Here is a 922,746-nt window from a genome sequence, read left to right on the forward strand (position 1 = left end):
AGCCCGAGTGATTGAAAAGGTTGACAATGGAGATTTGCTCACTTTATTCCTTCCTCCAGAGATTTCAAATGAGCATGTCTCAATTTCAAATGAGCCGATTGAGATTTGCTATGAGGATGATCATTTTTTGGTGGTTAATAAACCAGCGTATCTGGCGACGGTGCCTTCGCATCTATATGCCAACGACACTTTGGTAAATCGTGTAAAAGGTTATTATAAACGACAAAAGTATGAAAGCTTGGTTACTCATGTAGTGACACGGCTTGATCGAGATACTTCTGGATTGGTCATTTTTGCAAAACATCATTTTGCACATTCTGTGTTAGATAAAGAACTCAAAAAGCATCAAATTAAAAAAATTTATATTGCGATTGTACAGGGCCACATGCAGCAAACACATGGCCTCATTGATTTACCAATTGCACGTGAAGAAGGGTCGTTTATTCGTCGGCAGGTTGCTATGTTAGGAACGGGGCGCCGTTCGGTAACTGAATATTGGGTAACCAAATCATTGAGAGATGCGACACTGCTTCGTGTTAGGTTACATACTGGTAGAACGCATCAGATTAGGGTTCACTTTTCTGCCCTGCATCACCCTTTGGTGGGGGATGTTTTGTATGGTGGAAGTTGTAGTGGTTATATGCAACGTCAGGCGCTCCATTGTGCCTCAGTTTCATTTTTCAATCCCTTTTTAAATCGGCAAATTACAGTTTCAGCACCATTGCCAAGGGACGTAGTCGCCTATTTGGAACAAGAATCTCGTAGACAATAGTGTCGAGGAGGACGAATTATGACGGAAGAACTCGAACAAATTAAAGTGGCTTTAGAGGCTACCTTAAATAAACGGAGTCGAAAAAAGTTTCGTAGACTATTTTTGAGTTTACATGGCTACGAACAAAGTCAAGTTTTTGCCGAATTTGATGTCATGCAAAGAAAGTTAATTTATACGTTTTTAACACCTGAAGAATTGGCAAATGTTTTTGATGATACTGAAGAAGATCCCGTTGAAGCTAGTAAGTATTTGGCAGAAATGCCTTTACCTTACGTTGCACGTTTATTGGGCGAAATGTATACCGATAATGTGGTTGATATTTTAGCCGAAATGAGCCCAATTCAACGACGTAAATACTTAAATTTGCTACGTGGTGATGAGGCAAAACAGGTTCGTGATTTGATTCATTATGAAGATGAAACTGCGGGATCATTGATGACGACTGAGTACATTGCCGTTACTGATCAGCAAACAATCGGTAGCGCAATGCAACAAGTTAAACAGGAGGCTCAGGATGCTGAGCTGATTACTTATATTTATGTGATTGATGATCAAGGAATTCTAGTGGGGGTTCTCTCGGTTCGTGATTTAATAACTCATCAAGACGATGAAAAAATTGCTGATATTATGATCACGCGTGTTTTGGCGGTTGATGTTAACGAGGACCAAGAGACCATTGCTGAGCAAGTTCGTGATTATAACTTTGTAGCGATACCAGTTGTCAATGCGGCCGAAAAAATGGTCGGAATTATTACGGTTGATGATATTATTGATGTTATTGATGAAGAATCTGCCGAAGACTATTCTCGTCTAGCTGGTGTGGATACCGAGAGTATCTCCCATAATCCGTTCCAGACCGCATTAAAACGATTACCATGGCTAATCACACTTTTGTTTTTGGGGATGTTGACTGCAACTTTAATCAATCACTTTGAAGGACTGTTATCGGAAGTGAGCGTTTTGGCAATCTTCATTTCGTTAATTACTGGAACGGCAGGAAATGCAGGTACTCAAAGTTTAGCGGTCGCTGTGCGCCGGTTAGCAACTAATAACCATTTGAAAATTTGGCGGCTAATTCTAAATGAAGTTGCAACTGGTATTATCATTGGTGTGATCACAGGCATTTGCGTTTGGATAATGGTTGGTCTTTGGAAACAGAATCTTTTGTTGGGTGGCGTTGTTGGAGCTGCAATGGCAAGCGCAATTTTTGTTGCCAATCTAGCAGGAAGTTTGATTCCAATTGGGATGGAAAAGCTGGGTGTGGATCCAGCTGTCGCAAGTGGACCATTTATTTCGACTCTTAGTGATTTGACCAGTGTATTAATTTACTTCAATATTGCACAATATTTTTTGCAAATGTTTGTTAACTAAAAAAATGTGGACAGTTCATCGATTTCTCAATGGATTGTCCACATTTTTTTAGTTCGCTTAATTTTAAAGAACGCCAACGATGCGTGTACCATGAGCTTCATTAACGCTTAATTCTTGTGTGACATCTCTTACATTTTGTGCTGTAATTCCGCCACCAGGAAGAATAATTAAGCGGCCATTAGCTTGCTTGATTGTTTGTTTTAAATTTGTATAGTTATCAGTAATTGCCGTGTCTAATGCTCCACCGTGGGTTAAAATTCGATCAATTCCGGCATCTGCAAGCCAATCAATGGCCGCTGATTGCTTATCCGCTGGGATCGCATCAAAAGCCATATGAAAGGTAATCTGCATGCCACCTGCTGCCGCAATTAACATTTCTAAGGCATCGGTGTCTAGGCTGCCGTCTTTGTCTAAAGCACCAAAAACAACACCGTCAACACCTAATTCTTGAGCCTGAAACACATCAGCTTCCATAATTTTGAGTTCTGTGTCTGTATAAATAAAGTTACCGCCGCGGGGACGAATCATGGCCATTACGGGTACATGGTGTTCACTGGCATACTTTTGAGTTTCTGCCATAACGCCCTTGCTGACGGTCGTTCCACCAACTGCTAAGTTGTCGCATAGTTCTAATCGGTTGGCGCCAGATCGAATTGCAGATGGCACTTTGGTGAAATTTTCTAAAGCAACTTCTTTAATGATCATTGTTAAACTCCTTGAATTGGTTTTAGTTAAATAAAACGCAAACGCCTTCTGGAACCGCAACATCTTTTTCTAATAGACTAAGTTTTCCAGTTTCTTTTGATCGTGAAAAGAGGGTTGCATTGTCAGTATTTTGGTTGACACAAACCACAAAGCTTTCACTTGGGTCTAAAGAAAAATCGCGTGGAAAACTACCTTCGACCGAAATGTTTTGAATTAAGGAAAGGGAACCATCAGAACTAATTTTGAAAACAGCTAACGAGTCATAACCACGATTTGAAACATAGACAAAATGGTCATCAGAACTAATTTTAATAGCTGCAGCACCGTTATGAGCGTCCCAGGTTGCTGGAATGGTACTGATTGTTTGAACGTGACTGAATTTACCTGTTTGTTGATCGTAGTCTAAGACTTCCACTGCACTGCCAAGTTCACCAGCTAAATAGGCTTTTGAACCATGATGAGCGAAGACAATGTGCCGAGGGCCAAATCCCGCCTTTGTTTTGTAACGAGCAATTTCTGATAGCTTACCATCATCAGAAACATCATAAGTATAAACTTCATCAGTTCCCAAATCACAAACGACTAAACGATTATCCGGAGTTAAGTCGCTAAAATGGACATGAGCGCCATCAGCTTGTTCAGGTTTAGGACCTTTACCGGTATGAGTGACCACATCAGTTTGCTGCAAAGTGCCATCCGCTTGGATCTTGTAAACGGTTATAGTAGCCAAATGGTAATTGGAACTGTATACAAGTTGACGTTTCTCATCAACCGACACGTATGCAGGAGAATTTCCTGGGGTAACCGCATGTTGCACAACTTCAGCAGGTTCATGGTTAAGATCAATAGCTGCCAAACCACCATCTGTTTGTTTTTGATCAACTGTGTAAAGAAAATTACGATTAGATTTTGCGACGTAGGTTGGGTTACCAAGTTTGGCAACAAGTTGCAAATCTTTAAGTGATTTAGATTCTGTATCGAGGGTCATTTTATAGACACCTTGACTTGATTTTTTTGTATATGTTCCGATGAAAAATGATTTTTTCAAAATAAAGGCCTCCTTATATGCTCTAATACAAAATTATAGCACATTTTGAAAAATGACTGCGTGCGCTTCCATTTTCTTTATATCACGATTGGGACTATGCTACAATGTAAGCAACAATTGATTATGAGGAGAGGGTAAATATGATTACGTCTGAAGTTATTGAAATTGGACCTAATGCGATTGTGGAAAACGATCCGTTAGTCATTTTATTTGGACCAGAGGCGACAAGCAATTTGAAGGATGTGGCTGTGATTCAAAAATTTGCAAAACAGCCTTTAGAGCTCAATTTAAGACGAGGATCACAAATTAAGATTCGTGATCATACTTACAAAGTTACTTTTTGTGGGAAGTTGGTTAATGCTAATCTTCAAGGGGTTGGGCATGCCACCCTTTGTTTTGAACCTGTACCTGATACACCATTAGAAAGTGCCATATATTTGTCACCGGAAAAGTTCCCAGGATTTTCCGTAGGTGACAAAATAACCTATATCTCTTAAGGATCGCGTGGTGATTTTTTTGAAAACAACGAAAGATAATTGGCGTACTTGGTTTACCAAATTAGTTTTAAATAATCAAATTGTGGTTAATCTCATGATTATTTTACTGTTGCTGTTGATTATCCAGGTTTTTTCTAAAGTGACTTGGTTCTTCCAACCGATAAGTGATTTTGCTGATATTGTGGGATTACCAATTGTTTTAGCTGGGGTGCTGTTTTATTTATTTAATCCACTAATTGATTGGGTGGAAAAAAAGTTTCGTATTAATCGTGTCTGGACGATTAGTGGGTTGTTTGTGGTTATCATTTTACTTCTAGTCTGGGGAGTTGTGGCGTTAATTCCGGTGGTTCGCGATCAGGCAACGGACTTTCTAAAAAATTGGCCGGACTATTGGAATCATTTGGTTAATCAGTTAGAAATTTGGTTGAATGATCCACGAATGGGACAATTTCAAAAAGAATTTGATCAATTAACTAAGTCCACTACCAGTTCGTTTTCTAAATGGGCCAGTTCGATTGCTAATCACACTTTTACGTCAGTTAGTGGTGTAATTAGTTCGGTTACAAAAATTATCGTTGGGTTAATTACAATGCCGTTTATTTTATTTTATTTATTGAAAGACGGTCATCGATTACCCAAATATTTAGCACATTTTCTGCCCATCCAAAAGAGGAAAGGATTTATCGAGCTTCTTGATGAGATTAATGGAAAATTGAGTGGTTATATCCGTGGTCAGCTAATTGTGGCGTTTTGTGTTGCAGTCATGTTTTTCGTGGGATACGCGATCATTGGACTAAGATTTGCGCTAACGCTAGGAATTGCTGCAGGAGTCTTGAATTTGATTCCGTACCTGGGATCCTTCCTTGCAATGGTTCCCTCAATTGTATTGGCAGCATTTATTTCTCCATGGATGTTAGTTAAAGTCTTGATTGTGTTTGCCATTGAACAAACAATTGAGGGGCGGTTGATTTCACCGTTGATTTTGGGTACCAACTTGGCTATTCATCCAGTCACTATCTTAATCGTTTTACTAGCTTCTGGACGGATGTTTGGGGTTTTAGGAGTCATTTTTGGAATTCCCGTCTATGCAGTGGGTAAAGTTGTTTTAACGCATTTGTTTCGCTGGTATAAACGTCAAAATGGTGGATATGAAGAAAAGACTTAATTTGTAGACTTAAACGGGTTTGACCAAAAACTTGTTTAAGTCTTTTTATTCGGATCGGACCTCGGTCACGAGGCGTGGTATATTTAAGGGGCAGATTTTAACCAGACCATGAATTTGAGAGGAAATCGTTTTGAAAAAAAGAGAAAAAGGATTGCAATTTATCGAACAGCATCTGGATTTGTTTCAGTGTCCCGTGTGTCAATGCGGATATGAACGGGTAGAATCTGGAAGTATTATTTGTCCAAATGGCCATAGCATTGATGTTTCAAAAAAAGGTACTTTATATTTTCTTAATCATGCCGTAACCAGTGAATATGATTCCGAAATGTTGGCGTCTCGACGGCGCATTTTAACTGCTGGTTTATTTGATCCAATTTGCGAGGAATTTTCTCGGTATATGGGAGAAAATGAAATGATTTTGGACATTGGTTCTGGGGAGGGAACGCCATTAAAAAGAACCTTGTCCTTACTTAAAAATGCAACAGCAATTGGTTTTGATATTTCAACTGCGGGAATTAATTTAGCCACCCAACTGAATAGTGAGGCGTTTTTCTGTATTGCTGATTTGGCAAACTTACCGTTTAATCGTGCGCAATTTACGACGATTCTGGATCTTTTTTCACCCTCTGCCTATTCTGAATTTCACCGCGTGTTAAGACCTGGTGGTCAAGTTTTGAAAATTGTGCCAAATGCCAATTATTTAGGTGAGTTGCGCCAGTTGTTGTATGATAAATCTAGTCAACATGCAGTTTATCAAAATGATCAGGTTGTTGACTTATTTGAAAAGCACTTTCCTAATGCGCAAAGCAAACGGCTCACTTATACTTTTGAATTTGACGCGGATTTACTTTCTGATTTGATTCAAATGACACCTTTACATTGGGGTGCTACTCCAGAAACAATTAAAAAGGCCAAAAATTCAAAACTCGATCATATTACAGTGGATGTGACATTACTAAAGGGAGTCACAGCCTAAGTTAAAGGGATTTGTGAGTTTGCATTATCCATTTGTTGGTGTTAATATTTACTTAAGAAATCGGTTGCTGTTTGACATCGAGAGATCGTTGGCAAGCCGCAAGTTGTACTTCATTTAACGTAGAAGCTCGCCGTGCCTACACCGAGTGTCTACGCTTTTTTTGTTGTTTAGAGAAATTCATAGCTGTATGATAGCTTTTGAGTAGCTAATAATTAATGAGAGTGAGATAAAAATGACAAATCATATTGTGCTTTTTGAACCATTAATGCCTTCAAACACTGGTAACATTGCCAGAACCTGTGCAGGGACAGATTCTGTGCTTCACTTAATAAAACCGCTTGGTTTTTCAGTAGATGATAAGCATCTGAAACGCGCAGGATTAGATTATTGGAAAGATGTTGATCTGGTATACCATGAAAATCTTCCAGAATTTATTGAATCAGTACCAGATTTAAATAATTTATATTTGGTTTCTAAATTTGCAGATCATGATTATACCGATGTTGATTATTCCGATAGTCAACAAGATCATTATTTCTTGTTTGGCAAAGAAACGACAGGACTACCTGAACCTTTTATGCTTAAGTATCCAGAAAAAGCCATTAGAATTCCGCAAGATGATGACCATATCCGTGCTTTAAACTTGTCCAATAGTGTTGCCATCGTGATCTATGAAGCATTGCGACAACAGTCGTTTCCAAATTTACAACGGGTTCACCAGTATGAAAATGATAAACTCAAATAAAACGTTGAGTTAGCCTTAAAATTTACTAGAAAGGAGGATCACTAGTGGCTGCAAAGAAAAAATCAACGAATCGTCGAAAAAGAAGACGATCAAGCAAAAAAAAGTGGCAAAATTTTTTTGAGTCTAAATATTTTTTAGGCGGTGTCTTTGTTTTACTATCTTTAATTGGCTATTTCTCTCTGGGTTATGTGGGCATTTTGGTTACCAATATTTTTCGGTTATTTGTGGGAGATACTTTTCAATTTTTAATTGTGGTATTTGGACTCTATGGACTTATCCTATTATTTACCGGCAAAGAACCGAAATTGAAGGGACACGTTCATTATTTGACGGGTCTTGGCCTGGCCTATCTGGGAGTAATTCTGATTATGACAACTCGTTTCTTTGAACAAACTAATCAGCATAATCACTTCATTGTGACGACATGGCATGCTTTAGAGGACGCATTTAAATACGCTTCAATTGGTGAACCGGTTGGTGGTGGAATCATAGGTAGCGTCCTGTATACCATAACTGATTTTTGTTTTTCCGAAATTGGTAGTTTGTTTCTAGGCGGTCTCTTAGTGATACTGGGTGTTGCAATTTTCTTCGGTATTCCAATGGATAAAGTGTTGCAAACAATTGCTGTGGCAGTAAAGAAATCAGTAGTTACTCTTAAAGCTGGTTTAATGCATGGTGGGGAAGCTATTCAAAGTTGGTGGAACCATCGAGAAAAAAGATCAAAACAAGTTAGTGACACCCCTAAATCATTACCAAAGGCTCACGGAACGGGCAATACGATGACTGGTAAAGAGTTAATGGCAGAACAAACACCTGTTGTTAAGGAAATCAAACAACCGGATATTCGCATTGCGTCTGAGCATGAACAACCAAGGGCTAAAAAAGAACCTGTGTCGGAAGTTAAGGACGAAACAGCTTTTCAAAATACTGAGGAATTAGCTAATCCCAATTATAAATTGCCCAGTCCAGAACTTTTGACAACAATTCCTAAGACCGATCAAAGTCAGGAATATAAAACGATTCAAAAAAATACAAAGATTTTGCAACAAACCTTAACCAGTTTTGGAGTGAAGGCTACGGTTAAAAGTGTTAGTTTGGGTCCTTCGGTTACTGAATATGAGTTACACCCAGATATTGGTGTTAAGGTGAGCAAGATTGTCGGGTTGGCGGATGATATTGCATTGGCACTAGCAGCTAAAGACATTCGAATTGAGGCACCAATTCCAGGTAAATCACTAATTGGAATCGAAGTTCCTAATACAGAGATTTCAACGGTTTCTTTCAGGGATATTATTGAATCTCAACCGGCGCACCCGGACGCAATCCTGCAAGTGCCAATTGGTCGTGATGTCTCCGGAAATTTAGTTTTGGCGGATTTGGTTCGTATGCAGCATTTGTTAATTGCTGGAGCAACTGGTAGTGGTAAATCAGTCATGATTAATGTGATCATTACAAGTCTTTTGATGAATGCTCGACCAGATCAAGTGAAATTTATTTTGATTGATCCTAAAAAAGTGGAGTTGGGAATTTATAAGGATATTCCACATTTATTGACACCCGTTGTGACAGATCCGAAAAAAGCAGCACGAGCCTTGCATAAGGTGGTGGCCGAAATGCAGCATCGTTATGATCTGTTTGCCGAGAGTGGCCAAAAGAATATTAAGACTTATAATCAATATATTTCCGAAGAAAATAAAAAAGATGGAAAAAATCGGCCACATTTGCCATACATTGTGGTTGTGGTTGACGAATTAGCAGATTTGATGATGGTGGCACAAAATGCGGTAGAAGATGCCATCATTCGATTAGCACAACTTGCACGAGCGGCAGGAATCCATATGATTATTGCGACTCAGAGGCCATCAGTTGATGTTGTGACTGGACTGATTAAGGCAAATGTTCCATCTAGAATTGCATTTGCTGTTGCGAGTGGCACAGATTCTCGGACGATTATTGATTCAAATGGCGCTGAAAAGCTGCTGGGGCGTGGCGATATGCTTTATTATCCAATGGGAAAGAGCAAGCCTGAGCGGGTCCAAGGTGCATTTGTGTCGGATAAAGATGTGAAGGCCGTTGTTGAATTTGTGAAAAAACAGCAGAAGGTTTCGTATGATGATGCGTTGATTGTGACAGACGAGGAAGCCAGGATGGATGAGCAGTCAACAAGTAATGAAAAGGACGAGTTGTACGATGAGGCAGTTGCTTTGGTGACGGAAATGCAAAAGGCAAGTACCTCGATGTTGCAGCGGAGGTTTAGAATTGGTTATAACCGAGCGGCAAGAATTATAGATCAGCTAGAGGCAAATGGTGTCATTGGTCCGCAGGATGGTAGCAAGCCACGGCAGGTGTTTAATAAAAAAGAGTGAGCGAGATAAAACGATAAGCCACAAAATATAGCGTTGCACCGAAGGCGGGAGAATTCCCGCGGTAGGTGTGGCGCTATATTTTGTGGCTTATCGTTTTATCGAGCTGTCCTGAGATTAGCGAAAAATAAAAAATGAGGAATACCAATTAAATGGTGTTCCTCATTTTTTATCCTAATAATCCAAGTGAAGATATAGCTGTTAAAACGACTGAACCAACCATACTAATAATCATAATCCAAACCACAATCATCGTAACTCTTTGAAATGTACTCTTCTTTTTTTTCATAAGGCACCACTTTCCGAAATGTTACTCACTATTCTAACGTGTTCATTTTAACTTTTCAAATTTTTTTCAAAAATATCAAAAGATCACCATTTTTGATTGGTTTTACTTTAAAATTTTAAAAAAATCCCCACCAATCATCAACCAAAGTTTATTTTTATTTATGAATGCTGTTATACTAGTAATTACAAAGAATATTTTGATAAATATAAAAACGCTTTTTTATCATAAATATAATAAAAATTAAGCATTTTAAAATAGTTTTCGAAATTGGTGGTAGGTAGTGGTACAAAGTGGTAAACTAAATTTGTAATCGAGAGGAAAGGGGCAATTAGTATGTTCATGGGCGAATATCAACATTCACTTGATACCAAGGGACGACTAATTGTTCCTGCCAAGTTTAGGGAAGATCTTGGAACTGATTTTGTTATCACACGTGGTTTAGATGGCTGTTTGTTTGGCTATCCGCTGGCAGAATGGCAACACATTCAAGATAATCTAAAAAAATTACCGTTGAACAAACGAAATAATCGTGCTTTTGTACGTTTTTTGTTTGCAGATGCAACACAATGTAATTTTGATAAGCAAGGCAGAATTAATATTCCGAAACAATTACGTGAACATGCAAAACTTACTAAGAAATGTGTTTTAGTCGGTGTATCAAATCGATTTGAAATTTGGGATGAAGCCCAATGGAATGAAGTAACTGCAGATACAGAAGAAAATTTTGACGATATTGCTGAAAATTTAATTGATTTTGGCTTGTAGGAGTAAGAAAAATGAGTGAGTTTCAACATACAACTGTTTTACTAAACCAAGCAATTGACGAATTAAATCTCAATCCAGATGGTATTTATGTGGATTGCACACTTGGTGGTGGGGGTCACAGTCAGTTGATTTTAAGCCAATTAAGTCAAAAGGGTCATTTGTATGCTTTCGATCAGGATGTTGCAGCGATTGAATATAATCAAAGTCATTTGAAAGATTATTTAGATCGTAATCAAGTTACTTTTATTGAAGATAATTTTAAAAATATTACAAAAGATTTGGCAGAGTATGGCGTTCAACACGTGGATGGCATTGTCTATGATTTAGGAGTTTCATCACCCCAATTGGATGACGCTAGTCGTGGTTTCAGTTATCAACACGACGCACCACTTGATATGCGCATGGATCAATCTGCTGAATTAACCGCTCAAATTGTGGTTAATCAATGGTCATATGAATCATTAGTGAAGATTTTCTTTCGATATGGTGAAGAACGCTATTCTAAACAAGTTGCTCGTGAAATTGAACGACAACGAGAAATTGCACCAATTCAAACAACTGGCGAACTAGTTGAACTTATAAAAAAAGCAATTCCGGCAGCTGCACGTCGTACAGGAGGACATCCTGCAAAGCGGGTTTTCCAAGCTATTCGAATTGCGGTTAACAATGAATTAGGTGTTTTGGAGACTTCTTTAGAGCAGGCCTTGGATCTGTTAAAGGTTGGCGGAAGAATTAGTGTGATCACATTTCAATCATTAGAGGATCGATTGGTTAAAAATATTTTTAAAGAACAAGCAAATTTACCTGAACTTCCTCAGGGTTTGCCAGTTATTCCCAAAGAGCTTGAACCCCATTTTAAATTGGCTACCCGAAAACCCATTTTACCTAGTGAGGACGAATTGGCACATAATCATCGCGCTCATAGCGCAAGACTCCGAGTTATTGAAAAAATAAAATAGGGACTGATTTATAATGGCACAAAATAATTTAGCAGAAGCATTTCCGGCGAGTAAACCCGTAAAACGAAGTATACCGGATCTTAAAGAAGGGACTCTACATAAGGCAAAAGCTGTCGTCATTCCAAAGTCTTTGCCATTTTCAAAATTCGAGAAAATTTTAATGACATTCTGCGGTATAATTTTGACAGGCTTAATGATTTTTGTAGTTTCTGGTAAAATTGCATTATCAAGCGCTGAACATAATTTATCTAGTTCGCAAGAGCAAGTTACGAAAGTTACTTCTGATAACAGCAATTTGAAACAGGAAGTGAACCAGCTTTCCAGTCGTACTCGCTTAAACAAAATTGCGAAACAGTATGGATTAAGCCTGACAACTTCAAATATAAGGAATGTTAATAAATGAACAATAACGAAAAGCGTTCAAAAAAGGACGATAATAACAAATCAAGCCACAATCGAAGAGCGTTCGGTCAATGGCTTTTTTTCATAGCCATTGCCCTCTTCGTGATCTTAATTCTACGTTTTTCCTACATTGCAATTGGCGGGACTGTAGAACACATCAATTTGAGTTCACAGGCCCGTCGTTTATATACAGATAATAAAGTGCTCAAAGCACAGCGTGGATCCATCCTCGACGCATCTGGTCAGCCAATTGCGGAGGATACTAGCACATACTCGATTTATGCAGTTTTGAATAAATCCCAGGTGGGTGCCAATAAGAAGCCACTCTATGTCACTAATAAGGCTAAAACTGCTAAGATTTTGGCAAAATATTTACCAATTTCAAAAAAAGAAGCCCTTAAAGCGTTAAATCCAACTAATAAGAACTCGTTTCAAGTAGAATTTGGAACGGCAGGAAAAAATATTTCGGTAGCTACGAAAGAAAAAATTGAATCTTATAAACTGACTGGTATCAATTTTATTCAATCTGAAGCTCGACTTTATCCAAACGGTACTTTTGCTTCAAATTTGATTGGAATTACGGCGTCGGTTCAGAAGAAGAGTTCGGATATTACCCAATTAAAAGGTGTTATGGGTATTGAAAGTGCCTTTAACAAAAAATTAACGGGAACTGATGGGGAACGATCCATTCAAAAGGATAAATTTGGATATCAGTTGCCTTCCTCTCAAGAAAAGAAAGCTGCAGTTGATGGCGAAAACATTTACACAACGTTGGATACCCGTTTACAAACTTTACTTGAGTCTGAAATGACAAAGGTCCAAGCACAGGTCCATGCTAAGTCTATGACGGCAACTATTATGAATGCCAAAACCGGTGCTATTTTAGCTACATCACAACGGCCAACATTTAATCCCACAACTAAAAGTGGCATTAGTAAAGCATGGAGCAATTCAATTGTTCAAGACACTTTTGAGCCAGGATCGACCATGAAGGTATTTACGGCTGCTGCGGCCATTGATAGTGGCCATTTTAATGCTAAGGAAAAGTATAAATCTGGAACTTATAAAATAGATGGTCAAGTCGTGCCAGATTGGCAAACCTCAGGTTGGGGATTAATTACCTATGAAGAGGGCTTTGCCCGATCAAGTAACGTTGCGATGGCCCATTTGGAACGTAAAATGGGTGCAAAGACTTGGAAGAAGTACATTAAAAAGTTCAAATTCTTGCAAAGCACAAATTCTGGCTTGAGTGGTGAAGCGAAGGGAAGTATGCAGTTCTCTTACCCAATTGATCAGGCTGATACTGCTTTTGGTCAAGGAATAGATGTCACCACGATGCAAATGCTACAAGGATTCACGGCAATTGCGAATAATGGTAAAATGGTAAAACCACAATATATCAAAAAAATAGTTAACAGTAACACAGGCAAGGTTACTTACCGAATGAAGACGAAAACTGTGGCACATCCAATTAGTAGTTCAACAGCTAAAGAAGTTCGTAAATTGATGCAAGATGTTGTTTATAAGAGTTATGGCATTGGCTCCGATTTTAAGCTATCTGGGTACCGTGTTGCGGCTAAGACTGGAACTGCTCAAGTCGTGGGATCAAATGGGACATACTTGAATACAGATGATAGTTATCTATATTCAGTTGTTGGCATGGTTCCTGCAAGTAATCCAAAGTACATCATGTATATCACAATGAAACAGCCAACGTTGCCTGCTACAAAAACGGCAACTCAGCTTTTGGATGAAATCTTCAGTCCAGTTATGAAACAAGCCTTAGGAGAAAATTCAACTACGGCTAAGAACCAATTAACCGGAAAAGCAAAAATTGCAAATATGGTTGGCGAAACTGCTGATACAGCTACCAAACAACTTGGCAAAGAAAGCATCGCGGCCACGGTTTTGGGAACGGGTAATACTGTGACTCGACAATCAGTAGCTGCCAATACTGAAATGCTGGCCGGTCAGCGCGTTATTCTTGTGACAAGTGGTCAGATGCAGATGCCAAACATGTCGGGATGGTCACGTAACGATGTGCTTAAGCTAACTAAGTTAGTTGGTTTACAGGCAGACTTTTCCGGAACCGGTTTTGTCAAGTCACAATCGATAAAAGCCGGTGCGACTATTCAAAGCGGACAAACTTTGACGGTAAAACTTAAGCAAAAGTAAGAGAGAATGGAGTTTACTATGAATTCGATAGAGCAGATTGGAACGATACTTGTCAGTTTCTTAATAACGGTGGCAGCCATGCCGTCGTTTATCAATTATTTCCGTAGTCGCAATGAGGGCCAAATGATTCGTGAAGAAGGTCCCAAATGGCACGAAAAAAAATCTGGAACCCCCACAATGGGCGGATTGATTTTTATAGTAGCCATCAGTCTGAGCAGTTTGCTTTTTGAAATTGTAAGTCATCAAATTAATGCAACAGGCGTAATTTTGATTGTAATTTTGATTATGTATGGTTTTCTTGGTTTCTGGGATGACAGTATCAAACTAATGAAAAAACAAAATGAAGGATTGAAAGCTTGGCAGAAATTTTTAGGCCAGGTTGTGGGTGCTGTTATCTTTTATTTTGTGTATGTTCACGAAGGTTTTGCCCAAGTACTTAATTTACCTTGGGTAGGTGGCTGGCATCTTGGTGCTTGGTTTGCATTTTTTGTCATCTTTTGGTTGGTCGGTTTTTCAAATGCGGTCAATTTATCGGATGGTCTTGATGGTTTGGTGAGTGGACTAGCAATCATTGCCTTTGGCGCGTATGCCATTATTGCGGCGGTGCAAAATCAATTTGATGTGCTTATCTTTTGTTTAGCCATCATTGGGGCATTGCTTGGGTTCTTCATCTTTAACCATAAACCAGCTAAAATATTCATGGGTGATATGGGATCTTTAGCCTTAGGTGGTGCTTTAGCTGCCGTCTCCATCTTAGTGCATCACGAAGCTGCCTTGCTGTTAATTGGGGTTGTCTTTGTTTGTGAAACAGCTAGTGTCATCTTACAAGTTGCTTCGTTTAAACTTACCGGTCATCGTATTTTTAAAATGAGTCCAATCCACCATCATTTTGAAATGTTGGGTTGGAGTGAGTGGAAAGTGGATATCGTGTTTTGGTGTGTTGGCTTAATTGGTGCGATGATTGCATTGATTGGCATTCTTAACTAGTTTAGATTTTTGAACGCATTCTGCTACGTCCTCAAAATAATAAAGTTTGATTTGAAGGGAAAGAGTTATGAAGGATATTACAGACTATCAAGATAAAAAGATATTGGTATTAGGATTGGCAAAAAGTGGGGTGAGTGCAGCCCGATTATTACAGAAATTGGGAGCATTAGTTACGGTGAATGATGCCAAACCATTTGACGAGAATCCAGATGCCCAGGAATTGTTAGAAGATGGTATCAAAGTGGTTACAGGTGGTCATCCCCTAACTTTATTGGACGAAGGTTTTGAACTCATCGTTAAAAACCCAGGAATCCCATATACAAACCCAATCATTAAAGGCGCACTCAGCAAAAAAATTCCAATTATTTCAGAGCCCGAACTTGCGTATCAAGTTTTAAGTGGTGAAATGATCGGAATTACCGGAAGTAATGGTAAAACAACAACCACAACTATGATTCAGCTGATGCTTGATGAAAAACGTCCTGCTGGACATGCTTATCTGGCCGGAAATATTGGTATTCCTGCAACTACAGTTGTGCAAAAAATTCAGTCTCAAGATACGATGGTGACTGAGTTATCAAGCTTTATGTTGGCCAGTGTCACGACACTCAAACCCCATATTGCTGTAATTACTAATATCTTTTCTAATCATTTGGATTGGCATGGTACCCGTGAAAACTATGTGCGTGATAAAATGCACATTACTAAAAATCAAACCGAAAAAGATTATTTGGTGATTAACTGGGATAATCCAGAATGGCAACACTTAAGCAAACAAACTAAAGCTCAGGTTGTCCCGTTTTCTCGACAGGATTTAACTGAAGATGGCGCCTACCAGAAAGGCGAAGATCTTTACTTTAAAGGTGAAAAGATTATTGCGGCTTCAGACATAAAAGTACCTGGTGTACAAAATGTTGAAAATGCGTTGGCGGCAATTGCAGTGGCTAAAATTGAAGGGCAGTCGAATGAGTCAATTGTCCACGTATTAGAAAGCTTTGGTGGCGTTAAACATCGCGTTCAGTACGTCACCACTTGGAATGACCGAGATTTCTACAATGATTCAAAAGCCACCGACATTGAAGCTACTCAAGTTGCGCTACGTTCATTTACAAAACCAATCGTTTTAATTGCTGGTGGATTAGATCGTGGCTATACGTTTGAAAAGTTGGAAGCTGATTTTAAAGCCCATGTTAAAGCCATTATTTTAGTTGGCCAAACAAGTAGCTTGCTGGCTGAGACTGCAAAAAATGCTGGGGTTCCCGTAATTGAGTTCGCTCATAAAGTGTTGGATGCTGTTCCGCTTGCATACAAAGCAAGTGATGCTGGGGACGTGGTTTTGTTATCTCCTGCCAATGCAAGTTGGGATCAATACAAAACGTTTGAAGTTCGTGGGGATGAATTCATTAACGCTGTTCAAACCCTTCAAAACGGAAAGAAGGCTTAAACAATGCGATTAATGATTTCGGGCGGCGGTACTGGAGGTCACATTTATCCAGCATTGGCCTTAATAGAAGCCTTAAAAAAACGCGAACCAAATTCTGAAATCTTGTATGTGGGAACTGAAAAAGGATTGGAAAGCAAAATTGTACCCGCTCAGGGTATTGCGTTTAAAACGATTAAAATTCAAGGTTTCAAACGATCGTTGTCCTTAGAAAACTTTAAAACGATTGGTCTGTTTTTGAAAAGTGTCGGTGATGCCCATAAAATGATTAAAGAATTTAGGCCTGATGTTGTTGTGGGAACTGGTGGCTATGTTAGTGGGGCGGTAGTTTTTGCTGCGAGTCTCCAAAGAATTCCAACGGTGATTCATGAACAAAATAGTGTGGTAGGTGTTACCAACAAATTCTTAAGCCATTTTGTAACAAAAATTGGAATTTCGTTTGAGGATGCCCGTTCGCAATTTCCAATTAAAAAAGTTGTTTTCACTGGTAACCCACGAGCAACTCAAGTCGCGTTAATGCAACCAAACGATGCACTTAGTGAGTATGGATTAAGAAGCAATCTTCCTACGTTACTAATTTTTGGTGGTAGTCGAGGTGCAGAAAGAATTAATTCAGCAACAGTCGAAGCACTCCCACAGCTTAAGCAAAAAGACTATCAGGTTTTGCTTGTCACGGGTCAGGTACACTACCAAAAAATTATGGCTGCCATCAAGCCATCCGATTTAGGAAGTAATGTAGTGGTTCGACCATACATTAGTAAAATGCCTGAATTGCTACCAAACTTTGAGGCAATTTTAGGTCGGGCGGGAGCAACTAGTATCGCTGAAATCACAGCGTTAGGAATTCCTTCAATTTTGGTGCCAAGTCCTTATGTAACCAATGATCATCAAACAAAAAATGCGCGAAGTTTGGTGAAAAAGGGTGCTGCTGAATTATTACCTGAGGTTCACTTAGATGCAGATTCATTAGTAAAAGCTACCGATGAACTCATGACCGATGAAAACAAACGTAAAAAAATGGGTGAAGCAGCTAAAAAAATGGGTCGCCCACGAGCAGCAGAAGATCTTTTGAATGTTTTGGAATCGGTGATTAAAAAATAGAAAATGGGGTGGCGATCGTGTTTAGAAAAAAGAAAACGAAAACTCCTCAGCCAAAACGGGAATTGACTCCCTGGGAAAAGGTACAACGTAACCAGGCAATTGAGAAAAAGAAAGCAGAAAAAGAAAAGAAAAGATTGCAAACTTTTGTGCCAAAATTAAAGGCACCACAAAAATTTTGGATTTGGTTTAGCTGTGTTTTAATTTTGATCTTAATTATTGCAGGGTACTTACTTTCACCTCTTAGTCATATACAGTCGATAAAAGTGACAGGAAATAAAGAATTTTCTAAGACGCAAATCATGAAGATCGGCAATGTGAAAAAAGATGATTGGATTTTTCCCTATCTTTTTGGACAACGAAACAAATCGACGTCAGTTTATAAGAAACAACCTAAACTTGTAAGTTACAAAATAAAACGCCAAGGATTCAATCATTTAAAGGTAACAGTGAAGGAAAATTCAATTGCTGGTCTAGTTTTGCGAAATAAGTATTACTACACCATTTTAGATAATGGAAAGGTAATCAAAAAGTCAAAAAAGCAACCGTCCAGTGATTATCCCGTTTTTAAAAACTTTCACTCAGCGAGTGTATTAAAAACGTTACTTACACAGTTCCAAGAATTACCTTCAGTGGTTCGCACTGGTATTTCTGAAATTGATTATGTGCCAAGCAAGGATAATCCCAATAAACTGCATCTTTATATGAATGACGGCAATGAGGTTTATGCGGTTTTACCAACCTTCGCAGAAAAAATGAAGTATTATCCACAAATGGCAGCAGATATGAAACAAAAAGGAGTTATCGATTTAGAGGTGGGGGCTTACTCTTATCCTTTCAAGAATAAGAGTAAGGAAACGGCAACTAGTTCGTCGTCTTCTAGTTCAAGCTCAGTCGGTAGTGGTAGTAGTTATTCGACCACCTCTAGTTCAAGCTCGTCGGGACAAACTTATTCTGCAACGAGTACGACAAGTTCAGTAAGCACTTCCAGTAGTGTTGCAAGTACAAATTAAACGAGTAATGACCCAAAATGAAAAATAATGTGTGGATTAGCAGTATTTTTTGAATTTTTAGGTTTTTTACTCATTTTTTTAAAAGAATTGACTATTTAAATACATTGAAGTTATGGTAAACTTGAGAGTATATACAAAGGTCTAAAATAGGGTATGTTTAGGAGGTTCCTTTATTATGGATAATTCAGGAATTTATGTTGGACTTGATATAGGAACCACCTCAATAAAAGTCATTGTTGCTGAGAACGTAAATGAGCAAATGAGTGTTATTGGAGTGGGAAGTGAACGCTCTGATGGAATGAATCGTGGCGTGATTGTCGATATTGACAAGGCATCAGCAGCGATTAAAAGAGCAATTTCAGTTGCAGAAAATAAAGCAAATTTAAAGATTCATGAAGTAGTTGCTGGGATTCCGGCGAATTTGTTAAAAATCGAGCCTTGTCGTGGTATGATTGCAATCGCAGAAACATCACGTGAAATTACTAACCAAGACGTGATTAATGTTGCTAATGCAGCTTCTGTACACAGCTTGCCACCAGAACAAGAAGTAATTGATGTTTTACCTGATGAATTTGTTGTTGATGGATTTGATGGTATCAAAGATCCACGGGGAATGGTTGGTGTTCGTTTAGAAATGAACGGAACTGTGCTAACTGGTCCCAAGACGATCATTCACAATACAAAACGCGCAATTCAACAGGCTGGATTACATTTAACAGATCTAGTTCTAAATCCTTTAGCGCTTGGAAAAACTGTTTTAAATGATGGGGAACAAGATTTTGGTACCATTCTCATCGATATGGGCGCAGGACAGACAACAACAGCAATTATTCATGATCATCATTTGAAGTATACATATGTTGATCAAGAGGGTGGCCAATTCGTTACCAAAGATATTTCAGTTGTTTTGAATACATCTTTGAGTAACGCCGAAAAGCTAAAACGCGAATATGGCTATGCATTTGCCGATGGCGCTAGTGATGATGGTTTTCCAGTCGAGGTTGTTGGGCAATCTGCACCAGCCCAAATCACTGAGAAATATTTGGCTGAGATTATTGAAGCGAGACTAGAACAAATCTTAAACAACGCTTATAATCATCTTGAGAACATTGATGCATTGGATATGCCAGGTGGGGTCGTCATTACTGGCGGCGCTGCGGCAATTCCGGGAATTCAAAGTTTGGCTGCAGATATTTTTGGAACAAACGTCAAATTGTATGTGCCTGAACCAATGGGCTTAAGACATCCAGCATTTTCACAAGCTTACGCTATACTAAACTATGAAGCTTCACTAAGTGAGGTTGATGTTTTGGCAAAGAGCGCGATGGTAGCGGGAACGCGGACAATTCCAGAACAACAGACATTTGCGTCTGACGATACAGATCCTGCACCACAAACAAATAGTGAAGATGTACGTCAAACGACGAAGAGTGCACCTAAGAAACCAAAACAAAAGAAAGAGAATTCTTTCTCATTTAGCGGCTTAGTTGCAAGTATCAAGCGCTGGTTTAGCGAATTCTTTGACTAACTTTAAAATTATGGAGGAAAAAGGGATGGAATTTACAATGGATGATAAACAAAATGCTGGTGCAAACATCAAAGTTATTGGTGTCGGTGGCGGCGGGAACAATGCCGTTAATCGAATGATTGCTGAAGGTGTCAAAGGCGTTGAATTTATTGTTGCCAATACAGATGTTCAAGCTTTAAAACAATCAAAAGCTGAAACAAAAATTCAATTAGGACCTAAATTAACAAAGGGATTAGGCGCTGGCTCAACTCCTGAAGTTGGTACCAAAGCTGCTCAAGAAAGTGAACAAACAATATCTTCAGCTCTTGAAGGTGCAGATATGGTCTTTGTTACTGCTGGAATGGGTGGTGGTACCGGTACAGGTGCTGCACCATTAGTATCTAAGATTGCTAAAGAAACAGGAGCCTTAACGGTAGGTGTTGTGACTCGGCCTTTCAGTTTTGAAGGACCAAAGCGCGCACGTTTTGCTGCTGAAGGTGTTGCTCAAATGAAAGAGCAAGTTGATACTTTGATTATCATTGCTAACAACCGCTTGTTAGAAATGGTTGACAAAAAAACCCCTATGATGGAAGCATTCAGTGAAGCTGATAACGTATTACGTCAAGGTGTTCAGGGTATTTCTGATTTGATCACTTCACCCGGTTACGTTAACTTGGACTTTGCTGATGTTAAAACTGTTATGTCTAATCAAGGGTCTGCTTTAATGGGAATTGGTTCTGCAAACGGTGAAAACCGTACCGAAGAAGCAACTAAGAAGGCCATTTCTTCACCATTACTTGAAGTTTCAATTGATGGCGCAGAGCAAGTCCTGTTAAACATTACTGGTGGTCCGGACCTTTCATTGTTTGAAGCTCAAGCTGCTTCAGAAATTGTTGCTAAAGCAGCTACTGATGATGTTAATATCATCTTTGGTACATCGATCGACGAAAACATGAAGGATGAAGTACGTGTCACTGTCATTGCAACTGGTATTGACAAGAAAAACGACCGTCCAATGCATCGAGCAACTGCACGGACAAGTTTTGATACTCCGGCAGCTACAAAGAGTTCCACAAATTCAACTCCTGCATTTAACACGTCGAATACAAGTAGTGCTGCTCCAAAATCAGAAGAAAAAAGCGCTAAAAAAGATGATCCATTTGGTGATTGGCAATTGCGTCAATCAAATTCAAATGGTGTTCGGCCAACTTCTGTTGAGGATGATGATGAATTTAAAGATATTGAAAAGAAAGATTTTAATGTTTTTAATGATTCAGATAATGATGGCGACAAGGGTGTTGATACTCCACCATTTTTCAAACGTCGTCGTAAGTAATTGAACATCATTTTACAAGGACTGGGAACAAGACAACTGTTTTGTCCCAGTTCTTTGATACAGCGTCATTATTAGGAGGCGATCTGTATGGCATTAAATGATCGATTTAATAAACTGTTTGGGTTGGATGATGAACAAGGGCAACCTGATACTGACTTCAATCAGCGAACAGATGTTGATGACAAGGTGACTGCGATGGATAATGATAATATTTCGGATTCAAAAAGCCAAATTGCATTATTTGAACCAAGGATATTTAGTGATGCTAAAGAGGCTGCAAAACAATTAATCGCTGGACAGGCTGTTATTTTAAATTTTGAACGTATTGATGATGAGCAAACCAAACGGATCGTTGACTTTTTATCTGGAACGTTGTTTGCCATTGATGGTTCAATTGAAGAAGTGGGCACACATATATTTTTGTGTACGCCCAAGAGCTTTGAAATTAATGGCAGTCTGTACTCAAATATTCAAAATGGAGATTTGAGTCACGACAATATAAATAAGGAGTAAACATTTGGTCTTTTTATTTAATATTATTAGTAAACTTATTCAATTGTACATGTTATTGATTTTCGTATTCGTTTTGATGTCCTGGTTTCCAGGTGCTTACCAAACTAAGCTTGGACAATGGCTTGCTAAAATCTGTATGCCCTATCTAAAGGTGTTTCAATTTATTCCACCTATTTTTGGGTTGGACTTTTCACCCATCATAGCTATCTTGGTTTTAGAAATGGCACAGTACGGAATTCAATATTTGTTTATTATATTAGGTTCTTTATAAGGGGAATAACTAAAAATGGACAATATTATGCAACATTTTCGTCCTGAGGAAGCACCGTTTGTAGATGAAGCAACGGGCTGGATTCAAGAAGTACGTGATCAAAACCGATTTGTGTTAACAAATTTTCTTAATCCACGGGAAATTTTCATTTTGATAACGTTAGTCAATCGTTTGGATGATATCAAAGTTCAAAGCTTTGGTGGATATTCCAGAGCAGAAATGCAACGGGCAATTATTTTTCCGGATTATTTTGTGCCAGAACGAAAGGATTTCAATGTCAGTTTAATGAACATTGGCTATCCGGTAAAGTTTGCCAAAATTCATCATCGCAATGTTTTAGGGACGCTTGCTAATATGGGCGTGGAAAGAGACACGTTTGGGGATATCATTTCTAATGGCGATGAGTGGCAGTTTTTTGTAAAATCTGAAATGGTAGATTTCTTTTTGTCACAGGTTAGTAAAATTGGCAATGTCAAGGTCCGATTGGCTGAAAAAGAGTTAAGTGATGCAGTTGAACCTGAAAATGACTGGGAATCGGGTAGTACAACAGTAGCGTCAGTTCGAGTTGATTCTGTGATTGCAGAGGGTTTTCATTTGTCTCGTAACCACGCCAAGGAATTATTAGAAGAACGGAAGGTTACTTTGAACTGGAAACCTCATCAACGACCTGATTTTGAATTGGTAGCAAATGATTTGTTATCAGTTCGTGGATATGGGCGTATTCGGCTTGACAGTATTGAAGGCAAAACCAAAAAAAATAAAATTCGAATTTTAATTTCAATTATTAGTAGTAAAAAGAAAAAATGATGGAGGAATCAGTATGTCTTTAGATCCAGTAGATATTCAGAACAAACAATTTTCAAATAAAATGCGCGGCTATAACCCTAATGAAGTTGATGAGTTTTTACAACAAGTTGCAATTGAATATCGACGGGCATTAGACAAAATCTCTTCTTTACAAAAAGAAGTAGAAAATGCTGAAACTAAAATTGAATATTTCGATGATATGAAAGAAGCACTTAATAAATCAATTTTGGTTGCACAAGATGCGGCAGACAAGGTTAAGAGTAGTTCTAAGCGGGAAGCAGAGTTGACTGCTGAAGAAGCTCAAAAGCAGGCCGATGGAATGGTTCAAAAAGCGCGGGTTAGTGCGGAGGCTGTGATTGATGAGCAGGCTGAAAAAGCAAAGCGACTTATCTTAGCAACCAACGAGTTACGTAAAAATGCGCGCCTTTATCGCCAACGGGTTCAAGTTTTGGTTGATTCTCAATTGCAGATGATTAATGGCAGCGAATGGGATAGTATTTTAAAAGAAGATCAAGATGTGCAGGTGAGCGACCTGAAGGATGCAATGTTGCATACTGGAACCCTTGACAAGATCAAAGAGTCAAGAGTAAACTCAGTTGATGAAGAAGACGCTCGCGATATTACGCCGGCTGTTGAACCAGAGAAAAAAGATGATGAATTTCTTCAGGAAAAAGAGAAACCAGCTGAGAATTCAACCGAAACATCGGTTAAACAGGATGGGGACTCTCATAATGAGGACGAAGATGATTCAAAGAATACAGCTCCAGAAACGGTAGTTGTCTTTCCAAATGACAAATCAGATTCAGAAGGTCATGAAAATTCTGGACTTCATGTTAATGCTAAAAATGAATAGATTTTCTTTGAAGAGAATACATTAAAAATGGCAAACTGTCAGCGAGTTAGCGAATTGATGAGAGGCTAATCAGAATCCATTTGAGATATCATCTCTGAGACATCAAATTGACTTCAGGTAGATTTGATCGGTTTAAAAGCCGTTATTGAATTAAGGAAAACATTACTAGTGTTTTCAAAATTGGGTGGTACCACGAAGACTTCGTCCCTTATGACGAGGTCTTTTTTTATATCAAAAAATAATTTAAGGAGTGAGAGTTAATGCGTGTAAAAGACACATTGAATTTAGGAAAGACAAAATTTAAGATGCGCGGTAATTTACCTGTTAATGAGCTAAAACGCGAACAGGTTTGGGAAGAAAATAAACTGTATGAACAACGACAAAAGTTAAATGAGGGTAAACCAACCTTTATTTTGCATGATGGACCTCCATACGCAAACGGCAATATCCACATGGGTCATGCCATGAATAAGGTTTCCAAAGATATTATTGTGCGCTACAAATCTATGGCAGGTTATCGTTCTCCCTATGTCCCTGGTTGGGATACCCATGGTTTACCAATTGAACAGCAATTAAAAAAAGCCGGCTATGATCGAAAAAAAATGACAACCACAGAGTTCCGTAAACTTTGCCGAGATTATGCGTTGAAGCAAGTTGAAATGCAAAAAGCAGACTTCAAGCGTTTGGGAGTTGCTGGTGAGTGGGATAATCCATATCTGACTTTGAAACCAGAATTTGAAGCTCAAGAAATTCGTACATTTGGTAAAATGGCGGAACAAGGTTTGATTTATAAAGGAAAACATCCTGTGTTCTGGTCTTGGTCATCTGAATCTGCCATGGCAGAAGCAGAAGTCGAATATCATGATGTCACTTCACCATCAGCTTTCTTTGCGGAACAAGTTGTAGATGGCAAAGGGGTCTTGGATACTGATACCTATTTGGTGGTTTGGACAACTACTCCTTGGACAATCCCTGCTTCTGAAGGGGTTACAATTGATGCTGATTTTGATTATTCAGTTGTGCAGCCTGAAGGTGAAACCCGCAAATTCGTGATTGCCACAGAATTAGTTGACAATGTGACCGAGAAATTTGGCTGGGAAAATGTGAAAGTTCTTAAAACAGTTAAAGGTGCTGACATGGATCGTGTCTTAACGCAACATCCATTCTATCCAGAGCGTAAATTAGTTGTCATGTTGGGCGATTTTGTGACATTAGATGCCGGAACTGGTTTAGTTCATACTGCTCCTGGTTTTGGTGAAGATGACTTCCGTGTTGGTCAGCAGTATGGTTTAGATATTTTAGTACCTGTAAATGATCAAGGCTATATGACAGATGAAGCTGGTAAAGATTTTGCAGGTGTCTTCTATGATGATGCAAATAAAATTGCCTTAGATAAATTAAAGGCAGCTAACTTGTTATTAGACTACATGCCTTACAAACATAGTTATCCATTTGATTGGCGGACCAAGAAACCCGTTATCTTCCGAGCAACTCCTCAGTGGTTTGCTTCAGTGGATAAAATTCGAGATAAAATCCTTAAGGCGATTGATGATGTTAAGTTCACACCATCATGGGGTCAAAAACGTCTTTACAACATGATTCGTGATCGTGGTGACTGGGTAATTTCTCGTCAACGTGTTTGGGGTGTGCCATTGCCAATCTTTTATGGTGAAGATGGTGAAGCAATCATGACCAAAGAAACGATTGGTCATGTTGCTGACTTGTTTGAAAAATATGGTTCCGATGTTTGGTTTGATCGTGAAGCTAAGGACTTACTTCCGGAAGGCTTTACTAGTGAGCATTCACCAAATGGTAAATTCACGAAAGAGACTGACATTATGGATGTTTGGTTTGATTCTGGCTCGTCACATCAAGGTGTCTTGGCGGAACGCGACTATCTCACCTATCCTGCTGATCTTTATCTTGAAGGATCTGACCAGTATCGTGGTTGGTTTAACTCCAGTCTAATTACCAGTGTAGCTGTTTCTGGCAAATCACCATATAAACAGGTGGTTTCCCAAGGATTTACACTGGATGGCCAAGGTCATAAAATGAGTAAGTCACTTGGTAATACGATTGTGCCAAGTGAGGTAATCAAGAAAATGGGTGCTGAAATTGTTCGGTTATGGGTTGCTTCAGTCGATTCTTCATCTGATGTTCGTGTCTCAATGGAAAACTTTGTGAAGATTTCTGATAGTTACAAGAAGCTCCGAAATACGCTGCGTTATTTGCTAGCAAACACAACGGATTATGATCCGAAAACTGATAAAGTGGCCTATCAAAATTTGGAATCAGCAGACAAATATATGTTGATTAAATATAACAAGTTGGTTCAAACTTTACGCGATGATTATGAAAAATATGATTTTCTAAATATTTACAAACGGGTTATGAATTTTGTGATCACCGACTTGTCTGCCTTCTATCTCGATTTTGCTAAAGACGTGGTTTATATTGATCCTGAAAAGAGTCAAAGTCGTCGTTCAATGCAAACCGTCTTCTACGAAATCTTAGTTGGCTTAACAAAATTGCTTACGCCAATTTTGCCTCATACTACTGAAGAGATTTGGGAGTACTTGAAAGAGCCGGAAGAATTTGTTCAATTGGCAGAAATGCCAGAAGTACAACATTTTGACGATGAAGAAACCATTTTTACCAACTGGGAAAAATTCAAGGGAATTCGTTCTAATGTGTTGAAGACTTTGGAAGAGGCCCGCGATGCTAAAATGATTGGTAAATCTATGGAAGCTCAAGTTAACTTATATGTTGACAAAGATACCAACCAACTTTTAAATGATTTGAACACAAATGTACGTTTGTTGTTGATCATTTCTAAATTAGAAGTTGAAGATTTGGATCAAGCTCCTGCAGATGCCGATCAGTTTAAGGGAATGGCCGTTAAGGTTTCACCTGCGCAAGGTTCTGTTTGTGCCCGTTGTCGAATGACTAAAACGGATGTTGGTTCAGATACAGCATATCCTGAATTATGTGCGCGTTGTGCCAAAATTGTTCGCGAAAATTATCCAGAAACGGTTGAAGAAGGATTAGAAGCTTAATTCAAAAAAATAATCTCATCAAAATTTTGTCGAATCTAATTTTTGACAATGATTGATGAGATTTTTTTATTATCCGTTAAGATGTATGCAAACTAGACGGTAATTAATTTACTTTTTTCTTAATTATCAGTATGATGTTTAAAGGAGCAGTCTAAAATGAGATAATAGCTAGACTAGCGAGGAGTGAGTTTCATGGAACATGGGGTAGTCAAAAGTTTTGATAAAGATAAAGGATTTGGATTTATTATTTTGGATGATGGTACAGAGGTTTTTGTACATTATTCTGCAATCGAAGGCGAGGGTTTTCGGATATTACATGAGGGCGCTGAAGTTAATTTATTAGTCGTCCAAGGTGCAAAGGGCCTTCAGGCAGTCAAAGTGAGTTTAGTGACTGACAACACGCCGTCTGAAACACCAGATCAAGCTAAAGATGAATCTACAAAGTAAATTTAAAAAAGTTCGAGGAATAATTAATGAATTTTGAAGAAAAAATTGTCAAAAGTGAACCCCGTTACAACGGAGCTATTATTGACGTTTACCAACAAACAGTAAAATTACCAAATGGTGAGTTAGCTAATCGGGATGTGGTTTTGCATCAAGATGCCATTGCTGTTTTAGCAATTACAGATGACAACAAAGCCATTTTTGAAAAACAATGGCGCGCACCCATAAAGAAAACGACGCTTGAAATTCCTGCTGGAAAAGTTGAGGCTGGTGAATCTGATGAGACGACTGCGATTCGTGAACTTAACGAAGAAACTCGCTATCAAGCAGATAATTTAAAACGGGTTGCTGGCTTTTATACAAGTCCTGGTTTTACAAACGAGTATATGACTCTTTATGTAGCCACGGGGCTCAAACAGGTAATAACCAAGTTGCCACAGGATGCTGATGAAAACATTCAATTAATGTCCCTTTCTTTGACAGAGGCGTTAGCAGGGGTTACTGATGGCACAATTGAAGATTCAAAAACAGTTCTGGCTATTTACTACTGGCAAACTTTAAATAAGTAGGTGAAAACTGTGAAGGATGACGAACAACAAGACGGTCTGACTCGTGAAGACTATCAAAAACGCAAACAGGCAGAAAATGAGCAGTTTGAAAAGCGAGATCGGAAACGGGTTCAAGTTGAACGAGATTATGCTCGAACACATGCTGAAGACGCGTCTCCAGAAGAAGAGCCCACAATTCGAAGTACAGCAGAACGTAAAAGCCGCAATTTAGGTAAACGTTTAAACTGGATTATTTTTGGATTACTTGTGGCAATTGTGATTGTTTATTTAATATTATTTTTTGTGGAATGAGGAATAGAAAATGAAGTATGGCGTAATTTGTGCGATGGAAGAAGAAATTAAAAGTTTACACAGTGCATTAACAGTAACAAACGAGACTGACATTAATGGGATTACTTTTTATGAAGGAACAATTCAAAATACCGAGGTTGTTTTGGTGCGTTCTGGAATTGGTAAAGTTGAGGCTGGGATCACGGCGGCTTTATTAGTCACAAATTTCAAAGTGGATGCTTTAATCCATTCCGGTTCTGCGGGTGGGATTGGTAAAGAATTGTCTGTGGGTGATGTGGTTGTTTCTACCCAGACCCTCTATCATGATGTTGATGCGACTGCATTTGGTTATAAACTAGGACAATTACCAGGTCAACCTGCTCGTTTTGATGCAGATCCTAAGTTAGTAGCTGAAATTGTGGACGCTGGTCATAAAACAGGATTAACGGTAAAAAAAGGTCTAATCGTTACTGGTGATCAATTTATTAGTAGTTCAGACAAAATTCAAACTATTTTGAATAACTTTCCTGATGCACTTTGTTGTGAAATGGAAGGCTGTGCAATCGGGCAGGTTGCCCACCAATTCAATGTGCCATTCGTGGTCATTCGCGCAATGTCAGATGTTGGCGATGAAAATGCTGGCGTGTCTTTTGATGATTTTATTATTGATGCTGGCAAACGCTCAGCTAAGATGCTGTTAGCGTTATTTGAGAATTAAAAGAATTTTTGAAAAATGAGTAGGAGAATTGAAATGAAGCAAGTTTATTTTGATAATGCAGCAACCACGCCCATGGCACCAGAAGTGGTTAAAAAAATCACTTCAGAAATGAGTCAAGACTTTGGTAATGCTTCCAGTACACATGCGTTTGGACGGAAGGCACGAATGGTATTAGATCAGAGTCGTCAGGTGATTGCAGACAGTATTAATGCCAATGAAGATGAAATTATCTTTACAAGTGGCGGAACTGAAAGTGATAATACGGCGATTATGCAAACTGCAATTGCTCGTCAATCGCTTGGTAAACATATCATCACGACAGCGATTGAACATCCTGCAGTTCTGAAACCTTTAGCTTATTTAGAATCAATCGGTTATGAAGTGACTTATTTACCAGTTGACCAGCAAGGTCTAATTAGTTTGGATGATTTAAAGGCTGCGTTACGTGATGATACGATCCTAGTTTCTATCATGACGGGGAATAATGAAGTGGGCAGTCACATGCCAATTCATGAAATTGGGGAGATCTTAAAGGATCATCAAGCTTGGTTTCATACCGATGCGGTACAGGCTTATGGTTTGTTGGATATTGATGTTAAACGCGACCACATTGATTTAATGTCAACCTCTGCACATAAATTGAATGGTCCTAAGTTCTTAGGTTTCTTATACAAAAGGGATGGTGTCAACTTCCCAAGTTTCCTAAAGGGTGGCGAACAAGAAGATAAGCGCCGAGCAGGTACCGAGAATGTGCCAGGCATAGCTGGATTTGCAAAAGCAGTTTCTTTATTAACTCCAGAAGTAAAATCTGAGATGCAGACGAAGTATCAAGGTTTCAAACAACAAATTATTGATGGTCTGAAACAAGCTGACATTGATTTTGAGATAAATGGTACATTGAATCCCAACAATTTACAGCATGTATTTAATCTTTGGATTAAGGGTGTTTCAACCTACGTGATGCAAACTAACTTGGATCTGAATGGAATTGCAGTGTCTGGTGGTTCTGCATGTACCGCGGGTAGTTTAGAGCCATCCCACGTGTTAATTGCAATGTATGGAAAAGAGTCACCACGCATTGGGGAATCCATTCGAATTAGTTTTGGAAAATATAATACAAGTGAAGATGTAGATTATTTAGTTGATAATTTAGTTCAAATTATTCAGCGTTTAAAAACTAAGGAGGCTGTGAAATAATGGCATTTACAACAGAAGTAAAAGTTGATGGTGATCACGATACGTATAAGATAAGTCCGGAAGTAAAGAAGTACACGTTAAGAGACTTGGGCTTCATCGTTTCTAATGGAGGTAACTTTGTGTTTGAACGATCTTTGGATCCGACTTCTCCATACAAACAAGGAAACAAATTACGCATTATCTTTGCTAAAGATTTAAGTGGCTTTAAAATGTCAGTAACGACGGCTAATGGTTTGAAGCGGGTCAATATTTTTAACAAAGAAAATGACCAACCACTTGTGGAACAGTATCACTACATTTTAGATGATATGGTTACCCGTGAAGTTTTTGTCAAAGCTTAGTTCGAAGGATTATGCCATAGTTTGAGTTGGTATAATCTTTTTTATGTCATTAAATTGCGATTGTTGTTCAACGTTTCAGATAAAACTAACTAATAAATAGTAAATGCTTTTCAGGATTTGCTTACTTTGTTATAATGGTCGTTACTGGATGTTGCGACCTTCAATCGTAGATTCTCCAGAATCTGATAGAAATGATGGTGATTTTGATGACAGACAATAGCAAAACTCGTGTCGTTGTCGGCATGAGTGGTGGTGTTGATTCATCAGTCGTAGCTTATTTGCTCAAGCAACAGGGCTACGATGTCGTTGGTGTTTTCATGAAAAATTGGGATGACACCGACGAGAATGGTTTTTGTACTGCAACTGAGGATTACAAGGATGTAGCGAAAGTCGCTGCAAAAATTGGAATTCCTTACTATTCGGTTAACTTTGAAAAGGAGTATTGGGACCGTGTGTTCACATACTTCTTGGATGAGTATAAAAAGGGCCGAACGCCAAATCCAGATGTGATTTGTAATAATGAGATTAAATTCAAAGCCTTTTTGGATTATGCCATTAGTTTAGGTGCGGATTACGTTGCTACTGGCCATTATGCAAAACTTGAGCGTGATGCACAGGGCAATCAGCATTTACTGCGTTCAGAGGATATGAATAAGGACCAAACTTACTTCTTGAATCAGCTAACTCATGAACAATTAGATCACGTCATGTTTCCATTAGGGGGCATGGTTAAAGCTAAGGTTCGTAAGATCGCTGAGAAGGCCGGTTTAGCAGTTGCTAATAAGAAGGATTCAGTTGGGATCTGCTTTATTGGCGAGAAGAATTTTAAAGAGTTTTTGGGCAATTATTTACCTGCTAAGGCTGGCAAGATGATGACAGTTGACGGCGAAGTTAAGGGCGAGCATGCTGGTTTGATGTATTATACAATTGGTCAGCGTCGCGGTCTTGGCATCGGCGGCGGTAGGCAAAATAATGATCCTTGGTTTGTTATTGGTAAGGATTTGAAGAAGAATATTTTGTATGTTGGTCAAGGCTACCATAATGAGCATTTATATGCCGATCAATTGGTTGCATCTGATCTTCATTTTGTAAATGATATTGTTGATCGTGGTGATTCATTCCGTTGTACAGCAAAGTTCCGTTATCGTGCAATGGATGTTGACGTCACTGTTCACTTCAACGAGGATCGTACTCAGATGACAGTTGATTTTGATGACCCTGCGCGTGCCATTACACCAGGCCAAGCCGTTGTTTTATATGACGGTGAGGAGTGTTTAGGTGGCGGGATTATTGATGCTGCTTACAGTAATGATAAAGTTTTACAATACATCTAAAAATTAAAATAAAAGGCCGTTTGCAATTCCATGGGGAAGCGTGAACGGCTTTTGTTTACTTTGAATTTTCTGCGCTAGACTGGCATAATAGTTTTAGCAATAGATGAAAAGGAAGATTAAGTTGACTAAATTATATTTTATTCGCCACGGAAAAACTGAATGGAATCAGGAAGGCCGTTATCAGGGTGCACGAGGAGATTCACCACTCCTGAAGGAAAGTTACAAGGAGATTGATGCCTTGGCTAAGCATCTAAGTTTAACTGCTTTTCGTCATATATATGTGAGCCCAGTTCGACGTGCTCGTGTTACGGGTAATACTTTACAACATGATTTGGATGAACTTCAGGGTCATCCAACGCCGCTGACAATTGCAAGTCGGTTGCGTGAGTTTAATTTGGGCAAAATGGAAGGTATGAAGTTTACGGATGTTAAAAAGAAATATCCACGCGAATTTGATGATTTTCAGAATCATCCCGATCAATATGATCCACGGGCCATTCAAGGGGAGTCATTTCCACAACTTATCCAACGAATGAAACCGTCTATTCATCGAATTACAGATATCTATCGCCAACCTACGGATAATGTGTTGATTGTCAGTCACGGAGCAGCCTTGAACGCGTTGGTGAATACACTGCTAGGTACTGATTTGCAGGATTTGCGTAAACGGGGCGGCCTATCAAATACAAGTACGACAATTTTAGAGACTTTTGATGCTGGCCAAACATTTTCATTAATTAAATGGAATGATACAAGTTATATTGCCCGCAAGGCTGACCCGACTGATATGATTTGAGGTAAACATGACAGAAAAAAAAGATTTAAAACGCGAAGCATCCAAACAAAAAGCTCAAAAAGCAGCATCATTGTTAGTTCAAGCAATTGACGCAAAACCAGATGATTTTCATCGCTATTATAATTTAGGCGTTTTTTTGACCCAAGCAAACAGTTTTGAGCAAGCAGAAGAATTGTATATGAAAGCTTTAGGACGTTTTCAAAAGAACAGTCAAGCACAAAATACGTTGCACTATGGTTTAGGGAATACGTATTACGAGGCTGGCGAGTTCAAAAAAGCCTTAGTTCAGTTTCAGTTGGTCAAAGATTCATCGCTTAAAAGTGATGCTTATTTGATGATTGCTCAAACTTATGTCGCACAAGATGATTATAAAACTGCTTTGGCATTTGCGCTAACTGCACAGGCCAAACATCAACAAGATCCAACGATCAATGGGTTAATTGGTGAGATTTTCTTAGCATTGGGAGATTTTGCTCATGCCGAGAGTTACTATGATCAGGCTCTTCATGCCAACGAAAAAAATGGCAAGTATCAATTTGAACGCGGATTAATTGCTTTGGTACAGGGTGAAAAAGAAACTGAGTACTTTAAAAAAGCAAAACAATTAGATCCAGCTTATTTTAAAAAAGGTCAACAGCGCCTTGAAGATATCGAGAAATTTATCCAAACGCGTGATCAAGATGCTAAAACAAAGGATGATAAGTAATGCCAAACGAATCGCTTAATTTATTTGATGAAGATTCGCAAAATACTGAATCAATTAAAACGGAACCTCAGTTTGTGGTGGGCAAAGTTTCTGCGATTTTTTTTGCTAGTCCGGATAGTTTTTATAAAGTTTTACTGGTAAAAATCAGTGAAACTAATTTGGAGTGGCATGAAGATGAAATCGTGGTAACCGGTAGCTTTGGTGATATTAAAGAAGAACAAGCCTATCGTTTTGTGGGTGCCACGGTTACCCATCCGAAGTATGGAACTCAGTTTCAGGCAACTAATTACGAGAGTGCCACACCAACAACGAAAGAGGGGCTAGTTGCTTATTTATCCGGTGACGAGTTCAAAGGAATCGGTAAAAAGACGGCTGAAAAGATTGTGGCGTTACTTGGAACCGGCGCAATTGATAAAATTATTCAAGATCCAGACGTTTTAACACCTTTAAATTTTAAAAAAGAAATGCAAGCAAATTTAGTTGCCGTCCTTAAAGCTAATAATGGAATGGAACAAATCATCATTGACTTGAACGGTTATGGGTTCGGAAGTCAGCTAGCAGCTAGTATTTATAATAAATACCGTGAAGAAACCCTCGATATTCTGCACAAGAATCCGTATCAATTGATCGAAGATATTGATGGAATTGGTTTTAAGCGAGCTGATCAAATTGCGGAAGCTTTAGATATTTCGTTTGATGCACCGGCACGGATTGATGGCGCTATTTTAACGGCCTCGAGTGACATCAGTAATTCTAATGGTGATACCTATACTGATGCCCGTTCACTTTTAAAAACGACGTTAGGGCTATTGGAAAATAGTCGCAATCAGGCCGTTGATCCGCAAAAAGTAGCCGATGAATTAGTTAGTTTGGCTAAGGATGGCAAGGTTGTTGGGGAAGAGAATCGAATTTATCTACGCAATTTATTTGAAGCAGAATGGCAAATTGCTGAGCACGTCAAACGGTTGCATGATGCCAAAGAAACGCACACGTTTAAAACTGATGAAATTCAAGGTGCGATTGATTTAGCACAAAAACAGTTTCACATTACCTATGATGATTCTCAACGCCAAGCTCTTTTAAAGGCAATGCAGTCAAAGTTGTTTTTACTAACCGGGGGTCCTGGAACTGGTAAAACAACCATTATTAATGGGATTGTCAAAACTTTTGCCACGTTAAATGATTTTTCTTTAGACGTCAATGAGTATCATGATAATCCGTTTCCGGTTTTATTAGCGGCACCAACTGGACGGGCAGCTAAACGGATGAGTGAAGTGACAGGTTTACCAGCAAGTACGATTCATCGGATGCTGGGACTAACCGGTCGTGAAACAAATCCTGACCAAGAAACGAAAGATCTTGAAGGCAGTTTGTTAATTGTGGACGAAATGTCGATGGTAGACACCTTTTTGTTTAAAACCTTGATGCGGGCAATTTCCAATAACATGAAAGTTATTTTGGTGGGCGATAAGGATCAGCTCCCATCTGTTGGTGCTGGTCAGATTTTCAATGATTTGTTGAAGAGTGAAGTTATTCCTAAGATTGAGTTAACCAAAATCTATCGACAAGATAATGGTTCAAGCATTGTGCCCCTTGCCCATGCGATTAAAGAAGGACGGCTGCCTGATGACTTTACCAAAAACCAAAAAGATCGTTCATTTATTGCCTGTTCAACTAGTCAAGTAGATAGTGTCATTTCACAGGTCGTCCATAAGGCTGAGCAAAAAGGATTTACCGCCCAAGATATTCAGGTTTTAGCACCGATGTATCGGGGGATGGCCGGTATCGATCGATTGAATGAATCATTGCAGAAGATCTTAAATCCTAAAAAAAACGCGCGGACCAAAGAAGTTGAATTTCGTGGCCAACACTTTCGGATTGGTGACAAAGTCCTTCAATTAGTTAATGTCCCAGAAAATAACGTTTTTAATGGTGATATGGGGATCATTAAGGGGATTATTTCAGCTAAGGACAAAGATAATACTGATAAACAAGATAAATTAGTGATTGATTTTGACGAGACTGAAGTGACGTATGGACGCAAGGATTGGATTCAAATTACCTTGGCATACTGTACGTCGATTCACAAATCACAGGGTAGTGAATTCAAGATGGTAATTTTGCCAATGGTTCAGCAATATTCACGGATGTTACAACGAAATTTGTTGTATACTGCAGTTTCCCGGGCAGAATCTTTGTTAATTCTCTTGGGGGATAAAACAGCCTTCGAAAAGTGCGTTAACAATTTAGCCGTTAATCGACGGACTACCTTGAAACAGCGTTTGTTAACTGTTTTTGATGGAAAACAGGTTGCAAAAACAAAATCCGATCTTTTAGTTGCGACAAAAAAAGTTGTGCCACAAGTCGAAACAGAAATAAAAGCGCCAGTCACTGCTAAAGTAGAAAAAAAATCAGGGGAATCTGCGGTACCCGACACTGTTTTAACCATCAGTAAAGTCCAAGGTCAAATAATCGATCCCATGATTGGGATGGCAGGAATTACGCCGCAAAGTTTTATGAAGGCTTAAAGGTGTTGCGCTTTTTTGCCAGGACTGCGATAATGGTGTCGGGATAAATTTGAGAGTTTTAATGGAGGATGTCATGACATCAGATAGCGCTAAGCAACGCATGAAACTTTTTACGCTAAATTCGAATCAACCGTTAGCTGAAAAAATTGCTAGAGAAGCCGGAGTTCCACTTGGTAAAGCGACTGTCAATCGTTTTAGTGATGGTGAAATTCAGGTTAATATTGATGAAAGTATCCGTGGGGCTGAAGTTTATGTAATCCAATCAATTTCAGAACCAGTAAATGATATGTTAATGGAGCTTATGATTATGGTTGATGCGCTTCGCCGAGCAAGCGCGAGTCAAATCAATGTGGTTATTCCTTACTATGGCTATTCGCGTCAGGATCGTAAGGCACGGTCACGTGAACCCATTACTGCAAAGCTAATTGCTGATTTGCTGGAAATGGATAAGATTACTCGGGTTGTAACAATTGACTTACACGCAGCTCAAATTCAAGGCTTCTTTGATGTTCCAGTTGATCATTTAGTGGCAGCTCCATTATTGGCCAGTTATTTTACGGATCATCAGATTACAGATAATTTGGTAGTTGTATCACCTGATCATGCGGGTGTTTCTCGTGCACGAACCATGGCGGAGTTATTAGGAACCCCGATTGCCATCATTGATAATCGGAATGTGGAATCTAGTGAGTCACTTGATGAAATTCCTACTGAAATAATTGGTGATGTAAAGGGGAAAACCTGTATTGTCGTGGATGATATGATTGATACGGGAACCCGAATTACTATTTCGGCGACGGCTTTGAAAAATGCCGGTGCTACAAAAGTTTATGGTTGCGCAACGCATGCTATTTTCTCTAAAAACGCACCTGAAATTCTCCAAAACTCTCAGTTAGAGAAAGTTGTTGTGACCGATTCTATTCGCATTGACAAAGAAAAACAATTTGATAAACTGGTTCAAATGTCAGTTGGCCCATTAGTGGGTAATGCGATTAAGATGATTCACAACAATGAGCCATTAGAACCACTTTTTAGAAGCTCAATTAAAAACTAAACATTCGTTTTGAAAGCATTTCTGGAGCAGTTCATCTTTTTCGATGAATGTCTAAAGGAATGCTTTTTTGCTGATGCCGTGGTTTTAATATGGGTAATTTAATGCTATGTTAATATTAAACATGCGTTGGAGGGATGTCTTTTGGATCGTATTCTAAGTTTTATGAAACGCGATGACGTTGAATTGTATACAACGTTATTTGTGATTATTCTTATTTTATTTTTATTGAAACCATTTTTGTCATTGATTTTATTTGTCGTGATTTTTTCTTTTCTTGGGCACGTGGGAACTAAAAATTTACGAAAAATTTTACCTCTGAATCAACCCTTTGCTACCGTTATTTTGTATGTGGTGACAATCGGTCTTTTTGTAATGATTGTTAGCATTGCAACCCCGCTGTTGGTCGATCAGTTTAGCGGCTTGCCTAAACTAGTTGAAGCGACAATCGACAAACATCCCGTTTTTGACAAACAAATTTATACTTGGGCTCAAAAGGCCATTCATAACTCTTCTATTCTGAAACATAGTTCAGATTTAGCTTTGACTGGGTTAGTAAAACTGGGTCATGTCGGTCGTGGCTTAGAACATGTATTAATGGCTATTTTTTTAAGCTTTATTTTCAATTTAACCTACACTCATTTACGTAATTTTGGCCATGCTTTTTTGCATAGTCGCTATAATCGTTTGTTTATTAATGTTTATACGCTGGCTGATAAATTTATTTCGATTTTCGGAACGGTTATTGAAACTCAGCTGATTATTTGTTCCATTAATACCATTCTCATGACTATCGGATTGTGGATCATTGGGATGCCGAGTTTACTAGTTCTGGCCTTAGTTGTTTTTGTTTTGGGCCTTATTCCGGTTGCTGGTGTGTTAATTTCACTTATTCCACTTGCGGTAATTGGCTTTTCCGTTAACGGTCTAATTACGGTCCTAGAAGTATTAATCTTGGTTGTCCTTGTGCATGCTTTTGAATCGTACTTCTTACACCCACGGCTTATGGCAAATGCTACGGCACTGCCAATATTTGTGACTTTCATCACTTTAATCGTAAGTGATGAATTGTTTGGAACCTGGGGGTTGATTGTGGGCATTCCAATTGTGGCTTTCTTTATCGATGTCTTAGGGGTTAATATTCGCAAACAGCAACCCAAAAACATAAAGCAAAGTATTCATTCAGAAATTGATAATTAAGCTTTGAAAACGTTTTATATAATTAATTTGATAATTGACTAGTAAAAAATGAACTTTTATGATTGATTTTGAACGAAATTGGTGCTATATTACTATAGGCAGGTGAAATGAAAGTGTTTACAGAAGAAAGACAACAAGCAATAATCAAACAGCTTAATCGAGATGGCATCGTCAAACTTCAAGAACTGGTGCAAACGTTAGACTGCTCAATTTCTACGGTGCGCCGTGATTTGCAAGAGTTAGAAGATCAGGGAAAACTTGTGCGTGTTCATGGTGGGGCAACCCAAATTACTACTTTGCAAAGCGAACCAGGTGTTTTAGAAAAGTCTTCCAAAAACGTTCAGGCGAAGCAAAAAATCGCTAAATTGGCTGTTCAACAGATTAGGGCTGATGAAGTTATCTATTTGGATGCAGGGACGTCGACTGAAGCGATGATTCCGTTTATGACAACTTTAAGCTCTGTTCTGGTAGTCACAAATGGTGTGCAATTGGCTTCAAAGTTAGCAGACATTAATGTGAAAACTTATTTATTAGGTGGTGAACTTAAAAACACCACTAAGGCCATCATTGGTGCGGATGTAGTCGAAACGATCAAAAACTTTCGGTTTAACCGGGCATTCATGGGCGTGAACGGGGTTCATCCTAAATACGGGTTTACAACTCCGGACCCAAATGAAGCGGCTGTGAAGCGGGCCGTTCTAGCTCAAAGTGAGTTAGGATATTTTCTTGCAGATAAAAGTAAATTAAACGAAGTGTCGTTTGCGAAAGTTGCTGAACTAGGTGCTGGTGTTTTACTTACTGATGAGCACGATAAAGAAGTTTTACAAGAATTTGATCAGACAAAAAGAATAATGGAGGCTGAAAAATGATTTATACGGTAACTTTGAATCCATCGATAGACTATGTGGTTCAACTTCCAAAATTAAATTTGGGTGAAGTCAATCGACTTGAAACCAGTTATAAATTCCCAGGTGGTAAAGGAATTAATGTTTCACGAATTTTACGTGAACTTGGCTATGCCAATCAAGCCTGGGGATTTTTAGGTGGGTTTACAGGTGAATTTGTCAGTGACAAACTTAATCAGCTAAACTTGGATAGTCATTTTACTAAGATTGCAGATGATACTCGAATTAATGTCAAACTCAAAGCTGATCAAGAAACTGAATTAAATGCAGCGGGTCCAAAAATTACAAAGGCCGAAAAGCAAGTGTTTGTTTCCCAATTTGATGAGTTGAAAGAAAATGATGTAGTCATTTTTTCTGGAAGTGTGCCAAGTAGTTTACCCGAAACCTTTTATTTTGACCTAATTCAAAAGGTTAAGGAACGACATGCGGAATATGCAGTGGATACGACTGGTGAGGCGCTCAAGAAAACTTTGCCAACGCATCCAGTGGTTGTTAAGCCTAATAATCATGAGTTGGCTGATTTATTTGGAGTTGAACTCAATAGCCTAGCTGAAATTAAAAAGTATGGACAAAAATTAATCGCCATGGGTGCGCAAAACGTCATGATTTCAATGGCAGGTGATGGTGGGATGTTAGTTACCAAGGATCATTGTTATCGCAGTGCCGCGCCAAAGGGGACCGTTCAAAATTCTGTCGGCGCCGGAGATTCAATGTTAGCTGGTTTTACCGGGACTTTTGATGCTACTCACGATCCAGTGGAAAGTTTCCGTTACGGATTGGCCTGTGGAAGTGCCACAGCCTTTTCTGCAGATATTGCGACCAAGGCAAAAATTGATGAAATATTACCACAAATTAAAATAGAAGAATTTTAGGAGGCGAGAATCTCATGGATATTCGTGAATTATTACTTAAGGATGTCATGATCATGGATTTAAAAGCTAAGTCAAAAGACGAAGTTATTGATGAAATGGTTCATAAGTATTTTGAACAGGGTGTGATTGATGATGAGAAGTTGTATAAGGCCGACATCATCAAACGGGAACAAGAATCCACAACCGGAATTGGTGATGGGATTGCGATGCCTCATGCTAAAGACAAGGCCGTAAAACGAGCCACAGTTCTTTTCGCTAAAAGTGAAGCCGGGGTCGACTTTGATGCGTTAGATGGGCAACTAGTTCAGTTATTCTTTATGATTGCCGCTCCAGAAGGTGCTAATAATACTCATTTACAGGCTTTAGCTTCCTTATCTAGCTTATTAATTAATCCAGATTTAGTTGCTAAACTGAAACAAGCTAAGACTCCTGATGAGGTGCAACAGCTCTTTTCTGATGCCCAGTCGGCAAAAGAGGCTCAGGAAAAAGCAGATGCTGAAAAAGAATCTAAGACAAGCGATGTCCCTCAAGATAATGGTAAACGCCCTTATGTTGTGGCTGTTTCTGCTTGTCCAAACGGGATTGCTCATACGTATATGGCAGAAGCTGCTTTAAAAAAGTCCGCTAAAGAAAAAAATATTGATATTAAAGTTGAAACAAATGGTTCTGAAGGCGTTTTACATCGTTTGACCGCTGAGGACATTGCCAGAGCTGATGGCGTCGTGATTACCGCAGATAAAAAGGTGGAAATGGCGCGTTTTAATGGTAAAAAATTATTAAACCGACCAGTAATTGATGGCATTAATAAATCTGACGAATTATTAGATCAAATTGAAGCTGGCAACGCACCGATTTATCAGGCTGTTGACGGTGATGAACCAAGTGATTCTGAAGAGGGCCAAAATGGCGGTCTTTGGAATGAAATCTATAAAGATTTGATGAATGGTGTTTCGCATATGCTGCCTTTCGTTGTGGGTGGCGGAATTATCATGGCGTTATCATTTATTCTAGAACGTTATGTGGGTTCGCATAGTATGTACTTCTTGTTTTTTAATCATTTAGGTAACTATGCGTTTGCGTTTTTAGTTCCAATTTTGGCCGGCTATATTGCGGAATCAATTGGTGATTTGCCTGCTTTAATGCCAGGTGTTGTTGGCGGTTTTATGGCCAATACGGCGGCTGCCAATATCATGAAAACTACTAGTGTTTCTGGATTTATTGGTGGTTTGTTAGCTGGTTTCTTAGCCGGAATTGTAGTGAACTGGCTTAAAAAGGTCTTTAAAGGGGTTCCAAGAAGTTTAGAAGGTCTGAAGCCAATGCTACTTTACCCAATTTTGAGTTTGCTAATTGTTGGTGTGTCAATGTTCTTTATCATTAATCCAATTTTTGCAGCTGTAAATGCATGGATTACCCATGTCTTAAACGGAATGGGGACCGGGAATGCAGTCTTGCTAGGGACGATTCTTGGCGGCATGATGGCATTGGATATGGGAGGTCCATTCAATAAGGCTGCTTACACATTTGCAATTGCCGCCTATACATCAACTGGCGACGGCAAACTGATGGCTGCTGTTATGGTTGGTGGGATGATTCCACCACTTGCTACTGCGATTGCCACAACTGTTTGGCCCAAGAAATTTACGGAACAGGAACGCCAAGCTGGTATTTCTAATTGGGTATTAGGTATTTCTTTTATCACGGAAGGTGCAATTCCATTTGCCACTGCTGATCCACTGCATGTGATTGTTTCTAGTGTAATCGGCTCAGCAATTGGAGGCGGTTTGACTCAGCTATGGCGGGTTAGTGTTCCTGCACCGCATGGTGGTCTTTGGGTATTACCTTTGGCTTCAAACGGATTATTTTATGTTTTGGCCGTTGTTGTTGGTGCGATTGTAGCTGGGATCATATTAGGAATCTGGCGACCGGTTAAAGTTCAATCAACAAAATAAATAAGTTTAAAAAAGAGTGAGGAAAAGGCGGTTAGATTCTGAGCACAATCTAGACTAAGCGGAAGAATCTGACTTTTTTCACTTTTTAGAAATAATTTATGGGAAAATATATAAACGAGGCCAGCAAAACTATGTTTTGTTGCAGCCTCGTTTTTTGTAAATATTTTCAGTCTGAATATTATGAAAAAATGACTAAATTTAGGTACTTGAAAATGTATAAAATTCGTCAAAACGAAATTTTTATACATTATGGAAACGACTGATAATCAAAGTGTAAAGGCCTAATGTTACAAGACTATGTAACAATCGCCAAATACTGTAACATGTTTGTAACAGTGCTTGAAACAGGCGTTCGCTTTAGAAAAGAAACAAAAAAAAGTTTAAGAAAGTTTAAAGGAAAACGGATACCTTAACAACTTTAGTAGCAAGCTTTCATATGCTTTTCCAAAAGCTTATTCGGAAATATATGCATAAACAGGCTATTTTTTTACGAAATTTCGTGCTACAATACACCTAGTAAATTTATTAGGTTTATACTAATTGTTTAAAAATGATTATTTATAGCTTTAGAAATTGAATTAAAGGAGTGGGGTATATGGTTAAATCACACAGTAATTCTAAAACAACAAAGGTAGTACTCGCAGGAGTTGCAGGTGCGGCTGGATTGTTTATCGCTGGAGCTACACAAACTGTTAATGCTGATTCAGTAAAAGTTGCCAAAAATGACACAGTTTGGGGCATTTCTCAAAAGTATAATGTTTCCATTAAGAGTATTGAGACTTTAAATAAAATCAATCAAAAGTCACATTTAATTTTGGTTGGTCAAAAAGTTGAAATTCCTGGAACAACAGATCAAAAACAAAGCGAAGCAAGTTCAAAAGAATACATAAAAGTCACTGTTAAAGCGGGCGATAGTTTATGGCAAATTGCTCAAGATAAGGGTGTCTCTGTTGCTTCGATTAAAGAAGCTAATGGACTTAGCAGTAATTTAATTTTGGTTGGTCAATCCTTAAAGGTTCCTGTTTCTGGTAGCAATGCTGCTAAAAGCACTGCACCAAAGGTTGAATATAAGGCTGCTTCTTCAGCTGCTCAAAGTTCATCAACCTCAGCTGCAGGTGAAAGTTCAGTTTCATCAGCGTCAGTTTCCAGTTCAAGCAAGGCTGAAGCTGCGTCAACAAGTTCTTCAGTTTCGAGTGTGTCAAGTTCTTCAACAGACGCAAGTTCTGTAACTTCTGAAAGCTCGAGTGTGGCTTCAAGTAGCGCGGCTTCTTCTGAAACGACCTCAGCAAGTAGCACTGTATCTGCAAGTAGTGCAGTTTCATCTGCTTCAACGCCTAGTGTGGTATCTGAAAGCTCAAGTAGTGCAGCTTCAAGTACAACTCCAAGTTCCAGTGCAGCACAGAGTTCTAGCGCAGCTAAATCTGTAGCTTCAACAGTTAGTTCGAGTGTTGCTTCTAGTGCAACACCTAAATCAAGTGCTGCAGCCGTGAAGACAGCTTATTCAACAAGTTCAACTCAAAGTAGCACAGCAACGAAAGCTTCTAGTGCAGCTAAGACAACAGTTACTTCAGCAGCTTCATCAAGTTCTAAAACAACTGCAAGCAGTGCTTCAACCAAAACTACAACCACATCAAGCAGTTCTGCTTTAACTTCTGGTTCAGTGGTAAGTCTTGCTGTCAAGTTGGCTAATGCCAATATTCCTTACGTATGGGGCGGTTCTACTTTAAGTGGAATGGATTGCTCTGGCTTAGTTGATTATGTATATAAGAATGCTGAAGGGATTAGCTTACCTCATAATACTATTGCCCTTGAAAGCTATGTCACAACAGAATCTGTTTCTGCGGCTCAACCAGGAGATTTGATTTTCTGGGGTTCTAAAGGTTCAACTTACCATGTAGCTATCTACATTGGTAATAACCAATATGTTGCTGCTCCACAACCTGGTCAAAATGTTGATGTTGAAACAATCAGCAGTTACTTTGCACCAAGCTTTGCAGGACGTGTTAAATAAATTTTAAAAAAACAAAAAGCTGGAGAGTAATTGATTTCCGGCTTTTTTGATCCAAAAAAATCAGGAAACCCATCTAACATTGCAAGGTGAGTTTCCTGATTTTATATATTGTAATTTAAAACGTCGTTAATTTGTAGTTATCACTATTTTGCTCATATTCTAAAGCTTTGCCTTCAAGTGGTTCAACAAATTCAATGTTGTAATCTGTATTATCCTCAACCAACTGAATAGCATCTTCTTTTGTTGGTGCTTCCAGATAAATAGATTTGGTAGCTTCCCGTTTAGGGGTTGTTTCTGCAGATGTTTGGAATAAAACTTTAAAAATCATGACATGTGCTCCTTTTAAGAAAATTTAAGATATCTAAGCTTAGCTGTTAAAAAGCAAGTAACGCTAAAGATTAACATACTTATTTTAGCATACCAACTTCTTTAAGTATAGAATTGGAACGCTATAAACCATTGAAAACGGGGGATTTATGCTAAAATGGGGTTAATAAGTAAAGGAGCTAAACTATGATCATACTAGATATTTTGATTGTGCTTATCGTAATTGGTTTGATAGGTAGCTATGCTATTCGGCGGCGCAAACGCAAGCAGGCTTTATTAGTTGTGCAGGAGGCTAGTCGCAAGGATGTGGCCTTGGCCATGAAGAAAGTTTCTTATGCATTGGATGAACAAAAAATTACCCTTTCTGATAAGGTCGGTACTGAACCTGAATTAGTTTCGGATATCTGGGGACGTGGTGTGTTAGCTTTCGAATTTTCATTTGGAAAAACAGATTTGAAAAAAAGTGAATTGGAGCCTTTACGGCACTGGATTAATGAAGTCGTAGAAAAATATGCGAAGGATAATCAAATTCCTAGTAAGTATGAATATCCTGTCTTCTGCGTGACTGATATTTGGCTATATCATGAAGAGTTACACGTGGATGTCGCGAATGTCATTAATGAACCTACAAGAGAGTATATTGAAGATCTGCATAAAGTGGAATAAAAAATAGAGATTGGGAAAACTCCCATCTCTATTTTTATTAGCCAATGATGACGGCATCATCATCAATCTTAAGCGGCTCTTTTTTATTAATGTGATCATAGAAAAGGGTGCCTTTCAAATGATCAATTTCGTGTTGACAAACAATTGCCGGATAATCCTTCAAACGAATCTTCTTATTTTCACCATCAACAGTTTGATATTTGAGTGTAATACGATCATGGCGAGGTACGTAACCAGGGATGTCTTTATCAACCGATAAGCAACCTTCTCCTTCTTCGAGAGCAGCAACTTGAACAGACTCACTAACGATCACCGGGTTAACAAGAACATCTTTAAATAAAACTGGCTTATCCTTACCACCGGGAACCAAAACGGCGGCCATTTGCAAAGAAACGCCAACTTGGGGAGCTGCTAAGCCAACACCAGCCCGTAGTTTGTATTTTTCTGCAATCTCTGGGTTTTGACTATTTACCAAGTATTCCATCATGGTATCAGCTAATTTCTTTTGATCAGCTGTTAATGGAAATGTTGCTTTTTCTGCGCGTTTTCGTAATACTGGATCACCATCACGGGTGATGTCATTCATTTTTATCACTTTCAAAACCTCCAAATGTTTCTTCAAAATTATTTTACCATACTTATAATTAATAAAAACGGGTAAGAACATTTTTAAAACTGTGATAAAAGGGGTAGAATGTAGCTAACTGATTTTATGAGAAAGGATACAGTGATGAGTGAAAATTACGCGTACCCGTTAGAGCCAGAGTGGGAGATAGAAGAAATTACAACTGTGGTTGCTTTATACACCGCGGTGGAAACAGCATTCTTAAATGGAATTGATCGTCAATTGTTTTTAAATCAATATCGTGATTTCAAACAAATTGTGAAGAGTAAATCTGAAGAAAAACAATTAACCAAAAGGTTTTTACAAGCTTCCGGATTTGATATGTATGTGGCTGTGAAAGCTGCTCAAACCTCAAATAGAAAGAGAATTGGACCATTAAGCAAATAGGTGAGTTATGAACAATATGGAAAATTTAAGACAAACCGATCAAGTTATTCGCGGCTGGTTGAAAGAAATTCGCAAGGATGTGTTGGGTGAACTACATGATCCCTTGTCAGTTGCAGAAAAAAGTAGTCGCAAAGATCTTGTAACAAATGTCGATAAAGCAAATGAAAAAAAGATAATTAAATATATTCGAGAGCTTGATCCAGAAGCAAAAATTTTGGGTGAAGAAGGACAAGGAGATCGCGTTACCGACATGCAAGGACACGTTTGGATCATTGATCCGTTAGATGGTACTTTAAATTTTGTCAAACAACGCGATAATTTTGCAGTGATGATCGCTTTGTATATAGATGGCACGGGCGTGCTTGGATACATTATGGATGTCATGCGTGACATTATTTATGGGGGTGGTCCGCAACTGGGTGTGTTTAACCAGAGTGGCCAATTACCTAAACCAGCAAATATTAGTTTAAAAGATGGTCTATTGGGAGTCAGCGGGCCAATGCTGATTCACGATAAATATCATTTGCAAGCAATTGATGAGGCAAGTTCCGGTGTTCGCATTATTGGTAGTGCGGGAATTGAATTTATTCAGGTCTTAACGGGAAAGCAAAACGGTTACATTTCTCATTTAATGCCTTGGGATTTTGCTGCAGGAAAGATTTTAGCAGAAACCCTTGATCTTTCGGTGACAAAGGTTGACGGAACACCTGTTGATATGCTATCATTAAATGATGTATTAGTATCAACAAGAGATACACACAAAGATATACTAAATATGATTAGGTAGTCTGACTGTGACAAACTAGTCGCAGTTTTTTTATGGAGATACCCAGGAAAAGGAGAAACACTTTTGAAACGACGAGATGATATTCGAAACATCGCAATTATTGCCCATGTTGACCACGGTAAGACAACTTTGGTGAACGAAATGCTAAAGCAATCAGATACATTGGACGAACACACCCATATTGAGGATCGGGCAATGGATACCAATGCGATCGAACGTGAGCGAGGCATTACGATTCTTTCTAAGAATACAGCCGTTCGGTATGGCGACAAACAAATTAATATTTTGGATACCCCAGGACATGCGGACTTCGGTGGTGAAGTTGAACGAATTATGCGCATGGTTGATGGTGTCTTGTTAGTTGTCGATGCTTTTGAAGGTACAATGCCACAAACACGTTTTGTGCTTAAGAAGGCTTTGGAACAACATTTAACACCAATTGTAGTTATCAATAAAATTGACCGACCAGGCGCTCGTCCTGAAGAAGTTGTCGACGAGGTCTTAGATCTGTTTATTGAACTTGGTGCTGATGAAGATCAATTAGATTTTCCAATTGTTTACGCTAGTGCGTTAAACGGAACATCTAGTTATTCTAGTGATCCTGCTGAGCAAAAGCATACAATGAAGCCATTGTTTGACACAATTATCAAAACAATTCCAGCACCAGTTGATAATAGTGAAGAACCCTTACAATTCCAAGTTGCACTGTTAGATTACAACGACTTTGTTGGCCGTGTAGGAATTGGTCGCATTTTCCGCGGTAAAATTAAAGTTGGCGATAACGTTACTGTTATGAAGCTTGACGGTTCAACTAAGAACTTTCGAGTTACCAAGTTGTTTGGATTCTTTGGTTTGAAACGCTTGGAAATTAATGAAGCTAAGGCTGGAGATTTAATTGCTGTTTCTGGAATGGAAGATATTTTCGTTGGTGAAACGGTTACAGATCCTGCCCACCAGGAAGCTTTACCATTGCTTCGGATTGATGAGCCTACTTTGCAGATGACATTCAGAACTAATGATTCGCCATTTGCCGGTCGTGAAGGTAAGTTTGTCACTTCACGTCAACTGGAACAACGTTTGAAGTTGGAATTGCATACTGATGTTTCACTACGTGTTGAAGACACTGACGATCCAGGTGCTTGGATTGTTTCTGGTCGTGGTGAATTGCATTTGTCAATTTTGATTGAAACTTTACGTCGTGAAGGTTATGAATTACAGGCTTCACGTCCAGAAGTTATCTACAAGGAAATTGATGGCAAGCTTTGCGAACCATTTGAAACTGTTCAAATTGATACCCCTGACGAATATACAGGCTCGATTATCGATAGCTTGTCACAACGTAAGGGTGAAATGCAGAACATGGAAACCACTGACAATGGTCAAACACGTTTAACATTCTTGGCACCAACTCGTGGCTTGATTGGTTATTCCACTGGATTTTTATCAATGACTCGTGGTTACGGAATTATGAACCATACCTTTTCAAAGTACATGCCAGTTATTAAAAACTGGAACCCTGGTCGTCGTAACGGAACCTTGGTTTCAATTAACTCTGGTAAAGTGACTACTTATGCAATCATGGGTATTGAAGGCCGAGGCACAATTTTTGTTGACCCAGGTTTGGAAGTTTATGAAGGAATGATTGTTGGTCAAAACAGCCGTGAAAATGATATTTCAGTTAATATCACTCGTGGTAAGAACCAGACTAACGTTCGTGCTGCTGGATCTGATGATATGGCTAAAATCAAGACACCAACTCATTTAACTCTTGAAGAGTCACTTGAATTCATCAATGAAGATGAATATTGTGAAATTACTCCTGAACATGTACGTTTGCGTAAACAGATTTTAAATACAAATGAACGTGAAAAAGAAGCCAAACGTCGTAAGACTGCTTCAAAAAAATAAATAAGTTATAATAAAAGGAAACTCATTAGTTGAGTTTCCTTTTTTGTATTTTAGGAGGAATTTAGAAATGCCACAAATCTATTTTTTATGTACTGGTAATTCTTGTCGTAGCCAAATGGCAGAAGGTCTTGCAAAACAAATTTTGGGAAATGACTGGCAAATTGCAAGTGTCGGAATTGAAGTACATGGATTAAATCCTCTTGCTGTGAAAGTTATGGCAGAGAAACAAATTGATATTTCAAAGCAAACTTCTAAGTTAATTGATGCAGACTATTTGGCAAACTGTGATTATATAGTAACCCTATGCGGAGATGCCCGTGATCGTTGCCCAGTAACCCCAGCCACTATTAAGAAACTTCATTGGCCTTTGCGAGATCCAGCACAAGCAATTGGTAACGAAGAAGAGGTTTTAAATGTGTTTCGGCAGGTACGCGATGAGATTGAAAAACGAATCATACAACTTTCTTTAGATTGTGTGTAACAGACAAAATAAATTGTTTGCAAAAGTATATTATTACTAAATTAGTTGAACCGTAATATTTATTTCTTTTAAGGTGCTAATCATTTCTTATAATGCTATAATGTAAGCGTTTAGCAGGCTGCAGATAGTATTATCAAAGGGGGGACGAAATGTCATGAAAAAAAGTAACTATAGTAAGCTAAATTGGAGCTTACAAAGGGATTTAGCAGAAAGAAAAGAACATTTTAAAATGTTTAAGGCAGGACGAACGTGGTTATTTGCGGGAGTTACTGTCCTTTTTTTTGGAAGTGGAATTTTCTTTAATCAGATAAGTATTCAGGCTGATACTAGTTCTGAATCTAGTTCTGTAGTGGCTAAAACTTCAACGGTAAGTAAAGATAGCACTCAAACTACAAGTAAAGCGGCATCTAGCTCAAGTATTGCAGAGCAAAGCACCAGTGCTGATAAGGTCAAAACTAGTGATTCTGTAAACAATAGAAAAGAAGTACAGAATACTGTTACTCAGAGTGTAAGTAGTTCTAATAATTCGGAAAGTATTGGTCAGAGTTCTGCAGCAATAGTTGTGGCAAGTAAAGATAAAAATTTGGCAACTAACAAATTAGCAAGCAGTAGTTCTACTGAATCAACCGTTGCTAATCGAGATTTAAAAAAAGAAGATTCTACGACTAGTCCGACAAGTGAAGCCTCAAAGGTTGCAGTTTCTTCAACAGCTACTTCAAGTTTAGCTACCAATGAAAATGAAAGAAACGCGAGTTTAACAATTAGTTATGTAGATGATGACAACGCGGAAAACGTAATTACAACAAAAAAATAAACGGTCAGGTTGGCGATACCAATACTTATAATGTGGCAAATGATTTATCGTGGACTAATATTATGTCCGAAGTCAACAGCAGTAAAAAGAAATATGTATTAGCAACTGGTCAAAGTGGAACGGTGAAATATACCCTTACTGCAGATGATAGTGACAACTTATTAATCCATTTGCAGTTAGCAAATCAAACTTATCAAATACAATATGTTGATCAAACCACTGGAAAAGTGATTAATTCATCCGATTCTAAACTATCAGTAGATGGTAAACCTGGTTCAACTATTAATACTACAGCTGATTATGGTTTAACACTTATTCTAAAAGCAACGAATGCGACAAATTATTTAGCTCGACCCACAGCAGATGCTCCGCAGACAATAACTTTATCGCCAGTTTCAGACGTGATTTCACTCCCAGTTGACACAATTATTAATGCGACAATTTAAACCATACCTGTTTTTGTAGATAATTTGGGAAATGCATTATATTTTCAAAATTTGAATTTATCAAATTTATCACAGGCAAATGTGATAGAAATTGTTACTAATATACAAGAAGGTTTCTCAGAATTATTGAAAAATGATTATTTGACTACTAAGAACTTTAATTCCGATATGACTGATTCAGTCAGTAGTCAATATCAGTCGTTTGTTGCAAAGGAAATGATTTTATATGACCTGCCATTGCTGGGCAAGCTAGATACATTTTTAGGAACGGCATATTATAAGCACGAATTTGATAATTTAAACGAATATACTTATTCGGACACTTTAAAAAGCCTAATTGCTAATATCTTGAATGAATCTGTGTCTGATGGGTCGTTTACAATTAAAATTATGGTTGAAACTTGGAACGCAAAGCTTGAGTCATTGTATCCAGAGGGTATACCTGATACAAGTGCGATATTTAAGCAATTACCAAGTACAGTATTTGAATCGTCACCAGAATCTGATAGCGATGGTCCAATAGAAGCAAAGAATATTACAGATGTCTCAAATCTAACTTTTAGTACAAATGGTGTTGTGTCAATAAAAAATTTAATGGTAATCCAACTGAATTTGGGCATCATTAATGTTACAACCCACTATGTGGATGAAAAGGGAGATTCATTGTCCCCGGATACTGAAATCGAAACCGATTTTCACACCAAAAATCAGTTAACAGCAACAACTGTTTCTGGGTATCATGTGCAAAATATAAAGACTACTGAATCCTTAACCAATGTTAATACAGATATTAAAAATGGTTCCGTTTCGGTTGTTGCACCAACTGATGGAGAGGTTACATTTGTATATGCTAAGGATCAAGTTACGTATACAGTGACACCGGTAGATAAAAACGGTAAGCCAATTAATTGCTTAACACCTAGTGATCCAATTACTGCAGACATTGGTTCAAATGTAAACATCCCAGATTATCCTGGTTACACAGCGTCTCCTGGACAAGATCTCGTAGTTCCAAATAAAGCAAATGGGACTCAGATTGATATTCAAGTTGAATACACACCTGATACGTTTGTCCCAAATAACGGTGATGATGCAAATCCAATAAGTGAGGTTCTAGTTCATCGAACGATCCAGTATAAAGGAGCTGGAGTTATGACGCCAGCCGATGTTGTTCAAGACGTGATTTATAAGTTAATGACTGATGAGACGACTGGTGTAACGTCATGGGCACCGCAGAACGTATATAGTGCCGTAGTTAGCCCGAATCTTGCTGGATATCACGTTGATCAAGTTACAGTACCTATGGTGAAACCTGGAGTTTTTGTGTTAAAGAAGGGTGAAACACCAAAAAACGAAGCAATAGTAACAGTTAACTACAGTAAAGATACGATTGTGGAAAATAATGGGGATAAGACTAATTCGGTGAGTGAAGTCACGGTACATCGAACAATTCATTACACCGGAGCGGGTGCGAAAACTCCGACTAATATCGTACAAGATGTAATTTATAAAGCCGTTACTGATAAAACAGTAGGTAAAACCGTCTGGACGCCACAAGGGTTTTACACAGCTATTACAAGCCCACATGTTGCGGGATATACTGCTGATAAAGAAACAGTGTTGGATGTGATTCCTAAAGCCATAATTATGTCTGAAGGGACACAACCAGCAGATATCAACGTGACTGTAAAGTATAGTGCCGATACGCTTGTTCCAAATAATGGGAATGAAACGAATCCAGTAAATGAAGTTACTATTCATCGGGTCATTCATTATATTGGAGCTGGGATTAGCACTCCCAAAGACGTGATACAAAACGTTATTTATAAGGCTATGACCAATAAAACAACAGGTGAGACAGCTTGGACACCTCAAGGTAGTTATGCTGAAGTTACGAGCCCAACAGTTACTGGATATACAGCTGGTAGTAGGTACCCTTCTGAAAGCGATAGTTTTAACTGAAGGCTCCAGACCGTTAGACTCAAAAGTGAATGTAACTTACGTTAAAGATAAGACAGTCATTGTTAGGCCAACTGATCCAAAGAATCCAACCGATCCAGTCGATCCAACTAATCCAGATGGTCCTAAGTATCCAAATGGTGTATCTGAAAAAGACTTGAATAAGACAGTTAGTCGGACCATCACATACACTGGCGCAGATAAGAATCCAGCAAGTGTAACCCAAACTGGAACTTATACACGAACAGCAACGGTAGATGCGAAAACTGGAGAATTACTTGGTTATGGCGATTGGATCTTGGTCACAAGTGCTGATGGTAATAACACGAATGATGGCTTTACTGCCGTCACAAGTCCAAAGGTCTTAGGCTACACAGCTGACAAGAATGCGACAGCCGTTACCTTAGGTAATGATGCTGTGACAAACTTTAAAGCTGGTTCCGCTGATGTCACGGTAACTTACACCAAGGATGGAACAGTTGAAGTAACAACACCAACTGATCCAACCCAACCAGTTGATCCAAGCAATCCAGATGGACCAAAGATGCCTGAAATTACTGCGGACGATTTGGTGCAAACAGTTACTCGAACTATTACTTACAAAGTCAATGCAAGTAATGATCCGAATACACCAGCAGCTCCAGCAACCGTTACTCAAACAACTAGTTACAAGCGTAGTGCGATAATTGATTTAAAAACTGGTGAGATTCTACGATACACTGATTGGATTGTGAATGGTATTAATAAATTTGTTGCGGTTGATAGTCCTGTTGTTGAGAATTATCAAGCCGATCCGGCTTGTGTTTCAGAAATTACATTAAGTAATAATGAAATTAACTCAATTCACTTAGGCGAAAAGACCAGTCACTTTAACCAAACTGTTTCTTATAATTTTGTTGGCACAGTAACCACAACTAAGGATCCTGATGGTGGCACCACGACCGTTACTAAGAATCCAAATGGAGATGTTACCGATGTTAACAAGACTTGGCCAGATGGCGACAAGACACATGTTCATGTCGATATTAATACTGGTAGGGAAACAGTTACGGAGACTCCTAAGGATAAAGGTTCGTTACCAGAAGTTACTGTGGATCCTGGTCAGACCGTTACAGTTGGTCAAACAACAGTTCACAATGATGAACCTAAAGGTGTTGTCACTTTGACCCATGATTCCGGTAATGATAAGGGATCGTTTGTCACAGTTGTTAACAAGGATGGTTCTACTAGTTATAGCTATGCTAAGGACACAACCGACAATACTGGAAATACCAGTAAACAGATTTCTGTTCAAAAGATTCCAAATGTAACAACTAATGCGGTTGCGATAACTTCTACAAAGAGGTCCGCAACTAATACCAAAAAACTAATACAAAGAATTTACCTCAAACTGATGAACAAACCAATGAAACGGATGCAATAATTGGAATGTCATTGTTAGGGATGATTTTGAGCTTAGTCGGTATTAAATGGCGAAAACACGAACGTGATTAATTGAATAAAAAAGAACCAAACGTTAGCATAAGGCTGAGCAGACGTTTGGTTCTTTTTTTGGCTGGTATTCTTAAACAGTTTCAACAAAAAGGTGACGCAAAAAATTAATTGATAAATGGTAAGAAAATGTATAAGCATTTGATTTGCGAAAATTAAGTATTTAAATTTGGAGTCAGATTTAATTTAAAACTTATTTGTACTGTAAAGGTCTCAAGGTGATTTGACGGTGCTAACACTGTTATTGTTTAAGTTGAAAAAAGAAATGGGGAAATTCCATTTTTCGGAAAATTTAAAATGATGTATATTATAGTGTAATTAATCATCCTATTTTTTGAGGAGTGTACTCTATCAGATAAATGACCAATTATGAATAATGTGTTAAATTATTTACTAAGACAGGCCGCGTTTAAACAAAAATATATTAATTTTTAGTTACTTACGTGGTTTGTTAGGGAGAAAACTCATTGCATTGTTTTGAAAAGGGTGTCAAATATGGGATGTGAGCTAATTTTAGGTTAATTATGAATTCTTTTTAGAAAGAGTACATGCAATATATACCTCTTTACTTTTATGGTGGTATAATGAAACTGGTTACATTTGGGAGATTTTTAGTATTATTTTACAGGTAGGAGATGCTTAACCTTGGAAAATCGTCAAAGAAAATTAAAAAGATTGAAATTATTAAGAGACACGAGTCAAAGTAAAGAACATTTCAAGATGTACAAAGTACGTAAAACTTGGTTGTTTGCCGGAATTACTGTACTTTTCTTTGGAACGGGTATTTTCTTTGGACATCCTTCTGCATATGCGGACACAGTGACAAATGAACCGACAATTTAGGCTTCTAGCAACAGTGCTTCATCTTCAGTGGCAAGTTCTGAAAGTACGTCTTCCGCGGAGAGTTCCACAACAACTAGTAACACAAGTTCGGCCGCTTCAAGTACGACGGCAACATCTAGTACTTCAGCAACTGTTACGAGTTCGGTGGCTAAAAGTATAAGTTCCGCTGCTTCAAGTGCAACTAGTTCAAATGTTTCTTCAAGTGTTTCCGCTAGCTCAAGTTCTGAAACGGCTTCGAGTACATCGGCTTCAGCTGGCAGTGCAACTAGTTCGGCGACAACGACAAGTAGTACAAGTTCTAATGCTTCAAGCGCTACATCTTCAAGTACAGCAAGTGCTGTAGATTCAAGTGTAGCGCTTAGTAATAGCGATAGTTCATCTACGAGTAGTGGTAGTGAGGATGAGCAACAAAGTTCTGAAAGTATGACGGATTCTACGGCCACTAGCGAGATTTCTAGTAGTGCGGCAGCAGTAACTTCTGTTGCGGATAGTTCAACTACCTTAGTTAATCCGACTTCTGAAGAACTGGATCAGGCAAAACAAATTGCACTAACCACGTATGAAGAGACTAAGGTGGCTCAAACTTTAGCCGCCGTTGATGCGGCTTCAACTGTTAATGGGCACACTATTCCGGATGGTTATACTGTTGTTTACAATCAAGATGGCATCATTATGGCAGTTAACGGGACAATCAGTGGCACAGCAGTAACAGGCGTAACGAGTGCAATTGCCTATTTAGATGACCGCTCAGATGTTACCGCGTTATATATTGTTTCATCTATGAATGGTTCAAACATGCCAACGAAAATTTACTTTCAAGCAACAATTTCTAGTACTACTGAATTAAATCAATATGGCGGTTATGATATACCAGTTAAGACAACGGTTCCATCTGGTGGCTTAAGCACGTTTGCACTTGGAATTAAAACGACTGGAAGTGCATCTTATTTTGATTATAGTATTGAGGATGGTGCAATTGTTCCCTCTGCTGAAACAGCTTCGGTAACAGTTTCTTCTAATCAAACCGGTACTTTCACATACACGGTTAATGGTGGTACGCCAGAAACTGGAACCTATGGCAACGCACTTACTGACATCAAGGTTGGAGATGCCGTGGTTATTACACCTGGAAATATTAAAGGTTACACATATACACAATCAAATGGTACTTTTACTGCAGCTAGCAACCCCGTTGCCAATGGGGATGAGGTCACTTATACGGCTGCAACTGCAACTGCAACGATTAACGTCAATTACGAAGATTACTTTGGTAATACGATCGCCACGAGTACTCAATACACTGGAACTTATGGCGATGCAGTTAAAAATTTGACCACCGGTGCGCTTTCGGTTTCTGGTTATAAGTTGAACGTTGCTGATGCTTCTAATAAACCAGCCACTGCTGTAACGATTGGATTAGATGCCGATGGAAACGGTATTACTACTGACGCTAATGGCACAGCCGTAACCTCAATTACGCTCTATTACCGGACAGATGTTACTTTGACTATTTCGGGATCTAAAGTTTATAACGGCATGGACAATGATGGAGGTATGGATAGTGCCGCTGATGATCCTAATGATCTTAATAATATCGTGTTCACGGATCAAAATGGCAATGTGATTCCGGTTGATTTAGCCAGCCTAAATGTCGTGTCCACTGAAGATGTATTTTACTACGATAGTCCAAACGTGGGAACTTATCCGGATGCTATTGGTTTTGGCGCTGCTAGAGCTAAAATTATTAGTTCGTTGACTAAATATAACGCTACGATTGCCAACAGCGGAGCTGGTGATTTGACAATTACAGCGGCTCCAATTACTGCAACCATCTCTAATCCAACTTCAGTGACCTATGATGGTAGCAGTCATACCACCGTACCGACCGTTACCTATACGCGGGACGATGGTACACCTAGTGACACACCTTTACCAGATATGCCATCTTGGACGGCCGACGATTTTGAGTACGTGAGTGCTGACCGTACTGTTTCTAGTTCAGTGACTGATGCTGGGACCTACACAGTGCAATTTTCTGCGGCTGGTTTGGCAAAGTTAGCTGCAGCGAGTGATTCAACTACTGATGGCACAGGTGTGACCCCAGCTAACGCTAATTACACGATTACACCTGCGACAGGAGCGTTCACGATTACGACGGCAGCTGCAACTGCCACGCTTAATTCGACATCATTTGATTATGATGGTACAACGAAAGCTAGTGAAGCTAGTGGGTTAACGGCAACTGTAAACGGAGAAACCATTGATTTGACTAGTGATGATATAACGGTGACAGATGATGGTACGAATGCTGGACCATATAGTTACACGTTGTCTGCTGCAGGAATTGAGGCAATTAATAGTAAACTTGGTGGCAACGCAATACTTTCAGCAAATGGTGTGACGACTGGCAAAATTACGATCAATCAAGTATCTGGAACTGTCAGTTTAACTGGTTCCAGCAAGGTATACGATGGCACGGCCATTAGTTATGTTCCAACGGTGACAGCTCCAGTGAGTGTTACTTTGACAGCTGATGATTATACAATTACGCCTACTACGAATTCGACTGGATCCACTGATTTAAAGGACGCCGGAGATTACACAATTGTCTTGACCCAGGCTGGCATTGATAAGATTACAAGTGCTAATAGTAATTACACGCTGAATGATTTAAGTAAATTAAATGCAACTTATACAATTAACAAAAAGAACGCCACAGTTACGGTAACAGGTGGTTCCAAGACTTATGATGGTAAAGTAGTTGGTGCACCAACGATTTCAGCACCCAATGGGGTGACGTTAACCAGTGAAGATTACACAGTTACCTCAGTTTCTGGAACGACTGATTTAACGGGTGCTGGGACCTATAAGTATGCACTTACTCAAGCGGGTATTGATAAGATTACTAGTACTAATAGTAATTACAAGCTCAATGATTTAAGCAGCCTAACTGCCGAGTACACGATTGATAAACGAGAGATTGAAATTATTACAGCTGATGATCAAACCAAAGTTTATGGTTCTGATGATCCAACGTTGACTGTCACAATTCCTAAAGCAGCCGGAAACACTGGATTAATTTCAGGTGACACGCTTAACTACACTGTTAGTCGTGTAGCAGGTGAGTCAGTTGGAACATATGGTATTAATGTAACTCCAGGAACTAACGCTAATTATATTATTACTACTACTAAAGCAGGCATCCTGACTATTATACGAAAGCTAACTAAAAACGTTTACTTGGAAGACGGATCAAAGGTTTATGACGGGAAGGCGGTTGATTACTGGCCGGTTGTACATGCTGTTTTTAACGATGGAACAGATATTGTTCTAAAATGGTCAACTAAAGCAGCAAATAGCGATTTTGTTTATACACCAGAGACTGGTTCAGAAGATTTAACCGGTGTCGGGACGTATGAAACCACATTGAGTACAGCAGGTATGGATAATTTGATTGCGGCCAATGGTAACTATTACTTAGGTGGTATTGGGGCGCCAACGCCAGCAGGAACCTATACGATTACAGCTGCTACGGCATCAATTACAATTAATGGCAGTAACAAAGTATACGATGGTCAGGAAATTGATTATGTACCAACGATCAGCGTGGTACCAACAAATACTGCCATTACTGCGCCAGCGGCAATTACTTTGAAAACTGGTGATTACACCATTACTGGATCAACGGGGTTGAAGGATGTAGGTACGTACAAAATTACGTTGACTGATCAAGGCGTCGCAGCGATAAAAGCGGCTTTTACTAATTTTGATATAACGATAGATGATAGTGAAATGGCAAATTATATGATCACTGCGAAGCCGGTCACAATTACCGTAACTGGTGGAACCTATGAGTATGATGGTGCTGCGCATAATCCAACTGCAACGGTGAGCGAAACTGCTAACGGTGAAGTACTGAACTACAAATTGAGTGGTGGCTTTACTTATCCTGGAACTAAGACAGTAACGGCGACGTTTGATCCGAATTATGAGATCAATAAAAATTACACGATCTCAGTAATTACAGGTACACTGACTATTATTGGTGATGCTTATAAAGTGGTTACGCGGGATGTGACCTTTACTGGTGGTGGTAAGAACACACCACAGACTGTTAAGCAAACGTTCAGCTATAAAGTAACAACTGAAAATGGAACTACGGAATACAAATTGGACACTAACTCTAGTTATGTCGTTCCGATAATAACCGGTTATACACCATCAATAAATGGGCAGGAATTAGGGTTTAATACCGACAAAACGGCGTATGTACTGGATCAGACGAGCGGTGCACCGACAGGTGGAACCACCGTGCCTACAATTAGTGATATTGCGGTTAGTTACGCGGCCAATGAAGAGTCGGTAACGGTTACGGCGGTCGGTAATAAAACCGGAACAGCATTTACCTATACAGTCAATGGTGGCGCCAGTCAAACTGGGACTTACGGGACTGCATTATCCGGCATTCATTATGATGATGTTGTGGTGATCACACCAGACACTCAGACTGGATACGATATTTCAGCTGATAAGACAACTGTTAATGTGACTGATGATACAACGAACAACACAGTAACGGTTACCTATAAAGCGAATGATCAAGAAGTTTATGTCAATTTTGTTGAAGAGAATACAGGTAAAGTGATCGGTACGGCGACCTTAAAGGGGAAAACGGATGGCACCTATACTATTGCCAATCCGCCAGAAAGTTTTAATGTTCAATTTATGCAGGGAATGAATGATCAAGGTCAACTGGTCAACGTAATGAATAATGCGGCTGTCCTGCAATTAGTTTCGGATAAGTTACCTGCACTTGAGGGTACTTTCCAAGCTGGCGATGGGATTCCAACGATTGATATTTATTATCAAATGCAGTCCTATACTTTGGATACCGAATTTTATGTTAGGAGTGCCGATGGTAGCACTTACACTGATGTTGGACCAGGAACTGTGACTTACGATGCAGAACATAATACTACAACGTATACAGTACCAAATGGTTATGATAATCCACCAGTTGACTCGGTTATTTTATATACGGATGATGATGTTTTTGTGCCATTGGGTAGTGCTGCTGCCGGCGTGATTGATGTTGACGATGTAAAACTTAGGGTTGCTGATGATAATCAAGCTACAGCAACATTCCCAGCTGCAGAGACTTTTAATCCTTATTTTGTGGTTACAGCACAAAATCAGAAAGTTACGGTTAACGCTGTTAATAACGATACTAATAACACTACATTTAGTTATACCGTTAATGGTGGCAAGGCTTTAGTCGGCACTTATGGTACTGAACTTCCCGATATTGTCACTGGTGATGTTATCAAAATTACGCCAAGTAATCAGTCTGGCTTTGTATTTAAACATGCAACAATTACAGCTGATGCAGACACAACTAAAGATCAGGAAGAGATGGTTACTTACAGTTCAGTTGGGCTTAATCAAGTTGAGATAACTTATGGTGATCAGCCAAGCTACACGTTAAATCTTCCAGAAGGGTTAACTAGTGTTTCGTTGACTGCGGCGGATATTGATGTGACTGATGCACAAACTGGTTTGGCTGCTGAAACTACTAATGATGGGACTTACTTGGCTGCTGGCAGTTATCATATTAGCTTAAACGAGAGTGGCTTAGATAAGTTAAAGAAGGCTAACTTAGACTACACGATGATTTTAGATTCTGTGAAGGGGGCAACACTGGTTGTTGACCCAAAGCAGATCACTGTGACCGCCGATAGCCAAGGCAAAGTTTATGGTGATGGCGATCCAGAATTAACGGGTCAAATTGGTGCCGATATCATTGGTGCCGATATCGTGGAGAGTGATAAATTAAGTTACACGATAATACGTGAAGCGGGCGAAGATGTTGGTAGCTACTTTGAGAAGGTTAATGTGGGTAACAATGCTAATTATGTCGTTGTTCCGGTAGCTGGGCGCTTTACGATTACGCCAGCAACAACTGATCCAGCAGATGAAACTACACAAGTTCAAACGATGGCTCCAGAAATCACCTATGGTGAGACGCCAAGTTTGAGTATTACGGTTGGTAAGAATTTAACTACTACTGGGGTTGAACTCACAGCCAGCGATTATACAATTACCGGCGCTAAATACACGAATGATGGCAAGTATCTCGCTGCAGGCAATTATGCAGTTACCTTGAATGCAGATGGTTTGAAGAAGCTTCAAGCGGCCAATCCAAACTACACGATTAGTGGTGAGTCAGTATTGGAAACGACGTTAGTCGTTAAACCAAAGCCAATTACGGTTACCGCTGATAGTCAAACGAAAGTTTATGGAACTAATGATCCAGCTTTAACTGGAGAAGTTGGCACTGGAGTGTTAGGTACCGATACGGTTAACTACACCGTGACACGTGAAGCAGGCGAAGATGTTGGCAGTTACTTTGAGAACGTTAATGCGGGTAACAATGCTAATTATGTTGTTGTTCCGGTAGCTGGGCGCTTTACAATTACGCCTGCATCTACTGGGGATACAGATACATCGGTTAAAGTAAATGACGAAACTTCTGATTATGGGGACAGTACACCTGAGTTTACGATTACACCTGGCAAATTAGTTACAGACCCAGGAAATCTCACAAATGACGATTATACGTTTATCAATCTTGATACTGGTCAAACAATTGGCGGAGTTCCAACGGCTGTTGGTCATTACGAGGTAGTCTTAAATACAAGTGGACAGGCAAAAGTTGAAGCGGCCAATCCAAACTATAACTTTAACTCTGATGATTTTATCAGTGGAACCTATACAATTAATGATGTCATTACCCACAGGGAGATCACCGTCACAAGAACGGTTCATTATACTGGTGCTGGATCTAAGACACCTGTAGATGTTGTGCAAACACTTAACTATGACGTGGCTACTAGTAAGGCAACTGGTAATTCTACTTATACTCCAGAAGGTAGCTATTCAGCAGTTAAGACGCCATCGGTTACAGGATATAGCAATAGTGGTGATATTAGTGCTTTGACACCTACTGAGACGACTATTAAACCTGAGGACACGACTGTAACTGTGACCTATACGAAAGATGAAACGGTAACTGTTGATCCAACTGATCCGAAAGATCCAACGAATCCCATTGATCCAACTAATCCAGATGGACCAAAATATCCAGACGGAGTTAGTGAGACTGATTTGAATAAGACCATTAGTCGAACCATCACTTATACCGGTGCAAACAAGAATCCGGCAAGTGTAACCCAAACTGGGAGTTATACACGAACAGCAACGGTAGATGCGAAGACTGGTGAAGTACTTGGTTATAGTGATTGGGTTTTGGTCACAAGTGACGATGGCAATAACAACAATGATGGCTTTACAGCAGTCATAAGTCCAAAGGTTACTGGTTATACAGCGGATAAGAATGTGGCAGATGTTACCTTAGATAACGATGCTGTGACAAACTTTGTGGCTGGCTCTGATGATGAAACGGTGACCTATACGAAAGATGAAACGGTAACTGTTGATCCAACTGATCCGAAAGATCCAACGAATCCCATTGATCCAACTAATCCAGATGGACCAAAATATCCAGACGGAGTTAGTGAGACTGATTTGGATAAGACCATTAGTCGAACCATCACTTATACCGGTGCAAACAAGAATCCGGCAAGTGTTGCTCAAACAGCAACTTATACCCGGACGGCCTTTGTTGACGCGAAGACAGGCGAGCTCCTTGGTTATAGCGATTGGACCTTGGTCACAAGTGATGATGGCAATAACAACAATGACGGTTTTGCCGGCGTCACAAGTCCAAAGGTTACTGGTTACACAGCAGACAAGAATGCACCATCTGTTACCTTAAATGATGATGAAGTTGCAAACTTTGTGGCTGGTTCTGATGATGTCTTGGTAACTTATACGCCAACTAATGAGATTGTGTACACAGAAATGACTGTTACTCGGACAATTCATTATGTAGGGGCTGGATCAAAGACACCTGTTGATGTGATTGAAAAGGTCATTTACAAAGTTGGCACTAATTTGAGCACTGGTGTGGTGACATACTCACCACAGAATGTGTATGCCAAGGTTGAGACACCTAATATTGTCGGTTATACAAATGATGGTGATGTTGCAGAACTTGTCCCTGTTGAAACAACAATTGAACCTTCAAATAGTTTGGTTGTGGTTCATTACAAGAAGGTTTCGGATTCTGGTAACTCAGGCAATGGCAATGGTGGTACGAAGCCTGAGAAGCCTGAAAATCCTGGAACGCCAAGTCCGGGAGAATCAGACGGTAGTGGCACTGGCAATTCTGGTAGTAACGGAAATTCTGATAATATCGAGAATCCAGAAGTTGGTAACCATTCTGACAATTCTGTTGATAACACGGCAGCGTTTGGAAACCATGGCAATGCACAGTTAACAGCAAATCAATCAACAAATCAGAATGCAAAACGGGAAATGACTAATAAAGCCAGCACGCTTCCACAGACTGATGAGAAGAATGAAAATGTTGTAGCTGTGATGGGAGTTACGATTTTGAGTGCAATGATGGCGTTATTTGGAATTAAACGCAGAAAGCACGACGATGAGTAAGTTACTCAAAAATTAAAAATGGGATTGAACTTCAGTGTTAGGCTGAATCGTTCAATCCCATTTTTGTGTGGACAAAAAGGCAAGAAAAATCTTCACGTAATCGTAACTTTTACCGTGAATGTTAGTGGTATTGCGTAATATATTTAGAAGTTCTGCGTGTTTTCCTCATTTTTGCCAGCGGTTACGTATGCTATAATGTTCAGAGTTAGCACGAAAATATTTACAATCAAGGTGGGTTCATCTTTAATGAAGAAATTTAAGTATTTAGATTATTTTATTGTGGTACCATACGTAATTTTATGCGTATTTGGAATTATCATGGTGTACTCGTCAAGTGCTGATTATTATATTATTAATGGAATCCGTGCAACGAGCTATCTTTTTCGCCAAATGGCATATGTCATGGTTGGATTCTTGGTTGCAGCACTTGTTTTTGAACTTAAACTAAAAAAATTTAGAAGCTCAACATTTTTAAAAATTTTTGCCATTGGGATGATTTTCTCGTTTGTTTATCTCCTGTTTTGGGGTTCGGTTGTGAATGGTGCAAAAGGGTGGATTGAATTAGGGCCGATTAATATTCAACCTGCGGAAGTTGCTAAATTGTTTTTAACACTTTATCTTGCAGATATGCTTTCTAAACATAATGATCGACTTGAAAGAGATCCTAAGAGTTATTATCGCGCACCTTTAATTATGACATTAGTGTTCGTCTTGGCTATTTTTCTTCAGCGTGATTTGGGGGGCGCTACAATCAACTTTACAATCGCCCTGATCATCTTTTTTGCCAGTGGTATTGACTATCGAAAGGGCATTGGCATTATTTTATTAGGTGTTTCAGCCTTCATGTTTGTCTTGCTACCACTTGCATCAAGAATTAATGTAAACACAAAAAATTATATGCTTCAACGAATTGTAGGATTTGCGCATCCGTTCGAACTTGCCAAAAGTTCGGGGAACCAATTAGTTAATTCTTACTATGCTCTCGGAAATGGGGGTGTGTTTGGTGTTGGTTTGGGAAACAGTATTCAGAAAAAAGGGTATTTACCAGAGGCAAATACTGATTTTATCATGGCAGTTGTTTCGGAAGAATTAGGTTTAGTTACGGTAAGCTTAATTTTAATTTTGTTATTAGTTATTGTGGGTCGCGCAATTTGGTTAGGTATTCATGCCCATAACATGTACGAAACTTTAGTTTGCTACGGGTTAGCGACTTATCTTTCAATCCAAACATTTTTCAATATTGGTGGTGTAACGGGTTTACTGCCTATTACAGGAGTAACTTTTCCGTTCATCAGTTATGGTGGTTCAAGTATGTTAGTGTTATCAGTTGCCATGGGCATCTTGCTAAATGTGAGTGCAAACGTACAACGTGAGCGAACTAAAAATTTAACACTGGTTCGCGAATAAAGAGTTTGGAGGGGTATTTGTGAAAAAAGTATTAGTCGCAAATCGTGGCGAGATTGCCACACGAATTTTTCGGGCTTGCAAGGAGCTTTCCTTACAAACAGTTGCTATTTTTGCTAAAGAAGACGCACTGTCAGTTCATCGTTTTAAGGCAGATGAAGCTTATTTAGTTGGTGCTGGTAAAAAACCAGTTGAAGCTTATTTAGATATTGAAGATATCATTCGAATTGCTAAAGAAAATAGCGTGGATGCGATCCACCCAGGCTATGGTTTCTTGTCCGAAAATGAGCAGTTTGCCAAACGTTGTGAAGAAGAGGGTATCACCTTTATTGGACCAAAAGTGGCTCATCTACATATGTTTGGTGACAAACTGGAAGCTAAAGCCGTTGCCAACAAGGCTGGGATTGCAACAATTCCGGGGACCAAAGATCCAGTCACTAGTTTTGCGCAGGTGAAGGCTTTTGCGGACAAACATGGTTATCCCATCATGCTAAAAGCGGCAATGGGCGGTGGCGGCCGTGGGATGCGAATTGTTCAAAAAGAATCACAATTAAAAGAAAGCTATGATCGTGCTAAAAGTGAAGCTATGCAATCATTTGGTAGTGATGAATTATACTTGGAAAAATATTTAAAATCGCCTAAACATATTGAAGTCCAGATACTAGCGGATTCATTTGGCAATGTTTTACATTTGTTTGAGCGGGATTGTTCTGTGCAGCGACGTAATCAAAAGGTGGTTGAAATCGCCCCTAGTGTAACTCTGCCTATTGATTTACGAAAACGGATTTGTGATGCTGCCGTGCGCTTAATGCAATCAGTACATTATGTGAATGCTGCTACGGTTGAGTTCTTGGTAGAAAAAAACCAATTTTACTTTGTGGAAGTTAACCCCCGAGTGCAAGTTGAGCATACCGTTACTGAATTAATTACGGATCGTGATATTGTGCAATCACAAATTTTAATTGCACAAGGTAAAAATTTATTTACAGATTTACATTTTCCACAACAAAAAGATTTAACTTATCAAGGAGCTGCAATTCAGTGTCGAATTACAACTGAAGATCCTTCAAAAAACTTTATGCCAGACACAGGAACTATTGAAACCTATCGTTCTCCAGGTGGTAATGGGGTCCGTTTGGATGTCGGCAATGCTTATACGGGAGCTGTTATCACACCATTTTTTGATTCTTTGTTGGTAAAAGTTTGCGTGCATGACAGTAATTTTAAAAATACTGCCAAGAAAATGTTACGAGTATTAAACGAATTTATGATTAGCGGTATTCACACTAATATAGGCTTTTTGAAGAATGTAATTAGTCATCCGGTATTTCAATCAGGAGAGGCCACAACGACCTTTATTGACGAAACGCCAGAGCTTTTTACAGTTCAAAATGATGCTAACCCGACCAATAAATTATTAACTTACATGAGTAAGATCACAGTTAATGGTACTGATGGGGTACCAAGTCACGAGAAAAAATATTACCCAGAAGCCTTAGAAAAGTTACAAATTATTCCTCAAAAAGAGCAAACTGCAAAAGATATATTAGTGACTCAAGGTGTGTCTGGATTACAAGAATGGATTAGCAATCAATCACAATTATTGTTGACAGATACCACTTTGCGAGACGCCCATCAAAGTTTATTTGCAACCCGAATGCGTACCCATGATATGTTGCCAATTGCAGGTAAAATCGATCAAGGATTGCCACAATTGTTTTCCGCCGAAGCATGGGGCGGTGCAACGTTTGACGTGGCGTACCGTTTCTTACACGAAGATCCTTGGGTACGGTTAAGTGAGCTACGCAAAAAGATGCCACATACGTTACTACAAATGCTTTTTCGTGGGAGCAATGCTGTTGGGTATCAAAATTATCCCGACAATGTTATTCAGGAATTTATCAGATTAGCAGCTAAAAATGGCATCGATGTTTTTCGAATTTTTGACAGTTTGAACTGGGTGCCACAATTAGAAACCAGTATTCAAGCAGTTCGTGATACCGGTAAAATTGCCGAAGCAACAATGTGCTATACAGGTGATATTTTGGATGCAGGTCAAAAGACTTACACGCTTGAGTATTACAAGAATCTAGCTAAAGAGCTTGAACAAGCTGGTGCCCAAATCTTGGCGATTAAGGATATGGCTGGTGTTTTGAAACCGGCAGCGGCTTATCGACTGATTAATGTACTTAAAGATAATATTTCAATTCCGATTCATTTGCATACCCATGATACAACGGGCAATGGTATTGCAACTTATTTGAGTGCTGCAAAGGCTGGTGTGGATATTGTGGATGTTGCTGCCAGCAGTATGTCCGGGACCACCAGTCAACCCAGTTTAAGCACTTTGTACTATGCAATGACGGGTGACAACCGGCAACCCACAATTAATATTCAAAATGCAGAAGAAATTAACCGTTATTGGAAAGGTGTTCGGCCGTTCTATCAAGATTTTGAGAATGGCATGACCGGTTCCCAAACTGATATTTACCAAACGCAAATGCCAGGGGGACAGTATTCTAATTTGCAACAACAAGCCCAAGCACTTGGCTTAAAAGGCCGTTTTGAGGACGTGAAACAGGCTTATCGCCAGGTTAACACGTTATTCGGTGATATTATCAAAGTTACCCCCAGCTCAAAAGTCGTTGGGGATATGGCTTTGTTTATGATTGAAAATGATTTAAGCCCTGAAGAAATCCTTTCTGAAGGTGAGCACCTTGACTTTCCCAAGTCCGTTGTTGACTTTTTTGCTGGAAATTTGGGACAGCCGGTTAATGGTTTTCCAAAACAACTTCAAAAATTGGTTTTAAAAAATAAAACGGCTACTACGGTTCGTCCTGGTAGTTTAGCCAAAGCAGTCGATTTTGCCGTAGTTGAAAAAAAGTTGATTAAACAGTTACAACGAGATGTTACCCCCGAAGAAGTCATCAGTGCTGTCTTGTATCCAAAAGTATTTGATGATTATAATACATTTATCGATTCGGCCGGGCCGGTGACCAAATTAGATACGCCAACCTTCTTTCAGGGTATCCGTCGAGGAGAAACCGTGAATGTTGAAGTGCGGCATGGGTACCATCTGATTATTAAGTTAAATCAAATTGGCCAAGTTGATGAGCAAGGGCAACGAACTCTTTACTACGAAGTTAATGGTCGTAAACAAGATATTGTGGTGCGTGATCTAAGTATTCACGAAACTGCAACAACTAAGCGTAAGGCTGAACCCACAAATAGTAATGAAATTGGGGCAACAATGAGTGGTTCTGTGTTGAGTGTGAGTGTTCACGCGGGTGATAAAATTGGCAAGGGCACAAACCTGTTGGTTACGGAAGCTATGAAGATGGAAACAACAATTCAAGCTCCGTTTGATTGTGTCATTAAACATGTTTATGTAGCTGCTGGTGATGTTGTGGACACGAATGACTTATTGATTGAGATTGCACCTCAAAAGCTTAAATAGGCTTGTGAGACGCACATAGGAGGCAATTATGGAATTTACACTTCAATCTCGACAAAGTATCATTATTAATTTATCTAATTTAAGACAAGTTAAGCAATTGAAAAAGTTTGGCATTTTGTATTACGTTTCAAAAAGCATGAAATATGCTGTTTTGTATACTGATCGTGAACTGGCCCAAAAAGCTTGTGTTGCAATTGGCAAATTATCAAGCGTTAAAAGCGCTGAAATTTCCCCGCGTGCAGACTTGAAGATGAACTTTGATGATGACGAAACGGCGGAATTTAAACGTACAAATGAAGACTAGGTGAATGATAAATGCGAGTGGTTTCTGGAGATTTTGGTGGTCGTCGGTTAAAGGCAGTTCCTGGTGTAAAAACGCGACCAACCACAGATAAAGTAAAAGAATCGATGTTTAATATGATTGGCCCTTATTTTGATGGTGGTCGGTCCTTGGACTTGTTTGCTGGAAGTGGCGGATTGAGTATTGAGGCCGTTTCGCGAGGGATTGATAAGGCTGTTTTAGTAGATAAGCAACGGCAATCCATTCAAACGATTGAACAAAATGTGGCGGTTACTAAGGCACAAGATCAATTTGAAATTATGCGTCAAGATGCCAATCGAGCACTAACAATTCTGGCTGATCAAGACATAAAATTTGATCTGATCTTTTTGGATCCACCGTATAAACTCCAGAAGATTGTCAAAGAAATGGCAAAAATGGTTAGTTTAGGATTATTAAATGCCGGTGCAATTGTGGTCTGCGAAACGGATCAATTTGCAAAATTACCGGAATCTATGCCCAACTTTAAGCTTTGGAAACGACAAGATTATGGCATCACGGAAGTCAGCATTTATCAATTTGAAACAGGTGATTAGATGAAAGTTGCAATTTTTCCGGGGAGTTTCGACCCATTGACTAATGGGCACCTTAATATAATTAAACGGGCAAGTTTGTTATTTGACGAACTGGTAGTGGCTGTCGCAATTAACACCAGTAAATCAGCATTATTTAGTACTGAAGAAAAAGTACGGCTTATTCAAAATGCTGTTAGTGATTTGCCCAACGTACGAGTGATCCCGACTAAGGGGCTTACCATTGACTTGTTTAAACAATTAGAGGCAACCACGTTAGTCCGAGGGTTGCGGGATGAGGCTGATTATCGCTATGAGCGTCAAATTGCAGAGATGAATCATCAACTCGATCACGCAGTTGAAACAATCTTTTTAATGGCGAATCCTCGGAATACTTATGTTGCTTCAAGTATTATTAAAGAAATTGCCAAAATGGGCGGCGACGTATCCAGTTTTGTGCCTGCAAATGTCGTGCAACCTTTAAAAGATAAATTTAAGTAAAGGAGATACATTTTGGCACGAATCCGAAAGTTTTTCAAAAAATATTGGTTATTACTAGTTGCAATGATCGTTGCGCTTGTTTTCGTGTTTTTACCTTTACCATTTTATGTAGAAGGTCCCGGAACGGCGGATCAATTGAGTCAGTACGTTAAAGTGAATCATAAACGCGATCACAAAAAGGGAAGTTTCCGGATGACCACAGTTTCGGTGATCAAAGGGACGCCAGCGATGTATGTGTTTGCGAAAATCATGCCCAATTATGAAGTCGAATCTGTTAGTGATATTACTGGTAATCAAGATAATGCCACGTATAATAAAGTACAGACATTTTATATGAATAGTGCAATTAATCAAGCCATTTATGTGGCCTATCATAAGGCTGATAAGGCTGTGAAGGTTCATTTCAAGGGCATCTATATCCTTGAGATTGAGAAAAATTCACAATTTAAACACGTTTTGCATGTTGGTGACACCATCACCAAAGTCAATAATCAGCGATTAGTTAGTGCCGAAGATGCCATGAAGAAGATTAGATCACATAACGTAGGCAATTCCATCACAATTACTTATCAGCATAATGGTAAAACTAAGACAGCTTCTGGTAAGCTAGTCCGTTTATCCACTGGTAAACCTGGTATTGGTATTGGATTAACAGACAATAATTCTGTGACAACTAAGATTCCCGTTTCCATTGATGCGCATGGGACAGAGGGGCCGTCTGCAGGATTAATGTTTACATTACAAATTTATAGTCAGTTAACTAATCAGAATCTGCGTAAGGGTCGTAATATTGCCGGAACTGGCACAATTGCTACGGATGGGTCAGTCGGTGAAATTGGTGGGATTGACAAAAAAATTGTTGCTGCCAAAAAAGCGGGTGCCACAATTTTCTTTGCGCCTTATCTCAAACCAACGAAACTTGTTGAGAAATATGAGCCAAATCATTTGACTAATTATCAGTTGGCAATAAAAACGGCTAAACGAATTGATCCGAAGCTGAAAGTGGTTCCGGTAAAGAATTTTGAGAATGCCATAAAGTATTTGCAAAAAACCAAATAGTTTTATAGAACACCAAGAGATATTTTTAAAAAGTTATCGAAAATTGATAATAATTAAAAATATCTCTTTTTATGTGCGTATTTAATAGGTGAAGGGATGTGAGGAGTGTGATTGAAGAATTATGGGAAAACTATAAAAAATACATTTTAATAGGTGGTGGGAGTGTTTTGGTAGTGTTAATTGTCTTTCTTTTGATGGGAAAACACAACTCAAATACAAACTCAGATGCATTAACGATGAATAGTGGTGAAAATTCGTCTGAACAATTTAGTTCTAGTAATCAAACGAGTTCACCTGCCACCGTTTCTGGAACGGCAAGTGGTCCTACAATGACTACTAGTGAAACTACAAGTGAATATGTTTATGTGGACGTTAAAGGCGCAGTTAAACATCCAGGAATTTTTAAAGTTAAAAATTCGATGCGTGTGGACGATGCGATTAATTTGGCTGGTGGGATGCTCAAAACGGCGGACCGTAAGCATATTAATTTGGCACAGCGATTAACGGATCAACAAGTTGTTTATGTGCCCATTCGTGGTGAAATTAAAGGTGCTGCAACGGGTACCGTGGATGCAGAAGTAGCCGCACCAGTTTCGTCCGATTCTACTACAACCAGTGCATCTAATGACAGTAGCTCTTCAAGTGAGACGACAGGTGGAAGTGAATCTACAGGTGGAACAGTTAATTTGAATTCTGCCACAAAAGAACAATTACAAACGCTGACCAGCATTGGAGATAAAAAGGCAGATCAAATTATTCAGTATCGAGAAGCGCACGGTAAATTCAAAAGTATTGATGAATTAAAGGAAGTCCAAGGAATTGGTGATAAAACATTTGAAGCCCTAAAGCCACAATTAAGTGTGTAACCTAGCGGTAAATATTTGGTATACTTTAACTTAAAGAAGGAAGGCATTTTTATGAGTGATAAAAGAATCCCATGGGATCAGTATTTTATGACACAAGCTGTTTTACTATCGCTGCGAAGCACCTGTACACGGCTCTCAGTAGGTGCCACCATCGTTCGTGACAAGCGCATTATTGCCGGCGGATATAATGGTTCGGTTTCCGGTGATGTACATTGTATTGACGAGGGATGTTATCTAGTTGATGGGCACTGTGTTAGAACGATCCACGCCGAAATGAATGCAATTTTACAATGTGCGAAGTTTGGTGCTGCAACTGATGGTGCCGAAATTTATGTGACTGACTTTCCATGTTTGCAATGTACCAAAATGATTTTACAGGCAGGCATTAAAAAAATTCATTATTTACGAAATTATCACAATGATTCATACGCAATGGGGCTTTTAAAACGTATGAATATTGAGGTGCAGCACGTTGAATTTACTGATGAAGAAATTGCAGCTGTTTCAATGGATAAAATTTTAAATCAAGACTAGCTTTGAAGCTTTTCCATGGTTTTTTATTGCAATTTTAAGCGTTCTTCTCGATGCTGTAATCACATCTCACGTTTGGGTATTAACTCTGTTAGTTGTTTATTGGATGATTCGGGTCTGCTTTTTACGCGACAAAACGATGATCTATTGGACGTTTTTTGCTGGGTTTATTTTTGCCATGTTGTTTTGGTGGCATAGTACGACTTTGAATCAGCAAACGATGGCTAGTCAGCCCAATTGGCAGGGAAGTCTGATAGTTCAGCCTGATGAACTAAAATGCCAGGGAGATTATTTTCAGTTTACTGGTGTGGACGAGAAAGGGCATCGACTGAGAGTTTCCGGGTATCTAAAAGCAGCGCATGAAAAGCAACAATTAGAAAAAATTCGGCGACCAGTAAAAATACTAGTTCGCGGGCAAATTCAAACCATTGATCAACCAGGAAATTTGAATCAATTTAATTATCGAACTTATTGTTTTTCAAAGGGAATTACTAATCTATTAAGTAAAACAACCGTAGTGAGTTGGCAACCAATTCAGGCAAGTAATCCAATTGTAGGAATTTTTGGGCTTTTGCATACTTGGCGAAATAATATGCGACTTTATTGTCAGCAATTGCCTAAACTAATGCAAACATATGCGCTAAGTTTGCTGATTGGTTTCAAAGATGAGGCGTTTGATGAAGATATGGAGGGTGTCACAACTCTGGGTTTGCTTCATCTTTTTAGTCTATCAGGATTACATGTTTTTTATTTTTGTTGGTTATTGCGCCAGTTATTCCTGAGATTACGTGTAACTAAGGAAACGACAAGTATCTTGCTGATTTGCTTTCTACCTGCCTTTTTGATTATTGGTGGTGGCTCGGGGAGTCTTTTTCGGTCAATTATGATGGCAGAATTAGGCATGTTAGGCACGACTTTAAAAAGACGCCACACACAATTGAATGTGTGGAGTATAACAATGCTGGTGAATCTAGTCTTTGATCCGTATGTTATTTTTAGTATGGGTGGTCAGTTGAGTTACTTACTGTCATTTTTACTTATTTTTGTTGGCAATTATTCGTCGTTTAGACGGGCCTGGGTTCTAAATATTGTGAGTTTACCAATTATTTTGTTTCATACCTATCAGTGGCATCTGTTAACTTCATTTGCGAACTTTTTGATTATTCCAATTTTTTCAAATTTTGTGATGCCATTGGTGATCATGAGTGCAGCAACGTTTTGGTTAATTCCACAACTGAGTAGCTGGTTCACGGTGGGCTTGCAGTTATTCCATCAATTGGTAACCTTGTTGAGTAAGTTGCCTGGACAAATTATTTTTGGAAAACCTCCTTTAGCATTTACGGCCGTTTTAGTAATCATTTCTCTCGCCTGGATTGCATTTCCCAGATACAAGAGACGAATTAGTTGGCTTTTGTTAAGCTGTTATTTAATGGGATTCATATGGATTCATTTCCCGCTTCATGGTGAGGTAACTTTTGTGGATGTGGGACAGGGGGATAGCATCCTAATTAGAATGCCATTCAATCGGTCCGTGACAGTAATTGATACTGGAGGTAAAGTTGGTTTCTTGAAACCGGCATGGGCAAAAGGTCCAGAGAAAAAGCATACCCCACCAGTTCTAGATTATTTACATAGTTTAGGAATTTCAAAAGTAAACACGCTATGTTTGTCTCATCAGGATGCAGATCATATTGGGGATGCCGGAGTGCTGTTGGCTGGCATTAAAGTTAAACAAGTGGTAATTCCTAAAGGGATGGAAAATTCTCGTGGTTTTCAGTCCAAAGTTAAACCTTTTCTGCAAAAATCAGCGCTCTTACCAGTATTGGCAGATCAAAAGGTAGCCAATTTGCCATTTGAAATCGTGCATCCGTTTGTAGAAGGTAAAGGTGAAAATCATGACTCTTTGACTTTATGGGCCAAGTTTGGCGATGATAATTTTATTTTTTCGGGAGATTTAGATCAAGCAGGAGAACGAGATATTATTGCCCGTTATCCGCAATTACAGGCTTCGGTTGTTAAACTGGGGCATCATGGAAGCAAAACAGCATCTGCTAAAGATTACTTGAGCCAAATTCGTGCTAAAATTGGAGTTATCTCAGCTGGAAAGAATAATCATTATGGTCATCCAAATCCAGAAACTCTTCAAACTTTGAAACAGTTAAAGATTCAATCGGTATCAACGATTGATGAGGGAATGATCAGTTATCGCTTCACCTCTCATGGATTTACAAATTGGCGTTTTGTACGGAGGAATTATGAAAAAGATACAGTACACTGACTTACTTAAAAAACTGAATGCAGATCAAACCGATCCGGTTTATTTAATTTTGGGTCAAGAGGATTATTTGGAACAACAAATTCAACGGGCTTTTCAGAATTTAGTTCCAAAAGAAGAGCAGGAAATGAATATTGGCAATTATGATATGGAATCGACTTCCTTGGGAGCAGCCTTAGATGATGCCACATCGGCCCCTTTTTTTGGTGAACGGCGTGTTGTTTTTGTGAGGGATCCTTATTTTTTAACTGGAGAACGACATAAAGGGGGACCAAACCATGATGTTGATGGTTTGCAAACTTATTTGGAACATCCGGTTGATTCCACAGTGTTAGTAATATTTGCCGCTTATGAAAAGTTGGACGGGCGCAAGAAGATTGTTAAAACTCTGAATAAACAAGCAATAACCATCCAAATTGGTAATTTAAATCAAGGTCAAATTAGTCAATTGGTTAAAACACGCCTTACTACAAAAAATTACACTATTTCACCAGAGGCTTTGAATCAGTTGTTATTTCGCACAGACTCAAAACTGAGTACCATGATGAATGAGTTACCAAAATTAATGCTTTATAATATTGGAAAAAAAGAGATTACGGTGGAATCTGTAGATGCTTTGGTTTCGAAAAGTCTTGATCAAAATGTTTTTGATTTGAGTAATGCAGTCTTGCAAAAAAAGTCTAAACAAGCTATCGATATTTATCAAAGTTTAATTACGCAGCAAGAACAGCCTTTGCGAATTAACGCCGTTTTAGTTGGGCAGATCAGATTATTGTTACAAGTGAAAATTTTACAAAATCAGGGTTTTTCACAAGGTGATATTGCGGGAACCTTAAAGGTTCATCCTTATCGAGTAAAGTTGGCAATGCAAAGTAGTCGGCATTTTTCGATGACCGATCTTACAAAGGGATATACAGGATTGATTGATTTAGATTTACAGCTAAAATCAACTCAAAAAGATCCTGAACTTCTGTTTGAACTGTTTTTGCTACAATTTATTGATCAAAAGATTGCTTAAAAGTTTCGATAATAAAAGCCCTGAGACAGATGCCTCAGGGCTTTTATTCGTTTCATAAATTATTTAGCAAGTTGTTTTGTTAAACGTGACTTTGTACGAGCAGCCTTGTTAGCTTTGATTAAGCCCTTTGTTTTAGCTTGGTCAAGTTTACTGATAGCTGTAAGATATAAGTCTTGTTTGTCGTCAGAGCCCTTAACAGCTGCTGATTCGAATTTTTTAACTGCAGTCCGTAGCTTACTTACTTGTGATTGGTTACGTAAAGCTGCTTTTTCGTTAGTTTTTACTCGCTTCATTGCGGATTTAATAACTGGCATTTGATTCACCTCCACTGATCTGAAATCAATACTACAACAAGTGTTATTATACAGAAGACAAGTATTGAATGCAATAAGAAATTGTCAAGTAACATTACTTGATAGGCAAAAACACTTAGATTATCCATGACGAGGGAAACTAAACTTGTGTTTTATGTGAAAGTTAGGTATGATATATCTTGTGTGTTAAGCACGAACCCATACTTGGTTTATCGAATCACCAACGATTAACCCAGTTTCGGGCAATAAATAAAAGGGGTGAAAATAATGGCAATTTCACAAGCAAAGAAAAACGAAATCATCACTAAATATGCGCGTCATGATGGCGATACTGGTTCTACAGAAGTTCAGGTCGCTGTTTTAACTGCAGATATTAATGAAATTAATAAGCATTTAAGCGTTCATAAAAAAGATTTCCATTCACAACGTGGATTAATGAAGAAAATTGGTCATCGTCGTAATTTATTAGCATACTTACGTCGTACTGACATCCAACGTTACCGTGATTTAATTGAATCATTAGGTTTACGTCGTTAAGATTTTCAAAAGCGAAGACTTCGGTCTCCGCTTTTTTTTGTGCTCTCGATTAAATAACGGTCTTAAAAATAGGTTTAGTTCACTTTTAAAGAAAACTTATAAACTTTCAAATACTTGGAACACAACTCTCGTATTAAAATGTGGTAAACTTAAAGCAGTTTATACGTCGAGACAGAATAGATTTTGTAATAACGCATTAAAATGTGCTGTAGTAGGGTTAAAAGAATTTTTGGATTAAATAATTCTAAATATGGACTATTTAGAATTGTGGACCAGAAAATTCAACCGAAGTTTTATATTTGAGAGCTTCTAAGTGGCGAACATTGATCTAGTGTCGTTTTAAAGCTCACATATATTTGATAGATAAACAAGCAGAAAATGAAAGTAACTAAAAATTTTTGAGGTGGAATGAATGAGTAATAGTATCAAAATTATCCCATTTAGTGGGGTACGTGAAAACGGCAAAAATATGTATGCCGTTGAGGTGAATGATTCAATTTATATTTTAGACTGTGGATTGAAATATCCGGAAAATGAATTACTGGGAATTGATGTGGTCATTCCTGATTTTTCTTATCTAGAAAAGCATAGTGACAAAATTGTAGGGGTGTTCTTAACACATGGGCATGCAGATGCTATTGGGGCTTTACCATACTTTTTGGATCAATTTCCAGTTCCAGTATTTGGTTCAGAAATGACCATTGCATTAGCCAAACTCAATGTTGAAAAAGACGCCAAATTAAAACAGTTTACTGATTTTCATATTGTGAATGAAAAAATGGAAATTGATTTTGGGGATGTGACAGTTTCGTTCTTCAGAACAACACATTCTATTCCGGAATCATTGGGAATTGTTTTAAAAACTAGTGAAGGGCAAATTGTTTATACTGGTGATTTCAAGTTTGACCAAACTGCATCAAGTGACTATGCAACTGATTTTGGACGTTTGGGCCAGATTGGTGAGAATGGTGTATTAGCGCTTCTTAGTGAATCGGCAAATGACGAAAATCCTAAACCATCAACCAATGAACGTGATATTGCTAACTATATCTTGGAAACGTTCAAGTATCATGAAGGCCGAATTGTAGTTGCTTCCGTGGCATCTAATATCTTACGAATTCAACAAGTTCTGGATGCGGCCGCCCAATCTGATCGGAAAGTGGTCCTTACAGGTCATGATTTAGAAAAAATTGTCAATACTGCTTTACGGTTGAATAAATTACATTTACCTGCAGATGATGTGATTGTGCCATTTAACAAATTAGAGAGTTTAGACAAAGAACGCACTGTTGTTTTGGAAACTGGCAAAATGGGAGAACCTATTAAAGCTTTACAAAAGATGGCTAGCGATCCTGGTAAAGGAATTCATATAGATCCTGGTGATTTAGTCTTTATTACTACGACCCCGTCACACGCAATGGAAACTACCGTTGCTAAAACAAAGAACATGATTTATCGTGCCGGTGGTGAAGTTAAAGCTATTTCTGATGATTTGAATGCTTCAGGTCATGCCAGCAAAAATGATTTACAACTAATGATTAATCTTTTGAAGCCAAATTACTTGATTCCAATTCAAGGTGAATATCGTTTGTTAAATACACATGCGCAACTTGCTCGTGAGGTAGGCATGGCAGATGATCACATCTTCTTAACCCAAAAGGGCGATGTTTTGGAGTACAAAAATGGCGAGATGCATTTAGGCCAGGGCATTGAAGTTGGTGATACCATGATTGATGGAATCGGTGTTGGTGATATTGGAAACATTGTGTTGCGGGACCGAAAAATTTTGTCGGATGACGGGATTTTTATTGCTGTTGTGACGATTGACCGCAAAAAAAAGTTGATTATTGGGCAGCCTAAAGTAACCTCACGAGGGTTTGTTTATGTCAATGGAGAGCACGATCTACTTAAGGAAAGTGCTTCGATTGTGACAGAAGTGGTTCAAAACAATCTTGATAACAAGGAATTTGATTGGGGCCATTTGAAACAGGATATTCGGGAGAAAATTAGTCGATATCTGTTTGATCAAACAAAACGTCATCCAGTAATTCTTCCAGTAATTATGGAAGTTAATCAACATCATCATAAAGCACCAAGTAAGGCATCAAAAAAAGTTGAAGAAAAGTAAATTAGAAACTGGTAATGTTGAGTTGATTGACATTACCAGTTTTTCAGTGGAGGTTTATCATGCAAGATGACCAATTATTAAAAATCAAGCGGGCTGTTGCGGATGAACAGTGGAATAAAGTGCTTAACCTAATTGAACCTATTATTTCTGAAACAGCAAATAATCAGCAACTACACTATTTATTCGTTTTGAGTTTGTTTAAAACTAAACACTATTTGGAAGGCCTAAAATATGCCAATGATTACTACGACTTTTATGCCAATGATTCAAAAGGCCAAAACCTTTATTTTTCGCTTCTGTTAGCTTGCCAGGACTTTTTAGGTGCCCATCAATTTTTGGAAATTTTAAAACAAGATCATGTTGACAATATTTCCGATTATGTGACGAGTTTGACTAATAAAGAAATCGAAGTTCGCCAGCAAAAAGTGACTTTAAATCAAAAATTAAAGAAGTTTTACCATTTGGGTGATTTATCAGTGAGGGAAGCCAATTCAACATTGCAAGAAGCAAAGCAATTACCCGCAACTGAATATTTTCAAGCGGCGCAGTTTATTTTTGTGGATCCTTTCGTCCATCCTTTGATTCGAGCCACGGTCCTTGAAAATGTTGTTTCGTTAAAATTGAAGGGAAAAATTAAGTATTATTGGTTAGACCAACAAAATCATGAAATCGATTTAACCCGATTAACTGGGATTTTGGATAACCCGGTTCAAATAAAATTAAATAAATTTTTACAAGAAAAATTAGCTGACAGTGATCCAATTTTACTCGAAGGAATTTCGAAAGATAAAAATCTCTATCTAAGTTATGTTTATCCTTATGCAAAACAAGTTTTTAAAAAGCCTGAAGAGTGGGTGAACTATTGGCTAGATGACTACTATGGTCGAATGCATCCGGATACAGAAGATACGCGTTTTATGACTAAATGGCAGGGAAAGTTTCGGAAATATACGACTGAACTTTTGGAAAATAACGATATAAATAAGTAAAAAGCTATAAATATTGCAATTTTTTTGGCTTAATTGGTTTACAAACTTCAGTGTTCTTTATATAATGTTTAAGGATTCTCTTAGGCGAGACCTTTGCCTTTTCATGAGGATGTAGTATAATAGTTTTTAAAGAATCCAGCCACGCCAAGGGCTGAGTAATTCTTACGAAAAATACAGGAGGTTCGTATTAATGGCAAAAGAACATTACGAAAGAACAAAACCCCATGTAAATATTGGTACAATTGGCCATATTGATCATGGAAAAACTACTTTAACAGCAGCAATTACAAAGGTTTTAGCTAGCAAAGGTTTAGCTAAAGCTGAAGATTATGCTGATATTGATGCTGCTCCAGAGGAACGTGAACGTGGTATTACAATCAATACTGCCCATGTTGAATACGAGACAGAGAAACGTCATTATGCTCATATTGATGCTCCAGGACATGCTGATTACATCAAGAACATGATCACTGGTGCTGCTCAAATGGATGGTGCCATCTTAGTTGTTGCTGCAACTGATGGTCCTATGCCACAAACACGTGAACATATCTTACTTGCTCATCAAGTTGGTGTTGACTATATCGTTGTCTTCTTAAACAAGACTGATTTAGTTGATGATGACGAATTGGTTGACTTAGTTGAGATGGAAGTTCGTGAGTTGTTATCAGAATACGATTATCCTGGTGACGATGTTCCTGTAATCCGTGGTTCAGCTTTGAAGGCACTTGAAGGCGACCCAGAACAAGAAAAAGTTATTCTTCACTTAATGGATGTTATCGATGAATATATCCCAACACCACAACGTGACAATGACAAGCCTTTCTTGATGCCTGTTGAAGATGTCTTCACTATCACTGGTCGTGGTACTGTTGCTTCTGGTCGTATTGATCGTGGTGAAGTTAAAATCGGTGATGAAGTTGAAATTGTTGGTTTGAAAGACGAACCATTGAAGTCAACTGTTACTGGTCTTGAAATGTTCCGTAAGACTCTTGATTTAGGAGAAGCTGGCGATAACGTTGGTGTATTGCTCCGTGGTATTAACCGTGACCAAGTTGTCCGTGGACAAGTTCTTGCTGCACCTGGTTCAATCCAGACTCACAAGAAATTCAAGTCAGAAGTATATATCTTGACGAAAGAGGAAGGTGGTCGTCATACACCATTCTTCTCAAACTATCGTCCTCAATTCTACTTCCATACAACTGATGTTACTGGTGTCATTGAATTACCAGATAACGTTGAAATGGTAATGCCTGGTGATAACGTTACATTTACTGTAGAACTTATCGAACCAGTTGCCATTGAAAAAGGTACTAAGTTCACTGTTCGTGAAGGTGGCCATACTGTTGGTGCCGGTGTTGTTTCTGAAATTGATGACTAATTAGTTTTCAAAACACACTAAAAAGACTCGGAATGAAAATTTCGGGTCTTTTTTATGCTTTTAAATGGTGAAAACGTTGAAAATGTGGTGTTATGCCCGATATTGAGAACGTTAGTGTAAAGTTTTAGTAGGAAAGTGAAAAAAAGCCTTTTCAAAACACGAGAAGACCGTTAATCTTCTAATTAGGTTGGTAGCCAAAAATTAGGAGGTAACGGTCTTCATGTCTCAAATCTTAACAGAAATCATGACAGTTTTAAAGGATAGTAATAGTTTATTTAATGCGGAACAAGATTTAATGATTCGGTGTCAAGCGTTGATTGCCACTGCTTTAGGTCAAGCACTAGAAGAGTTGGATGATCTTTTAATTGGTGAAACAAAATACCAAGAAATTGTTGGTAAACGCGAAAGAACTTTGAATTTCATGTGTGGGGCCGTAACTTTCAAACGCCGGTTAGTGAAGCTAGCTGATAAAAAGTATGTCTTTCCTTTGGATCGTTATTTGCAGTTAATTCCACGAAGTAGATTTTCACCCTTAATGGTCGAAAAGGTTGCCAAGCTAGCTTCACATAGTGTTTTACGGACAACAGCTTTGGCTGTTAACCTTTTAACCCCACTTTCTATCAGTCATCAAAAAGTTGGTCAACTTTATCAAGCAGCCGGTACGCAATGTGAAAAGCAGCGTGAAGAAACCACATTAGTGAACATCGAAAAGAAACGGCGAGTTCCTTATCTGTATTTGGAAGGCGATGCCTTTTGTGTGGCCTTAAAGGCTAAGCAACACCATAAAAATGTCTTTATTCATCGACTGCAACTAACGGAAGGTATTAGCCAAAATGGCCAGCGCCGACAGACGTTAAACCGACATGTATTTACGGGATTAAACCGGCAAGCAGTTTTTAATCAAGTACAAGATTATCTCGATCAGAATTATGATTTACGAGCAACTACAATGATTACCGGTAGCGATAATGGGAGTGGCTATGAACCATCCTGCTTTGATGAATTAGCGGTTGGGGCCAAAAAACATGAGCACTTTTTAGATCGTTATCACTTGAACCGAAAAATTCGTAGTCGATTAAGCAAGATGCCTAAAATTCTGCAAAGTAAACTATTTCAGGGTGTGCATAATTGGGATAATGATCAAGTTCAAATTGTCCTTGATACGTGTGAGTTCCAAGCCAATTATGCGGATAGTCTGGAAGCAATTCAGCTTTTACGGAGTTACTTGAAACGTAACTGGAATTATTTAAAGCCAGCTGACAAGCGAAGCTTAGCTACCGAAACCGTGTGTTTAGGTGGCTGTGAAAGTAATCATCGACGCTTTACCTATCGGTTAAAACATCAAGGTCGCTCTTGGAGTAAAGCTGGATTGAAGGCGATGATTGCGGTGATTACCAGTGAAATTAACGGGCAATTAGAAACAGCAATGATAAAGATGCCCAATACCTTGCCAATAAGCATCATGCCAGTTAAAGTGGCCGCTAGTTATTTTCTTAAACAGCCTTTTACGCAACATCAAGGAATTAGGCACGGCAGTATTTCATTAGACGCAGCAACTAGCAGTGCTATGGGTAATTTGGTGAAGGCTATTTCATAGGATTTGAATAACAGGTGGAGCGGAGGCGTTGGTGAAAGAGTGTGTCGATGTCACTTAGCGATTTATCGCTTAGAGACATGGGAGACTGGAGAGATCCACTTTTGGCCTGAAGGGCAAGAAGTTAGCTCGTAAGCGACCCACACGGCCCCGCATCAACGCCGGAACGAAACAAAAAGTAGTTAAAAACATAAATAAAATCTAATTAGAGACACTACCTACTAAAACTTGACACATACATTGAGAACATAAGCATTTACAATTCTAGTCGTATACGGTAAACTAGTATCCGTATGCAATACAAATTGTAAAACCACTTTTTTATTGTCGGAGGGAAAATAATGACTGCAAAATGGGAAAAAAAGAGTGCTAGTAATGGCGAATTAACTTTCGAAATTAGCACCGATAAAATTCAAGAAGGTTTAGATAAAGCCTTCCAAAAGACTCGGAAACAATTAAATGTACCTGGATTCCGAAAAGGACGTGTCCCACGCCAAATTTTTAATCAAATGTATGGTGAAGAAGCACTCTATGAGGATGCTTTGAACATTGTGCTTCCAGAAGCTTATGAAGCTGCTATTGAAGAAACAAAAATCGAACCAGTAGACCAACCTAAAATCGATGTTGATAGCATGGAAAAAGGCAAGGCATGGGTTTTGAAGGCTGTTGTGACAGTTAAACCAGACGTTAAACTAGGTGATTACAAAGGCCTAACCGTTGCTAAACAAGGTCATCGTGTAACTTCTAAAGAAGTTGACGCTGAGATTGAAAAGAAACGTGAGCAACAAGCAGAACTTGTTTTAAAAGAGGGCAAACCTGCTGAAAATGGTGATACAGTTACAATTGACTTTGAAGGAAAAGTTGATGGTAAGGCATTTGATGGTGGTAAAGCTGAAAACTATGACTTGGAACTTGGTTCTAATTCATTTATTCCCGGCTTTGAAGAACAGTTAGTTGGCCACAATACTGATGATAAAGTAGACGTTAAGGTAACTTTCCCTGACGATTACAATGCTGAAGATCTTCAAGGTAAAGAAGCTGTATTTGCTGTTACAATTCATGAAATTAAAACAAAAGAATTACCTGAATTAGACAATGAGTTTGCTAAAGATGTTGATGAGGAAGTTGATTCTTTAGATGAATTAAAGGCTAAGACTCATGATGAGTTGAAGAAACAAAAAGATGATGCTGCTGCCCAAGCTAAGGAAGACGAAGCAATTCAAAAGGCTGTTGATAATGCCGAAGTCAAAGAAGTTCCTCAAGCAATGATCGATGAAGACGTTCAACGTCAACTCGACCAATACTTGGCAAACATGCAACAACAAGGAATTGATCCTAAGACTTACTACAAGATCACTGGTACTTCTGAAGATGATTTGAAGAAACAATTGGCAGATGGTGCTGAAAACCGAGTTAAAACTAACTTAGTTTTGGAAGCTATCGTTGAAGCTGAAAAAATTGTTCCTACTGATGATGAAGTTGCTTCTGAAATCAAAGACTTGGCTTCACAATATGGTATGGAAGAAAGTGCTGTTCAGAAGGCTCTTTCTGAAGACATGTTGAAGCATGATATCGCTGTAAAGAAGGCTGTTGCTGTCATTACTGATTCTGCTGTAGAAGAAAGTAAAGCAAAAGCTGCTAAAAAAGACGATACAGCAAAAGATGCTAAATAGTTCAAATCAAATTTTGAATTTAAAAAGAATCCATTGAGTTCCTTGATGGATTCTTTTTTAAAACGAGTTGTTAGCTTAAAACCAAGGTTTTTGTTATGATGTTCTTATAAACATTAGAGAGGTGAGTTGGTTGTTAGATAACACCGATAACACAGGGACAATTACTTGTTCATTTTGTGGAAAGACTCAGGATCAAGTAAAGAAAATTGTTGCTGGTCCCGGAGTTTATATTTGTAACGAATGTATTGATTTATGTAAAGAGATTATTGACGAAGAAGTTTCACGTGAGAGTGCAGAAGAATTTTCTGATATTCCAACACCAGCTGAAATTGTCAATAAATTAAATGAGTATGTCATTGGTCAGACAGAAGCTAAACGCACATTGTCTGTGGCTGTATATAACCACTACAAGCGAATTAATCAGATGGAAAGTGCTGATGAAGGCGATGTTGAATTACAAAAGAGTAATATCAGTATTATTGGGCCAACAGGATCTGGTAAGACTTTTTTGGCGCAGAGTTTAGCAAGAATTTTGAATGTACCATTTGCAATTGCAGATGCGACAACTTTGACTGAAGCTGGCTACGTGGGTGAAGACGTTGAAAATATTCTTTTAAAACTTTTGCAAAATGCTGATTATGATGTAGATAAGGCCGAAAAGGGGATTATTTACATTGATGAAATCGACAAAATTGCTAAAAAGAGCGAAAATGTTTCCATTACGCGTGATGTTTCTGGTGAGGGTGTTCAACAAGCTTTGCTTAAGATCTTGGAAGGCACGATTGCTAATGTTCCACCCCAAGGCGGACGCAAGCATCCGCAACAGGAGTTCATTCAGATTGATACTACTAACATTTTATTTATTGTTGGTGGAGCTTTTGATGGTATTGAAGATATTGTGAAGAGCCGTTTGGGTGACAAGGTTATCGGATTTGGAACTGATACTGATAAGGTTATTGATGAGTCCAAGAGTCTTATGCAACAAGTGATCCCAGAAGATTTATTGCGGTTTGGGTTGATTCCTGAATTCATTGGTCGTTTGCCTATTCTTACCGCTTTAGAAAAATTAACTACTGATGACTTGGTTCGTATTTTAACTGAACCCAAAAATGCATTGGTTAAACAATATAAGACGCTATTATCACTGGATGATGTTAAACTACATTTCACACCCCAAGCTTTACGAGCAATTGCTGAAGAGGCGATTGAGCGCAATACTGGGGCTCGTGGATTACGTTCTATCATTGAAGAAGTTATGCGTGATATAATGTACGATATTCCATCTCGTGATGATGTTGAACAAGTAACGGTGACAAAACGCACAGTTGTTGATCATGCAGAACCAGAATTAATTTTGAAAGATAAGAAAGCTTCTTAAATAGCTGGAAATAAAAGAATGATGGTTTCTAATTTGGAAACCATTATTTTTTTGATTAAAAATTGCAATCTTTATGTGGTAAAATTAGACAAGATTAAAAAGGTGGTACAAGAAATGGAAGTTCATAATGTCGAGTTAGTCATGAGTGCAGTGGCTCCAGCTCAGTATCCAACAACTGGTTATCCAGAAATTGCGCTTGTCGGTCGTTCTAATGTCGGCAAGTCCTCATTAACAAATGTTTTAATTAACCGTAATAGCTATGCGCGAACCTCCTCGCAACCGGGAAAAACGCAAACCTTGAATTTCTATAATGTTGAAGATCAACTTTACTTCGTTGATGTCCCTGGATATGGTTATGCAAAAGTGTCCAAAACAGAGCGAGAAAAATGGGGGAAAATGATTGAAACCTATCTTTCCACGCGTCCACAGCTTAAGGGAGTCATCTCTTTAGTTGATGCTCGGCATGCGCCAAGTGAGGACGATGTCACGATGTATGATTGGCTTCATTATTATGAAATTCCTATTTTAATTGTGGCGACTAAAAGTGACAAAGTTGTCCGAGGTAAGTGGAACAAGAGTGAAAGTTTGATCAAGAAGACACTCCATTTTAGCGAACTCGATGAATTTCAACTTTTTTCAGCTCAAACAAAAATGGGTAAGGATCAGGTTTGGCAATGGATTGAGAAGCGTATCGAGGAGGACTAACAATGGAATTTAATGATTATCAAAAAAAAGCAAACAGAACTTTGTTTGGCAATGAACAGGTTTTAACAAATTGTGCCTTAGGTTTAGCTAGTGAGAGTGGTCAGGTTGTTGATTTAGTTAAAAACTATACTTTTCATGGTAAGGATTTGGATCGCGACGAATTAACAAAAGAAATGGGCGATGTTTTGTGGTATTTATCACAGGTTGCAGAATGGGCTGACATTCCTTTTGAACAAGTGGCACAAGAAAATATCGAAACCTTAAATCAACGTTATCCAGCAAATGAGTAACTAAGGGTTGAAACCACAAAAACTTATCTTGTTAGTTGATACGAAAAGTTCATGGTAGCAAAATTAGATAAAGTACCGTCTTCCAGCAAATTTGGGCTGGAACGTAGTGCGAGTTCTTGCGGCCGAGCTTGCCACAAGAATCGACATCGACAGGAGCAAGAAAGATTTTCGGAACGAAAATCATCATTACTAGGCGGAATAGTGGGCACGACTTGGAGCCGCAAACCACGTCTCCAAGCTCGGCCTTTATCTAAGCGAAACCCGCTAAGATAAACGACACTACTGAGCCCATTTGCTTCCAGACTAAGTCTAATTTTTGCGATCAACACACTGATATAATAATTTTGATACTTTCGACCTTTAGATGAGTAAACAAAAAATGAGTGAATTTCGGCAAGTTGTCGAAAATTCGCTCATTTTTTTTGCTTTTTAGGTTTCTTTGTTTCGGTGTTGCGTTTCAGAAACTTATTCTTCTTGTCTGCTGTAGTTTTGTCTTCTACAGGTGCAACAAATTTATCTAACATCTTTTCAAGGTTAATCTCTTGTTTAATTTTCAAACCCATTCTCATCACTCCTTGCGCCTATCATAACAGATTTTATATCATCTGTCAGCAAATTAAGAAATATACATTTAAAAGCGAATATAGCGTTCAAAACGTGCATAAAACAAATTTATTTCTAATAAAGCTTGCATAAATAATCAAAAGAAGCTATACTTCATATATTCTATTTGATGCAGGGAGTTGCGATTATGAAAAAAAAGTTTTTAGAAATTATTACAATTGTTGGATTGTTGTTTACCCTATTGCCATTTGGAAGTATCAACGCTGCTAGCTCTGAGACGAGTTCAAACGATCAATCATTGGCAAAGATTCAGAAGAAAGGCGTTTTGGTTTTAGGAACCAGTCCTGATTATGCTCCTTATGAATTTCAAGCCACTAAAAATGGCAAGAGTATTGATGTGGGAATGGATATCAGCATTGCCAAGCAGGTGGCAAAAGATCTCGGCGTAAAACTTAAGATCAAAAACATGGATTTCGATTCCTTACTTGTTGCCCTCCAAACGGGTAAGGTTGATATGGTTATGGCTGGGATGAATCCAACCGCTGCTCGTCGAAAGAACGTGACCTTCTCGCATATTTATTATAAGGGTGGTCAAGATATCGTTATTAATAAAAAGGATGCCGGTATCTACAAGAGCAAAAAGTCATTTGTTGGTAAAACCGTCGGCGCACAAACCGGAACCATGCAGTACAACATGGCAAAAAAACAAATTTCTAATGTGACTGTAAAAGGATTCGATAAAGGTGCTGATTTAATTTTAGCCCTGCAAACCAATAAAATTGACGGAATTGTGATGGAAAAACCAAGTGCTGAAGCATACGTCAAAAACAATCCACAACTCAGTTTGATTAATGGTAATTTTAATTTGAGCTCTAACGAAAGTAGTTCAGCAGTGGCCTTCCAAAAGGGTTCATTTACCCTTGCTGCAGCCGTAAATAAAAGCTTGGCCAAGATTAATAAGAAAGATTTAATCAACAAAGTTTACTTAAAAGAAGCCGGAACCCATATGAAGACCAATACAGTCGATACATCAATGACTCACTATTGGAAATACTTTGCTAAAGGGATTGGTTATACCTTACTTATTTCCGCGTTTTCTGTGTTCTTTGGTTTTATCTTAGGAACTATCTTAGCATTTATGCGTTTAAGCAGAAACAAATTATTAAAACTAGTGTCAACAGCATACATTGAATTTGTGCGAGGCACACCTTTGATGGTTCAAATTATGTTTGTTTATTTTGGAATTGGATTAATCGTTAATTTGCCAGCTTTAACTTCAGGGATTATTGCCGTATCTCTTAATAGTGGTGCGTACGTTGCCGAAGTTATTCGTGGAGGAATTAATTCCGTTGATAAAGGGCAAACGGAAGCGGCTAGGAGCCTAGGGCTTTCCAAACAAGGTACGATGCGTTATGTTGTTTTACCACAGGCCATAAAAAATATTTGGCCAGCACTTGGAAATGAATTCATTTCATTAATCAAGGAAAGCTCAATTGTTTCAATTATTGGTGTTACCGATTTGATTTATCAATTGAAGATCGTTCAGTCTGATACTTATCGTGGAGTTGCGCCTATTGTTGTGGCAATGCTGTTATACTTTGTTGTTACGTTTGGTCTTTCGAAACTTTTGGGTTATTTTGAAGGGAGAATGAAACATGCCAACTAAAATTCTAGACATTCAAAAATTAAATAAAAAATATCATGAAACCGAAGTGTTAAAAAATATTTCTGAAACTGTTGAAAAAGGGCAAGTTATTTGTGTCATTGGACCATCTGGAGCAGGTAAAAGTACGTTTCTCCGTTGTTTAACTTTATTAGAACAGCCAAGTGATGGTCATGTGCTATTTGAAGGCACGGATCTTACTAATCTTAAAGAAAAGCAACTAGATGAACTCCGTGAAAAAATGGGGATGGTTTTTCAAAGTTTCAATCTCTTCCCTAATATGACAGTAATTGACAATATTAAATTGGCTCCTATGAAGGTTAAGAATTTATCAGATGAAGATGCCACAAAAACAGCCGAGAAATTACTGGCTCAAGTAGGTTTGTCTGATAAGGGCGCTGTTTATCCAAGTAGCTTATCAGGTGGTCAGCAGCAACGGGTTGCAATCGCCCGAGCACTTGCAATGGAACCTGAAGTAATGTTGTTCGACGAACCGACATCTGCTTTAGATCCAGAAATGGTTGGTGATGTTTTGAAGGTTATGCAAGAGCTGGCTAAAACTGGTATGACGATGGTTGTTGTTACCCATGAAATGGGGTTTGCACGGTCAGTAGCCGATCAGATTTGGTTTATGGACGGTGGGTACATTCAAGAAAAGGGAACCCCTGAAGAATTTTTTGATCATCCAAAAAGTGAACGTGCTCAAGATTTTTTGTCAAAGGTATTGGTTCAATAAAATTGTCGGTTTAAAGCATACGATAAGAGTAAAATCTTATGGTATGTTTTTGTTTTTTTACAAGCGAATGTACGTTTGGCTTTATTGTTGCCCTAAGCCATGAAAGGCGTTATAATATTACAAGTTCTTTACACTAGGAGGTGAAATCGGATGGCATCAGAGCACATTGAGCATAAGTTAGCTTTGCTACCAGATTTACCTGGTTGTTATCAAATGAAAAATATTAATAGCCAGATTATTTACGTAGGAAAAGCAAAAAATTTAAAAAATCGTGTCCGTTCATATTTTAAAAGCTCTCATGACGGAAAAACGGCCCGTTTAGTTTCTGAGATCGCCGATTTCGACTATATTGTCACATCTAGTGATAAGGAAGCTTTCTTACTAGAGATTACGTTAATTAAAAAGTACCAACCGTACTTTAATATCAAGCTAAAACGGGGAACAGGTTATCCGTACATTAAGATTACCAATGAAAGAGACCCACAGATGTTGATTTCTGGGGATGTAAAAAAAGACGGTGCTTATTATTTTGGCCCGTATCCTAATGTTTATGCGGCAGAAGAAACATTACACTTTTTGCAAAAAGTGTATCCTTTACGCCGGTGTACAGGATTTCAGCACCGACCATGTTTGTATTATCACATGGGGCAGTGTTTGGGTGTTTGTTTTAAAACAGTTCCGCAAGAAGAATATGCAAAACAAATTACCCGCATTAAATCGTTTTTGAATGGAAATGTGAAGACTGTGAAAAAGCATCTTGTTACTCAAATGGATGAGGCTTCTCAAAATTTAGAGTTTGAACGGGCGGCTGATATTCGTGATCAGATTCACTATATTGAAGTAACGGTTGAAAAGCAAAAAATCATTTCCAATGATCATACACCAAGAGATCTCTTCAACTTTTACATGGATAAGGGATGGCTCTCGATTCAGGTGTTTTTTATTCGACAAGCACGTTTAATGAAGCGTGAAAAACGACTTTTTCCAGTTGTTAGTACGGCAACCGAGGAATTGACCACTTTTATTCTGCAATTTTATAATCAAAAGAATAATTTGCTTCCAAACGAAGTTCTTGTGCCAGCCGGCATTGAAAACCAGGTTATCAGTGATATCTTGAAGATTCCTGTTCGCACACCTCAGAGAGGCCAAAAACGTGATTTAATGAATTTGGCTCAGGAAAATGCCAAAATCACTTTGGAAGAGAAGTTTCGGTTGCTTGAACTTGATGATTCTAAGACAGTGGGGGCAATGAAAGAAATTACGGATGCTCTTGGAATTCCGACTGGACATCGAATTGAAGCTTTTGATCATTCTCATATTCAAGGAGCAGATCTTGTTTCAGCAATGGTTGTTTTTACAGACGGTCAACCGGATAAGAAGATGTATCGTAAGTACAAGCTCACCACGGTGGATCATGCGGATGAAGCAGCAAGTACCCGTGAAGTGATACGAAGACGCTACACAAGGCTTTTAAAGGAACATCAGAGCATGCCTGACTTGATATTAATGGATGGTGGGGATATCCAGTTAAATGCAGTCAAAGATGTGCTGGTAAATGAATTAAATCTTCAGATTCCAGTTGCTGGAATGGTTAAAAATGATAAACATAAAACGGCTGATTTGCTTTTTGGTCCACAAGACAAGCATGTATTGTTAGATCCAAAGAGCCAAGGCTTCTATTTGGTTCAACGCATTCAAGATGAAGTGCACCGGTTTGCTATTACTTTTCATCGACAGGTGCACACGAAGCACTCCTTGAGTTCACGGCTAGATGATATTGCTGGGGTCGGACCAAAAACGCGAAATAAACTTTTACGGAAATTTGGATCGATGCGACGAATTGCAGAAGCAAGTGTGGATGACATGCGTGAGTTGGGCATTCCGGAGAATGTGGCAAAAACGATTAAAATTTCCCTAAGTGGATCCATTAAAAGCAAAGTATAGATGGAAATAGCCGCATAGATTAATCTGAAACAAAAAGAATTCAGAATCATTATAAAATAAGACTGATATCTGCTAAAATAGGACTATTAGATTAGAAAAAGTCACGCTAAACAGTATTGGAGAAAAATATGTTTGTTGATCAAGTTAAAATTAATATCAAAGCCGGCAACGGTGGTAATGGAGTAGTTGCTTTTCGTCGCGAAAAATTTGTTCCCAACGGCGGGCCTGCTGGTGGCGATGGTGGCCGCGGTGGCGACGTAGTTTTTAAAGTGGATTCCGGATTAAGAACTTTGATGGATTTTCGTTATCAGCGTAAATTCAAAGCTGCATCTGGTAGTAATGGTATGAATAAACAAATGACTGGCCGGAGTGCAGAAAATTTGGTCATTCGTGTTCCAGGGGGAACCATTGTTAAAAATACAGAAACTGGCGCCGTGATTGGTGATTTAGTGGATAACGATGATACTTTGGTTATTGCCAAAGGTGGTCGCGGCGGTCGCGGAAATATGCATTTTGCAAGTCCAAAAAATCCCGCACCTGAAATTGCTGAAAATGGGGAACCTGGTCAAGAAATCAGTGTGCAACTTGAATTACGTTTGTTAGCTGATGTTGGCTTGTTAGGATTTCCTTCAGTAGGGAAATCAACGTTACTTTCAGTTGTTACAAGTGCCAAACCAAAGATTGCTGAATACCACTTTACAACGTTGGTTCCAAATTTAGGGATGGTTCAACTTGATGACGGACGCGACTTTGTCATTGCTGATATCCCGGGATTAATCGAAGGTGCTTCACAAGGAGTTGGCCTAGGCTTTGAATTTCTTCGTCATGTAGAGCGAACAAAAGTTTTACTACATTTGGTTGATATGAGTGGCGTAGAGGAAGAAAATCCGTTTGAAAGTTATGAAAAGATTAATCAAGAATTAAGCAAATATGATCCCGATTTAATCAAGCGTCGGCAAATTATTGTGCCTACTAAAATGGACATGCCAGATGCAGAAGAAAATTTAAAGAAGTTCCGTGAAAAATTACAAAAATCTGTTGGTCCAAATGAAGTTCCAGATATTTTTCCGATTTCATCTGTCACACATAAAGGTCTTCAGCCATTAATGCAACATACAGCTGATGTTCTTGAAACAACACCAGATCCAATTGAAACGCCAGTTGTTTCAGACGATGACGTCACGTATGCTTATACACCTAAAAAGGCATTTAAAATTGAACAAGATGAGGATGGCACTTGGGTATTATCTGGTGAAAAGCTTGAGCGGTTATTCAAGATGACGAATACCGAACATGATGACAGTTTAATTCGTTTTGCGCGTCAAATGCGTGGTATGGGAGTTGACGATGCTCTTCGCAAGGCCGGTATTAAGAATGGGGATACTGTCCGAATTCTTGATTTTACGTTTGAATTTGTTGAGTAGGTTAACTTATTTATAGAGGAATTGTGTATGGATTATGAAAAACAAAATTCTCTTGGCAAAAACGGGAGAAGCAGTGGTTCAACCCATGAAAATAATCAATCAGTAAAAAAAGAACAGGGGAAAAGACTGAAGAATAGTCGTTATATTAGTGGTTTTGATGGGCTTAGAACCTTAGCATTATTGGGTGTTATTCTTTACCATCTTTTACCGTATGACGTTAAGGGTGGGTATTTAGGTGTATCCATCTTTTTTGCCATATCTGGTTATTTAATTACTGATTTGTTTGTACAAGAGTGGGATCAAAATGGTTCAATTAAGGTACTATCATTTTATAAACGACGGGTTAAACGGCTTTACCCAACTTTGGTGGTTGTTTTAATCGCAACTACAGCTTATATGACTTTGTTTGCTCGCAACCTACTGGAAAATATTCGTAGTATTGTGTGGACTAATTTACTTTTCGTTTATAATTGGTGGCAAATTGGTAATGGTCAATCCTACTTTGATAGATATAACGGTGAATCACCATTTACCCATCTTTGGTATCTATCAGTAATTGGCCAGTATTATTTTATTTGGCCCATTGTGCTTATCGGTTTGTTAATTACCTTTAAAAATCGGGGCCATATTTTGGGTATTTTAAACGGTTTGGCAATTGTTTCAGCGATTCTGATGTTTATTCTCTATGATCCGTCCAATACTAATCGCGTTTATTACGGATCGGACACACGGATGACTCCCTATTTATTGGGAGCTGCATTGGCTTTTCTCTGGCCATCGACTCATTTGAATCCAAAGCTTAATAAAAATGGTCGCTGTGTACTCAATGTTTTAGGACTTGGGTCACTAGCAGTAATCATTTGGATGGGTTTGACATTAAGTGGAACCGGAAATTTTGCCTATCATGGTGGGATGTTGTTATTTTCGATATTCTCTGTGATTTTAATTGCTGTAATTGCACATCCGGGAACCAAATTTGGTAATTGGTTTAGTAATCCATTGTTTGCTTGGATTGGTAAACGAAGTTACGGAATCTATTTATATCAGTTTCCTGTCATGATTTTTTATGAAAAAGCAGTAGTAAATATTGCTGTTCATCCGTTGATGGAAGCCGTGATCATTGTGATCATAAGTGACTTTTCCTATCGCTTTGTTGAAGTGCCATTAGCTCATTTCAATTTCGGGAATCCTTTTATTTTCTTGAGAAATTTGGTTAGACGAGACTCAAAATTTGGCAACAAACGGTACATTGCAATTCCTGTGATTCTGATTTTGATAGTTGCTAGTGTTGGAGTTGTTAGTGGTTCTGGCAAAAATGGCAATCACCACAGTGCCTTACAATTGAATATTACAAAAAATAAGAAAAAGTCATCAAAACAAAATGCAAAAGCTTTAGAAGCACAAAAACTAGCTAAATTAAAGAAAAAGCAGCGAGAGGCACAGTTGGCCAGTATTAAAAAAGAAAAAGCCATCAAGCTAACCGATGCGGAAAGAAAAATCAAAACAAAGTACAAGTTGGAGCCTTCTGAAGTAAAATTGGCTCAAAAAATGTCAGTGACCGGGGTCGGTGATTCCATCATGGCTGATACTTCTGATGATTTGCAGGAGGTATTTCCTAATGCCTATATTTCGGCAAAGGTTGGTAGACAAGTTTGGCAAGCAACAAGTTTATTAAAACAGTTGGCCGCCCAAGGTAACTTGAGTAGTAATGTTCTAATAAATTTGGGCACTAATGGTGCCTTTACAACTCAGCAGTTAAAGACAATTGTGTCCGTGGTTGGCAGTAAACGGGAAATATTCTGGGTAAATGTGCATGTTCCTACTCAGAATTGGGAATCGACGGTTAATAAGACGATTGCCAATTCCGCAAAGCGTTACAAAAATATTCATGTGATTGATTGGTATGATGCAAGCCTGAAACAAACCGGATGGTTTTATGGAGATCATGTCCATCCTAATATTGAAGGTAGCAAAGAATATACAACGCTTGTGACAAAAGCAATTGTTAAGTACGGTAGTGAAGACTAAATTCGAGAGTTTGGAAAAGTAAAATATTGAGTTTTTTGGGCTTCGCTAAACTCCAGGCTTAATTACTATCATGCTTGAACATGTTTCAAAAATTAATACGTATACACAAAAAAAGTTGCAGAGATTCTGCAACTTTTTTATTTAAAATGGAATTTTTGTAACCAGTGAATCTTTAGAAAGGGATTTGCCACTGATACTATAGGTGCTTGAAAATTGAATGGAACAACTGTGTAGTCTGTTTGCGAGATTATTTGGAACCAAAGTAACTACCGTCGTGTTAATTGTTTTTCCTGCCCTAATCTGTTTGCCAGCAGAACTATCAACCATATTGCTAATCGGTGTACCAGCATAATTAGCAGAAAGCTTGACATAATTAAGACCGCCAACAATTATTGTAGAGTTACTTTCGTTTTTGATCGTGTATTTAATTTGTAAAGTGTAATAGGTAGAACCAATACCTGTATTGCTAAACGCCGTGGAAACCATTTTTTTAGCCTTTGCCGTTTTGGCTTCGTTTTTAATCAAACGAGCCTGTTTGATTTGAAATTGGAGCGGCCGGTTGATGATGGTTTGATCAACTTTTTTGATCTTATCAAGGGTTAACTTTGTCCCAAAAGAATCATAAGAAAACTGCTTAGGCAAGTTTAAATCACCATGGGCAACATATCTGGCGCTTTTTTTAATGTTTTTTGGAACTGTGTAACTTGATGATTCTTTGGTATTTGTGGAATTGTTTGTCGAAGAAGCAGATGCACTGGAAGCTGAGGCACTACTTTCTTTACTAATTGAACCGCTGTTTTTATGGACATTTTTATTTTGATTTTTGAAAGTAACTTTTCCTTTGTCCTGATAGCGTGTTTCGTGAGTTGAATTTCCACACCCGGTTAAAAATGTTGTGCTGAGTAGTAAAAATATGACAATTTTTTTCATGTTGGTTTCATCCTTTATCCTAAAATTAACTTACCACTACGTAAATGATAGCCAAATAACTTATGGGGGCCATTTTTTGAAAACGCAAGTTGGGCAGCACCACTAATTGTTTGAGCTCTAGCCTTAAATTGATCCAACGTTAAGGCTTTTTTACCGGCGACCATAATTAACCAGTTGTCTTCAATTCTTAAAGATTCGACCGGAAAATTACGTTTATCCTGAACAAAATACACTTGTAAATGTGGATCAAGTTCGGCCACTGATAAATTAAAATCGACTAATCGCATTTGTATTCTCCATTATATCGTTTGAATTTGGTTTATTTGTTACAAAATTAATTATAATTGATTACAGATACCATATGAAGTGTAAACTAAGAGGGTTGCCATAGCAAATCAGGGCAGTTTTGTGGTATGGTATTTAGGTAGGATTTATAAACAAGAGTAAATGGGGAACGACGTGTTATGGAATTAGAATTTTTAGGAACCGGAGCAGGTGTTCCCGGTAAATTTAGAAATGTGACAAGTGTGGCTTTGAAGCTTTTAGATGAGCGTAATTCGATCTGGCTTTTTGACGTGGGTGAGGGCACGCAACAACAAATTTTGCGCACCAATATTAAACCTCGAAAAATTGACAAAATTTTCATTACGCATTTACATGGCGACCATTTATTTGGCCTACCAGGATTGTTAAGTAGTCGTTCTTTTCAAGGCGGCGAATCAGAATTAATTATTTACGGACCCAAAGGCATTCGTCAGTTCGTTCAAACGGCAATGCGCATTTCAGATTCACATCTCTCCTATCCAATTCGCTTTGTTGAGCTAGGAGACGAGGGCGTGATTTTTGAAGATAATAAATTTAAAGTTTCTTTTTTGCGGTTGGACCACCGTATTGAAAGTGTCGGTTATCGAATTGTTGAAAAATCACATCCAGGACAATTGCAGGTTGAAAAACTTAAACAGCTTCACATACCATCAGGGCCAGTTTATGGGCAACTAAAGTGTGGCGAAAAAGTCACACTTGAAGATGGTCGAGAGATTGATGGCAAAGAATTTCTTGGCAAACCGCAACGGGGAAGAATCGTTGCCATTTTGGGTGATACTCGAAAAACCAAGAATAGCTTGGTCCTTGCAAAGGATGCTGACGTATTAGTTCATGAAAGTACCTTCGCTAAAAATGAGAGCAAACTGGCGCGTAATTACTATCATTCAACAAATGTGCAGGCGGCAGGAATTGCCAAACAAGCTAATGTTCATCGGCTCATTTTGACACATATTTCGGCGCGATATACTGGTAAAATGGCCAATGAACTGCAAAAGCAAGCTCAAACAGTGTTTAAAGCGACAAAAGTTGTTCACGATTTTGATGTTATTAATATTCCACTTAGATAATTGAGGAGTGATCATATGTTAGCGCGGTTAAAAGAGCTGCGTAATCTCGAAGGTAAGTTGGTTTTGATTACCGGTGCTTCAAGTGGTTTGGGTAAATTAGTTGCTTATGAAATGGCAGAACGTGGGGCTAGTGTCGTTTTGTGTGCACGTAATGTGGAAGAACTTCGCAAAGTGGCTGAGAGATGTAAGGAAATTTCGCAAGCTGACGCGTTTGTGGTCAAGCTTGACGTTTCAGATTCTGAAGCTATTGATCACCAACTAGAGCACGTTTTGCAAGACATTGGATCAATTGATGTTTTGATTAATAGCGCAGGTTTTGGCTTGTTTGAACCTTTCAAAGATATTGAGATGCAACCAGTTGAGAAAATGTTTCGAGTGAATGTTTTAGGGCTAATGTATGTGACTCAAAAAATTGCGCAACAAATGATTAAAATGGGCCGGGGACAAATCTTTAACATTGCTTCCGTTGCGGGAAAGATTGCAACACCAAAATCGACTGCTTATTCTGCTACTAAGTTTGCAGAAATTGGTTTCTCAAATGCTTTGCGCCTTGAATTACGGCCATTAGGTGTTCAGGTGACAACCGTTAATCCAGGACCAATGGATACAAACTTCTTTAAGCGTGCGGATCCAAGTGGTCATTATTTTGACGCTGTTAAGTTACTTGCCTTGTCGCCAGAAAAAGTTGCTCATCAAATTGTTGAGGCAGTTGGCTATCGACGCCGTGAAATCAATGCACCGACCTACATGGAAATTATTCATCGTGGGTACGAGCTTTTCCCAAACTTTGGTGATTTGTTGGCAAGTAGTTCTTTTTTTAATCGAAAGTAAGGAATATAGATATGAAGAATCAATGGCGAGTTATTATCATTTTAATTTTAGTTTTGTTGGTGGCGCTTTTCGCTGTCGTCAATGTGAATGAAGTTCCTTTGAGTTTATTATTTACCACGGTGCACTGGCCACTTGTTTTGGTTATTTTAGTTTCCTTAGTTGCCGGAGCATTGATCACTTTTTTAGTGTCAATGGGTACAGTGATGGCACAAAAAAAACAACAACGAGTGGAAATGGATGTTGCTACCAAAAAGATTGATGACCTCCGTGAAGAAAATGAATCATTAAAACGACGTGTAAACAATGTTAGTAACGAAAATGGGCAAAAAAATCATAATCTTGAAGAGCTTTAGTTTCTGTGAGATTGTGAGAATTGAATACTAAAAATTGGGCGAAAGCAAGTATCTCTGTAGGGATCAACTTTCGTCCACTCTGTTTTTATTGATTAGGAAGTGGAATCGTGCTGAAATCAAAGTTCAAATGGCAATTGCCGAAAAGCGATGTGTCATCAGACAAAATTAAAGAAATTATGGATGTCTGCCAGTTAAGTGAAATTGCGGCAAAGGTTTTAATTAATCGGGGCTATGATACGCCCGAGAAGGCAACAAAGTTTTTAACACTGGATCCGGAAGCTATCCATGATCCATTTTTGTTGCATGACATGCAAAAAGCCGTGGATCGCATTCAGTCTGCCATTGTAAAGAATGAAAAAATTGTGGTGTACGGCGATTATGACGCTGATGGGGTAACCAGTACCACGATTATGTTTGAAACGTTAAATGAATTGGGTGCAAACGTTGATTATTTCGTTCCAGATCGCTTTAAGGATGGCTACGGTCCCAACATGGCTGAATATCAACAATTTGTTGAAAATGGCGTGAACTTAATGGTGACTGTCGATAATGGTATTGCGCGGAACGAACCGATTGAATACGCAGTGACACACGGGATGGATGTTGTGGTGACTGACCATCATGAGTTGCCTGAAAAATTACCCAACGCAACTGCCATTGTGCATCCACGCTATCCTGGCGCACACTATCCATTTTCAGATCTTTCTGGAGTTGGAGTTGCGTTTAAGGTGGCCTCAGCTTTGTTGGATGAGGTGCCAGAAGAATTTCTAGATTTAGTTGCCATTGGGACAGTTGGGGATCTGGTATCACTTACTGATGAAAACCGTTTCTTAGTAGCTAGTGGTTTAAAAGTTTTAAGTGAAGGTCAACGTGTTGGTCTCAGTGCGTTACTCAAGGTGAGTGGGTTAGAAAACCGACAAATCAATGAACAAGATATTGGCTTCACACTGGCTCCGCGTTTAAATGCGGTTGGTCGAATTGGTAACGCAGGAGAAGCAGTTGAATTGCTGACGACATTCGATGACGAAAAGGCGGAGTTGATTGCCAAACACATTGATTCTGTAAATGATCAACGGAAACAATTAGTTGATATGGTGTACAATGAAGCCATTTTGCAAGCGAAATCTCCAGAAAATCTTGCGCGTAAGACTTTGGTGATTACCGGAATTGGCTGGCATCAGGGAGTTTTAGGAATTGTGGCGAGTCGATTAGTAGAAGCTACTGGTAAACCAACTTTAGTTTTAAGTGGCAGTGAAACCGACACAAATTTAAAGGGTTCCGGTCGCAGCGTGGAAGCTCTGAACTTGTTTGAGGCTTTGAATACAAATCGTGAGTTATATGTTAATTTTGGTGGTCATCATATGGCAGTTGGCTTAACGATAGCTAAAGAGAATGTGGCGGCTCTACAAACCACTTTAGAAGAGGCAGCAACAGTAGCCGATCTAGATAAAAATCAGGTTTCGCCATTGCCCATTGATGGTGTGGTTAAAGTTGACCAAATCACTGTTCCAGCGATTAAAGATTTGGCTAAGTTAGGACCATTTGGAACCGATAATCCAATTCCAGAATTTGAAATTGATTCTGAAAAGGTTACTGATGTAAAGCAAATTGGTGCTAATCAGGATCATTTGAAATTTCAATTAGCAGGGGTCAAACAAAAAATAGACGCAATTGATTTTAAAGAAGGTAAGCTCATGCCATATTTACAGGCACTGCCTGAAGATGTGCGAGTTGTGGGAACTTTGGAGTTAAATACCTGGCGAAATCAAACTAAGCCCCAAATCATGATAAAAGATTTATTGATTAACGCTGTACCGATTGTTGATAAACGAACAACTCGTTTGAGTGTTAAGATGTTTGCAACTCAGACCACCTATGTTTTCTTCCACAAAAAAAGTTATGAAAAAGTGCAAACCTATTTGAAACCAGAAGTTCAAGTAGCAGTTTTAGAAGATCAAGAAAATTTTGACTTGCGCCTGAAGGGCAACTTGACATTGGTTGATTGCCCAGACTCAATCACAAAGTTTGCAGATTGGCTTTCAAAACAAAGTCCAGATGCCTTGACGGTTTATTTCTATCAGCAAAATAATGCCTATTTGGATGGGATGCCAACCCGAGAACAGAGTGCTAAGGTGTTCAAGTTTTTTGCCAATCATCAAGACATAGACTTGAAGAAACAATTGCCGGATGTAGTTAAGCACTTGCATATTGATCAAAACATGATAGTTTTTCTAATTCAGGTGTTTTTTGAGTTGAAATTTGTTAAAATAGAAAGCGGTCGTGTTTCGTCTATTCCGAATCCCAAGCCGCAGAAGTTGAGTGTGGCTCCGACCTATCAATTGAGAAAACAACAAATTGAAACACAAGAAAAATTATTGTACAGCAAGTCTGCTACTCTGACTGCTTGGATGCAAGCGTGTTTGGCAGATAAAAACAAAGGAGTTGCTGAATAAATGGCAATAGATTTACATGATTATGTAGCAAGTATTCCAGATTATCCAGAAAAGGGTGTCGTTTTCCGTGATATCTCACCTTTAATGGGTGACGGAAAAGCTTATAAGCAAGCGACCAATCAAATCGTTGATTATGCTCGTAATAAGGGCGTTGAGATGATTGTGGGTCCTGAAGCCCGAGGCTTTATCGTGGGTTGTCCGGTTGCATACGAATTAGGCGTTGGTTTTGCACCAGCTCGAAAGAAGGGCAAGTTGCCTCGCGAAACAGTTAAGGCAACTTATTCTTTGGAGTATGGGACCTCATCTCTTTATCTTCATAAAGATGCTGTTAAGCCAGGCCAACGGGTTCTAGTTACGGATGATTTGCTTGCAACGGGTGGAACAATTTCAGCGACGATTGATCTAGTTGAAAAACTCGGTGGAATTGTCGTAGGGACAGCTTTCATAATCGAATTAACAGATTTACATGGGCGTGATAAAATTAAAAATTATGATATGCTTTCACTTATGCAATATTAAGCGGTTGAAAAAGGATCTGCAACATTGGTTTTCGATGTTGCAAATCCTTTTTTAATTAATTGTCATGAGTAGCATGCCAATTTTTTATATATTCTAAGCGCTGTTTAAATCGTTTTTCATTACCTTCTTCAGTTGGCAAATAGTATTCATGGCCTTCCAGATCCGGGGGCATGGTCTTCATATTGGTCAATTTGTCTTTTTCTGAATGGGCATACTGGTAACCCTTGCCATATCCAAGGTTGTCCATTAACTTGGTGGGTGCATTTCTAATTTGAAGAGGGACTGGCTCATTGCCGGTTTTTTTGACATCTTTTTTAGAAGTCAAGCGAGCCTTATAAATGGCACTGGATTTCGGAGCTAACGATAGGTAAACAACTGCTTCAGTTAAATGAACATCACATTCTGGCATTCCTAAAAATTGACAGGCTTGAAAAACGTTAATGGTCAGTTCAAGTGCCTTGGTATCGGCAACACCAATATCTTCACTCGCAAATCGAACTAAGCGTCGAGCAATGTAAAGCGGATCTTCACCACCATCTAACATGCGTGATAGCCAGTAAATTGCTGCATTTACATCACTGTTTCGCATCGATTTATGAAGAGCTGAGATAATATTGTAATGCTCTTCACCATGCTTGTCATAACGCAGTGATTTTGTGTTAATAAACTGATTCAAGTTGTTTTCAGTAATTATGACCAACTTATTCTGATGATCGGCGTTAAGAACTGCCATTTCTAAAGTATTGAGAGCAATACGGGCATCACCGTTTGCAAATTGAGCAATAAGAGTCAAAGTATTCTCGTCAACTTGTACCTTTAAGTTTGGAAAAGCATTCGCATTATTTAAAGCTTTGCGAAGTAAACTGCTGATTTCGGCAGTACTCAATTCTTTAAGTACGAAAACTTTACAACGCGATAATAAAGCGGAATTAATTTCAAACGATGGGTTTTCGGTTGTGGCTCCAATTAAAGTAATACTTCCTCGTTCCACAAATGGAAGAAAGGCGTCTTGTTGGGCCTTATTGAACCGGTGAATTTCATCAACAAAAACAATTGTTTTCTCACCGAGTTCCCGATTTTCTTCGGCTTCTTCCATAATTTTGCGAATGTCTTTAATCCCACTTGTGACAGCACTAAAAGTAACAAAATGAGATTTAGTTTGGTTGGCAATAATTTGTGCCAATGTTGTTTTTCCAACGCCAGGCGGGCCCCAAAAAATAATTGAAGGTAATTGATCTTGAGCAATAATTTCACGTAATACTTTTCCTTTGCCTAATAAATGAGTTTGACCTGTAAACTCTTCAAGAGTTTGTGGCCGTACGCGGTTGGCTAGTGGGCTATTTTGATTGTTTTCTGACGCAAATAAAGATTCTTGTTTCAAAATAAATGCCTTTCATAAGAGTTTGACTTGATACTTTAAATTTACCACTGTGTTTGGAGAAAAGATAAACAAAAGCTTTACTTTCAATAAATATTGATTATGAGTATATTTCATAATTTTTTAATTGAACGTTTAGGATACATAATTGATTGTCCAGAGTCTGAAGGGTTTAACATAGTAAATATGCCTTGCCTAAACTTTCCTTGAAGTTGTGCTTTTTCGGGATTCAGTGAGATTGAACTATAGTTAAATTTGTATGAATGCAAAACATGATGAGTGAAAAAGCGATTAGTTTTATTATTTTTATAAAACTAATCGCTTTTTGCAATCATTAGTACCATTAAATTTTATTTAAGTGAAACTGATTTTTACTAGATTGTCTAGTTGCATAACCCACGATAAATATATCAATGAAAATAGCGTAAATCATTGCCGGTGCATAAAATGTTAATGTGATTATCAGCCCAACTAATTTAATTGCAACGTCCAAAATAATTGAAGAGTTGGGTAAGGCATACAACCAGCCAAAACGAGCAGCAGGATTTACTTTTTTTAAAGAATAAGAAATGGCCATGTTACTAAACGAAACAGCTAATACGATAACGCCATAAAGTGCTTGGGCGGTGACGTTGTTAAAATTGGATGCTACTAAGCTTGTGGTATATGGAAAGAATGAAGCTAAAAATAACATGACTAAGGAATAAGAAACGGTTGCGTTAGAAACACTCTTTACTTTGTGCCAATTATTGTGGTGCGTGGTCCACATTAAACCAATCCAAAAAAACGATAGTGTGTAAGCAAAAAAGTTAGCGCGTAACGCCCATAGGCCAGCTAAATTAACAGTTTTTGGCTTTTCCAGTTCCAAAACTAAAATAGTCATAATAATGGCGAGAACAGCATCTGTAAAAGCTGCCAAGCGTTCTTTATTCAAAGTAAAACCTTCTTTATCTCATATTTTCTTGCATATTTTTTTAGTATAACATGTTCTGAAGAAATCTTATTTCAAAAAAACGAATCTTTTTCTTGCCTTAGAGTACACACGAAGGTTTATGATGACCTTGTTGAATATGAAAGGCAGGTTTAACGATATTTATGACAACATCTAAAATGAATGGTGACAGAGAAACTTCACCAGGTTAAGTTTTAGTGCATACCAGCCAAAACAATAATACAAAAAAATAAAGATTTTTATATTGGAGGTGTCGATTATTGCTGATGAAGGCTCATTAATTATTTATTTTTCATTAACAGGTAATACAAAATCTGCAGCTGAAAAATTGCAAAAAAAGACTGGAGCTGCAATTTATCAACTACAACCAGAAAAGCCGTATCCAACCGACTACAATGGGATAGTAGCTGCTGGTGAAAAGGAAAAGGATAATCAAATTCACCCCAAATTGGGTGGTAATTTACCAGATTTTAATCAATATAGTAAAATTTACGTGGGTTATCCAACTTGGTGGTCACAACCGCCAATGATTATTCATAGTTTATTTGAACAGGGTAATTTTACGGGTAAAGAAGTTGTGGCCTTTTTCAACCAGTGCATCAACACCTTTAGCAGATACGGTTGATGTGATTCAAAAGTTGGCCAAGGAAAATGGTGCTACATTTGTAGTTGAGTAAACAGGTTACTAGGAATTAATAGTGATTTAGGAAAAAATAGAAAGTATCGAAAGATGGAGGAAACTTATGGCGTATAAAACAATTAACCCATATACAAATGAGGTTGTGAAAGAATACCCAAATGCAACGACCGATGACATTCAAAAGGCGTTGACAGTGGGACATCAGTTATTCAAACAGTGGGAAGCAGATAAACCCGAGAATCGGTCAGGACAATTACATGAAATTGCCAAATTGTTTCGCAAGCACAGTGACCAGTTAGCTAAAGCTATGGTGACTGATATGGGAAAACTATATCGAGAGGCCCAAGGAGAAGTTGAACTTTGTGCATTGATTGCAGATTATTTTGCTGATCATGGGGCTCAATTATTAGCACCAACAAAAATTGAAACTGTCGCTACTGGGGATGCACAGATAAAAAAGCACCCACTTGGTATTTTAATGATGGTGGAGCCTTGGAATTTTCCAATGTATCAGATTATGCGGGTGTTTGCACCAAACTTTATGGTTGGTAATCCGATGATCTTGAAACATGCGTCAAACACACCAGGATCTGCGGTTGCGTTTGAAGATGTAATTAAGGAGTCATCAGCCCCAGATGCTAGCCTGCAAAATCTATTTTTAAGTTATGATCAAGTTAGTGAAATCATTGCGGATTCGCGGGTCCAAGGTGTTGCTTTGACAGGATCTGAACGTGGTGGTCGTAGCGTTGCCAAAGCAGCTGGTGAAAACTTGAAGAAAAACACCATGGAACTGGGCGGTACTGATGCATTTGTGGTATTAGATGATGCTGATATAGATAGTGTAGCGGATATTGCTTGGCGAGCTCGTCTTTACAACGCAGGTCAGGTATGTACATCGTCAAAACGATTTATCGTGGCGGCCAATTTGTATGACCAATTTTTAGCAAAGTTGAAGGAAAATTTTGCTAATGTGAAACCTGGAGATCCAATGGATAGTCAAACAACTTTAGCACCAATGAATTCTAAACGGGCAAAAGATAAGTTACAAAGTCAAGTTGATGAGGCTATTGAAGCCGGGGCAACGCTTTACTATGGTAATAAAAAAATTGATTTGCCCGGTCAATTTTTCCAACCTACTATTTTAACTGACATTAAAAAAGATAATCCGGCATATTCTGAAGAAATGTTTGGACCAGTAGCTCAGGTTTATAAAGTTAATAGTGAGCAAGAAGCAATTGATTTAGCTAATGATTCCGATTTAGGTTTAGGCGGGATTGTTTTCAGTGGTGATCCTAAACGTGGAACAAAAGTAGCTAGTCGGATTGAAACAGGGATGGTTTTCGTGAATAACTTCATGACTTCTCTACCCGACTTACCGTTTGGCGGTGTAAAAAATTCTGGCTATGGCCGAGAAATGAGTAGCTTAGGATTAAATGCCTTTGTTAATGAACAGTTGATTGTAACGGCTGATAAACCAAATATGGATAATTTGGCCGGTGGATTGGTTGCAACTGATCCTGAATAATTAAAACTTATATTGTGTTCGAAAAAAAGTTTCTTACAAATTTGTGGGAAACTTTTCGTTTTTCTCTTGCCTTAGAGTTCACACGAAGGTTTAGAATAACAAAGAGATGAAGAAAAGAATGAGGGAAGAGGAGAAAATATGAATATCAATGGTGTCAGTAAACAGTTTGATTTAACCAAAGATACGCTCCGTTATTGGGAGCGGTTAGGATTGTTACCAGAAATTAAACGAAATGACAGTGGTTACCGTGAGTATAGTGAACGCGACATGAACTGGGTTTTCTATATCAAAGCTTTACGAAATGCTGGCATGTCGATTGAAGCCCTAATTGAGTTTGTGAAGTTGTATCGTGAAGGGAAACAAACGGCCGGATCACGTAAGTCATTGTTGGTTGATCAACGGCAAGATTTAGAAGATCAACGTAAGAAAATTGAAAAGACGATTAAGTATCTTGATTATAAGATTGATCATTTTGAAGATCATACACTTAATTATGAAAGAGAAAAATTAGCATATGACGGAAACATTCAATAAATAAAATACGAGGAGAAAACAAAAATGAAATTATTAATTATGGCAGCAAATGGACAGATTGCCCGAATCGTTGAAGACCGTGTATTAAGTGAATCGGCTTTTAAAGATGTCGAACTAACCTTATTTTTAAGGAATAGTTCTCGGTTGAGTAATTTGGCAAATGATTCACGTGTGACTGTGGTTGAAGGTAGTCTTGATAACGAAAATGATGTGAACAAGGCAGTTTCTGGACAAGATATGGTCTTTGTAGCAGTTGTTGATCATACTAGCAACAATGCGTGGACTAAAAATGTGATTGCAGCAATGAAGGCCAATAATGTGCAACGAGTTGTCTTTACAAATATTTTGGGATTATATGATGAAGTTCCTGGTGAGTTTGGTCGCTGGAATCGTCAAAGTGTCATGAGTGGATTACCGGCCGCAATTAATTCAGATAAACTTCTTGACGAATCAGGGTTAGATTACACAACGTTGCGCTTACCATGGTTGAATGATCGTGATGAAGTGAAGTATGTGGTGACACACAAAAATGACCAGTACAATGGTGTCTCAGGATCACGGCAAAGTATTGCTGATGTGGTCTTGAAGATTGTGGCTGATCCAACTTTTGGATCAAAAGATAGTTTGGGAATTGCCGATCCAGCAACTCAGGGTTCAGATCGTCCGGTTTATTAAATAGAAGAAGTTCTTTTAAAGAGTAGTAAATTTCTCTAGGGAAAATTTGTTGCTCTTTTCTTGTTTCTGCACAAATATGTAACTAATAGATATTGCCTTGGAGTGAGATATAAGGTCCATAATAAAAAGTTAGTTTGATAATGTGTGGGTTTAGTGGACATGAATTTCAGAAAATGGAGGAATAAAATTTGCAAATAAAAAAACAAGGATCGACGCAAAAAGTTGTTGGTAAAATTGACGGCCAGCCAATATATGCACCGCAATTAGGAAGAACAAACGGTGAATGGCAAAATGGTTATGGGACACCATCTGATGGTCAAGATACAAACAACAAAAATCAACCAGTTCGGAAACTAACTAAGGATGCAAAACAACTTATTATTTATTTTTCACGGTCGGGAAGTACTGAATTGCTTGCCGGTATGATCGATGAAAAAACTTCAGCTGATATTTTAGAGGTTGTCGTAAAAAATCCCTACCCTGGTGTTTATCAGAAAACACTGGAACGCGCAAATCTGGAACGAGAAAATAATAATTATCCAGAGCTGAATATGCAACTACCGGATTTAAGTCAGTATGACACAATTTTTTTAGGTTATCAGATTTGGGCAATGCATTTATCACACCCAATGAACTCATTTTTAACAACTTTTGGTCAACTGCTTTCGGGTAAAAGAATTGCGCCATTCATGAGTGAAGGTGGGTATGGCCAAGGCGACAGTGTTCAACAAATTCAAGAAATTTTGCGCGAATAAGGCGCCAGCCAAAACACTTTTACCCAAGCGTTGGTTGTTGATGGAAATAAAGTTGATCGGTCTAAGTTACAAGTTGCACAATGGATAGCAAAAATTAATAAATAAAATGAAGGTATAGACGAAAACTTTTCTTATTTGTGAAAAGTTTTTTATTGGATTTACGTACTAATTGAACGACAGATCAGCCTTATGAGCATAGATTGATTCAGATTAAGCATTAGACGTATAACAAAGTTGCATTTAAACTGGATTTGTAAAGCTTAAATTGTAAATATGGAGGATACATCATGAAAAAAGTCGTTTTATTAGGAGCTTCCAGCCAAATAAGTCAGTATTTGATTCCAAGATTATTGTCTTTTCCTGAAATTCAATTAACGTTATTTTCAAGTCATGTACAAGTCTTGAAAAAATATCAGAAGACTAACAACGTCACAATTATCAAAGGTAACTGGCGTAATAGTGATGAGCTTGTGCGCGCAATTACTGGGCAAGACATTGTCTATTTGGCAACTTCTCAGTTTGAGAAGACCAATCGATTGGTCGTAAAAATCATGAAAAAAGTTGGCGGAGAGCGGCTAATTGTTGCGGGTGGGCTTGGTATTTATGATGAAGTTGCCGGTAAATTTGGTGAATGGAATGCCAACATGATGGGAGACTATACAATTTACAAGAATGCTGCTGCCGTGATTGATAACAGTGGGTTGAACTATACTTTTTTGCGGATGACTTGGTTGTATGATCAGGATGGTAACGAAGCATTTGAAATTGTTCCCAAGGGCGAGCCACTAAAAGGTACTCAAGTTACACGACAGGCAATTGCTAAACTAGTTACCGAAATTATTCAGGAGCCAACTAAATATAGTAAGCAAAATATTGGTGTTGTAGAACCAGATACAGAATGGGATAAGCCCTCGTTTTATTAAGTGTTTTCAAAATAGCAATTAGTAGTTTTCAAAGCTTTAATATAAAAGGAGAAAAATAAAAATGGACCGACCTTATATTTTTTGTCATATGGCAACTTCGTTAAATGGAAAGATTAGTGGGCCTTATCATGGGGCAGCAGGACCAGAACCTGGTCAACTATTTTATCATTTAGCATTTGAAAAAAATGGCTATTATCAACATCAGGGCTGGCTTTCAGGGCGAACCACTACAGATGATAATTTTACATTTTATAAAAAACCGGACCTTGATCAAAATGCGCCTCAGGTTCCGGCTGGGGACTTTGTTATTCCGACTAAGTTTGACAAGTATTATATTTCTATTGATCCTCATGGCCGCTTAGCTTGGCAGTCAAATGAATTAGTTTATCAAACGACCCATGCACAAGTCTTAGAAGTTCTTACGGGTCAAGCTAGTAATGCCTATAAAGCGTTTTTAAGGCATAAAAATATACCGTATATTATTTCAGGTAAGGATAAACTGGATGCTAAACTAGCTCTCGACAAGTTGAAGAATTTATTTCATATGGAAACCGTCATGTTAGGTGGTGGGGGCGTTTTAAATTGGTCTTTCATTCAGCAGGGATTGTGTGATGAGATAAGTTTGGTTTTGACACCGGCAGCAGATGGATCGAGCAAAACGCCAAGTTTATTCGAAGCTCGTGAAGGATTGTCCAAAGCAACACCCGTTTCATTTACTTTAAAAGGTGTAGAAACAAAAGGCAATACTGTTTGGCTACGTTATTTAGTAAACAATACTGACAAACAGTAAGCACTCTATGTTATATAAAGAAGGTAAAAAATGACAAAATTAACAGATACTTTTAACTTAACTAATGGCACAACGATTCCAAAAGTGGGATTTGGGACATGGCAAATCCCAGCTTCTCAAACAAAACAAGCAGTTTTAGATGCTTTAAGTGTAGGCTATCGGCACATTGATACTGCACTTGTTTATGGAAACGAAAAACAAGTAGGTGAAGCAGTTAAGGAGTCTGGTATGAAGCGTGATGATGTCTTTGTCACAACGAAGTTACCGGCTGAAACTAAGTCTTACCAAGGGACTTTAAATGATTTTAACACTTCATTAAGTAATCTTGATTTAGAGTACGTTGATCTGTATCTTGTTCATGCTCCTCAACCTTGGAGTCAGACAGGCGGCAATTATGATTTGGAAAACCGTGATGTTTGGAAGGCAATGGAAGAAATTTACAAATCTGGTAGAGCTAAAGCTATTGGCGTTTCAAATTTTGACGCGAATGATTTAAGTAATATTCTTAATCATTCAGAGATTAAACCAATGGTTGATCAAATTCAGTACTATGTGGGATATACGGAAGACGCCATTACCAAGTATGCCCAGAGTCATAATATTTTAGTTGAAGCCTATTCTCCACTAGCCACGGGAGCTTTATTAAACAATAAAGGTCTAAAGACAATGGCGAAAAAGTATGACGTTGACTTACCTCAACTCGCAATTCAATTCTGTATTCAAAATGGGATTGTGCCGCTTCCCAAAGCCACTCGTAAGACGCATATTGAAAGCAATACAAAACTGAACTTTGAGATATCTGATGCTGATATGGATGCAATGCGAAAAATGAAAGATACTTCTGTTACATGGCATTTTAGATAAAACTTGAAAATTGTGTATAAAATGGCCGAATAATAATCATTATTCGGCTTTTTTTATTGTCTAAAATCCTGAGCTTCGGTTTCTTTCAGAAAAAATGAAACTTTTTTGAAAAAAGGCTTGCCTTGCAGTTACTACAACCCTCTATACTTCTTAATTGTAGTCAAACAAGAATATGAGGAGATGCAAACATGCAAAGTAAATTTACAAAATACGAATTTTCAATTTTATCGATCGTCTTGGTGAGTTATTTTATGACGGTTCTGGATGTTTCAGTTGTGATTACGGCATTACCAAAAATCCAGACTGATTTGAATTTATCAACCGCCAATTTAACCTGGGTACAAAATGCGTACACAATTATTTTCGGTGGCTTATTACTCCTAGGTGGTCGTTTAGGTGACATTATTGGGCGAAAACATGTTTTTAATTTTGGACTAGTCATCTTTGGATTAGGTTCTTTACTAGTAGGCTTAGCAAATAGTCCAATGTGGTTAATCATTGCTCGTGGCTTTCAGGGCGCTGGTGCTGCAGCCTTGGCACCATCAACTTTAGCCTTATTGATGGATAGTATTCCTGCAGGGGAAAAACGAATCAGAGCAGTTGCCGACTACGGGGCCGTTGCTGGAATTGGTGCAAGTCTTGGATTAGTAATCGGCGGTTTGTTCGCAAGTTTATTAAGTTGGCGATATGCATTTTTCGTAAATGTGCCAATTGCCATTGTAATGTTTATCTGGGCGACAAAAGCAGTTCGGTCAAGCAGGTCACAAAAAGGATCTTTTGATGGTATTGGGTCTTTGCTGTCACTGCTCGGTATGATTAGTTTAGTTTATGGGATTTTGTTAGTTTCTGAAAGTTCTACAGCTTGGGATTGGATTATTGCGGCCGTTATTTTATTGGGTCTGTTTATTTGGCGAGAAGCCAAAGTTGCTCAACCAATCATGCCATTAAGAGTTTTTAAGAATTCTGAACGGGCTGGTGCTTATTTAGCCCGAATGTTATTCCTCGGTGCCATGATGGCCTTTTGGTTCTTCATCACTCAATTTTTACAAGAAGTTTATGGCTTTTCACCCTTGATGGCTGGTCTAGGTTTCTTCCCAATGACAATTGCTAACTTTATTAGTGCACTGCAGGTTTCAAAACTAACCGCTAAATTTGGTAATGGGATGACACTTGTTGGAGGCTTAGTGTTAACAATTATTGGCATGTTTTGGCTGAGTTTTGCCGGCAATGGCAGTAATTATGTGCTTGCAATTGCTTTACCGATGATCTTAATTGGGGCAGGTCAAGGGGCAGTTTTGAGTCCTTTAACAACTGCAGGAATTGCTCAGATTAATGCAAGAGATGCTGGTGCAGCATCAGGAGTTGTGAATGTGGCCCATCAAGTAGGTGGCTCATTGGGCTTAGCACTTTTAGTCGTTTTGAGTTCTGTGGTTGCAAACTCCAACAGCTTGGTAATCCGAACAGACTGGGCACTACGAGGAGGCGTTGCTTTTCCTGTGATTGCTTTAATCCTTACGTTTATTATGATTGTGCCAAAGAAGAATAAAAATTAAATTAACAATAAATTGATTTTAAAATAGAAAGAAGCGTTATTATGAGTGTTTTTGAAGAATTAAGAAACGGAAAATCTTTCGATATTCGAAACGAACAGTATCAAAAGGAAGTTCATGGTGAAATTGATCGTGATGATCATTATTGTCATTTAATTAATATGACAGATCCTGCTAAAAAGCAGAATTTAAAAGATCTAGAGAACGAAATGTTTCATGGTCAAATGAAAGATGGCACTTATTTTACGCCACCATTTCATGTAGATTGTGCTAATCGAGTAAACTTGGGTAAAAATGTTTATGCTAATCATAGTTTAACTATGATGTCAGTTGGCACTATTACCATTGATGATGGTGTCATGATGGGACCGGGTGTTGGTTTTTATACGGTCAACCATGAGCCTAAAAATATTCGAGTGATTAAAACTGGTGAAATTCATATTAAGAAAAATGCTTGGATTGGTGCCCGTGTGAGCATTTTACCTGGGGTAAAAATTGGAGAAAACTCAATTATTGGGACTGGAGCAGTTGCAACTAAAGATATTCCTGATAATTGTATTGCGGTAGGAACTCCAGCAAAGGTCATTAAACAATTGAACTAAAGCGCAGTTGTTTAAAAAAAATTCAAAAAATCAAGTTTTGCGGCTTGTCTTCAAGTGCACTTTAAGAGTTATGCTTTAGACAGTTCTTAAGAACATGAGAATCAATTTAAAAGGAGGATTAAAATGACCATTAAAGAAGCCAGTGAAAAAACAGGTGTTTCTTCGGCCACAATTAGGTATTACGAAAAGGAAACTTTAATTCCGGCGATTGATCGAAGCGAGGCTGGTAATCGTGAAATTGATGAACGAATTATTCGCCGCATTAATTTTGTGAAACAAATGCGAGCGGCAGGGATGAGTATTGAAAATCTCCGCCGGTACATTCAATTATTTGATAATCAAGAAGACAATACAAAAGAACAAATTGCTTTATTAAACGAGCAAATGGCCGAAATGGAAGAAAAACGTGATGATCTTCAGGCTGCTATTGATCATTTGCATTTTAAATTGAATCATTTTTATGATCATGTACAAGCAAGTGAAGAAGAATTGCGCACCCTTGAACGGCAGCATCAGGAAAAATTGGATCAGGATAAGTAAAAAATATTAAAAGATAGGTGGAAATTTATGATGAGTAAAACATGGTTAATTACAGGCGTAAGTAGCGGATTTGGATTAGAATTAACAAAACAATTGTTAGCAGCTGGAAATACAGTCATTGGGACGGTTAGAAATGCGGCAAAAATTAAGGATTTAATTGCTCAGTATCCTGAGACATTTTCTTATGAAAAGTTGGATGTTACTGATGTAACCGCCATTCATAATGTGGTCAGCAAAGTTTCTAAAGAACATGCCACAATTGATGTGTTAGTTAATAATGCTGGGTATGGATTGTTTGGTGCAGCAGAAGAGCTTAGTGATGAAGAAGTCAATAAAATCCTTTCAACAGATTTATTGGGATCGATTCAAATGATTCGTTCAATTTTACCAAAAATGCGCGAGCAAAAACATGGAAGAATTATTCAAATTTCTTCATATGGTGGTCAAGTTGCTTTTCCAGGAAACTCAATGTATCATGCATCAAAATTTGGGATTGAAGGATTTGCAGAATCAGTGGCCCAAGAGGTAGCACCTTTCAATATTGGTGTCACAATCGTAGAGCCGGGTGGTGCTCGTACGGAATTTAGATATGGAAGTGCTCAAGTAGCCAAAGCAATGCCAGCATATAAGGGAAATCCGGCTCGTTCATTTGAAAAAATGTTGGCCCCTGCTAATGGTTTAGCACCTGGAGATCCAGCACGAATGGCAACTCGAATTATTGAGAGTGTAGATCAAAATCCTGCTCCTTTACGGATGATGCTTGGATCAGCGGCCGTACAAAACACAATTGATGTGCTAACAAAGCGATTGGATGATTACAAAAAACAAAAGGATTTGGCAGCATCAACTGATTTTCCAGATGGCGAGTAGACAACTGCTAAATTTGAATAACGATTTGGATTAAATTGATGATTTTTGGCAAATTTTTCTAAAATAGTTTAAAACTTGATATACTGAAGGTGGAATTTAGCCTGGTTTGAGAACCGAAAGGAAGTTTGTTGAATGTCATTAATGTTGTCGTCTTTTGTTGTTCTGATTGCTGTTGCAATTAGTGATATTATTGCCAAAACTGTCAGTCATGTGTCAAGTACGTATATTAATTTGGTCATGGGAATTATTTTGGGAATAATTCCATTTACAAATCATTTGATTTTGAGCTTTGATGATAAAATTTTTATGATTTTTATTATTGCACCATTATTGTTTTTCGAAGGCCAGGCCACACCGGCTTTGTTGGTAAGAAAAAAGATTAATAATATTTTGGGAACGGCTGTAGGTTTAGCAGCCGTTTCGGCAATTATAGTGGCAATTGTGGTTCATCAAGTGTTTGCTTTGGCGATTCCGTTGGCATTGATCGTGACTGCCATCAGTACTCCAACTGATGCCACAGCTTTTGATTCAGTGATTGAGGGACGAACCATTCAAAGTGGGATAAGAAAAAGTTTAAAGTTAGAATCTTTATTTAATGATGCGACCGGAATAATTCTCTTGCAAGCTGCCTTCCTCTGGTTACAAACCGGTCAGGTCGCGTTTGGAAAAAATGTGTTATTGTTTTTATTTTCAGCAGGCGGTGGAATTATTTTGGGCGGAATTCTAAGCTTGATTGTGATGGCCTTTCGTCAATTTTTAGTTCGATCATCAGTCAATGTGATTTCATCGCAAACCCTAATTTACCTATTAACGCCATTTTGTATCTATTTCATTGCAGAAGAAGTAGGCGTTTCTGGAATTATTGCGGTCGTGACTGCTGGATTGATTCATAATAGCGAAACAACGCGGAGTCGATTTTCATCACCACGCCAGATGCATCTGGGTTTACAGCTGGTTAATTTTTCCAATAGTGTGTTAAACAGTTTTGTCTTTGTAGTGTTGGGACTTAGTTTGGAGAGAATTATTTTTGAACAGCGCCGCAGTATTGGGATTTCCTTGCGTTGGTTGGCGATAGGCGTTCTGGTTTACGTTTTATTATTGATTGTGCGTTTTATCTATGGTCGTTTTTTTATTTCGGATCGGACAAACAGATCTGCACTGTTATTTGCCCTTGGCGGGGTTCATGGGACAGTGACGTTAGCCATGACATTTTCTGTGTTAAGTAATGGGGTTTCGCGATCTCTTTTTAACGAAATAGTTCTTATTGAAACGGTTGTGATTATTTTGAGCATGTTAATTCCGACGATCGTTTTTAAAGTAATTCTTCCTTTAGATGCAGATACTTTAAATAAGACAACTCAGTTAAAGATCTTACGAAATGAAATGGTAATTGTTGGCGTTCAGCATGTGGAAACGATGACTTTGAGTAACAAAGTACGCGAAATCGTGATTTATGATTTGCGTGATCAGGTGCAAAAAAATACGTTAAAAGCATTTTTCAATCAATGGCGTTCTGTGACCACTGACAAGTCCACTTTGACAAGTATCCAAAGTGTGGAACAACGACGGGCCTTGATGCAAGCATTTGATGAAGAACGTAATTTTCTTTATGATCTTGCTAAAAATCACATGGTTAATTCCGAATATATTTATGATTTATTTAGTGAAATTTTGTTATCTGAATCGTTGGTATTAGATCCACAAAATCAGGTTATTTAGTTTTTATAAAGTAAAGAGGAGAAATTTAAAATGGCAAATATTTTAATTATTGGTGCAACTGGTTCAGTTGGTAGTGTCACAAGAAATTACTTTTTAGAGAATACAACCGATAAATTAACTTTAATGGCGAGAAATACTCGTCGTTTAGGACACATAAATGAGGAGCGCGAAACGGCGTTAACTGGCAGTGTGGCAGATACAAGCACTTTACTTGAGGCTTTGAAGGGACAAGATGCCGTATTTGCTGCTTTAAGTGGTAACTTACGTTCAATGGCCTCTTCCTTGGTGAATGCAATGGATCATTCGGACGTAAAACGCCTTTTGTTTATTACTTCGATGGGAATTTATAATGAAATTCCCGCTTCCGTGGGTGCTAGTGGCAATTTGGCTTCTAATCCGGTATTACAGAATTATCGAGATGCAGCAGATGTGATCGAGGCTTCTGATTTAAACTACACAATTATTCGACCAGGATGGTTCGATAATGGTAATGATACAAGTTATGAAGTGACAAAAAAAGGTGAGCCATTTGGTGGCCACGATGTATCAAGAAAGAGTATTGCGGACTTGGTTGTGCGTTTAGCTCATGATGAAAAATTAGGCTCACGAGATAGTTTGGGGATTAATCGTAAGTAACAAGTTTAGGATATTGATAACTCGGTTAGAGTGTTAAAAACATTTAGGAGACAAAAGATGGCAAAAAAGATATTAATTGCCTATTATTCTTGGTCTGGTAATACTGAGAGACTGGCAAAAATTATTCAAAGAGTGACAAATGGAAAAGTGTTTGCAATGAAGGTAGCAGATGGTACATTTTCGACTGATATGTTTGATACTTCAGATCGGGCAAAAAAGCAGTTGGAAACAAACCAATTACCAAAACTGGTTGGCGAGTTGCCAGATGTAAGTAATTATGATTTAGTTTTGGTTGGTGGGCCAGTTTGGTCTGGTGAAGTTTCAACGCCAGTTCGTAGTTTCTTGCAACAAATTACACCTTCAAAAACCAAATTAGCGCCTTTTTATACGGATACAGGCTCGGCTGATTCCTATGAAAAAGATTTCAAGCATCTTGTTGGAACGTCTCAGGTGGTAAAGGGTTTGGGCTTGACCGGCAGCGATTGGGATACAGCTGAAAAAGCGGTTGTGGACTGGTCAGAAAGTTTCTAATTTTTTGAAACGGAAAGTCAAAATCAATTGAACTATTTTATAGACTTTGCATGGCGGACCTTGTCAATAAGGATATTTCAGGGGGCAGAATAGATGGGTAATGATGAAGAAGCACGAATTGTCCAATTATACCGAGACCATAATCGTTATATGGTGGCCGGAGATACTAAGAAATTAGGCGCATTACTAGATGCTAATTTCCATTTAGTCCATATGACGGGAATGGTCCAGAGTAAACAAAAATGGTTACAAGACATTGATACAAAACAAATGAACTATTTTTCTTCAACTGAAGAAAATGTAAAAGTTCAGATGAAAAATGATCATCAGGCAGATCTAATTGGTCAAAGACAAGTCGATGCTAGTATTCATGGTGGGCGAAATATATAGCCACTTCAGTTGACCTTGCACGTAGAAAAATTTGCTGATGACTGGAAAATCATGAATATTGATGCAGCCATGTATTAAAACTAGATTTAAAAAAGTCTTGATAGTTTGGGAGTGAAGCTGTTCATTCACTCTCTAGATTAAGGCTTTTTTAGTGTCGGTTTGCCCTGATTTTCTGACTTTATCAACTGCTTCAAGACCAGGTGGGTTGTAATTAATCGCTTTCATCATTGAACTTTGGTAAACTTAATTAGATGTATCGAAAAAGAAATTGCTGAATTGCTTTTGAAAAGGAGATTTTTAAATCATGGAAGCGGATGTTGTGGTTGTTGGCGCTGGTGCTGCTGGGATTGCTGCTGGTGTAACGTTAGCGGAAGCAGGAAAACAAGTTATCATGCTTGAAAAAGGTGATAAATTTGGTGGGGCTGGGATGTTTGGTGCTCAGGGACTGTTTGCAGTTGAAAGTAGTCAACAAAGGGCAGCGGGTGTGCAATATTCCCTCAAACAAGCCTATCAAGAGCTGGTGAGCTACACCCATTATCGCAGTAATTTGAATTTAACAAAAGCTATCCTAAAGGAATCAGCATCTACCATTGACTGGCTTGATGAGCGAGGATTAAAAACTGAACTTGTAAATAATACACAAGAGGTCCATCAACAACATCCAAAGGTTTACCACCAATACATTGATAAATTTGTTGCGTTTGATCGCCTCATCCACAGGTTTAAGGATCATGGTGGGCAACTCTTTCTTAAAACAGCAGGTACTAAGATTATTCAAAAGGATGGCAACATAGTAGGTGTTCAGGTTCACCAAGATAAACACGATTTTGTGATTGATTGTTCCGCAGTGGTCGTGGCTGATGGTGGTTTTATTGGCAATCCGGATCTCGTCAAAGAATATTTAGCCATAAATCCTGATAATCTATATAGCATGGGAGAACGTAAGGCAACTGGTGATGGTATCAAAATGCTGGCCGAGTTAGGGGCAGACACTCGCCATATGGGGGTGTTTGAAAATCATGCGGCTTCGGTGATTTCACCACAAAATCATAAATGGCACAACGGGACAATTTTTTCACTAACAAATTTACCATTTTTGTGGGTTGATAGCGCTGTTAACCGATTTGTAGATGAAAGTGTCTGCTACGATTTTGCTTTATGGGGCAACGCAACCTATACGGCAGGCGGCTACTATTACATTATTCTAGATCAACAGTTTGTTGACTATATTTCAGCGCAATCACTTGATTGGACAGATTCGTTTGAACGCACTTTTAAGAGCTTAGATCATCAAGTGATGACCCATAAAGTCGGCCCATTTCCACAAATTGATGCTGATTTGGAAGAAGCGATTCAAAAAGAAGCCGGGTGGCGTGCGGAATCGTTACAAGATTTGGCGCAGCAATTGCACGTGTCGGAACTGGATTTTGAAAACACGATTAAACAGTACAATGAGCATGTCGACAAAAAAGAAGATCCTGATTTTTATAAATCATCTGATTATCTGCGTTTCTCGATTCGAAAGGGTCCGTTTTATGCCCTTAAAGCCCGTTCAACTTCCTTAGGTACAATTGGTGGAATTGAAACAAATGCCAAAATGGAGGCCTTAAAAGTAAATAAGCAGCCAATTAAGGGTGCTTACGTTGCTGGTAATGATGCAAGTGGTATGTATGACACTTCTTATCCAACATTGGAAGGTATTAGTTGTGCGTTTGCCTGGAATTCGGGACGTTTGGCAGGAAAATCTGTCATCAAGTATTTAGGAAAATAAAAAATACAAAATGAAAAGAGAAGTCAATTGGCTTCTCTTTTTTGGTCGCTGATTGCGCGAATAATTTGATCTTCAATCTCTTTTAGATCGTTTTCTTCATTAACCTTAATCTGGGGGGCAAATTTCTGCTGTAAAAAGTAGGTGAGCAGTTGACCCAAAAGGGTTCGAAAGACGGCCAAACTGTCTAGATCCTTGCGCACACCATTTTGAAGGAGTTTTTTTTGAAATTGCTTGACGAAGATTGGTTTAGAAGACTGAAGAATTTTTTGAAATAACCGACGAATCGTTTGGTTGGTCAACATTTCGGACAAAAGAATTGTAAATGCATCTGAATTTTCTTTTAGGAAACGATAGCGATCATGAATGATAAAATGAACTAATTCACGCAGAGTATTAAAATTCTGCCATTCGGCCAAAAAATCATCGCGATAAACCGGAAAGAAGTTTTGGATGATTGGTTGCAAAATTGCGATTAGTAGATCTTGTTTGGTTTTGAAATATTTAAAAATTGTAGCCTGACTAACGCCTGCAGTTTGAGCAATCTTAGCAGTTGAAGTGCCATTAAAGCCAAATTCTGCGAAGAGGGTTAAAGCAGAAAGTAAAACGGCTTTCTTCCCTTTAGGTATTTTTTGTGCGTCCAGCCAGTTGCGATAATTCGAAAAAACATTTGTGTTCATGTCATTCAACTCAATTCCTGTGATTTTGCTTTTAAGGCTCCGTTCCCATGCTACAATATTTGAATCCGATTATCCAATTAAATTTCACCAAATTCAAATTTGAAAATCATTTCCGCAAAACAGTGTCTAGCTTTCTACCTTTGGCAAGTTCATCGACAAGCTTATCAAGATAACGAATTTTTTGAAGCAAGGGATCTTCAATATTTTCCACACGATACCCACAAATTAATCCAGTAATTAACTTAGCATTTTGATTGAAATTTGGTGAGTCTTCAAAAAAGCTTTTTAAAGGAATGTCGGAATCAAGGACATGCTGGAGCGTATTGGGATTATAACCAGTTAGCCAAAAAATAACGGCATCAAGTTCAGATTGTTGACGTCCCTTTTTTCCGATTTTCTGACTATACAAAGCATAAATTTTACTAAACGGCATTTGAAATAAGCGGTTATTGTTCATGTTAAACCTCCCTCTGGGTCTGCAAATTTGGCACTCTAAATTTAACATATTCCAGCATTAACTGCATTTGAAACGGTTTCAAAAATAATGGACAAACGAAAAATGAGGTGTTAACCTGAAAAAGACAATAAAATAAGTGACCCCAAGACAGTTGGCAAGGTACTGAGCCAATTTGGCTGGGGATTTTTTTATGAAACTGGGGAAGAATTTATGAATTTAGACTATTTATTTGCGCATGCACCAATACCTAAGGTTTATATGAAACTTGCACTTCCAGTTGTTTTAGGGATGGTTGCAAGCATGATATATAATTTAGTCGATACTTTCTTTGTGGCTCAAACTGGTAATGCAAATTTAGTTGCGGGAATTGCTTTAGGAACGCCTTTATTTTCGTTTATGCTTGCCATTGGCGATATTTTCGGTTTAGGTGGGAGTGCGGCAATTTCCAGAATGCTTGGTAAAAAACAGCACGAAGATAGTGCTCATCTAAGCAGCTTTTGTTTTTACAGCTCTATCCTGTTTAGTCTTGTGTTAACAATTCTAATGCTGATTTTTGAACGTCCTATCCTTGGTTTAATGGGTGTGACCTCCCAAACTTATCAATATGCGGCCGATTTTTACCGAATGCTTGCGTTAGGATCAGTTTTCATCATTGTTTCATTAGTTCCAGGTAACATTATCCGAACGGAAGGGTTAGCCACCAAATCAATGGTGGCTACACTTTCTGGGACCATTTTGACAATTGTTTTGGATCCTCTTTTTCTTTTTGTCTTTCATTGGGGAGCACTAGGTGTTGGGCTAGCCAACGTAATTGGGTATATTCTGAATACCTCGCTATTGGTATATTTCATGGTAAAAGATTGTCAGATTCTTTCCCTTTCAATTAAAAAGATTCATATTCCCCAAAAAGCAGTTCAGGATGTTTTAAGTATTGGGATTCCAGCCTCTTTAACTAATTTTATGCAGAGTTTTGGAGTGATGCTGTTAAACAATTACTTAGCGCCTTATGGGGCAACTGCAATTGCGGCCATGGGAATTGTTTTAAAAATATACATGGTTGTGATGCTAATTATGGTGGGATTTGCTTTTGGTGCTCAGCCATTAATTGGTTACAATTATGGTTCTGGTGATCAGGCTCGTTTTAAAGCAGTGGTAAGATTCGATTTTATGGTTGAAGTTGTGTACGCTTTAATCTGTGCGGCTATTTTGATGATTTTTGCACCACAGTTGATGGCGCTGTTCATGCATAATACTACAATTATCAAAATGGGGACGGTCATGTTGCGTTTACTTTTGATTACTTCCCCATTTATTGGGGCCGTTTTGGTGTTTACAACGATCTTTCAATCAGCCGGCAAAGCGATGGGAGCGTTAGTGATGTCCATTTCACGTCAAGGAATCGTTTTTGCAGTAGTCATTATCTTGTTAGCAGGGATATTTGGTTATAATGGTGTGATTGCGGCTCAACCAGTTGCCGACATTTTGACCTTTGGAATTGGTTTTTGGCTCTACAAACAAATTTTAGCGTAACAATTTATTTTTGATTAGGCGGCTGACATGTTACACTGAATACACAAATAAAATAAAAGTGCCACCGGGTGCAGAAACGCAATTTTAAACTTCGTAAGGTCAATTGAAGAAGTTTAGGGTTGCGTTTTTTGGAGGGGAAATATGATTTGAATAGAATTATTAATTGCTGGACTTTTTGAAACGGTCTGGGCGACAACCATGAAATTTAGTCAGGGATTCACTAAAGTTGGTTTTACCATTTCAACCGTAATTAGAATGTTATTAAGTTTTTACTTTCTCGCTAGAGTCACGAAAATATTACCGCTCAGTTTGGCATATCCAATTTGGACGGGGATTGGTGCGGTTGGTAGTATTGTGATAGGAGTTATTTTATTTCATGATAGTTTAACACCATTAACTTGGCTATTTGTTGGGTTGCTAGTTGTCAGCATTATTGGTATCAAAATTACTAGTGCGTAAGAAATGAGTTACTTGCCATCTAGGTAAGAGAATAGTGTAAGTTTACTTTCATTATATAAGAGAGTTGGCAAATATGCTCCATATTCATACACAAGATCTTTCTAATAAGGATGCCTCGGCCAGGACGAAAATATTCTGATTTAAAGTAAAAGCGATCAACAAATCCAGATGATGAACGGTACCAAACCCTTGGAATTGATCGGGGAGCACGACACTTGTCTCAGTGATGATTTGCGAACCGTGACCTCCGTCGTGTAACTCATACAAAGTTTTACCTATTTCTTCGGCTATTTTAGTAAAGCTCATAACTTCGGTAAGAACTTGATTTAGTTTTTCGGGATAGTCTATGGTGCCAAACGAAGGTCCTAAACCACCACGAATTGCGTACTCTCCGGGCACTGGGCTGTGTCGATAAGGATCTCCCCCAGCAACACCATGGTTTTTCTTCGGAAACTAATTGGTATTGTTGATCATCAAAATCGTAAAAATAAAAATATTTGGCACCAAAACGCGTTTTACTTTCATCATGGCTAATTTCAAATTTATCGAGACGGTCTTGCCACCACTCCGATGCTTTATCGTTAGGAACGCGGAAACCGAGCCGGGTAATTCCATTTTTACCCTGTTTACCTTTAGGAATTCCAAGAAAATCAAAGAACGTTATATCAGTGCCGGCTTTGACCATGTCATCTGTAAAATATAAATGATAGGTGCGAATATCGTCTTGGTTTACTGTTTTCTTAATTAAATGTAACCCTAAAATTTCGATCATGAAATTTCATATTTTTGGTGCGCTGGAAGTAATTGCTGTTATATGATGTAGTCCAATTAAGTTTTTATTCATAATGTTTACCTCCTTGGCAGGTAAATTAATTATTAATTTGATGAAGCAAGTATTCATTCATACAAAAAATAAGTAAAGAGCCTTATCACTTTTAGGTACGCTTAAAAATTCAATGTGCGAATTGACATCAAAAAAGCCATCAAGGCAGTTTTGTACATACCTAGGTGACCGTTTTAATCTCACTAAAAATAGTTACAAAATTGAGAACAGTTTATTAAAAGTACCGCTTTCAAACATGATGTAAAGACCAAGCAGAATATATACAGCTGCAGTAATCCATCGGCCATACTTTTCTAAACTTTTGGCAATAACGGGAACTTTTACCAGCAAATAGCCAAGATAACAAAAAATAGTTAGCATTACAGTAAATGTGAGTAATACGATCAGTATACCTGAAACTGACAACGTCACAAAGAAAGGCACATAAATATCAATGTTATCAGCACCGCATGTGGCAATGGTGATCATGGCTACATTTAAGAGAAAACCTCGCCGTGCGTTCAGTTTTTGATTCACAACTGTATCTGTATTTTCTTCGCCATTTACTATTAATTTCATGCCCATAATTATTGGAATAAGTCCCAAAATTCCAAGCAGCCAAGTAGCGGGAATAAAATGCAGGACAAAGGCTAGAATAAGAGAAATTATTACTAAAACGGAGGTTCCAAGTAAATCACCGAGATACACAGTTAACCGTTCATTTTTTGAACTTGCTCGGCAAAAAATGAGCATTAAAATAACTAAATAATCAATGCTGGTTGAAATGTATGCAGTCGCTCCAGAAAAAATTAATGTTAACATTCAAAATTCCTTTCATGTGGACTAGGGCATGTCACTTTTGCAAGCCACCGAAACCTCGTTGTTTTTCCAGTTTAAACTTTTAATAACCAAATCCATTTCGGCTAAAAGATGGGTGATTTCTGGAGTAGCTAATTGATAATAGTAATATTTTCCGCGTCGATTCTGGGTAATTAGTTTGCAGTCACGAAGGCAGGCTAAATGTTGAGAAATATTAGATTGACTAGAATTAATTTTTTCCGTCAACTCAGTTACGTTTTTGGAACCCGATTTTAAAGTTTCTAGAATTGCTAATCTAACTTCATTATTTAAGGCATGAATCAATTTCTGTTGGGTAATAGTCATGGGATCATCTCCTACATATTAGTGTATCCTAATATGTTGTGTACAGCAAATCCAATTGGCGATCGTTTAATATGAAAAAAAATTTTTATTAGTTAGTTTATTGTTGACATGTACTAACTAAGTAGTTAGACTGTATTTTGTTAGTTAATTGGTAACACAAACTAACTAAATAAAAAAGAAGGTATTGAACATGAAAAAAAATACACAAGAGTTATTAAATTTATTTGGCCATTTATTTCAACAAAAAGTATTTGTTGCAGCGGCAATTAGAAGCACACAAGAAGAGAATAATCCACAATTTAATCAACGAGGACAACAGCGTGTCATGCGGCTCTTGTTGGAGAAAGATCAATTAACGAACTCACAGATTGTAGAGGAATTAGATATTCGTCCTAGTTCTGCCAGTGTGCTAGTCAGCAAGTTGGAAGAAAGTGGCATGGTCAAAAAAGCGGAGTCACCTGATGATAAACGGGTTACTTTTATTTCACTCACTGATGAAGGTCGTGAATCGATCATCAAGTCGCGGCAACTTAAAAACGATTTCTTTGATTCATTATTTGAATCATTGTCAGACAATGACCAGCAACAGCTAAGTGATTCTTTAAAAAAATTAGTTAGTGACTTAAAAAGTAAGGAACCAAAGTGGGAAGAACGTCGTAATGATTTTCTTAACACGAGACGAAGCTTTAAGGGAATGGGTCATCCTAGATTTCCGCACGGTTTTGATTTTTACAATCACGATTAAAATTACTATATAAATGGAGATATAACAAAATGCGAAACATGAATACAAACCTTGTGGGACACTCTCAAAAATTTAATTTTAAAAATTTTGTGCAATTAATTGCTAAAATCAAACCACGGTTTTGGCAACTAGGGCTAGGGCTATTTCTTGGCCTAATTGCAACTGGGATGCAATTGATTGTGCCAAAAGTTGCCCAACGATTGATCAATCAGTTGCAAAGTGGAATTAACATGCAATTAGTTGTTTGGACGATTGTCCTGTTTGTTTTGAGTGCACTCGTTAGTTCTGGATCAGGTGCTGTTTTAGGATTCTTCGGCGAAAATGTTGTGAACAACCTGCGGCAGTTTTTATGGCGTAAAATTCTGGTGCTACCAGTAAACTATTTTGACGAAACCAAATCTGGTGAGATTTCTTCTAGGGTGGTAAATGATACTTCACAGGTTAAGGATTTACTTGCTAATTCGGTTCCCAACATGGTGACCTCAATTCTTCAATTAGTTGGAGCATTAGTTTTAATGCTAATAATGGACTGGAAAATGACTTTAATTATGTTTATTGGTGTGCCTTTGGTTATTTTGTGCGTTATGCCAATTGCGAATCAAGCACGAAAAATTTCCCATGCGCGTCAAGACACTTTGGCAGATTTTAATGGTGAAGTTAGCGAAACACTAGGTGAGATTCGGTTAGTCAAAGCTTCCACTGCCGAATCGGTTGAGCAAAACGCTGGAAATCAAAAAATCCAGAAACTTTATAATATTGGGTTGAAAGAAGCTATTTATGATTCTATTTCTGGACCAGTGATGCAAATGGTGATGATGGGAATGATGATTGGGATTCTCGTATATGGAGCTAGTCGGGTTGCCCAGGGAACGATGAGTTTTGGGACTTTGATTTCATTTTTTATGTATCTGGTTCAAATGGTTGGTCCATTTGCGACTATGGGACAATTTTTCACCAGTATGGCTAAAGCCAGTGGCTCGACGGCCCGTATTCAAGAGCTCTTAACCGTTGATGAGGAGGTTCAAAATGAAGGACAGCCACTAGATGCGCAGGGGAAATCTTTAAGGGTGAGTCACCTGAATTTTGCCTATAAAAAAGGGAAGGCGGCTATTCAAGATGTATCGTTTGTGGCAAGACCAAACACGGTCGTTGCATTTGCGGGACCTTCTGGAGGTGGTAAATCGACTATCTTTAGCTTGCTAGAGCGTTATTATCGACCAACTTCAGGTGAAATGAAGATTGGTGACGTTTCAATTGCAGATATCAATTTAACCGATTGGCGAAATCAAATTGGCTTAGTTAGTCAAAATGCAGAATTAATGAGTGTCAGCATTCGATACAATCTGACTTATGGGCTTAACGGAAAATATTCCGATGATCAGCTTTGGCATGTCCTTGAAATGGCGTATGCCAAGGAATTTGTCTCTCAAATGGAAAAGGGGTTGGATACCCAAGTTGGCGAACGGGGTATTAAAATCTCTGGTGGTCAACGGCAACGGATTGCCATTGCACGGGCATTTCTTCGAGATCCAAAGATTTTAATGCTTGATGAAGCAACGGCAAGTTTAGATTCAGAATCGGAAATGATGGTTCAAAAAGCATTAGAAAAACTTATGCATAATCGAACCACGCTTGTGATTGCACATCGATTGAGTACGATTGTAGATGCTAACCAGATCTATTTTATTGAAAATGGCGAAGTTACTGGACATGGTACCCACCAAGAATTGATTAAAACATTGCCGTTATATCACGAATATGTAGAAAATCAGTTTACAGGTTAAATTAGGTTCAAAACAAACTTATTGAAGATGGGGAGGCTGAGTCATGCCACAACAATCTGAATCGCTAACTAATTTAAATCCAGGAATTGAAGCCGTAAAGAAAAGATTTCAACTGGGATTGAGATTAGACAAAATAGGTTATAATTGGAGGATCTGAGCTATCTAACTGCCGAGTTTTTGAAGGTAATCAATTTATGTATTTTAGATATAGAACTAAGAAAAATCTTTATCACTATCAAACGATATTTAGTTTAACGTACCCAAGGACTAATTTGTGGCCAATTATGAAAGGATTTCTTTAAAAACAAAAGGCTTATCGCCGATTCATTATCGGAAACAAGCCGTAGTTACTTAAAATTTATGCAAACGTCTAATTTTTGCACTTCACTAATCTAGCCCTTTTTAGCCTTCACGCTTAACAGTATTCATAATCAGCGGGAAGAATTTCAATGCATATAATGCACAAATTCCAACGACAATGTAGATAATTTTAGAGAGGATGGCGGTTTGACCACCAAAAATAGTTGCCACTAAGTCAAAGTTGAATAGTCCAACTAATAACCAATTTAGACCACCAACAATCAATAATCCCAGTGCGATGCTATCAATAGTTTTCATAACGAAGTCTCTCCTTTCTGTTTTTTAGCATTGATCTTTATGGAACAACTTAAGTTTAACAATTTCTTGTTGCAAAAATAAAGTTAAAAACTCAAAATTGTTTTATTTTAAACAAGCTTGAAAGGATAGAAACGACTTTTCAAAATAGGCTAGACTTAAACCTTAGTTTAAGTGGTATTCTGATCTGTGAGGTGAAAGATATGACTGAATTAGAAAAATTAATGGCTGGAGAAGAATACTATTTTTTAGACGAGGATGTTGCCAAACGAAAGGCCAGGGCGGCAAAACTGTGCCAAGAATTTAATGAAATTTCAGCAACCGATCCACAGGCGCAAACAAATAAAATCAAAGAGATTTTTGGATCCACAGGAAAAAGAGTCTCGGTTCAAGCCAATTTTAATTGTGATTATGGAAAAAATATTCATGTTGGTGAAGATTTTCTAAGCAATTACAATTTGACAATCCTTGATATTGCGCCAGTTAATATGGGCCATAATGTTATGATTGGACCAAATGTTGATATTTACACGGTTAATCATCCTATGACAGCGGAAGGCCGCCGTATGTATCTTGCAAAAGCCTCTCCCGTGTCGATTGGTAATGATGTTTGGATTGGTGGCAAAGTTTCAATTATGCCAGGAGTGACAATTGGTAATAATGTGATTATTGCTGCTGGAGCAGTTGTGACCAAGAATATTCCTGATAATGTTTTAGTTGGTGGTGTGCCAGCCAAAAAGATTAAATCACTCTAATTTTATTAGAGAGTGGGGAAAAAGGCGGTTAGATTCTGAGCATAGCTTAGACTAACAAATGATCCGTACTTTGGTTTGTTAGTCGTAACTAGGCGAAAGAATCTGCTTTTTTTTGGTTTAGAAATAATATTCGGAAGATATAATGAAACGCAATAAAAATATAATTTTTGACCCGGCCTCTACAAAAAAATTGACTTATGTAACAACTAGTTTTCTGGATAGGTTTGATGTATCATTTTATTGGATTAATACGAGGAGTTTTTGTTATGGAAAAACTGAAGGAACGACTTGATGCGTTCAGCGATGCAGTTATTGCAATTATCATTACAATTATGGTATTGGAATTACCAATGCCTCAACATGATTCTTTAACGGAATATCTGCAATTTGGTAAAGCCATCGGAATTTTTTTCATTAGCTTTTGTTTTGTCGCAAATATCTGGTATCAGCATTCCGTTTTATTTAATGATGCACAGACTATGAACAATCATGTTTTTATCTTAGAATTTATTTTCTTAGCTTTTCTATCTCTGACACCAACGTTCACTAAATTAATTACGGTGGATACTAATCGACACACGGTCATGGCTTATGGAATTTTGACGTTTATTGTAAATGGATTATTTATGCTAGTTAGTTATGCGGTCATTCATCAAAAATACAGTGATATGAATGACATCCGAAAAATATTTGATAAAATCTATTTGAATCATAGCAATTTCTTAGGATTAATCAATGTTATCGTCTTAGTCTTGGCGTATTTTAAGCCTGAGTGGGCTTTGTGGTGTTATTTAACCTTACCTTTGATTTCATTTGTGTTTAATCGGGATGATCATTCAGATTTGGAAGAAGTTACGCAACTTTCACCAACAAATCAGGATAAGTATTTGCAGTTTTCAAGTGGTGATTTACGTGAATTTCGGAAAAAACAACGTGAAATTGGGCAAAAGTATGCGCATCAAAGGCGAACTAATCCCAACTGGCAAGAAGAAATGGCGCATGAAATGCGAGTTCTTTTTAAGGATAGCGGGATGGATGTTAGTAACATGAAACGGGGTTATAGTGTGCGTTCTCAGCAGAATCGAAAAGGCTAAAAAAATAAGGAGAAGAAAGAATTCAAAAAAGCTTTCCTCTCCTTATTTAATTTGTAAACCCTATTAGCAAGGGTTGAAACCAGCGGACAGAACGCTGTACCCAATAGTTCATTCTGCTTTAATACTTGACGTTATTTGATGCTAATCGTAATTCAACGATGCGTGAGTTTTTAGTTTGTGTGCAAACACTTAATAAAGCCTGGCCAACATCTTCTGGTGTCAAAAAGCCAGATTTAGCAACACCTTCTTTGGTTCTACCAAAGCCAACCTCAAATTCGGTGGCACCAGCATGAGGACAGAAAACACAGGTTCTGATACCTTTATCTAATAATTCTTTGTCTAATGCTTGTCCTAGGCCTCGCAGGACAAACTTGCTACAAGTGTAGGCAGTTTCATCAGCATGACCCACAACTCCAGTTACAGATGAGACCATAATGATTTGACCATCATGTTGTTTTACCATTGTAGGGACGGTTTGTTTTGTGAAGGCAAAGGCGCTTCTTACGTTGGTATCCATGACTAAATCGTAATCCGCCATTGTGGTATCGGTGATTGAAAGCGTACGACCAATTCCAGCATTGTTTACCAGAATGTCAATTTTGCCAAATATGGTGTTTGTTTTTTCAACAACGGCTTGAATTTCATGCTGATTTGTCACATCCAATGTTAGTTTTTGAATCTGACCATGATTAAATTCATCTAAGTAGTGTAATTTTTCAATATTACGTGCAGTCGCGACTAAATTCACAGTACCTTTTTTTGCTAGTAAAGTTGCTAGAGCTTTACCAAACCCACTTGAAGTTCCGGTAATAAGCCAAGTTTTGTTAGTCATAAATAAAATCTCCTCTTTTTTATTTCTTGATTCTAGGTTAGAATACGACTTAAACAGAGGTTTAGGTCAAATGAAAGTGAGATAATATTTTGAGATATTCAATTGGAGAAGCTGCCGAAAAAATTGGTACTAATCCGTCAACATTACGGTTTTACGATAAAAAGGGGCTTTTACCGTTTGTGGATCGTGATGAAGCTGGAAGACGAAAATTTAAGGATAATGATTTCAATTTTTTGGAAGTTATACAGTGCTTGAAGAAGAGTGGGGTACCTGTTAAAGACATTGCTAAGTTTATTAATATGTGTTTGCAAGGTGATGGAACTTTAAAAAAACGTTATGATTATCTTGATAATGAGGAACAAGTTTTAGAAAAAAAGGTTCAAGAAATGCAAGCTCGATTGGATTTTTTGCGATTTAAAAAATGGTATTATAAAACGTCTGTGGAAGCCGGCACGGAAGCCATTCATTTTACACCCGGAACCAATTTTGTGGATCCAACGACTCACGATCAGTACAAAGAGAAATTGCGAGAAACTTCTGATATTCATGATCTGATTGATTTATAAAGTTAAAAAAAGACTGAAAAGTTGTAAAACTTTCACAGTCTTTTTTCCTATTATTGACGTTTTGTTTTTGCAAATGAAAAAACTGCAACACAGCCCAAACCAGTGTGACTGGCAATTGTAGGCCCAATATGTTCTAACAAAATCTGTGCATTTGGGACAAGCTTATAAATATGATTCCGAACAATTCTGGCAGCCTTATCATCAGCACTTGTTGCAATAAGAATTCTGGGGTCGTATTTGTTTTCAAGTTCCTTGACGGTATTTGCAGCAAGGGCTTCTAGAGACCGCCGTCGAGACCGAACCTTTTTAACTGGTCGTAAATGACCACGCGTGTCAACATCCATCACTGGTTTGATCTGTAAAAGTGATCCCACAGCTACTGAGGTTCGCGAAACTCGACCACCATGATATAGATAATTAAGATCATCCACGGTAAACCACTGACGGTAATGCAACCGGTTATTAATCAGCCAGTTAGCTAGCTCATCAATTTTCATGCCTGAATTTTGCCGATCAATCGCGTCAAGAAGCATCAAGCCTTCACCACAACATGCTGCCAGAGAATCAACTAGATAGATTTGTGCATTTGGATAGGCGTGCACTAACATTTTCTTTGCCTGTTGGGCGTTATTAAACGTACCACTTAGGCCTGACGAAAAGCCAAGGTACAAGATAGGTATATTGGCCTTTACATAAGGTTTAAAAAATTCAATAAATTGACCGATATTAATTTGAGTTGTTGATGGCATGATACCCTGACTAATTTTTTGATAAAAGTTAGTTAAATTGAAATGGTGTTCTAAATCATCCGTATATTCGGAGCTACCAATCGTGACGTGCATGGACACAAACTTTACATTATTATCAGCCAGAAGTTGATAAGGTAAATCGACGGCTGAATCTGTTAATAACTGATACATGATGTTCTCCCTTGCTTATAGTTACCGTCACATTGTACGCTCATTGTGTAGGTAAAGGCAATTGCAATCAATTGTAATGAAGTTGAAAGACTGTAAAAGTATATAGTTTAGAGTTACTAAAGGATACTGTAGACCAAGGAAACGACCAGCAAAATTGAGATGTCTTGCTGGTCGTTTTCCTAGGTCGTAAATGCTAAAAATTTGATTTAATTTTAGTAGAATTGGCAACCTGTTCTTCGTGTTGCCGATCTAAGTCCTGTAATTCTTTTTCTGACGCAACTACGTGATCATAGTAATGATCCAGTTTGTAGTGTAAATGGTCAATGGCCAATTGTAGATCATCGCGCTTTTTTTCCATGTCATTTAATTGTTCTTTCAACAATGCAGTTTGTTCCTTATTGGTATCATTCTTTGAATCAAACAATTCAATGAAACGCCGTAAATTTTCGATGGTCATCCCGGCTGCCCGCATCTTTTTAACGAAATTGATACGGCGAATAATTCGGGCATCAATTTCACGATTACCAGTGTCACTACGATCAATTGCAGGAATTAATAGTTCTTTTTCATAGTAGCGAATGGCAGCAGAAGAAACGCCAGTTTGTTTGCTAGCTTCTTTAATATTCATTTTTACACCTCGTCCTAAATTTTTATAACTTAATTGTAACTCACCGTTGCAATAAGCTGTGCAAAATTTGATTATAAACGTTATCAATGGGAAAAAATTCAATTATAATAGATGACTATTAGTCATTGTTTTTTAAACTAAACTATTGTATACTAATTTTTGAGGTGAGTGAAGTGGGAAAACGTGAAGATAATGCGATCGCGACACGGAAAAAGTTGATCAGTACGGCTAATCAGTTGATCGTGCAACATGGTTACGAGAATATTTCGGTTGATACGATCGTTAAGGCCAGTGGTATTGCAAAGGGCACCTTTTACAATTATTTTGACCGTAAGGAAGACCTGATTTTTGAACTGAGTAAGCAGCGTTTTGCCCCGATTACAGCTCGGACAACCGAGTTAACAAATGATGATCCACTGTCTAATATCCAGCGGTATCTAGTTGATTTTATGACCGTGATTGCAGATTCTAAAATCGGGTTGGCTCGCCAGTGGGTACGTTATATCAGCGCTTCATCTGCTAACAATGCAAAGTGGCAATTTGATGTCCAATCCTTTGAGCGCCTGTTGATGAAACTAATTGATCTTAACCAATTGAAAATCGCGACACCGGTTCATCAGTTAGCTCAATTATTGTTGACTCAATTATATGGCGTAATTTTAACCTGGTGTATTACGTCGGAAACACTTGATCCAGTTGCTACGGTTAAACGCTTTTGCGCGCTACAATTACCCAGTTTATTAGGACCGTATTTAGTTAAAAAGTGAAAATAACCGCCAGAAATTGGCGGTTAACTTAATGTCTAAATATGACCATTAGTCATTTTTTGTTAGAATTACTGATGAGTTTATTGAAAGGTCGTGCCTCATTTGCAATGTCACAAATATTAATGCTCATGTAGCACCATGGCGTAGTGCACAGACATTGATTATGTTTTTCGTAGCAGATAATACCGAAGCGTAAGCTCAATATTCACAAATAGGTATGGTTATGAGGTAGTGGGTAGTACAGCCATATACGCTAATTATACGGTACACGATATTGTTATACAGCCGCAACAAACGCAATTAAAAAATGGTTAGGAGTGGTTACAAATGACTAAGCAACAACAAGTATTAACTAAATTATCGATTTTATTGGTGTCGGTGATTACAGCTTCGGCACCGGCAATCAATGCGAATATTCCGGTATTAGCGAAAGCTTTTCCCAGCGTACCTTTAGCTCAAATTGAATTATTGACGACGATTCCATCATTATTTTTATTGATCGCAATTTTATTAAGTAACTGGGTCGCTCGTAAAATTGGTTTGAAACAGACGGTTTTAGTCGGGGTTGCTATTACAGTGATTGCTGGTTTGGCGCCAATTATGATCACCAGCTTTCCCTTATTGATGTTATCACGGGCGGCATTTGGTTTTGGGGTGGGGCTGTTCAATTCTTTATTGGTCAGTATCATCAGCTACTTTTTCCAAGGGTCAGAACGGTCACAAACTTTAGGCTTTCAAAGTACTTTTGAAGGGTTAGGTGGCGTTTTAGTCACCTTTATCGCGGGCCAATTAGTCCGTTTTAATTGGCATATGTCGTTTTGGGCCTATGTGATCACGGTACCAGCATTTGTAATGTTTGCACTGTTTGTGCCACGTATTCCTAAGGCGCAGCCACAACAAAAAACGGCGCAGCAGTCTTCTCATTTACCGAAAGCAATTTTTGGTTATCTCATTTTGACCTTTATTGTGATCACTTTTTACATGATCATGGGGATCAAGGTTCCAACGTTGATGGTCAGTGCAGGTTACGGTACTGCGACTTCAGCGAGCTACGTAATTTTAGCCTTAAGTCTTGGTGCCATGCTTGGTGGGCTACTATTTGGCCGTTTATTCACTTGGTTAAAGGATCGTATTTTGATTGTTGCCTTTACCGCATTAACGCTGGCAATGGTGGCCATTGCAGTTTCCAATGCGACTTGGTTAACAGTAATTGGTGGCTTTTTGACTGGAATCGGCGCACGCTTATTCTTCCCTTGGGTTCTAAACGCCGTCAATTTAGAAGGTAGCGGCAATACTTTAGCAACGTCACTGATCTTGATTGCCTACAACTTAGCTGGCTCTTTATCGCCTTATACCGCTTTGTTGTTACAAAATAGTTTGCACATTGCCAGTATCCAAAACTTGTTCTGGCTCAATACGCTGGTATTTGTCATTTTAGCGGTGGTCTTTGCCTTTATTAGTTGGCGACGGTCAGCCAATGTGGCTAAATAATTTTGCGGATGAATGTTTATTTAAAAAAAGATAATTAAAGGTTGCCTTACAGTAACTGCAAGGGTATAAGCTAGCTTTGAATTAAAAACAAATTAATTTTTGGAGGTCAAAATTATGGCAATTAGCAAAACGGCACAACAAAATCATGAACACTTATTTCCTGGCTTGGTTTCAACACTGAAACAAACCGATCCGGAATTTATTGAAGTTTTCGATAATTTCACTTTTGATGAAATTTTAAAGTATCAGGATCTAGATTTAAAATTACGCATGCAGGTGACCCTAGCCTCATTGATCGCTATGCAATGTGTCAATGAATATAAGGCCATGTTGAATGGAGCTTTAAATATTGGCGTAACACCGATTGAAGCTAAGGAAATTGTTTATCAGGCAGTACCTTATGCTGGTTTAGGTAAAGTCTTTGATTTCTTGCAAGCAACCAATGAAGTATTGACGGAACGCGGGATCAAATTGCCACTTGAAGGTCAAGCAACAACAGATCCAGATAATCGTTATGAAAAAGGTTTGGCAACGGTCAGAGGAATAGTTGGGGATACGGTTGATAATATGTTAAAAACCGCACCAGCCAGTCAAAAACATTTCGCTACATTTTTAGCTGATAACTGTTTTGGTGATTTTTATACCCGTAACGGTTTGGACGTAAAAACACGGGAATTATTGACCTTTGCCATGCTGATTTCCATGGGTGGCGCTGATCCTCAAGCTAAAGGTCATATTGCGGCTAATGCCAACGTAGGTAATAGCAAGGAAACGCTGCTTTCAGTCGTCACTGTGTTGTTACCATTGTGTTGTTACCATTTATTGGTTATCCACGTAGTTTGACGGCTTTGAGTCTGTTAAATGAAGTTTTACCGGAAAAGCAAGCTTAAACTGAAAAAATTAAGGTAAGTACGGTACAAGGTGTTACTACTGGTGGTGTTGTTAAACAAAAAATCCTGGCGACTAGTATTGTAGTAGTTACACCTGCTAAGATAATCAAGCAATTAAATAAGTTTTAACCAGAAAGGTCAGTTGACAATGAAAATCACATTTAATGAATCCGCATATCCATTAGAACCCGAGAAGAATCATACAGCTGCAGCAATTCAAAAAAAGTTTCCACAAACGTTAACGTTGCAGCGTCGGGGAGACATTGAGTACTATGCTAAACTAGCATTTCAGCCGGTAACTGTTGGCGTAACAACAACGGCACAAATTCATGCTGGTGGATTATATTATTATGAGGATTGGAATGTCCTCTCTTTTCAGTTGCAGGACGCTGATATTACGCCCTTTAAGATGATTTACTTAGGTGAATTAGAGTCAACTTTTGTCAGATTATTGCGGGACGCCCAGTCTGAATTGACTGTCAAATTGAGTAATGATTAATTTAATACTTGACTTAAAGTTACTGTAAGGTATTAGTATGAACTTAGAAAGTTGAGTAATTAATAAATGGAGGTGCGGCTGTGAGTCTTCTTATGATGTTGCTACCAGCTATTGCTTGGGGAATCTTGCCTCTAGCAGTTGCTAAGGTCAACGGGCGACCAGTGAATCAAATTTTTGGAACTGCGCTTGGTACGTTACTTATGAGTGTTATTGTCTACTTTATTTTGCGTCCACAAATCTCAGTCAGTAATTTTGTATTGGCAGCATTAGCCGGTGCGTTTTGGATTATCGGTCAGTTAGGCCAATACAACGCTTATCGGGCAATTGGAGTTTCTCAGACAATGCCAATTTCTACCGGATTACAGTTGATCGGCACATCATTGATTGGCGTGTTATTGTTTGGTGAATGGGGCGCAGTTAACGCTAAAATTCTTGGTGTTGTTGGAATTGTACTGTTAATTATCGGTATTTTCATGACGGCTATTCATGATCATGGTGTTCAAATTGACCAACAAAAAAGTCAAACTAGTACTTTGATTATGTTAATTTTGACAACGATTGGTTTTCTGGTATATAACTCAATTCCTAAAGCAATGGTGGCCTCTGGTTTAGCAATTTTCTTGCCAAAGTCGGTTGGTATGGTGTTGGCGGTGTTGATTTATATCGTTTTTACGCGACAACCGCAAGTGTTACGGGAAAAGGCTAGTTGGCAAAGCTTACTAGCTGGCATCATTTTTTCTTTTGCAGCGATCACTTATATTCTGTCTGTTCATGATAATGGTGTAAATACAGCTTTTGTTGTTTCACAATTGTCTGTTGTTATTTCGACCGTTGGCGGTATGGTGTTCTTACATGAAAGGAAGAGTCGGCGTGAACTGAGATTTACTGTTATTGGGTTAGTATTAATTGTCGTTGGTGCAATTATTACAACAGTTATTTAAGGGGGTACTTAAAATGTATACAGATTTAGAGAGAAAAGTCGCGGTTATTACTGGCGGATCTAAAGGCATTGGGAATGCGATTGCTACCCGTTTTGGTCAAGAAAAAATGGCTGTCGTCGTTAATTATAATAGCGATCCGGTTGGGGCACAAAAGGCTGCTGACCAGGTAATTGCAAATGGTGGTAAAGCTGTTATCGTGCAAGCAAATGTTTCTACTGAAGAAGGTAATCAAGCATTATTACAAGCTGCTCTAGATAACTTCGGCGACCTAGATGTCTGGGTCAACAACGCCGGTATGGAAATCAAATCAGCAACCCACGAACTTTCATTAGATGCTTGGAACAAAGTCGTTTCCATTGACCAAACTGGTGTCTTCTTGGGATCGAAGACAGCGTTAGCTTATTTCAAAGCTCACAATAAAAAAGGTAATATCATCAATATGTCATCGGTTCATGAACGAATTCCTTGGCCAACATTTGCTAGTTACGCAGCTGCAAAAGGTGGCGTAAAGTTATTCACGCAAACAATTGCTATGGAATACGCCAAGGATGGTATCCGCGTCAATGCCATTGGTCCTGGTGCCATCAACACGCCAATTAATGCTAAAAAATTCGCTGATAAAGCACAATATGATCAAACGGTTTCAATGGTGCCAATGAATCGCATTGGTACACCGGAAGAGGTTGCCGCCGGCGCAGCTTGGCTGGCCTCTGACGAATCAAGTTATGTGACAGGCATTACATTATTTATTGATGGTGGGATGACTTTATATCCAGCATTTAAGGATGGTCAAGGTTAAACACATATCTTAAATTAAAATAAGAATGAGTTTTGATCATATGAAATATGCTAAGAGACTTGTTGAACATTTTGGTATTAATTTGAAAGTTTAGTCTCTTGTTTATGAGTAACTTTTTAAAATTTTGACAGGTGTAAAAATTAATGTTATTAAAGAAGTATATTAAATTTGAAAGGAATTGAGCATCGAGCAATTCGGTACTTACGAATGTTCGATTGTTCAGAGTGTGATACTTATGAAATCTGCAATTTTTGAAAAGGCCGGTTTAGTGACAGTACAAAATGTTGACAAACCAAGTCTTCAGGCTGATGATGACGTGATCATCAAAGTCGTTCGAGCTTGTGTTTGTGGTTCTGATCTATGGGCTTATGCGCATGGTGACAACAAAGAAGCACATTCGATTAATGATGGTCATGAAGCCATTGGTATTGTTGAAGAAATTGGCTCGGCAATTACAACTGTGAAACCAGGTGACTTTGTGATTGCACCTTTCACCCATGGTTGTGGAGAATGTGATGCTTGTCTGGCTGGCTTTGATGGGACTTGTGATCGTCACCAAGGTGGGACGAACTGGTCTAATGGTTTTCAATCAGAATATATTCGCTTCCAGTATGGCAACTGGGCTTTGATCAAAATTCCTGGACAACCATCTGATTACACAGAAGGAATGATCAAATCGCTTACAACTTTAGCTGATGTGATGCCAACTGGTTATCATGCGGCGCGTTGTGCCAATGTCCAAAAGGGCGATAAAGTGGTCGTCATCGGTGACGGCGCCGTTGGTCAATGTGCGGTGATTGCGGCAAAATTGCGTGGTGCTTCACAAATTGTTTTGATGAGTCGTCACGAAGATCGTCAACAAATAGCACTCCAATCCGGAGCTACTGCTGTTGTTGCTGAGCGTGGCGAGGTAGGTATTGCCAAAGTTCGTGAGATTCTTGGTGGCGGTGCGGATGCTGCTCTTGAATGTGTTGGCACGCAAGCTGCTATTGAACAAGCACTCGGAGTGCTGCATAATGGTGGTCGAATTGGTTACGTGGGTGTTCCACATTATAATAACCATGCTTTAGGTTCAACATTTGCGCAAAATATCTTAGTTGCCGGTGGTTCGGCTTCAGTAACGACTTACGATAAACAATTTCTGCTTAAGGCCGTTCTTGATGGTAATATTAACCCTGGTCGAGTCTTCACTAAGACATACGGTTTGGATGATATTAACCAAGCCTATCAAGACATGCAAAATCGTAAAACAATTAAGGCAATGGTAGTTGTTTCTGATTAATTTTTGAACAAGCTGGGAAAAAGTTGCTTTTCTCCAGCTTGTTTGTTATAAAACGTAAAATGTTATTTCAATAATTAGGAATCTCTCTGATCTTGTTTTATTATGATGACAGCAATTAAGTTAAAGCTGACAATTTTGTTGGCTTTTTTGTTTTAATAAATGGAGGTCGATTAATGTGAATATTCGAACAGTTAGTGAAAAATTTGATTTACCCGCACCAACATTAAGGTACTATGAGGAAGTGGGACTAATTCCGCCCGTTCATCGAAATTCTAGTGGTTATCGGGATTATGATGCGATTGATTTAGAGTGGGTAAATTTTGCAAAATGCATGCGTGAAACAGACATTTCAATTGACGTATTAAAAGAGTATGCGCTTTTAGCTCAACAGGGTGAACAAACTGAGGAGCAACGCAAACAAATTTTGATTGAGCAACAGCACGTGTTAGAGCAAAAGATGCAGGCACTACAAAATACGCATGATTTTCTCGATACAAAAATTGCAACTTATGAGCAACATGCTAAACAAATGGAACGGATATCCGAAAAATTGAAATAAAACACTTGCCTTCAAGACGACTTGAAGGTTTATTCTTTTCTATGTTGGAATACAGAAAAGAGGATATAGAAATGAATAATTTAAAATTACAAGAAGCATTTTCCTTAAATAATCAGGTAACTTTAAAAAATCATATTGTGATGTCACCAATGACAACGTGGTCCAGTCATGATGATCAAACAGTTTCTGAAAAAGAAGTTGCCTATTATGGTGCTCGTGCCAAAAGTGTTGGCATGGTAATTACAGGGTCAAGTCACGTTCAAGAAAATGGTGTTGGTTTTGCAAACGAGTTGGCCGTGTATGCAGATCGGTTTATTCCTGGATTGACCAAGTTAGCCACAGCAATCAAGGCTGGTGGTGCTAAAGCTGTTTTGCAATTAAATCATTCTGGCAATAAAGCTCTACCAGAATTTATTTCAAATCAGGATGTGGTCAGTGCTAGTGCAGTTTTGGCATACAAAACTGCTTTTGCACCTGAGCAAACGCCACGAGCTTTGGAAGAATCAGAAATACTACAGGTTATCAGAGATTTTGGCTCTGCCACCAAACGTGCAATTGACGCTGGGTTTAACGGTGTTGAAATTCACGGTGCACATGGGTTTTTGATCCAAAATTTTTTGTCACCGCATTATAATCGCCGTGATGACAAGTGGGGCGGTAGTTTAAAAAATCGGTTACGTTTCGCAATGGCTGTAGTTGATGAAGTCAAAAAAGTTGCTGCGAAGTATGCGGACGATTCCTTCATCATTGGCTATCGAATTAGCCTCGAAGAACGAGAAAATGATGGGTTGAGTTTAAATGATACTGAACCCCTTATTGAAAATTTGGTTGCTAAACAAGTTAGTTATTTACATCTTTCATTAGGGGATGCATTAAGTGACCATGAGCATAATAGTACAAATACTGAACCGTTTATTCAACGAATTTCAAAACTAGTGAATCATCGGGTTCCTTTGATTGCAGCTGGTTCGTTTAATTCATTGGAAAGGATGGCAGTTGGACTGGCCGATGGTTTAGATTTAGTTGCGGTGGGTTCTGCTTTGGTTGCCAATCCTGATTTATTTGAGCAGAAAAACCTGTCTTTGAATTTATCAGCCAGTGAAATTGAGTCAATCAAATTACCTGAGTCAATGTTTAATAAGATTAAAGATTTAGGAGTATTTGGTTTTCAATTTACGAAGTAGGGATGATTGCTTTGCATATTTCGTATGTTTTCTGCTTAAATCGTAAAATAACCATTTTTGCCAATTTCTCGATTTTTTGGTATACTTATTCAGTAGTTCTGGAGAGTTGGCAGAGTGGTAATGCACCGGACTCGAAATCCGGCGAACCGGCTAATACCGGCGCGCAGGTTCAAATCCTGTACTCTCCTTATGAGTAAGATAAAGAAACGCTGAATTTAACCGCGTTTCTTTTTTAGTTACGAGATATAATAAAAAATTAAAACGCTTATTCAGAATTTTCACTGAATAAGCGTTTTGAGTTTGGACCTATAAAATTTATTTGCTTTCTGATTTATCATTGATTGTAAATGAAAGTAAGAATGCAATTACAGCGAGTGCCAATGGGAAAATAAGACCATAGTGTACACCGTTAGTAAATGCGTTTTGTGAATTTAAAGGCGCAGATGAAGCGTGTTGGCCAAGTCCTAATAAACTTGTCGCAACGGCTGTTGAGATAGCACCGATAATTTGTTGGAAAGTATTCATAATGGTACTGCCATCACCAGCAGTACGGGCGTCCAATGCATTTAATCCAAATGTTTGAGTTGGTGACATCGCAACAGGGGCACCAATCATAATGACAATGTGAGCAAGGATGACATACCAAACGGCAGAATTTGAATTTGCTAGTAACAACATCACAACACCAATAATGACGATGAAGAAACCAAGTAAGGCTAGCAAACGGGCACCGAAACGATCGTAAAGACGGCCAGAAACCGCAGAGAATATCGCATTTGCGACACCACCTGGCAGCATAACGATCCCAGTCAATGCGACTGCGATGGCTAATCCATTTTGCCAGAACATAGGAAGTAAGTACATTGAAGATAAAATAATCCCGAAATCTAGCATAACCAGGATGGCACCAATTCTAAAGTTTGGCCGTTGGAAAACGTGAAAATTTAAAATTGGGGCATCTGAATGTAATTGTCGGTAGATGTAAGCGGCAAGGACTAATAGTGACACAACTAATGTAATTAAAACAGTTGCTGATCCCCATCCATAATTACTTGCCATACTTACAGCAGTTACAAGTCCACCGAAACCAATTGTTGACAATAAAATTGAGAAGATATCAATTTTTGGCTTAGTTAAGTTGTTTACATTTGGTAAATATTTAATGGCAAAAAATGTTCCAATGAGTAAAAATGGAACAAACAACCAAAAGATCCACCGCCATGAAAGAACACCTAAAATGATTCCTGACAATGTAGGACCAATGGCTGGGGCAAACATAATAACTAAACCAATCAAACCCATTGCAGTTCCCAACTTATACGGTGGGAAGATCAAGGTGGCAACTGTAAACATTAATGGTAAGACCAAACCAGTAGCAATTCCTTGAATCATTCGGCCGATTAACAATATCGCAAAAGTGGGTGCGACAGCCGAAATGATGGAACCAACAATGAAATCAATTAACCCGAAAATGATTAACTGACGGGTTGAAAACCATTTGGTCAGTAAACTTGAAAGTGGGAGCACAATCCCAATGATCAACATGTAACCTGTGACCAACCATTGAATTGTCCCAACACTAACGTTTAACTTCGTCATCAGGCTTGGCAATGCAATGTTAAGGGATGTTTCACTTAACATGCCGACAAACCCTCCAATTAACATACCCATCATGGCAAGCATAGGATGTTTAACAGGTACAGTTGCTGACGGTGCAACTTGTTTATTTTCCGAACTTTCTGACATAACTAAAAACTCCTTTTCTCTTTTTACCAGACAATTGATTACACTATCATAGTTTTTTTCTTCACGTAAGTTTTTTACGCCAAAAAACTGTAAGTAAGCGTTTTACAAGTGACTTTTGACATTTTAAGGTTTCCTAAACGCGCTTGCGATAAGTTGGAGCTAAGAGAATTATCTATGCTAAAATAGGTAACAACGATTTATGGATACGGAAAATGGAGGATAACGATGATGAAGGTTGGAATAGATAAAATTGGATTCTACACACCCAAATGGTATGTCGACATGGCAAAATTAGCGCGAGCACGAAATGAAGAGCCCGACAAATATTTAATTGGGATTGGTCAGACTAAACAAGCGGTTATTCCAAATTCTCAAGATGCCGTTACGATGGCAGCAAATGCGGCCGATCAAATTGTAAACGATGATAATCGTAAAAAAATTGATCTTATTTTATTCGGGACTGAATCTGGGATTGATAATTCCAAGTCAGCGGCAATTTATCTGCAACGTTTATTAGGGTTACCCAACACAATTCAGAGCGTGGAGTTGAAACAGGCCTGTTATGCCATGACGGCGGGGATCCAACTAGCTAAAGACCATGTTTTGGCTCATCCTGATAGCCAAGTTTTGGTAGTGGGGGCAGATATTGCTCGATATGGACTGCACAATGCCGGTGAACCTACTCAAGGTGGTGGGGCAATGGCCGTTGTTATCAGTGCTAATCCGCGCATTTTAGCAATTGAGAACGGTTCTGCCCATTATGTAGCAGACATCATGGATTTTTGGCGACCACTTTATGCAACAGAAGCATTAGTGGATGGTAAGTATTCTTCAAAACAGTACATCGAGTTTTTCCAACAGACATTCGCACAGTACCAAAAACAACACGGTCTAGAGATTTCTGATTTACAAGCCTTAGTTTTTCATTTACCTTATACGAAAATGGGGTTGAAGGCCTTAAGGGCGATCTTGCCAGAAACGGATGAGAGCCATGCCAATCAGTTGTTACGTGAATTTGAGTATTCTCGCGTTTTTAATCGCCAAGTAGGCAATCTGTATACGGGCTCTTTATACTTGAGTTTGTTATCATTACTAGTGAATAGTGAGAGCTTAAATGAAACTCAAAAAATTGGATTATTCAGTTACGGATCTGGTGCAGAGGGTGAGTTTTATGTAGCTACGGTGCAATCAAACTATAAGCAAGCCCTGCATGAATCCACAATCACCAATGTTTTAAGTAACCGCGAAGAATTATCAATTCCAGATTACGAAAAAATGTTTAAGTCTCAAATGCCATTGTCAGATGCTGACTTTGTGACAGATTATGAAAAAGACTCTGCAAAGTTTTATCTGGCTGGGCAAAAAGATCAACAGCGTCAATATCAAAAACGTTAAAAAAAGTCGCCTGATATTTTATCGGGCGATCTTTTTTGATGACATTACTTTTATTGAAAATAATTATAAGTGATTGTTCCGTCTTTAGCAGTCAAAATAGGTTTTGAAGTATTATTTGGATTCATTAGTGAAACTTGATAGTTACTTCCTAAATTCTTTTTGATTGATAAGGAGAGCTTTTTAAAGTTGGTCACAACTTGATCAAAGTTTGCGTCCTTTGCGTTAGACGGTGTTTTGATTAAAGATTTCAACGAGCTCACAAAATCTTTATTTGTTGGTTTTACATAAAACGCTTTGGCCGTTCTACTGAAAGTGACAGTTCCAGTTCCAGAATAATTTTTTTGTAGTGAGGCTAGAATATTGTTTTCTTTGACGGATTGAGCTGCTTTTTTTTGCTTGTTAGTCTCGTCAGGAAACGCATTAGCACCTGCACTTGAAAATGTGCTTGCAAACTTCTTTGTAGATTTTGAAGTAGTCTGAACTGAACTTGAAGTTGCAGTGGACTGCGTTGATGACTTTGATTTTTGCCAGAAAGGTAAATTAAAGCCACTGAAAATAATTAGGCCTAGACAGACCACAATAAAAAGAATCGGTGAAAATAAGCGTTCGCCATTTTGGATAACCATACTTAGTCTTAGAATGGACAAAATGAGTGCAAATATTGCCATAATGAACAAAAATAACATAAATATCCCCCTCACAGGTCATTTTCTTATATTATCGCGCAAACCATACCAAAGTACAATCGTATAAACGAGGCTTGTCAATTGATTGACGACAATACTTATTGTTATCATGAGGATATACTAATAAATGGTGGCGATTAATATGCTAACTAGATTCAAGATTGGGATGTTGGTAAAATGTAAAAAGTGTGATGATTTAGATTATCCATTCATTGGCAAAATTATGAATATTTTAAGGACAAAGTTGGTAATTGAAATTCTGCAAGTTAATTACCGTGAGCGTTACAAAGCTGCATTAATTCAGTATAATACAGTTGTTGAAGCAAAGAATTGCATACCAATTCGGTTACTCCGAGTCAATATTAACAAAGAAAATTACAAATGAGGCTTATCATGAAGATTATTGTGGCGCCGGATTCTTTCAAAAATAGTATGACTGCCAAAGTGGCCACGGAGCATATTGTGGCAGGATTAACAAAAGCTCGACCAAATTTAGATTGTGTTCCATTGCCAATTGCTGATGGTGGTGAGGGAACAATGGTGGCACTTATGAGTCATCTGGGTGGTTCAACGCATACATTAGAGGTTGAGGATGCGCTTGGAAGATCAATTAAGGCTCAATTTGGGATGACTAAGGATCAAAAAACTGCTGTCATCGATATGGCATCAGCGAGTGGAATTGAACACTTAAAAACTGCTGAACTTGATGCCATGAAGACTTCTACTTTTGGTACAGGTCAACTAATTAAAGCTTGTTTGCAGTATGGTCCTGAAAAGATTTTTATAGGTGTTGGCGGTAGTGCAACCAATGATGGTGGGGTTGGTGCTGCAATGGCACTTGGCTATCAATTTTTAGATGGGCAAGGTGAGTCTATTCAATTAGGAAACGTTGGGTTGAAGGATCTTGAAAAGATAGTTAAGCCACGAAATATGTCCTCAATCCCACCGATTTTTGTTTTGAATGATGTTGGCAATCCGCTTTTTGGGGAAAAAGGAGCTTCTAAAATTTTTGGCCCTCAAAAAGGGGCTACACCCGAAAATGTCATTGAACTCGAAAACAATTTAAAACATTTATCTAAAATTGTCCAAAAAAAATTGCATACAAATTATGCTAATGACTGGGGAACCGGTGGAGCTGGTGGATTAAGTTATGGGTTAAAATCTTTTTTTAACGCTGAACTGGATTCTGGCATTGATAAAGTATTAGAAATTAGTCAATTCGAGAAACTTTGTCAGGATGCTAATTATGTCATAACTGGAGAGGGGTCTTTTGATACACAGTCCAGAAATGGGAAAGTTCCGTTTGGTGTTGCAAGTGCTTGTTTGAAATGGAATCCATCTTGTCAGGTAATTGTGTTGGCGGGTAAGATTGCACCAAATCTGACGAATTTACCTAAAAATATTCAACTGGTTAAAAACATTAATGATGAGGTACCAATTGATAAACGAACGTTACAAAACGGCTCAGTAAATATTCAAGAAACTGCTCGTTGGTTAGCCACAGATTATCTTCCTGAAAAATAAAAAGCGCGAGAATCATTAATTCTCGAGCTTTTTTATCTTTTAATAGATTTGATCACGATAGAGGCCAACGACACGGCCAAGAATGCTGACATTTTGAAGAATTATTGGAGCCATTGTATCGTTTTCAGGTTGCAAACGGATGTGATCAGATTCCTTGAAGAACCGCTTGCAGGTTGCTTCATTTTCATCGGTCATTGCAATGACGATATCACCATTGTCGGCTGAAGTCTGTTTGCGCACAATAACTTGATCACCATTTAAAATGCCAGCTTGAATCATACTTTCCCCGCGAATTGTTAACATGAACAATTCACCATCTTCATGTTCAAACTCTGGTGGCAACGGGAAAAAATCTGTTGCTTCTTCAACTGCTAGAATTGGCACACCTGCAGTAACTGTTCCAAGAACGGGAATCTTATGTGGTGTGGCACTAACTCCAAGTTCTTCGAGACCAAGAGGAGTAATTTCTAACGCACGTGGTTTTGTTGGATCTTTTTGTAAAAATCCTTTTTTTTGCAGCCGTTCAATGTGGCCGTGAACTGTAGATGTCGAGGAAAGTGAAACTGCCTCACCAATTTCACGCACAGTTGGTGGGTAGCCTTTCTCATTTACGTTGTCATATATGTATCGCAGTACAGCCTCTTGCTTGCTTTCAGATGTTTTTGACATAATTGCGCACCTCGCATTTTCTTGTTTTCATTTTACCATATGACCTTAGTGTATTCAAACAAATGTTCGGTTTAATTTTTTGAAAAAATTAATGCAACAGTGTAGAATTATGTTTAAAGAAATCGGGAGTGATTGTATTGGCAGAGGATGAAGAGTTTCAAAAATTAATCAAACGGATTAATGAGTTAGCACACAAGGCTAAAGCTGAAGGATTAACGGATTTAGAAATTATCGAACGTAAAGAGTTGCGACAAAAATATTTAAAACGGTTCCGAGCTGGATTTAAGAGCCAAGTCGAAATGATGCGTATCTTTGACAAGAGCGGTAAAGAAGTTACGCCAGAAAAAGTAAAAAAAGTTCAACGTAAAAAGGGTTTAAGAGATGATTAAATTTAATTTTTCTGTTTTATAATGTCATTTTAATCTTTTCTTATTTAAAATTAATGCTAAAATGAGAGGTATGGAGAAATAAATCGATACTACCTCTTTTATTTTGTGGATATTTTGTGTACTATGAATTAGTATACATATTTGTTAGGAGGTTAGGACTTTGTCAACTGGAATTTGGATTGTAATTGTTATTATCGCGTTATTACTTGGGGCAGTCGGTGGTTTTTTTGCTGCTCGTAAATATATGGAAAGTTATCTTAAAAATAATCCTCCGATCAATGAAGAAATGTTGCGGACTATGATGTTGCAAATGGGACAAAAACCATCGCAAAAGAAATTGCATCAAATGATGAATTCAATGCAGAACCAAGCTAAACATCAAAAGTAGTTTTAAACAATTTTATTAATGATTGTAATAATCCCTTTATGGTTGTCAGATGAAATAATATAATTCATCTAATAACTATGGAGGGATATTTGTATGCCCAGAGCTAAGTATACAGAACTTGAAAAGTTAACCTTGCTTGAGCAATTCAGGCAATCAAAAATGTCTAGTGAGGCCTTTTCGAGAGAACATAATGTTAATGGTAATGTTTTTAGAACGTGGTTAAAACGTTATGAGCGTGATGGTTTTGAGGGATTAAAAGAAGCACGTCAGAATAAACATTATTCACAGAAATTAAAGTTAGAGGCAATTCACACGTATTCAAATGGTGACTATTCGCTTGCAGAAGTGGCTCTTAAATTTGGTTTACGTTCAACAAGTCAATTAGTAAACTGGATTTCCAGGTATAATGAGGACAAAACGGTGACGATGTCACCATCTAGAAAGTTGGTCCTCACTATGGGTAGAAAAACTACTGTTGAAGAACGAATTGCAGTTGTAGAGTATGTAACCAAAGATAAACATAGTTATAGCGAAGCTGCCACTCATTTTCAGGTTTCCTATCAACAAGCACGTTCTTGGGTGCTTAAGGCTCATGAAAGAGGCTATGAATTCCTCGTAGATAATCGTGGTCATCACAAAAAACAAGCAGCACTTACAGATTTGGATAAGGCTAATTTACGAATTCGTGAGTTAGAATCGCAATTAAAAGACAAAGAACTTTATGAGGCCTTCATAAAAAAATTTCAGGAACTACGGTACAAGGGGTGAAAAAACAGCATCAACTGGCTTACCAGGCAATTAAGGACGTCAGTAAAGGTCATCATGGAGCAATCACAAAGCTACTGGTAATTATCGGCGTCAGCCGACAAGCATACAACAAAGGACTCAAACGCCAAGAAACTGTTTGGGAATTACGGGATCAACGACTTAAAGAACGAGCACAATACTGGTTTGATTTTCATCATCAAGGAATTGGAGCTGGTAATTTATTGGAAAATTTACGCCAAGATGAACAAATTAACTTCCCAGTTACATTTAAGCAGGTCCGTCGAGTAATGCGTGAACTAGATATTCATTGTCAGATTCGCAAGAAAAAACATAACCGTGTAAAGCAATCGGAACAGTATATTCAGGACAACGTATTGAATCGAAAATTTAAAGTGACAGCGCCCAATCAAGTCTGGCTTTCTGACTCAACAGAGTTGTCATATGGTATTAACGGTGAATACAAGGTGCGCCTGAGCGGCGTTTTGGATCTTTATGGTCGGCGACTTTTGGCCTATAATCTCAGCATTACGGAAACAAGTGCCGCAGAAATTCAAGTTTTTCAACGGGCTTTTACTCAAGCAGGCGATGTGCATCCAATGGTGCATACAGACCGAGGCACGGCATATACCTCGAAATCGTTTAACCAATTTATGGATCAATTCCAGGTCAGACGTAGTATGTCACGGCCTGGCACGCCCTATGATAACGCACCAATGGAGCGTTGGTGGAATGAATTTAAGCTACGCTGGATGGATCGTCACCCAATGGCGAAAACCTATCCAGAACTTGTGAGCTTAGTTGAAGAAGGAATCATCTACTTTAATCACCACAACCGTTCAGCACAAAGAAATGGCCTCACCCCAGATGAATACTGGAATGAAGCCATTTAGATACATGTTAAAATTTATATTATTTCATTTGTCAACTTGACAGGGCCTAGTACAGATAAAGGACAAAGATTATTTTTGTCCTTTTTTTGTTGCCAAAAATTGGGGAATATGACTTTTAGCTAGTTATAAATAGGAGGGGCAGTCGTGTCAATTTTTCGAAAATTGGGTTGGTTTTTTAAAATAGAAAAATGGAATTATTTAATTGGCGTTATTTTTCTCTTGCTTGTCGCGGTTTTAAATGTTATTCCGCCAAAAATCATTGGTAATTTAGTTCAAGAAATCAGTACCAGAGGTTTAACAGGTTTTTCTTTAACAATTTCACTACTAATTCTTGCTGCTGTGGGCTTTTTACAATATATTTTCCGGTACACATGGCGGTCACGGATTTTTGGCGGAGCTGCACGCCTTGAAAAAACGCTAAGAAGTCGGTTATTTAACCATTATATGCAAATGGATCAAACTTTTTATCAGGAGCACCGAACTGGTGATTTAATGGCCCACGCAACCAACGATTTACAGGCCATTCAGCAAGTAGCAGGGTCTGGAATTTTGTCGTTTGCGGATTCAATTATTACTGGGATTACAACCATTATTGCAATGATGGCATTGGTTGATTGGCGCTTAACCCTATTAGCTATGATTCCATTTCCTTTGTTAGCGATTAGTGCCGGTTACTTGGGAACCAAGATCCATATTGCTTTCCGAAAGTCACAGGCAGCATTTTCACGATTAAATAATAAAACCCAGGAGAGCATCATGGGGATTAAGGTCATCAAATCCCTTGGACAAGACCAAGAAGATATTGATGATTTCAAAAAGTTAGTTGACCAAACAATTCAAATTAATCGAAAAGTTAATATGTTGGACGCACTTTTTAATCCAATGACAACTGTTTTAATCGGGATTTCTTACATGATTACTTTGGTTCTTGGTGGTTCATTTGTTGTTCACAATGTGATTAATATTGGTCAATTGGTTTCTTTCATTTCCTACATTACGATGTTGATTTGGCCAATGTTTGCGATTGGTAACTTGTTCAACATCATGGAACGTGGAAATGCAAGTTATGACCGGGTTAATTTATTACTCCACGCTAAGTCAAGCATTATTGATGATAAACATGCGGTTCAAAAACGGGCAACTGGTGATCTGGACTTTAATATTCAGTCTTTCACATACCCGGGAGATGAAAATAGCAGTTTAAATGATGTGCACTTTAAACTTCCCGCTGGAAATACAATTGGTCTAGTTGGGAAAGTTGGAACTGGAAAATCAACATTGATGAAATTGATCTTACGCGAGTTTGATGATTATAAAGGAGCTATCACCGTTGGCGGAATTAATATCAAGGACTATGCCTTGAATTCATACTTACCTTCTTTAGGTTATGTGCCAGAAGAAAGCTTTTTATTTTCGGATACAATCAAAAACAATATTCGATTTGGTGATTTTGATGCGACGGATGATGAAGTTGTTGCGGCCGCAAAAAAGAGTGATCTGTACGCGGATATTTTAGATCAGCCAAATCAATTTGATACTGAAGTTGGGGAACAAGGAGTATCACTATCAGGAGGCCAACGGCAACGTTTGGCAATTGCTCGCGCTTTAATTATTAATCCCGAAGTCCTTCTTTTAGATGACGCTTTATCTGCAGTTGATGGAGAAACTGAGCATGCCATTTTACAGGAACTTCGCCAAGAAAGGAAAGATAAAACTACTATTATTGCGGCTCATCGGTTAAGCAGTGTAATGAATGCGAATGAAATTTTGGTTCTAGATAATGGAAGAATTATCCAAAGAGGAACCCATTCACAATTGGTTAGTCAACCTGGTTGGTATCAAGACATGTTCCATCGTCAACAAATGGAAACAAAAATCGAAAAAGAAGGTGACTTAAGTGCAGAATAAAAAAGAATCAATTTGGTCGCACACAATGACTACCAAAGAGCAGTTTCACACGATCAAACGGATGATGCCGTTCACAAAGCCTTTTTTGAAGCAATTTCTCGTTGCAATTGTTTTTGCGGGTATTGTGAGTGTGATTAACATTTTGTTACCTCGCTTAATTCAGTTTTATATGGATCATTACTTGGTTCACACATCGACACCGCTTTCAATTATGTTTTTGTTTGCTGGACTTTACTTTTTAGGTGCAGTTTTGCAGGCTGTTTTTCAATTTGGCCAAACGTTTCTTTATGCAATGGGAGCTGAAAGAACTTTGGAGCGTGTCCGCATGTTGCTTTTTCAGAAACTACACAAATTAGGTATGAGCTATTTTGATGCAACTCCAGCAGGTTCAATTGTATCGCGAGTTACTAATGATACGATGAGTTTGCAAGACTTTTGGACTTTATTTTTAACGTTGATTGTTGGCGTTTTTGGTATGGCTTCAGCATTGGTTGCCATGTTTACGACTAGTGTGAAAATCACATGGGCAACATTAGCCTTGCTACCGTTTTTAGTATTTATTATCTGGTTTTATCAAAAATATAGTTCAACAGTGTATCGTCGAATGCGCGAAAACCTAAGTCAATTGAATACTAAGATCAGTGAATCGCTTGTGGGAATTGGTGTTATTCAACAGTTTCGCCAAGAAAAACGAATTGAATCAGAATTTGAAAAAACAAATAATGACTATTTATTCGCACGTTTTTCAATGATTCGCATGAACTCGTTGCTGCTTAATCCGATTATCAATTTGATGTATGCGTTGGGAGTTGTTATTGCACTTGGGCTGTTTGGAATTGATGCGTTCAAAAATCCTGTGGCTGCTGGTGTGATTTATGCGTTTGTAAGTTACATCGATAGCTTTTATAATCCTATGTCATCCATGATGGACTATTTGTCTACTTTCCAAGATGGTCTGGTTGCCAGCACCCGAATTTTAAGAATATTGGACAATCAGAGTTTTGAACCTAAACAAAATGTAAAATCAGATTTGAAAATTACTGAAGGAAAAATTGAGTTTAAGCATGTCACTTTTTCCTACGATGGTGAAAACGATGTTTTGAATGATATTAATTTCACTGTGAATCCAGGGGAGACAGTAGCGTTAGTTGGTTCTACTAGAAGTGGCAAGAGTTCCACGATTAATTTGTTGATGCGTTTTTACGAATTTCAATCGGGTCAAATATTAGTTGATGGACACGACATTCGCGAGTATGCACCAGAGGAATTACGCAAGAAAATTGGGCTAGTTTTACAAGAGCCGTTTTTGTTTTATGGCGATATTGCTTCAAATATTCGAATGTATAATGATGAGATTAGCGATGATGATATCCGGCAAGCAGCACGATTTGTCCAAGCTGACAAGTTTATTGAAGAGTTGCCTAGGGGGTATCATAACAAGGTGATTGAACGTGGTGCTGAATATTCGGGTGGTCAACGCCAGTTGATTTCATTTGCTCGTACCATTGTGAGTGATCCTAAGATTCTCATTTTGGATGAGGCAACTGCTCATATTGATACAGAAACTGAAGACATGATTCAAGGTAGTTTAAGAAAGATGAGTCAGAGTCGAACTTCGCTGGTGATTGCGCATCGATTATCAACAATTCAGGATGCTAACCAAATCTTAGTTCTAAAGCATGGCAAAATTATTGAACGAGGCACTCATGATGAATTGTTGGCTAAACACGGTATGTATTATGATATGTACGAGTTGCAAGGAAATACGCAATTTGACGGCTAACTAAAGGTTGAAACTACAAAAATTTATCTAGTTGCTTGATACGAAAACGTTCATGGCAGCAAAGTTAGATGAAATGCCGTCTTCCAGCAAATTTGGCCTGGAACGTAGTGGGCACGACTTGGAGCCGAAAGCCACGTCTTCAAGCTCGGCCTAAACCCGCTAAGATAAACGACACTGCTGATCCCATTTGTTTCCAGACTAAATCTAATCTCTGCAAGCAACACACTGATATAATAATTTTGATACTTTCAACCTTTAGATGCCTAATAAAAAATCTTAAACAGTGCTAGATTTAACTGTTTACAGATTTTTTATTTTTTAGAAACATCCACATATTTAAAGTCTGGATTGATCTCTTTATCAAGCTTATTGAATGCATTTTGAAGTTGTGCATCAAGTGCATTACGACCAGCTTCATCCATCCGTTGTTTGCGATCGATTTGAATGGGTTCTCCAAAATCTACCGTTGCCCTTTTTCTAGAAAAAAGTGTTTTAAATGTTAGGGGACCTTGATACACAGTGGGGATAAGTGGCACATTTGCCATCTTGGCAATGACTACAGCACCACCCTTTAAATGCTGCGTATGACGTGATCCAGACGGAAAGATAATCATGGATAATTTTCCTTGCCGAAGAATATTAACGGGTGTTTTGATTGCTGAAGGACCTGGATTTGTTCGGTTCACTGAAAAAGCATAGCAGTGAACCAGTATCCAACGAATAATTGGGTTTTTGAATAGTTCTTCTTTAGCCATGAACGAAAATTTCTTTGGACTGGCTGCCAGGGCGTAATAAATTGGATCAAACCAGGTGCGATGGGGTCCAACTAAAATGTAAGACCCTTTTGGAAGATTTTTGCGATTTAAGTAATGGGGACGTCCATTGATAATGTATAATAATACTCGTATTAAAACTCTTAAAAATGAATAAACCACTATATGATTCTCCTGTCATGCTGAATTAATAGCTTAAGTATGAACAAAAACCAAAATTGTTGCAAGTAATGAATAAGAGGAAAAAATGAAAGATACCGATATTTTAAAGAAAAACGAAAGAATTGATCAGCTTTACAGTCAGGATATTAAAATAATTCAAAGCCCGGATGTTTTCTCGTTTTCATTAGACGCTGTTTTGTTGGCGAGTTTCGCTGAATTAAAAAACTCGCCAAAAACTAAAGTGATGGACTTATGCGCGGGTAATGGCGCCGTGGGATTGTTTGCGAGTCAAAAGACAAAGGGATCAATTGACCAGCTTGAATTACAACATAGGCTTGCAGACATGGGTGACCGAAGTATTCAATTAAATCAGCTAGGAAATCGTGTCAAAATGTATAACTTAGATCTTGCAGACACCTTCCAAAAGTTTAATAAAGATTCTTATGATTATGTGCTTTGTAATCCACCATATTTTCGCAATCAGACTACCAGTAAGAAAAATCCTAATCCTTATCTGGCAATTGCACGACACGAGGTGAAAACAACCCTTAATCAAGTTTTGAAGGTATCTTCAGGTCTATTAAAAATGAACGGCAAGTTATTTTTAGTTCATCGCCCGGACCGTTTTTTAGAAATTTTAGAAACCTTAAAACGAAATCGACTAGCACCCAAAAGGATTCGATTAGTCTATCCACGTCCGCATAATGAAGCCAATATGGTTTTGATTGAAGCGATTAAAGATGGACGGCCAGATGGAATCCGATTCATGGATCCGTTGTATGAATATGAGGGTGAAGAATACTCGCAAGAGGTTAAAGGATTTTTATATGGAAAAAAATAAAAATCGTCAGTATTTCTTTTATGTTTTGTTATGTGCGGATGGCACTTTGTATGGAGGATTTACTGTGGATGTAAAAGCCCGTGTGGCAACTCACAATGCAGGAAAGGGCGCCAAGTACACGCGCATGAAAAAACGCAGACCAGTGCGTTTGATATACTATGAAACTTTTGACAACAAACATGACGCTTTGAGTGCCGAGTACCATTTTAAACATCAAGCTAGAGAAAACAAACTAGAATTTTTACATGAACATGGTGTTCAAGTACATTGATTAGGAAAGTTAACTTTAATTTTTATCGATGTGCTATACTAAAGATACATTTGTTAAGGAGGAATTTTTGTAATGAAAATTATTGCTTATGGTATTCGTGATGATGAAAAACCATATTTGGATGAATGGGTTAAAGACAACAGTGTTGAAGTAAAGGCTGTTCCAGAGCTTTTAACTGAAGACAATATTGATTTAGCCAAGGGTTATGATGGGGTTGTTGCTTATCAGCAAAAACCTTATACTGATGGCATCTTTAAGAAGATGGATGAATTTGGAATCCATGCATTCTCCTTACGTAATGTTGGTGTTGATAATGTACCAGTTGAATCCGTTAAGAAATACAATATCAAAGTTTCTAACGTACCTGCATACTCACCAAGCGCAATCGCAGAATTATCTGTTACTGGTTTGATGTCCTTATTACGTCGTATCCCAACATTTGAAGATAAGATGTCTAAGGGTGACTTCCGTTGGGCTCCAGACATTGCTCAAGAACTCAACGAATTAACTGTTGGTGTCGTTGGTACTGGCCGTATTGGTCGTGCTGCAATGGACATCTTCAAAGGCTTCGGTGCTAAGGTTATTGGCTATGATGTTTTCCGTAATCCTGAATTGGAAAAAGAAGGAATTTATGTTGACACCTTGGACGAAATCTACGCTCAAGCTGATGTCATTACATTGCATGTTCCTGCTTTGAAGGATAACTATCATATGTTGAACGATGATGCCTTCAGCAAGATGAAAGATGGCGTTTATATCCTCAACTATGCTCGTGGCTCACTAATTGATACTGATGCATTGATTCGTGCCCTTGATAATGGTAAGGTTGCTGGTGCTGGCCTTGATACCTACGAAAATGAAGTCGGTATCTTTGATGTTGACCATAAAGGTGAAAAGATTACTGATGATGTTTTCAATAATTTGTTTGCTCGTGACAATGTTTTGATTACACCACATGCAGCATTCTATACAACAAAAGCTGTTAAGAACATGGTTCAAATTTCATTAAACAACAACAAGAGCTTCATCGAAAATGGTAAGGCTGACAACGAAGTTAGCTTTGACTAATTTGATTAAGTACAATTGATTCAAAGAGTTTACACATTATTAAGGTGTGTAAACTTTTTTTTGCTCTGAACGGCATAAAAATGAAAGTATTACTTGCGTTAGATGCGCATTTTCGGTATACTTATTGCTGGTGTTAAACCAAATTCACACCCAGTTGGATGATTTGACCAGTGCTCATTGAGTTCTCAAATCAAAGGAAAATTGGGAAGGAAAAAACTATTGGAGGTATTTTTATTATGGCAGTAATTTCTATGAAGCAATTGCTTGAAGCCGGTGTTCACTTTGGTCACCAAACACGTCGTTGGAATCCAAAGATGAAGCCATACATTTTTACAGAACGTAACGGAATTTACATCATTGACTTACAAAAAACAGTTAAAATGATTGATTCTGCATACAACTTTGTAAAAGATATTGCAGCAAACAATGGTGTTGTTTTATTTGTTGGTACGAAGAAACAAGCACAAACTGCAATCGAAGAAGAAGCTACACGTGCAGGTCAGTTTTATGTTAACCATCGTTGGTTAGGTGGAACTTTAACTAACTGGAACACAATTCAAACTCGTATCAAACGTCTTAAAGATCTCAAAAAAATGAATGAAGACGGTACATTTGAACGTTTGCCAAAGAAAGAAGTTTCTCTTCTTAACAAACAAAAAGACAAGTTGGAGAAGTTCTTGGGTGGTATTGAAGATATGCCACATGTTCCAGATGCTATTTTTATCGTTGATCCTCGTAAGGAACAAATCGCGGTAAAAGAAGCTCGTAAGTTGAACATTCCAATTATTGCTATGGTAGATACGAATACAGATCCTGATCAAATTGATGTTATTATCCCATCAAATGATGATGCTATTCGTGCTGTTCGTTTGATTACTTCAAAAATGGCTGATGCCGTTATTGAGGGCCGTCAAGGTGAAGATCAAGACGATGCTCAACCAGCAGCAACTGAAAGTGCAGTTCCTGTTAAAGAAGCAGCAAGTGACGTTTCGACAGATTCTCTTGAGAATCTCAAAAAAACTGTTGAGGGCGGATCAGACTCTGCAAAATAGTTAATTATTAGGCTGTCGTAAGTCTCGACCTTTTTGGCCTGAGATTGAGATGGCCTTTTTAATGGAATTTAGAATTTACTAAAAGGAGGCCATAATTATGGCAAGTATTTCTGCATCACAAGTTAAAGAGTTACGTGACAAAATTGGTGTTGGTATGATGGATGCTAAAAAAGCATTAGTCGCAACTGATGGTGATATGGATAAGGCAATTGATTTTCTTCGTGAAAAAGGGATTGCCAAAGCTGAAAAGAAAAGTGATCGAATCGCTGCTGAAGGCTTAGCCGATGTTGAAATTCATAATGATCAAGCAGCTATTGCTGAGGTTAACTCAGAAACTGACTTTGTCGCTTCCAATGATCAATTTATTGACTTAGTAAAAGCAGTTACTTCTCAACTTGCTTTGAGTGCTCCTGCATCTATCGAGGATGCTTTGAAGCTTGAAACCGCTAAGGGAACAGTTAATGATGACATTATTGAAACCACTCAGGTGACTGGTGAAAAAATCACTTTACGTCGTTTTGATGTTGTTAAAAAATCTGAAAACGAACATTTTGGTGCTTATTTACACATGGGTGGTAAGATTGCTACCTTAGTTGTATTGGACGGTGCTGATGATGATACTGCTAAGGACATTGCTATGCACGTTGCTGCAATTAATCCTAAGTATGTAAATCGTAGTCAGGTTCCCGCTGAAGTCTTGGATCATGAACGTGAAGTTTTGACCAAGGAAGCTGAAGAAGAAGGAAAGCCAGCAAAAATTATCGATAAGATGGTAGAAGGCCGACTTAACAAATTCTTAGCAGAAATTAGTCTTGATGATCAAGATTTTGTTAAAGATCCAGACCAAACAGTTGCTAAATATGTGGCTTCAAAGGGTGGAAAGGTTAAATCATTTATCCGTTATGAAGTTGGTGAAGGTATCGAAAAGAAATCTGCTAACTTTGCTGAAGAAGTTAAAAAAGAAATGGGTAAATAGGCTAGTTCTTAGTCCTTACTTACAGTTTTAGGTGTTTTGTGAAAACAAGACACCTTTTTTGCTACATAGAAACGAACTATTTACTAAATTAGCGAATAGATGGCTCTATTGGCTAATTTTATGATAAACTAGAACGGAAGAAACGAGGAGGAAACACCATGACAGAAGTTAAATATAAACGGGTAATCATGAAGCTTAGTGGCGAAGCACTTGCAGGCGATAAAGGATCAGGAATTAATCCACCTGTTATTAAAACAGTAGCTCAAGAGTTAAAAGATGTTCATGATATGGGCGTTCAAATTGCAATTGTTTGCGGTGGCGGTAATATGTGGCGTGGTGAAACTGGTGAACAAATGGGTATGGAACGCGTTCAAGCTGACTATATCGGTATGTTAGCTACAGTAATGAACGCGTTGGCCTTGCAAGACAGCTTGGAATCGTTAGGTGTTCCCACTCGTGTTCAGACGGCAATTGAAATGCGTCAAATTGCTGAACCATACATTCGTCGGAAGGCAGTTCGTCACTTAGAAAAAGATCGGATTGTCATTTTTGCAGCTGGTACTGGTAGCCCATACTTTTCTACTGATACGACCGCTGCATTAAGAGGTGCAGAAATAAATGCGGACGCTATTTTAATGGCTAAGAATGGTGTTGACGGAATTTACTCTGCAGATCCTAACAAAGACGCTTCAGCTACCAAATATGAAGAGTTGACACATATGGATATTATAGATAAGGGACTTAATGTTATGGATACAACTGCAAGTTCCCTATCTATGGAAAACAATATTCCGTTGGTTGTTTTCAATTTAAATCAACCTGGAAATATTAAAAAAGTTGTTGAAGGTCAGAAAATTGGAACTACAGTAAGGGGAAAATAATATGGCACAAAATGAAATTATTAAAAAAGCACAAGACAAAATGGCAAAGGCTGAACAGGCATTGCAACGTGAGCTAGGAAATATTCGAGCAGGACGCGCTAATGCTAGTTTGTTAGATCGAATTAAGGTTGATTATTACGGAACACCGACACCTGTTAATCAAATGGCTTCAATCAGCATTCCAGAGGCTCGAGTAATTATGGTGACACCTTATGACAAATCAGCTTTAAAGAACTTAGAACAAGCAATTTTAATGTCAGATTTAGGTATTAATCCATCAAATGATGGTAGTGCAATTCGATTAGTTATTCCTCAGTTAACTGAAGATAGACGTAAAGAATTAGCTAAAGACGTTAAAGCTGAAGGTGAACGCGCTAAAGTAGCAGTCCGTAATGTGCGTCGCGATGCAATGGATGAGCTTAAAAAAGGCGAAAAAGATAGTACCTTTACAGAAGATCAGTTGCATGATTTAGAAACTCAAACACAAAAAGTTACGGATGCCGCAATTAAAGCTGTTGATGGAATTGTAGCAGATAAAGAAAAAGAAGTTTTATCTGAGTAATTTTAATGACTAATTGACACAAAGAGCCTGAATTATCAGTGCTGTTTGTGTTTTTTTATTATCAATTTTAATTTAAAATTGAAGAACTAGTAGCTTTTTTTTGCTAGGAATGTTAACTTCTGAAGAATTCTGCTAAAATAGACATTATGCATGAATATGAGATGGAGTGGTAAAGTGTTCTCTAAAAATACTCAAAAGGGTAAAGACGAAAAGCTTTCTTTTAATACCTTAGATGATCATAATATTCCCAGTCACGTAGCTATTATTATGGATGGTAACGGAAGATGGGCACAGAAACGGCATTTGCCGAGAATTGCGGGACATCGGGAAGGCATGAACACCGTGAAGAAAATTACGATTAGTGCTAGTAAGTTAGGCGTGAAAATTTTGACTTTGTACGCTTTTTCTACGGAAAATTGGAAACGGCCATCTGCAGAAGTAAGTTTTTTAATGCATTTGCCAACCGACTTTTTCGATACTTTTGTACCAGATTTAATTAAACATAATGTTCGCGTGAATGTAATGGGATATATTGATCAGCTACCAGACTATACACAAAAAGCCGTGAAAAATGCAATTGCAGATACGGAAAAATGTACTGGAATGGTGTTAAACTTTGCGCTTAACTATGGTGGTAGAGCGGAAATTGTTACCGCTGTTCAAAAGATTGCAGCCCAAGTGGATCAGAATAAAATTAGCCCTGAAGAAATTACGGATAAGACAATTGATTCGATGTTAATGACTGCGGAATTAAAACCTTATTCCGATCCGGATTTGTTAATTCGAACAAGCGGGGAAGAAAGAATTTCTAATTTTTTACTTTGGCAAATTGCTTATAGCGAATTAGTATTTACGGATCAATTGTGGCCAGATTTTTCTGATGCGACATTAAGAGATTGTATTTATGAGTATCAACAAAGGAATCGTCGTTTTGGCGGTTTAAAATAAGGGAGTTTATAATATGAAACAACGTGTGACAACAGCAGTTATTGCCTTGATTATCTTTATTCCGGTTATTGTTTACGGAGGTTGGCTCATCGACATCGCCGGCATAGTGCTTGGATTGATTGCTGTTAATGAAGTTTTAATGATGAAAAAGTTACTTTTGGTTTCTCCGGAAGCAATTATTGCAGACATAGGTGTCTTTTTATTAATTGCACCACTTAGTTGGTTTGGCTGGTTGCCACCCCAAATTGATCGTGTTTTTGTTTTCTTCTTGTGTGTACTTGCGTTATTGATTCGAACAGTTGTTAGTCGCAATCGTTTTTCTTTTGACGATGCAGGTGCGGTCACTTTAGCGATGTTGTACATTGGGTTTGGTTTTTACTACTTTATAGCGGCTAGAGGTGTTGGGTTGTCCATGTTGTTATATATTTTGTTTGTCATTTGGTCAACCGACAGTGGAGCTTATATGATTGGTAAGCGGTTTGGAAAAAATAAACTGGCTCCCCATATCAGCCCAAACAAGACTTGGGAAGGTTCTATTGGGGGGACTGTTGTGGCTACAATTATCGGTTCCGTATTTTTAATTTTTTATCCAACCCAATATAATTTCATTTTAATGGTCTTGTTAACGTTGATATTCTCTATAACCGGTCAATTTGGTGACCTAGTTGAATCGGCCTTAAAACGTTACTTCTCCGTGAAAGACTCTGGTAATATTTTGCCAGGTCACGGTGGAATTCTCGATCGTTTTGATAGCATGTTACTTGTCTTACCGATTATTCATTTATTCGGATTAATCTAATTAAGTGAGGTTTGCCATTGATACAAACGATTATTACATTCATAATTGTATTTGGTATTTTAGTGATTGTTCATGAATTTGGTCATTTTTATTTTGCCAAAAAGTCTGGGATTTTAGTGCGTGAATTTTCGATTGGAATGGGTCCTAAAATCTATTCTTATTCTAAGAATGCGACCACATATACCCTTAGAATTTTGCCGGTTGGTGGTTATGTGCGCATGGCAGGATTAGAAGATTCTGGTGAGGAGCTGAAACCGGGGATGCCAGTCAGCTTAATTACTGGTAAAAATGGAAAAATCGAGACAATTAATACTAGTCACGATACAACTCTTTTAAACGGCATTCCTGTTGAAGTGACGAATAGCGATTTGGAGACTGAGCTTTGGATTGAAGGCTACGAAAATGGTGACGAACAAAACTTAAAGCGCTATGAAGTTGACCATGATGCATCCATAATTGAAAGTGATGGAACCAAAGTTCGAATTGCACCTAAAGATGTTCAGTTTCAATCTGCAAAGTTATGGCAACGAATTCTTACAAATTTTGCTGGGCCAATGAATAACTTCATTTTAGCAATCATTGTTTTTGCCCTTGTTGGTATTCTCCAAGGAGCAGTCCCAACCAACTCCAATCAGGTTTCTGTTGTCTCAGACTCAATCGCTGCAAAAGCTGGTTTGGAAACTAATGATCAAATTGTGTCAGTTGCAGGGCAATCCACAAATTCGTGGACAGATTTGCAGGACACAATTTCTAGTCGACCAAAGAAAAAAACAAAAATTGAAGTTAACCGAAATGGAAAGAAATTAACTTATACTTTAGTTCCGAAGTCGGTTAAGGGAAATGAAGGACAAGTTGGCCAGATAGGGATTGAAAGTTCGATGACACGCAATCTTGGCGCACGCATTATGTACGGTTTTACTGAAACTTGGAAATTGACAACTATGATTTTCACACTTCTTGGACACATGATAACGCATGGATTTAGTGTGAACGATTTTGGTGGACCAGTTGCTATTTATGCACAAACTTCTGAGGCAGCCAAACTTGGCTTTGTTTCGGTGCTGACCATGTTGGCTTATCTGTCACTAAACCTTGGAATTGTTAATTTGATTCCAATTCCCGCATTAGATGGCGGGAAAATTTTATTGAACTTTATCGAAGGGATCCGTCGTAAACCATTAAAGCCAGAAACGGAAGGTATAATTACCCTCATCGGTTTCGGACTTTTGATGCTTTTAATGGTTGCTGTAACCTGGAACGATATTCAACGGTATTTCTTTAAATAATAACTACTAACGGAGGAAAATATGAAACAATCAAAAATGTTAATTCCGACTTTGAAAGAAGTTCCAAATGATGCTGAAGCTAAAAGCCATCAAATGATGTTACGGGCTGGGTATATTCGTCAGGTATCTGCCGGGATGTATGCGTATCTACCACTCGCATTTCGAACAATTGAAAAAATAAAAAAAATCATACGTTCTGAAATGGAAAAAATCGATGCGGTAGAAATGCTAGTGCCTGCTGTTTTACCCGCTGAACTTTGGGAGAAGTCAGGACGATTAGAAACATACGGGCCAGAGTTGTATAAATTTAAGAATCGTCATGATCGTGATTTTATTCTTGGCCCAACACATGAAGAAACCTTTACAACTTTGATTCGGGATGAAGTTAAATCTTATAAAAAATTACCCCTTACTTTGTATCAAATTCAAATGAAATATCGGGATGAAGATCGCCCTCGTTATGGATTGCTTCGTGGCCGTGAGTTTTTGATGAAAGATGCTTATTCGTTCCATGCTGAGACGGATAGTTTGGACAAAACATTCCGTGACATGGAAAAGGCTTATCAAAATATTTTTGATGCTTGTGGTTTAGATTACCGAGAAATTGTTGGTGATGCTGGTGCAATGGGTGGTAATGATTCAAAAGAGTTCTCTGCAATAGCTCCTGTTGGTGAAGATACGATTGCCTATTCAAAAGAAAGTGATTATGCCGCTAATTTAGAAATGGCAAGCAGTAAATATGTAGATGATGTTTCTGCAGGTGAAGAACCAATGACATTGGAAAAGGTTGCGACACCAAATGCTAAGACAATTGAGGAAGTTGCCAAATTTCTGGACGTTGACTCAAAGAAGCTCATTAAGACGTTATTGTACATTGCCGATGAAAAACCAGTTCTTGTCTTAGTTCGTGGTAACGACCAAGTTAATGAAGTTAAAGTTAAAAACTTTTTGAATGCTGGTGAGTTAGTACCTGCAAATGATGATCAAGCTGAAAAGTATTTAAATGCTGATTTTGGTTCCTTAGGTGCCGTTAATGTGGATGCTGAAAATATCACAATTTTGGCTGATTTTTATGTCAAAAACATGGTAAATGCAGTTACTGGAGCTAATGAAAATGGATACCACTATAAGAATGTAAATATCGATCGTGATTTGAAGGTTAATCAATTTGGTGATTTCAGAACAGTTCAAGAAGGAGAACTTGCACCAGATGGGAAAGGTAAGCTGCAGTTTACCAAGGGAATCGAAATTGGTCATATTTTCAAATTGGGAACGCGTTACTCAGATGCTTTGGGTGCCACCGTTTTGGATGAAAACGGACGTGCTAAGTCAGTTATTATGGGTTGCTATGGAATTGGTGTTAGTCGATTGTTATCTGCAATTGCAGAACAAAAAGCAGATGACCATGGTTTAGTTTGGCCAAAGAATATTGCACCATTTGATGTTCATGTTGTTCCAGTTAATGCTAAGAATGACGAGCAGATGGCCTTAGCCAAGCAAATTGAAGAAACAATGACTGAAGCAGGTTATGAAGTTTTGGTTGATGATCGGAAAGAACGTGCTGGCGTGAAGTTTGCTGATTCTGATTTAATTGGTATTCCTGTTCGGATTACGGTTGGTAAAAAATCTTCAGAAGGTATTGTTGAAGTGAAATTACGTAAAACAGGTGAAACCTTGGAAGTTAAAATTGAGGAATTGAAAAATTCAGTTGGCATTCTTCTGAAGGATGAAAACTAGGAAACGTTACCAACAAATGAGTTAATATAACGGCAAGTTGATGAAGGATTCAGTATATATATCAATTTGCCGTTATCTTCATGATTATTAGTTTTTGTAAAAAAGGGAAGGAATCAAATCTTGAGTCTAAATTCTAATGAACAATTTAAAAAACTTCTCGAACAAATTAATTATCCGGAACCAAATGATCCGAGTTTTGTAAATGCGGAGGTTAAGAAAGTTGTTGTTCATCAAAAATCGAAGGTATGGGAATTCTCTTTTAAATTTGAGGATTGTTTACCCTTTGCAGTTTTTCAACAACTTGATAATCATTTACAAATCGCCTTTAAATCGATTGCACGAGTTGCTTTTAATATTCAGACTTCAAATGCCAAGTTGGATATTCGTTTAATTGATAATTATTGGGAATGGATTGTGAAAAATAGTCATATTTCATCTCCGCTCACACAAGAATTATGTGGACATAATTTACCAAGCCTGAATGACGGTAGAATTTTGTTTGCGGCGCAAAATGAAGTGGTTCAAAATTTTTTAACCACCACAGCTTTGGGACCAATTGAAAGTTCTTATCAACAATATGGATTTCCTGAGTTTTCAATCCACACAATTGTCGATGAGTCCGATTCACAAAGTATGATTGAAGAATTAAAGGCGAAAAAAGAGAAAAACGATGCAATTTTGGCACAAAAAGCATCGCAGGCAATTCTGAAACAAGATGAAAAACGACAAAAAAAACAGGCTAGTGGTATTCCAGATGGGGGGCCTGTTCGCATTGGTAAACAAATTAATCCTGATGAAGCTATCACCCGATTAGAAGATATTACCCAAGAAGAACGGTCAGTTGTTGCGGAAGGCTATATATTTGATGCTGAGGTCCGAACCCTGCGTTCTAAGCGACAGTTGTTAATATTTAAGATCACAGACTATAGTTCTTCCATTACAGTCAAAAAGTTTTCAAAGAATGAAGCTGAAGAACAACTCTTTTCTACTATTCAAAAGGGACTTTGGGTTAAAGTGCGTGGAACAGTTCAAGAAGATACTTTTATGCGCGACTTAACTTTGAATGCTTATGATGTAATGGAGATTAGTCATGCAACCCGGCAGGACAAAGCACCTGAAGGTAAAAAACGAGTGGAACTTCATTTGCATACTAACATGAGTCAGATGGATGCGACCAACAATATCACGGACTTTGTTCAACAGGCAGCAAAATGGGGACAAAAAGCGATTGCCGTTACTGACCATGCTGGCCTGCAAGCATTTCCTGAAGCATATGCCGCAGGTAAGAAGAATGGCGTTAAAGTTTTGTATGGGGTTGAAGCCAATTTGGTAGATGACGGCGTGCCAATTGGTTACAATGATAAAAAAATCCCGTTAAAAGGAACCACCTACGTTGTATTTGATGTGGAAACAACTGGCCTATCAGCCATTTACGATAAAGTGATTGAGTTGTCGGCCGTGAAAATGCAGGATGGTAATGTGATTGACCAGTTTGAAGAGTTTATTGATCCTGGCTTTCCATTATCTGAATTAACTACGAATTTAACAAGTATTACAAATGAGATGGTCCGTGGATCGAAATCTGAAAAAGACGTCTTTACGTTATTTAGAGAGTTTTATGGGGATGCCATCATTGTGGGTCATAATGTGACCTTCGATATTGGTTTCATGAATACTGGGTATGCTCGTTATAACATGCCTCCAGTAACAAATCCGATTATTGATACCTTAACCTTGGCTCGTTTTTTGTATCCAACACTTAAAAGTTATCGTTTAAATACACTGGCTAAAAAATTTGGCGTCAGTTTGGAACACCATCATCGAGCAATCTATGATGCTGAATCTACTGGCCACCTTTGTCATTTGTTTTTAAAAGATGCTGAAGATCGGTATCATATTAAGTACCACAGTCAGTTGAACGACCATATGACGGAAAACGATGCTTACAAACATGCCCGGCCTTCACATGCTGTGCTTCTTGCAACCACTCAGGCAGGTTTGAAAAACTTGTTCCGCTTAGTATCACTTTCTAATGTGCAATATTACTACAGGGTACCTAGAATTCCTAAGTCTGAACTATCACGACTTCGTGATGGTATAATCGTGGGATCTGCATGCAGTAGTGGCGAAGTTTTTACGGCCATGATGCAAAAAGGTAAAGAAGAGGCCAAACAAAAGGCTAAGTTTTATGATTATTTGGAAGTGATGGCAAAGCCAGTTTATCAACCAGAGATTGAGCAGGGTCTCATTCAAGATAATCGTCATTTGGAAGAGATTTTATCAAATATTGTCGCTCTCGGTACTGAACTGCACAAACCGGTTGTAGCGACTGGTGATGTGCATTACTTGAATCCTGAAGATTACATTTATCGAAAAATCTTAATTAATTCTCAGGGTGGTGCTAATCCACTTAATCGTTCAACATTGCCAGATGTGCATTTCCGGACGACAGATGAAATGCTTGAGGAATTTGCCTTCTTGGGGAAACAAAAGGCCGAGGAAATTGTTGTCACTAATCCTGCTAAAATTGCAGACATGGTTGACGAAATCAAGCCAGTTAAAGATAAACTATATACTCCCAAAATGCCTGGTGCTGAAAATAGAATTGAACAACTGACAATGGATAAAGCTCATGAACTTTATGGTGATCCATTGCCACAGATTGTAAAGGAACGTTTGGATAAGGAACTAAAGAGTATCATTGGGAATGGATTCTCTGTTATTTATTTAATTGCACAACGGCTTGTACACAAAAGTAATAAAGATGGTTACTTAGTTGGTTCTCGGGGATCAGTTGGCTCCAGTTTAGTGGCGACGATGTCTGGTATTACGGAGGTTAATCCATTACCACCACATTATCGATGCCCTAACTGCCAATACACAGAATTCTTTACTAAAGGTGAATATGGATCTGGATTCGATTTGCCTGATAAAGTTTGTCCTAAATGTCAAACACCATTGGTTGGGGATGGGCAAGATATTCCATTTGAAACTTTCTTAGGGTTCAAAGGGGATAAAGTTCCTGATATTGATTTGAATTTTTCTGGAGACTACCAGCCAATTGCCCATAACTATATGCAGGTTTTGTTCGGTAAGAAAAATGTATTCCGTGCGGGAACAATTGGAACTGTTGCTGATAAAACAGCCTATGGTTATGTAAAAGCTTATGAACGTGATTCTGGGAAAACTTTCCGAAATGCAGAAATTGATCGGTTGTCAAAGGGGGCTACCGGCGTAAAAAGAACCACTGGTCAACATCCAGCGGGAATTTTGATTGTCCCTGATTACATGGATATTTATGACTTTACACCGATTCAATATCCAGCTGATGATCAAACTGCAGCGTGGGAAACGACGCATTTTGATTTCCATTCAATTCACGACAATATTTTAAAAATGGATATTCTGGGTCATGATGATCCTACCATGATTCGTGCCTTGCAAGATTTATCAGGGATTGATCCTAAAACGATTCCGACGGACGATCCCGGTGTTATGAAACTGTTTTCTGGGCCAGAAGTTTTAGGTGTTACTCCTGAACAAATTCAGTCGAAAACGGGGACTTTCGGCGTTCCGGAATTTGGGACTCGATTTGTGCGGGGAATGTTGGAAGAAACCCATCCAACCACCTATGCCGAATTACTTCAAATTTCTGGACTTTCTCATGGAACCGATGTGTGGTTAGGAAATGCTGAAGAATTAATTAAAGCAGGGACGGCAACCTTGAAAGATGTGATTGGGTGTCGTGATAATATCATGACCGATTTAATTCATTATGGTATGGATTCCCAAACTTCATTCCAGATCATGGAGAGTGTGCGACATGGCCGCGGAATTCCTGATGGTGATGAAGAAAAGATGAAACAATCAAATGTGCCAGACTGGTATATTGATTCCTGCGGGAAGATCAAATATATGTTTCCACGTGCACATGCTTCTGCATATGTTTTGATGGCTTTAAGAATTGCCTATTTCAAAGTTTACTTTCCAATTTTATATTACAGTGCATATTTTAGTGTGCGGGCAGACGATTTTGATTTAGTTTCTATGTCTCATGGCAAAGATGCTGTTAAAAGTGCAATGAAGGCTATTAATGATAAAGGGATGGATGCGTCTACTAAAGAAAAAAATCTTTTGACTGTTTTGGAATTGGCTAATGAGATGATAGAGCGCGGGTATACGTTTAAAATGGTGGACGTCAATAATTCAGATGCCTCACAGTGGTTAATTGATGGAAACTCCCTATTAGCTCCATTCAACGCGGTTCCGGGACTGGGATTGAACGTGGCTAAACAGATCGTGGCGGCTCGTGAAGATAAACCATTTCTTTCAAAAGAAGATCTGTCTAAACGAGGCAAGGTTTCAAAGACCTTGATTGATTTTATGACAGAAAATGGTGTTTTGTCGGATTTACCAGATGAAAATCAATTATCGTTGTTTGATATGTAGCTTATTTGTACGTTATTAAGCGATATGTTATACTTATAGTGAATCTAATTGCGGCAAGTGAGTGAGCAGAAAATGCTCACTCTTTTTCTTGAAAATATTTGAATTTTATTGGAGGTTTAAGTTTGGCGAGTGTTGTAGAAACAGTACAAAAGGAAGTAGAACCCCTTATTGAATCCCACCAGTTTGAGTTGGTGGATATAGAGTTTGTTAAGGAAGGTAAAAGCTGGTATCTTCGTGTTTATATCGATAAACCAGGTGGGATTACAATTGAAGATTGCGCTGAGGCTAGCGATCAGATCAGTGAAAAGCTAGATAGTTTAGAGCCGGATCCATTTCCTCAGGCCTATTTTCTTGAAGTTTCTTCTCCCGGAGCTGAACGGCCCATTAAAACTTCGAATGATTGGCAACGAGCAGTGGGACAGTATGTGCATATTTCGTTGTATGCCCCAATTGATGGCCAAAAAGTTTTTGAAGGAACTTTAGATGATTATTCAGGCACAACAATAAAACTAACTTACATGAATAAAACAAGAAAAATTACTAAACAATTTGAGGTTAAACAAATTGGATTTGCGCGTTTTGCAATCAAGTTTTAAAAAGGAGAATTTAAAATGAGTAAAGAAATGATTAGTGCCCTCAATACTTTGGAAGAGGAGAAGGGGATTAAGAAGGAAGTTGTCATTGAGGCCTTAGAAGCTGCCTTGGTTTCGGCTTATAAACGAAACTATGGACAGGCTCAAAATGTGGATGTAGAGTTTGATGACAAAAAAGGCGATATTCATGTATATGCAGTTAAAGAAGTTTTCGATGAGGTTTTGGACGATCAACAACAGGTAAGCCTAAGTGATGCGTTAAGCATTAACAAAGCTTATGAACTAGGTGATCACATTAAGTTTGAAGTGACTCCTAAAAACTTTGGTCGGATTGCTGCTCAAACAGCCAAACAAGTTATTTTGCAACGGGTTCGCGAAGCAGAACGGGAAATCATTTATAATAAGTACAGTGAATATGAAAATGAAATCGTGACTGGTGAAGTTGCTCGTCGCGATAATCGTTTTGTCTATGTTGATCTTGGTGGTGTTGAAGCTGTGATGTCTAAACAAGATCAAATCCCAACTGAAAGATATGAACCGCATGATCATATTAAGGTTTATGTGACAAAAGTTGAAAATAGTGGCAAGGGTGCACAAGTATTTGTAAGCCGAAGCACACCAGATTTGTTGAAGCGGTTGTTTGAACAAGAAGTTCCGGAAATTTTTGATGGCACAGTTGAAATTGTTTCAGTGGCTCGTGAAGCCGGCGACCGTGCGAAAGTTGCTGTCCGTTCAACCGATCCAGATATTGATGCTGTTGGAACCTGTGTGGGTCCCAGAGGTCAACGTGTTCAGACCATCGTTAATGAGTTAAACGGTGAAAACATGGATATTGTTGAATGGGAAGATGATGCTGCTAAGTACATTTCCAATGCGTTGAACCCGGCTGAAGTTGTCGATGTCTTGTTTGACGAAGAAAATGAACGGACCTGCATGGTGATTGTTCCAGATTATCAACTTTCATTAGCAATTGGTAAACGCGGACAAAATGCCCGTTTGGCTGCTAAGTTGACTGGTTATAAGATTGATATAAAATCAGAAACTGATGCCAAAGATTTAATGGAAGAACCTGAAGAGGACGACGTCACAGAATCAGATTCAGAAAGTGAAGATAATCAATAATAGTTGATTAGGAGGCTCGATAACTATGAAGAAAAGAAAAATTCCGTTACGTAAAGATATTGTAACGGGTGAGATGTTCCCCAAAAGGGAATTAGTTCGAGTTGTTAAAAATAAACAAGATGAAGTTTCTTTAGACCCAACTGGGAAAAAGCCAGGTCGTGGAGCTTACATTGGGTTAGATGTGAAAATTGCCAAAAAGGCAAAAGATGAGAGAACTTTTGATAAAACATTTAAGATTAAGGTTGCTGATGAGTTTTACGATGAACTTATTGCTTATGTAGATCATCAACAAGCTCGAAAGGAACTTTTCAAAGATGAATGATAAAGATCGGTTTTCCAATTTGCTCGGACTGGCACGAAGAGCGGGAAAATTGATTTCTGGGGAACAACAAGTGTTACAATCAATTCGAAGCCAAAAAGCTAAATTGATTGTCGTTAGCACAGATTTAGGTGCAGCGACCCAGAAAAAAATCTCTGATAAATGCACAACTTATCAAATCCCATTATTAGCTTTTATGACTCGTGAAACATTAAGCCAGGCTATTGGCCAGTCAAGGTCAGCTGTTGCAATTGAAGATCAGGGATTTGCAAAAGCTTTATTGAAATTAAATATTGAAGAAGGAGCGTGAAGATATGGGGAAAAAACGCATATATGAATTAGCTAAGGAAATTAATGTATCTAGTAAGGATATTATTGCCAAAGCTAAAGCGTCTGGTTTTGATGTTAAAAACCACATGTCTACCCTTGGAGAGAATGAAGAACGCCAAATTCGACAATCATTCGCTACAAAAAATAACCAAAAATCTGAAACACCAAAGAAGAAGCCAACTATGTATCGGTCAGCAAAAACTGGTAAAACAGTCGTTGAACGTGCATCTGGCCACAAACAGGAGACTAGTGTGCAACATAAAACTACTCAGACATCACAAAGACCTCAAGAAACAAAATCTGTAAATAATAACCATAAGACGACTGAACAAACACACAATCGTCCGGCTAGTCAAACAGGTTCTAATCGCCCGCAACACCAAAATCAGAGTGCTAATAACGGCTCACATAGCCAAAATCGCTCTAGTCAACAAAATCAATCGCGGACTAACTCAAGAAATAATCAAAATAGTACTCAGAATCGTAATTCACAACAACGGTCCACGCAGAGCAATTCTTCAAATGCGGGGAATCGTTCATCAAATAATAATAATCGATCAAATACAAACAACCGGTCAAATACAAACAACCGGTCAAATAGTAATTCGCAGGGTTCTTCAACTTCAAGAGATAGTCGTCGTGGAAATTCACAGGGGAATCGCAATTCAAGTTTTGGCCGTAATAATAACCGGTATAATAACCGTGGTCGATACAATAAGAAGAGTAAGAAGAATGGTCGTTTACGTCAAGTAGATAACAAACCAGCACCAACAAGAAAAAATAAGCCATTACCAGAAGTTTTTGAATACAACGATGGAACGAACGTAGCCGAAATTGCTAAAAAAATTCATCGTGAGCCAGCAGAAATCATCAAGAAGTTATTTATGCTTGGCGTGATGGTTAATCAAAATCAAACCCTTGATAAGGATACGATTGAAATTTTAGCCGCAGATTACGGAATCAAGGCTGAGAAAAAAGAAGTTGTTAATGTTTCTGATATTGACAAGATGTTTGAAGAAGAAGCTGAAAATACTGACCACCTTGAAAGCCGTCCTCCCGTTGTTACAATTATGGGACACGTTGATCATGGTAAGACAACTTTGCTGGATAAGTTACGTCATAGTCATATTACTGCTGGTGAAGCTGGCGGGATTACTCAGGCTATTGGTGCCTATCAGTTGAAGCATGATGGTAAGTTGATTACCTTCTTGGATACACCAGGACATGCTGCATTCACTGAAATGCGTGCTCGTGGTGCTGATATCACAGATATTACCATTTTAGTCGTGGCAGCCGATGATGGTGTTATGCCACAAACTATTGAAGCTATCAATCATGCGAAGGCTGCCAATGTACCCATTATTGTCGCTGTTAACAAAATTGATAAACCTGGTGCTAATCCAAAACACGTTATGGAACAGTTGACTGAATATGGATTGGTTTCTGAAGACTGGGGTGGTGATACGATTTTCGTTGAAATTTCGGCTAAATTTGGTAAGAATTTGGACGAATTACTAGACATGATCTTACTTCAAGCCGAAGTTATGGAATTGAAAGCAAATCCAGAACAAAATGGAGCTGGCTCTGTAATTGAAGCCAGTCTTGATCCTGGTAAGGGTTCAATCGCAACTGTTTTAGTTCAGCAAGGAACTATGCGTGTTGGTGATCCAATTGTGGTTGGTAGTACCTTTGGTCGCGTTCGAACAATGACAAATGAATTAGGCCGTCGTGTAAAAGAAGCTACGCCATCAACCCCAGTTGAAATTACAGGTTTGAATGATGTCCCTGAAGCTGGTGACCGTTTTGTGATCTTTGATGATGAAAAATCGGCTCGTGCAGCTGGTGAAGAACGTGCCAAAGAATCATTGATGGAAGAACGCCGTGCAAATAATCATGTCACTTTGGATAACTTGTTTGATTCTCTTAAAGAAGGAGAAATGAAGGAAGTTGACCTTATCATTAAGGCTGATGTTCAGGGTTCGGTTGAAGCTCTGTCTGGCAGTCTAAAGAAGATCGATGTCAAAGGCGTCCGGGTAAACATTATTCATACCGCTGTTGGTGCAATTAATGAAAGTGATGTGGCGTTAGCTGAAGCCAGCAATGCCATTATCATTGGTTTCAATGTTCGTCCAACTAATCAGGCTAAGCAGTTGGCGGATTCTTCAAATGTGGATATCCGTTTACATCGAGTTATCTACAACGCAATTGACGAAGTAGAATCCGCTATGAAAGGGATGCTTGAACCAACTTACAAGGAAGTCATTACTGGGCAAGTTGAAGTTCGTCAGATCTATAAAGTTTCCCATGTTGGAACTGTTGTTGGTGGTTATGTGACGGAGGGCTATATTCAAAAGGATAGTGGTGTTCGTTTAATCCGGGACAGTGTTGTAATTTACGAAGGGAAATTAGCCAGCTTGAAACGATTTAAAGATGATGCTAAACAAGTCAAACAAGGCTTTGAATTAGGTCTTACAATTGATGGCTATAATGATATTAAAGTTGATGATGTCATCGAAGCCTATATCATGAAAGAGGTTCCTGTAGAATAGGAGGATCCACATGGCAAGATTATATCGAGCTGATCGTCTTGGTCAGGAAATAGAGAAAGAAATTAGTGATATTATTCGTAAACGTGTTCGTGATCCACGCGTGCAGGGTATCACCATCACTGGTGTTAATGTGACTGGTGATCTTCAGCAAGCAACTGTTTACTATAGTATTTTGTCAGATAAGGCTTCCGATGGTGAAAGAGTTGCCACCGGTTTGCAAAAAGCTAAAGGCCTGATTCGCAGCGAATTGGGTTCTCGTCTGTCAATTTATAAAACTCCTGAATTAATTTTTGAACGTGATGCCTCAGTTCAATATGGCGATCGTATTGATAAGTTGATCAATAAACTTAATTCAGAAGATTAATCGATTTCGTTTATAAATACGCAAAAGAATGGTCTGGAATTTAATGGCCATTCTTTTTTTGATGCCAAAATTCAAAGGAAACGGCGAAGCTATGCTATAATTTAAAGCAGTAAAAAATGGAGGTCGTTTTATATGGATGGCATAATTCCTTTGTATAAACCGCGGGGCATGACAAGTTTTGATTGTGTCGCCAAAATTCGCGGTATTCTTCATCAAAAAAAAGTTGGCCATAGTGGTACATTAGATCCTAATGTAGACGGGGTTTTGCCAATCTGTGTGGGAAAAGCCACTAAAGTCGTAAACTACCTAATGGCATCAGGTAAGGTTTACGAAGGGGCTGTAACTTTTGGTTTTTCTACAACTACTGAAGATTTAGATGGTGAAGTTATCAAGAAACGAATTCTTAGTCAGGCTTTTTCTGATACTGAAATTGATATGGCTATGCTTCGGTTAACTGGTGAGATTACTCAAATACCACCAATTTATTCTGCAATTAAAGTTAATGGCAAGAAGTTATATGAATATGCACGCCAGGGTATTGAAGTTGAACGACCAAAACGTCAAATAACAGTTCATACGTTTGAACGACAAGCCCGGTCCGTTTTCGATAAGATCAATGGTACCCAAACTGTTAATTTCAAAGTTGTGTGCAGTAAAGGGACTTACGTTCGGACGCTGGCGGTGGATCTGGGTGAGATTTTAGGTGTGCCGGCAGTTATGTCAAAATTAACTAGGCTAAGTAGTGGCGGGTTTAAATTAGATGAAACGGTGACTTTTGCTCAGTTGGAGTCGGCTGTTGAAACTAATACGATCGATACTTTGATTCGGCCCCTTGATCATGCGTTAAAAAATTATCCGCATTTTGAACTGAATGCCGATCTTTGGCGGAGAGTTCAAAACGGTGCTATTTTACAGAGAAGTAATTTTGATCAGCCGAAAAATGCAGCCCCTGTATTGGCATTGACTTTTCACGATCGGGTCCAAGCACTATACCAATATGATGAAAAACGGGTAGCTTATCGGCCGATGACCATGTTATTAACCAACTAACTAAGAGAGTTTTGAGAACGTGATATTTAGAATTATTGGGAGGATTTTATGAGAATTATTTATTTACATCATCCATATGAGACTCAAGAAATTCCTCATGGAGATGTTGTTTTGGCAATGGGATTTTTTGGTGGCGTTCATCTTGGCCATCAGGCAGTTATCAAGTGTGCTCGCAAGGAAGCCGATCAAAGAAAATTACCGCTTGCAGCAATGACTTTTGACCACCACCCGTCTGTTGTTTTTCCGAAACCAGGTCTAAATGGTTTACATTATTTGACCTCAGTTAAACGAAAAGCTGAGTTAATGACTAGTTTGGGTGTTGATTTTTTATATGTGGTCAGTTTCACATCCACTTTTGCGCATTTAACTCCTCAAGAATTTGTGGATCAATATATGGTTAATCTGCATGCAAAAGCAATCGTTGCAGGTTTTGACTATACTTACGGGCCACGTGAAATTGCGGATATGACTCATTTACCAAGTTATGCCAAAGATCGTTTTGATATCGTGACAGTAAACGAATTTTTATTAGACGGTCAAAAAGTTAGTTCAACCAAAATTCGTGATGATTTAAAGAAAAGTGATGTGGATCATGCCAACAAGTTCTTAGGATATGTTTACCAAACTAATGGATTAGTAGTTCATGGTGAAGCTCGGGGACGAACACTTGGATTTCCTACGGCAAATGTATTGTCAGATCCATGGGTACGAATTCCGGGGATTGGAATTTATGCTGTTCGAATCAAAATTGGCACAAAATGGTGGCCAGCGATGGCTTCTGTTGGCCGTAATGTCACGTTTGGAGAAAATCGTCCGATCACGTTAGAAATCAATATTTTTGATTTTGATCAGGAAATATATGGTGAAGTAGTTTCCGTAGAATGGTATCACTATGTGCGTGGTGAAATAAAGTTTGCGAATGCTGACAAATTAATTGAACAATTAAAGGCCGATGAAAAAAACATCCGGCAATATTTTGCGAATTTAAATAATGGAAAATCAAATTAATGTAGATGCATTTTTCAGTTAATACCTTGCCATTGAAATCTGATTTAAATCAGAACGTAAAGTATCAAAAAATGCTGTAGCACCTTGGACGAAATCTCTTAATACAAGCAAAAAGCTAGGCTTTTAAAAAAAGAATAGTACAAATATCAAAAAATGTTTGACTAATGTTGACATTTGAAAGAACATTTGTTATCTTTAATAGTGTCTTAGCACTCCAATGTGCTAAGTGCTAAAAGAGGTGATGGTTTTGCTGACAGATAGGGAGTTATTGATTTTACAAGCAATCGTTCAGATCTATACGAGTGATGGTCAGCCAGTAGGTTCAAAAGCTTTAGTTAGCCAATTACCGATGCATGTGAGTTCGGCAACAATTCGTAATGAGATGGCGACGCTGGAAGAAATTGGGTTGCTTAAGAAAACTCACTCTTCGTCCGGTCGAATTCCTTCGATCCAAGGCTATCGCTATTATGTTGACCATTTGTTGAAACCTGATAAAGTTCAATCGAGTGATTTGCGACAGATACGTTCTTCGTTTAATCATCAGTTTCAAGAAATTGATGATATCGTTGCCGAATCGGCGGATATGCTTTCTAAGTTAACTAGCTACACTGCCTTTACAGTAAAGCCTGAATTGAAAGATGCAAAGCTTGAAGGGTTCAGATTGGTTCCATTAGGAAATCATCGTGTTATGGCTATTTTGGTAACTGACAATGGTGACGTTCAGAATAGAACTTTTAAGGTGCCTTCAAACGTTGATCCTGAAGCTTTAGAAGCAGTTATTCGGATCATTAATGATGAATTAGTTGGTTTAACGTTGTCAGAAGTTTTCAAAAGATTAGCAACGGATATTCCGAATCAAATCGGAAAGTACATTGAAACGCCAGAGGGTTTCTTGGATGTTTTCGAAGATGTTTTGAAAAAATCAGCAACTGAACGATTCTTTGTTGGTGGGCAGCTAAATTTACTGGATTTTTCCAAGCAGCATGATTTGGGTGCAATTCGATCTTTATATCGTTTGATGAACCATTCGACGGATCTTGCCAGCGTTTTGGGTTCGCCAGATCAAAATATTAAGGTTCAAATCGGTAATGAAATTACTAATAATCTGTTAAAAAATTATAGTTTGATTACAGCAACTTACGATGTTGATCAACATGGTAAAGGTGTTATTGCAGTTTTGGGACCAACGAGTATGCCATATTCCAAAATGATTGGGTTGGTTGGTGCGTTCCGAACAGAGCTAGCAAGAAGATTGATAGATTATTACCACGATATTGATGATAGTTGAGAGGTGTGAACGTAGTGGCAGAAGACAAGAAGACTGAAAAGATCGATGAAACGGTCGAAAAACAAACAAAAGAAACAAAAAAAACTAAAGTTAAACCTGATAAAAAAGTAAAGGGCGAAAAAAAGTCCAAGAAACAATCAAAAACGGCTACCCAGATTGAAGAGTTAAAAAAACAAATTACCGAATTGAATGGTAAAGTTGATGCTATAACTGATCAATACATTCGTGCTAAGGCTGAAACGGCCAATATTCAAAAACGAAATGAAAAAGAGCAGGCAAACTTGGTTAAGTATGACGGTCAACACTTAGCCAAAGACATTTTACCAGTGATTGATAATCTTGAGCGTGCTTTGGCGATTGAGGTGTCTGACGAAAATGGAAAGCAACTGAAAAAGGGTATTCAGATGGTTTTTGATCACATGAATAAGGCCTTAAAAGACAATCATGTAACTGAGATTGAAGCAGTTGGTCAACCATTTGATCCACACATTCATCAAGCCGTTCAAACGGTGGCTGTTGAAGAAGGCGGCAAAGCTGATCAAGTAGTGAGTGTCCTGCAAAAGGGATACATGCTAAAAGATCGTGTTTTACGGCCTGCAATGGTTGTTGTGTCACAATAAATTAAAAAGAGGGATAATAAAATGGCAAGCAATAAAATTATTGGTATTGATTTAGGAACAACAAATTCCGCGGTTGCAGTCCTCGAAGGAGACAAACCAAAGATTATTACTAACCCAGAAGGTAGTCGAACAACACCTTCAGTGGTTTCATTTAAAAATGGCGAAACTCAGGTTGGAGAAGTAGCTAAACGACAAGCAATTACTAACCCGGATACAATCGTTTCCATCAAACGTCATATTGGTGAAAAGGGTTATACAGTTAGTGCTGGTGGCAAGTCTTATACACCACAAGAGATTTCAGCAATGATTTTGGAATATCTGAAACATTATGCTGAAGATTATCTTGGTGATACTGTTGAAAAAGCAGTTATCACTGTACCAGCTTATTTTGATGATTCACAACGACAAGCAACTAAAGATGCGGGTAAAATTGCCGGTTTAGACGTTGAACGAATTATCAATGAACCTACGGCATCTGCTTTAGCATATGGACTCGACAAGCAAGATAAAGATGAAAAAGTCTTAGTTTATGATCTTGGTGGTGGTACTTTTGATGTTTCTATCCTTGAATTAGGGGATGGTGTTTTCCAAGTACTTTCTACAAATGGTGATACACATCTTGGTGGTGACGATTTTGATCAAAAGATCATTGATTGGTTAGTTGATGACTTTAAGAAAGAAAACGGTGTTGACCTTTCTCAAGACAAGATGGCTTTACAACGTTTGAAGGATGCTGCTGAAAAGGCTAAGAAGGACCTTTCTGGTGTAACTGAAGCTCAAATCAGTTTACCATTTATCTCAGCTGGAGCTAATGGTCCCTTACATTTGGAAAAAACTTTGACGCGTGCTCAATTTGATCAAATGACTTCTGACTTAATTGCTCGAACAAAGACCCCTGTTGATAATGCCTTACGTGACGCTGATCTTTCTGCAAGTGATCTTGATGAAATCATCCTTAATGGTGGTTCTACTCGTATTCCTGCAGTTCAAGAAGCTGTTAAAAACTGGACTGGAAAGGAACCTAACCATTCAATCAACCCTGATGAAGCGGTTGCCATTGGCGCTGCCGTTCAAGGTGGTGTCCTAACTGGTGACGTTAAAGATGTTGTTTTACTTGATGTCACACCACTTTCTTTAGGTATTGAAACTATGGGTGGTGTATTCACTAAGTTGATCGATCGTAATACAACCATTCCAACTAGCAAATCACAAGTGTTCTCTACTGCTGCCGATAGTCAACCAGCCGTTGATATTCATGTGTTACAAGGTGAACGTCCAATGGCTGCTGATGACAAGACGCTTGGAAGATTCCAATTGACGGATATTCCACCGGCACCACGTGGTGTTCCCCAAATCGAAGTTAAATTCGATATTGATAAAAACGGGATTGTTAATGTTTCGGCAACTGACAAGGGCACTGGTAAAAATCAAAAGATTACTATCAAGAGTTCTTCAGGTCTTTCTGACGAGGAAATTGATCGAATGATGAAAGAAGCTAAAGAAAACGAAGCTGCTGATGAGAAACGTAAAGAAGAAGTTGATCTTAAGAACGAAGTAGAACAATTAATCTTTACAACTGACAAGACTTTGAAAGAGCTTAAAGGCAAAGTATCTGAGGATGAGATCAAGAAGGCAAAAGATGCTGAAGATGCTTTGAAGAAGGCTCAAAAAGATAATAATGTTGAGGATATGAAGACCAAGAAGGACGACTTGAATAAGATTGTTCAAGACCTTTCGGTAAAATTATATCAACAAGCACAACAACAGGAACAAGCTAAGGGTGATCAAAAAGATGGTTCAGCTTCATCTGATAAGAAAGATGATAAAGGAACTGTCGATGGTGACTTTGAAGAAGTAGATCCTGACAAAGACAAAAAATAAGTGATTGAATTGCTTGATTGTTAATAAAAAGTCAAAGTCATATCGACTTTGGCTTTTTATTACATTTGGTCTATGATATTCTAAGTTTATCGATAAAAATGGAGGATCATAATGGCGGAGAATAAAGATTACTATGAAACCTTAGGGGTATCCAAAGATGCATCTGCCGATGAAATTAAAAAGGCATACCGAAAATTATCAAAAAAGTATCATCCTGATTTGAATAAGGCTCCTGGAGCTGAACAGAAATTCAAAGAAGTAAATGAAGCTTATGAAGTTTTAAGCGACGATCAAAAACGAGCTCGTTATGATCAGTATGGTTCAGCTGATGCAAATGCTGGATTTGGTGGTAACGGTGGTTTTAATTCTGCTGATTTTGGCGGATTTGGTGGCAGTGGCGGCGGGTTCGATGACATTTTTAGCCAGTTTTTTGGTGGCGGTGGTCGAGGTCGTAGTGCACAGCCAAATCAACCTCAACAAGGTGAAGATCTACAGTATCAAATGGACCTTACTTTTGAAGAGGGTGTGTTTGGCAAAAAAACTACAATTAAGTATAATCGAGAAGCACTTTGTAAGACATGTGATGGCTCTGGTGCAAAACCTGGAACTTCACCAGTTACTTGTGCAAAATGTCATGGTGCCGGTTATATTCAAGTAACTCAAAATACACCTTTAGGTCGGATGGTTTCACAACAAGTTTGTGACGTTTGTCATGGAACTGGTAAAGAAATCAAAGAAAAATGTCCAACTTGCCAAGGAACTGGTCATGTAAATGAACGTCATGAAGTCAAAGTGACAGTTCCTGCAGGCGTTGAAGATGGTCAACAAATGCGATTACAAGGTCAGGGTGAAGCAGGTACAAACCGTGGTGGCTATGGTGATCTGTTCATTATCTTCCGTGTAGCACCAAGTAAAGTGTTCAAGCGTGAAGGTGCTGAAATCTATCTGGATAAACGAATTAGTTTTGTCCAGGCAGCTTTGGGTGACGAAATCCAAGTTAAAACGGTTCATGGTGATGTTAAGATGAAAGTACCGGCTGGAACTCAAACCGGGACGACCTTCCGTTTGCGCGGAAAAGGTGCCCCTCGTTTAAGAGGTAACGGTAATGGTGATCAGCAGGTTACGGTCATTGTTGAAACACCAAAGAATATGAATGCAGAACAAAGAGAAGCTATGCGAGCATTCGCTAAAGCTGGCGGCGAAAAGGTTTCTGGTTCAGGTAAGAATGGATTTTTTGATAAATTTAAGTAGTATCTTAAACACGAACAAGATGGTGAACTTTGACAAGCAAATTAATTTTCTTAATGACGCTTGTCTGCCATTTAGTTTCGTGTTTTTACTTTTTGGCAAACAGGTTTGAAAATGAAATAATTGAGATTGGCTTCAAACGTTGCTATAATAGGATGAATGAAGTTATATGAAAGTGGGATTTAAAATGCCTGAATACAAAGATTTGAAGGATCACCAGCAACATATTCGAAACTTTTCGATTGTTGCCCACATTGATCATGGGAAATCCACTCTGGCAGACAGAATCCTGGAATTGACGGATACAGTTGCAAAACGTGATATGCAAGATCAATTACTCGATTCAATGGATTTGGAGCGTGAACGAGGAATTACAATTAAATTAAATGCGGTCGAATTGCATTACAAAGCCAAAGATGGGGAAACATACATTTTTCATTTAATTGATACTCCTGGTCATGTTGATTTTTCCTACGAAGTTTCACGAAGTTTGGCAGCTTGTGAAGGTGCCATTTTAGTTGTTGACGCTGCTCAAGGTGTGGAAGCACAAACTTTAGCCAACGTCTATTTAGCCTTGGATGATGATTTGGAAATTGTTCCGGTTATCAATAAAATTGATTTGCCATCGGCTGATCCAGAACGGGTTCGAACTGAAATTGAAGATGTCATTGGATTAGATGCGTCTGATGCTGTTCTTGCGAGTGCCAAGAAAGGTATCGGTATTTCAGAATTATTGGAACAAATTGTGGACAAAGTACCGGCCCCTGAAGGTGAATTAGATGGTCCTCTGAAGGCCTTAATTTTTGATTCGAAGTACGATGACTACCGTGGGGTTGTGTTGAGTATTCGTTTGTTTGAAGGTATGGTGAAACCTGGTGACCATATTCGCTTAATGAATAGTGGTAGCGAGTACGAAGTGACGGAAGTAGGGGTGAACTCACCCAAACCGATCAAACGCAATTATTTGATGGCCGGTGATGTTGGTTATTTAACGGCTAGTATCAAAGATATTAAAGATACCCGTGTTGGTGACACAGTGACAGGAGTGAAACAACCGGCTAAGGAAGCTTTACATGGTTACCGGGAAATGAACCCGATGGTCTATGCCGGCTTGTATCCAACCGATAATGCGAAGTTTAACGAATTACGGGAAGCTCTTGAAAAATTACAATTAAATGATGCAGCGTTGGAGTTTGAGCCTGAATCGTCACAAGCCTTAGGATTTGGTTTCCGTTGTGGTTTTTTAGGTCTCCTGCACATGGACGTTGTTCAGGAGCGTTTAGAACGTGAATTTAACTTAGATCTTATTACGACGGCGCCATCTGTTACCTATCATGTAGAATTAACAGATGGTAGTGAACTGGTCGTTGAAAATCCTTCTGAGATGCCTGATGCGTCAAGTATTAAAGATGTGAAGGAACCGTTTGTCAAAGCGTCAATAATGGTGCCTAACGACTATGTAGGTCCAGTAATGGAATTATGCCAACATCGTCGAGGGGTGTTCGACACCATGGATTATTTGGACACCTACCGGGTAAACGTGGTGTACTACCTGCCACTATCTGAAATTATTTTTGACTTTTTTGATAAGTTAAAGTCAGGGACACATGGCTATGCTTCGTTGGATTACGAATTGGAAGATTATCGGCCAAGTGATTTGGTAAAAATCGATATTCTCTTGAACAGTAAAAAGGTTGATGCGTTGAGTTTTATTGCTCATCGTGATTTTGCCCAACAGCGCGCAATTGAAATTACTGGTCGGTTGAAGAAAATTATTCCACGTCAAAACTTTGAGATTCCAATTCAGGCTGCCATTGGTGTAAAAATTATTTCACGAACGAATATAAAGGCATATCGAAAAGATGTCACATCTAAAATTCATACAGGTGATCCTGATCGGCGTGCTAAACTTTTGGACAAACAGAAACGCGGGAAAAAACGCATGAAAGCTGTAGGGACTGTGGAAATTCCGCAAGAAGCTTTCATGGCCGTTTTGAAGACAGATACCGAACAAAATGATAATAATTAAAAGATAAATAGTGAGTGGTCATTAAGTATAATTCATTAAATTCACTTACAACGGGTATTAAATAAGTTCATCAAATTGGTTTACTTTTTTTGAAGAATAGCTTAATATAATGATTAACTAGAATTGAGTCAAGGGGCTTTAAGCAAATTTTTTGGAGGTGTTATTTATTTTAAAGCGAACGAAACAGTTCATGAACTCCAATAAATATAAGTATGAAAAACATTATATCAGACCATTAATGACTCCTGAAAGTGTTTATGTTTTTAAGTTTGGAAAAGAAGATTTGAATAATCGCTTGATTATCAAGTATTCCCATACCTGGACAGGACGAATTAAGATTAACGAAATTGATTTGCGCCTGCATAAACAGCAGCATCCTCGAATCTTTAAACGTGAATCTGATCTAATTAAGTATTTGAAGCAGCACGTGAACCAAAAGACAAAAGGTCGATTGAAGACTAATAAAATCGAACCTGACGAGAAAAAAGAATCAAAGTAAGCAAAACAAACGAGTGATGGCAGACGTTGCCAGTCATTCGTTTTTTTGTGGAGCAGGATTATTGTCCAATTTAGTTGACGTTCGATAAATTAAAGAGTATCTTAGCTGTAATGAAACCTTTAAAGATGTCCTGTGAGACTTCGAAGGTAGTCTAGAATAAATTAAGTCTAACTATTATTCTGAACCCCTTTGAGTCGAACAACTCAAAGGGGTTTTAATATATTAGGAGGATTTTAAATGGCGAAAACAAATGAGTTTCACAATGATGATGTCGTTTTGGATATTCATGATCGACCAACATTAGGACACTGGATTGGTTTATCAATTCAACATATGTTTGCAATGTTTGGCTCAACTGTTCTAGTTCCTATTTTGGTGGGCTTGAATCCTGGGATTGCGCTTTTTAGTTCTGGTGTCGGCACCCTAATATACATACTTATTACAAAGGGTAAGATTCCAGCTTATATGGGTTCAAGTTTTTCATTTATTGTCCCAATGGTTGCTTTAATGAAAACAACGGGATATCCCGGTATTGCACAAGGAACGGTGGCTGTCGGGTTAGTATACTTGATTGTTGCCTTAATCGTAAGTTTTGTAGGTTCTGAATGGATCAACAAAATTTTGCCACCCATTGTTGTCGGCCCGATCGTAATGGTGATTGGCTTATCATTAGCCGGAACGGCTGCGACTGACGCTACCATGCGCACACTTACTTCTGGTTCAACCACTTACGATTGGCGATATTTCGCGGTTGCGATGATTACACTATTAGTTACGATTGGATTTAACATGTACCTGAAAGGATTTATTAGTTTAATTCCAATTCTTTTGGGAATTGTTGTAGGCTACGTGGTTGCTGTTTTGTTCGGGATTGTAGACTTCAGCGGTGTTATGGCAGCTTCTTGGTTTTCATTACCAAAATTTCAAGTCCCATTCTTAACTTATCGTTTTCATTTTTATTGGGGCGCGGTTTTGAGTTTGGCGCCGATTGCGTTTGTGACAATGACTGAACATACTGGACATATTATGGTCCTCAACAAACTGACTAAACGGAACTTCTTTGAAGATCCTGGATTAAACCATACTTTGGCTGGTGACGGGACCGCATCTCTTATTGCTGGATTTGTTGGTGGCCCACCTGTTACAAGTTATGGTGAAAATATTGGTGTTTTGGCAATCACCAAAGTCCACAGTGTTTATGTTTTGGCTGGTGCCGGAATGTTTGCAATTATATTTAGTTTTATTGGTAAACTGAGTGCCCTAATTCAAAGCATTCCTTCACCTGTAATTGGCGGAATAAGTTTTCTTTTGTTCGGAACAATTGCTTCCAATGGACTACGGGTATTAATTGATGAGAAAGTAGATTTCAATATTAAACGTAACCTCATGATTGCTTCAGCTATCTTGGTTATTGGGATTGGAAATGCTTATCTGCAGTTGGGACAGTATCAGTTTTCAGGTTTAGCCGTTGCAACAGTTTTAGGAATTGTACTAAATTTGGTCTTACCACAAAAGGCTGCTAGTGAAAAAGAATTTGATGATCGAAAAGCTAAATAATGATGCTTTAATTCAAATTTAAAACTAAAGAGTTTGGTCCTTTACTAGGATTAAATTCTTTTTTGCTTTCTATGAAGTTAAAGCTGTAAAATACAAGTAGCATAAATTAATCGTATAGATTGGTGAGTTTTAGATGACAACAAGTTTTGAACAGGTTCAACATTTTCTCCTTAGCGGAAACACAGCAGATATTGCTAAGAAATTATTAGGCAAAAAAATTTGTTTTGAAACCGAGCTTGGGATGTTGAGTGCCTACATTGTTGAAGATGAGGCATATATCGGTCCTAAAGATCAAGCAGCGCACGCTTTTCAAGGACACCGGACACCTAAAAATGAACCACTTTATCATGAAGCTGGTACCATTTATATTTACCAAATGAGAACGCAATTGCTCTTGAATTTGATTACTAAAAAAGTTGACGATCCTCAGGGTGTTTTAATTCGTGCCGTACAACCTGCGGAGGGATTATCTCAATTTCGTAAGAATCGAAAAGTGCAACAGCCATTTGAACTCACCAGTGGACCTGGAAAATTAATGCAAGCCTTTGGCATCCCTAAGTCTTTAAAGGGGACTCGTTTGAATGAGGGTTCCTTAAGCTTAGATCTTGAAGACTTTAAAACGGCGACGCATATTATTAAGAGTGGCCGGATTGGGGTTCCAAATAAAGGTGTTTGGACGTCTGAACCGTTACGATACTTCGTAGCGGGGAATCCTTATGTATCAAAAATGAGGAAACGTGATATTGAGTTTAAAACGTACGGTTGGCAATAACATTTAAGGAGATTGATAACTTTGAAATGGACAGAAATAATTGTACAAACCTCAAATGAGGCAGTAGAAGCAGTTACTAATATTTTGGAAACGGCTGGATCCAAGGGGGTTAAGATCGAAGACGCTGAAGATTATAAAAAATTACGCGCTGGTCGATTTGGGGAAATCTTAAATTTGGCGGATATTCCTCATATCAAAAGTGGTGCGTCAGTGACCGGGTATTATCCTGAATCAATAAAAGTTGACGACTTGTTACCACAAATTAAACATCAAGTTGACCAACTTATAAGCTTTGGTTTAGACCCAGTGCCTGCAAACGTCTTGCAAAAGCCATTAGAAGAAACGGAATGGCAAACTGCTTGGAAAAAGTATTATCATCCAGTTCGAATTACCCGTTATTTAACGGTAGTTCCCGATTGGGAAACTTACAAAAAAACGGCCGATGAGGAAAAGATTTTAAAGTTAGATCCTGGTATGGCCTTCGGGACGGGAACCCATCCCACAACACAATTGTGTTTGCAGGCATTGGAAATGTATTTACGTGGTGGCGAAGAACTCATTGATGTTGGTACTGGTTCAGGTGTTTTAAGTATTGCGGCCAGCAAAATGGGGGCAGGAAAAATTAGGGCCTTTGATTTGGATCAGGTGGCGGTTGATTCGGCTGTGGAGAATCTAAAGCTAAATCCAGATGTAAAAAATATTGAAATCAAACCAAATGATTTACTTGAGGGAATTCAAGTACAAGCAGATGTTGTTGTGGCAAATATTTTGGCTGAAATCATTGAGCCTTTAGTACCACAAGCAAAAAAATGTTTGAAGCCGGGTGGTTTATTTATTACTTCTGGAATTATCAAAGATAAATTAAATTTAATCCTTGATGATTTGCAAAAAGATAATTTCGAAATTATTGAAGTTTTACAAATGAAAGATTGGCGGGCAATCGTAGCAAAAAAGCCGGCGGAAGATCAGTGATGTTAAATTAGTGAAACCTAATCAAAATTTTGATCAATATAGATAAGATGGGATAGGAGTAAAGGCATGCAACGTTATTTTACTGATCAGATGATTCAAACAAAAGTTTCTTTTTCAATAGCCGGTGATAATTTTCACCATTTGGTACGAGTGATGCGTGCTAAAGTGAATGATCAGGCTGAATTTGTTTCAAAAAAGCATGAAGTTTTTATTGGGAAAATTGAAAGAATTGATCCCCAAGAGGCTCATATAATGCCTATCTATCAACTTGAAAAATCGGCGGAACTGCCAGTAGAAGTGACGATTGCATGTGGCATTTCTAAGGGTGATAAAAGTGAATATATTGTGCAAAAGGGCACGGAAATGGGCGCAAGAACTTTTATTTTTTTGCCAACCGAATTTTCTGTAGCTAGATGGCCAGAAAAAAAGGTCACGCGAAAAGTTGAGCGTCTCCAAAAAGTTGCAAAGTCGGCTGCAGAGCAATCACATCGCAATTATATTCCAACTGTGACCTATTATAATGATTTGCAAACTTTATCTAAATGGCCGGGAAAGTTTAAAATTGTGGCTTATGAAGAATCTGCCAAGCATGGCGAGCACACACAATTACACGCCCAAATTGGAAAAATGCAACCGAATGACACTGCATTAGTGTTGTTCGGTCCAGAAGGTGGATTAGCTAATAGTGAGGTCGAATCCTTAAGAGACGTGGGGTTTGTAAGTGTTGGCCTCGGACCCCGAATTTTACGTGCAGAAACGGCACCATTATATTTACTTTCTGCTATTTCCGTTTTAAAGGAAATGAGGTAGAATTAGGAAATATACTTTGAAAGTCAGCAGTGGAGGGATGAATTTGAATAAAACTTTAAAATTTTTTGTCCAAATAAAATGGCGATATTGGGTTGCCGGGGTGGTTTTAGGCGTCTTATTACCGTTTGTTTTACATATTACAAGTGCTTCCCATGTTTTTATTGATCTGTGGTTTTTAATGATCATTAATACACTAGCTGCCATAATTTTGGGATCTTTAATTAAGGCTAATCGTGTGCACTGGGCGTTATTGTGGTTATTTCCAATTTTCTTTTTACTAGGTGTGTATTTGTTTTTACCAAGATACGCTTACTATTTTGTAATTGTTTATTTGAGCACAAGTTATATTGCATATGGGTTAACGAGTTAATCTCTAAAGTTTTAAAAATTATAAAGGGGGCTTACTTATGTCACAAGAGCCGGTTCTTTCTGCTCAAGATGTTTTAAATATGTGTCGAAAATATATGAATGCCGATCACGTGGCGATTGTTCAGAAAGCTTGTGATTTTGCCACCTATGTTCATCAGGATCAATATCGTCAATCTGGTGAAGCTTATATTATGCATCCTATTCAAGTTGCGGGGATCTTAGCTGAACTAAAAATGGATCCGGCAACAATTTGTGCGGGTTTTTTGCATGACACGGTCGAGGATACACTTATTACTTTGGGAGACATCAAGGAGTTATTTGGCTCTGATGTCGCCGTTATTGTGGATGGCGTTTCCAAGATTAGTAAAATTCGCTATAAATCTAACCAAGAACAACTTGCTGAAAATCATCGTAAGTTACTACTTGCGATGTCAAAAGATATTCGGGTCATTATTGTAAAATTAGCTGATCGATTGCATAATATGCGAACTTTGGAGCACCTGCGCCCGGACAAACAACGCCGAATTGCAAATGAAACGTTGGAAATTTATGCACCGCTTGCCGATCGATTAGGAATTAGTACCATTAAATGGGAATTAGAGGATATTTCGTTACGGTATTTAAATCCACAACAATATTATCGAATTGCGCATTTGATGAATTCTCGCCGCGATCAACGCGAAGAGTATATTGCTTTAGCAATTAAGGACATTAAAGACGCGTTAGATGCTTTAAATTTACATGAAATTGATATTTATGGTCGTCCTAAGCATATCTATTCTATTTACCGAAAAATGGTTGACCAACACAAACAATTTAGTCAGATTTATGATCTGCTGGCTATTCGAGTTATCACTCCTTCTATTAAGGATTGCTACGCAGTTTTAGGAGCCATTCACACTCGCTGGAAACCGATGCCTGGCCGTTTTAAAGATTATATCGCGATGCCCAAGGCTAATATGTATCAGTCATTACACACAACGGTTGTTGGTCCAGAAGGCAAACCTCTAGAGGCTCAAATTCGAACTGAGGAAATGCACCGAGTTGCTGAATATGGTGTTGCAGCTCATTGGGCGTATAAAGAAGGTAAAACAGATAAAGTTCAAACCAGTGATACTGGCAAAAAGCTGAATTGGTTTAAAGAAATTGTTGAGCTACAGGATGAAAGTAAAGATGCCGCTGATTTTATGGATTCTGTAAAGGGCGATCTTTTTGGCGATCGCGTTTATGCATTTACACCCAAGGGAGACGTCTTTGAACTTGCCAAAGGATCCGGTCCATTGGATATGGCTTACACGATTCATACAGAAGTTGGAAACCATACGACGGGTGCCAAGGTCAATGGAAAGATTGTGCCATTGGATTATAAAATTAAAAATGGCGACATTGTCGATATTTTAACTTCTTCTAGTTCTGCGGGACCAAGTCGCGATTGGATTAATTTAGTCTCTACTCGTAGAGCACGTAATAAAATTAAGCAATTTTTTAGACAGCAAGACCGTTCTGAAAATATCGAAAAAGGCCGCGAAGCTATTGAACACCAACTTAGGCAAACAGGTTTTGATCCATTAATTGTCCTAGAGTCGGAGAAGCTCGAAAAAGTTACTAATAAACTACACTATAGTTCTGTCGATGATCTATATGCTGCAGTTGGTTTTGGAGATCTCGCTCCGGTTGGGGTAGCTAATCGATTAACTGATGATGTCCGCGCTAAACAAGAGGAAGATCGAAAACGGCAAGAAGAACATGAACTCCTTGAAGAGCACCAGACAATTTCAAATGATCATGATTCAGAAAAGGAACGCAAAAAGAAGAGTTCCTCGAGCGGTATTATTATTGAAGGGGCCGATAACCTTTTGGTTCGGTTAAGTCATTGCTGTAATCCAGTTCCAGGGGATCCGATTGTGGGTTATATTACCAAAGGGCGTGGTGTTTCGGTTCATCGTGAAGATTGTCCAAATGTGACACATGCTGAGTCCCAGGACGAACGGTTGATTGGTGTTGAATGGGAAGATACGGCTGATGCACATAACAATTATGCGGCCGATCTTGAAGTTGAAGGCTATAATCGTAATGGCATGTTGAACGATATATTAAAAAAAGTCAATAACACAACACGCTACTTAAATTCTGTAAATGGAAAAGTTGATCATAATCGCATGGTGACAATCAGTTTGACAGTTGGTGTGCGCAATTTGAATCATCTTAATCATATTATGGATAGTTTAAAAACTGTGAAGGATGTATACGTGGTCAAGCGACCTACACATTAAGCTTACAAACTGACCTTGAAATTTAACTTTAATCTTATGTTTAAGGATTTTAGTTTAGACTTCAGGGTTTTTGTTTTAATTTTTATAAAAGGAGTAATTGATAATGAGAGTAGTTTTACAGCGAGTTAAACATGCACAAGTTTCCATAAAACAAGAATCAGTCGGTAAAATTAACACTGGTTATTTATTATTGGTTGGTTTTGAAGATAAGGATGGCACTGAACAAATTGATTATTTAGTTCATAAAATTGTTAACCTTCGTGTGTTCGAAGATGAAAAGCACAAAATGAATTTAAATTTAGCAAAAGTGAATGGTAGCATTTTGTCTGTTTCTCAATTCACACTTTATGCAGATACGAAGCATGGTAACCGTCCTGGTTTTACGGATGCCGGGGATCCGAAACATGCAAAGAAATGTTATGACCAATTTAATCAGAAACTAAGAGAAGCTGGTGTCATAGTTGAAACTGGCGAATTTGGGGCTGACATGCAAGTTGATTTGCAAAATGACGGGCCAGTAACCATTATTTATGACACGGATCAACTTTAAGTTAGGAGTTTTCACATGGATTTATTTTGGGATTTTGATGGGACTTTGTTTGATACTTATCCAATTATGGTCGAAAGTTTCGAAGCGGCTTTAACCGCAAATCAGGTACTTCACACGACGGCAGTTGATTTATATCAGGCCATGCGGCGAGGGTCATTAGGGAAAACGCTAGCAAAATATGCGCATAAAAATGGTTTGGATCTCGCAAATCTTAAACAAGATTATGCGAAATATGAATCGGAAATTTTGGGCAGGGCAATACCATTTTCAAATGCCTATGAAGTCTGCCAGAAAAACGTCCTTTGGAACGGCCGTAACTTTTTGCTTACCCATCGAGATGATCAAGCTAAGAAATTATTAGCAATGCATGGTTTCGGAGAATTGTTTACAGGGTATGTGACAGGAGCCAATCAGTTTCCTAGGAAACCGAATCCAGCTTCTTTAAATTATTTAATTAAACAGTTTAAAGTCAACAAAAAAACTGCCATCATGATTGGAGATCGTAATCTCGACATTTTGGCAGCTCATAACGCGGGTATTAAAGGAATTCTATTTGACCCGGATCATACTATTCAAGTGACAAGTTCACCTGAAAAACAAATTAAAGACCTAGCCGAATTATTGGTTATTTTTAACTAAAAAGTCCTATTCAAAAAACTGGGTAAGTGCAACTGTGACTGCAGAAGCAACTTGCTTTCGGTAGTGATAGCTACTAATTTGTTTAAAATCGTTGCTGGTGTTGATATAGCCGCCCTCAATTAACAATGCGGGTTGCGTATTGTCACGAATCACTTCGAAGTCCCCAAATTGGACACCTCGATTATTTAAACTGATTTTTGATTTTAGCTGGCTATTCACTAATTCGGCGAGCCTTAATGACGTTTTTTTGTGGTAGTAGTAAGTGGTATCACCGGAACCAGAGTTGTTTTCTGGTGCAGAATCATAATGAAAGCTGATAAAGGCATTTGCTTTGTGTTTATTGGCCATAGTTGCTCGAGCTGCCAGACTTACGTATTCATCGGTTGATCTTGTCATCAAAACACGTGCGCCTTTTGCCTCAAGTGATTTTTGTACAAGTTTGGCTGTTTTTAAAGTGTAAGTCTTTTCTTCATGTTTTTGATTAATTCCTAGAGCACCAGAGTCATTGCCACCGTGACCAGGATCTAACACAATAGTTGCTTCGGAAAGATTGGTGGCCTTACTGAAATTAAATTTGCGGTTGGTCAGCCAGCTGGGAATCCAGCCGAAATGATCGTCATTATAGCGAACACGTAGCCAACCACTTTTCTTCTTTAAAACAGTGACCCGTTTTCCTGAATTAACTATTCCAGATTTGGAATATGAAAGGGCTGGTCCGGTGCGAACCACCACATTATCTAAACTAACACGCACTGTTTTATCAGAAAAGAGCGTATATGTCAGAAAAAATGTGGCAATTAAAAAAATTAAAATGATGCTTAGTTGAAGTCGATTTTGCTTGATTAGATTGCGAAACTTAGTGGTCATAATTTATACTCCGTATTTCAGATTCTTTTCATTATTATATACCAGATGACGCGAAAATTGCGATATTTCTCTTTGAACCCTTGACAGCGAACCGATAGTTTAGTAATTTTAATGGTAGTTTAATATTAAAACCAGAGACAAAGAATAGTAAGCAGTCTCCTTTTTCAGAGAACCCAGAATTGCTGTGAGTGGGTATTTGGATCTGCTAAAGACACTTTCGAGGTGAGTCTGATATTCAGACTCCGTTGTAAGACGTTATCTAGATGAGTATTTAATTAAGGTGGTACCGCGCCTAAGCGCCCTTGTATAAAAACAAGGGCGTTTTTTATTGTTTTTAGAATTTTTTAAGATCTATAGGAGGGTTTACTATGAAATATCAACGTCCAAAAGGGACGGCCGACATTTTACCTGAAGAGGCTGTTGCTTGGAGTTACATTGAAGATGTTGCAAAAAAATTGTTTGCAAATTATCGATTTAACGAAATTCGTACCCCAATGTTTGAAAATTTTGAAGTTTTTTCTCGAAGTGCTGGTGATACATCTGATATTGTGACAAAGGAAATGTATGATTTTCACGATAAAGGGGATCGACACATCACCCTTCGTCCTGAAGGAACTGCTGGTGTTGTGCGAGCTTTTGTTGAAAATAAGCTTTATGGTCCGGAACAAATTAAGCCAGTTAAACTTTACTACATGGGACCAATGTTTCGATATGAGCGACCACAATCAGGTCGACTTCGTGAATTTCATCAAATTGGTGTAGAGGCATTTGGTAGTGAAAGTCCTAATTTAGATGTTGAAGTCATTTCGATGGGCATGCATTTATTGAAAAAATTGGGAATTAAAAATCTCAAACTTGTGATTAATACTTTGGGTGATCAAGAAACTAGGAAAGCTTATCGAGCAGCATTGATTGCTTATCTAGAACCTCATTTTGATGAATTAAGTGATGATTCCAAGGAACGTTTGCACCGGAATCCTTTACGAGTACTAGATAGCAAGGATAAGAATGACCAAAAATTAGTTGCTGATGCGCCTTCCATTTTGGATTATTTGAGTGAAGATTCAAAAAAACATTTTGAAACTGTTAAACAACTTTTAGATGACTTAGATATGCCCTATGAAGTAGATGCATCCATGGTGCGCGGACTAGATTATTATAATCACACGATTTTTGAAATTATGGCGCATGATAAGGCGCTAGGAGATGGCGACGTTACAGTTTGTGCTGGTGGCCGGTATAATGGCCTAGTTGAAGAATTGGGAGGCCCAGAGACGCCAGGAATTGGTTTTGGGCTAGGTGTTGAGCGACTTTTATTATTGATGCAGGCTCAAAAGGCAGCATTGCCGGAAACTAACTCATTAGATGTTTATGTTGTGGGAATTGGTGATGAGACAAAGGCTGAAACCTTAAAAATAGTTGAGGCTGTTCGTGAAAATGGCTTTAGTGCTGATCAAGATTATCTCGATCGAAAACCTAAAGCACAGTTTAAAACAGCTAATCGGCTGAATGCCAAAATTGTGATGACAATTGGAAACGACGAGTTGGCTAATCAAGTGGTAAATTTAAAGGTCATGGCCACGGGTGATGAGCACCAAGTCAAACTTGAAGATGTGTATAAAAATTTTCCAAAACTATTTGGCAAATTCTTAGAGAAATAGGAGATAGGTAATATGAAACGCACAACATATGCTGGTTTAGTGAATAAACAATATTTGAACCAAGCCGTTGTTTTAAAAGGTTGGGTTCAGAAGCGACGTGATCTGGGTAATTTAATTTTTATTGATTTACGTGATCGTGAAGGAATCGTTCAGTTAGTTTTCAGTAAGGAATTTTCTAAAACGGCTTTAGATGTCGCTGATGAGCTACGTAGCGAATACGTCATTGAAATTAACGGGAAAGTTGTTCCAAGATCAGAAAAAGAAATTAATCCGAACATGAAAACTGGGGAAGTCGAAGTTGAGGTCCATGAAGCAAAGATTTTAAATAAGGCGAAAACACCACCATTTTACATTCAAGACAATATCAACGTTTCTGATGAATTACGTCTTAAATATCGATACCTTGACTTACGACGCCCTGAAATGCAAAAGGGCCTGATGATTCGTAATCGTATCACCCAAGCTGTTCATAGCTACTTTGATGAAAACGGGTTTATTGACATTGAAACGCCAGATTTAACGAAATCAACGCCTGAAGGAGCCCGTGATTATTTAGTTCCTTCAAGACTTTATCCTGGGCATTTCTATGCTTTGCCACAGTCACCACAATTATTTAAGCAGTTGTTAATGGGGGCAGGTTTTGATCGCTATTATCAAATTGCACGTTGTTTCCGTGATGAAGATTTACGCGGGGACCGTCAACCTGAGTTTACCCAAATCGATATGGAAACTAGTTTTCTAGATGCAGAAGAGATTCAAGATTTGACCGAAGGCTTAATTGCTAAAGTCATGAAAGACACCTTAGATATTGACGTTAAATTACCTTTTGACCGAATTAGTTGGAATGAATCTATGGCCCGCTTTGGAACGGATCAACCTGACGTTCGTTTTGGAATGGAATTAAAGGATCTTTCTGACATTATGAAAGATTCCGAATTCAAAGTCTTTTCAGGGGCTGTTGCGAATGGTGGACAAGTTAAAGCAATTGCGGTTCCTGGTGGCGCTGACTTATATTCTCGCAAGGCAATTGACAAGTACACCGAATATATTAAACGGTTTGGCGCAAAGGGGTTAGCTTGGCTGAAAGTTACAGATGATAGTTTTTCAGGCCCCATTGCTAAATTCTTTAAAAATGATGCGATTCGGGAACAGATTTTAAATGCCACCGAAGCTAAGAATGGTGATTTACTATTATTTGTTGCTGACCGTATCAAAGTTGTGGCAGATACTTTGGCATATTTGCGGGTTACAATTGCAAAAGAGCAGAATATGATTCCAGACGACAAATTTGCCTATCTGTGGGTCGTAGACTGGCCATTGTTTGAATATGACGAAGGGGATGGACGTTGGGTTCCTGCGCACCATCCATTCACGATGCCAAATGAAGAAGATGTACACTATCTAATGAACGATGATGAAGATCCTCATAAAGCGCATGCACAAAGCTATGACATTATTTTAAATGGTTTGGAACTTGGTGGTGGATCAATTCGTATTCATGATCGCAAACTTCAAGGCCGCATGCTGAAAGCCTTAGGATTTACCAAAGAGCGGGCTGAAAAGAGTTTTGGTTATCTCTTGGATGCGTTGGATACTGGTTTTCCACCACATGGTGGCCTTGCAATTGGTTTGGATCGTTTTGCACGTTTGCTAGCTAAACGTGATAATATTCGCGATGTTATTGCCTTTCCTAAGAATTCAAAAGCCGTTGAGCCAATGACTTCTGCACCACGACCAGTAGCTGAGAAACAACTACAAGAATTACATCTATTTTCAGTAAATGAAAATGATGAAAATAACGAAAATAAATAGATTATAAATTTTGATCAGCTGAGTAATGCTTAAGATTACCAGCTGATTTTAATTATTTAATCAAAAAATCAGAAAACAAAAGTGGGTTATGATACTATATAAGCTGAATGTAGCTTGAAGTTAATTTTGTAAAAATGGAGATGTTGAATAATGAGTAAAGAAGAAACAGCAATTTTTGCGGGTGGATGTTTTTGGTGCATGGTTCAACCATTTGACTCGTTGCTAGGCATTAAAAAGGTAGTTTCTGGTTATACAGGTGGTCACACTGTGAATCCCACCTATGAAGAGGTTAGTTCGCATACAACTGGCCATACTGAGGCAGTTAAGATTACATTTGATCCTGAAATTATGTCTTATCAACAGTTAGTTCAAATTTACTGGCAACAAACAGATCCAACCGATGCTATGGGCCAATTTCAAGATCGGGGAGATAATTATCGACCAGTTATCTTTGTGAATAGTCCAGAGCAACGCCGAATTGCAGAACAATCACGGGATGCACTTGCAGTAAGTGAACAGTTTGACGATCCAATTGTGACCAAAATTGAAGATGTGGCTCCATTTTATCCTGCAGAAGATTATCATCAGGATTTCTATCGAAAAAATCCTGAAAGATACGCACAGGAAGAGGCTGGTGGCCGAGACACTTTCAAAAAAGCTCATTGGGAAAAGGAGAATTAATGACTTTTCATGGATAAACAGTTTAAAAAGATTGCCAAACGACATCAATACACTGCCTTAGCTGGAACTGCTTTTATTTATGCAATTTTAGTTTCAATCGCGATGAACTTCTTTTGGACCCCAGGTAAGATCTATGCTTCAGGAATTACCGGTTTTGCGCAGTTAGTTTCGACACTAAGTGGTCGCTATCTGCCTTTTAGTCTATCGACAGCGCTTATGCTTTTTGTCTTAAACGTTCCGCTGTTTTTCTTAGCATGGGCTCAGATTGGTCATCGATTCACTTTATTTACGATTTTATCGGTTGGTCTTGCAAGTATTATGATTAAAGTGTTGCATCCCATGACGTTGACTACGGATCCAATCATTTGCGCTATTTTTGGTGGAGCAGTAAACGGTTATGGTACAGGGCTAGCCTTAAAAAACGGACTGTCAACTGGTGGTCTAGATATTTTAGGAATGGTTTTACGAAAACGAACAGGAAAAAGTATTGGGACCATTAATATGGTGTTTAATGCATTTATTGTTTGTGCAGCAGGATACGTTTATGGTTGGCCATACGCATTTTATTCCGCCATTGGTTTAATTGTAAATGCCAAAATTATGGACATGACGTATACTAGGCAACAACGCATGCAAGTGATGATTGTCACGGATAGGCCGAAGAGCGTGATTGATAGTGTGCAAAACCATATTCGGCGAGGTATTACAATTGTTCACGGAGCTGAAGGTGCCTACAATCATCATCAAAAAACCATCCTGTTTACTATTATTTCACGGTATGAAATGAGTGAACTGGAAATGGCGATGAAGGAGTCAGACCCGAAAGCGTTTGTAAGCATTTCTGGGAGTGTCAAAATTTTAGGGCATTTCTATGAGCCGTCACTATAAATCAAGGAGCAAGCGAAATGAAGAATATTTATATGTTTCTCGTTCGACTATGTTCGCTATTATTTGCTGGGCAAAGAAAAACACAAGTCACTTATTTAATGAGTTTTGGAAATAATAATGAGTTTGTTAGCCGTTTAGCAGAACGAATTGCACCACTAAAACTGAATGTCTATTATCAGCATGAGGTTGAAAACGATGTTCAAGAATTAAAAACTATTAAAACCATTCAATTAACGGAATTCGATAATGGCTCTTTTGTATTTTTTAAGTTAATCCCTCAATTAATGCGTAGTAAGTTAATTTTAATTGATAATTACTATCCTTTTATGGGAGGAATTATCAAAACAAAACGGATGCGAGTGTCACAGTTATGGCATGCAAATGGGGCTATTAAAGAATTCGGATTCAGTGATCCCTCAACTGAACGACGACGTCCATCAGCGCAAGTCCGATTTCAACGGGTTTACGATGTGATGGATGATATTTTCGTTGGTTCTCAAAAAATGGCTGATATTTTTCAAATAAATTATCGTCTAGATGGTCATCAAATGCGCAAATTGGGTTACCCAAGATCAGATAAATTTAGTGATAAAAATTGGGTTACTCAAGCAAGAGATAAATTTTTTACCCGTTACCCTGAACTAAAGGACAAGCGTTTGATTTTATATGCGCCGACCTATCGGAAGGGAGTCAAATTTTCTTTTGCTCCGGGATTTGAAAATCTGAAATTACCAAAAAATACCGTTTTAATTTTACGGTTGCATCCTCATTTACAGGATTTGGAAAAGCAATGGGAGCAAAAAGAATCTTTTATTACTTCAATTGATCCAAAAATCTCAACAGATGAGTTATTAACGGTTACCGATACACTTGTCACGGATTACTCGTCTATTTTATTTGATTATACTTTGCTTGATAATGCGCATAATATTGGGTTGTTTACCTTTGACCAAAACGATTTTGAAAAGAAAGTTGGTTTACAAAGGGATTTTTCTGATGACTTTCATGCCATTATGATTACTAGTGTTGATCAACTTTCACGTTTTTTTGCAAATCCAGAAGACCAAAAAAGTATTATTATGGCAATTAATGAAACGTGGAATCAATATAATGATGGTAAGGGTACGGAACGAATAATTGATTTTTTGATGAAACGGAGTGGCTTTTAAATGTTTCATATGATTGGACAACTCATCAAAGTTCTAATCCGCTACTTTTTGATATTAATCAATGACTGTCTTATTTGTTTGCCTATTAAACGCCACTTAATTATTTTTGAAAGTTTTAATGGGCAAGATGTTAGTGATAATCCTGCAGCAATCTATCAAGAATTAGTTTTGACCCATCCAGAGTATGCACCTTCCTTGTTTTTTGGCATTAAGGGTCGACGTTTTGAAGAAGTAAAAAGAACATATCCAGAAATTCAGATACTAAAACGTTGGTCGTTTAAATGGATATGGACTGTTGCACGTGCGGAATACTGGGTGTTTAATTCACGCATGCCATTGTGGTGGCATAAGAATCGGGGAACTACATATGTGCAAACCTGGCACGGAACACCGTTAAAAAAATTAGGTGTGGATATTGAAAATGTGGAGATTCCTGGGACAACCACAACAGAATATCATGCAGCCTTTAAAAAAGAATCAGCACGTTGGGATTATTTGATTGCTCCTAATTCTTATTCAGAAGCCATTTTCAAACGTGCATTTGGCTTTAATAATAAATTTATCCGATCGGGGTACCCGCGTAATGATGTGTTGTATTTAGATAATAATTTAGACACTATTCGTCATTTAAAACTTAAAATTCTTGGTGATAGTGATGCTAAAGTAGTTTTGTACGCGCCAACTTGGCGGGATGATGAGTTTATTTATAAGGGACGCTATCGTTTTGATTTACCGTTTGATTTAAAAAAGTTTTTTTCGCTAGTTTCACGTGATACAATTCTGATTATTCGACCTCATTATTTGGTTAAAGATCATATTGATATTCGTGGATTTGAAAAACGTGTGAGAATTTTAGCTGATACTGACATTAATCAACTTTATTTGATTAGTGATTTGCTTATTACCGATTACTCATCAGTTATGTTTGATTTTGCCAACTTGCATCGACCAATGCTCTTTTTCCCTTATGATTTAGATCACTATGCAGGTAAACTACGAGGTTTTTATTTTAATTATTTAGAAGAATGTCCTGGCCCAATTGTGACCACGTCAACGGAATTTTATAAACAACTCTCGGTGTTTGACTTTGAGGGGACGTTTGCCAACTATGACCGTCAGTTTAATGAGTTTCAGAAGAAATTTACAAGTTGGGAAAAAGGAACCGCTGCAAAACAAGTTATTAAAGCGATTGGAATTTACGAGGAGGAATAAGGCATGTTATTAGGATCTCACGTAAGTATGAAAGCACCTAAAATGTTTTTGGGTTCAGTAGAAAATGCAATTGCTTATAAAGCGAATACGTTTATGATTTATACAGGTGCTCCGCAGAATACGAGGCGCAAACCGATTGAAGAGCTTCGGATCTCTGAGGGTCAAAAGCTCATGCAGCAAAACTCGCTAAGCAACTTGATCATTCATGCACCTTATATTGTGAATTTAGGAAACACAAAAAAGCCGGAAAGTTTCGAGTTTGGGGTCAATTTTTTAAAGAATGAAATCAAACGGGCGGATGCCTTGGGTGCGAGTGAAATTGTTTTACATCCAGGAGCCCATGTGGGAGCTGGGCCACAGGCTGCAATTGATCAGATTGTGCAGGGATTAAATGAAATCCTGTCTGAAGATCAACATGTTCAGATTGCAATCGAAACGATGGCCGGAAAAGGGACTGAGGTCGGGAAAACTTTTGAAGAGATTGCTGAAATCGTTAAAAGAGTAAAGTTGCAGGATAAGATTGCTGTCTGTTTTGATACCTGTCATACGAGTGATGCAGGTTATGGGATTCGAGATCACTTTGACGACGTTCTTGAAGAGTTCGACCAAAAAGTTGGTTTGAACTATTTAAAGGTTATCCATTTGAATGATTCCAAAAATCCGCAGGGGAGTCATAAAGATCGGCATGCAGATATTGGTCTGGGCACAATTGGATTTAAAACGCTGAATAAAATAGTCCACCATCCTCAACTCACGGCGGTTCCAAAGATTATGGAAACTCCGTGGATTCCAGATCCTAATGATGTTAAACAAAAATATGCGCCGTATGGTTATGAAATTGCCATGCTGAGAGCAGAAAAGTTTAATCCTGATTTAGTTTCCGATGTACTTGAACAAACTGAATTTGATGCGTTTTTAAAGTAAATTAAAAAAACAAAACAAAGTCGGCAAAAACATAGTTTGTAATAATCCCTTTATGGTTGTCAGATGAAATAATATAATTCATCTAATAACTATGGAGGGATATTTGTATGCCCAGAGCTAAGTATACAGAACTTGAAAAGTTAACCTTGCTTGAGCAATTCAGGCAATCAAAAATGTCTAGTGAGGCCTTTTCGAGAGAACATAATGTTAATGGTAATGTTTTTAGAACGTGGTTAAAACGTTATGAGCGTGATGGTTTTGAGGGATTAAAAGAAGCACGTCAGAATAAACATTATTCACAGAAATTAAAGTTAGAGGCAATTCACACGTATTCAAATGGTGACTATTCGCTTGCAGAAGTGGCTCTTAAATTTGGTTTACGTTCAACAAGTCAATTAGTAAACTGGATTTCCAGGTATAATGAGGACAAAACGGTGACGATGTCACCATCTAGAAAGTTGGTCCTCACTATGGGTAGAAAAACTACTGTTGAAGAACGAATTGCAGTTGTAGAGTATGTAACCAAAGATAAACATAGTTATAGCGAAGCTGCCACTCATTTTCAGGTTTCCTATCAACAAGCACGTTCTTGGGTGCTTAAGGCTCATGAAAGAGGCTATGAATTCCTCGTAGATAATCGTGGTCATCACAAAAAACAAGCAGCACTTACAGATTTGGATAAGGCTAATTTACGAATTCGTGAGTTAGAATCGCAATTAAAAGACAAAGAACTTTATGAGGCCTTCATAAAAAAATTTCAGGAACTACGGTACAAGGGGTGAAAAAACAGCATCAACTGGCTTACCAGGCAATTAAGGACGTCAGTAAAGGTCATCATGGAGCAATCACAAAGCTACTGGTAATTATCGGCGTCAGCCGACAAGCATACAACAAAGGACTCAAACGCCAAGAAACTGTTTGGGAATTACGGGATCAACGACTTAAAGAACGAGCACAATACTGGTTTGATTTTCATCATCAAGGAATTGGAGCTGGTAATTTATTGGAAAATTTACGCCAAGATGAACAAATTAACTTCCCAGTTACATTTAAGCAGGTCCGTCGAGTAATGCGTGAACTAGATATTCATTGTCAGATTCGCAAGAAAAAACATAACCGTGTAAAGCAATCGGAACAGTATATTCAGGACAACGTATTGAATCGAAAATTTAAAGTGACAGCGCCCAATCAAGTCTGGCTTTCTGACTCAACAGAGTTGTCATATGGTATTAACGGTGAATACAAGGTGCGCCTGAGCGGCGTTTTGGATCTTTATGGTCGGCGACTTTTGGCCTATAATCTCAGCATTACGGAAACAAGTGCCGCAGAAATTCAAGTTTTTCAACGGGCTTTTACTCAAGCAGGCGATGTGCATCCAATGGTGCATACAGACCGAGGCACGGCATATACCTCGAAATCGTTTAACCAATTTATGGATCAATTCCAGGTCAGACGTAGTATGTCACGGCCTGGCACGCCCTATGATAACGCACCAATGGAGCGTTGGTGGAATGAATTTAAGCTACGCTGGATGGATCGTCACCCAATGGCGAAAACCTATCCAGAACTTGTGAGCTTAGTTGAAGAAGGAATCATCTACTTTAATCACCACAACCGTTCAGCACAAAGAAATGGCCTCACCCCAGATGAATACTGGAATGAAGCCATTTAGATACATGTTAAAATTTATATTATTTCATTTGTCAACTTGACAGGGCCTAGTACAGTTTTTGCCGACTTTGTCTTGTTTTATTCACTCTTTTTGTAAAATTCTTATTCTTCGCTTACATCCACATCGAGACTTTCCATAATTAATGTTGCAGTTTCCTCAATGGATTTATTAGAAGTTTTGATGACTAAACATCCCAAACGTTTGAAGATTTCATCAGCGTAATCTAACTCGAGTTTGATTCCTTCCGTGTTAGAGTATGAAGAATCTGGATTTAAACCATAAGAAATCATTCGTTGCCGTCGAATATCATTTAAAACTTCTGGCGTTGTAGTTAAACCGAAGATTTTTTTAGGATCAACTTTCCAAATTTCATCAGGAATTGCAGCTTGTGGTACAAGTGGTAGATTGGCAACTTTAAATCCTTTATTAGCTAAGTAAAGAGAAAGTGGTGTTTTTGAAGTCCGAGAAACACCAAGAAGCACAATATCAGCCTTTAAGAAGCCAGTCGGATCTTTACCATCATCATAGGTTACGGCAAATTCCATTGCAGCAATTTTGTCAAAGTAGCCTTCATCTAAACTATGCACAGTCCCAGGTTTATTACCTGCTTTTTGACCTGTTTGTTGTTTAAAAAGCGAAATTGCAGGGGTTAAAACATCATAATACAAGATTTTGGCTTGCTCACATTGATCTTTTGCAAACTTATTTAGTTCTGGATTAACAAATGTAGAAAATACCATGGCTTTTTGACGTTTTGCACGTTTCAAAATGCCATCGAGTAAAGACGTTGTCTGTGTAAACGGATAACGATCAAATTCAAATTTTTCATTTGGAAATTGAGCAGAAGCAGCCTTGGCTACAGAATCTGCAGTTTCTCCAACTGAATCAGAAATTATAAATACTTTTGTTGACATAATCAATCACCCTCATCCTTTTAAGTTAAGTCTACCATACAGGGACGGGAATGAAAACGGTTTTATGAACTTTCAAATGAATTTTAAAAAACCGCAATTGTTTTGTTGACGTAAAAATCTATGTTATGTATAATAATAAAGAACACAGATTTAATTCAATAAGTTTGTCGTTACTTTAGAGCTCGGAGGGAGGGATTCAAAATGTCAAAAACATTCGTTCGTAAAAACGAGTCACTTGATGACGCTCTTCGCCGCTTTAAACGTACAGTTTCTAAATCAGGTACTTTACAAGAATATCGTAAACGTGAATTCTACGAAAAGCCAAGTGTAAAACGCAAGTTAAAATCAGAAGCTGCAAGAAAACGCAAGAACAAGAAACGCTTCTAATTTTTAATGCTCCTGAAAAATCAGGAGCTTTTTTTGTATCATAAACTTTGATAAGGGGATATACTGATGAGCCTAGTACAAACAATTACAGACGATATGAAAACAGCAATGAAAGCCAGAGACAAGGATACTTTAAGTGTTATTCGAATGATTAAAGCGGCGTTGATGAATGAAAAGGTTAAGGTAAACCACGAATTGAGTGACGAAGAAGCTCAAACGGTTATTGCTCGTGAATATAAACAGCGTAAAGAATCTATTGAAGAGTTTAAAAAAGGTAACCGTGACGATTTAGTTAAAGGCACGGAAGCCGAACTCAAAATTGTTGGGAAATATATGCCTCAGCAATTAAGCAAAGAAGAAATTGAAAAAATTGTTGCAGATACGATTGCTTCGGTTGGGGCAAGCAGCACCTCTGATTTTGGTAAAGTAATGGGTGCTGTAATGCCTAAGGTTAAAGGCAAAGCAGATGGTAAGTTGGTTAATCAGGCAGTAAAGAGTCAACTTAGCTAGAACCGTAGCAAAATAAACATTAATTAAGGAGCAAATACCACTTGGCTGAACAAAAAACAGTTGAAAAGGAATTTCTGTTATCAAATCCAAGCGAAGAAATGTCGCTTCTTGGTAACCAAGATAAATTTGTGCAAATTCTTGAAGAAGGCATGCAGGTCTCAATCCATCCGTTTGGAGAAAAAATCACCATTTCAGGTGAAGAGGAGCCAGTTAAACGAACAGTAAACGTGTTCAAAAATCTTTTGTCACTTGTTAAACAAGGCATTCAGTTGAACAGTGCAGACGTTGTCAGTGCAATGAAAATGGCTGATAAAGGTACTTTGAACTATTTTCAAGATATGTATAAGGAAACCCTAATTAAGGATAATAAGGGCAAAGCAGTAAGGGTTAAAAACTATGGTCAAAGACAGTACGTTGATTCTGTTAAACGAAACGACGTCACTTTCGGAATTGGCCCGGCAGGAACTGGGAAAACATATTTAGCAGTTGTGATGGCAATTGCTGCTTTAAAACGGGGCGAAGTTGATAAATTAATTTTGACCCGCCCAGCCGTTGAAGCTGGTGAAAGCCTTGGTTTTCTTCCTGGTGATCTCAAAGAAAAAGTCGATCCTTATTTACGTCCGGTTTACGATGCTCTTTATCAAATCATTGGTGCTGAACATACTACTCGATTGATTGATAGAGGTGTCATTGAAATTGCACCATTAGCATACATGCGGGGTCGAACATTGGATAATGCTTTTGTTATTCTTGATGAAGCACAAAATACAACCAGTGCACAAATGAAAATGTTTTTAACTCGCTTAGGATTTGGCTCAAAAATGATTGTAAATGGGGATATCACACAAATTGACTTACCCCATGGTGTTCGTAGTGGATTAGTTGAGGTACAACGAATTCTGCAAAACGTTCGGCACATTGGATTTGTCGGTTTTGATTCAGAAGATGTTGTGCGTCATCCAGTGGTAGCAGAAATTATAAACGCTTATGAGGGACATAAATCAAATTAAAAATGGAGTCGATTTAGATTATGGATATTCAAATTTATGACCATACAAAAGAAGAACCTAAGGAAAACATTGAATTAATTCAAAACGTTTTAGAATTTGCTGGTAATTATCTGAAATTAGCAGAAAATACTGAAATGTCTGTGACTTTAATGCATAATGATGAAATTCATGAAATTAATAAAACTTATCGTCAAGTTGATCGGGCAACCGATGTTATCAGTTTTGCGATTGAAGATGATTCTGATGAAGACCCGATTATTTTAGATGACGAGTTAGCAGAAGAGATAACCCCCAACATTGGTGATCTCATGGTTTCGGTTGATAAAGTTAAAGAACAGGCAGAGTACTTGGGTCATTCTTATCAACGAGAACTTGGTTTTCTATGTGTACACGGTTTTTTACATTTAAATGGTTATGATCACATTAAGCCCGAAGATCAAAAAATTATGTTTCCTCTTCAGAAAGAAATTTTGAATGCTTATGGCCTTAAAAGATAAAAAGCAAACTGAAAAAAATCATACTTTTAAGCAATCGTTTGTCCATGCTTGGAGTGGCGTTATTCGTATTTTTCGTGAAGAACGTAACATGCGTATTCATAGTATTTGGGCGGTTATCGTTATTTTGTTTGCTTGGGGATTGCGGTTGACAGGTCCTGAATGGTACTGGATTATTGCTTGTATTGGATCCATGTTGGTGACAGAGACTTTTAATACTGTTGCTGAAAACTTGGTAGATTTAGTGACTGAAAAGACTTATAGTGAGTTAGGTAAACACATTAAGGATATGGCTGCAGGTGCAGTTTTGATTGCAGCTTGTTTTTCGGGAATTATTGGATTATGTATTTTTGTTCCCAAGATTTGGATGCTTTTAATCCATTAGAATAGGAGAAATACTTTGGAAAATTCAAACAAGAACAAAAAGTTTCATTCTGGTTTTGTTGCAATTGTTGGGCGACCTAACGTCGGAAAATCGACATTCATGAATTACGTAATTGGTCAAAAAATTGCAATCATGAGTAACGTCCCTCAAACGACACGAAATAAGATTCAGGGTATTTATACCACTGATAAAGAACAGATTATTTTCATTGATACACCTGGAATCCATAAGGCTCACAATAAATTGGGTGACTTTATGGTGCAATCTTCTTTATCCACGTTAAATGAAGTGGATGCCGTAATGTTCATGATTAGTGCTAATGAAGAACGGGGTGCGGGTGATAACTTCATCATTGAACATCTGAAACAGATTAAAAAGCCGGTTTATTTGGTTATCAACAAGATTGATCTCATTAATCCAAACAAATTACTTGAGATTATGGACGACTATAAAGATGCTGTGGATTGGAAAGAAGTGGTCCCAATTTCGGCTATCCAAGGTAACAATGTCTCCGAATTTATTGATACTTTGGCAGCAGAATTACCTGAAGGCCCTCAATACTATCCAGATGACCAAGTAACTGATCATCCGGAACGCTTCATAGCGGCGGAATTAATCCGGGAAAAAGTCCTCATGTTAACTAGACAAGAAGTTCCACATTCTGTAGCAGTAGTCATTGAAAGTTTGAAACGGCAAGACAAACGAAAAATTCATATTCAGGCTACAATTATTGTTGATCGTCCCACCCAAAAAGGGATTATCATTGGACATGGTGGGCAAATGCTAAAGAAAATCGGTACTTTAGCTCGTGAAGATATTGAAAGACTTCTTGGTGACAAAGTTTATCTTGAACTTTGGGTAAAGGTTTCCGAAGGTTGGCGTGATAAACAATCACTTTTGCAATCATATGGGTATCGGAAAGATAACTATTAAGGGTAAGTTTTAATGGCAGTACAAACAACAGCACAGTTTGAAGGCATTGTCATGTTTCGCAAAGATTATCGAGAACGTGACCAGTTGGTAAAGTTTTTTACTCGCGAATTTGGCAAAAAAATGTTTTACATTCGTGGGGCCAGAAAAAGAGGTTTTAAATTAGCAGCTGCCATTCTTCCCTTCACAAGAGGCACGTATGTGGGCTTAATTAGAGAAAAAGGCCTTTGTTATTTAAATGCAGAAAAAAAGCTCACCCAATTTGAGCAAATTAATCAAGATATTGAACGTAATGCTTATATCACGTATATTTTAAATTTAATTGATTCGGCGTTCTCAGATAATCAAGCCATTCCAGTCTGGTTTGATATGGCATCAGATGCATTAGATATGATCAATAATGGTTTTGATCCAGAAATCATTAGCCATATATTTGAACTACAACTTTTACCAACTTTTGGAGTTCAGCAAGAGTGGCAACAATGTATTGTTTGTCATCGAACGGATTTACCGCTAGATTATTCTGAAGCTTCAGGTGGGATGCTTTGTCAGAATCATTGGCACATTGATCCTAGGCGATCCCATCTTGACCGGCGCACAATCTTTTATTTGCAGCGATTAAGTTCTGTGCAACTTAAAAATATTCGTTCAATCAAAGTTCGAACGGAAACCAAGTTGAGATTAAAAGCGCTGATCGATACTATCTATCAAGATGAGGTTGGTTTGAGCTTAAAAAGCAAACATTTTATTGACACCATGAATTCATGGAATTAGGCCGTTGAACATTGACTTTAGCGCGTAATTATTCTAGTATAGAAATGAATTTAATACTGAACAATGATGAAAAGGATTTTTAAATAGACTTCAAGAGAGCTTAGGCTGGTGGAACTAAGCAGTGTGTTTAAATAATTGGCGTTTCGGAGTTCGCAAATTAAGCTGCTGACTTTTGTCAGAAGTAGGGTGGAACCGCGAATAAATCGTCCCTACGTAGATTATTTCTGCGTAGGTTTTTTTGTGTTCAAAATAAAAAAGGAGACACATAATGGTAAACAAATTAGCTGTTCAAGATATTATCCTGACCTTACAACATTATTGGTCCGACCAGGGTTGTATGTTAATGGAAGCTTATGATACTGAAAAAGGAGCAGGAACAATGAGTCCTTATACTTTCTTAAGAGCCATTGGCCCGGAGCCATGGAATGCGGCATATGTAGAGCCCTCACGTCGCCCCGCTGATGGTCGTTACGGAGAAAATCCTAATCGTCTTTATCAACATCACCAATTTCAAGTAGTGATGAAGCCTTCACCGGAAAATATTCAAGAACTCTATTTGGGCAGTTTAAAGGCCTTAGGAATTGAGCCACTGGAACATGATATTCGCTTCGTTGAAGATAACTGGGAAAACCCATCAATGGGCTGTGCCGGTGTTGGTTGGGAAGTTTGGCTTGATGGCATGGAAGTTACTCAATTTACGTATTTCCAACAAGTTGGTGGTTTAGAAGTTTCACCAGTTACTAGTGAGGTCACCTATGGATTGGAACGATTAGCTTCATATATTCAAAATGTGGACTCAGTATTTGATTTGGAATGGGGTCATGGCGTTAAATATGGTGAAATTTTCAAAGAACCCGAATATGAGCACTCAAAATATTCCTTTGAAGAAAGTAATCAGGACATGTTGTTACAACTGTTTGATGACTATGAACGTGAAGCTAAAGCCCAGATTAAAAACGGTCTGGTTCATCCTGCCTATGATTATATCTTAAAGTGTAGTCATACATTCAATTTGTTGGATGCTCGTGGCGCAGTTTCTGTAACAGAGCGGGCTGGCTATCTATCACGAATTCGTAATATGGCAAAGTCGGTTGCTAAGGCTTTTGTTCAAGAGCGCGAATCGCTTGGATTCCCACTTTTAAAAGATTCGGATCGTAAAGAGGAGGCAGAAAAATAATGACACATTCCTATTTACTTGAAATTGGTTTAGAAGAAATTCCGGCCCATGTTGTGACCCCAAGTATTGAACAGCTACAAAAACGGGTGACTGATTTTTTTGATGACGAAAGAATCACATTTGAAACCATCAAAACTTTTTCTACACCACGAAGGTTGGCAGTTTTAGTTAATGGATTAGCCGATCGCCAGGCGGATGAAGAAGAAGAAGTTAAAGGCCCAGCAAAAAAAATTGCAATGGATAAAGATGGCAATTGGTCAAAGGCTGCAATGGGCTTCACAAGAGGCCAAGGGGTCACAACTGACGACATTACGTTTAAAGAGCTTAAAGGAACCGAATATGTTTACGTCACTAAGAAGACGATTGGTCAAGATGTGGCCGATGTACTACCAAAATTAAAAACGGTTGTTGAAAAAATGACATTCCCAACCATGATGAAATGGGCAAATTATAGTTTCAAATATATTCGTCCCATTCGATGGATGGTGTCTCTTCTAGATGATCAAGTTGTGCCATTTTCAATTTTAGATGTTCAGGCAAGTAACGTTTCTCAGGGGCATCGTTTCCTTGGTAAGCCAGTGACGATTGCAAAGGCTCAGAATTATGAAGATCAGTTAAAATCAGTTTTTGTTATTGCGGATGCAACAAAAAGAAAACAATTAATTAAAGACCAAATTGACGAAATTGCCAATGAAAAGAGCTGGAATATTGAGGTTGATCCGGACTTGTTGGAAGAAGTTAATAATTTGGTTGAATGGCCAACTGCTTTTGCGGGTCATTTTGACGAAAAATATCTTGAAATTCCTGAAGAAGTTTTAATTACTTCAATGCGGGATCATCAACGCTTCTTCTATGCCCGAAATAAATCAGGTCAACTTCTACCTAATTTCATTTCAGTTCGTAACGGCAACAAGAATTATCTAGAAAATGTTGTTCGCGGGAATGAAAAAGTACTTACCGCACGTTTGGAAGATGCAGCGTTCTTCTATCATGAAGATCAAAAGCACAGTATTGATTACTACGTTGAAAAACTTAAAAAAGTTAGTTTTCACGATAAAATTGGTTCTATGTATGAAAAGATGCAACGAGTTCAAGTTATTGCCCAAGAACTTGGAAAAAATGTTGGTTTGACTGACCAAGAACTGGCTGATGTTAAACGAGCAAGTGAGATCTATAAATTTGATCTTGTTACTGGAATGGTAGGCGAGTTTCCTGAATTACAAGGCGTTATGGGTGAAAAGTATGCACTGCTTGGAAATGAAACTCCCGCGGTTGCTACAGCCATTCGGGAACATTATATGCCAGTAAGCGCTGATGGTGCTCTACCTGCTACAAAAGTAGGTGCCGTTTTAGCAATTGCTGATAAGTTTGATGATATTGGAAGTTTCTTCGCTGTTGATCTAATTCCAACTGGCTCAAATGACCCTTATGCTTTACGTCGACAGGCACTGGGCATTGTTCGCATTACGCGTGATCAAAACTGGCATTTTCCAATGCAAAGTTTGCAAAAGCAATTCCTTCAAGATTTGCGCAACCATAAAGCAACCTTTGATTTAGACTTTGACCAACATGCTTCTGATGTTCGAGAATTTATAAAGGATCGTGTTCGTCAATGGTTCTCAAATAAGAATGCGCGTTATGACATTGTCGAAGCTGTTACAAAGGGAACTAACTCCGATATTTTAAATATGTTGGATGCGGCTAAAGTGCTGGAAGCTCATAAAAATGATGCTGATTTCAAGGGAAATATCGAAGCCTTGACACGAGTTTTACGGATTTCTGAAAAGGCCAATCTTTCAAATCGTGATTTGGTTGTTGATCCTGCACTGTTTGAAAATGATTCAGAGCGTCACTTGTTTGACGCGGTTGAAGGCGTTCGTAAAGAGGCTAAAAACCGGACCCTGAATGAGAACTTTCAAGCCTTACAGAAACTGCGTCCATTAATTGAAACTTACTTTGATCAAACCATGATTATGGTTGACGACAAAAAAATTCGCAAAAATCGGTTAAATCAACTCACAATTTTAGCTAGATTAATTTTCTCAATTGGTAATTTAAAAGAATTGATTGTGAAATAGTAATTGTCAATTACTATAGGTTGAAACCACAAAAACTTATCTTGTTTCTTAATACGAAAATGTTCATAGTAACAAAATTAGATAAAATGCCGTCTTCTAGCAAATTTGGGCTGGAACGTAGTGCGAGTTCTTGCGGCCGAGCTTGCCACAAGAATCGACATCGACAGGAGCAAGAAAGATTTTCGGAACGAAAATCATCATTACTAGACGGAATAGTGCGAGTTCTTGCGGCCGGGCTTGCCACAAGAATCGACATCGACAGGAGCAAGAAAGATTTTCGGAACGAAAATCATCATTACTAGACGGAATAGTGCGAGTTCTTGCGGCCGAGCTTGCCACAAGAATCGACATCGACAGGAGCAAGAAAGATTTTCGGAACGAAAATCATCATTACTAGGCGGAATAGTGGGCACGACTTGGAGCCGCAAGCCACGTCTCCAAGCTCGGCCTTTATCTAAGCGAAACCCGCTAAGATAAAAGACACTACTGAGCCCATTTGCTTCCAGACTAAGTCTAATCTTTGCAATCAACACACTGATATAATAATTTTGATACTTTCAACCTTTAGTTAATTAAATAATCTTCATTCTGATTACGTTTTGTAGTTTAAATGAAGATTATTTTTGATAATAAATTAAGGCTTGCACTGTATGCTGTCCTATAATATTGATTAGAAAACTGGCTAAGTTTTATTAAATCGTTTTAATTGCTTTTTTTATTGCAGGGCGGTATTATTTTATATGTATCGATATCGTGGCTTAGTGTGCGCTCGAGAGGAGGAAATCGTTTTTGGCAAAGGCAATTCCAGAAGATCTTATTGATCAAATTCGAACCTCTGTGAACATTGTTGATGTGATTGGTCAATATGTTCAATTAAAAAAACAAGGAAAGAACTTTTTTGGACTTTGTCCATTTCATGAAGAAAAGACAGCGTCATTTTCGGTTTCGGAATCGAAACAAATTTTTCACTGCTTTAGTTGTGGTCGAGGAGGAAATGTGTTTAAGTTCTTAATGGAACTTAATCACATTGAGTTTCCAGCGGCCGTTAAACAAATTGCAGATTTTGCGAGCATCAAAATTCCAACTGAGTACACGGCGACAACTAATAATGCCGCTCAAAATAGTGAGCAAAACCAGCTGATTAGTTTATATGATCAAACTGCAAAGCTGTATACACATGTCTTATTGAATACTGAAATGGGACAACCAGCATTAGATTATTTGCATGGGCGAGGTTTAACTGATGAAGTCATCACTAAATTTCAACTGGGTTTTGCGCCTGGTGAGCAACTATTAAAAGAATTCTTTGATGAAAAAAAGATTGATTATCAGTTATTGCGTCAATCTGGTTTATTTATTGAAGATCAACAAGGAAATTTACGTGATCGTTTCAGGGGAAGAGTGATGTATGCCATCAAAAATCCTCAAGGTCACGTCATTGCTTTTTCTGGGAGAATTTTAAACAAAGCGGATTCTCAGGCTAAGTACATTAACAGCCCAGAAACTAAAATTTTTAGTAAAGGTAATGTCCTTTATAATTTTGATATTGCTAGATCGGCTATTCGTCAAGAAAAGCGAGCAATTTTATTTGAAGGTTTTATGGATGTTATTGCGGCTTATCAATCAGGAGTAACGAATGGCATTGCTTCCATGGGAACAAGCTTTACCAATGACCAAATTTATTTGCTTCAGCGAACAACGCCACAACTTGACATTTGTTATGATGGCGATGATCCTGGACAAGCGGCGATTAATCGTGCTCTTGATGCTTTTGGCCAAAATAGCAGACTAAAACTGAGTGTCATTGAAATTCCCGATAAACTGGACCCAGATGAGTACGTTCGTCAACATGGATTTGAGCAGTTTAAAGAAATTGTCCATTCGGCTCGTTTAACACCAACCGCTTTCAAGCTGGTCTATTTAAAACGAGATTTTAATTTAAATAATGAAGCTGATCAATTAACTTACATTGAGCGAGCGCTAAAGGAAATCAGTCAATTAGGTTCTACAGTAGAACAAGATTTATATCTCAACCAATTAGCTAAAGATTTCGGGGTTCAGGCGCAAGATCTGACGCATCAATTGCGACAAATGCGATCACAGCAAAGTGTCAATAATCATCAGCAGCAAGTTACTCAAACTCCGGCACCACCCATCAGTCGAGAATATCATCGACAACAAGTAAAGCTAGGAAAAGTTGAGATTGCGGAAGAACGATTACTGAACTATTTACTTTATGATCATAACGTTTGGCTGAAGCTTTCTGGATTGCCAGATTTTCATTTTGTGCATGAAAAATATCAAACTATCTATATGTTGGCAACCGGCTACTTCGAGAATCATGATTCTTACGATTCAGCTGCTTTCATGGACTTTGTGCACGACAATGAGCTTCAAAATGTGATTGCAGAATTAGATTTACAAGATTTGGATGTTGAAAACATTGATCAAGCTGTTAACGACTATGTTAAAGTAATCATGGCAGAGGCACCACTTAGTCAACAAATCACCTCCAAGAAAAAATCACTCGATGAAGCAAAGAAAATGGGTAACACGGAACTACAACAAAAACTAGCAATTGAGCTAATTGATTTATATCGCCAGCGCCAAGATGCTTAACACGTTCATGGGAGGACTTAACTATGGCAAAAAAAGTTACAAGCAAAACAACAACTGAAAAAAAGGCAACCACCACTAAAAAGACTGCACCAAAGAAAGCAGTTACAAAGAAAACGACAAGAAAAACAGCAGCTAAGAAATCAGTATCTGCAAAAAGTCCGGATAATGTATTTAATACTAAGGCCTACAAAAAAGAAGTTAATGCGCTGATTAAGGCAAATAAAGCTGGTAAGCAGCTTAAGTATGACGAACTCTCTGATAAAATTGCAATTCCTTTTAAATTAGATGCACGTCAAATTGATGATCTCATTCAAAAGGTTGAAGATGCTGGTATTAGCGTTGTAGACGAGAATGGTGATCCCAGTACACGTGCCTTAAAAGCTCAAAAAATTACAAAAAAAGAATTAGATGATACTAAAGCTCCAGCTGGCGTTAAGATCAATGATCCAGTTCGGATGTACCTCAAAGAAATCGGTCGCGTACCTTTGTTGACGGCTAAGCAAGAAGTTGAACTTGCTTTAAGAATCGAAAAAGGTGAAGAGAGTGCTAAACAGGAACTAGCAGAAGCAAACTTACGACTTGTTGTGTCAATCGCAAAACGCTATGTCGGTCGTGGTATGCAGTTTTTGGACTTAATCCAAGAAGGTAACATGGGCCTGATGAAGGCGGTCGAAAAGTTTGATTATCGTAAGGGATTCAAGTTTTCCACTTACGCGACTTGGTGGATTCGTCAGGCAATTACGCGTGCCATTGCTGACCAGGCACGAACAATTCGAATTCCAGTTCACATGGTTGAAACCATTAATAAGTTAATTCGAATTCAACGACAGTTACTTCAAGATCTTGGTCGGGAACCCACACCTGAAGAAATTGGTGCTGAAATGGATATGCCTACTGAAAAGGTTCGCGAAATTCTAAAGATTGCTCAAGAACCAGTTTCATTGGAAACACCAATTGGTGAAGAAGATGATTCTCATTTAGGCGACTTCATCGAAGATCAGGATGCAACTAGTCCTGCCGATCATGCAGCTTATGAATTGTTAAAAGAACAACTAGAAGGCGTTTTGGATACTTTGACTGATCGAGAAGAAAATGTCTTGCGACTGCGCTTTGGGTTAGACGATGGTCGGACGCGAACACTTGAAGAAGTTGGTAAAGTGTTTGGTGTTACGCGTGAACGTATTCGTCAGATTGAAGCAAAGGCTTTAAGAAAATTACGTCATCCTTCAAGATCAAAACAGTTGAAAGATTTCTTGGAATAATATTTATTTGGCTTATTAATTTTAGAATCCAAAGTAAAAGTACGCTTTTTACTTTGGATTCTTTTTTTAGGACAATTATTTAGGCGTGATATAATAATTTAAAAAAGAAAAAGGGTACTTTTTATGAATGCAGATAAACTTTCAAATCGTCTTCAAACCGTTGCCAATTTTATCGAGTCCGGCTCTCGAATTGCAGATATTGGTTCTGATCATGCCTATTTGCCAGTATTTTTAGCTAAAAATAAGCAAATTGAGTTTGCAATTGCGGGTGAAGTTGTCAAAGGGCCGCATGAAAATGCGACCAATGAAATTAACGAACAAGGTGTGCAAGGGGTAGTTAATTCTAGGCTTGGTGATGGATTAGAAGTCGTTTCTCCTGAAGACCACATTGACACCATTGTTATCGCTGGAATGGGTGGCACTTTAATTGCTCAAATTCTAGAAGCTGGCAAAGAAAAGCTTCAAGGGGTGACAACTTTAGTTTTGCAACCAAATGTAGGGGAGAATCGAGTTCGTAATTGGCTAATGATTCATCAGTACGAAATTACAAAAGAGCAAATTTTAAAAGAAGATCATCATATTTATGAAGTTATTGTCGCAAAAAAAACAACGGAACGTATTACTTATTCGGCAGAACAGCTTTTGTTTGGACCAAAACTGTTGCAAATTTTACCCAATCAAATTTTCCGAGAAAAATGGGAAGCGGAACTTGCTAGAGAACGGACAGCCGTACAACAAATGGAACATGCAAAAAAGGTTCCGCAAGATCGCATCGACAAGCTAAATCACAAAACGGAAATGATTAAGAAGGTACTGAAACTTGAAAATTAGAGATTTTATTGCACAACTCGAAAAATTTGCACCCAAAGAACTTGCTGAATCTGGTGATCCAATTGGCTTGCAAATTGGTAATCTAGATAATGAATTCACAAAAGTTCTTGTCACGTTAGATGTCCGTCCGGAAGTGGTTGAAGAGGCTATTGCCAAACATTGTGACTTGATTATTGCCCACCATCCGGTCATGTTTCGACCGGCACATAATTTGGACCTGGCTAATCCACAAAATAAGATGTATGCCAATATCATCAAACATAATATTACAGTTTATGCGGCGCATTCAAATTTAGACGCTGCAGAAAATGGGATGAATGACTGGTTAGCTGAGAAATTGAACTTAAACAACGTCAACCGTTTGCTTAATGGTTATACAGATAATCAAGGCAACCGATTTGGTATGGGCAGAGTCGGCGATTTATCTAAAAAAATGTCGGTATTAGAATTTGCAACAAAGATTAAACAAGTTTTTGACTTACAAGGTTTACGAATTGTATCCCAAAATCCGGGCCAGATGATTTCACGAGTTGCCGTTCTTGGCGGTGATGGTGGCAAATTTTATCCACAAGCTTTGAGCAAAAAAGCTGAAGTCTTTGTAACTGGTGACATATACTACCATACGGGTCATGATATGTTGGCCACAGGGTTAAATGCTATTGATCCAGGCCATAACATTGAAAAAATTTGCATTCCCCAGTTAGCAAGCTTATTTCGTTCGTGGAACAGTGTAAAAACTAATGGTATTGAAATTGTTGAATCCAGAGTAAATACAAACCCGTTTATTTTTATTTAAACAATTAGAATGGAGGAATTAAATTTGAATCCAGATAATCTGACCAATGCAGTTCAAGAAGCACTTGCAGAGGCACAAAAAGTCGCCGTTAATCGAAAACACCAAACAATTGGGATTCCGGAACTTTTTAAGTTTTTGGCTCAGCCAGATCAAATGGCAGGGACCTTATTTGGTGAACTTGGGTTAGCCAATCAAGATTTGCAAGCTGAAATTGACCGAGAATTAGATGCCACGTCTGTAGTCGAAGGAGAAAATGTTCAGTATGGACAAACATTGAGTAGTAGCCTATTTAAACTCTTTCAAGAAGCTGAACGTTTAAGCAAAAAATTGGGTGATGAATACATTTCCTCTGAAATCGTTGTGCAGGCATTACTACAAATAGATGATCCACTGTCCATTTTTCTTAAGAAAAACGGCGTTAAACCTAAAGAGTTAGCAAAAGAAATTAAAAAAATGAGAGGAGGAGATCACGTGACATCCAAAGATCAAGAAACACAGTACAAGGCGTTAGAAAAATATGGGGTCGATATGGTAAAACTTGTTCATGCCGGACATCAAGACCCCATCATTGGTCGGGATGAAGAAATTATGGATGTTATCCGTATCTTATCACGTAAAACTAAGAATAATCCGGTTCTAATTGGTGAGCCGGGAGTTGGAAAAACGGCCATTGTTGAAGGATTAGCGCAACGAATTGCACGGAAAGATGTGCCAGACAATTTAAAGGATAAAACTATTTTTTCGTTAGATATGGGGTCTTTGATTGCGGGGGCTAAATATCGTGGTGAGTTTGAAGAACGTTTGAAGGCTGTTTTAAAGGCCGTTAAGAAATCGGATGGTAAAATCATCCTATTTATTGATGAAATTCATAATATTGTTGGCGCTGGTAAAACAGAAGGTAGTATGGATGCCGGAAATTTATTAAAACCCATGTTAGCTCGTGGTGAATTGCATCTCATCGGGGCAACTACACTTGATGAATACCGCGAATATATGGAAAAAGATAAAGCGCTAGAACGACGCTTCCAACGTGTTTTAGTGAAAGAGCCTTCTATCGAAGACACAATCAGTATCCTCCGTGGATTGAAAGAAAGCTTTGAAATTCATCATGGCGTTAAAATTCATGATAATGCAATTGTGGCTGCTGCAAATCTGTCAAATCGTTACATTACTGACCGTTATTTGCCAGATAAAGCTATTGATCTAATTGATGAGGCATCGGCAACCATTCGGGTAGAGATGAATTCAAGCCCAACCGAACTTGATCAAACTAATCGTCAATTAATGCGGATGGAAGTTGAAGAAACGGCGCTTAAAAATGAAACTGATGAGGCTTCTAAAAAACGTTTAGGGGAATTAAATTCAGAATTAGCTAACACACGAGAAAAGAAAAACAGTCTTCAAAAACAGTGGGAATCAGAAAAAAAAGCTATTCAGACCGTTAGTAATAAACGAACCGAATTGGACGAAGCCAAACATAAACTTGAAGAAGCCGAAAATAGTTATGATTTGGAACAGGCTGCCAAACTTCAACACGGGGTTATCCCAAAATTACAAGCTGAACTTACTAGTTTACAAAACAAAGAACAAAAAGATTCTGACCATTGGTTGGTTGAACAATCTGTCACAGAAAATGAAATTGCCACTGTTGTTAGCAAAATGACCGGGATTCCAGTCAACAAATTGGTAAAAGGGGAACGTGAAAAACTACTGCATTTGGCAGATAGTTTACATGAACGCGTCATTGGTCAAAATGAAGCAGTTGATGCTGTTGCGGATGCCGTTTTACGTTCACGGGCTGGACTTCAAGATCCTAACCGACCGTTGGGATCCTTTATGTTTTTAGGGCCCACAGGAGTAGGAAAAACGGAACTCGCAAAAGCACTTGCAGAAAACCTTTTTGATTCCGAACAGCATATGGTTCGAATTGATATGTCAGAATATATGGAAAAAGAATCAGTCTCTCGTTTAGTGGGTGCTGCTCCTGGATATGTTGGTTATGAAGAGGGCGGCCAACTAACGGAAGCGGTTCGCCGTAATCCGTATACCATTGTTTTGTTTGATGAAATTGAGAAAGCTCATCCAGACGTGTTTAATATTTTGCTTCAAGTTTTGGATGATGGTCGTTTAACTGATGGGCAAGGGAGAACCGTTGATTTTAAGAATACGATTTTAATTTTGACATCAAACTTAGGTTCCGACATTCTCTTGCATGGAGTTGATGAAAACGGAGATATTTCTGAATCTGCTAAACAAGCCGTTCAGCAACTCACCAAAACTAAATTTAAGCCAGAGTTTTTAAACCGAATTGATGATATTATTATGTTTGCCCCACTAAATATAAAGGATATTGAAAAAATTGTTGGTAAGCTGATTAACCAACTATCAACAAGATTAGCAGATCAGGCTATTCAGTTGGAAATTTCTACGGCTGCTGAGGAATGGATTGCTAAACAGGGTTACGATCCGGCTTACGGGGCGCGGCCGTTACGGCGCTACATTTCAACAGAGGTAGAAACACCACTGGCCAAAGAGATTATTTCACAACGAATTAAACCTCACACCAAGGTTGAAATTGATTTGGATTCTGATCATTTAGTTTTCAAAAATAATACATTAGAAGAAAAATAAGGACAAAAAAACGAAGATGATAGTTCATCTTCGTTTTTCTTTAAAAAGATTTATTTAACTGAATCACTTTTAGATAATAAGCTAATACCATTGGAAGTAATCAAAGCTGCAACGGCAGCAATAATACCAATAGTCAAAGGTTTATACGTCATGACTTCAAGGGCACCCCCGACAGCTCCAATAACTTCACCAAAAATAAATGACCAGAAAATAACGACAATTTGTTTCATTACAGGACACCTCGCAATCAGAAATAGTTTAGCACAATTTCAACAAAAATCAACCGATTTAAAGCGTTGCTAGTTCATTATTGATGATATTTTTGTATAATGAAAGTAATGAAACTTATTGGGAAGAGAGGTGACATTATGGCTTTTGTGCCGTTACAAGTCACAAGCAGTTATAGTTTATTACAAAGTACAACACGAATTAGTGAATTAGCAAAAGCGGCTAAGCAAAGGGGATTTTCTTCACTTGCTCTTACGGATACGAATATTATGTATGGGCTGGTTGATTTCTATAATGCATGCCGAAAAGAAGGCATTAAGCCTATTCTTGGATTAAAACTGGAGTTATTTGGCGCACTCGACGCAACCAATCGTTTTCCGGTGATTCTTTTAGCTAAGGACCAAATTGGTTATCAGCACCTCATGAAAATTAGTACTCTCAAGAATACACAAACTAGTGAATCAGATCTTTTTTACAAACAAATTACGGACCTACTATCACATCTTTACATCATTTTTCCTGCCAACAGCTCTGAACTAGTGACATTAGTTGAACGTGGTGATACGCAGGCTGCACAAAATTTGCTGGAACAAATTCAAACTTTTGCTGATGAGCAAAGTGTTTTAATCGGGGTAAATGTGCAGCAGTCTGCAGTGCTTCAAAATACGCTTCAACAAATGGCAAAGTTGACGCAAACTGCCACTGTCGCACTTCCAGAAGTTAACTATCTTAATTCCACGGATCACTTTGCTACCCAAGTCTTGCGTGACATTGATAAGGGCGAAGTTATTCGAAATCCGGAACAATTTGAAAACTATCAAGGAAATAACTGGTTACACCCAGAAAAAGATTATGAGGCAATTTATCAAGAAAATCAATTAACGGCAGCCATGGAATTAACGGCTACAATTGCCGAAAATTGTAATGTGACCTTGAAATTTAAGAAACCAGAACTTCCTGAATTTACAGTTCCTGAGGGGCTAGATTCAAAAACTTATTTGCAACAATTAACACAAAGAGGATTAACAGAGCGCCTTCAAGGAAAAAAACTAGATTCAGATGCTTATCAACAGCGGTTAAGCCACGAGCTGAACGTGATCGATCAAATGGGGTTTGATGATTATTTCTTAATCGTGTGGGATGTCATGAATTTTGCGCATCATAATGATATTACAACAGGACCAGGACGAGGATCTGCAGCTGGTTCTTTAGTGGCCTACTGCTTGCAAATCACCGATGTTGACCCCTTAGAGTATGATCTTTTGTTTGAAAGGTTTTTGAATCCTGAACGCGCACAGATGCCGGATATTGATCTGGATATTCCAGATAATAAACGGGACGAGGTACTAGCATATGTACATGATAAATACGGCCACACTCATGTTTCGCAGATCATCACTTTCGGGACTTTGGCTGCTAAACAGGCCTTAAGGGATGTGGGGCGTGTATTTGGAATGGCTCCTTATGAAATTAACTCACTAAGCAAACTGGTTCCCAGCGTTTTGAAAATTACTTTAGACGATGCGGTTAAACAGTCGCAAAAGCTACAAAATTGGATAGCCGACAGTTCTAAAAATAAGTTATTATTTGAAATTGCCCATCAAATTGAGGGATTACCACGGCACTATTCAACGCATGCAGCCGGCGTGGTTTTAAGTGCCCAAAACCTGAGTGATGTGGTGCCTTTGCAATCAGGGAGTGATGAACTTTTACTAACCCAATATCCTAAAGATACTGTTGAAGCCCTTGGTTTGTTAAAAATGGATTTTCTAGGTCTTCGGAATCTCAGCATTATGGCAAACGCAATTCGCATCATTACCAAGACAAAAAATCCACAGTTTAAAATTTCAGATGTCCCCCTGGATGACAAAAAAACATTACAACTTTTTCAAACTGCTGATACGACTGGTGTTTTTCAATTTGAATCAGCGGGGATCCGAAATGTTTTACGTCAGTTGCATCCAGAAACATTTGATCTAGTGGCGGCAGTGGATGCCTTGTATCGGCCTGGACCAATGGAAAATATTGAAACCTTTATTAAGCGTAAAAAAGGGCAAGAACCAGTACGATATCCAGATCCAACACTTGAACCAATTTTAAAAAGTACATTTGGTATTCTGGTTTATCAAGAACAAGTTATGCGAGTTGCCTCAGTTATGGGTGGTTTTTCCCTTGGAGAAGCCGATTTATTAAGACGAGCGATGAGTAAGAAAAAACGTTCAGTTATTGATGAAATGAAGGCAAAATTTGTTTCTGGAGCATTAAAAAAAGGTTATTCCAAGCAAACAGCTAAACAAGTTTATGATTATATCGAACGGTTTGCAAATTATGGATTCAATAAATCACATGCTGTGGCATATTCGAAAATGGCTTTTGAATTAGCTTACTTAAAAGCACATTATCCTGCAGCATTCTTTGCAGCCTTGATGAATTCAGTTATTAACAATCCCGGCAAAATTAAGCTTTATCTATCAGAAGCCAAACAACATGACATTCAGGTTTTGGCGCCCAATATTAATATTAGTCAATCGACATTTATTTTAAAAAATGATCACATTGTTTTCGGACTTTCTTGTATTAAAGGTGTCCGTCGTGATTTCGTTTCTGATATCTTGACGGAACGAAAGAAAAATGGCAATTTTCTCGATTTGCAAGCATTTTTACAACGCATACCCGTTAAATGGCTGAAACAAGATCTAATGGAAGCTCTTATTTATGCCGGAACTTTTGATTCATTTGGTTACAATCGGGCAGAACTCTTGAATGTTTTACCGGATCTTTTAAATGGTGTTTCCTTGAGTGGCAGTAGCATGAGCTTATTTGAAAAACTGACTCCAAAGATTTCCAAAATGCCAGATTTAGCTTTAGATATTAAGTTAGAAAAGGAAAACGAATTTTTGGGGGCCTATTTGTCGGGGCATCCTGTTGAACAATTTGATCAATTACGCAAACGATTCAAAATAACAGATGTTTTAAGCTTAAATGTAAATCAATCAGCAATTTGTTTGCTTTATATCAATAAAACACGGGTTATTCGCACCAAACGTGGCGAGCAAATGGCCTTTGTAACCGGTAGTGATCTTACTGGTGAAATTGATATAACCGTTTTTCCTGACCAATATAAGATTACTGCGGATCTTTTAGAAAAAGGACATGTAATTTTGGTGCAAGGCAAAGTAGACGAACGCAATGGGCTTCAAATTATTGCCAATCGCATTCAATTGGCCAATCGCATTGAGAAAAACGAAGATTCGCTTAAACAACGGTGGGTATTAAGAATTCAAGAAGAAACACCGCTGATTCGGAAACGCTTGGAACAAATTTTAAGGGATAATCCCGGTTCAATTCCTGTCCTATTGTTCTATCCGAAAACGGATAGAAAAATTTTGTTAGAAAAACAACTTTGGGTAAGCAATTCTGATGAAACAAATTCAGCGCTTACAAACCTGTTAGGTAAAGGAAATGCTGTTTTGCAATCTATGAAAAGTACTGGTATCTAGGGATTTGTAAGTGATGTTTTTCGATAAGAATACAGACATTCAAATGTAAAAGTGTTAAAATTATACTTGAAGTTTGTGAAACTCAATAATTTTTTACTTGAGGTGAAGAAATGAAACGCATTGGTATTTTAACCAGTGGTGGCGATGCACCAGCTATGAACGCTGCAATTCGTGCAGTTGCACGGAAAGCAGTCAGCGCTGGCCTCGAAGCTTACGGAATCAACTATGGTTTTGCCGGCTTGGTTGCTGGAGATATTCATAAGTTTGCTGCTGCTGATTTGGACGACTCAATTGATGAAGGTGGAACATTATTATATTCTGCTCGTTATCCTGAGTTTGCCCAAGTAGAAGGACAGTTAAAAGGTATTGAACAGCTTAAGAAGTTCGGTATCGATGCTTTAGTCGTTATTGGCGGTGATGGTTCTTATCACGGTGCCTTACGACTTACTGAACATGGATATAACACAATTGGTCTTCCGGGAACAATTGATAATGATATTCCATACACTGATTTTACAATTGGTTTTGATACTGCTTTAAACACAGCAGTTGACGCAATTGATAAGATTCGTGATACTGCAAAGAGTCATCAACGAGTTTTTGCAGTTCAGGTAATGGGCCGTGAAGCAGCCGATATCGCACTTTGGGCTGGTGTTGCTACCGGCGCAGATGCAATTGTGGCTCCTGGTCATGATTACGATGTCAAAGAAATTGCTGAAAAGCTTAAGCGTAACCGAGTTGATGGTAAGGATTACGGAATTATTGTTATCGCTGAAGGCGATGCTAATTCTGATGCTGCACCAGAATTCTTAGAAAAGCTTAAACAATATGGTGATTTCGATGCACGTGCCGTTGTTTTGGGTCACGTTCAACGTGGTGGCCGACCAACAGCTCGTGATCGTGTATTGGCTAGCAAAATGGGTGCTTATGCTGTTGAATTGTTGTTACAAGGCAAGGGTGGTTTAGCAGTTGGAATCTTAGATAATAAGGTTCAGGCTCATGACATCACTGATTTGTTCAACGCAAAGCATCAACCTGATTCATCGTTATATGATTTGAATCAAGATTTATCATTTAAGTAAAGATAAGATTTTAAATTCTGGTAAAAACGACATTAAAGTCTTTTTATAAACTAATCAAGGGAGAGATATAGTTATGAAGAAAACCAAGATTGTTTCAACACTTGGTCCTGCAAGTACATCAGTAGATACAATTGTTAAATTAATTGAAGCTGGTGCAAATATTTTCCGTTTCAACTTTTCACATGGTGATCATGCAGAACATTTAGACCGCTATAACAAAGTTATGGAAGCAGAAAAGATTACTGGAAAAACTGTTGGTATCTTATTAGATACAAAGGGTGCAGAAATCCGTACTACAGTTCAAAAAGATGGTAATCAAGAATATCACACTGGTGATAAAGCACGTATCTCAATGGATGACTCATTAGACACAACTAAGGATAAGATTGCTGTTACTTATGCTGGTTTGTATGATGATGTACATGTTGGTGGCCATGTGTTGTTTGATGATGGTTTACTTGACTTTAAGATCGACGAAAAAGATGAAGAAAACAAAGAATTAGTTGTTCATGCTATGAATAATGGTGTTCTTGGCTCTCGTAAGGGAACAAATGCACCTGGTGTTTCAATTAATCTTCCTGGTATTACTGAAAAAGACTCAAGCGATATTCGTTTTGGTTGTGACAACATGAACATTAACTTTATTGCTGCAAGTTTTGTTCGTAAACCTCAAGACGTTTTAGATATTCGTCAACTTTTGGAAGAAAAGAACATGACTGATGTTCAAATCTTCCCTAAGATTGAATCACAAGAAGGTATCGACAACGCTGACGAGATCTTAAAGGTTGCTGATGGAATTATGGTTGCTCGTGGCGACATGGGTGTTGAAATTCCTGCAGAAAATGTACCTTTGGTTCAAAAATCATTAATCAAGAAATGTAATGCACTTGGTATGCCTGTTATTACAGCTACCCAAATGTTGGATTCAATGATTGAAAACCCACGTCCTACACGTGCCGAAGCATCTGATGTTGCTAACGCTGTTTGGGATGGAACTGATGCAACAATGCTTTCAGGTGAAAGTGCTAACGGTGCTTACCCTGTTGAAGCTGTTGCAACTATGGCTAAAATTGATGAAAAAGCTGAAAATGCTATGGCCGAAGATGGTAACTTACAAATCAACAAGTTTGACCAAAGTGATGTTACTGAAACAATTGGTGCCGCTGTTGCACGTGCTGCAAAGAACTTAGGCGTTAAAACAATTGTTGCTGCAACTGAATCTGGTTACACTGCAAAAATGATTTCTAAATACCGTCCAAATGCTGATATTTTAGCTATCACATTTGACGAACGTACTCGTCGTGGTTTAACAGTTGAATGGGGCGTTCACCCAATCGTTACTGAAAAACCATCAACAACAGATGATATGTTTGACTTAGCTGCTAACAAAGCTGTTGATTTAGGCTTTGCTAAAGAAGGCGACTTAATCCTTATCACTGCTGGTGTTCCAGTTGGTGAACGTGGAACAACTAACATGATGAAACTCCAATTAATTGGTTCTAAGTTAGCATCTGGTCAAGGTGTTGGCGATGAAACAGTTATTGGCAAAGCAGTTATTGCATCTTCTGCAAAAGAAGCAAACGATAAAGCAGTTGAAGGCGGAATTCTTGTTACAAAGACAACCGATAAAGACTACTTGCCTGCTATTGAGAAATCTAGCGCTTTAGTTGTTGAAAATGGCGGTTTGACTTCACATGCCGCAGTTGTTGGAATTTCAATGGGAATCCCAGTTATTGTTGGCGTTCAGAATGCAACTTCAATCCTTTCAGATGATGAATTGATTACAGTTGATTCACGTCGTGGTGTTATCTATCACGGTGCTTCAAACGCTATCTAAAGTTAGTTATAAAGTAGTTTATACTACTGGAAAGACCGCTGTTTTTGGACAGCGGTCTTTTTAATACATAGTTGAAGTGAAAGGGTGAAGAATTACATGGGAAGCTGGCTATTTTTAATTGGTATTTTAGCTATTGCCATTTGGGGAAAGAATCAGTCGCTAATTGTCGCGGCAGCCGTAGTTTTGATAATAATGGCAATTCCTAATTCGCAAAGAATATTACAATTGGTTGAAAAACAAGGAATTAACTGGGGTGTTACTATTATTTCTATTGCTATTTTGATTCCCATTGCAACCGGTCGAATTGGTTTTCAAGATCTGATAAATGCTTTTAAATCTCCGGTCGGGTGGATTGCAGTATTTTGTGGTATATTAGTATCAATTCTTTCGGCACGAGGTGTTAGTTTTCTTGCGGTCTCACCAGAGGTGACAGTTGCTTTGGTTTTTGGGACTATTCTTGGTGTTGTCTTTTTAAAGGGCATCGCGGCGGGACCCATTATTGCTTCAGGAATTGCATTCTGCATCCTTCAAATACTTAACGTAAAAATTTAATTTTAAGGAGTTATCATGAACAATTTATTAGGACGAGTCATTGATGTAAAGATGACTGATGAAAACGAAAAATATTACTTTCTTCAAAATGAAGGCGTTGTTTTTCAACTAGATAAAACGGAATCAATCAAACCATTGCATATTGGCGGGCATTTTCAAGGCTTTGCTTATGAAAATGAAGATCATAAACTACAAATCACTTCAAATGTACCCAAAATCCAAGTCGGCAGAATGGGATTTGGAACGGTCGTTCAAAGTCGCCGTGATTTGGGTGTATTTGTGGACATTGGGTTGCCCAACAAGGATATGGTGGTTTCACTTGATGAATTGCCGACCATTAAAAGTCTATGGCCACAACAAGGTGATCATCTGATGATTAGTCTTCGGATTGATCGAAAAAATCGAATGTGGGGAACCTTGGCAGATGAAACAACTTTCCAAGAAATTTCGCAAAAGGCCCCCAAAACATTGAAAAATAAAAATTTGAAAGCAACTGTTTATCGTCTGAAATTAGTGGGCACACTGGTTATCACCAGTGACTACTACTTAGGTTTTATTCATCCTAATGAGCGGGATCAAGAACCACGGTTAGGAGAAGAAGTCTCTGCACGCGTAATTGGTATTCACCCCGACGGGACTTTAAACCTTTCTTTAAAACCGCGTAGCTATGAAGCAATTGGTGATGATGCTGCAATGCTTTTAGCAATGCTCCAACATGATGAAACCCATGCCTTACCTTTTACTGATAAAAGTAGTCCAGCTGAAATCAAAACTGAATTTGGAATCAGTAAGGGACAATTCAAACGAGCCGTTGGCCATTTACTAAAGGCAGGGGCTGTGACACAAGAAGATGGTCAATTAAAATTAAAAGAAGAAGTGCAGTGAGATATTAATGGACAATGAACTTCAAGATTATTTACATGCCCTCCTGGTGGAACAGGGATTAACTAAAAATACCATTATTTCCTACCGTCAGGAATTGACAGAATTTTTTGATTTTTTGAAAATTCAAAAAATTTCAGAATTTAATCAAATTGATCGGTACACTATTTTGAACTACTTAAAATTTTGTGATGATCAAAATAAATCAAGAAATTCAGTGATTCATACTGTGACAAGTTTACGCCAGTTCTTTAATTATTTAATGGCTCAAAATAAAATCACAATGGATCCAATGTTAAAAATTGACACACCAAAATCAGCTCATCATTTACCTCAAGTATTGAGTGCTGCCGAAGTTGAATCACTTTTAAAAGTCCCAGACACTCATAAGAAGTTGGGTGTACGTGATCGAACACTGTTAGAAGTTATGTATGCCACCGGTTTACGGGTGAGTGAGGCTGCGAACCTCAAACTAGATGATTTACGTTTAGAAATGGGTCTAATTTCAACAATTGGGAAAGGAAATAAGCAACGAATTATTCCCATTGGCGATGTCGCTATTCAATGGCTAGAAAGTTATTTAACAGATGCACGAATTCAGTTATTACATGGCCGAGAAAGCCCCTATGTTTTTTTGAACAATCACGGTAGACAATTGACCAGACAGGGAATATGGAAAAATCTAAAAGTCATAGTCAAAAAAGCAGGTATCGAAAAAGATGTTACCCCTCATACACTACGCCACTCTTTTGCGACTACTTTACTAGAAAATGGTGCAGATTTAAGAACTGTTCAAGAATTGCTTGGTCACGCTGATATTTCGACTACCCAAATTTATACTCATGTAACAAAAAAACATTTGACCGATGTATACAACAAATACCATCCACGAGCATGAGCAAAATTGTGGGTATCTTTAAAATATGGTAAAGTTATTAGTAACACTTATGTTTTTAATTGAACAGACCCCTAGGAGGCTGAGTTCAACTTGTTAGTAAAATATAGAGATTCTTTCCAAAAAATAGTTATGGGATTGTTGTCGTTCATTCCAGGGCTTAAAGATATTGATCGCATTAACCACGAACTAGAGTGGTATGCCACTAATGATGATCGTAATTTATATCTGCAAAAGAATGAAAGTGGCGATTTTATCGGATTAGTAGGCGTTGAAAAACAAGATCACTATCTGATGATTCATCATTTGGCATTCATTCCTCAACAGCAAACGGAGGCCAACGAAAGTGATATTTTTGATTCGTTAGCTAACTATTATCCAGACCTGCAAATGATGGGAATGATTGAAACAACGCCTGCATTAGCAAGGTGGGAAAAAGCAAAAAATGAAAAACAAGAACACTGATCATTTAGAGACTTTACCAAACGTAAAGATTAATGATTTTGAAGGCCCACTTGATTTGTTATTGCATTTGATTAAACAGGCAAAAATGGATATTTATGATATCCAAATTTCTGAAATCACTTCACAATATTTGGCCTATCTGCATCGTAATCAACAGTTGCAGTTGGACATTGCAGGTGAATACTTAATCATGGCGGCAACTTTGATGAAAATCAAAAGTAAACTACTTTTACCGACTGAGTTCAATTCAGAAGATGATTCTGAGGAAAATTCTGATCCTCGTTTGGATTTAGTAACTCAGTTAGTGGAGTATCAAAAATATCAGCAAGCAGCAAAAGAACTTCAGGATCAAGAAAGAAAACGTGATCAATATTATACAAGGGAAGAATCAGCAGTTCCCCAAGGTATGAAATTAGCTCATTTGGCACCTGGCCTCACGTTAAAAGTGCTGCAACAAGCATTTCAAAAGGTTTTAATCAGACAAGAAAATGCGCAACCTATTCATCGAACTGTTGCAGAGGATTCAATTTCCATTGTTGAAAGGACACATTATATTAAAAGGTCGTTACAAGGCCATCCAGATGGAATTATATTTGACTCTCTTTTTGAAACCAGTGTGAGTGTGTCAGGTGTTGTAGTGACGTTCATGGCGATGCTAGAAATGGTCAAAAAACGGCAATTAACTTTCCAACAAGATGATCAATTGGGAACCATTAAATTATTTAATTTGGGTGAAGTAGAAGATGGTAAGTAATTTACAAAAAGTAGAAGCCCTTTTATTTGTCAGTGGTGAAGATGGGCTAAGCGTTGCTGATCTTTCAGAAATGACTGGTTTTATGAAGCCAGCTGTAACAGCAATGTTAGATAAATTAGCCAAAAAGTACCAAAAAGATCCAGACTCTGCTTTAACTGTTTTGAATTTTGGCCAAGTTTATCGACTAGCAACTAAGGCTGAAATGTCCTCAGTAATTAAAAATTATTTTGATGCACCGCAGCTAACAAAATTATCACCAGCCTCTCTTGAGGTGCTTGCGATAATTGCTTATAAACAGCCCATTACGAGACTTGAAATTGATGATATTCGTGGCGTTCAAAGTGGATCGATGCTCCAGAAGTTGACGATTCGTAATTTAATTAATGAGGCTGGTAGACTAGATGAACCTGGCAGACCCATTCTTTATCAAACAACAGATTATTTTCTGGATTATTTTGGATTAGATAATCTGCAGAATTTACCAAAGTTACCAGACATTCAGCCAGATAATCTGGATGATAACGGTGATCTGTATTTAAAACAGTTTAACGAAAAATTACATGAAAATGAGGCAAAATAGATGGCAAGTGAAAGATTACAAAAAGTAATGGCAGAAGCGGGGGTCGCCTCTCGACGGAAGTCAGAGACCTTGATTACGACAGGTCATGTGAAGGTTAACGGTCAGACAACTAAAGTATTAGGAACTAAAGTTGACGATGACGATCACATTGAAGTTGATGGGGTTCCTTTGCAACGTGAAAAACTTGTTTATCTTCTTTTTTACAAGCCACGTGGTGTGATTTCCAGCGTTAAAGATGAGAAAAATCGTAAAACGGTTATGAGTTATTTTCCAGATGTCCGACAAAGAATTTATCCAGTAGGTCGTTTGGATTATGATACTTCAGGTATTTTATTGATGACCAATGATGGCAATTTAGCAAACAAACTAACTCATCCAAAATATAAGTTTGAAAAAACATATGTTGCCAAAGTCGAAGGTATTCCAACTAATGATCAATTAGAGAAGCTTAGACACGGTGTGCGCATCGATAAAAAGGTGACAGCTCCTGCAAAAACCAAAATCATGAGTTCAGATTTGGACAAAAAAACGGCCATTGTTGAAATCACGATTCATGAAGGGCGTAATCATCAGGTGAAAAAAATGTTCGAAAAAATTGGTCATCCTGTTACCAAGTTAAAACGTGAGAAGTATGGCTTCTTAACATTAGATGGATTGCAATCGGGCGAATGGCGTTCTTTAAAACCTGACGAAGTTAATCGATTAACACGACGGTAGGTAATCATGAAAAAGGATTTAACATTTTCAGATTTTTTATTACAGTTTTTGAGTACTGAAGAATGGCGGCGGCCCAAGGTACTCTTGAATAATCTAATTGGGAGAAGAACCGTGTCCAACCTTTTTTGGGGAGCACAATATGGTCTTCTGCCTTTTTTTAATTTGTTTTCCAAGTTATCTGCTGACGATTTTGAGTTGGCACTTAAAAGGCTACACAAAAGAGGTCTAATTGAAAGTCAGCAGGATGGTAAAGTTTTACTCACAAAGACTGGAAAACAAGAACAAAAATCGGTTATAGATTATATTTCTCAATTTCACTTCCGTGGAATTGGCTTACATACAAATCTCAATAATATTCAGCAATGTTTAAATTTAGTTATTCAAATCACATCTGAATTTTCTTATCAAAATAACCGTTATTATCCGTTACAATATTCTGGACAGACCATGGCTCGAGCTAAACAGTGGTTTGTTAAAAACAAATCAATAGAACTGCCTAGAAAGTTGCACGCCGAATTGACAGATTTTTTGTTGACAATTCCTGCTGATGAAGCGAATGCTTTTACCAATAGCATGATTGGTCATGACGATTTCGGCTTAACGGATCAGCAAATTAAAACAGCGTTAAACGTAACGCCATTTAACTGGAAATTACGAAGTCTTTCGCTCGTTGCTGCATTTGTGAAGTGGGCTTCTGCAGACTCAGATACCCATTTTTTATGCCAACAAATAGTGTCCCCATGGCTCACAACATCTGCACTTTCAACTAGTAGTGCATTGTCTTATCAACTTTATTTAAAAAACACTAATCTTCAAGCAGTTGCAAATTGTCGGCGGGTGAAGCTAAATACAATCAAGGAGCATTTACTAGAAGCTGCCATTCTAACACCGAGTTTTCCCTTTCAGTTGATTCTTCCAAATAAGTTTTCTTCAGATTTAGAAACTTATTTGGGTGCGCATACTATCAATCAGTGGCAATTTGACGAAGTTTCAAAATTAGACTCGCAGTTTTCTTTTTTTGAATTTCGTTTACTTCAGATTGAAAGAGGGCACATTCAATATGCAAATTGATGATAAACAGTTATACAAAATATTACAGAGCAAATTTGGTTTTTCCGAGTTTAAACCGGGCCAACTTGATATAATACATCGGCTTTGCTTGAAAGAAAATGTTTTAGCTGTCCTTCCAACAGGAACCGGAAAATCTTTAGTTTATCAACTTTTGGGGTATCTATTGAGACAACCCATTCTTGTCATTTCTCCACTAATTTCATTAATTGACGATCAGGTTGCCCGGCTCAACCGTCTTGGTGAAAAACATGTTATTGGCTTAACCTCCAAGTTGGATCATAATCAACGCCAGTTTGCACTCAATCATCTTCAAGATTATCGATTTATTTATCTTTCTCCCGAAATGGCAAACCAACCGGAAGTTTTGAACGCTTTACGACGATTGACTTTTGGGTTGTTTGTTATTGATGAGGCCCACTGTCTTTCCCAATGGGGGCCGGATTTTCGCCCGGATTATTTAAAACTAAAGGATCTTCGTAAACAACTAGGGACGCCTACGACTTTAATGTTAACCGCAACAGCTACTGAAGCAGTACGCCAAGATATTATCCAAAAAATGGCGCTTGCAAGTGATCAAGTTGAACAGGTTGTTTATTCAGTTGATCGTCCGAACATCTATTTGGAAGTTGAACATTGTCAAACATCAGCTGAGAAAAAAGAAAAATTAATAAAATTATTACAAACACTTGGTGGATCTGGTATCGTTTACTTTTCAAGTAAGAAAATTGCCAATCAAATGACGGAACTAATCGGCCAGCAAAGTGGTCGATCAGTTGCTGCTTATCACGCAGATATTGACTTACAAGATCGTTATCGTATCCAGCAACAATTTATGCAAGGTAAATTAGACGTGATTTGTGCCACTAGTGCATTTGGAATGGGGATTGATAAAAATAATATTCGCTTCGTGATTCATTATCACATGCCCGGAAATTTAGAAGATTATCTTCAAGAAATTGGTCGGGCAGGTCGAGATCAGCAGGAAAGTATTGCAATTTTACTGTACACTGCTGGCGATGAATATATTCCCAGTACGCTCAACATGGCCAGTTTCCCGAGTGCAACAAATGTCCAAACGTTCTTTATGAAACCAGAAAGTCGCGCATCATTTGAACCTGACCAAAAACAATTATTGGATTATTATCGTAATCAGAATAAATCAGCACAAGAGGTCAGCAAAATTTTTGAGAATCGTCAGTTAGCTAAACAAACTAATTTGATGAAAATGTTGGCTTTTGTAAACGAAAATGGTTGTTTACGTCAAAATTTATTGGCACATTTTGATGAGGAAGAGCCTAAGCATGATGAACAATGTTGTGGGATCGATTGTGCATTAGATGCAATTTCAACACTTCATTTAGATACTAAGGATATCCCTGGGGGAAAAATAGCCTATGGATCATCTTTAATTCCGTGGCAAACACGTTTGAACCAATTATTTTCACAGAAAAATTAAACACGAAAATTAGTCGATATGTTACAATTGTTCTGGTAGTTTTTTCTAGGAGGAATGAAAATGAGTCAAAATAAAAATACCAATTCTGATGATAAGCAAACGGAAAAACAACGATCTAGCACTGATAATCCTATGGGTTCGCCTTCAAGAAGGGCAAATCGTAAATCATACCGCTACACTAAATTAATTGTCACGGTAGTCGGAATTGTGGTGGTTTTATTATTCATTTCACCAATTGTGTTTTATAAGTATAATCAAAACAATTTTAATCGACCACAAACAAATGCTCAAATTGCTTCGTCAAAAAGAAAGGCTAGCGCTTCCAGTAAAGCAATTGCTGATAAGGCTGCTGCAAAATCTTCTAAGAAGTTAGCTAGTTCTGAAAGCAAAAGCAAATCTAAAGCAGAAAAGGCATCAAGTGAGAAAGCTAAAAGCAGCTCTTTAGCTGTGTCAAGTTCCAAAGCTGCGGCTATCTCTGCTTCAAAAGCATCTAGCAGTTCCAGTTCGTCTAGTTCAAGTTCTAGTAGTAGTTCTAGCTCTAGCTCTAGTTCATCAAGTAGCACAACCAAAAAATATGTGACTGTTCCTGCTGGAGAAGGACTATATAGAATTGCTGTAAATAATGGTATTTCACAACAAAAATTAATGGAGCTTAATGGTTTAACAAGTAGCTCTGAGTTAAAGCCTGGACAACGTTTACGGGTTAAATAATTAAATTAGGGGTTGTTTATTCATGGAAAATCAGAAGATACAGGTTGCAATTGACGGACCAGCATCTGCTGGAAAAAGCACAGTTGCCAAATTAGTAGCAAAAAAATTTGGCTATATTTATTGTGACACGGGTGCGATGTATCGGGCTGTCACATTAAAAGCCATTCAAAGCCAAATCGAATTGACAGATGAGTCTGCAGTTGTGGCCATGTTAAAGCAGACACAGATCTCTTTTCAACCAGGTGATCCAGTTCAGCATGTGTTCATTGACGGTAATGAAATAACAGAGGCTATTCGCCAGCCAAAAATTACGAATTCTGTTTCAACAATTGCTAGTTTAGGTGGTGTTCGGGCAGAGCTAGTTAATCGTCAAAGAGATATCGCTAAACAAAGCAGCATTGTAATGGACGGCCGTGACATTGGTACAGCTGTTTTACCAAACGCACCAGTCAAAATATTTCTGATTGCCAGTGTCTCTGAGCGTGCTGAACGGCGTTACAAAGAAAATATGGGTAAGGGAATTGAGACGCCTTTAGAGCAATTAAAAAAGGAAATTGAAATTCGGGATCATAAAGATTCAACCCGAAAAGTGTCGCCGCTAACCAAGGCAAGTGATGCAATCGAAGTTGATACAACCTCAATGAGCGTTGAACAAGTTGTTGATGAGATTACAAAAATCATTAATGAAAAAATAAAATAAGATTTCTGATTTATTTAACTAGCTTTTATCAGCAAATTCAGCTATGATAGAATAGTATAGTGTTGTTAAGGAGGAAATTCGTAATGAGCGAAAACGAATCAGGTCAAAATAATGATTTATTAAACGCACTTAATAGTGTGGAAGAAGTAAAAATCGGTGATGTCGTAAAAGGTGAAGTTTTGGACATTGACGATGACAAACAAGTTATTGTGGGTATTGAAGGTACCGGTGTTGAAGGCGTAGTTCCATTACGTGAGCTCTCAACTGCTCACATTGATGATATCAACGACGCCGTTAAAGTTGGTGACAAGTTGGATCTTGTTGTTGTTTCAAAAATTGGGAATGACAAAGAGGGCGGCAGTTACTTACTTTCTCATCGTCGTATTGAAGCCCGCAAAGTTTGGGACGAAATTCAGAAAAAGGCTGACGGTGGTGTTGAAATTGAAGCACCTGTTACCCAAGTTGTTAAGGGCGGTTTAGTTGTTGATGCTGGTGTTCGTGGATTTATTCCAGCTTCGATGATTGAAGATCGTTATGTTGAAGATCTTAATGTATACAAAGATCAAACATTGAAGTTAAAGATTATTGAAGTTAATCCAGCTGACAACCGTTTGATCTTGTCTCATAAGGCAATTGTTCAAGAAGAGAATGCTGCTAAACGTGAAGAATTAATGTCACATCTTCAAGCTGGCGACATTGTTGAAGGAACTGTAGCTCGTTTAACAAACTTTGGTGCTTTCGTAGACCTTGGTGGTGTTGATGGATTAGTCCATGTTTCTGAAATTGCTTATGAGCATGTTAATAAACCTTCAGATAAATTAAAAGTTGGTCAAAAAATCAATGTGAAGGTTCTTGCAATTGATGAAGACCGTGGCCGTATTTCATTGTCATTGAAACAGACATTGCCTGGACCTTGGGATGATATCGAAGAAAAGGCAGCTGCTGGTTCTGTTTTGGATGGTACTGTTAAACGTTTGACTGATTTCGGTGCTTTTGTTGAAGTATTCCCTGGTGTTGAAGGATTAGTTCACATTTCACAAATCTCTCACAAACACATTGATAGTCCTAGTGATGTCTTAAAGACTGGTGACAAGATCAAGGTTAAGGTTTTGGAAGTTCATCCAGATGCTCATCGATTGGCACTCTCAATCAAAGCTTTGGAAGAAGCACCTAAGTCAGAACCTAAACAACGTAATTCTCGCAGCAGCCGTCCTGCAGCTAATAACTACAAGAACGATGCACCTGAGGAAAGTACTGGATTTACATTAGGCGATTTAATTGGTAATGAACTTAAAGGTAGCCAGGATAATGACGAAAAGTAATTTAAAATAACAATTACTGGGGCTGTGATTATTTCACAGCCTTTTTTATAAACTAGAAAGTGAGGTTCTACTATGGCAAATCCTATTGTTGCCATTGTTGGCCGTCCCAATGTGGGAAAATCAACAATTTTTAACCGGGTAGTGGGAGATCGTATTTCGATCGTTGAAGACACTCCTGGTGTAACTCGTGACCGTATTTACGCACATAGTGAATGGGTCGGACATGAATTCAGTGTGATTGATACTGGTGGTATCGATATTAGCGATGAACCATTTGTGAATCAAATTCAAGACCAAGCAGAGATTGCAATCGATGAGGCTGATGTCATCGTTTTTCTTGTAAGCGTTAAAGAGGGCATTACTGATGCTGACGAAAAAGTAGCTCGTATTTTATATAAAGCCGATAAACCTGTTATTCTAGCTGTTAATAAAGTGGATAATGCGGAGTTACGTCAAGAAATTTATGACTTCTATAGTCTAGGATTTGGTGATCCCTATCCAATTTCTGGGAGTCATGGTCTTGGTTTAGGTGACTTATTGGATGCTATCGTTAAAGAATTTCCTGATTCAGATACTGATGAAAAAGATGACTCCATCCGTTTTAGTTTAATTGGCCGTCCTAATGTGGGGAAATCGTCTATTGTCAATGCATTGTTAGGGGAAGACCGGGTCATCGTATCTGATATTGCAGGCACGACTCGTGACGCAATTGATACGAAGTTTACAACGCCTGAAGGAAACGACTTTACCATGGTTGACACCGCTGGTATGCGAAAAAAGGGTAAAGTTTACGAAAATACTGAAAGATATAGTGTCATGCGTGCAATGAAAGCTATTGATAACAGTAATGTGGTGTTAGTAGTTCTAAATGCTGAAGAAGGAATTCGCGAACAAGACAAACGAATTGCCGGTTATGCGCATGAGGCCGGTCGGGGAATCATCATCGTTGTTAACAAATGGGATACTTTAAAAAAGGATAATCATACGCTTCATGAATTTGAAGCTGGAATTCGTGATCAATTTGCTTACTTAAGCTACGCACCAATTATCTTCGTTTCTGCCGTTACTAAACAACGACTAGGTCAGTTACCAGAATTAATTAAACGAGTTGATGAGAACCATCGGCGCCGTGTGCAATCATCAACACTTAATGATGTGCTTATGGATGCGATTGCTATTAATCCAACACCAAGTGATAATGGCAAACGGCTTCGTGTCTATTACGGCACACAGGTAAGTACAGAGCCGCCGACCTTTGTCATCTTTGTGAATGACCCAGATATGATGCACTTTTCATACGAAAGATTTTTGGAAAATCGGATTCGGGAAGTGTTTGATTTTTCTGGAACACCAATTCACTTAATTGAGCGTCATCGTAAGTAATTGTCAATGATTTGCTTGTTTTTTAAAGAAAACGCTTATTTTTTTGATAATTAAGATGAAAAGCCTTGTCATAACAGTCTTCCTGTGATATCTTTGAAATTGAAATAATACCGTTCAGGGTTATTGTTTCGTCAATCTTGGACCACTCAAGATTGATAAAGTTGATGATTAAGTCATCAACTCAATTTTTCCTAGGAGGTGAATCACATGGCAAACAAAGCTCAATTAGTAGATGATGTTGCATCAAAAACTGGTTTAACTAAAAAGGATGCTGCCGCAGCTGTAGATGCTGTATTTGGCTCAGTTCAATCCACTTTAGCAAAAGGTGAGAAGGTTCAATTGATCGGTTTCGGTAACTTTGAAGTACGTCAACGTGCTGCACGTAAGGGACGTAACCCTCAAACTGGTAAGGAAATTCAAATTCCGGCTAGCAAGGTACCTGCATTTAAACCAGGAAAAGCATTGAAGGATGCAGTTAAATAGTCTTTCAAATTTTCCATTTGAGATCCAGCATAACAACTGTTATGCTGGATTTTTAAATTCAAAACACTTAGTATAGAGATACTATTTTTTGATGAAAGGTGGACAACATGAGTTATTCAGAACAAGCGTTACAAAAAATTGAAGACGGTGACATTAAGGAAGCCAACCGGTTATATGCTTGGGCCCTTCGAAAAGATGATGATGACACTCTGAACAGTTTTGCTGAAGAACTTTATGGGCTTGGCTTTGATAACAAGGCCAAACGAATATATGAAAAACTCTTAGAAAAATATCCTGATGAAGACTCTTTGCAAGTTAATCTGGCGGACATTGAAATTGGCCAAGGTCACACAGATGAAGCTTTACAACATTTGGCCACCGTCAAGCCTGACTCTGATGCTTATCTTCAATCCTTGCTCGTAGCAGCCGATCTCTATCAAACTGAGGAATTATACGAAGTAAGTGAACAAAAGCTGTTAGAGGCCGAAAGAATTGCACCTGATGAACAAGTAGTGTTATTTGCACTAGGTGAATTTTATAATATGATGCAAAATTATAAAAAAGCGGCCGATTATTATTTAACTTTAATTAAGCGGGGCATTTTAACCCTTTCTTCTGTCGATTTGGTGGCACGCTTAGCGACTGCCTATGCCGGGATGGGAAAATTCGAAACTAGTATGGCTTACTTTGAACAAATTAAAACTGTAAATAAAACACCCGATATTTTATTCCAGCAAGGATTTGTTTACTTGCAACTAAAGGATTACACAAATGCAATCGATTTATTAACCCAACTGCGGGAAACGAATCCAGACTACGTGTCCTTATATTCAATTTTAGCAACGGCTCAAGAAAAAAATGGTGATATTGAAGCGGCTTATAAAACAGCGCAAGAGGGAATTGGTTTTGATGAATTTAACGAAGATTTATTCTCACAAGCGGCGGAACTGGCTAATCAACTCCAAAAATACGATGATGTTGAAAGTTATTTAAAAAAGGCCTTGAAAATTAATCCCGAACAAATGCGGACAGTTGTGCAATTAAGTAACCTGTATATTTCTCAGCAGCGCTATCAGGATAACTATGATTTATTGCAACCATACATTGAAGAAAATGATTTGGATCCACAAATATACTGGAATATTGCTGTTTCTGATGAAAAACTCGAACACATTCCTGAAGCTAAAGAAGCCTATCAAAATGCATTTCCGTTTTTCACAAATAATGCAGATTTCTTACATGCGGCCGTTTATTTCTTTAGACAAATTGGGAACACTGATTGGGCGATAAAAAGTTTGAAAGCCTATTTGAACCTAGTTCCTGACGATTCAGAATTTAGTCTGATGTTAGAAGATTACGAAACTAACGGATTTTGAGATTCTTAATCATTTTGTGATAAGATAGAATTCGTGTTTAAATTTTATAAAAGTCAAGATCGAGGAAAAGTAATGAGTGCTGAACAATACAAAATTAAAAGTTATTCGCCAAAATTTGCAAAAAAAACAGTTACGGTTATGCGAAAAGTCAATCAAAGAATTTTCGGGAGTCTTGATAACGCCAGTTTTGATGACCAGGTTGAGCATTTTAAAAATGTGCTAGCCAAAAAATACGATATGCGAATTGTGACAAGTTTTAACGAGCGCACTATCTATGGTGTTGTCATATTTGATCAAAATCAGATTCTAGATCTTCTAATTGATCCTACCCAAAAGGGACTTGGTATTTCTGACACATTAATAACTATTGTGAAAAAGCTAAGCAAAGGTTCTTTGCAATGTGATACGAAAAGTCGCCAATTATCAACAATTTTAATGCAAAATGGTTTTAAGAACGTGTCAACTAATCATTTTGTTTGGAATCAAAACAATTGAGAACAGGAGAATTTTAAATGAGTAATCAAATTTATCTTGCCGCACCATTTTTTAGTCCTAAGCAAAAGGAACATGTTCGGACCGTGCAAAATTTATTGGCTAAGAATCCTACCTTAGATGCCAAGAATATTTTCATTCCAATGGAACACCAAATGGAAAGTGAAGAATTTGGTTCTTTTCGTTGGCAAACGGGAGTTTTTAATAGTGATATGCGCCAGGTTCATCGCGCAACTGCTGTGGTTGCCATTTTAGATTACAAACTGGATACAGATGGCATTAACCAACCGGATAGCGGGACAATTTTTGAAATTGGCGCTGCGTTTGATGCTAATATTCCTGTTATTATGGTTCAGTTTGCGCATGATCAAGAATTAAATCTTATGCTTTCTAGAAGTTACACAGCTTTCTTTAATGGCGAAAATGAGATTAAGCAACTTGAAACCTATAATTTTAATGATTTACCCACAATTTTTAGTGATGTTAAAGTATTTTAGAACAATCAAAAATGTCACATGTTTATCATTCAAACGATGATAAACATGTGACATTTTATTTTTTAACAAAATTAGTTAACTTTTTGGCCAGTTGGCGAATCATAAGTAAAGCCCTCACCAATAACTTCATGAACATCAATAACTGAAATAAAAGCGTGTGGATCAATTTTATCAACAATTCGTTTGGCTTCACTCAATTCATTTGGTGAGAGGACACAAAAAACCATCTTTTTCTCATCTTTTGAATAAGCACCCTGAACATGAACAAAACTTGCACCCCGCTGCAGTTCAATCATTAATTGATCAGCGATCAGTTGGTAACTTTCGCTAATGACCAAAATTCCCCGCGCTGCATATGAACCAACTTGCGTGAAGGTCACAATTCGAGAGAATACAAATGCTGCCAACAGAGTATACATCATTTGACGGATATCAATGTAGCAAAGTGAAATCGTTAAAACCACCGCATCTAATGCAAATAAGGTTTGTCCCATTGGAATTCCACGTTTTTGCTCGATAATACGAGCAATTACGTCTGTTCCTCCAGTTGTACCACCAAACCGATAGACAAGTCCACTCCCAAAGCCACCAGCAAGCCCGGCAAGAATTCCAGCAATAAACATGTCATGGCTAATATCAATGTTTATGGGGACCCTTTGCCAAATCCACAACCACATAGATAACATTAAAGTCCCGAAAATTGTGTAGTACAGAGCACGTTTGCCTAAAAAACGATAACCAATAACGAGAAGCGGAATATTAATTAAAATCGTTGTATACGCCGGATCAATATGAAAAAGGGCACGAAAAATCAAAGTGATTCCAGTAGCGCCACCTTCAGCTAAATGGTTGGGAATGTTAACCGCTGCTAAACCTAAACCATATAGACAGCATCCTAACATAATCATGAATAAATCCTTAAATCGAACGGGTTCTTTTTTTATCATGTTTTTCACCTACTTCACTTCAATATCATAACATATTCGTCAGACGAACCGGCCGTATCCATTTTAAAAAAACCTGGTTTCTGTTAAGATTAAATCTGATAACATTATCTCGAAATATTTAAACTTAGGTTGGCGAACTTTGTATGCAAATAAAAAAATTACCGATTGAATTTCTTACTGCACGTCCCATTTTGCAAACAATTGAAAATGCTGGATATGAAGCCTACTTTGTGGGTGGCAGTGTGCGCGACACAATTTTGAACGATGAAATTCATGATGTGGATATCGCGACTAGTGCTTATCCATCAGAAGTTAAAGCATTGTTTCCCCGGACAGTTGATACAGGAATTAAGCATGGAACGGTCATGATTTTAAGTGGATCCAATCAGTATGAGGTAACCACTTTTCGAACCGAAAGTGGTTATCAGGATTTTCGAAGACCTGATAAAGTTACTTTTGTGCGCTCTTTAACAGAGGATCTGAAACGACGGGATTTCACTGTCAATGCTTTAGCACTTAAGGAAGACGGAACGGTCGTGGACCTTTTTAATGGTTTGCAAGATCTTCAAGACCACATTCTTCGAGCAGTAGGCAAACCGGAAGAACGATTTCATGAAGATGCTTTACGCATGATGCGCGCGATTCGTTTTGCTAGCAAACTGGATTTTGCCATTGAAGCTACAACAGAAACTGCGATTAAACATCATGCAGAATTGTTAGAAAAAATTGCGGTGGAACGGATTCTGGTTGAGTTTGAAAAAATGATGATGGGCCAAAATCCGGTGAAGGGCATTCACTATTTCATTGACACCGGCTTATATGCGTATTGTCCACAATTGCAGGGTCAATCAAAGGCACTATCTGAATTATTGAACTTACACCCCGATGTGCGACTAATCAACGAAACTCAAGTTTGGTTACTTCTGTGTCGGTCCTTAAAACTATCGGCGGTCAAAAGTCACAGTTTTTTAAAGGCTTGGAAAACCTCTAACGAATTAATTGCGGCAGTCAATAATGGCTTAAAATTATTTGAAGCTATTGATCAAGGAACAGTTTCAGAAAAAATTCTTTTTCAAACTGGTAAAACGGTTTTAACGGATGCTATGGCAGTATTAAATGCCATTTCAGCTCACGTCAATACGAGCGAACTTTTGGCTCGGTATGAGGCCTTACCTATTAAGGATAGCCATGAATTACGGCTCAATGGAGGGGATCTCCTTCAGAGAAGAATTACCACGCCTGGCCCCAAATTAGGAAAGATTCTGGCCAAATTATTAAATGACGTGTTAACAGGCAAGGTTAAAAACAGCAAATCAGAATTACTTTTAGAAGCAAAGCGAATTGCTTCTAAAAACTAGAAAGATGACAAATTATGCAAACTTTAAAAGCAGAAGATTTAACTGAAACGTATGGCACAAAAACTCTTTTTAATAAAATAAATTTTTTGATTAACGAACAAGACCGGATCGGTTTAATCGGAACGAATGGAACAGGAAAAACTAGTCTTTTAAACGTCCTTGCCAATATTGATCCACAAGACTCTGGTCAAATTGAAACACCCAAAAATTATACAATCGGTTATTTACGCCAAACACCCGCGTTAGATGAAAGCCTGACAATTATCGATGCTGTTTTTGCGGGTTCACAGACCGTTTTTAAAACGATTCGTTTTTATGAACAAGCTTTGGCTAAATATTCCCAAGATCCCGAAGATGCTGAAAACCAACGGCAATTTGAATCTGCCGAACAGCGCATGAACCAAGAGGATGCGTGGACTGCTGAAAGTGACGTTAAAACTATTCTAACCCAGCTTCACATCATGGATCTTAATCAAAAAATTGGTACATTATCTGGAGGTCAACAAAAAAGAGTTGATTTGGCTCAAACCTTAATTCAAGCACCTGACCTCCTCATGCTGGACGAACCAACGAATCATTTGGATTTCGATTCTATCGCCTGGCTAGAACAATACCTGACATCTTATAAGGGTGCACTATTAATTGTGACGCATGATCGTTATTTTCTGGATCGAGTTGCTAATCAAATTTGGGAGCTTTCTTTTGGAAATCTCCGTCAGTATCCGGGCAACTATCAAGCTTACGTTGCTAAAAAAGCTGAACAAGAAGAACAAGAAGCTGTTCAATCACAAAAAGAAAGACGGCTTTATAAACAGGAATTGGCTTGGATGCGACGGGGACCGCAGGCTCGCGGTACTAAGCAACAAGCGCGAATTAACCGGTTTGAAACCCTTAGCAGTTCCGTAAATGCACCCGAGCAATCAGCGGATAATATTGCCGTTCAACTGGGACAACAACGTTTGGGTAAAAAGGTAATCGAGTTTAAACATGCGTCTCTAAATTTAGGTTCTCACATCATATTAAAGGATTTTTCTGAACTCATTCAAGCAGATGAGCGCGTCGGAATTACTGGTAATAACGGAACTGGAAAGTCCACATTATTAAATGTTATTGCGCAGTTACAACCGATAGACGATGGCATTATTGATATTGGCGAAACAGTTAAACTAGGGTACTACACGCAAAAGATTGAACCAATCCCAGAAGATAAACGTATCATTAGCTATCTTAGTGATGTTGGTTCAGGTGTTTTGAATGCGAACGGTGAACATATTAGTGTTACCAACTTATTAGAACAGTTTCTGTTTCCAAGATCTATGCATGGGACTTTGATTAGAAAGTTATCGGGTGGTGAAAAACGGCGCTTATACTTATTGAAAATTTTAATGCAGCAGCCAAATGTCTTATTGTTAGACGAACCTACAAATGATTTAGATATTGGTACGTTAACCGTATTGGAAGATTACTTAACGCATTTTCGAGGCACTGTCATTACAGTTTCTCATGATCGTTACTTTTTGAATAAGGTAGCCGAACATTTATTAATATTTGAAGGTCAAGGAAAAATCAATCGCTTTACCGGACGCTTTACTGATTATCTACAACAACAGGATCAACCAGAAACACCGACTGTTACTGACGGAAAAAGGTTGAATCAAAGGCCGAGCCAACTGATCACCAGAAAAAAATAAAATTAACCTATGCCGAACAGTTAGAGTGGCAAACAATTGAGTCTGACATTGATGGTTTGGAAAATAAGAAGGCGGACCTTCAAAACCAGATGAATGATAATTCTGACGACTATGGAAAACTAGCCGATCTTCAAAAAAAGATTGATGAATTAGATGTAAAAATTGATAAAAAGATGAATCGCTGGGAATATTTAAGTCAATATGTAGATGATTGATCACAAGGAGGTTTCAAAATGTTAGAACAAGCTTATTTAGACTTAGCAGCCTATGTTTTGAAAAATGGTAATTACAAAAATGACCGGACCGGAACTGGCACCTACAGTACATTTGGCTATCAAATGCGCTTTAATTTAGCAGAAGGATTTCCTTTGTTAACCACAAAAAAAGTACCTTTTGGATTGATTAAAAGCGAATTAATGTGGTTTTTACGTGGCGATACTAATATTCGGTATCTCCTCCAGCATCACAATCATATTTGGGATGAATGGGCCTTTAAAAAGTGGGTACAAAGTGACGTTTATACTGGTCCAGATATGACAGATTTTGGTCGCCGGTCATTGAAGGATGCAGATTTTGCAAAAACTTATCAGGAACAGAAAAAGATTTTTGACAATAAAATCTTAACGGATGATGCTTTTTCAGCTCGATTTGGTGATCTGGGTAACGTTTACGGAAGTCAGTGGCGTGCTTGGAAAACTTCTACCGGTGACAGTATCGACCAAATTAGTGACGTCATTCAAACGATTAAAACTAATCCAGATTCACGACGCATGATCGTTTCGGCTTGGAATCCTGAAGATATTCCTTCAATGGCATTGCCACCTTGCCATACTATGTTTCAGTTTTATGTTTCTGAAGGCAAGTTAAGTTGTCAACTTTATCAACGAAGCGGTGATATCTTTCTCGGTGTGCCGTTTAACATTGCGAGTTATGCCTTATTAACCTGTTTGATTGCCAAAGAAACGGGCTTACAGCCAGGGGAGTTTATTCATACTTTAGGTGATGCTCATATTTACAGTAACCATGTTGAACAAGTCAAAACTCAACTTTCTAGAACACCAAGGCCAGCCCCAAAACTGATTATTGATAGTCAGGCAAAAAGTATCTTTGACTACAATGTGAAGGATATTCGCCTAGAAGGCTATGATCCTTATCCTGCAATTAAGGCGCCTGTCGCTGTATAAACAAGGGAGTTGATTAAATGTTAGCATTTATTTGGGCCGAGTCTCAAAATGGCGTTATTGGCAAACAAAATAAACTTCCTTGGCGCATCCCGGATGATACTCAGTATTTTAAGAAAATAACGACAGGGCATACAGTAATCATGGGGCGCAAAACGTTTGAGTCTTTTGGAGCAAAACCACTACCGCATCGTTTAAATGTTGTATTAACACGCAAAACCACTCTAGAAGAGACGGAAGAACTAAAAGTGTCTCATTCAATTACTGATTTATTAAAAACCTATAATTCTAATGATGAGTTGGTTTTTGTAATCGGCGGAAAAGAGATTTATCAGCAACTATATCCATACGTTCAAATGCTCTACCGCACCCGGATTGAACAGGACTTTGAAGGTGATACACAGATGATTCCAATTGATTATTCTCAGTGGCAACTTATGCAATCTATTCCTGGCCAGGGTCCCCAAACGATGCCAATTCCGCATGTTTTTGAAATTTATAAGCGAATTGAACCTAATGGTACCAACGAATAATGAAAATATGAGAATTCTCTGTTATAATCAATTCATAACTATATCTGTGTAGAAAGAGTGAACTTTAATGTCAAAAATCAAAATTGTGACCGATTCATCATGTGGTGTAACTGATCAAGAGGTTGCCGATTACAACATCACAATTGTACCCTTGACCGTTATGATTGATGATACAATCTATGTTGAACGCGAAACGATTACAAACGAAGAATTCTTAAACAAAATGCAAACTTCAAAAGCACTACCTAAAACTAGCCAACCACCAATTGGTAAGTTTGTGGAAGTCTTTGATAAGTTGGGCGAAGATGGTAGCCAAATTATTTGTTTCAATATGTTAGAAGCTATCAGCGGTACGGTCCATGCAGCTGAACAAGCGGCACAACTTTCTAAAGCAGATGTCACGGTAGTGGATAGTCAAACAACCGATCGAGCACTTGCTTTTCAAGTAATCGAGGCTGCTAAGCTAGCTCAACAAGGAAAAAGTCGCGATGAAATTTTAAAAGCTGCTGAGGATATTCGAGATCATACTAAATTATTTATGGGTGTCATGACACTCGATAATTTGGTTAAGGGTGGTCGAATTAACCGAATGACCGGGATGATTAGTGGTCTGTTAAACATAAAGATTGTGTTACAGGTAACTGGTGGTGAACTCAAAGTTGTGGCTAAAGGCCGTGGTATGAAAACAATCAGTCATTTCTTCGATGATGTTTATGAAAAAATGGCGAAATCACCAAACATTAAATCAATTGGTATTTCTCATGTTGGCGCTTTAAAAACAATTGCACCAATCAAAGCAAAAATTCATGAAATGTTTCCTGATATCAATATTTTGGTTCGGGAAACCGTTCCAATTATTGCAACTCATGGTGGTCCAGGCGCCTTTGCTTTAATGTATTATACTGGTGATTAGGTGTTATCAAAATTAGCGGGACAACTGGTAGAAATTTAAAAAACTACCATTTGTCCCGTGTTTATATAAGTCAAGAATTTTAGGAATCAGGGAGTAAATTTAATGAAAAAATTCATCGACTGGGTAATTATGCTTATCGTTTTTGCGGTGATCGTGGCGATGGTTGTGCTTGGATTAAATTATTATTTTCCAAAAAATTCTACAAATAACCAATCTTCAACCCCTACTAGAACAGTCCACAAAGTCACAAAAGTTCAAAAAAAACATGTTAACATAACCGCAGTTGGTGACTCGCTCACTTATGGTGTTGGAGATACCAAAAATGAGGGTGGGTATACCAAACGTTTGAAAAAAGATCTTAAGTCAACCTATCATTTGAAAGCCTCTGTTTCAAACTATGGGATTTCGGGTGAACGGAGCGATCAAATTTTAAAACGGGTTAAGCAAAACACAAAATTGCAGAAATCACTTAAAAATTCAGATGCAATTACGGTAACTGTCGGCGGAAATGATCTGTTTCAAGCTCTACAAAAATACTCAACTGCCTCCGAAGGCAAGTTCACGCTTTCGTTGGAGCGCCTTAATATCAAATATGCAACGCAAGTCCAGGATCTGTTAAAACAAATTAGGCGTTATAATCATTCTGCACCAATTTATGTTTTTGGAATTTATAATCCGTTTTTTGTTTATTTTCCTAACATCACACAGATTAATCGCGCAGTGACTAATTTTGATGAAACCACTAAAGCTGCGGTTTCACAATCAAATTCTGCATACTTTATTTCGGTAAACAAATTGTTATCGCAAGGACAGTATCAAAGCACCAAGGCACTTTCAGAATTGAAACAAAGTTCAACTGCAAAATCAATTAACGAAATGCAAATTAGTAAAATTGAAAAAAATCTTGAAAATACAAAAGAAAAGAATATTTACCTTTCCAGTAGCGATCATTTCCATCCTAATCCTAAAGGTTACGACCAAATGACCAGACTATTATTAAGAAGTATGAAAACTCATGAGCAATGGCTCTATAAGGACTGAAAAAAATGCAAAAACCTAATCAACTTACAAAAAAACGTCCCAATTTATGGAAATGGGCATTTATTATTTTATTGGCTTGCCTAGTTGCCTTTGGAATCTTTTTTAGGACGAGAATTGCCAATACTCCTGTCCCAGAAACCAAAAATACAGCAACTCAGACAGCAGCAGCTTCATTTGATGTTAATCTCAACAAAAAACAATTGAATGCGTTGATGGCGGCGTATTTAAAGCCATACCAAACGAATAAAAGTTTCACCTATCAATTGAAAGTCAATAAACAAGTCCTTTTAATTGGCAAAGTAAAAGTATTAGGGAGCGACGTAAACTATGCTTTATCATTAACACCTCAAGTTACCAATGCAGGAAACATAGTTTTAACAGCTAAACACTTGTCAGTTGGTGCTTTAAGTATCTCCCCAAAAATGGTTCTTGCGTATATTGGTTCAAATTATAAACTCCCAAAGTGGATTACGATGAGCGGGACAAAGATCACTTTAAATTTACAGAAGATTAAGACAACCAATGGTGTTTATTTTAAAGCTAAAAAATTAGACATTCAGAACAATAAATTTGTATTTTCAGTAAATATCCCTAAACAATCAAATTAGAGGCTTAATTATGAGTAAAACATTTTATCAATTTTTAATGACTCAGAGGAATCCAGAAAGTTACGAACCAATCGCCGAGTTTGCTAATAATGCATTTTTTGATCAATCATTTCCAAAACAATCAACAAACTTTAACGAAATTTCAAAATATTTAGAGCTAAATGGGAATTATTTACCTTCCATGACCGTTTTTGATGATGCCTGGCAAAAATATTTAGACCTAAATAATCATTAATAGACGGGAAGCTTTCAAATGAATAAAAAACAATCCAAAACAGTGAAACGATCTACTCTAGTTTGGTCCATTTTAGTTGCCTTAGTCGTTGGTGGCGCCCTCGCTTATGGGGTTGCATACTTTCAGACTAGAACCTTAGTTTCTCAGGCGCAAACAACCACTGCGTCAATGCAAAAAATTCAAGCAGTTTATGAAACTATAGAAGGTAATTATTATAAATCTGTGAGTGCAAAGAAGGTCACAAATGGTGCTATAAAAGGGATGATTTCGTCACTTGATGATCCATTCTCCGAGTATATGGATAAAACGGAAGCATCCAGTCTAAACGATCAGATTTCGTCAAGTTTTTCAGGAATTGGCGCAGAAGTGCAGAAGTCAGATCAGTATATAAAAATTATTTCACCAATCAAAGGAACGCCAGCTAAAAAGGTCGGTTTACAACCAGGCGATTTAATTACAGCGGTTAATGGTAAATCACTTGCCGGAAAATCAGTCACGGATGCCGTGAAACTGATGCGTGGCAAGATTGGGACTAAAGTTACACTGACAATTAAACGGGCTGGGAAGAGTTTTAAACAAACGCTGACAAGGGCAAAAATTCCAGTAAGTACGGTCAATTCAAAGGTTATTAATAAAAAAATTGGGTACATTCAGATCACCTCCGTGTCAGAGCGCACTGCGGCCGAGCTAAAGAAGGCGTTGAAGCGACTAGATAAGAAGGGTGTCACTTCATATGTATTGGACGTGAGGGACAATCCCGGCGGTTTAATGGACCAAGCTTTAAAGATGTCATCCATGTTTCTAAAAAATGGCAAAATTATCATGCGCGTACAGACCAAAAATGGTCAGCAACAAGTTTATAAAGCTGGGAAGAAATATGATGGTGGCTACAAGGTGACTAAACCAGTCGCTGTCCTAATGAATGGCGGAAGTGCTAGTGCCGCGGAAATATTTGCCGGCGCACTTCACCAATCAGCAGATGCACCTCTAATTGGGACACAATCGTATGGAAAGGGAACCGTTCAAACAGTTAGCGACTTCAAAGACAAGAGTGAAATGAAGATTACAATTGCCAAATGGTTAACACCAAATGGGGATTGGATTAATAAAAAGGGATTAACGCCAACTTATAAGGCAGATTATCCAAAATACGCTTACCTTCAGTTGATCAATACAAAGAAAACTTATAAAAACGGAGACGTTTCTAGTGAAATCAAGACATTACAAAAAGAATTAAAAGCGCTTGGTTACTTTAATGGTAAAGTTAATGGATACTTTGGTTCATCAACGGAAAATGCTGTTCAGGCATATCAAAAGAAGGAAAACTTAAAAGTAACTGGAACAGCCAATGAAAAAACTGTTTTAAGTATTGAAACCAAAGTTCAAAGTAAAGTTGCTAAGAATGATAATGCCTTAAAAAAGGCTGAAAGTATTTTAGACAAGTAAAGAAATAACGGAGAATATAATGGCAAACATACAATGGTTTCCAGGCCATATGGCCAAAGCAATTCGAGAAATTCAGGAAAAATTACATCTGGTTGATATTATTTTTGAATTGGTTGATGCCCGACTTCCTGAATCTTCAAGAAATCCAAAGGTTAAAGAAATTATTCAACAAAAACCTCATTTATTGATTTTGACTAAAAGTGATTTGGCTGATCCTCTAGTGACTAAGCAATGGTTAGACTACTATCATGAACAAGGACAGCAGGCAATTGCAGTGGATTCACGGGTGCGAACAATTGAAAGAAATATTCAAAAACCCGCGCAAGAGATCTTAGCACGACAATTAAAGAATCAAACCGATCGTGGTTTACAACAACAGACAATTCGGGCTGTTTGCGTGGGCATTCCTAACGTAGGAAAGTCAACCTTACTCAACCATTTGGTGAATAAAAAAATTGCTAAAACTGCCGATCGCCCTGGAGTAACCAAGAATCAACAGTGGCTTAAATCAAAAAATGGATTGGCACTTTTAGATACACCAGGAATTTTATGGCCTAAGTTTGAGGATCAAAGTGTAGGCAAGCGCTTGGCATTCACAGGAGCAATTAAGGAAAGTCTTTATGCCAGCGATGATGTCGCTTTATTTGGCCTTGAAGTTTTTAAAACTTATTATGCCAAAATGTTGAAAGATCGTTATAAACTCACTGATCAAGATTTGGAGCTAGCTACTCCTGATTTGTTACTTAAAATCACAAAGTTTCTTGGAATGGGCGAAGATTATGACCGGGCAAGTAACCGCATCATGCTAGATGCGCGTAAAGGAAAATTAGGCCGTTTTACTTTAGAACGGGTTGAGGACCTCACAAATGGAAAAACAACTAACAATTAAAGGCATTAAAAGTCAATTGGCTGCAATCAGTCAAGAAAATGATCCCCTGCTTATTCTTTACAAAGATGATCGTCGAGTTGGTGTTCAAAAATTATTAAAACAGACTTACAAGAAAATTCAACAACATCAACTTTTAGTTGCCAAATTTCAACAACGGTTAGCCCTTGAAAAAGTGGCTTGGAGTCACGGATTGAATTTTGTTGCTGGTATAGACGAAGTTGGCCGGGGATGCCTTGCTGGACCGGTTATTACTGCCGCCGTGATTTTGCCACACAATTTTTCAGTAATTGAAGTAAATGATTCCAAACAATTATCTCGACATACTAGGGAACGGCTTTACCCACAAATTATTGAACAAGCACTCGCCGTCTCGATTGGCGTTTCTTCACCAAGTGTCATTGACCAAATTAATATTTTACAAGCTACTCGGCAAGCAATGAAAAAAGCTGTGTTGGGCTTATCCATCTCCCCGGATAAACTTTTAGTAGATGCAGTTGATGTTCCGGTTGATATTCCTAAACAACGAATGTTTAAAGGAGATGCCAAAAGTGCTACCATTGCGGCAGCAAGTATTGTAGCTAAAGTCTATCGAGATCATTTGATGGCTATTTATGACCACCTTTATCCAGGATATGATTTTGCCGATAATATGGGTTATGGGACTGCCAAACATCTTCAGGGACTGCAAGCTTTCGGGACGACACCTATTCACCGATTAACTTTTGCACCAGTGAATCAATTCATAAAAAACTAATTTATTTGCGTATCTTTTTCTGTGAGGTGAAAAATATGCAAATTAAGCATTTTTTATTAAAGTTACATTTATGTAAAGGGATTGGCTGTCATGGGGAAACAAAGTTTTGGAATTGGTGGCATTTATATCATAAAAATGACCAAAATTGTGAATTATCGGCTACCGATATCACAGCACTAGGATTTGTTAGTAAGCAAAACCACATGCAATTTATGAACGATTTTAATTCAAATCGTTTGCAAGATTCTATAAATCGGCATCTTACTGAAACCAAGATATTGGCAATTTGCGACGATAATTATCCCATTCAATTAAAAGAATCTTATATGGCTCCAGTGATTCTCTTCTACCAGGGAACATTGGAGCTTTTGCGCTTCCCATTATTAGGTGTCGTGGGGGCTCGATTGGCTGATCATTATGGTGTGGAAAGTTTAAACATCCTTTTGCCAGATGTCATCAAACAAAATATTGCCGTTATCAGCGGTTTGGCTGATGGTATTGATGCTTTGTCACACAAAGAAGCTCTTCGCCAGCACGGTTACACAATTGGTGTTATTGGGACGGGTTTAAATCGTTATTACCCCAGGAAAAATATAAAACTTCAAAAATATATGGCCAATAATCAATTAATTTTATCTGAGTATCCACTAGACTCTGGTCCGCAAAGACACCACTTTGTGGAACGCAATCGAATTATCGCTGGCCTTTGCGAAACATTATGCGTTATTCAAGCCAAACAGCGAAGTGGTAGCTTGATTACGGCTAACCTGGCCTTGCAGAACAATCGAAATGTACTCGCGGTTCCAGGCAAAATTGATGATGTTCTTTCGGTAGGTTGTAATGAATTAATCGTTGCTGGAGCAAAACCTGTTCTAAATTCTGGGCATATAATAGAAGAGTTTAATTTGACAGATTACAGAATATGAAATACGATTACTAGGAATTAGCAACGTTTAGAGTTTCAAACTACATCAGGTTAAAGGAGTTTGGTTATGGCTACAAAAACCAAAAAGAAACTCGTCATTGTGGAATCTCCTTCAAAAGCAAAGACGATTGAAAAATATTTAGGTCGAACCTACAAAGTTATCGCAAGTTTAGGCCATATTCGTGATTTACCAAAAAGCAAAATGGGTGTCGATGTTGAAAATGACTTTGAGCCCCATTACATTTCAATTCGCGGAAAAGGCGACGTGATCAAAAATTTGCGTTCAGAAGCAAAAAAAGCAAAAAAAGTTTATTTGGCTTCTGATCCTGACCGTGAAGGAGAGGCAATTGCTTGGCATCTATCCTATTTATTAGGATTGGATACTAAAGATAAGAACCGGGTGGTCTTTAATGAAATTACAAAAGACGCCGTAAAAAACGCATTTAAGGAACCACGATCAATTGACATGAGTTTAGTTGACGCTCAACAAGCTCGTCGTGTTTTAGATCGATTAGTTGGCTATTCCATTAGTCCCTTGCTATGGAAGAAAGTGAAAAAGGGTCTGAGTGCTGGTCGTGTTCAATCGATTGCTTTGAATTTAATCATTCAACGTGAAAATGAAATTAAAGCTTTCAAACCAGAAGAATATTGGACAATTGATAGTGAATTCCAAAAGGGAAAGCAGAAGTTTAAGGCTTCTTTTTATGGTGAAAAAAATAAGAAATTAGCTTTGGCTGACAATGATGCTGTTCAAAAAGTTTTAAAAAAGATTGATAAAAAACAACCATTTGAAATCACTAAAGTAACTAAAAAAGAACGGAAGCGATTCCCAGCACCACCATTTACAACTTCCTCTATGCAACAAGAGGCTAACCGCCGTTTGAATTTTAGAACTCGAAAAACAATGATGGCAGCACAACAACTGTATGAAGGAATCAATATAGGTAAAGAGGGCACAGTGGGACTCATTACCTATATGCGTACTGACTCTACTCGAATTTCTTCAATTGCGAAGCATGAAGCTTCTGTTTTGATTCATGAAAAATATGGGGCTGAGTACGCGGCTACAAAGCCTCGTAAAGGGAAAATGCCAGAAGGGGCCCAAGATGCCCATGAAGCTATTCGTCCTTCGTCAGTTAAGCGCACCCCGGAGGATTTAAAATCTTATCTCTCCAAAGATCAATTCAGACTCTATAGTTTAATTTGGTCCCGATTCATGGCCAGTCAGATGACGCCAGAAATTATGGACACCATGTCCGTTTCTTTAGAACAAAATCAGGTTAATTTTAGAGCTAATGGTTCAAAAACTAAGTTTGCTGGTTTTACCACGATTTATAAAAATGCAACCGATAAAGATAACATTCTTCCTGATTTAGAAGAAGGCGACTCTGTAAAATTAACAAAAACTGATCCTGCTCAACATTTTACGCAACCACCTGCTCGTTACAGTGAAGCCAATTTAATCAAGGCGCTTGAAGAAAACGGTGTTGGTCGTCCTTCAACCTATGCACCAACCTTGGATACAATTCAACGGCGGTATTATGTAAAATTAGTTGCCCGGCGTTTTGAACCAACTGAACTCGGTGAAATTGTTGACAAGATTATTGTTGAATTTTTCCCAGATATCGTAAATATCAAGTTTACTGCAAATTTGGAAAGTGAACTTGATGGTATTGAAGAAGGTAAAGAAAACTGGGTTGAAGTTGTTGATGAATTTTACAAGCCGTTTTCTAAAGAAGTTGCCCATGCTGAAGAAAACATGGAGTCTGTTCAAATCAAAGATGAACCAGCTGGATTTGATTGTGACGTCTGTGGTTCACCAATGGTTGTCAAGATGGGACGTTACGGTAAATTCTTTGCTTGCTCACGATTTCCAGACTGTCGAAATACAAAAGCAATTGTTAAAGAAATCGGTGTTATTTGTCCAAAATGCCACAAGGGACAAATCATTGAACGAAAATCTAAGCGGGGACGCATTTTCTATGGCTGTTCTCGTTATCCGGATTGTGACTTTGTTTCTTGGGATAAACCAATTGGACGCGACTGTCCAAAAGATGGTCATTTCTTAGTTGAAAAGAAAGTAAAGGGCGGTAAGCAGATCGTGTGTCCTAATGGCGACTATGAAGAAGCAGTTCAAAAATAAATATTTAGCAAACTCTAAGTGTTCGGCAGGGTTTGTTATTGAGTTTTCCTCCGTATTTTGCTAAAGTGGCAAGTGTACGGAGGTTTTATTATGGCGCAAGATGACATCAAATTGTTCTTAGAATATTTACGTGTTGAACGCCAATATTCACAGGACACAATCAAGGCATATCACAGTGATTTGGAAGAATTCTGCTCGTTTTTAGAACACAATGGCGGTATGAAACCATTCAAAGAAATTGATCATCTAGATGTAAATGTTTTTATGACTGATTTATTTGATCGTAAGTACAGTCGCACAACCATTTCACGAAAATTATCGAGTTTGCGTTCCTTTTATAATTTCTTGGCTAAAAATGATTTAGTCACTAACAATCCGTTTGCAGGTATTAAGCTAAAAAAGCATCAGGATCAGTTACCCCGTTTCTTCTATCAAAAAGAAATGGATGCTTTATTTAAGGCGGCCAAATCGGAATCACCTTTGGCATTACGAAATAGTGCTTTATTAGAGGTCTTGTATGGGACTGGAATTCGGGTTAGCGAATGTGCCAATCTTAAGTGGAAAAATGTCGATTTTGTTTTAAAAATGATGTTAATTCGTGGTAAAGGTGATAAAGAACGCTACGTCCCGTTTGGTCAGTACTGTTTTAATGCGCTCAAGGCCTATCAAGAAAACTGTCGTCAACCGCTTATGGTCAAGTATCACAAGCAACATGATTTTGTTTTCGTGAATCATTATGGCGATCCCATTACTTCAACTGGAATCGAATATGTTTTAAATCAAATCATTAAACAAAGCAGTTTAACCAGTCATATTCATCCCCATATGTTGCGGCATACATTTGCCACGCAGCTGTTAAATAACGGGGCAGATTTACGTACGGTTCAAGAACTTTTGGGTCATAGTAGTTTATCAACGACTCAAATCTACACACATGTGACACCGGATAATTTACAAAGTAATTACCGTAAATACTTTCCCCGAGCAACACATGAATAGTGAAAGGAAGAAAAACAATGCCAGTAAAATTTGAAGCAACAACAATTATTGCTGTTCATAATAATGGAACGAATGCTATGGCCGGTGATGGTCAGGTCACAATGGGTGAAAAATACATTATGAAAGGTACTGCTAAAAAGATTCGGCGCATTTTCAACAATGAGGTTGTTGTTGGTTTTGCCGGCAGTGTGGCAGATGCTTTTAACCTAGAAGATAAATTTGAAAAAAAGCTTTCAGAATATTCTGGAAACTTGCAACGTGCTTCTGTGGAACTTGCTCAAGCTTGGCGCAGTGACCAAAACCTTCAAAAACTGGAAGCAATGCTGATTGTCATGAACAAAGACGAAATGTACCTTGTTTCGGGAAGTGGCGAAGTTATTGAACCAGATGAAGGAATTCTGGCCATCGGTTCTGGTGGTAATTTTGCTCTCGCTTCTGCCAAAGCACTCAAAAAGCATGCAAGTCAGTTATCAGCACGTGAAATTGCAGAAACCTCAATTAATGTGGCTGGTGATATTGATATTTTCACTAACCATCATGTTATTTCTGAATCATTTTAGGAGGACTTAAAAATGGCCGAAATTGATAAAACACCGAAACAAATTGTCAGTCAACTTAACGAGTATGTCATTGGTCAAAACGCAGCAAAAAAGGCTGTTTCGATCGCACTACGTAATCGATATCGCCGATTACAGCTTTCTCCGGAAATGCAAACAGATATTACGCCGAAAAACTTATTAATGATTGGACCAACTGGTGTCGGAAAAACAGAAATTGCGCGACGTTTAGCAAAGATTGTTGATGCCCCATTTGTAAAAGTTGAGGCTTCAAAGTTCACAGAAGTGGGCTATGTTGGCCGTGATGTGGAGTCAATGATCCGAGATCTAGTAGACGTTTCTGTTCGCATGGAACGAAAAAGCCAGTTTAAAGACGTGCGCGTCGAAGCTGAAAAACAAGCTGACAATCGCCTTGTCAAACTTTTGGTTCCTGCTGTAAAACAAAACACAAATCAAAAGCAAAATGGCGTTGATTTTCAAAATTTAATGAGTATGGTCGAAAAAATGCAGCGTGGTGAAACTCCTGAAGATTTAACTTCTCAACCAGAAGAAATATCTGATGAAGTACGTGACCAGCGTCTTTCTGTTTCTGAACAGCTAAAACGTGGGTTGCTTGAAAATAAGGAAGTCACCATTGCAATGGATGATCCTCAACAAACCCCTGGCATGAATAACATGATGGGACAAATGGGTATTGATCTTGGTGAATCATTGGGTCAGATGTTGCCTAAGAAACGCATTCAGCGAACCATGCCAGTCTCTGAAGCACGGGAAATTTTAGTTCAAGAAGAATCTGACAAGTTAGTGAACCATGGTGACCTTAATCATGATGCAATTAAACGAGCAGAGAATACAGGAATTGTCTTTATTGACGAAATTGATAAAATTATCGCGAAATCTCAACAAAATTCTGGAGAAGTTTCTCGGGAGGGCGTTCAAAGAGATATTTTACCAATTGTTGAAGGTTCACAAATTAACACAAAGTACGGGGTTATCAACACAGATCATATTTTGTTTATTGGTTCAGGAGCTTTTCAAGATTCCAAGCCAAGTGATTTAATTGCCGAACTCCAAGGACGTTTTCCAATTCGAGTGGAATTAAATGATTTAACTAAAGAAGATTTTGTTAAAATCTTGACCGAACCCAATAATGCCTTAGTCAAACAGTATATTGCTTTAATCGGAACTGACAACATCAAATTGACGTTTACCATTGAGGCCATTAACAAAATTGCCGAAATCGCTTATAATGTTAACCATGAAACCGAAAACATCGGTGCTCGCCGTCTGCATACAATTTTGGAAAAATTGTTGGAAGATATCTTGTATGAGGGTGCTGACATGGAAATGGGTGATATCACCATCACTGAACATTATGTTGAAGAAAAAATTGGTGATATTGCTGGTAATAAGGATCTTAGTCAATATATTTTATAAAGTAAACGGGGTTTGAATATATGGTTACATTGAAGAATGAGTATTTACAGGTGGAAATTAATGAACTAGGCGCTGAGTTAACCAGTGTCAGATCTTTAGAAAATGATTTGGAGTACATTTGGCGCGCTGATAAAAAAATTTGGGGGAGACATGCACCAATTCTGTTTCCAATCGTTGGTCGCTTAAAGGACGATCACTACGAATATAAGGGCACAAGCTATGAAATGCATCAGCATGGATTCGCTCGTGATTCTGTGTTTGAGGTGGTTGACAGTAGTGACACACATGCTACGTTAAAGCTTATTGATAATGATAAAACGCATAAAATGTATCCATTTGAATTTGAGTTAGTTGTTAGCTTTGATTTGAAGGATCATGAATTGCATGAAACTTACCGAGTTTACAATCCGGATGCCGAAAATCATCTGCTGTTCTCAGTTGGCGGTCATCCAGGCTTTAATACTAATCTTGGTGCAGACCAAACTTTCGAAGATGTGAAATTAAGTGTGGCACCTAAACAAAGTTATTCGCAAATCCCATTAAAAGCACCTTTAAATGATGCCGATAATGCATTTCCAATTGATTTTACGAGGTCACTACCATTAACGCATGAAACCTTCAAAGAAGATGCGATTATTCTTGAACTCCATGATCCAGAAACAACAGTTATGCTTGATAACACTAAGAATGACCATGGCGTCGCGTTAACGGTCGAGAATGCGCCTTATGTGGGGGTGTGGTCTCCTTATCCTGCAGAAGGCAGTTTTGTCTGTATCGAGCCTTGGTGGGGCATTGCTGACAGTGTTAACAGTACCGGAAAGTTAGAAGAAAAAATGGGAATGAATGATCTAAAACCACAAAGTGAAGCTTCACAAAGTTTTGAAATTTCTTTCTTTTAGATGAGTCAAAAGAAAGAGGGTGTCACAAATGTGACACCCTCTTTCCGTTCTATGAATTTTTCTTTTTAGTATAGTTGTACCAAAACCCAAATGGGATTAAACTTTCAGTTCCGTTTTTTAACCGTTGAATATTTTCTCGATGCCGATAAAATATAAAGAAGGTTAGGGCAACGGCCACACATGTTAATATAATATCGTGATAAACTAATGACCAAAAACTAATGATAATCATGGCCGTCATGCTTGCAACACTCACCCTACTAGTTAAGTAGACGAGGCTGGCAAAAACTACGCAAGCAATAATAAAAAATTGAGGATTATAAGCTAATAAAATTCCTGCACTTGTGGCAACGGCTTTACCACCCTTGAAACGATCAAAAATCGAAAATGTATGACCAACAATTGCTGCCAGCCCAATTAGAAGCGGATTTACATGTGGGGTCTGGAAAATATAAGGTTGACTAGCCGCCAAAGTTCCTTTTAAAATGTCCATCAACAGGACAACAGTCCCTGCTTTGGGACCAAGTACCCGAAAGGTATTAGTTGTACCAATGTTGCCGCTACCCGATTGGCGAATATCAACATTGAAAAACTTTTTCCCAATCATCACACCGGAAGGAATCGATCCAAGCAGGTAGGCGATGATTAACATTGCAATAATTTTAAGCAAGAATTTGCCCTCTTTTCAATTGAGAATCAAGTATAATTTTAGCATGTTTGAAATTCAATTCCAACGTTTGTTTTAGCGTATGTTATATTAAGTAAGTTAGTATTTTCAGATTTTTTTAAATAAGGTATGATAATAGGGACTATAAGCAGAAAGGGTATTTGAGATGAGTAAACGTAGTTCAGCAGAATACAATGATTCCTCAATTCAAGTTCTACATGGGTTAGAAGCCGTGCGGAAGCGTCCTGGTATGTATATCGGTTCAACCGATTCAAGGGGATTGCACCATCTAGTCTATGAAATCGTTGATAACGCCGTAGATGAGGCGCTTGCTGGTTTTGGAAAAGAAATCAATGTCACAATTCATAAAGATAATAGTTTAACTGTTACAGATAATGGCCGAGGAATGCCAGTTGGTATGCATTCTTCCGGTATCCCTACCGTTGAAGTTATCTTCACAGTCCTTCATGCCGGTGGTAAATTTGGACAAGGCGGTTATAAAACCTCTGGTGGTCTCCATGGTGTGGGTGCCAGTGTTGTAAATGCCTTATCCGAATATCTCACTGTCGAAATTGTACGTGAAGGCAAAAAATACCGTGAAGAATTTAAAAATGGTGGTCATCCGGTTGGCTCTTTAAAGAAAATTGGTAAAACCAAACAGGCTAACGGAACTGTTGTGACTTTTAAGCCTGACAAACAAATTTTTACAACTACCGTGTTTAATTTCAACACGTTATCTGAACGCTTGCGGGAATCTGCTTTTCTATTAAAAGGCGTCAAAATTACTTTAACAGATGAGCGTGAAAATCAAGAACAAACCCAAACGTTCTTATATGAAGAGGGGATCAAAGAATTTGTAACTTATCTAAATGAAGATAAGGATACCTTAGGCGATGTTCTTTATTTTGACGGTTCCAAAGAAGGCGTAGAAGTTGAAATTGCAGCCCAATATAACGATGGTTATTCAGAAAACGTGTTGTCATTCGTTAATAATGTGCGAACTAAAGATGGTGGTACTCACGAAGTTGGTATGCGCTCTGGGTGGACCAAAGCTTTCAACGAATATGCTCGAAAAGTTGGTCTTTTGAAAGAAAAAGACAAAAATCTCGAGGGTAGTGATGTTCGTGAAGGATTGTCTGCGGTCATTTCACTTAGAATTCCTGAAAAAATTCTCGAATTTGAAGGTCAGACAAAAGAAAAATTAGGAACCCCCGAAGCGCGAACCATCGTGGACAATGTGGTGAATGAACAGTTACTTTTTTACTTAATGGAAAACGGCGAATTTGCACAAATGTTAGTTCGTAAATCTTTAAAAGCTCGTGAAGCAAGAGAGGCCGCCCGAAAAGCACGTGATGCGACGCGTAGTGGCAAGAAACGTAAAAAGACTGATCGATTACTATCAGGTAAATTAACTCCCGCACAGTCAAAAAATGCAGCCCGTAACGAGCTTTTCTTGGTGGAAGGTGATTCTGCCGGTGGTAGTGCCAAACAGGGCCGAGATCGTAAATTTCAAGCGATTCTACCGCTTCGTGGAAAAGTCTTGAATACAGAAAAAGCTAAATTAGACGATGTGATGAAAAATGAGGAAATCAGTACCATGATATACACAATTGGTGCTGGGGTTGGAGCTGAGTTTAATATTAAAGATCGTAACTATGACAAAATCATTATTATGACTGATGCTGATACTGATGGTGCCCACATCCAAATCTTATTATTGACTTTCTTCTATAAATATATGCGTCCTATGATTGATCAGGGTCATATTTATATTGCTTTACCCCCTCTTTATCGCTTACAAAAGGGAAAGGGGAAAAAGCTCCAAACTGTCTATGCTTGGACTGATGAAGAACTAGATAAGGCCTCCAAAGAAATTGGTCGTGGTTTTGCTTTGCAACGGTACAAGGGACTTGGTGAAATGAATGCCGATCAACTTTGGGAAACAACTATGAATCCTGAAACTAGGACTCTGGTCCGCGTTAGAATTGATGACGCTGCCTTAGCTGAGCGTCGTGTGACAACTTTGATGGGTGATAAGGTTGAGCCGCGAAGAAATTGGATTGAAAAAAATGTTGAGTTCTCACTTGAAGAAGAAGGAAGCATTTTAGACAATGAGGCCGTTAATGTCGCTCATGAAGGTGAATTTGATGAAGACGATGAAAAATAATGAAAGGAGGGGACAATGTGCCTAACTCAAAGAATGAAAACACCAATAAAATTCAAGAACTTACTTTAGAAGATGTCATGGGTGATCGATTTGGTCGTTATTCCAAGTACATCATTCAAGAACGGGCGTTGCCTGATGTGCGAGATGGTCTAAAACCCGTTCAACGTCGAATTTTATATGCCATGAATCAAGATGGCAATACTTATGATAAGGGTTTCCGAAAATCGGCAAAATCAGTTGGTAATGTCATGGGTAATTTTCATCCCCATGGAGACAGTTCTATCTATGAAGCCTTAGTCCGAATGAGTCAAAATTGGAAACTCCGCGCTCCATTAATTGAAATGCACGGAAATAACGGTTCAATTGATAATGATCCGCCAGCCGCTATGCGATATACAGAAGCACGTTTAAGTAAGATTTCAAGTGAAATGTTGAAGGATATTGACAAAGAAACCGTTGATTTTGTATTGAATTTTGATGATACTGAATATGAACCAACTGTTTTACCAAGCCGTTTCCCTAATTTGCTTGTTAATGGGGCTACAGGGATTTCTGCAGGTTATGCAACTGATATTCCCCCGCACAATTTAAACGAAGTCATCGACGCCTTATTGTATCTATTAAAGCATCCTGATGCCTCACTCGAAAAATTAATGGACTTTGTAAAGGGCCCTGATTTTCCAACTGCTGGTATTATTCAAGGATTGGATGGCATAAAAAAAGCTTATCAGACTGGTAAGGGACGGATTGTCGTTCGTTCTAGGGCCCAAATCAAACCACTTCGAGGCGGTAAATCTCAAATTGAAGTGTCTGAGATTCCTTATGAGGTTAATAAAGCTCAGTTAGTTAAAAAAATTGATGAAATTCGAATTTTAAAAAGAGTAGATGGCATTGTTGAAGTTCGTGATGAGTCCGATCGAAAGGGATTATCAATTGCAATCGAACTCAAACGAGAGGCTGACGCAAACGGAATTTTAAATTACCTTTTTAAAAATACAGATTTGCAAATTTCTTACAACTTTAACATGGTTGCAATTAACCATAAACGTCCAGAAAGACTTGGGTTAAAAGCATTTTTACAGGCTTACCTAAGTTTTCAAAAAGAAGTTATTACCAAACGCACGCGGTTTAGTTTGAATAAAGCTCAAAAACGGCAACATATTGTTGCTGGCCTGATCAAAGCTCTTTCCATTCTTGATAAAGTTATTGCCACAATTCGTGGTAGTAAAGATAAGAAAGACGCCAAGAATAACTTAGTTCAAAAATATCGTTTTACTGATGAACAAGCAGAGGCAATTGTTTCCTTACAACTTTACCGATTAACAAATACAGATGTGACCGCTTTGGAGGCCGAATCAGCCGATCTGGATAACCATATTGCCGAATACAATGAAATTCTGAATAGTGATGCCGCATTGGCTAAAGTTTTGCGCTCTGAATTAACCAGTGTAAAAAAAGAATATGGGTCACCACGCCTAACTGAAATTCAGAATGAAATTGAGGAAATTAAAATTGATCGTAAGGTCGTTGTGCCCGAAGAACAAGTTATGGTCCTTGTTAGTCATGATGGATATTTAAAGCGAAGTTCACTGCGTTCCTACAACGCTTCTGGTGACGATAATGGTCTCAAAGATGAAGATTATCCAATCTTCTTAAAGCAATTAAGCACTTTAGATCATCTAATGATGTTTACAAATAAAGGAAATCTGATTTCTCGTCCCGTACATGAATTAACCGATTCGAAGTGGAAGGATACTGGTGAACATATTTCACAAACCATTGGCCTGGGTGATGACGAACGGATCATTAAAACTTTTGCGTTCCATTCACTTAAAGAAACTGGTGAATTTCTTATTGCAACCAGTGACGGCTACATTAAACGCACAGAGTTTTCTGACCTGACGCCAGGTCGAAATTATAAAAAACATGCGGCAGCTTTCATTAAATTAAAACAACCAGAAACAATTGTGATCAATATTTCATTTATTCCAAAAGCCATCGAGCAAACTGTTATGCTGATTTCTAAAAAAGGTTACGGTCTACGTTATGATTTAGCCGAAATTCCAAGCATTGGTGCACGAGCGGCCGGTGTAAAATCAATGGATCTGCGTGATGATGAAGTTACCAATGTGCAACTTGTGTCAGACGTCGATCAAGTTGGCTTGATCACGCAGCGCGGAGCATTCAAAAGAATGGCTGTTAAAGAGATTCCAGTTACTAGTCGGGCCCGGCGTGGCGTTTTGGTTCTCCGAGAGCTGAAAAACAATCCACATCGTGTGGTTGATTTTATAAAACTAAATGAGAGTGCTGTACTGGAAATTTTGACAACCCGTGGCACGATTCACGATATTATTGCAGCCGAACATCCGCTTAGTGCACGATATTCCAATGGTTCCTTCGTTATTGACACTGAATCAGAGGGAGAACCAGTTTCTATGAACCTTAAACAAATGCCCGTCGTAACACCAACATCCGAACATTAAATATTAATTTACACTTAACTTACCAGTTTTAGACGACAAAATTCTTGAAAAAATCACGTTTAACCATTAGAATAATTATAGTTATTATTGAAAGTTGGTTATAATCATAAAAACTAAAGGAGAAACGGAATGAAATCAAAACAAGAAACTATTTTTTCATCTAAGACTTTAACTTATTTCCTTCAGCTGGCCGATACTATGAACTACACACAAGCTGCTCAAATTTTAGGCATTACTCAACCTGCTTTAACACAACAAATTAAGAAGTTGGAACACACGGTTGGAGCACCATTATTTTACTCAGTTGGTAAAAAATTGCGTTTATCCGATGCAGGCTACACAATGCTAAAGGCCACTCATAATATCAATGAAGTTTTGAATCAGGCAACTGATGAAATTCAACAATCTACTTCACCGACAAAAGGTGAAATTAATATTGGAATGTCGGCTTCAATCGAATCCCGTGTTTTTGAAGACTTCATCACTAAATATTATGAAAAACAACCGGATGTTATGATTACTTTTTATACGTTAACCCGAAAAGAAATTTGGGAACGTTTGGAAAACAACCGAATTGATTTGGCGATTATGTATTTGCCGGATGATAGCATTAAGAATTGGAAACCTTACGAATCGCGTAAAATTCTTAACGAAGATTTACTGTTCATCCATCATGATGAAAAATTGGCAAAACAAAAGAAAATCAAGTTAAGAGATACTTTGAACGCTAATTGGGTTACTTATCCCGATGGTTACTATTTAGATGGTGTTTTACGTGAATCCTATAAGAATCAGTTAGTGGACGTGCCTAAGAGTGTTGCTCGTTTCACAACGCCGGATCAGATTCGACGCTTTGCTGAAACTACAGGGGTTAACAAAGCATTGCCAGCGTCATACGTCATTTCTCATCCAGTATCAGATAATACTTGGATGGCAAGATTTGATCCGGCAATCAATTTTGACTTAAGCTTTGTATTTAGAAAAGATAAAGATGAAATTCCCCGAATCAGTTCATTTTTGGCCGCATTTGACGACTATTTAAATGAAGAAAGTTACACGGAACGTTTACGTAAAATGATTGGTAATCAAAATAAACAAAAAATTTAAAGGAGTTCTTTTTAATCATGAGTAAAGAATTAGTTTTTGGTCATAAAAATCCAGATACAGACGCCATCAGTTGTGCCATCGAATATGCTTACCTTGCCAACAAGTTAGGTGATGAAGTCGAAGCTGTTGCTCTCGGCAAAACAAACAACGAAACCAACTTTGTTTTGAATCGCTTTAACGTCAAAGCACCACGTGTGATTACTAAAGCTAAACCAGAAGTTGATTCAGTTGTCCTTGTTGACCATAATGAGGCAATTCAAAGTGTTGACGATTTGGCAGATGTAACGGTAACAAGTGTTATTGACCACCACAAAATTAATTTCTCATCTGCACAACCATTATTTTACCGAGCAGAACCAATTGGTTGTTGCAGTACAATCATTTACAAAATGTATTTAGAAAATAATGTCGAAATTCCTAGCAACATCGCGGGTTTAATGCTTTCTTCAATTATTTCTGATACATTACTCTTGAAGTCACCAACAACAACGGACGACGAACGGAATGCTGTTCCTGCACTAGCAAAAATTGCTGGTATTGATGACTATGAAGCTTATGGTATCGAAATGCTAAAAGCTGGTAGTGACGTTAACGATCGTAGTGCAACTGATATTCTTGAAGGCGATGCTAAGTCCTTTGACATGGGTGGAAAAACTGTTCGTATTGGCCAGGTAAATGCCGTTGATTTAAACGATGTTTTCAAGCGTCAAGCTGAGTTAGAGACCACCATGACTGATTTAATGGCTGACAAGTCTTACGATCTCTTCTTACTCCTTGCAACAAACGTGCTTACTAGTGACTCTGAACTTCTGGCATTAGGTGAGGGTACAGACGTCGTTGAACAAGCATTTGGTACTAAATTTAGTAATCATCGTATGAATCTACCCGGTGTTGTTTCCCGTAAGAAGCAAGTTGTGCCACCATTAACTAAAGCTTTTGATTAATTAAACTTATCGTTTGTAAGATCTGCTCGTAGCTAGCAATAGCTTGAGTAGGTCTTATTTTTGCACATATAATACATGCCATTAACTATTTTGCGAGTCTTCTCAGTTGCCTTGTGACAAAATTTAAACTATACTAATTTAGCCCAATTAACTTACGTTCAAGGAGGAACACACATGACTGAAAAAGATTTGAAGCAACAGTTATCCAGGGAAGCATACGAAGTGACACAGCACGCCGCCACAGAAGCGCCATTTAGTGGAAAATACGATAATTTTTACAAAGAAGGCATTTATGTTGATATCGTGAGTGGCGAACCCTTATTTTCATCAACGGATAAATATGATGCTGGTTGTGGTTGGCCGTCATTTACGAAACCGATAGATAAATCTGTGACTAAAGAACATCGAGATTCATCGTTTGGTATGGAACGTACAGAAGTTAAAAGTGCAAAAGCTAGTTCACATTTGGGCCATGTTTTTACTGATGGTCCACATGACAAAGGTGGCTTAAGATATTGTATTAATTCAGCCGCACTTAAATTCATTCCAAAAGATCAAATGAAAGATAATGGTTATGGTGAATATACAAAATTACTTTCTTAGTTTGAAATAGATCAAAGAATAGTTTTAAGACTACTTTGAATAATATATATTATGTAAACTAGAACGTAAAATTAAAAATAAACTGATTTTCACCCGCAACCTCCTCTATCCCACTTCTTAAATTTAATTACACAAAAAATGGATCTTCCAAAAGGAAGATCCATTTTTATTACACGATGCTTATCGATTGCTTGAACTAGATGTCTTACTACTTGCAGAAGATGATTTGCTGGCACTAGTTGTTGAACTACTATGTGAAGAAGCAGAACTATTAGTTGAGCTTGCCTTTGAACTACTATTGTAACTACTGCTGTTACCATTAGATGAACTGCTATAACTAGAATACGAACTACTACTTTCAGGATAACTACTACTGTAGCTACTATAACTATAGCTACTGTAACTTGATGAGCTAACTGCAGCAGCTGAAGATGCTATTGACGCTGCAGCACTAGCTTGTTTCTTTTTATAAGTTTTAACAGCTTTTTCAACTCTAGTTAAATCTTTATTTGCTAATTCAAAGTTGGGATACTTATTTAACTTGTCTAACAGATTATTCAACTTAGTATTTGTGACCGAAGCCGCTAAGGAACCACTTTTACCATTTTTGAATAAATTATTGGTCTGTTTATGCAACTTACTAACAGCCTTAGCCTTTGTTTCGAGTGCACTTAACTTCTTATTATACTCACTATAGAACCCAGAAAAATCTGATTCAAAACTAGATGATTTCAAATCCTGTAATAAGTTGCTAACCTTGGTTCCTGTTGTAGAAGTTTTATACGTATTACCACTCTTCAAGTTTTCAACTCTCTGGCGAAAAGCAACTGCACTTTTCCCAAGACTTGCCAATTGGCTATACTGGTTAGCCTCTGTATTATTACGTACCTGCTTAGCATCAGCTGCCAATTCAACCATTTGAGCTCGCGTAGCAGTATCCGTAATATTATCACGATCACTATTAAAGCTTTGTTGAACGATCTTTTCAGCGTTAGCTTGAGCCTGATTCCCACTAGATCTTCTGACGAAGAAAACAATTGCTCCTATTAATACAATCAAAATACCAACTATCCAAAGCCATTTTTTTGACTTTCCGGACTTGTTTTTAAGTTTTTTTGGTTTATTAGGTTGCGGTCCACGTGGTGGTTTGGGGGCACGTTTTTTTTGTTTTTTTTCTTCTTTTTGTTGTTCTTTTGCTTTTAAACGGTCCATTCTTGAGGTTGGAACAGACCAATCATTATTATTGTTGTTATTAATCGTCATCATCTTCCTAACTTAATAAATTAAATATGCAGTTAAACTTATAGTTTCAATTTAACATTTTTTGAATTGAACAACCAGTATGAACCTCAATTATTCATAAAAAATACAATTAATCGGTTCAAACAAAAAACCTCCAAATGTAAAGTGAACCCCCAAGGTTGGACAGAAAAATCCAATTTTGGGGGTTTCATTTATGAGTAAATTTAATTTCGATTTTAAAGTTAAGATTGTCACCGAGTATTTAAGTGGTCAGGCAGCTTATTCACTAGCGAGAAAGTATGGGATTGGCAGCAAGGCTACCGTTTCAATTTGGATTCAGCGATTTGAAAGATTTGGTATTAAAGGACTTCAGCCAAAAGCCATGGACTTAGAATACACTAGTCAGTTTAAAGTTGATGTATTAAACTGGAGGAAACAAAATCAGGCCTCACTTCCAGTAACCGCCTTACACTTTAATTTATCCTCGCCAAGTACAATTTGGCAATGGGAAAAGCGATTTGAGACATTAGGAATTAAAGGGCTTGAGCGAAAGCGAGGCAACTCGAAAAATATGGCAAAACACAAGAATGAGAACGCTAAACCAGTTGTCCAAAAGGACAACTCAACAACAAAAGATACTTTAAAGCAACTCCAAAAAGAGAATCAAATGTTGAAGATTGAGAATGAATACTTAAAAAAATTAGAAGCCTTAGCTCGGAAAAAATCAGCACAAAGGAAATCTCGAAAATAGCGACTGAGTTGAGGCAAATATTCCAAGTATCAATTAAATTGATTCTCAAAGTAATTAAAATACCGCGTAGCACGTATTACTACACTCGAAATCATGAAGGTCGAAAATTCAATGACGATCAAGTTATTCAAGCAATTGATGAAATTCGACAACAAGATTTAAAATACACAAAGAAGTACGGGTACCGTCGAATTACAAGTGCTCTGCATGATTTAGGATTTCAGATAAATCACAAGCGGGTTTTACGTATTATGCAAGAACATGCCTGGATATGTCATGCCTTTAATCGCCAAACTCGTAAATATAACTCGTATAAAGGATTAGTTGGTAGGATTGCCCCTAATCGGTTAAAGCGTCGCTTTAAGACCGACAGACCCTATCAAAAACTTGTAGCAGACGTCAGTGAATTTCGATATGGATCTATGGGAACAAATGAACGCGTTTATTTGGAACCGGTACTAGATTTATTCTCTGGAGAAATTTTAGCATTTAATATAAGTGAACATCCAACAGTTGAATTCGCCATTAAACCGCTCAAAGAAGCTTTAGAAGGACTTCCGGCACTAAATTATCGGACAACAGTTCATACTGACCAAGGCTTTCAGTATCAACATCGCCAATGGCGAACGCTCTTGAAAGAACATCATGCATTCCAAAGTATGTCTCGTAAAGCGACTTGCCTTGATAATGCAGTAATGGAGTCATTCTTTCATATTATGAAAGCAGAAATGATGGATGAACATTTTGAAGATAAAACTAGCCTAATTCAAGCAATGAAAGATTGGATAGACTTCTATAACAACCGTCGTATCAAAACAAAATTAAACGGCAAGCCCCCGGTAAAATACCGAGAACTCGCCGTTCAAAAAGCAGCTTAACAATTTGTCCAATTTTAAGGGTTCACTTCAATGCTGAGTAAGTTTATTGCTCAAATCTGAAGATTTGTTTGCCGGCGCATAATGGCAATGGCCTGTTACACACATATTATTCAAAAATTAGCATTGGCACAATCATTGGGCTTCGTTCAGTCTTTTGATATAAGAACTCCTGAAGATCATCAATAATGTTTGTGCTAAAGTCTTTTTCTGTTGGATGCGCTTTTTCCTTCATTGTATTTAGTAAAGAACGGAAAGCTGCCTTATTTGTATCGTGAATCAATTCGTTTGATTCGCGCATGTAAATAAATCCACGAGATATTGTATCTGGACCTGCAGTTATACGATGTTTTTTGATATTAATTGTGGCAACTGCAGTGACAACCCCTTCACTAGCTAAAATGGTCCGATCACTCAAAATTTGGGAACTAACATTATCATTAATATCAGCATCATTCAAGTAAACGTCACCAGCACTGAAATGATCCGCAATTCTGGCGCTATCACGGGTTAAAGCCAAAACATCACCATTTTTCATAATGAAACAATTTTCTTCTGGAATACCAGTCTGTTCCGCAAGCTTCGTATGAATCATTTGCATTCTATATTCTCCATGACAAGGCATAAAGAACTTGGGCTTAATCAAGCGTAACATCAACTTCTGATCTTCTTGACCACCATGTCCAGAAGTATGAATATTATTAACTTTACCATGAATGACGGTAACGCCCGCCTCGTCTAATTTATTGATTAAATTATTGACGCTAACGGTATTTCCTGGAATTGGATTACTAGAAAAGACAACTGTATCATCTGGTTGCAAACTAATTTGACGATGAGTTCCATTGGCAATTCGACTCAAAGCAGCCATTGGTTCTCCTTGGGATCCGGTACATAAAATCATTAATTTATTTGCCGGTAAATTATTTAATTCTTGTGCATCTACTAATGATTCCTCTGGAATATTCAAATAACCCAGTTTTTGACCGGCCTCAATCGCATTTTCCATACTACGTCCAAAGATAGCAATTTTACGTCCCTGAGCCAAAGCAGCCTCGCAAGCTTCTCGAACCCGATAAACATTAGAAGCAAACGTTGCAAAAATAATTCGACCTTGAATTTCAGTAAAAATACGTTTAATACTTTGTTCTACAAAACGCTCAGATTTAGTGAAAGTTGGTCGTTCTGCATTAGTACTATCTGACATTAACAACAAAGAATCTTTAACGCCAATAGCAGCCATTTTCTGGAAATTTGGTGAAGGTAAATCCCCCACTGGCGTTAAATCAAATTTGAAGTCTCCTGTTTGCACAATAGTTCCTTGAGGGGTATGAACAGAAATTCCCAAAGTGTCAGGAATTGAGTGCGTTGTCCGGAAAAATGAAACGGAAAGTTTTCTGAATTTTAAAACGGTATCTTCCTGTAGTTCATGTAATTCAGTTGTCCGCAACAAATTATGCTCTTTTAGCTTACCCTTAATTAATTCCGAAGCAAAAGGACCTGCCCAAATTGGCACGTTTAGTTTTTGAAGGAAAAATGGAATTCCACCGATATGATCCTCATGTCCATGAGTGATTACCAACGCTTTAATTTTCTTTTGATTTTCAATCAAAAACTGATAATCAGGGATAATATAGTCAACACCTAGAAGTTCATCTTCGGGAAACTTAATTCCACAGTCAATGATTACGATTTCATCTTGATATTGCACACAATACATATTTTTACCAATTTCGCCTAAACCACCAACGGCATAGACAGCCACTTCATTATTTTTAACTTTTAATTTACGCATAAAAAACTCCTTCTTTTAATAAACCCTAATAACCCATTTGAAAGGCATCAGTGTTTTTACGATCATAATAATTTTTTTCATGGCAAACAACTCTCACCATTCCGATTGTATTAAATTAACCTTATCACATTCCCCTTCAGTTCACAACAAAAGTACCAAGCCTTTTATAGAATAGTAATAAAATAAGACGCAAGCCAATATGCTTGCGTCTTATTTTAGTTTACTGTTTTGTATAATCCTCTAACCAGGCCAAAGCAAGTGCTTTTTCACCTAAATGGGCTCCAATAACTGGGCCAAAATAACTAATATCAATTGGCAAGTCTGGATACTTGGTTTGCAATTTTTCCTGCCACTTTAACGCGGCAGGTTCATCGTTTGCATGAATAATAATTGCTCGAATTGGGTAATCTAGATTTTCTTTACTCTTTGCAAATAATTCTTCTACCCTGGCCAAGGCCTTTTTAGTAGAACGAACTTTTTCAAAGGCTACGATTTCGTGAGCATCGTTGAAAGTCAAAATCGGTTTAATTTTTAACAATCCTCCGATAAACGCTGAAGCATTTGACAATCGTCCCCCACGAACAAGGTTCTGCAAATCATCAACGATGAAATATTCCCCAAAAGTGGAACGTAGTTGATTGAGGCGTTCTAAAATCGAGGCTGGTTCTTGCCCCTCACGTGCCATCCTGGCAGCTTCTAACACGAGTGATCCCATCAAACGCACCGTGATTTCAGAATCATATACGTAAACATTTAAGCCTTCTATCTCATTTTTAATAGAGTCCAAACTACTTACAAATCCTGAAATCGTGCTTGCTAGGTGAATACTAATGACATTTTCATAACCTTCATCACGTAACTGCTTATACAACTCAATCATTTTGCCTAGTGGGGGCTGAGTTGTGCTTGGAAAAGAACCCGAAGTTTTTAGTTTTTTATAAAACTCTTCATTAGTAATGTCAACGCCTTCATCATAACTTTTCCCATCAATCACTACGGGAATTGGTACGATGGTAATATTATTATCTGATATTTCTCTTGCTGATAAGTAACAGGTACTATCTGTTACAATGGCCGTTTTCATGTGTACACCAACTTCTACTTTTAAAATTAATATTTCCATGATAGCATATTTTTATAAATTTTCAAAAATTGTCTTGCTCTATTTAAAATTCTAGATTTAAGAACTTTAGATCTCTCTGTTTGAAACTTAGTTTATCACATTTTCTGGAGACACTGGTATACTAGAAGTTAACAGTCTATTCGAGAAGAAAGTAGGTTTCATTATGTCCTTTGATGGTTCTTTTACACACGCAATGGTTCATGAATTAAATGATTTATTAAAAAGTGGTCGAATTACAAAAATACACCAACCTTACGAAAATGAAGTAATTATTACATTCCGGGCCAATCGAAAAAATTATCCCGTTTTACTCTCTGCTCACCCAAATTATGCGCGAGTGCAAATTACAAAAATTCCTTATGCCAACCCTGCTGTCCCAACTAATTTTGCTATGATGCTAAGAAAATACTTGGATGGTGCCATCTTAAATGGTATTCAGCAGGTTGAGAATGATCGGATTGTCAATTTTTCATTTTCAAAACGAAATGAATTAGGTGATATTGAGGAACTTCTGCTGGCAGTCGAAATTATGGGCCGCAGAAGTAACATCGTCTTACTTAATAACACGACAAAGGTTATTTTAGACACAATTAAGCACATTAATGCTGACCAGAATCGTTATCGTTTGTTACTTCCAGGAGCCACATACATCACACCACCCAGTCAAGACAAGTTAAATCCCTTTACTGATGAAACAAAGGCATATGCTAAAGCGCTGAGTGACTTCCCTAACCAGGAGGTTTTGGCTACTGAACTGCATCGCATTTATCAAGGATTAGATAAAAATACCAGCCTTGAATTAGCTAATTATTTGCATCAACACAACGAATCAAGCGCGTTTGATGACTTTTTCGAAAAATTCGATCAACCAAATCCTGTTATGACAACTAAAAAGCAAAAATCTAGTTTTACTGCTTTTCCATATGCAACTTTAGAAGGCACGCAGCAAAACTTTACTACCTTAAGTGACTTACTGGATGCATTTTACGTAGCGAAGGCTCAACATGATCGAGTCATTCAAAAAGCTGGCAATTTAGTGCATGTTGTCAAAAATGATTTAAAGAAGAATCGAACTAAATTAAAAAAACTTAACCAAACTTTGGCTAGTTCTGAACAAGCCGATGTTTACAAAATCAAGGGAGAAATTTTAACCACTTATCTTAATCAGGTTAAACGAGGAATGACAGAAATCACCCTTCCTAACTATTACGATAACAATCAAGATATTAAGATTTCTCTTTCTAACCAGATTTCACCCTCACAAAATGCGCAAAAGTATTTCAAAAAATATCAAAAGGCAAAAAATGCTGTTCATTATGTTTCTGAACAACTCACAAAAACGCATCAAGAGATTGATTATTTGGACAATATTATGACGCAAATTGAACTGGCAAATCCTCAAGACCTAGATGAAATTCGAGAAGAACTAGAAAAAGAGGGTTATTTAAAGGTTAATCAAAAGAAACGAAAACAAAAACGATCAAGAGCTAGTAAACCAGAAACCTTCCATGCTACAGATGGCACTCAAATTTCTGTCGGTAAAAATGATACTCAAAATGATCGTTTGACTTTGAAAACGGCTAAGAAAACGGATATTTGGTTGCATACTCAGAAGATTCCAGGGTCACACGTGATTATTCATGACGCTAACCCGACCGACCAAACACTCACTGAAGCCGCCACTTTAGCTGCCTACTTTTCCAAAGCACAACAGTCCGCACACGTTCCTGTTGACTATGTGGCTGTTAAACGCGTGCATAAGCCGAATGGTGCCAAACCTGGACTAGTTATTTATGAAGGCCAAAGTACCCTGATTGTGGATCCTGATGAACAGTTAGTCAATCAGTTAAGACAAGTTTAATTAGCAAAAAGGATGCTACGACAAAACGAGTCGTAGCATCCTTTTTTTGTATGAATTTATAACTTTGTGCTTGTAATTCTGGCTCCAATTGCCAACGAAAACGGTGGATTCTGTGGCTCGGGAATCTGTAATTGATTGTACGGAAAAACGTGTTCTAGTTTTAGATGCACATTTTGACTAGTTAACTTAAGTGGTGATTCGCAATTTGAGCGTTTCAGAATTAATTTAACCATGTCCGCCACAATATCATAGTTTAAAGCGTAGGTCATAAAGGGAATATCCTGAATTGCCAACGGAATCGTTCCTGTAACGATAAGGTGACTCCCCTCCTGTTTAAACATAACTGAATAGATGCCATCCTCTTGTTTGCTGAGCTCACTTAGAGATATGTGTTGCAGTTTATTAGAAATCTGTTTCTTTGCTGAAGAAGGAAAATGCAAACTTGCATCTTCCGCAGTGTCAAAACAGCCTAAATTTCGTTGTTTTTCTTCCATCTTTTCAGCCACAACTAAATAATTTGATTCTACATTCTCTGCCCGCGAAGTTCGGGATAATGGTAGTTGGGTAATTTTAACACCAGCTGTTTCCAAGTCCGTAACAATTTGCCACTTTCCTTGTGCAATTACAAAATCCGGTTGTTCACTATTCATAATATTTAAGCAGTTTTCAACAGTTAACGGTTCTAAATACAGTTTGTCAGCTAACCTTGGTAAAATTGAAATTGCACTTGGATTATTATTAATCAAGATAGTTTCAAACCCTAATTTTTGGCAAGCTTGAATTGTATGCACCGTCACATATTCAGCTGCCGCATTCGTACCAACTTGATTATTAGCCGTACCCAAAATAAACACTTTAGGCTTTTCACTAATTTGTGATTCATTTTCTGTTTCAAAAGTTGTGTAATAACTACGATTATTATAAGGAAATTCTCCCGCCGTGGGCTCAATCCCCTTAAACGTTGGTCGAATTTGATTTGTCTCACGGAAATCACGCACTTTTTTGTCAGAACATTTCCACAATTGTGCAATTTGAGAATCGCCATATCCATAATATTTAGCATTGCGCAAAACATCAACGTCAAAAGGATGTTTACGTAACTTTTTTTCAATTTGAACAATATGAATCAATTTGTAGAAATAAAAAGCATCTATTTTTGTGAGTTCTGCCAATTCCTCTACCTGATATCCCCGCCGAATGGCTTCCAGTAAATAAAAAACTTCTCCTGCTGTGGGATGTACTAAAACATTGATTAATTGACCTTCGTTTAGCCTTGATTCATCCAGAGCCGCTTGCTCAGAGGTAGTTGTCGAATCAACTGATCGAATCGCTTTCAAGGTCGCTTCTTCAGTACTTCTCCCAAAAGCAATTACCGATCCAGTTGATTTCATTCGCGTATTTAGCTCCTGATTAGCATTAGCAAAACTAGCAAAAGAAAAAGTTGGAAAACGGACTGCAATGTGATCCAATGTTGGCTCAATTAAAGCCAAGGAATCATGCTGCCTCAGGCCTGGAATTGTGATACTCCTTAAATTTCTACCAAAACTAATTTGTGTGCAAACTAACGCAACCGGGTATCCAGTCGCCCGAGCAGCAAATGCCGTTGTGCGATCAAAATAAGGGTTTACCCGAATCACATAATAATTACCTGTACTCTGATTTAAAGCAAATTGAATATGACAAATTCCGCGAATCTTGAATTCTTGTACAATCCTTAAAGCTGAGGATCGAATCGCCTGAAATTCTTGATCTGTAAGAGTCTGAGTCGGCGTGAAGACAATTGAGTCTCCTGCATGAACACCAACTGGATTAAAATCTTCGGCAGCACAAATAAGCATTCTTGTATTTTCATTGTCTCGAATAACGGTCATTTCAATTTCTTTAAACCCGACAATGCTTTTCTCAACCGCAACTTGATGAGTGGTTGAAATTCTAAATGTGGACGCAAGCATTTGTTTCAGCTGATGCTCATTTTCGCATCTCATTCTGTTGTTATTGGTTATGGCAGCGACAGGTTTAACGATTACAGGATAACCAATTCGTCGCACAAATTTTAAAACCTCATTTGTATTACTTAAAATATTAGTTGGAATATAAGGTTCATGAATATTCTGTAAAATACGATTCAATGCCTCTGGATTTTGCGTATTTGCAATAGTCTTTAAGCTAACCCCCAAAACACGAATATTTAATTGATTAAAGATTCCAGCCTCATCAAGTTGGTGAAGTAATTGAAAAATAGGCGTTCCACCTAGTGTTGGTATTAAACCATCAAATTCATTATTTCTAAGAATTGTAATTAAAGAATTGGCATCCAAATTACTAATTATAAAGTGCTCCGGATCTAAATAGTCTCCCGCAACTGAATTAGCATTATTACTGACAAACGTAACTTCCTTGCCAGCCTTGTGAAGTTCTTGAATAGTTTGTAAGGTTGCTGTTTCAAGTTCAGTATCCATACCAATTTCATTTGGGCCAGACCCAATAATTACTATTTTTTGCAACTTTGTTCGTGCCATTTTACCGCTCCATTCGAGTAGTCATGATTTCGATGAATTCATCAAATAATTCTGAACTTTCCAATGGCCCAGGCGCACCATCAGGAAAAAACTGCACACTAAAATCAGGAAAGTCCCGATGCCTTAATCCTTGAACAGATTGATCAACTAAATCAATGTGGGTAGTCAACATTTTATCGCGATTAATCGACTCACGATCAACTGTATACCCCTGTCCTTGTGATGCATAAAATATTTCATCTGTAATGATTGATAAAATCGGATGATTATCGCCATGATGCTCAAATTGTAATGGCTTAACCTTTGCCCCGTTGGCCATCGCAAATAGTTCATGTCCTAACCCAATAGCAAAGAGCGGAATCCGCTGTTCCACCTCTGCAATCATATCTGTCAATGATTTTGGTAAGTCAGTCGGACTACCAGGACCTGTTGATAAAATAACACCATCAGGGTCTAGATCAAAAATCTGTTCAGCAGTACAAGAATATGGTAGTACAGTCACATTGCAATTTCGTTGACTTAATTGCCGCAATATTCCATGTTTTAGACCTAAATCAACTACCACCACGTTCAACCCGGTTCCTGGGTTAGGGTACGCCTTTGGAGTTGAAACCTGGCTAACTTGTTGATTAGTCAACACAATCGCATTCAATTGATCAAATGCATGAGCTAAGTCCTTAACCGGATCAACAATGCTCCCCTTAACGGTCCCTTTGGCTCGCAACTTGTGAATCAACGCTCGTGTATCAATGCCACTAATACCGGGGATGTTTTGAATTTTTAAAAATTCATCTAATGAAAGTCTTCGTTGACGATTAGTTGAAACATCAGCGACATCGCGGACAATAACACCTTTACATGTAGGTTCAATTGATTCGTAACTAGCCCGATCAATCCCATAACCCCCAATTGAAGGCTGAGAAAAAACAATAATTTGATTGTGATAGATTTGGTTCGTAATAATTTGTTGATACCCAGTTGCACTTGTATTAAAAACAACTTCTCCAAAAGTAGTTGCTGGCGATCCAAAAGCCTGACCACGATAGACCGTGCCATCGTCTAAAATTAAATATCGCTCACTCACGGTCCTCACCTCATTTAACTATTTGCCATTAACAATCTTAACTGAATCTTCTTCATCAATTTCAGAAACGGAAACTTCAATTTTTTCATTCTGCGCAGTCGGGATGTTTTTGCCAACAAAATCTGCTCGGATTGGTAGTTCCCGATGTCCCCTGTCTACCAAAATCGCTAAATTAATTCGTTTAGGTCGACCTATATCCATAATGGCATCCATTGCCGCTCGAATTGTCCGTCCAGTATATAATACGTCATCTACCAAGATAACTTTTTTTCCTTCCAAACTAAATTCAAAATGTGGTTTCCCAGGTAAATTTGGGTCACTATCTAATTGATGAATATCGTCGCGATAAGCTGTGACGTTCAACTCGCCAACTGGTACTTCGACATTTTCAAGTTGTTTTAGTCTCTCCGCGATTCGCTGAGCCAAAAAAACTCCCCGTGTTTTAATTCCAATAATGACCAAATCCTCTACACCACGATTACGCTCAATAATTTCATATGTAATTCGTGTCAAAGCACGCTTCATCGCCATTGTGTCCATGATTTCTTTTTCCAAAGCAGCCAACTTCCTTTCTAAAATAAAGGCGAACCAAATTTACATTTGCTTCGCAAAACTACCTAATCTATATACGCACCTACTAATTTATAAAGCGCTATTACGAATTAACTTTAACCATGTTCAGATTGTGTGTCAAGCCATTTAAGTGTCTTTTCAAACACTGCAGGCAATGGTGCCTTAAATTCAAGATACTTGCCGGTTGTTGGCTGCTTAAACCCTAAGACACTGGCGTGTAAAAATTGACCATTACCTTTTAAAGTTTTTCGGGGTCCATACAACGGATCGCCAGCAACGGGATGTTCAATATATTTCAAATGAACGCGAATCTGATGAGTTCTACCCGTTTCCAATTTGCACTGAATTAAAGTGTAGTTTCCATAACGCTTGAGAACCTTAAAATGGGTAACTGCTGGTCGGCCATCTGCCACAATTGCCTGTTTCTTTCTGTCTTTGGGTGATCGACTAATTGGCGCATCAATCGTCCCTTGATCTTCTTTGATATTTCCGTGCACCAGGGCAATATATAATCGCGTATTTGTTTTAGCTTTCAACTGTGCCGATAAACTCTGTTGCGCATGATCATTTTTGGCCACCATTAATAAACCTGATGTGTCCTTATCAATTCTGTGAACGATTCCTGGTCGATTTGTACCGTTAATTGTAGATAAGGGACTATGATACAGTAACGCATTCACCAATGTGTGATCTGGATGCCCTGCAGCCGGATGGACAACCATACCTTGTGGTTTATTGACAACAATGACATCGTTATCCTCATACACAATATCCAAAGGAATATTTTCTGGTTCAAGATCAAGGGGTTGAATATCTTCATCTTGAATTTCGATCTTATCGCCAGGTTTAACGCTGTACTTATTCTTAATTTGCTTTGAATTAACCAAAATATGGTCATTTTTAATTAAATTTTGAATATGTGAACGAGTTAAATCTGGAAAAGCCGCTGCCAACACTTTATCAATTCTGCCTTGTTGATCCTGGATAACAAGTTCATGGGTTAACATATTTAACTCTCCAATCTATCTTCCTTGAAAATTGCAATAAAAAGTACGATAACACCTATTGTTAGTGAAAAATCAGCCACGTTAAAAATGGGAAAATTGATAAAATCAAGTTGAAACATATCAACAACGTATTTCAATCTAACCCGATCAATAAAGTTTCCAAATGCACCGGCTACAATTAAGCTTAAACTAATTTGATATAACCAATGTCCACGAGTTTGATACAAAAAATAAAGTAAAACGACCAAAGCCACTACTGTAATTAAATAGAAGAAAGTGGTTTTTCCTTCCAAAATACTCCAGGCTGCCCCGTTGTTTCGAATATTAGTTAGTGAAAAAATTCCAGGTATAACCTGATGAACAGCATCCATACTAATATTGGTTGCAACCCAAAATTTTACTAATTGATCAACTACGACAACTGCTAAAATAATTAAAAAATCTATGGCAAATAACATGTCATGACCTCATTTCCTATCAGAATAATCCGCTGATCTTACCATCATCACTGATGTCAATGTCCAACGCGGCAGGATGCTTGGGTAATCCAGGCATTGTTAGAATATTACCTGTCATTGCCACAATAAAACCGGCTCCCAGCTTAGGAACAAATGATTTTACATGAATAGTAAAATCTTTAGGAGCCCCCAATAATTTAGGATCGTCTGATAGTGAATATTGTGTTTTTGCCATACAAACTGGTAATTTATCCCAACCATACTTTTTAAAACGTTTGATCTGATTAATTGCTTTTTTAGAATACTCAACATGAACACCACCGTATATCTTAGTCACAATGGTTTCAATCTTGACCGTAAGATCAGCATCTGGTTCATACAGTGGCTTAAATGTGGCCGGTTTTTCAACAGTTTTAATTATCGTTTTAGCAAGGTCGAGTGCGCCGTGACCGCCTTTTGCCCAAACATCTGTATCCAAAGCTTGAATTCCCATATCTGCACAAATTTGTTTGACATAGTCAATTTCATGATTGGTGTCTTGAGTAAAACGATTAATTGCTACAACAACCGGTACTCCATATTGAGCCATACTTTTAATATGATGAACAAGGTTTGCAATACCCTTTTTTAATGCATCTAGATTTTCTGTTGCCAAATCTGATAACGCCTGACCACCATTAAGCTTCAAAGCCTTTACAGTCGCCACAATCACAATTGTATCCGGCGTTTTTCCTAATACCGGTGTCTTGATATCAAGAAATTTTTCGGCGCCAAGATCAGCGCCAAAACCTGCTTCGGTAATCGTATAGTCAGCCAAATTCAATGCGGTTTGTGTAGCAAGCACACTATTACAGCCATGCGCAATATTTGCAAACGGACCACCATGAATAATAGCTGGTGTATGAGCCAAAGTTTGAACTAGATTAGGTTTAATTGCATCTTTTAGCAAAGTTGCAATAGCCCCACCAACATTTAAATCTTGGACGGTCACTGGTTTCCTATCGTGCGTGTAACCAATCACAATTCGATTAATTCTTGCTTTCAAATCGTGCAAATCTTCAGACAAACATAGAATAGCCATTAGTTCACTGGCTACCGTAATATCAAAACCATCCTCCCGGGGAACACCTTGAACAGGGCCACCCAAGCCAATGACAATATTGCGAAGTGCGCGATCGTTGATATCTAAAGTTCGTTTCCAAACAATTCTGCGTTGATCAATTCCTAATGTGTTCCCTTGCTGCATATGATTATCAATGAGAGCAGCCAACGTATTATTGGCTGTTGTTAACGCGTGCATATCACCAGTAAAATGCAAATTAATATCTTCCATTGGTACAACCTGAGCATAGCCGCCACCAGTGGCTCCACCCTTCATACCCATCACTGGCCCCAGCGAGGGCTCCCGGAGCGCAATCATAACCTTCTTTTGTAATAAACTAAAAGCATCTCCTAAGCCAACCGTAACAGTTGATTTTCCCTCGCCAGCAGGAGTTGGATTGATTGAAGTAACCAAAATTAATTTTCTTTTAGTCTTTTTTTCTGTTTGCAGAGGCAATTTTATTTTGGCTTTATATGAACCATATTGCTCGATATCATCTTCCGATAGACCAATTTTTTCTGCAACTTTTACAATCTTGTCCATTTTTACATTTTGTGCAATTTCTATGTCTGTCATTTAATTACCCCGCAATTCCAGCTCGTTTATCTTTTAAAGTTTGAAACAAATATTCTCGATTCTTTTTAGAAAGATAAAAAGAATACTGATCAGAATTAAACATAAAACTAATTCCAAATTTAGTCAGTTTCATTGTCTGAATGTCTGCCACATTCATCACTAGCCAGCTCTTTTGTAAACTTCGATTAACAACTAACTTATCAGCTTGTACTAACATTGAACGGGTAAAATACTGGACACCACAAATAATGATAAAGCCAATAAAAAATGCCGCCGTAATCCAATTAAAATGAGTGACCTCAAGCCAAAAAATAACTCCCATAATTAAAACTAACAGTGTCCACGACCATGATGAAATACTGGCTAAAAACGCTGGTTGATAATAAAAATTAGTTTTTGAGGATTGCACAGTGATCACTAACCTTTCATATGAATATAATTAGAAATTTCTTTTTGATACTTCGAGTAATCTCTTGAAGATTCAAGTAATGAAACTAATAGTTTGGCAACTATCGGTCCGGTTGTTAACCCAGATGATCCCAGTCCTGAAGCCACTAAAACATGGTCATTATTTGGTAACCAGCCAAAGAATGGCGAAAAATCATCTGTAAACGACCGGGTGCCAACCCTAGTCGCGATTAAATCATTCTTAGATAAACGATTATCAATTCTTTTAGCACTTGCAAAAAGATCATCCAAAGCATCTTGAGTGAATTTCAAGTCAAAACCCGGTGTATTTTCGTGGGTCGCTCCAATAATTAAGCGCCCATCACCAATTGGCATAAAGTCCTTTTCACTTTCAGGCATTAATACCGGTGCCATTACATCATTTTGATAAGCTGGTACATTCAATTCAATTAATTGCCCTTTTTGTGGATGAACTTGTACTTCATAATTTAGAGGGGCCAATAATTCGTTAATGCCCGCTCCAGCACAAACCAGGATCAGATCAAATTTTTTAACTTGGCTTTCATCTTTGATAGTTTGATCATCAACTAACTCAACCTTGCTATGCACAAGGTTAACACCATTTCGTTCACTAATTTCCAAGAGATGTTTGACAAACCGATTTCCGTCAATGCGCGCCCCACCGCTAATAAAGATTCCTTGAAAATCTGCAGTAACAAGTGGCAATAGCGTCCGAATTTCTTGTGCATCCACACGCTTAATTGCCCCCATTTCCAGAGCATTCACTTTTCTTTGATTAGCCAATGATTCTAACTCATCCAAATCGGCACTTTCTTTTCTAGTGAAAATTGTCCCAGATTGCAGATAAGTTTTGGAATTCATTTGAGTTTCTTTAGCCAATTCAGCAATATAGGTTGCACCATCTTTAGCTAATGTGTACCATTTCTTATTCCGGCGTTTTGATAGCCAAGGCGAAATAATTCCGGCAGCAGCCTTAGTAGCCTGACCTTTTCCTGAATCATATAAGGTAACCGAGTAATCATTGTTTTTACTTATTAAATACGCAGCAGTTGCACCAACAATGCCACCACCGATAATGGCAACTTTTTCCATACTAATTCGTTTCACGCTTTCCTTCATGATGCCAAACTGGCTTTCCCCAATATTGGAAATAATCAGTTCTTAAAGCACCATTGTATAGTTTTCTTTTTTTAGTGGCTTGACCACCATAAAATCGTTCAAATTCCAAATCACTTGTTAAAATATATTTACTCCAGGTTTTTAACGGCTTGTAAACGACTCCCATTTCACGATAAAGTTTACGCACGCTTTCTTGATCACTTAACCGTTGTCCATAAGGAGGATTGGCTACAATAACACCATTTAATTTATCTGTTTTGAAATCTTTAACAGCCATTTGCTTAAATGAAATAAGATCTTCCAAACCCGCTTCGAGTGCATTTCGTTTAGAGATATTAATCATATTTTGATCAATATCGTAACCTGTAATATCAAGTTTAGCATCATAATTAGCCTGGGCGTCTGCTTCATCACGTAATTTTTCACTCACTGTATCAGGAACCCAATCCCATTTTTCACAAATGAAGTTACGGTTAAACCCGGGCGCAATATTTTGACCAATCAATGCAGCTTCAATGGGAATCGTTCCTGATCCACAAACAGGATCAACAAACGGCATATCTGGTTTCCAACTGGTCAATAATACTAAAGCAGCAGCCATGTTCTCCTTTAAAGGAGCACCACCTTTGTCAATTCGATAACCTCGTTTGAATAAACTGTCTCCAGTGGTATCCAAAGTCAACTGAACCTGATCCTTGTTAATTGCAACTTCGATTGGATAAACGGCACCTGTTTCGGGTAATCTTGTTCGTCGATGATAAGTTTCTGAAAGCTGGTTCACAATTGCTTTTTTGACAATGGACTGTGCATCCGGCACACTGTGCAATTGTGAATTTCTTGATCTTCCCTCTACAGGAAAATTAGCATCAATGGGCAATAATTTATCCCAGTTTATTTGTTTAGTTTGCTCAAAAAGAGAATCAAATGTCTTGGCTTCAAACTCACTGACCACAATTTTAATTCGATCTGCCGTTCTTAACCAAAGATTTGTTTTAAGAATGTCTTCAATTGTACCTTCAAAACGGACGCGGCCATTTTGAACCTCAACGTCATAACCAAGTTCGCGTAATTCCTTACCTACCAGTGCCTCAATTCCACTAGCACAGGTGGCCATTAATTCAAATTTTTGCATAAATTTCACCTTTTATATTTTTAATCTAAAAAAAACTAGGATAAAAGCGAACTTCTACCCTAGTCTCCTGAAATGTAAATCTCTATAAGCCATGTTTTGTCCAAAATGAATTCTCAGGTTCAATTCAAATTTGGGTAATCATCTATCTCCAAGCGTCACCGCTTGCCCCCACATTTAGTTCAATTCCAGATGTGAAGCGCCCCTACCAATGTTTGGGTTGCCCGCTCGTGGGGTTTACCGCGTTCCAACAATATGATTTCTCATATTGATACGTTTCTGTGGCACCTTAGGGAACATGAGAACATAGCCGAAACCTTAGTTCTGTATTCCGCCGTTATCTCAAATGAGATACCTCAGCTTATTTTTTCACCGAGCACGAACACTACAAGCATCGCAGCTTGTGCGGGCATGGACTTTCCTCAGCCTACATAAGTAGACCGCAATTACCCGAGATTTACAAAGTATAATTAAATTCGATGTGATTCATTTTCGCCATTGTCAAGTTGTGAGCCGAACACCCGACGCTCCAAGTTTGAAAGCCGCTTAAGAATATCCATGTTGGTTGCGCTATTGACAGGCTGTGTACTAGAAGTAGTTTTGCCCACGGAAACTTGTTTTGTTAGTTCATCAATTTTATCGAGTAGTCTTTCATTTTCATCCTTTAACTGTTGGATATTTTTTGAAAAAGTCTCATAATCTTTGATAACTGAATCCAAATAGGTATCAACGTCTGCTGGATCGTAGCCACGCATCTTAGGTTTAAATTCTTTTTGCAAAATATCTTTTGGAGTAAGATTTATGTTATCCATATTTAGCACCTCATAATTATTGTAATATCTGCGTAACACGTATTCCATTGTATCAGACTTTAATCCAAATTAAAACTGTTGTTCTCATTTTCTGCATATTCATCCGCTGCTTCTTGTAGATCATCAAAATCTATCACTTCTAGTGGATAAGGATGATTCTCTCGCCATTTCTGAATAAGATCATAGTCATACTTAGTCTTTCCGGGATGCTCTGGATCGTATATTAAAATTGCCTGGTCTGTATGGGTTAACATAAAGCGTTGATAGGCCCTCAACTGTTGAGGCGCTTGATACGGTTTATGACTAACGCTATCTGTAAAATCTGCTTTTGTTAAAATTTGGGAAAGTTTTGCTTGATTATTCTCGTTCCGCTGTTGACCAAATTCCGTAAACGGTAGCATTACGGCAACTTTAAAGTCAGGATACTCAGTTTTTAGTTGAACGCCAATTTCCGTTGCCCACTGTTCTACTCCTAGTTGAGCACCAGTTATTAGCCAATCAGCACCTGACTCAAGACGAATTTTAAGCGCATCTTTTATAACTTTTTGAATAATTAATAGTTTTGGATCTTTATCATTAAAAATTTCTAATTCATAACTTCGATATCCTGTAACCCAAACACGACTCATAAAGTATTCCTCCAAATTTTAAAAATAGATTTCAGATAGTTTTTAACTTTACATCTATAGTATAATATAGAAAATAGGAAGTGATGAACAAGTGAACTTTCATTACCCATCAGGAAAGAAATATATGCATCCAGACTCGTCTTCCAACTCTGGCATTAAGAAGGCCCCCACGCAGTTCGGAAAACGGGGAATGTCATTAGAAGATGAATTAAACGAAAGTAATCAATATTATCTTTCACACGGAATTGCAGTGGTTCATAAAAAACCAACTCCCATTCAAATTGTTAAAGTTGATTATCCTAAGCGAAGTGCCGCAGTTATTAAAGAGGCCTATTTCCGTCAGGCGTCTACAACTGATTATAATGGCGTTTACAAGGGTTATTACATTGACTTTGATGCAAAGGAAACTAAAAGGAAAACTGCATTTCCACTCGATAATTTTCATGACCACCAAATACGTCACATGAAAGCTTGCATTGCTTCCAAAGGTATTTGTTTTACAATTATTAAATTCGTCGAAATCGATCAAATTTTTTTGCTTTCGGCAACGGATCTCTTTTATTTTTGGGATCGTCAAAAAAATGGTGGTAGAAAGTCCATTCCACTTAGTTATATAAAAGAAAATGGCTACTTAATTAACTATCAGTTAAATCCCCTTATTCCGTATCTGAATGCTGTGGACAAATTGTTAATTAAGAAACACGAAGGAGAACAACATGCAAACTAATAATCACAATTCTGATAATTATCAGCCTCACCGTACCCAACATTCGCAGTTAACTCAGCCACCTCATCGTCGTCGCTCCATCTTTAAACGAATTCTTTTGTGGCTAATTGCACTATTTGTTTTAGCACTAATTGGTGGCGCAGGGCTTTTTATGTATTATGCCAAGGATTCCCCAAGTATTTCGGAAGAACAATTATCTAGTGATGAAGCAACTGTTGTTTATGACAAAAGCGGTAAAGTTATTAGTCGTTTAGGTGCTCAAAATCGGGACTATGTCAAAGCAAACGAAATCCCTAAATCTCTTAAAAGTGCGGTTGTTTCAATTGAAGATAAACGTTTTTATAAAAATAATGGCGTTGATCCCGTTCGAATTGTTGGCGCGGCATTCGCAAATTTAACTGGCTCTTCACTTGGCCTTCAAGGTGCCAGTACACTAACTCAACAATTGGTTAAACTTTCAGTATTCTCAACCTCTGCAAAAGACCGAACGTTGCGTGTAAAGGCTCAGGAAGCTTGGTTGGCCTTAAAAGTTGACAAAAAATATTCGAAAGATAAAATTCTGGAGTTTTACATCAATAAAGTTTACATGGGCAATGGCGTTTACGGAATGGGAACCGCGGCCAAGTATTATTATGGGAAATCACTTTCTAAGCTAAGCCTCGGTGAAATCGCCCTGTTAGCTGGTATGCCACAAGCGCCTACTTCTTACGATCCCACTAAGTACCCAACGTATGCATTATCACGGCGTAACACCGTCTTACAGGCCATGGTAAGCAATAAAGTAATCACTAAGGCTCAAGCAGCCAAGGCCGAAAAGACAAGCGTTAAAACTGGTTTAGTTAAAACCCACAGTACAAATGGTCTTTCCACGGTAAGTAGTAAAATTGTAGACTCCTACTTGAAGCAAGTCATTAGAAGTGTTCAGTCGAAGGGATTTAATCCTTATACGGATGGTATGAAAATTTATACCAACTTAGATTTAGCCGCTCAAAAACGACTTTATAAAATTGGAAATTCAAGTAACTACGTTCAATATCCTGATTCTAAGTTTCAACTTGGTGTTTCGATTACCAATCCAAATAACGGAAAAGTGGTCGCCATGCTGGGTGGTCGGCAAAACGGAAATGTCACTTTTGGTTTGAACCGGGCTGTTCAAACGGATCGTAGCAGTGGTTCTACTGCTAAACCGTTGATGGACTATGGACCAGCCATTCAGTATCTAAATTGGCCAACCAGTCGAACGGTAAAGGATGAGCCCTTTACTTACCCAGGATCAAAAACAAAATTATATGACTTTGATAAAGCATACAAGGGAAAAATGACAATGCGTCAAGCACTTGTTCAATCCCGAAATATTCCGGCAATTCGAACCTTACAAGATGTTGGTATTAGTAAGGCAACCACCTTCTTAGGAAAACTTGGTATTTCTCAAAAGGGAACCTATAATCTTCAAAACGGAATTGGCTTATACATTTCACCCCTTCAGGAAGCAGCTGCTTATGCGGCGTTTGCCAATGGCGGAACCTACTACAAACCATATTATGTCAATAAAATTGTGACCCAAAGCGGCAAAACCTATCGTTATAGTAGCCAAGGTAAACGAGCAATGAGTAAAGCTACAGCCTATATGATCACAGACATGCTTAAGGGGGTCCTAACTGATTCAAATGGTACCGGATCAACAGCTGCTATTTCAGGACTTTATGAGGCTGGTAAAACTGGAACAACGGCTTACCCATCCGACATTGCTAGCAACTATCCAAGTACTGCTTCAATGGACTCTTGGTTTACGGGATACACGCGTCATTACAGCATGTCAGTCTGGACCGGCTATGATGAGCAAAATACTGCTTCCGGATTCCTAAGCGAACAGGAAACTCTTATTGCGCAACAGGTTTATAAGAGCATGATGGGCTATCTTGCCACATCTGTAACCAATGAAGACTGGGTAAAACCAGCCAGTGTGACAGAAAAAACCGTAAATGGTGTGAAAGAACTATTCAAGGCAAACTCTAGCTATAGTACTTCAGGAGCTAGCGATGAAGACTCTTCAAATAATTCATCAAGTTACTCTAGTTCCTCAAGATCTAGTTCTTCTACTGTTACCACCAGTCGTGATACATCTTCAAAGAGTAGTAGTAGCAGTAATAGTAACAACAGTAGCTCTAACAATAGTTCCTCCAGCTCATCAAGTTCTAGTTCCAGCAGCTCAAGCAGTGCAAGTTCTAGTTCGAGCTCATCCAGTGAAGAATCTTCATCAAGTAGCAACAAAGAATAAACAAAAAGAACCTATATTCTCTAACTAGCCGAAAAACGACTAGAAAATGGAATATAGGTTTTTTTGAGCCCTTTTTAATCTTGGTCTGAAATCTTATATATAGGAATTTTGGGACCTGTTAAGTCAGCTTTTGTAGTTGGCCGATTTGAATCCGAACTGTTTATTGAACCGTTCCGTTGGCGATTTTCTTCTTTTTGGACTTGTTTCACTGTGGTTAAGTTTCGCTTTTCCCAGTTTAACAAAATACGATCCATATATCTTAAACTATATGCCTGACTTAAAACGGCCTCTTTTAAGGCTAATGAAATCATTTCTGGAGCATAATGGTCATCGGTTAGCCATTGATTAATAGTTTCATATTCAATCGGCGACAATGGTCGACCAAATTCAGATTCGATTTGAGCAAAAACAGTTTCACGGGTTACTTTATTAGTCTCCTGTTTTTGGGCCTGAACCTCATTGCTTGCCGACTGCAATAGTTTTTCAAATAGTCGTTCAAAACTATATTGATCATAACTTTTCCCGTCAGCGTGCTTAACAGTTTTTATTTCCATTAATTTATTTTGAATCATTTCGTGCAATAACTCGTAAACTTTATTCTCCGTTAACCCCGTTTCTTTAGAAATTAACTTTGAACTAGGAAAAAGATCGCCTTGTCCGCGCTGTTTTTCAATAATTAAGTAAATAACTAATTCATCATTAGTTAACCCAAGTTGATGGAAGTTACTTAATAAATAGTTGGAAACGACCGTGTTCCCAGCTTTCAAAAACCTTCGTGTTAACTCATCCAAAGCTTTCCCCTCCTTTTTTCAGTTCACTATGGATAAAGCCGATGAAGCAATCTTGGGAATGGAATTGTTTCACGCACATGATCCTCACCAGTTATCCAAGTTAAGGTCCGCTCTAAGCCTAACCCAAACCCAGAATGCGGCACTGATCCATATTTACGTAAATCTAAATACCAGTCATAGTTTTTAGGATCTTGGCCAGCTTTTTTTATTTGACTAACCAAATAATCATAATCCGTGGCCCGTTCCGATCCGCCAATAATTTCTCCATAACCTTCAGGAGCCAATAAATCAGCACAAATTACTAAATCATCCCGGGTTGGATGTGGCTTCATGTAAAATGCTTTGATTGCCTTAGGATAGTTCATAACAAATACTGGTTGTTCAAATTGATCGGCCAAAAATGTTTCTTCAGGAGAGCCAAAATCTACACCCCATTGTAAATCAGGGAATTTTCCTGATTCTTGTAACATTTCAATAGCTTTATCATAAGTGATTCTAGCATATGGTAATTTAGTATACTTCTTTAAGACCTCAATATCACGACCCAAAATTTTCAATTCATAAGCACAATGATCGATGACATTTTGTACTAAAAAGGCAACGTATTTTTCCTGTAATTCAAGACTCTGTTCTTGATGCATAAAAGCCATTTCGGGTTCGATCATCCAAAATTCGATTAAATGCCGCCGTGTTTTCGACTTTTCAGCCCGAAATGTTGGTCCAAATGAAAACACCTTGTCAAAAGCCATTGCACCAGCTTCTTCGTATAACTGACCACTTTGTGACAAGTAGGCTTCACGATCAAAATACTTGGTCTTAAAGAGCTCTGTGGTTCCCTCAGGTGCACTTCCTGTCAAAATTGGTGCATCAAGTTTAATAAAGCCTTCGTTATTGAAAAATTCATAGGTAGCCCGAATTACTTCATTTCGAATTTCCATAATGGCATGTGGGCGTGAAGATCTTAGCCAAAGGTGACGGTGATCTAGTAAGAAATCAATCCCGTGTTCTTTTGGTGTGATTGGATAGTCGTTACTTTCCCCAATTACTTCAATACCATCAACTTCAATTTCGTATCCAAAATGTGAACGATCATCTTGATGAATAGTCCCTGTAATCCACATACTGGTCTCTTGCCGTAATTTTTTAGCAATTTCAAAAATTTCTTCGCCAACAACGCTTTTGACTACAACACCCTGAAAAAAGGCTGTACCATCCCGCAATTGTAAAAAACTAATTTTTCCGCTAGATCGTTTGTCCGTTAACCAAACGCCAATTTTTACACGTTCGTCAACATGATCTTTGGAATCTACGATACTTATTTGTTCCAAGATAAATATCCTCCTTGAGTAATTTCATTAAATGTCATTCACTGATCGAACAACCGTACCATTTTTAAAGTTTAAAGTTTTCAGACATAATTGTCCAGAGGCATTCATATATCCGACCTCCCAAACAGGCTTTTGTTTGTAAATTCCCATTGAAATGGTGGTTACTTTTTTTGGACTATAATTGTTCCAAATCTTTTTAAGGGCATCATTGCGATCAATTCCTGCTGATTGTTTAAAAATACGGATCTTTTTTCCATTATTCGAAATAATGACGTACACGGGAATATTTTGTTTGGTCACTCCCGTTACTGTGTAGAAGGTCTGTTCTGAGTTAGCCCACGAAAAGTTGGTTTCTGTCTTCAAATGGGCATATTTTTTTGCAATTTTCAGTGACTGACTTTTAGCTGAGTCTATTGGTTTACGAACTTCATGATACACAATAGAAGATCCACCAACCAAGATGATAACGGCTGCAATAAATATCAGAAACCAATGACTATTGTGTTTTCTTGAACGTTTCAAATTTACAGCTCACTTTCTTTTAAGTTTCAAACTTCACCATTATAGCAAACATATCAGGCTCTAGTTAGTGATGTTTCTTAAAGAATTTATCAAGTTCGCCATTTAGTTCATTTAGCGGCAACTTCTGTACTGGCATGTCCTTGGGCAAACTGTGAAGCATAGTCTTTCCGTAACTCTTATCAAGAATTCGGCGATCTAAAATGACAGCTGCCCCATAATCTTTTTCGGAACGAATTAATCGCCCGATCCCTTGTTTTAATCTGAGAATGCTTCTTGGTAATAATGCCGATATGAATGGATTTTTATGTGCTTGCTTTTGCAGTTTGGTCTCCGCCTTAGTAAAAATTTCGTCCGGAGAATCAAACGGTAACCTCGTTATAATTAATAAATCAAGTTTACCATTTGATAAGTCCATCCCCTCCCAGAAACTAGAGGCGCCAAACAACACACTAGTGGAACCAGACAAAAATTCTCGTGTCAATTTTGATTTTGTCCCATTCACGCCTTGAGCCAAAATTCGGCGTTTGTGTCCTAAGTCAGTTCTTTGAATACGGTTGAAAACATCTCTAATTGTTGCCAAAGAATTAAACAAAACTAGAATTTTTCCAGGTGTCACTTTTGCTAACTGATAAATCGCATCTGTTAAATACTGGGCATATTCGTCTGCATCAATTTCATTGATCACAGGACCGTCGTTAGCAACCTGCAAGAGTGCATTCTCGGCAAAATTATACGGACTACTATATTTTTTTACAGTGGTTGAAGCCGTTGCTAATCCAACTTGATTCAAGAAATACTTAGAGCGACTGTTAGAAAACAACGTTGCCCCAATTAAAGTTGGCTTTTGGAACCAAGGATAAACCTGATTCTTTATATAATTAGCACTCTCAATAATTCCCTGCGATAAACTCACACTACCAGCATCATGTTGTGGTCCAACTTGAATCCAGTAAAAATCTGCATCTTTATTACGTTGATTGGGTTTAAAAAACGATCCAAAAATTTGTAAAAATATTTGAGATTGTTCTTCAACTTCAAGTTGACTATTATTCAATTTAATCCACGTCCGTACTTCAGACTCAAGTAAATTTTGTTGTTGTTTTTCAATGATTTTGCTAAGGGCTTCAAACTCCAGAATTTCAGAAGTAAATTTTTCTTGTAAACTTTGAATAGTTCGTTTATTAGCTTCGTAAAAAGTTTGCAGTTCCGGATAGGTTATCACATGTTGAAATGGCAAATTGTTAGTTTCGGCTGGCATTTGACGGGCCAAAAAACGTTTAAACAATTGCTCTTGCAAACTAGCAATTAATTGATTAATTGTTTCTAAATGATCGGCCATTTGATAAACATGAAAACTTCCCATTGGATCACTTTGAATAATTGGTGATCGATTAATTCCTTGATTCATCTTAAGATGGCTAACTTCACTATGTGCCATACTCATCAAGTGATTAATATCGAATGTGACCCGATTTTCTTGTAAAATCGTGTTTACAAAACGCTGCGCCTCATCCACAACCAAGTAGGGTTTATGAGCTTTATTGCCAAGTAAATCTGCGTGCCGCAAAAGAAATGCGTGATTAGTCACCACAATCTGTGAAATATGAGCTTTTCGAATGACGCGCTGGTAAAAATCAAGCTCATAAAACGGGTTAGTCGCATCTAAACTAGCAATTCCCTGGTGACGAATTTCATTTAATAGAGGAATTTTGTGATTATTGATATGTAGTTCATCTAAATCACCTGTTTTTGTATAGGTCAACCAAACCAACAGTTTCATTTTAATCAAACGACTTTGATTGGCTGGGTCACTCTCGTTAAGCTGTTGTGAAAATTTTGCCAAATCAATATAGTGACTACTCCCCTTCACTAGGGTGGCATTCATCGGGATTTGTAAAATTTTACTCAAAATAGGAATGGCCTTTTCCATCAACTGAGATTGTAATAAGGTCGTTGTTGAACTAATAACGACTGGCAATTGATTTTGAATGGCCAAATAAGCAAACGGTAACAAATACGCAATTGTTTTGCCAATTCCCGTGGGAGCTTCAATAACTAATGCTTTAGGATCGGGATTCTTGTAGTTTGCATAAATTGCATTCATGATTCGTGACTGGGCGCTCCGCCAACCCAAATCACCTTTAAATAGCGCTAACTTGGCCTTCTTAGATTGCGGATAACGCCCTAGTTGCTCAGTTGTCGCGTCAGTAAAACTTGTTCGTTGCACCCGCATGACAATGTTTTCCTTAACCATTAAGTAATCGGGCAAAGTCCCCGGATTCTTCTGTTTCCGTTCAAATGCATCACTAATTAATTCTGCGGTTTGTCGAGGTAAACTTCCAGACAGGATGTTCAACTGTTGTAACGTTAATAATGGCAATTCTGCCAATCGTTTCATCAGCATAATAAATAGTTTAGCTGTCGCAAGTGCGTCACTATCCGCAGAATGTGGATGTTCATGTTTAATTCCAAAGTACCGCGATAAGTCTCGCAAACGATAACCATTCACACTAGGCAATAGAATCTGACTTAACGTAACCGTATCAACCGCTTTAATGGTTAAAGCTGGATAACCTACGCGTTCAAATTCATAATTTAAAAACGGAAAGTCAAAATTGACATTGTGCGCCACAAAAACGGTATCAGAAAGAAGCCCAAACAAGGTTGGCGCAATGTCGTCAAATAAAGGGGCTTTACGAACACGCCGATTGGTAATTCCTGTCAGTTGCTGAATGGCATTTGGAATCCCCATTTCTGGGTTAACGTCCGTTGCAAAAGTATTAATAATTTTATGATTTTTAACAAAAACACAGCTAATTTGGATTATCCGCTCGTTATCATTCAAATTAGTCCCTGTGGTTTCGATATCTACGACTGCATAAGTTGTATTAGAATCCATATTCTCACCAGTTAACTCATAAGATGTTTGTTTCATATCTTTAATGATACTACATTCATGCCAGTGCATAAATGCTTACTGACTTCTGTTACCAGAAATTAAAATTAAACTCACCTTTTTGACCTAATTCTGATCTATAAAGCAACAAGATTGCTAAATATAAAAATATGGTAAAATGTAAGTTTGTTTGTGGTTTATGTAATCTAAAACAGGTAGACTAAAAATGAAAAAAGTTATTGCTAAATAAAATCTTAAATTAAGTGTTTTTGAAAGTGAGCGAACGCTTTGCAAAAATCAACGACTGGTCAAAGTCATGCTAAAATTATTTTTTTTGGTGAACACAGTGTTGTCTACGGGCAACCTGCAATTTGTTTACCAATTTCGAAAATAAAAACCGTTGTGTCGATTAAATCTTCTAGTGAAGGCCAACAAGTTTCAAGTCGGTATTTTACTGGCTTTTTATCAGAAATGCCTGAAAGTCAAACTGGTATCCAATTACTAATCAAAACCGTTTTAACTGAATTAAATCAAGAAAAAACGCCGTTTGGACTAACAATAACCAGTGAAATTCCAGCCGAACGTGGAATGGGATCTTCGGCGGCCACTGCTGTCGCAATTGTCCGTGCTTTTTTTCACTTTTTTAAACAACCGTTATCTCATACTGAATTATTGCGCCTTGCTGATGTTTCTGAGCAATACATCCATGGGAATCCCAGTGGCTTAGACGCTGCCACCGTGAGTTCACAAACCCCAATTTGGTTTGTTCGGGGCCGCCGCCCTCAAGCCATTCCCATTAAACAAAATACATTCTTAGTTATTGCGGATACAGGCATTATGGGGCAAACGGGTCTGGCTGTTCAACATGTAAAATCCCAATTGGCCAGCGATCCTCAGGCTGAAGCAGCTATTGAATCTCTTGGAAAATATGCCAAACAAGCCCGTCATTGTCTAGCGATTGGCGATTCAAAAAAATTGGGTCTTTTAATGAACCGTTCTCAAACTATTTTATCCAAATTAGGTGTCAGTCATCCTACGTTAGATCTGTTTGCAAATTTATCTCTTTCTAACGGTGCACTAGGTGCCAAACTCACTGGTGGTGGCATGGGTGGTTGCTTGATTTCGTTAACACCGGATAAACCTTCGGCCGAAAAAATTGCCACAGTATTGGAAAAACACGGCGCAATTCATACTTGGATTGAACCTCTCGTCACGCTGAATCGCAAAGGAGATCACCATGATCACAGCTAGAGCACATACGAATATTGCGTTCCTAAAATATTGGGGAAAAAAAGATTCAAACTTGATTTTACCTTACAACGACAGCATTTCTTTAACTCTAAATAAGTTTTATACGGATACCAGTGTTGAATTTACATCATCTATAAAAGAGGATGAAATTTTGGTAGATAATCAGCCTTTGACAGGATCGGGTTTAAAAAGAGCTAAACGCGTTTTAGAGTTGATTCGGCAAAAAAGCGGGATTAAAGCGAGTGCGGTGGTTCATTCAACCAATCATGTTCCAACAACGGCTGGCCTTGCCTCATCTGCATCGGCATTTGCTGCCCTAGCTGCGGCTGGTGCAAAAGCTGCAAACTTACACCTCACTGATAAAGAACTCTCCATTTTGGCTCGTCACGGCTCCGGTTCGGCATCCCGTTCAATTTTTGGTGGTTTCGTACAGTGGCATGCCGGTCATGATGATCAAAGCTCATATGCACAAAGTATTCAATCACCTGTTGACTGGGATATTAATTTAATTACGGCTCTTGTAGATACAGCTCAAAAGAAAGTCAGTAGTACAAATGGGATGCAAGCGGTTGTTGAAACTTCCCCTTTCTTTCCAGCCTGGGTAAAAAGCGCGCAAGCAGACGTCGAACCGATGAAATCAGCAATCCTTAACAAAAACTTAGCAAAGTTGGGCGTGATCGCCGAAAACAATGCAATGCGCATGCACGCGACAACGTTTGGAGCCGTTCCCAATTTTACTTATTTCCAACCTCAAACGCTTGCAATTATTGAAGCTGTTCGCAACATCCGAAAACAAGGTGTAGAATGTTATAGTACCGTTGATGCTGGTCCTAATGTTAAGATAATTTGCGCCTCATCTGATAACGATTTGATTATGGAAAAATTAGAACCAATCATGGGTCACAATCAGTTATTAGTTTGCAAGCCTGGACCTGGCGTGACGTACCGATAAACATTAATTAAAATTTTGAAGGGACATGATCCATTGATTACGGTAAAAGCACCTGGGAAGCTCTACATCGCTGGTGAATATGCAGTTGTAGAGTCAGGGTACCCTGCCATTATTGTGGCATTAAATCAATTTGTTTCGGCTTCAATTGAAAAAACAGAAAATGTTGGTCGGATCGTTTCTGAACAATATCATGAAAACTCAATTTCTTGGCGTCGACAAGGTTCTAAGATGATTTTTGATAATCGTGACAATCCGTTTCACTACATCCTTTCTGCAATTAGTTTGACAGAAGAATACGCCAGCAACCTTCACAAAGACTTGGGACTTTATAATTTATATATAAACAGTGACCTTGATAGCGCAGATGGCAAAAAATATGGTTTAGGCAGTTCCGCTGCCGTAACTGTGGCAACCATCAAAGCTTTGGCCAAATTTTATCACCTGCCTTTAACCAAGGACAGTTTATTTAAGCTAGCAGCTATTGCTCATTTCGATGTTCAAGGCAATGGATCCCTTGGTGACATAGCTGCTAGTGTTTATGGCGGCTGGATTGCGTATCATTCCTTTAACCGAGATTGGTTATCTGCGCAACGTCGCCAAACTTCTTTAATGGACTTGTTAGAAAAACCTTGGCCAGGATTGGATGTTGAACTACTGACTCCACCCGATGATCTAAAACTGATGATTGGTTGGACTGGTTCTCCTGCTTCAACCTCTCATTTGGTTGACAAGGTCGCCATGGGTAAAGTGAAAGATCAGCATGAATATCAGGTCTTTTTGCAGGAAAGTAAAGCTTGTCTAAAAGAAATGATCCGCGGTTTTCATGACCAATCGATTGCCGTTATTCAGCACCAATTGCGTGTAAATCGTGCCATTTTGAAAAAATTAGCTGATTTTAGTCAGGTATTAATTGAAACCTCAACTTTAAAAGAAATGATTAAGGATGCTGAAAACGCCGGCGGGGCTGCAAAAAGTTCCGGTGCGGGTGGTGGTGATTGTGGAATCGTCTTAATCAATAAAAATCGTCCCATCGAAAATCTCCTAAAAACTTGGCATGATAAGGGTATCAAACAATTAGAGTTTAACGTTCATAACGTCACTGAACTTTAAGGAGAACAAGCTATGAAAGATATTCAGTCCCATCGAAAAGATGAACATGTTTCTCTAGCAGAACATTTCTACCAAGATCAAGCTAAGGCTGGTTTCCAGCAAGTTCGCTTACTACCGAATAGTCTTCCTGAAATCGATAAAGCTCAAATTAATTTAAAAAGCCAATTTGGGGGAATCGTGACCGATTGCCCTTTTTATATTGAGGCAATGACTGGTGGCAGTTCGTACACCGGCAAACTAAATGCAAGTTTGGCACGGATTGCTAAGGCTACTCATTTGGCAATGGCCGTTGGCTCTCAAAGTGTCGCCTTAAAACAGCCCGCTTTACAATCTACCTTTGAAACTGTTCGCGAAATCAACCCAGATGGCGTTATTGCAGCAAACATTGGTGCCAATCACTCTGCCGTTGATGCACAAAAGGCGATCGACATGATTGACGCCAACTTGTTGGAAGTTCATATCAACGCGGCCCAAGAAATTGTGATGCCTGAAGGAGATCGTCAATTTAACTGGTTAACAAACATTAAAGAAATTGTTCAGTCCGTTTCCGTTCCTGTTATTGTTAAAGAAGTTGGCTTTGGCATGACTAAACAAACTATGGAAAAACTTGCAGCAATCGGGGTTCAATCGATTAATGTGGCCGGTCATGGTGGAACTAATTTCGCAAAAATCGAAAACGAACGCCGGCATGACAAAGTATACAGCTACCTTCAAGATTACGGCATTACTACCGTGGAATCTTTGTTGGAATCTCAGGCTTTGCAGAATAAGCTCCATATTTTGGCCTGCGGTGGCATTCGAACGCCTCTAGACATGACAAAGAGCTTTGCTTTAGGAGCCGAAATGGTTGGAGTTGCCGGAAAAATCTTACATTCCCTCCTTCGTGAAGGTGAAGAACAGACTATTCAAATGATCACGGATTGGCAAGAACAGCTAGCAGATTTGTTAACCCTGCAAGGTGCTTCAAACATTAAACAATTAAATTGTCAAAATTTAGTTTTTGATGCCGCGTTACGTGATTATTGTGGACAACGAAAAATTGAAATCAATTAAAAAAGTTACGACAAAATTGTCGTAACTTTTTTAATCACGCCATAAACTTAATTTTTAATCTCAAACCGCAATTTTTTTGGATAGAAATTCTTAACGACCCCATTGACTACTTTACCAAATCCAACCGTCAGCTCATGACTGATTAAGACATGCCAGCCATTTTCAACATCTACTACAGAAAAAGTATCCCCATGCACGTAATTTTGCCACTGCTCTTGCGTAATTAAAACTGGTTTTTGAAAATCAGTGGGTTTAAAAGCCAATGCCAATGGTAAAGACGGTTCAAAGCGATTTTTCTTAAAAACACCTAAATTGACACCCGGTCGAATGACTTGAAGTTTTGTAAGATCTGGCAAGTTGCCCGGCATCGCATATAAATAATCTCCAAATGCTAATAATCTGGCATCTTCAATCGGATTTACCAACAATTTATCTGCCACTTTATGCCAATCCTGTTTTTGTGCCTTAGACACATTAGATTTTTGCGGTTTTAAATCTTTTACCGTGGACTCACTGGGTTGTTTTTGCAACTGGGCAATAAAATGACCTTCTCCACGCATTTTATGCGGGAAAATTCTTGAAGTCTTAGCAAGTTCTGGATTATTATCAGCCCACTCTGGCCGCCCATCATCCATCCCTGGATACTTCTTAATCGGTAAAACCCGCAAATCTGAATAGGTTTGCAACAACCAGGCAACATTTTGCTCATCTTCTTCAGGAGCAAAAGTACAGGTAGAATAAACTAATCTGCCACCTGGTTTCAACATTTTTAACGCACTTTGCAAAATCTTTTTTTGTCGATTTGCACAGGATAATGGATATTCAGGCGTCCAGTATTGTACTGCTTCGTGATCTTTTCGAAACATCCCCTCACCCGAACAAGGAGCATCCACCACGACAACATCGAAGTATTCAGGAAAATGTTTTTCAAGTGTATCTGGTGATTCATTAGTTACAATTGTATTTTGTAAGCCAAAACGCTCTACATTTTCAGCAAGAATTCCAGCCCGTTTCCGATTAATTTCATTTGAAACTAATAAACCACTTTGATTCATATAACTGGCCAGATGCGTCGTTTTACCACCGGGAGCTGCGCACAAGTCTAAAACCTTGTCGCCGGGTTGCGGATGAGCTACTTCTCCTACATACATAGCACTTGGCTCTTGACTATATATTAGACCACTTTGGTGATCAAGCGTTTTACCGCTGACTGAACCATAATAGCCAAACGGACAATACGGAATAGCATCCTCAATTGAATGATCAAGGGGCTTGGTCTGGGCTTTCAACGGGTTTACGCGAAATCCTCTGGTGGCCTCTTCATCGAAAGATTGCAAAAAGGCCGGCGCTTCCTCACCTAATAATTTTGAATATTTTTTTATAAATGCCTCTGGTAACTGCATATTTTCACTCATTTCTAAATTTAATAGCATCCGACTTTAAACTGTGTTAATTTAAATTAAGACACATTATCTTTTATTATAAAGCTTATTGGAGTGAATGACATGCCACAAAAATTAATCACCATTGATCTTGATGGAACTACCCTAAATAGTCAAAATCAAGTTTCACCAAAAACGATTGAAGTTATCAAAAACGCCACTGAAGCCGGCCATATTGTCAGCATTGTCACCGGCCGTCCCTACCGTATTTCAGAAACCATCTATGATCAATTGCAGTTAAAAACACCGATGGTTAACTTTAACGGAGCACTCACTCACATTCCCCACCAACATTGGCAAGGCGAGTACAAACGCACCATCAGCAAGGCAATTGTGCTTGACATGTTAGAGAATCAACAAAAATTGCAACTTGAGATGATCGCAGCTGAGGGTAAACACACGTATCTGGCTAATCACTTGCCACCTTCAGATTTAAATTTCTTTCCAACAACTTTAAGTGAAGATCAATTGCTCTCAAAAACTTCACTGATTCACAACCCCGCTTCAATGATTCTGTTTGTCACACCCAACCAAGAACAAGTTGTTCGAAATACAGTTTTACATCATTATGGTCAACAAGTTGATGTGGGTGTTTGGGGAGGCCCAAATAGCGTTCTAGAAGTTGTTTCTAAAGGTATTCAAAAAGCAAAGGCTGTGGCCTACATTGCAAAACAATATCATATTGATCGGCAAAATATTGTGGCCTTTGGTGATGAACACAATGATGCTGAAATGTTAGCCTATGCTGGTCGTGGTGTGGCGATGCAAAATGCCACCCCAACGATTAAGTCAATTGCAAATGATGTCACTGAATTTGATAATAATCATGATGGTTTAGCCAAATACCTGGAATCTTACTTAAAATTGGCTAACTAAAAATGGAACTGATTCAAAACAATCCTGAGATTTCAATGATTGTTTGTAAAATTAGTTCCATTTTTTTATCGATAACTATTTCTCATCACTTCTTAAAACCCCGCCATCGCTGTAACGGTCAGGGCGCATTTCATTTAAGACAATATGAATGTGTTCTGCTGGTGCACCGGTATTCTTTGAAACTGCAGACGTGACATCTTTAACTAATTGGCGTAACTGGTCCGTTGAACGTCCTTCAATAAGATCAATATGAACTAATGGCATGTTGAATTCCTCCTCAATGTTGTTTACCATTATCGCAGGAATTCTCAAAAATTTCAAACTCAACTTATGCTAGAATGTAAACTATATATAATCACCGGAACAGGAGAAATTCTAATGATAAATCAAACTAATAAATATTCTGCTTGTACAAGTTTTTTAGCTGGCCGACTAGCAACCGCAGATGGTTCCACCTTGATCGGTCGCAATGAAGATTCACGGGCAGCTTGGCCAAAACATTTTGTGGTCCATCCTCATCGTGAATTCTCGGAACCCCAAACATTCAAATCAACCGATAATGGTTTTACGCTCAATCTCCCTAAGGTTGCTGCCAAATACACGGCCACCCCTGAATGGACTGACAAGTTTGGCTTGTTTGAAGAAGATGGCATTAATGAGTATGGCGTGGCCATGAGTGCAACTGAGAGTGCCTATACCAACAATCAAGCTTTAGGAGCCGATCCACTAGTTGAAAACGGGATAGGCGAAGAGGCCATGGTAACCGTCACACTTCCTTATATTAAAACCGCTCGTGAAGGAATCACTTATCTGGGTAACATTGTTGAAAGATACGGGACTTCCGAAACAAACGGAATTTTGTTTTCAGATCAAACTGAAGTTTGGTATATGGAAACGGCAGCCGGTCATCAATGGGTGGCACAACGCATCCCTGATGACGCATATGCTGTGGTGGCTAATCAATTATCTATTCAAGAAATCGATTTTGATGATCAAGACAATTTCATGACTGTCTCAGGTTTAAAAGACTTCGTGAATCAAAATCATTTAAACCCGCATCGAAATGGCTTTAATTTTCGTGAAATTTTTGGCACGAACGACTTGTCAGACGAGATTTATAACACGCCACGAGTTTGGTATGGTCAAAAACTTCTTAATCCAAGTATTGACCAACAACCTCAGAGTCAAAGTCTGCCTTTCATTCGCCGCGCAGAAAAACTAATACAAGTTGATGATGCTGAGCAAATTTTAAGTTCCCATTTCCAAGGAACTCCGTTTGATCCAATTGGCGTCGGTTCAAAACATGAACAAACTTTATATCGACCAATTAGTCTTGCTAAAACACAAGAATCGCATATTCTCCAACTGCGCCCTAATTTACCTCCTGAAATTGCTGGGATTCATTGGCTTGCAATGGGGGTTGCCGCTCAAAGTCTGTATATTCCGTTTTACGCCGGAATAAAGGATACGCCGGCTAGTTACAAGAAAGGCTCCGAAACCTATCAAGTAGACTCTGCCTATTGGATTTACAAGCAAACTGGCATTCTAGTTGACGCTCACTACTTAGAATTTGGGCCCTTACTGGAAGATGTGCAAGATAAAATCAACCAGCAACTGATTCAAAACTTGCACATCAGTGACAAAATGGCATTAACTTTGGATGGCAAAGCCTTAGAAAACTATTTAACCAGTCAAAGTAATCAAAATGCAGCAATTGGCTTGCAAGCTATGCAGAAATTAACTGCCCAATTGATTACCAAAATGACAGATATGTCGCCGTTAAACTACAAGCAAGATATGAATCTATAATTAATCGCCCACTATGATCATCTTAGGGTGTAAATTAAACTGAATATTACTAAACTCAAGCAGCAGGAAGAACTTTTTTCCGCTGCTTTTTAAATATAGATAGCAAAAATGAGATTGAGGGAATTTTCCCCAATCTCATAATTTTATTGCCAATTATCAGCAAAAATTATTACCAATTGTAATCCGTTTTATCCTGTAGGCCACGTCCAGTCGCTTTATCAAGTATAAGTCGCTGTTCAAAATGAGCCACATTGCGTTTAGTTTCCTTAACCATATCAGGATTAACTGAAACATAATCAATCCCGCTTTGAATCAAGAAGTTCGTAAACTCCGGATATTCTGAAGGAGCTTGTCCACAAATGGAGACAGTCTTGCCATCCTTATGCGCAGTCACAATCAGATGACGAATCGCCCGCTTGACAGCAAGGTCACGTTCATCAAAAAGACTGGCAACCGTATCATTATTCCGATCACAACCTAAAATTAGCATTGCTAAGTCATTTGATCCGATCGAATAACCATCTACAAACTGGTTGAATTGATCCGCAAGAATGATGTTTGATGGAATTTCTGCCATCATGTAAACCTTAAAATCAGCACTGCGAACCAGGCCTTCATCACGCATAATGGCTGTTACTTTTTGAGCTTCAGTCACCGTCCGGACAAATGGAATCATTACATTTAGGTTCTTCAGCCCAAGTTCATTCCGAACCTTCTTAACCGCTGCTAGTTCAAGTTTGAAGGCATCAATATACTTAGGATCGTAGTACCTTGAAGCCCCCCGCCAACCTAATAAGTCAGCAGATTCGTGTGGCTCATATTTCTCGCCACCCTTTAGGTTCCGGTATTCACTTGATTTGAAGTCTGAGAATCGCAGTACAACTGGTCGAGGTGCCATTGCGCGAACTACTTTAGCAATCCCTTCAGCAAGCATATTAACAACCTTGTCTGCCTGACCATTTTCAATTAAATACAAAGGATGTTCATGAATATATGAGGTCCAGATGAACTCCTCACGCATCAGTCCAATTCCGTCAGCCGGTAACGAAGCGTACCTATCAACTAGCCCTGGATCACCTAAATTCATCATGACACCCGTAGCAGTTGGTGCAAACGATTCTGCCGCCACGACCTGACCAGTTGTGGTTGTTTCTGGGGTGGCCTTTTTGAGCATGCTGGTTACTTCACCACGATAAACAACCCCGTTTTTAGCATCAACAGTCACGACATCACCCGTTTTAAGCACTTCGGTTGCAACTGTATTCTTACTTCTTGTCCCAACAATACAAGGAATCTGCATTTCACGGGAAATAATGGCCGCGTGACAAGTCATTCCGCCATTATTCGTGATGATTGCCACTGCTTTTTTCATGGCTGGAACCCAATCAGGTGAAGTCATGACGGTTACCAAAACTTCGCCTTGTTTAAATTGATCAATATCTTTCGGATTGTCAATGACATGCACAACGCCGCTGGCGACCCCAGGACTGGCTGCTAGTCCCCGAACCGCAATTTCAGCATCAGCTTCTGTAACCACGTTGCTACTACCATCAATAGCATTATCTTTATTTTTCTTACGTTGTGACCAAACAGTTTCTGGCCGTGCCTGGACAATCCACAGCCGATTCGTATTAGTATCCAAGGCGTATTCCATATCCATGTAACACCCGTAGTGACGCTCGATCTCCTTAGCGTAACCAGCCAATTCAATCACCTGACTATCTGTCAGTGCAGCCTGCTCCTGTAATTCAGTAGGTACGGTTTGTTCTTTGGTCCCACCATCTGCCACACGGACTAGCTCAACAGTCTGTTTAAGGATATCTTTTTCGACAATCTTCATCGATTGTTTATCAATGACAAAATGATCTGGTGTTACCTTACCAAGGACAATATATTCGCCCAAACCATAGATTGCATCGACCATAATCTTGGAGCCATCGCCATTCGCAACGTTCACGGAGAACATGATGCCCGATGCCTTGGAAAAGACCATCATTTGAATTGCCGCTGATAGGGCAACCTTCTCGTGAGGGAAATGTTGTTTGTGACGGTAATAGGTCGCACGATCAGTGAAGAGTGAGGCATAACATTGTTGGACTCGATTCACAACATCTGCAGCCCCTTTAATGTTCAAATACGATTCTTGTTGGCCTGCAAATGATGCATTAGGCAGATCTTCAGCTGTTGCAGAAGAACGGATGGCAACAAAAGGATCCTCTTGACCCATCTTTTTTGCCAAATCACTATAAGCCTGCTTAATATCGTTTGCCAGATCATCCGGCATCTGCGCCTCAACGATTAAGTTACGAATCTGCTCACAGGTTTTGTGCAGTTCATCTGAATTTTCATAATCTTTAATGCTTTCAAGCAAGTCGTTCACTTTATCATTCAATTTGGTTTTGTGCATGAAGTACCGATAAGCTCGAGCGGTTGTTGCAAAACCATACGGCACTGGAACATCCATCGAAGAAGTCATTTCGCCCAGTGAAGAAGATTTGCCTCCTACCAGATTAACGTCTTCCCGATGTAATTCGTTAAACCATAAAACATTTGCAGTATCGCGACTACTCATAATATTACCTCCTTGTATAATTAATTTCTGACTTTATTAATTACGAAACAGAAGATTAACAATGAAAGCGTTTTCATTAACTGCCCTTATTATAATTCAACTTTGCTTAAAGTGAAAGCAAAGTCTGTTAGTTTGAGGTATAAAATACGAATATAAAAAATCTAGAGAAAACAAAAAACTTGAGGGAAAATATTTCCCCCAAGTTTTCAATTCGTTTATTCTAAACCACTGTTTGATTATAATTTTGCGATCACTTGCTAACTATTAAACTCGCTAAGAATCATAAATGCAATAAAGCCCACAATGACGGCTAAAATGATGATTCCGCCTAATAAAAAGTTAAAAACAAACCCAAGCCCGCCACATAATAATAAGATGATGAAAATAAAGGGATGCCGGAAACAGAATCTCAAAAAACTCATAATGAGTTTAAAAAAGAGGATGACAAAAATAATGCCACCAATCAGGAAAGCAATATTGGTATTTGATGCAGTGGTTGCCAGCATAAAATGTGTCATGACTAGTCAGTCCTTCCCTATGTTAAATATACTTTAATTATTATAGATTGCTTTCAATCCTTCAAGGTCACCACTAGATAAGCTAGTTTCTCCTTGATCTACTGGATACATTACAGAATTTCGGTTACTACTATGATCAAGTCCCAAGGCATGGCCCAATTCGTGGACTGCCACTGATAGCTGAACGGACTCTGCGTAACGAACATTCAAACTTGCCTTTGCATGATTAACTGTGTATGCATTCATCCCCGTTTGCTGAATCACTTCAGGACCACCGTGTCCCAATTCAATTGTACCTTGATTTGCAGTGGTCATTTTTTTATTGTAGGTGGAGAAAAGGATTTGATTTTGTTTTTGGGTCCCTTTTCGGGCCACCAGCTTCACAATACCAGTTTGGTTGTATTCACTAACTGCCTCTTCAAATACTTTTTTTACGTTGCTAGGAATAGTGGTTGCAAACCGATAGTAATACACGTTTGATAACGAGTGCCCCTGAGCGACACTTTCGATTGGAGTTGCAGTTTTACTTACTGATTTCATGGTGACTTTGCTTGTTTCAGTCGCAATCTCGTAGTTTTTAGTGATTTTTTTTGGATTGATATCCGCAAAAACTTGAGTGACTTGTTGTTTAAAATCGGTCGCAATGTTTTTGGCAGCTACTTGGTAATTTTTACCAAGTAATAAATATAACACCATAGCTAACATCGCTAACCACGCAATACCCCTGTGTTTCATTCTTGTTCCCCCGATTTTTTTACGAACTACGCCAAGTTAAACAGATTCATTTACGATCTGCATGATAATTATTGATATTAGTGTAGTTTGGAACAGTAGACAACCCAAATAGGTAAACCTTAATCATGATTTAAGTAAATTGTCATAAAAAAATACAAACCCTTAAGGTTTGCATTTTTGTCTATATTAACGACGGTCTTCTTTAATACGAGCAGCCTTACCATGTAAAGCACGTAAGTAATAAAGTTTAGAACGACGAACACGTCCATGACGAATAACATCAATCTTAGCAACTCGTGGTGAATGTAATGGGAATGTACGCTCAACACCCACACCATTACTAATCTTACGAACTGTATAAGTAGCACTGATTCCGACACCATGGCGTTTGATCACAACACCTTCGAATAACTGGATACGTTCACGAGTACCTTCAACAACACGGGCATGCACACGAACTGTATCTCCAGCACGGAAATCAGGAATATCATCACGCAATTGTGATTCGGTAATTTTGTTAATTAATGGATTCATTTAAGAAACCTTCCTTTCATCAACATTCTTATCCTTGTTGAACAGCGGAATATTGTTTTCTTTAGTCTTAACAGACCAATCAAAAGTTTATCATAAAACTTACTGGCTGTAAAGCTGTTCTAGTTTTTTGCTTCAGGTTCACTCAACTCTGCTTTTATATCATTGAGGAGATTTAAGTCTTCTTTACTCAGCCTTATTTTTTTCAAAAGGTCCGGACGTTTTAATAAGGTTCGCTTTAAAGCCTGTTTTTGGCGCCATTGATCGATTAATTGATGATTCCCGTTCAATAATACCTCGGGAACCTGCATCCCTCTAAAATCAGCCGGACGTGAGTATTGCGGATATTCTAACAAACCAGTTGAAAAAGAATCTCCAGGTGCCGACTCTTTATTCCCCAAAACTCCAGGTAGTAAGCGCACGGTGGCATCAATCATTACCATTGCAGCAAGTTCCCCACCTGTAAGCACATAGTCACCCAATGAAACCTCATCCGTAGCCAATGTTTTAATCCGCTCGTCATAGCCTTCATAATGACCGCAAATAAAAGTTAAGTGTGCTTCTTGCGCAAAAGACTCCGCCATTTTTTGGTCAAACTGCTTACCACCGGGATCTAAAATGACCACTCGCCCCTTTGGTAAGTTAGCATTATCGTTTTCTACAGCGGCCATTGCATCAAAAATGGGTTGAGGTTGAAGGAGCATCCCCGCCCCACCACCATACGGGTAATCATCGACATTATGGTGTTTGTTACTAGAAAAATCGCGGAAATTGGTTACCTTGACATCAAGCAACTGGTCTTCAATGGCTTTTCCCACAATCGATTGATGTAAGGGACCGCTAAACATATCTGGAAAAAGGCTTAAAATATCAATTTTCATGAATCCAGCCCCTCCAGGAGTTCAACTGTAACTCGCTGATTATCCAAATCAACCTTTTTAATTACCTGATGAATATATGGTAACAACAAATCGTCCTTATCGGCGCGTTTAACGACCCAAACATCATTAGCTCCCGGAGACAAAATTTCAGAAACCGTTCCAAGCAACTGATCATCTGCGTCGTATACCTTAAGACCAATGATGTCATCATAATAAAACTCATCACTGCCCAATTTCTTCCGGTCATCTTCGGAAACCTTCAACTCAAATCGTTTATACTTTTCAACATCATTAATTGAATCGAAGCCATCGAATTGAAGTAAATAGACCTGTTTTTGTTGACGGGACTTTTTAATTTTTAAAGTTTGTACGGGAGTGGCATCATCCTTGGGAGAAAACAAGAATAGTTGCTTGCCAGCTTTGAAACGTTCTTCAGGAAAATCAGTAATTGGCAACACTTTTACTTCGCCTTGAATGCCATGTGTATTGACAATGGTACCCACTTTATAATATTGCATAATTTACCTCGTAATATACTAAAAACTCTTAAACAAAATCAACATTTCGTTTAAGAGTTTTTTGATTTGCCATCCTCAATCACTAACCGAACTCGTTTTTCGCCATGGAAACGAAAACTATAAACGACGTTCCGAATTGCTTGAGCAACTCGACCATGCCGACCGATAATTCGGCCAACATCTTCATCAGCCACACTTAAATGAAATTCATAAAAGCGATCGGATTCTGATCGTTCAATTGTAATTCGCTCCGGATACGAAACAAGTGGTTTAACAATTGTTAAGATTAAAGTTTCTACATTTTTCATAATTAAAAATGCCGATTACTTAGCAAGCTTTGATTCATGATACTTTTTCATAATTCCAGCTTTTGAAAGAATATTCTTAACGGTATCTGATGGTTGAGCACCATTGCTTAACCAACTTAAGATGTCTTCCTCATTTAATTTTACTACAGCTGGATTAACTAATGGATTGTAAGTACCAACTTGGGCGATAAAACGACCATCACGTGGAGAGCGAGAATCAGCAACTACCACACGGTAGAAAGGACGCTTTTTTGAACCCATTCGTTTCAAACGAATTTTTACAGACATGTCAACACCTCCTGTTTTATTTCACGTTAAATAATATACCAGTTATTCATTTAGATGTAAAGGTTTTTTTCTTTACAGGCAGTTTTTATTAAACAATTTCTTTGGAATTCATAGTTCCGGATCATCCCAGTCAAACTAAGTGCTTTATTTTTATTGTTGAAAATTAGTTAATCCAGAAACGCCATTTTCTTTCCCACGTCACACCTCAATTATGTCATGGTTGGAATTATTAAAATAGGTTATTAATTTAGTAATTAAAACAATCGAACTATAGATAGTTCCCGATTCTTATTGCATTTTTAAACAAAAAATGGTATTTTAACAGTGTTAATTATATTTGCTCAACTCAAAAATGCAATTTTACATAATTTAAGTTTCTCAAAGTGCATTAAGAGTGACGACCCGTACTTGAGAAAGTCAAGCTTGCGGGTCTTTTTTCTTTAAAAGAAGTAACTAACCAATGATTTTTGTATAGGAGCCTTACAATGTATCAATATTTTATTCAACAAATCATTAATAAATATAATAAGTCTGTGGTCGGCTATGAACTATTACTTCGCAAACAAGTTGGTTCAAATTGGGGACCAGTTACAAACTTCACAAGTTTACCCCCTGAAATAGTGGCGGATGAAATCATCAAAATAGCTGAGCAACTTTATAGTAAAGTACCATTTTTGTCCGTCAACCTCAACCGAACCCAACTTATGAATCAAAAAATAGTTGATGCACTGATTGGAATTCAAAAACTGTTACGTCCTGTACAAATTCAAATTGAGTTGACTGAAGATGAGACTAAAAATCATTTTAAGGAATGTGACATTATTAATCAGTTAAAACAATTCATTGAAGAAGGCATGACCATCTCAATCGATGATGTTGATTGTGGGGTTAATACAGAAGATCAGGTAAGAGCTCTCATTCCATATACTAATGAAATAAAGTTTGCCCTTCAAAATTTTGGCCAATCAGTTTACTTTCCAGAAATTCAACAACGGATCATTTATTGGCGTGATTTTGCTAAGAAACACAAAGTTCGTTTTATTCTTGAAGGAATCGAAAACGAAAAAATTGATGCTTTTATTGATCTTTTTGGCATTGATATTCGTCAAGGATATTTTTATGAAAAACCACACCCTATTCAGGAAAATCAACTTTGACTTTCGGATTACTAAAAAATAGCAACGACATATGGAACTAGGCCATAATAAAACCCCCGTTATTGGATTTTTGTCCAATAACGGGGGTTCGCTTCAGTTTTAAAACTTAAATTTTTTTCAATATAGTCATCAAATTCACCTCTTATTCCGAAATGCCGTAATCGATTACACACTAATATTTATACATAAAAAAGCGCAATCATTTTCACAAGCTTGATTGCGTCTTTATAACTTAGTTTCATTTCACTCTATATTTGCGTGTCGCTTTTCCATATCCTTTTCAGTTTGATGTAACTGCGCTTTTAACTGAAGAACCAGTCCTTCCATATAAAGAAAGCTCATTTGTTCGAACAAAGACCCCATCGGCTGAATGGAACTTTTTGAACTAGTATTCTTACTATCGGCTTTTACAACTACATAGTGATCAGATAGCTTGAGCAAAGGACTCGACATATTCGCAATAATTATCATTACTTTACAACCAGCCTTTTTTGCTTTTTTAACTCTGTCAATTATTTCTGGATTAGCCCCCGAACCCGAAACTACTATATACAAATCATTTTTTTACTGCAGGACATGTTATCTCCCCAATTACGTGTACATCTTTACCTAGTTGCATAAGCCGATTACTAAATAACTGGATAATAATTCCGGAGCGCCCATTACCATCGGCAAAAATTCTTCTTGAAGAAACTAAGCTACTTAACAACTCATCACTATGAGGAGCAATAATTGTAACATCTCTTAATTCCTCAAAAATTTTTTTAATATTAATTTTGACTTTATCCATTATCAGTCACCCTCAAAAGTTTCTTCAGATTTTCTCTGGGAGTTTTCGATTTTACTATATAGCTACCAGAAACAAAGTCATCGCAATTTGCGCACATGAAAGTTTGAATGTTACTGCTTGTAATTCCACCATCAACCGCAATTCTATAGTTCAAATTACCATTCTTTCGTTTTTTATCGAGCCAGTTAACTTTTTGGCTCATTATAGAAATGTTTTGACCAACTCGACCTGGGCACGTAGTCATCACCAAAACACGACGAATTAATGGCAATAAATATTTTATTGACTCTGGAGAAAAACCTGGATTCAAAGCAATACCTGAATCAATACCTAAGCTATTAATCTTAGTTATTAAGTAGTACAAATCTTCATTGCAATCACTATGCACCGTAATTGCACTTGCACCAGCTTCTACAAACTTATCCACGTATTTTTCTGGTGAGGAAACCATTAAATGCAAATCAAGATAAAGATTTGTTTCCCTACTTAACCACTTAACAAATCTTTCATTAAATCCAAAACTCGGAACATAGTTGCCATCCATAATGTCGATGTGTATTCCCTTCAAATGTTGCATTTCAAACATTCTTAATAAATCGTTCAGGATTTTAGGATCAGCGTCTAAAATCGAAGGAAATATATGATGTGTCATTTTGCATCCTCCCTCAACCTAGCACCAACTGCCCCCGAAGGATGATTTACTAGAAATTCATTTTCGGTAAATTTTTTACTCTTCATCAAACTAACGGCCAAAACATCAAAAAAAGAAATGACTGCAATTGTACTGGTTGTAGCTAACATATTGAATGCATCTAATTCTTTTTCAATCTTCACTTTAATAACCAAATTTGAATCTTTTGCTAATTTTAAATTCTCGTTCTCGGTTATTGCGACAAGTTGCACATCTTTTGCTTTAAGATTAGGAATAAAAGCCGTCAATTCGTTAGTACTGCCCCCTTTAGAAATAAAGATAACCATATCTTCACGTTGAACTGCCCCTAAACCGCCGTGAACCGCATCAGACGGATTTAAATAGAAGGCACGAACTCCAATCACACATAAAGTATGCACAATTTTTTTTGCCGCCATAGCTGATGTACCGCAACCTGTCAAAAATATATTTCCATTACATTTATCAATCTTTTTTTTGAGTGTTGTAAAATTATCATAATCAATAGTATTTGAGAGATTTTTAATTTCTTCTCCCTCGACTTGAAAGAGATCTAATATTTTTCTATCCAATTTTTTTACTCCTTCTCTCCAATAATTACAATATTTACTTGTCGATTTCTTTCTCGAGTTTGATCAAAATCAACGAAGTAAATAGATCCAACTGCTCCTGTCAATAAAGCCCCATTTTTTACACCCACAGTTACATTCGACCCAAGCAAATCTGACCGTAAATGACCATCTGTATTTAACATTGTCCACTCTTTTGCAGGATAATCAGGATCTTTTTTTTTCATTCCATACGCAATATGTTGCGGACCAGGACTTATATATGGACTATTCTCCGTCATTTGGCGAGGAACCATTTTATCTAATATTTGATTGAGATCCACTTGTAAAAAATCATCGCCATAGAAATTCTTATCGTGCATGTATTCGTCATAATAAATTGAACAAGTTGTGTGCGTAGTTTGAATTAAACATATTCCATTTTTAATATTACTTTTCTTTACTACTTCTTGAACCTGATTAGTAATCATATGATAGGAAGGTCTTCCGGCAACAGTTTTTATTTCAAGATTTTCAAAGTAAACTGACATTAGTGATACTCCCCTTTATCGTTCAATTTGTTTTTTTATTTCTTGATAGACTTTATCAGCTCCAATGCCGGTTAACAAAGAGACGCCATTGATTACCTTATTTTTAATACTTTCAGGTACAATAGTTGTGCTGACCACAATATCATAAGCTCCTCCGGCAATATTTTCAATTTCATCACCAACCGCAGATTGTTTAATTTTGATTGTTTCCGAAAATTCATTGTCTGAAAGCCATTCTTCTACCTTAGATCGAACAACAGTTGATGTAGCATGACCTGCTCCACACATAATTAACATTTTTTTCATTTTACTTTACCTCTTTTTCTCCAGAATTAAATTTTTTAACAACGTTAAGATAGTATAGCCCAACTAAAATTAGAAGCATCAAAATGACAATTCCAACTAAACTAAAGTTCTTAGCCGTCCAAACAAAGATAGCATTTGGCCATAGTCCAGCAGAAACGAACGAAACAATGCCTTCACTACCAAGTTTATAATTTCCTAAATCAAATGCTTTGGTAACTGTGGGCGCAAGCCAAGTTGATAAATAAAGCATTGGAATTGTGTATATTGCTCCACCAATTAACGATCGGATAATATTCCCTTTAAATGCGCATACCAAGATGGTGAACACATATACAAATAACGTCAAATCACCAAATGGCAATACCTTGTTACCCGGTAAGATAACTGCCAGAAATAGAGCAATTGGAATCATTAAAATACTTGTTGCTGCAACAGCTGGCTGCCCAACTGTGAGAGCCGCATCCATTCCGATATTAACAATTTTTCCATGCAAATGCTTCTGAGTAAACGCTTGTGTAGCTTCCGCAATAGGCGTTAAACTTTCCATAAACATTGAAATCATTTTTGGTAAAAGTTTCAAAACAGCCGCCATTTCCATACCAAGTTGTGCAGTTCTTGAAACATCATAGCCAGCTAAAATACCAATGCCAATGCCAATGATCAAACCAATTACCAGTGGATCCCCCATTACCCCAAAACGCTTTTCAATTTTTTCTGGACTTGCATCAATTTTATTAAATCCAGGAATACGATTGAATACCCAATTCAAAGGTACAGCTAAAATCACTGGCGAAAGTGCCATTAGATGTGTTACAGATAAACCTGGCAAATTAAAATATTTACTAACCATTGGTTGAGTTAAATCTGATAATAATAGTTCAAGTAAAAAGGCAGCAATCATCGCTACAACCCCATAAATATAACTTTGACTAGCGCCCCAAACCAACAATCCAATAAACGTTGGTTGCCATAAATTCCAAACATCAATATTGAGAGTTTTTGTCCAACCTAACCAAACCAGTAACAAATTCAAACCAAATGCAATAGGTATAATCAATACACCCATAGTTGATGAAAATGCCAAAGGGCCACCAGGGCCAGAACCCAGGTCAATAATACTAAGCGATAAATCATAACGAGATACCATCAACTTAATAGCAGGCCCTAAAGCAGTTTGCAGCATGTTAACAACCATGTTTAATCCAATGAACCCAACACCAATCGTAATACCAGAGATAAAGGCCTTTGAGGGTTTTAGTCTTACACATAATCCAAGAATAAAAATAATTATTGGAATAAACACTGTTGAGCCTAAACCTATAAACCATTGTATTGCAGAAGTAATCATCCTTTTTTCCTCCTAAAAGATTTGATTTGCTCTTAATATTTCAATAACCTCATGCTTCGTTTTACTATTTTTCAATTTACTCATATCCTTTGTTTTCTGAAATAAACCCATAAGGTTGCTAAGTAGTTCAACTTGCTCATGTGGTTTATTCATTGCAATCATAAAAATTAAACTCACCGATATATCCTCATTTAAATTCACCATATTTTTAAAAATTACAGGTTTTTTTAAAGTGGCAAATGCAATTTGTGACTTATTTACATACTTTGAATCAGTGTGAGGTATTGCAACCCCAATATCTCTTATCCCCAACCCAGTCGGATATTTCTTTTCTCTTTTTAATACATGTTCTAAAAATTGATCATTCACCAATCTTTTTGTCTCTAATTCATTAGACAACTTTGTAATAATTTCTTTAGAGCTTTTCGCATCCTCGTTAAATTCCATAACTTCTTCGTCAAAAAACATATAATCCTCACCACTCTCTTACTCATTGATCATTTTTAAAAACTTTCTTGTACTATTCATGCTTGAAATTAACTGAACCATTTGCTTATTTTTAACAAGTCTGTAGACATCCAATATTAATTCTCGGTAATGTTTTATTTGTTTGTTTGGCATACAAATTATTATGATAATTTGCACTTTTTCAGTATTCCACCACACTGGTTTTTTTAAAACTAAAATTGCAATTGCCTTTTTTAAAACGGTATCTGGTGCCGCATGAGGCAATGCTGATCCACCTTCAATTTCTGTTGACCCCAATCTCTCTCTGCGATAGATTGAATTCCGAAAATTAGACTTCACAATTTCTCTTTTTTCCAGTTTTGTTATCAAAAAATCTAATGCTTCACGTTTGTCATTTATAGAACCTTTCCAAAAAATCAAATTTTCATCAATAACACTTTTAAGTATTGGAAAATGAATATTCTCTTCTCCTTGTAAAACTACAAATTCCGCGAAGGATTTTAAAATGTTTGCTTGATCCTTACTATCCATCAAAGGTGTTATTACAATTTGCGGAACATGTACAACAAAAGGTAACTGTTCAACTTCTATTATTAAACCTATTGTAGTTAATGAGATATTATTAAATTCGTCGATTGTTGTTGTCAATACTCGTGTATTAGCTGGCAGTAATTGTTCCACCTGTGATTCAACATATTTCTGCAACTGACCGTGCTTCCCAAATACAATAAGGACATTATTACGTGCAATATTCTTATTTAAGGCAACATGAAAATAAATTGTTATAAAAGATACCTCATCATCGTTTAGTGAAATACCAAATCTTTCCTCTAAAAAAGATAATGCATACCAAGTCATCCCAAATAGTGCTGGATACTGTTTTTTAATATCACCTAATAAAGAATTTTGTACCGTCATCCCTTGCTTCAGCCTTAACACCATTGCTGGTACATGATACAATAATTGATTTTTCAATTGCTCACGCCCCAAAAAATCAATTCTTTGAATTGCTTCCATTCGTTCAAGTAAACTATCAACTACTACATCCCAGCTTGAATCTAATTGATCTGGTTTATATCCAAGACGATAAGCGGAAAGATTTTGTGCCAATAATTTGATATCTCTTTTTCGATACCGAAATGGAAATCTCTCACTAATCATTGAAAACAACCTTTCTGCAATATCATCAACTTCTGTATCTGCGTTAATTAAATATCTTGTTTCTCTATCACAACCAAATATACTCAAACAATAAATTTGTGTCATTGTAATAACCCTTAAAGCATTTAAATAGTAACTTGGTAAATCAGAAAAATATCTACGAGTTAATATTGAATAAACCTCATCCACACTTTGAATCAATTTGGATGGGAAAATTAAAGGTAAGACAATGTTATCCCAATAATTTTTTTCATCAGAAAAACTCAAAACAAAAGTTTCAGTAGCAATTTGACGTTGTTGATCAGTACCCACAAACTCTATGGTTGTCCCATTTGAACTAATATTAGTAGAAGTACTTTTTAATGATTTATTTATTACCTCAATGTCTTTAATTATCGAAGTTTTACTAACAATCCATCTTTCAGAAAGTTGCTTAAGGCTTTCCTGATTTTTATTAAGTGAAGGTAGTATGAAATCATGGACACGATTTAGTATAATTCCATAATAGGAAGGATTGTGTTTTTATGACCAAGAAAAAGTACTCAGTAGATTTTAGAAAAATGATTGTCAAGCTGTACCAGGATGGCGCCCGGTAGCTGATCTTACAGACGAATATGGTGTATCAAATGTAACTATTTACAAATGGATTAATCTATATAAAGAAGACAAAGGAAGTGGAATTTCCAAATCAGATGTTTTAGCGTTGCAAAAACGTTTGAAACAGCTAGAAAGTGAGAATGACATCTTAAAAAAAGCCTTAACCATATTCGCCAAAAAGTAAACCCAGATGACTGGCAGACAGCCGTTGATATTAATTTGAAGCACCATAGTATCAAAGAAACCTGTAAAGTACTCTCAGTTCCACGCTCAACTTACTATGAACATCAGCAGAATCATGTATCGCCACAAGCCAAGCGTCGTAAGACACTTAGCCAGTCGATTAAACGCATTTACTTTAATTCTAGACGTATCTACGGGGCACCTAAAATTCTAAAAGCGTTACAAAAAGAAGGTAAGACTGCCAGTATTAAGCTAGTTCAACGATTAATGCGCCAAATGGGGTTAAAATCAATCACGCGCAAGAAGTGGCATTATCAACAAACTAATGATATTGATGCGACTGATTATTCAAATATACTCGCGCAAGATTTTCGTACAACCAGTCCAAATCAAAAGTGGTGTGCAGACATAACTTATATTCACACCAAAGCCAATGGCTGGTGTTATTTATCAAGCATTCAGGATTTATATTCACGTAAAATCATTGCCCATAAAATCAGCCGTCATATGACTGCTGATCTTGTGATCAGCACTTTTCAACAAGCCTTTGAAACTAGAAAGACGACTAATAACTTAATTGTGCATACCGATCTGGGTAGCCAGTACCGCAGTGCTGGCTTTGAACAGATCTTAGTGCAACACCATATTCGCCATTCTTATAGCAAGCGTGGCTGTCCCTATGACAATTCATGTTTGGAATCATTTCACGCCAGTTTGAAAAAAGAAGAGGTTTACCAACACCATTATCAGGATTTTGAAGAAGCAAATGCTGCAATATTCAGCTACATTGAGAGCTTTTATAACAGTGCTCGAATTCACAGTAGCATTGATTATTTAACTCCAAATGAAAAGGAAAAATTAGTCGCTTAAATTATACATAAAATGTGTCCAGATTCTTGACCTAAATCCAAAGAATTATTCTTTTCACCATTTCAATCCGTCTATGCATCGGATCCATCTCGTTCGTGGGTTCTACAAATTTAGATTTATTTAAAAGACTTTTTACCATTATTTTTTTATCTTTATCTGAACCAATTAATTGAACACCAGCGTGACTTTTTCTTTCAAGCAATAAATCTGTTTCTGTTTCTTTTAAAAAAACTGTCAAACTTTTTAGATCTTTAAAGTGAACCCCCAAGGTTGGACAGAAAAATCCAATTTTGGGGGTTTCATTTATGAGTAAATTTAATTTCGATTTTAAAGTTAAGATTGTCACCGAGTATTTAAGTGGTCAGGCAGCTTATTCACTAGCGAGAAAGTATGGGATTGGCAGCAAGGCTACCGTTTCAATTTGGATTCAGCGATTTGAAAGATTTGGTATTAAAGGACTTCAGCCAAAAGCCATGGACTTAGAATACACTAGTCAGTTTAAAGTTGATGTATTAAACTGGAGGAAACAAAATCAGGCCTCACTTCCAGTAACCGCCTTACACTTTAATTTATCCTCGCCAAGTACAATTTGGCAATGGGAAAAGCGATTTGAGACATTAGGAATTAAAGGGCTTGAGCGAAAGCGAGGCAACTCGAAAAATATGGCAAAACACAAGAATGAGAACGCTAAACCAGTTGTCCAAAAGGACAACTCAACAACAAAAGATATGGATTTAGGTCAAGAATCTGGACACATTTTATGTATAATTTAAGCGACTAATTTTTCCTTTTCATTTGGAGTTAAATAATCAATGCTACTGTGAATTCGAGCACTGTTATAAAAGCTCTCAATGTAGCTGAATATTGCAGCATTTGCTTCTTCAAAATCCTGATAATGGTGTTGGTAAACCTCTTCTTTTTTCAAACTGGCGTGAAATGATTCCAAACATGAATTGTCATAGGGACAGCCACGCTTGCTATAAGAATGGCGAATATGGTGTTGCACTAAGATCTGTTCAAAGCCAGCACTGCGGTACTGGCTACCCAGATCGGTATGCACAATTAAGTTATTAGTCGTCTTTCTAGTTTCAAAGGCTTGTTGAAAAGTGCTGATCACAAGATCAGCAGTCATATGACGGCTGATTTTATGGGCAATGATTTTACGTGAATATAAATCCTGAATGCTTGATAAATAACACCAGCCATTGGCTTTGGTGTGAATATAAGTTATGTCTGCACACCACTTTTGATTTGGACTGGTTGTACGAAAATCTTGCGCGAGTATATTTGAATAATCAGTCGCATCAATATCATTAGTTTGTTGATAATGCCACTTCTTGCGCGTGATTGATTTTAACCCCATTTGGCGCATTAATCGTTGAACTAGCTTAATACTGGCAGTCTTACCTTCTTTTTGTAACGCTTTTAGAATTTTAGGTGCCCCGTAGATACGTCTAGAATTAAAGTAAATGCGTTTAATCGACTGGCTAAGTGTCTTACGACGCTTGGCTTGTGGCGATACATGATTCTGCTGATGTTCATAGTAAGTTGAGCGTGGAACTGAGAGTACTTTACAGGTTTCTTTGATACTATGGTGCTTCAAATTAATATCAACGGCTGTCTGCCAGTCATCTGGGTTTACTTTTTGGCGAATATGGTTAAGGCTTTTTTTAAGATGTCATTCTCACTTTCTAGCTGTTTCAAACGTTTTTGCAACGCTAAAACATCTGATTTGGAAATTCCACTTCCTTTGTCTTCTTTATATAGATTAATCCATTTGTAAATAGTTACATTTGATACACCATATTCGTCTGTAAGATCAGCTACCGGGGCGCCATCCTGGTACAGCTTGACAATCATTTTTCTAAAATCTACTGAGTACTTTTTCTTGGTCATAAAAACACAATCCTTCCTATTATGGAATTATACTAAATCGTGTCCATGATTTCATACTACCTTCAAGATACTTTAAAGCAACTCCAAAAAGAGAATCAAATGTTGAAGATTGAGAATGAATACTTAAAAAAATTAGAAGCCTTAGCTCGGAAAAAATCAGCACAAAGGAAATCTCGAAAATAGCGACTGAGTTGAGGCAAATATTCCAAGTATCAATTAAATTGATTCTCAAAGTAATTAAAATACCGCGTAGCACGTATTACTACACTCGAAATCATGAAGGTCGAAAATTCAATGACGATCAAGTTATTCAAGCAATTGATGAAATTCGACAACAAGATTTAAAATACACAAAGAAGTACGGGTACCGTCGAATTACAAGTGCTCTGCATGATTTAGGATTTCAGATAAATCACAAGCGGGTTTTACGTATTATGCAAGAACATGCCTGGATATGTCATGCCTTTAATCGCCAAACTCGTAAATATAACTCGTATAAAGGATTAGTTGGTAGGATTGCCCCTAATCGGTTAAAGCGTCGCTTTAAGACCGACAGACCCTATCAAAAACTTGTAGCAGACGTCAGTGAATTTCGATATGGATCTATGGGAACAAATGAACGCGTTTATTTGGAACCGGTACTAGATTTATTCTCTGGAGAAATTTTAGCATTTAATATAAGTGAACATCCAACAGTTGAATTCGCCATTAAACCGCTCAAAGAAGCTTTAGAAGGACTTCCGGCACTAAATTATCGGACAACAGTTCATACTGACCAAGGCTTTCAGTATCAACATCGCCAATGGCGAACGCTCTTGAAAGAACATCATGCATTCCAAAGTATGTCTCGTAAAGCGACTTGCCTTGATAATGCAGTAATGGAGTCATTCTTTCATATTATGAAAGCAGAAATGATGGATGAACATTTTGAAGATAAAACTAGCCTAATTCAAGCAATGAAAGATTGGATAGACTTCTATAACAACCGTCGTATCAAAACAAAATTAAACGGCAAGCCCCCGGTAAAATACCGAGAACTCGCCGTTCAAAAAGCAGCTTAACAATTTGTCCAATTTTAAGGGTTCACTTCACTTTATAAATGGTTTTTTTTGATACGCTATATTGGGTTGCCAATTCTTTCACTGCAGTGTGAGTATTGGAAGCACATAAGTTTGTAAGCAAGTCGACTTGTCTTTGATTCATAACTACCTCCTCCTCAATTAGTAGATTAGCACACAAGTTTTTAGTAAGCGATTACAATTGGGGTCATTTAATTGTGGAACTCATTGTTTATATATAATATAAGAGTGTCAAATTGCATTAAAAATGCGCAATAATATGCTATTTTATAAGTAAACTAATGATGGATTAATAAATAGCACTTTCTACTTTAACAAATATGATTCACAAAAAATGGAGCCCAAAATCTACCTTTATGTTTCAAATGTACAAGGTCTTGATAATAGCTTTATATCACTGCTCAGTAATTCAGTATCGTCTTAGAACAATCAAATCTGTGCAATAATATAATTACATTTTAGACATCACCAAAACAATTTCACCCATGTGCTTTTGATCAGAAGTACCATACTTAATGGTTTATTGAACCATATAATTTCTTAAAAATTATCAAATAAATCAAAAAACACCCAGAAACGACTTCTCATCTCGTTTCTGGGTGCTTCATCTCTTGGAATATGTAACATCTAATTAGATGAACACGTTCTTTATGGGTCTACACTTTCTGGTATTGGTGAATAACTAATACCGGTTTTTTGTCTGTTTTGAAAATCAGAAAAATAAAAAAGGACATCTGTCCTCTTTGTGCTACGATTTAATCGCCAAAAACAAATCGAAAAGAGGAATTCAGATGTCCCTAACTAATTCTATCTTATGCTTATTCGAAATAACAGACCCAAACCTAATTGTCACTGGTATTTCTAAAGAACGGTGTTCCACAAACCAACGTATTCATGTCGTTCATGCAACTTTGTCTTATCAACTTTTAAAGTGCCCACATTGTGGCCATAAAAGCTTAATTAAAAACGGAACTCACATGAGTCACCTGCGTTTAGGAACCTTATCCGGTGGTCGTTACGAAATGCATTTAAAACGTCAAAGATACCAATGTAAAGATTGTTCAAAAACCTGTGGTGCTAAAACTAAGTTGGTTAATCGTAACGAAACTTTCACACATAATATCAAACATCAAGTGATCGTTTTAGCACGCGATATGTTGACGAGTAAAGAAATTGCTAAACTTTGTGGAATTTCGCCAAGCAGTGTTCAACGAATCCTAAATGCCAATATTCACTTAGCCTATCGTGTTAAACATCTCCCAGAGAATCTTTGCTTTGATGAATTTCGTTCCTGTAATCACTGGATGTCCTTTAATTGTTGCGATGCCGTTAGTCATCGCCGAATTGTCACTTTAAAAGATCGGCTAAGTAAAGATATCATTGACTACTTTGAAGCTCGTTTTTCGGTTCAAGAACGTGCCCAAGTTCAATCAGTGACGATTGACATGAATGCTGAATATGGCAGCTTCATTCATCGCTTATTTCCCAATGCGGCCACGATTATCGATCGTTTCCATATTATTCAACTGGCTGGGCGTGCCTTAGATAATGAACGCACGCAGGCCATTCGTACTATCCAAGATAAGCATTCACGACTTTATCATATTTTAAAATCTCAATGGCGTTTATTTCATCTTGATGAAATAAAAGTTAATGATTCTAAGACTGTTTATTTACGCGGAATTAACGAGTATATGACGCAACAAAATGCCATTGATTTAGCTCTAGACGCTTTTCCCAGATTTAGATCTGTGTATCAAACCTATCAAGGTATCTTAAGTGCCATACACCAAAAGGATGCTAATGCGTTCCAATCCTTACTCACTAACTACCAACCCACTAGTAATCAAATGGACATAACGATCAACACGTTTATCAAAAATGGTTCAGCCCTTCTAAACAGTTGTCGTTATCCATTTTCCAACGGTCCAATTGAAGGACTTAATCGTAAAATCAAGGCATTAAAGCGTAACTGTTTTGGTTTTCGAAATATTGACAACTTCTTTATCCGGATTAGTTTAATTCATGAGTAAACAAAAAGCACATTCACCGAAGTGAATGTGCCGTTCAAAATCTCCACCAATACGATTTGACAGAGACCCTTTTTCTATTTTTTATTTAAACTCCAACTAGCAACCTTAATCACTAATTTCATCTAAAAACTTTCCAAAATCATCAGCATTTTATACCAAATATCGCAGTGCTCTTACAGAAAGCTTTGAATTTATTGGCCTAATCCTACTTATTTCGCCGATTTTTCTTCATACGTTTTTTCTTATTTTTCTTGACCTTACGGACCATGGAATTCATCGCCATCTTCGAGAGACGACCACCTACGCCCTTACCCAACAAACCATCCATACCGTTGAAGTTACCTTTAGACATTTGGTTCATCATTTTTTTCATTTGACCAAACTGTTTAATCATTCGGTTAACTTCAACCACTGGTCGACCAGACCCACCAGCAATCCGACGACGCCGGCTTGGGTTCAACAAGTTTGGATCTTCCCGTTCAGCAGGAGTCATTGATAGTACGATCGCCTTCATATGAGCCATATCTTTAGGATCAATATTAGCGTTCTTTAAAGCAGGGTTATTGGCCATCCCTGGAATCATCTTCATGATATCTTCCATAGATCCCATATTTTGCATTTGATCCATTTGATCAACGAAATCGTTGAAGTCAAAACTATTTTCCCGGATCTTTTTGGTCACATCTTGGGCTTGTTTTTCGTCGTACTCTTTCTGAGTCTTTTCAATCAAGGTGAGCATATCGCCCATCCCCAAAATTCGGGAAGCCATTCGATCTGGATGGAAGACATCGAGATCAGTCATCTTTTCGCCTTGCCCAATAAACTTAATTGGTTTACCAGTCACCGCGCGGATTGAAAGAGCAGCACCACCACGGGTGTCACCATCTAACTTAGTTAAGACAACGCCCGTCACATCCAACTGATTATTAAAACCTTCAGCTGTATTGACCGCATTTTGACCAGTCATGGCATCGACAACTAACAGGATTTCATTTGGATGAGCTAATGCTTTGATTCGAGAAAGTTCATCCATCAGTTTTTCGTCAATTTGTAAACGACCGGCAGTATCAATAATGACATAATCATTATTTTCTTCATCCGCTTTTTGCAAACCTTGACGCACAATCTCAACGGGATCAACATCAGTACCTAACTGGAAAACGGGCACATCAATTTGTTGTCCAACTTGGACCAACTGGTCAATAGCGGCAGGCCGATAAACATCCCCTGCAATCATCAATGGCCGCGCTTTTTGTTCATTTTTTAGCTTTAAAGCTAATTTACCAGCAGTAGTAGTTTTACCTGCCCCTTGTAAACCAACCATCATGATAATTGTTGGTATTTTAGGTGATTTGTTTAAGTCAACAGCTTGATCACCCATGATTTTAACTAACTCATCATTAACGATTTTGACAATCTGTTGAGTTGGATTTAAGCCCTTTAAGACATCCGCACCAATTGCTTTGTCACGAACTGTTTTAACGAAGTTTTTAACAACGGTAAAGTTAACGTCGGCCTCTAATAAGGCCAACCGAATTTCACGCATTGCTCCTCGTAAATCCGTTTCGGAAATTTTACCTTTTTTTCTTAATTTACTAAAAGCATTTTGAAGTCGATCTGTTAAACTTTCAAAAGCCATGGATTAGTCCCTACCTTTCATTCTCCCTCAATTGATTCTAGGTTATCTACTAATTGTAGAAGCGTTTTATCTTGTGCGTAATTGTTTTTAACATAGTCCATTAAACGATCCGTTTGGTGATTGCGCGCCAAAAAATCGCCATAAGTATGCAGTTTTTCTTCGTAATCTTCTAAAATTTGAACTGTTCTCTTAATATTATCATACACTGCTTGCCGACTTACAGTATAATTTTCCGCAATTTCGCCTAGTGAATAATCATCGGCATAATAAAGTTCCATGTAATTACGCTGTTTTTTGGTTAATAAGCTCCCGTAAAATTCAAACAGAAAATTAATGCGGTTATTTTTCTCAATCTCCATTTAATCACACTACTTCCTATTTGGCCGGCTCCAGAAAGCCACTAAACAGACCGTCGACAAAGTCTTTAGGTGAAAATGGGCTTAAATCGTCCACCTGTTCGCCAAGTCCGACATACTTAACCGAAAGATGAAGTTGATTGCGAATTGCCAAAACAATCCCACCTTTTGCAGTTCCATCTAGTTTCGTCAAAATAATTCCAGTTACGTTGGTAGTTTCCTTAAAAATCTTAGCCTGACTCATTGCGTTTTGTCCAGTTGTTGCATCTAAAACGAGAAGAATCTCTTGCGGCGCATGCGGAATTTCACGTGTAATAACCCGTCGCATCTTATCAAGTTCCTTCATCAAATTAACTTTATTTTGCAATCTACCGGCTGTATCTACCAAAACCAGATCATAATTTTCGGCTTTAGCCTTTTTAACAGCATCAAATACAATTGCTGCTGGATCACTTTTCTCTGGTCCCGAAACAACCGGAACCCCGTCACGTTTACCCCATTCTTGTAATTGCTCGATGGCACCTGCTCGGAATGTATCACAAGCAGCTAGTAACACTTTTTTACCGCGCTTCTTAAATCGATTGGCAAGTTTACCGATACTAGTAGTTTTACCAACACCATTTACACCGACAAACAAGAACACACTGGGCCCTTCAGTTGCAAAAACCAAGTGATTATCTTCTTTTGTACCGTTGCGTGTATAGAGTGAAACCAATTTAGATACGATCAAGTTCGAGATAACTTTTTGATCGTTTTCGTGCTTGGCTTCAATTTCTTCGCGCACTTCATCACTAATCTGAACAGCTGTTTCAAATCCGACATCAGCGCCAATTAAAGTTTCTTCTAAGTCATCATAAAAATCATCATCAACCCCACTAAAATTTGTAAATAGGGCGGTCAGCTTTTGACCAAAAGTGCGGCGTGACTTTTCCAAACCACGGTTATAACGATCGATTTCTGCTGCTTCTTCGCTCGTCACATTTTGTGGATTAACTTGCGTATCAGCTGGTGAAATTTCAGGCTCTTCAGGTGTTTTCTTTTCTATTGTTTTTTCTTCGTTTGCTTTTTGTTCTAACGCTTGTTGCGCCAAAGCTTCTTGTTCTTCAAGTTTCTTTTTCTTTCTTCGACCAAATATACTCATTGCGTGCTGGTCTCCTTTCGTGAAACATCTTCAAGTGATACAGAAGCCATCTTCGAAACTCCGGATTCTTGCATCGTGACCCCATATAAGACATCGCATTCTACCATTGTACCCTTTCGATGGGTAATCACAACAAATTGGGTCTGGTGACGGAAATTGCGGAGATAATCTGCAAAACGCGCCACATTTGCGTCATCAAAGGCAGCTTCAACTTCATCCAAAATACAAAATGGCACTGGGTTAACTTCCAAAATTGAAAAAAGCAATGTAATCGCCGTTAGCGCCCGTTCACCACCAGAAAGTAAACTTAGTCGCTGAAACTTTTTACCAGGTGGCTGTGCCTTAATTTCCATCCCTGTGGTCAGTAAATGCTCAGGATCTGTTAATTCCAGTTTCGCCTTGCCACCACCAAACATTTTGACAAAGACTTTCGAAAATGAGGCTGAAATCTGATCAAAGGTGTTCTTAAAGCGTAATGCCGCTTCAGTATCAATTTCGTTGATCGTTTCAAGTAACTGCTTTTGCGAAGTCATTAAATCATCTTTTTGAGTGGTTAAAAATTGATAACGTTCAGATACCCGTTGGAATTCTTCAATCGCACCAACGTTTACTTCACCAATTTCGGCAAGACCCTTTTTAGCTAACTTAAGTTCACGTTGTAACTCATCTGGAGCTACAGCTATACTTTGTGCTTTGGCTAATTCCAAGCTTAATTGATATTTCTCACTTAAATCATTCAAGGCGTGATCAACTTGCTCTGACAAACGAGTTTGCTTGATTTTAATAGTTTGCAACTCGTCACTTGAAACGGAACCAAGCTCCTGAACGCGTTGCAATTCTTGCTCTTTTTCAGTTAAGGATTGATCAAGCTTGGTAAAACTTGCTTTCTGGTCTTCCAATTGCATTTTTAATTCAGCAATCGCTTTTTTACTTTCAGCCAGTTCTTTTTGTTGTGCCTCATTTTTAGAACCAGTCGATTCCTTTTCTGAGCGTATCGTTACCTGGCGTTTTTTAGAATTTTGCACAAGCAGCTGCGTTTTTTCAATTGTTTCTTCAAGCGCATTCAATCTCGTTTTTGCTTGGGTCAATGTGACCTGAGCATCTGTCAATTGATTCCGATAGTGCGCGAGTGCTTGTTGACTTTTATCCTGTTTTTCATGTAATTCAGTGAGCCGCTGTTTATATGAATTGGTATCGGTTGAAATCTTCTCCAAGTCGGCGTTCAATTGTTTTTCCTGTTGACTTAGATCCGCCGATTGGGTTGTGAAATCAGATTGTAAATCACCATTTTGCTGTGACTCATACTTAACAGCAACAATCCGACGATCCAACTCTGTGATCTGATTTTTGGAAATGGTTAGTTTTGATTGACCATCTTTAAACAAATCATTAGTGACATTAAATTGTTGCCTTAATTCGCTACCCTTTGTTTCGGTGGCGGCTAGTCGCTGCTTTAAATCCTGAACTAAAGCTTCACGACTAGCCAATTGTGTTTTCATTTGGCTAACCTGTTTCGCCAAATTACTCCGTGCTTGCTTTTGGGTCAATAATCCAGCAGTTTGGTGACGATTCACACCACCAGTCATCGAACCAGACGGATTAATAATTTCGCCATCTAAGGTTACGATCTTCAAACGAGTTGACAATTGCTTAGAAATCTTTGAAGCCTGCTTTAGATCCGTTGCCACACACACGTTACCCAGTAAAAACTGTTTAACCAATCCCCACTTATCAGAAGTTTGTACCAGATCTGCGGCAATTCCCTCTACACCCTCTAAATTCTCTAATTCATGTTGCACTTTAGCTGAGACTTGTTTGGCATGAATTCTTGAAAGAGGCAATAAAGTCACTTTTCCGGCGCGTTGCTTAGTCAAATACTGAATAATTTGGCGCGCATCCTGATCATTTTGAGTAACTAGTTGCTGAAGCTGGCCACCCAATACAGTTTCAATCGCTTTTGTGTATTTATCAGGAACTTCCAGTAATTCGGAAACAACGCCAATTAGACCCGGAAATTGTGTCTTATTTTTTAAAACGTTTTGCACACCTTGATAATAGCTACGAAGTTCTACATCTGAATTACTGAGCGTTTCTAACCTAGTCTTTGCTTGTTGATAAACCCGTAAAGCATCTAGCCAACTATCCTGACTTTGTTTTTGCTGTTCAGATAACTTTTGATAGTCACTTAAAGCCTCTTTTAATGTGTTTTCGGCAGTTTGGGCGTCCTTTTTTAAAGTCTCTACGCGCTTTTCTTGATCTTTAAAGCCAGCCGTTAATTCATCAAGTTGATCTTCTAATTTGCACAGATCAGCATTGACATGCAATTGCTGTTGGCTATCTTGTTCATACCCTTTTTTTAGATTGACCTGTTCATTGTGAACTTGTGCCACCTGTTGCATTTTCTCAATATAAGTCGTCTGCAACTGATCAATCGTAGCTTGAATCTCAGTCTGCTTTTTTTGAATTTCTTTTTCAGACAAACCTGCTAGTGCTGACTTAATTTTTTCAACGGTCTGTTGATTAGCAGCAACCTGTTGATCTAATTCTACTTTTTGTGCCTGGTAATCAGTTAGTTTTTGCGAATTAGCCTTGATGGTTTCCGCCAATTCACTGAGTTGTTGATCTTGATACTTAGTTTTTTCTGAACCGACATTTTGTTGACCGGCCAAATTCTCATACCTTTTAGTGGTATTCAATAAGTCAGTTTGTAAATTATCTTTTTTTGATTCTAAAACTTGGCGTTGTTGCTTTAATTGATCAACCGTGATCGTCAAAGTCTTTTTTTGTTTCTGATATTGATCAACTAACTTTTCAGCAGCGGTTACTTTATCAGTGATTGATTGGCTTTGGCCTTGTAAACCCTCAATTAACTGAACTAATCGTGTTTTCTCCAACTTATCAAATTGCTTTTTTTGATCAACGTAATCTTGAGCCAGACTACTTTGTTCTTCCAAAGGCTCCAGTTGAGACTGGAGTTCGGCGATTAAATCACTCACTCGGTCCAAATAATCGTTCGTTTTGCTTAGCTCTGATTCGGCTTTTTGTTTATCTTGTTTATAACTCAAAACGCCGGCGACCTCTTCAATAATGACCCGTCGATCTTCTGGTTTACTATTAAAGATTGCTTCAACCCGACCCTGAGAGATTACAGAAAACGAATCGCGACCTAAACCAGTGTCAATAAACAGATCCAACACATCTTTTAGTCGACAGTCATTTTGATTAATCAAATACTGACTGTCACCATTACGAAACAATTTACGTGTCACACTGACTTCTGTAAAATCAGTCTTCAAAAAGTGATCCGAATTATCAAATGTAATGGTCACTGCCGCCCGATTAAGAGGTTGTCTGCTTTGTGAGCCCGCAAAAATGACGTCGGGCATTTTTCCCCCACGTAAACTTTTAGCTGACTGCTCGCCCATGACCCAACGGACAGCTTCAATAATGTTACTTTTGCCACTTCCGTTTGGCCCGACAACTCCGGTAATTCCGTCTTCAAAATTAATCGTGGTTTTATCGGCGAAGGACTTAAAGCCACTTATTTGTAAGGACTTAAGTTTCATTAACATCAAACTCCTAATCTAAGCATTCTTTACCCGTAACTTTTGCAAGGCATCTTTGGCAGCATCTTGTTCCGCTAATTTCTTGGACTTACCCGTGCCAACACCAAGTTTTCGATCATCGGCAAAAACAGCCACTTCAAAATCTAGATCATTATCGGGACCTGCTTCGTTTAACAACTCATAATGAATCAAGACGTCGCCATCACGTTGCAAAATTTCCTGTAAATTAGTTTTGTGATCAATCACGTGATCAAAAGCACCAGTATCCAATTTAGGAAAAATAACTTGGTGCACAAACTTTTCAACAGTTTGTCGGCCCTGGTCTATATAGACTGCCCCAACAAAAGATTCAAAAATATCACAAAGAAGTGAATCACGATTCCGAGCGCCAGCCTTTTCTTCACCCTTACCAAGCCGGATGTATTGATCAAAATGGCATTCACGCGCAAACTGACTAAAACTAGCTTCACAAACCATAGCTGCTCTCAAACGAGTTAGCTTTCCTTGTGGCATTTCTGGATAACGTTTAAAAATATATTCGGAGACAATTAACTGTAAAACTGCATCCCCCAAAAATTCGATTCGTTCATAAAATTTCAACCCTTGATTGGGATGTTCATTGACATATGACGCTTGAGTTAAAGCTTCGTCCAATAAACTTTCGTCATGAAATTCAATTTGAAAATTCTTCTTTAATGCTTCATCAATTGATTTTTTCAAAAGTTTCATCCTTCCTTAAATACTCACTATAACATTATAGCTTTTTTTAGCGAAACTGCCTACTACATCGCCATTACAGATACAAATTGAGACCGGAACAAAACATTCCAGTCTCAAAAGTGGTCATTTTTTATTTCTTTTGATTGGCGGTAATGAAATCAACTGCTTCACCGACTGTGGAAAGCTTTTCAGCATCCTCATCAGAAATTTCCGCGCCAAATGTATCTTCCAATTCAAGAACAAATTCAACAATATCAATTGAATCTGCATTCAAATCAGTTTTAAAGTTCAAATCGTTTGTAACTTTTGCTTTATCGACATCAAAATGATCCACAATGATATCGGTAATCTTGGTAAATACCTCTTCTTTAGTCATGTGATACTCCTTATATCTTTTAATTACATCAGATAAGTTTAATGTTTTTCTTGGGTATTGTCCACCCAAAATGAGAAGATTTTATTTTTTATCAGTTGGCCGCGCTGCAAAATAGTCTGCCAAATTCTGAGTCAAATTTGATTTAACCATCGAGCGGAGTTGACGTAAAGCATTAGATACCTGAATCTCATTACTTGATCCATGTGCTTTAACAACCGGCGCTTTTACACCTAACAGAACCGCACCACCATGTTTTGAATAATCCATTTTATCTTGAATCACTTTAAAAGCCGGCTTTAACAGCATTCCACCCAATTTGACCTGCACGCCAGAATCCAAAATAGTATGTTTGATTAATTTTAGCATCGATAAGGCGGTTCCTTCTGTATTTTTAAGAACCGCATTGCCTGTAAAACCATCCGTAACCACAACATCTGCCTTACCGGCTAAAAGCTCACGAGACTCAATATTACCCACGAAATTCAAGTTAGGATCGTCTTTGAGTACCTGGTAGGTCTCTTTATGCAGCGGATCACCTTTGTCTTCTTCAGCACCGTTATTTAATAAAGCAATCCTTGGATTCGTGACCCCCATTACGTTACTACTGTAAAAGTTACCGAGGACAGCAAACTGCTGCAAATTCTTCACTTTGCTTTCCGCATTTGCACCAACATCTAGCATCGTAAATGAATCTGGTGAACCCTCTAATGCAGGTAGCGTCGTGGTCATTCCTGGTCGATCAATCCCTTTAATTCTGCCAATAATAAATAAACTCGCAGCTAATAATGCTCCCGTATTACCGGCTGAAAATAGTGCATCAGCTTTTCCCTCTTTAACAGCTTGAGCGGCTAACACCAAAGAAGAGGTCTTTTTTTGACGTACCGCCCGAACCGGTTCATCACCCATCGCAATTTCTGAATCTGTATGAACAATGGTAATCCGTTCACCATTGTTAAGATATTTTTTTATCTGATCTTCTTTACCAAACAGGGTAAATTTAACATCTGAATACTTGTCCCTGGCCAGCTCAACGCCTTGAACAATTTTTTCTGGTGCATAGTCGCCACCCATAGCATCAATTGCTAATTTCATTTTTATCCCTCATTTTCAAATTAATCAAAATTGGCATTTTTTTGCATAACAATCGTTAAATAATCACTTAATTTTCTAAATTGCTTGTCTATTTGCCAATCTTCTTCGTTCACAATTTTACTAGCCTCTAGTTGCGCCGTTTGCAACGCCCCAATATCCACAACGGGGTCGCCAACTCGAAACTCAGGAATACCTGACTGTTTACTTCCAAACACGTCACCAGAACCCCGAAGTTGCAAATCAGCCTGGGAAATTTTAAACCCATCGTTCGATTGAGTCATAATCTTCATGCGTTTAATCCCAGTCTCATTTTTAGGATCAGCCACCAAGATACAGTAAGCCTGATCTTGTCCACGTCCAACGCGTCCCCGTAATTGATGCAATTGTGCTAATCCAAACCGATCGGCATCATAAATAATCATGACTGTTACGTTGGGGACATCCACCCCTACTTCAATAACAGTGGTTGAGACTAAAAGCTGAAATTCATTGTCCTTAAATTGACGCATAATTTCATCTTTTTCATTAGGCTTCATTCTACCATGAAGCAACCCAACTTTATAAGTTGGTTCAAATTCGGTTTGCAATTGATCGTAGAGTGCCATCGCATTTTTCAAATCTAAAGATTCTGATTCTTCAATTAATGGTGTAACCACAAACGCTTGGTGACCAGCTTTAAATTGTTTTTTCACAAAATCCAGCATACCACGCACATTACTATTTTTGACCCAGCTAGTTAGCACTGGTTTTCGACCATTAGGCATTTGATTAATCGTGGAAACATCCATTTCCCCATAGGCTGTGATTGCCAAAGTTCGGGGAATTGGCGTTGCTGTCATTGCCAAAACATCAACATCAGCACCCTTTTTGCGCAAGGTTTCCCGTTGTTTAACCCCAAAACGGTGCTGTTCATCAATAATAACTAAGCCGAGCTTTTTAAACTTGACATCATCTTGAATCAACGCATGGGTCCCAATCACTAAATTGATATCACCCTGTTCAATTCCCGCCAATAACGCCCGTCGTTGCTTGGACTTTGAGCCAGATGCGCCGGTCAACAGACCTATATTCACACCCATCCCTTCGAATATCTTGGTGAGGTTATTGGCATGTTGCTCGGCCAAAATTTCTGTGGGCGCCATTAAGGCCGTTTGGTAGCCCGCTGTAATTGCTGCAAACATGACAATTGCTGCCACAATTGTTTTTCCGCTCCCAACATCACCTTGCAACAGGCGGTTCATTCTAATCGGCCGTTTGAGGTCATAACAAATTTCATTAACCACGCGTTTTTGGGCATCCGTCAATTCATATGGCAAACTCGCAATGAATTTTTTTAATTCATCAATATTGTATTCAATAGCCGTTCCATTTTCTGTTTGATCTCGTTTTTTGAGTACTTGTAATTCCATTTGAAAAACGAAAAACTCTTCAAAAGTTGCCGTTCGCCGGGCAATTTTTGCCGATTTTAAATCGTCAGGAAAATGTAAATCATGAATCATTGTTTTGCGATCAATTAATCGGTACTTCTCAATTAACGTTTCTGGAATAATATTAGCAATTTTATCTTGAAATTGTTCAAAAGTTTGCGTAACCAATTTTTTTATCGTGTTTTGGCGAATATGTTGACTAGCAGGGTACACCGCATCAATTTCTGAAGAATCACCGCTTGAAAATGGCAATAATTTCATTCCAGTTAAACTTCGACGTCGTGCATCCCATTTGCCATAGACGGCAAACCTTTCATCAATTGTGACTTGTTTTTTTATCCAGGGTTGATTAAAAAAAGTGACCATAACAGATTCTTGATCGGTTAATAGACGAAAATTCAGGCGATTCTTTTTTCTGCCATAACGGGCAATAACCGGCTCTGAAGCTACAGTACCCTCTAAGGTTACTTTTTGTTGATCCACTAAGTCCGCCATGTTTTGAGGTCGTAAATCCTCATAACGAAACGGAAAATAAAGTAACAAATCTTCAATTGTATAAATCCCTAACTCATTTAGTGCTTTTGCGCGTTGTAGCCCAACGCCGCTAAGAACTGAAATGGGTGAGAAAATTGTGTTTTCAGTCATACATCGACTCCCTAACTACAAAAAGAGGCTGACAAATTTCCAACCTCTTCACATTACTTATTCAACTGAGACAATAAACGGATATACCGGCTGATCGCCTTCATGAACTTCAATTTCAAGTTCATCGTCTAATGCTTGAACGGTACTCTCAAGTTTTTCAGCATCGGCCCTTTTAGCATCTTTGCCATAAATGATAGTCACAATTTCACTATCCTCATCCAGCATCAATTTAACCATTTCACTGGCCGCTTCAAGGATTGTCGGTTTTGTAGTGGCAATTGTGCCATCAATGATACCCATGAAATTGCCCTTTTTAATCGTTTTGCCCTGCACTGTCGTGTCCCGAATAGCAGTTGTGACTTCACCATTTTTAACAGAAGATAAATTATCTTCCATTGCAGTGACATTATCATCTAGTTTGCTATCCGGATTAAAGCCCATTAAAGCTGTCATTCCTTGTGAAATATTACGACTATGCACAATTTTAGCTGGAATGTCCGCCACTTCAATTGCCTGCTCAGCGGCTAAAAAGATATTTTTATTATTTGGTAAAATAATTGCCCGTTTCGCATGGGACTCATTAATTGCCGAAACAATATCCGCAGTACTTGGATTCATAGTTTGTCCGCCACTAATAATGTGGGTCACCCCAAGACTTCGGAACAACTTATCAACACCTTCGCCAGAAGCAATTGCAATGATCGCCGTTCCGTTTGTATCCGGAACTGTCTGTTCTGCTTCAACTGGATCGTCTTTTTCAATGATTTCTTCTTGCTGCTGACGCATGTTATCGACCTTAACTGTTGCAAGATCACCAAACTGCTGTCCCCAAGCCAATACTTTGCCAGGATGTTCAGTATGCACATGCACTTTAACGACATCATCATCATTAACAACTAAAAGTGAATCACCCAATTTAGCCAGATAATTATAAAAGGTATCGTAGTCAAAATCTTGTTCGACTTGTAATCCCTTGCCGATTCGAACCATAATTTGTGTACAGTAACCGTATTTGATATCAGCGGGATCAATCTTACCTTGAACACTTTGATGATGTTTAGCATCGACCATTTCATCCATCTGTTCTTCATCAGGTTGGTCCACTTCCGCTTCTGTACGACCGTTCAAAACATCATCAAAAGCATCAAAAACAAACGTCAAACCTTGACCACCAGAATCCACAACCCCAACTTCTTTTAAGACTGGCAAAAGATCGGTTGTCTTTTTCAAAGCTTCTTTACCAGCTTTTGTGACAGCATCCATAACATAAACAATATCATCTTTTTCTTCAGCAGCGTCATTTCCTGCCTTAGCGGCTTCTCGGATGACAGTTAGAATAGTTCCTTCGGTTGGTTTCATAACGGCCTTATAGGCTGTCTGAGCCCCGTCAGCGAACGCCTGCGCCAAATCATCAGCATTTAAAGTTGCTTTATCTTCCACACTTTTAGAAAATCCACGAAAAATCTGAGATAAAATCACACCAGAATTACCCCGGGCACCCATCAAGAGGCCTTTAGCAAGTGCACCAGCCAATTTACCAACATGTTCGCTTGGTTCATCCATTTCATACTTTGCGCCGCTCTCCATTGATAAACTCATGTTTGTCCCAGTATCACCATCGGGAACTGGGAAAACATTTAATGAGTTAATAAAATCGGCATTACGTTTTAACTTTCGCGCACTTGCCTGAATCATTTGATCAAATTTTTGGTTCGTGATTTCAGTAGTTGCCACTTTCAATTCTAAATTCCTCCTCGTTTTAGTCCTTCGTAACTAGGCTTCTAGTACCTTTACACCCTGGACAAAAACGTTCACAGAGTTTGCCGAAACACCTAACATTGATTCCAAATTATATTTTACTTTCGATTGCACATTTTTTGAAACTTCAGAAATTTTTGTGCCATAACTGACAACAATGTACACATCAATTGCCACACCATTATCTTGTTGACGGACAACAACGCCCTTAGCATAATTTTCTTTACGTAAGATCTCATTTAAATTATCACGAATCTGATTCTTACTTGCCATACCGACAACACCATAATTATCTGTTGCGGCGCCACCAACAACTGTGGCAATGACATCATTGGATACATCTACAGTTCCATTTTTTGTTTGAATTTTTACAGCCATCAAAAATAGCCTCCCTTAATCGTGATTCTTATATCAACGATATTTTACCATACTTCAACAAACCAAGAAACGCAACCACCTTTTAGACAATTATTTGTTAATCTCCACCAAAAGGTTATTTCATTGGTATTCAACCGGAAAACTGCTCACTTTTATATGGTTACAAGTAATTAGCTATCGTCACGTCGGAAAAATTGTGCTAAACTCATCAAGAACAATTAGTCGCTTAATTAAACCCACTTAAATCTCTACTTATGGTCGTTAAAACGAACTGTCAAGTAAAATTACTTGAAAGAAAAGTATTGCAATCGCGGGGCATATATGATAAGTTATTTAGGTGAGTTAAAAAGAATTCTATGATAAATATAGAAGCGACAAAGGAGGATTTTAAAATGGCAAAAGACTTTGTCACCGGTCGTCGTACCCACTTTGGTAACACACGTTCACATGCTTTGAACCACAGTCGCCGAAGCTGGAAACCAAATTTGCATAAGGTCCGCATTCTTGTGGATGGAAAACCAAAACGTGTTTGGGTTTCTGCTCGAGCATTGAAATCAGGCAAAATTAAACGTGCATAAAAAAGATTGAAGCTATCAAAGGCTTCAATCTTTTTTATTTGTACTTATTTTTTTATTTAGGTAAATCACGACTATAAATGGCCGCCACCATTCCTGCTGAAAAACTAATTGTAGCTTTCTCACTAATGAACTCATTGCTGACATAAACAATCGGATTCTCATCAGATTGTTTATGTAATCGATATTTTTCATCTGGTAAGGTTAGATTCCCCACGTTACCTAAAGTGACAATTGATAAATACTTATATTGCGGCTGTTTCAGCAAAACATGTTTTCCCGGATTAAAAAACAAAAAAACATTCTGTCGATCTATCAATTGGACTTGTTGCGCATATTTTCTAAATTGTGGCTTTAAAAACATCAAAAAATTACTCAAAAAATGATCTTGCCGGCCACCCGTCGCCCCATAAATTTTTACTTCATCAGCATGCAGCAATGTAAAAGCTTTGGATACTGCCAATTCAGTATCTGTATCATCTTTAATAGGATTGACTTGGATAATCTTCGGCACAAGACGTTTTATTTCTGAGAATTCTGTTTTGCTCATGGAGTCAAAATCGCCAATTGCAATTTGAGGCACAATGTGTTGACGTAACAAAAACAGGCTTCCCCGATCAACGCCAATCCAGTTTTCTTTTTGATTAAAGATCTTTTCTGGATAGAACTGTTGGGGTCCACCTGCTAATATATTTACTTGCATTAATCTGTCGTCCTCGTTTTAAGCTTTTTAATTTGTGCGATTGGATCCTCACTATTGAATACATACGATCCGGCCACCGCAATGTCTGCTCCCGCCTTATAAACTGAAGCTACATTTTCATCATTAATTCCCCCGTCAACTTCAATCGCAAAATTATTCTCACCAGTTTGACGAAGCTGATTAAGACGCTGAATTTTAGGCAACATTTGAGAGATGAATTTCTGACCTCCAAAACCTGGGTTCACGGTCATAACAAGTACCTGATCCACAATCGGCAAAACATCTTCCACCAAGCTGATAGGAGTTCCCGGATTCAACACAACTTCAGCTTTTACACCATGTTGTTTGATCATTTCTAAAGCCCGATAAATATGTGGCGTACTTTCAACGTGGACACCCACAATGTCGGCACCTGCCTGACAAAACTGAGTGACAAATCTTTCTGGATTTTCAATCATTAAATGACAGTCCAATGGCATACTTGTGATTGGTCGAATTGCTTCAACCATTCCTGGACCAAAGCTTAAATTAGGGACAAATTGACCATCCATTACATCAATATGTAAAAGGTCTGCCCCACCTTTTTGAGCAATTTCAATATCCGGTTTTAAGTCTACAAAATTAGCACTTAAAATTGATGGCGAAACTTTAATCATAACTTATTTCCCCTTTTTCTTAGAATAGCCTTTGCGCTGATAATCTGGTTTTTGGTCTTTAATAAGGTTAAAAAATTGAACGTAATTTTCATACCGACTTGGCATGATTTGGCCATCTTCTAAAGCTTTTTTGACAGCACAATTCGGTTCGTTAATGTGTAAACATTCTCGGAATCGACAGTTTAAACCAATTTGAGCAATTTCTGGAAACAGCTCCTTAAGATCCTCCAAACGCATTTCAAAAACTGTATAACTTGAAAATCCTGGCGTGTCAGCTACCAATCCATCACCAACTGGGAATAAAGCCACTTTTCTAGTTGTATGTTTCCCACGATTGAGAGCTTGTGAAACCTCACCCGCCTGTAAAGCCAGTCTCGAATCAATATGATTTAAAAGAGTTGATTTGCCAGCACCTGTTTGACCCATAAAAATAGTTAGCTTATTGGCAAACAAGGCCTTTAAACTTGCTAGATCTTCAGAATCAAAAGCTTGCCAAGCTAGATAAACCTCATAACCAATTTTCCGATAACCATCGGCCATTTGTTCTAAATGTGCTTGCTTGTTTTCTGGAGTCAAATCACCCTTTGTAAAATAAATAATTGGAGAAATTCCCTTTTCTTCCAAAGTCACTAACTGTCGATCCAGCAGGTTCGCAGAAAAATCTGGTTGCACACAAGCCGTCACGACGACCGCTTGATCAATGTTCGCTAAAGGTGGCCGAACTAATTCATTTCGGCGTGATTCAATTTTTAAAATGTACCCTTCGTTTTTGGCATGGCCTTCAAATTCAACCCAATCGCCCACAAGAGGAGAAATTTTCTGTTTACGAAAATTTCCCCGCGCTCTTGTACGAAAAATTTTGTCCTCACTCTTAACGTCGTAAAAACCACTTAAAGATTGAATAATCTGTCCTTTTTGCATTAAAACCCTCCAACTCTATTTAGTTACCGAAAAGCTGATCGTCGTGGCTCTGGGCACCACAACCTGATCAGGAACCACACTTTGATAAATAATTTTTCCACGATCAAATTGAGTAGTTTGAATAGATCGTTTTTTGACCTTGAACCCTTTTGCTCGTAATTTTTTGGCAACTTTGGCATATGAATTGCCAATATAGTTATCGACCACATAGCTATTTGGGCCCTGACTAATCACCACATTCACTGCCACGCCCGCCTGAACCTGCTTTTTCTTACGTGGAAGTGTTTCAACCACTCGTTTATAGTCAATTTTTTGATCTCCAGTCCGTGTAATCTGTCCTACTTTAAGATCATGTTTCTTTAATACCGCCGTTGCTTGTGCCTGTGTTAACCCAGTAACATTTGGAATCGTCACAATCTTGGGAAAACTCAAATAAAATGCTAATCCAATGCCAAAAATAAATAAAATTAGCAATCCAAAAAAGAATGCTATTTTTTTCCGGAGCGGATGACGATTTCTTCTTTTTTTGCTTTTAGTTGACTGCTGATCCTTTGAACCATTTTGGGAAATAGCCTTCACCTCAGCCACATCTTTTGGATTTGGTTGAAAATCAGAGGCATCCGCAATAATCGTTTCATCCGTTAGAGACGGTGCAATAAAACGACTGTCTTCAGCTCGCCTTACTGACAGTGCCGTACTAAGGTCGTCTGCCATCTCAGAAACTGAATTATAGCGATCAAACGGATTTTTAGCTGTTGCTTTTAAAACCACATTTTCCAAAGCTTGCGGTATTCGCGGATCAAAATCTCGAACATAAGGAATTTGATTCTGATAATGTTTAATTGCGATGGATACCGCGTTCTCCCCTTCAAAAGGTACACGACCCGTTAACATTTCATAAAGAATAATTCCCAATGAATAGATATCGGACCGTTTGGTCGCTAAATGGCCACGAGCCTGCTCTGGTGATAAATAGTGAACCGAGCCCACGACGGCATTTGTCTGGGTAAGCGTTTGTTCTTCTTGAGCCAGGGCAACTCCAAAATCAGAAATTTTAGCATTTCCTTTTTTATCCATTAAAACATTTTGCGGTTTTAAATCGCGATGAATAATATCATGAGCATGGGCCGTTGCGACACCACTTAAAATTTGTTCCATGATATCAATCACTTGCTGATAGGGAATTGGAAAGTGTTCCTTAATATATTGTTTTAGATCCGTTCCATCAACATATTCCATTACCAAATAATGGATGCCGTTATCTTCCCCTACGTCATAAACACTGACAATATTAGGATGCACTAATTCTGTTGTTGATAGGGCTTCGCGCTGAAACCGTTGAATTGTCTTATCATCATTTTGAAGATCAAAACGTAATAATTTAACCGCTACATTTCGGTTCAAAATTAAATCGTGAGCCAAATAAACGTCTGCCATCCCACCTTCGCCAAGTGAGCTAATAATGCGATATCTCCCATTAAGCGTTTGATTAGGTGTCATCTATTTAGTCACCCCATCATCTGCTTGAATAAGGAGCACCGTAACATTATCACGTCCTCCCGCCTGATTGGCAAATTCAATTAATTTTAAGCACTTTTCTTCCAACGTGATGGAACTTTCTAAAACATTGGCAATTATTTGATCGGTAACCATATTCGTCAAACCATCAGTACATAAAAGAAGCTGATCGTCATGTTTCCATGCATATGTATGCACATCAATATCTGAATTAGCAGAAATGCCCAATGTTTTTGTAATAATATTTTTTTGCGGATGTGTACGGGCTTCTTCCGGAGAAAGCTCTCCTTTTTTGATCAACTCATTAACTAACGAATGATCTGAAGTGAGTTGTTTTAACTCGTTGCCTTTAAAAAGATAACACCGACTGTCCCCTAAGTGGGCCACGATAAACTGATTCTCAAGAATAATTGTGACCACAATTGTAGTTCCCATACCATTCAAATCTGAATACTTTTGTGAGGTTTCAAGAATCTCGTCATTTTCTTGGGTCACTTCGGTTTGTAGCCAATTTACTGCGTTAGTGACGTCACTAAAATCCGTATTTTGAAACAGATATCCGAGATGAGAAACGGCCATTTCAGAAGCCACATCCCCACCTCGACGCCCACCAATTCCATCAGCGACAATACTAAATAAAACGTTTTTTTTATTTTTAAAAACGCCCACATAATCTTGATTTTCATCACGGTGATTCCCAATGTCAGACTGAAAAGCATACTTCACAATTAATCACGCTCTCTTTTGTAAACAAGCAATAAAAAAGCCATCGGATTCAAAATCATCCGGGTAAATATTCAAATATGGCGTTGTTCTCGACGATTTCAACTGCTTTTTTGTTGAAGTCTGAATCAGCTCAAATTCAGGATGAAGTTTCAAAAAATCAGTCATCGTATTTTCATTTTCTTGTTTTAGTATGGTACACGTACTGTAAGTTATTATACCGTTATTTTTTACTTTTGCAGCTACGGCATTTAAAATTTCTAATTGAATTTTGTGCAGCTTTTCACTATCAGTTAATGCCTTTTCATAACGAATTTCAGGTTTCCGCCGTATAAGACCAATTCCTGAACATGGTGCGTCCACTAAAATTCGATCAAAAGAATTATCTTCTGCTAATAAATCGATTTTACGAGCATCCAAAACCTTCACTTCAACTTGAGTATTTAATCCCATTCGTTTCGCATTCGTACGGATTAGAGCTACCTTTTTAGGATGTAAATCCAGTGCCAAAACGTGTCCATTTTCACCAACTTGTTGTGCGATATGAGTGGTCTTTCCCCCAGGCGCTGCACAAGCATCCAAAACTGTCATGCCAGACTCTAGTTGCATTGCTTCAGCAACCAACATGGCACTCTCATCTTGAACAGTCAAAGAGCCATTTTGGAAAAGCTCTGATCTTGCCACACTCCCATTTGAAACCACAATTCCATCTTCTGCTACTTCACTGGGAATCGCTTTATATTCATGAGCGTTCAAATAGTCAACGGCTTGGACTTGAGTTATCTTCTGCGTGTTAATTCGGGCAGCCTGACGAGCGGGCTGATTAATTGACACAAGAATCCGATTTGTTTTTGACTCACCAAGTTGAGCGTCTAATTCCTTAATGATCCACGGAGCCACACTATACTTAACACTACGATAATTTTTTTGATCTTTAATAGCATCTAATTCTGGGAATCCTTTTCGCTGCATGGCATGTAAAACACCGGTCACAAAAGCACGGATACCACTATGGCCTTCTGTTTTGGCAATTTCAATGCTTTCGTTAAAAATAGCCCTTGTTGGTACTCGATCCAGATAAACCATTTGGAAAACGGCCGTTAACAATAACTGGTGCACCCAATCCTGCACTTTTTTGCCCTCAACAAATGGGGATAGAAAATAGTCTAAAGTCAATTTATGCTGAATCACACCATAGACAATTTCCGTCAACAAATTGATATCTAATTGTGACAACTGACTGTCTGCAATGATATTTTTCAGTTCAATGTTCGAATAGGCACCTTTATTAACTTTTACTAACACATCAACCGCTAATGCTCGTGGATTTCGTTGTTTATCTATCATAACTTGATAACCTGCTCACCTTCGTAAAATGCCTCTTGACTTCCGTTTAAATAATCAGTGATATCCATCTGTGGTTTGCCAGCCGGTTGAACACGGTCTAAACGAACTACACCATTTTTGCCGGTTGCAATCAACAACTTGTGCTTTGTTTTTTCTACAACTTGACCCGGCAATAGGTCAGTAGTTTGAGCCAAAGGGGTGACCTGCCATAACTTGGTCCGCAACCCATTTAAGATCACAAAACTAACTGGAAATGGTCGTAATGCACGAACTTTGGCATCGACCAATTTTGCAGATTGACGAAAATCAACTTGTTCTTCTTCAGGTTTAATATTTGGTGCAAACGTTACTTTTTCTTCGTCTTGTTCAACACCTGCAAGCTCACCCGCAATCAATTTGGGTAATGTTTCGTTTAATAGATTTCGGCCCAAAATGCTTAACTTTTCAAACATTGAACCCACATCATCTGTTGCTTCAATCTTGATTTTTCGCTGGGCAAGCATTTTACCTGCGTCCATCTTCTTAACCATATAAATAATGGTTATTCCCGTTTCCGACTCACCATTCATAATGGCATACTGCACAGGAGCCCCACCACGGTACTTAGGTAATAGTGACCCATGGACATTAACAGCCGCCAGTTTGACCGAATTAATTAATTTCATTGGTAAAAATTGGCCAAAAGCTGCGGTTACAATTAAATCGGCATGCAACGCAATTAATTGAGCCATTTCTTCAGAACCACTAATTTTTTCTGGTTGGAAAACAGCAATTTCATTTTCTACCGCCACCTTTTTAACTGGCGACATCGTTAGGTTATGTTTTCTTCCAGTGCGTCGATCAGGTTGGGTAACGACAGCTTCCACATTATAATCTGGATTTTGAATTAGACTCTGTAAAATAGGGACAGCAAACTGCGGGGTCCCCATAAAAATAATGGATTTCATTTGATAAAATTCCTCCTACATAAATGATTGTGGTTCGGCATCAATCGATAACTGAATGCCTTGACGATAATCACTTTGAGATTCCTGTAAAATTTTGGTAACAGCTGTATGGAGATTGGGTTCATGTTTATATTTAATCACAATTTGATAATAATATTTATTTTTGACCCGTGCAATCGGTTTAGGTGTAGGGCCCAAAACAATGGCATCAGCACTTAACTGCGGTCGCAATTCTTTTAAAACAGCAAACATTTTTTGGGCCGCCATTTTTTCTTCTTTATGGGCTGCAGTAATCTGAAGTGTGAAGTAATAGGGCGGGTACTTTCCCTGATGACGAATGTACATTTCTTTTCGGAAAAAGTTTTCATAGTTTTGAGTCTTAGCCAGCTGAATGGCATAGTGGTCAGGATTAAAGGTTTGCACAAACACTTCTCCTAACTTATCAGCACGCCCTGCACGTCCACTTACCTGCGTCAACAATTGAAATGTGCGTTCACTAGAACGGAAATCAGGCAACTCTAAGGCGGTATCCGCATTAAGCACACCAACGAGTGTCACGTTGGGAAAATCTAGTCCCTTGGCAATCATTTGCGTCCCCAGCAAAATGTCTGCCCGACGTTCACCAAACTGACGTAATATTCTTTCATGTGCCCCTTTACGCCGAGTGGTATCCACATCCATTCGTAAGATTCGTGCACTAGGAAACTTGGTCTTCAACTCTTGTTCTACTTTTTCTGTTCCGGTCCCATAATAACGAATTTTTCGGCTATGACAATTAGGACACTGTTTAGGAATCGGTTCTTCATGACCACAGTAATGACATTTCATGCTACGACTATCCATGTGTAGAGTTAAAGAGATGTCACAGTTAGGGCATTTCAGAACAAACCCACAATCACGGCACATGATAAACGAGGAATACCCCCGCCGGTTTAACATCAAAATACTTTGTTGTTGCATGTTCAAACGTTTATCAATTGCATTTAGTAAAGGTTGCGAAAAGTTTTGATCAGCACCTGTTTGCAATTCTTCACGCATATCAATAATTTGAACTTTAGGCAATGGATGTCCATTAATTCGATTGGGTAACCGCAATAATTGATAAACTTGCCGTTCACTTCGCGCTCTTGATTCTAAAGAAGGTGTGGCACTACCGAGTACCAATGGGCAATTGTAAAACTTGCTTCGCCACTGGGCCACATTTCTAGCATGATATCGCGGTGCGTCATCTTGTTTATAACTGGTTTCATGTTCTTCATCAATAATGATGACGCCCACATTTTCAATGGGCGCAAAAATTGCCGACCGTGCACCAACCACGACTTGTGCTTCATGGCGTTTGATTCTGCGCCATTCATCAAATTTTTCTCCATCCGAAAGGCCACTGTGTAAAACGGCCACTTGTTTGCCAAACCGGCCCTTAACTCTGGTAACCATTTGAGGCGTTAAGGCAATTTCTGGAACCAACATAATAGCTGTTTTTCCTTTAGCAAGCGCGTAAGCAATCGTTTGTAAATAAACTTCTGTCTTGCCACTTCCAGTGACTCCTTCAAGCAAAAAAGTCTTCGCTTGGGACTTCTCAATACTTTGAGAAATCTCATCAAGGGCTGTTTGCTGTTCCTGATTTAAAGTAAGGGGCGTCGTTTTCCCTTTAAACTCTTTATACGGATCGCGATATTGCTCTACTTTTTTACGTACCAGCCATCCTTTCGCCTCGCCAGCTTTAATTGTTGCTGAACTGATGGCAAGTTTCTTTTCTAAAGTCGTTTGAGAAACTATTTTAGACTGGTTAGCTAGAAAATGAACAAGATCACGCATTTTAGTGGCATTTTTTCGAAGAGAATCTACAATTCCAGATTCTTGTTCCGCATTAATGTGAGACTCAATTTGAAAAATCTGTTTTGTTTGTGCTTGGTTTTTAACGCGATACACAATTTCAATTTTGCCTTGTTTTCGAAGCTTAGATAACTCACTTTGTTGTAACGGTGAAAGCGTGTCCGTTTCAAAATCTTGCCACTGAGTAGATGGCAAAATATCAGCTAACTGTTCTTCACTCATCTGATCATCAACAATTTTCAGTTGCTTACTATACTTTGCCCGCATCACATTTGGTAACATCGTTAATAAACAAGTAATTTGGAATGAAAATGTGGTATCTGCTAGCCAACGAGATAATTGAATTAATTCCGTGTTTAAAACTGGTTCTAAGTCCATCAAACTTTCAATTGATTTCAGCTGATCAGCATCAACTTCTTCCATTCCAATTTGAACGACAAACCCTTGCACTTTTCGATTACCATTACCAAATGGAACCACAACCCGCATGCCAACTTGAAGCTCATTTGTCAGTTGTTTAGGGATTAAATAAGAATAAGGACTATTTGTCTGCATCGTTGGAACATCAACAATTATTTTGGCAACTTGGATCATAATTTCACCTGCTTATGCAAACCGCTTTGCAATTACTTCTAGTACTTTTTTTGCGATAACTTTTTTATTTTCTTTGGAAATTTGAATATTAGGTTCATTTGGCTGCAGAATGGTTACTGCATTTTCATCAACATCAAATCCGATATCGTGACGGGACACATCATTAGCCACAATCATATCAGCGCCTTTAGCCCTTAGTTTTCCTTTAGCGTTATTAAGAAGATCTTCTGTTTCTGCTGCAAATCCAACGACAAACTGATTGGTATGCAAGTTCTTTAAACTTTTTAAGATATCTGGTGTTTCTTGAAGTTCTAAGATCAATTTGTCAGATTGAGTAGCCTTTTTAATTTTATGGTTCTCAAACTGCACTGGCTGATAATCAGAAACCGCAGCTGCCATAATCAAAATATCTGCCTTGTCAAAATTATTGTGAACCGCAGTCATCATTTCCGTCACAGTTTCCACATAAATAACTTTAACCCCATTTGGAGCCGCCAGCTGTTTGGTTGCAGAAATCAAAGTAACCTCAGCACCAGCTGTTTGTGCAACTTCTGCAAAAGCATACCCCATTTTACCAGAGGATCGATTAGAAATATAGCGAACTGGATCAAGATATTCTCGCGTGCCACCGGCAGTTATCAAAATCTTTTTGTTTTTCAAACTAGCTAAGTTAGAATAGTTTTTCACTGTAATTTTTTTCTCGATATATTGCATGACTGTTGTGTTTTCAGGAAAACGGCCTTTACCTGAATAGCCCTCCGCTAGCAATCCTTCATCTGGATCCATAACATTCACACCATCAACTTTTAAGATTTTAATGTTGCGTTGGACCGCTGAGCTCTGCCACATATGCACATTCATTGCGGGAATTACAAATATTGGCGCAGTAAGTGCCAATAACGTGGTACTGACAAAATCATCTGCCAATCCATTGGCCATTTTACTCATGATATTGGCCGTTGCTGGCGCCACAATCGCGATATCTGTCCAATCTGCCAATTCCACGTGAGCAACTGGTGCACTGGTGACCTGTTCAAATAAACCGGTTTGCACTGGATGCTGACTAATCGTTTGGAAAGTCGCTTTACCTACAAATTTCATAGCCGTATTTGTCATAGCAACCCGGACCTGAGCACCTTGTTTTTGAACTAAACGAATCAATTCCACCACTTTGTACGTGGCTATCCCACCGGTAATAAAAAATGTAATATGCTTATCTTTCCACATAAAACTTCTCCTCGCTAGAAACTACTCTTGAAATCGAAAAAAGGTCTGAAAGAAATCTCTCTCAGGCCTTTGTATCACAAACTTTAAAATTCGGTTTTGTCAGGATCAATTACGACATCACCTGCAACAATTTCTTCAAGTGCCTGACCAACACTTTTAGAAGACTCATATTTGTCTAAAAGTGGTTGTGCGCCAGCATCTAATTCATGGGCACGTTTGCTTGCTAACATAATTAATGAGTAACGTGAATCCACACGTTCTAATAAATCATCAACTGATGGATATAAAATCATTTTATTTATCTCCTAACATTTCTTCATATTCTGGAAACACACGATCAACGCGGAATCGTTCACTTTTAATAATCGTTTTAATACTTTCAACAGCATTTTCAACTTTGTCATTCACAACAGCAAAATCATAATCTCGCATCATGCGAATTTCTTCAACAGCTTTTGCCATGCGTTTGTTAATGGTTTCCATATCTTCTGTGCCTCGATTTATGATTCGTTGTTTTAATTCCATCAAATCAGGAGGCGTCAAAAAGACAAACACACCATCTGGAGACTTCTGTCTAACCTGTAAGGCACCATTTACTTCAATTTCTAAAAAAACATCTTTTCCACGATCTAATGTTTCGTTAACGTACTTCAAAGGAGTCCCGTAATAATTGTCAACGTATTTTGCATACTCCAACATTTGACCAGTTTCAATGTTATGTTCAAACTCTTCCTTAGAAACGAAGTAATAATCAACACCATTGACCTCACCTTCACGAGGTTTTCGGGTTGTCATCGAAATGGAATATTGAAAATCATTCCCACCTTGGTCAAAGATTGCTTTACGTACCGTCCCTTTACCAACTCCGGATGGACCTGATAAAACGATAAGCATTCCTCTTTTTGCCATAATTTAAAATCTCCTAAATGTAATGTACTCCTATTATCGCTTTTTTAACCACTCTTTTCAACTACAAATCAAGGTTTAAGCACACTTTTCGTCCATTTAGACAACTTTTATATTTTCTATTGCATTTGTGAACGTTTGTTCGTATAATGAAAACACAAACAAACGTTCGAGGTGGAAAATATGGAAAATTTACAACAGAATCATAATCGTGTCTCCGAATTCGTCCAGAATTCCTATCAAAAGCTTTTTTCAGAACCAGAGCTAGAGGGCATTGAACCCCAAATGCCGAAATTTCAATTAAAATCATTCTTAGCTCAAGCCATTGATAAAAACTATAAGGTAACAATTCAAATCAATGCCAATAACACAATTTATGAAACAACCGGCTTACTAACAAAAATTGCTAAAAACCGTTTTCTTTTAGCTACTCAAGGCCAGAAAGTGACTTACCTTTTACAAATAGAAGATATTCGTTTCGTTAAAAAGACTTACTAATAACGGATATCTATTTATGTTGCTTAGCAAGTTTATAAACTGGATCCAATCTATTTTGTAACCAGCCTAAAACTAAATCAGAAATAATAGCCATTAAAGCTGTTGGCAATGCGCCAGCTAAGATAATGGCACCACCATTTGTTGCATTAGTCCCACGGATAATAATATCTCCAAGACCACCAGCACCAACGAAGGTCCCGATTGTGGTAATTCCAATTGCTAGAACCAAAGCGTTTCTTATACCGGCCATAATGACCGACATTGAAAGTGGCAGTTCAACCATGTACAGCATTTGAAAGCGAGTCATTCCCATTCCCTTTCCGGAATCAAGGATACTGGCATCCACACTCTGCATACCACTGTATGTGTTTTTTATAATGGGTAACAACGCATATAAAAAGACGGTTGCAATAACTGTGTTAACACCCAGTCCTAAGCCCAGCATGATAATAGACAACATTGCCAAGGAAGGAACCGTTTGAATCACATTGGCGATGCCAATTACGGTTGCACTCAGTTTTGAGTGCCGGGCAATCAAAATACCTAAAGGAATTCCCACGATTGCAGCAAACACAACTCCATAAATGGAAATTAGGAAATGACGATCAAACTGAGTAAGCACATATAAACCGTTATGAGAAAAATAATAAGCCAATTGTTGAAAAGTGTTTAAGTTTTCCATTCTATTTCCCATCCTTTCCATCAAAATAGTTATGTTGTTCTAAGAATTGTTTAGCAACCACCTGAGGCTCAATTAAATCATTATCAACTTTAGCATTCAACGTTTGCATCGTGGTTAACGAAATTTTTCCCTTTAGTTTAAGCAGAACCTTTTTCAATTCTGGATGTTCTTTAAGAACTTTGTCTGTTGCTAAAGGACTTGCATTATAAGGCGGGAAGAATTGTTTATTATCCTTCAGAACTTTCAAATCATAACTTTTAATCCGCCCATCAGTTGAATAACCTAATACCGCGTTCATTTTACCGGACTGAACCGCACTATAGACTAAACCAATCTGCATTGGATAAACCTTTTCAAATTGAAAGCCATAGACCTGAGTAAATCCAGTATAGCCATCCCCTTTTCGGTTAACCCAAATTTGGTCGGCACCAACGGTCATTTTGGGAGCCAAATTCTTTAAATCACTAACAGTTTTTAAATTCTCTTTTCGAGCTAATTTACCGGTCACCATAAATGCATAAGTATCAGCAAAACCGTAAGACGGAAAATAAGTCATATGGTATTTTTCTTGAAAAATCTTGCGAACCTTCCGTGTCGTAACCGAAGGACTTTTGATAGCATCTTGACCAAAAATAGTAGTGAGATCCGTTCCGTTATATCGAACGGCCGAAATATCAGCATTATCATTTTTAAGCGCTTGGAAACTTACAGAACTAGATCCCAAATTATTAATCAAAGTTGTTTTTAAATTGGTATCATGCTGAATCAAATCAGAAATCATATACGCCATAATTTGTTGTTCAGTTGTATTTTGGGTTGCAATTCGTACCGTATCCTGGGATGACGAGTTTAGGCCGGGGAATCCGCAACCGCTCAAGATAAACGTTGAAACAAATAGTAATATTCCAACCTTCAAAAATCGTGTTATTTTTTTCATTGCGATCCCCTTTCTATGATCTTACATTACTTGTCGTTTTAGGGGTGAGCCAAGCTTCTAGTTTGGCTAATAGCCAGTCAACCAACAAAGCTAACAAAATAACTGGAATGGATCCTCCTAAAATTAAATCAGTACGGTATAGGTTTAAACCATTAAAAATAAAGTCACCTAAACCGCCAGCACCAATATAAGAAGCTAATGCAGTCCACGCAATGACGTAGGTAGCAGACAAACGAATACCACTCATAATAACCGGAACCGCCATTGGCAACTCCAGCTTTATTATAGACTGCATATTTGTCATACCCATCCCTTTTGCTGCATCCTTTAAACTAGCATCCACACCGTTCAAGCCCAAATACGTGTTACGTAAAATTGGCAAAAGCGAGTAGATAAATAAGGCAACAATGGCCGGCAGCGCACCAATTCCAAAAAGCGGAATCATCATCGCTAACAATGCTAAAGCGGGAACCGTCTGTAGGACACTTGCTATTTCAATAATGATCGACGAAGCTTTCTTTAATCGGGTCAATGCCACTCCTAAAGGAACTGCAACTATCACGCCTAAACCAAGGGCAATTCCAGAAATATAAATATGTTGCCAAATTTTATAAAGTAACTGACCCCCGTATGTTTGGATAAAAATAATCACGATTTATCGTCACCCGCCTCTACTTTTTCAGCTGGCTTGGTATCCTCTTTCTTTTTATCATGTGTTTGCGTATCAGAATCTCCCCAAAGCGCATCATACACAATATCAACTAAAGAAGCCCGGGTCACAATTCCAACCAACTTCTTGTTTTCATCAACAACTGGAACGTTTTTATAACCGCGCTTCAAGATTCGTTCAACCGTATCTCGAATAATAGAATTTTCATTTACATAAAATACTTTTCGTGTCATCACATCATCAACACTAGTTGCCGTATTGTAGTTATAGTCAATCTGCTCAATGCCAACATAACCCTTCAGGACACCAGTATCATCAGTGACAAGTAAAGTATCAACTCGTTTTTCATGCATTAGCTTTAAAGCTTCTTTTAATGATCTACCTGGTGTAATCGAAACGGCGTTGTTATACATCACTTGGCCAACCGTGGTAATACTTGGTCTAGCCTGAATTAAGCGGTCTTTTCCAATTAAATTCTCGACGAACTCATTTGCAGGATGGCGCAAAATTTCATCCGGTGTGGCTACTTGAATCATTTTTCCATGACTCATGACCACAATGCGAGTAGCCAATTTTAAAGCTTCATCCATATCATGCGTCACAAATATTAACGTCTTCCCTAAACGCATTTGCAAATCTTTCACAAAGTCCTGTAAAGACTCACGTGTAATGGGATCCAATGCTCCAAATGGCTCATCCATTAAAATTAAATTTTGATCTGCTGCTAAGGCACGAACAACCCCAATTCGTTGTTGTTGTCCTCCTGATAATTCAGATGGATAACGATCCAAAAATTCTTCTGGTAATTCAACCATTTTAATCATTTCTTTAGCACGTTCGTTACGTTTTTCTTCAGACCATTTAAGTAATTTTGGCACAATTGTAATATTATCGCGAATTGTCATGTGAGGCATTAACCCAATATTTTGGATAACATACCCAATCTTACGGCGTAACTTAACGGGATCCGCTTTTAAAACGTCTTCCCCATTTAATTTAATTGAACCTTCGGTAGGGTTCAACATTCGATTAATCATCCGCATCGTCGTTGTCTTTCCAGAACCTGAAGTCCCGATAAAACAAATAAACTCACCTTTTTTAACATCGAGATTAAAGTCATCGACGGCCTTATTTCCACCGTAAATCTTTGAAAGATGTTTCATCTCTAAAAACACGTACGTCAACTCCATTCTTTTTTAAGTACAACTGAGTCCATCGTATCGTACATGGGCCCCTTTCTGCAAACGTTATGGCCAATTAATTAACTAAAAGGCCGCCCTATCAGTCCTCAGAAAAAAATAAAAAAGAGTTTTCTAAGATGTATGGGCCATCTTAAGAAGCTCTTTTGCATGTTGAATACTTAATTTTGTAACTGTACTACCTGCCAACATTCTGGCCAACTCTTGTACCCGACCGTTTTCATTCAAGTCACTCAATTTTGTTTCTGTACGGCCACCTTTTACTGCCTTTGAGACAAAGAATTGATGATCTGCTTCTGCGGCCACTTGTGGCAAATGGGTGATACATAAAACCTGCGAGTAACTTGCAATAAGCTTGATTTTCTCAGCAATAGCTTGCGCAACCCGGCCACTAACACCTGTATCTACTTCATCAAAGATAATGCTAGTAACACCCTGTGATTTTGCAAAAATTGTCTTCAACGCCAACATAATTCGAGAAAGCTCTCCACCAGATGCGATCCTAGACAACGGCCCCATAGACTCGCCGGGATTGGTTCGCAGATAAAACTCAACATTGTCAATTCCAGTCGATTTAAATTTCAAACCAGCAGATTCATCGAAGTGCACTTCAAATTCGGCCTTATCCATATACAGTTGTTTTAGTTGGTCATGAACTGCAACCTGTAACTTACTTGCTGCTTGTTTACGAGTTGTCGATAATTGAAGGGCAATTTTTTTGAGCTGTTCTTGAATCGTCTCTAATTGAGATTCCATTTGGTCTTCATCAGATTCTGAATCAACCATGCTATGAAGTTCCTCAGAAGCTTTTTGATCATAAGCTAAAATTTGTTGAATATTATCGCCATATTTCTTTTTAAGTTGATAAATCTCTTCTAACCGTTTTTCTACCTGGTCTAGCTTGCCTTCATCCCACTCCATATTTTCCAGCTCACCACTAATATCACTTGTGGCATCTTGTAACTGATAATAAGCTGAGGAAATAATATTTGAGATGTTTTTATATTTATCATCAATATTTTCAATATCACGCAAAGCATTCATCGCTTCACCGGTACTATCAATTGCCCCAGCAGACTCCTCATTTTCCAAAGCTAACTGTGCAGTTTGAAGGGCCGTGCTAATTTTTTGGAAGTTTTCTAAAAGTTCCTTTTGAGAATTAAGTTGTTCTTCTTCACCAACCTGCAGATTAGCATCTTCAATTTCTTTAACTTGAAAGCGAAGCATATCAACTCTTTGTGCCCATTCCTTTTCGTTAGCCTTTTTGCGATTAAATTTTTGTTTTAAATTTTGGAAATGTTCGTACTTTTGCTGATACTGTTTTAAAAGAGGTTGGATACCATTACGTACGAACTCATCCAGCATACCCAAATGTTTCTCAGGCTGCATTAGTTCTTGATGCTCATTTTGCCCATGAATATCAATGAGGGTTTCACCGATTTTTTTTAGAATGGTTGTGTTAACTAAAGAACCGTTAATTCGACACACATTACGACCACTTGCTTGAATCTCTCTTTGTAAAATTAAAGTCGGATCCGCATGTTCAATTCCATATTGGTCTAATAACGCCAAGGTATCAGGATTTTTATCCATACTAAACATACCTTGCAAAACAGCCTTTTTAGTCCCCTTACGGATAAAATCAACCGATCCGCGACCGCCTGCAAGCAATCCAACAGCATCAATAATAATCGATTTTCCTGCACCTGTTTCACCAGTCAAAACGGTCATTCCAGAATTAAATTCAATATTCAATTTTTCAATAATTGCAAAGTTTCGAATTGATAATTCCTGCAGCATGTTTTCACCTCAACCTATTTAATTGCTCGACTCAATTCGTTAGCATTTCTGAAATTAATTGTTTAATGGTACCTACGCCTTCTACACTAGTCGTCACGACCAACACTGAGCCATCATCACTAATGGCACCTAAAACATCACTACTATTTAGTTGATTTAGCAAACTAGCTATGGCAGGACCACTCCCTGGCTGAACCGCCAAAAAAATAAAAGTTGCATTACTGGTCATCTTTCGCAACGACTGTTGAAGTGTAGTTCCCAACTTTAGTTTAATATCTTCATCTTTTTTTGGTGGCAAAGCGTAATGATAGCCACCATTTTTCGAAGGTAACTTAATTAACTGCATGTCGCGGATATCACGCGAAACTGTTGCCTGCGTGACTTCAATTCCACTCTCTCTTAAAAAAGTTACCAAATCTTCTTGCTTTTGAACATCATTGTCAATTAGGATTTTTTGAATATGCTTCTGGCGTTCACTTTTTTTCATTTGGCACGACCTCTTTTATTTCTCTTTTGTTGCGTGATTCAATTGCGCATAGGCAGACTCTAAAGTTTTAGAAATTGAAACAGATTTCGCAATCTTAGCCTCACCATTAGTCGCAACCAAATGGGTCAAAAACTCAATATTTCCTTCGCCACCCTTAATCGGAGAAAAATCTAGCCCCACAACATTGTACCCACTTTCAACTGCCATACCAAGTGTGTTTTTTAAGACTTCCTCATGAGTTTTGGGATCACGAATAATTCCGTGTTTGCCTACCTTATCTTTTCCTGCTTCAAATTGTGGTTTGATCAAAGCAACGACACTGCCATTTGCTTTAATAATATTTTTTAATGGTGGTAAAATTAGTTTCAACGAAATAAAAGAAACGTCAATTGACGCAAATTCCGGTTGACCATGAGTGAAGTCGTCCAATTGAGAATATCTAAAATTAGTGTTTTCCATAACAACCACACGGGGGTCTTCGCGTAATTTCCAAACTAACTGATTGGTTCCCACGTCAAGCGCATAACTTAATTTAGCACCGTTCTGAAGCATCACATCTGTAAATCCACCAGTTGAAGAACCAATGTCCAAAACTACCTTGTCCTGCACACTAATGTGAAACACTTTGAGTGCTTTTTCAAGTTTCAATCCTCCGCGACTGACATATGGCATCTTTTTCCCTTTAAAATGTAGCTCAGTATCAACCAATATTTTACTACCAGGTTTATCCAATCGCTCTTCATTTTCTCCTAGGATTTCGCCAGCCATCACAGCACGTTTAGCTTGCTCGCGTGTATCAAACAGTCCCTGTGATACTAATAATACATCAACCCGTTCTTTTTTCATTTTTCTTCCTCGTTTAATTGAAAATACTCTAAGAAGCCTTGCAATAAATTCGTTGAATTCCCATTATGTTGCAATTTGTTAAGTGCTTCTCGACAATTCATAACACACTGCATTAAATCTTTCTTGCTTTGTGTCAGTCCGCGAATGCTTGGATACGTATTTTTATGCTCTTCAGCATCCTTGTGAACAGCTTTTCCCATAGCTTTTTCTGAACTCAAAACATCCTCTAAATCATCATATATTTGAAAAGCTAGTCCAAAATTTTCAGCAAACGTAACTAAGTATTTCTGATTTATTGAACTTGTCGTTGCGATAATATTAGCGGCTTGTGCAGTATAGGTAATTAAAGCCCCCGTCTTTTGCTTATGCAATTGCTTTAATTGCATAAATGACAATTGCTTGCCTTCACCCAACACGTCAGTAGCTTGACCAGCAACCATCCCTGCAGGGCCTGCTGCATGGGCCAATGCATAAGTTAGCTGGCTCACAACTTTTGGACTAAATTTGGTGGTCGCTATCCACTCGAAAGCTAACGTTAACAGCCCATCGCCGGCTAGGATAGCCAGTGCCTCACCATATTTTTTATGATTAGTGGGCAGCCCTCTACGCAAATCATCGTTATCCATTGCTGGTAAATCATCATGAATTAAAGAATATGTGTGTAAAAGCTCCAGCGCAGCGGCAACTTGGACACTATTGGTATCAATGGCAGTTCCACTAACTTGTAGCATTGCTAATAGCAATAATGGCCGTAGTCTTTTTCCGCCTGCAAAAACTGAATACTGCATAGACTCGCTTAAACTTAAATTTGTCACGCTATCCGGCAAATGTTCTTTTAAAAACTGGTTCAAGACCTTAGTGTATTTTTGAATAAATGCTTGCGTTTCCACATTTTCGATCATTATTTATTTGTGCCTTCAGTTGTATCATCTGATGCTTCGAACGGAACTTCTTGACCATCTTCATCCATCATTTTGGTTAACGTTTTTTCTGCGTTTTGCAAAGTGTCTTGTAAATCCTTACTCAAGACAACGCCCCGCTTAAATTCGTTTAGTGCCTTTTCAAGGGGCACATCACCCTTTTCTAAATTGGTCACAATCTCGTCTAAAGATTTTAAGTTTTCTTCAAAAGTAGGTTTTTCAGTCATTTTTTTGTCCTCCTTGTTCTATTTCAGTTACTTTAGCCTTGGCCGTACCATCACTCAAATGTAATTCGATTTCCGTATCAGATTTCAATTCCGAGGCTTTTTTGACAACCTTTCCCTGCCGAGTCACATAACTATATCCACGACTCATAATCTTCAATGGGCTTAAGTAGTCTAACGCAGAAATTGAATGCTTTAGTTCAGTGGACTTAGTCGTAAACAGTGCCTGAATTCCTCTATTTAGTCTTGTTTTTAAATTTGTAACTGTCTGTTGTTCTTGCTGAATACGATTTGCTGGTGAATTCAAAAACAAAGTTTGCTGACTTTTATTTAACTGATTTTGGTAAAAATTTAAAGTGGCAGTCATATTTTGCTTTAGTCTTTCGTTCAAATAATCAAGATTTTGTACATATCCTTCATACAACCGGCGAGGATCTTGAAAAACATAGGATTGATCCAGTCGATTCAAACTTTGGCGATCTTTTTTTAACAAATTCATAAAGGCATTAAAAATGCGTGTTCGGCGCTGTGATAAATACAAAATTTCTTCACTGAGCACCGGTGTAGCTAATTCAGCTGCCGCAGTGGGCGTTGCAGCCCTGACATCGGCAACCAAATCTGCAATCGTTGTGTCCGTTTCATGTCCAACTGAAGAAATAATTGGAATTTTACTTGCAAAAATTGCCCTCGCAACTTGTTCTTCGTTAAATGGCCACAAATCCTCAATCGAACCGCCGCCACGTCCTAAAATAATGGTATCAAAACTACCAAGTGCATTGACTTGTTGAATGCGCGTTGTTATCTCTTTTGCAGCTTCCGTACCCTGCACTTGAGCAGGAAACAAGACCAATTGGGTAATAGGGAACCGTCTACGTGTCGTGGTTATAATATCCCGGATAACAGCGCCAGAAGGACTGGTAATAACGGCAATTCTTTTTGGGAATCGAACTAGAGGTTGTTTTGGAGCCGTAAATAATCCTTCGGCACTTAACTTCGTCTTTAGCTGTTCGTATGCTTGATATAGTGCACCCACCCCATCAGGTTGCATACTGTCAATATAAATTTGATAGCTTCCGCTTGCCTCGTAGACAGATAGCCTTCCAGTAACTAAAACTTTCATCCCGGTTTCAGGCGTAAATTTCACTTTTTCAAATGCCGATTTAAACATAATGGCATTAATTTTTGCATGATCATCTTTCAAACTGAAATATTGGTGCGCATGCGGACGAATCCGTAAATTGGAAATTTCACCAACCAAATAAACACGGCCTAAATACGGATCAACATCAAATTTACGTTTTATATACTGTGTTAAAGCGGTCACCGTTAGATAATTTTCTTTATCCATTTTTCTCACTACTCCATTCAGCTAATGCAACGGTTTGAGAAATTAGGGTTGTAATGGTCATTGGCCCCACTCCTTTTGGTACTGGTGTGATGTAAGAAGCCTTTCTTTCAACTTCAGCAAAATCCACATCACCAACTAGCTTTCCATTTACATCTCGGTCCATGCCGACATCAATTACGACTGCACCCGACTTCACATCTGCTTCCTTAATATATTTGGCAATGCCCACGGCTACAACCAGAATGTCCGCTTCTCGCGTTAATTGAGACAAATTATGAGTATGACTGTGTGCCACTGTGACCGTCGCATTGGCATTAACCAAAAGTGCTGCCATCGGCTTACCCACGATTGTACTTCTACCAACTACAACTGCTTTTTTGCCATCTAAATCAATATGATACGCATTGAAAATAGACATTATACCCTGGGGAGTACAAGCAATTGGTGTTTTCTCAGTATGATTTATCACTAACTTGCCAATGTTTGTTGGATGAAACCCATCTGCATCCTTTTCAGGTGCTATCGCATTTGTCACATTAAATTCGTTAATATGTGCAGGCAAAGGCAACTGGACAAGAATTGCATGAATTGTTGGATTTTCGTTATATGTTTGAATAATCTTTATGAGATCTGCTTCTGAAATTGTATCCGGAAGATTGCGAACAATCGAGTTGATTTTCATTTTTTTTGCTCGACGCTCTTTATTACGTACATAAATTTTACTAGCCGGATCGTCACCCACTAAAATGACAACTAGTCCAGGAATAATTCCTTGGTCAGCCAAACGTTGAATCCTAACAGTTGTTGTTTTGTCAATTTCAGCTGCAAGTGCTTTACCATCCATAATAGTTGCCATAAAATTACCTCTCTTGTATGTATGACTTACCTCTATAGTTTAGCATATTAGAAAATACGAAAAAACCAGAAAAAACTATTTGTTTTTTCTGGCTCACTTAAATTATTTATAATGGATAACTTCTTCAAAATTCATTTCTGCAAAACTATAAATTTTAGAAATTCTATCCCAATTTGCTTGAAAGAACGCCATTAATAAAGTTTTTTGCTGTTTCATCAGCATATTTCTTAGCTAGCTCAAGAGCTTCATTAACTGCGACCTTATCTGGGACATCCTCCACATAATTGATTTCAAAAAAAGCAATTTGTAAGATAAGATGATCTGTTCTTGCTAAACGTTCAACCGACCAAGTCTTTTTTAAAAACTTGCTAATTTCTTCATCCAACTCTTGATGATGGGTCGTCACACCATCGACAAGTTGCACAAGATAGGTTGGAACGTCTTCTGAGGTGTCATGGTAGCTTTCTAATACTTGATGATATAAATCATCATGAGAGGCGTCTGAATTGCTGCTCAATGCAAACAAAACTTGAAAAGCAGCCTCTCGGATTTGATGTCGATTTAAACTCACTTTTCATCACCATCATTTTCCGCAAAAATATCATCTGGGTCCACAGTGGATGTTGATTTGGCAGGAATAATTCCTTCCACATGAATGTTAACCTCAGTTACTTCAAGTTCAGTCATAAATAAAAGTTGTTGATTTACTTTACTTTGAACTTTCTTAGCAATTTCAGGAACAGATGTCCCATAATCAAGGTAAACATACACATCAACACGTAACTTGCCATCACTTAAACCAAGTTTAACGCCCTGGCCCTTTGTGTTTCTAGTAAGAAATGAAGTGACACTCTCACTTAAACCACTGCTACTTAAATGAACGCCCTGAACTTCTTCAACAGAAATTCCAGCAATAATTGAAACAACCTCGGGAGCAATTTTAATCTCCCCAAGTGTTGGTTTATGTTCCGCCAGCGCTAAATATTTATCTTCTGCCATTTTATAAACCTCCTGCTAAAATTAAGCTCGGGAAACGTAAGTCCCATCAGTTGTGTTAATAATCAACACATCATCTTCATTAACAAAAAACGGAACTTGAACCGTTAAACCCGTTTCCAAAGTTGCTGGTTTAGATCCACCAGTAGCCGTATCACCACGGATTCCTGGTTCTGTATCAGTCACCTTTAAATTAACGGTATTTGGCAAATCTACTCCCAAAGTTTCATCACCGAACATAATGACACTAACTTCCATGTTTTCAACTAAATAATTTTTTTCTTCAGAAAGATTTTCTGCAGGAATTTCTAGTTGCTCATAAGTATTATTATCCATAAACACAAAATTGTCACCATCATTATACAGATATTGCATTTTTTTAGTTTCGATGATAGCTTGTTCCATTTTTTCACCAGCACGGAACGTCTTTTCTTGAACCGCATCTGTTCGTAAATTCTTTAACTTTGTTCGAACAAACGCGCTTCCCTTACCAGGTTTTACATGTTGAAATTCCACAATACGCCAAATTCCACCATCAACCTGAATTGTTAAACCATTTTTAAAATCTGAAGTTGAAATCATTTTTTTACCTCCAAAATTCTTTACACCTAACTATAGCAATACCAGTAGCCTAAAAGCAAGCTAAGTTAAACGGGTTACATTTATTTTAAAGCATTTTGACAAAAAAAGAACCAGAACAACTTATGTGTTCTGGCTCCTCACATTAAAACTATTCTGCATCTGCTGCGGGATAAACAGAAACCTGACGTTTGTCACGTCCTTTACGTTCAAAACGGACAACACCATCAGTCAATGCAAATAATGTATCATCATTTCCACGACCGACATTTGTACCAGGATAAATATGAGTTCCACGTTGACGGTAGATAATCATGCCACCCTTAACTGGCTGACCATCGGCACGCTTTGTTCCAAGACGACGGCCTGCTGAATCACGACCATTAGAAGTGGAACCTCCACCTTTATGATGACTGAAGAATTGTAAATTCATTAACATAGCTTTACACCTCCGAATATTAATCTTGAATGTTTATTTTTATAAATTGTGAATAATTCTGAGAAATATCTTGCATTCCAATAACAAAGCTTTTTAAAATTGCCTGCATTTGTAAAAGCCGATCTCGATTTTGAATCACTGGAAAACTAGCAGACAAAAGGCCACCATTTTCCTCATCCATCTTCGTTTCTGGTTTTACGCCAGCAACCTGTTCCACACTATTGATCGTATTGATCGCCAGTACTGAAGCAGCCGCACAAACAATATCTTGTCCATATGGACCGGAATCAGCGTGACCAATCATTTTAAATTGTTCAACACCAGTTTGTGAACTTAGCTTAATTGTCACTTTTATCATCGAAAATCCTCAAAATTAAGCGTTGATTGCGTCGATCGTAACCTTTGTGTATGGTTGACGATGACCTTTTTTGGAATGTTGGTTCTTCTTAGCTTTGTACTTGAAAGTTGTTACTTTCTTGTCTTTGCCTTGTTTTTCAACAGTACCATTAACAGTTGCGCCATCAACAGTTGGTGTACCGATCTTTGTTGATTCACCACCAACGAAAAGAACTTGGTCAAAAGTAACCTTGTCACCTTCGTTAACGTTTAATTTCTCAACAAAAATGGATTGACCTTCTTCAACCTTAAGTTGTTTACCACCAGTTTCAATAATTGCGTACACAGTGTGCACCTCCTCATTTCTAATACTCGCCAGCTAAAAGTGTCTAAAATAGAACTTAAAAACTCGAGCCGTGCGGTTGTAGCTGTGGAAGCCACAAATACAACATTACAATAATATCAAAATACCAGGAAAAAGTCAAATCTTAGTTCATTTAACAAAAAAATCACTTACCCCAATAACAACCGTACTTTTAGTACGAATTAAATTATACATCTTATTGCTGACAAAGCGGGGAGAATACACCCCACCACCTGATAACCACTCTTGCATAATCCCCAGCAATCCGGCAATCACAAAATCAGCCTCCACCTTGATATTTGCCGATTGTAAATTTTCCTTCAATTCCAAGGATTCAAAAAAAGTATCCAAATAATGATGAAAACCAAGTTTTATTTTTTCGGTGAAATTGTTTTCACCCACTAGACCGAATAACACCATGAAAACCTGATAGTTATCTGCCATATATTTAAAACCTTTTCCCAGTGAAAAAGCGCGAACTGTATGCTCTGAAACGACCATCTTTTCGTTTAGAGAACTTTTAGCGTCCACTAAGGCACATTGAAAAAAATCCGTAACAAAATCATTCACTATAGTCTGAATAAAGTCTTGTTTATCATGGTAGTGCAGATAAAAAGTTCCGCGCGTAATCTCTGCTGTTTCTGTAATTTGTTGAATACTCAAGCTTTGCGTACTTTGTTTAGATAACAGCTTGATCAAGGCCCTTTTTAACTGCTGTTTTGTTTTCATAATTCGAGGATCTAATTCACTAGACATGTTCTTTGCTCCTAATTTAAAATCCATTCAGAACTTGATTCTACGGTACTTTTAATAAAAAAACAAAAAATTAGCTTTTTAACTCAAAGTTTCTGTCGAAGCATTAGCATATCATGCAATTGAAGCCCGTTTTCAAAAATGGGGTCCGCATAATTATCGGTAAAGAAATTTGTTTTGACTTCAAAACAACGAAATCCCATCTTTTGGTAAAGGTATAATTGCACAAAACTTGTTGATCCAGTAGCAACCAGCATTTCTTGATAGTTCTTTTGTTTAGCATATTTAAGCGCAAATTGAATAAAAAATTGAGCCTTCCCTTGATGTTGAAGTTTTGTAGCAATTGAAATATTTTTCAGCTCGATTTGTGTTTGGTTAATTGGGGTTAACACTAAGACTCCCACCAGTTTTCCCTCTTCTATCATTTGAAACCCAACGCTGTGTTCAAGATAGTGTGCCACTAGTTTTCGATTGGGATCTGCAATTAATAATAATTCATAGTGCTCATTCTTAAAGGTAGTTATCTGCGAAATTTCCAAAATTATTCCTCATTTCCTGTAAATGGCAAACTGGTTGGATGTCCGTGTTTAACAACTTGATACACATTTTAAAGGTGTCTTTATTCACTTACTTTCATCGATGAATCCAATTTGGATCGTCCAGTTTTGTAGTCAAATTTAACCCCAGGTTCGACATTCCAAACAAAAACGTTAAAGTTTAATGATTGGTCAGTTGATAGTGCTTGTAGATGATACCCAAGTGGCATCAGACCACGACCTTTAAAAACTGTGGTAACTTTATATATCACTTTTTTATCCGCTTTTAACGCCTCACGAACTCTTTGTTCAAAGAGTTGCATCGTCCGTTGATTACTAAATTCAGTTTGTGTCGCCAAATTTTTGGGATTGTCTATTGAGCCTAAGGCGTTTTCATCATATTTTCCCTCATCATCAATTTTTCCAGTGACTGAATAGGCTAGCAAATGTCCGCGATTCAAAATTTCAATTTTTCTGTCTCCAAAGGACACTGTTTTTTGATGCCATCCTGTTGGCTGCCATCTCTGGGCACTACGTGTATCTGAACGCACTAAATTTCTGCGTTCAAGATACCCAATTGCTGTAGTCGTACGATTCAGATTATCCAAATTACCATAATCAATCTTGTTTTGTTTCCAGCTAGAAACTGCCAAAGTACTTTTGTTGTGATTGACCTCCAAATATGATGCTGATCCACTTTTAAAAGTTAATTGACTTAAATTCTTATCTGCAACATTTTGTACAGTTGTTTGTTTGGTGGGTAAGCTGGTTTCGTGACTGTTGTATTGGCTAACGTACTGGCCAATTTGTCGTTGATTAACACCAAATAGTGACGCGACAATAACGATAATCGCCACCAACCAATTTATCTTTCGCTTCTTCATCTTTTCTCCCCTATATTTAAACCAAAATTTAATCAAAGCCTTTTTCGTGAAACAAAGATTTGCAAACAGTAATTTTTTGCAAAACAAAAAATCAAGAATGCCATTACATTGGTATTCTTGATTTTAATAACTGTATCCACGGTTTTCCAATGAACCGGGTGAGGTTCGAACTCACGACCCTCCGCTTAGAAGGCGGATGCTCTATCCAGCTGAGCTACCGGTCCGCGCTTTTGATTATAAGTTAAAAAAAAAAGTTCGTCAATACCGTAACCGTGTTTTACTCTGACCATAAGTAAACTACTAACCTACCATTAATTTGATTAATTCGACGGAAGTATTAAGTAAATGCTTTCATTCTGCATCATTTTTAGGTATCATAGGGATAGCAAGAACGAAGGAAGTTGATGAAATGAAAAAGAAAATTTACTGGTTAATTCCCTTTCTCATCCTAGGATTATTTTTAACCGGATGTAGCCGTAACAAAGTGTATGGCACGGTCGTCATTAGTTCTGAAAAATATAATCAAGTACAGACTGATAAAAAATATGTCAATCAGCTATTGAAATCTCTAGAAAAATTTGATTCTGAAAAACCAGAGACGGCCCAAAATATTTATTCAGCTGTCAACAAATTGAATAAAGAAGCCAGCAAGAATATGACTAAACAAGATAAGAAAAAATTACGCGAACTCCTGATTACTAATGATAAGAGCATTAAAAATATCATTAAGAATGCTTACCAAAATCATTATGGATTTGATGATGATCTTTCTGGATCAATTAGTACCGAATTTTATAAAGTCATTCATTTGATCATAAATCCAATCACTAAACAATCTGCAAATCGAAAAAAAGTTTATAACCAATTCATCAAAGATACTAAGGCTCAACAAAAATTGAATAATGTGGGCACCACACAATAGGTTGTCCATAATTTAAAGAAGCTGAAAAATAATTTTTCAGCTTCTTTTGAGTTCTAACGACAAATATTGCTCTTTTTTTCAAACATATTATGGTTGTAAAACCCGTGAGCATATCATTTGAAACATTACTGTAACATTGTCATAATGAGAATGTAAAATTCGAATGGAGGCGTTTCTATGGGACCATTGATGATCATTCTTATTATTTTTATTTTTGCGGTTATTGTTCAAGTGATAAACGATTGGGATTCTTTGTTTCCACAATCTCAGCCACGCTCAAAACATAAAACCATTAAGAACAATTAATTAAGCGATTGTATTGTAGAAATATAATGAAGTACACAGACAAAAAGAGACCTCATGGGGTCTCTTTTTTGTTTGATTCATTAGTAATTATTTTCTTGTCGTTGATAATTGATTTTATTCTTCTGATCAAAAGCCCTTTCAATTTCGTCAGCAGAAAAACCAAAACCCGCCATGCCCATTTTTAAATACAAATGCCAAGCATGCCGAAAGTTATCCGGTCGGTTACTTACAAAACTACTGAACAACATAGATTTAATTGCCAAATAGGTATCCGTTAAATCTAATTTTACCGAACTAGTTTCTAGTTTTTGGAATTGTTCTGGGGTCAGATCAACATTTTCAACCCATTGCTTTTGACTGGCAAACAGTAAAAAGAAATCAATCGCATCCACATACTCAACTAACAACGTTTCACGAATTGTTTTTCCTTCGTCATGTTTGCCTTTGTGCGCTTTCCAAACTTTAAACCATTCAGAAGTATTGGCAACTTCCGAAAGTTCAACATCTAAAGAAAGTAAAGTATTTTTAATTCGTGCAGGCCAACTAAGTGTCAGTCCCTTTTCCTCGGCAATGCTTCTGTCTAATTGAATAGAAGATTGCATCATTTTAGGAATATCCAACAATTTTTCCACCTACTCTTAAGACATTTTTGAACCGATTTGTAATTCATCAAGATTGTCCAAGAACCACTTCTTCAAAAATGCAAATTGATTAAATATTTCAAAAAGAGAATACTTCTCGGCAGGATCCTGAACTGTAATCACCCAATGACCACTACCATCAGCAGCTACTTCTTTATACAGACTAAAGATAATTTGATTGCCCAGGTCCAAGAAAGCCCCTTGAACAGCATCCATATTTTGCAACATTAAATTGTTATCTGCTGTAGCCACAAATAATTTATCCATAATCTGTTCAGATAAATCAGTTTTAGCAAGCACATACTTTTTATCATTAGAAGCATCTAACATATTGAAATCAACATTAAACCCAAAATCAGCCACCAGGTATTTTCCAAATTGAATGAACAAATCAACCGCATTTGTTACGGCCTCGTTATCTGATTTGCCACTCCACTCTGTGATAAAGAGCTTTGTAATGGTGTCCGAATTAAAGTACATTGTTTTTTCTCTTAAGTTCAAAGAAAAAATAACTTGGTGACTATTTTGTTCCACATAAAAAGCACCATCCTGATTTGGTCGTTGCTCAAAATGGAACTCTTCCGAATCATCAATACTTGGAAAAGTCTGAAAAAGAGTATCAGCCTTAAGATTATCCTCACGAGAATTTAGGACGGCATCTTTATCATCATGCAATTCTAACAACCGACTCATAAAAATGAGGTAATAATCATTCGCATCATATTTGTGAGGATAAACAACATAGTCAGTATCCATCTGAAAGTCAAATAAAGCCGTGGAAGCGGCCAAAAGCTCATTGGCATCCTTGGTATTAGTCAACTGATCAAATAACTTGGTAAACTCAATTCCATGTTGCAAACCAGCTTTTAGAGAATCACTATATGCAACTAATCGACCATTTGTCGTCAAACTTGAAGGATTCAAAGATTCATTACTCATCAGCACGCACCTTTTCCTTTCCAATCAAGCTTGTTAAATAATCAGAATATAGTTTTTTGGAATGGTTAGTAAACGACTCAAAACTTCCAAAAGCCTGTTTGATTGCTTGTTTTTCGTAACTTAAGATTGTGTCTTCTTTTGAAAGAGCCAAAATTCGATCTTCATTACTCTTCATTGTATTTCGAGCATCGGCAGCCTTTTGATCCTCTTCAGTTAACTTAGTTAATTCATCTTTAAGCGCCTGGCGTTCTTCTTTGACCTTGCCGCTTTCCCAAAATGAACTGTTAGAACTCGTGTCCGCCAATTGATCACGTAACTGTGCCTTACGTGAATCACGTTGATCCTGATTGCTAAGTAACGTTTCTAATTGCTTGTTTTCTTCTGAAATTTTAGCAATGTTTTCTGTATTCAAATGTTTGTTGTTGGCATCCAACTGGAAAGTTCCAGATAACTTTTGATACTCGTCCTTATCAAATTGAAATTCAAGATTTAAAACATCTAAATACCCAAATTCACGACGATCCCACCAATTACCGAAAAGAATTTTGAATTCTCCTTCAGCAATTTCTCGGTAGTAAAAGAATGGATAAATTTCAGCTAAGTAGTCAATTAATTGATAGCTCAAATAATGAGCAATTTGACTTCGTACATCATCCACCAAACTGAAATAACCACTTTTTGCCGCTTCATTGGTACTTGAAATTTCAGTATGATAACGTTCTGGATCTAGTAATTCATATGTTAACCGATCATCTTGTTGATCAACTGCGTCTTGTAACGCATTCAAATAAGCGATTTTACCTGAAAGACTCTGTTTTAACTTTGCGTTTGGCTGTTCTTGAGATTCAATCGTGTTTTCTTCATCACTCATGTGTATCGCTCCTAATTTTGTAAGTATCCCCTACATTATTGATTACCTCTAATGTAACAAATAACTGAGGAATCAACAAAGGATTTTTCTTATTCCTTACTAAATTTTAACAGATAAATCTGATCATGACTAAAAAAGGTTTAAAACTCATGATAAATTTTTAAAAAGTTTAAAAAAATGATCAATTGCCAGACAATTAAGTCTTGGCAATTGATCATTATATATTCTCTAATCAGATTAGTACTGTTCCAAATATTGATCTCGTTCCCATTGTGTAACTTCTTGTCGATAAGAGGCCCATTCTAATCGCTTAGCTTCCAAAAAGCTCTGATAAATATGTGTTCCTAAAGCCTTTTCCATCACATCATCAGCCTCGAAAGCCTTTAAAGCATTATGCAATGTAGATGGTAAGTCATCAATATGATTTGCTTTTCGCTCAGTCTCATCCATCCGATAAATATTACGATCAATTGACTTAGGTGGTTCAATCTTGTTACGGATTCCATCCAAACCAGCTTCTAGAACAGTTGCAATTGCCAGATAAGGATTAGCACTAGGATCAACACTCCTTAATTCGAGGCGAGTGGACAACCCACGACTGCTTGGGACTCGAATTAATGGCGAACGGTTACTACCTGACCAAGCCACGTATACTGGGGCTTCAAATCCAGGTACCAAACGTTTATAGGAGTTCACAATTGGATCACAAACAGCGGTAAAGCTCCGAGCATGTTTTAATAATCCTCCTAAGAACCAATAAGCTTCCTGAGATAACTGCAAGTCATTCTTTTCATCATAAAAAGCATTGCCCTTATTATGGAAAAGAGACATGTTTAAATGCATCCCTGAGCCATTAATACCATCCAGTGGCTTTGGCATGAAGGTGGCATGCAAATTATATTTACGAGCTACCGTCTTCACAACCAGTTTAAACGTTTGAATATTATCTGCAGCTGCTAAAGCATCTGCATACTTGAAATCAATTTCATGTTGACCAGGCGCAACTTCATGATGAGAAGCTTCCACGTCGAAGCCCATGTTTTCAAGTTCTAGAACGATATCACGACGACAATTTTCACCAAGATCCATTGGCGCCAAATCAAAGTAACTACCTTTATCGTTTAAATTAGTAGTTGGTTTCCCGGTTTCTGGATCTAACTTAAACAAGAAGAATTCAGGCTCTGGCCCAATATTAAAATCCGTGTATCCTGCTTCACGCATTTCTTTTAAAACACGAATTAGGTTATTCCGAGGATCACCTTCGAAGGGTTCACCATCTGGCGTATAAACTTCACAAATGACACGAGCAATTTTTCCATGTTCATTTCCCCACGGAAAAACCATCCAAGTTGAAAGATCAGGATAAAGATACATATCACTTTCTTCAATGCGCACAAAGCCATCGATTGAAGAACCATCAAACATTAATTTGTTATCAAGCAATTTATCTAGCTGACTAACTGGCACCTCAACGTTTTTAATAATCCCAAATAAATCGGTAAACATCAATCTTAAAAATCGAACATTTTCCTCTTTTGCCATCTTGCGGATTTCATCTTTGGTATATTGTTGCTTTGCCATGTATATCGCTCCTATTCTTATTTTTTGGAAAGGTCATCAGATGGAAAACTTGGTTCACTTCCATGATTTAATCCTGCAATTGATAAAAATTCATGTTGTAATACTTGACGAACATCTTCATCAGTTACTGGTTTTTCTAATGCTTTACGCTCTTTTTGTTGATGTTTGGCTTGTTTTTCATAAACACGCTTAATTTCAGTCATATTAAAGCCCTCGTCAAGATAGCCTTTAATATCAAGTAAGCGATCTACATCAATTAATGAAAACTGACGGCGATTACCTTCATTACGCGCAGGTTTTATTAATCCCTGTGTTTCATAATAACGAATCTGCCGTGCACTCAAAGTTGTCAACTTCATGACTGTTCCGATCGGTAAAACTGCTCGTGATCGTTGGAGTTGTTTTTCCATCATGACACCCCTCCTTTCAAAAACAAGTTCATTCTATCAATGCAGCCAATTAAAGTCAACGTCTCATGTCACAAGATATGACATGAGACGCTTGTTTAAAAGAATAAAGTTGAAACAGCTTCTGTAATTGCAATTTTCACATGCGCATAAGTCAAACCGCCTTGGATGTACAAAGTGTATGGTGGACGAATTGGACCATCTGCAGAAAACTCAACACTAGCACCCTGAACAAACGTACCGGCAGCCATAATAATCTTGTCATCATAACCTCCCATTTCACTTGGAACTGGATCCACATATGAATTAATTGGTGAATAATGTTGGACTGTTTCGGCAAACTTGACCATTGAATCCGGTTTGCCAAAATTAACGGTTTGAATTAAATCTGTGCGTGGTGCATTCCATTTAGGACTGACATTTAGCCCACATTTTTCAAGAATAGCACTTTCAAATATGGCACCCTTAATTGCCTCTCCCGTTACATTTGGTGCCTGAAAGAATCCTTGAAACATACTCTCTAATGTATTTAGGGTAGCACCCTCATCTTTCCCTGATCCAGGAGTTGTTAAACGATTCCCGATTTGTTCAATCAAATCTTTTTTACCAACAATGTAGCCACCAGTCTTGGCCAGACCACCGCCTGCATTCTTAATAAGAGACCCGGCCATCACATCGGCACCAAATTCAGTAGGTTCACTAATTTCAGAAAATTCGCCATAACAATTATCAATAAAAATTTTAACGTCTGGTTTGAGCAATTTAATGAATCGAATCATGTCTGCAATCTGAGCGACCGTAAAACTTTCCCGAGTTGCATAACCTCTTGAACGTTGAATGGCTACAACCTTAACATCGCTGGATAATTTCTTTTGAACATTAGTTTCAGAAAAATGCCCCTCCGCATCAAGATCGGCATAATCAAACTTAATATTAAAGTCTTTAAGAGATCCGGAATTTTTCTTACCCGTTAGACCAATAACTTCTTGAACCGTATCATAGGGCATGCCAGTTACATATAATAGCTTATCTCCAGGTCGAAGCATCCCCCACAATGCTGTACTGATCGCATGCGTTCCAGAAATAATTTGTGGTCGGACCATTGCATCTTCTGTTTTGAACACGTCCGCATAAACCGCATCTAAAGCATCCCGTCCGCTATCATCATAGCCATATCCCGTTGAACCATTTAGTTCTTCTTCAGAAATCTTTTCTTTTCGAAAAGCATCCAAAACTTTTTTCTGATTAAAAAGTACTTGTTCATCAATTTCCGCCAATTTAGGTGCAATCTGTTGATCAACCTCTTGCACTAACTCAACTAATTTACCGTCTAAACCATCTGTCCATTTCATCGTTCATTTCTCCTAACCCATTTTTGAATCTTTAAAATAATTTGCTGTTCTTCATCCGGTTGCCGAATGATATCAAACCAATTTACATCCATTTTATTTCGAAACCATGTTAATTGCCGCTTGGCATAATGGCGAGAATTTTGTTTAACTTTTTCAATCACAAGTTCTTTAGAAAGGTGATTTTCAAAATAAGGATACCATTCTCGATACCCGATTCCTTTCCCAGCCGGCAGATCCTGTCCACCTTGCCCGTACAACCACTTTGCTTCATCTTCCAAGCCATCAGCTACCATTAAATCTACACGCTGATTAATCCGCTTATACAGCAACTTCCGATCTGTATTGAGACCAATCAATAACGCATCATAAATTGTTTTACTATCGTCATTTTGTTCCGAAAATAAGTGACCAGTTTTATCAAAAACTTCGAGTGCCCGAACCACTCTTACTTCGTTAGTGACGGGAATTTTTTCCGCAGCCTTGGGGTCAATGGCATTTAATTTTCTCCATAACTCCTTTTGAGAATGGCTCTTCGCATACTCATGCCACTTATTTCGTGTCTTCTCACTCGAGTCATAGGTATCATTTCCCAAGGAGAGATCTTCTAACAGAGCTTGCAAATAAAAGCCAGTTCCACCAACTATAATTGGTAAATGTCCTCTAGAAGTGATTTGTTTAATCTGTTCAGCTGCTTGCTTTTTGAAATCTGAAACTGAAAAGCGCTGATCAATTTTACAAATATCAATTAAATGATGGGCAACCCCCTGTTGATCCTGCTTGGAAATTTTAGCCGTCCCAATATTTAGCTCCTGATAAACTTGCATGGAATCACCGGAAATAATTTCACCATCAAATTTTTTAGCTAGTGTTAAAGATAAACTTGTTTTGCCAACCGCAGTAGGCCCAACAATCGCTAATACTTTATTCATGTTATTTAACCACCTTGAATTGCTTGACGAATGATTCCTGCGCGACCTGGATAATCAGTGATAATCCCATCAAAATGTCGCTTGAAACAGTAGCGCATATCCTCTGAGCTATTCACCGTCCACGGTCGCAACTGGACATGTGGCAAGAAGAATCGATGCGCACGAACCCAACGAATATCCGGGTGCCAGTCTTTGACAATCCGGCTTCGGTAAAACTTCCGAGCAAACTTAGTCTGTACCTTAAACAAACTTGCGTACTCGATAGACGGATTTAGCGCATGCATTTTCACAAGTGATTGTGGATGAAAACTAGAATACACAATTTGAAAGGGAACTTTTTGTTGATTCATGTACGCCGAGACTTTCTCCTCAATTCCAGGATATTGAATTTTATCGGTCTTAAGTTCTAAATTAAAAAGACCCGTAAATCTTTTTTTAATTAATAATTGGACAACTTCATTTAAGGTTGGAATCCGCGTACCCAAGTATTCATAACCAAAATAACTTCCCGCATCTAGTTGCTTTAATTCCATAAGTGTTTTATCGTAAATTCTTCCCGTTCCACTTGTTGTCCGATCCACTGTTTCATCATGCATGATAATCAAATGACCATCCTTTGACATGTGGACGTCCGTTTCAATCCCGTCCGCTCCCTCTTCAATGGCTTTTTCAAATGCTGGCAACGTATTTTCAGGACGAATTCCTTTACTTCCACGATGAGCAATTATTTTTGTTAACATAAAATCATTCCCGTTCACTTAATTTACTGGATATTTTAATCAAAAGCAGTCATAATAAAGGTAACCAAAGATAGAAAGGGGTTTCAAACATGAAAAATTTTACTAAAGGCTTTATCGTTGGTGGCTTTTCCGTTATCGGTGCTGCCGCCGCCGCTCTCTATACCTTCCACAAAGTTATCGCTCAACCAATTGAGGATCAGGAAAATCGTGCAACCGAAAATCGTAAGCGTGCCATGCGAAAACAACGTTCAGCACATAACGGTTAACTTCCCTTAAGGTTAAAAGACTGAAGATTCAGTCTTTTTTTGTTGGCTTAACATTAACATACTTAGGATTTCTTTCTAATAAAAAAAGAGATAAAGATTATTAAAGGATGACAATACACACATTCACCTCAATGACTCTTTACCTCAGATTTAATTAATCTTTCTTTTTGGTTTTGCCATTCCAGCGTTGGAAACCATACCGAAGGATAAAAAGCTGTTTATAGCTTTTCTTTGCTAAAAATATTGCAGCTCTCGAACTCAAACTACGGCCCTGATCATAAATGTAAACTGGTAAATCAGGTCGAACTTCTTGAAAACGACTTTTTAATGTTGAATATGGGATGTTACGAGCACCCAATATATGACCGGCATCAAAATCCTTTTTCTCACGTAAATCAATAACTTGTCCTTTGTGCATGCCTTCTTGAAAATCTTCCTCGTCCAATACTTTTGCAACTCGGCCACGTTTCCAGACTACATACCCTTGATAAACAAAATAAGCCACAATCAAAATAATCAAAATCGTATTAATTATAAAACTTGCTTTTGAACTTGCACCAAAAACCACTGTACATTCCTCCTATGTCAACCAATTTCATTTTACACATAAATTAGCACTTTGCCTAGTCTAGAAAAAATAAAAAAGCCGTTTGGGAAAATCCCAATACCGGCTTAATTCAAACATTCTTAGTTAAAGCTTAATGCCAATGAAGCCGCACCGATAACGCCGGCATCATTGCCTAAACGAGCTAATTTCAAGCTTGTTGAGTTACGAACTGTAGTAAATGCAAATTCTTGGAAATAATGATCGACTTGTTTTAACAAGTAATCTCCTGCAGCAGAAACGCCGCCACCAATAACAATGCTCTCAGGATTCAAAGTATTAGCAAGGTTGCCTAAAGCCAATCCCAAGTAGTAACAAACCTTGTCGACTACTCGAACAGCCAAAGTATCGCCACTTTTAGCTAGATCAAATACTAACTTAGATGTAATATCTTGGCCATCATCAGTTTGGCGTTTTAACTCTGAATCACCAGAGAATTCTTCCGCCATATCACGAGCTACATGGACCACACCTGTGGCGGATGCATATTGTTCCAAACATCCTCGTTTGCCACAAGTACACAAGTACCCATTAGGTTCAACAGTCACATGACCAATTTCGCCAGCTGCTCCAGCAATCCCGTGGAGTAACTGACCATCGGCAATTAAGCCACCGCCAATTCCAGTTCCTAAAGTTACAAAGGAAACATTAGTACCGTTCTCACCAGCACCCTTCCAGCGTTCACCAAGGCCAGCAACATTGGCATCATTGTCCATTGTAAATTTAATGCCCGTACCAGCTTCAATATCGGCTTTTACATGTTGAGTTGTTTTCCAGTTTAGGTTATAAGCTCCAACAACTGTTCCATTTTCACGGTCAACTGTTCCTGGTGTTCCCATACCGATTCCAATAAATTGATCTTTATTCATATTGTAAAGATCAATATGGTGATTAATTGATTCCACAATATCTGGCACAATATGGCTACCTTCATCTAAAATGTTAGTTTCCACACTCCACTTTTGTTGAACCTCTCCAGCGTCTGTTAAAATAGCAAACTTAATGGTTGTCCCACCAAGGTCAACCCCAATCAACTTGCGATCCATTGTTTGTTTCCTCCAATATTAATATAATTTGTTTGGCTCTTTTGCACGAACCTCTTCTAAATGATGTTCACGTCGCAGAATCATAACCGCTTTAACGTAGGTTTGATTCTCCACCACATCGGCATCGTGTAAATGTTTCAGTTCAATACTCATTAATTCAATGTCCCATATGCGTTTACCCACATAGACATAAATTCCAAACTTTTTGAGTAACTGTTGCACATCATAAAGTGCTTTCATAGACATCATCCCAATTAATTATACAGATAAAATTAGATTTGTAAACGTTATTTTAAGAAGACTACTGGTAAATTAGCTTTCCAAAAGTAACCGCAAACAAAACAACTAGTGCAACTGTTGCCACAATTCGTTTTGGAATCTCAACCTTACCAATTTTAGGAACCCCCACAAGATAACCACTCAAGAATCCAGCTAATATACCGCCAATATGAGCATAGATATCAATTCCAGACTCCAACAAGCTCGAAGCCAGAGCCAAAACAACGAATAAGCCAAGCTGACGGGCCATAACATGGATGTACGGATTAGCATGGAAAGACTCTCCTAACATTAGCCAAACGCCAAATAGACCAAAAATTGCCCCACTTGCGCCGGCCGACAATGAAAGTGGATTTCCAAAAACCAAACTTACCAAATTACCAAATATTCCAGCAATAAAATAGATCAGTAAGAATTTAAAATGACCAAACAAATTTTCAATTTGCATACCAACAAAATATAAAGTCACCATATTCATAACAATATGAGTGAGACCAATATGAATAAACATTCCGGCGATTAGCCGCCACCACTCACCATTTTCCACAATTAAAGGTTTAAAAACAGCACCGTATTGGAGTAACGTTTGGGTGTTTTCGGAACCACCATTGATCGTCATTAACCCAAATACAATAAAATTGATTATAACTAAACCAATTGTCATATATGGCTGTCGGTCCCACCTTTTTAAAGTTTGTTGCATTAGTTTACCTCACTTTTAATCAAGGTTTGAATAGGAATATCATGTGATTCGACTGGCCATCCTGGTTGCTCAAAATGTTGGACACTCAGCACTAAACTGATTGTTTTACCAGAATAGTCGTCCAAAAAACGGTCGTAATAGCCACCACCGAAACCCAGACGAAAGTTTCCTGCGTCCGCAAATCCTAACCCAGGAACGAGAATTAAGTCAATGCTGTCCTTTGAAACAGTAATCCCATTTTCGGGTTCTAAAACATCGAATTTACTCTTAACCAATTGTGTTTGGAAATCCAGAATTTGAAATTCCATTTGCCAATTTGGCAACGTTTTCGGAATCACAATGGTTTTGCTTTCCAAAGTTGCCTGCTTAATAACTGGTGTTGTATCCACTTCGATACCCCCACTCATGGTTGTAGCAATCACAGAAGAATTCTCCCATTCTGAACTGCTGAAAAGTTGGTTATATAACCTAGCGGATTCCTGCTTTTTTTTTGCTTTATCCAGACTTTGCAGTCGACCCAATTGAACTGTACGTTGCTTCTTTTTTTCTGGTTGCATCGGCATTCCTCAATTCACGTTTTTTAAAACTAATAAAAAAGATCGGAACAAAATTCGATCATTTTGTCCAATCTTATTTGGTTTCGCGGTGTAATGTAACCTTTCTTTCACGTGGGCAATACTTATTTAACTCCAAACGATCCGGATTGTTACGCTTATTCTTGCTTGATAGATATTGTCTGTTATGACATTCTGTACATTCTAATGTAATGTGTACGCGCATGGCTCCAACCTCCCAACTATAAATTCTGATGGGCGTTGCGCCCTCAACTTAAGATATGATACCACAATAATACTTAATGACGCAAGCATGTTTCAAAGATTCCCCCAAAACCGCTTAATCAAACAGCCTATTGACTTATAACCAATTGTCAAAATCTAATTTATTTGGAACTACTCTTTGTTGTTGAAGTACTTTCAACCATCTTCCAATAGGCTGCATAGACCTTCTTAGCAAGGGCAATATTATTGCTCTCAGCACTTTCTCCTAAACCTGGCATTGCAATTGCCACAACTACTTTTGGATTTTTTGATGGTGCATAAGAAGCCAAACTTAGTGTGACGGTCGTTTTACCATTTGTAGTTGTTTCGGCTGTACCTGTCTTTGCAGAAATCTCAGGACTAATACTTGCCAGCGAACCACCAGTTTTATAGGTATTTGTTCCGTGGACAACTTTATATAAGCCATCAGTAACAACTTTCTTTTCAGCAGCTGTATCATCAATGTAATTTAACGTCTTTGGTTCAATCGTTTCCTCAACTGTTCCCAAACCACCTTTAGAATTTGTGCCTCTAACTTGAGAAACAACATGCGGCGCCAAACGATATCCGCCATTTGCAATGGTAGACATATATTGTGCAACTTGAATTGTGGTATAAGCATCGTAGTTTCCAAAAGATAAATCTAGCGCTTTACCTATATTGCTTTCACCACTTGGTCCTTGATATCCAGATGATTCCCCTGGAATATCAATTCCTGTGTAAGTACCTAAACCAAATTGTTCAAAATAACCCCGCATTTTTGTAAAAATACTTGATTTCATCCCTAATAAACTTGTTCCTGAAGAATAATTAAAGCCAGCTTCTTTCATTGCCAACTGCATCATGTACGAGTTAGAAGATACTTCTAGCGCTGTTGAAGCCGTTACCTTCATGTTGGCGCTCCCTGTTTTATTAAACCACGATGCCTTTGCACTCGTACCAGCAAGTTTAATTGGCTGATCAGTTAAAGTGCTATTCGTTGGTGTAATTACACCGTCCATCAAGGCGCCAGATACCATAGCACCCTTGACAACGGACCCCATGACGATTGGCTCATTGATCGTTCCCAGCGCATTATTTGTCAGCTTTCCTGTACTTGTATTACGATCAGCACCAGCTAAAGCAATAACCGCTCCGGTATTTGGATTCATGACAACCGCGTAAGCGCCAGTTGACTCTCCACCAGCACTTGATGTGGCTGAGCGAACATACTGTTGAATCTTTTGCTGAAAAGCAGCATTGATAGAAAGAACAAGATTGTCACCCTTTTTACCAGCATATTGTTTAACTTCTTTTTTAATCGTGCTGTTTCCGCTAACTTCGACTCGTGTTTGCGATTTGGTTCCTTTCAGAATAGAATCATATTCTTTTTCCAAATAGCTCTGGCCGACACTATCGTTACGCGAATAGCCCTGCGCCAAGAGAATGTTTACCTCGTCACTTGGCAAACCAACCTTAGCACTCGAAACCGTTCCGGCAATACTCTTAATCGAACTTCCTTGTGGATAATCACGAGACCAGCTGGTTCCCACTTTAACCCCAGGTAGTTCTGATAAATGTTCACCAATTTCTGCAACTTCCTTAGTAGAAACACCGGATTCTTTCAGATAAACCGTTGATAATTCATAGGCACCATTCATGAGACTAAAAATTTTGGCCGCGTTTTGTTCTGTTTTTGTTAAATTGACAGTCTTTTTAACCTTCTCAACCGCTAAATTATAAAGGGCTTTGCTTCCATAATCACTGTGATTCTTTATACTATTTTCTACTTTTTTTAAATTAGAAGTTTTGGCCAAATAGTAATCCGCTTCATCTTGAGCGGAAAGTGTCGAGGTTGAGACCTTCATATACCGGCCTAATCGATTAGCTGTCTTTCTCAATGTTGAGGATAAAATATTAACCCCCTTGGTATATTGAATAGCTTGGTGCGATTTATTTCCCACCAGAACTTTTCCGGTTGAGTCATAAATTTCACCTCGTTGCACATTGCTAGTTTCGACTGTAGTATCAGTTCGATCAACATCCGCCACATATTTGGATCCATTAAAGATCTGCAAATAGGCAAGTCGCCCAATTAAGGTGACTAGCAGAATGACAACAATAATAAAAATGAGATTGAGCCGAAATGGTAGTTCTGATTTCGTTTTACGAATTTTAGATGATTCTTTATTTGATTTCAAAATCTTAAGCTCCTTCACGCTACTTCATCATTCTAACAAAAAAATCAAACTGCTTCTATAACTTGTTCACATTTTTAGATTATCTTAGTCAATGTGGTATGCTAAGAAAAGTAATTGCGAAAAGAGGAATATGATGCAAAGAACTAGTCTCAAACACACCAAACACCTTGTTAACTCACATAAACAGCAACTTCTAGTTAGTTTTTTAATTCCGCTAATTTTGATGGCTGGTTATTTTATTTATCGGAAAATGGCGCCATTTGGCTCAAGCAGTTTATTAACTGTTGACCTAGGTCAGCAATATGTTGACCTCTTTGCCTATTTCCGTCACACGATTCTCCATGACCCAACTGCTTTTTTCTATTCTTTTTCAAAAGCAATTGGTGGAGACATGACGGGAACATGGGCCTATTATTTAATGAGCCCATTTAACCTCATCTTGCTATTTTTCCCAGGGAAAACCATCACAACTGGAATTTTTATTATTACCATCTTAAAATACGCATTTGCCGGTCTTACTTTTGCAATTTTGCTTCAAGGAATGTATCCAAAAGTTTCTTGGCTTGTGCCCGGATTGTCAACTGCCTATGCCTTAATGGGATTCAGCATTGCCAATCAACTAAACTTGATTTGGCTGGATGCCCCCATCCTTTTACCTTTAATTATTTTAGGAATTGAACAAATTTTTAAAACGGGTAAAATTCGTTGGTTTGTTTTGTGGTTATCGCTAATGTTAATCATTAACTACTATATGGCATACATGATATGTATTTTTAGTGTCTTATATTTTGCCTTTGCTAGCGCACAACATTATACCTCATTTAAAACGACCTTCACAGCTTTGAAACGATTTGTGGGTGGCGCCCTCCTCTCGGGTGGTTTCGCTTCTTGGATATTGATGCCTACCTTTTACATCTTGACACAAAGCAAGGTCCAGTACACTGAAACAAGTGTGAAGTTTAAATTTGAGTACTTTCCATTTAAAATGCTCAGTAAATTATTACCCGGAACCTTCAATTTTGAACAGATGCCAAGTGGTTTACCAAACATTTTTGTAGGCGCCTTTTGTTTAATTGGTTTCGCGCTCTATTTTACAAATCACAACTTAAAACTACGGGAACGAATTACTTCGGGAATCATTACGTTATTCCTGCTTTTTTCGCTTTGCTTTCAGCCTTTAGATCTGTTTTGGCATGCCATGCAATTTCCATGGTGGTATCCATACCGTTTTAGTTTTCTTGTTTGTTTCTGGATTATCTTTTTAGCAGCCAGATACTTATTCTCGAAACCAACATTTAGTGATCGTAGCCTAATCATCACAGGCCTTATCTTCCTAAGCGGTTTAGTTTACCTCTACTTGAATTTATCTAGTTTCAAAAAATATGTCGATCAAAATAATTTCTTAATTGGCTGCTTATTCGTTGCACTAGGGTTACTGGCCTTTGTGCTTCTTCGACAAAGGCCTAAGTCTGGCTGGTTAATCACCGTTTTAATTGTGCTAGATGTCTTCGTTAACGCTTGTTTATCATTAAATAACTTATCATATGTTTCTCAATCTGAATTTGGTAACTATACAACAGAAATTGATAAAACAACCAGCAAAATTCAAAACAAAGACTCAGGCTTCTATCGGATCGGGACAACCTATATGCGAACTAAAGACGATTCGATGCAGGCCGCATATAATGGTGGTTCTCACTTTAGTTCAACCTTTGAAACTCAAATTCCAAACTTTATGCAAAAAATTGGTCAACCAGATGGAGATGGTTTTGTCACGTACTCCAACGGAACTTTGATTACGGACAGCTTGCTAGGAATGAAATACTGGTCTAAAAATATTGAATCGACTCTCCCCGGTTCATCAGCAGCTTCAACAACTGATCCAACTTTACCGGCACTAACTTATCGACCAGATTTATCTGCCTATAAATTAGTTGGCCAAGACAGTTTGACCCAAACGTATAAAAACCCATACGCCTTGTCTGTTGGCTTTGGTGCCTCAAGTTTGGTGAAAAACTTTGATGGAAGCAAGTTAGATACCATTCAGTATCAGTCACAACTTTACAGTACACTAGCTGGCCACACAAGTTCTAAACTTTTCACTTCAGAAAACTTTAATGAAGTTATTTTCCAGAATATTAATCAAACGACTAAGTTGACTGGTAGTGTTTTGAAGAAAAACAGTTTATCAAAACCCGGAATTGTAACTTTTAAGTTTACCCCAAAAACAAACGGTGCGTATTATCTTACGTTTGGTCAGGATTTAAATCCGGATAATGCAACGTTTACAATCAATGGAAAGTCACTCACTCAGTATTCGCCTTATCGGAATACAGTAGTAGTCAACTTTGCAAATCATAGTAAAGGGAAAACCGTGACTTTGAAAATTCAACTCAAAAAAATGAGTTTATGGCTTGAAAATTTCACTTTATATCACTTAAATCAAACGAAATTTACCAAGATTCAAAAAACGTTGAGCACATCCCCATTAAAGGTTACACAACACAACAGCCACCAAATTAAGGGAAAAATTACGGTGACTAAGAAAAATGATTTCTTAATGACAACCGTTCCTTATGGAAAAGGCTGGCATGCAACGGTGGATGGTAAATCAGCTAAGGTTATCAAAATTGCTAAGACATTCTGTGGTATTCAATTGACCCCCGGTACGCATAAAATTGTACTTACTTACTGGCCACCTTATCTCTTTACCGGTCTCATTGTGACTTTAGTAGCGTTGCTCATTGTCCTTTGTTATCTCTGGTTAAATAAGCGGCGACTTAGGCAAACAAAAGAATAGGTTGAAATTCTATAAAAGAACTTATCAAAAGTGATTAAAGGCTTTGGTAAGTTTCTTTTTTGCTAAAAATTTGTGATCAAAATAAAAAGAGACCTGACAAAAGCGGTTTTTGTTAGGTCACTTTATTTATTATTTCTAATATTATTTCTAAAATATGAAAAAAGGCGAATTTTTCCACTTAGCCACGGTTAACAAAGGGTCTACACTTTCTGGTATTGGTGAATAACTAATACCGGTTTTTTGTCTGTTTTGAAAATCAGAAAAATAAAAAAGGACATCTGTCCTCTTTGTGCTACGATTTAATCGCCAAAACAAATCGAAAAGAGGAAATTCAGATGTCCCTAACTAATTCTATCTTATGCTTATTCGAAATAACAGACCCAAACTTAATTGTCACTGGTATTTCTAAAGAACGGTGTTCCACAAACCAACGTATTCATGTCGTCCATGCAACTTTGTCTTATCAACTTTTAAAGTGCCCACATTGTGGCCATAAAAGCTTAATTAAAAACGGAACTCACATGAGTCACCTGCGTTTAGGAACCTTATCCGGTGGTCGTTACGAAATGCATTTAAAACGTCAAAGATACCAATGTAAAGATTGTTCAAAAACCTGTGGTGCTAAAACTAAGTTGGTTAATCGTAACGAAACTTTCACACATAATATCAAACATCAAGTGATCGTTTTGGCACGCGATATGTTGACGAGTAAAGAAATTGCTAAACTTTGTGGAATTTCGCCAAGCAGTGTTCAACGAATCCTAAATGCCAATATTCACTTAGCCTATCGTGTTAAACATCTCCCAGAGAATCTTTGCTTTGATGAATTTCGTTCCTGTAATCACTGGATGTCCTTTAATTGTTGCGATGCCGTTAGTCATCGCCGAATTGTTACTTTAAAAGATCGGCTAAGTAAAGATATCATTGACTACTTTGAAGCTCGTTTTTCGGTTCAAGAACGTGCCCAAGTTCAATCAGTGACGATTGACATGAATGCTGAATATGGCAGCTTCATTCATCGCTTATTTCCCAATGCGGCCACGATTATCGATCGTTTCCATATTATTCAACTGGCTGGGCGTGCCTTAGATAATGAACGCACGCAGACCATTCGTACTATCCAAGATAAGCATTCACGAATTTATCATATTTTAAAATCTCAATGGCGTTTATTTCATCTTGATGAAATAAAAGTTAATGATTCTAAGGCTGTTTATTTACGCGGAATTAACGAGTATATGACGCAACAAAACGCCATTGATTTAGCTCTAGACGCTTTTCCCAGATTTAGATCTGTGTATCAAACCTATCAAGGTATCTTAAGTGCCATACACCAAAAGGATGCTAATGCGTTCCAATCCTTACTTACTAACTACCAACCCACTAGTAATCAAATGGACATAACGATCAACACGTTTATCAAAAATGGTTCAGCCCTTCTAAACAGTTGTCGTTATCCATTTTCCAACGGTCCAATTGAAGGACTTAATCGTAAAATCAAGGCATTAAAGCGTAACTGTTTTGGTTTTCGAAATATTGACAACTTCTTTATCCGGATTAGTTTAATTCATGAGTAAACAAAAAGCACATTCACCGAAGTGAATGTGCCGTTCAAAATCTCCACCAATACGATTTGACAGAGACCCTTAACAAATAATCCAAAGTACGGACCATTCACAAATCCCGGCTAAGTTCAGAACTACCCGCCTTTTCCACTCACTTTTGCTTATTCAGCTTTGACACTCAAAATTTCGACGTTCATATCGCCACCTGGAGTTGCAATCACAACTTGGTCGCCCACTTTGTGATCTAACAAGGCCTTAGCAATTGGTGAGTCATTGGAAATCTTGCCAGACATTGGATCAGCCTCAGCAGCCCCCACAATTGTATAAGCTTCTGGTTCTTCATCAGGTAATTCTTTGAATTCAACAGTTTTTCCTAAAGACACAACATCTTTGGCAACTGCATTATTATCAATAATTTCTGCATTTTGAAGCATATGTTCAATCGTACTGATTCGACTTTCAACCATACTTTGTTCATCTTTAGCAGATTCATATTCTGAATTTTCTGACAAATCACCAAAACCACGGGCAATCTTAATTCGTTCAATTACCTCTGGACGAGTTTTTGTCTTTTTTTCATTCAACTCATCTTCTAATTTTTTTCTTCCCGCTTCAGTCATCGGATATGTTTTTTCATTTGCCACTTTTTAGACACCTCTTATTTATGATGAAAATATAACGATTTACAGCGTACCATGAAGTAAATGGCTTGTAAATAGACTTACTCACGAAAAATGCCATCTCTGCCATCTTGAGAAAGAATATCTTTAATTTTCGTCGTCAACAAATCAATTGCCACTGTGTTTTGACCACCTTCTGGGACAATAATATCAGCATAGCGCTTGGTTGGTTCCACAAACTGATGAAACATAGGCTTAACGGTTGCTAAATATTGGGTAATCACTGAATCTAACGTCCGTTCCCGTTCTTTGATATCCCGTTCAATACGGCGGATAATACGAATATCATCATCCGTATCTACATAAACTTTAATATCCATCAAATCACGGAGTCTTTGATCATCAAGGATAAGAATTCCTTCTAAAATAATCACATCGCGAGGCTCTTGATGCACCGTTTTGGTACTCCGTGTTAATTTTGTGTAATCATAGACCGGTTTTTCAATTGCTTCGTAGTTCAACAACTGTTTTAATTGCTTAATTAATAAATCAGTATCAAACGCCAACGGGTGATCATAATTTACAGCCGTCCGTTCCTCCATGGACATGTCGGCTTGATCCTTATAGTAAGAATCTTGTTGGAGCGTCATAATTGAATGACCAGATAGATTTTGATAGATTTTTCGACTGACAGTAGTTTTCCCACTACCAGATCCGCCAGTCACACCAATTAAAATGGGTCGTTTGTCATTTGTATTCATGAATTACTCCTCATCCGTTATTTATTACTTGGATCCTGACTGGCTGCATTTGCCAAATGTTCATCGTACGTTTTTGAAAAGTAAATTTTTCCGGTTTTTAAATTAGCAACAAAATATAAATAATCCTTACTGCGGTCCTTAGGGTGCAAAACGGCTAAAACCGATTTTTCACTAGGATTATTAACTGGTCCTGGACCATAACCCTTATGAAGCCGCAAATTGTAAAGTGACTTATCTTTTAAATCAGTTGTTGTTAAATCAGAACCAAAGCTTTTCTTAACCGCATAATAAACAGAAACATCAGATTGTAATGGCATCTTAATCGCTAGACGATTCAAAAAAACACCAGCAATCTTTTGTCGATCAGAAGTTGTATTTCCTTCACGTTCAACTAAGGCAGCCAAAGAAAGAACTTCTTGCACTGTCATTTTTTGCTTTTTAATTTTTGCATAGTAGGGCTTTAATACATCGTTTTCCTTAGCCACCATTTGGGTGACAACGGACTTCAAGGTAGTCTTCTTTCCCAAAGAATAAGTAGCTGGGTAAAGATATCCTTCAAGTCGGTAACGCACGTTAGAAGCCTTCATAGCTGATCCTAACAAATCGGGATACTTCTTATATAGACTATTGATAAAGTCTTTGTCATTCATTAATGCAATAAATTGCTTTTGCGTAAAATTAGACGATTTTTCAATCGTACTACCAACTTCATCAATTGTTTCTCCCTCTTTAATCAAGACATATTTACCAAGTAAAACTGGTGTCGCACTGCCGCCTTTTTGTAATTTTTTGGCAATTTTATTTAAAGTCATCGATGGTTTTAAGACGTAATAGCCAGCTTTAAAATTAGTTATGTTATGAGATTTAACATAGTAACTAAACACTGCACCACTTTTAACGACTTTTTTTTCTTGTAAGATTGAACCAATTTGACGTGTCGAAGATCCTTCTGGTACGTTAATCTGGATTTGTTGCTTACTATCTGGATTTAGTGGCTCCAGAGCGCCTGAAAAATAATGATAAACAATAAATCCAGTTGCTACGATGACAACGGCTAATACAATAGTGACCCACCTAATAATTGAGTGCCCTTGTGTTTGTTTTCTTTGTCTAGTCGTTTTGTCTTGCCCATTTTGATCTTGTTTATTCAAGATTTTTTCCTCCGTTCCTAAAACATTATCTGTAATTATACTAAAAATGAGTTTACTCTGCCGATTTTTTTAATCAGCTATCAAGTTCTATAACTTTCAAAGAGACTATCGAATTTCAATCTCAAATGCTGCTTTTAATGCCGCAATTGCTTGTTCAAATTCTTTATTAACCTCATCTTCCGTTAAGGTGTTATGTTTATCTCGATACGTTAAAGTATAAGCAACAGATTTTTTGTTTTCTGGAATGTGTTTTCCTGAATAAACATCAAATAGTTGAATCTGTTCTAAATGGTGATTGGATTTTTCTCTTAAGGTAGCTTCAATTTCTGTATTTGAAACCTCTTTATCAATTACTAAGGCAACGTCCCGAGTAATTGCTGGATATTTAGAAATTGGCTCATAATGTTGAATCTTCTTTGGTGCATCCAAGATTGCCTGTAAATTAAGTTCAAAGACATAGGTTTCAGGAATCTTAAATTCTTTTTCCAATTGTGGATGAACTTGACCAATAAAACCAATAACCTGATCTCCTAAATAAATATCAGCCGTTCTTCCTGGATGCATTTCTGGACGATCCTGATTAGCAACATAACTTACAGATTTTTCAAAGTTCATGTCATGTAAAAGTAACGACACAATCCCCTTTAACTGATAAAAATCAACGGGAACTTCTTTTCCATACCAACTCTTAGAAATCATGGAACCGGTAATTGCACCCGCCAAATGTTCAACTTCGCTAGGGCGATCCACGCCAGCCGTACGATAAAAGACACGTCCTTGTTCATATAAGGCAACGTTAGCTATCTTACGAGCAACGTTATAAGCCACATCATCCAACAAACCACTGATTAAATTCATTCGTAAAACAGCATGATCCTGACTCATTGGAAAATCAAGCTTCGTTTCTTCACTTTCCTGCATCATGAACATTTTTGCTTTCTGAACAGTTGTTAAACCGTAGCTCATGGCTTGATTTAAGCCGCTACCTTGCAAAAGCTCACGGATCCCACGAATAGCCTGCTGACTAGTTGTTAACCGACCAATTGTGGTTGGACCAGTTGGTAACGTTGAGGGTAAGTTGTCATAACCATAAATTCGCGCAATTTCTTCCAAAATGTCAGCCGGAATATGAATATCCCACCGTCGAGCCGGAACGGTCACCTTGAAGACTTCATCAGAAACCTGAACATTAAACTGTAATCGGTGAAGAATATTTGTCACTTCATCAACATTAAGTGCGGTTCCCAAAACATGATTAATTCGCGTCAAATCAAGCGTAACTTCCACACTTTGGGGATTAGGATCAACTGGTGAAAGATGATTTTTAACCGCTTTTCCTTCTCCAAATTGAGCAGTTAACTGAAGTGCTTCATTCAACGCATCTGTAACAGTCGCAGGATTAATACCCCGTTCAAATCGCATTGAAGCTTCACTGTGGAGCACATGATGACGTGCAGTTTTACGAATTTTAATGGAATCAAAAATTGCTGATTCAATGACAATGGTCTTTGTTTCATCAGTAATTTCCGTTGCTAAGCCACCCATAACACCTGCCATTGCAATGTTTTTATCTCCATCTTTAATCATTAAATCTTGGCTACGCAGTTCTCGCTTCTCACCATCTAAAGTGACAAACTTTGTTCCTTGCGCTGAATAGCCAACACGGATTTCTTTAGTATTTAATTTATCATAATCAAATGCATGTAAGGGTTGCCCATATTTCAACATAACATAGTTGGTAACATCAACCACGTTATTAATCGGACGAATTCCAGCTGTCATTAAACGCACTTGAAGCCAAAATGGACTTGGCATAATCTTTACATTTTTAACGATTCCCATTTGATAGGCCTGAACATCATCTGGTGCATCAATTTTAATGTCCAACAAATCTTTAATGTCCGTTGTTTCGTCGATAGTTTCAAGTTTACGATGATGAATAACCGGCTTTTTGTTATAAATCGCCCCGATTTCATAGGCGTTGCCATCCATGCTAAATAAGTCACCACGATTAGGTGTAACTGAAGTGTCAATCACATTGTCATCCATGCCCAGATATTCATAAACGGGTTCCCCAGGTTTAACATGGCTATCCTCAGGAAAAACATAAATACCATTGACATAGTCCTTAGGCACGACTTTTTCCTCAAAGCCAATTTCTTGTAGTGCACAAATCATTCCATTTGATTGTTGTCCACGCATTTTGCTACGTTTAATTTTGACATTATCCTTGATTCGAGCCCCATGCATAGCCACAATGACATATTGACCTTTTGCAACATTTGGAGCACCACAAACGATTTGAATGGGCTCATCTTCCCCAACATCTACCTGACAAATATTCAAATGGTCAGAATCTGGATGCGGCTGTACGTCAAGTGTATAACCCACAATAATTTTTTTAAGGCCGTCAGCAGCACGTGTAACTTCATCCACTTCAACTGCAGTCCGTTCAATCTTTTCCGCCAATACTTTCGGATCAACATCGAGATCAAAATATTCTTTTAACCAGTTATAAGAAACTTTCATTTTTATTGTTATCCTTTCTTTGAAAACTGTGATAAGAAACGGACATCATTTTGATAGAAGTTCCGAATATCATCAACACCATAACGTAACATCGCAAACCGATCGGGACCAAGGCCAAATGCATAACCACCGTACACCTCAGGATCAACACCAGCCATTCTTAACACATTTGGATGAACCATTCCGGCTCCTAACACTTCAATCCAACCAGTTTGCTTACATACTGAACAGCCCTTACCCATACAATTAAAACAAGTTACGTCAGCTTCTACAGAAGGTTCCGTAAATGGAAAATAACTAGGACGTAAGCGGACTTCAAAACGGTCACCAAAAAGTTCTTTTGCCAGAGTTTCCAAAGTTCCCTTTAAATCGCCCATTGTAATGTGTTTATCGATCACAAGTCCCTCAACTTGATGGAATTGATGGGAATGGGTGGCGTCATCAGTATCACGACGATAAACAACACCTGGTGAAATCATTTTTAATGGGCCTTTAGAAAAATCATGTTTTTCCATCGTCCGTGCCTGGACTGGCGAAGTTTGACTACGCATCAAAATTTCGTCAGTTATGTAAAAAGTATCCTGCATGTCACGAGCGGGATGATCCTTAGGCAAATTCAACATTTCGAAGTTATATTTATCAGTTTCAACCTCTGGACCCTGAACCACTTGATAACCCATCCCTAAGAACAAGTCTTCAATATTATCAATAATTTGTTGAATCACATGTGGTTGCCCTTGCAAAACGGGTTTTCCAGGTAATGTGACATCGATTTTTTCATTTTCTAATTTTTTAGCAATTACTGCTTTTTCCAGTTCAGCCCGTTTTTCTTCAATAGCTGCTGTAATATTATCCCTCACTCGGTTAGACAGTTCACCAACTTTAGGACGTTCAGTCTTGGGAATGTCACGCATCCCCCGTAAAATTTCAGTCAAAGGACCCTTTTTACCCAATACATTGACTCGAATGGCATCTAAGCCTTTAAGACCATCTGTACGTGAAATCTCATGTAAAGATTTCTTTTTTAATTCTTCTAACTGTTCATGTAATCCCATAACCTGACCTCCTAATTTTTTAAAAAAATGCACAAAAAAACTCGCCTCCAAAAAGGGACGAGTTATCGCGTTACCACCCTGGTTTACTAACAAAATAGGTTAGCACACTTGGCATCAATAACGGCGACTTACCGATTCATTCTTTCAAATAAATAACTCCGAAGTGAATTCACCAGCCTTAGTTTGGATATCTGCTTTCAGTCTAAGGCAGATACTTCCTTTCAAACATCACTAGCTACTATTCTTCCTCATAGTTTTTCCGACTTAAATATTAGATTAAAATTGCATGATAGTCAACAACTTTTTACTTTTCAGTTGCGTACCAACAATCTGCAAATTCATGAACCGCATTCATAACTGGACGCAAGGCTTCCCCCTTTTGAGTGAGCTGATATTCAATCAAAGATGAATTTGGATGAGTTAATCGATTCACAATTCCCTCAGTCTCCAAATTTTTTAGTCGTTCTACCAATACACGATCACTACACTTAGGCACATTGTGTGCTAAATCCTTGAATCGTTGTGAACCTTCATTTAATAAAACTTCGATAATTAATCCGTTCCATTTTTGACCGAGGACGGAAAATGTCCGGCTAAACTTTGGACATAGTGAAAAATTGTCGACTGGCTCGGAAACCTTTAGTGCTTCTGACATTGCTCTTCCTCCTTATAACTCTTTATTTCTCAGAAGAAATCCGTTGTTGCATTTTATTCAACATAAACCGGGCTTTCTTGTGAACATGTCCTAAATACTCTTGTGTGGCCGCATAATCATCAACTACCGAGACAATAATACTTTCTCTGTACTTGGGAAACGCAAGTGTTGCGCCCCACATATGTTTAAGAATAATATCCTTTTCCATTGGTGTTAATGGTGTCAATTTTTCAGCATTACGCAAAGCCACTCGTGGATGAATGTACGCATGTGATCCCAAATCAAATTTAGTGGTACGCCAGTCATAATAAAACAAATCATGTAATAATCCAGCTCTAGCCACTGCACGATCATTTAAATGCCATTTTTTGGCAATCAAATAGCTTTGATAGGATACTGAAATAGAATGCTGCAACCGCGTGTAATTATGATGTTGTGTAAACTGGTCTAATTTTTGGACTTCTTTAGTGTTTAATAAATCTGAAACGATCTCAAGATAATCCTGATCCTGTTCCCAAGCATTTATTTTCATTAAATACTTCCTTTTTTATATTAAATTTAGTAGTTAACTAATTTTGAATTACCAATATAATACCTACTTTTGCGCTAAAAAGCAAAGGAAACACTAACTAAATATAAAATGTAACAAAAACTAAATATCTTTCAAAGAAAACATCAAAACTCCAGCCGCAACAGCCACGTTTAAAGACTCGGCTTTTCCTTTGATTGGGATGTATAAATTAGCAGTTGTTTGGGTCAATAACTCTGGTGACATCCCATTTCCTTCATTACCCATGATCAAAGCAAAATCATCCGCTTTTTCAATAGTTTGGTAGTTTTTAGCTTGCGGATTTAGTTCTGTTCCATAAACCGGAATTTTCGCCTGTTTAAAGCTTTGAGTCCATTCATCAAGGTTGCCCAGTACTAGCCGAATATGAAACTGACTTCCCTGCATAGCACGTTGCACTTTTGGATTGAATACATCAGCCGTCCCTTTACCAAACACAACTCCCGCAAAATCGGCTGCATCTGCTGTTCGAACCATTGTCCCGATATTACCTGGGTCTTGAATGTTATCTAAAAATAGCCAGGATCCCTTTTCATCAGGAATTGGATCTTGAATTTGCCGCTGCTTGTTAGGGATTTGGACAACGGCAAAAATACCCTGCGTCGTCACAGTATCACTCAAACGATCCGCAACTTTGTCTGAAACGATCACTAACTTATCTTCGGGAATGTCAAAACTAATGGCATCCAACTCTTCTTGCGTACTGACAATATAATCTGTAATTGCATCACTTTGTAAAACCTCGGTGACTAAATGACGGCCTTCAATTAAATATAAGCCCGTCTTTTTACGTCCCTTTTTGGTTTTTAACTTTTCCCATTCTTTAACTCGATTGTTCTGTGTTGATAAAATTGTTTCCATAATTTATCTCCTTATTTAATGTTAGTATACCATATTATTTCTTTTGCATGAGAAATGCTAAAATGGAGATAACACATTTGAAAGGAAGATGATTTATGAAATCAGTTACAATTCAAGTTTTTGGTCGTGTTCAAGGAGTCGGCTTTCGTTATTTAACCAAAATGGTTGCCGATAAACTAAATATTAAGGGTACCGTAGCTAATCGCAATGATGGTTCTGTTTTTATTGAGGCTGAAGGTGAAAACGATCACTTAAATGAATTCATTAATGCAGTAAAAATGTCTCCATCTCCCAGTGGCCATGTTGAAAAAACCACCATTACGGAACAAACGCTTCAAAATTTCACTGATTTTCGGGTTACATACTAAACAACCATTGAAAAACCAACGATTATAACGTATAGTAGCGATTGTCAGTTTAATTTGAAAGGGAATGTATTAATTGAAGAAAATAAAACACCTGGGCACGCTCACAGCTATTGCTAGTTTAGCGTTGCTATTGACCGGATGCGTTCAACGAACAAAGTCAGGAAAACCGTATGGCATTATCTACGATTATTTAGCCGTTCCAACGCAACACATCATGAACTGGATTGCTAGCCTGCTTGGTGGTAGTTATGGTTGGGCAATTATTGCCGTAACTTTCATCATTCGAATGGTTCTCCTTCCAATGATGATTGAACAGTCACGTAAAGCAACTGTCCAACAGGAAAAAATGGCTTATGTGAAACCACAAATGACTGCCATTCAGAAACGTCAAAAAGAAGCCACTACAAACGAAGAAAAGGCAGCTGTCAGTCAACAAATGATGTCTCTTTATCGCGACAATGGCATCAGTATGACTGGTGGAATGGGCTGCTTACCAATTCTGATCCAATTTCCAATTTTTGCTGCCCTGTATGCCGCAATTCAATATTCACCAGAATTAGCCAGTGGTACAGGAAGCTTATTTATGGGATTCAGCCTTGGTAAACCTAATTTAATTCTTGCTGGCCTTTCCTTTATCGTTTATCTATTGCAAGGTTGGTTAGGAACTTTAGGAATCCCCGCAGATCAGAAAAAATCGATGATGTCGATGATGATTGTTAGTCCGTTAATGATTTTCTTCATCTCATTTAGAGCTCCTGCCGGTTTAGGCCTATACTTCTTTGTTGGTGGAATCTTTGCATGTATTCAGACCTTAATTATTTATCTATATCGGCCAAGAATTCGTGCCTCAGTTGAAGCAGAAATGAAGAAGAACCCACCAAAAGTGGTAGTTCCACCAGCACCAGTCACACCTGCTCAGCCAAAAACAACAACGATTGCACAAGAACATGACGAGAATCGAAAACGAAATGCTGGCAAACAGCAGCATCATAAATAAATGCAAATCGAAAAAAGGATTGGAAATTTAATTTTCCAATCCTTTTTTAATCCCCTAAATCATGATCAGGTGATTTATCATCGTCATCATCACTAGGTTCATCTTTGACAATCGGTAATGTAATTCTAAAAATGGAACCATACCCAACTGAGCTTTCAAGCGAAATTTTTCCATGATATCCTTCTACCAGCCGTTGAGCAATTGATAAACCTAAACCATTGCCTCCCTTGTCCCGACTTCGAGCTTTATCTACACGATAGAATCTATTAAAAACTTTTTTAACATCTTCTTCAGAAATACCCTCACCAAAGTCTTGAATCGCAATTTGAATGGTTCGAGCATCTTCGGCCGCCGAAATATGAATCTCTTTTCGTTTAGTTGAATACTTAACCGCATTATCTAGTAGGATAATTAAAACTTGTTCCAAATGATTTCGATAAATCTGGACAATTGGATTTGAATACACATCACTATCTAGAGTAAATGTAAATTCAGGATGAATCATCTTAAAATCATTAAATACTTGATTAACTACCTTCATCACAGGAGTCTTTTCCTTTGAAAAATGGATTTCCAATTGATCAGCTCTTGTTAAGTCCAACATTTCTTGAACTAGGCTTTGCATGCGCTTCGTTTCATCCAAAGAAGCCTGCAGAGACTCATTTAAAATCTTCGGGTCATCTTTACCCCATCGATTTAGCATCTCCATATGGCCCTGAATAACGGCTACAGGCGTTCGGAGTTCATGGGATACGTCTTCAACAAACTGATGCTGTTGATCAATATATCGCTGCATACGATCTAGCATATCATTAAAAACAATTGCTAAATCTGATAACTCATCATTTCGTTCAAGATCAGGAATTCGTAATTCAGTTTGAGGATCCTCTGTGACTTGCTTCATGGTATTGTTCATCACATTAATTGGCCGTAATAAATAAGTAGCCAGTAAGTATCCAAAAAGCGAAATTAACGCAAAAGCAATGATCGTTAACAAAATAATAATCCAGATTACTTTTTGCTGTGTGCGTTTCACGCTGGTTAGCGTGTCCACAACCTGAATGTACCCAATTAACTTACCTTTACTATTTTTAATGGGTGCCCTACCTATCAACCCATCAAAATTGTCTTCTTTCTCCCTTGCAATTGTTCGTTTACTTGGAACCACAAATTTCTCTGAACTTCGCCGTGTAGCAAAGACTTGCTCTCCTTTTAAATCATAAACGGAAACCACGATATCGCGGCGAGCAAGGTTAGTTAACAATTGATTGCTGTATGGTTGTTCACTTTGCTCAGAATTACCTGCCGCACTGTCAGGTCGTAAATACTTACCCACGGTAATCCCATCAATTTTGGAAACTTTCTGTAAACGGGAATCAACAGAATTAATGGTTGTGTTAACTTGCTCTCGCTCTTGATTCAACATCACTTGTGAAATACTATTAAAGACAAAAAATGAAAATACGAAAAAGATAAGGAGAACGCCAACTCCTGTTCCAATCGCCCATTTCCATTTCAAAGATATTCTTCGTTTAGCTAAACCGGTTTGCATATATGGTTGTTGTTTTGTTTGCGCTTGGCTCACGATCGCATCACGTACCCTGTTCCTCTAACTGTCTGAATGTAAGACTGCTCACCCGGACGATCAATCTTATTCCGTAAATAACGAACATAAACATCGACAACATTCGTTTCAACTTCATTATCAATGCCCCAAACCTCGTCTAAAAGTGCATCCCGAGATTGGACAACGTTAATGTTTTCCATTAATAACAATAAGAGTTGATATTCACGTTTTGTCAAATTAATAATTTTGCCGTCACGACGGGCAACCTGATTTTCCTTTTCAATCGTAATATCACGATAGGTTACAGTTGTTTGCTGAAAGGCTTTTTGTTCACTTTCAATATCAATTCGACGTAGTAACGCGCGTAAACGTGCTAACAGTTCTTCAATTGCAAATGGTTTAACAATATAATCATCCGCACCATGATCTAATCCAGAAACACGGTCAATCACTGAATCTCTGGCAGTCATCATAATAATTGGTGTTGTTTTTGCTTCCCGAACTCGTCGGCAAACTTCAATCCCGTTTAACTCCGGTAACATTAAATCTAGCAAAATGGCATCAAAATTCTTATTTAGTGCTGCTTCTAAACCTGTTCGTCCGTTAAATTGAACTTCTGTTTCATAACCTTCATGTTGAAGCTCTAGTTCAACAAACCGCGATAAACTTTTTTCATCTTCAATAATTAATATCCGACTCATTCTCCCACTCCTAGTTGTTAAAAGTTAAAATTATCTTAATCGTGCTAAATTCATACAAGACAAAGTTTAACATTAAAATGAGATTTTGCCTAGAAGCACTCACTTCTTTATAAGAAAAAATAACTTTGAGGACAAAAAAAAATCAATTTTAAGCATTAATGTGCCTAAAAAAGATTCCTTTTTACTATTTATTGTTCTTTATACCATGAATAATGGAAAGTACCTTCGCGGTCGACACGTTCATACGTATGTGCGCCAAAGTAATCTCGTTGAGCCTGTAACAAGTTAGCAGGCAAAACGGCAGAACGATAAGAATCGTAATAAGAAATGGCAGCAGTAAATCCAGGCATTGGAACACCAGCTTTAACCCCTAATCCAACGATGTCTCGAATCGATTCTTGATACTTTTTAGCAATATCTTTGAAGTAGTCATCCAACAATAAGTTATCCAATTCAGGATCTTTATCAAATGCATCAGTGATATTTTGCAAGAACTGCGCACGGATGATACAACCAGCACGCCAAATTTTAGCAATTTCACCAAATTGTAAATTCCAATCATAATGCTTTGAAGCAACTTTCATTTGTTCAAAGCCTTGCGCATAACTCATGATCTTACTGAAGTATAGCGCCTGACGAATTTTTTCAATCACAGCATCTTTATCAAATTCAACTTTGCCTTCTGGTTTAGGTAGAACTTTACTTGCAGCAACTCGCTCATCTTTCAAAACAGAAATATAACGCGCATAAACGGATTCTGTGATGAGGGATTGAGGAACGCCTAACGCAAGTGCATTTTGTGAACTCCATTTACCAGTCCCTTTATTGCCACCCTTATCCATAATCAAATCAACGATTGGTTTATCAGAGCCTAAATCATCTTTGCGAGTTAAGATATCAGCGGTAATGTCAATGAGGTAACTATCCAGTTCCCCTTTGTTCCAGTCGGAGAAAATATCAGCAATTTCATCAACTGAAAGACCAACCATATTACGTAGCAAGTTGTAACTTTCGTCAATGAGCTCTTCATCGCCATATTCAATTCCGTTATGAATCATTTTGACGTAGTGACCAGCACCATTAGGTCCAATGTAGGTTACACATGGTGTCCCATCTTCGGCCTTTGCAGCCATTTTTTCAAAAATAGGTGCAACCAAATCATACGCCTCTTTTTGACCACCAGGCATCATTGAGGGACCTTCAAGAGCTCCCAATTCACCACCAGAAACACCAGTGCCGATAAAGTTGATTCCTGAATTATCTAATTCAGCATTTCGACGCATTGTGTCTTCAAAGAAGGTGTTACCACCATCAATCAAGACATCACCTTTGTCCAAATGTGGAAGTAACTCAGCAATCACAGCATCAGTTGCCTTACCAGCTTTTACCATCATCATGATTCGACGAGGTTTTTCAAGTGAATTTACGAAGTCTTCAATTGTATAGCTAGGTACTAGGTGCTTTTCTGGATGGTCGGAAACGACCTTTTCTGTTTTCGAACCAGTCCGATTGTATATTGCAACTGTGTAGCCGCGACTTTCAATGTTAAGAGCTAGGTTCTTGCCCATAACTGCCATACCGACTACGCCAATTTGTGGTTTATCCATGTTGCTGCCTCCTATTTTTTAGTTCGTACTAATCGTAACAAAAACGCTAACAAAGTTAAAGTTTTTAAAACTAAATTTGATTTTAGCGCAAACAAAAAGCAGGAAAAACCATGGCTTTTTCCTACCTTTTGTTAAATAAACGAATTATTCACTTTTAACATCTAATACTTGTTTACCATCGTAATATCCACAGCTTGGGCAAACACGATGTGAAACTCGTAATTCACCACAATTTGGACATGGTGCCAAACCTGGAGTTTGTAATTTGATATGTCCACGACGATTACGTTTGCGTGATTTTGATGTTTTTCTTGCTGGTACGGCCATCAATAGCACCTCCTTTAAGAGAATTACGGTTTCCCGCTAATTTTATGTCTTACACTATATTAATACTACTTAGGATCAGAATCTTCTGAGTTAAATAGATCTTTTAGTTTAGCAAGACGTGGATCAACTTGTTTAATTTGCGCATCTTTTTCATCTTCCTCGGAAATAACTTCCCAATCATCCCCAGCGGGCATTGGAACTTTGCCATTTTCTTCATCAGGTGAAAAGATTTGCATCGGAATTTGTAAAATAATATTATCCGCAACAGCCTTTGAAAAATCAATTTGGTCATCCTGAACCGGCAAAACCGTTTCGGTTGCGTCAAATCGATCTAAACTTGTACCTGCTTCAACATAATATTCATTCACGGGAAAGTCTAACTGAAAATTTACTGGCTGTAATGACCGTGAAGACGGTACCACGATTTCTCCAGTAACTTTAGCTGAAACTAACACTGCATCCCGATCCTTAATTGCATACCCATCGACTTTAACCAGTTTCACATCCAAAACTTCCGACGTGCGACTGATTAAGTCCTCTTTTAAATCAAGATTTTCATTAAAATGGAGGGGTTCCTTGTGTTTCATAAGATCAGAAAGTGACCAATTCATTTAAAAACCTCCTAATGCAACGAATGTAATTATACCTGTGCAAAAAATCTTTGTCAATGGAAATTCCTTGACAGTCACACTAAAATAATTGGTTTTCGTCCAATTGTTTGTTCTTGACCTGTTAATAAACTATAAATTTGGTCAGCTTGACAAGTAATTCGGTAAACAGAATCACTTTCTTCTTTTCCAATTCTACTCAGCACCAACAAATTCAAAACCTGCATTTGATGTAAATACTGTTGTCCAATTGGATTAAATCCAAGAACTCGAAACACTGATTTTTGGTTAAGCATTTGCCCTTTCTTAAGATTTAACGTAATAGCCAAACACAAGCGCTGCAAATGGGTATACGTATACCGTTTTGTTTTTAACGCTTGTATAAAAGTTGTAAAATCAGTAGTTTTCTGAATGATAGCTTTAATTCGATTTTCAATTCCTTCTGAAACACCATAAATTTGACCTATTTCTTCTGCCGAAGTAGTTAATACCCGATACTTCAGGTAGGGCCATAAATCGTTCCAACTAACTACAGGACCTGCCAAATCCTTTTTCGTTTGTTCCGGAATAAAAATCTCATAATTTTTATTTTTTTTTAAACGAGCCTGCCGAATCGCCGAAGCACTCGCAAAATGTGCAAAATTTAAAGATCGATCCGAATGATCGCTTTCTAGTCTTTGTACAGGGACTAACTTCATTTTAGAAGTTTCCACTTTTTGATTGGCCAAAAAATAATTAAAGGCCAAAATATCATTGGCAGTCTTTAATTCAGTCCCGGTTTGTTGAGCGAGTGTTTTAAATAGCTGCGCAGCAAAGCTTTGAGCATGATTCGAACCTTCAAATTTAAGATTCTGCGCTTTTTCAACTAAATAATTATAGTTTAACTCTGGGTGCTCACTTCCAAAAACCAAATAATCACTACCCAGCTGTGCTGCCATTGAAACCGCACCTTGCGCAAATAAATGAGCAGCTTGCATGGAAACATTGATTGGCAGTTCGATAACCAAATCAGCCTGACTACTCAAAGCCTCTTTCGCGCGTTTCCACTTATCAATGATGGCAGGTTCTCCTCGCTGTAAAAAATTGCCACTCATTAGCACCACTAACACATCAGCGTGCGTTAATTCACGGGCTTTGTTTAAAAGATAGGCATGTCCGTTATGAAACGGATCAAATTCTGCAATTACACTGCAAACTGTCATTTAGTCACCTACTTTGAACACTCGAAAAACCACCGCGTACTTTTGTCGTTGATAGCATCTCTGCCAAAATTGCTTGAAGTTTTCACATTCTTAAAGCCAACTTCATTAAGCAAACTCAAATACGTTTCCAATTCATAAGTGCGTTCATGATGTAATTCATTAATTTTACTATAAGTGTTTGTGGCGTCATTTTTCACAAAAAAGGTCAAGTCGTGCTCTACACTATGTGGTTCCTCAGTCTGATAGGTTGTCCATAAAAACGCCTGCTCGTCATCCACATAGTTATACATATAGCCAGGATAGATCTCATCTGTTTGATACGGCGAAATCACATCAAACAAGAATTTTCCATCCGCGTTCAAATGCTGAAAAACCTGAGCAAAACAGGTTTTCAAATTCTGTTTATTTGGTAGATAGCAAAAAGAATCTGCAAAACATGACACCACATCGTAATTTCCAAGTTCACTCAAATCTAACATGTTACCTTGCATCAATGGCAAAGTAACTTTGGCCTCTTGTGCATGTTCATCCGCCAAAGCCAACATTTCATCAGATAAATCGAACCCTGAAACCTGATAGCCATCTTGAATGAGTTTAACCGCTAATCTTCCACTGCCACAAGCAAGATCCAACCAGTCAACTGTTTTGTCAGACTGCCGTTTGGAAACAAAATCCAGCCACTGATCATACATGGCTGGGTCCATCAAATCATCATATAGTTTAGCAAAGGTCTGATAAATCATGCTTCAACCCATTTTTGAACATCAACAGGATTGGCCTGTGACCAAAGCTTTTCCAAATTATAGAATTTACGTTGATCAGTCTGGAAAACATTTACAATAACGTCGCCCAAATCAATTAGGATCCATTCAGCGGCACGTTGGCCTTCTACGTGGCGGACGGACACACCGTTTTTTTCATTTTGGTCAACAATTTCATCTGCAATAGCGGCCACTTGTCGATTTGAATTAGCACTCATAATCACAAAATAATCTGCCAACAAACTCACATTTTCCATGTCTAAGGCAATGATGTTTTCTGCCCGTTTACTACTTGCTGCTTTCACAGTCGTTTCTAAGATTGTTTTACTTTCTGTCAATGAATTTCCTCCTATTTTTCGTTCTGCCATGCGTTATATGTGGCAATGGTACCCGGATAAATGGGCTTTGCATTTTCAACTAAATAACTTAGCGTCTGTTGTGTTTGAAAAAAGACACCCTTTTTTAAACTTTCATGTGTGATCTGGCGAGCTTTGTCAACACCAGGGAAATCTCGACCAGGCTCGATATAATCGGCCATATAAACAATTTGATCAAGTTTAGTCATATAGGCTGCGCCAACTGTGTGACGGCGCACAGCGTTCAATATATCTTCGTCATAGATATGCAATTCATCTTTGATGAGCTCAGCCCCAACCACACCGTGCCAAATTGCATTACCATAATCCAAAAGAACCGGATTCATCTGTTTATCATTAATCACTTTAATAAAATCATGATCAGATCGTTGCTTGGCATAATCATGTAAAAGGCCAGCAATAGCAGCTTTTTCAGGATCTACATTGTTTTCATTTGCTAATTCCATTGCTTGCTTTTCAACCCGTAAACAATGCTGAAAGCGTTTGTCATCTAACTTTTCTTGAACTTTATCTACTAATTGTTTTCTTGTATAAGGAATTAAATTTTCTGAATACTCAATTGTGTCATTTTTTTCCATATAATTTATGCTCCCTAATGTATTCGCAAACTTGCTGTGGAACAAGATACCTTATTGAATGCCGTTTAGCAATCTTGTGGCGAATTAGTGTTGAACTCAAATCAATTGTGGGGGTATCAACCCATAAAATTGGATAGGCACTATGCACTTTCACTCCGGGCCGTTTAACACCCACGAATTGAACCATTTTTGCCAAATCAGCAATCCGATACCATTTTGGTAAATAAGCAACCATGTCAGCGCCAATAATAAAATAATATTGATTTTCCGGATGAGCACGTTTCAAAGCTATCAATGTATCATAACTATAGCTTTTCCCACCTCGATTGATTTCGGCAAGTTCAACACCGAAATTCGGATTATCTTCAACTGCAAGTTTGACCATCGCCACTCGATGCTTGGCTTCAATTGCAGATTTAGTATCCACATGAGGTGGAATAAAATCAGGCATAAAATCCACTCGATCAAGTCCGAGTTGCGAACAAACCTGTTCTGCCATGATTAAATGTCCCAAATGAGGCGGATTAAATGTTCCTCCCAATAAACCAATTCGTTTATGCACAATATCACTAACTAATTCTGTTTCGACAGTAACTTTTGTCTGTTGAACGGTTTTTGTCCGCGTCAAAATCTTTCACACTCCGTTGATTAAACTTAAATATCTTTAACCTGCAACGAAATATTGCGTTTGTCTTCGTCATCAGACTCTTTAAACAACACTAAGACATGACCAATGATTTGAACAACCTGAATAGCAGTATGACTTTCAATGAAATCCTTAACCTCTTCAGGAGTAACGTCTGCACTTTGTTGCAAATTAATTTTAATTAATTCATAGTTATTCATGGCACCATCTAGCTGATCGACCCATGCTTGAGTTAAGCCATTTTTACCAACTGAAAATTTCGAGCGAAAGCGTTGAGCCTTACTACGTAAAAATCTTTTTTGTTTTCCTCTTAAATTCATATTTTCCTCTTTCATTTTTAAACCAGTGGGCGACGGACGACAGTTGAGATGCCTCTTGGCGCCCAAATAGCAATCGTTGAATGACCAGGAACCGTAATCCATCCCAATCCCTCAATCACAACATCACTCTTTTCATCCAAATGAAATTCATGGCGTTGTAACTCTGGCAATTTCTCCAAACCTTCTTTATCCGGCGGTGTTAAAAGTTCACCCACATGCTTGGTATAAAAGTTTTCTGCGTTGCTTAACTTCGTCCGATGAATCATTAAATTATTTTCAAAATAGGTAATTACTGCGCCATGGCCACTTATATAATCAAATCGACCTAGACCACCAAAGAAAAGTGTTTGTTGATCATCCAATTGGAATGTACTTGGTTTGATTGTCTTTTGTGGTGAGACGTATTTCAAGTCTTTTCCGGTTAACACATGGGCCATCTGATCCTCATGGACAATTCCTGGTGTGTCAATTAACATTTTACCGTCTTCGAAAGGTATTTCAATTTTATCAAGAGTTGTACCAGGAAAACGAGAAGTGGTAATCAAATCCTGGGTCCCGTTGTTTAACCGAATAATTTGATTAATCAGGGTAGACTTTCCAACATTTGTCACACCAACAACATAGGCATTACGATTTTTACGATACTTTTCAATCGTATTTAATAAAATTTCAATTTCATCAAGATTTTTTGCACTCGTTAAGAGGACATCAAGAGGCCGAATCCCTTGTAAGTTGGCCTGTTGTTTCAGCCATTCTTTCATTTTGTTTCGTTTCAAAGACTTAGGAAAAATATCTTCCTTATTTCCAACCAGCAAAACTGGATTATCACCAACGAAACGATGAATCCCAGGAATCATACTTCCATTAAAATCAAACATATCGACAACGTAGACAATCAAAGCATCATCATCGCGAATTTGGCTCAATAAACGTAAAAAGTCGTCATCCGTCAATGACACAGGTGCAATTTCATTGTAGTGGCGTAAACGGAAGCAACGCTGGCAATAAACTTCGCCCTTTTCTAATCCCTTATCTAACGCACTCTGAGGCGTATATCCCAGTTGGTTTTTATCTGTTGTTTGAATTTTTGCGCCACAACCAATGCAATAAACTTCATCTTCGGCTTGATCCATTTATTTAATTTCCTCCTGCCAGTTCATATCTGGGTATTTTTTTGTTAACCTTTTCTGAATAAAATATTCAAAAAAACGATTTATCTTAGTATTCCATGCATCCGAATTTAATAGTGGTTTCACTAGTATACTGCGTGTCCCTGCTGAATTTGCCGCTAAAATATCAGTAAGTAATTGATCCCCAACCATAACCACTTGATCGGCATTGAGATTTAATTTTCTTAGTGCCCGGTGAATTCCAAAACCTAATGGCTTCAATGCTCTGGAAACAAATGGTAACTGTATGTTTCTTAGTGCCCGTTTAACCCGTGAATGACTATTGTTAGAAACAACGATAACCGGGATCCCAGCTAATTCCATTTGTGTGATCCATGTCCTTAATTCACTTGTGCCATCTGGATTATCCCAAGCAATCAAAGTATTGTCTAGATCAGTTAAAACCGCTTTTATTCCTGCTTTTTTGAGCTCGTTTGGCGTTAAACTATAAATCTTTTTCAATCGCCAAGTTGGCTTAAACTTTTCAATCATCCTACTCTCCTTAAAACACACTATCCCATCATTATAGTTGATTTTCACAATTTTTGCATTCAAAGTCGCTAGAATCTCATTAAGATTTTTAATTGCCTAAATAAAATCAAATTATTTAAGGTTTTTAACCTTGTTGAGTTAATATTAGTCATAAACTAATTTACTCACATAAACAATAAATATTAATTCACTTTAAAGGAGTTTACTCAATATGAAGGCATTTGGATTTGAAAAATATGGTAGCCCTAGTGTTTTTGAAGAATTCAACCTTACCCAGCCCACTCCTGAAAAAGGACGAGTCATTGTTAAAACCCAAGCTTTTGCGATGAACCCTTTTGATAGCAAACTGCGTCAGGGAAAAATTTCATTTAAAAATGCTCCCCAACTGCCATTCGTCCCTGGAAGTGACGTCGCTGGAACCGTTGTTGATGCAGCACCCGATGTCACGGAATTTAAAATTGGCGACTCAGTGATGGGTCGTGTCGTTCGTGGTGCTTATTCAGAATTTGTGTCCGTCCCTCATTTAAAACTTATCGCCAAACCAAAGGAGCTGTCGTTTGCAGAAGCCGCTGGGATACCCAGTGCTGGTGTGACTGCTTATGATGTGCTCAAAGGGGCAGTCCATTTAGAAAACGTGACTTCCATTTTAGTGTTAGGTGCATCTGGAGCTGTGGGTTCAATGATTGTCCAAATTGCAAAAGCAATGGGTTTGTTTGTTGCAGCTACTGCCTCACTTAAAAACGCGGATTTTGTCAATCAACTGGGTGCCGACTTATTTATTTCTTCAGATCAAGTGATGCAAAGAAATTTTTTAGATCACGCACCGGTTGACGTTTTAATCAATGCCACTCCAACCGAGTTCACAGAAAAAAATGGTTACAGATGGTTAAAACCTGAAGGTCAATTAGTTAGCTTGAACGGGTTTTCGAAAGAATTCAAAGTCCAATTTGAAACACAATCCATTACCGATTTTAACGATGCTACTTACCACCAAAATAAAAAAGCCTTAGTTTATCTCACTGAATTAATCATGCACAATCAGTTACACGCATCAATTGCACAAACTTTCCCTTTTTCACTTGAAGGCGTCGTTCAAGGCCAGACTCTCTTGGACGACCATCATAAACCAGGTAAAATTGTTGTTTCCAAAGAATTAAATTAAGGCAACGCTTAACTGTTTATCTAATTTTTACAAAAAAAATCCTCGATTCTTGTTAACTATTTCAAAATGAAATAACCTAACAATTCGAGGATTTTTTACTAAGCCAAAGCCTTTTTAGCTGACTCAACTAAAGCTGTAAATGCTGCTGCATCACTAACTGCGAGATCTGCAAGCATCTTACGGTTCATATCAATGTTAGCAACTTTTAAACCGTGCATTAATTGGCTATAACTCATATCATTCAAACGAGCTGCAGCATTAATACGTGCAATCCAGATCTTACGAAATTCACCTTTACGGTTACGACGATCACGAAAGGCATACAAACCAGACTTCATAACTTGGTCTTTAGCAACCTTAAAGTTAGTATGTTTTGGTCCGCGATAACCTTTAGCAAGTTTCAATACGCGTTTACGACGACGACGTGTTACTGTTCCACCCTTTACTCGTGGCATAATAATTCCTCCTAGAACTGGTCACCCAGCATTTTATTCTTTAAATTAGACTATTTGCTGATTGGAGCTAGCATCTTACGATAACGCTTAACGCTCGTATGATCCATCATGCTCAATCCACGTAATTGACGACGTTGTTTCTTTGTCTTTCCATGGAATCGGTGACTTGTATAGGCATTTGCACTCTTAAAACCACCATTAGCAGTTCGTTTAAAACGCTTTGCAGCAGCGCGATTTGTCTTCATTTTTGGCATAATATGTTCCTCCTACTTTACTTTTCTGAAATTGGAGCCAGCATCAAAAACATGCTTCGTCCTTCCATTTTAGGATATTGTTCAATCGTTGCAACATCAGATACAGCTTTTGCCATCCGATTCAATACGTCACGACCAATATCCTTATGTGTAATGGCACGGCCCTTGAAACGAATTGATACACGAACTTTATCACCCTTTGCTAAGAACTTTTTAGCGTTCTTAAGCTTAGTATTGAAATCATTCGTATCAATCGTAGGACTCAGACGAACTTCCTTAATGCTAACTGTTTTTTGTCGTTTGCGAGCTTCACGTTGCTTTTTTTGAAGCTCAAAACGGTATTTTCCATAATCCATGATCTTGGCAACTGGCGGTTTAGCTTTTGGGGAAACCAATACCAAATCAAGTTCTGCTTGTTCAGCTAACTCTATAGCCTCTCGTTTCGACTTCACACCCAATTGTGTGCCATCATCACCGATTAATCGTACCTCGCGAGCACGAATACCGTTATTAACCATCATATCAACAGCTATGGCAATTCACCTCCAAATTATTTTAAGAAAAAGGCAGAAAAAAACGAGGTGCATACACACCCCGCCATTAAGACTATTCCTAGTCTATTCATCGTTTTAGCCCAGCAATCTTAATTACTAAGGCGAGAAGCGGGTGCCTCTGCTTAATTTCTCAACTTGTCCAGAATATCAGATTCCAGAGTTTCTGTCAAGAATGCTTACTTAATTAAGCTATCATTCTTGCCACTGTCACCGGTCCGACTATAATTCTGAATTTCAGCCAACAAACTATCGATGAACATATTGTTATTTTCACTTTCAGATTCCTTTTGACCATACTTACGAACACTTACGGTACCAGCTTCAAGCTCTTGGTCACCTACAACTAAAACATAAGGAACTTTTTGTGTTTGAGCTTCACGGATCTTGTAACCCATCTTTTCATTACGGTTGTCAACATCAACTCTGATCTGTTTAGCAGCCATTTTAGCCCGTAGTTTTTCAGCATAATCACCATGGAATTTAGGATTAACTGGAATAATTGTCACTTGTTTAGGCGCCAACCAAGTTGGGAATGCACCCTTGTAAATTTCTGTTAAGTAAGCAGTGAATCGTTCCATTGTTGAAACTAAACCACGGTGAATCATAACTGGACGATGATCTTCACCATCGGCACCAACATAGTGCAAATCAAATCTTTCAGGAAGCATGAAGTCTAATTGAATCGTTGAAAGTGTTTCTTCGTTGCCAAGTGCCGTCTTAGTTTGAACATCCAGCTTTGGACCATAGAACGCAGCTTCACCTTCAGCCTCAACATAATCCAAACCAAGATCATCCATTGCAGCTTTTAACATAGCTTGAGATTTATTCCACATCTCATCATCATCAAAGTACTTCTTAGTGTTCTTAGGATCACGGTAACTTAAACGGAATGTGTAGTCTGTAATATCAAAATCATCGTACACTTCCACCATCAAACTAAGAATCTTTTTAAATTCATCTTGAATTTGATCTGGAGCCACGAAAGTATGACCATCATTCAAAGTCATTTCACGAACTCGTTGTAATCCGGATAAAGCGCCAGATTTTTCGTAACGATGCATCATACCAAGTTCAGCAATTCGAATTGGTAATTCACGATATGAACGAATATGATGTTTGTAAACCTGAATATGTGAAGGACAGTTCATTGGACGTAATTCCAACATTTCACCATCACCCATGTCCATTGGTGGGAACATATCTTCACGATAATGCTCCCAGTGACCTGATGTCTTGTAAGCATCCAAGTTCATCAAAACGGGAGTATAAACGTGTTGATAGCCATTGGCAACCTCCTTGTCAATGATGTAACGTTCGATGGTGCGACGAATTGTGGCACCTTTTGGCATCCAGTAAGGTAATCCGGCACCGACCTTTGGATCAACAAAGAATAGGTCCAAGTTATTACCAATGACACGATGATCACGATCATGAGCTTCTTGTTGGCGTGCTAATTCAGCATCCAAATCTTTTTGCTTCAAGAAAGCTGTTCCGTAGATCCGTTGAAGCATTGGGTTACTTGATTTACCCTCCCAATAAGCACCAGCAACGGATAATAGTTTGAATACTTTTACTTCGCTCGTATTTTCAAGTACCACACCACTGTTCAAAATAACATTGTCATTAATTTTATAAACGCTGACCTTGCCATCTTTTGCTTGAGCATGAACTAATTTAGCACGGTAAGGATCACCATCTACAACCTTAAGTGCTTCTTCTTCAGACAAAAATTCTTGCTCCAATGGCAATTTTGCTTTAATTAATTCAGCCATCTTGTCTTCAATGGCGGGTAAACTATCTACACTAATTTGTTCACTACCATTGTCAGTATCACAATAGAATCCATGTTCAACATTACCTTTGGTACCAAAATGAATATCTGAGTAGATTTCGTGGACTGCAGCTTCCAAGACAACAGCTGCAGTATTCCAAATAACCTGTAATCCTTCTTCAGAATCCTTAGTTACAATTTCAAGTTTAGCATCCCCATCCAATTCTTGGTCTAAAGATACTAACTGATCGTTAACTTTACCGGCAACAGCCTTCTTTGCCAAACTGACACTAATATCTTTTGCAACATCTAATACACTTGAGCCAGCTGCAACAGCACGTTTTGCACCATCAGCTAATGTAATTTCAATATCTGCCATATTCTCTTCTCTTCTTTCTAATTTTTTGTATAAAAAAATCCCGAGTACACAAGTATGCACTCGGGACGTTATTAACGCGGTTCCACCCAAGATTACAGACCAAGGCCTGTATCTCATTGGGTTCGATAACGGGAACAATCCGTCCTGATATTTCCACCAGGCTCAGAAAAGTGGTAGTCATTGGCGCTTCATAGGTGACTTCCAGCTATAGTCACCATTCCCTGAATGAATTCACAATGATCATGTCTTTTCTTTGATTTCAAAACTAATTAAACCACACTCTGAAAAAATGTCAACAACCAAACTCACATTTTTCTTTAATAATTTTAAATTTACGATTGGCGCCGATTGACACCAACCATTGTCACTTCAGTAGCTAAAAACTTAATCCGCTCCATCAGCCGTTTAGCCTTCAGCGGTTCTGATTCACCGCGCTGATTAATCTGCAAATGTTCTTTTTCCAATTGATCCATTGAAAAATTTGAACTGAAAAAAGTAGGTAATTCATTTTGCATACGATATTCCAAAATCACGCCTAAAACTTCATCTCGCACCCAGCTGGACATGGCATCTGCCCCAACATCATCTAACATTAAAATTGGGGCTTCTTTAATTATATTTAGTTTTTCTGCCAAATTATTTTCACCAATGGCGTTCTTCATTTCCACCGCAAAACTCGGAAAATGAACTAAGGTAGACACAAATTCCTGCGAAGCCAATTCGTTGGCAATTGCCCCCAGCAAATAAGTTTTACCAACTCCAAAACTGCCCGATAAATAAAGTGCCTTGTGAAAGTGATGTGGATCAGTCTCATAAGCTTGAACAAAATCTAATGCAGCATTCAATGCGCTTTGCCGATTTTCATCTGGGTAAAAATCTTCAAAGTGAGCTCGTCTAATCATTTTAGGCATATTAACCGATTTGACACGTGAATTGAATTCTCGTTGCTTTTCATCTGCCAAAAGCTGTTTACTAGGCTTATACGAAACTTCAATCATATGATTATTCACAATCAAAACTGGCTGATATCCCGGCATTAGCGTGGGTTCATGGCGGTTAAATTTATCTCTTTCTTGCACATACTCATATAATTTAGAAGCTGATCGTGCCACACTATCAGAGGATAATTCTGCTTTGTGGGCCTCACAGAAAGCTAAAACATCGGCGTCTTCATATACGGAGGACATCAGATTCTGAAACTTAGTATCTAATTTGCGCTTGCTCATAAGTTCTGTTAAGACCTTGCGTACGTTTTCCATATCTACTTATCCTCCTTATGCTGCTTGCGAAGCTCATTTAAACGCTTATTAAGCCGCGCTTGATCATCCTTATTAACCTTAGTAGTAGTTGATGTATTGTCACTTTTGGCCCAGTCAGGAAGCGTTTCTTTAGCCACAACCCTTCTTGATTGAGTAACTTGTTTTCTGGTTGTGGCCTTAGCACTGGCAAAATTCTTAATTTGTAGAATTGCTCCTTCAGGTGTAGTCACATGTGCCCGACTCCAGTTATTGGCCATCGTATCTACCAATTTATTTGGTAATGTGGTAATTTCTCGATCAATAACAATGTATGAGATCAAAATATTGATCACACTAATCGGAAACAGATTACGATCAATTAAGTTTTTCAATAATTGACGTTCACTATACGTGACATAGCCCCCGTGAATCGAGCGTTTCAAATTTTCCAAATAAGTGGCCGGTGCATAGGCTTTTGCGGCCTTGATAAGTTCTTGATCTTCCTTAGTTAAACCGGTGTTATTATTAGCTTTTGCTTTTTCCAATGGCCCTGGAGTATCGACATATTTTTGATTTTGACCCTGATGGGCAGTAAAATTTTTGGCAATCTGTTGTTGCAATTTTTTGGTATTTAATTCAGCCGTTACCAAATCAGTTGCTTGTCCGATTTGACGCGCCATTTCCACTTCATCAAGTCCATACAAAAGATGCTCACTTAAAATTAGTTTCTGCGCCTCATCTACAGAGTCCCACTTGGTAAATCCCTTGCTGAGTAACTCTTTTAATAAACTAAAATCAAAATTTGGATTGCCCAAATTTATTTGTGCTGGCTTACTATCTTGGCCCGCCTTCTTAAATTCAGCTTGTGTTTCACGAATCAAAGAGTTTGGTTCCTTAAGTGCTTGTTCAGAAATATGAAACGCGGTTAAAAAATCGGTTGAAACATTCTTTAAGTCTTTGACATTCGTTTGAATTAACTTAAAGTGATCAGCCAATTCAGAAAAGCGACGTTCTCCCACTGCTTCTAGCAGTAGGCTACTTAATAAATCATCTTTGAAAAAACTATCCGGCAAAACCGGTTTTCCAAGTTGGTATACAAAAAAGTGTCCAAGCGAGTCTTCACCCTCATAGGACTTCAATAAACCAATTCCTTCAAGCTTTTGCCGACTTGTATAGAACTCTGGCAAATCACAGTTCAGAATGTCTAATAATTCCAAATGAGACTTTCTTTCTGAACGCATTCCAACTGGATTCATTTCAGTCCAGAGAGTTAAAAACAGACTAAACGCCTTGGCACCAATAATTGGTTGATATAAATAAGTGAGCACTTTTTGATCAAAATTACTCAAATACGCCTGCTGGGTAACTAAAAAGCCATCCTTAGGACTTAAATTTGCCCATCCCTCATTCATTACGCCTCGCCACCATCATCTTTATCTTTATGCGTGGTTGGTTTCTTCACTTTCTTGTCCTTTGCCATCATATCTTTAAGTTCTTTCATAAACACATTCATATCTTTAAATTGTCGATAAACGCTCGCAAACCGGATATAGGCAATTTCATCTACTTTAGCAAGTATATTCATCACATACTCACCAATGATTTGACTAGAAACTTCATTTTCGCCTAAACCACGAACTTTATTTTCAACCTCATCAACAATTTTCGACATTTCATCCGCACCGACTGGTCGTTTCTCAGCCGCACGAATAAGCCCACGAAGAATCTTCTCTCGATTAAATTCTTCTCGGGTACCATTTTTCTTAATCACCAATAACGGTGAAGCTTCAATTCGTTCAAATGTTGTAAATCTAAATCCGCATGCTTCACATTCTCTTCGACGCCGAATAACTCGTCCATCATCAGTAGGACGGCTATCAACGACACGTGAACCATTATGGTGACAGTGTGGACATCTCATGGGCCTTTTACCTCCACTTACTAACGTAACTTCCTATTGTCAAGCCATTTTAACACTTGACGGTGGGTTTCTTCAATAGACCGACCGTTGTCAATCACAATATCAGCCATTTCAATCTTCTTTTTTTGTGACCATTGACTCAAAACTCTTTGCCGAGCTTCTTTATCTGAAAGACCATCCCGTTGTTTCAACCGCTCCAACTGAACAGCTGACGAACTGGTGACAACCATGATTTGATCAACTAATGATTGGTACCCTTGCTCTAAAAGTAACGGAGCATCTAAAACAATTAGGTTGTCGGAGCCTTTTTTGAGCGTTCGAATTTGAAATTCAATTTCAACTCTGATTGCTGGTTGCATAAGCTCATTTAGTTTTTTCAGAGCTTCAGAATCAGAAAAAACTAGATTTCCAAGTTTCTTTCGATTGAGGACATCGCCTTCAAAAATTTGATTTCCAAAAGTTTGTCGCAATCTTTGTGTTACTGGCTGCCCCGGTGCCACAATCTTGCGCGCAACTATATCTGCATCAATGACCGGGAAACCTAATTCTTTCAAATACTGGCTGACGGTGGATTTACCTGTAGCAATGCTACCAGTCAGACCTAATACAATTGCCATTAGTTATCAACTTCAATCAATTTTTGACAAAACGGACAAAAATGGGTACCACGTTGAGAAACCTTAATTCGTTCAATTAGCGTTCCGCAACGTTCACAAGGTTCCCCAGTACGTTGATAAACATGGAGTTGATTTTGAAAGCTTCCTGCATGACCACTAGCATCCAAATATGAAAAAACGGTTGTTCCCTTTGCTTTAATGGCTAAGTCCAGTTCATCAAAGATTTTTTGCCTAAGAGTCACAATTTTGCCAACCGGTACTGTATTAGTCGGTTGTAAAGGGTGAATTTTGGCCAACCACAAAACCTCATCACAGTAAATATTTCCTAACCCGGCAATCATATTTTGATCAAGTAAAAATGCTTTAATTGCCTTGTGATGCTTTCTCATTGTGGTTGTTAAATAATCAATGCTCAACGTTTCCGGCGTCGGTTCGGGACCAATCGTTTTAAGTCCAGCAACCGAATATTCTTCGCCAGTAGGCACTACCACCATTCGACCAAATTTTCTTGTATCGTTGTACCGTAATTCCGTCCCATCAGTAAACTCAAAAACCACATGATCATGTTTGTTGAGAGGCATTTCATGCGCTTGAACCGAGTATTTCCCCTCCATGCGTAGATGTGAAACCATTGAAATACCTTGGTCAAAATGAAAAATCAAGTATTTTCCACGCCGCTGAATTTCTACAATTGTTTTTCCCGTCAATGCTTTAACAAATTCTTTTTCATTTGGCAGAACCATTTTTGGATAATAAATATCAATTTTGTTTATTTTTTTATCAACTACAAGCGCAGTTAACCCACGTCTCACTGTTTCAACTTCCGGTAATTCAGGCATAGCAATCCTTCTAACTTTTACTTTTTAGCAGTATACCAACTTTTGCCATAAGCACTTTCAACTTTCAGCGGAACATCAAGTTTAATTGCGGAGTCCATCACACTAGGAACTAATTTCTTAATTTCTTCTAACTCATCATTAGGAACATCAAAAATCAATTCATCATGGACCTGTAACAGCATCTTTGTCTTAAGTTTCCGTGCTTCTAACTCTTTTTGCATTCTAATCATGGCAATTTTAATAATATCAGCCGCACTTCCCTGGATGGGGGTGTTCATTGCGGTTCGTTCTGCAAATGAACGTTGATTATGATTGCTGGAATTAATGTCAGGCAAATAACGCCGACGATGTGCAATGGTTTCAACGTAACCTTTTTCTTTTGCACTTTGTACAATCGTTTCAATATAATTTTTGACACCAGGAAATTCTTGAAAATACGTATCAATGAATGTCTTGGCTTGTTTTCGTGAAATACCAATATTTTGTGACAATCCATAGTCACTAATTCCATAAACAATTCCGAAGTTCACCGCTTTGGCCTGGCGCCGAATATTAGGAGTTACTTCTGAAGCATCCTTCAATCCGAAGATTCGGACAGCCGTACTTGCATGAATGTCTTCATCGTTTTGAAACGCCGCTTGGAGATTCTTATCTCCTGTAATATGAGCCAAAACACGGAGTTCAATTTGAGAATAATCAGACGAAAAGATTTGTGAATCTGCCTGGCTAGGTACAAATGCCTGCCGAATCTTGCGTCCTTCTTCTAACCGAATCGGAATGTTTTGTAAATTAGGATCAACTGAAGAAAGCCGTCCTGTCTGCGTCAATGTCTGTAAATAGGTTGTGTGCACCTTTTGATCAGTAGAATGGACAACTTTCAATAACCCCTTCACATAAGTGGATTGAATTTTTGAAATTTGTCGATAAGCTAAAATGTTGTCAATGATCGGAGCTTGTCCACGTAAGCCTTCCAGAACACTCACGGCAGTTGAATAGCCGGTTTTTGTTTTTTTAGAACTTGGTAACCCGAGTTTATCAAATAAAATGGTGCCTAATTGCTTGGTGGACTTAATATTAAACTTTTCGCCAGCTTCATTGTAAATGGTCTGTTCAATTTCACTCAAGCGTTCCGTAAATTCACTTTGCATCTGTTCTAAACGGCCAGTATCAACCTTGATCCCCGCAATTTCCATCTTAGCAAGAACTAAAGCTAATGGTAATTCAATAGTGGTATACAACTCACTTTGTTCATTTTGCTTAAGTTCTGTTTGCAATTGGGGTACTAATTTTTGAATTGCCCGCAATTTAGTTGCCAAATGTTTAAAAAAGACAGTATCATCTTCAGGAATACCCCGTTTGACTCCCGTTCCATATACTTCTTCATCAGTTTGAATGTCTTGGTAGCCATGGCGGTGCGCTAATGCACCCAAATCATTGGAATTATCGTTGGTATCCAAAAGATAGGATTGCAGCAAAATATCATTTTTACCATTTGTAAATAAAATTCCCAAACGATTCAAGCCAACATAAGTCCGTTTGAGATCGAAAACGTTGAGTTGTTTATCGGAATTTGTAAAAATGTCTTTAATCACCGGCTCTGATAACAAGTCAACATTACGCGTAACGTACCATTTTTCATCACACCCAATGCCAAAACCGGCAAATGCTGAAGTATGATAATTCTTATCAGGCAATTCTAAGTAAAACGAAATTTCACCCTGTAACTTGGCCACTTCAGTCAAATTTTCTTTTGTCAATTCAACGTATGATATATCTTGAAGAGTTTGCGAATCCTCAAATCCTTCTGTAGATCGCATTTGTTTTAAAAATGATTGAAAATTCATGCGTTCATAAAAATCAACTAAATTAGCCGTATTCTTCCCAGTATATTTCAAGTCTGCCAAAGTCACTTTAATTGGCGCCTGCCGGTTAATTGTTGCGAGTTTTTTACTGAGAAAAGCATTATCATGATCCTCAATCAAATGCTCCTTAAGTTTGGAAGTTTTCATCTCATCAACATGTTCATAAACACCCTCAACCGAGTCGTATTGTTGAAGCAGTTTTATTGCTGTTTTTTCGCCCACTTTAGTGACACCAGGGTAATTATCCGAAGTGTCGCCAGCAAGGCCCTTCATATCAATAATTTGAGCTGGTTTCAAGCCTAACTTTTCTTGAACATGCTCGGGGGTGTAATGCTCAACTTCACTAACCCCTTTAATTGTAACCGAAACCGTGGTCTTTTCACTTGATAGTTGCGTTAAGTCTCGATCACCAGTGACCACAGTTACTTGATAGCCGGCATCTTCTGCTTGCTTTGAAAGGGTCCCAATAATATCATCAGCTTCATAATTAGCCAACTCATATGTTTTAATGCCATATCCTTTTAACAGTTCACGCAAATAAGGCATCTGTTCAGAAAGCTCTGGTGGTGTCTTTGACCGACCACCCTTGTAATTGTCATACATTTCAGTTCTAAAGGTTGTTTTGCCTGCATCGAATGCAACCAACGCATCGGTTGGCTGGACAATTTCTAAAATATGATCCAACATTTTATTGAATCCATAAATCGCATTAGTATGGAGCCCATCCTGATTTGTGAACTTGCTTAAAGCATTATGGAGCGCAAAAAACGCACGAAAGGCCACACTGTTTCCATCAATCAAAAGTAATTTTTTATTGGCCATTTTATTCTCCTTTTATATTCATAGCTTTATTTTAACAAATTCCAGACACTTATTGTTACGAATCGTTTCTTTAATTTAGATTGATTCCAGCCGTTTTAAAAATTTTCTAAAAAAAACAACCAACCTGTAATAACTCACAAGTTAGTTGCTTTTTCTAAAAACTGTTAATCACGACTACCAAATCCACCAAAGATTTGTAATAAGAATTGGAATAGGTTCAAAAAGTCTACATAAAGCTGCAAGGCACCTTGAGTAGCTAATCCATTCATGGAAACCCGATCCCCATATTGTAAATAAATAGCCTTCATTTTGTTAGTGTCCGTCATTGATAGCCCGGCAAAGATGATCACGCCAATAAACGAAAAAAGATAATCAATCACTGCACTTCGTAAGAAGATGTTTATAATCATCACGACAAACAACGCAATAAATGCGGCAAACAATTGATTGCCAATTCGTGTCATGTCTTTGTGTGTAGTTGCGCCAATTACCGACATGGAAACAAAAGTAATTGCGGCCGCAATAAACGCCGAAGCAATGGTGGGTAAATTAAAGGTTAAAAAGATAACCGAAAATTCTAACCCAAAGAATAAAGCAAACAACGTTAACATCAAAAAGCCAGTCTTAGCATTTTGAAGAGCTTTTCTACTTGCCGTGCCACTGAAAACCAATAGCCCAATTAAGACGATTATGAAAATAAACGGATGTCCTGAAAGGATTGGCATCATCTGTGCTCTAAACACAACGCCACTCAGATAGGCAATAAGTGCTGAAAGCGCAACGGCATATCCCATAAATCCATACATTCTTGTCATAAAGGTACTGAGACCTACTTCAGTGTTAACAAGATTTCGTGGTTCTTGCATACCAAACTCCCTCTTTCTTTCATTTTGAATACATTCTATCAGATTAAAAATTTCAATCAAGGAAAAAGGTCAGAATTAGTCAAATTATTTAATTATTTTTAAAACTTAAATTGCTAAGGAGTTCCTCATAAGCCTTTTCATAGCGTTGTACATCCCCAGCACCCATGAATACAACTACCGCATCATGATAATCTAAAAGTGGCGACATATTATCGACCTTTAGAATCTCGCCGCCTTTATTAATTTTGGCACCCAAATCTGCTGATGAGACTTTACCATTCTTTTCACGAACGGAACTAAAGATGTCGGTCAAATAAACTTTGTCAGCTAAATTCAAGCTTTTGGCAAAATCGTCCAACAAAGCAATTGTCCGACTAAAAGTATGTGGCTGGAAAACGGCGATAATTTCTTTTTCAGGATATTTTTGTCGGGCAGCATCAAGTGTTGCTTTAATTTCCGATGGATGATGGGCATAATCGTCAATAATTGTCATATCAGCCACTTTTTTCTCAGAGAAGCGCCGTTTAACACCCTTAAAATCTAGTAATTCATCTTTAATTTCGTTTAAATCCACTTTTTCAAAGTAAGCCACTGCAATGACAGCTAAACTGTTTAACACGTTATGTTCGCCATATAAATGAATTTGATAATGACCTAAAAATTCATCTTCATGATAAACGTCAAACTCAGAACCCAGCGTTGTCCGTTTAATATCACGAGCTTGGAAATCATCATTCTTGCCAGTCCCGTAATAATAAATTGGGACATCAGCCTTTAAGCGACGTAAATTGACATCGTCACCCCATGCAAAAATTCCTTTTTTGACTTGTTGAGAAACGTCTTGGAAAGCATGATAAACATCTTCAATACCGGTATAGTAATCTGGATGATCAAAATCAATGTTGGTCATGATCATATAATCTGGATGGTAGGCCATAAAGTGCCGCCGATACTCGTCAGCTTCAAAAACAAAGAAGCGGGCATTCGGAGTTCCCTTACCAGTTCCATCCCCAATCAAGTAACTGGTTGGGGCCACACCGCTTAGCACATGAGAAAGTAAGCCTGTCGTACTTGTTTTGCCATGCGCACCAGCAACACCGATACTGGTATATCCAGACAGCATTTTTCCTAAGAAGTCATGATATCGAGTGACGGACAATCCCATTGCTCTTGCTTTTTTAATCTCAGGATGATCATCTGTAAATGCATTACCTGCAATGACCGTCAATCCTTCTTTAATATTAGCTTCATCAAAAGGAAGAACCTCAATGCCGGCCTGCTCTAATCCGCGCTGTGTAAAAGTATATTTTTCGATGTCAGACCCTTTTACTGTATACCCTTCATCATGAAGAATTAACGCTAGCGAGCTCATTCCCGAACCTTTAATACCTATAAAGTAATATGTCGTCTTGTTATCCAATTTTTCTCTTCCTCTTTATCAGTTTTGTTAACAGTTTACCACAATAAAAACCCGTTTTTTATCGAAATCAGGGCTGTTCATCATGAATCTTTTTCAAATCTGTTTGAGTAAAATAAACTTCACGTGGTTTTGACCCGCGAGCTTCCGAAACGTAATTCTGACTTTCAAGTTGGTCAATAATGGTTGCCGCGTGATTATAACCAATCGAAAAGACCCGCTGCAACTTGGATGTGGAGATGGTATCCTCATCAGCCAGATACTCTAAAACGTCTGGTAGTAACTCACCTTGTTCATCAATTTGTTCAACCTGCTTTTTCAATAAATCTGGATCGAATTCATAATGGGGTTGCGATTCAGAACGAATAAACTCAGTAATTTCATCAATTTCGCCATCGACATAAGATCCCTGCAGCCGAATCGGCGTACTTGCCCCATTACCCAGAAATAACATATCTCCACGGCCCAACAACCGTTCTGCCCCACTATGATCCAAAATTGTGCGCGAATCAATTTGGCTAGAAACCATGAATGCCACTCGCGTTGGGATATTATTCTTAATCAACCCGGTGACCACGTCCACACTAGGTCGTTGCGTCGCGATGATTAAATGAATTCCTGCTGCTCTAGCCTTTTGGGTAATCCGGACAATATAATCTTGAACTTCAGAGGAAGCGACCATCATCAAATCAGCTAATTCATCAATGACAACTACGATGTAAGGCAAATAATCTGCAGCATGACCTGATGTTTCAGCTTTCTTATTGAATTGTTCAATATTACGCACTCCAGCGGCTGCTAACTTTTCATAGCGCTCATCCATTTCGTTGGTGACCCATTTTAAAGCTGCTGACGCCGACTTAGGATCCGAAATGACAGGAGCAAGCAAATGCGGCAATTCATTATATGGTGCCAATTCAACTGTTTTGGGATCAATCAAGAGTAACCGTACTTGCCGTGGCGTCGCCTTATAAAGAATTGAAATCAATAAACTGTTGATAAACACACTTTTACCTGAACCAGTTGCCCCCGCAATTAAGCCGTGCGGCATTTTTCTCAAGTCATAAACGCGTGGTTGACCAAACAAGTCCACCCCTAAGGCAATTGTTAACGGTGACTGACTTTCCTTAAAGGCAGCTGAGTTTAATACTTCTGACAACATAACTGGTCGCGATTTAAAATTTGGCACCTCAATACCAACGGTACTTTTACCTGGTATTGGGGCCTCAATTCGGATGTCTTTAGCTGCTAACTGTAATTTCAAATCGTCCGTTAGGTTGGTAATCTTATTAACTTTTACTCCCCGTCCCAGTTCAATCTGAAACTGGGTGACAGTTGGCCCGACCGTCCAATCCACAACCTTTGCATCTACCCCAAAAGCGTTTAAAGCGCTGTCCAAACTTTGCACCTGATCCTTTAACCACTCTGATTGGGAGTCCGCATCCAGTTTAACAGGAGGTTTCAACAAGTCAACTGACGGAAATTGATATCCCATCGCCGTTGAATTTTCTGAAGATCCAAGTGCTGTGGTTGTCGGCTTTTGTGGTGTCATCTGACGTGATTCAAACTGACGCTCACTGGAAAATGCCGGGTCTGCTTCATTATCAATTTGTGAATGCGCCATCTGGACTGGTGCCACACTTGAACTCATGGACATCTTAATTTCCGCCGATGAACCGTGATCTTCACTTATCGAAGGTTCTTCACTAGCTGGCGAATAATTCGTCTCAGGGGCCGAATCAGGTTGAACCGTTGGTGCTGCCTTCACAGCTTCACTTTGATCTTCCGATCGATCATTTGCCATTGCCGCAGAACGCAAAATTGTGCGTTTATCTATGGCTTTTGGCTGCTCTAAATTAACCGCCGATCTAGCATCCTGATTATTTAAAAAGGGAATATTCGTTTTTGAATGCTTTTCAATTAATGGTTTCCGTCGTTTTCCGTGTTTCTTATTCACTTGTTTATTTAGCGAATCCTGATCTTTTCGAAAAAAAGCAGGACCATCATAATGCCTCATAATTTCGTTCACCCAACTTTATTTAGTCTTAAACAACTTGGCACCCTGTGAAAAATCAAACGGCGCCCCAACTTTAAATTCACCATTATCGGGTAAAATTAATGCGCCCTTCTTTTGAGGAGCGTTTGGCAGATGTAATTCTCTACCAGAACAAATCATGCCAAAACTATCAACCCCACGGAGACTACCAGGCCAAATAATTAATCCGTCCGGCATCATTGCCCCCACTTTAGCTACGACAACTTTAATTTGGGATTTCATATTAGGAGACCCACTTACGATCTGAACCTTTTCATCATGGTCAACAAGAGTTTGGGTAACCAGCAAGTGATCTGAATCTGGATGTGGCTCAGCCGTTTCAACAAACCCAACTATAAATTTGCTTTTAGTATCTGCTTTTAACTCTGGATCAAAACCAACTGACTTTAAATACGCATTTAATTTTTCAACTTGTGCAACTGTTAGAAAAACTTGACCCCGGGTCTTTAAATTACCTAATAGCTCAGAGATTGCTTTAAAATTAAAACCTAAAGTGTTATTGGTTTTGGGATCATAAATCCGGGTGACATTTTCTTTTGTGGCAACCGATTGCGTTTCTGTATCTGGATTTAAAATGCAAACTAAGACGTCGCCTAACTCTGTGGGATTATAACTACTGATTAACATAGCGTTTCCTTTCTGTTTTAACTCATTCTGATATATTATTTTAAACGATCTTGGTATACTATAACTATAAATAGGAACTAAAAGAGGAGTGACTCACAATGTCCAAAAAAGAAACCGTCATTACACAAGTTGCAATCGGCTCAATTGGTTTAACAACTGGCGCCTTGGCAAGCTGGTTTTTATTTCATAAAAAACGGGTTTCCGCCAACGCTATTTTGGAAACTGTTCGCAAGGCTTTCTTAAAAGAAGGTCCGATTGAAGGTTCCTGGATAGAAATGAAACAAGCACCCTTGCAAAAATTTGCAATCAAAACAAACGTCTATTATGGCGGGATTACTCGCTATGAAGACGGGGACCTAATTCAATACGAGTTTTTAGCAGACGCAAAAACAGGCACAATTATTGATATTTATCGTCTCTAAAAATGACTTTTTAGTTTGTAAATGCGCTGTCCTTTTTCACTAAATTTGTGTTCATACTCGGTTTCAACGTTCTCCAGTGCTTCATCACTATGATGCAAATCTAAATAAACACCGTCAAATACCAGGCCAAAATTATTCATACTTAAAAGGGAGTATTCGAATAAGCCCTGATTATCAGTTTTTAACTCAATAGCTCCATGTTCCACCAAAATTGTGCGATAAACTTGCAAGAAGGTTTTGTAAGTCAGTCGTCTTTTTTCGTGCCTTGTTTTTGGCCAAGGATCAGAAAAATTCAAATAAATACGGTCAATTTCACCATCCTCAAAATATTCATTCAAATCGGCCCCATCAGCTAAAACCAATTGTAGGTTTGGTAAGCCATTGGCCAAGGCTTTTTTCAAGGCAATTGCTGCCACTGAACGTTGAATTTCAATACCAATAAAATTAATTTCCGGATATTTTAAAGCCATTTCGACAATAAAATGGCCCTTCCCCATGCCGATTTCAATCCGAATTGGTTGTGGCTTTTTAAATCGAGCCTGCCAATTTCCCTTAAATTCAATAGGATTGGTACTTATCACTTCAGGGTGAGCCGCAATCAGTGGTTCAGCCCATGGTTTATTTCTAACTCTCATTATTTTTCCTCAAGTTTCTCTTCAAAATTCCGTCATCAATTAATTCTATAGATTGTCCCCACACGCGTCAAGAATTCATTTTCTTAATTCGACTAGGAAAATAAAGCTTAACTAAGAGCCAAACTTCAATTACTCCTAGTACAAAACTCAAGCCGGCTTGCACTATAGAAGTATTTGCGATGCCGACAACCAACGCAAATAAAATAACTGTCCCCATCAGCAAACGACTGACTAACCAATTAAAACCTGCATTTTTGATTGCATTCTTAATGGGATATAAATGTGTGAAGACATTTTCATTATAATTGACTAACAAAGGTAACAATTGAAAACTGATTAAATAGATAAACAGGATTTGCAAAAACAGCGACAAATACATATTTGGCACAAAAATCAATAGCACCATTCCCAAAATAGTCAAACGAAAATATAAGCCACTATAAATCGTACTCCGCATGAGTGCGCGGGAAAACAAATAAACATATGGATTTTTTGAATGACGATCGACCATAGTGAGCAGCCGGTCTAAATATTTACGCCGATGAACCGTTCCGTGGACATTCGGTACATCTGTAAACAAGTTAAAGAAACGATAAATCCTTAACATTCGCTGCTCTTCAACGTTAACGGCTAAATTCCAGCTTAACGATCTTTGTTGCCACTGACTGTTTTCTCTAAGTACTTCAATCAGGCTCTGTACAATTGACAAACCAATAGCAATCCAAACGTTCAAATAAATGCCCATGATCATCCATAATATGGGTAAAATCCAGTCCATTACTAGGCGTTGCCACCACAAAAAAACTTGATTTTGATATAACTGATTTAATGCCATAGAAAGTTGACCAAATTTTAGAATAACCACGGTAATCCCAAAGCCCAAAATTTGCCAGCCGGAAAGATGAAACGCAATAGCCATAAATGGAAATAAAACTGCTATTCCAACAATTTCAACACAGGCACTAAAAATTGCACTATGCACACGGGCTTGTTTTAGGTAAGCATGCATGTCATGTTCTCTAGGAAGCAAAAAAACCGGGTCAGCTTTTTTTAATAAGGTCGCTAAATTGCCTATTTGCAGAATTACCACTAAACATAAAATGGTAACCGGTCCTGCCCACCAACTTGTTGTTTTAAAACCTTTCAAGAAATTGGAATATCCATATCCAAGACCACCTACCAAAAACATCAAAGCAATCACAAAATGATCATTTAAAACGTATCGTAAATATTTCAGCATCTCCAGAAAGTGAGCACGTTGTCTTTTCTTCCAAAGATCAGTCATGTGATTCACCCTCTCTTGCCAATCCAAGATAGATATCTGTCAAAGATTGTCCTAAAGTTGGATTCTGTTTTCTTAAGGAAGCCAAATCACCTTGAGTTTGAATTTTACCGCTATGAAGCAAGATAAATCGATCACAGTATTTCTCTGCCGTATCCAAAACATGGGTGGACATCAACACAGCTGCACCATGCGATTTTCTATCATTAATTAATTTCAATAAATCATCGGTTGCTAATGGATCAAGTCCTAAAAAAGGCTCGTCAATAATGTAGAGTTTGGCATCTGTCAAAAATGCACAAACAATCATCACTTTTTGTTTCATTCCTTTGGAAAAATTATCAGGAAACCAATCCAATTTGTTAGCAAGCCGGAATGTCTTAAGCAATTCGGTTGCCCGTTGCCAAGCTCGAGCTGCATCTAAACGATATGCCATAATCGTAAGGTTGATATGTTCTTTTAAAGTCAATTCTGGGTATAAAACGGGTAATTCGGGAATATAAGCAATTTGTTTTTTATAGGCATCACTATCTTGATAAACTGTTTTCCCATCAATCGTGATTCTACCCTTCTGTGGCGTCAACAACCCAATGATGTGATTTATAGTTGTTGATTTTCCGGCTCCATTTAACCCGATCAATCCAACTAGTTCACCCTCGTGGACCTCAAAATTAATGTCTTTTAAAACAGGGATTTGTGAATATCCGCCGACTAAATGCTCAATTTTTAAAACCATTCTAGTTTCTTCCTCTTTCAATACTTGATTTGATTCGATTATATCATGATCTTCCCGTTTTCACAGGTTTCATGAGCAATGTTCTTTTGGGCTTACCTCTAAATATTGGTATAATGAAATCAATTAAGAAAAAGAGGTAATCAATATGGCTAACAAACGTGATGCATCTTGTATTTTTTGTGAAATTATTGATGGTGAAATTCCTAGTTATACAATCTACGAAGACGAAAACATTAAGGCCTTTCTAGACATTTCTCAAGCAACTCCAGGTCATACACTCATTGTCCCCAAAACTCACGTAAAGGACATTTTCGAATACGATCCCGAGTTAGCTTCTAAAACTTTTGCTAAGATTCCTTTAATTGCACAAGCTATTAAGGCTAGTAACCCCAACATCATTGGTATGAACATTGTTAACAATAATGGGTCAATCGCCTACCAATCAGTTTTTCACTCTCATTTTCATCTTATTCCTCGTTACTCTGAAAATGATGATTTCAAAATGATCTTCGGTGACAACACAGATTCCTACTCGAAAGAACAACTTGTTGCTATTCAAACAAAAATAAAATCTGAACTGGAGGCTTAAAAATGGCCAAAAAAAAGAACCACCGTTTACTCAAGCTCACCGTTTTGTCCCTGCTAGGATATCGTGGTGGTAAATATGTTCTGTCCCACCCCGATTTTTTAACTAGTATTAAGCAAAGTTTTACAGAAACCATTGAAAGTATCCATCATTTCGGCCAAGCAGTCACCAAATTAAAGGACAGCACTCAAAAATTACAGCAAGCTGTTGCCGACAGTCAACCCACTTTAAATGCCATTCAAAAAGATGTTGACCACTTTCAATATAAATTACAGCCCCGATTAGAAAGAATTGAAAAGCTGACTCAAGATATTAATAAACAACTAGATTCTATTGGTTCTGATAAACCAACAAAATAATGATTCATGAATATAGTTTGAATTTTTATTAAAGATTCATGTAGGCTTATAAAACAAACGGTTTGTATGTTATGATGGGAATTGAAGTTTTTCAAACAATTTAGTTAGGATGTGTTTATGGATGAAGAAATGGTTAATTGCATTAGCCAGCGTTTTTATGGCAGTGAGTTTAGCTGCATGTAGTAAAACAGTTGCAACAACAAAGGGTGGTAAGATCACCGAAAGTGCTTATTATAGTAGCTTGAAGTCAACTTCAAGTGGTAAACAAGTGCTTCAACAAATGATCTTGAATAAAGTTCTCGAAAAGGACTATGGTAGCAAAGTTTCTAAGAAAACTGTTACTAAGCAATACAATGCTTATAAGACAGAATACGGTACCTCATTCAAGAGTGTTTTGACACAAAACGGAATGACAGCTTCAAGTTTTAGACAAGAAATTCGTTCTAATTTACTTTTGAAGGAAGCCGTAAAAGATAATGCTACAATCACTAATGCTGATCTTAAGAAAGAATGGAAGACCTATGAACCAAAAGTTACGGTCGCACAAATTCTTGTTTCAAAGAAATCAACTGCAGAAACAGTTATCAAAAAGCTTAAAAAGGGCGAAAGCTTTACTAAGCTAGCCAAACAATATTCTACCGACAGTTCTACTAAGAACAAAGGCGGAAAACTTTCAGCATTTGACGATACTAATACTTCTTTAGATTCCAGCTTTACTAAAGCTGCATTTGCTCTTAAAGAAGGCGAATACACCACTACTCCTGTTAAGACAACTTATGGTTACCAAGTAATCAAGATGCTCGACTATCCTTCTAAAGGTAAGATGAGTGATCATACTAAGGCACTTAAAGAACGTATCTGGACTGCTGATATGAGCAGTAGCTCTAAGTTAAAAGCTGTTGTTGCTAAGGTTCTCAAAAAGGGTAATGTTTCAATCAAAGATAGCGATTTGAAGAATGTACTTTCAGATTATCTATCAAGTTCAAGTTCTTCATCTAAATAAGTTCCAAAGTAAAAAGATCAACCAACTTCAAGTTTTGAAGTTTGGTTGATCTTTTTTTGCGCTTATTCTGATTGATGGCCAATTCGTTTATAGAAGTTACGTCCGTCCATTCCAAAAATACGTTCTGAGAAAGTGCCGTCTTTAGTATGGCTAAGTGCCCCGGTGACCATCTGAATGGACGCATCCAAATCATCTAACGCATGTAAGACAACCGCTTCTAATAATAAGGGTTCAATTGGTGAGCCATATTCTTTCAACCCATGATGCGAAACGATCATGTGCCGTAACAGTAAGATGTCCTCACTACTATCACTAATTTTCAGTTCTTGGCAGGCTTTGACAATTTCGCCGTCCATGATAACAATATGACCTAACAGATTTCCCTCAACGGTATAGGTTGTGGAAACTGGCCCTGATAATTCAATTGTTTTACCTAAATCATGTAAAATGGCTCCGGCGTATAATAACGACCGATCCACTTGAGGATATTGATCACTGACACTTTTGGCAAGTCGCAAAATAGATATTGTATGAAATGCTAGTCCACCCTGAAAGGCATGGTGATTTGTTTTTGCGGCCGGATACGTATAAAATTGTTCATCATACTTCTGGAGTAAAAAGCGGACGACTCTATTCCAATTTGGGTTAGTGATGTCAAAGAGAAGTTTGCTGACCTCTTCTTTCATATCAGCAACCGTCATTGGTGCTTTTTTTGTATACAAACTGGGGTTACTAGGTTCTGTTTCTGTTGCCAGTCTCATACCCAAAATCTTAATTTGCGGTGTTCCCTTGTAGTTTTCTCGTTTACCATTTAAAAAAATAACTTTTCCAGCTTCAAAGTTCTTAATATCTTGGGAACTAGCATCCCAAAATTTACCACCAATATCGCCGGATCGGTCTTCAAAAACCATTGCGAGAAAATCTTTACCATTTTTGGCCACACGTACCTCAGCACTCTTAATCAAAACAAAAATGTTTAAGGTATCATCAACTGCAAAGTCAAAAAGTTTTTTACTATCCATTATTAACCGCTCCTTATGCTTATTTAAGCCGAATTACTTGAGCCTTTGTATCTAAATCATCAATTTGATCATCAGCTGTAAAATAAATAACTTGATGTTCTTCACTAATCTGATTAAGTAGCGCCATCACATTTTGCTTCCGGTTTGAGTCAAAGTTGACAAAACCATCATCGATAATAATTGGCAAACTGACTAAATCAGCCATCACTTTTACAAACGCCAACCGAATTGAAACATACAACTGTTCGGCGGTTCCTTGAGAAAGTTCCCCCACTTCGGAGCTTTGGTGATCGGAATCAAATACAACAATTGTCTCGTCATCGAAACTAATCTTATTGTACCGTTTATTGGTTAACAAAGAAAAATATTGTTCAGCATAGTTCATAATCTTTGGTAATCGGCCTTGACTAGCTACTGATAAAGTTTCATCAATCCATTGAGCTGCTAATTTTTCGGTCAACCAATCACGTGTTTGGGCCAAGATCTCAGCCTCTAAGTTAGCCTGTTGTTGTTGCAAATTAGCGTAGGTTTCATCATTTGCTAATTGTTGCATTTGTGTGTTCAAAACTGTCTTTTGTTCAACTAATTTTTCCTGTTCATCACGCAACTGGGTCAAATTATTTTCTTGCCTGTGCAATTGGGATTGAATTTCTTCCTGATCAGAAAAGTGTTGCAAGTCTGTTAAAGTACTTTCCCCTAATTGCTGTTTAAGCTGGGCAACTTGTCCTATCATAGCCTCTTGATCAAACTGGGCTTTCTTAGCAGTCTCAAAACTTTCCCAATTTTTCAAAGAAAGTTTCTGGAGATATTCTGATTCAGCTTGCTTAGCTTTTTTACTTTCCAGTTCAACTTGATTAAAACGATCCTGATAATATTTTAGATCTTGTTTATTTTGGTGAGTAATCTTTTGTTCTTGTTCAATTTTTTTGAAATAGTCTGCTAGGTTCTTTAATTGCTGATTAATTGATCCTGTTAAAACTACCCAATCGGCCAATATTTTCGTTCTTTCATTAAACACCGCAATGATTTCTTGATTGTTATGTTGCTGACTTTGATTAGCTCGCTGATCTTCAGATAATCTCTCAAATCGTTTTAAATCATTTTGCATTGCCAACCAGGTTTGTGGATCAGTCTGCGAGATCCCTTTAGCCACACCAAATTTTTGAATCCGCTCGTTCACGTCCTTGCTTTGCTCTGTGATTTCTTGTAGCTGTTTTTGCAAACTTGTCACTTGAGTTTGTAAATCGTCTTCAGCATGATCTGTCTTGTTCTCATTTGGATTGATCAACCATCCACCTAGAATGATGAGTAATCCTAACACTAATAAACCTATTTTGACACCCATTGACAAACTAAGTGCCCAAGGCAAAATGATAATTATAAAACCAATTACTGAAAAGCTCATTTTTAGCTTGTCTTTTGAGTTATTTGAGTTAGGATTGGACGTTTTAAGCAGCTTGTCTTGTAATTCAACAACTTGGTTTTGCAGATTTTGCTTTTCGCGAGTTCGCTCACTTTTTTGCTTTAAATCACGTTGAAGCTGATCAAACTCCTCTTCACTAAAAGGCTCCGGAACTGTTTCTTGAATCCCCAGTTGACGCCGAATTTGATTTTGTTCCGCATCAATTTCAACCTGCTTTTTTCCCAACTGCTCATCTTGAATCACAACATTTTCAATCTTATTTAAATCCTGACGAATGTTCTCAAATTCTTGTTCATGGCTACTATAAAATAAGATTCGCGGATTTTGTTGTTCCTTTTGTTTTAGGTCGGAAATTTTTTCTTGCAGAGTTTGAAGTGTTTGTGCTGCTTCACTAATCTGCTGGTGATTATGTTCAACAGCCTGCATTAAATCGGAAGATATTTCCACAAAATGGCTGTTTAGTTTAGGCGCAAGCTCAAGATATTTTTGATAAGCATCCCAGCCAGACAAATCATGTTTTAGCTTATCTAGTTGGGCTTTGCTAGTTTCAATTTTTACCTGCAATTGCGACAACTTAGTTTGGTTCAAATTCATATCAGTCGCGTATTGTTTATACAATTCAGTTTCATTTGCCGCTTTTTGAACCGACTGACTAAGTGAATCATATTCTTTGAGTAACTTATTTAATGGCCGCACTCGTCCTTTAGGAGCATAAATTTTATCGGCACTCTTTTCAAAGGAACTCTGGAGGCCAATCCATTCATCGCTGCCAACTGCCCCAATTTTTAAAACTCGTTTACGAAATTCATCCCGATCTAATTGGCGCACCTCGGCTAATTCGCTTTGACTAAAACTAAACATCTCATTGAAAAGTGTTTCATCAACCGAACCCAACAAATTGCTCAACTCATCATTTGCCAAAACTTCTTGTGTTGCCACATTTGTTATGGTTAGCTTGCCGCCACTTTTTCCCTTTACACGGGTCAACAAGTACTGCTCATCATGGTTCTCAATTAATAGCTCACCGCCGTATTTGGACCCATTTTTGGGTTCATACCTCAAATAACGGTCAGCTCCTCTTTTGGTGCGAAAGCCAAACAAAACACTTAAAATAAACTGGCGTAAGGTAGATTTTCCGGCCTCGTTGGGACCTGAAAACACAGTTAAGCCATTCGTTAAATCAAACTGTTGGTCTTGCCATTTGCCAAACCCATAAACATTAATCTTTAGTATCTTCATCGTTTTGCTCCTCACGACCACCATTTTCAAGTAGTAAAGTTTCCGCTAAATCCTGGAGTTGTGTATCTTGAGACTTTTCATTTAGGGCTTCAGTAATAAATGAATAATTCAGTAATTTCCCCGCAATTTGAGTCACGTTTTCTTCAGTAAAAATCTTTTTGCGACTTTGCTCCCAAAACCCACTATCCAAAGCACTCAAATTGAATAGTTCTTGAGTTGGTACTGGTGTAATTTCATAAACCCAAGATTGGCTGTTTTTAAGAAGCTTTTGCTGAACAACTTCTAATAAACTACCATCTTTAATTCTTGTTAAAACCGCTCCAGATAAGGCTTGGACATTTTTTATTTTGACATCAATAAAATTAGGTTGTTTATCAAGCAGAATTTCGATGTGATGTAAAATTGTTTTCACAATCTCATCAAACGTGTCGGCCGCCGTCACCTCAATCGTGAGTGTTTGCCAATTAATCACTGAGGCTTCCTTAAATTTCGGAATGAGTTTTTTCCCCTTACTTGAAACCAAATAAAAGCCCTTCGTTCCTGGTTCATTTTTATGCCGTCCTTGTAAATTACCAGAATAAATAATGGCCGGATCTTCATTTAGAACCTGACGTTTGTGAATATGGCCAAGCGCCCAATAATCATAGTGTAAGTTTAATAATTCGGTTTTGGAAAAGGGAGCGTAGTTCGCTTCTGGTGCATTTAAAGAATCCAAACTACCGTGAACCGTACCAATTTCGAAATCAGCTTGATCACGTGCTGGAAATTCGGCCACAATATCTTCTTTCACAGCCTGTTTATCATAGCTAAAGCCAATGATAGAAACGGTCGTCCCATCCTTTAGCGTCAACTGCTCTTTTTGAGGATTACTTGAAAAGACATGCACATTTTTCGGATAATTAATAATTTCCGTATTGTCATTTAAATAATCATGATTACCATAACTCAAATAGACCGGAATTTGTTTTTGATTTAAGCGTTCGAATTGTTCGTTAACAAACAAATCCGCCCTAATGCTGTGTTGAACTTGGTCAAATAAGTCTCCTACAATTAAGACAAAATCCACATTTTCCTTAATGGCCGTCGTGACTAAATTAGAAAACGCCCGATACGTAGAATCATGAATAAGCTGCCACACTTGATCTGGTGCTTTTCGTAATCCTTTAAACGGACTATCCAAATGAATATCTGCTGAATGAATAAATTTCATAGTTTAACTCCTTGATTCATAAAAAAGGGCCAGAACAAATCATCATTTGCACTAACCCTGTTTGTATTTAAAATACGCTTTTTGAAGCGTTATTCATCTTAATTTTGATACAATTCTTGTATCGGTTTAGTAATAATTTGATTGATATCATTTAAAAGTTGGTTCAAATTGCGTTCTTTGTCCATCAACGCCTTAATGACATCCACGTTGCCAACTTGACTCGCAACTTCGCGTGCATGCTTCATCTCATCGTCAGTTAGATCTTCACCATTCATCTGTTTTTGCTGCAAATTAACTTGAACTTCTTGAAAATCTTTAAAAAGTTCATATGCCTTAGGATCTTTCTTCATTTCTGCATATGCTGCACTCAAACTCGTATACTCAGTTGTTTGGCGAATTTCTTCTTCCATTTTGTTTGCAGTATCGTAAATATTAACAGCCATTGTCTTCCTCCTAGATGTTTACGCTTTTATACTGATATTGTATCATACCAAAGCCGGTTTGATACGCGCATTCAATAAAGTTTAATTACCACCAAGAAAATTCTTGGCTTTATCAACCCATTCACTTGCCTTTTGCTTAAAGGATTCTGTTCCTTTTGAAAAGCTTTTTTCTGCGCTAGAAGTACCATTTTGAATACTGTCCCAAATACTAGAACCTGAACTGGAACTTTCCGCGGTAGCTAAAGTAGACGCATTGGTGGTATTGAAACTCGTGCCATCAGTATTTGGTAAAATGCCTTCCATCTCCGCCTTAAACAAGGAGCTTAAACCAACTCCACTTAGGTTTTCCAAATGGTTCGTTTTGGTGGTATCGTCAAAGCCTTCCCATGTGGCTACCACCATATCTGGCGTATAGCCAATCATCCATTCATCAGTGGTTGCGTCGCTAGTTGAGGCACCATCTACCTCAGTACTACCGGTCTTACCGGCAATTGTGTACCCAGCAGGTTTCGCATTCACGCCAGTCCCATATGAATCACTATAAACACCTATCATCATACTTGTCATTTCTTTAGCCACTTTTTTGGAAATCACACGTTTGGTTTGTGTCGTATTATTCACAATAGTCTTTCCAGAAGAATCCACAATCTTTCGAATAAAACCGGTTTGCGCCAGTTCACCATTATTCGCAAAAGCCGTGTAAGCACTTGCCAACTGGTAAGGCGAAATACCTGTCGTTAATCCACCCAGAGCTAATGCCAAGTTCTTATCACTTTTATCAATATTCAAACCAAATTTTTGAACAGACGCATACCCTTTAGCCACACCAATCTTATTAAGTAACCAGACTGCTGGGGCATTACGACTCTCCGCCAACGCCTTATACATTGGCAACGAACCCACATACTCATTGTTATAATTTTCTGGGCGATACTTGTTTGTCCCGTAGGATTGTAACTTGTCCGTCAAAGTAGAATCGTAGGAATATCCGCTAGACAATGCTGGTGCATAAACGGCAATCGGCTTCAATGTTGATCCAGGTTGACGTTTCATCTGGGTTGCACGATTAAAGCCCCTGAAAACGTGCTTGCCACGTCCGCCGACTACAGCGGCCACTCCCCCCGTTTTAGGGTTGATCGCAATTGAAGCCGCTTGTACTTTTGTCCCATCTGATGCATTCGCAGGAAAATAACTAGAATTCTTGAATTTTTCCTGCATACTTGTTTGATCGCTCTGATTCAAGTACGTGTAAATTTTGTAGCCACGATTCATGATATCAGATTCAGTCAAACCATAGCGACTAATTGCCTCGTTGATTACGGCATCAAAGTAATACGGATACTTATAGCCACTGGTATCTGAAAAAGTATTCGCGGTTGTTAAAGCCGTTCTTTCATACGTTTTTGCTTGAGAAGTCGTTATTTTTTTATTTTCGGCCATCAAGCTTAAAACGACATTCCGTCGTTGTTTTGAAGCCGCGGGGTGATCGGCCGGATTATATGCACTAGGTGACTTCAATATCCCCGCTAAAACAGCTGCTTGGGGGACTGTTAATTGACTTGCAGAAACCCCAAAATAGCGTTTAGAAGCATCTTGAACACCCCAGACACCGTTCCCAAAGTAAGCATTATTCAAGTACATTTCTAAAATTTCTGATTTAGTGTATACATTTTCGACTTCAATCGACAAAAACAGTTCTTTTGCCTTGCGCGTAAAGGTCTGTTGTTGTGATAATAGAGCGTTTTTAACCAGCTGTTGAGTTAACGTACTACCACCACCACTTATATAATTCCGCCTTAATACTTTATTCACTGCATACAACAATGCCGCCCTACCAATTCCTTTAACAGAGAAACCATACTCTTTATAAAAGCCTCTATCTTCAGTTGATATTACTGCATTTTGCACATTGATTGACATCTTGCTTAAGCTGACCCAAGTTCCCTTTTGAGAATACAAGGAGCCGGCTTTTTTATTTTTTGCATCATATACGACCGTTGGTTTTTCTAATTCTGTCTTTAGGTCAGCAACATTAGCCGTTTTGGCCCGGTAAGTCAGATAACCACTCATCACCAAAAAAAAGCTTAAGAACAAAATAATCAACCATCGCGTTAATTGAAATCTTCGCCAGTAACGACCAAAAAGGACTCTAAATTGACGCCAATATGGCGCTAAAAAATGACCAATTCGTTTAATTACCGTTAAAACCGAAGAAAGGAAATTATTAGTTTTCATAAAAGTCTCCGTTTAAATAGAATGTTAGCTGTATTGTATCACAGTTTAAGAACCCCTTTTAAATCCTCATCGAATTTTAAAAGACCCTTAAAAAGCGGCCGAAAAATTTTTCTTTTTGAAACCACAAAAACAGAGCAAAACTAGATTTTAACGATAATTGAGCCGTCGTCAAAGCTTCTGGTTTTACTCTGTATTCTTATTAGCCTTCAGCAGATAAATAATGAGCTAACTTTTGATGTAATTGAGTTGCTAATGCTTCATCGGGACTAAAAACCACAATCGTATCAAATCCCGCTAAAGTTCCAACGATTTCTGGCATCTGTGTATCATCAAAAACAGCTGCCAATCGATTACCATCATTTGGTGTTGTTTTAATAATATTAACAAACTGAATTTGATCAATTTGTTGTGCCGTTTGCTTAAAGGTTTTAAAAAGAGCTTCTGCTGGATCTTCATCATTGGTTTCAAAAATCATATACCTTTGATGACCTTCATGATCGGTTCCCTTTACAATATGCATTTCGCGCATATCACGAGAAATAGTAGCCTGCGTTGCCACAACTTGATGAGTTTTCAACAAGGTCATCAAATCATCTTGCTTCGCAACTAGTTGATTTGCAATAAGGTCTTTAATGATCTTTTGACGTTCACTTTTTTTCATAACTGCACTTCACTTCCGTATTAACTTTCTCAAGTATACCAAAATTCAAAAACACATAACAGTCTAGGCTTCTTCGGTATAGATTTCTGGAAAGAAAAGATATTTACGTGAATACTCCAGCTCAGTTTCATCAACTAATTCGTGAATAACTTGGCCAGCTGTTTCCCGGGTAGTGCCCGCAATTGTGGCAATTTCTTTAATTGTTAACGGAAACGGGATTTGTCTGCCGCCTTCCAATTCTATACCATGATGATTATTCAAGTACTTTAATACCTGCTCCACTCTTTTTGTTGCAGATGGAGTCAACGCCCTCTGAATAAAAATCTCCTCTTCTGAAACGACCTCTTGCATCTTTTTAATAATCATTAATGAAAATTTGTGATTACTTTTCAGCAAGCCCTCAAACGTTTTTGTTGGGATAAAAATGACTTCTGCGTTAGTCAACGCTGTAACTGTATAACAATAACGACTGTCAACAAACATCCCCCGTAACGGAAACAGCATATTGGGACTGAGAAAGCTCACGTAGGACGCGTCCTCTTTGGCATCGAATGATCTGATTTTTAAAAAACCCTTTTTTAATATAAACGTGTAATTTCGATCATCGTGCTGATCAACCAAATTCTGACCCTTGGCAATCTTCTTATAATGCAGACAACTTACCACCTTTTTATATTCGGAAGCTTTAAGAATATGACTTCCTGGGACATGTGCTAGATGACGCTCAAAAATTCTTTGTTGCTTGGGGTTAATCATATAGTTAGCCTCTTTTCAAAAAAATATAATGTATCTATTATCCCAGAAACAGATATAAAAGCCAAGAATTATTCTTAAAATAGTTTGACGTGATTTTTACTCACACTGATTTAAGAAATCACCTAATTTTTTCAATCCAATCTTTAACGTTTCTGTATCTGTACAGTAGCCAATACGAGCATGCCCTGGCATATCGAATCTAGATCCAGGAACAATTAATACGCCAGTCTTTTGCAACAACTCTTCGCAGAATTCTTCATCATGCATTTGAATATTTAGTTTGACACAGGCTGTTGAAACTTGTTCTGGCATAATTATTTCTACTTTGGGTTGATTCTTGACCCACTGCTCTAAAATTTTATGATTTCTTTGTACTAATTTTCCGTTACGCTGTAAAATGGCCTTTCGGTTTCGCAATGTCATACAAGCCAATGTATCATTAACCACACCGCCTGAAATCATTGTATAATCCCGATATTTTCTAAATATGTCGGCAAGTTCTTTAGACTGAGTTGCAATCCAACCAATTCGTAATCCAGGAACAGAATACGTTTTTGAAAGGCTATTTACAGAAATTCCCTTTTCATATAAATCAGCGATATCTGGAAATTCATCAATTTTATCCACCGGCTGATAGACTTCATCAGCTAAGACATAAGCGCCAACTTTTCTAGCCAACAAAACGACCTGCTCCAACAACGCCTTATTGAGGAGGCTGCCAGTTGGATTTTGAGCATTATTTAAACAAATCATCTTGGTTTTTGGCGAAATAAGCTGTCGTAATTGAGCCAAATCAGGTTGCCAATTTAAACTCTCTTTTAAATCCCACTCATCAACTTTCACGCCCAAAGACTTGGGCAAGTCATACAGTTGCTGGTAACTGGGATATAAGGAAATGATGTGATCTCCGGGATTCAATAAACTGAAGAGTGCCAAAAAGTTTCCACCGGTAGCACCATTTGTCTGTAAAATATTTTGACTATCAACCTGGTCGTATAGTTGCGCAACTAATTTTTTAAATTCTGGTGATCCTTCGATCCAACCATAATTTAATTTAGTGTTTAAATATTTAGTAAATGTCGCTGTCGGATCCTGGCTATCAAAACTAAGTAATTCCCCCAAAGTTAGTGAACTAATTGTGCTCTGCGAGATATCAAATTGAGCCGCTTTTTCATTTTTGTTTAGCCATTCTTCGACACCAAAGCCTTTGATTTCCATCTTTGTTTCCTCCTCAAATATAATTCGACTCAATTAATACCTCAACATATCTATTGTATCAGGTCTTAATTTTGCATGCTTCGAGATTCCCTACTTTTGAAATGAGAAATTCTTCTCATTTTCGGCTATTTTGGCCTATATTTAAGAGGTTGAGGAAACTTTTTCCCCAACCTCTTCTTTTTTATGAATTTCATTAGGTAAAACATGATCAATATCCTCACTTTTACCTAACTTACGATTTTTTGTAAATTACATTTCTGATGGTGCTTGGACACCCAAAAGGCTCAAAGCAATTTCTAGCACAACACTGACACTTTGAACAAGTGCAAGGCGCGCATTTAAATCGTCGTCTTCAACTAACACTTTTGAATTGGCATAGTATTGGTTGAAAGATTTGGCTAAATGTAGCGCATATTTAGCAATAACTGAAGGTTCATATTCCTTTACTGCCCGTAAAATAGTCTCTGGAAATGCTTGCAAGAACTTCAATGTTTCCCAAGCATTAGGATCTGCTAAGTTCAAGTCGGTAATTTTCACTTTATGATCCGACTTTCTTAAAATACTTTCCGCACGTGCTCTTGTGTATTGCACATAAGGACCAGTTTCGCCTTCAAAACGAACAACTTCGCTCAAATCAAAATCAAACGAGTTCATACGCTCATTTTTCAAATCATGGAAGATGACAGCTCCTACCCCAACTTCATGCGCGACCTTATCAGCATCCTTCAAATCAGGGTTCTTAGATTGAATTTGTTGTTTAGCTAAATCGATGGCATCATCTAAAACTTTATCTAGTAAGACAATTCGACCAGAACGAGTTGACAGCTTCTTACCATTCAACGTGATTAAACCAAACGGAATGTGGTGGATATTATCTGACCAATCAAAGCCCATTTCTTTTAAAACAGCTTTCAACTGTTTAAAGTGATTAATCTGCTCTGCACCAACGACATATAAAGATTGTACAAAGTCATAAGTCCGTTTTCGATAAATAGCAGCTGCCAAATCACGGGTAATATACAGAGTTGCGCCATCTGTCTTCTTAATTAGCGCCGGATTCAAATTATATTTATCAAGGTCAACAATTTCTGCTCCTTGACTTTCTTTTAAGAGGTTCTTATCCTCTAAGAGTTGAACAACTTCATCCATTTTATCATTATAAAAAGCTTCACCCTTATAGGAATCAAACGTAATTCCTAACTTATCGTAGATCCGTTTAAATGATTTCAATGAAACAGAACGGAACCATTGCCAAAGTTCAGTGGCTTCTTTGTCGCCATCCTCAAGCTTTTTAAACCATTTGCGCGCTTCATCATCTAGTTCAGGGTGTTCCTGGTCTTCTTTATGAAAACGCACGTAATATTCAAGTAATTTATTGATTGGATCAGCTTTAACTTCTTCTTCACTTCCCCAGAGTTTGTAGGCTTCAATAAGCTTACCAAATTGGGTCCCCCAATCGCCTAAATGATTAATTTTAACGGGTTGGTAACCCGTTTTGGATAGCAAATTGGCCAAAGAATTACCAATTACAGTTGATCGCAAATGACCCATTGAAATTGGTTTAGCAATGTTAGGCGAAGACATATCGATTGGCACTTTACCGTTATTACCGATTGTGGCATCCCCATAGTGGCTATTTTGCGTTAAAACGGTTTGTAAAACTTCATTACTGAACGTACCTTTATCTAAGAAGAAGTTCACATAAGGTCCTTGTGCTTCAACTTTTTCATAACCAGATTTATTGATTTGTTCCACTAAATCCTTTGCGATCATTTGTGGGGCCTTGTGCAAAGTCTTAGCCAACACAAACGTTGGAAAAGCATAATCTCCAAGATTTGTCGCCTTTGGTACTTCAATCTTTTCGTAAACTACCTGCTCATCTAACTGATTATCTAAGGCATCTACAATACTTTGTGCCACTTGTTTCTTGTAATTCATCTTTAGTTCCTCCATTTATAAATTCAAATTAAAAAAGTCTCTTACAAATAAACTTTGTAAGAGACGAGAAAACCCGCGGTACCACTCTAATTGATTTTAAAATCCACTCAATTTCTTAAATTATAAACATAAAAGCACGTTCACTAACTTTTTCTATTCGGCTTCCACCATTCCGAACTCGCTAAAAGAAAATGAATTAGGTACTACTCTCTTACGGAAAAGCGGGCAACGGGAATCGGACCCGCGACGCAAGCTTGGGAAGCTTGAATTTTACCACTAAACTATGCCCGCAAACACAAAAGTAAGTATAGCATATTGACCAATTTTTGTCATGAATGTTTTCATCTAACTAGTCACTTACTAACCTACTCTATCATAATTATTTTGCTCTTAACTTTGTTGCTAATTCAATTGACTTATCAACCAAGATTGATTGAGAATCAGCAACTGGAAATTTCAGTTCAGGAGCCAGTTCTTGCGCGTAAGATAATTCCGTACAACCTAGAATAACAACCTCAGCACCTTGCTCTTGAACCATTCGTTTCACAATTTCATGGAAAAGCTCACCATCAACCTGATTTTGGTTTTTAATATCATCAAAAATTAATTCAGTCGTTAGCTTTTGAATTTGATCAGTTGGTTTCACAACTTCTAAATTCTGTTGAATTAGTTCCCGATCATAAATGCCATCAGTCGTGGTTCCTTTTGTTCCAATAACCCCAATTCGCTTAGCATCTGGATAATTCTTTTTGATGTAACTTACAGTTCCTCGTGGCATATGCACAATTGGTACAGGTGTTGCCGCTTGTAAATCATCATAAAAGTAATGAGCAGTATTGCAGGCAATCACAAAAAAACTAGGTTTTAATTGACTTTGTTCCTTAATATCCGCCAACAGATCAGGTAATGGACTTGGTTGAGAATGGTCCATCAGATATGTGGAACGATCTGGAACTGTGGCATGGTTTACTAAAATATAATTAAAGTAATCTTGGTCTTGATGAGCGGGTGTTCGTTTGTTTAACAACCGCAAATAACTTTCCGTTGCCGGTGTCCCCATACCACCAATAATTGTAAAGAAATCTTTCATTTAACTCATCCCTTGTTTTCTTCAAAATAACGATCAAAATTTTTAGCATAGTTGTGATTCATCCAAGTCAATAACGCAAATCGCTTAGGATTCATATCTTTTTTATCAAAAGCTGTCATCCCATATCGTTTTTGCTTGATAAGTTGTAAGGCGGTTAATTTATCTCGGTTATCACGGGCATATTTTTTGAACACCCGAATTGGCACGCCTAACCATAACTGATGGGTATCCTCAGATCGGTTAGCATAGACAGTCGGCTTATTCTTCAAATCTTCGCTCACATAATCTTGCACAACCCACTGAGCAAGATTATAACCATTCAACGTCACAAAGAAACTGCTTCGTCCTTGGCGTAAGTTAATTTCAAATAGTTTATAGGTCTTATCACGAGAATCATACTTCAAATCAAAATTAGCATAACCGGTAAAATTGATCTTTTCTAAGAAATCTTGGATCGTCTTATAAATCGTCGAATTGTATTCAGGTAAAATTGCCACATAATTGCCGATAGCAGATGGTGCAACATCTTCTAATAGAGGATGACCCAAACACATCATTTTAACGTGATGATACTGATCCACATAGGCATTCAAGACACGCATGTTACTGTCATCACCAGGGACAAAATCCTGTAAAATCAAATCGGAAGTATAGCCATTGTCGTAAATCTTCCCAACAATTTCATCAAACTCCGCACGTGATTGAATACGAAAGGCCTTTTTTCGACCCTCAAAATGAATATCAAGCCATTCCACACTGTTGGCAGGTTTTAAAGCGACTGGATAACCAAATGGTTCTTCAATTTCTTCAGAACTTTCATATTCATCTTTAGTAATGATTCTAGTCTTAGGATATGGTAAATCAAACTCATCACAAATTTTATAAAAACGTTCTTTGTTGTTTAATTGACGTAGCAAATCATAATCAACATATGGGCAAATGAAGGTTTTAGAAAGTTCTTCTTTGTGTTTTGAAATTAATTCGGCATATCCATCACCCATTCCAAGCAAAATCACCTTTTCAGAACGATTTTCATAACGCTTGGCAATCTTCTTCATCGTTTCAAAGAAAACGGGATCCTCTGAAAAACCAGGAATCAACTCCAAATCCACGATTTTTGTGAATCGGGTTGGAGCTAATTCTTTTTCTGCAAATGCTTTGACCTTTTTGCCAGTCATTTTATAAAATGAACGCGCCATTCCATATGCATTAAAATCACTACCTAATAGCACTGGTATATAATCATTTTTTGAGTTTTCCATTACGCCAATCCTTTCAAAACTTCTTTTGCAACTTTCATATCTGTTGGCCAAGGAGTATCAACTCCTCTGACTTTTTGATATGGGTCCTCTCCTTTAGCTGCTAAGACAACAACATCCTCTGGACGACTAATTGAAATTGCCCGTTTAATTGCAGAATAACGATCAATAACTTTTTCAACCTGCACTTTTGTATGATCAATGTAGCTGTCAATCACATCAATGATTGCACTTGGCTCTTCAAACCCTGGATCGTCCGTCGTTAAAATTGCAACATCTGCATGAGCAGTGAGCGCCTCGCCAAAGCCCTTTCGCCGAGAAATTCCCTTGTCTCCTGGACTACCCACAACCACAATCATACGTCCTTTTGGATACTGACTTTTTAAAAAGCTCAAAAGGGCATTCATGCTGGCATAATTATGGGCATAATCAACATAGATGACCCCATGATTTTTCGAAACCACGGATTCCATTCGGCCCGGGACTTTCATCTTTGTTAACAAGTTGTGCGTTTGATCATAAGTCGCACCAGCTAATCCGGCAGCAATCAAGGCACTTGTGGCGTTGCTTTGATTATAGTCACCAGGCATACTCAAATCATAACGACCATCAATCTTTAAAACTTTTGCTCTTGGACTTACTGCTTTGACTTCAATCTCGGTCAATCGCAAATCATCACGATCATTATAAAAAACAACATCAATAGGAACTGCGCGATTAATTTTAGCATTTGCCTGCTTAAATAAATAAATTTTTTCTGGATCTGTCGTTGCACGAGCAGCCTGATAAATTTCTTCAAGATGGGCAGTTTGTGCATTAATCACACAAACATCCGAATTAACCATCAATTGCATTTTACAATGCAAATAATTTTCAAATGTCGGATGTTCATTACGGCCAATATGGTCAGGCGTAATATTCAGGAATACTCCTACGTCATAATGTAGACCATATACCCGATTTCGTAAATAAGCCTGTGAGGAAACTTCCATAACAAGCGAATGCATGCCATTATTGACAGCTTCTCGCATATCGTGAAATAAATTTAACGATTCAGGCGTTGTTAAATCAGATTTAAATTCTTGTTCTGGTTTAGGTCCCGTTATACGATCAATGGTTGAAAATAAGGCAGCTTTATTTTCCGAAATGGTTTTTAAAATATGGTGCGTAAAATAAGCCGAAGTTGTTTTACCTTTTGTGCCTGTGAAAGCAATGATAAACAAATCATTTTGCGGATAATCATAAAAAGCTGCCCCTATTAACGCCATCGCTTTGGTCACGTCGGTTACAATAATGCCACACATCATTGGAACTTCTTCAAATTGCTGTTCTGCAATGTAAACCGTCGCGCCTTTATCCTGTGCGACTTTTAGATAATCTGGTTTAAAATTACCCTTACAAAAGAAAAGGTCATTGGCAACTGCATGACGAGAGTCATATTTAACCCCCGTTATTTTTTGATGATCGCCTTTAACATTATTTACTATTTGTTTCAGTAAATGATGTTCTTTTAAAATCATGGTAATTTCGGCAATCTCGAGTGCCATATTTTCCATCTCCAAATATTAAACTTGTGTGCGACGAACTAACTTACTTGTTGTGGCTGTAGTATTTTCTGGGAAATAAACTTCATACCACAAAATAAAGGTGTAAATTGTAAAAATCTTTTGCATACTTGATTTGCCATTAATATGTTCATGCAGAATATGCATTAAAGCCTCTGGTTTGAAAAAACGTTTGGCAACATCAGAGTTAAAGGCTGTTTCAATCCGTTTACGATACTTGTCTTCTTTAATCCAACTCGCAATTGGGGATGGGAAACCCATCTTCTCTTTCTTCGCTACTCGTTCTGGAAGTTCACTTTCAGCAGCCGTTCGCAAAGAAATCTTTGTCTCTTCTTTATGAATTCGAGTTTTAATTGGCATCGTTGCCGCAAACTTAGCCACTTCTTTATCAACTAATGGTGTGCGAACTTCCAAGGAATTACACATACTCATCCGATCTGCCTTATGCAAGATATCAAATGGTAGCCAAGTATTGATATCAAAATATTGCATTTGAGTCATTTCATCTTTGCCCTTGACCTCATCAAAAATATGTTTGGTGTAAGCACCAGAATCCACATTTATACTAGGATCACGTAAGATTTCATCCCGTTCATGTTTGTCAAAAACATAATTAACTCGGTAATAACGTTCACTTAATGGCTCTGCACCTCGAACTAAGAAACGTTTGCCATGGAATCTTGGCAGATTTTGAACCAGTTTAGCAAGACCTGTACGCACAAACTGAGGTACCCATTTTTGATAACGTTCAAATGGAAATGCTTCTAAATAAGTGTTATACCCACCAAAGAATTCGTCGGCACCCTCACCTGACAAGGCAACCTTCACATGTTCCCTTGTCCCTTTAGACAAGTAATAAAGCTGCATTGCTGAAGGATTGGACAATGGTTCATCCATGTAATACATAATGGTTGGCAAAATATCAAAATAGTCGTCACCATCCATCGTTAAAGGTGTGTTTTGTTGATGAATTTCTTTTGCAAATTCAGTCGAATAACTTAATTCACTGTACTTTGAATTATTAAACCCAAGTGAAAATGACTGAATTGGCTTTAATTTAGCTGCTTCAGCCAAGACATAGCTTGAATCGATCCCACTTGATAAGAAACTACCAACTTCCACATCCGCAATCATATGAGCCTTCACAGAATCCTTGACAATTCCGCGAATCTTCTTGGCATCACCTTCAATGGTTTGTGATTCGTCAATATGATCATAATTAAATTTAAAGTACGTATGGGTTTCAGTTTTGCCGTCTTTGTGCAAGAAATATGTTCCAGGTAAAAGTTTGTACACATTCTTGAACATTGTTTCTTTTGAAGGAATGAATTCAAAACTTAAATGAATTGGTAGCAATTTTTCATTGAATTCTTTGTGGAACTTTGGATGCTCCAAAAAGGCTTTGATTTCTGATCCCCAAAGGAAGGATTCACCATCATCATAATAGTAAAGCGGTTTAATTCCAAAATGATCCCGCGCACCAAACACTTCTTTTTTCTGCGTATCATAAATCACAAAAGCGTACATTCCGCGAAGCTTTTGTAAAAGGTCTGCCCCCCATGCATCATAGCCATGGATCAACACTTCGGAATCTACATCAGTTTGAAAATTATATCCTAATTTTTTTAATTCTTCACGAATCTCTTTATAATTGTAAATTTCACCATTAAAAGTTAAAACTTTGGTTTTCGTTGAGTTCAGCATTGGTTGTTTACCATGTGCCAAATCAATAATTGAGAGACGTCTAAAACCTAAAGAAGCATCTTCGTCTTGAAAATAAGCCTCATCATCTGGACCACGATGTTTAATCCGGTCCGCCATTGATTTAATAACATCAGAATTGACATCAGTTTGGTTGAGATACCCCACAAATCCACACATTTTATAGACTCCCTTTTTTTTCTTAGTTATATTAGTTATTTGATTGATAATTTAACGACTTGATCCTCAATTAATAAATTACCGTAACAAAAATATTTTACCAAATTTAGCACTAGAATACTACCAGCAGTGAAAACTCAATAATTGCCATCCGTCTTTAATCTTATCTTGATTTTCCATTTTTATTGTCAGCAGTTCTTGAAAATCGTTGAAATTTGCTAATCCTTATGTAATAGTATGATTAACATTTAATTAGAAAATTATGAGCTCCACAGAAAGGCGTTATTTCCTATGAAAAATAAACCGGTTTTATTTACAAACATGTTGGTCAATATGGGTATTGGTCTGATTATGCCGATCACCACCCTTTACATTCATAGGACTTTAAACAAAAGCTTAGTAACTGCAGGTTACGTGCTTTTTTGTTTTTCAGGAGCTATGATGATTGGCAACCTGATTGGCGGCAAGCTCTTTGATAGTTGGCGGCAAAAACCACTCATGTATGTGAACGGAATTGGCGTTGTGACTGCTTTATTTCTACTAGGGCTTTTCCCACAATGGCCGATTTATCCGGTCTTAATCACGCTATACGGCCTGTTTTTAGGTGGCCTAAATTCCGCCATTAATGGTTACATTGCCTTCCTTCAAGTCCAAGATCCTAACATTTTTAATAACGGTTACTGGTTCGCTAGCTTAGGCATGGGATTTGCTACCTTTATGTCAGGAATTTTATTTGGGATTAGTATCCGCATGGTCTTTTTTAGTTCTACTGTCTTATTTTTGTTAACAACACTGCTGATTAGACTGTCATTTAAAACTATCAAAAAACATCCAGTAACCACTAATCAAGGTATAACTGATAACGGTTCTCGACACGCTCTAGGAAGTATTCTCATTATTTGTTTGGTCATGGTCATAATTTGGATCTGCTATGAACAGTGGAATAGTAATGTTTCGGTACTGATGGTTGCTAAACACATCTCTGTTCCTAAGTATAGTCTCCTTTTTACAATCAGTACTGTAGAAATTATTTTAATTCAACCATTTACCACTCGTTTATTCAAACCCAGTTTTAAGGCCGAAAAAATGCGCATTATTTTAGGATTAATTTCGTTTGCCCTTTCTTATTTGGCAATTATTAATACTGGAAGCTACTGGCGTTATGTCTTAGGCATTACCTTAGTCACTTTTGGTGAAATGTTGGCCCTCATCGCAATCCCGGCTTTATTAAACCGGTTTGCTGATGATCGTAATCGAGGCACCATCCAATCTGTAGGGAGTTTTGCCGGATCCATGGGTCGCGCACTTGGTCCTTTATTTGGTGGCTATTTTATTACGGCTTTTGACTATAGCTGGACCTTCTTGGGCATGTTTATTATTCATCTATTGCTAATCATTCCGGTCTTCATGCTAAGGATGAATAAGCCCAAATAATTCTTCATTCTACTGGTAATTTGACTAGATTTCATTTATAATGGTTTTAGAATCATTCTAAATAAGAAAGAAGTTGCTGGGTATGAAACATACTACTAAATTTGCCTTAGTTGTCCTTCTTGGGGTTTTAGCACTTTTCCTAGAGTTTGTTTTCCATCTCAATTTAGTTGCTCAAATTATTATCACTGTGGTAGGAATCCTGATTTCGATCTCCATGTTAATTGAAATGATTAAGACCTTGCGTGCTGGCAAATATGGAATAGATCTGTTGGCGATCACGGCTATCATTGCTACCTTAGCTGTTGGGGAATATTGGGCAAGTATCGTAGTGCTCATTATGCTGACTGGCGGGGATTCCTTAGAAGATTATGCCGCCCATAAGGCAGGCAAAGAACTTCAAAATCTGCTCGACAATTCTCCACAAAATGCCCATGTGCTCTTAGATGGCAAAATTACCACCAAACCGGTTGATGCTGTTCAAATTGGTGACCAAGTTGTGGTCAAACCTGGCGAAGTCGTACCTGTTGATGGGATTGTGCTATCCGGCTCTTCAATTTTTGATGAATCTTCATTAACTGGTGAATCTAATCCAGTATCTAAATCGCTTAATGATGACCTGATGTCCGGATCCATCAATGGGGATGGCGCCATTACGATGAAAGTCACAAAAATAGCCGCCGATAGTCAGTATCAAACAATTGTTAAACTGGTCAAAGCTTCCGAGGCACAACCTGCTCACTTTGTTCGTTTAGCGGATCGATACGCCATTCCATTTACAATTGTTTCTTATCTCATTGCCGGAATTGCTTGGTATATTTCAAAAGATCCTGTTCGCTTTGCAGAAGTTCTCGTTGTGGCTTCCCCATGTCCACTGATTTTGGCGGCACCAATTGCGCTTGTATCTGGAATGAGTAGTGCGAACCGAAATGGAATTATCATTAAAAATGGTACAACAATTGAAAAATTTGCCACTGCCAAAACAATTGCCTTCGATAAAACAGGAACGCTGACGAAGGGAATTTTAGCCATCGATCAAATTAAAAGTTTGCCACCTTACACAAATGAACAATTATTAAGCCTTGCAGCTAGTGCTGAACAACAATCAAGCCATATCTTGGCCCGTTCCATTGTAAATGCTGTTGATTCTAAAACACTTTTGCCAGTTTCAGACATTCAAGAAGTTACCGGCATGGGTATTACGGCTCAAGTTGATCACCAACAGATCAAAATTGGCCGTCAAAAATTTGCAACTCGAGAAATTAAGCCGTTATCTAAACAAACTGCAATCTTTGTTTCCATCAACGATAAATTTGCAGGTTACATTACTTTTTCTGATCAAATTCGCCCTGAAGCACAAATTACAATCTCGCAGTTAAATGAATTGGGCATCAAAAACACCTTAATGATTAGTGGCGACCAAAAAGCTACTGCTGAAATGGTCGGTAACCAAATTGGAATCGCAAAAGTTTATTCTGAGTGTTTACCTAAAGACAAAATTGCGGTTTTGAAGGATCAAGAAAATCATCTCCGTCCGGTTGTTATGGTAGGTGATGGCGTCAATGATGCGCCATCATTAACCGTCGCTGATGTTGGAATTGCAATGGGCGCGCGTGGTTCAACCGCTGCCAGTGAATCGGCCGACATTGTGATCCTAAAAGATGATTTAGGTCGAGTTGCGCGTGCTTTGAGCATTTCTCAATATACTATGAAAATCGCGAAACAATCCGTTTTAATTGGCATTTTTATCTGTATTGGTCTGATGCTCGTCGCTGCCACTGGTATCATCCCTGCCTTGCTTGGCGCGCTATTTCAAGAAGTTGTCGATACCGTCACGATTCTTTGGGCCTTACTTGCCCATCGAGATAACGCTAGTCTAAAAGCATTAATTGCGCAACAAAAGAATAATTAATTCCACAAAAAAACTATTCATGTGAAGTGCCTTTGCATTCCACGTGAATAGTTTTTTTACATTGCTTCTTCAACATCTTTTGGTTCGCGAATCTTCGCTAAAGCTGTATCAATTTGACCCAGTACAGTTTCAACATTTTTTGGATTCTCTAAATCGTACTTTTGTAAATCAATTTTGAGCTTAGGACTTGCATCGTAATCACGATACCATTCTTTATACGCTGCCCACATCTTAAGATAATAGTCCTCAAGTTCAGGATTATTGTCGAATTGTTCATAGTCACGACCCCGCTTTTTAATACGATATAAAATCGTATCAAAATCGGTTTCCGCATACACCATCAAGTCTGGTGCTTTCTTAGGAAGGTCATTCAACTCATTCATCATATTATCCAGAAGATTCAAATAAACACCAAATTCGGTATCTGTAATGTTACCTTCTTTATTATTTTCACGAGTAAACAATGCATCTTCATAAATTGAGCGATCCAAAACATTATTATCATCAGAAAGTGCTTTTTTTATCATTGCAAATCGTTTATTTAAAAAATAAATTTGCAGTAAAAATCCATAACTTTTTTGATCAGAATAATATAATGGCAATACTGGATTATCACCAACTGGTTCGTAAAAAGCTTTTGAACCATAATGCTTTGCAATCTTTCCAGTTAACGTTGTTTTCCCGACACCAATCATTCCTGCTGTAATTATCACCATACAAGGCCCCTCTTTTATCTATAATCAATATTTAGTATATCATAACTAATTGGTCTACAACATATTGCGTTTCATTTTAAATTATGCTGTCGTCTTTAAACAAGCTTAAACGTTTTCCTTACGCTATTTCTCAAATAAATTAAAGTATATTGATTTCAACTTTTATTAATTAACCGCATTTATTCAAAATTTCAAAATCAAAAAGTGCACCAATAAGCATACCATATTCAGATGCCAAAATTTAGACCTAATTTCAAACTTCCCTATTTTTTATGAATTTGAACGCACCCTTTGTTCCAAGTTGCTTTTTATAAAACTGTTTTCCCCGTTACAAAAAACAAATTCTTAATCTGTTCCAAAGCAAAAACAGCTCCGTCCCTGTCATTACCAAGGAAAGAGCTGATTTTATAGAATTTGTAGCAATTTTGAAAATAGATTAAAACTAGTAAATAGTAAATTATGCCCCACTTCGGCAGCGTGCAACAAAACACTCAAAAAAGCCCTTAGCGACCTTAAAATAGTTAAAACGGGCTTTCACTTTCATTCGTTAAGACATACTCATGTGGCCTTCTTATTAGCCTCTGGAATAGATCTGTATGTGATCTCTAAACGGTTAGGCCATTCTGATCTATCAACTACATCGAAAATATATGCATATCTGATTGATGAGTTTAAAGCACGATCTGATCAAAAAATAGAAAAAGAATTAAATAAATTAACTGTTAAAAAGGCATCAGATAAGGCGTCAAAGATTTCCTAGCTGTGCAAAATTTGTGCAAAATGTATTTACTTGTTAGTGTTTTCTAGTGCTTTCTTGTGATAACGAAAAATCAGGAATGCCGGTATAAAGCCATTCCTGATTTCTAAGAAGTTCCTATATTGTACTAAAATGCCCCAGGCAGGATTCGAACCTGTACATGGTTGCCCATACAGCGACCTGAACGCTGCGCGTCTGCCAGTTCCGCCACTGGGGCTAAACAACAGTAATCATTTTACACTATATTCAAAAGAATGAAAAGCTCTATTAAACTTGTGCGCCACTTACTGTCAAAAAGATTATTCTTCAGATAATACTCACTTATCTAGTTTAACCACGGTACCGTAGCCCACTACAATCAAAAACTTTGGCGCCACACTCACATTCACAACTTCTGTGTTAAAATGTACCCCAATTAAACCGTCCCCGTCTTTAAGTTCAGCCCGTTTACTTAATTTATTTTTAGTTTCTTCAATAAGTTGGTCAAACATTTGATACTGGTCAATTTCATCAGCCGATAACATAATCCGGCTTGTGGCAGAAACGATCCCCACAATTGTATGACCCACGTTGATTTCTTCCGTAGACATAAACATAATAATCCCTCTTTATTTCTCAGATTGTTCTTTTTTGACTGCTTCTTCTGCATCCCGTTTCATGGCTGCTAATTTGATTTTGAGTTCAAACACCGTGACCAAAATAATGGCAGCAACAAATCCAACTGCCCACAGCACGATTAAAAGCCAGAAGGGCAGTTGTACATACAATGTGATTACCACTAGCATAATTGCAATTAAACCAGGGACACCCACTAATGCTGCTTTTAACATCTTGTTCCTCCATGACCTAAACTAATATGGATTTATAACACAAACTTTTCAATTGCCTCGGCAACCCCAGTTTGATAATTATTCTTAGTCACATATTTAGCTAAACTCTTTGCCTCAGTAGTTCCATTTGCCACAACAACAGGCATTCCCACTTTACGTAACATAGGAAGATCATTACTATTGTCACCAAGCGCCAAAATTTCGTCTTTTTTGATTCCTAAAGAGTCAGCAAGCTCCAAGGTTGCCGTTCCTTTGTCAGTGCCTAAATGATTAAACTCAGCATACATCCCGGAAGAATAGCTGGCATTCAACTGGTTATCAAAAGTATCCATCACCTTATCATGAACTGGCCGCAAAACCTCTTGGTCAGGATTCATGGTAATGACTTTCATAATTTTATCATCTTTAAAAATTGAAAAATCATCATTTTCCATGATGTGATAGTTCACATGCCGTGGTTTCAAGTAAGCCAGATCCTCTTCACGGGGATTATAGATATACAATTGGTTTAACGTATACACATGGGTATCATTGTGCAGATATTGAGAAGTAATTTCAAAAACACCTTTGGCTTCTTCATACGTCATTTCATTTGTTTGAAGAACCCTATTATCCTGGTTCTCAACAATTGCGCCACCATTATAAGAAATCACAAATTCATTAGCCTCTTGATAGAGACCTAATTTTTGCAATAAAACTTGCACTGAAGCAAAGCCTCGGCCCGTATTGGGCACGAACTTAACTCCCTTTTTGGAGGCTGCTTTAATAGCCTCGATATTTTCTTGAGAGATTTTTCCATCGCTACCAAGTAACGTTTCATCCAAATCGCTAACGATTAATTTATACACTTATGATCATCGACTTTCTTATTTACTAACCTTACCATATCGAAAATTGAAGTCGTTTTCAATGTTAATTTACATATTTAAAAATTATTTTTAAAACGCCTTAGATAAACCAGCAGAATTACTGCCTAAAAGCGGTAACCACTGTTTAATAATCGTTTCAATCTTAAACGCCTGAATACGTTCTAATGATTTCTTAGAATAAATATGCCGTAACGGCTCACTGATTATGACTTTATTAAGTTCTTTGACAAAGTCCATCACGTCCTCAGGTTTCGTTAACACGCCATATTGATTGTGACCAAGAAACTCTGCAGATCCCGTGTTTTCCATGGCGACAATTGGCAAACCAAATCCCATGGCCTCACCAATCACAAGTGGCATCCCTTCCCACCGCGAAGTGGATACAAAAATTGATGCCGTTTCATAGTGTTCCTGTAACGCCTTATCTTTCAGCGCGCCCCAATAGATAATTTTATCTGCCACATCAAATTTTTCAACTAGTTGTCTGAATAAAGCCATCTGCTCTGGCACTCCTTGTCCGGCAATGGCGATCTTCCAATCATCTGGCAAATACTGAGCAGCCTCCAATAATAAATCAATTCCTTTATGTGGAATCGCAATTCGTGCTGTAAATGCAATTGTATGAGAAGTTAAATCGGCTTTTTTATCTGGATTCAAAGTTAGCGGATTGTATATTTTGACAGTATTCGGATTAAACTGACGATAATTTTTTAAATCTGAATCTGTTAAAACAACAACCGCATCCGCTTGTTTCAAACCAGCCACAAATTCTTTTTCCATTCGTTGATAATATTGAGTCAGATAAGTCTTATAGTTGTTGTGCATCCAGGCCACAATTCGAACATTTGGAATTCTTTTTTTAATTAACGGACCAAAACTTGTGGTCAATCCGGCAGCTAAAATAACGCTTTGGAAACCACCCTGTTCAATAAATTTACTTAAATCATCGATCTGATCACGATAATTTTCATAAGGTTTTTCACCAAAAAAATTAAGAACGTGTCCGGAGGCTGGTCGTTTTGCCACAACCAGTTTGGCTTTTAATTCGTAATAAGGCGTGACGTTTTCTAATGAATAATAAGTCACATCTGCATATTTAGTCAGAGCATTCCCCAAAACAGTTGCCGCACGTTTCACACCATCCATTACCACATTTTCAAGCACAATTAATGTTTTCATCTGTTAGTCTACTAAGGTCCTCAGATTTCCCTCAGTATGCCTCCTTACTTATTTTAATAGTTAATGCCGTGTTTCTCTTTTTTTGAGTAAACGAATAGCGGAACAGTCATTTACCGATCCTAAATAGCTATTTTGCTATACCTTACTTAATTCAAGTTTGGCAATTTTTTATCTAACCACCATAACGTCCGCAATAGAATTCTCTAGAATATAAGTTGTGTTCGATCCTAAAAACATTTGCGCCACCCGATTTGCACCTGTTGCCCCAATGTAAATTAAATCGATCTTTTGTGCTTGTTGAATATTACGAGCTAACTCTTCTCGTGGATTGCCAATCTTGACAATGCTCGTGACATCTTTAACACCCTTGTCCTTTGCTTGAGCTACCACGTCATCTAAAAGTTGCTTTTGCTCTTTCAGACGACTTTCATCATCTATATCTGTTTCAACGACGCCAAACCCTATAGATGCCCTTCCTACAGTTGATAATTGGGGTTTTAAAACTTGCGCGATATATAGTTTGGCTTGGTTTCGAATTGCGGCATCAATTGCCTTATCTAGTGCTCTCATTGAAGTTTCAGAACCATCGATTCCGACTAAAATATTTTGATATTGTTGATTTTGCATGGTACTCATCTCGCTTTCTAGTTTATCTATTTTCATTGTAGCAAACGCTTATGAATTCTTATAGTAAAAGGCCCTTCTGATTTTACTATCGTATTTTTTTCGTTATACTAACTTTATGGAGGACTAATTTTATGAAAACAATTACACAATCAATGGTTACAGAAACCATAAAAAAACGAGCCACTCACACGCACAAAGGTTCATTTGGACGATTATTAGTCATTGGTGGTAATGCTCAATTTGGTGGTGCGATTATCTTAACTAGTAGTGCCGCAGTCTATTCTGGTACTGGTTTGGTAACCACTGCCACTCATTCCACCAACTTTGCTAGTCTGCACGCTCGCCTTCCAGAAACAATGGTGATCGATTTTCAAAATGATACGGAACTTAAAAAATTAATCAAAACAGTCGACGGCATTGTCATCGGCCCTGGTTTAGGTGAAGACAAATTGGCTCTCCAAGTTGTGCAGGCTGTCTTTCAGTCCATTCAATCTACTCAACATTTGATTATTGACGGTTCTGCGATCGATCTAGTAGCTGCCCACCACTTATCCCTCCCAGATGCCAAGATCGTCTTTACACCTCACGAGATGGAATGGCAACGACTGTCTGGCATTCCGATTGCTGAACAAACCGAAACCAAAAATCGAAAAGCCCAACAAAAATTACAAGCCACCGTTGTTTTAAAAAAGTATCACACTGAAATTTATACCAATGATACTGTTTACCAATTAAAACTGGGTGGTCCTGAAATGGCAACTGGCGGGATGGGCGACACATTAGCCGGCATGATTGGTGGCTTTGTTGTTCAGTTTTCAGATCACGAAATTCAAGCAATTCTCAGTGCAACCTATTTGCACAGTTATATTGCCGATGAATTAGGTAAAACGCAGTATGTTACCTTACCGCATCAGATTATTAACCAAATTCCGCAAGCAATGGCAAAATTTTCAAAACGAGAGTAAAAAAACGATTAGATCTTAAGCATATCCTGAAATCTGTCTTTTTTTCACGTTTTAGTAGCCCAATAATATTCGAGAAGTAGAAAGAGGCCGCGCAAAACCTATGTTTTTGCGCGGCCTCTTTTCGTTTTTATTTAGTTAAAGCCAATAAGTCATCGACCTCATCTTGACTTAATTCACGATAATTACCTGGCAACAAACCAACATCAATAGCCAAGGTCCCCATTTGAATTCGCTGAAGATGTACAACCTTTTCACCCATCGCGCCAAACATTCGCCGTACCTGGTGATATTTGCCTTCCTGAATTTGAACGTGAACTTTAGTCGTATCTTCAAGTTTGTTATAATTTAGGATTTCAAGTTTGGCTGGATATAACTCAGTCCCATCCTTTAACGTAATCCCCTTAGCAAATTTTTCAATGACTTGATCATCAAGTTTACCAGTTACTGTCGCTTCATAAACTTTCTTAACATGATGGGCTGGTGATAACAGCTTGTGTGCTAAATCGCCATCATTGGTAATAAGTAGGAGTCCCTCCGTATCCTTATCAAGTCTGCCAACTGGAAAAAGGTCAGAACGGTAATCAGACTTATTAAACAAATCCATTACTGTTTTTTGATGGTTATCCGTTGACGCAGAAATGACACCCAAAGGTTTGTTGAGCAAATAATAATAATGAACTTGATATTGAATCTCACGTTCACCCAATTTTACCAGATCTTGACCTGGATTTAATTGCGTTTTGCCAGTGAGTACTCTGCGTGCGTTTAAGGTAACTGCACCCTTTTTAATTAACTGGGTAACCTGACTTCGTGTTCCAATATTCATCTGGTGCAAAAACTTATCAATTCGCATAACGCGCTCCTTAATGGATCCGTAATATTCTTCGAATCCGTTCAACCCGATCGCCAATCATCATATCCGCTAATCTCGTTTTTAAAGTCGCATATAAATAAACAATTCCACCTAAGCAGGCTGCCAAAACCGATACGAAAACAGCCATAAATTTACTATTAGGGTTCAATGCTAAATAGCTCAAGTGGACAGTTGCATACGCCACAATAAAAGTTAAAACGCTAAATACGAGGATCCCTGCAAAAGGTCTGCTGATACGATGGAAACTTATGCCATACTCTTGATTTAGATGACGTAGAATCAACCAACTCACTACCCCGAATCCAATCGCCGTCGAAAGAAGAGGACCCATCACTCCAAAATAAGATACCAGTGGAAATTGTAAGGCAAATTTAACAACGACGCCAATCGCAAAGTAACCAACCGCGCGGACATTTTCGGAAATTCCTTGCATAATTGCTGAAATTACCGTAAACAGTCCCAAAATAATGGACACATATGAAGATGCCTGCAGAACTAAAGTTCCCACAACATCATAGTGATAAAAAAGTGTATTCAAAGGCTGGGCAATGGCAGCCATACCAAGTGCTGAAGGAATCATAAAAAACGAAAACAAAAGTAAAGCATCCGTAATCTGATTATTGATTTCTCGTTTATTACCGCGGGTTTTAGCCTCAGATAACATTGGCACCGCCGTAATCGCCATTGCAGATCCTAAGGAAACCACAATCATAATGAGTTTATTAGAATTAAACGCAAAATCAGCATACAAGGTGTTGACCACAGTCGTCGAATAGTCAAAGGCCCGTTGCATGATGTTAAAAAATGTATATTGGTCAATTAATTGAAAAATTGTAATTGCAGATCCAATAATAATAAATGGTGTCGCCTGAGCAATAATTTCTTTATACAACTGCTTAGTCGGGATTGCCAGTTCTTGCTTACTATTCTCGGCCAATTCTCTTAAACGAGATCGGTGACGGAAATAATACCAAACTAAAACCAACATCCCGCCAATCGCACCAATAAAGGCTGCAAATGTAGATTGGGAAACGGCACTCACCCAATTACCATGGTGAACATGCATGATTAGAAATGCCGTAATCAACATGTAGGCCACACGGGCTAATTGTTCAACAAATTGTGAAATTGCTGATGGTGCCATTTCCTGATAGCCTTGAAAAAAACCCCGAGTCAAACTCATCGTTGGAATAATCAAAACTGCCCAGGCAAGTGAGTGCAAAATCGGAATAACATTGGGATCATGATTAGAAAGAAATGGTGCCCCAAAATACAAAATCAGTGCACACACAATCCCGGTAGCGCCGGACAACAATAGTCCTCGTTTATATAACCGTTGGCCCACTGCAAATTCATTGATTGTATTGTAATGTGCCACTTGTTTGGCAATCGCAGATGGAATCCCAGCAATCGCTGCAATTAAAAAGAAACTATAAATATTATATCCCTTTGCAAATAAGGCATTCGCTTGATTACTCATAGTGCCAAACCAGATTACCCAAGGAATAATGTAGATTGCACCTAACAAGCGTGAAAAAATGCTACCAGCCGTCATCCAGGCTGAGCCTTCAATCATTTTATCTTTTGAAGTGGATTCTTTACTTGTTTGTCTTAGCGGTTGAAATCCCGCATCAGTTGTCTGTGACTTATCTTGAGGCGTCTCAGCCATAATTTATCGACCTACTTTCGAATACTCAATCTTAATCATTTTATCATTACTACAGGGCAATTCAAATTTAAATTCATTTCGTAAGAAAATATAAAGAAACTTTCAGGATCTAAATGTAAGCAAAAAAGGCAGACTCTTCCACTCAGCTACATCAACAAACGGTTCAAGTAACGAACCATATGTTAACTTCGGCTACGCTCAGAATCTACCCGCCTTTTTTCACTTTTCTCTTTTCTAAGTCTTAATTAGCAACCACATTCACAATTTTATTAGGAATTGCAATCACTTTTCGGACCGTTTTACCATCTATCCATTCTTTTAGAGTTTCGTCAGCCAAGGCAATCTTTTCCAAGTCTGCTTTGCTTGTATCCTTAGCTACTTTGATGTGGGAACGAACTTTTCCGTTGACTTGGAGAACAACTTGAACAGTTGACTCAACTAACTTATCTTCATCGTAAGTTGGCCATTTTGCATACGTAATTGTGTCATCATGGCCCAACAATTGCCACAACTCTTCGGCAACATGGGGCATAACTGGTGAAAGCATTTTGACAAATCCTTCCATGTACTGTACTGGTAAGGCATCAACCTTATAACTTTCATTCACAAACACCATCATCTGTGAAATTGCAGTATTGAAATGTAAGTGCTCAAAATCGTGTGTCACCTTTTTAACCGTTTGATTATAAACTTTATCTAATTTACCATCATTAAACGTTGTCACCCGGTCACGCAAATGATTGTTTTCATCAATCATTAAACGCCAAACCCGTTCGATCCACTTCTCACTTCCGTGAATGCCGTCTTCACTCCAAGAAACCGATTCCGTTAAAGGACCCATGAACATTTCGTATAAGCGTAAGGTATCGGCTCCATATTGATCGACAATATCATCTGGATTAATGACATTACCCTTTGATTTCGACATTTTTTCGTGGTTGTCACCTAAGATCATTCCTTGATTCACTAACTTCTGGAATGGTTCTTTAGTTGGAACAACGCCGAGATCATACAACACTTTGTGCCAGAAACGCGCATACAGTAAATGTAAGACGGCATGTTCCGCGCCACCAATGTAAAGATCAACTGGCAACCATTTCTTCAAAAGATCCATATCGGCAATTCGTTCGTCATTATGCGGATCAATGTAACGCAAGAAGTACCATGAGCTCCCCGCCCACTGTGGCATGGTGTTCGTTTCACGGCGACCTTTACGGCCGTTTTCATCCACCACGTTGACCCAGTCTTTTAAGTTAGCAAGTGGACTTTCGTAACTCCCTGAGGTTTGTAAATCTTTAGTTGCAGGCAGTTTTAAAGGTAATTCGTCTTCGGGAACTAGTGTAGTTTCGCCATCTTCCCAATGGATAACAGGAATTGGTTCCCCCCAGTAACGTTGACGGGAGAAAATCCAGTCTCGCAAACGATAATTAACTTTTTTATGACCGACCCCTTTATCTTCAAGCCAATCAATCATCTTATCAATAGCAGTTTGTTTATCCATTCCATTTAAGAAATCGGAATTAATATGAACACCGTCCTCAGTATAAGGAGCATCCTCTACATCGCCACCTTCAATAACAGGTGTAATTGGTAAATCAAATTTCTTCGCAAAATCCCAGTCACGTTGATCGTGAGCTGGAACCGCCATGATTGCACCAGTTCCGTATGAAGCAAGCACATAGTCTGCAATCCAAATTGGTATTTTATCGCCGTTAACAGGATTAATTCCATAAGATCCAGTGAAAACCCCAGTTTTGTCTTTGTTCAGGTCGGTCCGTTCCAAGTCAGATTTAGTCTCAATCTTCTTTTCATAGGCCTCCACAACCGCTTTTTGAGCCTCTGTGGTTAGTTTTTTAGCCAATGCATGTTCTGGGGCAATAACCATGTAACTTGCGCCAAACAGCGTATCAGGACGGGTTGTGTATATCTCAATTTGATCATCTGTCCCGTCAACTTTAAAATTGACGCTGGCACCAGTTGAACGGCCAATCCAGTTACGTTGCATTTCCTTGATGCTTTCAGGCCAATCAATTAAGTCCAAGTCATCCAGCAAACGATCTGCATAAGCCGTAATCTTCAGCATCCACTGTTTCATTGGGACACGGTAAACTGGATAACCACCGCGCTCTGTTTTACCATCAACAACTTCTTCATTGGCCACAACTGTGCCGCCCATCATGTCAGGAGCCCAGTTCACAAGTGTTTCTTTTTCATAGGCCAAACCCTTTTTGTACATTTGTTCAAAAATCCATTGGGTCCACTTATAGAACTTAGGATCTGTCGTATTGACTTCACGATCCCAATCATATGAAAAACCTAATGAACGAATTTGCCGTTTGAAGTTCTTGATGTTTTGTGCTGTAAACTCACGGGGATTGTGACCGGTCTTTAAGGCATACTGCTCTGCAGGCAGGCCAAATGCATCCCAACCCATTGGATGCAAAACTTCAAATCCTTGCATCCGTTTGAATCGAGACATGATATCTGTGGCAGTATAGCCTTCAGGATGACCTACATGGAGCCCTTGACCAGAAGGATAAGGGAACATGTCCAATGCGTAATACTTCGGCTTATCTGTCCTCGAATTTGTTTTAAAAGTTTTATGTTCTTTCCAGTAATGCTGCCATTTCCGTTCAATTATATCGTGATTATATGCCAATTTAGCTACACCCTTTCTATATAAAAAAGTCCCATAAGATATTAAAAAATATCTTATAGGACGAAATTTTCCGCGGTACCACCTATATTTACGATTGAATTAGTCAGTCGAACACTTCAATTCTTAACGCGAACTCACGTTACCAGCTACTTGTTTCACCAATAAAATTAAAAAGATGAGTTCGGTGTCTTCGCAATCTATGCTCACATTATCCGCACAGTTTCTGAAAGGGCTCTGACACTTACTACTTCTTTTCAACTAACATTAATGGACTAATCCTATCAAATTAGCCATAAAAATGCAAGAAACCTTTGAAAAATCTGATATACTAGAAGCGCATTCTGAAATAATAAGGGAGATATTCATGCAAACCAATAAACAACATCACGAATGGCTATTAACCAGTTTACTCACCGGAATAATCTTTATAATAGTTACGCTGATGGTAATTGCAAATACCCAGGCAACTCAAAACTTTGATCACTCAATTGCGCAAATTATGCAACACAATCGAACACCCGCTAAAACCCAATTTTTCTTATTTATTACGAGTTTGGGTAATCCTTTGCAAAATATCGGCTTTACTCTTGTTCTTGTCGGTTGGCTAGTTTATGTCAAATATTATCGCCTGCTAAGTTTTGCGGCTTTTAGCATTTTAGTAGGAACGTTAGGAAATACAGCTATTAAACTCCTTGTACAACGGCCTCGCCCTTTGCATAAACTAATTTCAATCGGTGGCTATAGTTTCCCAAGTGGCCACTCTACCAGCACGATCATTCTTCTAGGCGTAATCATGATCATATTTGCAAGCCTCGTCAAATCCAAATGGCAACGCGGTTTAGTTAATTTGTTTGCAATCAGCATGATCCTTTTAATTGGGATGTCACGTATTTATTTAAATGTTCATTATCCCAGCGACGTTCTTGGGGGCTTTTTATTTGGTACCACCATCGTTTTATTATCAGGATTTTTAATTTTACCAACAAAAACGGAGGTTTAAAAAATGAATCTAGAATCTGCATTACGTTATAGCCACACGTTACTTGATCAAGTTGTCCAACCGGGCGATACCGTGATTGACGCCACAGTGGGCAACGGCAACGACACAATCTACTTGGCCAGTGCCGTTGGTAAAAGTGGGCATGTTTATGGATTTGATGTCCAATCTGCTGGACTTGAGGCCACCAAAACACAATTGCTTTTAACTGGGTTGTTAAATCAAACTACCCTAATTCACGATGGACATGAACATTTATCAAATCATCTTCCTGAAGACACCCAAATTACCGCGGCTATTTTTAATCTTGGCTATTTACCCGGTAGTGATAAATCCGTTATTACACACGCAAAAACCACAATTTCAGCTGTTGAACAGTGCCTAAAAATTTTGCAACGGGGAGGACTAGTCATTTTGGTCAGTTATTATGGTCATCCAGGTGGTAAAGATGAGCTGAACCATCTCCAAACTTTTTTAACAAAATTACCGCAAAAAGAGTTTCAAGTTTTAAATTATCAATTTATGAATCAACAAAATGACCCACCAATTTTGTTTGCCATTCAAAAACGATAACTAAAAGTCGACTTTTAATTGCTTAAACACAGCAACTAAAAGTCGACTTTCTTAAATTCTTTGTTTTTTTCGATAATCAATCGCATTTATCACAATGGCCAAAATAATCAAACACACTCCTGCCAAATAAATGTTATGCAACGCCTGATATAAAATAGTTCTCAACGTTGGCAATAATTTAGCTGGTAATGAGGAAGCTGTTTGCGGATTAATCAGCTTATTCATCATCCCTAAATTCAAATTGGAATGTTGGGCAATGCCTTTATTCATAGTACCATTCATGATGATCCCGAAAATGGACATCATGATCGTTTGACCAAGCGTACGCGCTAATGTATTGAAAGAAGTCGCCACACCCATATCCTTTGCCTCGACTAATCGTTGGGAAGTCACCGTTGTGGAAGTAATCGTGATTCCAAATCCCACACCAAGAATGGTAGAAATAACAAAGAACAACCAAAATGGTGTCGTTTGTGACAATAACGCTAACCACAAACTTCCGACAAACAGAATAGCTAGACTAATCATCAAGGTTTGTTTGGGTGTCAGCTTAAGAATAAACTTACCCGCTAAAAATGACCCAAAAATCCACATAACTGAACTAGGCGTGACTGCAAAACCGGCCAAGGAAGCAGGCAAACCAAGCAGTCCCTGTGTCCAAGTAGGAATATAAACTTCAAAACCAATTAAAAATCCAGAAACCAACATGGTCGCTAAATTTTGGGTAATAAACGTGCGATTCTTGAATAGTTTTAACGAAATAATAGGATCATCGGCCTTTTGTTCTCTTCTAATAAACAGAAAAATTGCAACAACGGTAACTGCAAAACAAGTTTCAACAGTTTGCCAAGTAAAATTGGTTTCACCCAAAACTTGAAACCCATACATCAAACTAAGTAACGCCATCGTTAACCACAAAGTTCCCAAGTAATCGATCTTCGTTGAGACTGTGTGAGGATCCTCATGCAGGTAAAGTGCAATCATTGCAACGGTTAACAAACCGATCGGAATATTAATAAAGAATACCCAGTGCCAAGTGAGTTGGTCCACGATAAATCCACCTAACAACGGTGCCACAATCGCAGCAATCCCCCATGCAGCTCCATTAAAGCCCATGACACGGGCTCGTTTTTCAAATGGGTAGATATCCGCAATAATGGTGTTTGCAACTGGCATAATACACCCCGCCCCAACACCTTGCAGCGCCCGCCAACCAATCAATGTTGGCATAGAGTTAGCCGTCCCACTCAATGTTGAGCCAATAATAAAAATCATGATGCCAATAATGAAGATTCGTTTACGCCCAAAAAGATCGGCTAGCTTACCATATATTGGCGTAGCAACTGCATTTGTTAACAAATAAATTGAAACAATCCAGTTCATTAAATTAACGCCATGAAGATCTCCAACGATGGTCGGCATTGCGGTTGAAACAATGGTTCCTTCTACCGCTGTTAAAAATGTTGCCACAAAAATCGCAATTGTGACTAAGGTAACGTTTGTCTTTTTCGCTGTCATTAATTCACTCTCCACCTAAAAAACCTCTTCTACGCGAATTGCAGAAGAGATTTCAATAATTACTTCAATAACTCTTTTAAGTCATCAACTTTATCTGTATGTTCCCAAGGTAAGTCGATATCTGTCCGACCAAAATGACCATAAGCAGCTGTCTTTTTATAAATTGGCCGCTGTAAATCTAGCATTTTGATGATTCCTGCTGGTCGAAGATCAAATATCTTACGAATTGCCTCAACTAATTTTTCTTCAGAAACATTACCAGTCCCAAAGGTATCTACTGAAACGGAAACTGGTTCAGCCACGCCAATTGCATAGGCCAACTGAACTTCAACTTTATGAGCCAAACCAGCAGCCACAATATTCTTGGCAACGTACCGAGCAGCATAACTAGCTGAACGGTCAACTTTAGTTGCATCTTTTCCAGAAAAAGCACCGCCACCATGACGGGCGAACCCACCATATGTGTCAACGATGATCTTACGCCCGGTTAAACCGGCATCCCCTTGAGGACCACCAATAACAAAGCGCCCGGTTGGATTAATAAAGTATTTTGTCTTATCATCCAACAACTTAGCTGGAATCACTGGTTTAATAATATGTTCAAGCACATCTTTTCGGATGGTCTCTAAAGTTACATTAGGATCATGTTGGGTACTTAAAACAACCGTATCTACACGAACTGGCTTTTCATCGTCATCATACTCAACTGTCACTTCGGCTTTTGCATCTGGACGCAAGTATTGAATTTCACCAGACTTACGAACAGCTGCAGTTTTTTGCATCAAATGATGACTTAACATGATTGGTAATGGCATAAGCTCAGGAGTTTCATCAATGGCGAAACCGAACATCAAACCTTGATCTCCGGCACCAATTTTGTCTAATGGATCCGCGTCACCTTCACGAGTTTCCAAAGAATCATCAACACCTTGAGCAATATCTGGTGATTGTTCATCAATGGCAACCATAACTGCACAATTGTCACCATCAAATCCATATTCACCATCTTTATAACCAATTTCTTTGATGGTTTCACGAACGGTCTTTTGAATATCAACGTAAGCAGTCGTACTAATCTCTCCAACGACAACAACTAATCCCGTTGTCACGGTTGTTTCACAAGCTACTCGAGCCTGTGGATCTTGTGCTAACATAGCATCTAAAATTGCATCGCTAATTTGGTCTGCAATCTTATCTGGATGTCCTTCTGAAACTGACTCAGAAGTAAATAAATGTCTCTCTTGCATGTGGAAATTTCCCCCTTATTAATAACGGTTACAAGGCATCTTTGCTTTACAGCAAATCCTTTCGGGAACAAAGTATGTTTGTTCAATGTTATAACCCGTGCTTTGCAGCTTATGAATTTCACATGAACCTAGATTCGCAATACGATTGCATCTAATCTGCTTGTCTCCACGATCATGTAAATTGAAAGCTATCCTAACAATTTTATCACAAATGAAAATTCTTTAAAAGATTGATTTTTAGTTGACGTCGCTTCGAACTTTGTTTACGATTGAGTTATTTCACATAGGAGAATACAACGATGCAAAATATACGTTTGAATGCTGTTAATAAAAAATCGCTGTTGCCGCTACTCATGACGGCCATTCAGAGTTTGACCACTTGGTTGGTGCCAACCCTGTACAGCCATCAAGTACATACTAATATTCAGCATACTTTTAGCAATCAGCTTTTAGTCATATTATTTATCTTCATGTTTAATTTTCTTGTCTTTGATCGCTTCACCAATAAAATTTCAACACCTATATTTTTGAGTATGACTGGAGTCACAGTCCTTGCAGCTGCGTTGGCTTTCTCAAGTATTTCGCCAACGATAAGTATTTTGCTCTTCTTATGTATGGTAACTTTATCAACTTTTTTCACAGGTTTTAAAAACAACTGGGCAGGGCTAATCTTGTATACCATAAGCTCGGCGTTTATATTACCGGAAGTCTTGTTTTACATCCAGTGTGGTTTTTTATCAACCACCTTCTTATCAGTTCTAGTTGCGCCTTTATTAGGTTTTCTATTTATTTTCTATCCATTTTTTATTAATAAACTTAGTTATGGCCCTTTGGTTCATGTAAGTCTTGGTATTCTTTGTATCGTAATTTTATTAGTCACCCACTTAACAACCTTCGGATTAATTGCCGTTGGTACACTTATTATTTCATGGCTAGCTACCCAATTTATTAAGAAATCAAAACTGCATTTAATCGTAAACGTAATTTTATATTTAATCTTTAGTGTGTTTCTTATTCTGTGAGTTACAGTTACAAATTTTTCAGCCTATCTAGGCTGTTTTTTTTGATCTTTTTCACAGTTAATTACAGAGCAAAAATACCTATTATCAGTCATTATTTCATTTCTACTTTTCTGAAAGACATCTGGTTCCAAAATCAAGCATGTTAAAACTTCAATAATTGCCGTTTTGGGCTAAATTTGTATTCCTTTTCAGATAACTTTTAAAAATTTTTTTTCAGCGTTACTATGCCGCTATAAAGGATAAGATATTTTGAACCCACTATTACTTACTCACTTTTCCCGGGTTTTGATAAGCTGTGCTCATTTGATGAAATGGCCTGCAGGATATTGTCTTCTTACGCATCAATGAAATAGTGTCAGCCTATTGGACAAATGCCTTTAAATTCATTTTTGCATTCCCCATCTATTTCAGTTTTGAATACAAAAAAACCGATATAATTTCTTATACCAGTCAATTAAATGCACCTGTTAAATTCGTTTTTGCTCCGTGACGGTTCCAACGAGACTCGAACTCGTGATCTCCTGCGTGACAGGCAGGCGTCCTAAACCAACTAGACCATGGAACCATAATTGCGGGAGCAGGGTTTGAACCTGCGACCTTCGGGTTATGAGCCCGACGAGCTACCAGACTGCTCCATCCCGCGATAATAAATTAAAATATATAAATGGAAATGACCCGTACGGGATTCGAACCCATGTTACTGCCGTGAAAGGGCAGTGTCTTAAACCACTTGACCAACGGGTCATAAAAAACGGAGAAGGAGAGATTCGAACTCTCGCGCCGCTTACGCGACCTATACCCTTAGCAGGGGCACCTCTTCAGCCACTTGAGTACTTCTCCAATGGGCCTAAATGGACTTGAACCATCGACCTCACGCTTATCAGGCGTGCGCTCTAAACCAGCTGAGCTATAGGCCCATTATAGAAAAAAGCGGGTGACGAGAATCGGACTCGCGACAACAGCTTGGAAGGCTGTGATTTTACCACTAAACTACACCCGCAGAACTATATTAGAATGGCGCGGGACGGAATCGAACCGCCGACACACGGAGCTTCAATCCGTTGCTCTACCAACTGAGCTACCGAGCCATTAACGGTTCCAACGAGACTCGAACTCGTGATCTCCTGCGTGACAGGCAGGCGTCCTAAACCAACTAGACCATGGAACCATAATTGCGGGAGCAGGGTTTGAACCTGCGACCTTCGGGTTATGAGCCCGACGAGCTACCAGACTGCTCCATCCCGCGATAATAAAAAAAGGAGGATGAGAGATTCGAACTCTCGCGTGGTTTGACCCACCTGACGGTTTTCAAGACCGTTCCCTTCAGCCAGACTTGGGTAATCCTCCATTACAATATACGGTTTTCATTGCCCTCTAATATATCCCTAAAACACATTAGATGGACCTTGTAGGACTCGAACCTACGACCGAACGGTTATGAGCCGTCTGCTCTAACCAACTGAGCTAAAGGTCCAAGTTCGTATATTAAAACCTATCGCGGCGGGGGGGATCGAACCCTCGACCTCCCGGGTATGAACCGGACGCTCTAGCCAGCTGAGCTACACCGCGATCTAACTTAAATGTAAAAGAAAACATTTAATCGGGAAGACAGGATTCGAACCTGCGACCCCCTGGTCCCAAACCAGGTGCTCTACCAAGCTGAGCTACTTCCCGAAAATGCACCCAGTAGGAGTCGAACCTACAACCTTCTGATTCGTAGTCAGACACTCTATCCAATTGCGCTATGGGTGCTTATTAAAATGCCGAGGACCGGGATCGAACCGGTACGGTCATCACTGACCGCAGGATTTTAAGTCCTGTGCGTCTGCCAATTCCGCCACCCCGGCAATACATGTGCTTGTAGCTACAAACTACAAAGCGGAAGACGAGATTCGAACTCGCGACCCCCACCATGGCAAGGTGATGTTCTACCACTGAACTACTTCCGCATAATTATAAAATGCCGACTAGAGGATTCGAACCTCCGACCTCCTGTTTACAAAACAGATGCTCTGCCAACTGAGCTAAGTCGGCATCATTCTATAATTAAAATATTAAATTACATTGACACTCAGTGTCAATGAGCCGTGGCAGCCTCGAACTGCCGACCCTCTGATTAAAAGTCAGATGCTCTACCAACTGAGCTAACGGCTCAAATGGAGGATACAGGGCTCGAACCTGTGACCCTCTGCTTGTAAGGCAGACGCTCTCCCAACTGAGCTAATCCTCCATTATTCGCATGGCAACGTCCTACCCTCGCAGGGAGCGATCCCCCAACTACTCTCGGCGCTAAGAAGCTTAACTTCTGTGTTCGACATGGGAACAGGTGTATCCTTCTCGCTATCGCCACCACACTTCTCCGATCCACCCTCGTGGCTCGTGTGAAAGAAATTTATTCTCTCAAAACTAAATAATATCGAATCCTTCTCTTCAAGAACACCACTTTGTGGTTAAGTCCTCGACCGATTAGTATTGGTCCGCTCCATGTATCACTACACTTCCACTCCCAACCTATCTACCTGATCATCTCTCAGGGGTCTTACTTCCATAAATGGAATGGGAAATCTCATCTTGAGGCGAGTTTCACACTTAGATGCTTTCAGCGTTTATCTCATCCATACGTAGCTACCCAGCGATGCTCCTGGCGGAACAACTGGTACACCAGCGGTATGTCCATCCCGGTCCTCTCGTACTAAGGACAGATCCTCTCAAATTTCCTACGCCCGCGACGGATAGGGACCGAACTGTCTCACGACGTTCTGAACCCAGCTCGCGTACCGCTTTAATGGGCGAACAGCCCAACCCTTGGGACCGACTACAGCCCCAGGATGCGATGAGCCGACATCGAGGTGCCAAACCTCCCCGTCGATGTGAACTCTTGGGGGAGATAAGCCTGTTATCCCCAGGGTAGCTTTTATCCGTTGAGCGATGGCCCTTCCATACGGTACCACCGGATCACTAAGCCCGACTTTCGTCCCTGCTCGACCTGTCTGTCTCGCAGTCAAGCTCTCTTCTGCCTTTACACTCATTGAATGATTTCCAACCATTCTGAGAGAACCTTTGGGCGCCTCCGTTACTCTTTAGGAGGCGACCGCCCCAGTCAAACTGCCCACCTGACACTGTCTTCCGCCACGCTTAGTGGCGCGAGTTAGAGGGTTCATACAGCGAGGGTAGTATCCCACCAACGCCTCCACCGAAACTAGCGTTCCGGTTTCTATGGCTCCTACCTATCCTGTACAAGCTGTACAAACACTCAATATCAAGCTACAGTAAAGCTCCATGGGGTCTTTCCGTCCTGTCGCGGGTAACCCGCATCTTCACGGGTATTATAATTTCACCGAGTCTCTCGTTGAGACAGTGCCCAGATCGTTACGCCTTTCGTGCGGGTCGGAACTTACCCGACAAGGAATTTCGCTACCTTAGGACCGTTATAGTTACGGCCGCCGTTTACTGGGGCTTCATTTCAAAGCTTCGCCGAAGCTAACTCATTCACTTAACCTTCCAGCACCGGGCAGGCGTCAGCCCCTATACGTCATCTTACGATTTTGCAGAAACCTGTGTTTTTGATAAACAGTCGCCTGGGCCTATTCACTGCGGCTGATCTTTCGATCAGCACCCCTTCTCCCGAAGTTACGGGGTCATTTTGCCGAGTTCCTTAACGAGAGTTCTCTCGCTCACCTGAGGATACTCTCCTCGACTACCTGTGTCGGTTTGCGGTACGGGTAGTTAAACTCTAACTAGAAGCTTTTCTCGGCAGTGTGACATCAGGAACTTCGTTACTTTAAATTTCACTCCCCATCACAGCTTGTCCTTAAAGTTGAAAGCATTTAACTCTCAACAAGACTCGCTGCTTGGGCGCACATATCCAACCGTGCGCATTCCTTAGCCTCCTGCGTCCCTCCATTGTTCAAACAAGTTTAACTAGTACAGGAATCTCAACCTGTTATCCATCGTCTACGCCTCTCGGCCTCGACTTAGGTCCCGACTAACCCTGGGTGGACGAGCCTTCCCCAGGAAACCTTAGTCATTCGGTGGACAGGATTCTCACCTGTCTTTCGCTACTCATACCGGCATTCTCACTTCTAAGCGCTCCAACAGTCCTCACGGTCTGCCTTCATTGCCCTTAGAACGCTCTCCTATCACGCCACCTTGCGGTGGCATCCACAGTCTCGGTAATATGTTTAAGCCCCGGTACATTTTCGGCGCAGAATCACTCGACTAGTGAGCTATTACGCACTCTTTAAATGATGGCTGCTTCTGAGCCAACATCCTAGTTGTCTATGCAACTCCACATCCTTTTCCACTTAACATATATTTAGGGACCTTAACTGGTGGTCTGGGCTGTTCCCCTTTCGACGATGGATCTTATCACTCACCGTCTGACTCCCGGACATAAATCAATGGCATTCGGAGTTTATCTGAATTCAGTAACCCAAGACGGGCCCCTAGTCCAAACAGTGGCTCTACCTCCATGATCCTTAATCCGAGGCTAGCCCTAAAGCTATTTCGGAGAGAACCAGCTATCTCCAAGTTCGTTTGGAATTTCACCGCTACCCACACCTCATCTCAGCACTTTTCAACGTACACGAGTTCGGTCCTCCAGTGCGTTTTACCGCACCTTCAACCTGGACATGGGTAGGTCACTTGGTTTCGGGTCTACATCTACATACTCAGTCGCCCTATTCAGACTCGCTTTCGCTGCGGCTCCGTTTCTTCAACTTAACCTGGCATGTAAACGTAACTCGCCGGTTCATTCTACAAAAGGCACGCCATCACCCCTTAACGGGCTCTGACTTCTTGTAGGCACATGGTTTCAAGAACTGTTTCACTCCCCTTCCGGGGTGCTTTTCACCTTTCCCTCACGGTACTGGTTCACTATCGGTCACTAGGGAGTATTTAGCCTTGGGAGATGGTCCTCCCGGATTCCGACGGAGTTACACGTGTTCCGCCGTACTCAGGATCCTGAACTGAGGGATCTTCATTTTGCCTACGGGGCTATCACCCGCTCTGGCCAGTCTTCCCAGACTGTTCGGCTATGAAAATCTTTGGTAACTCAAATGTTCAGTCCTACAACCCCAGGAAGCAAGCTTCCTGGTTTGGGCTGTTCCCCGTTCGCTCGCCGCTACTTAGGGAATCGATATTTCTTTCTCTTCCTGCGGGTACTGAGATGTTTCAGTTCCCCGCGTCTACCTCCAGCCACGCTATGAATTCACGTAGTGGTAACAACGGATTAGTGTTGTTGGGTTTCCCCATTCGGAAATCTCCGGATCAAAGCTTACTTACAGCTCCCCGAAGCATATCGGTGTTAGTCCCGTCCTTCATCGGCTCCTAGTACCAAGGCATTCACCATGCGCCCTTTATAACTTAACCTAACTTTACCAAAGGTAAAGTGGTTTTGAGTTTAGCGATTATTTTTCGAACTAATCTTGTTTTAAAACTCTATAAAACGCGGTGTTCTCGGTTTAATTACATTATAATAAATAATTAAAATTAGAAAATTTTTCGATATTATTTAGTTTTCAAAGAACAAATTTTGAGAGTAAACCTCTCAAAACTAAACAAAGTTTCGACAATGTGTAGGTTTCCGTTTCTAAATATCCTTAGAAAGGAGGTGATCCAGCCGCAGGTTCTCCTACGGCTACCTTGTTACGACTTCACCCCAATCATCTGTCCCACCTTAGACGGCTAGCTCCCGAAGGTTACTCCACCGGCTTTGGGTGTTACAAACTCTCATGGTGTGACGGGCGGTGTGTACAAGGCCCGGGAACGTATTCACCGCGGCATGCTGATCCGCGATTACTAGCGATTCCAACTTCGTGCAGGCGAGTTGCAGCCTGCAGTCCGAACTGAGAACGGTTTTAAGAGATTAGCTAAACCTCGCGGTCTCGCAACTCGTTGTACCGTCCATTGTAGCACGTGTGTAGCCCAGGTCATAAGGGGCATGATGATTTGACGTCGTCCCCACCTTCCTCCGGTTTGTCACCGGCAGTCTCACTAGAGTGCCCAACTTAATGCTGGCAACTAATAATAAGGGTTGCGCTCGTTGCGGGACTTAACCCAACATCTCACGACACGAGCTGACGACAACCATGCACCACCTGTCATTCTGTCCCCGAAGGGAACGTCTAATCTCTTAGATTGGCAGAAGATGTCAAGACCTGGTAAGGTTCTTCGCGTAGCTTCGAATTAAACCACATGCTCCACCGCTTGTGCGGGCCCCCGTCAATTCTTTTGAGTTTCAACCTTGCGGTCGTACTCCCCAGGCGGAATGCTTAATGCGTTAGCTGCAGCACTGAAGGGCGGAAACCCTCCAACACTTAGCATTCATCGTTTACGGCATGGACTACCAGGGTATCTAATCCTGTTCGCTACCCATGCTTTCGAGCCTCAGCGTCAGTTACAGACCAGACAGCCGCCTTCGCCACTGGTGTTCTTCCATATATCTACGCATTTCACCGCTACACATGGAGTTCCACTGTCCTCTTCTGCACTCAAGTCTTCCAGTTTCCAATGCACTTCTTCGGTTAAGCCGAAGGCTTTCACATTAGACTTAAAAGACCGCCTGCGCTCGCTTTACGCCCAATAAATCCGGATAACGCTTGCCACCTACGTATTACCGCGGCTGCTGGCACGTAGTTAGCCGTGGCTTTCTGGTTGGATACCGTCACTGCATGAGCAGTTACTCTCACACACGTTCTTCTCCAACAACAGAGTTTTACGACCCTAAAGCCTTCATCACTCACGCGGCGTTGCTCCATCAGACTTTCGTCCATTGTGGAAGATTCCCTACTGCTGCCTCCCGTAGGAGTCTGGGCCGTGTCTCAGTCCCAATGTGGCCGATTACCCTCTCAGGTCGGCTACGTATCACTGCCTTGGTGAGCCTTTATCTCACCAACTAGCTAATACGCCGCGGGTCCATCCAGAAGTGATAGCCGAAGCCATCTTTTAAAAGTAAACCATGCGGTTTACTTTGTTATGCGGTATTAGCATCTGTTTCCAGGTGTTATCCCCCACTTCTGGGCAGGTTACCCACGTGTTACTCACCCGTTCGCCACTCACTTTATAGCTAAAATCATCTTCGGTGCAAGCACCTCTAATTCATTCAACGAAAGTGCGTTCGACTTGCATGTATTAGGCACGCCGCCAGCGTTCATCCTGAGCCAAGATCAAACTCTCATATTATACTTGAGTTTTTACAAGCTCATTTGTTGTTTCATTGTTTAAAGCGAATTGACTTCGCAAATTGTTTGCTCCAAAATTTTCATTTGAAGGCCCTACACATTTTGTTTCGTCGAAACTTTGTTCAGTTTTCAAAGGTCTACTATGTCGCAGTTGGAAGCGCTAAACGCCTCAACGCAACTATTTAACTTTATCATCAGTTTTTCTAAAAGTCAACAACCAATTTCAACTTTTAAAAAACATTTGATTGTCATTACAAGAAGCTGTGCCTCTCAAAAACGACCTTGAATATCATATCAACTATTCATCACTTGGTCAAGTCAAAAATCCCATTTTTTTATAAATCAGCGTTCAAATCCCTTGATAATCCTGAACAAAACTAATTAAAACTTTTTTTTGAAACATAAGAAAAACCGCACTTCCACTTAGAAATACGGTTAAAAATTCACTTCATAATTTTTTTACAATCGTTCGATTTAATTTATCTGGTTTAGTCGCTAAAGCAAAAATACCACCAAACATGCCAAAGTAATAAGTTAATAATCGCCAAATCAACATGGCTAAAACTAATTTACTATTACTATGAATAAAACTAGAGAACAAAACATCAAAACTATATTCCGCCCCACCTGAACCACCTGGAATAGGAAAAATAGAAATAACCATGACAATCAAAACATGTAAGGATGTGACCATAATGACATTTATACCTGTATATCCCAAAGACAACATAATATAATACGGCACTAAGTAGTAAAAGAGAAGTTGAAAGAAAGTCATTATAAAAATTTTAATCAACAGTTTCCACTGCGATTTTATACGGACGCTTTCCAAATAAAAAGTGTCTACCTTCTCATCCAAAGAAACTTTCCACTTAGCATACCGATCTTCTTTTACAAACCATCCAACCGGTATCATAATCCAACTAATCAGTTTTTTTGTAAATCCATGCCAGTACATGACTAACAATAAACCGATGATGACTGCAAAATGAATCAAGAAACCAAACACAACAAACAAAGACAGATAACTCATCTTTGCCGCAATATAATCAAAGCCAATCAGTAAACTAAACATAAAGTTAATCACTATCATAGCTTGAAATACCACAAATTTCATCAAAAGGACAGAACTTGCTCTGCCAGCCTCAACCCCACTTTGCATTAATGCCACAAGTTGTGCCGGTTGGCCTCCTGACGAAAAAGGCGTAATGCCGTTAAACAACTGTTCAATTAGTGGAATCCGAATTGCATCCCGAAAAGAAAAACGGTCCCCGTTACTAACCACAAACATTCGCGTAATGACAGCTTCAATTCCAAAATAAAGCAGCATGCAACCTATCGCCACCAATAACCATTGCACATGAATGTGAACAATGTCATGTAGTAAATGATTGAGATTAATATTCCGTAATGAAAATCCAAATATACCAATACCCAGAATTAACATAAATATCAACACAATTTTATTTCTCTTGGACATTACTCTAGCCCTCTCTTGCCTGACGCATATAAAAGCCGTGCCAAATATTGGCTAAATGTTCCTCTGAATATTGTGCTGAGGCTTCATTAGATTTCTCGTGTAATGTCTTTAATGCATCAGTATTCTTAGTAAGATAACTAATTTGTGCTTGCATTTCACTAACATCCTTTGCCGGCGCATAGTACCCCTCAATTATTGCATGATAAAGATCTAAATCCCGTAATAAAACTGGGGTCCCACAACTAAATGCTTCTAGTACGGACATTGGAAACAGTTCATTATACGATGGCAACAAAAACAAATTGGCCACGTTATAATAGTTGACTAACTCTGAACGATCAATAATTCCTGTAAACTTCAAATTGGCCGGTGGATTATCCACAACTTTTTTCAAATCCGCATAACCATCTGTCATTCTGCCGAAAGAGAACCCCCCTGCCCATATAAAGTGGAGATCCGGATTATTTTTTGCAAGCTTAATAAAATCCTTAACCCCTTTACGTTCCTGGACTTGACCAATTCCCAAAATAACAAACTTATCTTGTTCTATATGCATTTGCCTTCGCAACGCTTGTTTTTTTTCAGAACTCATCTCATAAAACTCGCTTTTGTGCACAAAATTGGGAATGTAGCTTATTTTTTCTTCTGGAATTCCATATGCAGTTAATTTGGGAATAAACGTTGGATTAACCACCACAATATGATCCATCCGTTTATAGAATGCAATTATATACTTGTAAAAAATCCCTCGAAATGGTTGAGGAATTTTTAAACTACCTTCTATTGTTTCGGGCAAAAAATGAACATAACCTATTTTCCTACCCCTGCCTGGCATAAACGTCGACAAATAAAATTGAGGATCAATCGTATGGTAATGACTAATCTCAGAACGTCCATATTTATTAATACTAATTTTAAACTCGTCGGGAAAATGTGTTTTCAGTAATGAAATTAATTCCTCATAAGCACTACCGACACCTTGTCCTTTAACTTTTGTTGCTGAAGAGAACATATTAATTCGCAAATCTTTTCCCCCTTAGTCAGAAAAGCTTGAAGACTCTTCTCGATCTGCATACAGCACTAATGAATCTTTATAAAAATCTACAATTTGCTTACCAAAATGATCCGCCGATATATCATAAAGTTTGCGTTCCCGAGGCTCAGGATCTTCAAAACTAACCGGATGATTTAAGTAATTCTCCGCAAAATGCACAAATTGTTTTTCCGTTTCGAAAGTCACTCCCAGTGATGGATCATCCAATAACTGATCCGTATAAGGGCTAGATTTGACGACCACCTTTAGTCCAGCCGCCAACGCTTCAATATAGGTTAAACCCTGCGATTCAGAATCTGAGGCGGATACAAACAGGTCTGCCATTTGATAGTAACGGTACACAATGTCATTATCAATTTCGCCGGTAAACCGCACATGATCAGTAATCCCCAAATTCTTAGTCTGCAGTTCCAAGCTTTCTCGTGCTGGGCCGTCACCCACGATAACTAACAAACTATCTGGAACTGCTTTTAAAATTTGCGGGAAGGTTTTAATAACTTCTTGAATATTTTTTTCATAAGCTAATCGACTTAAAGAAAGTAAAATTTTCTTTTTTTTAGGAAAACCATATTTCTCTCGCCAATCAATTTCTTCATGTTGGGCATAATGATTCACATTAACACCTGTCGGAATCACACGAATAGGTGCTTTAACACCATAACCGTTTAACGTTTTTATCACTCGTTCGCTCGGCGCTATAACTCCCGTTAAATGATAACAAAAAGCTCGCGTACCTTGTTTAACATGATAAGGGCGTAACAAATGCCCATTCGCCACGTAGTGTAAATAGTCCTCATACATTGTGTGATACGTATGCACACATGGAATTTTTAAATTTTTAGCTACAAACTTACCAATCCAGCCTAGTGAAAATTCAGTCTGTGTATGAACAATATCTAAATTTAATTCTTTTGCAACTTGATAGGCCTTGAACAAACCACTTACAGCTATTCTTCGGTCAGTAAAAGAAACGAAAGGAATACTTGCAAAACGAAAAATATTTCTTTCGTACACATTTTTGTCTACTTTAGGATCTGTCGTTGTAAAAATATAGACTTGATGCCCCTGTTTTTCGAGCTGCTCCCTCAAGGTCTTAATCGAAGTCGCGACACCACTAACCTGTGGGTAATATGTATCTGTAAAAATTCCTATATTCACAAGTATCCTCCCCAAAAAACTATAAACTTAATCAAGTTTAATTATATTGGTTTCATACGCGTTATGCAAACAACTCTCTTGTAGCTCTTAATTACCTATAAATTGCCATAACAGTTGATTAAATTTTTCTGATTGCTCAGCCATCACAATATGACCACTTTTTTCAACCATTGCCGTTTTGATTGTACCATTCATCTTTTGAATCTCATCACTAAAATGATAATCAAAGTAAGGACTCTGCTGTCCAACAACTAAAAGCATCGGAATTGACATTCTTTTAATCACATCCCGCCAATCCTGAACAGCATGATTTAGTAACAACGGATAATCAAGCTTTGAGTCAAACGGATAACTCTCCGTCACTTTCTTGACTAATGCAAATGTGTCATCATCAATATGTTTGAAAGTTGACGGACCTAAAGGTTGCTTCAAACGATCTTTGAAATTTTGCCAAGTTAAATTTTTAAACCCAAACTGCCAATCACTTTCATTAATCATTTTCGGCGGCTGATCAACTATGACAATTTTGTGCACGTTCACAGGACCAAACAAAGAAAGATAAGCATAAATCGTTGCCCCACCCATTGAATTTCCAACCAAGATGAAGTCGGTCAATTTCAACAACACACACAATTCATGAACGTCTGCTGCTAATCTAGAAATACGTAATCCCCAATTAACATGCTGCGACAAACCTTGATTTCGAAAATCTAGCCTCACAACTCGAAGACCACGCTGCAATAACAACTTTTTTTGTTGATGCCAGATTTCCTTTGAGCCACCAAATCCCGTCAAAAAAACTACGGGCTGCCCTGTTCCCTCATCTGAATAATCCAACGTCACTAGATCGCTCGTTTCAAACTTCATACTTTCAACTCCATTTTTGTTAATCATTTTTAGTATAACAAAAAAATCTCCAAGAATTTAAAGATCCCCAGAGACTTATCTAAAACTAAATTTTGTTACTTAATTGCATCGTTAACGAGTTTGATGACATCGTCGTTAGTTTCTGCTTCAGTAACGGCCTTATCGGCTAATTTCTTCATTTCTTTGGTGTCCAAGCGTTTCATCAATGAACGAGTCTTCAAAACTGAAGTTGCACTCATTGAGAATTCGTCCAAACCAAGTCCCATTAAAATTGGAACAGCAGTTTGGTCGCCGGCCATTTCACCACACATACCAGTCCACTTGCCCTCTTTGTGAGAAGCATCAATTGTGTTTTTAATAAGACGCAATAGGGATGGATTATATGGTTGATACAAATATGAAACTTTTTCATTACCACGATCTGCAGCAAATGAGTATTGAATCAAATCGTTTGTACCAATACTGAAGAAGTCAACATATTTAGCTAACTTGTCAGCAATCATAGCAGCAGCAGGGATTTCCATCATCATACCAACTTGGATGTTATCACCGATCTTAGTTCCAGCCTTAACCATCTTTTGCTTTTCATCTTCAAAAATGGCTTTAGCTTTCTTAAATTCAGCAACAGTTGCAATCATTGGGAACATGATTGCAAGTTTACCGTAAGCAGATGCTCGCAACAAAGCTCGTAATTGTGTTCGGAACAAATCTGTCCGATCCAAGCTAATTCGGATAGCACGATAACCCAAGAATGGGTTCATTTCGTCCGGAAGCGGTAAGTATGGCAATTGCTTGTCTCCACCAATATCCATGGTCCGAATAACAACTTGTTTGCCGTTCATTCCTGAAACAACTTGTTTGTAAGCTTCAAACTGGTCGTCTTCAGTTGGTAGTTCGCTTGAATCCATGTACAAAAACTCAGAACGGAACAAGCCAACAGCTTCAGCACCATTATCAATAACACCTTTGATGTCATCAGGGGTACCAATATTAGCTGCTAAATCAAAATGAACGCCATCCCTCGACGATGTCTTTTCATCACGAAGTTTTTCCCATTCAGCTTTTTGAGCCAAAAAGTCTTTTTGCATTTTTTGATATTTTGCAACTTCATCAGCATCTGGGTTAACGAGTGCCAGTCCATGCATCCCATCAATCACAACGGTATCGCCAGCTTTAATATCTGTTGTTGCTTTTTCACTTCCAACAATAGCTGGAATTTCCAAAGTACGGGACATAATTGCAGAATGTGATGTTCGGCCACCAATATCTGTAATGAATCCCTTAACAAACTTACGATCCAACTGAGCAGTATCACTTGGTGTTAAATCATGAGTGACGACTACAACTTCTGAATCAATCAAAGCTGGGTTAGGTAATTCAACCCCTAATAAATGACTCAAGACACGCTTTGTCACGTCACGAATGTCTCCGGCACGTTCTTGCATGTACTGATTATCAGTCATTGCTTCAAAAGTTTCAATAAAACCATCAGTGACATCTTTTAATGCTTGTTCAGCATTAACGCTGTCATTCTTGATCTTGTCTTCAATATTACCAATCAATTCTGGATCTGAGAGAATCGTAATGTGGGCCTCAAAAACTTCGGCTTCTTCTTCACCAAGGCTTTTAGCAGCTTTACTCTTAATTAACTCTAGTTCTGCTTTAGATGCGTCTAAAGCGTCTTGAAGACGTTTAATCTCAGCATCTGGATTATCAATTGTTTTCTTATCAAATGACAGATCAGGGTCGACAAGCATATATGCTTTCGCAATTGCAACGCCATCACTGGCAGCAATTCCCTTCAATTGTTTTGCCATTAGTCAGAAAGTCCTTCCTTTTTCATTGTATCTGCAAGAGCTTCAATAGCTTCTTTTTCGTCATCGCCATCAGCAGATACGGTCACATCAGCGTTTTGACCAACACCTAATGACATAACACCCATGATAGACTTCAAGTTAACTGATTTGTCTTTGTAAGTTAACTTAACATCAGCGTTAAATTTGCTTGCTGCCTGTACTAATAAAGTAGCTGGACGTGCGTGAATACCTGTTTCTGCAATAATATGAAAGTCTCGTGTTTCCATTATAAATCGATCTCCTTTAAAAATATAAGTTTAGTAAGGGCTTTCTTTTTAAGTTATAAAACGAACATAGCATTCATCTTACTAACAATTAATCAGCCTTTCCCATTGATGATAGCAATTTCTCGAAATTTTTACAAGCCCTTTCACGAATAAAAGTGAAATTAATGTTCACCGTTTTCATGAGTTTCAAAGTGATAAACTACTTTCCCATTTCGTTGAGCCGATCCAATTACGCGTTTTCGCTGATCATACTTCATATAGATAGGTTGAAATTCTGAAAATTCATCTGGTTCAACCGTTAATTCTTTAATTGTTCCTTGTCTGAGCTGTTCCAATAAATTCGAAAAATCTCGTGCCATTTGATCACCTGCCTTTATAAAGTAAACTCAGTTTAGCTGAAAACGATACAAAGTTCAAATATTGGCACTCTATATGTCAAAGTGCTAAACTAGTTTTTGAACCTACAAAAACGCCTTACAAGTAGATTCGAAGATAGTTATTTTTCGATACAAATTGCTTGCACAATTTTTTTGGCGCGTTATAATATGGTCATGGTCAAAGTTGGTCAAACATTTTTGACCTTGATTCTTTGAAAGGAGTCAGCAAAATGTTATGTCAAAATTGTCATAAGAACGAAGCAACAATTCATTTGTATACCAATGTCAATGGACAACGGATGCAGATTAATCTTTGTCAAAATTGCTATCAACTTCTAAAACAACAAGAAGGAAATAACTTAGGAAATGGAGGTGCCGCAAACATGGCACAAGACCCATTTGGATTTGGGAATTTAGATGACATTTTCCGCGCAATGCAAAACGGAAATGTTGAAAACCCACAAGGATTAAACCAGCAAGTTCCCCCCACTCAACCAAGCGGTCCTACCGGTAATAACGGTGGTAACCAACGTAATGGCAAAGGTGGTTTGTTAGATCAATATGGTCTGAATTTAACTGAGCTGGCTAAAAAGGGAAAAATTGACCCCGTGATTGGGCGTGATTCAGAAATTTCAAGGGTTATTGAAATTTTAAATCGCCGTACTAAAAATAATCCCGTTTTAATTGGTGAAGCCGGCGTTGGTAAAACAGCCGTTGTGGAAGGTTTAGCTGAACGAATTGTCGCTGGTGACGTCCCTCAAAAATTAATCAACAAACAAATTGTCCGTTTGGATGTCGTTTCATTAGTACAAGGTACTGGAATTCGTGGTCAATTTGAGCAACGCATGCAACAACTTATGAAAGAAGTTGAAAATAATAAAGACATGATCGTCTTTATTGATGAAATTCACGAAATTGTTGGTGCTGGGAATGCTGAAGGTGGTATGGATGCTGGTAACGTTTTGAAGCCAGCATTGGCACGAGGTGATTTTCAACTCGTTGGTGCCACTACTTTAAATGAGTACCGGGATATTGAAAAAGATGCTGCTTTAGCACGTCGCCTTCAACCAGTTCAGGTTGACGAACCTAGTGTGGAAGAATCAATTCGTATCTTACAGGGAATTCAAAAGAAATACGAAGATTACCACCATGTACATTACACAGATGACGCGATCAAGGCTGCAGCAAAGCTTTCTAAGCGCTATATTCAAGATCGCTTCCTACCAGATAAGGCAATCGACTTGCTTGATGAAGCGGGATCTAAAAAGAACCTCACGATTAATACCGTAGATCCAACTACCATTCAGCAAAAGATTGACAATGCTGAAAAATACAAACAAGACGCCTTAAAGGCCGAAGATTATGAAAAGGCCGCTTATTATCGTGACCAAGTTAATAAACTAGAAAAAACTAAGTCTGGCGCAACTAACCAGAGTGAAATTCCAACAGTGACTGATAAAGATATGGAACAGATCATCGAAGAAAAAACGGATATTCCGGTTGGCGAGTTACAAAAACGTGAACAGGAACAACTACAAAATCTTGGTGAAGATTTACGTGCTAAGGTTATTGGTCAAAATGAAGCCGTTGAAAAAATTGCTCGCGCCATTCGTCGAAACCGAATCGGTTTGAATGGTACTGGCCGACCAATTGGTTCCTTCCTCTTTGTTGGCCCCACTGGGGTTGGTAAAACTGAATTAGCTAAGCAATTAGCAAACGAACTATTTGGTTCAGAGGATTCAATGATTCGTTTTGATATGAGTGAATACATGGAGCCACATTCAATTTCTAAATTGATCGGTTCGCCTCCTGGCTATGTTGGTTATGAAGAAGCCGGTCAGTTGACTGAGCAAGTTCGTCGTCACCCATATAGTTTGATCTTGCTTGATGAAATTGAAAAGGCTCATCCAGATGTCATGCATATGTTCCTTCAAATTCTAGATGATGGTCGTTTGACGGATTCTCAAGGCCGGACTGTTAGTTTCAAGGATACAATTATTATCATGACCTCTAACGCCGGAACCGGTGACGTTGAAGCTGACGTTGGCTTTGGTGCTGCAGCAAAAGGCACAACCCACTCAGTTTTGGATAAGTTAGGTAATTACTTCAAACCTGAATTCTTGAATCGTTTTGACGATATTGTTGAATTTAATTCACTCACCAAGGAAAACTTAATGAAAATTGTTGACTTAATGATTGGCAATGTCAATCAGATGTTAGCTGTTCAAGGCTTACATGTGCATGTGACAGAACCAGTTGAAGAGAAATTAGTTGAGTTAGGTTACAATCCAAAGATGGGTGCTCGTCCACTTCGTCGAGTAATTCAAGAACAGATTGAAGATCGAATTGCTGATTATTATTTGGACCATCCAGATGCAAAAAATCTTGTAGCTAAGATTGCTGATGGCAACATTGAACTAACCGTTGAAAATGTGGCTGACACCAAGGCTGCATCTACCAAAAAAGCTTAATTTACAAAAAACTCATGGTTGAACGAAATTAATCGTTTAACCATGAGTTTCTTATACATAACGTTATTTAGATGAAGAAGAGGATGATGCTGATGAAGATGAAGATGAAGAGCTACTGCTACTTGAATCTTCAGACTCCAGTTCTGGTGCATCTGTTTTATAAAGATCTAAGGTTGATTTACCTTTATTTTTCTTCAGTAAACTTGTTGGCTCTTTTTCCTGTGCTTTACTCAATTCCTTAAGACCAGCTGATTTCTTGTAATTATACTTAGTTTTATCAACCGTCTTAAACCAAGAATGCTTAGAGAATCGGAGTAAATCACCATTGATAACCGAATCAGATAAGGATAATTCTTTATTGACATAAGTTTGAATCTTGGCAACTTCTTTCTTTTCAGTTGCAGTTTTATCGGTGATTTGTTGTCCCGTCTTTGTAAAGTACAAGTCATTGCCATACTTAGTATACTTCGGTGAAACAAAGTCCCCATCACGGAAGGCAACAATTTGATTGCGATCCTTCGACAACAAATCTTGCCCAAATTGAATGGCCCCTGGGTCTTTAATTCCCAAAAGATTTGTTAACGTTGGCATCACATCAATTTCGCCCCCATAAGTATGGTTAATACCGCCCTTCAGTCCGGTCATATGAATCATGAACGGTACCTTTTGGAACATGGCCAAATTGTAGTTATCGATTTGTTTTAAACCAAGAATTTTAGCAATGGCTGCTTTGTGGTTGTTTGAGATTCCATAATGATCACCATACAAGACCAGCATACTGGTCTTCATTAAACCAGACTTCTTCAAATAGCTGATCAATTCACCAATTGATTGGTCCAAATAATGCGCAGTCTGAACATACGGATCGACCGTTGGATCCCCAGTATCCCATTCTTTAATTGATACATCTTTTTTAGAAATCAAATATGGATAATGGTTTGAAACGGTAATTAATTTTGCATAGAACGGTTGCGGAAGTTGTTCCACGTACTTCATGGCATCCTTCAAGAAAATCTTATCTTTCATACCGTAACCACTGACATATCCTGGTTTGATCTTGTAATACTCTTTACTAAAGAAATATTGATAACCAAATGATTTATAAGCATTATCTCGGTTCCAGAAACTCGGCACGTCCCCATGGAACGAAGCGGTCGAATAGCCATTTTGATCTAAAATAGCCGGCATACTTTGAAAAGTATTGCTAGTTCCATCCATAACCATGGCGGAACCCTCTGCCAACCCAAACAAAGAGTTTTCAAGCATCATTTCAGCATCGGCCGTTTTCCCTTGGCCAACCTGATTAAAGAAGTTATCAAAACTCAACGTATCTTTTTCATGATACAGTTTGTTCAAGTTAGGCGTAATTTCTTGGCCATCCCATTTCTTATCAATAACAAATTGTTGCAAACTTTCTAGATGGATGACAAAAACATTTTTTCCCTTTGCCACACCCTTGTACTGGATGTTTGAAGATACATGATGTTTTTTCAAGAACTTCTCAATCGGTTTTAGTTGATCATCTGAGGCCTTCGACTTTTGTTCACTGTTCTGGTACGTTTTGATCGCATCATACGCCGTATATGTCTGTAAACCTAGATACTTCACAATATAGTTATTATCGAATGTTCTGGTTAACAACCCTGAACGATTACTATAGGCCATGCCCAAATTTACGCCAAACACACCAATTGATAAAACGGTGGTGGCCAAGGCATAACGAAATTTGAACCGGGTCGTATCAATTTTGATAAACCGCACGAGTAATAACAAAATTAGGAAAATCACATCCACAAAAACCAAAAAATCGGTTCCACGCATGATGCCCATTAAACTTTTACCAAGGTTATCAGATGTCGATCCGGATCCCTTGATTAAATTGAACGTAATAAAGTCTGAGAATTCTCGGTAATACAAAATATTTGCGAACAACCACGTGGATAAGATAGCGTCCATTAAAATCATCCACCAATAAGCCCAGCGTCCCCGAAAATATAAACCAATCCCAAAAAGAAACAAAGCCGTCGCAATTGGCGAAATCGCCAAAATTAGTTCTTGCATATGCCCTTGAACACCTAAACTGAATTTCATTTGGTAGGCCATATAGGATTTTATACAAAATAGAATAACGGCGAACAAGAAAAATCCAAACCGAGTATTTAATCCCCGACGGATCTTATGCCACGCTTGACCCATAGTTGAACCTCCATTACACATCAACAGTGATATTTGAACTTTAAAGCCGTTCATAAACTAAATAAGTATAACTGAAAAACGGTATTTTTAATAGACCTTTACCATGTATTTTAAGAGATTTTTAGATAACTTTAAATTTCAATTACCAAAAACGAATCGCAAAAAAGGGCAAATTCCAAGTTATAAATTGGATTTGCCCTTATAAAACAACTTAAATTACAGCTTAGCGGTTAACTTAATTTTTGGATACTTACCTTTAAACCAACGTTCTGCAAATTCATTTTCAAATAAGAACAATGGCTGATCCATACGGTCCTTTACCAAAAGATTCCGTGAAGAAGACATCCGCTCGTCCAGTTGTTCCGGATCGATCCAGCGAGCAATTTTCTTGCCCATTGGTTCCATAACAACTTCTGAATGGTATTCGTTTAACATCCGGAATTGGAAAACTTCAAACTGAAGTTGACCAACCGCACCCAAAATATAATCACCCGTATTATAATTTGTGTAGAGCTGAACAGCCCCTTCTTGAACCAGCTGTTGAATCCCTTTATGGAAAGATTTTTGCTTCATTACATTTTTTGCAGCAACATGCACAAATAGTTCTGGTGTAAATTGTGGTAATTTTTCAAACTGCACGTCATGTTTCCCTGAATAAATGGTATCACCAATTTGGAAATTTCCAGTATCGTATAGCCCGACAATATCGCCAGCAACCGCCTTTTCAACTGTATGCCGTGCATCAGCCATAAACTGGGTTGAATTTGAAAGACGAATCACCTTTCCAGTTCGATGTAAGGTCACATCCATCCCCCGATCAAATTCCCCTGAACAAATTCTGACAAAAGCAATTCGATCCCGGTGATTGGGGTTCATGTTGGCTTGAATTTTAAAAATGAAACCTGAAAACTCGGGATCATCTGGTTCGATTTTTTCTTCAGCTTGATCCACATGAGCTGCGGGAGCTGGCGCGTACTTCAAATAACTGTCCAAAAAAGTTTTAACCCCAAAATTAGCTAACGCCGAACCAAAGAAAACAGGCGTTAAATCTCCGGATAAAATTTTGGCCTCATCAAATGAATTGCCGGCTTCACTAAGTAGCTCCATATCGCCTTCAGCATCTTGATAAGCACTATCTTCAGTCAGTGGATATTTGTCTGAGAGTTTACCTTCCGCATCCAGTGGCAAATACTGATTACCCTGTGCATCTTTACGATATAAAACCACTCGCTGGTTATAGCGATCATACAATCCTTGTAATCCTTTACCCATGCCAATTGGCCAGTTCATTGGATAAGCATCAATTCCCAACACTTCTTCTAATTCATTAACCAAATCTAAAGGCTCACGGCCATCTCGATCCAGTTTATTCATAAATGTAAAAATGGGAATCCCCCTCATTTTACAAATTTGGAACAACTTCTTGGTTTGGGGCTCAATTCCCTTTGCAGAATCAATAACCATGACAGCGGAATCCACGGCCATTAAAGTTCGATACGTATCTTCAGAAAAATCCTCATGTCCTGGCGTATCCAGAATATTGATTCGTTTTCCTTGGTAATCAAACTGCATAACCGAACTAGTTACTGAGATTCCACGTTTCTTTTCAATTTCCATCCAATCTGACTTTGCATAATTACCAGATTTTCGGGCTTTAACGGTTCCAGCTTCACGAACAACTCCTCCAAAAAGCAATAATTGTTCCGTAATCGTTGTTTTACCAGCATCCGGATGAGAAATAATGGCAAACGTTCGCCGTTTTGCGACTGCTTGATCTATTTTTGTTTCGTTCATAACTACCTTCCTACTTCTTAATTGCGTTTACAATATAATCTACTACTTTTCGCGATGAGTCTCCACTATCAATTGCACAAAAACGGTCGTAGAATTGCTGGAAACGGACATTATTGGTCATATCCCCGTTTTGCAATATTTTTCCTATCTCGGTAAACATGTCTGCTTCCGAATGGACAATTTCGCCCGGAAGCTCATGTTCATAATCCAAATAGAAACCTCGCAATTCATTTTTGTACATCTCATAGTCATACGGATAAAACAAGATTGGCCGTTTTAAGTATGCAAAATCAAAGAAAACTGAGGAGTAATCAGTGATCAATAAATCAGAAACTAAATACAAATCACTGATATTAGGATAATCAGAAAGATTTAAAACACAATCTTGAAATTCTGAGACGTCGATTTGATTCGCGATCAAATAGTGCATCCGCAAAATCAAAATCGTATCTTTCCCGTACTTTTCTTGGAATTTCTTCAAACTAAATGGTAATTTAAATGTGTATTTCCCAGTCGTGATAAACGCATTATCTCGATAAGTTGGTGCGTACAAAACGACCTTCTTATCGGCTGGAATTCCCATTTTTTCTTTCAAGTCCTTGATTTGTGCCGCCGTCGTGTTAATTAACTCATCATTACGCGGATAACCGATTTTTAAAACTTGATTCTTATAGCCAAATGCTGATCGAAAAATATTGGTTGAATAATCATTGGGACTAATCAATGCATCCCATCGATTTGCTTCTCGAGTGAAGTTCCGATGATAAGACACAGTATCCGTTCCAGGCATCGTCACCTGTTTAATATCCAGACCTAATTTTTTCAATGGTGTCCCATGCCACGTCTGCAGATAAAAGGTGAATTTAGATTTTTTTACCCATGATGGATAACGGGCATTACTAACCCAACTTTGCGCACGACGCATCACTGATACCCATTTTACACTATCACGGACAACATAGTGCATCCCGTGATCTCGACAAAAGCTTTTGAGTTCCGGATAAATCGACCACACCAAATTATAACCTGGATAGAACTGCTTAAAAACGCGATAAATGGCAAGTGGACTATCAGAAACCTGGCGGCCACCAAAGCTTTCAAACACAACTGTTGGCCGTTGATATGGTATTCGGCTCCACTTAAATAATTGTTTAATCAGATGCAACCTTATTTTACCGAGAAAAACGCCCGCTAAGCCTAAAGTTAGCTGTGCTTTTCCTGCGATCCGTTTAACCAGTTGTTGCATTGATGGCTTTTCAATTGGCAAGACCAAAGTCAGCCTACTATCATATGCCAAATCCAACTCAACAACATTGCCATTTACATTTTGAATAAAATCACTATCAGGATTAAATTGACTCGCGACACCAAGGCGTTGATGAAAATATTTATCGTTAAAATCATAAGTAATTGCCAGCTCATATTCATTAGCAATCGTCAATTGGGCAAATGAAATTTTAAACTGAAATAGGTCTGGATACTGACTTAAATTTTCAGTAATCCGCAGCATATCTGTCTCATCATTTTTATTTTTAACTGTAACTACAATGTTTTGTAAACTCTGCACATTAATCTGTTTAGTGCCAAAAAGCATGATCCCATCAGGCACGTGTTGCACATTTTGCAACTCAAACAGATCATCATTAGTTTTGCGATAAACTTCGATATTCACGTAACCAGCAAAATCTGTCTGAAACTTTTGAAACAAGTTAATGTCCAACCATTTATTGTCCACAAACTCATTTTCAACCTGAACCGTTTCAAAATGATCGCCTTCTTGCCACTGTAAATACATTTCCCAAGTGAACCGATTCTGTCCCGGAAAACTACCTGTCAATTGCCCAGAAGGTAGCTGAAACTGCAGCATATTTCTGTCAATTCTGACATGGCTGATCATGAAGCTTTCTAAGGATTCCTGCTCAATAAAAAATAGCCGCAAGTTTTTAACTTGCTGTGTTAACCCGATTAATTCAATTTCGTATTCTTGTTCTTGAGACCTAGTCTGCACATCGGACAAAATTGCGCGCATTAATGCTGCCCCCTTTCTCAATAATTAAAAGTTTTTAAGGTGCCCAAATAAGGACTCATGGATTCAACCAATTCTAAATCTATAAAAATCCCGGTTGTCTGATCATTATCAATTAGCTGACGTAATTGCCCTGCATAAAATTCAAATACATTTTTATAAGGACGCCAAGTCACATAGTCATGGACACTAAATTGAGAATTTGAGATTTCAATGCGTACGGTATTCCGTGGCGTGCCCTTAGACAAATCTGATTCCACAATCGCGCAACGCGCCGCAAATTCACTATCACTTGCCACTCTATAATTTCTAAGCCGTGGCTGTTTGACAATGAATTGGTAAAGTTGTTGGTTAGTGTTATTCAAAACTTCATAAATTGTTGGCTGTCCATCTTGAAAATGGACAACTTCTCGAACTCTTTGTTGGTCATCATAATAGTATTGCGTTTGTAACGTACCATCCGCAAAGCTTTTAAGAAGCGCCAATCTGTCTTGTCTAAAAATCCGTTCCATGATGAGGTCATGTTTATCAAAATACCTTTCGATCTTTTCATGTTCAGGAAGTTCAAAAGTCCGTTTTTCCGGTTCACCAGAGTGAATTGTATCTAGCGTTTGCAAGCTGACAGCAATCCCCTTTTGTTCATGTAATAAATCAAACCAATTGATAATTTTTGCTTCAGAATTTTCCCTTGCAACAGCCTTGGTCAATTTAAAAGTGACTTTGGCTGCCAAATGATAGTCCAAAATCATGACCAAAACTGTCACCCGAATTTGATTATTCACTAATTTTTTAATCGTTTTTATCAGGTACGGATTCTTTATCGAAACAGCATCCGAAACCAGAACTAAGGCTTTTTTCATCATCAATCCTCTTACCAATCTAATCATTAAAAAAATTTAATTTAATATCATATATAAGAAAAAACTGAGGGATTACCCCCAGTTTTTGTTTACTTTTACTTTTTATTGTCGCTTGCTAGACCAAGATCACGTTTGATTTTAGTCGTTGAAATACCTTCTGTTCGTGGTAAATAAACCACTTCACAATAATCTTTCAGGAAGTCAAACTTACCTTTCCAATCATCGCCCATCACAAAAGTGTCAATGTGTCTTTCTTGGACATCTTTGATTTTTTGATCCCAACCCTTTTCTGGAATAACTTCATCCACATAACGGATAGCTTCCAAAATGTACTTGCGATCTTCGTAACTGGTATAAGCCTTTTTTCCTTTTAAAGCATTAAACTCATCCGTTGAGACACACACGGTTAAGTGGTCGCCCAATGCCTTTGCACGTTTAAGTAAACGAATATGTCCCTTATGAATTAAATCAAAAGTGCCATAAGTAATTACATTTTTCAATGTTCATTCTCCTAAGAATATAATATTAAATACTCACCAATATTACCACAAACAAGCCGCCGTATTCCAGTAAATTAGCGTTATCCTAGTTAATCAAAACTAACTTAAACTAATCTTGATTATTTAAGATCCAAATATGATAAATAAATTCAACTAATACTTTGACAACAGCATAGGCAGGAATTGCCAAGATCATTCCAGGAATTCCCGCAATTTTTCCAGCCGCCAACAACAGAATAATAATGGTTAGTGGATGTACTTGCAAACTCCGACCAATAATATTGGGATAAATCAAATTACCATCCACTTGTTGCACAATCAAAACGACGATAACCACCCAAACAACTTGCATCGTGGAATCCGTCAGAGCAACTAGCAACGCTGGAAAAATTCCAATATACGGACCAACATAGGGCACAATGTTTGCAATCCCAGCTACGACACCTAATAACAACGCATAAGGCTGACCAATTATCATATAACCAATTGCGGTAAACGTCCCCACAAACAAGCATTCCAAAACCTGTCCACCAATGTATGAGGATAACGTGGCACTCATTTTATCAAACAATTCCACAATCGTATCTGCATTTTTTGCTGGTAACATTCGTTTGATGGAGGGCATTAACTTCCAGCCGTCTTTTAACATGTAAAATAGCATTACCGGCACCGTAATGATCACAACTGTGACACTTGTAATCGTGGCGATTAACGTGCCAATGCTACTCGTCATTGTGCTTAAGATTGACTCTGCATAGGTTCCAATTGAACTATTCATTTTCTTAATGTAGGGATCTAAGTCTACGTTTTTAATCCAATCGGAATGTTCCAAGAAATGCTGTGAGGCCTTTTGTAAATTGCTGGCAATACTTGGTAAACTTTCAATCAACTGCGCAATCTGATTGGCCAATCTTGGAATCATCCATCCCAATGCATACCCAATAATTCCCAGCAACAGAACAAACACAATCACCACGGACCAGGTATGGCTAATACGAAACTTTTTGTACTTAATTTTTTGAATCAATTTAACTAACGGATTAAGTAAATAAAACAAAAATCCGGACAAAAGGATTGGCACAAACACGGTTGAAATGAAAGTTCCAATCGGCGCAAACAAAAAATTAATTTTGGTACAAACATAAATTAAAGTCGCTACGATCAGCAACTCCAAGGTCCAAAACATCAAGGGGGATCGCCTAATCTTATCAAACATAGCATGGCTCCTTTTTCTCTCTGTGAAAACTAGTCATTACATAAACTTGTTTTCCATTCCATAACGTTTCTATTATAGCCTATTAAGACATCATTTTTCATAACCTTTGCATTACAAGAACAGTAAATTTAAAAAAGTGGCAATTTTTTGTTTTATAAAAACAAACTGACAACATTTGAACTTTTCAAACATTGCCAGTCATATTTATATAGGTAGACCTGAAATCAAATTAATTGGTTCAATTTCTCTTACGATCAAAATTAACGCCGGTTATTCCGTTGAACAAGTTCTAGATAACGATGGTACCAGATATTAATAAATTCGTTTGAAAACGGTCCAATCCCCTGATCAATCCAATCGGTCAGTGTAATGACGCTCGAACGCACAATTTGGTCTGTATCTTTTGGATAGTGCCACTTCCGGCTAAACCGTTCGTATTCATCAACATCTAATAGCTTTCGATCCCCATTCGGATAGACTTTTACATCTAAATCGTAATCAACATATTTAAGTGCTTCTTCATCCAATACATATGGAGAAGCCAAATTGCAATAGTTTGATACGCCGTTTCTGCGAATCATGGTCACCACGTTAAACCAATAATCTTTATGAAAATAAACTATGGCTGGCTCGCGAGTTACCCATCGTCTCCCATCATCTTCAATCACAAGCGTATGGTCGTTACAACCAATAAACTCATCATCGCTATTCTTTAATACCATTGTATCCCGCCACGTCCGATGCAAACTGCCATCGTGCTTATAGCTTTTGATCGCAATATAGTCCCCTGCTCTAGGCTTCTTAGACTTGCGATTCATTCTATGACACAGCTTTCTAATTCTGAAGGTTTTAACTCTTAGAATTCCATCCATTATTATATCAAAAAAGACCAGCAGACGAAAGAACGAGTGCTGGTCATAAAAATAAATTTTGATCAATATCGATTCAAAGTGGTTTCACTATTCTTGATGTAGTATTGTCCCATTCTAAGGTTAATAAAACTATGTCGGTCGTTTCGAAGTTAATTTTTCGCCTCTAACCAAAAAGCGGATCTCCGCCACTCAAAATTAGTCTACAATAAAAAGATTGTTTTCCTAAATCACTTCTAACTTAATCATTTAATACATGCCTTGCATCAAGTTTTGATAAATCTGATGACATTGCTGCGTCAACATTGAATCTTTCCGCCGATAATTACTCAACATAATCACCGCATTTTGTCCGTCGCCGCTAATCATCATGCCGCTTTCTTCACCATAACCAACACCGTGACTCCAATAACCGCCATTTTTTTCGTGATACAAACCGCCCGCATAGCCTATCCGATTACCTGCTGCATCATGCAAAATCTGCGTATTTTCAACACTCACAAATCTAGCCTGCAAAATTGCACGACTAACCTTATAAAAATCACTCGCATTCATATAGACATTTCCTGTTGCCAACTCATTATGCTGATTAGCTGGTGACTCGTGAAAAGCATGTAAATAATTAGCAGAATCATCAGAAAATGGTTGATTATGATACGGCGTGGACAACCAATTTGCTCGTTTTGCTAACATGACAAAGCCTGAATGATGCAGGTCCAGTAACCGGATAATGTGTTGATTAAATAATTGATAGTAAGTCCGATGGGTCACCCTCTGCAAAACTCCCGCTAATAACGTGTAATTAACAGGCTGATACGACCACTTGTGATTCTGATTTGGTAAGAATTGCACATGGTGAGCTGCATAATCTACCACCCCGGAACCAGAAAGTGAACGGGTGGAAAAATTGTGAATTCGTAATCCGGTCGTCATATTAAGCATAGATCGAATCGTCATTTTTTTAGCACCTGGAATATTTGGATAGAATTGGGCCAGTCGGTCTGTCAACCTCAATCTACCTGCTTCCACCTGTTGCATTAATAAAGTCGCGGTCATTGATTTTTGCATCGATAAAATTTGATATTCAGATTGTGCCGTATTAAATCCTTGTTTTTGAAAATTAGCATACCCATAGCCTTGATCATAAATAGGTTGGCCATTTTTCACAATTAAGATCGTGCCCACAAACTGGTCGCCACCAATTAAAGGTTCCAGCAACTGCTTTAACTTTTTAGCCTTTAGCGATAACTTCGGCTGTTGGGTCACCACTTTGCGTGGAACAAAGGTTTTTGGTACTAGTTTTCGTGCTGGTATATGCTTCGTTGAGCCACTAAAAAAGATGGGATCACTACGGTGCATCACGCGATAATTGTGATAACCAAACCCGGCGCTTCCAATCAGAATCATTAAAATAAATCCAAACAAAATAACCCGCCATAAACGTTTTTTCATAACTATTGCTCCCCCCATAAAACGATGATACTTATTTTAAATCTTCTTGTTCGTCAATTAATCGATTAATGGCGTCCGACTGGAAACCTTTCCCATATAAGGTTCGCCTCGTGCGCATCTTCCGTTGTGAAAAAGCATAGCGGCGATTACGATTCCAAACTTTTTCAAATTCACTTTTCAATTTCTCGTCTTCCAAGTCAGGGTCAATTTCAAATTCCATTTGTTCAAGAATTTGAGTAATCACATCTCCTGTAAATCCCTTGGTCATCAATCCTTGCCGCACTTTTTGTTTCATCTTCGAAACCGGATCCCGGCGGTAATGGTGACTAAGTTTCTCGCCAATTTCAATCCCGTTAGCGACCTGATCATCTGCCGGATATTCTAATAACGCCTGCTCGATGTCATTTTCTAAAATACCCTTGGTTCGCAAGTTGCGGGTAATCACAATGGGGCCCTTATCAGAAGTCCGAGCCATCGTTCGCACGTAGCTTTGGGCATACTGAAGATCATCCACTAAATTTAATTCCCGTAATTTTTTCAAAGTTGCTTCAATCGTGGGTTCTGGAATTTCTTTTTCCCGAAGCTTTTGCTGAATTTCTTTTTCCGTTCGTAAGTGGCCTGACAAAAACGCCAATGCGCGTGAATAAGCCTTGGAAACATCATCTGCTGCCAAGATTTCTTCTTGCAATTGCTTATCAATTTCCATCCCTTTGAAAATGCGATATTTAATCATCACATCTTCACTAATCGGAAAGGCGTATTGGTCATCTAAAAAGACGTTATAACGTCCTTCTCTTTTTTGCGTGGTAATTTTGGTTACCTTTGGAACTGCTTTTTTTTCTGTCATCGTGAACCTCCTTGCTGAAAACATTCACTAAACTGGATTTGTCTGCTATAATTCTTTAGGACTTATAATGAAAAGAGGAACTCACATGCCAACTGCAAAAGTTGTTTTTGCAACCATTACCGGCAACAACGAAGATTGCGCCGACATCATTACCGAAGCGCTTGAAGATCTCGGCGTCGAAGTTGACGAATCAGAGATTTCACAGACCGATGCCGATGAATTTAAAAATTTTGATATCTGTGTTGTGGTACCTTACACCTACGACGAAGGTGCCCTTCCTGAAGAAGGCTTGGACTTCTATGAAGAACTACCTGATTTAGATTTAGATGGTAAAATCTTTGGCGTAGCTGGATCCGGCGACGTTTTTTATGAAGAATTTTATTGTGTCGCTGTTGATGCCTTTGCCAAAGCTTTCAAAGCTGCTAAAGCTAAACAAGGAGCAGAACCCGTTAAAATCAATTTGGCACCTGAATCAGAAGAAGATTTAGATCAATTAGATGCCTTTGCCAAAAGCTTAGTTGATAGCTACAATGCCTCACAAAACTAAAGCCTGTTTAAAAAAGATTGGAATTTGGTTAATCAGTTTCAATCTTTTTTTGTCTCGTGTTGTTTAAAAATAATTAATTTGCTGAACACGTAATTTACGATCACCACGATCACATTATCAGCCACTTTTACTAAAATGGCATTATCCTTCATTAACGAAACGCCAACCCACATAATGATAACTTCCATAAAGTAGGTCAATAAGCGAAAGAAGAAAAAGGAACCAAGTTCACGCCAAAACGCCCGCCAGGTAGTGTAACCTGAGCTAAAAACCCATACTTTATTAGTAAAAAACGCCACCAAAACCGATGCAATCCACGCGATTGCAGTGCCAATTTGGTAATTCCAATTTGTATAAGTTTCAAAAAAGGCAAACACCCCAATATTGACAACTGTTGTAAGAACCCCAAAAACTAAATACAAAATGATGGCTTGATTCTTTTTAATTAAATCCTTCATCCCCATTAACTCCGCTTATCACTAAATTTTTGTTGTAAGAAATCTAAAATATGTTGGGCAGCATGTCCATCCCCATACGGATTTTTGGCAGTGGCCATTTTTTGATAAACTTGTGAATCGTCCAACAATTCCAGCATCGCATCCGTCACTGTTTGTGGATCAGTACCCACCAATTTTAACGTGCCAGCTGTGACCCCTTCTGGACGTTCCGTTTCATCACGCAATACCAAAACAGGTTTGCCCAACGAAGGAGCCTCTTCTTGCACACCGCCAGAATCTGTCATGATGAAATAGCTGCGCGCAGACAAATTATGGAAATCCACCACATCCAGTGGGTCAATCAAATGAATCCGGGAATCATCGCCTAGTTCTTCGTGAGCTGCTTTTTGAACGGCAGGACTTAGATGAACAGGATAAATAATTTCTACATCTGCATGAGAATCCACGACTTGCTTAATGGCCTTAAATACTCGGCGCATTGGTGCTCCCTGATTTTCGCGGCGATGCATCGTTAACAAAATTAGACGATGCTCTGGCATTACCAAATCTAGCACAGCGTGATGATAATCTTCACGCACGGTTTCATGCAGGGCATCAATGGCAGTATTTCCCGTAACCGCAATGTTGGCTTCGGGATGGTTTTCCTTAAGTAAATTTTGTTTACTTAAAGTCGTTGGTGCAAAGTAATAGTCGGCCAAAACATCCGTTAATTGCCGGTTCATCTCTTCTGGATATGGCGAATACTTATCCCACGTCCGTAAGCCCGCTTCCACATGGCCTAGCGGGATTTGGTTGTAAAACGCACTAATGCTGGCCGCAAAGGTTGTTGTGGTATCTCCGTGAACCAAAATAACATCCGGTTTCACTTCTTGAATAATGGTATCCAATTTATTTAAAACGCGGCCGGTAATCTCACTTAACGTTTGATTGGGTTTCATAATATTTAAATCATAATCTGGGGTAATTTTGAAAATTTCTAAAACTTGGTCCAACATTTCTCGATGTTGCGCTGTCACAACGGTGATCGCTTCAAATTCAGATTTTCGTTGATTCATTTCTAAAATGATTGGGGCCATTTTGATGGCTTCAGGACGCGTTCCAAATATGGTCATGACACGTAATTTTTTCAAAATAATCCTCCGTAAAAGGTGCCTTTATCGGCATAATTAATAATTTCTCTTGTAAACAAGTATACCGCACCACTCATCGTTTTTTAAGTCTTAACTGGTCTTTCTGATATTTCTTAGCACTTATTTTGCAATCAACCGCCCATTTATTGCGTGGAAACGCGTTGGCTATGCTACGATAGAATCGATTTTTATGAAGAGGATTGCCTTTATAAATGAAACAACTTTAACTAAAAAGCTTCAAAAATACGCTAATTTAGTTACTCAGGTGGGTGTAAACTTCTAACCCAGTCAACCGCTTCAACTTGCAGGGCAGCGCTAAAACGTCTCCTGAAGAATTGTCCAAACATGGCATCAATAATAGCCAAGTGCACGTCGACTTCATGGTCAGTTCTGACAAAATGAACATCGATGGCATCAAACAAGATGGCACCATCACCCCAATTTTTAGAAACGGTAACTGGATAAACCACCTTCACCTTCCATAAAATAAATACGCGAATTTCTTTGATCTGTTTTATACAGACTCGAAATTCGCGCATTTTTATTTAGCTTCAGTTTTACGTTGTAACTTAAAGACCAAGTTTAGGAAAACGGCCACAATACTAGTCACGACGACCCCGTTACCGAGAATTAAATACAATTCTGAAGGAAGCGCTTGGAAAATCGTGGGCACACTGGCAACCCCTAAGCCAGCGCCAATGGAAACTGCAGCAACAATCAAATTGCGGCTGTCATCAAAGTCTACGTTTTTCAAAATTCGGACCCCTTGTAGCCCAACCGTTCCAAACATAACTAACATTGCCCCGCCTAAAACTGGTGTTGGCACCACCGTGGCTAATGCGCCGATTTTGGGCAATAAGCCTAAAATCAGTAAGAATAAGCCAGCAAAGTAAATTGGCTTCCGAGTTTTAACTCCGGAAAACTGCACAACACCCACATTTTCAGAGAATGTAGAGTATGGGAAAGTGTTAAAGATGCCACCCAAAATTTGGGCAATTCCTTCAGCGCGATAGCCCCGTTTTAAATCATCGCCGGTTAAATGGCGATTGGTCATGTCACCTAGTGCGAAGAAAACTCCTGTCGATTCGATCATGGTCGTTAACGCGATTAGAATCATCGTTACTGAAGATGACCATTCAAAATGCGGTACCCCAAACATGAAAGGTTCGGGGAAACGAAACCAGCCACTTTGCGATACAGTACTCAGTTTAATCATTCCAAGTGCTCCGGCCAAAGCCGTTCCGCCAATTAATCCGATCAAAATCGCAATCGATTTGATAAAGCCGCGACCCCAAACGTTAATCGCAATAATCAAAGCTAACGTGAAACCACCGACCAATAAATTACTTGGCGAACCAAAATTATGGGATCCCACAGTTCCACCGCCTAAATCAGTAATCGCTACGGGCATCAAAGTGAAACCAATGACCACAATCAATGACCCTGTCACAACGGGTGGAAAAAGATTCCGCATTTTCGAGAAAACACCACTCATCAATAAAACAAATAATCCGGAAACAATAATTGCACCATACATCGTGGTGATCCCAAGCGTTTTTCCGATGGTTCCTAACGGTGTGATAACCTGAACCGCACAACCTAAAACAACTGGTAGTCCAATTCCAATCATTCGCGTCCGATGCACCTGCAATAATGTGGCGATTCCACACATAAATAAATCCATGGAAATCAATAACGCCAATTGGGTGGCGGTAAAATGCACGATTGCCCCAATCAACAACGGCACCATGACATCGCCAGAATACATTGTCAGTAAATGCTGCAACCCTAAAACAGCCGCATGACCATTAGAAGTTGAATTCTCTAACGGAACGCCTTCACCTGAATCGAAATCAATCTGTTCTTGTGCCCACTTCTCCTTTGAAACCAACTTGTTACCCCCTGTTGAATCCATATATAACCTATCGCACTGCAAAACAAAAACGATGTCCGCAAATAGAAGACATCGTTTGATGAATTTATTGCGTATAGTCCAGAATTTACGGTTCTGGGTAGAAACTCGCCAACCATATTAAGGCGTTTATATATGCATTTCGTTTTTAATTACTAAGTACTATACCACCGAATTTTTAGTTTATCAACATCAGATCGTTTTCACTATTAGCAGAACACAAAAAAACGGTGTGCTCCAAAAAATACTCTGGATCACATCGTTCAACTTATTTAGCTGGTTGTTTTACCTTTACACTTTGAACTTCGTAGCCCAAATTTTTAACAACTTGTGCCAATGCATCTGCTGTATTGACTGCATCATCAAATTCAATTTTTACTTTACTAGCGTTAAAGAGTACCTTTACTTTTTCAACACCAGCCTGTTTTTCTAATGCGCCTTGAATTTTTTGCATGCATGATGGGCAAGTCAACGCCCCTAATTGTAAGATTGCTTTTGTCATTTTAAATTTCCTCCTTATTTACTTTATACATTTATTATAGTGTCCCAGTTATCAATTAAAATTGATCATCGTCAAGTTTTGAAAAGTTTTTTATTTATTTTGCACCAGCTGCGTGATAACGAATTAAACGCATCGCATTGAAAATAACGACCAAGATACTTGCTTCATGAACAAACATCCCACTTGCCATGTAGATATAACCAAAGATTAATCCAATCAGTAGGAAGACTACTGTGCCAATCGCAATGATAATATTTTGACGTGTGTTAGCAACGGTCTTTTTGGCCAAGCCATACGCATGAACTAATTCATGAAAACTAGATTGCATTAACACAATATCGGAAGTTTCAATAGCCACATCAGTTCCACCACCCATTGCAATACCGATATCAGCAGTAGCAATCGATGGGCTATCGTTAATCCCATCACCAACAAATGCTACCTTATGACCTTGGTCTTTAAGTTGTTTAACAAACGTGACCTTGTTTTCAGGTAAGAGATTGGCATGAATCTCATCGATACCAAGTTCTTGGGCAACGTGATTAGCCGTAATTTTATTATCACCAGTTAACATCACTAGTTTTTTAATTCCGAGTTGTTTCAAAGCGGCCAGATTTTCTTTGACATTATCACGAATAACATCAGAAACCCCAATAATTTGTTGAATCTTATGATCTACAGCGACAATGACAGTTGAACTTCCAGTTGCTTGCAAATTCTTCAAATCATTTTCTTCTGCTTCGGTCAATTGAATTTGATTAGCAGTCATCAATTTTTGATTACCAACCAGAATTTGATGTTGGTCGATTTGAGCCTCAATTCCTTGGCCTTTAATGGTATTATTCGTCGTTACCTGTAAATTCTGAAACGCAACTTTTTGTTGAGTGGCATAAGTTGTGATTGCTTTGCCTAAAGGATGATCAGATTGACTTTCCAATTTTGCAGCAAATGCTAATACCTGATTTTGATCATCCGCATAGTTTTTAAGATCAGAAACTTCTGTATTACCTTTGGTTAAAGTCCCAGTTTTGTCAAACACCAACGTATCAATCTTGGCAAAGGTATCCACCACTTCGCCACCTTTGATCAAGACACCATTTTTGGCACCATTACCAATTCCGGCTACGTTTGAAACTGGTGCACCGATTACCAAAGCACCAGGGCAACCAAGCACCAGAACCGTGATCGCTAATCGAAAGTCACGCGAGATGAATCCAACTAAGATCGCTAAAATAAGTACTGCTGGTGTGTAATACTTCGCAAACTGATCAATAAACTTTTCAGCATGTGATTTTGTATCTTGAGCATCTTCAACTAATTCCACAATTTTGGCAAAAGTTGTATCATCCCCGACTTTAGTTGCCTTAATCTTCAAGGTTCCGTTATCTAAGATCGTGCCTGAGAAAACGCCGTCGCCGACCTGTTTAGTCACTAGTTTAGATTCACCCGTAACACTTGCTTCATTTAAGTATCCAGAACCCTCTACAACATCACCATCAATTGGGACTTGACCACCCGTTTTAACAAGCACGATGTCGCCCTCATCTACGTCATCCACATCAGTTTCAACGATTGAACCATCGTCTTGAACGACTTCAGCAGTGGTTGGTGCCATTTCAGTTAGCGTTTTAATTGATTCACGCGTTTTTGCCAACGTTTTCGCTTCTAGAAAACTCCCAAATAAGAATAGGAAAGTGACAATTGCTGACTCATTGAACTCCTGAATGACAAAGGCACCAATGACCGCGATGCTAACTAATAATTCGATTCCAATTACGCGTACTTTTAAAGCTTCGACTGCTCGAATAATAATCGGTGTGGCTGCAATGATTGAAGCTAACACAAAAGCGACCGTATATAGCATTTGCGATCCTACTGCCTCACCCAGAAAACCAATCGCGATTAATGCCGCTGACGTCCACGTAATCGTATTAACATTTTTTTGAATAACCTGCTCAAATTTCATCATATTTCTTAACCCCTCGCCTTTATTTGATAAGTCTAATATAGTCGAAAATAGCACTATTGAAATTGACTGGGGTCAAGTTTTGCAAAATTCATCAATTTTTGGCTAATTTTTTTATCTGAAGCTGACTTGATTATCCCTAATATCTATGGGAAAATACGAAAGGAACCTTGTCCTCGTGGCTCAACTGGATAGAGCAATCGCCTCCTAAGCGATAGGTTGCGAGTTCGACTCTCGCCGGGGACATAAAAAGGAATTTTGGGTGTTTTTATAAAATGCGCGTCACCCTTGTTATAGCGGCTTCTTTCTTACAGCGGCAACGAAAGAGACGGCATTTGTTTTTTTTAACGGTTCAAATAAAAGCAGGTAAAATCAAGTGAAATTAAAAGTTGGCACACATTTGACACACATTTTAAACTCTTGAAAACGTTGATGCGAGTGTCCAAATACAATAATAAAAAACCTAGACGGAAAATATAATACATATAATGGGAAGACCTTTTGTTATTTTTTTGCAAAATGCCTTCCTTTTTATTAGATTCAAAAACCATATTTTCTCGCGTAAATAATGCTGTTCTTAATTCTATAACTACTGTAACTAAACTAATAATGTCTGTTATGTTCTCTAATAAATTCTCCAAAATAATTTTTCCACCCCATTTCTTCTTACAAAATCTTTATAGTACGTAAATTTTGAAATGGTAAAAGCTTATTCAAATATTTTTGGACAAAACAAAAAAGCCCCACCACCAATTAAGGCAGTGAGGCAAAACACTGGTTATTACACATAATGCAATAGCCACTTTATTTTAATTTTTTGATGAAATCTTTGCGCGTACTCATCCAGATACCAGACTTGAGCTTGATTGACCACATGCCATTTTTGCGCTTTTTAAGTTGGTTAACTGTGTAAACGCCCTTTGCTACGTTGGTAATCTTGTGATGTAGATCCAAATCACGGTACCCGAACATGGTTCTACTTAACTCGCAACCGTTGATTGACGTAAATATAATTTGCGTTGGCTAATCCGTTCAACCGCACAATGTTATTTGTGCTTGTACCATAACGATAAGCAATTGAGCTCACTGTATCACCGTATTTGACTGTGTGGTAAGTAGCCGACACTGAACCGCTGACTTTTAACTTCTGACCAACATAGATATAGTTAGCGTTCGAAATACCGTTCAACGATTGAAGTTTGCTAACAGTCGTGCCGTAACGGCTTGCGATAGCTGATAATGTATCACCACTGCGGACTGTGTAAGTTGACGTTGATGAACTACCACTGCTAACTGATAAAATCTCAACATCAGACGTCTTGATCCAAGATAAAATACCGGCTAATAATACTTTACCTTTGGCAACTTGTTGGACTTTATACGTCTTGCCACGGACCCAACTTGGCATGCCAACGCCATTAGCCCACTTGGTTGCTTTTAGATTAACCTTAACAGTATTACCAACTTTAATGTCTTTCTTGGCAGTATCATTAGCGTTTTGACCGTCATTAATGGCTGGTGTATCAGTGTCAGGTTCAAAAGTAACTTTGCCTTCATCGTCTTGATGACTACCCTTGTAACCATTCTCGGTGATTCCTAACAAGTCAACATTACCGTCTAAACCGCCAGCGATATATTCAGCCGTAAACTGCCAAATGGCCACACCGTTCATTGATGGGAAATATTGGAATGGCGCAGAACTAACAACGCCGCTGATTGGATAACCAGCAATCCAAAGGCTGTTCGGAAACGCCTTGAGTATTCTTGATACATCCGCATTGGCTTGCAAGAACGCCTTGCTTGAATACAGCATTGGCGTGTACCCCGCTTGCTTGATTCGTTGCATGCCATAGATGATCGCGTCAGTATTGGCCGTCGCGTTCCAACTGGCACCGGATTCAAAATCTAAAGCAACGATTGAATTCTTCGGCGTTTGAACTTGCGGTAAGAATTTATCCAGTGCTGCTTTAGACACGCTAAGATTTCCGCTCACTTGATACCAAATATAGGTGTGGGCAAATTTACCAGCAGCGATTGCACTAGCCACTTGGGTTCGATAAGTCGATTGCGTGACGTATGAGCCGTTGTAAGTTCCGCCTACTTGGCTAATAACGAACTTGTCTTTCTGATAGCCAAACTTACCGTTATTACCTTGGTACTTCGACCAATCAACGCCGTACGTTCGAGTAGCAGCTGATGATGTGGCCACCGGCACGGAAATTGATGCAAATAAAATAGCCACCCCAAAGGCGACTACTAGTTTATTTAATTTTTTCATTTTAAATCTCCCTTCGTTGTATCGTAAACAACACCAATTAAGCCTAAGATTGTAAGCACCGTATTAACAATACCTTGTACTTGGCTAGCTAAATCGTTGCTGAATTCAATCCCGAAAACTTTGGCCACTTGCTGAACTAACACAATGACTAGAGCTGTCAGCGAAGTCCACAGCACTTTTGAATGCCAATCTACTTTTTTAATCATTAATTGTTACCCTCCCATGAATTTCTGGAATAAAAAAAGACCTATTGGAATCAAGATGGCTGTAATAGCTGTCCGTTGAGTCCATTTAGATCTATCATTTAAGTCTTCAATATCTTTTTGGTTTTCTTTCGCAATGCTATAAGCCTTTTCAGCTTTGGTTGCAGTCGAATCTAAATGCCTAGTGTTCGTTTCGACGCGTACTAGGCGCTCACGAATGTCAATGAGCATTTCTGTCACGTTTAAATCTTCTTTCTCGTTGCTCAAATCATGCTATTCCTCCTTTGAATAAATTAAAATGTAAAATACACTATAAAATAAAAAAACTTCAATGGTATAATGAGTGTAAATTTTTAAAATAGGAGTTACTTATGAATAAAATTACACTTATTTCACCTTATTTTGGAAAACAATTTCCATCTACTTTTCCTGCATTACTAGATTCAATGAAACATAATCCAAAAGTGACATTTATCATTCCTACCAATATAGAGACTGACTCAATTGAATCAAGCGAAAACATAGTATTTGTTAAGACAGATTTGTGTAGCCTTAACGAAAACATTGATTCGATTTTAGGATATCATGCCGCAATACAATCTGCATATAAACTAGTTGATTTCAAACCGATGTATGGTGAACTATTCTCGCATTATATTAAAGATTCTACCTGGTGGGGATATTTTGATTCTGATATTATTTTTGGCGATATCTCGCACTTTCTAACAGACAACTTTTTAGAAAACTATGATCGCATATATACTCATGGTCATCTTACTTTATTTAGAAACAATACATGCATGAACACCTTATGGAATAGAAATTTTAATTTACCAGAAGTCCCATCCTTTAAAGAAGTAGCTACAAATAAAGCAGTATTTGCATTTGATGAATGGGGTTGGGGAAAAAATAAAGGCCGTGGTCTATCATATGCGTTAAAGCATGAGAATAACATTCGGCAGTATGACGATAATAAATGGTTTGCTGATCTTGTCAAAGACGAATTCGCATTTACCACAACTTCTGGAAGAGTTATTGATTATTTTACATACAATAAAGGAAAACTAGTTGGCTTTTGTACAGATAATACAAACTCAAGCTATCTTTATGTTCATTTTCAAAAAAGAACAATTATTAATGAGAATTGTTCTTTTGATAAGCCAGTCTATATAACTCCAAATCTCTTATCAAATAAAAAAGGGTCTAATAATGACGAGCTTAAACGTTGGAAAGCTGATCAAAAGGCTCGAAAAATCAAACAGATAAAATCTAATCTCAACTTTTCATACTTAAAAAGACGCTTAAGGTTTATAGGTACGGAACGCTAATAGACTATAGATTATTAAAACAATTATACAAAATTGCTCATGCGTTCAGTAATTAGAACATATTTATTAACAGCAGGAAGAAATGCCCACTGCGTCATTAGCCCATTCCCAAATTCGATAGAATTAGGAATATCCTTTGGAAAGATAAACTGAGCTGGGTCGAATCCGCCAAATGTAAACACACCGTCAATTGATCGTATAAATATAGTTATAATTGTATTATGATTTTTGGGATTTAATATACTAATCTTATTTGTAAGATTTCCTTTACCTACCACGTCGATAAAAGTGTACCATCCGAAACGCCGGCAGTGGTTGGATCTGTAACAACGCCCATGATTGCTAATACTGCAAATACTGCATTAATAATCCCAGTTAGCTGCACTCCCAAATCAGCAAAATTCCATTTATAACCGAATGGTGTAGCTACTGCTTGTAAAAGCAATAAAATAGCCGGCACAATGGCCAGCCAGAATTTCTTACTTAGTAAACGTACTTTCCAATTAATTTTCATGTTTAAAAACTTCCTTCTCTACATTTTTTAATCGCACACTGTGACGGTCTAAGCGTCGGTCATGATCATCAAGGCGATTTTCAAACCCGACATGTTTTATCTCAGACGCCTCAGTTAGCTTGCCGATGGATTGTGCTGTTTGACGCAACTCATACTTTAACGGCTGAATTAAAGTTGTTTCGGCATAGCCTATCAGCCAATGTGCCAAGACGCCTAAACCGCCCAAAACTGCACCAATAATCGTAACGATTCCCACCCAGTCGCCAATGGTGAACCCAAAATATAAATGTGGCATTTACTCACTTCCTTTAGCGCAAAATAAAAAGAACAACCTATTTACTACCCATATCTAGTTATTTTCCAGCTCACTAGTACATATTTCTTTATTGCAATCAGATACTTCCAGTGCGTCATCAGCCCATTCCCCCAGGTTAACGATGTCGGTAAATCGCTAGGTATAACAAACTGTGCACTATCGAATGAAGCTGGTGTGATTGTTCCTGTTGTTGGTCGTATGAGGATTGTTAGATCAGCATCATGTCTTTCTGGATTTTTAATTTTGATATTTGAATAGGTAGTATCTGGAAATTGCGCAATGTCAACGAAGCGGTGCATGCCAGGCTCGATACCATCCAACGAAGGGGTTGTTTGTGTGCCTCTGTCAATAGAATTAGTCCTTTTAATTTCAAAAAAATTGATGCCCTGACACTTCAAAGTAACACTATTGCCGTTACCTTGCACTGCCCCCTCTTGCAAATGTATTGTTTCACTGTTATCAATAGTTGTGTAGTTATCCCACAACATGATTGTATAGTTTTCGCCACTCACCGCATTTTTAAAGTCTGTAATAGTTGTATAGTCAACATTACTTGTTCTGAATTCGCGCCCAAATCCAATTGATGGCGTTTCGGTCGTATCTAAGATCTGCAGATTGCCGTATTCACCCAATTTCTGTCCAGAAACGCCAGAGACTGTCATACCAATATTGGTATGTGTACTGTCCTCACTAGCCTCTCCAACCGTTTGCAAACTAATACCATTGATGACAAGGTTCTTACTGTTTAATAATCTCACCCTGCCGCCACCTTCGCTATAATTTGTAACAACAGTGTTTGTAACCGGATATGTTGTATATTTCCCGCTACCAGTATCACCAACTTTATCCCCTACCGAGAATCCATAAGTGCAATCAATATTTGAACAGCCAATAAATTGATTACCGTCGCATGGTACTACACTCGGATCATCAGCGAAGTAATTGCGACGATATTGTGCAAATCCAACACCTGAATCGACCGCTCGACAACTAACAACTTTATTGTTAATAGCAGCGCCAATCTTGTTTGCTCCTTGAATATTGTCAGAAATAATGCCAAATCCCCAGAAACCAATGTTCTTGGCAAGACATCTATCAAACGTTGTACGTGTTGCTTTGCTTATGAAGGCATGAATACTATCATGCGCTTCACAGTCCTTAACTACAGTACCTTCAACCACACCATCGTATGATTCAATCAGAAAACCATGCGCTTTAGCGATTGTTAAACAATCTTGTATTGTGATGCCCGTCAATGTGCCACGAACGTCGAATCCATTCGTAAATCCAGTTGCCACTACGACACCAATTGAGCTCACACTGGAGTTCGACGAGCCTGTCACAAAAAAGATTCCTCCGCCACGGATGACAGTGCCTCGAACTAAGTCTCCATCTGAATAAGTTGGCTTTACACCGACGATATTTATTTTCTTATTAATCACGATATTATTAGAGATCTTATAGTTGCCAGCTGGGAAGAACAGCGTATCACCATCATTTGCGTCAGCAATCAGTGAAGTGATTGCTGCTAAATTATCCGTTGAGCCGTCGCCTTTTACGCCAAAAGCTTTAACGTTCATAGATCTATCATCAACGCCAGCTTGTAGACGTTGATTCAAAGTTGGATAGGCGTTAGCACCAACGGGACGTCTAGCGTCAACAACTTCGCTAGGCTCAACTTTGCCTTCGATCTGATCTTGATATCGTTGTTGCAAATCGTTAGCGGATTGCTTTGCACGACTAGCTTCTGATTTGGCTTCCAACGCTACGACGCTGGTGATCTCTTCAGCTTGGGCCATTGCGGCGCGTGTTTGGCCGCCAAATTCTTTATTCAAAACTGCATTTGTACGAATCAGAACGCGTGAGTCGACATCGTTTCGATCATAATCATCTGAAAAATTATTTGGTGTTGGATCATTATATTCTGCTTTCTGAATTCCCTCTGCCATTACTCTAATCCTCCTGTTTCTGGTTGTTCTAATATTTCAATTCGTCGTAATAAATCTTCATTGGTTGCAGTTTGTGCTTCATTAGTTTTCGTCTGTGCGGTGTTAATTGCGAGCTGGTCAGTCTTGAACGTCTGCAAGTCAACGACTGATGTGCCAATTTCGCCGATGTTCACGCCCAGCGCGTCGAGTTGATTCTTGATTGTCGTAATGTCAGTCTTGACGCTCGCAATACCCGCATTGTTAAAGTCCGTCTCTAGCTTAGCAACAGTTTCTTTCATCGCGTTTGCGGTGTTGATAGCTTCTTGAGATTGCTGACTGACTTTAATATTTTCAGCAGCTAACTGGTCCATCTTCACCTGGGTTTGCTGAAACTTCTGCTCTTGTTGCTTGCGTAAAGTTAGCTCGTACTGTTCTTGGCTTAGCAGCTTGTCACCAATCGACAATGTCGAATTACCAGGACTACAAATATCAATCGACTGACCAACAATTCTTAGATCTTCGTTGATCGCCTGTAACGGATTAATGACGCGGTGATAATTACCGCAATCAAAATCATCAACATCTTTATGAATCATGCTCAGGTCAACTGCAGTAATTTGAAACTGTTCTTTGATTTCCTTTTGACTATCAAGTGTCTGCTGACCTTTTGATTTCAGAATTGACGCGGTCTTCACATCGTCCCAGGTCTCTACATGAACGACGCGACCAATTTTGTCGATTAACTTTTGCGAGTACAAAAAAGGACTGCCATTATTGACAGTCTCAATCGTTAATCGCGGTTGTGATATTTCAGAATTGGTTTCTGCTTCGCCAGTTGATTCGGCACGAGCGCCCAACGGTTTGATGATCGAATACATCGCACTAGGATCAATCGTTCGTTTTAGTGAAACTAGGTTGCTGGTTAAACGAATATCTTGATTGCTCCTACTACCGATTACCGGCATGTAATCAAGATATAAGCCGTCAGTTTCATGACGTAATCTAATCTCACCGCCGTACTTATCAATTAGTTTCTCCTGAATCGTTTCATACGTGGTCTTGGCATCATCAATCGACTTGTAGACATTGTCTGACGGACTCGTGACGGTGACAACGCCAAGCTTGATTTTCTTGTAGTCGTCAACCTGCTTGTTGTGCACGTCAATCATGTGCTGCAGGAATGCACGTAAGTCGTTATTTGATAAGGCGTAGTAGTCCTGAACAGAATCGTGCAAAAATGCTAATATTCCCTCACAAGTAACTTCTTTATCGAAAATTCCGCTGCTCTCCATGGAGTCCGTAGTTGGTAGTACGCGACCTTCAAAAAGCACCTTGTTTAGCTTGGTATTAGTGACTTTAATAAACGTTGTCAGCCCGGTTAAGCTATTGTAATACGGCGACTTCGGACTAATACTAAACTGGAATGAATCAATCGAATCTACATCTTTGGTGATTTTACCAGTCAGCAACTTTGTGTCATTGTTAAATTCAGAGTTAATTGTGTGTTCATCGCCGTTAAAACCTTGTCTTACTGTGACACGATACATTAAATCAACTCCTTATGCCAAACGAATGATAACTTGCCTGTGCCAGCAACTGTTAGCTGAGTCTCGCCAGTCATCAGCATAAAGTCCGGACTATCATACGTGCCAGCTCCAAGCGTGAACTGCTGTCCGTTCATTGTAATCGTAAATGGAGCAGTGGAAATTAGCTGCGGTGCAACTGAATTAGAGCCAACATTGAACAGCGTGATCGTCCGACTACCATTGATTTCATAATCAGTATGCTGTGCAATATCCAACTCAAAATTGAAGTCGTCCCAAATGTCGTTACCTTCTGCTAGTTCAGCAATTCTAAATGGATAGCAAGTGAATTCAACTTTTAGCTTGCCGTATGATCTGAATTCTTCCCAATCTGGTTCTTTCTGAACTTCGGCAAGGTAGTAATAGTTGCTCATGATATCGTCGACGAGTTTAACTTTGTGCCCTGGGTTCATTAGCCAATTGACTGTTTTCGTCCACATCGTATAGAGGCGGTCTTTGCTCCAGTCCTCGGCATCACGAACAATGAAGGTCATTTCATAAGTTCGTTCTTCGTATTGTTGATTACCATAAATTTCTGACAGATCAATAACATGATTGCTGTACGGCAACTCTTGAATAATCTTCTTCTTTGTAGGCATACCAACATCCTTGTCAGCAACGTCTAATCCAAAATCATTTGACCGCTGACCATCAAAAACAATGCCATAAGCGTATTTAGATTTGCTTGCCAATTGCTAACCCCCTACTACTCATTTGACTGCGGAATGCCTTTGTAGTTGATCCGTATTCTTCGTACTTCTTTGAAAAAGAAGAACCATCAACAACAGTACGTTTGTCGGCAATTACTTGAAGTAATTCTAAAACTTTAGCGTTATTATCTTGCAACGTTTCAGCTTGTTCTGGGCTGTGCGTGTACACCGCTTGACTTGGTTTCATCATTCTTGATAGGTTGTTACCTGATAAAACCTGTGGTTGGTCAAAAGCAACATCAGGTTTCATTGATAAATCTAACTGACTGGCCATTCCAGAAACAGTTGACTTAACATCTTTAAAGCTGTCAATCAATCCGCTGTTAAGCCCGCTCATAATTGCATTACCAGCAGGAATCAACAACTTTTTATCATAGCTGATTGGACCTTTGTGCTTTTTGATCCATGAAGCAATGCCACCGACGAAGTCTTTAACGCCACGCCACGCTCTCTTTAAGCCACCAAGGAATCCGTCCATTATTGCTTGACCAGCACCGCTTAAACTAATATTCTTCAAACTATTGAACGTGCTCTTAATACCGCTAATCACACCCTTGATAGTTGAACCGGCGCTAGAAACAGCACTACGAATTCCGCTAAATGCGCTTGAAATAGCACTATGAACTGAACTACCGGCACTTCCTAAACTGCTAAATACTGCCTTAACACCGTTAATTACGCCTTTAATAACACCGCCAGCTGCTGATATTACTGACTTAATACCATTCCAAGCACCGCTTAGCACTCCTTTTAATGATCCACCGGCAGAACCTAAAGCACTAAACACGGCTTTAATACCGCCTATTGCGCCTTTAATTACACTGCCAGCTACTGTAACTGCTGACTTAATGTTGCTCCAGGCGCTTGATAAGATACTGCGCAAACTATTGCCAGCTCCACCTAAGCTTGTAAATGCTCCAATAACAGTACCAACCCAGCGCGCTACTGTACTTAGTGCCGGAGCGCATGCTTGAAAAACACTTACTAGGAACGAAACAACTGGAGTCAACGCTGTAATAACAATTCTCACAACGTTAAATGCCGCGGTTACTCCCATCAAAATCCCTTTAAAAACGCCGCCTAAAAATGCTCCAATCACCTGAAAAGCCGGCATTAATGCGCCAGCTAGAACTGAAATCAAAGGTTGCGCAGCATTCCAAAGTGCAACGAATGAGTTTACAACACTTGTAATTGCCGGTTCGACAATACTCATCATCGTACTAAATCCAGCTGTAATGGCCGGAACAATAGCAGATAGCATTGATTGAATCCCACTAAAATCTAACTTCGTAAACGCAATGGCAATCGTATCAATAATTGGAATAATCGAATTAACTATAGTAGTAAATAATTGTGGTAACTGACTAAAAGCCGTTTGAAATCCTGTAATTATTGGTTGTATTGTAGTCATCATTTTAGAACCAATTCCAGACATTCCTGTATCTAAACCGATACCCAGCTTAATAGCCGCATCAGTTCCAACCGAAGAAAATTTTGAAGCTATTCCACCAATAATTGTTCCAATTGCTGTTGGCAATCTCGTAATGATTCTAGTTACCATTGGAATAAAATTATTAAGCAGAAAATTAGAAGTAGTGTCAACTAAAGCGTTTAGTGATGGCATCAATTGATCACCAAAGGATAAATTAGCCAAAACATTTTTAAAAGATGCTTTCATTGAATCAAACGATCCACTGAAAGTAGTGGCCGCTTCTTTAGCCGTAGTACCAGTAATGCTCAATTTTCCTTGGATAGCGTGAATAGCATTGTAAACGTCAGACAAATTACTAATATCATATTTCTTACCAGTCAACTTAGTGGCATCTTTAAGGAGTCTTTCCATTTCTGTTTTTGTACCACCATAACCTAACTTCAAGTTATCCAACATGGTATAATTCTGTTTAGCAAAGCCTTGATAAGCATTCTGAATATCGCCCATGTTACTACCAAATTTGTTTGCATTATCAGACATATCAATCATTGCCATGTTAGCCACATCAGCTGCTTTGCCGGTATTACCACCTAGTGACTGCAACAAACTAGCTGAGAAACTAGTTACATTTTCCATATAGTCATTAGCAGACATACCGGCCGTTCTATACGCCTGACTAGCATACTGCTTAACCTTGCCGGCAGACTTTTTAAAAATTGTCTCAACACCACCAACAGATTGTTCCAATGCCGCACCTTCTGTTAATGATGACGAAATAACTTTTCCGACAGCTGCACCAATTGCAACAGCTCCCGCCATCAGACTAGCTTTCAACCCTAGAGACATCTTAGATCCAGCACTTTCACCAGCTGATGATGCTTCAGGATCTAATTGGCCTTTGATTGAGCCTCCAATCCCTTTAGCAGATGGAATAATTTGAACATACGCTTTACCTAATTCTGTAGCCATTAATTATGTCCTCCTTTCTTCAAAAGTCGGTTTCTTTCCTTTTCAAAATCCTCACCTGAATTAAATACGATTTCTTTCTTTTCTTTAGGTTCTTCAAATAGTGATGACCAAAGAACTGGCCTATTTCGACCTTTTTGGGCATCCTTGGTTTTAGACCAAAGAAGTAACTTCAAATTGTCTGCAACAGACATCAAAAGTATCTGATTTAAATCAAATTTCTGATTTCTCATCTTCATTTTGATTCTCGAATCATCTTTCAAACCTAAGGAAAAAACAGCTACCTTGGTTAAAGGTAACTGTTTTAAGTCGTATATTTGATATGTTTCTGCTAAGTCACACATAAGTGCATCCTTATCAATTTTTATCATGTAGGCAAGGACTAAGAGTTTTTTACTTGGCTTTGAGCTTCAAAAATTTCTTGAATTTCAGCAGTCATTTTTTCCATTGAAATCAAGCCTTCTTTATCAGCAAGATGTTTCTTTAATTTTTCAGTTTGTTTTTTACCAAACAATAATTTCAAAACTTTTGGCATAATAAGCGGATTAGTTTCAATATCACTAATAGCTTCTAACAATTCATAATTATCTAACCGTTTTTCAGGAATCAAATAATTGAACCCTGATTTGGTTTTACCTTTGATCATATTGATTATTCTCCTTTGGCTTCAACTGATGCAGTAGGTTTATTAATATATTCGTAATGATTTGTACCTGTTTTATCTGGTGAAGCCGTAAAAGTTGTTTCAAATCCAACAGCATCCTCATCTGTATAACTGATATCACCAATCTCTGAAATAGTACCGTTAGGAATAACAATACGCTTGAAAATTCCACCTTTAAGAACCATATCAAATACTAAGATATGAGGTTCATATTCATCTGAATTGGCTATAATTTTAATTCCTGATTCCATATCTCCAGTGACATTCTTTTCACCATAAACTTCTTTAAGAACATCAATATTCATAGACTCGATTAGCGTGTATTGGAATGTATCTTCCTTACCTTTTTGAACAACGGCTACTGTATCACCGCCCCAAGCCTTGATTGAATCTGAATCAGGGCTATTTGTATTGGTTAAACCATCTTCTGAAATATATCCAAGTGCTTTATAAGAAGCATCCAACTTAGTAATTGAATCGGTAGGCAAAACAGTCCCAAGTGGTGCTGAATAAGCGGCACCACCGATTTTTGGTTTAGCAACTGAAACATTTTGAGTATCTGACATTTTTTATCCTCCTAATATTTAAAATCGTAAACTGCTTGATAGCGATATTCTTTTGTTTCTGGATCAGTAAAGTTATAGTCTGAATTCAATTTAGCTTTACTGATATCTGTAAAATAAATCATTTCATTTAAACATGCTTTAAGTTTTACATTTAACTTTGCAGCTTCGAATAGTGAAGGTGCATAACTTTGAAACGCAAACGTTCCACTATTGATATGATTACTTTCAGCCCCACCAGTTTTTTCAAATAGAACATATGTCTCTGGTGGATTCTCTGGTCTTTCTAAAAAAGATGGTGCTATAAAATGACCGTCCAAATAATTTTTAATCGTTTTCTCAATCATTAATGCACCGCCTTTAGTAGCGTATTATTTTTTAAATTATCTTTTCTAGCTTTATAACTATCAGCGTAAACACTAGCATTTACACGACTTTTACCAACATAAGTATCTTGAGCATATCCATCACCTGCTGATTTTCTAATCTCACTAGCATGCTCTTCTACAATACTTTGCATTGCTGCAGATTTAAGTAATTCACCAACACCACCATGATTAAGTACAAATTTATTTTTAGCCATAATATTCCACTGTCACTTTCTTGTTCCAGTCAAGCGGGATCATATCTTCAATTCCTTCAAGTGGAACTCCAACTGTCCGCCATTTCTTTCCAAAGAATTGAACTTCTTTATTGGTCCAATCATGATCATCGCCTTTAGGAATTGCCAAATCATAAACAATCTTTTTACCAGTCAAGTTTAATTGATTAGCAACATCATCAGTTGACGTTGGCGCAACTAAAACATTCTGAATTTTAATTGGTTTTTCCTTAAAAATCGTTTTGCCAAAACCATCAACGCCTGTTTCAACTCTATCCATCAAAATAATGCTAATTCCGTGGATTCGTGTCATAAGGTTCCATCACCCCGTATCTTTGCCGTCTCAAACCTAATTTAGTTAGTTCTGAATTTTTAATGAATAATCCACCACCGGGAACAAGATAAGAACCAGACCATGAATATCCCATAGCTGTTTCACTAGCTTGTGTCATAGGTTCCTGTTCAGTTGATGTCATTAACGTCCTTGCAACAACATCCACAGTTACAGATTGAACTACTGTGGCATAAGATAACCGCTCTGCAACCATCTTATCAAGGTCCTTACCAACTTTGAGCGCTTGCTCTCTTAATGAGTCAGAGACTACTTTAAGCAGTTTGGTGGCACGTGGAATTTCATCAGGTTTAAGCTTTCGCCACATTACTTGTAAATCATCAATCGTAGCAAAATCATCCATGACTATTTCTTACCTTTCATCATCAAATCATAAAGAATTTCTTTCTTAGCATTGGAATCGTATTTGATTCCAAATGCATCCAATTCTTGCATAATTTGTGCTTTAGTAATTCCTTCGCTGTCATCATCGTTTGATGTTGTGTCAGGAACTGGCTTAGGATTAACCGTCGTTTTTTTAACTTTATCTTGAACATTGTTTTCATCAGCGGGAACCCAGTCCCCGCCTCTGATTCGTGAAGCTACATCAATGATCACTTTCGTTTTAGAATTTTGATATTTCATTTATTTATGCCTCCGCTGGTTTAATTACACGTGCAAAACTATTAGTATCCATAATTCCCCAGCCTAGATATGTTTCAGAACGCAAGTAAACTTGGTTATAACCCTTTAAATCTTGGCCTGAATTGTCTGGATCACCATATTGAATTACTTCCATCGGAATTTGTTTAGCAAATCCCCATTGGAACATATTAGTAAAGTCACCCAAAATTGCGTAATCTTTTGAACCACTTGCAACGGTATTATTTACATCTGTTTGCAATCCATTGATTGAACCAGGATTGGCACCCCAAGCTAATGTTGGGAATAAACGATTATTACTGTTATCACGCATTTTTGCTAAAGCAGATGAAAACTGTGTATCAATTGCCATACCAGAAACCACACCTTCTGAACCTTGAATGGCTGAAACTGCATCTTCAATATTTGAATCTGGATCAGCTTGCTTAAAATCAACAGTTTGAGTGATGGAAGTATCAAAACTATTTTTACCAATGATTGCGGATGTTTCTTTAGTTCTTGGATTTACACCATGGAAGGCCATCAAGTCTAAACCACGTGCTAATTTCTTAGCATATCCATCATTAAATGCTTTCAAAATATCGATTTTTTCTTCATCCGTGGCATAAATGAATTCATCAGAAACACGGGCGCCATATTCCACCTTAATTGGAACAATCGTTACTGGCGCAATAGTAACTCCACCTTCAGTTTTCTTTCCATTCTCAGCAACAATATCGATATCCTTGTCCATTGAAAATGTAAATTCTTTTTGTCCATTAAATGCTACTGGCTTTTGACCAGATAGGATTGCCAAAGAACTATTACCTTTAACTTTACTAATTAAATCTGTAATTAATGTTGGATCAAATAAATTTCCCTTTGATGTTGTCATAATTTTTTTATTCTCCTTCTAAGTTATCAATTAAATTTTTGTATGCACTATTCTCATCTGAACCAGTATTTGGTTCAGGGTCTTTTAGTGGTGGTACTGGGTCATCCTTCTTTACAAAACCAGCTAATCTTTCAGCATCAGCTTTCAAACTTTCTTCATCATCACCAACCAAACGATCTGCTAAGTCATAAGGAAGTCCATTTTCTAAGGCAATTTTGGTTTTTAGATTAGCTGTTTCATATCCTGAAATTTTGGAATTTAAATTTTCAATATTTTGGTCATAATCAGCATACTTTTCTTTGCTCTTACTGATTGTTGATTGCAGTGAAGTATTTTCATTAGTCAATGTTGATACTTGTTTCTTTAAATCGTCATAATCTGAATACTGTTTTACCAATGATTCCTTCTGTCGGTCCAAACGTCCTTGAATAATTTGGTCAAGTTCCTCTTGTGTTTCAATTGCTTTAAAAGTCATAATTTAAAATCCTTTCTCCCACTTACCCGGTGGTATCGGTAATTTTTGGCATAAAAAATAAACGTATAAAAAACGTCCAAAATTAATATCCAATTTTTTGTTTCTTCTTAGGCTTGTCATTAACGCAAGCCCACTGTGCTAATAAAGCACTATCCATTAAACTAATGTCCATGTCATCAAACTGTGATTTATAACCGAACCCACCACTTGAACCAATGTTTCTTTTAGCTGTATTAGTAACAACCGCAGTTAGTGACGGTTGATCAGAATGACAAATAGACTCCTGGTAAATTCCTTGCTCCCACAACGAATTAGCATTGATTACTTCTTTAACTGTCGGTAAAATTGGTGTCTTCAATCTGAAGTCTTTCATGTCAGCAGCTAAAATTGATTGACCACTTTGACCATCAATTACTACTTGCTGAATGTCAGCAGTTCGCAAAAATTTCAAAATCCATTGATTGCCGTTTCTTACTGATTGACAATCAATAGACTCTACAAATACTTTTCCTGATAAGGTATGAACTGCAATACTCATTGCAACATTAGCGCCATCGTTACCGTATTTAATTCCAACATAAAGTGGGCCTTGCAAAATCGGTAAAGAATGAACTTTCAATTCATCCCATTCATTTTCTGATATAGCCGATTTTTGATTATATTTAATCCAAAGACCCAGTCGCTGAATATTAAAGTCAATCTCATCAGAACCAACTTCATCTTGGATTGAACGTTCAGTAAAGATTGTCCCTAATGAAGGATTTGTCTTATACCATAAGTCCCTATCTCTAATATTTGATTGCTCTTCAACTGACCATTCAGCCCAACCAGCATTTTCAAGCTTACCTTCCAAAACACCATTGCGGTAACTGACAAATACTGTACCTGAAGATAAAGGCGTTGGAGGCGTTCCACATAAAATTGTTTGTGGATTATCTGAATCGGTAACAACATATTTCAATGCTGATTCCTGATCAGTTGTATATTCCTGGGCCTCATCAATCACTAGTAAATCGAAACCTTCACCAAGTCCACCAGTTGATGTTCTGGTACGGAACTCAATACGTCCACTCGACTCAGGTAAATCAATTCTTTCACGTCCAGTTGCTTTCAAAGACCGGTATTTGATACCAGCATTGTCAAGTATCTTCAATACACGTTCCCAAGATGAATGCGATGTTGTGGTTCTATGCGCTGTATGAAGAATCTGTTCCCCGTTTAAAAGTCCTTGAATTTCACGGATAACGATCAATTCGGTTTTACCATTACGACGTGGGATAGAATATCCAAACTTTGTATGAACCCAAAGACCATCATCATTGACCGCAAACAAATCTTTTGCTAATTCAACTTGCCATTCTTGAGCAGTACGTCCCGACTTTTCATAGTTTTCAATTGCAGTTTGATATACAGATTTAGTAAATGGAAGTATTACCGATTGAGTAGGATGCTGATTACCAAGTTTAACTTCAGTAGTCATAGTTATCCTCCTTCAATCACCGCAGTTTAGAGACATGCTTGGGTCAAATTCTATTTCCAGCCCTTGGTCCAAACATTTTGTTTTCTACCATCACCCGGATTGTAATCGACAATACAGCGACATCGTTCATGCCGTCGGTAAATGTCATCAGGTGCCTTATTATAGCTATATGATCCAGCTAAGTTTTTACACCAGTCACATGGCTTGCCAACAACCGTTCTAGTAATTTTGGGTTTTAATCCAACATTAGATTGAAACTCAACATTTTTTTGAATAGTGTCATCAACAATTGACTGAGTGAAAGTTACTAATGGTTCATCAAGAATCCATTTAATATCATCAAAGCTTTCAGCTGCAGTTAATCGTTCAACTAATCCTTTAACCTTTTCTTGATTGAAATCTGGAATCTGTGACTTCAAATGTAAGTTAGCAACTTGATTGAGTTGATTCTGAACGTCGCTCGCATAGCCAGTTACAATATCGTAGTTATTTTTCAACGTATGATTCATCAATCGGTTTGAAATATTGAAATACATTTTTTCATTTGGTAAAGATTTAGCAGTTACAAATTCATTAATTGAATGTGATAAGTTTTGTCCAACTTCAATTGCTAAATCATTAACTTCTTTGTAAGTAGCTTTCCCGCTCTTTAATAACTCAATATCTCTTCTTAAAATTTCACTTTTACTGTTTTTATCTTTAAATGATTCATCAATTAATTTTAATAAATCAATAACGATATCTTTATCCATTATCATCACCAGTTTCTATTGATGGTTCTTGATCAGAACCTTTAACGCCAGTAATTTCACGAATAGTTTCTTTATCCATAAACCCAGGTATTGCTTGATTAAGCTTGATAGCACCATCACCAATGATTGATAACATATTGGCATCTGCTTCGAATAATGGTTCCCATTTTGGAATTGTATTCATGAATTGTGAACGTTCATATACATAATCATCTCTTAAACAAGCTGCTAAATAAGCAACATTTAATAATCCAGAACCAAATGATCGTTGTGCCTTTCTTCCAGACAATCTTAGATTCTCATGGCTCGCTTTAATGGCTTCCACACTTGATGGATTCTCAGATACGAAGCCTAAATCATCAAGTGTTAATCCCATTTCCCCAGCAAAACCAGCAGCAGCAGTTTTAAGCTGTTCAGTAAATGGTGTCATTGATGAAGTGGTAAATTGTCCTAACTTAGGACTGTCACCTTCGTCATCTTTAGTAAATTGCAACATGGATGAAATGGCTGCTTTCCAACTATCCATTGGTTCAGCATCGTTACTTAGACCAACCACATATTTTTGAGGGAATGAATAGAATTCTGCAGTGATATCCGCTCTTTCCAACGTACGCTTTGCATATTTCTGATAATACATTCCTGCTCTAGTAATTCTTGAACGTCCAAAGGGTCGAACTGCATCCGGTCGGTAAATGATTGGTACTAACAATGGATGATTAGTATGGTTAGGAATATTAGTTACATCTTTTCCAGTAATAAACGTTGTCAATTGAGCTGTGAAATAAGCTTCACTAATCGGATTTCCAAAGTCATCACGTTTTAAAACGGCATAGCCTTCAGTTAACAATCCAGTAATTGGATCAATGATTCCCGTTGCATTACTTGCTTCAATAACTTGCAAACGAATCTGGTCATCTACCTTTGAAATATAAACAAATGAACATGATCCAATCAATGCAGACAAAATGGCTGAATCAAAAAATACATCAGGGTTATTATCATGGAAGATTTCGTTTACTTTAAAATCATCATTATCAAAATCACGAAATACTAATCTATCGGCCAAACTGTCCACACCTTTTGCACACCAGCCAAGAACGGCATGATATTGATTCCTAATTTCTGGTGGAATAGTGATACCAGGGTCATTTTCGTGGTATTTCATTGCGTATTGTTTGTATCTCATATTTACCCGAAAACGGCGATGTGACAGCTTATTTCTAAGGTAATCGATTCCTTTGTATTCCAATCTATCATCTCCTTAAAAAAATTCATGAGAAAAAATGTACAGTGACGGCGTGAAGTCCGGCTGAGGCGCCGTAGGGGGTCTCATGCCCCCCTTTGAAGCCCGACTCAATCAGATTCATTAGAATCGTTCAAAACGCCGTTATGGCCGGTAATTAGCCCAATCTAAAGACTGAGGAAGATTCCTATTGCCAATAGTCTTAACATCAACTGTTTTATTTTCTTTATTTTTAAATAATTTGTCCGACTTCTGCCTGTTGCATGACCAATGAGCGAGCTGAAGGTTATCCATATCACTTGGATGACCACCTTTATTGATTGGAATGATGTGATCAATAACTGGTGACATTGGATCTGGATATTTCAATCGCTTATCAACTGGTCTACCACAAATACCACAGACTGATTGGGTCTTGAGTATGATACGTTTGTTCTTATCAAATGCCACTCGATGTTGTCCGGTTCTGTCTGCTCTAACTAATACAACCACCTCCAGGGTATATAAAAAGATTGCACCTGGGCTATCAACTCAAGTGCAATCTCTCCGATTGGTATTACTTTACGCTACTAATGTAACACGGTAAGTAGGACATTGTATGGACACGATTAGGACATTTGTTTAACTAATCATTTCTTCTAAGCTGGTAATGCCAAACAAGAACAGTGAGAACTCTTTGATTGCGTCCTGCTCGTCACGCTGGATTGTCTTATCCGTACAGTAGAATCGTTCAGCAATCTCCATGCGTGTCATCTTGATTGGCGTGATATAGGTATGAACTAAGGTGAAGTAACGGCGTTGTACTCTTTCGTCACGCCTACTTGCGTACCCTTTGTAGGCATCCAACATTAAGTTAGTGTACTCCATCATCTTAGCAGTGCGTGCCTTGTAGCCATCAATGCTGCGGAGTTTAAGATCATCTTTACTGAATACATCTTTAAGTATCTCATCAATGTTTGTATTAACTTCTTGTGTATAACCCTGGAGAATATCATAGTTCTTAAGTAATAATCTTGTGTTCTTAATACGCCAGGTCTGTTCGTTTATAAACTTACGATGGCGCTCTTCACGTACTAACTGAGTAACTAACTTTGTCACAAGTCGTACTGTTTTCTCATCTAACACTGTCTTCTCCATTTATTACTCAGCCCCTTAATAATTTGTTGCTTCTAGCCAATGATAATTAAAGTCTCTCTTGATTAACGGTTGCTTGTCCATCAGTTTCACCATCTGTATTAAGCTCAGTTTGGCTAGGTGTAAATTTAACCATTACACTGGTGCCAGACGTCATAACTAACTGATTGACTACGTCTAAGTAATCTTCCTCGTCAATCGTTAAGGTGACTTGTGCACCTTTGTCATCAAATCCTACCTTCTTGACCTTGGCAAACAAATTAAAACTATTATCTTTTAGCTCATTCATTTTAAATTCCTCCTATTTTCAAAACGGTAATAAAATTTCACAGATTACTTGATTAATCTCCTTAACGCTTAGATTCTTGTACGCATCAAACGCTTGTCTTTCATTCATGTGGATATATTTTCCATGACCACGCCACCAGATGATGGTGCCAAATAAATCACTGTTATGTTCTTCAAATTGCTTAATAAATGCGGTTCTAAATGTTATTTGATCCTTATTCAACTAAATCACCCACCGTGTAATTCAAATTTGTTTTTTGGACTGGTTCGTTATGCTGCTTAGTAATTCCAAAAATTTTAGTTCTGAAATAATGAACGCGAGGCACTACAACTTCTACTGGAAACCGATAGTGTTTCGCAAACATTTTGAATCTAAGTTGTACTCCAGTATCTAGGTCGTAAACTGAAAATCCATTCTTAACATCATAGACGTGCAGGATGTTCCCAGTGCTGTCATAGACTACAAAATCCGGTGTGTACACCACTTTCCGAAACTTCATACTATCTAATGCAAATGGCTTAACTAAATCAAACCTGGGATGGACATCAAAATCTAACCCACAATTCTTTACATACCGCTTATAAAAATCCGCTTCACGTTGAGAATCAAACTTATAGCCATCAATCTCAACCTTTCGACCTTTACGGTTAATTGCCGACATTTGTCCCTTCATAGCTCACTCCGTTTAACTCCCGTGACGGCTTCCATACCTTCACATGTGACAATTAATTGCTTACCAAACTTACGAATTGTTCCTTCTGGGAATCGTTTTGGATATTTGTTATAAATGGTACGCACGTAATCTTTTTGCTTCCCCCACATGATACTTGCTTCATGACTTTCCATGTAATCTTCGTCATTTAAGCTAATTTTCATCTGTTCTTCCTCCATCTTTTCTCCGCAAAGCTTCCAAACGTCCTCGTAACTTTTTTTGAGCATTGGGAGCTATTGGCTGACTTTCAGTTGGCGTCACCTTAGCCCAATCAGGTAAAGTTTCTTTTTCTCTAACCTGATTTTTCATGAATCCACCCCGTTGATTGGCTTGTCGATGTTCATGATTTTTTGCCTCGTTTTCAGCTTCTTCAACAGTAGTAATTCCTAAATTAGACCAACCATCAAAAACCTTAAACAAATATTTATCGGCTCCGTAACTCTGTACATTTCTTCTCGCAGCGTAGTTAATGGCATAGTTTACAAGTGCATCTCCAAATTCATTACGCCATTCAGTTAAATCCTGTTGCGCGATTGCATTAGGGAATCCCCACAGGTCCGTCCAAAGATTGACTGGATTATTTGTATCGCCTACTACTACATTCTTTTCTTTCTTCTCATTCTTTTCATTCTTGTTTGTTGTCACTTGATTGTCAGTTGATTGACGAGTGCTTGTCACTTGATTGTCAACGCTTTGGTACTCATCCCAGTGAAGTACAGTAATAACGCTGTATTTCGTGTTTGATTTGATTGTCAACATTTGCTCGTTTTCAAATCTCTTAAGCCATCTCCATAACGACCTCCATGCAACGGCTTTGTCACGCGACACTCCTTCGTTGAACTCGGATGCCAGTACGTGGGCTCCCGTGACGAATTGACCGCTTGTCACGGACACTTCTTTTCCATTAAACAAAAATTTATTAGGTTCATGATTTGCCTTCATCAAAACTAATAGCCAAAGCTTTAATTGATCGGAATTAGTCCAAACGAAGGACTTACGAATTTTCCGATAAAGCTTAATCCAACCTCCGTCAGACATTTAATTCACCTCATCTTTAGAATGGCAAGTCGTCTTCATCAATATCAATTGGATTGCTGCCGGCAAACGGGTCTGAAGATGCTTGTTTGTTTATTGACGGTGTCTTGTTATTGCTCTGCCGGTCAGAATCAGAATGCGACTTGGGTTCCAGCAACGAGAAGTTTTCAACGACAACCTCCGTTACATAAACTTTGTTGCCTTGTTGGTTTTCGTAAGAACGGGTTTGAATCCGTCCATCAATTCCAACCAATGAACCTTTATGGGTAAAGTTAGCAAAGTTCTCGGCTGCCTTTCGCCAGATCACGCAGTTAATGAAATCAGCTTCACGTTCACCATCAGAGTTAGTGAATTGGCGATTGACTGCCAATGTAAAACTAGCAACTGCAGTACCACTATTGGTGTACCGTAAATCTGGCTCCTTGGTTAAGCGTCCAATAAGAACTGTTCGATTTATCATAATCACTCACCTACTTTGCAGTATCTTTCATTGCTTCGTTGAATCCATCTAGTACAGTAGAATTGTCAGAAGTTTTTCCGTCCCTAATCTCACCAGTTTCAGCATTGACATTATCTGGAACATCTTTTGACTCATCCTCTTGTTTCGCAGGTTCATCCTCTTCCTCAACATTATCTAGAACCGTTGGGTCCTTTACTAATTCATCTGAATCATCAATGACACTAGCTGTTTCATCACTTTTAACTGCCGTTTGCATATCGATGGAAAGAATTCCCCACTTTGAAAGTAATGACCGAAGGACTGTTTTTTGTGCCATTGCGTCGTAGTTCGTTTTCCAAACGCCAGATAATTTTTTCTTATCACGGTCCTTATTGTTGGCGATTCGATGTGCTTCTACTTCATCCCATGTCCAATAAGTGGTCTTAGTGAACCCATTTAGTAATTGAAAACGACCAACATACCCGATTACCTTATCGCTAGTTCTGCTGTTTGGATCGTAGTCAAGCTCTTCAGTAAGCGGGTTCCAGGACTTAACTTGCCCTTCGTAAACCGTAACTAGATTAATTGATTTATACTGTCCAGAACGTTGTGCCAATTGAATATAACCCTTATAACCAAGTACAAAATTCGCTTTCTTTTCCCATTTACCGGTTACTTTATTCTTAGTATTGAAAGGAACCAAATAGGCATATCCTAAATTCTTATCAATTTGTAAGTCTAAAGTGGCAGCTACCATAGCCCCAGTGATGATTGACATTGGTTGTGCATCAGCTAGATATGAATCTGAATTAACCAAGTTCAGGACAGATGTCGTGAATCCTTTCGCTTTTCCTTTCAGCACTTCACCAAACTTTTTTTGCATTGCTGGTGATTCCATTAGTCCCTTAATCGTTGCGGACTGAACATTACCTTTTTGTAGTTGACGTGACCCATTTGTTGCGTTCATTAAATCGTTATTGTTTGCCATCGTAGTTCTTCCTTTCAGTAATTCGTAGCATGCGGTTACCATTCTTGTTGGAACGATAAGTGATGTGATAGTTTTCTGTATCTGCAGTATCTCCATTCTTCATTGCTACTCGTAACTCGTTTTCAATTCGTTTGTTATCTGCTGCCAAAATTTTGATGTTATTTTTCAAGTCTTGATGTTGGTGTAGTTTTTGATTCCAAATGCTTGGTAACTCTATTTGAATCGATTCAGATCTTGGATAGATAAGCTTGAGAATATCTGTCGTAGATTGGCTACCATCTGGATCAGGTGCCTCATCATGGATAATATGTTCGTCCCACCAATCAATTAATTGTGGTTCAATCTGATTGATTAACTCATCATCTCGTTCGTATCGCTTAATACCAAACCTATGGCCACCAATCAAATAAGCAAAGTAACAATAAGGCCGATTCAAAACATACATATAGTGCTGAACCTGTAAACGATAGGGTCCGGGAATTTGTTCATCTGACCAAGCATCCGACTTATACTCCATGGCTGTTTTGATTTCTAGAAAGCCATCTTCTCCTGCCACATCACGGTCAATATCAGCACGCAAGAACGGATACTTAGGGTCATAGAAAGTTTTATTTTGACGAAACACTTTTTTTCTAGTTTGCGCTTCAAATTCGTTAGCCAGGATTGGCTCCATGATCGTGCCCCAATGTTCAAACTCATTACTTTTCAAATCAATCGGAACTCTACCAGTCTTGTCCGCCCAGACTTGATAGGGTGATACCCACGGTGACAGGCCTAGGATTGCAGCTACATCAGAACCGCCAATTCCTTTACGGCGGTGCAACAACCATTCTTTTTTTTCCATGCCACCCGTGTAGTCAAACGGTATCTTCATTCATTTCATCCCTTTCAAGCGCTAATTCATCTTCATCATATTCAGCATCTTCGTCACGTTCGATTTCTTCGTCTTGTGAATCAAGGTAAGCGTTAAGCAAGTTATCATCCATCTGTTGGATGTCTCTGTCAGTATTGATGATGATCACTCCTTCTGTGTTATAATTTGTGTGTTAAATATTTATCCCAGTCCGTTATTGCCGTAACGGACTTTTTTATTTGCTCCGAAAGCTGTCCATGCTTACGTTCAATGCATTGGCAATTCTTTCCATTAACTCAAAACTTGGATTCTTGATTTGTTCATTTTTAACCGCGTAAATTGTTGAATTGTTTTTAAATCCAGCTAACTTAGATAGTTGATTGGCACTAATTCCTTTATCATTTAATACCTGTTCAATTTTCTTCCACATGGTTTCCTCCGTCACTACATATATGGCTCTTGCTTTTAAAAAAACACATCATGTTGTGCATTTTTTGTTTTTATAGTAAAATTAGGTTTGTATTAAGAACGCCTTCGCCAGTGTTTTTTGATACGCATTTCATAATAAATGGAGATGATAAAATGACTGAATCAATTAAACCAGGTACCGACAACCGAAGACCTGGACATTACCATGAAGTCGGTCCGCGGGGCGGTAAAGTTAGCGGTGGACATGCTGCTACCATTCAAAAAGGTGATCGCTTGCCTCCAACTTCTAAACCAGGCAATGGATGGAAAAAAGGGTAATAGATTATAAGTCGTCTTTGGACGACTTTTTTAATACCATTTTTCTGTCTGAGATGATATAGCACCACCGTAGTAAATTCAGTTGAATCCATGATTCCACAACATGTTCGCCATGCTCGTTATAGTACTTAGTCATATAATGATGTACCATCAGTCGTCACCTCCTTTCAATATGCATATCAACGCGATATATCCAATCAAAATTATTACTCCACACATCCATAACCACATTACTTATTCCTCTGGTTGAGATAGTAGTCTTCTGAATCTTGCCAGATGATTCGATTGTGGCGTTTAGCTTCTTCGCTAGCACCCGTTTCTCGGCCAGCCTGAAAACTCAAACCTACGATTGAAAATAAAATTATCAACCAAAATACAATGTTTCCTAAAATTGCCATGCTTACCACTCCTTAAATATTTCCCGCCTAGGATTTATTTGTTATATTCTAAATTGTCTGCAATCCACTTCACTACGGCGTGACGCGAATACATCTTTCTGCTACCAACTGTCAAATAAGGAAAACCACGTTTGAGTAAAATCTTATCTACTGTATTCGGTGCTTTATGAAAAATTTGATCAGCAACTTCTTCACGTGTTAAAAGTTCATCATTTGTGAGAAAGTCTAACAATTGTTTAAATTCTTGATCCATGCTAATCACCTGCTCTGTTTAGGCCATCTAGCATAATTGCCTTATCTCTTAATTCTGTTAACCGTTCGATAGCGGCATCTAATTTATCAACAACCCTGACTGTCAAAACAGGACGCCCATTAACTTGTTTTTCGATTGATAAATCAGTTTGTATAGTGTTGTCTAGGTCAGTTTCAATATCATTGATCTTTTCTATATAATTTTCGTAAACTTTCAGTTGCAATTTTTCTATTTCACTCATACTGCTTACCTCCTAACTTTTAATCGCTAAAAATTTGTTAATAAAATACTGTTGCCCCTTACCTGTTACTTTTGTGGTTTTGGAAACTGTAATACTGCCATCCGAGTGACTGATAGAAGTTTCCTTAATCTTGAACAGACCTAAATCCATAGATTTTTGAGTTGGCATATTCCAATCTGTCCCCTTGCGACTAATCAGGTAGCCCTTTGCTCTCATCCATTGAAATAGCCTTGTCGCACCAATATCGATACCATTACCGCGAAGAACTTTGGCAAGTTCTCCAATCAGAATGGTCGTTTTACTTGTGGCCACTGAATCAGCAAACAAGACTTTAGGTTTCATCAGTTCAATTTGATCTGCCTGGTCTGCTGCCAAGCGTAACGCATCTGCCATAGTGTGCGGAATTTGAAAACCACCTGTTTGAATCTGGTGCTCCATTTGGTTAAAAGCCTCGATATACTGGAGCTTAAACCGCATGGCTTTCTTGCCAGTGAAACCCATAGCAAGCAACGTGAATCCGTCTCGATTCATGTAAACCTGACGATATTCACGGCCTCGTGAATTTTCATATTTCCCTTCCACAAACATACTTTTCACTGTCGAATTTTCGACCGTGAGATTATCAATTGCTTCGAGAATGTGTTGATGATTTTTACCAAAAACTTCTGCTACTTGCAGACTGCTTGTTACAGCTTGCTGATTTTTCATTACAACCAGATTGTTCATCTTATTTACCTTCTTTCTGTCTTGACTTGTTTAAAATAAAGCTTGAAGTAACTCCAAGGTAGTCAGCTACTGTTTGTAACGTATCAGCTCCTGGCATACTTTTATCCCATTTACTAATTAGACCGTTTGAATAGTCAAGATCACGTTCAATCTTGTAAATACTTAACCTTTTCTTCTTAGCAATATTTTTTATTGCTGTATAAACTGACATTTTTTGTCCTCCTTCCAATTAATTGCGTCCTACCACTATAGATTGGGGTTATTTTTTTAAAAGAATCTATTCATATCCGTTTGAGAAAAACTCTTTTTTATCCCCTGTAGAACTTTAAAACTTGGCTTTGCAAAATTATCTTCTAGTTTTGAATAATGTGAATACGAAATTTTCAGTGCTTTTGCCATCTCAAACTGTGTTAAGCCTTCAGATTGTCGCAGTTCTTGTAAACAGGTCATTTATTTCATCCTCCTAAATATCCAAAACTTTGTAAATCTTTTCTAAATACCATACTTTTCTTGTAAGTATTTATAAATCTCATTGATAATAGATTCGGATGCTTTAGTTACCGACTGTTTGTTAAGAGACAAACTTATAAAGGTTCTTGATTTTCCAAATCTTTTAGCAAGACTAGACTGTGTTTCCTGCTTTTTATGGGCACCCAACCACGACATAATTGATTCAGCTTTATTATTTGTTTCCATATGAATAAACATTTTTTTCACTCCTTTCATAATCACTAAATTTTGTTAAGAAAATATTTTATAGATTTGTGTTGCATTTATCTACAACATATCTTAGAATAAAGACATAATTAAATAAGCAGTAAAAAGCCTTTATATCGCCCGCCAAGATGATTTATAGGTATTTTTAATTTGCTTAATTTGATAACAAACTTTCTTAACAAAGATTATTCTAAAATATGTTATAGAATAATGCAAGCTTTTTCTAAAACATGTTATAGCTTTCTTTGTTCACGATATGGAGAAATGCTAATATGACACTATTTGACAACATAAAGAAGATTTCAAAGCAAAGGGGATATTCCATAGCAGAAGTGGAACGTAAGGCTGGAATCAGCACAAATTATCTCTATCAATGGAAAAAAAGAAATCCCAGTCCCGAATCTTTAGAAAAAGTTGCTGATGTTTTAGGCGTCTCTGTGGATACTTTACTCGGTAAAAGCACAGCTAAGCCCCAGAAAGTGGATCTGGCTAAAAATGACACAATCATGATGTTTGAAGGAATGCCAATACCAGAGGAAGATATGGAAACCGTCCGTAAAATACTGGAGGGTTTAAGAAATGCAAAAAAATAATGATGAATTAATTAATCTCACTTTAAATTATGCGTTTGATCATGGCGTTAAATCTCAACAAGTAACTAATTTCACGCCTTATATGCCCTCATTCACTGATACGAAAACAGAAACAATCATGATTAATATGAATTGGCATGATCCAGAACAATTACCGTTTCAAATTGCACATGAAACCTCCCACGTTTTAAACGGTGATAAATCTAATCAGCCCCTTTACTTTCCGACAGCCACATCTAAATCTAAGATTGAGGTAGCTGCTAGTAGCAGAGCCATCAGTATATTGATACCCTATTACTGTAAAGAACGAACAGAGGAATATGCGGATCCTTTACAATTCTTGAATATCTTTAAGATACCAGGTCATTTGTACGAAATTGTTGAAACAAAAATGCATGAGTATTATGGACTCATCTATCCACAAGATGAAGAACAATAGGTTGGCTCGTTCTGGTCATAACAAAGACAAGACATAAGGGGGTGATTTTATGAACAACAATGACAGTCAAGAACCACAGTTTAAAAACTCAGCTAATGACATATTGAAAGAATTTCGAGAAAAACAGCAACAAAAAAGACAACAAGAGGTTGATTTGGCTAAAAGCGCTCGTAAAAATCAAGTGCCTCACTGTCCTCGATGCAAAAGTAAAAACATTCAGGCTGTGGGGAATCATCGTAAGGGCTTTTCTGTTGGTAAAGCAGTTTTAGGTGGTGTTTTAGTCGGTGGCGTTGGAACGTTAGCTGGCTTTGTAGGAAAAAAAGGCAAAAAAATTGATATGATTTGTATGGATTGTGGTAAGAAATTTAAATACTAGCTGGATTGACCAAATACTGAAGTCATTAAAAGCTGAAATATATATTTTGGAGGAATACATTATGGCTAAGAAAATCAAGGGGGAAGACGGAAAGGTTTACGTGCAAAAGAAGCCATTCTACAAGCGCTTCTGGTTCTGGTTGTTAATAATTATTGTGGTTGTCGTAGGAGCATCATCCATGGGAGGCTCATCAGATAGTTCTAACTCCAGCAGCTCAGAAAAATCAAGTAAGACAGCAACAAAGTCTTCCATCTCTAAGAAATCAAATGTTCCATCTGAGTATACTTCAGCGCTCAATAAAGCTAAGGAATACGCTTCTTCAATGGATATGTCTGAACAAGCTGTATCTGAACAGTTAACTTCAAAAAGTGGTGAAGGATTCACAGAAAAAGCTGCTCAATATGCAATGAAGAATTTGGGTAACGTTAATTGGAACAAAAACGCATTAAATAAAGCAAAAAGTTACGCTTCTGATATGGATATGTCAAAAAAAGGTATTGAAGACCAACTCTCTTCTTCATCTGGTGAGAAGTTTACAGAAGCACAAGCTCAGTATGCAGTAAACCATCTTACAGGTGTTAACTGGAACAAGAGCGCTTTAAACAAAGCAAAGTCATACCAAAAGGAACAATCTATGTCTAAAGATGCAATCCGTGAACAACTCACCTCTTCATCTGGTGAACAGTTCACATCAGCACAAGCAGACTACGCTATTAATCATCTTAAATAACTGCCCCACCTCCCACTCTGGTGACGCGCGCCAGTCCGATTCTGGCGGTGGGAATAGATACAAAAATAAACATTCAAATCTTTTAAGAATCAAAACATTATATGGATGAAATCGAATGCGTTAACAACCAAAGAATCAGAAATATTTGGAGGGCTTTTACAACAGTGCGCATTTACAGTAGCATCAATTATTTTAACTCCAAATAAAAAAGAAAGATTAGTCACTTAAATTATACATAAAATGTGTTCAGATTCTTGACCTAAATCTATTTTGCTCTAAAAGACGACAAAAATAATTATCTGGCCAGGGCTACGACCTATTTTTGTACTGATTTATCGAAATAAAAAATTGATATTCAGTTTTTGGATGCTAATTTATAACGTAGCTACAAACAAAAAAGAAGGAAGAATTTAAATGATAAAGAACTTTGACATAGTAGATAAACCGTTTATAACAGAATACTCTATTGTACAGTATGAGGACCCGGTACATTTTATTTCTAAAGATACAGATGGTAACTTTGTGTTTACGATCCGTATTGGAATTAATCAACTTGTGTATGGTGAGGGACATCAAAAACTGCATATTGATTTAAACGCCGGAAATTTACGTACTAATTTTATAACTCAACCTAAGCCATTAAAGCAAGGTATGGAGGCTGATATACCAGATGAGGAGCGTCGATCATTTTCATTTGAAGCAAATTATCATATCTCTGAGAGGTCTATTTTAAACGAATTAGGGTCATTTCTTAGGGTTACCGTATTCGTGTTGACTGCTTCTATGAAAGATAATAAATTAGTTCCAGCTATGATACTTAATACAGCTATATTATTTAATAATGATGAGGGTGCGAATGACAAATAAAGCTAATGTAATTCAAATGCATGCTGCACCTCCTCTGGAAGACGTTCATTTCATTACAGAACATGTTAAACTTAAAGAAAAGATAAGCAGCGGATGTGACGATAATATGAAAAATTATGTGACTCGTGAAGAGCTAAATCATGCTGTGGATAGATTATCATCAAAAATTGATTTATCAGAGGCTCATACTGAAACAAAACTGGCTAATTTAGAAGCTAAAATTGAGAATATTCCTGATAAAATCAACTTAGCTTTAAGTAACCACGATAAAGTACAACGTCAAGAACACAGAGAAACTCAACGGTTTTTATGGGGAACAATTGCTATTGGAGGACTTTCTTTAATAGTAACTATCATTTCAATGTTTCTCTAACCAAATAGAAGCACGTCCTCACTCACCAAAGTAATGGATGTACCACTGAAAGGAAGTCATAATTTGGTAAAGAGAATGATGACAACTAATGAGCTTATAGATCATATGAAATCTAAGGGAATTACTTTTAATTTTTCCTCAGAAAAAGAAGCTTATGAAATGTTAACCAAAGTCAATTATTACTTTAAGTTAACTTCTTACAGAGCGAGTTTTGCGAAAGACGAAAATGGAAAATACCAAAATTTAGATTTTGCTTATTTAACAGACTTAGCATCAATTGACATGCAGTTAAGGGACTACCTTTTTGATCTTTCTTTAGATATTGAACACGGTATAAAAGTTATTTTAAATAATTTAATTTCAAATATCCCGGAAGAGGATGGTTACCAAATAGTTCAGGATTTTCGAAAACTTCATCCAAATCAATATAATCAGACTTTACAATATCTTCAAAAGAATCGATACTTGCAGGACATGTATAAAAAACATCATGATCACGTCGCAGTCTGGGTTTTCCTTGAAGTAATGACTTTCGGAACTTTATCGATGTTTGTTGATTTTTACTTAGATAGAAGCAAGACTAGAAAAATAAAAACAATTCATAATTACTTAAAGTTTAGCAAGAATTTGCGAAATGCTTGTGCTCATAGCAATCCACTACTAGTAAATCTATTCTCAGATAAAGAATTTTTACGCAAACCATCTGCTCCAGTTCAATTAGCAGCAAGTAATATGAAAATCTCAAATAATTATATTCAAGATCTTAAAGTTAATGATCTAGTTTCACTATTTTACCTGCACAGACGAATACAAAGTATTAAAATGAGCCAGCATCGTTATCGTCAGGGAAAAAGATTAATAAGTAGATTTCATCGACATGAAAGTTGGTACGCAGACAACACACAATTGAATACATTCTTTAAAATTTTAAACAATCTGATTGACTATCTCAATATGGACGAGTAAACTACAAATTAAGGAAAAGACGGTTTGACCGTTTGCTGGCCTAGGCATCGCCGAAAGCTAGTTATACATAATTTGTTAAGAGATATAATCAGACTGATCACTGATTATATCTCTTTTTAATTAAAAAGCACATCCCCTCCCGCCAAGAAGTTGGATGTGCTAACCTATCAGAACCGTATAAATGCGGCTCACTCTATTTGTTTATTTTAATTGAAAGAAGGTGATAAATCAATATTATTTGAACTAAATAAACTCCTTAAATATTTCCCGCCTAGGTAATACGAAAGGATGAATTATTATGGCTCAAATTATTAAAAGACAAAATGGATATAGTGTACGTGAGTTTTATATGTACAAAGGTAAAAAGAAATCTAAAAATCAAGGTGGCTTTAAAACCAAAAAAGAAGCTCAAAATTATGCGGTTGAATTGGATCATAAAAAATTGAACCATGAACTTATAGCTGAAACTGAAGATAGTTTTGCAGATTACTTTATTGATTGGTTTAAAAATTATAAAGAGCCTAAACTAGCATATGCTACAGCATTGAGATACCTAAACACGCATCACGAGATTATAAAGTATTTCGGTAATCGTAGAATGAAAGATATTACCTATGATGATTACCAAAAGGTTATTAATGAGTATGCTAAAACTCACGCACTAGGAACGGTTAAAAAATTCCATTCACAATCACACACAGCTGTTAAAGCAGCCGTAAGACGAGACCTTTTAAAAAAAGATTTTACCATTGGTGCTGAATTATCTGGTTTAGCTGGTAAAGATGAAGAATTGAAATATCTTGAAATAGAAGATATGCACAAATTGTTAAATTATTGTTCTAAGAATATTCGCTTAGATAAGGTTTCAAAAGTAATGATCGTCACTGCTTTATATACTGGTATGCGATTAGCCGAGGTTGGTGGTCTCACATGGGATTGTGTAGATTTTAAAAATCATAAAATTACTATAAACAAAACCTACGATTATCTCAAGGGCGGTGGATTTAAACCGACCAAAAATAAATCATCTAACCGAACGATTGATATAAATATTGAACTAGTTACAATTTTAAAACAATTACATTCAATTCAAGGCGAATATTTTTTAGCTCATGGAATTAAAAATCTTAATAATTATGTTTTCCTGAACAATCGTCAAAATATAATTTCATCAAATGGAGCTAAGCATGAATTAAAACATCTATCAGATCTATTAAAGATTAAAGCCGTCACCTTTCATGCTTTACGACACACACACGCTAGTTTTTTAATTGCTAAGGGTGTTTGGGTGTTTCCATATATTACATTTCTAAGCGCTTAGGACACTCCTCAATCACTGTCACGCTGGATGTATATTCTCACCTACTTAAAAACTTTGCAGATGATGAAAGTGAGAAAGCCTTAACTGCATTATCAGTAATGTAATAATCTCTTATTTTGGCACAATATGGCACATACGTACCTTGTAAAGTGCGTCATATAAGTAAAGTTAGAACCCGCCGGGGACATAAATAGTGTATTCATCAAATACCTTACATCTTTGATAAAGCAGTCTCTTCCATATAATAACAATGGAAGAGACTGCTATTATTTTTTGAAAAAATTAAATAAATAGACAAACATGATTGATAAACTAGCGTATCTTAAGAATGGTACAGCGCTTATATTGGGTACATCAATTAATATTCCAACACTAACTTAATTTGCCAAAGCTGAACCAAGTTCTGATAGTGCCAGTACTGCCATTTCAAAATCTTGGTTTGCACTAACAAATAACGAAACGTGATTAGGTTATTTCAATAATTTTCAATGCATAAAAGAATAATATGGTTATCGAAATCTAACATTTATACGCTTATTATAAGAAAACAGCGTTTATGTGTTAGAATATATAAAGAGGTGATGATAATGTCTAATAAAGAGAAGATCCTCGCGCATTTAAAAGCGCATAACGGCATGATTACTGTTGAAGAAGCGGCTTCTATGGGTGTCAACCGTTACTTCTTGTCAGAATTAACCGACAGTGGTCAACTTGAGCGAGTTAATCGTGGTGTTTATATTGATCCAGCTATATTTGAAGATGAAATGGCAATTTATCAATATCGCTTTGGTAAGGGAATATTTTCATATAATACCGCACTATATCTCCATGGATTAACAGATCGTACGCCGCGTAAATACGATATGACATTTCCTTTGGGCTATCATTCTGCTCGAATCTCTGACTATAACATACGATTCTATATGCAATCTAATAAATATTATCAATTAGGAATTGAATCTGAAATTACGCCAAATGGAAATACAGTACGTGTTTATTCAATTGAAAAAACACTGTGTGATTTGATTCGTGGCAAGAATAAAAAAGATTCAGAACTAATTTCAATGGCAATGAACGGTTATGCTGCACTACCTAATAAAGATGTTAACTTGTTGATAGAAATGGCCCAAAAGATGAATGTGGAAACACAAATCAGAACATATCTGGAGGTACTTCTGTGAAACAACAATTTAGAAACGGTATGCAATTTAAAGCCTACGTAAAAAAGCTTGCTAAAGAGAATGATGTTACTGCTCAATTGATATTACAAGAAATTATGCTTGATGAGCTTTTAGAACGTTTATCAGTTTCCACGTATAAGAACAATATGGTACTTAAAGGTGGCTTTTTAATTGCTTCTCTAATCGGCGTTGATACTCGGTCAACTATGGATATAGATACAACGTTAGTAGGATACCCATTGAGTTTAAAAAGTATTACAAATGCATTTACTGATATTTGTTCGATAGAAGTTGATAATGATCAAATTGAAATGACGGTTGTTAATGTTGAACCAATTAGAAAAGATGATGAATACGGTGGTTATCGTGTACACATCGATGCAGTTATTTTAGATGTGCAAACTGTCATCAAGGTTGATGTCTCGACTGGTGATAAAATGACACCCAAAGAAATTCATTACAAGCATAAACTAATTACTGAGGATAGAAAAATTCCTATTTTAGCGTATAATCTTGAAACAGTTCTTGCCGAAAAATTAGAATCGATTGTGGCACGGGGTAATGCCAACACACGGGCCAAAGATTTTTATGATGTTTATCAACTAAATAAATTAGAGCAACAAAATATTGATTTTCCATTACTAAAAAAAGCAATTTTGAGAACGGCTGAAAAACGCAAAACAACTTCATTTCTAACTGATTATTCCTCAAGATTAGATTCAGTAAAAGAGACACCTGTTTTGATACGTTTATGGAAACGATATGGTGAAGATCATGATTATGCTGAAAGAATTGATTTTGTGGATACGGTTGATGCTGCTAAAGAGTTACTTGATTTTACTAAGATAAGTATGTAAATTATTCTGTAAAATATTGATACTTAAATATTATTAGTCAGGATATATCAATAAGTAAAAATTACATCCGTTTTCTACTCACAACACATGATCATTTGAGTAGAAAGTGTATTTTTTTTATCACTAATTTAGAGAAAATTATGATTCTTGGCACCAATGACGTATAAAACTCACTAATCACACCGACATTAAAAGCAAGTAGCGATTAATCTAAATTCGTTACCATACCTACTCTAATCACTCTAACTAATCATCATCCCGTTCAGAAATATCCGTAACGGCGTAACCAACAATCAAGTTTAATAAACGTCGTGGTAATTTTCCACAGATTTGAAAGTATGAGGTCTTCTCCAAACTAACATTGGCGGCTTCAATTTCATGCCGTTTAATATGTAATGTCGTTTTATCTTTTTCCACCGTGGTTACGCCCAGCATTTCCACTTTTCTAATAAATTCGCTTGTTTTCATTATTTTCACCCTATTCTAACGTCTAATTTTAGCACTTTGCTACAAAAAAACGCTAAAGTTGAGTTATCCACCAATGTGGTCAAATTCCTCTAACTTTAGCGTTTTTTGTTATTTCTTCAAATCTTTTAATTGACTCTTCTTGATCCCCGTGACGGCTTCCATTCCCTCACGTGTCACAATCAGTTGTTTACCGAATTTACGAATGGTTCCTTCTGGAAATCGTTTTGGATACTTATTATAGATTGTTCGGACGTAATCTTTTTGTTTGCCCCACATAGAGCTTGCTTCATGACTACCCATATAATCTTGATCGTTTAAATCGATTTTTAATTTTCTCATGTTTTTTGTTCCCTCACTTCTGTCTCTTTAAATTTCTTCTTTGACCCATAGAATGGCGACTGCCCCTGGTCCCAGATGTGCACCAAGGACCGGTCCAATTTGACCAGTTTCCACTGCCGCAACATTCGTTAATTTTGATTGAATGTTTTCACGCCATTTTTCAATCGCAGGTTCATTATCCGTGCCACACAGAAACACACGCACTGCATATGGAAGATCTTTCGTTTCATTAATAAAACGATTCACAATGTTTGCTTTGGCCTTTTTCAACGAACGCACTTTATCGACAGCCTCAATATTATACCGCTCTTTATTCAAAGAAAGAATTGGTTTGACTTTTAACAATGAACCAACAAACGCCGAACTACTCCCTAAGCGGCCACCATGAACAAGATTCTTCAAATCATCCACAATAAAATACTCGCCAATTGTTGCTTTTAACTCAGTTAACTTAGCGATGATTTCGGTCACCGGCCTTTGTGCCAGTGCCATTTTAGCAGCTTGAATAACTAAATATCCCAGTGGCTGTACGGAAATCTGTGAGTCTACCACATGAACCTTAATTTCTGCAACACTCTTCGCGAATTGCGCTAAATTGGTGACAAAACCACTAACACCACCAGTTAAATGAATACTAATAACTTCTTCATAGCCTTCTTTTGCGAGTTGGTGGTAAATTTCTTCCATGACTCCCATCGAAGGCGGAGCTGTGGTTGGAAAACTTTTTTCTGTTTTTAGTCGTTTATAAAACTCGGCATCACTAATGTCAATTCGTTCTCGATATTGATGATCACCAAAGCCTACTGAAATTGGTGCCACAGTAATTCGTAACTTTTCACAAACATTTTGAGGAAGATAGGCCGTACTGTCGGTCACAATCGCAGTTTTTGTCAAATTCTTTCACTCCTAGATTGATTAAGTGTTCAAAGTATACCGCTACTATCCAAGATCTAATGACATTGTGATGCATAATTACGACAAAAGCCCATTCTACCAGGTTTGTGACTACTTTTAACTCGTGACACCCAAATTTGAATTGTCACAATCTAACGCAGGTTGAAAGTTATGCTAAGTCGGTTTCTAACTCAATTAACTTTTTGCCAAAACGGGTAGGTTTTTCATTTAATTATTTTTTAGCCCACATTAACTTACATCATTGACTACCCTGAATAGAGCGTAGCAAGGTCCTCTCAGAAAGTCAAAAATTGTGCACACAACAAAAGACTCAGAATAGCCGCTAACTCGCAGCCATCTGAATCTTTGCGTGATCTATTTTTCTACGTAGACACCCTTCCAGTTCCAAGGAACACCGGCAGTGTTATAAATATAGCCTTTAACTTTTGTATTGATTAATTGTGGAACCACACCATTATACAATGACGCATTTCCTTGTTGATTCATCAAAATCTTTTCAGCTTTGACCATATCTTCCCAACGTTTCTGAGTATTATTTGCATCCGCGTTGTTTGCCTTGTCAATTAACTTATCGTACTCTTTGTTGCCCCACTTACCATTGTTGAAACTGTTATCGGAAGTGAATAAGCCTAAATCAGAGATTGGATCGGAGAAGTCAGCTCCCCAAAGCGTGATAACCAATTGGAATTGTCCCTTAGCTGAACGAGCCAAACGTGTTTTGTAAGGAATCGTTTGAACATTGATCTTCAAGCCCGGTAATTTTTCCAACTGTGATTGTAAGAATTCGGCAGCTTTCTTGCCGGCATCGGTATCATCAGCCATCAGGGTGTAAGTTACACTCTTTTTACCTTCTGCTTTTAATCCCTTTGCCCAAAGTTTCTTGGCTTTTGTCAGGTCATAGTTCACACCAGTACCAGTGTAAGCCTCTTTGGCAAAGTCTTCACCAGTCTTAGGATTGCTTGCTAAACCATCAGTAACGAAGCCCTTTGGTACTGTTGATCCATCTGCCAAAACATTATTAACCAGTTGTTTGCGGTTAATTGCTAACGACATTGCTTGACGAATATCTAAGTTTTGGAAAGCTTTGATCTTCTTGTAGTTGTATTCAAGATAAGCATTGCGCGCTTCACGGCCTAAGAAGAAGGACTTGCTACTCTTCATATTTGCCACTTGTGTTCCGGATAAGATAGTTTGATCCACTTGTTTGCCTTGGAAAAGGTTCAATCCGGTTTGTGTATCTTTAACAACTTGATCGTTTAATTTATCTAAGTAAACGTGTTTTTTATCCCAGTAATTTTTATTCTTAACTAATGACCATTTATTATTGGTTCCCGTCCATCCCTGTAAGGTAAATGGACCATTGTAAACTTGATATTTACTTTGCGTTGCGTATTTGTCACCGTATTTCTCCACTACTTTTTGATTTTGAGGGAAGAAACTTGGGAAGCCCATTAACAACTTGAAGTATGGAATGGCTTTTTCGAGGGTAACCGTTAATTTATAGTTGCCATCAGCTTTAATTCCTAAGCTGCTAACTGGTTTCTTGCCAGCTTGGATCTGGTCGGCATTCTTAATACCACTGTACAAGTATGCATATTGAGAACCAGTTTTTGGATTATTGATGCGTTGCCAAGAATAAACAAAATCTTTGGCTGTTACTTTGTCACCATTACTCCACTTCGCATTTTTGCGAAGGGTAAAGGTGTACGTTTTACCATCTTTGGATACTTTGGTTTTGGTCGCAATACCCGGAAGAATTTTATTGTTTTTACCCAAACGATATAATCCTTCATTAGTATTGTTCATCACATTAAAACTAATCTGGTCAGTTGCAATCGATGGGTCAATTGAAGGCAATTCTGATTTTTCTGTCCAATTGACAACCTGTTTTGCAGCTAAATTACTCTTATCTACGCCATTGCTACTTGATGAAGATGACTTACCGTTACCGCATGCAGCTAATAACAGCAGGGGAAGTGCAACTAATAAAGTTGCCGAGCCTTTTTTGAATTTCATCTACGAAACAACTCCTCTATATTTTGATTCTGATTATGAGAAACCGTCTAACCAGAATTTAATGTTAAATATAGCGTATGGTTGCATTCCTGTCAATACAAAAGTTAAACGAATATTAAAAAGTGTCATAAAAGCGTGAATTTTATGAGTAATATTAAAATTGTCAAAAAAGATTCGTAATGAACTGTTGTTTCAGTCATCACGAATCTTTAATTTTGATCTAATTATCAATTACTTGGTTACGTACATACCCTTCCAGTTCCATGGCACACCGGCTGTATTGTAAACATAACCCTTCACTTTAGTGTTGATCAGTTGTGGTGCGACACCATTGTAAAGTGGTGCATTGGCTTGCTGACTCATCAAAAGCTTTTCAGCCTTGACCATGTCTTCCCAACGCTTTTCAGTGTTGTTAGCATCACCATTATTAGCTGCATCAATCAACTTATCGTATTCTTTGTTACCCCATTTACCATTGTTAAAGCTGTTTGTTGAAGTGAACAAACCTAAATCAGAAATTGGATCGGAGAAATCAGCTCCCCAAAGCGTCACAACTAACTGGAATTGTCCCTTTGCAGAACGCGCTAAACGTGTCTTATAGGGGATGTTTTCAACGTTGATCTTCAATCCTGGTAATTTTTCGAGTTGTGTTTGCAAGAACTCAGTAGTCTTCTTACCCACATCTGTATCATCAGACATCAAAGTATAAGTAACACTCTTCTTGCCTTCTTGTTTCAAACCTTTGGCCCATAACTTTTTAGCTTCTTTTAAGTTATAGGTAACTCCAGTTCCACCATTGTATGCTTCCTTAGCGAAATCTTCACCTGTCTTCGGATTGCTTGCCAAACCATCGGTAACGAAACCTTTTGGTGTGGTTGAACCATCTGCCAAAACTTTAGTTACTAACTGCTTACGATTAATTGCTAATGACATTGCTTGACGAATATTCAAGTTTCTGAAAGCTTTAATTTTTTTGTAGTTGTATTCAAGATAGGCATTTCGCGCTTCACGGCCTAAGAAGAAGGATTTACTGTTCTTCAAATTAGCTACCTGTGTTCCGGAAATGGCAGTTTGATCGACTTGTTTGCCTTGGAACTGATTCAAGCCAGTCTCAGTATCCTTCACAACCTGATCATTAATTTTGGTTAAGGTCACATGTTTTTTATCCCAGTACTTTTTGTTCTTTACTAAACTCCACTTGTTGTTAGTACCCGTCCATCCTTGTAAGGTAAATGGACCATTGTAAACCTGGTACTTACTCTGCGTTGCATACTTACTTCCGTACTTCTGAGCCACTTTTTGATCCTGTGGGAAGAAGCTTGGAAAGCCCATTAACAACTTAAAGTATGGAATTGCCTTATCCAATTTCACAGTCAGTTTGTATTTACCAGTAGCTTTAATACCTAAAGTTGAAACTGATTTTTTGCCTACTTGAATTTGATCCGCATTTTTAACCCCACTGTACAGGTATGCATATTGTGAGCCTGTCTTGGGATTGTTAATCCGTTGCCATGAATAAACGAAATCTTGGGCGGTTACTGAATCACCGTTGCTCCATTTGGCATTTTTACGTAATGTAAACTTGTAAGTCTTGCCATCTTTTGAAACGGTGGTCTTAGTTGCCATTCCGGGTTCGATTTTATTATTCTTGCCTAATCGATATAACCCTTCATTGGTGTTATTTAAGAGGTTAAAACTAATCTCATCAGTTGCTAACGATGGATCAATTGAGGGTAACTCTGAAGATTCTGTCCAATTAACCACCTGTTTAGTTGCCAAATTGCCCTTGCTGCTCGATGCAGAACTCCCATTACCACATGCAGCCAGTAGTAACAGTGGAACGACTGCCAAAATCGTTGCTGTTCGCTTCTTAATTTTCATTACTTGTACAACTCCCTTGCCTGCTTACATTTTAATTATGAGAAAGTGTCTAATCATAATTTAATCTAAATGTAGTTCCATTTAGGCACTGTGTCAACCCAAAATTAAATAAAAATGTGAATTATATTAAAACAGCGTAAAAAAGAAGGGATTTGCTTAACTAGCAGATCCCTTCTTTTCAAAAAACGACGTTCTATTTATCTCAATAATACATTATGCTTCAATCTTTTTAGCTTCAGCAAAACGGACAATTACTCGTCCATGTAAATCGTGTAATTCTTCGCTACGAGCCTTAGCCACCGTATCAGGATCGATATCAATCAAGATAGAGTTCTCATAAACTTTGCCAACTTGTCCGTCAAATCCTGTTGGTAACAAAGCAGTTTTCTTAACGTGTACTTTATCGCCAATGTCAAAAGGCTTCTTGACTGGTTCTTCTTCATTTTTTTCCATTATTAGCATCCTTTCGTGGGTATCCTCAAAAACTTAATTTATGTTTCAAAGCTTACTCCTGTCTCAGAAAGTTTCTCTGATTACTGCGCTATGTTATCACAGATCACCAACTTCGAAAATACTTTCATCACAGTGCTCCTACTATTATAAAGATTTTAACCCAAATGGTAAAGCCAGACGCTAGAATTTCTTTTGTCCATTCATTAATTTAATCGTTTTACGCCATGATAAACTATGACGTTCATTTTTATTAAGCTTCTTGTAATATAGTTGTGCCTCAGGGCCTTGACCCCACATTGCCAATGCCTTGTAATTGCGACCATTCTTTCCTTTAACCGTGACTAATTTGAAGAAGAAACCAAATCCCCATCGCTTATCAGAAAGTGAATAGCTGCCCTTATAGTAAGGTTTAAATACCATATACTTACCGTACGTCTTTTCCATAACAGTATGATTTAAACCAACCATTGACGTCTTTTTTACGTTCAATCCTGTTCGTTTAGTCAAGTACCATTTACCTCGCATTGCGACTGGTACGGAAGTTCGGGAAGCGGCCTGAGTTTCCGTACTATTCGTTAACATAAACATCCCCATTGCTAATCCAACAACCAATAAAAAGCGCATTACTTTTTTCATCAAAACCGCCTCCAAATGTTACATCAATATTACAATCTCTTTACAAGTTCATCATATAGCTTTCTGAATTCGAATGCAATCTTTTTTTGAAAAAGTTTAAGGAAGTACAAAGATGTTTAGAAAAAGTTAACTAAAACCCTTATGCTTAAAGGTTTTATTCTAGTTAAATATGCGATACAATTAAAACAATAATCAATTTGGGAGGTGGTTCAATGACAATGCTTCAATATTTACCGTTTGTAATAATTTCATTATTAGTTGCCGTCTACAACATCAAAAAAATGCGTGTAAATCCATCACCATTTTCAATTTTAGTAAGAACCACCTTCATCATCTATGTCATTAGTGTTTTTTACTTAATTTTCACGCCTGGTACTTATTCATTCAGCATGAATGCTGTTTTTCAAACCGTTCACGTGGGTTACGCAAAAGTAGTTGCAATGCCTTACCGTGATTACAGTATGCAGGCTATCTTAAATGTGATTATGACCATTCCAGCTGGTGTCTATCTATATATCTTTGGTTTTAGAGATCGCCCAGTTTTAGTTGAAGTTTTACTCATCGCTTTGGGCATTGCCGTATTCAATGAAGGCGGTCAGTTTATCTTAGATCAACTTGTTCACATCAACCGAACTGTTGATATCATGGATGTCATTCATAACGGATTAGGAGTTGTCCTTGGTTTCTATCTAATGACTCCGTTCAATTTATTTATACGTAGTGAAGAAAAAAGCCTTCAGAATGGAAAATTCTGAGGACTTTTTAAGTCTGGTATTTGAATAGAACAATATAATTATAAAAATCAGTTATGCATTAAGCTTTAACTATTCATCTAGAGAATTTTTCGCTTTAAAAATCATAAATCGCACCACATGATACGTTATCTATGAGTGTATAAAGATAGCAGCAAATAAGCCAAGACGCTTATTATCCATTGTTTCATTGGTTAATAAGCGTCTTATTTAATTGTGTTAAAGATCAATAACACATATTCAACATTCACTTTTTAGTCTTTAATAAATCCAAGAACCTCTAATTTCCAGCATTCACATTATCGTTCTCCACACTACTATTCGAAGTAGAGTTAGAAGAAACGTTCAATGCAATATTGCCGGTTGTTGCATGTGCCAAACCAAGGTTAGAACGGTTAAAGTTTGTGACTCGTTGTAACTCACCCTTTGCCATGATTTCCATACTTTGACCATTAACAGTCTCGCCGGTTCCCTGAAGATGGGTTTGCGAAACTGTCTTTTTAGCCCCACGATAATTTTGTGCTAACGCGGATAAATCACTAAACGTCAAATCAGTTTTCATTGAAGCTGAAATAGAATCTAAGAAGTCCTTATTTAGTAAGGCTGAAATCGAATCGGACTTGCTCATAATCGCCATGATAACTTCTCGTTGCCGTGTTTGCCGCCCATAATCACCTTTAGGATCATCATAACGCATCCTTGAGTATGCCAAGGCCTTCTTTCCATTCATATGAACAGACTGGCCCTTAGTGAACTTATAACCCTCGTAACTAAAACTCAGAGTCGGTGTTAGTGTCACACCACCAACTTCATTAACAACCTTCTCCATGCCACCCATATTCATTAATGCATAGAAATCAACAGGTACATTTAACATTTCTTGCACCGTTTTGATTGCTGTACCAGCACTACCAAATGCATATGCTGCATTGATCTTCGAAGGTGATTCACTCTCATAACCTGGGATTGTAACACCTGTATCACGAGGAATACTTGTAATGGTTGTTTTGCTTGTTTTCGGGTTTAACGTAACAAGCATCATTGTATCTGTTCGGCCTTTATAAGAACGACCTAGGGCTCCTGTATCGGTTCCCATAATTAAAATTGAAATTGGACTCTTACTTTGAATCTCTGAATTGGCGTTTCGATACTTCTTGATACCCGCACTTTGGTATGTATTGTCTACTGCATGCTTCAAGTTATAATACTTACGAGCCGCATAAGCACCCACTGAAACCAAAAGAAGTAAAATAATTGTCAAAATTATGTTTCTTACCGTATGTCTTTTTCGTATATGTTCATGTCTCATGAGACGCCTCCTGAAATTAACTAATATCATTGTATGCTTTTAGCAAAAAAAATTCACTAAAAATTCAAAAACTTAACTTTTTTTATATGTATAAATAGCGAGGAATCTCACTATTGTGTTGAAAATTAATCAATGATTGACATCATTTGTTTTAATGCTTCTTGCCAGGTTGGAATCTTAAAACCAGTTGCCTTGGTTTTTTCTAAGGACATAACAGAATGTTCTGGACGATGTGCTTTTTGTGGATATTCTGCTGAACTGACTGGTTTGACCTCTGTCTTTGTATCCTTCAAAATTTCAGTGGCAAACTGGAACCAATTAGCTTGATTATCATTGCTCAAATTATATGTACCATAGGCAACTTTATGTTCAACCGCATAAACCATGAACTCAGCCAAAGTTCTTGTCCAAGTTGGTCGGCCTACTTGATCATCCACTACAGTGATCACATCATGCGTTTTAGCAAGGTTTAACATGGTATACACAAAGTTCTTACCATACTTACCAAAAACCCATGACGTACGAATAATATAGTATTTACTCATGGTATCGCGAACGGCCTTTTCACCAAGGCTCTTAGTTCGACCATACTCATTTTGCGGATTCTGAGGATCCATCTCCTCATACATATCTGCATTTTTGCCATCAAACACATAATCAGTACTAATGTACACTAAGGTTGCACCTACAGACTCTGCAGCGGTTGCCAGATTTTGAGTCCCAAGTACGTTAACCTTCTCATCAATTGATTTGCCTGGTTCTTCTTCGGCTGCATCAACTGCCGTATAAGCTGCACAGTGGAAAACCAACTCTGGCTTATTTGTTTCAAAATAATCATTTACCATCTGTTTATTGGTAATATCTAATTCTTTTGTATCCGTTGCGGCATAAGTAATGCCCTTTTCATCCAACAAATTACGTAGTTCTGTTCCTAATTGTCCATTGGCACCGGTAATCAAAATATTATTCATTATAATTTCTCCTCTATCAAAAAAACGGGTGATTAACCCGCTAACTGTTATTGGCCATTTTTTGCATACTTACTTTCAACAGCCTTTTTCTCATCTTTCCACCAATCTTCATGTTCGGTGTACCAATCAATGGTTGCCTGCAATCCCTTTGTGAAATCTGTAAATTCAGGTTTCCAACCAAGTTCAGTACGCAACTTAGTAGAATCAATTGCATAACGCATATCATGTCCTGGACGGTCCTTTACATGATCATAAGCATCGGCTGGTTGTCCCATTTGCTTTAAGATCATCTCAAGAACTGTCTTATTATCTTTTTCACCATCTGCGCCAATCAAATAGGTTTCACCAAGTTTGCCTTCATTAAGAATTAACCAAACTGCACGGGAATGATCATTTGTATGAATCCAGTCACGCACATTTTTACCTGACCCATATAACTTAGGACGAATACCACTTAGAATGTTAGTGATCTGACGAGGAATGAATTTTTCAATATGTTGATACGGGCCGTAATTATTTGAACAATTCGAGATTGTGGCTTTTAATCCAAACGATCTCACCCAAGCACGAACTAATAAATCTGAGCTCGCCTTTGATGAAGAATAAGGACTACTTGGCTTGTATGGTGAATCAGGTGTGAATTTTTCACCAACACCCTCGCCATGTCCTGGTAAATCCTCTCGCAAAGGTAAGTCACCAAATACTTCATCAGTTGAAATATGATGATAACGAACGCCGTATTTGCGACAGGCTTCAATCAAGGTGTATGTGCCAATAATATTGGTCTGAATAAACGGACTGGGGTCAATTAAAGAGTTGTCATTATGACTTTCAGCTGCATAATGAACAACGGCATCGGTATTTTTAACCAGCTTATCCACTAATTCAGCATCCGCAACATCACCCACAACTAATTTTACCCGATCTGCAGGAAGGCCTGCTAAATTTGCCCGATTACCAGCATAAGTGAGCTTATCCAGGACTGTAATTTTAACATCAGGATGATTGTTAACTACATAGTGAACAAAGTTAGAGCCAATAAATCCTGCACCACCAGTTACAATAATATTCTTCATCTTAGCTGTCCTTCCTAAATTTCACCATAAACAAACGGATTATTCTTTTCAAACTCAGTAAATGTTGGTTGTTTAGCATCTTTTTCAGAAGTAATGGCCTGGTCAAAATCAATTGGCCATTTAATTCCTAACTCAGGAGTCTTGAATGAAAAGCCACCGTCTGCTTCCGCATTGTAGTAATTATCACACTTGTACAAGAAGTTAACATCATTAGTTAAGGTCACGAAACCATGGGCAAAGCCTTTAGGGACAAGCAACTGTCTGTGATTACTTGCAGAAATGATGTAGCCTTCCCATTGTTTATATGTAGGAGATCCTTTTCGAACATCAACAATTAAATCCAAAACAGCACCAGTAACGACTCGAATCAATTTTGTTTGTGCAGCTTTTCCACGTTGAAAATGCAGCCCTCGCAAAACACCAGCTTGACTTGAAAGTGACTGGTTATCTTGAATAAAATCAAAGTTGATCCCAGCTTCTTTAAAATCACGCTCAGAATAAGTTTCTGTAAAGAATCCTCGTTGATCACCAAAAACAGCTGGTTCAATAATTTTGACATCCTGTAAGTTTGTTGTTGTAATCTTTAACTTTCCCATTAGTTATCCTCCTGAATTAATCGTAACAGATATTGACCGTAATCATTTTTCTTCAATGGTTGTGCCAATTTGTAGACCTGGTTCTTATCAATATATCCCATGCGATAAGCAACCTCCTCTAGACAAGCTACTTTCAAGTTTTGTCGTTTTTCTACAGTCTCAATAAAACCAGACGCTTCGTGCAATGATTCATGCGTTCCAGTATCTAACCAGGCGTATCCACGTCCTAATAATTCGACGTCAAGCTGTCCACGTTTAAGATATTCTTTGTTAATATCTGTAATTTCTAATTCTCCTCGAGGAGATGGTTTTAAGTTTTTAGCAATCTCAACAACTTGATTATCATAGAAATACATTCCCGTCACTGCATAATTGCTGGCGGGATGTTCTGGTTTTTCTTCAATGGATTTAACATGATGATCTTTGTCAAATTCAACCACGCCAAAACGTTCAGGATCATTTACTTGATAACCAAAAACGGTTGCACCTTGACTTTTTTTAGCTGAACGTTGTACAAGTTCAGACAAGCCACTGCCATAATAAATGTTATCTCCCAAAATTAAGCAAACCGAATCGTCACCGATGAAATCAGCACCTAATACGAAGGCCTCGGCTAAACCGTTGGGTTTTTCTTGTACCTTATAAGAAATATTAATTCCAAATTGTGAACCATCTCCCAACAACTCTTTAAATCTAGGCGTATCACGAGGTGTTGAAATTAATAAAATATCATGAATGCCTGCTAACATCATTGTTGATAGTGGATAGTAGATCATTGGTTTATCATAAATTGGAACTAATTGTTTTGAAATTGCTTCTGTGATTGGATACAAACGCGTACCTGAACCACCTGCTAAGATTATACCCTTCATAGAAATCTTCCTCCGATTTTAACTTATTATTAATTTAAGATTCACATTTATTTTTTTAAAATTAAATTTATTCCTCGCGAAACTATTTTATCCTTCACTACTAATAAAATCAGCAAAAACAATCCAATTCCGACCAAAGAGTTTAACAGCATCGCAACGACTGTGGGATAAACATTAAAATTAAAATAATGCATTAATGTCAACACTACAATAAAAGAAAACACTTGTTTCCACTCATCATGAATAATATTTGTAAAGCTTACATATTGATTTACCAGAACAATTCGTAAAAAGCACACAATAAATTCAGTAATTACAAGTATCCATGTGCCGCCTAACGAACCAAACTTTCCATCCAATAAAGCATTAAAAGTTAAGCTAAAAATTGCACCAACAATATAAGGAATTGTATAAATTCTATATAGACCTTTTGCCAAAGCAAATTGTAATGAAAATACGCTACCATATGAAATAAATACCACAATTAGGCTTACAAGATACATGTTCTTTCTCATAACCACAAAAGAATTCCCAAAGAAAAACGGCACAAAGACTTGAGTATTTATCATCATTAGCAAACAAAATATTAAAGCCACAAACAATGTGATGTTTAATGAAAAATAAAACATTTTCATTAATTTATCACTATTATTGCCCTTATCTAAATTGGCCATTTTGGGCATAAGGACCGTACTAGTAGATGTAAGCATCGCTAATAATATTCTTGCAATTTTTTGTGACTGATCATAAAACGCTAGCTGTCTAGCTCCCGCTAGCGTTCCAACCAAGGCACTATCAAGATTTGTATATAATTGAGCAGCTACCAGTGGTATTGATAAAAATAATAAAGGTTTAAAAAAACGAAAACCAAATTTTTTCCAATTTAATTTTTTTAAATAGACACCAGTCTTGTGTATATCAATTAAAAAAACAAAATTTGCAAGCAACATTCCCAAACTATTAATTAAAACATATTTCCATAAATCTCCTCTACCTCTTATAAAAATGAAAATAAAGACGAGTGAACAAATTTTCACTATTGCATTCCGTAACACAACCTTCTTCACATTACTTATTCCAATATAAAACCACGAAATATCTAGTCCATATCCAATTAAGAAAGGTAACTCTAAAATTAAAAAGAATTTATAGGGCAATAAAAAAGAACTAAGAATTATGTATAATACAACCAAAAAAAAGCCAAAGAACAGCTGTGTCCCCCATAAATCTCTGAAGCTTTCCGAAAGCTTATCCTTATTTGTTCTGGCAATAGTTCTGACCCCAAACTGATTAAGACCCAAAAGCATAAAATTACCAACAAAAGCTGCGATTGCTCCTACATAACCATTTATTCCCAAGGCAGTAGGTCCTAATACTCTAGCTAAAAAAGGTGTTGTAATTATGGGAACAAGAATTAACAAAAGTTGGTAAAGGGCGTTATAAAGTAAGTTAGAATCAATCTTTTTAACCATTATCTATTCCAACCTTCTTCGAAATAATATTTGTTGAATCCTTAACTGAATACTGATTTATTCTATTTTTTAGAGTTTCTCGTTTATAACTATATTTCTCTAACTCATTTTTATTTATAATTAGTTGTATAACCTTTTCAATGTTAAATACAATTGGACCAGCAGATTCTTCATCAAAATTTTGTTCGTACAAACCTCGATCATTATTTAAATAATCAAGCCCGTCAAATAAGAAGTGAACGATAGGTCTATCTAGATACAAATAATCGGCATAGACACTTGAAAAATCCGTTATCAATATATCAGTTATTTTCAATAATTTTTGGGTATCCACTTTATCATCCACATGTATTATGACACTGGTATTCTGCTCATTTGCCATCTTTTTATATTTATGATGATGTGGTTTTTCTAGAACTACTATATTATTTTTTTCCAACATCAAAAGTAAATTTTTATCCATATTTGCAAATTCAAATGTTTTATCTGAATTATCTCGGAATGTTGGTAAATATGTTACAATCCTTTTATTATCTGCTATGTTCAATTTTTTTCTAAGTTCACTATTTTCATATAGAGCTAAATTTCTCGGTTGTCCAGTTTCAATAATTTTTTTTCTATCAATTCCATAATTTCTAAAAGCACTTAATAAACGTGTTGTCATTACTTCAGAGGTAGAAAGATAGAACGAATAAAATTCAAAAGCTTTATTCCCTTCATTAGAAGCTCCTCGCATGTCTGCTCCAATTCTTTTGAATGGAAAACCATGCCACAATTGTATGATTATCATATCTTTATTAGGTACAAATCTACCCAAATCTGCCGTTCCATTACTTACAAATCCATATTTTGCCTTAGCAATAAATACAAGACTTTTTAAAGAATTAATTTTGCAGAACTTTACTCTTCCACTAAAACTACTCTCAACTTGTTTTTTTAGATTACTTTTGCCAATCCAAACAAATTTATACGTTTTAGAGTAATCCTTAGTTAAAAGGTCTTTTAAATAATAGAAGGAGTTATCGGCTAATTTGTCACCCCACCAGGCACCTAATACAATCATTTTTGGATCTTTTTTAAAAAATCCACTAAAAAAAAACATTATCGGTCTGATAACTTTAGCAAAATTACGTAAAAAAAACATAGAACTTCCTCAAACTTTCTTATTAATCCGAATTATTTTCAAGAACTTCAAGACAAAAGGTAACACTAACAGCATTGAAACTCCAGAGTAAACCAGCATATTAGAAAAAATCAAAAGACAATATATCGAATTTAAAATTGCAATTCCAATAGTTGCAAATTCAGGTGTAAAGGCAGACAGTAACTTTATATAAATAAGCTCAAAAAGAAATATACCAGTTGCAAAGAAAAACAACCCTAGCCATCCAAGTAAAATATAACTTTCTCTATAAGCTGTGCCTACGGTTAGCGTACTATTCACCTGTGTCATTAAAGAACTAGCTTTTTTCTCATTTGCATAATTTGGATAAACTCGTTTACTAAAAAAATCCATCATAAATTGTGTAATAAAGAATTTTCTTGTGTTTTGTTCTGTGATATCTCCATAAGAATCAACCGTTTTTTGTAGGTTCGCAACTGGTGAGGCCGCATAAACATAAGTCCAATAAAGGGGTGATAAGTTAACTTTCTCAAGAATATCAGTATTTATACCACCAACCTGCTTAATTAATGTGGAATCTTCAATATTTTTAATTCCACTAGTATTTTCAACTTGGTTATTTAGTCTATAGTTTCCACTAATACCAAATACATAGACACTGAAAACACCTATAAAAAAAATTGTTATTCCTTTTTTTAAATTAATTTTTTTTGTATATACATAACACCAAACCGCTATCAAAATCTCGATTAAAAACGTTCCTCTAGACAAGGCAACAACTGGAGGAATAAAAAAAAGAATGGCAAGAAATAACGTCTCAGCCCGTTCGTCTACTAAATAGGTATTAAAAGTTAATATAAATAAGGATTCTGAAAATAAAATTAAAAACGGATGTAAAATAGGCATTCCATACGTTGAATAATCAACTTGACCTAGTAAAGGGAACCCCCCACTATATATTCCATCAATTATCGTCACAAAAAATACAAATACCAAGCAATATTTTATAATTTTTATTGATATATTTATTTTGCCTTTTGTCAACATTTTTATTTTTTCTTTTTGTAGAAATCCTATAAATAAAGCAACGAATATAGTACTTAACAAAAAAAACAAAAGTTTACCCGATATTGATGGAAAGTATATAGACCAATGCAGAAGATTTAATACTAAAGCAAACAAAAAAAATACTGAATACAATGTTAATGGATTAATCAATATCACACCTCATTCATGCAAACAAAAGAATGTAAATTATGAAACTTTGGATACGATTTACACCAAGTATCCTGAATTTTATCATCTTAAAAATGTTTAACAATGTTCTGTGCTTCATCATTAATAACATCTCCATTAGAGTTTTCTCCTGAGACACATTCACTGCTTTTCCTATACTGCTTTTTAACAATGCTTTACAAAAATCAACTTTTTTTCTTTGAATGATTTTTTTATTTTTTATCAAAGAACAAATTCTTAAAGCTCTTGCACGTAATGTTTTTGTTTTTACATTTTGGGTAACGTTATTATTATGAATTCTGTGGTTCATAGTCACATTTGATATGTACTCAACAGATCCAATTAGTGCAGCTAAATTTGCTATCCAGTTATCATGATTATCTGCAGACTTAGGAATACTCTTTGCAATCTTATTTAAATTCTGATTTATCCCCACAGTGCATCCCATTATCCAGTTTTGAACTAATAATCCATGCAAGTTTTTCAAGAAATATGTTTCATCATTATATCTAATTCTTTCTTTTCCTGATCCAAAAACAGAATAATTCGTGTAAACCATTCTATATTTCGACTCCATCTTTTGCAAACAATTTAAAGAAACTGCCAATTTGTCAACATTCCAAACATCATCCTGATCAGAAAAAAATATATAATCATAATTTTTCACTTTTTCTAGGTTCATTAAAAATTCAAAATTTTTTAATTGACCATGTTCCTCAGTTTTGTTTTGCAAGATGCTAATTCTTTTATCAAGACTCTCTCTTTGCTTTAAAATTTCCATTGTGTGATCATTCGAATAATCATCTCTTATTATAAGATCGAAATCTTTAAATGACTGATTTAATATAGAATCAATTTGAGCACCTATGTACTTTTCACCATTGTACGCAGCCAACAAAATTACTGCTCTTTTTTCTCTACTCACTAGGGTCTCTCCTTAAAATATATTCCAGCAAATCATTATCATTATTTGTTTTTTTACATTCACTTGTTTGCTTTTTTTTTAAAGAACCTTTTAAGTATTTGCTCATCAGATCTACCAACTGACTATTATTTTGTGCATCAAAATAATATGCATTTGAATAATTTCCAAGCACCTCATGTGCATACTCTAAATTTGCTGCAAATATGATGGTTCCAACCTCTTTAGCCTCTGCCAAAGGCAACCCAAATGTCTCCATTCTGGACGGAAAAATTAGTACTGATTGCGCATACCTCCTAAAGACTTCTTCACGAGATATATGCCCCAAAAAATACACGTTTTTTAAAGAAACATATTTCTTTTCGAATTCGTTTTTTTCACCAGTAAGAAAGACAGAAAAATTTTGTTTTTCTATTTTATTCAACTCTTTTACAGCCCGAAAAATCACTTGATGATTTTTATAAGATCTAATATTTGCTGGATAAAAGAAACTATTTGTTAATTTCACTTTTTGAGATTTTTCTCTTTCAAAACCTTTTGGTTTAATTATTTTCACCTTTGTTGAAGTTGCAATTTTTTCTCTAATAATTTCTCGCTTCATCCAACCTGTTTGAACTATAATTTCTGGCTGAGTTTTCTTTAAAGTCCAGTTTATAAATTTACCGATAATTTTTTGATGAACTGCCAGATTTCTCTCACTTTTTTTAAAGAAAGAAAAACTGATCTCCCTTTGATATGAAAGTGGCTGATGCAAATAAACTATTTTTCTTCGACTTGCCACACCAATCGTCATAGTGTTTTGTAATGATAAGTAAACATCAGGTTTTAAGAGATTTATAACTTTTTTTCCTGTAATAATTTCAAAAGTTAATCTTTTCAACCAATTAGTTTTTATCTCTGGAAACGTCAAAATTTTCACATTATCAGTTTCTTCAAAATATGATCCTGATAACAAAAATACCCACTCGTTTTTACTATCATTTTTAACTACTTTTTTATAGAAGTCTTCTAATATTGAAAAAACTCCTCCACCATCAGGAACCGCAACAATGTCATTCACTACTATTTTCATTTAAAATCTTCCCTATTCTTTCCAGCTAAATGTACAAACAATTCGAACTACAAAGCTCAAATTTTAAAATTGAATATATCAGATATTATTCTAGTCTCCAATTTTATACCGGAATCACAATTTATCAACCTCATAATACATCATCTTAATGAATACCATTAATTATAAAAAAAATAATAATCCTTGACATTACTATTTGTTCTTAAATTTTCTACAATTTGTTACACTGAATTTTTATTTAGATATTATCATTTAATTTTTAATAATATTTCTATTTTTCAGAAAAGGTATACCTTACCTCGCTAAAATAAAAAAAGCAATTGTGTTATTGCTAAAAAATATTGAAAGATACGTATAACAGTATTGCTTCTACACCAGCTCTATAAGTACTTATACAAATAATCAATACCACTTCCATCCCCACTTGTTAAAGTATTTTAACATACTCTCAATGGATATAAGAATATACTTTATTTTTTTGTGACTTGCTCTTTGCCATTCATGGGTGACAGCACTGGTCGGAAAAAAAACTGCGTCACTAATCCTATTCACTTTGCGAGTAATATCCGCATCTTCCATATACATGAAATAACGTTCATCAAATCCATTTATCTTTTTAAAAATGCTCGTCCTAAACATCATAAAAGAACCACTTGCATAATCTATATGACCAATTTTATTATATCCGGAATCTAACCGATAGAACCATTCCTGTCTTTTTTTAAAAAAATTAGGTGAAACAAACCTAATGAACAAATCAAAAATTGTGGGATTATACTTATAAAGTCTCTGAATTGAGCCATCCTCATTTAAAATGAGTGGAGATAATAGTCCAACATTCCTGTTTTTTTCTAAATAATTGATCATTTTTTCTATTTCTTTAAAAGAGGAAATCTGGATATCTGGATTAAGTACAATGTGATATGAAGACTTCAAAAAAGAAATGATACTATTGTGTCCAGAGCCGAAACCTAAATTTTCTTTTTTATCAAAAAAAACAATATTTTTATTATTTTTTTTGATTTTTTTTACTAACATTTGCGTTTGATCAGTAGATCCATTATCAATAATATACAATTTGTATGAAATATTTCCATTTAATATTTCAGTTAGATTACTAATTAGCTTTTCTATTTTTTTTTCATTATTGAATGTAACGATACTCAAACTAAGACAATCATTATGCATAAATTTTACTCCATCTTTTTTAACGGGCACCATCACCTGTAACCACGATTTTGATAGTATCAATAAAAATTTGGCAATCCATTTTCAATCCAATATTATCAATATAATGCTGATCAAGTTGTGATTTTTTGCCAGGATCAATATCATAACCACCATGTACTTGTGCATAACCACTTAGACCTGGTTTAATTCTTAGACGTTGTTCAAATCCTGGATATTCGTGTGAAAATTCTTCCGTAAATTGTGGCCTTTCTGGGCGTGGCCCAATTAAACTCATATCTCCCTTAATCACCGACAAGAGTTGCGGAAGCTCATCTATTCGTGTTTTTCGCATAAAATGCCCTACTTTAGTTATTCGATCATCATTTTTTTTTGCCCAAATAGCCCCAGATTTACTTTCAGCATTAGAATACATTGATCGCAACTTAGTTACCACGATTGGTTTGCCCATCAAGCCCACTCTTTTTTGACTATAAAAGCACTTGCCTGGTGTTTCCCATCTTACTAAAATCATGAAAACCAGGATTACTACTGAACTGGGTATGAATAATAAAGTTCCAAAAACAATATCAAACAAACGCTTTAATGGTAAATATTTAGTTCTTACTGGTTCACTTATTTTTTCGACAAAACTGTTATTAATCGTAGTTGTATAATTTTTTAAATTTTCTTCCATGGTTTTCCCCTAATCTTTCAATGACTCCCAATACAATTTCAAGCCCTTAGAAATATCAAATATCGGTTTATACCCGACTTCCATCAGTTTATCAATATCAGCATATGAATTTTTTATATCCCCAACTCTTTGAGGTCGGTTAACAATCCTAAGTGAAACTCCAGCAATGATTTCATAGGCGTTTATCACTTGCAAAAGTGACACATGTTCACCGGATCCCACATTAAATACCTGATGAACAATCTCACTTTCTTTTGTCAAAAGGACAATTGCTTGAACAACATCATCTACAAAAACAAAATCCCTCGTCTGTGTTCCGTCACCAAATATAGTAAAAGTTGATCGGTGTATAATAGCCTGTGAAATCAGAGAAAGCACGCCTGAATATGGTGATTTAGGATTCTGTCTTGGCCCATAAACATTAAAGAATCTTACTGCCACAGTTGGAATTCCATAAAGCTTGCCACAATCAATCACAAATCGCTCTGTAGAAAATTTATCAATTGCATAAGGTGTCAGTGGGTCTACAATGGAATTCTCCTTTTTTGGTAATTCTGAGTTACTTCCATAAATTGCCGCTGAAGAAGAAAAAAGTAACTTTTTGATTTTTAAATGATACTTCCTAATTATTTCTAATATGTATATATTAGCCTCTTGATTAATCTGATGTGTTTCATAAGGTCTCTCTACTGAATCTGCAACACTTGCAACTGCTGCTAGCAAATAAATATAATCGAATTTTTCTCTTAACAATAGTTCCTTCATAAACTCATGATTGGTAATACTTTTTTGATAAAACTTTATCTGCTGACTTTTGGGTAGATTCGTAGCCAAGCCCATTGATAGATCATCAACCACTATAACTTGGTCACCAGCTGTTATTAAATTATCAACCAAATTTGATCCAATAAATCCGGCCCCACCAGTTACCAAAACTTTACTCATTGATTTGTCCTCCAAACAACCTGTGTATTAAAAAAACCAAAACTTCTTCTTTTTATCATGAACATGATGAATCTCTCCCAAGATCACATCATCCCCATTAATAATTCCTTTTGCATTTTCTTGATAAATCTCAACAAACCGTTTACTTTTATTTTTTTCGAGTTTTTCAAATGCTTGTGTCATCTTAAAGTTTCGTCCCTTAAGATTATGGGCATCTGAGGCAAACACAAATCCCAACCCAGCATCAATAATTTGTTCAGTAAACTTCTGAACGTTTTCTCCAAACACCCCAACGTAACTACTAGCAGTCAACTGAGTTAAACAGCCTTGAGAAACAAACTCATATAGTTTGTCCGGATCCTGCATAAATCCCTGATTACGTTCTGGATGAACCAAAACCGGTGTGATTCCACGCGTTTGTAAAGCAAACAACATCTTTTCCGTATATTCAGGCACTTCGTTATGCGGTAACTCTAAAATCAAATAACGATTGCTCTCATCTGCAAACAAAATATCATCGCGATCAATGGCCTGTATCAATTCACCAGTAATGTGCACTTCTTGTCCAGGAAAAACTGTCAATCTGATCTGATTACGATCCAATGCTTCCTGAAAAGCCGTTGTTTTTTCAATAACTTCTGTTTTATGGTTTAGGTAATCGCCATCCATATGATGCGGTGTCAATAACATGTGCGTGATGCCCTGTTCAACTGCTACTTTTGCCAACTTTAACGATGTCTCTACGTCAGGAGAGCCATCATCGACACCAGGCAAAATATGACAATGCAAATCAATCATCTTTATCATCTACTCCATAATAACCGCCATAGTAACCACCGTAGTAACCTGGAGCCTTGTCGGCCTTAAAACGATTCATAACCGTTCCTAGCAACTTGGCATGGACCGTTTTTAACTGCTCAACTGCATGCGTAACGCTACCTTTTTCAGCAATGCCTTGAGGAACTACCAAAACCACGCCATCTACCTTGCTAGCCAATAACTGCGCGTCAGTTACCGTGTTAATCGGTGGGGCATCAACAATAATCATGTCGTATTCTGAAGCTAACCGTTCTAACAAGGTACTAATATGATGCGAGTCTAAAAGCTCTGCAGGATTAGGTGGCACTGGTCCACTGCTAATCACACTTAAATTAGGAATATCAGTCTTTTGAATAATTTCTTCATACACTGCATTATTTGTTAAATAACTTGATAAACCATCCGCATTTAATAAATTAAAGGTCCGATGCGCCGTTGGTCGTCGGAGATCGGCATCAAGTAAGATAACTTTTTGTTTTTGTTTAGCCCACACAACCGCTAAGTTTGATCCAATTGTAGATTTACCTTCCGAAGGTTCAGCAGATGTGATCACAATCGACTGTAATTTTTTTTCAGCTGACGAAAATTGGATATTTGTTCGAATCGTTCGAAACTGTTCAGACACGACGGAATTTGGATCTGTAACAGTAACTAACCCAACGCCACGTTTTAAACTTTCGTTATCTAACTTATGTTTTTTTCTAAATAATGGCATTCTTTCACCTAAACCCTTCGTCGCATTTTATTCGTTCTTTCACTACTTGTGCCAGCCGCTTGTTCACGAACTTGACGATCAATATCTTTTTGACTGATTTCATTGACAATTCCTAGGCTTGTTAAACCTAAGTTATCCGTTAAGAAAGCCTCGTCCTTAACTGTCTTATCATTGAATTCACTAATGAAGGCCAAGCCCACACCTAGGATCAACCCAAGAACAACCCCAGCTAATAAATTAATGCTAATTTTTGGTGAGACTGGACTAGAGTCTGCAGTTGCTTTAGAAACAATGGTGACATTATTAATACTCATCATCTTTACGATTTTCTTTTTAAACGTATTAGCCGTTTTATTGGCCACAGAAGCGGCAGTGTTAGGATTAGTTGCGGTCACATTAACCGTAAAAACCTGTGAATTTGTTTCAGTTGCCACACTCACTGCGCTATCGGCCGATCCCGGTAAATTCTTAGTTTCTTTTTTAACGGTGTCCTGAATTACTGGGCTCGTAATTATATCTTTATATGTACTAATCATGGCAATATCAGCTTGCGTAGTTTGTAACTGAGCTGCAGCCATATCACTACTTAATTTTCTATTAACTAAAATCTGGGTCCCGGCACTATACTTGGGCGTCATCACAAAGAAGGTCACGACTGCTGCCAATGCTGTGATGATAATGGTGGTACTCAATATTAATTTGATGTGTTTACGTAATGTTAATAAAATCTCACTAAAAGTCACGACGTTATTACTACCTGTTTGATCCATAAGTTCCTCCAACTTGTCTATTCAAATGCCTTATTATAAATAATTGGTGCCGTTTGGGTATTCTTAATTCCTGTTGGCACATAATTGGTTAACAAGAAAACACCATTCTGCTTTTTGATATCAATTTGAATGCTGTCTTGATAACCGCCTAATTGTCCATGCACGGTAAACCCGGTATCACTCGGATAAACACCACCGGAGAATTTTGAGCTAGCAGTTTGGGTTAACTCTTTTACATTAGTTTTACTAATCAACTTACCACTTAATATATAGAAGTAACTGGTGGTCAAGTCCTTAACGCTCATATACATCTGATACGGACCAAGCTTCGTACTCTGTAGTTTAGTCATCCCCGTTGTAGCCGTTTTACCACCTGAATAGCTATCTTCATAGGGGGTAGCTAATTTACGACGTTGATCATCATTTAGGGCAAAACCACTATGTTTCAGACTTAACTTATCCAACAAATGAGCTTTAACGAATTCTCGATATGGCTGACCACTAGCTTTTTGAATGATCCCAGCTAACAGTACATAATTGACAGATTTATAATCATAACTTCCGGTTACCCCACTGCTGACAACATGTTGCTCATTCCATGAAAGTAAGGTTGGAAAACTTTCAGTTGCTTTAGCATTAGTAATTGTACTTAATCCAGAAGTCATATTCAGTAATTGGTCTACCGTAATATGTTTAGCGTGGCTTATTTCCGGATAATACTTACTTAACTTGTCGCTTAAGCTAAGTTTACCGTGCTCTTTCAAATACATCACTGATGCAGCTGTAATCAAGTCTTGTGCAGATCCAATTTGATACATCGTAGTCCCATTGTTCTTAGCACCATCTGGATACTTACTTTGCCCTCGCGTTGTCACATAACTTAATTTACCGTTTCGAATAACTGCCACCGAGCCAACCAAATTATTAGCTTTTAAAGCCGAATCAACCTTCTTAGCATTCGTATCGGTTTTGGTAGCTACCGGAACTGTATAAACAGCCTCAGTCAATTTATTACTTTGCAGATCATTATCTGAAGAGTTTTCAAAAAAGCTTTCATAATAACGATGTGCCATGCTGTTTGTCTTGTACTTGGCCAATACAAAACATCCAACACCAAACACTAACACCACTATAACAATCGAAAAAAACCAAATTAAGAATTTTTTCATATAGTTGTCTCCGCTTTTAGATTTACTACAATCATGTTATAGATTATCATATATTAAAGCTCATTACAACGAGTACTATAAGTTCACTTTTTCATAAAAAAAGAAAACATTTTCTTTTAATAATGAAAATGTTTTCTTCATCTCTTTTTAATACGCAATATAACCATTTTTATAAATTGATACCTATTATTTGATTAATATTACATTTTGATTAATATTACATTTTGATAACTTTTTATACAAGTTTACCAACTTCCTGCATTCGGTACGCTGGATGGAAGACCGGGCCGAGAAACTTATTCAAATCAAATCCATTTTGAATAGCGGCCGTGTCAAACTTCTTTGCCAGATGAACTGCATCTGCGACACTCAAGCCATTGGCGAGGCCACCAACAACCGCCGCTGCAAATGTGCAACCAGCACCAGCATTGCGATCAGTAGCCTGTTTTTTAGAGGATAAGGTTTCAAATGTCTTACCATCGTAAAAGACATCCACAGCCTCAGCACTATCTAAGCCTTTGCCACCCTTAACCACGACATTTTTCGCACCGAGTTCATGAATTTTCTTAGCAGCCTGTTTCATTTCATCTAAATCATGCAACGTGCCCATTCCAGATAAGACCCCGGCCTCAAATAAATTAGGAGTGGTTACATCTGCAAGTGGCATCAATAAATCACGAATTGCATTAGCTGCATCCGGATTCAAGACATCAGTCTCGCCTTTACAAATCATCACGGGATCAATCACCACATTTTTTAAGTGATGATCCTTAATTGTATGGTAGGCAATTTCAACCGTTTCTTGATCGCCAAGCATCCCTGTCTTCATGGCATCTGGATTGCCACCACTAAAGACAGTTGCCAGCTGATCCTTTAAAAGCTGTGGATCAACTTGATTGACGTGATGACTCCAGTCCTTAGGATCCATCGTCACAATACAAGTCAAAGCCACCATTCCATAGGTACCAAACTCTTCAAACGTCTTTAAATCTGCTTGCATCCCACCAGCGGCACTTGTATCACTGCCGGCAATTGTTAAAGTTTTTAATGGTGTTGTCATTTCTCTTACTTCCTATCATTCATAACGTTCAATATTTTTGTGTCGCATTCCCTTTTTCTTGGAATGCTTTTTACGATTAATTTTTTTCTTGGGCTTACCACCAACAAACGCTGCCTTTACTGGTTTGGACTTTCCTGTTGGTTTCGTGGTTGGTTTTTCCGTCGTAGTCGCTGCTACCTTATTAGCACTAGTTTCGACTTTTTTTGTTTCAGCAACCTCTTCAGTATTGACGGTAACTTCTGGTGCTTCATCGTCAGTTAATACTTCTCTTTGATCCGTTAACTTTCCGTGCAATAAAAACAATGGTTTGAAGGTGACTTCAGGGACTAGTTTACGTAAATCACGTAAATCGTGATCATCCCCCATATTCACAACCATTCCGGTGTTGCCCATTCGACCAGTTCGCCCGGTACGATGGGTATAGGCCGTCGCATCTTGTGGTAAATCAAAGTTAACTACTGCTGGTAAGTCGGCAATGTCCAATCCTCTTGCAGCCATTTCCGTGGTTAACAATAGCTTAGCGTCACCCTTACGGAAAAGGCGCATTGCGGTGGCACGTTCCGTTTGTACCTGATGTCCCGCCAGCTTCACACTAGAAACATGTTGGTGTTTTAATTCAGCAGCGACATGTTCTAACGTAGACACATGGTTAAAGAACACCAAAGCTTGAAAATGTTTTAATTTGGCTAATCGGCGTAAATAAGTCACCTTTTTACTGGCAGCCACGCGGACCAGTCCATGAATCACTTCACCCTGCGTATCATCCGTTTTGCGGACATCGAATTGCTCCACATTCACCCCAAAGGTTTCCGAAAGTTTTTCCGCGGTGTTCGCTTGCGTTGCTGAGAAGAAAGTCAGTTGGACATCAACTGGTGCACTCATCACAATTTCACGCACCTCATCCAACGTTTCACCATTTAGTAATTCGTCGGCTTCATCCACCACAATGGTTTGCACATCTTTGAGTTTCAAACGACTTTCATGGATCAGTGACAGCATGCGCCCTGGCGTACCCACGACAACCTCAGGATGTTTCTTCAAACGTTCAATCTGCCGTTGCATATTTGCACCGCCAGTTAGTGAAGTAGCTTTGATATGATTAACGGCCCCCCACTGACGAAAAACATCCGTTGTTTGGACAGCTAGCTCTTGCGAAGGGGACAATACCAAAATTTGAGTGTTACCACCAGGCACCGTTTTTTCAAGTAACGGTATGGCAAACGCGAGCGTTTTACCAGATCCGGTTGGTGCCAGCCCAATTAACGAGCGATCTTCTTTTAATGGTTCATAAACAGCGGTTTGAATCGCCGTTTGGGCTTTGAAACCCTGTTGTTGAAAAAATTGTTCAAATTGCTTATCCATTTTTTATCCTTATCTGTTTACTTTTTAATCATCCGGGAAAACGATTTTACCGGATTGACGTAAATTATACAATAGTTTAGCCACATTTTGACTTAAATCAAGCCATTTCCAATAATCTTGATCATTCTTTTCATTTTGCGGATCATTAATCACTCTGGCAAAGTCCGCAGCTTCACTAATCATCGGATTATCTGCCGGTTTTTCACTAATCAATGTTTCGTGACCATCAGCATCATGATAACTAACCGTTTCTAAATCAGCAGGATTACTCATCACAATTGTATCCTTCAGTCCATAAATTTCGGAAGGCAGATATGAATTACTGGTTTTACCAATGTTTAACGTGATGTCAAATTCTGGGTAACGCAGAATCGCCACACCCTTGCCATCAACACGGGTCGGCGCAAGAGTTGGGTAATAAGCCACATCATCAGGCATGCCAAACCAGCCCACTGCATCATAGGCAACATACACTCCAAGATCTTGTAAGGCGCCTCCCGCAAATTTCAAAGTAAACACGTTCGGTTCTTGTCCGGCTAACACAGCATCATAGCGACTAGAATATTTCATGTAAGTTAACGTCGCACCTTGAATGCGGCCCAATTTACTAATTTGGTTTTTAATGATTTTAAAATTTGGTTGATGAATTTGTCGGGCTGCCTCAAACAAACGTGCTTGTGAATGCTGTTCCAGAGTTTCACGCAAAATTTCCATTTGTTTGATATTAGCCACAATTGGTTTTTCAACAATCACGGCCTTGTCATTTTTAATCCCCAGCATTGCTTGTTCAAAATGTAAACTATTTGGCGACGCAATGTACACCGCATCAAGAGCATCGTTGGCAAAGAACTCATCTAAATTGTCAGAAAAAATAGTGGCACCATTAGGTTTTCCAAAATCTTTTGCTTTTTCAACTGTTCGTGAATATACAGCAGTCAATTTATATTCTCCGGTCGCGTGTGCCGCATCAATAAATTGCTGTGTGATCCAGTTAGTTCCAATAATTCCCAGTTTAATCATAGTCTACCCTCCAATTTTTATTTCTTCGTTTCCTATTTTATCAGTGTTTTCAGGGTAAGTATATTTAAAAGGAAGGCACTTCCTAAAAATCGTTAAAATTTAATTAAATTGACATGTTTTTACCCTTTATAAATGCTATTCTTAGGGTAGAAAAATTTACTGAAAGGATTTGAGGATGGTGAAACTTAAAAGCATTGGTTTGTTCGCAGTTTCGTTTCTAACGGGAATTATGACATCAAGAAAGCTCCGAGAAAATGATATGCCTGAACAACCTGAGAATCCCTTATTTTTTGTGGGCACATGGAATTATCGAACAAATGATTCGAATCGCATTCACACAGTTGAAATTCGACCCAACTTTGATTTATTGCTCGATGACCACTTAATTAAAGCAAAAGTTGAGAATTGGGATAAGTACACCATCAGCTTTCTGGACAGTTACGGCTACCATATCCGAATCAAAGCAAACGATGATCGTCCAGTTTCCATTTACGACGAAACAGAAAATGCCACTTACCCCATTTTGAGAGGCAGTTACAAGGTCACAAAGTAAGCCTATGAATTTATCGACCTTAACTAAAGGTTGAAAGTATCAAAATTACTTCAATAGCTACTGTTAAACGACTTAACCTAAAAAGTAGGCTAACTGCCGTCCTACGGCTCACCTGGTCTGGAACGGGGTGGGCACGATTTGAAGCCAAGAGGTACACTTGTCTTCAAACTCGGCCTTATCCTAAGCAATGAATTGCTAAGGATAATTTCACCCCTGATACCAATCGCCTCCGGACTAAGAACGTTTGACACTTCAATAATGCTCACAACACTGATATCATAACTTTTATATCGATGTGTAGATCGCAAGGGTTAGATTTAGTCTGGAAGCAAATGGGCTCAGTAGTGACATTTATCTTAGCGGGTTTCGCTTAGATAAAGGCCGAGCTTAGAGACGTGTATTTCGGCTCTAAGTCGTGCCCACTACTACGCAAAGAAGAATGATTTTCGTTCCGAAAATCTTGATACTCCGTACGATGTCGATTCTTGTGGCAAAAATCAGCCGCAAGAACTCGCACTACGTTCCAGCCCAAATTTGCTGGAAGACGGCATTTTAATCTACTTTTGTTACTATGAACGCTTTTGTATCAGACAATGAGATGTGTTTTTGTACTTTCAAACTTTAGGACCTTCATAAAAAACGATTGTAACAGTTAGTAGTTACAATCGTTTTTTTAGTCTTATTAATTAATTTCTTGCCAAGTTTGCTTTTTCCCTGTAAATACTGAAGTTGCAAAACTCGTTTCTTGACCAGACACTTTCAAATCAGCCGCGTTACTGTACTGAACAAATTCAGTTTGTTTATTGAGCTTTAATTTACTTAATTTAGTTAAACTATCCACAACTAGCCATTGACGACTATCTGAAAGATACGGTGTGATCATTTTTTTGGAAATTGTACTAGAAGTCCATACGATACATGGCGACGCATAGTAATTGGCAAGTTCACGGGTTAGTGCGCGTAACTTTTTCCCTTGCTTAGCACTATTAGGCGGATTGTCCGCGTAATTGCCGTAGTATGACACTTGAATGGCAATGGGTAAGTTACCTACCTTATGACCAACCTTCTTAATAAAATACTTGGCCTGCGCATCTGCTGATTTATCAAAACTAAACACCAAATAAACGCCGACTTTTAAATCAGCTCCCTGAATTCGATCATAGTTTGCCGTAAAATTATCATCAAAATACGTTGTTCCACTCGTACTTTTCAGATAGGCAAACTTCATTCCCGCTTTTTGAACTCCTTGAAAGTCTACAAAACCATCTTGCTGTGACACACTTATTCCACGAATAGGATATTGTTGCAACGCCTTTGTTTGGTGAAGTTTCCAGAAATGCCAGCCGGTTACGCCACTGGCAATTAAAAAAATAAGGAACAAAATCCACAACCAGCGATGTCTTCGGCCAGTTCTTTTATGTTTATAGGTAGTACTATAAATCGGTTTGATGTCTTGCTTAGCCAAATCAATTCATCCCCTACTGCTGTTTTTTCCCATTGTACACCATTTCCGATTTTGATGAGTTTTCCTTTTGTCCACCTGATAATTTCTGCTATAATAGGAGAATTGCTGAATACAAAAAGTGAGGAAAGTTTGATGCAACAAAAAAACGATGGTCTTAAAAAAGAAGTGGGTACTTTTGCGGCCCTTGCCACAGTGATGGGGACGGTCATCGGTGGTGGTGTCTTTTTCAAAGTTGCCAGCGTGGTAAGTGCCACCCAATCTGCCGGACTAACTCTACTTGTTTGGCTATTAGGTGGTTTTCTAACTATCTGCGCCGGTCTGACCAGCGCGGAACTTGCGGCTGCCATTCCAGTAACAGGTGGTGCCATTAAATACATTGAATATACCTATGGTAAACTGCCTGCATACCTCTTTGGTTGGGCACAAACACTGATTTACTTTCCTGCTAATATCGCAGCTTTGTCCATTGTTTTTGGATCGCAAGTAGTTTCCTTAATGCACTTAAGTAACGCTGCTGCTTTGCCGGTGGCAATTCTCGCCGGATTATCAATCACTTTAATTAATTTCTTGGGCGCAAAAGCCGCTGGCCGCTTACAATCCTGGGCACTTATTTTTAAACTAATTCCAATTGTGATTATCGTTTTAGTTGGTCTGTTTGCACCCACTAGTGTAACATTAAGCTTGCTGCCCAGCCATTCAGCTCATGCGAGTCTGTTTTCGGCATTTGCGAGCGGCTTGTTAGCTACCATGTTTGCCTATGACGGGTGGCTGGGAGTTGGCGCAATCGCCGGTGAAATGAAACATCCAGAAAAGGATTTGCCACGCGCCATTGGCTGGGGGCTAGCTTTTATCACCATTACCTATACCTTAATTAACTTAGTTTTCTTAAAAACTTTACCTATTTCACAACTTGCTGGCAACCTAAATGCGGCTTCTGAATCTGCCATTAAGCTTTTAGGAGTGATGGGTGGCAAATTAGTCACCATCGGTATCTTGATTTCTGTCTACGGTGCCATCAATGGGTACTCAATGACCGGTATGCGGGTGCCTTTAGCAATGGCCGAAGAGAATTCGCTACCATTTAGTGGCTTTATTCGCAAAGTCAGTAACCGTACTGCTGCCCCATATGGCGCGGGAATTTTACAATTTGCCATTGCCCTTTTGATGATGGTTCTTGGTAACTTCGATTTATTAACCGATATGATTGTGTTCGTTATGTGGATCTTTAGCCTCCTCATTTTTATCGCCGTTTTTATTCTTCGGAAGCGTGAACCAAACTTGATGCGTCCATATAGAGTTCCTGGTTACCCAGTGATTCCAGTTATTGCAATTATCGGTGGTATTTTCATTTTGATAACTACCATCGTGACGCAATTTACGTTGGCCATGATTGGTTTAGCAGCCACTTTGCTTGGTATTCCTGTTTATTACTTAACTAAAAAATACTATCGTAACTGATTTAGATCAAAAAACAGATCAATTTGAAATTGACACTTCTACTGTCATTCAGATTGATCTGTTTTTTTTACTTTTCAGAAATCTTATAACAAACTAGTTTAGACTTAACCGTTATTCCACTTTTACCAGGAAAACTATTATATGACGAGTTCATCACTATTTCTTTCAAAGTAATTCTTTAGCTTTTGAACAATAATTTTTGGCAGTCTATCAATATCATCAACAATCCATACTTTCAAAACAGTATCATTATTCATTAGAGCCCTTAACACTTTATTGTTAGCTTCAGATGGAAATGCTCCTGTTTCATATAATGCAACCGTATTTGGACTCCAGCCAAGCAATTTTGCGAATTCGCGTTGTGTTAAACCAATTTTTAACCGATACTTTTTTATTTCATCAGGAGAGACCAGTCTCAAATCGGCACGATATCTTTGATTGGCAATCTCCACTGCATGATCGTCTAACTGGGAGTCGTCAACCAATGCGTCAGTCTCGCAATCAAAACGAGCAGGTGCCGTAACTTCATATTCATGACCATGAATCAAAAATGTATTCGTATGATCTTTAATATACGTGTTTGCCATATTATTTTACCCCCAAGCATTAATTCAACAGATGAAAACTAATGAATTTAACTTTACAATCATAAACTTATTATGAATACTTTATTTAGCTAGAGCGACATTTTTATTCACTTACAAACTTCCTCGTCACTTATAGTTTAACTCCAATTATTTGTGCTTGCTACTAATTAGTAGCGAATTTTCAATAAAAGATTGGCTGTCTTAATTCTTCAAAACTGTTTAATACGCCATAATTCTGAATATTAGTTTTATTTGTATCTAAAGGTTGAAAGCATCAAACATTCTTAGTCCGGAGGCGATTGGTCTCAAGGGTGAAATTATCCTTAGCAATTCATTGCTTAGGATAAGGCCGAGTTTGAAGACAAGTGTTCTTCTTGGCTTCAAATCGTGCCCACCCCGTTCCAGACCAGGTGAGCCGCAGGACGGCATTTAAATCTAATTTTGTTACCAAGAACGCTTTTATATCAGGCAACGAGATGTGTTTTGGACTTTCAACCTTTAGTTTATACAAAAAAGGACCAAGCAGATTACATCTACCTAGCCCAAAATTCTTAATTTAGTTTTGTTCCAATACCGTGACACTTTCAACATGTGGTGTTTGTGGGAATTGATCCAATGGAATAACTGGTTGTGCCACATGATAACCATTATCCATAAATGTTTGCACATCCCTTACCAAAGTGGCTGGATTACAGCTCACATACACAACTCGTTTTGGTGCCATTTCAGCAGCAGCAGTAATAAACTCTGGTGCCAAACCTTTGCGTGGTGGATCCACCACAATGACATCGGGTTCAAGTCCATCATGTTGCCAATCAGCCATTTTTTCTTCAGCCTTACCAACAGTAAATCTCACATTATGAATATCGTTCAATTTAGCGTTAATCTTAGCATCTTGAATCGCCTTTTCGACAATTTCAACACCATAAACTTTTTTAGCATGTTTAGCCATTGCTAACGAAATCGTACCAATTCCACAATAAGCATCAATAACAGTTTCCTTACCAGTCAAACCAGCTTTTTGAATCGCAAGGTCATACAACTTATCTGTTTGAACAGGGTTCACTTGATAGAAGGAATCCGCTGAAATTGCAAAACGTAATCCCAGTAATTCATCATGAATCACGTTACTACCCCAGAGAATTTTTTCTTCTTTACCCAACAAAACGTTTGTCTGGGCCGCGTTCACATTTTGAATAATGCTCTTCACTTCAGGAAGTTGTTTGCGAATTTCTTCCACAATTTCAAAATTCATTGGAATCTTTTTAGCACGTGTAATTAACACAATCATCATTTCATGTGTGAAATGCCCACGACGTACCATAATCGTTTTAATCACACCGGTATGATTACTTTCGTTATAGGGTGCAGTATGGTATTTACGCAAAATATCCCGAACAACTAAAATAGCTTTGTCAATTTCAGGATCTTGGATGTAGAAGTCCTCAATTGGTACCAAGTCGTGACTATTACGACGGTAAAAACCAGTGGTTAATTGACCATTCACACTACGGACGGGAATCTGAGCCTTATTACGGTAGCCATATGGTTTGTCCATTCCAACAGTTGGGCTAACTTCAACTTCATCCAAATGAGCCTTATAAAACAGTTCTTGAATTTGATGTTGCTTAAACTCCAACTGCGCAGGATAGGCCAAATGTTGTAGTGGCGCAATTCCTGTTTGTGTGTATTGTTTATCCTTAATTTCAACTCGATCAGGACTCTTAGATTTCCACGATTGCACACGACCGAATGCATACGTCTTGGCAACTTTGGTAACCTTCATGGTGATTTCTTCACCGGGTAAACTATTTGCAACAAAAATTGGGAAATTATCAATTTTTGCAACGCCCATCCCTTGATAGGTCAAATCCATAATGGTGACTTCATAGGTTTCATTTTTAGTAACTGGTGCTTTAAATTTCATATTTATCCTCATTTTTCTTTTTCAAGTAACTATCACAAAACCGTCCCATTGAATTATGGGTACGAAAAGACCTCACATTCAAGGACGGCTTTTTAATTAATCTCATTGATCTTGTTCTGTTTCATCGTCATCAGGCAGCTTTTTCACCTGTTTAACAAAGTTTTCTTCGGCCTTGGCAATCCCTGGTTCAGGTAAATCATAAGCATCATCAGGAATTTTATCCAGATTTGCAAACATTTCAATATGTTTATGCAAATTTTTAAATACCATGGGTGCATCACCACCATATTCACCATCGATATTGACCATAACGCGGTCATTTACCGGGTTAACCTTTACTCGTTTTGGTTTGCGATAAATGATTCGCGGATCATTCATATGATTTCCATTTAATGCCTTAACCATCAAATGCAGAATGGAAACCAAATTCGATGCCTTTACAATAATCAAAGTAAATCGACCATCATCTAACGACGCGTCTGGAACAATTTGTTCAAACCCACCAATGGAATTCGTCAACGCTAAGAAAAACATTGAAGCTTTACCATTAAAATGTTCCCCATCATATTCAATATCCATATCAACTGGCTTAATTTGTGGCAGTAACTCTGCCCCTTTTACCAGGTATGCTAAGTAGCCAAAGATACTTTTCATGTTTGATGGCACATCATAGGTTAACTCCGTGAGTAACCCTCCAGCCGCAATATTAATAAAGTAATTATCGCCTGCTTTACCAATATCCATCTTTATTCGCTGATCTTTTAAAACAACTTTAGCCGCGGCCACTGGATCTTCACGAGGAATTTTCAATGCTCGCGCATAGTCATTCGTCGTGCCAGCTGGGATAATCGCCATCATAGGTCGGAAATGTAAGTCTGCAATTCCATTGACCACTTCATTGATTGTGCCATCGCCACCAGCTGCCACAATCAAATCAAAACCAGCTTTAGCAGCTCGTCTTGCTTCGTTACGAGCAGAATCTGGTTCTGGTGTTGTGGCATAGGCACTAGATTCAAAACCAGCTTCCTCAAATACACTCAAAATGTCGATCATATTTTGTTTTAAAATTTCACGCCCTGAAGTTGGATTATAAATGACGCGCGCTCTTTTTTGCATTTTGGTTCCTCCGAGAAAATCTGATTAACGATTATTTAATTCTTTCATCAAAAGCTCGTTAACAACTTTTGGATTAGCTTGCCCATGAGTTTGTTTCATAACTTGGCCCACTAAGTAGCCGACTGCTCGATCTTTACCATTCTTAAAGTCATCAACAGATTGTTGGTTATCATCAACGATTCCTTTAATCATTGGTTGTAACTGTGCAGGATCAGATAATTGAACTAAGCCTTTACTCTTAACCCAAGCAACTGGTTCTTCACCCTTTGTAAGCGCCTTGAATACTTTTTTAGCAATCTTAGTTGAAATTGTGCCGTCACTAATCATCTTAATCATCGCAGCTAAGTTAGCGGGTGTAAGTTTTGTATCTTGCAAATCAACCTGTTGATCATTCAGATAAGCATTTACATCACCCATCAGATAGTTGGCAGCCATTTTAGCATCCGCACCATTAGCAACTGTTTCATTAAAGAAATCTGACATTTCCTTAGTTTGCGTAAGCACCATCGCGTCATAATCCTTAAGACCTAACTCATTTACATAACGTGCACGGCGTTTACCAGGCATTTCTGGCATTGCTTCTTCAATACTATGAATCCAGTCATCGCTAATTGCCAAAGCAGGCAAATCTGGTTCTGGGAAGTAACGATAGTCATCAGAGCCTTCCTTAACACGCATCAAGATTGTTTGACCAGTAGCCTCATCAAAACGACGAGTTTCTTGTTGAATAGTACCACCAGACATCAGAACTTGTTGCTGCCGTTTTTCTTCAAAGGCAAGTCCTTTGCGAACAAAATTAAAGGAGTTCAAGTTCTTTAATTCTGTTTTAGTACCAAACTTGTCTGATCCATAAGGACGAATCGAAATATTAATGTCCACTCGCATGGATCCTTCCTCCATCTTCACATCAGACACACCCGTAAATTGGATACGTTGACGCAAAGCTTCAAGATAAGCATAAGCCTCATCTGGTGAAGCAATATCTGGCTTAGAAACAATTTCAATCAAAGGTGTTCCCTGACGGTTTAAATCAACAAAAGAATAGCCATTAGGATTATGCGTATTCTTACCGGCATCTTCTTCAATATGCATTTCAGCAATACCGATTTTTTTCTTTTCACCATCAACTTCAATTTCGATCCAGCCATCATGCGCAATTGGCTTGTCCGCCTGCGTAATTTGGTATGCCTTAGGATTATCAGGATAGAAGTAATTTTTTCGATCAAAATGATTATGTTTTTCGATTTCAGCATGTAAAGCTAGTGCAGCTTTAATGCCAGATTCCACAACGCCTTTATTGGTTGTAGGTAAAACACCCGGATAGCCCCAATCGATTACATTGGTATTGGCATTAGGATCATCCCCGAATTCAACTGGAGACGGACTAAAAATTTTAGAATTCGTCTTTAATTCTACATGGACTTCAAGTCCAATCGTTGTTTGAAAATTCATTATTTGTCTCCTCCAATCTCAGGGGTTTTACTATGAAAATCTGTTGCTTGTTCAAAGGCATATCCTACCTTGTACAAAGTTTGTTCATCAAATGGTTTAGCAATAATTTGTAAGCCAACTGGTAATCCATTACTGAAGCCAGCAGGTAATGACATTCCAGGTAAACCAGCCATGTTAACTGGTACCGTCAAAACATCATTCATGTACATCTTCTTTGGATCAGATGAATCCTCACCAATGCCAAATGCAGGTGTTGGAGCTGTTGGGCCAATGATAAAGTCATGATTTTCAAAAACCTTCTTGAAATCATTGATCATCATTGTTCGCACTTCAGCAGCCTTACGGAAGTATGCATCATAAAAACCAGCTGAAAGTGAATAGGTTCCTAACATAATGCGGCGTTTAACTTCATCGCCAAAGCCTTCTGAACGGGAACGCACATAAACATCTTCCAGATTCTTAACGTCTTTAGCACGGAATCCATAACGAATCCCATCAAACCGTTGCAGGTTAGAAGAAGCTTCAGAAGAACTGATGATGTAGTAAGCGGCAATTCCGTATTTACTGTGAGGCAATGAAACCTCATCAACCGTTGCTCCTAATTCTTTAAAGGTATTAGCAGCATCTAAAACGGCTTTCTTGACGTTTTCATCCACGCCTTCACCCAAATATTCTTTTGGTAAAGCTACTCGCATTCCCTTAACAGAACCATCTAAACCAGCCGTAAAGTCTGGTACTTTTTTGTCAGAGCTGGTCATATCATGCTCATCATGACCAGCAATTAAGTTCAAAAGGGCAGCATTATCTTTAACTGTACGTGTGAACGGACCCACTTGATCCAAACTTGAACCAAATGCGATGATTCCCCAACGAGACACACGGCCATATGTAGGTTTGACCCCCACGACACCAGTGAATGAAGCTGGTTGACGAATTGAACCACCAGTATCCGTTCCTAAGGCAGCTAAAACGCCTCCTGCAGAAACGGTTGCAGCAGAACCACCTGAAGAACCACCAGGAACTTTCGATAAGTTCCAAGGATTCCGGGTTGTTTTAAAGTAAGACGTTTCGGTCGAACCACCCATGGCAAATTCGTCCAAGTTAGTTTTCCCAATCACAATCACATCATTGGCACGAAGTTTTTCGATCACTGTAGCATCGTAAATGGGATTGAAGTTCTCCAAAATTTTTGATGCAGCAGTTGTTCGCAACCCCTTTGTCACAATGTTATCTTTGACAGCAATGGGAATACCAGCCCAAAGGTTATCAGGATTAATTCCTTTAGCATCAATAGCCTTAGCCGTTTCAATTGCTGCGTTTTCATCAATTGTAATATAGGCATTGATCGCTTCATTATCAGCTTTAATTTTAGCCAACGTGTCGCGAGTTAATTGTTCAGCAGTCAGTTTTTTATTGACCAGCTTTTCATGCAACGTAGTTAAATCAGTATCGTAATAATTCATCTAGTTGGCACCTTCACTTTCATCAATAATTGCAGGAACGCGAATATAACCGTCCTGAGTATCAGGCGCATTTTTAATTAAGGCGTCTTTTTCATGACTGTTAACAGCCACATCTTCACGCATTGTGTTAAATTGATCCGTTACACTAAATGTGGGTTCGACACCAGTTGTGTCAACTTCACTTAACGTGTTGAACAATCCCATAATGTCGGCTAATTGTGTGGTAAATTTACCCAAATCAGCATCGTTAAATTCCAATTTTGCTAAACTGGCAACGTGCTCTACTTGGGCCTTATCAATTTTTTCTTCGTTTGCCATGTGTTATCCTTCTTTCAAATCTATCAAATTATTTTACCATAAATTTTCTGTGGATTATAAAAAGTACCCTTACCGCTTAATAACTACCGAAAACGTGCGTTGTAAAACTCTTGCCAGAACTCTTGCGACTTAGGAAACTTTGTACCCCATCAGTCGTTGAACTGACCGTGATATCTGTCTTTACACCACTTGGTAAGTATTTTTCCGCCTGATCAGCTAAGAATTGCGTAAAACTCTTAATTTCAGTTTCACTATAAAATTGAGTAGTAATAGAAACGTTCATCCCTTGCAAAGACCCGTTCTTATACTGAGCTTGGGCAGTGACACCACTTAAGTTGGGGAAGAAACTTTCAACTTCTGATTTGAAGTTTGAAAATGCATCGGCATCATTGGTGTTTGGTGCCGTTTCACCAGTTTTAAGTGGGAAAACCACATTTTGAATGTCTAGAGCCTTCCACTTCTTAATAGAATCGCCATTGCTGACAGAGTAAGTAACGTAATGCCCACCAATTAGACTATCATTAGAGGCCTGTTTATACAGGGCAATCACGATTGGGACATTCTTAAGAGCCGCCCTTTTACGTAACCGAGCCAAAACCTCTTTGGCCATGGCTTTTCCCTCTTTTTCCAGAGTTGCATCACTAATATCAGTTTCGTACTGAGCACCATAAGTGGTCTTTCGATAATAATCAACCGAGTTCATTGCTAAGCCAATGGTGACCCCACTCAACTTCAATTTGCTACCACTCTTTTGCATGTAATCTTGTTCTTCAATACTCTGCAAATAAATCGGATTTCGTTTGGTTGGTTCGGTTGAACCATTGCTTGCTGGATTCAATCCAGTCGTATTGGATTTCGTTTTTCGACCAAGCCAATTTTCAACGGTACTCTTAGATAAATATTGACCTTCCTGGAACACATACTTTGTGGTTGAAAATTGTGTTTTTGAAATATCCTGCAAGCCAGTTTCAAAACTCTTCAAATTCATTAAATTAGAATCTTGATTAGCAGTTACACCACGTGATTTACTGGTTAAATATTTTCCATTCTTAATCACACCCGCATATTCCGAATCATTTGTTTGACCCGTCACTTGATAGCTGCCACTCTTAGAACTTGTGGTCGTTTTACTGCTACTTGAACTGGAACTTGATTTATTACTGCTACTGCCACACGATGCTAGGACCACTGCGCTAAACACAACTGCAATGCCAAGCAAACTTTTCTTTAGATTCACCGCGTATTTCCTCCCATTTCAATCATAATTCACTCTTGAATTATGAGGATTAAATCGAAAAACTGTCAAGGTCTTTTCTATAGATAAGCCGTTTATTACTTGAAAATTAACATTTAATCTTTGGAGACGTGACTAATTGGGGCAAAAGCAGCCAGCAGTCGTTTGACACCTTGATCTGGAAAAGCAATATCTAATTCTGCATCTTCGCCTTCGCCAGTTACTTTGACAACTGTTCCAACACCCCAAGCTTTGTGTTGCACTTTATCACCCGCTGACCAACTAACCTTGTCAGCTCCAGTACCAGCATACTTTTGTGGTTTAGCGGCTGGTCGATGATATGTTGTAGCAGTTGCCCGTTCTAGTTTACGATCAAATGGATATGATTTCTGCCGATTGGCATACCCACTTGGTGCAGCCCCAGCTGTTTGATTAGCAGACTCCAAAACATCTGGATCAATTTCTTCAATAAATCTTGATGCTGGGTTATTTTGTAAACGACCATACAGCATTCGAGAATATGCATTGGTAATGTAAAGTTTCTTTTGTGCACGCGTGATGCCCACGTAGGCTAAACGGCGCTCTTCTTCGAGTTGATCTTCGTCCATCGCCGCTCGTGCTAGTGGGAAGATTCCCTCTTCCATTCCAATCAGGAACACAACAGGAAATTCAAGTCCTTTGGCCGCATGCAAAGTCATTAACGTAACTGCGGAAGGTTCTTCTTCCACACTATCCTGATCAGAAACTAACGCTAAGTCAGCTAAGAAATCAGCCAAACGTGTTTCCGCAGTTGTTTCTTCGTCATCTTGATGACTATCATCAAACTGTTTGGTAACTGTCAAAAATTCTTCGATATTTTCTAAACGAGTTTGAGCTTCTAGAGAACGAGATTTCTCAAGTTCAGATTTGTAACCCGTTTTGTCTAAAACTTGTTCCGTTAAATCGGTGATGTTCAAGAATTCTGCCATCCGTTTTAAATCGGTCATAATACCTGCGAACTCATCAATGGCATTTTTGGCGCGACTCGCAATTTCATTAGCCACTTCCACATTTTGAGCAGCTTCAAACAGGGACCAGTGATTGTAATTTGCAAAATCCGTCAATTTTTCGAGTGAGCTGGTTCCAATTCCACGTTTAGGTTCATTAATCACCCGTTCAAAACTCATCGAATCATCAGGATTGGCAAGTAACGTTAAATAACTCAAAACATCCCGAATTTCTTTTCGATCATAAAACTTATGACCACCAACCATTGTGTACGGTACATTTGATTTTAAAAATGTATCTTCAACGGCTCGTGATTGCGCATTTGTTCGGTACAGCACAGCAAAGTCGCCATATTGATAATGATTATCTTCAATTTGTTGTTTCACCTGTTGCACAATGAAATGCACTTCATCATTTTCACTTTGGCCCCGGTAATAAGTAATATCTTCGCCTTCATTATTTTGGGTCCATAACTTTTTAGGTCGCCGGGTGGTATTGTTTTTGATCACAGAGTTTGCTGCATCCAGAATTTTTTTAGTTGAACGATAATTTTGCTCCAGTAAAATAACCTGGGCATTTTTATAGTCCTGTTCAAAATTTAAAATATTTTGCATGTCAGCACCCCGCCAACCATAAATACTCTGATCAGCATCACCCACAACACAGATATTTTCAAACCGTTTTGCCAACATGTTGACTAATGTGTATTGGGCCTGATTAGTATCCTGATACTCATCAACATGAATATAGTGGAATTTATTTTGGTAATAACTCAGTGTTTCTGGATTTTTTTTGAACAAGAGGATGGTTTGCATAATCAAATCATCAAAATCCAAAGCCTGATTAACTTTCAAACGGCGTTGATATTCTTCATAGGCCGCTGCCACGACAACTTCAAACGGTGTTTTAGCGTTTGCTTTATATTCTTGTGGCGTTAACAAATCATTTTTAGCATTGGAAATAGCTGACAACAATGATTTTGGATCAAATTTCTTAGGATCGTAGTTTAGCTCAGACACAATATGTTTCATCAGCGTCCGTTGTTCACTGGTATCAGCAATTGAAAACGCTCGATTATACCCAATTTGATCAATATTGCGCCTTAAAATCCTGACACACAACGCATGGAATGTTGAAACCCATGTGTCAGATCCGGCACTACCTAGAAGTTTAACAACTCGCTCTCGCATTTCCTTTGCTGCCTTGTTTGTGAAGGTAATGGCTAAAATATTCCAGGGATTAACGGCCTTTTCTTCAATCAAATAAGCCACCCGATGCGTCAAAACTCGGGTTTTACCACTACCAGCACCCGCCATAATTAAAAGTGGCCCTTCAGTTGCCTGAACTGCCTCTTTCTGTTTGTCATTTAGACCCTTTAATAACCTATTTTCGGCCAAAAGTTTCAATCCTCTCTATCCAAAACCAATTCTATTCAAAAAACTCAATTACCCTTAATTATACCAAAAAGTGAGGCATACTTGACCTTCCCGGCCAAAATAACCTAAATTTCTTGCATAATCACAAAAAAAGAATCAAGACAAAGTTTTCTTATCCTGATTCTAAAGATTACTGACTTTATTCTGCTTTCCCAAAGTCGATAATTGGGTGATTCGCCCAAATCTCTGTATTATCAATTTGTTCTTGTGCTTGCTGTGTAGAGTTGGCTTCCACCAATGCATAACCGGCACGTGTTTGTTTTTCGGTTGTTTTATTTTGCGCGTACATGTGGAAATACCAATTATTTTTGATATTCCACTGTGTCCGAATAGCTTCCATCTGGCTCTTATCAAAGTTCACCATAATACTTGGCATGAATAACTTGATATCGCTTAGTGGCATTCCTGCAATTGCTCGGAGCTGTTGGTCAAACACACTCACATTTGTGGCCCGGTTGAAAACATAGCCAGGACGATGAATAGCTGGCACAATGCGATTGACATAAATATCTTCTGATCCGGTTACGGCAAACGAAATTTCAAATACACCCACATATTCCAAAGCATCAGCAACTTCATTTGTAATTCGCAATAGCTCATTTTGGACACTATCAGAAACAACAGCCGGTACAATGGTTTCAACCAAATGTTCCTGAGCATACACGTTTTCTGCAATCGGAAAAATCTTACGTTCGCCGTTCATTCCCTGCACCACTGTAAGTACCAATTCCTGTTGAGAATCAACTGTGGATTCCAGAATGTAAGTCCGCTCATTTAATAAGTCTGCCGCTGCGGGGATATCCGTTTGGGTATTGATCCGTAACTCCGTGTTGGGTTCGAAACTCTTTTGAATTGGTTTCAAAACACTTGGGTATCCAATTGAATTAATGGATTCGTAAATATCACTCAAACTAATCACCGTTGCGTACGGTGCGGAATTTAAATTAAGCTGATCAAAAAAGGCACGCTCAATTAGACGATCTTGGGTGACTTCTAGAGCATTGGTTCCCTGCGGAATTTTCGTAAACTGCTCTAGATATTTAAGTGTTTGTGAATCAACATGTTCGGACTCATAAATTACAGAATCACATTTTTCGCCAAATTCACGCAATTTATTGCCATCGTTTGGTTCACCAACGATATGTACATCTGCCAATTGCATAGTTTCACTGACTTCGTTTGCCCCATATGCAATCACCCGAAGACCTAAACGACGTGCTGCTGTGATTAGTTGGGACCCATTTGTACTATCCCCAATAATTCCCAAAGTATCACCAGGATATAATGTTGCATTACTTGCTACTGCCATTTAGCCCACCCATTCTTATGCACCCATTAACGTGCAAATTTCTTTTCATTCTTTTTACCGATCATAATGACTTCAACCTTAATATTACTGTTGTCGTCCTTCGTTGGCAAGTATATTCACTGGGTTTTTGCATTAATTTAAAAATTGGACCTCACCATTTTCCAAACTACTAATTTGCGCTAACGCTTCCAACTGAATATTTCGTTTGGTGATCAAAGTTCGTCCTTTTTGGAAAGTCTTTTCAATGACAATACCAATCCCTTGCACTTCAATGTTGGCCTCATCCACAATGTTCAACAATCCTTGGACGGCCTGACCATTTGCTAAAAAATCATCAATAATTAAAACAGAGTCATCTGCACTGATGAACCGTTTGGCAATCGAAATTTTATTTGTGGTTTGTTTTGTGTAAGAATACACATCCGCAGTATACAGGTCATCAGTTAACGTCAGACTTTTATGTTTTCGTGCAAAAATTACCGGAACCTGCATAGCTAACCCGGTCATCACTGCTGGTGCAATTCCTGAAGATTCAACCGTTAAAATTTTTGTGATTGGTTTATCTGCGAACCGCTTCGCAAATTCTTTGCCCACTTCAAACATGAGTTGCGGATCAACTTGATGATTTAAAAAGCTGTTTACTTTCAAAACATTATGGGGAAGAACAATTCCCTCTTTACGAATGCGGTCTTCTAATAATTTCAAAATAGTGCCTCCAAATAGTTTTATTGTGCATCATATTGCTCTAAGTTATAGGTCTGAATCAAATCGATCAACTTTGCCGGATAATTCGGATCGGTTGCATAGCCTGCTGTGTAAAGTGCCTGAGCCGCCGTTTTATAGTTAATCGCTGTCCGGACTGCTTTATACTGATCTTTATTCCAGTTCGTTCCATTCACAAATAGTAAGGTATGGTCTTTAACAGAATCTTTCCAACTATTGTACACCCGAAAACGAGCGGTAACGGTAATCCATTTACCATTCACAAATTCCTGAGTCTTCATTTCCTTGGTCGTTTGGTAGACGGTCCCCTTCATCCCAAAGTAATTGTTGTAGTCTTTCGAAAGCTGACTAGTCCCCCAGTCGGATTCCAAAATGGCCTGTGCAATCGTAATGCTTGGGAGCACACCATATCTTTTCTGCATTGTTTTGGCATACGGTGCCATGGTACGAATAAATTTTTGATGATTAACTGTACTCAAATTAGTTGCCGGCGTTGAATTGGAAAACGAAAGCTTAGGCACCAATTGCACAAACAACACGATCAGCATACCTAAAACTAAAACCAGCGAAATAACCCCAGATAATTGTAATTTACCTCGTTTAAATAAAAAATTGTTCTTTCGTCGCTTTTTTCGTTTCGCCAAATTCATCCATCTTTCTACATTATTTATTAAATCGTTGTTTTCCCAACTTGGTATATTTCAGAAGAGGTAACGAGATTAAAGGTACTAAAATACCAGCCGCAATTGCTTCTGGAATCCCATTAGTTCCTGCCACAAACAAAATGTACGGCGTTAGCGCCTGAAAATTGATGGCCGCTAACACTGCAGAACCCTTACCAAAGAAGAAGGCAATACCTCCTAAAACTAGGATCGTATTGACCAAAGCCCCAACCACACCACTTATCACTAACGGTACGGTTAATTTGGCGTGATTACGTGCCAATTTTGTAAATAGCCAACCAGCAATTAAACCAATCAGAATCCTAGGCAGGACCGAAATGAGCGGATTAACCATTACAATGTTACCTAACACACTCGAGGTAACTGTTAACGCACGAATCCAATCCGCGATACCCCATATGCCGCCAATAATGGCCCCATCAACCGGTCCAAACACCACCGCGGCAATAATTACCGTAATATGAATCGTGGTAATATTTAGTGGTCCGACTGGTAAATACCCAATTATTGGTACATAATTTTGAAGGATGATGATTGCCGCAAACAATCCTAAAATACTAATCCGACCTGCAGAATTTTTTCCCATTGTTGTCCCTCACAAGATAAAAAGCCATTTGATTTCATAATTGTTAAGAAACATTATACCATGTAAGTGACCAAAAAATTAACTACAAACCACTTTATAAGGAGTTGTTAAGGTTTGGAGAACCTTTTACTTTTAACAGATAATTCAGAATTAGATTTAAGCGCCTACCGAAATTTAGGTGTGCACATTTTTACTGAAGCAACCATTAAGCCGAGCGACTATGCTTCTATCACCATTATGTTCGGCTGGAAACCTGATATTTCCAAAAAAGTTTTAACAGCTACTGGTAGTTCCCTAAAATGGCTGCAAACTTTTAGTGCGGGCGTTGATTATTTACCGCTTGCTCAATTGAAAGCAAAACACATTCTGGTCTCAAATATGAGTGGTGTTCACGCCATCCCTATTTCACAGACTATTTTACTTTATGCGTTATACTTTGCCCGTGATCTACCACGAGTATTGGCTGATGCTGAACAAAAGCACTGGACTGATCAACATAATTTTGGTGAGGTGGTTACCCTCGATGACCTAACCTGGACCATTTTTGGGACTGGCCATATTGGTAGCGAACTAGCCCGCCTGTTAAAGTCATTTCATGCCAAAGTGATTGGTGTCAACCGTACTGGCCACTCAGCTGCCAATTTTGACGAAACCTATGCCCAAAGTGACTGGCGAAAAGCCGTGGCGGATACAGATGTCATTGTAAACATCATGCCATTAACTAAAGAAACTGCTCATTTCTATGACAAAACCTTTTTTGATTTCTTAAAATCGGCTTATTTGTTTGTGAATGTTGGCCGTGGTGGTTCTGTGGATACGACTGCCTTGATTGAAGCGTTGCATTCTGATCATCTTCAGCACGCAGCATTAGATGTATTTGAGCAAGAGCCTTTGCCGAGCAGTAGTCCATTGTGGCAAATGCCCAATGTATTGGTCACGCCACACTACTCTGCGCAAATGCCTCATTTAGGTCGTGCCTGGGACAAAATCTTGCTACCAAATCTAGAACAATTTATGAAGGACGGCACCGTGGCTACTAATCGAGTGAATATGAAAAATGGGTATTGATGCTTGATATTATAGTCTGCAAAAACGGTGATTGGTTTCTTCGTATTTTAAAAGGACTGAAGAAAAAATATTTTCTTCAGTCCTTTTTTATCTGAAACGTGTTCCTCTGAAACGTGTTCCAATGCGCAGACTCTTCCGTTTAGCCCAACATCAGACACCATCCACACAACCCGTGGATAATATCTGATGTTATGCTAATACTCACAGTCTAACCGTGCTTTTCCACACTCTTTTCTTCATTTCTTCTTGCAATACTATGCGAAAATCCATAACTAAAGTAGATCACCAATCCGATCACTAGCCAAATTCCAAACATCTTCCACGTAAATGGCGCCAACTGCAACATCAAATACACGCATGCCGCAAACGACAATATTGGAATAAACGGATACAGCGGCACCTCGAATGACTTAGGCAAATTTCTAAACTTTCGATCACTTCGCAAAAACACAACGCCCAATGACACCATCGCAAACGCAAACAACGTTCCGATATTCACCAACTCCGCAATTTTACTCAATGGAATCACACCCGCAAAAATACTTGCGATCAATCCAAAAATCCAGGTATTAATTACTGGTACATGCGTTTTAGGATTTAGTTTATGTAACGCCTTTGGTAAAAGACCATCCCGACTAATCGCAAAAATCAACCGGGTTCCCCCATAAGACATCACAATTAGCACCGTGGTCATCCCGATGACTGCCCCAAGTGAAACAATGCCGGCCACCCAGTTTTGATGAATCAGATGTAAAGCTAGTGCCACTGGATCAGCCACATTGAGTTTGGTGTAATGGACAACACCAACCAACACCACAGAAAGCGCAATATATAAGACTGAAGCCACAATCAGTGAAGAAACAATTCCAATTGGCATATCTCGTTTCGGATTTTTAACTTCTTCTGACGCCGTAGAAACTGCATCAAAACCAATGTACGCATAAAACGCAACCGCAGCCCCTCTGATCACACCTTTCACTCCGAAAGGTAAAATTGGATTGTAATTAGCGGGACGCACATAAAACGCGGCGACAACGATAAAAAGTAAAATCACCGAAATCTTCAAAATAACCATCACGGCATTAACTCTGGCAGATTCACGCACGCCTTGGACCAGTAAATAAGCAATGATCATTGTAATCACAAAAGCTGGTAAATCAAAAATCGCATGGGGACTACCAGAAGTACCATAAGCTGCCCGAAAAATTTCTGGCAAGTGAATTTTAAAACCGGCGAGAATATTTTGAAAATAGGCTGACCAACTAACTGCCACCGACGAAACTGCAAACAAATATTCCGAAATTAATGCCCATCCAAGCACCCAAGCAATTAGTTCTCCAAATACAGTGTAGATATACGTATACGCACTTCCAGCTAATGGAATGGTTGATGAAAATTCCGAGTAACACAAAGCTGCTAAGGAACAGACAATTGCTGCCACTAAATAAGATAACCAAACGCCTGGACCACTATAGGATGCGGCAATAATTCCTGGAGTGATAAAAATCCCAGCACCGACAATCGCGCCAACCCCCATAGTTGTTAAGCTAAACGCATTTAAAGATTTTTCCAATCCGGTTTTTTTAAACATATCAGTATTAACTTCTTTACGGACAAACAGATCCGCAAATTTACTCGTTCTCGACATAACTTCGCTCCAATCATTATTGGTTTTCGATTAGACATAATGTTTAATTCTAATCAATATCTAAGAAAATGTCAATTTTGCTTCTTAAACAAAACACTGATGGCATCCCTTCACCTTAATCACTCCGTTTTAATTGTTTTCACCATTTCAGCCAACCAGTTGCTGTACCCGCGTTCGCGATCAATTGCATGCCGTAGCACTAATGAATGCCCAAAATCTTGATCAATTCGTTTTTGATTCGGAAACTTTTCCTGAAATTGTTGTTCTAAATGATGTAATTTTTCATCATGATACTGTTGTTGCATTGTAATCATTGGTCTAAGCAACTCCGACTTTGGATCGTCAATAAAAAATAGTTTCAAAATAAATTCATCATGGCTTCCAGTCAAATCCGATGGTGATTTCAGCCATGCGTTAAATGTTTGCTGACCAGCCGAGGTCATGTAGTACTGCTTTTTTTGCAGTTTTTGCCCTACCGTGATGGCTTCATGCGCAATCAGGTGATCAGCTTCCATCCGTTTCAAAAGTGGATAAATTTGACTATGATTTGCCGTCCAAAACTCTCCAATGTCCGAATCAAATGATTTCGCAAGGTCGTAGCCAGTCTGACGTTGCTTCTTAAGCAATCCTAATAAAATATACTTTAAGCGATTCTTTTGAGCCATTTATGCATCCTCCTTGACGAACTGTTAAAAATATTGTAGCATGATCAAGTCATCAAAAACATGTAATTAATTACATGATTACTTATTATTGGAGAAATTTGACTCATGACAAAAACATTTAAAACATTAGACGATTTTTTAGGCACTCATTTTATCTATACGTACGATAACGGCTGGGAATATGAATGGTACGCAAAAAATGACCATACCGTTGACTACCGAATCCATGGCGGTATGGTTGCCGGCCGTTGGGTTAAAGACCAAGAAGCCAACATTGTGATGCTTGTTCCTGGGATTTACAAGGTCGCCTGGACTGAGCCAACTGGAACCGATGTTGCGCTTGACTTCGTTCCTAATGAAAAGAAACTTAACGGAACCATCTTTTTCCCTCGCTGGGTTCAAGAACATCCCGAAATTACGGTAACTTACCAAAACGATCACATTGATCTCATGGAAGTTTCTCGAGAAAAATATGAAACTTATCCTAAATTAGTCGTTCCAGAATTTGCACACATCACTTACATCGGCGACGCGGGACAAAACAATGAAGACGTCATTAGTGAAGCCCCCTATCCAGAATTACCAGCTGACATTCGTGCGGGTAAATATTTTGACGAAAATTATAAACGCATCCACAACTAAATAGCTCTTCAACAAGTTATCACCTTACAGTTTCTGAGTCTGCGAACAATCGCATTCAGAAACTGTCTGAGTGATAACTTATTTTTTTGCACAAAAAAACGGGTCTACACTTTCTGGTATTAAAGTGAACCCCCAAGGTTGGACAGAAAAATCCAATTTTGGGGGTTTCATTTATGAGTAAATTTAATTTCGATTTTAAAGTTAAGATTGTCACCGAGTATTTAAGTGGTCAGGCAGCTTATTCACTAGCGAGAAAGTATGGGATTGGCAGCAAGGCTACCGTTTCAATTTGGATTCAGCGATTTGAAAGATTTGGTATTAAAGGACTTCAGCCAAAAGCCATGGACTTAGAATACACTAGTCAGTTTAAAGTTGATGTATTAAACTGGAGGAAACAAAATCAGGCCTCACTTCCAGTAACCGCCTTACACTTTAATTTATCCTCGCCAAGTACAATTTGGCAATGGGAAAAGCGATTTGAGACATTAGGAATTAAAGGGCTTGAGCGAAAGCGAGGCAACTCGAAAAATATGGCAAAACACAAGAATGAGAACGCTAAACCAGTTGTCCAAAAGGACAACTCAACAACAAAAGATACTTTAAAGCAACTCCAAAAAGAGAATCAAATGTTGAAGATTGAGAATGAATACTTAAAAAAATTAGAAGCCTTAGCTCGGAAAAAATCAGCACAAAGGAAATCTCGAAAATAGCGACTGAGTTGAGGCAAATATTCCAAGTATCAATTAAATTGATTCTCAAAGTAATTAAAATACCGCGTAGCACGTATTACTACACTCGAAATCATGAAGGTCGAAAATTCAATGACGATCAAGTTATTCAAGCAATTGATGAAATTCGACAACAAGATTTAAAATACACAAAGAAGTACGGGTACCGTCGAATTACAAGTGCTCTGCATGATTTAGGATTTCAGATAAATCACAAGCGGGTTTTACGTATTATGCAAGAACATGCCTGGATATGTCATGCCTTTAATCGCCAAACTCGTAAATATAACTCGTATAAAGGATTAGTTGGTAGGATTGCCCCTAATCGGTTAAAGCGTCGCTTTAAGACCGACAGACCCTATCAAAAACTTGTAGCAGACGTCAGTGAATTTCGATATGGATCTATGGGAACAAATGAACGCGTTTATTTGGAACCGGTACTAGATTTATTCTCTGGAGAAATTTTAGCATTTAATATAAGTGAACATCCAACAGTTGAATTCGCCATTAAACCGCTCAAAGAAGCTTTAGAAGGACTTCCGGCACTAAATTATCGGACAACAGTTCATACTGACCAAGGCTTTCAGTATCAACATCGCCAATGGCGAACGCTCTTGAAAGAACATCATGCATTCCAAAGTATGTCTCGTAAAGCGACTTGCCTTGATAATGCAGTAATGGAGTCATTCTTTCATATTATGAAAGCAGAAATGATGGATGAACATTTTGAAGATAAAACTAGCCTAATTCAAGCAATGAAAGATTGGATAGACTTCTATAACAACCGTCGTATCAAAACAAAATTAAACGGCAAGCCCCCGGTAAAATACCGAGAACTCGCCGTTCAAAAAGCAGCTTAACAATTTGTCCAATTTTAAGGGTTCACTTCATATTGGTGAATAACTAATACCGGTTTTTTGTCTGTTTTGAAAATCAGAAAAATAAAAAAGGACATCTGTCCTCTTTGTGCTACGATTTAATCGCCAAAACAAATCGAAAAGAGGAAATTCAGATGTCCCTAACTAATTCTATCTTATGCTTATTCGAAATAACAGACCCAAACTTAATTGTCACTGGTATTTCTAAAGAACGGTGTTCCACAAACCAACGTATTCATGTCGTCCATGCAACTTTGTCTTATCAACTTTTAAAGTGCCCACATTGTGGCCATAAAAGCTTAATTAAAAACGGAACTCACATGAGTCACCTGCGTTTAGGAACCTTATCCGGTGGTCGTTACGAAATGCATTTAAAACGTCAAAGATACCAATGTAAAGATTGTTCAAAAACCTGTGGTGCTAAAACTAAGTTGGTTAATCGTAACGAAACTTTCACACATAATATCAAACATCAAGTGATCGTTTTGGCACGCGATATGTTGACGAGTAAAGAAATTGCTAAACTTTGTGGAATTTCGCCAAGCAGTGTTCAACGAATCCTAAATGCCAATATTCACTTAGCCTATCGTGTTAAACATCTCCCAGAGAATCTTTGCTTTGATGAATTTCGTTCCTGTAATCACTGGATGTCCTTTAATTGTTGCGATGCCGTTAGTCATCGCCGAATTGTTACTTTAAAAGATCGGCTAAGTAAAGATATCATTGACTACTTTGAAGCTCGTTTTTCGGTTCAAGAACGTGCCCAAGTTCAATCAGTGACGATTGACATGAATGCTGAATATGGCAGCTTCATTCATCGCTTATTTCCCAATGCGGCCACGATTATCGATCGTTTCCATATTATTCAACTGGCTGGGCGTGCCTTAGATAATGAACGCACGCAGACCATTCGTACTATCCAAGATAAGCATTCACGAATTTATCATATTTTAAAATCTCAATGGCGTTTATTTCATCTTGATGAAATAAAAGTTAATGATTCTAAGGCTGTTTATTTACGCGGAATTAACGAGTATATGACGCAACAAAACGCCATTGATTTAGCTCTAGACGCTTTTCCCAGATTTAGATCTGTGTATCAAACCTATCAAGGTATCTTAAGTGCCATACACCAAAAGGATGCTAATGCGTTCCAATCCTTACTTACTAACTACCAACCCACTAGTAATCAAATGGACATAACGATCAACACGTTTATCAAAAATGGTTCAGCCCTTCTAAACAGTTGTCGTTATCCATTTTCCAACGGTCCAATTGAAGGACTTAATCGTAAAATCAAGGCATTAAAGCGTAACTGTTTTGGTTTTCGAAATATTGACAACTTCTTTATCCGGATTAGTTTAATTCATGAGTAAACAAAAAGCACATTCACCGAAGTGAATGTGCCGTTCAAAATCTCCACCAATACGATTTGACAGAGACCCAAAAAAACACCTCTTCGCAATGAAGAAGTGTTTGAAACATTGAAAAATGAATTTTAACGTTTTGAGAATTGACCTGCTTTACGAGCTTTTTTAAGACCGTATTTCTTACGTTCCTTCATACGAGGGTCACGAGTTAAGAGACCAGCACGTTTTAAAGGTGTACGGAAGTCAGGATCTACATCAAGCAATGCACGTGCAATTCCATGACGAATAGCACCTGATTGCCCAGAGAAGCCACCACCATTAACATTTACGAGAACATCGTAATTGCCAGTTGTTTCGGTAACTTCAAATGGTTGGATAACAACTTGACGTAAGTTAGCGAATGGAATGTAGTCTTCAATCGCTTTGTCATTTACAGTAACTTTTCCTGTGCCGGGTACAAGACGTACACGAGCAACAGAGTTTTTACGGCGACCAGTGCCGCGATATTGTGCTTCTGCCAAAATTCGTTTCCTCCTTAAATTAAGTTAGTGATGTCAAGATTTTCAGGTTGTTGAGCTTGATGATCATGTTCTGAGCCAGCATAGACATGTAATTTGAGTCCCATATTATGACCCAGTGAGTTATGAGGAAGCATTCCCTTAACTGAAGTCTCAATTAATTTTTCAGGAGTCTTATCACGCATTTCACCAGCAGTCTTAGCTTTTAAGCCACCTGGGTGATTAGAATGATGATAGTAAATTTTACGTGTCGCTTTACGACCTGTTAATTTGACGTTTGCTGCATTCACAACGATTACATAGTCACCTGTATCAACGTTTGGTGTGAATGTTGGTTTGTTTTTACCGCGTAAGATAGATGCAACTGTACTTGCTAAACGTCCCAAAGGAACATCTGTAGCATCTACTACGTACCATTTGCGATCTACTTCGCCTGGTTTTGCTAAATATGTTGTACGCACTTGTATTTCCTCCAATTTCTGTTTTGTTTAACTCAACTTTAATAAGTTTCCGGGGCCTATTTGTGGAGGTAAACAATACCAAATTCAATTTTACTAATTACCTTCACTAAAGTCAATCATCATTTACCAAAATTTTCCGGGTAATACACTTTTTTTAAATAAAGTCCACTTGCTGGAGCCGTTCCACGGGCTTCATCCCGGTTTTTAGCTTCAATTATTCGTGAAATATCATGGACGGGACGCCGTTCACTACCAATCTCAATCAAAACGGCGACTATAATTCGCACCATATTATAAAGAAAGCCACTGCCATAAAATTCAAACACAATTTCATTTTGTTTCTCATCAAAGACAGCGGTAGCCTCATAGATTTCTCGAATGTTGGTCTTGGTGTGCCCACCGGACGCGCAAAAACTGGTAAAATCATGTTTTCCAATTAAATCTGGTAACGCCCTTTGAATCAATTTCAAATCCAGTGGAAACTTCCAGTGACCGGTATAATTACGTTTAAACGGGTCCACAAATTCTCCTAAAGCTAATCGATACTGATACCGTTTGCCTGCTGTCCCATAGCGTGCATGAAACTCTGATGTCACATGTTCAGCTCTCAACACCACGACATCCAACGGTAAAATGCTGTTCAGCGCATGTAGCATTGCAGTCTCCGCTAAATTAAAAGGGATATCGAAATGGACAACTTGGCCCAAGGCATGAACGCCGGCATCCGTTCTACCAGAACCGTAGACTTTTATCAGTTTAACCGGCTTTTTGGCAATCTTATTAACTGCACGTTCCAACGTTTCTTCCACTGTGCGTTGTTTTGGTTGTTTCTGAAAACCCGCAAAATTAGTTCCATCGTAGGCAATTGTAATTTTATAACGATACATAAATTCTCCTTAAAAGAAACGTAGTGCAAACACAATCATCGTCATTAACAAATAAATCAAAGTCGCGATTGTGTCCCTTGTTCCCCATTTTAATAATCGATACTTTGTTCGCCCTGCTCCGCCTTGATAGCCACGAGCTTCCATGGCGGTTGCTAAATCCTCAGCTCGATTAAAAGCACTCACGAAAAGTGGGATCAGAATGGAAATAATTTTCTTGATCCGGTTCACAATATTGCCCGTTCCAAAATCAACCCCACGGGCACGCTGGGCATTCATAATGGCTTCCGTTTCATCCATCAACGTTGGCACAAATCGCAAAGCAATTGAGAGCATCAACGCCACTTCATAGACTGGAAAATGAATTTTTGCTAATGGTTTCAACAAAGATTCAATGGCGTCCGAAATCTGAATTGGCGAAGTCGAGAGGGTCAATAATGTCGAAATTAAGATAATTAACGTGAAACGGACAAAAATATACGCCGCATTAAGGATTCCTAGGCTCGTGATGGAAAAGATACCCCATTGCCAGTATAAATGCCCACCAGTTCCAAAAAAGACTTGAATAAGCATTGTAAAGGCGATAATCCACACCAACGGCAAGATGCCATCGACAAACAGTTTAAAGTTAATCTTAGACGCCCAAATACTTAGAATTGCAACTAACGTCATTAACAGATAAATCCACCAATTATTGGCAAAAAAAATAACTATCACGTACAAAAAACTAAGAACAAGCTTTGCCCGCGGATCCATATGATGAACAAAAGAGTCTTGCGGAATATAGCGACCAAATAATAGTTTATTCATTGGCTAGTCCTCTCTTTTCAAACATGGCCGCAATGTCATCCGCCAACTCCTGTTCTGTTAAAGGCAGCTGGTCAAAACGAAAACCTTTTTTCTGCATTTCAAAAGCAAATTCGGTACTAGCAGGCACATCTAATTGTTTATCATGCAACCACTCAACGTTTGCAAAGACCGCTCGCGGGTTGCCCTCCTTCACAATTTTGCCATGTTCCATCACAATCACATGATTCGCATAGTTGGCGACATCTTCCATTTGATGTGTCACTAACACAATCGTAAAGTGCTGCGTTTGCTGTAAGTTTGTAAATAATTGCATAATCTCTTGACGTCCACTTGGATCCAGTCCGGCTGTCGGTTCATCAAGAACTAAAACCTCTGGCTGCATTGCAAGAACCCCGGCAATGGCAACCCGTCGCATCTGACCTCCTGACAACTCAAAAGGAGAACGATCCAATAAAGTTTCTGACAACCCAACTAGTTTTATCATTTTCTTTGCAAGCTCATGCGCTTCTTCAGGAGTACTGCCAAAGTTTTCTGGCCCAAACGCAATATCTTTTCCAACAGTGTCCGCAAAAAGTTGTTTCTCTGGAAATTGAAAGACAATCCCTACTTTTTTGCGTAACGGCTTCAGATTCTTATTGCTGGTTTCATTTGTAATAGAAGAATCACCAATTAAAACGGTTCCTGAACTGGGTTTTAACAGTGCATTCAAATGTTGTAAAAATGTTGATTTACCACTACCCGTATGCCCAATCAAAGCCGTAAATGACCCGTCTTCAATATGAGTTGATATCTCGTTTAGAGCCTGATACTCAAATGGTGTGTTGGGTTGATAGGTATAACTTACCTTTTTAAAAGTGATTGCCATAACCAATCCACCATGCCTTTCTCATCAGAATAAGTTTTTGGTGTGTGAATATTCCTCGTTTGCAGTGCAGTTTTTAGCCGTTGCGAATATGGCACATCCAATCCTAATTGCAACAGTAACTCACTATGGGCATAAATAACTTCCGGTGTCCCTGTTTCCACAATTTTGCCATCATTTAACACTAGAATTTCGTCTGCACTAGTGGTTTCATCAATTTCGTGCGTAATAGACAAAACCGTAATACCCAAACGTTTGCGTAACCGTTTGATCACACCAAGAATTTCTCGACGACCAATCGGATCCAGCATACTGGTCGCTTCATCCAAGATAATAATCTTAGGCTGCATAGCAATCACACCAGCTAAAGCGACCCGTTGTTTTTGTCCTCCCGATAGTTGTTCTGGCTGTTTATGACGAAACGCACTCATTTGAACTTGTGACAGTGCAGAATCAACGCGAGCCTGAATTTCTTCATGTGGCACTGCCATATTTTCCAAACCAAATGCCACATCATCCTCAACAGTCGCGCCCACAAACTGATTATCAGGATTTTGAAAGATCATACCAATTTTACTACGGACCTTCCAAACATTAGCTTCGTTCAATTCAACGCCATCAACCACAATTGTTCCTTGTTTGAAGTCAATTAAACCGTCTAAAGAATGAGCAAGTGTACTTTTACCACTCCCGTTATGACCAACAATTGCTACCCAAGCACCATCTGTAATCTCAAAAGATACGTCATTTAATGCAGGCTGATCATTTTGCGAATACTCGTAAGTTAAATGGGAAACCTTAATTATGTGGTTCATTGCAAACATTCCTTCTAAAGTTATTTTGTCTATTTTAACATATCAAAAACCTGGACCCTAGTATACGTTCTTTTTTATGTAGATACAAAAAAATCACTGAAAAGAAGTGATAGTTAATACAACGTATTAACCGTGGGCTAGACTCGGAATTACTTCCACCATCATTACACCCTACCACAACTTTTAGTGATAAATTTGTTAAATCAAAGATTCAAAAATCCCTGCTTGAAAATTAGTCAACAAACTCCAAGATAACCATTGGTGCAGCGTCTCCGCGGCGAGGCATAGTCTTAAGAATTCGTGTATATCCACCCTTACGATCAGCGTAACGAGTAGATAAATCACCAAACAACTTCTGAAGAGCCGAAGTAATTTTAACTTCGTCACCGTCTTCAGCAACATCAGCGACTACATTACGAAGAAAAGCGGCTGCTTGACGACGTGCATGTAAATCCCCACGTTTACCTAATGTGATCATTTTTTCGGTAGTTGATCGTACTTCTTTGGCACGTGCTTCTGTTGTGACAATCTTTTCATTAACAATTAAGTTAGTAGTTAAGTCACGAAGCAAAGCCTTGCGTTGTGAACTCGTACGACCTAATTTACGATAGCCCATGAATGGAAACCCTCCTTATAATTAGTCTTCATTACGTAATGAAAGTCCAAGATCAGTTAATTTAACTTTAACTTCTTCAAGCGATTTACGCCCAAGATTACGAACTTTCATCATCTGTGCTTCAGTTTTGTCAGTAAGCTCTTGAACAGTATTGATACCAGCGCGCTTCAAACAATTATATGAACGAACTGATAAATCAAGCTCTTCAATGGACATTTCTAACATTTTTTCTTTATTTGTTTCTTCCTTTTCGACCATGATTTCAGCATCTTGAGCTTCATCTGTTAAATTAACAAACAATGCCAAGTGTTCTGTTAGAATTTTTGCTGAAAGACTGGTAGCCTCACTAGGACTAATTGAACCGTCCGTCCAAACATCCAATGTGAGCTTATCATAGTCATCCCGCTGACCAACACGTGTATTTTCAACCTGATAGTTGACACGCTCGATTGGGGTATAAATGGAATCGATTGGAAGTACACCAATTGGCATATCATCCTTGCGAGCCTTATTTTCATCAGCCGAAACATAACCACGACCAGTATCAGCTGTTAAAACGGCATGAAAGGTAACACCATCAGCAACGGTACAAATATACTGATCCGGATTAAGGATCTCAACATCACTGTCGCCCTGAATGTCACCAGCAGTGACAGTAGCAGGTCCTTTAACATTAATTTCCAAAGATTTTTCGTCGTCACTTTCAATCTTTAAAGAAACCTTTTTAATGTTTAAGATGATTTGTGTGACATCTTCAACTACGCCTTCAATCGTTGAAAACTCATGAAGAACGCCATCAATTTGAATGCTTGTAACCGCTGCACCCGGCAATGACGATAACAAAATACGACGTAATGAATTACCTAAAGTTGTTCCATAGCCACGTTCAAGCGGTTCTACAACAAATTTGCCGTAATTTGCATTCTCATCAATCTTATGAATGTTTGGTTTTTCAAATTCGATCATTCTAATCTTTACCCCTTTCAAAACGCGTTGTGCATAGTATCTTAAAATGCATCATGAAGTTAGCCCTCAAAAAATTGACGCACTATACACGACGGCGCTTTGGAGGACGAGAACCATTATGAGGAACTGGTGTAACATCGCGAATAGCAGTAACTTCCAATCCAGTAGATTGGAGAGCACGAATAGCAGCTTCACGACCAGAACCAGGACCCTTAACAGCAACTTCAACGGATTTCATTCCATGTTCCATTGCTGCCTTTGCTGCAGCTTCAGAAGCCATTTGAGCAGCAAATGGAGTCGACTTACGACTACCTTTGAATCCAAGTGAACCTGCTGATGACCATGCAACAGCGTTTCCTTGAGGATCTGTAATCATAACTAATGTATTGTTAAAAGTTGAGTGGATATGTGCCACACCAGCTTCAATATTTTTTCTTACTCGACGCTTACGAGTAGTCTTTCTGGTTGCCAATATGCTAGCCTCCTTTATTTATTATTTCTTTCTTCCGGCGATTGAAACTTTTTTGCCTTTACGAGTACGTGCGTTATTCTTCGTGTTTTGTCCACGAACTGGGAGTCCACGACGATGACGCATGCCACGATATGAACCAATTTCTTGGAGACGTTTAATATCAAGACTTACTGAACGACGAAGATCCCCTTCAACACGGTAGTTATCTACTTGTGCACGAACTTTATCTTCATCATCTGAAGAAAGGTCACGAACACGGACATCTTCAGAAACGCCAGCATCCTTTAAGATCTTTTTAGCAGTAGTATTTCCGATACCAAAAATATAGGTTAAACCAATCACGATTCGTTTGTCTCGTGGTAAATCAACACCTGCAATACGAGCCATTAAATTTCACCTCCAGATTAATTATTTTCCTTGACGCTGTTTATGTTTTGGATTTGCTGAGCAAATAACCATAACGCGTCCTTTACGTTTAATTACTTTACAATGTTCACACATTGGTTTTACTGATGGACGTACTTTCATGAATATTCCTCCTAAAACGTTAAAACTTATCTGAAACGATAGGTAATACGACCCTTTGAAAGATCGTATGGCGACATTTCCACAGTTACCTTATCTCCCGGAAGAATCCGAATATAATGCATACGAATCTTTCCAGAAACGTGTGCCAGTATTTCATGACCATTCTCGAGTTCAACTTTAAACATCGCATTTGGTAAAGTTTCTTTTACCTTACCTTCGATTTCAATGACATTATCTTTTGCCACTAAATGTGCCTCCCATTTTACTGTTCTTTTCTTTACAAAATCAGTCGTTCAGTGCTTATTGTATCGTAAAAGTACCATAAGCTAAACCTGAACAAGTTTACCATAAGGTAATTTCATTTGCAAATAAACAAAATTAACCGGCAATAATGAACAGGCATGCATTAAATAGCTCGTAATACCTTTTGAATTTCTTTATATACATCGTCAATATCTTGATCACCATTAACTGTGTGTAATAATTTTTTGTCATTATAAAAATCAATCAGTGGTGTATTTAACTTTGTATTAACTTCAATACGATTTTTAACAGTTTCAGGCTTATCATCATCACGCTGATAAAATTCATGGTGTCCACAAACATCACAAGTGCCTTCAACCTTTGTCGGGTTATACAACTTATGGTATGTTGCGCCACAATTCTTACAAATGAATCGACCAGACAACCGCTCAATTAAAACATCCGGATCAACGTGGATATTAATTACCGCATTAATCGGCTTATTTAACTTAGCTGTCATCTTGTCCAAAGCATTAGCTTGTTCAAGATTCCGAGGATAACCATCTAGCATAAAACCAGCATTGGTATCATCCTCTTCAAGACGATCCTCCACAATTCCATCAGTAACAGAATCAGGAACTAAATTGCCTTGGTCAATAAATTTCTTAGCTTCAATCCCCATCTTAGTGCCATTTTTCATTGCTGCCCGGAAAATGTCCCCTGTCGAAATATGAAGTGTGTGAAATTCATTAACAATTTTTTGTGCTTGGGTACCTTTACCAGCACCTGGTAATCCCATCAAAACGAGATTAAGAGTTGTCATTTTGTTTACCTCCACTTTAATTGCTTTGTTCCGGTGTTCTGATAAAACCAACGTATTCGCGTTTCATCATTAAACCATCGATTTGACTGATGATTTCAATAGCAACACCAACGACAATCAACAAACTTGTTCCGCCTAAACCAATTGACTCGTCTAAGTCCCAGAAGTCTTGTGCCAACAATGGAATTAATGAAACTAAGCCCAAAAATAGCGATCCAACGACTGATAAACGAATTAACAACTGAGACACATAACTCTGTGTTTCATGGCCTGGCCAAACTCCTGGAATATAACTTCCTTGTTTTTGAAGATTTTCTGCCAGTTTTTCAGGATTAACCTGAACAAAAGCATAGAAGAATGTAAAGACAACAATCAAGAAGGTGTAAAGAATTGCGCCATCTGTCGTCTGCATATTAAACACATCTGACAAAATTTGATACCAAGTATCTGATGAGTGGTTACTTGCGAACGCCATCAAAATAGTTTGTGGCGTTGCAATAAACGAACTTGCAAAGATAACTGGAATAACACCAGCTACGTTAACCTTTAAAGGTAAGTAACTGCTATCAGGCGCACCTGATGCTCTTCTTGTATATTGGATTGGAACTCGGCGACTAGCCTGTTGAACCCAAGTTACAAAAATCACGATTACCAAAACAGCTACGATCAAAACAGCAACAAAAATGAAACTGTTTAACCACTGACTTTTGGCAGTATCTACAAATTGCTCTTGATAAATTTGATAAATACTTGTTGGAGTTCTCGCGATAATTCCCGCAAAAATCAAGATTGAAACTCCGTTACCAAGCCCCCGATCGGTGATCATATCACCCATCCAGGTTGCTAACATTGTCCCACCAGTCAAGATTAATCCGATCGTTGCATAGGTTTGAATGCTCGGATCCTTAACTAAATTCAAACTGCTTAACGCATTAAATCCTGCAGTGATACCAACCGATTGTACAAATGCTAATATAATGGTCAAATACCGAGTTGCCTGATTTAATTTCCGGCGGCCAACCTCACCTTGTTTGCTCCATTCAACAAACCGAGGAACGATGTCCATTTGTAACAACTGAATAACAATTTGAGCAGTAATGTATGGCGAAACTCCCATCGCAAAAATAGAATAATTGGATAGGCCACCACCACTAAAGGTATTTAAGATGCCAACCAATCCAGAGGAAGCAACACTTTGTAATGCTTTGGCGTTAATCCCAGGAACTGTGATATACGCACCTAAACGATAAATAATCAAAACACCTAGGGTAAATAGAATCTTGTTTCTAATATCCTTTACTTTAAAAGCGTTTTTGATAGTCGATAGCATTAAATCACCTCAGTTTTGCCACCTGCAGCTTCAATTGCTTTTACTGCACTTTCTGAGAACTTATTAGCTTTAACTGTTAACTTCTTAGATAACTGACCGTCACCTAAAACTTTAACACCACTAAGCACTTTATTAATTACGCCGGCTTTTAAAAGCACTTCTGTTGTAACTTCTGTACCTTCATCAAAGGCATTTAAGCTATCCAAATTTACAATGGCATACTCTTTGCGGTTGATGTTAGTAAAGCCACGTTTTGGAATTCGACGATAAAGGGGCATTTGCCCACCTTCAAAGCCCAAACGAACCTTGCCACGAGCCTTTTGACCTTTTTGGCCACGACCAGATGTCTTACCATTACCAGATGATGTTCCACGACCAACACGATTACGCACTTTGCGTGAACCTTCATTAGGTTTTAATTCATTCAACTTCATAAGTATCGGCACCTCCTAACTAATTTAAATTATTTAACTTCTTCAACTTCGATTAAATGGGCAATATGGAAAATTGCACCACGAGTCGCCTCATTATTAGGTAAAACGACTGAGCTATTAACCCGTCCCAAACCTAATTCTTTAACAATCTTGCGTTGCTTGGGGAGGCGATGTACTGCACTTTTGATAAGTGTAATCTTTAATTGAGCCATCTTTTGTTCCTCCTTATTCAGCCAAGTGCTCTGCTGAAACACCACGTAATGAAGCAATTTCTTCAGCACTACGTAAGCCCTTCAGACCTTCAAATGTTGCACGAATAACGTTAACAGGTGTATTTGAACCCAAACGTTTACTTGTAACATCATCTACTCCTGCAAGTTCCATAACGGCACGAACAGCACCACCAGCTGCAACACCGGAACCTTCTTCAGCAGGTTTCAATAGAATTCGTCCGCCACCAAACTCACCGATGATTTCGTGAGGGATGGTTGTGCCAATAATTGGGACCTGGATCAAACTCTTTGTAGCAGTTTCAACAGCCTTACGAATGGCTTCTGGAACTTCTTGAGCTTTACCAGTACCAAAACCAACGTGACCCTTTTTATCGCCAACAACGACTAAAGCAGCGAAACGAAGACGACGACCACCTTTAACAACCTTAGTAACACGGTTGATAGAAACAACACGATCTTCTAAGTCCAACTTTTCTGGATCGATATAATTCGACATGTACGGTATTCCCTCCTTATCTTAGAATTTAAGTCCGTTTTCACGAGCAGCTTCAGCTAAAGCTTCTACTCGACCATGGTATAAGTATCCGCCACGATCAAAAACGACTTTTTCAATTTTCTTTTCTGTTGCGCGTTTTGCAACTAAAGCACCAACAGAACTTGCTTGATCAGTTTTTGAATCTCCACTAACTTCACTGTCCAAAGTTGAGGCACTTGCTAGCGTTACACCCGCTACGTCATCAATTACTTGAGCGTAGATGTTTTTATTTGAACGATATACATTTAAGCGTGGGCACTCTGCAGTCCCAGAAATCTTATTACGAACACGCAAATGACGTCTTTGACGTGTTTTATTTTTATCTGGTTTTGAAATCACAATTTTCACCTCTAGAATTTTCTATTAACTAGCCTAAGCGGCATTACTTACCAGTTTTACCTTCTTTAAGACGAACGTATTCACCAACATAGCGAACACCTTTACCTTTGTAAGGTTCTGGAGAACGAACGGCACGGATCTCAGCAGCAAAATCGCCAACATGTTGTTTGCTAATTCCACTAACAGTGATATGTGTGTTATCAGGAACTTCCAACTGTAAATCAGCAGGAGTTTCTAGTTCAACAGGATTAGAATAACCTAAGTTCAATACTAATGTCTTGCCCTTAAGTTGTGCACGATAACCAACACCAACTAATTGTAATTCCTTTTTGTAACCCTTTGTAACTCCCTCAACCATGTTGTTGAAGTTTGCACGAGTTGCCCCATGTAAGGCACGCATTTTATTATCATTACTTGGACGGTCAAATTTTACCACGTTGTCTTTAATAGACATTGTGATTTCTGTGCTAACAGTACGAGTTAAAGTTCCCTTAGGACCCTTAACAGTAACTTGATCACCATCGGCTTTGACTTCAACGCCTGATGGAATTTCTACAGCTTTATAACCAATACGACTCAATTTAACTGCACCTCCTTACTTTTAAAATTTTACCAAATATAAGCTAAAACTTCGCCACCGATTTTTTTAGCGCGAGCTTCTTTATCAGTGATTACGCCTTCAGATGTTGAAATGATTGCAATACCCAAACCATTCAAAACCTTTGGTACATCATCAGCTTTGACATATGAACGTAAACCTGGTTTTGAAATACGCTTCAAGCCAGTAATGACACGTTCTTTGTTTTTACCATATTTAAGGAACACACGAATAATACCTTGTTTGTCGTCATCGACATATTCGACGTTCTTGATAAAGCCTTCATTCTTAAGAATTTCAGCAATATCATGTTTGATTGTTGATGCAGGAACTTCTAAAGATTCGTGACGAACCATGTTGGCGTTACGAATACGTGTTAAGAAATCTGCAATAGGATCAGTCATAGACATTAATGTTTACCCTCCTTTTACTCCGGTATACTTTTTACCAGCTTGCTTTTTTCATGCCAGGGATTTGGCCTTCATGAGCTAATTCTCGAAGGCAAATGCGGCAAAGATGGAACTTACGATATACAGAGTGTGGACGGCCACAACGCTCACATCGAGTGTAGTTCTGTGTCGAATACTTTGCAGGACGTTGACTCTTAATAACTAACGATTTTTTTGCCAAATTTATTGCTCCCTTCGTTTACTTTTCGAATGGCATTCCAAGTTGTGCCAATAATTCACGTGATTCTTCATCTGTTTGAGCAGTTGTTACGATAACGATATCTAAACCACGAACATGGTTGACATTATCATAATCAATTTCAGGGAAGATTAATTGTTCACGAACACCAAGTGTATAGTTTCCACGACCATCAAAGGCCTTTGAGCTAACACCATGGAAATCACGAACACGTGGTAAGGACACATTGATCAATTTATCTAAGAAATCATACATGCGTTCGCCACGGAGTGTAACTTTAGCACCGATTGACATACCTTCACGTAAACGGAAACCAGCAATTGATTTCTTAGCTTTTGTTACCAAAGGCTTTTGACCAGAGATCAATGTTAATTCTTCAACAGCTTCGTCAAGATTCTTAGCATTAGTTGTTGCATCACCGACACCCATGTTTAAGACAATTTTGTTAACCTTAGGTGCTTGCATTACTGAAGTATAATCGAACTTCTTCACGAGTTCTGGGGTAACTTCTTTAACGTATTTTTCTTTTAAACGGTTAGACATGAAAAATTTTTCCTCCTTTCATGAATTATTTGTCGATTGTTTCGCCAGATTTTTTAGCAAAACGTACTTTTTTACCATCTACAACTTTGTAGCCTACACGAGTAGGTTCATTAGTTGATGGATCGATTAACATCACGTTAGAAGCATCAATTGCTGCTTCTACATCAATAATTCCACCTTGAGGGTTAGAGTTACTTGCTTTTTGATGTTTTTTAACTTTATTAAGGCCTTCAACCACAACGCGATTTTTCTTAGCAAGGGTTTTAATAATTGTGCCCTCTTTGCCTTTTTCTTTTCCGCTAATTACGCGAACTTTATCACCATTTTTTACGAACATGCCGTGTCGCACCTCCTTCGATCCGATCGTTAATTACAATACTTCAGGGGCCAAAGAAACAATCTTCATGTAATCTTTGTCACGCAATTCACGTGCAACGGGTCCGAAGATACGTGTTCCTTGAGGGCTCTTATCATCTTTGATTAAAACTGCAGCATTTTCATCAAATTTGATGTATGAGCCATCAGCACGGTGTGCACCGTCTTTAGTACGAACAACAACTGCCTTAACGACGTCACCTTTTTTGACAACGCCACCTGGTGTTGCTTGTTTGACAGTAGCCACAATAGTATCACCAATATAACCAAATTTTACTCGAGATCCACCTAAAACCTTGATTACCAAAATTTCACGTGCACCAGAATTGTCAGCAACTTTTAAACGACTCTCTTGTTGGATCACAGTTAGTGTCCTCCTTCCATTTTTGTATCAGAATACGAAATAAAAATAACAAATTTAGATAGTAACTGCTTTCTCAACGATATCAAGCAAACGGAATCGTTTGGTTGCGGACAAAGGCCGTGTTTCCATGATTCTTACAACATCGCCAACCTTAGCTTCATTATTCTCATCATGTGCTTTATATTTTTTCGAATATTTTACACGTTTGCCATAAACAGGATGCTTTTTGGTAGTATTAATCTGAACCGTGATTGTTTTATCCATTTTGTCAGAAATAACACGGCCTTGATATACTTTACGAGCGTGACGTTCTTCACTCATGTGTTAAGTTCCTCCCTTCGTATTCTTCTACTTACTTAATTCTTTTTGACGTAAAACAGTCTTAATACGAGCAATGTTCTTACGAACTGCCTTTAAACGGGCTGTATTTTCCAACTGGCCAGTAGCTAATTGAAAACGTAAGTTAAAAAGCTCATCTTTATAATCTTGTTCTTTTTTTAGCATCTCATCAGTGGTTAATTCATTAATTTCTTTAGCCTTCATCTGATTCGCCACCTACTTCCTCGCGTTTGATAATCTTTGTTCTAACGGGTAGTTTCATAGAAGCAAGACGCAATGATTCACGTGCAACTTCTTCACTAACACCGCCGACTTCGAACATTACCTTACCGCGTTTCACTGGTGCTACCCAACCTTCGGGAGTACCTTTACCATTACCCATACGAACACCTACACCTTTAGAAGTGTAAGACTTGTGAGGGAAAATTTTGATCCAAACCTTACCACCACGTTGCATGTGACGGTTCATAGCAACACGTGCTGCTTCGATTTGACGGTTTGAGATCCAATGAGAATCTAAAGCTTGTAAACCGTAATCACCGAAAGTGACGGTTCTACCGCCCTTTGCGGCACCACGCATCTTACCACGATGCACACGACGGAACTTAACTCGTTTTGGTACTAGCATGATTATTTCCCTCCTTGCTCTTTAGAATTTCCTTTGGAACCCCGAGCTTCTGGCAAGATTTCTCCACGGTAGATCCAAGTCTTAACACCTAAACGACCGTAAGTTGTACTTGCTTCAACCCAAGCGTAATCTACATCTGCACGCAATGTGTGCAATGGAACTGTTCCTTCAGAATAATGTTCTACACGGGACATATCTGCTCCGTTCAAACGTCCTGCAACCTGTGTCTTGATACCTTTAGCACCTGCACGCATTGTACGTTGCATAGCTTGTTTCATTGCACGACGGAAAGCAACACGGCCTTCCAATTGAGCAGCAATGTTTTCACCAACTAATTTGGCATCTAAATCAGGTTTCTTAATTTCAATAATATTAATATGAACTCGTTTACCTGTAAGTTCATTCAATTGTTTACGTAAGCTTTCTACTTCGGATCCGCCTTTTCCAATGACCATACCAGGTTTAGCAGTATGGATTGAAATGTTCACGCGATTTGCAGCACGTTCGATTTCAACATTGGAAACAGATGCGTCGGCAAGCTTAGTTGAGATGAATTTACGGATTTGTAAATCTTCACGTAAATAGGTAGCAAAATCTTTTTCAGCATACCATTTTGCTTCCCAGTCACGGATGACACCAACACGAAATCCATTTGGATTTACTTTTTGACCCACGCGTGTTCCCTCCTATTTTTCAGATACGACTACTGTTATATGACTTGTTCGCTTGTTGATTGGTGAAGCAGAACCTTTTGCTCGAGGACGGAAACGTTTTAAGGTTGGTCCTTCGTTGACATAAGCTTCACTTACAACCAAATCTTCACGATCTAAGTCGAAGTTGTTTTCTGCATTAGCTACAGCAGACATTAAAACTTTTTCTACAACTGGCGATGCACCTCTTGGTGTGAACTTAAGAGTTGCAATTGCTTCTGCGACACTTTTTCCTCTAATAAGATCAATTACTAAACGAACCTTACGAGCGGCAATGCGAACAGTTTTTGCAGTTGCATGTGCAGATGTTACTTGTTCGGCCATGATTCATCCTCCTTATTTAGCAACTGTTGTCTTCTTATCGTCGGTACCATGTCCATGGAATGTTCGTGTAGGAACAAACTCACCAAGCTTATGGCCAACCATGTCATCTTGAATGTAAACTGGGACATGTTTTCTGCCGTCATATACAGCAATTGTATAACCGATGAAACTTGGGAAAATAGTGGAACGACGTGACCATGTTTTAATAACAGACTTCTTCTCTTGATCTTTTTGTGCATCAATCTTCTTTAAAAGATGTTCGTCTGCAAATGGTCCTTTTTTCAAACTACGACTCATTATGAAACCTCCTTTAGGGAAATTTTCGACTAAATATTACCTAATCGACCGCGCTTACGACCACGAACAATAAATTTATTAGATTTACTCCGCTTGTTACGTGTCTTCTTACCAATGGTCTTCTTACCCCAAGGTGATAGAGGCGATGGACGACCGACTGGAGCTTTACCTTCACCACCACCATGTGGGTGATCGTTAGGGTTCATTACAGAACCACGAACGTGTGGACGCTGGCCAGCATAACGAGTACGTCCTGCTTTACCAACATTAATTAATTCATGTTCTTCATTACCAACAGCACCGATTGTGGCACGACCAGCAGATAAGATCATACGAACTTCAGATGAAGCCAAACGTACTAAGACATATTTGCCTTCCTTACCTAATAATTGTGCTGAAGCACCAGCAGAACGGGCTAATTGACCGCCCTTACCAGGCTTTAATTCGATATTGTGGATAATGGTACCAACAGGAATGTCTGTTAATGGCAATGCATTACCAACTTTAATATCAGCATCTGAACCGGATTGAACTTTGTCGCCAACCTTAAGGCCCTTTGGTGCAATAATGTATGATTTAACTCCGTCAGCGTAAACAAGTAAAGCAATGTTTGCTGTACGGTTTGGATCATATTCAATAGCTTTAACAGTAGCTGCAACATCATCTTTGATTCGCTTGAAATCAATAATACGATATTGACGCTTGTTACCGCCGCCACGATGACGAACGGTCATACGACCAGAGTTATTACGGCCGGCTGTGTGGCTTTGAGATTCGAGTAACGATTTTTCAGGAGTCGTCTTGGTGATTTCGCTATAATCAAGCTGTGTCATGCCACGACGAGCATTTGTCGTTGGTTTAAACTTCTTAATCCCCACGTGTTTTTTCCTCCTATAGTTTATTTATTATTCTTCGTTGAATAATTTAATTTCTTTTGAGTCAGATGACAATGTAACGATTGCCTTACGACGTTTCTTGGTATAACCAGAATAACGTCCCTGACGTTTGAGTTTACCTTTAACATTCATAATGTTTACTTTAACAACTTTGACATCAAAGACATCTTCGACAGCTTTTTTGACTTCTGTCTTTGTTGCACGAGTGTCAACATCGAATGTGTAACGTTTATTGTCCATTTCTGCCATTGAAGCTTCAGTGACAACTGGACGTAAAATTACATCACGTGATTCCATTATGCGAGAGCCTCCTCTACTTGAGAAAGAGCCTTTTGAGTAATAACGAGCTTGTCGCTATTGACAACATCTAAAACATTTACACCAGTTGGTGAAACAATTTTGACGTTTTCAAGGTTGCGAGCTGCACGAGCAGTTGCTTCGTTATCTTCTTCAAGGACTAATAATGCTTTCGTTGAAACTTTTAAGCTGTCAAGTGATTGTGCAAATGCTTTAGTCTTTGGTTGATCAAAGCTGTAACCCTCAACAACTACCAAGCTGTCATCCAATACTTTTTGTGAAAGTACAGACTTCAACGCTAAACGACGCATTTTCTTTGGCAATTTGTATGCATATGAGCGAGGTGTGGGGCCAAACACAATACCACCGCCACGCCATTGTGGTGAACGGATTGAACCTTGACGTGCACGACCAGTACCCTTTTGACGCCATGGCTTCTTACCACCACCACGAACTGCACTTCGATTCTTAACAGCATGTGTGCCTTGGCGCATTGATGCGCGTTGCATAACAATAGCTTCAAAAATCACATTATCGTTTGGTGTGATACCAAAAACGTCAGCATTAAGTTCAACGTCGCCATTCTTCGTACCATCTTGTTTATATAAAGATACGCTTGTCATTTAATTTAGTCCTCCTTTCTACTTTTTGTGTGGTTTAACTGCATTCTTAACAACTAAGAATGAGTTCTTTGACCCTGGGACATTACCCTTGATCAATAAAACATTGTTTTCTGTATCAGCCTTTACGACCTCTAAGTTTTGAACTGTTCGTGTATTGTTACCCATACGACCTGGTAACTTCTTTCCAGGGAACACTCGGTTAATAATTGCACCTAATGAACCTGGACGACGATGATAACGAGAGCCATGTGCCATCGGACCACGATGTTGTCCATCCTTCTTGATATTTCCTTGGAAACCATGTCCCTTAGAAGTACCTGTGACATCAACGATATCGCCTGCTGCGAATAAGTCAGCCTTTAATTCGTCACCGACTTTTAATTCTCCCAGCTCAACATCTCTGATTTCATGAATGAAGCGCTTAGGATTTGTATTTGCTTTTGCTACATGACCTTGTTCAGGCTTGTTGCTCAATACTTTACGTTTGTCATCGAACCCTAATTGCACTGCGTTATAACCATCACTTTCAACGGTTTTAACTTGTAATACAACGTTTGGTGTTGTATCAACAACGGTAACGGGAACTAACTCGCCGTTATCAGTAAAGACTTGGGTCATACCAACCTTTTTTCCTAAGATTCCTTTTGTGGTCATGAGTACACCTCCAATATTATTGTGATACTAAATTTGTGTTTCTAGAAATTAAAGCTTGATTTCAATATCAACGCCACTTGGCAGATCTAACTTCATTAATGAGTCAACTGTCTTTGGTGTTGGGTTAACGATATCAATCAAACGCTTGTGTGTACGCATTTCGAATTGCTCACGTGCTTTTTTGAACTTATGTGGTGAGCTCAAAACCGTATAGATTGTACGTTCTGTTGGTAATGGAATTGGACCAGAAATTGTGGCACCAGTTCTCTTTGCAGTTTCGACAATCTTATCTGCGGATTGATCTAAGATGCGATGTTCGTATGCCTTTAACCGGATACGAATTTTTTGTTTTGCCATTGTGTTACCTCCTTCGTCTATTTTGAAAATGAGACTTGCTCCGTGAAAATTACCGCCACACTGTCGTGGCAAAGCGGCCGGGTGTGTCGCAACCTTTCACATCAAAGCTCCTTGTTTTGACCTGATTAATGGGCATAGTACACCCGTTAAATTTCAAGTACTTGTCCATACTACTAGATAAATAGCCGTTTTACAAGGCTTTCTGCCAATTTATTTTGGGTTTGAAAAAATGTAATATATTTGTAACATTTGAAAACGATTTATGTTTCATAATGAGGACTAAAGATTGGAGGAATTGCAATGAAAAATCCAGAAGCACTTCTTATTATAGATTATACAAACGATTTTGTCGCCGACTCTGGTGCGCTCAGTACGGGTAAACCAGGCCAAAAAATTGAACCAGAAATTTTAAAACTGGCGAATCAATTCATTAAAGCTGGCAATTATGTGATTTTTCCTACGGATCTGCACGAAAAGAACGATCCCTTTCATCCTGAAACGAAACTTTTTCCACCACACAATTTAAAAAACACTTGGGGACGGCAACTTTATAATACAGTTCAACCTTGGTATGAATCACATGCAACTAGCCAACAAGTTTATTATTTTGATAAGAACAGATATAGCGCATTCGTAAATACTAACCTTGATAACTTTTTACGCACACATAAGATTAACTCACTCACCTTAACCGGTGTTTGCACCGATATTTGTGTTTTGCATACGGCCATTTCTGCCTATAATCTTAATTATCAACTTACGATTCCACAAAATGCGGTCGCTAGTTTTGATCAGGTTGGGCATAATTGGGCACTAACCCATTTCAAAAATTCTTTGGGCGCCAAGATCATTTAATCTTTATAACTATTGGGAACAAAAAAAAGCTCATTAATCACAGTTTTTACACTGCGGCTAATGAGCTTTAATTTATTCTAAATTAGAAATTAGTCTTTACTTGAAGAACCGCCATTTTTCTTGATGATTTCTTCTTGAATAGACTTAGGAACTGCTTCGTAATGATCAAATGTCATTGTGAATGTTCCACGACCCTGTGAAGCTGAACGTAAGGTAGTTGCATAACCAAACATTTCTGAAAGTGGTACAAAGGCATGAATTTCTTCAGCGCCTGAGATAGCTTCCATTCCTTCAACACGACCACGACGAGCTGTAATCTGACCCATGATATCACCCATGTACTCTTCTGGTACACGAACTTCAACCTTCATAACAGGTTCCAAAATTACAGGAGCAGCCTTTTTAGCAGCATTGTGAAGTGAGATTGATGCGGCAACCTTGAAAGCTGCTTCACTAGAATCGACTTCATGATAACTACCATCATATAACTTAGCTTTCAAGTCAACCAATGGGTAACCTGCAAGAACACCGTTATTTAAGGCTTCACGTAAACCTTGTTCTACAGCTGGGATAAATTCACGAGGAACAACCCCACCAACAATAGCATCTTCGAATTCGAATCCTTTACCCTCTTCATTAGGTGTGAATTCAATCCAAACATCACCATATTGTCCTTTACCACCAGACTGACGAACAAACTTACCTTGTGCAGAAGCCGGCTTAGTGAATGCTTCACGGTAAGCAACTTGAGGAGCACCAACAGTCGCTTCAACGTTAAATTCACGTTTCATACGGTCAATGATAATGTCCAAATGTAACTCACCCATTCCGGCAATCAAAGTTTCACCAGTTTCAGGGTTTGTTTCAGCCTTGAATGTTGGATCTTCTTCAGCAAGCTTTTGAAGCGCAATATCCATCTTATCTTGGTCAGCCTTAGATTTTGGCTCTACGGCAACTTGGATAACTGGATCAGGGAATTCCATTGATTCCAAATGTAGTGGATGATCTGGATCAGTCAATGAATCACCAGTAGTTGTGTTCTTCAAACCAATTGCAGCAGCAATATCACCAGAGAAAACTTCTGGGATTTCTTGACGGTGATTAGAATGCATCTGAAGTAAACGACCAACACGTTCACGTTTGTCTTTTGTTGAGTTCAATACATAAGAACCTGATTCCAAAGTTCCCGTATAAACACGAATATAAGTCAAACGACCAACGAATGGATCAGTTGCAACCTTAAATGCTAAGGCAGCAAATGGTTTGTCATCACCAGCAGTTAATTCAACAGCTTCATCAGTTTCAGGATTGATGGCGTTGTATGGCTTAACATCCAAAGGAGATGGCAAGTAATCTACAACAGCATCCAACATCATCTGAACACCCTTGTTTTTGAAAGCTGAACCAGCTAAAACAGGGAATAATTCAAGATTCAATGTACCCTTACGGATAGCACCCTTGATTTCTTCTTTACTGATTTCTTCGCCACCAAGGTATTTTTCCATGATGTCATCATCGATATCAGCTAATTGTTCGATCATTTCCGTCCGACGCTTTTCAGCTTCTTCTTTATATTGATCAGGCACATCAACTGTATCCCATTCAGTACCTAGTTGGTCTTCATCGTAAAGATCAGCTTTCATTTCAACGAGGTCAATAACCCCTTCAAAATCATCTTCAGCACCAATTGGCATTTGAATTGGCAAAGCATTAGCCTGAAGACGGTCCTTGATTGTTTGTACAGAGAAGTCAAAGTCAGCACCGACTTTATCCATCTTGTTTGCAAAAACAATCCGTGGGACACTGTAATCAGAAGCTTGACGCCAAACAGTTTCAGTTTGAGGTTCAACACCAGCTTGGGCGTCAAGAACGGCAACAGCACCATCTAACACACGGAGGGAACGCTCAACTTCAACAGTGAAGTCCACGTGTCCTGGGGTATCGATAATATTGATACGGTGGTCTTTCCATGCAGCTGTAGTAGCAGCTGAAGTGATGGTAATACCACGTTCCTGTTCTTGGGCCATCCAGTCCATTTGTGAAGCCCCATCATGAGTTTCACCAATTTTATGAATTTTACCAGTGTAGTACAAAATCCGCTCTGTAGTAGTCGTTTTACCGGCATCGATATGAGCCATGATCCCGATATTACGAGTCTTTTCAAGTGGAAATTCTCTTTTGTTAGCCATATTAAAAAATGTTTCTCCCTTCAAATTAATGGTTAAAGAGTCAAAATTAGAAAAAATGACTACTATATGGACTTCATATAATAGCCATTCGTTATTGCTCTTTCCAAACATGTTGGATTAAGCAACAAGCGGAAAATTACCAACGATAATGAGCAAATGCTCGGTTGGCTTCAGCCATTCTATGAGTATCTTCACGCTTTTTAACTGAAGCACCTGTATTATTTGCAGCGTCCATAATTTCACGAGCAAGACGTTCTGTCATTGTATGTTCACCACGAAGGCGTGAATAGTTCACGAGCCAACGAAGTCCTAAAGTTGTCCGACGATCTGGACGTACTTCGATTGGTACTTGGTAGTTAGAACCACCAACACGACGTGCCTTAACTTCAAGAACTGGCATAATGTTCTTCATAGCTTCATCAAATACCTCAGTTGGTTCGTTACCAGTTTCAGATTTGATGACGTCGAATGCATTATAGAGAATCTTTGAAGCTGTACCACGTTTACCATCTAACATTAAATGGTTAATTAAACGAGTTACTAACTTTGAGTTGTAAATTGGATCAGGTAATACTTCGCGTTTTGATGCAGGGCCTTTTCTTGGCATTTAAATAACCTCCTTACTTCTTAGGTTTCTTTGTACCGTATTTAGAACGGCTTTGTTTACGATCGGTAACACCGGCTGTATCAAGTGCACCACGGATAACGTGATAACGTACACCAGGTAAATCCTTAACACGACCGCCACGAATGAGCACAACACTATGTTCCTGTAAGTTATGTCCGATTCCTGGGATATATGCTGTAACTTCGATCAAGTTAGAAAGACGTACACGAGCATATTTACGTAAAGCAGAGTTAGGTTTCTTAGGTGTCATAGTACCAACACGAGTTGCAACACCACGTTTTTGTGGTGCTGGGTTAGCAACAGCTTTTTTCTTCATACTGTTGTAGCCATAATTTAAAGCAGGAGCCTTAGATTTAGAACCGTGTGAATGACGACCCTTACGAACCAATTGGTTGATTGTAGGCATTAATTGTTTCCCCTTCCGAATAAAAAATCTTGTTTGTTTAAGTACACACATCCAGGTGGGTCTTTTTTATTGATAAAAAAAACCGCCTCAACATGGCTTTGTGCCACCGTTTCCAGTCAGCATGTCTGTCTAATACAGAACCTGTCCACAAAAAGCACCTTTCTTAGATTATCATCATCAGCATGCCTTGTCAAACTTTTTTCCAAAATAAATTCGAGTCTTCTCCTTGTTTCACGGGCTTTGTCACCTGTTTTACATTCTATGCCATCAAATTAAAAATTAAAACTTATTTTATCGTCAAATAAGTCAATCAAATTTTCGTAACTTATTAATATCGGAGGTAATTAAATGCTTATTCAAATTTACTTTTTTATCACGGGAGCTACCATTGGCTCCTTTTTGACACTTTGTATCGACCGTGCGGAAACGAAGCAGTCTATCATCAAACCTCGTTCTCATTGTTCAAACTGCCAAACCATTCTTAAACCGGTTGATTTAATTCCAATTTTGAGTTATTGCTGGCTAAATGGTCAATGTCGTTACTGTCACCAAAGCTTTCCACCCACTTCATGTTGTGTGGAATTAGTTCTGGGCATCCTTTACTTGCACGTTTTCACGGTCACATTTCAACCATTAAAACTTTTCTTTCAACTTTTCGTTGTCACCGTATTAATTTATTTAAGTCTCATAGATTTTAAACAAACATATGTGAATGGCTACTTTCTTGGTGTTTTAGGTCTATTAGGATTAAGCTTTCAATTTACGATACTAAACTGTATGATATTTCTGGCTTTAATGCTAAGCGTTTTTTCGTCGTTTCAATTTTCAAACCTTATTAAAGGATTCGGTGAAGCAGATTTTGAACTAGTATTTGTCTTCATCATTCTTTCCCGTTTACAAGTCATCTCTTCAATTCTATGTCTTGCCTCTACCCTTTGTTTAATTCTAACGCTCTGTTTTCCGCATTTACATGCGCGTAAAATTCCATTTATTCCTTATTTAACTTTTGGCTATCTCTTAATTTCAGCCTAAAAATTGCAACAAAAAAGCAGAACTTGATTTGGCTCAAGTTCTGCTTTTAATTATCAGATTAGAAACACTATTTAGTTGTTTCTGTATCCATTTCTTTTTCGACATCACTGAGTGACTTAGGTTCGGCCACTTTTCCACCAACGGTCTTTGGAATGATCTTACGATAATCAGGCATTCCTGTTCCAGCAGGAATAATCTTACCAATAATAACATTTTCCTTCAAACCAACTAATGGATCATTCTTACCACGGATAGCAGCATCAGTTAATACTCGTGTTGTTTCCTGGAATGATGCAGCTGATAAGAAACTATTTGTTTCCAAAGCAGCCTTTGTAATTCCGAGAAGAACAGGACGAGCAGTTGCTGGAATATCACCGGCAATCAATGTCTTGTAGTTCGCATCTTTGAAATCGTTGATATCAAGCAAAGTACCAGGAAGGACATCTGTATCGCCAGGATCCATAACACGAATCTTACGAAGCATTTGACGAACCATGATTTCAATATGTTTATCCAAGATTTCTACACCTTGCATACGGTAAACACGTTGAATTTCACGTAACAGATAGTTTTCAGTTGAAAGAACATCACGAACCTTCAACAATTCCTTAGGATCAATTGAACCTTCATTCAAAGCTGACCCACGGTGAATAAAGTCACCTTCAGCAACCTTCATGCGTGCTGTAATTGGTAAAGTGTAAGTCCGTGTATCAGTTTCACCTTTGATCGTAACTTCTTTGCTACGTTCGGCAGGATTCTCTTCAACTGACTCAACTGTACCAGTAACTTCAGTAATTTCAGCACGACCTTTAGGATTACGCGCTTCAACAATTTCTTGAATACGAGGAAGTCCTTGGGTAATATCTTCGTTTCCGGCAACACCACCAGTATGGAAGTTACGCATAGTTAACTGAGTACCTGGTTCACCGATTGATTGAGCAGCAACAGTACCAACTGCTTCACCAACTTCAACCCGGTCACCAGTAGCCATGTTCCGTCCATAACACCGTTCACAAACACCATGACGAGTGTTGCAAGTAAATGCCGAACGAATGGTAACAGTCTTAATACCAGCATCAATGATTTGTTGAGCTTTTGGTTCATCGATCATTTCGTTCTTGCCAATAATCTTCTCGCCTGTTTCAGGATTATAAACTGATTTTTGAGTGTAACGACCTAAGACACGATCATACAGAGACTCAATCACTTCATTACCTTCAACAATTGCAGAGATCGTTAAGCCACGATCAGTTCCACAGTCTTTTTCACGAACAATAACATCCTGGGCAACATCAACCAAACGACGGGTTAAGTAACCTGAGTTGGCAGTCTTCAAGGCAGTATCAGTCATACCTTTACGAGCACCATGGGTTGAAATAAACATTTCCAAAACAGAAAGGCCTTCACGGAAGTTTGAAAGAATAGGCAATTCCATAATTTTACCATTAGGAGCAGCCATCAAACCACGCATACCAGCTAACTGAGTAAAGTTTGAAATGTTACCACGAGCACCAGAATCACTCATCATATAAATTGGATTTTGAGGATCAAAACTCACCATCAATTTTTGTTGAATATCATCTTTAGCATCGTTCCAAATTCCAACAACTCGTTCATAACGTTCGTCATCAGTAATTAAACCACGACGGAATTGTTTTGTAACGGTTGCGACTTGTTTGTGGGCAGCTGCTACAATTTCTGGTTTTTCTTTCAAATCAGTAATATCCGCAATTCCGACTGTTAATCCAGACTTAGTCGAAATATCATAGCCAAGATCCTTCATACGGTCCAAAAGTAAGGAAGTTTGGGTAACTTTATATTGCTTGTAAACTTGCGCAATAATATCACTCAAGAAACCTTTTTTGAATGGTGGGATTAAAGGCTGTTCTTTAATAAAGGCCTTAATGTCTTCACCAGGTGCCAAGAAATATTTATCCGGCGTACCATTGACTAAGTTTTCATCAGTAGGTTCGTTCAAATAAATTAAGCCCTTTGGTAAAATATCATTGAAAATCGCTTTTCCAGCAGTTGTCACTAAAATGCGATTGCGTTGTTCATCAGTGAATGGTTTCTTTGGCATTGAGCTAACTTGAAGCCCAATTCGTGTATGTTCAGAAACGTAGCCATTTTGCATAGCTAAACGAATTTCATCAAGATCTTTAAAGATCATGCCTTCGCCAACACTATTTTCACGTTCCATGGTCAACCAATAGTTACCAATAACCATATCCTGAGAAGGCGTTACCACAGGTTTACCATTAGCAGGAGCCAAAATATGATGAGCAGCAAGCATTAACAAACGTGCTTCGGCTTGAGCTTCATCTGATAAAGGCAAATGAATCGCCATTTGATCCCCATCAAAATCGGCATTGTAAGCTTCACAAACTAATGGATGCAAACGCATTGCTTTACCACTTACCAAAACAGGTTCGAAAGCCTGAATTCCAAGTCTATGCAAAGTAGGTGCACGGTTCAACAATACTGGATGTTCTTTAATAACATCTTCCAAAACATCATAAACATCATCATCTTTGCGGTCAATCTTGCGTTTAGCATTCTTAATGTTTGAAGCTAAGTTACGTGAAACCAATTCTTTCATGATGAATGGCTTGAATAATTCCAAAGCCATTGGGACAGGTAATCCCATTTGGTTCATCTTAAGTGATGGCCCAACATCAATAACGGAACGGCCAGAATAATCAACACGTTTACCAAGTAAGTTTTGACGGAAACGTCCTTGCTTACCTTTCAACATATGTGAAAGTGACTTCAATGGACGGTTACCAGGTCCAGCAACTGGACGGCCACGACGACCATTATCAATCAATGCATCAACGGCTTCTTGTAACATTCGTTTTTCATTTTGAACGATAATTCCAGGAGCATTCAAGTCTAATAAACGTTTCAAACGGTTGTTACGGTTGATTACTCGACGGTACAAATCATTCAAATCAGAAGTGGCAAAACGACCACCATCCAATTGAACCATTGGCCGTAAATCTGGTGGAATGACAGGAATTGCATCCATAATCATCCAGTCAGGCTCGTTACCAGATTGAATAAAGGCTTCAATAATGTCTAAACGACGAACGGCACGAGTCCGCTTTTGTCCAGAAGCATCCTTGAGTTCTTCTTTTAAAGTTTTAGCTTCTTTTTCAAGATCAACATCTTGAAGCAATTCTTTAATTGCCTCGCCACCAATCTTGGCATTGAAGGTATTACCATATTCTTCTAATTTTTCACGGTATTCACGCTCTGTTAATAATTGTTTCTTTTCGAGTGGTGTTTTACCTGGATCAATTACAACGTATGAAGCGAAATAGATGATTTCTTCAAGAGCACGAGGACTCATATCCAAAACTAAGCCCATTCGACTTGGGATACCCTTAAAGTACCAAATGTGAGTAACTGGAGCAGCTAATTCAATATGACCCATCCGTTCACGACGAACTTTTGACTTAGTAACTTCAACACCACAACGGTCACAGACAATTCCCTTATAACGAATTCGCTTGTATTTTCCACAGGCACATTCGTAATCTTTAGTTGGTCCGAAAATTCGTTCATCGAACAAGCCATCTTTTTCAGGCTTTAATGTTCGATAGTTAATCGTTTCTGGCTTTTTAACTTCACCATATGACCAACTTCTGATCTTGTCAGGGGATGCGAGCCCAATTTGCATGCTTTCAAACTTATTGACATCGATCAAAGGATCGACCTCCTTCTTGATTTGATTATTGACTAGTTAAACTTACTTTTTATTATTTTCTGTTTCAGCTTTTGTTTCACTTACAGAAGAAGCATCTTTGGCAGTTGCAGCTGTTTTAGCATCTGCTTTTGATTTATCTTTCTGTTCTTCAGCATACTTACTGAGTGCATCCACATTGACAACATCATCATCTTCGTCATCCATGTCACGCAACTCAATTTCATTCTTATCATTATCAAGAACTTTCATATCCAGACCAAGTGCTTGTAATTCCTTCACAAGAACACGGAAGGATTCAGGTACACCTGGACGTGGAATTGGATCACCTTTGACAATGGCTTCATAAGTCTTAACACGACCGACAACATCATCTGATTTGTAAGTCAAGATTTCTTGCAAAGTATATGCAGCACCATAAGCTTCAAGAGCCCAAACTTCCATTTCACCAAAACGCTGACCACCAAATTGGGCTTTACCACCTAATGGTTGTTGCGTAACTAATGAGTAAGGTCCGATTGAACGGGCATGAATCTTATCGTCAACCATGTGGGCTAACTTCATGTAATGCATAACTCCAACGGCAATCCGTTGTTCAAATGGTTCACCAGTCCGACCGTCATATAAAACGGTCTTGGCATCTGATTGCATCCCTGCTTCTTTAACCGCATCCCAGATATCTTTATCACGGGCACCATCAAAGACAGGTGTGGCAACATGGATTCCCAAGTTACGGGCAGCCATTCCTAAATGCAATTCCAAAACCTGACCAATATTCATACGTGAAGGCACACCCATTGGACTTAACATAATGTCAATTGGCGTACCATCTGGCATGTATGGCATATCTTCTTCAGGAATAACTACAGAAACAGTACCCTTGTTACCATGACGTCCGGCCATCTTATCGCCAACTTGTAACTTACGCTTTTGAGCGATATAAACCCGAACCATCATATTAACACCAGGTGAAAGCTCATCCCCATTTTCACGAGTAAAGATCTTTACATCCTGGATAATACCGCCGCCACCATGAGGAACCCGAAGTGAAGTATCACGAACTTCACGGGCCTTTTCACCAAAGATTGCGTGAAGTAGACGTTCCTCAGCTGATAACTCAGTCACTCCCTTAGGTGTAACCTTACCAACTAAGATATCGCCATCTTCAACTTCAGCACCGATTCGAACAATTCCGTCTTCATCAAGATCTTTAAGGGCATCTTCACCGACGTTAGGAATCTCACGAGTCATTTCCTCAGGTCCGAGCTTGGTATCACGAGCTTCTGATTCGTACTCTTCAATATGAATAGAAGTATAAACGTCATCACGAACTAATCGTTCATTAATAGCAATGGCATCTTCGAAGTTATAACCTTGCCATGTCATGAAGGCAACTAGTGGGTTTTGACCAAGTGCTAATTCTCCACCTTCCATAGAAGGACCATCAGCTAAAACTTCATCATTATCCACATGATCATTAACTTTCACGATTGGACGTTGGTTGTAGTTCTTACCGCCATTAGAACGACGGAATTTCATTAATTTATAGGTATCTAAAGCACCATCATCACGGCGCACCCGAATTTGACGGGCATCAACGTATTCAACAGTTCCGTCATGTTTACAGATCAACGCAACTCCAGAATCATGAGCAGCTTTATATTCAATACCAGTTCCGACCAATGGGGCATGAGGATCAAGCAAAGGAACAGCCTGACGCTGCATGTTAGCTCCCATTAAGGCACGGTTGGAATCATCATTTTCCAAGAAAGGAATACATGCTGTAGCAACCGCAACTACTTGTTTTGGTGAAACATCCATGTAATCGACATTGTTAATGCTAATTTCAATATTGTCACTTTCATGACGAGCCATAACTTCATCATCAACGAATGAACCATCATCATTTAATGGTGAGTTAGCCTGAGCAATAACAAATTGATCTTCTTCATCGGCAGTTAAATAATCAATCTTGTTGGTAACTTTATGAGTTGTCCAAGATACACGACGGTATGGTGTTTCAATAAAACCATACTTATTAATCTTGGCATAACTAGCCAAACTGTTAATCAAACCAATGTTAGGACCTTCAGGAGTTTCAATAGGACACATACGACCGTAATGGGTGTAATGCACATCACGAACTTCATATCCGGCACGATCACGAGTCAAACCACCAGGACCAAGGGCTGATAAACGACGCTTATGCGTTAATTCACCCAACGGGTTAGTTTGATCCATGAACTGTGACAACTGTGAAGAACCAAAGAACTCTTTGATTGAGGCCACTACAGGACGAATATTAATTAATTGTTGCGGTGTCACCGTAGAAGCATCCTGAATGGACATTCGTTCACGAACGACACGTTCCATTCGAGAAAGACCAATTCGGAATTGGTTCTGCAATAACTCACCAACCGAACGAATTCGACGATTACCCAAATGGTCAATATCATCAGTTGAACCGATTCCTTCTTGCAATAAGAAGAAATAGTTGATTGAAGCGATAATATCAGCTGGCGTAATGTGTTTCAGCTTAAGGTCAATATTGTCATTGCCAATCATCGTTAATTCACGTTCCGGATCGTTAGGGTTCACAATCTTAATTGATTGAACGGTCATTGGTGTTGTGACAACCGATTCATCAGATGGTGTATAAGTGATTGCTTTAAAGTCTTTTTTATCTAAATATGGTGCCAAGTCTTTCATAACATCTTTAGTGACAACCGTTCCCTTTTGCACAATAACTTCACCAGTATCTGGATCAGCTAAAGTTTCAGCCAGGGTCTGACCAACTAAACGAGTTTTCAAACTTAACTTCTTGTTAACCTTATAACGGCCAACAGGAGCCATATCATAACGCTTTGGATCAAAGAAACGCGCAGTTAAAAGACTACGTGAACTATCCGCAGTTTTAGGTTCACCTGGGCGAAGTCGTTCGTAAATATCTTTCAAGGACTCTTCAACACGAGAATCCTCAGAATTTTTATGAACATCTTTGTCCAAAGTATTATCTAAACTATCAGTTTGACCCAACATATCAACGATTTCTTCATCAGATCCGAACCCAAGAGCTCGAACTAATTCAGTCATCGGAATTTTACGAGTCCGGTCAATACGCACATATGCAATGTTCTTTGCATCTGTTTCATATTCCAACCAAGCTCCCCGATTAGGAATAACTGTTGTGCCCCAAATATCACGGCCGTTTTTGTCAGCTTCCTTAGTGTAATAAACACCAGGTGAACGAACTAACTGAGAAACGATAACCCGTTCTGCACCATTAATAATGAACGTACCTTGTTCTGTCATTAATGGAAAATCACCAAAGAAAACATCCTGAGATTTAATTTCGCCAGTTTCGTGATTTGTTAAACGCAAAGTGACATGTAAAGGTGCTGAGTAATTTGCTTCATGCTCACGTGCCTCATCCACTGTATACTTTGGTTCTAATAATTGATAATCCACGTATTCCAGTGAAAGATTTCCAGCAAAATCGTCGATTGGCATAATGTCATCGAACATGTCTTTCAATCCTTCATCAAGGAACCACTGGTATGAATTACTTTGAATCTCAATCAAGTTAGGAAGTTCCAGCACTTCTTTAATCCGCGCGTAACTTCTACGGGTTCGGTGCTTACCGTACTTTACCAAATGTCCTGCCAAGTTATTCACCTCTCTAAAATATTCCGCAAACGGCCTTCTACATTACAATTTGATTACATTTCACAAGTTGCACTGTTTTTTGGCAAAAAAAAACCAAAAATAGCTCTTAAAATTGATAGCTATTTTTGCTTTTTTATGAAAAGCGCCACGGACAATAGATCGCAACGCTCCATTTCATTCACAGTTACAAACAAAGTTAATAATACTCAATTTGTTATCATCTGTCAAACATTAAAACTGTAAATTTATTTAATTTAAGCTGTTGGCTGTTTTGAATCCGGCTTTGGATTTTTAACGGCCACCTGAATCTTACCATGACGAGCACCAACAGTGATATTATCACCAATTTTAGCCTGTCCTGACAACATTAATTCACTTAGTTTATCTTCAACTTTGGTTTGGAACGCACGGCGAATTGGTCGTGCCCCATATTCAGGATCGAAACCAGCTTCCGCCACCGCATCAATCGCCGCTGGTGTAATTTTGACTGTCATACCCTGATCTGCAACTCGTTTCAAAATCTGACGAGCCATCAATTTCACAATTTTATGAAGTTGTGGACGGGTCAAAGAGTGGAAGATAATGGTTTCGTCAATCCGGTTTAAGAATTCAGGTCGGAAGCTTTGTTTGAGCACTTCGCGAATCTTGGCCGACATTGCCGTATAATCCTGACTTGCATCCTTAGCACCAAAACCAACTGATTTTTCATCTCTAAGCGCTGTTGCACCTAGGTTAGAAGTCATGATTAAAATAGTGTTTCTAAAATCAACTTTTCGCCCTTTAGAGTCAGTCAGATAACCATCGTCCAAAACTTGTAACAAAATGTTAAACACATCCGGATGGGCCTTTTCAACTTCATCAAATAACACAACCGAATAAGGTTTTTGACGAACACGTTCCGTTAATTGGCCGCCTTCATCGTACCCAACATAACCGGGGGCAGACCCAATCAAACGACTAGTACTATAACGTTCCATGTATTCAGACATATCAATTCGAATCATGTTATCTTCAGAACCAAACATAGCTTCGGCCAACGCTTTGGCCAATTCAGTTTTCCCGACTCCAGTTGGGCCCAAGAACATAAACGAACCAATTGGACGACCTGGATCTTTCAAGCCACTTCGTGCACGTCGAATTGCTCTGGAAACTGCTGACACTGCTTCTTCTTGACCAATAACACGTTTATGCAGAATAGATTCAAGATTAACTAAACGTTCACTTTCAGTCTTTTGCAACTGGGTTAATGGCACACCTGTCCACTCAGAGACCACTTGTGCCACGTCCTCAGCAGTTTCTTGAAGTTGATATTTTGGCTTTGCATCATCAGCTGTAGCAGTAGCCTTAGCTTTTTCAATTTTGGCACGCAGCTTTTCTTCCTTAACCCGAATCTTTTGAGCTCCCTCAAAATTCTGGTCCTCAATAGCAGCTTCTTTGGCATCCGTTAACTCTTGTAATTTACTTTCAGAAGTTGATTTCTCAGTTTTGCCCATTTGGTCAATTCGTACTTTAGCAGCAGCTTCATCCATTAAATCAATGGCCTTATCTGGTAAAAAGCGGTCACTAATATAACGATCAGAAAGTTCGACCGCTTGTTTGATCGCATCATCAGTAATTTCAACATGATGGTGTTCCTCATATTTACCGCGTAAGCCTCGTAGAATCTGAACAGATTCTTCAGGGGTTGGTTCATCTACTTCAACTTTAGCAAAACGGCGTTCTAAGGCTGCATCAGTTTCGATATATTTTTGATATTCATTAAGCGTTGTGGCCCCAATTGTTTGGAGTTCACCGCGTGCTAAAGCAGGCTTCAAAATATTCGAAGCATCAATTGCACCTTCAGCACCACCAGCACCGATTAATGTGTGTAATTCATCAATAAACAAGACAATGTGTTTATCTTCATGAATTTCATCAATAACTTTTTTCAAACGGTCTTCAAATTCGCCACGATACTTGGTTCCGGCGACTAGCGATCCCATGTCAAGCATCATCAATCGCTTGTTAGCTAAGTCATCCGGCACATTACCATCAATCATACGTTGTGCAAGTCCCTCAGCAATTGCTGTTTTACCAACGCCGGGTTCACCGATTAAAACCGGATTGTTTTTAGTTCGGCGACTCAAAATCTGAATCACACGTTTAACTTCTTTTTCGCGGCCAATCACAGGATCAATTTGACCTTCTTGTGCCATTTGAGTCATGTCACGCGCAACTGAATCCAATGTTGACGTGCCTTTTGGCTTAGCTCCTCGACTATTTTGCGCTTGGTTTTGCCGTAGCTGTGCCGAAGCACTAACGCCTAACTTACGTAAAATAACTTTGCGAGTTTGGCTAAGATCCATGTCCAAACTAATTAAAATTCGTGAAGACAGAATATTTTCGTCACTTAATAAAGCAAGCAACAAATGTTCCGTTCCTATTTTTGCTGCACCTAACCGCTTGGCTTCATCCCCAGCAGCCGCTAAAACTTCTTTGGCTTTTGGTGAATATGGCAAATAATCGTTTGCACCCACATTTTTCAAAGTGCCATAACCAGTAAAACGTTCAATTTCTTCTACAATATCAGTTTCAGTTACTGAAAATTGTTGAAAAACTTTATAGGCAATACCATTCTTTTCGATTGCTAGGGCCAACAGTAAATGTTCTGTTCCAACTGCTTGGTGCTTAAAACGTTTAGCTTGTTCTTGTGAAATAGCCAGCACGTTTTTGGCACTTGGTGTAAATAAGTTATCCATGCTAACACCCTACTTTCTTTTAACTCTCATACCTTAAGTGATTTAAAATGCCGATTAAAATTCTTGCTCGCAACTGATCTTCCATATCCCGATCGTTAATCGCTAGTGTCTTCTTATCAATTGCTGCTAAAATCAGGTTTCCTTCTCGTTTGTTAATGACGTCGTCTTCATACAAACTTTTGACAATGGAAAGGGCATCACGTTGATTGATGGATTCACCAATCACTTGAATAAGTGTATCCAAAACATCCAAATCATCAAGTAATTTGACTTTTTCAATGCGAATATAGCCACCGCCACCCCGTTTACTTTCCACGACATAGCCATTTTGAATGGTGAAGCGGGTTTTAATAACGTAATTTATTTGAGACGGCACAACATCAAACAAATCAGCAATTTCCGAGCGTCGAATCTCAATTTCTTCCGAGTCCGCTAAAATCTGTTTTAAATATTTTTCAATGATATCGGAAATATTCTGACCTTGCATTTCGCACACCCCTTCTTGCATCTTTGACTAATGTTGACTTTCATTATACGAAACTCTTCATAAAAAGCAAAGTTTTTTGTACTGAGGCCGACACTTGATGATTAAAACTTAAAAATAGTGGTCATCAGGTGAACAATTTAGAGATATTCAATCATTTTTGAAATGGACCTTTTAATTTTTTGATTAAACTTTGTACTATTGTAATGTAGCATTTTATAAAAAGAGAAGCATCAAATCGGCTGATTTGATGCTTCTCTTCATAAATCGGGAAAACAGGATTTGAACCTGCGACCCCCACGTCCCGAACGTGGTGCTCTACCAAGCTGAGCTACTTCCCGTTATTGGTAAATAACTTTAAGTGGGTAATTCTCCGTAAATGCACTTTTCCACCGTCTAAGTGCGTAATCGGGAAGACAGGATTCGAACCTGCGACCCCCTGGTCCCAAACCAGGTGCTCTACCAAGCTGAGCTACTTCCCGTTTGTTCTTAAATCCACACATTGTTGCTAAAATACTCCTACACGTAAAATGCCAACTAGTAAACGAATTACAGTTGGCATTTTATGTTTTTTTCAGTCAATCTGTCAATAAACAGTTAATCCTGAAGGGGATGCACCCAGTAGGAGTCGAACCTACAACCTTCTGATTCGTAGTCAGACACTCTATCCAATTGCGCTATGGGTGCTTATTTTAAAAATGCCGAGGACCGGGATCGAACCGGTACGGTCATCACTGACCGCAGGATTTTAAGTCCTGTGCGTCTGCCAATTCCGCCACCCCGGCAAATATATGTGTGCTTGTAGTGAAAACTACAAAGCGGAAGACGAGATTCGAACTCGCGACCCCCACCATGGCAAGGTGATGTTCTACCACTGAACTACTTCCGCATAGTTGCTAATGCCGACTAGAGGATTCGAACCTCCGACCTCCTGTTTACAAAACAGATGCTCTGCCAACTGAGCTAAGTCGGCTAATTAATACAGAATATTAATTAGAAGTGCGGGCGAAGGGACTCGAACCCTTACATCTTTCGATACAAGAACCTAAATCTTGCGCGTCTGCCAATTCCGCCACGCCCGCAATGCTTATATTTGTAAATGAGCCGTGGCAGCCTCGAACTGCCGACCCTCTGATTAAAAGTCAGATGCTCTACCAACTGAGCTAACGGCTCAAATGGAGGATACAGGGCTCGAACCTGTGACCCTCTGCTTGTAAGGCAGACGCTCTCCCAACTGAGCTAATCCTCCATCAAACGACAACTACGTAATATTATCATTGACCCCTACCAATTGTCAATAAATTTTTGTAGTTGTCGTAAAATATCCACTATGAATTATATTTGATCCTTTCCTAGTATCACCCAGTTCACAGCTACTTTGTAATTTTTGTCACACCACCCATATAGGGTACTAAAACGTCGGGGATGGTAACTGATCCATCTTCGTTTTGATAATTTTCAAGAATAGCAGCCACTGTTCGCCCAACTGCTAATCCAGAACCATTCAAAGTGTGCACATATTGTAATTTGCCATTTTCATCTCGATAACGAATTTGAGCCCGACGAGCCTGAAAATCTGTACAATTTGAACAACTCGAAATCTCACGATACATGTTTTGAGCTGGAATCCAAACTTCCAAGTCATGCGTCATCGCAGCAGTAAAACTCATATCACTCGTTGTTAAGGTAATCACATGGTATGGCAATTTCAATAATTTCAGTAAACTTTCTGCCTGATTAGTCAACTTTTCAAGTTCGTTCCATGAATTTTCAGGTTTTGTAAACTTAACCATTTCCACCTTGTTGAATTGATGCATCCGAATCAACCCACGCGTATCACGGCCAGCACTCCCAGCTTCAGAACGAAATGCAGGTGATAAAGCTGTTTCATTAATTGGTAAATCATCCCCATCCAAAATTTCATTGCGATGGAAGTTAACCAATGGTACTTCGGCAGTTGGAATTAAAGTTAATTCACTATCTTGAATCTCATAGCCGGCATGATTTTCCTTAAACTTAGGGAATTGGCCTGTTCCATACATTGACTCATCATTCACCATGTAGGGCGTAATCATTTCCGTATAACCAGCTTTATCATTTTGATCTAAGAAAAAGTTATAAACCGCCCGTTCCAGCTTAGCACCCATGCCAATATAATAAACAAACCGACTGCCTGATACCTTGGCTGCTCTTTCAAAATCTAAAATGCCTAAATCTTCACCAATGTCCCAATGTGCTTTTGGTTTAAACGTGAATTTACGAGGTTTACCTACTTTGCGTAATTCCACACTGCCTTCTTCGGTCAAACTGATTGGGACATCTTGGTTAGGAATGTTTGGTAAATGAGCTGCCATATCCTGAACTTGTTCAGTCAATGTTTGCAATTGGGCATCAAGTTCCTTGATCTCGCCACTTACTTTGCGCATTTCAGTAATTTTGTCATTGGCATCTTCTTTTTGACGTTTCAATAACGAAATTTGGTCTGAAACCTCGTTACGCGTCTTTTTGAGTGTTTCACTTTCGACGATTAAGTCCCGACGTTTTTGATCCACGTCCAATAATTTATCAATTTCTTTTGGATCAATACCGCGTGTCCCTAAACGTTCTTTTACGAAATCTGTATTTGTGCGAATATTTTTTAAATCTAACATTTTCATGTCCTCCTTCAATTTTGTATACATAATAAAAAGACCTAATCATCCCATTAATTGGGACGAAAAGGTCTTTTTCGCGGTACCACCCAAGTTTGCTGTTACCAGCACCCTTAATTGGAGTTTAACGACCGCAGCCGTGTGAAATTACTCACCCGTTTTAATCCACCGGAGTTTCGATTGATAGCTTTCACTAACTCTATCTCGCTTTAAATCTACTTTATGTGAATCTACGTTTATTTATTAATAACCTAATCATAACCGAAACTAATCCAATAGACAACTAAATTTCAGCAATTTTTTGATCAATTGTTTGAATTACTTTTTGACGTGCCTGTGGATCTTCCACAAAATCAAACTGATCCCCATCAATTTGAATCTTTGGACTCTCATTATAATTGTCATACCACTCACTATAACGATCATTCAAGTCACGATAATACTCATATAAACTAGGATCATTATCAATCTGTTCATATGAGCGACCACGCTTTTTGATCCGTTCCAACATTGTATCAAACGAAATGTTGATATCAATTAACAAATCAGGATTCTTTTGATAATGAGTTTCTGGAAGTTCTTCCATCATATTTGTTAGTAAAGAGTCATAGATCTGAACTTCGGTGCTTGTTGCCCGACCCAAATCTGCATTCAGATGGAATAGAAGTGAATCTTCATAAATAGAACGATCCATCACACTATTTTTGGTTTGAAAAGCTTCTTTAATACCATCTAAACGGCGATTCAGAAAATAAATCTGAAGAAGAAAAGCATAGCGTTTAGGATCTTTATAAAAGAGTGGCAAAATCTTATTATCATCCACCGATTCATAAAATGCTTTTGTACCTAAATGTTGTGACAAAATTTCTGTTAACGTTGTTTTTCCTGCGCCGATTGGGCCTGACAATGCAATCATTCGAAGTTCCCCTTTATTCCTGTTTTAATACTATATATTGTAGCATGAATCTAAGCTAAAACAACATGTAGATTAAAACTTCTTTTCTCAAAAACAGTCTGTTTTATTGCAGCGCCTTACATTATACACTTATTTTTCAGCTTTTCGAGCCTTTAAAATAAAATCAGGTTGTGTTAAATCAACTTCGTCCAACGAAATAACATGAGTATGATATTTAATTTTATAATACGTATATAAAATGATAAAAATCGGGACACTCATGTAACTGATCCCAATTGCTTCCCAGTTAAACGTGGCAAACGAATGGATATCTTGACCGGCAATAACGAGTAGACACAGTACAAACGCAAAAATCGGCCCAAATGGGAACCATTTTGCATGGTAGCGTAATTCTTCGACTTTGTGTCCTTGTTTGACGAATGCCCTGCGAAAACGGAAATGAGAAATAGCAATCCCTAACCAAGCAATAAAACCAGTCAGCCCACTTGCAGCGACCAGCCACATATAGATTTCAGGACCCGCAATACTAGAAATAAATGTTAAAGCTCCCACGATCGTTGTGCCAATCAACGCCATCAAAGGAATTCCTCGTTTAGTAGTCAAACTAAATGTCTTGGGGGCGTATCCTTGTAATGCCAACGAATAAAGCATTCGGGTTGAAGCATACATACCAGAATTAGCCGATGAAATCACCGACGTCAAAATCACGGCATTCATAATGCTAGCTGCCCCAGCCAACCCAGCCCGACGGAACACTAAAGTAAACGGACTAATTTTGACATCACTTGCAGAAGAACCTAATAAATCAGGACTAGTGTATGGGATGATACAAGCAATGACAAAAATAGCTAAAATATAGAATAACAAAATTCGCCAAAAGACTTGATTAATTGCCTTGGGAACACTCTTCTCAGGAGTTTCGGACTCCCCAGCTGTAATCCCAATCAATTCAGTTCCCTGAAATGAAAATCCCGCAACTACAAAAACGCTCAGAATCATTGGAATTCCGCCGACAAATGGTGCTTTCTTATAGGTAAAGTTATTTAGATAAGTGGCATGACCACCCATGATGCCAAAAATTACAGCGACACCAATAACTAAGAAAATAATTACCGTGACAACCTTAATCAACGCCATCCAGTACTCAGTCTCGCCAAACGCTTTTACCGTTAAAGCATTAATTGCAAAAATTAAGATCAGCGCCACTGTACTCCAAACCCAGCCAGGTACGTTGGGTAACCAAAATTTCATAACAATGGAAACTGTACTGATATCAACAGCTAAGGTAATTGCCCAGTTAAACCAGTAATTCCAACCCATCGCAAATCCTAAAGCTGGATCCACATACTTTGTTGAATAGGTTGCAAACGAACCAGAAACTGGCATGTAAGTAGCCATTTCCCCCAAACTCGTCATCAAGAAATACACCATGATTCCCATTGCCACGTACGCAATCAGTGCACCAGCCGGACCAGCCTCTGAAATTGCTGACCCACTGGCCACAAATAATCCAGTTCCTATACTTCCTCCAAGTGCGATCATGGAGATATGCCGTGTCTTCAAAGATCGATCAATTGAATGATTCTCTTCCTCTGCCATAAAACTACTTCCTCCTTAAAATTCGAATTAAAAAGGCAATCTTATTTTTAACCAATAAAAAAAGCCTTTTTGCATAACAAATCGCCATACAAAAAGACTTACTAAATTTCTCAGTCAAATCGTAGATAGCGCCCCGTGATGTGTTTGAATGCATCACGACAGTCCCTGATTTATTAAACCAGAGCCCAACTCTAAGTTGAAAAAGCAACTTAAAATTTCGGCCAAACACCCTTTTGCAGCTTGTCTACAATGCTTTTTCATCTACAAGCTGTGACTGATGAGTTTGGCAACCTCTTCTTTCGATATGAATCAATTATATACAAGCTCAGTGTATCTGACAACACCAAGTGTTAATCATTCGTTAATTTTGTGCCCTGAATTTTCTCGTTTAACTTTTGAAACTGGGCATGTAACTCATTGTCAGAACCGTTCCAATCAATTCCCGGAACTGCAGGTTCACCCATAATTTTAACGAGCACATCATTCAAACTTTGATGTTTAAGATAGTCGCGCCACAAATCATCCGCCTGTTGAAATGTATCGTTTAATACATTCTTACCCCGTTCGGCAATCGGATGGGCCTCAGAAAACACATTTTCAATAAAGCCCATATCTGGATAAGTTTTAATGGGTCCTTCACTCGCTTCAACAATGTCTAGTAATGAAATTTCACTTGGCTTTTTGGCTAGTCGAAACCCACCATTATTTCCCGGAATTGAGGTAACCAAACCGGCAACAACCAGCTTACGCATAATTTTTCGCAAATAAGTCTCTGATCCTGTTAATCGATCGTGAATTACCGCCGTCGTCAACGGAATTGAGCGATCTTGTGTACACAGTAACGCAATAATACATGCTGCTTGTTCAAATCCTTTAGTGAGTTGCATAATGACCACCTTCTATAAATGCTTGCGCCGTTAATTGATAAAAATTTTCTTGTCGTGAAACCGGATTTAACACACTTGCCGGTAAAGTATGTTCACCGACTTTTTTAAAACTAAGATGTTCCAAAATAGCCGCGGATCGCTTATTTTCAGCATAGGTACTCGCCAATACGACATATGCATAGTTTTCATGAAAACTATGATTTAAAATTGATTGAACGGCTTCTGTCATATAGCCGTAACCCCAAAAATCTTGATTCACCATGTAACCTAATTCCAGTTTTAAAGGATCCCGTTCATGATTGTCACCTACCACTGGATAAAGTCCAATGCTACCGATAACTTCTGAAGTTTGCTTTAATGTCATAGCCCAAATGTTGGGTTGCATAAGTTGCTGTAAAAAATAATCACTTTCAAACGCATTTGTAGCCACGCGAAAACTAGCCATCTCCGCAATTTCTTTGTTTTCAACGATGGCACGCAATCCTGTTAAATCAGCCGGCACAAATGGTCGCAGTTTTAGCCTTGTGGTATAAATTTTTTTATTCACAGCTATCCCCGTTCATTACTTTCAACGTGTGATGTTAATATAAATTAACACATCAAAACGATCTACGTATAAGAATACCAGAATTTGTTCTCATAATGTACTTTTTTTGTCCAGTTTCAAAATGTTTCGTTGCTAACTTACTGCCACCCTTATCATACCGCACAACTAAACTAACGCGTGAAATTTTATCCGCCAGTTCCAATCAAAAAAAGAACCAGAAGTCATTTCACTTCCAGTTCTGCATCAATCAATATTTAAAAATCTCAAGGTGAAACTACAAAACTTATCTTGTTGCTTGATACGAAACCGTTCATGACAGCAAAATTAGATAAAATGCCGTCTTCCAGCAAATTTGGGCTGGGAACGTAGTGCGAGTTCTTGCGGCCGAGTTTGCCACAAGAATCGACATCGACTGGAGCAAGAAAGATTTTCGGAACGAAAATCATCATTACTAGGCGGAATAGTGGGCACGACTTGGAGCCGCAAGCCACGTCTCCAAGCTCGGCCTTTATCTAAGCGAAAACCGATAAGATAAACGACACTACTGAGCCCAGTTGCTTCCAGACTAAGTCTAATCTTTGCAATCAACACACTGATATAATAATTTTGATACTTTCAATCTTTAGTTAAAAATCGTTTAACAACTCAACAGCATAACTCAAAGCACAACTCGTATCGTTTGCTCCATTTTCACTGAAACCTTTTTGAGTGACACAACTAAGAAATTACCTTGATTAATCTCAGTTCGCGCAAAATCACTTTTTTCTTCACTAGGCATTGTAAACTTTTCAAGCATACGTGGTCCGTAATGATAGTCGGCATCTGCCAACCGTTTTCCATTCACCCACACTTCTGTGGGTTCACTGGCTAAAAATAGTGATACGTTATATTGGCGTGACATAGTTGACCCAGCAAATGTACCTTTGGCCGCCGCAATTATTAGCTTCACTGTCGACAACGTCGTTTGTTGAGAAATTTTTGTTATTTGCCGTTCTCCGTGCAAATAGTTTGTCGTTTTCCCATCATCTTCGTAAAGCACAAAAGTAGAATACCCACCCGGATAGATCAGTAATTCAACCTGACTTTTATCAATTTCATCGGGATGCTCCGTCGCATTAGCTAATGGTAAGATAGCTCCTGCTTTGACAAAAAGAGGCAATTTCCACAAAGGCGCCTCAAAATCACTAATTGTTTGACCGCCTTCGTAAGCATCCCCACTGAAAAAATCATACCAAGTGGTTTTGGCATCTGGGAGGTAAAGGCTAGCGCGTAAGTCCGTGCCATCAACTTGCAGCTGATAATTTTCAAAAATTGGCGCAATTAATAATGAATTTCCGCACAAAAACTGTTGATTAAGGCTGCCGCCGTACGTGAAGTCACTTGCTTCTAGCCAAAACGTGGGTCGGACGATAGGTGCCCCATTAGTCCGTGCTTCAAATGCCAAGCTATACAAATAAGGTAAAAGCCTAGTTTTTAGTTTTAAATAAAACCGATTAATCGCAAGAAAGTTGGCACCAAACTGACTTCCCAGATCCTTGGCCCGACTGCCCCAACCGTCCATCACAAGTTGTAAGGGAGTAAATGACTTCCACTGCAAATCTCTAGTTTGAATGACTGGATTGTCGCCGCTATAAATACCATCAATATCTGAGCCAATATTGGAATTTCCAGACAATCCGGCACTCAGGTAAGTGGGTATTTGAAAACGAATATTTTGCCAATCTGATCCTGCTTGATCGCCAGTCCAAACACTCGCAAAGCGTTGGGTACCTGCCCAGCCATCGACCGTCAAAATGAACGGTCGTTTTTTATGGACAGCAGTTAATGTTTGGGCAGCCTTAGCGATTCCATTTAACCCAAATGTGTACCCAGCCCCAACCCAAGCCACATCTGTTTTAATTGCAGAAATCCCGCCGACTTTGGCTTCGGCTGCCAAATTACGTTCACCTTTTTGAATGTTCTGTGCATTTGGGGGTACCAACTGTTCCTGCGTCCATAGGCCAGTGGCTACTCCATGTTCATGCGCATATTTTGAAAACTGGCTTAAGTTTTGTAAGTCTCCCGCAAAACTATCGGTCTGCCCATAACCAGCTCCGTAACCGTCATTTGGTAAAAACCACCCCAGTGGCAGTTGTTTTTGATGATACCGATCAATAATGGCACGCGCAGAAAATTGATAATTCTTATTCTCGCCATTTAATGACTCCCAAACTCCTGAAACAGGATCTCCTTGTTCATCAACGGTTGTAAACGAAACATGTCCTGTTCCGTAAACATTAGGAACCATTGTTTGACCTTCAAAACTAATTTTTCCAGGACGCTCCGTATTAAACGACTTCGGATTGAGTGGTTGATATTCTTTATAAGTTTTCCCATCCGGAAACTGAATAGCGCCATCACTGTCTGGACTTACTGGAAACCAATAGTCACGGTTATATGCGTTTAAATGGGCAGGATAAAAACTGTAGAGTGGATTGAGCGGTAGCAGTCCTGTTAACTTGTGATAGCCATGAATTAATTTTGCTGGTGTTTCCCCAAGAATTACAAAATAATCGAGTTGCGGATCTTCATGTGTCAATTGAATAAACCGGGGATCGCTAAAATCATAACGCCCTTTTGTAAAAGTATTAAAAAGAATGCCATAACCACTTGTCGTAAAGAAAAATGGCTCTGGGGAAGTCACCCCACCATCAGTCCAGCGATTTGTGTTTTCAATTGCAATTTCTTTACCTTTCAAAGAATACTTCCCATTTTGCATCCCTCCGCCAAAATAATAAGTTTCTGGTGTGCTGGGTAACCGCAAGCTTAAATGAGTCTTTTCTTTATTACGAGTAGGCATCCGATTTTGTTTAAAATAGACTTTTCCCGTTTCGTCATTAATAGTGAAATGCCCAGAGGTCTGATCAAACTCAAGATGAAACTGGTCAGTGTTCAATCCAGTTTTCGAAGATTCTCCATGTGCTGTCAAAAAATCTTGGGTCAATAAAGGAGTTCCCACCTTTTGAGCACCACTGCCACTGGCAACTGTTTCATCGCCTAAAGTCGGGATATCCACCGCTTTGGGAATTGTCGCTTGTCCATTAAAATTTCCTGTCGAATTGACCATGACCCGCACAATGTTTGCCTGCACAAAAAACAGTTGTCCCTTCAAACCATCTTTTGTTGTAAATTTGATTTTTCGATGCGCGTTTTTAAAATTTGTAAGTTGATCCATATGATCGCTTCCTCTCAGCGACAAGTTTTTAATTGTGCTTATGAATTATATTGACCATTATACCTATTTAGTCGGCAAAGAAGTACCTTGAATTAAAGAAAGATGATAGTTCTTTTCATTCGTTAATTTTTGATGGACAAAGAATATTTTCAAAACCCACTCAATCGTCCTGAACCTGTTTTATGGGCGAATCAGTCATTTTTGGCACTCTTAATGTGATATAATTTTTATGTTTAAAGAATGTTTTAAATCAATCTAAAAATAAGATTTATTTAACATTAATTCGGTATGCTAAGTTAAGCACCAACTTTAATTAATAATTGCTTCAGGAGGCAAAACAATGAATGAGGACCAAACGCCCAAAAGATCCGACCTGCACAACCATTTTAATGTTCCCCCGACCCGCACTGAGATGCACCAAGACATGGAAGGCCGTGACCCACAGAAACGGCCACGAAAACATAGACGGAGACGCTTTATTATCGCAATTGTGGGAATTTTAGTCATTGTCCTCGGCGTATTTGCTGCCTATAAGTGGTATTCCGCAAAAAAGGCAGCTAATTCTGTTTTCAACAGTGCTAATATTCAAAAGGCTCGGGATGTTTCTTCAGTCATAAAAAAAGGTAAACCAATTTCAATCCTCCTTCTTGGAACTGATACTGGTGCCTTAGGTCGGAACTATCGTGGTCGGACTGATACCATCATTATTGCCACCCTAAATCCTAAAAAGAAAAAAATGACACTGACGAGTATTCCGCGTGATACTGCCCTTTCAATTCCGGGTTACACACAATACGCGCCTTCCAAATTAAATGCGGCTTATTCATTTGGCGGTGCGGGTACCAGCATTAAATCAATTCAGCAGTTATTAGATGTCCCAATTGATTTCTATGGTTTAATTAACATGGGCGGTCTTGAAAAAATTGTGAACGGTGTTGGAGGTGTCACGATTACCCCGACTCTCACCTTTAAGTATGGCGCTGCCAATGTTGTCAAAGGTAAAAAGATCCGACTTGCCGGTAAAGCTGCATTAGACTATTCGCGGATGCGTGATGATGATCCTCAAGGAGATTATGGTCGTCAAAAACGGCAACGACAGGTATTAATGGCAATTCTGCGTAAGAGTGATTCTTTAACCACTTTACTTAGTCAAAGCTTTTTAACTTCCATCAAAAAGCAAACACAAACTGATTTAACTTTCGATGAGATTGTGGCACTTTCCACAAAGTACCGTGTCGCTACTCATCATTTGAAATCAACTCATTTGCAAGGAACGACGCAATTAATCAACGGTCAAGATTATGAGGTTGCGAGCCAAACTGAAATGCAACGGGTTACAAACTTTATTCGAAAAGGATTAGATCTCGGACATAAATCAACTGGAACATCTAATCTAACAAGTGTGACAACCGGAACTGGTTATTCAGATACAACGCAATCTAACGGACAATATTAAATCAAACAAAAAAATACCTTCGTAGGATTTTAATCCCAGCGAAGGTATTTTTAATTTTAACTTAACGCACTTCCATAAATCCAACCAATCTTCTTACCACCGTAATAACAACGGTAATAAGGTGTTTTCACGTCGTCACGATAAGCAATATTGTCAATTTTCACTACTTTACCTGCGTAAGTTTTGCCATAGTTCAGGCGTTTGACCGTATACTTACTTGCTGTGACGTGATTTAAAAAGTCGTGGCCGGGAACTTTTTTGACCGTCATTTTCGAATTGATCGTTTTGTAGGTTACGCGAACACCAAGTGCTCCACCGTAAATCCAGCCGATCCGTTTGCCTTGGTAGGCACAACGATAATAAGGAACTTTGGTGCCATCTCGATACGCGATGTTATCAACCTGAACTGTTTTACCCGCATAGGTTTTCCCATAATGCAATCGTTTGTTTGTATACATACTGCTGGTAACATGATTATAAAAATCATGGCCAGGGGTAACTTTCACATCCATTGTTTTTGTGGTTGCCGTGTAGGTCACGTGTTTAGCAAGTCCACCACCGTAAATCCAACCAATCAATTTACCGTTATAATATGCACGATAGTAAAGTGTCCCGGTACCACTACGTTTTCCAGTGCAATCAATTTGAACGGTCTTTCCTGCGTACGTTTTGCCATAATTTACTCGTTTGGTGGTGTAATTGCTCTTAGGCACATGATTATAGAAATCATAACCCGGAACCGTTTTAACATCCATGGTCAAGCTGGTATTCGTATATTTCACACTTAAATGTTGCAGACTTGTGTAATAGCTCTTGACCAGTTGATAAAACTCGGCCATTGTGTATCCCTGACCGAAGTATGTTTTACCCGTTTTTAAATAGTACCCATATGGATCAGTATGGGTAGAACCACCAAAGTGTAAAGCAACAGCTTTGTGTGACCAAACTGTCCCTTTATAATCATAACAAGCATCATTTGGCGTTAGCTTATATTTATTTAGCAAATATGCTGTATACCACGCCGCATTAGCCATTTCACGGGCAAATGCCTTCTTAGAATGAACCTCAATTTGCTCAAACTGAACAAATTTTCCGTTTCCAGGATAACCAACTCCCCAAGATAAGTAGTTGGTATTCGCAATATTAATAATATGATCCGCATCCACAAAACTGTGGACAAAAGCGTCATTATAGTGTGCTTTCATATATGCAATTTCATTGTAAATTGTAGAACTGGGATTAGCGGTTTCATGAACCACAACCCCTTCAGGCTTCCCATAGCCCTTGTTATAATTATAATGTGGAAATCCACTCCAAATAGAAGTCGTAATTCCTACCGGTTTAATTTTGATTGCTGTAATGTAGCTGTTTACTGACTGTGCCTTAGCCGAAATGCCCCCCATTAACAGACTAAGCAATAAACCCAATGTCATCAAACAACCTGCTATAACTTTATTTCTTTGTGTATCCTTCAAAAATATTCCTCCAATGTCTCCCCTGTGTCCCATTAACTACTATGTATACTTTCATACTAACATTTTTAGACTCCTAATCAGATATCATCATTTTTACAGTTTTATTACATTCCCCTCGATGCGCGTTTTAAAAGAAGCTTTTTCCACAATTTATTCAATAATTCGGCAATTAGGAAGCCAATCGCAATCGAACCCGTAATTTCAATCACTTCCGTCAAAAATCGCATGCCTTGAGCCGCGTTTCCTAACGCAATGTTACGGACCATTTGATAAGCTTGTCCGCCGGGCACTAAGGGAACCAAACTCGGGATATTAAAGATCAACATGGGCATTTTCATTCTTCGCGCCGCAATGTCACTCAAAATTCCGATCGCCACGGATGCTAACAAATTGGTCAGCGCAATCCCAAAATTGAGGTTGATCAGGGCCCAATAAATAAACCAGGTAACGGTGCCAATTGAACCGGCAATAAGCAACGCACGATGCGGAATATTAATAATAATGCCAAAGCCGACCGTGGCAATAAACGCAAAACACAACTTAATTATCATAATCATCAGTGAGTTTCTCCTTAAAAGAATCTAAATACAAAGGCAATGCCAAAGCCAATTGCAGATGCCGTCAGCAAGGCCTCTATTCCCCGTGCTGGGCCGCTTACAAAATGTCCGTTTAAAATATCACGCACCGCGTTTGTTAACGGCACACCAGGCACCAGTGGCATTACAGCACCAATGATAATGTTATCTACCGAATGACCTAATCCCATTCGAACCGTCAACACCGCCATAAACCCAATTAAAAGCGATGAAACAAATTCACTGATAAATTTAATATCCAATGTTTTATTAATCGCATAGTAAATCGCAAACCCAATAGCTCCAATGATTGAGGTAACGCCAATATCATAAAAATTATTACAAAAAATCGTCATTAATGGTCCACTGACCAGCGCAGCACCCAACACCTGTAACCAAAACGGAAAGTATGGCACAGCTTCATCAACAATTTTTAGCTGATCGAAGAATTCAGTTAACGTAATTTTTTTAACCGCATAATCTCTTGAAAGTCGATTAACCCAACTCACTTTTTCTAAATCAATGTTTCGGCGACTAACACTTTCAACCTGAGCATTCTTTTGGTCCGGAATCGACATGATAATTCCTGTCACAGTCGAAAACACCTGTGCGTCTGGATAACCCGAATTTGTGGCAATCCGCATAATCGTATCTTCTGCACGAGCCATTTCTGAACCATTTTCAATCATAATTCTTCCTGCCAATAAACAGGTATCTAATACCAAATCGGTTTCTTTCACCATTGTCACCCCGTTGATTAATTAAAGTCTATTATGCCATAGCCCCACCAACAAAACGACCAGAAATTAAACATTTATTCAAGTTAGAGCGTTAAATAAAAAAAGACATAAAAAAAGCCAGGAACCGAAATTCCTGACTTGATAAATTCTAATTTTAAATTAGTCTTTGTTTACGTTAACTGCTTGTGGTCCACGGTCACTTTCTTCTACATCGAAAGTAACTGCTTGGCCTTCTTCAAGAGTCTTGAAGCCGTCGCCTTGGATAGCTGAGAAATGTACGAATACATCGCTACCGTTTTCGCGAGTAATAAAACCAAAACCTTTGTCTGCGTTAAACCATTTAACTGTACCATGTTCCATAATAGAAAATCCTCCTGAGTGCTTTTTGCACTAAATATTTTAATACTTGATCCGGTGCAAATTGGGGATATTTCTTTATGAAACGATCTTACCAAAATTACCTAACCAAAATACAATGTAATTGTACCATATCAATTTAGAAAAAGATACCCACTTTTAAAATTAAGTCCTTATTTATTTAATTTCTTAATTTTCAATTGGCTATCAATCTCCGTATGGCTATCATAACAGCTTTTTAACTGACATACAACTTTCGGTTGATTTTCGTGAATCACAAAAGCCAGTTTAGAAAAATTAGTCATCCTGAACAAAAACATAATGGGCAGCTTTATAACTGATTTGTCGTTCATCAACTTTTGATTCATTATCAATCAGTTTAACAGTCGTTGCACCCTCAAACGGCGCGTGGTGAATCACTTGAATCTTATCACCAATATCTAAATCAATCTCATCCAAATAATTTAAAAGTTCACGATTATCAATAAACCTATCAACTACCACCGTACTGCCTTCTTTAACATCTGCTAACAAAGTATGACTATCTTCTTGATAGTTCCCTTCCTTATCAGGAATTACTCCACCATGCGGACAGTGTGTTGGGTAACCTAAAAATTGATCAAGAGAATCCAACAATTTTTCACTTGTCACATGTTCTAATACTTCTGCATCATCATCCACTTCAGATAACTTGTAGGATAATTTCTCAACTAAGAAAGTTTCCCACATACGATGCTTACGGACCATAATTTCAGCAATTTGAATACCTTTGTCAGTTAACGAAATTCCAGAGTAAGGCGTGTGTTTTGCCAAACCTTCCTCAACTAACTTCGTAATCATCTCAGTTACTGAACCGGCTGCAATGTTCAGACCCATTGCAATTTGCTTATTTGATATTTTCTTTGATTTTCCGCCTAGCTCAAAAATAATTTTAAGATAGTCTTCCTTCATCGGGGTCAATCTATTCACCTCATTTTGTTAATACTACTTTTATAACTCATTTGAATCAGAAATACAACTAAGGTACCCCAAACTTTAATTTTACACTTTTAATAGTTAAGGTCTATACTTAAGACGTAATAAGTTAAGTTAGGAAGGGCTGTTATGAGTAATTTAGTTTCCATCACGCAATTAGATTCGGATAATCAGGCTAAAGCCGTCCGATCTTTTGCACAGTTTTACATTCGACTCTATAAAGCCGAAAGTCTCGAAATTATTTCGTCGTTTGTTCCCGCAGGTTATCTTAGCGATATTAACGCTTTTATCGCCCGAAATCGTTATTTAACCCATGCCAATTTGTTGGATTTAAGCCTAGCCACTTCCAGTAACGACTACATTCAGGTCATGGAGCATCTTGATCAAAAGTATAATCTTACCGGAACTCCTGAGATTCCTTGGGATACTTGGTTTATCTCCCATCACAAACAGCTTGTGAGCGAAAGTTAAGCCTCACTAACTGGCATTAAATATCATGCCGATCACGCGTAAATAGTTCATTACTTTTTCCACGAAAAACTTCAGCTTGTAAAGTCACGTGATCTACGTGATATTTTTTTTGCAATAAATTCTCTAAATGCCGATAAACAGGCTCAACATCACTCAATAATTGATCGTTCAAATTAATATGTGCAGAAAACATAATCCGGTTTTCATCAATTTGCCAAGCATGAATGTGATGCACATTGACAACCCCGGGCTCTTGCAACATATCGTGCTTCATAGCTTCAAAATCTAGATTGGGCGCACCTTGCATCAAAATATTAATTGCTTCTTTTAAAACAGGCCAAGTTTCCCACATAATGTAGACTGAAATTAAAATTGTCACAATCGGATCAACAATATCAATGTGCCAAACCTGAATAATAATGGCTCCAATCACAATTCCAAATGATGACAATGCATCGCTTAAAATGTGGAGATAGGTCGCTTTTATGTTTAGACTTCCCTTTGCACCGCTACTCAACAGCAATGCTGAAATAAAGTTAGCCAGTGTTCCGACAATCGCCACAATCAACATGTTCCCCCCATTTACCGGCTCGGGGTTCAAAATTCGCCGTACACTTTCAATAATCAGGAAAAAAGAAACGACAATTAAAAATACGGAATTCATAAATGCAGAAATAATTTCTGCCCGGCGATACCCGAATGTTTTGGACATATTTGAATTTTTAAGGCCAATTCGACTTGCAACATACGCCAAAACGACGGATGCAGAATCGCCCAGGTTATGAAATGCATCTGACAATAAAGCTAGACTACCTGACAAAACACCACCAAAAAGTTCGACCACTGTGATTAAAGCATTTAAAACGGTCACAAGTAAGAAACGCATCCCACTCATTTTCGAATTCTTATGCATCTGTATCTCCCCCTCCGTGCTAATTATCAACTAAAATAAATCACTACGCAAGCCTTGGTCAGCTTCCAAACAACTTAGATTTCGAGGACGTTGATTCAAGTTACAAAAAAAGCCAGAAAATTCACTTTTCTAGCTTATACGTTCTTTATTTAATGATTTTAAAATTGCTGTTCACAGACGCCGTAATCACGGGATGTTTCTGTAAATAGTCGGCAATTAACTCTGACATAGCCTCCGTATTTTCACGAATTATCTTACCTTCAGAAAACATAGGATAGTGTCCACCACCAACCGCTCGATATTTATTAAGCACAATTTCGAACGAATCATTTGGCGCAATCACATGTCCCTTGTTCATCAGCCGAACCACACGTTTGCCAACTGGCTTTGAAATGTCTAATGTGTAATCAATGCCTTCGTACATATCGTAATTGTAATGACGTTTTTTGGGTGATAAATAGCGGGGATTCACAATTAATTTACCCTGTTGATTAATCATGAAATACTTGGCACTCACTTCCAGAGCTGCCCGCAGATCCGCGCCCGAAACTCGTAAAACAGCTAGAGAATTCGGATAAACATAATTGGTAACTACCTCACGCATGGTGATTTGTTCATCAAAACCAGTCGCTTCATTGTTAAAGAGCGCGGTAGCGGAAATAGAAGTCCCTGTGGCCGCCATTTGCACCTTTTGGATAAATTCAATAAACGCCGATTCCTCAACTCTAGCTTTAAAAGGATCCGTAATCTTCATATCTCCTTGAACTTTTCCCAATGGTTGATCCAACCATGACTGTGTATCGGACTCTACATCCGTCATGATTGCCTTTATTTTTTTATGTAATGGAGATTTTCCCGTTGAAATCAGTTCTGAACTGGCCCCAACGACCATATGCTTTTGCTGCGGATCGATCTTCAACGTAATTTTACCAACTGCTGCACCGCGATGCCCTGCTTGAACAACTGGGATACCAAACAACTTGGTTGCAATTAATCGATGCTGATGTGCAGAAACTAAGGCGTCAATGCCCTTAACTGTTTTCAACAATTCATAACCTACATTTTTGCCACGTAACGATTCCGTTTCTTGACCAGATTTTAAATCACGTTCAAAACCACCATGATACACAACAATAATGACATCAACTTTTTTTCTTAACTCTTCAACATAATGTCTGGCAGTTTTTAAAACTTTTTTAAATTGTAGTCCCTTAATATGAACTGGATCTTCCCAAAATGGAATATAAGCCGTCGTTAACCCCAGCACAGCGATGCGCACGCCTTGTTTATCAAAAATTCGATAAGCACCGTTCGCAATTGATTTTTTTTGCTGATCCAAAATATTCGCAGATAAAACTGGATAATCCGTGCTTTTAATCGCTTTTTTTAAATAATCCAATCCATAATTAAATTCGTGATTACCCAACACTCCCACATCATAACCAATGGCATTATAGGCCCTTAGCAAACGTTGTGGTGCAGGTGGCGTACTAAATTTAGCCAGGTATTCAGTCAGTGGGGATCCTTCCAAAACATCCCCCGCGTCAACAGTTAAAACGGGTCCTGTCGCATTTTTGCATTCGTTTTCAATAACTTGCGCAGCCTTCAAGAGACCAAAGGGTAAGTTCAAATGACGTTTTACAAAATTGGTAGGATAGACAAATCCATGCACGTCACTCGTTGAAAGAATCGTTAAATTAAATGTCAAGATTTCACCTCCCACAAAACTTTTTGATACTGTCGATTTTACCACAATCCTATCTAATCGTGACGATTAATTACAACGTATTTGAATAGGTTGAAGGTTGAGTTGATAAATTATTCCTATTTTTTAATAAAAACGGCAAAATTACGCGTTTTTTTGATTGACCAATTTCTTGTAACTTTATATACTATGGGTACGTAAATATAGAAATGAGGTAACCCCAAGTGGTTTACAAAGTTGATTTCAAGGAAGTTTCCACCGTTGGATTAGAAAGCTCACCAGTTGCACCTGCTTTAGCGGGTTTACGTGCAAACGAAGCTCGATATTATTGGAATAAATATAAACACGTTTTTACCACCGTTCCCGCTAATGAAGATCCTGATACCCTTGTCTGGATTGAAAAAATTTTATCAGAACGAGACATGCACTTTGCTGCTACACCTTTAGAAGTCACCCATTTTGAAGTTGAAGGGATCAAAATGGCCTATGTTTTTTACGAAAATGGACTAGTCGTTAATGTCATGTACAGTATTGCTGATGACGGAAAACGAGCTGTGGGTTTTAAACTCTCTGAAGGTATGGATGTTCCTAAAGAATTTGAGGGCAAGTTCAAGTTTGCCCATCAAAAATCCAAACTGGCAGGCGTTATTCGTGGCTCATTCTTCGTCATTAAAGGCAACTACTAACGAAAAAATAGAGCAGGCAAAAACATAGTTTTTGCCTGCTCTTAAATTACAGATTTTTAATGTTGACTGTGTCTTCCCTCAGACCTAGGTTCTACAACCTTCGCTACAAAGTTATACAACAATTTATACAACCAGCGGGCAATTGCTAACCAAGCCACCGCTAAGAAGAATGCCCCAAATACATCAGAAGGATAATGTGCGCCAAGGTAAATTCGTGAATACATCACCAGAACAACCCAGATGATAAGCCCAATTTGACTCACCTTTTGAATGGTTGTCGAGCGGATTTGGCTGACAAAGAACCACAGGATAAAGAAAACAATGATGACAGCCCCAAAGGTATGACCACTTGGAAAACTATAACCACTTTCTGGAATAATTTGATTCCATCTTGGTCGGGCGCGTTGCACAATTTCTTTAAATATGTACGCAACGACGTCCCCTCCGCCAATCGTGGCTAACGTCCAAATAGCATCTACTCGCAAACGCATAAACCATAAAATAGCCGCAATGATCACCGCATAAACAATCGCAAATGACGGTTCTGCAATCTTGGAAACAAGTGTCATTAATGTTGTTTCAAATTCAGGTAACGAGTCTTGCACAATGCCAATGATACCCGTATCTAGTTTTAACAGTAAGGCAGAATTTGCCTTAATTGCCAACAACAATAAAACGAAAATTAATCCCGACATCCACGCGTATCTAGTCGAAATTGAGTTTTGATTTTTTAACATAATCTACTCCAAATCATTTATTTTGATTCCATTCTGCTTTGAACTCGTCTAAAAAATCCGTCAAAACAGTCGTTCTTTGATCCGCAATCTGCTTTGCGGCATCAGTATTCATTAACCCAGCCAATTTCAACAATTTTTCATAAAAGTGATTAATCACAGTTTCATTTTGGCGGTATTGTGCATGTGTCATTTTGTCTCGCGGAGCAATTTTGGGATCATACATCACGTGCCCGTGAGCACCACCATAATAAAATACCCGTCCAATTCCAATTGCGCCGATGGCATCCAAACGATCAGAATCTTGAACTATTTGACCCTCTAACTTCAACTTATAATGATGCTCAAGATTCTTAGAAAACGACATGTGGGTAATAATATCAAAAATGGCCTCAATTCGATCAGTCCTAACTTTTTGATCTTGTAAAAACTGCTTCACTTCCGCCTCAGCAGTCGCCTGATTGTCCACAATTTTTTCATCAATGACATCATGCAATTCTGAGCTTGCCAAAACGATAAACAAATCGGTTGCTTCAGTTTCGGAAGCCAACCGTTTGGCCATTTTGACGACCCGTTGAATGTGTGCATAATCATGTCCTGTTCTATCATCATTTAACTTAGAAAACACAAATTGGTCAATAGCTTCCAACGTTGCTTGTTCTTCGTTTGTCAAATTTTTCATTTCACCCCGCATACTCTACAACCTGTAATTTACGTACGACCGTTACTTTTACCTGTCCAGGATAGGTAACTTCTTGTTCAATTTGATCTTTCACATTTCCAGCAAGTTTTTCGATACTCTTATCAGAAGTTTGATTAGGTTTGACGATCACTCGTAATTCCCGTCCTGCTTGAATAGCATAGCTTTCCTGTACGCCAGGATATTTATTTGCAATGCCCTCTAAACTAGAAATTCGTTGCAAATAATCAGCAGCAGATTCACTACGAGCACCCTGACGAGATCCAGAAATTGCATCGGCAGCAGCTACTAAATCAGAAATCACATATTTAGCTTCGACATCCCCATGATGAGAGGCAATGGCATTAATCACAACGGGATCTTCGTGGTATTTGGTAGCGAGTTCTACCCCTAATTCCACATGGGTAGCTTCCACATCCCGGTCAATTGATTTACCAATATCATGTAAGAGACCCGCACGTTTAGCCAAATCCACATCTTCACCCAATTCTGCAGCAAACACGCCTGCTAGATTAGCAGCTTCAATAGAATGATCCAAAATATTCTGGCCATAACTCGTTCGGAAATGCATTCGACCAATAAATTTGATCAAATCTGGATGAATATTTTTAATGTTTAATTCATTAATTGCTTGTTCGCCAAACCCGCGGATCAGCTCATCCACGGTTCGAACGGTTTGGTTCACAATTTGTTCCACAATGTCTGGATTAATGCGGTTAGCTTGAATAATCTGGGTCATTGCCCGTTTTGCAATTTCACGACGTAAAGGATCATATCCGTCTAAAGTAATTAACCGTTGTTGATCATCAATATTGATATCAATTCCGGTTAACGCCTCTAAAGCTCGCACATTTTGACCAGCATTCCCAATGATTTTGCCTAACGCCTCATTGGACGGCACATCCATCGTTCGGTTGGATGGAAAAATATGCGAACGAATACCACTGTGCTCAATTGCATGGGCAATTAAATTTTTAGCTTCTTTTTCACTACTGCTTTGATACTCAGCCTCCGCATTGCGAACTGTGCGTTTGCCTTCTTCTTTCAGATCACGTTTTGTTTCGTCCAAAATGTAATCTTGCGCCTTATCGTGACTCATTTCCGCAACATCCTGCAAAGTATCTTCACGTTTTGTGATTAGCTCTGCTGCTTGTGCGCGGACATCCTTTAATTCTTGACGATTCTCTTTAACAGTTTCTTGCTTACTCTTAAATGTATCAAACCGTCGATTTAAAAGATCTTCTTTTTCTTTTAAAACCTGGTCACGTTGATCAAGCCAATTTGACTTGCGTTCATTGTCTTGGACGTCAGTCGTAATTTCTTGGTCAATTGATTCTTGGTAAGCAAGCGTTTCTCGTTTGCCCTTATTTAAGGCTCGTTTTGCTTCGACTTTCCCCGCTTTTTCGGCATCATTCAGAATTTGTTGCGCCTGTTCGTGAGCCAAGCGTAACTGTCGTTGGTGTTCAACTTTTCGAATTTCAAAACCAATTGCAATGGCAATCACTAAAGCAACTATACTCACAACAAACATCTGAAATCCCTCCTTTTAGTTATCGTTAAATTCACACCTATCATTATATCACAATGTTTTTACCCGCCACTTTGATTTTTCGTTAACGTTTTAATAAATTATCAGACTTATTGTAGCCAAAACAAAAAGCACCTTTCAAGAACCTGCTCAACTTGAAAAGTGCCTGGGGATAGATCTAAACGCCAATCTAAAAACTTAAAGTTTCAAGGTACATATTGTTTCAATTACGATTCCTTATGCTTTCTAGGATTCAGTAGGAAGCATAGTCAAAGCGTATTTGTACGCGTCTAATTAAAAAATCTTTCACAAAACTTTTTTCTTAAAAACGTTGCAACATGATAAGCATCAGCCCATCCAAAAAATCGACCGATATTGCAGGTATTGCTTGGCACTTAGATCGAACCCTACCCCAGTCAACAGCGTATCATCTTTAAAACCAACTCACAAGTAAAAAGCCATAAGTTAACGAATCTTTTTCATTTGATCCGGATACCATTGATGATAAAGGCGATCAATAATCTTCATGGTTGCTAAGGTAACGGTAGGACACATCACATCACTTGACTGTTCTCCTTGCAAAATTTGCTCAGAAACATGGTTGAATTCATATACGAACTCACTATTTTGAGGATGTGTTATTTGTTGAATCTTTTTACCAACCTTTAGTTCATAGGAGTCAGTTTTCCAGTAATTTGGTACCATCAACGATCCCTCGGTTCCCCAAAAAGTCATTTGACTAGGCACTTGTTCACTTAGCGTTGTCATGAAAATACTAGCCAATTGACCCGAACCCAACTTGAGGTTCAGCTGCGTTTGATCATCTGCCTGTACACCTACTCGACTAACCTGGCCTTGATAATCCGTAATCTCAGTTTGTAAAACTAATTGCAGATATTCCAAACTATATGATGCGCTTCCGTAAAAGGCACCACCGCCTACCGTTACATCATGAAACCACGGAATTTTTTCTATCCCAGGGTGTGATTCTTGAACGGTAATGGCGCAAATTTTACCAATAGCCTGTTTATTTAGTAATTGGTCGCGTACCTGTAACGTAATTGGCAAAAAGGCAGCCTTTTGACCCTCCATTAGAAAACACCCTTGTTTTTTAGCCAGCGCAAAAAGCTCTTTTGCCTGCACATAAGTTAGCGTAAATGGTTTTTCCAGCAACACGTTTTTATGGTGTTGTAAAGCTAATTTGGCACCGGAATAATGGCCTGCGTTCCATAATGGCACATAAATAACATCCACATTGTCATCTTCGCAAAGTTCTACATAGCTACCATATGCTTGTGGAATGTTGAATTGATCTGCAGCCTGTTTCGCCTTTGCCAAACTCCGTGCAGCAATCGCAACCACTTCACTATTGGGCGATTCATGAATGCCTGCCACAATCCGTGGCACAATGGAAGCTGCCCCCATAATGCCATACCGAACAACTTTTTGATTCATCTAGATTGCCTCAAAGATTAGTCTTTTTTATCTTCTGACTCGTTGCCTTCATCAATCATGCGCCATTCACCTTCGCCAGCTTTGGAAATATCATTCACAAAACCAGTGACCATCTGTGCCCGATCCATATCTTTTTCTGCCAACACGTTCAAGCCTTTACCAGTTGTCATTGGTAAACCAAGTTCAAACTGTTCGGTTTGCATTTTTCCTTCCGCAAAAGCCACAACCCAGTCTTTTGTATCAATTTGGGTGTATAAGAAGAATAGAGAATAATCGTCTGCTAAATAAGCTGGAACTGCCCAAACATTTTCACCAACTTCTTGCATGTCGTTGCCATTGAAATTATATTCACTGGCATTTTTCTTAGAAATACCGTGATTCAAAACCATTAACATTTGTTCAAATTTTTTGTCGCCTAAAGCTAATTCAACTTCTTGGTACTCATCATTATCTTTACTCAATTTGTTTACCTCATTTTTAATTTTATTGTCTTCCTTGATTTTATAATAAAACCGGCGTAAAAGATACCAAGAGACTTACAAAGACCAGAAAGAATTACGTACTATTAAAAAACCGAATCCAGAAAACTAGATTCGGTTACCTCATTTTATTAATTTTAATTTCTAAGCGAAAACAGGTTGTGTTGTCACAATTGGTTTTTGCATATGATCATACATATGATCGCCAATCCTTTTTGTCCCAACTTTCTTAAAGCCATGTCTTGCATACAATCGCTTGGCATTCGGATTTTTGAAATCCACATTTAGCCCAATAATTGTATCCCCATCTTGACGCACAAACTCTGGCAAGGAGCGCAACAATCGGCCACCAATACCTTGGCCTTGATAATTTGGATCAACCGCAATGGAATCAAGGTACCACTCATTTTTAAAGGCTTCTAAATCAGGATCCAGCACATCACCATCAAAAATATTTGCCTTGAGGGTAATTCGGTCAATAATTGCATCCAGATCTTCTTCATACTGATCAGGATAGCCAAATGCAACACCCACGACTTTACCAGTTGTTTGATCCTCCGCTACAATTGTTGTAGCCTTTTCACCGGTATAGGCGTCAGTTTGGTATGCGCGTTGTAACACCCGCATCCAGACAGGGTCGGGGACATCATCCAGCTCATCTAACTCCATTTCATCATAAATAATATTAATCAATGGGGCTATCTGGCCGGCATCATCTTTATCAGCTTCACGTATAATTATCACAAAAATCCTCCTTTAATCTAATTAATAGGTTACGGGAAGACCATCAAAATGTAAAGTAGTTTGCAAATATGAAAAATGTCTATTTATTCTTACAAAACATTTCATAGTAACCAACAGCCGCAATGGCTTGTGAGGAACGGATTCTACCTTGCGCAATTAATTGTTTCAAGTGACTATAACGAATCAGTTGACTATTCACAAACTCGTCACTGTCGAAGTGTTGAGATTCTGTTTTTTGAGGTTCAATTTGCGCCAAAATTAGCGTTACCTTTTCGGTGGAAAATCCCGCTGATACCGTTGAAGTCGTCATAATTTCAGTTTTCGTAGTTTGATACCCAGTTTCTTCAATTAATTCCCGTTTAGCAGCCTGCAAAGGCGTTTCTCCTTCATTAATCAAGCCTGCAGGTAATGACAAACTTTCTGCGTTAACCCCAACTCGATATTCCGTATTTAATAAAACATGTTGGTTGGGTGTAAATGCCAAAATTGTGACGGTGGAACCATGTAAAATGACGTCCCGATCTATCGTTAAGCCATCTGGAGTCTTAATTTTTTGTTGGCTTAACGTGAAAATTGGTCCTTTATAGATTTGCTTTGAATCCAGGATTTTTCCTGGCAATCCTTCATTTTTAAACATTTTTCAAATTCTCCATATCTTCAGGAATTGCAACTTTGAATTCATGCTTCTGCTCTGTCAACGGATCCACAAATTTTAAAGAAGTAGCGTGCAAGGCTTGTCGAGAAATTCCCATCTCCATGGGACCATCATACAGTTGATCACCTAACAAAGGATGTCCTAAACTCGCAAAATGGACCCGAATCTGATGTGTCCGACCAGTTAACAACTCTGCTTCAACTAACGCATAGTCGCCATATTGACGTAACACTTGAAAACGTGTTTTTGCTTGTTGACCTTCAGGATTAACTTCTCGATGAATACCATCTTCGGATCTTACAATTGGTTTATCAATTATTCCCTTCTTTTCTGCCATTGTCCCGCTGACAAATGCCCAGTACTTTTTTTCAATTTTATGATTTTCAATTTGAGGAGCTAAAACACTGACCGCCAAACGATTCTTTGCAATTAGCATCACTCCACTTGTATCGCGGTCTAGACGGGTAATGACATGCGGAATTAAATCTTTACTGCCGTTATTCTTTAAATGCCCTTTAACGCGATTTACAACAGTGTCTTCTCGATTGCTGGGGCCCGGAACAGATGTTAAACCAGCTGGTTTATTAATCACTAACCAGTTTTCATCTTCAAACACAATTTCAAGTGGTTCGAAACTGAATGGAACTTCAGGATCCGATTTTTCCTTTGGTAACTGCAAATTTAATTTTTCCCCAGCCTCCAGGGTGTCAGTTGTACTAACTTTATGACCTTCAATTCTCATCGTGCCTTCGTGCTTGGCACTACTAATCAGGCGGTGACTAAATCCCTTTGACTTCAAAAAAACTCTAATTTTCATTGATTCATCAGTTGTGTTTTGCAAATTAATAATCATTTATATTCTCCATTGTTGGCTTCTCTTATGCTTTTTTGCATTGACTTACTTAATCGCAGGTAAGCGACAAAATGATAGCCGACACCTGCTAAAAGTAAAAATGCACCTAGCCAAATTGAGAAGAAAGTTGCGACAATTGCGGCACCATAGATTAAAACGCTACGAACCGGATCATATTTAATGGCCTGATAAAAAGTGGGTTGATCACTTTTCATCCGTGTCATTTCTGGATGATTGCGCACATACGTGTACAGCCAGGCAAACGTGAATGAAATAAACAACGCGACTATATCGTAATACACAAACGCCACCTGCATATCAGTGCGATTTTGCGAAATTAATGTGTTAGCCACCAATGCGGTTGGGTAGTCGATCAAGGTTACAGAAAACAGCATCACCAAATTAATGACATTCAACCCCGTATTGGTTTCCTTTAGCGTTTGGAAAAAATCGTGATGAAAAAGCCAGATCGTGCCAACATACAAAAAAGAAACAATGTACGCAAACATTGTCGGCCATTGTTGTAGCACGGCCATCAGTAAGCTACCCGCATGATAGTCTGGAACTTTAAAATCCAACACCAAAATCGTGATCAGAATTGCATAAACCCCATCACTAAAAGCTTGCATACGATCAATTTTCATAAGCTATAACCGCTTCCCTCCTTTATTCCACCTGTTTCATACTAAATTATTATAACCTGCTTTTAAAACGACTGCGACTTTTAATTATCGATAATTCATTTACTGGGTTCAGATTATCTAAATTAAACAAAAAGAACCCAGCTTATTAGGCTAGATTCTTTCCATCCGAAAAAATTATTTTACTCTCCGTATGACCCAAAGCTTTTGTGTACGCTATTTCTCTTGAAGAAGCGGGCATAATGGGTTGTCCGTTTTGATACGGATAACCGTTCATACTTTGCTTTCGATTGGCAATTCAACATAATCGCAATCAACTCATCATTGCTAACATGATTGGCCATTCGTGCCACTTTAACCGTTTGGCGATCCCAACTTGCTATCTGTGACTGATCGGTTTCATTCACAATTTCTGTCAAAAAACCGAGATTACTTACCAAATTACCTTGATCATTTAAATCACGTTCTTTAAACCACCGTAACACCTGAATACCATCACTCGAAAGTTCAGCCGGCGCATGTTCAATTTTAGCAATTTCATTGAGAAACTCATCATTTGTCATCTTCATTAGCGCTCGGGCCACATTTACTGTCCGTTCGTCATAATGTTTGGCGACAGCCTTCTTGTCTTCCAGGGCACCCATGACCCGATTCAAATAACCGAAAGTGACAAATAAATTTTCCGGTTGCGTTTGGTGGGCCTTGAGTTGTTTTTCAATCCAGTTAACAAAACGTTGCTGTCTTTTAATCATAAATGACTCCCTTCATGGTTTGTTTAAGTTGTTACCAATCATACCGATAAAATGTTGCAGCAACGTTACTAAAGATTAAAAGAGTGATTAATAAATCCTTACGTTCATGTATTAGTTTATATTTTCATAAAATACATTTGCATTTTAGGGGCATTTAAGATTACAATAGTAATAACTTATTTTTTAGGAGGAACATTATGCGATCACCATATAACTCATTCGCAAAACGCCGTCCAGTTGCTGGTAAGCGCGAACGTCGCCGTCGTCAAGCACGAATCGTTGCTATCCAACGTTTCGCTAAAGGCAAGACTGAAGAAATTGTAGATACACCAAAAGTTAAATAATCGGCTTTTTGCCATTAAAAAAATTCAATCACTTTTTAAGTGATTGAATTTTTTATTTACATTTCATTTCAATAAATTTCTAAACTGGTCTTGACAAGAGTTATTTATTAGAGTAAATTAAGTTCATATTATAAATTAATGAGAAAAAAGCTGTGAAAAGAAAGTATGGAAATCATTCATTGCAAAGCGAGCGTCGTTTGGTGAAAGGACGTCAAAGGATTTTTCCAGAACATCATCTTTGAGCGATGCCTACGAAATTTGAGTAAGCATTGGGTGCTCCCATTACAGAGCTAGAGTATGATTGCGTACTCGAAAAGGCAGAATCAGTGATGGTTCTGTAAACAAAGGTGGTAACACGTTTATAACGTCCTTGTCAGAATAATTACTCTGATGAGGACGTTTTTATTTTCTTTTAGTTTTTTCTCATAAGATTTAAATCTTATGAAGGAGGGACATTTTATGGAAGAAAGAAAATTAACGAAAAAAGACTATGTGGTGGTAAGTTCTATGCTATTTGCTTTATTTTTTGGGGCAGGAAATTTAATTTTTCCGCTTCATTTAGGCCAGTTGGCTGGTGCGAACTGGTTACCTGCCGCACTTGGTTTCTTAGTAACCGGGGTCTTGTTACCACTTTTATCAGTTCTAGCAATCAGTATTACCCATTCAGAAGGCGTTTACGACGTAGGTAAACCTTTAGGCCCTGTATTTGCCTTAGTCTTCATGGTTTTAATTCATGGCACAATTGGTCCTTTATTTGGAACCCCACGGACTGCCACTGTTTCTTACACAGTTGGCGTTGCTCCACTCGTGCCAGCCCACTTGCAGACTTTAGGATTAGTTGTTTTCTCCGCCGTTTTCTTTGCACTTGCCTATTTTCTTTCAGTAGAACAAAGCAAAATTGTTTCCAATGTCGGTAAATTACTAAACCCAGTCTTCTTAGTTTTACTTGTCTTTGTCTTCTTCCTAGGCTTCAGCCATCCGCTCGGCTCAACTGCTAGCCAAGCTGTCACAACCGCCTATAAAACCGGTGCTTTCACAAACGGATTTTTGCAAGGCTACAACACGATGGATGCTTTAGCGGGCTTGGCTTTTGGGGTAACTGTGGTCACGGCCGTCAAATTCATGGGTAAGAAAAATGCGAACAGCATCGCCTTTGTCACTGCCCGCGCCGGTCTTTTCTCCATGGGGTTTGAAGCGATCATCTACTTAGCTTTAATTTTGTTAGGTGCAATGTCGCTTGGTAAATTTGCCGTTAGCGCCAATGGTGGCGTTGCTTTTGATCAAATTGTTAACCACTACTTAGGTGTCGTCGGTCAATCAATCTTAGCCGCCTTAATCACTTTAACTTGTTTAACGACTGCCATTGGGTTGGTTGCCGCATTTGCTCAAGATTTTCACAAACATTTTCCAAAGATCAGCTACAAAACTTGGTTGGCCTTCACCAGTGCCGCATCGTTTTTAACTGCTAACTTAGGTTTGAATCAAATCATTGCTTGGTCAACACCTGTTTTGATGTTCTTGTATCCCTTGGCCATGGCTTTGATCTTACTTTCCGTCTTTTCACCACTGTTCCATCGCGACCCGGTTGTTTATAAGTTCGTTGTTACTTTTACCGTTGTCCCAGCATTATTTGACATGATGGCTGCGTTTCCTCCAGTTGTCAGCCAAAGCGGTCTTGGAAAAGCAATGGCTAGTTTTCAACAATCCTATCTTCCCTTTGCTCAATACGGTATGGACTGGGTAGTTCCTGCTTTAGTTGGCATGGTTCTCGGCGTTGGTTGTTACCTTGTCAAACGCCATGTTAGTCTCGGTAAAGTTCCTGAACAAAATCAACAATAAGTTTTTCCCCTTTAGGTAAAACAAAACACGCATTCTCAATGTTTTGATCCAGCGTTCTGGATCTACTGGACATTGGGAATGCGTGTTTTTTTGGTACGTTCTTATTTTTAATACTGGACGTTATCCTCTTATACCAAACCACTATTGCTTATTACTTGCTTCTTAAACCATTCTGACATTCTCTTTACCCTTTTAACACCAAACTTTTTTTCTGAAACGTGCTCCAAAAAGCAGACTCTTCCGCTGCCATAATTCTTGCGGTCTGTTTTTCGGCCACAAGAATGGTCAACGTCCGGAGCAAAAAAACTTATTAGCGCTTTGAGCTAATAAGCAACCTCAATAGCGGAGTAGTTAGCCCAACACCAGGGATCGTCCACCCAACCCATGGACAATCCCTGGTGTTATGCTAATGCTCACAGTCTAATCGTCTTTTTCCGCACTTTTTTTACCAGCTTGCCTTTCTTACTCCTGGAATCTGGCCTTCATGCGCCAATTTTCTAAAATTCAATCTCGACAACCCGAATTTTCTCAAATACGCATGCGGTCTCCCATCCAAATGATCCCTTCTATGCATTCTTGTTGGTGACGCATTTCTTGGTAACTTACTTAATCCCTCATAATCATGATTCTTCTTCAACTGCTCGCGCACTTTCGCATACCGCGCCACCGTTGCCTCAATTCTTTGTTCCTTCATAATCTTTGATTTCTTTGCCATCTAACTATTTCCCTTCCTTTGCTTTTTTGCTGCCTTGATTGTCCGGAGCGCAGACTTCCTTGTCTTCAAACTCGGACTCTTCAATCGTCGATAAGCTGTCGCCAAATCCATTGTTTTTGTCATATTTACTTGCTCCTTTTTCTTAATAGTAACGATTACTATTTATACCACATTTCATCCATTTAGCCAATCATTTTGTATTTTTACTATTTTGCACATATTACTTTGACACACACAGTAATATGTGATACATTTTAGACAATCAAAAAAGTTACAAAGGAGGTCCACCAATTTATGCAAATTTCTAAGGATTTAATTCGGGGTAACACTGACACCATTGTCCTTAATCTGCTCAGTCAGCAAGATAGCTACGGTTATCAAGTTGCCAAACAAATTAAATATTTGAGCGATGACGCCTATGAAATTAACGAAGCTACTCTCTACACCGTTTTCCGTCGGCTTGAAAAGCATCAAGACATTGAAAGTTATTGGGGCGATGAAACTCAAGGTGCTCGCCGCAAATACTACCGAATTACTGATAGCGGCCAACAGTTGCTCACCGAGAATGTACAACAATGGGATTTTTCAAAAACGATTATTGAAAAACTAATTAAAGGAAGTATCGACTATGACAAACATTGAAACAAAGGTCCGCACAAAATTAGATCAATTATTTATGAACTATACCCCTTCCACAGAACTCACCGAACTCAAAGAAGAGCTTGTTTCCGACCTCTCCGAAGCTACCAACGATAATGTCGCGGATGGTATGGACGAAGATAAGGCCATTCAAGCGGCGTTTGATCAACTGGGTAATCTCGATGAACTTGTTCAAGAAATTACCAACGAACACAATGCTGATGAAGATGAAGGTCAATCACATGAGGGTCACAATCGCAATAGTGTTCACATTGGCAACCTAGATATTGAAGACGGCAAAGTCCGATTGGGCAACCAAACTTTGGTGGACGGCGATAAAGTTGAAATTGGCAAACTTCTCAAAGTGGATGGCGACAATGTAGATATCGGCGATGGTTTTATCAAAGTGTCTGACGGTGACGTCACGATTAATGGCAAAGCACCTTCCAAGGTATATATGGAATCCTTGCCACTCGTAAATTCACAGGCTTTTCTGATCCAAGATTTGACCAACATCACTATTAACTATAAAAGTGCCTCACTCACAATTAAACAAACTGACGGCGATCAACTAATTGTAAATGAATACATGAGTCGTAATAGCGATCGTTACTATTTACGAAGCAACGTTGCTGATCACGAGCTCACAATCCGTCAGGGTGATCAGCCCCTACTCTGGCATTTGAATACTAAAGTAGAGATCTTAGTGCCATCAACCTACACACAAACTTTGAACGCGGACACAAAAGATGGGCGAATTCGCGTTCAAGACCTGAAAAATGAGCAGCTTAATTTAAATGTGATTTCTCATTCTGGGAGTACTCGTGCCGAAGCAGTCAAAGTTTCCCAGCTCAATATGGAAGCTTTCTCTGGATCAATTCATGGCGAAAACATTCAGGCCACTAAACTAGCTAGTCTTTCACATAGCGGTTCCGTTTCGTTTGATTCGGTTAATGGTTTAATGAATCTTAAATCTAACAGTGGTTCAATCCGTGTGACCCACGGAAATGGTTCCGGAAATTTTCGTACGCACAGTGGTTCTGTCAAGCTTAACTTTGACCATCTTAATGGTGATGTGGCAGCCAATACGCATAGTGGTGCCGTCAAACTGACATTGCCAAACTCTGAAATCTTCAATTTCGAATTAGAGACAAAAAGTGGCCGTGCAAAGGTTGACGGAAATGTCGTTTTTGAACATAGTGGTAATTCTTATCAAACGGGACATGTCGGTGATCGTCCACAATATAAGGTCACTGGTAATACCAATTCTGGTAGTGCTAAATTGACCCTTGAAGATTAAAAAAACAAGTTGAGGAAGATTTCCTCAACTTTTTTTTATTTTTTATAGCCGAAACGCGTTCAAAACTCATGTTCCTTTGAGCTGCCGATTTACTTTTCTGTCGCTTTTTCTAACACGTCACTATCACTCTGCAAAACATCAATAAATTGGCGACCATATTTTTCAAGTTTTTGGCTACCAACACCCTTAACCTCAGCCATTTCACTAAGTGTTTGGGGCATCAACTCACACATGGAACGCAATGTTTTATCAGAGAAAATCACAAACGGTGGCACACCTTGAGCTTCCGCCAATGAACGCCGTAACATCCGTAACTTTGTAAATAATTCACTGTCTTCCAAGATATTAGTTTTAACCGGTGCTGCCATCTTTCTAAATACCTGTTCTTTGCCCTGTAGCACGCGAACACCAGCCGGCGCAATTGACAATACCGGAAACTGGCCGTTCGACGCTTGAAGGTACCCTGAAGCAGCTAAGAAGTCAATTAATTCTGTCAGCTGTTTTTGAGCTTTATTTTTCAGCAAACCATAAGTACTTAGTTCATCAAAGTGGAATTGTTTAATCCGTTGATTCTTTGATCCCGCTAAAACCTGGGCGATCAAAACCTTCCCAAAATTTTCATGCATCCGTTTCACACATGACAGTACTTTTTGGGCTTCTACCGTAATGTCTTGTGAATCGCGCTCATCCAAACAGTTACTGCACTTGCCACAAACGGGCCCATCTTCGCCAAAATAATTCAAGATATACTGCTGCAAACACTGTTGAGTATTTGCATACTGGGTCATATCCTGTAACTTCTGGTATTCACGCCGTTTGTTGATATCGTCCATTTCTGACTGGTCAATGAAAAAGTGCTGAATCTGGACATCATGGAGTTTGAATAATAAAATCACATCACTTGGTAAGCCATCACGCCCTGCCCGGCCAGCTTCTTGATAATAAGCTTCCAAACTGCCAGGCACCTGTGCGTGAATCACAAAGCGCACGTTGCTCTTATCAATTCCCATGCCAAATGCATTGGTAGCCACCATCACTTGTTTGCGATCGTACAAAAAGTCTTCTTGATTTTGGCGACGATCATTCTCCGCCATCCCACCGTGATACATCGTGACACTAACTTTGCGTTTCTTCAGTAATTTCGTTAGTCGTTCTACTTCTTTGCGCGTGCTGGCATAAATGATTCCGGCCGCTGCTTTATTGGCTTTCAAATAATCCAATAAAAACTGGTCACTATTTTGATCCTTAATTACTTGAAAAGACAAATTGTCCCGTGCAAAATCAGTTTTCACTTCATGATCGGCCTCAATATGTAATCGATGCTTGATATCTTGGGCAACCTTAGGCGTCGCTGTGGCCGTCAGTGCCACCGTAACTGGATGAGTGGGTAATTGACCGAGTGTGTCGGTTAAACGCAGGTAGCTGGGCCGAAAATCATGTCCCCACTGTGAAATACAATGCGCTTCATCAACTGCAACTAACGCAATATCCAATTCTTGTAATTGAGCTAAAAAATAACTTGAATCCAATCGTTCGGGCGCAATATATAGGAGTTTTACCTGACCATCGGCGGCCAATTTAAAACGCCGGTTCATTTCCATGTTATCTAAACTACTATTAATAAACGTCGCTGGAATTCCGTTTTCGTTTAAGGCATCTACTTGGTCCTTCATCAGGGCAATCAAAGGAGAGATCACCAAAGTTAGGCCATCAAATAGCATTGCCGGAATTTGGTAGCAAAGCGATTTCCCACCACCAGTGGGCATGATAGCCAAAACGTTTTGATCATTTAAAATATCATTGATGACCTGTTTTTGACCGTCACGAAATGAATCATAGCCAAACTTTTCTTTTAAAATTGTTTCTGGTGTCATACTTTGCCATTCCTTCTCTAAGATCTACCTATCTATCTTAACGGAAATCGAGCTAAAATGAAATGCTGGGCATAACTTTAGTAATTTTCTATTCCAAACGTGACGGAAATCGCGCAAAGAGTTATGATATGTGTACTTACATTAACATTTGAAAAGAGGCTGAATCCCATGTCTGAAGCAGAAACTTCAAAAAAAATTGAAGAATTATCAAAACAAAAAGAAGCTCTAGAAGCTGAAATCATTAAAAATAACCAGATTATTAAAAACCTGTATTCGCGCTTCGAAGTTCTAACCCGCCAAGAAACTGAGCTGTCTAAAAAAATTACTCGTTCTACAAAAGAATATGATCAAGCCAATGCCAATTTAGAAGCTAAAAAGCTTGAGTTACAAAATAAAAACTTGGATCCCCAACAATATATTCATTTACAACAGAAAGTTGCTTCATTGAACGCTGACAAACAAGCGCTTTTGAAAGATTACCAAGAGTTGCGTGACCGTTCTTTAGGCCAACGAATCAGTAACAAACTACCAGAGCGTCACTATCACCCTGAAGATTAATACGTATTTTTTGGTCTAGTTTATGTTTTGAATCACTTCTTCTAGCTTAAATTTTTCATTATCATAAGTGAATTTCAAAATTCCACAATTGGTGAAACGCTGACTCAAGACTTTTTCTGGATTTTCCCAGGTTGCTAAAAAGTTAACACAGGCACCCGCATGCGAAACAGCTAAGACGTTTTGATGATCATTTTTTTGCATAATGCTCGTGAGGGTTTTAACCATTCTTTGCGTGACTTGATCGGTTGATTCACCACCATAAGCCACAAAGAATGTGTTGTAAGCTTCATGCGACTTTGGATTTAAAGCTTCACTTTCGGCTTCAAAGGCACCAAAGTTCATTTCCCGTAAGTCTTTTAACCGTGTGTATGGCATTGTGTGCTTAGTCACAATTTCAAGTGTGTCAGAGGCTCGTTCTGAGGTAGAACAATAAGCGTGATCTAAGTTAATATCGTTAAAATAGTTACTAGCATTTTGGGCCTGTTGAATTCCTTTTGGGGTTAACGGTGAATCACACCAGCCTTGAATCTTTTTACGCACGTTAAATACCGTTTCCCCATCGCGAATTTTATAATCAAGTTAGCCACCTTTTAAAAGTGGCCAAATAAAAGACACCAAGACGAAAAAATCAGGTATCATTGAAGTTCCCACACTAAACAATGAAAGAGGTTTTCGTCTTGGTGCAAGAACAGCTTATCACATCTCACGTAAAGGGTCATCATTTAACTCCAATTGAGCGAGGCAGAATTGCTGGCTTACTTTCTGCAGGCAAATCTGCTCGTCAAATTGCCGCTGAAATTGGTGTCTGTCATCAAACTATTAATAATGAGCTTAAGCGTGGCCGCATTCAACAGGTAAAGAAACTCAATGGTAAAGAACAGTACTTTAACGTTTATGCGCCTGATACGGCCCAAGTTCGGTATCAAACGAATCGACAACGTCATCGACCTCTAAAATTTAAATTTGTTACTAACTTTCTGGCTTACTTTGATGATCATTTCCACCAAGATGATTGGTCACCTGATGCAGCAGTCGGCTTCGCCCACCAACAACATCTGTTTAAGCGTACGGAGATGGTTTGTACGAAAACTCTCTACAACTATATCGATGCGCAATTGTTAGAGATCCGTAATCTTGATTTGGTGGAGAAGGCTAACCGCCGTACTAACCATCACTGGTCAAACAAGCATCGACGTTTAGCTGGTAAAAGTATTGAGGAACGTCCTAAACGTGTCGACAAACGCAAGGAATTCGGCCACTTTGAGATTGATACTGTAGTTGGTAAACGCAGTGGACATGAAAGTGTATTATTGACCTTCACGGAACGTAAAACTCGTTATGATATTGTTCGCTTGATTGAAGGCAAAGATGCTGATTCGGTATCGTATGCACTTAAGGGGATTTGTGCTGAATTTGGTGATCTTATTAAATCTGTTACTGCTGACAATGGAACGGAGTTCACAGCCTTGAATGAAGTCTTAGACGGCGTAGCTGACATCTATTATGCCCATCCGTATAGTTCCTTTGAAAGAGCAACCAATGAAACTCATAACCGCATGATTAGACGATATTTACCTAAGGGACATTCATTAGATACGATTGGTCCCAAGACGGTTTCAATGGTTGAAAGTCGTCTCAACCAATTACCGCGACGTATCTTGAAGTATCAAACCCCAAAAGAAGCTTTTCAAATTGAAGCAGCACGTATTCGTAAAGCATGTAGTGCGTAGCCATTATCTTGACCTTCAATAGATATTCTGACTTGCCCGCAACTTCGCCTGCGGGGTGGCTAACTTGTTCTTGCAATTTCCGACCGTTTCCCCATGGCGCATTAAATATAATGTTTTCGTCATCGTTGTACCTCACTTCATTATTCGATAGTTATTTCCATAAGTTTACTATAGCATTTTATGTACAAAAAAAGCCGATCATTTCTGATCGACTTTTTTGATATTTGATAAGTTTTAATTAGAATTGACGTTTGCGACGTGTGCCGGCTAAGCCGAACAATGCGCCCATTGCACCTAACAAACCAAGAACAGCAACTTGACTGTTTGCTTCGTTTGTTTGTGGCAATGTAGTTGCAGCAGCTGCTTTAGGAGCAGCTTTGCCTGAAGCAGATGTTGATGAAGCAACAACACCACTCTTAGTACTTGCAACGTTAGAGCCAGTGTTTGAACCACCCTTTGTGCTTGTTGGAGCTACAGTAACACCCTTCTTACCAGGTACTGCTGGAACAAAGTCAGTGTGTTCTTTCACACCACCGTTACCTTTAGATTCGCCAGCCTTAGCAACAGCTAAGTTTGCTTCTGCATCAGATAAAGCTTTGTCAGCTGCAGCCAATTTAGCTTCAGCAGCAAGGTTTTCTTTAGCAGTTGTAACTGCAGCAGCAGCAGCATCAGCGTTTGCTTGAGCATCACCGTATACCTTAACGGCATCGTTGTATGTGTTCAAAGCATCTCGTGCTTTAGCTTTAGCAGCAGCTTCTTTAGCTTGTGCAGCAGCAAGGTCTTTGTTAACAATAGTTTCTGTGTTGTTAGCATTGTTCCATGCAACTTCAGCAGCTGTTACAGCATCATTTGCTTTTGTCAAGGCAGTAGCAGTGACATTAACATTCTCGCTAGCCTTATTCTGTGCCTCTTTTGAGAGCTTCAATGCTTTTTCATCAGAAGCAAGTTGATCATAAGCTGTCTGTTGGCCCTGTTGAGCAGAAGTCAAGCCCTTTGTAGCTTCGTCAAGAAGCGCAGAATCAGCAGTTTGCTCTGCTTGAGCATTTAAATATGCTTTCTTTTGAGCATTAAGAATTGCAGCAGTAAGAACGATAGCAGGCTTGTTGTTAGGATTCTTAAGTGCATTATTATATGCTGTAGAAGCTTCTGTATATGCTACTTCTTTAGCATTAACTTGTGCTTCTGCAGCACTTGAAGCACCAACTGCAGTACTATATTTAACTTCAGCATCATTTAATGCAGTATTTGCATCAGATAAAACTGCATTATCTTTTGCATAATTCTTTTCGTTAGCTGTAACTTCAGCATTGACATTAGATAAACTAGTAGCAGCACTGTTTGCGTTTTCTGAAGCTGAGTTCTGTGCAGCTTTAGCTTCAGTATATTGACTTGATGCAGCTGATAAGTTTGCAGCATCTGCAACTGATTCAGCTTTAACATTAGCTGTTTCGTTTGCAGCTGAAGCAGCAGCTGAAGTCAACGGATCAGCAGCTTTCTTTGCATCGTCAACAGTTGTCTTAGCGTCTGAAGCTGTCTTAGCAGAATCAGATGCAGCTGATGTAGCTGATGTTACAGCTGATGAAGCATCAGAAACACCTTGTTGTGCAGCACCCTTGTCAGATGCAGCTGATGTAACCTTGTCTTGTGCAGCTGAAACAGTTGATGCACTTGATTGTGCACTCTAGTTGATGCAGCATTTGCAGGTGCTGTTGTATCAGCATGTACATTTGTTGCAGTTGCAGTACCTAAGCTCAATGCAGCAATTGCGGCACCGGCATATAATACTGACTTAAATGTATTCTTCTTTGTCATATGAAACCCCTCCTGAAAATAATTAACTTATATTGTGTCCGTAGATCAATCACATAATTACAACGTTATGTACTAATAATTAACCTGCTTCCACCTTGCAGTGGACCTCATTACTTAAGACAATTCAATACTTTTTTGGCTATAATTAATGCTTCAATAAGCCAAAACGGCGGTTTTAATCGTTTTCATTGATTTTTTCATTAACACTGTTACTAAATTGTAATATTAATAGAGTAAATCAAACTTACCTTTTAGGTTAACCTCGAAGTCATGAATCTGAACTAACTTGCCATTCTCAGTCTTGTAAGCCCCGACTTCATAGACCTTTTGGTTAGAAACAGTGCTCGTTTTAGACTTAATAAAGCTGTACTTTTCAACATCTTGTTCCGTACCATTTTTAGCGTAGTAATTTTTGACAATTTCTGTTGCCTTTTCGCCAGTCATTGCATGGCTCTTTTTTTCAGAAGAAGCCTTCTTTTCTTTTTCAGCTTTTTCTGCTTTCTTAACCTTCGCAACTGATTCGGATTCAGAATTTCCAAAAATCTTGGTTTTTAAACCCTCTACCGCTTTGCCTGTCCGTGAAACTAAATTACCTGATGCCATACTACTATGCGGTGCGAATTTTCCATAACCAATATCACCAGCCAGCACCAAAATTAAAATAATTAAAATAACTCGAGTACGTTTGATCACTCGTTCCAATCCATTGACTGCATGACGCGCAACTTTTTGACGTGCATATTTCGAATAAGCTAAATAGAATATAAATAGAACGATCAGTATCAGGGCGCCTAATCCCCATGCAATTACCTTGTAATTCATATCACACTACCTCCACCGTATCGATAACAGAGTCAATTATATCAGTTATATAACCATAATAAACTTATTTTCTGATTATTTATCTGATTTTTACTCCTGCACTCAATGAAACCCGTTACAGTTCTATGTTTCCATAAAAAAAGAAATGGTTTCTGCCATCCCTTTGATAGTTCATTTTAACTTTTCAAATGCTTTTCACGGTCTCCTAAAAAATTATCTAAGCTCTTTTCCAAATCAATCTGATTTTCTTCAGCCAGACTGCTTAGCCACCACATACACTCCGCAATTTTTGCATCAAGTTTGTAGTATTGATCCGAATCAGGCCAACTACCTTGATTGTCCATCACCAGTCTGCCAACCAAACCGGCATCGCTTAAAAATGCTAAAGCATCTTGTTCGGACGTCCATGGCTTTCCTTCCTGTTTCATTTCTAAAGCGTGATAGGCATCCCGAATCTTGGTTGAACGCTGAATTAATTCCCTGATTTCCATTTTAATTTGACCTCTTTCTATTCTATTAAAATCAAAAAAACGTAATGTTAGAGTTTCTCCAAGCATTACGTTAGTTTCATTTATTTTTGTTCTTCAATCACGATAGTCTTGATCGTTACATCTTTATCAGGCTTATCTTGCATATCACGGGCAACATTGCTGATCTCTTCAACAACGTCCATTCCTGTTTCCACTTGACCGAAAACAGTATGACGGTGGTCTAACCATGGTGTGCCACCCTGTTTGTAAGCTTCAATCACTTCGCTTGGATAACCAGCTTGTGCCATGCTTCCAAGCATGTCTGCTTGTACATGCTCATTTGAAACGATGAAGAACTGACTACCATTAGTGTTAGGGCCGGCATTAGCCATTGAAAGAGCGCCCTTCATATTAAAGACTTCATTAGAAAATTCATCCTCAAATTCATGTCCAAAACTGCTCTGACCACCAGCACCAGTTCCAGTAGGATCGCCACCCTGAATCATGAAATCAGGAATCACGCGATGAAAAATAATGCCGTCATAGTAACCTTGTTGAGCTAATGCAACAAAGTTTTCAACTGCTTTGGGTGCTTGCTCTGGGAAAAGTTGAACTACAATATCACCATGATTTGTTTGAATTGTTGCTTTAGGTCCCTTTGCGTTTTGTAAATCAAGTTGTGGATATGCCATGTTTGATCTCCTCATTTATTAGTTTTATTTTCAAATAATCTGCATCTATTAACGATAGCTAACTATATCGATTTGAATATTTGTTGTCAATCAGAACGCTACGCCAAATTTTGGTAATCGGATTCATTTTCATTGCAAAGTTTCCGCCACCTTTTTAAGCTAAGGGTAAACATATCTTCTATATAAATGGAGGTGATATTTTGGCACTATTTTTACACAACGTAGAAAATTCTAATCCTTCAGGAATTTCTTACCGAGGTTATGTACAACTGAATGGCATTCAACAGTGGATCACAATTCTTGGTCAATCCAAAACTAATCCCGTTTTATTAATCATTCACGGCGGCCCTGCTTCAACATACTCCATGTTTACTAAGGCTACTCAGCTTTTTTCCACAAAATTCACAGTGGTTCATTGGGATCAACGTGGTGCTGGAAAAACTTATCGCAAACAACCGGCTGTCCCCAAAAATTTACAAACGTTAGTAGACGATGGCATTCTGCTCACCAAAAAAATTAAAGAAATACTTCCAAATGTCCCTGTTATATTACTGGGTAGCTCAATTGGCAGCATCATTGCAAACTTGATGGTGCAACAGGCCGAGCCTTTGTACGCGGCTTATATAGGAACCGAACAGATGACGAGCAAGTCGCATCAGTATGCTTTTAACCAAGCATTGTTTGAAACAGGAAACCATGTTTTAAGTAAAAACTGGTTACAAAAGTTTCCTTTCGATGCACAGTCGTGGTCGGCAAAACAAATTAGTGAATTTAATATCTTTTCAGCATTGCAAAAAAACGGATGTGGCAAATATGGTAACTAATTTGTTCATCCCTAATATTTTGCGGTGTCCTCATTATGGTGTTCGAGATTATATGGCATTTTGCAAAGGAATGCTTGCCTCATATCGCAGTTTGCATGTGGAACTGGACACTTTTGATTATGACCGTCTTTTAACAAAGATAGCGATCCCGTTTTATGTTTTCCAGGGAGAGCACGATCCGATAACGCCAATGCAAGCCACAAGAATGTATTTTGAGCGAGTGCAGGCACCGGAAAAGAGAATGATTGAGGTGCCAGGAGCTGGACATTTGTGTATGTTCGCAAAACCGGGGTACTTTTTAGAAAAAGTGAGTGGATTGCGGCGTTTAGTTCTAACTATATAAAGGCGCCGTCAGGGGGATGAAGTCCCACGTTAGGCGGATTTATATAGTTAGAACTGCCGCAAGGAACTGTCCTAAAAAAAGTGAGTGCATTGAGACGATTAGTAAAAGGATCTCCATTGCCGTAAAAAACTACAAATGAAAAAGCGGACAGTATGGCTATCCGTTGTAATGATTTTTACACTCAGCTATATACAAAATATTGTCTTTTATTTTATAAACTAACCGATTCTTCTTGTCTAATTTTTTGCTATACCAACCTGAATAATTAGATTTTAGTATTTCTGATTTACCAAGTCCTTTAGAACCATGTCTTTCAATATCTTTAATTAAGCTATTAATCTTTTTTAAAGCCTTTTTATCTTCTGTTTGCCATTTTACGTAATCGTTCCATGCATCTCCATACCATGATTTAATCATCGATCAACTCATGGCTGGTTCCACCATTTTCTTCCATATCCTTAATTACCTTAGCAAGATATTCCTGATTTGCTAGACTATAGAATGGATCATTTGTAATTTCAAATGGAAAGCGTTGTTCTTTTACTAAAGTTTTTGCAAAAATCGTAAACGCCGTTGTGATAGTCATTCCCATATCGTCTAATGTTTTTTCCGTATCTTTTTTTAGATTTTCGTCGACACGAATACTAATTGTACTCTTTGCCATATTCCTGATCCCCCTTCATCACTATATAAGTAGTATATCAAGTTTTGAATCGTTTGTATACAAATATGCACACAATGTATTCGTTTTTGATAATTTTGATGTAATCTTTTCAACTTTACGCACATGTTTCGGTATAAACACAAAATTGGCAGCCTCAAACCAATTTTCTGGTTTGACGACTGCCAATTCAATATTTTTTAGTCTTTAAATCGATTAATTAAGTCAACAAATGTATCCATTGCACTTTGTAAGAAGCCGATCGTTCCCTTGTTTGTAATCTTCAAGTTATCATCTAAGATATTTGTCACATTACCCAAGTAAACTTCTGGTTGTTGTACAACTGGCATGTTCAAGAAAACCAATGATTGACGCAAGTGATGGTTTGCGCCAAATCCACTAATAGCACCTGGCGAAACACTCAAGATAATGGCTGGTTTCTTGTCCCAAACGCTAGCCCCATAAGGACGTGAACCCACATCAATCGCATTCTTTAAGACGCCGGGTACAGAACGGTTATATTCAGGAGTTGCAAAGATCACTGCATCAACACTTTGCATGTCTTCACGGAACTTCTTCCAGCTTTCAGGAACTTGGTTTTCATCATCTAAATCCTGATTGTAAAGATCTAGGTCACCGATATTAATATTTTTAACGGTATAATCCTCAGGCAATAATGCAGCTGCTTGTTCTGCAACGGCTTTGGTATATGAACCCTTACGTAAACTTCCTACAATTAATCCAACTGTTGTTGACATAAAAATTCCTCTTTTCTTATTTACTATTAGTAAGTATAACGGACCGAAATCAAAAAAACCAATATTTGTTCTCGTTTTTATGAAAAAATTTAAAGCCATTTACTCTGTTAACGAAAGTCGGCCATCTTCAATTTGATAAACTTGGTCACTCCACTTCGTCATTCGCTCATCATGCGTCACCATGATAATGGCTTTGTTTTGGTCATGTGCTTCCCGCGCCAAAATCTTCACAACTTCAAACGCGTGTTTGGAATCTAAACTGGCAGTCGGTTCATCCGCCAAAATCACACTGGGATCGTTACACAAAGCTCGGGCAATTGCCACCCGCTGCCGTTCACCACCTGATAATTCTTTAGGATATTTCGCCTTCAAATTCTCAATATCAAGCGACTTAAGCAACATATCCACTCGTTCTTGCAAGGATTTTTTAGCAAGTTTTTCCACCAAGGCAAATTGCTCGCTCACCTTTAAAAACGGAATTAAATTGGAACTTTGTAAAATAAAGCCTAATTGATCAAACCGAATTTGGGTTCGTTTTTTCTCATTTAATTTGCTGATATCGGTGTGGTTAATCAAAATTTCTCCGGAAGTTTGCCGTTGTAAACCGCCTGCAATGGTCAAAAAAGTGCTTTTTCCAGATCCAGAAGGACCCACAATACTCACAAACTGACCGGCATTAATCGAGAAATTCACATCCGTTAGCGCATCAACCTCGGTGTGGCCCGTCCCAAACTTTTTTTGAATGTTTGTCATTTCTAAAACTGCATCCATATCTATTCGCCTCCAATCGCATTAATCGGATCAACCTTAGTGACCGTTCGAATGGAGAATAGCCCACCAACTATCGAGACTAGAATAAGAATCAAGCCGTCAGAAAGCCACTGCATCCCATCAATGGTAAACGGCATTGCTTCTGGAAGAATCAAACTTGTCAGATATCCCAAAATAAATGCAAGGATCACGCCAGCCGCCCCAACAATGAAGGACTGACTCACAATTGTGCCCACCAAGTAACGAGTTCGCACACCTTGGGCCTTCAAAACACCAAACAAAACGGTTTTCTGCAATGTCATCACATACAGAAAAATGCCCACGATGGCCGCCACTACGATAAACAGAAAATCGATCATCGTATTAAGTGTAATTTTTTCAGCCGAAAATCCAGGCAAATTCTGAATTAATGTCGCAGTACTCATTTTAGCGACCTTTGTATCCGAAGTGCCGGTAGTGACGGTCACTTGTTTCGGTGTTTTATGCTTAATCGCAATTAAATTAATTGGTTTTTGCGAAGCACTACTAAATGGTTGCGACCCGTATTTCAACGTGGTAAACGCATCCAAATTGAGATAAATTACGGGTTCCACACTATACGTTGTGGCTTTGGTAATGCCGACAATCTTAAACTTGTGGGTCATGCTAGCAAGTTTGATTTGATCGCCAATATGATAGCCCTCATCACTTAAGTTTTTTGAAATAATTATTTCGTGAGCATTTTGATACGATCGCCCTTTTATAATTTTTGGGACCACAAAGCTCCTCTTTTGAGCCCCAAAAATGGCCACGTTAGTTTTGGTTTTACTGCCACTCTTTTGAGCAGCCGTTGCAAATAGTCCCACTGCCGCCTTATTCGTGGTTGCCGTTTTCGCGCGGTTAAGATCGGCACGTTTCAATACCGAAGCACTTGCCACCTTGTTACTATCTGCAGACAGCACAATCGTACTTGAGCCCCAATCTGAAATTGCTTTTTTGTGGCCGTTTGCCAAGCCACTTGCCAGTCCTGACAACATAAAAACCACATAGGCCACCAGAATCATAATGCCAATAATCAGCGCATACCGCAGTTTGGCGTATCGCATTTCTTTCCATGCTAAAAACATGAATCAAGTCCCCTTCCAGTTTTTACTTACAAAAATAACTATAGTGCACCGGTGACATTTTGTCACCATTAAATTTAAATTATGCTATAATTTCAGTAAACAAGTTCATGAAGGGAGCCAGAGGATGCCCCAAAAAACATTTAATAATCTCCCTGATAACCGTCAGGAAGCAATTCGCCAAATTTTACTCACTGTTTTTACAGACCAACCTGTCAGTCAGGTCAAAGTGAGCCAAATCGTGACGGCATTAGGTATGTCACGCGGTATTTTTTACAAATATTTTGAAGATTTGCAAGATGCCTACCATTATTTAATTACTTATTATGCGGGTACAATTCACGGGACAATTATTCAAGCTATTATGAAACATCAGGACCACTTCTTTGAAGGAATCGAAACTTTTCTTCTCGCTAGTGTCACCTTAGAAAAAGGAAGCTCTGCGCAACGCCAAATTCAGTTACTCACCCAAAACAGTGCCCTATTTTCTCATCGCCTCCCAGAAACTCATGGTTTTGAAGCTTGGAAAACGATTTTAAGTGCCAATGATTTCCAGATTGAATCTGATGAAGAGGCCAAAAGCTTTTTATACTTTGTCATGCATTTGGTAATCGAAACGCTGATCGATGCTTCTGTAAATGACTGGACCCCAGAACAACTAGTCACCGACTACCGATATAAAGTTAAATGGTTACTAAATGGTTTAAATGAAGGGAAGTGACTGAAAGTTGTTAAATCATAAAAGCACCATCTTTTTTGACATGGACGGTCTCCTGCTAGATACCGAAAAATTATATTTTGAAACCCGCAGAGACGTGCTCGAAAACTACGGCATCCCCTTCACAAAAGAGGATCACGTCGCCTACATCGCCAAAGGATTTCCCGTCACCATCCAAAAACTAACCAAACTTGTTGGCAGTGCAGATTTAGGAAAATGCGTTTTTGACGAAGCTATGAGCCTATATAATCGGCGACTTCAACAGGGTGAAGTTCAGGTCAAAAAAGGTGCCATTGAACTCTTAAAATTTTTGAACCAAACGCATAAAAGATGTTACGTCACTTCTTCGGCTGCCAAAGACACTATCATACAAACAACTAAGATCACTAAAATTGACCAGTACTTTACTGACTTTATTAGTGGTGATGAAGTTCCGCATAATAAACCAGCTCCCGACGTTTACTTGTATGCGTTACAAAGAACCCACGCTAGCAAATCAGGGACGGTCGTTTTTGAAGATTCTACCAGCGGTGTCCTCTCAGCAGTCAATGCCGGTTTAGATGTCGTATTGGTACCAGATTGGATCAAGCCCCAGCCAACTATTCAAGAGAAGGCTGTCGCCGTTTTGCCAACTCTTGCAGATGCTATTCCACTTTTAAAAAAAGCGCGAACCAATTAAATGCTTTGGTTCGCGCTCACTTTCATGATACTAAATGATTCTATCTATTTTCGATCTGCCGATAAAGACAACTCATGACGGGACTTAATTTCTGTCTCTAAGTTAGTCAAGTTCTTTAACCCGGCCTCATATGCAAACTCGCCAAGTGGTAAATGCTTTGGCAAATCTTTGCCAGCACTAACTTGGTCAAAAATAATCTTGGCAATCATCGCTGGATCTCCAGGTGCGTCCGTGACAGATTGGTCAGTCGTTTCAACGGATTCTTTGAACTTAGCGTAGTCACCAATTGTTGGGACGACTTTCTTAGAAGAACTTCCAGACCAGTTTGTCCGGGCGCCACTTGGCTCAACCGTAAAGACCTTGATTCCTAAATCAGCAACCTCTTGACGTAAAGTATCAGAATAACCTTCAACAGCGTATTTTGTAGCACTGTAATAACCCATTGTGGGTAAGGTTGTTAACGCCAATGCTGAAGAAATGTTCACAATTGTTCCACTCTTCTGTTTCCGGAAATTAGGTAAAAGTGCTTCAGTCATGTTTGCTAGGCCAAAGAAATTCACTTCAAACATATGACGAACTTGCGCCATATCACTTTCTTCAATCGTTGAGAAATAACCAATGCCAGCATTATTCACTAAAACATCAATGTTACCGAACCGCTGAAGTGCTTGTTTTGCAGCAGCTTTAATTTGGTCAGCATCCACAACATCTACTAACACTTTTTCAATCTGTCCATGATCATAGGCATCAAGATAGTCTAAATCTGCTAGCTTTCGTGCCGTCGCAACGAGATTAGTCCCGGTAGCCTGCGCAACAATCTTTGCAAGCTCTTTTCCAAATCCACTTGAAGTTCCTGTAATCATCCATGTTTTTGCCATAATTTAAATCTCCTGAATTTCTTATTTTTATCAAAAATTTGACACTTAGTCATTCTAGCCAAGCAACAAACGAAGAGCAAACATTTTAACTTGAGATAAAATTATTTCTAATGATTTTCCGATTAATTTGCGCTATGCTTTCTTTAAAAAAATTTGCTGGAGAGATTAAAATGAAAACCTTTCGTTATATCACTCGTATGATTATTCAAACCGTCTTTACAGTCCTACTCATCTATTTTTTTAGCGCAGATAATAATTTTAAATATCATTTCACAATCAATTGGTTCATGATCTGGTTAGTGGTTTCCTGGTTTTGCCAATTTTATTTAATGCGCTTTTCTAAACTATTAGTTGGACCAGATCTTTCTGTGCAACAACTCGGTGCCAAGAATCGCTTAGCTGATTATAAGTACAATCATCAAAGAGACAAATGGGGTGCTGTTAATGCTGATACGACGGACGATGCTCTTAACTCTGCAGAAAGTGACTCCGATAGTCTCTATTTCAGTATTATGATTCACCTAATTTACAGTCTTTTAGGCCCATTAATCTTTATCATCGTATTTAGTTTTCATTGGTACAGAAATACTCACTAATCAAAAAATACATCCACAACATGAGGCTGTGGATGTATTTTTATTAACGTTTTGCAGGCCGCCAAAACGTCTCAATGGCCGCTTTATCATGAATGTTAAATTCAATCATTTGCTTCAATAGTTCATAATTAAACGGTTGGTCCCAAGGCATCCGGACAATACCTTTTGTATGATCAATATTAGCTGCTTTAAGATCATCTTCAAAATGACTGATTCCTGCCTCTTCTGGTGTAAAGGCCAGATGTTTTTTTGAAACACTGAACCCGATAATAAAGGTTCCATGATCTGTAAACATGGGTTGATTCCAAGCAATTCGTTTTTCAAGCTGTGGAAAAGTATCGCTAACCCACTGCAAAACTTCGCGCACACGGGATTGGTGATCAGAATTATCAATCGTGTCAATAAATTCTGTAAAAGTTTCCATAATCCTAGCTCCTTGTTTTCAGTTTGCTGTAAGTATACCGTAAATTTCGGCTAGCTTCTAGCAAACATAACCACATTAACTTGCAAGTTACATAGCCATCCATGCCGCCGATAAAATATTGCCATCCGGATCTTTTACTTCTAGTTCATACATCTGTTCTTCAGACATTCCTAATTCCACGTGATAAAAATCACCGCCATTTTCCTTCGCAGTTTGAGCAAATTTTTTCACTTCTTCAATACTATCCATGCTGAACGCCGTCATTGACCCACTGACTGCCTGTGTATCGGCAACTAACTGGCCACGTAAAAATTGTTGATAGAACTCATGCGTCAACAACATAACCCAAATATTGTCATCCCACATCATTCCGGTTCCGTTTGCATCAGAAAAATCTTCATTCTTTTTAAATCCCAGCGCTTCGTAAAACTTGATTGATCGTTGCATGTCAGTTACGGGCAAATTCACAAATATCATCTTGTTCATAGTAATTCCTCCTAATGGTATTTCGTCGTTTCAAACCACAATCTTATGCTGACAATAAGTTTATTTCTTACGCCTATTATGACATGAGCTCATTTCTGAAGCAAACAACCTGCCTCTAGTCCTACTTAAATTATCACACTCACTGTCAGATGTACTTTATCACCAACGGATTTAGAAATCTTTTGCCGAATATCTTTACGAATTCCCAAAATATAACCAATCGAACCATCTACATTTTTGATACCCATATTGACGATGCTCCCGTCATAGGCTTCGCCGTCAAACGTCGCATGAACTTTTAGACGTCCTTTGCCAAATAACTCGCGAATATCATAAGGAAAAATCACATAGGTGCCACCTTTTCCCACTTCCGAACTATAAATTCACTGTCAACCTCAAATTTTTTTGTAGTCGTCTTATACCTCTATATGCATCACAAAAACTTGTTTTCTAGACAATATTTTGTTATTAACCTACGGCCTCGTACGGACTAAAAATATTAGAGATATTACATAAACTTGGCCACAATTTTCCCTGTAACTTTGTGATCCTTTATCATTTGTAATCCTTTTGGGATGTCGCGATAGGAAATTTCCTGATTAATTAATGGATCCAACTTTTCTTTCACTACTAATTCGCCCAACTGAGTTGCCATAACAGCCAAGTCATGCCTTTGTTGGGTATTATGGCTTTGATGAGCGCCACCCAAATTAACGCTAAAAACGCCTCAACCTAATTTGGCATAATCGGTAGTTAAGTTTGGTTGCCCATCGATAGCTATAAGTGCGCCATTATACGCTAATCGTTTTAGGTCCTGAGTGGCTGCCTCGGCACCAATTGTGTTAATAATTAGATCTACCCCCAGCCCATTTGTCAATCTTTGAATCTGCTCAGTACCATTTTGAGTTCGATAATCAATAATTGCATCCGGATGCAGGTGTGCAACAAAATCTTTTTTTTGCTTTGAAACCGTTGTAAATACTCTTAGTCCTGCTATTTTTGCCAACTGAATTGCGATACCACCCACACCTCCTGCTCCCGCATGAATTAATACTGTGTGTCGATTTTCTAAATTGGCCTTTCTAAAGATGGCTTGATAAGCGGTCATTGCACTACATAACAAAGCTGCCGCTTGTGGATAAGTTAATTTATCTGGCATTTTGGCCACTACGTCACTTTTAACAGTGCCAAATTCCGCAAAACCACCGGACTCCGTCAAATCCCCATGATAAAAAACACGATCTCCCTTTTTAAATTTATCTACTTGTTTCCCAATTTCAACGACCTCACCCGCGACATCTAAACCCAAAATATGGGGGTAGAGCCAGCTGCCAGGCTGATGTTCGATTAACTTGTAATCAACTGGATTCAATCCCACATCATGAACTCGCACAAGCAATTCTTTTTCATGAGGTTGCGGCCTCGCCACTTCAAGCAACTGTAACTGATCAATCTCTGTAAATTTAGAACTTTTAATAACCCAAGCTTTCATAGTCTTCACTCCTCAAGTTCAATCAATAATGTATATAAGGTTAGATTAACAATTCTAATAACCATGTACAAACATTTAAAATTCAAATTTACTGCCTTGCTACTACAGTTTTATCATCAAACGTCGCACGAATTTTTTTAAACAATTCACGACTATCACATGCATTATACGGAATTCGATCGACGTTAAAAAAAGTTCCGCAGAAAAGTACTTTTCCACGAAACTTCATTAGTTTAATTAACGGCGATTCTTTCTTCTTGCCTTAATGATAGCTTTCATTTGTTTTTTACTTCCAAACATTCGCTCCACTTTAGCATTTTCACGAGCTTTCCCGCGCAAATTTTGATTAGTTGTGGCCTCATTTAAAAGCGCACGATAATTATCCAACCGATCTTCACTCAACGAACCGGCTTGGATAGCTGCTTGAACGGCACATCCTGGTTCTTGTGTGTGTGTACAGTCATTAAACCGACACTGCTGAGCCAACTGTTTAATATCATCAAAAGTTGCGTCAAAGTTGCCATTTAGCAACGAGAGTTCTCGCATTCCTGGTGTATCAATCACGAGTCCACCCTCAGGTAGCACCAGCAATTCGCGACCAGTTGTCGTATGACGACCATGGGCATCACTACCTCGCACCGCTTGCGTTGCACCCACATTTCGTCCCATCAACTGATTAATTAAAGTGGTTTTGCCCACGCCTGATGATCCAATAAAGGCGACCGTCTTACCTGGTTGCACATAGTCAGTAATTTTTCGCCAACTCTCATCAGTTGCGGAACAAAAGACCACATTGTCCCCTGCTGCCATTTCAGCAACGTCGGCAATCTGTTGGTCCAAATTCGAAGCCAAATCTGCTTTCGTTAAAACAACCACCGGTGTGGCCCCACTGTCCCAAGCAACAACTAAATAACGTTCCAGCCGTTTTAAATTATAATTGGCATCCAGGGCCATGCAAATAAAAATCGTATCAACATTCGCTGCCACAATTTGTGCGGTTGTTTTGCGGCCCGCTGCCTTCCGAAAAAACAGACTACGTCGCAGCATGACACGTTCAATCACAGCAGTATCCGCTACTGATCCCAGGGTTCGAAGCAAGATCCAGTCCCCGACTGCCGGATAATCTTGAGCATCAATGGCTACGTTGTTCAAGCACCCTGAAACTGATGCCTGCCGTGAGCCTTGCTCAGTCATCACATCGTATAGAGTCCGATTTTGACCAGTTATCCGGCCTAAAGCAAGTCCCGAATTGGTTACTTGTTCCTCAAGAGCTGAGGTTAATCCAAAAGCTTTTAATTGTGTTTTACTCAATAAATTGTATTCCTCCGTAAAATCATGGAGGTTTAGATAAGTCTAGGCTATCCGTACCTCCGCCACATGACTATAAATAATTACAATTGCCATAAAACATCATCTCATTTCTTAATTTAGTGCTGTCATTATATCATATCAGGGGTTGGTTTCCCTGAGAAAATTGAAACTGGCAACAGAACCCATCACTCATTTTTAATCGTAATTTTTCCGTTACTTACCGTTGCCGTTTTAATCGTTGTATTTTGTTGAAGCGAAGTTTTGGTCAACCGATCCATGTTATCCACAAGGCCAATTGTGTACGAATTATTCCCCATGGCCGTCATCGTTTCCGCAATCTGAGTGCCACCCTGACCATCTAATTTATTAAATATTTGCAACACTTTTTCTGGTAAATCAGTGGTGGTCGGATCTGCCGTTAGTTTGGTATAACGTTGGAACGAGCCTTCGCCAATTCTGACAAGGGTCTTTTTGTTCAAGACTAAATACGTGTACGTCTTATCGCTACCAGCAATAGTTGTCGCTCGTGGCATTGCATAACCAACTTTTAGCGCCTGAATTTGAGCATAATTAAAAGTAGCGCTACTATATAAATCGGCTGTGGTAATCTTACTCAAGTCCTGTAACTTTAGCCGGGTATAGGTGCTATGCACGCCAGTTTGACTGACTTGATAAATCCAATGCTTACGAACAATCAGTTGATCTGTCGTATCACTGTTTCCCCATCGTCCCGTTAGCGAACTGATATTCACATGCTTTTTAGGTGTTTGATACCCTTGATCGCTGAGAATATAGGCCCGATCGGTTGGAGAATTGGCCTGCGTTGCTGAATAAACATAAGAAAGTTGCAATCCATACAGCTTGTGATCACTCGCAATAAAACCAACACTCTGACCACCAGCAACCTTATTTGATTTCAAATAAACTAAATCACTATATTTGTGAATTCGAATCGATGCTTTTGCTTCCTTCAACGTATCGTTCAGTTGCTTAATCGTAAACAACTTCGTCTTATAATCACTACTAGTCGTCGCATTTTTAGTAATCATTTTCTTAATTTTCGCATAGTTGGTCTTTGTATACCCACTCGAAAACTGGCCGTTATGTGTCGTCCAAACTAAATTCGAACTCGCCGCACCCGCCAGCTTTTTCGTTTTCAGTGCCGTTAATTGACCTTTCCCGTCCACGTCTGACTTCACAAGCGCAGTCTCTCGCCAGATAGTTTCTTTACGGTTAATAATTTTTGTAGAACGTTGTTTGGCAGTTAACTGGGTTTTACCGGCCGTTTGACTAGAATTATTGCCACAACCAACTAAGGTTACAGCAATGACCAAAATCCCGATAACTGAAAGTGCAATTTTTTTCATATTTTCTGATCTGTTTTGCGAGTATTATCAACTTCACCATTATTACAGTTTTACGGTTCTTTGCATAGCTTCCCCACAACCTCATCGTGAAAGAAAGCATTTCAATTGCTTGTGTTTTGGTGAAGTGTTAATTTGAATCTACAATATAAATGATAGAGGAGCTGATCCACATGTTTGACGTTTTATTTATTGGCAGCGGGCAAGGCGCTTGGAATGGGGCAATTCCAATGAGCCAGGCCGGATTAAAAGTAGCCGTTATTGAGGAAGGCCTGTTTGGCGGTGTTTGTACAAATCGGGGCTGTAATGCAAAAATCACGTTGGATAAGCCTGTTGAATTAGTTCGAACTATTGAACAATTACAGGGTCGCGGCTTTGACAGCGTGCCAAAAATAAATTGGCCCGACTTGATGGCGCATAAACACGAAGTCATTGGCAAATTAGCCGAAAGCAACAAACAGAAATTAGTTGACGGTGGCGTTCAAGTCATTGTGGGACACGCTACCCTTTTGGATGCCAAAACGGTTAAAGTTGGCGACATCAATTATCACGCCCAAAAAATTGTATTAGCACTAGGTCAGCATCCCCATCGTTTGGATATTCCAGGAAAAGAATATCTGCATGACAGCACAGACTTCTTATCTTTACCTCAAATGCCAAAACAACTAACCATTATTGGCACAGGTTATGTGGGGATGGAATTTGCATCCATTGCCAATGCCGTCGGTGCTTCTGTGAACGTGGTTGTAGACAGTCACCAACCCTTGCGGCACTTTTATCAGCCGTACGTCAAACGTTTGGTAGCAGATTTACGCCGTCGAGGAGTTAAATTTTTTTATGATCAACAAGTCGATGCAGTCGAGAAAACGGAAGCTGGGCTAGTTTTACACGGATCCAACCAATTTGAATTGGCCAGTGATTACATTGTTGACGCTAGCGGCCGTCTTCCTAATTTAACCGGAAGTGGCCTTGAAACGCTTGGCATTGCAACTAATGCCCATGGTATTGAAGTGGACAATCACCTGCAAACTAACGTGGCTGGCGTCTACGCAACAGGGGATGTGGTTGACAAACCTCAACCGAAGATTACACCAACCGCCATTTTTGAATCACAATATTTGGCACAACTGTTTACAAATCAGACCAGTGATACCATTCACTACCCTGCGATTGCCACAACCGTTTTCTCTTCACCCCGAATTTCGCAAGTGGGTATTAATCCTAACGAGGCTGAAAAACAGCCTGATAAATATTCAGTTGAGCATTTTGAATACGGTGATGACTGGTTCAAACAAGTTCAAAACGAATTAGATGGTGGCCTAACCTTAGTCTTTGATCAGGAGCATATCTTGGTGGGTGCCGTGGAATATAGTAACGAAGCGGTCGACTCAATCAACGGTTTATTGGACATCATTGAATTACGTTTAACTCATGAACAAGTTCAGCGGTTCATTTATACCTTCCCAAGTATTCAGCATAGTTATTTCCGAAAAATTTAATGCTATCTCCGGGTAACTGAATTTTATAAAAATTAAATAGCCCACTATAATTGATTAAATCCAATTATAGCGGGCTATTGCTGTTTCAAGCGTTTAAGTTAATGTCAATTCTCGGAGACCCATACTTTTAAACAAGACGTAGCGCCGTCATATACTTTTTCATGTACCAATCTATATTTTTAGAATTATATTGGGTAATAAAACGCGGATGTTCTAACGGAATAATCTTCTCAAAAAAGTGATACTCATTATTAATTTGCGTTAAAAATTTATAATTTTCTCCGCTTCCAATACAGTAGCACACCGATGTGTCCACCCCAAATTTGATTTGGCTACGCAGTGAACTCACAATGAATGGTAACAAATATTCTTGAAGTTTTTTACTTTCATAATAGTTACAATTAACTTCATTTCCTTTTGTATTTGTCTTAACCAACCCTAGCGGACACACAAAGCTCATAAAGAAATTATCGTAGAATTTTTCTCTACCACCATAGTTTCGCATAACATCATACAAAAATCTCGAAGAGGCCTGGCTGGCATGAACCTTATCAATAAAAATTCTGGTTTCTTTTTGAAGATATTTTGCATCCTCAAAAGGAACTCCTGTGACTGCTGTTCCACTTCGTGCTGGTGAGCTTCCTAGTATTAGTCGGCGAGGCTTAGTATCATTGAAATGCTTTTGGGTAAAACGCGTCGTAATTTTGTGAACTAGTTCTTTCTGCCCACCACTATAGGGATTAATTATCCTATATTTATCAGGCAAACAAAGATTAATTTGCGCGAGTGCTCTGTTAAATTCCAATACCTTTTCAGCAAAAGTATTTTGACTAATCATACATGTTTACCTTCATCCTTGTGGAATGTTTACCGAATATCCAGTGTTTTACTCACTATGAAAATTACCTATGTTCTCCAAGATTATTTAAATAAGTTTCTAAAAAATTTAAACAAGAAAGCTCCAATTAAAATTATCAAAGCAAGTAATATAAATCCCATGCCATAGAATAACCAATTACCAATCCATAAAGTTTTTCCGATCATCATAATTGCCTCCCTGAAGGTAGTATGAAATCATGGACACGATTTAGTATAATTCCATAATAGGAAGGATTGTGTTTTTATGACCAAGAAAAAGTACTCAGTAGATTTTAGAAAAATGATTGTCAAGCTGTACCAGGATGGCGCCCCGGTAGCTGATCTTACAGACGAATATGGTGTATCAAATGTAACTATTTACAAATGGATTAATCTATATAAAGAAGACAAAGGAAGTGGAATTTCCAAATCAGATGTTTTAGCGTTGCAAAAACGTTTGAAACAGCTAGAAAGTGAGAATGACATCTTAAAAAAAGCCTTAACCATATTCGCCAAAAAGTAAACCCAGATGACTGGCAGACAGCCGTTGATATTAATTTGAAGCACCATAGTATCAAAGAAACCTGTAAAGTACTCTCAGTTCCACGCTCAACTTACTATGAACATCAGCAGAATCATGTATCGCCACAAGCCAAGCGTCGTAAGACACTTAGCCAGTCGATTAAACGCATTTACTTTAATTCTAGACGTATCTACGGGGCACCTAAAATTCTAAAAGCGTTACAAAAAGAAGGTAAGACTGCCAGTATTAAGCTAGTTCAACGATTAATGCGCCAAATGGGGTTAAAATCAATCACGCGCAAGAAGTGGCATTATCAACAAACTAATGATATTGATGCGACTGATTATTCAAATATACTCGCGCAAGATTTTCGTACAACCAGTCCAAATCAAAAGTGGTGTGCAGACATAACTTATATTCACACCAAAGCCAATGGCTGGTGTTATTTATCAAGCATTCAGGATTTATATTCACGTAAAATCATTGCCCATAAAATCAGCCGTCATATGACTGCTGATCTTGTGATCAGCACTTTTCAACAAGCCTTTGAAACTAGAAAGACGACTAATAACTTAATTGTGCATACCGATCTGGGTAGCCAGTACCGCAGTGCTGGCTTTGAACAGATCTTAGCGCAACACCATATTCGCCATTCTTATAGCAAGCGTGGCTGTCCCTATGACAATTCATGTTTGGAATCATTTCACGCCAGTTTGAAAAAAGAAGAGGTTTACCAACACCATTATCAGGATTTTGAAGAAGCAAATGCTGCAATATTCAGCTACATTGAGAGCTTTTATAACAGTGCTCGAATTCACAGTAGCATTGATTATTTAACTCCAAATGAAAAGGAAAAATTAGTCGCTTAAATTATACATAAAATGTGTCCAGATTCTTGACCTAAATCCATTATAAACTTTATATATGGGCAAAAACATGTACTCTGTCTTAATCCACACATCAAAGTTTCTTTTCGCAATTGTACACGTAGCATACTGAATAGAGCTACTATTTCTACCATCAGGAGCCGTTTCCTCATCTTGTGTCACACAACTAGTTACCTTAACGTGCTTTTCTCGCCTGAGAAATTTATAGGTAGCGTCATCCAACGCAAGTCGCTTTATTTGTTTATGATTGGCTGTCTTTAAAACCACAGTCAATTCTTTGTCCGCATCGGTTCCTGGCTTAATTTCATATAAATATAGCCACGAAAAAAGTAAAATCATTAAGATTATCAAAGTGCTAATACAAACTAATAATATTTTTTTTGCTCTCATCAATTAATTTCTCCACCATAATTTTCTTAACTTATATTTTTTATGTCTATTCAATAATACCTTCAGATCGGATAAAACAAAAAGAACCCACTGGAGTTCTTTTTGAAACTGTTCATTTGACTATAATTAACACGATCATAAACACTGCTAATAAAAAAAAGAGTGTCCACTAATTTTAGTAATTATCTTATCTATAATTAGAAATAAAAGAAAAGCAATAACCATTGCAATGGATTTAGGTCAAGAATCTGGACACATTTTATGTATAATTTAAGCGACTAATTTTTCCTTTTCATTTGGAGTTAAATAATCAATGCTACTGTGAATTCGAGCACTGTTATAAAAGCTCTCAATGTAGCTGAATATTGCAGCATTTGCTTCTTCAAAATCCTGATAATGGTGTTGGTAAACCTCTTCTTTTTTCAAACTGGCGTGAAATGATTCCAAACATGAATTGTCATAGGGACAGCCACGCTTGCTATAAGAATGGCGAATATGGTGTTGCGCTAAGATCTGTTCAAAGCCAGCACTGCGGTACTGGCTACCCAGATCGGTATGCACAATTAAGTTATTAGTCGTCTTTCTAGTTTCAAAGGCTTGTTGAAAAGTGCTGATCACAAGATCAGCAGTCATATGACGGCTGATTTTATGGGCAATGATTTTACGTGAATATAAATCCTGAATGCTTGATAAATAACACCAGCCATTGGCTTTGGTGTGAATATAAGTTATGTCTGCACACCACTTTTGATTTGGACTGGTTGTACGAAAATCTTGCGCGAGTATATTTGAATAATCAGTCGCATCAATATCATTAGTTTGTTGATAATGCCACTTCTTGCGCGTGATTGATTTTAACCCCATTTGGCGCATTAATCGTTGAACTAGCTTAATACTGGCAGTCTTACCTTCTTTTTGTAACGCTTTTAGAATTTTAGGTGCCCCGTAGATACGTCTAGAATTAAAGTAAATGCGTTTAATCGACTGGCTAAGTGTCTTACGACGCTTGGCTTGTGGCGATACATGATTCTGCTGATGTTCATAGTAAGTTGAGCGTGGAACTGAGAGTACTTTACAGGTTTCTTTGATACTATGGTGCTTCAAATTAATATCAACGGCTGTCTGCCAGTCATCTGGGTTTACTTTTTGGCGAATATGGTTAAGGCTTTTTTTAAGATGTCATTCTCACTTTCTAGCTGTTTCAAACGTTTTTGCAACGCTAAAACATCTGATTTGGAAATTCCACTTCCTTTGTCTTCTTTATATAGATTAATCCATTTGTAAATAGTTACATTTGATACACCATATTCGTCTGTAAGATCAGCTACCGGGGCGCCATCCTGGTACAGCTTGACAATCATTTTTCTAAAATCTACTGAGTACTTTTTCTTGGTCATAAAAACACAATCCTTCCTATTATGGAATTATACTAAATCGTGTCCATGATTTCATACTACCTTCACAATTCTATAATTAATTCCAAAAAATTCAGATAGAATTATAATTAGAAACATAATAATCACAAATTCAATCACTAATTTTTAAACATCCCACGCTATCACCAGAATTCTAGATAACCATTTCTTTTAATTTTATCATGTTTATCAATTGTCTTTGCAATGTAAGCACCAGGATCAAGAACCGCACCTAATATAACACCAGTGACGTTAGTAATTTTCCTTGCTCCTAAAGAAGGTAGTATGGTTCAAAGACAATAAAAGTCGTTTGAAAGAACAAGAAAAGAATTCTTAAATGGCTTAATGCTGGACAAACATTTGAATGGGCTTGGAAAAAGGTCAAACACCTATTCTAAAAAGAGAATGCAATTGTTTTAAGTAAATGTACGGGTATTAACCAGTCGACAGGTTAATATTCTTTGTCATTAACGTTTTCGAGTATGAACTTTATTACACCGATTGTGCAAAAAAGAATACGCACCACATAGGAATCTGAAAAACTGCTTAATTACTTCTTCCGTTTTTCATTCATTAAATCCTGTTCAAACATTCTATTTTTCTGTTTTTTAATTCTTTTAGAATACCTTTCATGACCGTCACCCCACATTATTAATAGGACAATGATACCTATAGCGGCAATTAAGTAATCTTGAAATTGAATATTTTGTGATTCTACTAAGATGTAAATGATGCCAATCGTTCCCAGAAAAGGAATAATTCCACCTAACCAAAAGTATCCTGTATTAGTAAATATAAATTCTTCCAAAATAAGTATCACGATCATGATAATAAAAAATTCAAGTTCATTCATCTTTAGTCTCCTCATATAAAAAATTAATTTTTTTGCCGAATTGTAATTTATGCTTTCATCAGTTACCATACGCATAATATTAATAATGAACGGCTCCTTCTCTTCTATTACATCTAATTTTGTGATAACCTCTCTATTTCTTATTACTGTCATAGTTGAAAAGATTTCCCGAATTGTCAAATCAAGTGCCGCTTTTAACCCTTATGACAATTGTTTTCATTTATTTTTCTTTCATCTAAAAGGAACCTATGACTTTAATTTTATAGGTTGGTAACCCAAGCGTTCGCCAATCTCCCTTATATTATTCAATTCCGGCAGCAAAACTTTTCCCCATTAATAGTAACATTATATCTTCCAGCGTTTTTTAAGTAAGGACTTTCATAATCGGTCTGAATAACAAATTTCGGATTCTTTTTCTTAATTAAAAATGATAAGTCGATTTATTTTCAGATATTTCTTTCAATTCTGAATTCTTTTTACTACTGCTATAGATTCCCGTCATTTGGTGCCACATATCCATACGCGACCCCTAATAGACAAAAAAACAAAATACACGAAAAAAAGATCATAACGTCTCGTTTCATTTTCTTCGCCACCAAACCGAATATTATAATTGATATAAAATTGCCAACTTTATATAAAATCTTTTTCAATTACTTTGTAGTTGACTGTCGACCAAGCATCTTTCTTGGGATCATTTTATAAACTAAAGATTTTAAAACATATTCTCAAAAACCAAGCCATTTAACTACCATCTTCTAACCAAGATTTTACCTTTATCCTGTACTTCACCTTCATTCTTGCACATTAATATATCTTACAGTTGACAACACTAAACCCAGTCTTCCTTATAATTCAGTGTTGCAATATAGAAAATGCCTTCACGATGAATAGAGAATTCGTCATATTGGGCACCCGTACTTTTATCTACAAAACTGTGACTAATCACATAATCTCCACGGTTGGTATATTGTGTATGGTTCTTCGCATAATTGTTTTTCTTCACTTTGGTTGTTAGCGCTAGGGTCGGATGCCCATTTGTAATCACACCCATTCGTACTGCCGTCTTCGGGGTTAGAAACATTCCTATTATGCACAACAGCATTACCCCCAACGCAATAATAGAATATTTTCTTCTTCGTCTGATTAAAGTACATTCAAATAAATAACTACAAATTGGAATTAACAACCACAGTAAGATCAATGCATAGCCAAAATGAAATGGAGGGCTAACTAATGCCGTGACCACTAATGTTACCGCCGTTAACATTGGTAACATTTTCCGTTTCCAAATTCCCCAGCCAAAGAAAATTACTGCCATTACAAATGGTAAATAAAATATGAAGCCAAAATTCTCCGCATCAGAAAAACCACTCAGGCCATTGTTACGATAAATCCAGAATATGATCACGAGCCAAAGGAGGATTATTGGTTGTAAATGAGTTAACCAAATTTTCTTTAAGTTGTTCATTGGATACCATCCTGCTTTATTTGCCGTTAATCAAGCGTCATAATTTTTTGTCTTTATTTTACCAGTTTGATTGTCCGAGTATAAATTAAAACTTATTCTTATCAAAGCTTTTAATTTTTGCACAAATGGACTTCTGCCAACTGATCGTACCGATTCACATCCAATAACTTTAAGTGAGTCGAATAATCACCGTTTGGAAATAACCGAATTCCCTTTCCCAATAAAACCGGTGCAATTTGAATCCACCACTCATCAATTAAATCATTCTCCAGTAAATCCACTACAAGTTGACCACCACCCACGATCCAAATATTACCACCAGGTTGGGCCAATAATTCTTGAACCAATTGCATTGGTGATTCCTGCACATACTTTGCATCTGCCACTTCACCATGCTTGGTTCGCGAGAGTACATAATTTGTTTTATCAGGAAATTGCAATGCCCCATTCATTAAACCTTTACTCACGTCGTATGTTTTTCGTCCCATAATGGTGGTGTCGACTTGTTTTAAAAATTTCTCTGTATTAGCTTTATCGCCGCCTTGGGTATCTAACAACCACTGTAAATCATGTTTCTCGGTGGCCAAATAACCATCCAAAGAAATTGCGCCATAAAATTGTACTTTCCGCATAATCTCACCTTTTTTCTTCCTTATATCATTTTTCTTAATTTTAGCAAACTGAGTAAAACCAACGAAATAAATTGACTGAAAATATGACAAACTTTAGGTCGCCTATCAAACTAATGAAAAACCTTTAACTTTCAGAAGGTTAGTCAAAAAAATGCACAAGCCTAAACTCACTTATGCATCTTTCGTTTATAAATCCAACTCTAAAATGGCATTAAATACTTCTTGTGGTAACTCAATGCTGTTTTTAGCTGATTGTCGTTTGTTAATCCCTTGACGCCGTAACAACGCTTGTTTCTTGGAAATACTCTTTTTACCGCCAGAAACAGCCGCATTTTTACGCAATGGTGGAATATCAACTCGTGCAACGGCTTTACCTTCCACAACTGCCTGAACAGGAGTGGGATAAAGTCGCCGCGGCACCGCAACTTTTAATTTTTTTACCAGTTCTTGCGTTAAATTTGGCGCGTCCTGACGGTGAACTACAAATGATAGTGCATCAACGGTGGCATAGTTAATATCAACTTCAACTTTAACCAAATCAGCGATTTCATAATCAAGATAAGTCGTGTCCAAGGTGGCGTATCCATGGGAAACAGACTTTAACTGATTGAAAAATTCATACGCCACTTCAGAAGTTGGCATTTTGTAAGTCAATACGATCAAATCGGCTTGATTATCCATATCCAACAGTGTGCTCTTATGTTTTTCCGCAAGTTTCATGACTTCACTTAGCAAGTTATTGGGTGTCGTAATCTCAGCTTTGATAAATGGCTCTTCCACATACTCAATTTTGGAAAACTCCGGAAAATTAGTCGGATTATTCACAATCATTGGTTCAGTTTGACCCTTCAAGTACACGTGATAAGTCACGTTGGGTGCTGTTGTGAGTACCTCCAAACCATATTCATCCTTCAAACGTTCCCGAATAATTTGCAAATGCAGCATCCCTAAAAAGCCACATCGAAAACCAGCGCCCAAGGCCTCTGAATTTTCAAGACTGTAGTGAAACGAAGAATCATTTAAAGCGAGTTTTTCAATCGCTGATTTCAATTCACTATAATTATTGTCCCTTGGATAAAATCCGGCAAACACCATTGATTTTGCGGGTTCATAGCCAGCCAGTGGTTGCGAAGTTGGCTTGGTGGCCGAAGTCATGGTGTCTCCCACTCGAACTAATTGCGGATCTTTTAGCCCCGTCACAACATATCCCACATCACCCGCATTTAACTCATTAACGGGCGTCATATTGGGCGCAAAGTAGCCCAATGCATTAGCCGAAATGTGTGTTTGCTCCGCCATCAATACTAACGAATCATCTGGCTTTAATGTGCCATCTACAAGGCGTACATAGGCGATAATTCCTTTAAAGGCATCGTACATGTAGTCAAAAACTAACGCCTTTAACGGTGCCTTTTTATCTCCGGTTGGCGCTGGAATGGTTGTCCGAATGGCTTCCAGAACTTCATGCACACCCATCCCAGTTTTGGCTGAAATTTTCAGCATATCCAAATTTTCGAACGCCGGATCTAACTTTTGAATCTGAGCTTGTGTCCGTGGCACATCGGCTGCATCACTATCCACCTTGTTAATCACTGGAATAATGACCAAATGATTTTGCTTGGCAAGGCGCAAGTTTGCCACCGTTTGCGCCTGAACGCCTTGAGTAGCATCTACCAATAGGATCGCCCCATCACTCGCTGCTAAACTTTTGGAAACCTCGTATGAAAAATCAACATGTCCAGGTGTATCAATAAAATTATATTCATATGTTTGTCCATCATCAGCTTCGTAATGGTTCCGCACTGTTCTGGACTTGACGGTAATACCATGGGCCTGTTCAACGGCCATGTCATCTAACAATTGGGCCTTTTTGTCCCGTTCACTAACCGTGTGGGTTTGTTCCATAATTCGATCGGCTAATGTCGACTTCCCATGATCAATATGAGCAATGATGGAAAAATTTCTGATGTTTGCTTGTTTCATTATTTAACTGCTTTCCTTTTTCATGACTATTTTTCAAAACTTACTCTTACTACTTTAAAAATTTTGCTTCCTTGTCAATACTAACAGATCCCAACAATACATATCTGATAGATTTTTGGATGTCACTAATTTTCTATACTAAGAATTGTATTTTAGATCAACTAAAAAATGCAGCACCTCGCTTAGAGTTGCCGCATTTCAACTATTCTTTTTAAATTTTATCACCCAATAGGTTAGTCAACAACCTTTGCCACAGCCGCATTGACACTATCTTTTTCAGCTTCAATCAAGGCAACACGGCTTTCAATCACTTTCGTATCCATTGTGATTTCACGTGTTAAACCGGGTGTGTTGAGCTTTGGTTCAAAGAACGCTTTGAACTCTGCCAAACGCTCTGGTGTATGAAAAATCCCGGCAATTACAGTAATGTAAGTTGTGAATTCCATATCACCGCCAACCGTATCTTCGAGCCATTGCCAGTCATTACGAAGCCAATCCCAAGCAGCTTGTTGGCCATCTTCATTTGCCAAAACGCCTCGGAACCAGGCCCGTAAATCTTGTGGTTTGATCGTGTCAGCATCTTCGAACTTCGCGATTAATTGCGCAATTAACTTGGCATCAGGTGTGCTTGTTAATGCTGCACAGATAGCTTCCTTGTAACTACTATCAGACGTCTGATGATGTTGTTTTAAGAGCTGATCAAACAGTTCTTGGCTACCAAAGTTTTTCACTTCGTTCAGCAAAATGAAAACTCGCGTGTCGGCTGGTAAGCTTGCCAACTGATCCTTATTAGCCACAAAAATCTCGTGAGCAGCCGCAATTGAATCAGCATTCTTGGCATACAGTGTTGCACCTAACGCATATGGTCGGTTCAATTGATCATCGTTTGATTCGTCGGATTTTGGTTTCCAACCTAACCGCGCAACCTGATCTGCACTCAATTTATCGTAAAACGCTTGAACAGCCCTTTCTTCATCCGACTTTGGAGTTGCAAATTTTCTCAAATTTCCGGCAACTTGGTACAAGGCCACGTTCACCACGTTTGACTTGCTATTTGCAAATTGTGGTAACAATGGGACAACTTCGGCATAAGAAATCTGACGACCTTCTGCTAATAATCGTAAATCTTGTAAAATTTGGAGTTTAGAAATGTCATCAAGTGCCTCCACATTATCCAAAATATCTTTTAATAAGGTTTCATCATATTTGACGATAAAGTGGGAATCATTCCCCACATTCAAGCGGAATGGTTTGCCATTTTCTTCACGTAACTTAGCATAGTCACCTAATGTAATTGACTTTTCCGCCATAATTTGAGGGACAGTTTCGTAATTGCCATTTAGTGGAATTTGCCACTTACGACCCACTTCTTTACCTTCGCCACTGAAGAACTGTTGTTGAGAAACAGTTAACTGACCATTTTCAACTGCAGCTGTGACGACTGGATAACCTGGTTGTTCCAACCAAGAATTCATGATAGCACCCACATCAAGATCAGAGCTTTCACCTAATGCAGCCCATAAGTCGGCACCAGTTGCATTGCCATATTTGTGAGCAGCAAAGTATTTCTTTAAGCCAGCTCGTAAGGCATCGTCACCAAGTAAAGCGCGAACCATAACCAGTAGGCGGGCACCCTTAGCGTAAACAATCGCACTGTCAAACAGCGCATCAATTTCCGCAGGATTTTCCACATTCACATGCACAGACTGAACCCCATCAATAGCATCCCGTTGTAAAGCAGCAGCGGCCTCGGATGTTTGGAACATTTCCCAAATATGCCAATCAGGTTCAAGCGCATCAATAGCCACATATTCCATCATGTTAGCAAAACTTTCGTTTAACCAGAGATCATCCCACCACTTCATTGTAACCAAATCACCAAACCATTGATGAGCCAATTCATGCGCAATAACAGTCGCCACAAGCTGTTTCATGTCAAGGGCAGTATTGTCGGGATCAAGTACTAAGTATGCTTCTCGATAAGTCACTAATCCCCAGTTTTCCATGGCACCAGCTGAGAAATCAGGTAAGGCTAACTGCCAAGAATGTGGCAACGGATATGGTGTTTGGTAGAAATCTTCATAAAATTCAATTGAACGCTTAGCAATGTCCAAAGGAAAATCTAATTCTTTAGCTTGGTGAGCCTTAGTTGCAAACACCCCAACTTTAACCCCACTCTTAGTAGTGGTGACTTTGCTTTGTAATTCACCAAAGGCAAAGGCAACTAGATAAGTCGACATTCGAACTGTGGTGTCAAAATAGTGGACACCATTTTCGACACGAGCTTCTGGCATGTTACTAATTGTCGTTTCACCTTCATGCTCATCAAACTTAATGGCTAAATCAAAGGTAGCTTTAGCTTCGGGTTCATCCACACAAGGAAAGGCCTGCCGCGCAAAGTTGGTTTCAAATTGTGTCCCGATAATCTGCTTTTTCTCGCCATTAACTTCATAATATGAAGGGTAAATTCCCATCATTGAATCAGTTAACGGTGCCTTGTAAGTAATGGTTAACTTCACTTCACCAGTCTGTGACAAATCGATCCGAATGGCATCAGCTTTGTCGTCCGTTGTGAACGAGACATCCTTGCCATCTGCTTGAACGGAAGCGACAACTAAACCCTTTTGATGAATAGAAACCGTTTGAGTTTTAGCTTCACCAGTGATACTGGTTTTACCCGCAATTTGTTTTGTTTCTCGATTGACATCTAAATAGACATCATACTGTGTTGGTTGGAATGTTTCATAAAAATGTGTTATTTCTGCCATGTTATTCTCCCTATTTTATTAGAATAATCTCATTATACGACTTCCAAACGAAAAAGCCTATCCTCGAAACTTGTCATTACCATTAAAAATGGATAATGACTAACCTGCCATTATTTTTATAAAGCTCCATCCTCATTCCTGTTACGAATCCTATAACCTTCACAATTCAATTCTAAATCTAAACGACCACCATCTTAGATTAACAAATCAGATGATAAATTCCCCTATGTTATACTAAAATCGTGTTAAATTTTGAAAAAGAGGCCGCTTATGACATTTTATTCATACCAACAATTATTAGCTCAAACGAATCGCATCCTACTTTGGCGATACGGTATTTTAGTCGTGCTTTCACTAATTGCCGTCATTATGTTAATCCTTTTCTTACGACATCGAAATGAAGGCAAATACCGAGATCTGTTAATCATTTTTGTGCTCAGTGCTTGTTTAGTAGGCGGAATTCAATTCAGTAATTATCAACAGTATCAGACTAGCTTAAGTCAAAATGCCCAAATTGTGCGATTTTTACAAACTGTGAGCCACAAGAAGAATGTTTCCCTAAAAAAACTAAAAACTAATAAAACGGTTTTAACGGATAAAATGATTTTAAAAATTAATCAGCGTTATTATCAGGTTGATTTCGATAGTGACTTTTCAAGCTATCATCTGCAACGTGCACAAATTATTAACAATCAGGAGGTGAAATAATATGTTTTCTTATCTGGATATTGGTTTAAAATTCGCCCTTGGCTTAGTTTGCGTGATTGTCCAAATTAATCTCCTTGGCAAAGGAAATCTAGCACCAACTAGCGCAGTGGACCAAATTCAAAATTATGTCCTTGGCGGCATTATTGGCGGGATGATCTATAACACTGACATCACGTTACTTCAGTTTGTTTTGATTTTACTGATCTGGACCTTAATTGTTTTAATCGTTAAATTTATCAGTAACCACAACCAATTTTTACGAAGGTTTGTTACTGGAGAACCGCATACAATTGTGCAAAATGGTCAAATTTTAGTTGGTGTTGCAACCCGTGCTGGTTTAAGTGCCAGTGAGTTATCCTTAAAACTAAGATCGGCAGGTGTCAATGACATCAGTGAAGTTAAACGTGCCGTCCTAGAACAAAACGGCCAGCTCACCGTCACAATGCAAGGCGACGATGCCGTTAAATACCCGCTGATTGTGGATACCGTAATTGATAGCACCATATTAGAATTAATTGACAAAGATGAAGCATGGGTCATGCAAAACTTAAAAACACAGAATTACCAACTTGCAGATGTATACTATGCCATTTATCGTGGTGGCAGCTTGAGTGTTACCCCTTATCCTGATCATGCCTATCCAAGAAAATAATTTTTACAAAAAACTCCGTTGAAATTTAGAAATCCTCTTGAGGATACTAAATTTCAACGGAGCTTTTATTTCACATACTTCAATTATTTCAAAGTAATCCAGTACCGTTGCAAGTGATGGCCCGTGGATTCTTCCATAAGCGTATTTTCGTAAATTCCACCAGCATTGTTTATAACTTGTTGACTGGCAATATTCCAGTCTTCTGCGGTAATCAAAACTTTGGTAATATTCCGTGCCTTGAATAAGGCTAACGCTTGCTGCAACATTTCAGAAGCGATGCCTTGGTTCCGAAATTCCGGTGCCACGCCGTATCCAATGTTGCCACCAAATTTCAGTAAGTAATCATTTAATTTCCACCGACATGAAATACCACCCTTAATACGATTAGCTTCAATATAAAAATATTTAGTAGCCGGAACCCGAGGTGCTTCTGGATGACGACTGTTGGTCTGTAATTGTTTAATAAATTCAGCAAAATTGGTCTGAATTGGTCTGGATACCGACACTTGTGTGGGTTCGTTTTTCCAAGCTTGAATCCAATCATCAAAAATTAACTCATCTTGCAGGGTAAGTTCTCGTAAATTTGTCATTTAACAGACCTCTTCTCATCAATTTACAGTCCAAAGGCATTGCGTATCAATCTAATAGCGTGCCTCTCGCTGATTCAAATCTGCTTCTAGTGATGCGGTTAACTGTTTCAGCAGATCAATCGCTCCATTCAAATGAACGGTGTAATATCTTTCGGTTCCTGCCCGGGTCACGGTGACCAGTCCAGCATCCAATAACAGTTTAAGGTGATGGGACACTGCAGGTCTGGATAATTCCAGTTGCTCTGTTATCTGATTCACCGTCAATTTGTCGACTGCACACAGCATCAACAAAATTTGTTGGCGATTTTCATCCTGTAGCATTGCAAAAATTGGCGCACTCTTTTTTAAGATCTTCATTGATTGTTCGGCCATTAGGTTACTCCTTAAATTTTTACCACTTTTGTATTAAAGTGTTCGTTCATATTTCTAAACCATTAAACGCTGAAATAAAAACTTTGTCAAGAATGTATGTTGACAAGTTTAAACCAATGCACTAATATTCTTCTTATCGAATGTTTAAAAGATTAAACCAATAAACAAGGAGCTTAATATGAATTCAACTATGAAAGCAGCTTTAATTACCCATTATAAACAAGCAACCCCCACCATCCAAAATGTACCAGTGCCTGAGGTTGGCCCAAATGATGTTCTTGTCAAAACCATGGCCGCAAGCATCAACCCAATCGATTTAAAAACTAAAGACGGCGATTTACGAATGCTTTTAAAATACAAAATGCCGCTAATTCTTGGTAGTGACTTTGCCGGAACCATCACCCAAATCGGCTCGCAGGTCACCGATTTTAAAGTTGGCGATGCAGTGTATGGGCGTCCACAAGATGATCACATTGGTACTTTTGCGGAATACATCGCGGTTGATCAAAGTGACATTGCACATAAACCACAAAATTTATCGTTTGAAGAAGCGGCAGCTATTCCATTGGTTAGTTTAACTAGTTATCAAGCCTTACATGACCTGATGTCTATTCAACCTAACCAAAAAGTTTTGATCAAAGCCGGGTCCGGTGGCGTAGGAACCATTGCCATTCAACTTGCAAAACAGCTCGGTGCCTTCGTCGCAACCACAACTAGTACTAAAAATATTGATCTAGTGCGCTCACTTGGAGCTGATCAAGTCATTGATTACAAGCAAACACAATTTGATGAAGTTTTATTTGATTACGATTACGTTTTTGATACTCTTGGCGGTGAATCTTTAGAAAAGGCATTTAAGATTGTCAAACCGGGTGGCAAAATTGTGTCCATCGCAGGAATGCCCAACGTCCGGTTTGCTAAAGCATTTGGTTTACCAATCTGGAAACAACTCCTTATAGGCGCAGCTTCACATAAGCTAACTAAGCTTGAAAAAGTTCATCAGGTTCAATATGATTTCCTGTTTATGAAATCAAGTGGTCAAGAACTTGAAGTTATTCGCCAACTGATTGAATCAGATAAACTGCATCCCATCATTGACCGCATTGTTGACTTTTCAGACTTACCTGATGCGTTTGCCTACTCCCGCTCTGGAAGAGCTAAAGGAAAAATTATCATCAAGATGACTGATCCGCAAGAATAAAAAAGTCCCTCAAGGCTGGCTATAACCGACCTTGAGGGATTATTTTGTCTAAAAACTAAAGGTTGAAAGTATCAAAATTATTATATCAGTGTGTTGAGCGCAAAGATTAGACTTAGTCTGGAAGCAAATGGGCTCAGTAGTATCGTTTATCTTAGCAGGTTTCACTTAGATAAAGGCCGAACTTGGAGACGTGGCTTGCGGCTCCAAGTCGCACCCACTATTCCGCCTAGTAATGATGATTTTCGTTCCGAAAATCTTTTTTGCTCCAGTCGATGTCGATTCTTGTGGCAAGCTCGGCCGCAAGAACTCGCACTATTCCGCCTAGTAATGATGATTTTCGTTCCGAAAATCTTTCTTGCTCCAGTCGATGTCGATTCTTGTGGCAAGCTCGGCCGCAAGAACTCGCACTATTCCGCCTAGTAATGATGATTTTCGTTCCGAAAATCTTTTTTGCTCCAGTCGATGCCGATTCTTGTGGCAAGCTCGGCCGCAAGAACTCGCACTATTCCGCCTAGTAATGATGATTTTCGTTCCGAAAATCTTTTTTGCTCCAGTCGATGCCGATTCTTGTGGCAAGCTCGGCCGCAAGAACTCGCACTATTCCGCCTAGTAATGATGATTTTCGTTCCGAAAATCTTTCTTGCTCCTGTCGATGTCGATTCTTGTGGCAAGCTCGGCCGCAAGGACTCGCACTATTCCGCCTAGTAATGATGATTTTCGTTCCGAAAATCTTTCTTGCTCCTGTCGATGTCGATTCTTGTGGCAAGCTCGGCCGCAAGGACTCGCACTATTCCGCCTAGTAATGATGATTTTCGTTCCGAAAATCTTTCTTGCTCCTGTCGATGTCGATTCTTGTGGCAAGCTCGGCCGCAAGGACTCGCACTACGGCCCAAATTTGCTGGAAGACGCATTTTATCTAATTTTGCTGCCTTGAACGTTTCCGTATCAAGCAACAAGATAAGTTTTTGTAGTTTCAACCTTTAGTCTAAAAATTATTTAGTTTACCTTAATCATTATCATGAACATCATAACTAGCTAACTGTTCTTGAACTCCAGGAGCATCAGGATCGTGATTCCCTTTTCCCTTATCAAGAGCCCTGATCTGGTCAATTTCTTGATCAGTAAGCTCAAAATCAAAGATATCAAGATTGCTTTCAATTCGAGCGGTGTGTACTGACTTTGGAAAGACAATGATGCCTTCTTGATTTTCAAAACGCAAAATCACTTGACCCGCATCTTTGCCATATTTTTCAGCTAATTTCGTAATTACCGGCTCATTCAGCAAATCATGGTTACCTTGACCAAGGGGTGCCCAAGCTTCAACCTTAACGTTTGCAGCGTCTAAAATTTTACGTAATTCTTTTTGCTGGAAATAAGGATTAAATTCCACTTGATCAACCGATGGTAAAGTTGCAAACAAAGGCACAAACTTGTTCCAAATCTTTGGCGTCATATTAGAAACTCCGATGGACTTGATTTTACCATTTCGTTTGGCTTCTTCCATGGCTTTCCATGCACCAGGAACATCTCCATATGGTTGGTGGATTAAATACAGATCCATATAGTCTAATCCCAGTTTTTGCAACGACAAATCAATTGCTTTTTTAGCTGGTTCGTAACCAAAGTCCTGTAACCAAAGTTTACTAGTTACCCAAACTTGGTCACGTGGAATACCACTGTCTTTAATTGCCTTACCGACTTCGGCTTCATTAAAGTACGCCACAGCAGTATCGATATGACGATAACCAATTTTCAACGCTTCACTTACCGCTTTGTAAGTAGAACCATCACTGGGAATTTGAAAAGTCCCGAAGCCAATTGCTGGGATCTCGGTCCCGTCATTTAATTTAATTTTTGGTGTGTTAACTGTTGCCATTTTAAAGTGCTCCTTTACCGCTAAGTTGATTACTGTAATTGTTTCAGACTAGAACCAAAAATCTGTTCAATGGTCACTGGATCACGATGATCGAAGAATTGACTTTCATTTTTGTCCAAGGATGCCATCGTTTGCATCTCTGTGGCAGTTAATTCAAAATCAAACACATTCAAGTTTTCTTCCATGCGATTACGATGAACAGACTTAGGAATGACCGTAATTCCACGTTGCAAAAGCCAACGTAAAATCACCTGACCATTTGATTTGCCATATTTTTGTGCAATTTCTGCAATTTTTTCGTTTGTGAAAATATTATGTTTACCTTCTGCAAATGGTGCCCAAGCTTCAACACGAATATCTTCACCCTGATTGAACTTAACCTCATCAGCTTGTTGATACCATGGATTAACTTCAATTTGGTTTACAACTGGTTTAACCGGCATGGTCAATTCAAGATTCTTTAACTGGTCTGCATAAAAATTGGAAACGCCAATTGCCCGAATTTTACCTGCCTTATAAGCTTCTTCCATTGCCCGCCATGCACCCATGACATCACCGTATGGTTGATGAAGCAAATATAAATCCATGTAATCTAAACCAAGTTTTTCTAAAGAAGCATCAATTCCTTTTTTGGCACGATCATATGTGAAATCTGACACCCACAGTTTGGAAGTGACAAAAATTTCTTCACGTTTTATGCCACTCTTTTGAATTGCACGCCCAACAGCTTCCTCATTTTGATAAGCCGTGGCAGTATCGATCAATCGGTAACCTGCCTGAAGCGCATTTGTAACAGCCTCTTCAGCTTGACTCAAATCTGGCACTTGGAAAACACCGAAGCCTAACTGTGGCATTTCAACACCATTATTTAATTTAACCATTGGTACTTTTGTCATTTTAAAACATCCTTTCTACTTTTCGTTCATAACTTTATTCAACATCCTTATAATAGAAGAAACTCAATCATTTGAAAATTACTACTTAATCATGCTAGTATACAGTCAGCGTATACTAGGAGCTGATAAAATGATTGATCCGTATCTATTAGAAGAGTTAGCAACGTTTGCAAACACCGGCACATTAGCTAAAACAGCTGAACAACTCAATGTCACCCAACCAACTGTGACGCGAGGTATGCAAAAACTAGAAGAAGATTTAGGTGTAAAACTATTTGACCGCCAGCCGAATCACATTAAATTGACTAAAACTGGTCAGCTTGCCGCCCAGGAAGCGGTAACGCTTATTCAAGCAAATAAACAGATGATTGACAAGGTACGCAATTTTGACCAAAATCAACGGGAAATCCGCATTGGTTCCGTGATTCCAGGACCGTTAATCTTTCTAAAAAATCTCCTCAGTCCGGAAACTAAAAATAGACAAATCAGCTCGGACTTAATTCCTGCCGACCAAGTAGTTACTTTACTTATCAACAATGCCTATACTGGAATTATTTCCAATCAAGAACTTACCTCTCCAAACATTGATTCCCAATACTTAGGGACCGAAAAGCTCGCCGTGAATCTTGATAAATTCATGTATCACGCTAACCAATCAACTGTAAGTTTTTCTGAATTGGAAAATTTAAGTTTCATCGTGTTAAGTGATATTGGTCCTTGGCGTGACATTATCCAAAATGAAATTCCAGGAGCTAAATTTCTCTATCAAGATCAGCGGGAAGCTTTTTCTGAAATTACGAAATATTCAGATTTTCCTTATTTTAGTAGCAGCCTTTCCAAGTCTGATCCAAGTTTTACGGAACAATTTAAAGAAGATGACAACCGGGTGCGCATCCCGCTTGGCGACAAGGATGCCCAAATGAAAGTCTACTTTAACTATTTAAAAGGACAAAAAAGACGTGTTTCGCCAATCATTAAACGCATCAAACGGGATTGGCCGCATTAATAAAGCAAAAATAGCCCTCAAAACGACATCGCTGTCAGTTCCGAGGGCTATTAATTTGAACTGCTTATCATTCATAATAAGCGTTTATACACATCACGCGCAATCATCAGTTCTTCATTGGTGGGTACGACGAGCGTTTTGACTTTCGCATCCGCTGCACTTACATCAATTTCTTTATTACCGGATTCATTTTTCGTCTTGTCGATTGTGGCACCCACATAGCCAAAATGGGACATGATTTGTTCGCGCATTTCAAAACTATTTTCACCAACCCCGCCGGTAAAAATTAAGGCATCAACGCCGTCCATTAAGGCGATGTAGCTACCTACAAATTTCACAACCCGATTGGCAAACATGTTCAAAGCTAACCGAGCACGTGGATTAGTGCTTACCAATTTCTTCAATTCTCTTTGATCATCTGAAAATCCCGAAATGCCTAATAAACCGGACTCGTTATTTAATATATTTAGCATTTCATCCGCATTTTTCAAATTTAATTTTTTGATCAAGTAAGTCACTAACGACGCATCAACTTGCCCACTCCGGGTGTTCATAATTAACCCATCTAACGGGGTAAATCCCATCGAAGTGTCCAATGACTTCCCTTTACTTACCGCAGTAATACTGGAACCGGCACCCAAATGCATCACAATGAGCCGCAAATCTTCTAATGGTCGCTGCAAAACTTTTGCCGCGTGTTTAGAAACATACCGCACACTTGTCCCATGGGCACCATACTTTCGGGCACCATATTTTTCGTGAAAGTCATAGGGAATACCATACAAATAATTTTCTTCTGGCATAGTTTGATGAAACGCTGAGTCGAACACAGCTACTTGCGTGGTCCACGGCATTAATTGTCTAAAGAGTTCAATCCCCCCGACCTCAACATGATTGTGCAATGGCGCAAAAACATCTAAGTCATCGATTTGTTTTAAAACATCTTTCGTGATGACCACGGACTCTTTAAACACTTCTCCACCAGCAACCACACGATGGCCAACTCCAGCGATTTCATGAAGATCCTTAACTAACTTTAGTCGCCTTAATTCATCCATTAAAATAGTAATAGCATCTTTAAGGCTTAGTTTTTCATCAAAAGTCCGTTCGGCCTTTTTATCACCATACTTCACCGTAATTTTTGCTTTCGTGTTATCAAAAAAATCAACTAGTCCTGAAGCAACTTGTTTTTCATCAGGCATCTCAAATAACCGCCATTTAAGCGTTGAACTACCCAGATTTACCGACAAGGTTTTGGTCATATTTTCACCCTCACTACTTACATATTTACTTTGTATCTTATGCTTGTTTCGAGGATTAAGCACGAAGCTCGCTCATCAATGCGCGCCAATTATAAAAAAAGCAATTGGCAGATTGTCCTCTGTCAATTGCTTGAACTGTGACTGTTAAATTAGATTATCCAGTGATCATCGACAAACTAAGCGCCTTCATGCGGTGCCAATTTATTATCAAATTGGTCCTTATCATAATCTGGTTGGTTGGAAATGTGCATCGCCGACTTTAATCTGACCGTGACAAAATTCCACATAGATGGCGTAATACCCAGCTCATCCAAATCACGCGTTGAAATTGTGTAACGAATACTATCTTCGTCATTAGTTTCAACTTTTTGTACCCACTTTGGCTCACGTAAGCTTTCACGACCCAAGGCTACAAAATCGATCCCAGCGTCGATGACCTTTTCTGCATCTTCTGGTTTTTCGACAGAACCCACAGAAATTAATGGCAATCGATCGCGAACCTGTTTCTTAATTTTAAGAATTAATGGCCCCTTGTCGGCCTTATCATTTAATGATGTTCGCCAAGCATAGCCCATTGAAACATGGAGATAATCAATAGGTTGATCCGCTAAAACATCAATGAAATGAAGCGTATCGGCCATGCGAATCCCTGGATTTTCAATTTCTTCAGGTGAAATTCGATAACCTACAATAAACGGACGATCTGCATATTTTTCAACCGCTGCATGAACACTTTTGATAACTTCTAAAGCAAAAGTCATGCGTTTATCCACATTGCCACCCCATTTATCGGTACGACGGTTAGAGTGAGGTGAGAAAAATTGTTGTAAGAGATAAGTATTGGCACCATGTAATTCAACCCCATCAAATCCAGCCTGAATCGCCCGTCGAGTTGCTTCGCCAAAATCAGTGATAATCTGTTCGATCTCATCATTAGTCAACTCTCTTGGTGTCTCTGCATTGGGTCTTAAAGCCGCAACTGCACTTGCACTAACTGGCTGGGTTCCTCGTAAAATTTTAGAATTTGACATCCGCCCAGCGTCGAAAATTTGCAAAATAGCTTTGGTCCCATTTTGTTTCATGGCCAATGCCATCTTTGTCAATCCAGGTAAAAATCGGTCATCATCAACGGAAAGCTCACCTTCAAATCCTTTACCATCTTCAGAAACATTCGCAACTGGCGAAATAAACAAGCCAACGCCACCACTGTGAATACTAAAGTAGCGAAGTTCATCACGGGTAACAGATCCTTCTTCAAAAGCGGAAGCCTCTGTTATTGGGGGAATCACTACCCGGTTCTTGACTTTGACACCATTTTTAAAAGTGTAAGGTTTTAAAAATTTATACTTAGTAGACATACAAATATCCTCTCCTTAACAAAAATTATGATTACATCACAACTTTTATTTTAGTTCACAGATTCACAAAGTCTAATAATTCAACTCGACTGTTTTTTACAGTTAACTTTGTCAGCCCCAAATTAGCTTGACTACTTTAGAAAACCGAAAATATTATCAAGGAAACCAACTGGCAATTTGTCAAGAAGCTCCCTGAATAATTATAAAGGTAATTGTTTAATATACTGGACGAGTTTTTCCATCGGTATCAGGATCACCAATTGAAATACTATCTTGACTGGCAAAGTTTGGATCCGCGATGATTTTTACCATAACATCGGCCACACTGGCTCTTGATCCGGAAACTCCAATAAAGCGTTCTCCTTTATGCGTAATTACATAGTGAATATCACGATCATTCAACCATGGTAAACGAAGAATAGTATAATCTAATCCAGATTTTTCTAATACATCCGCTGAAAGTCGCGATGTTCGAATGCCATCACCAACCATCTGTTTATTCCAATCAGCAAACTCTCCGCCGATTTCATCATAAATCCCACCAATATTGGTTTGAATAATTCGACTCACATTATTGGCTTTAGCAGCTTTAATAACATTACGTGTAATTTTACTGTCACTACTATGATCAACCACCGCAATAATTACAATATCTTGATTTTTCATTGCATCGCTAACCGTGCTTTGATCATTTAAGTCACCGTCAACTAACTTGACTCTTGAATTTTTTTCTAAATTCTGCAACCGTTCCTTATGTCGCAAAAACAATGTCAATTCCACATTTTTTTGCTCTTTTAAAATCCGTTCTTCGACAATACGAGCAATCTGACCACCTGCAGCTAAAATTAAAACTTTTTTCATCGTTCACTTATCCCCTTTACTGATTCCAAAAACCGCAAAATTTCTTCAGAAACTTTCATTTGATCACGTCCATAGAAACCATGACCGGCATGAGTCACCTCTACTAAGCGTGCTTTCGTAAATTTCCTTACTGCCTCAATTGAATACCTAATGGGAACTGTTTGATCAGCTGTGCCATGCACAATTAATGTAGGGCCCTTAAATTTCGTTGAATTTCCCCACAAATCATATTTGGATAATTTTTCAACGTATACCTTACCTAAACACATCCCTGCAAAATCAAAAGTCTTTGGTAACTTTTGATTAGCAAACAGTCTCTGCATCTCATCTTTCATAACAAACGCTGGATAAAGAAGAATCAACGCCGTAATATCATTCCGTAACGAAGCCACTAATGATGCAACTACTCCGCCCCGACTAGCTCCAAATAAAATAAGTTTTCTTTTTTTATTTGAAAAGTAATCAACTACGACATTCAGGTCATCTTTTTCTGTAAATATGGACATCTTTGTCATGTCATTCAGCATTGACCCACCAATGAAATTAAAAAGATAAGTATCGTAACCATTTTCAAAGAAGGTTTGTGCATATCCTTCTACGCTTTCCATCGAATCTCCGAGCCCATGAGCAAGGATGATCAAAGGATTCTTTTGTTTTTTATCATGTAAATATAACCGGCCCTTGATTTGCCCCTTACTTGATGGAACACTCAGATCTTTAATTACTGGTCGTTTAGTCATTTTAGTCCTCCAAACAATTTACCTACTATAAAAAGGTCAGAAATAACTTCTGGCCTCTCACTGTAGTGGCATAGTAATCTTGACTGTCAATTTGTCTTACTTGCCAAGCATTTTATCGTGAAGCTGACTGACCTGACTATCAGTTTGGGCAATTCCCACAAAATTCAAATCAAACCGTTTCGGAACTCGATTTAACGACCCGTAGGTAGAATCGATTGCAACGGATTGATCAGAATCAGCACCTTGCACAATAACGTATAAATCACTATTCTTTAAGTCATTGTTAATTTGTAAGTGATCAATAAATGTTTTTAAATAACCTGACATATTTGACCAATACACAGGAGTGCCAATGACAATAACGTCCGCAGTTTTCAACTGTTTCCAAACTCGGTTAAAGTCTCCTTCTCCTCGACCTACTTGCGGAATATTATAACTTGCCAAATTAATTTGTTTATATGATTGATCACCAAATAATGTCTTTGCCATCGAAGAAGTCGTGCCATCAGTATTCATACTGGCATTAATAAATACTCTCTTATCACTTTTCTTCGTGTGACTTGGATTAGTATAGTTTTTAGTTGAACTAAAATTTTTAGCCGAATTTGAACTACTTTTAAATACGGTCATATTATTAGAACTTGAGCCACTGTTTTCATTAGCCTCGATCAATGAAAAACCAACGCCACCAATCCCGATTCCAATGATCAAAACTACTAGGACAATCCAAATATTAAACTTTCGCATACCTTCACCCCTGTATTATTACAAAATATAAACTACATTTGTTGTGCTGTTGGTCGGATAATTACTTCATTCCAAGCAGCATCTTCCGGTATATCAATTGCCTGCTTAATAGTTAAGGCAACACGATCTACTGGAATAGCAAAAGCATCATAGAACTGCTCCATCCCGGCTTTGACTTTATTATCTGTAACAGAATTCAATAAATTTGTCGAAATTGCACCAGGTGAAACCACCGTCACGCGAACATTACTTTTATCTTGTGCCATTTCTTGTCTTAACGACTCACTAATTGCCCGAACAGCATACTTACTTGCCGAATAAACCGCACTTCCAGGACCAGCAACATGTCCGGCAACTGAAGAAATATTAATAAATTGACCACTTTTCTGTGCTTCCATATAAGGAAGCGCAGCGCCGATCCCATAAAGGACGCCTTTAATATTAATATCAATTGTATTATCCCAGTCAAGAATCTTTTTTTGACTTAATAAAGATTGCGGCATGATTCCAGCATTATTCAACCAAACATCAATTCTGCCAAATTTTTCGACAGCTAACTTTGCCAAGGCTTCAACATCTTCGTCTTTTGTGACATCAGTTATTCCGTATATTGCTTGACCACCATTTTCTTCAACCGCCTTGCTGACTTCTTGCAATTTATTTTCACGACGAGCACCCAAAACTAGCTTGTGACCATCTTTTGCTAATAATTTTGCACTAGCCTCGCCAATACCTGATGTGGCACCCGTAATTACAATAACTTTACTTTTTGACATAGTTATTTCCTCCTATAATTTTTCACCAAAAAATGAGACTAATTTTTCTGTTTCCTGCGTCACATATGGTTCTTTCCAGTATGTGTCAATATGAGAAGCTCCATCTAGTAAAAAGAGTTCCTTATCATCTGTACCTGTAGCTTTTTTATAAACGGCATCTGTCATATAACGTGTATCTGCATCAGATCCTGCCATCATTAGTAATGGCTGATCAATTAAATCAACATGATCTTCGGCATCAAACGCCATTAAATTAATCAAACTGCTCTTGGTGTAACGACCAGTAGAATTGGGATGAAAATGCGTGTTACCATAATAAATCATGCCATCACGATAAAGGCCTGCAGGAATTTTTGACAATTGTTCTTCTGATAAAATAACTGGTTTCGTATATAACTCACCAATATATTCAACTTCATCCCCACGTTTTTCTTTTGTTCGTGCCTGTGCAGCGTCTTGTAATCGATCTTGAATAGAATCAAGTTGTGAATCATGGAATCCATTTCGACGTACTCGACCACTATTAAACATACTGATTGTGGCAATCGCTTTTAATCGTTTGTCTGTTTTTGCAGCTTCAATCGTATAGCCTCCGCCAACACAAATTCCTAAGGCTCCAATCCGATTATTGTCAACTCCCGGAAAGCTTTCCAAGAAATCGGCCATTGCACGAATATCTTCGGTTCGATAAGCTGGATTATCAGTATTACGAGGCAACCCATCACTGGCACCCTGATAAGCAGCATCTGCTGCAACCGCAATGTACCCATTTTCTGCTAACTTTTGAGCAAATAATCCGGCAACTTGTTCCTTAACTCCGCCGTTAGGATGGGCCACAGTAATAGCTGGATATAAATCTTTGCCATCTTCAATATAGTTTGCTGGTGTATAAACGTTCGCTGAAGCTTTCACGCCATTAGCCTCATACGCTACTGTTCGAATATTTACCTTACCGGCCACATTTTCTTTTAGTGCATCTTTATAAACTAATCCAAATTGATTTTCCATTTCTTAATACCTCATTTCAATAAATTTCATTCCAGCAACTTCCGCAAATCGTTTAATAATATTATTTGTCGGTCCAATCACGGCACTTGGATTTGAACCTTGAATAAATACCCCGATCTTTTTTCCCTTTAAATCATTACTATCTGTATCTTGAGAAATTCTTTCTATCAAAGTTTTCAAATAGCCACTCATCATATGCCAATAAACAGGTGTCCCAAGAACAATTGTGTCGGCCGTTTTAATTGCAGCAAATACTACTTTGAACTGATCATCGCTAAATTGACTATCCACTAGACTTTGTCCAATTTGGTAAATTTTATAATCGACCAAATTTAATTGTCGATATTGACGATCACCGAAAACTTGTTTTCCAACTTGACTGGTATTTCCATCAATGTGTTCACTTGCATTAATAAACAAAATATTACCAGTTAATTCTTGGTTGAAGTGAACCCTTAAAATTGGACAAATTGTTAAGCTGCTTTTTGAACGGCGAGTTCTCGGTATTTTACCGGGGGCTTGCCGTTTAATTTTGTTTTGATACGACGGTTGTTATAGAAGTCTATCCAATCTTTCATTGCTTGAATTAGGCTAGTTTTATCTTCAAAATGTTCATCCATCATTTCTGCTTTCATAATATGAAAGAATGACTCCATTACTGCATTATCAAGGCAAGTCGCTTTACGAGACATACTTTGGAATGCATGATGTTCTTTCAAGAGCGTTCGCCATTGGCGATGTTGATACTGAAAGCCTTGGTCAGTATGAACTGTTGTCCGATAATTTAGTGCCGGAAGTCCTTCTAAAGCTTCTTTGAGCGGTTTAATGGCGAATTCAACTGTTGGATGTTCACTTATATTAAATGCTAAAATTTCTCCAGAGAATAAATCTAGTACCGGTTCCAAATAAACGCGTTCATTTGTTCCCATAGATCCATATCGAAATTCACTGACGTCTGCTACAAGTTTTTGATAGGGTCTGTCGGTCTTAAAGCGACGCTTTAACCGATTAGGGGCAATCCTACCAACTAATCCTTTATACGAGTTATATTTACGAGTTTGGCGATTAAAGGCATGACATATCCAGGCATGTTCTTGCATAATACGTAAAACCCGCTTGTGATTTATCTGAAATCCTAAATCATGCAGAGCACTTGTAATTCGACGGTACCCGTACTTCTTTGTGTATTTTAAATCTTGTTGTCGAATTTCATCAATTGCTTGAATAACTTGATCGTCATTGAATTTTCGACCTTCATGATTTCGAGTGTAGTAATACGTGCTACGCGGTATTTTAATTACTTTGAGAATCAATTTAATTGATACTTGGAATATTTGCCTCAACTCAGTCGCTATTTTCGAGATTTCCTTTGTGCTGATTTTTTCCGAGCTAAGGCTTCTAATTTTTTTAAGTATTCATTCTCAATCTTCAACATTTGATTCTCTTTTTGGAGTTGCTTTAAAGTATCTTTTGTTGTTGAGTTGTCCTTTTGGACAACTGGTTTAGCGTTCTCATTCTTGTGTTTTGCCATATTTTTCGAGTTGCCTCGCTTTCGCTCAAGCCCTTTAATTCCTAATGTCTCAAATCGCTTTTCCCATTGCCAAATTGTACTTGGCGAGGATAAATTAAAGTGTAAGGCGGTTACTGGAAGTGAGGCCTGATTTTGTTTCCTCCAGTTTAATACATCAACTTTAAACTGACTAGTGTATTCTAAGTCCATGGCTTTTGGCTGAAGTCCTTTAATACCAAATCTTTCAAATCGCTGAATCCAAATTGAAACGGTAGCCTTGCTGCCAATCCCATACTTTCTCGCTAGTGAATAAGCTGCCTGACCACTTAAATACTCGGTGACAATCTTAACTTTAAAATCGAAATTAAATTTACTCATAAATGAAACCCCCAAAATTGGATTTTTCTGTCCAACCTTGGGGGTTCACTTTAGGTTATGGTCTTTTTTTAAAATTTTCAAATTCATTCCTCCTTTGAACAATTACTACTATAATTGCTCGAGTTTACTCTAGCGCAAGCATTATTTTTAAATTTTTTTTAAAAAAGATGGTTGAAGAAATCAACTTTCTTCAACCATCACTTTATATTATTAATAAAATTGCAATCTGCAATAACTTTTGCTATCCACGAAATAGATAATGCTTTAAGCTTTCATGTTTCCACTCATTATTTTTTGTACAAACGCCTCACGTTCGTCATGGCAGACCGCTAATGATCCATGTTTTTCAGCCTCCTCATAATAATGTACTTTGCCATTAATAGTCTCTAGAGATCTCTGCAAATCGGCAATTTTCTTTTCTACTTTATCTTTTTGAGTCTGAAACATTTCTTTTCTTTCTGAAACCGTGCTAACCCCAGTTTCGACTAATTCAAGATAGTGCTTGATATCTTTTAGGGGCATTCCAGTTTGTTTTAAACGATACACCGTGTTCAACGTCACAATATCAGCTTTACTAAACTCGCGAACCCCATTTTCATTTCTCTTCACGAACGAAGTTAACCCAATTTTTTCGTAATATCTCAGTGTGTAAATACTGATTCCCATAATTTCGCTCACATCACTAATGCTGTACATATAAGTATGCTCCCTCTCGTTTGTCTGAAAAACAAAGATAATCAATAGTATCCAACATATTTTTAATAAGTTAATTATAGATGCTGACTCATTTACTGACAAATAAAAGCAATTATGTCACAGCTATCTCACAAATTTTTAGTTCACAGATTCACAAAGTCTAATAATTCAACTCGACTGTTTTCCATCTAGACCGCCTTTATTGCTATTTTTGAAACAGAATAATTACAATTTGGCTATGACACAAAAAGAGCTAGCCGATTTTACTCTTTCAATTACTCGGACTGATGACAACGAAGTAGACTATAAAAAATCACCAAATGGTTGTCTGAACACTTATCTAATTTGTAAATTGATAAACTGTGTAAAAAACGGTCCAAAATCATTTTTTGAAGCTTTAAAATGATTTTGGACCATATTTTTTATCTATTAAAACAAATATACATCACAAATAATTAGTCCAGATCCTCTTGACTCTTGCTTTCGTCGCCAAACGTAAAGTCTTTCATTTGGTTTGCAATTTCTTTACTTTGATATGCATTTCCGTCAAACCAGGCACCAGCCCCACCAGCCATCATCATGACCGGAATCTGGCGGCCGTTATAGTAATGATATCTTAAATATTCATACGAACCATCACCCGCGGTTTGATGTGCGCCACGAATATCAAGCCAATTTATTTTCTGAATTTTTAGATAAGTGAGCTTGACCGCGCTAATTTTTTCCGGTTTTAAAGTATCCACTTTCTTATCATAAGATTCATAGTAATACCAAGTTCCCTGATACACACTGGGCCACCGCTGTGGGGATGCCTTTACTGAACTGCTAACATCCGTATTTAATGAGGTATCGGTCAAAATTGCTGGTTTAATTCCAGTCACAATTTTAGCAAACTCTGCTTGCAGATCCGCGTTTTGCGTATCCTGAACTTAAAGATAATTGCCATTGGTGGTTTGCGTCATAAACACAACCGGCTGATTATTGTGAATACAGAATAAGTAGGTCGTTGGAAATGATGTACCACCTTTTCCGCCAGTAGCAACCTCAACAATTTGAAATTCATTGCCGTTTTCACCATTTGTAGACCACGTTAAATTAATCTTGCGGGTTCCCCACTTTACTCGACCTGCTAACTTACCGTTCTTAATGACATCTGGAAAAATGTAGCCCAGATGATTCGTCTTTTCGCCATTATATGTACCTTTATACGTTTGGTCCATTTCTTTTTGCCACTTCGCCATAAATGTAGCTAATTCCTGTTGCTTAGTTTTATTCCAAACCGTTGCAGCGACCTTTTTAGTTCTAGAAGTGGCTTTTTGTGAACTTGAACTAGCTTTGCCCTCACTTAACCGTGAAGCTGATTTGCTTACCTTTTTAGTTTTCACTACTGATGATTCTGTCTTCTTCGAACTGGACTTACTTGCCTGACTAGTATTATTTGCTGAACAACCACCCATTAATAATGCGACCACTAATAAACTCCACCCTATTTTTTTCATATGTCCTCTAATGGCCATTTTTGCTACTGGTCATCATTTATCCTCCTGTTCATTTAGAATATGTTGTGTCGTAAACTTATTTTATTATAACATTTGGGCGCTAAATTGAAGGATAAAAAAATACCATTCACAAACGAATGATATTTTGAACAGGTCAGATTTTCTGTTTATTCATGCCCATTTATTTAGGATAAGTTGTCCAATTTCTTGCCAGTGAGATTCCAGCACAAAATGACCGCCATCTAACAAATGAATTTCCGCATTTTTATCATCTTTTTGGAAAGCTTCTGCACCCTGATAGACAAAACTAGGATCATTTTTACCCCAGGCAGCAATTAACTCTGGCTGATAATCACGCACATATTTTTGAAAACGCGGATACTTTTTTACATTATTTTGATAATCGAAAATTAAATCAGATTGTCTTTCAGCGTAATCTGGTGACTCTGTATAATGGATATCCAACGTATAGCCATCAGGTGAAACGCTGCCTGCTTTTTCACCGCCAGTGTATTGACCAATAATAGTTTCTGGGGAAAATGCTGATTTATAGCTTTTCCGTAGTTCTGCAGTCGGATGATTCCAGTATACTTTGCGAGATTCCCATTTAGACCCAAGGCCTTCTTGGTAAATATTACCGTTTTGACTCACGATTCCCAAAATGCTTTCTGGATGACGAACTGCTAATTCAAACCCAATTGGTGCCCCATAATCAAAAACATACAGATAAAACTTGTCAATACTCAAGGCCTTCAAAAAGCCTTCTACATAATTCGTCAAATTTTCAAATGTGTATTGAAATTTGGTATGGTCGGGAGCAGCTGATTGCCCAAAGCCAATAAAATCTGGTGCAATAACATGAAAATTATTTTCTAATATTGGCATTAAGTTTCTAAACATATGACTGGCCGTTGGGAAGCCGTGCAATAATAAAAATACCGGATTGTCGTCTGAACCACTTTCGCGATAGAAAACATCTAAATCATTAACTTTGACAGTTGAAAAATTCATATTGAATACCTGATTTCAAAATTATTTTCAATAAAATTACGCCAACAATTATACCTCTAAACTTTACCTGTTGAATAAAATACCAACTAAGAAATAGGTACTTTTGCGAACCATTCTTAGTTGGTATTTTGTTTGGCAGATAAATTAAAAACTTTAAGCATTTGTTTACTGTCTCGTGAAATAGATTCTTACTTCTTTTCATCAATCAGCACAGTCCCCTGCGCTGGGTTGTGATTAATGGCACCCACAATTTCGTGCGGCACATACAACTCTTCCAGATAGTGCACATCCTCATCAGTTAGTTTAATTGCCAAAGCTTCAACGGCGGCATCTAAATGGCTCGCCTTAGTGGAACCCACAATTGGTGCCATAACGCCTTTCGCCCATTGCCAAGCCAACGCAATCTGACTCATTGAAACGTTATATTTCTTGGCCAGCTCGTCCACTCGGGCAACGATGCCAACATCTTTGCTCTCTGCTTTATCATATTTGCCCATCGCTACCCGATCAGTTTGACTGCGTAACGTATTTACTTGCCATTCACGATGACTCAAATGTCCCGCGGCCAACGGACTATATGGCATCAATGAAACACCCCACTGTTTACAGATTGGAATTAATTCCCGTTCGTCTTCACGATATAACAGATTGTAGTGGTTCTCCATGGTCTGGAATTGAGCCCAACCGTTATCTTTAGCTACCTGTTGCATATTCTGAAATTGGTAACCATACATGGCAGATGCCCCAATTGCACGTACTTTTCCGGCTTTAACCAAATCATTCAAAGCTGACATCGTTTCTTCGATTGGCGTATCATAATCAAACCGATGAATAATGTATAAATCTAGGTAGTCGGTTCCCAAACGTTTCAAAGAACCATCAATTTCGCGATGGATCGCCTCACTAGAAAGACGACCAGGGTTGAAATAGACTTTTGAAGCCAACACCACTTTATCACGCGCAACATTATTTTCTTTTAACGCTCTGCCCAAATACGCTTCACTAGTTCCCTTTGAATAAGTATTTGCGGTATCAAAAAAGTTAATCCCAAGCCCTAGCGCATGCTTGATTATTTTCTCGCTATCTGGGTAATCAAGTGACCAGTCGTGCATAGTACCAGGTTTTCCAAAACTCATTGCCCCAATACAAATCTTAGAAACATCGATATCTGTTTTCCCTAATTTGGTATACTGCATATCATCTTTTGTCACTGCCATCTTGAACACTCCTTATATTCTTAGTTGTAAACCTATTTTTTTCTTTGAATTAACTGCTGCCAATTACCAGTGAAAATTTTTTTCTTTTGGAAGCTTGTTAAATTGGATTGATCAAGCGATTGTTTGATGACACTCGTGGGACCATTAGGCTTAATTCCAAGCGGTGTATCGGTACCAAACAAAACATGATCTTCGCCAAAGAAATCAACTGCCATTTCAATTGCCCTTGAATTTCCCAATACAGCCGTATCTACATAAAAATGTTTAAAAGCTTCATAGCTAGCTTCACCCTGAATATAAAAAATCCGCCGTGCAAAATAGGGTACCATTGCACCTGCATGATGCACAATAATTTTTAGTCCTGGATATTTAGTGAGAAAATTTTTAGTCACAATTTGATTCATCGCCAGTGTTTGCTCATATTCCCAACTAAATGTCAGATTATTATCCGATTTACGTTCGTCAAACACAGGATGCAACCATATTGGCTTCCCACTCTCTGCCATTTTGGCAAAAAGTGGAGAAAAACTTTCATCTGTAATTTCTTTTCCAATTGCTCGTGTGAATAACTGCACACCTGCTACAAGCGGGTTATTAATCACTTGTGAATCGATAATTGCCATTGCTTCAGCAATATTATTCATTGGCAGCATCGCAACTACCGCTGGAAAACTACTGGTAGAATTGCTGGCAATTTGCTGTAATTCTTCGTTTGCTGCCTCGCATAATGTCGCAGCCTGATCACCATCTACAAAATCTTCAGGATTTAAATTCACCATTGATAAAATTTCTTGCTGATTCGGTTGCATAGTTGCTAGTCGTTTATCAATATCTGTCAATAACGGATTTTTCATCCAAGAATTTTTCTCAAAGACATTTGAATCAATCTGTAACATCTGAGCTAAAAATTTTGGCGGTAAAACATGTGCAAAAACATCTATCATGCCAATTTCGTCACATCCAACTAGGCTTATCACCATCTGTATTCGGCTTGTTTAGACCAACACTTTCATTCACATGTGTTTCCGGATGAGTGATGACTTTAAAAGCAAAATCAGCCACACTTTTTCTTGAAACTTCCGTACCTTTAAATGGTTCATTTAATTGCGTCGTTTCATAGTCCACTTCGTCATTATCTGTTAACCAAGCTGGGCGAATCTCAGTATATTTCATGCCGGAATTGCTGACTAACTTAGCCGATTTTCGAAAACCGGGTAAGTACGCTGCAATCGCTTGTTCGTTCCACTCGCCATATTTTCCGGGAACTTCGTGATGTGCACCTAAAGAACTTATGTAGACAAACCGATTTTTATCTGTTTGTTGCATTGCTTTAATCACACTTTGAATTTGATCATCCAGGTCAACGCCACCTAAGTTTGAATAAATGATGGTGGCGTTTTGCATTGATTGTGCCAACATATCTGTATTCAAAACGTCTCCATCCACTAATTGAATTCGCGAATTATCCGTATATTTGTTTAACCGTTGTGCATTGCGTAAAAATAAAATTAACTCATCGTCGGTTTCCTGTAAAAGCTTTTCTGTTAGTAATTGAGCTGTCTTGCCATAGGCCCCAATAATCATGATTTTTGCCATTTGATAACCTCCATTGTTGTTCTAATGAAAGTCTACTACTTGAAGTATACTTCAAGTCAAGAAATATGAATCAAAAAATGAAATCGTTTTCTAGTCTTTAACGTATCAAATTCCTTACGTGACAAACCTAAAAAGTCTAAAATAGGATTGTTTACATTTTAGAAATGGAGTGAGAATTTGTGTTAGAGAAAACAGTTTACAAAAAATTATTGAGTAACGCTTTTGATTTCCCAGTTACTGTGAAGTATTGGGATGGCAAATCTGAAACCTATGGTGAAGGCACACCACAAGCAGAAATTGATATTAACAAGAAATTAGCAATGTCAGAAATCGCTAAGCACGCCACCCTAACTTTGGGTGAAGCTTACATGGATGGTGACATTGATATCAAGGGCTCAATTCAACAAGTTGTTGCTTCAGCTTATCGACAAGCTACTAGTTTCATGCATGATAAAAGCTTTTTGAAATTCATCCCCAAACAAGGCCATTCGGAAGCAGAAAACAAAAAGGATATCCAAAGTCACTATGACATTGGAAATGACTTTTACAAACTATGGTTAGATCAAACCTTGACCTACTCGTGTGCCTACTTTAAAACTGACAGCGATACTTTGGAACAGGCTCAATTAAACAAAATTAATCATATTTTGAAGAAGTTAAAACCAGAACGTGGAAAAACTTTGCTTGATATTGGCTCCGGTTGGGGAACCTTACTGTACGTGGCCGCCGAAAAGTACGGTCTGCACGCAACTGGGGTGACTTTAAGTGAAGAACAATACAATTACACAAAGGACCAAATTCAAAAACGCGGCTTGGAAGATTTAGTCGATGTAAGATTAGAAGATTACCGTGAAACTACGGGCCAGTTTGATTACGTCACTAGTGTGGGTATGTTTGAACATGTTGGTAAAGATAATTTACCTGGCTACTTCAAAAAAGTGAACGCGTTACTCAAGCCGGGCGCTCGGGCGTTGATTCATGGGATTACTGGGCAACATAATGGTGCGGGCGTTGATCCTTGGCTAACAAAGTACATCTTCCCGGGTGGCTACATTCCAAGTGTATCGAAAAACCTCGACTACATGATTGAAGCTGATCTTCAAATTCAAGATTTGGAACCGCTCCGTCGTCACTACCAAAAAACGCTTGAAATCTGGGATCGCAACTTTAATAACGTGCGTGATCAGGTACGGGACATGTTTGACGAACGTTTCTGCCGGATGTGGGATCTTTACCTACAGGCAGCTGCGGCTTCATTTGAAGCTGGTAACATTGATGTCATGCAATATCTGTTAACCAAAGCACCAAGTGGCGAAGGCTTGCCAATGACACGTGATTATATGTATGAAACGAAATAAACATTTCAAACTAACAAGAGGTCCATTTACTGTCGCAATTGGCAATAAATGGACCTCTTATTTAATATTTCTAATTTGTAACGAACCACCATCCAGCTAAATTGAAATTATTTATTTTCAGATCCTGTCTGGCCATCATAACTTTTAAGTTTTCCACCAAAGACTGGATCAACGCTGGCACTGCCATAATTCAAAGGTTTTACCTGTTTTAGAGTTGCCATGTCGTCATCCAAAATTTCAAAATCAAGTTCAGCATTGGTCTTCATATGTTCTGGATTCACAGTTTTGGGTAACACGACCGTTCCTAATTGCCAGTCGTACCGAATTGCTAATTGCGGCACACTAACTTTATATTTTGCTGCCATTTTTTCAATATCCGCATCGTGTAACGCGAGGCCATGTGCAATAGGAGAATTTTTATGAAACGCGAAGAAATCTTTAAGTATGTTGAGGAAAAATATACCAGTCAACCCGAATATTTATGGAAAAAATATGCACACTACGCAGTTTTGAGACACTCTCAAAATCGAAAATGGTACGCCATTGTCATGGATGTCAAAAAGGAGAATCTTGGCCTTGAAGGAAAAGAAGTTATCGACATTATGGACGTGAAGTTGGATCCTGAAACGGTCGACATTTTACAATCTTCAGAAGGATTTTTCCCTGCTTATCACATGAATAATAGTAATTGGATATCTATTGATATTGCGACAGTTGATTCCAAACAAATTTGCAATCTGATTGACGCAAGCTTTGATTTGACAGCTAAATGAGTCATAGCTGTTTGTCATTAGGCATAGCGATTCACAAATAGCTGGCCTTTTATGGGCTAAATGGCCTTTTCAAAAAACATTCATAATTATCTTGTTAAATCTGTCGTTGTTACACTATGTCATTTTTCTGTGATTGCATGACACATAGAAATAACTTCAACTATCCGCATAGGGTTTTAGATAAAAAATATACTATCGATGATTAAAAAACGAACACGTCATAGCTGTTAGGTCCACATACCACCGCTACGACATGTTCGTTTTTGTTAAAATTCATTCAAATTGTCATTAATTCGATATAGATAATTATTTAGTTGGTTTTTCTCTTCTTCCGAAAAGCCAGCTAATGCATCATTATCAACCTTATTCAAAATACTACGCGGCCCATTTTTTATTGAAGTCAGCAGACTCATACCTTTTGAAGTAATCATGACTTCTTTTTGACGCTTGTTTTTCTCATAAGGACGAGTTACAACTAAATCTTGCACAGATAATCTCTTGATAATTCCTACCGTGGTCGGATGACTCAACTCAAATTTAGTTTCAATTTCTTTTTGTAAAGCGCATTTATCATTTTCTTCACCCAAGTAAATTAATACAAGGTATTGCGTATTTGTTAAACCGGAAAACAATTTGTTAGTCTCTTTAGTAAACAACGTATCAATTTTGTTATGAACCATTTTAATATTGTTTCCAACATATGCTTTACATAAATCTTTCATATCATCACTCCGAATAAGTTTATTTATTACTTATTTTACACCTTCCGTAATGAAGACTCGATAATCTGCACCTTTTAACCGATGTTTCATGGCCTTTTGATAATCTGGATTATTATAGGCAGCTTCGGCAGCTTTCATAGATTCAAACGGCACAATGGTTACGCCATCAACTTCGGGGCCTTCAAGCGTCTCTACTTTTCCATAGAAAGCTAATGGGGTTTTCGCACCTGTAACCTTTACTTTGCTGGATTCTTCTTCGTACTTCTTAAGTTCTTCAGGATCAATAATACGGTCCCGCACATAAACCATATACGCTGCCATTATCTATTCACCTTCTCGTAATTTTTTATTTGAGTCAATAATTTTACTAATAAATTCGTGCATTTGAACTGCTGTTTCAAAAGAGGGCGTTGTGTGTTTATCATTCATTAAATCACCAGCAATCGCTTGATAGTAATAACCAGCATCTTGGACACTATTATCTAAATCATTTTTGGGAAGTGTATCATACTTACCCGGAATCGTAAGTCTTGTAAAAGTATCGTGATTTTTATCAAGTAAAAGCAGCTTATTATCTGCTTCATTTTGATATGCCCGTGTATTGGTTAACATTAATACGCCATCATTACCGGTTACTTCTAGTTGCATTCCAGAAATATTATCCTGAGCACCTTCCGCATTAATAACAAATAACTGCTGAGATTCCAGTAAAGTGCCCATTACCGTGACATTATTAGGCAAACCATACGGAACCTTCTTTGTACGTTTTTTCTTATCAAACAAAGTCGTTTGCTTAAATTGATTAGCCGTTAAACCAATCACTAAATTAGGTTGTCCAACCAAATGAAAAAGCAAATCAGCAAAATGCCCGACATCTACTGTTAGCACATCGGTATAATTCTCTGATTTCGTAGTCCATTCATAATTTTCCGGCATAATCCTCGCAAAGGCTTCAACTCCGATTGAAACACGTGCTGAACGAATCTTACCAATTCTTTTTTGATCTAGCAAATCCTTAAAAAAGCGGGCACTGGGAGAATATCTTCTTTGAAACCCAACAAAGGTGCGCACATGATTTTCTTTTGCTAGATCAACTAATTCTTGTGATTGAGTTTTATTGGTAGTTAATGGCCATTCTGTATAAACATTTTTACCAGCTAAAATTGCCTTCTTAGCATATTGAAAATGTGTGGGTGCCGGAGTCGTTACCATGATCAAATCTATCTTGTCATTACGTAACAACTTATCTTCATTATCATAATAAAAAGGCACTTTATGGTCTTGAGCAAAATTTTGAGCTTTATTAAGTGAACGACTTTGAATAGCCAATAGTCTAAATTGCGGCAATAAATTCAAAATTGGAATAACTCCATATTGTGCCCAGGTGCCAATTCCGATTAAACCGACATTAATTGTTTTCATCGTTTTTACCTGATTTTTTCCCAAACATTTCGGGCAGAGTCAACTCTACTGCATCTTCACCATATTTTTTTGCCAGATCTGACATTTCTTGACCACCCGCGTTAGCTTCTGGCCAATCGTCAATAGTACGTAAAATGTAATTTGCTTGAAACAGCTCACCATTAGTCGGCATTTTGGCTCGCGCATTAATCATTTTTTTACCCAAAAGAAGAAAACGTTTTGCAAATGACCCAATACGGCGCGCCAATTTATCTACAAATTCATCAAGTTTGTCATCATCAAAAGCTCGATTTACAAACCCATATTTTTCGCCAAGTGCACCGTTGTATTCATCAGCGCTAAGCATAATTTCTATTGCCCGACTGCGACCAACCAATGCAGTCAGCCATTCAATGCCGCCACCTCCTGGCATTGAACCACCTCCAGCTTCCACTAAGGCAAACTTAGCTTCTTTTTTAGCAGCAAAAATCATATCTGTTGCAAGCGCAAATTCAAATCCCTGAGCATAGGCGCGACCACGCACTTTGGAAATTGTAATAATTGGACTGTTAATCAAACGCGTCACAAAATCCGGCCACTTATAGAAAAACGGTTGGGCCCCAGGCTCATCTGGAACTTCCAAACGTTTGGCCACATCATGATGCCCCATAAAGAAATCTTTATTACCACTTTCAAAAACAATTACTTTCAAATCTTGATCCGCTTCTGCCACATCCATCAAATGATTTAATTCTGCAAAAGTCCATGGATCGAATTGGTTACGAGGTGGATTACTAAAAATTACACGCCAGTACCCTTTTGTCTCTTTAACTACCTTTAATTGTTTTTCCATTGAAATTCACCCCTTCTTTATCGTAGCTTACTACACTATATTTGTATTGTAGTCAGCTACAGTATGAATGTCAAGAATTATTTTCTTTTTGTTGTTCAGTCTTTAATCCCTCATTTTATTTGCTTAGAATAGTCCATTTAGGTTAGGATTAATTTATACAAACGATCAATTTATATTTAAAAAGGAGGCCACAAGATGTTTTGGTTAATCATGATCAAACTTATTACCGGTTTAATGGGACTATTACTGGTTGTCCGTTTATTAGGAAAAAAGTCACTGTCAGATATCACCCCATTTGACCTCATCTATACATTAGTTCTGGGCGGAATTCTAGAAGAATCGCTTTATGACCCCAAAATCAATGTTTTACACTTGTTATTGGGAATTGCTGTTTGGGGATGTTTAATTTATTTCGTTGAAAAAATCGTTCAGAAAAACGATAAAGTTAACCGGTGGCTAAAAGGTGAGCCCTCAGTCCTGATCAGAGATGGTGTGCTTAATTTAAGCGAAATTAATCGCAATAAAATTGAACTAGAACAACTCCGGCAGATGGCTCGGCAAAACCAATGCTTTTCTTTAAAAAACGCCAAGCACGTTATTTTAGAAAATGCGGGTCAAATTAGTTTGGTCATGGATTCAGAAGAAGATAAGGCTTTATCAATCATGCTGGTGGATCAGGGCCATATTCAAGAAAAAGTATTAAAAACGCACCAATTTACCAAAACTTGGTTACAAAAAAATTTGAAACAGCTCGGGTACAACACTCTGGGCAATCTCGTTTATGTGGAATGGTCTCAAGAAAATGGCTTTTATGTAATCACCAAGGAAGATGTTACTGAACATATCTATCGGATTGATGGCTAAATAAAACCTGCTAATCTTCTCATATTGAGCGTGATTAGCAGGTTTTTATGTTAAGAATCTAAAGGTTGAAAGTATCAAAATTACCTCAATAACTAGTATTAAACGACTTGGTTCAAAAACAGTAGTTTAATAATGCGCAGCAACACCGATATCAAATCTATTATACCAGTGTGTTAATTGCAAAGATTAGACTTAGTCTGGAAGCAAATGGGCTCAGTAGTGCCGTTTATCTTAGCGGGTTTCGCTTAGATAAAGGCCGAGCTTGGAGACGTGGCTTGCGGCTCCAAGTCGTGCCCACTACGTTCCAGCCCAAATTTGCTGAAAGACGGCAATTTAATCTGATTTTGTTACTATGAACGTTTTCGTGTCAAGCAACAAGATAAGTTTTTGTAGTTTCAACCTTTAGTTAAAAATATCTAGATCATCCGCAACGATTGTTTAGAAGTTGGCGCAGAAAATTGGGCATCAATTTGTTGCATTTCTTGGTTGGATAATTTGATATTACCAGCCTCAATATTTTGTTTCATATGAGCCACATTACTGGTTTGCGGAATGGCCATGATGTCATCTGTCTGAATGGTCCACGCCAACAAAATTTGCATTGGGGTAACTTGGTGTGCCTTAGCAATTTCTTGAATCACAGGATTTTGCGTCAATTTCTGACCACGAGAATCTCCTTGATCAATTGGCGCATAAGCTATAAGTGGTAGTCCGTGTTGCCGTTGCCAAGGTAATAGGTCAAACTCAATGCCGCGATTGGCAAGATTGTACAAATCTTCATTGGCAAAAGCCTGATCTCCATTCGGATTAGCGTAAAGTTCCTTTAAATCTTCCGTATCAAAGTTAGAAACTCCCCAATGGCGAATCTTACCTTCTTTTTGAAGTTCAACTAGCCCAGTCACCGTTTCGACCAAAGGTACAGTTCCTCGCCAATGGAGTAAATATAGATCAAGATAATTAGTTTTCAACCGTTTTAAACTATTCTCCAGTGACTGTCGCATTTTAGTCTTAGTGGCATTTTGCGGATAAAATTTACTAATCAAGAAAACTTTATTACGATCAAACTCTTTTAATGCCTCACCCACTAACGTTTCAGCGTTACCTTCGCCATACATTTCAGCCGTATCAATGACTGTAGCACCATGTTGCAGGCCATAAAGAATTGTGGCTTTTTCTTGCTCAAAGGTTTTGGGATTGTCACCCATATGCCAGGTGCCAATACCGATGGCAGGTAAAGTGGTCCCTTTAAAATTAATTTGTTTCATTTTGAACGCTCCTTCCGACACTCTTATTTTACACTCCAAATTCTTCGATTCACAAAAAAAGGCCCTACCATGAAATTTCTCATAGTAAGACCACTTTCCTAGAATTAATCACTTGTTGCTGCATTGGCAATCTTTGCAAAGCCATTTTGTAAATCTTGGTTACGTGAGCTAGTGAAGTTACGAACTTCACTATCGATATCTTGCGAAACTAAAACATCGGGTTCACCATTGTGAAAAACATACAAATAGGCAATAATCTCGACGGTAACATCGATAAAATCAGTCTCGCCTAGTCACGGCGTTGGTAAACTAAAACCGTTAAAGGCATAAATATCAAAATGATAACTCCGCCACTAATAAGTACTAAAGTAGCGTTACTTCCCCAATTGCCAGTGCTCAGAATTGTTCTAATTGCCGTGATTGTCAAACTGACTGGGTTAATTTTAACAATGGCCTGTATCACTTTTGGTAATGTTTTGACTGGAATAAAAGCATTGGACAAAAATGTCATCACCAAAATAATAATCATAGATAAACTGCCAATTAACTCCGCATTTTTAGCCATTAACCCAACTAGCACAAAAATCCACGAGGTAGCCCAACCAATAAAGATGGCCAACAATAGGGCTGCCGCAAGCATCGGCAGGTCGGCTGTTGGTCGCCACCCCATCAAAAAGGTGGTTATCAATGCAACCACTCCTGAAAGTAACAGCCGCAAGATGTCGCCAACTAATTGACCTGCTAGCGGCGCAATTGGTGAAATTGGCAAAGTTTTAAACCGGTCAAAGACACCGGCGTTAATATCTTCGCGCAGCTGTTGGCCTGACCCGGAAGCGGCGTTTAAAATACTTTGAACCAAAATTCCGGATACCAGCATTGGTAAATAGGCCTGCACACTGCCGGCGATCACACCACCAAATAGGTATCCAAACAACAGTGTAAAAATCACCGGTTCAATCACGACATCACTGAGACTGTCCGGATTATGCATAGTTTTGAGTAAATTCCGGTGAGTCATCGTAAGGATGTTGCTCACAAAACGATTCTTAGTTGTCATCGATTTCATAGTTTTTTTCTCCTTAATTTTTACCGACTGTCATCTTCAAAAAAACGTCATCCAGTGGCGGAGTTTCAATTGCAAAATTGCTAATGGGAACTTTCGCAGCTTGAAGCTGATTCAAAACCTGTGGAACCATCTGCATGCTTGTATCATCAATCAACACTGTCAGAGTCCGGTCACTCACATTAACAGGTAATGCCAAAGTATCGTGAGCAATTTTTTGGACTTGCACCCGCCATTTCTGGTCGGTGATTTCTATCCGAAGTTGCATCCCCCCAACGTGCTTCTTTAGGTCGCTTGGTGTTCCAATCGCAATCATTTTGCCATGATCGATGAGCGCAATTCGATTCGCCAAATGATCGGCTTCTTCCAAATATTGAGTTGTCAATAATACAGTCGAGCCTTCAGCAACTAGTTTTTGAACGGCACGCCACATCTGCATCCGTGTTCGCGGATCTAACCCGGTAGTTGGTTCATCTAAAAATAGGATTGCGGGTTTGCCAATTAAACTAATCGCTAAATCCAATCGGCGCCGCATACCACCAGAAAAAGTTGCTAATGTTTGGTCAGCGGAATTAGCTAAATCAAAATCCGTTAATAGTTCGACGGCTCGGGTTTTAGCATCGCCTCGACTTAATCCATTCAGTTTGCCGAAAATTATTAAATTCTCGCGAGCCGTCAAATCTTGATCAATTGCCGCTGTTTGCCCGGTTATACTAAACTGTTGGCGAGCTAAACGACCCTGAGTCAGCGTATCAAAGCCGTTTAACGAAATTTTTCCCGCATCTTGACGCAACAAGGTCGTCATCATCCGTAAAATAGTGGTTTTTCCCGCGCCATTTGGCCCCAGCAAACCAAAGATTTCGCCCTTCTTGATATCAAATGAAACATCTTGCACTGCTACTTTGTCTCCAAATTGTTTTCGAATATTCTTTACCTTAATTAAACTATCGTGATTCATGTTTTTGACTCCTCTCTTTTTATCAGGTGACCTGACTAATATATAATAAGGGTACCTGATTAAAATGTCAAGTCACTATTCGCCGCAAATTTTGGAATGTTGTATACTTAAGAAAACGATGAAATGAATGGGATGATCATAGTGACAAACGAAATCAAAGCAGAATTGGCCGCAGGAAAACTGGCAGAGTATGAACAACTCAGCAAAATTTACGATGATATTGTCAAGCAAGCACGACCTCGTTTGACAGTTGAAGGACAGGGAAAAATTTTATTGGCGTTATCGGATGAAGATCATCTATCGCAACGGCAACTTGCAACGCGTTTAGGGATGTCACCCCAGTCAACTAGTGAATTTGTCTACAAACTTGCCAAACGTGACTTAATAACTTTAACTAAGTCGCCAAAAGATCGCCGGGTTAATTTAGTCAACTTAACCCCTGCAGGTCGACAAGAAATTGAATCTGCTGCTCAAGAAGTGCCGCCGTTTGTAAGGTCACTTTCTGATGCAGAACTAGATCAGCTGTCATCCCTCCTTAATAAAATCACGACAGCTATGTACGAAGATATTGATGCGGCTAACCCCACTTTGGGAGTTAAGTTTCATAAATTATTTGCCAGTCGGTATTTGAAACAGTTTAAAAAATAGGTTTGGTTGACGAATTTTTTACTTTTAAAAAATTGTTTTCCACCTTCAGAGAAGATAAGAACTAAAAAAACGATACAACCACTCACTAGTCTGTGGCTGTATCGTTTTTAAGTTGTGTATATATCTATAAAAAAACTCATATTACAGAAAAACAGTAAAGTATTATATTTCAATATGAACATGACAATCAGCTACAAATTGGAATAATTGGAAACAACAGATTTGAGTATTTTACATTTCTGCATATCATTTTACCTAAAATTTCGGTTTCTTTATCATAGTCAAAACTAAAGAATTTTGGATTTCATATTCAAATTATATAAACCTTTTCTTTAATTACCACAAAGTTAGTCGGTTTTACAAGTTTATTACCGTTGAAAAGATTTTAATCCAATCCAGGCAGTGGAATCCCATTACGATACGAAACACTATGATTCGAGCCATCAGCATCAGCGTAATTATCAACAAAACCATCAGGCAACTTCACGTCACGCAAATGTGCCAGCGTTGTCTTATCAATTATTTCATTTTCACGTCCACTTTTGATCCGCGAATTTTATAATCAAGTTAGCCACCTTTTAAAAGTGGCCAAATAAAAGACACCAAGACGAAAAAATCAGGTATCATTGAAGTTCCCACACTAAACAATGAAAGAGGTTTTCGTCTTGGTGCAAGAACAGCTTATCACATCTCACGTAAAGGGTCATCATTTAACTCAAATTGAGCGAGGCAGAATTGCTGGCTTACTTTCTGCAGGCAAATCTGCTCGTCAAATTGCCGCTGAAATTGGTGTCTGTCATCAAACTATTAATAATGAGCTTAAGCGTGGCCGCATTCAACAGGTAAAGAAACTCAATGGTAAAGAACAGTACTTTAGCGTTTATGCGCCTGATACGGCCCAAGTTCGGTATCAAACGAATCGACAACGCTGTCATCGACCTCTAAAATTTAAATTTGTTACTAACTTTCTGGCTTACTTTGATGATCATTTCCACCAAGATGATTGGTCACCTGATGCAGCAGTCGGCTTCGCCCACCAACAACATCTGTTTAAGCGCACGGAGATGGTTTGTACGAAAACTCTCTACAACTATATCGATGCGCAATTGTTAGAGATCCGTAATCTTGATTTGGTGGAGAAGGCTAACCGTCGTACTAAACATCACTGGTCAAACAAGCATCGACGTTTAGCTGGTAAAAGTATTGAGGAACGTCCTAAAAGGGGCGACAAACGCAAGGAATTTGGCCACTTTGAGATTGATACTGTAGTTGGTAAACGAAGTGGACATGAAAGTGTATTATTGACCTTCACGGAACGTAAAACTCGTTATGATATTGTTCGCTTGATTGAAGGCAAAGATGCTGATTCGGTATCGTATGCACTTAAGGGAATTTGTGCTGAATTTGGTGATCTTATTAAATCTGTTACTGCTGACAACGGAACGGAGTTCACAGCCTTGAATGCAGTCTTAGACGGCGTAGCTGACATCTATTATGCCCATCCGTATAGTTCCTTTGAAAGAGCAACCAATGAAACTCATAACCGCATGATTAGACGATATTTACCTAAGGGACACTCATTAGATACGATTGGTCCCAAGACGGTTTCAATGGTTGAAAGTCGTCTTAACCAATTACCGCGACGTATCTTGAAGTATCAAACCCCAAAAGAAGCTTTTCAAATTGAAGCAGCACGTATTCGTAAATCATGTAGTGCGTAGCTATTATCTTGACCTTCAATAGATATTCTGACTTGCCCCGCAACTTCGCCTGCGGGGTGGCTAACTTGTTCTTGCAATTTCCGATCAGTACCAAATTTATCTAAATCAATAATAATTATTTCGTTGATTTAATAATCATTCATTAGTTTATTAGCCAATTTTGAATTGTTTCTTATTCTTCTCGGCAAACTCCTTGAATGAAGTTAATTTAATATCGTAACTTTTTAATAGATCAATATTAACATTATATCCAACTGTATTATTCCACTCATCACCACGGACACTATAAATATGCATACCCTCTGCTAATGCCTCATCAGGACTAAGCGTGACAACTTTAAGCGTTTTACCAGTTACCGCTGAAATAGTTGCAGCAATTTCGCTATAGGACAGTGATTCTGCCGCTAATTCAATACTTTGATGATTAAACATTTTCGGATCAGCAAAGGCCGCAACTACAAACTTCGCAACATCCGTCATCGCAATATGATCGATACGCGTATCTGCTAACACTGCTGTTCTAATCTCTCCCTGCTTAAATCGCGGATACATGGACTCAACTTTCTCAGTGAAGTTTTCCATCATCGCGGCCGGCTTCAAGATCGTCCATTCTGCAAAACCAGCGGAACGAACTGCTTCTTCAATATCCCATTTATCGGTCCAGTACTTTTCAAACCAATATCCGGTCCCCCATTTTGGAAATTCTTTGTATCGACTGGTGGCAGCAACAGAAGTGTGAACAAATTGTTTGACGCTATTTTTCACTGCGCTATGAATCAACGCCAGAGACTGCTTACGCTCGCGATCATTTCTCACCGTATCCACGCCAGAAATCGGTACAGAAAATACAGCGTCAACATCCTGCATCGCATTGTCTAGGGAAACAGGATCATCGAAGTCGCCAATAACGGCTTTTGCACCCTTTTTAATCAGCTCTTGCGCTTTCGCTTTAGCTTTGTTCCGGACTAGAATACGCACCTTGAATCCTTGTTTTAAAGCTTCATCGGCCACCGCGCCACCTTGGATTCCTGTGGCTCCGGTAACTAAAACTAACTTTTGACTATTCTCATTCATTGTATTAACTTCTTCCTAATCTGTTTTGAAAATCTCATGACCGTTTTGTAGAAACACTATTCAAGTTTGACAATGTCAGTGTTTAAGTTATACTACTAGCAAGAGTTGACACTGTCAATGTTATTAGGAAAAGTTAGACATTAGGGAGGTTTTGTCAGTGTATCAAGGAAAAAATCCAGCAGCTTTAAATTCACAACAAATGTTATTAGATTCACTAACGGCTTTATTAAAAGAGAAAAACTTTAAGGATATCTCCATTAGTGAACTTTGCAATCACTCCGGTATCTCACGGCAAACGTTTTATTCGCTTTTCGGCAACAAACAAAATATCTTACTCTATCAGTTAGAGCACGCGCCGTATGTAAAACAGCCTGAAGATGATGACACATCAGATATGACATTAGAAGAAATCAGCGATCGGTTTAGTAAATTTGTAGTATCTAATTACGCGCAACTGCAAATGATCATGGATAACGACTTGAATGACTTACTAAATAAACTAATTTCTCAAGCCATGTCTGCATGCCAACAAAGTTTTATCAATCTGGTTAATGACGAGAAAAACTATGCTGTCTCGTTTATGGCGGCAGGTCTATGTAGTTTGACTCAAAAGTATATAGAGGAACATGACCTCCCTAACCAGGAAGAACTCACTCGAATTTCTTACAAGATGATGTCGGGTAGCATCTATAGGTACTGATCTAGAAAAAAATCGTAACATCAAAAAAAGCCCTGCAACCGCAGAGCTTTTAGCATTTTATGCAAATAAATTTTGCCTGGAAACCATATTAATTTATATGATTTTAAACTACTGTTTTAAGTTAGGAAGTCTAAATATCGGCGTCCACCACCAAGTTAACTTGGTGACTTATCCCCACTCGACTGTTGCTGATGGCTTGCTCGTGATATCGTAAACAATGTGATCTTCACCTTTGTCACAGATAATTTCAATTACATCATATTTTAAAAATTTTGTCAGCAACCACAAATCGTGTTTACTATCCAATTCCAGATTTTTTCGTAAGATCAATTGCCGCATCACAAGTATCCACAAATAAGATTCCTTTTGCATAATTATTCCGTTCCTGATAGGCTTGCCACAATTGACTTAAATTTGAATCGAGCTTGAGAGTATTTATAGTTTTAACATAGTCACCAATTTTAGCACTTGTTCCGCGATTTCCTGAAGTTGCGTAAATGGCTTTTCTAAGTAAATCAAAATCAATAAACTTAACGCTTTGCCGATCAAATAAATACAAATCATAATAGTCCTTCAACCGTGCATTAAAAAACGCACGATTAACAATTGTTTCAAGTTTTTCTGCAACAATCGTTTCTAGGTTATAAGCCATAACTTGAATTGTTCTGTCTTCGAGTAACAGCTTATGGCCATAGATAATTGCACGTTCAGTAATAACATCGCCTGTTGAAATATCAATTTTGACATTGACAACTGACGAATAGACTTTAGCTTTCACATGCATTCGATAGCCACTGTATTCATCATCCTCACGAATATCATCCAATTTAACGATTGTTAGTTGAATAATGTCATTGGGTAATTCTATGGCACAAACGTCTTCAAACACTTTTTTCATAGTTTCTTTAGTAACTGGTAATCCAACAATTGAAGTATCAATATCTCGTGTTGAACGTGTATCCGTTCCGATCAACGACGCAATTAAAAAACCGCCCTTAAGGACAAGGTTATCCCGATATTCCGAATGTGCAATTCGATCTAAAATATCATCTAAAACAACTTCTTGTAAAAGAATTTGCGGACTAATTTTTCTTTGACTGGCCATTTTTCTAATTTTGGCCAAAAATTGCTTTTTATCAGAAAAATCTAACTTCATAGGAGAACCTCCATATATTTTTGAATTTCATCCCTTACTTTAAATATATCCGCATATTCAGTTAATTTGAGGATATTTTTTTTTCGCATTTTCGCGTAATTATTCATCGCCTGTTTGATCGTTTCGACGTCGGATCGATCCCGTGTTCGCAAAATATCACACAAAGTACGCTCGACATCATAAACTTTAACCACATGCTTCACTGGAGTTTCAGTTGTTGTTATGCCAATCTCAAAAAATTCCTTTTTCTGCCGATAAATTTTTATTGGTGCGTCTGTTTTAGTACTATATGCATAAGGCAATGGAAAATTCATTTCATAGATACTTGGCGTGCGGTCAATCATTCCATAAAGGAACAATGCAGTATCCTTAAAAAAAACGCCTTTCGAAAGACGGTATTGTAATGCAGCAATATCGTCACCAAATTCAATCGGATCAATATACACACCTGGTGCCAATCTTTCGAGCTGCCCATGAGCATACATATTTCGAAGTACTCTAGGTGATATTTCCATTGAACTGGCCTCTCTGGATGTAATTTGACCGCCATTTTCATTTAAGTATTTAATAATTTCAGATTGTTGACTCATTCGATTCACCTCAAAAAATCCGTTTTATACTCACATTATAGCATGCTGTGAGTATAAAACGGATAAAATGCTTTATAGTTTCTAAAAATTGTAATATGCTGTCTGAATTCAATTACTGTTAGAAAACAAAAACAGCTTCATGAAATACAATGCTAGAAGCTGCTTTAATATCAATAATTCTTTATTCCCACTCTATACTTCGCCTTAACAGTATCAAGATGAATCAACGTGTTTAAGGCGTTTTTCTAAACAAACATTAGCAATAAAAAACTAAAAAATCAAATGCGATGTGCCATTTTAGTGCCAGTAGTATTGAGGAATCTAAACTTCAAAACCACAGTTACAGGTAGTCCGATGTATATATTGGTCTACCTTTTTTATTTGATCTCAAATTTATTACTAATTAGATACTCCCTTCAACTTTTGATACTGATGACTTATTTCAGTCGGTTCAGTTTCAGACACACTACACAGCACCCTCTCTTCATCAAGAAAAACCTGTTGATTTCCGTCACACCATAACATGACAAGATGATAGCTATTGTCTAATCCAACGAGTAAAAATGAAGTAGGTATTAATAATCAAGCCGAAAAATAGTAAAGTCATATTGAGAGTTGCGAATCACTTCTCTAACCTATATACTATAAATATAGTAAATTATAGTATATAAAGAAGGTGCTTAATAGCAATGGATACTTTAGCCCAACTGGAACATGACTACCCAACGTTCATTTACAAAACTGCTCAACAATATGGCTTATCCAAGGATAAAATCCGTGAATTATCAACTGATGGCACCATTGAAAAAATTGATCGTGGTATTTATGTTTTCCCAGGCTATCTTCTTGATGAGTTTAGTTTGATCAGTCAGAAGTTCTCGCGTGGTGTTTTCTCGTTAGTCAGTGCTTTGATCATTCATGACTTGACTGATGAAATGCCGCTTCATTACGATCTGACCTTCCCTCAAGGTTATCATCCAAGCGCCGCATCATTAAAAAGGTACCATATTAAGGCACGCTATCTATCGAAAAAGCGCTATTTACTTGGTATCGAAACCGGCCAAACCGAAAATGGTGGTACGGTTCAAGTTTATTCTAAGGAACGAACCTTATTAGATGTTTGGGAATCAAAACAAATCCAACCCTACATCAAAAATGATGCGCTTAAAAAGTATCTAGCAAGTTCACCCAGCGCAAAAAGGCTTAAAAATTTAACCGAAGTCAAGGATGAATTATACCCAAATAGTACCCTACTAAAAGTAATGGAGGTCTACCTGCAATGAGTGAAGTTGATTAAGTTCTACCACTGATCAGCAAACGCGCTCGTGAGCTTGGCTACAATATTCAACATTTTCAGAAACTCTTTTTTCTAGAACACTTTTTAAAGCAGATCTCTGAATCTAATTATCGCCGTTACTTTGTTCTCAATGGTGGTTTTGAAATCCAAAGCCTTGTCGGAATTGAAAATAGAATGACCCAAGACCTTGACGCAATCTATGTTGGACCAGCCTTGCAACCAGATAAATTAGCAACCGTTTTGCATGAAGTCTTCGAGCAATCTACCGATTATGTCAATTTTACAATTAAGTCGATTGAACAAAAACAACTTGATGATGATTATCCCGGAATTCGTGTCAACCTGCTGGCACAAATGGAAAAAAGTAAAGTCAGTGTAAAGCTGGATATTTCAAAAGGTAATCCCTATGAGACGATTCCAATCATACTTGATCATCAAAGTATTTTAAACGCCGATGAAAAGTTTCCAATTTATGGCATCCCAGTTGAAAAAATCTTGGCAGACAAGTTATCAGCATTTCTAAATCATGGCATGTTAAATACTCGTGCTAAGGATTTGTTTGATGTTTACTCATTGTCCATTCTCTATCGAACTGACATTGATCTTGTGCTTTTAAAAAAAGAATTTTTCAAAAGTGCGGCGTTTGATCATATCCCAGCCAAAACGATTGAAAATCGCTTAACTGAAATCAGTGCCCTATCCGATTCTGAAAGCTTACACACTTCATGGCAACAGTACCAGCAATAATGTCAATCAGCTACACAACCGTACTAGAAGCACTTTTCAACTTAACGAGAGAAATTGAGAATTAATATACAGAGAAATAAAATTAAAATCTACCTCGCTTTTAAAAAACATCGAAGAGATCCGTTTTATAGGTTCTCAGTATTTGTGCAGTCAGAAATGACTCCAAAAGCAACATACTAACATCACAAAAAGTCCACTGAAGTACTTCATAATTATAGTTTTAATCGATATTTAACGTGAGTATATTCTATTTTGTTGATTCGTCATCGTTTTCCATAATCTGTTGTAGCTCTCTGTAAAAATCCATCTGCTGTTTAAACAGATTATCAAAATTAACCGTGTATTCATTATCATCAATTAAACTGATATAGCTTATTTCGTTACCTTGTACGGTTGCGGATTCTATATCATGGGCTAATGAGTTCCTAAGATTAACCCATGCTTGCTTTGGAACCTTTTCATTGAAAAGTTGCTTAAATAGCCCATTCCGTTTACCAACATTTCCTCGAAGCCTACTATCAATTTCCGTTGATAAAATTTCCTTGCTGAAATTACTAATTGCTGTTTCCTTTGGAATTTTAGAAACAATTGCAGACTTCAGTAAGCTTTCACTAATAATAAATGATGATAGTATTAATGATTTCTTAGTCATAATATCAGAAGTATTACTAACTTTTAATTCTATATCGGACATTGTTTTCTTATAGGTCCCAAATTTAAGGGGGTATTTTCTATAGTTTTCATATTCACTTTCAAGATAGTCATTCTCTAACATGTTATGCCAATACTGTAGCTTTTCTGGTAGTTCATATTCATATTCCGTCCCCGATGGAATTTCAAAATAATCAAAGACAGCAGAAATAATTTCATCTGAATTACTTTCCTTACGTGTTGGAAACTGAATAACCATTTCTGAAATAATATTGCTCTGTGTTGTGATTTCTAATTTATCTAAATCCCAGTCCTCAACAATAGATGTATTCTGAAATACTTCTTGTCTGAGAAACTCAAAATACTCTGATAAATATAATTCCTCACCCCAGGGTAATTTAATGTCAAAATACGATAGCAGATTTTCTTCTTCGTCCTGTCTAAATCTATCCCAATCAACATAATTACCAAATACAAAATCATCGTTCCCAATTTCTAACTCTGGTTCTATATCCCAGTCCTCATAATTAAACTTACTCATAACATTTCCTCCCTCGTACTACACTTTTTTAGCATTTAGTCAAAAAATCGTGGAGATTTTCAATCACTCTTAAGTGACCGAAGACTTCCACGATTCTTGATGGAGTTTTTGGTGGGGAACTTTTTTCAGATTCACCGCCAATTCATCAATTGTATAAACTTACAAATACCGTTAAATCAACATTCCAGTTTCAAGCTTTATATCTAAATTATTCCCACTCAACTGTTGCTGGTGGCTTGCTCGTGATATCGTACACGATGCGATTAACATGATCGACTTCGTTTACGATGCGAACGGAAATCTTTTGCAAGACATCCCAAGGAATGCGGGCAAAGTCTGCCGTCATTCCATCAACTGAGTCCACAGCACGAATGCCAACTGTGTAATCGTAAGTTCGGCCATCGCCCATGACACCGACACTCTTGATGCCTGGTAATACTGTAAAGTATTGCCAAATATCACGGTCTAAACCGGCCTTTTTGATTTCATCACGTAAAATCCAGTCACTATCACGCACAATGTTTAATTTATCTTCAGTAATTTCACCAAGAACCCGAATGCCTAAACCGGGACCTGGGAATGGCTGACGCCAAACTAAATCGGATGGCATCCCTAATTTCTCACCCAAATCACGAGCTTCATCTTTAAACAAAGTCCGTAAGGGTTCAATCAAAGTGAAATGCATATCCTTTGGCAAGCCACCCACGTTATGATGAGACTTAATTGTTTGCGCGGTATCCGTGCCACTTTCAATCACATCAGTGTACAAAGTTCCCTGTGCCAAGAAATCAATACCATCAAGCTTTTGAGCTTCATCATTGAACACTTGAATAAATTCGTTACCAATAATCTTACGTTTCTTTTCAGGATCAGAAACACCGACCAGTTTGTCCATAAAACGTTTTTGAGCGTCAACTTTGACAACGTTCAAGCCGAACTTGCCTTCCAAGCTATCCATCACTTGTTTAGCTTCACCTTTACGCAACAGGCCGTGGTCTACGAAAATACTGGTCAACTGATTGCCAATGGCTTTGTGCAATAACACGCCAACAACACTGGAATCCACGCCACCAGAAAGGCCAAGTAAGACCTTACGATCACCGACTTCTTCACGAATCTTTTTGATTTGTAAATCGATGAAATCATTCATTGACCAGTTGGCACTCGCTTCACAAACATCAAAAGCAAAGTGTTTCAGAATTTCATTGCCATACTGGGTATTGCGAACTTCCGCATGAAACTGGATGCCATAGAATTTCCGTTTAGGATCTTCAATGGAAGCAATGGGACAGTTCTTGCTGGTGGCAACTGAAGTGAAACCATCAGGAACTTGTTTGACTAAATCACCATGACTCATCCAAACGGTTTGGTGACTTGGTAAGCCTTTGAATAAAGGTGTTTGGGCGTCAGTCACATCGATGTCAGCATGACCGTATTCACGGTTGTCGGCTGATTCGACCTTCCCACCAAGGTTGTAAGCCATGAGCTGCATGCCGTAGCAAATTCCAAGAATGGGAATGCCAAGTTTGTAAATTTCAGGATCAACACGAAAAGCGTCGTCATCGTAGACACTGTTAGGGCCACCGGAAAAAATGATCCCTTTGGGGTTGATTTTTCGAATCTCATCCGTGGTGATGTTGTGGGAAAGGAGAACGGAGTAAACGCCAAATTCACGGATCCGGCGTGTGATGAGTTGGTTGTACTGACTTCCGAAATCCAAAACAATGATTTTGTCGAATTGCGACAAATCTAAATTAGCCAAGTTGTTCACCTCATGATTAGAGAGAGTGTCAAAAATAGCGTTTAGCTTCTGAGCATAGCCTAGATACTCGAATGATTCGCTTTTGGAATCGTTTGAGTATCGTAGCTAAGCGGAAGAAGCTGCTATTTTTGGCACGTTTACTCTATAAATTTTTTTAAAAGTTAAGTTACAAAACATCTACGTCAATTCTATCTATAATAAAGCTTAAAGTAAAGCCAGTTTGAAATGTAATTATTCCAAACTGGCTTACTAAACACTAATATTTCCGTAAATAAACGGCATCCATTGCATGATGTTCAACCTTATGCAAAATCAGGTTGGCACGGGAACGTGTTGGAAGGATAAATTCATCCAAATTAGGCAGATCCACACTCTCCCAGACTTTCCTAGCTTCCGCAAAAGCTTTTTGTCGGGGCCATTGCGCAAATTCATAATAGTAGTCCTCTGGATTATGAAATGCGGTATCCAACAAGATTCCGAATCGTTCCAAGAACCATTTTTCAATTAACTCTGGATCCGCATCCACATACACGGACCAATCAAAGAAATCACTGATATAAATGGTTTGATTGGAAGGTAACTGTAAGACATTAATCCCTTCAACAATCAAGATATCTGGATTATCCACCGTTTCAAACTCGCCGGGGACAATATCGTAGCTTTGATGCGAGTATAGTGGAACCTGAATTCTGGCCTGGCCATTTTTGACAGTGCCCATAAAATCTAAGAGGCTCGGCATATCGTAACTTTCTGGAAAACCTTTGCGATCCAGAATTCCTCGTTTTTCCAATTCAGCATTAGGAAACAAAAAACCATCGGTGGTAATTAACTGAGAATGTAATTTCGGAAAGAAATTAGTCAGCAACACTTGAAGCAAACGCGCCGTCGTACTTTTACCAACGGCCACGCTTCCAGAAATGCCAATCACAAATGGTACGCGTTTTTCAGGCAAATCCAAAAAATCGGTTTTCGTAGCTTGCCACGCTTGAAAGCTTCTGAATTTCTTAATTAACAAGTGAACTAATGGCACGTAAATATCCTGCACATCCTGTAAAGAAATGCGGTCATTTAACGCCTTGATTGCCTTCAGTTGCTGACTTGATAAAGGTAATTTTGCTTCAGGAGCTAATTTTTTCCAATCATCTTTTAAAAATCGATAGTAACTTTGATCTTCTTCTACCATTTTTATTTCCTCAATGACTCATTATTCCAAGATATACAGTTTGGCACCCACCCGGTCCAACAAACGTGACATCTTTTCAGTTGCCACAATTGTTAAACGATGCATTGCTCGAGAACAAATGGTGTACAGCAACTGCCGTTCATCTTCATCATGGTAAGTGGCGTCAGATGCATCCCAAACAATCACTGCATCAAACTCAAGTCCTTTAGCTAAGAAAGATGGCACGACGACAATTCCTTCAGCTAAACGTTGATTTTCAGTTCGAATTAACGTCACTTTTTCGCCAGCTTCACGCAAGCCGTTAGTAATCTCTTCACATGCAGCTACTGATTTGCCAATAATAGCAGTTGATTCGCCGTCTTTTTCGTTTTGACGGAGTTGGTGTTGCACACGGTTAATTGCGTCCCTTGCCTTCGATTTTACGCTAACTACTGGCAACTCACCTTCCCGTTGAAAGGCTTCAATTGCCTCACCGTTTGTCAAAATTTCTTTAGTGAAGTCTGTAATTTGTTGTGTTGAACGGTAAGACTTCTCAAGTTGAATCACACGGGTCTTATCCTTATCAAACATTGTGGAAAGTTCTGCCAGCAAGGTCGTTGTATTTTCATTACTGTAAATTGACTGGTTCAAATCCCCTAACAACGTGAACTTAGCTCGTGGATAGTTGAACTTCAAGTAAGCCAACTGGAAGGCTGTGTAATCTTGAATTTCATCAATAAACACGTAACGCATATCCCGTTCACCCTTTTTACCCACAATTAAATCATACAAATAGAGGTAAGCTGAAGTGTTATTCAGGGAGATGGCATGTTTCTTCAGGCCTTCAATCGTTTCATCTACATAGGTCCGCCAATCGGATGCCGTTAAACCAAACTTATCTAAACGCACTAAATGAGGAACGCTGCGCAAAAAGAGCACGTATTGCGCATTAATATTGAGAAAACGATTGTGCACAATTGCGTTACGAACTGGTTGAAGTGCTTGGATAACTAATTTCCGGGCCAAGAATTTAAACTCTTTATCACTATCATCAAACTCTCGTGGCTCGCCACCATACAGTTTTTCCAGATCTTCATGATTTAGGGATTGAACAGCTTGTTCCGCCCATTTAGAACGAACTTCACCGCCAATTCGATGATTCAAAGATTTCAATAAAGTTTCTTTGGTCGCATCTAAACGGTTTCCTAAATGGTAGTTTTCATTAAAACTGTAGTAAATATCATGTAATTTATCTTGATCTGCAAATGGCTTTTCTCTAAACATGAGGTTACGGAACTTCATGTCCGCTGTTTCCAAATGTTTGCCATATTTAGTGACCGCATTAAAGTAAACCAGGCTGTTTTCTAGACGGCGAATCTTCTTGGAAACTGGATCTGTTCGGCCTTCAAAACGTTGTTGCAACGTTTCTACTTCCATGTTCGGGATACGGCGTTTTGTAAATTGATAATAAGTCATCTGAACCATATTATGTTCGCCAAGTTCAGGTAGCACTTGATCGACATAGTCATTAAAAATTTGGTTTGGTGAAAACATAATGACCTGGCTAGCGTTCAAATTGCCTCGGTAGCGGTAAAGTAAGTAGGCTACCCGTTGCAAAATAGCCGCTGTTTTACCAGATCCGGCAGCTCCCTGCACAAATAACAGATCAGAATGTGTATCACGAATAATTTGATTTTGTTCTTTTTGAATTGTGGAAACAATACTTTTCATCTTGGTATCAGAAGAGTTGCCCAACGCATTTAACAACATTTGATCGCCGATAGTTTCATCGGTATCAAAAATCGTGACGACTTTCCCATTTTCAAGAGTAAATTGCCGTTTTAATTTGACGTTCACTTCTTGTGTACCATCTGGTGTTTCATAGGACACATTGCCTAGTTTGCCGTCATAGTACACACTTGAAATTGGCGCTCGCCAATCATAAATCAAAAAATGTTCAGGCGTATCTGAAAATGATCCGAGACCAATATAAATGGTTTCGTCGCTTTTTTCGCCCTCTTCATGAAAATCAATGCGGGCAAAATAAGGACGCTTTTCTAAACGTTTCAAAACATCTAATTGCTGACTCGCATGGCGCCAACTATTTTGACGTTCTGACAACAATTGCTGTTGTTGGCGCACAGAAATCGCCGTATCCATCATTCCAGAATACGTACTGGTATTCATTCGAACTTCATTACTAAAGTTTTTATCAATCGCTTTGGAGTCAGTCTCCGCTGTGGTCACATCTTTGGTAGCCTTTTGAATGGCCTGTTGGATCTTGGCAATTACTTCGTCCAGATGTGCCTGTTCGTACTTTTGAATTGAATCTGTCATGAAACCCCTCCAAATTACTTGTTGTGACGATAAGTGACACAAAAATTGGAAACTTCATGCGCGCAATTTTGCCGCAAAAAAATCTAATAAATTAAGTAAACATGATACCACTCTTTTGCCTACAACTCAATCAATCTACTTCCTATATAATAAGTCAATTATCAGCCACCCTATTAAATTACTCAGAATGTTAGTGTGGAAATCGTCAAAAATATTGTTTGTCGAAATAACTTGTGCTATCCTGACTCCAATCATTATGTTCGGATGGAGGAACTTTACCATGAATCAAGTTTCGTTACTCATTATGCTATTTGCCGCCTTAATTACCCCAATGTTAATGGCGCGGTTTAAAATCACCTTCTTACCTACCGCGGTTGTGGAAATTATTATTGGCATCGTCTTAGGCCCCAGTTTGTTAAACGTGGTCCACACTACCGGAATTTTAAACCAATTATCTGATATCGGCGTGATCATTTTACTATTTTTAAGTGGTATGGAAATTAATTTCGATTTATTTAAAAAATCCCCAACTGAGCTTTCACCACTCGCACAAAAAAATGCGGCCCAAAATTCACGCTGGTCGCCAATTCTGTTGTCCACACTTGCCTACTTAACCATTATCGGCATTTCATTAGGTCTCGCTGGTATTTTTAAATGGACAAATCTTTTTTCTGACTTTTGGCTGGCAGCCATTTTATTTGCGACCATCTCGCTTGGCATTGTCATCGCGACTTTGAAAGAAAATGAATTGCTGAGTAAAGCTTTCGGACAAACGGTGCTTCTCATCGCTGTGTTAGGCGAAGTGATTCCCATGTTAGGGTTAACCTTCTACGCCTCGTTTTTTGGTGACAGCAGTAAAAGTCTCTGGTTGTTACTTTTAATTATTGTCGTGGCCGTATTTTTGCTACGGCGTTTCAAATTCTTTTTCAACTTTTTCGAACAAATTAATAAATCCACGACCCAGCTTGATATTCGGCTAGCCTTTTTCCTCATCGTAGCCATGGTCACTGTCGCTTCTTCAGTGGGTGCTGAAAACATTTTGGGTGCCTTCATTGCTGGCATTATTCTCAAGTTGTTACGCCCAAGTGAAAACACAAAAGATAAACTAGATTCGATCGGCTACGGATTTTTTATCCCGATCTTTTTCATGATGAGTGGCATCGGGTTGAACCTACGCACTTTGCTAAGTGATCCTCAAGCTTTGACGTTGATTCCCTTATTCTTTCTTGCTTACATCATTGCCAAACTTGCGATCTATCCAATTTTGAAATTACGGTTTAAAAATATGAACGCCGTTGCCGGAACGAGTTTGTCGACAGCCACCATTACGATGGTTGTGGCAATTTTGCAAGTAGCCAAAAACATGCACACCATCAACGCTCATCAGTCCGGCGCCTTTCTGTTAGCCGCCGTTTTGACATGTATCGTTTCACCATTAATTTTTAGTAAGACCTATAAACCTGAGCCGGAAGATCTCAAAAAACAGATCGTTCACTTCATTGGGACCAATATTTTCACAGTGCCAGTTGCCCAGCAACTCACTCAGGGTTGGTACGATATTCAAATGTACACAGATAATGAAAAGAATTTTCGAACCTATAACAGTGAAATTAACGCGCACCTATTGGCAAGTTTAGATGCTGAAGAACTTATTAAACAAGGGGTATTTGATACTGACATTTTAGTGGTTGGCCATTTCCGTGCGCAAGAAAACTACGAAATTGCCAAAGCCGCAAAAGCTTATGGGATTCGGCGCGTCATTGTGCGCTTTGAAGATCGCAACTTGTTAAGCGAACACGAAAAACAGCTTCGTGACCTCGGCATTGAAATCTACAACACGCCAGAAGTCAACATTGCCATGCTCCGCGGTTTAATCGAAACACCATCGACCATGCTGCTTTTGAATGAAACAGAAAATGCCATTTTTGAAGTTCAAGTCCGAAATCGAAAATATACGGGAATGGAAATCAAGAATCTATCGTTTATCAATAAAATTACCATCAGTCAGATTTTTCGTAATCGTCACCTAATTCGGCCAGTCGGTTCAACCCAACTTGAGCTAAATGATCGCCTTATTTTTACTGGCAATAAGAATGATACCGAAGAAATTCGGCGTGAATTGGGAAAAATGAATTAATTCTCGTTACCAATAAGACAGTTTTCAGAGTTCTAGCTGAAAGTTGTCTTATTTTTTGTAAGCGATGTCTTACAGCTATAGCATGATTCTTATTAAATCAGCTCATATTAAACACAAAAAAAGGCTATAACTACAGTCATGGCCTGTGATACAATAGCTTTCGGACATAAACGAGAAAGGAGAATAGATATGAAAACAGTCGAAGTTTATTTTGTGCGTCATGGTCAAACTTTTTTCAACCGGTATAACCGGATGCAAGGTTGGTCTGATTCGCCATTAACTGAACAAGGTTGGCAGGATGCTAAAGTAACAGGTCAGCGTTTGGCAAACATTCCATTCACTGCTGCTTACTCGAGCGACACCACGCGAGCATTTAACACCGCCAACACAATTGTCCATAGTAATAAATCTCCCGGACTCACTGTAAAACAATTACCAGAGTTTCGAGAAGAATTCTATGGTTATTTTGAAGGCGCTGATTCTGCGCAAACGTGGTTCCAAGTTCTGAAACCAATTAGCAAGGCCCGCAACTTTCACGATTTTTTGATGAATCACGATATTAGTGAATCTAAAAATGCTGTGAAAGCTGCCGATCCCTTCCACGACGCTGAGGATCATCAAGATTTTTGGAAACGATTGGATAAGGGCTTTAATTATTTAAAGACTCACAGTCAGGATCAAGATAAGATTTTGGTCGTCTCTCATGGCACAACCATTCGCAGCATTGTGGCTCGCTATGCACCAGACATGGATATTACAACCAGTCCCAGCAACGGTAGCGTCACAAAATTAACCATTAAGGATTCTCAAATTTCTGTTGATTATTATTTTAATCAGATAGAAAAAATAATTAATTAAAAATAGGAGAATTTAAAAATGAAAAACTCGCCCCTAGACACAAATAAGCACTTCATCAGCTGGCCAGTGGTGGCCCTGATGGATTTCGTGACCGTTATCGGTTTCGATGATTTAATTTACAACTTCCATAATCAAGGTTTGGCAATCGTCACAACTTGGATTATCATGTTACTTCTGTTCGTTTGGCCTTACGAAATGATGGTTGGCCAGCTGGGTTCCGCCTTTCAAAACGAAGGCGGTGGCTTATCTTCATGGATTCGCTCCACGAATGGTGATCTTGCCGGCTACATGGTCGCCTTTCTCTACTGGATTGCCGGTTTACCTTACGTAGTCGATGTTGCCAACTCTGTGGTGGTTTCCATCAGTTGGTTAGTCAAAGGCAACGGTGATTTAAACAAGTACATGTCAACATTTATGTTTGCCATTTTCACTGCAATTATTTTCCTTGGCTTCATCTGGTTCCAGCATTTATTCAAAAATAAGTCCTTGGAAATTATGAGTACTATCGGTGGTGGTGCAATGTTTGTCATGACAATCTTGTTCGTCTTGATGACGGTTGGCGCTTTGATTCATGGCCGTCATATCGAAACCCAGCCCTTCAATTTAGGCGCCTTTATCCCTAAAATTAATGGTCATTTTCTTTCCACGTTTGGCTTATTGATTTTTGCCATTAACGGTGCTGAATTGGCAGGACCTTACGTCAAACAAATGAAACACGGTAATCGTGATTTTCCAAAGGCCATGATGATGTTGTTGATTATGACTGGGTTCCTCACCGTGTTTGGATCCTTCTCATTAGGTGTCTTCTTCAATGCCCATCATTTACCCTATGATTTGAAGATGAATGGCTCTTACTACGCCTTCCAAGCCCTTGGAAAACAATTTGGCATGGGCAACGTTTTGATGTACATCTTTGCGGTGGCACAATTTATTTATATGTGTGCTCAGTTAGCCGTAATTTTGGACGCTAGCACACGAATCTTTATTTCTAATGTTTCCAAGAAATACTTGCCAAAACGCATTACGAAACTCAACGATGACGGCCTACCAATCAATGGTTACTGGTTGACCACTGCTATCGTTTCACTAGTTTTGTTCTTGAGTAACTGGCTTCCAAGTATCAACGACATGTTCAACTGGTTATTAAATATTAACGGAATTGTTTCGCCATTTGTCACAAGTTTTGTATTCTATGCCTTCATGCGCATTCGTGCTAAAAGTAAGGATTATCCTTCAGAATACCGCTTTATCAAAAACGATAAATTTGCTTGGTTAGTGGGTCTCTGGTGTTTAATTATCACCTTGGTCTTCTCCGTAATGGGAATTCGACCAACCGATGCCACTCCCGGAACTGTTTTATATACAAAAGAATTAACGTTAAACATTGTGATTCCAATTATCTTTATTGCCCTTTCAGCCGTTTTGCCTTACATGGCTAAAATTGGCCGTGAACACCTTGCTAAACAAGCTTGGTTGTCCACACCTTTGGCTTTGATCGTGTTTGTCATCATTGGCTTTTTCTTAGCCCAACATTTGACCAACGCCGGCATCGCCATTTCAATCCTTTGCTGGGCACTAAACGTGGTTTTGTTTATCATTGTTTATCAAATCGTGTTCAAACTAATTACCCGTAATCATTCAGTGAACGATTAAAGCTATTTGTTTATAACGCAAAAAGACACCTTTAAGGGTGTCTTTTTTGCGTACGCTAGTTTTTAAATGAATGAATTGGTGCTGGAATATGACCTCCACGCGCAATGAAATCTGCAGATGAAGCCGTATTAACTGGCATTACTGGTGAATTACCAAGCAAACCGCCAAACTCCACGTTGTCACCAACTTTGGCACCGACTGCAGGAATTACCCGAACTGCCGTAGTTTTATTATTAATCATACCAATTGCAGCTTCATCTGCAATCATGGCAGCAATCGTCGAAGCTGGCGTGTCACCTGGAATGGCAATCATGTCCAAGCCTACTGAACAAACGGCTGTCATTGCTTCTAGTTTTTCTAAATTCAACGCACCACTGGTAGCTGCGACGATCATCCCTTCATCTTCGGACACGGGGATAAAGGCTCCAGACAATCCACCAACTTGATTACAAGCCATGACGCCACCTTTTTTTACAGCATCATTTAACATTGCTAACGCAGCGGTAGTGCCATGAGTTCCAACAGTTTCCACCCCAATTTCTTCCAAAATTCGGGCAACAGAATCACCGACTTTTGGTGTTGGTGCCAATGATAAATCAACAATGCCAAACGGTACACCTAGTCGATCTGAAGCGATGTGCCCAACTAATTGGCCGACACGCGTAATTTTAAAGGCGGTCTTTTTGATTGTTTCTGCCACCACGTCAAAAGGTTCTCCTTTGACTTTTTCCAATGCTCGTTTGACCACTCCTGGTCCGCTAACTCCCACATTGATCACCACATCTGCTTCACCAACGCCGTGAAAAGCCCCCGCCATAAAGGGATTATCTTCAACTGCATTCGCGAACACGACTAATTTGGCTGGCGCTAAAGGCGACAACGCTGCAGCAGCTTTGACCGCCTCTCCCATATCTCGAACCGCATCCATGTTGATACCAGATTTGCTAGACCCGACATTAACCGAGCCACAGACAAATTCCGTTTTTCTTAAAGCTTCCGGAATGGAGTGGATTAAAATCTCGTCTCCTTTTTGATAGCCCTTTTGAACTAAAGCTGAAAATCCGCCAATAAAGTTAGCGCCAACTTTTTTAGCCGCCCGATCAAGAGCTTGAGCAAATGGTAGGTAGTTTGTTGCATTGGTGGCTGCACCAATAATACTGATTGGTGTGACCGCAATACGTTTGTGAATAATGGGCACACCATATTCAGCTTCAATTTCGTTGGCAACTGAAACTAAATTGGCAGCTTTTGTGGTAATTTTTTTGTAAATTTTGTTGCAGGCCTGTTCAATATCCGGATCAATACAATCCAATAAAGAGATGCCCATCGTAATCGTCCGAATATCCAAGTTTTCTTCGTCGATCATTCGTGTTGTTTCAAGTATTTGGTTAGTTTCCAAATTACGGCACCTCCATTAAATTTTGTACATTGCGTCGAAAATTTCTTCACGTTGAATCCGAATCTGCACACCTAATTGTTGACCCAATTTACTTAACTGGTTACGAACCGATTCAAAATCCATCTTTGTCGCCGGCAACTCACATACCAGCATCATCGTGAAATTTCCTTCCATGATAGTTTGACTCATATCAACAATATTAAACTTTAATTCTGCCAAAGCTTGGCTAACACCCGCCACAATTCCAACTCTATCTTGTCCAACCACGGTTAATACTGCACGCATAAAAAGGCCACCTTTTATATTTGATATGATTTATTTTAATTGATTAGTTGCCAAATTGACATTTTTATAAATAGCGTTACATCAAAGCTTTAACGTCTTCAATTTTAATTTTTAAATGCTTCATCGACTGCTTTAATTGCTTACTTTTTCTTCAGATTGAACCAATTGATCTTGGAGAATAGTTAATCTTTCGGCTACTGTTGCATCCCCCTGCTGATAAATTGCCAAAAAATGTTTAATCTGGCCCAGGGTCATCCCACATGCCTTCACGCATAAAATAAAATCAATGCGATCAAGATCAGTCGCTTCAAATTCACGAATGCCGTTCACACGTTTGACAGGTCCTAACAGCCCTTCACGTTCATAATAGCGAATCGTGGTTGTCGAAATATTAAATTGCTGTGCCACTGCATCAATTTTCAATTTTTTCACCTCTTGACTTGAAGTATACTTCAAGTAGTAGAATTTACAATAACGAAAACAATTAGGGAGGATAATGATGATGAAAACTTTGTACTTGGTCAGGCATGGTGAAACTTTATTCAATATCCAAAATAAAATTCAAGGTTGGTGTGATTCACCTTTAACTGAAAATGGTGTGGCACAGGCCAAAAAACTAGGTGATTTTTTTAAAAATATTTCCTTAGATCATGCTTATAGTTCCACTTCAGAACGGTGCTGTGATACGACCGAACTTATTTTGCAAAATCGGCTTGGGTATCAGCGCGTGAAAGCTCTCAAAGAACAGAACTATGGCGTTTTTGAAGGTGAACCAGAATATTTGAGCCCTAAAGCACCAAAAGATTTTGAAACCTTTTTCCTTCCCTATGGCGGTGAATCTTCAAATGAAGTTGGTCAACGCATGCTGAAGTGTCTCACCAAAATTATGGCTAAGCCAGACAATAACCAAGTATTAGCTGTGTCGCATAGCGGGGCGTGTTTCAACTTCCTACGTATGCTACAAGATCCAACTGAAGAACTTGCAAAGGGCTTCCCAAATGGTGCAATCTTTGTTTACCATTTTGACCAAGGCAAGTTTCAATTGGCTAAGGTTATTCGCGAATTTTAAAACAAACGCAAAAAAAATCATCCCTACTCTCACAATGAGAATAAGGATGATTTTTCATTTAACCTTCGCTAATAACCAATAAAGACTTGATTGCAGTCCGTTTGTCCATTGCTTCATAAGCATCTTGAATATGGTCTAAATCAAAGCGCTTTGTGAACACTTTGCCAGGATTAATCTTGCCGCTTAAAACAGCATCCAACAAAATATTTTTATCATCTGTTGTGACAGAGGCAATCCCACCACGTAAACCAATGTTACGCCAGAACAGATTATTCGTATTCATTTCAGCTTTTTGAGGGACACCAACCCGGCCAACAACAGCTCCCGGGCGGCCAACCTTAACGGCTGTATCAACTGATTGTTCTGTACCCACGCACTCAAGAACGGCGTCAGCACCACTGCCAGTTAATTCCATTACCCTTTTGACAGCTTCATCACCACGTTCTGGGATGATGTCGGTTGCACCAAATTCACGCGCTAATTTTTGACGATCCTCATGACGGCTCATCGCAATAATGCGTTTTGCCCCGCGCAGCTTAGCGGAAATTACGCCACATAAACCAACCGCACCATCGCCCATGACGACTACTGTGTCGCCTTCTTTAACTTCGGCACTGGCAGCGGCATGATAACCAGTTGCCACGACATCAGCCAAAGTTAAAAGTGAGTTTAATTGTTCATCTGAATAATCAGCAGGTTTGCCAGGAATTTTAACTAATCCCCAGTTGGCATTGGTGTAACGTAAATATTCGCCTTGATAGCCGCCATTACCACCAGCTTCTTGATTCAAACAGTCCCCATCAAATCCAGCTAAACATGCGGCACAATGACCACAACCATGGGTAAATGGTACAACTACGAAATCGCCGGCTTTAATATCAGAAACATCTGCGCCAACTTCTTCAACTACCCCAATGGCTTCATGACCAACTAAAGAATTAGCTTCCCGTTTGGAAATACCACGGTACCACCATAAATCAGAACCACAAACACAAGCGCGGACAATTTTAATTAAGGCATCGGATGGCTTTTCAATTTTTGGTTTATCAACCTCATGAACTTCCATTTTGCCAGGTTCCATAAATACTGCTGCTTTCAAAGAATCCATCTCCTAAATATTTTTTTAATTATTACTCAACATCATAAGCATAAACCTTGGAGTGCACTTCAAGGCAAGTTAATTTTATTTTTTTTCTTTGCTTTAAATCAAGAACTTGGTCAAAACCTCCGTGAATCAGGAAAACATCTCATGATTTCAGAAAAATCTTATAAAAGTAACTATTTTTTCGTTTCAAGAAAATGATTAAATAGAATTTCAATATCAAAGCCACCGTGATTGAAAAATTGAAAAAAATAAACAAATAGAAGAGCACAATATACTCTTCTATACATCACATAATTCACTTTATAAAAATAAAAAATCAATACGTGTTCTTAATAAAATCACTTGTGAACCACGGGCCACTTGCTATTTTTTCTCACACCAGTATTTTAACCTACATTATCTATTACCATTTTTTCACCGCTATTAAATTAATCTTTCTGAAACGATTTGGCTTGTAAGTTATATAAGTCAGCATAATACTTATTTTCTTCCATTAGCTCACTATGTGGTGCAAACCCAACAATTTTTCCGTTTTTCAATACTAATACTTTATCTGCTAATTTTACTGCCGACATTCGATGAGTTATAAAAAAAACAGTTTTATTTTCTGTCATTTTAATAAAGCTTTTATAAATTTCGAACTCACTACGCGGATCTAGCGAAGCAGTCGGCTCATCTAAAATTAGAATATTTGAATTTGCCATAAAAGCTCGTGAAATTGCTACTTTTTGCCACTGGCCACCTGACAGATCAATCCCACCATCAAATTGTTTTCCTAACATAGTGTTTAAATTGAATTTTTTATTAACATATGCTTCAAAGAAACCACCATTTTTCATTGCGTTAACAATTTTTTGCTTATCATCAACTAGTTCAGGATTCCCTAACCCAATAGACTGACCAATTGGTAAATAAAATTTTGAATAGTCTTGAAAAACTGCACCAATTTTTTTCTATATGCGCTAATATTTAATTTAGTAATAACCATATTATTTAAAGTGATTTTGCCTTGCTGCGGATCATAAAAACGCATAAGCAATTTCACTAAAGTTGATTTTCCAGACCCGTTTTCTCCAACAATCGCAATTCTTTCTCCGCCATGAACATTAAAAGAAACATCCTTCAGGGCATCGATTCTTTGTCCAGGATAGCGAAACGAGACTCCCTCATAAGTGATCGTTTGCACCTCATCAGGAAATGGCAACTTACCAGAATAGTCACTAGCTTCTTTGACATGCATAAAGTCAAAGTACTTTTGCATATATAAAAGCGTGTCATACAATAGACTTGAATTTTCAATGAATGCATAAACACTACTTGAAGTTGCTGTTAATGTCGACACAAAAATCAAAAAGCCACCCGCGGATACTTGTCCTCGCCGAATAACCGTAACCATCCAAATCAAACTGGCAATACTCAAAATCACACTAATGGCCAAAAAAGCGAGTGAAATCCACATTTGCTTCATTCGAACTTTTTTCATCTTAGCATGCATGCCCTTGTAAACTGATTTATAAGCATTAATGAAAAAATCAAACATTCCAAATAGCCGGACCTCTTTGGCATCTTTATTCGTTAGTAATGCCTCACTATAGTACTGAATTTTACGAGCATCGGGGCTACGGGTCACCATCGTTTCAAAAGAGTCTTGTTGAATATGATAGATGACTAAACTTTGCGGAATTATTGCTAAAAGTAAGATGATCGCAATCCAAAAATTGTACCTAGCAAGCAGAGCCATCATCGAAATAACGGTAATCAATTCACGTAACATGCTGATGCCAAAAACAATCAAGTTAACTGGACGCCAAGAGGCCTCTGAACTAACCAATTGAAGATTGTCATAGAAATCTGCATTTTCAAATAAATTTAATCCATTAATTGATTTTGATTTCTGCATGAGCTGCATGTTAACAAAAGCAATTAATTTATCAGTTAAAATGCCTTGTAGCGAAGTATTGATTGGAATTGCTGCTGAAGAAATGAAAAAGATTATCCCCCACCAAATAACAAGACTACCAGACACCCCGCCATGCAATAATTCATCCAGCATCAGTTGTGCGATTTTAATCAAGACCGCAGGTGCCAACGCTTGTATGGGAACTAAAAAGAGTAGCACAGAACTGCTACCCCTAGAAGATTTCCAAAATAAACTAAAACTACGAACATACAATGAAATATAATTTTTAAAATTAGTCAGAGCTTTCAAATAACCACCTACCATCCTATTTCCAATTAACAGGTGACACCCACTCACTATACAGGGAGTCAATCTCTTCATCATTTAATGCTGCTCTAGAAACTACTTGATATTTTTCCCTCATTACCAAATTATTATTAAATCGAAGATCCAATTTAGTGAAAGGTGCTACACTCGCAATCTGAAACTCTCTACCTTGTTCGTCATACTCCATAATTTCGAAAGGATCGTTTAACGCGTAATAACGATCCGTCACTGGATCAATATTCTCAGTTAATGAAACGCAGCTAGTACGGTACTTACCTCCATCCACGATTGTATCTGCTCTTAGAGTGTCCATGTAAACTTTTCCATAGAAAATTGGTACTTCTCCTTCAATTCTTTGTTGAATTGAAAAGGTCGTATTTGTTCCCAAACGATAAATGATACCCCTATGTGAACGTATTTCCATATGTCCATTATTAGTTCTAATTTCATGATTTAGCCCAATAAGTGTTCCAGCCGTCATATTTGAACTATCTCCAGAAGTTGCTAAGGACTCGATACTATCGTCAGACGCATATGTAGCCACAAAGCTACAGCTCTTCGGTAAATTGGATTGCTTTTCCAATTGATACTCATGCGCGTCAAATATCTACTTCTTTTCGCTTAAAAATACATCCATACAAAAACTTCCCCAAAAGTTTGATTCCAATTAAGGTCTAATTTGTTTTTAATCTTAGTTAAAGCATATTGTAATCAAATTTTAATCGAAGTCAACACTTTTAATGAAAAATTTTTGTTTTCTTTGAGTTAGTTTCAACACCTTTACTACGAAGGCCGTTGATGGCTTTAAAATGTATCTGGCAAAATTTAAATTACTCTTCCTTTACAAAATAGCTTGTCAAAAAATCTGCCACACCATCATGATTGTTATCCAAATCGGTTTCTCGGTTAGCCGTTCGTTTGGCTTCAGCAGTCCCATTTGCCATCGCCACGCCAACTCCAGCACTGGCGAGCATTTCCAAATCATTTTGGGCATCCCCAAAAGTCATCAAATTATCACGTGTCCAGCCAAAATGTTTCAACAATACATCTAATGCCGACCCCTTATCAATCCCCGGTTTTAAGAATTCTAAAATCATGGGTTGAGAACGGACAATATGAAATTCTTTAGTTAGTTGTTCCGGCATATTTGCCACAATCTGGTCCAAAACGCCAGGATCTGTGCAAATTACTGCCTTACTATAGGAAGCATCTGGCATTTTTGCAAACGGAATGTGCAAGAAATGCATATTTCCTCCTAACCGCTTTTCATAACCTGATAAAGGCAAATCATTAATTGGATACACGCCGTTAAAATCTAGAATATCTAATGGATACTGATGCGCAGCACAAAATTCGTGCAAATACGCAAAATGATCCCGTTTCATACCATCGGACATCAATGGTTTCTTATCCACATTGTGAATAACTAGGGAGCCGTTGAAATTAACGGAATAATCATTTTCATCCATTAACCCCAGTTGCGTCAGCCAATCCCAAATGGCGTTAATTGGCCGTCCAGTACACAGCACGATGGCTTTTCCCTGTTTGTGTAATTGCTTCAAAGCTTTGGTATTTGTTTCACTAATTTTCTTCTCTGAATTCAGTAAGGTGTTGTCCAAATCCAGTGCAATCATCTTAATCAATCTAAACTACCTCCTGCTTTCATTGCCAACGGACATGACCTTTCGAAAGTTTGTTAAAGTTCTAAGATTTCGTTTTAGAAAGCCTTTACATTATCCGCCAACTGTTCCATCATATACCTGTACCCAATAATTTGAAAAGAGGCAACATGAATGATTACGATTAAAAACAACAAATTAGAAGTTGAAATAGACCAACTTGGTGCTCAAGTGACTCACGTGGTGGACGTCAAAGGTAATTTTGATTACATCTGGAATGGTAAAGCTTGGAAACGCCACGCACCAATTTTGTTCCCCTCAATTGGGCGATCAAACGATGATCACTACGTTGTGGATGGTCAAACTTATCCAATGCCTCAACATGGTTTTGCGCGTGATTTACAATGGGAAAATGTTCGTAAAGCCGACGACCAAGTGTTACTTCAATTAAAATCTAGTCCCAAAACAAAGGAATACTACCCATTTGATTTCATTTTACAGGTGGACTACAAATTAGTTGGTAACCAATTATTAACAAAATACAGCGTCACCAACAATGACAAACAAACGATGCCTTATGCACTTGGCTCCCATCCGGGTCTCAATATTCCAATTGACGACGATGGTGTGTTTGAAGACTACACTTTGACATTTGGGCCACATCCAAAGGAAATTCAACAGTTAGGCATTAACCCCGCTCCATTCCGGGATGGCACAAAAGCCCCATTCAAGGCAGTGGATAGCGATGGTGTTTTGAAATTAGATCACAGTACGTTTGACGATGGGTTAATTATTTTGGATGCCAAAAAGATTGAAACGGTCACTGTCCGTTCTGACCAAACCGCGCATGAGATCAAATTAAATGTGAAACATTTCCCATACATCACACTTTGGACTATGGAAAATGCGACCGAACCTTACCTTTGCATCGAACCATTTGCAGGTCTCCCTGATCAAGCAAGTGATACCCCAACAGATTGGGCTAACAAGAAGGGCAATAACTTCGCCGAACCTGGCGAAACTCAGTCCTTTGAATATGGAATTGAATTTTCATAATCCGCTTTTTACAAACTAAACATGTTAAAATGGGAACAGTGCGATTGATGCGCTGTTCTTTTTATCTTAATTAATCATATAGGGAGTGTTCTCATCAAAAAATTTACTGTTTACCTCATTCGCCATGGCGAAACTTATTTAAATAAATTCGATCGTATGCAAGGCTGGGCTGATGCTCCCCTGACCCCCAAAGGCATTCAAGATGCGCATATGGCCGCTAAAAAAGTGCAAAATGTTCACTTTGATCAAGCTTTTTCCAGTGATCTCACTCGAGCTGTTCATACGGCCAACATCATTTTGAAAGATACGCACAACGATTCGTTGGATGTGACCCAACTCGCAAACATTCGAGAAGCCTTCTTTGGCTACTTTGAAGGCGCCAATGGTCCCGAAACTTGGGATACCATTTGTCGCCCACTGGGATATACCGGCATTGATGATTTCTTGAGCAAACATACCTTTTACGAAGCACGAGATGCCATGCATGCCGCTGATCCGTTTAAAGATGCTGAAGATGCAGAAACCTTTAAAAAGCGAATTTTGACTGGGATTGATCAATTAGCCGAAAAAGCTAATGACGGTGAAACTTTATTGGTCGTTTCGCATATGGATGCCATTCGCAGTCTAATTCAATTGCTGAATCCCCAAATTGATGTTCATTTACCAATCAAAAATGGGAGTCTCAACATCTTGAATTTTACAGATAATCACGCTGAGGTTGTGGCTTACGATAAGTAGATCGACCTCCTTTGGGCAAGATGTTTTGCTTCTGTTTCCACTCATGAGACAATAAAGAAAATTGGAAAGCAGGTGGCAAAATGGCTGAAGAAAAGCAAACCGACATGCCCGCATGTTTAATCGAACCTACGGGTAAAGCCAAAGTGGAACAAGACAAACTAAGTCGTATTCATGACGAGTTGGTAAACCGCCAACTTGCAGAATTAGGGATTGCCCCACGAAAGTTATCCGTTAAAAAATCATCATAAGCTTGAAAAACGAGGGCAGGCAAAAAACTATGTTTTTTGCCTGCCCTCTGTATATTTCTTCAAATATTATTTCTAAAATGTTGGAAAAAAGGCAGATTCTTCCGCTTAGCTACGACTAACGAATGATCCAAAGTACGGATCATTCGTTAGTCTAGGCTATGCTCAGAATCTAACCGCCTTTTTGCCCACTCTCCTCATTTTTAATTAGCATTTTTTTGCTTAATCGCCGTATTCACAGCATACAATAACACCAGAATGGCGATTCCCATCAGAATTGTCAAGACTAACAAAGCGTTGCGTGATCCCACAGCCGTTAAATCAGCCTGTGATCCGCCCTTACCTAACTGGCTAGCACCAATTATTGTGGAAACAATTGACGTTCCAACTGCACCCGCAAACTGCTGAATCGTGTTCAAAATGGCATTGCCATCCGTTTGCTGCTCGTTTTTTAAGGTGGACAACCCATTCGTCATGATATTGCCAAAAATCGAACCAACCCCAAACATGTAGATGACATAAATTGCTAAAATGAGGCTATCTTTTATGTTTAAAGCTAAAACTGTAAATAACACCAGGCAAATAAAAACAATTGAGCTACCAAGCATCAATGGTTTTTTCGCGCCAAAATGGTCATAAATTCGACCACTAATTGGTGACATGACTGCGCCTAAAGCAGCACCCGGTAAAACCACTAATCCGGCAATGGTAGATGTTGCCCCATTTACTAATTGCATATAGTTGGGCAAAATAAATGACATTCCCAAAGAAATTAGCTGTAAAGCAAAAAACACAAACACATGGGCTGCAAAAGACGCGTTTCCTAACACACGCAAATCAATGACAGGCTGGTCAATGTGCAAACTGCGATAGACCAAACCAACTAAGCCGGCCAAGCCAATGATAATGGCACCGGCGACTGGCAAACTCATAAAACTCATCCCACCCATATTACTGAATCCAAGAATCAACCCAATAAATGTCATGGCAATCAACAAAATACTGACCGGATCAAATTTCATAGCTTGCGTTGGCCGTTTTTGTTCAATCGTTTTGATCCCTGTTGCTAGCGAAATTAACAGTAGTGGCACTAAGATGATGAACACAAATCGCCAGCCTAAACTCGCAACTACCACCCCACCAAATGTAGGTCCAATTGCAGGCGCAACAGCAGTGATTAAAGTTCCAATACCCATCATCATGCCAATTTTGCTGGTCGGAACTTGATCAATAATAATATTAAACATCAAGGGTAAGGCTATTCCGGTCCCGCAACCTTGTATAATCCTTCCAAGTAATAGGATCGGAAAAATTGGCGCTACCGCATCCATTATTAGGCCAAGCAAGAACAATAGATTAGCTACAATAAACAAAGATTTGGTTTTAAAACGGGTTTTTAAAGCTGACGAGAGCGGTACAATGATTGCCACAGTCAATAAGTATCCCGTTGTCAACCATTGAACCGTACTTGTGGTAATATCAAATTCTTTCATCAAAGTTGGAAAGATAATGTTCATAGCGGTTTCGACAATCACGCCACTAAAAGACATCAGCCCAGTAGCAATGACCGCGGCAATCACCTGAGGCCGAATTCGTTGATTAGTTTCATTAGTCATATTTTATTTCTCGTGGTCCTTTCCATAATTCTTACCAGCTTCATCGACGGTTAAAAATTGCAAAATCTTTGTAAAATTTTCAAGTTCTTCAGCAGTAAAATTAGCTTCCAAACTAGCTCGTTGAACCTTCATATAGTTTCGATTAATTTGGACAAAAGGTTGTGCCTTTGCTGTTAATTGAATTTGCTTTTGCCGGGCATCATCTTTTGCAACTAGTCGTAAAATTAGTCCCTTTTTTTCCATCCGTTGTAATAAGGTTGTCGCACTGGAACGGCGAATGGCAAATTCATTTTCAATATCGCGTTGAAGACACGTTTGGTTAGGATACTTTCCTAGAAAATCAATAATGGACATCTGGACACCGGTCAACTCATACTCTGCGGCAAACGTGTCGATATGCCGGCTCATGACGTTACTTGCATGTTTAATCAGGCGTCCATACATAGATAAATCCTGTTTCATCAGTTTCATCTCCTCAGCTTCCGTTAGCAGGCTAACGTTTTACATTATAGAACTTTTTTTAACGATTATGCAAGGACAAGTTAAATGAAAGCACAAAAAACTGCAAGTACATTGCATCATTAAAAATGTACTTGCAGTTTTTTACCTTGTGACTAAAGGTTGAAAGCATCAAAGTTATTATATCAGTGTGTTGATTGCAAAGATTAGACTTAGTCTGGAAGCAAATGGGCTCAGTAGTGTCCTTTATCTTAGCAGGTTTCACTTAGATAAAAGCCGAGCTTGGAGACGTGGCTTGCGGCTCCAAGTCGTGCCCACTATTCCGCCTAGTAATGATGGTTTTCGTTCCGAAAATCTTTCTTGCTCCTGTCGATGTCGATTCTTGTGGCAAACTTGGCCGCAAGAACTCGCACTATTCCGCCTAGTAATGATGATTTTCGTCCCGAAAATCTTTCTTGCTCCAGTCGATGTCGATTCTTGTGGCAAGCTCGGCCGCAAAAACTCGCACTACGTTCCAGCCCAAATTTGCTGGAAGACAGCATTTTATCTAATTTTGCTGCCATGAACATTTTCGTATCAAGCAACAAGATAAGTTTTTGTAGTTTCAACCTTTAGCTTGTAACAGCTACATTAGGCTCTAGTAACTGGAAATTCGGCCAATTGCTCTTTGATCATTTGTTGGTGTAATTCTTCAGCTGTATCGATATCGTTCTTTTTTTCTGTGGATAATGTTTTCTTTTCTATATCAGCCATGTTATTTTCTCCTCGTTTCTATTAATCGTGATAAACGCCTTCCGCCCATTTTTCAGTTTCTTCATCAAAGAAATGAGGGTTATCTTTTTGATCTGGATTTGGTGTCGCGATATGATCAATTTTATCGATTAATTTTTTATTCTCAGGTGATCTTATCGCAACAATCAATGATATTGCTAGACTAGCTGGCGTTTCTAAATCTACTGTTTCAAGAGTTTTAAATGGCGATTCAACCTTGGCAGTCAGTCAAAACACCCGGAAAAATATTTTTGAAGCGGCCGAACAGTTATCCTACGATAAATATAAAACGAAACATAAATCAAACGGGACAATTGCCGTGGTTCTCTCTTACAAAGAATCCGAGGAACTTGATGATGCATATTTTATGTCCGTACGAATTGCAATTGATAATCGCTTAACGGACAGTAATTATCGATTTAAACATTTTTTTCAAGGTGATTATGAATCTAAGAATCTTGAATCCCAATCGTATATTGGTATCATTGCAGTGGGCTTTTTTGGAAAGAAAACCATTCAGATTTTAAAAGGCTTACAAAAACCAATTGTGTTTGTAAGCACTGACACCCTCTTAGATAATTTGGACTGTGTCGTTACCGATTTCACCTCTTCCGTAGCCAGAACCACTAATCACCTATTAGATAAGGGAATTAGTGAAATCGGTATTTTGGTGGCCAAACGTTCCCATCATCATTTGATCACCTATGAAAATGATCCCCAACGGTTCTTAGCAAAGAGTTTCCTAGAATGTGAAGAAGTCTTTAATCCGGACTACTTCTTTATCGCCGAAGAATACACGGCTGAGTCCGGCTATCAAGCAATGCAAGAAATTATCCATACTCTAGGTTCAAAGTTACCTAAGGCCTTCTTAATCGGCTCAGATGCGATTGCAATTGGCGCAATGCGAGCTCTATCTGAACAAAGAATTACAATTCCAGAGCAAGTATCAATTATTGGCTTTAATGATATTACATCTGCCAAATACGTAAATCCAAGTTTAAGTACGGTTCATATTTCTCGATATGGCATGGCAAAAGCCGCGTTTAACCTTTTAAATGAACAATTTCAAAAACGTGATATGGTACCACGTAAAGTGACCATTGGCACTTCACTAATTATCCGTAAGAGTAGCGTTTAAAAATAAGCAAGAATAGCAAAAAACGCATTAGATTCTGAGCATAGCATGTTCAAAATCTAATGCGCTTTTTTAACTCTTGTTTTTGCTAACCCGTTTCAGTTGACGAACCGTTCTTTTTCCTGGAATAATGGCAACAGGATAACCATTTCGTTACAGAACTGCACGCAGATACATTACCCAAGGAGGCATGTGCCCATGTATTCACAGAAACGCAAAGATGTTGTCAAACAGCTTGAAACTTCACGTCATGATGGTTTGACAACTGAATCGGTAGAGGCCAGATTAACTAAATATGGCCCCAACAAAATACAGCAAGAAAAACATGAGTCCGCTTTAAAAGTTTATTTACAGTCTTTAACAGAACCGATCATCATCATTCTTTGGATCGCAATTGGACTGACTTTAATCAGTGCAAGCTATGATTTTTTTGCGAAGAACGATCCTGCCCATGCACTTTCCTCAGTTTATGAAGGAATTGTGATTTTGATTGTCATTTTGATCAATTCTGGTCTAACTTACTGGCAAAAGTTAAGTGCGAAAAAATCATTAGACGCTTTAAGTTCGGCTTCCCAACATCAAGCAAACGTCTTACGCGACCAAAGCTGGCAAAAAATTGACGCAAGCCAACTTGTCCCCGGTGACATTGTCGATGTTAAAATGGGAGACTTCATCGAAGCTGATCTCCGGTGGCTTTCAGTGAATGAACTTCAAGTTAATGAATCTCATTTAACTGGTGAATCTGATGCCGTTGAAAAAGACTCCAAAGTCCTTCCTAAAAATACCGACCTCGCCGACCGAACTAACATGGGCTTTTCGGGATCAACCGTTGTTAACGGAAGTGGTCTGGGTGTCGTAACCGCAACCGGTACCCACACAGAACTCGGAAAAATTGCCGATCTGCTCCAACAAAACAAAACACAAAAAACGCCGATCGAACAAAATATTACTCAGTTGACCAAGCGTTTAATGGTTGCCGCAATTGGGGTTGTGGTGATTGCGATCACCTATGATTTAGTAAAAGAATACCTTAATACCGGTACAATTCCTATTACAGCTTTGATGGATAGTGTTTCTGGGGCCATCGCGTTAGCCGTTGCAGCTATCCCGGATTCCATGCCGGTCGTCCTTTCTATTGTTTTAACAATCGGTGCACGGGTGCTAGCTCGTAATCGGGGTTTAATAAAGTCCCTTAGTAGTGTTGAAACCTTAGGAGCCACAACCCTTATAGCTTCTGATAAAACCGGTACCCTCACAAAAAATGAAATGACAGTTACCCGTTTTTTTGCAAATGGGATTAATTTCGCGGTGGATGGTAATGGTTATGATCCAGTTGGTGAAATCACCTCGATTGAAGATGGTGAAATAGGCCAAGAATCAGATTATATTCCTTTTATCAAAGGTGCGATTTTGGATAATGAATCTCAAATCCAACGCAATGAGAAAGGTCACTACGAGCCATTAGGCAACCCAACCGATGTTTCCTTAGTGGTTCTGGGTCATAAAGCTAAAATTTCACGTGCCAATCTACTCAGTCAAACAGGCGATCAAGATTATGATATTCTGCGTGTTTTCCCGTTTGAAAGTGAACGTAAAATGATGAGCACAGTCGTTAAAATTGGTAATAACTATAAATTATTTACTAAAGGTGCTCCCGATGTCATTATGCAACACACAACCGACGTCATTTTGGACAGCAAATCTGTTCCAATCAAGGAAGCTCAAGCAACCTTAGAAGACCAGGTTTTAAACTATGCGAATGATGCGCTGCGCACCATTGCTGTGGCTGGTAGGACTTTAACCAAAGAAGAAGCCCTTAATGCCACACAAACGGAACTGGAAGATCAACTCACCTTCCTTGGGATTGCAGGTATTATTGATCCTCCACGACCAGAAGTTCGAAAATCAATTGCGACCTTGCATAAAGCCTCTGTTGAAGTTGTTATGATTACCGGCGATCATCCAGCAACTGCTCGCGCTATTGCCTATCGTCTTGGTATTATCAAGGACAAACAAGCTCGCGTCATTGAAGGGCAAGAATTAGAAAAAATGTCTGATGAGCAACTATTTGAAGTGGTCCCAAACATTCGGGTTTATGCGCGCGTTTCACCAGAACATAAACAACGAATTATTAATGCTCTGCAAAAACACGATCAAGTTGTCGCTATGACTGGTGATGGCGTGAATGATGCACCAGCCTTACGTGCTGCAGACATTGGCATTGCGATGGGAATCAACGGTACCGAAGTCACTAAAGACTCCGCTGATCTCATTTTACTGGATGATCAATTTACCACAATTGAAAACTCAGTCGCTGCTGGGCGGACCATTTTTGCAAACATTAAAAATTTCATGCGTCAGGAACTCACTACTAACGTTGCGGAAGTCCTGTCAATTTTGTTGGGCACGTTTTTCATAACCCATTCAATTGGCCACATTTCCGAATTAACTCCCACTCTAACTGCAATCATGGTGCTGTGGGTTAATATGATCAGTGATTCCCTGCCATCATTTGCACTGGGTTACGATGATGCTGAACACGATGTCATGGCTGTAAAACCACGTAATGTCCATGAATCCCTGTTGGCTAATCACCTGTTATCAAGAGTGATGATTCGCGGCGTGGTAATGGGGTTGTCCGTTTTTATTGCCTTCTATTGGGCCGCTAAATCTGGCATGCAGGTCAATGAAGCACAAACCGTGGCATTCTTAACCCTAGTTTTTGGTCAATTATGGCATGTGTTTGACGCTCGAAGTACCCACACATTATTCCGCCGAAATCCATTCAGTAACCCCTATTTATTGGCCGCTGTATTGTTTGCAGGAATCTCCTCACTGGCAATTACGATGCTTCCATTTTTCAACACATTTATGGGGACAAGTATGCTTAATTGGCAAATTTACATTGCAGTGATTTTCTTGCCTGCGATCCCGACCTTAGTGCTGTCTGGGCTAAAAGAGCTGTTTAAAATCAAAATATGGTAAAAAAAAGAGGCCAGGCAAAAACATAGTTTTTGCGGGTCTACACTTTCTGGTATTGGTGAATAACTAATACCGGTTTTTTGTCTGTTTTGAAAATCAGAAAAATAAAAAAGGACATCTGTCCTCTTTGTGCTACGATTTAATCGCCAAAACAAATCGAAAAGAGGAAATTCAGATGTCCCTAACTAATTCTATCTTATGCTTATTCGAAATAACAGACCCAAACTTAATTGTCACTGGTATTTCTAAAGAACGGTGTTCCACAAACCAACGTATTCATGTCGTCCATGCAACTTTGTCTTATCAACTTTTAAAGTGCCCACATTGTGGCCATAAAAGCTTAATTAAAAACGGAACTCACATGAGTCACCTGCGTTTAGGAACCTTATCCGGTGGTCGTTACGAAATGCATTTAAAACGTCAAAGATACCAATGTAAAGATTGTTCAAAAACCTGTGGTGCTAAAACTAAGTTGGTTAATCGTAACGAAACTTTCACACATAATATCAAACATCAAGTGATCGTTTTGGCACGCGATATGTTGACGAGTAAAGAAATTGCTAAACTTTGTGGAATTTCGCCAAGCAGTGTTCAACGAATCCTAAATGCCAATATTCACTTAGCCTATCGTGTTAAACATCTCCCAGAGAATCTTTGCTTTGATGAATTTCGTTCCTGTAATCACTGGATGTCCTTTAATTGTTGCGATGCCGTTAGTCATCGCCGAATTGTTACTTTAAAAGATCGGCTAAGTAAAGATATCATTGACTACTTTGAAGCTCGTTTTTCGGTTCAAGAACGTGCCCAAGTTCAATCAGTGACGATTGACATGAATGCTGAATATGGCAGCTTCATTCATCGCTTATTTCCCAATGCGGCCACGATTATCGATCGTTTCCATATTATTCAACTGGCTGGGCGTGCCTTAGATAATGAACGCACGCAGACCATTCGTACTATCCAAGATAAGCATTCACGAATTTATCATATTTTAAAATCTCAATGGCGTTTATTTCATCTTGATGAAATAAAAGTTAATGATTCTAAGGCTGTTTATTTACGCGGAATTAACGAGTATATGACGCAACAAAACGCCATTGATTTAGCTCTAGACGCTTTTCCCAGATTTAGATCTGTGTATCAAACCTATCAAGGTATCTTAAGTGCCATACACCAAAAGGATGCTAATGCGTTCCAATCCTTACTTACTAACTACCAACCCACTAGTAATCAAATGGACATAACGATCAACACGTTTATCAAAAATGGTTCAGCCCTTCTAAACAGTTGTCGTTATCCATTTTCCAACGGTCCAATTGAAGGACTTAATCGTAAAATCAAGGCATTAAAGCGTAACTGTTTTGGTTTTCGAAATATTGACAACTTCTTTATCCGGATTAGTTTAATTCATGAGTAAACAAAAAGCACATTCACCGAAGTGAATGTGCCGTTCAAAATCTCCACCAATACGATTTGACAGAGACCCGTTTTTGCCTGGCCTCGTATTTGTATTTAGATAAGTGGTTTCAAACCTGCATCTGTTGCTCGTTTGCGATAAGTATCTAACTCATCTTCACTAGCACGAACAAAATGTTCAGGGGTGATTTCTACCATTTGGCGCTTCTTACCATCAAACTCTGGTGTTGAATCGTAAACAACCTGACGGCGATTACGTTCAAACTCAGGATCTGGCTGAGGAACAGCCGAAACCAAACTCTCCGTGTAAAGATGAAGTGGATGGTTATATACTTCTTCAGCAGGTCCAATTTCAAGTAATTTACCATAATGCATAACACCAATTCGATCACTGATATATTTAACCATTGATAAATCATGTGCAATGAACAAGTAAGTTAACCCTTTTTGTTCTTGCAATTCCTTCATCAAGTTAACAACCTGAGCCTGAATGGAAACATCCAAAGCAGAGATTGGTTCATCAGCAATGATGAAATCAGGTTGAACCGCTAACGCTCGGGCAATTCCGATCCGTTGACGCTGACCACCAGAAAACTCATTTGGATAACGACTAGAGTGATCCCGGTTCAAACCAACAGTTTCAAGCAAATCTTCTACCTGGTTAGTTCGGTCTTTATCATTTTTAGCTAAATGATGAATATCAATTCCTTCTGCCACAATATCCTTAACCTTCATACGAGGATTTAAGGAAGCATATGGATCTTGGAAAATCATTTGCATTTCACGACGAAAGGCCATCATATCAGATTTACTCTTCAATGAAGCCACATCACGACCATTAAATAAGACCTGACCATCAGTAGGATCCAACAAACGGATAATAGCACGACCAGTAGTGGTTTTACCTGAACCAGATTCGCCAACCAACCCGAAAGTTTCACCTTTGTAGATATCAAAGGAAACATCATCAACGGCACGTACTTCATCTTTTTTTCCAACATTAAAGTATTGCTTTAAATGTTTTACTTCTAGAATTTTTTCTCGTGTATCCATGATTAGCCTCCTTTACTCGCCAATTGCGTCATCATCATCGGTTCCAAAAGTTGTATTACCTGTGGAATGAATATGACCTTGGTTGATCGTACCTTCCTGTAATCGCTCCTTGTAAACCTCTTGACGACGTTTAATTTCTACTGGAGGCTCCACATGTGGTGCATCTGGATGCAAGAGCCAAGTTGCTGCATAATGCGTATCCGAAATTTTGAAAAATGGTGGTTCTTTTTCTTCATCAATTTTCATAGCATAAGGATTACGAGCAGCAAATGGGTCACCTGCTGGTGGATCCAACAAATCTGGAGGTGTTCCTGGAATAGATTCCAGTTTTCCTTTGGCAGTATCCAAGGTAGGCATTGAGTTTAGTAGGCCCCATGTATATGGATGTTGGGGATTATAGAAGATTTCATCAACCGTCCCATATTCCACAATTTTTCCAGCATACATAACAGCTACACGATCAGCCATACCGGCAACAACCCCTAAATCATGGGTAATAAAGATAATCGAAGTCGAAATTTTTTCCTGCAATTCCTTCATTAAATCCAAGATTTGAGCCTGAATCGTCACATCCAAAGCAGTAGTAGGTTCATCAGCAATCAGAATTTCTGGGTAACAGACAAGCGCAATCGCAATCACGATTCGCTGACGCATACCACCTGAAAATTGATGCGGATAATCATTAATTCGTTCTTCAGCATTAGTGATCCCAACTAACTTAAGCATTTCAAGAGCTTGTTTGTTAGCTTTTTCACGACTATAGCCTTTATGAATACGTAATGGTTCGGCAATCTGCTTACCGATTCTCATTGTGGGATCCAATGAAGTCATGGGGTCCTGGAAAATTTCCGCAATATCTTTCCCACGAATATCTTCCAATTCTTTTTGGGACATTTTTAAAATGTCTTTCCCACGAAACTTCACAGTACCTTCAACCACTTCAGCATTGTTGGCTAGTAATCCCATAACTGTTTTGGTGGTAACTGTTTTACCAGAACCAGACTCGCCAACGATCGCTAAAGTCTCTCCTTTTTTCAAATGGAAAGAAACGTCACGAATCGCCTTAACCGTACCTGCATAGGTATGGAAGTCAATGGTTAAGTCTTTTACTTCCAGAATATTTTCATCTGCATTTTCCATTGTATCTTCCTCCTATCTACGAGCTGTCCGAGGGTCAAACGCATCACGTAAACCATCGGCGAGAATATTAAACGCAATCATAATAATTGAAAGCATAATCGCGGGGTACCACATTTGATATGGTAAGAACTGGAAGTTCTGTTGACCATCACTAATTAACGTTCCTAGCGAAGCAGTTGGAGCTTGAATACCAATCCCAATATAACTTAGGAAAGCTTCGAAGAAAATAGCTGATGGAATGGTGAACATTGTTTGAATAATAATGACACTTGAAAGGTTAGGCAATAAATGTTTGACCGCAATTTTAAAGGTTGATTCACCTAACGTTCGTGCCGCTAACACATACTCTTGTGACTTTAACTGCAATGTTTGTGCACGGGTAAGTCGGGCCATTGTGGTCCACCCATTAAAGGCAATCGCCAAAATAATTGGCAACATACCACCCTTTAAAACAAGCATTAACAAGACCATGATAACAATATTTGGCACAGATGAAATAACTTCAATAATCCGTTGTAGGATAATATCCGTTATACCACCTTTCCAGGCCGAGACAACCCCGTACCCAACACCCACAATCAAATCAATTAGGGTAGCAAATAAACCGATTAATAATGAAACCAAGGTTCCTCGTAAAATACGTTCTGCAAGTGAACGACCTAAGTAGTCAGTTCCCAAAGTATAATGAATTTTACTTGGCACGTTATTTTGTTTGTAAGCATCAACTCGTTTACCGGCAACCATTGTCGTTCCGTTAAAACCGTTAATATTCACACCAGGAATCTTAGGTGGTAAATTAGCGTAGTTTGGATGAGACACATTTGGTTGTGAAGCTGTAAGAGGTGAAGTAAAGGCAATTAAACCAATTACAACAAGGATCCATAAACAAACGTAAGAAGCTTTATTTTGGCGTAGACGTCGCCAAGCATCCTGAATAAAAGTCCGAGAAGGGGCAACAATTTTTTCGTCATCTAGTTCATCTTTTTTGGAAACCGGCTCAAATGCGTCCGGTGCTAACTTCATTTTTTCTTCCATTTATTTATTCCCCTTTCCCAGTAATTCGGATTCGTGGATCAATAATTCCATAAACCAGATCAGTTAAAAGCAAGATCGCACACAGCAATGCTGAATAGAGCAATGTCACACCCATGATGGTTGGATAATCATTAACCAAGATAGATTTAACAAATTGTTCACCAATACCAGGTACAGAGAAGATGTTTTCAACAACCATGGAACCAGTCATGATAGCAGCTGTCAAAGGACCGATAACTGTAACCAGTGGAATTAAACTATTTCGTAACGCATGGTGCCAAACAATTCCCATTCGACTGAGACCTTTTGCACGAGCAAGTTCAATATAGTCGCTCCCCAAAACATCGACCATCTCTGTTCGAACAAATCGTGAAGTTTCAGCAAATGGTGAAGCCGCAAGGGCTAACGTTGGTAATACCGTGTATGAGAAACCGCCCCAATCAGCAATTGGGAAAAGCTGTAATTTCAGTCCTAAATAGTACTGAAGTAAAATAGCTAACACGAAACTTGGGATTGAAATTCCTAAAATAGAAATGAATGTTGAAGTTCCATCAATCCATGTGTTTTTACGGATAGCACCCAATGAGCCAACCACGATTCCGACAACGACACCAACTACCATTGCCTGACCACCTAACTGCATGGATGGTCCAATTCGGCTTGAGATCAAATAAGATACAGGTTGATCACTAAATTGGAATGATAATCCGAAGTTACCATGAGCAGCATCCACGATGTAACTGACATACTGCTGCCAAACCGGCTTGTTCAAACCGTAATGCTCATAAATCACTTTGATTTGTTGTGGTGTTAGTTTTGCCTGGTTATTCAACGGTGTTCCGGGCATCAGCTTCATTAAGAAGAAGGTGATACTTGCAATCAAAAACAGCGTTAAAGCCAGATAAAAGATTCGTCTTGCTAAATATCTTGCCATTTATATTCCTCCCTATCTTTTCCTATCTCAAACCAACATTGCCTTTATAACAAAGGGGTAAGAGTCAGCAGTTACGCGAACCCTTACCCTTCGTCCAAAATTAACGCTTAATTTTAAGCCTTATTTTGTCAGATTCAAATTCTTGTAGTCAAAGTTAACACCGGCACTGTTATAAACAACACCCTTTAACTTAGAACTCCAAAGCTGTGATTGTGCTTGCTGGAAGACTGGTGCAATTCCTTGTTCGTTCATCAAGATCTTTTCTGCCTTAACCATGTCATCCCAACGCTTCTCAGGATTGGTAGAATCAGTAGTGTTTGAGGCCTTGATCAACTTATCATATTGCGCGTTGCTGAAACCACCGTTGTTTTGAGCGTTTCCGGTAACAAACAACTGTAAGAAGGAAATTGGGTCAGAGAAATCAGCACCCCAAGCAGAAAGAACAACATCGAACTTACCATCTGATGAGTTTGTCAAACGGGTCTTAAATGGCACGTTTTGAAGACTAACTTTCACATTTGGTAGTTTTTCAATTTGTGACTGGAGGTATTCAGTGATTTGCTTAGTAGAAGCTGTATCATCACCAAGAAGTGTAAATGACAAGCTTGACTTGCCTTCTTCTTTAAGTCCCTCAGCCATTAATTTCTTAGCTTCTGTCAGGTTTTGGTTAACTGCTGATTTGACTTCTGCTTCAGAAGCGAAATCTTCGCCAGTCTTAGGATTACTTGCTAAACCAGTTGAAACAAGACCTTTAGGATTACCAGAACCATCAGCTAAAACTTTGCTAGTCAACTGTTTACGGTTGATTGCCATGGAAATAGCTTTTCGGATCTTAGCATTACGGAATACTTTTTCTTTCTTCATATTATATTGAAGATAGAACATTGAAGATTCCTTACGCAAAACGTAATCTTTGTTGTTCTTGTATTGGGCAACTTGGTTACCAGTGATGTTTGCAACGTCAAGTTTTTTACTATTGTAAAGATTCAAACCAGTGCTGGCATCTTTTACAACTTGGTAATTGATGGTATCCATCTTGACATCTTTTTTATCCCAGTAATTGTTATTTTTAACAAGTTTCCAACTCAAGTTAGTTCCTGTCCAACCAGTTTGTTTGTATGGACCATCGTAGACGAGCTTATCAGATGATGTTCCGTACTTAGAACCATACTTTTCAACAACTTTTTGGTCCTGTGGATAGAATGTTGGGAAGCCCATCAACAACTTGAAGTAAGGGATTGGGCGATCTAAGCTAACAACCAACTTGTAGTTGCCATCTGCCTTAATGCCCAATGTCTTATAACTTGCTTTGCCAGCAGCAATCTTGTCGGCATTTTTGATTCCTGAGAATAAGTAAGCATATTCGGAAGCTGTCTTTGGATTGACTGTCCGTTGCCAAGCATAAACGAAATCTTTGGCAGTTACAGGATCGCCATTACTCCACTTAGCGTCTTTACGAATTGTAAAGGTCCAAGCCTTGCCATCCTTTGATTCTTTCGTACTCGTAGCAAGTGCATTGTTGACTTTACTTTTAGCACCTAATCGGTAAAGTCCTTCTTGCGTATTGCCTAACTGAGTAAACCCAACAACATCTGTAACCTTCGACTGATCCATAGTAGCAATTTCAGCACTTTCTTCAAAGTTGACTGATTCTTTTGACGAACTACTATTCTTGGATCCACACGCAGCTAGTACGAATGTTGAAGCTAGCGCGACCGCCCCAACCTTCACAGCTGATCTGACATTCATAATTTTTCCAACCCCTTTGTGAAATCTTAACTGACTTCATTGTATGTACTTTCTTAACAAAAGTTGTTCTCATTATATATTAGAAGAAGATTAAATTCAATTGCTTGTTCTAATTATATTAAGAATAACGGACCTTTTTGCCAATAATTGTCCATCATGAAAGCTTGTTATCTTTGAATGTATGCGCTTTTTGTTACATTTTTAAAATTGCTCATTTTCACCTCATGGAATTTCTTATAAAGTTGAAACTTTCGGCAATTTTACCCACACAATTCTTAGAGAGATCACATCTAGGAAAAAATGGGTCTACACTTTCTGGTATTGGTGAATAACTAATACCGGTTTTTTGTCTGTTTTGAAAATCAGAAAAATAAAAAAGGACATCTGTCCTCTTTGTGCTACGATTTAATCGCCAAAACAAATCGAAAAGAGGAAATTCAGATGTCCCTAACTAATTCTATCTTATGCTTATTCGAAATAACAGACCCAAACTTAATTGTCACTGGTATTTCTAAAGAACGGTGTTCCACAAACCAACGTATTCATGTCGTCCATGCAACTTTGTCTTATCAACTTTTAAAGTGCCCACATTGTGGCCATAAAAGCTTAATTAAAAACGGAACTCACATGAGTCACCTGCGTTTAGGAACCTTATCCGGTGGTCGTTACGAAATGCATTTAAAACGTCAAAGATACCAATGTAAAGATTGTTCAAAAACCTGTGGTGCTAAAACTAAGTTGGTTAATCGTAACGAAACTTTCACACATAATATCAAACATCAAGTGATCGTTTTGGCACGCGATATGTTGACGAGTAAAGAAATTGCTAAACTTTGTGGAATTTCGCCAAGCAGTGTTCAACGAATCCTAAATGCCAATATTCACTTAGCCTATCGTGTTAAACATCTCCCAGAGAATCTTTGCTTTGATGAATTTCGTTCCTGTAATCACTGGATGTCCTTTAATTGTTGCGATGCCGTTAGTCATCGCCGAATTGTTACTTTAAAAGATCGGCTAAGTAAAGATATCATTGACTACTTTGAAGCTCGTTTTTCGGTTCAAGAACGTGCCCAAGTTCAATCAGTGACGATTGACATGAATGCTGAATATGGCAGCTTCATTCATCGCTTATTTCCCAATGCGGCCACGATTATCGATCGTTTCCATATTATTCAACTGGCTGGGCGTGCCTTAGATAATGAACGCACGCAGACCATTCGTACTATCCAAGATAAGCATTCACGAATTTATCATATTTTAAAATCTCAATGGCGTTTATTTCATCTTGATGAAATAAAAGTTAATGATTCTAAGGCTGTTTATTTACGCGGAATTAACGAGTATATGACGCAACAAAACGCCATTGATTTAGCTCTAGACGCTTTTCCCAGATTTAGATCTGTGTATCAAACCTATCAAGGTATCTTAAGTGCCATACACCAAAAGGATGCTAATGCGTTCCAATCCTTACTTACTAACTACCAACCCACTAGTAATCAAATGGACATAACGATCAACACGTTTATCAAAAATGGTTCAGCCCTTCTAAACAGTTGTCGTTATCCATTTTCCAACGGTCCAATTGAAGGACTTAATCGTAAAATCAAGGCATTAAAGCGTAACTGTTTTGGTTTTCGAAATATTGACAACTTCTTTATCCGGATTAGTTTAATTCATGAGTAAACAAAAAGCACATTCACCGAAGTGAATGTGCCGTTCAAAATCTCCACCAATACGATTTGACAGAGACCCGAAAAAATTAAGGAGAAAGACGACTAAAAGCACGCCCTTCTCCTCAGTTTTTTTAATTAAGTTATTAATTTGAACTATTCTGTAAGATTAAGACCAGAGTAATCGAAGTTAATACCAGAAGTGTTATAAACTTCACCCTTCAATTTCGTGTTCCACAATTGTGAAGCAGCTTGTTGATAAATTGGTACGATACCTTGATCTTTCATCAAGATCTTTTCAGCCTTAACCATATCGTCCCAACGTTTTTCTTCATTGTTGGCATCAGTTGTGCTTGAAGCTTTGATCAACTTGTCGTATTCCTTGTTACTCCAACTTCCGTTATTGTTTGAATTTCCAGTAACAAAGAGTTGCAAGAAGGAAATAGGATCAGCGAAGTCAGCACCCCAACCAGTAACTACAGCATCGAATTTACCATTTGTCGAGTTTGTCAAACGAGTCTTGAATGGAATGTTTTGAACAGTAACTTTGACGTTGCTACCCAATTTTTCGATTTGTGATTGTAAGAATTCGTTGGTTGCTTTCCCAGCAGGTGTATCATCAGCCATTAAAGTAAACTTAAGGCTAGACATCCCTTCTTCTTTCAAACCTTCCTTTAATAACTTCTTAGCTTGAGTGAGGTTTTGGGTAACAGCCGATTTAACTTGTGCTTCTTTAGCAAAATCTTGGCCTGTCTTAGGATTCTCAGCTAATCCAGCTGAAACGTAACCCAAAGGATTTTGTGACCCATCAGCTAGCACTTTAGATGTTAACTGATTACGGTCAATTGACATTGAAACAGCTTGACGAATCTTCTTGTTCTTAAAGTAGCTCCGTTTTTCATTCAATTGGAGGTAGAATGTTGAAGCTTCTTTACGTAACTTGTAAGCTTTGTTGTTTTTGTATTGGGCAACTTGGCTACCAGTAATCGTTGTTACGTCAAGTTTCTTACTATTATATAAGTTCAAAGCAGTTGATGCATCCTTAACTACTTGATAATTAATAGTGTCCATCTTGATGTGCTTCTTGTTCCAGTACTGAGGGTTCTTCACTAACTTCCATTTCAAGTTAGTTCCGGTCCAACCAACAGACTTGTATGGTCCGTTATAAACCAGCTTGTTTGAAGCTGTCCCGTATTTTGAACCATATTTTTCAACAGCTTTTTGGTTTTGTGGGAAGAAGAGTGCAAATCCCATCAATAACTTAAAGTAAGGTACTGGACGATCAAGGGTAACCGTTAATTTGTAATCGCCATCGGCTTTGATCCCCAATGTCTTGTAATTAACTTTACCTGCTGCAATCTTGTCAGCATTCTTGATGCCAGAGAACAAATAAGCATACTCGGAAGCAGTCTTAGGATTTACAGTACGTTGCCAAGAATAAACGAAATCTTTAGCAGTAACTTTATCCCCATTACTCCATTTAGCATTCTTGCGTAATGTAAATGTGTAAGTCTTTTTATCTTTGGAAACAACTGTCTTTGTTGCTAATGCATTGTGAACGGAACTGTTTTTACCTAAACGATAAAGTCCTTCTTCAGTATTGGCTAACTGAGTTAAACCAATTGTGTCGGTTACTTTAGAGGTATCCATAGTAGGAATTTCAGATGCCACCATAAAGTTTACAGATTGTTTCTTTGCACTATCGCTTGTTTTAGATCCACAAGCGGCTAATACAAAAGTTGAAGCTAACGCAACCGCGCCAAGCTTAACTGCGGATTTGATTTGCATACACTAACACTCCTTTTCCAATTAACTACTTAACATCATTTTTACTTTCGTTCTCAAAAGTTGTTATCATTGTACATTAAAACAAGATTAAATGCAACTAAGAATCTCTAATTTTATTTAATTGATTTTTAATTCACAAATAATAGCAACTATTACTGTTCCTGAACCTACTCTACGTCACACTCAATTACTAATGAAGCGGTTCATATTTTCTTATGAAAATTTTTTCTAGTTGATTAATATCTTATTTTCATAGTTAAACAGTTTCATAAGTTCAACCGGGTTAGGCAATTCACTCATCTTCGTTTAATCTATATTAAACTAATTTACCGGTTATATTTTCGAAAAATCAAAGTTGAAAATTAACAAGATTTTCCACTAAAAAAGGTTATCAAAACCTTTTACAGTTTCAATAACCTTAAAAATTATTTTTTTATTAACCTATTTTACATAAAGTTTCGAGTAATCAAAGTTGTTACCAGCAGTGTTGTAAATAACACCCTTAACTTTGCTGCTCCACAATTGTGACGTTGCTTGTTGATAAATTGGGACAATTGCTTGATCGTTCATCAAGATCTTTTCAGCTTTAACCATATCACTCCAACGTTTTGTAGGATTTGTGGCATCAGTGGTGTTAGAAGCCTTGATCAACTTGTCGTACTCTTTATTGCTCCAGTCGCCGTTGTTTTGAGCGTTGCCTGTTACAAATAATTGTAAGAATGAAATTGGATCAGAGAAATCAGCGCCCCAACCAGTAACAACGGCATCAAACTTACCATTGCTAGAATCTGTTAAACGAGTCTTAAATGGAATGTTTTGAACGGTAACCTTAACATTGCTACCCAATTTTTCGATTTGTGACTGCAAGAACTCGTTGGTTGTCTTACCAGCAGGTGTATCATCAGCCATCAAAGTAAACTTAAGACTAGACATACCCTCTTCTTTCAAGCCTTCCTTTAATAACTTCTTAGCTTCAGTCAAGTTCTGCGTAACCGCTGATTTAACTTCGGCCTCTTTGGCAAAGTCTTGACCAGTCTTAGGATTCTTAGCTAAATCAGTTGAAACATAACCTAAAGGATTTTGCGAACCATCTGCCAAAACTTTAGATGTTAACTGATTACGATCAATTGACATTGAAACAGCCTGGCGAATCTTTTTGTTCTTAAAGAACTTGTCTTTCTTTTGGTTCAACTGGAGATAGAATGTGGAAGCTTCCTTACGAAGAACATAATTCTTGTTGTTCTTATACTGGGCAACTTGGCTACCAGTGATCGTTGTCACATCAAGTTTCTTACTATTGTAAAGGTTTAATGCAGTGGAGGAATCCTTCACAACTTGATAATTGATGGTGTCCATCTTAACGTTCTTTTTATTCCAGTACTGTGGGTTTTTAACAAGTTTCCATTTCAAGTTTGTTCCAGTCCAACCAACTTGTTTGTATGGACCATCATAAACTAACTTATTAGAAGCCGTTCCGTATTTAGAACCGTACTTTTCAACAACTTTTTGATCTTGTGGGAAGAAAATACAAAAGCCCATTAACAACTTAAAGTATGGAATTGGTCGATCCAAAGTAACTGTCAATTTGTACTTGCCATCAGCTTTAATTCCTAAGGTCTTGTAATTAGCCTTTCCTGCTGAAATCTTATCCGCATTCTTAATTCCTGAGAACAAGTATGCGTATTCAGAGGCAGTCTTTGGATTAACCGTTCGCTGCCATGAATAAACAAAGTCTTGAGCAGTAACTTTGTCGCCATTACTCCACTTTGCATTTTTACGAAGTGTAAATGTCCAAGTTTTACCGTCTTTAGATTCTTTCGTGCTCGTTGCTAAAGCATTATGTACAGAACTGTTTTTACCTAGACGATAAATTCCCTCTTCAGAGTTAGACAATTGTGTCATTCCAACAACATCAGTAACTTTCGATGTATCCATAGTTGGAATTTCAGAGGACTCCATAAAGTTTACTGTTGATTTCTTGGCACTACTTGTTTTGGATCCGCAGGCAGCTAATACAAAAGTCGAAGCTAACGCAACTGCTCCTAGCTTAACAGCCGATTTTACTTTCATAACCTATTACCCCTTTTATTTATATATATGTACTTCTTCTCAAAAGCCGACCTCATTATAGGTTAAACGAATATTAAATGCAATAGAATTTACTAATTTATTTTTAATAAATCATCGGTTTTGGAACTTTTAAGTTTAAAATCTGCATCACATTAGGAACTTTAGGCTTATTTTTTCTTGCTGAATCCTCATTTTGCCTTAGATCCCGGGGATAATGTCGCACTTCTTTATAGTTTTGAGCATAAAAATAGCACAAGATTTCTGATCTTGTGCCATTTTGTTTTAATCTGTTGTAGCCCTATTTTTTTAGATATAGTTTTGAATAATCAAAGTTGTTACCAGCTGTGTTGTATATGACGCCCTTAACGTTGCTATTCCACAACTGTGACTTAGCTTGTAAGTAAAGTGGCACAACTGCTTGGCTTTGCATCAAAATTTTTTCTGCCTTAACCAAATCATTCCAACGTTTCGTAGGATTAGTTGCATCCGTTGTGTTAGAAGCCTCAATCAACTTATCATATTCAGCGTTTTTCCAGTTACCATTATTTTGAGTATTGCCCTTGGCAAACAATTGCAAGAACGAAATTGGATCAGAGAAATCAGCACCCCAACCAGTTATTTCTGCATCATATTTACCAGCACTCGAATTTGCCAAACGTGATTTAAACGGAATATTCTGAACAGTCACTTTAACATTGCTACCCAATTTTTCAATTTGTGACTGTAAAAATTCGTTAGTGGCTTTGCCTGCGGCGGTATCGTCAGCCATCAAAGTAAATTTAAGGGTAGACATGCCTTCTTCTTTTAAGCCTTCTTTTAATAGCTTTCTGGCTTTCGTAAGGTTCTGTGTAACTGCTGATTTAACCTCTGATTCTTTTGCGAAGTCTTCACCAGTCTTGGGGTCTGCAGCCAATCCCGTAGAAACAACTCCTAAAGGATTTTGAGACCCATCTGCAAGTACTTTTTTCGTTAACTGATTACGATCAATTGACATCGAAATTGCTTGCCGGATTTTCTTGTTCTTGAATTTAGCCTTATTTTGATTTAATTGTAGATAGAATGTGGAAGCTTCTTTTCTAAGTACATAATTCTTGTTGTTCTTGTACTGGGCAACTTGACTGCCAGTAATTGTGGTGGCATCCAGCTTCTTACTATTGTATAGATTCAAAGAAGTAGAAGAATCCTTAACCACCTGATAATTGATGGTGTCCATCTTGACACTCTTCTTGTTCCAATACTCCGGATTTTTAACTAGCTTCCATTTTAAGTTGGTACCTGTCCAACCAACCTGCTTGTATGGGCCATTGTAAACTAACTTATTTGAAGCCGTGCCATATTTTGATCCATACTTTTCAACAACTTTTTGGTTTTGTGGGAAGAAAATACAAAATCCCATTAATAGCTTAAAGTATGAGATTGGCCGATCCAGAGTGACAACCAATTTATATTTGCCAACTGCCTTGATACCCAGTTTCTTGTAATTAACCTTGCCGGCCGCAATTTGGTCAGCATTTTTAATTCCAGAAAACAGATAGGCATACTGAGATGCCGTCTTTGGATTAACTGTCCGTCGCCATGAGTAAACGAAATCTTGAGCTGTGACCTTGTCGCCATTACTCCATTTTGCATTTTTACGAAGTGAAAAGGTCCACGTCTTACCATCTTTAGACTCTTTTGTCTTTGTCGCTAAAGCGTTATGCACAGAACTATTTTTACCTAAACGATAAATTCCTTCTTCTGAGTTAGATAACTGAGTCATTCCAACCACATCAGTAACTTTCGATGTATCCATAGTTGGAATTTCTGCAGACTCCATAAAATTCACGGATGATTTTTTTGAACTGCTTGTTTTTGCTCCACAAGCCGCCAGTACGAAAGTCGAAGCCAACGCAACCGCCCCTAGTTTTACTGCTGCTTTCATTTTCATAAAGATAGCCCCTTTCTTACCCACATCATGTTGCCTTTTCAAAATTTAACCTATTATAAGTTAAAGTATTATTAAATACAACAAAATTTATTAATTTATTTTTAATTTAATGGGGTTGAAATGGCCAAAAGCTTCGTTATGTCTTATTTGCAAGTATTTCACTAGCTATGAAAGCTTATTTTTTGTTAACTGCTGTACTAGATCGTATTTTCTTATAAACCCCGGCAGCTATGCTATACTTGGGTTATTAAAGAATTCGAGGTGTTAGTTATGACCGAAAAAGTTATTATCGCCGGCCTAGAGCTGCCTAATCAAGACTTGGATTATGCCATGCAGGAATTAGCAGCTTTGGTTGAAGCAAACAATATGGAAGCAACCGAAAAAGTCATTCAAAAATTAGACCGTCCCAATCCAGCTACCTATTTTGGTAGTGGGAAAGTCGTTGAACTTCATGAATTAGGTACCAGCATTGATGTACAAACATTGGTCGTAAATGCGGAACTTTCTCCCAGCCAAATTCGTAATTTGGAACAAGAATCTAAGCTTTCTGTAATTGACCGTACTGGTTTAATTTTGGAAATCTTCGCTAACCGTGCAAAATCACGCGAAGCAAAACTCCAAGTAGAAATTGCCAAACTCAATTATCAGATGCCAAGATTACGAACTAGTTCGTCACAAAGGCTTGATCAACAATCAGCGGGTGATGCTGGTGGCGGTTATACCAACCGTGGTGCTGGTGAAACAAAACTCGAAATGAACCGGCGAACCATTCAGCAACGGATTAACAATTTAAATCACGAGTTGAAAGAAATGACAACTTCGTCCGCTGTTCAACGGCAAAAACGAGATCAAACTGGTTTACCCAGCGTCGCTTTAGTTGGTTACACAAATGCTGGTAAGTCCACCACCATGAATGGGTTAGTTCGGATGTATGGTGAAAGTGATGAGAAACAAGTTTTCGAAAAGAATATGCTCTTTGCAACTTTGGATACAAGTGTCCGAAAACTTACTTTTCCAGATCAAAAACAACTTTTACTTAGTGACACAGTTGGATTTGTGAGTCATCTTCCTCATCAATTGATTAAAGCATTCCGTTCCACTTTGGCAGAAGCAGCTCAAGCAGATCTTTTGGTCCAAGTGGTTGACGTTTCTGATCCCCATTTCAGAGAGATGATTCAGACCACGAACGATACTTTGCAAGAAATTGGTGTGACAAAGGCACCAATGATTGTGGCATTCAACAAAGCCGACATGGCGGGCGTAGATTTTCCAACCCTAGAAGGTAATGAAGAAATTACTTATTCTGCAAAGGATAAACGATCGCTAGTGATGTTAACCAACATGATTAAACAAAAAGTCTTTACTGGTTATCGTGAAGCCACCTTTCTAATTCCATTTGATAAAGGACAAGTTGTGGATTATCTTAATCAGCACACTAACGTTTTAAAAACAGACTACAAGGCTGAGGGGACCGAAATTACTGCGGAGTTAAGCAGTGAGGATTACCAACGTTTCCATGATTATTTGGTGGCCGAAGTCGAAGAATAAGTTCTAATACAACTACTGCAGAAAACTGTGGTAGTTGTTTTTTTGAACAAGTAACTAAAGTTTGAATGTATCAAAATCACTTCAATAACTAGTATTAAACGACTTGGTTCAAAAGCAGTAGTTTAATTGCCGTCCTGCGGCTCACTTGGTCTGGAACGGGGTGCGAGTTCTTGCGGCTGATTTTTGCCACAAGAATCGACATCGTATGAAACATTGAAGTTTTCGGCACGAAAACTAACCCTTATGTGTAATAGTGGGCACGATTTGAAGCCAAGAGGAACACTTGTCTTTAAACTCGGCCTTATCCTAAGTAATGAATTACTAAGGATAATTTCCCCCTTGAGACCAATCACCTCCGGATTAAAAACGTTTGCTGCTTTAATAATGCGCAGCAACAAGATAAGTTTTTGTGGTTTCAACCTTTAGCCAAATAAAAATCGTTAACTTTGAATTTGGTAAAAATACCGCGAATACCAAACTAAATAGCTAACGATTTTTTATTACTTCGTGACATTGAGGTTCTTATAATCATAGTAAATGCCTGCCGAGTTGTGCACAAGGCCCTTCACATTCTGATTCCACAGTTGTGCTTGCGTACTCTGATAGATCGGGGCTACTCCTTGATCCTGCATCAAAATTTTCTCAGCTTGAATCATATCCTTAAATCGTTTCTCAGGATTAGTGGCATCGGTAGTATCAGCTTTTTCAATTGCCTTATCAAAAGCTACATTCTTCCAGCTCCCATTATTCTGCGCATTATCAGAAGTTAGAATTTGGAGAAATGAAATTGGATCGGAAAAGTCAGCCGCCCAACCTGACAGAGCTAGATCAAACTTCTTGTTGGCTTCATCAGTTAAAAATGACTTGTACGGGATATTCGTCAAAGTGATTTTAACCCCCGGCAATTTTTCCCAGTCAGATTGTAAAAACTCAGATGCTTTTTTACCCACGTCACTATCATTATTCAGTAAGTCTAAAGTTAAAGTCTTTTTGTTTTCTTCCTTCAGACCCTCTGCCATGAGTTTTTTAGCTTTCTGCAGATTATATGAAACACCTGAAGGTACGGAAGCTTCTGCAGCAAAATCTTTTCCGTTGTTGAGGTCAGTCATCAAACCGCTTGAAACAAAACCTGTTGCGGAGACAGAGCCATCAGCAAGCACCTTTCCAGTAAGTTGATCTCGGTCAATCGCCAAAGATAGTGCTTGACGAATTTTCTTATTCTTCAAAACTGTATTTTTGCTTTGGTTAAATTCAATGTATGATGTCTGTGCTAATTTACGACTCACAAAGTTTTTGTTGTTCTTATATTGGGCAACTTGACTTCCAGACAACGTTGTTTCATCCAACTTCTTGCTGTTATACAAATTCAGGCCTGTAGTTGTATCTTTAATTACCTGAAAATTCATTTGCGTGAGTTTGACACTGGTCTTATCCCAGTAATTAGGATTTTTAATCATCTTCCAACTCAAATTACTACCTGTCCACCCTTTTTGTATAAATGGTCCGTCGTAAACCATATCCTTGGAACTTGATCCGTATTTACTACCATACTTTTCAACCACTTTTTGATTTTGTGGGAAGAAACTTGGAAATCCCATCAAGAGTTTAAAATACGGAATCGGTGTATCTAAAGTAACAGTCAATTTGTACTTGCCAGTGGCTTTGATGCCTAGCGTTTTAACTGACGCTTTCTCTGCCGAAATTTTATCGGCGTTATGAATTCCTGAGTACAGGTAAGCAAACTCAGATGCCGTCTTCGGATTTACTGTTCGCTGCCAAGCATACACAAAGTCTTGCGCCGTAACTTTATCACCATTACTCCACTTTGCATCTTTTCTCAGAGTAAATATATATTTTTTTCCATTCTTCGATTCCGTTACCTGTTTCGCAATCCCTGGTAAAATCTTACTTTTGTTTCCTATCCGGTATAGTCCCTCATTAAAATTGGAAATTTGGGTTAAACTCGTGTCATCAATCGCTTTTGACGAATCAAGCGTTGTGATTTCCGTCCCCGTTGACATATTCACAACTTCTGTTTGACTGGCCTTTTTACTTCCACAACCCGCTAATGTGAGTGCGATTAAAACCCCAATTGCCGAAATTTTTAAATTATTTTGTTTTTTCATACGTTTTAACTCCCCTGTTTTTATTAACAGGATTTATTATATACACGTTTTTTGGATATTTCAACTAATATCTGAATATTTATTCATATTTTTATATTAATATGAAAATATACTCATTTCGGCGTACTAATCAGCTTCACGGGCGCATTGTTTTTGTGACCTGCAGTAAGCTTGAACGCAGCGGTCTACCAACTTGTGACTAATTCACATTTAAGTTACAATATTACTTAAATTAAATTTTAAGGAGGTTTTCTTAATGAACAATGAAAAAGACGAAGTAACCCTTAACCGGTCACTCGGCCTTTGGTCCGCACTCGCACTTGTTATCGGAACGATCATTGGTTCTGGCGTGTTTGTCCGCCAGGCCGCCGTTTTGGATGATGCAGGTTCCACCACAAATGCCATGTTAGCTTGGCTTGCAGGTGGTATCATCACCTTGACTGCTGGCCTTACCATTGCTGAGATTGCCTCCCAAATGCCTAAAACTGGTGGTCTTTACTACTATATGGAAAAAATTTACGGGAAGGTTTGGGGATTTCTCTCTGGCTGGATGCAAATCATTATCTATGGTCCGGCCATGATTGCTTCACTAGCGGCTTACCTTGGCATTCTCCTCGTTGATTTCTTTGACATGCCGCAAAAATGGACGGTGCCAATTGCACTAATTGCGGTTGTTCTCGTTGCTGGCCTTAATCTTCTTTCCAACCGATACGGTGCCACTTTTGCCATTGTCACAACAATTTGCAAATTAGTTCCTGTTATTGCACTTATTTGGTTTGGTTTATTCTATGGTAAAGAAGACGCCTTTGCACAAACTTTCTCCAGTGTTCATCAATCAGCTGGAAATTTCGGTGTGGCAATTCTGGCCACACTATTTGCTTTTGATGGCTGGATTTTGGTTGCTAACCTAGGTGATGAAATCAAGAATCCAGAAAAGCGCCTACCTCAAGCCATTACGTTAGGAATTGTATTGGTCCTTGGAATTTACATGTTAGTGAGCTTCGGCGTTTTTCGGAGCATGCCTGCCACTCAAATTCACAAACTAGGAATTGGTGCAATTCCTTATATGGCAGAAAAAGACTTTGGTGCGATTGGCGGAAAAATCTTGAGTATTGGGATCATCATTTCCATTGTGGGTTGTATGAACGGCAAAATTATGACGTTTCCGCGAATTATGTATGCCATGGCCCGCGATCATGAGTTACCCTTTGCAAAACAACTTTCATACCTCAACCGAAATACTCAGACACCGATTATCTCTGTTTTGACTACGGTCTCAATTTCGGCCATCATGATTCTCTTTTTCAACGCTGACCGGCTATCTGAATTGTGTATTTTTACCGTTTATTGTTTCTATGTCATGACCTTTGTTGGTGCGTTCCTTCTTCGCAAACGTAACCCAGATTTAAAGCGACCATTTAGCACACCACTATTTCCGTTTACACCAATTGTGGCTATTCTTGGCTCTTTGTTTGTTATTGTCAGCGAAATTCAATCTGACATTGTTGGTGTTCTCTTCTCCTTTGTATTTGTTTTAGTTGGTTTTCCAGTATATTATTACTGTAAGCATCATTATCGAAATCAAGTCTAACACTGGAGGTTCTCACATTGCTCAATAGCTATTCAGCAGATCAAAAACATAAATTTGATTTAACTTACGTTCAAGATTGTAGTGAATCGGAAAAGCAGCAAATAATAGATAAATTTGGTGTTCCCGCACCTCTGCTTGAATATGTGGATGATAAGGACGAACCGGCACGCATCGAAATTGGCACGGAAAATAATTATGTCCTCATGGTTTTCTGGGCACCTATAAAAGGTTCGTCTCATTCTGAGCCAGTTTCTGTAATCTTTTATGATCATAAACTTTTTATTTTTACCAGTTCAGAAATGGAAGTCATCAATGAAACCATTGAATCGTTGTGGCAACAAAGTTATGAAAAGCGGATGGCTTTCCTTTTAGATCTTATTTTACCGATCGTGCGAAAGTATATCGGTCGTGTTTCAAAACTGGAATACCAAGCCGACCAAATTCAAAGTCATTTAAGTGCAAGAAGTAAAATGAAACATCTTGATGATTTAACTTTGATTAATCAAGATGCTGTGTACCTTCGCTCGGCTATCCAGGAAAATGCCAGTTGCTTTGAAGAAATTAAATCAATTCCACAAGGTACGGATGTCCCGTTTGATAAAAAATGTAATCGTAAATTGCATAACGTACAGTTGGAAACTAATCAAGCCGATCGAATGATTGGGCTGATTTCTGAAAGTGTCGAACAATTAAGTGACACCTTTGATCGCTTGATCAATAATAATTTGAACGAAATTATGCGATTCCTGACAATTTGGTCGCTCTTATTGGCCGTTCCCCCTATTGTCAGTGGCTTTTACGGGATGAACATGCATTTACCACTCGCTAATGGTTCATTAGCCTGGTTGGCGTCCTTAGTTCTCACTGGCATTTTGATGCTGGCCTTGCTTATTTATTTGCATAATCATCATTCCGTATAAAATTCGTATTTATTATCAAAAAAATAACCTGCCGGAGATCAAGTTAATCTCTGAAGTGAACCCTTAAAATTGGACAAATTGTTAAGCTGCTTTTTGAACGGCGAGTTCTCGGTATTTTACCGGGGGCTTGCCGTTTAATTTTGTTTTGATACGACGGTTGTTATAGAAGTCTATCCAATCTTTCATTGCTTGAATTAGGCTAGTTTTATCTTCAAAATGTTCATCCATCATTTCTGCTTTCATAATATGAAAGAATGACTCCATTACTGCATTATCAAGGCAAGTCGCTTTACGAGACATACTTTGGAATGCATGATGTTCTTTCAAGAGCGTTCGCCATTGGCGATGTTGATACTGAAAGCCTTGGTCAGTATGAACTGTTGTCCGATAATTTAGTGCCGGAAGTCCTTCTAAAGCTTCTTTGAGCGGTTTAATGGCGAATTCAACTGTTGGATGTTCACTTATATTAAATGCTAAAATTTCTCCAGAGAATAAATCTAGTACCGGTTCCAAATAAACGCGTTCATTTGTTCCCATAGATCCATATCGAAATTCACTGACGTCTGCTACAAGTTTTTGATAGGGTCTGTCGGTCTTAAAGCGACGCTTTAACCGATTAGGGGCAATCCTACCAACTAATCCTTTATACGAGTTATATTTACGAGTTTGGCGATTAAAGGCATGACATATCCAGGCATGTTCTTGCATAATACGTAAAACCCGCTTGTGATTTATCTGAAATCCTAAATCATGCAGAGCACTTGTAATTCGACGGTACCCGTACTTCTTTGTGTATTTTAAATCTTGTTGTCGAATTTCATCAATTGCTTGAATAACTTGATCGTCATTGAATTTTCGACCTTCATGATTTCGAGTGTAGTAATACGTGCTACGCGGTATTTTAATTACTTTGAGAATCAATTTAATTGATACTTGGAATATTTGCCTCAACTCAGTCGCTATTTTCGAGATTTCCTTTGTGCTGATTTTTTCCGAGCTAAGGCTTCTAATTTTTTTAAGTATTCATTCTCAATCTTCAACATTTGATTCTCTTTTTGGAGTTGCTTTAAAGTATCTTTTGTTGTTGAGTTGTCCTTTTGGACAACTGGTTTAGCGTTCTCATTCTTGTGTTTTGCCATATTTTTCGAGTTGCCTCGCTTTCGCTCAAGCCCTTTAATTCCTAATGTCTCAAATCGCTTTTCCCATTGCCAAATTGTACTTGGCGAGGATAAATTAAAGTGTAAGGCGGTTACTGGAAGTGAGGCCTGATTTTGTTTCCTCCAGTTTAATACATCAACTTTAAACTGACTAGTGTATTCTAAGTCCATGGCTTTTGGCTGAAGTCCTTTAATACCAAATCTTTCAAATCGCTGAATCCAAATTGAAACGGTAGCCTTGCTGCCAATCCCATACTTTCTCGCTAGTGAATAAGCTGCCTGACCACTTAAATACTCGGTGACAATCTTAACTTTAAAATCGAAATTAAATTTACTCATAAATGAAACCCCCAAAATTGGATTTTTCTGTCCAACCTTGGGGGTTCACTTTACTCTGGTAGGTTATTTATTTTTCATCTAACAGCTGTGTCATTTAGGGGTTGGCTAAACTTATTTCGATAAACTGTTAGATGTAACTTCAACTTTGGCCCAGTTGGAGTCCTTAGTCGCATTACTCAAACTGAAGTTCTTAACACGGTTATTAACTGCGTAAGATTGAACAACTTCAATTTCGGGAACGTAAGCAGCTTCTTTATTCATGTAATCTTGCCATTTCTTGAAGGCATTAACACGATAGCTTGTGTTAAAGGCCTTTTGTGAATCGATATCGTTCAAAAGCTTTGTATTTTCTTTTGAAACAAAACGACCCATGTTAAATGGTGCATTTTCACTATACAAGTCCATTGGTGATGGCTCGCTTGAAAGACCCCAAGCAGCTTCGAACATATCAACATCACTTGAGTTGGCTTGAACTTTTTCATAGAAGTTATTCATATCCAAGAGACGGCCGTCAGTCAATTTGACGCGAAGGCCAACCTTCTTCCATTGTTGAATATAGTTCTTAACAATAGCTTGAGTGTTAGAATTCCCCTGCATTTCAGCAAGGTGAATCGTTAACTTCTTACCTTTAGGATCAGTCCGGTAACCATCCTTACCCTTCTTATATCCAGCTTTATTCAAAAGTGCATTGGCTTTCTTAATGTTTAGAGGGAATCCTTTAGCACTCTTATCTTGATACTTAGAGAAAGCAGATGGAATAAGGGTTGTCAATCGACTACCTAAACCATAGCTAAATTTCTTCTCAACAGCATCAATATTCATAGCATAAGCAATAGCTTTACGAAGGCTTGGATCAGCCATCTTTGAGTTCTTGTTCATCACATTTTTACCAGTCTTAGCGTCATATTTACCTAAGTTGAAACCAAGGTAATCATAAGATAATGCCTGTTTTCCAGTAAATGTATACCCAGAGGTGTTCTTAACCTTCCCATATGTCGAGGAGCCAAGTCCATAAGTAACATCATACTTATGTGCTTTTAAAGCAGCCGCAATAGAATCAGGTGAAACAACCTGCATATCAATTTCCTTCAACTTAGGAGTTCCCTTGTAGTAGTAAGTATTTGGTACCCACTTAACGGATTCACCAGAAACTTCTTTTGCAAGTTTAAATGGTCCGAAGAACAAAGGATGTTTACGAATCTGGTCAGAACTTGCCAACTTCTTAAATGGTACATTCTTGATATAGTGATATGGTTCCGCATTTTCCCAGAAATAACCATTTCCAGAAGTCTTCATTCCAGGTTTCATGACTTTAAAGTGGATAACTACAGTGCGCTTGTTTTTAATCTGAACACCAGAAATATCTTTTGCTTTACCAGCGTGATAAGCAGCAATTCCTTTAATATTTGCAATACTCCCAGTATAATATTGAGAAGCAGTCCCTTTATTAGCTAAAACTTTATAGGCATAAGCCACATCCTGGGCAACTAAAGGCTTGCCATCTGACCATTTAACTTTTGGATTAATCTTAATAGTTGCCGTCTTAGCTTTTTGGTTAAGTTTTAAGTTAGCAGCACCACCATTAACAATCTTAAAGTTTTTATCTGTCGCAAAAAGATTTTCATTCCCATACTGCATCATGTCCGCATCTTCAACATTAGTGGTTAAAGCATTGTCCCAGATTCCTTTAAATGCGGCTGTGTTAACTTCAGCGACCTTCAAAGTACCACCCTTAATTGCTGATTTCTTTGATGAATAGCTAAGTGGCAATGTTGGTTTGCTTGAACTTGTACTTGAGGCTGACTTGCTATTTCCACAAGCTGCCAAAGTGAGTGCTGCCAATACAGCAACTGCACCTACGCTCCATTTTTTACTCATACGTATCTCCCCTTTTATGTAATTTTTTACATCATTCCTCTAGTAAAGCGAATAACTCTTTTATCTCTTTAATTTGAGCATCCCTTCTCTCAGTGAATTTACAAGCCTAACCACGCCGCTGCTGAGCATCGCCTGCCCGTCTTAAGGCTTGACCAATGTAACTGATACTTAGTGTCAAAACTAAAATAATAACAGCCGCCGGTAACCACACCCAAGGCTTACTACCAATGACATCTGGATCTTGCGCGTAACTAATTAAAGTTCCTAAACTAGGTGTACTGTCAGGCAGCCCAAATCCTAAGAAACTTAATCCTGTTTCAATTCCGATATTTCCTGCAAAACTTAGGGTCGTATCAACGATAATAATGGAACTTAAATTAGGTAAGACCTCCCGAAACAAAATTTTAAAATCACTGGTACCTGACGTTCGCGAAGCCGAAACATAATCACGTTTTGATTCAGCTAACGCCTTACTCCGAATTAATCGGGCGGTACTTAGCCACATAAAGCAAGACATGATGATAATAAATGTCCAAGAATTATATTTTGGGACGATTGTGACTAACACAATGATGATCATGATTTCCGGTAAGATATTGATGAAATCGTAAATTCTCATCATCCCGTTATCCAACCAACCACCATAAAAGCCTGAAATCATACCGTAAATAATTCCAAAAAGTGATGAAATAACTGTAACTGCAAAACCAATCATAATTGAGTTTCGAGCTCCAATAACTAACATTTTCAGGCCATCACGGCCACCCTCATCAGCACCGAGAAGAAAACCATCCTGTCCAGGTTTATCATACTGGGCAAAGATATTAACATTCGTCACTTTTTCAAGATTCAAACTTGCTGCATAGATAAAAATACCTAAAATCAACACAATTGTGAAAACCAGTGAAAACATAGCCACACGATCATGGCGAAATTCTTGCCAAATCACCTTCATCGTTGAGGGAGTTTTGACAGCTTGTGTTTCCTTTGAATTTGTCATATTAGCTCCCTCCTATTTAATCCGAATTCTTGGATCAACAATACTCATAATGATGTCTGACAACAAAGTTCCAAATAATGCCAAGATTCCATAAATCATAACTAAGGCCGTGATCACTGAAAAATCACGATTACTGATTGAGTTTAGGAATAGCTGTCCCATCCCGGGATATACGAAGATCTGTTCAACGAAGACAGAACCGCCTAACAAGCCTGTAATGGAATATCCCATAAATGCAGCAATTGGCAAAAGTGAATTTCTTAGAATATGGCGTGAAAACACTTTTCGCTCAGGAACACCCTTTGCACGAGCAGTTGCAACCATATCTTGATGCTTTTGATCTACAATTTCACTTCTAAGGTATTGAACGGTACTTGTCGTTGATAGCAATGCCGTCAAAACACCAGGTAAAATCATATGATAAAGCCGACTTAGTGCATTTCCGAAAAATCCATTAGCACTCAGTGAAATGGAACCACCACTTGGAAACCACCCTAACACATAGCCAAATAACCAAAGGCCCAGAACCAAGAAAACAAACAGTGGAATGGCATACGTCACATAGTTAAAAAACATGATTCCCCGATCCAAATTTGTATCTTCGTAACGTCCCGCTAGTAATCCTAGTGGGATGGCAATTAGATAGGTTAGGATAACTGTGAACAATGACAGCCATAAGGTATTAACCGCACGACCACCAATTACGGCCATGACCGGTTCTTTGAATTGATAACTTGTTCCAAAGTCACCATGGAACATATTTACCACCCAACGAACATACTGGGTGTACCAAGGATCATACAGTCCTGCTTGAACCTTCAGCGCATGTAACTGAGAGGCATCGGTTTGCGGTGTGATGGATCCAGTAAACGGATCACCAGGCATAAACTTAGCTAGAATGAATACCAACAAACTCAAAATGACAATTTGCGGAATCATAATTACAACCCGTCGTAAAATCGTTTTCCACATAAGCTCACTCCCCCTTCACTTGATCTTCTGGCAGAGCTACCGAATGTGTTTCTGAAATCTGTTGCAATGGTAAAACTCGTCCGTTCTTGTCATAGTACCTACTTTGTTCCGTATCAAACACCTTTTCAACTTCTTTTCGATGTTTACGATGATCCTCACGTTGGTCCACGTTGATATCCGGAATTGCTGCTAACAAGCGTTTGGTATAAATATGTTGTGGATGATTATAAATATCATCCCGCGTTCCTAACTCAACGAAACGGCCACGATGCATAATCGCCATGCTGTCACACATGTGACGCACAACCCCTAAATCATGGGAAATAAACAAATAGCTAATATTGAATTGCTTTTGAATTTCTTGCATGTAATTCAAAACCTGTGCTTGAACCGAAAGATCCAACGCAGAAACAGGTTCATCAGCAATGACTAACTTAGGATTGGTACTAATTGCTCTGGCGACCCCAATTCGTTGTCGTTGACCACCTGAAAATTCAAATGGATATTTGAAAAGGTCGTCATCTCCCAAACCAACTGTATCTAGTAATTCACGAACACGATGCTTTTCTTCTGTATCACTTAATTTTTCGAAATTTCGCAAAGGTTCTGCAATAATATCGTAAATTCGTTTTTTAGGATTCAAACTTGATAAAGAATCTTGGAAAATCATTTGCACATCGCGATTGTAATGAACGGCTTTTCGTTCTCGTTTAGTCGAAACATCTTTTCCATTAAATAAAATCTGACCGGATGTTATTTTTTCCAAACCGATTATGGAACGACCAATCGTCGTTTTCCCGGATCCCGTTTCGCCGATTAATCCGTACGTTTGCCCCGGTTCAATTTCAAAATTGACACCATCAACCGCATATACATAGTCATGAATACGATTAAAGAAACCGGAACGAATTGGATAATGAACTTTTAAATCTTTAATTTCAACTAAACTCATTAGACGGCCTCCCCATTCTCAAATTTAAAACTTTGATAACAGGTACACAAAACATAGTGACCCTCTTCTGGTTCATGCATTGTTGGCTTCTTTTCATGAGCACTCTCAGGAACCCATGGAATTCTTGGTGCAAAACGACAACCATCATGTGGCATCTTTGTTAATGGTGGTACTGAGCCTTCAATCGCATACAAACGATCTCCTGGATGATCAGCTTGTGGAATTGATTTCAGTAATGAGCGCGTATATGGATGCAATGGACGATTAAAAATTTGAGAAACACTTCCTCGTTCAACCACCTGGCCCGCATACATGACGACAACTTCATCTGCTGTATCAGCCACAACTCCAAGATCATGGGTAATTAAAATGATACCTGCATGGTTTTGTGTCTGAATCGTTCGAAGTAGATCCAAAATTTGAGCCTGTATCGTCACATCCAAAGCTGTAGTTGGTTCATCAGCAATAATTAATTCAGGTTTGCACGCAATTGCAATCGCAATAATAATCCGTTGACGCATCCCACCAGATAGCTCATGGGGAAATTGACGAGCAACACGTTCTGGATTCTCCAATCCAACTTGGTCTAATAACTCCAACACAATTTTGTGTTTCTTTTCTGCAGAATAATTTGTATGATAATCCAGCACTTCACGCACCTGATCTTCAACACGCATTAAGGGGTTCAACGCAGCTAATGGATCTTGAAAAATCATCCCCATCTCACTACCGCGTAATTTATCGAACTTTGCAGGTGAAGCACCAACTAGTTCTTCATTTTCAAACCCGATATGTCCAGAAATTTTTGTTCTTTTTAAATCATGTAGTCCAATAATACTTTTAGCCAGGGTTGTTTTCCCACAACCCGATTCACCGACAATTGCCAGAATTTCATCTTTATGTATTTTTAATGAAACATCATCGACAGCATCATAATATTCAGTCCCACGTTTGAACGCTGTGTGTAAATGATCGATCGTTAAAAGTTCTTCTCCCATACTTCGCTGACTCCTCCTTCTAGCAATTAATTAGAAAACAATTAACAAAATTAAGATTTGATAATATTATAGTTCTTCTAAATGAAAATTCAACCCTTATTTTGTATTTAACAATCAACTATGCCTTATATAAATTCGCCAAAATCCCGTTAACAATAGGAAATTTCAAATGATTAGATACAACAAAAAGACTCATAATAAATTAATATTATGAGTCTTGTTACAAAAATATGATAATATTTTTAAATTTTTACGCCAAACGTTTCTCCAAATAGTGTGACAAAATCGAAAGGAGATAACAGACCACAAAATACATCACTGCCAAGGCTAAAAACATTGGCAAAATGTAATTACTGTTTTGCCCATAGATAATCTGCGCGTGATACATCAAATCTGGCAAAACGATGATTGTCGCCAATGACGTATCCTTAATCAGCGAAATAAACTGACTTACAATCGTTGGAATCATTTTTTTCTGAGCCTGAGGTAACACAATATGCCACATAGCTTGCCAATAAGTTAATCCATTGGCGCGAGCACCCTCCATTTGGCCTGAATCTACGGCGCCAATACCACTTCGAATGATTTCCGCTAACATTGCAGACTCGAAAATACTCATTGCCAAAATGGACGACCAAATTGGATTTAAACGAATGCCAATGTTTGGCAACCCAAAGTAGGTGAAGAAAATGATCAACAGCAGTGGCAAATTTCGGATTAAATCAATGATAAAGCCGACAATGGCAGATAAGTATTTCACCTTAATGTACCGAATCAACCCCAGAATAGCACCTAAAATATAGCTAAACACAATCGAGATGACCGAAACTTCAATTGTAATCCACAGACCCTCTAATAAATAACGGAGGTCAACCCAAGAATACGCATTAATAAAGTTTTGCATTTTTCTTCACCCCCTAATCCAATCGTTTTTCGAGATAGCGCATATAATAACTTAACGGCATGGTGATGATTAAATACAAAACTCCCACCACAAAATACGCGTTTAACGTATCAAAACTTGTAGAAGCAATTGTATTGCCTTGATACATCAAATCAAAGCCAGCTACGAAGGCAAGTACAGAAGAATTCTTCACCAGATTAATAAACTGATTACCCAATGGTGGAATGACAATTCTAAATGCTTGTGGTAAAACAATGTAACGCATAGCTTGAGTGAATGTCATCCCGTTTGCGCGAGAGCCTTCCATTTGTCCAGGGTCCACGGATTGAATCCCTGAACGCACCGTTTCTGCAATAAATGCCGAAGTGTAAATGGTTAGCCCAATTGTTCCGGCAGTGAACCCATTTACCTTCACAAAAAACATGGGAATGACCACGTAAAAGAACATGGTAATAACCAATAAAGGAATGTTCCGGAAAACTTCAATATAAATTCTGGCGATCACCCGTAAAGTTTTACTTGGCACCACTTCAAAAATAGCGAAAAACGATCCGATGATCAAACTAAAAAATAGGGCTAAAATACTACACAATAGGGTTTGGCCTAAACCATACAGAAGGTCTTGCCAATGATTTGCGATTATACTAATCATTTTTCTGCCTCCTTATAGTCAAATCCAGCGATATTACCAAACCACTTTTTAACAATTTTGTTATACTGCCCGTTTTTACGAAGTTCTTTCAAAGCCACATTAATTTGGTTAACAAAGGATTTTTGCCCCTTATTAACTGCAATTCCATATGGCTCTTTTGTAAAGGCACCACCGACAACTTTATACCCAGGATTTTCAACTGCCATCCCTAGCAATATGCCGTTATCCGTAGTTAATGCCTTCCCTTGCCCAGATTTCAATGCCTGTAAGGCTTGGGCATAATCTTGTAATTCCAGAACCTTAGCTTTAGGCGCTACTTTTTCAAAATTAGCTACAGAATTAGCGCCAGTTACCGCCAGAACTTGGGTACCCGATACATTTAAATCTTTGACACTTTTGATTGAACTTCCCTTTTTGACCAACAATGACTGGCCGGCATTGAAATAGTGATTAGAAAAATCAACCACCTTTTCCCGATCTGGGGTAATGGTCATGGTTGCAATTACGGCATCAATATTACCGTTTTTTAACAGAGGAATTCGAGTTTGACTAGATACCTGAATAAAGCTGGCTTTACCTGAAGGTCCCAAAATTTGTTTGGTAATTGCTTTGGCCATGTCAACATCAAAACCCTTAATTTGAGAATCCTGAACATCCATCAGTCCAAACAATTTGGTATCTGCTTTAACTCCCCAGACAATCGTGTTTGTTTGCTTGGCGCGGCTCAAAACACTTTGGTTAGCAGCTTTTTTCGTCCCACAACTACTAAGTACTAAAACTAGTAAGCACAGTGAGGTGAGCAAGCCTAAATAACGTATTAATTTTTTCATGCTTAATGCCCCCTCTAGTGCTTAATAATTTTGCTAAGGAACTGACGGGCACGCTCATTTGTTGGCTGGCCATCAAAGAAACTTTCTTTAGAGTCATCTTCCAAAATCCGACCATCAGCCATAAAAATAACACGGTCTCCCACTTCACGGGCAAATCCCATTTCATGCGTAACCACCAACATGGTCATACTGGAATCGCGAGCAATATCCTTCATAACATTCAAAACATCATCAATCATTTCAGGATCCAGTGCGGACGTTGGCTCATCAAATAAAATACACTTAGGATGCATAGCTAAACTTCTCGCAATCGCAATTCGTTGTGATTGTCCACCAGATAGTTGTGCAGGATAGCTATCCGCTTTATCCGCCAAACCAACCTGATCTAAAAGCTCCATTGCCACTTTTTTATTCTCAGTTTCATTACGTTTCAAGACAATTCGCGGTGCAATCATGATGTTTTCAAGCACCGTCTTATTTTGATAGAGGTTAAAATGCTGGAAAACCATCCCGACATTTTTCCGAATCTTGTTCATATCCGTTTTTCTGTCGGCTAAATCAAAGCCATCAACGATTAATTGCCCACTATTAATAAGTTCCAGACCATTAACTGTTCGAATCAAAGTACTTTTACCTGAACCAGAAGGACCGATTAAAACCACAGTTTCTCCCGCTTCAATCGTTAAATTAATATTATGCAGTGCGTGAAATTTTCCATAGTACTTTTCGACATCGTGAAATTCGATCATTGACATTAGTCTTACCTCTTTTTCTTTCTATGTATTACGTTAGCACTCTGCGGTTGGAATACCAGAAAATTTGTGTTTATCCCCAGATTACATACTGTAATACATACTTCCATTATATCAATTTTAAAGTACAAAAAAGAACCTGTCAAAATTTTGGTCAATTCAACAGATTCCCTTTTTTATTTATCAAACAATAACCAAAATCTAGTACGATCTACGTCTTGTTTGAGTTCCATTATTATCTCGTTTTTGATACGCCATTTGAATTTTTGCAGCGTATGGTGACTCCTCGGTCATCAAGGTTGAGCGCCCGGCAAATTTACGTTGACCGCCAATCAAAACGGCCTGTGCCAGATAAAGCTGATACTGTTTTTTCGCATCAAAATAATTAGACAATCCTACACTAGCAACGTGACCGATCCGATATAAATTCATTTGATTCATACCTGCATAAATGTTTGCCTCGCCGTTTTCCTCACGGAGCTCAAAATATGGAAACGGAATTCCTTCGCCAATTGCATAAACTGCTGAATCATTTGAATCCTGCAGATGCGTAATAATTTCATCATCCGAAAGGCCTTCATAATCTGCCATTGCAAAATTATTTTGAATCATTTGTTCAGCCAACTGATTAATATTGTATACTTCGCGTTGCGTCGACTTAATTGTCGCAGGTAAAATTGTGTTTTTTTCAAAGATACCAGTTGATGGCACAATTGCGCGACGACCACGTTCATGTTGATGCAAACGTTGACGTAACTCTTCATTTTCTGAAACTTCACGTGGTTTTCCACCTAATAATTTTTCGATTTTAGGCGAAATATCAAATGGCGGTGCCTTTTTTGTGAAATAAAAAAAGATATTCATGATCAGGAAATATAGAAAAATCAGAAAAATCGCAATAAATCCTAAACCTCGCACCCAACGACCATTTTCGAAGAAACGGAAAGCCAGGTACAACATATAGAAATCACCAACAAATCCGATAATTGTATAAATCCGGTTTTTTAGTTTTAAGTTGACATTAATATACCCTAAATAGTGGTTAATCATATCAATGACTGTAAACAATTTCCATCACTCCTTCCAATTAATCGTCTGTATTATCCTGCGTTGTAGTTGTGGGGGTGCTACTACTTGACGAACTTGCTTTAGTGGTTGAACTAGCAGCACTAGACGACTGGGTAGCCGCTGAACTACTTGCCTTTTTGGCTGTAGACGCACTGCTTGAATAAGTGCTTGAAGCAGAATTTGCGGATGAACTATCCGTCGAACTACTTTGCGTCGCATCAGAGCTTGACGAACTAGACGAACTACTTGGATCAGAAGAGCTACTGGAACTATCCTCGCTGGAACTATCCTCGCTGGAACTACTTTCTTTGCTACTATCTGAACTTTCCTTTTTTGAAGAATCTTTATTACTCTTGCTTGATGATGAAGCCTTATTGACTGATTCTGTTTGTGCACTCACAGCTCCACCGTCTGTTGTGCCAGTCACCTTATTTACCACAACATTAGTGGCACTCAGTGCAATCAAAATACTTACAATTGCAAATGGTGTAATAAATGGTGGCGTTCGATATGCCATAGCCTCTTCTCCTCCCCTTTTTAAATGGTTAGTTAAACTTTAACAAATTCACTGTCATTTTAAAGACTAAACATTAAATCCATATTAATTCTTTAAATTTGTAAACAAAGCCTTAAACAGTCCCAATTTTTTTTGCACAATCGGCACATAAGCCGTAAAGTTCGAAGCGATGACCAGAAATTTGGTAACCCGGTAGTTGACGCTCAAAAAAATCTAAAGGACACATTTCAACTTCTTCAACCTTGCCGCAGTTGGTACAGATAAAATGATGATGATGTTGATGCGTCACATCACATTGGTATTTTACCTGAGCGTGTTCACCTTTAATAATTTGTTCCACTAAACCAATCTGTTCGAATTCCTTCAAATTACGATAAACCGTATTATGACTCATCTTCGGATAATTGGATCGCATTTGTTCATCCACTTGGGTCACATCCACATAATGATTTTCATGTTGTGCCATAATTTCAATAAGTGTCTGTCGCTGTTTCGTTATTTTAAAATGGTTTTGTTGTAAAATTTCAATGGCTTGTGCTACTTTTGTATCCATGTTTGTTCCCCTAACTTTAAATAGTAATAATTACTCTTTAGAAAGCTTATCATAATTAGCCCAAACATGACAGATTATTGATTGGCTACCGAATTTGTTAATTCCTGCATAATCACATCAATCTGTTTGCGTGCGTTTTCCCAATGATCATTTAGTATCACATGGGCTTTTCCTTTTAATTCCTGTGGCAATTGCAAATCACGCTGATATTCTTCACTTGCAATTCGTTTTTGCACCATTTCAGTATCATCGCCCCGTTTTTTCAGTCGATTGACCAAATTAGTATGATTGGAAACAGTTAAATACAAAACAACGACTTGCTCACCCAACTGTTGCTCATAAGTCACGGCACCTTTGGTATCGAGAACGATACTGACTAGCGGATTTCGTTGCCAACCAATCTCCAATCCTTCATAAGAAGAACCATAATGATAACCCGAATACACGACGTTTTCAAGATAATGGTTATCAAAAAAACTGCGATCTGTTTCAAAATAATAATCTTTTCCGTTCACTTCGCCCTTACGCGCCGGTCGCGTCGTATGCGTAATGACTTGTGGCACGCGATAATAGGTTTTTAAATAGTCACTAACTGTTGTTTTACCAGTCCCAGTTGCACCAGTAATTACAATGATTTTATTAGTCAATTTTTTCACTCCATAAGTATATGTGTTGTCTTTTATTGTAACATGCTGTAGAATAAAAAAATAAAGTTTGATGTAAGCGATTTCTTGATTTTCTGAAATCTTTTCAACTAAAAAAATAAAACTAAGGAGGGTTATTATTATGACCTTTGAAAAATACAGTAACAATTGGTTCACCATCGCACTCGACACTGAAAAACAAGTTTTTATCGCCAACGATAAGACCAACCCCAATTTTGAAGCAACCGGAATTACCATTGAATCTGCTGTGCAAAACTTGAAAACTATCATGGCTATTCAAGGTAATTTACAAGATGCATAAATCGGCAATAGCTAACGCCAAAATAAAATTAGAACAATAACTTTGGTACCTTCATGAAAGATACCGCGTTATTGTTCTAATTTTTTTACAATAATCCAGAACGATTTAAAATTTTCTTTAATGGATAGTATAGAATCATCACTAACACAAACGTCGTAATTGAATTAACGATGGTGGCTGGCTCACTTGCAATCGCGCCAACAACTGCCGCGTGCCACTGCATACCTTGATACGCCACACCCTCAATCAACGAGTTGCCGAACGAAGTAAAAATCTTCGTTAAGCCGGCCACAAATGCCACAATGACAATATGCCACTTTTTTGTATCATCCCGGCGGAATAACCGAAATACCAGTGTCACTACCACGGCCACAATAACGACCTCGAGGATCGTCAGATAGGCAGTACTGGCATAGCCATGGGTCACATCAAACAATCCTAAACCGATGGCACCAGCCAAAGTTCCGTAACCAAAACCAAGAAACATGATGGCTAATGCGGTTAATGCATTGCCAAAATGTACGAATGGCCTCCCGATTAAGGCCGGAATTGGAATTTGAAAAACAGAAATCCCAATGAAGATAATCGCGGCAAATAACGCCGTCACAACAATTTTTCTTAATTGATTATTATGCATAACTCTAACTCCCCTTATACGTTAATATCTTTGATAAAACTGATGGTATAACAATTCCTATCCGTGAATCTCGTGAAAACTGTTTGATAGTATCTGTTACTGCCGCACTTGTCCATTGGTTCGCCAATTTTAGTGCCATTAAAAAAGTATCACCACTTAAAAGAAACCCAAACACTAAACTTGAAAAAAGGTCCCCGGTCCCAAAAAAGTTTCCGCTGATTTTTGCTGAAGATACATAGGTGAAGCTTTTGTCACTTAAAAATGCTGTGCCAATTTGATTGTTTAGTTCAACGCCAGTAATGCCAACATCGGCTACCCCAGTTTTTTGACTCAATTTTTCTAATATAATACTTAGGTGTTGTTCATCTATAGTGATGGGAACAGTTTGACCAATTAAAAAGCAGGCTTCAGTCAAATTGGGTAGTAGCACTTGTGCATGTCGGCAAAGTAGCAAATAGTCATCCACCACGCTTTGTGCCATGCCAGAATATAATTTGCCATGATCCGCAAAAGCTGGATCAAGGACCACCAACTTTGAAACATTTTGCTCCAGTAGTAAATGAATCTCTTCATAAACTTGCGTTTCACTTCCGAGATAACCAACTAATATATTCTCAAAGCCCACGTCTGCTTGATGCCAGTGTTTTTGAAATTTAGAGAAGTTTTTCGCCACAGACAGCGTTGCAGGTTTACCAAAACCACCAGTGTGTGTTGACAGAATCATAGATGGCAAAATACTTGGCTGGATGCCAAATGCCGTTATCACTGGAATCGCTATGCTTAATGAAACTGATCCTACAGATGATAAATCCTCAATTAATAACGTTTGCTTGATCTTGATCCCCTCCCATCAAAACAATTTTTTACATTATACCATGATTAGTACTCAAGGCCTGTTCACTAACTATTACTTGCAGAAACATCGATCCTCGTTGAGCCTTAGGACAACTCAGAAGAACAGCCAGAAGTTTCTAAGCATAATTCCTGCGGGATTACGATCCCGCCTCCATTACGCTTAGAAACTTCTGACTCCCGTTCTTCTTCGTTCACTGCCTTAGGACAACTCCGCAAATCAGGTTTAGATAGTTAAGCAGGGTTCCCGCGGGATTGCGATCCCGCTTCCACCCTGCTTAACTATCTAAACCTATCGATTTGCTTCGTTCACTTTCTTTTTCTCATTGACTTTTAATCTTTTACTAGATATAGTCTAATAAGTTAACTAAATTTGATCATCTATCTCTAGGGAGTGTTGTTTATGTCATTACGCGGACGCCTTTTCCGCAAAGAAAGTCGTGATCGTTACATTGAACGCGACAATCGTTTTGAAAAAACCATTTCCGGTGGCGATTTAATCGCCCTCGGAATCGGTGCCGTCATTGGTACCGGAATCTTTATCCTGCCCGGAACCGTTGCCGCAACCAAAGCTGGTCCTGCCATTATTCTTTCTTTCGTGGTTGCTGCCATCGTCTGTTCCGTCGCTGCCATGTGCTACGCTGAATTTTCTTCCGCTCTTCCTGTTGCTGGTAGTGCCTACTCCTATGGTAACGTCATCTTCGGTGAATTAATTGGTTGGATTCTTGGTTGGGCTTTAATCTTGGAATACGTCCTGGCCGTTGCTGCTGTGTCCACAGGCTGGTCTGCTTACTTTAGTTCCTTTATTTCAGGATTTGGCATTCACATTCCTCAAGCTTTATCTGGTCCATTTGATCCTGCTCATGGAACTTACATCAACATTGTGGCCGTTATTATCGTATGTTTGATTGCCTTTTTCTTATCTAAAGGATTAAAATCTTCCATTCGAATCAATAACATCATGGTTGTTGTGAAAATTGCCATTATTGTGCTTTTTCTTATTGTAGGTGCTTTTTACGTCAAACCAACAAACTGGCATCCTTTCCTACCTTTTGGCGTAAAGGGAATGTTCCAAGGTGCTTCAACTGTGTTCTTTGCCTATCTTGGTTTTGATGCTGTTTCGTCTTCTGCGGCAGAAGTTAAGAATCCCGATCGTAACATGCCGTTTGGTATCATCGGTACTTTAATTATTGCCACTATTTTGTACATCGGCGTTTCTATTGTTTTGACAGGAATGATTCCTTTCACAAAATTAAACGTTGCTGATCCAGTTGCCTTTGCTTTACAGTCAGTTAATCAAAACTGGATGGCCGGTTTACTTTCACTAGGTGCCCTTGCAGGGATGACTACCATGATGGTCACCATGATTTACAGTAGCTCACGATTAGTGTACTCAACTGGACGTGATGGCCTTCTACCAAAAACACTTGGCGAAGTTAGTGCAAAAAATCACTCACCACTGCATGCCATGACGATTGTTACGATTGTAATTGCCATTCTGGGTGGTTTAGTTCCCCTAGATCAATTAACTAACCTAGTTAATATCGGAACTTTAATTGCCTTTACCGTTGTTTCATTTGGAATCATTCCACTACGAAAACGTAAAGATATCCCTAACCACGGGTTTAAAGTTCCCTTTTATCCAGTGTTACCTATTATTTCTGGACTATTATGTATCTTTCTAATGACAACCCTTTCCGCTGAAACTTGGATTGCATCCCTTGTCTGGTTTGCATTTGGTTTATTAATTTACTTTACCTATGGTATTCATCATAGTCAATTAGCACAAAAAGATGACTCTCAATAATTATAGACACAAAAGGTTTGGAAATAATTTTCCAGCCTTATTTTTTAACTTTATTCTTGAAAACTGAGAAAGAAGGTAATCTTCATGGCTGAAATCATAATTACATTGTTTCAACCGAGCATGCTAGAAAGCTGGCTACGATGTCGGGCGTTAGCATATATGAGAAGTGCATTTAACGATGAAATCACTGGTGAAAAAGAAGCCGCTCCAGATAACAAATCTTTGTCATTAGTTGCACTAATAAACGGAAAGGTAATTGGAATTGCCGATATTATTTTATTAAAGGATAGTTTAAAACGAACAAAGGAATACAATCTACAACCACATACCCCATTAGCAACCCTAGACACAATGGCGGTTCACCCAGATTATCAAGGACAAGGTATCGCAAAACGGTTACTGAGGGAGGCACAAAAACAACTAAAGTCTTATGGTGGAAAATTAATTATCTACACGTTAAGCGATAAGCCAGCCAATAGATTGTATCAATCAGTTGGCGCAAAACTATGCTTTGGCGGATATATTGTTTACGGCTCAAGTCCCAAAAACTTAGTACCAACTTTTTCTCGAACTCAAATCAAAAAACAGTGCGAAGTAGCCCTTTTTTCAAAATTTAATCAAGAAATACCTTACGCCAAAAACGGAGACGAAAATTACTACGTAGGACAAAAGAAAAATATTGCACTTCTTCAAAACGTAACTAAAGTGGTTCAAGAACATATTTACCTACTAGATTTAAATTAGTTTTCAGACATGTCACCAGTTCACTTATATTGGCGTATAATTGGTGCCATACAACTTTTCGGAGGTTTTTATATTATGAAAAATAATCAATTCGCTATTAAAACAGTGGATCCCGCAACCGAACTCAAAGAATTACGAGCTATTCACTTTATCGATGATTCTGTTGATAAGTTAGAGAGCCCAATCGCAGTTTGGAAAGTGCTCTTACACAAAACTATTTTAGAAGCCAAAAGTGAAACGGTTTTTAAACAAAAATTAGATAATTATTTAGCTACCCCCACCACAACACTGGGAGATTTTTTGGAAAACACCCAACCAATCACTAATGAAGTCTTTTACTGTGTTGCTTTGCAGCTTTTGCAGTTCGATGTTGACACTGATTTTGAGCTTGACGAACCTTTGCAGGCTATGAAACGGATTCAACTACCGACTGTTTCTGACTTGATCCAGTCCAAAGCCGACCTGTTACACGCGTGGTATTTGCTTTTATGTACGCACACAAAAAATGGTCAAACTTATTTAGATAAATTAACGCAAGATGGCTATTTTGTGCCATTTTATGAGCAAGCCACAGAACCCCTCTTCTTTAACGGCAAGGCACAGGCTGTATTTGATCCCCATCAGTTAATTCGCGATGTTGTTTATGTGGAAGCCCCTTTGGATACCGATGAAGATGGCAAACGAGATTTACTCAAGGTAGAAATTCTTCGACCTCGTCAAACTGAACAGGGCTTTAAGGCACCTGTTTTATACACCGCTAGTCCTTATAATCAAGGAATCAACGATGAAGCCGGTAGCGCAATGATGCACAACGTGGATGTGCCGCTGGAGGAAAAAGAACCAAATGAGCTGACCTATGAAGATATTCACTATCAAGACGAACCAAAGCCCTTGCCAGCGAAACGTCAAATTGCAGGCGAACAAAAGGAAGCTGACGAGACCTTTGCGATGGAAGCTCCTTATACTTTAAACGACTACTTTCTCACACGTGGTTTCGCAGTTGTTTATGCCGCTGGAATTGGAACTAAAGACTCAGACGGGATTCGCGATACCGGAGCCGTCTCTGAAACTGTTTCGACAATTGCCGTTATCGAATGGCTAGCTGGCAATCGCACGGCTTTCACCAATAGAACCGATAATATTGCGATTAAAGCTTGGTGGTCGAATGGCAAAATTGCAATGACCGGTCGTTCTTACCTTGGTACCTTGGCCACTGCCGCTGCTACGACCGGAGTAGCTGGATTGAAAACTGCAATTTCTGAAGCCGCAATTTCAAGTTGGTACGATTACTACCGAGATGGCGGTTTAGTCGCTGCCCCAAATACCTTCCAAGGTGAAGATATGGATGTACTCGCAACTGAAGTCTTTAGTCGCATGCAAAAACCTGGTGACTATCTTAAGATCAAAGCCTTTTTTGATCAAGTTTTAGCCGCCATGACGAAAGATCAGGATCGCACGACTGGTAATTACAGTCACTACTGGGATACACGGAACTATCTGAATAACGTTAAAAACATCAAAGCTGACATGGTGATGGTCCACGGTTTAAATGACTGGAACGTCAAGCCTCGTAATGTGGGCAATCTTTGGAACGCACTTCGTGATGTACCTGTTGCTAAGAAATTAATCTTGCATCAGGGCCAACACATTTACATTAATGCCTTTCGTTCACTGGATTTCACTGATATGATGAATCTTTGGTTTAGTCATGAACTGTTTGGAATTGAAAATCATGCCAAAGAGTTACTTCCAGACGTTTTAATTCAAGATAACGTTGAACCAGAAACTTGGAACACGTATGAAGACTGGCAATCACCAAAGGATAACCACCAAATCTTCAATTTTGAAGCCAAAGAATTAGTTCCTGAAACAGTGCCAGTCCGAACCGCTGCCGCTTCATTCAGTGATCACCTAGATCCTGATACGTTTGACTTCTATAAGAAGCATCTTGATGTTTGGGAACGCGATTTATTAACCACCAACCACGATACAACTGGTGAGAACCGTTTGCGTGATAATCGCTTAATTTTCAAAACTAGTCAATATGATCAAGATACTTATATTGACGGTCGTGTTCAATTACAAATTCGGGTGGCAGTTAACGAACCATTTGGCATGTTGAGCTTCCAGTTGGTTGATTTTGGGGATGCCAAACGACTAACTGTCAATCCAACCATTTTGGCTTCTAAAGCTTTAAGTGGTACTTATGATTGGCGACGTGATAATCTTCGCGAGTTCACTTTGCAAAAAGAAGCCACACCTTGGAAGATGATTACGAATGGACATATTAATTTACAAAACCGCAAAAATAACTATAAAGTTGACGAACTGAAGGCCAATGATTTTTACGACTTGACGGTTGAATTGCAGCCTACTTTCTATCACTTGTTGGCAGGCCATCAACTTGGTTTAGTTGTGTATGCCACTGATTTTGGTACCACAGTTCGTGGTAACCAAGAACTGCAGTACTCGTTACAAATTAACAAGTGCAAAATGAGTTTACCAATTAAATAGTTGACAGTTTGCGTTTTGAATCGTTTAGTTATCGTAGCTAAACGGGTTTCAGAACCTAAAAACAGGCTGGAGGATTTTCCTTCAGCCTGTTTTCTTGTCCTTATTCATTTATTGGCCGCACGTGAATGATCTCGCCACTGGTAATTTTCAATTTCTGATTGTCCGTTTGCAATAGCAACGCACCGTCATCATCAATATCTGAAACGACACCTGTCACTGTGTTATTTTGAAACTGTACGCGAACATGATGTCCAATTACGGAAGACTTTTTTCGATATTGGGTCATGAAATCACCAGTTTGATAGGTTTCTAAATGGTTAAAAAAGTTAGTAATAAAGTCATTTACAAAAGCCGTTTGATCCTTGGCATCTGGCCGATTGCTGAGTGAAATAGCAACTTTTTGAAGCTCATCCGGAAAATTAGTTGTGCTTAAATTTACGCCAATTCCAATGACAACTCCTATAATTTGGTTAGTTACTGGATTTGTGATCGCTTCGGCAAGAATTCCACCCACTTTTCGATTTGCCAAAATCAAATCATTAACCCATTTAATTTGTAACCGGACCGGGAAATGTTTTTCAATGGCTTCCACACTAGCCACGGCAGTCATTGTAGTCAACAGCCCTGGGTTAAAGTTTTCAGCCGCGATTGGGATTAAAAAACTCACATACAGACCGCTATCTTTTGGTGAATAAAAATCGCGATTTAAACGCCCATAGCCACCGGTTTGATGATTCGCAATAAATACCTGCGGCTGCGTGATTCTGCCTGTTTGTTGACCCACACGTTTTGCTTCAGCATTGGTGGAATCAATCTGATCAAACGTATGCAATTGGATGGCTAACCCAGCTTGAATTAAGTTTTGTTCAACCATTTTTGAATCGAATTTGATAGCAACCGTCCCCTGTCTGCAATTTTGAGTTAATTCTACCAATTGATTGCCATTAGAACAAGAACTTAGGCAATCGAAAAACAAGGCAAAATATTTTTCCACCTTGCCGGGTTCCCATTATTTTTGTTATACTGCACCATATTAATCCTCAAAGAAAGAAGGCATCTTCATGAATTATGGTTTAATCGCACTTATTTTCGTTTTGAGTTTTGCATACATCACAATGAATACTATCCGCACACTATTGGAAATGAAGGGATATAAATTCTGGGCGTCCCTGCTATCAATTGCCGAAATTGTGACCTACGTTGTGGGTTTAAGCTTAGTATTAAGCAAACTCAACAATGTATTGAATATTGCTGCTTATGCCCTTGGTTACGCGGCCGGTATTTACTTTGGCACCTGGCTAGAAGATAAATTGCGCTTAGGGTTGTTGGACGTTAATGTGATTCTACCAAAAACTGATGAAAGTAAGCAATTTGCAGAAACCATTCGTGCTGAAGGCTATGGAGTCACCGTTAAAAATGCCCAGGGTCGTGAAGGAGCTCGCCTTGAGTTTGAAATTTTAACTCCCCGAAAACGGGAACAACATCTTTACAGTTTTATTGAGGATAATAATCCCGACGCGTTTATTATTTCCTACGAACCAAAATTCATCAAAGGTGGATTTTGGCGAAAAACAATGCGAAAACGGGCCCAAAATCGGAACCGAAATATTGAGTAGTTGCGGTTCTTTTGCTAGAATAAGGGTTAACTAAAACGAAATAGGGTGATCTGGTGAAACAAGGAACAAAAATTATCACATTGGATAACGGTTATCATTTGTGGACACATACAGACGGTGAAGATAGCAAAATTCATTTGCTAGCCTTACATGGTGGCCCCGGTGGCAATCATGAATACTGGGAAAACTTTCATGATGAACTCCAGAAACAAGGGTTAAATGTTCAGGTACACTATTATGACCAATTAGGGTCATGGTATTCTGATCAACCTGATTATTCAGATCCTAAAATAGCTGATAAGTATTTGACTTATGACTATTTCTTGAGTGAAGTTGAAGAAGTTCGTCAAAAACTCGGCATTGATCATTTTTATTTAATTGGTCAATCCTGGGGTGGCGCTTTAACCATGCTCTATGCGTTGAAATACGGCAGTCATTTGAAGGGTGCCATTATTTCCAGCATGGTTGATAATATTGATGAATATCTCGAACATCAAGATGCCATTCGTGACGAGGCACTCTCACCTAAAGACGCTCAGTTCATGCGCGATTGTGAAAAGAATGGCGACTGGCATAATGCCCGTTACCAAGAACTTGTTGAAGTTTTAAATAAGGGCTATGTGGATCGCAAACAGCCACCAGCAATTTCACATTTGGTGGATACAATGGCTGTTCCAGTTTACAACGCTTTCCAAGGTGACAATGAATTTGTTGTGACTGGAAAACTTAAAGAATGGGATATCCGCGATCAAATCCACAAGATCAAAGTGCCAACTTTGTTAACTTTTGGTGAACATGAAACCATGCCATTGAAATCTGCACAACGGATGGCACAAGCAATTCCTAATTCTCGTTTAGTCACAACACCAAACGGTGGCCATCATCACATGATTGATAACGCACCTGTTTACTTCAAACACCTTGCTGATTATCTTCGTGATGTTGAAAGTGGCAAATTCTAAATATCAAATTAAAAATCTGGAATTAAGTTACATTCGGAAATGACTCGGATGATAATCTTAATTTCAGATTTTTTGTGTTTTTAATAGTATTCCCCAATTTAGTTGAAAATTGTAGACAAAAGTGTGCTAAACTTTTAACAGCTTACAATTCAAGCAAAGTGACGGTCTCACCTTATGTGGACAAAATTAAAACAAGAGTTTATCTATGCCCTATGTTTTCTGTTTGCCATTTTTGGGTTATCTTTATGCCAGGATAATTTTCAAAATGTGCATCCTGTTGGCACAAAAACGATTGATCAAATTACAGTCGTTCAAAACAGGTACGGAAAGATAACCGGTTATCAAGGAAAAACAAGCGATGATAAGCATATTATACTAACTAAGAATGACTACCAAGCCTGGGCTAAGTCCGAAAATCTGGCCATTACAAGAACAATTTATCACCGCTATGATGATCGTTTAGCAGTCAAATCTTTAAAAGTTGATTGGCGATCTTTACCCCTCTTTCTTGGTGGTTCGCTCTTAGTTACCATAAGTTATTTAATTCGTCTTATTTTAAAAGGAATTGCCCATTTCAAATTGGGAAATCCAACTGTGCTATATAACTTGGTACATCTAGATCTTTTAATCACAGTACTTTTAGTATTGATAGGTTTAACCCAATGGAGCTACACCAACTATTTTGAGCCCTTAGCCTTTGACTTTTTTCAATCGTCAACTTATACCATTCCAACTAAGGCTAAAATCGTGAAAAAAAAGCAAACTAACATTAAAACCAGAACCCGTTATGGACAAGCTTCTTACACTACAAACAATCTTACCCTGAAATTTCAAAACGATTTGGGAATTGATCAAAGAGTTATCCGGGATGTGCCCACCTACTTTTATAATCAGCAAAAAGTAGGGAATTCAATGACAGTTCTCCCCTATGCAAACAATTCCGGTGGGATCAAAATTTCTTCGGTTTTGGTTACTTTGCCAAATGTGCTGCAATTTTTACTTATTGCTTTTGATCTCATTTTGATTTGGTATCTCCCAAACTTCTTTGTCAATTTATGGCATACGTCTAAACTAACGGTTAACCAGTCTCCGCCAAAAAAGTCTAAACATCCCGTATTTAGTGGATTGCTCATCTTATTGCTCGTTGTTTGTGCTATTGGCCAAGGTTTCATACAGACACGGCTTACAGTATCAGAATCGACCCCTAATTCGATTATCCAGACCCACCTAACCAAATCTCAAAATGAACTAAAAAGCGGAACAGAGAAAAATTTGGGTCTACACTTTCTGGTATTGGTGAATAACTAATACCGGTTTTTTGTCTGTTTTGAAAATCAGAAAAATAAAAAAGGACATCTGTCCTCTTTGTGCTACGATTTAATCGCCAAAACAAATCGAAAAGAGGAAATTCAGATGTCCCTAACTAATTCTATCTTATGCTTATTCGAAATAACAGACCCAAACTTAATTGTCACTGGTATTTCTAAAGAACGGTGTTCCACAAACCAACGTATTCATGTCGTCCATGCAACTTTGTCTTATCAACTTTTAAAGTGCCCACATTGTGGCCATAAAAGCTTAATTAAAAACGGAACTCACATGAGTCACCTGCGTTTAGGAACCTTATCCGGTGGTCGTTACGAAATGCATTTAAAACGTCAAAGATACCAATGTAAAGATTGTTCAAAAACCTGTGGTGCTAAAACTAAGTTGGTTAATCGTAACGAAACTTTCACACATAATATCAAACATCAAGTGATCGTTTTGGCACGCGATATGTTGACGAGTAAAGAAATTGCTAAACTTTGTGGAATTTCGCCAAGCAGTGTTCAACGAATCCTAAATGCCAATATTCACTTAGCCTATCGTGTTAAACATCTCCCAGAGAATCTTTGCTTTGATGAATTTCGTTCCTGTAATCACTGGATGTCCTTTAATTGTTGCGATGCCGTTAGTCATCGCCGAATTGTTACTTTAAAAGATCGGCTAAGTAAAGATATCATTGACTACTTTGAAGCTCGTTTTTCGGTTCAAGAACGTGCCCAAGTTCAATCAGTGACGATTGACATGAATGCTGAATATGGCAGCTTCATTCATCGCTTATTTCCCAATGCGGCCACGATTATCGATCGTTTCCATATTATTCAACTGGCTGGGCGTGCCTTAGATAATGAACGCACGCAGACCATTCGTACTATCCAAGATAAGCATTCACGAATTTATCATATTTTAAAATCTCAATGGCGTTTATTTCATCTTGATGAAATAAAAGTTAATGATTCTAAGGCTGTTTATTTACGCGGAATTAACGAGTATATGACACAACAAAACGCCATTGATTTAGCTCTAGACGCTTTTCCCAGATTTAGATCTGTGTATCAAACCTATCAAGGTATCTTAAGTGCCATACACCAAAAGGATGCTAATGCGTTCCAATCCTTACTTACTAACTACCAACCCACTAGTAATCAAATGGACATAACGATCAACACGTTTATCAAAAATGGTTCAGCCCTTCTAAACAGTTGTCGTTATCCATTTTCCAACGGTCCAATTGAAGGACTTAATCGTAAAATCAAGGCATTAAAGCGTAACTGTTTTGGTTTTCGAAATATTGACAACTTCTTTATCCGGATTAGTTTAATTCATGAGTAAACAAAAAGCACATTCACCGAAGTGAATGTGCCGTTCAAAATCTCCACCAATACGATTTGACAGAGACCCAAAAATTTCTCTGTTCCGTTTTACGTTTCTGGTCCTTATTTATCAATCCGTAATTTCTCAACATTTAATTCTTTATCAATCCAGTTGGTATAAAAACCGTCCTCATGACTGACAACGATCAAATTACCCTTGAATTTTTGTAAGGCTTCACTCAAAGCAGCTTTCGTTTCGTCATCCAAATGGTTCGTCGGTTCATCCATCACTAAAAAGTTAGACTCAACTAATTCCAACAAACAAAGCTTAACCTTTGTTTGCTCACCACCACTTAAAATGTGCATTGGCTTTTGGGTATCAGCCGCATTGATTCCGCATTTTGCAAGTTTGGTTCGAATAGTTTTGGGTAACATTGTGGGATACTTTTCTTGAATTGTTTCCAAAGGATTCAATTCAGGGTTATCCCAGATTAACTCTTGGCTGAAATAATTCACTTTAGAAGATGGAGAAAAGACTGTTGTGCCACTTAAAGCCGGAATTCTTCCTAAAATTGATTTAATTAAGGTTGATTTACCAGCTCCATTAAATCCAGAAAAGGCAATCTTTTCGCCGGCCGTCAAGCTAAAGGTAACTGGTTCAAGTAATTGACGTTTTCCATAACCCACAGCCAACTTTTTAACAGCGACGGCATTTTGTGAACCTGTTTCCAGATAGGGAAAATCAAAGTGTGAACGCAAATTCTCACTTGGTGGATCAATCCGATCTAGATGTGACAACATCTTTTCTCGAGACTTCGCCATTGTCGAATGAGAACCGGCCTTGTTCTTTCGAATAAATTTTTCAGCTTTTTCAATCACAACCTGTTGCTTCTCGAAAGCCTTCAATTGGGCCTCTTTTCGGGCATCCTTTTGTTTCATTGCGGCTTTGAAATTACCACGATATTTCGTGATTTTTCCAAACGCTACGTCACAAATACAGTTCGTAATTTCAGTCAAAAAGTCGTAATCATGGGAAATAACAATAAAGGCTCCCGTAAAGTTGGTTAAATAATTTTCTAGCCAGTCAATATGTGCAGTATCCAAGTAGTTGGTCGGTTCATCCAAAAGTAACACATCAGGATTCTGCAAAAGGAGTTTCGCCAAGATAATCTTTGACCGCTGTCCGCCACTCATTTCACTGACAATGTGATCACGACCAATATCGTCCAAACCCAGACCTGTCATGACACGAGCAATTTCCGTATCAATATCATAAAAGTTATTGGCTTCCAAGGTTTCTTGAATTCGGCCAGCTTTTTCTAATAGGTCATCATCTAAATTTTCGGCATAATCCGCATAGCACTTGTCCATTTTATCTTTCAAGGCAAATAAATGGGCATACGCCGTAGTCAAAAATTGATAAAGGGTATCGCCATCTGGAATATCCGCATACTGATCCAAATAACCATAAGTGACCTTATTTTGCCACTTCACACTGCCTTCATCAGGTAAAATTGTCCCTGTTAAAATTTTAATTAAGGTACTTTTCCCTGCCCCGTTTTGACCAACAATCCCCATATGATCTTGTTTGTTCAGTTCAAAACCGGCATCGTCATATAATTTTTTATCCGCAAATCCATGGGATAAGTTTGCTACTGATAATATACTCATAATTCTCACTTTCTATCCGTTCCTAAAACAACTAATAACAACCGTATCACAAAGGTCTAAACACCGTCAACTAAGGCAATTCACCAGCCAATCACACTTTTTAAAAAGATAGTGCTTACAATTTCATCAGGGCTAGCTTTTAACTGGTGCTCAAATTATTTTCAAATATAGATTATGCTATACTATTGTTATTAAATTAATCATACTTTAGTAAGGAAGTTTTCTATCATGAACGTTCGTGAAATTGATCACCTTGTTTTAACAGTTACTGACATCGAAAAAAGTCTGCGTTTCTATCATGAAGTTTTCGACATGCCAATCTTAACGTTTGATGCCGATCGAAAAGCCGTTCTTTGTGGCAAACAAAAAATTAACTTTCAGCTTGTCGACGAACCACATGAACCCGTTGCTGATAAACCAACACCGGGTTCTGCTGACCTTTGCATTGTGGTTAAAGACAAACTTCCCGAAGTGATTAACCATCTCAAGAGTTATTATGTCGACATTATTGAAGGACCAGTTCAAAAAACTGGCGCTCACGGCAAACTCACTTCCGTCTATGTCCGTGATCCAGACGCCAATTTAATCGAAATTAGTAACTACTAGTTTCACTTAAAAAAGCTTTTGGCAAAGTTAGCTAATTCGGGTCTCTGTCAAATCGTATTGGTGGAGATTTTGAACGGCACATTCACTTCGGTGAATGTGCTTTTTGTTTACTCATGAATTAAACTAATCCGGATAAAGAAGTTGTCAATATTTCGAAAACCAAAACAGTTACGCTTTAATGCCTTGATTTTACGATTAAGTCCTTCAATTGGACCGTTGGAAAATGGATAACGACAACTGTTTAGAAGGGCTGAACCATTTTTGATAAACGTGTTGATCGTTATGTCCATTTGATTACTAGTGGGTTGGTAGTTAGTAAGTAAGGATTGGAACGCATTAGCATCCTTTTGGTGTATGGCACTTAAGATACCTTGATAGGTTTGATACACAGATCTAAATCTGGGAAAAGCGTCTAGAGCTAAATCAATGGCGTTTTGTTGCGTCATATACTCGTTAATTCCGCGTAAATAAACAGCCTTAGAATCATTAACTTTTATTTCATCAAGATGAAATAAACGCCATTGAGATTTTAAAATATGATAAATTCGTGAATGCTTATCTTGGATAGTACGAATGGTCTGCGTGCGTTCATTATCTAAGGCACGCCCAGCCAGTTGAATAATATGGAAACGATCGATAATCGTGGCCGCATTGGGAAATAAGCGATGAATGAAGCTGCCATATTCAGCATTCATGTCAATCGTCACTGATTGAACTTGGGCACGTTCTTGAACCGAAAAACGAGCTTCAAAGTAGTCAATGATATCTTTACTTAGCCGATCTTTTAAAGTAACAATTCGGCGATGACTAACGGCATCGCAACAATTAAAGGACATCCAGTGATTACAGGAACGAAATTCATCAAAGCAAAGATTCTCTGGGAGATGTTTAACACGATAGGCTAAGTGAATATTGGCATTTAGGATTCGTTGAACACTGCTTGGCGAAATTCCACAAAGTTTAGCAATTTCTTTACTCGTCAACATATCGCGTGCCAAAACGATCACTTGATGTTTGATATTATGTGTGAAAGTTTCGTTACGATTAACCAACTTAGTTTTAGCACCACAGGTTTTTGAACAATCTTTACATTGGTATCTTTGACGTTTTAAATGCATTTCGTAACGACCACCGGATAAGGTTCCTAAACGCAGGTGACTCATGTGAGTTCCGTTTTTAATTAAGCTTTTATGGCCACAATGTGGGCACTTTAAAAGTTGATAAGACAAAGTTGCATGGACGACATGAATACGTTGGTTTGTGGAACACCGTTCTTTAGAAATACCAGTGACAATTAAGTTCGGGTCTGTTATTTCGAATAAGCATAAGATAGAATTAGTTAGGGACATCTGAATTTCCTCTTTTCGATTTGTTTTGGCGATTAAATCGTAGCACAAAGAGGACAGATGTCCTTTTTTATTTTTCTGATTTTCAAAACAGACAAAAAACCGGTATTAGTTATTCACCAATACCAGAAAGTGTAGACCCGCTAATTCTAACCAGCCAAAAGCTTTTTTCTATTTTCGTACTTGTCCGTTTCCACGAATCACATATTTAGTTGACGTGATTTCATTAAGGCCCATTGGTCCACGGGCATGCAATTTTTGAGTACTAATGCCGATTTCAGCACCAAATCCAAATTCATAGCCATCCGTAAACCGGGTCGATGCATTCACATAGACAACCGCTGCATCAATTTCTTTGGTAAATTGCTCGCTGTGTGCATAGTTGTTTGTAATAATGGCTTCACTATGCTTGGTATTATAACGATTTATATGGTCGATTGCCTGATCCAAATCATCAACCACTTTTATAGCCATAATATAATCGTTGTATTCTGTTCCCCAATCTTCTTCAGTTGCCAAACTAATATCGGGTAAAATTGACTTTGCCCGTTCATCCCCGCGTAAATCAACATTAAACGGCTTTAAGGCTTTAGCAACCATTGGTAATAGCTCCTCAGCCACTGCCTCATTTACCACCAATTTTTCCATGGCATTACATACCGAAGGGCGTTGTGTTTTGGCATTCACAATAATATTTGTGGCCATTTGTAAATCAGCCCCCTCGTCGACATAAACATGACAATTACCTGCCCCTGTCTCGATTACCGGGACTTTAGCCTTTTGAACAACCATTTGAATAAACTTGGCACTTCCTCGAGGAATTAACGCATCCAAATAGGCTGTCAGTTGCATTAAAGCGGTCGCCGTTTCATGGGAAGTATCGGTAATAAGTTGAATACTATCCTCTGCAATTGTTTCGGTCTTTAAGGCAGTTCGTAGCGCCGTCACAAGCGCCTGATTAGAATGAATGGCCTCTTTACCGCCACGTAAAATGACCGCATTCCCGGATTTAAACGTCAATCCAGCTGCATCAACCGTTACGTTTGGCCGTGCTTCATAGATCATACCAATCACACCTAATGGTACCCGAACTTGGGAAATATCCAATCCCGTTTCGGTAGTCCATCCCTTCAGAACTTCACCAATTGGATCGGCCAATCCCGCAACTTCTTCCAAGCCATCTGCCATGCTAGCAATACGGTCATCATCAAGTTTTAAACGATCCAACATAACTTTTTTAACACCATTTTTTTCGGCATCCTGCATGTCAATTGCATTTGCTTTTAAAATAGCATCTGAACTTTTTCGTACTTCTCGTGCCATAGCCTTCAAAACTTGATTTTTTTTGATTGTTGATAATTGGGAAAGCTGTTGTTCTGCATTTTTTGCATTTTGACCCATCTGCGTTAATGTGATCATGCTAGTCCTTCTTTCGTGACAACTTCTTTTGGTTCAAAAAGGGTTCCAACTGGATCGCCCGCCAAAATATTATAGATAATTCGTGGATTCTTGCCATTTGCCAGTATCATTTTTTGATGATTTTTCAAAATTCGTTTGGCAGCCTTTAGTTTCGTAACCATTCCGCCTGTTCCAAACTTTGTGCCCACACCGCCGGCAGCCTGAATAATCGACCCATCAATGTTTGTAATCGTGTGGTACAACTCAGCGCTTGGATTAGACAAAGGATTTCCTGAATAAAAGCCATCAATATCAGACAACATGATCAACAAATCGGCATCAATCAAATTTGCAACAATGGCAGACAACTGATCATTATCACCAAACTTGGTTTTGTGATCCAATTCATCAACTGAAACTGTATCGTTTTCGTTTACTATTGGGATCACATTCATTTTTAATAACTCTTGAAAAGCGTTGAACACATTCTTTTTACTTTGGGGATACACTAGTACATCCCGTGTCAGTAGCATTTGGGCTACTGATTTACCATAGTGCTGAAATTCACGCTCATAAATGCCTAATAACTCGCCTTGTCCCACAGAAGCAACTGCCTGTTGAGCTGGAATTGTATCTGGTCTTTTTGACAAACCCAGTCGTCCCATCCCCACACCAATTGCACCTGAAGAAACTAAAACAACCTCCTTGCCTTGGTTTTTTAAGTCGCTCAATACAAACGCGAGACGCTCAATTGAACGCAAATTTAATTTACTGGTGTCTTGATACAACAGCGAGCTAGTTCCAATTTTAATTACAATTCTCTTTGCATCTAAATTTCGTTTATTCATGCTGCCACCATTTCATTTTAAAAGTTTCATTTCGTTATTAATCTACACGCGTACTATCATACCGGAATTCACGAATTTGTCCAAGTATTCGTCTTCGCTTGTATGTATCAAAATTTAGTAGATAGGGCTCTAACTAGTTAAAGCCTAATTTTTTTGATCATTATTTACCGTTCCGATGTTGACGTGGGGCCGTGTGAGGTCGCTTGCGAACCGTCTGTTAAGACTACTGCCCGGAGACGGGCATCTGCAAAATTTATCCATGCTGTGCCTAAAACATCTGCAATCAATGCCTGGTATTGAATCATTAAATTCTTTTCCACATCACATAAATCGTGACTCTCCTTTAAAACTTCCATAATTTCTATGCCGTTACCTCCTAAATTTTTGACTCTTATACCTAATTAGAAGGTTATCGGCCTTCTCTTTATCTGAAAAGATTTACTTTCGCTTTTCTACTCAAACTTTACATTAATACTTCGTTTTATCCGGAATACAAAAAAGTTGGCTACTTAAAAGTAAACCAACTTTTGATTTGTTCCAAAATACTTAGATTAATAATTTTTTTGCATCAAAATCGGGCTCCAACAAATACTTAGCATCAAATTCAGGATCCTGTGAAGTTAAGATCTTAGGACCATCATTTGTAACAACTAAAGTGTGTTCGTACTGACAACTTAAACTGCCGTCCATAGTTGTGACAGTCCAACCATCAGGAGCAGAAGTATCACAACGCCAATCACCTGTATTAACCATAGGTTCGATTGTGATCGTCATGCCAGCCTTTAAACGTAAGCCACGGCCTGCATCACCGTAGCCAGGAACCATTGGATCTTCATGCATTGTTGGCTGAATACCATGACCAACGAATTCACGAACATCACCGTAACCATTTTCGTCTTCAATGTAATGCTGCATTGCATGACCAATGTCACCAATTCGATTGCCAGGAATGGCTTGATCAATTCCAAGATACAACGCTTTTTTAGTGACATCCATTAAATTCTTAACTTCATCACTCACATTGCCAACCGCATAAGCCCAACAAGAATCAGACATATACCCATCCACACTAACCACGGTATCAACTTTAACCAAGTCACCATCTTTAATTAAAAGATCTTTTCGTGGAAAGCCATGGCAAACTTCATTGTTAACACTGACACAAGTAGCATATTCATAGCCTTCAAACCCTTTTTCTTCAGGTTTAGCATTGTTTTCAGCTAAATAACGTAACGCAAATTTTTCAATATCCCAACTTGAAATTCCGGGTTTAATAATCTTTCGTAACCCAATATGCATGCCAGCCAAAACGGCACCAGACTTTTGCATTCCTTTAATTTCTCGTTCTGATTTTAATGTGATCATTTCACTATCTCCCAATTTTTTAATTCATCAATTCTATCTTAGCACAAGTCAAACGTTTGGTTCAGTTGAAGCCGTTGTTCACAAACAATTATGCTTTGCTAGTGCACGTCTCTACCAAGAAAATCTTGCCAATCTGGCGCCCAAACGATGCCCATTGACTTTTCACCCGTATGGACACCCATAAATGGGCCAATCTCACCAGTTTCAATTGTGGCCGTTTGATATTGGTTTCTTATTTCCGATTGCCATTCCTGATTCAATTCACTATTGTTGGCATCCAGTACACTAATTCTTTGCTTAACTGAACTGTTCAATAGTTTTTCATCCATCATTAATTTCACTTTTTTAAACGCATTATCCATATGATGGGCATTCGTCACAAGGGCCAATCTCCCGGCTTTATTAAACGTTAGGATTGTACGTGTGCCCAAAATCGCCCCAATCAATGGAGAACGGCTCATAATACGGCCTGTTTTGGATAACGCACGCATATTATAAACAACAAGCAGAAAATGGGTTGCTTCTTGTAACTTCTTAACTTGTTTTAAAATATCATGAACTGAATAGTTTTGATCAACAAGGGCCGCGGCAAGTAAGGCAAGGTTACCTTCTGCAGCGCATGCCATCATTGAATCAATGGCATAAACGTCTAAGTCCTTGACGGAAGGTGCGAAAGCCTTCAAATTGGTAATAAACCCGCTAAGCCCACCAGAAACACCCACACAGATTGCGGCCTCATACCCTTGATGGGCAAGGTCGGTAAAGACGCCTTGCATTTCACTCATGGCAACTTGTGAGGCGGTGGCAACTGTTTTATCATTTCTGAGTCTTTTATAGAATTCAGAAGATGATAAATCAACTCCTTCTCGATAAAGATGATTACCAAAAAGAATGGGTTGATTGATCACGATTAAATGAAACTGACGAACTAATTTTTCAGGAATATTAGCGGAACTATCGACAACAACCGCAATTTTCATTTTGTCACCTAGTCTCCACTTTGGAATCCAAATATTTTGTTAACTTGTCTTGAGGGTAAAAGCCGGTGACTTTTTCAACGGCCTTCCCATCACGAAACAAAACTAGTGCTGGAATACTCATGATTTTATACTTTTCGGCAATTTCTTGTTGATGGTCAACGTTGAGTTTACCGAATTTAATTTTACCTTTGTAGTTAGGTTCGAGCTGATCAAGGACAGGTTCAAGCATTTTGCAAGGCCCGCACCAAGGGGCCCAAAAGTCAACAAGAACAAGCCCATCAGCCGTTTCTTCATCAATATTGTAACTTGTAATGGTAACAGCCATGTCATTTCCTCCGTTTGTGAAGCTTATGAATGAATTATAGCATAATGAAAAAAAGTGAGCGGATTGCAGCGTTTGGCTTACCAATATAATTGTGCCGCTAGCGGGATCGTGATCCTGCGGTTAGGCATGATTATATTGGTAAGTCTGCCACAAGGAGCTGTCCTAAAAAAGTGAGCGGATTGTGGCGTTTAGTCCTATCGAGATAAGCGTGCCGGTCAAGCGATCGTGATCGCGCGTTTAGGCATGATTATCTCTATGGGTCTGCCACAAGGAGCTGTCCTAAAAAAGTGAGCGGATTGTGGCGTTTAGTCCTATCGAGATAAGCGTGCCGGTCGAGCGATCGTGATCGCGCGTTTAGGCATGATTATCTCGATGGGTCTGCCACAAGGAGCTGTCCTAAAAAAGTGAGCGGAACAAGGCGCTTTGCCACATAATCATAAGTGAGATGGAGGCGGGATCGTAATCCCGCAGGAATCTTGCTTATGATTATGAGGCTGCCTGGTGAAGCTGTCCTAAAAAAAGTGAGCGGAACAAGGCGCTTTGCCGCATAATCATCATTTTTGCACTTTCACCCGGACATAATGTACGACCAACGTTATCAAAACAGCGGCCACAACAATGCCGGCAAAAATCCCAGACGGAATTTCCCAACCAATTAATGGAATGGAGACAAATAGCTTAATTCCAATAATCGCAATTAAAAAGTAAGCCATGGTTTCCAGCTCTGGTATTTTACGCATGACATTCATAATGACTTCTGCGATTCCCCGCATACACAAAATTCCAATCATGCCACCAAGCAAGACGATAACAGGATTAGACGAAATTGCTAGTGATGCCAAAACAGAATCTACTGAAAATATAATATCCATCATTTCAATTTGAAGAACTACCGACCAAAATAACGATAAGTGACCTTCTTTTTTTAATGTAACCTTTGAAGAAGACTCTTTCTTTTTTTGTTTGGGCGCAAAATAGCGATACACCATATAAAGGAGATAGAGTGCCCCAATTATTTTTATTTCCCAGATGTGAATGAGATACGTACCAATTCCAATGACTAAGAAACGAAATATATAGGCTCCCCAAAGTCCATAAAATAGAGATTTCTCTCGTTCTTTTAAGTTCGTTAAAGCTTGTGTTTGAGTTGCCAAAACAACGGCATTGTCAACCGACAATAAACATTCAATCATGATCAGTGACAAAATAATCATCCAGTCACTGCTAGATGTTAACACCGTTTCCCAATTATGCAGATTAAAAAAAGGGCCATATAGTTTTGAAAGTAATTGCATCGTTAGTGCTCCTTTCCATGCATAAAATAATACCACAACCAACTCAAACCAACGTAAATATTCTTCAATTTAAACTTTCTTTTCTTTCCTACATAGACGCACGGGCCACGATGGACTAAAATTAGCTTAAATGAACTTTAGAAATTTCCAGTGAGGCTACAACAATGATTTCCGAAAAAAAGATTAATTCACAGCATACCTGGGTCGCCATTAACCAACCGACGCAAGCTGAAATTGCAAAAATTATTCATCATTATCAAGTAACTGAAGAAATGTTAGGTTATGCCATTGACCCTAATGAACGCGCTCGGATTGAAACTGATCGTGATGCCAACATTTTTCTTATCATTTTTGATGTCCTATCAAAGGATATCACCGATAGTGGTAGTACCGAACCAATTGGGATTATGTTGGTTAATGATTATATTTTGACCTTCACGCGAACTTCAACCGAATTTGTAGAGAAGCTCTTTGATCAACAACTGTCTTCTGCTTTGGCCCATGCTAAAAATGAAGTCACGCCTTTAACAATTATTTTTCGGACATTATACAAACTATCTGTCCAATATTTCGACGCTGTGACCAACATTAATCGGCAGCGACAACAGATTCAAAAAACCATGCTTCATCGAATTTCTCGCCGTTCAATTTCAGATATGCTTCATCTTGAAACTAGTTTGGTTTATTATTTAACTTCATTGAAAACAAATAATGCCCTTTTAACTAGTATGAATCGGATGCAAGAGATTCAAATGACCAAGGATCAACACGAACAACTTGAAGATGTCATAGTTGAATCCCAACAGGGAGAAGAAATGGCCCAGTTAGCAACAGATATTATTGAACGGGTTGCAAGCGCCAATTCAAACATTTTGGACAGTGACCTAAACAATACAATGAAATTTTTGACAGTCTTCTCAATAGTCCTAGCTGTCCCTTCAATTGTTTTTGGCTTCTTTGGTCAAAATGTGTTAATTCCTTTCAGTCATTCTGTTTTAGGCTGGGAGATTACCATTTTTATTACAATTATTTTGATTTTAATTGTTCTTTTAGTTTTGAACTTCAATAACTTTTTTAAAAAATAATTTTTGATTAAAAGCGTATTTAATTCATAGAGTTTGATTTAGCGCTGATTCTGGCAATTTTCATATGTTAAACTTAAATTAATAAATACGTAATTACATAAGGAATGAAAATATGATGCAAAAGAAAAATACCCTTCAAATAGCAAGTTTAATCACCTGGTTTATTCTCTTGGTCGGTATGATTATTTTGCTGCCCAACTCGTTAAGCTGGAATTCCAGCTTTAGTCAACAATTGCCTACAAAGGACGCCCCTAGTGCCACCATAGTGTACACAAATTCAAATGGTACTCTAAGTACAAAGCAGCGGAAAGCTATTCAAGAAAATCAGAAGAAACTAAAAGCTAACCAAAAGTTTCTAGGACTTAAATCAATCGAAGCTGGAAATGATTCTAATGCCGCCCATCGGCTAAACTCAACTGATAAGTCAACGGAACTCAGTATTCTTCATTTTAAAGAATCTCAAAAACAGTTTCATATCTTAATTCCCCAGATTTATAGCCTAATCCAAACAACGGGAGTTCATGCGTACATAACTGGTAATGATGTGCTTCAAATTGCCCGTGTACAGGCTACGCAGGCGGCCAATAAGCTTGTGATTGTTATTAGTTGCATTCTCATTGTGCTCATTCTTGGTCTAATTTTCCGTTCGGTTTTGGTGCCTTTAATTACCCTATTACTTTCTGGGATTATTTATCTATCAAGCTTTTCAATCGCGACACTGGCAACTCGCTTCTTAAGTATGCCTTACACAGCGTACACGAATACAATCATACTGGTGGTAAGTTTCGGTTTATTTCCAATCGCTGCAACTGTTTTTTATCGTTTCTATTGTGACCACTATGAAAACCAGAATGCAGTTAGAAAGAGTTATTGGGATTCTTGGCTACCCACCTTACTTAGCATTGTGCCAATAATTGCGCTAAGTAGTTTATTGCTTTTAGCAAGAAATACTACTCTCCGTTCTCTTTGGATACTATCCGTCTCCATCACTTTAGTTTGGATAGCCTTTTACACCTTGATGCCGGCTTTCACCGAATTTCTAGATGATCTGTTTTTCTGGCCTGGAAATGGAAAAAGTCTTAATCCTAGTTTCAGTTTCTGGCATTCAAGTGCTATTTTAGGTAAAAAGCGTTCCCTAATTAGTTTGATAAGTATTTTCATTCTCGTTTTGCTAGTCAGTTTGATTAAAATGACACCGTTAAACTGGTCCAGCGTGGTTGACACACCATTCTCAAGTCAGGCAAAAGTTGGCGCGTCGGTGATTACTAGTCACTATCCAGTTGGTAAAGTCTCGCCAATCACAATTACGCTCACCAACAAACAACCAATCACAACTACAAAAAATATGGCAACTCTCAATCAGCTAACACAAAAACTAAAGGCAAATAAGAATGTGGCCAACGTTTATTCAGTAGCCCAGCCAAGTGGTATTTCACTGACCAATTTGTATGTCAACAAGCAGCTAGCTTCCGTTACCAGTCAACTTTCGGCGGCTAATCTTAATTTGACCAACACTCAAAAATCTCTAAAAAAATCACAAAAACAATTAAAAAACTTAAATCTAACTTCTGCACTCAAGCAGTTATCAAAAAATGCGACTAATTTGAGTAAAATTCAGTCACAAAGCTCACAAGTTGCCAATCAGGCCGACGAATTAACCACTGACATTACAACTATGCAGTCGCAACAAGCTGAAATTGACCGCGCAATTCGTTCGGGAAAGACTTCTAGAAATTCAACAGGCATTCAACGGGCGTTGTCTTCTTTGAGTACCCACAATAAAAACCTGATTAGTGACTTAAAAACACTACGTCATAATATTGGCGTGGTTAGTTCGAATAATAACGTCATCGCCGACAACATTTCTCAAGTTGAAGATGATCAACAAAGCGTTACTGATGATTTTGATAAAGTCCAATCCGTACTTAAAACTACCGGTGTTGCCCTAACAAAGGACAGTAAAAACGTCCAAATTGCTCAGCAGAACTTAATTGGGGAACAAAGTTACTTAGATAATTTGAGTAAATCTGGAATTCTTAACGTGCTCTATATGACTTCTGTAGATTTAAGAACTGATCCAATGAAAAATGCACTTAGTCAATTCAATGAATCTAACAATAAGGAAACCACCATTTCAGTTGTACTCAACAAAACAACGGCTTCAATAAAAGCGACCAGCACTTTGAAACAAGTACAACAACTGACTAATGCAACCTTATCAGGAACTTCTTTATCGAAAAGTTTTCTGCACTATTCAGGAGAAACGGTTGATGTGGCAAAAAAACAGCAGGCTTTGAATCACGATCTCACTCATCTGGTTCCATGGCTAATTGGTTTGGTTATTTTGTATCTTTTGATCATTTCACAATCGTTATTCGCCATTTATGCAAGCATCAGTCTCTTAATTACATTTTGGGGTGGTCTTCAATTAACAAATTGGTTCTCAAACCTACTTTTGAAAACCCCACTGTTAGCTGATGTTCCCATAATTTCTGGCTTGATTGTAAGTTGCTTAAGTCTGGGAATTCTTATCCCCATAATTTTGAGAACAACTCGTGCAACTACTGATAATTACTTAAGCGCAATTAATTTCTTCGACCCGTTACTAATTTTAATCGGTATTATGACTTTAATTCCACTACTAGCATTAGGGTTTACACAATTACTTTCTTTTATTCAAATTGCCTTAATCGTATTTATTTCTCAACTGGTTTGGGGATTACTCTTTCCAATTGGCATCACAGCTGCACTTCACCTATCCTATGATAAAAATTAAAGTTTCCATCACAAAAAGGCATCGCCACTTAAAGCGATGCCTTTTTAATTACCCAATTTTCTTAGCTCTTTTTCTTTGTACCTTAAGTTCCATCACCCAAGTAGTGACAGGAATTGTCAAAATCACACCAACAAACGAAATTAAAATCATTAGTAACTCTGACACAAAAATCTTATTATTCACAAATTCGCCCCACGTATAATTTAGCCGTTCAAACCAGATGAACAATCCTAAAAAGCCACCAAAGAAACCAAAAAACAACGTGTTAAACGTGGTACCAATAATCTGTCTACCCACAGACATACCATCTTTAAATAAACGAGTTACCGGAATTTCAGGGTTTTGGCTCAGAATTTCACCTAACCCGGCTGAAATTGCAATGGCCGCTTCGGCAATGGCTCCCAAACTACTTAAAATGGTGGTTGCAATCGACACATCCAAAAATTTGATTCCAACCAGTAATGACATTCCTTCAAGGTCTTCAGTATTCTCATTGCCAAATCCTTGAACCACAGCCCAGTGCTCCATTGGAATGATGAGCAAAACCACCAACACCATAACCAAAACTGACCCATAAAAAGCTGTTTCAGTTGTTAGCGGATCATCATCCCCTAAATAAATTGTCACAGCCAGGATGATCACGGCATTTAATAAAGTTATTCCCAGAATCGGAAAATTGAGTCCAATTAAAACGACCGTCATAAAAATTAAGGCAAAGTTAATTACCAAACTCAGAAATGACTTTAGTCCTTGTAACCCACCAACCAAAACCATTGCCACAAAGAGAATCAGCACCAACACTGAAATTGTGCTCATGCGCGGTCACCTCTTTTTAATAAACTACTTGCAAACCAACTGGCAGCAGGGATGGCTAAAACAATACCAATACCACTAACCAAGCTTTGAACCATTCCTAATGACATATTCATGGTGAAGGCATAACCCCAGCTATCGCCATTGCGTAAATAAAGCACCATCATCGCAAAAGTATCTGCCATAAAGATTAAGAAAAGTACATTAATCAAAGGTCCCATTATGGATTTACCAATCTCCCGGCCAGATAGAAACAACTGACGGCGCGTCAAATCAGGCGTTTCTCGGTGGACCGCAAACAGACTAGAAATTATATCTGTGGATTCATCCATAACTGCACCCAATGAACCCAAAATTGTTTCTGCAATAAACACTGGTTTAGGACTTTGAGTCACATACTCCATTGTTTCAAAATGGAGTCCTTGATCATGCGTTAGATTGAGAACAATTAAAGTTACTAACACCGATCCCAATGTTCCTAAAATCGTCGCTCCAAAAGTAACCACCATCTGCTTGGTTTTACCAAGCACTAAAAATAGCGTTAAACCGGCAAATCCAAAGGCTAAAACTCCAAAAATTTCTAAAACGTTGGTGCCTTGCAATAATACATCGAGTTTAATTGCCAAGAAAAATAGGACACCGTTTAGTAATACGCTTAAAAGTGCCATAAATCCGCTAATTTTCATCGTTAGCAATAATAGGCTAATTGCCAACAAGCTTAAAAACACAATTGACGTGTCGCGTTTCAAGTCCGTAATCGTCGCTTGTAGTTTATGATCCGACTTTTTTTGCACAGCCAAAAAAATTTGCTGGTTCTTACGATATGCTTGATCCATTGCGTTAGAAGCAGAAAACGTGTTCTGAACATTTAGTGTTTTGTTTCGATACTGTCCATTTAAAACTCGGACTTTTAAAATCTGATTTTGTGAATAATCGTGATTATGAAAATTATCCACCTGCTTAATCCTTTTTTCGTTAGTCACCTTAATGATCTGACCAACTGGAGCTTTATACAAAGCTGCATTATGTTGTGTGGCAAAACACAGCAACCCACCAATCACAATTACAAATAAGATCGTAAACCAACTCACCTGATATCTGGGTTGAACTTTACTCACAATACATTCATCTCAATCCTAAAACTTTACTTGATTTTCTTGATCATTTTATGATGGGCAATTCCTGCTTCCATCACTTGATCGCCCACAACCTTAAATCCATTTTCTAAATAGAATTTTTGAGCGTGGTCTTGAGCAAAGAGCCATACCTGAGCCACCTTGTTGCTTTTAGCGTCTTTTTCAATCGCACTAAAAATTTGTGAAGACAGGCCCTGCTGTCGATATTCTTTGAGCGTACAAACCCGTTGCACCAAGGTTCCCTCCTTCGTTGCAATGACCCTTGCTGTGGTTACTGGTTTGTTTTCGATGTAGCCGACATAATACAAACATCGGTTTTCATTTTCATCCTGTTCAATGCTAGCATCAATTTTCTGCTCATGAATAAACACAGCCGTCCTGCTTTTCATACTATCATCATAGACTGCATTACCGTTACCAAACGCTGTTTTTATTTCCATAATCTATCACCTATCAAAAATTCCTTTTATTTTTGAATTATAAACTCTTTGACGGTCTAAAAACAAACTCAACCTAAATTTAAGCATTTGCTTAATAAAATTATGTTAAAATGACTCTATATTTGTGAATCAAATCGTAAGGAAAAAAAGATATTCACAGGAAGGTTAGCAATCAAAAAATGAAGCAATTTATTTCAAAAATCAACACCCGAATGGGCTTTTTCTTTCTTCTAGTATTCCTTTTCTGGTTGAAAACACTTCTCGCCTATTTCGCCGATTTTTCTTTAGGGGTTTCCGGCGTTTTTCAATGGTTTATCATGCTAATAAATCCCTTGGCAACTACCTTCTTACTATTCGGCCTTGCGCTGTACGCGAAGCGAGCCAAGTTTTTTTATCCACTGATTATATTAATTGATTTTGGAAATTCTCTTTTACTTTATCTCAATGTCATTTACTATCGTGAATTTTCCGATTTCATGACAATCAATACAATGCTAGGGTATTCCAAAGTAGATCAGGGATTAAGTGGGAGCTCATTAGCGCTAACGCAGCCCCATGATTTGCTATTTTGGTTGGACCTCGTTATTATTTTAGTTTTGATGCTCATGCGCAAAATCAAATTTGACAGAAATCCTTTACCAAAACGACTCGGATTCCAAGTAACTTCACTTTCGGTTCTTCTCTTTGGTTTTAACTTAATGTTCGCTGAAATTGATCGTCCGCAATTAATCACGCGAACTTTTGATCGCACCTACATCGTAAAGTACCTCGGACTTGATGCGTTCACAGTTTACGATGGTGCCAAAACGGAACAAACGAGCAAAATGCGTTCCAGTGCAACTAAGAGCGAACTTAAAACCGTTAAAAAATATGTCCGTAGTCATTATGCAAAATCCAATAAAAAATATTATGGCATCGCCAAAGGTAAAAATGTCATTGTCATTCATTTAGAAAGTTTTCAACAATTTTTGATTGATGACAAGGTTGAAGGTCAAACTGTCACACCGTTTTTGAATAAAATTTATCACAGCAAGAGCACCTACTCATTTTCGAATTTCTTTAATCAAGTTGGTCAAGGAAAAACCAGTGATGCCGAAAACATGCTCGAAACCGGCACGTTTGGGCTGTCTCAAGGCTCCTTGTTTGCCCAGCTTGGTACCGATCAAACTTTCCAAGCGGCTCCAGCCATTTTAAAACAAGAACAAGGCTATTCTTCAGCTGTTTTCCATGGTAATGTAGCCAGTTTCTGGAATCGTAACAACGTTTATAAGAATATGGGTTATCAGTACTTCTTCTCCGCTAGTTATTTTGATACGTCAGGTGATAAATCGACCGGTTATGGCTTAAAGGATAAGTTACTCTTTAAGGATTCCATTAAATACTTGCAGTACTTGCAACAGCCGTTTTACGCTAAATATATTACAGTTTCCAACCATTTTCCGTTTGACTTAGATAAAGAAGATTCCAGTTTTAAAGTTCCAGACACAGGCAATACTTCTGTAAATAACTATTTCAGAACGGCAAATTATCTTGATCAATCTGTCAAAGAGTTCTTCACTTTCTTAAAGAAGTCAGGCCTTTATGATAACTCTGTAATTATTTTATATGGCGATCATTACGGGATTTCTAACTCAGCAAATAAGAATTTAGCCAAGACCTTTAGTCAAGATTCCAGTCACTTCAAGTCATACGGCAGCGACCCCGTCGATAATTGGACGGATTGGGATAATACTCAGTTGCAGCGTGTACCTCTCATGATTCATGTCCCTGGTGTCAAAAATGGTGGCATTAACAAAGAGTACGCGGGCGAAATTGATGTTCTTCCAACTCTTTTGCATCTTCTTGGGATCAACTCCAAGAAATACATGTTATTTGGAACGGACCTTTTCTCATCACAACACGATCAAGTGGTTGCTTTTAGAAATCAGGATTTCATTACACCAAACTACACCTCGATCAGCGGGACTATTTACGATAACAGTACCGGCCAGATTGTGACGCCGAATAAGACTTTGAAAAAGCAAATTGCAAAGGATCAGAAAAAAGTTAACAAGCAACTTAGTATGTCTGACTCGTTAAACGAGAAAAATTTGTTACGATTCTACACACCTAAGGGCTTTAAAGCTGTTAATTCACAGCTTTACAACTATGCAAATGGGCTTCAAAAAGAACTTAAGATTCAAAAGAAACTTGGTCTGAAGTCGACCTCAATGTACTCTAAAAACCGTGATCGTTCTTTAGAGGATTTGTATAAAACTGATGCGCCAGAAGCAACCCACTCTAAGTCTAAGAATAATCGAATCCAAATTACCAACCCAGATTCTAATTCTGATGACTAACAAAGACGCGACAAACGATAGTTAAGCTAACTGAATCAACTAAACTAAAAACGATCCCCAACCAAAACATATGTTTTGGTTGGGGCTCGTTTTTTACTCTTTAAAGTTCCATCGACGTACTATGCAATGGGCCACGACGGTCGGGATACAATTCCTTCATGATAGCACTAACTGCCATTGGTCCCTCAGCAAACGCGGTCGCAATTAAATCAAGTTTACCTTCATAATCAACGCCATCACCAATTGCATAAATTAACGGAAGATTCGTTTTCATTTGACGATCCACCGTAAACATTCGGTGGTGTTGTTCAGGCTGAATTTGCCATTGCTTAATTGTTTTATTGTTTGAAATAAAACCATAGTTAACGATCACATCATCAACTTCTTTTTGTAAAAGACGCTCCCCCTTCACTTCTTTCATTGTCAGTAAAAGGTGCTCATTTGTTTGTTCAATTTCCTTTATTAAAAATGGAGTTAATAGTTCAACCTCAGATTTTTCAAGTAATTCAACGCTGTGTTCCATCCCCCGAAACTGATTTCGCCGGTGCATTAAATACACATGTTTAGCCGTTTCTTGCAACATTAAGGCAGTATCAATCGCTGAATCACCTCCGCCAGCTATCAAAACTGTTTTATCTTGAAAACGACGCGGATCCGAGATTGTGTAAAAAATATGCTGATCTTCTAATTCTTGAGCACCCTCAACTGCCAAGCGACGCGGACTAAACGCCCCAACTCCGGTAGCAATAATGATGGCTTTTGACTCATAAGTTCCGCGGTTAGTCACTACTTTATAGCCATCTTCTTGTTGGATAAGGTCAGTAACCGTTTCTTTTAACCGCACATCAACAGGTAATTGGCTTAATTGTTTATGCAATTTCTCAATTAATTCATTTGCTTTGACCCCTGTAAAACCCGCCACATCATGAATATATTTTTCTGGATAAAGCGCACTTACTTGCCCTCCAAGTTGGGATAGGCTTTCAATAATTTGCACCTTGGCTGTTCTCAAGCCACTGTAAAAGCCCGCAAACATTCCTGCAGGGCCGCCACCAATAATTGTAATGTCATAAATGTCAGACACGTTTTATCCTTCTTTCTTTACGTAAGATAACTGTTCAATTTTAACACGATTTTCAGTCAGTGTTGATTTTTAAATTTGTCACTCAAAAAGACAAATTTAAATTGTATTTAGATTCGTTATTTCGTATGATTATGGTGTACCAACAATAAAATTTGGGAGGCTCCTCATGGCGACACGCAAAATGATCTTAGATTTAGATACTGGTATTGATGACGCAATGGCCATTGCATACGCAGTAGCTGCTCCAGATGTTGATTTGATTGGAATTGTTTCTTCATATGGAAATGTGTTAACTCCATTGTCAGCCCAAAACAGTTTGAAAATTCTTGAACTACTTGGTCAACAGGATGTCCCCGTCTTCCTTGGGGAATCACACTCTTCCACAACCACTCAATTTGAGGTGATGCCGATCAGTGTACAAATCCATGGTAAAAATGGAATCGGTGAAGTTTCACTCCCCACCGCCAAACGGCAACCAGAAACTAAATCTGGCGTGGATTTTTTAATTGAATCTGCCCATACCTATGGCAAAGATCTGATCGTAGTTCCCACTGGTCCTTTGACTAATTTAGCAAAGGCATTGAAACAAGCCCCAGAAATCCAAAACGAAATTGGTAATGTGACCTTAATGGGTGGCGCACTAACCGTTCCAGGAAATGTGTCACCAGTAGCAGAAGCCAATATAAATCAAGATCCAACTGCTGCTGACCAAGTTTTTGAAAGCAACTTGAACATCACGATGGTTGGCCTCGATGTCACTTTACGAACCCTTTTAACTAAAAATGAAACCGCGCAATGGCGCAAATTAAACACTGTTGCCGGAGAAAAGTTCGCAGATATTGTGGATTATTACATTGATGTTTATAAAATTACCAGTCCTCATCTCCATGGCTGTGCCCTTCATGATCCTCTGGCAGTTGGAGTCGCTTTGGATCCAAGTTTAGTTTCAACACTTGATATCAATATGTTTGTGGATACAACTAAAGAAATGTGGGGTCGAACCATTGGTGATCCAGCTCGATTAACCGATCAACACCCTAATGTATCTGTCGCTTTAACGGTCAATCAAGACACCTATCTCAAACGGTTCATGACATACTTTTCCGAACTTTTTTCTCAAAATTAATAAAATTAGGGATAACCAGAGTTGCAATCATAATTTGATTGCAACTCTTTTCAGTCCTTAACAACCTGTTTCAAGACTTACCAGTCAAATATTTACCAACCCATATGGTAAACTAGATTCAGATAACTTTTGGGAGTGAACCACATGGAAATCGTCGTTTTAGTTTTAGTTCTTGTGATTGCGGTACTAATTTCAAATATTATTGCCAGCAAACTCACACAAGTTCCCCTTGCCTTTATTGAAATAGCAATCGGCCTGCTTGTGGCATTTGTTGTGCCTTATTATCGTCATTACACAATGAATCCGGATCTCTTTATGCTCGTCGTTTTAGCACCACTAATGTTTTATGATGGCCTGAACACTAACATGCGTGCTCTGCGACGTTCTTTTTCCACCACACTGTCACTTGCCGTTGGTCTTGCTTTAGTGACCATCAGTATCGTCGGCGTTGTCACTCACTTAACATTAACTGAATTGGCACTGCCCCTATCTTTTGCGTTAGCAGCCATCATCACACCAACCGATGCCGTCGCTGTTTCTTCAGTTACCGCCAACATTGAAATGCCAGAAGAGGCCATGCAAACTTTAAAAAATGAGTCACTTTTCAATGATGCTTCTGGAATCGTAATTTTTGATTTAGCTTTGCAGGCTTTTACAACGGGAAAATTTTCGTTTACTTTTGGTTTTTTTGATTTTTCATATGTTTTTTTAGGTGGTTTACTGTTAGGCATGATTTTGGGAAGTTTATTGGTCTCCCTGAGAACTTTTTTAATCAGTCACCGAATGGATAATTCTTCCGTCATCGTCACCTTAGGAATTTTGATGCCATTTTTCGTCTATTTTATTGCGGAATTAGCACATGTCTCCGGAATCTTAGCTGTAGTGGCTGCAGGACTTGTTCACGGCGTCCAAGAAGGGCGTCTACGGCTTACTTCAACCAAGATACAGGTTGTCAGCAACACCACCTGGGAAGTCCTCTCAGACAACTTGAACGGGTTTGTGTTTGTGCTGTTGGGCGTGTCTTTACCAACCGTTATTGCCGACATCTCTTATCGGAACAATAGCTTTCTGCTATTTTTGATGGGATTAAGCATCTTGCTTTATGCTTTAATGACCATTTTGCGATATTTATGGTTGCGCATGGGATTTGCCACTATTCGTGTCCGCCCGGAATATAAAAACACAAATTGCTGGATCATTGCGTTAAGTGGTATTCATGGAACAATTACGTTAGCACTTGCCTTTTCATTGCCTTTGACGCTGCATGGTACGGTCTTTCCATACAGAAATGATCTTTTATTTGTTGCCAGCATTGTAATCATTTTAAGTATGTTAGTTCCTTCTTTAATTTTACCAGCTTTGCTTCCTCGTCAAAAAGAACCCTTTTTATGGGAAGACGCCAATTCTGCACGCAGAAAAATGATTAATTATGCGATTCAAAAAATAACCGAATTAAACGAAGACCCCTTGGAAACTCAAGCTGTTATTTCGACTTTGCATAGTCAAAATAAGCCAGAAAAAATTGAAAGCAGACGGATTTTAAGACAATTATTTGCCCAGACTCGCGATGTTGAAAATGATGTTCTAGACGAAATGGTGGCAAATGAAGACATCACAGAAAAAGAACGCCGCCTCTATCAACGCACCATGTTAACCCGAGATGCCCATTCTGATAATAGTGTTTTGAAAAGCATTTGGCGTCAAATTGCTTACCGGTTCATCTATTTTTTTAAACGATTAACGCATAGCAGAAAAATCAAAATAGCCCAACAACAAATGAAACATAACCCTAAATTAATGAAGAAGTTTAAGAGTAAACATGACACAATCGTCGAAATAGAAAATCGTGCAACTCAAGAAGTGTTTAAATATTTAAAAAGTCCTAAGGTAAATAAAGAAAGTCGCACGGATATCTCGATCGTCCAACGGTATTACCGCGAACGTCATCGTCGCTATCAAAATAATTCAAACAGTAATGAAATCCAAGAAGAACTGTTTATTAAGGCATTTCAGTTTGAATATAATTATGTTCAAAACCAACTTACTGAAAATAAACTTACCCGTGAGCTTGCATCAGCTCTGTACGAACAAATTTCAAATGACGAACTGATTTATATGCAAAATGATGAAATTTATGATTAAAACTGAAAGCTGAAAGTATCAAAACTACTTCAATAACTGATGTTAAACGATTCAGTCTCTAAAAAAATAGTTTAACTGCCGTCCTGCGTCTCACTTAATCTGGAAGCAAATGGGCTCAGTAGTGTCGTTTATCTTAGCGGGTTTCGCTTAGATAAAAGCCGAGCTTGGGGAAGTGGCTTGTGGCTCCAAGTCGTGCCCACTATTCCGCCTAGTAATGATGATTTTCGTTCCGAAAATCTTTCTTGCTCCTGTCGATGTCGATGCTTGTGGCAAGCTCGGCCGCAAGAACTCGCACTACGTTCCAGCCCAAATTTGCTGGGAGACGGTATTTTAATCTAATTTCGTTACCATAACTGCTTTTGTATCAGGTAACGAGACGTGTTTTTATAGTTTTAACCTTTTGATTAAAGCAAAACAATGGGAAAAAGCGGTTAGATTCCTCCGTTTAGCTAAAAAGTTTGACTGTAAAAGAACAAGAGACTGGCAAAATTACTTTTGCCAGTCTCTTGTTCTTTTTAATTACTTCTAAAATATATTTAATAAGAAACACACTACTTCACATACTTGTTCAAAAACTTTTTCACTGTTTGTTGATAAAGTTTGGGGGCTGTCGCCATTGATTTTGCATGGGTAGCACCCTTCACAATGAGCAGCTGTTTAGGTCCCTTATCTGCTTTATACAATGGGTAAACCATTCTGGTTGGGACAAACGTATCCTTGTTCCCGTGAATGAACAGCATCGGTTTATGATTCTTCGCAACCTGTTTCAAAGCACTGGCCTCTTTAAAGTTATATCCAGCCCGTAACTGCGTAATCGCACTCACAGATGGAACTAATGGCCAATATGGTAAATGATACATAGTTTTAGCTTCATACGTTATTTCATCATTTACAGAAGTGTAGCCACAATCTTCAACATAGGCCTTGAGTTGTTTTGGTACATTTTTTTCGCCACTGACCATCATTGTTGTGGCACCACCCATGCTGACGCCATACATCACGAGCTGCTGATTCTTACCTTCTCGTTTCAACAATAGATTCATCCATTTAATATAGTCTAGCCGGTCTGGCCAACCAAACCCGATATAATTTCCTTGGCTATCACCTTGGCCACGGTCATCCGGCACTAACACGTTATAACCCATCTTATGAAACATCGCCGCAGAAGCTCCCATTTTGGACTTATCATCCATAAAGCCATGCGCAATTACAACCGTTTTATTACTCTTATGCGCCGCTGGAATATAATAAGCATCTAATTTGAGATTATCCGTTGCCGAAGTTTCATGCCACGTTTGCTTATGGACATTTTGATACCAGAGCTTTTCTTTATACAGTGGGTCACTTTTCTTTAAGATTGCCGAGCTACTTAAAAAATCTTTGTGTCCAGGTACCACAGCCACATGATAAAAATACGAAGCCGCACCAATATCTGCTACAACTAAGACTGCAAAAATAACGAGTAACCATTTCCAAAACTTTTTCAAAATTTTCATCCCTTATCCTTCGATTTAAAAAGTATACTGCTTTTTTGGCCAGTAAAATAAGCGCAAACGAATTTAATTTATTCTCAAAGGCCAAATAAATCACAATCAAGCCCATGAAATTCACTATCTATCCGGTTTCATATAATTTGGATCGCGATTGTGACAAATTGTTCGAATTGTCCCACTAAAATGCAAAAAATAGTGATAGAATGCGCCTAACAGGCTGTTGTTATGATAAAATTGAGATAACAGAAAGGGAGTAATCACATGTTTCCTGAAAGACTTCGTGCACTCCGCCATGGCCAAAACATCACTTTGGAAGAATTAGCGGCGGATTTAAATAAACAATATCCAGGACCAGCAGAAAAAGCAAATACATCCTCTCAGATTGGTAATTGGGAACGTGGCGTTCGAACCCCTTCTTTTGTAGAGGTTCGAAAATTAGCCGAATATTTTGATGTTACGATGGATTATCTTAGTGGTAAGGCCGATCACGATGAATATGATCTGAGTAAACTATTCTTGTCTGGTAAACAACTTTCCTTCAGTCATAAGGTTTTGACGAGTGAAGATCGCTATGAACTATTTCAGTTAATGGATGGCTACCTCCATGGCAAGAATCGCCGAACCATTCATGCAGATAATGATCAGCAAGAAGAATTAGATTTAGGCTTGGATGACAATAAAAAGTAAACTTGACAGTTTGAATGGATGGCTATTTTGAATTCTAAAAAAATGAAAAAGCTTCGTAAGCAGGTTCGTGCTAAACGTTCAAAACCCGCTTCAGACACTTATTTAGAGCAAATAAAAAGATACGATTTGTTATTCAAAGATTCCCCTCAGATCACTTTCCTTACCCATAACATTTTGGAAAGTGATCATCTTATTTCTCAGGGATTGTTGCCACAATCATTGCCTCTTCTTCAAATTCCAGATACTTTTCAAGATGAACTGTTTCAGTCTATTCTTAAAGATTATCCAATGGGAAATCCTAAGGGCGATGAACTATGGAATAGGTACTCGCAAGCATTACCGAAGTTAGATAAGTTGCTACGATCTTATCGGGATTATTTAGAGGCGCATTACGGAATGTGGGCGTACATTTCAGCGCCTTTTATCAAAGATCTGGCCAAATTCTTAAATGGTGCCCCAACTTTGGAAGTGATGGCAGGCAATGGCTACATTTCAGCCGGCTTACGTAATCATGGTCAAAACATTATTGCAACCGACAGTATGGGATGGATCACCGAAAACGAAACTGGCAAACATACTTTGACTGAAATCGAGCCTTTAGATGCACTGGATGCTTGGCATCGCTACCATGACAAAGTGAAATATGTCATGATGTCTTGGTCACCAGACGGCATCCCTGTTGATTGGCAACTCTTACAAGAGATGCGAAAAACTAACCCAGATGTTAAATTAATTTGTATTGGCGAAAAGCTGGGAAGTTCTGGAAGCAAAACTTTCTGGAACCATGCCACTTATGTGGACCCTGAGGCTACTGAAGAGCTCAACAAACATTTTTCTCATTTTGATTTGGTTCATGATCAACTTTATATTGTTCAATAAAATTGCGTAATAAAAAAGGTTGAAGCAAAATTGCTTCAACCTTTTTTGAACGGTACTTGATTTCTCAAATAGACCTCGCACGGTTCACACATGTTTAATCAGATGTTCCACACAATCCGGTGGAAGAGACACATCCCGTTCCAAGAAAATCACTAGTCACTCGAAAGTGAAACAACCTAAGTTGCCTGATTATACTCGACTCATCGCATAAATTCATGATAACACGTTTAACTTTCAATTACCAATCCCAATACTAGTCAATTTCACGATTTCATTATATGATTAGGGTAGTTTTTACGGGAATGGAGTTCCGCTATGCTAAATTTAATCATTAATTTCTTTATCCATCCACTAAATTACATTGTGCCAATCGCAGACAAAATGAACGGATGGATTTACCTAATCTTATTTATCTGGATTTTTTTAGAAACAGCTTACGTCATTTTTTCATTTCTACCTGGTCAATCAGTTCTATTTTTAACAAGTACAATTGCCGCCAGCCCACATTCTAAACTGAATTTAATTGTTTTATTTGTTGTATTTCTAACGGCTGCCACTATTGGTTCAGTTGTCAAATTTCGTCAAGGTAAAAAACTTGGTCAACACTCCAAACTAACTAAAGAAATTCAAACTTCGGATCAAATGGAAAAAACACAGGCTTATTTTAATCACAATGAAAAAAGTTCTTTATTATTATCTCGATTTGTCCCGTTCCTTGGTTTGTTTGTCCCAATTATTGCCGGCAACTCTGATATGAGTTTCCAAAGGTTCAACAAACTAAATTTTCTAGGCGCTCTCATTTGGGTCGGTGCCTGTTGTTTAGCTGGATATTATCTAGGCACAACGCCCTTTGTAAAAAGGTATTTCACTTTAATCTTCTTTACGCTAGCAATTTTACCTGTTGTAGCAAGACAGTTATATAAACTCGTTTCGAGGGCTTAACGTGGAATTCCATCATTCATTTTAAAATTAATCAACACAAAAACCGTCAATTTTTAGTTTCCAACTAGAAATTAACGGTTTTTTTAATCTATTTATCGTTTGCGTGACCAATTGAGCTCCCAATAACGCCACCCAAATAAAATGATGACATACAAAATCACAACACCGATAATTGTTTTCCAATTCAAAAAATTGATCTTCGTGAAGATGTAACCAATTAACTTATATAAAACAAGGACCACGAAAAGGCTGGCCACACTAATGCCAGCATCTTGATACCATTTTCGTTTTTGCAGTAGAAACTCGCGAATTTTGTTTTTCATGTTCTATTCCCTCAGTGGATAACAACCTTTGTTCCTTCTTTAATGTTTGTATAAATCCATTTTGCATCTGGTACCGACAGCCGGACACAGCCATGTGAATTGGCCTTTTTACCTAGTTTCTTAGCTTCCTTTACAATAAACTGCCCCTGTGAATTTGTTGGCACAGTGTGAAATAAGTAAACACCGTGGTCTTTCCAAGAAACATAGTACTTGGCGCCTTCTTTAGACTGTGCATTATAGAAAAACTCACCACGTTCTGCCTGAATATGGTACGTTCCGGTGGGCGTTGAGTTTTTAGCACCAGTCGTTGCATACATGGTATACAAACGCTTTTTGTTATTGCGAATATAGACCCGTTGTTTTGCAATTGAGACCTGAATCCATACGTTTGAGTATTTCGTTAAATCCGGGTAAGCCTTTGTTTCTGAAGATTTTTTCCAATTTACCGCTCGCATGTAAGACGGTCTTTTGGCAACTTTTTTCTTTTTAGTCTTCTTCTCTTTAGGCAGTTTTGAAACACTTACCTGATTTGAATCTTGCGTTTTTACTTTGCTAGTGGCCGGATGGAATCGTAAGCTAATTAAAAAGACAGCCAAAAACAAAACTCCAGCTACTGCTAACATTTTAGTTAAACTATTCATAAACAACCTCTACTTTATTTTTCTTTCTTAGTTTCTAATTTCTCAAATTGCAAGATCACCCAATCAGCGATGTTTTGATAAACATCTGCATCACCTGCTAAGAAATTATCAACACTTCCCATTAAATCAATCCGCAAGTGGGATGCATTAATCTCTTCTGCTTCAAAAATCGCATATAAATTAACATCATAATCCGTATCAACTTCAGTCAGTTGTTCAATCTTGTTTGGATAATTAAATGGTAAGTTAATGATATTGGTCTGAAACTTCAAAACAACATCTTTTCTGATTGCCACGTCGGCTTCCACAACAGCTGTTTCTTTCAAAGCCGTTTGTAGATAGCCAAAAACAGATTTTAATGCCCCTTTGGGATCTTTTTTTAACTTTGTGCTCGTGACTTTAAAAGTTTCCGGTGCAAAATTCTCATCGCGAATTGTTTCTAATAAATCGTTTGATTTAATTTTCATAAATAATCACTCCCAAATTGGTTAAAGCTTACTTACCTAGTCTACCATCTGAATGAAAAGTTACAAATTACATTTTATTTACTAAAGAAGAATTTAAATAAATATAAGCAACACATCATAAAAAAGACATCGCACTAACCGAAATTAGTTCGATGCCTATATTAATGGCGGTATTTGTATCGCCATCACCAATAACCACATTGTAACCGCATTCTTCGAAAAAATCTAGGGTTCTGCTCACTTTGTATATCAAAATTTAGGTTAGAGTCAGACCTATCATTAAAAACAGAGGCAAGGTCTCCTAAGGGAGTAGCCCTATACATCCCGCGAATACTATATTTCCAAAGTGGGTTTAATAATTTTTCATCAATCCATTTAACTTTTCGTAGATTCTCATACATCTTTGGACTTAATAATTCGATTGATTTAACCAATTTTTGGAATTCAGGAAGTTTTCTTTTATCCTCATAATTATTATTTTCAAGATTTAAAATTTTTTCAAATTCAGGAAAACTATTCAACGGAAATTTATTTATCCTGCCGAAAATAATACTTGATATTAAATTTGTTTTCATAATTGTTCATCTCTTTAACGTTTTCAAATTGCATCGACTATTTTTTTGTTTTTTAACACTTTTTTTGTTAACCAGTCAGTCTCCACCGAATCGCGATGGGAGATCATAAATATACCCATAGGTAACTGACTAAGAACTCTTAAAAAATCTTTTTCGCTCGTTTGATCCAAATTAGCTGTGGGCTCATCTAAAACTATCAGTGGACGTTTCGCTAACAACGCACGTGCAAGCCCAATTTTTTGAAGTTGCCCCGCAGATAAGTTCATATTATCTCCTCCAAAAATTTGTGTCTCAAGTTTATTCGGAAGACCGTCAATCAGAGATCTCAAACCAACCTTTTGTATAACTGTGCTTAATTCTGCTTCAGGTACTTTTCTCTTCCCAATAACAAGTTATTTCTAACAGTGTCGGAAAAAATTTCCGTTTCTTGTGGCACGTAAGAGACTAAACTGATAGGATTAACCTTCTGTTCAATATTTTCATCAATCCCAATCCCGCTAATTTTTCCTGAATTCGGTTCATATAGTCCCATCAGGAGTTTTATAACTGTTGTCTTACCAGCACCACTCTCACCTACAAGTAAAATTTTTTGTCTATTTTTTAAATTAATGAAAATACTTGCATCTTTTAAAACCCAATCTTCATTTTTAGGATAACGAAAAGATACCCGTTGTAATCCAAATGAATTTACACTATGCAAATTATTATTATCGATTGGCTTAATCTGATCACTAGCTAAAAACTTCACTACTCGTTTCAATGAAGCTTTTTGACGAGCCCAGTTAGCATACAATCCAGGCAACTGATAAAATGCCCAAGTAAAATTCGCATTCAGTACATTAAAACCCATAAATTGTCCCAGTGTCAGTGCATGAACACTAATTAAGTAAATGCTAAAAACTAACGGCGTAACATCGAAAATAAATCCTGCAGCAAGACTTATACTATTCATTCGCCATTGACTTTTTGCATTTATTAATTGATCCCCTGTATATCTCTGATACTTTTCTTTGAAAAGATTTAGACCGAACCTTTCAGCAAAAAATGAGCGCAGAAGGCTCTTCCCGCCAAAAACTTGTAACATTATCTCTTGCATATCTTCTCTGCTATGTTGCGTATTCTCTTGTGTCACCGTTATTAATTTCCCGGTTAATCTTGGTATCGCCATAGAAAAAAAACTCAGAATGAGTATAAAACAAGTTAACATCCACGATGATAAGAATCCAAAAACTATAGCAGACAAAAATGAACTCAAACCAATCAAAAGGTTTGTAAAAGTTTCTGGTACTACTCCCGATAGTAAGGGAACATCAGAATTGAGAATCGTAATCCATCCACCTTTTCCCATTTTTTCAACACTTATAGTTTTCTTGACAAACACATTTTTTATTAGGTTGTTAGACAAATCAAATTCAATTTTCTGTTTGAGCCTCCCCTGCTGACTCACAGTGAAAAGTTTGCATATTCCAATTACTAAACTAAGGCCAATTAAGTAAATTGCACTCTTCCAAAATTGGTCAACTTGTTTTTCACTTAAATAATTCATCAGGATATTTAGTTTATAAGCTAAAAAAAACTCAGAAATAGCTCCCATTATGCCGACAATCCATAAAGGAACAAAAAATTTGTTCTTAAAAAGTGAAATTAAATATTTCTTTTCTTTTACTTTCATGTTAGCCCTCCTATTCTGATAACATTGTCTGAGGGTTCGATTAAATCAAAAGTATGCGTGATAATTAAAATACCGGTTTGTTTAGAAATTGAACGCAGCTCTTGCATCAATGCTGTCTGATTCTCTCTATCTAAATCGGAAAATGGTTCATCCATTACCACGAACTGTTTGTTCGACAGTACAGCCCGTGCAATTGAAAGCCGTCGCATTTGACCTTCTGAAAAATTAGTTTCGTCACCAACGACAGTATTTAACCCATTTGAAAGTTGTTCAATTTGATGACTCATATGAACTGCTTCAAGCACATTCTTTATTGTGCTCAGATCAATTGGTTTATCAAGAGTGAGATTGCGATAAATGGTTGTATTAAAAAGAATATTTTTTTGTGGTACATAAGCTAGTTTCAAACTAAAACCAGTTTGTTCACGGTTATTAGTATCCAATGCAAAAATCCTTCCACTCGTAGGTTCAATCAATCCCAAAATAAGTTTTATTATGGTAGTTTTTCCAGCTCCGTTATCTCCAACAATAAATGTGATCTTAGATCTCGGTATGGTAAGATTTAAATTTTTAAATATTTCTTCTCCATCATCGGCGTAACTAAAGTACAAATTTCTAATCAAAATTTTTTCGAGATTCATTGCTTGATCGGCCTTTGATCCAATAACATTGTGGTCTTCCTGGTAAACCGACATTCGGTTGTTGACTCTTTTGATTGCTACATGTTGTTGAGATAAATACGAAATCACACCAGGCAGCGACATGAATGGATCTAAAATTGAACCAATACCAGCATTCCAAATTCCAACCATTACACTGAGTTGCAGATTATTGTTTTTCACTAATAATAATCCCCCAATAAGCGAACTAACCTCAACAAAATAAACCCCACCTACAAATAAACTACTGTTAATAGCTGCAGTGTTGACATTTTTCGTCCAATATGGGAACTTTTTCGCGAAGAAATACTGATGCTTAGTAAGTGCCCATTGTGTGCTCCCGAAAATTCTAAGCAATGGTATATTCTTATATAACTCAGCAAAAAAACGTTTATGTTCGTCATCATAGTTTTCGAATATTTGACGCACATGCGCTTGTTTTTCAAAAAAACAACGTACTAATACAAAAAAAGTTAACCCAATACATAAATAAAATACGCCGGATATCCACGAATAAAAGAAAACATAGCACAATCCCATTAGCATTGACAAAAAGAAATCAAACAGCGGTGAAACCCCTGAATATAAGTAATTTGCTATTGTTTCGGCATCCTGGTTAATTAAATTAACTAGTTCGCCTTCCTTAACTTCTTGCCTCTGACTAGAACTTATTACATTATTCATAAGTTTTAAACTCACCGTCTCGCTAACGTGCTTTTTGGTTTTTTCCAATAACATAGAATAATTAAAATAAATAATTCCATAAACAACGGATCCTGCAATTAGTGCTGCCCAAACATACCATAACTGAAAAATATTTTTCCCAAAAGCTATAGTAATTCCAACTTGAATCATTATTGACACAAATAAATTAAAGCCGCTCATGTATAATTTGCTTAGAACTAACCACAGGTACCTGTTTTGGGGAACCAACTTAAAAATTTCGCGTATATTCATAAAATCGCCTTCTTCCGCTCCATATCAAAATTTCAAATATGATCCTGTTTTCTCAATCCAAACTTTGTTCCTCAACTCTTTAATATCTCCTAGAACTATAAATTCTAATATTTTGTCAAAAAGCTCGGCTGTTAGAGAATAAATACCGTGTACTATTTATTTTAGGTTAACGCTTAAAAGAAGAATACCACCATGAATATTATTTGTAAATGATTAGAATATTAATTCTATTATCATTTTAAACACAAAAATTAAAGGTTGAAAGCTACGTATTGAAGCAAGAGACTGGGAAAAAAACTAGTCTGTAATCATAAATAAGGAATCTGTTCCCATTATGTATTAGCGACCAAACTATAAAAAAAGAAGTGGCTTCCGTGTACAGAAATTCCCGATTTAAATAAATATAGGGTTCTGCTCATCTTTTTGGACGGCTCAGCAAGCCAGAAAGTGAATGCTAAGCACGATTCCGCGGGATTGCGATCCCGTCTCCGTCACTTCGCCTTGTTTGTTTCCGCTGAGCTTTAGGACGGCTCAGAGTAGCAGAAAGCAGAGAATAACCATGACTACCGTAGGATTACGATCCCACTAACGTCACGGTTATTCTCTGCTTTCTATCGCTACTCTTCGCCCACTTTTGAACTAAAACACTTACATTTTTCCGAAATAATGATATGATATTCATAAGAACCCATGAGAATGGAAGGTGAGTAACATGTTACAACAATATAAAAACATTTTAGCTCCAATTGATGGATCAAAAGTTACAGACACCGTCTTGAAAAAGGCCATTGAGGTCGCCAAACGCAATGACACCCATCTTGACATCCTAAACGTACTTGAAGTCAATCAATTCAGTGATACCTATGGCGGTGCCGTCAGCGGTGACGTCATCTACAAACTCTCTGAAGACGTTCAAAAACGCTTAGCCGAACTAAAGAAACAAGCCGAAGATGCCGGCCTCTCAGACGTCAGTGTCCACGTTCGTTTTGGTAATCCTAAACCCGTTATTGCAACTGAGTTTCCCAAAGATCACCACAACGAACTTATCATGATCGGTTCAACTGGTTTAAACGCATTAGAAAGGTTAATGGTCGGCTCTGTAGCAACCTACGTCAGTCGTAACGCCATTTGCGATGTGTTAGTTGTCAAACCGGAGTCAAAATAAACACTAATCCTTAAATTCAAAAGGCCAGCCAAACAATTCATTTGTTTGGGCCTTTTTGTTATGGAGTGAGACATCATGAATTGGCAATATCAACGCGTTCTTCCACCTAGTTTTAAAACCACATCTATCCGAAACTTATTGCAACACAATTGGGCACTTTCACGAAAAGAAGTGCATTTTTTGCGTATCAATCGTTCGATCCTTATAAATGGTCACTATCAATCAATCAACACTGCCGTCAAGGCTGGCGATCAAGTCAATCTCAGTTTTGATTCGGCAAACTTTTCGACCCCAATTCCAAGCTTTTTACCAGACAGTGCCGCAAATTTAGATATTTTGTTTGAAACAGAGGATCTTATCATTGCCAACAAAGCCAATGGGGTTAAAACGCATTCAAACCAACCAAATGAAATTGGCAGTCTGATGAACCATTTAGCTGCTCATTTAAAGGGCACTCCTTTTCATCCTTACAATGTGCATCGTTTGGATCAACAAACCAGTGGTGCTATTCTAGTAGTCAAGAATCCCGTTTTAATTCCTATTTACAATCGATTAATCAAAACCAAACAGGTCCATCGAACCTACCTTGCGGTTGTTCAGGGCCAGTTTTCAGTCCCCAACGGTGAAATCTCCCTGCCAATTGGCGAAACCCTTTTTGACAAACGTCAGCGCGTGGTAAATGGCACCAATGCCGCGATGGCTAAAACCAGTTATCACGTAATCCAAATGTCAGCTCATCATTCGCTCGTGGAAATTCAATTACATACGGGTCGCACACATCAAATTCGGGTGCATTTTGCCAGTTTGGGCCATCCCGTCGTTGGCGATCCTTTGTATAATCCCGAATATCACTCCGGGCAGCGTTTAGCCTTACATTCGTGGAAAATCAGCTTTCCGTTGCCGTTTTCTAGCGAAGTAAAAACAATTACTGCACCGATTCCAGAACATTTTCAACTAAAAAATAATCCTACTAGAAAGAAGTTTGATAATTTTGACAACTAACGAAACCTTACATTTATTAACCCACCATCGGTCAATTCGCCGTTTTAAAAACCAGTCTTTAGATCGTGACACCATTCAAACCTTGTTAACTGCTGCTCAACGAACATCTTCAAGTATGTTCATGCAACAATTCAGCGTGATTAGCGTCACCGATCCTCAATTAAAACAGCAATTTGCCGAAATTACTACCTATCCATTTACACAAAGTAACGGCCATTTATTCATTATGATTGCCGATCAACATCGCAATGAATTTATTGGAGAAGAGGCACATGAAAATACCAAATTACTCCATGATGGTGATCGCAGTTTGGCCGCTTTTGACGACGCTGCGTTGGCTGGCCAAAGCATTGTAACTGCTGCCGAAAGTATGGGACTTGGAGCCGTAATCCTTGGCAGCATATTAAATGACGCCCAACAAGTAATTGATCTTCTTCACTTACCCAAACTAACTTTTCCCGTCTTTGGAATCGCTGTTGGCTACCCTGATGAGAAGCCAAATTTGAAACCCCGCTTGCCACTTGAAAGTGTCCATTTTGAAAACCATTATCAAGAACCAGATAAACAAACATTAGATGCCTATGATCAAACTATTCAGTCTTATTATACACATCGCGATTCAAACACTCGTAATGAGACCTTCAGACATCATATCATTCATGACATGCAAGTAAGTCCTAAGAAACGTTCCGAAATTCTATCTATTTTGAAAAACCAAGGTTTTTTTGAAAATTAATCAACAAGAAAAAGCGGACAGAGTTTACAACTAACTCTTCGTCCGCTTTTTCTAGTTATCCAACTTTTTGCCATAATACTTTTTTTCAGCTTCTCTACGTGCTGCTACAGCATCTTCAAAGTGTTTAAACGTTTTTGATAACACATATTTATAATCAATCATTAAATGGGCGTACCACGAATCAGACTGTTTGTCATAAGACACACCAATCACGCCACTCTTATTTCGTTTCGTAAACTTACTAGATGTAAAACTAATGCCATCTTTATTTACTAAATTAGTGGCTTTACCCACATTCTTTTGAAACGCCGGATTACACTTACTACTTTGTTTAGAAATTTCACGCTTCAAACAGCCACAACTTTTAGTTTGCCCACAGCGCAATGAATATCCATCCACAACCACTTTATTACCACATTCACACTGACACAACCACCTTACATTGCCATTGGCCGGATTACTTCCTGCCCGCTGTACAACCAATAATCGTCCAAATTTCTTCCCTACCATCGGTACCACCTGATCACCGTCCAACCATCGTTTTAATCTTGATTATTTAATTTTTTCTATTAACAATACGCCATGCTATCATTTCGGCGTTCAATATTTACGCCCATATTATAATAAATCCTTATCAAATATTCAACTAATACTTATAGTTGGTGCATATTATTCAAATCTTTATTATTTTTATCGCAAAAAAGCCTTGGTTAATTTATCACCAAGACTTTTGTTGCGCATAATTCAAGTTTTTGTCAAAACAATATCTAACTTTTAGTCTAAGGGTCTCCAAGTCCAATCCTTAACTTCAGGAAGATCATCACCATTATCACGAATATAATTATAATGTTCGACCAACTTGTTATCCATTTTCTGAATAAAGTCGGCTCCCTTTTCTGCATATTCAGGGACATCTGTAATGGCTTCCTTAGCTAAATCAAAGCGATCTAGTTGGTTAACCACCCGCATGTCAAATGGGGTTGTAATGTCACCATCTTCACGATAACCGTGCACATGAATGTTGTGATTATGGCGATCAAAGAAAATGGACTTGATCAAATCTTCGTAACCATGGAAAGCAAAAATTACAGGAGTATCTTTGGTAAAGTAGTGATCAAATTCTTCATCAGACAATCCACGTGAATTGACTTTCGGACTTTGTAACTTGAGTAAGTCGATCACATTAATAAATCGAATCTTCAAGTCTGGGAAATTGTCATGCAAAATGTTAATTGCTGCCAAGCTTTCCATATTTGGTTCCGTACCAGCAGCCGCAAAGATAATATCTGGCTTTGCGCCTTGATCAGTACTTGCCCAATCAATAATTCCTAAACCATTTTTAGCAAGTACTTCTGCTTCATCAATGGAATAAAACTGTGGTCGTGGTTGTTTAGATGTGACCAAAACATTGACCTTTTCTCGATCATTCATAATTAATGGGCTAACTGCCAATAACGAATTGGCATCAGCTGGTAGGTATTCACGAATGAATGCAGGTTTCTTTTCAGCCATGTGGGTCAAAATTCCTGGATCTTGATGGGTATAACCATTATGATCCTGTTGGAAACTCGTGGAAGTTGAAACAACATTCAAAGATGGATAATCTTTTCGCCATTTCAACTCACTAGCCTTACGTAACCACTTGAAATGCTGTGTTAACATGGAATCCACAACTCTTAAGAATGCCTCATAACTTGTAAAGATTCCGTGCCGTCCAGTCAACGTGTAGCCTTCGAGCCAACCTTCAGCTTGATGTTCAGAGAGTTGGGCATCCAAAATTCGACCAGCAGGAGCAAGATCTTCATCCCAATCCTTCTTAATTGGATCGATCCACTGACGATTTGTGGTTTCAAACAAGCCATAAAGGCGGTTTGACATCGTTTCATCTGGACCAAACATCCGAAAGTTTTCAGGATTTAACTTAATGACATCACGAAGATAATCTGACCAAACAATCATATCTTGTTTGACATTTTGACCCCGTTTAGTCGTGTCAACCGCATAATTACGATAATCTGGCAAACGTAAATCATGTGGCTTAACGCCACCATTCGTAATTGGATTGGCAGCCATTCGTTTATCACCCTTTGGTGCAATAGCGGCGATTTCTGGTTTGAGTTTGCCGTTCTCATCAAATAGTTCTTCAGGTTTATAAGATTTCAACCAATCTACCAGTGCATCGGAATGTTGCATGTCGGCTTGATCAACAGGAATTGGAATCTGGTGAGCACGGAACGTACCTTCAATAACCGCGCCATCCCAAGTCTTAGGACCAGTCCAGCCCTTTGGTGAACGGAAAATAATTACTGGCCAATTTGGCAGCGTTGGATCGTTATTTTCACGCGCATGTTTTTGAATAGCCAAAATTTGTTCTACAGCTGAGTCCATTGCCTTGGCCATTTCTAAATTCAATTTTTCGATTCCTTGATCTTTAACCTCAACGAAAATAGGATTCCAGTTTAGGCCTTCAAAGTACTGCTTAATTTTTTCATCAGACATCCGGCTAAACAACGTTGGGTTACTTAATTTATAGCCATTAATATCCAGAATCGGTAAAACAGCCCCATCATTAATGGGATTAATAAATTTGTTTGATTGCCATGAAGTTGCTAATGGGCCAGTTTCAGCCTCACCATCACCAACAACAACCGCCGCAATTTGGTCAGGATTATCTAAAATTGCTCCTGTTCCATGAGAAAGCGAATAGCCAAGCTCGCCACCTTCCTGAATAGAACCAGGAGTAACAGGAGCGGCATGAGAAGCCACACCACCTGGCCATGAAAACTGTTTAAACAGTTTCTTCATACCGGCTTCATCCTCTGTAATTTCAGGATAAACCTCAGTGTAACTACCATCTAAATAAGAGTTAGAAACCATTACTTGGCCACCATGACCTGGTCCCTCAACGTAAAACATGTTTAAGTTATATTTATTAATGACTCGGTTTAAATGGGCATAGAGATAATTTTGTCCAGAAATTGTGCCCCAATGTCCAATTGGATGAACTTTTACATCATCCTTTTTTAACGGACGTTTAAGTAAGGGATTGTCTTTTAAATAAAGTTGCCCCACTGACAGATAATTTGCTGCACGCCAAAATTTATCTAGATTTTCAAAATATGATTTTGATGAATAATCAACAGCCATTGTAGTGCTCCTTTCAAACGTTAACTTTTAAGTTTTGTTATCGAATACATCACTATAATAACCCGATTTATCGTGATGGTCAACTAATTTGAAAATTGATACGGTCCAATTTTAAAAATTATGCTTTGTATTTGTAAGCATCATTTTTAGATTAGAAAACAGGCTGACACGCTGTGGGTACATTTTTAAACCTTTCCGAATCTATATAAACTACCGCCTCATTTGAATTCTATTTTAACCGAAAAAAAGATTAATCACATCTATTGTGATTAATCAGCAAGTGTCAATTCTTCAATTTTTACATAACTTGTTTATTTCAGTTCCACTAACGCATTATATTTCATATATTTGTAGTGCAAACGCATATTTGATAGTTCAAACGGTGTTCCATCATCTAAGAAAAAGATGCCTGACATCACTCCCACTGGCTCATTAGAACTTAAATTCAGAAGTTCTTGGTCCTCTTTTGTAGACGGTTGCGCCTCAATCGACAAAAATGATTTTGTGACTGTCTGATTCTTTTTATCCTCTAAATAATTAAAAATGGAACCCGAGACAATTGTTCGTGATAACTCCGGTACAATCTTAATCGGAATATATCCTGTTTCAATCATCACTGGTTGGTCGTCCAAAAGCCGTAAACGGCGAATTCGGTACACAAAATCCTCTGAAGCTAAAAAGAGATCCGTTTGCATTTCTTTAGTAGCTGGAATGACGGAAAAGTCCAATACTTTTATGCCTGGCCTCTTGCCATTTGCACGCATACTGTCAGTCACACCCAAATTGGAACCCTCATAGTTAAACAAGGACCGATTTTTCAGATAAAGTGGATTCACAAATGTACCAGAACCACGTTTTTTAAACACGATCCCTTCATTTGCAAGAACGTTCAAAGCCCGTTTGATGGAGCTTCGACTCACGCCATACTGACTGGTAAGGGTTCGCTCATCTGGCAATTTCTTTGCCGGGAACTCGTTATCGAAGATTCGTTTTTCCAAATCTTTTAAAATTGTTTTGTACACCAAATCAGCCAACACGCGCCACCTCTTTAACTTATCGTTTATTTATACTTTAGATTATAGCATATCCACGTCTCTTACTGACTTATGCTAAAATGAAATCTAGGAAGGTGAACATCATTTCTAAAAAAAATAAGAAAAATAAAATTGATAAAACACTCGTTGAAAAAATTCTAGACAAAGCTAATATGAAGTATGAACAAATCATTTTTCCCACCAAGCAAGAAGGCGACGTTGAACAGCTTCAGGTTGACCATCTTAAAGAAGACGAACATCGCATTTATAAAACCCTTGCTTTAACTGGTAATAAGACTGGTCCGTTGGTTGGCGTTCTACCAATTGATGAACATCTTAGTTATAAAAAACTTGCAAAAGCATCTGGTAATAAAAAAGTTGGCATGATTCCGCTTAAAGAATTGGTCAAAACAACCGGATACGAACACGGTGCAAATACCCCGATCGGTATTTACGAAACCAAACATTTCCCAATCTATATTTCTGATATTGCCCAAAAACAGGGTGAAATTATTGTTTCTTCAGGAAAAATTGGTCGCTCGATCAAAATTGACGCAAACGATCTAAAAAAATTAGTCCACGCAACTTTTTCTGATTTAACAGAATAACAAAAACAGACCAAATGACTCGCTCATTTGATCTGTTTTTCAATTGTCTTCGTCCAGTCATTCAAAGAATTTACAACGACGTTTCGTTGTTCCGCGCTCCCAAACAACTGACAAGTAGCTTCGTCCATCTTTGCCAAACAGGCATGGGAAATTTTAACCATCGCTTTACCAGATTCCGTCAATGATAATGTGACTTTTCGCCAATCATATTGCTTTTTGATAACGCCTTTTTTCACTAAAGTGTCTACAAATCGCGACATTGTGGATGGCGAGTAACCCATCTGATCGGCCAGCTCGTGTAATAACACTGTTTTCTGCTCATCGATCGCCATTAATACGTAGCTATATGTGGGATTCATCCCCGTTGGTTCATAAATTTTTTTGGCAATTTTTTCGGTATCTCTTGCTAACCGATTTGAGACAAAGTACGTACAATTTTTTAAAACTGATGTCATTTTATTCCTCCTCAAACAGATCCGTTGACAAAAAGTATAACAGACATTTACTATGTATGTACAGTGATATGCATATACACATCAATAGGAGGATTTAAAATGATTACAGCAAAAAACGTTTTTATTGGGTTTGGTAAAGCAGCCAAAACACTTGCCGGAGCTCTAGCAGCCCACGGCGAATCCGTTATTATGATTGAAGTTTCAGATAAAATGTATGGTGGAACCTGCATTAACGTTGCTTGTATTCCCACTAAAACGTTATTGACAAGTTCCCAGAACAACCAATTAGGAAATGCGCAAAAAAACTATTTGAATGCCATTATTAACAAAAATGACGTTACCGGCACTTTGCGTGAAAGTAATCTTCATAAGATTTCTGACAAATCAACCGTGACTGTTTTAAATGGGCGTGCAGAATTTGAAAGTGCTACCCAACTTAAAGTCACTTACAAAAATGGCAAAACAGATGAAATCTCTGGCGAACGCATTTTTATCAATACAGGTAGCACCCCAATTTTACCGAATATTCCAGGGCTTCAAGAAAGCAAATTCGTCAAAACTAGTGAAAGTTTAATGGACCAGCGGCGTTTACCAACCCATCTCGCCATAATTGGTGGCGGTTATATTGGACTAGAATTCGCATCGATTTATGCCAACTTCGGATCTAAAGTCACAATTTTAGATGCCGGTGATAAGTTTATGCCCCGTGATGAACGGGAATTGGCCACAGAAGTTAAACAAAACTTGGCTAAAAAAGATGTTCAGTTTGAGTTCAATGCCAAAATTGACCAAATTGAAGATCATGCTGGTGGGGCTCGCATCAGTTTCACTCAAAATGGTCAAGCACGCCAGCTCTCAGTGGACACAATTTTAGTTGCAACTGGCCGTCGAGCAAACATTGATCACTTGGGACTAGACAGAGCTGGTGTCGAAACCAACCACCGTGGCGTTGTGGTAAATGAACACCTTCAAACCAATATCAAAAACATCTGGGCAATGGGTGATGTCCGCGGCGGTGCGCAGTTCACTTATATTTCACTAGATGATTATCGCATCGTGCTTGACCAATTAGTTGGCGAAGGCAAACGTACTTTAGCGGAACAAGAATTAGTTCCTCATGTTGTCTTTTTGGATACTCCAGTTGCGACAATTGGGTTGAACGAAGAACAAGCTAAGGCCCAAAATGTGTCCTATAAAGTCGGAAAAATTGCGGCAGCTTCTGTTCCCAAGACTCATGTTTTAGGAAACACAACCGGATATTTAAAGGTCCTAGTTTCGCCTGACTCTCACGAAATTTTAGGTGCAACATTATATTGTGAAGATTCACAAGAACTGATCAACACCATTTCATTAGCAATGCATCAACATATTCATTACGAAGTGCTACGAGATCAAATCTACTCTCATCCAACCATGACGGAAGCGTTTAACGATTTATTTAGTGCAATTAAGTAACTGATAATTCGAAAATTATCATAAAGTTTTCGTTTTATTCCGTAAAAAAAATTAGCATCATCTTCTTGAAACCAGGCCTATCTTGGCTTGGGATCTTCAAAAGGGTGATCCTAATCTTTTTTTAGAAAATTTACTTATTCTTGATTCTTTAAAACTGATTGCCAGCTCTTCATTGCGTTTTCTTCTGAATAACGGTCGCCAATTTCGTATGCTTTTTCACTGTATTTTTCTAAGACATCTGGATCACTTAACAAATCAATGATAGCTCGACTGAACAAGAACTCATCCACATCGTCTTCTTCAATCAACCGACCGTTTTCTTTATCTTTGATGATCTCACTTGGTCCATAATTACTGTTAATAGCTACCGCTGGAAGCCCATGTGACATGGCTTCAATCATCGCCAGTGGCATGGCATCTGACCCGCTTGCGCTGACAAAGAGTTCGGCTTGATTATAGACTGGGCTCAAATCATAAACAAACCCGCGGAAATTCACTTGTTTGTCTACTTTTAAATCTTGTGCCAACTTCTTCAAGCCATCCACATCTTGAGGACTGCCATAACCATAAAGGTCCAACGTCACGTTCGGAATTTTATTGCTTACAATCGCTAAACTCCGAATTAAACGGTCAATTCGTTTTTCTGAGGATAACCGGCCAACGTACAGTAAGCGATCAGCCACACGACTTCTGTGGGCCACATGTGCTTCATTACGTGTTGCATTTAAAACGGTTGTTCCCGGAATAACATAAATTGGGGTTTGTGTATGATTTAATTTTTGCGCCAAATCCTTTTTTTGTGCTTCCGTCATCACAATAATACCATCTAATTCGCCAATTCGAGCCCCAAACACTGGTTCATATGATGGATCAAATGCACTACGAACGGGTTCTTGTGGATTAACGGCGTGTACAATTGGCAATGATACGTATTTGTGTGCCAGTGTCACCATGTTCAACATCGGCAAATTGGTTTGTGCTGGGCGATCGGCAATAAAAGTTTGATGACTGCCACTTCTTCGATTTAATTCATCTAAGAAAAATGTAAATAGTTCATCGAGATTATCAAAATTATAATCTTCACCCTTATAATCAATCAACTTCAATAATGAATTTACAGGATTTCCATTGGCATCATTCATATAGTAGGACTCGTAAACCCGTTTGCCTTCTGGTGTAAACATAAATTCAGCAACAGCATTACCCGTTGGCCCAAAGTATTTGTCCATCGATTTGAATCCACGCCAATCATAAAACTCGGTTTTGGCAGTATGGCCATACGCATCATAATAATTGATGTGAGAAACTTGCCCAAAAGTACCACTGGCAAAGTAGATATCCCCGACGACTCGGTCGCCATCGTACATACGACTAAAATCAGCGCCCTGATCAATTTCGTAATCTTTGGGAAGATTCAAATCAACAGTTTTAAGTGTCTTTGGCTTTTCAATATGTTCCGCATTTTGGAAAAAGTCAAACATATTCACAACGTCAGCGTCTGCTAATCCTAGTGTATCCATGTTTCGATGCAACTCTTGATTATAATCTCGCGTCACAATCTTGGCATCCACATGATTATTATTGAAAAGGTGAATTCGGCTAATTTCAGTGTATTCAACGCCGGAATTTAAACCCATTAAATATTCATTTAAAAAGTAAATCATCTACTTCGCCTCCCCATTTTTTAAATCTTCGCTAAAGAAACGATCTGCATCAGTAATTAATTGTTGCCATGCTTTCCAGATCGCCTTTTCACTGAAACGTTCACGACTAACATAGGCATTATCACTATACTTTTGTAACGTATCCTGATTCTCCATAAGGGCAATCAATGCCTTCGCAAACGCCTTGTAGTCGCCATCTTTAACTAATTTTCCGCTAAAATCATCCTCAATAATATCAGAAGGCCCATACGGAATGTCATAGGCAACAACTGGTAATCCATGTGATTGAGCCTCCAAAACGGCAAGAGCAAAGCCTTCAACCCGACTGGTCAAAACCGAGACCTGAGCTTTATCCATGATTTCACCAATATTAGGTGTGTATCCTTTAAACTGAACCGCATCATCCAATTTCAGCTCTTTAACTTGTTGTTCCAGTGCTTTATCTGTTTTTCCGTCACCATAGCCCCAGAAATCAAGTGTCGTTTGTGGCAACTTCTTATGCACAATTGCAAACGCCTTGACCAAATGATCTAAACGCTTTTCTGGGAAAAGACGCGCAACAACAATAATTTTACCCAACGTCCGATCCGTAAAACGAACCTTATCTTTTTTCATCAGTTCGTTGGGCACAATCCCAACCGGAATCGTAAATATTGGTGTGCGTTTAGCATCAAAACGTAATTTGGCATCTGCAGTTTGACGATGGGTAGAATCCACCACCGCATTCCAATCGTAAAAATTATCCAGTGAGAACTCAAAATTATTGTTCAACACGGGGTCCATTGGGTTGTTCGGATCTGCAGTGTGCGCATTATGTAGAAATAAGACTTTATATGCCTTAGTCTTCATGTGTAACAACGCCCACTCAGTTTCAACTGCCCGGTCAGAAATAAAGATATTATGACCATCATCAACCTTATTGAGTTGATCAAAGAAGAACCGTTGTAGACCCTTTAACCCTGTAAATTCATAATCTTGGCCGTGAAAATCAACTACCCGTAGCAAGGAGTTTTGAACTTTCCCTTGCCCATCATTAAAGTAGAAAGATTCGTATACAAGTTTGCCTTCGGGAGAAAAAATCTGTTCACTGCTTACCCCACCTTGCGGGTTGTGAATTTCAGCGATTGACTTAAACCCACGGTGATCATATCTTTCCCGTCGTAAAAGGTTGCCGGCATAATCAAAGTAAGTGACCACTTGAACCTGTGCGTCATGATCACTCCATGGCTCAATCCGAACAGCGATTCTTCCTTTTAAATCCTTGGCCGTATATGTTGCCGCACCTTTATCTCCACGTAGCTTACAACCATGAGGTAATTTAACGTCTTTAGCTGTGAATTTGCGCGGCTTAAAATCCCCAGATCCCTGCAAAAATTCAAATAAATTAATATGATTTTTTTCAGAAATTCCGGCAACTTCTAAATTATGATGTAAATCCACTTCAAAATTTCGTGTAACAATTTTGTTTGCAACACCACTATCGTTAAACAAATTTACTCGTTTAATTTGAGCATGTTCGATACCAGATTTATTTAAAGGAATTGTCGTATTTAAAAAGTAATACATAAAATCCCACCTTTTTAATTTAATATTGAGTTTCTAATTCGATTATAACAGAAAGCGTTATCCATTTATCGCTGTTCAAAAAAATAGCGCCCGTTTTATACCGAAATTAGCTTTTCAGCAAAACAGACGTTATTTTTAAACAAACTTTTTTAGAAATCTAAACTTTCATGACGTAATTTTGGTAAACGTTTTGCAACTGTCTTAATATTCAATAGATCCCAGTCTTCCAAGTTATGAGAAATAGAGTTCTTGCCCCATGATCCACAGCCCAATGTTAAAGAAGGTGTGATGTTATTGTATTTGTAACCAATTGCACCTTGAGAAGTTGGTGTATTGATTAAAATTCGGCAGGCATCCATCTGTAAAGCAAACTTGGTAATTAGCTCGTCGTCTTCAGTATGCAAGCCAACAGTATGACCTAAGCCACCAAGATTTAGTCCCCGTTTCATTAAATGAATGGCATCATCTTGATTAGTTGCTTTAACCATTGTCAAAACAGGTGATAACTTTTCATGAGAAAGAATGTAATCACCACCAAGACTAGGCATTTCGGCGACAAGGAATTTGGCATCTTCTGGACAATCCTCAATGCCAGACCACTGAGCAATTGCATAGGCTGATTGACCAGCAACCTTCGGGTTAACAGATTCTTTTTCACGATTCATAACAGTTGACTCAAAGTTTTCCATATCAGCAGGCTTTACAAAATAAGCACCACGCTCTTTCAAACCTTTTTTGACATCATCATAAATGTCAGCGTCAACTACCATATTGGATTCAGATGCACAAATCATCCCGTTATCAAATGACTTAGACAAAACAATGTCATCCAGTGATTGTTTGAGGTTAGCAGATTTTTCTACGTATACTGGTACATTACCAGGACCAACACCTAAAGCCGGTTTACCTGTTGAATAAGCTGACTTAACCATCCCGGCACCACCAGTTGCGACAACCGTGGCGACCCCATCATGGTTCATTAAATCAGTGGTAGCAGCCATACTTGGTTTTGTAATCCACTGAACACAGTCTTCGGGAGCTCCAGCTTTTACAGCAGCTTCAGCAATGACTTTACCAGTTTCAACACATGTCTTTTGAGCAAATGGGTGAAAAGCAAATACGATTGGGTTTCGTGTTTTAATTGCCAACAAAGCATTGTGAAATACAGTTGAACTTGGATTTGTAACAGGTGTGGCACTCGCAATTACACCAACCGGCTCAGCAATTTTCATAAGACCAGTTTCTTTATCATCCGTAATGATACCAACCGTACGATCATTTTTAATTGAATTATAAATATCTTTAGTTGCGAATTGGTTCTTAATAACTTTATCCTCATAAACCCCACGACCAGTTTCATCAACCGCCATTTTTGCAAGCTTTTGACGAGCATGGTAGCCAGCTTCTGCCATTGCGTGCACAATCTTGTCAATTTGTTCTTGATTCATGACACTGAGACGATCTAAAGCAATATGAGCTTTCTTAACAAGTTCATTGACCATTACTTGTGGTTCATCAATTTCCTTCTTGTTATCCAAATCTTTAATCATATTATATTATTCTTCCTCTCAGAATGAGTATGTTATTCGCTTCACAATTATAATTGTATCTTTCTAATATTCTTTTGTAAATGCCAATTGTTTACATAATCTAAAATTGATAGAAATCATTGTTTCCTATGCTATCAAAGGATTTGGACTTTGTGAATAATTCATCTCTTCAAAATGACTGATATTAATATCGTTTGTGAAATTAAGCACAAAAAGTAATCGCTTACTTCACAAACTTTCTAAAAATTGGTAGAACTGTTACCTTTATGGGAGGTATTTAGTTATGAAATGGAGCGGTCCAATTGTGGGAATTAATTGTCTTTTTTAGGACAGTTTTTCAAGTCAGCAATTAGAAGATAAACAAGCTTCCAGTGGGATCGCGATCCCGCCTTCATCTCGCTTATCTTCTAATTGCTCCCGACTTGTGCCACTCACTTTTTTAGGACAGTTCCTCAAGTCAGCAACTAGAAGATAAACAAGCTTCCAGTGGGATCGCGATCCCGCCTCCATCTCGCTTATCTTCTAATTGCTCCCGACTTGTGCCACTCACTTTTTTAGGACAGCTCGGCAAAACAAGAGGGAGAATATAAGCATGCCTACTGCGGGGATTTCCCCCGCTTACGGCACATTTATATTCTCCCTCTTATCGTTTTGCCTCGCTCACTTTAATTTAGTCGGCTTATGCTCCACCGACTTTTGCAACAAGCGGATCAACTCACCCGTTTGCACCTGATCCACAATCATATTCGATGTCACCTGCATCAACTGTTCCGCCAAATTCTTCGCAACCGTCGTCGTATGCTCCATCCCGATTCGTGCAATCTTCTGATTCACAATATCAATAAACCGATCATATGCCTGCTTTGGATAATCCGTCGCCGTTATTCGGTCAATCCCCGATCTAATCACCACTATCGGAAACGACTGCTTCAACAACGTAATCAACAAAATATCCGCTACCTGCATCACCTGATATTTTTTCTTAGTCGGTGCTACCACCGCTTTTTGCTTCACATAATTATTAATCATCGTTGGCGTTACCGGATCCATTCCCAATGGTCCTGTATATCCCGTTAACAACGCCACTACCTGGTCCATATACAAATCAAAATTTGGTAACTCATCCCAATGTGGAAGTCTAACTTCTCTTACTGTTTTCAACCAATGATTATACGATTCTAATTCACTCATTTCATTCACCCCGTCCATAGATGTTAGCTTCATTATATCATGATCATCTAGTTTTTAGAACTAGATTGACCGTTCATATCCTATTTTCGTGACGAATCGGGTAAAAATGTGCTATTCTTAAAAAAATACTTATGAATTGAGGCACTTATTTTGTTTGAATTTACAAAAAAACGACGTGTAGCAGATGAAGTTAAAGAAATCATTCCCCAACCAGTAATCGATGGCATCTGGAAAACTCTGAAACAAATGAAAACTGATAAACTTGTAGTTTCTCCAGTTATTGCATTTGTGTTTAGCGATGACTATACCGAGGATACAATTTATGTGATGGGTCTCCAAAATTCCGGTGCTGTAGCCAAAGAATATGACATTGCCTACAGTGGCGAAAAGAAGTTTCTTGGCCAAGGTACCATCATTGTCGTCAAAGATAAGCCAAAGACGCTATCGATGAGCATCAGCGAACTAAACAAGCAATCAAAGGAGTAATCCAAGATCTTGAAAAATCTTAAAAAAATTACTTTAATTATTGCTTTAGGCCTTTTGAGCATCAGTTTAGTTGCCTGTGGTAACCAAACAAATTCAAGTTCTACCAAAGAAAAAGCAACTAGTTCAAAAAAAGCCCAATCTTCTTCAAAAAAGGTCATCAACAAAACAGCATCTTTAACTGGTCAAAAATTCCAGACGCCACAAGGTTTGTTTGTAATCACAGAAAATCATGTGACAGCTTCAGCCACCGCCGGGAAAAAAGTTTTGATTTTACGATATACTTTTACTAATTCTAGTAAATCTCAATTAGTTCCTTCAGATTATTGGTATAAATACCTCAAAGCCACCCAAACAGTCAATGGTAAGACCAAAAAGCTTGTCCAAGGCTCATTACCATTTTCAACCAGTACAACTAAGGATGACTCACTTGAAAATTCTTCAGTCAACGAAGTCAAGTCAGGTAAAACACTTAATGCAGAAGGCTCATGGGAACTCGCAAAAAACGGTGCCCCTGTAAAGATTAAATTTTATGATTCACATCATCAATTAGTTGCAACACGGCAATACGCTACAGAATAGTTTAGATTCTAAAATATCCGTTTAAATCATTTTTGGTTTAGACGGATATTTTTTTATTTCCGCTGAGCTCTAGGACGGCTCAGAGTAGCAAGTGCCCATAAATAAAAGCATGCCTACTGCGGGAATTCTCCCACTTACGGCACGCTCTTATTTATGGGGACTTATCGCTACTCTTCGCCCACTATTTTTATGGCATATCATTTCCAGCCGCGTAATAAATGTCATACCATTCTTGCCCGGTCATTTCCACATCACTACCAGCCAACGATTCCTTAATATGCTGTGGATTCATTGATCCCACCAACACTTGGAACTTCGCCGGATGACGGAGAATCCATGCCGTTGCAATCGCATTCTTTGTCACCCCATACTGGTCTGCCAATTCCTGCATTTTTTTATTCAACTCTGGAAACTTCGGATTATCAATAAACGGTCCGTTAAAGTTTCCCCATTGATACGGTGACCACGCTTGAATCACAATATCATGAATCCGTGAATACTCTAAAAATTGTCCATCATGATCCACACCACAATCATCCTGCATATTTGTATGCATTCCGAAATCAATCATATTACTATGCATAATTCCGAATTGAAGTTGGTTAAACATCAATTTCTGTGAAACTGAACGTTGTAACAATTCAAATTGCATTGGGTTAAAGTTTGAAACACCAAAATGACGAACCTTCCCCGCCGTTTGTAATTCATCAAACGCTTCCGCAATCTTGTCCGGTTCCATCAATGGATCTGGACGATGAAGTAAAACTGAATCCAAATAATCTAAATTCAAGCTTTGTAATTCATGATTAACAGCATCAATAATATGTTGTTTTGAAAAATCATAACGATTTCCATAAGGCTTACCAGAACCATCATCGTTACCATTACGAATTCCGACCTTAGATTGAATCCATAAATTATCACGACTTACAGATGACTTGTCTAAAGCATCCCTAAAAACGAGATCTGATTTGCCACCACCATAAATATCAGCAGTATCAATAAAGTTCACACCGTTATCAACAGCTGTTTCAATTACTTTTGTTGCAGCATCCGTATCCAACGCATCCATACGCATAATTCCTAACGCAACGTTAGAAACTTTTTTGCCACCAATTGTAATTTGTTTCAAAAGTATCACTCCTAAAATTAAATTTATACTATCCAGCTACCAGCTTACCACCTTTCAAACTAAAACTAAATCAATTTGGCATCGGTTACAATATCTATATGTTTCTTCAACTTGAGATTAAAAAAGAGACCATCACAACAACTGTGATGGTCTCTTTCATCAAATTTAATTAAACTTTAGTTGATTGGAATTTGTTTGCCACTTTGAAGCTTTTCTTCACTCTTTGGCAATGTAACCTTCAAAACACCACCGTCATAGGAAGCACTAATCTTATCACGATCAATATTTGGAAGATAGAATTGACGAGACACATTGCTGTAACTACGTTCTTGACGAATTAAATTACCTTTTTCGTCCTTTTGTTCCTTATCAACATTATGTTTGCCCGTAACCGTCAATGTATCATTATCATAATTCAAATCAATATTTTCTTTCTTGAAACCGGGCAGTTCTGCTGAAACTTGATAATCCTTTTCATTTTCACGGATGTCCGTCTTCATTGAGCTACCTTCAGTCATTGATTTGAAGAAATTCTTCCCAAAATTATCGAAAAAATCAAGTGGTGCAAAATCATCAAAATCTCTGTTTCTCAACTCGTTAGCCATAATTCAAGACTCCTTTTTTATATAAATTTTCGTACCTAATTTCCTCGGTACAACTATATAGTAAGACCATCTAAAATCGAATGCAAGAATTTAGCACTACACATTTAAGAGTGCTAAAACAATTAGCTAGAATCCCGTGGTTGAGCCATTTTGATTTCAGCATTTTCAATCTAAGCCTAGAATAATTAGCGTCAAATCTTTGCTATCATCAAAAAAACAACTATCTCCATTAATTGGAAAATAGCTGTTTGAACTTTTAGTTTTAGTAAGTAACCATTTTATGCGTTTCGTTAGGTTTGTCTTGAACTTTCAAATCTAGCGCCTCACCTAAAATGTGTAATGCCTTCTCACGAGTCTTGACTTGATCCATATCAAAGATAATTGATTCAATCGCACCACCAATGAAGTCAAATCGTTCACAGAAAATGTAAGGATCTTCATTATCACGATGATGAAATTCGTCTTCAATTTTTTCGTAGAATCCTTGGCTCCATAAACGGTCATGCATATCAGGAAAATCATTTTTGGTAACGAAGCCCTTCTCTGCAATCATGTCAGCTGCTTGTTTGACGTCTTCTTTATCGAAGTCAATCTTTGCAATCTGTTCTTCATCTGTTTCTACTTTAATTCCATCATCTTTTGCCATTTCTGAGATCTCCTTATTTATATTTTTACGACCTCATCCTAGCACTACTTTTTTGAATCGTTAAGAAAAAGCGCTTTATTTTTGATTCCACGTCGCAATCATGCGTTTTTGCCGCCGAATTCCCCACAGCTTATCTAGCTCGGTTACAATCAAGACAACAATTCCGGCAAACACTGGAATCAACCATAAGTGCCAGTCTAAATTAGCAGTACTAAAAATCACCTGCATAAATGGCAAGTATGTGATTCCGGCCTGCAGAATCAGGAGAACCGCAATAATGGCAAACGCCATCGGATTTCGGAAAATATCTTTTGACAACGCAGGTTTGGGTGTTCGAATATTAAACAGATAAAAAATCTTACCGACAACAATCACATTTAACGTCACTGTACTTGCAACCACAGTACTAATATCTTGCAATGTCAACCACTTGAAAGCACTGATTCCCAAACCAGCAATTAAAAAGGAAACATAGACAATCTGCCACACATCTTTTCGATTTAAGAAGGCTTGGTTACTCTTTCGTGGCATGCGTTTCATAAGTCCCTCTTCGGCCGGTTCAAACAAAAAGGCAAACTGGATCGTAATGGCGGATACCATGTTAATCCACAGTAACTGGGTTGGCACTAACGGCATTTCCTGCTGTAAAAGAATCGAAATCAAAACGATCAAACCTTCTGCAAAACTGGTTGGCAACAAGAACCGGATTGTCTTCTTGATGTTGTCATAAACATGCCGTCCCTCTTTAATTGCGGTTGTTAGTGTCGCAAAATTATCATCGGCTAAGACCATATCCGCGGCCTCTTTGGCCACATCGGTTCCTTTAATTCCCATGGCAATTCCAATGTCAGCCTTTTTCAAAGCAGGCGCATCATTCACACCATCACCCGTCATCGCTGTAACGAGACCATTTGCCTGGTAAGCTTCCACAATTCGTAACTTATTCATAGGTGTCGTTCGGGCAAACACATTATAGTTTTGAATCACTTTTTTCAGTTGATCATCTGAAAGTTCGTCAATTTCGGCACCTGTAATGGCCGAGATTTTAGAATCTAGGCCCAGTTTTTTGGCAATTGCTGCCGCTGTTTCAGGATGGTCACCCGTAATCATTTTTACTTTAACGCCAGCTTCGCGCATCTCTTTTAAAGCCACAATTGTTTCTTCACGAGGTGGATCGATAATCCCGGCAATTCCAAGGAACTGAACCCCTTCAAGCACCAACTCATGGGTTAAAGTGTGAACTTCACGTTCAACTTTTCGATAGCCAAGAGCGACCACCCGTTCACCATTGCGTGCCAGTTTGGAAACTTGATTAGTCCAGGCATCCACGTCAAACTTCGGATCTGCTTGTTTGGCCATTGCAAACACCTTATCAGGCGATCCTTTGACTAAAATCACTCTTTGACCGTCACTATCTTCATCCAATTTTGCAATGTATCGATAATCAGAATCGAAAGGAATTTTATCAAGCTCCACTAAATCTGGTTCGTTTTTCTTAAATACTTTATGATACAAAGTTAAAAAAGCACCATCAGTGGGCTCACCATTAATTTCCCATTTACCCTCTGTTTCGATAAGCCGGGTATCATTTGCCTCATGTCCTGCTACCAATAAACGATCCAAATCCTCATCACGACCGGGAATAATTGCCTGGCCATTTTGCGTAATTTTACCGTCTGGTTGATAACCAGTTCCGCTAACTTCGTAGTGACCTTTTTTCGTAATTAAGGTATCAATGGTCATCTCATTTTTAGTCAACGTTCCTGTTTTGTCAGTATTAATAACGTCCACTGCTCCCAAAGTCTCCACGGCCGGCAAAGTTTTGACAATTGCATTAGCTTTTGTCATCTTCTTCACACCCATGGCAAGCACAACCGAGGTACTTGCTGGTAAACCTTCAGGAATTGACCCAACCACCATTGTAATCACGGCAACCATTAAAACGGAAAGCGAATAGACTTGAGTGATCAGCCCAAAAACAGTTAACAAAACTGCCACGGCCACAATCGCATATGACAAATACTTACCCAAATCATTAATTTCACGCATCAGCGGTGTTGTTTTGGATTGCACCTTTTCCATGCTGGCATTGATTTTACCAATTTCGGTTTCAGCACCCGTCGCAGTTACAAGGCCCAGACCACTACCGTTCGTCACAGCCGTTGACGCATATGCCATATTTAATCGATCTGCGAGAGGTGTTTTCGGATCGGTCAATAATTCATCATTTTTTAAAACAGAATCAGTTTCCCCTGTCAAAGAAGATTCTTGAATTTTTAAATTATCGGCGGTTAAAATTCGCAAATCCGCGGGAACGTTATCGCCAGCCTCTAGGAAAACCAAGTCACCCACGACTAAGTTTTCGGCAGCAATATCTTCTCGTTTGCCATCACGAATAACCGTTGCTGAAACTTGTAGCATTTGTTTGATCTTTTCAATGGCTTCAGAAGCCTTACTCTCTTGAAAATAACCAATCAGTGCATTTATAATCACAACCAGCCCAATAACAATCGAATCTGAATATTCTCTTAAAAAGAAAGTCGCAATAGCTGCAACTAAAAGAATATAGGTAATACTATTGTTGAACTGTTTGAAAAACCGTTTCAGCTTGCTTTGCTTCTTTTGAATCAACGCGTTGGGTCCATTTTGTTTGAGTCGTTTTTCGGCCTCTAAACTTGTGAGCCCTTGATCAAGCTCTATTTGGTCTTGCCCTAAGAGTTGATCCACAGTTTGCGTATACGGGTGGGGTGGTTTACCCTTTTTCAATTCCCCACCATAGTCGGTACTATCCGAAGCAGAACTTTTTGTCATAATTTAAAACTCCTCCTGTAAAAATTTATTCTGGTATTATCTTTGGTAAGTAATAGCATATCTGAATTTAAGTGTAGTGTCAAAGGATAACTTATCCGTTTTATAAGAAATCTTAAACTGTTCACACTATTTTCATATTCATTCTTAAATTATCGCAAAATAACTTATATCTGTGGCCAATTCCGAAAGATTTTTCTTATCAGACGCGCTATAATATAGAGATAATGTAATTACAAAAGAAATGGGGAATGTTCCTTGGACAGTGGTCAGATAATCAGCGATAGTATTATCATTTTGATTACCTTCATCCTGGCATATTTTTTCGTTGCCGCAGAATTTGCACTTGTTGAAAGTCGATTAAGTGCATTGGAAGAGGCACGGGAAACAGCAGTTGGTGGACGGCTCAAAAAAATTAACCGAGCTATCCACATGGTTTCAAATTTAAACGAATATCTTTCTACCACACAGGTTGGAACGTCAGTCTGTGGAATTATTTTAGGTTGGATAGGTGAATCGTTTGTAGAATACTTCATTATTCGCTTTTTTGGATTCACACATCTCATTAATCAAGCTTCGCTACACGCGATTGGAGCAATTATTGGTGTTTTACTCCTAACCTACTTGGAAGTCGTTTTAACAGAAATTGTACCAAAGAATATTAGTATCGATGTCCCCATGAAAGTTTTAATGTCGATTGTGACCCCATTACATTGGTTTCACACGGCATTTTATCCATTCGTTTGGTTACTAAATGTTTCTGCAAGTGGCATCGTCAAAATGGTGGGTATGGAGCCTGCTGATGAAAGCAACGAGGTCTTTTCTCAAGCGGAAATCCTGAGTCTTTCTAAAAATGCTGTTTCTGGCGGTGAACTTGATCAAAATGATTACGTTTATATGCAACGTGCTTTTGATTTTAACGATAAAGTCGCAAAAGATATTATGATTGATCGTACACAACTGGTAGTTCTGGATGTGAACGCTACAGTAGATGAAGCGTTATTGCTTTACCTGCAAAAGCGTTTCAGTCGTTTCCCAGTGGTTGCAAATAACAACAAAGATAAAATTCTGGGCTATGTTTACAATTATGATTTGATTCGTCAAAGTCGAGTAGATGGCGATATTAAGGTCAGCAAGTTACTGCGGAATATCATTACCGTTCCTGAAACTGTACCTTTACAAGACGTTTTGCAAAAAATGCTCCAAAAACAAACGCCTATTTCCGTTGTTGTTGATGAATATGGTGGTACTAGCGGTATTATTACCGATAAAGATATTTATGAAGAAGTTTTCGGAACAATTAATGATGAAGTTGACGATGTTTCTGGCGATTATATTCATAAAGAAGCTGACGGCACTTATCATGTCAGTGGTAAAACTACCATGTATGATTTTGAACGGTACTTTGGCATTGACGTTCCCGGTTTCGAGGGCGAAGATGTGGTGACGCTTGGTGGGTATGTCATCGATCATCATCCAAACATTCAAGTGCATGATCAGGTCCGTATTGATCGCTATGATTTTGAAGTTCTTGATAATGAGAATGCGCATATTGATTGGTTCCACGTCACTAGAATTCCTGATGAAGAATATAAAAAGTTACAAAAACATGCAGAAGATGAGCGGTTAAACGCAGACGAATAGCATGTGATAGACACAAGTCGAGCTAGTTGGCTTGTGTCTTTTTTGTTTTGTTATGGGTTTGATTTTACGTTACAATTCGCTCACTTTTTAGGACAGCTGCTTGTGACAGCCAAAACAATATAACCATGCCTTACCGTGGGACTTTCATCCCACTATCGGCACAGTTATATTGTTTTGACTTACCGTCACAATCCGCTCACTTTTTAGGACAGCTCCACAAGACAGTTCCAGAAATATAAACCCGCCTAGCGCAGGACTTCTTCCTGCTGCCGGCACGTTTATATTTCTGGGACTATTCGTCTTCATCCGCTCACTTTTTTAGGACAGCTCCACAAGTCATAAAAGGTCCCATAAGCATGCTTCCAGCGGGAGATTCCTCCCGCATCCATCATACTTATGGGATCTTTTATTACGACTTGTTACGCTCACTTTTCCCTTAGGACGGCTCGGCAAAGCAAGTAAGGGAAAATAGCCATGATTCCCGCGGGATTGCGATCCCGCTTCCATCATGGCTATTTTCCCTTACTTAACGCTTTGCCTCGCCCACTAATCTAAGAACCTTCTCTTCAAATACTTTGGCAAACCGTCATCTTCACTTGCTTCCGTTACCTCATCCGCCTGGGCCTTTATTTCATCCGCACTATTGCCCATTGCCACACCCGTTCCAACTGCCTTCAACATTCCCAAATCATTCTTATCATTTCCAAATGCAATCGTATGATCCTCCGGAATTCCATACTGGTTCGTTATCGCCCGTACCGCACTCGCCTTATCCACTCGTTTCGGAATCAACTCAATATTATCTGGACTCGATGACGACACATTTAACACCTGCGCATCTATCAATTTTTGCCTTGCAATCCCCAATTTATCCAACTCACCCTTTGCAATCACAATTCCATTAATAATTTGATCACTCACATCGTTCAAATGATCACGGTCATGCACATCTTCAAATTTTCCAGCACCATCTTGCATAACTCGCATCCGCGCCAATCGACTCAAATCCCATGGCTTACGTCTCGTATAAAAAGTTCGATCCGTACTAAAAAAATTGGTCGACAATCCAAGCTCAGTTGTCACATCATAAACCGTACTAATCGCTTTCCAACCCAAATGATCCATATGCAAATGATTTCCTTTTTGATAAACAGATCCATTCGACGCAATTACTTCTACCTTCGAATTAATTCGTTTTTGAATTACCTGTGCTAATGAAAGCATCCGTCCCGTTGCAATGTAAAAGATAAATCCTTGTTGCTGCAACTGTTCAATCACCTTTTTTGTCATTGCCGATACATTTTGATTATGTGAAATTAGTGTGCCATCAATATCCATAAATACTATATAAGGTTCCAAAGCGTTAGCCTCAATTCTTTTTCAATTTTGTCTCTACAGTCCTAGTTTACTACTTTACTAAAGCGGTTCCACCGTTTTTAAAAAATATCTTTTTATAAAAAATTAAGTGTTACAATGTTAATAATGTTCTACAATAAAAATAGTAAAGTTTAAGGGGGTTCCATCATGTCGATTATTAACATTTTATACATCTCAGTCGCTGGAAATACACGCTCCTTCACACAAGATCTCCAAGACTATGCTGAGGAGCAACATTCAAAAGATGCCGCTAATCCCCTCATTTCATTAAAAGAAGTCTCTGAAGAAACTGATTTTGAGAGTGAACAAGAACCATATTTTGCGTTTGTACCTACTTACCTAGATGGCGGAAACGGCGTTGACAATGGTGTCAAAGAACTCATGACCAACGTTTTGGGCGAATACATTGCCTACAAAGATAACCGCAAATTATGTCTTGGGGTTATTGGCAGTGGTAATCGTAACTTCGGCCTGCAGTACTGTTTAACCGCCAAACGTTATGCCCGTGATTATGGTTTTGAATATTTGGACAACTATGAGTTACGCGGTAATACCGCCGACTGCAAACGAATTTACGAAACAATGAAAAAAAACAATGTTTTAAACACCGTCTCAAAAGAAGTTTAATTAGTTTTAAAAGTCAAAACCGCCAAATTCAAAAAATGAATTTGGCGGTTTTGGTTTCTGTTTTTAATTTTAACAGCTATAAGAGTAGATATTTTTCTAGGCTAATGCGCTTCTATTTTTATAGCCGAAACGTGCTAAAAAGAGCAGCCTTCTCCGCTCAGCTACGATAGCCCAACGATTCCTAAACCGAATCATTGGGCTATCTATGCTATGCTCGAAAGCTAAACGCTCTTTTTAGCACTCTTTTATTTTTACCAAGTAATCGTGTCCGGATCCGTCGCCAATCCTGCAACGCCACGCAACCCATCAATTGTCTTCATATCTGCTTCATCAATCTCAAAGTCAAACAACTTTGTATTTTCAATAATACGTGCTTCATGCACTGACTTTGGTAATGGTAAAAATCCATGTTGCAATGACCAACGCAACACTACCTGTGCAACTGTCTTGCTATACTTCTCACTCATTGTCTTGAGTTCATCCACAGCAAAAATTTTACCTGTACCAAGAGGACTATACGCTTCTGACAAAATATCATGCGCATCATTATACGCAACAACTTCTGGCTGCAAATCACTCGGATTCAAGAAAATCTGGTTAACTTGCGGTGTAACCGTCGCCGTCTTCAACAATGCATCTAAATGCTTAGGACGGAAGTTAGAAACTCCAATTGTCCGCAACTTGCCAGCTTTTTGAGCTTCTTCCATTGCGCGCCAAGTATCCGCATTCGTCTTTTCCCATGAATCACGATAAGCAATTGGATTTGGCCAGTGAATTAAGAACAGATCCAAATAATCTAATCCTAAATTATTCAAAGATTTATCAATTGCCTTCTTGGTATTTTCATATCCATGATCGTTTCCAGTCAACTTTGAAGTAACCCAAAGTTGATCACGGGCAACGCCACTATCCTTAATACCTTTACCCACACTTTTTTCGTTACCATAAGCAAAGGCAGTATCAATATGGCGATAACCTGCTGCAATGGCCTCTTCAACTGATTTCTCAGCCACATCACCATCCGGCGTCTGCCAAGTACCAAAGCCAACAATTGGAATCTTGACGCCGTTATTTAATTCATAGGTATCTGTTAATTTTGTTAATTTTGCCAAAATAAATCCTCCTATCAAATATTATCTACATTATAAAGCAAAACTACTAGACTTGAAAAAGATTTGGTTTCCGCGCTAAATTATTCTATGATAAACGCATATAAACGCTAATTTAAGGAAGTCTCGTTGTGAATAAAAAATCTGATTTCAATAAACGCCTATTTTTCTTAGCCATTTCCATTGTCCTAAACTCATTTTCCAACGCGTTAACCGTGGCGAGCCACTGTGGAAGTGCCTTATGGACGGCTTCTTCTGTCAATTTGAGCGAATGGTTTAATTTTCCACTAGGAACTGTTTTATTTGTCGAAGGAATCGCCGTCGTTATCGCAAATGGTCTTCTACTCAAACATTTTGACTGGCATCGCATGCTGGGAAACTTAGTATTTATGGTGCCATTTTCTTATTTAGTTGGAGCAATTAGTAGTGGTTTAGATACGCATGGTTTTTTGAACTTACCATTAAGTGTCCGTATTATCGCTGATGCCCTCGGAATCGTGGGGATTGGCGTAGCGGTTTCCATTTATCAACGGGCCAACATCGTGTTACATCCCAACGATGACTTAACTTACATCGTTCGCTTCAAGTTCATGAACGGCAAAGCAGCGGTTGCCCAGTGGGTCAGCTATATTCCAGCCATTTCAATCATTTTATTGACCTTTATCGTCACCCACCATATTTACTCGATTGGTTTAGGTACCATTCTTGCTTTCATCCTGCAAGGAGCCGTAACAGGTTGGGCCGATCGCCACGTATTTACAACTCTTAAACATCACTTAAATGTTTAGACATAATTGGTAGGAAGAAAAACGGGACTGTGCTATCATTTTATATGTAGGATATTTCATAAAAAAAACGATATGTGGGAGGATTTATCATGGTGAGATCACGGGTACTGCAGTTACAAAAAGGCGGCAATTTTCGAGAACTTGGTGGTTATCAGACAATGGATGGCCGCACAATTAAGTGGCATAAAGCAATTCGTTCTGGAAAACTCGGCAGTTTAACCGATCAAGACGTCTCTTTTTTGGACACTTACGGATTAAAATATGACGTGGACTTCCGTTCGCCTGAAGAAAAGGCCCAAGCACCAGACCGAATCCCAGCCCAAACTAAATATTTATTTATGCCAGTATTTTCAACTGATGAAACCCAAAACTCCAAGCAAACGGATCGCTTACAACGCAAAATGGACACTGATCCCACAACTGGTCGTCAGCAAATGCATCACGTCTATCAAGATATCATCACGAATCCCCACTCACAAACAGCTTATCGACGTTTCTTTGACGTTTTGTTGGAAAATGATGGTCAACAAGATACCTTACTTTTCCACTGTACCGCCGGAAAAGACCGCACTGGCATGGGCGCCGTTTTCTTTTTAAGCGCCCTTGGTGTAAATGAAGACACCATCAAGGCTGATTATTTACTCACAAACAAAACCACAAAACCAATGTTAGACAATTTGGTTAAAACCTTGAAACTCAAGAATTCACCATCAGCCTTCATTCAAAGTATGCGTGATTTACAGAGTGTACAAATTTCCTTCTATAATACCGCGATGGATCAGATTCAAAAGGTTTCAGGAGACATGCCAACTTACCTACACGACTATTTAAATCTTTCTACGAACGATATTCATGATTTACGGCACATTTACTTAGAATAATATTTTCTACAAACAAAGAGGGCTATTGAATGAAAAGAAAGAATCTTATTGGACTTGGAATTGTGGCACCAGTGGCCTTAGGAGTTTCTGCCCTAACGGCTGCCAGTGCTAAATTATACGATTACGCGTTTCGGCGCGTGGATTACGTTCCTGAAACTTCAGCAGATAAACAGAAATATGCAGATGATTATTACAGATATGTAAACTGGTTTCATAAGGTAACCACGAAACAGTGGACGCTTCACCCTTCTGATTTAGAAAACCGTGTCGAAGCGACTTTTATTCCATCTGCAAGTGAAAATGCCAAAACGACAGTTATCATCGCTCACGGTTATAAAGGTAATGGCGAGACGATGTCAAACTACGCTAAAATGTTCTATGACATGGGTTACAACGTCTTGTTACCAGATGATCGGGCCCACGGCAATAGCTCAGGTGACTACATTAACTTTGGCTGGATTGATCGCCTCGACTTTGTGGAGTGGGCACATTCTGTCATTAATAATGTGGGCGAAGATTCCAAGATTATTATGTTTGGCGTTAGCATGGGTGGTGCAACCATTCAAATGACGAGTGGCGAGAATCTCCCTCCTCAAGTTAAACTAATGATTTCCGATTGTGGCTATTCAAATTTACGTTCTGAGTTGGCTTATTTGCTGAAACACCAATTTCATTTGTCACCAACCGTTTTTGTGCCGATCATAAACGCAATTAATCACCATCGAATGGGCTTTTCGATTGATGATGTTTCCTCGGTCAAACAACTTCGTAAAAATACCCGCCCGTTTTTATTTATTCACGGGGAAAAAGACATTTATGTCCCTACTTACATGGTTGACGAATGTTTCGAAGCTTGTCCTGAACCAAAAGATATCTGGATTGTGCCAAATGCATCCCACGCTGAAAGTTTCTGGATGAATCCAAAAGCTTATCAAGCTAAGATTCAACGGTTTATTGATAACTATTCAGATTAACATATAAAACGAAAACGACTTACAATTCGAAAAAATTGTCGGTCGTTTTTATATGCTTCATTTTTAATTTTTTAATCACTAAATTGACCATTCACCCGCAAAAACGTATGTCCGGTCAGTTTTTAACTGCTATACTATAAAAAGCATACAAAATTTAGTCCATAAAAAATGTTAATCATTAGGGGTGATCACATGCAGGTTGAACTTAAAGATATTACTTTATCTTATGAGAAACACCACAACGTTTTTAAACACTTAAACTGCACAGTCGAAAATGGCGAGCTGGTCGCCTTTCTTGGCCCTAGCGGTAGTGGCAAAACCACCATTTTGAATTTGTTGGCGGGATTATTGACCCCTAAGTCTGGACAAGTCTTGTTTGACCACCAAGATGTCACTAAAAAAGATGTCCGCGATCGCAACATTGGCATGGTATTTCAAGACTACGCCCTTTATCCGCATCTTTCTGTGCTAGATAACATTGCCTTTCCGTTAAAAATGGCCCACGTTAAAAAGGCAGAGCGCCAAAAACGTGCCGGCGAACTCGCTAAATTAGTTCATGTCGAAGATCAGATCACCAAACTTCCTAGCCAACTTTCCGGTGGTCAACAACAACGCGTGGCAATTGCCCGTGCATTAGCAAAAAATCCTGATATCTTGTTACTTGATGAACCGTTGTCCAATCTTGATGCCGCGTTACGTGGTGAACTGCGCGATGAAATTCGTCGTATCCAACGCACAACTGGAGTTACCACCGTGTTTGTCACTCATGATCAAGAGGATGCGCTACGAATCGCGGATAAAATCATGGTTATTTCAAATGGCCACATCCAACAAACTGGTTTGGTATCGGATTTGTATCGCCATCCGCGGAACCTTTTTGTTGCAAAATTTGTTGGCACGCCCAGAATTAATCTGGTCCCGATTGCCAATATTGCGCCTTACATAACTACTCAAATTTCCAAAAAAGTGCTTGCAAACACCGCCATTGTTGGCATTCGCAGTGAAGCAGTTTTTCTGCCGTCCACAACCCAACCAACGTTCGCTGAAATACCAATGGCGGTTGATCACCAAATACAACTTGGCCGTGACTGCCAAACTCGTTTGCATAGTGAGAACTTTGAGTTACTGAGTACCGCTATTGAAGACCGATTGCCTTCATCAAAAATGACATCTGTTTACATAACTGCAAAAGGCTGCTTCTTGTTTGACCAGAACGGAATGTGTATTTGGGATGGTGACGCAAATGATTAACGCCAAACCAACTCTCAAATCGACCTTGCATGCACTCTTATATCTCATGCCGTTACTGATTGTCACCGTCACATTTATAATTTGGCCACTCATCGGTTCATTTCTGATGAGTTTTTACACCAAATATAATTACTTCACAAACAAAGTGAGTGAAATGGGCGGCGCAAACTTTGTCTATCTATGGAATGATCCGGATTTTCACTTGGCTGTGCGCAACACCCTTATTTTTGTGGTAGGGTTCGTCCCCATTATCCATCGTGTTTGCACTTGGAATTGCCCTGCTGCTCAATCACATCAAACGATTGGCTAACTCATTTCGCGCGATATATTTCTTGCCATTTGTAACTTCTACAGTTGCAATTGCCTTAGTTTGGAATTGGATTTTTCACTCTAATTATGGCTTGCTGAATCAAGTTTTAAAGTTGTTTGGGCTATCCGCCATTAATTGGCTAAACGACCCGCGCTACTCGTTAATAGCCTTAATTATTATCTGCATTTGGCGCGGATTAGGTTTCAATATCATCTTGTTTTTAGCTGGGTTGAATAATATCGATCAACGCTACTACAAAGCAGCCAGTATTGACGGAGCTTCTCATTGGCAAAAGTTTACCAATGTCACAGTCCCTTTGTTAGCGCCAATGACCATTTTGATCACAGTCAACGCCATCATTGCAAGCTTTAAAGTGTTTGATCAGGTTTTTGCGCTCTTCCATGGAACGGCGGGACCTGCCAACGCTGATTTGACCATGATGTACTACCTCTACCAAAAGTTCTATGTGGAAAATCAGTATGCAATTGCAGCAGCAAGTGGAATTATCTTATTTGGCTTCATTGCAATTGTCACCGTCCTAACCTTTTGGTATTTCCGCCGTCACCAGACCTTGTTAGGTGGTGAACGGTCATGAGTAAACACCTCACAAAACTAATCAGCTATCTCTTGCTGTCCTTGGGCGCCATTGCGATGTTACTGCCATTTTTGTGGATGATCATCACCAGTCTGCAGACACCAGCAGAAGCCCTAGCTGTTCCTAAAGTTTGGCTTCTAAAATCATTACACTGGGAAAATTATTTACAAGCTTGGCATGCAGCACCATTTGCGCGTTATTGTCTGAATTCAGTGATTGTCACCATCGCGACCACTTTAGGGCAATTGTTTACAAGTATTCTTGCGGCGTTTGCCTTTACCCATCTCAAGTTCTATGGCAAACAGGTGCTTTTTTCGGTATTGATCGCACTAATGATGGTTCCGGGTGAAATACTGTTGATTCCAAACTTCGTGACCCTTTCGCAATTGCATTGGATTAATACCTATGCCGCCCTGATTGTTCCCTGGCTAGCTAGCATTTTTTCCATGTTTACCCTTCGTCAAGCTTTTCAGACGCAGACACGCTCAACTTACTACGCGGCACGAATCGATGGTGCAACTGACTGGCAATATCTCTGGCATATTTTAGTGCCCGCAAATCGGCCCACAATTATCGCCGTGGCCGTGCTACAACTCATTGGCTCGTGGAATTCCTTTATGTGGCCGCTGATCGTGACTAACTCTGATCATTTGCGAACGTTACCCGTCGGTCTCATTGAATTTACCAATGATTCAGGAACAAACTATCCATTATTAATGGCCGCCACGGTATTCGTCATGTTGCCACTATTCGTTTTATACTTTTTTCTGCAAAAATATATCATTGCCGGCATCACAAAAACTGGTTTGAAAGGATAATTATCATGAAAAATCTTCGGCGCACTTTTTTAAGCGTTATTTTTGCTTTAACGCTCGTTTTGACACTCAGCGCTTGTACCACTAAAGAAGCTTCCACTTCCGCATCCCACCGGGTGACCATCACTTTTTGGCATGGCATGACGGGGGTTCACAAAACGGCTCTGAATAAATTAATTAGCAAGTTCAATCATTCGCAAACTAAATACAAGGTTGTGGGCAGTTCTCAAGGCGATTTCACAAGTCTGCAACAAAAAATTACCGCTGCTGCTAAATCCAAAACCTTACCCACAATTTCACAGGCAACTTACACCGAAGTACCCGGTTTTGTTCAAGGCGGTTTTGTGACCTCATTTGATTCGTACATAAAGAAATCTGATTTAAGTGACCTTTATCCAGCTTTTGTTCAGTCTAGTAAGTACCAAGGAAAATATTATTCAATGCCATTTTCCAAATCGGTTCGCGTTTTGGTTTATAACAAAGATCTTCTCAAAAAGTATGGCTTAAGTGTTCCCAAAACTTGGACAGACATCGAAAAAGATGGGATCAAACTGAAGTCCAAAGGAATCACAGCGATTGCCTTTGACCAAACATTTATGAGTGAACTGGATGATTTGGCAAAGCAAGGCGGAACCCCACTCGTTTCAAATAAGCTGAAAGCTGGCATCAACACCACTCAAACCTTAGCTGCCACCCATATCATTTGGGATATGTTGCAAAATAAAACTGCGACCACTGCCGGAACCGATGGCTATGGCAGTGTCCAGTTCTTCGCGGGCAAAACACTCTTTTATAGTGGCTCGTCTGCCGGAATTTCGATCATGACAGCAAGCACGCCTAAAGGCCTTCATTGGGGCACCGCTCCGCTACCAAGTTACAAAGGTAAACGCGCAACATCCCTTGCAGGAAATGACATTGTGATGTTCAAATCAGCTTCAAACGCCCAACGAAAAGGCGCCGCGGCCTTTGTTAAATTTTTAATGAGTAAAAAACAAACTATTAATTGGGCTGAGCAAACGGGTTATGTACCGTTAACTAAATCAGCACAAACGGATCCTGAATATAAACGTTATTTAGCAAAGAGTCCCACTGCTAAGGCTGCTGCGCAATCACTGAGTTTTGGATATCTTGACCCTGCTTTCCTCGGCTATGATCAATATTTAGTAGACTTAGAGAAAGCCACTAGTGAAATTACAGCAAACCATGTGACCCCTGAAAAAGCGATGGGGCAATTACAGAAACAAACCGAAAAAATTCTTAAAACAAAGTAGTATTGATTTTTCAAAAGACTATAGCCTTAAGATAAGAACTTTGAATACTTCTCTTAAGGCTTTTTTTGAATACTAGCTAAAGGTTGAAACTACAAAAACTTATCTTGTTGCTTGATATGAAAACATTCATGGCAGCAAAATTAGATAAAATGTCGCCTTCCAGCAAATTTGGGCTGGAGCTTGGAGCCGCAAGCCACGTCTCCAAGCTCGGCCTTTATCTAAGCAAAACCCGCTAAGATAAACGACACTACTGAGCCCATTTGCTTCCGGACTAAGTGAGCCGCAGGACGGCAATTGAACTACTGATTTTAAAACAGGTCTTTTAAGACTAGTTATTGAAGTAATTTTGATACTTTCAACCTTTAGATACTAGAATAAACAAAAGACAGTGTCATGTTGGACACTGCCTTTAATGAACCTATCTACTTAAATTTTGAAACATCTTTATTCTAGAATGTTTCAATTACCTCTCCCATAGCTTGAGAAATTTCTACTAATTGTTCTTGAACTTCGTATATATCATCATCACTTGAGGTAGGTAAAGCCCTAACTTTTGTAATCATTGCTGACAAATGTGTTTGCTGAGATTTTGAGAAGCGACCCTTGAACAAATTATAGATATTTTGAAATGCTGTAATATTTTTGTTGATACTGCTAGTTGAATTGGCAACATCCTCATTATAGTTGTATATCAATTCATTCCCCATATCGTCAAAGCCTTCAAGGATTGGAGTGCCATATACGCCACCTAAACCTGTACCCTGAGCATAATCTTGAAATGCTAAGTTATAACTACTGAACGATCGAGGTGCATTACCCGCTTTAACATAGCCACTCCAAATCCAGCCTTTTACGCTACCGGATTTAATATACTGATAAGTATACGTCTTACCGTTACTTTTTCTCACAGAAGCCTGCTCAGTTTTCGTGAAAGTTGTATATTTATAATTCTTACCATAATGGGCAACTTTGCTTAATTTTGCAGTGGTATACATTGTCCCACTTGCAACATGGACCTTAGCATCTTTCATGTTAGTCGTTTTTAGCACCACATTTGGTCTCTTTGGTGCTTTTCCATTTTTGACGTAACTGTGCCAGATCCAACCTTTTACACTACCAGATTTCACGTATTGGTAAACATACTTTTTGCCGTTACTCTTTTTAATCGTTGCTTGTTCCGTTCGCTTAAAAGAGGTGTATTTGTAATTTTTAGCATAATGAGATACTTTGCTAAGTTTAGTTGTGCTATACATTGTGCCCTTAGCAACATGAACGGTCGTGTCCTTAATATTTTTGTACTTTACGCTGGTTACTCTAGTACTTGCTTGTACATTATTTGTAAGTCCAGTGGCGCTAAACCCCAGCAAACTTAAACCAACAACTGCTCCTAAAATCGCTTTTTTCATATCTTTCTTCACCTATTTTTTTTGAATTTAAATTCTGCGTTTCTTATCAAGTGTTCCAAGGCCGATTAAGCTTAACAGTGCCATCCCAATCAAAACTAAGTAACTTTGGTTAGCGTCATCAGTTTGTGGTAAAGCTTGGCTCTTTGATTGATTATTAGACGCTAATTTCTGAGTTTGCCTATTAGAAACTCCATGGTCGTACCAAACAACCTGTTGAACATTACTATTAGATCCTGACTTCTTTAAAACTAATGTTTTCTGTGCAGCGGCATTTTGGCGTTTAGCCAAATTCGCTTTAGCAACTGACAGCTTAGTTTCAGCAGTAGTAAGAACAGCTTTTGCGACCTTCAAAGCTTCTTGAGCAACTTGATCAGGCGCAATTGTTTTAGCATAAGCAGCTTTAGCAGCTACCAAATTGGTCTGGGCATCAATGACAGCTTGTTTAGCAGTTGCCAAATTAGCATCAGCATTTTCTAAATTGCTTAAATACTGTTCAGCAGTCTTTTGGGTCTGTTTAGCGGTTGTCAACACCTTATTAGCAGCATTAACTTTCGCTTGAACTGCTGACAAGATTGCCTTTGCAGATTTCAAGGCAGCATTTGCAGTAGTCACTTTTTTCTGTGCGACAACTAGATTTGCTTTGTCTTTCTTTAGCGTAGCTGTGTCAGCAGCACTTAAACTACTTGAAGTGCTTTTTAGGACCGGGGTCGTTTGATTATCGAAGAATTTTGAACTGGCAGGGATTTCAGTACCATAACCACCAGTACCACCTCCACCAAAATCATTTCCAGATGCAGCGGCAGCTACTTTAGCCGCGTCAAAATTTATAATGAAGTTCAAATGCAATGTGCCGTAGTTATCAAACGTTGCACCAAGATACTCGCCTTTCACATCTGCAGACGCTTTACTACCCAATAGGTCACCACGTACGTAATCACTAGCTTGTAAAGCGTATTGAACAGCTTCGAACGCAGCTTCTTTCAAATCCGCCATAGTTAAATTTTTTGTTGAGTAAAATGTCCAAAGTGGATAATCCCAATCATCCACATAGCTTTTATACTTACCAAAATAATCTTTGACAGCGGTAGATTTGATACCTGCTGAAGTAAGATCAGCATCATTCCAGACCGAACTGTTCATTTCCGCAGTGTCGCCCTCTTTACCAGCATTGTATTTTTCTTTTTCTTCTTGAGCAACCTCTAACTGGATTAATTTTACTGAACCATCACTGACTTTAACGGCTTCTGTACCAACCTGAGCACGAAGCGCATTGATAACACCAGCAGTAAACGTGGTTAATTCTTTTGCTTGAGCAGTGGTCAATTTGCCAACATTAGTAATTTTTTCATTTTTATCAGCAGTGGTTGCCTTGTAATCCGTAATTTTGGCAGTTTTGTCAAAACTTTTAACTGCAGTATCAAGGTTATCACGCGCGGTATCATTAGTTATATCACTAAGGTACTTTTTGTAGGCATTAATATAACTCTTTGCTAAGGTAATGCTGGCTTTTTCTGTACTAGTCTTAGCTTCAATCTTGCTGATTTGGCTATTAATTGTATTTACTGCACTTTGCGCACTAGATGCCGCACTACTTTTAGCTGCTACGTCAGCCTTGGCAGCAGATACTGGAGTTTGTGCGACTGAAACTGCCTGTTGTGCAGCACTGGTTTCACTTTTTGCACTTGAAACTGCCACTTGTGCTTTAGTAATTCCCTCAGAAGTGGCTTCACTTTTATATTGTTCTGCCGCCGATTGTGCTGAAGACGCAGCATCAGCACTACTACTTGCTTTTACAAGCTGTGTTTTGGCAGCCGATTTACTTGCTGCCGTTGAATTTGCCGTACTTTGAGCTGCATTTTTAGCAGCTTGGGCTGTGGCAACAGATTTTTGAGCCCCTGAAACGGCACTCTTATCTTGAGTAGTTGCCTCACTGGTAGTCTTTGCACTTGAATCTGTTGAGGGTTTGGTATCCGCCTTAACTGAATCAATACTTGTTGCTGTTGCAGCTACGCCCGCGATCATGGCTGCTGTTGCTAAAGTGACTAATTTTTGTTTTTTCATCATTGAACTCCTCCTTGTAGTTGGTTATTTATGTATAACCTTTTAAAGGATACAAAAAGTGCTCGACACAATGTGGCAAATTACAATTATTTAAAAATAAAATCAAAATAATTTTAAATCCAAGCAAAAAAGCGATCTAAGTCGATCGCTTTTCCAATACTTCTACTTAATATTAGTTAAATTACCGCCATAGATCCAACCAATTTCTTTACCGTTAACGTAACAACGATAATAAGGTGTTTTGGTTCCTGCACGAACTGCCTGCTTATTAATTGTTACCTTGCGATCGCGGTAAGTTTTTCCATAATGCAACAACTTTGTTTTATAAACACTGTAAGTCAAATGATTATAGAAATTATTTTTAGGAGTTGCAATTACCGTTGCAGTTTTCTTAACTGTTTTGTAAGTGGCTTTATTCACAACTGCAGAATAATAAATCCAACCAATTAACTTACCTTTGTAGTAACACCGATAATAAGGCGTTTTCATACCTTTCTTTATGCCTTGGTCATTAATTGTAATTGTTTTACCGGCATATGTTTTACCATAATGAACACGTTTTGTAGCATACTTGCTGCCTGGTACATGATTGTAGAAATCATGACCTGGTGCTAGACGGACTTGTTTCGTTAATGCCTTTTTTGTATACTTGACCGAAACAGATTTCTTTGTAGTCTTTTTTGTTGACACTTTCGCATAGTAAACTGAATAATCATCCGTTCCATTAAAAACTAATGTATAACCAGTTCCTGAAGCATTTTCTTTAAACGTTGCTGAGGTTGCTGATGACGCATAACCTGTCACTTTTGGCATGCTTACTGTTTTCGTTTCACCAGCCTTTAAAGTCATCGAAGAAAACCATACAGTTTTCTGAATACCGCCAACGGAACAAGTCAGACCTTGTTGAAATTCAGTCCCCGCTTTTCCAGATATATATTCTGGCGTGGTAGCCGCCTGTACACTTGTTTGCATGTTTGATGTATTAGTAACTGCAGTTGTGACACCGGCGCCCAATCCCATTAACGTAACTCCTGTTAATAAACTGATCAACATTTTCTTTGAAATTGTTTTTGTATTTTTGAACATAGAATCTCCCCTTTTTGGTTAATTACGATAACTTACAAGTGACATCATACAAAAGACTCCCGACATAACATGTCATTTTGCGAACAACTTTAAAATTTTCCAAACAAAAAACACACCATTTTCATGATGTGTTTAACAATTCGATTTATTCAAGATACTGATCACGAGCAGCGGTCAATTCATCACGTATCCTTTTCACTAACGACGGTGGGGACACCACTTTCAAGCCAGGTCCCTGACTCATTAACCAAAACATCGCCCCACCAACTTTAACGTAGGCTTCGATCAGTAGACTGCCATCCGCATACTCTTTAAGAACATGAGCATCCGGCAAAGCATCCAAAGCAGTCCCCTTGTAATTCCGATAAATAAACTGGATACGCGTTAATGTACCGTTGTCCTCAAGATACGTCTGATGGTGATAATCTTGTAAGGAAAACCGCTCCGCATAATCAAGTTTGTCACCTTTTTTGGCTTCTAAAATTTTGACAACTCGATCCAGCCGATACAACCAATAGCCGCCATGTTGCTCACTTAACATGACCACATAAAAATAATGGGTCTGAAAGGTTATCGCAACTGGTTGAGCCCTATGCTTTATCGGATAATCTTGTCCAGGCGCGCTACTATGGTACATAAAAACTAGCTTTTGATTATTGGCAATATACATCGTCATTTCACGGAGTTGTTTCAGTAACGGCTTAGGTGTTGACAGCGGCACATAGCTTCCACGAGGAATCGTGAGCTGTTGATGCAGCTCTGCTTGCATTGCCGGTGGCAGACCTGAACTTAAGAATGTCAACGTGTCGCTCAACTCATCTTGCTTCAATGCCCGACTTCCTAACAGAATGTGGCTCGTCGCTAAAACCATTTCAAAATTCTTTTGCTCACTTTTTTGAGCTAATCGATAGGTATCATCGGCAGTTTTTTCAATCTTGCCGGCATCGCACTCCGCTAAAGCACTTCGAATATAAGAAATATCTCGTTGGAAAGTACGCGTGCTGACGCTAAACTTATCCGCAAACTTTTTAAACGATAACGCCTCTCCATTCATAAGTCTAATCAATAGTTCAGCCACTCGATAATTACTTTCCATTATTTCCACTTCCGTTCGAATTGTTGTCAGTTACTGAACTAGCATAGCCAACTTGATAACCTTTTTAAGTTAAACGATCATTAAATTCTATCTATTTTATCATAAAAATGAACTACTTTGTTTATGATCGCGTCAAGTTTCTAACAAATCACAAAATAAACTCCCCAAAAATTTATTTTAGGGAGTTTTATAAAAATCTTCTAGTTTTAAGCGTCATGTAAAACTTCCAGCATTTGAGCAAAAGTCACGCGTCTAGTTTCTCTTGGGATAAAGCTTCGAATTTCATCTTCGTTAAAACCAACTTGTAACTTATTATGGGTGAAAATAATTGGTTTTTTGATCAAACTTGGATAATTCACTAACAACCGGTGCAATTCAGTAATTGTGAGTGAATCGATATATTTACGGCCAAATTTTTTAAACATCTTAGATCTTTCCGAAATGATTTCATCGGCGCCATATTCTGTCAGTGATAAAACTTTTTTTAAAGTATCTAACGAAATTGCCTGTGAAACAACGTTAACTTTATTGTAGGCTAAATTATGTTCATCTAACCATTGACATGCTCTCCGTGCTGAACCACAACTTGGACCCCATAAAACTGTTATTTTTTCCATGCAAAACGCTCCTTTAAAATTTAGTTATAATTACCATAAGTAGAATTATAGACTAAACAATTAGTTTTGTCTACTCTTTTTTATAACTAATTGTATAAACTCAACCAAGATTAATTTATTGAGCATTTTTCTTTAGGGTAAATAATAACGTTGTTAAACTTTAGATATCAACTAAACCAGGACATAGGAGGATTTTCATATATGGAAACAAAAAGATCATTTAATTGGAAAGCGTTGTTACTTTTCATTGTCGGCGTCGAAGTACTTGGAAGCCTATCTTCTTTGTTTGCCGGAAATATCAAAGAAATTTATAATTCACTGTCCCTCCCACCACTAGCACCACCAGATTATCTTTTTGGAATCGTTTGGCCACTCCTTTATTTGTTAATTGCAATATCTGGCTACCTTATTTACCAATCAATTGCTTTTAAAGGTGAAAAAACAACAAGTTACCTATTGTTTGCCGTTCAATTAGGCCTAAACTTTGTTTGGAGTATTGTTTTCTTCGGTGGAAACTACTATTGGGTTGGCGTTGTGATTGTGATTATTTTGGATTTGGTCGTGCTAGGTTGCATTTTACAATATTATAAAGTTAACCGGGCTGCCTCAGTCTTACTAATTCCCTATCTAATTTGGATCTTGTTTGCAACTTACTTAACGATTGGTGTTGCAGTTCTCAATTAAAATGCCGTCAAAACGTGGCTGAATGCGAGTTAACAAACCTTTAAATCTTTCGTCACACAATATTCATAAATAGAGGGTATTATAATAAACATAGATAAGAGCTAAACAACTTTATCTATATGAAAATAGCATACTCCTCCAAAGTTACTATATTTCATTGTTTTTCATGATAACAACCTACTCCCCTATATAAAGAGACCGGTCAGTGATGATCGGGTCTTTTTTTGTTTACAATTTGATTTTTAAACGAACCAATTCATATTTGGTATAATGAAGCCAATGATAGTTTGGAGGGATCAAAGTGAAAAAAGAACGCTTATTAGATATCGACGGTAGTGTCAACTTTCGTGAACTCGGCGGATACACCACGCAAGATGGCCGCACAATTAAGTGGCAAAAGCTATTGCGATCTGGAGATCTCAGCCGTTTAACTGCTAAAGATGTGAAAAAATTGGCTAATTATGGGTTGCACTACGACATTGATTTACGGTCGCCTTCTGAAGCTAGCTGGTTAAAGGACCGTTTACCAGATAACACCATCTATCGTTCTTATCCAGTCTATCCAATTGCCCAAAATGACCACTCTGACCTTCCAAAGGTACCGGAAAATTCAGACAATGCTGATTATTCGCATCCATACGCACTCATGATTTTAAATCCACAAAGTCAGTTAGCTTTCAAAACAATGTTTCAAGATATGCTGAAAAATGATCAGCCAAAGCAATCACTTCTTTTTCACTGTGCTGCTGGCAAAGATCGAACTGGTGTTGCTGGATTTTTAATTCTAACTGCTCTTGGAGTAGATTACGACACCATCAAACAGGATTACATTTTGACAAACATTGTTTACAGCACCTCTGATCAGGACACTTTGCGTAAACGTCTGCAAAATGACAAAGCAGAAGAGTTTGTCAATCAAATGAATGCCGCATTTCAAGTCCAAGGTGACACACTTGATGTGGCCAAGCAGGCAATTCTTGATAATTACGGTGACTATGGTAACTATTTTGTTAAAGCGATGGGATTGTCTGAAGCTGATTTAAATGATTTAAGAAGAATTTATTTAACTTAAAGAAGGCACATTATGAAAAAGCAGCGCGTTTTACCTATTGAATCGGGTTTAAACTTTCGCGAACTTGGGGGATATCCCACGCGCAATGGGAAAACAATCAAGTGGCAAAAACTGCTACGATCCGGTTATCTTTCTGTGCTCAAAAAAGAGGATCGCAACTTTCTTTTGAATTATGGGCTGCGGTATGTGGTCGATTTGCGATCCGATTATGAAATTACCCGTAATCCGGACCCACAAATGATCAATGTCAAACAAATTTCAGATTCGGTATACCCGTTTAGCAACCATTCTTCTACTAGCTTGAAACAATTTTCCAAAAATCTCTTTCAAAAAAACAAAACTGAAAAACCAAGTGCACTTAGTGATCCCTATGAATTAATGGTTTTAGACAATCACGCACAGAGCGCTTTTCGCCAATTATTCCAAATCCTTTTGAAAAATGATCAGCCAAATGAATCCGTTTTGTTTCACTGTGCAGCGGGAAAAGATCGAACAGGAATTGCCGGCTTTTTGATTTTAAGTGCTTTGGGTGTTGACCAAGATACGATTGAAGAAGATTATTTACTTTCAAATAAGGTCCTTTTTGGTACCCGAACAGTTAAAACTGAAACAACCAATAATGCCGCTATTGATCGAATGAATCAGGCACGCAACGTTGACTTACACAGTTTACGGTTAGCCAAAATGGCAATTGAAACAAAGTATGGCGGTATGCATAAGTACTTAAACACCGCAATGATGCTTTCCGATGAAGATATTGCTGAACTGCAACGTTTATATACAGAATAAAAAATGGACCCGGAAAAGTTTGTATTTTCCGAGTCCATTTTGGATTTTTAAACAAATACTAGTAACACAACTGCCAATAAGAATGCCACTCCGAGAAACGCTGCAGAAACAGCTTCCCAACGATTTGCACCTTTCATGTCTACTCGAAGGCCAAATAAAACACTAAAGGCTAAAATAAGAATCAACATTTTTTCGATTTCTGAATAATCATTACTTCTTTGAAAGTATCCCGTAAACCATCCCACAATGCAGGCAATCACGACAACAACTGCGATGCCAAAATCCGTCCAGTACTTTGTGCGCATGTGATCACATCCTATGTTTTAATATTGCTTCTATACTACCTTACTTGTTGGTTGAATAGCAATTATCAGCATATTGCCAATTTAAACAGAATGCCACTTTCTTTCATTTTGTTTGCACTCAAAACCTATCGATTCGTTGCGTTCACTTTTCTTCATTCACGTGCTACACTACAGTCAACAAATACTAATAGATAAGGACTGATTAACATGGCTACAACTGCCGAAAAAATTTGGACCGCCTTTTCCGAATCCCATCACCTTACCAACACTACCTTTCAAACTCGCTGGTTTGGTGAACAATCCAATCCAACCGAAGTTCAAGACTTAACTGACAAAATTCTTGCTGGGGACAAAATTTCCACTTCTAAACCTTTAGGCTACTATTCATCTGAGGGTGAACAGATTCCTCAAGTTGGTGACTACTATGTCCTTTTAAACGCCGACATGCATCCTGTTGGTATCATTGAAACCGTCGTCTCCGAACTGGTTCCCTTCTTCCGCGTTTCTGCCGAACATGCATACAACGAGGCTGAGGGTGACCGGACCCTCGCGGATTGGCAAGAACGCAGCAAAGAAAAGTTTGCTAAGCAAATGAAAAAATATGATCGTACTTTTTCTACAAATGATCCCGTCGTTTGTGAAGAAATCAAACTCGTCTTTAAGGTTTAGTTATAGAATTCATATGAATTTACTTATCAAAAAGATGTATGTATAATACACATTATAGAAATCCACTCTGAAGAAAAGATAGGAGAATGTGTATGAAAATTTATCCAGCTGTTTACTCTGTTCAAAATGGAATCGTTGAGTTACTTATTCCAGATTTTCCGGGCATGTTAATTGAAGGTGAAAACCTTGTTAAGGCAACCGAAAAAGCTGAAAAGCAAATTACTGCCCAAGGAAATTTGCCTGAACCTTCCGTTATGAACAATAATCATTTAGTGGAAGGCGAACACATTATCATGTTACCAATTAACGAATACGCGGGCAAAAGCACCAAACGGATTCGTCGAAATGTGACGATCCCTCAGTACTTAAACGATTGGGCCAAACAAACGGGTATAAACGTTTCTCAAATTCTCACAGAAGCTTTGGACAAAAAATTTAAAACAACCGAATAAATACCTCAATCCAAGAATTTCTTGCAAAAGAAGTTCTTGGATTCTTTGTGTCCATTAATTTTCTAATTAAGTGTAGTAGCAAAAAATAAAATTGTAACGAGTTTTCAAACAACAACTGCAACGGCTCCAAAAGATAGTTGCAACTCATCCTCTTGAGAAATGGATACAATGTTTCAATACACTCGCAACTAGTCGTCCGCTTTGATAACATCAGAACGACAATCAAAAAAATATTGAGTTTCCACTAGTTAGAAACCCGCTTCAACTGAAACTGATGACAGTTTTCACTTCTTTTTTGAATAATTTTGGGGATGGTCGTGGTAAACTAATTTCCAAAGGGGACGTTTTTCATGACAACTACAGACTCAAGACACTGGAAATTAAACGTCGGTTATTTTCTAGCGGCACAAAATTTTTTTCTGTTTGGTTCATCAGCAGTTTACTTTGCCATTCTTTGGTACATTGCCCTCCAAACTTCATCCGGAACTTGGATCATGCTTGCCACCATGGCCACTACGCTACCACAAATTCTAATTTCACTGTGGGCAGGCATCTGGTCAGATCAATATAGTCGTAAAAAATTGATTGTGGCATCTAGCGGACTAGTCACATTCTTAACTATTATTACGGCGTTAATTTACTTTTTTGTTTTTCGAAATTTATGGTTGTTGTTACTAATTGCCGCCATTCGTTCGCTGGGATCCGGGATTCAAACACCAGCGGGAAATGCCCTTCTACCAGAAATCACACCAAAAAAAGAGCTTTCGCGGATTAACGGCTTGAATCAGTTTGTTAGCTCGGTGTTATTGCTAATCTCTCCAATTCTAAGCGGTGTTATCCTAGGAAAACTCGGAATTATTTTTGTTTTCGTGGTGGACCTTGTGACCGCCACTACTGGAATCGCCTTATTGTTATGCATTCATGTGAAGCAGCTTAAACAAGAAAAGCAAAATCAAGTTGCTGGGTTACCAGGTATCTGGGAAGGGTTAAAATACACGTTCTCTCATCAATACTTACGAAATTTTATGGTGTTTACCTTGATCGCGTTCGTACTGGTCGCGCCATCATCCCAGCTATCGACACTTTATGTGAAACGAACTTTTGGCTCTGCAGTTTGGCGATTGACGTTAAATGAGCTGCTATGGACCATGGGGGCCTTGCTTGGTAGCTTTTACATCACCATTCACAAACATTTACCCCATAAAATTCGGTTGATTGCGATTGGTTTTGCAGGATCTGGCATTAGTTTTGCTGTTATGGGACTGCCTGAACCATTTTGGACCTACCTACTTTTCATGTTTTTCTCAGGAATCTGCATGCCAGTTATTCAGGCAACTTCCAACATTTTGATTCAAGAAAATGTTTCGCCCACCAAAATGGGACGGGTTTTCTCAATTCTCCAAATTGTGTCAACCGGAATCTACCCAATTGCCATGCTGTTTTATGGGCCTTTAGCCGATGTGGTGGCGATCCGTTACATTTTGATTGTCACCGGAATTTTATTAATTTTGGTTGCGGGACTCTTTTACAAACGGCTCCCTCAATTAACTGACAAGCTCAAAGATTTGCATTAATCTAGCCCAACACGATTAAAAATATAATCCACATTTTTTAGATGATACCTGTAATCAAAGGCATCATCTATTTCTTTTGGCGAAAGATGACTCTTAATCACCGGATCAGATTCAACCAACGGCTTAAACTGAATTTCTTCGTCCCATGCTTTAGCAGTTAATGGTTGAATGCGATCATAAGCAGCCTCTCGTGATAGCCCAGCATCAATTAACTTTAACAGCACCCGTTGACTATAAATTAATCCAAAACTCCGATGCATGTTGGCTTTCATATGTTCTGGAAATACAGTGAGGTTACCAATAATGCTGTTCATCCGATGTAAAATGTAATCAACCAAGATAGTTGTATCAGGCAAAATAATTCGTTCTGCAGAAGAATGCGAAATGTCGCGTTCATGCCATAAATTGACGTCTTCGTACGCAGTTTGAACGTGACCTCTAATTACCCGAGCCAAGCCGGAAACGTTCTCAGAACCGATTGGATTACGTTTGTGAGGCATTGCAGAAGACCCCTTCTGTCCTGGTGCAAAATGTTCTTCCACTTCACGGACTTCTGATTTTTGTAACCCGCGAATTTCAGTGGCAAACTCTTCTACACTTGTGGCAATTAACGCAAGTGTCGCAATATATTCGGCATGTAAATCACGGGGTAAAATTTGAGTCGAAATTTCTTGTGCATTCAAACCTAACTCTTCACAAACAAATCCTTCAACTTCCGGTGGCACATTAGCAAAAGTCCCCACAGCACCACTAATTTTACCTGCTTCAACCCCTTTTGCAGCATGCTCAAATCGTTCAATATCTCGTTTGATTTCTGAATACCAGCGTGCCAATTTTAATCCAAAGGTCATGGGTTCTGCATGCACGCCATGGGTTCTTCCCATCATAACGGTATATTTGTATTTTTTGGCTTGTGATGCCAAAGTATCTTTAAAGGTTTCAAGGTCTTTACGAATAATCACATTGGCTTCTTTTAAACGATATCCCTGAGCGGTATCCACCACATCGGTACTCGTTAAACCATAATGTACCCACTTTTTCTCTTCACCTAAAGATTCCGAAACATCGCGGGTAAAGGCAATTACATCATGATGGGTCACAGTTTCAATTTCGGCAATTCGTTCTTCACTAAATTGGGCATTCTTTGTTATTTTTTCAACATCGGTCGCCGAGATCTTCCCTAATTTTCCCCAGGCTTTGACGGCCGCAATTTCAACTTTCAACCAAGATGCATATTGGTTGTGTAAACTCCATACATTACCCATTTCTTCACGTGTATATCTCTCTAACATTCGTATCCCTCACATTTTCGAGTTTAAAATAAGTGCTTTAAATATCCGTGTAATACTATAGCATACATATATCGGATATTCCACATGTATTAAACTGATTGAGGTTTCTCACCTGCTATTTATCAGTGATAAACCGTACTTTAAAATATACATCATACATATAATTCGTGTTTTGCTTGCTTTTCGTTAAAAACCTTGTTACACTTATTTGGTTGTTTAAATTATATTATTCGGGGGTCATTAAATGTCATCAATCGTAGTTGTAGGTAGCCAATGGGGCGATGAAGGAAAAGGTAAAATAACAGATTTCTTAGGGAGTGACGCGGCTTTAACCGTTCGTTTCTCTGGTGGTGATAATGCCGGACATTCCATCGTCTTTAAAGGCAAAAAATTCGCATTACAACTTATTCCATCCGGAATCTTCAACCGTAATGGTTTGAGTGTGATTGGCAATGGCGTCGTTGTTAATCCTGAATCTTTACACAACGAATTGCATTATTTAGAAAGTAACGGTATCACAACTGATAATTTACGGATTTCAGATCGTGCTCAAGTTATTTTGCCTTACCACATTCGTTTAGATGAATTACAAGAACAGTCTAAAGCAGCTGGCAAAATCGGTACTACCCACAAGGGAATCGGTCCAGCATATATGGATAAAGCGGAACGAATCGGAATCCGAATTTGTGACTTGCTGGAACGCGATACTTTTGAAGAAAAACTCAGAACTAACCTTAAAAATAAAAACTTATTATTTACCAGATTATATGAAACAGAACCTTTAAAATTTGAAGATATTTTTGAATCTTTCTACCAATACGGTCAAGAAATCAAAGATCGTGTCACCGATACTTCGGTTTTAATTAATGAGGCCCTTGATAAGAACGAACATGTGCTATTCGAAGGCTCTCAGGGAGTTATGTTGGATTACGATCACGGGACTTATCCTTATGTCACCTCCTCAAATCCCACTGCCGGTGGTGCTGCTGTGGGGGCCGGTGTTGGTCCATGGCGCATTAACCAAGTTGTCGGGGCATGTAAGGCCTACACATCCCGCGTGGGTGATGGTCCTTTCCCAACTGAACAATTAAACGAAACCGGTGATTTCATTCGCGAAGCCGGTCATGAATACGGCACAGTTACTGGTCGTCCCCGGCGCATTGGCTGGTTAGACACTGTCGTTTTACGCCACGCAACGCGAGTAAGTGGCCTAACCAGTTTATGCTTAAACTGCTTGGATGTTTTAACTAACTTAAAAACGATTAAAATTTGTACAGCCTATCAGTTGGATGGTCAAACAATTTATCACTATCCCGCTTCTGAAAAGCAAATCGAAAAATGTGAACCAGTTTACGAAGAACTTCCTGGCTGGACAGAAGATATTACTAACTGTAAAACACTGGCTGAACTACCTGAAAATGCGCGTAATTACCTGAACCGCGTTTCAGAATTAGTTGGTATTCCCCTTTCTACATTTTCAGTAGGACCCGATCGCGAACAAACCAACGTTTTGACTGATATTTGGAATGCAAAATAACGTTTAGAATTTTAACTTTGAATAGGAGCGATAACCATGAGAGTTTTTGATTATGAAGACGTTCAACTTATTCCTAACAAATGTATTATTGACAGCCGTTCTGAAGCGGACACCACTGTAAAACTAGGAAAATACTCCTTTAAAATTCCAGTGGTTCCCGCAAATATGGCCACGGTCATCAACGAAGAGTTATCCGTTTGGCTGGCAAAAAATGGCTACTTTTATGTCATGCACCGTTTCGAACCGGAAACACGGTTGGCTTTTATCAATGAAATGCATGAGCAAAAATTAATCGCGTCTATTAGTGTGGGTGTGAAACAAGAGGAATTTGATTTCATTTCTCAACTGGCTGATCAAAATATCACACCAGAATTTATTACAATTGATATTGCCCACGGGCATGCCAATAGTGTGATTCGCATGATTCAACATATTAAGCGCCTGCTTCCTGAGGCGTTCGTAATTGCGGGAAATGTCGGAACGCCAGAAGCCGTCCGTGAACTTGAAAACGCTGGTGCCGATGCAACCAAAGTTGGAATTGGTCCTGGAAAAGCTTGTATTACTAAGCTCAAAACCGGTTTCGGAACTGGTGGTTGGCAATTGGCTGCAATTCGTTGGTGTGCCAAAGCTGCCAGCAAGCCCATCATTGCTGATGGTGGCATTCGGACAAATGGTGACATTGCCAAGTCGATTCGATTTGGCGCTACCATGGTCATGATTGGCTCTTTGATGGCAGGCCACCAAGAATCTCCTGGCAACATGATTACCATCGATGGCAAAAACTATAAACAGTATTATGGTTCAGCTTCTGAAACGCAAAAAGGCCAACACAAAAACGTTGAAGGTCGTCAAATGTTGGTTCCTTATCGGGGTCACATTAAAGATACCCTTGAAGAAATTCATCAAGATTTACAGTCCTCAATTTCTTACGCTGGTGGCCGCTCATTGGATGCCATCCGCAAAGTAGATTATGTCATTTTACACGGAGTAAATGATTTTAACTAAAAAAATGGGGATAAAAAACAATAGTTTGCAACCCATATTTCAAATTAAAAGGGCAATTTCACCGAGTACTATCAGTGAAATTGCCCTTTTCTATCACTATTTTAAATTAATCACTTCGTTGCCAAACTCTTTTAGTAGCTTGAGTAGCATATCAACCTTTTTTTGGCCAAACTTAATGATCCAGCCCTCAAAAACTAAATGCACTTTTTGATCAATCAGTTTTTCCACTTCTGCACCACGCTGGGTCAGGTGAAGATACAACCTTCTTTGATCCTTTGGGTCCGGTGTTTGAGAAATATAGTTTAATTTCAATAAAGATTTAATTTGTCTAGAAACTGCGCTCCGAGTAACATTTCGTTCGGTCGCAATTCCCATCTGCGTCACATTTTCCTGGTAGCGAATATCCCGTAAAACCAAAAATTGTTCAAACGAGATCTCATATTCCTTTGTCGGTTCCGAAAGGACATACTCTAAAAATTTCAATGTAGTCATGTAAATTTCAATTGAACCTTCAAATAAAGCTTCATTCTCTTTTGCTGACACAGTTCCCCAACCTCCTCCAAAATTGTTAACTGTTTAAGTATAGCAAACAAAACTTCAAAAGGTTATGGATTTAGCGATCTTTCACTAATCCATAACTTTTTTCTTATTTCCAATATTTTTTAAAACGTTTACTCCAATTCTTGGTCGTATCTTCCATATTTCCAAAGCGCAATTCTTGGCTTGTCGCGTTAATAACGCCGCCAATCATAATCACTAAGCCGGAAAAATCTAGCCAAAACATCAACGCAATAAACGTTCCTAAAGTCTTATAACTGTTTACAGAATGAGCAAAATAACGCAAATAGGCAGTAAAAAATTGAGAAACACCCATCAATCCAATGGTTGCCGCTGCGGCTCCCCAGATCACATATCTAAACTTAATGCGGGCGTTTGGAACAACATAATACAAAATCATCAAACTTAAAAAAATAACGATCAAAGCTGATGGCAGTTTCACGTTACCCACAATATGAAAAAGGCTATGCGGTAACTGCAGAATAGGCGTCAAATACGCAACAATTGTTTGTCCAAAACTAAAGAAAAACATCATCAAACTAATTAAAACCGCAAAGAAAATAGTAAACAAGAATGAAACGACGCGATTTATAATCGGATTTTGAAATTTTGCCACTCCATACGCTCGATTAATCGACCTTTGAAACGCGGCAACCGCCTGACTAGCAGACCACAACATCAAAATGGCACCAAAGGACATCAACTCGCCGTTTCCTTTTTCCAAAAAGTCTTTGACAATGGGCTGACTAATCTGATAAATCGTACTTGGGACAACCGTTTCAATGTATTCCAGCACTGTTGTCACGTCAATATGAAACAGTGGCAACAAGTTTCCTACAAAGATAATTGCCGGAAACATAGCAAGCAACGTATAGAAGGCAAGGACAATTGCATTATTTGCGGCATCTGCACGATTAAATCGCATCATAAAGCCTTGCCAATATGTTTTACATTTATGCCCAAACCTCTTCCAAGTCATGTTATATACCCCGTTTTTATTTAACTTTAATAGTATACAACAATTTACTAAGTTAACCCTTTTTTTCTGAATTTTTAATCAAAATTGAAAGCAATAATCCCAAAATCTCTACAAGAAAGAAAGTAAAGAACACTGCCCGATATCCCATTTGAGTAGCAACTTCCACGTGACTGCCTTTGGTCAACTCACTTTGCGTAATCGCCGTTAATATAATGGTAGCAACCGCTACTCCCAACGAACCAAGTATTTGACGAACAGTTGTAATAACGGCCGTTCCATGAGCAATGAGACTGTCTGGCAAAGAGTTTGCCCCCAGTGTCATCACGGGCATCATGACAAACGCATTGCCGCCTTCGATCAACATTGCCAAAATCACCATGCCAATCAAATTTAGCTCACTAGAGAATACAAACAAAATTCCCCAACCTATTGTAATCATGCTCATACCTATTAACAGCACACGTTTGAACCCGAATCGATCAGCCAACTTGCCAGTAACAGGATTTAGTAAACTTAAAAATACGGCCCCTGGTACAAGCGACATTCCGGATGCAAAAGGCGATAGCTTAAGCACCTCTTGATAATAAAGCGGAAAAATAATTGTCGTCACAATTAAGGCAATGTAAGAAAAACCCGTCAGTAACACGGCTAAATCATAATTAAACGTTTTAAGTACACGCAATTCGAGCATTGGCGTTTTGATGTGAAATTGACGAAACACAAAATAGGCTAACATCACTAAACTAACGGCAAGTAAACCAAACTGGTTCGTCCAGTTAACACCAGTTTTACCTAGTTGATTGATCACAAAAAGCAGTCCGATCAACCCTAACGAACTAAAAACCGAGATAAAATCTAACCGATCTGGTTTCAGTGACATGACATTTGCAATGAATTTAAATGACAAGAGAAAAACTAGCGTAATAATAATGGCAAAAATCACAAAAAGTCCTTGCCAGGTCGTAAATTTCAAAACAATTCCAGAAATGATTGGTCCTACAGCTAATGCTGATCCCATCACCAGCCCCACAATGCCCATTGTGACCCCGCGTGATTCTTCTGGTGTAATTGTCAACATGACACTCTGGTAAGCCGGAAATAAGATCCCAACGCCAATCGCCTCTAGGACTCGTCCAAACATCATGATCGGAAAATTAGGTGCAAATAAAATAACAATCGTTCCAACGTCAAACAACACTAACACGGCTTGAAATAGCCGTTTAAACGGTACATTACTTAATAGCCAGGGACTGATAGGCATCATGATACACATAACCAACATGAAGCCTGTCGTCAGCCACTGGATGGTTGGCGCGGTAACACCAAAATAGCGCATTAAAGTTGGGTAAGCCGTTGATAATGAAGATTGACTGATCGACATTGTAAAAGTGCCCGCCAATAAGATCCCCACAAACCAACTGCGAAGTTTTTTATCCCCTTTAAAAATTCCAAGCCGTTCTTCCATCAAACTCACTCCTCACTAACTTATGCCTAAGTTAGAATCATTTTAAATCGATTTAATTGTATTTCATATTTAGACTGGTGTAAACTGAATTTGAAAATTCTAAACGATTTTATTGCCTGCATAGAGTTGAAGTCATCTTAAAAAAGTGATTAAATTGATTGTACTTATTAATTGTGACTAACGAAATGGAAGAAGGTTTAGGTATGGCAAACGCAGAAGTGGATGAAGCTATTACAGATTTACAAAGTAAACGCATTCGAATTACCCCTCAGCGACGCACGATTTTGGCTTATTTAGTCACCCATCATAATCATCCAACTGTTGAAACCATTCACGAGGCCTTGGCACAAACCACGCCAAATATGAGTTTGGCAACGATCTACAACACATTAAAATTATTTGTCGACTTAGGAATTGTCATTGAACTGGCAAACGGCGAAGATGGCGTGCATTACGACTATTTCAATAAGCCGCATTACCACGTAATTTGCACAAACTGTGGTAAAATCACTGATGTTTTTTATCCTGACTTTCAAAAAGATGCGAGAAAGATGGAAAAACAAGCGACTCAACAAACAGGCTATCAAATTTCGGGTAATCGCTTCGAAATTTATGGATTGTGTCCTGAATGCCAAGCTAAATTAAAAAAATAAGAATTCAAATAACCATCCAAACTCACTCTACTAAGTTTGGATGGTTTATTGTTTGGATAGCTTCTTTCCGCTGAGCTCTAGGACCGCTCGGCAAAATAAAAGGCAAATCCTAAGTACGACTCCCGCGGGATTGCGATCCCGCATACGTCGCCTCCGCTACTGCTTTTTTCCGCTGAGCTCTAGGACCGCTCGGCAAAATAAAAGGCAAATCCTAAGTACGACTCCCGCGGGATTGCGATCCCGCATACGTCGCACTTAGGATTTGCCTTTTACCATTTTGCCTCGCGCACTTTTACTCTTACCTTACCTGTGCCGCCGTCATTATCGCCACTTTATACACGTCTTCTTCACTTGCTCCTCGTGACAAATCCGACACCGGCGCATTCAATCCCTGCAAAATTGGCCCTATTGCCTCAAAATGTCCCAATCTCTGCGCAATCTTATACCCAATATTTCCTGATTGCAATTCTGGGAACACAAACACCGTTGCATGCCCCGCTACCTTTGAATCTGGTGCCTTACTTGCACCCACATCCGGCACAAACGCCGCATCAAACTGCAGCTCACCATCAATCTCCATCTCCGGTTCCTTCTCTTGTGCCAATTTAGTTGCTTCCTGCACCTTTGTGACCATATCGCCCTTTGCCGAACCCTTCGTTGAAAAACTCAACATAGCTACCTTAGGCTCAATATCAAAAATTTCAGCCGTATGCGCACTTTCCACCGCAATTTCTGCCAGTGTTGCCGCATCTGGATCAATATTAATCGCCGTATCCGCAAAAATATAACGTTCATTATTGCGCTGCATCACAAACGCACCACTAATTCGTTTTACACCAGGTTTTGTTTTAATAATTTGTAACGCCGGACGAACTGTATCTCCCGTTGGGTGCACAGCTCCAGAAACCATTGCATCTGCTTTGTGCAGATACACCAACATTGTGCCAAAATAATTCACGTCAGTTAACATCTTCAGCACTTCTTCAATAGTGTTCTTTCCCTTACGCCGCTCTACTAAAGCATCCACCATTTCTTGCTTTTCTTCTTCCGAATAATTGTCCGGATTAATAATTTCAACATTTTTTAAATCAACATCATCTTTTGAAGCCTTTTCTACAATTTTCTTTGCATCGCCCAACAGAATTGGTTTGACCAACCCATCTTGTGCCAACCGCGCAGCCGCAGAGTAAATTCTGACATCGTCCCCCTCTGGAAATACAACCGTTCTATTTTGACCCTTAATCTTTGCCTTTAAACCGTCAAATAAATCCATGTTTGAAACTCCTTCCATAAAAGACAGAATTTTATATTTAATTATAGGTTATGCCTTAGTTTCTTTTTTAAATCGTTCAACTTCACGGGCGATCGCCAATTCTTCGTTCGTAGGCACAACTAACACCTTTGCCTTAGAATCCGAAGCACTAATATCTCGCAACTCACCTTGAACCTGGTTTTTTTCGTTATCAATTTTAAGTCCAAAATAATCCAACTCATCAACAATCATTTTTCGGACTAACATCCCATTCTCACCAATGCCTGCTGTGAAAACTAAAACATCAATTCCGTGCATTTCAGCAATGTAAGCCCCAATATACTTCACAATGTTATTCACAAAAATTTCAACGGCCAACTCAGCCCGACGGCTCTTATGTCTAGCCTCCAAAACGTCGCGCATGTCAGAAGAGATTCCAGAAATACCTAACAATCCAGACTTGGTGTTTAATATTTCAATCATTTCAGAAAAGTCAGTAATCTTTAGTTTTTCCATCAAATAATTGACTAAAGAAACATCGATGTCTCCTGAACGGGTTGCCATTGTAATCCCAGAAACCGGGGTAAAGCCCATTGATGTATCATATGACTGGCCATTCAAAATAGCGTCAATTGAGGAACCGGCCCCTAAATGAAGGGTGATCATCTTCAAAGAACTTAATGGTTTACCAAGTAGTTTGGCCGCATCCAAAGCAACTGATTGATGGCTCGTACCATGGGCACCATACTTACGTGCGCCATATTTTTCATAATATTCATAAGGAATACTGTACAAATAATTTTTTGCGGGTAATGTTTCATGAAAAGAAGTGTCAAACACCGCAACACTTGTGACGTTTGGCAGGACCTTTTGCACTGCCCGAATTCCAATCACATTGGCTGGATTGTGCAATGGAGCATACTCCGATAAACTCTCAATTTGCTTAATTACTTTTTCTGTAATCTCGACGGAGCCATTGAAAATTTCGCCACCCGCTACAACGCGATGACCAACGCCTGTAATTTCATCAAAACTTCGAATAATTTTCAGGTCAATCAAAGCCTTTAGAACCATATGGATCGCAACTTCATGATCTTTAACTGGCTCTTCAAACCGCGTGTTTTCCTGATCGCCATAAATCATTGTAAATGTGGAGCCATCAATACCAATTCGATCCACCTGGCCACTTGCGAGAACTTTCTCGCTTGGCATCTCAAACAGTTTGAACTTAAGTGATGAACTTCCTGCATTAATTGCAATTGTTTTTTCCAAAGTAAACCCCCACTCACTTTTCTATGGATCCGATTCGATCTTCTTTTAATACTTTCACTCTACCGCGTTTGCCCTAAATTCTCAACGCTCATTTACATAAATTATACCTTATTGTTTTTAACATGAAAACCATATGCCTATTTGTTATTAGAAACTAAATATTTAAAAAAAGAGATTTATTCTATATAGCGTTAACTTGTATAGGATAAATCTCTTTGTGCCAATTAATTTGGTAGTTTATTTGTTTGTTAATTTGCTTGCAGCTGCTTCATCAAGAATAACAGTCACGTTGTCATGGTCTTGAAGCACGCTTGCAGGTAAGTCTGGAGTGTTAGGGCCTTCGATCATTCCCTTAACAGCATCAGCCTTTTCTTCACCGTAAGCTTCCAATAAGATATGTTTTGATTTCATAATTGAAGCTAATCCCATTGATAAAGCTTCCTTAGGCACGTCTTCTTCATGTGCGAAGAAACGGGCATTAGCATCGATCGTTGATTGAGTTAATGAGACACGATGAGTGCCAATTTCACGTGAAGTTCCTGGTTCGTTGAAACCAATATGACCATTGCGGCCAAGACCCAAGATTTGTAAATCAATTGGGTTGTCCTCAATTACTTTATCATAACGTTTTGCTTCAGCATCGATATCTTTAGCCAAACCATTTGGTAGGTAAGATTTCTTAAATGGCTTTTTGTTGAATAAATGTTCATGCATAAAGTAGTTGTAACTTTGGTCATTGTCAGCAGCTAACCCGATGTATTCATCCAAATTGATAGAAATGGAATCGCTGAAATCAAGATCACTAGCGATAATGTCATTGTAAGTTGTAATTGGTGTACTTCCGGTAGCTAAACCAAAAGTATGAGCACCATTTTTCTTAGCATCAGCAAAAATCTTGTAGCCTTCTTGTCCGCCTTCAACTTCATCTTTAACAATAATAATTTGCATAATCAAGCTCCTTTTTATTTTCTTTTTCGACTCCGATGAGATCTATAAGAATAAAAATCCCATTCACATTGGTATAGCCCAATTATATATTCTCCCTCTATAAATTGCAAGGGTATAGACCAAAAAATCAAAAATTATTTCTATAAATCACGATATCTAGAAATATTCCCTACTGAAATTAGACACCACCCTGAGAATTAAATTAGTTGCCGAATTTTATATTTATCGATATACTGAATTCGTAACAAATACAGGGGTGCTGGATCCAATCCGGCTGAGATAAAAACTAGTGGTTTTTGACCCTCGAACCTGATATGGATAATGCCAGCGCAGGAAGTTTAATCGTTTTGATGATCAAGTGACAGCTCACATTCCGTCATTTGATGACCAATTTTAAACATGCAATCAAAAGCTGGCGCGTTGTCGTTGGCTTTTTTATTTTGTTTCAAGAAAGGAAACTATCTTATGAATACAAGTGTTGCAATTCAAGTTTTACCAATGTTAGAGGACGACAAAAAAGTTGTGGCTGTTGTGGACAAAGCAATCGAGTACATTCAATCCACGGGCGTTTCATATGAAGTCGGTGCGTTTGAAACTACACTCGAAGGTGACTACGACCAACTCATGGAAATTGTTAAAAACATTACCAAAATTGCCGCTGATGCTGGTGCCCCTCAAGTGATGACTTATGTAAAAATTGATTATAAATCTGAGGGCAAGGTCTTAGGAATCCATGAAAAAACAGACAAATATCAACATTAATTTTCTACCTATTTTGGTCATTCTGGCGCTTTTAGTTATCTGGCAATTAATCAGTTATTTCCAAATCGTCCCGACTTTCATGCTGCCTTCACCTGTTAATGTAGTCAAAGCCTTTATCACCGATTTTCCGTTGCTTATGAAAAATGCCGGCGTTACCCTCTTGGAAGCGTTCTGGGGGCTATTAATTGGCGTCATTGGTGGTGTGCTTATCGCCATAATTATGGACTTGTTTAATCCACTCTATAAAGCTGTTTATCCCCTGCTAGTCCTCAGTCAAACTGTTCCGGCGGTGGCTATCGCGCCCCTTTTGATTTTATGGTTTGGCTATGGCATGCTGCCAAAAATTGTTTTAATCACAATCACGACATTTTTCCCGGTGGCCGTGGAAATGCTGACCGGCTTCCGCGCTACCGATCCTGATTTAATTCATTTAATGAAAACGATGGGTGCAAGCAAATGGAAATTATATTACTATGTTAAGTTTCCAAATTCGTTGAATCATTTCTTCTCGAGTTTAAAAATCTCTGTATCTTATGCAATTGTGAGTGCCGTAATTTCTGAATGGGTTGGTGGTTTTAGTGGCTTGGGTGTCTATATGACGCGGGTCATGAAGGCCTATGCCTACGACAAAATGTTTGCCGTCATCTTTTTAATTTCGGCTTTAAGTTTGCTTTTAATTTGGTTGGTCACTCTGATTCAACATAAAGTCATGCCCTGGGAGGCAGTAAAAAAATGAAACATTCCAAACATTTTTGGCTCTACTTAAGCTTGAGTTTTTTATTGATGTTGGTTTTAGGTGGCTGCAAAACTAGTTCTAATAAGTCGCAAATGAAGACGATTACCGTGGTTTTGGATTGGACACCGAACACCAATCATACCGGAATGTATGTTGCCAAACAAAAAGGCTACTACAAAAAATATCATCTCAATGTGAAGTTTGTACAACCACCCAAAGATGGCGCCGAACAGCTTGTTGCGAGTGGCAAAGCTCAAATTGGTATTTCTGCACAAGATACGTTTGCTGGGGCGATTGCCCGTCGTGACCCATTGCCTATCACCACAATCGGGGCCATTATTCAGCACAACACTTCGGGGATCATGTCGCGCAAAGCAGATGGGATTACTTCACCGAAAAAAATGATGGGTAAACGTTATGCAACTTGGGACTTGCCAATTGAGCAAGCAACTATCAAACAAGTAGTCGAAGATGATGGCGGCCAATATAGCAAAATTAAAAAAATTCCTAATAACATTACCGATGAGGTGGCGGCCTTAAAGACAAAACAAGCTGACTCGATCTGGGTGTTTTACGGTTGGGCTGGCGAAAATGCTAAAATTAAAAACCTTCCCATCAATTATTTTTCATTTCGTTCTTTGAACAAGGTTTTTGATTATTACACGCCGACCCTCATTGGCAACAACCAATTTTTAAAGGCCCATCCTAAACTGGCTAAAGATTTCATGAAAGCAACTGCTAAGGGATATACCTATGCGGCTAACCATCCCCATCAATCGGCCACCATTTTAATGGATCAGGTGCCTGAGCTTAAAAGCAACAAAAAGTTAATTTATGCGAGTCAAACCTACCTTTCCAAACAGTACACCTTAGGTTCAAAGCAATGGGGAAAAATTTCATCAACTCGCTGGAATCGATTCTATCAGTGGCTAAATCAACATAAACTTGTTTCCGTCAAACTCAAGAAAAATCAGGGATTCACAAATCAATATCTTTCTAAATGAGGTCTTAACTATGGCGTTATTACAAACGCATCATATTTCTAAAACATATTCGGATCACCAGATACTTGCCGATATTAATATTCAGCTAAATCAAGGTGAATTAGTTAGTATTCTTGGTGTCAGCGGTATCGGGAAAACCACTCTTTTCAACATTATTGCTGGTCTGCTTTCCCCAGAAAATGGTGAGGTTCTGCTTAAAAATCAACCCATTACAAATAAAACGGGTCAACTCAGTTACATGTTGCAAAAAGACCTTCTGCTACCCTACCGAACAATTATGGGCAACGTTATTCTGCCTGCTTTGATGCGGGGCACCTCAAAAAAAGTGGCCGAAGCGAAGGCCGCTCCGTTGTTTAAACTCTTTGGATTGCAACATACCGAAAAACGGTACCCTCAGGCTTTATCTGGCGGGATGCGCCAACGAGCTGCCCTATTGCGAACTTACATGTTCGATAAAGAGGTCGCTTTATTGGATGAACCTTTCAGTGCCCTAGATGAAATCACAAAACATCAGGTACACGCTTGGTATCTCAACTTAATGAGTAAAATTAATTTATCAACTTTACTCATTACACACGACGTTGAAGAAGCGATCCTCTTATCTGACCGAATTTACATTTTAAGTGGCACACCCGCATCAATTACAAAGGAAATCATAATTGATTCTGAACTAAAAAAACAACCCGATTTCGAGTTGAGCACGTCGTTTCTCGACTACAAACGCCAAATTCTAAACTTATTATAAAGTGGGTTAAAAAGTCAGCAGTAAATTAACCAAATCTTTTGCTTTCTATAATGTTTTAGTTTATATTCTAGTTAAAGCACAGACAAGTTTATTCAAATAAACTGATTTCTAAAGTTTGCTTGTGTTTTCCAATATTTTTGATTGTCCAAAGGAGCTGTTAGTTATGGCAAGTGAAATTGTATTTTTTAATCCTGGTGATTCTTTAGGAAATTTTCATGATTACAACGAAGCAGTCCGTAGTGGTCAACTATACCGGCATAAGGATGAAACGCCTCATGAATTAGTGATCGCAACGGATCCTAAAAACGATGAAGAGTATCTGATTTTTTACGCCAAAGATGCGGTTGATCCTGCGAATAATAAAGATAAACACGGAACCAAATATAACATCTCTAAACACTTATAAAAGTTACTACCATACTCTGTGCCAGAAGGAGGACTCGTTATGACTTTTGCAGACCAACTGACCAGTCAACGAAAACGGGCTGGTTACACGAGAAGTGCCTTAGCCAAAGAACTGGGTGTTAGTCTTAATCAGGTTGCCAAGTGGGAAAGTGGCGAATCTTAGCCAAGTCTAACTATCTTGCGTCAGTTGCATTCAATCTATGAAATTAGTATGGATGAACTTATCTTAAATGAGACAACTAGTCAATCGGTGAGTCCTTCTCGCTGGCTGACACGATTTGATAAAGCTTTTAAGAAAAAATAAAATCTGTGATCAGGGTAGTTGAAAAACTACTGGTGATCACAGATTTTTTATTATCGGCCTACAGGTTGAAAGTATCAAAATTATTATATCAGTGCGTTGCTTGCAAAGATTAGACTTAGTCTGGAAGCAAATGGGCTCAATAGTGTCTTTATCTTAGCGGGTTTCGCTTAGATAAAGGCCGAGCTTGGAGACGTGGCTTGTGGCCCCAAGTCGTGCCCCCCACGTTCCAGCCCAAATTTGCTGGAAGACGGCCTTTTAATCTGATTTTATTGCCATGAACGTTTTCGTATCAAGCAACAAGATAAGTTTTTGTAGTTTCAACCTTTTATTATCGGTGTCACTTGAAACTGTACTTCTCTATTTTTGAAGCATTTCATAAGGATTCGGTAAATGATTGGCTACCTTATCGGCTATCGCTAGGGCAATTTCGTTAGAAACTGACTTTTCGGCATCTGGCGCCGTATACATATTAATTTTATAATCAACTTCCGCTAAATTTTGTTCAATCTTTTTCTGTTGAGCCACAACTTCCTGGCGATGTTTAAGCAATAATTCACGCCGTTGCTTCACTGAAGCTGGTCCCGCCATTACATAATCAATGTATTTGCGAATATCTTTAATTTTCATGCCAGTATTTTTCAAACAACAGATGGTTTTAAGGAGATTCAAATCCCCAACTGTAAATTCACGATAACCAGCCGCATTACGTGCCACGAACGGTAGCAACCCTTGTTTATCATAAAAACGTAACGTGTAAATCGACAGATTAACTTTGGCAGCAACCTCTTTTATTGTGTATGTCATAAAATAAGCTCCACTTTTTCCTTGCCCTAGAGTAATGTCTAGGGTTTAACATGGCTATCATAACGTAAAACAATAAAAATCACAATCAATTAGAGGAGAGTCAAAAAATGACAGAAAAAGTATTAGTTACAGGTGGAAACGGCTTTTTAGCACTGCATATCATCAAGCAGTTACTCGAGGCAAACTACTCCGTTAGGGCAACTCTGCGTTCACTCAATAAAAAAGAAGAGGTCCTTCAAACGCTTAAATTTCATGAGGTTCCAAATCTTGACCGTTTAAGTTTTGTCCAAGCTGATCTAACCCGAGATGATAACTGGTCGACAGCCATGGCCGGCATTACTTACGTCATGAGCGTGGCTGCTCCAGTTTTTGTAAATGGTGAAACTGCCACCAAAGATGTCGCCCGTGCCGCGACTGATGGCACGTTACGGATTCTAAAAGCGGCAGTTACTAGCAACGTAAAACGGGTTATCATGACTGCCAATTTGGGAGCTGTGGGTTTCAGCAATAAAAATCAGCAACATACCACAACCGAAGCCGACTGGACTGATCCAAACGAGTCCGGTCTATCGCTCTATGAAAAATCTAAACTCATTGCCGAGAAGAGCGCCTGGAATTATCTTAAAAAAACGAACAGTACTCTCGAATTTGTAACTGTGAATGCGGGTGCTATGCTTGGCGGCGCCTTAGATGATCATGTTTCAGGCAGTTTTGGGATTGTCCGTAATTTAATTAATGGCACTGTGAAACGCATCCCTAACATCAAAATGAATATTGTCGATGTTCGCGATGTGGCTGATATTCATATTCGTGCCATGCAAACATCTGCTGCAGCAGGAAAACGTTTCTTAGCTGTTGGCGACAAACCGATTTCAATGCCAGAAATTGCGGCGCTCATCAAAACTCACCGACCAAAATTAGTTGCTAAAATTCCCACAAGAACCTTACCAAACTGGATAATTCGTATTGGTTCTCATTTTAATCAACAGGCAAAAGAAGGCCGTTTATTCCTAGAAGTGAACCACAACGTTAGCAATCAGCGCGCAAAAACACTATTAGGTTGGCAACCAATCGGTAGTAACCAAGAAACGATTTTAAACACCGTTGATTCTTTAATCCGCGCTAATCAAATTTAAATCAAAAAAAGATCGATCGTAATTTTTGCAATTACAATCGACCTTTTTTTAACACTGCGATTTAATAAACATCGACATTAGCGCCGAATTCAGCTTCTAAATCTTCTAACAGTGTATGTTTGTCGGACTTACATTCTTTTTCAGAATACTTAATAAATAAAACCTCGCTTTATGTTTTGCCTAAGCAATCACAACTATGCGAGAATGTTTACTGTTTTTGAACATTAACAGCTTGTGGTCCACGGTCGCTGTCTTCTACATCAAAAGTAACTTCTTGGTTTTCTTCCAATGTCTTAAAACCGTCGCCTTGAATTGCTGAAAAATGAACGAATACATCGTCACCATTTTCGCGGTTGATAAAACCAAATCCCTTATCAGGGTTAAACCATTTAACTTTGCCTTTTTCCATGTGAATGAATCCTCCTAGCGCAGTGCGCTTTTTTAATTTTGTATCCCACGAGCCAATTACGAAAGGAGTCACGCTCTTAGAACTTCGAACCCTTAATAACCAAACTGATAAAACACATTAACATAACCTTAACAGGAACTAAGTATGAATACAAATGAAACGACTTCTAAAAACTCTTATAAGTCGATCACTCTCTATTGTTTTGCATTTAAAACCCAGGTATTATTAACTTAGGGAAGTGATTTTTATCATGAATAGTTTTTTTGCTGTCTTAATCGCATTAAGCATTCTGGGTTTTATAGTGTTGGAAGCTATAACCCTCTACAATAAAGTTATGCATCAAATGCTTTTTCATGTACCAACTACTAAATATAAAAGTTATATTTTAGGTACCGTACTGTTATTTTGCGTCGCCATTTTTGGTTTTCAATTCACTAATCCACAACCCGTAACGTCAGCCCCATCTGTCAAAAGAATTTACAAAACAAAAACGGTTGGCAAAAAAGAACTGGAGTCTGCTAAACTACGGGCCTATGCGCTCGCAAAAATATCATCCAAGATCACTTCTCAATCAAATTCAGTTGAGGATTTGTCAGATAAGGTTGAATCGGCTAAAAAAGCATCTTCACAGTCAGTAAATTCAAGACAAGAATCGGAAAGCAAACAGGCCAAAAAAGAAGTTCAACAATCAAGTGTTGCCTCACAAAGTTCAACACAAGTTTCAAATTCAACCAGCGCCGACAAGACTTCTAAACAGGGAGATCTAGACACAACCACCAAGAAGAGAATTATTGGTAATAAAAATTCACGAATCTACCACGTTCCTGGTCAGGCAGGCTACCATATGAATTCTCAAAATGCTGTCTACTTTCAAACGGAAGCCCAGGCTCAATCTGCTGGCTATCGTAAGGCAAAAAGGTAGTAAGGGGAGAAATTAATGATGTGTAATAATCCCTTTATGGTTGTCAGATGAAATAATATAATTCATCTAATAACTATGGAGGGATATTTGTATGCCCAGAGCTAAGTATACAGAACTTGAAAAGTTAACCTTGCTTGAGCAATTCAGGCAATCAAAAATGTCTAGTGAGGCCTTTTCGAGAGAACATAATGTTAATGGTAATGTTTTTAGAACGTGGTTAAAACGTTATGAGCGTGATGGTTTTGAGGGATTAAAAGAAGCACGTCAGAATAAACATTATTCACAGAAATTAAAGTTAGAGGCAATTCACACGTATTCAAATGGTGACTATTCGCTTGCAGAAGTGGCTCTTAAATTTGGTTTACGTTCAACAAGTCAATTAGTAAACTGGATTTCCAGGTATAATGAGGACAAAACGGTGACGATGTCACCATCTAGAAAGTTGGTCCTCACTATGGGTAGAAAAACTACTGTTGAAGAACGAATTGCAGTTGTAGAGTATGTAACCAAAGATAAACATAGTTATAGCGAAGCTGCCACTCATTTTCAGGTTTCCTATCAACAAGCACGTTCTTGGGTGCTTAAGGCTCATGAAAGAGGCTATGAATTCCTCGTAGATAATCGTGGTCATCACAAAAAACAAGCAGCACTTACAGATTTGGATAAGGCTAATTTACGAATTCGTGAGTTAGAATCGCAATTAAAAGACAAAGAACTTTATGAGGCCTTCATAAAAAAATTTCAGGAACTACGGTACAAGGGGTGAAAAAACAGCATCAACTGGCTTACCAGGCAATTAAGGACGTCAGTAAAGGTCATCATGGAGCAATCACAAAGCTACTGGTAATTATCGGCGTCAGCCGACAAGCATACAACAAAGGACTCAAACGCCAAGAAACTGTTTGGGAATTACGGGATCAACGACTTAAAGAACGAGCACAATACTGGTTTGATTTTCATCATCAAGGAATTGGAGCTGGTAATTTATTGGAAAATTTACGCCAAGATGAACAAATTAACTTCCCAGTTACATTTAAGCAGGTCCGTCGAGTAATGCGTGAACTAGATATTCATTGTCAGATTCGCAAGAAAAAACATAACCGTGTAAAGCAATCGGAACAGTATATTCAGGACAACGTATTGAATCGAAAATTTAAAGTGACAGCGCCCAATCAAGTCTGGCTTTCTGACTCAACAGAGTTGTCATATGGTATTAACGGTGAATACAAGGTGCGCCTGAGCGGCGTTTTGGATCTTTATGGTCGGCGACTTTTGGCCTATAATCTCAGCATTACGGAAACAAGTGCCGCAGAAATTCAAGTTTTTCAACGGGCTTTTACTCAAGCAGGCGATGTGCATCCAATGGTGCATACAGACCGAGGCACGGCATATACCTCGAAATCGTTTAACCAATTTATGGATCAATTCCAGGTCAGACGTAGTATGTCACGGCCTGGCACGCCCTATGATAACGCACCAATGGAGCGTTGGTGGAATGAATTTAAGCTACGCTGGATGGATCGTCACCCAATGGCGAAAACCTATCCAGAACTTGTGAGCTTAGTTGAAGAAGGAATCATCTACTTTAATCACCACAACCGTTCAGCACAAAGAAATGGCCTCACCCCAGATGAATACTGGAATGAAGCCATTTAGATACATGTTAAAATTTATATTATTTCATTTGTCAACTTGACAGGGCCTAGTACAATGTTTATTGGAATTATCTTTTTAATTATTGGTCTCTTTGCTATCGTCGTTGCTTTCCGCCAACGAAAAGATCGCCTTTGGTTCGTTTTATTAGCCGTAATCACTTTACTGTTAAGTTGGAATCAAGCGGGTTCTTACGCGCGTCGAAAATACTTTAGTGTGAATAGTGTGATGTCCACAAAAGTCATCACTAAGGTAAATTCCAGTGCTAAAGTTTTGGCCAACTCTTTGGAATCTAAAAATAGCAAACTAAATCGTGCCCTATCCTCCCAGTCTGCCTCGATCAAAAAAAGGGCCAGCAGTTTGCATATTAATTTTGCCAAAACACAATCAAATGCAGACAAGACGAGTAGCCAGACTTCCGATGATACCGAATTAGCCAACAAATCATACGCTGGTCAACAAACCATCACCATTAACCAAAACAACCCCAACTTTTCGACTGCCGATCTTTCCACCAGTAAAGGTGCTTGGCAAACTTATGGTAATCTAGATCGCTATAATCGGGTTTCAGCAGCAAATGCACTTCTAAACAAAAGTTTAATGCCTAAAACGGAACGCGAGTCTTTGGATGTAGACCCCACTGGCTGGCATAACAAAAAGACTAGCAACGGTTGGCTGTACAATCGCTGTCACTTAATTGGTTATCAATTAACAGGGCAAAACAACAATGCCAAGAACTTAATGACTGGCACACGTTCCCTCAACGATCCTGAAATGACAACTTATGAAAATGAAGTGGCAGACTATGTAAAAGCCAACAAAAATCATTACGTGCGCTATCGTGTGACGCCCGTTTTTCGTGGAAAAGAATTAGTTGCCCGTGGCATTCACATGGAGGGCCAGTCGATTGGCAGTAACGCCGTCCACTTTAATGTTTATATTTTTAACATTGAATCTGGTTATACCATTAATTATCAAACTGGTACCAGTGTTAAGAAATGAGGTTTGAGAAATGAAAATTGTCTTTCATATTGACGAAAACTCAAAGTGGCAAACTGCCTTGTCAAACGTGGTAAATGCCCTGAGCTATGCTAAACAAAAGCAACTGACTATTTCCATCGTGGTTGTCGTTAACGGATCTGCAATCACTGAGTATTTGGCAAATGATGTTCAAGTATTCATTAGCACCCATCAAGGAACCGTCGAATTCCATGCTTGTCAAAACGCCATGGCTAGTCACCACATTTCAGCTGAGCAATTGCCCAAGACCGTTAAAGTGGTTCCTGCCGGTGTGATTGATCTTGTGACGTTACAAGATCAAGGTTTTCGTTACATTAAACCTTAGTATTAAAACCTTATTTTGGAGATGACCATTATGAAAAAAGAAAGTTTGCTTTTAAAAATAATTTTATTCTTAGTTACCCTCGCAATTATTGCTGGCTGGGGCTTCGGTACTTATGGCTTTACCATAGTGGGTTTTGATTTCAATAATCATTATGCCTACGTCTTTTATAATCTTGCCGTTGGCGTTTTTGCAGCAGGAATTTTTCTTTTGATCACGAGCTACCTTTGTTTTCATCTCTTACTTGCCATTGATAAAAATCAATTCTACAGTAGTTTAACGTCAACAAGGTTGGCTCAAATTAGTCATCTTTTTGTGGGTATCTCTGTTGTTGCCATTCTGGACCTGCCCGCCTTGTACGTCGTGGCGGATCACACGGATGCTCCTGGAATTTTGTTGATAGGTATTATTTTTGCCGGTGTGGCAATTACGTTAACCATTCTTGCGCGACTGTTTTCTAAATTAGTAACTGCAGCGCTCACCTTAACAAATAAGGAAGCTTAATCTAACTTTTTTGTTCCTATCGTTTTGTATCGTGGTAAGATAGTAAGCATGGTCAAAAAACGAAAGGCGAACTAGCATGGAAAACAACCGTTTTACTCAAGACGAACAAGTCTCAAAAAAAATTATTTTATCAATTGTTGGAACTGGAATGATGTCATTTTGTGGCGTCCTACTCGAGACCTCAATGAATGTCACCTTCCCCACTCTAATGAAACAATTAGGGGTATCAGTCTCCAGCATTCAGTGGATTACTTCTGGATATCTCCTAATTGCTGCCCTTGTCATGGCCCTGGCTTCTTATATTCACAAACGATTCAAACTGAGAAACATTTATACCGTTTCCGTAATTCTGTTTATTTTAGGCTTGCTCCTTTGTGTATTTGCCACCAGTTTTCCAGTTCTTTTAACCGGACGATTAATTGGTGGGATCGCAACCGGCCTCACCACGCCTCTCATGTTTAGTATTATCAATCACGAAATTCCCATTCAAAAACTGGGAAGCTACACAGCAATTGGCGCGATCATCATTTCAATGGCGCCAACAATTGGCCCAACGTATGGCGGTCTCGTATCTTACTACTTTGGTTGGCGATTAATCTTTTGGATTGTCCTTCCCGTTTCATTAATTGCTGCTGTAATTGGGATCCTAAACATTGAACAGCATCGTGATACCCAACGACCTAAGCTTGATATTTTGGGATTTACCTGGATTGCTGCTGCTTTTGTCTTAATTGCCTTAGCTTTCAACGAGGCTTCTACTCATGGTTGGGCAAGCACTGGTTTTTGGTTAATGTTAGTTATTGGCCTGTTAGCTGCCGGTTTGTATGCCTGGCACGCTACCCATACCAAATCCCCACTAATTAATGTTGAAATTTTTAAATATCAACCTTTTGTGCTCAGCTTTTTAGCCTATGCGCTGTGTCAGTTAATTAACCTTGGAATGAGTTTCCTACTACCAAACTTCGGTCAATTAGTTTTAGGCACAAACGCCTTATTAGCAGGGTTTTTACTTTTACCAGGAAGTGTATTACGGATTTTTATTATGCCATGGGGCGGTAACTTGCTAGACCGCAAAGGTCCGTCCTTGCCAATCCTAACTGGAATTGGTTGCATCTTAATCTCAGCCATTTTATTTTTATCCTTCATGTCATTTTTAACAATTCCCTTGATGACATTTTTCTACGTATTCTTTAGCGTTGGGTTTTCACTCACGTACAGTAATACACTGGCAAACGGGATGAAACAATTGCCAATGCATTTAAAAGATGACGGTAATGCTGCATTTAATGCTATTCAACAATATTCCGGCTCAATTGGGACTTCATTGATGGCCACTTTAATCGCCATTAGTCAAATGAATGCAACTGGAATTTCCACTAAACAGGCCATTGCTCGTGGAAGTTCCCATGATTTCATTTTGCTGATTTTTATGGCCGTTGCCATGTTAGGCATTCAGGCTTGGAATTTCAAGATTCAAAAAAATCAAATCGTAAAATAAAGTTTAAGGCAAGTCGAACCGAATCGACTTGCCTTTTGTGTCTAAAATTAGATTTAACGTTTCATGATATGATAAATTAAGAAAGAATTTAGAGGTAAAACAATGCAAACAGATCAATTTATTCCAAACAACAAAGTTTCTAAGAAGACAATTCTAGCAATTATCGGAACCGGTGTAATGTCTTTTTGTGGCATTTTATTAGAAACGGCCATGAACGTCACTTTCCCCACGCTGATGCACGTTTTCGGGGTCTCAATTTCGGCCGTTCAGTGGATCACTTCTGGGTATTTACTGGTAGCATCCCTTGTATTGGCTTATTTCTCTGTGTCAGTGCCACTAACTTTCCAGTCTTACTGATTGGCCGATTAATTAGTGGTGTCGCAACCGGGATGACGACCCCTCTTCTGTTTGGCATTATCAATCATGATATTCCCCTTCAAAAACTCGGACGCTATATGGCCATTGGCGCCATTATTGTATCCATGGCTTCCGTGGGTCCAACGTACGGTGGCATTATTCTTTATAGTTTAGGTTGGCGCGCCATTTTCTGGATTGTCCTGCCAATTGCCCTAATTGCGAGTGTGCTTGGGTTATTAAACATTGAACAAACGCGCCCTTTGGAAAAACCACGCTTAGATCTAATGGGTTTTGTCTGGTTGGCTGGGGTTTTTATCCTTATCTCTCTTGCCTTCAATGAGGCTGCTGTTCACGGCTGGGGTAGTTTGAACTTTTGGATTTTGTTACTCTTAGGCCTCGTTGCCGGTGGTTTATATGTTTTGCACGCCCGGCATTTTGCATTTCCATTGATTAATATTACTATTTTTAAATACCATCGTTTTGTTTTAAGTTTTGTTGCCTATGCGCTTTGTCAATTGATCAATATTGGGATGAGCTTTTTGCTACCCAACTACGGCCAATTAGTTCTCGGTGTCAACTCCTTATTGGCCGGTCTCCTGCTCTTACCCGGTAGCTTGTTACGGCTGTTTCTGATGCCTTTTGGCGGAGTTGTTTTGGACAAACGTGGCGCCGCTCTTCCAATCATCACTGGGATTAGTGCCACTTTGATTTCTGGAATCCTGTTCTTTAGTTTTCAGTCTATTTTATCAATTCCACTAATGACCATTTTTTACGCGTTATTCAGTGGCGGGTTTTCGTTAACCTTCAGTAATCTTTTGACCGATGGCATGAAACAGCTGCCTGGCAAACTAAAGGGAGACGGCAATGCCGCATTTAATGCCATTCAGCAGTATTCTGGATCTATCGGTGCCTCATTGATGGCGGCGTTCATTTCTATTAGTGAAATAAACGCTCACGGCCTCTCCACGGTAAGTGCAACCGCCCGCGGAAGTCAAAATGATTTTCTTGTCCTGATTGGCCTAGAATTGGTCATGTTAGTGCTACAGATTGTTAACTTTCGGAAAGCACGGAAACAAATTGGTGCAAACTAACTAAAAAATGCTTGGACTAACCTAACTACAAGTAGTTTGAGCCAAGCATTTTTTCTTTACTGATTCACGTTTGTACTTAAGTTAGGATTCCGCTGAGCTCTAGGACGGCTCGACAAAGCAAGAAAGACAAGATAAGCATGCCTCCCGCGGGATTGCGATCCCGCATACGGCACGCTTATCTTGTCTTTCTTAACGCTTTGTCTCGCCCACTAATCTTTTTTCCACCAACTTCTCCGCAATTTGCACCGTATTCCACGCTGCTCCCTTCAAAAGATTATCCGACACTACCCACATATGGTAATTGCCTGGATTCTCCTCATCCGCTCGCACCCTTCCTACAAATGTATCGCGCTTTCCTTCCGCATAAATTGGCTGTGGATACAACTGCTTCTCCGGATCATCCTGCAACACTACCCCAGGCGCCTTCGTCAACAACCGCTGAATCTTCTCCCGACTCGCGTTCTTCTCATCCTTCACCTCAAAGTACACCGTCTCGCCATGACCAATACCCACCGGTACCCGCACACAAGTTGCCGTAACCTTGATATCCTTTGCATCCATATCATCCAACATAATCTTCTTGGTTTCATGAATCATCTTCCACTCTTCATGCGTATAGCCACCATCTTCAAACACATCAATCTGTGGCAACAAATTAAACGCCAATGGATAATGCTTCTCTCCACCCTTCACAGGATAAATCGTACTCGTCATTTTTTCGCCATTTAAATGCTGTTGCGCCTGCTCGTTCATTTCATTCCAAGCCTGCTGACCAGCACCCGATGCCGCCTGATACGTTGACACAATCACCTGTTTTAAACCAAATGCCTTCCGAATTGGTTCCAACGCCACCACCATCTGAATCGTTGAACAATTTGGATTTGCAATAATTCCATGATGCCGTTCCAATGCATCTTCATTAACCTCAGGTACCACCAATGGTACCTCCGGATCCATTCGAAAAGCACTTGTATTGTCTACGCAGACTGCACCACGTTTTACAGCTTCTGGCAAAAGCCGCTTTGAAACCGCACCTCCAGCAGATGCTAAAACTAAATCAACACCTTCAAATGAATCTGGTGTGGCCTCTTCAACAACTACCGGTTCACCTTTAAATGCCAACTCTTTGCCAGCCGACCGCGATGAAGCCAAAAATTTCACTGACTTAACCGGAATGGTAGATTGCTCTAACTGCTGAATTAGCCGTGTTCCCACGGCACCAGTTGCCCCCAAAATTGCTACATTGTATTCTCTCATCAACTTAACCTTCTCATTCGCTTTTTTGTCAATTATGCAATAGTTGCGTCTGCATTCACAAAAGCAGCCATATTAGTCATTGCGGCATGTAAATCTTCGACACTTGCCGCATAAGAAATTCGAATATAACCTTCACCACCAGGTCCAAACGCACTCCCTGGAATGACACCAACCTTACCTTTCAGGGCAAGTTCGGTAGCAAAATCTACCGAGTTTTGTGTATATCTTTCTGGAATTTTCGCGAAAATGTAAAACGCCCCTTTAGGAGGAACCGTTTCAAATCCCAATTTGTCTAAACAACCAATGACATAATCCCGACTCTTTTTATACTGGACACACATTTCTTTAGGATCATCTAGCCCGTTTGCCAATGCCTCGGCAGCTGCAGCTTGTGCTGGATTAGACGGTGCGGTGACCAAAAAGGCATGCATTTTAGCTGCATTTTTTATAAAGTCTGCCGGTGCGGCAATATAACCAACTCGATAGCCAGTCATCGCATGCGACTTTGATAACCCATTAATCAAAATAGTTTGTTCTGGAATCATTGAAGCGATTGAATGATGCGTCACACCATATGTAAGTTCACTATAAATTTCATCTGCAATGACAAACATCGGCCGGTTCGCAATCACGTCAGCGAGATCCTGTAATTCTTTTTCGGAATATTCCACACCAGTTGGGTTATTCGGATAAGTCAAAATTAAGGCTTTAACGGCATCCCCCTCGCGGTCTAGAGTTTCTGTTAACTTTTTAGCAGTCAACACAAAGTTATCTTGTGATGTATCAACTTCCACTGGAATTCCACCAGAAATGACGACCAAAGGCACATATAAAGCAAAAGCAGGGGTAGGGATAATTACTTTATCACCAGGGTTTAACATGGCTGATAAACTAGCCGCTAACGCTTCTGTGGCGCCAATTGTTGCCACAATTTCTGTTTTGGGATCGTAGTCTAATCCATGCCGCTTTTTCAAAAAGCCACTAATGGCGTTGCGCAATGCGGGGGTTCCTTTTTGTGCTGAATAGTGAGAATCATTTTCACGAATACTGCGAATCCCAGCTTCTTTAACATGTTCAGGGGTGTTGAATCCAGGTTCCCCTAGCGTTAATTTAACCAATCCCGGCGTGCCTGTAATCTTTTGATCAAACGCCCGAATTCCTGAGGGTCCAATTGAGTTTAGTTTTTGATTGACTGTTCCTTGTAGTGCTGCACTTAACTTTGGCATATAACCACTCCTTAATTTTTACGATAAAACATTTTCTAGACCAACCGTTAGTTCCTTTAATGAACCAACTTTATGAACTGCAATGGCCACACCTTTCATAAAGGAATCACGATTAAACGAATCTTGACGAATTGTTAGCGCTTCGCCTTCGCCACCAAACAAAACTTGTTCATGAGCCACATAGCCTGGCAACCGAACTGAATGAATTCGGATCCCTTTATAATTAGCGCCTCGTGCACCCTCTAACGTCTCTTTAAATTCTGGGGCATCATTGGCCTCGCGAACCTCACTAATTTGTTTAGCAGTGCTTAAAGCTGTTCCAGAAGGTGCATCCAACTTATCTTCGTGATGCATTTCAATAATTTCAACATCTGGGAAGTAAGTTGCCGCTTCTTTAGCGAATTTCATCAACAAAACTGCTGAAATTCCAAAGTTAGGAACGATCAAACCGGCTGTACCTTGTTCTTTAGCATAGGCTTTTAAATCAGCAACCTGCTGATCCGTCAAACCACTAGTCCCAATCACTGGTCTGATATGGTTTTTCAATGCAAATTTAGCATTATCAAACACCCCAGCAGGCGTACTGAAATCAATCCACACATCTGCTTCGACAGGTTTGGTCGTTAAATTATTGAAAATCTGGACATCCTCATCTAATCCATAACTTGCAGAATTTATATCCGTTGCGTCAGGACTGAATGCCCCAACCAATTTAAAATCCTCAGTTTTTTTGATAAGGTTGAGTGTTTTTTGCCCCATTGATCCACGAAAACCCGCTACAATTATTTTAATCATGATTAACTCCTAACTCGGCCAAACTACCCTTGTTTTCTAATGCATCCTCATTCAAATCCAAAGCTTTTGCTAACGTAGCCCGTTCCGCTTTGTTCAAAGGCAAAATTGGTAAACGACATCCGCCGACCTGATAACCTTGTGCGGTTAAGACAGCTTTTACAGGGGATGGTGAAGGATACAAGAACAACGCCTGCATTTTTGGTGTTAATCTTCGTTGTAACTTGCCAGCTAACGCAGTGTTACCTGCATAAAAAGCATCTAACATTTGGCGCATATCTTGGCCATAAACGTGGGCTGCCACAGAAACAACCCCTTTAGCACCAATCGCAATTCCAGGTAAGGCTTGGGCATCTTCACCGGTATAAACCATGAAATCATCTGGCGTATGTTCCACTAAAAACTCCAGATCTTCCAATGAAGTACACTGTTTAACAGCTTGAATATTAGGATGTTGGGCAAGTTTAACGACCGTTTTGTTTGCCATCGTGACACCTGTTCGACCAGGAATATTATAAATGGCCACTGGAATCGGTGAAGCATCCGCCACCGTTGTAAAATGCGCAATCATGCCGCGTTGATTTGGTTTGTTGTAATAAGGAACCACAACAAGTGCCATATCAATCCCTTCAATTTGACCAACTTCTTTAGTCAATTCAGTAGTTTGTAAAGTATTGTTGCTTCCAGTTCCGGCAATAACAGGCACCCTGCCATTCACAATTTTGCCAAATTTCGTATATAATTCAATTTTTTCATCGTGCGTTAAATTGGGCGTTTCCCCCGTCGTTCCGCCAATGATAAAGCCATGACTACCAGTTTCTAATAGGTGATTGGTCAACGTTTCAAGGGCGTCAAAATCAATGTGGTTTTGGTCGTCAAATGGCGTCACAATTGCGGTTAAAATATCTGCATCTTTAAACATCCGTATCCTTCTTTCCTAATTTTCTTTTGTTTGCATTCGATTTAATAGAAATCCTTTAATAGCCTGAATGCCAATCTCAATTGCTTTTGGATTAGGCTTTAATGTGGCTGAATGAAGTTGAGAATCATCGTCAACTCCTAGCCAAAACATGGTTCCTGGAAATTTAGCGAGCAAATAACCAAAATCTTCACCTGTCATTGCGGGTTTCGTTTCAACAAATTGCACATCTTCTGTTTGTTTCATATAGGTAATAAAGTTTCGAGTAAGTTTCGGGTTGTTTTCAACTGGCCAATAGCCGCCCTGATTAAGCTTCACCACTACTTTGGCCTGATAACTTTGCGCAATGCCATCCGCAACCTCTTGAATTCGCTGATCAATATGTTCAATCATCTTTTGTGTTAACCCACGAATCGTGCCTTCCAAACGGGCATGACCCGCGATCACATTGCGAATGCTACCAGCATCAAATTTACCAAAAGTAATGACGCCGCCTTCAATTGGATCCACACTGCGGGAAATAATGGTCTGCACTTGATTAATAAACTGGCTCGCAGCCACCACCATATCATTTGCATCCTGTGGAAAAGCCGCATGACCACCCTTCCCATAGAAATCCACGTCAACTTCAGTGGTTCCGGCAAACAAAGTCCCCATCCGACAACCAATCGCACCAGTGGGTAAATCAGGATTGTCATGCAATCCGTAAAACTCATCTGGACACCATTTACCAGTGAAAATCTGCTTTTCATAAGCAGTTTTGCCACCGTTCAAGCTTTCCTCAGCCGGTTGGAAGAAAAACAACAAGTTATCTTTCGGCTGGTTAGCTGCAAAATAGTCGAGTAAGCCAAGTGCAACACTCATATGAATATCATGTCCACAGGCGTGCATCACATTGGGATGTTTAGAAGCAAATGGCAATCCAGTTTGTTCTGCAACTGGTAGTCCATCAATATCTGTTCGATAGCCAATTGTCCGTTCAGATGCACTCCCGTGAACTAACACGAGTAACGCGGTCGGCATTTCTGCCGGAGTTTGAATTTCCAAATTAGTTTGGTCGAACTGAAGCACCGTTCTTTTAATGAAAGCATGGGTTTCCGTTTCTTGCATCGCAAGTTCTGGAATCTGATGCAAGCTTTGATAAATTTTGATTAATTGAGGCTCTGTTAACATTGCTTGTTTGTTCATAACTTTACAGCTTTCTTAAAGTGTCCTCGAGTTCTGTCTTTGACCGAGTTTGGTCATCAATATCTTTCATTTTGCGGGCAGGCACACCAGCCACCATCGTGTATGGGGCAACATCATGCGTCACAACCGCACCAGCAGCCACAACTGCCCCTTCTCCAACGTGAACACCTTCCAAAACAACGGAATTTGCCCCAATCATGACATTATCATCAATGCGCACGGGTTGGGCAGACGCCGGCTCAACCACGCCAGCTAAAACAGTTCCGGCACCAATATGAGCATGTTTTCCGACAATCGCACGACCGCCCATGACAACTCCCATATCAATCATGGTGTCTTCACCAACCTCAGCGCCAATGTTGATCAATGCTCCCATCATAATGACGGCATTGTCACCGATCACAACTTGATCCCGGATAATTGCCCCGGGTTCGATGCGCGCATTGATATTCTTAGTGTCCAACAATGGGACCGCTGAATTACGTCCATCATTTTCAACTTCATAATCTTCAATAACTGCTTTGTTGTTCTCAAGAAATGGTTTAACATCTGTCCAATCGCCAAAAACGGTTCCGGTTTTGGTTTCTACAAACGCTCGGACGCCTTTTGGAACATCAAGTTTAGTCAAATCACCTTTTAGAGTGACCTTTACGGGTGTTTTTTTCTTGGCGTTACTGATAAAATCAATGATTTCACGTGCATCTAACTGTGCCATGGATAAAATCCTTCCTTTATATAAACTTTTTTATTTTTCGTTGTCAGGTTATCATAAGGCTCAATGGTTATTTGAACTTTAAAAATTCTCGATTCTTCTATATTATATGGCATTCAGCAACTAAACAAAACTGCAATCCAGTTTGACCAAATCTTCATAACTTTCTCGTTTAACAATGACTTGTGCTTTACCTTTTTCGACAAACACCACCGCTGGCCGCGGATTTCGATTATAATTTGACGCCATTGAATACCCGTAAGCACCAGTAGCTGGAATTACCAAAACATCACCAGGCTGCGATTTAGGTAAGGCTTGTTTTTGAATCAAAATATCGCCTGATTCACAATATTTACCTGCAATTCTAACCGTTTCATCTGGTTTAGCCGTTGCCTGATTAGCTAAAACGGCTTCATATTTGGCCTCATAAAGCGCCGGTCGAATGTTATCGCCCATCCCGCCATCCACCGTCACATATGGGCGAATGCCAGGTACTTCTTTTCTTGAGCCAATTGTATATAAGCTATATCCCGCGGGGCCTGCAATGGAACGGCCCGGTTCAATCCAAATGGCCGGCATTTTTAGCTGACGTAACGTGACCTGCTTTTGGACGGCCTTCACAATTGCGTCAACAAATTCTTCGGGTGCCAGCGGATCATCTTCTTTGGTGTACTGAATCCCAAAGCCCCCACCAATATTTAAGACTCGGGTTTCAAAGTTAAACTTCTTTTGCCAGTCAGCAGCCAAATCAACTAATTTTTGGGCTGCCATGACAAACCCATTAACCTCAAAGATTTGTGAACCAATGTGAGCATGAATACCAAGCATCTCTAGTTGTGAATTTGCTAACACCTGCTGCAACGCTTTTTGCGCTTGCCCAGATTGAATATCAAAGCCGAATTTGCTATCCTCTTGACCAGTTTGGTCATACTTATGGGTATGCGCTGAAACACCGGGCGTTAAACGTAACATGACTTTAATTGTCTGTTGTTTTTCTTTCAAGATTTCGCTTAGTAACTCAATTTCGTGAAAATTATCTAAAATCACAACCCCGATATGATGATCCACGGCCATTTCCAATTCTGCGCGTGATTTGTTATTGCCGTGAAAACTAACTTTTTCCATTGGAAAGCCAGCTTTGATGGCCGTATATAACTCGCCACCTGATACCACATCAATGTGCGCGTCCTCTTGATTGACAAGTTGAAACATCCCAACTGTGGCAAATGCTTTGCTGGCATAACTCACGGCGTAATCGACTTGATTACGCTCAAACACCTTTTTAAACCGCCGAATTTGTTGGCGGATTGCTGAGACATCATAGGCAATTAGCGGCGTCCCATAAGTATGCGCCAATTCTACGGCATCAGCCCCATCAATCATTAAATGTCCTGCTTCGTTTACTTGTTGCTCCCCTTGAGTACCCATTTATTTACCCCACTAGTTTTATAATTATTTTATTAAACAAAAAAGAGACCTTTTTGTTTAGCGCAAACAAAAAGATCCCAGAATGAGTTCATTATTATTCTGTATCAATTGTCGATAGCGCCCCGCAGCCGACATGTTTTGCTGCGACAGTCCGCAGTCTGTTAAACTACGTCCCAGCACACCAAACCCCTATCCAGATTTGACGCTTCGGCAACCGCCCCTTTCACTAGCTTCATAATTTGATAGAAATTCCACTAATTACTCTTGTTGGTTGCGACCTCTTAAATTATTAAAAAGTTTATAATACTTCTCACAGATAGTCAACCCCCTTACTCCAATAAAATTCCCTGTAGCTCTTTTGTATCAGTTAAAACAACTTTATCTCCATTTAATTTAGAGCTGCTAATATCGAGCTTGTTTAGTTCTAACATTGCTTTCACATGTAGTTTTGAACTGCGGCCAGCCGCATTGTTTTCCTAAATCAAAAATAAAAAACTTACTACTAAGTATTTCTTATAATTGATTAATTCAAAGAATAATTTAGTTGCTATTCATCAAAAAAATGCTAAAATTCACAATAACTAATCAAACTTTAATAAAATATAATTTTTGAAAACTAGAAAGGATTTTTTTACTCATGAAGGTTGTTAAATTTGGCGGTAGCTCATTAGCAGACGGCGCCCATTTTCAAAAAGTCATCTCCATCATTAAGGCTGATCCTGCACGACAGATTGTCGTTGTTTCCGCACCAGGGAAACGATTTTCTGAAGATACAAAGGTCACCGATCTCCTAATCACCTACGCTCAAAGGGTAATTGATCATCAAGATCCAAAAACGGTTGTGGATAAAATTAGTCAACGCTACCAAGCGATTAGTGATTTCTTTGGATTGCCAGCTAGACCAATTGACAAAATCATCAAAAAGCTTCGGTCACTACCCCTTGAATATTATCCAAGCAACACGTATTTGATGGCTGCCTTCAAAGCGCATGGTGAACGTCTTAATGCCATGTTGTTAACCGCCGTGCTCAATCATCTGAACATCCCTGCTCGCTTTGTGGATCCTTTTGAGGCAGGAATTATCGTAACTGACGATCCGAGTGACGCCTCTGTTTTACCAGAAACTTACGAAAATTTAGCGCATCTAAAGGTTACAGAAGAAAAACTAATTTTTCCTGGTTTCTTTGGGTTTACGCCGAATGGCCAGATTGCCACCTTTTCCCGCGGTGGTTCCGATATCACCGGCGCAATTGTTTCCCGAGGACTAAAAGCCGATTTATACGAAAATTTCACTGACGTTGATGCCATTTACGCGGCCGATCCACGGATTGTAGATCATCCCCATGCCATTAAGAAAATGACCTACCGCGAAATGCGCGAACTTTCTTATGCAGGTTTTTCCGTGTTTCATGATGAGGCAATCATTCCGGCAATTGAAGGCCAGGTCCCAATCAATGTGAAAAACACTAATCATCCCGAATTACCGGGAACTTTAATCGTTCCAGAAGATAGTTTTGAGCCCCACCGCACCATCACGGGTGTAGCAAGTTCCGATCGATTTGCGGCTCTATATCTGCACCGTTACCTGCTAAATAAAGAAGTTGGTTTTACATTAAAACTCCTTCAAATTTTATATAAATATGATGTTTCTTATGAACATATGCCTTCTGGAATTGATGACTTAACCATAATCTTTGACAAAAACCAGTTAGACAACGAAACTATTCATGAGATGTGTCATGACATTAAAAATACGTTGCATCCAGATCAACTTGATTGGATTGATGATTATGCGATTATCATGGTGGTTGGTGAAGGTATGCGGTCAAAAGTTGGGACAATTGAAAATATCATCCGTCCCCTCGCTGAAAACAACATTGGTGTTCACATGATCAATCAGGGTGCTTCACGAATTTCAATTATGTTAGGCACCAAACAAGCAGACGCCAAAAAAGCCGTCAAACAAATCTATCAACAGTTTTTCACATGTCAAACTGACACCCACGAAAGGAGCACTACTCATGCAGATTGATAAAGTTCATGGTTCCGAAAACCACTTCTTTTTACTCGATCAAACTCAGCTACAAACTAAATTAACTGACCAAGAATTAATTAATTTCGCCACAAAAATTACAAATCCGCAAACCGGACTTTTACAGGGAGCAGATGGCGTTTTAGTCATTGACGAGCCCACGCACGAAACGGCCTTGGCCCAGATGCGGGTCATTAACGCTGATGGCAGTGAAGCCTCAATGTGTGGAAATGGGTTACGGACCGTTTCCCGTTATTTAAGTAAAAAATTTCAGGTAGACCAATTTAAAGTTCAAACGCTTAACGCCGATTTAAAAGTCAGTAAAGCAAAGGATTTTGCGCCAAACGTGCCCGCATTTAGTGTTGAAATTTCACCAGTCTCATTTGATGCGGAAAAGTTACCGTTTCACAATGCAAACCATCAGCAATTAGTTGACGAGCCATGGCCAGAACTACTACCAGAACTCAAATTTACCGCACTCGCAGTGCCTAATCCTCATTTGATCAGTTTTGTCTCTGCTGAAGAATTAGCATCTGATGACCTAGGGACTTTAGGGAAACGTCTCAACGAACCCAACCCTTACTTTCCAGACGGCGTAAATGTCAGTTTTGCGGAAATTTTGGGTCAAAATAAATTATTTGTTCGTACTTTTGAACGAGGAGTTGGCTTCACCAATGCTTGTGGAACCGGCATGTCAGCTACTAGTTTGGCATTTGCCCTCACCCATCCTGATGAAGGTCAGTTTGATCAAGAAATCACCGTTTATAATCCCGGTGGCTTAGTTAAAACCAACGTCCACAAACGAAATGGCATCTATGATATTGATTTAATTGGAAATGCGACGGTCACACATCACCTTGAGATTTCCGAAGCTGACCTGCATGCCGCTAAATTAACTGATGTTCAAATCAACAAAACGGATGAAGAAACAAGTTATCAAAAATTTGTGACACAATTGCCAAAAATCAACAATATTTCCGTTAAATCATAAAAAAAGAGGCCGGACAAAAACTATGTTTTGTCCGGTCTATTTATATTTCCCCAAATATTATTTCTAAAACGTGGGAAAAAGCAGATCCTTCCGCCTATCTTCAGAATCTAACGCCTTTTGTCCACTTTTTATTTTATTGTTTTTGATGAGAAACCTTCTCCAACGTCCAACCAGACATTAAATGGAATTCATAGTCTTGGCTGACAAACTGCTTATTGGGAACGCCATTGCTAAATAACAAGCGCATTTCCTCGTTTTTATAAACGCGTGTTTTACGAGTAATCTTGACTTGATTCAACTTAGAATTTCGTTTAATTTTGGTAGTTCCGGTTGTAGGGTCCGTCTTAGCCAGTTTTTGCTGCAATGGATTTGTGGCGTAATAATAAATTCGCTCATCCTTGGTACCAATTTGTTGATACAAGATGGCATGTTTGCCCTTCACACTTGAGGTCAACGGATAAGTTTGCGTTTGATTAACTTCTTTCATTCCTAAATAAATATTGTAGTTTAACGCGATTAACACGACACTCCCAATACTTAAAATAAGACCCAAAGTTACCCAAATCATTTTATTAATACCACGGTGCATAAAAATCATGCTACAAGCAAAAAGGATTGCACCAGCGAACAAAAAAATAATTATCATGTTAATATCCCCCTCGTGCATCTTTTTTCAAGAAGAACGTTAATAGAAAACCAAGTACCGCAAACATTGTGGCAATGAAAAATGCGTAGCGGAATCCTAAAACATTCGCATTTAAAGCAAGTTTTTTAAATAAGATAGGTGTTGCTTGTGAAACGCCGCTGCCTGGGGTGTGAGATAACGTCACACTTGACATGATGGAAACTAAAATGGCTGTTCCCATGGAAGCAAATACCTGACGGGCCGTATTATTCACGACCGTTCCATCACCAATCAAATTTAGTGGTAAATCGTTCATTCCAGTTGTCGTAACTGGCATCATAACCATTGAAATTCCAAACATTCGGACTGCATACAAACAAGTTAAATAAAACACTGGTGTTTGAGCGGTAATTGGAATAAATGAAGCTGTCGTCAAAACTAGCAGAAACATCCCTGCAATTGACATGTTTCTTGCACCCAAACGGTCAAAAATTCGACCGGTAATTGGGTTCATAACCCCCATGGCAATGGCCCCAGGTAACAGAGTTAAACCGGACGCTAGCGGCGATTCACCACGCACCGTTTGGAGATAAAGGGGCAAAACCAATGTGAATCCATTCATGGACATAAAGGAAACAGAAACCAAAATTGCAGACAAGGTAAAGTCTGAATGTTCAAACACTTTAAACTGTAAAAGTGGATTTTTAATTTTAAGCGACCGTAAAATAAAAATAGCAACTACTAAAACACCGACAATCAAGGTTCCATAGACAATTGGATTAGTCCAAGAATAGGTTCCAACTGATGAAAACGCAAATAACATTGAACCAAAACCAATCATTGATAAAAGCACTGAAGACCAATCAACAGGTGCTTTTTTAGTTGGCAAAACTTTTCGTAAAGTAAAATAGCCCGCAACCAATACAATGAAAGAAATGGGCATGATGGACAAGAACAACATTCGCCACGAATAATGAATCAAAATCCATCCAGCAAATGTCGGCCCAATGGCAGGTGCCAATCCGACAACAATGCCGGCACTTCCCATTGCTGCGCCACGTTTAGCTGGCGGAAAAATTGATGTCATAATGGTCTGATAAACTGGGGATGTGATCCCAACACCAGCCGCTTCAATCAAACGTCCGGCTAAAATAGTCCAGAAATTTTGGGCAAAATAACAAACCACAGTTCCTACGAAAAAAATAACAATCGCAGATAAATAAAGCTTTCGCGAATCGAAACGTTGTAAGAAAAAGCCAGTGATGGGAATCACAATTCCCATCATCAACATAAATCCAGTTGTTAACCATTGAACAGTGTTTGCCGAGATATTAAAGGACTTCATCAAAGTCGGGAAAGCTGTTGTTAACATGGTGGACGTCAGAAATGTACTAAAAGTCCCAATTAATAGGGTAAAAACTAATAAAAGTCGATTATACGGGCGACCATTTTGATCGACCGGTTTATCTTCTGCATTAATACTGTTCATGAAAATGTTCACCTCATTAAATTATTTAATTATGTACCTATAAAAAAGTCACAAAGATTATTGTATCATATAAATCTCATAACTCTCAAAGTGTTGTTTGCAAAACAGCATGTCCACATGGAAACTATTTAAGGTTGGTTTAATAAATCGCTACTAGCATAACAACTAGCACGCAAAAATAAACTATTTATGATAATCGGTTTATTTACTCGCAAACCGAGAATAAATAGTTGTATTTTCAACTGAAAAGATTGTATGATTGTTACAGTTAAATTACAAAGATTTGTTAATTTAGCGGATTTCCGATTGACATCGTTTAGCCACCCTTCTACAATTTAGGGATTGTGACTATCTGAATCGTGAATCAAGTTCCTTCAAAAAGGATTCAATTTACGTTATGGGGATCAGATTTTTTAACAACTTAGCTACATATTATGAGGAGGAAAAAAATTGATTAAAAATAATTGGTTAAGATGGGTATTACTCGGCTTGGGGATCTTAATCGTTGGTGGCGGAGTGTTTGCCTGGCAATATGGTCAAACTCATTTTGCCCCCAAAACAACAATTAATGGAAAATCTGTTGCTGGACTAACCTCTAATCAAGCTACCCAAAAGTTGGCATCGTCTTCCTCAACTATAACCAATCGGGTTTATTTAAATGGTAAACTGTTGGTTACCGGAAAACAGCAGACATTAGCAAATGTCACCAAAGCACAAGTAAAAACAGCCCTCAAAAATCATCACGGGTTGTTTGCCAAAAAGGCTAATACTGTTAATTTAACAAGTTCCGATGAGGTTGTTACTTACCGAAGCAATACTTTGGAAAAACAAGTTTCAGACGCCCTGACCGCCTATAACAAAACGGCTACTGCGGCTCATCCAACCTATTATTACTTGAAAGACGGCAATATCAAGACACAGGCTGCTACTAAGGGTACTCAAGTTAACGTCACCAAAGCATTAGCGAGCTATAAAAATCAAATTAAGCAATTAAAAGATATAAAACTAAAAACGAGTTCCTCCACAGCAACCAAGGCTGAAACTGTGGCTGCCGAAAAGGTCAAACAAAATTTAAAGGACAGTTTAACCAAAACGTTGGTCTATCACGTGGGTGGTAAAGACTACACGTTAAAAGGCTCAGACTATATTGTAAACACGAAACCTGGTCAAACACCTACTGTAGATTTAACGGCCTTGGAAGCGAAACTGACCAAGATCAACAACTCTGATAGTACTCAGGGAAAGTCCTTCAGTGTTAAGCTTTTGAACAGTGGCAAAACGATCATGACAAATAACACGACTGATTCAAATTACGGCTGGTCATTAAATGTGAAATCAGAAGCGAAGATGTTAGCTGACAAATTCATTAGTTCAACCATCAAGTCAGGCACCAAGGTTGATATGAAGAACTATTCTGGTCAAAATATCAGTTATAACCGAAGTAGTGCCATTGGTTCAACACGCGTTGAAATTAATTTGACCACCCTGCATGAATATATTTATGTAAATGGCAAACAAAAAGAAGATATCCCTGTAATGAGTGGAACTTTGAGTGGCAGTAATAAGACCCCGACCGGCCTATTCCACATTCTCTATAAACAAAGTCCTTCTACCTTAACTGGTAAGAACGATAATGGCTCGGCCTATGCCAGCAAGGTTAGCTATTGGGAACCTTTAACTGAAGATGGCGTCGGGATGCATGATAGTTCATGGCAACCTTCCAAAGTTTATGGAAACCCAACTTACCGTAGCACGTATCATTCTCATGGGTGTTTAAACAATCCACCAAGCAAAATGAAGTCTGTTTGGGATAATACCACTACTACTGAACCAGTTATTATTTATAAATAAAACAAGAGTGTTGAGAAATTCAAAATTCTGGGTCTCTGTCAAATCGTATTGGTGGAGATTTTGAACGGCACATTCACTTCGGTGAATGTGCTTTTTGTTTACTCATGAATTAAACTAATCCGGATAAAGAAGTTGTCAATATTTCGAAAACCAAAACAGTTACGCTTTAATGCCTTGATTTTACGATTAAGTCCTTCAATTGGACCGTTGGAAAATGGATAACGACAACTGTTTAGAAGGGCTGAACCATTTTTGATAAACGTGTTGATCGTTATGTCCATTTGATTACTAGTGGGTTGGTAGTTAGTAAGTAAGGATTGGAACGCATTAGCATCCTTTTGGTGTATGGCACTTAAGATACCTTGATAGGTTTGATACACAGATCTAAATCTGGGAAAAGCGTCTAGAGCTAAATCAATGGCGTTTTGTTGCGTCATATACTCGTTAATTCCGCGTAAATAAACAGCCTTAGAATCATTAACTTTTATTTCATCAAGATGAAATAAACGCCATTGAGATTTTAAAATATGATAAATTCGTGAATGCTTATCTTGGATAGTACGAATGGTCTGCGTGCGTTCATTATCTAAGGCACGCCCAGCCAGTTGAATAATATGGAAACGATCGATAATCGTGGCCGCATTGGGAAATAAGCGATGAATGAAGCTGCCATATTCAGCATTCATGTCAATCGTCACTGATTGAACTTGGGCACGTTCTTGAACCGAAAAACGAGCTTCAAAGTAGTCAATGATATCTTTACTTAGCCGATCTTTTAAAGTAACAATTCGGCGATGACTAACGGCATCGCAACAATTAAAGGACATCCAGTGATTACAGGAACGAAATTCATCAAAGCAAAGATTCTCTGGGAGATGTTTAACACGATAGGCTAAGTGAATATTGGCATTTAGGATTCGTTGAACACTGCTTGGCGAAATTCCACAAAGTTTAGCAATTTCTTTACTCGTCAACATATCGCGTGCCAAAACGATCACTTGATGTTTGATATTATGTGTGAAAGTTTCGTTACGATTAACCAACTTAGTTTTAGCACCACAGGTTTTTGAACAATCTTTACATTGGTATCTTTGACGTTTTAAATGCATTTCGTAACGACCACCGGATAAGGTTCCTAAACGCAGGTGACTCATGTGAGTTCCGTTTTTAATTAAGCTTTTATGGCCACAATGTGGGCACTTTAAAAGTTGATAAGACAAAGTTGCATGGACGACATGAATACGTTGGTTTGTGGAACACCGTTCTTTAGAAATACCAGTGACAATTAAGTTTGGGTCTGTTATTTCGAATAAGCATAAGATAGAATTAGTTAGGGACATCTGAATTTCCTCTTTTCGATTTGTTTTGGCGATTAAATCGTAGCACAAAGAGGACAGATGTCCTTTTTTATTTTTCTGATTTTCAAAACAGACAAAAAACCGGTATTAGTTATTCACCAATACCAGAAAGTGTAGACCCAAAATTCTCAACACCCTTTTTTGTTTACCATCGATAAATATTTTCAATGTTTGTCTGTTTAAATAAACACCCACCATTTTTGACAACAACCTTGTTAGAAGCTTCATTATCTTTATTAACTGAAGCTTGAACTGGCGAAACTTGTAACTTCTCGCATTCTTGAAGAAGCAAAGCTAACAAAGCATTTCCATAATCTTTTCTGCGCTCATTTTTGGCAATTGCATAGGCGACATTACCACCAGACTCAAGTAACTGGGCATTAAGACGAAGGCGAACTCTTCCGATCCCAACTGGATGCCCGTCCCACATCCAGTAAGTCACTTGTGGCACCATTTTTTCATCACCAAAACTAGGATCTGCTTGTGTGTCAGCTTCAATTAGCCACTGTAAATACTGTTCATAATCATAATCTTTAACTTTGTTTTCGAATCCATTTTCAAATCGACCAATATTTTGTAACAGTTGATAGTACGGTTGACCATCTTGAGGTGTTAATTTGATTAACTTCATAATCCGACCTTCTTCGGCGATTAATTTGGTAACGATAATACTGTCTAAAATCTTCAATAACCTTGTGTTTATCCATATATCCCACAATACCGATATCGTGAAAATATTTATGATTTATATTTTCATCACTTTCAACTTCGTTTAAAAATCGGAAATTGCAAGAACAAGTTAGCCACCCCGCAACTTCGCCTGCGGGGTGGCTAACTTGTTCTTGCAATTTCCGGAATTTTTATGATTTACCCGTATCGAATATTATTAGTCTTCCAACAGCTTTTCCAGTGTTGTTTTTAACAACTCAGGGTCGTATGAAATACTTTTACTTTGCAATAAATTAGCATAACCTATGATAAATATCCAGATTTGAATAAAAAAGGAATTTTTATCAATGCGTGAATGTTCATCTAAAACTGCTTTAACGTTACGAAAGGTTAAGTTCAATAATGGCCATTTAGCTAACTCATCATCGGAAAAAGAAACAACTGGCGTTTCCAATACAAAGTGGGCTAAATTTGGCTGTGCCACAATCGTTCTCATCAGGTTGTCTCCAAGAAATAACAAGCGTTCAGTTGCCAATGGAATCCCGGCCAATTCTGGTTCAATAATTGCTGCCCACTCTGAAGAAACCTTATTGGCTAGCTCCCTGAAATAGACTTGCCGATTAGGAAAACTTTTATAGAAAGCTCCTGTCGTTACGCCAGCTTCATGGGCAATTTGCCGTAATGTTAATTTTTGCACCGAATTTACTTTTATCAAACTGATCCCGGCATTAATTAGTCTATCTCGTGTTGCCGTTTTATTTTTCATCACATGCCTCCACAGGTAAATATAACGCTGTTATCTGCATCAAACAATAGGTTTGAACAAACACTATCCTTACAGCTTAAAACTCACATTACCGCACTCATCTGCCACATCAGTTGTTATCTTTAAACCCATTTAATAAACAATTAAGAATTCAATTAACCTCTTGTTAAGAACTCCACGACATACTAAAGATAAGAAATCAGGAGGAGGCAAGAAAAATCATGGAAGACATTTTAAAACTTGACCAAGTATCCAAGAAGTTTGGCCGGCAAACCGTTTTAAAAGATGTCAGTTTAACTATTCATCGTGGCGACATCTACGGTTTAATTGGTCGAAACGGTGCAGGGAAAACCACTATTCTAAAAACAATCATTAGGCTGATTCAGCCGACACACGGGACTATCACACTCTTTGGCGTTTCAAAAGGTTCCGCATACATTCACCAACTTAGCCGAACCGGGAGTATTATTGAATCTCCCGTCGCTGTCGATCAATTAACCGCTCGTCAAAATCTAATTTATTACAGTAAAATTCACGGCGTAGTCGATCCCTCCGCGGTTGATGAAACCCTTAAGTTTGTGGGCCTTAACGCCACTGGCAAGAAAAAATTCAAGAACTTCTCGTTAGGTATGAAGCAGAAGATGGGATTAGCCATTGCACTTTTGAACAAACCAGATTTTCTGATTTTGGATGAACCAATTAATGGATTAGACCCAATCGCAATTGTTGAATTTAGAGAACTACTTTTAAAGCTAAATCAAACTCAACAAATGACCATTCTCATTTCAAGTCACATTCTGGAGGAACTTTATCAGTTAGCCACTCGTTTTGGGATCTTAAATAATGGCACAATTGTCAAAGAAATCACGAAACAGAAATTTGAGCAACAGAGCCGGGAATTTATCAAACTTGAGGTTGACAACCCTGACTTGGCAACAAACGTTTTACGTCAACTGGGTTGCCAAAATTTCAAGGCCATCAATGACCACCTGATAAACATTTATCAACTCGATATTTCCAATGCAAAGATTACCGAAGAATTAATTAATAATCATGTTCAAGTAATAACCATTTCACGAGAAGGCTTAAATTTGGAACAGTACTTTAAGCAACTAATTGAAGGAACAGGAGATGAGCAACATGTTTAATATGATTCGCGGTGATACTTATCGTTTGCTACATTCAAAGGGATTTTATATCACTGAATTTCTTCTTATCATTTTAGTGCTAACTTCTGTTTTGACCGGTACATTAGGAACTGTTGGTGTTCAAACAGAATCTTTAGCCAAAATGCAAGATGTGACATCTGTTTGGAACGCCGTCAAAGCGATGAAGTTAATGACTATAATGGCTAGCTTTTTAATTTATCTCATTTTACCGCTCTTCATCATGACAACCGGTTTTGAATTTTCTAGACGGTCTTATAAAAATTTATTAAGTAGCGGCATGACAAGGTTAAATTACTTTTTTTCAAAATATGCCGTTTTTATCATGATTGTTTGCCTTCAATTTATTCTGTTTTATGGCACTACTTTTTTAGGAACTGGCTTAAAAAACGGTTTCGGTACATTAACGGCAAACTTTGGTCTTAAAATTTCACAGACTATTTTATTACAGATCTTGTTCATAATTGCCATTTTTTCAGTATCAATCCTTGTCCTTTTCGTCACCTTTTCAACCATCACGGCTGTGACCACAACTATCATTTTTCCGCTTCTCATTCAGATTATGAGCGCAATTTTTAATAAAGTTAATTGGATTAAATATTTCGATTTTCAAAGCATAATCGATAATGCCTACTTCACACACCTTTCAGCACAAACACTAACTTATTATATTTTGGCGGCCAGTGGTACCATTCTAATTTGCGGATTCCTATCAATTTATGTATTCAAACAAAAAAACCTGTGATGATGATTACAGGTTTTTTGCTTTATTTAAGTCCCACGTATCCAGTTTTATTGATCAGTTTCTGGCCTTCTTTACTTGTTAGCCACTGCACCAACCGCTTACTATTTTCAGTTTGATCACGACGACTAATTGCGTAAACGTTAGCGATAAATGGATACTTCCCATTTCGAATATTTTTGGTAGTTGGCGCATACCCATTTATTTTGAGCAACTTAACATTCTTATTTTGTTTCATTTGCGTTGTATAGAATCTAAATGAGTAGCCAATTGCATTCGTATTATTATTGTAACCGGCAACGTCATCAATCAAACCGCCCATGCCATCTTCTTCTTGATAGCGCATGGGTGTTGCCATTTTCTTACCCTTCATGACCAAACCTTCCATCGCTGTTTGGCTACCAGAGTTCTTGGAACGTTGAAACGCCTGAATTAATGTTGGTTTGCCACCAACACTCAGCCAGCTGATTGTTTTTCTTTGATAAATGGCTTGCACCTGTTTTACAGAGAGATTATTCACTGGATTTTTCTTATTCACAAGAAAAACAAACGCTTCGCTCCCAAGTTTTGTTAAGTTAAGGTGAATATGCTTCTTTTTGGCCGCCTTAACTTGCTCGCTGGAAGGTGCGGCCATAAAGACGACATCCGCTTTTTTATTAATCAAACTATTAAAAGCCTTGGGAGTCGTTCCCACTTGAATAATCTTGGCAGCCTGCTTGGCATTGAGACCAGAATAGATGGTTTGCGCAACTGCCGAATAAATCGGATAAGCTGCAGTTGCGCCGTTTAATCGCGGATAATGATCAGCAATTTTCAAGTTGGCTGGCTGATTCAAATGCGCCAATTTTTTATCATCTCTGAAAGGTCGATACTGGTTCAAATTCAACTCACTGGAATTGCTGGTGTACGTATCCACATAATGCTGGCTTCGAATTATATGCTGATACACAGGCGCTAGACTAACCAACAAAAGGACCACGAAGCCAACCCTGTATCTTCTTGGTAGTTTAAAGAAATGCTTCAACGAAAGACTGTCCCAAGTCACACCCAGGATGGCAGACCAAAACGCCCCAATGAAAAACCAAGCCAAGTTGTTGTATAAAGCTAGTCCACTGGCAAACAAACTCGCCAAATTATAGGGCATCACCAACAACAAGGGGTAAAGTTCCGGAATTTCTATGTAATTGAAGTCAAATAGCCACATGACTACGACAAAAACACCAAGATAGTAGAGTAACGCAATCAAAAGTGCGCTTACCTCAAGTCTAATTTTATTTTTGAATTCATATTTTTTATTGTAGTGATGCCAACTTAATCCGTTAAGGAACAGGGCTGGGATCAAAGCCCACCACCAACCCAGGCCAAAGACACCCACTGACCCAACGATTAGCGGTGTCCAGACAAAGCTTCTAATCAGTAACCAACAAAAACTCGCTCGATTCTTTTTCCTTATCAACCTTATTTCCCTCCAGTACAGTTCTTTAATATCTAATCATTTACAAGTTATTCTTGGTAAACTGCAATTCAATTGTAAATTTTGTGGCCGTGGTCTCAATCGTAACCGTCCCGTTCAGCAACGTAGTCAGTTTTTTTGTGATATATAAACCTAAGCCGGCATTTTCAGATTTACGGGCAAGATCCTCCGTGTAAAAACGATTGGTTAGCCGTTCTGGATTTTTGATTGGTTGCGCCAACTTATTGGAAAAAGCAATGCATAACTGCTGATCATCTCCATTAAGCGTGATTTCTGCTGCCTCAGTTCCATGCTCCAAAATATTACCAAGTAAGTTTTGAAAGATTCGTTGCAACATATCACGATCAGCCACCCACCAACAATTGGATTGAAGATTCAGTTTTAGCTCAATTTTTTTATTTGTAAAGGCTTCGTACATCCCCAAAATCATTTCCTGAAGCATACTCGTGATGTTAATTTTTTGAAGATTGACCATCAATTCATGTTCATTCAACCGATTGTACATTAAAAGCAGATCTAAATGTTTGGCCACACTGTTCAGATTCTGCTCAATTCGAACCAAACTTTCATGGTCGTCACCGCCTATAGCTGGTTGTTTCAACAAAACTTGCGTATAACCGCTGGCAATGGTAAGTGGCGTTCGCAAATCATGGGCAATGTTATGAATGGCCACATCTTGTTCGTTCTTTAGTTGATAAAGCTCCCGTTCGTTTTTCCGGTGCTTGATTAAGAGTTGATTAATCTTAAGCGCCAAATCCTTAACTAAAAAATTGCGTGAATGTAATTTAAGTTCTTGATTGGTGGGATCTTGCACAATTGAATCTAATTGTTTGACCACGCGACTAACATCTAGTAACACAAAAAATAAATAGAGACTGAAAAAAGCCAACATTAGAATAAAAATCACTAAAATAGTCATGCGAGTTTCACCCCAATCCCCCAAACTGTTGCAATATAGTAATTCTCCGGATCTAATTGTTGCAGCATCTTTCTCAAATTACTCAAATGCACGTTCATTGTATTATCATCATCGTAATAGTCAGCCTGCCACACGGCTCGGTAAATCTGTTCTCTTGTGAAAACTTGCTTTGGATGCTTAAAAAGCAGTTTTAAAATTTCAAATTCCTTTTTCTTTAACAAAACAGTCTGGGTACCATTGGTTACCGAAAAAATATCAGTCAGTAACGTGATATTTTTGTATGTAACTGATGCATTTTCTTCTGGACTAATATGGTCGCGCAGCTGTACCCGGATTCTTGCCTGTAACTCCTCGATATCAAACGGTTTAATGATGTAGTCATTGGCCCCGGCTAACAAAAACTTTGCCACATCAGCACGCGCATCTAAGGCAGTTAAAATAATCACAGGAACTGCCGTAGATTGCCTCAATTCTTTTAAAACTTCATCACCATTCTTACCTGGTAACATTCGATCAAGCAAAACTAAGTCCACTTGATTTTCGTTAAAGACTAACAACCCTTCTGTACCAGAATAAGCACTTAAAATATGGTAATGGGTTTGTAAAACCTTTTTAAGTAGCTGTTGCATTTCGTCATTGTCTTCAACAATTAATACTGTCTCCATGTGACCACCCCCTGCGCCTTTACTATCATTATACCCGATTGAAGCGCTTTCGATACGTCAAAATCAGTTTTCGAAACTGTACATAATATTGGCGTATTTAACCTTTAGTTGCCTACTTAATCACAAACAAATTCTGCGACGGTTAGGAGGTGCACGTACGTTTCAGTTTATATTTGCTCCGCTTCTTGTGGCAATTCTTAATTCATTATTTGTCTATTAGTTGAATAGGCACCACAAGCCGTGAGCGTTAGGCAACCCTCAGCCCACCCGCATCGCATAATAGTTGCCGAAGAAACTATCGTGTTTTAAAAAAATGCGCAAAAAACACCCAGACTACCACAAATAGTCTGGGTCTTGGTGTACCTACGTTTCAGTTTGCTTCAATTACAGTATACTTGATTGGTGTAAGAATTCAAGCCCAAAACACGCATTTTTCAAGCCATTTTAAGATGATTTTTAGTTATGAGGCCAGTGCAATACACAGCGCTATTTGATCATAATTATTTAGATCAGTCTATGGCCTATTAGTGAATTACTGTCTGACAACACCATATGAACCACAAAATCTGGCAGTGATTTCAAATGTCACAATTCTTCATCCAAAAAAATCAACTACGAAAGTTGATTTCAGGTTTTATAAATTAAATTTTAGATTCTTACCATGCAACTACTTTGAGTTCAGGCCATTTAGATTTCCACTTAATCGCTTTATTCATATAGATTGATTCCGTAATCATTTTTTTATTAGGACGCACAATTCCACTAAAAACATCATTCAAGCCATAAGGTGCAAAAGCCTCTATATCTTGCTGTTTATTAAGATATACCCCCAAAGAACTTGCGGTAGTTGGCCATGTACTAATTGCATCCTCAGTGCTTACGTAAGGATTTATCTTTTGACCGAATCTATGCTGATACCAAAGGTGCACACGAGCCTCATTTTTAACATCTATATTATATTTCTTCAAAGGAAGTTCGGACAATAACTGATTGCGAATTTCATTTTCTTTGGCTTCGCTTAAATCTGTATCAAAATAAACAATATCAAGGTCACTAATACCAAATCCTAAGTCTTTTGAGAAAATCTGGTTCCACACTGACTGGGTGATACTGCCGCCACCCACATAACTATTTGGTAAATTCAACTTGGAAATTGTCCGAAGTACGTTATATAGTTCTTGATCACGCATCAATATGTCATTCAGCAGTTTTATTTGCGCATTTAAAGGTACATTCACTCCACTTTGCATCAAAACACTCCTCCGCATTCATATCTTACGCACTAAGTTTTTGTATGAAATTTCGATAAACAGCTGAAGCCGCATTACCTGGGCTATCTGGAAACATAAATTGAGGCGCTTTACCGGCAGCAATCCATTCTGCTGATGCCAATTC

The 922,746-nt window shown here is 38.4% G+C and carries 909 protein-coding genes, 33 tRNA genes, 3 rRNA genes, 1 other RNA gene, 11 pseudogenes, 5 riboswitches and 7 other annotated features (2 of these 969 only partly in view); of the genes and pseudogenes, 392 read left to right on the top strand and 565 right to left on the bottom strand.

Going from position 1 to position 922,746, the window contains the following annotated elements; all coding sequences use genetic code 11:
* Nucleotides 1-772: the 3' portion of an RluA family pseudouridine synthase gene (locus tag AB3217_RS04525; protein ID WP_068805433.1), read on the top strand. It extends 134 nt beyond the left edge of the window; the window shows 772 of its 906 coding nt (coding positions 135-906); its start codon lies beyond the left edge, outside the window; the stop codon is at nt 770-772.
* Nucleotides 773-790: 18 nt separating this feature from the next.
* Complete coding sequence (gene mgtE, locus AB3217_RS04530; RefSeq protein ID WP_057784621.1) at nt 791-2,143, top strand: magnesium transporter; 1,353 nt, start codon at nt 791-793, stop codon at nt 2,141-2,143.
* Nucleotides 2,144-2,206: 63 nt separating this feature from the next.
* On the opposite strand, the gene AB3217_RS04535 is transcribed toward mgtE, so the two are convergent.
* On the bottom strand, nt 2,207-2,848 hold the full coding sequence (locus AB3217_RS04535) for a copper homeostasis protein CutC (protein WP_057784622.1): 642 nt from the start codon (nt 2,846-2,848) through the stop codon (nt 2,207-2,209).
* A gap of 22 nt (nt 2,849-2,870) precedes the next feature.
* A complete protein-coding gene (locus tag AB3217_RS04540; RefSeq protein WP_057784623.1) occupies nt 2,871-3,896 on the bottom strand; it encodes a lactonase family protein in 1,026 nt (341 codons plus the stop codon).
* 140 nt (nt 3,897-4,036) lie between these two features.
* Between AB3217_RS04540 and AB3217_RS04545 the strand changes: the two genes are divergently transcribed.
* The 5 genes from AB3217_RS04545 to AB3217_RS04565 all read left to right on the top strand — a co-directional run bounded on the left by AB3217_RS04545 (nt 4,037) and on the right by AB3217_RS04565 (nt 9,645).
* A complete protein-coding gene (locus AB3217_RS04545; RefSeq protein ID WP_057784624.1) occupies nt 4,037-4,393 on the top strand; it encodes a PTS glucitol/sorbitol transporter subunit IIA in 357 nt (118 codons plus the stop codon).
* 94 nt (nt 4,394-4,487) lie between these two features.
* Nucleotides 4,488-5,558, top strand: coding sequence for an AI-2E family transporter (locus tag AB3217_RS04550; RefSeq protein WP_367366119.1), 1,071 nt, complete (start codon nt 4,488-4,490; stop codon nt 5,556-5,558).
* A gap of 130 nt (nt 5,559-5,688) precedes the next feature.
* Nucleotides 5,689-6,534: a methyltransferase domain-containing protein gene (locus AB3217_RS04555; RefSeq protein WP_057784626.1), complete on the top strand. Its 846-nt coding sequence runs from the start codon at nt 5,689-5,691 to the stop codon at nt 6,532-6,534.
* Between the two features lie 232 nt (nt 6,535-6,766).
* Nucleotides 6,767-7,279, top strand: a complete 513-nt coding sequence (locus AB3217_RS04560; protein ID WP_367365725.1) for a tRNA (cytidine(34)-2'-O)-methyltransferase — start codon at nt 6,767-6,769, stop codon at nt 7,277-7,279.
* A gap of 44 nt (nt 7,280-7,323) precedes the next feature.
* Complete coding sequence (locus tag AB3217_RS04565; RefSeq protein WP_367364961.1) at nt 7,324-9,645, top strand: DNA translocase FtsK; 2,322 nt, start codon at nt 7,324-7,326, stop codon at nt 9,643-9,645.
* 166 nt (nt 9,646-9,811) lie between these two features.
* On the opposite strand, the gene AB3217_RS04570 is transcribed toward AB3217_RS04565, so the two are convergent.
* The gene (locus AB3217_RS04570) at nt 9,812-9,931 is read right to left on the bottom strand and encodes a DUF4044 domain-containing protein (protein WP_084254242.1); all 120 of its coding nucleotides are present in this window, start codon (nt 9,929-9,931) and stop codon (nt 9,812-9,814) included.
* Nucleotides 9,932-10,264: 333 nt separating this feature from the next.
* On the opposite strand from AB3217_RS04570, the gene mraZ reads away from it, so the two are divergent.
* The 31 genes from mraZ (at nt 10,265) to AB3217_RS04725 (ending at nt 44,005) form a co-directional block, all read left to right on the top strand.
* Complete coding sequence (gene mraZ / locus AB3217_RS04575) at nt 10,265-10,696, top strand: division/cell wall cluster transcriptional repressor MraZ (RefSeq protein ID WP_057783945.1); 432 nt, start codon at nt 10,265-10,267, stop codon at nt 10,694-10,696.
* An 11-nt stretch (nt 10,697-10,707) separates the two neighbouring features.
* Nucleotides 10,708-11,655 carry a 16S rRNA (cytosine(1402)-N(4))-methyltransferase RsmH gene (rsmH, locus tag AB3217_RS04580; RefSeq protein ID WP_057783943.1) on the top strand — a complete coding sequence of 316 codons (948 nt, stop codon included), beginning with the start codon at nt 10,708-10,710 and terminating at the stop codon, nt 11,653-11,655.
* Nucleotides 11,656-11,668: 13 nt separating this feature from the next.
* On the top strand, nt 11,669-12,058 hold the full coding sequence (gene ftsL, locus AB3217_RS04585) for a cell division protein FtsL (protein ID WP_057783941.1): 390 nt from the start codon (nt 11,669-11,671) through the stop codon (nt 12,056-12,058).
* Entirely contained in the window at nt 12,055-14,232 is a 2,178-nt protein-coding gene (locus tag AB3217_RS04590; protein ID WP_068805450.1) for a penicillin-binding transpeptidase domain-containing protein, read from the top strand. Before ftsL ends, AB3217_RS04590 begins: the two co-directional genes overlap by 4 nt.
* 18 nt (nt 14,233-14,250) lie before the next feature.
* Entirely contained in the window at nt 14,251-15,219 is a 969-nt protein-coding gene (gene mraY, locus AB3217_RS04595; RefSeq protein ID WP_367365726.1) for a phospho-N-acetylmuramoyl-pentapeptide-transferase, read from the top strand.
* Nucleotides 15,220-15,286: 67 nt separating this feature from the next.
* Nucleotides 15,287-16,663, top strand: a complete 1,377-nt coding sequence (murD, locus tag AB3217_RS04600) for a UDP-N-acetylmuramoyl-L-alanine--D-glutamate ligase (protein WP_057783935.1) — start codon at nt 15,287-15,289, stop codon at nt 16,661-16,663.
* Between the two features lie 3 nt (nt 16,664-16,666).
* The gene (gene murG / locus AB3217_RS04605) at nt 16,667-17,761 is read left to right on the top strand and encodes an undecaprenyldiphospho-muramoylpentapeptide beta-N-acetylglucosaminyltransferase (protein ID WP_367365727.1); all 1,095 of its coding nucleotides are present in this window, start codon (nt 16,667-16,669) and stop codon (nt 17,759-17,761) included.
* Nucleotides 17,762-17,778: 17 nt separating this feature from the next.
* Nucleotides 17,779-18,771, top strand: a complete 993-nt coding sequence (locus AB3217_RS04610) for a cell division protein FtsQ/DivIB (protein ID WP_367365728.1) — start codon at nt 17,779-17,781, stop codon at nt 18,769-18,771.
* A 175-nt stretch (nt 18,772-18,946) separates the two neighbouring features.
* Nucleotides 18,947-20,299 (top strand): cell division protein FtsA, encoded by a 1,353-nt coding sequence (gene ftsA / locus AB3217_RS04615; RefSeq protein ID WP_057783928.1) that lies wholly within the window; start codon nt 18,947-18,949, stop codon nt 20,297-20,299.
* 25 nt (nt 20,300-20,324) lie between these two features.
* Entirely contained in the window at nt 20,325-21,614 is a 1,290-nt protein-coding gene (gene ftsZ, locus AB3217_RS04620) for a cell division protein FtsZ (RefSeq protein WP_057783927.1), read from the top strand.
* A gap of 87 nt (nt 21,615-21,701) precedes the next feature.
* Nucleotides 21,702-22,127: a cell division protein SepF gene (locus tag AB3217_RS04625; RefSeq protein ID WP_057783925.1), complete on the top strand. Its 426-nt coding sequence runs from the start codon at nt 21,702-21,704 to the stop codon at nt 22,125-22,127.
* A gap of 4 nt (nt 22,128-22,131) precedes the next feature.
* Nucleotides 22,132-22,398, top strand: coding sequence for a YggT family protein (locus AB3217_RS04630; RefSeq protein WP_260267417.1), 267 nt, complete (start codon nt 22,132-22,134; stop codon nt 22,396-22,398).
* 15 nt (nt 22,399-22,413) lie between these two features.
* Entirely contained in the window at nt 22,414-23,205 is a 792-nt protein-coding gene (locus AB3217_RS04635; protein ID WP_068805456.1) for an RNA-binding protein, read from the top strand.
* A 13-nt stretch (nt 23,206-23,218) separates the two neighbouring features.
* Nucleotides 23,219-24,058, top strand: coding sequence for a DivIVA domain-containing protein (locus tag AB3217_RS04640; RefSeq protein ID WP_367365729.1), 840 nt, complete (start codon nt 23,219-23,221; stop codon nt 24,056-24,058).
* Nucleotides 24,057-24,270: a binding site (T-box leader), on the top strand. It overlaps the preceding gene by 2 nt.
* 48 nt (nt 24,271-24,318) lie before the next feature.
* Nucleotides 24,319-27,114, top strand: a complete 2,796-nt coding sequence (ileS, locus tag AB3217_RS04645) for an isoleucine--tRNA ligase (protein WP_367365730.1) — start codon at nt 24,319-24,321, stop codon at nt 27,112-27,114.
* 192 nt (nt 27,115-27,306) lie between these two features.
* Nucleotides 27,307-27,561 carry a cold-shock protein gene (locus AB3217_RS04650; RefSeq protein ID WP_367365731.1) on the top strand — a complete coding sequence of 85 codons (255 nt, stop codon included), beginning with the start codon at nt 27,307-27,309 and terminating at the stop codon, nt 27,559-27,561.
* A gap of 26 nt (nt 27,562-27,587) precedes the next feature.
* Complete coding sequence (locus AB3217_RS04655) at nt 27,588-28,127, top strand: NUDIX hydrolase (RefSeq protein WP_057783914.1); 540 nt, start codon at nt 27,588-27,590, stop codon at nt 28,125-28,127.
* 9 nt (nt 28,128-28,136) lie between these two features.
* Complete coding sequence (locus AB3217_RS04660) at nt 28,137-28,418, top strand: hypothetical protein (protein ID WP_057783912.1); 282 nt, start codon at nt 28,137-28,139, stop codon at nt 28,416-28,418.
* Between the two features lie 10 nt (nt 28,419-28,428).
* Nucleotides 28,429-29,115 carry a 5'-methylthioadenosine/adenosylhomocysteine nucleosidase gene (locus AB3217_RS04665; RefSeq protein WP_057783910.1) on the top strand — a complete coding sequence of 229 codons (687 nt, stop codon included), beginning with the start codon at nt 28,429-28,431 and terminating at the stop codon, nt 29,113-29,115.
* Nucleotides 29,116-29,148: 33 nt separating this feature from the next.
* On the top strand, nt 29,149-30,312 hold the full coding sequence (locus tag AB3217_RS04670; RefSeq protein WP_068805465.1) for a cysteine desulfurase family protein: 1,164 nt from the start codon (nt 29,149-29,151) through the stop codon (nt 30,310-30,312).
* Complete coding sequence (locus AB3217_RS04675) at nt 30,312-30,653, top strand: DUF1831 domain-containing protein (RefSeq protein ID WP_057783906.1); 342 nt, start codon at nt 30,312-30,314, stop codon at nt 30,651-30,653. The genes AB3217_RS04670 and AB3217_RS04675 overlap by 1 nt, the downstream gene beginning before the upstream one ends.
* Before the next feature lie 206 nt (nt 30,654-30,859).
* Nucleotides 30,860-31,987: a tRNA 2-thiouridine(34) synthase MnmA gene (gene mnmA, locus AB3217_RS04680; protein WP_367366120.1), complete on the top strand. Its 1,128-nt coding sequence runs from the start codon at nt 30,860-30,862 to the stop codon at nt 31,985-31,987.
* A gap of 121 nt (nt 31,988-32,108) precedes the next feature.
* The gene (locus tag AB3217_RS04685; protein ID WP_068805470.1) at nt 32,109-32,783 is read left to right on the top strand and encodes a histidine phosphatase family protein; all 675 of its coding nucleotides are present in this window, start codon (nt 32,109-32,111) and stop codon (nt 32,781-32,783) included.
* A gap of 7 nt (nt 32,784-32,790) precedes the next feature.
* On the top strand, nt 32,791-33,489 hold the full coding sequence (locus tag AB3217_RS04690; protein ID WP_260267412.1) for a lipopolysaccharide assembly protein LapB: 699 nt from the start codon (nt 32,791-32,793) through the stop codon (nt 33,487-33,489).
* A complete protein-coding gene (locus AB3217_RS04695) occupies nt 33,489-36,017 on the top strand; it encodes an ATP-dependent RecD-like DNA helicase (RefSeq protein ID WP_367365732.1) in 2,529 nt (842 codons plus the stop codon). The genes AB3217_RS04690 and AB3217_RS04695 overlap by 1 nt, the downstream gene beginning before the upstream one ends.
* 73 nt (nt 36,018-36,090) lie before the next feature.
* Entirely contained in the window at nt 36,091-37,071 is a 981-nt protein-coding gene (locus AB3217_RS04700) for a ribose-phosphate diphosphokinase (RefSeq protein ID WP_057783896.1), read from the top strand.
* Nucleotides 37,072-37,212: 141 nt separating this feature from the next.
* Nucleotides 37,213-38,268, top strand: coding sequence for an AI-2E family transporter (locus AB3217_RS04705; RefSeq protein ID WP_260267408.1), 1,056 nt, complete (start codon nt 37,213-37,215; stop codon nt 38,266-38,268).
* A gap of 107 nt (nt 38,269-38,375) precedes the next feature.
* The gene (locus tag AB3217_RS04710; RefSeq protein ID WP_367365733.1) at nt 38,376-39,137 is read left to right on the top strand and encodes a DeoR/GlpR family DNA-binding transcription regulator; all 762 of its coding nucleotides are present in this window, start codon (nt 38,376-38,378) and stop codon (nt 39,135-39,137) included.
* On the top strand, nt 39,134-40,045 hold the full coding sequence (pfkB, locus tag AB3217_RS04715; RefSeq protein ID WP_057783889.1) for a 1-phosphofructokinase: 912 nt from the start codon (nt 39,134-39,136) through the stop codon (nt 40,043-40,045). Before AB3217_RS04710 ends, pfkB begins: the two co-directional genes overlap by 4 nt.
* A gap of 14 nt (nt 40,046-40,059) precedes the next feature.
* The gene (locus tag AB3217_RS04720; RefSeq protein WP_367365734.1) at nt 40,060-41,994 is read left to right on the top strand and encodes a fructose-specific PTS transporter subunit EIIC; all 1,935 of its coding nucleotides are present in this window, start codon (nt 40,060-40,062) and stop codon (nt 41,992-41,994) included.
* Between the two features lie 595 nt (nt 41,995-42,589).
* Nucleotides 42,590-44,005, top strand: a complete 1,416-nt coding sequence (locus tag AB3217_RS04725; RefSeq protein WP_068805497.1) for a C40 family peptidase — start codon at nt 42,590-42,592, stop codon at nt 44,003-44,005.
* Nucleotides 44,006-44,120: 115 nt separating this feature from the next.
* Here AB3217_RS04725 and AB3217_RS04730 read toward each other — a convergent pair whose 3' ends face one another.
* Nucleotides 44,121-44,333, bottom strand: coding sequence for a DNA-directed RNA polymerase subunit epsilon (locus tag AB3217_RS04730; RefSeq protein ID WP_057783881.1), 213 nt, complete (start codon nt 44,331-44,333; stop codon nt 44,121-44,123).
* A 185-nt stretch (nt 44,334-44,518) separates the two neighbouring features.
* Between AB3217_RS04730 and AB3217_RS04735 the strand changes: the two genes are divergently transcribed.
* Nucleotides 44,519-44,998, top strand: a complete 480-nt coding sequence (locus tag AB3217_RS04735) for a hypothetical protein (protein ID WP_057783879.1) — start codon at nt 44,519-44,521, stop codon at nt 44,996-44,998.
* Between the two features lie 37 nt (nt 44,999-45,035).
* Here AB3217_RS04735 and def read toward each other — a convergent pair whose 3' ends face one another.
* On the bottom strand, nt 45,036-45,593 hold the full coding sequence (def, locus tag AB3217_RS04740) for a peptide deformylase (RefSeq protein WP_147206727.1): 558 nt from the start codon (nt 45,591-45,593) through the stop codon (nt 45,036-45,038).
* Between the two features lie 117 nt (nt 45,594-45,710).
* On the opposite strand from def, the gene AB3217_RS04745 reads away from it, so the two are divergent.
* The 21 genes from AB3217_RS04745 to holA all read left to right on the top strand — a co-directional run bounded on the left by AB3217_RS04745 (nt 45,711) and on the right by holA (nt 75,273).
* Nucleotides 45,711-46,010 (top strand): UPF0223 family protein, encoded by a 300-nt coding sequence (locus AB3217_RS04745; protein ID WP_057783877.1) that lies wholly within the window; start codon nt 45,711-45,713, stop codon nt 46,008-46,010.
* A gap of 16 nt (nt 46,011-46,026) precedes the next feature.
* Nucleotides 46,027-46,797 carry an inositol monophosphatase family protein gene (locus AB3217_RS04750; protein WP_367365735.1) on the top strand — a complete coding sequence of 257 codons (771 nt, stop codon included), beginning with the start codon at nt 46,027-46,029 and terminating at the stop codon, nt 46,795-46,797.
* Nucleotides 46,798-46,860: 63 nt separating this feature from the next.
* The gene (gene typA, locus AB3217_RS04755) at nt 46,861-48,705 is read left to right on the top strand and encodes a translational GTPase TypA (protein ID WP_057783873.1); all 1,845 of its coding nucleotides are present in this window, start codon (nt 46,861-46,863) and stop codon (nt 48,703-48,705) included.
* A 67-nt stretch (nt 48,706-48,772) separates the two neighbouring features.
* Nucleotides 48,773-49,186 carry an arsenate reductase (thioredoxin) gene (gene arsC / locus AB3217_RS04760; protein WP_367365736.1) on the top strand — a complete coding sequence of 138 codons (414 nt, stop codon included), beginning with the start codon at nt 48,773-48,775 and terminating at the stop codon, nt 49,184-49,186.
* Between the two features lie 154 nt (nt 49,187-49,340).
* On the top strand, nt 49,341-50,000 hold the full coding sequence (locus AB3217_RS04765) for a KxYKxGKxW signal peptide domain-containing protein (RefSeq protein WP_367365737.1): 660 nt from the start codon (nt 49,341-49,343) through the stop codon (nt 49,998-50,000).
* Nucleotides 50,001-50,032: 32 nt separating this feature from the next.
* Entirely contained in the window at nt 50,033-50,446 is a 414-nt protein-coding gene (locus AB3217_RS04770; protein WP_367365738.1) for a hypothetical protein, read from the top strand.
* Between the two features lie 126 nt (nt 50,447-50,572).
* Nucleotides 50,573-52,408: a mucin-binding protein gene (locus AB3217_RS04775; protein ID WP_367365739.1), complete on the top strand. Its 1,836-nt coding sequence runs from the start codon at nt 50,573-50,575 to the stop codon at nt 52,406-52,408.
* 25 nt (nt 52,409-52,433) lie between these two features.
* Nucleotides 52,434-53,828 (top strand): mucin-binding protein, encoded by a 1,395-nt coding sequence (locus AB3217_RS04780; RefSeq protein WP_367365740.1) that lies wholly within the window; start codon nt 52,434-52,436, stop codon nt 53,826-53,828.
* Nucleotides 53,828-53,899, top strand: coding sequence for a hypothetical protein (locus AB3217_RS04785; protein WP_367366121.1), 72 nt, complete (start codon nt 53,828-53,830; stop codon nt 53,897-53,899). The genes AB3217_RS04780 and AB3217_RS04785 overlap by 1 nt, the downstream gene beginning before the upstream one ends.
* 642 nt (nt 53,900-54,541) lie before the next feature.
* The gene (locus tag AB3217_RS04790; RefSeq protein WP_367365741.1) at nt 54,542-54,739 is read left to right on the top strand and encodes a KxYKxGKxW signal peptide domain-containing protein; all 198 of its coding nucleotides are present in this window, start codon (nt 54,542-54,544) and stop codon (nt 54,737-54,739) included.
* A 27-nt stretch (nt 54,740-54,766) separates the two neighbouring features.
* Nucleotides 54,767-63,310, top strand: a complete 8,544-nt coding sequence (locus tag AB3217_RS04795; RefSeq protein ID WP_367365742.1) for an MBG domain-containing protein — start codon at nt 54,767-54,769, stop codon at nt 63,308-63,310.
* A 246-nt stretch (nt 63,311-63,556) separates the two neighbouring features.
* The gene (locus tag AB3217_RS04800; RefSeq protein WP_084254245.1) at nt 63,557-64,717 is read left to right on the top strand and encodes an FtsW/RodA/SpoVE family cell cycle protein; all 1,161 of its coding nucleotides are present in this window, start codon (nt 63,557-63,559) and stop codon (nt 64,715-64,717) included.
* 19 nt (nt 64,718-64,736) lie between these two features.
* Nucleotides 64,737-68,171, top strand: a complete 3,435-nt coding sequence (locus tag AB3217_RS04805; protein ID WP_367365743.1) for a pyruvate carboxylase — start codon at nt 64,737-64,739, stop codon at nt 68,169-68,171.
* 28 nt (nt 68,172-68,199) lie between these two features.
* A complete protein-coding gene (locus AB3217_RS04810; protein WP_057784507.1) occupies nt 68,200-68,475 on the top strand; it encodes a YlbG family protein in 276 nt (91 codons plus the stop codon).
* Nucleotides 68,476-68,486: 11 nt separating this feature from the next.
* The gene (gene rsmD, locus AB3217_RS04815) at nt 68,487-69,047 is read left to right on the top strand and encodes a 16S rRNA (guanine(966)-N(2))-methyltransferase RsmD (protein WP_367365744.1); all 561 of its coding nucleotides are present in this window, start codon (nt 68,487-68,489) and stop codon (nt 69,045-69,047) included.
* The gene (gene coaD, locus AB3217_RS04820; protein WP_367365745.1) at nt 69,048-69,524 is read left to right on the top strand and encodes a pantetheine-phosphate adenylyltransferase; all 477 of its coding nucleotides are present in this window, start codon (nt 69,048-69,050) and stop codon (nt 69,522-69,524) included. It abuts the gene before it with no gap.
* 12 nt (nt 69,525-69,536) lie between these two features.
* The gene (locus tag AB3217_RS04825; RefSeq protein WP_367365746.1) at nt 69,537-70,583 is read left to right on the top strand and encodes a SepM family pheromone-processing serine protease; all 1,047 of its coding nucleotides are present in this window, start codon (nt 69,537-69,539) and stop codon (nt 70,581-70,583) included.
* Nucleotides 70,584-70,690: 107 nt separating this feature from the next.
* A complete protein-coding gene (locus AB3217_RS04830; protein ID WP_260274542.1) occupies nt 70,691-71,449 on the top strand; it encodes a helix-hairpin-helix domain-containing protein in 759 nt (252 codons plus the stop codon).
* A gap of 51 nt (nt 71,450-71,500) precedes the next feature.
* Nucleotides 71,501-71,983, top strand: coding sequence for a ComE operon protein 2 (locus AB3217_RS04835; RefSeq protein WP_057784503.1), 483 nt, complete (start codon nt 71,501-71,503; stop codon nt 71,981-71,983).
* A 58-nt stretch (nt 71,984-72,041) separates the two neighbouring features.
* The gene (locus AB3217_RS04840) at nt 72,042-74,258 is read left to right on the top strand and encodes a DNA internalization-related competence protein ComEC/Rec2 (protein WP_367366122.1); all 2,217 of its coding nucleotides are present in this window, start codon (nt 72,042-72,044) and stop codon (nt 74,256-74,258) included.
* Nucleotides 74,236-75,273, top strand: coding sequence for a DNA polymerase III subunit delta (gene holA / locus AB3217_RS04845; protein WP_147206760.1), 1,038 nt, complete (start codon nt 74,236-74,238; stop codon nt 75,271-75,273). The genes AB3217_RS04840 and holA overlap by 23 nt, the downstream gene beginning before the upstream one ends.
* A gap of 59 nt (nt 75,274-75,332) precedes the next feature.
* On the opposite strand, the gene rpsT is transcribed toward holA, so the two are convergent.
* The gene (rpsT, locus tag AB3217_RS04850) at nt 75,333-75,587 is read right to left on the bottom strand and encodes a 30S ribosomal protein S20 (protein WP_057784501.1); all 255 of its coding nucleotides are present in this window, start codon (nt 75,585-75,587) and stop codon (nt 75,333-75,335) included.
* Between the two features lie 267 nt (nt 75,588-75,854).
* Between rpsT and rpsO the strand changes: the two genes are divergently transcribed.
* From rpsO to AB3217_RS04895, 9 genes are all read left to right on the top strand, one after another.
* Entirely contained in the window at nt 75,855-76,124 is a 270-nt protein-coding gene (rpsO, locus tag AB3217_RS04855) for a 30S ribosomal protein S15 (protein ID WP_057784500.1), read from the top strand.
* A gap of 412 nt (nt 76,125-76,536) precedes the next feature.
* On the top strand, nt 76,537-78,252 hold the full coding sequence (locus AB3217_RS04860) for a ribonuclease J (RefSeq protein WP_068805525.1): 1,716 nt from the start codon (nt 76,537-76,539) through the stop codon (nt 78,250-78,252).
* A 59-nt stretch (nt 78,253-78,311) separates the two neighbouring features.
* The gene (locus AB3217_RS04865; RefSeq protein WP_057784498.1) at nt 78,312-79,241 is read left to right on the top strand and encodes a hypothetical protein; all 930 of its coding nucleotides are present in this window, start codon (nt 78,312-78,314) and stop codon (nt 79,239-79,241) included.
* 190 nt (nt 79,242-79,431) lie between these two features.
* On the top strand, nt 79,432-80,619 hold the full coding sequence (gene tuf / locus AB3217_RS04870; protein ID WP_057784497.1) for an elongation factor Tu: 1,188 nt from the start codon (nt 79,432-79,434) through the stop codon (nt 80,617-80,619).
* Between the two features lie 220 nt (nt 80,620-80,839).
* Nucleotides 80,840-82,216 carry an ISLre2 family transposase gene (locus tag AB3217_RS04875; protein WP_068806374.1) on the top strand — a complete coding sequence of 459 codons (1,377 nt, stop codon included), beginning with the start codon at nt 80,840-80,842 and terminating at the stop codon, nt 82,214-82,216.
* Nucleotides 82,217-82,554: 338 nt separating this feature from the next.
* Nucleotides 82,555-83,886, top strand: a complete 1,332-nt coding sequence (gene tig / locus AB3217_RS04880) for a trigger factor (protein WP_057784496.1) — start codon at nt 82,555-82,557, stop codon at nt 83,884-83,886.
* Nucleotides 83,887-84,016: 130 nt separating this feature from the next.
* Nucleotides 84,017-85,264: an ATP-dependent Clp protease ATP-binding subunit ClpX gene (clpX, locus tag AB3217_RS04885; RefSeq protein WP_057784495.1), complete on the top strand. Its 1,248-nt coding sequence runs from the start codon at nt 84,017-84,019 to the stop codon at nt 85,262-85,264.
* A gap of 114 nt (nt 85,265-85,378) precedes the next feature.
* Nucleotides 85,379-85,969: a ribosome biogenesis GTP-binding protein YihA/YsxC gene (yihA, locus tag AB3217_RS04890; protein WP_367365747.1), complete on the top strand. Its 591-nt coding sequence runs from the start codon at nt 85,379-85,381 to the stop codon at nt 85,967-85,969.
* Nucleotides 85,970-85,971: 2 nt separating this feature from the next.
* Nucleotides 85,972-86,259 carry a nucleoside triphosphate pyrophosphohydrolase family protein gene (locus tag AB3217_RS04895; RefSeq protein WP_057784494.1) on the top strand — a complete coding sequence of 96 codons (288 nt, stop codon included), beginning with the start codon at nt 85,972-85,974 and terminating at the stop codon, nt 86,257-86,259.
* Between the two features lie 413 nt (nt 86,260-86,672).
* On the opposite strand, the gene AB3217_RS04900 is transcribed toward AB3217_RS04895, so the two are convergent.
* Complete coding sequence (locus tag AB3217_RS04900; protein WP_186806965.1) at nt 86,673-86,822, bottom strand: SPJ_0845 family protein; 150 nt, start codon at nt 86,820-86,822, stop codon at nt 86,673-86,675.
* Nucleotides 86,823-87,010: 188 nt separating this feature from the next.
* Here AB3217_RS04900 and AB3217_RS04905 point away from each other — a divergent pair, with 188 nt between their 5' ends.
* From AB3217_RS04905 to AB3217_RS04925, 5 genes are all read left to right on the top strand, one after another.
* Nucleotides 87,011-88,489, top strand: a complete 1,479-nt coding sequence (locus AB3217_RS04905) for an ABC transporter substrate-binding protein/permease (protein ID WP_057784416.1) — start codon at nt 87,011-87,013, stop codon at nt 88,487-88,489.
* Complete coding sequence (locus AB3217_RS04910; protein ID WP_367365748.1) at nt 88,479-89,222, top strand: amino acid ABC transporter ATP-binding protein; 744 nt, start codon at nt 88,479-88,481, stop codon at nt 89,220-89,222. Before AB3217_RS04905 ends, AB3217_RS04910 begins: the two co-directional genes overlap by 11 nt.
* 150 nt (nt 89,223-89,372) lie before the next feature.
* Nucleotides 89,373-91,166 carry an excinuclease ABC subunit UvrC gene (gene uvrC / locus AB3217_RS04915; RefSeq protein WP_068805544.1) on the top strand — a complete coding sequence of 598 codons (1,794 nt, stop codon included), beginning with the start codon at nt 89,373-89,375 and terminating at the stop codon, nt 91,164-91,166.
* Between the two features lie 128 nt (nt 91,167-91,294).
* Nucleotides 91,295-92,590 carry a GTPase ObgE gene (gene obgE, locus AB3217_RS04920; protein ID WP_057784419.1) on the top strand — a complete coding sequence of 432 codons (1,296 nt, stop codon included), beginning with the start codon at nt 91,295-91,297 and terminating at the stop codon, nt 92,588-92,590.
* A 27-nt stretch (nt 92,591-92,617) separates the two neighbouring features.
* Nucleotides 92,618-94,618, top strand: a complete 2,001-nt coding sequence (locus tag AB3217_RS04925; protein WP_367365749.1) for an acyltransferase family protein — start codon at nt 92,618-92,620, stop codon at nt 94,616-94,618.
* 141 nt (nt 94,619-94,759) lie between these two features.
* Here the strand turns inward: AB3217_RS04925 and AB3217_RS04930 are convergent, their stop codons facing one another.
* Together AB3217_RS04930 and AB3217_RS04935 are read right to left on the bottom strand one after the other, a co-directional pair.
* Nucleotides 94,760-95,548: a hypothetical protein gene (locus AB3217_RS04930; RefSeq protein ID WP_367365750.1), complete on the bottom strand. Its 789-nt coding sequence runs from the start codon at nt 95,546-95,548 to the stop codon at nt 94,760-94,762.
* Between the two features lie 14 nt (nt 95,549-95,562).
* Nucleotides 95,563-95,835, bottom strand: a complete 273-nt coding sequence (locus AB3217_RS04935; RefSeq protein WP_057784421.1) for a hypothetical protein — start codon at nt 95,833-95,835, stop codon at nt 95,563-95,565.
* A 177-nt stretch (nt 95,836-96,012) separates the two neighbouring features.
* Here AB3217_RS04935 and rnz point away from each other — a divergent pair, with 177 nt between their 5' ends.
* From rnz to AB3217_RS04960, 5 genes are all read left to right on the top strand, one after another.
* On the top strand, nt 96,013-96,939 hold the full coding sequence (gene rnz, locus AB3217_RS04940; protein WP_367365751.1) for a ribonuclease Z: 927 nt from the start codon (nt 96,013-96,015) through the stop codon (nt 96,937-96,939).
* A gap of 15 nt (nt 96,940-96,954) precedes the next feature.
* Nucleotides 96,955-97,770, top strand: coding sequence for an SDR family NAD(P)-dependent oxidoreductase (locus AB3217_RS04945; RefSeq protein ID WP_367365752.1), 816 nt, complete (start codon nt 96,955-96,957; stop codon nt 97,768-97,770).
* An 11-nt stretch (nt 97,771-97,781) separates the two neighbouring features.
* Nucleotides 97,782-98,123 carry a lipopolysaccharide assembly protein LapA domain-containing protein gene (locus AB3217_RS04950; protein WP_057784424.1) on the top strand — a complete coding sequence of 114 codons (342 nt, stop codon included), beginning with the start codon at nt 97,782-97,784 and terminating at the stop codon, nt 98,121-98,123.
* A gap of 107 nt (nt 98,124-98,230) precedes the next feature.
* Complete coding sequence (gene recJ / locus AB3217_RS04955) at nt 98,231-100,576, top strand: single-stranded-DNA-specific exonuclease RecJ (protein ID WP_367365753.1); 2,346 nt, start codon at nt 98,231-98,233, stop codon at nt 100,574-100,576.
* Nucleotides 100,577-101,095 (top strand): adenine phosphoribosyltransferase, encoded by a 519-nt coding sequence (locus tag AB3217_RS04960; protein ID WP_068805549.1) that lies wholly within the window; start codon nt 100,577-100,579, stop codon nt 101,093-101,095.
* Between the two features lie 55 nt (nt 101,096-101,150).
* Here AB3217_RS04960 and AB3217_RS04965 read toward each other — a convergent pair whose 3' ends face one another.
* Both AB3217_RS04965 and AB3217_RS04970 read right to left on the bottom strand, forming a co-directional pair.
* Nucleotides 101,151-102,476 (bottom strand): replication-associated recombination protein A, encoded by a 1,326-nt coding sequence (locus AB3217_RS04965; RefSeq protein ID WP_367365754.1) that lies wholly within the window; start codon nt 102,474-102,476, stop codon nt 101,151-101,153.
* Nucleotides 102,477-102,816: 340 nt separating this feature from the next.
* Nucleotides 102,817-103,407, bottom strand: a complete 591-nt coding sequence (locus AB3217_RS04970) for a TMEM175 family protein (RefSeq protein WP_367365755.1) — start codon at nt 103,405-103,407, stop codon at nt 102,817-102,819.
* A gap of 268 nt (nt 103,408-103,675) precedes the next feature.
* Between AB3217_RS04970 and AB3217_RS04975 the strand changes: the two genes are divergently transcribed.
* The 17 genes from AB3217_RS04975 to AB3217_RS05055 all read left to right on the top strand — a co-directional run bounded on the left by AB3217_RS04975 (nt 103,676) and on the right by AB3217_RS05055 (nt 118,740).
* A complete protein-coding gene (locus tag AB3217_RS04975; RefSeq protein ID WP_367365756.1) occupies nt 103,676-104,050 on the top strand; it encodes a flavodoxin in 375 nt (124 codons plus the stop codon).
* Between the two features lie 118 nt (nt 104,051-104,168).
* Complete coding sequence (locus AB3217_RS04980) at nt 104,169-105,590, top strand: NAD-dependent succinate-semialdehyde dehydrogenase (protein ID WP_260266913.1); 1,422 nt, start codon at nt 104,169-104,171, stop codon at nt 105,588-105,590.
* A 138-nt stretch (nt 105,591-105,728) separates the two neighbouring features.
* The gene (locus tag AB3217_RS04985; protein ID WP_057784430.1) at nt 105,729-106,124 is read left to right on the top strand and encodes a MerR family transcriptional regulator; all 396 of its coding nucleotides are present in this window, start codon (nt 105,729-105,731) and stop codon (nt 106,122-106,124) included.
* 24 nt (nt 106,125-106,148) lie between these two features.
* The gene (locus tag AB3217_RS04990; RefSeq protein ID WP_367365757.1) at nt 106,149-106,799 is read left to right on the top strand and encodes an NAD(P)H-binding protein; all 651 of its coding nucleotides are present in this window, start codon (nt 106,149-106,151) and stop codon (nt 106,797-106,799) included.
* Nucleotides 106,800-106,987: 188 nt separating this feature from the next.
* Nucleotides 106,988-107,554, top strand: a complete 567-nt coding sequence (locus AB3217_RS04995) for a flavodoxin (RefSeq protein WP_367365758.1) — start codon at nt 106,988-106,990, stop codon at nt 107,552-107,554.
* Between the two features lie 287 nt (nt 107,555-107,841).
* Complete coding sequence (locus AB3217_RS05000; RefSeq protein ID WP_057784433.1) at nt 107,842-108,477, top strand: NAD(P)H-binding protein; 636 nt, start codon at nt 107,842-107,844, stop codon at nt 108,475-108,477.
* A gap of 61 nt (nt 108,478-108,538) precedes the next feature.
* Entirely contained in the window at nt 108,539-109,267 is a 729-nt protein-coding gene (locus AB3217_RS05005) for a RibD family protein (RefSeq protein ID WP_068805565.1), read from the top strand.
* A gap of 30 nt (nt 109,268-109,297) precedes the next feature.
* Nucleotides 109,298-110,131 (top strand): aldo/keto reductase, encoded by an 834-nt coding sequence (locus AB3217_RS05010; RefSeq protein WP_057784435.1) that lies wholly within the window; start codon nt 109,298-109,300, stop codon nt 110,129-110,131.
* 188 nt (nt 110,132-110,319) lie between these two features.
* Complete coding sequence (locus AB3217_RS05015) at nt 110,320-111,684, top strand: MFS transporter (protein ID WP_367365759.1); 1,365 nt, start codon at nt 110,320-110,322, stop codon at nt 111,682-111,684.
* A gap of 41 nt (nt 111,685-111,725) precedes the next feature.
* Entirely contained in the window at nt 111,726-112,283 is a 558-nt protein-coding gene (locus AB3217_RS05020; protein ID WP_367365760.1) for a DapH/DapD/GlmU-related protein, read from the top strand.
* Nucleotides 112,284-112,406: 123 nt separating this feature from the next.
* Entirely contained in the window at nt 112,407-112,823 is a 417-nt protein-coding gene (locus tag AB3217_RS05025) for a MerR family transcriptional regulator (RefSeq protein ID WP_367365761.1), read from the top strand.
* Between the two features lie 30 nt (nt 112,824-112,853).
* A complete protein-coding gene (locus tag AB3217_RS05030) occupies nt 112,854-113,693 on the top strand; it encodes an SDR family oxidoreductase (protein ID WP_260289565.1) in 840 nt (279 codons plus the stop codon).
* Nucleotides 113,694-113,825: 132 nt separating this feature from the next.
* Nucleotides 113,826-115,412 carry a cation:proton antiporter gene (locus AB3217_RS05035; RefSeq protein ID WP_367365762.1) on the top strand — a complete coding sequence of 529 codons (1,587 nt, stop codon included), beginning with the start codon at nt 113,826-113,828 and terminating at the stop codon, nt 115,410-115,412.
* A 30-nt stretch (nt 115,413-115,442) separates the two neighbouring features.
* On the top strand, nt 115,443-116,048 hold the full coding sequence (locus tag AB3217_RS05040) for an NAD(P)H-binding protein (protein WP_057784897.1): 606 nt from the start codon (nt 115,443-115,445) through the stop codon (nt 116,046-116,048).
* A 57-nt stretch (nt 116,049-116,105) separates the two neighbouring features.
* Nucleotides 116,106-116,579: a flavodoxin gene (locus AB3217_RS05045; RefSeq protein ID WP_057784896.1), complete on the top strand. Its 474-nt coding sequence runs from the start codon at nt 116,106-116,108 to the stop codon at nt 116,577-116,579.
* Between the two features lie 93 nt (nt 116,580-116,672).
* A complete protein-coding gene (locus AB3217_RS05050; protein ID WP_367365763.1) occupies nt 116,673-116,969 on the top strand; it encodes a nuclear transport factor 2 family protein in 297 nt (98 codons plus the stop codon).
* A 304-nt stretch (nt 116,970-117,273) separates the two neighbouring features.
* Nucleotides 117,274-118,740, top strand: coding sequence for an FAD-dependent oxidoreductase (locus AB3217_RS05055; RefSeq protein ID WP_367365764.1), 1,467 nt, complete (start codon nt 117,274-117,276; stop codon nt 118,738-118,740).
* Between the two features lie 23 nt (nt 118,741-118,763).
* On the opposite strand, the gene AB3217_RS05060 is transcribed toward AB3217_RS05055, so the two are convergent.
* Both AB3217_RS05060 and AB3217_RS05065 read right to left on the bottom strand, forming a co-directional pair.
* On the bottom strand, nt 118,764-119,417 hold the full coding sequence (locus tag AB3217_RS05060; protein ID WP_057784893.1) for a TetR/AcrR family transcriptional regulator: 654 nt from the start codon (nt 119,415-119,417) through the stop codon (nt 118,764-118,766).
* A gap of 106 nt (nt 119,418-119,523) precedes the next feature.
* Nucleotides 119,524-119,874, bottom strand: coding sequence for a DUF2200 domain-containing protein (locus AB3217_RS05065; protein ID WP_068805577.1), 351 nt, complete (start codon nt 119,872-119,874; stop codon nt 119,524-119,526).
* Nucleotides 119,875-120,084: 210 nt separating this feature from the next.
* On the opposite strand from AB3217_RS05065, the gene AB3217_RS05070 reads away from it, so the two are divergent.
* Both AB3217_RS05070 and AB3217_RS05075 read left to right on the top strand, forming a co-directional pair.
* The gene (locus AB3217_RS05070) at nt 120,085-121,404 is read left to right on the top strand and encodes an MATE family efflux transporter (RefSeq protein WP_057784891.1); all 1,320 of its coding nucleotides are present in this window, start codon (nt 120,085-120,087) and stop codon (nt 121,402-121,404) included.
* Between the two features lie 150 nt (nt 121,405-121,554).
* On the top strand, nt 121,555-121,863 hold the full coding sequence (locus AB3217_RS05075; RefSeq protein WP_367366123.1) for a multidrug efflux SMR transporter: 309 nt from the start codon (nt 121,555-121,557) through the stop codon (nt 121,861-121,863).
* A gap of 292 nt (nt 121,864-122,155) precedes the next feature.
* Here the strand turns inward: AB3217_RS05075 and AB3217_RS05080 are convergent, their stop codons facing one another.
* The 3 genes from AB3217_RS05080 to AB3217_RS05090 all read right to left on the bottom strand — a co-directional run bounded on the left by AB3217_RS05080 (nt 122,156) and on the right by AB3217_RS05090 (nt 123,850).
* Nucleotides 122,156-122,635, bottom strand: coding sequence for a hypothetical protein (locus AB3217_RS05080; RefSeq protein ID WP_057784889.1), 480 nt, complete (start codon nt 122,633-122,635; stop codon nt 122,156-122,158).
* A 264-nt stretch (nt 122,636-122,899) separates the two neighbouring features.
* The gene (locus AB3217_RS05085) at nt 122,900-123,508 is read right to left on the bottom strand and encodes a CadD family cadmium resistance transporter (protein WP_057784888.1); all 609 of its coding nucleotides are present in this window, start codon (nt 123,506-123,508) and stop codon (nt 122,900-122,902) included.
* A 21-nt stretch (nt 123,509-123,529) separates the two neighbouring features.
* A complete protein-coding gene (locus tag AB3217_RS05090; protein WP_057784887.1) occupies nt 123,530-123,850 on the bottom strand; it encodes a helix-turn-helix transcriptional regulator in 321 nt (106 codons plus the stop codon).
* 190 nt (nt 123,851-124,040) lie between these two features.
* Between AB3217_RS05090 and AB3217_RS05095 the strand changes: the two genes are divergently transcribed.
* Together AB3217_RS05095 and AB3217_RS05100 are read left to right on the top strand one after the other, a co-directional pair.
* Entirely contained in the window at nt 124,041-124,595 is a 555-nt protein-coding gene (locus AB3217_RS05095) for a MarR family winged helix-turn-helix transcriptional regulator (protein WP_068805592.1), read from the top strand.
* Nucleotides 124,596-124,624: 29 nt separating this feature from the next.
* Nucleotides 124,625-126,379, top strand: a complete 1,755-nt coding sequence (locus tag AB3217_RS05100) for an ABC transporter ATP-binding protein (protein ID WP_367365765.1) — start codon at nt 124,625-124,627, stop codon at nt 126,377-126,379.
* A 402-nt stretch (nt 126,380-126,781) separates the two neighbouring features.
* Here the strand turns inward: AB3217_RS05100 and AB3217_RS05105 are convergent, their stop codons facing one another.
* Nucleotides 126,782-126,997, bottom strand: a complete 216-nt coding sequence (locus tag AB3217_RS05105; RefSeq protein WP_057784884.1) for a DUF378 domain-containing protein — start codon at nt 126,995-126,997, stop codon at nt 126,782-126,784.
* A 200-nt stretch (nt 126,998-127,197) separates the two neighbouring features.
* Here AB3217_RS05105 and AB3217_RS05110 point away from each other — a divergent pair, with 200 nt between their 5' ends.
* Together AB3217_RS05110 and AB3217_RS05115 are read left to right on the top strand one after the other, a co-directional pair.
* Complete coding sequence (locus AB3217_RS05110; RefSeq protein WP_260289554.1) at nt 127,198-127,749, top strand: sugar O-acetyltransferase; 552 nt, start codon at nt 127,198-127,200, stop codon at nt 127,747-127,749.
* Between the two features lie 266 nt (nt 127,750-128,015).
* The gene (locus tag AB3217_RS05115; RefSeq protein ID WP_057784883.1) at nt 128,016-128,843 is read left to right on the top strand and encodes a TMEM175 family protein; all 828 of its coding nucleotides are present in this window, start codon (nt 128,016-128,018) and stop codon (nt 128,841-128,843) included.
* A gap of 118 nt (nt 128,844-128,961) precedes the next feature.
* On the opposite strand, the gene AB3217_RS05120 is transcribed toward AB3217_RS05115, so the two are convergent.
* Nucleotides 128,962-129,675 (bottom strand): SDR family oxidoreductase, encoded by a 714-nt coding sequence (locus tag AB3217_RS05120; protein ID WP_367365766.1) that lies wholly within the window; start codon nt 129,673-129,675, stop codon nt 128,962-128,964.
* Nucleotides 129,676-129,764: 89 nt separating this feature from the next.
* Here AB3217_RS05120 and AB3217_RS05125 point away from each other — a divergent pair, with 89 nt between their 5' ends.
* Nucleotides 129,765-130,241, top strand: a complete 477-nt coding sequence (locus AB3217_RS05125; protein ID WP_057782608.1) for a MerR family transcriptional regulator — start codon at nt 129,765-129,767, stop codon at nt 130,239-130,241.
* 50 nt (nt 130,242-130,291) lie between these two features.
* Here the strand turns inward: AB3217_RS05125 and AB3217_RS05130 are convergent, their stop codons facing one another.
* Together AB3217_RS05130 and AB3217_RS05135 are read right to left on the bottom strand one after the other, a co-directional pair.
* Nucleotides 130,292-131,161, bottom strand: coding sequence for a DegV family protein (locus AB3217_RS05130; RefSeq protein WP_367365767.1), 870 nt, complete (start codon nt 131,159-131,161; stop codon nt 130,292-130,294).
* Nucleotides 131,162-131,354: 193 nt separating this feature from the next.
* A complete protein-coding gene (locus AB3217_RS05135) occupies nt 131,355-131,789 on the bottom strand; it encodes a MerR family transcriptional regulator (RefSeq protein WP_367364935.1) in 435 nt (144 codons plus the stop codon).
* 173 nt (nt 131,790-131,962) lie between these two features.
* Here AB3217_RS05135 and AB3217_RS05140 point away from each other — a divergent pair, with 173 nt between their 5' ends.
* The 10 genes from AB3217_RS05140 (at nt 131,963) to AB3217_RS05185 (ending at nt 140,389) form a co-directional block, all read left to right on the top strand.
* Nucleotides 131,963-132,556: a TetR/AcrR family transcriptional regulator gene (locus AB3217_RS05140; RefSeq protein WP_367364934.1), complete on the top strand. Its 594-nt coding sequence runs from the start codon at nt 131,963-131,965 to the stop codon at nt 132,554-132,556.
* Nucleotides 132,557-132,883: 327 nt separating this feature from the next.
* The gene (locus AB3217_RS05145) at nt 132,884-134,047 is read left to right on the top strand and encodes an MFS transporter (protein WP_367364933.1); all 1,164 of its coding nucleotides are present in this window, start codon (nt 132,884-132,886) and stop codon (nt 134,045-134,047) included.
* A 114-nt stretch (nt 134,048-134,161) separates the two neighbouring features.
* The gene (locus tag AB3217_RS05150) at nt 134,162-134,890 is read left to right on the top strand and encodes a carboxymuconolactone decarboxylase family protein (protein ID WP_367365768.1); all 729 of its coding nucleotides are present in this window, start codon (nt 134,162-134,164) and stop codon (nt 134,888-134,890) included.
* 195 nt (nt 134,891-135,085) lie between these two features.
* Nucleotides 135,086-135,436 carry a cyclophilin-like fold protein gene (locus AB3217_RS05155; RefSeq protein WP_057782619.1) on the top strand — a complete coding sequence of 117 codons (351 nt, stop codon included), beginning with the start codon at nt 135,086-135,088 and terminating at the stop codon, nt 135,434-135,436.
* Nucleotides 135,437-135,516: 80 nt separating this feature from the next.
* On the top strand, nt 135,517-136,377 hold the full coding sequence (locus tag AB3217_RS05160; RefSeq protein ID WP_367365769.1) for a GRP family sugar transporter: 861 nt from the start codon (nt 135,517-135,519) through the stop codon (nt 136,375-136,377).
* Between the two features lie 13 nt (nt 136,378-136,390).
* On the top strand, nt 136,391-137,176 hold the full coding sequence (locus tag AB3217_RS05165) for a glucose-1-dehydrogenase (RefSeq protein ID WP_068807496.1): 786 nt from the start codon (nt 136,391-136,393) through the stop codon (nt 137,174-137,176).
* A gap of 235 nt (nt 137,177-137,411) precedes the next feature.
* On the top strand, nt 137,412-138,458 hold the full coding sequence (locus AB3217_RS05170) for a zinc-binding dehydrogenase (protein ID WP_367365770.1): 1,047 nt from the start codon (nt 137,412-137,414) through the stop codon (nt 138,456-138,458).
* A gap of 175 nt (nt 138,459-138,633) precedes the next feature.
* A complete protein-coding gene (locus AB3217_RS05175) occupies nt 138,634-139,017 on the top strand; it encodes a MerR family transcriptional regulator (RefSeq protein WP_057782627.1) in 384 nt (127 codons plus the stop codon).
* A gap of 71 nt (nt 139,018-139,088) precedes the next feature.
* Entirely contained in the window at nt 139,089-140,201 is a 1,113-nt protein-coding gene (locus AB3217_RS05180) for an NADH-dependent flavin oxidoreductase (RefSeq protein WP_260266889.1), read from the top strand.
* Nucleotides 140,202-140,301: 100 nt separating this feature from the next.
* Nucleotides 140,302-140,389: transfer RNA gene (locus tag AB3217_RS05185), tRNA-Ser, on the top strand.
* Nucleotides 140,390-140,516: 127 nt separating this feature from the next.
* Here the strand turns inward: AB3217_RS05185 and AB3217_RS05190 are convergent.
* On the bottom strand, nt 140,517-141,947 hold the full coding sequence (locus AB3217_RS05190; protein WP_057782631.1) for a DHA2 family efflux MFS transporter permease subunit: 1,431 nt from the start codon (nt 141,945-141,947) through the stop codon (nt 140,517-140,519).
* 228 nt (nt 141,948-142,175) lie between these two features.
* Here AB3217_RS05190 and AB3217_RS05195 point away from each other — a divergent pair, with 228 nt between their 5' ends.
* The gene (locus tag AB3217_RS05195; RefSeq protein WP_068807518.1) at nt 142,176-143,342 is read left to right on the top strand and encodes a hydroxymethylglutaryl-CoA synthase; all 1,167 of its coding nucleotides are present in this window, start codon (nt 142,176-142,178) and stop codon (nt 143,340-143,342) included.
* Between the two features lie 50 nt (nt 143,343-143,392).
* Here the strand turns inward: AB3217_RS05195 and AB3217_RS05200 are convergent, their stop codons facing one another.
* Nucleotides 143,393-144,028: a hypothetical protein gene (locus AB3217_RS05200; RefSeq protein WP_057782633.1), complete on the bottom strand. Its 636-nt coding sequence runs from the start codon at nt 144,026-144,028 to the stop codon at nt 143,393-143,395.
* Between the two features lie 142 nt (nt 144,029-144,170).
* On the opposite strand from AB3217_RS05200, the gene AB3217_RS05205 reads away from it, so the two are divergent.
* Nucleotides 144,171-144,413, top strand: coding sequence for a hypothetical protein (locus tag AB3217_RS05205; protein ID WP_157077587.1), 243 nt, complete (start codon nt 144,171-144,173; stop codon nt 144,411-144,413).
* An 8-nt stretch (nt 144,414-144,421) separates the two neighbouring features.
* A complete protein-coding gene (locus AB3217_RS05210) occupies nt 144,422-145,552 on the top strand; it encodes a glycerate kinase (RefSeq protein ID WP_367365771.1) in 1,131 nt (376 codons plus the stop codon).
* A 39-nt stretch (nt 145,553-145,591) separates the two neighbouring features.
* Here AB3217_RS05210 and lexA read toward each other — a convergent pair whose 3' ends face one another.
* Nucleotides 145,592-146,221 carry a transcriptional repressor LexA gene (gene lexA, locus AB3217_RS05215; protein ID WP_057782639.1) on the bottom strand — a complete coding sequence of 210 codons (630 nt, stop codon included), beginning with the start codon at nt 146,219-146,221 and terminating at the stop codon, nt 145,592-145,594.
* A 137-nt stretch (nt 146,222-146,358) separates the two neighbouring features.
* Here lexA and AB3217_RS05220 point away from each other — a divergent pair, with 137 nt between their 5' ends.
* From AB3217_RS05220 to AB3217_RS05245, 6 genes are all read left to right on the top strand, one after another.
* Nucleotides 146,359-146,610 carry a DUF896 domain-containing protein gene (locus AB3217_RS05220; protein WP_057782641.1) on the top strand — a complete coding sequence of 84 codons (252 nt, stop codon included), beginning with the start codon at nt 146,359-146,361 and terminating at the stop codon, nt 146,608-146,610.
* Between the two features lie 160 nt (nt 146,611-146,770).
* Complete coding sequence (locus tag AB3217_RS05225) at nt 146,771-146,998, top strand: YneF family protein (protein WP_057782644.1); 228 nt, start codon at nt 146,771-146,773, stop codon at nt 146,996-146,998.
* 93 nt (nt 146,999-147,091) lie between these two features.
* Nucleotides 147,092-147,766, top strand: a complete 675-nt coding sequence (locus tag AB3217_RS05230) for a helix-turn-helix domain-containing protein (RefSeq protein WP_100078201.1) — start codon at nt 147,092-147,094, stop codon at nt 147,764-147,766.
* Nucleotides 147,763-148,656, top strand: coding sequence for an IS3 family transposase (locus AB3217_RS05235; protein ID WP_087128590.1), 894 nt, complete (start codon nt 147,763-147,765; stop codon nt 148,654-148,656). The genes AB3217_RS05230 and AB3217_RS05235 overlap by 4 nt, the downstream gene beginning before the upstream one ends.
* A 144-nt stretch (nt 148,657-148,800) precedes the next feature.
* Nucleotides 148,801-150,564 (top strand): ABC transporter ATP-binding protein, encoded by a 1,764-nt coding sequence (locus AB3217_RS05240; RefSeq protein ID WP_057782646.1) that lies wholly within the window; start codon nt 148,801-148,803, stop codon nt 150,562-150,564.
* 25 nt (nt 150,565-150,589) lie between these two features.
* On the top strand, nt 150,590-152,347 hold the full coding sequence (locus AB3217_RS05245) for an ABC transporter ATP-binding protein (protein ID WP_367366124.1): 1,758 nt from the start codon (nt 150,590-150,592) through the stop codon (nt 152,345-152,347).
* Between the two features lie 311 nt (nt 152,348-152,658).
* On the opposite strand, the gene AB3217_RS05250 is transcribed toward AB3217_RS05245, so the two are convergent.
* Nucleotides 152,659-153,282 (bottom strand): 1-acyl-sn-glycerol-3-phosphate acyltransferase, encoded by a 624-nt coding sequence (locus AB3217_RS05250; RefSeq protein ID WP_068807510.1) that lies wholly within the window; start codon nt 153,280-153,282, stop codon nt 152,659-152,661.
* Between the two features lie 85 nt (nt 153,283-153,367).
* On the opposite strand from AB3217_RS05250, the gene AB3217_RS05255 reads away from it, so the two are divergent.
* The 34 genes from AB3217_RS05255 to AB3217_RS05420 all read left to right on the top strand — a co-directional run bounded on the left by AB3217_RS05255 (nt 153,368) and on the right by AB3217_RS05420 (nt 190,994).
* Nucleotides 153,368-154,123, top strand: a complete 756-nt coding sequence (locus AB3217_RS05255) for a tRNA1(Val) (adenine(37)-N6)-methyltransferase (protein WP_057782650.1) — start codon at nt 153,368-153,370, stop codon at nt 154,121-154,123.
* Nucleotides 154,110-154,394 carry a GIY-YIG nuclease family protein gene (locus tag AB3217_RS05260; protein ID WP_057782651.1) on the top strand — a complete coding sequence of 95 codons (285 nt, stop codon included), beginning with the start codon at nt 154,110-154,112 and terminating at the stop codon, nt 154,392-154,394. Before AB3217_RS05255 ends, AB3217_RS05260 begins: the two co-directional genes overlap by 14 nt.
* Before the next feature lie 72 nt (nt 154,395-154,466).
* On the top strand, nt 154,467-155,462 hold the full coding sequence (locus AB3217_RS05265) for a D-2-hydroxyacid dehydrogenase (protein ID WP_057782653.1): 996 nt from the start codon (nt 154,467-154,469) through the stop codon (nt 155,460-155,462).
* 236 nt (nt 155,463-155,698) lie between these two features.
* Entirely contained in the window at nt 155,699-156,514 is an 816-nt protein-coding gene (gene rpsB, locus AB3217_RS05270) for a 30S ribosomal protein S2 (RefSeq protein WP_367365772.1), read from the top strand.
* A gap of 97 nt (nt 156,515-156,611) precedes the next feature.
* Nucleotides 156,612-157,490: a translation elongation factor Ts gene (gene tsf / locus AB3217_RS05275; RefSeq protein ID WP_057782657.1), complete on the top strand. Its 879-nt coding sequence runs from the start codon at nt 156,612-156,614 to the stop codon at nt 157,488-157,490.
* A 158-nt stretch (nt 157,491-157,648) separates the two neighbouring features.
* Nucleotides 157,649-158,371: a UMP kinase gene (pyrH, locus tag AB3217_RS05280; RefSeq protein WP_057782659.1), complete on the top strand. Its 723-nt coding sequence runs from the start codon at nt 157,649-157,651 to the stop codon at nt 158,369-158,371.
* Between the two features lies 1 nt (nt 158,372).
* Nucleotides 158,373-158,933 carry a ribosome recycling factor gene (gene frr / locus AB3217_RS05285; RefSeq protein WP_057782661.1) on the top strand — a complete coding sequence of 187 codons (561 nt, stop codon included), beginning with the start codon at nt 158,373-158,375 and terminating at the stop codon, nt 158,931-158,933.
* A 150-nt stretch (nt 158,934-159,083) separates the two neighbouring features.
* A complete protein-coding gene (locus AB3217_RS05290) occupies nt 159,084-159,881 on the top strand; it encodes an isoprenyl transferase (protein ID WP_286984557.1) in 798 nt (265 codons plus the stop codon).
* Nucleotides 159,882-159,894: 13 nt separating this feature from the next.
* The gene (locus AB3217_RS05295) at nt 159,895-160,680 is read left to right on the top strand and encodes a phosphatidate cytidylyltransferase (protein ID WP_367365773.1); all 786 of its coding nucleotides are present in this window, start codon (nt 159,895-159,897) and stop codon (nt 160,678-160,680) included.
* A 17-nt stretch (nt 160,681-160,697) separates the two neighbouring features.
* A complete protein-coding gene (gene rseP / locus AB3217_RS05300; protein WP_260266884.1) occupies nt 160,698-161,966 on the top strand; it encodes an RIP metalloprotease RseP in 1,269 nt (422 codons plus the stop codon).
* Between the two features lie 21 nt (nt 161,967-161,987).
* On the top strand, nt 161,988-163,703 hold the full coding sequence (locus AB3217_RS05305; RefSeq protein ID WP_068804960.1) for a proline--tRNA ligase: 1,716 nt from the start codon (nt 161,988-161,990) through the stop codon (nt 163,701-163,703).
* 120 nt (nt 163,704-163,823) lie between these two features.
* Nucleotides 163,824-168,152 carry a PolC-type DNA polymerase III gene (locus AB3217_RS05310; protein ID WP_367365774.1) on the top strand — a complete coding sequence of 1,443 codons (4,329 nt, stop codon included), beginning with the start codon at nt 163,824-163,826 and terminating at the stop codon, nt 168,150-168,152.
* Nucleotides 168,153-168,274: 122 nt separating this feature from the next.
* Nucleotides 168,275-168,748, top strand: a complete 474-nt coding sequence (gene rimP, locus AB3217_RS05315; RefSeq protein WP_068804955.1) for a ribosome maturation factor RimP — start codon at nt 168,275-168,277, stop codon at nt 168,746-168,748.
* Between the two features lie 15 nt (nt 168,749-168,763).
* Nucleotides 168,764-169,867, top strand: coding sequence for a transcription termination factor NusA (gene nusA, locus AB3217_RS05320; RefSeq protein WP_068804951.1), 1,104 nt, complete (start codon nt 168,764-168,766; stop codon nt 169,865-169,867).
* Nucleotides 169,868-169,892: 25 nt separating this feature from the next.
* Nucleotides 169,893-170,189: an RNase P modulator RnpM gene (locus tag AB3217_RS05325; protein WP_057782677.1), complete on the top strand. Its 297-nt coding sequence runs from the start codon at nt 169,893-169,895 to the stop codon at nt 170,187-170,189.
* On the top strand, nt 170,182-170,496 hold the full coding sequence (locus AB3217_RS05330) for a ribosomal L7Ae/L30e/S12e/Gadd45 family protein (protein WP_057782679.1): 315 nt from the start codon (nt 170,182-170,184) through the stop codon (nt 170,494-170,496). Before AB3217_RS05325 ends, AB3217_RS05330 begins: the two co-directional genes overlap by 8 nt.
* Before the next feature lie 4 nt (nt 170,497-170,500).
* Complete coding sequence (gene infB, locus AB3217_RS05335) at nt 170,501-173,065, top strand: translation initiation factor IF-2 (RefSeq protein ID WP_068804948.1); 2,565 nt, start codon at nt 170,501-170,503, stop codon at nt 173,063-173,065.
* A 10-nt stretch (nt 173,066-173,075) separates the two neighbouring features.
* Nucleotides 173,076-173,429 (top strand): 30S ribosome-binding factor RbfA, encoded by a 354-nt coding sequence (gene rbfA, locus AB3217_RS05340; RefSeq protein WP_057782683.1) that lies wholly within the window; start codon nt 173,076-173,078, stop codon nt 173,427-173,429.
* Between the two features lie 132 nt (nt 173,430-173,561).
* Nucleotides 173,562-174,479, top strand: a complete 918-nt coding sequence (truB, locus tag AB3217_RS05345) for a tRNA pseudouridine(55) synthase TruB (RefSeq protein ID WP_068804945.1) — start codon at nt 173,562-173,564, stop codon at nt 174,477-174,479.
* Nucleotides 174,480-174,527: 48 nt separating this feature from the next.
* On the top strand, nt 174,528-175,487 hold the full coding sequence (gene ribF / locus AB3217_RS05350) for a riboflavin biosynthesis protein RibF (protein WP_367365775.1): 960 nt from the start codon (nt 174,528-174,530) through the stop codon (nt 175,485-175,487).
* 247 nt (nt 175,488-175,734) lie between these two features.
* The gene (gene hrcA / locus AB3217_RS05355; protein ID WP_307723900.1) at nt 175,735-176,775 is read left to right on the top strand and encodes a heat-inducible transcriptional repressor HrcA; all 1,041 of its coding nucleotides are present in this window, start codon (nt 175,735-175,737) and stop codon (nt 176,773-176,775) included.
* A gap of 14 nt (nt 176,776-176,789) precedes the next feature.
* Nucleotides 176,790-177,395: a nucleotide exchange factor GrpE gene (grpE, locus tag AB3217_RS05360; protein ID WP_057782690.1), complete on the top strand. Its 606-nt coding sequence runs from the start codon at nt 176,790-176,792 to the stop codon at nt 177,393-177,395.
* Nucleotides 177,396-177,416: 21 nt separating this feature from the next.
* Nucleotides 177,417-179,276 (top strand): molecular chaperone DnaK, encoded by a 1,860-nt coding sequence (gene dnaK, locus AB3217_RS05365; RefSeq protein WP_068804940.1) that lies wholly within the window; start codon nt 177,417-177,419, stop codon nt 179,274-179,276.
* Between the two features lie 111 nt (nt 179,277-179,387).
* Nucleotides 179,388-180,527 (top strand): molecular chaperone DnaJ, encoded by a 1,140-nt coding sequence (gene dnaJ, locus AB3217_RS05370; RefSeq protein WP_057782694.1) that lies wholly within the window; start codon nt 179,388-179,390, stop codon nt 180,525-180,527.
* Nucleotides 180,528-180,711: 184 nt separating this feature from the next.
* Nucleotides 180,712-182,553, top strand: a complete 1,842-nt coding sequence (gene lepA / locus AB3217_RS05375) for a translation elongation factor 4 (RefSeq protein WP_367365776.1) — start codon at nt 180,712-180,714, stop codon at nt 182,551-182,553.
* A 166-nt stretch (nt 182,554-182,719) separates the two neighbouring features.
* Nucleotides 182,720-183,052, top strand: a complete 333-nt coding sequence (locus AB3217_RS05380) for a hypothetical protein (protein WP_367366125.1) — start codon at nt 182,720-182,722, stop codon at nt 183,050-183,052.
* 237 nt (nt 183,053-183,289) lie between these two features.
* Nucleotides 183,290-184,609: a uracil-xanthine permease family protein gene (locus AB3217_RS05385; protein ID WP_068804931.1), complete on the top strand. Its 1,320-nt coding sequence runs from the start codon at nt 183,290-183,292 to the stop codon at nt 184,607-184,609.
* 133 nt (nt 184,610-184,742) lie between these two features.
* Nucleotides 184,743-185,381, top strand: coding sequence for a DNA-3-methyladenine glycosylase (locus AB3217_RS05390; protein ID WP_367365777.1), 639 nt, complete (start codon nt 184,743-184,745; stop codon nt 185,379-185,381).
* 21 nt (nt 185,382-185,402) lie between these two features.
* Nucleotides 185,403-186,353 (top strand): 50S ribosomal protein L11 methyltransferase, encoded by a 951-nt coding sequence (prmA, locus tag AB3217_RS05395; protein ID WP_260289525.1) that lies wholly within the window; start codon nt 185,403-185,405, stop codon nt 186,351-186,353.
* A gap of 66 nt (nt 186,354-186,419) precedes the next feature.
* Nucleotides 186,420-187,163, top strand: coding sequence for a 16S rRNA (uracil(1498)-N(3))-methyltransferase (locus AB3217_RS05400; protein ID WP_367365778.1), 744 nt, complete (start codon nt 186,420-186,422; stop codon nt 187,161-187,163).
* Nucleotides 187,164-187,206: 43 nt separating this feature from the next.
* Nucleotides 187,207-187,533 carry a hypothetical protein gene (locus AB3217_RS05405; protein WP_084254217.1) on the top strand — a complete coding sequence of 109 codons (327 nt, stop codon included), beginning with the start codon at nt 187,207-187,209 and terminating at the stop codon, nt 187,531-187,533.
* A gap of 37 nt (nt 187,534-187,570) precedes the next feature.
* The gene (locus AB3217_RS05410) at nt 187,571-189,805 is read left to right on the top strand and encodes a bifunctional (p)ppGpp synthetase/guanosine-3',5'-bis(diphosphate) 3'-pyrophosphohydrolase (RefSeq protein WP_367365779.1); all 2,235 of its coding nucleotides are present in this window, start codon (nt 187,571-187,573) and stop codon (nt 189,803-189,805) included.
* 103 nt (nt 189,806-189,908) lie between these two features.
* Entirely contained in the window at nt 189,909-190,355 is a 447-nt protein-coding gene (gene dtd, locus AB3217_RS05415) for a D-aminoacyl-tRNA deacylase (protein WP_057782708.1), read from the top strand.
* 15 nt (nt 190,356-190,370) lie between these two features.
* Complete coding sequence (locus tag AB3217_RS05420; protein WP_068804919.1) at nt 190,371-190,994, top strand: HAD-IA family hydrolase; 624 nt, start codon at nt 190,371-190,373, stop codon at nt 190,992-190,994.
* A gap of 6 nt (nt 190,995-191,000) precedes the next feature.
* On the opposite strand, the gene AB3217_RS05425 is transcribed toward AB3217_RS05420, so the two are convergent.
* Nucleotides 191,001-191,861 (bottom strand): N-acetylmuramoyl-L-alanine amidase, encoded by an 861-nt coding sequence (locus AB3217_RS05425; protein WP_057782712.1) that lies wholly within the window; start codon nt 191,859-191,861, stop codon nt 191,001-191,003.
* A gap of 125 nt (nt 191,862-191,986) precedes the next feature.
* Nucleotides 191,987-192,168 (top strand) — a binding site (T-box leader).
* A gap of 61 nt (nt 192,169-192,229) precedes the next feature.
* Here AB3217_RS05425 and hisS point away from each other — a divergent pair.
* The 9 genes from hisS (at nt 192,230) to AB3217_RS05470 (ending at nt 201,880) form a co-directional block, all read left to right on the top strand.
* Nucleotides 192,230-193,522 carry a histidine--tRNA ligase gene (gene hisS, locus AB3217_RS05430; protein WP_367365780.1) on the top strand — a complete coding sequence of 431 codons (1,293 nt, stop codon included), beginning with the start codon at nt 192,230-192,232 and terminating at the stop codon, nt 193,520-193,522.
* Nucleotides 193,523-193,534: 12 nt separating this feature from the next.
* Nucleotides 193,535-195,334: an aspartate--tRNA ligase gene (gene aspS / locus AB3217_RS05435; protein ID WP_367365781.1), complete on the top strand. Its 1,800-nt coding sequence runs from the start codon at nt 193,535-193,537 to the stop codon at nt 195,332-195,334.
* A 150-nt stretch (nt 195,335-195,484) separates the two neighbouring features.
* Nucleotides 195,485-196,015 (top strand): peptide-methionine (S)-S-oxide reductase MsrA, encoded by a 531-nt coding sequence (gene msrA / locus AB3217_RS05440; RefSeq protein WP_057782719.1) that lies wholly within the window; start codon nt 195,485-195,487, stop codon nt 196,013-196,015.
* A gap of 9 nt (nt 196,016-196,024) precedes the next feature.
* Nucleotides 196,025-196,903 (top strand): YitT family protein, encoded by an 879-nt coding sequence (locus tag AB3217_RS05445; protein ID WP_057782721.1) that lies wholly within the window; start codon nt 196,025-196,027, stop codon nt 196,901-196,903.
* Between the two features lie 17 nt (nt 196,904-196,920).
* Nucleotides 196,921-198,072, top strand: a complete 1,152-nt coding sequence (locus AB3217_RS05450; protein WP_068804908.1) for a CDP-glycerol glycerophosphotransferase family protein — start codon at nt 196,921-196,923, stop codon at nt 198,070-198,072.
* Nucleotides 198,073-199,284, top strand: a complete 1,212-nt coding sequence (locus tag AB3217_RS05455) for a CDP-glycerol glycerophosphotransferase family protein (RefSeq protein WP_068804905.1) — start codon at nt 198,073-198,075, stop codon at nt 199,282-199,284.
* A 3-nt stretch (nt 199,285-199,287) separates the two neighbouring features.
* Nucleotides 199,288-200,208 carry a deoxyribonuclease IV gene (locus tag AB3217_RS05460; protein ID WP_068804902.1) on the top strand — a complete coding sequence of 307 codons (921 nt, stop codon included), beginning with the start codon at nt 199,288-199,290 and terminating at the stop codon, nt 200,206-200,208.
* A 107-nt stretch (nt 200,209-200,315) separates the two neighbouring features.
* Complete coding sequence (locus AB3217_RS05465; RefSeq protein WP_100078201.1) at nt 200,316-200,990, top strand: helix-turn-helix domain-containing protein; 675 nt, start codon at nt 200,316-200,318, stop codon at nt 200,988-200,990.
* On the top strand, nt 200,987-201,880 hold the full coding sequence (locus AB3217_RS05470; protein ID WP_087128590.1) for an IS3 family transposase: 894 nt from the start codon (nt 200,987-200,989) through the stop codon (nt 201,878-201,880). The genes AB3217_RS05465 and AB3217_RS05470 overlap by 4 nt, the downstream gene beginning before the upstream one ends.
* Nucleotides 201,881-201,981: 101 nt before the next feature.
* On the opposite strand, the gene AB3217_RS05475 is transcribed toward AB3217_RS05470, so the two are convergent.
* Nucleotides 201,982-202,794, bottom strand: a complete 813-nt coding sequence (locus AB3217_RS05475) for a pyruvate, water dikinase regulatory protein (RefSeq protein ID WP_068804899.1) — start codon at nt 202,792-202,794, stop codon at nt 201,982-201,984.
* Between the two features lie 201 nt (nt 202,795-202,995).
* Between AB3217_RS05475 and rpsU the strand changes: the two genes are divergently transcribed.
* The 14 genes from rpsU to clpB all read left to right on the top strand — a co-directional run bounded on the left by rpsU (nt 202,996) and on the right by clpB (nt 218,678).
* A complete protein-coding gene (gene rpsU / locus AB3217_RS05480) occupies nt 202,996-203,181 on the top strand; it encodes a 30S ribosomal protein S21 (RefSeq protein WP_068804896.1) in 186 nt (61 codons plus the stop codon).
* 66 nt (nt 203,182-203,247) lie between these two features.
* Nucleotides 203,248-203,691 (top strand): GatB/YqeY domain-containing protein, encoded by a 444-nt coding sequence (locus tag AB3217_RS05485; RefSeq protein ID WP_057782730.1) that lies wholly within the window; start codon nt 203,248-203,250, stop codon nt 203,689-203,691.
* Between the two features lie 41 nt (nt 203,692-203,732).
* Complete coding sequence (locus AB3217_RS05490; protein ID WP_068804894.1) at nt 203,733-204,701, top strand: PhoH family protein; 969 nt, start codon at nt 203,733-203,735, stop codon at nt 204,699-204,701.
* 20 nt (nt 204,702-204,721) lie between these two features.
* On the top strand, nt 204,722-205,198 hold the full coding sequence (gene ybeY / locus AB3217_RS05495) for an rRNA maturation RNase YbeY (RefSeq protein ID WP_057782734.1): 477 nt from the start codon (nt 204,722-204,724) through the stop codon (nt 205,196-205,198).
* Nucleotides 205,182-205,580: a diacylglycerol kinase family protein gene (locus AB3217_RS05500; protein ID WP_068804969.1), complete on the top strand. Its 399-nt coding sequence runs from the start codon at nt 205,182-205,184 to the stop codon at nt 205,578-205,580. The genes ybeY and AB3217_RS05500 overlap by 17 nt, the downstream gene beginning before the upstream one ends.
* 15 nt (nt 205,581-205,595) lie before the next feature.
* Nucleotides 205,596-206,513 (top strand): GTPase Era, encoded by a 918-nt coding sequence (gene era / locus AB3217_RS05505; protein WP_057782739.1) that lies wholly within the window; start codon nt 205,596-205,598, stop codon nt 206,511-206,513.
* A gap of 12 nt (nt 206,514-206,525) precedes the next feature.
* Complete coding sequence (gene recO / locus AB3217_RS05510; protein ID WP_057782741.1) at nt 206,526-207,284, top strand: DNA repair protein RecO; 759 nt, start codon at nt 206,526-206,528, stop codon at nt 207,282-207,284.
* Between the two features lie 268 nt (nt 207,285-207,552).
* The gene (glyQ, locus tag AB3217_RS05515) at nt 207,553-208,461 is read left to right on the top strand and encodes a glycine--tRNA ligase subunit alpha (protein ID WP_057782743.1); all 909 of its coding nucleotides are present in this window, start codon (nt 207,553-207,555) and stop codon (nt 208,459-208,461) included.
* On the top strand, nt 208,461-210,539 hold the full coding sequence (glyS, locus tag AB3217_RS05520) for a glycine--tRNA ligase subunit beta (RefSeq protein WP_367365782.1): 2,079 nt from the start codon (nt 208,461-208,463) through the stop codon (nt 210,537-210,539). Before glyQ ends, glyS begins: the two co-directional genes overlap by 1 nt.
* Nucleotides 210,540-211,328: 789 nt before the next feature.
* Nucleotides 211,329-213,158 carry a DNA primase gene (gene dnaG / locus AB3217_RS05525; RefSeq protein WP_057782253.1) on the top strand — a complete coding sequence of 610 codons (1,830 nt, stop codon included), beginning with the start codon at nt 211,329-211,331 and terminating at the stop codon, nt 213,156-213,158.
* A 23-nt stretch (nt 213,159-213,181) separates the two neighbouring features.
* The gene (gene rpoD / locus AB3217_RS05530) at nt 213,182-214,420 is read left to right on the top strand and encodes an RNA polymerase sigma factor RpoD (protein ID WP_084254215.1); all 1,239 of its coding nucleotides are present in this window, start codon (nt 213,182-213,184) and stop codon (nt 214,418-214,420) included.
* A 123-nt stretch (nt 214,421-214,543) separates the two neighbouring features.
* The gene (locus AB3217_RS05535; RefSeq protein ID WP_057782255.1) at nt 214,544-215,251 is read left to right on the top strand and encodes a class I SAM-dependent methyltransferase; all 708 of its coding nucleotides are present in this window, start codon (nt 214,544-214,546) and stop codon (nt 215,249-215,251) included.
* Nucleotides 215,241-216,047 (top strand): Nif3-like dinuclear metal center hexameric protein, encoded by an 807-nt coding sequence (locus tag AB3217_RS05540; RefSeq protein WP_057782257.1) that lies wholly within the window; start codon nt 215,241-215,243, stop codon nt 216,045-216,047. The genes AB3217_RS05535 and AB3217_RS05540 overlap by 11 nt, the downstream gene beginning before the upstream one ends.
* 24 nt (nt 216,048-216,071) lie before the next feature.
* Entirely contained in the window at nt 216,072-218,678 is a 2,607-nt protein-coding gene (clpB, locus tag AB3217_RS05545; RefSeq protein WP_367365783.1) for an ATP-dependent chaperone ClpB, read from the top strand.
* Between the two features lie 50 nt (nt 218,679-218,728).
* On the opposite strand, the gene AB3217_RS05550 is transcribed toward clpB, so the two are convergent.
* Nucleotides 218,729-218,908, bottom strand: a complete 180-nt coding sequence (locus tag AB3217_RS05550) for a YjzD family protein (RefSeq protein WP_057782261.1) — start codon at nt 218,906-218,908, stop codon at nt 218,729-218,731.
* 138 nt (nt 218,909-219,046) lie between these two features.
* Between AB3217_RS05550 and dnaE the strand changes: the two genes are divergently transcribed.
* From dnaE to AB3217_RS05650, 20 genes are all read left to right on the top strand, one after another.
* Nucleotides 219,047-222,406: a DNA polymerase III subunit alpha gene (dnaE, locus tag AB3217_RS05555; RefSeq protein WP_260274484.1), complete on the top strand. Its 3,360-nt coding sequence runs from the start codon at nt 219,047-219,049 to the stop codon at nt 222,404-222,406.
* Nucleotides 222,407-222,516: 110 nt separating this feature from the next.
* The gene (gene pfkA, locus AB3217_RS05560) at nt 222,517-223,488 is read left to right on the top strand and encodes a 6-phosphofructokinase (RefSeq protein ID WP_057782265.1); all 972 of its coding nucleotides are present in this window, start codon (nt 222,517-222,519) and stop codon (nt 223,486-223,488) included.
* Between the two features lie 73 nt (nt 223,489-223,561).
* Complete coding sequence (gene pyk / locus AB3217_RS05565; RefSeq protein WP_057782267.1) at nt 223,562-225,325, top strand: pyruvate kinase; 1,764 nt, start codon at nt 223,562-223,564, stop codon at nt 225,323-225,325.
* A 96-nt stretch (nt 225,326-225,421) separates the two neighbouring features.
* Nucleotides 225,422-225,877, top strand: a complete 456-nt coding sequence (locus AB3217_RS05570; RefSeq protein ID WP_057782269.1) for a DUF441 domain-containing protein — start codon at nt 225,422-225,424, stop codon at nt 225,875-225,877.
* Between the two features lie 15 nt (nt 225,878-225,892).
* Nucleotides 225,893-226,762, top strand: a complete 870-nt coding sequence (locus AB3217_RS05575) for a S1 RNA-binding domain-containing protein (RefSeq protein ID WP_057782271.1) — start codon at nt 225,893-225,895, stop codon at nt 226,760-226,762.
* Between the two features lie 7 nt (nt 226,763-226,769).
* Complete coding sequence (xerD, locus tag AB3217_RS05580; RefSeq protein ID WP_057782273.1) at nt 226,770-227,657, top strand: site-specific tyrosine recombinase XerD; 888 nt, start codon at nt 226,770-226,772, stop codon at nt 227,655-227,657.
* 90 nt (nt 227,658-227,747) lie between these two features.
* Complete coding sequence (locus tag AB3217_RS05585) at nt 227,748-228,119, top strand: N-acetyltransferase (RefSeq protein ID WP_367365784.1); 372 nt, start codon at nt 227,748-227,750, stop codon at nt 228,117-228,119.
* Nucleotides 228,100-228,873, top strand: coding sequence for a ScpA family protein (locus AB3217_RS05590; RefSeq protein ID WP_057782276.1), 774 nt, complete (start codon nt 228,100-228,102; stop codon nt 228,871-228,873). Before AB3217_RS05585 ends, AB3217_RS05590 begins: the two co-directional genes overlap by 20 nt.
* Nucleotides 228,863-229,453, top strand: a complete 591-nt coding sequence (gene scpB / locus AB3217_RS05595; protein ID WP_068804873.1) for an SMC-Scp complex subunit ScpB — start codon at nt 228,863-228,865, stop codon at nt 229,451-229,453. The genes AB3217_RS05590 and scpB overlap by 11 nt, the downstream gene beginning before the upstream one ends.
* Entirely contained in the window at nt 229,454-230,170 is a 717-nt protein-coding gene (locus tag AB3217_RS05600) for a pseudouridine synthase (RefSeq protein WP_057782279.1), read from the top strand. It abuts the gene before it with no gap.
* Nucleotides 230,171-230,176: 6 nt separating this feature from the next.
* Entirely contained in the window at nt 230,177-231,241 is a 1,065-nt protein-coding gene (locus AB3217_RS05605) for a helix-turn-helix domain-containing protein (RefSeq protein WP_367365785.1), read from the top strand.
* Nucleotides 231,231-232,697: an ATP-dependent DNA helicase RecQ gene (locus tag AB3217_RS05610; RefSeq protein WP_057782283.1), complete on the top strand. Its 1,467-nt coding sequence runs from the start codon at nt 231,231-231,233 to the stop codon at nt 232,695-232,697. The genes AB3217_RS05605 and AB3217_RS05610 overlap by 11 nt, the downstream gene beginning before the upstream one ends.
* A gap of 60 nt (nt 232,698-232,757) precedes the next feature.
* Complete coding sequence (locus AB3217_RS05615; RefSeq protein ID WP_068804870.1) at nt 232,758-233,408, top strand: LysM domain-containing protein; 651 nt, start codon at nt 232,758-232,760, stop codon at nt 233,406-233,408.
* A 22-nt stretch (nt 233,409-233,430) separates the two neighbouring features.
* Nucleotides 233,431-234,108 (top strand): (d)CMP kinase, encoded by a 678-nt coding sequence (gene cmk / locus AB3217_RS05620; protein WP_057782287.1) that lies wholly within the window; start codon nt 233,431-233,433, stop codon nt 234,106-234,108.
* Nucleotides 234,109-234,191: 83 nt separating this feature from the next.
* Nucleotides 234,192-235,430 (top strand): 30S ribosomal protein S1, encoded by a 1,239-nt coding sequence (rpsA, locus tag AB3217_RS05625; RefSeq protein ID WP_260267527.1) that lies wholly within the window; start codon nt 234,192-234,194, stop codon nt 235,428-235,430.
* A gap of 72 nt (nt 235,431-235,502) precedes the next feature.
* Complete coding sequence (der, locus tag AB3217_RS05630) at nt 235,503-236,813, top strand: ribosome biogenesis GTPase Der (RefSeq protein WP_057782291.1); 1,311 nt, start codon at nt 235,503-235,505, stop codon at nt 236,811-236,813.
* Nucleotides 236,814-237,020: 207 nt separating this feature from the next.
* Complete coding sequence (locus AB3217_RS05635; RefSeq protein ID WP_046871107.1) at nt 237,021-237,296, top strand: HU family DNA-binding protein; 276 nt, start codon at nt 237,021-237,023, stop codon at nt 237,294-237,296.
* 107 nt (nt 237,297-237,403) lie between these two features.
* Complete coding sequence (locus tag AB3217_RS05640; RefSeq protein ID WP_057782293.1) at nt 237,404-238,672, top strand: tetratricopeptide repeat protein; 1,269 nt, start codon at nt 237,404-237,406, stop codon at nt 238,670-238,672.
* 72 nt (nt 238,673-238,744) lie between these two features.
* Nucleotides 238,745-239,167 carry a hypothetical protein gene (locus AB3217_RS05645; RefSeq protein ID WP_057782295.1) on the top strand — a complete coding sequence of 141 codons (423 nt, stop codon included), beginning with the start codon at nt 238,745-238,747 and terminating at the stop codon, nt 239,165-239,167.
* 17 nt (nt 239,168-239,184) lie between these two features.
* Nucleotides 239,185-239,661, top strand: a complete 477-nt coding sequence (locus AB3217_RS05650; protein ID WP_057782297.1) for a nucleoside 2-deoxyribosyltransferase — start codon at nt 239,185-239,187, stop codon at nt 239,659-239,661.
* 71 nt (nt 239,662-239,732) lie between these two features.
* Here the strand turns inward: AB3217_RS05650 and AB3217_RS05655 are convergent, their stop codons facing one another.
* A complete protein-coding gene (locus AB3217_RS05655; RefSeq protein WP_367365786.1) occupies nt 239,733-240,608 on the bottom strand; it encodes a YitT family protein in 876 nt (291 codons plus the stop codon).
* A gap of 143 nt (nt 240,609-240,751) precedes the next feature.
* Here AB3217_RS05655 and AB3217_RS05660 point away from each other — a divergent pair, with 143 nt between their 5' ends.
* From AB3217_RS05660 to AB3217_RS05740, 17 genes and pseudogenes are all read left to right on the top strand, one after another.
* Entirely contained in the window at nt 240,752-241,966 is a 1,215-nt protein-coding gene (locus AB3217_RS05660; RefSeq protein ID WP_367365787.1) for a CCA tRNA nucleotidyltransferase, read from the top strand.
* 14 nt (nt 241,967-241,980) lie between these two features.
* Nucleotides 241,981-243,872: pseudogene (locus tag AB3217_RS05665) on the top strand (ABC-F family ATP-binding cassette domain-containing protein).
* Between the two features lie 18 nt (nt 243,873-243,890).
* Entirely contained in the window at nt 243,891-244,841 is a 951-nt protein-coding gene (locus tag AB3217_RS05670; RefSeq protein ID WP_057782305.1) for a thymidylate synthase, read from the top strand.
* Between the two features lie 17 nt (nt 244,842-244,858).
* The gene (locus AB3217_RS05675) at nt 244,859-245,371 is read left to right on the top strand and encodes a dihydrofolate reductase (protein WP_057782307.1); all 513 of its coding nucleotides are present in this window, start codon (nt 244,859-244,861) and stop codon (nt 245,369-245,371) included.
* A gap of 67 nt (nt 245,372-245,438) precedes the next feature.
* Entirely contained in the window at nt 245,439-246,284 is an 846-nt protein-coding gene (locus AB3217_RS05680; RefSeq protein ID WP_057782309.1) for a DegV family protein, read from the top strand.
* Nucleotides 246,285-246,386: 102 nt separating this feature from the next.
* Nucleotides 246,387-247,325 carry an SGNH/GDSL hydrolase family protein gene (locus AB3217_RS05685; RefSeq protein WP_057782311.1) on the top strand — a complete coding sequence of 313 codons (939 nt, stop codon included), beginning with the start codon at nt 246,387-246,389 and terminating at the stop codon, nt 247,323-247,325.
* A gap of 5 nt (nt 247,326-247,330) precedes the next feature.
* The gene (locus tag AB3217_RS05690; protein ID WP_057782312.1) at nt 247,331-247,933 is read left to right on the top strand and encodes a YpmS family protein; all 603 of its coding nucleotides are present in this window, start codon (nt 247,331-247,333) and stop codon (nt 247,931-247,933) included.
* Between the two features lie 10 nt (nt 247,934-247,943).
* Nucleotides 247,944-248,168, top strand: coding sequence for a YozE family protein (locus AB3217_RS05695; RefSeq protein ID WP_057782314.1), 225 nt, complete (start codon nt 247,944-247,946; stop codon nt 248,166-248,168).
* Between the two features lie 18 nt (nt 248,169-248,186).
* Nucleotides 248,187-249,614: a S41 family peptidase gene (locus AB3217_RS05700; protein ID WP_057782315.1), complete on the top strand. Its 1,428-nt coding sequence runs from the start codon at nt 248,187-248,189 to the stop codon at nt 249,612-249,614.
* Nucleotides 249,615-249,633: 19 nt separating this feature from the next.
* Nucleotides 249,634-250,503 (top strand): ribosome biogenesis GTPase YlqF, encoded by an 870-nt coding sequence (gene ylqF / locus AB3217_RS05705; RefSeq protein WP_057782317.1) that lies wholly within the window; start codon nt 249,634-249,636, stop codon nt 250,501-250,503.
* Nucleotides 250,481-251,257, top strand: a complete 777-nt coding sequence (locus AB3217_RS05710) for a ribonuclease HII (RefSeq protein ID WP_057782319.1) — start codon at nt 250,481-250,483, stop codon at nt 251,255-251,257. The genes ylqF and AB3217_RS05710 overlap by 23 nt, the downstream gene beginning before the upstream one ends.
* Nucleotides 251,258-251,292: 35 nt before the next feature.
* On the top strand, nt 251,293-252,183 hold the full coding sequence (dprA, locus tag AB3217_RS05715; protein WP_068804843.1) for a DNA-processing protein DprA: 891 nt from the start codon (nt 251,293-251,295) through the stop codon (nt 252,181-252,183).
* 66 nt (nt 252,184-252,249) lie between these two features.
* The gene (topA, locus tag AB3217_RS05720; RefSeq protein WP_057782322.1) at nt 252,250-254,325 is read left to right on the top strand and encodes a type I DNA topoisomerase; all 2,076 of its coding nucleotides are present in this window, start codon (nt 252,250-252,252) and stop codon (nt 254,323-254,325) included.
* Nucleotides 254,326-254,415: 90 nt separating this feature from the next.
* Nucleotides 254,416-255,324, top strand: coding sequence for a tyrosine recombinase XerC (xerC, locus tag AB3217_RS05725; RefSeq protein WP_057782324.1), 909 nt, complete (start codon nt 254,416-254,418; stop codon nt 255,322-255,324).
* 17 nt (nt 255,325-255,341) lie between these two features.
* Nucleotides 255,342-255,884: an ATP-dependent protease subunit HslV gene (gene hslV, locus AB3217_RS05730; protein ID WP_057782326.1), complete on the top strand. Its 543-nt coding sequence runs from the start codon at nt 255,342-255,344 to the stop codon at nt 255,882-255,884.
* A 12-nt stretch (nt 255,885-255,896) separates the two neighbouring features.
* Nucleotides 255,897-257,318, top strand: coding sequence for an ATP-dependent protease ATPase subunit HslU (gene hslU / locus AB3217_RS05735; protein ID WP_057782328.1), 1,422 nt, complete (start codon nt 255,897-255,899; stop codon nt 257,316-257,318).
* 20 nt (nt 257,319-257,338) lie between these two features.
* The gene (locus tag AB3217_RS05740; RefSeq protein WP_367365788.1) at nt 257,339-258,217 is read left to right on the top strand and encodes an aldose 1-epimerase family protein; all 879 of its coding nucleotides are present in this window, start codon (nt 257,339-257,341) and stop codon (nt 258,215-258,217) included.
* A gap of 49 nt (nt 258,218-258,266) precedes the next feature.
* Here the strand turns inward: AB3217_RS05740 and plsY are convergent, their stop codons facing one another.
* Entirely contained in the window at nt 258,267-258,869 is a 603-nt protein-coding gene (gene plsY / locus AB3217_RS05745; protein WP_057782425.1) for a glycerol-3-phosphate 1-O-acyltransferase PlsY, read from the bottom strand.
* 181 nt (nt 258,870-259,050) lie between these two features.
* Between plsY and parE the strand changes: the two genes are divergently transcribed.
* The 5 genes from parE to msrB all read left to right on the top strand — a co-directional run bounded on the left by parE (nt 259,051) and on the right by msrB (nt 266,188).
* On the top strand, nt 259,051-261,051 hold the full coding sequence (gene parE, locus AB3217_RS05750; protein ID WP_057782333.1) for a DNA topoisomerase IV subunit B: 2,001 nt from the start codon (nt 259,051-259,053) through the stop codon (nt 261,049-261,051).
* 17 nt (nt 261,052-261,068) lie between these two features.
* Nucleotides 261,069-263,534 carry a DNA topoisomerase IV subunit A gene (gene parC, locus AB3217_RS05755; RefSeq protein ID WP_260267546.1) on the top strand — a complete coding sequence of 822 codons (2,466 nt, stop codon included), beginning with the start codon at nt 261,069-261,071 and terminating at the stop codon, nt 263,532-263,534.
* 129 nt (nt 263,535-263,663) lie between these two features.
* A complete protein-coding gene (locus AB3217_RS05760; protein ID WP_367365789.1) occupies nt 263,664-264,641 on the top strand; it encodes a LysR substrate-binding domain-containing protein in 978 nt (325 codons plus the stop codon).
* A gap of 17 nt (nt 264,642-264,658) precedes the next feature.
* Nucleotides 264,659-265,585, top strand: a complete 927-nt coding sequence (locus AB3217_RS05765) for a manganese-dependent inorganic pyrophosphatase (RefSeq protein ID WP_068808279.1) — start codon at nt 264,659-264,661, stop codon at nt 265,583-265,585.
* Nucleotides 265,586-265,759: 174 nt separating this feature from the next.
* Nucleotides 265,760-266,188: a peptide-methionine (R)-S-oxide reductase MsrB gene (gene msrB / locus AB3217_RS05770; RefSeq protein WP_367365790.1), complete on the top strand. Its 429-nt coding sequence runs from the start codon at nt 265,760-265,762 to the stop codon at nt 266,186-266,188.
* Nucleotides 266,189-266,368: 180 nt separating this feature from the next.
* Here msrB and AB3217_RS05775 read toward each other — a convergent pair whose 3' ends face one another.
* Nucleotides 266,369-267,400 (bottom strand): hypothetical protein, encoded by a 1,032-nt coding sequence (locus AB3217_RS05775; RefSeq protein WP_367365791.1) that lies wholly within the window; start codon nt 267,398-267,400, stop codon nt 266,369-266,371.
* Nucleotides 267,401-267,644: 244 nt separating this feature from the next.
* Between AB3217_RS05775 and AB3217_RS05780 the strand changes: the two genes are divergently transcribed.
* Nucleotides 267,645-268,181 (top strand): helix-turn-helix domain-containing protein, encoded by a 537-nt coding sequence (locus AB3217_RS05780; RefSeq protein WP_057785073.1) that lies wholly within the window; start codon nt 267,645-267,647, stop codon nt 268,179-268,181.
* Nucleotides 268,178-269,059: an IS3 family transposase gene (locus AB3217_RS05785; RefSeq protein WP_232310845.1), complete on the top strand. Its 882-nt coding sequence runs from the start codon at nt 268,178-268,180 to the stop codon at nt 269,057-269,059. Before AB3217_RS05780 ends, AB3217_RS05785 begins: the two co-directional genes overlap by 4 nt.
* A gap of 106 nt (nt 269,060-269,165) precedes the next feature.
* Here the strand turns inward: AB3217_RS05785 and AB3217_RS05790 are convergent, their stop codons facing one another.
* On the bottom strand, nt 269,166-270,851 hold the full coding sequence (locus tag AB3217_RS05790) for a ribonuclease J1 (RefSeq protein WP_057782346.1): 1,686 nt from the start codon (nt 270,849-270,851) through the stop codon (nt 269,166-269,168).
* Between the two features lie 220 nt (nt 270,852-271,071).
* Nucleotides 271,072-271,935 (bottom strand): DegV family protein, encoded by an 864-nt coding sequence (locus AB3217_RS05795; protein ID WP_057782348.1) that lies wholly within the window; start codon nt 271,933-271,935, stop codon nt 271,072-271,074.
* A gap of 202 nt (nt 271,936-272,137) precedes the next feature.
* Here AB3217_RS05795 and AB3217_RS05800 point away from each other — a divergent pair, with 202 nt between their 5' ends.
* On the top strand, nt 272,138-273,835 hold the full coding sequence (locus AB3217_RS05800; RefSeq protein ID WP_068807245.1) for an NFACT RNA binding domain-containing protein: 1,698 nt from the start codon (nt 272,138-272,140) through the stop codon (nt 273,833-273,835).
* Between the two features lie 56 nt (nt 273,836-273,891).
* On the opposite strand, the gene AB3217_RS05805 is transcribed toward AB3217_RS05800, so the two are convergent.
* From AB3217_RS05805 to AB3217_RS05860, 12 genes are all read right to left on the bottom strand, one after another.
* Complete coding sequence (locus AB3217_RS05805; RefSeq protein WP_367365792.1) at nt 273,892-276,354, bottom strand: carbamoyl-phosphate synthase large subunit; 2,463 nt, start codon at nt 276,352-276,354, stop codon at nt 273,892-273,894.
* Nucleotide 276,355: 1 nt separating this feature from the next.
* Nucleotides 276,356-277,438 (bottom strand): carbamoyl phosphate synthase small subunit, encoded by a 1,083-nt coding sequence (locus AB3217_RS05810; RefSeq protein ID WP_367365793.1) that lies wholly within the window; start codon nt 277,436-277,438, stop codon nt 276,356-276,358.
* Nucleotides 277,439-277,456: 18 nt separating this feature from the next.
* A complete protein-coding gene (gene pyrR / locus AB3217_RS05815) occupies nt 277,457-277,993 on the bottom strand; it encodes a bifunctional pyr operon transcriptional regulator/uracil phosphoribosyltransferase PyrR (protein ID WP_057782356.1) in 537 nt (178 codons plus the stop codon).
* A 113-nt stretch (nt 277,994-278,106) separates the two neighbouring features.
* A complete protein-coding gene (locus tag AB3217_RS05820; protein ID WP_367365794.1) occupies nt 278,107-279,018 on the bottom strand; it encodes an RluA family pseudouridine synthase in 912 nt (303 codons plus the stop codon).
* Nucleotides 279,019-279,020: 2 nt separating this feature from the next.
* Entirely contained in the window at nt 279,021-279,476 is a 456-nt protein-coding gene (gene lspA, locus AB3217_RS05825) for a signal peptidase II (RefSeq protein ID WP_068807254.1), read from the bottom strand.
* Between the two features lie 19 nt (nt 279,477-279,495).
* Nucleotides 279,496-281,154 (bottom strand): formate--tetrahydrofolate ligase, encoded by a 1,659-nt coding sequence (locus tag AB3217_RS05830; RefSeq protein ID WP_367365795.1) that lies wholly within the window; start codon nt 281,152-281,154, stop codon nt 279,496-279,498.
* A gap of 4 nt (nt 281,155-281,158) precedes the next feature.
* Nucleotides 281,159-281,563: an EbsA family protein gene (locus tag AB3217_RS05835; RefSeq protein WP_068807403.1), complete on the bottom strand. Its 405-nt coding sequence runs from the start codon at nt 281,561-281,563 to the stop codon at nt 281,159-281,161.
* An 8-nt stretch (nt 281,564-281,571) separates the two neighbouring features.
* On the bottom strand, nt 281,572-282,690 hold the full coding sequence (locus AB3217_RS05840) for an FAD-binding oxidoreductase (protein ID WP_198145831.1): 1,119 nt from the start codon (nt 282,688-282,690) through the stop codon (nt 281,572-281,574).
* A complete protein-coding gene (locus tag AB3217_RS05845; protein WP_367365796.1) occupies nt 282,677-283,834 on the bottom strand; it encodes a class I SAM-dependent RNA methyltransferase in 1,158 nt (385 codons plus the stop codon). Before AB3217_RS05845 ends, AB3217_RS05840 begins: the two co-directional genes overlap by 14 nt.
* Nucleotides 283,835-283,914: 80 nt before the next feature.
* Nucleotides 283,915-284,289, bottom strand: an RNA gene (gene rnpB, locus AB3217_RS05850) — RNase P RNA component class B.
* A 12-nt stretch (nt 284,290-284,301) separates the two neighbouring features.
* Nucleotides 284,302-284,643 (bottom strand): cell division regulator GpsB, encoded by a 342-nt coding sequence (gene gpsB / locus AB3217_RS05855; protein WP_057782372.1) that lies wholly within the window; start codon nt 284,641-284,643, stop codon nt 284,302-284,304.
* Between the two features lie 59 nt (nt 284,644-284,702).
* Nucleotides 284,703-285,272, bottom strand: coding sequence for a DUF1273 domain-containing protein (locus AB3217_RS05860; RefSeq protein ID WP_367365797.1), 570 nt, complete (start codon nt 285,270-285,272; stop codon nt 284,703-284,705).
* Nucleotides 285,273-285,363: 91 nt separating this feature from the next.
* Between AB3217_RS05860 and recU the strand changes: the two genes are divergently transcribed.
* Complete coding sequence (recU, locus tag AB3217_RS05865) at nt 285,364-285,999, top strand: Holliday junction resolvase RecU (protein WP_084254316.1); 636 nt, start codon at nt 285,364-285,366, stop codon at nt 285,997-285,999.
* Nucleotides 285,989-288,277 carry a PBP1A family penicillin-binding protein gene (locus tag AB3217_RS05870; RefSeq protein WP_057782377.1) on the top strand — a complete coding sequence of 763 codons (2,289 nt, stop codon included), beginning with the start codon at nt 285,989-285,991 and terminating at the stop codon, nt 288,275-288,277. Before recU ends, AB3217_RS05870 begins: the two co-directional genes overlap by 11 nt.
* A gap of 74 nt (nt 288,278-288,351) precedes the next feature.
* Here AB3217_RS05870 and AB3217_RS05875 read toward each other — a convergent pair whose 3' ends face one another.
* The 4 genes from AB3217_RS05875 to AB3217_RS05890 all read right to left on the bottom strand — a co-directional run bounded on the left by AB3217_RS05875 (nt 288,352) and on the right by AB3217_RS05890 (nt 293,853).
* Nucleotides 288,352-289,068: a DnaD domain-containing protein gene (locus AB3217_RS05875; RefSeq protein ID WP_057782379.1), complete on the bottom strand. Its 717-nt coding sequence runs from the start codon at nt 289,066-289,068 to the stop codon at nt 288,352-288,354.
* 26 nt (nt 289,069-289,094) lie between these two features.
* On the bottom strand, nt 289,095-290,396 hold the full coding sequence (asnS, locus tag AB3217_RS05880; protein ID WP_057782381.1) for an asparagine--tRNA ligase: 1,302 nt from the start codon (nt 290,394-290,396) through the stop codon (nt 289,095-289,097).
* 27 nt (nt 290,397-290,423) lie between these two features.
* Nucleotides 290,424-290,918 carry a DUF5590 domain-containing protein gene (locus AB3217_RS05885; RefSeq protein WP_068807278.1) on the bottom strand — a complete coding sequence of 165 codons (495 nt, stop codon included), beginning with the start codon at nt 290,916-290,918 and terminating at the stop codon, nt 290,424-290,426.
* A 64-nt stretch (nt 290,919-290,982) separates the two neighbouring features.
* The gene (locus tag AB3217_RS05890) at nt 290,983-293,853 is read right to left on the bottom strand and encodes a helicase C-terminal domain-containing protein (protein ID WP_068807409.1); all 2,871 of its coding nucleotides are present in this window, start codon (nt 293,851-293,853) and stop codon (nt 290,983-290,985) included.
* 249 nt (nt 293,854-294,102) lie between these two features.
* Here AB3217_RS05890 and mvk point away from each other — a divergent pair, with 249 nt between their 5' ends.
* The 4 genes from mvk to fni are packed head-to-tail and all read left to right on the top strand — an operon-like array spanning nt 294,103 to nt 298,180.
* Complete coding sequence (gene mvk / locus AB3217_RS05895; protein WP_260274432.1) at nt 294,103-295,065, top strand: mevalonate kinase; 963 nt, start codon at nt 294,103-294,105, stop codon at nt 295,063-295,065.
* The gene (mvaD, locus tag AB3217_RS05900) at nt 295,046-296,017 is read left to right on the top strand and encodes a diphosphomevalonate decarboxylase (RefSeq protein ID WP_311319372.1); all 972 of its coding nucleotides are present in this window, start codon (nt 295,046-295,048) and stop codon (nt 296,015-296,017) included. Before mvk ends, mvaD begins: the two co-directional genes overlap by 20 nt.
* A 33-nt stretch (nt 296,018-296,050) precedes the next feature.
* Nucleotides 296,051-297,127 carry a phosphomevalonate kinase gene (locus AB3217_RS05905; RefSeq protein WP_068807287.1) on the top strand — a complete coding sequence of 359 codons (1,077 nt, stop codon included), beginning with the start codon at nt 296,051-296,053 and terminating at the stop codon, nt 297,125-297,127.
* Nucleotides 297,128-297,139: 12 nt separating this feature from the next.
* On the top strand, nt 297,140-298,180 hold the full coding sequence (gene fni, locus AB3217_RS05910) for a type 2 isopentenyl-diphosphate Delta-isomerase (RefSeq protein WP_057782393.1): 1,041 nt from the start codon (nt 297,140-297,142) through the stop codon (nt 298,178-298,180).
* A 47-nt stretch (nt 298,181-298,227) separates the two neighbouring features.
* Here fni and AB3217_RS05915 read toward each other — a convergent pair whose 3' ends face one another.
* Nucleotides 298,228-299,583, bottom strand: coding sequence for an RsmB/NOP family class I SAM-dependent RNA methyltransferase (locus AB3217_RS05915; RefSeq protein ID WP_057782395.1), 1,356 nt, complete (start codon nt 299,581-299,583; stop codon nt 298,228-298,230).
* A gap of 102 nt (nt 299,584-299,685) precedes the next feature.
* Here AB3217_RS05915 and AB3217_RS05920 point away from each other — a divergent pair, with 102 nt between their 5' ends.
* Nucleotides 299,686-300,498 carry a Cof-type HAD-IIB family hydrolase gene (locus AB3217_RS05920; protein WP_057782397.1) on the top strand — a complete coding sequence of 271 codons (813 nt, stop codon included), beginning with the start codon at nt 299,686-299,688 and terminating at the stop codon, nt 300,496-300,498.
* 75 nt (nt 300,499-300,573) lie between these two features.
* Here the strand turns inward: AB3217_RS05920 and AB3217_RS05925 are convergent, their stop codons facing one another.
* Nucleotides 300,574-300,792, bottom strand: coding sequence for a 2-hydroxymuconate tautomerase (locus tag AB3217_RS05925; RefSeq protein ID WP_147206650.1), 219 nt, complete (start codon nt 300,790-300,792; stop codon nt 300,574-300,576).
* Nucleotides 300,793-300,876: 84 nt separating this feature from the next.
* Between AB3217_RS05925 and AB3217_RS05930 the strand changes: the two genes are divergently transcribed.
* On the top strand, nt 300,877-302,307 hold the full coding sequence (locus AB3217_RS05930; RefSeq protein ID WP_068807296.1) for a C69 family dipeptidase: 1,431 nt from the start codon (nt 300,877-300,879) through the stop codon (nt 302,305-302,307).
* Nucleotides 302,308-302,476: 169 nt separating this feature from the next.
* Here AB3217_RS05930 and ppsA read toward each other — a convergent pair whose 3' ends face one another.
* The 8 genes from ppsA to rpsP form a co-directional block, all read right to left on the bottom strand.
* Nucleotides 302,477-304,879: a phosphoenolpyruvate synthase gene (gene ppsA, locus AB3217_RS05935; protein WP_367365798.1), complete on the bottom strand. Its 2,403-nt coding sequence runs from the start codon at nt 304,877-304,879 to the stop codon at nt 302,477-302,479.
* A gap of 257 nt (nt 304,880-305,136) precedes the next feature.
* Nucleotides 305,137-305,397, bottom strand: a complete 261-nt coding sequence (locus tag AB3217_RS05940; RefSeq protein ID WP_260267579.1) for a hypothetical protein — start codon at nt 305,395-305,397, stop codon at nt 305,137-305,139.
* A gap of 33 nt (nt 305,398-305,430) precedes the next feature.
* Nucleotides 305,431-306,132 carry a M57 family metalloprotease gene (locus AB3217_RS05945; protein ID WP_367365799.1) on the bottom strand — a complete coding sequence of 234 codons (702 nt, stop codon included), beginning with the start codon at nt 306,130-306,132 and terminating at the stop codon, nt 305,431-305,433.
* A gap of 186 nt (nt 306,133-306,318) precedes the next feature.
* Nucleotides 306,319-306,666, bottom strand: a complete 348-nt coding sequence (gene rplS / locus AB3217_RS05950) for a 50S ribosomal protein L19 (RefSeq protein ID WP_057782405.1) — start codon at nt 306,664-306,666, stop codon at nt 306,319-306,321.
* Between the two features lie 119 nt (nt 306,667-306,785).
* On the bottom strand, nt 306,786-307,544 hold the full coding sequence (gene trmD / locus AB3217_RS05955) for a tRNA (guanosine(37)-N1)-methyltransferase TrmD (RefSeq protein ID WP_057782407.1): 759 nt from the start codon (nt 307,542-307,544) through the stop codon (nt 306,786-306,788).
* Nucleotides 307,541-308,062 (bottom strand): ribosome maturation factor RimM, encoded by a 522-nt coding sequence (gene rimM, locus AB3217_RS05960; RefSeq protein ID WP_260267582.1) that lies wholly within the window; start codon nt 308,060-308,062, stop codon nt 307,541-307,543. The genes trmD and rimM overlap by 4 nt, the downstream gene beginning before the upstream one ends.
* A gap of 50 nt (nt 308,063-308,112) precedes the next feature.
* The gene (locus tag AB3217_RS05965) at nt 308,113-308,370 is read right to left on the bottom strand and encodes a KH domain-containing protein (protein WP_057782411.1); all 258 of its coding nucleotides are present in this window, start codon (nt 308,368-308,370) and stop codon (nt 308,113-308,115) included.
* Nucleotides 308,371-308,385: 15 nt separating this feature from the next.
* Nucleotides 308,386-308,658 (bottom strand): 30S ribosomal protein S16, encoded by a 273-nt coding sequence (gene rpsP, locus AB3217_RS05970; protein WP_046870580.1) that lies wholly within the window; start codon nt 308,656-308,658, stop codon nt 308,386-308,388.
* A 485-nt stretch (nt 308,659-309,143) separates the two neighbouring features.
* Between rpsP and AB3217_RS05975 the strand changes: the two genes are divergently transcribed.
* Nucleotides 309,144-309,815, top strand: a complete 672-nt coding sequence (locus AB3217_RS05975) for an EAL domain-containing protein (protein ID WP_068807316.1) — start codon at nt 309,144-309,146, stop codon at nt 309,813-309,815.
* A 556-nt stretch (nt 309,816-310,371) separates the two neighbouring features.
* On the opposite strand, the gene AB3217_RS05980 is transcribed toward AB3217_RS05975, so the two are convergent.
* The 8 genes from AB3217_RS05980 to AB3217_RS06015 are packed head-to-tail and all read right to left on the bottom strand — an operon-like array spanning nt 310,372 to nt 315,969.
* On the bottom strand, nt 310,372-310,605 hold the full coding sequence (locus AB3217_RS05980; protein ID WP_367365800.1) for a hypothetical protein: 234 nt from the start codon (nt 310,603-310,605) through the stop codon (nt 310,372-310,374).
* Nucleotides 310,598-311,257 (bottom strand): ribulose-phosphate 3-epimerase, encoded by a 660-nt coding sequence (locus tag AB3217_RS05985; protein ID WP_367365801.1) that lies wholly within the window; start codon nt 311,255-311,257, stop codon nt 310,598-310,600. The genes AB3217_RS05980 and AB3217_RS05985 overlap by 8 nt, the downstream gene beginning before the upstream one ends.
* Nucleotides 311,254-311,847 carry an SIS domain-containing protein gene (locus AB3217_RS05990; protein WP_367365802.1) on the bottom strand — a complete coding sequence of 198 codons (594 nt, stop codon included), beginning with the start codon at nt 311,845-311,847 and terminating at the stop codon, nt 311,254-311,256. The genes AB3217_RS05985 and AB3217_RS05990 overlap by 4 nt, the downstream gene beginning before the upstream one ends.
* Nucleotides 311,848-311,852: 5 nt before the next feature.
* Nucleotides 311,853-312,374 (bottom strand): YjbQ family protein, encoded by a 522-nt coding sequence (locus AB3217_RS05995; RefSeq protein WP_367365803.1) that lies wholly within the window; start codon nt 312,372-312,374, stop codon nt 311,853-311,855.
* Nucleotides 312,375-312,389: 15 nt separating this feature from the next.
* Nucleotides 312,390-312,680: a PTS sugar transporter subunit IIB gene (locus AB3217_RS06000; protein ID WP_367365804.1), complete on the bottom strand. Its 291-nt coding sequence runs from the start codon at nt 312,678-312,680 to the stop codon at nt 312,390-312,392.
* Between the two features lies 1 nt (nt 312,681).
* Nucleotides 312,682-314,028 (bottom strand): PTS galactitol transporter subunit IIC, encoded by a 1,347-nt coding sequence (locus AB3217_RS06005; protein ID WP_367365805.1) that lies wholly within the window; start codon nt 314,026-314,028, stop codon nt 312,682-312,684.
* 12 nt (nt 314,029-314,040) lie between these two features.
* A complete protein-coding gene (locus AB3217_RS06010; RefSeq protein WP_367365806.1) occupies nt 314,041-314,496 on the bottom strand; it encodes a PTS sugar transporter subunit IIA in 456 nt (151 codons plus the stop codon).
* A gap of 18 nt (nt 314,497-314,514) precedes the next feature.
* Complete coding sequence (locus AB3217_RS06015) at nt 314,515-315,969, bottom strand: transcription antiterminator (RefSeq protein ID WP_367365807.1); 1,455 nt, start codon at nt 315,967-315,969, stop codon at nt 314,515-314,517.
* A gap of 280 nt (nt 315,970-316,249) precedes the next feature.
* Between AB3217_RS06015 and AB3217_RS06020 the strand changes: the two are divergent.
* Nucleotides 316,250-316,438 (top strand): annotated as a pseudogene (locus tag AB3217_RS06020) (transposase); the annotation flags it as partial.
* A pseudogene (locus tag AB3217_RS06025) lies at nt 316,414-317,307 on the top strand (IS3 family transposase); the annotation flags it as partial. The pseudogenes AB3217_RS06020 and AB3217_RS06025, both read left to right, overlap by 25 nt.
* Before the next feature lie 31 nt (nt 317,308-317,338).
* Here AB3217_RS06025 and AB3217_RS06030 read toward each other — a convergent pair.
* Entirely contained in the window at nt 317,339-317,575 is a 237-nt protein-coding gene (locus AB3217_RS06030; RefSeq protein ID WP_367365808.1) for a hypothetical protein, read from the bottom strand.
* A 37-nt stretch (nt 317,576-317,612) separates the two neighbouring features.
* Here AB3217_RS06030 and AB3217_RS06035 point away from each other — a divergent pair, with 37 nt between their 5' ends.
* On the top strand, nt 317,613-318,080 hold the full coding sequence (locus tag AB3217_RS06035) for a helix-turn-helix domain-containing protein (RefSeq protein WP_367365809.1): 468 nt from the start codon (nt 317,613-317,615) through the stop codon (nt 318,078-318,080).
* Here the strand turns inward: AB3217_RS06035 and AB3217_RS06040 are convergent.
* Nucleotides 318,077-318,961, bottom strand: a complete 885-nt coding sequence (locus AB3217_RS06040) for an IS3 family transposase (protein ID WP_367366109.1) — start codon at nt 318,959-318,961, stop codon at nt 318,077-318,079. The two genes, AB3217_RS06035 and AB3217_RS06040, sit on opposite strands and share 4 nt — an antisense overlap.
* Entirely contained in the window at nt 318,946-319,203 is a 258-nt protein-coding gene (locus AB3217_RS06045; RefSeq protein ID WP_017866964.1) for a transposase, read from the bottom strand. Before AB3217_RS06045 ends, AB3217_RS06040 begins: the two co-directional genes overlap by 16 nt.
* A 45-nt stretch (nt 319,204-319,248) precedes the next feature.
* Between AB3217_RS06045 and AB3217_RS06050 the strand changes: the two genes are divergently transcribed.
* The 3 genes from AB3217_RS06050 to AB3217_RS06060 all read left to right on the top strand — a co-directional run bounded on the left by AB3217_RS06050 (nt 319,249) and on the right by AB3217_RS06060 (nt 322,315).
* Nucleotides 319,249-319,386 carry a hypothetical protein gene (locus AB3217_RS06050; protein WP_367365810.1) on the top strand — a complete coding sequence of 46 codons (138 nt, stop codon included), beginning with the start codon at nt 319,249-319,251 and terminating at the stop codon, nt 319,384-319,386.
* Nucleotides 319,383-320,264, top strand: a complete 882-nt coding sequence (locus AB3217_RS06055; RefSeq protein ID WP_232310845.1) for an IS3 family transposase — start codon at nt 319,383-319,385, stop codon at nt 320,262-320,264. The genes AB3217_RS06050 and AB3217_RS06055 overlap by 4 nt, the downstream gene beginning before the upstream one ends.
* An 809-nt stretch (nt 320,265-321,073) precedes the next feature.
* Entirely contained in the window at nt 321,074-322,315 is a 1,242-nt protein-coding gene (locus AB3217_RS06060; RefSeq protein WP_367365811.1) for an ISL3 family transposase, read from the top strand.
* A 205-nt stretch (nt 322,316-322,520) separates the two neighbouring features.
* Here AB3217_RS06060 and ffh read toward each other — a convergent pair whose 3' ends face one another.
* From ffh to AB3217_RS06110, 10 genes are all read right to left on the bottom strand, one after another.
* Entirely contained in the window at nt 322,521-323,954 is a 1,434-nt protein-coding gene (gene ffh / locus AB3217_RS06065; protein ID WP_057782420.1) for a signal recognition particle protein, read from the bottom strand.
* 17 nt (nt 323,955-323,971) lie between these two features.
* Entirely contained in the window at nt 323,972-324,313 is a 342-nt protein-coding gene (locus tag AB3217_RS06070; protein ID WP_057782421.1) for a putative DNA-binding protein, read from the bottom strand.
* 16 nt (nt 324,314-324,329) lie between these two features.
* A complete protein-coding gene (gene ftsY, locus AB3217_RS06075) occupies nt 324,330-325,451 on the bottom strand; it encodes a signal recognition particle-docking protein FtsY (protein ID WP_057782422.1) in 1,122 nt (373 codons plus the stop codon).
* Nucleotides 325,448-329,017: a chromosome segregation protein SMC gene (gene smc / locus AB3217_RS06080; protein ID WP_367365812.1), complete on the bottom strand. Its 3,570-nt coding sequence runs from the start codon at nt 329,015-329,017 to the stop codon at nt 325,448-325,450. The genes ftsY and smc overlap by 4 nt, the downstream gene beginning before the upstream one ends.
* Before the next feature lie 18 nt (nt 329,018-329,035).
* On the bottom strand, nt 329,036-329,737 hold the full coding sequence (rnc, locus tag AB3217_RS06085; protein WP_068807329.1) for a ribonuclease III: 702 nt from the start codon (nt 329,735-329,737) through the stop codon (nt 329,036-329,038).
* Nucleotides 329,738-329,867: 130 nt separating this feature from the next.
* Nucleotides 329,868-330,113, bottom strand: coding sequence for an acyl carrier protein (acpP, locus tag AB3217_RS06090; RefSeq protein WP_057783534.1), 246 nt, complete (start codon nt 330,111-330,113; stop codon nt 329,868-329,870).
* Between the two features lie 81 nt (nt 330,114-330,194).
* Nucleotides 330,195-331,205, bottom strand: coding sequence for a phosphate acyltransferase PlsX (gene plsX, locus AB3217_RS06095; protein WP_260267591.1), 1,011 nt, complete (start codon nt 331,203-331,205; stop codon nt 330,195-330,197).
* 20 nt (nt 331,206-331,225) lie between these two features.
* Nucleotides 331,226-333,277 carry an ATP-dependent DNA helicase RecG gene (gene recG, locus AB3217_RS06100; RefSeq protein WP_367365813.1) on the bottom strand — a complete coding sequence of 684 codons (2,052 nt, stop codon included), beginning with the start codon at nt 333,275-333,277 and terminating at the stop codon, nt 331,226-331,228.
* Between the two features lie 57 nt (nt 333,278-333,334).
* Nucleotides 333,335-335,011, bottom strand: a complete 1,677-nt coding sequence (locus AB3217_RS06105; RefSeq protein ID WP_367366126.1) for a DAK2 domain-containing protein — start codon at nt 335,009-335,011, stop codon at nt 333,335-333,337.
* Nucleotides 335,012-335,050: 39 nt separating this feature from the next.
* A complete protein-coding gene (locus tag AB3217_RS06110) occupies nt 335,051-335,413 on the bottom strand; it encodes an Asp23/Gls24 family envelope stress response protein (protein ID WP_057748240.1) in 363 nt (120 codons plus the stop codon).
* Between the two features lie 392 nt (nt 335,414-335,805).
* Between AB3217_RS06110 and rpmB the strand changes: the two genes are divergently transcribed.
* A complete protein-coding gene (gene rpmB, locus AB3217_RS06115) occupies nt 335,806-335,991 on the top strand; it encodes a 50S ribosomal protein L28 (RefSeq protein ID WP_046870836.1) in 186 nt (61 codons plus the stop codon).
* 52 nt (nt 335,992-336,043) lie between these two features.
* Here rpmB and AB3217_RS06120 read toward each other — a convergent pair whose 3' ends face one another.
* The 11 genes from AB3217_RS06120 to gmk all read right to left on the bottom strand — a co-directional run bounded on the left by AB3217_RS06120 (nt 336,044) and on the right by gmk (nt 347,369).
* Entirely contained in the window at nt 336,044-336,691 is a 648-nt protein-coding gene (locus tag AB3217_RS06120; protein WP_367365814.1) for a thiamine diphosphokinase, read from the bottom strand.
* Complete coding sequence (gene rpe / locus AB3217_RS06125) at nt 336,691-337,347, bottom strand: ribulose-phosphate 3-epimerase (protein WP_068807344.1); 657 nt, start codon at nt 337,345-337,347, stop codon at nt 336,691-336,693. The genes AB3217_RS06120 and rpe overlap by 1 nt, the downstream gene beginning before the upstream one ends.
* A 3-nt stretch (nt 337,348-337,350) precedes the next feature.
* Complete coding sequence (gene rsgA, locus AB3217_RS06130) at nt 337,351-338,268, bottom strand: ribosome small subunit-dependent GTPase A (protein WP_367365815.1); 918 nt, start codon at nt 338,266-338,268, stop codon at nt 337,351-337,353.
* A gap of 15 nt (nt 338,269-338,283) precedes the next feature.
* Nucleotides 338,284-339,768 carry a Stk1 family PASTA domain-containing Ser/Thr kinase gene (pknB, locus tag AB3217_RS06135; RefSeq protein ID WP_367365816.1) on the bottom strand — a complete coding sequence of 495 codons (1,485 nt, stop codon included), beginning with the start codon at nt 339,766-339,768 and terminating at the stop codon, nt 338,284-338,286.
* Nucleotides 339,769-340,512 (bottom strand): Stp1/IreP family PP2C-type Ser/Thr phosphatase, encoded by a 744-nt coding sequence (locus AB3217_RS06140; protein WP_367365817.1) that lies wholly within the window; start codon nt 340,510-340,512, stop codon nt 339,769-339,771.
* Nucleotides 340,513-340,518: 6 nt separating this feature from the next.
* Entirely contained in the window at nt 340,519-341,856 is a 1,338-nt protein-coding gene (rsmB, locus tag AB3217_RS06145; protein WP_367365818.1) for a 16S rRNA (cytosine(967)-C(5))-methyltransferase RsmB, read from the bottom strand.
* Nucleotides 341,853-342,803, bottom strand: a complete 951-nt coding sequence (gene fmt / locus AB3217_RS06150) for a methionyl-tRNA formyltransferase (protein ID WP_367365819.1) — start codon at nt 342,801-342,803, stop codon at nt 341,853-341,855. The genes rsmB and fmt overlap by 4 nt, the downstream gene beginning before the upstream one ends.
* Before the next feature lie 15 nt (nt 342,804-342,818).
* The gene (gene priA / locus AB3217_RS06155) at nt 342,819-345,233 is read right to left on the bottom strand and encodes a primosomal protein N' (protein ID WP_260289494.1); all 2,415 of its coding nucleotides are present in this window, start codon (nt 345,231-345,233) and stop codon (nt 342,819-342,821) included.
* A 12-nt stretch (nt 345,234-345,245) separates the two neighbouring features.
* Complete coding sequence (gene coaBC / locus AB3217_RS06160) at nt 345,246-346,460, bottom strand: bifunctional phosphopantothenoylcysteine decarboxylase/phosphopantothenate--cysteine ligase CoaBC (protein WP_068807356.1); 1,215 nt, start codon at nt 346,458-346,460, stop codon at nt 345,246-345,248.
* 83 nt (nt 346,461-346,543) lie between these two features.
* Complete coding sequence (rpoZ, locus tag AB3217_RS06165; protein ID WP_057783506.1) at nt 346,544-346,753, bottom strand: DNA-directed RNA polymerase subunit omega; 210 nt, start codon at nt 346,751-346,753, stop codon at nt 346,544-346,546.
* Nucleotide 346,754: 1 nt separating this feature from the next.
* Nucleotides 346,755-347,369: a guanylate kinase gene (gene gmk / locus AB3217_RS06170; protein ID WP_057783504.1), complete on the bottom strand. Its 615-nt coding sequence runs from the start codon at nt 347,367-347,369 to the stop codon at nt 346,755-346,757.
* A 180-nt stretch (nt 347,370-347,549) separates the two neighbouring features.
* On the opposite strand from gmk, the gene AB3217_RS06175 reads away from it, so the two are divergent.
* Nucleotides 347,550-347,864 (top strand): hypothetical protein, encoded by a 315-nt coding sequence (locus AB3217_RS06175; protein WP_057783502.1) that lies wholly within the window; start codon nt 347,550-347,552, stop codon nt 347,862-347,864.
* Nucleotides 347,865-347,874: 10 nt separating this feature from the next.
* Here AB3217_RS06175 and AB3217_RS06180 read toward each other — a convergent pair whose 3' ends face one another.
* The 21 genes from AB3217_RS06180 to AB3217_RS06280 all read right to left on the bottom strand — a co-directional run bounded on the left by AB3217_RS06180 (nt 347,875) and on the right by AB3217_RS06280 (nt 362,944).
* Complete coding sequence (locus tag AB3217_RS06180) at nt 347,875-348,546, bottom strand: ABC transporter permease (RefSeq protein ID WP_068807359.1); 672 nt, start codon at nt 348,544-348,546, stop codon at nt 347,875-347,877.
* Nucleotide 348,547: 1 nt separating this feature from the next.
* Nucleotides 348,548-349,483 carry an osmoprotectant ABC transporter substrate-binding protein gene (locus AB3217_RS06185; protein ID WP_068807362.1) on the bottom strand — a complete coding sequence of 312 codons (936 nt, stop codon included), beginning with the start codon at nt 349,481-349,483 and terminating at the stop codon, nt 348,548-348,550.
* 13 nt (nt 349,484-349,496) lie between these two features.
* Entirely contained in the window at nt 349,497-350,135 is a 639-nt protein-coding gene (locus tag AB3217_RS06190) for an ABC transporter permease (protein WP_057783496.1), read from the bottom strand.
* Nucleotides 350,132-351,316 (bottom strand): betaine/proline/choline family ABC transporter ATP-binding protein, encoded by a 1,185-nt coding sequence (locus AB3217_RS06195; RefSeq protein WP_367366127.1) that lies wholly within the window; start codon nt 351,314-351,316, stop codon nt 350,132-350,134. Before AB3217_RS06195 ends, AB3217_RS06190 begins: the two co-directional genes overlap by 4 nt.
* Nucleotides 351,317-351,466: 150 nt before the next feature.
* Entirely contained in the window at nt 351,467-353,152 is a 1,686-nt protein-coding gene (gene recN / locus AB3217_RS06200) for a DNA repair protein RecN (protein ID WP_367365820.1), read from the bottom strand.
* Between the two features lie 31 nt (nt 353,153-353,183).
* Entirely contained in the window at nt 353,184-353,639 is a 456-nt protein-coding gene (locus tag AB3217_RS06205) for an arginine repressor (RefSeq protein WP_068807368.1), read from the bottom strand.
* 15 nt (nt 353,640-353,654) lie between these two features.
* A complete protein-coding gene (locus tag AB3217_RS06210; RefSeq protein ID WP_367365821.1) occupies nt 353,655-354,485 on the bottom strand; it encodes a TlyA family RNA methyltransferase in 831 nt (276 codons plus the stop codon).
* Nucleotides 354,482-355,387, bottom strand: coding sequence for a polyprenyl synthetase family protein (locus AB3217_RS06215; protein ID WP_057783486.1), 906 nt, complete (start codon nt 355,385-355,387; stop codon nt 354,482-354,484). The genes AB3217_RS06210 and AB3217_RS06215 overlap by 4 nt, the downstream gene beginning before the upstream one ends.
* Nucleotides 355,387-355,632 (bottom strand): exodeoxyribonuclease VII small subunit, encoded by a 246-nt coding sequence (locus AB3217_RS06220; RefSeq protein ID WP_068807370.1) that lies wholly within the window; start codon nt 355,630-355,632, stop codon nt 355,387-355,389. Before AB3217_RS06220 ends, AB3217_RS06215 begins: the two co-directional genes overlap by 1 nt.
* On the bottom strand, nt 355,625-356,977 hold the full coding sequence (xseA, locus tag AB3217_RS06225; protein ID WP_068807373.1) for an exodeoxyribonuclease VII large subunit: 1,353 nt from the start codon (nt 356,975-356,977) through the stop codon (nt 355,625-355,627). Before xseA ends, AB3217_RS06220 begins: the two co-directional genes overlap by 8 nt.
* On the bottom strand, nt 356,970-357,833 hold the full coding sequence (locus AB3217_RS06230; protein ID WP_367365822.1) for a bifunctional 5,10-methylenetetrahydrofolate dehydrogenase/5,10-methenyltetrahydrofolate cyclohydrolase: 864 nt from the start codon (nt 357,831-357,833) through the stop codon (nt 356,970-356,972). The genes xseA and AB3217_RS06230 overlap by 8 nt, the downstream gene beginning before the upstream one ends.
* 163 nt (nt 357,834-357,996) lie before the next feature.
* The gene (gene nusB, locus AB3217_RS06235) at nt 357,997-358,404 is read right to left on the bottom strand and encodes a transcription antitermination factor NusB (RefSeq protein WP_057783479.1); all 408 of its coding nucleotides are present in this window, start codon (nt 358,402-358,404) and stop codon (nt 357,997-357,999) included.
* Nucleotides 358,401-358,832 carry an Asp23/Gls24 family envelope stress response protein gene (locus AB3217_RS06240; RefSeq protein ID WP_057783476.1) on the bottom strand — a complete coding sequence of 144 codons (432 nt, stop codon included), beginning with the start codon at nt 358,830-358,832 and terminating at the stop codon, nt 358,401-358,403. Before AB3217_RS06240 ends, nusB begins: the two co-directional genes overlap by 4 nt.
* A gap of 21 nt (nt 358,833-358,853) precedes the next feature.
* The gene (efp, locus tag AB3217_RS06245; RefSeq protein ID WP_057783474.1) at nt 358,854-359,411 is read right to left on the bottom strand and encodes an elongation factor P; all 558 of its coding nucleotides are present in this window, start codon (nt 359,409-359,411) and stop codon (nt 358,854-358,856) included.
* A gap of 148 nt (nt 359,412-359,559) precedes the next feature.
* Complete coding sequence (rpmA, locus tag AB3217_RS06250; RefSeq protein ID WP_057772564.1) at nt 359,560-359,847, bottom strand: 50S ribosomal protein L27; 288 nt, start codon at nt 359,845-359,847, stop codon at nt 359,560-359,562.
* 19 nt (nt 359,848-359,866) lie between these two features.
* Nucleotides 359,867-360,205, bottom strand: coding sequence for a ribosomal-processing cysteine protease Prp (locus AB3217_RS06255; RefSeq protein WP_057783472.1), 339 nt, complete (start codon nt 360,203-360,205; stop codon nt 359,867-359,869).
* 15 nt (nt 360,206-360,220) lie between these two features.
* The gene (gene rplU, locus AB3217_RS06260) at nt 360,221-360,529 is read right to left on the bottom strand and encodes a 50S ribosomal protein L21 (RefSeq protein WP_057783470.1); all 309 of its coding nucleotides are present in this window, start codon (nt 360,527-360,529) and stop codon (nt 360,221-360,223) included.
* Between the two features lie 12 nt (nt 360,530-360,541).
* Nucleotides 360,542-360,617: a sequence feature (ribosomal protein L21 leader region), on the bottom strand.
* 59 nt (nt 360,618-360,676) lie between these two features.
* A complete protein-coding gene (locus tag AB3217_RS06265) occupies nt 360,677-361,303 on the bottom strand; it encodes a TetR/AcrR family transcriptional regulator (RefSeq protein ID WP_367365823.1) in 627 nt (208 codons plus the stop codon).
* Nucleotides 361,304-361,386: 83 nt separating this feature from the next.
* Nucleotides 361,387-361,839, bottom strand: coding sequence for a GNAT family N-acetyltransferase (locus AB3217_RS06270; RefSeq protein ID WP_367365824.1), 453 nt, complete (start codon nt 361,837-361,839; stop codon nt 361,387-361,389).
* 80 nt (nt 361,840-361,919) lie between these two features.
* Nucleotides 361,920-362,720 (bottom strand): DNA/RNA non-specific endonuclease, encoded by an 801-nt coding sequence (locus AB3217_RS06275; RefSeq protein ID WP_057783464.1) that lies wholly within the window; start codon nt 362,718-362,720, stop codon nt 361,920-361,922.
* A 150-nt stretch (nt 362,721-362,870) separates the two neighbouring features.
* A tRNA-Arg gene (locus AB3217_RS06280) sits at nt 362,871-362,944 on the bottom strand.
* 185 nt (nt 362,945-363,129) lie between these two features.
* On the opposite strand from AB3217_RS06280, the gene AB3217_RS06285 reads away from it, so the two are divergent.
* Nucleotides 363,130-363,642, top strand: a complete 513-nt coding sequence (locus AB3217_RS06285) for a hypothetical protein (protein WP_367365825.1) — start codon at nt 363,130-363,132, stop codon at nt 363,640-363,642.
* 386 nt (nt 363,643-364,028) lie between these two features.
* On the opposite strand, the gene AB3217_RS06290 is transcribed toward AB3217_RS06285, so the two are convergent.
* The 8 genes from AB3217_RS06290 to AB3217_RS06325 all read right to left on the bottom strand — a co-directional run bounded on the left by AB3217_RS06290 (nt 364,029) and on the right by AB3217_RS06325 (nt 371,408).
* Nucleotides 364,029-364,568: a dUTP diphosphatase gene (locus tag AB3217_RS06290; RefSeq protein ID WP_068807382.1), complete on the bottom strand. Its 540-nt coding sequence runs from the start codon at nt 364,566-364,568 to the stop codon at nt 364,029-364,031.
* Nucleotides 364,569-364,586: 18 nt separating this feature from the next.
* On the bottom strand, nt 364,587-365,528 hold the full coding sequence (locus AB3217_RS06295) for a hypothetical protein (protein ID WP_068807385.1): 942 nt from the start codon (nt 365,526-365,528) through the stop codon (nt 364,587-364,589).
* Nucleotides 365,521-366,399 carry an exonuclease SbcC gene (locus AB3217_RS06300; RefSeq protein WP_068807390.1) on the bottom strand — a complete coding sequence of 293 codons (879 nt, stop codon included), beginning with the start codon at nt 366,397-366,399 and terminating at the stop codon, nt 365,521-365,523. Before AB3217_RS06300 ends, AB3217_RS06295 begins: the two co-directional genes overlap by 8 nt.
* A gap of 237 nt (nt 366,400-366,636) precedes the next feature.
* On the bottom strand, nt 366,637-367,980 hold the full coding sequence (locus AB3217_RS06305) for a glutamine synthetase family protein (RefSeq protein ID WP_367365826.1): 1,344 nt from the start codon (nt 367,978-367,980) through the stop codon (nt 366,637-366,639).
* 17 nt (nt 367,981-367,997) lie between these two features.
* Nucleotides 367,998-368,393, bottom strand: a complete 396-nt coding sequence (locus AB3217_RS06310; protein WP_260267618.1) for a MerR family transcriptional regulator — start codon at nt 368,391-368,393, stop codon at nt 367,998-368,000.
* A 92-nt stretch (nt 368,394-368,485) separates the two neighbouring features.
* Complete coding sequence (locus tag AB3217_RS06315; RefSeq protein ID WP_260274388.1) at nt 368,486-369,739, bottom strand: methionine gamma-lyase family protein; 1,254 nt, start codon at nt 369,737-369,739, stop codon at nt 368,486-368,488.
* The gene (miaA, locus tag AB3217_RS06320; RefSeq protein ID WP_260274386.1) at nt 369,736-370,668 is read right to left on the bottom strand and encodes a tRNA (adenosine(37)-N6)-dimethylallyltransferase MiaA; all 933 of its coding nucleotides are present in this window, start codon (nt 370,666-370,668) and stop codon (nt 369,736-369,738) included. Before miaA ends, AB3217_RS06315 begins: the two co-directional genes overlap by 4 nt.
* A gap of 5 nt (nt 370,669-370,673) precedes the next feature.
* Nucleotides 370,674-371,408, bottom strand: coding sequence for a glycerophosphodiester phosphodiesterase (locus AB3217_RS06325; protein WP_057783451.1), 735 nt, complete (start codon nt 371,406-371,408; stop codon nt 370,674-370,676).
* 89 nt (nt 371,409-371,497) lie between these two features.
* On the opposite strand from AB3217_RS06325, the gene AB3217_RS06330 reads away from it, so the two are divergent.
* Nucleotides 371,498-371,674, top strand: coding sequence for a DUF3042 family protein (locus AB3217_RS06330; protein WP_367365827.1), 177 nt, complete (start codon nt 371,498-371,500; stop codon nt 371,672-371,674).
* A 154-nt stretch (nt 371,675-371,828) separates the two neighbouring features.
* Here AB3217_RS06330 and AB3217_RS06335 read toward each other — a convergent pair whose 3' ends face one another.
* The 7 genes from AB3217_RS06335 to AB3217_RS06365 all read right to left on the bottom strand — a co-directional run bounded on the left by AB3217_RS06335 (nt 371,829) and on the right by AB3217_RS06365 (nt 377,304).
* Complete coding sequence (locus AB3217_RS06335; protein WP_057783449.1) at nt 371,829-372,242, bottom strand: rhodanese-like domain-containing protein; 414 nt, start codon at nt 372,240-372,242, stop codon at nt 371,829-371,831.
* Between the two features lie 119 nt (nt 372,243-372,361).
* Nucleotides 372,362-373,324, bottom strand: a complete 963-nt coding sequence (locus tag AB3217_RS06340) for an ROK family glucokinase (protein ID WP_057783447.1) — start codon at nt 373,322-373,324, stop codon at nt 372,362-372,364.
* An 18-nt stretch (nt 373,325-373,342) separates the two neighbouring features.
* Nucleotides 373,343-373,564 (bottom strand): YqgQ family protein, encoded by a 222-nt coding sequence (locus AB3217_RS06345; RefSeq protein WP_367365828.1) that lies wholly within the window; start codon nt 373,562-373,564, stop codon nt 373,343-373,345.
* Nucleotides 373,565-373,625: 61 nt separating this feature from the next.
* Nucleotides 373,626-374,306, bottom strand: a complete 681-nt coding sequence (locus AB3217_RS06350; protein ID WP_057783443.1) for a rhomboid family intramembrane serine protease — start codon at nt 374,304-374,306, stop codon at nt 373,626-373,628.
* The gene (locus AB3217_RS06355; RefSeq protein ID WP_057783441.1) at nt 374,306-374,863 is read right to left on the bottom strand and encodes a 5-formyltetrahydrofolate cyclo-ligase; all 558 of its coding nucleotides are present in this window, start codon (nt 374,861-374,863) and stop codon (nt 374,306-374,308) included. Before AB3217_RS06355 ends, AB3217_RS06350 begins: the two co-directional genes overlap by 1 nt.
* Before the next feature lie 73 nt (nt 374,864-374,936).
* The gene (gene rpmG / locus AB3217_RS06360; protein WP_074693824.1) at nt 374,937-375,086 is read right to left on the bottom strand and encodes a 50S ribosomal protein L33; all 150 of its coding nucleotides are present in this window, start codon (nt 375,084-375,086) and stop codon (nt 374,937-374,939) included.
* Nucleotides 375,087-375,246: 160 nt separating this feature from the next.
* Nucleotides 375,247-377,304: a peptidoglycan D,D-transpeptidase FtsI family protein gene (locus tag AB3217_RS06365; RefSeq protein ID WP_367365829.1), complete on the bottom strand. Its 2,058-nt coding sequence runs from the start codon at nt 377,302-377,304 to the stop codon at nt 375,247-375,249.
* Between the two features lie 133 nt (nt 377,305-377,437).
* Between AB3217_RS06365 and AB3217_RS06370 the strand changes: the two genes are divergently transcribed.
* Together AB3217_RS06370 and AB3217_RS06375 are read left to right on the top strand one after the other, a co-directional pair.
* Nucleotides 377,438-380,104 carry a YfhO family protein gene (locus tag AB3217_RS06370; RefSeq protein WP_068805268.1) on the top strand — a complete coding sequence of 889 codons (2,667 nt, stop codon included), beginning with the start codon at nt 377,438-377,440 and terminating at the stop codon, nt 380,102-380,104.
* Between the two features lie 335 nt (nt 380,105-380,439).
* On the top strand, nt 380,440-381,681 hold the full coding sequence (locus AB3217_RS06375; RefSeq protein WP_063697918.1) for an ISL3 family transposase: 1,242 nt from the start codon (nt 380,440-380,442) through the stop codon (nt 381,679-381,681).
* Nucleotides 381,682-381,830: 149 nt separating this feature from the next.
* Here the strand turns inward: AB3217_RS06375 and greA are convergent, their stop codons facing one another.
* From greA to AB3217_RS06415, 8 genes are all read right to left on the bottom strand, one after another.
* Nucleotides 381,831-382,313 (bottom strand): transcription elongation factor GreA, encoded by a 483-nt coding sequence (gene greA, locus AB3217_RS06380; RefSeq protein WP_057783154.1) that lies wholly within the window; start codon nt 382,311-382,313, stop codon nt 381,831-381,833.
* A gap of 77 nt (nt 382,314-382,390) precedes the next feature.
* Nucleotides 382,391-383,050, bottom strand: a complete 660-nt coding sequence (udk, locus tag AB3217_RS06385) for a uridine kinase (RefSeq protein ID WP_057783151.1) — start codon at nt 383,048-383,050, stop codon at nt 382,391-382,393.
* Nucleotides 383,051-383,067: 17 nt separating this feature from the next.
* The gene (mltG, locus tag AB3217_RS06390; RefSeq protein ID WP_367365830.1) at nt 383,068-384,201 is read right to left on the bottom strand and encodes an endolytic transglycosylase MltG; all 1,134 of its coding nucleotides are present in this window, start codon (nt 384,199-384,201) and stop codon (nt 383,068-383,070) included.
* A gap of 105 nt (nt 384,202-384,306) precedes the next feature.
* Nucleotides 384,307-386,730, bottom strand: a complete 2,424-nt coding sequence (gene pheT / locus AB3217_RS06395; protein ID WP_367365831.1) for a phenylalanine--tRNA ligase subunit beta — start codon at nt 386,728-386,730, stop codon at nt 384,307-384,309.
* Nucleotides 386,731-386,738: 8 nt separating this feature from the next.
* A complete protein-coding gene (pheS, locus tag AB3217_RS06400) occupies nt 386,739-387,785 on the bottom strand; it encodes a phenylalanine--tRNA ligase subunit alpha (RefSeq protein WP_057783143.1) in 1,047 nt (348 codons plus the stop codon).
* A 50-nt stretch (nt 387,786-387,835) separates the two neighbouring features.
* Nucleotides 387,836-388,046: a binding site (T-box leader), on the bottom strand.
* A 43-nt stretch (nt 388,047-388,089) separates the two neighbouring features.
* Nucleotides 388,090-388,440: a helix-turn-helix domain-containing protein gene (locus AB3217_RS06405; RefSeq protein WP_068805262.1), complete on the bottom strand. Its 351-nt coding sequence runs from the start codon at nt 388,438-388,440 to the stop codon at nt 388,090-388,092.
* A gap of 22 nt (nt 388,441-388,462) precedes the next feature.
* Complete coding sequence (locus tag AB3217_RS06410) at nt 388,463-388,972, bottom strand: HD domain-containing protein (RefSeq protein ID WP_057783139.1); 510 nt, start codon at nt 388,970-388,972, stop codon at nt 388,463-388,465.
* 120 nt (nt 388,973-389,092) lie between these two features.
* Entirely contained in the window at nt 389,093-389,869 is a 777-nt protein-coding gene (locus AB3217_RS06415; protein WP_367365832.1) for a TrmH family RNA methyltransferase, read from the bottom strand.
* 95 nt (nt 389,870-389,964) lie between these two features.
* On the opposite strand from AB3217_RS06415, the gene AB3217_RS06420 reads away from it, so the two are divergent.
* Together AB3217_RS06420 and yidC are read left to right on the top strand one after the other, a co-directional pair.
* Nucleotides 389,965-390,237, top strand: coding sequence for an acylphosphatase (locus tag AB3217_RS06420; RefSeq protein WP_057783135.1), 273 nt, complete (start codon nt 389,965-389,967; stop codon nt 390,235-390,237).
* 73 nt (nt 390,238-390,310) lie between these two features.
* Nucleotides 390,311-391,234: a membrane protein insertase YidC gene (yidC, locus tag AB3217_RS06425; RefSeq protein ID WP_057783133.1), complete on the top strand. Its 924-nt coding sequence runs from the start codon at nt 390,311-390,313 to the stop codon at nt 391,232-391,234.
* A 46-nt stretch (nt 391,235-391,280) separates the two neighbouring features.
* On the opposite strand, the gene AB3217_RS06430 is transcribed toward yidC, so the two are convergent.
* The 13 genes from AB3217_RS06430 to AB3217_RS06490 all read right to left on the bottom strand — a co-directional run bounded on the left by AB3217_RS06430 (nt 391,281) and on the right by AB3217_RS06490 (nt 401,589).
* Nucleotides 391,281-392,786 carry a HAMP domain-containing histidine kinase gene (locus AB3217_RS06430; RefSeq protein WP_057783161.1) on the bottom strand — a complete coding sequence of 502 codons (1,506 nt, stop codon included), beginning with the start codon at nt 392,784-392,786 and terminating at the stop codon, nt 391,281-391,283.
* A gap of 29 nt (nt 392,787-392,815) precedes the next feature.
* Nucleotides 392,816-393,502, bottom strand: a complete 687-nt coding sequence (locus AB3217_RS06435) for a response regulator transcription factor (protein WP_057783130.1) — start codon at nt 393,500-393,502, stop codon at nt 392,816-392,818.
* A 188-nt stretch (nt 393,503-393,690) separates the two neighbouring features.
* Complete coding sequence (gndA, locus tag AB3217_RS06440; RefSeq protein WP_057783128.1) at nt 393,691-395,109, bottom strand: NADP-dependent phosphogluconate dehydrogenase; 1,419 nt, start codon at nt 395,107-395,109, stop codon at nt 393,691-393,693.
* Nucleotides 395,110-395,253: 144 nt separating this feature from the next.
* Nucleotides 395,254-395,436: a 50S ribosomal protein L32 gene (gene rpmF, locus AB3217_RS06445; protein WP_367365833.1), complete on the bottom strand. Its 183-nt coding sequence runs from the start codon at nt 395,434-395,436 to the stop codon at nt 395,254-395,256.
* 65 nt (nt 395,437-395,501) lie between these two features.
* Nucleotides 395,502-396,047, bottom strand: coding sequence for a DUF177 domain-containing protein (locus AB3217_RS06450; RefSeq protein ID WP_057783126.1), 546 nt, complete (start codon nt 396,045-396,047; stop codon nt 395,502-395,504).
* Between the two features lie 74 nt (nt 396,048-396,121).
* A complete protein-coding gene (locus AB3217_RS06455; RefSeq protein ID WP_367365834.1) occupies nt 396,122-397,246 on the bottom strand; it encodes a nucleotidyltransferase in 1,125 nt (374 codons plus the stop codon).
* Between the two features lie 8 nt (nt 397,247-397,254).
* Entirely contained in the window at nt 397,255-397,989 is a 735-nt protein-coding gene (locus AB3217_RS06460; protein WP_057783122.1) for a class I SAM-dependent methyltransferase, read from the bottom strand.
* On the bottom strand, nt 397,986-398,345 hold the full coding sequence (rsfS, locus tag AB3217_RS06465; RefSeq protein WP_057783120.1) for a ribosome silencing factor: 360 nt from the start codon (nt 398,343-398,345) through the stop codon (nt 397,986-397,988). The genes AB3217_RS06460 and rsfS overlap by 4 nt, the downstream gene beginning before the upstream one ends.
* A gap of 11 nt (nt 398,346-398,356) precedes the next feature.
* On the bottom strand, nt 398,357-398,962 hold the full coding sequence (yqeK, locus tag AB3217_RS06470) for a bis(5'-nucleosyl)-tetraphosphatase (symmetrical) YqeK (RefSeq protein ID WP_057783118.1): 606 nt from the start codon (nt 398,960-398,962) through the stop codon (nt 398,357-398,359).
* Nucleotides 398,949-399,593: a nicotinate-nucleotide adenylyltransferase gene (locus tag AB3217_RS06475; RefSeq protein ID WP_057783116.1), complete on the bottom strand. Its 645-nt coding sequence runs from the start codon at nt 399,591-399,593 to the stop codon at nt 398,949-398,951. Before AB3217_RS06475 ends, yqeK begins: the two co-directional genes overlap by 14 nt.
* 23 nt (nt 399,594-399,616) lie before the next feature.
* Nucleotides 399,617-399,928, bottom strand: a complete 312-nt coding sequence (locus tag AB3217_RS06480; protein WP_057783114.1) for a YhbY family RNA-binding protein — start codon at nt 399,926-399,928, stop codon at nt 399,617-399,619.
* Between the two features lie 17 nt (nt 399,929-399,945).
* Nucleotides 399,946-401,061, bottom strand: a complete 1,116-nt coding sequence (yqeH, locus tag AB3217_RS06485; RefSeq protein WP_057783112.1) for a ribosome biogenesis GTPase YqeH — start codon at nt 401,059-401,061, stop codon at nt 399,946-399,948.
* Complete coding sequence (locus AB3217_RS06490) at nt 401,062-401,589, bottom strand: YqeG family HAD IIIA-type phosphatase (protein ID WP_057783110.1); 528 nt, start codon at nt 401,587-401,589, stop codon at nt 401,062-401,064.
* Between the two features lie 211 nt (nt 401,590-401,800).
* Here AB3217_RS06490 and AB3217_RS06495 point away from each other — a divergent pair, with 211 nt between their 5' ends.
* Nucleotides 401,801-402,751 carry an NADP-dependent oxidoreductase gene (locus tag AB3217_RS06495; protein WP_057783108.1) on the top strand — a complete coding sequence of 317 codons (951 nt, stop codon included), beginning with the start codon at nt 401,801-401,803 and terminating at the stop codon, nt 402,749-402,751.
* Nucleotides 402,752-402,849: 98 nt separating this feature from the next.
* On the opposite strand, the gene rplT is transcribed toward AB3217_RS06495, so the two are convergent.
* The 14 genes from rplT to ytpR all read right to left on the bottom strand — a co-directional run bounded on the left by rplT (nt 402,850) and on the right by ytpR (nt 418,429).
* On the bottom strand, nt 402,850-403,206 hold the full coding sequence (gene rplT, locus AB3217_RS06500; protein ID WP_057783106.1) for a 50S ribosomal protein L20: 357 nt from the start codon (nt 403,204-403,206) through the stop codon (nt 402,850-402,852).
* A gap of 50 nt (nt 403,207-403,256) precedes the next feature.
* Nucleotides 403,257-403,460, bottom strand: coding sequence for a 50S ribosomal protein L35 (gene rpmI, locus AB3217_RS06505; RefSeq protein ID WP_057783104.1), 204 nt, complete (start codon nt 403,458-403,460; stop codon nt 403,257-403,259).
* Between the two features lie 17 nt (nt 403,461-403,477).
* Entirely contained in the window at nt 403,478-403,978 is a 501-nt protein-coding gene (infC, locus tag AB3217_RS06510) for a translation initiation factor IF-3 (RefSeq protein ID WP_057783160.1), read from the bottom strand.
* Nucleotides 403,979-404,023: 45 nt separating this feature from the next.
* Nucleotides 404,024-404,144 (bottom strand) — a sequence feature (ribosomal protein L20 leader region).
* A gap of 46 nt (nt 404,145-404,190) precedes the next feature.
* A complete protein-coding gene (thrS, locus tag AB3217_RS06515) occupies nt 404,191-406,164 on the bottom strand; it encodes a threonine--tRNA ligase (protein ID WP_057783102.1) in 1,974 nt (657 codons plus the stop codon).
* 332 nt (nt 406,165-406,496) lie between these two features.
* Nucleotides 406,497-407,423 (bottom strand): primosomal protein DnaI, encoded by a 927-nt coding sequence (dnaI, locus tag AB3217_RS06520; protein ID WP_057783100.1) that lies wholly within the window; start codon nt 407,421-407,423, stop codon nt 406,497-406,499.
* A 2-nt stretch (nt 407,424-407,425) separates the two neighbouring features.
* Nucleotides 407,426-408,814 carry a replication initiation and membrane attachment family protein gene (locus AB3217_RS06525; RefSeq protein WP_068805244.1) on the bottom strand — a complete coding sequence of 463 codons (1,389 nt, stop codon included), beginning with the start codon at nt 408,812-408,814 and terminating at the stop codon, nt 407,426-407,428.
* Nucleotides 408,814-409,323: a transcriptional regulator NrdR gene (nrdR, locus tag AB3217_RS06530; RefSeq protein ID WP_057783096.1), complete on the bottom strand. Its 510-nt coding sequence runs from the start codon at nt 409,321-409,323 to the stop codon at nt 408,814-408,816. The genes AB3217_RS06525 and nrdR overlap by 1 nt, the downstream gene beginning before the upstream one ends.
* Nucleotides 409,324-409,343: 20 nt before the next feature.
* Complete coding sequence (coaE, locus tag AB3217_RS06535) at nt 409,344-409,940, bottom strand: dephospho-CoA kinase (protein WP_068805239.1); 597 nt, start codon at nt 409,938-409,940, stop codon at nt 409,344-409,346.
* Entirely contained in the window at nt 409,940-410,779 is an 840-nt protein-coding gene (gene mutM / locus AB3217_RS06540; protein WP_068805237.1) for a bifunctional DNA-formamidopyrimidine glycosylase/DNA-(apurinic or apyrimidinic site) lyase, read from the bottom strand. The genes coaE and mutM overlap by 1 nt, the downstream gene beginning before the upstream one ends.
* 17 nt (nt 410,780-410,796) lie before the next feature.
* A complete protein-coding gene (polA, locus tag AB3217_RS06545; RefSeq protein ID WP_068805234.1) occupies nt 410,797-413,463 on the bottom strand; it encodes a DNA polymerase I in 2,667 nt (888 codons plus the stop codon).
* A 164-nt stretch (nt 413,464-413,627) separates the two neighbouring features.
* Nucleotides 413,628-414,329 (bottom strand): Bax inhibitor-1/YccA family protein, encoded by a 702-nt coding sequence (locus AB3217_RS06550; protein ID WP_057783089.1) that lies wholly within the window; start codon nt 414,327-414,329, stop codon nt 413,628-413,630.
* Nucleotides 414,330-414,417: 88 nt separating this feature from the next.
* Nucleotides 414,418-415,749: a UDP-N-acetylmuramate--L-alanine ligase gene (gene murC / locus AB3217_RS06555; RefSeq protein ID WP_068805231.1), complete on the bottom strand. Its 1,332-nt coding sequence runs from the start codon at nt 415,747-415,749 to the stop codon at nt 414,418-414,420.
* A gap of 67 nt (nt 415,750-415,816) precedes the next feature.
* Nucleotides 415,817-417,763 (bottom strand): DNA translocase FtsK, encoded by a 1,947-nt coding sequence (locus AB3217_RS06560; protein ID WP_367365835.1) that lies wholly within the window; start codon nt 417,761-417,763, stop codon nt 415,817-415,819.
* An 18-nt stretch (nt 417,764-417,781) separates the two neighbouring features.
* Nucleotides 417,782-418,429, bottom strand: a complete 648-nt coding sequence (gene ytpR, locus AB3217_RS06565) for a YtpR family tRNA-binding protein (protein WP_057783083.1) — start codon at nt 418,427-418,429, stop codon at nt 417,782-417,784.
* A 98-nt stretch (nt 418,430-418,527) separates the two neighbouring features.
* On the opposite strand from ytpR, the gene AB3217_RS06570 reads away from it, so the two are divergent.
* Nucleotides 418,528-418,851, top strand: a complete 324-nt coding sequence (locus tag AB3217_RS06570) for a PepSY domain-containing protein (RefSeq protein ID WP_057783080.1) — start codon at nt 418,528-418,530, stop codon at nt 418,849-418,851.
* Here AB3217_RS06570 and trmB read toward each other — a convergent pair.
* The 3 genes from trmB to AB3217_RS06585 all read right to left on the bottom strand — a co-directional run bounded on the left by trmB (nt 418,848) and on the right by AB3217_RS06585 (nt 421,504).
* Complete coding sequence (trmB, locus tag AB3217_RS06575) at nt 418,848-419,486, bottom strand: tRNA (guanosine(46)-N7)-methyltransferase TrmB (RefSeq protein WP_057783078.1); 639 nt, start codon at nt 419,484-419,486, stop codon at nt 418,848-418,850. The genes AB3217_RS06570 and trmB overlap by 4 nt on opposite strands.
* Nucleotides 419,487-419,553: 67 nt before the next feature.
* Nucleotides 419,554-420,771, bottom strand: coding sequence for an ABC transporter permease (locus AB3217_RS06580; RefSeq protein WP_068805225.1), 1,218 nt, complete (start codon nt 420,769-420,771; stop codon nt 419,554-419,556).
* On the bottom strand, nt 420,764-421,504 hold the full coding sequence (locus AB3217_RS06585) for an ABC transporter ATP-binding protein (protein ID WP_068805222.1): 741 nt from the start codon (nt 421,502-421,504) through the stop codon (nt 420,764-420,766). Before AB3217_RS06585 ends, AB3217_RS06580 begins: the two co-directional genes overlap by 8 nt.
* 145 nt (nt 421,505-421,649) lie before the next feature.
* On the opposite strand from AB3217_RS06585, the gene AB3217_RS06590 reads away from it, so the two are divergent.
* The 3 genes from AB3217_RS06590 (at nt 421,650) to AB3217_RS06600 (ending at nt 423,452) form a co-directional block, all read left to right on the top strand.
* Nucleotides 421,650-422,093 (top strand): HIT family protein, encoded by a 444-nt coding sequence (locus tag AB3217_RS06590; protein ID WP_367365836.1) that lies wholly within the window; start codon nt 421,650-421,652, stop codon nt 422,091-422,093.
* A 2-nt stretch (nt 422,094-422,095) separates the two neighbouring features.
* Nucleotides 422,096-422,449, top strand: a complete 354-nt coding sequence (locus tag AB3217_RS06595) for a hypothetical protein (protein WP_068805219.1) — start codon at nt 422,096-422,098, stop codon at nt 422,447-422,449.
* A 121-nt stretch (nt 422,450-422,570) separates the two neighbouring features.
* A complete protein-coding gene (locus tag AB3217_RS06600; protein WP_057783069.1) occupies nt 422,571-423,452 on the top strand; it encodes a peptidylprolyl isomerase PrsA in 882 nt (293 codons plus the stop codon).
* Nucleotides 423,453-423,514: 62 nt separating this feature from the next.
* Here AB3217_RS06600 and AB3217_RS06605 read toward each other — a convergent pair whose 3' ends face one another.
* From AB3217_RS06605 to asnB, 14 genes are all read right to left on the bottom strand, one after another.
* On the bottom strand, nt 423,515-424,474 hold the full coding sequence (locus AB3217_RS06605) for a 3'-5' exoribonuclease YhaM family protein (protein WP_057783067.1): 960 nt from the start codon (nt 424,472-424,474) through the stop codon (nt 423,515-423,517).
* A gap of 19 nt (nt 424,475-424,493) precedes the next feature.
* Nucleotides 424,494-427,136, bottom strand: a complete 2,643-nt coding sequence (locus AB3217_RS06610; protein ID WP_068805214.1) for an AAA family ATPase — start codon at nt 427,134-427,136, stop codon at nt 424,494-424,496.
* Entirely contained in the window at nt 427,117-428,346 is a 1,230-nt protein-coding gene (locus AB3217_RS06615) for an exonuclease SbcCD subunit D (RefSeq protein WP_367365837.1), read from the bottom strand. The genes AB3217_RS06610 and AB3217_RS06615 overlap by 20 nt, the downstream gene beginning before the upstream one ends.
* Nucleotides 428,347-428,444: 98 nt before the next feature.
* Nucleotides 428,445-428,789 carry a YlbF family regulator gene (locus AB3217_RS06620; RefSeq protein WP_057783061.1) on the bottom strand — a complete coding sequence of 115 codons (345 nt, stop codon included), beginning with the start codon at nt 428,787-428,789 and terminating at the stop codon, nt 428,445-428,447.
* Nucleotides 428,790-428,870: 81 nt separating this feature from the next.
* The gene (locus tag AB3217_RS06625; protein WP_367365838.1) at nt 428,871-431,024 is read right to left on the bottom strand and encodes a PBP1A family penicillin-binding protein; all 2,154 of its coding nucleotides are present in this window, start codon (nt 431,022-431,024) and stop codon (nt 428,871-428,873) included.
* A 199-nt stretch (nt 431,025-431,223) separates the two neighbouring features.
* Nucleotides 431,224-431,685, bottom strand: coding sequence for an arginine repressor (locus AB3217_RS06630; protein ID WP_057783057.1), 462 nt, complete (start codon nt 431,683-431,685; stop codon nt 431,224-431,226).
* 63 nt (nt 431,686-431,748) lie between these two features.
* On the bottom strand, nt 431,749-432,441 hold the full coding sequence (locus tag AB3217_RS06635) for a Crp/Fnr family transcriptional regulator (RefSeq protein ID WP_057783055.1): 693 nt from the start codon (nt 432,439-432,441) through the stop codon (nt 431,749-431,751).
* A gap of 96 nt (nt 432,442-432,537) precedes the next feature.
* Nucleotides 432,538-433,659: an aminotransferase gene (locus AB3217_RS06640; RefSeq protein ID WP_057783053.1), complete on the bottom strand. Its 1,122-nt coding sequence runs from the start codon at nt 433,657-433,659 to the stop codon at nt 432,538-432,540.
* Between the two features lie 249 nt (nt 433,660-433,908).
* Nucleotides 433,909-435,597, bottom strand: a complete 1,689-nt coding sequence (gene argS, locus AB3217_RS06645; RefSeq protein ID WP_367365839.1) for an arginine--tRNA ligase — start codon at nt 435,595-435,597, stop codon at nt 433,909-433,911.
* Nucleotides 435,598-435,817: 220 nt separating this feature from the next.
* Nucleotides 435,818-435,888 (bottom strand) — tRNA-Gly (locus AB3217_RS06650).
* An 88-nt stretch (nt 435,889-435,976) separates the two neighbouring features.
* A complete protein-coding gene (locus tag AB3217_RS06655) occupies nt 435,977-436,687 on the bottom strand; it encodes an aspartate/glutamate racemase family protein (protein ID WP_367365840.1) in 711 nt (236 codons plus the stop codon).
* Nucleotides 436,688-436,692: 5 nt separating this feature from the next.
* Complete coding sequence (locus AB3217_RS06660; RefSeq protein ID WP_068805198.1) at nt 436,693-437,949, bottom strand: carboxylate--amine ligase; 1,257 nt, start codon at nt 437,947-437,949, stop codon at nt 436,693-436,695.
* On the bottom strand, nt 437,949-439,493 hold the full coding sequence (locus tag AB3217_RS06665) for a UDP-N-acetylmuramoyl-L-alanyl-D-glutamate--2,6-diaminopimelate ligase (protein WP_367365841.1): 1,545 nt from the start codon (nt 439,491-439,493) through the stop codon (nt 437,949-437,951). Before AB3217_RS06665 ends, AB3217_RS06660 begins: the two co-directional genes overlap by 1 nt.
* Nucleotides 439,494-439,511: 18 nt before the next feature.
* The gene (gene asnB / locus AB3217_RS06670) at nt 439,512-441,392 is read right to left on the bottom strand and encodes an asparagine synthase (glutamine-hydrolyzing) (RefSeq protein ID WP_057783042.1); all 1,881 of its coding nucleotides are present in this window, start codon (nt 441,390-441,392) and stop codon (nt 439,512-439,514) included.
* A gap of 291 nt (nt 441,393-441,683) precedes the next feature.
* On the opposite strand from asnB, the gene AB3217_RS06675 reads away from it, so the two are divergent.
* Both AB3217_RS06675 and AB3217_RS06680 read left to right on the top strand, forming a co-directional pair.
* Nucleotides 441,684-442,826, top strand: coding sequence for an MFS transporter (locus tag AB3217_RS06675; RefSeq protein ID WP_057783040.1), 1,143 nt, complete (start codon nt 441,684-441,686; stop codon nt 442,824-442,826).
* Nucleotides 442,827-442,908: 82 nt separating this feature from the next.
* Complete coding sequence (locus AB3217_RS06680; RefSeq protein ID WP_068805191.1) at nt 442,909-444,735, top strand: heavy metal translocating P-type ATPase; 1,827 nt, start codon at nt 442,909-442,911, stop codon at nt 444,733-444,735.
* Between the two features lie 56 nt (nt 444,736-444,791).
* On the opposite strand, the gene AB3217_RS06685 is transcribed toward AB3217_RS06680, so the two are convergent.
* Nucleotides 444,792-445,451 (bottom strand): deoxynucleoside kinase, encoded by a 660-nt coding sequence (locus AB3217_RS06685; protein WP_068805188.1) that lies wholly within the window; start codon nt 445,449-445,451, stop codon nt 444,792-444,794.
* Between the two features lie 463 nt (nt 445,452-445,914).
* Between AB3217_RS06685 and AB3217_RS06690 the strand changes: the two are divergent.
* Nucleotides 445,915-446,211 (top strand): annotated as a pseudogene (locus AB3217_RS06690) (tyrosine-type recombinase/integrase); the annotation flags it as partial.
* Nucleotides 446,212-446,341: 130 nt separating this feature from the next.
* On the opposite strand, the gene AB3217_RS06695 reads toward AB3217_RS06690, so the two are convergent.
* The 6 genes from AB3217_RS06695 to AB3217_RS06720 form a co-directional block, all read right to left on the bottom strand.
* A tRNA-Leu gene (locus tag AB3217_RS06695) sits at nt 446,342-446,425 on the bottom strand.
* A gap of 100 nt (nt 446,426-446,525) precedes the next feature.
* Complete coding sequence (locus AB3217_RS06700; protein WP_057784814.1) at nt 446,526-446,804, bottom strand: hypothetical protein; 279 nt, start codon at nt 446,802-446,804, stop codon at nt 446,526-446,528.
* A 12-nt stretch (nt 446,805-446,816) separates the two neighbouring features.
* Complete coding sequence (locus AB3217_RS06705; RefSeq protein ID WP_057784815.1) at nt 446,817-447,038, bottom strand: hypothetical protein; 222 nt, start codon at nt 447,036-447,038, stop codon at nt 446,817-446,819.
* Between the two features lie 32 nt (nt 447,039-447,070).
* Nucleotides 447,071-447,886: a Cof-type HAD-IIB family hydrolase gene (locus tag AB3217_RS06710; protein ID WP_068805184.1), complete on the bottom strand. Its 816-nt coding sequence runs from the start codon at nt 447,884-447,886 to the stop codon at nt 447,071-447,073.
* Nucleotides 447,887-447,976: 90 nt separating this feature from the next.
* Nucleotides 447,977-449,086 (bottom strand): glycosyltransferase, encoded by a 1,110-nt coding sequence (locus AB3217_RS06715; RefSeq protein WP_367365842.1) that lies wholly within the window; start codon nt 449,084-449,086, stop codon nt 447,977-447,979.
* A 168-nt stretch (nt 449,087-449,254) separates the two neighbouring features.
* Nucleotides 449,255-449,713 carry a universal stress protein gene (locus tag AB3217_RS06720; protein ID WP_057784818.1) on the bottom strand — a complete coding sequence of 153 codons (459 nt, stop codon included), beginning with the start codon at nt 449,711-449,713 and terminating at the stop codon, nt 449,255-449,257.
* 131 nt (nt 449,714-449,844) lie between these two features.
* Here AB3217_RS06720 and AB3217_RS06725 point away from each other — a divergent pair, with 131 nt between their 5' ends.
* Nucleotides 449,845-450,678 (top strand): NAD(P)H-hydrate dehydratase, encoded by an 834-nt coding sequence (locus AB3217_RS06725; protein WP_057784819.1) that lies wholly within the window; start codon nt 449,845-449,847, stop codon nt 450,676-450,678.
* 127 nt (nt 450,679-450,805) lie between these two features.
* On the opposite strand, the gene AB3217_RS06730 is transcribed toward AB3217_RS06725, so the two are convergent.
* From AB3217_RS06730 to leuS, 3 genes are all read right to left on the bottom strand, one after another.
* On the bottom strand, nt 450,806-451,531 hold the full coding sequence (locus AB3217_RS06730) for a pseudouridine synthase (RefSeq protein WP_068805177.1): 726 nt from the start codon (nt 451,529-451,531) through the stop codon (nt 450,806-450,808).
* A gap of 10 nt (nt 451,532-451,541) precedes the next feature.
* Nucleotides 451,542-453,221 carry a polysaccharide biosynthesis protein gene (locus AB3217_RS06735; protein ID WP_057784821.1) on the bottom strand — a complete coding sequence of 560 codons (1,680 nt, stop codon included), beginning with the start codon at nt 453,219-453,221 and terminating at the stop codon, nt 451,542-451,544.
* Nucleotides 453,222-453,462: 241 nt separating this feature from the next.
* Entirely contained in the window at nt 453,463-455,880 is a 2,418-nt protein-coding gene (leuS, locus tag AB3217_RS06740; RefSeq protein WP_068805172.1) for a leucine--tRNA ligase, read from the bottom strand.
* A 53-nt stretch (nt 455,881-455,933) separates the two neighbouring features.
* Nucleotides 455,934-456,148: a binding site (T-box leader), on the bottom strand.
* 30 nt (nt 456,149-456,178) lie between these two features.
* On the opposite strand from leuS, the gene AB3217_RS06745 reads away from it, so the two are divergent.
* Together AB3217_RS06745 and AB3217_RS06750 are read left to right on the top strand one after the other, a co-directional pair.
* Nucleotides 456,179-456,880, top strand: coding sequence for a phosphatase PAP2 family protein (locus tag AB3217_RS06745; RefSeq protein WP_084254227.1), 702 nt, complete (start codon nt 456,179-456,181; stop codon nt 456,878-456,880).
* A 3-nt stretch (nt 456,881-456,883) separates the two neighbouring features.
* A complete protein-coding gene (locus AB3217_RS06750) occupies nt 456,884-457,450 on the top strand; it encodes a class I SAM-dependent methyltransferase (protein ID WP_057784824.1) in 567 nt (188 codons plus the stop codon).
* Nucleotides 457,451-457,501: 51 nt separating this feature from the next.
* Here AB3217_RS06750 and AB3217_RS06755 read toward each other — a convergent pair whose 3' ends face one another.
* Nucleotides 457,502-458,968, bottom strand: coding sequence for an MDR family MFS transporter (locus tag AB3217_RS06755; protein ID WP_057784825.1), 1,467 nt, complete (start codon nt 458,966-458,968; stop codon nt 457,502-457,504).
* A 59-nt stretch (nt 458,969-459,027) separates the two neighbouring features.
* The gene (gene metK, locus AB3217_RS06760) at nt 459,028-460,215 is read right to left on the bottom strand and encodes a methionine adenosyltransferase (protein ID WP_057784826.1); all 1,188 of its coding nucleotides are present in this window, start codon (nt 460,213-460,215) and stop codon (nt 459,028-459,030) included.
* A riboswitch (SMK box riboswitch) is annotated at nt 460,213-460,291 on the bottom strand. It overlaps the preceding gene by 3 nt.
* A 223-nt stretch (nt 460,292-460,514) precedes the next feature.
* On the opposite strand from metK, the gene AB3217_RS06765 reads away from it, so the two are divergent.
* Nucleotides 460,515-461,237: a hypothetical protein gene (locus AB3217_RS06765; RefSeq protein ID WP_367365843.1), complete on the top strand. Its 723-nt coding sequence runs from the start codon at nt 460,515-460,517 to the stop codon at nt 461,235-461,237.
* A gap of 490 nt (nt 461,238-461,727) precedes the next feature.
* Here AB3217_RS06765 and AB3217_RS06770 read toward each other — a convergent pair.
* From AB3217_RS06770 to AB3217_RS06910, 29 genes are all read right to left on the bottom strand, one after another.
* Nucleotides 461,728-461,802, bottom strand: a tRNA-Asp gene (locus AB3217_RS06770).
* Between the two features lie 4 nt (nt 461,803-461,806).
* Nucleotides 461,807-461,880, bottom strand: a tRNA-Met gene (locus AB3217_RS06775).
* A 28-nt stretch (nt 461,881-461,908) separates the two neighbouring features.
* Nucleotides 461,909-461,981 (bottom strand) — tRNA-Glu (locus tag AB3217_RS06780).
* 8 nt (nt 461,982-461,989) lie between these two features.
* Nucleotides 461,990-462,077, bottom strand: a tRNA-Ser gene (locus AB3217_RS06785).
* A 2-nt stretch (nt 462,078-462,079) separates the two neighbouring features.
* A tRNA-Ile gene (locus tag AB3217_RS06790) sits at nt 462,080-462,154 on the bottom strand.
* A gap of 12 nt (nt 462,155-462,166) precedes the next feature.
* A tRNA-Gly gene (locus tag AB3217_RS06795) sits at nt 462,167-462,237 on the bottom strand.
* A 15-nt stretch (nt 462,238-462,252) separates the two neighbouring features.
* Nucleotides 462,253-462,325 (bottom strand) — tRNA-Phe (locus tag AB3217_RS06800).
* Between the two features lie 5 nt (nt 462,326-462,330).
* A tRNA-Asp gene (locus AB3217_RS06805) sits at nt 462,331-462,405 on the bottom strand.
* A 4-nt stretch (nt 462,406-462,409) separates the two neighbouring features.
* Nucleotides 462,410-462,483, bottom strand: a tRNA-Met gene (locus AB3217_RS06810).
* 11 nt (nt 462,484-462,494) lie between these two features.
* Nucleotides 462,495-462,584: transfer RNA gene (locus tag AB3217_RS06815), tRNA-Ser, on the bottom strand.
* Between the two features lie 53 nt (nt 462,585-462,637).
* Nucleotides 462,638-462,711, bottom strand: a tRNA-Ile gene (locus tag AB3217_RS06820).
* A gap of 21 nt (nt 462,712-462,732) precedes the next feature.
* Nucleotides 462,733-462,806: transfer RNA gene (locus AB3217_RS06825), tRNA-Met, on the bottom strand.
* Between the two features lie 31 nt (nt 462,807-462,837).
* Nucleotides 462,838-462,911, bottom strand: a tRNA-Pro gene (locus tag AB3217_RS06830).
* A 4-nt stretch (nt 462,912-462,915) separates the two neighbouring features.
* Nucleotides 462,916-462,989: transfer RNA gene (locus AB3217_RS06835), tRNA-Arg, on the bottom strand.
* Nucleotides 462,990-462,998: 9 nt separating this feature from the next.
* A tRNA-Leu gene (locus AB3217_RS06840) sits at nt 462,999-463,084 on the bottom strand.
* 30 nt (nt 463,085-463,114) lie between these two features.
* Nucleotides 463,115-463,186, bottom strand: a tRNA-Gly gene (locus AB3217_RS06845).
* A 12-nt stretch (nt 463,187-463,198) separates the two neighbouring features.
* Nucleotides 463,199-463,271 (bottom strand) — tRNA-Thr (locus AB3217_RS06850).
* Between the two features lie 47 nt (nt 463,272-463,318).
* Nucleotides 463,319-463,391: transfer RNA gene (locus AB3217_RS06855), tRNA-Lys, on the bottom strand.
* A 3-nt stretch (nt 463,392-463,394) separates the two neighbouring features.
* Nucleotides 463,395-463,467, bottom strand: a tRNA-Val gene (locus tag AB3217_RS06860).
* Nucleotides 463,468-463,474: 7 nt separating this feature from the next.
* Nucleotides 463,475-463,591: ribosomal RNA gene (rrf, locus tag AB3217_RS06865) — 5S ribosomal RNA — on the bottom strand.
* 92 nt (nt 463,592-463,683) lie between these two features.
* Nucleotides 463,684-466,607 (bottom strand): 23S ribosomal RNA (locus AB3217_RS06870).
* Between the two features lie 234 nt (nt 466,608-466,841).
* Nucleotides 466,842-468,419, bottom strand: a 16S ribosomal RNA gene (locus AB3217_RS06875).
* The 16S, 23S and 5S rRNA genes sit together here with 19 tRNA genes alongside, the layout of an rRNA operon.
* A gap of 447 nt (nt 468,420-468,866) precedes the next feature.
* The gene (locus AB3217_RS06880) at nt 468,867-469,898 is read right to left on the bottom strand and encodes a YbhN family protein (RefSeq protein WP_367365844.1); all 1,032 of its coding nucleotides are present in this window, start codon (nt 469,896-469,898) and stop codon (nt 468,867-468,869) included.
* 4 nt (nt 469,899-469,902) lie between these two features.
* Nucleotides 469,903-470,910, bottom strand: coding sequence for a glycosyltransferase family 4 protein (locus tag AB3217_RS06885; protein WP_057785040.1), 1,008 nt, complete (start codon nt 470,908-470,910; stop codon nt 469,903-469,905).
* Between the two features lie 24 nt (nt 470,911-470,934).
* Nucleotides 470,935-472,110, bottom strand: coding sequence for a glycosyltransferase family 4 protein (locus AB3217_RS06890; RefSeq protein ID WP_367365845.1), 1,176 nt, complete (start codon nt 472,108-472,110; stop codon nt 470,935-470,937).
* Between the two features lie 87 nt (nt 472,111-472,197).
* Nucleotides 472,198-472,977 (bottom strand): alpha/beta fold hydrolase, encoded by a 780-nt coding sequence (locus AB3217_RS06895; protein ID WP_057785037.1) that lies wholly within the window; start codon nt 472,975-472,977, stop codon nt 472,198-472,200.
* A gap of 95 nt (nt 472,978-473,072) precedes the next feature.
* Nucleotides 473,073-474,794 carry a phosphoenolpyruvate--protein phosphotransferase gene (gene ptsP, locus AB3217_RS06900; RefSeq protein ID WP_367365846.1) on the bottom strand — a complete coding sequence of 574 codons (1,722 nt, stop codon included), beginning with the start codon at nt 474,792-474,794 and terminating at the stop codon, nt 473,073-473,075.
* Nucleotides 474,794-475,060: a phosphocarrier protein HPr gene (locus AB3217_RS06905; protein ID WP_057774159.1), complete on the bottom strand. Its 267-nt coding sequence runs from the start codon at nt 475,058-475,060 to the stop codon at nt 474,794-474,796. The genes ptsP and AB3217_RS06905 overlap by 1 nt, the downstream gene beginning before the upstream one ends.
* Before the next feature lie 161 nt (nt 475,061-475,221).
* Complete coding sequence (locus AB3217_RS06910) at nt 475,222-475,419, bottom strand: hypothetical protein (RefSeq protein ID WP_068805831.1); 198 nt, start codon at nt 475,417-475,419, stop codon at nt 475,222-475,224.
* Between the two features lie 248 nt (nt 475,420-475,667).
* Here AB3217_RS06910 and AB3217_RS06915 point away from each other — a divergent pair, with 248 nt between their 5' ends.
* Nucleotides 475,668-477,908, top strand: a complete 2,241-nt coding sequence (locus AB3217_RS06915) for an ATP-dependent Clp protease ATP-binding subunit (protein ID WP_068805834.1) — start codon at nt 475,668-475,670, stop codon at nt 477,906-477,908.
* A 63-nt stretch (nt 477,909-477,971) separates the two neighbouring features.
* On the opposite strand, the gene AB3217_RS06920 is transcribed toward AB3217_RS06915, so the two are convergent.
* The 9 genes from AB3217_RS06920 to recX all read right to left on the bottom strand — a co-directional run bounded on the left by AB3217_RS06920 (nt 477,972) and on the right by recX (nt 489,668).
* A complete protein-coding gene (locus tag AB3217_RS06920; protein WP_367365847.1) occupies nt 477,972-480,104 on the bottom strand; it encodes an LTA synthase family protein in 2,133 nt (710 codons plus the stop codon).
* Between the two features lie 216 nt (nt 480,105-480,320).
* Nucleotides 480,321-481,898, bottom strand: a complete 1,578-nt coding sequence (locus AB3217_RS06925; protein ID WP_068805840.1) for a peptide chain release factor 3 — start codon at nt 481,896-481,898, stop codon at nt 480,321-480,323.
* 10 nt (nt 481,899-481,908) lie between these two features.
* Nucleotides 481,909-483,927: a CDP-glycerol glycerophosphotransferase family protein gene (locus tag AB3217_RS06930; protein ID WP_367365848.1), complete on the bottom strand. Its 2,019-nt coding sequence runs from the start codon at nt 483,925-483,927 to the stop codon at nt 481,909-481,911.
* Nucleotides 483,928-483,944: 17 nt separating this feature from the next.
* Nucleotides 483,945-484,784, bottom strand: coding sequence for a hypothetical protein (locus AB3217_RS06935; protein ID WP_367365849.1), 840 nt, complete (start codon nt 484,782-484,784; stop codon nt 483,945-483,947).
* Between the two features lie 95 nt (nt 484,785-484,879).
* Nucleotides 484,880-485,284 carry a glycerol-3-phosphate cytidylyltransferase gene (tagD, locus tag AB3217_RS06940; RefSeq protein WP_057784569.1) on the bottom strand — a complete coding sequence of 135 codons (405 nt, stop codon included), beginning with the start codon at nt 485,282-485,284 and terminating at the stop codon, nt 484,880-484,882.
* A gap of 109 nt (nt 485,285-485,393) precedes the next feature.
* A complete protein-coding gene (locus AB3217_RS06945; RefSeq protein WP_367365850.1) occupies nt 485,394-486,500 on the bottom strand; it encodes an AI-2E family transporter in 1,107 nt (368 codons plus the stop codon).
* Nucleotides 486,501-486,760: 260 nt separating this feature from the next.
* Nucleotides 486,761-487,318, bottom strand: a complete 558-nt coding sequence (locus AB3217_RS06950) for a DUF402 domain-containing protein (protein WP_068805852.1) — start codon at nt 487,316-487,318, stop codon at nt 486,761-486,763.
* A gap of 300 nt (nt 487,319-487,618) precedes the next feature.
* A complete protein-coding gene (locus AB3217_RS06955) occupies nt 487,619-488,821 on the bottom strand; it encodes a serine hydrolase domain-containing protein (RefSeq protein ID WP_367365851.1) in 1,203 nt (400 codons plus the stop codon).
* 31 nt (nt 488,822-488,852) lie between these two features.
* Nucleotides 488,853-489,668 (bottom strand): recombination regulator RecX, encoded by an 816-nt coding sequence (recX, locus tag AB3217_RS06960; RefSeq protein WP_068805858.1) that lies wholly within the window; start codon nt 489,666-489,668, stop codon nt 488,853-488,855.
* Nucleotides 489,669-489,753: 85 nt separating this feature from the next.
* Here recX and AB3217_RS06965 point away from each other — a divergent pair, with 85 nt between their 5' ends.
* Nucleotides 489,754-490,215, top strand: a complete 462-nt coding sequence (locus tag AB3217_RS06965) for a flavodoxin (RefSeq protein WP_057784574.1) — start codon at nt 489,754-489,756, stop codon at nt 490,213-490,215.
* Between the two features lie 38 nt (nt 490,216-490,253).
* Here AB3217_RS06965 and AB3217_RS06970 read toward each other — a convergent pair whose 3' ends face one another.
* Both AB3217_RS06970 and wecB read right to left on the bottom strand, forming a co-directional pair.
* Nucleotides 490,254-490,673: a GtrA family protein gene (locus AB3217_RS06970; RefSeq protein WP_147206675.1), complete on the bottom strand. Its 420-nt coding sequence runs from the start codon at nt 490,671-490,673 to the stop codon at nt 490,254-490,256.
* A gap of 5 nt (nt 490,674-490,678) precedes the next feature.
* Nucleotides 490,679-491,803 (bottom strand): non-hydrolyzing UDP-N-acetylglucosamine 2-epimerase, encoded by a 1,125-nt coding sequence (wecB, locus tag AB3217_RS06975; protein ID WP_057784576.1) that lies wholly within the window; start codon nt 491,801-491,803, stop codon nt 490,679-490,681.
* A 296-nt stretch (nt 491,804-492,099) separates the two neighbouring features.
* On the opposite strand from wecB, the pseudogene AB3217_RS06980 reads away from it, so the two are divergent.
* A pseudogene (locus AB3217_RS06980) lies at nt 492,100-492,288 on the top strand (aminopeptidase); the annotation flags it as partial.
* Nucleotides 492,289-492,344: 56 nt separating this feature from the next.
* Here AB3217_RS06980 and AB3217_RS06985 read toward each other — a convergent pair.
* The 3 genes from AB3217_RS06985 to AB3217_RS06995 form a co-directional block, all read right to left on the bottom strand.
* The gene (locus AB3217_RS06985; RefSeq protein WP_229923038.1) at nt 492,345-493,661 is read right to left on the bottom strand and encodes a nucleobase:cation symporter-2 family protein; all 1,317 of its coding nucleotides are present in this window, start codon (nt 493,659-493,661) and stop codon (nt 492,345-492,347) included.
* A gap of 111 nt (nt 493,662-493,772) precedes the next feature.
* Nucleotides 493,773-493,872, bottom strand: a riboswitch (purine riboswitch).
* 111 nt (nt 493,873-493,983) lie between these two features.
* Entirely contained in the window at nt 493,984-494,217 is a 234-nt protein-coding gene (locus AB3217_RS06990) for a heavy-metal-associated domain-containing protein (RefSeq protein WP_057808037.1), read from the bottom strand.
* Nucleotides 494,218-494,311: 94 nt separating this feature from the next.
* Nucleotides 494,312-496,183, bottom strand: a complete 1,872-nt coding sequence (locus AB3217_RS06995) for a heavy metal translocating P-type ATPase (protein ID WP_367366128.1) — start codon at nt 496,181-496,183, stop codon at nt 494,312-494,314.
* A 172-nt stretch (nt 496,184-496,355) separates the two neighbouring features.
* Here AB3217_RS06995 and AB3217_RS07000 point away from each other — a divergent pair.
* Nucleotides 496,356-496,429, top strand: a tRNA-Arg gene (locus tag AB3217_RS07000).
* A 558-nt stretch (nt 496,430-496,987) separates the two neighbouring features.
* Here the strand turns inward: AB3217_RS07000 and AB3217_RS07005 are convergent.
* From AB3217_RS07005 to AB3217_RS07020, 4 genes are read right to left on the bottom strand one after another with little or no spacing between them, the layout of a single operon-like run.
* Nucleotides 496,988-497,137, bottom strand: coding sequence for a hypothetical protein (locus AB3217_RS07005; RefSeq protein WP_367365852.1), 150 nt, complete (start codon nt 497,135-497,137; stop codon nt 496,988-496,990).
* A 22-nt stretch (nt 497,138-497,159) separates the two neighbouring features.
* Nucleotides 497,160-498,461: a LysM peptidoglycan-binding domain-containing protein gene (locus AB3217_RS07010; RefSeq protein WP_367365853.1), complete on the bottom strand. Its 1,302-nt coding sequence runs from the start codon at nt 498,459-498,461 to the stop codon at nt 497,160-497,162.
* On the bottom strand, nt 498,458-498,667 hold the full coding sequence (locus tag AB3217_RS07015) for a phage holin (RefSeq protein ID WP_250800166.1): 210 nt from the start codon (nt 498,665-498,667) through the stop codon (nt 498,458-498,460). Before AB3217_RS07015 ends, AB3217_RS07010 begins: the two co-directional genes overlap by 4 nt.
* A 6-nt stretch (nt 498,668-498,673) precedes the next feature.
* Entirely contained in the window at nt 498,674-498,931 is a 258-nt protein-coding gene (locus tag AB3217_RS07020) for a hemolysin XhlA family protein (protein WP_367365854.1), read from the bottom strand.
* Between the two features lie 104 nt (nt 498,932-499,035).
* Between AB3217_RS07020 and AB3217_RS07025 the strand changes: the two genes are divergently transcribed.
* Nucleotides 499,036-499,992 carry a DUF6625 family protein gene (locus tag AB3217_RS07025; protein ID WP_367365855.1) on the top strand — a complete coding sequence of 319 codons (957 nt, stop codon included), beginning with the start codon at nt 499,036-499,038 and terminating at the stop codon, nt 499,990-499,992.
* 295 nt (nt 499,993-500,287) lie between these two features.
* On the opposite strand, the pseudogene AB3217_RS07030 reads toward AB3217_RS07025, so the two are convergent.
* From AB3217_RS07030 to AB3217_RS07180, 31 genes and pseudogenes are all read right to left on the bottom strand, one after another.
* Nucleotides 500,288-500,506, bottom strand: a pseudogene (locus tag AB3217_RS07030) (phage holin); the annotation flags it as partial.
* Nucleotides 500,496-500,801, bottom strand: coding sequence for a hypothetical protein (locus AB3217_RS07035; RefSeq protein ID WP_367365856.1), 306 nt, complete (start codon nt 500,799-500,801; stop codon nt 500,496-500,498). The pseudogene AB3217_RS07030 and the gene AB3217_RS07035, both read right to left, overlap by 11 nt.
* A gap of 44 nt (nt 500,802-500,845) precedes the next feature.
* Nucleotides 500,846-502,771, bottom strand: coding sequence for a glycosyl hydrolase family 28-related protein (locus tag AB3217_RS07040; protein WP_367365857.1), 1,926 nt, complete (start codon nt 502,769-502,771; stop codon nt 500,846-500,848).
* Complete coding sequence (locus tag AB3217_RS07045; protein WP_367365858.1) at nt 502,771-504,297, bottom strand: phage tail protein; 1,527 nt, start codon at nt 504,295-504,297, stop codon at nt 502,771-502,773. The genes AB3217_RS07040 and AB3217_RS07045 overlap by 1 nt, the downstream gene beginning before the upstream one ends.
* Nucleotides 504,297-505,025 (bottom strand): phage tail protein, encoded by a 729-nt coding sequence (locus AB3217_RS07050; RefSeq protein ID WP_367365859.1) that lies wholly within the window; start codon nt 505,023-505,025, stop codon nt 504,297-504,299. Before AB3217_RS07050 ends, AB3217_RS07045 begins: the two co-directional genes overlap by 1 nt.
* Nucleotides 505,009-507,444 (bottom strand): phage tail protein, encoded by a 2,436-nt coding sequence (locus AB3217_RS07055; protein ID WP_367365860.1) that lies wholly within the window; start codon nt 507,442-507,444, stop codon nt 505,009-505,011. Before AB3217_RS07055 ends, AB3217_RS07050 begins: the two co-directional genes overlap by 17 nt.
* On the bottom strand, nt 507,444-507,812 hold the full coding sequence (locus AB3217_RS07060; protein WP_367365861.1) for a DUF5361 domain-containing protein: 369 nt from the start codon (nt 507,810-507,812) through the stop codon (nt 507,444-507,446). The genes AB3217_RS07055 and AB3217_RS07060 overlap by 1 nt, the downstream gene beginning before the upstream one ends.
* An 11-nt stretch (nt 507,813-507,823) precedes the next feature.
* A complete protein-coding gene (locus AB3217_RS07065) occupies nt 507,824-508,087 on the bottom strand; it encodes a hypothetical protein (RefSeq protein ID WP_367365862.1) in 264 nt (87 codons plus the stop codon).
* Nucleotides 508,088-508,092: 5 nt separating this feature from the next.
* Complete coding sequence (locus AB3217_RS07070; protein WP_367365863.1) at nt 508,093-508,671, bottom strand: phage tail protein; 579 nt, start codon at nt 508,669-508,671, stop codon at nt 508,093-508,095.
* Between the two features lie 11 nt (nt 508,672-508,682).
* A complete protein-coding gene (locus AB3217_RS07075) occupies nt 508,683-509,015 on the bottom strand; it encodes a hypothetical protein (RefSeq protein ID WP_367365864.1) in 333 nt (110 codons plus the stop codon).
* A complete protein-coding gene (locus AB3217_RS07080; protein ID WP_367365865.1) occupies nt 509,015-509,251 on the bottom strand; it encodes a hypothetical protein in 237 nt (78 codons plus the stop codon). Before AB3217_RS07080 ends, AB3217_RS07075 begins: the two co-directional genes overlap by 1 nt.
* The gene (locus AB3217_RS07085) at nt 509,244-509,582 is read right to left on the bottom strand and encodes a hypothetical protein (protein WP_367365866.1); all 339 of its coding nucleotides are present in this window, start codon (nt 509,580-509,582) and stop codon (nt 509,244-509,246) included. Before AB3217_RS07085 ends, AB3217_RS07080 begins: the two co-directional genes overlap by 8 nt.
* The gene (locus tag AB3217_RS07090; protein ID WP_367365867.1) at nt 509,560-509,964 is read right to left on the bottom strand and encodes a phage Gp19/Gp15/Gp42 family protein; all 405 of its coding nucleotides are present in this window, start codon (nt 509,962-509,964) and stop codon (nt 509,560-509,562) included. Before AB3217_RS07090 ends, AB3217_RS07085 begins: the two co-directional genes overlap by 23 nt.
* 2 nt (nt 509,965-509,966) lie before the next feature.
* Complete coding sequence (locus AB3217_RS07095; RefSeq protein WP_367365868.1) at nt 509,967-510,245, bottom strand: hypothetical protein; 279 nt, start codon at nt 510,243-510,245, stop codon at nt 509,967-509,969.
* Nucleotides 510,246-510,249: 4 nt separating this feature from the next.
* Complete coding sequence (locus tag AB3217_RS07100; RefSeq protein ID WP_367365869.1) at nt 510,250-511,137, bottom strand: phage major capsid protein; 888 nt, start codon at nt 511,135-511,137, stop codon at nt 510,250-510,252.
* Nucleotides 511,138-511,144: 7 nt separating this feature from the next.
* Entirely contained in the window at nt 511,145-511,615 is a 471-nt protein-coding gene (locus AB3217_RS07105) for a DUF4355 domain-containing protein (protein ID WP_367366129.1), read from the bottom strand.
* Between the two features lie 79 nt (nt 511,616-511,694).
* Nucleotides 511,695-513,092 (bottom strand): terminase, encoded by a 1,398-nt coding sequence (locus tag AB3217_RS07110; protein WP_367365870.1) that lies wholly within the window; start codon nt 513,090-513,092, stop codon nt 511,695-511,697.
* Nucleotides 513,093-513,142: 50 nt separating this feature from the next.
* Nucleotides 513,143-513,844: a hypothetical protein gene (locus AB3217_RS07115; RefSeq protein ID WP_367365871.1), complete on the bottom strand. Its 702-nt coding sequence runs from the start codon at nt 513,842-513,844 to the stop codon at nt 513,143-513,145.
* Entirely contained in the window at nt 513,837-515,093 is a 1,257-nt protein-coding gene (locus tag AB3217_RS07120) for a hypothetical protein (RefSeq protein WP_367365872.1), read from the bottom strand. The genes AB3217_RS07115 and AB3217_RS07120 overlap by 8 nt, the downstream gene beginning before the upstream one ends.
* Nucleotides 515,094-515,231: 138 nt before the next feature.
* A complete protein-coding gene (locus tag AB3217_RS07125; RefSeq protein WP_367365873.1) occupies nt 515,232-515,537 on the bottom strand; it encodes an HNH endonuclease in 306 nt (101 codons plus the stop codon).
* A gap of 171 nt (nt 515,538-515,708) precedes the next feature.
* Entirely contained in the window at nt 515,709-516,224 is a 516-nt protein-coding gene (locus tag AB3217_RS07130) for a hypothetical protein (protein ID WP_367365874.1), read from the bottom strand.
* 46 nt (nt 516,225-516,270) lie between these two features.
* Complete coding sequence (locus AB3217_RS07135; RefSeq protein WP_367365875.1) at nt 516,271-516,510, bottom strand: hypothetical protein; 240 nt, start codon at nt 516,508-516,510, stop codon at nt 516,271-516,273.
* An 18-nt stretch (nt 516,511-516,528) separates the two neighbouring features.
* Nucleotides 516,529-516,732: a hypothetical protein gene (locus AB3217_RS07140; RefSeq protein WP_367365876.1), complete on the bottom strand. Its 204-nt coding sequence runs from the start codon at nt 516,730-516,732 to the stop codon at nt 516,529-516,531.
* Nucleotides 516,725-517,183 carry a DUF1064 domain-containing protein gene (locus AB3217_RS07145; protein WP_367365877.1) on the bottom strand — a complete coding sequence of 153 codons (459 nt, stop codon included), beginning with the start codon at nt 517,181-517,183 and terminating at the stop codon, nt 516,725-516,727. The genes AB3217_RS07140 and AB3217_RS07145 overlap by 8 nt, the downstream gene beginning before the upstream one ends.
* Nucleotides 517,180-517,386, bottom strand: a complete 207-nt coding sequence (locus AB3217_RS07150; RefSeq protein WP_367365878.1) for a helix-turn-helix domain-containing protein — start codon at nt 517,384-517,386, stop codon at nt 517,180-517,182. Before AB3217_RS07150 ends, AB3217_RS07145 begins: the two co-directional genes overlap by 4 nt.
* Nucleotides 517,376-518,260 (bottom strand): DnaD domain protein, encoded by an 885-nt coding sequence (locus tag AB3217_RS07155; protein WP_367365879.1) that lies wholly within the window; start codon nt 518,258-518,260, stop codon nt 517,376-517,378. Before AB3217_RS07155 ends, AB3217_RS07150 begins: the two co-directional genes overlap by 11 nt.
* 16 nt (nt 518,261-518,276) lie before the next feature.
* Nucleotides 518,277-518,717: a single-stranded DNA-binding protein gene (ssb, locus tag AB3217_RS07160; RefSeq protein ID WP_367365880.1), complete on the bottom strand. Its 441-nt coding sequence runs from the start codon at nt 518,715-518,717 to the stop codon at nt 518,277-518,279.
* A gap of 10 nt (nt 518,718-518,727) precedes the next feature.
* The gene (locus AB3217_RS07165; protein WP_367366130.1) at nt 518,728-519,663 is read right to left on the bottom strand and encodes a recombinase RecT; all 936 of its coding nucleotides are present in this window, start codon (nt 519,661-519,663) and stop codon (nt 518,728-518,730) included.
* Nucleotides 519,664-519,670: 7 nt separating this feature from the next.
* Nucleotides 519,671-520,558 (bottom strand): YqaJ viral recombinase family protein, encoded by an 888-nt coding sequence (locus AB3217_RS07170; RefSeq protein ID WP_367365881.1) that lies wholly within the window; start codon nt 520,556-520,558, stop codon nt 519,671-519,673.
* Nucleotides 520,542-520,670 carry a hypothetical protein gene (locus AB3217_RS07175; RefSeq protein WP_367365882.1) on the bottom strand — a complete coding sequence of 43 codons (129 nt, stop codon included), beginning with the start codon at nt 520,668-520,670 and terminating at the stop codon, nt 520,542-520,544. The genes AB3217_RS07170 and AB3217_RS07175 overlap by 17 nt, the downstream gene beginning before the upstream one ends.
* Nucleotides 520,671-520,772: 102 nt before the next feature.
* Nucleotides 520,773-520,967, bottom strand: coding sequence for a helix-turn-helix domain-containing protein (locus AB3217_RS07180; RefSeq protein WP_367365883.1), 195 nt, complete (start codon nt 520,965-520,967; stop codon nt 520,773-520,775).
* Nucleotides 520,968-521,119: 152 nt separating this feature from the next.
* Between AB3217_RS07180 and AB3217_RS07185 the strand changes: the two genes are divergently transcribed.
* On the top strand, nt 521,120-521,284 hold the full coding sequence (locus AB3217_RS07185) for a YjzC family protein (protein ID WP_367365884.1): 165 nt from the start codon (nt 521,120-521,122) through the stop codon (nt 521,282-521,284).
* A 230-nt stretch (nt 521,285-521,514) separates the two neighbouring features.
* Here the strand turns inward: AB3217_RS07185 and AB3217_RS07190 are convergent, their stop codons facing one another.
* The 7 genes from AB3217_RS07190 to AB3217_RS07220 are packed head-to-tail and all read right to left on the bottom strand — an operon-like array spanning nt 521,515 to nt 523,610.
* Nucleotides 521,515-521,682 carry a hypothetical protein gene (locus AB3217_RS07190; protein WP_367365885.1) on the bottom strand — a complete coding sequence of 56 codons (168 nt, stop codon included), beginning with the start codon at nt 521,680-521,682 and terminating at the stop codon, nt 521,515-521,517.
* Between the two features lie 34 nt (nt 521,683-521,716).
* Nucleotides 521,717-521,935 (bottom strand): hypothetical protein, encoded by a 219-nt coding sequence (locus AB3217_RS07195; RefSeq protein WP_367365886.1) that lies wholly within the window; start codon nt 521,933-521,935, stop codon nt 521,717-521,719.
* Between the two features lies 1 nt (nt 521,936).
* On the bottom strand, nt 521,937-522,176 hold the full coding sequence (locus tag AB3217_RS07200; RefSeq protein WP_367365887.1) for a hypothetical protein: 240 nt from the start codon (nt 522,174-522,176) through the stop codon (nt 521,937-521,939).
* Nucleotides 522,177-522,188: 12 nt separating this feature from the next.
* Nucleotides 522,189-522,902, bottom strand: coding sequence for a phage antirepressor KilAC domain-containing protein (locus AB3217_RS07205; protein ID WP_367365888.1), 714 nt, complete (start codon nt 522,900-522,902; stop codon nt 522,189-522,191).
* Between the two features lies 1 nt (nt 522,903).
* Nucleotides 522,904-523,113: an XRE family transcriptional regulator gene (locus AB3217_RS07210; protein ID WP_367365889.1), complete on the bottom strand. Its 210-nt coding sequence runs from the start codon at nt 523,111-523,113 to the stop codon at nt 522,904-522,906.
* 56 nt (nt 523,114-523,169) lie between these two features.
* Nucleotides 523,170-523,352, bottom strand: a complete 183-nt coding sequence (locus AB3217_RS07215) for a helix-turn-helix domain-containing protein (protein WP_367365890.1) — start codon at nt 523,350-523,352, stop codon at nt 523,170-523,172.
* 42 nt (nt 523,353-523,394) lie between these two features.
* Complete coding sequence (locus AB3217_RS07220; RefSeq protein WP_367365891.1) at nt 523,395-523,610, bottom strand: hypothetical protein; 216 nt, start codon at nt 523,608-523,610, stop codon at nt 523,395-523,397.
* A 281-nt stretch (nt 523,611-523,891) separates the two neighbouring features.
* On the opposite strand from AB3217_RS07220, the gene AB3217_RS07225 reads away from it, so the two are divergent.
* From AB3217_RS07225 to AB3217_RS07270, 10 genes are all read left to right on the top strand, one after another.
* Entirely contained in the window at nt 523,892-524,212 is a 321-nt protein-coding gene (locus AB3217_RS07225; RefSeq protein WP_367365892.1) for a helix-turn-helix domain-containing protein, read from the top strand.
* Nucleotides 524,199-524,651 (top strand): ImmA/IrrE family metallo-endopeptidase, encoded by a 453-nt coding sequence (locus AB3217_RS07230; RefSeq protein WP_367365893.1) that lies wholly within the window; start codon nt 524,199-524,201, stop codon nt 524,649-524,651. The genes AB3217_RS07225 and AB3217_RS07230 overlap by 14 nt, the downstream gene beginning before the upstream one ends.
* 49 nt (nt 524,652-524,700) lie before the next feature.
* Nucleotides 524,701-525,027, top strand: a complete 327-nt coding sequence (locus AB3217_RS07235; protein WP_367365894.1) for a hypothetical protein — start codon at nt 524,701-524,703, stop codon at nt 525,025-525,027.
* Nucleotides 525,028-525,088: 61 nt separating this feature from the next.
* Nucleotides 525,089-525,757: an Ltp family lipoprotein gene (locus tag AB3217_RS07240; protein WP_367365895.1), complete on the top strand. Its 669-nt coding sequence runs from the start codon at nt 525,089-525,091 to the stop codon at nt 525,755-525,757.
* Between the two features lie 414 nt (nt 525,758-526,171).
* Entirely contained in the window at nt 526,172-526,624 is a 453-nt protein-coding gene (locus AB3217_RS07245) for a hypothetical protein (protein ID WP_367365896.1), read from the top strand.
* A complete protein-coding gene (locus AB3217_RS07250; protein ID WP_367365897.1) occupies nt 526,614-526,997 on the top strand; it encodes a hypothetical protein in 384 nt (127 codons plus the stop codon). Before AB3217_RS07245 ends, AB3217_RS07250 begins: the two co-directional genes overlap by 11 nt.
* 63 nt (nt 526,998-527,060) lie before the next feature.
* Nucleotides 527,061-527,963 carry an Abi family protein gene (locus tag AB3217_RS07255; protein ID WP_367365898.1) on the top strand — a complete coding sequence of 301 codons (903 nt, stop codon included), beginning with the start codon at nt 527,061-527,063 and terminating at the stop codon, nt 527,961-527,963.
* A gap of 298 nt (nt 527,964-528,261) precedes the next feature.
* Nucleotides 528,262-529,284 carry a tyrosine-type recombinase/integrase gene (locus AB3217_RS07260; protein ID WP_367365899.1) on the top strand — a complete coding sequence of 341 codons (1,023 nt, stop codon included), beginning with the start codon at nt 528,262-528,264 and terminating at the stop codon, nt 529,282-529,284.
* A gap of 587 nt (nt 529,285-529,871) precedes the next feature.
* The gene (locus tag AB3217_RS07265; protein ID WP_057784939.1) at nt 529,872-530,465 is read left to right on the top strand and encodes a type IV toxin-antitoxin system AbiEi family antitoxin domain-containing protein; all 594 of its coding nucleotides are present in this window, start codon (nt 529,872-529,874) and stop codon (nt 530,463-530,465) included.
* Nucleotides 530,462-531,322: a nucleotidyl transferase AbiEii/AbiGii toxin family protein gene (locus AB3217_RS07270; protein ID WP_367365900.1), complete on the top strand. Its 861-nt coding sequence runs from the start codon at nt 530,462-530,464 to the stop codon at nt 531,320-531,322. The genes AB3217_RS07265 and AB3217_RS07270 overlap by 4 nt, the downstream gene beginning before the upstream one ends.
* Nucleotides 531,323-531,568: 246 nt before the next feature.
* Here the strand turns inward: AB3217_RS07270 and AB3217_RS07275 are convergent, their stop codons facing one another.
* The 7 genes from AB3217_RS07275 to AB3217_RS07305 all read right to left on the bottom strand — a co-directional run bounded on the left by AB3217_RS07275 (nt 531,569) and on the right by AB3217_RS07305 (nt 538,030).
* Entirely contained in the window at nt 531,569-531,790 is a 222-nt protein-coding gene (locus AB3217_RS07275; RefSeq protein WP_367365901.1) for a hypothetical protein, read from the bottom strand.
* 108 nt (nt 531,791-531,898) lie between these two features.
* Nucleotides 531,899-532,129: a helix-turn-helix domain-containing protein gene (locus AB3217_RS07280; RefSeq protein ID WP_057784943.1), complete on the bottom strand. Its 231-nt coding sequence runs from the start codon at nt 532,127-532,129 to the stop codon at nt 531,899-531,901.
* A 27-nt stretch (nt 532,130-532,156) separates the two neighbouring features.
* Nucleotides 532,157-533,023: a DegV family protein gene (locus AB3217_RS07285; protein WP_367365902.1), complete on the bottom strand. Its 867-nt coding sequence runs from the start codon at nt 533,021-533,023 to the stop codon at nt 532,157-532,159.
* 375 nt (nt 533,024-533,398) lie between these two features.
* Nucleotides 533,399-535,060 (bottom strand): peptide ABC transporter substrate-binding protein, encoded by a 1,662-nt coding sequence (locus tag AB3217_RS07290; RefSeq protein ID WP_367365903.1) that lies wholly within the window; start codon nt 535,058-535,060, stop codon nt 533,399-533,401.
* Nucleotides 535,061-535,291: 231 nt separating this feature from the next.
* Complete coding sequence (locus AB3217_RS07295) at nt 535,292-536,941, bottom strand: peptide ABC transporter substrate-binding protein (protein WP_367365904.1); 1,650 nt, start codon at nt 536,939-536,941, stop codon at nt 535,292-535,294.
* A gap of 213 nt (nt 536,942-537,154) precedes the next feature.
* Nucleotides 537,155-537,394 carry a preprotein translocase, YajC subunit, yajC gene (locus AB3217_RS07300; protein ID WP_068805879.1) on the bottom strand — a complete coding sequence of 80 codons (240 nt, stop codon included), beginning with the start codon at nt 537,392-537,394 and terminating at the stop codon, nt 537,155-537,157.
* A 180-nt stretch (nt 537,395-537,574) separates the two neighbouring features.
* A complete protein-coding gene (locus AB3217_RS07305) occupies nt 537,575-538,030 on the bottom strand; it encodes a DUF2715 domain-containing protein (RefSeq protein ID WP_057807680.1) in 456 nt (151 codons plus the stop codon).
* Nucleotides 538,031-538,242: 212 nt separating this feature from the next.
* On the opposite strand from AB3217_RS07305, the gene AB3217_RS07310 reads away from it, so the two are divergent.
* Complete coding sequence (locus tag AB3217_RS07310; RefSeq protein ID WP_367365905.1) at nt 538,243-538,785, top strand: VanZ family protein; 543 nt, start codon at nt 538,243-538,245, stop codon at nt 538,783-538,785.
* A gap of 277 nt (nt 538,786-539,062) precedes the next feature.
* On the opposite strand, the gene AB3217_RS07315 is transcribed toward AB3217_RS07310, so the two are convergent.
* From AB3217_RS07315 to AB3217_RS07410, 20 genes are all read right to left on the bottom strand, one after another.
* Nucleotides 539,063-540,091, bottom strand: coding sequence for an LCP family protein (locus AB3217_RS07315; protein WP_367365906.1), 1,029 nt, complete (start codon nt 540,089-540,091; stop codon nt 539,063-539,065).
* Nucleotides 540,092-540,216: 125 nt separating this feature from the next.
* Nucleotides 540,217-541,062, bottom strand: coding sequence for a dTDP-4-dehydrorhamnose reductase (gene rfbD, locus AB3217_RS07320; protein WP_367365907.1), 846 nt, complete (start codon nt 541,060-541,062; stop codon nt 540,217-540,219).
* A gap of 47 nt (nt 541,063-541,109) precedes the next feature.
* On the bottom strand, nt 541,110-542,138 hold the full coding sequence (rfbB, locus tag AB3217_RS07325) for a dTDP-glucose 4,6-dehydratase (protein ID WP_216753345.1): 1,029 nt from the start codon (nt 542,136-542,138) through the stop codon (nt 541,110-541,112).
* Nucleotides 542,139-542,152: 14 nt separating this feature from the next.
* Nucleotides 542,153-542,734, bottom strand: a complete 582-nt coding sequence (rfbC, locus tag AB3217_RS07330) for a dTDP-4-dehydrorhamnose 3,5-epimerase (protein ID WP_057782581.1) — start codon at nt 542,732-542,734, stop codon at nt 542,153-542,155.
* Nucleotides 542,734-543,606, bottom strand: a complete 873-nt coding sequence (gene rfbA, locus AB3217_RS07335) for a glucose-1-phosphate thymidylyltransferase RfbA (protein WP_367365908.1) — start codon at nt 543,604-543,606, stop codon at nt 542,734-542,736. Before rfbA ends, rfbC begins: the two co-directional genes overlap by 1 nt.
* Nucleotides 543,607-543,653: 47 nt before the next feature.
* Nucleotides 543,654-545,078, bottom strand: coding sequence for an oligosaccharide flippase family protein (locus tag AB3217_RS07340; protein ID WP_057782577.1), 1,425 nt, complete (start codon nt 545,076-545,078; stop codon nt 543,654-543,656).
* Nucleotides 545,071-546,222, bottom strand: coding sequence for a CDP-glycerol glycerophosphotransferase family protein (locus AB3217_RS07345; protein WP_057782575.1), 1,152 nt, complete (start codon nt 546,220-546,222; stop codon nt 545,071-545,073). Before AB3217_RS07345 ends, AB3217_RS07340 begins: the two co-directional genes overlap by 8 nt.
* Nucleotides 546,223-546,231: 9 nt before the next feature.
* Nucleotides 546,232-547,419, bottom strand: a complete 1,188-nt coding sequence (locus AB3217_RS07350) for a hypothetical protein (protein WP_057782573.1) — start codon at nt 547,417-547,419, stop codon at nt 546,232-546,234.
* Between the two features lie 13 nt (nt 547,420-547,432).
* The gene (locus AB3217_RS07355) at nt 547,433-548,362 is read right to left on the bottom strand and encodes a glycosyltransferase (RefSeq protein WP_057782570.1); all 930 of its coding nucleotides are present in this window, start codon (nt 548,360-548,362) and stop codon (nt 547,433-547,435) included.
* Nucleotides 548,355-549,431, bottom strand: coding sequence for a glycosyltransferase (locus AB3217_RS07360; RefSeq protein ID WP_057782568.1), 1,077 nt, complete (start codon nt 549,429-549,431; stop codon nt 548,355-548,357). The genes AB3217_RS07355 and AB3217_RS07360 overlap by 8 nt, the downstream gene beginning before the upstream one ends.
* Before the next feature lie 402 nt (nt 549,432-549,833).
* Nucleotides 549,834-550,619, bottom strand: coding sequence for a glycosyltransferase (locus AB3217_RS07365; RefSeq protein ID WP_057782566.1), 786 nt, complete (start codon nt 550,617-550,619; stop codon nt 549,834-549,836).
* A 19-nt stretch (nt 550,620-550,638) separates the two neighbouring features.
* A complete protein-coding gene (locus tag AB3217_RS07370; protein ID WP_367365909.1) occupies nt 550,639-551,295 on the bottom strand; it encodes a sugar transferase in 657 nt (218 codons plus the stop codon).
* Nucleotides 551,296-551,304: 9 nt separating this feature from the next.
* Nucleotides 551,305-552,240, bottom strand: a complete 936-nt coding sequence (locus tag AB3217_RS07375) for an NAD-dependent epimerase/dehydratase family protein (RefSeq protein ID WP_367365910.1) — start codon at nt 552,238-552,240, stop codon at nt 551,305-551,307.
* 27 nt (nt 552,241-552,267) lie between these two features.
* Nucleotides 552,268-553,044 (bottom strand): tyrosine-protein phosphatase, encoded by a 777-nt coding sequence (locus AB3217_RS07380; protein WP_367366131.1) that lies wholly within the window; start codon nt 553,042-553,044, stop codon nt 552,268-552,270.
* Nucleotides 553,031-553,774, bottom strand: coding sequence for a CpsD/CapB family tyrosine-protein kinase (locus AB3217_RS07385; RefSeq protein ID WP_367365911.1), 744 nt, complete (start codon nt 553,772-553,774; stop codon nt 553,031-553,033). The genes AB3217_RS07380 and AB3217_RS07385 overlap by 14 nt, the downstream gene beginning before the upstream one ends.
* Before the next feature lie 8 nt (nt 553,775-553,782).
* A complete protein-coding gene (locus AB3217_RS07390) occupies nt 553,783-554,544 on the bottom strand; it encodes a YveK family protein (RefSeq protein ID WP_068805932.1) in 762 nt (253 codons plus the stop codon).
* Nucleotides 554,545-554,561: 17 nt separating this feature from the next.
* Nucleotides 554,562-555,713, bottom strand: a complete 1,152-nt coding sequence (locus AB3217_RS07395; protein WP_367365912.1) for a serine hydrolase domain-containing protein — start codon at nt 555,711-555,713, stop codon at nt 554,562-554,564.
* 235 nt (nt 555,714-555,948) lie between these two features.
* Nucleotides 555,949-556,773: a bifunctional hydroxymethylpyrimidine kinase/phosphomethylpyrimidine kinase gene (gene thiD, locus AB3217_RS07400; protein ID WP_317766992.1), complete on the bottom strand. Its 825-nt coding sequence runs from the start codon at nt 556,771-556,773 to the stop codon at nt 555,949-555,951.
* Between the two features lie 15 nt (nt 556,774-556,788).
* Nucleotides 556,789-558,135, bottom strand: coding sequence for a DEAD/DEAH box helicase (locus tag AB3217_RS07405; RefSeq protein ID WP_367365913.1), 1,347 nt, complete (start codon nt 558,133-558,135; stop codon nt 556,789-556,791).
* A gap of 24 nt (nt 558,136-558,159) precedes the next feature.
* Nucleotides 558,160-559,155, bottom strand: coding sequence for a Gfo/Idh/MocA family protein (locus AB3217_RS07410; RefSeq protein WP_367365914.1), 996 nt, complete (start codon nt 559,153-559,155; stop codon nt 558,160-558,162).
* A gap of 175 nt (nt 559,156-559,330) precedes the next feature.
* Here AB3217_RS07410 and AB3217_RS07415 point away from each other — a divergent pair, with 175 nt between their 5' ends.
* Entirely contained in the window at nt 559,331-559,708 is a 378-nt protein-coding gene (locus AB3217_RS07415; protein WP_084254263.1) for a DUF4828 domain-containing protein, read from the top strand.
* A gap of 682 nt (nt 559,709-560,390) precedes the next feature.
* Here AB3217_RS07415 and AB3217_RS07420 read toward each other — a convergent pair.
* The gene (locus tag AB3217_RS07420) at nt 560,391-561,173 is read right to left on the bottom strand and encodes a GH25 family lysozyme (RefSeq protein ID WP_068805947.1); all 783 of its coding nucleotides are present in this window, start codon (nt 561,171-561,173) and stop codon (nt 560,391-560,393) included.
* A 132-nt stretch (nt 561,174-561,305) separates the two neighbouring features.
* Between AB3217_RS07420 and AB3217_RS07425 the strand changes: the two genes are divergently transcribed.
* Nucleotides 561,306-562,631 (top strand): APC family permease, encoded by a 1,326-nt coding sequence (locus AB3217_RS07425; RefSeq protein ID WP_068805950.1) that lies wholly within the window; start codon nt 561,306-561,308, stop codon nt 562,629-562,631.
* 137 nt (nt 562,632-562,768) lie between these two features.
* On the opposite strand, the gene AB3217_RS07430 is transcribed toward AB3217_RS07425, so the two are convergent.
* From AB3217_RS07430 to AB3217_RS07485, 12 genes are all read right to left on the bottom strand, one after another.
* Nucleotides 562,769-563,218, bottom strand: coding sequence for a helix-turn-helix domain-containing protein (locus AB3217_RS07430; RefSeq protein WP_068805952.1), 450 nt, complete (start codon nt 563,216-563,218; stop codon nt 562,769-562,771).
* 556 nt (nt 563,219-563,774) lie between these two features.
* Nucleotides 563,775-565,145 (bottom strand): 23S rRNA (uracil(1939)-C(5))-methyltransferase RlmD, encoded by a 1,371-nt coding sequence (gene rlmD / locus AB3217_RS07435; RefSeq protein WP_068805955.1) that lies wholly within the window; start codon nt 565,143-565,145, stop codon nt 563,775-563,777.
* 102 nt (nt 565,146-565,247) lie between these two features.
* The gene (locus tag AB3217_RS07440; RefSeq protein WP_068805958.1) at nt 565,248-566,261 is read right to left on the bottom strand and encodes a diacylglycerol kinase; all 1,014 of its coding nucleotides are present in this window, start codon (nt 566,259-566,261) and stop codon (nt 565,248-565,250) included.
* Between the two features lie 24 nt (nt 566,262-566,285).
* Entirely contained in the window at nt 566,286-567,713 is a 1,428-nt protein-coding gene (gatB, locus tag AB3217_RS07445; RefSeq protein ID WP_367365915.1) for an Asp-tRNA(Asn)/Glu-tRNA(Gln) amidotransferase subunit GatB, read from the bottom strand.
* Nucleotides 567,713-569,176, bottom strand: a complete 1,464-nt coding sequence (gene gatA, locus AB3217_RS07450) for an Asp-tRNA(Asn)/Glu-tRNA(Gln) amidotransferase subunit GatA (protein WP_367365916.1) — start codon at nt 569,174-569,176, stop codon at nt 567,713-567,715. The genes gatB and gatA overlap by 1 nt, the downstream gene beginning before the upstream one ends.
* The gene (gene gatC, locus AB3217_RS07455; RefSeq protein WP_057782535.1) at nt 569,177-569,494 is read right to left on the bottom strand and encodes an Asp-tRNA(Asn)/Glu-tRNA(Gln) amidotransferase subunit GatC; all 318 of its coding nucleotides are present in this window, start codon (nt 569,492-569,494) and stop codon (nt 569,177-569,179) included.
* Nucleotides 569,495-569,570: 76 nt separating this feature from the next.
* Nucleotides 569,571-570,731, bottom strand: a complete 1,161-nt coding sequence (locus AB3217_RS07460; protein ID WP_057782534.1) for a CamS family sex pheromone protein — start codon at nt 570,729-570,731, stop codon at nt 569,571-569,573.
* A gap of 113 nt (nt 570,732-570,844) precedes the next feature.
* Nucleotides 570,845-573,112, bottom strand: coding sequence for a DNA helicase PcrA (gene pcrA / locus AB3217_RS07465; protein ID WP_367365917.1), 2,268 nt, complete (start codon nt 573,110-573,112; stop codon nt 570,845-570,847).
* A 178-nt stretch (nt 573,113-573,290) separates the two neighbouring features.
* Nucleotides 573,291-574,460, bottom strand: coding sequence for an ATP-grasp domain-containing protein (locus AB3217_RS07470; RefSeq protein WP_057782530.1), 1,170 nt, complete (start codon nt 574,458-574,460; stop codon nt 573,291-573,293).
* A gap of 132 nt (nt 574,461-574,592) precedes the next feature.
* Nucleotides 574,593-575,165, bottom strand: coding sequence for a xanthine phosphoribosyltransferase (locus AB3217_RS07475; protein WP_367365918.1), 573 nt, complete (start codon nt 575,163-575,165; stop codon nt 574,593-574,595).
* A 20-nt stretch (nt 575,166-575,185) separates the two neighbouring features.
* The gene (locus AB3217_RS07480; RefSeq protein WP_057782597.1) at nt 575,186-575,827 is read right to left on the bottom strand and encodes a glycoside hydrolase family 73 protein; all 642 of its coding nucleotides are present in this window, start codon (nt 575,825-575,827) and stop codon (nt 575,186-575,188) included.
* Nucleotides 575,828-575,846: 19 nt separating this feature from the next.
* Complete coding sequence (locus AB3217_RS07485) at nt 575,847-576,452, bottom strand: ECF transporter S component (RefSeq protein WP_068805972.1); 606 nt, start codon at nt 576,450-576,452, stop codon at nt 575,847-575,849.
* A gap of 114 nt (nt 576,453-576,566) precedes the next feature.
* On the opposite strand from AB3217_RS07485, the gene AB3217_RS07490 reads away from it, so the two are divergent.
* Nucleotides 576,567-577,520, top strand: a complete 954-nt coding sequence (locus AB3217_RS07490; protein ID WP_367365919.1) for an NAD(P)-dependent oxidoreductase — start codon at nt 576,567-576,569, stop codon at nt 577,518-577,520.
* A gap of 208 nt (nt 577,521-577,728) precedes the next feature.
* Here the strand turns inward: AB3217_RS07490 and AB3217_RS07495 are convergent, their stop codons facing one another.
* Together AB3217_RS07495 and AB3217_RS07500 are read right to left on the bottom strand one after the other, a co-directional pair.
* The gene (locus AB3217_RS07495; protein ID WP_068805981.1) at nt 577,729-579,168 is read right to left on the bottom strand and encodes an APC family permease; all 1,440 of its coding nucleotides are present in this window, start codon (nt 579,166-579,168) and stop codon (nt 577,729-577,731) included.
* Between the two features lie 119 nt (nt 579,169-579,287).
* Nucleotides 579,288-579,833, bottom strand: coding sequence for a PadR family transcriptional regulator (locus AB3217_RS07500; RefSeq protein WP_057782522.1), 546 nt, complete (start codon nt 579,831-579,833; stop codon nt 579,288-579,290).
* A gap of 105 nt (nt 579,834-579,938) precedes the next feature.
* Here AB3217_RS07500 and AB3217_RS07505 point away from each other — a divergent pair, with 105 nt between their 5' ends.
* The 4 genes from AB3217_RS07505 to AB3217_RS07520 all read left to right on the top strand — a co-directional run bounded on the left by AB3217_RS07505 (nt 579,939) and on the right by AB3217_RS07520 (nt 583,457).
* Nucleotides 579,939-580,475, top strand: coding sequence for a phenolic acid decarboxylase (locus AB3217_RS07505; protein WP_068805985.1), 537 nt, complete (start codon nt 579,939-579,941; stop codon nt 580,473-580,475).
* 173 nt (nt 580,476-580,648) lie between these two features.
* Nucleotides 580,649-581,185: a helix-turn-helix domain-containing protein gene (locus AB3217_RS07510; protein ID WP_057785073.1), complete on the top strand. Its 537-nt coding sequence runs from the start codon at nt 580,649-580,651 to the stop codon at nt 581,183-581,185.
* The gene (locus AB3217_RS07515) at nt 581,182-582,063 is read left to right on the top strand and encodes an IS3 family transposase (protein WP_232310845.1); all 882 of its coding nucleotides are present in this window, start codon (nt 581,182-581,184) and stop codon (nt 582,061-582,063) included. Before AB3217_RS07510 ends, AB3217_RS07515 begins: the two co-directional genes overlap by 4 nt.
* A 152-nt stretch (nt 582,064-582,215) precedes the next feature.
* On the top strand, nt 582,216-583,457 hold the full coding sequence (locus tag AB3217_RS07520) for an ISL3 family transposase (protein ID WP_063697918.1): 1,242 nt from the start codon (nt 582,216-582,218) through the stop codon (nt 583,455-583,457).
* Between the two features lie 122 nt (nt 583,458-583,579).
* Here AB3217_RS07520 and rpsI read toward each other — a convergent pair whose 3' ends face one another.
* The 35 genes from rpsI to rpsJ form a co-directional block, all read right to left on the bottom strand.
* On the bottom strand, nt 583,580-583,972 hold the full coding sequence (gene rpsI, locus AB3217_RS07525; RefSeq protein WP_068805988.1) for a 30S ribosomal protein S9: 393 nt from the start codon (nt 583,970-583,972) through the stop codon (nt 583,580-583,582).
* A 14-nt stretch (nt 583,973-583,986) separates the two neighbouring features.
* Nucleotides 583,987-584,430 (bottom strand): 50S ribosomal protein L13, encoded by a 444-nt coding sequence (gene rplM / locus AB3217_RS07530; protein ID WP_068805991.1) that lies wholly within the window; start codon nt 584,428-584,430, stop codon nt 583,987-583,989.
* A 119-nt stretch (nt 584,431-584,549) separates the two neighbouring features.
* Nucleotides 584,550-585,317 carry a tRNA pseudouridine(38-40) synthase TruA gene (truA, locus tag AB3217_RS07535; RefSeq protein WP_057782514.1) on the bottom strand — a complete coding sequence of 256 codons (768 nt, stop codon included), beginning with the start codon at nt 585,315-585,317 and terminating at the stop codon, nt 584,550-584,552.
* A gap of 9 nt (nt 585,318-585,326) precedes the next feature.
* Nucleotides 585,327-586,124, bottom strand: a complete 798-nt coding sequence (locus tag AB3217_RS07540; protein WP_068805994.1) for an energy-coupling factor transporter transmembrane protein EcfT — start codon at nt 586,122-586,124, stop codon at nt 585,327-585,329.
* The gene (locus AB3217_RS07545; protein ID WP_068805996.1) at nt 586,117-586,989 is read right to left on the bottom strand and encodes an energy-coupling factor ABC transporter ATP-binding protein; all 873 of its coding nucleotides are present in this window, start codon (nt 586,987-586,989) and stop codon (nt 586,117-586,119) included. The genes AB3217_RS07540 and AB3217_RS07545 overlap by 8 nt, the downstream gene beginning before the upstream one ends.
* A complete protein-coding gene (locus tag AB3217_RS07550; RefSeq protein ID WP_367365920.1) occupies nt 586,965-587,801 on the bottom strand; it encodes an energy-coupling factor ABC transporter ATP-binding protein in 837 nt (278 codons plus the stop codon). Before AB3217_RS07550 ends, AB3217_RS07545 begins: the two co-directional genes overlap by 25 nt.
* A gap of 232 nt (nt 587,802-588,033) precedes the next feature.
* Nucleotides 588,034-588,417 (bottom strand): 50S ribosomal protein L17, encoded by a 384-nt coding sequence (rplQ, locus tag AB3217_RS07555; RefSeq protein WP_057782506.1) that lies wholly within the window; start codon nt 588,415-588,417, stop codon nt 588,034-588,036.
* A 21-nt stretch (nt 588,418-588,438) separates the two neighbouring features.
* Complete coding sequence (locus AB3217_RS07560; RefSeq protein WP_057782504.1) at nt 588,439-589,383, bottom strand: DNA-directed RNA polymerase subunit alpha; 945 nt, start codon at nt 589,381-589,383, stop codon at nt 588,439-588,441.
* Nucleotides 589,384-589,465: 82 nt separating this feature from the next.
* The gene (gene rpsK / locus AB3217_RS07565) at nt 589,466-589,855 is read right to left on the bottom strand and encodes a 30S ribosomal protein S11 (protein ID WP_057782502.1); all 390 of its coding nucleotides are present in this window, start codon (nt 589,853-589,855) and stop codon (nt 589,466-589,468) included.
* A gap of 21 nt (nt 589,856-589,876) precedes the next feature.
* On the bottom strand, nt 589,877-590,242 hold the full coding sequence (gene rpsM, locus AB3217_RS07570; RefSeq protein WP_057782500.1) for a 30S ribosomal protein S13: 366 nt from the start codon (nt 590,240-590,242) through the stop codon (nt 589,877-589,879).
* 21 nt (nt 590,243-590,263) lie between these two features.
* Complete coding sequence (gene rpmJ / locus AB3217_RS07575) at nt 590,264-590,383, bottom strand: 50S ribosomal protein L36 (RefSeq protein WP_011668476.1); 120 nt, start codon at nt 590,381-590,383, stop codon at nt 590,264-590,266.
* Between the two features lie 26 nt (nt 590,384-590,409).
* The gene (gene infA, locus AB3217_RS07580) at nt 590,410-590,628 is read right to left on the bottom strand and encodes a translation initiation factor IF-1 (protein WP_057771895.1); all 219 of its coding nucleotides are present in this window, start codon (nt 590,626-590,628) and stop codon (nt 590,410-590,412) included.
* Nucleotides 590,629-590,789: 161 nt separating this feature from the next.
* Nucleotides 590,790-591,449, bottom strand: coding sequence for an adenylate kinase (locus AB3217_RS07585; protein WP_367365921.1), 660 nt, complete (start codon nt 591,447-591,449; stop codon nt 590,790-590,792).
* 16 nt (nt 591,450-591,465) lie between these two features.
* Complete coding sequence (gene secY, locus AB3217_RS07590; RefSeq protein WP_057782496.1) at nt 591,466-592,779, bottom strand: preprotein translocase subunit SecY; 1,314 nt, start codon at nt 592,777-592,779, stop codon at nt 591,466-591,468.
* Nucleotides 592,779-593,213 (bottom strand): 50S ribosomal protein L15, encoded by a 435-nt coding sequence (gene rplO / locus AB3217_RS07595; protein WP_057782494.1) that lies wholly within the window; start codon nt 593,211-593,213, stop codon nt 592,779-592,781. The genes secY and rplO overlap by 1 nt, the downstream gene beginning before the upstream one ends.
* Nucleotides 593,214-593,242: 29 nt before the next feature.
* The gene (gene rpmD, locus AB3217_RS07600; protein ID WP_057751191.1) at nt 593,243-593,425 is read right to left on the bottom strand and encodes a 50S ribosomal protein L30; all 183 of its coding nucleotides are present in this window, start codon (nt 593,423-593,425) and stop codon (nt 593,243-593,245) included.
* A gap of 13 nt (nt 593,426-593,438) precedes the next feature.
* Nucleotides 593,439-593,942, bottom strand: coding sequence for a 30S ribosomal protein S5 (gene rpsE / locus AB3217_RS07605; RefSeq protein WP_057782492.1), 504 nt, complete (start codon nt 593,940-593,942; stop codon nt 593,439-593,441).
* Between the two features lie 21 nt (nt 593,943-593,963).
* On the bottom strand, nt 593,964-594,320 hold the full coding sequence (gene rplR, locus AB3217_RS07610) for a 50S ribosomal protein L18 (RefSeq protein ID WP_147206664.1): 357 nt from the start codon (nt 594,318-594,320) through the stop codon (nt 593,964-593,966).
* 43 nt (nt 594,321-594,363) lie between these two features.
* The gene (gene rplF, locus AB3217_RS07615; RefSeq protein ID WP_367365922.1) at nt 594,364-594,900 is read right to left on the bottom strand and encodes a 50S ribosomal protein L6; all 537 of its coding nucleotides are present in this window, start codon (nt 594,898-594,900) and stop codon (nt 594,364-594,366) included.
* 29 nt (nt 594,901-594,929) lie between these two features.
* Nucleotides 594,930-595,328, bottom strand: coding sequence for a 30S ribosomal protein S8 (gene rpsH / locus AB3217_RS07620; protein ID WP_057782487.1), 399 nt, complete (start codon nt 595,326-595,328; stop codon nt 594,930-594,932).
* A 34-nt stretch (nt 595,329-595,362) separates the two neighbouring features.
* Nucleotides 595,363-595,548: a type Z 30S ribosomal protein S14 gene (locus AB3217_RS07625; RefSeq protein ID WP_074693903.1), complete on the bottom strand. Its 186-nt coding sequence runs from the start codon at nt 595,546-595,548 to the stop codon at nt 595,363-595,365.
* A gap of 18 nt (nt 595,549-595,566) precedes the next feature.
* The gene (gene rplE, locus AB3217_RS07630) at nt 595,567-596,109 is read right to left on the bottom strand and encodes a 50S ribosomal protein L5 (RefSeq protein ID WP_057782485.1); all 543 of its coding nucleotides are present in this window, start codon (nt 596,107-596,109) and stop codon (nt 595,567-595,569) included.
* Nucleotides 596,110-596,134: 25 nt separating this feature from the next.
* On the bottom strand, nt 596,135-596,446 hold the full coding sequence (gene rplX / locus AB3217_RS07635; protein WP_057782483.1) for a 50S ribosomal protein L24: 312 nt from the start codon (nt 596,444-596,446) through the stop codon (nt 596,135-596,137).
* 33 nt (nt 596,447-596,479) lie between these two features.
* Nucleotides 596,480-596,848 (bottom strand): 50S ribosomal protein L14, encoded by a 369-nt coding sequence (gene rplN / locus AB3217_RS07640; RefSeq protein WP_057782481.1) that lies wholly within the window; start codon nt 596,846-596,848, stop codon nt 596,480-596,482.
* Between the two features lie 54 nt (nt 596,849-596,902).
* Entirely contained in the window at nt 596,903-597,169 is a 267-nt protein-coding gene (gene rpsQ / locus AB3217_RS07645; RefSeq protein WP_057782479.1) for a 30S ribosomal protein S17, read from the bottom strand.
* 27 nt (nt 597,170-597,196) lie between these two features.
* Nucleotides 597,197-597,391 (bottom strand): 50S ribosomal protein L29, encoded by a 195-nt coding sequence (rpmC, locus tag AB3217_RS07650; RefSeq protein WP_057782477.1) that lies wholly within the window; start codon nt 597,389-597,391, stop codon nt 597,197-597,199.
* Nucleotides 597,381-597,815 (bottom strand): 50S ribosomal protein L16, encoded by a 435-nt coding sequence (rplP, locus tag AB3217_RS07655; RefSeq protein WP_317762964.1) that lies wholly within the window; start codon nt 597,813-597,815, stop codon nt 597,381-597,383. Before rplP ends, rpmC begins: the two co-directional genes overlap by 11 nt.
* Nucleotides 597,816-597,817: 2 nt before the next feature.
* Entirely contained in the window at nt 597,818-598,489 is a 672-nt protein-coding gene (rpsC, locus tag AB3217_RS07660) for a 30S ribosomal protein S3 (RefSeq protein WP_057782473.1), read from the bottom strand.
* Between the two features lie 12 nt (nt 598,490-598,501).
* A complete protein-coding gene (gene rplV / locus AB3217_RS07665) occupies nt 598,502-598,849 on the bottom strand; it encodes a 50S ribosomal protein L22 (RefSeq protein WP_057782471.1) in 348 nt (115 codons plus the stop codon).
* A gap of 12 nt (nt 598,850-598,861) precedes the next feature.
* Entirely contained in the window at nt 598,862-599,146 is a 285-nt protein-coding gene (gene rpsS, locus AB3217_RS07670; protein WP_057782469.1) for a 30S ribosomal protein S19, read from the bottom strand.
* 29 nt (nt 599,147-599,175) lie between these two features.
* Nucleotides 599,176-600,024: a 50S ribosomal protein L2 gene (gene rplB, locus AB3217_RS07675; protein WP_068806022.1), complete on the bottom strand. Its 849-nt coding sequence runs from the start codon at nt 600,022-600,024 to the stop codon at nt 599,176-599,178.
* A gap of 27 nt (nt 600,025-600,051) precedes the next feature.
* Complete coding sequence (gene rplW, locus AB3217_RS07680) at nt 600,052-600,339, bottom strand: 50S ribosomal protein L23 (RefSeq protein WP_057782465.1); 288 nt, start codon at nt 600,337-600,339, stop codon at nt 600,052-600,054.
* Nucleotides 600,339-600,962, bottom strand: coding sequence for a 50S ribosomal protein L4 (gene rplD / locus AB3217_RS07685; RefSeq protein ID WP_367365923.1), 624 nt, complete (start codon nt 600,960-600,962; stop codon nt 600,339-600,341). The genes rplW and rplD overlap by 1 nt, the downstream gene beginning before the upstream one ends.
* Nucleotides 600,963-600,980: 18 nt before the next feature.
* Entirely contained in the window at nt 600,981-601,616 is a 636-nt protein-coding gene (rplC, locus tag AB3217_RS07690) for a 50S ribosomal protein L3 (protein ID WP_057782461.1), read from the bottom strand.
* 48 nt (nt 601,617-601,664) lie between these two features.
* Entirely contained in the window at nt 601,665-601,973 is a 309-nt protein-coding gene (gene rpsJ / locus AB3217_RS07695) for a 30S ribosomal protein S10 (RefSeq protein WP_046871293.1), read from the bottom strand.
* 300 nt (nt 601,974-602,273) lie between these two features.
* Here rpsJ and AB3217_RS07700 point away from each other — a divergent pair, with 300 nt between their 5' ends.
* Nucleotides 602,274-602,828, top strand: coding sequence for a cysteine hydrolase family protein (locus AB3217_RS07700; RefSeq protein WP_367365924.1), 555 nt, complete (start codon nt 602,274-602,276; stop codon nt 602,826-602,828).
* An 89-nt stretch (nt 602,829-602,917) separates the two neighbouring features.
* Here AB3217_RS07700 and fusA read toward each other — a convergent pair whose 3' ends face one another.
* The 3 genes from fusA to rpsL form a co-directional block, all read right to left on the bottom strand.
* A complete protein-coding gene (fusA, locus tag AB3217_RS07705; protein WP_367365925.1) occupies nt 602,918-605,017 on the bottom strand; it encodes an elongation factor G in 2,100 nt (699 codons plus the stop codon).
* 136 nt (nt 605,018-605,153) lie between these two features.
* The gene (gene rpsG, locus AB3217_RS07710) at nt 605,154-605,624 is read right to left on the bottom strand and encodes a 30S ribosomal protein S7 (RefSeq protein ID WP_057782453.1); all 471 of its coding nucleotides are present in this window, start codon (nt 605,622-605,624) and stop codon (nt 605,154-605,156) included.
* Nucleotides 605,625-605,637: 13 nt separating this feature from the next.
* Nucleotides 605,638-606,051 (bottom strand): 30S ribosomal protein S12, encoded by a 414-nt coding sequence (gene rpsL / locus AB3217_RS07715; RefSeq protein ID WP_046871289.1) that lies wholly within the window; start codon nt 606,049-606,051, stop codon nt 605,638-605,640.
* Between the two features lie 348 nt (nt 606,052-606,399).
* Here rpsL and AB3217_RS07720 point away from each other — a divergent pair, with 348 nt between their 5' ends.
* Complete coding sequence (locus tag AB3217_RS07720) at nt 606,400-607,083, top strand: A24 family peptidase (RefSeq protein ID WP_068805398.1); 684 nt, start codon at nt 606,400-606,402, stop codon at nt 607,081-607,083.
* A gap of 67 nt (nt 607,084-607,150) precedes the next feature.
* On the opposite strand, the gene rpoC is transcribed toward AB3217_RS07720, so the two are convergent.
* The 19 genes from rpoC to AB3217_RS07815 form a co-directional block, all read right to left on the bottom strand.
* On the bottom strand, nt 607,151-610,792 hold the full coding sequence (gene rpoC, locus AB3217_RS07725) for a DNA-directed RNA polymerase subunit beta' (RefSeq protein WP_367365926.1): 3,642 nt from the start codon (nt 610,790-610,792) through the stop codon (nt 607,151-607,153).
* A gap of 42 nt (nt 610,793-610,834) precedes the next feature.
* Nucleotides 610,835-614,455, bottom strand: coding sequence for a DNA-directed RNA polymerase subunit beta (locus tag AB3217_RS07730; protein ID WP_367365927.1), 3,621 nt, complete (start codon nt 614,453-614,455; stop codon nt 610,835-610,837).
* A gap of 254 nt (nt 614,456-614,709) precedes the next feature.
* Nucleotides 614,710-617,193 (bottom strand): ATP-dependent Clp protease ATP-binding subunit, encoded by a 2,484-nt coding sequence (locus AB3217_RS07735; protein ID WP_367365928.1) that lies wholly within the window; start codon nt 617,191-617,193, stop codon nt 614,710-614,712.
* Between the two features lie 19 nt (nt 617,194-617,212).
* Nucleotides 617,213-617,680, bottom strand: coding sequence for a CtsR family transcriptional regulator (locus tag AB3217_RS07740; RefSeq protein WP_057782441.1), 468 nt, complete (start codon nt 617,678-617,680; stop codon nt 617,213-617,215).
* A gap of 264 nt (nt 617,681-617,944) precedes the next feature.
* Nucleotides 617,945-618,018: transfer RNA gene (locus tag AB3217_RS07745), tRNA-Pro, on the bottom strand.
* Between the two features lie 67 nt (nt 618,019-618,085).
* A tRNA-Pro gene (locus tag AB3217_RS07750) sits at nt 618,086-618,159 on the bottom strand.
* A gap of 131 nt (nt 618,160-618,290) precedes the next feature.
* Nucleotides 618,291-618,364 (bottom strand) — tRNA-Arg (locus tag AB3217_RS07755).
* Nucleotides 618,365-618,376: 12 nt separating this feature from the next.
* Nucleotides 618,377-618,462 (bottom strand) — tRNA-Leu (locus AB3217_RS07760).
* 32 nt (nt 618,463-618,494) lie between these two features.
* Nucleotides 618,495-618,566 (bottom strand) — tRNA-Gly (locus AB3217_RS07765).
* 11 nt (nt 618,567-618,577) lie between these two features.
* A tRNA-Thr gene (locus tag AB3217_RS07770) sits at nt 618,578-618,650 on the bottom strand.
* 27 nt (nt 618,651-618,677) lie between these two features.
* Nucleotides 618,678-618,759, bottom strand: a tRNA-Leu gene (locus AB3217_RS07775).
* Nucleotides 618,760-618,777: 18 nt separating this feature from the next.
* Nucleotides 618,778-618,850, bottom strand: a tRNA-Lys gene (locus AB3217_RS07780).
* A 3-nt stretch (nt 618,851-618,853) separates the two neighbouring features.
* Nucleotides 618,854-618,926, bottom strand: a tRNA-Val gene (locus tag AB3217_RS07785).
* 124 nt (nt 618,927-619,050) lie between these two features.
* On the bottom strand, nt 619,051-620,328 hold the full coding sequence (gene serS, locus AB3217_RS07790; protein WP_068805384.1) for a serine--tRNA ligase: 1,278 nt from the start codon (nt 620,326-620,328) through the stop codon (nt 619,051-619,053).
* Nucleotides 620,329-620,611: 283 nt separating this feature from the next.
* Nucleotides 620,612-621,244, bottom strand: a complete 633-nt coding sequence (locus tag AB3217_RS07795; RefSeq protein WP_057782438.1) for a deoxynucleoside kinase — start codon at nt 621,242-621,244, stop codon at nt 620,612-620,614.
* Nucleotides 621,245-621,373: 129 nt separating this feature from the next.
* Nucleotides 621,374-622,843, bottom strand: coding sequence for an amino acid permease (locus AB3217_RS07800; RefSeq protein WP_057782436.1), 1,470 nt, complete (start codon nt 622,841-622,843; stop codon nt 621,374-621,376).
* A gap of 118 nt (nt 622,844-622,961) precedes the next feature.
* Nucleotides 622,962-623,147, bottom strand: a riboswitch (Lysine riboswitch).
* 46 nt (nt 623,148-623,193) lie between these two features.
* Nucleotides 623,194-623,730, bottom strand: a complete 537-nt coding sequence (locus AB3217_RS07805) for an Rrf2 family transcriptional regulator (protein WP_057782433.1) — start codon at nt 623,728-623,730, stop codon at nt 623,194-623,196.
* On the bottom strand, nt 623,717-624,277 hold the full coding sequence (locus AB3217_RS07810; protein ID WP_057782431.1) for a GNAT family N-acetyltransferase: 561 nt from the start codon (nt 624,275-624,277) through the stop codon (nt 623,717-623,719). Before AB3217_RS07810 ends, AB3217_RS07805 begins: the two co-directional genes overlap by 14 nt.
* A 658-nt stretch (nt 624,278-624,935) precedes the next feature.
* Entirely contained in the window at nt 624,936-627,491 is a 2,556-nt protein-coding gene (locus tag AB3217_RS07815) for a TIM-barrel domain-containing protein (protein ID WP_367365929.1), read from the bottom strand.
* A 340-nt stretch (nt 627,492-627,831) separates the two neighbouring features.
* Between AB3217_RS07815 and AB3217_RS07820 the strand changes: the two genes are divergently transcribed.
* Nucleotides 627,832-628,947, top strand: a complete 1,116-nt coding sequence (locus AB3217_RS07820) for an LCP family protein (protein WP_084254238.1) — start codon at nt 627,832-627,834, stop codon at nt 628,945-628,947.
* Between the two features lie 56 nt (nt 628,948-629,003).
* Here AB3217_RS07820 and AB3217_RS07825 read toward each other — a convergent pair whose 3' ends face one another.
* The 5 genes from AB3217_RS07825 to AB3217_RS07845 form a co-directional block, all read right to left on the bottom strand.
* Nucleotides 629,004-630,422 carry a GW dipeptide domain-containing protein gene (locus tag AB3217_RS07825; protein ID WP_367365930.1) on the bottom strand — a complete coding sequence of 473 codons (1,419 nt, stop codon included), beginning with the start codon at nt 630,420-630,422 and terminating at the stop codon, nt 629,004-629,006.
* A 104-nt stretch (nt 630,423-630,526) separates the two neighbouring features.
* A complete protein-coding gene (locus tag AB3217_RS07830) occupies nt 630,527-630,979 on the bottom strand; it encodes a threonine/serine exporter family protein (RefSeq protein ID WP_057784769.1) in 453 nt (150 codons plus the stop codon).
* 14 nt (nt 630,980-630,993) lie between these two features.
* Nucleotides 630,994-631,740 carry a threonine/serine exporter family protein gene (locus AB3217_RS07835; protein ID WP_260267809.1) on the bottom strand — a complete coding sequence of 249 codons (747 nt, stop codon included), beginning with the start codon at nt 631,738-631,740 and terminating at the stop codon, nt 630,994-630,996.
* Nucleotides 631,741-631,896: 156 nt separating this feature from the next.
* A complete protein-coding gene (locus tag AB3217_RS07840) occupies nt 631,897-632,097 on the bottom strand; it encodes a cold-shock protein (protein WP_046871276.1) in 201 nt (66 codons plus the stop codon).
* A 294-nt stretch (nt 632,098-632,391) separates the two neighbouring features.
* Entirely contained in the window at nt 632,392-633,054 is a 663-nt protein-coding gene (locus AB3217_RS07845) for a metal-dependent transcriptional regulator (protein ID WP_057784771.1), read from the bottom strand.
* A gap of 144 nt (nt 633,055-633,198) precedes the next feature.
* Here AB3217_RS07845 and AB3217_RS07850 point away from each other — a divergent pair, with 144 nt between their 5' ends.
* Nucleotides 633,199-633,540 carry a hypothetical protein gene (locus AB3217_RS07850; RefSeq protein ID WP_068805368.1) on the top strand — a complete coding sequence of 114 codons (342 nt, stop codon included), beginning with the start codon at nt 633,199-633,201 and terminating at the stop codon, nt 633,538-633,540.
* A gap of 16 nt (nt 633,541-633,556) precedes the next feature.
* Here AB3217_RS07850 and AB3217_RS07855 read toward each other — a convergent pair whose 3' ends face one another.
* The gene (locus AB3217_RS07855) at nt 633,557-634,453 is read right to left on the bottom strand and encodes a cation diffusion facilitator family transporter (protein WP_367365931.1); all 897 of its coding nucleotides are present in this window, start codon (nt 634,451-634,453) and stop codon (nt 633,557-633,559) included.
* 145 nt (nt 634,454-634,598) lie between these two features.
* Nucleotides 634,599-636,161: a bifunctional UDP-sugar hydrolase/5'-nucleotidase gene (locus tag AB3217_RS07860; protein WP_367365932.1), complete on the bottom strand. Its 1,563-nt coding sequence runs from the start codon at nt 636,159-636,161 to the stop codon at nt 634,599-634,601.
* 221 nt (nt 636,162-636,382) lie between these two features.
* On the opposite strand from AB3217_RS07860, the gene AB3217_RS07865 reads away from it, so the two are divergent.
* On the top strand, nt 636,383-636,844 hold the full coding sequence (locus AB3217_RS07865) for a phage tail protein (RefSeq protein ID WP_068805360.1): 462 nt from the start codon (nt 636,383-636,385) through the stop codon (nt 636,842-636,844).
* Nucleotides 636,845-636,900: 56 nt separating this feature from the next.
* On the opposite strand, the gene AB3217_RS07870 is transcribed toward AB3217_RS07865, so the two are convergent.
* The 10 genes from AB3217_RS07870 to AB3217_RS07915 form a co-directional block, all read right to left on the bottom strand.
* Entirely contained in the window at nt 636,901-637,581 is a 681-nt protein-coding gene (locus AB3217_RS07870) for a phosphatase PAP2 family protein (protein WP_057784776.1), read from the bottom strand.
* Between the two features lie 13 nt (nt 637,582-637,594).
* Nucleotides 637,595-638,260: an HD domain-containing protein gene (locus tag AB3217_RS07875; protein WP_057784781.1), complete on the bottom strand. Its 666-nt coding sequence runs from the start codon at nt 638,258-638,260 to the stop codon at nt 637,595-637,597.
* Between the two features lies 1 nt (nt 638,261).
* The gene (rny, locus tag AB3217_RS07880) at nt 638,262-639,809 is read right to left on the bottom strand and encodes a ribonuclease Y (RefSeq protein WP_057784777.1); all 1,548 of its coding nucleotides are present in this window, start codon (nt 639,807-639,809) and stop codon (nt 638,262-638,264) included.
* A gap of 462 nt (nt 639,810-640,271) precedes the next feature.
* Nucleotides 640,272-641,261 (bottom strand): Gfo/Idh/MocA family protein, encoded by a 990-nt coding sequence (locus tag AB3217_RS07885; protein WP_057784778.1) that lies wholly within the window; start codon nt 641,259-641,261, stop codon nt 640,272-640,274.
* 17 nt (nt 641,262-641,278) lie between these two features.
* Nucleotides 641,279-641,722 carry a hypothetical protein gene (locus AB3217_RS07890; protein WP_057784779.1) on the bottom strand — a complete coding sequence of 148 codons (444 nt, stop codon included), beginning with the start codon at nt 641,720-641,722 and terminating at the stop codon, nt 641,279-641,281.
* A gap of 162 nt (nt 641,723-641,884) precedes the next feature.
* Nucleotides 641,885-642,484: a GNAT family N-acetyltransferase gene (locus tag AB3217_RS07895; protein ID WP_057785054.1), complete on the bottom strand. Its 600-nt coding sequence runs from the start codon at nt 642,482-642,484 to the stop codon at nt 641,885-641,887.
* Between the two features lie 79 nt (nt 642,485-642,563).
* Nucleotides 642,564-643,121, bottom strand: a complete 558-nt coding sequence (locus tag AB3217_RS07900; protein WP_057785055.1) for an NUDIX hydrolase — start codon at nt 643,119-643,121, stop codon at nt 642,564-642,566.
* Entirely contained in the window at nt 643,114-643,992 is an 879-nt protein-coding gene (locus AB3217_RS07905) for an RluA family pseudouridine synthase (RefSeq protein WP_367365933.1), read from the bottom strand. The genes AB3217_RS07900 and AB3217_RS07905 overlap by 8 nt, the downstream gene beginning before the upstream one ends.
* Nucleotides 643,989-644,636 carry a TMEM175 family protein gene (locus AB3217_RS07910; protein WP_367365934.1) on the bottom strand — a complete coding sequence of 216 codons (648 nt, stop codon included), beginning with the start codon at nt 644,634-644,636 and terminating at the stop codon, nt 643,989-643,991. The genes AB3217_RS07905 and AB3217_RS07910 overlap by 4 nt, the downstream gene beginning before the upstream one ends.
* A 179-nt stretch (nt 644,637-644,815) precedes the next feature.
* Nucleotides 644,816-645,385 (bottom strand): hypothetical protein, encoded by a 570-nt coding sequence (locus AB3217_RS07915; RefSeq protein WP_367365935.1) that lies wholly within the window; start codon nt 645,383-645,385, stop codon nt 644,816-644,818.
* 197 nt (nt 645,386-645,582) lie between these two features.
* On the opposite strand from AB3217_RS07915, the gene AB3217_RS07920 reads away from it, so the two are divergent.
* Complete coding sequence (locus tag AB3217_RS07920; RefSeq protein WP_164481576.1) at nt 645,583-645,729, top strand: hypothetical protein; 147 nt, start codon at nt 645,583-645,585, stop codon at nt 645,727-645,729.
* 143 nt (nt 645,730-645,872) lie between these two features.
* Nucleotides 645,873-646,104 (top strand) — a binding site (T-box leader).
* Between the two features lie 84 nt (nt 646,105-646,188).
* Nucleotides 646,189-647,568 (top strand): branched-chain amino acid transport system II carrier protein, encoded by a 1,380-nt coding sequence (brnQ, locus tag AB3217_RS07925; protein ID WP_367365936.1) that lies wholly within the window; start codon nt 646,189-646,191, stop codon nt 647,566-647,568.
* A gap of 445 nt (nt 647,569-648,013) precedes the next feature.
* Here brnQ and rpsN read toward each other — a convergent pair whose 3' ends face one another.
* Together rpsN and AB3217_RS07935 are read right to left on the bottom strand one after the other, a co-directional pair.
* The gene (rpsN, locus tag AB3217_RS07930) at nt 648,014-648,283 is read right to left on the bottom strand and encodes a 30S ribosomal protein S14 (RefSeq protein WP_260267823.1); all 270 of its coding nucleotides are present in this window, start codon (nt 648,281-648,283) and stop codon (nt 648,014-648,016) included.
* Nucleotides 648,284-648,406, bottom strand: coding sequence for a putative metal homeostasis protein (locus AB3217_RS07935; protein ID WP_186806983.1), 123 nt, complete (start codon nt 648,404-648,406; stop codon nt 648,284-648,286). It lies immediately after the preceding gene.
* Nucleotides 648,407-648,577: 171 nt separating this feature from the next.
* Between AB3217_RS07935 and AB3217_RS07940 the strand changes: the two genes are divergently transcribed.
* Together AB3217_RS07940 and AB3217_RS07945 are read left to right on the top strand one after the other, a co-directional pair.
* The gene (locus AB3217_RS07940; RefSeq protein ID WP_057785021.1) at nt 648,578-648,925 is read left to right on the top strand and encodes a PadR family transcriptional regulator; all 348 of its coding nucleotides are present in this window, start codon (nt 648,578-648,580) and stop codon (nt 648,923-648,925) included.
* On the top strand, nt 648,912-650,222 hold the full coding sequence (locus AB3217_RS07945) for a DUF4097 family beta strand repeat-containing protein (protein ID WP_367365937.1): 1,311 nt from the start codon (nt 648,912-648,914) through the stop codon (nt 650,220-650,222). The genes AB3217_RS07940 and AB3217_RS07945 overlap by 14 nt, the downstream gene beginning before the upstream one ends.
* 89 nt (nt 650,223-650,311) lie before the next feature.
* On the opposite strand, the gene recQ is transcribed toward AB3217_RS07945, so the two are convergent.
* On the bottom strand, nt 650,312-652,096 hold the full coding sequence (gene recQ, locus AB3217_RS07950; protein WP_367365938.1) for a DNA helicase RecQ: 1,785 nt from the start codon (nt 652,094-652,096) through the stop codon (nt 650,312-650,314).
* A gap of 168 nt (nt 652,097-652,264) precedes the next feature.
* Between recQ and AB3217_RS07955 the strand changes: the two genes are divergently transcribed.
* Nucleotides 652,265-652,654 (top strand): hypothetical protein, encoded by a 390-nt coding sequence (locus AB3217_RS07955; protein ID WP_057784606.1) that lies wholly within the window; start codon nt 652,265-652,267, stop codon nt 652,652-652,654.
* 15 nt (nt 652,655-652,669) lie between these two features.
* On the opposite strand, the gene AB3217_RS07960 is transcribed toward AB3217_RS07955, so the two are convergent.
* Nucleotides 652,670-653,221 carry a histidine phosphatase family protein gene (locus tag AB3217_RS07960; protein ID WP_367366132.1) on the bottom strand — a complete coding sequence of 184 codons (552 nt, stop codon included), beginning with the start codon at nt 653,219-653,221 and terminating at the stop codon, nt 652,670-652,672.
* A 92-nt stretch (nt 653,222-653,313) separates the two neighbouring features.
* Between AB3217_RS07960 and AB3217_RS07965 the strand changes: the two genes are divergently transcribed.
* Nucleotides 653,314-654,384 (top strand): IS30 family transposase, encoded by a 1,071-nt coding sequence (locus AB3217_RS07965; RefSeq protein ID WP_367365490.1) that lies wholly within the window; start codon nt 653,314-653,316, stop codon nt 654,382-654,384.
* A 238-nt stretch (nt 654,385-654,622) separates the two neighbouring features.
* On the opposite strand, the gene AB3217_RS07970 is transcribed toward AB3217_RS07965, so the two are convergent.
* From AB3217_RS07970 to AB3217_RS07990, 5 genes are all read right to left on the bottom strand, one after another.
* The gene (locus tag AB3217_RS07970; protein WP_367365939.1) at nt 654,623-655,864 is read right to left on the bottom strand and encodes an LPXTG cell wall anchor domain-containing protein; all 1,242 of its coding nucleotides are present in this window, start codon (nt 655,862-655,864) and stop codon (nt 654,623-654,625) included.
* Nucleotides 655,865-655,953: 89 nt separating this feature from the next.
* Entirely contained in the window at nt 655,954-656,196 is a 243-nt protein-coding gene (locus AB3217_RS07975; protein ID WP_057784603.1) for a hypothetical protein, read from the bottom strand.
* Between the two features lie 225 nt (nt 656,197-656,421).
* Nucleotides 656,422-657,018: a hypothetical protein gene (locus AB3217_RS07980; protein WP_057784602.1), complete on the bottom strand. Its 597-nt coding sequence runs from the start codon at nt 657,016-657,018 to the stop codon at nt 656,422-656,424.
* 176 nt (nt 657,019-657,194) lie between these two features.
* Nucleotides 657,195-657,509, bottom strand: coding sequence for a hypothetical protein (locus AB3217_RS07985; protein ID WP_057784601.1), 315 nt, complete (start codon nt 657,507-657,509; stop codon nt 657,195-657,197).
* Nucleotides 657,510-657,589: 80 nt separating this feature from the next.
* Nucleotides 657,590-658,180 carry a peptidylprolyl isomerase gene (locus AB3217_RS07990; protein WP_068808552.1) on the bottom strand — a complete coding sequence of 197 codons (591 nt, stop codon included), beginning with the start codon at nt 658,178-658,180 and terminating at the stop codon, nt 657,590-657,592.
* A 200-nt stretch (nt 658,181-658,380) separates the two neighbouring features.
* Here AB3217_RS07990 and AB3217_RS07995 point away from each other — a divergent pair, with 200 nt between their 5' ends.
* Together AB3217_RS07995 and AB3217_RS08000 are read left to right on the top strand one after the other, a co-directional pair.
* Nucleotides 658,381-659,004, top strand: a complete 624-nt coding sequence (locus AB3217_RS07995) for an alpha/beta fold hydrolase (RefSeq protein ID WP_367365940.1) — start codon at nt 658,381-658,383, stop codon at nt 659,002-659,004.
* Nucleotides 658,994-659,347 carry an alpha/beta fold hydrolase gene (locus AB3217_RS08000; protein WP_260267830.1) on the top strand — a complete coding sequence of 118 codons (354 nt, stop codon included), beginning with the start codon at nt 658,994-658,996 and terminating at the stop codon, nt 659,345-659,347. Before AB3217_RS07995 ends, AB3217_RS08000 begins: the two co-directional genes overlap by 11 nt.
* A gap of 156 nt (nt 659,348-659,503) precedes the next feature.
* Here AB3217_RS08000 and AB3217_RS08005 read toward each other — a convergent pair whose 3' ends face one another.
* The 5 genes from AB3217_RS08005 to AB3217_RS08025 all read right to left on the bottom strand — a co-directional run bounded on the left by AB3217_RS08005 (nt 659,504) and on the right by AB3217_RS08025 (nt 662,643).
* A complete protein-coding gene (locus AB3217_RS08005; RefSeq protein WP_057784598.1) occupies nt 659,504-659,764 on the bottom strand; it encodes a Txe/YoeB family addiction module toxin in 261 nt (86 codons plus the stop codon).
* The gene (locus AB3217_RS08010; RefSeq protein WP_057784597.1) at nt 659,757-660,011 is read right to left on the bottom strand and encodes a type II toxin-antitoxin system RelB/DinJ family antitoxin; all 255 of its coding nucleotides are present in this window, start codon (nt 660,009-660,011) and stop codon (nt 659,757-659,759) included. The genes AB3217_RS08005 and AB3217_RS08010 overlap by 8 nt, the downstream gene beginning before the upstream one ends.
* A 197-nt stretch (nt 660,012-660,208) precedes the next feature.
* Nucleotides 660,209-660,766: an NADPH-dependent FMN reductase gene (locus AB3217_RS08015; RefSeq protein WP_057784596.1), complete on the bottom strand. Its 558-nt coding sequence runs from the start codon at nt 660,764-660,766 to the stop codon at nt 660,209-660,211.
* Between the two features lie 99 nt (nt 660,767-660,865).
* Nucleotides 660,866-661,537, bottom strand: a complete 672-nt coding sequence (locus AB3217_RS08020) for an ABC transporter ATP-binding protein (protein ID WP_367365941.1) — start codon at nt 661,535-661,537, stop codon at nt 660,866-660,868.
* Between the two features lie 2 nt (nt 661,538-661,539).
* Nucleotides 661,540-662,643, bottom strand: a complete 1,104-nt coding sequence (locus tag AB3217_RS08025) for an ABC transporter permease (protein ID WP_367365942.1) — start codon at nt 662,641-662,643, stop codon at nt 661,540-661,542.
* 124 nt (nt 662,644-662,767) lie between these two features.
* On the opposite strand from AB3217_RS08025, the gene AB3217_RS08030 reads away from it, so the two are divergent.
* Nucleotides 662,768-663,361, top strand: a complete 594-nt coding sequence (locus AB3217_RS08030; protein WP_057784593.1) for a TetR/AcrR family transcriptional regulator — start codon at nt 662,768-662,770, stop codon at nt 663,359-663,361.
* Nucleotides 663,362-663,368: 7 nt separating this feature from the next.
* Nucleotides 663,369-664,037, top strand: coding sequence for an HAD family hydrolase (locus tag AB3217_RS08035; RefSeq protein ID WP_367365943.1), 669 nt, complete (start codon nt 663,369-663,371; stop codon nt 664,035-664,037).
* A gap of 44 nt (nt 664,038-664,081) precedes the next feature.
* On the opposite strand, the gene AB3217_RS08040 is transcribed toward AB3217_RS08035, so the two are convergent.
* The gene (locus AB3217_RS08040) at nt 664,082-664,915 is read right to left on the bottom strand and encodes an SDR family NAD(P)-dependent oxidoreductase (protein ID WP_068804619.1); all 834 of its coding nucleotides are present in this window, start codon (nt 664,913-664,915) and stop codon (nt 664,082-664,084) included.
* A 170-nt stretch (nt 664,916-665,085) separates the two neighbouring features.
* Here AB3217_RS08040 and AB3217_RS08045 point away from each other — a divergent pair, with 170 nt between their 5' ends.
* Nucleotides 665,086-665,511 (top strand): hypothetical protein, encoded by a 426-nt coding sequence (locus AB3217_RS08045; RefSeq protein WP_367365944.1) that lies wholly within the window; start codon nt 665,086-665,088, stop codon nt 665,509-665,511.
* A 43-nt stretch (nt 665,512-665,554) separates the two neighbouring features.
* Here AB3217_RS08045 and AB3217_RS08050 read toward each other — a convergent pair whose 3' ends face one another.
* The 7 genes from AB3217_RS08050 to AB3217_RS08080 form a co-directional block, all read right to left on the bottom strand.
* Nucleotides 665,555-665,935 carry an iron chaperone gene (locus AB3217_RS08050; protein WP_057784589.1) on the bottom strand — a complete coding sequence of 127 codons (381 nt, stop codon included), beginning with the start codon at nt 665,933-665,935 and terminating at the stop codon, nt 665,555-665,557.
* An 87-nt stretch (nt 665,936-666,022) separates the two neighbouring features.
* The gene (locus tag AB3217_RS08055; protein ID WP_057784588.1) at nt 666,023-666,421 is read right to left on the bottom strand and encodes a VOC family protein; all 399 of its coding nucleotides are present in this window, start codon (nt 666,419-666,421) and stop codon (nt 666,023-666,025) included.
* A 125-nt stretch (nt 666,422-666,546) separates the two neighbouring features.
* Nucleotides 666,547-666,804 (bottom strand): DUF1905 domain-containing protein, encoded by a 258-nt coding sequence (locus AB3217_RS08060; protein WP_057784587.1) that lies wholly within the window; start codon nt 666,802-666,804, stop codon nt 666,547-666,549.
* A gap of 125 nt (nt 666,805-666,929) precedes the next feature.
* Nucleotides 666,930-667,064 (bottom strand): hypothetical protein, encoded by a 135-nt coding sequence (locus AB3217_RS08065; RefSeq protein WP_367365945.1) that lies wholly within the window; start codon nt 667,062-667,064, stop codon nt 666,930-666,932.
* Between the two features lie 84 nt (nt 667,065-667,148).
* On the bottom strand, nt 667,149-667,913 hold the full coding sequence (locus AB3217_RS08070; protein ID WP_367365946.1) for an alcohol dehydrogenase catalytic domain-containing protein: 765 nt from the start codon (nt 667,911-667,913) through the stop codon (nt 667,149-667,151).
* A 237-nt stretch (nt 667,914-668,150) separates the two neighbouring features.
* Complete coding sequence (gene rsgA, locus AB3217_RS08075; protein ID WP_367365947.1) at nt 668,151-669,224, bottom strand: ribosome small subunit-dependent GTPase A; 1,074 nt, start codon at nt 669,222-669,224, stop codon at nt 668,151-668,153.
* A gap of 185 nt (nt 669,225-669,409) precedes the next feature.
* Complete coding sequence (locus AB3217_RS08080; RefSeq protein WP_367365948.1) at nt 669,410-670,591, bottom strand: hypothetical protein; 1,182 nt, start codon at nt 670,589-670,591, stop codon at nt 669,410-669,412.
* Between the two features lie 170 nt (nt 670,592-670,761).
* On the opposite strand from AB3217_RS08080, the gene AB3217_RS08085 reads away from it, so the two are divergent.
* Complete coding sequence (locus tag AB3217_RS08085; protein WP_367365949.1) at nt 670,762-672,087, top strand: NAD(P)/FAD-dependent oxidoreductase; 1,326 nt, start codon at nt 670,762-670,764, stop codon at nt 672,085-672,087.
* A gap of 127 nt (nt 672,088-672,214) precedes the next feature.
* Here the strand turns inward: AB3217_RS08085 and AB3217_RS08090 are convergent, their stop codons facing one another.
* Nucleotides 672,215-672,925, bottom strand: a complete 711-nt coding sequence (locus tag AB3217_RS08090) for a uracil-DNA glycosylase family protein (protein WP_367365950.1) — start codon at nt 672,923-672,925, stop codon at nt 672,215-672,217.
* Between the two features lie 285 nt (nt 672,926-673,210).
* On the opposite strand from AB3217_RS08090, the gene AB3217_RS08095 reads away from it, so the two are divergent.
* On the top strand, nt 673,211-673,468 hold the full coding sequence (locus tag AB3217_RS08095; RefSeq protein WP_017866964.1) for a transposase: 258 nt from the start codon (nt 673,211-673,213) through the stop codon (nt 673,466-673,468).
* On the top strand, nt 673,453-674,337 hold the full coding sequence (locus AB3217_RS08100) for an IS3 family transposase (protein ID WP_105782191.1): 885 nt from the start codon (nt 673,453-673,455) through the stop codon (nt 674,335-674,337). The genes AB3217_RS08095 and AB3217_RS08100 overlap by 16 nt, the downstream gene beginning before the upstream one ends.
* Here AB3217_RS08100 and AB3217_RS08105 read toward each other — a convergent pair.
* The 3 genes from AB3217_RS08105 to AB3217_RS08115 all read right to left on the bottom strand — a co-directional run bounded on the left by AB3217_RS08105 (nt 674,326) and on the right by AB3217_RS08115 (nt 676,142).
* The gene (locus AB3217_RS08105; RefSeq protein WP_367365951.1) at nt 674,326-674,694 is read right to left on the bottom strand and encodes a hypothetical protein; all 369 of its coding nucleotides are present in this window, start codon (nt 674,692-674,694) and stop codon (nt 674,326-674,328) included. The genes AB3217_RS08100 and AB3217_RS08105 overlap by 12 nt on opposite strands.
* Nucleotides 674,695-675,015: 321 nt before the next feature.
* Nucleotides 675,016-675,900, bottom strand: a complete 885-nt coding sequence (locus AB3217_RS08110; protein WP_105782191.1) for an IS3 family transposase — start codon at nt 675,898-675,900, stop codon at nt 675,016-675,018.
* Nucleotides 675,885-676,142: a transposase gene (locus AB3217_RS08115; protein WP_017866964.1), complete on the bottom strand. Its 258-nt coding sequence runs from the start codon at nt 676,140-676,142 to the stop codon at nt 675,885-675,887. The genes AB3217_RS08110 and AB3217_RS08115 overlap by 16 nt, the downstream gene beginning before the upstream one ends.
* 341 nt (nt 676,143-676,483) lie before the next feature.
* On the opposite strand from AB3217_RS08115, the pseudogene AB3217_RS08120 reads away from it, so the two are divergent.
* A pseudogene (locus AB3217_RS08120) lies at nt 676,484-676,558 on the top strand (aureocin A53 family class IId bacteriocin); the annotation flags it as partial.
* Nucleotides 676,559-676,710: 152 nt separating this feature from the next.
* Here the strand turns inward: AB3217_RS08120 and AB3217_RS08125 are convergent.
* The 5 genes from AB3217_RS08125 to AB3217_RS08145 form a co-directional block, all read right to left on the bottom strand.
* A complete protein-coding gene (locus tag AB3217_RS08125) occupies nt 676,711-677,013 on the bottom strand; it encodes a hypothetical protein (RefSeq protein WP_367365952.1) in 303 nt (100 codons plus the stop codon).
* Nucleotides 677,014-677,845: 832 nt separating this feature from the next.
* Nucleotides 677,846-678,484: a hypothetical protein gene (locus tag AB3217_RS08130; protein WP_057784385.1), complete on the bottom strand. Its 639-nt coding sequence runs from the start codon at nt 678,482-678,484 to the stop codon at nt 677,846-677,848.
* 110 nt (nt 678,485-678,594) lie between these two features.
* The gene (locus tag AB3217_RS08135; protein WP_367365953.1) at nt 678,595-679,116 is read right to left on the bottom strand and encodes a dihydrofolate reductase family protein; all 522 of its coding nucleotides are present in this window, start codon (nt 679,114-679,116) and stop codon (nt 678,595-678,597) included.
* 186 nt (nt 679,117-679,302) lie between these two features.
* Complete coding sequence (gene lepA / locus AB3217_RS08140; RefSeq protein ID WP_367365954.1) at nt 679,303-681,099, bottom strand: translation elongation factor 4; 1,797 nt, start codon at nt 681,097-681,099, stop codon at nt 679,303-679,305.
* A 233-nt stretch (nt 681,100-681,332) separates the two neighbouring features.
* A complete protein-coding gene (locus AB3217_RS08145; protein ID WP_068804656.1) occupies nt 681,333-683,867 on the bottom strand; it encodes a M1 family metallopeptidase in 2,535 nt (844 codons plus the stop codon).
* Nucleotides 683,868-684,137: 270 nt separating this feature from the next.
* Here AB3217_RS08145 and AB3217_RS08150 point away from each other — a divergent pair, with 270 nt between their 5' ends.
* Both AB3217_RS08150 and AB3217_RS08155 read left to right on the top strand, forming a co-directional pair.
* Nucleotides 684,138-684,575: a DUF3290 domain-containing protein gene (locus AB3217_RS08150; protein ID WP_057784381.1), complete on the top strand. Its 438-nt coding sequence runs from the start codon at nt 684,138-684,140 to the stop codon at nt 684,573-684,575.
* A 1-nt stretch (nt 684,576) separates the two neighbouring features.
* On the top strand, nt 684,577-685,227 hold the full coding sequence (locus tag AB3217_RS08155; protein ID WP_367365955.1) for a DUF421 domain-containing protein: 651 nt from the start codon (nt 684,577-684,579) through the stop codon (nt 685,225-685,227).
* Nucleotides 685,228-685,310: 83 nt separating this feature from the next.
* On the opposite strand, the gene AB3217_RS08160 is transcribed toward AB3217_RS08155, so the two are convergent.
* Nucleotides 685,311-685,817, bottom strand: coding sequence for a GNAT family N-acetyltransferase (locus AB3217_RS08160; protein ID WP_068804662.1), 507 nt, complete (start codon nt 685,815-685,817; stop codon nt 685,311-685,313).
* Nucleotides 685,818-685,868: 51 nt separating this feature from the next.
* Nucleotides 685,869-686,189 carry a helix-turn-helix transcriptional regulator gene (locus tag AB3217_RS08165; protein ID WP_057784378.1) on the bottom strand — a complete coding sequence of 107 codons (321 nt, stop codon included), beginning with the start codon at nt 686,187-686,189 and terminating at the stop codon, nt 685,869-685,871.
* Between the two features lie 178 nt (nt 686,190-686,367).
* On the opposite strand from AB3217_RS08165, the gene AB3217_RS08170 reads away from it, so the two are divergent.
* The gene (locus AB3217_RS08170) at nt 686,368-687,390 is read left to right on the top strand and encodes an NADP-dependent oxidoreductase (protein WP_367365956.1); all 1,023 of its coding nucleotides are present in this window, start codon (nt 686,368-686,370) and stop codon (nt 687,388-687,390) included.
* A gap of 1,006 nt (nt 687,391-688,396) precedes the next feature.
* On the opposite strand, the gene AB3217_RS08175 is transcribed toward AB3217_RS08170, so the two are convergent.
* Together AB3217_RS08175 and AB3217_RS08180 are read right to left on the bottom strand one after the other, a co-directional pair.
* Nucleotides 688,397-689,266, bottom strand: coding sequence for an aldo/keto reductase (locus AB3217_RS08175; protein ID WP_367365957.1), 870 nt, complete (start codon nt 689,264-689,266; stop codon nt 688,397-688,399).
* Nucleotides 689,267-689,295: 29 nt separating this feature from the next.
* A complete protein-coding gene (locus tag AB3217_RS08180; protein WP_057784375.1) occupies nt 689,296-690,162 on the bottom strand; it encodes an aldo/keto reductase in 867 nt (288 codons plus the stop codon).
* Nucleotides 690,163-690,292: 130 nt separating this feature from the next.
* Here AB3217_RS08180 and AB3217_RS08185 point away from each other — a divergent pair, with 130 nt between their 5' ends.
* Nucleotides 690,293-691,168 carry a LysR family transcriptional regulator gene (locus tag AB3217_RS08185; protein WP_068804670.1) on the top strand — a complete coding sequence of 292 codons (876 nt, stop codon included), beginning with the start codon at nt 690,293-690,295 and terminating at the stop codon, nt 691,166-691,168.
* Between the two features lie 71 nt (nt 691,169-691,239).
* On the opposite strand, the gene AB3217_RS08190 is transcribed toward AB3217_RS08185, so the two are convergent.
* The 17 genes from AB3217_RS08190 to AB3217_RS08270 all read right to left on the bottom strand — a co-directional run bounded on the left by AB3217_RS08190 (nt 691,240) and on the right by AB3217_RS08270 (nt 705,827).
* Nucleotides 691,240-692,430 (bottom strand): acetate/propionate family kinase, encoded by a 1,191-nt coding sequence (locus tag AB3217_RS08190; RefSeq protein WP_367365958.1) that lies wholly within the window; start codon nt 692,428-692,430, stop codon nt 691,240-691,242.
* Nucleotides 692,431-692,606: 176 nt separating this feature from the next.
* Nucleotides 692,607-693,788 carry an NADH-dependent flavin oxidoreductase gene (locus AB3217_RS08195; RefSeq protein ID WP_367365959.1) on the bottom strand — a complete coding sequence of 394 codons (1,182 nt, stop codon included), beginning with the start codon at nt 693,786-693,788 and terminating at the stop codon, nt 692,607-692,609.
* Nucleotides 693,789-694,004: 216 nt separating this feature from the next.
* Complete coding sequence (locus AB3217_RS08200) at nt 694,005-694,649, bottom strand: NAD(P)H-binding protein (protein WP_068804681.1); 645 nt, start codon at nt 694,647-694,649, stop codon at nt 694,005-694,007.
* Nucleotides 694,646-695,389, bottom strand: a complete 744-nt coding sequence (locus tag AB3217_RS08205; protein WP_367365960.1) for an alpha/beta hydrolase family protein — start codon at nt 695,387-695,389, stop codon at nt 694,646-694,648. Before AB3217_RS08205 ends, AB3217_RS08200 begins: the two co-directional genes overlap by 4 nt.
* A gap of 96 nt (nt 695,390-695,485) precedes the next feature.
* On the bottom strand, nt 695,486-696,136 hold the full coding sequence (locus AB3217_RS08210; RefSeq protein WP_367365961.1) for a flavodoxin family protein: 651 nt from the start codon (nt 696,134-696,136) through the stop codon (nt 695,486-695,488).
* Between the two features lie 32 nt (nt 696,137-696,168).
* Nucleotides 696,169-696,912: an SDR family oxidoreductase gene (locus AB3217_RS08215; protein WP_367365962.1), complete on the bottom strand. Its 744-nt coding sequence runs from the start codon at nt 696,910-696,912 to the stop codon at nt 696,169-696,171.
* 12 nt (nt 696,913-696,924) lie between these two features.
* Complete coding sequence (locus AB3217_RS08220) at nt 696,925-697,920, bottom strand: alpha/beta hydrolase (protein ID WP_068804690.1); 996 nt, start codon at nt 697,918-697,920, stop codon at nt 696,925-696,927.
* 3 nt (nt 697,921-697,923) lie between these two features.
* On the bottom strand, nt 697,924-698,340 hold the full coding sequence (locus AB3217_RS08225) for a flavodoxin family protein (RefSeq protein WP_367365963.1): 417 nt from the start codon (nt 698,338-698,340) through the stop codon (nt 697,924-697,926).
* Nucleotides 698,341-698,393: 53 nt separating this feature from the next.
* Nucleotides 698,394-699,335 (bottom strand): IS3 family transposase, encoded by a 942-nt coding sequence (locus AB3217_RS08230; protein ID WP_308704609.1) that lies wholly within the window; start codon nt 699,333-699,335, stop codon nt 698,394-698,396.
* Complete coding sequence (locus tag AB3217_RS08235; protein ID WP_057785073.1) at nt 699,272-699,808, bottom strand: helix-turn-helix domain-containing protein; 537 nt, start codon at nt 699,806-699,808, stop codon at nt 699,272-699,274. The genes AB3217_RS08230 and AB3217_RS08235 overlap by 64 nt, the downstream gene beginning before the upstream one ends.
* A 264-nt stretch (nt 699,809-700,072) precedes the next feature.
* Nucleotides 700,073-700,504 (bottom strand): MerR family transcriptional regulator, encoded by a 432-nt coding sequence (locus AB3217_RS08240; protein ID WP_068804697.1) that lies wholly within the window; start codon nt 700,502-700,504, stop codon nt 700,073-700,075.
* Nucleotides 700,505-700,959: 455 nt separating this feature from the next.
* The gene (locus AB3217_RS08245) at nt 700,960-701,385 is read right to left on the bottom strand and encodes a hypothetical protein (RefSeq protein ID WP_232310765.1); all 426 of its coding nucleotides are present in this window, start codon (nt 701,383-701,385) and stop codon (nt 700,960-700,962) included.
* Between the two features lie 48 nt (nt 701,386-701,433).
* Entirely contained in the window at nt 701,434-701,976 is a 543-nt protein-coding gene (locus AB3217_RS08250; RefSeq protein WP_232310766.1) for a DUF4767 domain-containing protein, read from the bottom strand.
* 198 nt (nt 701,977-702,174) lie between these two features.
* Nucleotides 702,175-703,014, bottom strand: a complete 840-nt coding sequence (locus tag AB3217_RS08255) for an alpha/beta fold hydrolase (protein WP_367365964.1) — start codon at nt 703,012-703,014, stop codon at nt 702,175-702,177.
* Between the two features lie 188 nt (nt 703,015-703,202).
* Nucleotides 703,203-704,210, bottom strand: a complete 1,008-nt coding sequence (locus AB3217_RS08260) for an aldo/keto reductase (RefSeq protein ID WP_068804732.1) — start codon at nt 704,208-704,210, stop codon at nt 703,203-703,205.
* 53 nt (nt 704,211-704,263) lie between these two features.
* Entirely contained in the window at nt 704,264-705,175 is a 912-nt protein-coding gene (locus AB3217_RS08265; protein ID WP_367365965.1) for an amidohydrolase family protein, read from the bottom strand.
* Between the two features lie 10 nt (nt 705,176-705,185).
* Nucleotides 705,186-705,827 (bottom strand): NAD(P)H-binding protein, encoded by a 642-nt coding sequence (locus AB3217_RS08270; RefSeq protein ID WP_260267956.1) that lies wholly within the window; start codon nt 705,825-705,827, stop codon nt 705,186-705,188.
* A gap of 179 nt (nt 705,828-706,006) precedes the next feature.
* Here AB3217_RS08270 and AB3217_RS08275 point away from each other — a divergent pair, with 179 nt between their 5' ends.
* A complete protein-coding gene (locus AB3217_RS08275; RefSeq protein ID WP_057784368.1) occupies nt 706,007-707,185 on the top strand; it encodes a cyclopropane-fatty-acyl-phospholipid synthase family protein in 1,179 nt (392 codons plus the stop codon).
* Between the two features lie 107 nt (nt 707,186-707,292).
* Here the strand turns inward: AB3217_RS08275 and AB3217_RS08280 are convergent.
* Nucleotides 707,293-707,598, bottom strand: a pseudogene (locus AB3217_RS08280) (aldo/keto reductase); the annotation flags it as partial.
* A gap of 6 nt (nt 707,599-707,604) precedes the next feature.
* Here AB3217_RS08280 and AB3217_RS08285 point away from each other — a divergent pair.
* Nucleotides 707,605-707,958, top strand: a complete 354-nt coding sequence (locus tag AB3217_RS08285; protein WP_068804710.1) for an MmcQ/YjbR family DNA-binding protein — start codon at nt 707,605-707,607, stop codon at nt 707,956-707,958.
* Between the two features lie 266 nt (nt 707,959-708,224).
* Here the strand turns inward: AB3217_RS08285 and AB3217_RS08290 are convergent, their stop codons facing one another.
* From AB3217_RS08290 to AB3217_RS08305, 4 genes are read right to left on the bottom strand one after another with little or no spacing between them, the layout of a single operon-like run.
* Nucleotides 708,225-708,680, bottom strand: coding sequence for a MarR family winged helix-turn-helix transcriptional regulator (locus AB3217_RS08290; RefSeq protein WP_057784365.1), 456 nt, complete (start codon nt 708,678-708,680; stop codon nt 708,225-708,227).
* A gap of 30 nt (nt 708,681-708,710) precedes the next feature.
* Nucleotides 708,711-709,001, bottom strand: coding sequence for a DUF1330 domain-containing protein (locus AB3217_RS08295; RefSeq protein WP_367365966.1), 291 nt, complete (start codon nt 708,999-709,001; stop codon nt 708,711-708,713).
* 3 nt (nt 709,002-709,004) lie between these two features.
* Nucleotides 709,005-710,102, bottom strand: coding sequence for a Gfo/Idh/MocA family protein (locus AB3217_RS08300; protein WP_367365967.1), 1,098 nt, complete (start codon nt 710,100-710,102; stop codon nt 709,005-709,007).
* A complete protein-coding gene (locus AB3217_RS08305; protein ID WP_367365968.1) occupies nt 710,089-710,934 on the bottom strand; it encodes an enoyl-CoA hydratase/isomerase family protein in 846 nt (281 codons plus the stop codon). Before AB3217_RS08305 ends, AB3217_RS08300 begins: the two co-directional genes overlap by 14 nt.
* Before the next feature lie 195 nt (nt 710,935-711,129).
* On the opposite strand from AB3217_RS08305, the gene AB3217_RS08310 reads away from it, so the two are divergent.
* Nucleotides 711,130-711,798 (top strand): DUF421 domain-containing protein, encoded by a 669-nt coding sequence (locus AB3217_RS08310; protein WP_260267966.1) that lies wholly within the window; start codon nt 711,130-711,132, stop codon nt 711,796-711,798.
* A 416-nt stretch (nt 711,799-712,214) separates the two neighbouring features.
* Here the strand turns inward: AB3217_RS08310 and AB3217_RS08315 are convergent, their stop codons facing one another.
* The 4 genes from AB3217_RS08315 to AB3217_RS08330 all read right to left on the bottom strand — a co-directional run bounded on the left by AB3217_RS08315 (nt 712,215) and on the right by AB3217_RS08330 (nt 715,084).
* Nucleotides 712,215-713,063: an aldo/keto reductase gene (locus AB3217_RS08315; protein WP_367365969.1), complete on the bottom strand. Its 849-nt coding sequence runs from the start codon at nt 713,061-713,063 to the stop codon at nt 712,215-712,217.
* Nucleotides 713,064-713,167: 104 nt separating this feature from the next.
* On the bottom strand, nt 713,168-713,338 hold the full coding sequence (locus AB3217_RS08320; protein ID WP_084254381.1) for a DUF4767 domain-containing protein: 171 nt from the start codon (nt 713,336-713,338) through the stop codon (nt 713,168-713,170).
* Between the two features lie 14 nt (nt 713,339-713,352).
* Nucleotides 713,353-714,129, bottom strand: a complete 777-nt coding sequence (locus AB3217_RS08325; protein WP_068808588.1) for an ABC transporter permease — start codon at nt 714,127-714,129, stop codon at nt 713,353-713,355.
* Nucleotides 714,130-714,142: 13 nt separating this feature from the next.
* Entirely contained in the window at nt 714,143-715,084 is a 942-nt protein-coding gene (locus AB3217_RS08330; RefSeq protein ID WP_068808586.1) for an ATP-binding cassette domain-containing protein, read from the bottom strand.
* Nucleotides 715,085-715,225: 141 nt separating this feature from the next.
* Between AB3217_RS08330 and AB3217_RS08335 the strand changes: the two genes are divergently transcribed.
* Together AB3217_RS08335 and AB3217_RS08340 are read left to right on the top strand one after the other, a co-directional pair.
* Nucleotides 715,226-715,732, top strand: a complete 507-nt coding sequence (locus tag AB3217_RS08335) for a MarR family winged helix-turn-helix transcriptional regulator (RefSeq protein ID WP_157077645.1) — start codon at nt 715,226-715,228, stop codon at nt 715,730-715,732.
* A 647-nt stretch (nt 715,733-716,379) separates the two neighbouring features.
* Nucleotides 716,380-717,453: an IS30 family transposase gene (locus tag AB3217_RS08340; protein ID WP_367365970.1), complete on the top strand. Its 1,074-nt coding sequence runs from the start codon at nt 716,380-716,382 to the stop codon at nt 717,451-717,453.
* A 150-nt stretch (nt 717,454-717,603) separates the two neighbouring features.
* On the opposite strand, the gene AB3217_RS08345 is transcribed toward AB3217_RS08340, so the two are convergent.
* Nucleotides 717,604-718,527 (bottom strand): SDR family oxidoreductase, encoded by a 924-nt coding sequence (locus AB3217_RS08345; protein WP_367365971.1) that lies wholly within the window; start codon nt 718,525-718,527, stop codon nt 717,604-717,606.
* A 157-nt stretch (nt 718,528-718,684) separates the two neighbouring features.
* Between AB3217_RS08345 and AB3217_RS08350 the strand changes: the two genes are divergently transcribed.
* A complete protein-coding gene (locus AB3217_RS08350; RefSeq protein ID WP_260267479.1) occupies nt 718,685-719,227 on the top strand; it encodes a TetR/AcrR family transcriptional regulator in 543 nt (180 codons plus the stop codon).
* A 298-nt stretch (nt 719,228-719,525) separates the two neighbouring features.
* Here the strand turns inward: AB3217_RS08350 and AB3217_RS08355 are convergent, their stop codons facing one another.
* Both AB3217_RS08355 and AB3217_RS08360 read right to left on the bottom strand, forming a co-directional pair.
* Complete coding sequence (locus AB3217_RS08355) at nt 719,526-720,383, bottom strand: nucleotidyl transferase AbiEii/AbiGii toxin family protein (protein ID WP_367365972.1); 858 nt, start codon at nt 720,381-720,383, stop codon at nt 719,526-719,528.
* Nucleotides 720,380-720,973, bottom strand: coding sequence for a type IV toxin-antitoxin system AbiEi family antitoxin domain-containing protein (locus tag AB3217_RS08360; RefSeq protein WP_068806783.1), 594 nt, complete (start codon nt 720,971-720,973; stop codon nt 720,380-720,382). Before AB3217_RS08360 ends, AB3217_RS08355 begins: the two co-directional genes overlap by 4 nt.
* 689 nt (nt 720,974-721,662) lie before the next feature.
* Here AB3217_RS08360 and AB3217_RS08365 point away from each other — a divergent pair.
* Together AB3217_RS08365 and AB3217_RS08370 are read left to right on the top strand one after the other, a co-directional pair.
* On the top strand, nt 721,663-722,256 hold the full coding sequence (locus AB3217_RS08365) for an abortive phage infection protein (RefSeq protein WP_068806786.1): 594 nt from the start codon (nt 721,663-721,665) through the stop codon (nt 722,254-722,256).
* 107 nt (nt 722,257-722,363) lie between these two features.
* Complete coding sequence (locus tag AB3217_RS08370; protein WP_232310807.1) at nt 722,364-723,017, top strand: nucleotidyl transferase AbiEii/AbiGii toxin family protein; 654 nt, start codon at nt 722,364-722,366, stop codon at nt 723,015-723,017.
* Between the two features lie 247 nt (nt 723,018-723,264).
* Here AB3217_RS08370 and AB3217_RS08375 read toward each other — a convergent pair whose 3' ends face one another.
* The 4 genes from AB3217_RS08375 to helD all read right to left on the bottom strand — a co-directional run bounded on the left by AB3217_RS08375 (nt 723,265) and on the right by helD (nt 729,470).
* Nucleotides 723,265-724,209, bottom strand: a complete 945-nt coding sequence (locus AB3217_RS08375) for a hypothetical protein (protein ID WP_367365973.1) — start codon at nt 724,207-724,209, stop codon at nt 723,265-723,267.
* A gap of 208 nt (nt 724,210-724,417) precedes the next feature.
* On the bottom strand, nt 724,418-725,971 hold the full coding sequence (gene guaA / locus AB3217_RS08380; protein WP_367365974.1) for a glutamine-hydrolyzing GMP synthase: 1,554 nt from the start codon (nt 725,969-725,971) through the stop codon (nt 724,418-724,420).
* Between the two features lie 256 nt (nt 725,972-726,227).
* On the bottom strand, nt 726,228-727,154 hold the full coding sequence (gene coaA, locus AB3217_RS08385) for a type I pantothenate kinase (RefSeq protein WP_367365975.1): 927 nt from the start codon (nt 727,152-727,154) through the stop codon (nt 726,228-726,230).
* A 21-nt stretch (nt 727,155-727,175) separates the two neighbouring features.
* Nucleotides 727,176-729,470, bottom strand: a complete 2,295-nt coding sequence (helD, locus tag AB3217_RS08390; RefSeq protein ID WP_367365976.1) for an RNA polymerase recycling motor HelD — start codon at nt 729,468-729,470, stop codon at nt 727,176-727,178.
* Between the two features lie 280 nt (nt 729,471-729,750).
* Between helD and AB3217_RS08395 the strand changes: the two genes are divergently transcribed.
* From AB3217_RS08395 to AB3217_RS08405, 3 genes are all read left to right on the top strand, one after another.
* Nucleotides 729,751-731,607, top strand: coding sequence for a cation:proton antiporter (locus tag AB3217_RS08395; protein ID WP_367365977.1), 1,857 nt, complete (start codon nt 729,751-729,753; stop codon nt 731,605-731,607).
* Nucleotides 731,608-731,796: 189 nt separating this feature from the next.
* Entirely contained in the window at nt 731,797-732,465 is a 669-nt protein-coding gene (locus tag AB3217_RS08400) for a histidine phosphatase family protein (RefSeq protein ID WP_367365978.1), read from the top strand.
* 18 nt (nt 732,466-732,483) lie between these two features.
* A complete protein-coding gene (locus tag AB3217_RS08405) occupies nt 732,484-734,118 on the top strand; it encodes an APC family permease (protein ID WP_057784239.1) in 1,635 nt (544 codons plus the stop codon).
* Between the two features lie 55 nt (nt 734,119-734,173).
* On the opposite strand, the gene AB3217_RS08410 is transcribed toward AB3217_RS08405, so the two are convergent.
* The 3 genes from AB3217_RS08410 to AB3217_RS08420 all read right to left on the bottom strand — a co-directional run bounded on the left by AB3217_RS08410 (nt 734,174) and on the right by AB3217_RS08420 (nt 736,225).
* Nucleotides 734,174-735,517, bottom strand: coding sequence for a PFL family protein (locus AB3217_RS08410; protein ID WP_367365979.1), 1,344 nt, complete (start codon nt 735,515-735,517; stop codon nt 734,174-734,176).
* A 15-nt stretch (nt 735,518-735,532) separates the two neighbouring features.
* Nucleotides 735,533-735,802 carry an ACT domain-containing protein gene (locus AB3217_RS08415; RefSeq protein ID WP_057784244.1) on the bottom strand — a complete coding sequence of 90 codons (270 nt, stop codon included), beginning with the start codon at nt 735,800-735,802 and terminating at the stop codon, nt 735,533-735,535.
* Nucleotides 735,803-735,934: 132 nt separating this feature from the next.
* Complete coding sequence (locus tag AB3217_RS08420) at nt 735,935-736,225, bottom strand: MerR family transcriptional regulator (protein ID WP_367365980.1); 291 nt, start codon at nt 736,223-736,225, stop codon at nt 735,935-735,937.
* Between the two features lie 79 nt (nt 736,226-736,304).
* Here AB3217_RS08420 and AB3217_RS08425 point away from each other — a divergent pair, with 79 nt between their 5' ends.
* Nucleotides 736,305-736,871: a histidine phosphatase family protein gene (locus AB3217_RS08425; protein ID WP_260274607.1), complete on the top strand. Its 567-nt coding sequence runs from the start codon at nt 736,305-736,307 to the stop codon at nt 736,869-736,871.
* 58 nt (nt 736,872-736,929) lie between these two features.
* Here AB3217_RS08425 and AB3217_RS08430 read toward each other — a convergent pair whose 3' ends face one another.
* From AB3217_RS08430 to AB3217_RS08450, 5 genes are all read right to left on the bottom strand, one after another.
* Nucleotides 736,930-737,970: a zinc-dependent alcohol dehydrogenase family protein gene (locus tag AB3217_RS08430; RefSeq protein WP_367365981.1), complete on the bottom strand. Its 1,041-nt coding sequence runs from the start codon at nt 737,968-737,970 to the stop codon at nt 736,930-736,932.
* A 434-nt stretch (nt 737,971-738,404) separates the two neighbouring features.
* The gene (locus AB3217_RS08435) at nt 738,405-738,815 is read right to left on the bottom strand and encodes an ATP-binding cassette domain-containing protein (protein WP_084254298.1); all 411 of its coding nucleotides are present in this window, start codon (nt 738,813-738,815) and stop codon (nt 738,405-738,407) included.
* A gap of 44 nt (nt 738,816-738,859) precedes the next feature.
* Nucleotides 738,860-740,095, bottom strand: coding sequence for an ABC transporter ATP-binding protein (locus AB3217_RS08440; RefSeq protein WP_198145826.1), 1,236 nt, complete (start codon nt 740,093-740,095; stop codon nt 738,860-738,862).
* A gap of 106 nt (nt 740,096-740,201) precedes the next feature.
* Nucleotides 740,202-740,747, bottom strand: a complete 546-nt coding sequence (locus AB3217_RS08445) for a hypothetical protein (protein ID WP_157077538.1) — start codon at nt 740,745-740,747, stop codon at nt 740,202-740,204.
* A gap of 286 nt (nt 740,748-741,033) precedes the next feature.
* A complete protein-coding gene (locus AB3217_RS08450; protein WP_068806853.1) occupies nt 741,034-741,837 on the bottom strand; it encodes a Cof-type HAD-IIB family hydrolase in 804 nt (267 codons plus the stop codon).
* Between the two features lie 159 nt (nt 741,838-741,996).
* On the opposite strand from AB3217_RS08450, the gene AB3217_RS08455 reads away from it, so the two are divergent.
* The 3 genes from AB3217_RS08455 to AB3217_RS08465 all read left to right on the top strand — a co-directional run bounded on the left by AB3217_RS08455 (nt 741,997) and on the right by AB3217_RS08465 (nt 743,864).
* The gene (locus AB3217_RS08455) at nt 741,997-742,878 is read left to right on the top strand and encodes an aldose 1-epimerase family protein (protein WP_057784255.1); all 882 of its coding nucleotides are present in this window, start codon (nt 741,997-741,999) and stop codon (nt 742,876-742,878) included.
* Between the two features lie 117 nt (nt 742,879-742,995).
* Entirely contained in the window at nt 742,996-743,616 is a 621-nt protein-coding gene (locus AB3217_RS08460) for a histidine phosphatase family protein (RefSeq protein ID WP_367366133.1), read from the top strand.
* Nucleotides 743,617-743,696: 80 nt separating this feature from the next.
* Nucleotides 743,697-743,864 carry a hypothetical protein gene (locus tag AB3217_RS08465; RefSeq protein ID WP_157077540.1) on the top strand — a complete coding sequence of 56 codons (168 nt, stop codon included), beginning with the start codon at nt 743,697-743,699 and terminating at the stop codon, nt 743,862-743,864.
* Nucleotides 743,865-744,064: 200 nt separating this feature from the next.
* On the opposite strand, the gene AB3217_RS08470 is transcribed toward AB3217_RS08465, so the two are convergent.
* From AB3217_RS08470 to AB3217_RS08485, 4 genes and pseudogenes are all read right to left on the bottom strand, one after another.
* The gene (locus AB3217_RS08470; RefSeq protein ID WP_367365982.1) at nt 744,065-745,477 is read right to left on the bottom strand and encodes a DHA2 family efflux MFS transporter permease subunit; all 1,413 of its coding nucleotides are present in this window, start codon (nt 745,475-745,477) and stop codon (nt 744,065-744,067) included.
* 3 nt (nt 745,478-745,480) lie between these two features.
* Nucleotides 745,481-745,939: a MarR family winged helix-turn-helix transcriptional regulator gene (locus tag AB3217_RS08475; RefSeq protein ID WP_260267477.1), complete on the bottom strand. Its 459-nt coding sequence runs from the start codon at nt 745,937-745,939 to the stop codon at nt 745,481-745,483.
* Between the two features lie 627 nt (nt 745,940-746,566).
* Nucleotides 746,567-746,689 carry a hypothetical protein gene (locus AB3217_RS08480; protein WP_260280944.1) on the bottom strand — a complete coding sequence of 41 codons (123 nt, stop codon included), beginning with the start codon at nt 746,687-746,689 and terminating at the stop codon, nt 746,567-746,569.
* Between the two features lie 21 nt (nt 746,690-746,710).
* Nucleotides 746,711-746,839: pseudogene (locus tag AB3217_RS08485) on the bottom strand (galactose-6-phosphate isomerase subunit LacB); the annotation flags it as partial.
* 22 nt (nt 746,840-746,861) lie between these two features.
* Between AB3217_RS08485 and AB3217_RS08490 the strand changes: the two are divergent.
* The 4 genes and pseudogenes from AB3217_RS08490 to AB3217_RS08505 all read left to right on the top strand — a co-directional run.
* Nucleotides 746,862-746,924 (top strand): annotated as a pseudogene (locus AB3217_RS08490) (LacI family DNA-binding transcriptional regulator); the annotation flags it as partial.
* The gene (locus AB3217_RS08495) at nt 746,925-747,845 is read left to right on the top strand and encodes a substrate-binding domain-containing protein (RefSeq protein WP_367365983.1); all 921 of its coding nucleotides are present in this window, start codon (nt 746,925-746,927) and stop codon (nt 747,843-747,845) included.
* A 189-nt stretch (nt 747,846-748,034) separates the two neighbouring features.
* The gene (locus tag AB3217_RS08500) at nt 748,035-750,827 is read left to right on the top strand and encodes a cation-translocating P-type ATPase (RefSeq protein WP_367365984.1); all 2,793 of its coding nucleotides are present in this window, start codon (nt 748,035-748,037) and stop codon (nt 750,825-750,827) included.
* 172 nt (nt 750,828-750,999) lie between these two features.
* Nucleotides 751,000-752,241 (top strand): ISL3 family transposase, encoded by a 1,242-nt coding sequence (locus AB3217_RS08505; protein WP_063697918.1) that lies wholly within the window; start codon nt 751,000-751,002, stop codon nt 752,239-752,241.
* Between the two features lie 95 nt (nt 752,242-752,336).
* Here AB3217_RS08505 and AB3217_RS08510 read toward each other — a convergent pair whose 3' ends face one another.
* The 5 genes from AB3217_RS08510 to AB3217_RS08530 all read right to left on the bottom strand — a co-directional run bounded on the left by AB3217_RS08510 (nt 752,337) and on the right by AB3217_RS08530 (nt 758,151).
* Nucleotides 752,337-753,296 carry an ABC transporter ATP-binding protein gene (locus AB3217_RS08510; RefSeq protein WP_157077546.1) on the bottom strand — a complete coding sequence of 320 codons (960 nt, stop codon included), beginning with the start codon at nt 753,294-753,296 and terminating at the stop codon, nt 752,337-752,339.
* A gap of 9 nt (nt 753,297-753,305) precedes the next feature.
* Nucleotides 753,306-754,433 (bottom strand): ABC transporter ATP-binding protein, encoded by a 1,128-nt coding sequence (locus tag AB3217_RS08515; RefSeq protein WP_068806833.1) that lies wholly within the window; start codon nt 754,431-754,433, stop codon nt 753,306-753,308.
* Between the two features lie 12 nt (nt 754,434-754,445).
* Nucleotides 754,446-755,468, bottom strand: coding sequence for an ABC transporter permease (locus AB3217_RS08520; protein WP_068806837.1), 1,023 nt, complete (start codon nt 755,466-755,468; stop codon nt 754,446-754,448).
* Between the two features lie 4 nt (nt 755,469-755,472).
* Nucleotides 755,473-756,402 (bottom strand): oligopeptide ABC transporter permease, encoded by a 930-nt coding sequence (opp3b, locus tag AB3217_RS08525; RefSeq protein WP_317763248.1) that lies wholly within the window; start codon nt 756,400-756,402, stop codon nt 755,473-755,475.
* Nucleotides 756,403-756,522: 120 nt separating this feature from the next.
* Nucleotides 756,523-758,151 carry a peptide ABC transporter substrate-binding protein gene (locus AB3217_RS08530; protein WP_068806843.1) on the bottom strand — a complete coding sequence of 543 codons (1,629 nt, stop codon included), beginning with the start codon at nt 758,149-758,151 and terminating at the stop codon, nt 756,523-756,525.
* Nucleotides 758,152-758,592: 441 nt separating this feature from the next.
* On the opposite strand from AB3217_RS08530, the gene AB3217_RS08535 reads away from it, so the two are divergent.
* On the top strand, nt 758,593-759,834 hold the full coding sequence (locus AB3217_RS08535) for an ISL3 family transposase (RefSeq protein ID WP_063697918.1): 1,242 nt from the start codon (nt 758,593-758,595) through the stop codon (nt 759,832-759,834).
* Between the two features lie 143 nt (nt 759,835-759,977).
* On the opposite strand, the gene AB3217_RS08540 is transcribed toward AB3217_RS08535, so the two are convergent.
* The 3 genes from AB3217_RS08540 to AB3217_RS08550 form a co-directional block, all read right to left on the bottom strand.
* Complete coding sequence (locus tag AB3217_RS08540) at nt 759,978-761,609, bottom strand: peptide ABC transporter substrate-binding protein (protein WP_068806845.1); 1,632 nt, start codon at nt 761,607-761,609, stop codon at nt 759,978-759,980.
* Between the two features lie 441 nt (nt 761,610-762,050).
* Entirely contained in the window at nt 762,051-763,679 is a 1,629-nt protein-coding gene (locus AB3217_RS08545; RefSeq protein WP_260274513.1) for a peptide ABC transporter substrate-binding protein, read from the bottom strand.
* 298 nt (nt 763,680-763,977) lie between these two features.
* The gene (locus tag AB3217_RS08550) at nt 763,978-765,606 is read right to left on the bottom strand and encodes a peptide ABC transporter substrate-binding protein (protein ID WP_068807688.1); all 1,629 of its coding nucleotides are present in this window, start codon (nt 765,604-765,606) and stop codon (nt 763,978-763,980) included.
* Nucleotides 765,607-765,876: 270 nt separating this feature from the next.
* Between AB3217_RS08550 and hflX the strand changes: the two genes are divergently transcribed.
* On the top strand, nt 765,877-767,154 hold the full coding sequence (gene hflX / locus AB3217_RS08555; protein ID WP_068807686.1) for a GTPase HflX: 1,278 nt from the start codon (nt 765,877-765,879) through the stop codon (nt 767,152-767,154).
* 500 nt (nt 767,155-767,654) lie between these two features.
* Here the strand turns inward: hflX and AB3217_RS08560 are convergent, their stop codons facing one another.
* On the bottom strand, nt 767,655-769,280 hold the full coding sequence (locus AB3217_RS08560) for a peptide ABC transporter substrate-binding protein (RefSeq protein ID WP_367365304.1): 1,626 nt from the start codon (nt 769,278-769,280) through the stop codon (nt 767,655-767,657).
* A 256-nt stretch (nt 769,281-769,536) separates the two neighbouring features.
* Between AB3217_RS08560 and AB3217_RS08565 the strand changes: the two genes are divergently transcribed.
* On the top strand, nt 769,537-770,871 hold the full coding sequence (locus AB3217_RS08565; RefSeq protein ID WP_367365985.1) for an APC family permease: 1,335 nt from the start codon (nt 769,537-769,539) through the stop codon (nt 770,869-770,871).
* 17 nt (nt 770,872-770,888) lie between these two features.
* Nucleotides 770,889-771,791: a magnesium transporter CorA family protein gene (locus AB3217_RS08570; RefSeq protein ID WP_057783259.1), complete on the top strand. Its 903-nt coding sequence runs from the start codon at nt 770,889-770,891 to the stop codon at nt 771,789-771,791.
* An 81-nt stretch (nt 771,792-771,872) separates the two neighbouring features.
* Here the strand turns inward: AB3217_RS08570 and AB3217_RS08575 are convergent, their stop codons facing one another.
* The 15 genes from AB3217_RS08575 to AB3217_RS08645 form a co-directional block, all read right to left on the bottom strand.
* A complete protein-coding gene (locus AB3217_RS08575; protein WP_308704609.1) occupies nt 771,873-772,814 on the bottom strand; it encodes an IS3 family transposase in 942 nt (313 codons plus the stop codon).
* The gene (locus AB3217_RS08580; protein WP_057785073.1) at nt 772,751-773,287 is read right to left on the bottom strand and encodes a helix-turn-helix domain-containing protein; all 537 of its coding nucleotides are present in this window, start codon (nt 773,285-773,287) and stop codon (nt 772,751-772,753) included. Before AB3217_RS08580 ends, AB3217_RS08575 begins: the two co-directional genes overlap by 64 nt.
* Before the next feature lie 111 nt (nt 773,288-773,398).
* Nucleotides 773,399-775,165, bottom strand: a complete 1,767-nt coding sequence (locus AB3217_RS08585) for an oligopeptide ABC transporter substrate-binding protein (RefSeq protein ID WP_367365986.1) — start codon at nt 775,163-775,165, stop codon at nt 773,399-773,401.
* Between the two features lie 106 nt (nt 775,166-775,271).
* Complete coding sequence (locus tag AB3217_RS08590; protein ID WP_057783254.1) at nt 775,272-776,165, bottom strand: ABC transporter permease; 894 nt, start codon at nt 776,163-776,165, stop codon at nt 775,272-775,274.
* A 12-nt stretch (nt 776,166-776,177) separates the two neighbouring features.
* The gene (gene opp4B, locus AB3217_RS08595) at nt 776,178-777,137 is read right to left on the bottom strand and encodes an oligopeptide ABC transporter permease (RefSeq protein ID WP_068807681.1); all 960 of its coding nucleotides are present in this window, start codon (nt 777,135-777,137) and stop codon (nt 776,178-776,180) included.
* A 4-nt stretch (nt 777,138-777,141) separates the two neighbouring features.
* Nucleotides 777,142-778,089 (bottom strand): ATP-binding cassette domain-containing protein, encoded by a 948-nt coding sequence (locus AB3217_RS08600; protein ID WP_068807678.1) that lies wholly within the window; start codon nt 778,087-778,089, stop codon nt 777,142-777,144.
* Entirely contained in the window at nt 778,089-779,087 is a 999-nt protein-coding gene (locus tag AB3217_RS08605) for an ABC transporter ATP-binding protein (protein ID WP_367365987.1), read from the bottom strand. Before AB3217_RS08605 ends, AB3217_RS08600 begins: the two co-directional genes overlap by 1 nt.
* Nucleotides 779,088-779,337: 250 nt before the next feature.
* Nucleotides 779,338-779,991, bottom strand: a complete 654-nt coding sequence (locus AB3217_RS08610) for an amino acid ABC transporter permease (protein ID WP_057783246.1) — start codon at nt 779,989-779,991, stop codon at nt 779,338-779,340.
* A gap of 13 nt (nt 779,992-780,004) precedes the next feature.
* Nucleotides 780,005-780,643 (bottom strand): amino acid ABC transporter permease, encoded by a 639-nt coding sequence (locus AB3217_RS08615; protein WP_068807672.1) that lies wholly within the window; start codon nt 780,641-780,643, stop codon nt 780,005-780,007.
* Nucleotides 780,640-781,473, bottom strand: coding sequence for a transporter substrate-binding domain-containing protein (locus AB3217_RS08620; RefSeq protein WP_068807670.1), 834 nt, complete (start codon nt 781,471-781,473; stop codon nt 780,640-780,642). The genes AB3217_RS08615 and AB3217_RS08620 overlap by 4 nt, the downstream gene beginning before the upstream one ends.
* Before the next feature lie 14 nt (nt 781,474-781,487).
* Nucleotides 781,488-782,228: an amino acid ABC transporter ATP-binding protein gene (locus tag AB3217_RS08625; protein ID WP_057783240.1), complete on the bottom strand. Its 741-nt coding sequence runs from the start codon at nt 782,226-782,228 to the stop codon at nt 781,488-781,490.
* Between the two features lie 198 nt (nt 782,229-782,426).
* Nucleotides 782,427-783,293 carry a DUF6681 family protein gene (locus tag AB3217_RS08630; RefSeq protein WP_367365988.1) on the bottom strand — a complete coding sequence of 289 codons (867 nt, stop codon included), beginning with the start codon at nt 783,291-783,293 and terminating at the stop codon, nt 782,427-782,429.
* Nucleotides 783,294-783,312: 19 nt separating this feature from the next.
* Nucleotides 783,313-783,810, bottom strand: coding sequence for a hypothetical protein (locus AB3217_RS08635; RefSeq protein WP_367365989.1), 498 nt, complete (start codon nt 783,808-783,810; stop codon nt 783,313-783,315).
* Between the two features lie 112 nt (nt 783,811-783,922).
* The gene (locus AB3217_RS08640; RefSeq protein ID WP_057783234.1) at nt 783,923-784,363 is read right to left on the bottom strand and encodes a Fur family transcriptional regulator; all 441 of its coding nucleotides are present in this window, start codon (nt 784,361-784,363) and stop codon (nt 783,923-783,925) included.
* A gap of 74 nt (nt 784,364-784,437) precedes the next feature.
* Nucleotides 784,438-785,010, bottom strand: a complete 573-nt coding sequence (locus AB3217_RS08645) for a guanylate kinase (protein ID WP_057783232.1) — start codon at nt 785,008-785,010, stop codon at nt 784,438-784,440.
* A gap of 139 nt (nt 785,011-785,149) precedes the next feature.
* On the opposite strand from AB3217_RS08645, the gene AB3217_RS08650 reads away from it, so the two are divergent.
* Nucleotides 785,150-785,329: a hypothetical protein gene (locus tag AB3217_RS08650; protein ID WP_057783230.1), complete on the top strand. Its 180-nt coding sequence runs from the start codon at nt 785,150-785,152 to the stop codon at nt 785,327-785,329.
* Between the two features lie 85 nt (nt 785,330-785,414).
* On the opposite strand, the gene AB3217_RS08655 is transcribed toward AB3217_RS08650, so the two are convergent.
* Complete coding sequence (locus tag AB3217_RS08655) at nt 785,415-785,966, bottom strand: ECF transporter S component (RefSeq protein ID WP_057783227.1); 552 nt, start codon at nt 785,964-785,966, stop codon at nt 785,415-785,417.
* 4 nt (nt 785,967-785,970) lie between these two features.
* Nucleotides 785,971-786,732: a bifunctional hydroxymethylpyrimidine kinase/phosphomethylpyrimidine kinase gene (locus tag AB3217_RS08660; RefSeq protein ID WP_260274526.1), complete on the bottom strand. Its 762-nt coding sequence runs from the start codon at nt 786,730-786,732 to the stop codon at nt 785,971-785,973.
* A 489-nt stretch (nt 786,733-787,221) separates the two neighbouring features.
* Here AB3217_RS08660 and AB3217_RS08665 point away from each other — a divergent pair, with 489 nt between their 5' ends.
* The 3 genes from AB3217_RS08665 (at nt 787,222) to AB3217_RS08675 (ending at nt 791,883) form a co-directional block, all read left to right on the top strand.
* Nucleotides 787,222-788,625, top strand: coding sequence for an APC family permease (locus AB3217_RS08665; RefSeq protein WP_057783223.1), 1,404 nt, complete (start codon nt 787,222-787,224; stop codon nt 788,623-788,625).
* A gap of 84 nt (nt 788,626-788,709) precedes the next feature.
* Complete coding sequence (locus AB3217_RS08670; RefSeq protein WP_068807657.1) at nt 788,710-789,369, top strand: GNAT family N-acetyltransferase; 660 nt, start codon at nt 788,710-788,712, stop codon at nt 789,367-789,369.
* A gap of 75 nt (nt 789,370-789,444) precedes the next feature.
* Nucleotides 789,445-791,883, top strand: a complete 2,439-nt coding sequence (locus tag AB3217_RS08675; RefSeq protein ID WP_068807654.1) for a Xaa-Pro dipeptidyl-peptidase — start codon at nt 789,445-789,447, stop codon at nt 791,881-791,883.
* A 100-nt stretch (nt 791,884-791,983) separates the two neighbouring features.
* Here AB3217_RS08675 and AB3217_RS08680 read toward each other — a convergent pair whose 3' ends face one another.
* Nucleotides 791,984-792,757: a biotin--[acetyl-CoA-carboxylase] ligase gene (locus AB3217_RS08680; protein WP_157077599.1), complete on the bottom strand. Its 774-nt coding sequence runs from the start codon at nt 792,755-792,757 to the stop codon at nt 791,984-791,986.
* Nucleotides 792,758-792,938: 181 nt separating this feature from the next.
* Here AB3217_RS08680 and AB3217_RS08685 point away from each other — a divergent pair, with 181 nt between their 5' ends.
* The 4 genes from AB3217_RS08685 (at nt 792,939) to AB3217_RS08700 (ending at nt 797,116) form a co-directional block, all read left to right on the top strand.
* Nucleotides 792,939-793,499, top strand: a complete 561-nt coding sequence (locus tag AB3217_RS08685; protein ID WP_147206713.1) for a DUF5698 domain-containing protein — start codon at nt 792,939-792,941, stop codon at nt 793,497-793,499.
* A gap of 53 nt (nt 793,500-793,552) precedes the next feature.
* The gene (locus AB3217_RS08690) at nt 793,553-794,461 is read left to right on the top strand and encodes a proline-specific peptidase family protein (RefSeq protein WP_057783213.1); all 909 of its coding nucleotides are present in this window, start codon (nt 793,553-793,555) and stop codon (nt 794,459-794,461) included.
* 174 nt (nt 794,462-794,635) lie between these two features.
* Nucleotides 794,636-795,769 carry a hypothetical protein gene (locus tag AB3217_RS08695; protein WP_367365990.1) on the top strand — a complete coding sequence of 378 codons (1,134 nt, stop codon included), beginning with the start codon at nt 794,636-794,638 and terminating at the stop codon, nt 795,767-795,769.
* 105 nt (nt 795,770-795,874) lie between these two features.
* A complete protein-coding gene (locus AB3217_RS08700) occupies nt 795,875-797,116 on the top strand; it encodes an ISL3 family transposase (RefSeq protein ID WP_063697918.1) in 1,242 nt (413 codons plus the stop codon).
* 104 nt (nt 797,117-797,220) lie between these two features.
* Here the strand turns inward: AB3217_RS08700 and AB3217_RS08705 are convergent, their stop codons facing one another.
* Nucleotides 797,221-798,768 (bottom strand): ABC-F family ATP-binding cassette domain-containing protein, encoded by a 1,548-nt coding sequence (locus AB3217_RS08705; RefSeq protein WP_057783208.1) that lies wholly within the window; start codon nt 798,766-798,768, stop codon nt 797,221-797,223.
* A gap of 228 nt (nt 798,769-798,996) precedes the next feature.
* Between AB3217_RS08705 and AB3217_RS08710 the strand changes: the two genes are divergently transcribed.
* On the top strand, nt 798,997-799,374 hold the full coding sequence (locus tag AB3217_RS08710; protein WP_068807645.1) for a VOC family protein: 378 nt from the start codon (nt 798,997-798,999) through the stop codon (nt 799,372-799,374).
* 107 nt (nt 799,375-799,481) lie between these two features.
* On the opposite strand, the gene AB3217_RS08715 is transcribed toward AB3217_RS08710, so the two are convergent.
* The 8 genes from AB3217_RS08715 to AB3217_RS08750 form a co-directional block, all read right to left on the bottom strand.
* Nucleotides 799,482-800,723, bottom strand: a complete 1,242-nt coding sequence (locus AB3217_RS08715) for an ISL3 family transposase (protein ID WP_063697918.1) — start codon at nt 800,721-800,723, stop codon at nt 799,482-799,484.
* A gap of 168 nt (nt 800,724-800,891) precedes the next feature.
* On the bottom strand, nt 800,892-802,139 hold the full coding sequence (locus AB3217_RS08720; protein WP_367365991.1) for a glutamate-5-semialdehyde dehydrogenase: 1,248 nt from the start codon (nt 802,137-802,139) through the stop codon (nt 800,892-800,894).
* Nucleotides 802,136-802,966, bottom strand: coding sequence for a glutamate 5-kinase (gene proB, locus AB3217_RS08725; RefSeq protein WP_068807638.1), 831 nt, complete (start codon nt 802,964-802,966; stop codon nt 802,136-802,138). The genes AB3217_RS08720 and proB overlap by 4 nt, the downstream gene beginning before the upstream one ends.
* 164 nt (nt 802,967-803,130) lie before the next feature.
* Complete coding sequence (locus tag AB3217_RS08730) at nt 803,131-803,271, bottom strand: hypothetical protein (RefSeq protein WP_157077597.1); 141 nt, start codon at nt 803,269-803,271, stop codon at nt 803,131-803,133.
* Between the two features lie 241 nt (nt 803,272-803,512).
* Nucleotides 803,513-804,331, bottom strand: a complete 819-nt coding sequence (gene map / locus AB3217_RS08735; protein WP_068807631.1) for a type I methionyl aminopeptidase — start codon at nt 804,329-804,331, stop codon at nt 803,513-803,515.
* Nucleotides 804,332-804,429: 98 nt separating this feature from the next.
* Nucleotides 804,430-805,311 carry a DegV family protein gene (locus AB3217_RS08740; RefSeq protein ID WP_367365992.1) on the bottom strand — a complete coding sequence of 294 codons (882 nt, stop codon included), beginning with the start codon at nt 805,309-805,311 and terminating at the stop codon, nt 804,430-804,432.
* A gap of 4 nt (nt 805,312-805,315) precedes the next feature.
* Nucleotides 805,316-805,636 (bottom strand): thioredoxin, encoded by a 321-nt coding sequence (gene trxA, locus AB3217_RS08745; RefSeq protein WP_057783194.1) that lies wholly within the window; start codon nt 805,634-805,636, stop codon nt 805,316-805,318.
* 554 nt (nt 805,637-806,190) lie between these two features.
* Nucleotides 806,191-806,931, bottom strand: coding sequence for a TerC family protein (locus AB3217_RS08750; RefSeq protein WP_057783191.1), 741 nt, complete (start codon nt 806,929-806,931; stop codon nt 806,191-806,193).
* 164 nt (nt 806,932-807,095) lie between these two features.
* Between AB3217_RS08750 and AB3217_RS08755 the strand changes: the two genes are divergently transcribed.
* Both AB3217_RS08755 and AB3217_RS08760 read left to right on the top strand, forming a co-directional pair.
* The gene (locus AB3217_RS08755) at nt 807,096-808,016 is read left to right on the top strand and encodes a magnesium transporter CorA family protein (RefSeq protein WP_057783188.1); all 921 of its coding nucleotides are present in this window, start codon (nt 807,096-807,098) and stop codon (nt 808,014-808,016) included.
* 115 nt (nt 808,017-808,131) lie between these two features.
* The gene (locus AB3217_RS08760) at nt 808,132-810,792 is read left to right on the top strand and encodes an MMPL family transporter (protein ID WP_367365993.1); all 2,661 of its coding nucleotides are present in this window, start codon (nt 808,132-808,134) and stop codon (nt 810,790-810,792) included.
* A gap of 48 nt (nt 810,793-810,840) precedes the next feature.
* Here AB3217_RS08760 and AB3217_RS08765 read toward each other — a convergent pair whose 3' ends face one another.
* Genes AB3217_RS08765 through AB3217_RS08775 form a run of 3 tightly spaced genes read right to left on the bottom strand, consistent with a single transcriptional unit; the run spans nt 810,841 to nt 813,181 of the window.
* Nucleotides 810,841-811,608, bottom strand: coding sequence for a YibE/F family protein (locus tag AB3217_RS08765; protein ID WP_068807618.1), 768 nt, complete (start codon nt 811,606-811,608; stop codon nt 810,841-810,843).
* The gene (locus tag AB3217_RS08770) at nt 811,605-812,723 is read right to left on the bottom strand and encodes a YibE/F family protein (RefSeq protein ID WP_367365994.1); all 1,119 of its coding nucleotides are present in this window, start codon (nt 812,721-812,723) and stop codon (nt 811,605-811,607) included. Before AB3217_RS08770 ends, AB3217_RS08765 begins: the two co-directional genes overlap by 4 nt.
* 26 nt (nt 812,724-812,749) lie before the next feature.
* Nucleotides 812,750-813,181: a GNAT family N-acetyltransferase gene (locus AB3217_RS08775; protein ID WP_367365995.1), complete on the bottom strand. Its 432-nt coding sequence runs from the start codon at nt 813,179-813,181 to the stop codon at nt 812,750-812,752.
* A gap of 179 nt (nt 813,182-813,360) precedes the next feature.
* On the opposite strand from AB3217_RS08775, the gene AB3217_RS08780 reads away from it, so the two are divergent.
* Nucleotides 813,361-815,520 (top strand): LTA synthase family protein, encoded by a 2,160-nt coding sequence (locus AB3217_RS08780; RefSeq protein ID WP_367365996.1) that lies wholly within the window; start codon nt 813,361-813,363, stop codon nt 815,518-815,520.
* 100 nt (nt 815,521-815,620) lie between these two features.
* On the opposite strand, the gene AB3217_RS08785 is transcribed toward AB3217_RS08780, so the two are convergent.
* On the bottom strand, nt 815,621-816,604 hold the full coding sequence (locus AB3217_RS08785; RefSeq protein ID WP_367365997.1) for an NAD(P)/FAD-dependent oxidoreductase: 984 nt from the start codon (nt 816,602-816,604) through the stop codon (nt 815,621-815,623).
* A gap of 166 nt (nt 816,605-816,770) precedes the next feature.
* Here AB3217_RS08785 and AB3217_RS08790 point away from each other — a divergent pair, with 166 nt between their 5' ends.
* Nucleotides 816,771-817,730 (top strand): nucleoside hydrolase, encoded by a 960-nt coding sequence (locus AB3217_RS08790; protein ID WP_367365998.1) that lies wholly within the window; start codon nt 816,771-816,773, stop codon nt 817,728-817,730.
* 144 nt (nt 817,731-817,874) lie between these two features.
* Nucleotides 817,875-819,872 carry a sodium:proton antiporter gene (locus tag AB3217_RS08795; protein WP_317762973.1) on the top strand — a complete coding sequence of 666 codons (1,998 nt, stop codon included), beginning with the start codon at nt 817,875-817,877 and terminating at the stop codon, nt 819,870-819,872.
* Nucleotides 819,873-820,423: 551 nt separating this feature from the next.
* Here AB3217_RS08795 and AB3217_RS08800 read toward each other — a convergent pair.
* Nucleotides 820,424-821,359, bottom strand: coding sequence for an alpha/beta hydrolase (locus AB3217_RS08800; RefSeq protein ID WP_068807698.1), 936 nt, complete (start codon nt 821,357-821,359; stop codon nt 820,424-820,426).
* A gap of 267 nt (nt 821,360-821,626) precedes the next feature.
* Between AB3217_RS08800 and AB3217_RS08805 the strand changes: the two genes are divergently transcribed.
* The 3 genes from AB3217_RS08805 to AB3217_RS08815 all read left to right on the top strand — a co-directional run bounded on the left by AB3217_RS08805 (nt 821,627) and on the right by AB3217_RS08815 (nt 823,873).
* Nucleotides 821,627-822,052, top strand: coding sequence for a helix-turn-helix domain-containing protein (locus AB3217_RS08805; RefSeq protein WP_068807600.1), 426 nt, complete (start codon nt 821,627-821,629; stop codon nt 822,050-822,052).
* Between the two features lie 27 nt (nt 822,053-822,079).
* Nucleotides 822,080-822,931, top strand: coding sequence for an SAM-dependent methyltransferase (locus AB3217_RS08810; protein ID WP_367365999.1), 852 nt, complete (start codon nt 822,080-822,082; stop codon nt 822,929-822,931).
* Nucleotides 822,932-823,246: 315 nt separating this feature from the next.
* Complete coding sequence (locus AB3217_RS08815; RefSeq protein WP_367366000.1) at nt 823,247-823,873, top strand: DedA family protein; 627 nt, start codon at nt 823,247-823,249, stop codon at nt 823,871-823,873.
* Nucleotides 823,874-823,965: 92 nt separating this feature from the next.
* On the opposite strand, the gene AB3217_RS08820 is transcribed toward AB3217_RS08815, so the two are convergent.
* The 7 genes from AB3217_RS08820 to AB3217_RS08850 all read right to left on the bottom strand — a co-directional run bounded on the left by AB3217_RS08820 (nt 823,966) and on the right by AB3217_RS08850 (nt 829,167).
* A complete protein-coding gene (locus AB3217_RS08820; protein WP_367366001.1) occupies nt 823,966-824,196 on the bottom strand; it encodes a hypothetical protein in 231 nt (76 codons plus the stop codon).
* Between the two features lie 11 nt (nt 824,197-824,207).
* Nucleotides 824,208-824,837 (bottom strand): L,D-transpeptidase, encoded by a 630-nt coding sequence (locus tag AB3217_RS08825; protein WP_367366002.1) that lies wholly within the window; start codon nt 824,835-824,837, stop codon nt 824,208-824,210.
* A 14-nt stretch (nt 824,838-824,851) separates the two neighbouring features.
* On the bottom strand, nt 824,852-825,304 hold the full coding sequence (locus tag AB3217_RS08830) for a hypothetical protein (RefSeq protein WP_057783166.1): 453 nt from the start codon (nt 825,302-825,304) through the stop codon (nt 824,852-824,854).
* 185 nt (nt 825,305-825,489) lie between these two features.
* The gene (locus AB3217_RS08835; protein ID WP_068807588.1) at nt 825,490-825,879 is read right to left on the bottom strand and encodes a hypothetical protein; all 390 of its coding nucleotides are present in this window, start codon (nt 825,877-825,879) and stop codon (nt 825,490-825,492) included.
* 23 nt (nt 825,880-825,902) lie between these two features.
* A complete protein-coding gene (locus tag AB3217_RS08840) occupies nt 825,903-826,208 on the bottom strand; it encodes an ATP-binding cassette domain-containing protein (RefSeq protein ID WP_367366003.1) in 306 nt (101 codons plus the stop codon).
* Between the two features lie 23 nt (nt 826,209-826,231).
* Nucleotides 826,232-827,551, bottom strand: coding sequence for an ABC transporter transmembrane domain-containing protein (locus AB3217_RS08845; protein WP_367366004.1), 1,320 nt, complete (start codon nt 827,549-827,551; stop codon nt 826,232-826,234).
* Nucleotides 827,548-829,167: an ATP-binding cassette domain-containing protein gene (locus tag AB3217_RS08850; RefSeq protein WP_367366005.1), complete on the bottom strand. Its 1,620-nt coding sequence runs from the start codon at nt 829,165-829,167 to the stop codon at nt 827,548-827,550. Before AB3217_RS08850 ends, AB3217_RS08845 begins: the two co-directional genes overlap by 4 nt.
* A gap of 712 nt (nt 829,168-829,879) precedes the next feature.
* Between AB3217_RS08850 and AB3217_RS08855 the strand changes: the two genes are divergently transcribed.
* From AB3217_RS08855 to AB3217_RS08865, 3 genes are all read left to right on the top strand, one after another.
* Nucleotides 829,880-830,332, top strand: a complete 453-nt coding sequence (locus tag AB3217_RS08855) for a universal stress protein (protein ID WP_260266707.1) — start codon at nt 829,880-829,882, stop codon at nt 830,330-830,332.
* A gap of 75 nt (nt 830,333-830,407) precedes the next feature.
* Nucleotides 830,408-831,334, top strand: a complete 927-nt coding sequence (locus AB3217_RS08860; RefSeq protein WP_057784689.1) for an RluA family pseudouridine synthase — start codon at nt 830,408-830,410, stop codon at nt 831,332-831,334.
* Nucleotides 831,324-832,070 carry a nitroreductase family protein gene (locus tag AB3217_RS08865; RefSeq protein ID WP_057784690.1) on the top strand — a complete coding sequence of 249 codons (747 nt, stop codon included), beginning with the start codon at nt 831,324-831,326 and terminating at the stop codon, nt 832,068-832,070. The genes AB3217_RS08860 and AB3217_RS08865 overlap by 11 nt, the downstream gene beginning before the upstream one ends.
* 51 nt (nt 832,071-832,121) lie before the next feature.
* Here AB3217_RS08865 and AB3217_RS08870 read toward each other — a convergent pair whose 3' ends face one another.
* The 3 genes from AB3217_RS08870 to AB3217_RS08880 form a co-directional block, all read right to left on the bottom strand.
* Nucleotides 832,122-832,580: an AP2 domain-containing protein gene (locus tag AB3217_RS08870; RefSeq protein ID WP_057784691.1), complete on the bottom strand. Its 459-nt coding sequence runs from the start codon at nt 832,578-832,580 to the stop codon at nt 832,122-832,124.
* A 264-nt stretch (nt 832,581-832,844) separates the two neighbouring features.
* The gene (locus tag AB3217_RS08875; protein ID WP_367366006.1) at nt 832,845-835,217 is read right to left on the bottom strand and encodes a phosphoketolase; all 2,373 of its coding nucleotides are present in this window, start codon (nt 835,215-835,217) and stop codon (nt 832,845-832,847) included.
* Nucleotides 835,218-835,528: 311 nt separating this feature from the next.
* A complete protein-coding gene (locus tag AB3217_RS08880; RefSeq protein WP_057784701.1) occupies nt 835,529-836,251 on the bottom strand; it encodes a GntR family transcriptional regulator in 723 nt (240 codons plus the stop codon).
* Between the two features lie 104 nt (nt 836,252-836,355).
* On the opposite strand from AB3217_RS08880, the gene ybaK reads away from it, so the two are divergent.
* Complete coding sequence (ybaK, locus tag AB3217_RS08885; protein ID WP_260274727.1) at nt 836,356-836,859, top strand: Cys-tRNA(Pro) deacylase; 504 nt, start codon at nt 836,356-836,358, stop codon at nt 836,857-836,859.
* A gap of 23 nt (nt 836,860-836,882) precedes the next feature.
* On the opposite strand, the gene AB3217_RS08890 is transcribed toward ybaK, so the two are convergent.
* The gene (locus AB3217_RS08890) at nt 836,883-837,314 is read right to left on the bottom strand and encodes a MarR family winged helix-turn-helix transcriptional regulator (RefSeq protein ID WP_068806077.1); all 432 of its coding nucleotides are present in this window, start codon (nt 837,312-837,314) and stop codon (nt 836,883-836,885) included.
* Between the two features lie 99 nt (nt 837,315-837,413).
* Between AB3217_RS08890 and AB3217_RS08895 the strand changes: the two genes are divergently transcribed.
* Complete coding sequence (locus AB3217_RS08895; protein WP_057784694.1) at nt 837,414-838,769, top strand: FAD-dependent oxidoreductase; 1,356 nt, start codon at nt 837,414-837,416, stop codon at nt 838,767-838,769.
* A 134-nt stretch (nt 838,770-838,903) separates the two neighbouring features.
* On the opposite strand, the gene asp1 is transcribed toward AB3217_RS08895, so the two are convergent.
* From asp1 to AB3217_RS08915, 4 genes are all read right to left on the bottom strand, one after another.
* Nucleotides 838,904-840,433 carry an accessory Sec system glycosyltransferase Asp1 gene (gene asp1 / locus AB3217_RS08900; RefSeq protein ID WP_367366007.1) on the bottom strand — a complete coding sequence of 510 codons (1,530 nt, stop codon included), beginning with the start codon at nt 840,431-840,433 and terminating at the stop codon, nt 838,904-838,906.
* Entirely contained in the window at nt 840,434-841,999 is a 1,566-nt protein-coding gene (locus AB3217_RS08905) for a glycosyltransferase (protein ID WP_367366008.1), read from the bottom strand.
* A gap of 149 nt (nt 842,000-842,148) precedes the next feature.
* Nucleotides 842,149-843,549, bottom strand: a complete 1,401-nt coding sequence (locus AB3217_RS08910; RefSeq protein WP_367366009.1) for an aldehyde dehydrogenase family protein — start codon at nt 843,547-843,549, stop codon at nt 842,149-842,151.
* Nucleotides 843,550-844,209: 660 nt separating this feature from the next.
* Nucleotides 844,210-844,740: a DUF1836 domain-containing protein gene (locus AB3217_RS08915; protein ID WP_057784703.1), complete on the bottom strand. Its 531-nt coding sequence runs from the start codon at nt 844,738-844,740 to the stop codon at nt 844,210-844,212.
* Nucleotides 844,741-844,890: 150 nt separating this feature from the next.
* Here AB3217_RS08915 and AB3217_RS08920 point away from each other — a divergent pair, with 150 nt between their 5' ends.
* Entirely contained in the window at nt 844,891-845,226 is a 336-nt protein-coding gene (locus AB3217_RS08920) for a hypothetical protein (RefSeq protein WP_367366010.1), read from the top strand.
* 9 nt (nt 845,227-845,235) lie between these two features.
* Nucleotides 845,236-845,805, top strand: a complete 570-nt coding sequence (locus tag AB3217_RS08925; protein WP_367366011.1) for a DUF5067 domain-containing protein — start codon at nt 845,236-845,238, stop codon at nt 845,803-845,805.
* Between the two features lie 187 nt (nt 845,806-845,992).
* Here AB3217_RS08925 and AB3217_RS08930 read toward each other — a convergent pair whose 3' ends face one another.
* The 4 genes from AB3217_RS08930 to AB3217_RS08945 all read right to left on the bottom strand — a co-directional run bounded on the left by AB3217_RS08930 (nt 845,993) and on the right by AB3217_RS08945 (nt 850,999).
* Nucleotides 845,993-846,937 (bottom strand): aldo/keto reductase family oxidoreductase, encoded by a 945-nt coding sequence (locus tag AB3217_RS08930; RefSeq protein ID WP_367366012.1) that lies wholly within the window; start codon nt 846,935-846,937, stop codon nt 845,993-845,995.
* A 176-nt stretch (nt 846,938-847,113) separates the two neighbouring features.
* Complete coding sequence (locus AB3217_RS08935; RefSeq protein WP_057785018.1) at nt 847,114-847,542, bottom strand: Hsp20/alpha crystallin family protein; 429 nt, start codon at nt 847,540-847,542, stop codon at nt 847,114-847,116.
* Between the two features lie 262 nt (nt 847,543-847,804).
* On the bottom strand, nt 847,805-848,188 hold the full coding sequence (locus AB3217_RS08940) for a hypothetical protein (RefSeq protein WP_084254268.1): 384 nt from the start codon (nt 848,186-848,188) through the stop codon (nt 847,805-847,807).
* A 75-nt stretch (nt 848,189-848,263) separates the two neighbouring features.
* A complete protein-coding gene (locus AB3217_RS08945; RefSeq protein WP_057785016.1) occupies nt 848,264-850,999 on the bottom strand; it encodes an HAD-IC family P-type ATPase in 2,736 nt (911 codons plus the stop codon).
* Between the two features lie 255 nt (nt 851,000-851,254).
* On the opposite strand from AB3217_RS08945, the gene AB3217_RS08950 reads away from it, so the two are divergent.
* A complete protein-coding gene (locus tag AB3217_RS08950; RefSeq protein ID WP_068807015.1) occupies nt 851,255-852,640 on the top strand; it encodes a hemolysin family protein in 1,386 nt (461 codons plus the stop codon).
* A gap of 546 nt (nt 852,641-853,186) precedes the next feature.
* Here AB3217_RS08950 and AB3217_RS08955 read toward each other — a convergent pair.
* Nucleotides 853,187-853,999 (bottom strand): HAD family hydrolase, encoded by an 813-nt coding sequence (locus AB3217_RS08955; RefSeq protein WP_260274656.1) that lies wholly within the window; start codon nt 853,997-853,999, stop codon nt 853,187-853,189.
* Between the two features lie 165 nt (nt 854,000-854,164).
* On the opposite strand from AB3217_RS08955, the gene nrdI reads away from it, so the two are divergent.
* On the top strand, nt 854,165-854,644 hold the full coding sequence (nrdI, locus tag AB3217_RS08960; protein ID WP_068807009.1) for a class Ib ribonucleoside-diphosphate reductase assembly flavoprotein NrdI: 480 nt from the start codon (nt 854,165-854,167) through the stop codon (nt 854,642-854,644).
* 251 nt (nt 854,645-854,895) lie between these two features.
* Here nrdI and AB3217_RS08965 read toward each other — a convergent pair whose 3' ends face one another.
* A complete protein-coding gene (locus AB3217_RS08965) occupies nt 854,896-855,756 on the bottom strand; it encodes an aldo/keto reductase (RefSeq protein ID WP_068807006.1) in 861 nt (286 codons plus the stop codon).
* Nucleotides 855,757-855,884: 128 nt separating this feature from the next.
* Here AB3217_RS08965 and AB3217_RS08970 point away from each other — a divergent pair, with 128 nt between their 5' ends.
* The 7 genes and pseudogenes from AB3217_RS08970 (at nt 855,885) to AB3217_RS09000 (ending at nt 862,638) form a co-directional block, all read left to right on the top strand.
* Nucleotides 855,885-856,541, top strand: a complete 657-nt coding sequence (locus AB3217_RS08970; protein WP_068807002.1) for a YitT family protein — start codon at nt 855,885-855,887, stop codon at nt 856,539-856,541.
* An 89-nt stretch (nt 856,542-856,630) separates the two neighbouring features.
* A complete protein-coding gene (locus tag AB3217_RS08975) occupies nt 856,631-857,422 on the top strand; it encodes a tyrosine-protein phosphatase (protein ID WP_260266719.1) in 792 nt (263 codons plus the stop codon).
* A gap of 29 nt (nt 857,423-857,451) precedes the next feature.
* On the top strand, nt 857,452-858,396 hold the full coding sequence (locus tag AB3217_RS08980) for an alpha/beta hydrolase (protein WP_068806996.1): 945 nt from the start codon (nt 857,452-857,454) through the stop codon (nt 858,394-858,396).
* Nucleotides 858,397-858,588: 192 nt separating this feature from the next.
* A complete protein-coding gene (locus tag AB3217_RS08985; RefSeq protein WP_068806994.1) occupies nt 858,589-859,647 on the top strand; it encodes an ABC transporter ATP-binding protein in 1,059 nt (352 codons plus the stop codon).
* Nucleotides 859,640-860,552 (top strand): annotated as a pseudogene (locus tag AB3217_RS08990) (carbohydrate ABC transporter permease). The gene AB3217_RS08985 and the pseudogene AB3217_RS08990 overlap by 8 nt, the downstream one beginning before the upstream one ends.
* Nucleotides 860,549-861,370, top strand: coding sequence for a carbohydrate ABC transporter permease (locus AB3217_RS08995; RefSeq protein WP_068806991.1), 822 nt, complete (start codon nt 860,549-860,551; stop codon nt 861,368-861,370). The pseudogene AB3217_RS08990 and the gene AB3217_RS08995 overlap by 4 nt, the downstream one beginning before the upstream one ends.
* 5 nt (nt 861,371-861,375) lie before the next feature.
* Complete coding sequence (locus tag AB3217_RS09000; protein WP_068806988.1) at nt 861,376-862,638, top strand: ABC transporter substrate-binding protein; 1,263 nt, start codon at nt 861,376-861,378, stop codon at nt 862,636-862,638.
* Nucleotides 862,639-863,087: 449 nt separating this feature from the next.
* On the opposite strand, the gene AB3217_RS09005 is transcribed toward AB3217_RS09000, so the two are convergent.
* From AB3217_RS09005 to AB3217_RS09025, 5 genes are all read right to left on the bottom strand, one after another.
* On the bottom strand, nt 863,088-864,044 hold the full coding sequence (locus AB3217_RS09005; protein WP_068806986.1) for a hypothetical protein: 957 nt from the start codon (nt 864,042-864,044) through the stop codon (nt 863,088-863,090).
* A gap of 27 nt (nt 864,045-864,071) precedes the next feature.
* Nucleotides 864,072-866,105: an SEC10/PgrA surface exclusion domain-containing protein gene (locus AB3217_RS09010; RefSeq protein WP_367366013.1), complete on the bottom strand. Its 2,034-nt coding sequence runs from the start codon at nt 866,103-866,105 to the stop codon at nt 864,072-864,074.
* Nucleotides 866,106-866,267: 162 nt separating this feature from the next.
* The gene (locus AB3217_RS09015) at nt 866,268-867,191 is read right to left on the bottom strand and encodes a GW dipeptide domain-containing protein (protein WP_068806980.1); all 924 of its coding nucleotides are present in this window, start codon (nt 867,189-867,191) and stop codon (nt 866,268-866,270) included.
* A gap of 145 nt (nt 867,192-867,336) precedes the next feature.
* A complete protein-coding gene (locus AB3217_RS09020) occupies nt 867,337-868,287 on the bottom strand; it encodes a YafY family protein (protein ID WP_157077554.1) in 951 nt (316 codons plus the stop codon).
* A gap of 206 nt (nt 868,288-868,493) precedes the next feature.
* Nucleotides 868,494-868,904 carry a Spx/MgsR family RNA polymerase-binding regulatory protein gene (locus AB3217_RS09025; protein WP_260266720.1) on the bottom strand — a complete coding sequence of 137 codons (411 nt, stop codon included), beginning with the start codon at nt 868,902-868,904 and terminating at the stop codon, nt 868,494-868,496.
* Nucleotides 868,905-869,105: 201 nt separating this feature from the next.
* On the opposite strand from AB3217_RS09025, the gene AB3217_RS09030 reads away from it, so the two are divergent.
* From AB3217_RS09030 to AB3217_RS09040, 3 genes are all read left to right on the top strand, one after another.
* On the top strand, nt 869,106-869,588 hold the full coding sequence (locus tag AB3217_RS09030; RefSeq protein ID WP_068804825.1) for a TspO/MBR family protein: 483 nt from the start codon (nt 869,106-869,108) through the stop codon (nt 869,586-869,588).
* Between the two features lie 301 nt (nt 869,589-869,889).
* Entirely contained in the window at nt 869,890-870,660 is a 771-nt protein-coding gene (locus AB3217_RS09035; protein ID WP_068804828.1) for a tyrosine-protein phosphatase, read from the top strand.
* Nucleotides 870,661-870,672: 12 nt separating this feature from the next.
* On the top strand, nt 870,673-871,449 hold the full coding sequence (locus tag AB3217_RS09040; RefSeq protein ID WP_367366014.1) for a tyrosine-protein phosphatase: 777 nt from the start codon (nt 870,673-870,675) through the stop codon (nt 871,447-871,449).
* A 47-nt stretch (nt 871,450-871,496) separates the two neighbouring features.
* Here the strand turns inward: AB3217_RS09040 and AB3217_RS09045 are convergent, their stop codons facing one another.
* Complete coding sequence (locus tag AB3217_RS09045) at nt 871,497-871,754, bottom strand: hypothetical protein (RefSeq protein ID WP_068806190.1); 258 nt, start codon at nt 871,752-871,754, stop codon at nt 871,497-871,499.
* Nucleotides 871,755-871,961: 207 nt separating this feature from the next.
* On the opposite strand from AB3217_RS09045, the gene AB3217_RS09050 reads away from it, so the two are divergent.
* From AB3217_RS09050 to AB3217_RS09060, 3 genes are all read left to right on the top strand, one after another.
* Nucleotides 871,962-872,423, top strand: coding sequence for an ASCH domain-containing protein (locus tag AB3217_RS09050; RefSeq protein WP_367366015.1), 462 nt, complete (start codon nt 871,962-871,964; stop codon nt 872,421-872,423).
* A gap of 92 nt (nt 872,424-872,515) precedes the next feature.
* Nucleotides 872,516-872,875 (top strand): antitoxin HicB, encoded by a 360-nt coding sequence (locus AB3217_RS09055; protein ID WP_260266724.1) that lies wholly within the window; start codon nt 872,516-872,518, stop codon nt 872,873-872,875.
* A gap of 350 nt (nt 872,876-873,225) precedes the next feature.
* On the top strand, nt 873,226-874,449 hold the full coding sequence (locus AB3217_RS09060; protein ID WP_260266725.1) for an MFS transporter: 1,224 nt from the start codon (nt 873,226-873,228) through the stop codon (nt 874,447-874,449).
* Here AB3217_RS09060 and purB read toward each other — a convergent pair.
* A complete protein-coding gene (purB, locus tag AB3217_RS09065) occupies nt 874,446-875,741 on the bottom strand; it encodes an adenylosuccinate lyase (protein ID WP_057782897.1) in 1,296 nt (431 codons plus the stop codon). The two genes, AB3217_RS09060 and purB, sit on opposite strands and share 4 nt — an antisense overlap.
* A gap of 244 nt (nt 875,742-875,985) precedes the next feature.
* Between purB and AB3217_RS09070 the strand changes: the two genes are divergently transcribed.
* Nucleotides 875,986-877,278, top strand: coding sequence for an adenylosuccinate synthase (locus AB3217_RS09070; RefSeq protein ID WP_057782895.1), 1,293 nt, complete (start codon nt 875,986-875,988; stop codon nt 877,276-877,278).
* A 36-nt stretch (nt 877,279-877,314) separates the two neighbouring features.
* The gene (locus AB3217_RS09075; protein ID WP_068806180.1) at nt 877,315-878,283 is read left to right on the top strand and encodes a GMP reductase; all 969 of its coding nucleotides are present in this window, start codon (nt 877,315-877,317) and stop codon (nt 878,281-878,283) included.
* 96 nt (nt 878,284-878,379) lie between these two features.
* On the opposite strand, the gene AB3217_RS09080 is transcribed toward AB3217_RS09075, so the two are convergent.
* The 3 genes from AB3217_RS09080 to AB3217_RS09090 all read right to left on the bottom strand — a co-directional run bounded on the left by AB3217_RS09080 (nt 878,380) and on the right by AB3217_RS09090 (nt 881,285).
* Nucleotides 878,380-878,826 (bottom strand): MarR family transcriptional regulator, encoded by a 447-nt coding sequence (locus tag AB3217_RS09080; RefSeq protein WP_084254273.1) that lies wholly within the window; start codon nt 878,824-878,826, stop codon nt 878,380-878,382.
* A gap of 103 nt (nt 878,827-878,929) precedes the next feature.
* Nucleotides 878,930-879,820: a YihY/virulence factor BrkB family protein gene (locus AB3217_RS09085; protein ID WP_367366016.1), complete on the bottom strand. Its 891-nt coding sequence runs from the start codon at nt 879,818-879,820 to the stop codon at nt 878,930-878,932.
* Between the two features lie 52 nt (nt 879,821-879,872).
* Nucleotides 879,873-881,285, bottom strand: coding sequence for an MFS transporter (locus tag AB3217_RS09090; protein WP_068806177.1), 1,413 nt, complete (start codon nt 881,283-881,285; stop codon nt 879,873-879,875).
* A 203-nt stretch (nt 881,286-881,488) separates the two neighbouring features.
* Here AB3217_RS09090 and AB3217_RS09095 point away from each other — a divergent pair, with 203 nt between their 5' ends.
* Nucleotides 881,489-881,938: a Fur family transcriptional regulator gene (locus AB3217_RS09095; protein WP_068806173.1), complete on the top strand. Its 450-nt coding sequence runs from the start codon at nt 881,489-881,491 to the stop codon at nt 881,936-881,938.
* Nucleotides 881,939-882,236: 298 nt separating this feature from the next.
* On the opposite strand, the gene pta is transcribed toward AB3217_RS09095, so the two are convergent.
* From pta to AB3217_RS09110, 3 genes are all read right to left on the bottom strand, one after another.
* The gene (pta, locus tag AB3217_RS09100) at nt 882,237-883,211 is read right to left on the bottom strand and encodes a phosphate acetyltransferase (protein WP_068806169.1); all 975 of its coding nucleotides are present in this window, start codon (nt 883,209-883,211) and stop codon (nt 882,237-882,239) included.
* A 48-nt stretch (nt 883,212-883,259) separates the two neighbouring features.
* Complete coding sequence (locus AB3217_RS09105) at nt 883,260-884,462, bottom strand: acetate/propionate family kinase (RefSeq protein ID WP_367366017.1); 1,203 nt, start codon at nt 884,460-884,462, stop codon at nt 883,260-883,262.
* Between the two features lie 237 nt (nt 884,463-884,699).
* Nucleotides 884,700-885,410, bottom strand: a complete 711-nt coding sequence (locus AB3217_RS09110; RefSeq protein WP_068806163.1) for a glucosamine-6-phosphate deaminase — start codon at nt 885,408-885,410, stop codon at nt 884,700-884,702.
* Nucleotides 885,411-885,652: 242 nt separating this feature from the next.
* Nucleotides 885,653-885,763, top strand: a riboswitch (TPP riboswitch).
* Nucleotides 885,764-885,875: 112 nt separating this feature from the next.
* Here AB3217_RS09110 and AB3217_RS09115 point away from each other — a divergent pair.
* The 6 genes from AB3217_RS09115 (at nt 885,876) to AB3217_RS09140 (ending at nt 889,225) form a co-directional block, all read left to right on the top strand.
* A complete protein-coding gene (locus AB3217_RS09115; RefSeq protein ID WP_068806160.1) occupies nt 885,876-886,172 on the top strand; it encodes a thiamine-binding protein in 297 nt (98 codons plus the stop codon).
* Nucleotides 886,144-886,908 carry an ABC transporter permease gene (locus AB3217_RS09120; RefSeq protein ID WP_068806157.1) on the top strand — a complete coding sequence of 255 codons (765 nt, stop codon included), beginning with the start codon at nt 886,144-886,146 and terminating at the stop codon, nt 886,906-886,908. Before AB3217_RS09115 ends, AB3217_RS09120 begins: the two co-directional genes overlap by 29 nt.
* Nucleotides 886,905-887,912 carry an ABC transporter substrate-binding protein gene (locus AB3217_RS09125; protein ID WP_068806153.1) on the top strand — a complete coding sequence of 336 codons (1,008 nt, stop codon included), beginning with the start codon at nt 886,905-886,907 and terminating at the stop codon, nt 887,910-887,912. The genes AB3217_RS09120 and AB3217_RS09125 overlap by 4 nt, the downstream gene beginning before the upstream one ends.
* A 10-nt stretch (nt 887,913-887,922) precedes the next feature.
* Nucleotides 887,923-888,657, top strand: coding sequence for an ABC transporter ATP-binding protein (locus AB3217_RS09130; protein WP_068806150.1), 735 nt, complete (start codon nt 887,923-887,925; stop codon nt 888,655-888,657).
* Between the two features lie 163 nt (nt 888,658-888,820).
* Entirely contained in the window at nt 888,821-889,063 is a 243-nt protein-coding gene (locus AB3217_RS09135) for a hypothetical protein (RefSeq protein ID WP_068806147.1), read from the top strand.
* A 39-nt stretch (nt 889,064-889,102) separates the two neighbouring features.
* Nucleotides 889,103-889,225 (top strand): helix-turn-helix transcriptional regulator, encoded by a 123-nt coding sequence (locus AB3217_RS09140; protein WP_084254272.1) that lies wholly within the window; start codon nt 889,103-889,105, stop codon nt 889,223-889,225.
* Nucleotides 889,226-889,723: 498 nt separating this feature from the next.
* Here the strand turns inward: AB3217_RS09140 and AB3217_RS09145 are convergent, their stop codons facing one another.
* Nucleotides 889,724-890,170: a MerR family transcriptional regulator gene (locus AB3217_RS09145; protein ID WP_057782866.1), complete on the bottom strand. Its 447-nt coding sequence runs from the start codon at nt 890,168-890,170 to the stop codon at nt 889,724-889,726.
* A 107-nt stretch (nt 890,171-890,277) separates the two neighbouring features.
* Here AB3217_RS09145 and AB3217_RS09150 point away from each other — a divergent pair, with 107 nt between their 5' ends.
* On the top strand, nt 890,278-891,306 hold the full coding sequence (locus tag AB3217_RS09150; RefSeq protein WP_068806144.1) for an NAD-dependent epimerase/dehydratase family protein: 1,029 nt from the start codon (nt 890,278-890,280) through the stop codon (nt 891,304-891,306).
* 208 nt (nt 891,307-891,514) lie between these two features.
* Here AB3217_RS09150 and AB3217_RS09155 read toward each other — a convergent pair whose 3' ends face one another.
* Entirely contained in the window at nt 891,515-891,715 is a 201-nt protein-coding gene (locus AB3217_RS09155; RefSeq protein WP_057749326.1) for a cold-shock protein, read from the bottom strand.
* A gap of 250 nt (nt 891,716-891,965) precedes the next feature.
* Here AB3217_RS09155 and AB3217_RS09160 point away from each other — a divergent pair, with 250 nt between their 5' ends.
* The 8 genes from AB3217_RS09160 to AB3217_RS09195 all read left to right on the top strand — a co-directional run bounded on the left by AB3217_RS09160 (nt 891,966) and on the right by AB3217_RS09195 (nt 899,082).
* Complete coding sequence (locus AB3217_RS09160) at nt 891,966-892,637, top strand: hypothetical protein (protein ID WP_367366018.1); 672 nt, start codon at nt 891,966-891,968, stop codon at nt 892,635-892,637.
* A 91-nt stretch (nt 892,638-892,728) separates the two neighbouring features.
* Nucleotides 892,729-893,403 carry a helix-turn-helix domain-containing protein gene (locus AB3217_RS09165; protein ID WP_100078201.1) on the top strand — a complete coding sequence of 225 codons (675 nt, stop codon included), beginning with the start codon at nt 892,729-892,731 and terminating at the stop codon, nt 893,401-893,403.
* A complete protein-coding gene (locus AB3217_RS09170) occupies nt 893,400-894,293 on the top strand; it encodes an IS3 family transposase (protein ID WP_087128590.1) in 894 nt (297 codons plus the stop codon). Before AB3217_RS09165 ends, AB3217_RS09170 begins: the two co-directional genes overlap by 4 nt.
* A gap of 54 nt (nt 894,294-894,347) precedes the next feature.
* A complete protein-coding gene (locus AB3217_RS09175) occupies nt 894,348-895,292 on the top strand; it encodes a DNA/RNA non-specific endonuclease (RefSeq protein ID WP_367366019.1) in 945 nt (314 codons plus the stop codon).
* 10 nt (nt 895,293-895,302) lie between these two features.
* Nucleotides 895,303-895,635 carry a DsrE family protein gene (locus tag AB3217_RS09180; RefSeq protein WP_057782858.1) on the top strand — a complete coding sequence of 111 codons (333 nt, stop codon included), beginning with the start codon at nt 895,303-895,305 and terminating at the stop codon, nt 895,633-895,635.
* A gap of 30 nt (nt 895,636-895,665) precedes the next feature.
* Nucleotides 895,666-896,136, top strand: coding sequence for a DUF2975 domain-containing protein (locus AB3217_RS09185; protein ID WP_068806136.1), 471 nt, complete (start codon nt 895,666-895,668; stop codon nt 896,134-896,136).
* A gap of 76 nt (nt 896,137-896,212) precedes the next feature.
* Entirely contained in the window at nt 896,213-897,634 is a 1,422-nt protein-coding gene (locus AB3217_RS09190; protein ID WP_367366020.1) for an MFS transporter, read from the top strand.
* Nucleotides 897,635-897,819: 185 nt separating this feature from the next.
* Nucleotides 897,820-899,082: an MFS transporter gene (locus AB3217_RS09195; RefSeq protein WP_367366021.1), complete on the top strand. Its 1,263-nt coding sequence runs from the start codon at nt 897,820-897,822 to the stop codon at nt 899,080-899,082.
* Between the two features lie 189 nt (nt 899,083-899,271).
* Here the strand turns inward: AB3217_RS09195 and AB3217_RS09200 are convergent, their stop codons facing one another.
* The 7 genes from AB3217_RS09200 to lysA form a co-directional block, all read right to left on the bottom strand.
* On the bottom strand, nt 899,272-900,342 hold the full coding sequence (locus AB3217_RS09200; RefSeq protein ID WP_367366022.1) for an aspartate-semialdehyde dehydrogenase: 1,071 nt from the start codon (nt 900,340-900,342) through the stop codon (nt 899,272-899,274).
* Nucleotides 900,343-900,371: 29 nt separating this feature from the next.
* The gene (locus tag AB3217_RS09205; protein WP_367366023.1) at nt 900,372-901,565 is read right to left on the bottom strand and encodes an aminotransferase class I/II-fold pyridoxal phosphate-dependent enzyme; all 1,194 of its coding nucleotides are present in this window, start codon (nt 901,563-901,565) and stop codon (nt 900,372-900,374) included.
* Between the two features lie 18 nt (nt 901,566-901,583).
* Nucleotides 901,584-902,360, bottom strand: coding sequence for a 4-hydroxy-tetrahydrodipicolinate reductase (gene dapB, locus AB3217_RS09210; protein ID WP_057782840.1), 777 nt, complete (start codon nt 902,358-902,360; stop codon nt 901,584-901,586).
* On the bottom strand, nt 902,353-903,285 hold the full coding sequence (gene dapA, locus AB3217_RS09215; protein WP_367366134.1) for a 4-hydroxy-tetrahydrodipicolinate synthase: 933 nt from the start codon (nt 903,283-903,285) through the stop codon (nt 902,353-902,355). Before dapA ends, dapB begins: the two co-directional genes overlap by 8 nt.
* Nucleotides 903,286-903,294: 9 nt before the next feature.
* A complete protein-coding gene (locus tag AB3217_RS09220) occupies nt 903,295-904,449 on the bottom strand; it encodes an N-acetyldiaminopimelate deacetylase (RefSeq protein WP_260274659.1) in 1,155 nt (384 codons plus the stop codon).
* Between the two features lie 19 nt (nt 904,450-904,468).
* Entirely contained in the window at nt 904,469-905,179 is a 711-nt protein-coding gene (gene dapD, locus AB3217_RS09225; RefSeq protein ID WP_367366024.1) for a 2,3,4,5-tetrahydropyridine-2,6-dicarboxylate N-acetyltransferase, read from the bottom strand.
* Between the two features lie 120 nt (nt 905,180-905,299).
* On the bottom strand, nt 905,300-906,604 hold the full coding sequence (gene lysA, locus AB3217_RS09230) for a diaminopimelate decarboxylase (protein ID WP_057782834.1): 1,305 nt from the start codon (nt 906,602-906,604) through the stop codon (nt 905,300-905,302).
* 107 nt (nt 906,605-906,711) lie between these two features.
* A riboswitch (Lysine riboswitch) is annotated at nt 906,712-906,895 on the bottom strand.
* Between the two features lie 346 nt (nt 906,896-907,241).
* Here lysA and AB3217_RS09235 point away from each other — a divergent pair.
* Entirely contained in the window at nt 907,242-908,636 is a 1,395-nt protein-coding gene (locus tag AB3217_RS09235) for an aspartate kinase (protein ID WP_260274642.1), read from the top strand.
* Nucleotides 908,626-909,627, top strand: a complete 1,002-nt coding sequence (gene dapF / locus AB3217_RS09240) for a diaminopimelate epimerase (RefSeq protein WP_068806115.1) — start codon at nt 908,626-908,628, stop codon at nt 909,625-909,627. Before AB3217_RS09235 ends, dapF begins: the two co-directional genes overlap by 11 nt.
* 133 nt (nt 909,628-909,760) lie before the next feature.
* On the opposite strand, the gene AB3217_RS09245 is transcribed toward dapF, so the two are convergent.
* A complete protein-coding gene (locus tag AB3217_RS09245) occupies nt 909,761-910,273 on the bottom strand; it encodes a DUF4811 domain-containing protein (protein ID WP_068806112.1) in 513 nt (170 codons plus the stop codon).
* A gap of 1 nt (nt 910,274) precedes the next feature.
* Nucleotides 910,275-911,741: an MDR family MFS transporter gene (locus tag AB3217_RS09250; RefSeq protein WP_068806109.1), complete on the bottom strand. Its 1,467-nt coding sequence runs from the start codon at nt 911,739-911,741 to the stop codon at nt 910,275-910,277.
* Between the two features lie 450 nt (nt 911,742-912,191).
* Here AB3217_RS09250 and AB3217_RS09255 point away from each other — a divergent pair, with 450 nt between their 5' ends.
* Complete coding sequence (locus tag AB3217_RS09255) at nt 912,192-913,592, top strand: L,D-transpeptidase (RefSeq protein WP_367366025.1); 1,401 nt, start codon at nt 912,192-912,194, stop codon at nt 913,590-913,592.
* A 98-nt stretch (nt 913,593-913,690) separates the two neighbouring features.
* On the opposite strand, the gene AB3217_RS09260 is transcribed toward AB3217_RS09255, so the two are convergent.
* From AB3217_RS09260 to AB3217_RS09270, 3 genes are all read right to left on the bottom strand, one after another.
* On the bottom strand, nt 913,691-914,932 hold the full coding sequence (locus AB3217_RS09260; protein WP_063697918.1) for an ISL3 family transposase: 1,242 nt from the start codon (nt 914,930-914,932) through the stop codon (nt 913,691-913,693).
* Between the two features lie 163 nt (nt 914,933-915,095).
* Nucleotides 915,096-915,581: a GNAT family N-acetyltransferase gene (locus AB3217_RS09265; RefSeq protein ID WP_260266743.1), complete on the bottom strand. Its 486-nt coding sequence runs from the start codon at nt 915,579-915,581 to the stop codon at nt 915,096-915,098.
* A gap of 255 nt (nt 915,582-915,836) precedes the next feature.
* Entirely contained in the window at nt 915,837-916,385 is a 549-nt protein-coding gene (locus tag AB3217_RS09270) for a TetR/AcrR family transcriptional regulator (protein ID WP_260274639.1), read from the bottom strand.
* 221 nt (nt 916,386-916,606) lie between these two features.
* On the opposite strand from AB3217_RS09270, the gene AB3217_RS09275 reads away from it, so the two are divergent.
* Together AB3217_RS09275 and AB3217_RS09280 are read left to right on the top strand one after the other, a co-directional pair.
* Nucleotides 916,607-917,533: an ATP-binding cassette domain-containing protein gene (locus tag AB3217_RS09275; RefSeq protein WP_367366026.1), complete on the top strand. Its 927-nt coding sequence runs from the start codon at nt 916,607-916,609 to the stop codon at nt 917,531-917,533.
* The gene (locus tag AB3217_RS09280) at nt 917,526-918,296 is read left to right on the top strand and encodes an ABC transporter permease (protein ID WP_057782815.1); all 771 of its coding nucleotides are present in this window, start codon (nt 917,526-917,528) and stop codon (nt 918,294-918,296) included. Before AB3217_RS09275 ends, AB3217_RS09280 begins: the two co-directional genes overlap by 8 nt.
* 22 nt (nt 918,297-918,318) lie before the next feature.
* Here AB3217_RS09280 and AB3217_RS09285 read toward each other — a convergent pair whose 3' ends face one another.
* From AB3217_RS09285 to AB3217_RS09305, 5 genes are all read right to left on the bottom strand, one after another.
* Nucleotides 918,319-919,749, bottom strand: a complete 1,431-nt coding sequence (locus AB3217_RS09285) for a PstS family phosphate ABC transporter substrate-binding protein (RefSeq protein WP_260266746.1) — start codon at nt 919,747-919,749, stop codon at nt 918,319-918,321.
* 40 nt (nt 919,750-919,789) lie between these two features.
* Nucleotides 919,790-920,686 (bottom strand): sensor histidine kinase, encoded by an 897-nt coding sequence (locus AB3217_RS09290; protein ID WP_367366027.1) that lies wholly within the window; start codon nt 920,684-920,686, stop codon nt 919,790-919,792.
* Nucleotides 920,683-921,351 carry a response regulator transcription factor gene (locus AB3217_RS09295; RefSeq protein ID WP_367366028.1) on the bottom strand — a complete coding sequence of 223 codons (669 nt, stop codon included), beginning with the start codon at nt 921,349-921,351 and terminating at the stop codon, nt 920,683-920,685. The genes AB3217_RS09290 and AB3217_RS09295 overlap by 4 nt, the downstream gene beginning before the upstream one ends.
* A 656-nt stretch (nt 921,352-922,007) precedes the next feature.
* Entirely contained in the window at nt 922,008-922,601 is a 594-nt protein-coding gene (locus tag AB3217_RS09300; protein WP_057782810.1) for a nucleotidyltransferase family protein, read from the bottom strand.
* 25 nt (nt 922,602-922,626) lie between these two features.
* Nucleotides 922,627-922,746 carry the 3' portion of an NAD(+) diphosphatase gene (locus AB3217_RS09305; protein ID WP_057782808.1) on the bottom strand. The gene runs 387 nt beyond the window's last position, so 120 of the gene's 507 nt are visible here — the last part of the coding sequence; the start codon falls outside the window, past its right edge; its stop codon occupies nt 922,627-922,629.

The organism is Pediococcus parvulus (assembly GCF_964063155.1).
Classification (GTDB): Bacteria; Bacillota; Bacilli; order Lactobacillales; family Lactobacillaceae; genus Pediococcus; species Pediococcus parvulus.

Bases quoted from the DNA above. Each gene is read 5' to 3' on its own strand.
- AB3217_RS07085 (WP_367365866.1), bottom strand. From the start codon at position 509,582: ATGACACGAATCCACGGAATTAGCATTATTTTGATGGATAGAGTTGAA.
- cmk (WP_057782287.1), top strand. From the start codon at position 233,431: ATGGAAAATCAGAAGATACAGGTTGCAATTGACGGACCAGCATCTGCT.
- rsmD (WP_367365744.1), top strand. From the start codon at position 68,487: ATGCGAGTGGTTTCTGGAGATTTTGGTGGTCGTCGGTTAAAGGCAGTT.
- AB3217_RS05690 (WP_057782312.1), top strand. From the start codon at position 247,331: ATGCAAAAACCTAATCAACTTACAAAAAAACGTCCCAATTTATGGAAA.
- AB3217_RS06035 (WP_367365809.1), top strand. From the start codon at position 317,613: ATGAGTAAATTTAATTTCGATTTTAAAGTTAAGATTGTCACCGAGTAT.
- AB3217_RS07425 (WP_068805950.1), top strand. From the start codon at position 561,306: ATGCAACAAAAAAACGATGGTCTTAAAAAAGAAGTGGGTACTTTTGCG.
- AB3217_RS07080 (WP_367365865.1), bottom strand. From the start codon at position 509,251: ATGGCTAAAAATAAATTTGTACTTAATCATGGTGGTGTTGGTGAATTA.
- AB3217_RS07415 (WP_084254263.1), top strand. From the start codon at position 559,331: ATGGTGAAACTTAAAAGCATTGGTTTGTTCGCAGTTTCGTTTCTAACG.
- mnmA (WP_367366120.1), top strand. From the start codon at position 30,860: ATGACAGACAATAGCAAAACTCGTGTCGTTGTCGGCATGAGTGGTGGT.
- AB3217_RS08895 (WP_057784694.1), top strand. From the start codon at position 837,414: ATGATTACAGCAAAAAACGTTTTTATTGGGTTTGGTAAAGCAGCCAAA.
- AB3217_RS07735 (WP_367365928.1), bottom strand. From the start codon at position 617,193: ATGGATAACTTATTTACACCAAGTGCCAAAAACGTGCTGGCTATTTCA.
- AB3217_RS06715 (WP_367365842.1), bottom strand. From the start codon at position 449,086: ATGAAAACATTAATTGTGCTTGAAAATGTGGTAATGGATGGTGTGAAA.
- pknB (WP_367365816.1), bottom strand. From the start codon at position 339,768: ATGACACCTAATCAAACGCTTAATGGGAGATATCGCATTATTAGCTCA.
- AB3217_RS06885 (WP_057785040.1), bottom strand. From the start codon at position 470,910: ATGTTCTCTTCAGCAACAAAAGTTAAAGGACAAGGTGTCGGTAGTGCT.
- yqeH (WP_057783112.1), bottom strand. From the start codon at position 401,061: ATGGATCAAGCCGAAGATGAAGTTTATTGCATTGGTTGTGGCGCAAAA.
- AB3217_RS06350 (WP_057783443.1), bottom strand. From the start codon at position 374,306: ATGCAACAAACTTTAAAAAGGTGGGACCGACAGCCATATATGACAATT.
- AB3217_RS05295 (WP_367365773.1), top strand. From the start codon at position 159,895: ATGAAACAACGTGTGACAACAGCAGTTATTGCCTTGATTATCTTTATT.
- AB3217_RS07055 (WP_367365860.1), bottom strand. From the start codon at position 507,444: ATGGCTACAGAATTAGGTAAAGCGTATGTTCAAATTATTCCATCTGCT.
- AB3217_RS08850 (WP_367366005.1), bottom strand. From the start codon at position 829,167: ATGAATATACGCGAAATTTTTAAGTTGGTTCCCCAAAACAGGTACCTG.
- AB3217_RS07905 (WP_367365933.1), bottom strand. From the start codon at position 643,992: ATGATTATTAATTTGCAAAACACAACTGATGAATCAATGAAAATTAGA.
- lepA (WP_367365954.1), bottom strand. From the start codon at position 681,099: ATGAAACAAGCAAACATCAGAAATTTTTCCATCATTGCTCATATTGAT.
- AB3217_RS07980 (WP_057784602.1), bottom strand. From the start codon at position 657,018: ATGAATTACAAGGTAATTGCATGGGGATTAGGCGCCCTGATACTGATC.
- tig (WP_057784496.1), top strand. From the start codon at position 82,555: ATGACTGCAAAATGGGAAAAAAAGAGTGCTAGTAATGGCGAATTAACT.
- mgtE (WP_057784621.1), top strand. From the start codon at position 791: ATGACGGAAGAACTCGAACAAATTAAAGTGGCTTTAGAGGCTACCTTA.
- AB3217_RS07900 (WP_057785055.1), bottom strand. From the start codon at position 643,121: ATGTTTAAAAATGAAGGATTGCCAGGAAAAATCCTGGATTCAAAGCAA.
- AB3217_RS07210 (WP_367365889.1), bottom strand. From the start codon at position 523,113: ATGTCAGTTTATACAGCAATAAAAAATATTGCTAAGAAGAAAAGGTTA.
- AB3217_RS05485 (WP_057782730.1), top strand. From the start codon at position 203,248: ATGAGCCTAGTACAAACAATTACAGACGATATGAAAACAGCAATGAAA.
- AB3217_RS07245 (WP_367365896.1), top strand. From the start codon at position 526,172: ATGATAAAGAACTTTGACATAGTAGATAAACCGTTTATAACAGAATAC.
- AB3217_RS04980 (WP_260266913.1), top strand. From the start codon at position 104,169: ATGGCGTATAAAACAATTAACCCATATACAAATGAGGTTGTGAAAGAA.
- AB3217_RS09015 (WP_068806980.1), bottom strand. From the start codon at position 867,191: ATGTTCAAAAATACAAAAACAATTTCAAAGAAAATGTTGATCAGTTTA.
- nusA (WP_068804951.1), top strand. From the start codon at position 168,764: ATGAGTAAAGAAATGATTAGTGCCCTCAATACTTTGGAAGAGGAGAAG.
- AB3217_RS04950 (WP_057784424.1), top strand. From the start codon at position 97,782: ATGAAGAATCAATGGCGAGTTATTATCATTTTAATTTTAGTTTTGTTG.
- rplV (WP_057782471.1), bottom strand. From the start codon at position 598,849: ATGGCCGAACAAGTAACATCTGCACATGCAACTGCAAAAACTGTTCGC.
- AB3217_RS07920 (WP_164481576.1), top strand. From the start codon at position 645,583: ATGCGATCACCATATAACTCATTCGCAAAACGCCGTCCAGTTGCTGGT.
- brnQ (WP_367365936.1), top strand. From the start codon at position 646,189: ATGGAAGAAAGAAAATTAACGAAAAAAGACTATGTGGTGGTAAGTTCT.
- AB3217_RS07070 (WP_367365863.1), bottom strand. From the start codon at position 508,671: ATGTCAGATACTCAAAATGTTTCAGTTGCTAAACCAAAAATCGGTGGT.
- AB3217_RS05065 (WP_068805577.1), bottom strand. From the start codon at position 119,874: ATGAACAATAACCGCTTATTTCAAATGCCGTTTAGTAAAATTTATGCT.
- recG (WP_367365813.1), bottom strand. From the start codon at position 333,277: ATGACTGAAAACACAATTTTCTCACCCATTTCAGTTCTTAGCGGCGTT.
- asp1 (WP_367366007.1), bottom strand. From the start codon at position 840,433: ATGATTTACTTTTTAAATGAATATTTAATGGGTTTAAATTCCGGCGTT.
- rpsL (WP_046871289.1), bottom strand. From the start codon at position 606,051: ATGCCTACAATCAACCAATTGGTTCGTAAGGGTCGTCATTCACACGGT.
- AB3217_RS08665 (WP_057783223.1), top strand. From the start codon at position 787,222: ATGTCATTACGCGGACGCCTTTTCCGCAAAGAAAGTCGTGATCGTTAC.
- lspA (WP_068807254.1), bottom strand. From the start codon at position 279,476: ATGTTATTTGCCATAGATTTTTTAATTATTTTAGCAGTTGTCGTAGTT.
- murG (WP_367365727.1), top strand. From the start codon at position 16,667: ATGCGATTAATGATTTCGGGCGGCGGTACTGGAGGTCACATTTATCCA.
- AB3217_RS07545 (WP_068805996.1), bottom strand. From the start codon at position 586,989: ATGGCAATCACTTTTAAAAAGGTAAGTTATACCTATCAACCCAACACA.
- AB3217_RS06910 (WP_068805831.1), bottom strand. From the start codon at position 475,419: ATGGCACGAGATTTTTCGAATTTATTGGAACAGCTCAGACAAGGAACA.
- rpmI (WP_057783104.1), bottom strand. From the start codon at position 403,460: ATGCCAAAAATGAAGACAAATCGCGCTGCTGCAAAGCGTTTTAAACGA.
- AB3217_RS06430 (WP_057783161.1), bottom strand. From the start codon at position 392,786: ATGCAAACCGGTTTAGCTAAACGAAGAATATCTTTGAAATGGAAATGG.
- AB3217_RS07835 (WP_260267809.1), bottom strand. From the start codon at position 631,740: ATGGTGAAAGAAACCGATTTGGTATTAGATACCTGTTTATTGGCAGGA.
- AB3217_RS06110 (WP_057748240.1), bottom strand. From the start codon at position 335,413: ATGGCTGTAAAAATTCAAACAAAAAATGGAACTGTAGATGTATCCAAT.
- scpB (WP_068804873.1), top strand. From the start codon at position 228,863: ATGGTAAGTAATTTACAAAAAGTAGAAGCCCTTTTATTTGTCAGTGGT.
- AB3217_RS07150 (WP_367365878.1), bottom strand. From the start codon at position 517,386: ATGAAAATTAGCTTAAATGACGAAGATTACATGGAAAGTCATGAAGCA.
- AB3217_RS05790 (WP_057782346.1), bottom strand. From the start codon at position 270,851: ATGCGTAAATTAAAAGTTAAAAATAATGAAGTGGCTGTCTATGCCGTT.
- glyS (WP_367365782.1), top strand. From the start codon at position 208,461: ATGACACATTCCTATTTACTTGAAATTGGTTTAGAAGAAATTCCGGCC.
- AB3217_RS06620 (WP_057783061.1), bottom strand. From the start codon at position 428,789: ATGGCTGTTAATATTTACGATACTGCAAACAAAATGGAAGAAGAAATT.
- AB3217_RS06680 (WP_068805191.1), top strand. From the start codon at position 442,909: ATGAAACATACTACTAAATTTGCCTTAGTTGTCCTTCTTGGGGTTTTA.
- dapD (WP_367366024.1), bottom strand. From the start codon at position 905,179: ATGGCACAGTTAGATGCACGTGAAATCATTGATTTTATCAGTAACGCC.
- AB3217_RS08055 (WP_057784588.1), bottom strand. From the start codon at position 666,421: ATGAACAAGATGATATTTGTGAATTTGCCCGTAACTGACATGCAACGA.
- AB3217_RS06450 (WP_057783126.1), bottom strand. From the start codon at position 396,047: ATGAATTGGTCACTTTCTGATCTTATGAAACACAAGGAACCCCTCCAT.
- AB3217_RS07315 (WP_367365906.1), bottom strand. From the start codon at position 540,091: ATGAGACATGAACATATACGAAAAAGACATACGGTAAGAAACATAATT.
- AB3217_RS07495 (WP_068805981.1), bottom strand. From the start codon at position 579,168: ATGTCGAGAACGAGTAAATTTGCGGATCTGTTTGTCCGTAAAGAAGTT.
- AB3217_RS09045 (WP_068806190.1), bottom strand. From the start codon at position 871,754: ATGCGCACAAAGTACTGGACGGATTTTGGCATCGCAGTTGTTGTCGTG.
- rplP (WP_317762964.1), bottom strand. From the start codon at position 597,815: ATGCTAGTACCAAAACGAGTTAAGTTCCGTCGTGTGCATCGTGGTAAG.
- AB3217_RS06495 (WP_057783108.1), top strand. From the start codon at position 401,801: ATGAAGGCATTTGGATTTGAAAAATATGGTAGCCCTAGTGTTTTTGAA.
- ptsP (WP_367365846.1), bottom strand. From the start codon at position 474,794: ATGGCAAAACAATTGAAGGGAATTGCTGCCAGTGATGGCGTTGCAATT.
- AB3217_RS05150 (WP_367365768.1), top strand. From the start codon at position 134,162: ATGGCAATTAGCAAAACGGCACAACAAAATCATGAACACTTATTTCCT.
- AB3217_RS05945 (WP_367365799.1), bottom strand. From the start codon at position 306,132: ATGAAACACAGGGGTATTGCGTGGTTAGCGATGTTAGCTATGGTGTTA.
- rpoD (WP_084254215.1), top strand. From the start codon at position 213,182: ATGGCAAAAAAAGTTACAAGCAAAACAACAACTGAAAAAAAGGCAACC.
- AB3217_RS09145 (WP_057782866.1), bottom strand. From the start codon at position 890,170: ATGACATACACAATAAAAGAGGTTGCTGCCAAAGTTAATCTGTCGATT.
- AB3217_RS08775 (WP_367365995.1), bottom strand. From the start codon at position 813,181: ATGGAAATAAAAACAGCGTTTGGTAACGGTAATGCAGTCTATGATGAT.
- AB3217_RS04925 (WP_367365749.1), top strand. From the start codon at position 92,618: ATGGATTATGAAAAACAAAATTCTCTTGGCAAAAACGGGAGAAGCAGT.
- AB3217_RS05920 (WP_057782397.1), top strand. From the start codon at position 299,686: ATGCCACAAAAATTAATCACCATTGATCTTGATGGAACTACCCTAAAT.
- uvrC (WP_068805544.1), top strand. From the start codon at position 89,373: ATGGCATCAGAGCACATTGAGCATAAGTTAGCTTTGCTACCAGATTTA.
- AB3217_RS06745 (WP_084254227.1), top strand. From the start codon at position 456,179: ATGCAAGAAACCTTTGAAAAATCTGATATACTAGAAGCGCATTCTGAA.
- rpsG (WP_057782453.1), bottom strand. From the start codon at position 605,624: ATGCCAAGAAAAGGCCCTGCATCAAAACGCGAAGTATTACCTGATCCA.
- fni (WP_057782393.1), top strand. From the start codon at position 297,140: ATGAAAGATATTCAGTCCCATCGAAAAGATGAACATGTTTCTCTAGCA.
- AB3217_RS08680 (WP_157077599.1), bottom strand. From the start codon at position 792,757: ATGGTTGAACAAAACTTAATTCAAGCTGGGTTAGCCATCCAATTGCAT.
- AB3217_RS04700 (WP_057783896.1), top strand. From the start codon at position 36,091: ATGACATCAGATAGCGCTAAGCAACGCATGAAACTTTTTACGCTAAAT.
- AB3217_RS07395 (WP_367365912.1), bottom strand. From the start codon at position 555,713: ATGAAAAAATTCTTAATTTGGTTTTTTTCGATTGTTATAGTGGTGTTA.
- AB3217_RS06405 (WP_068805262.1), bottom strand. From the start codon at position 388,440: ATGTCAGAAGCACTAAAGGTTTCCGAGCCAGTCGACAATTTTTCACTA.
- AB3217_RS07220 (WP_367365891.1), bottom strand. From the start codon at position 523,610: ATGTTTATTCATATGGAAACAAATAATAAAGCTGAATCAATTATGTCG.
- rpsT (WP_057784501.1), bottom strand. From the start codon at position 75,587: ATGCCAGTTATTAAATCCGCAATGAAGCGAGTAAAAACTAACGAAAAA.
- AB3217_RS06310 (WP_260267618.1), bottom strand. From the start codon at position 368,393: ATGATGGAAAAACAACTCCAACGATCACGAGCAGTTTTACCGATCGGA.
- AB3217_RS06005 (WP_367365805.1), bottom strand. From the start codon at position 314,028: ATGATTACTTCTGCAATACAATGGTTTATAGGTTTAGGCTCAACAGTG.
- AB3217_RS05845 (WP_367365796.1), bottom strand. From the start codon at position 283,834: ATGCAAAAATTTGAATTAATGGCCACCTGTGCTAGTGGAATTGAGGCA.
- AB3217_RS08795 (WP_317762973.1), top strand. From the start codon at position 817,875: ATGGAAATCGTCGTTTTAGTTTTAGTTCTTGTGATTGCGGTACTAATT.
- AB3217_RS07800 (WP_057782436.1), bottom strand. From the start codon at position 622,843: ATGGCAGAGGAAGAGAATCATTCAATTGATCGATCTTTGAAGACACGG.
- AB3217_RS08945 (WP_057785016.1), bottom strand. From the start codon at position 850,999: ATGACAAAAAGTTCTGCTTCGGATAGTACCGACTATGGTGGGGAATTG.
- AB3217_RS08985 (WP_068806994.1), top strand. From the start codon at position 858,589: ATGCAGGTTGAACTTAAAGATATTACTTTATCTTATGAGAAACACCAC.
- AB3217_RS07025 (WP_367365855.1), top strand. From the start codon at position 499,036: ATGAATAAAATTACACTTATTTCACCTTATTTTGGAAAACAATTTCCA.
- AB3217_RS05180 (WP_260266889.1), top strand. From the start codon at position 139,089: ATGAATAATTTAAAATTACAAGAAGCATTTTCCTTAAATAATCAGGTA.
- AB3217_RS06420 (WP_057783135.1), top strand. From the start codon at position 389,965: ATGAAATCAGTTACAATTCAAGTTTTTGGTCGTGTTCAAGGAGTCGGC.
- AB3217_RS05010 (WP_057784435.1), top strand. From the start codon at position 109,298: ATGACAAAATTAACAGATACTTTTAACTTAACTAATGGCACAACGATT.
- AB3217_RS09110 (WP_068806163.1), bottom strand. From the start codon at position 885,410: ATGCAAATTATTATTGTTAAAGATGAAGTTGAAGGCGGACAAGAAGGC.
- holA (WP_147206760.1), top strand. From the start codon at position 74,236: ATGAAAAAGATACAGTACACTGACTTACTTAAAAAACTGAATGCAGAT.
- AB3217_RS05710 (WP_057782319.1), top strand. From the start codon at position 250,481: ATGGAAAAACAACTAACAATTAAAGGCATTAAAAGTCAATTGGCTGCA.
- AB3217_RS08640 (WP_057783234.1), bottom strand. From the start codon at position 784,363: ATGGATACAAAAGTAGCACAAGCCATTGAAATTTTACAACAAAACCAT.
- trmD (WP_057782407.1), bottom strand. From the start codon at position 307,544: ATGAAAATTGATATTTTAAGCCTTTTTCCAGATATGTTTAGCGGTCCC.
- AB3217_RS08155 (WP_367365955.1), top strand. From the start codon at position 684,577: ATGTTTTCTTATCTGGATATTGGTTTAAAATTCGCCCTTGGCTTAGTT.
- AB3217_RS09290 (WP_367366027.1), bottom strand. From the start codon at position 920,686: ATGACTATTTTAGTGATTTTTATTCTAATGTTGGCTTTTTTCAGTCTC.
- AB3217_RS08160 (WP_068804662.1), bottom strand. From the start codon at position 685,817: ATGACAAATTTACGAGAACTTACCCTGCAAGATGAGTTAATTTTTGAT.
- AB3217_RS08695 (WP_367365990.1), top strand. From the start codon at position 794,636: ATGTGGACAAAATTAAAACAAGAGTTTATCTATGCCCTATGTTTTCTG.
- AB3217_RS05420 (WP_068804919.1), top strand. From the start codon at position 190,371: ATGGATTTATTTTGGGATTTTGATGGGACTTTGTTTGATACTTATCCA.
- AB3217_RS04835 (WP_057784503.1), top strand. From the start codon at position 71,501: ATGAGTGATAAAAGAATCCCATGGGATCAGTATTTTATGACACAAGCT.
- dapB (WP_057782840.1), bottom strand. From the start codon at position 902,360: ATGATTAAAATAATTGTAGCGGGTTTTCGTGGATCAATGGGGCAAAAA.
- rpsJ (WP_046871293.1), bottom strand. From the start codon at position 601,973: ATGGCAAAACAAAAAATTCGTATCCGGTTAAAGGCATACGAACATCGC.
- AB3217_RS09155 (WP_057749326.1), bottom strand. From the start codon at position 891,715: ATGGAAAAAGGCAAAGTTAAATGGTTTAACCCTGATAAGGGATTTGGT.
- AB3217_RS08740 (WP_367365992.1), bottom strand. From the start codon at position 805,311: ATGAAAATTGCGGTTGTTGTCGATAGTTCCGCTAATATTCCTGAAAAA.
- AB3217_RS04905 (WP_057784416.1), top strand. From the start codon at position 87,011: ATGAAAAAAAAGTTTTTAGAAATTATTACAATTGTTGGATTGTTGTTT.
- AB3217_RS08805 (WP_068807600.1), top strand. From the start codon at position 821,627: ATGTTTCCTGAAAGACTTCGTGCACTCCGCCATGGCCAAAACATCACT.
- opp3b (WP_317763248.1), bottom strand. From the start codon at position 756,402: ATGGCAAGATATTTAGCAAGACGAATCTTTTATCTGGCTTTAACGCTG.
- AB3217_RS04635 (WP_068805456.1), top strand. From the start codon at position 22,414: ATGGACAATATTATGCAACATTTTCGTCCTGAGGAAGCACCGTTTGTA.
- AB3217_RS07015 (WP_250800166.1), bottom strand. From the start codon at position 498,667: ATGATTAAAAAAGTAGATTGGCATTCAAAAGTGCTGTGGACTTCGCTG.
- AB3217_RS07855 (WP_367365931.1), bottom strand. From the start codon at position 634,453: ATGCATAAGAATTCGAAAATGAGTGGGATGCGTTTCTTACTTGTGACC.
- AB3217_RS07225 (WP_367365892.1), top strand. From the start codon at position 523,892: ATGACACTATTTGACAACATAAAGAAGATTTCAAAGCAAAGGGGATAT.
- AB3217_RS06330 (WP_367365827.1), top strand. From the start codon at position 371,498: ATGAAAAATTTTACTAAAGGCTTTATCGTTGGTGGCTTTTCCGTTATC.
- dnaI (WP_057783100.1), bottom strand. From the start codon at position 407,423: ATGGAAAACGTACGCAAGGTCTTAACAGAACTTATGAGCAAGCGCAAA.
- asnB (WP_057783042.1), bottom strand. From the start codon at position 441,392: ATGTGTGGATTTGTGGGGTATCTCAACCAAACTGATGTCAATTCTGAT.
- AB3217_RS06255 (WP_057783472.1), bottom strand. From the start codon at position 360,205: ATGATAAAAGTGACAATTAAGCTAAGTTCACAAACTGGTGTTGAACAA.
- AB3217_RS08875 (WP_367366006.1), bottom strand. From the start codon at position 835,217: ATGGCTGTTGATTATTCATCAAAATCATATTTTGAAAATCTAGATAAA.
- pta (WP_068806169.1), bottom strand. From the start codon at position 883,211: ATGGATTTATTTGACGGTTTAAAGGCAAAGATTAAGGGTCAAAATAGA.
- AB3217_RS05615 (WP_068804870.1), top strand. From the start codon at position 232,758: ATGAGTCAAAATAAAAATACCAATTCTGATGATAAGCAAACGGAAAAA.
- serS (WP_068805384.1), bottom strand. From the start codon at position 620,328: ATGTTAGATTTAAAAAATATTCGCACAAATACAGATTTCGTAAAAGAA.
- AB3217_RS09275 (WP_367366026.1), top strand. From the start codon at position 916,607: ATGGAAGACATTTTAAAACTTGACCAAGTATCCAAGAAGTTTGGCCGG.
- rimM (WP_260267582.1), bottom strand. From the start codon at position 308,062: ATGCAATATTATAAAGTGGGTACCATTGTCAATACACATGGCATTCAA.
- AB3217_RS05165 (WP_068807496.1), top strand. From the start codon at position 136,391: ATGTATACAGATTTAGAGAGAAAAGTCGCGGTTATTACTGGCGGATCT.
- coaD (WP_367365745.1), top strand. From the start codon at position 69,048: ATGAAAGTTGCAATTTTTCCGGGGAGTTTCGACCCATTGACTAATGGG.
- AB3217_RS08890 (WP_068806077.1), bottom strand. From the start codon at position 837,314: ATGACATCAGTTTTAAAAAATTGTACGTACTTTGTCTCAAATCGGTTA.
- AB3217_RS08425 (WP_260274607.1), top strand. From the start codon at position 736,305: ATGAAAACTTTGTACTTGGTCAGGCATGGTGAAACTTTATTCAATATC.
- AB3217_RS08080 (WP_367365948.1), bottom strand. From the start codon at position 670,591: ATGAAAAAAATTGCACTTTCAGTTATCGGGATTTTGGTCATTGCTGTA.
- AB3217_RS05980 (WP_367365800.1), bottom strand. From the start codon at position 310,605: ATGGATAAAGTCAAAATTAATATTAAAAAAATTTTTGAGGAATTAAGA.
- aspS (WP_367365781.1), top strand. From the start codon at position 193,535: ATGAAACGCACAACATATGCTGGTTTAGTGAATAAACAATATTTGAAC.
- xerC (WP_057782324.1), top strand. From the start codon at position 254,416: ATGGCGCAAGATGACATCAAATTGTTCTTAGAATATTTACGTGTTGAA.
- rplT (WP_057783106.1), bottom strand. From the start codon at position 403,206: ATGCCACGAGTAAAGGGTGGAACAGTAACACGTCGTCGTCGTAAACGC.
- AB3217_RS07815 (WP_367365929.1), bottom strand. From the start codon at position 627,491: ATGGATCAACTTACAAATTTTAAAAACGCGCATCGAAAAATCAAATTT.
- AB3217_RS08005 (WP_057784598.1), bottom strand. From the start codon at position 659,764: ATGATTAAATCATGGTATGGAGATGCATGGAACGATTACGTAAAATGG.
- AB3217_RS07850 (WP_068805368.1), top strand. From the start codon at position 633,199: ATGAGTAATTTAGTTTCCATCACGCAATTAGATTCGGATAATCAGGCT.
- AB3217_RS06195 (WP_367366127.1), bottom strand. From the start codon at position 351,316: ATGAAACATCTTTCAAAGATTTACGGTGGAAATAAGGCCGTCGATGAC.
- truA (WP_057782514.1), bottom strand. From the start codon at position 585,317: ATGTATCGTTATAAAATTACAATTGCCTACGATGGAACTAATTTTGCG.
- AB3217_RS07035 (WP_367365856.1), bottom strand. From the start codon at position 500,801: ATGCCACATTTATATTTTGGGTTCACCATTGGCGACTGGGTGGGAATC.
- rpe (WP_068807344.1), bottom strand. From the start codon at position 337,347: ATGATTAAAGTTTCGCCATCAATTTTAAGTGCTAATTTTGTAGACTTA.
- plsY (WP_057782425.1), bottom strand. From the start codon at position 258,869: ATGTTAATCATCGCCTACCTGCTTGGATCGATTCCTTCCGGTGTGATG.
- hslU (WP_057782328.1), top strand. From the start codon at position 255,897: ATGGCCGAAATTGATAAAACACCGAAACAAATTGTCAGTCAACTTAAC.
- AB3217_RS04655 (WP_057783914.1), top strand. From the start codon at position 27,588: ATGAATTTTGAAGAAAAAATTGTCAAAAGTGAACCCCGTTACAACGGA.
- AB3217_RS08290 (WP_057784365.1), bottom strand. From the start codon at position 708,680: ATGAAAGATTTATGTAAAGCATATGTTGGAAACAATATTAAAATGGTT.
- AB3217_RS08025 (WP_367365942.1), bottom strand. From the start codon at position 662,643: ATGTTTTTAGCATGGAAAGAAATGCGATACGCCAAACTGCGGTATGCG.
- rsgA (WP_367365815.1), bottom strand. From the start codon at position 338,268: ATGCAAAAAGGACAGATTATTCAATCTTTAAGTGGTTTTTACGACGTT.
- AB3217_RS04640 (WP_367365729.1), top strand. From the start codon at position 23,219: ATGTCTTTAGATCCAGTAGATATTCAGAACAAACAATTTTCAAATAAA.
- AB3217_RS07175 (WP_367365882.1), bottom strand. From the start codon at position 520,670: ATGGATGATAACTTGCTTAACGCTTACCTTGATTCACAAGACGAAGAA.
- AB3217_RS06640 (WP_057783053.1), bottom strand. From the start codon at position 433,659: ATGGAAATCAAAGGCTTTGGTGTCGAAGAATGGCTAAACAAAAATGAA.
- AB3217_RS08655 (WP_057783227.1), bottom strand. From the start codon at position 785,966: ATGCATAATAATCAATTAAGAAAAATTGTTGTGACGGCGTTATTTGCC.
- AB3217_RS09040 (WP_367366014.1), top strand. From the start codon at position 870,673: ATGAAAAAGCAGCGCGTTTTACCTATTGAATCGGGTTTAAACTTTCGC.
- AB3217_RS04665 (WP_057783910.1), top strand. From the start codon at position 28,429: ATGAAGTATGGCGTAATTTGTGCGATGGAAGAAGAAATTAAAAGTTTA.
- AB3217_RS07340 (WP_057782577.1), bottom strand. From the start codon at position 545,078: ATGGTTAAAAAGATTGATTCTAACTTACTTTATAACGCCCTTTACCAA.
- AB3217_RS09190 (WP_367366020.1), top strand. From the start codon at position 896,213: ATGGAAAACAACCGTTTTACTCAAGACGAACAAGTCTCAAAAAAAATT.
- AB3217_RS04690 (WP_260267412.1), top strand. From the start codon at position 32,791: ATGACAGAAAAAAAAGATTTAAAACGCGAAGCATCCAAACAAAAAGCT.
- AB3217_RS07440 (WP_068805958.1), bottom strand. From the start codon at position 566,261: ATGCAAAAAAGAGCGCGCGTCATTTATAATCCAACTTCAGGGCGTGAA.
- AB3217_RS07205 (WP_367365888.1), bottom strand. From the start codon at position 522,902: ATGAACAATCTGGTTGTAATGAAAAATCAGCAAGCTGTAACAAGCAGT.
- AB3217_RS07910 (WP_367365934.1), bottom strand. From the start codon at position 644,636: ATGAAAATTGATCGTATGCAAGCTTTTAGTGATGGGGTTTATGCAATT.
- AB3217_RS05230 (WP_100078201.1), top strand. From the start codon at position 147,092: ATGCCCAGAGCTAAGTATACAGAACTTGAAAAGTTAACCTTGCTTGAG.
- rlmD (WP_068805955.1), bottom strand. From the start codon at position 565,145: ATGAAATTTAAAGCACCAGTTACTAAAAATGAAACCTATGAAGTCACC.
- AB3217_RS07100 (WP_367365869.1), bottom strand. From the start codon at position 511,137: ATGACAACATCAAAGGGAAATTTATTTGATCCAACATTAATTACAGAT.
- AB3217_RS08610 (WP_057783246.1), bottom strand. From the start codon at position 779,991: ATGCAAAACTTTATTAATGCGTATTCTTGGGTTGACCTCCGTTATTTA.
- AB3217_RS06725 (WP_057784819.1), top strand. From the start codon at position 449,845: ATGAAAACAATTACACAATCAATGGTTACAGAAACCATAAAAAAACGA.
- rpsE (WP_057782492.1), bottom strand. From the start codon at position 593,942: ATGTCGAATTATATCGATCCAGAAAAGTTGGACTTAGAAGATCGTGTT.
- AB3217_RS05330 (WP_057782679.1), top strand. From the start codon at position 170,182: ATGAATGATAAAGATCGGTTTTCCAATTTGCTCGGACTGGCACGAAGA.
- AB3217_RS08040 (WP_068804619.1), bottom strand. From the start codon at position 664,915: ATGGCAAAAACATGGATGATTACAGGAACTTCAAGTGGATTTGGAAAA.
- AB3217_RS05575 (WP_057782271.1), top strand. From the start codon at position 225,893: ATGAACAATTTATTAGGACGAGTCATTGATGTAAAGATGACTGATGAA.
- AB3217_RS09235 (WP_260274642.1), top strand. From the start codon at position 907,242: ATGAAGGTTGTTAAATTTGGCGGTAGCTCATTAGCAGACGGCGCCCAT.
- rpsO (WP_057784500.1), top strand. From the start codon at position 75,855: ATGGCAATTTCACAAGCAAAGAAAAACGAAATCATCACTAAATATGCG.
- AB3217_RS07965 (WP_367365490.1), top strand. From the start codon at position 653,314: ATGAAAGAGGTTTTCGTCTTGGTGCAAGAACAGCTTATCACATCTCAC.
- metK (WP_057784826.1), bottom strand. From the start codon at position 460,215: ATGCAAGAGAGACATTTATTTACTTCTGAGTCAGTTTCAGAAGGACAT.
- AB3217_RS07940 (WP_057785021.1), top strand. From the start codon at position 648,578: ATGCAAATTTCTAAGGATTTAATTCGGGGTAACACTGACACCATTGTC.
- AB3217_RS05680 (WP_057782309.1), top strand. From the start codon at position 245,439: ATGTCAAAAATCAAAATTGTGACCGATTCATCATGTGGTGTAACTGAT.
- AB3217_RS08845 (WP_367366004.1), bottom strand. From the start codon at position 827,551: ATGAAAGTAAAAGAAAAGAAATATTTAATTTCACTTTTTAAGAACAAA.
- AB3217_RS04695 (WP_367365732.1), top strand. From the start codon at position 33,489: ATGCCAAACGAATCGCTTAATTTATTTGATGAAGATTCGCAAAATACT.
- pheS (WP_057783143.1), bottom strand. From the start codon at position 387,785: ATGGGATTACATGAACAGTTAGAAGAATTAAAAAAGAAATCTTTACAT.
- AB3217_RS04990 (WP_367365757.1), top strand. From the start codon at position 106,149: ATGAAATTATTAATTATGGCAGCAAATGGACAGATTGCCCGAATCGTT.
- AB3217_RS07290 (WP_367365903.1), bottom strand. From the start codon at position 535,060: ATGAAATTCAAAAAAGGCTCGGCAACTTTATTAGTTGCACTTCCCCTG.
- helD (WP_367365976.1), bottom strand. From the start codon at position 729,470: ATGACAGATTCAATTCAAAAGTACGAACAGGCACATCTGGACGAAGTA.
- AB3217_RS08650 (WP_057783230.1), top strand. From the start codon at position 785,150: ATGACCTTTGAAAAATACAGTAACAATTGGTTCACCATCGCACTCGAC.
- AB3217_RS07470 (WP_057782530.1), bottom strand. From the start codon at position 574,460: ATGGCAGTAGCAAGTAATGCAACATTATATCCTGGTGATACTTTGGGA.
- AB3217_RS06755 (WP_057784825.1), bottom strand. From the start codon at position 458,968: ATGACAGCGAAAAAGACAAACGTTACCTTAGTCACAATTGCGATTTTT.
- AB3217_RS08090 (WP_367365950.1), bottom strand. From the start codon at position 672,925: ATGATTAGTCAAAATACTTTTGCTGAAAAGGTATTGGAATTTAACAGA.
- AB3217_RS06580 (WP_068805225.1), bottom strand. From the start codon at position 420,771: ATGACTGATCTTTGGAAGAAAAGACAACGTGCTCACTTTCTGGAGATG.
- AB3217_RS08240 (WP_068804697.1), bottom strand. From the start codon at position 700,504: ATGTACAGCATTAGTGATGTGAGCGAAATTATGGGAATCAGTATTTAC.
- AB3217_RS08365 (WP_068806786.1), top strand. From the start codon at position 721,663: ATGGATACTTTAGCCCAACTGGAACATGACTACCCAACGTTCATTTAC.
- AB3217_RS08355 (WP_367365972.1), bottom strand. From the start codon at position 720,383: ATGAAGTTAGATTTTTCTGATAAAAAGCAATTTTTGGCCAAAATTAGA.
- AB3217_RS08715 (WP_063697918.1), bottom strand. From the start codon at position 800,723: ATGTCCCTAACTAATTCTATCTTATGCTTATTCGAAATAACAGACCCG.
- AB3217_RS08480 (WP_260280944.1), bottom strand. From the start codon at position 746,689: ATGGCTGATATAGAAAAGAAAACATTATCCACAGAAAAAAAGAACGAT.
- AB3217_RS08095 (WP_017866964.1), top strand. From the start codon at position 673,211: ATGACCAAGAAAAAGTACTCAGTAGATTTTAGAAAAATGATTGTCAAG.
- AB3217_RS05095 (WP_068805592.1), top strand. From the start codon at position 124,041: ATGAAAAAAAATACACAAGAGTTATTAAATTTATTTGGCCATTTATTT.
- AB3217_RS06720 (WP_057784818.1), bottom strand. From the start codon at position 449,713: ATGCAAAATCAACAATATCAAAATATTTTAGTCGGAATCGATGGTTCT.
- AB3217_RS05475 (WP_068804899.1), bottom strand. From the start codon at position 202,794: ATGTCAACAAAAGTATTTATAATTTCTGATTCAGTTGGAGAAACTGCA.
- thiD (WP_317766992.1), bottom strand. From the start codon at position 556,773: ATGACAACACCATTAAAAACTTTAACAATTGCCGGCAGTGATACAAGT.
- AB3217_RS06375 (WP_063697918.1), top strand. From the start codon at position 380,440: ATGTCCCTAACTAATTCTATCTTATGCTTATTCGAAATAACAGACCCA.
- der (WP_057782291.1), top strand. From the start codon at position 235,503: ATGGCAAATCCTATTGTTGCCATTGTTGGCCGTCCCAATGTGGGAAAA.
- AB3217_RS05020 (WP_367365760.1), top strand. From the start codon at position 111,726: ATGAGTGTTTTTGAAGAATTAAGAAACGGAAAATCTTTCGATATTCGA.
- AB3217_RS05190 (WP_057782631.1), bottom strand. From the start codon at position 141,947: ATGTCAGAAAGTTCGGAAAATAAACAAGTTGCACCGTCAGCAACTGTA.
- plsX (WP_260267591.1), bottom strand. From the start codon at position 331,205: ATGAAATTAGCAATTGATGCTATGGGTGGCGACTATGCACCAGAAAAA.
- AB3217_RS06895 (WP_057785037.1), bottom strand. From the start codon at position 472,977: ATGAAGTTTGAAACGAGCGATCTAGTGACGTTGGATTATTCAGATGAG.
- AB3217_RS09245 (WP_068806112.1), bottom strand. From the start codon at position 910,273: ATGATAATTATTTTTTTGTTCGCTGGTGCAATCCTTTTTGCTTGTAGC.
- AB3217_RS08815 (WP_367366000.1), top strand. From the start codon at position 823,247: ATGCTAAATTTAATCATTAATTTCTTTATCCATCCACTAAATTACATT.
- AB3217_RS04875 (WP_068806374.1), top strand. From the start codon at position 80,840: ATGTCTCAAATCTTAACAGAAATCATGACAGTTTTAAAGGATAGTAAT.
- rpsQ (WP_057782479.1), bottom strand. From the start codon at position 597,169: ATGAGTGAAGAACGTCACGCTCGTAAAGTATATCAAGGCCGTGTTATT.
- AB3217_RS06175 (WP_057783502.1), top strand. From the start codon at position 347,550: ATGGAAAATTTACAACAGAATCATAATCGTGTCTCCGAATTCGTCCAG.
- AB3217_RS07360 (WP_057782568.1), bottom strand. From the start codon at position 549,431: ATGAAAATAGTAGTGAATGACATTGTTGCGGTTCCTGATGGTGGAGGA.
- AB3217_RS06480 (WP_057783114.1), bottom strand. From the start codon at position 399,928: ATGAATTTAAGAGGAAAACAAAAAAGATTTTTACGTAGTAAGGCTCAA.
- AB3217_RS06660 (WP_068805198.1), bottom strand. From the start codon at position 437,949: ATGGAAAACTCAAAAAATGATTATATACCAGTGCTATTAGGTAGTGAT.
- AB3217_RS07180 (WP_367365883.1), bottom strand. From the start codon at position 520,967: ATGTGGAAGAAAATTGAACAGGTATTAAATGATAAAGGAATTAGTGCC.
- AB3217_RS06070 (WP_057782421.1), bottom strand. From the start codon at position 324,313: ATGGAGATTGAGAAAAATAACCGCATTAATTTTCTGTTTGAATTTTAC.
- AB3217_RS08305 (WP_367365968.1), bottom strand. From the start codon at position 710,934: ATGGAAAAACAATTAAAGGTAGTTAAAGAGACAAAAGGGTACTGGCGT.
- AB3217_RS05115 (WP_057784883.1), top strand. From the start codon at position 128,016: ATGGAAAAACTGAAGGAACGACTTGATGCGTTCAGCGATGCAGTTATT.
- AB3217_RS08180 (WP_057784375.1), bottom strand. From the start codon at position 690,162: ATGACAAAAGTACCAATGGTTAAATTAAATAATGGTGTTGAAATGCCA.
- AB3217_RS05000 (WP_057784433.1), top strand. From the start codon at position 107,842: ATGAAAAAAGTCGTTTTATTAGGAGCTTCCAGCCAAATAAGTCAGTAT.
- AB3217_RS08515 (WP_068806833.1), bottom strand. From the start codon at position 754,433: ATGGAAAATGCAGATGAAAATATTCTGGAAGTAAAAGACTTAACCATT.
- AB3217_RS07250 (WP_367365897.1), top strand. From the start codon at position 526,614: ATGACAAATAAAGCTAATGTAATTCAAATGCATGCTGCACCTCCTCTG.
- AB3217_RS08405 (WP_057784239.1), top strand. From the start codon at position 732,484: ATGAAAAACTCGCCCCTAGACACAAATAAGCACTTCATCAGCTGGCCA.
- AB3217_RS07200 (WP_367365887.1), bottom strand. From the start codon at position 522,176: ATGAGTGAAATAGAAAAATTGCAACTGAAAGTTTACGAAAATTATATA.
- AB3217_RS07740 (WP_057782441.1), bottom strand. From the start codon at position 617,680: ATGCAAGGTCAGAATATTTCCGATATCATTGAAAAATATTTAAAACAG.
- AB3217_RS07260 (WP_367365899.1), top strand. From the start codon at position 528,262: ATGGCTCAAATTATTAAAAGACAAAATGGATATAGTGTACGTGAGTTT.
- rfbD (WP_367365907.1), bottom strand. From the start codon at position 541,062: ATGAATAATATTTTGATTACCGGTGCCAATGGACAATTAGGAACAGAA.
- AB3217_RS06185 (WP_068807362.1), bottom strand. From the start codon at position 349,483: ATGAAAAAAATAACACGATTTTTGAAGGTTGGAATATTACTATTTGTT.
- hflX (WP_068807686.1), top strand. From the start codon at position 765,877: ATGACCGAAAAAGTTATTATCGCCGGCCTAGAGCTGCCTAATCAAGAC.
- AB3217_RS07935 (WP_186806983.1), bottom strand. From the start codon at position 648,406: ATGACAAAAACAATGGATTTGGCGACAGCTTATCGACGATTGAAGAGT.
- AB3217_RS08220 (WP_068804690.1), bottom strand. From the start codon at position 697,920: ATGGAAAATCAATTTGGATTAGTTTATAAAGATGCACTAAAAGAAAAT.
- AB3217_RS06410 (WP_057783139.1), bottom strand. From the start codon at position 388,972: ATGAAAATAAATGCTTGGGAACAGGATCAGGATTATCTTGAGATCGTT.
- AB3217_RS07135 (WP_367365875.1), bottom strand. From the start codon at position 516,510: ATGAATGAGCTAAAAGATAATAGTTTTAATTTGTTTGCCAAGGTCAAG.
- AB3217_RS08470 (WP_367365982.1), bottom strand. From the start codon at position 745,477: ATGACTAATGAAACTAATCAACGAATTCGGCCTCAGGTGATTGCCGCG.
- ppsA (WP_367365798.1), bottom strand. From the start codon at position 304,879: ATGAGTAGTCGCGATACTGCAAATGTTTTATGGTTTAACGAATTACAT.
- AB3217_RS07265 (WP_057784939.1), top strand. From the start codon at position 529,872: ATGTCTAATAAAGAGAAGATCCTCGCGCATTTAAAAGCGCATAACGGC.
- AB3217_RS06240 (WP_057783476.1), bottom strand. From the start codon at position 358,832: ATGGCAGAAGATAAATATTTAGCGCTGGCGGAACATAAACCAACACTT.
- AB3217_RS07115 (WP_367365871.1), bottom strand. From the start codon at position 513,844: ATGGATAAAGATATCGTTATTGATTTATTAAAATTAATTGATGAATCA.
- AB3217_RS07240 (WP_367365895.1), top strand. From the start codon at position 525,089: ATGGCTAAGAAAATCAAGGGGGAAGACGGAAAGGTTTACGTGCAAAAG.
- AB3217_RS09120 (WP_068806157.1), top strand. From the start codon at position 886,144: ATGAAAAAACAGACAAATATCAACATTAATTTTCTACCTATTTTGGTC.
- AB3217_RS07130 (WP_367365874.1), bottom strand. From the start codon at position 516,224: ATGGAGAAGACAGTGTTAGATGAGAAAACAGTACGACTTGTGACAAAG.
- AB3217_RS05795 (WP_057782348.1), bottom strand. From the start codon at position 271,935: ATGAAAACGGCCATTGTAACAGATAGTACCTGTTACTTATCAGCAAGA.
- AB3217_RS04960 (WP_068805549.1), top strand. From the start codon at position 100,577: ATGGCAATAGATTTACATGATTATGTAGCAAGTATTCCAGATTATCCA.
- AB3217_RS05055 (WP_367365764.1), top strand. From the start codon at position 117,274: ATGGAAGCGGATGTTGTGGTTGTTGGCGCTGGTGCTGCTGGGATTGCT.
- AB3217_RS07010 (WP_367365853.1), bottom strand. From the start codon at position 498,461: ATGAAAAAATTAAATAAACTAGTAGTCGCCTTTGGGGTGGCTATTTTA.
- AB3217_RS06525 (WP_068805244.1), bottom strand. From the start codon at position 408,814: ATGAATGAGGGATGGGCAAATTTAAGTCCTAAGGATGGCTTTTTAGTT.
- AB3217_RS07280 (WP_057784943.1), bottom strand. From the start codon at position 532,129: ATGAGAAAATTAAAAATCGATTTAAACGATCAAGATTATATGGGTAGT.
- AB3217_RS05600 (WP_057782279.1), top strand. From the start codon at position 229,454: ATGGCAAGTGAAAGATTACAAAAAGTAATGGCAGAAGCGGGGGTCGCC.
- AB3217_RS06300 (WP_068807390.1), bottom strand. From the start codon at position 366,399: ATGAGTGATGAAGAAAACACGATTGAATCTCAAGAACAGCCAAACGCA.
- AB3217_RS09220 (WP_260274659.1), bottom strand. From the start codon at position 904,449: ATGTTAACAGAGCCTCAATTAATCAAAATTTATCAAAGCTTGCATCAG.
- AB3217_RS06615 (WP_367365837.1), bottom strand. From the start codon at position 428,346: ATGAAATTTATTCATTCAGCAGATATTCATTTGGATAGTCCGTTTAAA.
- AB3217_RS05740 (WP_367365788.1), top strand. From the start codon at position 257,339: ATGGTTACATTGAAGAATGAGTATTTACAGGTGGAAATTAATGAACTA.
- AB3217_RS05025 (WP_367365761.1), top strand. From the start codon at position 112,407: ATGACCATTAAAGAAGCCAGTGAAAAAACAGGTGTTTCTTCGGCCACA.
- AB3217_RS08825 (WP_367366002.1), bottom strand. From the start codon at position 824,837: ATGAATAGTTTAACTAAAATGTTAGCAGTAGCTGGAGTTTTGTTTTTG.
- parE (WP_057782333.1), top strand. From the start codon at position 259,051: ATGAGTAAACGTAGTTCAGCAGAATACAATGATTCCTCAATTCAAGTT.
- ftsZ (WP_057783927.1), top strand. From the start codon at position 20,325: ATGGAATTTACAATGGATGATAAACAAAATGCTGGTGCAAACATCAAA.
- AB3217_RS05640 (WP_057782293.1), top strand. From the start codon at position 237,404: ATGAGTTATTCAGAACAAGCGTTACAAAAAATTGAAGACGGTGACATT.
- AB3217_RS09055 (WP_260266724.1), top strand. From the start codon at position 872,516: ATGAAAATTTATCCAGCTGTTTACTCTGTTCAAAATGGAATCGTTGAG.
- AB3217_RS06700 (WP_057784814.1), bottom strand. From the start codon at position 446,804: ATGTTTATGTCTACGGAAGAAATCAACGTGGGTCATACAATTGTGGGG.
- AB3217_RS09265 (WP_260266743.1), bottom strand. From the start codon at position 915,581: ATGAAGTTAATCAAATTAACACCTCAAGATGGTCAACCGTACTATCAA.
- rpmA (WP_057772564.1), bottom strand. From the start codon at position 359,847: ATGTTAATGAATTTACAATTCTTCAGTCATCATAAAGGTGGAGGTTCC.
- AB3217_RS08540 (WP_068806845.1), bottom strand. From the start codon at position 761,609: ATGCAAATCAAATCCGCAGTTAAGCTTGGCGCGGTTGCGTTAGCTTCA.
- AB3217_RS08940 (WP_084254268.1), bottom strand. From the start codon at position 848,188: ATGGCAAAAGATGATGGAATTAAAGTAGAAACAGATGAAGAACAGATT.
- AB3217_RS05830 (WP_367365795.1), bottom strand. From the start codon at position 281,154: ATGACAGACATAGAAATTGCACAAAATGTAAAAATGGACAAGATTGTA.
- AB3217_RS08585 (WP_367365986.1), bottom strand. From the start codon at position 775,165: ATGAGTAAAAAATGGAGCGTAGGTGCAGTTGCTGTATTGGCAGCACTC.
- AB3217_RS05170 (WP_367365770.1), top strand. From the start codon at position 137,412: ATGAAATCTGCAATTTTTGAAAAGGCCGGTTTAGTGACAGTACAAAAT.
- AB3217_RS07190 (WP_367365885.1), bottom strand. From the start codon at position 521,682: ATGGCAATTTTAGGAAACATTGTATTTTGGTTGATAATTTTATTTTCA.
- AB3217_RS05210 (WP_367365771.1), top strand. From the start codon at position 144,422: ATGAAGATTATTGTGGCGCCGGATTCTTTCAAAAATAGTATGACTGCC.
- pfkA (WP_057782265.1), top strand. From the start codon at position 222,517: ATGAAACGCATTGGTATTTTAACCAGTGGTGGCGATGCACCAGCTATG.
- AB3217_RS09025 (WP_260266720.1), bottom strand. From the start codon at position 868,904: ATGGAAAAAATAACAGTTTTATGGGGTCCAAGTTGTGGTTCAGCACGG.
- AB3217_RS07585 (WP_367365921.1), bottom strand. From the start codon at position 591,449: ATGACAACTCTTAATCTCGTTTTGATGGGATTACCAGGTGCTGGTAAA.
- AB3217_RS08205 (WP_367365960.1), bottom strand. From the start codon at position 695,389: ATGACTAAACGACCAGTAATTAAAGATCTGAGTGTTCCATCAAGTAAG.
- xseA (WP_068807373.1), bottom strand. From the start codon at position 356,977: ATGGATAAAGAAAATTATCTAACGGTGACCGCTTTAACACAGTATATA.
- secY (WP_057782496.1), bottom strand. From the start codon at position 592,779: ATGCTATCGACTATCAAAAACGCTTTTAAAGTAAAGGATATTAGAAAC.
- AB3217_RS04550 (WP_367366119.1), top strand. From the start codon at position 4,488: ATGATTATTTTACTGTTGCTGTTGATTATCCAGGTTTTTTCTAAAGTG.
- AB3217_RS08310 (WP_260267966.1), top strand. From the start codon at position 711,130: ATGTTTTGGTTAATCATGATCAAACTTATTACCGGTTTAATGGGACTA.
- AB3217_RS05120 (WP_367365766.1), bottom strand. From the start codon at position 129,675: ATGACTAACAAAACTTGGCTTATTACCGGAACTTCAAGTGGGTTTGGT.
- AB3217_RS08860 (WP_057784689.1), top strand. From the start codon at position 830,408: ATGAATTGGCAATATCAACGCGTTCTTCCACCTAGTTTTAAAACCACA.
- AB3217_RS05060 (WP_057784893.1), bottom strand. From the start codon at position 119,417: ATGAACACAAATGTTTTTTCGAATTATCGCAACTGGCTGGACGCACAA.
- AB3217_RS09165 (WP_100078201.1), top strand. From the start codon at position 892,729: ATGCCCAGAGCTAAGTATACAGAACTTGAAAAGTTAACCTTGCTTGAG.
- AB3217_RS07975 (WP_057784603.1), bottom strand. From the start codon at position 656,196: ATGACAAAGAAGAATACATTTAAGTCAGTATTATATGCCGGTGCCGCA.
- rpmG (WP_074693824.1), bottom strand. From the start codon at position 375,086: ATGCGCGTACACATTACATTAGAATGTACAGAATGTCATAACAGACAA.
- AB3217_RS05155 (WP_057782619.1), top strand. From the start codon at position 135,086: ATGAAAATCACATTTAATGAATCCGCATATCCATTAGAACCCGAGAAG.
- nrdR (WP_057783096.1), bottom strand. From the start codon at position 409,323: ATGAGATGTCCACACTGTCACCATAATGGTTCACGTGTCGTTGATAGC.
- AB3217_RS08705 (WP_057783208.1), bottom strand. From the start codon at position 798,768: ATGAGTATATTATCAGTAGCAAACTTATCCCATGGATTTGCGGATAAA.
- AB3217_RS08505 (WP_063697918.1), top strand. From the start codon at position 751,000: ATGTCCCTAACTAATTCTATCTTATGCTTATTCGAAATAACAGACCCA.
- AB3217_RS05915 (WP_057782395.1), bottom strand. From the start codon at position 299,583: ATGCAGTTACCAGAGGCATTTATAAAAAAATATTCAAAATTATTAGGT.
- AB3217_RS06970 (WP_147206675.1), bottom strand. From the start codon at position 490,673: ATGAAGGATTTAATTAAAAAGAATCAAGCCATCATTTTGTATTTAGTT.
- AB3217_RS08995 (WP_068806991.1), top strand. From the start codon at position 860,549: ATGAGTAAACACCTCACAAAACTAATCAGCTATCTCTTGCTGTCCTTG.
- AB3217_RS05590 (WP_057782276.1), top strand. From the start codon at position 228,100: ATGAAAAACAAGAACACTGATCATTTAGAGACTTTACCAAACGTAAAG.
- AB3217_RS05265 (WP_057782653.1), top strand. From the start codon at position 154,467: ATGAAAATTATTGCTTATGGTATTCGTGATGATGAAAAACCATATTTG.
- AB3217_RS07915 (WP_367365935.1), bottom strand. From the start codon at position 645,385: ATGATTAAAAGACAGCAACGTTTTGTTAACTGGATTGAAAAACAACTC.
- dapF (WP_068806115.1), top strand. From the start codon at position 908,626: ATGCAGATTGATAAAGTTCATGGTTCCGAAAACCACTTCTTTTTACTC.
- yqeK (WP_057783118.1), bottom strand. From the start codon at position 398,962: ATGGAAAAAAATGACACAATTGAGTATTCAGAAAATTTAATTCCTTAT.
- AB3217_RS07820 (WP_084254238.1), top strand. From the start codon at position 627,832: ATGAATGAGGACCAAACGCCCAAAAGATCCGACCTGCACAACCATTTT.
- AB3217_RS07550 (WP_367365920.1), bottom strand. From the start codon at position 587,801: ATGAACCACATAATTAAGGTTTCCCATTTAACTTACGAGTATTCGCAA.
- AB3217_RS06455 (WP_367365834.1), bottom strand. From the start codon at position 397,246: ATGACAGTTTGCAGTGTAATTGCAGAATTTGATCCGTTTCATAACGGA.
- AB3217_RS07170 (WP_367365881.1), bottom strand. From the start codon at position 520,558: ATGAAGATACCGTTTGACTACACGGGTGGCATGGAAAAAAAAGAATGG.
- topA (WP_057782322.1), top strand. From the start codon at position 252,250: ATGGCTACAAAAACCAAAAAGAAACTCGTCATTGTGGAATCTCCTTCA.
- ffh (WP_057782420.1), bottom strand. From the start codon at position 323,954: ATGGCTTTTGAAAGTTTAACAGATCGACTTCAAAATGCTTTTAGTAAA.
- AB3217_RS06435 (WP_057783130.1), bottom strand. From the start codon at position 393,502: ATGAGTCGGATATTAATTATTGAAGATGAAAAAAGTTTATCGCGGTTT.
- AB3217_RS04945 (WP_367365752.1), top strand. From the start codon at position 96,955: ATGTTAGCGCGGTTAAAAGAGCTGCGTAATCTCGAAGGTAAGTTGGTT.
- AB3217_RS07955 (WP_057784606.1), top strand. From the start codon at position 652,265: ATGTCTGAAGCAGAAACTTCAAAAAAAATTGAAGAATTATCAAAACAA.
- AB3217_RS09140 (WP_084254272.1), top strand. From the start codon at position 889,103: ATGACTTTTGCAGACCAACTGACCAGTCAACGAAAACGGGCTGGTTAC.
- ftsL (WP_057783941.1), top strand. From the start codon at position 11,669: ATGGCACAAAATAATTTAGCAGAAGCATTTCCGGCGAGTAAACCCGTA.
- AB3217_RS08185 (WP_068804670.1), top strand. From the start codon at position 690,293: ATGATTGATCCGTATCTATTAGAAGAGTTAGCAACGTTTGCAAACACC.
- AB3217_RS05050 (WP_367365763.1), top strand. From the start codon at position 116,673: ATGGGTAATGATGAAGAAGCACGAATTGTCCAATTATACCGAGACCAT.
- AB3217_RS06355 (WP_057783441.1), bottom strand. From the start codon at position 374,863: ATGCAACCAGAAAAAAAGAAGCAACGTACAGTTCAATTGGGTCGACTG.
- AB3217_RS09150 (WP_068806144.1), top strand. From the start codon at position 890,278: ATGACAGAAAAAGTATTAGTTACAGGTGGAAACGGCTTTTTAGCACTG.
- AB3217_RS06995 (WP_367366128.1), bottom strand. From the start codon at position 496,183: ATGAAATTTGAGCAGGTTATTCAAAAAAATGTTAATACGATTACGTGG.
- AB3217_RS05105 (WP_057784884.1), bottom strand. From the start codon at position 126,997: ATGAAAACTATTGATAGCATCGCACTGGGATTATTGATTGTTGGTGGT.
- AB3217_RS08210 (WP_367365961.1), bottom strand. From the start codon at position 696,136: ATGCGAAAGTTTAATATTTGGATTGTCCTAGTAGTTTTGATCATTGGA.
- AB3217_RS04560 (WP_367365725.1), top strand. From the start codon at position 6,767: ATGACAAATCATATTGTGCTTTTTGAACCATTAATGCCTTCAAACACT.
- AB3217_RS05030 (WP_260289565.1), top strand. From the start codon at position 112,854: ATGAGTAAAACATGGTTAATTACAGGCGTAAGTAGCGGATTTGGATTA.
- AB3217_RS09135 (WP_068806147.1), top strand. From the start codon at position 888,821: ATGGCAAGTGAAATTGTATTTTTTAATCCTGGTGATTCTTTAGGAAAT.
- AB3217_RS08105 (WP_367365951.1), bottom strand. From the start codon at position 674,694: ATGATTTTACTTTTTTCGTGGCTATATTTATATGAAATTAAGCCAGGA.
- AB3217_RS05260 (WP_057782651.1), top strand. From the start codon at position 154,110: ATGGAAAAAAATAAAAATCGTCAGTATTTCTTTTATGTTTTGTTATGT.
- gmk (WP_057783504.1), bottom strand. From the start codon at position 347,369: ATGGCAAAAAGAGGAATGCTTATCGTTTTATCAGGTCCATCCGGAGTT.
- AB3217_RS08565 (WP_367365985.1), top strand. From the start codon at position 769,537: ATGAACAATGAAAAAGACGAAGTAACCCTTAACCGGTCACTCGGCCTT.
- AB3217_RS08835 (WP_068807588.1), bottom strand. From the start codon at position 825,879: ATGAAAACAAATTTAATATCAAGTATTATTTTCGGCAGGATAAATAAA.
- AB3217_RS09185 (WP_068806136.1), top strand. From the start codon at position 895,666: ATGAAAAAAGAAAGTTTGCTTTTAAAAATAATTTTATTCTTAGTTACC.
- AB3217_RS07365 (WP_057782566.1), bottom strand. From the start codon at position 550,619: ATGCATAATGATTGTCTTAGTTTGAGTATCGTTACATTCAATAATGAA.
- AB3217_RS05015 (WP_367365759.1), top strand. From the start codon at position 110,320: ATGCAAAGTAAATTTACAAAATACGAATTTTCAATTTTATCGATCGTC.
- AB3217_RS07095 (WP_367365868.1), bottom strand. From the start codon at position 510,245: ATGAAATATCAAAATTCTAAAACGAAAGTGATCATTGATGTAGCTTCA.
- AB3217_RS06560 (WP_367365835.1), bottom strand. From the start codon at position 417,763: ATGAGGCATTATGATGGTCCTGCTTTTTTTCGAAAAGATCAGGATTCG.
- AB3217_RS04535 (WP_057784622.1), bottom strand. From the start codon at position 2,848: ATGATCATTAAAGAAGTTGCTTTAGAAAATTTCACCAAAGTGCCATCT.
- AB3217_RS07075 (WP_367365864.1), bottom strand. From the start codon at position 509,015: ATGATTGAGAAAACGATTAAAAATTATTTGGACGGTCATTTTATAGCA.
- rpmF (WP_367365833.1), bottom strand. From the start codon at position 395,436: ATGGCCGTACCAGCAAGAAAAACATCAAAATCACGCAAACGTAATCGT.
- rplE (WP_057782485.1), bottom strand. From the start codon at position 596,109: ATGTCTAACCGTTTAAAAGAAAAATACGTTAAAGAAGTTACCCCAGAA.
- AB3217_RS07560 (WP_057782504.1), bottom strand. From the start codon at position 589,383: ATGATCGAATTTGAAAAACCAAACATTCATAAGATTGATGAGAATGCA.
- AB3217_RS05410 (WP_367365779.1), top strand. From the start codon at position 187,571: ATGTCACAAGAGCCGGTTCTTTCTGCTCAAGATGTTTTAAATATGTGT.
- arsC (WP_367365736.1), top strand. From the start codon at position 48,773: ATGCCACAAATCTATTTTTTATGTACTGGTAATTCTTGTCGTAGCCAA.
- AB3217_RS04810 (WP_057784507.1), top strand. From the start codon at position 68,200: ATGGAATTTACACTTCAATCTCGACAAAGTATCATTATTAATTTATCT.
- AB3217_RS05130 (WP_367365767.1), bottom strand. From the start codon at position 131,161: ATGTATCAGTTATTAACAGATTCAGCCGTCGATTTACCTTATCAACTT.
- AB3217_RS06180 (WP_068807359.1), bottom strand. From the start codon at position 348,546: ATGGAAAACTTAAACACTTTTCAACAATTGGCTTATTATTTTTCTCAT.
- AB3217_RS08200 (WP_068804681.1), bottom strand. From the start codon at position 694,649: ATGAAAAAAGTTTTAATTTTAGCTGCAGGTGGTCAGATTGCTCGTATT.
- argS (WP_367365839.1), bottom strand. From the start codon at position 435,597: ATGAATTACAAGAAACAAGTGGCACAAAGTATTGTAGATGCCTTAGAT.
- AB3217_RS05110 (WP_260289554.1), top strand. From the start codon at position 127,198: ATGACTGAATTAGAAAAATTAATGGCTGGAGAAGAATACTATTTTTTA.
- AB3217_RS08620 (WP_068807670.1), bottom strand. From the start codon at position 781,473: ATGAAAAAATTAATACGTTATTTAGGCTTGCTCACCTCACTGTGCTTA.
- AB3217_RS09115 (WP_068806160.1), top strand. From the start codon at position 885,876: ATGAATACAAGTGTTGCAATTCAAGTTTTACCAATGTTAGAGGACGAC.
- AB3217_RS08050 (WP_057784589.1), bottom strand. From the start codon at position 665,935: ATGGAAACTTTTACAGAATTTATTGACACGATTGATAATTCTGATCAC.
- AB3217_RS08175 (WP_367365957.1), bottom strand. From the start codon at position 689,266: ATGGCAACAGTTAACACACCAAAAATTAAATTAAATGACGGGACCGAG.
- AB3217_RS08720 (WP_367365991.1), bottom strand. From the start codon at position 802,139: ATGATCACATTAACGCAGATGGGTCAAAATGCAAAAAATGCAGAACAA.
- AB3217_RS08520 (WP_068806837.1), bottom strand. From the start codon at position 755,468: ATGGAAGAAAAAATGAAGTTAGCACCGGACGCATTTGAGCCGGTTTCC.
- AB3217_RS05200 (WP_057782633.1), bottom strand. From the start codon at position 144,028: ATGTTATTTTTGTTCATTATGGCAATATTTGCACTCATTTTGTCCATT.
- AB3217_RS05890 (WP_068807409.1), bottom strand. From the start codon at position 293,853: ATGAAACAAACATCTTATGAGTTAACTGGTGAGAATATGGATTCTAAT.
- AB3217_RS07840 (WP_046871276.1), bottom strand. From the start codon at position 632,097: ATGGAACATGGTACAGTTAAATGGTTTAACGCAGACAAAGGTTTTGGT.
- AB3217_RS05655 (WP_367365786.1), bottom strand. From the start codon at position 240,608: ATGATAAAAAAAGAACCCGTTCGATTTAAGGATTTATTCATGATTATG.
- trxA (WP_057783194.1), bottom strand. From the start codon at position 805,636: ATGGCTGTTACCATTACAAGTTACAATATTGATGAAGAAACGGCTGAT.
- AB3217_RS09260 (WP_063697918.1), bottom strand. From the start codon at position 914,932: ATGTCCCTAACTAATTCTATCTTATGCTTATTCGAAATAACAGACCCA.
- AB3217_RS05870 (WP_057782377.1), top strand. From the start codon at position 285,989: ATGCAAACTAATAATCACAATTCTGATAATTATCAGCCTCACCGTACC.
- AB3217_RS08150 (WP_057784381.1), top strand. From the start codon at position 684,138: ATGACATTTTATTCATACCAACAATTATTAGCTCAAACGAATCGCATC.
- AB3217_RS06325 (WP_057783451.1), bottom strand. From the start codon at position 371,408: ATGTTAACAAAAATAATTGCTCATCGTGGAAGTAAAGGAATTCGTCCT.
- gpsB (WP_057782372.1), bottom strand. From the start codon at position 284,643: ATGGATAACATAAATCTTACTCCAAAAGATATTTTGCAAAAAGAATTT.
- rplQ (WP_057782506.1), bottom strand. From the start codon at position 588,417: ATGGGCTATCGTAAATTAGGTCGTACGAGTTCACAACGCAAGGCTTTG.
- AB3217_RS05860 (WP_367365797.1), bottom strand. From the start codon at position 285,272: ATGAGTCGTGTTTGGGTTACAGGATATCGAAGTTATGAATTAGAAATT.
- AB3217_RS05445 (WP_057782721.1), top strand. From the start codon at position 196,025: ATGGATAAACAGTTTAAAAAGATTGCCAAACGACATCAATACACTGCC.
- AB3217_RS05645 (WP_057782295.1), top strand. From the start codon at position 238,745: ATGAGTGCTGAACAATACAAAATTAAAAGTTATTCGCCAAAATTTGCA.
- ybeY (WP_057782734.1), top strand. From the start codon at position 204,722: ATGGATATTCAAATTTATGACCATACAAAAGAAGAACCTAAGGAAAAC.
- gatB (WP_367365915.1), bottom strand. From the start codon at position 567,713: ATGAATTTTCAAACAACGATTGGACTTGAAGTCCATGTAGAATTAAAG.
- glyQ (WP_057782743.1), top strand. From the start codon at position 207,553: ATGGTAAACAAATTAGCTGTTCAAGATATTATCCTGACCTTACAACAT.
- AB3217_RS09130 (WP_068806150.1), top strand. From the start codon at position 887,923: ATGGCGTTATTACAAACGCATCATATTTCTAAAACATATTCGGATCAC.
- AB3217_RS05570 (WP_057782269.1), top strand. From the start codon at position 225,422: ATGGGAAGCTGGCTATTTTTAATTGGTATTTTAGCTATTGCCATTTGG.
- AB3217_RS07700 (WP_367365924.1), top strand. From the start codon at position 602,274: ATGAAAAATCCAGAAGCACTTCTTATTATAGATTATACAAACGATTTT.
- AB3217_RS07065 (WP_367365862.1), bottom strand. From the start codon at position 508,087: ATGATCAAAGGTAAAACCAAATCAGGGTTCAATTATTTGATTCCTGAA.
- AB3217_RS06705 (WP_057784815.1), bottom strand. From the start codon at position 447,038: ATGTTAAAAGCAGCATTAGTGGGTGTCCCTGGTTTAATTGCAATTATG.
- AB3217_RS06295 (WP_068807385.1), bottom strand. From the start codon at position 365,528: ATGAGTAATGAATCTTTGAATCCTTCAAGTTTGACGACAAATGGTCGA.
- AB3217_RS05800 (WP_068807245.1), top strand. From the start codon at position 272,138: ATGTCCTTTGATGGTTCTTTTACACACGCAATGGTTCATGAATTAAAT.
- AB3217_RS04935 (WP_057784421.1), bottom strand. From the start codon at position 95,835: ATGCGATTAGTCGATTTTAATTTATCAGTGGCCGAACTTGATCCACAT.
- miaA (WP_260274386.1), bottom strand. From the start codon at position 370,668: ATGAATAAAGTATTAGCGATTGTTGGGCCTACTGCGGTTGGCAAAACA.
- lexA (WP_057782639.1), bottom strand. From the start codon at position 146,221: ATGTCAAAAACATCTGAAAGCAAGCAAGAGGCTGTACTGCGATACATA.
- polA (WP_068805234.1), bottom strand. From the start codon at position 413,463: ATGGCCAATAAAAAATTACTTTTGATTGATGGAAACAGTGTGGCCTTT.
- rfbA (WP_367365908.1), bottom strand. From the start codon at position 543,606: ATGAAGGGTATAATCTTAGCAGGTGGTTCAGGTACGCGTTTGTATCCA.
- AB3217_RS06045 (WP_017866964.1), bottom strand. From the start codon at position 319,203: ATGACCAAGAAAAAGTACTCAGTAGATTTTAGAAAAATGATTGTCAAG.
- AB3217_RS05390 (WP_367365777.1), top strand. From the start codon at position 184,743: ATGACAACAAGTTTTGAACAGGTTCAACATTTTCTCCTTAGCGGAAAC.
- pyrH (WP_057782659.1), top strand. From the start codon at position 157,649: ATGACAGAAGTTAAATATAAACGGGTAATCATGAAGCTTAGTGGCGAA.
- lysA (WP_057782834.1), bottom strand. From the start codon at position 906,604: ATGGGTACTCAAGGGGAGCAACAAGTAAACGAAGCAGGACATTTAATG.
- AB3217_RS07485 (WP_068805972.1), bottom strand. From the start codon at position 576,452: ATGGGAAAAAATTCTGCAGGTCGGATTAGTATTTTAGGATTGTTTGCG.
- rbfA (WP_057782683.1), top strand. From the start codon at position 173,076: ATGGCAAGATTATATCGAGCTGATCGTCTTGGTCAGGAAATAGAGAAA.
- AB3217_RS08975 (WP_260266719.1), top strand. From the start codon at position 856,631: ATGGTGAGATCACGGGTACTGCAGTTACAAAAAGGCGGCAATTTTCGA.
- AB3217_RS06965 (WP_057784574.1), top strand. From the start codon at position 489,754: ATGCCAACTGCAAAAGTTGTTTTTGCAACCATTACCGGCAACAACGAA.
- AB3217_RS07830 (WP_057784769.1), bottom strand. From the start codon at position 630,979: ATGATTATGATAATTAAGTTGTGTTTTGCGTTTATTGCCACGGTCGGC.
- recX (WP_068805858.1), bottom strand. From the start codon at position 489,668: ATGACAGAAAAAAAAGCAGTTCCAAAGGTAACCAAAATTACCACGCAA.
- mraZ (WP_057783945.1), top strand. From the start codon at position 10,265: ATGTTCATGGGCGAATATCAACATTCACTTGATACCAAGGGACGACTA.
- AB3217_RS08375 (WP_367365973.1), bottom strand. From the start codon at position 724,209: ATGAGTAAGTTTAATTATGAGGACTGGGATATAGAACCAGAGTTAGAA.
- rpmJ (WP_011668476.1), bottom strand. From the start codon at position 590,383: ATGAAAGTACGTCCATCAGTAAAACCAATGTGTGAACATTGTAAAGTA.
- AB3217_RS06600 (WP_057783069.1), top strand. From the start codon at position 422,571: ATGAAGAAATGGTTAATTGCATTAGCCAGCGTTTTTATGGCAGTGAGT.
- AB3217_RS07375 (WP_367365910.1), bottom strand. From the start codon at position 552,240: ATGAGTAAAGTTTTGGTAACTGGTGGGGCCGGATTTATTGGATCAAAT.
- AB3217_RS08285 (WP_068804710.1), top strand. From the start codon at position 707,605: ATGAAACGCGAAGAAATCTTTAAGTATGTTGAGGAAAAATATACCAGT.
- AB3217_RS08465 (WP_157077540.1), top strand. From the start codon at position 743,697: ATGGCTGAAGAAAAGCAAACCGACATGCCCGCATGTTTAATCGAACCT.
- AB3217_RS05070 (WP_057784891.1), top strand. From the start codon at position 120,085: ATGAATTTAGACTATTTATTTGCGCATGCACCAATACCTAAGGTTTAT.
- rfbB (WP_216753345.1), bottom strand. From the start codon at position 542,138: ATGAAGAATATTATTGTAACTGGTGGTGCAGGATTTATTGGCTCTAAC.
- AB3217_RS07945 (WP_367365937.1), top strand. From the start codon at position 648,912: ATGACAAACATTGAAACAAAGGTCCGCACAAAATTAGATCAATTATTT.
- AB3217_RS08145 (WP_068804656.1), bottom strand. From the start codon at position 683,867: ATGGCAGAAATAACACATTTTTATGAAACATTCCAACCAACACAGTAT.
- opp4B (WP_068807681.1), bottom strand. From the start codon at position 777,137: ATGTGGAAAACGATTTTACGACGGGTTGTAATTATGATTCCGCAAATT.
- AB3217_RS05100 (WP_367365765.1), top strand. From the start codon at position 124,625: ATGCGAAACATGAATACAAACCTTGTGGGACACTCTCAAAAATTTAAT.
- AB3217_RS05985 (WP_367365801.1), bottom strand. From the start codon at position 311,257: ATGACACATCATATATTTCCTTCGATTTTAGACGCTGATCCTAAAATC.
- AB3217_RS08165 (WP_057784378.1), bottom strand. From the start codon at position 686,189: ATGGCCGAACAATCAATGAAGATCTTAAAAAAGAGTGCGCCAATTTTT.
- AB3217_RS06590 (WP_367365836.1), top strand. From the start codon at position 421,650: ATGGCTAACAAACGTGATGCATCTTGTATTTTTTGTGAAATTATTGAT.
- AB3217_RS06605 (WP_057783067.1), bottom strand. From the start codon at position 424,474: ATGGATAGTAAAAAACTTTTTGACTTTGCAGTTGATGATACCTTAAAC.
- AB3217_RS04675 (WP_057783906.1), top strand. From the start codon at position 30,312: ATGGCATTTACAACAGAAGTAAAAGTTGATGGTGATCACGATACGTAT.
- rsmH (WP_057783943.1), top strand. From the start codon at position 10,708: ATGAGTGAGTTTCAACATACAACTGTTTTACTAAACCAAGCAATTGAC.
- AB3217_RS04650 (WP_367365731.1), top strand. From the start codon at position 27,307: ATGGAACATGGGGTAGTCAAAAGTTTTGATAAAGATAAAGGATTTGGA.
- AB3217_RS06050 (WP_367365810.1), top strand. From the start codon at position 319,249: ATGATTTCATACTACCTTCAAGATACTTTAAAGCAACTCCAAAAAGAG.
- coaBC (WP_068807356.1), bottom strand. From the start codon at position 346,460: ATGTGGAAAGATAAGCATATTACATTTTTTATTACCGGTGGGATAGCC.
- AB3217_RS08270 (WP_260267956.1), bottom strand. From the start codon at position 705,827: ATGGCAAAAATCATGATTATTGGGGCCTATGGCAAGACAGCTCAATTA.
- rplC (WP_057782461.1), bottom strand. From the start codon at position 601,616: ATGACCACAAAAGGAATCTTAGGAAAAAAGGTTGGTATGACCCAAGTC.
- smc (WP_367365812.1), bottom strand. From the start codon at position 329,017: ATGAAACTTAAGTCCTTACAAATAAGTGGCTTTAAGTCCTTCGCCGAT.
- AB3217_RS07185 (WP_367365884.1), top strand. From the start codon at position 521,120: ATGACTGAATCAATTAAACCAGGTACCGACAACCGAAGACCTGGACAT.
- AB3217_RS05760 (WP_367365789.1), top strand. From the start codon at position 263,664: ATGAAATCAAAACAAGAAACTATTTTTTCATCTAAGACTTTAACTTAT.
- AB3217_RS09085 (WP_367366016.1), bottom strand. From the start codon at position 879,820: ATGACTTGGAAGAGGTTTGGGCATAAATGTAAAACATATTGGCAAGGC.
- AB3217_RS05635 (WP_046871107.1), top strand. From the start codon at position 237,021: ATGGCAAACAAAGCTCAATTAGTAGATGATGTTGCATCAAAAACTGGT.
- AB3217_RS05035 (WP_367365762.1), top strand. From the start codon at position 113,826: ATGTCATTAATGTTGTCGTCTTTTGTTGTTCTGATTGCTGTTGCAATT.
- ssb (WP_367365880.1), bottom strand. From the start codon at position 518,717: ATGATAAATCGAACAGTTCTTATTGGACGCTTAACCAAGGAGCCAGAT.
- AB3217_RS05550 (WP_057782261.1), bottom strand. From the start codon at position 218,908: ATGAAACAAATTGTCGTTATTTTCTGGTCATTTATTTTTGGTGAAGTT.
- AB3217_RS08070 (WP_367365946.1), bottom strand. From the start codon at position 667,913: ATGAAAGCTTGGGTTATTAAAAGTTCTAAATTTACAGAGATTGATCAG.
- AB3217_RS07875 (WP_057784781.1), bottom strand. From the start codon at position 638,260: ATGAAAAATTTGACAAACGAAGAACAAGCAACGTTGGAAGCTATTGAC.
- AB3217_RS04985 (WP_057784430.1), top strand. From the start codon at position 105,729: ATGAATATCAATGGTGTCAGTAAACAGTTTGATTTAACCAAAGATACG.
- AB3217_RS08330 (WP_068808586.1), bottom strand. From the start codon at position 715,084: ATGAATCACGATAGTTTAATTAAGGTAAAGAATATTCGAAAACAATTT.
- AB3217_RS07985 (WP_057784601.1), bottom strand. From the start codon at position 657,509: ATGGAAATCAGGGAATTAATTCAGCGTTCAACCAAGATTCGGGATGCC.
- AB3217_RS07295 (WP_367365904.1), bottom strand. From the start codon at position 536,941: ATGAAAATTAAGAAGCGAACAGCAACGATTTTGGCAGTCGTTCCACTG.
- AB3217_RS08125 (WP_367365952.1), bottom strand. From the start codon at position 677,013: ATGAATGAACTTGAATTTTTTATTATCATGATCGTGATACTTATTTTG.
- AB3217_RS08750 (WP_057783191.1), bottom strand. From the start codon at position 806,931: ATGCAATTACTTTCAAAACTATATGGCCCTTTTTTTAATCTGCATAAT.
- AB3217_RS08855 (WP_260266707.1), top strand. From the start codon at position 829,880: ATGTTACAACAATATAAAAACATTTTAGCTCCAATTGATGGATCAAAA.
- AB3217_RS08635 (WP_367365989.1), bottom strand. From the start codon at position 783,810: ATGGCATATCGAACGCCACCATTTATTACACCATTTGCAATTGTAAGT.
- AB3217_RS09270 (WP_260274639.1), bottom strand. From the start codon at position 916,385: ATGAAAAATAAAACGGCAACACGAGATAGACTAATTAATGCCGGGATC.
- mraY (WP_367365726.1), top strand. From the start codon at position 14,251: ATGAATTCGATAGAGCAGATTGGAACGATACTTGTCAGTTTCTTAATA.
- AB3217_RS09295 (WP_367366028.1), bottom strand. From the start codon at position 921,351: ATGGAGACAGTATTAATTGTTGAAGACAATGACGAAATGCAACAGCTA.
- rpsS (WP_057782469.1), bottom strand. From the start codon at position 599,146: ATGAGTCGTAGTTTGAAAAAAGGACCATTTGCAGACGAACATCTTTTA.
- AB3217_RS05085 (WP_057784888.1), bottom strand. From the start codon at position 123,508: ATGTTAACATTAATTTTTTCTGGAGCGACTGCATACATTTCAACCAGC.
- ftsY (WP_057782422.1), bottom strand. From the start codon at position 325,451: ATGAGTATATTTGGTCGAAGAAAGAAAAAGAAACTTGAAGAACAAGAA.
- AB3217_RS07795 (WP_057782438.1), bottom strand. From the start codon at position 621,244: ATGATTGCATTGTCAGGCCCAATCGGCGCAGGAAAAACAACGTTAACA.
- AB3217_RS07385 (WP_367365911.1), bottom strand. From the start codon at position 553,774: ATGCCATTATTTAGAAAAAAACATAAGTTAGATAACGAAAGTTTAAAA.
- AB3217_RS06630 (WP_057783057.1), bottom strand. From the start codon at position 431,685: ATGAAAAAAAGTGAACGTCAAAAGATCATTAAAGACCTTATTGCAAAT.
- AB3217_RS08935 (WP_057785018.1), bottom strand. From the start codon at position 847,542: ATGGCTAACGAGTTGAGAAACAGAGATTTTGATGATTTTGCACCACTT.
- AB3217_RS06460 (WP_057783122.1), bottom strand. From the start codon at position 397,989: ATGATTTATCAGACCTTTGCTAAACTATATGATGATTTGATGGACCCA.
- AB3217_RS08000 (WP_260267830.1), top strand. From the start codon at position 658,994: ATGGTAACTAATTTGTTCATCCCTAATATTTTGCGGTGTCCTCATTAT.
- ftsA (WP_057783928.1), top strand. From the start codon at position 18,947: ATGGATAATTCAGGAATTTATGTTGGACTTGATATAGGAACCACCTCA.
- AB3217_RS07215 (WP_367365890.1), bottom strand. From the start codon at position 523,352: ATGACCTGTTTACAAGAACTGCGACAATCTGAAGGCTTAACACAGTTT.
- AB3217_RS05040 (WP_057784897.1), top strand. From the start codon at position 115,443: ATGGCAAATATTTTAATTATTGGTGCAACTGGTTCAGTTGGTAGTGTC.
- AB3217_RS06345 (WP_367365828.1), bottom strand. From the start codon at position 373,564: ATGAAAGCACTTTATGATGTGCAACAGTTACTCAAAAAGTTTGGAATT.
- AB3217_RS04725 (WP_068805497.1), top strand. From the start codon at position 42,590: ATGGTTAAATCACACAGTAATTCTAAAACAACAAAGGTAGTACTCGCA.
- AB3217_RS08015 (WP_057784596.1), bottom strand. From the start codon at position 660,766: ATGTCAACAACAGTTGGATTAATTGTAGGAAGTTTACGTAAGGGTTCA.
- AB3217_RS06880 (WP_367365844.1), bottom strand. From the start codon at position 469,898: ATGTCCAAGAGAAATAAAATTGTGTTGATATTTATGTTAATTCTGGGT.
- AB3217_RS08435 (WP_084254298.1), bottom strand. From the start codon at position 738,815: ATGAAAAATGGTGGTTTCTTTGAAGCATATGTTAATAAAAAATTCAAT.
- AB3217_RS06765 (WP_367365843.1), top strand. From the start codon at position 460,515: ATGCAAAATATACGTTTGAATGCTGTTAATAAAAAATCGCTGTTGCCG.
- ribF (WP_367365775.1), top strand. From the start codon at position 174,528: ATGAGAATTATTTATTTACATCATCCATATGAGACTCAAGAAATTCCT.
- AB3217_RS06950 (WP_068805852.1), bottom strand. From the start codon at position 487,318: ATGAATCGCAAGTCTAAGAAGCCTAGAGCAGGGGACTATATTGCGATC.
- rny (WP_057784777.1), bottom strand. From the start codon at position 639,809: ATGTTTGTTGTGAGTATAGTTGCTTTAGTGATTGCCATTGCAATTGGT.
- AB3217_RS05775 (WP_367365791.1), bottom strand. From the start codon at position 267,400: ATGGACCGTTTAAAAGCAAAAGAACAACAAAAAGAAGAAAAAAAACAA.
- AB3217_RS08910 (WP_367366009.1), bottom strand. From the start codon at position 843,549: ATGATTAAAGATTTGGATAACAAGAAGGAAATTGATGAACCACAAGTA.
- AB3217_RS05695 (WP_057782314.1), top strand. From the start codon at position 247,944: ATGAGTAAAACATTTTATCAATTTTTAATGACTCAGAGGAATCCAGAA.
- msrB (WP_367365790.1), top strand. From the start codon at position 265,760: ATGACTGAAAAAGATTTGAAGCAACAGTTATCCAGGGAAGCATACGAA.
- xerD (WP_057782273.1), top strand. From the start codon at position 226,770: ATGGACAATGAACTTCAAGATTATTTACATGCCCTCCTGGTGGAACAG.
- AB3217_RS06990 (WP_057808037.1), bottom strand. From the start codon at position 494,217: ATGACAAAAGCAATCTTACAATTAGGGGCGTTGACTTGCCCATCATGC.
- AB3217_RS07505 (WP_068805985.1), top strand. From the start codon at position 579,939: ATGACAAAAACATTTAAAACATTAGACGATTTTTTAGGCACTCATTTT.
- rpmD (WP_057751191.1), bottom strand. From the start codon at position 593,425: ATGGCTCAATTAAAGATTACACTTATCAAAAGTGCAGTACATCGCCTC.
- AB3217_RS07155 (WP_367365879.1), bottom strand. From the start codon at position 518,260: ATGTCTGACGGAGGTTGGATTAAGCTTTATCGGAAAATTCGTAAGTCC.
- rpsH (WP_057782487.1), bottom strand. From the start codon at position 595,328: ATGTCTATGACTGATCCTATTGCAGATTTCTTAACACGTATTCGTAAC.
- rplX (WP_057782483.1), bottom strand. From the start codon at position 596,446: ATGTTCGTAAAAAATGGTGATAAAGTTCGCGTAATTAGCGGAAAAGAA.
- AB3217_RS05195 (WP_068807518.1), top strand. From the start codon at position 142,176: ATGAAGGTTGGAATAGATAAAATTGGATTCTACACACCCAAATGGTAT.
- AB3217_RS08345 (WP_367365971.1), bottom strand. From the start codon at position 718,527: ATGAATGAGAATAGTCAAAAGTTAGTTTTAGTTACCGGAGCCACAGGA.
- murD (WP_057783935.1), top strand. From the start codon at position 15,287: ATGAAGGATATTACAGACTATCAAGATAAAAAGATATTGGTATTAGGA.
- AB3217_RS05940 (WP_260267579.1), bottom strand. From the start codon at position 305,397: ATGACACATTTTATGCTGGCAACCACTGCATCAAATACCAATATTGCT.
- AB3217_RS09095 (WP_068806173.1), top strand. From the start codon at position 881,489: ATGGCAAACGCAGAAGTGGATGAAGCTATTACAGATTTACAAAGTAAA.
- AB3217_RS08530 (WP_068806843.1), bottom strand. From the start codon at position 758,151: ATGAATGTCAGATCAGCTGTGAAGGTTGGGGCGGTCGCGCTAGCTTCA.
- AB3217_RS08030 (WP_057784593.1), top strand. From the start codon at position 662,768: ATGCCCCAAAAAACATTTAATAATCTCCCTGATAACCGTCAGGAAGCA.
- AB3217_RS08760 (WP_367365993.1), top strand. From the start codon at position 808,132: ATGCAAAAGAAAAATACCCTTCAAATAGCAAGTTTAATCACCTGGTTT.
- efp (WP_057783474.1), bottom strand. From the start codon at position 359,411: ATGATTTCAACTTCAGATTTTAAAAATGGTTTAACAATTCAGGTTGAT.
- rpsP (WP_046870580.1), bottom strand. From the start codon at position 308,658: ATGTCTGTAAAAATTCGTTTGAAACGAATGGGTTCAAAAAAGCGTCCT.
- AB3217_RS08980 (WP_068806996.1), top strand. From the start codon at position 857,452: ATGAAAAGAAAGAATCTTATTGGACTTGGAATTGTGGCACCAGTGGCC.
- udk (WP_057783151.1), bottom strand. From the start codon at position 383,050: ATGAATACAAATGACAAACGACCCATTTTAATTGGTGTGACTGGCGGA.
- AB3217_RS07870 (WP_057784776.1), bottom strand. From the start codon at position 637,581: ATGTTAAAAAATCAAAACTCAATTTCGACTAGATACGCGTGGATGTCG.
- AB3217_RS04735 (WP_057783879.1), top strand. From the start codon at position 44,519: ATGATCATACTAGATATTTTGATTGTGCTTATCGTAATTGGTTTGATA.
- AB3217_RS08135 (WP_367365953.1), bottom strand. From the start codon at position 679,116: ATGCGGAAAGTACAATTTTATGGCGCAATTTCTTTGGATGGTTATTTG.
- AB3217_RS07500 (WP_057782522.1), bottom strand. From the start codon at position 579,833: ATGGCTCAAAAGAATCGCTTAAAGTATATTTTATTAGGATTGCTTAAG.
- msrA (WP_057782719.1), top strand. From the start codon at position 195,485: ATGAGTAAAGAAGAAACAGCAATTTTTGCGGGTGGATGTTTTTGGTGC.
- AB3217_RS09060 (WP_260266725.1), top strand. From the start codon at position 873,226: ATGACAACTACAGACTCAAGACACTGGAAATTAAACGTCGGTTATTTT.
- AB3217_RS09250 (WP_068806109.1), bottom strand. From the start codon at position 911,741: ATGAACAGTATTAATGCAGAAGATAAACCGGTCGATCAAAATGGTCGC.
- AB3217_RS08045 (WP_367365944.1), top strand. From the start codon at position 665,086: ATGAAAACCTTTCGTTATATCACTCGTATGATTATTCAAACCGTCTTT.
- mutM (WP_068805237.1), bottom strand. From the start codon at position 410,779: ATGCCTGAATTACCGGAAGTTGAAACAGTGAGACGTGGGTTAACTGCG.
- AB3217_RS08605 (WP_367365987.1), bottom strand. From the start codon at position 779,087: ATGGGAGAAGAACTTTTAACGATCGATCATTTACACACAGCGTTCAAA.
- rpmB (WP_046870836.1), top strand. From the start codon at position 335,806: ATGGCAAAAGACTTTGTCACCGGTCGTCGTACCCACTTTGGTAACACA.
- AB3217_RS06655 (WP_367365840.1), bottom strand. From the start codon at position 436,687: ATGAAAGATTTCTTTACAATTATTGGTGGTATGGGGACACCGGCAACG.
- AB3217_RS06490 (WP_057783110.1), bottom strand. From the start codon at position 401,589: ATGATTGAAAAGTTTAAGCCAACTTGGCGATTGAAAAAGATTTATAGT.
- AB3217_RS05045 (WP_057784896.1), top strand. From the start codon at position 116,106: ATGGCAAAAAAGATATTAATTGCCTATTATTCTTGGTCTGGTAATACT.
- dtd (WP_057782708.1), top strand. From the start codon at position 189,909: ATGAGAGTAGTTTTACAGCGAGTTAAACATGCACAAGTTTCCATAAAA.
- AB3217_RS06945 (WP_367365850.1), bottom strand. From the start codon at position 486,500: ATGTTTGATAAGATTAGGCGATCCCCCTTGATGTTTTGGACCTTGGAG.
- AB3217_RS04750 (WP_367365735.1), top strand. From the start codon at position 46,027: ATGGAAAATTTAAGACAAACCGATCAAGTTATTCGCGGCTGGTTGAAA.
- truB (WP_068804945.1), top strand. From the start codon at position 173,562: ATGGATGGCATAATTCCTTTGTATAAACCGCGGGGCATGACAAGTTTT.
- AB3217_RS06675 (WP_057783040.1), top strand. From the start codon at position 441,684: ATGAAAAATAAACCGGTTTTATTTACAAACATGTTGGTCAATATGGGT.
- AB3217_RS04625 (WP_057783925.1), top strand. From the start codon at position 21,702: ATGGCATTAAATGATCGATTTAATAAACTGTTTGGGTTGGATGATGAA.
- nrdI (WP_068807009.1), top strand. From the start codon at position 854,165: ATGTCGATTATTAACATTTTATACATCTCAGTCGCTGGAAATACACGC.
- AB3217_RS08195 (WP_367365959.1), bottom strand. From the start codon at position 693,788: ATGTCTACTAAGTATAAATTTTTAAAACCTTACACTTTTAAAAATGGT.
- AB3217_RS07235 (WP_367365894.1), top strand. From the start codon at position 524,701: ATGAACAACAATGACAGTCAAGAACCACAGTTTAAAAACTCAGCTAAT.
- AB3217_RS05765 (WP_068808279.1), top strand. From the start codon at position 264,659: ATGAGTAAAGAATTAGTTTTTGGTCATAAAAATCCAGATACAGACGCC.
- AB3217_RS07430 (WP_068805952.1), bottom strand. From the start codon at position 563,218: ATGGCAAACACGTATATTAAAGATCATACGAATACATTTTTGATTCAT.
- rpsA (WP_260267527.1), top strand. From the start codon at position 234,192: ATGAGCGAAAACGAATCAGGTCAAAATAATGATTTATTAAACGCACTT.
- AB3217_RS08615 (WP_068807672.1), bottom strand. From the start codon at position 780,643: ATGATTAGTATAATCGCAAATCATTGGCAAGACCTTCTGTATGGTTTA.
- fusA (WP_367365925.1), bottom strand. From the start codon at position 605,017: ATGGCTAACAAAAGAGAATTTCCACTTGAAAAGACTCGTAATATCGGG.
- AB3217_RS05400 (WP_367365778.1), top strand. From the start codon at position 186,420: ATGCAACGTTATTTTACTGATCAGATGATTCAAACAAAAGTTTCTTTT.
- AB3217_RS08115 (WP_017866964.1), bottom strand. From the start codon at position 676,142: ATGACCAAGAAAAAGTACTCAGTAGATTTTAGAAAAATGATTGTCAAG.
- AB3217_RS05145 (WP_367364933.1), top strand. From the start codon at position 132,884: ATGACTAAGCAACAACAAGTATTAACTAAATTATCGATTTTATTGGTG.
- AB3217_RS05925 (WP_147206650.1), bottom strand. From the start codon at position 300,792: ATGGTAAACAACATTGAGGAGGAATTCAACATGCCATTAGTTCATATT.
- AB3217_RS08675 (WP_068807654.1), top strand. From the start codon at position 789,445: ATGAAAAATAATCAATTCGCTATTAAAACAGTGGATCCCGCAACCGAA.
- AB3217_RS06230 (WP_367365822.1), bottom strand. From the start codon at position 357,833: ATGGCAACTATTATGGATGGTAAAGCACTTGCAGCTGAAATTGACAAA.
- AB3217_RS04745 (WP_057783877.1), top strand. From the start codon at position 45,711: ATGAGAAAGGATACAGTGATGAGTGAAAATTACGCGTACCCGTTAGAG.
- rplO (WP_057782494.1), bottom strand. From the start codon at position 593,213: ATGAAGTTGAATGAATTAAAACCTAATGAAGGTTCACGCAAAGTGCGT.
- AB3217_RS06265 (WP_367365823.1), bottom strand. From the start codon at position 361,303: ATGTCTAGTGAATTAGATCCTCGAATTATGAAAACAAAACAGCAGTTA.
- AB3217_RS08085 (WP_367365949.1), top strand. From the start codon at position 670,762: ATGTTTGACGTTTTATTTATTGGCAGCGGGCAAGGCGCTTGGAATGGG.
- AB3217_RS08550 (WP_068807688.1), bottom strand. From the start codon at position 765,606: ATGAAAATGAAAGCAGCAGTAAAACTAGGGGCGGTTGCGTTGGCTTCG.
- AB3217_RS08315 (WP_367365969.1), bottom strand. From the start codon at position 713,063: ATGAAACAAATTAATTTTAAAGGGACCACTTTACCTGCCATCGGTATT.
- rsmB (WP_367365818.1), bottom strand. From the start codon at position 341,856: ATGATAGATAAACAACGAAATCCACGAGCATTAGCGGTTGATGTGTTA.
- AB3217_RS08400 (WP_367365978.1), top strand. From the start codon at position 731,797: ATGAAAACAGTCGAAGTTTATTTTGTGCGTCATGGTCAAACTTTTTTC.
- map (WP_068807631.1), bottom strand. From the start codon at position 804,331: ATGATCACATTAAAATCAGAACGAGAAATTAAAGGAATGCAAAAGTCT.
- AB3217_RS08700 (WP_063697918.1), top strand. From the start codon at position 795,875: ATGTCCCTAACTAATTCTATCTTATGCTTATTCGAAATAACAGACCCA.
- hisS (WP_367365780.1), top strand. From the start codon at position 192,230: ATGAAATATCAACGTCCAAAAGGGACGGCCGACATTTTACCTGAAGAG.
- AB3217_RS09005 (WP_068806986.1), bottom strand. From the start codon at position 864,044: ATGAAAAAAGCGATTTTAGGAGCAGTTGTTGGTTTAAGTTTGCTGGGG.
- AB3217_RS09125 (WP_068806153.1), top strand. From the start codon at position 886,905: ATGAAACATTCCAAACATTTTTGGCTCTACTTAAGCTTGAGTTTTTTA.
- AB3217_RS06635 (WP_057783055.1), bottom strand. From the start codon at position 432,441: ATGATTAACCCCAAGCAACAAAGAATTTTTGAGCGTCATCTAGCACAT.
- AB3217_RS04900 (WP_186806965.1), bottom strand. From the start codon at position 86,822: ATGGGTTTGAAAATTAAACAAGAGATTAACCTTGAAAAGATGTTAGAT.
- AB3217_RS06925 (WP_068805840.1), bottom strand. From the start codon at position 481,898: ATGAACGAAACAAAAATAGATCAAGCAGTCGCAAAACGGCGAACGTTT.
- AB3217_RS05455 (WP_068804905.1), top strand. From the start codon at position 198,073: ATGTTTCATATGATTGGACAACTCATCAAAGTTCTAATCCGCTACTTT.
- lepA (WP_367365776.1), top strand. From the start codon at position 180,712: ATGCCTGAATACAAAGATTTGAAGGATCACCAGCAACATATTCGAAAC.
- AB3217_RS05660 (WP_367365787.1), top strand. From the start codon at position 240,752: ATGCAAATAAAAAAATTACCGATTGAATTTCTTACTGCACGTCCCATT.
- AB3217_RS05245 (WP_367366124.1), top strand. From the start codon at position 150,590: ATGACTACCAAAGAGCAGTTTCACACGATCAAACGGATGATGCCGTTC.
- AB3217_RS06625 (WP_367365838.1), bottom strand. From the start codon at position 431,024: ATGAAAACTAATAATTTCCTTTCTTCGGTTTTAACGGTAATTAAACGA.
- AB3217_RS08545 (WP_260274513.1), bottom strand. From the start codon at position 763,679: ATGAAAGTAAAATCGGCTGTTAAGCTAGGAGCAGTTGCGTTAGCTTCG.
- AB3217_RS06930 (WP_367365848.1), bottom strand. From the start codon at position 483,927: ATGCGCGCAATTTTGTCCGATGTGCAGACTAGGTCTCAAGAACAAGAA.
- AB3217_RS08415 (WP_057784244.1), bottom strand. From the start codon at position 735,802: ATGCGTGCAGTATTAACCGTGGTTGGACAAGATAGAGTTGGAATTGTG.
- AB3217_RS06905 (WP_057774159.1), bottom strand. From the start codon at position 475,060: ATGGAAACACGAGACTTTCATATTATTGCAGAAACAGGTATTCACGCA.
- AB3217_RS05135 (WP_367364935.1), bottom strand. From the start codon at position 131,789: ATGAATATTAAAGAAGCTAGCAAACAAACTGGCGTTTCTTCTGCTGCC.
- AB3217_RS08830 (WP_057783166.1), bottom strand. From the start codon at position 825,304: ATGAAAATTAAATCAAACGATTTATTAGAAACAATTCGCGATGAGAAT.
- acpP (WP_057783534.1), bottom strand. From the start codon at position 330,113: ATGACTAAAGAAGAGGTATTTACCAAGATTACCGATATCATTGTGGAT.
- AB3217_RS07090 (WP_367365867.1), bottom strand. From the start codon at position 509,964: ATGGATGATTTTGCTACGATTGATGATTTACAAGTAATGTGGCGAAAG.
- AB3217_RS05700 (WP_057782315.1), top strand. From the start codon at position 248,187: ATGAATAAAAAACAATCCAAAACAGTGAAACGATCTACTCTAGTTTGG.
- AB3217_RS06010 (WP_367365806.1), bottom strand. From the start codon at position 314,496: ATGTTTTTTGACGAAGAAGTTATGGAATTTAACGAGGATGCGAAAAGC.
- AB3217_RS06000 (WP_367365804.1), bottom strand. From the start codon at position 312,680: ATGAAAAAAATGTTAATTATGTGTGGAGCAGGTCATGCTACATCAACT.
- AB3217_RS05820 (WP_367365794.1), bottom strand. From the start codon at position 279,018: ATGTTAACCCATGAACTTGTTATCCAGGATCAACAAGGCAGAATTGAT.
- AB3217_RS07540 (WP_068805994.1), bottom strand. From the start codon at position 586,124: ATGAATAAACTATTATTTGGTCGCTATATTCCGCAAGACTCTTTTGTT.
- AB3217_RS07805 (WP_057782433.1), bottom strand. From the start codon at position 623,730: ATGCAACTCACTAAAGGATTTGAACAAGCAGCATGTATTATTGCGTTA.
- AB3217_RS08870 (WP_057784691.1), bottom strand. From the start codon at position 832,580: ATGGTAGGGAAGAAATTTGGACGATTATTGGTTGTACAGCGGGCAGGA.
- AB3217_RS06955 (WP_367365851.1), bottom strand. From the start codon at position 488,821: ATGAAAAAACGTTTATGGCGGGTTATTTTGTTTGGATTTATTTTAATG.
- AB3217_RS07110 (WP_367365870.1), bottom strand. From the start codon at position 513,092: ATGACTACTGAAGTTAAACTTGGTAATCAGCATCCTACTCAATCGGTA.
- AB3217_RS05005 (WP_068805565.1), top strand. From the start codon at position 108,539: ATGGACCGACCTTATATTTTTTGTCATATGGCAACTTCGTTAAATGGA.
- AB3217_RS08215 (WP_367365962.1), bottom strand. From the start codon at position 696,912: ATGTCAAAAAGTAAAGTTATTGTAATTACGGGTGCCACATCAGGTATT.
- AB3217_RS09175 (WP_367366019.1), top strand. From the start codon at position 894,348: ATGTTTATTGGAATTATCTTTTTAATTATTGGTCTCTTTGCTATCGTC.
- gndA (WP_057783128.1), bottom strand. From the start codon at position 395,109: ATGGATAAACCACAAATTGGCGTAGTCGGTATGGCAGTTATGGGCAAG.
- AB3217_RS08295 (WP_367365966.1), bottom strand. From the start codon at position 709,001: ATGGCAGCGTATATGGTTTATGTGCGGGACCGTATTATTGATCCTGAA.
- AB3217_RS06550 (WP_057783089.1), bottom strand. From the start codon at position 414,329: ATGCAAGAACCACGAAATCTTGTTAACACTGAAGTAGGTCTCAGTACC.
- AB3217_RS09205 (WP_367366023.1), bottom strand. From the start codon at position 901,565: ATGCCAAAGTTAAGTGCAGCACTACAAGGAACAGTCAATCAAAAACTA.
- AB3217_RS08395 (WP_367365977.1), top strand. From the start codon at position 729,751: ATGAATCAAGTTTCGTTACTCATTATGCTATTTGCCGCCTTAATTACC.
- AB3217_RS08625 (WP_057783240.1), bottom strand. From the start codon at position 782,228: ATGTCAATGATCGAATTTCACGATGTCGAAAAGTACTATGGAAAATTT.
- rpsM (WP_057782500.1), bottom strand. From the start codon at position 590,242: ATGGCTCGTATTGCAGGTGTTGATTTACCACGAGACAAACGAATCGTG.
- AB3217_RS06585 (WP_068805222.1), bottom strand. From the start codon at position 421,504: ATGGTTTTAAAAATTGAGCATTTAGTCGGCGGATATTCACAAATCCCT.
- AB3217_RS05535 (WP_057782255.1), top strand. From the start codon at position 214,544: ATGAATGCAGATAAACTTTCAAATCGTCTTCAAACCGTTGCCAATTTT.
- AB3217_RS04930 (WP_367365750.1), bottom strand. From the start codon at position 95,548: ATGAAAAAAATTGTCATATTTTTACTACTCAGCACAACATTTTTAACC.
- AB3217_RS06935 (WP_367365849.1), bottom strand. From the start codon at position 484,784: ATGAAAAAAGCCTTAGTTCTGGTTTCGGATGCTGTTTCGATAAAGAAT.
- AB3217_RS07045 (WP_367365858.1), bottom strand. From the start codon at position 504,297: ATGTATCGTGTCACAGTAAGACAAGGTTTTAACGGCGATGAACACACA.
- AB3217_RS09160 (WP_367366018.1), top strand. From the start codon at position 891,966: ATGAATAGTTTTTTTGCTGTCTTAATCGCATTAAGCATTCTGGGTTTT.
- AB3217_RS06915 (WP_068805834.1), top strand. From the start codon at position 475,668: ATGTTATGTCAAAATTGTCATAAGAACGAAGCAACAATTCATTTGTAT.
- AB3217_RS05305 (WP_068804960.1), top strand. From the start codon at position 161,988: ATGAAACAATCAAAAATGTTAATTCCGACTTTGAAAGAAGTTCCAAAT.
- AB3217_RS08670 (WP_068807657.1), top strand. From the start codon at position 788,710: ATGGCTGAAATCATAATTACATTGTTTCAACCGAGCATGCTAGAAAGC.
- ylqF (WP_057782317.1), top strand. From the start codon at position 249,634: ATGGCAAACATACAATGGTTTCCAGGCCATATGGCCAAAGCAATTCGA.
- AB3217_RS08820 (WP_367366001.1), bottom strand. From the start codon at position 824,196: ATGAAAAACAAAATTCGCGAGTTTCTACTGCAAAAACGAAAATGGTAT.
- thrS (WP_057783102.1), bottom strand. From the start codon at position 406,164: ATGGCAGATATTGAAATTACATTAGCTGATGGTGCAAAACGTGCTGTT.
- AB3217_RS07040 (WP_367365857.1), bottom strand. From the start codon at position 502,771: ATGGCAGAGGGAATTCAGAAAGCAGAATATAATGATCCAACACCAAAT.
- pfkB (WP_057783889.1), top strand. From the start codon at position 39,134: ATGATTTATACGGTAACTTTGAATCCATCGATAGACTATGTGGTTCAA.
- AB3217_RS06285 (WP_367365825.1), top strand. From the start codon at position 363,130: ATGAAAAAGAAAATTTACTGGTTAATTCCCTTTCTCATCCTAGGATTA.
- dnaJ (WP_057782694.1), top strand. From the start codon at position 179,388: ATGGCGGAGAATAAAGATTACTATGAAACCTTAGGGGTATCCAAAGAT.
- AB3217_RS05965 (WP_057782411.1), bottom strand. From the start codon at position 308,370: ATGAAAAATGTAGAAACTTTAATCTTAACAATTGTTAAACCACTTGTT.
- AB3217_RS07370 (WP_367365909.1), bottom strand. From the start codon at position 551,295: ATGGAAGAAAATTTAAAAAATTATACAACTACGATTAATAACAGTTTT.
- AB3217_RS08360 (WP_068806783.1), bottom strand. From the start codon at position 720,973: ATGAGTCAACAATCTGAAATTATTAAATACTTAAATGAAAATGGCGGT.
- AB3217_RS05385 (WP_068804931.1), top strand. From the start codon at position 183,290: ATGGCGAAAACAAATGAGTTTCACAATGATGATGTCGTTTTGGATATT.
- AB3217_RS07410 (WP_367365914.1), bottom strand. From the start codon at position 559,155: ATGATTAAACTGGGAATTATTGGAACTAACTGGATCACACAGCAATTT.
- AB3217_RS07990 (WP_068808552.1), bottom strand. From the start codon at position 658,180: ATGGCATATCCACAACTTGATTTACAAAACGCAAAGGGACCTAAAGCA.
- AB3217_RS07510 (WP_057785073.1), top strand. From the start codon at position 580,649: ATGAGTAAATTTAATTTCGATTTTAAAGTTAAGATTGTCACCGAGTAT.
- AB3217_RS07275 (WP_367365901.1), bottom strand. From the start codon at position 531,790: ATGAAAACAAGCGAATTTATTAGAAAAGTGGAAATGCTGGGCGTAACC.
- AB3217_RS05090 (WP_057784887.1), bottom strand. From the start codon at position 123,850: ATGACTATTACCCAACAGAAATTGATTCATGCCTTAAATAATGAAGTT.
- AB3217_RS07305 (WP_057807680.1), bottom strand. From the start codon at position 538,030: ATGAAAAAAGTAATGCGCTTTTTATTGGTTGTTGGATTAGCAATGGGG.
- AB3217_RS06305 (WP_367365826.1), bottom strand. From the start codon at position 367,980: ATGGCAAAGCAACAATATACCAAAGATGAAATCCGCAAGATGGCAAAA.
- AB3217_RS07060 (WP_367365861.1), bottom strand. From the start codon at position 507,812: ATGATAAAAATTGATAAGGATGCACTTATGTGTGACTTAGCAGAAACA.
- AB3217_RS06920 (WP_367365847.1), bottom strand. From the start codon at position 480,104: ATGGGTCAAGCGTGGCATAAGATCCGTCGGGGATTAAATACTCGGTTT.
- AB3217_RS05995 (WP_367365803.1), bottom strand. From the start codon at position 312,374: ATGTCAGTTTACTTTGAAAATCTTGAAATAAAAACTGTTGCCGGAAGA.
- AB3217_RS08170 (WP_367365956.1), top strand. From the start codon at position 686,368: ATGAATTCAACTATGAAAGCAGCTTTAATTACCCATTATAAACAAGCA.
- AB3217_RS08755 (WP_057783188.1), top strand. From the start codon at position 807,096: ATGATTTCCGAAAAAAAGATTAATTCACAGCATACCTGGGTCGCCATT.
- AB3217_RS05450 (WP_068804908.1), top strand. From the start codon at position 196,921: ATGAAGAATATTTATATGTTTCTCGTTCGACTATGTTCGCTATTATTT.
- AB3217_RS07310 (WP_367365905.1), top strand. From the start codon at position 538,243: ATGACAATGCTTCAATATTTACCGTTTGTAATAATTTCATTATTAGTT.
- infB (WP_068804948.1), top strand. From the start codon at position 170,501: ATGGGGAAAAAACGCATATATGAATTAGCTAAGGAAATTAATGTATCT.
- priA (WP_260289494.1), bottom strand. From the start codon at position 345,233: ATGATCCAAGTTGCCAAAATAATTGTTGATGTTCCAACGATGCAGACA.
- rpoZ (WP_057783506.1), bottom strand. From the start codon at position 346,753: ATGATTTTATATCCATCAGTTGATGATTTATTAGAACGTGTGGATTCA.
- AB3217_RS06595 (WP_068805219.1), top strand. From the start codon at position 422,096: ATGGCCAAAAAAAAGAACCACCGTTTACTCAAGCTCACCGTTTTGTCC.
- AB3217_RS05930 (WP_068807296.1), top strand. From the start codon at position 300,877: ATGATAAATCAAACTAATAAATATTCTGCTTGTACAAGTTTTTTAGCT.
- AB3217_RS09050 (WP_367366015.1), top strand. From the start codon at position 871,962: ATGGCTACAACTGCCGAAAAAATTTGGACCGCCTTTTCCGAATCCCAT.
- rnz (WP_367365751.1), top strand. From the start codon at position 96,013: ATGGAATTAGAATTTTTAGGAACCGGAGCAGGTGTTCCCGGTAAATTT.
- obgE (WP_057784419.1), top strand. From the start codon at position 91,295: ATGTTTGTTGATCAAGTTAAAATTAATATCAAAGCCGGCAACGGTGGT.
- AB3217_RS06210 (WP_367365821.1), bottom strand. From the start codon at position 354,485: ATGAAAAAAGAACGGGTTGATGTATTATTAGTATCACAGGGACTGTTT.
- AB3217_RS08560 (WP_367365304.1), bottom strand. From the start codon at position 769,280: ATGAAAAAACAAAATAATTTAAAAATTTCGGCAATTGGGGTTTTAATC.
- AB3217_RS05080 (WP_057784889.1), bottom strand. From the start codon at position 122,635: ATGATCGAAATTTTAGGGTTACATTTAATTAAGAAAACAGTAAACCAA.
- purB (WP_057782897.1), bottom strand. From the start codon at position 875,741: ATGTTAGAGAGATATACACGTGAAGAAATGGGTAATGTATGGAGTTTA.
- AB3217_RS09020 (WP_157077554.1), bottom strand. From the start codon at position 868,287: ATGGAAAGTAATTATCGAGTGGCTGAACTATTGATTAGACTTATGAAT.
- AB3217_RS05205 (WP_157077587.1), top strand. From the start codon at position 144,171: ATGCTAACTAGATTCAAGATTGGGATGTTGGTAAAATGTAAAAAGTGT.
- AB3217_RS09070 (WP_057782895.1), top strand. From the start codon at position 875,986: ATGTCATCAATCGTAGTTGTAGGTAGCCAATGGGGCGATGAAGGAAAA.
- rpsB (WP_367365772.1), top strand. From the start codon at position 155,699: ATGGCAGTAATTTCTATGAAGCAATTGCTTGAAGCCGGTGTTCACTTT.
- AB3217_RS05685 (WP_057782311.1), top strand. From the start codon at position 246,387: ATGAAAAAATTCATCGACTGGGTAATTATGCTTATCGTTTTTGCGGTG.
- yihA (WP_367365747.1), top strand. From the start codon at position 85,379: ATGGAAGTTCATAATGTCGAGTTAGTCATGAGTGCAGTGGCTCCAGCT.
- AB3217_RS04800 (WP_084254245.1), top strand. From the start codon at position 63,557: ATGAAGAAATTTAAGTATTTAGATTATTTTATTGTGGTACCATACGTA.
- AB3217_RS06735 (WP_057784821.1), bottom strand. From the start codon at position 453,221: ATGGCTGAGACGCCTCAAGATAAGTCACAGACAACTGATGCGGGATTT.
- AB3217_RS07390 (WP_068805932.1), bottom strand. From the start codon at position 554,544: ATGGATCAAACAGGTAGTAATAACGTCGTGACTTTTAGTGAGATTTTA.
- AB3217_RS07720 (WP_068805398.1), top strand. From the start codon at position 606,400: ATGCTTATTCAAATTTACTTTTTTATCACGGGAGCTACCATTGGCTCC.
- AB3217_RS08300 (WP_367365967.1), bottom strand. From the start codon at position 710,102: ATGAAAACAATTAATGTCGGTTTAATCGGAATTGGCACCTGGGCACAA.
- AB3217_RS04710 (WP_367365733.1), top strand. From the start codon at position 38,376: ATGAAAGTGTTTACAGAAGAAAGACAACAAGCAATAATCAAACAGCTT.
- AB3217_RS04730 (WP_057783881.1), bottom strand. From the start codon at position 44,333: ATGATTTTTAAAGTTTTATTCCAAACATCTGCAGAAACAACCCCTAAA.
- AB3217_RS07165 (WP_367366130.1), bottom strand. From the start codon at position 519,663: ATGAACGCAACAAATGGGTCACGTCAACTACAAAAAGGTAATGTTCAG.
- AB3217_RS08580 (WP_057785073.1), bottom strand. From the start codon at position 773,287: ATGAGTAAATTTAATTTCGATTTTAAAGTTAAGATTGTCACCGAGTAT.
- AB3217_RS06750 (WP_057784824.1), top strand. From the start codon at position 456,884: ATGAATCTAGAATCTGCATTACGTTATAGCCACACGTTACTTGATCAA.
- AB3217_RS09000 (WP_068806988.1), top strand. From the start codon at position 861,376: ATGAAAAATCTTCGGCGCACTTTTTTAAGCGTTATTTTTGCTTTAACG.
- AB3217_RS08455 (WP_057784255.1), top strand. From the start codon at position 741,997: ATGATTACGATTAAAAACAACAAATTAGAAGTTGAAATAGACCAACTT.
- AB3217_RS05460 (WP_068804902.1), top strand. From the start codon at position 199,288: ATGTTATTAGGATCTCACGTAAGTATGAAAGCACCTAAAATGTTTTTG.
- AB3217_RS04865 (WP_057784498.1), top strand. From the start codon at position 78,312: ATGCAAGATGACCAATTATTAAAAATCAAGCGGGCTGTTGCGGATGAA.
- AB3217_RS06215 (WP_057783486.1), bottom strand. From the start codon at position 355,387: ATGATCGAAAATGTGGAAACGCAAGCATTTATTCAAAAATACACTAAG.
- pheT (WP_367365831.1), bottom strand. From the start codon at position 386,730: ATGAAAGTTTCTTATAACTGGTTAAAAGAATATTTTGATCTCGATGTT.
- rpsU (WP_068804896.1), top strand. From the start codon at position 202,996: ATGTCAAAAACATTCGTTCGTAAAAACGAGTCACTTGATGACGCTCTT.
- AB3217_RS06415 (WP_367365832.1), bottom strand. From the start codon at position 389,869: ATGGAAACAATTTTATCAACACAGAACAATCGAGTTAAAGAATGGGAA.
- AB3217_RS07405 (WP_367365913.1), bottom strand. From the start codon at position 558,135: ATGGATAAGCAATTTGAACAATTTTTTCAACAACAGGGTTTCAAAGCC.
- AB3217_RS07520 (WP_063697918.1), top strand. From the start codon at position 582,216: ATGTCCCTAACTAATTCTATCTTATGCTTATTCGAAATAACAGACCCA.
- rfbC (WP_057782581.1), bottom strand. From the start codon at position 542,734: ATGGGAAAGTTAAAGATTACAACAACAAACTTACAGGATGTCAAAATT.
- AB3217_RS05290 (WP_286984557.1), top strand. From the start codon at position 159,084: ATGAATATGAGATGGAGTGGTAAAGTGTTCTCTAAAAATACTCAAAAG.
- AB3217_RS08340 (WP_367365970.1), top strand. From the start codon at position 716,380: ATGAAAGAGGTTTTCGTCTTGGTGCAAGAACAGCTTATCACATCTCAC.
- recN (WP_367365820.1), bottom strand. From the start codon at position 353,152: ATGCTGCAGGAATTATCAATTCGAAACTTTGCAATTATTGAAAAATTG.
- AB3217_RS04910 (WP_367365748.1), top strand. From the start codon at position 88,479: ATGCCAACTAAAATTCTAGACATTCAAAAATTAAATAAAAAATATCAT.
- AB3217_RS08255 (WP_367365964.1), bottom strand. From the start codon at position 703,014: ATGAATTTTTCAACTGTCAAAGTTAATGATTTAGATGTTTTCTATCGC.
- frr (WP_057782661.1), top strand. From the start codon at position 158,373: ATGGCACAAAATGAAATTATTAAAAAAGCACAAGACAAAATGGCAAAG.
- AB3217_RS08235 (WP_057785073.1), bottom strand. From the start codon at position 699,808: ATGAGTAAATTTAATTTCGATTTTAAAGTTAAGATTGTCACCGAGTAT.
- AB3217_RS09090 (WP_068806177.1), bottom strand. From the start codon at position 881,285: ATGGAAGAACGGCTTGGAATTTTTAAAGGGGATAAAAAACTTCGCAGT.
- AB3217_RS06730 (WP_068805177.1), bottom strand. From the start codon at position 451,531: ATGCGAATTGATAAGTTTTTGCACCAGATGAATATTGGAACACGAAGT.
- AB3217_RS05500 (WP_068804969.1), top strand. From the start codon at position 205,182: ATGGCCTTAAAAGATAAAAAGCAAACTGAAAAAAATCATACTTTTAAG.
- AB3217_RS06275 (WP_057783464.1), bottom strand. From the start codon at position 362,720: ATGAAGAAGCGAAAGATAAATTGGTTGGTGGCGATTATCGTTATTGTC.
- AB3217_RS06120 (WP_367365814.1), bottom strand. From the start codon at position 336,691: ATGCAAGTAAATATATTAGCAGGTGGACCCCAACAGTTCTATCCAGAA.
- rplS (WP_057782405.1), bottom strand. From the start codon at position 306,666: ATGAATCCATTAATTAACAAAATTACCGAATCACAATTGCGTGATGAT.
- tsf (WP_057782657.1), top strand. From the start codon at position 156,612: ATGGCAAGTATTTCTGCATCACAAGTTAAAGAGTTACGTGACAAAATT.
- AB3217_RS08020 (WP_367365941.1), bottom strand. From the start codon at position 661,537: ATGGATGCAGTTTTAGAAATGACAAACATTCAAAAAAAGTTTGGGACG.
- AB3217_RS08450 (WP_068806853.1), bottom strand. From the start codon at position 741,837: ATGATTGCACTGGATTTGGACAACACCTTACTGAATTCAGAGAAGAAA.
- AB3217_RS09300 (WP_057782810.1), bottom strand. From the start codon at position 922,601: ATGCAAAGTGGAGTGAATGTACCTTTAAATGCGCAAATAAAACTGCTG.
- AB3217_RS08790 (WP_367365998.1), top strand. From the start codon at position 816,771: ATGGCGACACGCAAAATGATCTTAGATTTAGATACTGGTATTGATGAC.
- AB3217_RS08475 (WP_260267477.1), bottom strand. From the start codon at position 745,939: ATGAAACAGGATTTATCTATGTATGGACGCCTGATTAAACATGCAAGT.
- AB3217_RS08710 (WP_068807645.1), top strand. From the start codon at position 798,997: ATGAACGTTCGTGAAATTGATCACCTTGTTTTAACAGTTACTGACATC.
- AB3217_RS06685 (WP_068805188.1), bottom strand. From the start codon at position 445,451: ATGGTGATAATTACAGCAGGAATGATTGGTGTCGGGAAAACAACGTTA.
- AB3217_RS09180 (WP_057782858.1), top strand. From the start codon at position 895,303: ATGAAAATTGTCTTTCATATTGACGAAAACTCAAAGTGGCAAACTGCC.
- gatA (WP_367365916.1), bottom strand. From the start codon at position 569,176: ATGAATTATTACGATACTGATTTAACTACGTTGCATGAAAAGCTGGTC.
- AB3217_RS05425 (WP_057782712.1), bottom strand. From the start codon at position 191,861: ATGACCACTAAGTTTCGCAATCTAATCAAGCAAAATCGACTTCAACTA.
- AB3217_RS05670 (WP_057782305.1), top strand. From the start codon at position 243,891: ATGTTAGAACAAGCTTATTTAGACTTAGCAGCCTATGTTTTGAAAAAT.
- ileS (WP_367365730.1), top strand. From the start codon at position 24,319: ATGCGTGTAAAAGACACATTGAATTTAGGAAAGACAAAATTTAAGATG.
- AB3217_RS09280 (WP_057782815.1), top strand. From the start codon at position 917,526: ATGTTTAATATGATTCGCGGTGATACTTATCGTTTGCTACATTCAAAG.
- pyk (WP_057782267.1), top strand. From the start codon at position 223,562: ATGAAGAAAACCAAGATTGTTTCAACACTTGGTCCTGCAAGTACATCA.
- AB3217_RS06205 (WP_068807368.1), bottom strand. From the start codon at position 353,639: ATGAAAAAAAGTGAACGCCAGAAGCATATTCAAAAAATCCTAATTGAC.
- coaA (WP_367365975.1), bottom strand. From the start codon at position 727,154: ATGGTAGAAGAAGATCAAAGTTACTATCGATTTTTAAAAGATGATTGG.
- recQ (WP_367365938.1), bottom strand. From the start codon at position 652,096: ATGACACCAGAAACAATTTTAAAAGAAAAGTTTGGCTATGATTCATTT.
- AB3217_RS06665 (WP_367365841.1), bottom strand. From the start codon at position 439,493: ATGGCACTCGAGATTGCCGAAATTACCATGATTTTAAAAGAACATCAT.
- rplD (WP_367365923.1), bottom strand. From the start codon at position 600,962: ATGACAAGCGTATCTTTATATAAACAAGATGGTACGAAGAATGGCGAC.
- recO (WP_057782741.1), top strand. From the start codon at position 206,526: ATGGCAGTACAAACAACAGCACAGTTTGAAGGCATTGTCATGTTTCGC.
- AB3217_RS07300 (WP_068805879.1), bottom strand. From the start codon at position 537,394: ATGGAAAAAAATGAAGAAGAACCAGTCAAGAAGCCTTTTGACATTGGC.
- dprA (WP_068804843.1), top strand. From the start codon at position 251,293: ATGCAAATTAAGCATTTTTTATTAAAGTTACATTTATGTAAAGGGATT.
- AB3217_RS05975 (WP_068807316.1), top strand. From the start codon at position 309,144: ATGTATCAATATTTTATTCAACAAATCATTAATAAATATAATAAGTCT.
- AB3217_RS05255 (WP_057782650.1), top strand. From the start codon at position 153,368: ATGAAAGATACCGATATTTTAAAGAAAAACGAAAGAATTGATCAGCTT.
- AB3217_RS06610 (WP_068805214.1), bottom strand. From the start codon at position 427,136: ATGAAGATACTAAAGATTAATGTTTATGGGTTTGGCAAATGGCAAGAC.
- rplW (WP_057782465.1), bottom strand. From the start codon at position 600,339: ATGGAATCACGTGATGTAATTTTACGTCCAGTTGTCACTGAAGCTTCA.
- AB3217_RS09010 (WP_367366013.1), bottom strand. From the start codon at position 866,105: ATGAAAAAACAAAAATTAGTCACTTTAGCAACAGCAGCCATGATCGCG.
- AB3217_RS04720 (WP_367365734.1), top strand. From the start codon at position 40,060: ATGGATATTCGTGAATTATTACTTAAGGATGTCATGATCATGGATTTA.
- AB3217_RS07195 (WP_367365886.1), bottom strand. From the start codon at position 521,935: ATGGATCAAGAATTTAAACAATTGTTAGACTTTCTCACAAATGATGAA.
- rpmC (WP_057782477.1), bottom strand. From the start codon at position 597,391: ATGAAGGCTAAAGAAATTAATGAATTAACCACTGATGAGATGCTAAAA.
- AB3217_RS08535 (WP_063697918.1), top strand. From the start codon at position 758,593: ATGTCCCTAACTAATTCTATCTTATGCTTATTCGAAATAACAGACCCA.
- AB3217_RS05605 (WP_367365785.1), top strand. From the start codon at position 230,177: ATGAAAAAGGATTTAACATTTTCAGATTTTTTATTACAGTTTTTGAGT.
- AB3217_RS04570 (WP_084254242.1), bottom strand. From the start codon at position 9,931: ATGAAAAAAAAGAAGAGTACATTTCAAAGAGTTACGATGATTGTGGTT.
- AB3217_RS06220 (WP_068807370.1), bottom strand. From the start codon at position 355,632: ATGACTGAAAAACCTACTTTTGAAGAAAACTTAAAATCTTTAGACGAG.
- AB3217_RS09030 (WP_068804825.1), top strand. From the start codon at position 869,106: ATGGAAACAAAAAGATCATTTAATTGGAAAGCGTTGTTACTTTTCATT.
- rpsN (WP_260267823.1), bottom strand. From the start codon at position 648,283: ATGGCAAAGAAATCAAAGATTATGAAGGAACAAAGAATTGAGGCAACG.
- infC (WP_057783160.1), bottom strand. From the start codon at position 403,978: ATGGTTAATAACGGTATTCGTGCTCGCGAGGTACGATTAATCGGTGAT.
- AB3217_RS04765 (WP_367365737.1), top strand. From the start codon at position 49,341: ATGAAAAAAAGTAACTATAGTAAGCTAAATTGGAGCTTACAAAGGGAT.
- AB3217_RS05675 (WP_057782307.1), top strand. From the start codon at position 244,859: ATGTTAGCATTTATTTGGGCCGAGTCTCAAAATGGCGTTATTGGCAAA.
- AB3217_RS05610 (WP_057782283.1), top strand. From the start codon at position 231,231: ATGCAAATTGATGATAAACAGTTATACAAAATATTACAGAGCAAATTT.
- AB3217_RS08325 (WP_068808588.1), bottom strand. From the start codon at position 714,129: ATGAAATCGATGACAACTAAGAATCGTTTTGTGAGCAACATCCTTACG.
- hslV (WP_057782326.1), top strand. From the start codon at position 255,342: ATGCCAGTAAAATTTGAAGCAACAACAATTATTGCTGTTCATAATAAT.
- AB3217_RS07345 (WP_057782575.1), bottom strand. From the start codon at position 546,222: ATGTTTTTTTTACGTAATTTTGCTAAAGTTATCAGACCGATAATGTTT.
- AB3217_RS05650 (WP_057782297.1), top strand. From the start codon at position 239,185: ATGAGTAATCAAATTTATCTTGCCGCACCATTTTTTAGTCCTAAGCAA.
- AB3217_RS08590 (WP_057783254.1), bottom strand. From the start codon at position 776,165: ATGACAAATTCAAAGGAAACACAAGCTGTCAAAACTCCCTCAACGATG.
- coaE (WP_068805239.1), bottom strand. From the start codon at position 409,940: ATGGCAATTGTATTAGGTCTGACTGGTAGCATTGCTACAGGTAAATCC.
- AB3217_RS04895 (WP_057784494.1), top strand. From the start codon at position 85,972: ATGGAATTTAATGATTATCAAAAAAAAGCAAACAGAACTTTGTTTGGC.
- AB3217_RS08780 (WP_367365996.1), top strand. From the start codon at position 813,361: ATGAAGCAATTTATTTCAAAAATCAACACCCGAATGGGCTTTTTCTTT.
- AB3217_RS07230 (WP_367365893.1), top strand. From the start codon at position 524,199: ATGCAAAAAAATAATGATGAATTAATTAATCTCACTTTAAATTATGCG.
- AB3217_RS07145 (WP_367365877.1), bottom strand. From the start codon at position 517,183: ATGAAGGGACAAATGTCGGCAATTAACCGTAAAGGTCGAAAGGTTGAG.
- AB3217_RS04545 (WP_057784624.1), top strand. From the start codon at position 4,037: ATGATTACGTCTGAAGTTATTGAAATTGGACCTAATGCGATTGTGGAA.
- AB3217_RS08905 (WP_367366008.1), bottom strand. From the start codon at position 841,999: ATGTATTACTTTTTAAATACGACAATTCCTTTAAATAAATCTGGTATC.
- AB3217_RS08260 (WP_068804732.1), bottom strand. From the start codon at position 704,210: ATGCAGTATACCAAATTAGGGAAAACAGATATCGATGTTTCTAAGATT.
- AB3217_RS08130 (WP_057784385.1), bottom strand. From the start codon at position 678,484: ATGAACAACTTAAAGAAAATTTGGTTAACTCATTTACAACCAATAATC.
- AB3217_RS06315 (WP_260274388.1), bottom strand. From the start codon at position 369,739: ATGAAATGGACAGATGGTTTAGACGGTAAATTAGTTGAGTTAGTGCAA.
- AB3217_RS04860 (WP_068805525.1), top strand. From the start codon at position 76,537: ATGAGTAATAGTATCAAAATTATCCCATTTAGTGGGGTACGTGAAAAC.
- AB3217_RS08765 (WP_068807618.1), bottom strand. From the start codon at position 811,608: ATGAGCACAATTTCAGTGTTGGTGCTGATTCTCTTTGTGGCAATGGTT.
- AB3217_RS08265 (WP_367365965.1), bottom strand. From the start codon at position 705,175: ATGATAGATGTTTTTGCACATGTTTTACCGCCAAAATTTTTAGCTCAG.
- AB3217_RS05780 (WP_057785073.1), top strand. From the start codon at position 267,645: ATGAGTAAATTTAATTTCGATTTTAAAGTTAAGATTGTCACCGAGTAT.
- AB3217_RS05325 (WP_057782677.1), top strand. From the start codon at position 169,893: ATGAAGAAAAGAAAAATTCCGTTACGTAAAGATATTGTAACGGGTGAG.
- AB3217_RS06060 (WP_367365811.1), top strand. From the start codon at position 321,074: ATGTCCCTAACTAATTCTATCTTATGCTTATTCGAAATAACAGACCCA.
- AB3217_RS06370 (WP_068805268.1), top strand. From the start codon at position 377,438: ATGCAAAGAACTAGTCTCAAACACACCAAACACCTTGTTAACTCACAT.
- trmB (WP_057783078.1), bottom strand. From the start codon at position 419,486: ATGAGAGTTAGAAATAAACCATGGGCTGAACCACTGATTGCGGCTCAC.
- AB3217_RS08190 (WP_367365958.1), bottom strand. From the start codon at position 692,430: ATGACCAAAACCTTGTCGGTAAATCTGGGTAGTTCAACGCTTAAATGG.
- gatC (WP_057782535.1), bottom strand. From the start codon at position 569,494: ATGGCAAACGAAGAAAAAATTGATAAGGCCCAAGTAGAGCACGTTGCC.
- dnaK (WP_068804940.1), top strand. From the start codon at position 177,417: ATGGCAAGCAATAAAATTATTGGTATTGATTTAGGAACAACAAATTCC.
- AB3217_RS06340 (WP_057783447.1), bottom strand. From the start codon at position 373,324: ATGGATCGCAAGTTGATTGGGGTTGACCTTGGTGGGACAACCATTAAG.
- dnaE (WP_260274484.1), top strand. From the start codon at position 219,047: ATGGCTTTTGTGCCGTTACAAGTCACAAGCAGTTATAGTTTATTACAA.
- AB3217_RS04590 (WP_068805450.1), top strand. From the start codon at position 12,055: ATGAACAATAACGAAAAGCGTTCAAAAAAGGACGATAATAACAAATCA.
- tuf (WP_057784497.1), top strand. From the start codon at position 79,432: ATGGCAAAAGAACATTACGAAAGAACAAAACCCCATGTAAATATTGGT.
- proB (WP_068807638.1), bottom strand. From the start codon at position 802,966: ATGAATAAACGAAATTTAGATGCAAAGAGAATTGTAATTAAAATTGGA.
- AB3217_RS08730 (WP_157077597.1), bottom strand. From the start codon at position 803,271: ATGATTCAATACCAGGCATTGATTGCAGATGTTTTAGGCACAGCATGG.
- AB3217_RS08600 (WP_068807678.1), bottom strand. From the start codon at position 778,089: ATGAGTTTAGTTGAAATTAAAGATTTAAAAGTTCATTATCCAATTCGT.
- AB3217_RS04670 (WP_068805465.1), top strand. From the start codon at position 29,149: ATGAAGCAAGTTTATTTTGATAATGCAGCAACCACGCCCATGGCACCA.
- fmt (WP_367365819.1), bottom strand. From the start codon at position 342,803: ATGAAATCCATTATTTTTATGGGGACCCCGCAGTTTGCTGTCCCTATT.
- AB3217_RS06570 (WP_057783080.1), top strand. From the start codon at position 418,528: ATGTCCAAAAAAGAAACCGTCATTACACAAGTTGCAATCGGCTCAATT.
- AB3217_RS08010 (WP_057784597.1), bottom strand. From the start codon at position 660,011: ATGGCAAAGAGTACAATTAGTATTCGTGTCGACGAAAATCTAAAAAAA.
- ytpR (WP_057783083.1), bottom strand. From the start codon at position 418,429: ATGTTAATCAGTAGTTATAATCCCACAGAGTTAGGCGACGTCTTAGTT.
- AB3217_RS05805 (WP_367365792.1), bottom strand. From the start codon at position 276,354: ATGGCACGAACAAAGTTGCAAAAAATAGTAATTATTGGGTCTGGCCCA.
- AB3217_RS07885 (WP_057784778.1), bottom strand. From the start codon at position 641,261: ATGAATCAAAAAGTTGTTCGGTATGGCATTATGGGGGCAGCTTCCATT.
- AB3217_RS05465 (WP_100078201.1), top strand. From the start codon at position 200,316: ATGCCCAGAGCTAAGTATACAGAACTTGAAAAGTTAACCTTGCTTGAG.
- AB3217_RS09075 (WP_068806180.1), top strand. From the start codon at position 877,315: ATGAGAGTTTTTGATTATGAAGACGTTCAACTTATTCCTAACAAATGT.
- AB3217_RS08915 (WP_057784703.1), bottom strand. From the start codon at position 844,740: ATGAGTGAATTAGAATCGTATAATCATTGGTTGAAAACAGTAAGAGAA.